General features: G+C 72.2%; 849 protein-coding genes, 19 tRNA genes, 3 rRNA genes, 1 other RNA gene, 5 pseudogenes and 3 riboswitches (1 of these 880 running past the window's edge). Of the genes and pseudogenes, 491 read left to right on the top strand and 386 right to left on the bottom strand.

Features of this window, described 5'->3' with window-relative positions; all coding sequences use genetic code 11:
* Positions 1-24: 24 nt before the first annotated feature.
* Positions 25-846, bottom strand: coding sequence for a glycerophosphodiester phosphodiesterase (locus ACRRSS_RS35040; protein ID WP_435974986.1), 822 nt, complete (start codon positions 844-846; stop codon positions 25-27).
* Positions 847-1,051: 205 nt separating this feature from the next.
* On the opposite strand from ACRRSS_RS35040, the gene ACRRSS_RS35035 reads away from it, so the two are divergent.
* Together ACRRSS_RS35035 and ACRRSS_RS35030 are read left to right on the top strand one after the other, a co-directional pair.
* Complete coding sequence (locus tag ACRRSS_RS35035; protein ID WP_435974985.1) at positions 1,052-2,533, top strand: S1C family serine protease; 1,482 nt, start codon at positions 1,052-1,054, stop codon at positions 2,531-2,533.
* A gap of 48 nt (positions 2,534-2,581) precedes the next feature.
* Positions 2,582-2,668 (top strand) — tRNA-Ser (locus ACRRSS_RS35030).
* Between the two features lie 815 nt (positions 2,669-3,483).
* Here ACRRSS_RS35030 and ACRRSS_RS35025 read toward each other — a convergent pair.
* Together ACRRSS_RS35025 and ACRRSS_RS35020 are read right to left on the bottom strand one after the other, a co-directional pair.
* Positions 3,484-3,996: a GNAT family N-acetyltransferase gene (locus ACRRSS_RS35025; protein WP_435974984.1), complete on the bottom strand. Its 513-nt coding sequence runs from the start codon at positions 3,994-3,996 to the stop codon at positions 3,484-3,486.
* An 11-nt stretch (positions 3,997-4,007) separates the two neighbouring features.
* A complete protein-coding gene (locus tag ACRRSS_RS35020; protein ID WP_435974983.1) occupies positions 4,008-4,781 on the bottom strand; it encodes a GntR family transcriptional regulator in 774 nt (257 codons plus the stop codon).
* A gap of 163 nt (positions 4,782-4,944) precedes the next feature.
* Between ACRRSS_RS35020 and ACRRSS_RS35015 the strand changes: the two genes are divergently transcribed.
* From ACRRSS_RS35015 to ACRRSS_RS34990, 6 genes are all read left to right on the top strand, one after another.
* Positions 4,945-5,364, top strand: coding sequence for a hypothetical protein (locus ACRRSS_RS35015; protein WP_435974982.1), 420 nt, complete (start codon positions 4,945-4,947; stop codon positions 5,362-5,364).
* A gap of 26 nt (positions 5,365-5,390) precedes the next feature.
* On the top strand, positions 5,391-6,782 hold the full coding sequence (gene repSA / locus ACRRSS_RS35010; protein ID WP_435975504.1) for a replication initiator protein RepSA: 1,392 nt from the start codon (positions 5,391-5,393) through the stop codon (positions 6,780-6,782).
* Positions 6,783-6,784: 2 nt separating this feature from the next.
* Entirely contained in the window at positions 6,785-6,997 is a 213-nt protein-coding gene (locus tag ACRRSS_RS35005) for an excisionase family DNA-binding protein (protein WP_435974981.1), read from the top strand.
* Positions 6,997-8,175, top strand: a complete 1,179-nt coding sequence (locus ACRRSS_RS35000) for a tyrosine-type recombinase/integrase (RefSeq protein ID WP_435974980.1) — start codon at positions 6,997-6,999, stop codon at positions 8,173-8,175. Before ACRRSS_RS35005 ends, ACRRSS_RS35000 begins: the two co-directional genes overlap by 1 nt.
* A 253-nt stretch (positions 8,176-8,428) precedes the next feature.
* Positions 8,429-8,650: an antitoxin gene (locus tag ACRRSS_RS34995; RefSeq protein WP_435974979.1), complete on the top strand. Its 222-nt coding sequence runs from the start codon at positions 8,429-8,431 to the stop codon at positions 8,648-8,650.
* A gap of 112 nt (positions 8,651-8,762) precedes the next feature.
* On the top strand, positions 8,763-9,287 hold the full coding sequence (locus ACRRSS_RS34990) for an O-acetyl-ADP-ribose deacetylase (RefSeq protein WP_435974978.1): 525 nt from the start codon (positions 8,763-8,765) through the stop codon (positions 9,285-9,287).
* Positions 9,288-9,324: 37 nt separating this feature from the next.
* Here ACRRSS_RS34990 and ACRRSS_RS34985 read toward each other — a convergent pair whose 3' ends face one another.
* A complete protein-coding gene (locus ACRRSS_RS34985) occupies positions 9,325-9,750 on the bottom strand; it encodes a DUF4267 domain-containing protein (protein ID WP_435974977.1) in 426 nt (141 codons plus the stop codon).
* Positions 9,751-9,810: 60 nt separating this feature from the next.
* Positions 9,811-10,257 carry an anthrone oxygenase family protein gene (locus tag ACRRSS_RS34980; protein ID WP_435974976.1) on the bottom strand — a complete coding sequence of 149 codons (447 nt, stop codon included), beginning with the start codon at positions 10,255-10,257 and terminating at the stop codon, positions 9,811-9,813.
* 91 nt (positions 10,258-10,348) lie between these two features.
* On the opposite strand from ACRRSS_RS34980, the gene ACRRSS_RS34975 reads away from it, so the two are divergent.
* The 9 genes from ACRRSS_RS34975 (at position 10,349) to ACRRSS_RS34935 (ending at position 19,748) form a co-directional block, all read left to right on the top strand.
* On the top strand, positions 10,349-10,927 hold the full coding sequence (locus ACRRSS_RS34975) for a TetR/AcrR family transcriptional regulator (RefSeq protein ID WP_435974975.1): 579 nt from the start codon (positions 10,349-10,351) through the stop codon (positions 10,925-10,927).
* Between the two features lie 534 nt (positions 10,928-11,461).
* Positions 11,462-11,767 (top strand): hypothetical protein, encoded by a 306-nt coding sequence (locus ACRRSS_RS34970; RefSeq protein ID WP_435974974.1) that lies wholly within the window; start codon positions 11,462-11,464, stop codon positions 11,765-11,767.
* A gap of 312 nt (positions 11,768-12,079) precedes the next feature.
* The gene (locus ACRRSS_RS34965) at positions 12,080-13,246 is read left to right on the top strand and encodes an acyl-CoA dehydrogenase family protein (RefSeq protein WP_435974973.1); all 1,167 of its coding nucleotides are present in this window, start codon (positions 12,080-12,082) and stop codon (positions 13,244-13,246) included.
* Positions 13,243-14,253, top strand: a complete 1,011-nt coding sequence (locus ACRRSS_RS34960) for a bifunctional MaoC family dehydratase N-terminal/OB-fold nucleic acid binding domain-containing protein (protein ID WP_435974972.1) — start codon at positions 13,243-13,245, stop codon at positions 14,251-14,253. The genes ACRRSS_RS34965 and ACRRSS_RS34960 overlap by 4 nt, the downstream gene beginning before the upstream one ends.
* Before the next feature lies 1 nt (position 14,254).
* Positions 14,255-15,460, top strand: a complete 1,206-nt coding sequence (locus ACRRSS_RS34955) for an acyl-CoA dehydrogenase family protein (protein ID WP_435974971.1) — start codon at positions 14,255-14,257, stop codon at positions 15,458-15,460.
* An 8-nt stretch (positions 15,461-15,468) separates the two neighbouring features.
* Positions 15,469-15,852: a MaoC family dehydratase gene (locus ACRRSS_RS34950; RefSeq protein ID WP_351895258.1), complete on the top strand. Its 384-nt coding sequence runs from the start codon at positions 15,469-15,471 to the stop codon at positions 15,850-15,852.
* Positions 15,849-17,015 (top strand): lipid-transfer protein, encoded by a 1,167-nt coding sequence (locus ACRRSS_RS34945; RefSeq protein ID WP_435974970.1) that lies wholly within the window; start codon positions 15,849-15,851, stop codon positions 17,013-17,015. The genes ACRRSS_RS34950 and ACRRSS_RS34945 overlap by 4 nt, the downstream gene beginning before the upstream one ends.
* A gap of 410 nt (positions 17,016-17,425) precedes the next feature.
* Positions 17,426-17,971, top strand: a complete 546-nt coding sequence (locus ACRRSS_RS34940) for a SigE family RNA polymerase sigma factor (protein ID WP_435974969.1) — start codon at positions 17,426-17,428, stop codon at positions 17,969-17,971.
* Between the two features lie 124 nt (positions 17,972-18,095).
* Positions 18,096-19,748 (top strand): long-chain fatty acid--CoA ligase, encoded by a 1,653-nt coding sequence (locus tag ACRRSS_RS34935; RefSeq protein ID WP_435974968.1) that lies wholly within the window; start codon positions 18,096-18,098, stop codon positions 19,746-19,748.
* A gap of 61 nt (positions 19,749-19,809) precedes the next feature.
* Here the strand turns inward: ACRRSS_RS34935 and ACRRSS_RS34930 are convergent, their stop codons facing one another.
* Both ACRRSS_RS34930 and ACRRSS_RS34925 read right to left on the bottom strand, forming a co-directional pair.
* Positions 19,810-23,913, bottom strand: a complete 4,104-nt coding sequence (locus ACRRSS_RS34930; RefSeq protein WP_435974967.1) for a PAS domain-containing protein — start codon at positions 23,911-23,913, stop codon at positions 19,810-19,812.
* 123 nt (positions 23,914-24,036) lie between these two features.
* The gene (locus ACRRSS_RS34925) at positions 24,037-24,459 is read right to left on the bottom strand and encodes an SSI family serine proteinase inhibitor (protein WP_435974966.1); all 423 of its coding nucleotides are present in this window, start codon (positions 24,457-24,459) and stop codon (positions 24,037-24,039) included.
* Between the two features lie 443 nt (positions 24,460-24,902).
* Between ACRRSS_RS34925 and ACRRSS_RS34920 the strand changes: the two genes are divergently transcribed.
* From ACRRSS_RS34920 to ACRRSS_RS34860, 13 genes are all read left to right on the top strand, one after another.
* Positions 24,903-24,993, top strand: a tRNA-Ser gene (locus tag ACRRSS_RS34920).
* Positions 24,994-25,204: 211 nt separating this feature from the next.
* Positions 25,205-25,277: transfer RNA gene (locus ACRRSS_RS34915), tRNA-Arg, on the top strand.
* Positions 25,278-25,449: 172 nt separating this feature from the next.
* Positions 25,450-25,815: a PH domain-containing protein gene (locus ACRRSS_RS34910; protein ID WP_327163245.1), complete on the top strand. Its 366-nt coding sequence runs from the start codon at positions 25,450-25,452 to the stop codon at positions 25,813-25,815.
* A gap of 128 nt (positions 25,816-25,943) precedes the next feature.
* The gene (locus tag ACRRSS_RS34905) at positions 25,944-26,768 is read left to right on the top strand and encodes a BRO-N domain-containing protein (protein WP_435974965.1); all 825 of its coding nucleotides are present in this window, start codon (positions 25,944-25,946) and stop codon (positions 26,766-26,768) included.
* A gap of 201 nt (positions 26,769-26,969) precedes the next feature.
* On the top strand, positions 26,970-27,845 hold the full coding sequence (locus ACRRSS_RS34900; RefSeq protein ID WP_435974964.1) for a DUF2797 domain-containing protein: 876 nt from the start codon (positions 26,970-26,972) through the stop codon (positions 27,843-27,845).
* A gap of 168 nt (positions 27,846-28,013) precedes the next feature.
* Positions 28,014-28,349, top strand: coding sequence for an antibiotic biosynthesis monooxygenase family protein (locus ACRRSS_RS34895; RefSeq protein ID WP_435974963.1), 336 nt, complete (start codon positions 28,014-28,016; stop codon positions 28,347-28,349).
* Complete coding sequence (locus tag ACRRSS_RS34890) at positions 28,342-29,253, top strand: amidohydrolase family protein (RefSeq protein ID WP_435974962.1); 912 nt, start codon at positions 28,342-28,344, stop codon at positions 29,251-29,253. Before ACRRSS_RS34895 ends, ACRRSS_RS34890 begins: the two co-directional genes overlap by 8 nt.
* A gap of 87 nt (positions 29,254-29,340) precedes the next feature.
* Entirely contained in the window at positions 29,341-30,084 is a 744-nt protein-coding gene (locus tag ACRRSS_RS34885; RefSeq protein WP_435974961.1) for a response regulator transcription factor, read from the top strand.
* A gap of 6 nt (positions 30,085-30,090) precedes the next feature.
* Positions 30,091-31,623, top strand: coding sequence for a sensor histidine kinase (locus tag ACRRSS_RS34880; protein ID WP_435974960.1), 1,533 nt, complete (start codon positions 30,091-30,093; stop codon positions 31,621-31,623).
* A gap of 26 nt (positions 31,624-31,649) precedes the next feature.
* Entirely contained in the window at positions 31,650-32,921 is a 1,272-nt protein-coding gene (locus tag ACRRSS_RS34875; protein WP_435974959.1) for a glycosyltransferase, read from the top strand.
* Entirely contained in the window at positions 32,918-35,158 is a 2,241-nt protein-coding gene (locus ACRRSS_RS34870) for an ArnT family glycosyltransferase (RefSeq protein ID WP_435974958.1), read from the top strand. Before ACRRSS_RS34875 ends, ACRRSS_RS34870 begins: the two co-directional genes overlap by 4 nt.
* A 176-nt stretch (positions 35,159-35,334) precedes the next feature.
* Positions 35,335-36,870 carry an MFS transporter gene (locus tag ACRRSS_RS34865; protein WP_435974957.1) on the top strand — a complete coding sequence of 512 codons (1,536 nt, stop codon included), beginning with the start codon at positions 35,335-35,337 and terminating at the stop codon, positions 36,868-36,870.
* A gap of 36 nt (positions 36,871-36,906) precedes the next feature.
* The gene (locus ACRRSS_RS34860) at positions 36,907-37,755 is read left to right on the top strand and encodes a TetR/AcrR family transcriptional regulator (protein ID WP_435974956.1); all 849 of its coding nucleotides are present in this window, start codon (positions 36,907-36,909) and stop codon (positions 37,753-37,755) included.
* Positions 37,756-37,839: 84 nt separating this feature from the next.
* On the opposite strand, the gene ACRRSS_RS34855 is transcribed toward ACRRSS_RS34860, so the two are convergent.
* Positions 37,840-39,477, bottom strand: coding sequence for an MDR family MFS transporter (locus ACRRSS_RS34855; protein WP_435974955.1), 1,638 nt, complete (start codon positions 39,475-39,477; stop codon positions 37,840-37,842).
* A gap of 15 nt (positions 39,478-39,492) precedes the next feature.
* Positions 39,493-39,936, bottom strand: a complete 444-nt coding sequence (locus tag ACRRSS_RS34850; protein ID WP_435974954.1) for a MarR family winged helix-turn-helix transcriptional regulator — start codon at positions 39,934-39,936, stop codon at positions 39,493-39,495.
* A 200-nt stretch (positions 39,937-40,136) separates the two neighbouring features.
* Here ACRRSS_RS34850 and ACRRSS_RS34845 point away from each other — a divergent pair, with 200 nt between their 5' ends.
* Entirely contained in the window at positions 40,137-40,376 is a 240-nt protein-coding gene (locus tag ACRRSS_RS34845; RefSeq protein WP_435974953.1) for a hypothetical protein, read from the top strand.
* A 231-nt stretch (positions 40,377-40,607) separates the two neighbouring features.
* Here ACRRSS_RS34845 and ACRRSS_RS34840 read toward each other — a convergent pair whose 3' ends face one another.
* The 9 genes from ACRRSS_RS34840 to ACRRSS_RS34800 all read right to left on the bottom strand — a co-directional run bounded on the left by ACRRSS_RS34840 (position 40,608) and on the right by ACRRSS_RS34800 (position 46,348).
* Positions 40,608-41,489, bottom strand: coding sequence for a hypothetical protein (locus tag ACRRSS_RS34840; protein WP_435974952.1), 882 nt, complete (start codon positions 41,487-41,489; stop codon positions 40,608-40,610).
* Between the two features lie 50 nt (positions 41,490-41,539).
* The gene (locus tag ACRRSS_RS34835; protein ID WP_435974951.1) at positions 41,540-42,445 is read right to left on the bottom strand and encodes an RNA polymerase sigma factor SigF; all 906 of its coding nucleotides are present in this window, start codon (positions 42,443-42,445) and stop codon (positions 41,540-41,542) included.
* A gap of 235 nt (positions 42,446-42,680) precedes the next feature.
* Positions 42,681-43,523, bottom strand: coding sequence for an RNA polymerase sigma factor SigF (locus ACRRSS_RS34830; protein WP_435974950.1), 843 nt, complete (start codon positions 43,521-43,523; stop codon positions 42,681-42,683).
* 246 nt (positions 43,524-43,769) lie between these two features.
* On the bottom strand, positions 43,770-44,063 hold the full coding sequence (locus ACRRSS_RS34825; RefSeq protein WP_435974949.1) for a Dabb family protein: 294 nt from the start codon (positions 44,061-44,063) through the stop codon (positions 43,770-43,772).
* Positions 44,064-44,072: 9 nt separating this feature from the next.
* On the bottom strand, positions 44,073-44,237 hold the full coding sequence (locus ACRRSS_RS34820) for a hypothetical protein (RefSeq protein WP_351910309.1): 165 nt from the start codon (positions 44,235-44,237) through the stop codon (positions 44,073-44,075).
* Between the two features lie 402 nt (positions 44,238-44,639).
* Positions 44,640-44,724, bottom strand: a tRNA-Ser gene (locus ACRRSS_RS34815).
* 67 nt (positions 44,725-44,791) lie between these two features.
* Entirely contained in the window at positions 44,792-45,220 is a 429-nt protein-coding gene (tadA, locus tag ACRRSS_RS34810; protein WP_435975503.1) for a tRNA adenosine(34) deaminase TadA, read from the bottom strand.
* Positions 45,221-45,384: 164 nt separating this feature from the next.
* The gene (locus tag ACRRSS_RS34805; RefSeq protein ID WP_435974948.1) at positions 45,385-45,921 is read right to left on the bottom strand and encodes a tRNA adenosine deaminase-associated protein; all 537 of its coding nucleotides are present in this window, start codon (positions 45,919-45,921) and stop codon (positions 45,385-45,387) included.
* A 217-nt stretch (positions 45,922-46,138) separates the two neighbouring features.
* Positions 46,139-46,348, bottom strand: coding sequence for a hypothetical protein (locus ACRRSS_RS34800; protein WP_351904382.1), 210 nt, complete (start codon positions 46,346-46,348; stop codon positions 46,139-46,141).
* 92 nt (positions 46,349-46,440) lie between these two features.
* On the opposite strand from ACRRSS_RS34800, the gene upp reads away from it, so the two are divergent.
* Positions 46,441-47,076 carry a uracil phosphoribosyltransferase gene (gene upp / locus ACRRSS_RS34795; RefSeq protein WP_056564851.1) on the top strand — a complete coding sequence of 212 codons (636 nt, stop codon included), beginning with the start codon at positions 46,441-46,443 and terminating at the stop codon, positions 47,074-47,076.
* Positions 47,077-47,181: 105 nt separating this feature from the next.
* Here the strand turns inward: upp and ACRRSS_RS34790 are convergent, their stop codons facing one another.
* A complete protein-coding gene (locus tag ACRRSS_RS34790; RefSeq protein ID WP_435974947.1) occupies positions 47,182-47,811 on the bottom strand; it encodes a LytR C-terminal domain-containing protein in 630 nt (209 codons plus the stop codon).
* Between the two features lie 116 nt (positions 47,812-47,927).
* Positions 47,928-48,224, bottom strand: a complete 297-nt coding sequence (locus ACRRSS_RS34785) for a type II toxin-antitoxin system VapB family antitoxin (RefSeq protein WP_015034993.1) — start codon at positions 48,222-48,224, stop codon at positions 47,928-47,930.
* Between the two features lie 97 nt (positions 48,225-48,321).
* Between ACRRSS_RS34785 and ACRRSS_RS34780 the strand changes: the two genes are divergently transcribed.
* Complete coding sequence (locus tag ACRRSS_RS34780; RefSeq protein WP_435974946.1) at positions 48,322-50,049, top strand: helicase HerA-like domain-containing protein; 1,728 nt, start codon at positions 48,322-48,324, stop codon at positions 50,047-50,049.
* A gap of 21 nt (positions 50,050-50,070) precedes the next feature.
* Here ACRRSS_RS34780 and ACRRSS_RS34775 read toward each other — a convergent pair whose 3' ends face one another.
* The 4 genes from ACRRSS_RS34775 to ACRRSS_RS34760 all read right to left on the bottom strand — a co-directional run bounded on the left by ACRRSS_RS34775 (position 50,071) and on the right by ACRRSS_RS34760 (position 55,400).
* Entirely contained in the window at positions 50,071-51,624 is a 1,554-nt protein-coding gene (locus ACRRSS_RS34775; RefSeq protein ID WP_435974945.1) for a M28 family metallopeptidase, read from the bottom strand.
* A gap of 115 nt (positions 51,625-51,739) precedes the next feature.
* The gene (locus ACRRSS_RS34770; RefSeq protein WP_435974944.1) at positions 51,740-52,381 is read right to left on the bottom strand and encodes an HhH-GPD-type base excision DNA repair protein; all 642 of its coding nucleotides are present in this window, start codon (positions 52,379-52,381) and stop codon (positions 51,740-51,742) included.
* A gap of 110 nt (positions 52,382-52,491) precedes the next feature.
* Positions 52,492-53,052, bottom strand: coding sequence for an RBBP9/YdeN family alpha/beta hydrolase (locus tag ACRRSS_RS34765; RefSeq protein WP_435974943.1), 561 nt, complete (start codon positions 53,050-53,052; stop codon positions 52,492-52,494).
* A gap of 77 nt (positions 53,053-53,129) precedes the next feature.
* Complete coding sequence (locus ACRRSS_RS34760) at positions 53,130-55,400, bottom strand: ATP-binding cassette domain-containing protein (RefSeq protein ID WP_435974942.1); 2,271 nt, start codon at positions 55,398-55,400, stop codon at positions 53,130-53,132.
* A gap of 135 nt (positions 55,401-55,535) precedes the next feature.
* Between ACRRSS_RS34760 and ACRRSS_RS34755 the strand changes: the two genes are divergently transcribed.
* Positions 55,536-56,315, top strand: a complete 780-nt coding sequence (locus ACRRSS_RS34755) for a TetR/AcrR family transcriptional regulator (RefSeq protein ID WP_435975502.1) — start codon at positions 55,536-55,538, stop codon at positions 56,313-56,315.
* 81 nt (positions 56,316-56,396) lie between these two features.
* Here the strand turns inward: ACRRSS_RS34755 and ACRRSS_RS34750 are convergent, their stop codons facing one another.
* Positions 56,397-57,035 carry a TetR/AcrR family transcriptional regulator gene (locus ACRRSS_RS34750; RefSeq protein WP_435974941.1) on the bottom strand — a complete coding sequence of 213 codons (639 nt, stop codon included), beginning with the start codon at positions 57,033-57,035 and terminating at the stop codon, positions 56,397-56,399.
* 186 nt (positions 57,036-57,221) lie between these two features.
* Between ACRRSS_RS34750 and ACRRSS_RS34745 the strand changes: the two genes are divergently transcribed.
* Positions 57,222-57,539: a hypothetical protein gene (locus ACRRSS_RS34745; RefSeq protein ID WP_435974940.1), complete on the top strand. Its 318-nt coding sequence runs from the start codon at positions 57,222-57,224 to the stop codon at positions 57,537-57,539.
* An 83-nt stretch (positions 57,540-57,622) separates the two neighbouring features.
* Here ACRRSS_RS34745 and ACRRSS_RS34740 read toward each other — a convergent pair whose 3' ends face one another.
* On the bottom strand, positions 57,623-57,910 hold the full coding sequence (locus tag ACRRSS_RS34740) for a metal-sensitive transcriptional regulator (RefSeq protein WP_351904413.1): 288 nt from the start codon (positions 57,908-57,910) through the stop codon (positions 57,623-57,625).
* Positions 57,880-58,179, bottom strand: coding sequence for a hypothetical protein (locus tag ACRRSS_RS34735; RefSeq protein ID WP_435975501.1), 300 nt, complete (start codon positions 58,177-58,179; stop codon positions 57,880-57,882). The genes ACRRSS_RS34740 and ACRRSS_RS34735 overlap by 31 nt, the downstream gene beginning before the upstream one ends.
* Positions 58,180-58,238: 59 nt before the next feature.
* Between ACRRSS_RS34735 and ACRRSS_RS34730 the strand changes: the two genes are divergently transcribed.
* A complete protein-coding gene (locus ACRRSS_RS34730) occupies positions 58,239-58,526 on the top strand; it encodes a hypothetical protein (protein WP_435974939.1) in 288 nt (95 codons plus the stop codon).
* A 79-nt stretch (positions 58,527-58,605) separates the two neighbouring features.
* On the opposite strand, the gene ACRRSS_RS34725 is transcribed toward ACRRSS_RS34730, so the two are convergent.
* Together ACRRSS_RS34725 and ACRRSS_RS34720 are read right to left on the bottom strand one after the other, a co-directional pair.
* Positions 58,606-60,786 (bottom strand): TerD family protein, encoded by a 2,181-nt coding sequence (locus ACRRSS_RS34725; RefSeq protein ID WP_435974938.1) that lies wholly within the window; start codon positions 60,784-60,786, stop codon positions 58,606-58,608.
* Between the two features lie 191 nt (positions 60,787-60,977).
* A complete protein-coding gene (locus ACRRSS_RS34720) occupies positions 60,978-61,394 on the bottom strand; it encodes a YciI family protein (RefSeq protein ID WP_351904422.1) in 417 nt (138 codons plus the stop codon).
* A gap of 145 nt (positions 61,395-61,539) precedes the next feature.
* Between ACRRSS_RS34720 and ACRRSS_RS34715 the strand changes: the two genes are divergently transcribed.
* Positions 61,540-62,169, top strand: coding sequence for a MarC family protein (locus ACRRSS_RS34715; protein ID WP_435974937.1), 630 nt, complete (start codon positions 61,540-61,542; stop codon positions 62,167-62,169).
* 72 nt (positions 62,170-62,241) lie between these two features.
* Here ACRRSS_RS34715 and ACRRSS_RS34710 read toward each other — a convergent pair whose 3' ends face one another.
* The 4 genes from ACRRSS_RS34710 to ACRRSS_RS34695 all read right to left on the bottom strand — a co-directional run bounded on the left by ACRRSS_RS34710 (position 62,242) and on the right by ACRRSS_RS34695 (position 67,007).
* Entirely contained in the window at positions 62,242-63,441 is a 1,200-nt protein-coding gene (locus ACRRSS_RS34710) for a winged helix DNA-binding domain-containing protein (protein ID WP_435974936.1), read from the bottom strand.
* A 319-nt stretch (positions 63,442-63,760) separates the two neighbouring features.
* Positions 63,761-64,819: an aldo/keto reductase gene (locus ACRRSS_RS34705; protein ID WP_435974935.1), complete on the bottom strand. Its 1,059-nt coding sequence runs from the start codon at positions 64,817-64,819 to the stop codon at positions 63,761-63,763.
* A 274-nt stretch (positions 64,820-65,093) separates the two neighbouring features.
* Entirely contained in the window at positions 65,094-65,999 is a 906-nt protein-coding gene (locus ACRRSS_RS34700) for an alpha/beta fold hydrolase (protein WP_435974934.1), read from the bottom strand.
* Between the two features lie 30 nt (positions 66,000-66,029).
* Positions 66,030-67,007 (bottom strand): DUF5937 family protein, encoded by a 978-nt coding sequence (locus tag ACRRSS_RS34695; RefSeq protein WP_435974933.1) that lies wholly within the window; start codon positions 67,005-67,007, stop codon positions 66,030-66,032.
* Between the two features lie 137 nt (positions 67,008-67,144).
* Between ACRRSS_RS34695 and ACRRSS_RS34690 the strand changes: the two genes are divergently transcribed.
* On the top strand, positions 67,145-68,356 hold the full coding sequence (locus ACRRSS_RS34690; RefSeq protein ID WP_435974932.1) for an MDR family MFS transporter: 1,212 nt from the start codon (positions 67,145-67,147) through the stop codon (positions 68,354-68,356).
* 9 nt (positions 68,357-68,365) lie between these two features.
* Here the strand turns inward: ACRRSS_RS34690 and ACRRSS_RS34685 are convergent, their stop codons facing one another.
* The 4 genes from ACRRSS_RS34685 to ACRRSS_RS34670 all read right to left on the bottom strand — a co-directional run bounded on the left by ACRRSS_RS34685 (position 68,366) and on the right by ACRRSS_RS34670 (position 72,100).
* The gene (locus ACRRSS_RS34685) at positions 68,366-68,584 is read right to left on the bottom strand and encodes a DUF4287 domain-containing protein (RefSeq protein ID WP_435975500.1); all 219 of its coding nucleotides are present in this window, start codon (positions 68,582-68,584) and stop codon (positions 68,366-68,368) included.
* A gap of 87 nt (positions 68,585-68,671) precedes the next feature.
* A complete protein-coding gene (locus ACRRSS_RS34680) occupies positions 68,672-70,924 on the bottom strand; it encodes an FtsX-like permease family protein (protein ID WP_435974931.1) in 2,253 nt (750 codons plus the stop codon).
* Entirely contained in the window at positions 70,921-71,595 is a 675-nt protein-coding gene (locus ACRRSS_RS34675) for an ABC transporter ATP-binding protein (RefSeq protein WP_435974930.1), read from the bottom strand. The genes ACRRSS_RS34680 and ACRRSS_RS34675 overlap by 4 nt, the downstream gene beginning before the upstream one ends.
* Before the next feature lie 58 nt (positions 71,596-71,653).
* On the bottom strand, positions 71,654-72,100 hold the full coding sequence (locus ACRRSS_RS34670; protein WP_435974929.1) for a hypothetical protein: 447 nt from the start codon (positions 72,098-72,100) through the stop codon (positions 71,654-71,656).
* Positions 72,101-72,789: 689 nt separating this feature from the next.
* Between ACRRSS_RS34670 and ACRRSS_RS34665 the strand changes: the two genes are divergently transcribed.
* The gene (locus ACRRSS_RS34665) at positions 72,790-73,404 is read left to right on the top strand and encodes a hypothetical protein (RefSeq protein ID WP_435974928.1); all 615 of its coding nucleotides are present in this window, start codon (positions 72,790-72,792) and stop codon (positions 73,402-73,404) included.
* A 75-nt stretch (positions 73,405-73,479) separates the two neighbouring features.
* On the opposite strand, the gene ACRRSS_RS34660 is transcribed toward ACRRSS_RS34665, so the two are convergent.
* A tRNA-Ser gene (locus ACRRSS_RS34660) sits at positions 73,480-73,567 on the bottom strand.
* 117 nt (positions 73,568-73,684) lie between these two features.
* Between ACRRSS_RS34660 and ffs the strand changes: the two genes are divergently transcribed.
* From ffs to ACRRSS_RS34630, 6 genes are all read left to right on the top strand, one after another.
* Positions 73,685-73,783: signal recognition particle sRNA small type (gene ffs / locus ACRRSS_RS34655), an RNA gene on the top strand.
* A 398-nt stretch (positions 73,784-74,181) separates the two neighbouring features.
* A complete protein-coding gene (locus ACRRSS_RS34650; protein WP_435974927.1) occupies positions 74,182-76,338 on the top strand; it encodes a DNA polymerase III subunit gamma and tau in 2,157 nt (718 codons plus the stop codon).
* Between the two features lie 61 nt (positions 76,339-76,399).
* The gene (gene purD, locus ACRRSS_RS34645; protein WP_435974926.1) at positions 76,400-77,650 is read left to right on the top strand and encodes a phosphoribosylamine--glycine ligase; all 1,251 of its coding nucleotides are present in this window, start codon (positions 76,400-76,402) and stop codon (positions 77,648-77,650) included.
* Between the two features lie 260 nt (positions 77,651-77,910).
* The gene (locus tag ACRRSS_RS34640; RefSeq protein WP_435974925.1) at positions 77,911-79,899 is read left to right on the top strand and encodes a hypothetical protein; all 1,989 of its coding nucleotides are present in this window, start codon (positions 77,911-77,913) and stop codon (positions 79,897-79,899) included.
* Between the two features lie 216 nt (positions 79,900-80,115).
* The gene (locus tag ACRRSS_RS34635) at positions 80,116-81,576 is read left to right on the top strand and encodes a N,N-dimethylformamidase beta subunit family domain-containing protein (RefSeq protein WP_435974924.1); all 1,461 of its coding nucleotides are present in this window, start codon (positions 80,116-80,118) and stop codon (positions 81,574-81,576) included.
* 310 nt (positions 81,577-81,886) lie between these two features.
* Entirely contained in the window at positions 81,887-82,795 is a 909-nt protein-coding gene (locus ACRRSS_RS34630) for a phosphoribosylaminoimidazolesuccinocarboxamide synthase (RefSeq protein ID WP_435974923.1), read from the top strand.
* A gap of 76 nt (positions 82,796-82,871) precedes the next feature.
* On the opposite strand, the gene ACRRSS_RS34625 is transcribed toward ACRRSS_RS34630, so the two are convergent.
* The 8 genes from ACRRSS_RS34625 to ACRRSS_RS34590 all read right to left on the bottom strand — a co-directional run bounded on the left by ACRRSS_RS34625 (position 82,872) and on the right by ACRRSS_RS34590 (position 87,653).
* Positions 82,872-82,947: transfer RNA gene (locus tag ACRRSS_RS34625), tRNA-Gly, on the bottom strand.
* 22 nt (positions 82,948-82,969) lie between these two features.
* Positions 82,970-83,641, bottom strand: a complete 672-nt coding sequence (locus ACRRSS_RS34620; protein WP_435975499.1) for a response regulator — start codon at positions 83,639-83,641, stop codon at positions 82,970-82,972.
* A 68-nt stretch (positions 83,642-83,709) separates the two neighbouring features.
* Positions 83,710-85,020, bottom strand: coding sequence for a sensor histidine kinase (locus ACRRSS_RS34615; protein WP_435974922.1), 1,311 nt, complete (start codon positions 85,018-85,020; stop codon positions 83,710-83,712).
* A 35-nt stretch (positions 85,021-85,055) separates the two neighbouring features.
* A complete protein-coding gene (locus ACRRSS_RS34610; protein ID WP_435974921.1) occupies positions 85,056-85,847 on the bottom strand; it encodes an ABC transporter permease in 792 nt (263 codons plus the stop codon).
* Positions 85,844-86,761: an ABC transporter ATP-binding protein gene (locus ACRRSS_RS34605; RefSeq protein ID WP_435974920.1), complete on the bottom strand. Its 918-nt coding sequence runs from the start codon at positions 86,759-86,761 to the stop codon at positions 85,844-85,846. Before ACRRSS_RS34605 ends, ACRRSS_RS34610 begins: the two co-directional genes overlap by 4 nt.
* Before the next feature lie 190 nt (positions 86,762-86,951).
* A tRNA-Gly gene (locus tag ACRRSS_RS34600) sits at positions 86,952-87,024 on the bottom strand.
* An 81-nt stretch (positions 87,025-87,105) separates the two neighbouring features.
* A tRNA-Gly gene (locus ACRRSS_RS34595) sits at positions 87,106-87,177 on the bottom strand.
* Positions 87,178-87,311: 134 nt separating this feature from the next.
* Positions 87,312-87,653, bottom strand: coding sequence for a histone-like nucleoid-structuring protein Lsr2 (locus tag ACRRSS_RS34590; protein ID WP_351904478.1), 342 nt, complete (start codon positions 87,651-87,653; stop codon positions 87,312-87,314).
* Between the two features lie 366 nt (positions 87,654-88,019).
* Between ACRRSS_RS34590 and purS the strand changes: the two genes are divergently transcribed.
* Genes purS through purL form a run of 3 tightly spaced genes read left to right on the top strand, consistent with a single transcriptional unit; the run spans position 88,020 to position 91,191 of the window.
* Complete coding sequence (purS, locus tag ACRRSS_RS34585; protein WP_017240564.1) at positions 88,020-88,265, top strand: phosphoribosylformylglycinamidine synthase subunit PurS; 246 nt, start codon at positions 88,020-88,022, stop codon at positions 88,263-88,265.
* A complete protein-coding gene (gene purQ / locus ACRRSS_RS34580; RefSeq protein ID WP_030318250.1) occupies positions 88,262-88,942 on the top strand; it encodes a phosphoribosylformylglycinamidine synthase subunit PurQ in 681 nt (226 codons plus the stop codon). Before purS ends, purQ begins: the two co-directional genes overlap by 4 nt.
* Positions 88,942-91,191, top strand: a complete 2,250-nt coding sequence (gene purL, locus ACRRSS_RS34575; protein ID WP_435974919.1) for a phosphoribosylformylglycinamidine synthase subunit PurL — start codon at positions 88,942-88,944, stop codon at positions 91,189-91,191. Before purQ ends, purL begins: the two co-directional genes overlap by 1 nt.
* Positions 91,192-91,269: 78 nt before the next feature.
* Here the strand turns inward: purL and ACRRSS_RS34570 are convergent, their stop codons facing one another.
* On the bottom strand, positions 91,270-91,674 hold the full coding sequence (locus ACRRSS_RS34570; RefSeq protein WP_435974918.1) for a nuclear transport factor 2 family protein: 405 nt from the start codon (positions 91,672-91,674) through the stop codon (positions 91,270-91,272).
* 77 nt (positions 91,675-91,751) lie between these two features.
* Here ACRRSS_RS34570 and ACRRSS_RS34565 point away from each other — a divergent pair, with 77 nt between their 5' ends.
* The 4 genes from ACRRSS_RS34565 (at position 91,752) to purM (ending at position 96,308) form a co-directional block, all read left to right on the top strand.
* The gene (locus tag ACRRSS_RS34565) at positions 91,752-92,540 is read left to right on the top strand and encodes a sterol carrier family protein (RefSeq protein WP_435974917.1); all 789 of its coding nucleotides are present in this window, start codon (positions 91,752-91,754) and stop codon (positions 92,538-92,540) included.
* Between the two features lie 51 nt (positions 92,541-92,591).
* Entirely contained in the window at positions 92,592-93,449 is an 858-nt protein-coding gene (locus tag ACRRSS_RS34560; RefSeq protein ID WP_435974916.1) for an META domain-containing protein, read from the top strand.
* Between the two features lie 207 nt (positions 93,450-93,656).
* Positions 93,657-95,183: an amidophosphoribosyltransferase gene (gene purF, locus ACRRSS_RS34555; RefSeq protein WP_435974915.1), complete on the top strand. Its 1,527-nt coding sequence runs from the start codon at positions 93,657-93,659 to the stop codon at positions 95,181-95,183.
* Between the two features lie 60 nt (positions 95,184-95,243).
* Positions 95,244-96,308, top strand: a complete 1,065-nt coding sequence (gene purM / locus ACRRSS_RS34550; RefSeq protein WP_435974914.1) for a phosphoribosylformylglycinamidine cyclo-ligase — start codon at positions 95,244-95,246, stop codon at positions 96,306-96,308.
* Positions 96,309-96,446: 138 nt separating this feature from the next.
* Here the strand turns inward: purM and ACRRSS_RS34545 are convergent, their stop codons facing one another.
* Both ACRRSS_RS34545 and ACRRSS_RS34540 read right to left on the bottom strand, forming a co-directional pair.
* Positions 96,447-96,701 (bottom strand): DUF3073 domain-containing protein, encoded by a 255-nt coding sequence (locus ACRRSS_RS34545; protein ID WP_435974913.1) that lies wholly within the window; start codon positions 96,699-96,701, stop codon positions 96,447-96,449.
* A 345-nt stretch (positions 96,702-97,046) separates the two neighbouring features.
* Positions 97,047-98,138, bottom strand: coding sequence for a Leu/Phe/Val dehydrogenase (locus ACRRSS_RS34540; RefSeq protein WP_435974912.1), 1,092 nt, complete (start codon positions 98,136-98,138; stop codon positions 97,047-97,049).
* A 155-nt stretch (positions 98,139-98,293) separates the two neighbouring features.
* On the opposite strand from ACRRSS_RS34540, the gene ACRRSS_RS34535 reads away from it, so the two are divergent.
* Both ACRRSS_RS34535 and bldC read left to right on the top strand, forming a co-directional pair.
* On the top strand, positions 98,294-99,160 hold the full coding sequence (locus ACRRSS_RS34535; protein ID WP_435974911.1) for a hypothetical protein: 867 nt from the start codon (positions 98,294-98,296) through the stop codon (positions 99,158-99,160).
* A gap of 581 nt (positions 99,161-99,741) precedes the next feature.
* Complete coding sequence (bldC, locus tag ACRRSS_RS34530; RefSeq protein ID WP_003949541.1) at positions 99,742-99,948, top strand: developmental transcriptional regulator BldC; 207 nt, start codon at positions 99,742-99,744, stop codon at positions 99,946-99,948.
* A gap of 329 nt (positions 99,949-100,277) precedes the next feature.
* Here bldC and ACRRSS_RS34525 read toward each other — a convergent pair whose 3' ends face one another.
* The 3 genes from ACRRSS_RS34525 to hrpA form a co-directional block, all read right to left on the bottom strand.
* On the bottom strand, positions 100,278-100,622 hold the full coding sequence (locus ACRRSS_RS34525; RefSeq protein WP_435974910.1) for a DUF6274 family protein: 345 nt from the start codon (positions 100,620-100,622) through the stop codon (positions 100,278-100,280).
* 127 nt (positions 100,623-100,749) lie between these two features.
* Positions 100,750-100,823: transfer RNA gene (locus tag ACRRSS_RS34520), tRNA-Asp, on the bottom strand.
* Between the two features lie 85 nt (positions 100,824-100,908).
* The gene (gene hrpA, locus ACRRSS_RS34515) at positions 100,909-104,847 is read right to left on the bottom strand and encodes an ATP-dependent RNA helicase HrpA (RefSeq protein WP_435974909.1); all 3,939 of its coding nucleotides are present in this window, start codon (positions 104,845-104,847) and stop codon (positions 100,909-100,911) included.
* A gap of 124 nt (positions 104,848-104,971) precedes the next feature.
* On the opposite strand from hrpA, the gene ACRRSS_RS34510 reads away from it, so the two are divergent.
* From ACRRSS_RS34510 to ACRRSS_RS34500, 3 genes are read left to right on the top strand one after another with little or no spacing between them, the layout of a single operon-like run.
* Positions 104,972-105,367: a hypothetical protein gene (locus ACRRSS_RS34510; protein WP_435974908.1), complete on the top strand. Its 396-nt coding sequence runs from the start codon at positions 104,972-104,974 to the stop codon at positions 105,365-105,367.
* 58 nt (positions 105,368-105,425) lie between these two features.
* Positions 105,426-106,202, top strand: coding sequence for a DsbA family protein (locus ACRRSS_RS34505; RefSeq protein WP_435974907.1), 777 nt, complete (start codon positions 105,426-105,428; stop codon positions 106,200-106,202).
* Complete coding sequence (locus ACRRSS_RS34500; RefSeq protein ID WP_435974906.1) at positions 106,199-107,041, top strand: cytochrome c biogenesis CcdA family protein; 843 nt, start codon at positions 106,199-106,201, stop codon at positions 107,039-107,041. The genes ACRRSS_RS34505 and ACRRSS_RS34500 overlap by 4 nt, the downstream gene beginning before the upstream one ends.
* A 168-nt stretch (positions 107,042-107,209) precedes the next feature.
* Here the strand turns inward: ACRRSS_RS34500 and ACRRSS_RS34495 are convergent.
* The 3 genes from ACRRSS_RS34495 to ACRRSS_RS34485 form a co-directional block, all read right to left on the bottom strand.
* Positions 107,210-107,283, bottom strand: a tRNA-Phe gene (locus ACRRSS_RS34495).
* Positions 107,284-107,305: 22 nt separating this feature from the next.
* Positions 107,306-107,379, bottom strand: a tRNA-Asp gene (locus tag ACRRSS_RS34490).
* A gap of 40 nt (positions 107,380-107,419) precedes the next feature.
* Positions 107,420-107,492, bottom strand: a tRNA-Glu gene (locus ACRRSS_RS34485).
* Between the two features lie 104 nt (positions 107,493-107,596).
* Between ACRRSS_RS34485 and ACRRSS_RS34480 the strand changes: the two genes are divergently transcribed.
* The 7 genes from ACRRSS_RS34480 to ACRRSS_RS34450 all read left to right on the top strand — a co-directional run bounded on the left by ACRRSS_RS34480 (position 107,597) and on the right by ACRRSS_RS34450 (position 117,272).
* Positions 107,597-107,947: a metallopeptidase family protein gene (locus tag ACRRSS_RS34480; protein ID WP_033208941.1), complete on the top strand. Its 351-nt coding sequence runs from the start codon at positions 107,597-107,599 to the stop codon at positions 107,945-107,947.
* Positions 107,948-108,054: 107 nt separating this feature from the next.
* Entirely contained in the window at positions 108,055-108,744 is a 690-nt protein-coding gene (locus tag ACRRSS_RS34475) for a hypothetical protein (RefSeq protein ID WP_435974905.1), read from the top strand.
* A 197-nt stretch (positions 108,745-108,941) separates the two neighbouring features.
* Positions 108,942-111,362: a DEAD/DEAH box helicase gene (locus ACRRSS_RS34470; RefSeq protein WP_435974904.1), complete on the top strand. Its 2,421-nt coding sequence runs from the start codon at positions 108,942-108,944 to the stop codon at positions 111,360-111,362.
* Between the two features lie 225 nt (positions 111,363-111,587).
* Positions 111,588-114,692: a FlgD immunoglobulin-like domain containing protein gene (locus tag ACRRSS_RS34465; protein WP_435974903.1), complete on the top strand. Its 3,105-nt coding sequence runs from the start codon at positions 111,588-111,590 to the stop codon at positions 114,690-114,692.
* Positions 114,693-114,860: 168 nt separating this feature from the next.
* Positions 114,861-114,933, top strand: a tRNA-Lys gene (locus ACRRSS_RS34460).
* A 186-nt stretch (positions 114,934-115,119) separates the two neighbouring features.
* The gene (locus ACRRSS_RS34455; RefSeq protein ID WP_435974902.1) at positions 115,120-116,691 is read left to right on the top strand and encodes a diacylglycerol/lipid kinase family protein; all 1,572 of its coding nucleotides are present in this window, start codon (positions 115,120-115,122) and stop codon (positions 116,689-116,691) included.
* The gene (locus tag ACRRSS_RS34450) at positions 116,688-117,272 is read left to right on the top strand and encodes a phosphatase PAP2 family protein (RefSeq protein WP_435974901.1); all 585 of its coding nucleotides are present in this window, start codon (positions 116,688-116,690) and stop codon (positions 117,270-117,272) included. The genes ACRRSS_RS34455 and ACRRSS_RS34450 overlap by 4 nt, the downstream gene beginning before the upstream one ends.
* A gap of 102 nt (positions 117,273-117,374) precedes the next feature.
* Here the strand turns inward: ACRRSS_RS34450 and sigJ are convergent, their stop codons facing one another.
* Positions 117,375-118,307 carry an RNA polymerase sigma factor SigJ gene (gene sigJ / locus ACRRSS_RS34445; RefSeq protein WP_435974900.1) on the bottom strand — a complete coding sequence of 311 codons (933 nt, stop codon included), beginning with the start codon at positions 118,305-118,307 and terminating at the stop codon, positions 117,375-117,377.
* Between the two features lie 194 nt (positions 118,308-118,501).
* On the opposite strand from sigJ, the gene ACRRSS_RS34440 reads away from it, so the two are divergent.
* From ACRRSS_RS34440 to ACRRSS_RS34400, 9 genes are all read left to right on the top strand, one after another.
* Positions 118,502-118,993, top strand: a complete 492-nt coding sequence (locus ACRRSS_RS34440) for a rhodanese-like domain-containing protein (protein ID WP_435974899.1) — start codon at positions 118,502-118,504, stop codon at positions 118,991-118,993.
* Positions 118,994-119,046: 53 nt separating this feature from the next.
* A tRNA-Met gene (locus tag ACRRSS_RS34435) sits at positions 119,047-119,120 on the top strand.
* 115 nt (positions 119,121-119,235) lie between these two features.
* On the top strand, positions 119,236-119,976 hold the full coding sequence (locus ACRRSS_RS34430; RefSeq protein ID WP_435974898.1) for a MerR family transcriptional regulator: 741 nt from the start codon (positions 119,236-119,238) through the stop codon (positions 119,974-119,976).
* A 159-nt stretch (positions 119,977-120,135) separates the two neighbouring features.
* A complete protein-coding gene (locus ACRRSS_RS34425) occupies positions 120,136-120,501 on the top strand; it encodes a hypothetical protein (protein WP_435974897.1) in 366 nt (121 codons plus the stop codon).
* Positions 120,502-120,564: 63 nt separating this feature from the next.
* On the top strand, positions 120,565-121,605 hold the full coding sequence (locus tag ACRRSS_RS34420) for a PLP-dependent cysteine synthase family protein (protein ID WP_435974896.1): 1,041 nt from the start codon (positions 120,565-120,567) through the stop codon (positions 121,603-121,605).
* Positions 121,602-122,843, top strand: coding sequence for an MFS transporter (locus tag ACRRSS_RS34415; protein WP_435974895.1), 1,242 nt, complete (start codon positions 121,602-121,604; stop codon positions 122,841-122,843). The genes ACRRSS_RS34420 and ACRRSS_RS34415 overlap by 4 nt, the downstream gene beginning before the upstream one ends.
* Positions 122,844-123,000: 157 nt before the next feature.
* Positions 123,001-124,209 (top strand): PP2C family protein-serine/threonine phosphatase, encoded by a 1,209-nt coding sequence (locus ACRRSS_RS34410; RefSeq protein ID WP_435974894.1) that lies wholly within the window; start codon positions 123,001-123,003, stop codon positions 124,207-124,209.
* Between the two features lie 201 nt (positions 124,210-124,410).
* A riboswitch (cyclic di-AMP (ydaO/yuaA leader) is annotated at positions 124,411-124,556 on the top strand.
* A gap of 11 nt (positions 124,557-124,567) precedes the next feature.
* Positions 124,568-125,716 (top strand): M23 family metallopeptidase, encoded by a 1,149-nt coding sequence (locus ACRRSS_RS34405; protein ID WP_435974893.1) that lies wholly within the window; start codon positions 124,568-124,570, stop codon positions 125,714-125,716.
* Between the two features lie 49 nt (positions 125,717-125,765).
* Positions 125,766-126,713, top strand: a complete 948-nt coding sequence (locus ACRRSS_RS34400; protein ID WP_435974892.1) for an aldo/keto reductase — start codon at positions 125,766-125,768, stop codon at positions 126,711-126,713.
* A gap of 133 nt (positions 126,714-126,846) precedes the next feature.
* Here the strand turns inward: ACRRSS_RS34400 and ACRRSS_RS34395 are convergent, their stop codons facing one another.
* The 4 genes from ACRRSS_RS34395 to ACRRSS_RS34380 form a co-directional block, all read right to left on the bottom strand.
* Positions 126,847-128,187, bottom strand: coding sequence for a PrsW family intramembrane metalloprotease (locus ACRRSS_RS34395; RefSeq protein ID WP_435974891.1), 1,341 nt, complete (start codon positions 128,185-128,187; stop codon positions 126,847-126,849).
* Positions 128,188-128,242: 55 nt separating this feature from the next.
* A complete protein-coding gene (trmB, locus tag ACRRSS_RS34390; RefSeq protein WP_435975498.1) occupies positions 128,243-128,962 on the bottom strand; it encodes a tRNA (guanosine(46)-N7)-methyltransferase TrmB in 720 nt (239 codons plus the stop codon).
* A gap of 154 nt (positions 128,963-129,116) precedes the next feature.
* Entirely contained in the window at positions 129,117-130,301 is a 1,185-nt protein-coding gene (gene lhgO, locus ACRRSS_RS34385) for an L-2-hydroxyglutarate oxidase (protein WP_435974890.1), read from the bottom strand.
* A 148-nt stretch (positions 130,302-130,449) separates the two neighbouring features.
* Positions 130,450-131,892 carry an MFS transporter gene (locus ACRRSS_RS34380; protein ID WP_435974889.1) on the bottom strand — a complete coding sequence of 481 codons (1,443 nt, stop codon included), beginning with the start codon at positions 131,890-131,892 and terminating at the stop codon, positions 130,450-130,452.
* A gap of 572 nt (positions 131,893-132,464) precedes the next feature.
* Between ACRRSS_RS34380 and ACRRSS_RS34375 the strand changes: the two genes are divergently transcribed.
* From ACRRSS_RS34375 to ACRRSS_RS34365, 3 genes are all read left to right on the top strand, one after another.
* Positions 132,465-134,708, top strand: coding sequence for an asparagine synthase-related protein (locus ACRRSS_RS34375; RefSeq protein ID WP_435975497.1), 2,244 nt, complete (start codon positions 132,465-132,467; stop codon positions 134,706-134,708).
* Positions 134,709-134,733: 25 nt separating this feature from the next.
* The gene (locus ACRRSS_RS34370) at positions 134,734-135,282 is read left to right on the top strand and encodes a Uma2 family endonuclease (protein ID WP_435974888.1); all 549 of its coding nucleotides are present in this window, start codon (positions 134,734-134,736) and stop codon (positions 135,280-135,282) included.
* A 72-nt stretch (positions 135,283-135,354) separates the two neighbouring features.
* Complete coding sequence (locus tag ACRRSS_RS34365; protein WP_435974887.1) at positions 135,355-138,960, top strand: AfsR/SARP family transcriptional regulator; 3,606 nt, start codon at positions 135,355-135,357, stop codon at positions 138,958-138,960.
* Here ACRRSS_RS34365 and ACRRSS_RS34360 read toward each other — a convergent pair.
* Both ACRRSS_RS34360 and ACRRSS_RS34355 read right to left on the bottom strand, forming a co-directional pair.
* A complete protein-coding gene (locus tag ACRRSS_RS34360) occupies positions 138,947-141,043 on the bottom strand; it encodes a sigma-70 family RNA polymerase sigma factor (RefSeq protein WP_435975496.1) in 2,097 nt (698 codons plus the stop codon). The genes ACRRSS_RS34365 and ACRRSS_RS34360 overlap by 14 nt on opposite strands.
* Before the next feature lie 228 nt (positions 141,044-141,271).
* Positions 141,272-142,060 carry a TetR/AcrR family transcriptional regulator gene (locus ACRRSS_RS34355; protein WP_435974886.1) on the bottom strand — a complete coding sequence of 263 codons (789 nt, stop codon included), beginning with the start codon at positions 142,058-142,060 and terminating at the stop codon, positions 141,272-141,274.
* Between the two features lie 353 nt (positions 142,061-142,413).
* On the opposite strand from ACRRSS_RS34355, the gene ACRRSS_RS34350 reads away from it, so the two are divergent.
* Both ACRRSS_RS34350 and ACRRSS_RS34345 read left to right on the top strand, forming a co-directional pair.
* Positions 142,414-143,778, top strand: coding sequence for an NAD(P)/FAD-dependent oxidoreductase (locus ACRRSS_RS34350; RefSeq protein WP_435974885.1), 1,365 nt, complete (start codon positions 142,414-142,416; stop codon positions 143,776-143,778).
* A 106-nt stretch (positions 143,779-143,884) separates the two neighbouring features.
* The gene (locus ACRRSS_RS34345; RefSeq protein WP_435974884.1) at positions 143,885-145,558 is read left to right on the top strand and encodes an ATP-binding SpoIIE family protein phosphatase; all 1,674 of its coding nucleotides are present in this window, start codon (positions 143,885-143,887) and stop codon (positions 145,556-145,558) included.
* Here the strand turns inward: ACRRSS_RS34345 and ACRRSS_RS34340 are convergent.
* Positions 145,555-146,823 carry an MFS transporter gene (locus ACRRSS_RS34340; protein ID WP_435974883.1) on the bottom strand — a complete coding sequence of 423 codons (1,269 nt, stop codon included), beginning with the start codon at positions 146,821-146,823 and terminating at the stop codon, positions 145,555-145,557. The two genes, ACRRSS_RS34345 and ACRRSS_RS34340, sit on opposite strands and share 4 nt — an antisense overlap.
* Before the next feature lie 155 nt (positions 146,824-146,978).
* On the opposite strand from ACRRSS_RS34340, the gene ACRRSS_RS34335 reads away from it, so the two are divergent.
* The 4 genes from ACRRSS_RS34335 to rrf all read left to right on the top strand — a co-directional run bounded on the left by ACRRSS_RS34335 (position 146,979) and on the right by rrf (position 153,319).
* Positions 146,979-147,545, top strand: a complete 567-nt coding sequence (locus ACRRSS_RS34335) for a MarR family winged helix-turn-helix transcriptional regulator (protein WP_030318311.1) — start codon at positions 146,979-146,981, stop codon at positions 147,543-147,545.
* Positions 147,546-148,188: 643 nt separating this feature from the next.
* Positions 148,189-149,714: ribosomal RNA gene (locus ACRRSS_RS34330) — 16S ribosomal RNA — on the top strand.
* A 290-nt stretch (positions 149,715-150,004) separates the two neighbouring features.
* A 23S ribosomal RNA gene (locus tag ACRRSS_RS34325) occupies positions 150,005-153,128 on the top strand.
* Positions 153,129-153,202: 74 nt separating this feature from the next.
* Positions 153,203-153,319, top strand: a 5S ribosomal RNA gene (rrf, locus tag ACRRSS_RS34320).
* Together the 16S, 23S and 5S rRNA genes form the textbook arrangement of a ribosomal RNA operon.
* 61 nt (positions 153,320-153,380) lie before the next feature.
* Here rrf and ACRRSS_RS34315 read toward each other — a convergent pair.
* The 4 genes from ACRRSS_RS34315 to ACRRSS_RS34300 are packed head-to-tail and all read right to left on the bottom strand — an operon-like array spanning position 153,381 to position 156,994.
* Positions 153,381-154,049: a response regulator gene (locus tag ACRRSS_RS34315; RefSeq protein ID WP_435974882.1), complete on the bottom strand. Its 669-nt coding sequence runs from the start codon at positions 154,047-154,049 to the stop codon at positions 153,381-153,383.
* Positions 154,046-155,281: a sensor histidine kinase gene (locus ACRRSS_RS34310; RefSeq protein WP_435974881.1), complete on the bottom strand. Its 1,236-nt coding sequence runs from the start codon at positions 155,279-155,281 to the stop codon at positions 154,046-154,048. The genes ACRRSS_RS34315 and ACRRSS_RS34310 overlap by 4 nt, the downstream gene beginning before the upstream one ends.
* A gap of 13 nt (positions 155,282-155,294) precedes the next feature.
* Positions 155,295-156,095, bottom strand: a complete 801-nt coding sequence (locus ACRRSS_RS34305) for an ABC transporter permease (RefSeq protein WP_435974880.1) — start codon at positions 156,093-156,095, stop codon at positions 155,295-155,297.
* Positions 156,092-156,994 carry an ABC transporter ATP-binding protein gene (locus tag ACRRSS_RS34300; RefSeq protein WP_435974879.1) on the bottom strand — a complete coding sequence of 301 codons (903 nt, stop codon included), beginning with the start codon at positions 156,992-156,994 and terminating at the stop codon, positions 156,092-156,094. Before ACRRSS_RS34300 ends, ACRRSS_RS34305 begins: the two co-directional genes overlap by 4 nt.
* Positions 156,995-157,139: 145 nt before the next feature.
* On the opposite strand from ACRRSS_RS34300, the gene ACRRSS_RS34295 reads away from it, so the two are divergent.
* On the top strand, positions 157,140-157,700 hold the full coding sequence (locus tag ACRRSS_RS34295) for a GNAT family N-acetyltransferase (RefSeq protein ID WP_435974878.1): 561 nt from the start codon (positions 157,140-157,142) through the stop codon (positions 157,698-157,700).
* A gap of 21 nt (positions 157,701-157,721) precedes the next feature.
* Here ACRRSS_RS34295 and ACRRSS_RS34290 read toward each other — a convergent pair whose 3' ends face one another.
* From ACRRSS_RS34290 to ACRRSS_RS34265, 6 genes are all read right to left on the bottom strand, one after another.
* Positions 157,722-159,227 carry a type IV secretory system conjugative DNA transfer family protein gene (locus ACRRSS_RS34290; protein ID WP_435974877.1) on the bottom strand — a complete coding sequence of 502 codons (1,506 nt, stop codon included), beginning with the start codon at positions 159,225-159,227 and terminating at the stop codon, positions 157,722-157,724.
* Positions 159,228-160,622, bottom strand: coding sequence for an ATP-binding protein (locus tag ACRRSS_RS34285; RefSeq protein WP_435974876.1), 1,395 nt, complete (start codon positions 160,620-160,622; stop codon positions 159,228-159,230).
* A 20-nt stretch (positions 160,623-160,642) separates the two neighbouring features.
* Positions 160,643-162,196, bottom strand: coding sequence for an SCO6880 family protein (locus ACRRSS_RS34280; protein WP_435974875.1), 1,554 nt, complete (start codon positions 162,194-162,196; stop codon positions 160,643-160,645).
* A complete protein-coding gene (locus ACRRSS_RS34275; protein ID WP_435974874.1) occupies positions 162,193-163,509 on the bottom strand; it encodes a hypothetical protein in 1,317 nt (438 codons plus the stop codon). Before ACRRSS_RS34275 ends, ACRRSS_RS34280 begins: the two co-directional genes overlap by 4 nt.
* Entirely contained in the window at positions 163,499-164,335 is an 837-nt protein-coding gene (locus tag ACRRSS_RS34270) for a hypothetical protein (RefSeq protein WP_435974873.1), read from the bottom strand. Before ACRRSS_RS34270 ends, ACRRSS_RS34275 begins: the two co-directional genes overlap by 11 nt.
* 99 nt (positions 164,336-164,434) lie before the next feature.
* Positions 164,435-164,743 (bottom strand): hypothetical protein, encoded by a 309-nt coding sequence (locus ACRRSS_RS34265; RefSeq protein ID WP_017242359.1) that lies wholly within the window; start codon positions 164,741-164,743, stop codon positions 164,435-164,437.
* A gap of 367 nt (positions 164,744-165,110) precedes the next feature.
* Between ACRRSS_RS34265 and ACRRSS_RS34260 the strand changes: the two genes are divergently transcribed.
* Together ACRRSS_RS34260 and ACRRSS_RS34255 are read left to right on the top strand one after the other, a co-directional pair.
* Positions 165,111-166,139, top strand: a complete 1,029-nt coding sequence (locus tag ACRRSS_RS34260; protein ID WP_435975495.1) for an NlpC/P60 family protein — start codon at positions 165,111-165,113, stop codon at positions 166,137-166,139.
* Positions 166,140-166,374: 235 nt separating this feature from the next.
* A complete protein-coding gene (locus tag ACRRSS_RS34255) occupies positions 166,375-167,097 on the top strand; it encodes a phosphatase PAP2 family protein (RefSeq protein WP_435974872.1) in 723 nt (240 codons plus the stop codon).
* Positions 167,098-167,162: 65 nt separating this feature from the next.
* Here ACRRSS_RS34255 and ACRRSS_RS34250 read toward each other — a convergent pair whose 3' ends face one another.
* Positions 167,163-167,327 (bottom strand): hypothetical protein, encoded by a 165-nt coding sequence (locus tag ACRRSS_RS34250; RefSeq protein WP_435975532.1) that lies wholly within the window; start codon positions 167,325-167,327, stop codon positions 167,163-167,165.
* 130 nt (positions 167,328-167,457) lie between these two features.
* Here ACRRSS_RS34250 and ACRRSS_RS34245 point away from each other — a divergent pair, with 130 nt between their 5' ends.
* On the top strand, positions 167,458-168,300 hold the full coding sequence (locus ACRRSS_RS34245; RefSeq protein WP_435974871.1) for a hypothetical protein: 843 nt from the start codon (positions 167,458-167,460) through the stop codon (positions 168,298-168,300).
* Between the two features lie 150 nt (positions 168,301-168,450).
* On the top strand, positions 168,451-168,639 hold the full coding sequence (locus ACRRSS_RS34240) for a hypothetical protein (protein WP_351903528.1): 189 nt from the start codon (positions 168,451-168,453) through the stop codon (positions 168,637-168,639).
* 39 nt (positions 168,640-168,678) lie between these two features.
* On the opposite strand, the gene ACRRSS_RS34235 is transcribed toward ACRRSS_RS34240, so the two are convergent.
* On the bottom strand, positions 168,679-169,035 hold the full coding sequence (locus ACRRSS_RS34235; RefSeq protein ID WP_351903525.1) for a metal-sensitive transcriptional regulator: 357 nt from the start codon (positions 169,033-169,035) through the stop codon (positions 168,679-168,681).
* Between the two features lie 193 nt (positions 169,036-169,228).
* On the opposite strand from ACRRSS_RS34235, the gene ACRRSS_RS34230 reads away from it, so the two are divergent.
* The gene (locus tag ACRRSS_RS34230) at positions 169,229-169,849 is read left to right on the top strand and encodes a DUF47 domain-containing protein (RefSeq protein ID WP_260230597.1); all 621 of its coding nucleotides are present in this window, start codon (positions 169,229-169,231) and stop codon (positions 169,847-169,849) included.
* Positions 169,850-169,855: 6 nt separating this feature from the next.
* Positions 169,856-170,854 carry an anion permease gene (locus ACRRSS_RS34225; RefSeq protein ID WP_435974870.1) on the top strand — a complete coding sequence of 333 codons (999 nt, stop codon included), beginning with the start codon at positions 169,856-169,858 and terminating at the stop codon, positions 170,852-170,854.
* Positions 170,855-171,140: 286 nt separating this feature from the next.
* On the opposite strand, the gene pstB is transcribed toward ACRRSS_RS34225, so the two are convergent.
* From pstB to mshD, 11 genes are all read right to left on the bottom strand, one after another.
* The gene (pstB, locus tag ACRRSS_RS34220; RefSeq protein ID WP_189834428.1) at positions 171,141-171,917 is read right to left on the bottom strand and encodes a phosphate ABC transporter ATP-binding protein PstB; all 777 of its coding nucleotides are present in this window, start codon (positions 171,915-171,917) and stop codon (positions 171,141-171,143) included.
* A gap of 25 nt (positions 171,918-171,942) precedes the next feature.
* A complete protein-coding gene (gene pstA, locus ACRRSS_RS34215) occupies positions 171,943-173,016 on the bottom strand; it encodes a phosphate ABC transporter permease PstA (protein WP_435974869.1) in 1,074 nt (357 codons plus the stop codon).
* The gene (gene pstC, locus ACRRSS_RS34210) at positions 173,013-173,987 is read right to left on the bottom strand and encodes a phosphate ABC transporter permease subunit PstC (RefSeq protein WP_435974868.1); all 975 of its coding nucleotides are present in this window, start codon (positions 173,985-173,987) and stop codon (positions 173,013-173,015) included. The genes pstA (ACRRSS_RS34215) and pstC (ACRRSS_RS34210) overlap by 4 nt, the downstream gene beginning before the upstream one ends.
* A 106-nt stretch (positions 173,988-174,093) precedes the next feature.
* Positions 174,094-175,236 (bottom strand): phosphate ABC transporter substrate-binding protein PstS, encoded by a 1,143-nt coding sequence (gene pstS / locus ACRRSS_RS34205; protein WP_435974867.1) that lies wholly within the window; start codon positions 175,234-175,236, stop codon positions 174,094-174,096.
* Positions 175,237-175,545: 309 nt separating this feature from the next.
* The gene (locus ACRRSS_RS34200; protein WP_435974866.1) at positions 175,546-175,965 is read right to left on the bottom strand and encodes an NUDIX hydrolase; all 420 of its coding nucleotides are present in this window, start codon (positions 175,963-175,965) and stop codon (positions 175,546-175,548) included.
* Complete coding sequence (locus ACRRSS_RS34195; protein ID WP_435974865.1) at positions 175,962-176,954, bottom strand: CHAD domain-containing protein; 993 nt, start codon at positions 176,952-176,954, stop codon at positions 175,962-175,964. The genes ACRRSS_RS34200 and ACRRSS_RS34195 overlap by 4 nt, the downstream gene beginning before the upstream one ends.
* Positions 176,941-179,208 carry an RNA degradosome polyphosphate kinase gene (locus tag ACRRSS_RS34190; protein ID WP_435974864.1) on the bottom strand — a complete coding sequence of 756 codons (2,268 nt, stop codon included), beginning with the start codon at positions 179,206-179,208 and terminating at the stop codon, positions 176,941-176,943. The genes ACRRSS_RS34195 and ACRRSS_RS34190 overlap by 14 nt, the downstream gene beginning before the upstream one ends.
* A 223-nt stretch (positions 179,209-179,431) precedes the next feature.
* Positions 179,432-180,415: an ABC transporter permease gene (locus tag ACRRSS_RS34185; protein ID WP_435974863.1), complete on the bottom strand. Its 984-nt coding sequence runs from the start codon at positions 180,413-180,415 to the stop codon at positions 179,432-179,434.
* Positions 180,412-181,254: an ABC transporter ATP-binding protein gene (locus ACRRSS_RS34180; protein ID WP_435974862.1), complete on the bottom strand. Its 843-nt coding sequence runs from the start codon at positions 181,252-181,254 to the stop codon at positions 180,412-180,414. The genes ACRRSS_RS34185 and ACRRSS_RS34180 overlap by 4 nt, the downstream gene beginning before the upstream one ends.
* Positions 181,251-181,637: a GntR family transcriptional regulator gene (locus tag ACRRSS_RS34175; RefSeq protein WP_250761656.1), complete on the bottom strand. Its 387-nt coding sequence runs from the start codon at positions 181,635-181,637 to the stop codon at positions 181,251-181,253. The genes ACRRSS_RS34180 and ACRRSS_RS34175 overlap by 4 nt, the downstream gene beginning before the upstream one ends.
* Positions 181,638-181,726: 89 nt before the next feature.
* Positions 181,727-182,653 carry a mycothiol synthase gene (gene mshD / locus ACRRSS_RS34170; protein ID WP_435974861.1) on the bottom strand — a complete coding sequence of 309 codons (927 nt, stop codon included), beginning with the start codon at positions 182,651-182,653 and terminating at the stop codon, positions 181,727-181,729.
* Between the two features lie 162 nt (positions 182,654-182,815).
* Here mshD and ACRRSS_RS34165 point away from each other — a divergent pair, with 162 nt between their 5' ends.
* Both ACRRSS_RS34165 and ACRRSS_RS34160 read left to right on the top strand, forming a co-directional pair.
* Entirely contained in the window at positions 182,816-184,621 is a 1,806-nt protein-coding gene (locus ACRRSS_RS34165) for a bifunctional metallophosphatase/5'-nucleotidase (RefSeq protein ID WP_435974860.1), read from the top strand.
* 126 nt (positions 184,622-184,747) lie between these two features.
* Positions 184,748-185,605 carry a phosphatidylinositol-specific phospholipase C gene (locus ACRRSS_RS34160; RefSeq protein WP_435974859.1) on the top strand — a complete coding sequence of 286 codons (858 nt, stop codon included), beginning with the start codon at positions 184,748-184,750 and terminating at the stop codon, positions 185,603-185,605.
* Here ACRRSS_RS34160 and ACRRSS_RS34155 read toward each other — a convergent pair.
* The 5 genes from ACRRSS_RS34155 to ACRRSS_RS34135 all read right to left on the bottom strand — a co-directional run bounded on the left by ACRRSS_RS34155 (position 185,570) and on the right by ACRRSS_RS34135 (position 190,920).
* Complete coding sequence (locus ACRRSS_RS34155; protein ID WP_435974858.1) at positions 185,570-187,018, bottom strand: sensor histidine kinase; 1,449 nt, start codon at positions 187,016-187,018, stop codon at positions 185,570-185,572. The genes ACRRSS_RS34160 and ACRRSS_RS34155 overlap by 36 nt on opposite strands.
* Entirely contained in the window at positions 187,015-187,743 is a 729-nt protein-coding gene (locus ACRRSS_RS34150) for a response regulator transcription factor (protein WP_351903470.1), read from the bottom strand. Before ACRRSS_RS34150 ends, ACRRSS_RS34155 begins: the two co-directional genes overlap by 4 nt.
* Before the next feature lie 32 nt (positions 187,744-187,775).
* Positions 187,776-188,915, bottom strand: coding sequence for a S1C family serine protease (locus ACRRSS_RS34145; protein ID WP_435974857.1), 1,140 nt, complete (start codon positions 188,913-188,915; stop codon positions 187,776-187,778).
* Between the two features lie 124 nt (positions 188,916-189,039).
* Positions 189,040-190,068 (bottom strand): LacI family DNA-binding transcriptional regulator, encoded by a 1,029-nt coding sequence (locus ACRRSS_RS34140; protein WP_351903464.1) that lies wholly within the window; start codon positions 190,066-190,068, stop codon positions 189,040-189,042.
* Positions 190,069-190,092: 24 nt separating this feature from the next.
* Positions 190,093-190,920 carry a response regulator transcription factor gene (locus ACRRSS_RS34135; RefSeq protein WP_435974856.1) on the bottom strand — a complete coding sequence of 276 codons (828 nt, stop codon included), beginning with the start codon at positions 190,918-190,920 and terminating at the stop codon, positions 190,093-190,095.
* 255 nt (positions 190,921-191,175) lie between these two features.
* Here ACRRSS_RS34135 and ACRRSS_RS34130 point away from each other — a divergent pair, with 255 nt between their 5' ends.
* From ACRRSS_RS34130 to ACRRSS_RS34085, 10 genes and pseudogenes are all read left to right on the top strand, one after another.
* Positions 191,176-191,985, top strand: coding sequence for an alpha/beta hydrolase (locus ACRRSS_RS34130; RefSeq protein WP_435974855.1), 810 nt, complete (start codon positions 191,176-191,178; stop codon positions 191,983-191,985).
* Positions 191,986-192,030: 45 nt separating this feature from the next.
* Entirely contained in the window at positions 192,031-192,285 is a 255-nt protein-coding gene (locus tag ACRRSS_RS34125; protein WP_351903455.1) for a MoaD/ThiS family protein, read from the top strand.
* 10 nt (positions 192,286-192,295) lie between these two features.
* Positions 192,296-193,645, top strand: coding sequence for a hypothetical protein (locus ACRRSS_RS34120; protein WP_435974854.1), 1,350 nt, complete (start codon positions 192,296-192,298; stop codon positions 193,643-193,645).
* Between the two features lie 161 nt (positions 193,646-193,806).
* Complete coding sequence (locus ACRRSS_RS34115; protein ID WP_435974853.1) at positions 193,807-194,493, top strand: LmeA family phospholipid-binding protein; 687 nt, start codon at positions 193,807-193,809, stop codon at positions 194,491-194,493.
* A 183-nt stretch (positions 194,494-194,676) separates the two neighbouring features.
* Positions 194,677-194,757 (top strand): Ms5788A family Cys-rich leader peptide, encoded by an 81-nt coding sequence (locus ACRRSS_RS34110; protein WP_351229977.1) that lies wholly within the window; start codon positions 194,677-194,679, stop codon positions 194,755-194,757.
* A gap of 173 nt (positions 194,758-194,930) precedes the next feature.
* Positions 194,931-195,776 carry a sulfurtransferase gene (locus ACRRSS_RS34105; protein WP_435974852.1) on the top strand — a complete coding sequence of 282 codons (846 nt, stop codon included), beginning with the start codon at positions 194,931-194,933 and terminating at the stop codon, positions 195,774-195,776.
* A 52-nt stretch (positions 195,777-195,828) separates the two neighbouring features.
* Entirely contained in the window at positions 195,829-196,116 is a 288-nt protein-coding gene (locus tag ACRRSS_RS34100) for a DUF1416 domain-containing protein (protein WP_319311238.1), read from the top strand.
* A 98-nt stretch (positions 196,117-196,214) separates the two neighbouring features.
* Positions 196,215-196,478 (top strand): DUF3099 domain-containing protein, encoded by a 264-nt coding sequence (locus tag ACRRSS_RS34095; RefSeq protein ID WP_435974851.1) that lies wholly within the window; start codon positions 196,215-196,217, stop codon positions 196,476-196,478.
* Positions 196,479-196,556: 78 nt separating this feature from the next.
* Complete coding sequence (locus ACRRSS_RS34090) at positions 196,557-196,940, top strand: hypothetical protein (protein WP_435974850.1); 384 nt, start codon at positions 196,557-196,559, stop codon at positions 196,938-196,940.
* A gap of 84 nt (positions 196,941-197,024) precedes the next feature.
* Positions 197,025-197,310: pseudogene (locus ACRRSS_RS34085) on the top strand (IS5/IS1182 family transposase); the annotation flags it as partial.
* Positions 197,311-197,357: 47 nt separating this feature from the next.
* On the opposite strand, the gene ACRRSS_RS34080 reads toward ACRRSS_RS34085, so the two are convergent.
* Entirely contained in the window at positions 197,358-197,723 is a 366-nt protein-coding gene (locus ACRRSS_RS34080; protein WP_351903437.1) for a DsrE family protein, read from the bottom strand.
* Between the two features lie 211 nt (positions 197,724-197,934).
* Between ACRRSS_RS34080 and ACRRSS_RS34075 the strand changes: the two genes are divergently transcribed.
* From ACRRSS_RS34075 to ygfZ, 6 genes are all read left to right on the top strand, one after another.
* Positions 197,935-198,678 carry a hypothetical protein gene (locus ACRRSS_RS34075; protein WP_435974849.1) on the top strand — a complete coding sequence of 248 codons (744 nt, stop codon included), beginning with the start codon at positions 197,935-197,937 and terminating at the stop codon, positions 198,676-198,678.
* Positions 198,675-199,700, top strand: a complete 1,026-nt coding sequence (locus ACRRSS_RS34070; RefSeq protein WP_435974848.1) for a hypothetical protein — start codon at positions 198,675-198,677, stop codon at positions 199,698-199,700. Before ACRRSS_RS34075 ends, ACRRSS_RS34070 begins: the two co-directional genes overlap by 4 nt.
* On the top strand, positions 199,697-200,614 hold the full coding sequence (locus tag ACRRSS_RS34065) for a hypothetical protein (protein ID WP_435974847.1): 918 nt from the start codon (positions 199,697-199,699) through the stop codon (positions 200,612-200,614). The genes ACRRSS_RS34070 and ACRRSS_RS34065 overlap by 4 nt, the downstream gene beginning before the upstream one ends.
* 228 nt (positions 200,615-200,842) lie before the next feature.
* Positions 200,843-201,415, top strand: coding sequence for an FABP family protein (locus ACRRSS_RS34060; RefSeq protein WP_435974846.1), 573 nt, complete (start codon positions 200,843-200,845; stop codon positions 201,413-201,415).
* A 40-nt stretch (positions 201,416-201,455) separates the two neighbouring features.
* The gene (locus tag ACRRSS_RS34055) at positions 201,456-201,893 is read left to right on the top strand and encodes a Fur family transcriptional regulator (protein ID WP_435974845.1); all 438 of its coding nucleotides are present in this window, start codon (positions 201,456-201,458) and stop codon (positions 201,891-201,893) included.
* A 9-nt stretch (positions 201,894-201,902) separates the two neighbouring features.
* Entirely contained in the window at positions 201,903-202,883 is a 981-nt protein-coding gene (ygfZ, locus tag ACRRSS_RS34050; RefSeq protein ID WP_435974844.1) for a CAF17-like 4Fe-4S cluster assembly/insertion protein YgfZ, read from the top strand.
* Positions 202,884-202,968: 85 nt separating this feature from the next.
* Here ygfZ and dtd read toward each other — a convergent pair whose 3' ends face one another.
* A complete protein-coding gene (gene dtd, locus ACRRSS_RS34045) occupies positions 202,969-203,394 on the bottom strand; it encodes a D-aminoacyl-tRNA deacylase (protein WP_435974843.1) in 426 nt (141 codons plus the stop codon).
* A 139-nt stretch (positions 203,395-203,533) separates the two neighbouring features.
* Between dtd and ACRRSS_RS34040 the strand changes: the two genes are divergently transcribed.
* Positions 203,534-204,154: an RsiG family protein gene (locus tag ACRRSS_RS34040; protein WP_435974842.1), complete on the top strand. Its 621-nt coding sequence runs from the start codon at positions 203,534-203,536 to the stop codon at positions 204,152-204,154.
* A gap of 58 nt (positions 204,155-204,212) precedes the next feature.
* On the top strand, positions 204,213-205,457 hold the full coding sequence (locus ACRRSS_RS34035) for a GNAT family N-acetyltransferase (RefSeq protein WP_435974841.1): 1,245 nt from the start codon (positions 204,213-204,215) through the stop codon (positions 205,455-205,457).
* 26 nt (positions 205,458-205,483) lie between these two features.
* Here ACRRSS_RS34035 and ACRRSS_RS34030 read toward each other — a convergent pair whose 3' ends face one another.
* Positions 205,484-206,359: an ABC transporter permease gene (locus ACRRSS_RS34030; RefSeq protein ID WP_435974840.1), complete on the bottom strand. Its 876-nt coding sequence runs from the start codon at positions 206,357-206,359 to the stop codon at positions 205,484-205,486.
* Positions 206,352-207,329 (bottom strand): ATP-binding cassette domain-containing protein, encoded by a 978-nt coding sequence (locus ACRRSS_RS34025; protein WP_435974839.1) that lies wholly within the window; start codon positions 207,327-207,329, stop codon positions 206,352-206,354. The genes ACRRSS_RS34030 and ACRRSS_RS34025 overlap by 8 nt, the downstream gene beginning before the upstream one ends.
* 137 nt (positions 207,330-207,466) lie before the next feature.
* On the opposite strand from ACRRSS_RS34025, the gene ACRRSS_RS34020 reads away from it, so the two are divergent.
* Both ACRRSS_RS34020 and ACRRSS_RS34015 read left to right on the top strand, forming a co-directional pair.
* Positions 207,467-208,261: a TetR/AcrR family transcriptional regulator gene (locus tag ACRRSS_RS34020; protein ID WP_435974838.1), complete on the top strand. Its 795-nt coding sequence runs from the start codon at positions 207,467-207,469 to the stop codon at positions 208,259-208,261.
* A pseudogene (locus ACRRSS_RS34015) lies at positions 208,258-208,473 on the top strand (TetR family transcriptional regulator); the annotation flags it as partial. The gene ACRRSS_RS34020 and the pseudogene ACRRSS_RS34015, both read left to right, overlap by 4 nt.
* Before the next feature lie 603 nt (positions 208,474-209,076).
* Here the strand turns inward: ACRRSS_RS34015 and ACRRSS_RS34010 are convergent.
* The 3 genes from ACRRSS_RS34010 to ACRRSS_RS34000 form a co-directional block, all read right to left on the bottom strand.
* The gene (locus tag ACRRSS_RS34010) at positions 209,077-210,030 is read right to left on the bottom strand and encodes a helix-turn-helix transcriptional regulator (RefSeq protein WP_435974837.1); all 954 of its coding nucleotides are present in this window, start codon (positions 210,028-210,030) and stop codon (positions 209,077-209,079) included.
* Positions 210,027-211,517 carry an MFS transporter gene (locus tag ACRRSS_RS34005; protein ID WP_435974836.1) on the bottom strand — a complete coding sequence of 497 codons (1,491 nt, stop codon included), beginning with the start codon at positions 211,515-211,517 and terminating at the stop codon, positions 210,027-210,029. Before ACRRSS_RS34005 ends, ACRRSS_RS34010 begins: the two co-directional genes overlap by 4 nt.
* A gap of 146 nt (positions 211,518-211,663) precedes the next feature.
* Positions 211,664-212,149 (bottom strand): MarR family winged helix-turn-helix transcriptional regulator, encoded by a 486-nt coding sequence (locus ACRRSS_RS34000; RefSeq protein ID WP_435974835.1) that lies wholly within the window; start codon positions 212,147-212,149, stop codon positions 211,664-211,666.
* Positions 212,150-212,232: 83 nt separating this feature from the next.
* Between ACRRSS_RS34000 and ACRRSS_RS33995 the strand changes: the two genes are divergently transcribed.
* Positions 212,233-212,823: a hypothetical protein gene (locus ACRRSS_RS33995; protein ID WP_435974834.1), complete on the top strand. Its 591-nt coding sequence runs from the start codon at positions 212,233-212,235 to the stop codon at positions 212,821-212,823.
* Positions 212,824-212,866: 43 nt separating this feature from the next.
* Here ACRRSS_RS33995 and ACRRSS_RS33990 read toward each other — a convergent pair whose 3' ends face one another.
* From ACRRSS_RS33990 to ACRRSS_RS33980, 3 genes are all read right to left on the bottom strand, one after another.
* Complete coding sequence (locus ACRRSS_RS33990) at positions 212,867-213,343, bottom strand: DinB family protein (protein WP_435975494.1); 477 nt, start codon at positions 213,341-213,343, stop codon at positions 212,867-212,869.
* A gap of 472 nt (positions 213,344-213,815) precedes the next feature.
* Positions 213,816-214,232, bottom strand: a complete 417-nt coding sequence (locus ACRRSS_RS33985; RefSeq protein ID WP_435974833.1) for a VOC family protein — start codon at positions 214,230-214,232, stop codon at positions 213,816-213,818.
* Between the two features lie 152 nt (positions 214,233-214,384).
* A complete protein-coding gene (locus ACRRSS_RS33980; protein WP_435974832.1) occupies positions 214,385-214,780 on the bottom strand; it encodes a helix-turn-helix transcriptional regulator in 396 nt (131 codons plus the stop codon).
* An 88-nt stretch (positions 214,781-214,868) separates the two neighbouring features.
* On the opposite strand from ACRRSS_RS33980, the gene ACRRSS_RS33975 reads away from it, so the two are divergent.
* The 3 genes from ACRRSS_RS33975 to ACRRSS_RS33965 all read left to right on the top strand — a co-directional run bounded on the left by ACRRSS_RS33975 (position 214,869) and on the right by ACRRSS_RS33965 (position 216,419).
* Positions 214,869-215,342 (top strand): helix-turn-helix domain-containing protein, encoded by a 474-nt coding sequence (locus ACRRSS_RS33975; protein WP_435974831.1) that lies wholly within the window; start codon positions 214,869-214,871, stop codon positions 215,340-215,342.
* A 54-nt stretch (positions 215,343-215,396) separates the two neighbouring features.
* Positions 215,397-215,987, top strand: coding sequence for a hypothetical protein (locus ACRRSS_RS33970; RefSeq protein WP_435974830.1), 591 nt, complete (start codon positions 215,397-215,399; stop codon positions 215,985-215,987).
* Between the two features lie 90 nt (positions 215,988-216,077).
* On the top strand, positions 216,078-216,419 hold the full coding sequence (locus tag ACRRSS_RS33965) for a DUF2516 family protein (protein ID WP_435974829.1): 342 nt from the start codon (positions 216,078-216,080) through the stop codon (positions 216,417-216,419).
* A gap of 221 nt (positions 216,420-216,640) precedes the next feature.
* Here the strand turns inward: ACRRSS_RS33965 and ACRRSS_RS33960 are convergent, their stop codons facing one another.
* The 3 genes from ACRRSS_RS33960 to ACRRSS_RS33950 all read right to left on the bottom strand — a co-directional run bounded on the left by ACRRSS_RS33960 (position 216,641) and on the right by ACRRSS_RS33950 (position 220,654).
* Positions 216,641-217,876 (bottom strand): PP2C family protein-serine/threonine phosphatase, encoded by a 1,236-nt coding sequence (locus ACRRSS_RS33960; protein ID WP_435974828.1) that lies wholly within the window; start codon positions 217,874-217,876, stop codon positions 216,641-216,643.
* A 527-nt stretch (positions 217,877-218,403) separates the two neighbouring features.
* Positions 218,404-219,453 (bottom strand): C40 family peptidase, encoded by a 1,050-nt coding sequence (locus ACRRSS_RS33955; RefSeq protein WP_435974827.1) that lies wholly within the window; start codon positions 219,451-219,453, stop codon positions 218,404-218,406.
* Positions 219,454-219,859: 406 nt separating this feature from the next.
* Positions 219,860-220,654, bottom strand: coding sequence for a class I SAM-dependent methyltransferase (locus tag ACRRSS_RS33950; protein ID WP_435974826.1), 795 nt, complete (start codon positions 220,652-220,654; stop codon positions 219,860-219,862).
* Positions 220,655-220,919: 265 nt separating this feature from the next.
* Here ACRRSS_RS33950 and mshA point away from each other — a divergent pair, with 265 nt between their 5' ends.
* The 3 genes from mshA to ACRRSS_RS33935 all read left to right on the top strand — a co-directional run bounded on the left by mshA (position 220,920) and on the right by ACRRSS_RS33935 (position 224,686).
* Complete coding sequence (gene mshA, locus ACRRSS_RS33945) at positions 220,920-222,287, top strand: D-inositol-3-phosphate glycosyltransferase (RefSeq protein ID WP_435974825.1); 1,368 nt, start codon at positions 220,920-220,922, stop codon at positions 222,285-222,287.
* Complete coding sequence (locus tag ACRRSS_RS33940; protein ID WP_435974824.1) at positions 222,280-222,795, top strand: YbjN domain-containing protein; 516 nt, start codon at positions 222,280-222,282, stop codon at positions 222,793-222,795. The genes mshA and ACRRSS_RS33940 overlap by 8 nt, the downstream gene beginning before the upstream one ends.
* 235 nt (positions 222,796-223,030) lie before the next feature.
* On the top strand, positions 223,031-224,686 hold the full coding sequence (locus ACRRSS_RS33935; RefSeq protein ID WP_435974823.1) for a glycosyl hydrolase family 28-related protein: 1,656 nt from the start codon (positions 223,031-223,033) through the stop codon (positions 224,684-224,686).
* Between the two features lie 59 nt (positions 224,687-224,745).
* Here the strand turns inward: ACRRSS_RS33935 and ACRRSS_RS33930 are convergent, their stop codons facing one another.
* Positions 224,746-225,702 carry an AraC family transcriptional regulator gene (locus tag ACRRSS_RS33930; protein ID WP_435974822.1) on the bottom strand — a complete coding sequence of 319 codons (957 nt, stop codon included), beginning with the start codon at positions 225,700-225,702 and terminating at the stop codon, positions 224,746-224,748.
* Between the two features lie 108 nt (positions 225,703-225,810).
* Here ACRRSS_RS33930 and ACRRSS_RS33925 point away from each other — a divergent pair, with 108 nt between their 5' ends.
* Positions 225,811-226,725: an MBL fold metallo-hydrolase gene (locus tag ACRRSS_RS33925; protein ID WP_435974821.1), complete on the top strand. Its 915-nt coding sequence runs from the start codon at positions 225,811-225,813 to the stop codon at positions 226,723-226,725.
* Between the two features lie 16 nt (positions 226,726-226,741).
* On the opposite strand, the gene ACRRSS_RS33920 is transcribed toward ACRRSS_RS33925, so the two are convergent.
* On the bottom strand, positions 226,742-228,049 hold the full coding sequence (locus ACRRSS_RS33920) for an MDR family MFS transporter (protein WP_435974820.1): 1,308 nt from the start codon (positions 228,047-228,049) through the stop codon (positions 226,742-226,744).
* 125 nt (positions 228,050-228,174) lie between these two features.
* Between ACRRSS_RS33920 and ACRRSS_RS33915 the strand changes: the two genes are divergently transcribed.
* Positions 228,175-228,933, top strand: coding sequence for a phosphoglyceromutase (locus tag ACRRSS_RS33915; RefSeq protein ID WP_435974819.1), 759 nt, complete (start codon positions 228,175-228,177; stop codon positions 228,931-228,933).
* An 83-nt stretch (positions 228,934-229,016) separates the two neighbouring features.
* On the opposite strand, the gene ACRRSS_RS33910 is transcribed toward ACRRSS_RS33915, so the two are convergent.
* Positions 229,017-229,313, bottom strand: coding sequence for a ribosomal protein L7/L12 (locus tag ACRRSS_RS33910; protein WP_435974818.1), 297 nt, complete (start codon positions 229,311-229,313; stop codon positions 229,017-229,019).
* Positions 229,314-229,328: 15 nt separating this feature from the next.
* A pseudogene (locus ACRRSS_RS33905) lies at positions 229,329-229,626 on the bottom strand (tyrosine-type recombinase/integrase); the annotation flags it as partial.
* 350 nt (positions 229,627-229,976) lie between these two features.
* Between ACRRSS_RS33905 and ACRRSS_RS33900 the strand changes: the two are divergent.
* Positions 229,977-230,447 (top strand): hypothetical protein, encoded by a 471-nt coding sequence (locus ACRRSS_RS33900; RefSeq protein ID WP_435974817.1) that lies wholly within the window; start codon positions 229,977-229,979, stop codon positions 230,445-230,447.
* Positions 230,448-230,625: 178 nt separating this feature from the next.
* On the opposite strand, the gene ACRRSS_RS33895 is transcribed toward ACRRSS_RS33900, so the two are convergent.
* The 3 genes from ACRRSS_RS33895 to ACRRSS_RS33885 all read right to left on the bottom strand — a co-directional run bounded on the left by ACRRSS_RS33895 (position 230,626) and on the right by ACRRSS_RS33885 (position 232,538).
* A complete protein-coding gene (locus ACRRSS_RS33895) occupies positions 230,626-230,907 on the bottom strand; it encodes a hypothetical protein (RefSeq protein ID WP_435975493.1) in 282 nt (93 codons plus the stop codon).
* 242 nt (positions 230,908-231,149) lie between these two features.
* On the bottom strand, positions 231,150-231,431 hold the full coding sequence (locus ACRRSS_RS33890) for a hypothetical protein (RefSeq protein ID WP_435974816.1): 282 nt from the start codon (positions 231,429-231,431) through the stop codon (positions 231,150-231,152).
* Between the two features lie 549 nt (positions 231,432-231,980).
* On the bottom strand, positions 231,981-232,538 hold the full coding sequence (locus ACRRSS_RS33885) for a hypothetical protein (protein WP_435974815.1): 558 nt from the start codon (positions 232,536-232,538) through the stop codon (positions 231,981-231,983).
* A 66-nt stretch (positions 232,539-232,604) separates the two neighbouring features.
* On the opposite strand from ACRRSS_RS33885, the gene ACRRSS_RS33880 reads away from it, so the two are divergent.
* A complete protein-coding gene (locus ACRRSS_RS33880) occupies positions 232,605-233,105 on the top strand; it encodes a GNAT family N-acetyltransferase (protein WP_435974814.1) in 501 nt (166 codons plus the stop codon).
* Between the two features lie 182 nt (positions 233,106-233,287).
* Here ACRRSS_RS33880 and ACRRSS_RS33875 read toward each other — a convergent pair whose 3' ends face one another.
* Positions 233,288-233,440, bottom strand: coding sequence for a hypothetical protein (locus tag ACRRSS_RS33875; RefSeq protein ID WP_351903336.1), 153 nt, complete (start codon positions 233,438-233,440; stop codon positions 233,288-233,290).
* Between the two features lie 111 nt (positions 233,441-233,551).
* Positions 233,552-234,232 (bottom strand): phosphate signaling complex protein PhoU, encoded by a 681-nt coding sequence (gene phoU / locus ACRRSS_RS33870; protein WP_351903333.1) that lies wholly within the window; start codon positions 234,230-234,232, stop codon positions 233,552-233,554.
* Positions 234,233-234,495: 263 nt separating this feature from the next.
* Between phoU and ACRRSS_RS33865 the strand changes: the two genes are divergently transcribed.
* Positions 234,496-235,725: a sensor histidine kinase gene (locus ACRRSS_RS33865; RefSeq protein ID WP_435974813.1), complete on the top strand. Its 1,230-nt coding sequence runs from the start codon at positions 234,496-234,498 to the stop codon at positions 235,723-235,725.
* A complete protein-coding gene (locus ACRRSS_RS33860) occupies positions 235,722-236,402 on the top strand; it encodes a response regulator transcription factor (protein ID WP_015035162.1) in 681 nt (226 codons plus the stop codon). Before ACRRSS_RS33865 ends, ACRRSS_RS33860 begins: the two co-directional genes overlap by 4 nt.
* Before the next feature lie 190 nt (positions 236,403-236,592).
* Here the strand turns inward: ACRRSS_RS33860 and ACRRSS_RS33855 are convergent, their stop codons facing one another.
* Positions 236,593-237,225, bottom strand: coding sequence for a DUF461 domain-containing protein (locus ACRRSS_RS33855; protein ID WP_435974812.1), 633 nt, complete (start codon positions 237,223-237,225; stop codon positions 236,593-236,595).
* A 629-nt stretch (positions 237,226-237,854) separates the two neighbouring features.
* On the opposite strand from ACRRSS_RS33855, the gene ACRRSS_RS33850 reads away from it, so the two are divergent.
* The 6 genes from ACRRSS_RS33850 (at position 237,855) to ACRRSS_RS33825 (ending at position 244,241) form a co-directional block, all read left to right on the top strand.
* A complete protein-coding gene (locus ACRRSS_RS33850; RefSeq protein WP_003953493.1) occupies positions 237,855-238,337 on the top strand; it encodes a CarD family transcriptional regulator in 483 nt (160 codons plus the stop codon).
* A gap of 345 nt (positions 238,338-238,682) precedes the next feature.
* A complete protein-coding gene (gene ispD / locus ACRRSS_RS33845) occupies positions 238,683-239,432 on the top strand; it encodes a 2-C-methyl-D-erythritol 4-phosphate cytidylyltransferase (protein ID WP_435974811.1) in 750 nt (249 codons plus the stop codon).
* A complete protein-coding gene (gene ispF, locus ACRRSS_RS33840) occupies positions 239,422-239,931 on the top strand; it encodes a 2-C-methyl-D-erythritol 2,4-cyclodiphosphate synthase (RefSeq protein WP_435974810.1) in 510 nt (169 codons plus the stop codon). The genes ispD and ispF overlap by 11 nt, the downstream gene beginning before the upstream one ends.
* Before the next feature lie 159 nt (positions 239,932-240,090).
* Positions 240,091-241,491: a cysteine--tRNA ligase gene (cysS, locus tag ACRRSS_RS33835; RefSeq protein WP_351903318.1), complete on the top strand. Its 1,401-nt coding sequence runs from the start codon at positions 240,091-240,093 to the stop codon at positions 241,489-241,491.
* A gap of 100 nt (positions 241,492-241,591) precedes the next feature.
* Positions 241,592-242,551 (top strand): 23S rRNA (guanosine(2251)-2'-O)-methyltransferase RlmB, encoded by a 960-nt coding sequence (gene rlmB, locus ACRRSS_RS33830; RefSeq protein WP_435974809.1) that lies wholly within the window; start codon positions 241,592-241,594, stop codon positions 242,549-242,551.
* Positions 242,552-242,657: 106 nt separating this feature from the next.
* Complete coding sequence (locus tag ACRRSS_RS33825; protein ID WP_435974808.1) at positions 242,658-244,241, top strand: DoxX family membrane protein; 1,584 nt, start codon at positions 242,658-242,660, stop codon at positions 244,239-244,241.
* A 120-nt stretch (positions 244,242-244,361) separates the two neighbouring features.
* Here the strand turns inward: ACRRSS_RS33825 and ACRRSS_RS33820 are convergent, their stop codons facing one another.
* From ACRRSS_RS33820 to ACRRSS_RS33810, 3 genes are all read right to left on the bottom strand, one after another.
* A complete protein-coding gene (locus tag ACRRSS_RS33820; RefSeq protein ID WP_435974807.1) occupies positions 244,362-245,078 on the bottom strand; it encodes a nucleotidyltransferase family protein in 717 nt (238 codons plus the stop codon).
* Positions 245,079-245,145: 67 nt separating this feature from the next.
* Entirely contained in the window at positions 245,146-245,556 is a 411-nt protein-coding gene (locus ACRRSS_RS33815) for a hypothetical protein (protein ID WP_435974806.1), read from the bottom strand.
* A 285-nt stretch (positions 245,557-245,841) separates the two neighbouring features.
* The gene (locus tag ACRRSS_RS33810; protein ID WP_435974805.1) at positions 245,842-246,939 is read right to left on the bottom strand and encodes an ABC transporter ATP-binding protein; all 1,098 of its coding nucleotides are present in this window, start codon (positions 246,937-246,939) and stop codon (positions 245,842-245,844) included.
* A 182-nt stretch (positions 246,940-247,121) separates the two neighbouring features.
* Here ACRRSS_RS33810 and ACRRSS_RS33805 point away from each other — a divergent pair.
* Positions 247,122-247,195, top strand: a tRNA-Thr gene (locus ACRRSS_RS33805).
* Positions 247,196-247,266: 71 nt separating this feature from the next.
* Here the strand turns inward: ACRRSS_RS33805 and ACRRSS_RS33800 are convergent.
* From ACRRSS_RS33800 to ACRRSS_RS33745, 12 genes are all read right to left on the bottom strand, one after another.
* Positions 247,267-248,403 (bottom strand): tyrosine-type recombinase/integrase, encoded by a 1,137-nt coding sequence (locus tag ACRRSS_RS33800; protein ID WP_435974804.1) that lies wholly within the window; start codon positions 248,401-248,403, stop codon positions 247,267-247,269.
* Entirely contained in the window at positions 248,403-248,606 is a 204-nt protein-coding gene (locus tag ACRRSS_RS33795; protein WP_435974803.1) for a helix-turn-helix domain-containing protein, read from the bottom strand. Before ACRRSS_RS33795 ends, ACRRSS_RS33800 begins: the two co-directional genes overlap by 1 nt.
* A gap of 2 nt (positions 248,607-248,608) precedes the next feature.
* Positions 248,609-250,012 (bottom strand): replication initiator protein RepSA, encoded by a 1,404-nt coding sequence (gene repSA, locus ACRRSS_RS33790; protein WP_435974802.1) that lies wholly within the window; start codon positions 250,010-250,012, stop codon positions 248,609-248,611.
* Complete coding sequence (locus tag ACRRSS_RS33785) at positions 250,009-250,254, bottom strand: hypothetical protein (RefSeq protein ID WP_435974801.1); 246 nt, start codon at positions 250,252-250,254, stop codon at positions 250,009-250,011. Before ACRRSS_RS33785 ends, repSA (ACRRSS_RS33790) begins: the two co-directional genes overlap by 4 nt.
* Before the next feature lie 5 nt (positions 250,255-250,259).
* Positions 250,260-250,433, bottom strand: coding sequence for a hypothetical protein (locus ACRRSS_RS33780; RefSeq protein ID WP_435974800.1), 174 nt, complete (start codon positions 250,431-250,433; stop codon positions 250,260-250,262).
* A gap of 94 nt (positions 250,434-250,527) precedes the next feature.
* Positions 250,528-251,076: a GGDEF domain-containing protein gene (locus ACRRSS_RS33775; RefSeq protein ID WP_435974799.1), complete on the bottom strand. Its 549-nt coding sequence runs from the start codon at positions 251,074-251,076 to the stop codon at positions 250,528-250,530.
* Positions 251,077-251,081: 5 nt separating this feature from the next.
* Positions 251,082-251,393 carry a hypothetical protein gene (locus tag ACRRSS_RS33770; RefSeq protein ID WP_055602986.1) on the bottom strand — a complete coding sequence of 104 codons (312 nt, stop codon included), beginning with the start codon at positions 251,391-251,393 and terminating at the stop codon, positions 251,082-251,084.
* Between the two features lie 12 nt (positions 251,394-251,405).
* Positions 251,406-251,564 carry a hypothetical protein gene (locus ACRRSS_RS33765; protein ID WP_435974798.1) on the bottom strand — a complete coding sequence of 53 codons (159 nt, stop codon included), beginning with the start codon at positions 251,562-251,564 and terminating at the stop codon, positions 251,406-251,408.
* Positions 251,565-251,584: 20 nt separating this feature from the next.
* On the bottom strand, positions 251,585-251,773 hold the full coding sequence (locus tag ACRRSS_RS33760) for a mobile element transfer protein (RefSeq protein ID WP_435974797.1): 189 nt from the start codon (positions 251,771-251,773) through the stop codon (positions 251,585-251,587).
* A gap of 20 nt (positions 251,774-251,793) precedes the next feature.
* Entirely contained in the window at positions 251,794-252,465 is a 672-nt protein-coding gene (locus tag ACRRSS_RS33755; protein ID WP_435974796.1) for a DUF2637 domain-containing protein, read from the bottom strand.
* A 78-nt stretch (positions 252,466-252,543) separates the two neighbouring features.
* Positions 252,544-253,893: an FtsK/SpoIIIE domain-containing protein gene (locus ACRRSS_RS33750; RefSeq protein WP_435974795.1), complete on the bottom strand. Its 1,350-nt coding sequence runs from the start codon at positions 253,891-253,893 to the stop codon at positions 252,544-252,546.
* A 2-nt stretch (positions 253,894-253,895) separates the two neighbouring features.
* Positions 253,896-254,228 carry an SCO3933 family regulatory protein gene (locus ACRRSS_RS33745; protein WP_356839141.1) on the bottom strand — a complete coding sequence of 111 codons (333 nt, stop codon included), beginning with the start codon at positions 254,226-254,228 and terminating at the stop codon, positions 253,896-253,898.
* Positions 254,229-254,381: 153 nt separating this feature from the next.
* Here ACRRSS_RS33745 and ACRRSS_RS33740 point away from each other — a divergent pair, with 153 nt between their 5' ends.
* Positions 254,382-255,176 (top strand): GntR family transcriptional regulator, encoded by a 795-nt coding sequence (locus ACRRSS_RS33740; protein WP_435974794.1) that lies wholly within the window; start codon positions 254,382-254,384, stop codon positions 255,174-255,176.
* Entirely contained in the window at positions 255,173-255,853 is a 681-nt protein-coding gene (locus tag ACRRSS_RS33735) for a YdcF family protein (RefSeq protein ID WP_435974793.1), read from the top strand. Before ACRRSS_RS33740 ends, ACRRSS_RS33735 begins: the two co-directional genes overlap by 4 nt.
* 1,121 nt (positions 255,854-256,974) lie before the next feature.
* Here the strand turns inward: ACRRSS_RS33735 and ACRRSS_RS33730 are convergent.
* Entirely contained in the window at positions 256,975-257,196 is a 222-nt protein-coding gene (locus ACRRSS_RS33730) for a hypothetical protein (protein WP_435974792.1), read from the bottom strand.
* Between the two features lie 215 nt (positions 257,197-257,411).
* Positions 257,412-257,921: a hypothetical protein gene (locus tag ACRRSS_RS33725; protein ID WP_341624579.1), complete on the bottom strand. Its 510-nt coding sequence runs from the start codon at positions 257,919-257,921 to the stop codon at positions 257,412-257,414.
* A 630-nt stretch (positions 257,922-258,551) separates the two neighbouring features.
* On the opposite strand from ACRRSS_RS33725, the gene ACRRSS_RS33720 reads away from it, so the two are divergent.
* Complete coding sequence (locus tag ACRRSS_RS33720; RefSeq protein WP_435974791.1) at positions 258,552-259,004, top strand: hypothetical protein; 453 nt, start codon at positions 258,552-258,554, stop codon at positions 259,002-259,004.
* 135 nt (positions 259,005-259,139) lie between these two features.
* Here the strand turns inward: ACRRSS_RS33720 and ACRRSS_RS33715 are convergent, their stop codons facing one another.
* Positions 259,140-259,688, bottom strand: a complete 549-nt coding sequence (locus ACRRSS_RS33715) for an SMI1/KNR4 family protein (RefSeq protein WP_435974790.1) — start codon at positions 259,686-259,688, stop codon at positions 259,140-259,142.
* 270 nt (positions 259,689-259,958) lie between these two features.
* Between ACRRSS_RS33715 and ACRRSS_RS33710 the strand changes: the two genes are divergently transcribed.
* Positions 259,959-262,058 (top strand): restriction endonuclease, encoded by a 2,100-nt coding sequence (locus ACRRSS_RS33710; protein WP_435974789.1) that lies wholly within the window; start codon positions 259,959-259,961, stop codon positions 262,056-262,058.
* 198 nt (positions 262,059-262,256) lie between these two features.
* Here the strand turns inward: ACRRSS_RS33710 and ACRRSS_RS33705 are convergent, their stop codons facing one another.
* Positions 262,257-263,645: an NAD(P)/FAD-dependent oxidoreductase gene (locus ACRRSS_RS33705; protein ID WP_435974788.1), complete on the bottom strand. Its 1,389-nt coding sequence runs from the start codon at positions 263,643-263,645 to the stop codon at positions 262,257-262,259.
* Positions 263,646-263,940: 295 nt separating this feature from the next.
* Between ACRRSS_RS33705 and ACRRSS_RS33700 the strand changes: the two genes are divergently transcribed.
* The 5 genes from ACRRSS_RS33700 to ACRRSS_RS33680 all read left to right on the top strand — a co-directional run bounded on the left by ACRRSS_RS33700 (position 263,941) and on the right by ACRRSS_RS33680 (position 267,582).
* A complete protein-coding gene (locus ACRRSS_RS33700; protein ID WP_435974787.1) occupies positions 263,941-264,561 on the top strand; it encodes a DsbA family protein in 621 nt (206 codons plus the stop codon).
* A gap of 9 nt (positions 264,562-264,570) precedes the next feature.
* On the top strand, positions 264,571-265,464 hold the full coding sequence (locus ACRRSS_RS33695; RefSeq protein WP_435974786.1) for an aminoglycoside phosphotransferase family protein: 894 nt from the start codon (positions 264,571-264,573) through the stop codon (positions 265,462-265,464).
* 63 nt (positions 265,465-265,527) lie between these two features.
* Positions 265,528-266,007, top strand: coding sequence for an N-acetyltransferase family protein (locus tag ACRRSS_RS33690; RefSeq protein ID WP_435974785.1), 480 nt, complete (start codon positions 265,528-265,530; stop codon positions 266,005-266,007).
* 10 nt (positions 266,008-266,017) lie between these two features.
* Entirely contained in the window at positions 266,018-266,353 is a 336-nt protein-coding gene (locus ACRRSS_RS33685) for a hypothetical protein (RefSeq protein ID WP_435974784.1), read from the top strand.
* Positions 266,354-266,610: 257 nt separating this feature from the next.
* On the top strand, positions 266,611-267,582 hold the full coding sequence (locus ACRRSS_RS33680) for a quinone oxidoreductase family protein (protein WP_435974783.1): 972 nt from the start codon (positions 266,611-266,613) through the stop codon (positions 267,580-267,582).
* A gap of 214 nt (positions 267,583-267,796) precedes the next feature.
* On the opposite strand, the gene ACRRSS_RS33675 is transcribed toward ACRRSS_RS33680, so the two are convergent.
* Entirely contained in the window at positions 267,797-268,795 is a 999-nt protein-coding gene (locus tag ACRRSS_RS33675) for a zinc-binding dehydrogenase (RefSeq protein WP_435974782.1), read from the bottom strand.
* Between the two features lie 163 nt (positions 268,796-268,958).
* Positions 268,959-270,122, bottom strand: a complete 1,164-nt coding sequence (locus ACRRSS_RS33670) for an NAD(P)-binding protein (protein WP_435974781.1) — start codon at positions 270,120-270,122, stop codon at positions 268,959-268,961.
* A gap of 110 nt (positions 270,123-270,232) precedes the next feature.
* On the opposite strand from ACRRSS_RS33670, the gene ACRRSS_RS33665 reads away from it, so the two are divergent.
* A complete protein-coding gene (locus ACRRSS_RS33665; protein ID WP_435974780.1) occupies positions 270,233-270,901 on the top strand; it encodes a pentapeptide repeat-containing protein in 669 nt (222 codons plus the stop codon).
* A 120-nt stretch (positions 270,902-271,021) separates the two neighbouring features.
* On the opposite strand, the gene ACRRSS_RS33660 is transcribed toward ACRRSS_RS33665, so the two are convergent.
* Genes ACRRSS_RS33660 through ACRRSS_RS33650 form a run of 3 tightly spaced genes read right to left on the bottom strand, consistent with a single transcriptional unit; the run spans position 271,022 to position 273,598 of the window.
* Complete coding sequence (locus tag ACRRSS_RS33660; protein ID WP_351902517.1) at positions 271,022-271,522, bottom strand: hypothetical protein; 501 nt, start codon at positions 271,520-271,522, stop codon at positions 271,022-271,024.
* A 13-nt stretch (positions 271,523-271,535) separates the two neighbouring features.
* Positions 271,536-272,198, bottom strand: a complete 663-nt coding sequence (locus ACRRSS_RS33655) for a response regulator (RefSeq protein ID WP_435974779.1) — start codon at positions 272,196-272,198, stop codon at positions 271,536-271,538.
* A complete protein-coding gene (locus ACRRSS_RS33650; RefSeq protein ID WP_435974778.1) occupies positions 272,195-273,598 on the bottom strand; it encodes a sensor histidine kinase in 1,404 nt (467 codons plus the stop codon). Before ACRRSS_RS33650 ends, ACRRSS_RS33655 begins: the two co-directional genes overlap by 4 nt.
* Before the next feature lie 132 nt (positions 273,599-273,730).
* Between ACRRSS_RS33650 and ACRRSS_RS33645 the strand changes: the two genes are divergently transcribed.
* Together ACRRSS_RS33645 and ACRRSS_RS33640 are read left to right on the top strand one after the other, a co-directional pair.
* Positions 273,731-274,735, top strand: a complete 1,005-nt coding sequence (locus ACRRSS_RS33645) for an ATP-binding cassette domain-containing protein (RefSeq protein ID WP_435974777.1) — start codon at positions 273,731-273,733, stop codon at positions 274,733-274,735.
* A complete protein-coding gene (locus tag ACRRSS_RS33640) occupies positions 274,732-275,535 on the top strand; it encodes an ABC transporter permease subunit (RefSeq protein ID WP_435974776.1) in 804 nt (267 codons plus the stop codon). The genes ACRRSS_RS33645 and ACRRSS_RS33640 overlap by 4 nt, the downstream gene beginning before the upstream one ends.
* Positions 275,536-275,631: 96 nt before the next feature.
* On the opposite strand, the gene ACRRSS_RS33635 is transcribed toward ACRRSS_RS33640, so the two are convergent.
* The 3 genes from ACRRSS_RS33635 to ACRRSS_RS33625 form a co-directional block, all read right to left on the bottom strand.
* The gene (locus ACRRSS_RS33635; protein WP_435975492.1) at positions 275,632-276,837 is read right to left on the bottom strand and encodes an FAD-dependent monooxygenase; all 1,206 of its coding nucleotides are present in this window, start codon (positions 276,835-276,837) and stop codon (positions 275,632-275,634) included.
* Between the two features lie 245 nt (positions 276,838-277,082).
* Positions 277,083-277,703: a response regulator gene (locus ACRRSS_RS33630; RefSeq protein WP_435974775.1), complete on the bottom strand. Its 621-nt coding sequence runs from the start codon at positions 277,701-277,703 to the stop codon at positions 277,083-277,085.
* A complete protein-coding gene (locus tag ACRRSS_RS33625; RefSeq protein ID WP_435975491.1) occupies positions 277,703-278,815 on the bottom strand; it encodes a sensor histidine kinase in 1,113 nt (370 codons plus the stop codon). The genes ACRRSS_RS33630 and ACRRSS_RS33625 overlap by 1 nt, the downstream gene beginning before the upstream one ends.
* 431 nt (positions 278,816-279,246) lie before the next feature.
* Between ACRRSS_RS33625 and ACRRSS_RS33620 the strand changes: the two genes are divergently transcribed.
* The 3 genes from ACRRSS_RS33620 to ACRRSS_RS33610 all read left to right on the top strand — a co-directional run bounded on the left by ACRRSS_RS33620 (position 279,247) and on the right by ACRRSS_RS33610 (position 281,823).
* Positions 279,247-279,786: a GlcG/HbpS family heme-binding protein gene (locus ACRRSS_RS33620; RefSeq protein WP_435974774.1), complete on the top strand. Its 540-nt coding sequence runs from the start codon at positions 279,247-279,249 to the stop codon at positions 279,784-279,786.
* Positions 279,787-279,896: 110 nt separating this feature from the next.
* Complete coding sequence (locus tag ACRRSS_RS33615) at positions 279,897-281,423, top strand: M1 family metallopeptidase (protein ID WP_435974773.1); 1,527 nt, start codon at positions 279,897-279,899, stop codon at positions 281,421-281,423.
* A 130-nt stretch (positions 281,424-281,553) separates the two neighbouring features.
* A complete protein-coding gene (locus ACRRSS_RS33610; protein WP_435974772.1) occupies positions 281,554-281,823 on the top strand; it encodes a hypothetical protein in 270 nt (89 codons plus the stop codon).
* Here ACRRSS_RS33610 and ACRRSS_RS33605 read toward each other — a convergent pair.
* Together ACRRSS_RS33605 and ACRRSS_RS33600 are read right to left on the bottom strand one after the other, a co-directional pair.
* Positions 281,801-282,325, bottom strand: coding sequence for a GNAT family N-acetyltransferase (locus ACRRSS_RS33605; RefSeq protein ID WP_435974771.1), 525 nt, complete (start codon positions 282,323-282,325; stop codon positions 281,801-281,803). The genes ACRRSS_RS33610 and ACRRSS_RS33605 overlap by 23 nt on opposite strands.
* 160 nt (positions 282,326-282,485) lie before the next feature.
* The gene (locus tag ACRRSS_RS33600; RefSeq protein ID WP_267044994.1) at positions 282,486-283,061 is read right to left on the bottom strand and encodes a TerD family protein; all 576 of its coding nucleotides are present in this window, start codon (positions 283,059-283,061) and stop codon (positions 282,486-282,488) included.
* A gap of 115 nt (positions 283,062-283,176) precedes the next feature.
* On the opposite strand from ACRRSS_RS33600, the gene arfB reads away from it, so the two are divergent.
* Positions 283,177-283,614, top strand: a complete 438-nt coding sequence (gene arfB, locus ACRRSS_RS33595; protein ID WP_435974770.1) for an alternative ribosome rescue aminoacyl-tRNA hydrolase ArfB — start codon at positions 283,177-283,179, stop codon at positions 283,612-283,614.
* 16 nt (positions 283,615-283,630) lie between these two features.
* On the opposite strand, the gene ACRRSS_RS33590 is transcribed toward arfB, so the two are convergent.
* Entirely contained in the window at positions 283,631-284,194 is a 564-nt protein-coding gene (locus ACRRSS_RS33590) for a flavin reductase family protein (RefSeq protein WP_435974769.1), read from the bottom strand.
* Between the two features lie 341 nt (positions 284,195-284,535).
* Here ACRRSS_RS33590 and cdgB point away from each other — a divergent pair, with 341 nt between their 5' ends.
* Entirely contained in the window at positions 284,536-286,275 is a 1,740-nt protein-coding gene (gene cdgB / locus ACRRSS_RS33585) for a diguanylate cyclase CdgB (RefSeq protein ID WP_435974768.1), read from the top strand.
* 95 nt (positions 286,276-286,370) lie between these two features.
* Positions 286,371-287,339 (top strand): carbohydrate-binding protein, encoded by a 969-nt coding sequence (locus ACRRSS_RS33580; protein WP_435974767.1) that lies wholly within the window; start codon positions 286,371-286,373, stop codon positions 287,337-287,339.
* A gap of 112 nt (positions 287,340-287,451) precedes the next feature.
* Here ACRRSS_RS33580 and ACRRSS_RS33575 read toward each other — a convergent pair whose 3' ends face one another.
* The 3 genes from ACRRSS_RS33575 to ACRRSS_RS33565 form a co-directional block, all read right to left on the bottom strand.
* Positions 287,452-288,378 carry a 1-phosphofructokinase family hexose kinase gene (locus tag ACRRSS_RS33575; RefSeq protein WP_435974766.1) on the bottom strand — a complete coding sequence of 309 codons (927 nt, stop codon included), beginning with the start codon at positions 288,376-288,378 and terminating at the stop codon, positions 287,452-287,454.
* Between the two features lie 124 nt (positions 288,379-288,502).
* Positions 288,503-289,657, bottom strand: a complete 1,155-nt coding sequence (gene nagA, locus ACRRSS_RS33570; protein ID WP_435974765.1) for an N-acetylglucosamine-6-phosphate deacetylase — start codon at positions 289,655-289,657, stop codon at positions 288,503-288,505.
* Complete coding sequence (locus ACRRSS_RS33565; RefSeq protein ID WP_351902578.1) at positions 289,657-290,607, bottom strand: ROK family protein; 951 nt, start codon at positions 290,605-290,607, stop codon at positions 289,657-289,659. The genes nagA and ACRRSS_RS33565 overlap by 1 nt, the downstream gene beginning before the upstream one ends.
* A gap of 194 nt (positions 290,608-290,801) precedes the next feature.
* Between ACRRSS_RS33565 and ACRRSS_RS33560 the strand changes: the two genes are divergently transcribed.
* The 3 genes from ACRRSS_RS33560 to otsB all read left to right on the top strand — a co-directional run bounded on the left by ACRRSS_RS33560 (position 290,802) and on the right by otsB (position 293,299).
* Positions 290,802-292,109, top strand: a complete 1,308-nt coding sequence (locus ACRRSS_RS33560) for an ABC transporter substrate-binding protein (RefSeq protein WP_435974764.1) — start codon at positions 290,802-290,804, stop codon at positions 292,107-292,109.
* A gap of 12 nt (positions 292,110-292,121) precedes the next feature.
* Positions 292,122-292,388, top strand: a complete 267-nt coding sequence (locus ACRRSS_RS33555; RefSeq protein ID WP_435974763.1) for a DUF3263 domain-containing protein — start codon at positions 292,122-292,124, stop codon at positions 292,386-292,388.
* A gap of 68 nt (positions 292,389-292,456) precedes the next feature.
* Entirely contained in the window at positions 292,457-293,299 is an 843-nt protein-coding gene (otsB, locus tag ACRRSS_RS33550) for a trehalose-phosphatase (RefSeq protein WP_435974762.1), read from the top strand.
* Between the two features lie 152 nt (positions 293,300-293,451).
* Here the strand turns inward: otsB and ACRRSS_RS33545 are convergent, their stop codons facing one another.
* Positions 293,452-294,339 carry an NAD(P)-dependent oxidoreductase gene (locus ACRRSS_RS33545; RefSeq protein ID WP_435974761.1) on the bottom strand — a complete coding sequence of 296 codons (888 nt, stop codon included), beginning with the start codon at positions 294,337-294,339 and terminating at the stop codon, positions 293,452-293,454.
* A 97-nt stretch (positions 294,340-294,436) separates the two neighbouring features.
* Between ACRRSS_RS33545 and ACRRSS_RS33540 the strand changes: the two genes are divergently transcribed.
* Complete coding sequence (locus ACRRSS_RS33540; protein ID WP_435974760.1) at positions 294,437-294,790, top strand: winged helix-turn-helix transcriptional regulator; 354 nt, start codon at positions 294,437-294,439, stop codon at positions 294,788-294,790.
* On the opposite strand, the gene ACRRSS_RS33535 is transcribed toward ACRRSS_RS33540, so the two are convergent.
* The 3 genes from ACRRSS_RS33535 to ACRRSS_RS33525 form a co-directional block, all read right to left on the bottom strand.
* Positions 294,787-296,145, bottom strand: a complete 1,359-nt coding sequence (locus ACRRSS_RS33535; RefSeq protein WP_435974759.1) for an alpha,alpha-trehalose-phosphate synthase (UDP-forming) — start codon at positions 296,143-296,145, stop codon at positions 294,787-294,789. The two genes, ACRRSS_RS33540 and ACRRSS_RS33535, sit on opposite strands and share 4 nt — an antisense overlap.
* Positions 296,146-296,235: 90 nt before the next feature.
* Complete coding sequence (locus ACRRSS_RS33530; protein ID WP_435974758.1) at positions 296,236-296,511, bottom strand: hypothetical protein; 276 nt, start codon at positions 296,509-296,511, stop codon at positions 296,236-296,238.
* 38 nt (positions 296,512-296,549) lie between these two features.
* A complete protein-coding gene (locus tag ACRRSS_RS33525) occupies positions 296,550-297,491 on the bottom strand; it encodes a glucosyl-3-phosphoglycerate synthase (RefSeq protein WP_435974757.1) in 942 nt (313 codons plus the stop codon).
* Between the two features lie 148 nt (positions 297,492-297,639).
* A riboswitch (SAM riboswitch) is annotated at positions 297,640-297,786 on the top strand.
* Here ACRRSS_RS33525 and thrC point away from each other — a divergent pair.
* The 4 genes from thrC to groL (ACRRSS_RS33505) all read left to right on the top strand — a co-directional run bounded on the left by thrC (position 297,780) and on the right by groL (ACRRSS_RS33505) (position 302,027).
* The gene (thrC, locus tag ACRRSS_RS33520) at positions 297,780-299,090 is read left to right on the top strand and encodes a threonine synthase (RefSeq protein ID WP_435974756.1); all 1,311 of its coding nucleotides are present in this window, start codon (positions 297,780-297,782) and stop codon (positions 299,088-299,090) included. (Overlaps the previous riboswitch by 7 nt.)
* Positions 299,091-299,131: 41 nt before the next feature.
* On the top strand, positions 299,132-299,407 hold the full coding sequence (locus tag ACRRSS_RS33515) for a MoaD/ThiS family protein (RefSeq protein ID WP_435974755.1): 276 nt from the start codon (positions 299,132-299,134) through the stop codon (positions 299,405-299,407).
* A 426-nt stretch (positions 299,408-299,833) separates the two neighbouring features.
* Positions 299,834-300,037: a cold-shock protein gene (locus ACRRSS_RS33510; protein ID WP_015035246.1), complete on the top strand. Its 204-nt coding sequence runs from the start codon at positions 299,834-299,836 to the stop codon at positions 300,035-300,037.
* A 361-nt stretch (positions 300,038-300,398) separates the two neighbouring features.
* Positions 300,399-302,027, top strand: coding sequence for a chaperonin GroEL (groL, locus tag ACRRSS_RS33505; protein ID WP_266967782.1), 1,629 nt, complete (start codon positions 300,399-300,401; stop codon positions 302,025-302,027).
* Positions 302,028-302,227: 200 nt separating this feature from the next.
* Here groL (ACRRSS_RS33505) and ACRRSS_RS33500 read toward each other — a convergent pair whose 3' ends face one another.
* Both ACRRSS_RS33500 and ACRRSS_RS33495 read right to left on the bottom strand, forming a co-directional pair.
* Positions 302,228-303,982, bottom strand: a complete 1,755-nt coding sequence (locus ACRRSS_RS33500) for a hypothetical protein (RefSeq protein ID WP_435974754.1) — start codon at positions 303,980-303,982, stop codon at positions 302,228-302,230.
* The gene (locus ACRRSS_RS33495) at positions 303,972-305,624 is read right to left on the bottom strand and encodes a hypothetical protein (RefSeq protein WP_435974753.1); all 1,653 of its coding nucleotides are present in this window, start codon (positions 305,622-305,624) and stop codon (positions 303,972-303,974) included. The genes ACRRSS_RS33500 and ACRRSS_RS33495 overlap by 11 nt, the downstream gene beginning before the upstream one ends.
* Before the next feature lie 221 nt (positions 305,625-305,845).
* Between ACRRSS_RS33495 and ACRRSS_RS33490 the strand changes: the two genes are divergently transcribed.
* Positions 305,846-306,316, top strand: coding sequence for an SRPBCC domain-containing protein (locus tag ACRRSS_RS33490; protein ID WP_435974752.1), 471 nt, complete (start codon positions 305,846-305,848; stop codon positions 306,314-306,316).
* A gap of 11 nt (positions 306,317-306,327) precedes the next feature.
* Here the strand turns inward: ACRRSS_RS33490 and ACRRSS_RS33485 are convergent, their stop codons facing one another.
* The 5 genes from ACRRSS_RS33485 to ACRRSS_RS33465 form a co-directional block, all read right to left on the bottom strand.
* On the bottom strand, positions 306,328-307,074 hold the full coding sequence (locus ACRRSS_RS33485; protein ID WP_435974751.1) for a class I SAM-dependent methyltransferase: 747 nt from the start codon (positions 307,072-307,074) through the stop codon (positions 306,328-306,330).
* 417 nt (positions 307,075-307,491) lie between these two features.
* Positions 307,492-308,439, bottom strand: a complete 948-nt coding sequence (locus ACRRSS_RS33480; protein WP_435974750.1) for an aldo/keto reductase — start codon at positions 308,437-308,439, stop codon at positions 307,492-307,494.
* Positions 308,440-308,549: 110 nt separating this feature from the next.
* Positions 308,550-310,073 carry a PTS transporter subunit EIIC gene (locus tag ACRRSS_RS33475; RefSeq protein WP_435974749.1) on the bottom strand — a complete coding sequence of 508 codons (1,524 nt, stop codon included), beginning with the start codon at positions 310,071-310,073 and terminating at the stop codon, positions 308,550-308,552.
* Between the two features lie 34 nt (positions 310,074-310,107).
* Positions 310,108-311,037, bottom strand: coding sequence for an N-acetylmuramic acid 6-phosphate etherase (murQ, locus tag ACRRSS_RS33470; RefSeq protein WP_435974748.1), 930 nt, complete (start codon positions 311,035-311,037; stop codon positions 310,108-310,110).
* An 84-nt stretch (positions 311,038-311,121) separates the two neighbouring features.
* Positions 311,122-312,048 carry a MurR/RpiR family transcriptional regulator gene (locus ACRRSS_RS33465; RefSeq protein ID WP_435974747.1) on the bottom strand — a complete coding sequence of 309 codons (927 nt, stop codon included), beginning with the start codon at positions 312,046-312,048 and terminating at the stop codon, positions 311,122-311,124.
* Between the two features lie 137 nt (positions 312,049-312,185).
* Here ACRRSS_RS33465 and ACRRSS_RS33460 point away from each other — a divergent pair, with 137 nt between their 5' ends.
* Together ACRRSS_RS33460 and ACRRSS_RS33455 are read left to right on the top strand one after the other, a co-directional pair.
* The gene (locus ACRRSS_RS33460; protein ID WP_435974746.1) at positions 312,186-312,542 is read left to right on the top strand and encodes a hypothetical protein; all 357 of its coding nucleotides are present in this window, start codon (positions 312,186-312,188) and stop codon (positions 312,540-312,542) included.
* 91 nt (positions 312,543-312,633) lie between these two features.
* Positions 312,634-312,903, top strand: a complete 270-nt coding sequence (locus ACRRSS_RS33455) for a DUF4031 domain-containing protein (protein WP_351902645.1) — start codon at positions 312,634-312,636, stop codon at positions 312,901-312,903.
* A gap of 89 nt (positions 312,904-312,992) precedes the next feature.
* On the opposite strand, the gene cpt is transcribed toward ACRRSS_RS33455, so the two are convergent.
* The 7 genes from cpt to ACRRSS_RS33420 form a co-directional block, all read right to left on the bottom strand.
* Positions 312,993-313,526 carry a chloramphenicol phosphotransferase CPT gene (cpt, locus tag ACRRSS_RS33450; protein ID WP_435974745.1) on the bottom strand — a complete coding sequence of 178 codons (534 nt, stop codon included), beginning with the start codon at positions 313,524-313,526 and terminating at the stop codon, positions 312,993-312,995.
* Between the two features lie 65 nt (positions 313,527-313,591).
* Positions 313,592-314,797, bottom strand: a complete 1,206-nt coding sequence (locus ACRRSS_RS33445; RefSeq protein WP_435975490.1) for a Cmx/CmrA family chloramphenicol efflux MFS transporter — start codon at positions 314,795-314,797, stop codon at positions 313,592-313,594.
* A 294-nt stretch (positions 314,798-315,091) separates the two neighbouring features.
* Positions 315,092-315,862, bottom strand: coding sequence for an HD domain-containing protein (locus ACRRSS_RS33440; RefSeq protein ID WP_435974744.1), 771 nt, complete (start codon positions 315,860-315,862; stop codon positions 315,092-315,094).
* 187 nt (positions 315,863-316,049) lie between these two features.
* On the bottom strand, positions 316,050-316,772 hold the full coding sequence (locus tag ACRRSS_RS33435) for a DUF4232 domain-containing protein (protein WP_435974743.1): 723 nt from the start codon (positions 316,770-316,772) through the stop codon (positions 316,050-316,052).
* The gene (locus tag ACRRSS_RS33430; RefSeq protein WP_435974742.1) at positions 316,769-317,875 is read right to left on the bottom strand and encodes a hypothetical protein; all 1,107 of its coding nucleotides are present in this window, start codon (positions 317,873-317,875) and stop codon (positions 316,769-316,771) included. Before ACRRSS_RS33430 ends, ACRRSS_RS33435 begins: the two co-directional genes overlap by 4 nt.
* 171 nt (positions 317,876-318,046) lie before the next feature.
* The gene (locus tag ACRRSS_RS33425) at positions 318,047-318,301 is read right to left on the bottom strand and encodes a hypothetical protein (RefSeq protein WP_435974741.1); all 255 of its coding nucleotides are present in this window, start codon (positions 318,299-318,301) and stop codon (positions 318,047-318,049) included.
* Positions 318,298-318,531: a hypothetical protein gene (locus tag ACRRSS_RS33420; RefSeq protein WP_435974740.1), complete on the bottom strand. Its 234-nt coding sequence runs from the start codon at positions 318,529-318,531 to the stop codon at positions 318,298-318,300. Before ACRRSS_RS33420 ends, ACRRSS_RS33425 begins: the two co-directional genes overlap by 4 nt.
* A gap of 109 nt (positions 318,532-318,640) precedes the next feature.
* On the opposite strand from ACRRSS_RS33420, the gene ACRRSS_RS33415 reads away from it, so the two are divergent.
* The 5 genes from ACRRSS_RS33415 (at position 318,641) to ACRRSS_RS33395 (ending at position 321,078) form a co-directional block, all read left to right on the top strand.
* Positions 318,641-319,450, top strand: coding sequence for a helix-turn-helix domain-containing protein (locus tag ACRRSS_RS33415; protein WP_435974739.1), 810 nt, complete (start codon positions 318,641-318,643; stop codon positions 319,448-319,450).
* Positions 319,443-319,628 (top strand): DUF397 domain-containing protein, encoded by a 186-nt coding sequence (locus ACRRSS_RS33410; protein ID WP_435974738.1) that lies wholly within the window; start codon positions 319,443-319,445, stop codon positions 319,626-319,628. Before ACRRSS_RS33415 ends, ACRRSS_RS33410 begins: the two co-directional genes overlap by 8 nt.
* A 183-nt stretch (positions 319,629-319,811) precedes the next feature.
* Positions 319,812-320,102 (top strand): antibiotic biosynthesis monooxygenase, encoded by a 291-nt coding sequence (locus ACRRSS_RS33405; protein ID WP_435974737.1) that lies wholly within the window; start codon positions 319,812-319,814, stop codon positions 320,100-320,102.
* Between the two features lie 44 nt (positions 320,103-320,146).
* On the top strand, positions 320,147-320,452 hold the full coding sequence (locus tag ACRRSS_RS33400; protein WP_435974736.1) for a DUF2087 domain-containing protein: 306 nt from the start codon (positions 320,147-320,149) through the stop codon (positions 320,450-320,452).
* Entirely contained in the window at positions 320,449-321,078 is a 630-nt protein-coding gene (locus tag ACRRSS_RS33395) for a LysE family transporter (RefSeq protein ID WP_435974735.1), read from the top strand. Before ACRRSS_RS33400 ends, ACRRSS_RS33395 begins: the two co-directional genes overlap by 4 nt.
* Before the next feature lie 83 nt (positions 321,079-321,161).
* On the opposite strand, the pseudogene ACRRSS_RS33390 reads toward ACRRSS_RS33395, so the two are convergent.
* Both ACRRSS_RS33390 and ACRRSS_RS33385 read right to left on the bottom strand, forming a co-directional pair.
* Positions 321,162-321,287, bottom strand: a pseudogene (locus ACRRSS_RS33390) (ABC transporter permease); the annotation flags it as partial.
* Positions 321,288-321,456: 169 nt separating this feature from the next.
* The gene (locus tag ACRRSS_RS33385) at positions 321,457-322,128 is read right to left on the bottom strand and encodes a DUF4097 family beta strand repeat-containing protein (protein ID WP_435974734.1); all 672 of its coding nucleotides are present in this window, start codon (positions 322,126-322,128) and stop codon (positions 321,457-321,459) included.
* A gap of 250 nt (positions 322,129-322,378) precedes the next feature.
* Between ACRRSS_RS33385 and ACRRSS_RS33380 the strand changes: the two genes are divergently transcribed.
* A complete protein-coding gene (locus tag ACRRSS_RS33380) occupies positions 322,379-323,143 on the top strand; it encodes a helix-turn-helix domain-containing protein (protein ID WP_435974733.1) in 765 nt (254 codons plus the stop codon).
* A gap of 141 nt (positions 323,144-323,284) precedes the next feature.
* Here ACRRSS_RS33380 and ACRRSS_RS33375 read toward each other — a convergent pair whose 3' ends face one another.
* The 4 genes from ACRRSS_RS33375 to ACRRSS_RS33360 all read right to left on the bottom strand — a co-directional run bounded on the left by ACRRSS_RS33375 (position 323,285) and on the right by ACRRSS_RS33360 (position 326,790).
* A complete protein-coding gene (locus ACRRSS_RS33375) occupies positions 323,285-323,614 on the bottom strand; it encodes a hypothetical protein (protein WP_435974732.1) in 330 nt (109 codons plus the stop codon).
* A 34-nt stretch (positions 323,615-323,648) separates the two neighbouring features.
* Positions 323,649-323,813 carry a hypothetical protein gene (locus ACRRSS_RS33370; protein WP_435974731.1) on the bottom strand — a complete coding sequence of 55 codons (165 nt, stop codon included), beginning with the start codon at positions 323,811-323,813 and terminating at the stop codon, positions 323,649-323,651.
* Between the two features lie 200 nt (positions 323,814-324,013).
* The gene (locus ACRRSS_RS33365; protein ID WP_435974730.1) at positions 324,014-326,281 is read right to left on the bottom strand and encodes a heavy metal translocating P-type ATPase; all 2,268 of its coding nucleotides are present in this window, start codon (positions 326,279-326,281) and stop codon (positions 324,014-324,016) included.
* A 224-nt stretch (positions 326,282-326,505) separates the two neighbouring features.
* Entirely contained in the window at positions 326,506-326,790 is a 285-nt protein-coding gene (locus tag ACRRSS_RS33360; RefSeq protein WP_435974729.1) for a heavy-metal-associated domain-containing protein, read from the bottom strand.
* 181 nt (positions 326,791-326,971) lie between these two features.
* On the opposite strand from ACRRSS_RS33360, the gene ACRRSS_RS33355 reads away from it, so the two are divergent.
* From ACRRSS_RS33355 to ACRRSS_RS33345, 3 genes are all read left to right on the top strand, one after another.
* Positions 326,972-327,940: a hypothetical protein gene (locus ACRRSS_RS33355; protein WP_435974728.1), complete on the top strand. Its 969-nt coding sequence runs from the start codon at positions 326,972-326,974 to the stop codon at positions 327,938-327,940.
* A 51-nt stretch (positions 327,941-327,991) separates the two neighbouring features.
* Positions 327,992-328,681 (top strand): copper homeostasis protein CutC, encoded by a 690-nt coding sequence (locus tag ACRRSS_RS33350; RefSeq protein ID WP_435974727.1) that lies wholly within the window; start codon positions 327,992-327,994, stop codon positions 328,679-328,681.
* Positions 328,682-328,776: 95 nt separating this feature from the next.
* On the top strand, positions 328,777-329,682 hold the full coding sequence (locus tag ACRRSS_RS33345) for an aminoglycoside phosphotransferase family protein (protein WP_435974726.1): 906 nt from the start codon (positions 328,777-328,779) through the stop codon (positions 329,680-329,682).
* Positions 329,683-329,785: 103 nt separating this feature from the next.
* Here ACRRSS_RS33345 and ACRRSS_RS33340 read toward each other — a convergent pair whose 3' ends face one another.
* Both ACRRSS_RS33340 and ACRRSS_RS33335 read right to left on the bottom strand, forming a co-directional pair.
* Positions 329,786-330,358 (bottom strand): dihydrofolate reductase family protein, encoded by a 573-nt coding sequence (locus ACRRSS_RS33340; RefSeq protein WP_435974725.1) that lies wholly within the window; start codon positions 330,356-330,358, stop codon positions 329,786-329,788.
* Between the two features lie 110 nt (positions 330,359-330,468).
* Complete coding sequence (locus tag ACRRSS_RS33335; protein WP_435974724.1) at positions 330,469-332,538, bottom strand: HelD family protein; 2,070 nt, start codon at positions 332,536-332,538, stop codon at positions 330,469-330,471.
* A 296-nt stretch (positions 332,539-332,834) separates the two neighbouring features.
* On the opposite strand from ACRRSS_RS33335, the gene ACRRSS_RS33330 reads away from it, so the two are divergent.
* Positions 332,835-333,023, top strand: coding sequence for a hypothetical protein (locus ACRRSS_RS33330; protein WP_435974723.1), 189 nt, complete (start codon positions 332,835-332,837; stop codon positions 333,021-333,023).
* Between the two features lie 140 nt (positions 333,024-333,163).
* On the opposite strand, the gene ACRRSS_RS33325 is transcribed toward ACRRSS_RS33330, so the two are convergent.
* A complete protein-coding gene (locus ACRRSS_RS33325) occupies positions 333,164-334,804 on the bottom strand; it encodes a DNA repair helicase XPB (protein WP_435974722.1) in 1,641 nt (546 codons plus the stop codon).
* A gap of 161 nt (positions 334,805-334,965) precedes the next feature.
* Here ACRRSS_RS33325 and ACRRSS_RS33320 point away from each other — a divergent pair, with 161 nt between their 5' ends.
* The gene (locus ACRRSS_RS33320) at positions 334,966-335,397 is read left to right on the top strand and encodes a hypothetical protein (RefSeq protein WP_435974721.1); all 432 of its coding nucleotides are present in this window, start codon (positions 334,966-334,968) and stop codon (positions 335,395-335,397) included.
* A gap of 94 nt (positions 335,398-335,491) precedes the next feature.
* Here the strand turns inward: ACRRSS_RS33320 and ACRRSS_RS33315 are convergent, their stop codons facing one another.
* Entirely contained in the window at positions 335,492-338,044 is a 2,553-nt protein-coding gene (locus ACRRSS_RS33315; protein ID WP_435974720.1) for a helicase-associated domain-containing protein, read from the bottom strand.
* 72 nt (positions 338,045-338,116) lie between these two features.
* Here ACRRSS_RS33315 and ACRRSS_RS33310 point away from each other — a divergent pair, with 72 nt between their 5' ends.
* Both ACRRSS_RS33310 and ACRRSS_RS33305 read left to right on the top strand, forming a co-directional pair.
* Complete coding sequence (locus tag ACRRSS_RS33310; RefSeq protein ID WP_435974719.1) at positions 338,117-339,409, top strand: hypothetical protein; 1,293 nt, start codon at positions 338,117-338,119, stop codon at positions 339,407-339,409.
* 180 nt (positions 339,410-339,589) lie between these two features.
* Complete coding sequence (locus tag ACRRSS_RS33305; RefSeq protein ID WP_435974718.1) at positions 339,590-340,237, top strand: HAD family hydrolase; 648 nt, start codon at positions 339,590-339,592, stop codon at positions 340,235-340,237.
* On the opposite strand, the gene ACRRSS_RS33300 is transcribed toward ACRRSS_RS33305, so the two are convergent.
* A complete protein-coding gene (locus ACRRSS_RS33300) occupies positions 340,225-340,503 on the bottom strand; it encodes a hypothetical protein (RefSeq protein ID WP_435974717.1) in 279 nt (92 codons plus the stop codon). The two genes, ACRRSS_RS33305 and ACRRSS_RS33300, sit on opposite strands and share 13 nt — an antisense overlap.
* A gap of 145 nt (positions 340,504-340,648) precedes the next feature.
* Between ACRRSS_RS33300 and ACRRSS_RS33295 the strand changes: the two genes are divergently transcribed.
* Complete coding sequence (locus ACRRSS_RS33295; RefSeq protein WP_351903669.1) at positions 340,649-341,032, top strand: cold-shock protein; 384 nt, start codon at positions 340,649-340,651, stop codon at positions 341,030-341,032.
* Positions 341,033-341,071: 39 nt separating this feature from the next.
* Here ACRRSS_RS33295 and ACRRSS_RS33290 read toward each other — a convergent pair whose 3' ends face one another.
* The 4 genes from ACRRSS_RS33290 to ACRRSS_RS33275 form a co-directional block, all read right to left on the bottom strand.
* A complete protein-coding gene (locus ACRRSS_RS33290) occupies positions 341,072-341,926 on the bottom strand; it encodes a 1,4-dihydroxy-6-naphthoate synthase (RefSeq protein ID WP_435974716.1) in 855 nt (284 codons plus the stop codon).
* Positions 341,923-342,684 carry a futalosine hydrolase gene (locus tag ACRRSS_RS33285; protein ID WP_435974715.1) on the bottom strand — a complete coding sequence of 254 codons (762 nt, stop codon included), beginning with the start codon at positions 342,682-342,684 and terminating at the stop codon, positions 341,923-341,925. The genes ACRRSS_RS33290 and ACRRSS_RS33285 overlap by 4 nt, the downstream gene beginning before the upstream one ends.
* A gap of 7 nt (positions 342,685-342,691) precedes the next feature.
* Complete coding sequence (locus ACRRSS_RS33280) at positions 342,692-343,174, bottom strand: DUF2771 domain-containing protein (protein ID WP_435974714.1); 483 nt, start codon at positions 343,172-343,174, stop codon at positions 342,692-342,694.
* A 153-nt stretch (positions 343,175-343,327) separates the two neighbouring features.
* Positions 343,328-344,707: an MFS transporter gene (locus ACRRSS_RS33275; protein WP_435974713.1), complete on the bottom strand. Its 1,380-nt coding sequence runs from the start codon at positions 344,705-344,707 to the stop codon at positions 343,328-343,330.
* Positions 344,708-345,121: 414 nt separating this feature from the next.
* On the opposite strand from ACRRSS_RS33275, the gene ACRRSS_RS33270 reads away from it, so the two are divergent.
* Both ACRRSS_RS33270 and ACRRSS_RS33265 read left to right on the top strand, forming a co-directional pair.
* The gene (locus ACRRSS_RS33270; protein ID WP_435974712.1) at positions 345,122-346,051 is read left to right on the top strand and encodes a DUF3027 domain-containing protein; all 930 of its coding nucleotides are present in this window, start codon (positions 345,122-345,124) and stop codon (positions 346,049-346,051) included.
* Between the two features lie 342 nt (positions 346,052-346,393).
* Positions 346,394-349,555, top strand: coding sequence for a sacsin N-terminal ATP-binding-like domain-containing protein (locus ACRRSS_RS33265; RefSeq protein ID WP_435974711.1), 3,162 nt, complete (start codon positions 346,394-346,396; stop codon positions 349,553-349,555).
* 92 nt (positions 349,556-349,647) lie between these two features.
* Here ACRRSS_RS33265 and ACRRSS_RS33260 read toward each other — a convergent pair whose 3' ends face one another.
* From ACRRSS_RS33260 to ACRRSS_RS33240, 5 genes are all read right to left on the bottom strand, one after another.
* The gene (locus tag ACRRSS_RS33260) at positions 349,648-349,920 is read right to left on the bottom strand and encodes a hypothetical protein (protein ID WP_435974710.1); all 273 of its coding nucleotides are present in this window, start codon (positions 349,918-349,920) and stop codon (positions 349,648-349,650) included.
* Positions 349,917-350,483 (bottom strand): RNA polymerase sigma factor, encoded by a 567-nt coding sequence (locus ACRRSS_RS33255; RefSeq protein WP_435974709.1) that lies wholly within the window; start codon positions 350,481-350,483, stop codon positions 349,917-349,919. Before ACRRSS_RS33255 ends, ACRRSS_RS33260 begins: the two co-directional genes overlap by 4 nt.
* A gap of 29 nt (positions 350,484-350,512) precedes the next feature.
* On the bottom strand, positions 350,513-350,602 hold the full coding sequence (locus tag ACRRSS_RS33250; protein WP_435974708.1) for an LPXTG cell wall anchor domain-containing protein: 90 nt from the start codon (positions 350,600-350,602) through the stop codon (positions 350,513-350,515).
* 96 nt (positions 350,603-350,698) lie between these two features.
* Positions 350,699-353,107: a cation-translocating P-type ATPase gene (locus tag ACRRSS_RS33245; protein WP_435974707.1), complete on the bottom strand. Its 2,409-nt coding sequence runs from the start codon at positions 353,105-353,107 to the stop codon at positions 350,699-350,701.
* 225 nt (positions 353,108-353,332) lie between these two features.
* Positions 353,333-353,626 carry a DUF2530 domain-containing protein gene (locus ACRRSS_RS33240; protein WP_435974706.1) on the bottom strand — a complete coding sequence of 98 codons (294 nt, stop codon included), beginning with the start codon at positions 353,624-353,626 and terminating at the stop codon, positions 353,333-353,335.
* A gap of 219 nt (positions 353,627-353,845) precedes the next feature.
* Between ACRRSS_RS33240 and ACRRSS_RS33235 the strand changes: the two genes are divergently transcribed.
* Positions 353,846-355,291 carry an NCS2 family permease gene (locus ACRRSS_RS33235; protein ID WP_435974705.1) on the top strand — a complete coding sequence of 482 codons (1,446 nt, stop codon included), beginning with the start codon at positions 353,846-353,848 and terminating at the stop codon, positions 355,289-355,291.
* On the opposite strand, the gene ACRRSS_RS33230 is transcribed toward ACRRSS_RS33235, so the two are convergent.
* Entirely contained in the window at positions 355,261-355,530 is a 270-nt protein-coding gene (locus ACRRSS_RS33230) for a hypothetical protein (protein ID WP_435974704.1), read from the bottom strand. The genes ACRRSS_RS33235 and ACRRSS_RS33230 overlap by 31 nt on opposite strands.
* 210 nt (positions 355,531-355,740) lie before the next feature.
* Between ACRRSS_RS33230 and ACRRSS_RS33225 the strand changes: the two genes are divergently transcribed.
* The 3 genes from ACRRSS_RS33225 (at position 355,741) to ACRRSS_RS33215 (ending at position 360,089) form a co-directional block, all read left to right on the top strand.
* Positions 355,741-356,184: a MarR family winged helix-turn-helix transcriptional regulator gene (locus ACRRSS_RS33225; protein WP_435974703.1), complete on the top strand. Its 444-nt coding sequence runs from the start codon at positions 355,741-355,743 to the stop codon at positions 356,182-356,184.
* 26 nt (positions 356,185-356,210) lie between these two features.
* Positions 356,211-357,548: an MFS transporter gene (locus tag ACRRSS_RS33220; protein ID WP_435974702.1), complete on the top strand. Its 1,338-nt coding sequence runs from the start codon at positions 356,211-356,213 to the stop codon at positions 357,546-357,548.
* Positions 357,549-357,818: 270 nt separating this feature from the next.
* Positions 357,819-360,089 carry an FG-GAP repeat domain-containing protein gene (locus tag ACRRSS_RS33215; RefSeq protein WP_435974701.1) on the top strand — a complete coding sequence of 757 codons (2,271 nt, stop codon included), beginning with the start codon at positions 357,819-357,821 and terminating at the stop codon, positions 360,087-360,089.
* A 127-nt stretch (positions 360,090-360,216) separates the two neighbouring features.
* Here ACRRSS_RS33215 and ACRRSS_RS33210 read toward each other — a convergent pair whose 3' ends face one another.
* The gene (locus ACRRSS_RS33210; RefSeq protein WP_435974700.1) at positions 360,217-360,723 is read right to left on the bottom strand and encodes a GNAT family N-acetyltransferase; all 507 of its coding nucleotides are present in this window, start codon (positions 360,721-360,723) and stop codon (positions 360,217-360,219) included.
* A gap of 93 nt (positions 360,724-360,816) precedes the next feature.
* Here ACRRSS_RS33210 and thpR point away from each other — a divergent pair, with 93 nt between their 5' ends.
* Both thpR and ACRRSS_RS33200 read left to right on the top strand, forming a co-directional pair.
* Positions 360,817-361,401 (top strand): RNA 2',3'-cyclic phosphodiesterase, encoded by a 585-nt coding sequence (gene thpR / locus ACRRSS_RS33205; protein ID WP_435974699.1) that lies wholly within the window; start codon positions 360,817-360,819, stop codon positions 361,399-361,401.
* Positions 361,402-361,597: 196 nt separating this feature from the next.
* Positions 361,598-362,587, top strand: coding sequence for an aldo/keto reductase (locus tag ACRRSS_RS33200; RefSeq protein WP_435974698.1), 990 nt, complete (start codon positions 361,598-361,600; stop codon positions 362,585-362,587).
* Positions 362,588-362,615: 28 nt separating this feature from the next.
* On the opposite strand, the gene ACRRSS_RS33195 is transcribed toward ACRRSS_RS33200, so the two are convergent.
* Entirely contained in the window at positions 362,616-363,296 is a 681-nt protein-coding gene (locus ACRRSS_RS33195; RefSeq protein ID WP_435974697.1) for a GDSL-type esterase/lipase family protein, read from the bottom strand.
* A gap of 62 nt (positions 363,297-363,358) precedes the next feature.
* Positions 363,359-364,285: an alpha/beta fold hydrolase gene (locus tag ACRRSS_RS33190; RefSeq protein WP_435974696.1), complete on the bottom strand. Its 927-nt coding sequence runs from the start codon at positions 364,283-364,285 to the stop codon at positions 363,359-363,361.
* Between the two features lie 95 nt (positions 364,286-364,380).
* Between ACRRSS_RS33190 and ACRRSS_RS33185 the strand changes: the two genes are divergently transcribed.
* Positions 364,381-365,373, top strand: a complete 993-nt coding sequence (locus tag ACRRSS_RS33185; protein ID WP_435974695.1) for a WD40 repeat domain-containing protein — start codon at positions 364,381-364,383, stop codon at positions 365,371-365,373.
* Positions 365,374-365,535: 162 nt separating this feature from the next.
* Here ACRRSS_RS33185 and ACRRSS_RS33180 read toward each other — a convergent pair whose 3' ends face one another.
* The gene (locus ACRRSS_RS33180) at positions 365,536-366,297 is read right to left on the bottom strand and encodes a TetR/AcrR family transcriptional regulator (RefSeq protein WP_435974694.1); all 762 of its coding nucleotides are present in this window, start codon (positions 366,295-366,297) and stop codon (positions 365,536-365,538) included.
* Positions 366,298-366,395: 98 nt separating this feature from the next.
* Here ACRRSS_RS33180 and ACRRSS_RS33175 point away from each other — a divergent pair, with 98 nt between their 5' ends.
* Entirely contained in the window at positions 366,396-367,460 is a 1,065-nt protein-coding gene (locus tag ACRRSS_RS33175) for an ATP-binding cassette domain-containing protein (protein ID WP_435974693.1), read from the top strand.
* Positions 367,457-368,263: an ABC transporter permease gene (locus ACRRSS_RS33170; RefSeq protein WP_435974692.1), complete on the top strand. Its 807-nt coding sequence runs from the start codon at positions 367,457-367,459 to the stop codon at positions 368,261-368,263. The genes ACRRSS_RS33175 and ACRRSS_RS33170 overlap by 4 nt, the downstream gene beginning before the upstream one ends.
* A 95-nt stretch (positions 368,264-368,358) precedes the next feature.
* On the opposite strand, the gene serC is transcribed toward ACRRSS_RS33170, so the two are convergent.
* Positions 368,359-369,477: a phosphoserine transaminase gene (serC, locus tag ACRRSS_RS33165; protein WP_435974691.1), complete on the bottom strand. Its 1,119-nt coding sequence runs from the start codon at positions 369,475-369,477 to the stop codon at positions 368,359-368,361.
* Positions 369,478-369,528: 51 nt separating this feature from the next.
* On the opposite strand from serC, the gene ACRRSS_RS33160 reads away from it, so the two are divergent.
* Positions 369,529-372,393: an FAD-binding and (Fe-S)-binding domain-containing protein gene (locus ACRRSS_RS33160; protein WP_435974690.1), complete on the top strand. Its 2,865-nt coding sequence runs from the start codon at positions 369,529-369,531 to the stop codon at positions 372,391-372,393.
* Positions 372,394-372,463: 70 nt separating this feature from the next.
* Here ACRRSS_RS33160 and ACRRSS_RS33155 read toward each other — a convergent pair whose 3' ends face one another.
* Entirely contained in the window at positions 372,464-373,321 is an 858-nt protein-coding gene (locus ACRRSS_RS33155; protein ID WP_435974689.1) for a LysR family transcriptional regulator, read from the bottom strand.
* A gap of 216 nt (positions 373,322-373,537) precedes the next feature.
* Here ACRRSS_RS33155 and ACRRSS_RS33150 point away from each other — a divergent pair, with 216 nt between their 5' ends.
* The 12 genes from ACRRSS_RS33150 to ACRRSS_RS33095 all read left to right on the top strand — a co-directional run bounded on the left by ACRRSS_RS33150 (position 373,538) and on the right by ACRRSS_RS33095 (position 387,595).
* Positions 373,538-374,434 carry an EamA family transporter gene (locus tag ACRRSS_RS33150; RefSeq protein ID WP_435975489.1) on the top strand — a complete coding sequence of 299 codons (897 nt, stop codon included), beginning with the start codon at positions 373,538-373,540 and terminating at the stop codon, positions 374,432-374,434.
* A gap of 118 nt (positions 374,435-374,552) precedes the next feature.
* Positions 374,553-374,930, top strand: coding sequence for a VOC family protein (locus ACRRSS_RS33145; RefSeq protein WP_435974688.1), 378 nt, complete (start codon positions 374,553-374,555; stop codon positions 374,928-374,930).
* A 336-nt stretch (positions 374,931-375,266) separates the two neighbouring features.
* Positions 375,267-375,449 carry a DUF1272 domain-containing protein gene (locus tag ACRRSS_RS33140; RefSeq protein ID WP_435974687.1) on the top strand — a complete coding sequence of 61 codons (183 nt, stop codon included), beginning with the start codon at positions 375,267-375,269 and terminating at the stop codon, positions 375,447-375,449.
* Between the two features lie 192 nt (positions 375,450-375,641).
* Positions 375,642-376,430 (top strand): TIGR03084 family metal-binding protein, encoded by a 789-nt coding sequence (locus ACRRSS_RS33135; protein WP_435974686.1) that lies wholly within the window; start codon positions 375,642-375,644, stop codon positions 376,428-376,430.
* On the top strand, positions 376,430-378,145 hold the full coding sequence (locus ACRRSS_RS33130) for an acyclic terpene utilization AtuA family protein (RefSeq protein ID WP_435974685.1): 1,716 nt from the start codon (positions 376,430-376,432) through the stop codon (positions 378,143-378,145). Before ACRRSS_RS33135 ends, ACRRSS_RS33130 begins: the two co-directional genes overlap by 1 nt.
* Positions 378,146-378,302: 157 nt before the next feature.
* Positions 378,303-379,904 (top strand): acyl-CoA carboxylase subunit beta, encoded by a 1,602-nt coding sequence (locus ACRRSS_RS33125; protein ID WP_435974684.1) that lies wholly within the window; start codon positions 378,303-378,305, stop codon positions 379,902-379,904.
* Between the two features lie 35 nt (positions 379,905-379,939).
* Positions 379,940-381,871: an acetyl/propionyl/methylcrotonyl-CoA carboxylase subunit alpha gene (locus ACRRSS_RS33120; protein WP_435975488.1), complete on the top strand. Its 1,932-nt coding sequence runs from the start codon at positions 379,940-379,942 to the stop codon at positions 381,869-381,871.
* The gene (locus ACRRSS_RS33115) at positions 381,868-383,001 is read left to right on the top strand and encodes an acyl-CoA dehydrogenase family protein (RefSeq protein ID WP_435974683.1); all 1,134 of its coding nucleotides are present in this window, start codon (positions 381,868-381,870) and stop codon (positions 382,999-383,001) included. The genes ACRRSS_RS33120 and ACRRSS_RS33115 overlap by 4 nt, the downstream gene beginning before the upstream one ends.
* A 209-nt stretch (positions 383,002-383,210) precedes the next feature.
* The gene (locus tag ACRRSS_RS33110; RefSeq protein WP_435974682.1) at positions 383,211-384,797 is read left to right on the top strand and encodes an AMP-binding protein; all 1,587 of its coding nucleotides are present in this window, start codon (positions 383,211-383,213) and stop codon (positions 384,795-384,797) included.
* Complete coding sequence (locus tag ACRRSS_RS33105) at positions 384,794-385,522, top strand: enoyl-CoA hydratase family protein (protein WP_435974681.1); 729 nt, start codon at positions 384,794-384,796, stop codon at positions 385,520-385,522. Before ACRRSS_RS33110 ends, ACRRSS_RS33105 begins: the two co-directional genes overlap by 4 nt.
* The gene (locus tag ACRRSS_RS33100; protein ID WP_435974680.1) at positions 385,510-386,088 is read left to right on the top strand and encodes a TetR/AcrR family transcriptional regulator; all 579 of its coding nucleotides are present in this window, start codon (positions 385,510-385,512) and stop codon (positions 386,086-386,088) included. The genes ACRRSS_RS33105 and ACRRSS_RS33100 overlap by 13 nt, the downstream gene beginning before the upstream one ends.
* A 421-nt stretch (positions 386,089-386,509) precedes the next feature.
* On the top strand, positions 386,510-387,595 hold the full coding sequence (locus ACRRSS_RS33095; RefSeq protein WP_435974679.1) for an isopenicillin N synthase family dioxygenase: 1,086 nt from the start codon (positions 386,510-386,512) through the stop codon (positions 387,593-387,595).
* Positions 387,596-387,655: 60 nt separating this feature from the next.
* On the opposite strand, the gene ACRRSS_RS33090 is transcribed toward ACRRSS_RS33095, so the two are convergent.
* A complete protein-coding gene (locus ACRRSS_RS33090) occupies positions 387,656-388,756 on the bottom strand; it encodes a citrate synthase 2 (protein WP_351903789.1) in 1,101 nt (366 codons plus the stop codon).
* 271 nt (positions 388,757-389,027) lie between these two features.
* On the opposite strand from ACRRSS_RS33090, the gene pdxH reads away from it, so the two are divergent.
* Together pdxH and ACRRSS_RS33080 are read left to right on the top strand one after the other, a co-directional pair.
* Positions 389,028-389,675 carry a pyridoxamine 5'-phosphate oxidase gene (gene pdxH, locus ACRRSS_RS33085; RefSeq protein ID WP_435975487.1) on the top strand — a complete coding sequence of 216 codons (648 nt, stop codon included), beginning with the start codon at positions 389,028-389,030 and terminating at the stop codon, positions 389,673-389,675.
* Positions 389,676-389,817: 142 nt separating this feature from the next.
* The gene (locus ACRRSS_RS33080; RefSeq protein ID WP_435974678.1) at positions 389,818-391,146 is read left to right on the top strand and encodes a PAS domain-containing protein; all 1,329 of its coding nucleotides are present in this window, start codon (positions 389,818-389,820) and stop codon (positions 391,144-391,146) included.
* Positions 391,147-391,179: 33 nt separating this feature from the next.
* On the opposite strand, the gene ACRRSS_RS33075 is transcribed toward ACRRSS_RS33080, so the two are convergent.
* A complete protein-coding gene (locus tag ACRRSS_RS33075) occupies positions 391,180-391,947 on the bottom strand; it encodes an SIS domain-containing protein (RefSeq protein ID WP_435974677.1) in 768 nt (255 codons plus the stop codon).
* A 173-nt stretch (positions 391,948-392,120) separates the two neighbouring features.
* On the opposite strand from ACRRSS_RS33075, the gene ACRRSS_RS33070 reads away from it, so the two are divergent.
* The 4 genes from ACRRSS_RS33070 (at position 392,121) to ACRRSS_RS33055 (ending at position 395,994) form a co-directional block, all read left to right on the top strand.
* On the top strand, positions 392,121-392,810 hold the full coding sequence (locus ACRRSS_RS33070; protein ID WP_435974676.1) for a metal-dependent transcriptional regulator: 690 nt from the start codon (positions 392,121-392,123) through the stop codon (positions 392,808-392,810).
* 130 nt (positions 392,811-392,940) lie between these two features.
* A complete protein-coding gene (locus tag ACRRSS_RS33065; RefSeq protein WP_435974675.1) occupies positions 392,941-393,087 on the top strand; it encodes a hypothetical protein in 147 nt (48 codons plus the stop codon).
* A 667-nt stretch (positions 393,088-393,754) separates the two neighbouring features.
* Positions 393,755-394,654 (top strand): alpha/beta fold hydrolase, encoded by a 900-nt coding sequence (locus tag ACRRSS_RS33060; protein ID WP_435974674.1) that lies wholly within the window; start codon positions 393,755-393,757, stop codon positions 394,652-394,654.
* A 116-nt stretch (positions 394,655-394,770) separates the two neighbouring features.
* Positions 394,771-395,994 (top strand): FG-GAP-like repeat-containing protein, encoded by a 1,224-nt coding sequence (locus tag ACRRSS_RS33055; protein WP_435974673.1) that lies wholly within the window; start codon positions 394,771-394,773, stop codon positions 395,992-395,994.
* A 62-nt stretch (positions 395,995-396,056) separates the two neighbouring features.
* On the opposite strand, the gene ACRRSS_RS33050 is transcribed toward ACRRSS_RS33055, so the two are convergent.
* Both ACRRSS_RS33050 and ACRRSS_RS33045 read right to left on the bottom strand, forming a co-directional pair.
* Positions 396,057-396,290 (bottom strand): DUF397 domain-containing protein, encoded by a 234-nt coding sequence (locus tag ACRRSS_RS33050; protein WP_435974672.1) that lies wholly within the window; start codon positions 396,288-396,290, stop codon positions 396,057-396,059.
* Positions 396,287-397,105 (bottom strand): helix-turn-helix domain-containing protein, encoded by an 819-nt coding sequence (locus tag ACRRSS_RS33045; RefSeq protein ID WP_435974671.1) that lies wholly within the window; start codon positions 397,103-397,105, stop codon positions 396,287-396,289. The genes ACRRSS_RS33050 and ACRRSS_RS33045 overlap by 4 nt, the downstream gene beginning before the upstream one ends.
* 82 nt (positions 397,106-397,187) lie before the next feature.
* Here ACRRSS_RS33045 and ACRRSS_RS33040 point away from each other — a divergent pair, with 82 nt between their 5' ends.
* The 9 genes from ACRRSS_RS33040 to ACRRSS_RS33000 all read left to right on the top strand — a co-directional run bounded on the left by ACRRSS_RS33040 (position 397,188) and on the right by ACRRSS_RS33000 (position 405,670).
* Positions 397,188-397,598, top strand: a complete 411-nt coding sequence (locus tag ACRRSS_RS33040; RefSeq protein WP_435974670.1) for a hypothetical protein — start codon at positions 397,188-397,190, stop codon at positions 397,596-397,598.
* 141 nt (positions 397,599-397,739) lie between these two features.
* A complete protein-coding gene (locus tag ACRRSS_RS33035) occupies positions 397,740-398,858 on the top strand; it encodes a hypothetical protein (protein ID WP_435974669.1) in 1,119 nt (372 codons plus the stop codon).
* A 309-nt stretch (positions 398,859-399,167) separates the two neighbouring features.
* Positions 399,168-399,995, top strand: coding sequence for a S1 family peptidase (locus ACRRSS_RS33030; RefSeq protein WP_435974668.1), 828 nt, complete (start codon positions 399,168-399,170; stop codon positions 399,993-399,995).
* Between the two features lie 100 nt (positions 399,996-400,095).
* Positions 400,096-401,976, top strand: a complete 1,881-nt coding sequence (locus tag ACRRSS_RS33025; protein ID WP_435974667.1) for a hypothetical protein — start codon at positions 400,096-400,098, stop codon at positions 401,974-401,976.
* A complete protein-coding gene (locus tag ACRRSS_RS33020; RefSeq protein WP_435975486.1) occupies positions 401,879-402,388 on the top strand; it encodes an FG-GAP repeat domain-containing protein in 510 nt (169 codons plus the stop codon). The genes ACRRSS_RS33025 and ACRRSS_RS33020 overlap by 98 nt, the downstream gene beginning before the upstream one ends.
* 98 nt (positions 402,389-402,486) lie before the next feature.
* Positions 402,487-402,993 carry a DinB family protein gene (locus ACRRSS_RS33015; protein WP_435974666.1) on the top strand — a complete coding sequence of 169 codons (507 nt, stop codon included), beginning with the start codon at positions 402,487-402,489 and terminating at the stop codon, positions 402,991-402,993.
* 133 nt (positions 402,994-403,126) lie between these two features.
* Positions 403,127-404,635 carry a right-handed parallel beta-helix repeat-containing protein gene (locus tag ACRRSS_RS33010; RefSeq protein WP_435974665.1) on the top strand — a complete coding sequence of 503 codons (1,509 nt, stop codon included), beginning with the start codon at positions 403,127-403,129 and terminating at the stop codon, positions 404,633-404,635.
* A 128-nt stretch (positions 404,636-404,763) separates the two neighbouring features.
* On the top strand, positions 404,764-405,234 hold the full coding sequence (locus ACRRSS_RS33005; RefSeq protein ID WP_435974664.1) for a carboxymuconolactone decarboxylase family protein: 471 nt from the start codon (positions 404,764-404,766) through the stop codon (positions 405,232-405,234).
* 49 nt (positions 405,235-405,283) lie between these two features.
* Positions 405,284-405,670, top strand: a complete 387-nt coding sequence (locus tag ACRRSS_RS33000; RefSeq protein WP_435974663.1) for a DoxX family protein — start codon at positions 405,284-405,286, stop codon at positions 405,668-405,670.
* A 76-nt stretch (positions 405,671-405,746) separates the two neighbouring features.
* Here ACRRSS_RS33000 and ACRRSS_RS32995 read toward each other — a convergent pair whose 3' ends face one another.
* The 3 genes from ACRRSS_RS32995 to ACRRSS_RS32985 all read right to left on the bottom strand — a co-directional run bounded on the left by ACRRSS_RS32995 (position 405,747) and on the right by ACRRSS_RS32985 (position 408,996).
* The gene (locus ACRRSS_RS32995) at positions 405,747-407,396 is read right to left on the bottom strand and encodes a transporter (RefSeq protein ID WP_435974662.1); all 1,650 of its coding nucleotides are present in this window, start codon (positions 407,394-407,396) and stop codon (positions 405,747-405,749) included.
* Positions 407,393-408,256 (bottom strand): ABC transporter ATP-binding protein, encoded by an 864-nt coding sequence (locus ACRRSS_RS32990; protein WP_435974661.1) that lies wholly within the window; start codon positions 408,254-408,256, stop codon positions 407,393-407,395. Before ACRRSS_RS32990 ends, ACRRSS_RS32995 begins: the two co-directional genes overlap by 4 nt.
* 74 nt (positions 408,257-408,330) lie before the next feature.
* Positions 408,331-408,996: a bifunctional DNA primase/polymerase gene (locus ACRRSS_RS32985; protein WP_435974660.1), complete on the bottom strand. Its 666-nt coding sequence runs from the start codon at positions 408,994-408,996 to the stop codon at positions 408,331-408,333.
* A gap of 279 nt (positions 408,997-409,275) precedes the next feature.
* On the opposite strand from ACRRSS_RS32985, the gene ACRRSS_RS32980 reads away from it, so the two are divergent.
* Both ACRRSS_RS32980 and ACRRSS_RS32975 read left to right on the top strand, forming a co-directional pair.
* On the top strand, positions 409,276-410,658 hold the full coding sequence (locus ACRRSS_RS32980; RefSeq protein WP_435974659.1) for a transcriptional regulator: 1,383 nt from the start codon (positions 409,276-409,278) through the stop codon (positions 410,656-410,658).
* A 123-nt stretch (positions 410,659-410,781) separates the two neighbouring features.
* Complete coding sequence (locus ACRRSS_RS32975) at positions 410,782-412,275, top strand: hypothetical protein (protein WP_435974658.1); 1,494 nt, start codon at positions 410,782-410,784, stop codon at positions 412,273-412,275.
* 32 nt (positions 412,276-412,307) lie between these two features.
* Here ACRRSS_RS32975 and ACRRSS_RS32970 read toward each other — a convergent pair whose 3' ends face one another.
* Positions 412,308-413,585: an ABC transporter substrate-binding protein gene (locus ACRRSS_RS32970; RefSeq protein ID WP_435974657.1), complete on the bottom strand. Its 1,278-nt coding sequence runs from the start codon at positions 413,583-413,585 to the stop codon at positions 412,308-412,310.
* 192 nt (positions 413,586-413,777) lie between these two features.
* On the opposite strand from ACRRSS_RS32970, the gene ACRRSS_RS32965 reads away from it, so the two are divergent.
* Positions 413,778-414,221, top strand: a complete 444-nt coding sequence (locus tag ACRRSS_RS32965) for an SCO4402 family protein (protein WP_435975485.1) — start codon at positions 413,778-413,780, stop codon at positions 414,219-414,221.
* A gap of 70 nt (positions 414,222-414,291) precedes the next feature.
* Positions 414,292-415,143 carry a formyltetrahydrofolate deformylase gene (gene purU / locus ACRRSS_RS32960; RefSeq protein WP_435974656.1) on the top strand — a complete coding sequence of 284 codons (852 nt, stop codon included), beginning with the start codon at positions 414,292-414,294 and terminating at the stop codon, positions 415,141-415,143.
* A 13-nt stretch (positions 415,144-415,156) separates the two neighbouring features.
* On the opposite strand, the gene ACRRSS_RS32955 is transcribed toward purU, so the two are convergent.
* Both ACRRSS_RS32955 and ACRRSS_RS32950 read right to left on the bottom strand, forming a co-directional pair.
* On the bottom strand, positions 415,157-416,479 hold the full coding sequence (locus ACRRSS_RS32955; protein WP_435974655.1) for a maleylpyruvate isomerase N-terminal domain-containing protein: 1,323 nt from the start codon (positions 416,477-416,479) through the stop codon (positions 415,157-415,159).
* On the bottom strand, positions 416,476-417,054 hold the full coding sequence (locus ACRRSS_RS32950; protein WP_435974654.1) for a sigma-70 family RNA polymerase sigma factor: 579 nt from the start codon (positions 417,052-417,054) through the stop codon (positions 416,476-416,478). Before ACRRSS_RS32950 ends, ACRRSS_RS32955 begins: the two co-directional genes overlap by 4 nt.
* Positions 417,055-417,224: 170 nt before the next feature.
* Between ACRRSS_RS32950 and ACRRSS_RS32945 the strand changes: the two genes are divergently transcribed.
* The gene (locus ACRRSS_RS32945) at positions 417,225-417,650 is read left to right on the top strand and encodes an STAS domain-containing protein (RefSeq protein ID WP_435974653.1); all 426 of its coding nucleotides are present in this window, start codon (positions 417,225-417,227) and stop codon (positions 417,648-417,650) included.
* On the opposite strand, the gene ACRRSS_RS32940 is transcribed toward ACRRSS_RS32945, so the two are convergent.
* Positions 417,622-419,136 (bottom strand): class I adenylate-forming enzyme family protein, encoded by a 1,515-nt coding sequence (locus ACRRSS_RS32940; protein WP_435974652.1) that lies wholly within the window; start codon positions 419,134-419,136, stop codon positions 417,622-417,624. The two genes, ACRRSS_RS32945 and ACRRSS_RS32940, sit on opposite strands and share 29 nt — an antisense overlap.
* A gap of 159 nt (positions 419,137-419,295) precedes the next feature.
* Between ACRRSS_RS32940 and ACRRSS_RS32935 the strand changes: the two genes are divergently transcribed.
* The 4 genes from ACRRSS_RS32935 to ACRRSS_RS32920 all read left to right on the top strand — a co-directional run bounded on the left by ACRRSS_RS32935 (position 419,296) and on the right by ACRRSS_RS32920 (position 423,415).
* Positions 419,296-420,507, top strand: a complete 1,212-nt coding sequence (locus ACRRSS_RS32935; RefSeq protein WP_435974651.1) for an amidohydrolase family protein — start codon at positions 419,296-419,298, stop codon at positions 420,505-420,507.
* Entirely contained in the window at positions 420,498-421,634 is a 1,137-nt protein-coding gene (locus ACRRSS_RS32930) for an acyl-CoA dehydrogenase family protein (protein ID WP_435974650.1), read from the top strand. The genes ACRRSS_RS32935 and ACRRSS_RS32930 overlap by 10 nt, the downstream gene beginning before the upstream one ends.
* 5 nt (positions 421,635-421,639) lie before the next feature.
* Complete coding sequence (locus ACRRSS_RS32925; protein ID WP_435974649.1) at positions 421,640-422,539, top strand: acyl-CoA dehydrogenase family protein; 900 nt, start codon at positions 421,640-421,642, stop codon at positions 422,537-422,539.
* Between the two features lie 411 nt (positions 422,540-422,950).
* A complete protein-coding gene (locus ACRRSS_RS32920; protein ID WP_435974648.1) occupies positions 422,951-423,415 on the top strand; it encodes an ATP-binding protein in 465 nt (154 codons plus the stop codon).
* Positions 423,416-423,612: 197 nt separating this feature from the next.
* On the opposite strand, the gene ACRRSS_RS32915 is transcribed toward ACRRSS_RS32920, so the two are convergent.
* A complete protein-coding gene (locus tag ACRRSS_RS32915; RefSeq protein ID WP_435974647.1) occupies positions 423,613-424,539 on the bottom strand; it encodes a cyclase family protein in 927 nt (308 codons plus the stop codon).
* 102 nt (positions 424,540-424,641) lie between these two features.
* Between ACRRSS_RS32915 and ACRRSS_RS32910 the strand changes: the two genes are divergently transcribed.
* From ACRRSS_RS32910 to ACRRSS_RS32900, 3 genes are all read left to right on the top strand, one after another.
* The gene (locus tag ACRRSS_RS32910; protein ID WP_435974646.1) at positions 424,642-425,574 is read left to right on the top strand and encodes an SDR family oxidoreductase; all 933 of its coding nucleotides are present in this window, start codon (positions 424,642-424,644) and stop codon (positions 425,572-425,574) included.
* Entirely contained in the window at positions 425,571-426,620 is a 1,050-nt protein-coding gene (locus ACRRSS_RS32905; RefSeq protein WP_435974645.1) for a Zn-dependent alcohol dehydrogenase, read from the top strand. Before ACRRSS_RS32910 ends, ACRRSS_RS32905 begins: the two co-directional genes overlap by 4 nt.
* A 195-nt stretch (positions 426,621-426,815) precedes the next feature.
* Positions 426,816-428,033 carry an MFS transporter gene (locus ACRRSS_RS32900; protein WP_435974644.1) on the top strand — a complete coding sequence of 406 codons (1,218 nt, stop codon included), beginning with the start codon at positions 426,816-426,818 and terminating at the stop codon, positions 428,031-428,033.
* Here ACRRSS_RS32900 and ACRRSS_RS32895 read toward each other — a convergent pair.
* Entirely contained in the window at positions 427,988-428,974 is a 987-nt protein-coding gene (locus tag ACRRSS_RS32895) for a GlxA family transcriptional regulator (RefSeq protein WP_435975484.1), read from the bottom strand. The genes ACRRSS_RS32900 and ACRRSS_RS32895 overlap by 46 nt on opposite strands.
* 133 nt (positions 428,975-429,107) lie before the next feature.
* On the opposite strand from ACRRSS_RS32895, the gene ACRRSS_RS32890 reads away from it, so the two are divergent.
* The 3 genes from ACRRSS_RS32890 to ACRRSS_RS32880 all read left to right on the top strand — a co-directional run bounded on the left by ACRRSS_RS32890 (position 429,108) and on the right by ACRRSS_RS32880 (position 432,350).
* The gene (locus tag ACRRSS_RS32890; protein WP_435975483.1) at positions 429,108-430,361 is read left to right on the top strand and encodes an MFS transporter; all 1,254 of its coding nucleotides are present in this window, start codon (positions 429,108-429,110) and stop codon (positions 430,359-430,361) included.
* A gap of 118 nt (positions 430,362-430,479) precedes the next feature.
* Positions 430,480-431,796, top strand: coding sequence for an MFS transporter (locus ACRRSS_RS32885; protein ID WP_435974643.1), 1,317 nt, complete (start codon positions 430,480-430,482; stop codon positions 431,794-431,796).
* 23 nt (positions 431,797-431,819) lie between these two features.
* Positions 431,820-432,350: a hypothetical protein gene (locus tag ACRRSS_RS32880; protein ID WP_435974642.1), complete on the top strand. Its 531-nt coding sequence runs from the start codon at positions 431,820-431,822 to the stop codon at positions 432,348-432,350.
* 9 nt (positions 432,351-432,359) lie between these two features.
* On the opposite strand, the gene ACRRSS_RS32875 is transcribed toward ACRRSS_RS32880, so the two are convergent.
* The 4 genes from ACRRSS_RS32875 to ACRRSS_RS32860 all read right to left on the bottom strand — a co-directional run bounded on the left by ACRRSS_RS32875 (position 432,360) and on the right by ACRRSS_RS32860 (position 438,398).
* On the bottom strand, positions 432,360-432,941 hold the full coding sequence (locus ACRRSS_RS32875; RefSeq protein WP_435975482.1) for a flavin reductase family protein: 582 nt from the start codon (positions 432,939-432,941) through the stop codon (positions 432,360-432,362).
* A gap of 106 nt (positions 432,942-433,047) precedes the next feature.
* A complete protein-coding gene (locus tag ACRRSS_RS32870; RefSeq protein WP_435974641.1) occupies positions 433,048-435,213 on the bottom strand; it encodes a hypothetical protein in 2,166 nt (721 codons plus the stop codon).
* A 165-nt stretch (positions 435,214-435,378) separates the two neighbouring features.
* Positions 435,379-436,164: an enoyl-CoA hydratase/isomerase family protein gene (locus ACRRSS_RS32865; RefSeq protein ID WP_435974640.1), complete on the bottom strand. Its 786-nt coding sequence runs from the start codon at positions 436,162-436,164 to the stop codon at positions 435,379-435,381.
* An 11-nt stretch (positions 436,165-436,175) separates the two neighbouring features.
* Complete coding sequence (locus tag ACRRSS_RS32860) at positions 436,176-438,398, bottom strand: acetate--CoA ligase family protein (RefSeq protein ID WP_435974639.1); 2,223 nt, start codon at positions 438,396-438,398, stop codon at positions 436,176-436,178.
* Between the two features lie 311 nt (positions 438,399-438,709).
* Between ACRRSS_RS32860 and ACRRSS_RS32855 the strand changes: the two genes are divergently transcribed.
* The gene (locus ACRRSS_RS32855) at positions 438,710-440,407 is read left to right on the top strand and encodes an FG-GAP-like repeat-containing protein (protein WP_435974638.1); all 1,698 of its coding nucleotides are present in this window, start codon (positions 438,710-438,712) and stop codon (positions 440,405-440,407) included.
* Between the two features lie 118 nt (positions 440,408-440,525).
* Here the strand turns inward: ACRRSS_RS32855 and ACRRSS_RS32850 are convergent, their stop codons facing one another.
* Positions 440,526-441,689, bottom strand: a complete 1,164-nt coding sequence (locus ACRRSS_RS32850) for a flavin-containing monooxygenase (protein WP_435974637.1) — start codon at positions 441,687-441,689, stop codon at positions 440,526-440,528.
* Positions 441,690-441,934: 245 nt separating this feature from the next.
* Here ACRRSS_RS32850 and ACRRSS_RS32845 point away from each other — a divergent pair, with 245 nt between their 5' ends.
* Together ACRRSS_RS32845 and ACRRSS_RS32840 are read left to right on the top strand one after the other, a co-directional pair.
* A complete protein-coding gene (locus ACRRSS_RS32845) occupies positions 441,935-442,387 on the top strand; it encodes a DoxX family protein (RefSeq protein WP_435974636.1) in 453 nt (150 codons plus the stop codon).
* Positions 442,384-442,848 carry a Zn-ribbon domain-containing OB-fold protein gene (locus ACRRSS_RS32840; RefSeq protein WP_435974635.1) on the top strand — a complete coding sequence of 155 codons (465 nt, stop codon included), beginning with the start codon at positions 442,384-442,386 and terminating at the stop codon, positions 442,846-442,848. Before ACRRSS_RS32845 ends, ACRRSS_RS32840 begins: the two co-directional genes overlap by 4 nt.
* Here ACRRSS_RS32840 and ACRRSS_RS32835 read toward each other — a convergent pair.
* Positions 442,837-444,813, bottom strand: coding sequence for a protein kinase domain-containing protein (locus tag ACRRSS_RS32835; RefSeq protein ID WP_435974634.1), 1,977 nt, complete (start codon positions 444,811-444,813; stop codon positions 442,837-442,839). The genes ACRRSS_RS32840 and ACRRSS_RS32835 overlap by 12 nt on opposite strands.
* A 208-nt stretch (positions 444,814-445,021) precedes the next feature.
* On the opposite strand from ACRRSS_RS32835, the gene ACRRSS_RS32830 reads away from it, so the two are divergent.
* Positions 445,022-446,332: a hypothetical protein gene (locus ACRRSS_RS32830; protein ID WP_435974633.1), complete on the top strand. Its 1,311-nt coding sequence runs from the start codon at positions 445,022-445,024 to the stop codon at positions 446,330-446,332.
* A gap of 132 nt (positions 446,333-446,464) precedes the next feature.
* Positions 446,465-447,766, top strand: coding sequence for a hypothetical protein (locus tag ACRRSS_RS32825; RefSeq protein WP_435974632.1), 1,302 nt, complete (start codon positions 446,465-446,467; stop codon positions 447,764-447,766).
* Here ACRRSS_RS32825 and ACRRSS_RS32820 read toward each other — a convergent pair.
* Together ACRRSS_RS32820 and ACRRSS_RS32815 are read right to left on the bottom strand one after the other, a co-directional pair.
* Positions 447,748-448,020, bottom strand: a complete 273-nt coding sequence (locus ACRRSS_RS32820; RefSeq protein WP_435974631.1) for a DUF397 domain-containing protein — start codon at positions 448,018-448,020, stop codon at positions 447,748-447,750. The genes ACRRSS_RS32825 and ACRRSS_RS32820 overlap by 19 nt on opposite strands.
* A complete protein-coding gene (locus ACRRSS_RS32815; protein WP_435974630.1) occupies positions 448,017-448,880 on the bottom strand; it encodes a helix-turn-helix domain-containing protein in 864 nt (287 codons plus the stop codon). Before ACRRSS_RS32815 ends, ACRRSS_RS32820 begins: the two co-directional genes overlap by 4 nt.
* 90 nt (positions 448,881-448,970) lie before the next feature.
* On the opposite strand from ACRRSS_RS32815, the gene ACRRSS_RS32810 reads away from it, so the two are divergent.
* Positions 448,971-449,399 carry an ATP-binding protein gene (locus ACRRSS_RS32810; RefSeq protein ID WP_435974629.1) on the top strand — a complete coding sequence of 143 codons (429 nt, stop codon included), beginning with the start codon at positions 448,971-448,973 and terminating at the stop codon, positions 449,397-449,399.
* A gap of 86 nt (positions 449,400-449,485) precedes the next feature.
* Here ACRRSS_RS32810 and ACRRSS_RS32805 read toward each other — a convergent pair whose 3' ends face one another.
* The 6 genes from ACRRSS_RS32805 to ACRRSS_RS32780 all read right to left on the bottom strand — a co-directional run bounded on the left by ACRRSS_RS32805 (position 449,486) and on the right by ACRRSS_RS32780 (position 457,778).
* The gene (locus ACRRSS_RS32805) at positions 449,486-451,732 is read right to left on the bottom strand and encodes an FG-GAP repeat domain-containing protein (RefSeq protein ID WP_435974628.1); all 2,247 of its coding nucleotides are present in this window, start codon (positions 451,730-451,732) and stop codon (positions 449,486-449,488) included.
* A gap of 83 nt (positions 451,733-451,815) precedes the next feature.
* Positions 451,816-454,044: an FG-GAP repeat domain-containing protein gene (locus ACRRSS_RS32800; protein WP_435974627.1), complete on the bottom strand. Its 2,229-nt coding sequence runs from the start codon at positions 454,042-454,044 to the stop codon at positions 451,816-451,818.
* 104 nt (positions 454,045-454,148) lie between these two features.
* The gene (locus ACRRSS_RS32795; RefSeq protein WP_435974626.1) at positions 454,149-456,386 is read right to left on the bottom strand and encodes an FG-GAP repeat domain-containing protein; all 2,238 of its coding nucleotides are present in this window, start codon (positions 456,384-456,386) and stop codon (positions 454,149-454,151) included.
* Between the two features lie 148 nt (positions 456,387-456,534).
* Entirely contained in the window at positions 456,535-457,041 is a 507-nt protein-coding gene (locus tag ACRRSS_RS32790; RefSeq protein ID WP_435974625.1) for a mycothiol transferase, read from the bottom strand.
* A gap of 29 nt (positions 457,042-457,070) precedes the next feature.
* Positions 457,071-457,469: a DUF1992 domain-containing protein gene (locus tag ACRRSS_RS32785; protein WP_435974624.1), complete on the bottom strand. Its 399-nt coding sequence runs from the start codon at positions 457,467-457,469 to the stop codon at positions 457,071-457,073.
* Positions 457,470-457,574: 105 nt separating this feature from the next.
* A complete protein-coding gene (locus tag ACRRSS_RS32780; RefSeq protein ID WP_015035453.1) occupies positions 457,575-457,778 on the bottom strand; it encodes a cold-shock protein in 204 nt (67 codons plus the stop codon).
* 261 nt (positions 457,779-458,039) lie between these two features.
* Here ACRRSS_RS32780 and ACRRSS_RS32775 point away from each other — a divergent pair, with 261 nt between their 5' ends.
* The 5 genes from ACRRSS_RS32775 (at position 458,040) to ACRRSS_RS32755 (ending at position 463,278) form a co-directional block, all read left to right on the top strand.
* On the top strand, positions 458,040-458,912 hold the full coding sequence (locus ACRRSS_RS32775) for a menaquinone biosynthetic enzyme MqnA/MqnD family protein (RefSeq protein WP_435974623.1): 873 nt from the start codon (positions 458,040-458,042) through the stop codon (positions 458,910-458,912).
* Between the two features lie 321 nt (positions 458,913-459,233).
* Positions 459,234-460,448: a cyclic dehypoxanthinyl futalosine synthase gene (gene mqnC, locus ACRRSS_RS32770; RefSeq protein WP_435974622.1), complete on the top strand. Its 1,215-nt coding sequence runs from the start codon at positions 459,234-459,236 to the stop codon at positions 460,446-460,448.
* 7 nt (positions 460,449-460,455) lie between these two features.
* On the top strand, positions 460,456-461,055 hold the full coding sequence (locus ACRRSS_RS32765) for a hypothetical protein (protein WP_435974621.1): 600 nt from the start codon (positions 460,456-460,458) through the stop codon (positions 461,053-461,055).
* An 84-nt stretch (positions 461,056-461,139) separates the two neighbouring features.
* Positions 461,140-461,835, top strand: a complete 696-nt coding sequence (locus tag ACRRSS_RS32760) for a demethylmenaquinone methyltransferase (protein ID WP_351902324.1) — start codon at positions 461,140-461,142, stop codon at positions 461,833-461,835.
* 156 nt (positions 461,836-461,991) lie between these two features.
* Positions 461,992-463,278 carry a geranylgeranyl reductase family protein gene (locus ACRRSS_RS32755; protein WP_435974620.1) on the top strand — a complete coding sequence of 429 codons (1,287 nt, stop codon included), beginning with the start codon at positions 461,992-461,994 and terminating at the stop codon, positions 463,276-463,278.
* Here the strand turns inward: ACRRSS_RS32755 and ACRRSS_RS32750 are convergent.
* Positions 463,244-464,248 carry a helix-turn-helix domain-containing protein gene (locus tag ACRRSS_RS32750; protein ID WP_435974619.1) on the bottom strand — a complete coding sequence of 335 codons (1,005 nt, stop codon included), beginning with the start codon at positions 464,246-464,248 and terminating at the stop codon, positions 463,244-463,246. The genes ACRRSS_RS32755 and ACRRSS_RS32750 overlap by 35 nt on opposite strands.
* A gap of 94 nt (positions 464,249-464,342) precedes the next feature.
* On the opposite strand from ACRRSS_RS32750, the gene ACRRSS_RS32745 reads away from it, so the two are divergent.
* Positions 464,343-465,233 carry an NAD(P)-dependent oxidoreductase gene (locus ACRRSS_RS32745; RefSeq protein ID WP_435974618.1) on the top strand — a complete coding sequence of 297 codons (891 nt, stop codon included), beginning with the start codon at positions 464,343-464,345 and terminating at the stop codon, positions 465,231-465,233.
* Positions 465,234-465,309: 76 nt separating this feature from the next.
* Here ACRRSS_RS32745 and ACRRSS_RS32740 read toward each other — a convergent pair whose 3' ends face one another.
* Positions 465,310-466,203, bottom strand: coding sequence for a C40 family peptidase (locus tag ACRRSS_RS32740; protein ID WP_435974617.1), 894 nt, complete (start codon positions 466,201-466,203; stop codon positions 465,310-465,312).
* A 670-nt stretch (positions 466,204-466,873) separates the two neighbouring features.
* On the opposite strand from ACRRSS_RS32740, the gene ACRRSS_RS32735 reads away from it, so the two are divergent.
* The 16 genes from ACRRSS_RS32735 (at position 466,874) to ACRRSS_RS32660 (ending at position 484,703) form a co-directional block, all read left to right on the top strand.
* Complete coding sequence (locus ACRRSS_RS32735; RefSeq protein ID WP_019888619.1) at positions 466,874-467,233, top strand: NADH-quinone oxidoreductase subunit A; 360 nt, start codon at positions 466,874-466,876, stop codon at positions 467,231-467,233.
* A 17-nt stretch (positions 467,234-467,250) separates the two neighbouring features.
* Positions 467,251-467,805 (top strand): NuoB/complex I 20 kDa subunit family protein, encoded by a 555-nt coding sequence (locus ACRRSS_RS32730; RefSeq protein WP_024756031.1) that lies wholly within the window; start codon positions 467,251-467,253, stop codon positions 467,803-467,805.
* Positions 467,802-468,548 (top strand): NADH-quinone oxidoreductase subunit C, encoded by a 747-nt coding sequence (locus ACRRSS_RS32725; RefSeq protein WP_435974616.1) that lies wholly within the window; start codon positions 467,802-467,804, stop codon positions 468,546-468,548. Before ACRRSS_RS32730 ends, ACRRSS_RS32725 begins: the two co-directional genes overlap by 4 nt.
* Positions 468,548-469,924 (top strand): NADH-quinone oxidoreductase subunit D, encoded by a 1,377-nt coding sequence (locus ACRRSS_RS32720; protein WP_435974615.1) that lies wholly within the window; start codon positions 468,548-468,550, stop codon positions 469,922-469,924. The genes ACRRSS_RS32725 and ACRRSS_RS32720 overlap by 1 nt, the downstream gene beginning before the upstream one ends.
* Positions 469,921-470,661: an NADH-quinone oxidoreductase subunit NuoE gene (nuoE, locus tag ACRRSS_RS32715; RefSeq protein WP_435974614.1), complete on the top strand. Its 741-nt coding sequence runs from the start codon at positions 469,921-469,923 to the stop codon at positions 470,659-470,661. Before ACRRSS_RS32720 ends, nuoE begins: the two co-directional genes overlap by 4 nt.
* Entirely contained in the window at positions 470,658-472,010 is a 1,353-nt protein-coding gene (nuoF, locus tag ACRRSS_RS32710; RefSeq protein ID WP_435974613.1) for an NADH-quinone oxidoreductase subunit NuoF, read from the top strand. The genes nuoE and nuoF overlap by 4 nt, the downstream gene beginning before the upstream one ends.
* Positions 472,007-474,505 carry an NADH-quinone oxidoreductase subunit G gene (locus ACRRSS_RS32705; RefSeq protein ID WP_435974612.1) on the top strand — a complete coding sequence of 833 codons (2,499 nt, stop codon included), beginning with the start codon at positions 472,007-472,009 and terminating at the stop codon, positions 474,503-474,505. The genes nuoF and ACRRSS_RS32705 overlap by 4 nt, the downstream gene beginning before the upstream one ends.
* The gene (gene nuoH / locus ACRRSS_RS32700) at positions 474,502-475,863 is read left to right on the top strand and encodes an NADH-quinone oxidoreductase subunit NuoH (protein WP_351902358.1); all 1,362 of its coding nucleotides are present in this window, start codon (positions 474,502-474,504) and stop codon (positions 475,861-475,863) included. Before ACRRSS_RS32705 ends, nuoH begins: the two co-directional genes overlap by 4 nt.
* A complete protein-coding gene (nuoI, locus tag ACRRSS_RS32695) occupies positions 475,838-476,434 on the top strand; it encodes an NADH-quinone oxidoreductase subunit NuoI (protein WP_435974611.1) in 597 nt (198 codons plus the stop codon). The genes nuoH and nuoI overlap by 26 nt, the downstream gene beginning before the upstream one ends.
* Positions 476,431-477,267 (top strand): NADH-quinone oxidoreductase subunit J, encoded by an 837-nt coding sequence (locus ACRRSS_RS32690; RefSeq protein ID WP_435974610.1) that lies wholly within the window; start codon positions 476,431-476,433, stop codon positions 477,265-477,267. The genes nuoI and ACRRSS_RS32690 overlap by 4 nt, the downstream gene beginning before the upstream one ends.
* Positions 477,264-477,563 carry an NADH-quinone oxidoreductase subunit NuoK gene (gene nuoK / locus ACRRSS_RS32685; protein WP_148005711.1) on the top strand — a complete coding sequence of 100 codons (300 nt, stop codon included), beginning with the start codon at positions 477,264-477,266 and terminating at the stop codon, positions 477,561-477,563. The genes ACRRSS_RS32690 and nuoK (ACRRSS_RS32685) overlap by 4 nt, the downstream gene beginning before the upstream one ends.
* 11 nt (positions 477,564-477,574) lie before the next feature.
* Positions 477,575-479,470, top strand: coding sequence for an NADH-quinone oxidoreductase subunit L (gene nuoL / locus ACRRSS_RS32680; protein ID WP_435974609.1), 1,896 nt, complete (start codon positions 477,575-477,577; stop codon positions 479,468-479,470).
* Between the two features lie 5 nt (positions 479,471-479,475).
* Positions 479,476-481,062, top strand: coding sequence for an NADH-quinone oxidoreductase subunit M (locus tag ACRRSS_RS32675; RefSeq protein ID WP_435974608.1), 1,587 nt, complete (start codon positions 479,476-479,478; stop codon positions 481,060-481,062).
* The gene (gene nuoN, locus ACRRSS_RS32670; RefSeq protein ID WP_435974607.1) at positions 481,059-482,720 is read left to right on the top strand and encodes an NADH-quinone oxidoreductase subunit NuoN; all 1,662 of its coding nucleotides are present in this window, start codon (positions 481,059-481,061) and stop codon (positions 482,718-482,720) included. Before ACRRSS_RS32675 ends, nuoN begins: the two co-directional genes overlap by 4 nt.
* 178 nt (positions 482,721-482,898) lie before the next feature.
* Entirely contained in the window at positions 482,899-483,828 is a 930-nt protein-coding gene (locus tag ACRRSS_RS32665) for an AraC family transcriptional regulator (RefSeq protein WP_435974606.1), read from the top strand.
* Positions 483,829-483,872: 44 nt separating this feature from the next.
* Positions 483,873-484,703 carry a carbohydrate-binding protein gene (locus ACRRSS_RS32660; protein WP_435974605.1) on the top strand — a complete coding sequence of 277 codons (831 nt, stop codon included), beginning with the start codon at positions 483,873-483,875 and terminating at the stop codon, positions 484,701-484,703.
* A 3-nt stretch (positions 484,704-484,706) separates the two neighbouring features.
* Here ACRRSS_RS32660 and fahA read toward each other — a convergent pair whose 3' ends face one another.
* Positions 484,707-485,933, bottom strand: a complete 1,227-nt coding sequence (gene fahA, locus ACRRSS_RS32655; protein ID WP_435974604.1) for a fumarylacetoacetase — start codon at positions 485,931-485,933, stop codon at positions 484,707-484,709.
* Between the two features lie 289 nt (positions 485,934-486,222).
* Between fahA and ACRRSS_RS32650 the strand changes: the two genes are divergently transcribed.
* Positions 486,223-487,536, top strand: a complete 1,314-nt coding sequence (locus ACRRSS_RS32650) for a peptidase (protein ID WP_435974603.1) — start codon at positions 486,223-486,225, stop codon at positions 487,534-487,536.
* Between the two features lie 51 nt (positions 487,537-487,587).
* Here ACRRSS_RS32650 and ACRRSS_RS32645 read toward each other — a convergent pair whose 3' ends face one another.
* Together ACRRSS_RS32645 and ACRRSS_RS32640 are read right to left on the bottom strand one after the other, a co-directional pair.
* Positions 487,588-489,585 carry a CocE/NonD family hydrolase gene (locus tag ACRRSS_RS32645; protein WP_435974602.1) on the bottom strand — a complete coding sequence of 666 codons (1,998 nt, stop codon included), beginning with the start codon at positions 489,583-489,585 and terminating at the stop codon, positions 487,588-487,590.
* A gap of 9 nt (positions 489,586-489,594) precedes the next feature.
* Positions 489,595-491,100 carry a peptide MFS transporter gene (locus tag ACRRSS_RS32640; RefSeq protein ID WP_435974601.1) on the bottom strand — a complete coding sequence of 502 codons (1,506 nt, stop codon included), beginning with the start codon at positions 491,098-491,100 and terminating at the stop codon, positions 489,595-489,597.
* A 199-nt stretch (positions 491,101-491,299) separates the two neighbouring features.
* Between ACRRSS_RS32640 and ACRRSS_RS32635 the strand changes: the two genes are divergently transcribed.
* Together ACRRSS_RS32635 and ACRRSS_RS32630 are read left to right on the top strand one after the other, a co-directional pair.
* A complete protein-coding gene (locus ACRRSS_RS32635) occupies positions 491,300-492,310 on the top strand; it encodes a polyprenyl synthetase family protein (RefSeq protein WP_435974600.1) in 1,011 nt (336 codons plus the stop codon).
* Between the two features lie 162 nt (positions 492,311-492,472).
* Positions 492,473-493,675, top strand: coding sequence for a LolA family protein (locus ACRRSS_RS32630; protein WP_435974599.1), 1,203 nt, complete (start codon positions 492,473-492,475; stop codon positions 493,673-493,675).
* Between the two features lie 82 nt (positions 493,676-493,757).
* Here ACRRSS_RS32630 and ACRRSS_RS32625 read toward each other — a convergent pair whose 3' ends face one another.
* Positions 493,758-495,065, bottom strand: a complete 1,308-nt coding sequence (locus ACRRSS_RS32625) for a M28 family metallopeptidase (protein ID WP_435974598.1) — start codon at positions 495,063-495,065, stop codon at positions 493,758-493,760.
* 352 nt (positions 495,066-495,417) lie between these two features.
* On the opposite strand from ACRRSS_RS32625, the gene ACRRSS_RS32620 reads away from it, so the two are divergent.
* Together ACRRSS_RS32620 and ACRRSS_RS32615 are read left to right on the top strand one after the other, a co-directional pair.
* Positions 495,418-496,005, top strand: coding sequence for a CGNR zinc finger domain-containing protein (locus ACRRSS_RS32620; protein ID WP_435975481.1), 588 nt, complete (start codon positions 495,418-495,420; stop codon positions 496,003-496,005).
* A complete protein-coding gene (locus tag ACRRSS_RS32615; RefSeq protein ID WP_435974597.1) occupies positions 496,005-496,364 on the top strand; it encodes an SRPBCC domain-containing protein in 360 nt (119 codons plus the stop codon). Before ACRRSS_RS32620 ends, ACRRSS_RS32615 begins: the two co-directional genes overlap by 1 nt.
* A gap of 34 nt (positions 496,365-496,398) precedes the next feature.
* Here the strand turns inward: ACRRSS_RS32615 and ACRRSS_RS32610 are convergent, their stop codons facing one another.
* From ACRRSS_RS32610 to ACRRSS_RS32595, 4 genes are all read right to left on the bottom strand, one after another.
* Positions 496,399-497,052 (bottom strand): DUF4291 domain-containing protein, encoded by a 654-nt coding sequence (locus ACRRSS_RS32610; protein ID WP_435974596.1) that lies wholly within the window; start codon positions 497,050-497,052, stop codon positions 496,399-496,401.
* Positions 497,053-497,141: 89 nt separating this feature from the next.
* Positions 497,142-497,594 carry a winged helix-turn-helix transcriptional regulator gene (locus tag ACRRSS_RS32605; RefSeq protein WP_435974595.1) on the bottom strand — a complete coding sequence of 151 codons (453 nt, stop codon included), beginning with the start codon at positions 497,592-497,594 and terminating at the stop codon, positions 497,142-497,144.
* Between the two features lie 174 nt (positions 497,595-497,768).
* Positions 497,769-498,770, bottom strand: coding sequence for an EamA family transporter RarD (gene rarD, locus ACRRSS_RS32600; RefSeq protein ID WP_435974594.1), 1,002 nt, complete (start codon positions 498,768-498,770; stop codon positions 497,769-497,771).
* A 92-nt stretch (positions 498,771-498,862) separates the two neighbouring features.
* Positions 498,863-499,729, bottom strand: a complete 867-nt coding sequence (locus ACRRSS_RS32595; protein ID WP_435974593.1) for an SDR family oxidoreductase — start codon at positions 499,727-499,729, stop codon at positions 498,863-498,865.
* Between the two features lie 97 nt (positions 499,730-499,826).
* Between ACRRSS_RS32595 and ACRRSS_RS32590 the strand changes: the two genes are divergently transcribed.
* The 4 genes from ACRRSS_RS32590 (at position 499,827) to ACRRSS_RS32575 (ending at position 505,737) form a co-directional block, all read left to right on the top strand.
* Positions 499,827-500,246 carry a winged helix-turn-helix transcriptional regulator gene (locus ACRRSS_RS32590; protein ID WP_435974592.1) on the top strand — a complete coding sequence of 140 codons (420 nt, stop codon included), beginning with the start codon at positions 499,827-499,829 and terminating at the stop codon, positions 500,244-500,246.
* 87 nt (positions 500,247-500,333) lie between these two features.
* Complete coding sequence (locus tag ACRRSS_RS32585; protein ID WP_435974591.1) at positions 500,334-501,179, top strand: hypothetical protein; 846 nt, start codon at positions 500,334-500,336, stop codon at positions 501,177-501,179.
* Complete coding sequence (locus tag ACRRSS_RS32580; protein WP_435974590.1) at positions 501,176-503,545, top strand: bifunctional serine/threonine-protein kinase/ABC transporter substrate-binding protein; 2,370 nt, start codon at positions 501,176-501,178, stop codon at positions 503,543-503,545. The genes ACRRSS_RS32585 and ACRRSS_RS32580 overlap by 4 nt, the downstream gene beginning before the upstream one ends.
* A 2-nt stretch (positions 503,546-503,547) precedes the next feature.
* Positions 503,548-505,737, top strand: coding sequence for a bifunctional serine/threonine-protein kinase/ABC transporter substrate-binding protein (locus tag ACRRSS_RS32575; RefSeq protein ID WP_435974589.1), 2,190 nt, complete (start codon positions 503,548-503,550; stop codon positions 505,735-505,737).
* Between the two features lie 45 nt (positions 505,738-505,782).
* Here ACRRSS_RS32575 and ACRRSS_RS32570 read toward each other — a convergent pair whose 3' ends face one another.
* From ACRRSS_RS32570 to ACRRSS_RS32550, 5 genes are all read right to left on the bottom strand, one after another.
* On the bottom strand, positions 505,783-506,847 hold the full coding sequence (locus ACRRSS_RS32570) for a 2-oxoacid:ferredoxin oxidoreductase subunit beta (RefSeq protein ID WP_435974588.1): 1,065 nt from the start codon (positions 506,845-506,847) through the stop codon (positions 505,783-505,785).
* The gene (locus tag ACRRSS_RS32565; protein ID WP_435974587.1) at positions 506,840-508,777 is read right to left on the bottom strand and encodes a 2-oxoacid:acceptor oxidoreductase subunit alpha; all 1,938 of its coding nucleotides are present in this window, start codon (positions 508,775-508,777) and stop codon (positions 506,840-506,842) included. The genes ACRRSS_RS32570 and ACRRSS_RS32565 overlap by 8 nt, the downstream gene beginning before the upstream one ends.
* Positions 508,778-509,076: 299 nt before the next feature.
* The gene (locus ACRRSS_RS32560) at positions 509,077-509,736 is read right to left on the bottom strand and encodes a LuxR C-terminal-related transcriptional regulator (RefSeq protein WP_435975480.1); all 660 of its coding nucleotides are present in this window, start codon (positions 509,734-509,736) and stop codon (positions 509,077-509,079) included.
* 274 nt (positions 509,737-510,010) lie between these two features.
* Positions 510,011-511,297, bottom strand: coding sequence for a sensor histidine kinase (locus ACRRSS_RS32555; RefSeq protein WP_435974586.1), 1,287 nt, complete (start codon positions 511,295-511,297; stop codon positions 510,011-510,013).
* 286 nt (positions 511,298-511,583) lie between these two features.
* Positions 511,584-512,810, bottom strand: coding sequence for a sensor histidine kinase (locus tag ACRRSS_RS32550; protein WP_435974585.1), 1,227 nt, complete (start codon positions 512,808-512,810; stop codon positions 511,584-511,586).
* 168 nt (positions 512,811-512,978) lie between these two features.
* Here ACRRSS_RS32550 and ACRRSS_RS32545 point away from each other — a divergent pair, with 168 nt between their 5' ends.
* The 14 genes from ACRRSS_RS32545 (at position 512,979) to ACRRSS_RS32480 (ending at position 526,124) form a co-directional block, all read left to right on the top strand.
* Positions 512,979-513,407: an NADH-quinone oxidoreductase subunit A gene (locus ACRRSS_RS32545; protein ID WP_351901814.1), complete on the top strand. Its 429-nt coding sequence runs from the start codon at positions 512,979-512,981 to the stop codon at positions 513,405-513,407.
* Complete coding sequence (locus ACRRSS_RS32540; protein ID WP_435974584.1) at positions 513,398-513,961, top strand: NADH-quinone oxidoreductase subunit B; 564 nt, start codon at positions 513,398-513,400, stop codon at positions 513,959-513,961. The genes ACRRSS_RS32545 and ACRRSS_RS32540 overlap by 10 nt, the downstream gene beginning before the upstream one ends.
* On the top strand, positions 513,958-515,403 hold the full coding sequence (locus ACRRSS_RS32535) for an NADH-quinone oxidoreductase subunit C (RefSeq protein WP_435974583.1): 1,446 nt from the start codon (positions 513,958-513,960) through the stop codon (positions 515,401-515,403). The genes ACRRSS_RS32540 and ACRRSS_RS32535 overlap by 4 nt, the downstream gene beginning before the upstream one ends.
* The gene (locus ACRRSS_RS32530; RefSeq protein WP_435974582.1) at positions 515,400-516,368 is read left to right on the top strand and encodes a complex I subunit 1/NuoH family protein; all 969 of its coding nucleotides are present in this window, start codon (positions 515,400-515,402) and stop codon (positions 516,366-516,368) included. The genes ACRRSS_RS32535 and ACRRSS_RS32530 overlap by 4 nt, the downstream gene beginning before the upstream one ends.
* Complete coding sequence (locus ACRRSS_RS32525) at positions 516,368-516,952, top strand: NuoI/complex I 23 kDa subunit family protein (RefSeq protein ID WP_435974581.1); 585 nt, start codon at positions 516,368-516,370, stop codon at positions 516,950-516,952. Before ACRRSS_RS32530 ends, ACRRSS_RS32525 begins: the two co-directional genes overlap by 1 nt.
* Positions 516,949-517,560, top strand: a complete 612-nt coding sequence (locus ACRRSS_RS32520) for an NADH-quinone oxidoreductase subunit J family protein (RefSeq protein WP_435974580.1) — start codon at positions 516,949-516,951, stop codon at positions 517,558-517,560. Before ACRRSS_RS32525 ends, ACRRSS_RS32520 begins: the two co-directional genes overlap by 4 nt.
* Positions 517,560-517,949, top strand: coding sequence for an NADH-quinone oxidoreductase subunit NuoK (gene nuoK, locus ACRRSS_RS32515; protein WP_435974579.1), 390 nt, complete (start codon positions 517,560-517,562; stop codon positions 517,947-517,949). The genes ACRRSS_RS32520 and nuoK (ACRRSS_RS32515) overlap by 1 nt, the downstream gene beginning before the upstream one ends.
* Entirely contained in the window at positions 517,946-519,925 is a 1,980-nt protein-coding gene (locus ACRRSS_RS32510) for an NADH-quinone oxidoreductase subunit 5 family protein (protein WP_435974578.1), read from the top strand. Before nuoK (ACRRSS_RS32515) ends, ACRRSS_RS32510 begins: the two co-directional genes overlap by 4 nt.
* Positions 519,926-519,952: 27 nt before the next feature.
* Complete coding sequence (locus tag ACRRSS_RS32505) at positions 519,953-521,506, top strand: complex I subunit 4 family protein (RefSeq protein WP_435975479.1); 1,554 nt, start codon at positions 519,953-519,955, stop codon at positions 521,504-521,506.
* Complete coding sequence (locus tag ACRRSS_RS32500; protein ID WP_435974577.1) at positions 521,503-523,212, top strand: NADH-quinone oxidoreductase subunit N; 1,710 nt, start codon at positions 521,503-521,505, stop codon at positions 523,210-523,212. Before ACRRSS_RS32505 ends, ACRRSS_RS32500 begins: the two co-directional genes overlap by 4 nt.
* Before the next feature lie 34 nt (positions 523,213-523,246).
* Positions 523,247-523,702, top strand: coding sequence for an MscL family protein (locus ACRRSS_RS32495; RefSeq protein ID WP_435974576.1), 456 nt, complete (start codon positions 523,247-523,249; stop codon positions 523,700-523,702).
* 147 nt (positions 523,703-523,849) lie between these two features.
* Positions 523,850-524,713: a zinc metalloprotease HtpX gene (gene htpX / locus ACRRSS_RS32490; protein ID WP_435974575.1), complete on the top strand. Its 864-nt coding sequence runs from the start codon at positions 523,850-523,852 to the stop codon at positions 524,711-524,713.
* Entirely contained in the window at positions 524,710-525,108 is a 399-nt protein-coding gene (locus ACRRSS_RS32485) for a YccF domain-containing protein (RefSeq protein WP_435974574.1), read from the top strand. The genes htpX and ACRRSS_RS32485 overlap by 4 nt, the downstream gene beginning before the upstream one ends.
* Positions 525,108-526,124: a hypothetical protein gene (locus tag ACRRSS_RS32480; protein WP_435974573.1), complete on the top strand. Its 1,017-nt coding sequence runs from the start codon at positions 525,108-525,110 to the stop codon at positions 526,122-526,124. Before ACRRSS_RS32485 ends, ACRRSS_RS32480 begins: the two co-directional genes overlap by 1 nt.
* Here the strand turns inward: ACRRSS_RS32480 and ACRRSS_RS32475 are convergent.
* The 4 genes from ACRRSS_RS32475 to ACRRSS_RS32460 form a co-directional block, all read right to left on the bottom strand.
* Complete coding sequence (locus tag ACRRSS_RS32475) at positions 526,090-527,328, bottom strand: APC family permease (protein WP_435974572.1); 1,239 nt, start codon at positions 527,326-527,328, stop codon at positions 526,090-526,092. The genes ACRRSS_RS32480 and ACRRSS_RS32475 overlap by 35 nt on opposite strands.
* Before the next feature lie 10 nt (positions 527,329-527,338).
* Positions 527,339-527,974: an alpha-ketoglutarate-dependent dioxygenase AlkB family protein gene (locus ACRRSS_RS32470; protein ID WP_435974571.1), complete on the bottom strand. Its 636-nt coding sequence runs from the start codon at positions 527,972-527,974 to the stop codon at positions 527,339-527,341.
* Positions 527,971-528,468: a methylated-DNA--[protein]-cysteine S-methyltransferase gene (locus tag ACRRSS_RS32465; RefSeq protein ID WP_435974570.1), complete on the bottom strand. Its 498-nt coding sequence runs from the start codon at positions 528,466-528,468 to the stop codon at positions 527,971-527,973. The genes ACRRSS_RS32470 and ACRRSS_RS32465 overlap by 4 nt, the downstream gene beginning before the upstream one ends.
* A 103-nt stretch (positions 528,469-528,571) precedes the next feature.
* A complete protein-coding gene (locus tag ACRRSS_RS32460) occupies positions 528,572-529,063 on the bottom strand; it encodes a YajQ family cyclic di-GMP-binding protein (RefSeq protein WP_351901847.1) in 492 nt (163 codons plus the stop codon).
* 171 nt (positions 529,064-529,234) lie between these two features.
* Here ACRRSS_RS32460 and ACRRSS_RS32455 point away from each other — a divergent pair.
* Positions 529,235-529,316 (top strand) — tRNA-Tyr (locus tag ACRRSS_RS32455).
* A gap of 55 nt (positions 529,317-529,371) precedes the next feature.
* Here the strand turns inward: ACRRSS_RS32455 and ACRRSS_RS32450 are convergent.
* Together ACRRSS_RS32450 and ACRRSS_RS32445 are read right to left on the bottom strand one after the other, a co-directional pair.
* A complete protein-coding gene (locus tag ACRRSS_RS32450; protein ID WP_435974569.1) occupies positions 529,372-530,028 on the bottom strand; it encodes an NAD(P)H-binding protein in 657 nt (218 codons plus the stop codon).
* A gap of 2 nt (positions 530,029-530,030) precedes the next feature.
* Complete coding sequence (locus ACRRSS_RS32445) at positions 530,031-531,311, bottom strand: amidohydrolase family protein (protein WP_435974568.1); 1,281 nt, start codon at positions 531,309-531,311, stop codon at positions 530,031-530,033.
* Between the two features lie 206 nt (positions 531,312-531,517).
* Between ACRRSS_RS32445 and ACRRSS_RS32440 the strand changes: the two genes are divergently transcribed.
* The 6 genes from ACRRSS_RS32440 (at position 531,518) to ACRRSS_RS32415 (ending at position 534,046) form a co-directional block, all read left to right on the top strand.
* Positions 531,518-531,590, top strand: a tRNA-Thr gene (locus ACRRSS_RS32440).
* Positions 531,591-531,633: 43 nt separating this feature from the next.
* A tRNA-Met gene (locus ACRRSS_RS32435) sits at positions 531,634-531,706 on the top strand.
* An 89-nt stretch (positions 531,707-531,795) separates the two neighbouring features.
* Positions 531,796-531,960, top strand: coding sequence for a 50S ribosomal protein L33 (gene rpmG / locus ACRRSS_RS32430; protein ID WP_003956487.1), 165 nt, complete (start codon positions 531,796-531,798; stop codon positions 531,958-531,960).
* An 82-nt stretch (positions 531,961-532,042) separates the two neighbouring features.
* Positions 532,043-532,495: a MaoC family dehydratase N-terminal domain-containing protein gene (locus ACRRSS_RS32425; protein ID WP_351901891.1), complete on the top strand. Its 453-nt coding sequence runs from the start codon at positions 532,043-532,045 to the stop codon at positions 532,493-532,495.
* Between the two features lie 2 nt (positions 532,496-532,497).
* On the top strand, positions 532,498-532,926 hold the full coding sequence (locus ACRRSS_RS32420; RefSeq protein ID WP_435974567.1) for a MaoC family dehydratase: 429 nt from the start codon (positions 532,498-532,500) through the stop codon (positions 532,924-532,926).
* Between the two features lie 19 nt (positions 532,927-532,945).
* Positions 532,946-534,046, top strand: a complete 1,101-nt coding sequence (locus ACRRSS_RS32415; RefSeq protein WP_435974566.1) for a UDP-N-acetylmuramate dehydrogenase — start codon at positions 532,946-532,948, stop codon at positions 534,044-534,046.
* A gap of 46 nt (positions 534,047-534,092) precedes the next feature.
* Here ACRRSS_RS32415 and ACRRSS_RS32410 read toward each other — a convergent pair whose 3' ends face one another.
* Positions 534,093-534,725 carry an NAD(P)-dependent oxidoreductase gene (locus ACRRSS_RS32410; protein WP_435974565.1) on the bottom strand — a complete coding sequence of 211 codons (633 nt, stop codon included), beginning with the start codon at positions 534,723-534,725 and terminating at the stop codon, positions 534,093-534,095.
* An 87-nt stretch (positions 534,726-534,812) separates the two neighbouring features.
* Between ACRRSS_RS32410 and ACRRSS_RS32405 the strand changes: the two genes are divergently transcribed.
* The gene (locus ACRRSS_RS32405; protein ID WP_435974564.1) at positions 534,813-535,409 is read left to right on the top strand and encodes a TetR/AcrR family transcriptional regulator; all 597 of its coding nucleotides are present in this window, start codon (positions 534,813-534,815) and stop codon (positions 535,407-535,409) included.
* Here ACRRSS_RS32405 and ACRRSS_RS32400 read toward each other — a convergent pair.
* Positions 535,402-536,457 (bottom strand): adenosine deaminase, encoded by a 1,056-nt coding sequence (locus ACRRSS_RS32400; protein WP_435974563.1) that lies wholly within the window; start codon positions 536,455-536,457, stop codon positions 535,402-535,404. The two genes, ACRRSS_RS32405 and ACRRSS_RS32400, sit on opposite strands and share 8 nt — an antisense overlap.
* A gap of 129 nt (positions 536,458-536,586) precedes the next feature.
* Positions 536,587-537,813 (bottom strand): pyridoxal phosphate-dependent aminotransferase, encoded by a 1,227-nt coding sequence (locus ACRRSS_RS32395; RefSeq protein ID WP_435974562.1) that lies wholly within the window; start codon positions 537,811-537,813, stop codon positions 536,587-536,589.
* A 207-nt stretch (positions 537,814-538,020) separates the two neighbouring features.
* Here ACRRSS_RS32395 and ACRRSS_RS32390 point away from each other — a divergent pair.
* The 10 genes from ACRRSS_RS32390 to ACRRSS_RS32345 all read left to right on the top strand — a co-directional run bounded on the left by ACRRSS_RS32390 (position 538,021) and on the right by ACRRSS_RS32345 (position 551,248).
* Positions 538,021-538,093: transfer RNA gene (locus ACRRSS_RS32390), tRNA-Trp, on the top strand.
* Positions 538,094-538,197: 104 nt separating this feature from the next.
* Positions 538,198-538,485, top strand: coding sequence for a preprotein translocase subunit SecE (gene secE / locus ACRRSS_RS32385; protein WP_351901903.1), 288 nt, complete (start codon positions 538,198-538,200; stop codon positions 538,483-538,485).
* Between the two features lie 44 nt (positions 538,486-538,529).
* Entirely contained in the window at positions 538,530-539,468 is a 939-nt protein-coding gene (gene nusG, locus ACRRSS_RS32380) for a transcription termination/antitermination protein NusG (RefSeq protein ID WP_435974561.1), read from the top strand.
* 159 nt (positions 539,469-539,627) lie between these two features.
* Complete coding sequence (gene rplK, locus ACRRSS_RS32375; RefSeq protein ID WP_015035536.1) at positions 539,628-540,062, top strand: 50S ribosomal protein L11; 435 nt, start codon at positions 539,628-539,630, stop codon at positions 540,060-540,062.
* A gap of 77 nt (positions 540,063-540,139) precedes the next feature.
* Entirely contained in the window at positions 540,140-540,868 is a 729-nt protein-coding gene (gene rplA / locus ACRRSS_RS32370) for a 50S ribosomal protein L1 (protein ID WP_351901908.1), read from the top strand.
* 119 nt (positions 540,869-540,987) lie between these two features.
* Positions 540,988-541,938: a hypothetical protein gene (locus tag ACRRSS_RS32365; RefSeq protein WP_435974560.1), complete on the top strand. Its 951-nt coding sequence runs from the start codon at positions 540,988-540,990 to the stop codon at positions 541,936-541,938.
* A gap of 250 nt (positions 541,939-542,188) precedes the next feature.
* Entirely contained in the window at positions 542,189-542,719 is a 531-nt protein-coding gene (rplJ, locus tag ACRRSS_RS32360) for a 50S ribosomal protein L10 (RefSeq protein WP_315891554.1), read from the top strand.
* A gap of 110 nt (positions 542,720-542,829) precedes the next feature.
* Entirely contained in the window at positions 542,830-543,210 is a 381-nt protein-coding gene (gene rplL, locus ACRRSS_RS32355) for a 50S ribosomal protein L7/L12 (protein WP_435974559.1), read from the top strand.
* A 548-nt stretch (positions 543,211-543,758) separates the two neighbouring features.
* Positions 543,759-547,241: a DNA-directed RNA polymerase subunit beta gene (gene rpoB, locus ACRRSS_RS32350; protein WP_351901914.1), complete on the top strand. Its 3,483-nt coding sequence runs from the start codon at positions 543,759-543,761 to the stop codon at positions 547,239-547,241.
* A 107-nt stretch (positions 547,242-547,348) separates the two neighbouring features.
* A complete protein-coding gene (locus ACRRSS_RS32345) occupies positions 547,349-551,248 on the top strand; it encodes a DNA-directed RNA polymerase subunit beta' (RefSeq protein WP_435974558.1) in 3,900 nt (1,299 codons plus the stop codon).
* A gap of 66 nt (positions 551,249-551,314) precedes the next feature.
* On the opposite strand, the gene ACRRSS_RS32340 is transcribed toward ACRRSS_RS32345, so the two are convergent.
* The 14 genes from ACRRSS_RS32340 to ACRRSS_RS32275 all read right to left on the bottom strand — a co-directional run bounded on the left by ACRRSS_RS32340 (position 551,315) and on the right by ACRRSS_RS32275 (position 563,685).
* Positions 551,315-551,578, bottom strand: a complete 264-nt coding sequence (locus ACRRSS_RS32340) for a hypothetical protein (RefSeq protein ID WP_435974557.1) — start codon at positions 551,576-551,578, stop codon at positions 551,315-551,317.
* Positions 551,565-551,804 carry a hypothetical protein gene (locus ACRRSS_RS32335; RefSeq protein ID WP_435974556.1) on the bottom strand — a complete coding sequence of 80 codons (240 nt, stop codon included), beginning with the start codon at positions 551,802-551,804 and terminating at the stop codon, positions 551,565-551,567. Before ACRRSS_RS32335 ends, ACRRSS_RS32340 begins: the two co-directional genes overlap by 14 nt.
* A gap of 38 nt (positions 551,805-551,842) precedes the next feature.
* Positions 551,843-552,760, bottom strand: coding sequence for a peptidoglycan-binding protein (locus tag ACRRSS_RS32330; protein ID WP_435974555.1), 918 nt, complete (start codon positions 552,758-552,760; stop codon positions 551,843-551,845).
* 91 nt (positions 552,761-552,851) lie between these two features.
* On the bottom strand, positions 552,852-553,328 hold the full coding sequence (locus ACRRSS_RS32325; protein WP_435974554.1) for an ATP-binding protein: 477 nt from the start codon (positions 553,326-553,328) through the stop codon (positions 552,852-552,854).
* A gap of 32 nt (positions 553,329-553,360) precedes the next feature.
* Positions 553,361-554,068 (bottom strand): hypothetical protein, encoded by a 708-nt coding sequence (locus tag ACRRSS_RS32320; protein ID WP_435974553.1) that lies wholly within the window; start codon positions 554,066-554,068, stop codon positions 553,361-553,363.
* Positions 554,068-555,171 carry a hypothetical protein gene (locus tag ACRRSS_RS32315; RefSeq protein WP_435974552.1) on the bottom strand — a complete coding sequence of 368 codons (1,104 nt, stop codon included), beginning with the start codon at positions 555,169-555,171 and terminating at the stop codon, positions 554,068-554,070. The genes ACRRSS_RS32320 and ACRRSS_RS32315 overlap by 1 nt, the downstream gene beginning before the upstream one ends.
* An 11-nt stretch (positions 555,172-555,182) precedes the next feature.
* Positions 555,183-556,322 carry a hypothetical protein gene (locus tag ACRRSS_RS32310; protein ID WP_435974551.1) on the bottom strand — a complete coding sequence of 380 codons (1,140 nt, stop codon included), beginning with the start codon at positions 556,320-556,322 and terminating at the stop codon, positions 555,183-555,185.
* Positions 556,323-556,356: 34 nt separating this feature from the next.
* Positions 556,357-557,541, bottom strand: coding sequence for a hypothetical protein (locus ACRRSS_RS32305; protein WP_435974550.1), 1,185 nt, complete (start codon positions 557,539-557,541; stop codon positions 556,357-556,359).
* A gap of 55 nt (positions 557,542-557,596) precedes the next feature.
* Positions 557,597-558,784, bottom strand: coding sequence for a hypothetical protein (locus ACRRSS_RS32300; protein WP_435974549.1), 1,188 nt, complete (start codon positions 558,782-558,784; stop codon positions 557,597-557,599).
* Between the two features lie 170 nt (positions 558,785-558,954).
* Complete coding sequence (locus ACRRSS_RS32295) at positions 558,955-559,878, bottom strand: phage distal tail protein (protein WP_435974548.1); 924 nt, start codon at positions 559,876-559,878, stop codon at positions 558,955-558,957.
* Between the two features lie 40 nt (positions 559,879-559,918).
* Positions 559,919-561,154 carry a phage tail protein gene (locus ACRRSS_RS32290; protein WP_435974547.1) on the bottom strand — a complete coding sequence of 412 codons (1,236 nt, stop codon included), beginning with the start codon at positions 561,152-561,154 and terminating at the stop codon, positions 559,919-559,921.
* Positions 561,155-561,168: 14 nt separating this feature from the next.
* Positions 561,169-562,368, bottom strand: a complete 1,200-nt coding sequence (locus tag ACRRSS_RS32285; RefSeq protein ID WP_435974546.1) for a phage tail protein — start codon at positions 562,366-562,368, stop codon at positions 561,169-561,171.
* Positions 562,369-562,397: 29 nt separating this feature from the next.
* Positions 562,398-563,381, bottom strand: coding sequence for a hypothetical protein (locus ACRRSS_RS32280; protein WP_435974545.1), 984 nt, complete (start codon positions 563,379-563,381; stop codon positions 562,398-562,400).
* Between the two features lie 91 nt (positions 563,382-563,472).
* Positions 563,473-563,685 carry a hypothetical protein gene (locus tag ACRRSS_RS32275; protein WP_351901941.1) on the bottom strand — a complete coding sequence of 71 codons (213 nt, stop codon included), beginning with the start codon at positions 563,683-563,685 and terminating at the stop codon, positions 563,473-563,475.
* A 302-nt stretch (positions 563,686-563,987) separates the two neighbouring features.
* Between ACRRSS_RS32275 and ACRRSS_RS32270 the strand changes: the two genes are divergently transcribed.
* Complete coding sequence (locus ACRRSS_RS32270; RefSeq protein WP_435974544.1) at positions 563,988-564,743, top strand: hypothetical protein; 756 nt, start codon at positions 563,988-563,990, stop codon at positions 564,741-564,743.
* A gap of 27 nt (positions 564,744-564,770) precedes the next feature.
* Here the strand turns inward: ACRRSS_RS32270 and ACRRSS_RS32265 are convergent, their stop codons facing one another.
* The 4 genes from ACRRSS_RS32265 to ACRRSS_RS32250 form a co-directional block, all read right to left on the bottom strand.
* On the bottom strand, positions 564,771-565,085 hold the full coding sequence (locus ACRRSS_RS32265; protein ID WP_435975478.1) for a hypothetical protein: 315 nt from the start codon (positions 565,083-565,085) through the stop codon (positions 564,771-564,773).
* A gap of 113 nt (positions 565,086-565,198) precedes the next feature.
* The gene (locus ACRRSS_RS32260; RefSeq protein ID WP_435974543.1) at positions 565,199-565,489 is read right to left on the bottom strand and encodes a hypothetical protein; all 291 of its coding nucleotides are present in this window, start codon (positions 565,487-565,489) and stop codon (positions 565,199-565,201) included.
* A gap of 88 nt (positions 565,490-565,577) precedes the next feature.
* The gene (locus ACRRSS_RS32255; RefSeq protein WP_435974542.1) at positions 565,578-566,189 is read right to left on the bottom strand and encodes a phage tail protein; all 612 of its coding nucleotides are present in this window, start codon (positions 566,187-566,189) and stop codon (positions 565,578-565,580) included.
* Between the two features lie 148 nt (positions 566,190-566,337).
* Positions 566,338-566,748, bottom strand: coding sequence for a hypothetical protein (locus ACRRSS_RS32250; protein ID WP_435974541.1), 411 nt, complete (start codon positions 566,746-566,748; stop codon positions 566,338-566,340).
* Positions 566,749-566,995: 247 nt separating this feature from the next.
* Here ACRRSS_RS32250 and ACRRSS_RS32245 point away from each other — a divergent pair, with 247 nt between their 5' ends.
* On the top strand, positions 566,996-567,826 hold the full coding sequence (locus tag ACRRSS_RS32245) for a hypothetical protein (RefSeq protein WP_435974540.1): 831 nt from the start codon (positions 566,996-566,998) through the stop codon (positions 567,824-567,826).
* A gap of 95 nt (positions 567,827-567,921) precedes the next feature.
* Here the strand turns inward: ACRRSS_RS32245 and ACRRSS_RS32240 are convergent, their stop codons facing one another.
* Genes ACRRSS_RS32240 through ACRRSS_RS32230 form a run of 3 tightly spaced genes read right to left on the bottom strand, consistent with a single transcriptional unit; the run spans position 567,922 to position 569,364 of the window.
* Positions 567,922-568,125, bottom strand: coding sequence for a hypothetical protein (locus ACRRSS_RS32240; protein ID WP_435974539.1), 204 nt, complete (start codon positions 568,123-568,125; stop codon positions 567,922-567,924).
* Complete coding sequence (locus ACRRSS_RS32235) at positions 568,119-569,084, bottom strand: hypothetical protein (RefSeq protein ID WP_435974538.1); 966 nt, start codon at positions 569,082-569,084, stop codon at positions 568,119-568,121. Before ACRRSS_RS32235 ends, ACRRSS_RS32240 begins: the two co-directional genes overlap by 7 nt.
* Entirely contained in the window at positions 569,077-569,364 is a 288-nt protein-coding gene (locus ACRRSS_RS32230) for a WhiB family transcriptional regulator (protein ID WP_435974537.1), read from the bottom strand. Before ACRRSS_RS32230 ends, ACRRSS_RS32235 begins: the two co-directional genes overlap by 8 nt.
* A 244-nt stretch (positions 569,365-569,608) precedes the next feature.
* Here ACRRSS_RS32230 and ACRRSS_RS32225 point away from each other — a divergent pair, with 244 nt between their 5' ends.
* From ACRRSS_RS32225 to tuf, 5 genes are all read left to right on the top strand, one after another.
* On the top strand, positions 569,609-570,058 hold the full coding sequence (locus tag ACRRSS_RS32225) for a helix-turn-helix domain-containing protein (protein WP_435974536.1): 450 nt from the start codon (positions 569,609-569,611) through the stop codon (positions 570,056-570,058).
* A 293-nt stretch (positions 570,059-570,351) separates the two neighbouring features.
* Positions 570,352-570,723 carry a 30S ribosomal protein S12 gene (gene rpsL / locus ACRRSS_RS32220; RefSeq protein WP_003948652.1) on the top strand — a complete coding sequence of 124 codons (372 nt, stop codon included), beginning with the start codon at positions 570,352-570,354 and terminating at the stop codon, positions 570,721-570,723.
* A gap of 2 nt (positions 570,724-570,725) precedes the next feature.
* Entirely contained in the window at positions 570,726-571,196 is a 471-nt protein-coding gene (gene rpsG, locus ACRRSS_RS32215) for a 30S ribosomal protein S7 (protein WP_018101248.1), read from the top strand.
* Between the two features lie 39 nt (positions 571,197-571,235).
* Positions 571,236-573,365: an elongation factor G gene (fusA, locus tag ACRRSS_RS32210; protein ID WP_351901961.1), complete on the top strand. Its 2,130-nt coding sequence runs from the start codon at positions 571,236-571,238 to the stop codon at positions 573,363-573,365.
* Positions 573,366-573,515: 150 nt separating this feature from the next.
* Positions 573,516-574,709, top strand: a complete 1,194-nt coding sequence (gene tuf, locus ACRRSS_RS32205; RefSeq protein ID WP_024755402.1) for an elongation factor Tu — start codon at positions 573,516-573,518, stop codon at positions 574,707-574,709.
* 156 nt (positions 574,710-574,865) lie between these two features.
* Here tuf and ACRRSS_RS32200 read toward each other — a convergent pair whose 3' ends face one another.
* Positions 574,866-576,845 (bottom strand): PIG-L family deacetylase, encoded by a 1,980-nt coding sequence (locus tag ACRRSS_RS32200; protein WP_435974535.1) that lies wholly within the window; start codon positions 576,843-576,845, stop codon positions 574,866-574,868.
* 204 nt (positions 576,846-577,049) lie between these two features.
* On the opposite strand from ACRRSS_RS32200, the gene ACRRSS_RS32195 reads away from it, so the two are divergent.
* The 32 genes from ACRRSS_RS32195 to truA all read left to right on the top strand — a co-directional run bounded on the left by ACRRSS_RS32195 (position 577,050) and on the right by truA (position 596,030).
* Entirely contained in the window at positions 577,050-578,288 is a 1,239-nt protein-coding gene (locus ACRRSS_RS32195; RefSeq protein ID WP_435974534.1) for an RNA polymerase sigma factor, read from the top strand.
* Between the two features lie 463 nt (positions 578,289-578,751).
* Positions 578,752-579,060, top strand: a complete 309-nt coding sequence (gene rpsJ, locus ACRRSS_RS32190) for a 30S ribosomal protein S10 (RefSeq protein ID WP_003948644.1) — start codon at positions 578,752-578,754, stop codon at positions 579,058-579,060.
* 11 nt (positions 579,061-579,071) lie between these two features.
* The gene (rplC, locus tag ACRRSS_RS32185) at positions 579,072-579,716 is read left to right on the top strand and encodes a 50S ribosomal protein L3 (RefSeq protein ID WP_024755405.1); all 645 of its coding nucleotides are present in this window, start codon (positions 579,072-579,074) and stop codon (positions 579,714-579,716) included.
* Between the two features lie 7 nt (positions 579,717-579,723).
* Entirely contained in the window at positions 579,724-580,374 is a 651-nt protein-coding gene (rplD, locus tag ACRRSS_RS32180) for a 50S ribosomal protein L4 (protein WP_187623357.1), read from the top strand.
* Complete coding sequence (gene rplW / locus ACRRSS_RS32175) at positions 580,374-580,697, top strand: 50S ribosomal protein L23 (RefSeq protein ID WP_015035575.1); 324 nt, start codon at positions 580,374-580,376, stop codon at positions 580,695-580,697. The genes rplD and rplW overlap by 1 nt, the downstream gene beginning before the upstream one ends.
* Positions 580,698-580,737: 40 nt before the next feature.
* Positions 580,738-581,574 carry a 50S ribosomal protein L2 gene (gene rplB / locus ACRRSS_RS32170; protein ID WP_030318653.1) on the top strand — a complete coding sequence of 279 codons (837 nt, stop codon included), beginning with the start codon at positions 580,738-580,740 and terminating at the stop codon, positions 581,572-581,574.
* A gap of 12 nt (positions 581,575-581,586) precedes the next feature.
* A complete protein-coding gene (rpsS, locus tag ACRRSS_RS32165; RefSeq protein WP_024755409.1) occupies positions 581,587-581,868 on the top strand; it encodes a 30S ribosomal protein S19 in 282 nt (93 codons plus the stop codon).
* 42 nt (positions 581,869-581,910) lie between these two features.
* Positions 581,911-582,258 carry a 50S ribosomal protein L22 gene (gene rplV, locus ACRRSS_RS32160; protein WP_056552397.1) on the top strand — a complete coding sequence of 116 codons (348 nt, stop codon included), beginning with the start codon at positions 581,911-581,913 and terminating at the stop codon, positions 582,256-582,258.
* Positions 582,258-583,109: a 30S ribosomal protein S3 gene (rpsC, locus tag ACRRSS_RS32155; protein WP_030214015.1), complete on the top strand. Its 852-nt coding sequence runs from the start codon at positions 582,258-582,260 to the stop codon at positions 583,107-583,109. The genes rplV and rpsC overlap by 1 nt, the downstream gene beginning before the upstream one ends.
* A 5-nt stretch (positions 583,110-583,114) precedes the next feature.
* Positions 583,115-583,534 carry a 50S ribosomal protein L16 gene (gene rplP / locus ACRRSS_RS32150; protein ID WP_015035580.1) on the top strand — a complete coding sequence of 140 codons (420 nt, stop codon included), beginning with the start codon at positions 583,115-583,117 and terminating at the stop codon, positions 583,532-583,534.
* Complete coding sequence (gene rpmC, locus ACRRSS_RS32145; protein ID WP_015035581.1) at positions 583,534-583,758, top strand: 50S ribosomal protein L29; 225 nt, start codon at positions 583,534-583,536, stop codon at positions 583,756-583,758. The genes rplP and rpmC overlap by 1 nt, the downstream gene beginning before the upstream one ends.
* Entirely contained in the window at positions 583,758-584,039 is a 282-nt protein-coding gene (gene rpsQ / locus ACRRSS_RS32140) for a 30S ribosomal protein S17 (protein ID WP_030318650.1), read from the top strand. The genes rpmC and rpsQ overlap by 1 nt, the downstream gene beginning before the upstream one ends.
* A 100-nt stretch (positions 584,040-584,139) precedes the next feature.
* Complete coding sequence (rplN, locus tag ACRRSS_RS32135) at positions 584,140-584,508, top strand: 50S ribosomal protein L14 (protein ID WP_003956455.1); 369 nt, start codon at positions 584,140-584,142, stop codon at positions 584,506-584,508.
* 2 nt (positions 584,509-584,510) lie between these two features.
* Positions 584,511-584,822 carry a 50S ribosomal protein L24 gene (gene rplX, locus ACRRSS_RS32130; RefSeq protein ID WP_024755412.1) on the top strand — a complete coding sequence of 104 codons (312 nt, stop codon included), beginning with the start codon at positions 584,511-584,513 and terminating at the stop codon, positions 584,820-584,822.
* Entirely contained in the window at positions 584,819-585,376 is a 558-nt protein-coding gene (rplE, locus tag ACRRSS_RS32125) for a 50S ribosomal protein L5 (RefSeq protein ID WP_147980756.1), read from the top strand. Before rplX ends, rplE begins: the two co-directional genes overlap by 4 nt.
* A 5-nt stretch (positions 585,377-585,381) precedes the next feature.
* Positions 585,382-585,567 (top strand): type Z 30S ribosomal protein S14, encoded by a 186-nt coding sequence (locus ACRRSS_RS32120; RefSeq protein ID WP_003948630.1) that lies wholly within the window; start codon positions 585,382-585,384, stop codon positions 585,565-585,567.
* A 208-nt stretch (positions 585,568-585,775) separates the two neighbouring features.
* On the top strand, positions 585,776-586,174 hold the full coding sequence (gene rpsH, locus ACRRSS_RS32115) for a 30S ribosomal protein S8 (protein ID WP_015035585.1): 399 nt from the start codon (positions 585,776-585,778) through the stop codon (positions 586,172-586,174).
* A 21-nt stretch (positions 586,175-586,195) separates the two neighbouring features.
* Positions 586,196-586,735 (top strand): 50S ribosomal protein L6, encoded by a 540-nt coding sequence (gene rplF, locus ACRRSS_RS32110; protein ID WP_024755414.1) that lies wholly within the window; start codon positions 586,196-586,198, stop codon positions 586,733-586,735.
* A 3-nt stretch (positions 586,736-586,738) separates the two neighbouring features.
* The gene (gene rplR, locus ACRRSS_RS32105; protein ID WP_015035587.1) at positions 586,739-587,122 is read left to right on the top strand and encodes a 50S ribosomal protein L18; all 384 of its coding nucleotides are present in this window, start codon (positions 586,739-586,741) and stop codon (positions 587,120-587,122) included.
* Between the two features lie 46 nt (positions 587,123-587,168).
* A complete protein-coding gene (gene rpsE, locus ACRRSS_RS32100; RefSeq protein ID WP_053682615.1) occupies positions 587,169-587,771 on the top strand; it encodes a 30S ribosomal protein S5 in 603 nt (200 codons plus the stop codon).
* Positions 587,771-587,953 carry a 50S ribosomal protein L30 gene (gene rpmD, locus ACRRSS_RS32095; RefSeq protein ID WP_015035589.1) on the top strand — a complete coding sequence of 61 codons (183 nt, stop codon included), beginning with the start codon at positions 587,771-587,773 and terminating at the stop codon, positions 587,951-587,953. The genes rpsE and rpmD overlap by 1 nt, the downstream gene beginning before the upstream one ends.
* 1 nt (position 587,954) lies before the next feature.
* Positions 587,955-588,410: a 50S ribosomal protein L15 gene (gene rplO / locus ACRRSS_RS32090; RefSeq protein WP_030318646.1), complete on the top strand. Its 456-nt coding sequence runs from the start codon at positions 587,955-587,957 to the stop codon at positions 588,408-588,410.
* A 214-nt stretch (positions 588,411-588,624) separates the two neighbouring features.
* Complete coding sequence (gene secY, locus ACRRSS_RS32085) at positions 588,625-589,944, top strand: preprotein translocase subunit SecY (RefSeq protein WP_383866471.1); 1,320 nt, start codon at positions 588,625-588,627, stop codon at positions 589,942-589,944.
* A complete protein-coding gene (locus ACRRSS_RS32080) occupies positions 589,944-590,591 on the top strand; it encodes an adenylate kinase (protein ID WP_351901974.1) in 648 nt (215 codons plus the stop codon). The genes secY and ACRRSS_RS32080 overlap by 1 nt, the downstream gene beginning before the upstream one ends.
* Positions 590,592-590,688: 97 nt before the next feature.
* Complete coding sequence (map, locus tag ACRRSS_RS32075; RefSeq protein WP_435974533.1) at positions 590,689-591,540, top strand: type I methionyl aminopeptidase; 852 nt, start codon at positions 590,689-590,691, stop codon at positions 591,538-591,540.
* Between the two features lie 315 nt (positions 591,541-591,855).
* A complete protein-coding gene (infA, locus tag ACRRSS_RS32070) occupies positions 591,856-592,077 on the top strand; it encodes a translation initiation factor IF-1 (protein WP_003956442.1) in 222 nt (73 codons plus the stop codon).
* Between the two features lie 64 nt (positions 592,078-592,141).
* Positions 592,142-592,255: a 50S ribosomal protein L36 gene (gene rpmJ / locus ACRRSS_RS32065; RefSeq protein ID WP_003956441.1), complete on the top strand. Its 114-nt coding sequence runs from the start codon at positions 592,142-592,144 to the stop codon at positions 592,253-592,255.
* A gap of 204 nt (positions 592,256-592,459) precedes the next feature.
* On the top strand, positions 592,460-592,840 hold the full coding sequence (gene rpsM / locus ACRRSS_RS32060) for a 30S ribosomal protein S13 (RefSeq protein WP_030214048.1): 381 nt from the start codon (positions 592,460-592,462) through the stop codon (positions 592,838-592,840).
* A gap of 66 nt (positions 592,841-592,906) precedes the next feature.
* The gene (rpsK, locus tag ACRRSS_RS32055; protein ID WP_003956432.1) at positions 592,907-593,311 is read left to right on the top strand and encodes a 30S ribosomal protein S11; all 405 of its coding nucleotides are present in this window, start codon (positions 592,907-592,909) and stop codon (positions 593,309-593,311) included.
* Between the two features lie 135 nt (positions 593,312-593,446).
* Positions 593,447-594,469 carry a DNA-directed RNA polymerase subunit alpha gene (locus tag ACRRSS_RS32050; protein ID WP_003966937.1) on the top strand — a complete coding sequence of 341 codons (1,023 nt, stop codon included), beginning with the start codon at positions 593,447-593,449 and terminating at the stop codon, positions 594,467-594,469.
* Between the two features lie 142 nt (positions 594,470-594,611).
* Positions 594,612-595,079, top strand: coding sequence for a 50S ribosomal protein L17 (rplQ, locus tag ACRRSS_RS32045; protein WP_435974532.1), 468 nt, complete (start codon positions 594,612-594,614; stop codon positions 595,077-595,079).
* Positions 595,080-595,172: 93 nt separating this feature from the next.
* Complete coding sequence (gene truA / locus ACRRSS_RS32040) at positions 595,173-596,030, top strand: tRNA pseudouridine(38-40) synthase TruA (protein ID WP_435974531.1); 858 nt, start codon at positions 595,173-595,175, stop codon at positions 596,028-596,030.
* Here the strand turns inward: truA and ACRRSS_RS32035 are convergent.
* Positions 596,001-596,960: a hypothetical protein gene (locus ACRRSS_RS32035; RefSeq protein ID WP_435974530.1), complete on the bottom strand. Its 960-nt coding sequence runs from the start codon at positions 596,958-596,960 to the stop codon at positions 596,001-596,003. The two genes, truA and ACRRSS_RS32035, sit on opposite strands and share 30 nt — an antisense overlap.
* Positions 596,961-597,016: 56 nt before the next feature.
* Between ACRRSS_RS32035 and ACRRSS_RS32030 the strand changes: the two genes are divergently transcribed.
* From ACRRSS_RS32030 to glmM, 4 genes are all read left to right on the top strand, one after another.
* Positions 597,017-598,639, top strand: coding sequence for an ABC-F family ATP-binding cassette domain-containing protein (locus tag ACRRSS_RS32030; RefSeq protein ID WP_435974529.1), 1,623 nt, complete (start codon positions 597,017-597,019; stop codon positions 598,637-598,639).
* Positions 598,640-598,956: 317 nt separating this feature from the next.
* The gene (gene rplM, locus ACRRSS_RS32025; protein ID WP_435974528.1) at positions 598,957-599,400 is read left to right on the top strand and encodes a 50S ribosomal protein L13; all 444 of its coding nucleotides are present in this window, start codon (positions 598,957-598,959) and stop codon (positions 599,398-599,400) included.
* Positions 599,401-599,444: 44 nt separating this feature from the next.
* Entirely contained in the window at positions 599,445-599,957 is a 513-nt protein-coding gene (rpsI, locus tag ACRRSS_RS32020) for a 30S ribosomal protein S9 (RefSeq protein ID WP_015035601.1), read from the top strand.
* Positions 599,958-600,071: 114 nt separating this feature from the next.
* Positions 600,072-601,430, top strand: coding sequence for a phosphoglucosamine mutase (glmM, locus tag ACRRSS_RS32015; RefSeq protein ID WP_435974527.1), 1,359 nt, complete (start codon positions 600,072-600,074; stop codon positions 601,428-601,430).
* Between the two features lie 67 nt (positions 601,431-601,497).
* Here the strand turns inward: glmM and ACRRSS_RS32010 are convergent, their stop codons facing one another.
* Positions 601,498-602,457 carry a DUF389 domain-containing protein gene (locus tag ACRRSS_RS32010; RefSeq protein WP_435974526.1) on the bottom strand — a complete coding sequence of 320 codons (960 nt, stop codon included), beginning with the start codon at positions 602,455-602,457 and terminating at the stop codon, positions 601,498-601,500.
* A gap of 2 nt (positions 602,458-602,459) precedes the next feature.
* Positions 602,460-603,425: a type I pantothenate kinase gene (gene coaA / locus ACRRSS_RS32005; protein WP_435975477.1), complete on the bottom strand. Its 966-nt coding sequence runs from the start codon at positions 603,423-603,425 to the stop codon at positions 602,460-602,462.
* Positions 603,426-603,703: 278 nt separating this feature from the next.
* Here coaA and ACRRSS_RS32000 point away from each other — a divergent pair, with 278 nt between their 5' ends.
* From ACRRSS_RS32000 to ACRRSS_RS31980, 5 genes are all read left to right on the top strand, one after another.
* A complete protein-coding gene (locus ACRRSS_RS32000) occupies positions 603,704-604,474 on the top strand; it encodes a hypothetical protein (RefSeq protein ID WP_435974525.1) in 771 nt (256 codons plus the stop codon).
* Between the two features lie 135 nt (positions 604,475-604,609).
* Positions 604,610-605,344, top strand: a complete 735-nt coding sequence (locus tag ACRRSS_RS31995) for a hypothetical protein (protein WP_435974524.1) — start codon at positions 604,610-604,612, stop codon at positions 605,342-605,344.
* Positions 605,345-605,383: 39 nt separating this feature from the next.
* Entirely contained in the window at positions 605,384-607,231 is a 1,848-nt protein-coding gene (gene glmS / locus ACRRSS_RS31990; RefSeq protein WP_435974523.1) for a glutamine--fructose-6-phosphate transaminase (isomerizing), read from the top strand.
* A gap of 7 nt (positions 607,232-607,238) precedes the next feature.
* Positions 607,239-607,607, top strand: coding sequence for a holo-ACP synthase (locus ACRRSS_RS31985; protein ID WP_435974522.1), 369 nt, complete (start codon positions 607,239-607,241; stop codon positions 607,605-607,607).
* Positions 607,608-607,722: 115 nt separating this feature from the next.
* Positions 607,723-609,162, top strand: a complete 1,440-nt coding sequence (locus ACRRSS_RS31980) for an NAD(P)H-hydrate dehydratase (protein WP_435974521.1) — start codon at positions 607,723-607,725, stop codon at positions 609,160-609,162.
* A gap of 247 nt (positions 609,163-609,409) precedes the next feature.
* On the opposite strand, the gene ACRRSS_RS31975 is transcribed toward ACRRSS_RS31980, so the two are convergent.
* From ACRRSS_RS31975 to ACRRSS_RS31965, 3 genes are read right to left on the bottom strand one after another with little or no spacing between them, the layout of a single operon-like run.
* Positions 609,410-610,582 (bottom strand): alpha/beta fold hydrolase, encoded by a 1,173-nt coding sequence (locus ACRRSS_RS31975; RefSeq protein WP_435974520.1) that lies wholly within the window; start codon positions 610,580-610,582, stop codon positions 609,410-609,412.
* Between the two features lie 10 nt (positions 610,583-610,592).
* Positions 610,593-611,741 carry an alanine racemase gene (alr, locus tag ACRRSS_RS31970; protein ID WP_435974519.1) on the bottom strand — a complete coding sequence of 383 codons (1,149 nt, stop codon included), beginning with the start codon at positions 611,739-611,741 and terminating at the stop codon, positions 610,593-610,595.
* Between the two features lie 13 nt (positions 611,742-611,754).
* On the bottom strand, positions 611,755-612,996 hold the full coding sequence (locus tag ACRRSS_RS31965) for a PP2C family protein-serine/threonine phosphatase (protein WP_435974518.1): 1,242 nt from the start codon (positions 612,994-612,996) through the stop codon (positions 611,755-611,757).
* Between the two features lie 290 nt (positions 612,997-613,286).
* Between ACRRSS_RS31965 and tsaE the strand changes: the two genes are divergently transcribed.
* A complete protein-coding gene (tsaE, locus tag ACRRSS_RS31960; protein WP_351902006.1) occupies positions 613,287-613,787 on the top strand; it encodes a tRNA (adenosine(37)-N6)-threonylcarbamoyltransferase complex ATPase subunit type 1 TsaE in 501 nt (166 codons plus the stop codon).
* A gap of 132 nt (positions 613,788-613,919) precedes the next feature.
* The gene (locus ACRRSS_RS31955; RefSeq protein WP_435974517.1) at positions 613,920-614,111 is read left to right on the top strand and encodes a hypothetical protein; all 192 of its coding nucleotides are present in this window, start codon (positions 613,920-613,922) and stop codon (positions 614,109-614,111) included.
* Between the two features lie 77 nt (positions 614,112-614,188).
* On the opposite strand, the gene ACRRSS_RS31950 is transcribed toward ACRRSS_RS31955, so the two are convergent.
* The gene (locus ACRRSS_RS31950; protein ID WP_435974516.1) at positions 614,189-614,755 is read right to left on the bottom strand and encodes a hypothetical protein; all 567 of its coding nucleotides are present in this window, start codon (positions 614,753-614,755) and stop codon (positions 614,189-614,191) included.
* A gap of 96 nt (positions 614,756-614,851) precedes the next feature.
* Here ACRRSS_RS31950 and tsaB point away from each other — a divergent pair, with 96 nt between their 5' ends.
* The 8 genes from tsaB (at position 614,852) to ACRRSS_RS31910 (ending at position 620,847) form a co-directional block, all read left to right on the top strand.
* Complete coding sequence (gene tsaB / locus ACRRSS_RS31945; protein ID WP_435974515.1) at positions 614,852-615,508, top strand: tRNA (adenosine(37)-N6)-threonylcarbamoyltransferase complex dimerization subunit type 1 TsaB; 657 nt, start codon at positions 614,852-614,854, stop codon at positions 615,506-615,508.
* A 23-nt stretch (positions 615,509-615,531) separates the two neighbouring features.
* On the top strand, positions 615,532-616,014 hold the full coding sequence (gene rimI / locus ACRRSS_RS31940) for a ribosomal protein S18-alanine N-acetyltransferase (RefSeq protein ID WP_435975476.1): 483 nt from the start codon (positions 615,532-615,534) through the stop codon (positions 616,012-616,014).
* Positions 616,004-617,107: a tRNA (adenosine(37)-N6)-threonylcarbamoyltransferase complex transferase subunit TsaD gene (gene tsaD / locus ACRRSS_RS31935; protein WP_435974514.1), complete on the top strand. Its 1,104-nt coding sequence runs from the start codon at positions 616,004-616,006 to the stop codon at positions 617,105-617,107. The genes rimI and tsaD overlap by 11 nt, the downstream gene beginning before the upstream one ends.
* Positions 617,104-617,358, top strand: a complete 255-nt coding sequence (locus tag ACRRSS_RS31930) for a hypothetical protein (protein WP_435974513.1) — start codon at positions 617,104-617,106, stop codon at positions 617,356-617,358. The genes tsaD and ACRRSS_RS31930 overlap by 4 nt, the downstream gene beginning before the upstream one ends.
* A gap of 70 nt (positions 617,359-617,428) precedes the next feature.
* The gene (locus ACRRSS_RS31925; RefSeq protein ID WP_435974512.1) at positions 617,429-618,286 is read left to right on the top strand and encodes a polysaccharide deacetylase family protein; all 858 of its coding nucleotides are present in this window, start codon (positions 617,429-617,431) and stop codon (positions 618,284-618,286) included.
* Positions 618,287-618,392: 106 nt separating this feature from the next.
* A complete protein-coding gene (locus tag ACRRSS_RS31920) occupies positions 618,393-618,758 on the top strand; it encodes a YciI family protein (protein WP_435974511.1) in 366 nt (121 codons plus the stop codon).
* Between the two features lie 152 nt (positions 618,759-618,910).
* Positions 618,911-620,164, top strand: a complete 1,254-nt coding sequence (locus ACRRSS_RS31915; protein WP_435975475.1) for an RNA polymerase sigma factor — start codon at positions 618,911-618,913, stop codon at positions 620,162-620,164.
* 17 nt (positions 620,165-620,181) lie between these two features.
* Positions 620,182-620,847, top strand: coding sequence for a PucC family protein (locus ACRRSS_RS31910; protein ID WP_435974510.1), 666 nt, complete (start codon positions 620,182-620,184; stop codon positions 620,845-620,847).
* Here ACRRSS_RS31910 and ACRRSS_RS31905 read toward each other — a convergent pair.
* Positions 620,786-621,976, bottom strand: coding sequence for a THUMP-like domain-containing protein (locus ACRRSS_RS31905; protein ID WP_435974509.1), 1,191 nt, complete (start codon positions 621,974-621,976; stop codon positions 620,786-620,788). The two genes, ACRRSS_RS31910 and ACRRSS_RS31905, sit on opposite strands and share 62 nt — an antisense overlap.
* Positions 621,977-622,105: 129 nt before the next feature.
* Between ACRRSS_RS31905 and ACRRSS_RS31900 the strand changes: the two genes are divergently transcribed.
* The 4 genes from ACRRSS_RS31900 to groL (ACRRSS_RS31885) all read left to right on the top strand — a co-directional run bounded on the left by ACRRSS_RS31900 (position 622,106) and on the right by groL (ACRRSS_RS31885) (position 625,519).
* Positions 622,106-623,020, top strand: a complete 915-nt coding sequence (locus ACRRSS_RS31900; RefSeq protein ID WP_435974508.1) for a polysaccharide deacetylase family protein — start codon at positions 622,106-622,108, stop codon at positions 623,018-623,020.
* The gene (locus tag ACRRSS_RS31895; RefSeq protein WP_435974507.1) at positions 623,017-623,277 is read left to right on the top strand and encodes a hypothetical protein; all 261 of its coding nucleotides are present in this window, start codon (positions 623,017-623,019) and stop codon (positions 623,275-623,277) included. Before ACRRSS_RS31900 ends, ACRRSS_RS31895 begins: the two co-directional genes overlap by 4 nt.
* Before the next feature lie 176 nt (positions 623,278-623,453).
* Positions 623,454-623,762, top strand: coding sequence for a co-chaperone GroES (gene groES, locus ACRRSS_RS31890; RefSeq protein WP_015035628.1), 309 nt, complete (start codon positions 623,454-623,456; stop codon positions 623,760-623,762).
* 131 nt (positions 623,763-623,893) lie between these two features.
* On the top strand, positions 623,894-625,519 hold the full coding sequence (gene groL / locus ACRRSS_RS31885) for a chaperonin GroEL (protein WP_435974506.1): 1,626 nt from the start codon (positions 623,894-623,896) through the stop codon (positions 625,517-625,519).
* Between the two features lie 117 nt (positions 625,520-625,636).
* Here the strand turns inward: groL (ACRRSS_RS31885) and ACRRSS_RS31880 are convergent, their stop codons facing one another.
* Positions 625,637-626,335, bottom strand: coding sequence for an ester cyclase (locus tag ACRRSS_RS31880; RefSeq protein WP_435974505.1), 699 nt, complete (start codon positions 626,333-626,335; stop codon positions 625,637-625,639).
* 77 nt (positions 626,336-626,412) lie between these two features.
* Between ACRRSS_RS31880 and ACRRSS_RS31875 the strand changes: the two genes are divergently transcribed.
* Entirely contained in the window at positions 626,413-629,967 is a 3,555-nt protein-coding gene (locus ACRRSS_RS31875) for a hypothetical protein (RefSeq protein ID WP_435974504.1), read from the top strand.
* A gap of 142 nt (positions 629,968-630,109) precedes the next feature.
* Here ACRRSS_RS31875 and ACRRSS_RS31870 read toward each other — a convergent pair whose 3' ends face one another.
* The 5 genes from ACRRSS_RS31870 to ACRRSS_RS31850 all read right to left on the bottom strand — a co-directional run bounded on the left by ACRRSS_RS31870 (position 630,110) and on the right by ACRRSS_RS31850 (position 635,586).
* On the bottom strand, positions 630,110-631,129 hold the full coding sequence (locus ACRRSS_RS31870; RefSeq protein WP_435974503.1) for a hydroxyacid dehydrogenase: 1,020 nt from the start codon (positions 631,127-631,129) through the stop codon (positions 630,110-630,112).
* Positions 631,130-631,146: 17 nt separating this feature from the next.
* Positions 631,147-632,001 (bottom strand): carbohydrate ABC transporter permease, encoded by an 855-nt coding sequence (locus tag ACRRSS_RS31865; RefSeq protein WP_435974502.1) that lies wholly within the window; start codon positions 631,999-632,001, stop codon positions 631,147-631,149.
* Positions 631,998-632,906: a carbohydrate ABC transporter permease gene (locus tag ACRRSS_RS31860; RefSeq protein ID WP_435974501.1), complete on the bottom strand. Its 909-nt coding sequence runs from the start codon at positions 632,904-632,906 to the stop codon at positions 631,998-632,000. The genes ACRRSS_RS31865 and ACRRSS_RS31860 overlap by 4 nt, the downstream gene beginning before the upstream one ends.
* 4 nt (positions 632,907-632,910) lie before the next feature.
* Positions 632,911-634,227 (bottom strand): ABC transporter substrate-binding protein, encoded by a 1,317-nt coding sequence (locus tag ACRRSS_RS31855; protein ID WP_435974500.1) that lies wholly within the window; start codon positions 634,225-634,227, stop codon positions 632,911-632,913.
* A 261-nt stretch (positions 634,228-634,488) separates the two neighbouring features.
* Positions 634,489-635,586, bottom strand: a complete 1,098-nt coding sequence (locus ACRRSS_RS31850; RefSeq protein ID WP_435974499.1) for a substrate-binding domain-containing protein — start codon at positions 635,584-635,586, stop codon at positions 634,489-634,491.
* Positions 635,587-635,761: 175 nt separating this feature from the next.
* Between ACRRSS_RS31850 and ACRRSS_RS31845 the strand changes: the two genes are divergently transcribed.
* Positions 635,762-637,600, top strand: a complete 1,839-nt coding sequence (locus ACRRSS_RS31845) for a DUF2264 domain-containing protein (RefSeq protein ID WP_435974498.1) — start codon at positions 635,762-635,764, stop codon at positions 637,598-637,600.
* 91 nt (positions 637,601-637,691) lie between these two features.
* Here ACRRSS_RS31845 and ACRRSS_RS31840 read toward each other — a convergent pair whose 3' ends face one another.
* Positions 637,692-638,465 (bottom strand): SDR family NAD(P)-dependent oxidoreductase, encoded by a 774-nt coding sequence (locus tag ACRRSS_RS31840; protein WP_435974497.1) that lies wholly within the window; start codon positions 638,463-638,465, stop codon positions 637,692-637,694.
* Between the two features lie 84 nt (positions 638,466-638,549).
* Complete coding sequence (locus ACRRSS_RS31835) at positions 638,550-639,224, bottom strand: MOSC domain-containing protein (protein WP_435974496.1); 675 nt, start codon at positions 639,222-639,224, stop codon at positions 638,550-638,552.
* A gap of 81 nt (positions 639,225-639,305) precedes the next feature.
* On the opposite strand from ACRRSS_RS31835, the gene ACRRSS_RS31830 reads away from it, so the two are divergent.
* Complete coding sequence (locus tag ACRRSS_RS31830; protein ID WP_435974495.1) at positions 639,306-640,199, top strand: LysR family transcriptional regulator; 894 nt, start codon at positions 639,306-639,308, stop codon at positions 640,197-640,199.
* A gap of 101 nt (positions 640,200-640,300) precedes the next feature.
* Here the strand turns inward: ACRRSS_RS31830 and ACRRSS_RS31825 are convergent, their stop codons facing one another.
* Positions 640,301-640,690 (bottom strand): WhiB family transcriptional regulator, encoded by a 390-nt coding sequence (locus ACRRSS_RS31825; RefSeq protein WP_435974494.1) that lies wholly within the window; start codon positions 640,688-640,690, stop codon positions 640,301-640,303.
* Between the two features lie 434 nt (positions 640,691-641,124).
* On the opposite strand from ACRRSS_RS31825, the gene ACRRSS_RS31820 reads away from it, so the two are divergent.
* The 4 genes from ACRRSS_RS31820 to ACRRSS_RS31805 all read left to right on the top strand — a co-directional run bounded on the left by ACRRSS_RS31820 (position 641,125) and on the right by ACRRSS_RS31805 (position 645,456).
* Entirely contained in the window at positions 641,125-641,736 is a 612-nt protein-coding gene (locus tag ACRRSS_RS31820) for a response regulator transcription factor (protein ID WP_003948568.1), read from the top strand.
* Between the two features lie 243 nt (positions 641,737-641,979).
* Complete coding sequence (locus ACRRSS_RS31815; RefSeq protein WP_435974493.1) at positions 641,980-642,582, top strand: sigma-70 family RNA polymerase sigma factor; 603 nt, start codon at positions 641,980-641,982, stop codon at positions 642,580-642,582.
* A 140-nt stretch (positions 642,583-642,722) separates the two neighbouring features.
* Positions 642,723-644,225 (top strand): IMP dehydrogenase, encoded by a 1,503-nt coding sequence (guaB, locus tag ACRRSS_RS31810; RefSeq protein ID WP_435974492.1) that lies wholly within the window; start codon positions 642,723-642,725, stop codon positions 644,223-644,225.
* 106 nt (positions 644,226-644,331) lie between these two features.
* Entirely contained in the window at positions 644,332-645,456 is a 1,125-nt protein-coding gene (locus tag ACRRSS_RS31805; RefSeq protein ID WP_435974491.1) for a GuaB3 family IMP dehydrogenase-related protein, read from the top strand.
* A 69-nt stretch (positions 645,457-645,525) separates the two neighbouring features.
* On the opposite strand, the gene ACRRSS_RS31800 is transcribed toward ACRRSS_RS31805, so the two are convergent.
* Positions 645,526-646,017, bottom strand: a complete 492-nt coding sequence (locus ACRRSS_RS31800) for a hypothetical protein (RefSeq protein WP_435974490.1) — start codon at positions 646,015-646,017, stop codon at positions 645,526-645,528.
* Positions 646,018-646,127: 110 nt separating this feature from the next.
* Positions 646,128-647,369: a nucleotide sugar dehydrogenase gene (locus tag ACRRSS_RS31795; protein WP_435974489.1), complete on the bottom strand. Its 1,242-nt coding sequence runs from the start codon at positions 647,367-647,369 to the stop codon at positions 646,128-646,130.
* 273 nt (positions 647,370-647,642) lie between these two features.
* On the opposite strand from ACRRSS_RS31795, the gene ACRRSS_RS31790 reads away from it, so the two are divergent.
* The 6 genes from ACRRSS_RS31790 (at position 647,643) to ACRRSS_RS31765 (ending at position 660,984) form a co-directional block, all read left to right on the top strand.
* Positions 647,643-649,349 carry a glycerol-3-phosphate dehydrogenase/oxidase gene (locus ACRRSS_RS31790; RefSeq protein WP_435974488.1) on the top strand — a complete coding sequence of 569 codons (1,707 nt, stop codon included), beginning with the start codon at positions 647,643-647,645 and terminating at the stop codon, positions 649,347-649,349.
* A 190-nt stretch (positions 649,350-649,539) separates the two neighbouring features.
* Positions 649,540-651,954 (top strand): serine/threonine-protein kinase, encoded by a 2,415-nt coding sequence (locus tag ACRRSS_RS31785; RefSeq protein WP_435974487.1) that lies wholly within the window; start codon positions 649,540-649,542, stop codon positions 651,952-651,954.
* Positions 651,955-652,112: 158 nt separating this feature from the next.
* Positions 652,113-655,292 carry a protein kinase gene (locus tag ACRRSS_RS31780; protein WP_435975474.1) on the top strand — a complete coding sequence of 1,060 codons (3,180 nt, stop codon included), beginning with the start codon at positions 652,113-652,115 and terminating at the stop codon, positions 655,290-655,292.
* Between the two features lie 136 nt (positions 655,293-655,428).
* Positions 655,429-657,237, top strand: coding sequence for a protein kinase domain-containing protein (locus tag ACRRSS_RS31775; RefSeq protein ID WP_435974486.1), 1,809 nt, complete (start codon positions 655,429-655,431; stop codon positions 657,235-657,237).
* Positions 657,238-657,487: 250 nt separating this feature from the next.
* Positions 657,488-659,125, top strand: coding sequence for a succinic semialdehyde dehydrogenase (locus ACRRSS_RS31770; RefSeq protein WP_435974485.1), 1,638 nt, complete (start codon positions 657,488-657,490; stop codon positions 659,123-659,125).
* Between the two features lie 47 nt (positions 659,126-659,172).
* A complete protein-coding gene (locus ACRRSS_RS31765; RefSeq protein ID WP_435974484.1) occupies positions 659,173-660,984 on the top strand; it encodes a GMC oxidoreductase in 1,812 nt (603 codons plus the stop codon).
* Between the two features lie 662 nt (positions 660,985-661,646).
* Here the strand turns inward: ACRRSS_RS31765 and ACRRSS_RS31760 are convergent.
* Complete coding sequence (locus ACRRSS_RS31760) at positions 661,647-661,940, bottom strand: chorismate mutase (RefSeq protein WP_351907890.1); 294 nt, start codon at positions 661,938-661,940, stop codon at positions 661,647-661,649.
* A gap of 323 nt (positions 661,941-662,263) precedes the next feature.
* Between ACRRSS_RS31760 and guaA the strand changes: the two genes are divergently transcribed.
* From guaA to ACRRSS_RS31740, 4 genes are all read left to right on the top strand, one after another.
* Positions 662,264-663,865 carry a glutamine-hydrolyzing GMP synthase gene (gene guaA, locus ACRRSS_RS31755; protein ID WP_435974483.1) on the top strand — a complete coding sequence of 534 codons (1,602 nt, stop codon included), beginning with the start codon at positions 662,264-662,266 and terminating at the stop codon, positions 663,863-663,865.
* Positions 663,866-664,078: 213 nt separating this feature from the next.
* Complete coding sequence (locus tag ACRRSS_RS31750) at positions 664,079-664,867, top strand: class II aldolase/adducin family protein (protein WP_435974482.1); 789 nt, start codon at positions 664,079-664,081, stop codon at positions 664,865-664,867.
* A gap of 173 nt (positions 664,868-665,040) precedes the next feature.
* Entirely contained in the window at positions 665,041-666,273 is a 1,233-nt protein-coding gene (locus tag ACRRSS_RS31745) for a hypothetical protein (RefSeq protein ID WP_435974481.1), read from the top strand.
* Between the two features lie 304 nt (positions 666,274-666,577).
* Positions 666,578-667,111 carry a DoxX family protein gene (locus ACRRSS_RS31740; protein WP_435975473.1) on the top strand — a complete coding sequence of 178 codons (534 nt, stop codon included), beginning with the start codon at positions 666,578-666,580 and terminating at the stop codon, positions 667,109-667,111.
* A gap of 156 nt (positions 667,112-667,267) precedes the next feature.
* Here ACRRSS_RS31740 and ACRRSS_RS31735 read toward each other — a convergent pair whose 3' ends face one another.
* A complete protein-coding gene (locus ACRRSS_RS31735) occupies positions 667,268-668,614 on the bottom strand; it encodes a PspC domain-containing protein (protein WP_435974480.1) in 1,347 nt (448 codons plus the stop codon).
* Positions 668,615-668,770: 156 nt separating this feature from the next.
* On the opposite strand from ACRRSS_RS31735, the gene ACRRSS_RS31730 reads away from it, so the two are divergent.
* Both ACRRSS_RS31730 and ACRRSS_RS31725 read left to right on the top strand, forming a co-directional pair.
* Positions 668,771-670,033 carry a PspC domain-containing protein gene (locus ACRRSS_RS31730; RefSeq protein ID WP_435974479.1) on the top strand — a complete coding sequence of 421 codons (1,263 nt, stop codon included), beginning with the start codon at positions 668,771-668,773 and terminating at the stop codon, positions 670,031-670,033.
* Complete coding sequence (locus tag ACRRSS_RS31725; protein WP_435974478.1) at positions 670,030-670,740, top strand: LuxR C-terminal-related transcriptional regulator; 711 nt, start codon at positions 670,030-670,032, stop codon at positions 670,738-670,740. The genes ACRRSS_RS31730 and ACRRSS_RS31725 overlap by 4 nt, the downstream gene beginning before the upstream one ends.
* A gap of 56 nt (positions 670,741-670,796) precedes the next feature.
* Here the strand turns inward: ACRRSS_RS31725 and ACRRSS_RS31720 are convergent, their stop codons facing one another.
* Positions 670,797-671,912: an NlpC/P60 family protein gene (locus ACRRSS_RS31720; RefSeq protein ID WP_435974477.1), complete on the bottom strand. Its 1,116-nt coding sequence runs from the start codon at positions 671,910-671,912 to the stop codon at positions 670,797-670,799.
* 407 nt (positions 671,913-672,319) lie between these two features.
* Between ACRRSS_RS31720 and ACRRSS_RS31715 the strand changes: the two genes are divergently transcribed.
* Complete coding sequence (locus ACRRSS_RS31715) at positions 672,320-672,673, top strand: hypothetical protein (protein ID WP_435974476.1); 354 nt, start codon at positions 672,320-672,322, stop codon at positions 672,671-672,673.
* 190 nt (positions 672,674-672,863) lie between these two features.
* Positions 672,864-675,317, top strand: coding sequence for a DNA helicase PcrA (gene pcrA / locus ACRRSS_RS31710; protein WP_435974475.1), 2,454 nt, complete (start codon positions 672,864-672,866; stop codon positions 675,315-675,317).
* 77 nt (positions 675,318-675,394) lie between these two features.
* Here the strand turns inward: pcrA and ACRRSS_RS31705 are convergent, their stop codons facing one another.
* Positions 675,395-677,026 carry a M23 family metallopeptidase gene (locus tag ACRRSS_RS31705; RefSeq protein ID WP_435974474.1) on the bottom strand — a complete coding sequence of 544 codons (1,632 nt, stop codon included), beginning with the start codon at positions 677,024-677,026 and terminating at the stop codon, positions 675,395-675,397.
* Between the two features lie 222 nt (positions 677,027-677,248).
* Positions 677,249-678,040, bottom strand: coding sequence for an esterase/lipase family protein (locus ACRRSS_RS31700; protein ID WP_435974473.1), 792 nt, complete (start codon positions 678,038-678,040; stop codon positions 677,249-677,251).
* A gap of 302 nt (positions 678,041-678,342) precedes the next feature.
* On the opposite strand from ACRRSS_RS31700, the gene ACRRSS_RS31695 reads away from it, so the two are divergent.
* Positions 678,343-678,750 carry a cobalamin B12-binding domain-containing protein gene (locus ACRRSS_RS31695; protein ID WP_435974472.1) on the top strand — a complete coding sequence of 136 codons (408 nt, stop codon included), beginning with the start codon at positions 678,343-678,345 and terminating at the stop codon, positions 678,748-678,750.
* A gap of 138 nt (positions 678,751-678,888) precedes the next feature.
* On the opposite strand, the gene ACRRSS_RS31690 is transcribed toward ACRRSS_RS31695, so the two are convergent.
* Together ACRRSS_RS31690 and ACRRSS_RS31685 are read right to left on the bottom strand one after the other, a co-directional pair.
* A complete protein-coding gene (locus tag ACRRSS_RS31690; RefSeq protein ID WP_435974471.1) occupies positions 678,889-680,715 on the bottom strand; it encodes a DUF5691 domain-containing protein in 1,827 nt (608 codons plus the stop codon).
* A 50-nt stretch (positions 680,716-680,765) separates the two neighbouring features.
* The gene (locus tag ACRRSS_RS31685; RefSeq protein ID WP_435974470.1) at positions 680,766-682,112 is read right to left on the bottom strand and encodes an SWIM zinc finger family protein; all 1,347 of its coding nucleotides are present in this window, start codon (positions 682,110-682,112) and stop codon (positions 680,766-680,768) included.
* 148 nt (positions 682,113-682,260) lie between these two features.
* On the opposite strand from ACRRSS_RS31685, the gene ACRRSS_RS31680 reads away from it, so the two are divergent.
* The 6 genes from ACRRSS_RS31680 to sucD all read left to right on the top strand — a co-directional run bounded on the left by ACRRSS_RS31680 (position 682,261) and on the right by sucD (position 690,480).
* The gene (locus tag ACRRSS_RS31680) at positions 682,261-682,674 is read left to right on the top strand and encodes a hypothetical protein (RefSeq protein ID WP_435974469.1); all 414 of its coding nucleotides are present in this window, start codon (positions 682,261-682,263) and stop codon (positions 682,672-682,674) included.
* Between the two features lie 161 nt (positions 682,675-682,835).
* Positions 682,836-683,993: an ATP-binding protein gene (locus tag ACRRSS_RS31675; RefSeq protein WP_435974468.1), complete on the top strand. Its 1,158-nt coding sequence runs from the start codon at positions 682,836-682,838 to the stop codon at positions 683,991-683,993.
* Positions 683,990-686,416, top strand: a complete 2,427-nt coding sequence (locus tag ACRRSS_RS31670) for a DUF5682 family protein (RefSeq protein WP_435974467.1) — start codon at positions 683,990-683,992, stop codon at positions 686,414-686,416. Before ACRRSS_RS31675 ends, ACRRSS_RS31670 begins: the two co-directional genes overlap by 4 nt.
* Before the next feature lie 269 nt (positions 686,417-686,685).
* Entirely contained in the window at positions 686,686-687,816 is a 1,131-nt protein-coding gene (locus ACRRSS_RS31665) for a VWA domain-containing protein (RefSeq protein WP_435975472.1), read from the top strand.
* Between the two features lie 581 nt (positions 687,817-688,397).
* On the top strand, positions 688,398-689,576 hold the full coding sequence (gene sucC / locus ACRRSS_RS31660) for an ADP-forming succinate--CoA ligase subunit beta (RefSeq protein ID WP_435974466.1): 1,179 nt from the start codon (positions 688,398-688,400) through the stop codon (positions 689,574-689,576).
* Between the two features lie 19 nt (positions 689,577-689,595).
* Positions 689,596-690,480 (top strand): succinate--CoA ligase subunit alpha, encoded by an 885-nt coding sequence (gene sucD, locus ACRRSS_RS31655; RefSeq protein ID WP_386471957.1) that lies wholly within the window; start codon positions 689,596-689,598, stop codon positions 690,478-690,480.
* A gap of 99 nt (positions 690,481-690,579) precedes the next feature.
* Here the strand turns inward: sucD and ACRRSS_RS31650 are convergent, their stop codons facing one another.
* Complete coding sequence (locus ACRRSS_RS31650; protein ID WP_435974465.1) at positions 690,580-691,974, bottom strand: helix-turn-helix domain-containing protein; 1,395 nt, start codon at positions 691,972-691,974, stop codon at positions 690,580-690,582.
* 119 nt (positions 691,975-692,093) lie between these two features.
* On the opposite strand from ACRRSS_RS31650, the gene ACRRSS_RS31645 reads away from it, so the two are divergent.
* Entirely contained in the window at positions 692,094-693,677 is a 1,584-nt protein-coding gene (locus ACRRSS_RS31645) for a cell division protein PerM (RefSeq protein WP_435974464.1), read from the top strand.
* Between the two features lie 19 nt (positions 693,678-693,696).
* Here ACRRSS_RS31645 and ACRRSS_RS31640 read toward each other — a convergent pair whose 3' ends face one another.
* A complete protein-coding gene (locus tag ACRRSS_RS31640) occupies positions 693,697-694,431 on the bottom strand; it encodes a hypothetical protein (protein WP_435974463.1) in 735 nt (244 codons plus the stop codon).
* Positions 694,432-694,693: 262 nt separating this feature from the next.
* Here ACRRSS_RS31640 and purN point away from each other — a divergent pair, with 262 nt between their 5' ends.
* From purN to ACRRSS_RS31625, 3 genes are all read left to right on the top strand, one after another.
* Positions 694,694-695,323 carry a phosphoribosylglycinamide formyltransferase gene (gene purN, locus ACRRSS_RS31635; protein WP_435974462.1) on the top strand — a complete coding sequence of 210 codons (630 nt, stop codon included), beginning with the start codon at positions 694,694-694,696 and terminating at the stop codon, positions 695,321-695,323.
* A complete protein-coding gene (gene purH, locus ACRRSS_RS31630) occupies positions 695,298-696,863 on the top strand; it encodes a bifunctional phosphoribosylaminoimidazolecarboxamide formyltransferase/IMP cyclohydrolase (RefSeq protein WP_435974461.1) in 1,566 nt (521 codons plus the stop codon). Before purN ends, purH begins: the two co-directional genes overlap by 26 nt.
* 189 nt (positions 696,864-697,052) lie before the next feature.
* Positions 697,053-698,507 (top strand): DUF2079 domain-containing protein, encoded by a 1,455-nt coding sequence (locus tag ACRRSS_RS31625; RefSeq protein ID WP_435975471.1) that lies wholly within the window; start codon positions 697,053-697,055, stop codon positions 698,505-698,507.
* Between the two features lie 61 nt (positions 698,508-698,568).
* Here ACRRSS_RS31625 and ACRRSS_RS31620 read toward each other — a convergent pair whose 3' ends face one another.
* The gene (locus ACRRSS_RS31620) at positions 698,569-699,177 is read right to left on the bottom strand and encodes a hypothetical protein (protein ID WP_435974460.1); all 609 of its coding nucleotides are present in this window, start codon (positions 699,175-699,177) and stop codon (positions 698,569-698,571) included.
* 252 nt (positions 699,178-699,429) lie between these two features.
* On the opposite strand from ACRRSS_RS31620, the gene ACRRSS_RS31615 reads away from it, so the two are divergent.
* The 7 genes from ACRRSS_RS31615 to ACRRSS_RS31585 all read left to right on the top strand — a co-directional run bounded on the left by ACRRSS_RS31615 (position 699,430) and on the right by ACRRSS_RS31585 (position 707,128).
* On the top strand, positions 699,430-700,290 hold the full coding sequence (locus tag ACRRSS_RS31615) for a bifunctional methylenetetrahydrofolate dehydrogenase/methenyltetrahydrofolate cyclohydrolase (RefSeq protein ID WP_435974459.1): 861 nt from the start codon (positions 699,430-699,432) through the stop codon (positions 700,288-700,290).
* 103 nt (positions 700,291-700,393) lie between these two features.
* The gene (locus tag ACRRSS_RS31610) at positions 700,394-700,957 is read left to right on the top strand and encodes a DUF3017 domain-containing protein (RefSeq protein ID WP_435974458.1); all 564 of its coding nucleotides are present in this window, start codon (positions 700,394-700,396) and stop codon (positions 700,955-700,957) included.
* 252 nt (positions 700,958-701,209) lie between these two features.
* Positions 701,210-702,274 carry a DUF2690 domain-containing protein gene (locus tag ACRRSS_RS31605; RefSeq protein ID WP_435974457.1) on the top strand — a complete coding sequence of 355 codons (1,065 nt, stop codon included), beginning with the start codon at positions 701,210-701,212 and terminating at the stop codon, positions 702,272-702,274.
* A gap of 325 nt (positions 702,275-702,599) precedes the next feature.
* Positions 702,600-703,589, top strand: a complete 990-nt coding sequence (locus tag ACRRSS_RS31600; protein WP_435974456.1) for a malate dehydrogenase — start codon at positions 702,600-702,602, stop codon at positions 703,587-703,589.
* Between the two features lie 309 nt (positions 703,590-703,898).
* Entirely contained in the window at positions 703,899-705,677 is a 1,779-nt protein-coding gene (locus tag ACRRSS_RS31595) for a hypothetical protein (protein WP_435974455.1), read from the top strand.
* A complete protein-coding gene (locus ACRRSS_RS31590) occupies positions 705,670-706,077 on the top strand; it encodes a hypothetical protein (protein WP_435974454.1) in 408 nt (135 codons plus the stop codon). The genes ACRRSS_RS31595 and ACRRSS_RS31590 overlap by 8 nt, the downstream gene beginning before the upstream one ends.
* Before the next feature lies 1 nt (position 706,078).
* Positions 706,079-707,128, top strand: coding sequence for a hypothetical protein (locus tag ACRRSS_RS31585; RefSeq protein WP_435974453.1), 1,050 nt, complete (start codon positions 706,079-706,081; stop codon positions 707,126-707,128).
* 133 nt (positions 707,129-707,261) lie between these two features.
* Here ACRRSS_RS31585 and ACRRSS_RS31580 read toward each other — a convergent pair whose 3' ends face one another.
* Positions 707,262-708,032: an isocitrate lyase/PEP mutase family protein gene (locus ACRRSS_RS31580; RefSeq protein ID WP_435974452.1), complete on the bottom strand. Its 771-nt coding sequence runs from the start codon at positions 708,030-708,032 to the stop codon at positions 707,262-707,264.
* Between the two features lie 20 nt (positions 708,033-708,052).
* Positions 708,053-708,586: a carboxymuconolactone decarboxylase family protein gene (locus tag ACRRSS_RS31575; protein ID WP_435974451.1), complete on the bottom strand. Its 534-nt coding sequence runs from the start codon at positions 708,584-708,586 to the stop codon at positions 708,053-708,055.
* Positions 708,587-708,633: 47 nt separating this feature from the next.
* Here ACRRSS_RS31575 and ACRRSS_RS31570 point away from each other — a divergent pair, with 47 nt between their 5' ends.
* Entirely contained in the window at positions 708,634-710,166 is a 1,533-nt protein-coding gene (locus ACRRSS_RS31570) for a PLP-dependent aminotransferase family protein (protein WP_435974450.1), read from the top strand.
* A gap of 105 nt (positions 710,167-710,271) precedes the next feature.
* Here ACRRSS_RS31570 and ACRRSS_RS31565 read toward each other — a convergent pair whose 3' ends face one another.
* A complete protein-coding gene (locus ACRRSS_RS31565) occupies positions 710,272-711,111 on the bottom strand; it encodes a hypothetical protein (protein WP_435974449.1) in 840 nt (279 codons plus the stop codon).
* A 160-nt stretch (positions 711,112-711,271) separates the two neighbouring features.
* On the opposite strand from ACRRSS_RS31565, the gene ACRRSS_RS31560 reads away from it, so the two are divergent.
* Together ACRRSS_RS31560 and ACRRSS_RS31555 are read left to right on the top strand one after the other, a co-directional pair.
* A complete protein-coding gene (locus tag ACRRSS_RS31560) occupies positions 711,272-711,571 on the top strand; it encodes a hypothetical protein (RefSeq protein ID WP_351901757.1) in 300 nt (99 codons plus the stop codon).
* Between the two features lie 14 nt (positions 711,572-711,585).
* Positions 711,586-712,770: a glutathionylspermidine synthase family protein gene (locus tag ACRRSS_RS31555; RefSeq protein ID WP_435974448.1), complete on the top strand. Its 1,185-nt coding sequence runs from the start codon at positions 711,586-711,588 to the stop codon at positions 712,768-712,770.
* Positions 712,771-712,782: 12 nt separating this feature from the next.
* Here ACRRSS_RS31555 and ACRRSS_RS31550 read toward each other — a convergent pair whose 3' ends face one another.
* Together ACRRSS_RS31550 and rocD are read right to left on the bottom strand one after the other, a co-directional pair.
* Positions 712,783-713,478, bottom strand: coding sequence for a polysaccharide deacetylase family protein (locus ACRRSS_RS31550; RefSeq protein ID WP_435974447.1), 696 nt, complete (start codon positions 713,476-713,478; stop codon positions 712,783-712,785).
* 238 nt (positions 713,479-713,716) lie between these two features.
* Entirely contained in the window at positions 713,717-714,925 is a 1,209-nt protein-coding gene (gene rocD, locus ACRRSS_RS31545) for an ornithine--oxo-acid transaminase (protein WP_435974446.1), read from the bottom strand.
* A gap of 183 nt (positions 714,926-715,108) precedes the next feature.
* Positions 715,109-715,199: riboswitch (ZMP/ZTP riboswitch) on the top strand.
* A gap of 73 nt (positions 715,200-715,272) precedes the next feature.
* On the opposite strand from rocD, the gene glyA reads away from it, so the two are divergent.
* Positions 715,273-716,538, top strand: a complete 1,266-nt coding sequence (glyA, locus tag ACRRSS_RS31540; protein WP_435974445.1) for a serine hydroxymethyltransferase — start codon at positions 715,273-715,275, stop codon at positions 716,536-716,538.
* A 177-nt stretch (positions 716,539-716,715) separates the two neighbouring features.
* Here glyA and ACRRSS_RS31535 read toward each other — a convergent pair whose 3' ends face one another.
* Positions 716,716-717,516 (bottom strand): hypothetical protein, encoded by an 801-nt coding sequence (locus ACRRSS_RS31535; protein WP_435974444.1) that lies wholly within the window; start codon positions 717,514-717,516, stop codon positions 716,716-716,718.
* On the bottom strand, positions 717,509-718,105 hold the full coding sequence (locus ACRRSS_RS31530; protein WP_435974443.1) for an RNA polymerase sigma factor: 597 nt from the start codon (positions 718,103-718,105) through the stop codon (positions 717,509-717,511). The genes ACRRSS_RS31535 and ACRRSS_RS31530 overlap by 8 nt, the downstream gene beginning before the upstream one ends.
* Positions 718,106-718,218: 113 nt before the next feature.
* Here ACRRSS_RS31530 and trpS point away from each other — a divergent pair, with 113 nt between their 5' ends.
* Complete coding sequence (trpS, locus tag ACRRSS_RS31525) at positions 718,219-719,229, top strand: tryptophan--tRNA ligase (protein ID WP_435975470.1); 1,011 nt, start codon at positions 718,219-718,221, stop codon at positions 719,227-719,229.
* A gap of 94 nt (positions 719,230-719,323) precedes the next feature.
* Positions 719,324-719,920, top strand: coding sequence for a 2'-5' RNA ligase family protein (locus ACRRSS_RS31520; protein WP_435974442.1), 597 nt, complete (start codon positions 719,324-719,326; stop codon positions 719,918-719,920).
* A 149-nt stretch (positions 719,921-720,069) separates the two neighbouring features.
* On the opposite strand, the gene ACRRSS_RS31515 is transcribed toward ACRRSS_RS31520, so the two are convergent.
* Together ACRRSS_RS31515 and ACRRSS_RS31510 are read right to left on the bottom strand one after the other, a co-directional pair.
* Positions 720,070-720,825 (bottom strand): decaprenylphospho-beta-D-erythro-pentofuranosid-2-ulose 2-reductase, encoded by a 756-nt coding sequence (locus tag ACRRSS_RS31515; RefSeq protein ID WP_435974441.1) that lies wholly within the window; start codon positions 720,823-720,825, stop codon positions 720,070-720,072.
* Positions 720,822-721,028 (bottom strand): hypothetical protein, encoded by a 207-nt coding sequence (locus ACRRSS_RS31510; RefSeq protein ID WP_435974440.1) that lies wholly within the window; start codon positions 721,026-721,028, stop codon positions 720,822-720,824. The genes ACRRSS_RS31515 and ACRRSS_RS31510 overlap by 4 nt, the downstream gene beginning before the upstream one ends.
* A gap of 142 nt (positions 721,029-721,170) precedes the next feature.
* Between ACRRSS_RS31510 and ACRRSS_RS31505 the strand changes: the two genes are divergently transcribed.
* On the top strand, positions 721,171-722,079 hold the full coding sequence (locus ACRRSS_RS31505; RefSeq protein ID WP_435974439.1) for a YihY/virulence factor BrkB family protein: 909 nt from the start codon (positions 721,171-721,173) through the stop codon (positions 722,077-722,079).
* On the opposite strand, the gene ACRRSS_RS31500 is transcribed toward ACRRSS_RS31505, so the two are convergent.
* Positions 722,003-723,268 (bottom strand): D-alanyl-D-alanine carboxypeptidase family protein, encoded by a 1,266-nt coding sequence (locus ACRRSS_RS31500; protein WP_435974438.1) that lies wholly within the window; start codon positions 723,266-723,268, stop codon positions 722,003-722,005. The two genes, ACRRSS_RS31505 and ACRRSS_RS31500, sit on opposite strands and share 77 nt — an antisense overlap.
* 109 nt (positions 723,269-723,377) lie before the next feature.
* Here ACRRSS_RS31500 and ACRRSS_RS31495 point away from each other — a divergent pair, with 109 nt between their 5' ends.
* From ACRRSS_RS31495 to ACRRSS_RS31485, 3 genes are all read left to right on the top strand, one after another.
* Positions 723,378-723,671 (top strand): SCO4848 family membrane protein, encoded by a 294-nt coding sequence (locus tag ACRRSS_RS31495; protein ID WP_435974437.1) that lies wholly within the window; start codon positions 723,378-723,380, stop codon positions 723,669-723,671.
* A gap of 46 nt (positions 723,672-723,717) precedes the next feature.
* The gene (locus ACRRSS_RS31490) at positions 723,718-725,097 is read left to right on the top strand and encodes a metallophosphoesterase (protein WP_435974436.1); all 1,380 of its coding nucleotides are present in this window, start codon (positions 723,718-723,720) and stop codon (positions 725,095-725,097) included.
* Positions 725,098-725,290: 193 nt separating this feature from the next.
* On the top strand, positions 725,291-726,844 hold the full coding sequence (locus tag ACRRSS_RS31485; RefSeq protein ID WP_435974435.1) for an ABC transporter substrate-binding protein: 1,554 nt from the start codon (positions 725,291-725,293) through the stop codon (positions 726,842-726,844).
* A 98-nt stretch (positions 726,845-726,942) separates the two neighbouring features.
* Here the strand turns inward: ACRRSS_RS31485 and ACRRSS_RS31480 are convergent, their stop codons facing one another.
* The 3 genes from ACRRSS_RS31480 to ACRRSS_RS31470 are packed head-to-tail and all read right to left on the bottom strand — an operon-like array spanning position 726,943 to position 728,566.
* Positions 726,943-727,695, bottom strand: coding sequence for a TetR/AcrR family transcriptional regulator (locus ACRRSS_RS31480; protein ID WP_435974434.1), 753 nt, complete (start codon positions 727,693-727,695; stop codon positions 726,943-726,945).
* Between the two features lie 10 nt (positions 727,696-727,705).
* The gene (locus ACRRSS_RS31475) at positions 727,706-728,125 is read right to left on the bottom strand and encodes a thiol-disulfide oxidoreductase DCC family protein (protein WP_435974433.1); all 420 of its coding nucleotides are present in this window, start codon (positions 728,123-728,125) and stop codon (positions 727,706-727,708) included.
* Between the two features lie 6 nt (positions 728,126-728,131).
* Positions 728,132-728,566, bottom strand: a complete 435-nt coding sequence (locus ACRRSS_RS31470; protein ID WP_435974432.1) for a hypothetical protein — start codon at positions 728,564-728,566, stop codon at positions 728,132-728,134.
* A 126-nt stretch (positions 728,567-728,692) separates the two neighbouring features.
* Between ACRRSS_RS31470 and ACRRSS_RS31465 the strand changes: the two genes are divergently transcribed.
* Positions 728,693-729,463 (top strand): alpha/beta fold hydrolase, encoded by a 771-nt coding sequence (locus tag ACRRSS_RS31465; RefSeq protein WP_435974431.1) that lies wholly within the window; start codon positions 728,693-728,695, stop codon positions 729,461-729,463.
* 79 nt (positions 729,464-729,542) lie between these two features.
* Here the strand turns inward: ACRRSS_RS31465 and ACRRSS_RS31460 are convergent, their stop codons facing one another.
* A complete protein-coding gene (locus tag ACRRSS_RS31460) occupies positions 729,543-730,781 on the bottom strand; it encodes an MFS transporter (RefSeq protein ID WP_435974430.1) in 1,239 nt (412 codons plus the stop codon).
* Between the two features lie 85 nt (positions 730,782-730,866).
* Between ACRRSS_RS31460 and ACRRSS_RS31455 the strand changes: the two genes are divergently transcribed.
* Positions 730,867-731,466, top strand: a complete 600-nt coding sequence (locus tag ACRRSS_RS31455) for a MarR family winged helix-turn-helix transcriptional regulator (protein WP_435974429.1) — start codon at positions 730,867-730,869, stop codon at positions 731,464-731,466.
* Between the two features lie 45 nt (positions 731,467-731,511).
* Here the strand turns inward: ACRRSS_RS31455 and ACRRSS_RS31450 are convergent, their stop codons facing one another.
* The 6 genes from ACRRSS_RS31450 to ACRRSS_RS31425 form a co-directional block, all read right to left on the bottom strand.
* Positions 731,512-732,036, bottom strand: coding sequence for a hypothetical protein (locus ACRRSS_RS31450; protein ID WP_435974428.1), 525 nt, complete (start codon positions 732,034-732,036; stop codon positions 731,512-731,514).
* An 81-nt stretch (positions 732,037-732,117) separates the two neighbouring features.
* Complete coding sequence (locus ACRRSS_RS31445; RefSeq protein ID WP_435974427.1) at positions 732,118-732,876, bottom strand: succinate dehydrogenase iron-sulfur subunit; 759 nt, start codon at positions 732,874-732,876, stop codon at positions 732,118-732,120.
* Positions 732,876-734,630, bottom strand: coding sequence for a succinate dehydrogenase flavoprotein subunit (sdhA, locus tag ACRRSS_RS31440; RefSeq protein ID WP_435974426.1), 1,755 nt, complete (start codon positions 734,628-734,630; stop codon positions 732,876-732,878). Before sdhA ends, ACRRSS_RS31445 begins: the two co-directional genes overlap by 1 nt.
* A 25-nt stretch (positions 734,631-734,655) precedes the next feature.
* Positions 734,656-735,135: a succinate dehydrogenase hydrophobic membrane anchor subunit gene (locus tag ACRRSS_RS31435; RefSeq protein ID WP_435974425.1), complete on the bottom strand. Its 480-nt coding sequence runs from the start codon at positions 735,133-735,135 to the stop codon at positions 734,656-734,658.
* An 8-nt stretch (positions 735,136-735,143) separates the two neighbouring features.
* Positions 735,144-735,524, bottom strand: coding sequence for a succinate dehydrogenase, cytochrome b556 subunit (gene sdhC, locus ACRRSS_RS31430; protein ID WP_073809812.1), 381 nt, complete (start codon positions 735,522-735,524; stop codon positions 735,144-735,146).
* Positions 735,525-735,716: 192 nt separating this feature from the next.
* Positions 735,717-736,286, bottom strand: coding sequence for a 2-oxo-4-hydroxy-4-carboxy-5-ureidoimidazoline decarboxylase (locus ACRRSS_RS31425; protein ID WP_435975469.1), 570 nt, complete (start codon positions 736,284-736,286; stop codon positions 735,717-735,719).
* A 281-nt stretch (positions 736,287-736,567) separates the two neighbouring features.
* Here ACRRSS_RS31425 and ACRRSS_RS31420 point away from each other — a divergent pair, with 281 nt between their 5' ends.
* Both ACRRSS_RS31420 and ACRRSS_RS31415 read left to right on the top strand, forming a co-directional pair.
* A complete protein-coding gene (locus ACRRSS_RS31420; RefSeq protein ID WP_435974424.1) occupies positions 736,568-738,187 on the top strand; it encodes a beta-N-acetylhexosaminidase in 1,620 nt (539 codons plus the stop codon).
* Positions 738,188-738,357: 170 nt separating this feature from the next.
* A complete protein-coding gene (locus ACRRSS_RS31415; protein WP_435974423.1) occupies positions 738,358-738,948 on the top strand; it encodes a hypothetical protein in 591 nt (196 codons plus the stop codon).
* A 4-nt stretch (positions 738,949-738,952) separates the two neighbouring features.
* Here the strand turns inward: ACRRSS_RS31415 and ACRRSS_RS31410 are convergent, their stop codons facing one another.
* Positions 738,953-739,702, bottom strand: a complete 750-nt coding sequence (locus ACRRSS_RS31410) for a Clp protease N-terminal domain-containing protein (RefSeq protein WP_435974422.1) — start codon at positions 739,700-739,702, stop codon at positions 738,953-738,955.
* A 442-nt stretch (positions 739,703-740,144) separates the two neighbouring features.
* Here ACRRSS_RS31410 and ACRRSS_RS31405 point away from each other — a divergent pair, with 442 nt between their 5' ends.
* Both ACRRSS_RS31405 and ACRRSS_RS31400 read left to right on the top strand, forming a co-directional pair.
* Positions 740,145-740,834 (top strand): RNA polymerase sigma factor, encoded by a 690-nt coding sequence (locus ACRRSS_RS31405; RefSeq protein ID WP_435975468.1) that lies wholly within the window; start codon positions 740,145-740,147, stop codon positions 740,832-740,834.
* A complete protein-coding gene (locus tag ACRRSS_RS31400) occupies positions 740,834-742,096 on the top strand; it encodes a hypothetical protein (protein ID WP_435974421.1) in 1,263 nt (420 codons plus the stop codon). The genes ACRRSS_RS31405 and ACRRSS_RS31400 overlap by 1 nt, the downstream gene beginning before the upstream one ends.
* Positions 742,097-742,251: 155 nt before the next feature.
* On the opposite strand, the gene ACRRSS_RS31395 is transcribed toward ACRRSS_RS31400, so the two are convergent.
* Positions 742,252-743,142: a L,D-transpeptidase family protein gene (locus tag ACRRSS_RS31395; protein ID WP_435974420.1), complete on the bottom strand. Its 891-nt coding sequence runs from the start codon at positions 743,140-743,142 to the stop codon at positions 742,252-742,254.
* A gap of 196 nt (positions 743,143-743,338) precedes the next feature.
* Between ACRRSS_RS31395 and ACRRSS_RS31390 the strand changes: the two genes are divergently transcribed.
* The 3 genes from ACRRSS_RS31390 (at position 743,339) to ACRRSS_RS31380 (ending at position 746,513) form a co-directional block, all read left to right on the top strand.
* Complete coding sequence (locus tag ACRRSS_RS31390) at positions 743,339-744,919, top strand: acyl-CoA mutase large subunit family protein (RefSeq protein WP_435974419.1); 1,581 nt, start codon at positions 743,339-743,341, stop codon at positions 744,917-744,919.
* A gap of 78 nt (positions 744,920-744,997) precedes the next feature.
* Positions 744,998-745,654, top strand: coding sequence for a leucine efflux protein LeuE (leuE, locus tag ACRRSS_RS31385; protein WP_435974418.1), 657 nt, complete (start codon positions 744,998-745,000; stop codon positions 745,652-745,654).
* A gap of 37 nt (positions 745,655-745,691) precedes the next feature.
* Positions 745,692-746,513, top strand: coding sequence for a MerR family transcriptional regulator (locus ACRRSS_RS31380; RefSeq protein ID WP_435974417.1), 822 nt, complete (start codon positions 745,692-745,694; stop codon positions 746,511-746,513).
* A gap of 182 nt (positions 746,514-746,695) precedes the next feature.
* Here ACRRSS_RS31380 and ACRRSS_RS31375 read toward each other — a convergent pair whose 3' ends face one another.
* On the bottom strand, positions 746,696-748,030 hold the full coding sequence (locus tag ACRRSS_RS31375) for a polysialyltransferase family glycosyltransferase (RefSeq protein ID WP_435974416.1): 1,335 nt from the start codon (positions 748,028-748,030) through the stop codon (positions 746,696-746,698).
* The gene (locus ACRRSS_RS31370; protein WP_435974415.1) at positions 748,027-749,130 is read right to left on the bottom strand and encodes a glycosyltransferase family 2 protein; all 1,104 of its coding nucleotides are present in this window, start codon (positions 749,128-749,130) and stop codon (positions 748,027-748,029) included. Before ACRRSS_RS31370 ends, ACRRSS_RS31375 begins: the two co-directional genes overlap by 4 nt.
* A gap of 219 nt (positions 749,131-749,349) precedes the next feature.
* Between ACRRSS_RS31370 and ACRRSS_RS31365 the strand changes: the two genes are divergently transcribed.
* From ACRRSS_RS31365 to ACRRSS_RS31310, 12 genes are all read left to right on the top strand, one after another.
* On the top strand, positions 749,350-750,639 hold the full coding sequence (locus tag ACRRSS_RS31365; RefSeq protein WP_435974414.1) for a DUF6716 putative glycosyltransferase: 1,290 nt from the start codon (positions 749,350-749,352) through the stop codon (positions 750,637-750,639).
* A complete protein-coding gene (locus ACRRSS_RS31360) occupies positions 750,639-751,841 on the top strand; it encodes a cytidylyltransferase domain-containing protein (RefSeq protein WP_435974413.1) in 1,203 nt (400 codons plus the stop codon). Before ACRRSS_RS31365 ends, ACRRSS_RS31360 begins: the two co-directional genes overlap by 1 nt.
* Positions 751,842-751,852: 11 nt before the next feature.
* Entirely contained in the window at positions 751,853-752,746 is an 894-nt protein-coding gene (locus tag ACRRSS_RS31355) for an N-acetylneuraminate synthase family protein (RefSeq protein WP_351901680.1), read from the top strand.
* Positions 752,743-753,996: a hypothetical protein gene (locus ACRRSS_RS31350; protein WP_435974412.1), complete on the top strand. Its 1,254-nt coding sequence runs from the start codon at positions 752,743-752,745 to the stop codon at positions 753,994-753,996. Before ACRRSS_RS31355 ends, ACRRSS_RS31350 begins: the two co-directional genes overlap by 4 nt.
* Positions 753,997-754,112: 116 nt before the next feature.
* A complete protein-coding gene (locus ACRRSS_RS31345) occupies positions 754,113-755,333 on the top strand; it encodes an amidohydrolase (RefSeq protein ID WP_435974411.1) in 1,221 nt (406 codons plus the stop codon).
* 370 nt (positions 755,334-755,703) lie between these two features.
* The gene (locus ACRRSS_RS31340; protein WP_435974410.1) at positions 755,704-756,762 is read left to right on the top strand and encodes a BMP family lipoprotein; all 1,059 of its coding nucleotides are present in this window, start codon (positions 755,704-755,706) and stop codon (positions 756,760-756,762) included.
* 183 nt (positions 756,763-756,945) lie between these two features.
* The gene (locus ACRRSS_RS31335; RefSeq protein WP_435975467.1) at positions 756,946-758,583 is read left to right on the top strand and encodes an ABC transporter ATP-binding protein; all 1,638 of its coding nucleotides are present in this window, start codon (positions 756,946-756,948) and stop codon (positions 758,581-758,583) included.
* Positions 758,580-759,698, top strand: coding sequence for an ABC transporter permease (locus tag ACRRSS_RS31330; protein WP_435974409.1), 1,119 nt, complete (start codon positions 758,580-758,582; stop codon positions 759,696-759,698). Before ACRRSS_RS31335 ends, ACRRSS_RS31330 begins: the two co-directional genes overlap by 4 nt.
* Positions 759,695-760,957 (top strand): ABC transporter permease, encoded by a 1,263-nt coding sequence (locus ACRRSS_RS31325; protein WP_435974408.1) that lies wholly within the window; start codon positions 759,695-759,697, stop codon positions 760,955-760,957. The genes ACRRSS_RS31330 and ACRRSS_RS31325 overlap by 4 nt, the downstream gene beginning before the upstream one ends.
* On the top strand, positions 760,954-761,373 hold the full coding sequence (locus ACRRSS_RS31320) for a cytidine deaminase (RefSeq protein ID WP_435974407.1): 420 nt from the start codon (positions 760,954-760,956) through the stop codon (positions 761,371-761,373). The genes ACRRSS_RS31325 and ACRRSS_RS31320 overlap by 4 nt, the downstream gene beginning before the upstream one ends.
* 80 nt (positions 761,374-761,453) lie before the next feature.
* Entirely contained in the window at positions 761,454-762,731 is a 1,278-nt protein-coding gene (locus ACRRSS_RS31315) for a thymidine phosphorylase (protein ID WP_435974406.1), read from the top strand.
* Positions 762,732-762,842: 111 nt separating this feature from the next.
* Entirely contained in the window at positions 762,843-763,433 is a 591-nt protein-coding gene (locus tag ACRRSS_RS31310; protein ID WP_435974405.1) for a Uma2 family endonuclease, read from the top strand.
* On the opposite strand, the gene ACRRSS_RS31305 is transcribed toward ACRRSS_RS31310, so the two are convergent.
* Positions 763,426-764,085, bottom strand: a complete 660-nt coding sequence (locus ACRRSS_RS31305) for an HAD family hydrolase (RefSeq protein WP_435974404.1) — start codon at positions 764,083-764,085, stop codon at positions 763,426-763,428. The two genes, ACRRSS_RS31310 and ACRRSS_RS31305, sit on opposite strands and share 8 nt — an antisense overlap.
* Positions 764,086-764,147: 62 nt before the next feature.
* Here ACRRSS_RS31305 and ACRRSS_RS31300 point away from each other — a divergent pair, with 62 nt between their 5' ends.
* Complete coding sequence (locus ACRRSS_RS31300; protein WP_435974403.1) at positions 764,148-764,423, top strand: STAS domain-containing protein; 276 nt, start codon at positions 764,148-764,150, stop codon at positions 764,421-764,423.
* Here the strand turns inward: ACRRSS_RS31300 and ACRRSS_RS31295 are convergent.
* From ACRRSS_RS31295 to ACRRSS_RS31285, 3 genes are all read right to left on the bottom strand, one after another.
* Positions 764,412-765,383, bottom strand: a complete 972-nt coding sequence (locus tag ACRRSS_RS31295; RefSeq protein ID WP_435974402.1) for a sigma-70 family RNA polymerase sigma factor — start codon at positions 765,381-765,383, stop codon at positions 764,412-764,414. The genes ACRRSS_RS31300 and ACRRSS_RS31295 overlap by 12 nt on opposite strands.
* An 82-nt stretch (positions 765,384-765,465) precedes the next feature.
* Positions 765,466-766,173 carry a L,D-transpeptidase gene (locus ACRRSS_RS31290; protein ID WP_435974401.1) on the bottom strand — a complete coding sequence of 236 codons (708 nt, stop codon included), beginning with the start codon at positions 766,171-766,173 and terminating at the stop codon, positions 765,466-765,468.
* Positions 766,174-766,250: 77 nt separating this feature from the next.
* The gene (locus tag ACRRSS_RS31285; protein WP_435974400.1) at positions 766,251-767,513 is read right to left on the bottom strand and encodes an MFS transporter; all 1,263 of its coding nucleotides are present in this window, start codon (positions 767,511-767,513) and stop codon (positions 766,251-766,253) included.
* 62 nt (positions 767,514-767,575) lie between these two features.
* Between ACRRSS_RS31285 and ACRRSS_RS31280 the strand changes: the two genes are divergently transcribed.
* On the top strand, positions 767,576-768,526 hold the full coding sequence (locus ACRRSS_RS31280) for a LysR family transcriptional regulator (RefSeq protein WP_435974399.1): 951 nt from the start codon (positions 767,576-767,578) through the stop codon (positions 768,524-768,526).
* A 22-nt stretch (positions 768,527-768,548) separates the two neighbouring features.
* Here the strand turns inward: ACRRSS_RS31280 and ACRRSS_RS31275 are convergent, their stop codons facing one another.
* Positions 768,549-769,325 (bottom strand): alpha/beta hydrolase, encoded by a 777-nt coding sequence (locus ACRRSS_RS31275; RefSeq protein ID WP_435974398.1) that lies wholly within the window; start codon positions 769,323-769,325, stop codon positions 768,549-768,551.
* Between the two features lie 282 nt (positions 769,326-769,607).
* On the opposite strand from ACRRSS_RS31275, the gene ACRRSS_RS31270 reads away from it, so the two are divergent.
* Entirely contained in the window at positions 769,608-770,762 is a 1,155-nt protein-coding gene (locus ACRRSS_RS31270; RefSeq protein ID WP_435974397.1) for an adenosine deaminase, read from the top strand.
* Positions 770,763-770,934: 172 nt separating this feature from the next.
* Positions 770,935-771,306, top strand: a complete 372-nt coding sequence (locus tag ACRRSS_RS31265; RefSeq protein ID WP_351901644.1) for a hypothetical protein — start codon at positions 770,935-770,937, stop codon at positions 771,304-771,306.
* A 111-nt stretch (positions 771,307-771,417) separates the two neighbouring features.
* Here the strand turns inward: ACRRSS_RS31265 and ACRRSS_RS31260 are convergent, their stop codons facing one another.
* The 5 genes from ACRRSS_RS31260 to afsQ1 all read right to left on the bottom strand — a co-directional run bounded on the left by ACRRSS_RS31260 (position 771,418) and on the right by afsQ1 (position 775,177).
* Positions 771,418-771,621, bottom strand: a complete 204-nt coding sequence (locus ACRRSS_RS31260; protein WP_351901642.1) for a PspC domain-containing protein — start codon at positions 771,619-771,621, stop codon at positions 771,418-771,420.
* A gap of 90 nt (positions 771,622-771,711) precedes the next feature.
* Positions 771,712-772,293: a VanZ family protein gene (locus ACRRSS_RS31255; protein WP_435974396.1), complete on the bottom strand. Its 582-nt coding sequence runs from the start codon at positions 772,291-772,293 to the stop codon at positions 771,712-771,714.
* A 48-nt stretch (positions 772,294-772,341) separates the two neighbouring features.
* Entirely contained in the window at positions 772,342-772,977 is a 636-nt protein-coding gene (locus ACRRSS_RS31250) for a hypothetical protein (protein ID WP_435974395.1), read from the bottom strand.
* A complete protein-coding gene (locus ACRRSS_RS31245; protein WP_435974394.1) occupies positions 772,974-774,503 on the bottom strand; it encodes an ATP-binding protein in 1,530 nt (509 codons plus the stop codon). Before ACRRSS_RS31245 ends, ACRRSS_RS31250 begins: the two co-directional genes overlap by 4 nt.
* The gene (gene afsQ1, locus ACRRSS_RS31240) at positions 774,500-775,177 is read right to left on the bottom strand and encodes a two-component system response regulator AfsQ1 (RefSeq protein ID WP_017239746.1); all 678 of its coding nucleotides are present in this window, start codon (positions 775,175-775,177) and stop codon (positions 774,500-774,502) included. The genes ACRRSS_RS31245 and afsQ1 overlap by 4 nt, the downstream gene beginning before the upstream one ends.
* Positions 775,178-775,346: 169 nt before the next feature.
* Here afsQ1 and ACRRSS_RS31235 point away from each other — a divergent pair, with 169 nt between their 5' ends.
* On the top strand, positions 775,347-776,066 hold the full coding sequence (locus ACRRSS_RS31235; protein WP_435974393.1) for a SigE family RNA polymerase sigma factor: 720 nt from the start codon (positions 775,347-775,349) through the stop codon (positions 776,064-776,066).
* A 134-nt stretch (positions 776,067-776,200) separates the two neighbouring features.
* Here ACRRSS_RS31235 and ACRRSS_RS31230 read toward each other — a convergent pair whose 3' ends face one another.
* The gene (locus ACRRSS_RS31230; RefSeq protein WP_435974392.1) at positions 776,201-776,896 is read right to left on the bottom strand and encodes a uridine kinase family protein; all 696 of its coding nucleotides are present in this window, start codon (positions 776,894-776,896) and stop codon (positions 776,201-776,203) included.
* Between the two features lie 52 nt (positions 776,897-776,948).
* On the opposite strand from ACRRSS_RS31230, the gene ACRRSS_RS31225 reads away from it, so the two are divergent.
* Positions 776,949-777,347, top strand: a complete 399-nt coding sequence (locus ACRRSS_RS31225; protein WP_435974391.1) for a hypothetical protein — start codon at positions 776,949-776,951, stop codon at positions 777,345-777,347.
* A gap of 70 nt (positions 777,348-777,417) precedes the next feature.
* On the opposite strand, the gene ACRRSS_RS31220 is transcribed toward ACRRSS_RS31225, so the two are convergent.
* The 3 genes from ACRRSS_RS31220 to deoC are packed head-to-tail and all read right to left on the bottom strand — an operon-like array spanning position 777,418 to position 780,732.
* On the bottom strand, positions 777,418-778,338 hold the full coding sequence (locus ACRRSS_RS31220) for an aldehyde dehydrogenase family protein (RefSeq protein ID WP_435974390.1): 921 nt from the start codon (positions 778,336-778,338) through the stop codon (positions 777,418-777,420).
* Positions 778,331-779,767, bottom strand: a complete 1,437-nt coding sequence (locus ACRRSS_RS31215; RefSeq protein WP_435974389.1) for an aldehyde dehydrogenase family protein — start codon at positions 779,765-779,767, stop codon at positions 778,331-778,333. The genes ACRRSS_RS31220 and ACRRSS_RS31215 overlap by 8 nt, the downstream gene beginning before the upstream one ends.
* Positions 779,768-779,772: 5 nt before the next feature.
* The gene (deoC, locus tag ACRRSS_RS31210; protein WP_435974388.1) at positions 779,773-780,732 is read right to left on the bottom strand and encodes a deoxyribose-phosphate aldolase; all 960 of its coding nucleotides are present in this window, start codon (positions 780,730-780,732) and stop codon (positions 779,773-779,775) included.
* A 282-nt stretch (positions 780,733-781,014) separates the two neighbouring features.
* Here deoC and ACRRSS_RS31205 point away from each other — a divergent pair, with 282 nt between their 5' ends.
* From ACRRSS_RS31205 to ACRRSS_RS31150, 12 genes are all read left to right on the top strand, one after another.
* Positions 781,015-782,310 carry a hypothetical protein gene (locus ACRRSS_RS31205; RefSeq protein WP_435974387.1) on the top strand — a complete coding sequence of 432 codons (1,296 nt, stop codon included), beginning with the start codon at positions 781,015-781,017 and terminating at the stop codon, positions 782,308-782,310.
* Positions 782,311-782,605: 295 nt separating this feature from the next.
* Positions 782,606-783,247 carry a class F sortase gene (locus tag ACRRSS_RS31200; RefSeq protein ID WP_435974386.1) on the top strand — a complete coding sequence of 214 codons (642 nt, stop codon included), beginning with the start codon at positions 782,606-782,608 and terminating at the stop codon, positions 783,245-783,247.
* Between the two features lie 34 nt (positions 783,248-783,281).
* Entirely contained in the window at positions 783,282-783,974 is a 693-nt protein-coding gene (locus ACRRSS_RS31195) for a PH domain-containing protein (protein WP_435974385.1), read from the top strand.
* 182 nt (positions 783,975-784,156) lie between these two features.
* Positions 784,157-784,528, top strand: coding sequence for a DUF1508 domain-containing protein (locus tag ACRRSS_RS31190; protein ID WP_435974384.1), 372 nt, complete (start codon positions 784,157-784,159; stop codon positions 784,526-784,528).
* A gap of 78 nt (positions 784,529-784,606) precedes the next feature.
* Positions 784,607-785,662 (top strand): phosphate ABC transporter permease subunit PstC, encoded by a 1,056-nt coding sequence (gene pstC / locus ACRRSS_RS31185; RefSeq protein WP_435974383.1) that lies wholly within the window; start codon positions 784,607-784,609, stop codon positions 785,660-785,662.
* 31 nt (positions 785,663-785,693) lie between these two features.
* Positions 785,694-786,929 (top strand): phosphate ABC transporter permease PstA, encoded by a 1,236-nt coding sequence (gene pstA / locus ACRRSS_RS31180; protein WP_435974382.1) that lies wholly within the window; start codon positions 785,694-785,696, stop codon positions 786,927-786,929.
* Positions 786,926-788,734, top strand: coding sequence for a phosphate ABC transporter substrate-binding protein PstS (gene pstS, locus ACRRSS_RS31175; protein ID WP_435974381.1), 1,809 nt, complete (start codon positions 786,926-786,928; stop codon positions 788,732-788,734). Before pstA (ACRRSS_RS31180) ends, pstS (ACRRSS_RS31175) begins: the two co-directional genes overlap by 4 nt.
* Positions 788,731-791,292 carry a hypothetical protein gene (locus tag ACRRSS_RS31170; protein WP_435974380.1) on the top strand — a complete coding sequence of 854 codons (2,562 nt, stop codon included), beginning with the start codon at positions 788,731-788,733 and terminating at the stop codon, positions 791,290-791,292. The genes pstS (ACRRSS_RS31175) and ACRRSS_RS31170 overlap by 4 nt, the downstream gene beginning before the upstream one ends.
* A 134-nt stretch (positions 791,293-791,426) precedes the next feature.
* Positions 791,427-792,401 (top strand): hypothetical protein, encoded by a 975-nt coding sequence (locus ACRRSS_RS31165; RefSeq protein ID WP_435974379.1) that lies wholly within the window; start codon positions 791,427-791,429, stop codon positions 792,399-792,401.
* Positions 792,402-792,767: 366 nt separating this feature from the next.
* Positions 792,768-794,030, top strand: a complete 1,263-nt coding sequence (locus ACRRSS_RS31160) for a hypothetical protein (RefSeq protein WP_435974378.1) — start codon at positions 792,768-792,770, stop codon at positions 794,028-794,030.
* On the top strand, positions 794,027-794,902 hold the full coding sequence (locus ACRRSS_RS31155) for a sortase (RefSeq protein ID WP_435974377.1): 876 nt from the start codon (positions 794,027-794,029) through the stop codon (positions 794,900-794,902). The genes ACRRSS_RS31160 and ACRRSS_RS31155 overlap by 4 nt, the downstream gene beginning before the upstream one ends.
* Before the next feature lie 55 nt (positions 794,903-794,957).
* Complete coding sequence (locus tag ACRRSS_RS31150; RefSeq protein ID WP_435975466.1) at positions 794,958-795,764, top strand: phosphate ABC transporter ATP-binding protein; 807 nt, start codon at positions 794,958-794,960, stop codon at positions 795,762-795,764.
* Positions 795,765-795,885: 121 nt separating this feature from the next.
* Here ACRRSS_RS31150 and ACRRSS_RS31145 read toward each other — a convergent pair whose 3' ends face one another.
* From ACRRSS_RS31145 to ACRRSS_RS31135, 3 genes are all read right to left on the bottom strand, one after another.
* Positions 795,886-797,553, bottom strand: a complete 1,668-nt coding sequence (locus tag ACRRSS_RS31145) for a phospho-sugar mutase (protein WP_435974376.1) — start codon at positions 797,551-797,553, stop codon at positions 795,886-795,888.
* Positions 797,554-797,729: 176 nt separating this feature from the next.
* Positions 797,730-798,533: a purine-nucleoside phosphorylase gene (locus ACRRSS_RS31140; RefSeq protein WP_435974375.1), complete on the bottom strand. Its 804-nt coding sequence runs from the start codon at positions 798,531-798,533 to the stop codon at positions 797,730-797,732.
* A gap of 202 nt (positions 798,534-798,735) precedes the next feature.
* The gene (locus ACRRSS_RS31135) at positions 798,736-799,173 is read right to left on the bottom strand and encodes a gamma-glutamylcyclotransferase (protein ID WP_435974374.1); all 438 of its coding nucleotides are present in this window, start codon (positions 799,171-799,173) and stop codon (positions 798,736-798,738) included.
* 262 nt (positions 799,174-799,435) lie between these two features.
* On the opposite strand from ACRRSS_RS31135, the gene ACRRSS_RS31130 reads away from it, so the two are divergent.
* The gene (locus tag ACRRSS_RS31130; protein WP_435974373.1) at positions 799,436-800,875 is read left to right on the top strand and encodes an NAD(P)H-quinone dehydrogenase; all 1,440 of its coding nucleotides are present in this window, start codon (positions 799,436-799,438) and stop codon (positions 800,873-800,875) included.
* 212 nt (positions 800,876-801,087) lie between these two features.
* Complete coding sequence (locus ACRRSS_RS31125; RefSeq protein ID WP_435975465.1) at positions 801,088-802,014, top strand: DeoR/GlpR family DNA-binding transcription regulator; 927 nt, start codon at positions 801,088-801,090, stop codon at positions 802,012-802,014.
* Between the two features lie 112 nt (positions 802,015-802,126).
* Here ACRRSS_RS31125 and ACRRSS_RS31120 read toward each other — a convergent pair whose 3' ends face one another.
* Positions 802,127-802,672, bottom strand: coding sequence for a TetR/AcrR family transcriptional regulator (locus ACRRSS_RS31120; protein ID WP_435974372.1), 546 nt, complete (start codon positions 802,670-802,672; stop codon positions 802,127-802,129).
* Positions 802,673-802,752: 80 nt separating this feature from the next.
* Positions 802,753-804,507 (bottom strand): acetyl/propionyl/methylcrotonyl-CoA carboxylase subunit alpha, encoded by a 1,755-nt coding sequence (locus tag ACRRSS_RS31115; RefSeq protein WP_435974371.1) that lies wholly within the window; start codon positions 804,505-804,507, stop codon positions 802,753-802,755.
* A gap of 355 nt (positions 804,508-804,862) precedes the next feature.
* Between ACRRSS_RS31115 and ACRRSS_RS31110 the strand changes: the two genes are divergently transcribed.
* The gene (locus ACRRSS_RS31110) at positions 804,863-805,306 is read left to right on the top strand and encodes a hypothetical protein (RefSeq protein ID WP_435974370.1); all 444 of its coding nucleotides are present in this window, start codon (positions 804,863-804,865) and stop codon (positions 805,304-805,306) included.
* Positions 805,307-805,326: 20 nt separating this feature from the next.
* On the opposite strand, the gene ACRRSS_RS31105 is transcribed toward ACRRSS_RS31110, so the two are convergent.
* The 3 genes from ACRRSS_RS31105 to ACRRSS_RS31095 form a co-directional block, all read right to left on the bottom strand.
* Positions 805,327-805,932 carry a Maf family protein gene (locus ACRRSS_RS31105; RefSeq protein ID WP_435974369.1) on the bottom strand — a complete coding sequence of 202 codons (606 nt, stop codon included), beginning with the start codon at positions 805,930-805,932 and terminating at the stop codon, positions 805,327-805,329.
* A gap of 39 nt (positions 805,933-805,971) precedes the next feature.
* The gene (mmpB, locus tag ACRRSS_RS31100; protein ID WP_435974368.1) at positions 805,972-806,100 is read right to left on the bottom strand and encodes a morphogenic membrane protein MmpB; all 129 of its coding nucleotides are present in this window, start codon (positions 806,098-806,100) and stop codon (positions 805,972-805,974) included.
* Between the two features lie 71 nt (positions 806,101-806,171).
* Complete coding sequence (locus ACRRSS_RS31095; protein ID WP_435974367.1) at positions 806,172-806,840, bottom strand: TetR/AcrR family transcriptional regulator; 669 nt, start codon at positions 806,838-806,840, stop codon at positions 806,172-806,174.
* A 37-nt stretch (positions 806,841-806,877) separates the two neighbouring features.
* Between ACRRSS_RS31095 and ACRRSS_RS31090 the strand changes: the two genes are divergently transcribed.
* On the top strand, positions 806,878-808,272 hold the full coding sequence (locus ACRRSS_RS31090; protein ID WP_435974366.1) for an MFS transporter: 1,395 nt from the start codon (positions 806,878-806,880) through the stop codon (positions 808,270-808,272).
* Between the two features lie 99 nt (positions 808,273-808,371).
* Here ACRRSS_RS31090 and ACRRSS_RS31085 read toward each other — a convergent pair whose 3' ends face one another.
* Together ACRRSS_RS31085 and ACRRSS_RS31080 are read right to left on the bottom strand one after the other, a co-directional pair.
* Positions 808,372-808,584 (bottom strand): acyl-CoA carboxylase epsilon subunit, encoded by a 213-nt coding sequence (locus ACRRSS_RS31085; protein WP_435974365.1) that lies wholly within the window; start codon positions 808,582-808,584, stop codon positions 808,372-808,374.
* Positions 808,585-808,616: 32 nt separating this feature from the next.
* A complete protein-coding gene (locus ACRRSS_RS31080; protein ID WP_435974364.1) occupies positions 808,617-810,209 on the bottom strand; it encodes an acyl-CoA carboxylase subunit beta in 1,593 nt (530 codons plus the stop codon).
* Between the two features lie 134 nt (positions 810,210-810,343).
* On the opposite strand from ACRRSS_RS31080, the gene ACRRSS_RS31075 reads away from it, so the two are divergent.
* The 4 genes from ACRRSS_RS31075 (at position 810,344) to ACRRSS_RS31060 (ending at position 814,672) form a co-directional block, all read left to right on the top strand.
* Positions 810,344-811,195, top strand: coding sequence for a biotin--[acetyl-CoA-carboxylase] ligase (locus ACRRSS_RS31075; protein ID WP_435974363.1), 852 nt, complete (start codon positions 810,344-810,346; stop codon positions 811,193-811,195).
* Positions 811,196-811,364: 169 nt separating this feature from the next.
* Positions 811,365-812,504, top strand: a complete 1,140-nt coding sequence (locus ACRRSS_RS31070; RefSeq protein ID WP_435974362.1) for an adenylate/guanylate cyclase domain-containing protein — start codon at positions 811,365-811,367, stop codon at positions 812,502-812,504.
* Between the two features lie 63 nt (positions 812,505-812,567).
* A complete protein-coding gene (locus tag ACRRSS_RS31065) occupies positions 812,568-813,362 on the top strand; it encodes an enoyl-CoA hydratase/isomerase family protein (protein ID WP_435974361.1) in 795 nt (264 codons plus the stop codon).
* Positions 813,363-813,442: 80 nt separating this feature from the next.
* A complete protein-coding gene (locus ACRRSS_RS31060; RefSeq protein ID WP_435974360.1) occupies positions 813,443-814,672 on the top strand; it encodes a diguanylate cyclase domain-containing protein in 1,230 nt (409 codons plus the stop codon).
* Between the two features lie 7 nt (positions 814,673-814,679).
* On the opposite strand, the gene ACRRSS_RS31055 is transcribed toward ACRRSS_RS31060, so the two are convergent.
* On the bottom strand, positions 814,680-815,573 hold the full coding sequence (locus tag ACRRSS_RS31055) for an endonuclease/exonuclease/phosphatase family protein (RefSeq protein WP_435975464.1): 894 nt from the start codon (positions 815,571-815,573) through the stop codon (positions 814,680-814,682).
* A gap of 575 nt (positions 815,574-816,148) precedes the next feature.
* On the opposite strand from ACRRSS_RS31055, the gene hutH reads away from it, so the two are divergent.
* Positions 816,149-817,690 carry a histidine ammonia-lyase gene (gene hutH, locus ACRRSS_RS31050; protein ID WP_435975463.1) on the top strand — a complete coding sequence of 514 codons (1,542 nt, stop codon included), beginning with the start codon at positions 816,149-816,151 and terminating at the stop codon, positions 817,688-817,690.
* A 67-nt stretch (positions 817,691-817,757) separates the two neighbouring features.
* Here hutH and ACRRSS_RS31045 read toward each other — a convergent pair whose 3' ends face one another.
* A complete protein-coding gene (locus tag ACRRSS_RS31045; protein ID WP_435974359.1) occupies positions 817,758-818,027 on the bottom strand; it encodes a hypothetical protein in 270 nt (89 codons plus the stop codon).
* Positions 818,028-818,138: 111 nt separating this feature from the next.
* Between ACRRSS_RS31045 and ACRRSS_RS31040 the strand changes: the two genes are divergently transcribed.
* Both ACRRSS_RS31040 and ACRRSS_RS31035 read left to right on the top strand, forming a co-directional pair.
* Positions 818,139-818,480 carry a hypothetical protein gene (locus ACRRSS_RS31040; RefSeq protein ID WP_435974358.1) on the top strand — a complete coding sequence of 114 codons (342 nt, stop codon included), beginning with the start codon at positions 818,139-818,141 and terminating at the stop codon, positions 818,478-818,480.
* 193 nt (positions 818,481-818,673) lie between these two features.
* On the top strand, positions 818,674-819,942 hold the full coding sequence (locus ACRRSS_RS31035) for a L,D-transpeptidase (protein WP_435974357.1): 1,269 nt from the start codon (positions 818,674-818,676) through the stop codon (positions 819,940-819,942).
* A 76-nt stretch (positions 819,943-820,018) separates the two neighbouring features.
* Here the strand turns inward: ACRRSS_RS31035 and ACRRSS_RS31030 are convergent, their stop codons facing one another.
* Positions 820,019-820,891 carry a helix-turn-helix transcriptional regulator gene (locus tag ACRRSS_RS31030; RefSeq protein ID WP_435974356.1) on the bottom strand — a complete coding sequence of 291 codons (873 nt, stop codon included), beginning with the start codon at positions 820,889-820,891 and terminating at the stop codon, positions 820,019-820,021.
* Positions 820,892-821,019: 128 nt separating this feature from the next.
* Here ACRRSS_RS31030 and ACRRSS_RS31025 point away from each other — a divergent pair, with 128 nt between their 5' ends.
* Together ACRRSS_RS31025 and ACRRSS_RS31020 are read left to right on the top strand one after the other, a co-directional pair.
* Positions 821,020-822,072: an NAD(P)-dependent alcohol dehydrogenase gene (locus ACRRSS_RS31025; RefSeq protein WP_435974355.1), complete on the top strand. Its 1,053-nt coding sequence runs from the start codon at positions 821,020-821,022 to the stop codon at positions 822,070-822,072.
* Positions 822,073-822,264: 192 nt separating this feature from the next.
* Positions 822,265-822,621, top strand: a complete 357-nt coding sequence (locus ACRRSS_RS31020) for a DUF1330 domain-containing protein (RefSeq protein ID WP_435974354.1) — start codon at positions 822,265-822,267, stop codon at positions 822,619-822,621.
* On the opposite strand, the gene abc-f is transcribed toward ACRRSS_RS31020, so the two are convergent.
* From abc-f to ACRRSS_RS31000, 4 genes are all read right to left on the bottom strand, one after another.
* Complete coding sequence (abc-f, locus tag ACRRSS_RS31015) at positions 822,604-824,241, bottom strand: ribosomal protection-like ABC-F family protein (RefSeq protein ID WP_435974353.1); 1,638 nt, start codon at positions 824,239-824,241, stop codon at positions 822,604-822,606. The two genes, ACRRSS_RS31020 and abc-f, sit on opposite strands and share 18 nt — an antisense overlap.
* Before the next feature lie 156 nt (positions 824,242-824,397).
* Entirely contained in the window at positions 824,398-825,060 is a 663-nt protein-coding gene (locus ACRRSS_RS31010; protein WP_435974352.1) for a hypothetical protein, read from the bottom strand.
* Positions 825,061-825,085: 25 nt separating this feature from the next.
* Complete coding sequence (gene msrA, locus ACRRSS_RS31005; RefSeq protein WP_435974351.1) at positions 825,086-825,748, bottom strand: peptide-methionine (S)-S-oxide reductase MsrA; 663 nt, start codon at positions 825,746-825,748, stop codon at positions 825,086-825,088.
* Positions 825,749-825,841: 93 nt separating this feature from the next.
* Complete coding sequence (locus ACRRSS_RS31000) at positions 825,842-826,948, bottom strand: hypothetical protein (RefSeq protein ID WP_435974350.1); 1,107 nt, start codon at positions 826,946-826,948, stop codon at positions 825,842-825,844.
* A 71-nt stretch (positions 826,949-827,019) separates the two neighbouring features.
* On the opposite strand from ACRRSS_RS31000, the gene ACRRSS_RS30995 reads away from it, so the two are divergent.
* Positions 827,020-828,177: a cystathionine gamma-synthase gene (locus ACRRSS_RS30995; RefSeq protein ID WP_435974349.1), complete on the top strand. Its 1,158-nt coding sequence runs from the start codon at positions 827,020-827,022 to the stop codon at positions 828,175-828,177.
* A gap of 108 nt (positions 828,178-828,285) precedes the next feature.
* Here ACRRSS_RS30995 and ACRRSS_RS30990 read toward each other — a convergent pair whose 3' ends face one another.
* The 4 genes from ACRRSS_RS30990 to ACRRSS_RS30975 are packed head-to-tail and all read right to left on the bottom strand — an operon-like array spanning position 828,286 to position 829,875.
* On the bottom strand, positions 828,286-828,477 hold the full coding sequence (locus tag ACRRSS_RS30990) for a DUF1059 domain-containing protein (RefSeq protein ID WP_435974348.1): 192 nt from the start codon (positions 828,475-828,477) through the stop codon (positions 828,286-828,288).
* 54 nt (positions 828,478-828,531) lie between these two features.
* Positions 828,532-828,783 carry a hypothetical protein gene (locus ACRRSS_RS30985; protein WP_435974347.1) on the bottom strand — a complete coding sequence of 84 codons (252 nt, stop codon included), beginning with the start codon at positions 828,781-828,783 and terminating at the stop codon, positions 828,532-828,534.
* A complete protein-coding gene (locus tag ACRRSS_RS30980; protein ID WP_435974346.1) occupies positions 828,780-829,259 on the bottom strand; it encodes a sigma factor-like helix-turn-helix DNA-binding protein in 480 nt (159 codons plus the stop codon). The genes ACRRSS_RS30985 and ACRRSS_RS30980 overlap by 4 nt, the downstream gene beginning before the upstream one ends.
* Before the next feature lie 31 nt (positions 829,260-829,290).
* Positions 829,291-829,875 (bottom strand): MarR family winged helix-turn-helix transcriptional regulator, encoded by a 585-nt coding sequence (locus ACRRSS_RS30975; RefSeq protein WP_435974345.1) that lies wholly within the window; start codon positions 829,873-829,875, stop codon positions 829,291-829,293.
* 148 nt (positions 829,876-830,023) lie between these two features.
* On the opposite strand from ACRRSS_RS30975, the gene ilvA reads away from it, so the two are divergent.
* The 3 genes from ilvA (at position 830,024) to ACRRSS_RS30960 (ending at position 833,255) form a co-directional block, all read left to right on the top strand.
* Positions 830,024-831,253, top strand: a complete 1,230-nt coding sequence (gene ilvA / locus ACRRSS_RS30970; RefSeq protein WP_435974344.1) for a threonine ammonia-lyase — start codon at positions 830,024-830,026, stop codon at positions 831,251-831,253.
* A 122-nt stretch (positions 831,254-831,375) separates the two neighbouring features.
* Positions 831,376-832,404: an ATP-binding cassette domain-containing protein gene (locus ACRRSS_RS30965; protein WP_435974343.1), complete on the top strand. Its 1,029-nt coding sequence runs from the start codon at positions 831,376-831,378 to the stop codon at positions 832,402-832,404.
* A 5-nt stretch (positions 832,405-832,409) separates the two neighbouring features.
* A complete protein-coding gene (locus tag ACRRSS_RS30960) occupies positions 832,410-833,255 on the top strand; it encodes an ABC transporter permease (protein WP_435975462.1) in 846 nt (281 codons plus the stop codon).
* Positions 833,256-833,285: 30 nt separating this feature from the next.
* Here the strand turns inward: ACRRSS_RS30960 and ACRRSS_RS30955 are convergent, their stop codons facing one another.
* The 4 genes from ACRRSS_RS30955 to ACRRSS_RS30940 all read right to left on the bottom strand — a co-directional run bounded on the left by ACRRSS_RS30955 (position 833,286) and on the right by ACRRSS_RS30940 (position 839,468).
* On the bottom strand, positions 833,286-835,625 hold the full coding sequence (locus ACRRSS_RS30955; RefSeq protein ID WP_435974342.1) for a protein kinase domain-containing protein: 2,340 nt from the start codon (positions 835,623-835,625) through the stop codon (positions 833,286-833,288).
* 4 nt (positions 835,626-835,629) lie between these two features.
* Positions 835,630-838,239, bottom strand: a complete 2,610-nt coding sequence (locus ACRRSS_RS30950) for a protein kinase domain-containing protein (protein ID WP_435974341.1) — start codon at positions 838,237-838,239, stop codon at positions 835,630-835,632.
* A gap of 140 nt (positions 838,240-838,379) precedes the next feature.
* Positions 838,380-838,877, bottom strand: a complete 498-nt coding sequence (greA, locus tag ACRRSS_RS30945; protein ID WP_351899724.1) for a transcription elongation factor GreA — start codon at positions 838,875-838,877, stop codon at positions 838,380-838,382.
* Positions 838,878-839,066: 189 nt separating this feature from the next.
* Positions 839,067-839,468: a DUF4307 domain-containing protein gene (locus tag ACRRSS_RS30940; RefSeq protein WP_435974340.1), complete on the bottom strand. Its 402-nt coding sequence runs from the start codon at positions 839,466-839,468 to the stop codon at positions 839,067-839,069.
* 98 nt (positions 839,469-839,566) lie between these two features.
* On the opposite strand from ACRRSS_RS30940, the gene mca reads away from it, so the two are divergent.
* The gene (gene mca / locus ACRRSS_RS30935; protein WP_435974339.1) at positions 839,567-840,448 is read left to right on the top strand and encodes a mycothiol conjugate amidase Mca; all 882 of its coding nucleotides are present in this window, start codon (positions 839,567-839,569) and stop codon (positions 840,446-840,448) included.
* A 1-nt stretch (position 840,449) separates the two neighbouring features.
* Complete coding sequence (locus tag ACRRSS_RS30930; RefSeq protein WP_435974338.1) at positions 840,450-840,683, top strand: hypothetical protein; 234 nt, start codon at positions 840,450-840,452, stop codon at positions 840,681-840,683.
* A gap of 57 nt (positions 840,684-840,740) precedes the next feature.
* On the opposite strand, the gene ACRRSS_RS30925 is transcribed toward ACRRSS_RS30930, so the two are convergent.
* Positions 840,741-844,073, bottom strand: a complete 3,333-nt coding sequence (locus tag ACRRSS_RS30925; protein ID WP_435974337.1) for an AAA family ATPase — start codon at positions 844,071-844,073, stop codon at positions 840,741-840,743.
* Positions 844,074-844,448: 375 nt separating this feature from the next.
* On the opposite strand from ACRRSS_RS30925, the gene ACRRSS_RS30920 reads away from it, so the two are divergent.
* The 3 genes from ACRRSS_RS30920 to ACRRSS_RS30910 all read left to right on the top strand — a co-directional run bounded on the left by ACRRSS_RS30920 (position 844,449) and on the right by ACRRSS_RS30910 (position 848,754).
* Positions 844,449-845,081 (top strand): ABC transporter ATP-binding protein, encoded by a 633-nt coding sequence (locus tag ACRRSS_RS30920; RefSeq protein WP_435974336.1) that lies wholly within the window; start codon positions 844,449-844,451, stop codon positions 845,079-845,081.
* A complete protein-coding gene (locus ACRRSS_RS30915; RefSeq protein ID WP_435974335.1) occupies positions 845,078-846,625 on the top strand; it encodes a hypothetical protein in 1,548 nt (515 codons plus the stop codon). The genes ACRRSS_RS30920 and ACRRSS_RS30915 overlap by 4 nt, the downstream gene beginning before the upstream one ends.
* A 107-nt stretch (positions 846,626-846,732) precedes the next feature.
* Positions 846,733-848,754 carry a thioredoxin domain-containing protein gene (locus ACRRSS_RS30910; RefSeq protein WP_435974334.1) on the top strand — a complete coding sequence of 674 codons (2,022 nt, stop codon included), beginning with the start codon at positions 846,733-846,735 and terminating at the stop codon, positions 848,752-848,754.
* A 79-nt stretch (positions 848,755-848,833) separates the two neighbouring features.
* Here the strand turns inward: ACRRSS_RS30910 and ACRRSS_RS30905 are convergent, their stop codons facing one another.
* The 3 genes from ACRRSS_RS30905 to ACRRSS_RS30895 form a co-directional block, all read right to left on the bottom strand.
* A complete protein-coding gene (locus tag ACRRSS_RS30905; protein WP_435974333.1) occupies positions 848,834-849,241 on the bottom strand; it encodes a rodlin in 408 nt (135 codons plus the stop codon).
* 94 nt (positions 849,242-849,335) lie between these two features.
* A complete protein-coding gene (locus ACRRSS_RS30900; protein ID WP_435974332.1) occupies positions 849,336-850,400 on the bottom strand; it encodes an LCP family protein in 1,065 nt (354 codons plus the stop codon).
* A 406-nt stretch (positions 850,401-850,806) separates the two neighbouring features.
* Positions 850,807-851,217: a rodlin gene (locus ACRRSS_RS30895; protein ID WP_351899704.1), complete on the bottom strand. Its 411-nt coding sequence runs from the start codon at positions 851,215-851,217 to the stop codon at positions 850,807-850,809.
* A 218-nt stretch (positions 851,218-851,435) separates the two neighbouring features.
* Here ACRRSS_RS30895 and ACRRSS_RS30890 point away from each other — a divergent pair, with 218 nt between their 5' ends.
* The gene (locus ACRRSS_RS30890) at positions 851,436-851,849 is read left to right on the top strand and encodes a rodlin (RefSeq protein WP_435974331.1); all 414 of its coding nucleotides are present in this window, start codon (positions 851,436-851,438) and stop codon (positions 851,847-851,849) included.
* Positions 851,850-852,018: 169 nt separating this feature from the next.
* Entirely contained in the window at positions 852,019-852,252 is a 234-nt protein-coding gene (locus tag ACRRSS_RS30885; protein ID WP_435974330.1) for a chaplin, read from the top strand.
* Between the two features lie 83 nt (positions 852,253-852,335).
* Here ACRRSS_RS30885 and ACRRSS_RS30880 read toward each other — a convergent pair whose 3' ends face one another.
* Both ACRRSS_RS30880 and ACRRSS_RS30875 read right to left on the bottom strand, forming a co-directional pair.
* Entirely contained in the window at positions 852,336-853,592 is a 1,257-nt protein-coding gene (locus ACRRSS_RS30880; RefSeq protein ID WP_435975461.1) for an FAD-dependent oxidoreductase, read from the bottom strand.
* Between the two features lie 26 nt (positions 853,593-853,618).
* The gene (locus ACRRSS_RS30875) at positions 853,619-854,956 is read right to left on the bottom strand and encodes an ATP-grasp domain-containing protein (protein WP_435974329.1); all 1,338 of its coding nucleotides are present in this window, start codon (positions 854,954-854,956) and stop codon (positions 853,619-853,621) included.
* 158 nt (positions 854,957-855,114) lie between these two features.
* On the opposite strand from ACRRSS_RS30875, the gene ACRRSS_RS30870 reads away from it, so the two are divergent.
* The gene (locus ACRRSS_RS30870; RefSeq protein ID WP_435974328.1) at positions 855,115-856,764 is read left to right on the top strand and encodes a glycoside hydrolase family 26 protein; all 1,650 of its coding nucleotides are present in this window, start codon (positions 855,115-855,117) and stop codon (positions 856,762-856,764) included.
* 54 nt (positions 856,765-856,818) lie between these two features.
* Here the strand turns inward: ACRRSS_RS30870 and ACRRSS_RS30865 are convergent, their stop codons facing one another.
* The 9 genes from ACRRSS_RS30865 to ACRRSS_RS30825 all read right to left on the bottom strand — a co-directional run bounded on the left by ACRRSS_RS30865 (position 856,819) and on the right by ACRRSS_RS30825 (position 867,526).
* On the bottom strand, positions 856,819-857,946 hold the full coding sequence (locus ACRRSS_RS30865) for a GNAT family N-acetyltransferase (protein WP_435975460.1): 1,128 nt from the start codon (positions 857,944-857,946) through the stop codon (positions 856,819-856,821).
* Between the two features lie 101 nt (positions 857,947-858,047).
* Positions 858,048-858,722 carry a lipopolysaccharide biosynthesis protein gene (locus ACRRSS_RS30860; protein WP_435974327.1) on the bottom strand — a complete coding sequence of 225 codons (675 nt, stop codon included), beginning with the start codon at positions 858,720-858,722 and terminating at the stop codon, positions 858,048-858,050.
* A 14-nt stretch (positions 858,723-858,736) separates the two neighbouring features.
* Positions 858,737-859,870: a glycosyltransferase gene (locus ACRRSS_RS30855; protein ID WP_435974326.1), complete on the bottom strand. Its 1,134-nt coding sequence runs from the start codon at positions 859,868-859,870 to the stop codon at positions 858,737-858,739.
* Positions 859,867-860,670 carry a polysaccharide deacetylase family protein gene (locus tag ACRRSS_RS30850; protein ID WP_435974325.1) on the bottom strand — a complete coding sequence of 268 codons (804 nt, stop codon included), beginning with the start codon at positions 860,668-860,670 and terminating at the stop codon, positions 859,867-859,869. Before ACRRSS_RS30850 ends, ACRRSS_RS30855 begins: the two co-directional genes overlap by 4 nt.
* Positions 860,567-862,252, bottom strand: coding sequence for a murein biosynthesis integral membrane protein MurJ (gene murJ, locus ACRRSS_RS30845; RefSeq protein ID WP_435974324.1), 1,686 nt, complete (start codon positions 862,250-862,252; stop codon positions 860,567-860,569). Before murJ ends, ACRRSS_RS30850 begins: the two co-directional genes overlap by 104 nt.
* Before the next feature lie 316 nt (positions 862,253-862,568).
* On the bottom strand, positions 862,569-863,882 hold the full coding sequence (locus ACRRSS_RS30840; RefSeq protein WP_435974323.1) for an O-antigen ligase family protein: 1,314 nt from the start codon (positions 863,880-863,882) through the stop codon (positions 862,569-862,571).
* A 2-nt stretch (positions 863,883-863,884) separates the two neighbouring features.
* On the bottom strand, positions 863,885-865,333 hold the full coding sequence (locus tag ACRRSS_RS30835) for an exopolysaccharide biosynthesis polyprenyl glycosylphosphotransferase (protein WP_435974322.1): 1,449 nt from the start codon (positions 865,331-865,333) through the stop codon (positions 863,885-863,887).
* Positions 865,330-866,466 carry a glycosyltransferase gene (locus tag ACRRSS_RS30830; protein ID WP_435974321.1) on the bottom strand — a complete coding sequence of 379 codons (1,137 nt, stop codon included), beginning with the start codon at positions 866,464-866,466 and terminating at the stop codon, positions 865,330-865,332. Before ACRRSS_RS30830 ends, ACRRSS_RS30835 begins: the two co-directional genes overlap by 4 nt.
* Position 866,467: 1 nt before the next feature.
* Positions 866,468-867,526 carry a DUF3344 domain-containing protein gene (locus ACRRSS_RS30825; RefSeq protein WP_435974320.1) on the bottom strand — a complete coding sequence of 353 codons (1,059 nt, stop codon included), beginning with the start codon at positions 867,524-867,526 and terminating at the stop codon, positions 866,468-866,470.
* Positions 867,527-867,905: 379 nt separating this feature from the next.
* Between ACRRSS_RS30825 and ACRRSS_RS30820 the strand changes: the two genes are divergently transcribed.
* The 3 genes from ACRRSS_RS30820 to ACRRSS_RS30810 all read left to right on the top strand — a co-directional run bounded on the left by ACRRSS_RS30820 (position 867,906) and on the right by ACRRSS_RS30810 (position 869,778).
* Positions 867,906-868,145 carry a chaplin gene (locus tag ACRRSS_RS30820; protein ID WP_351899678.1) on the top strand — a complete coding sequence of 80 codons (240 nt, stop codon included), beginning with the start codon at positions 867,906-867,908 and terminating at the stop codon, positions 868,143-868,145.
* 274 nt (positions 868,146-868,419) lie between these two features.
* The gene (locus tag ACRRSS_RS30815; RefSeq protein ID WP_435974319.1) at positions 868,420-869,274 is read left to right on the top strand and encodes a hypothetical protein; all 855 of its coding nucleotides are present in this window, start codon (positions 868,420-868,422) and stop codon (positions 869,272-869,274) included.
* Between the two features lie 222 nt (positions 869,275-869,496).
* Positions 869,497-869,778 (top strand): hypothetical protein, encoded by a 282-nt coding sequence (locus ACRRSS_RS30810; RefSeq protein ID WP_435974318.1) that lies wholly within the window; start codon positions 869,497-869,499, stop codon positions 869,776-869,778.
* Between the two features lie 477 nt (positions 869,779-870,255).
* Here the strand turns inward: ACRRSS_RS30810 and ACRRSS_RS30805 are convergent, their stop codons facing one another.
* On the bottom strand, positions 870,256-870,876 hold the full coding sequence (locus ACRRSS_RS30805; RefSeq protein WP_435974317.1) for a hypothetical protein: 621 nt from the start codon (positions 870,874-870,876) through the stop codon (positions 870,256-870,258).
* Positions 870,877-871,080: 204 nt separating this feature from the next.
* Here ACRRSS_RS30805 and ACRRSS_RS30800 point away from each other — a divergent pair, with 204 nt between their 5' ends.
* Both ACRRSS_RS30800 and ACRRSS_RS30795 read left to right on the top strand, forming a co-directional pair.
* Positions 871,081-871,557 (top strand): hypothetical protein, encoded by a 477-nt coding sequence (locus ACRRSS_RS30800; RefSeq protein ID WP_435974316.1) that lies wholly within the window; start codon positions 871,081-871,083, stop codon positions 871,555-871,557.
* Positions 871,558-871,853: 296 nt separating this feature from the next.
* Positions 871,854-872,132, top strand: a complete 279-nt coding sequence (locus ACRRSS_RS30795; protein WP_435974315.1) for a chaplin — start codon at positions 871,854-871,856, stop codon at positions 872,130-872,132.
* An 81-nt stretch (positions 872,133-872,213) separates the two neighbouring features.
* Here ACRRSS_RS30795 and ACRRSS_RS30790 read toward each other — a convergent pair whose 3' ends face one another.
* Positions 872,214-873,080 (bottom strand): tyrosinase family protein, encoded by an 867-nt coding sequence (locus tag ACRRSS_RS30790; protein WP_435974314.1) that lies wholly within the window; start codon positions 873,078-873,080, stop codon positions 872,214-872,216.
* A complete protein-coding gene (locus ACRRSS_RS30785; protein WP_435974313.1) occupies positions 873,064-873,477 on the bottom strand; it encodes a tyrosinase family oxidase copper chaperone in 414 nt (137 codons plus the stop codon). Before ACRRSS_RS30785 ends, ACRRSS_RS30790 begins: the two co-directional genes overlap by 17 nt.
* Positions 873,478-873,651: 174 nt before the next feature.
* Here ACRRSS_RS30785 and ACRRSS_RS30780 point away from each other — a divergent pair, with 174 nt between their 5' ends.
* The 3 genes from ACRRSS_RS30780 to ACRRSS_RS30770 are packed head-to-tail and all read left to right on the top strand — an operon-like array spanning position 873,652 to position 875,843.
* Positions 873,652-874,155, top strand: coding sequence for a DUF5949 family protein (locus tag ACRRSS_RS30780; protein WP_435974312.1), 504 nt, complete (start codon positions 873,652-873,654; stop codon positions 874,153-874,155).
* A 19-nt stretch (positions 874,156-874,174) separates the two neighbouring features.
* Positions 874,175-874,825, top strand: coding sequence for a vitamin K epoxide reductase family protein (locus ACRRSS_RS30775; protein WP_435974311.1), 651 nt, complete (start codon positions 874,175-874,177; stop codon positions 874,823-874,825).
* A 1-nt stretch (position 874,826) separates the two neighbouring features.
* Positions 874,827-875,843 carry a glycoside hydrolase family 26 protein gene (locus ACRRSS_RS30770; RefSeq protein WP_435974310.1) on the top strand — a complete coding sequence of 339 codons (1,017 nt, stop codon included), beginning with the start codon at positions 874,827-874,829 and terminating at the stop codon, positions 875,841-875,843.
* Positions 875,844-875,882: 39 nt separating this feature from the next.
* Here the strand turns inward: ACRRSS_RS30770 and ACRRSS_RS30765 are convergent.
* A pseudogene (locus tag ACRRSS_RS30765) lies at positions 875,883-876,035 on the bottom strand (PAQR family membrane homeostasis protein TrhA); the annotation flags it as partial.
* 250 nt (positions 876,036-876,285) lie between these two features.
* On the opposite strand from ACRRSS_RS30765, the gene ACRRSS_RS30760 reads away from it, so the two are divergent.
* The gene (locus ACRRSS_RS30760) at positions 876,286-878,109 is read left to right on the top strand and encodes a phosphoenolpyruvate carboxykinase (GTP) (RefSeq protein ID WP_435974309.1); all 1,824 of its coding nucleotides are present in this window, start codon (positions 876,286-876,288) and stop codon (positions 878,107-878,109) included.
* A 144-nt stretch (positions 878,110-878,253) separates the two neighbouring features.
* Here the strand turns inward: ACRRSS_RS30760 and ACRRSS_RS30755 are convergent, their stop codons facing one another.
* From ACRRSS_RS30755 to ACRRSS_RS30730, 6 genes are all read right to left on the bottom strand, one after another.
* The gene (locus tag ACRRSS_RS30755) at positions 878,254-878,844 is read right to left on the bottom strand and encodes a hypothetical protein (protein ID WP_435974308.1); all 591 of its coding nucleotides are present in this window, start codon (positions 878,842-878,844) and stop codon (positions 878,254-878,256) included.
* Complete coding sequence (locus ACRRSS_RS30750) at positions 878,831-880,450, bottom strand: substrate-binding and vWA domain-containing protein (protein ID WP_435974307.1); 1,620 nt, start codon at positions 880,448-880,450, stop codon at positions 878,831-878,833. The genes ACRRSS_RS30755 and ACRRSS_RS30750 overlap by 14 nt, the downstream gene beginning before the upstream one ends.
* Positions 880,447-881,667: a toxic anion resistance protein gene (locus tag ACRRSS_RS30745; protein ID WP_435974306.1), complete on the bottom strand. Its 1,221-nt coding sequence runs from the start codon at positions 881,665-881,667 to the stop codon at positions 880,447-880,449. Before ACRRSS_RS30745 ends, ACRRSS_RS30750 begins: the two co-directional genes overlap by 4 nt.
* Positions 881,664-882,803, bottom strand: coding sequence for a hypothetical protein (locus ACRRSS_RS30740; protein ID WP_435974305.1), 1,140 nt, complete (start codon positions 882,801-882,803; stop codon positions 881,664-881,666). The genes ACRRSS_RS30745 and ACRRSS_RS30740 overlap by 4 nt, the downstream gene beginning before the upstream one ends.
* Positions 882,804-883,157: 354 nt before the next feature.
* Positions 883,158-883,550 (bottom strand): hypothetical protein, encoded by a 393-nt coding sequence (locus ACRRSS_RS30735; protein ID WP_435974304.1) that lies wholly within the window; start codon positions 883,548-883,550, stop codon positions 883,158-883,160.
* A gap of 77 nt (positions 883,551-883,627) precedes the next feature.
* Positions 883,628-884,839 carry a pyridoxal phosphate-dependent aminotransferase gene (locus ACRRSS_RS30730; protein WP_435974303.1) on the bottom strand — a complete coding sequence of 404 codons (1,212 nt, stop codon included), beginning with the start codon at positions 884,837-884,839 and terminating at the stop codon, positions 883,628-883,630.
* A 177-nt stretch (positions 884,840-885,016) separates the two neighbouring features.
* Here ACRRSS_RS30730 and mptB point away from each other — a divergent pair, with 177 nt between their 5' ends.
* Positions 885,017-886,459, top strand: coding sequence for a polyprenol phosphomannose-dependent alpha 1,6 mannosyltransferase MptB (mptB, locus tag ACRRSS_RS30725; RefSeq protein WP_435974302.1), 1,443 nt, complete (start codon positions 885,017-885,019; stop codon positions 886,457-886,459).
* Here the strand turns inward: mptB and ACRRSS_RS30720 are convergent.
* Together ACRRSS_RS30720 and ACRRSS_RS30715 are read right to left on the bottom strand one after the other, a co-directional pair.
* The gene (locus ACRRSS_RS30720) at positions 886,427-888,019 is read right to left on the bottom strand and encodes an N-acyl-D-amino-acid deacylase family protein (protein ID WP_435974301.1); all 1,593 of its coding nucleotides are present in this window, start codon (positions 888,017-888,019) and stop codon (positions 886,427-886,429) included. The genes mptB and ACRRSS_RS30720 overlap by 33 nt on opposite strands.
* Positions 888,020-888,161: 142 nt before the next feature.
* On the bottom strand, positions 888,162-889,424 hold the full coding sequence (locus tag ACRRSS_RS30715) for an alanine racemase (protein WP_435974300.1): 1,263 nt from the start codon (positions 889,422-889,424) through the stop codon (positions 888,162-888,164).
* 169 nt (positions 889,425-889,593) lie between these two features.
* Between ACRRSS_RS30715 and ACRRSS_RS30710 the strand changes: the two genes are divergently transcribed.
* Genes ACRRSS_RS30710 through ACRRSS_RS30700 form a run of 3 tightly spaced genes read left to right on the top strand, consistent with a single transcriptional unit; the run spans position 889,594 to position 891,820 of the window.
* Positions 889,594-890,655 carry a sugar kinase gene (locus ACRRSS_RS30710; RefSeq protein ID WP_435975459.1) on the top strand — a complete coding sequence of 354 codons (1,062 nt, stop codon included), beginning with the start codon at positions 889,594-889,596 and terminating at the stop codon, positions 890,653-890,655.
* Complete coding sequence (locus ACRRSS_RS30705; RefSeq protein ID WP_351899620.1) at positions 890,652-891,413, top strand: IclR family transcriptional regulator; 762 nt, start codon at positions 890,652-890,654, stop codon at positions 891,411-891,413. Before ACRRSS_RS30710 ends, ACRRSS_RS30705 begins: the two co-directional genes overlap by 4 nt.
* Positions 891,410-891,820, top strand: coding sequence for a RidA family protein (locus ACRRSS_RS30700; protein ID WP_435974299.1), 411 nt, complete (start codon positions 891,410-891,412; stop codon positions 891,818-891,820). The genes ACRRSS_RS30705 and ACRRSS_RS30700 overlap by 4 nt, the downstream gene beginning before the upstream one ends.
* Positions 891,821-891,972: 152 nt before the next feature.
* Here ACRRSS_RS30700 and ACRRSS_RS30695 read toward each other — a convergent pair whose 3' ends face one another.
* Positions 891,973-893,337, bottom strand: a complete 1,365-nt coding sequence (locus ACRRSS_RS30695) for a M14 family metallopeptidase (protein WP_435974298.1) — start codon at positions 893,335-893,337, stop codon at positions 891,973-891,975.
* Positions 893,338-893,516: 179 nt separating this feature from the next.
* On the opposite strand from ACRRSS_RS30695, the gene ACRRSS_RS30690 reads away from it, so the two are divergent.
* Positions 893,517-894,755 (top strand): serine/threonine-protein kinase, encoded by a 1,239-nt coding sequence (locus ACRRSS_RS30690; RefSeq protein ID WP_435974297.1) that lies wholly within the window; start codon positions 893,517-893,519, stop codon positions 894,753-894,755.
* 212 nt (positions 894,756-894,967) lie between these two features.
* Here ACRRSS_RS30690 and ACRRSS_RS30685 read toward each other — a convergent pair whose 3' ends face one another.
* Positions 894,968-896,689, bottom strand: a complete 1,722-nt coding sequence (locus ACRRSS_RS30685; RefSeq protein ID WP_435974296.1) for a chitinase — start codon at positions 896,687-896,689, stop codon at positions 894,968-894,970.
* 428 nt (positions 896,690-897,117) lie between these two features.
* On the opposite strand from ACRRSS_RS30685, the gene ACRRSS_RS30680 reads away from it, so the two are divergent.
* The 5 genes in view from ACRRSS_RS30680 to ACRRSS_RS30660 are tightly spaced (at most 60 nt apart) and all read left to right on the top strand, a layout consistent with a single transcriptional unit that may run on beyond the window.
* Positions 897,118-898,140 (top strand): hypothetical protein, encoded by a 1,023-nt coding sequence (locus ACRRSS_RS30680; RefSeq protein WP_435974295.1) that lies wholly within the window; start codon positions 897,118-897,120, stop codon positions 898,138-898,140.
* A 60-nt stretch (positions 898,141-898,200) separates the two neighbouring features.
* Positions 898,201-898,908, top strand: coding sequence for a Flp pilus assembly protein CpaB (gene cpaB, locus ACRRSS_RS30675; protein WP_435974294.1), 708 nt, complete (start codon positions 898,201-898,203; stop codon positions 898,906-898,908).
* A gap of 7 nt (positions 898,909-898,915) precedes the next feature.
* Positions 898,916-900,172, top strand: a complete 1,257-nt coding sequence (locus ACRRSS_RS30670; protein WP_435974293.1) for an AAA family ATPase — start codon at positions 898,916-898,918, stop codon at positions 900,170-900,172.
* A 3-nt stretch (positions 900,173-900,175) separates the two neighbouring features.
* A complete protein-coding gene (locus ACRRSS_RS30665; RefSeq protein ID WP_435974292.1) occupies positions 900,176-900,541 on the top strand; it encodes a TadE/TadG family type IV pilus assembly protein in 366 nt (121 codons plus the stop codon).
* On the top strand, positions 900,538-900,857 hold the 5' portion of the coding sequence (locus tag ACRRSS_RS30660; RefSeq protein WP_435974291.1) for a TadE/TadG family type IV pilus assembly protein. Its footprint extends 70 nt past the window's final position; the window shows 320 of its 390 coding nt (coding positions 1-320); it begins with the start codon at positions 900,538-900,540; the stop codon falls past the right edge of the window. Before ACRRSS_RS30665 ends, ACRRSS_RS30660 begins: the two co-directional genes overlap by 4 nt.

The following is a 900,857-nucleotide window of genomic DNA, read 5'->3' as shown; positions in this document are numbered from 1 at the left end:
GGGCGGCTGAGGGAGGGAAGGGGTTCAGTCGCGGCCCAGCTGGGTGAGCACCTGCTTGGGGCGGTTGGTGATGATCGCGTCCACGCCGAGACGCTCGCAGAGCTCGACGTCCTCGGCCTCGTCGACCGTCCAGACGTGCACCTGGTGCCCGGCCTTCTGGAGCCGGAGGATCACGGCGGGGTGGTGGCGGACGATCCGGATCGAGGGACCGGCGATGCGCGCGCCCGCGGGAAGCCGTCCGTCGCGCAGCCGCGGCGAGACGAACTGGGCGAGCGAGACGGTGGGCAGCGTCGGCGAGGCCAGGGCGATCCGCTGCAGTGAGCGGGCCGAGAAGCTCATGACGCGTACGGGGGAGTCGGCGGGGGACGCGGGCGCGTCCAGGCCGAAACGCTTGAGGAGCTGGAGGAGCCGCTCCTCGACCTGGCCCGCCCAGCGCGTCGGGTGCTTGGTCTCGATCGCCAGCTCGACCCGGCGCCCGGAGTCGGAGACCAGCTCCAGGAGGCGCTCCAGGGTGAGGACCGAGGTGGACCCGGGGTCGCGCCGGTCCGGGCTCTCGCCGGACTCTTCGCGGCCCTTCCAGGTGCCGAAGTCGAGCGCGGCGAGATCGGCGAGTTCGAGGGCGGACACGGCGCCGCGGCCGTTCGAGGTGCGGTCGACGCGGCGGTCGTGGACGCAGACGAGATGGCCGTCGGCGGTGAGCCGGACGTCGCACTCCAGGGCGTCGGCGCCGTCCTCGATGGCCTTCACATAGGCGGCCAGGGTGTGTTCCGGTGCGTCCTCGGAGGCTCCACGGTGGGCGACGACCTGGAGGGGGACGCGGTTCGGGTGCTGCCGTGCGTGAGTCACGGCGTCATGGTGCCATTGGCGGCGTCGGCCGGGCACACCGGAAGCTGTCCGTTCTGTCCGTATATAAAGGTGTGGGTGCGAACGCACAGCTCCGCCTTACAGTGGCCTGACGCCCGGTGGGAAAAGCTGGTGCAGCACCCTTGGAGCCAGCAGGTGACCAAGTAGGACCTCCACCACCCCGCGCAGTCAACGAGGAGAGCGAGCTGTGAGCACCGAGAACGAGGGCACTGAGGTTCCGGCGGACCCGGCTGCCCCGTCCGCCCCTCCCACGCCCCCCTCCCCCACCCCTCCGTCCGCCGTGCCGGCGGCGGCTCCGCCGACGGCGCACACCCAGCCCCTGCCGCCGGCCCCCACCGACGCCCCCACGGCCGCCCAGGCACAGGCACAGGCACAGCCCCAGGCACCCACCCACGCCTCCGCTCACGCCCCGGCCCCGGCACCCGCCCATGGTCCGGAGCCGGTCGCGGCGGCCTCGGCGGCCTCGGCCGGTGGCTGGCCCCCGCCCCCTCCGGCGGTGCCGACCTGGGGTGCCCCCGTGCCGCCCGCCCCCGCGGCGCCGCGGAGGCGGACCGGCGGTCTCGTCGCGGCGGTCCTGGCGGCCGCGCTGGTCGCGGGCGGAATCGGCGGTGGCATCGGCTACTGGGCGGCGGAGCGCGGCGACGACGGCGTCGGCTCGACGACGGTCTCCTCCGGCGAGGCCCCGGCGGCCTTCAAGCGCGACCCCGGGACGGTCGCCGCGGTCGCGGCCCAGGCGCTGCCCAGCGTGGTCACCATCCAGGCGAAGTCGGGCGATGCGCAGGGCGAGGGCGAGGGCGGTACGGGCACGGGCTTCGTGTACGACCAGGAAGGCCACATCGTCACCAACAACCACGTGGTGGCGTCGGCGGCGGAGGGCGGCACGCTCTCGGTGACCTTCCCGGACGGCAAGTCGTACGACGCGGAGGTCGTCGGCCGGGCCGAGGGCTACGACGTGGCCGTACTGAAGCTCACGAACGCGCCGAAGGGGCTGAAGCCGCTGCCGCTCGGCAACTCCGACAAGGTGGCGGTCGGCGACTCGACGATCGCGATCGGCGCGCCCTTCGGCCTGTCGAACACGGTCACCACCGGCATCATCAGCGCCAAGAACCGTCCGGTCGCCTCGGGTGACGGCTCCGGCGGCAGCAACTCGTACATGAGCGCGCTGCAGACGGACGCGTCGATCAACCCGGGCAACTCCGGCGGCCCGCTGCTGGACGCGAGCGGCGCGGTGATCGGCGTCAACTCGGCGATCCAGTCCACGGGAAGCGGCTTCGGCCAGTCCCAGGCGGGCTCGATCGGCCTGGGCTTCGCGATCCCGGTGAACCAGGCGAAGAACGTCGCCCAGCAGCTGATCAAGACGGGCAAGCCGGTCTATCCGGTGATCGGCGCGACGGTGAACATGAACGAGAAGGGCGACGGCGCCACGATCGCCACCCAGGGCTCGGGCGGCACCCCCTCGGTGACCCCCAACGGCCCGGCGGCGAAGGCCGGCCTGAAGGCCGGCGACGTGATCACGGGCTTCGGCGACCGTCAGATCGACAGCGGCCCGACGCTGATCAGCGAGATCTGGACCCACAAGCCCGGCGACTCCGTCAAGATCACCTACGAGCGCGACGGCAAGACCTCCACGGCCACGGTCACCCTCGGCGAACGCACCGGCGACAGCTGACCGGCTAGGCTGTCCCCCGCGTCGCCCGTGGACACACCGGCGGCGCGGGGTGGGTTGCCCGAGCGGCCTAAGGGAACGGTCTTGAAAACCGTCGTGGCAGCGATGTCACCGTGGGTTCAAATCCCACACCCACCGCAGTTGAACGGCCCCTGACCAGGTAGATCGGTCGGGGGCCTTTCGCATGTCCGTGCACCGTGGCTGCCCGGTGCTCTCCGTGATTCCCCGTTCTATGGGGCACGAGAGGGGCACGGCTACCGACTGAGATGCTCAGCGAGGTCCAAGAACAGCGATATGCCGAAGATGGCGACAGCTACTAGCCCGGCCACCAACAGGGTCACGATCAACGCGATTGCCATCGTGATCCTCGTGCGTCTCACAGCCGACCTGTATTCGCTGTCGTCGTCCCAGCCCTGATCATGCATAGCGACCCCCTTGGCAGGCACCGTACAAGAGACCTGTGGAGCGGCTTTGGGCGGCCTGACGACACGCTCATCAGCCACGACGAGACCGGTACCGACGCGGAGCGACCACACCGGCCCGCACCACTTCGCGGCAGCAGCTGCTCCCCGCCCGCCCCTTCCCGGTGGTGCGGTCGCCTCACGCTCCCGTCATCCGTGACGGCGGGGGTACGGCGCCCCGCCCTACTCAGGCCCGGCAGACGGCCGGCCATGCGCAAGAGGCCACCCCTCCCTCGCCGCTAGCCGTCTTTTGGACGCCTCTCATGGCCGCAGTCGGCAATGCTCGTGGCTACGCATGCCATGTGACGGTTGCCGTGCTTGAAGGCCCGCTGTGGCTGCCCATCAACCCAAGCTGTCAGGCGTGCGGACGGCGGCCGGGCTGGAGCGGGGCGCAGACAGGAGCGCAGGCCCGGGCGACGGGCCGCGCGCGCCGCGCCGTGCGCGGCGGGTGCCTTGATGAGGTAGAGAAACCTGTAACAGCCCCCTATCGGCTTACGCGTCAGGAGCCGCGAAGCAAACAGCGTCTATGCGCTGGTCATCGCCGAACGAATGCGTGGCTTCGCCGATCTTGACCCATCCGAGCCGCTGGTAAAGGCGGATGGCGGAAGCGTCCTTGGTCATGACGTCCAGCACGAGCCGGATGCCGTGCTCTTGGGCCCATGCCGTTGCCGCTCGCATCAGACGTTCGCCCAAGGCATGCTTCCGAGCGTCTTGGACCACGAACAGCCGAGCAAGTACTGCCACGTGCTCCTCGTCGTCCCCGCTCTGCTCCATCCACATGGTTGCCGCGTCTACACCCTGCGGCCTCATTACCGAGACGTGGCCGACGATCTCGCCGCGCATTTCGCCAACCCATGCAGCTAGCACGCTCGCTGACTGGATCCATCCTTCCGGGTCGGCTACCCCCTCGACGGGATAGCCGTCCGACGCATGCACCGCAATCAATGCGGCTGCTGCGCCTGCCAAGTCAGATGCTTCAAAGGGACGAACGATGGCGCTCTCCACGTTGGGCTCCTCTACTCGACGGGCATTTCGTATAGCAGTCCGGTCTGGTCTCCCCGGTGGACGTACCGAGACACCTCGAACGGCGTGCCTTCTTGGTCCAGGCTGGTGTGCAGAACTTCAAGAACCGGAACTCCGGGCAGAAGGTCGAGCACCGCGGCTTCCTCGGGTGATGGCATCCGGGTGCTGATCTCATCGCGGGCGCGTGTCATGACGTGCCCCAGCTCTTCGAGTCGCCCGTAAATTCCGTCCTTGCCGGTCTTGGGCTGCATGAGCAAGGTGTCCTGAGCCTCGTCCCACCGCAGGAACGTTGAGACGATCTGAACGGGCTCGTCGTCGGCGAAGTAGTGGTTCTCGCGGTGAACGACACTCGCCTCATCCGCCGGCACGTTGAGCCGCTCGGCGATATCGGTGGGGGGAACCTCCCGCTCGATGCTGACGACGTCGATCCGGGCCACCTTGCCCTGTCTCTTCGCCTCCAGGCGGAATGGGGTCAGCCCTGTCTCGCGGTTCTTGCGGGCGTAGCGGTCACTGCCGAATCGGAAGAGTCGCTGAGGTTCACGCACGAAGACTCCGCGCCCGTGCCGGGCCGTCACAAGACCCTGCTCGGCAAGGAGCCGGATGGCCTCGCGCGCCGTGTTCCGTGCAGCGCCGTACTGCTCGGCCAGCGCGCGCTCAGAGGGGAGCTTGTCGCCGGGTGACAGCCGCCCGGATTCGATCGCCGTGCGTAGGTCTTCCGCGATGCGCCTGCTCGCAGGCGGCTGCGGGGCGGCTCCGGGCGTTGTCATGAAGCCAGCATAGCAACTGGCTTAAGCCAGTGCCTTGACGCCGGTTCGGGGTCATGCTCAACTGGCTTAAGCCAGTAACTGGCTCAAGCCAGTTAATCGCGCCGGGACGGTGCCTACCGCCAAGCAACCACCGCCCCGGCTCCCAAACGAGGGAGCTTCCATCATGCCCGCATTGCTCACGCTTCCGCAGTCTGGTGACCTCTCGATCACGGACCTGAACAATGGTGAGCGCGCCACCGCGCTCTACGCGTCGGACATGCCCTCCTCGTTCCGCTTCCGCAAGGGTGACGGAGAGAAGCTGTGTGCCTGGATCCTTCAGGGTGTGGCCCGGCTGGGGCTGGAGGAGCTGCACCGGGTGACCGCGTACACCGGCGGCTACCTGGAGCTGTGGGTGGAGGAGCAGAACACGCCGGGCCAGGACGCCGCCCACTTCGCCCGGTTCCCGGACCAGAAGCGGTTCCACGTGGCGCAACACGAGGCGGCCATGGTCACCTTCCTCTACGGAACCAGCGACGCCGCCATCGAGCGCTCCCGCCGCAGGATGGTCGAGACCTCCCCCGTGGGTGTGGCGGTGGCCGCGTGACGGTCTTCCCCGTCGCCCCGGAGGCCGTGGCCGGTGTCGCGGCCTCCCTGGGCACCGACCCCCTCGCCCTGGCCGACCTCCTGCGGGTGGCCAACACTCCCGGCTTCGACCGCTGGCGGGAACAGGTCCGGCGTACGGGTGGCTGCTCAGACCCGATCCACCTGTCCGGCACCACCGTCACTCGCGACCGCCGGACCGGCGATGTCCTGTACTCGTACTCGACGGCCGATGAGCCGGGGGGCCGGTTACGGGTTGCCTGCGGCAACCGCCGGGCTTCCCGCTGCCCGTCGTGCGCCTGGACGTACGCGGGGGACACCTACCACCTGATCCGGGCTGGGATCACGGGCGATGAGCGGAAGAACGTCCCCGCCGCCGTCCGGGACCACCCCCGGGTCTTCGCCACCCTGACCGCCCCGTCCTTCGGTCCGGTCCACAACCGCCCCACCTCCGGCCGCTGCCGTTGCGGCGCCGCCCATGCCGAACACGATCCCGCCGTCGGCACGGCCCTGGACCCGGCCCGGTACAACTACGCGGGCGCGGTGCTGTGGAACAACCACGCCGGGCATCTCTGGCAGCGCTTCACGATCTACCTGCGCCGCGAGATCGCTGCCCGCGTCGGGATCACGCAGGCCGCGCTGAAGGAGGCGTGCCGGGTCTCCTTCGGGAAGGTCGCCGAGTTCCAGAAACGCGGCGCGATCCACTTCCACGCCGTGGTCCGCCTCGACGGCCCCACCGGACCGGACACCGCCCCGCCTGCCTGGGCCTCGGTCTCCCTCCTGGACGACGCGATCCGCGCGGCTGCCGCCCGGGTCGCCGTCACCGTCCCGGCCGCCGGCACTCATCCCGAGCGGACGCTGACGTGGGGCACGCAGGTTGACGTCCAGCCGATCGGCGCCCTGGGCGAGGAGGAGCTGACCGAACAGGCCGTCGCCTCCTACGTCGCCAAGTACGCCACCAAGGCCGCCGAGACCACCGGCACGGTCGACCGGCGCATCGGCGAACCGGCGGAGCTGGCCAAGCTCGACGTCCCTGAGCACACCCGGCGCCTGATCGAAGCCTGCTGGACCCTCGACCCTGACTACCCCGGCCGGATGCTGGCCCGCTGGTCCCACATGCTCGGCTTCCGGGGCCACTTCTCGACCAAGTCCCGCGCCTACTCCACCACTCTCGGTGCCCTGCGCCAGACCCGCGCTGACTATCGCGCAACCCAGGAGCGACGGGAACGGGGACTGCCCGACCAGAACGACGACCCGGAGGGCTCCACCCTCGTGATCGCCCACTGGACCTACGCCGGACACGGCCACACCCCGGGAGAGTCCTGGCTCGCCGCAAGCATCGCCCGCGACATCCAGCGCGACCGCGAACTCAACCGCGAGATCCGTACCGAACTCGAAGCCACCGACACGGGGGAGTGGTGACCATGGATCGACTGCTGAGCGTTGACGAAGTGGCCGAGCTACTCGGCACCACCGCGCGGTTCCCGCGCCGCCTCATTGAGGAGCGTCGGATCACCTTCGTGAAGGTCGGCCGGCATGTCCGCATCCCCGAGAGTGCGGTCGCGTCCTTCGTCGCGGACAACACGATCGAGCCGATCATCATCCGGCCGGTGGCAAGGCTGAGGAGGGCTGCCTGATGGCTCGCAAGCGGAAGTCTCGCCGGAGCTTCGGGCGCGTGCGCAAGCTGCCCTCGGGCCGCTTTCAGGCTCGTTACCCGGGGCCTGACGGTGTCCTGCGTCCGGCTGACCGAACCTTCGCAACAACGACCGACGCGGACCTTTGGCTCGCAAAAAAGCGAGTGGAGATCGAGGAAGGGCGGTGGATCGATCCTGCAGACGGCGCGACCACCGTGCGCGACTGGTCGGCTCGCTGGCTGGCTGCTGTAGCTCCCCAGCTCAAGCACAAGACGCGGGCGTCGTACCGATCGCTGATCGAGTCGCGGATCAATCCGGTTCTGGGTGACCGCGAACTCTCCAGCCTTCGACCGATCACCGTGACCGAATGGATTGGAGACATGAAGGGAGCTGGACTCAGCGCCTCGCGCATCCGGCAGGCGTACCGAGTCCTGTCCCAGGTCATGGCCTCGGCCGTCGACAACGAACTCATTGGACAGACTCCGTGTCGTGGCGTGCGTCTTCCTCGGATGCCGCAGACCGAGCCGCACATCCTGACGCAGGTGGAGGTGTCGCGGATCGTCCGGAGCGCCAGCGCGCCGCACGATCTGTTGATCGCGCTGCTTGCCTTCGCGGGCCTCCGAGTCGGGGAGGCGTTCGCCCTCAGGCGCATGGATGTAGACGTGCCGGGCTGTCTCCTGGTGGTGGACGAGAACCTGGCTGAGGCGAATGGCGCCCTGGTCTTCGATACCCCGAAGTCGCATCAGAAGCGCGTCCTGACCCTGGCACCGTCGCTGGCGAAGAGGCTGGGCGCCTACCTGGACACGCTGCCCGGCGGTGACGACGCGTTGCTCTTCACGAACAGCTTCGGTCGACCCCTGCGCTACAACCAGTGGCGCAAGGCGCACTTCGACCCGGCGATCGCTGCGGCTGGTCTCTCGGATGTCACTCCGCACGACCTTCGTGCGTCGCACGGCACCTGGGTCGCCGATCGGTACGGCGTGATGACGGCCGCCCATCGGCTTGGGCACTCCAACGCGAGCGTCACCACCCGGCACTACGCTCGACCTGTGGCCGGCCGAGACGCTGAGGTTGCTGCCGCATCTGATGCTTGGCTCGAAGGGCATGCGGACGCCGATGGGGCACGTAGGGGGCACGACGACGATGACGACGGCTCCGCTGGCGTTCCTGCACGTGTCTGACCTGCGGCGCAACGTGTGGCGGCGCTGATCGCCGAAAGGTCTTGAAAACCGTCGTGGCAGCGATGTCACCGTGGGTTCAAATCCCACACCCACCGCAGGTGGATCGGCCGGCGTGCCGGTCGGAAGGGGTGCTCCGATACCGGAGCGCCCCTTTTTCGTGCGCGGCCGCAGTCTCGGAACGGGGTCCTCGGGATGCGGTCCTCGGGTGGTGCCGTGATGCTGGAGGGGCTGGAACAGCGGCTAGGAGGGCCAGATGTCTGTGTTCGACAAGCTCAAGGGGATGCTGAAGGGCCACGAGGACCAGGCCTCCAAGGGCGTCGACAAGGCCGGTGACTACGTCGACGGCAAGACGCAGGGCAAGTACGCCGGTCAGGTCGACACCGCCCAGGAGAAGCTCAGGCAGCAGATGGGAGGCACGCGCCAGGGACCCGACTCCCCGCCGCCGCCCCCGCCCCCGTCCCCGCCCCAGCAGTAGCGCGGAGGCGCGAACCGATCTGTCAGGGGCGCCCCGGATTCACCTCCGGGGCGCCCTTCGGTGTTCGATGGACCCCGTCGGGCGGGTGTGACCGGAGGAAGGGTGCGCTGACGTGGTGCGGATCGTGCTGGTGCAGGGGGACATCACCGCCGAGGCTGCGGACGCGATCGTCAATGCCGCGAACTCCTCGCTGCTGGGCGGCGGGGGAGTCGACGGGGCCATCCACCGGAAGGGCGGGCCCGAGATCCTCGCGGCCTGTCAGGAGCTGCGCCGCTCGCACTACGGCAAGGGGCTGGCGACCGGTCAGGCCGTGGCGACCACGGCGGGACGGTTGGCGGCCCGGCACGTGATCCATACGGTCGGGCCCGTCTGGTCGCGGGAGGAGGACCGTTCGGAGTCGCTGGCCTCCTGCTACCGCGCCTCCCTGCGGGTCGCCGACGAGCTGGGGGACCGTACGGTCGCGTTCCCCGCCATCTCCACCGGGATCTACGGCTGGCCGATGGAGGACGGCGCCCGGATCGCCGTGCGGACCGTGCGGTCCACCCCTACCGAGGTGGAGGAGGTCCGGTTCGTGCTCTTCGACGAGCGGGCACGGGCCGCCTTCGAGGCGGCCGTGGGGGAGTGGGACAGCCCCTAGGGCCGCTGCCGAGGCTCAGGGTGCGGGCCGTACCGCGCTAGGCGGGCTGCGGGGCGGGTGATTCCGGAGCGACCGCGACGTCGCGGGTCTCGCGCATGATCAGCAGCCCGTTGACCACCATCAGGGTCGCGGTCAGGCCGTGGACGCCCAGCGCGGTGGCCACGGAGCCGTGGTGGGCCAGCACGTTGGTCATGTCGCCGTACGCGGCGAGTGCTTCCACCAGCAGGACCCAGCCCAGCGCCCTGCGGTGACCCGTCACCAGCAGGATGCCCAGAACCAGGGCCAGGACGACGTCTCGGATTCCCTTGACGACCAGGAAGCCGTCGCCGTCGCCGGACGGCCAGCTCGGCAGGCCGTAGCCCGGCGCCGTCGTCTCCGGGCTCAGGATGTACTCCGTCCCGAACCAGAGGATGAAGAGGATGAAGGTGGCGGCCAGGAAGGTGTTGATCTTCTTAAGCGACATTGTTCTGCTCCCCGAGAGTCTTCAAGAGTCTTCGTCAGCTGTGAGCTTGGTGTGGTGGCGTCAGGCGAGGGCCGCGACCAGCAGGGTGAAGGCGGCGATGATGACGGCGACGCGGAGGTAGTGGTAGCGCTCCCAGCGGCGCAGCTGCTTCTTCCAGTCGGCGGGCCGGTTCTCGGGGGTCCAGGTCTTGTTCCGGTTGTTGATCGGGACGAGCAGCAGGACCGACATGAGCACGCTGAGGATCAGCAGTCCGGCGGCGGTGACGACGAGTCCGGCGCCGGGGTGGTGCCATCCGGCGACGGCCCAGATCGCGCTGAGGACGAGCGAGCCCATGTACCAGAACGGCATCAGGGCGCCGAGCATCCGGCCGCCGTGGGCGTGGCCGAGCTGGCGGCTGTCCTCGGGGAGCGCGTCCAGGATCCGGTTCATGACGAAGGCGACGGAGAACTCCACCCCCACCATCAGGCCGACGACGACGGTGGTGACGACCTCGAGCGCGTTGAGCATGATGACCCCTCCTGGGATCTAGCATTGCTAGCTGATGTCGCAAAGCTAGTACTACTGCCGCTCGGTTGTCTAGCGGTGCTAGGATTTCCCTATGTCGGTAAAGGAACGCAAAGAGCGCGAACGGGCGGAGCGCGAGCGCCTCATCGTGGCGACGGCCCGCGAACTCGCCGAGCAGCAGGGTTGGGACGCGGTCACCACCCGCCGGCTCGCCGAGCGCATCGAATACAGCCAGCCCGTCCTCTACAGCCACTTCCGCGGCAAGCGCGAGATCATCGGCGCCGTCGCCCTGGAGGGCGCCGCCGAACTGGCGGCGGCGGTGCGTGCCGCGACCTCCGCCGCGGACGGCCCGCGCGAGCGGGTCGCCGCCCTCGCCCGCGCCTACCTCGACTTCGCCGAGCGCAATCCGGCGGTCTACGACGCCTTGTTCCAGCTCGACGGGGGCCTGGCGTACGCGCGGGAGGACACTCCCGAGCCGCTGAAGGACGCTTTCGCAGCCCTGCTCGAGTGCCTCGCCGAGGTCGCCGGCGACGGCGTCCACCCGGGGATGTTCACCGAGATGTTCTGGGCGGCCCTGCACGGCCTGGCGACCCTGACCCGGGCGGGCCGCCTGCTGCCCGAGGACGCCGAGCCGCGGGTGCGGCTGCTGGTGGACCGGCTCGCCGTGGTCTGACACGCCGTTCTGACGAGCGCGCGGCCTGGGTGCGGGGCCTAGGTGCGCGGCGCGGGCGGGCGGCGGGGGTGCGCGGCCTGGGTACGCGGCGCCGGCGGGCGGCGGGGTGTGCGGCAGGAGTGTGCGGCAGGGGCGTGCCGTCTGTCGAATTCGTCTTCTCTTCGGAGGCGTTCGTTCTGGTTCCTTGTGGGGGACTCGCCGTGGCGTTCTTCCGGGAGGGCGATTGGCGGAAAATCTGCCGGAACGCTTCTTCCCTTGCGGCGCACCGACTGTGCCTGTCCTGAACCCTGCCTGCCGGTGTGAGCTGGGCCTTTCCTCGTACTGACCGGGTTTATCTGCTTGTCCTCACGCTTGCGGGGGAATCAGCCGCTCCAGGGTGGTTCGCCGGGGATTCGGTGGGCAACTCTGGATTCGCGACGTCGAGCACAAACGACCGGGGCGGTCGGCCAACTGCCCTGGACATGGCCGTACTTCAGAGAACCTTCTGAGCAGTTCCGTGCACAGCAACAGCTTTCAGTTCCCGGAGGAACACACATGGCAAGCATCCGTACCGCCCGCATCCTCGCCGCTGCCGCCGCCCTGCCCCTCGCCGCGGCGCTCTTCACCGGGGTGGCCCAGGCCGACAACGGTGGGTTCGCGGACGACGGATCGAACACGAGCGTCGCCTCGATCGTCGGCAGCGGCGTGGGCGGGGACAACTTCGGCAACTCGACCACGACGCAGCAGGTGGCGACCGGTTCCGGTGCCTCCAACCAGAACAACACGGCCAGCGTGAACGGCTCCGCGTTCACCCACATCGCGCAGAACAACGCGGCGGTCAACTTCCACCCGTGGTGGTGACCGAAAGCACGGCAGCCGGCCCGACGGGGGGCGTGACCGCGGTGTGAACGACGGCCCGCGCGCCGGTACTTCGGTACCGGCGCGCGGGCCGCAGCGCATTTAGGGGCGGGATGCGCGGGGCGCCCCGGGCGCGTGGGGGGTGTGGGGGCGTGGGGATGACGTGCACGGGGTCGCGCGTGGTTGCGGGGGCGAGGTGCGCTCAGGGCGCACGAGGGTGCGGGGCGAAGGCCGTGGTCGGTCGGCGCGCTTGACAGGGGTCCTGGATCTGACGGACAGTCAGAAACTTCAGTCGTCCCACGGGAGGCCGTCGCCGTGCACCTCGCCCCGACCGAGCGGCAGCTGCGGCTGCGCGCCGAGCTCCGCGCGTACTTCCGGGACCTGATGCCCGAAGGACCGCCCCCCGTCACCGACACCGCCGCCCAGCGCCGGTTGCTCCGCCGGATCGGCGCCGACGGGCTCCTCGGCCTCGGCTGGCCCGAGGAGTACGGGGGACAGGGCCGGGGCCCCGACGAGCAGTTCGTCTTCTTCGACGAGGCGTACCGCGCGGGCGCCCCCGTCTCGATGGTCACCCTCAACACCGTCGGGCCCACGCTCATGGCCTACGGGACCGAGGAGCAGAAGGCCTCCTTCCTGCCCCGGATCCTGCGCGGCGAGACCGTCTTCGCCATCGGGTACAGCGAGCCCGAGGCCGGCACCGACCTCGCCTCGCTCCGGACGCGCGCCGTCCGCGACGGGGACTCCTGGCGGATCGACGGCCAGAAGATCTTCACCTCCAACGCCCAGAACGCCGACTGGATCTGGCTCGCCTGCCGCACCGATCCCGCGGCGCCACCGCACCGGGGCATCTCGATCGTCCTCGTCCCGACCGACGCCCCCGGGTTCTCCTGGACGCCGATCGCGACCGTGGGCGGCCTGACCACGACGGCCACCCACTACGACGGGATACGGGTCCCCGCCGGGAACCTGGTCGGGCCCGAGCACGGCGGTTGGGGGCTCATCACCAACCAGCTCAACCACGAGCGGGTCGCGCTCGCCGCGATCGGCATGCAGGCGGAGGACTTCTTCGCGGCTGCGCTCGACCGGGCCAGGACCCCCGATCCGGTGACGGGCAGGCGTCGCGTTGACGAGCCGTGGATCCGGATCCGAGCCGCCGAGGCGCATGCCCGGCTGGCGGCGACACGCCTGCTCAACTGGCGTCTGGTGGGTGACGTGGGGGCGGGCCGGCTGGCCCCGGGGGACGCGAGCGGCGTGAAGTTCGTGGGAACCGAATCGGCGGTGGAGGTGTATCGAATATGTCAGGAGATCGCGGGCGGGGCGGGGACGGTGCGAGCGGGATCGCCGGGGGAGTTCGACGGCGGTGAGCTGGAGCGCATGAACCGGGCCGCGCAGATCAACACCTTCGGGGGAGGGGTGAGCGAGGTGCAGCGCGAGATCGTCGCGAGGATGCGGCTCGGCATGAAGGGGAGGGGACGACGATGACCCTCACGCAGCGGGACGGAGCGGCGGAGGCGCGGGACGCGTCGGACGCCCTGTGCGAGCGGCTCGCGGGGTTCGCGGGGCGGGCCGCCGCCACCTCGGGCCTCGGCAAGGACCCGGTCAACCTGCCCATGATCAGGCACTGGTGCGAGGCCATGGGGGACGCCCACCCGGCCTACCGGGGGCCGGACGCCGTCGCGCCGCCCACGATGCTCCAGGCCTGGACGATGGGCGGCCTCTCGGGGCACACGGGCCGCTCGTCCGCCTACGAGGAGCTGTTCGCCCTCCTCGACGGCGCGGGATACACCTCGGTGGTCGCGACCGACTGCGAGCAGGAGTACCTGCGGCCGCTGCGGCCCGGCGACGAGATCACCTTCGACACCGTCATCGAGTCGGTGTCGGAGCGCAAGCGGACCAAACTGGGGACGGGGCACTTCGTCACCACCCGGACCGACGTCCGCGTCGGCGGCGAACTCGCCGGGACCCACCGTTTCCGCATCCTCAAGTACGCGCCCGCGGGCAGGCCCACGAAGCCCGCCGCCGCCAGGCTCTCGAAGCCCGCGGCCCTGCCCACGAAGCCCGCCGTCCCGGATCCGGCGGCCCCCGCCGCCCGGCGGCCCCGGCCCGTGATCAACCGGGACAACGCCGGGTTCTGGGACGGGGTCGCCGCGCACCGGCTGCTCATCCAGCGCTGTGGGGACTGCGCGGCCCTGCGCCTGCCGTGGCTGCCCGGGTGCGCCGAGTGCGGGTCGGGGGAGTGGGACACGGTGGAGGCGAGCGGCGCCGGGACCGTCTTCTCGTACGTGGTGATGCACCACCCGCCCTTTCCGGCCTTCGACCCGCCGTACGCGGTGGGACTGATCGAACTCGCCGAGGGCGTACGGATGATCAGCAACGTGGTGGGGGTGCCGTACGACAAGGTGCGGATCGGGATGCCGGTGCGGCTGGAGTTCCTGCGGGTCGACGAGGAGCTCGAACTTCCCGTCTTCCGCGCGGGAGGGGAGGACTGACATGGACTTCACCCCCACGGAGGAGCAGGAGGCGGCCCGGGAGCTGGCCGCCCGGATCTTCGCCGACCTCGCCACCCACGAGCGGCTCAGGGCGGCCGGCACTGGCACCGACGCCGAGCTCTGGAAGGCGCTCTGCGCCGCCGGTCTCCCCGGCGCCGTCGAGGAGACCGGCCTCCTCGGCCTGGTCCTGCTCCTGGAGGAACAGGGGCGGGTGACGGCCCAGGTCCCGTTCGCCGCGACCTGCGCGTACGGGATCCTTGCCGTCGCCCGGCACGGTACGGAGGAGCAGCGTGCCCGGCTCCTGCCCGGCCTCCGCGACGGTACGACGGTGGTGACGGGGGCGTTCCCGGCGCCCGGCGGGGTCGCCTCGCACGACGGGCGACTCACCGGGACCGTCGACTGGGTGCCGTGGCTCAGGGACGCCACGCACGTCCTCGTACCGGACGAGGACCGCGTCCTGTGGCTGGTCCGCGTCGAGGACGCGGCCCGTGTCGATCTCGTCGAGCTCACCGCGCCCTGGTCCGCCGGCCGGCTCGTACTCGACGGAGCGACGGGGGAGCGGCTCGGGGCGGGTGCCGGTGCCGGTGCCGGTTCACGAGAGGGGGCGGCCGGGGAGGGGGACCGGGCAGATGCCGGAGAGTGGACCGGGGTGGGCGCCCCGGCGGATTCCGGGGAGGGTGCCCGGGCGGATGCCGGAGAGGGGGCCGGGGTGGGTGCCCCGGCGGATTCCAGGGAGGGCGGCGGGGAAGGAGGGGCCTACGCGGACGTGCTCGCCGCCGCCCGGGTCGCCTTCGCCGGGCTCCAGGCCGGGGTCTGCGCCGGGTCACTCGCCAGGGCCGTGGAGTACACCTCCGTCCGGGAGCAGTTCGGCCGCCCGCTCTCCACCCATCAGGCCGTACAGCTGCGCGCCGCCGACGCGCACATGGACACCGAGACCATCCGGGTCACCGCCTACGAGGCCGCCTGGCGCTTCGACGAGGGACTCGACGTCGACGGGGCGGCCCTGACCGCCGCCTGGTGGGCCTCCGAGGCGGGGAAACGGGTCGTGCACGCCGGGCAGCACCTGCACGGCGGGATGGGAGCCGACCTCGACCACCCCGTCCACCGGCACTTCCTGTGGGGCCGCCAGCTCGACGCCTACCTGGGCTGCGGGACCGAACTCCTCGCCGAACTCGGCGACCTGTTGGCCGAAGGAGACCTGTCATGAGCCCCGTCATGAGGCCCGGGGACGAGCTGCCGCCGCTCACCGTCCCGATCACCCGCACCCTGATCGTCGCCGGGGCCGTCGCCTCCCGCGACTACCAGGACGTCCACCACGACGCCGAGCTGGCCAGGGAGAAGGGCTCCCCGGACATCTTCATGAACATCCTCACGACCAACGGTCTCGTCGGCCGGTACATCACCGACCACTTCGGCCCCCGCGCGGTCCTCCGCAGGGTCGCCATCCGGCTCGGGGCGCCGAACCACCCCGGCGACACCATGGTCCTCACCGGCACGGTCACCGAGGTGGACGGGGACACGGCCCACGTCCGGGTCGTCGGCGCCAACGGGCTCGGACACCACGTCACCGGCACGGTCACCGTGGAGGTGGGGCGATGAGCCTCCGCGACCGCGACCGACTCGGCGGCCGGGCGGCCGTCGTCGGCATCGGGGCCACCGAGTTCTCCAAGGACTCGGGCCGCAGCGAGCTCTCCCTCGCCGTCGAAGCGGTGCGGGCGGCCCTCGTCGACGCCGGGCTCACCCCCGCCGACGTCGACGGGATGGTCACCTTCACCATGGACACCAACCCCGAGATCACCGTCGCCCAGGCGTCCGGAATCGGTGAGCTGTCCTTCTTCTCCCGTGTGCACTACGGAGGCGGGGCCGCCTGCGCCACCGTCCAGCAGGCCGCGCTCGCCGTCGCCGCCGGGGTCGCCGAGGTCGTCGTCTGCTACCGGGCGTTCAACGAGCGCTCCGGTCGCCGCTTCGGCTCCGGCGTCCAGCGGCGCGAGCCCTCCGCCGAGGGCGCGGCGCTCGGCTGGCAGCTGCCCTTCGGGCTGCTCACCCCGGCCTCCTGGGTCGCCATGGCCGCCCAGCGGTACCTCCACACCTACGGGTTGACCCCGGACGCCTTCGGCCATGTCGCCGTCACCGACCGGCGCCACGCGGCCCGCAACCCCGCCGCGTACTTCCACGGGAAGCCGATCACGCTCGCCGACCACGCCGCCTCGCGCTGGATCGTCGAACCGCTCCGGCTCCTCGACTGCTGCCAGGAGACCGACGGCGGCCAGGCGATCGTCGTCACCTCCGTCGAGCGCGCCCGCGACCTGCCGAGTCCGCCCGCCGTGATCCTGGCGGCGGCGCAGGGCGCGGGGCGGAGACAGGAGGCGATGACCAGCTTCTACCGGGACGGACTGACGGGCCTTCCGGAGATGGGCGTGGTGGCCCGGCAGCTCTGGCGGACGGCCGGGCTCGCGCCGACCGACATCGACGTGGGCATCCTCTACGACCACTTCACCCCGTTCGTGCTGATGCAGCTGGAGGAGTTCGGGTTCTGCGGCCCCGGGGAGGCGGCCGGCTTCGTCGCCGCCGACGCGCTCCCGCTGAACACGCACGGGGGCCAGCTCGGCGAGGCCTATCTGCACGGCATGAACGGCATAGCGGAGGCAGTGCGGCAGCTGCGGGGCACCTCGGTGAACCAGATACCCGGGGCGGAGCGCACCCTGGTCACGGCGGGCACGGGTGTCCCCACGTCCGGGCTGATCCTGGGGGCGGACGACTGAGGCGACGACCCCGGCGGCGACCGACCGGGGTCTTGGCCGCCCCGCCCGGTGACCGACCGGGCCTCAGCCGCCCCGCCCGGCGACCGACCGGGCCTCAGCCGCCCCGCCCGGTGGCCGACCGCGGCCCCAGCCGCCCCGCCCGGTGGCCCCCGATGTCCCAGCCGTCCCGCCCGGCGGGGCCGGCCTATGCCCCAGCCCCCACCCCCTGGCCGGCCCCCCCGACGCCCTCTTCCGTACGCGCGCGTCCCGGGTTCACGTACCGCCGGAACTCCGCCGCGACCCTGAGGCGGCCCCCAGGGGTCTCCACCCAGAGGAGGTCCAGCCGTCCCCACCCCTACAACCTGAGGCGGACTGCGGTTCGGGACCTGGGGCCGATCCGCCGGGTGCCCCTCCCCTCCTAGCGTGGAGTCATGACTCCGCCACCCTCTGGCCCCGTCTGCGCCGGTGCCTCGCAGTACGCGTCGTACTCGACCTTCTCCTCGTACGTACGGGCGCGTGGGCCCGTACTCCTGCGCACCGCGCGCTCCCTGACCGCCAACCCCTGCGACGCCGAGGACCTGCTCCAGACCGCGCTCGCCAAGACCTTCGTGGCCTGGGAGCGCATCGAGGACCACCGAGCCCTGGACGGCTACGTCCGCCGCGCCCTGCTGAACACCCGTACGTCGCAGTGGCGCAAGCGCAAGGTCGACGAGTTCGCGTGTGAGGAGCTCCCCGAGCCCGTCGGGCTCCCGGCGCCGGACCCGGCCGAGCGGCAGGTGCTGCACGACGCGATGTGGCGTGCGGTGACGAAACTGCCCGAGCGGCAGCGGCAGATGGTGGTCCTCAGGTACTACGAGGACCTCAGCGAGGCCCAGACCGCCGAGGTGCTCGGGGTGTCGGTCGGGACGGTCAAGAGCGCGGTGTCCAGAGCGCTCGGCAAGCTCCGGGAGGACCCGGAACTGATCCCCGTACGGTAGGCCTTCCACTCCTGCCAGTAATCACTGGCAATTTCCATACTCCCGGGTAGTGACATACCGCGTGGTATGTGCGCAGAATCTCCACACCCTTTCTGCCACGTAGCGCCCACCGGGAGGACGCCCCGTGTACAGCACCATGCAGGACGTACAGCTGACCGTGAGCCGCATCCTCAAGCACGGGATGACGATCCACGGGAAGTCCATCATCACCACCTGGACGGGCGAGCCCGAGCCGCACCGCCGCACGTTCGCGGAGGCCGGAGCACGCGCCCACCAGCTGGCCAACGCCCTGCGCGACGAACTCGGGGTGACCGGCGACCAGCGTGTCGCCACACTCATGTGGAACAACTCGGAGCACGTCGAGGCGTACTTCGCGATCCCCTCCATGGGCGCGGTCCTGCACACGCTCAACCTGCGCCTGCCCCCCGAGCAGCTGGTGTGGATCGTCAACCACGCCGCCGACCGGGTCGTACTCGTCAACGGCTCCCTGCTGCCCCTCCTCGCCCCGTTGCTGCCGCACCTGCCGACGATCGAGCACATCGTGGTCGCGGGTCCCGGGGACCGCTCCGTCCTGGACGGCGTGGCCCCTCGTGTGCACGACTACGAGGAGCTGATCGCCGGCCGTCCGACCACGTACGACTGGCCGGAGCTGGACGAGCGCTCGGCCGCCGCCATGTGTTACACCTCCGGCACCACGGGCGACCCCAAGGGAGTGGTCTACTCCCACCGTTCGATCTACCTGCACTCGATGCAGGTGAACATGGCCGAGTCGATGGGCCTCACCGACAAGGACACGACCCTGGTCGTCGTCCCGCAGTTCCACGTCAACGCCTGGGGCCTGCCGCACGCCACCTTCATGACCGGCATCAACATGCTCATGCCGGATCGTTTCCTCCAGCCGGCCCCGCTCGCCGACATGATCGAGCGCGAGAAGCCGACGCACGCGGCCGCGGTCCCCACCATCTGGCAGGGCCTGCTCGCCGAGGTCACCGCCAACCCGCGCGACCTCTCCTCGATGTCCCAGGTCACCATCGGCGGCGCGGCCTGTCCGCCCGCGCTCATGGAGGCGTACGACCGCCTCGGTGTCCGCCTCTGCCACGCCTGGGGCATGACCGAGACCTCCCCGCTGGGCACGATGGCCCACCCGCCGGCCGGGCTGACGGCCGAGGAGGAGTGGTCGTACCGCGTCACGCAGGGCCGGTTCCCGGCCGGTGTCGAGGGGCGTCTGGTCGGCCCCGCCGGCGAACACCTGCCCTGGGACGGCGAGTCGGCGGGCGAGCTGGAGGTGCGCGGCACCTGGATCGCGGGCGCGTACTTCGGCGGCGTCGACGGCGAGGCCGTCCGCCCGGCGGACAAGTTCAGCGAGGACGGCTGGCTGAAGACCGGTGACGTCGGCGTGATCAGCCCGGACGGCTTCCTCACCCTCACCGACCGCGCCAAGGACGTCATCAAGTCGGGCGGCGAGTGGATCTCCAGCGTCGAGCTGGAGAACGCGATCATGGCGCACCCGGAGGTGGCCGAGGCCGCCGTCGTCGCCGTACCGGACGAGAAGTGGGGCGAGCGCCCGCTGGCGACCGTCGTCCTCAAGGAAGGGGCCACGGCGGACTACGAGACGCTGAAGGCCTTCCTCGCCGACGAGGGCGGCATCGCGCGCTGGCAGCTGCCGGAGCGCTGGGCGATCGTGCCGGCGGTGCCGAAGACGAGCGTGGGCAAGTTCGACAAGAAGGTGATCCGCAGGCAGTACGCGGAGGGAGAGCTGGACGTGACGCGGCTGTAGTCACCGGAGGCGGGACCGGAACGGGGAGGGCGGATGCCCTCCCCGTTCCTTGTGGCGCCTGCTAGTTGGTGCCGATCTTCGCGAGCAGGTCGACGATCCGGGCCTGGACCTCGGTGCTGTTCGAGCGCTCGGCGAGGAAGAGGACCGTCTCGCCGGAGGACAGCTTCGGCAGCTCCTCCTCGGCGAGGTCGACCGAGGTGTAGACGACGAGCGGGGTGCGGTTGAGCTGCCCGTTCGCCCGCAGCCAGTCGATGATCCCGGCCCGGCGGCGGCGCACCTGCATCAGGTCCATCACGACCAGGTTCGGCCGCGTCCGGGTGGCGAGGGTGACCGCTTCGGTGTCCGTCGCCGCCCGCGCGACCTGCATCCCGCGCCGCTCCAGGGTGGCGGCGAGCGCCTCGGCGATGTCCTCGTTCTCCTCGATCAGCAGGACCCGGGACGGGTGCTGCTCGCTGTCGCGCGGCGCGAGCGCCTTGAGGAGTACGGCCGGATCGGCGCCGTACGCGGCCTCCCGGGTCGCCTGCCCGAGTCCGGCCGCGAGCAGCACGGGTACCTCGGCGGCGACGGCGGCCTGGCGCAGCGACTGGAGCGCGGTACGGGTGATGGGGCCGGTCAGCGGGTCGACGAAGAGCGCGGCGGGGAAGGCGGCGATCTGGGCGTCGACCTCCTCGCGGGAGTGCACGATGACCGGCCGGTAGCCGCGGTCGCTCAGCGCCTGCTGGGTGGAGACGTCGGGCGCGGGCCAGACGAGCAGCCGGCGCGGGTTGTCGAGAGGCTCGGGGGGCAGCTCGTCGTCGACGGGGCGCGGTGCGGGCCGGTTGGCGACCTCGACGGCGCCGCCGGGTCCGTCGAGCGGCTCGGGCCCCTCGGCGGAGCCCTCGGCGGGCGCTCCTATGGCGTACGCGCGGCCCTCGGGGGCGGCGGGGCCGAGCCCGAGCGCGGCCTCCGACGACGGGGGCTGGGACTGCGCCACGGGCTGGGCCCCCGGCTGCGACGGGGATCCGGCCTGCGGGTGCGGCCTGGCCTCGCCCGTGGGCGGTACGGCGAGCGCCGCCGGGACCGGCGGGTCGACCTCCGGCGGGGTGGCGAGCTTGCGCCGCCGTCCCGAGCCGTTGGAGGGGCCGCCGGAGGTCGTGGGGGCCGGAGTGGCGCCCGGTGCCACCGGGGCTGACGGAGTGGGAGAGGCCGCCGGGGCCGGGGAGGCGTGCGGGGTCACCGCCGCCGGGGGGACGAAGGGGACGCCCTGCCCGAGGGTGCGGACGCTGAACGCCCGCCCCTGGGTGGAGTCCTTCGGCATGGGCAGCTCGGGCGGCAGGGGTACGGAGCCGGTGCCGGTGACGGAACCGGTGCTGTTCCGGGGCTGGGGCTGGGGCTGGGGCTGGGGCTGGGGCTCGGGCTGCGGGTCGGGCCGCGGTGCCGGCCGCGGCTCGGGCAGCGCCTCCGGCTCGGGCGGCGGAGGTGTGACGGCGCGGCGACGCCCGGTCGGCTCCGCCGGGGGGAGACCCGAAGGGACGGCCGTCGCGGCCTGGCCCTGCGGCTGACCGTTCGCCTGACCGTGGGTCTGACCGTGGTCCTGACCGTTCACCTGTCCGAGGGCCTGCCCGGGGGCCTGACCGTGGGTCTGTCCGTGCGGATGGTGCTGCGGAGGCGTGTGCGCGGCGCCCGGGACACCCCGTACGACCTCGTGCCGCCCCTCGTCGGAGACCGGCAGCGGCCCGGCGAACGGAGGGGCGAACGGAGCGTCGCCCGGGGCGGTGGTGGACTCGGGAGCGCGGTCGGCGTCGGCGGGCGGGAGCGCGAACGGCGTCCGGGGCCCGGCCTCGGCCGCGGCCGCCCGCTCCTGCGCGGCGGCGAGCGCACGCCGACGGCGCCCGCTCGGCTGCGCCTCGGGCGCGTGGTCGGGGGAGGCGACGGCGGGCAGCGCCCGGGCCGGCGCGGGCGCCCCCGAGGGCTCGACGGCGACTCCCTGCGGCGGTACGGCCGCGCCGAGCGCGGCACGCCCCTGCGCACCCTCGGCGGCGGTCACCACGGATCCCTCGGCCGGCCGGCCGCGACGGCGCCCGGTCGGCTCGACGACGGACGCGCCCGAACCGCCGGTGGCGGCTCCGAGGGCGGCGTGCTGCGGGGCCTGTGCCTGGGCGGGGATCAGCTCGGCGGGTCCGGTGGCGGCCTCCACCGGCTCCCCCTGCTCGCCCGAGCGGCCACGGCGGCGGCCACGGGGCTCGGCGCCGCCCTCGGACGTGACGGGGCTGTCCAGGAAGGCGTCCGTGGAGCCGCGACGGGCCCGCCGCCGCCCCCCACCGGAGGTCTCCGCGCCACCGACGTCGACGCCGACGTCGACGCCGGCGTCGAGGCCGACGTCGAGGCCGGAGGCGGGAGCGGGGGTGGGAACGGCGGTGTGACCGGTGTCGAAACCGGTGTTGAGGCCGGCGTCGACGCCGGTGCCGAGGCCGGCGGAAGGAGCCGGGGAGGAGAGGGGGGCGGAGGCCTGGGCGGGCAGCGCGAGGGCCTCCCGGCCACCACCGGCGCCGGCTCCGCGCAGGGATCCGTCGTTCCTCGGCTCGGGCGCGGGGACCGTGCCCCGCCCGCCGCCGAGGGGGACTTCGAGGACGTACGCGCCGCCGCTCGTCCCCGGCACCTCATGGGTCTGCACGACACCGCCGTGCGCCGCCACGATCCCGCGCACGACCGGCCCGTGGACCGGGTCGCCACCCGCGTACGGGCCGCGGACCTCGATCCGTACGACGTCACCGCGCTGTGCGGCCGCGACGACGATCGTGGAGTCGGACGCCACGGCGCCCTGGGCGTTGGTCCGGTTCTTGCCGGTCGCGTCGACCCCGGCGACGTCCGCGACGAGATGGGCGAGCGCCGTCGCGAGCCGGGCCGCGTCGACCTCGGCCTCGATGGGCGGCGCGTGCACGGCGAACTGGGCGCGACCGGGCCCGATCAGCTCGACGGCTCCGTCGATGCCCGCCGTCACGACCCCGTCGAGGAGCGCGACGCGCCGGTCCAGCTCCTCCGTGCCCGCGTCCAGGCGCTGGTAGCCCAGGACGTTGTCGACGAGCGCCGTCATCCGGGCGTACCCGGCGGCGAGGTGGTGCAGGACCTGGTTGGCCTCGGGCCAGAGCTGTCCGGCGTCGTCGGCGGCGAGGGCGCCCAGCTGGGTGCGCAGCTCCTCCAGGGGGCCGCGCAGGGACTCGGCGAGGACGGCCGTGAGCTGCTCGTGCCGGGCGGCGAGGGAGGCGTACAGCTCCTGCTGGGCCTCCCGTTCCGCCGCGTTCCGCTCGGCGCGGTCGGCGAGTTCCGTGGCGTTCCGCTCCGTGAGCTCGGCGAGTTCGGCGGCGTGCTGCTCTTCGAGCTGCTCGTACGGCCTGCGGTCGGTGAAGGTCATGACCGCGCCGACGAGCTGGTCGCCGTCGCGGACCGGAGCGGTCGTCAGGTCGACCGGCACCCGGTGGCCCTTCTTCGCCCACAGGACCTGCCCGCGGACGCGGTGCTTGCGGCCGGACTTGAGGGTGTCGGCGAGCGCCGACTCCTCGTACGGGAAGGGTTCGCCGTCGGCCCGCTTGGCGAGGACCAGCGGGTGCAGCTCCTGGCCGCCGAGTTCGCCGGCGCGGTAGCCGAGGATCTGCGCGGCGGCGGGGTTGACCAGGACGACCCGGCCGTCGGTGTCCGTGCCGACGACGCCCTCGGAGGCGGCGCGCAGGATCATCTCGGTCTGCCGCTGCGAGCGGGCGAGTTCGGCCTCGGTGTCGAGGGTGCCGGTGAGGTCCCGTACGACCAGCATGAGCAGCTCGTCGCCGGTGTAGCCGCCGTACGAGTCGTAGGCCTCGCGGCCGTCCTCCAGGCTGGCGCTGGTCACCTCGACGGGGAACTCGCTGCCGTCCGTGCGGCGGGCCATCATCCGGGTCGGCTTGGTACGGCCCCGCTCGTCGGTGCCCTCGGGGCGGCGCATGGAGCCGGGGATGAGCCGGGAGTCGAAGTCCGGCAGCAGGTCGAGCAGACCGCGCCCGACGAGCGCGGTGCCCGGGGTCTCGAACATGCCGAGAGCGATCGTGTTGGCGTTGACGACCGTCCCGTTGCAGTTGACGAGCACGAGGCCGTCGGGGAGGGCATCGAGTATGGCTGCGAGGCGAGCAGCGCCTCGGGATGGCCTGCTGCTCACGACGACGCTTCCTCCCTGACGCACTGCACGTGCCTGCCCAACGGTCGGCGGCCCATCTTGCCCCTCGGGCCGCAGCCTGTCACTGAGGGGAGTCTAAGGGAGCCTCCGGGGGTGACCCCTGCTTCATCCCCTGACAAGGGGAAGGACGGGCTCCAGGTTCTCCCATCGGTCGATCTCACAGCCGTCGGCCCGGGAGAAGCGGGCGTCGACGGTACGGCCCCGCCAGGTGCCGGTGACGTGCGCGACGGCGGGCCCGCCGTAGACCTGCGTGCAGAGCTGGTCGGCGGGCACGGGCCCGAACGGGTCCGCGCCCGCCCGCGCGAGCTGTTCGAGGCGCTCGCAGGCGTCCTCGCGGGCCGGGTGGTTGCCGCCGGCCCGGCTGTCGCACGTCAGCTCGAAGGTGCCGTCGGCGTTCGGGTAGCCGCTCTCGGCGACGGTCACCGTCAGCGTGTCGGGCGACGAGAACAGGGGCAGCGGCAGAGGGCCGAATCCGGCGGTGCCGACGGCGGTGGTGGCCAGGGTGGCGAGGGCGAGGTGGCGCAGCATGCGGATCTCCAGGAAACGGGGGTGTACGACGGGGCGGATAGCGGGGGCGGGTGCACGGCGTGCCCCCGCCCCCGTCTAACGCTCCGGGCGTCCGGGCGTTGCGCAAGCGGGGTGCGCCGGGCGGGCGCGGACCCGGGCGGGCGCGGCCGGCCCCGGCCGTTCCCGAGCGTGCGGGGCGGCTCGGGGTGGGCGGCCCCGGCCGTTCCCGAGCGTGCGGGGCGGCTCGGGTGGGGCGGCTCAGGGTGGGCGGCTCGGGTGGGCAGGGATCGTTCTCGGCGGAGGGGTTCCCGCGGCCGGCCGGGATCGCTCCCGCGGACGGCACGACGGGGGTCCGGGGCTTTGCCCTCGACCCCGGAGGACTAGTACGGTGAGAATCGATTGGTGACACCCGGTTCGTCTGTGTCATCATCTGCACGCACCAACCGCGCATGCGCGAGGTGCATGGAGGCGTCGCCTAGTCCGGTCTATGGCGCCGCACTGCTAATGCGGTTTGGGTTTTAAAGCCCATCGAGGGTTCAAATCCCTCCGCCTCCGCCCCTACCGAAGCCCCGGCCTCCAAGGCCGGGGCTTCGGCCGTTCCGGGCCCCTCGCGCCGACCGGGCCCGCCGGCTCTCACACGGCGTTTTCGCAGGTCACAAGGGGTGGGGTAATCGGATTTCACATGACGGCGGCAGTCATGTAATGTTCTTCCTGTCGCCGCGAGCGGGTCGAAAGGCCGGGGAGCGAAGGCAAGAAAAAAGAACAAGCACTCGTAGCTTAACGGATAGAGCATCTGACTACGGATCAGAAGGTTGCAGGTTCGAATCCTGCCGAGTGCACACAGATCAAAGGCCCCCTGGACATCGTCCAGGGGGCCTCTGGCATCAGCGGGTGACATCAACGCGGGCGTACGGGCCCCGGCCTCCTCGGGAGGTCGGGGCCTTCGGCTTCCCGGGGTGGGGAGTTAGGGTCGGATGATCGTTCTTTCATCTCGAATGTGGGGGTTGGGGCATGGCGCTCTTCGGGAACGCGCACGCGATCGATCCGGCGCAGGCGCAGCAGGACTACGCGCGGCTGCTCGGGCCGGGGGAGCAGGTGCACGCCGCGTACCTGCTGATCCGCGACACGATCTTCTTCACCGACCGGCGTCTCGTGCTGGTCGACAAGCAGGGGATCACCGGCAAGAAGGTCGAGTACCACTCGATCCCGTACCGCAGCATCACGCACTTCGCCGTCGAGACCGCCGGCACCTTCGACCTCGACGCCGAGCTGAAGATCTGGATCTCGGGCAGCCAGCTGCCCGTGCAGAAGACCTTCACCAAGGGCGTCGACATCTACGAGGTGCAGGCGATCCTGACGCAGTTCGTCGCCAAGTAGGCAGTGCGCCGAGGGGAGGGGTTCCCGGTATTTTCCCGGGAACCCCTCCCCTTTTGGGTGAACCTGTCTGATTTGCATGTCAGTTGAATATGCCTTCGTCCTAGCTTGCGTGGCGGAGGTGATGATCGATGGACGCGATCGACATCGATGACTTGGTGTACGCCGCGACCGGCGCGCCCCTGCGGCGGCTGACCGCGCCCGACGGGACCCACTGGTTCCCCGTCGTGGACGTGGCGAAGCGGCTCGGATACGCGGGGACGCGGGAGGCGCTGCGGACGGTGGTGCTGCCCGACACGTGCCTGACGTCGGCCCGGGAGCTCACCGGGGACGGGGAGTTCCCCGGCCGGTGCGGGATCAGGGCGTCGACGCGGATGGTGAGTCTGCAGGGGCTCGTCCAGCTCGTCGGGGCGTGCCGGAAGCCGGAGGCCGGGCCCTTCCGGGCATGGACGGCCGAGGTCATAGCGGCGATCCAGCGGTACGGCGGGTACGGGCTCGAACCCTCCCCGGTGCACACCGGGTTCGTCCTGCCGCCGGAGCTCGTCGACGTCCTCGTACGGCTCGACGGGCAGTTCGACGAGGGCGCCGCCGGGTACGCCGAGCACACCGAGTACGCGGAGCTGCTCCGCGAGACGCGGCGGAGTCTCTCAAGGGTCGCCGAATCCCTTGAGCGGCTCGCCGTGCCCCGCCAGCGCACCGGTGCCGTCGTCGCGCTCACCCCGCAGGAGCTCGTGGAGTCCTGGGCCCTCACCGGGGACGTGTGGGTGGTCGCCACCTGCCTCGCCCCGGCCCTGGTCCGGGGTGGTGTCCGCTACCGGGCCCAGGACGTCACCCGGCGCACCGGTCTCTCCCGCGAGCGGGTCCGGGACTGCGTACGCCTCCTCGTCGAACGCGGCTGCATGCGGGAGGTCGGGGGGCCGGACGCGGACGGGGCACGGATCTACGTCCTGCCCTGAGGCGTCGGAGGGGAGTGCCTGGCGGGAGTGCCGCAGGGGTGCGTGAGGGGGAGTGCGCCTGGGGGAGTGGCTGAGGGGGGTGCCTGAGGGGGCCTGACGGGGCCGCCCCGGTGGTGGTTCCGGGGCGGGGGCGTGGCCGGGCGGAAGTGGCGGAGACTGGGGGGCGGGGAGTCGGGGAGTTCGCACGGAGGAGGAGCGGGCGTGGAGTGGCGGTGCCGGGGGATCACCTGGAGCGGCGGAGTGCCGGGGCTGCGCTGGCGCGGCGGGAGGGTCAGCGCCCTCGGGTACGGGCAGGCGCTCGCCTTCCGGGCCGCGGGGGAGCGGCGTTGCCCCGGCGCGCGGGACAATCCCTGCCCGGTGGAGGCCGTGGTGCCCGGCCGGGCCACCGGTGGCCGGTGCCCGGAGTGCGCGCGGCTCGACCGGGCCCACTCGGTCGCCGCCGACACCTTCCTCGACGATCCGCAGCCCTACCGCGTCTACCTGGCTTGGTTCGGGCCCGGCATGACCAAGGTGGGGATCACCGCCGAGGCCCGGGGTGAGGCCCGGCTCCTCGAACAGGGCGCCGTCACGTTCAGCTGGCTCGGGCGGGGGCCTCTGATGGCCGCCCGGCGGACCGAGGAGGTGCTCCGGCAGGCGCTGGGGGTGCCGGACCGGGTGGCGTACGAGCGGAAGCGGGCCGCCCGGCACGCCCTGCCGGCCGTCCGGGACCGGGCCGGGGAGATCGGGGAACTGCACCGGCGCGCACGGGAGGTCGGCGGCTGGACGGAGACGCTGGAGCCGTTGGAGTTCGTCCCGCGCGACCACGCCGAGGCCTTCGGGCTCGACGGGCTGCCGCCGCTCGACGGCACGGTCTCCGAACTGGTCGACGGGGGCGTCGTCACCGGACGCCTGCTCGCCGCCGCCGGGCCCGATCTGCACCTCCTCGACCCCACTGGCCGCTGTCTCGCCCTCGACACCCGGCTGATGGGCGGCTGGGTGCTCCAGGGCGCCGGGGAGGGGGAGGCCGCCTTCTCCGCGCCGGTGACACCGGCGGTGACGGCTGCCGCCGACCCGACCGCCCAGGGAGAGCTCTTCTGACCGGTCGTCGTCGACGTCGACGCGCGGGGAGAGGCCTTGTGACCGGTCGGCGTCGACTCCGGCGCGAACGAGTTTCCTTCCGGGTGGTCGCCGTCGCTTCGTAAAGTCTTGGATCCCTTTGCCCGGGCGCCGTGGACAGCCCCGCCCCGGCCCGGCGAGGGTGATCGCATGACCCCCAAGCTGGTGGCGGACCTCGAACCGCCCTACTACACCGCTGTGTTCACCTCCGTCCGCCCGGACGCGCCCGAGGGCTACGCCGAGACGGCCACCGACATGCAGGAGCGCGTCGCCGAGATCCCCGGCTTCCTCGGATACGAGGCCGCCCGCACCCCCGGTGGCATCGGCATCACCGTCGCCTACTTCCGCGATCTGGAGTCCCTCGACGCCTGGCGGCTCGACACCGCGCACCAGGCGGCCAAGGCACACGGGCGGAAGCACTGGTACGACAGCTACAGCGTCCACATCGGCAAGGTCGAGCGGAGTTACAGCTTTGAGCGTGCGTAGCGAGAGCGGCGCCGGCGGCGAGGGTGACGACATCCGGGCCCTCGTCACGCGGCTCGGGATTCCCGGTCTGGTCGACGTGCACACCCACTTCATGCCGCAGAACGTCCTCGACAAGGTCTGGGCCTACTTCGACGCCGTCGGTCCGCTGACCGGGGTGGAGTGGCCCATCACCTACCGCGAGGAGGAGGAGCGCCGGGTCGCCCTCCTGCGCGGTTTCGGGGTGGTCGCCTTCACCGCGATGCTCTACCCGCACAAGCCCGGCATGGCCGCCTGGCTGAACTCCTGGTCCGCCGATTTCGCCGCCCGTACCCCCGACTGTCTGCACACCGCGACCCTCTTCCCCGAGCCGGGCGTCGAGCGGTACGTCCGCGGGGCGCTCGACGCCGGCGCCCGCGTCTTCAAGGTGCACCTCCAGGTGGGTGGCTTCGACCCGACCGACGCCCGGCTGCACGCCGCCTGGGGGGCTCTCGCCGACCGTGGCACCCCCGTCGTCGTCCACTGCGGCTCCGGGCCCAGCCCGGGGAACTTCACCGGCCCCGGGCCCATGGGGCGGCTGCTCGCCCGCCACCCCCGGCTGCGGGTGATCGTCGCCCACATGGGGATGCCCGAGTACGCGGACTTCCTCGACCTGGCCCAGCGGTACGAGGGCGTCCACCTCGACACCACCATGGCCTTCACCGACTTCGGCGAGCGGCTCGCGCCCTTCCCCGAGGCGGAGCTCAAGCGGCTCGTGGAGCTCGGCGACCGGATCCTTCTCGGCACCGACTTCCCGAACATCCCGTATCCGTACGCGCACCAGCTCCACGCCCTCGAACGCCTCGGGCTCGGGGACGACTGGCTCAGGGGCGTCCTGTACGGGAACGCGACGGCGTTGTTTCACGTGAAACCGCCCCTGGACCGCTGAGCCCCTTCTCCGCCGCTGAGCCCTTTCTCAGGGAATTCACAGGAAAGGGAAAGAGGCCTCTCAGCGGTGGCCGACAGCGTGGGTTCCATGACCGTCACCACACGCCGTCCCGGCACCCACGCCGACATGCTCCGTGCCGACGGCACCGCCGTCCGTGTCCTCGTCGTCGACGACGAGGCCTCGCTCGCCGAGCTGCTCTCCATGGCCCTGCGCTACGAGGGCTGGCAGGTGCGCAGCGCCGGGGACGGGGCCGCCGCCCTGCGCTCCACGCGTGAGTTCCGGCCCGACGTCGTCATCCTCGACATCATGCTGCCCGACGTCGACGGGCTGAGCCTGCTCGGCCGGATCCGGCGTGAGCTGCCCGACGTACCGGTCCTCTTCCTGACGGCGAAGGACGCCGTCGAGGACCGGATCGCCGGGCTCACGGCGGGTGGCGACGACTACGTCACCAAGCCCTTCAGCCTGGAGGAGGTGGTGGCCCGGCTGCGCGGGCTCATCCGCAGGTCGGGGGCGGCGATGGCGCGCAGCGAGTCGCTGCTCGTCGTCGGGGACCTGACCCTCGACGAGGACAGTCACGAGGTCACCCGGGGCGGGGTGTCCATCCACCTCACGGCGACCGAGTTCGAGCTGCTTCGCTATCTGATGCGCAATCCGCGCCGGGTGCTCAGCAAGGCGCAGATCCTCGACCGGGTCTGGTCGTACGACTTCGGCGGACAGGCCAATGTCGTCGAGCTCTACATCTCGTACCTCCGCCGGAAGATCGACGCGGGGCGCGCCCCGATGATCCACACCCGGCGCGGGGCCGGTTACCTCATCAAGCCGGGGGAGTAGCGGCCCGTGCTCCGAGGCGCAGGGCGACGGCCGTGGTCGCTGCGGACCCGTCTCGTCGTCTCGGCGGTCACGCTGATCGCGGTCGTCGCGGCGGTCATCGGCACGGTCACGACGATCGCGTTCCGCTCGTACCTGTACGACCAGGCCGACGGCGAGGTCCGCGCGGTCTCCAACCGGGCCGCGGGCCCGCCGCCCGTCATGGGCGTCGTGCCCGAGCCGGACCGGGGCGGCAAGGACCCGCTCGGGTTCGTCGTGGGCCCCAGCGTCCCGAGGGGCACGCTCGGCGCGGTCCTCACGGACGGTGTGGTCACCACGGCCGGCTACTCGGCGGAGGCCGAGGACAGCGGGGGGTACGGGCAGAGGTTCCGGATCAAGACGCTCGACGGCGCCCAGCGGGCCGCGCTCGCCGCCGTCCCGCGTGACGGGCGGCCGCACACCGTCGACCTGCCCGGCGGCCTCGGCACCTACCGGGTCGCGTACGCGGAGGGCAGCCACGGCACCTTCCTCACCGGCATCCCGCTCACCGAGGTCGAGAACGCCCTCTCCACCCTCGTCCTGGTGGAGCTGAGCGTCACCGGCGCCGGGCTCTTCGCGGCCTCGCTCGCCGGAACCGTGCTCGTCCGGGTGGCCCTGCGACCGCTGCGACGGGTCGCCGTCACCGCGCGGCAGGTCGCCCGGCTGCCGCTGCACAGTGGGGAGGTGGCGCTCCATCAGCGGGTCCCGGAGACGGAGGCCGACCCGAGGACCGAGGTCGGCCAGGTCGGCGCCGCCATCAACCGGATGCTCGACCACGTCCACTCGGCCCTCGACGCGCGCCAGCAGAGCGAGACCCGGGTCCGGCAGTTCGTCGCCGACGCCAGCCACGAACTGCGCACCCCGCTCGCCTCGATCCGGGGGTACGCGGAGCTGACCCGGCGCGGCGGGGAGGAGTGCGGTCCCGACACCCGGCACGCGCTCGGCCGGATCGAGTCCGAGGCGACCCGGATGACGGGCCTGGTGGAGGACCTCCTGCTGCTCGCCCGGCTCGACGCCGGACGCCCCCTCTCGTACGAGAGCACCGACCTGGTCCCCCTCGTCGTGGACGCCGTGAGCGACGCCCGCGCCGCCGGACCCGGCCACCGCTGGAGCCTGGAGCTGCCCGAGGACGGCGGGACGCCCGTACGGGCCGACGGCGCGCGGATCCAGCAGGTACTGGTCAACCTCCTCGGCAACGCCCGTACGCACACCCCGCCCGGGACCGGGATCACCGCCCGGGTCCGGACGGAACCCGACGCGGTGATCGTCGAGATCGAGGACGACGGGCCCGGCATCCCGCCCGCCCTCCTGCCCTCCGTCTTCGAGCGGTTCGCGCGCGGCGACGCCTCCCGCTCCCGCAACGCCGGATCCACCGGCCTCGGGCTCGCCATCGTCCGGGCGGTCGTGCTCGCGCACGGGGGCGGGGTGACCGTCGAAAGCACCCCGGGCCGGACGGTGTTCGCCGTCCGGCTGCCGCACGCCGCCCACTCACAGGCAGGGCACAGGCTCATCACACAGCCGTGACAGCGGCCCCGGCGAGGGTCGTGGGCATGCGAACCCCAACGATCGCGGGGCCCACCTCCGGCGCCCTCCCCGCCCGGGAACACCTGCCGGTGAACATCGCGGGACGGCCCGTCCTGGACGTGGTGATCCCCGTCTACAACGAGGAGAAGGACCTGGAGCCGTGCGTCCGCCGGCTCCACGAGCACCTCGCCCGCACCTTCCCGTACGGCTTCCGGATCACCGTCGCCGACAACGCCTCCACCGACACCACCCCCGACGTCGCCGCGGGACTCGCCGCCGACGTGCCCGAGGTGCGCTCCGTACGGCTGGAGCAGAAGGGGCGCGGCCGGGCGCTGCGGACGGTGTGGTCGGGCTCGGACGCGCCCGTCCTCGCCTACATGGACGTCGACCTGTCCACCGACCTGAACGCCCTGCTCCCGTTGGTCGCGCCGCTCATCTCCGGCCACTCCGACCTGGCGATCGGCTCCCGGCTCGCCCGCTCCTCGCGGGTGGTGCGCGGGCCGAAGCGGGAGTTCATCTCCCGGGCCTACAACCTGATCCTGCGCGGCTCGCTCGCCGCGCGGTTCTCCGACGCGCAGTGCGGGTTCAAGGCGATCCGGCGGGACGTCGCCGAGCGGCTGCTCCCGATGGTGGAGGACACCGGCTGGTTCTTCGACACCGAGCTGCTCGTCCTGGCCGAGCGCGCCGGGCTCCGCATCCACGAGGTACCGGTCGACTGGGTCGACGACCCCGACTCGACCGTGCACATCGTCAGCACCGCCACCGACGACCTGAAGGGCGTCTGGCGGGTGGGGCGGGCCCTCGCGACGGGCTCGTTGCCCCTCGACCGGCTCGCCAGGCCCTTCGGTGACGACCCCCGGGACCGCGAACTCAGCGGCGTACCGGGCGGACTCGCCCGTCAGCTGGTCGGCTTCTGCGTGGTCGGGGTGCTGTCCACGCTCTTCTACCTCGCTCTGTACTCGCTCTTCCGGCTCGGCCTCGGCGCCCAGTTCGCCAACGCCGCCGCGCTCCTCGTCTCCGCCGTCGCCAACACGGCGGCCAACCGGCGCCTCACCTTCGGGGTACGGGGCCGGGACCGGGCCGTCCGCCACCAGGCGCAGGGACTCGTGGTCTTCGCCATCGGCCTGGCCCTGACCAGCGGCTCGCTCACCGCCCTCGGTGCCGCCACCGGCGCCCCGGCGCACTCCACCGAGCTCGCCGTCCTGGTCGTCGCCAACCTCGCCGCGACCGTCCTGCGCTTCCTCCTCTTCCGGCTCTGGGTCTTCCCCGAGCGACCCACCCCAAGGAACGACCGATGACTTCGACTCCGCTGGCGGCCCCCGCGGGCGGGCCCGGCTCCGGCGCGGCACACGCCGCCGTGCCCGGCGCCGGACGGCTCGCCCGCCTCTGGCGCGGACGCGCCGAGGACGCCCCCTGGGTCCGGCCCGCCTTCCTCGGACTGCTCGCCGTGACCGCCGTCCTGTACCTCTGGAACCTGAGCGCCTCCGGCTACGCCAACTCCTTCTACTCCGCCGCCGTCCAGGCGGGCGGCGAGAGCTGGAAGGCCTTCTTCTTCGGCTCGCTCGACGCGGCCAACGCCATCACCGTCGACAAGCCCCCGGCCGCCCTCTGGCCGATGGCCCTCTCCGTCCGCCTCTTCGGCCTCGGCTCCTGGCAGATCCTCGTGCCCGAGGTGCTCATGGGCGTGGCCACCGTCGCCGTGCTCTACGCGGCCGTACGGCGCCGGTTCGGCGCGGGCGCGGGCCTGATCGCGGGCGTGGTCCTGGCGCTCACGCCCGTCGCCGCGCTGATGTTCCGCTTCAACAACCCGGACGCGCTGCTCGCCCTGCTCATGACGGTCGCCGTGTACTGCGTGCTGCGTGCCCTGGAGTCGGACCGGGGCGCGACGAAGTGGCTGGTGTGGGCCGGGGTGGCCTTCGGGTTCGCGTTCCTCGCGAAGACCCTCCAGGCCTTCCTGATCCTGCCGCCGCTCGCCCTCGTCTACGGGGTGTGCGCACCGGGCGGCGTCGGCCGCCGGATCGGCCGACTGGCCCTCGCGGGGCTCGCGATGCTGGTGTCGGCGGGCTGGTGGGTGGCGCTGGTCGAGCTGTGGCCGGCGTCCTCCCGCCCGTACGTCGGAGGCTCGCAGAACAACAGTTTCCTGGAGCTGACCTTCGGCTACAACGGCCTCGGCCGCATCAACGGCGACGAGACCGGCAGCGTCGGCGGAGGAGGCGGTGGCGGTGGTGGCGGTGGTGGCCGGTGGGGCGAGACCGGCATCGGCCGGATGTTCAACGACTCCGTCGGCGGCCAGGTCTCCTGGCTGCTCCCGGCCGCGCTGATCCTGCTCGTCGCGGGGCTCGTCGTCACCTGGCGGGCACCGCGGACGGACACGGCACGCTCCGCGTTCCTGGTGTGGGGCGGTTCGCTGCTGATCACGCTCGCCGTGTTCAGCTTCATGGCCGGCATCTTCCACGAGTACTACACGGTGGCACTGGCCCCCTACCTCGCGGCGCTCGTCGGCATGGGAGCGGCGGTGCTCTGGGAGGAACGGACCCGGTGGATCGCCTCGGCGACCCTCGCGGTGGCGGTGGCTGTGACGGCGTACTGGGGCTGGACGCTCCTCGGACGCACGCCGGAGTGGCTGCCGTGGCTGCGCTGGACGGTCCTGGTCGCGGGTGCGGTCGCCGCGCTCGGGCTGCTGGGCGCGGGCCGGGTGGACCGGCGGCTCGGACTCGGGGTCGCGGGCCTCGGCCTGGCGGCGGGCCTCGCGGGGCCGTTCGCGTACACCCTGGCGACCGTGGACGCCGGACACCGGGGCTCGATCGTGACGGCGGGCCCGGAGGGCGGCGCGATGGGCGGCCGAGGGCCCGGCGGCGGCGGGATGATGAGGATGATCGAGGGCGGGGGAGCGTTCCCCAACGGCCAAGGCGGTCAAGGCGGCCAGATGCCCGGCGCACAGGGAGGCCAGCGCGGCGGCCCCGGCGGTACGGGCGGCCAGATGCCCGGTGGCGCCCAAGGCCAGGGCCAAGGCCAAGCCCAGGGCCAAGGCCAGGCCCAGGCCCAGGGCCAGACGCCTGGCGGCCCCGGCGGCACTCCTCCGCAGGGCATGCCCCGGGGCGAAGGCCCGGGTGGCGGTGGCGGCGGTGGCATGGGCGGGCTGCTCAACGGCGCCAGCGTCAGTACGGAGGCGAAGAGCGCGCTCCTCGCGGACGCCGACGCGTACACCTGGGTCGCGGCCACGGTCGGCGCCCAGAACGCGGCCAGCTACCAGCTCGCCACGGAGAAACCGGTCATGGCGATCGGCGGCTTCAACGGCAGCGACCCGTCCCCGACGCTCGCGCAGTTCAAGCAGTACGTCGCCGAGGGGAAGATCCACTACTTCATCGGCAGCGGCGCGAGCGGCGGTGGTGCGGGCGGTGAGGATGGCGGCGGCCGGATGGGCGGCGGCGGTGGTCCCGGTGGCGATTCGGAGATCTCCACCTGGGTCTCGGAGACCTTCGAGAAGGTCACGGTCGGCAGCGCCACCTTCTACGACCTGACCGAGGAGAAGTAGGCCCGCCCCCGGGCAGACCCGCTCCCGGGCAGGCCCGCTCCCGGGTAGGCCCGCCTCCGGTAGGCCCGCCCCCGGCAGCCCCGCCCCCCGGCACCCGGAAATCGCTATACAGCGTACGAGAGCCCTTGTACGGTGTACGAGACCTAGCCCCGTACACCGTACAAGGAGTCCTGCTCATGACGGCGACGACCGCCGCGACCGAACAGACCGCCCCAGGCGGTCACCCGCAGCGCTGGCTGATCCTCGGCGTCATCTGCCTCGCCCAGCTCACCGTGCTGCTCGACAACACCGTGCTCAGCGTCGCCATCCCCTCGCTGACCTCGGAACTCCACGCGACCACCACCGACATCCAGTGGATGATCAACGCGTACTCGCTCGTCCAGTCCGGCCTGCTGCTCACCGCCGGCAACGCCGCCGACCGCTACGGCCGCAAGAAGCTGCTCGCCGTCGGTCTCGCGCTCTTCGGCCTCGGCTCGCTCGCCGCCGGACTCGCCGACTCCACCACCCAGCTGATCGCCGCCCGCGCGGGCATGGGCGTCGGCGGCGCGCTCCTCATGACCACCACCCTCGCCGTCGTCATGCAGATCTTCGACGACTCGGAGCGGGTCAAGGCCATCGCGCTCTGGTCCACCGTCGCCTCCCTCGGCTTCGCCGGCGGCCCGCTGATCGGCGGCGTGATCCTGAACCACTTCTGGTGGGGAATGATCTTCCTGATCAACATCCCGGTCGCGCTCGTGGGCCTCGTCGCCGTCCTCAAGCTCGTACCGGAGTCCAAGAACCCGCAGGGCGACCGCCCCGACCTGCTCGGCGCGCTGCTCTCCACCATCGGCATGACCGCCGTCGTGTACGCGATCATCAGCGGCCCGGAGCACGGCTGGATCTCCGCCGAGGTGCTGGTCCCGGCCGCGATCGGTGTGCTGGGTCTCGGCGCGTTCGCGCTGTGGGAGCTGCACACCCCGTTCCCGATGCTCGACATGCACTTCTTCCGGAACCAGAAGTTCATCGGTGCCATCGGCGGCTCGATCCTGGTCGTGTTCGGCATGGGCGGCTCGCTCTTCCTGCTCACCCAGCACCTGCAGTTCGTGCTCGGCTACGAGCCGCTCGAGGCGGGTCTGCGGATGGCGCCGCTCGCGCTCACGATCGTCGGCCTCAACCTGACCGGCATCGGCCCGAGGATCGTCATGAAGCTGGGCACCCCGCCCACCGTCGTCCTCGGCATGACCCTGGTGGCCGGCGGCCTCACCTCGATCTCGCTGCTCGGCGGCGGCACCGACGGCAGCTACGCGGGCATGCTGCTCGGCCTGGTCCTGATGGGCGGCGGCATCGCCGTCTCCTCCCCGGCCATGGCCAACGCGATCATGAGCGCCATCCCGCCGGAGAAGGCCGGCGTGGGCGCCGGGATCAACGGCACGCTCGCCGAGTTCGGCAACGGCCTCGGTGTCGCCGTCCTCGGAGCCGTCCTCAACGCCCGCTTCGCCGCGCTCGTCGCCGTCACGGCGACCTCGCTCCCGGCCGCCCTGGCCGCCGCCGACGGCGAGGCCGAGCGGCAGCAGATCTCCGACGCGTTCGCCTCCGGTCTCCAGACCAGCCAGCTGGTCGGCGCGATCGCCGTCTTCGCCGGCGGCCTGGTCGCGGCTGCGCTGCTCAAGCGGGCCGAGCGGACGGAGCAGCGGGACCGGCAGCGGCAGGAGCGGACAGGGGTGGCTGCATAGCATTGGAGCCGTACCGCTGACAGACGGAGGAACGCGATGGTCAAGGCAGCAGACCGGGCCAGGAACCCGGCGCGTTCCAGCGTCTGGCTGGAAGTGAGGGCTCCCCGCAGCGGCGGGGGGCCCTCGGGGCTCGACCGGGACCGGATCGTGGCCGCCGCGATCCGGATGCTCGACGAGGAGGGCCTCGCCAAGCTGTCGATGCGCAAGCTCGCGGCCGAGCTGAACGTCACCGCGATGTCCCTGTACTGGTACGTGGACACCAAGGACGACATCATCGAGTACGGCGTGGACACCGTCTACGGGGAGATCGACCTCGACGCGGTCGACGCCGCCGGCGACTGGCGGGAGCGGATCCGGGTCCTCGCCCTGGACTACCGCCGGATGCTGGTCCGCCACCCGTGGATGTCACCGAGCGCCGGGCAGTACCTGAACATCGGCCCGCACGCGATCGCCGTGGGCCGCAAGATCCAGGAGGCGATCGCGGACACCGGCCTGCCGATGGACCGTCTGCCCAGCGCGATGTCGGCGATCTTCCAGTTCGTGTACGGCTACGGGACGATCGAGTCGCAGTTCGAGCGCCGTGCGGCGGAGGCCGGCATGTCGCAGGACGACTTCTACGGGGAGTCGATGAAGGCCTTCCGCAACGACCCGGCGTTCGTGGAGGCCCTCGAACCGATGGCGGAGATCCTCGACGAGCGGGCCTCGCACGGCAGCGTCAGCGAGATCTGGGACCGCGACTTCGCCTACGCCCTGGACGTCCTGGTCGCCGGCATCGACGCCATGGTGGCCCGGGAGTCCGGCCCCGGCCCCGGCCCGGTCGCCCCTCCCGGAGAAGGCTCCGGCGCCAGTCCCGATGAAAGCTCCGGAGCCGCTCCCGGAACATGACGGAGCGGCGGGCCGTCCCCTGCCCGCCGCTCCGTACCGCGCCCGGCCGCGCCTCCGCTCGAAGCGCGGCCGGGAGTCATGTGGTCAGCTCGCCTCGGAGTCCGAGGCCTTCGCCGATCCCTTCGTCGATCCCTTCGCCGGGCCGGAGTTGCTCTTCAGGGCTACTTCCTTGATGAACAGGGTCACCACGAAGGCCAGCAGTGCGAACGGCGCCGAGTAGAGGAAGACGTCCGCGACACCGTGGCCGTACGCGTCCTCCATGACCGTGCGGATCGGGGCCGGCAGCTTGTCCATGTCGGGGATGCCACCGCCCGAGCCGCCCTGGCCCAGGGCGCCCGCGGCCTTCGGACCGAGCTCGGTCAGCCCCTCCTTGACGTAGTCCGTGACCCGGTGGGCCATGACCGCGCCGAGCGCGGAGACACCGATCGCACCGCCCAGGGAGCGGAAGAAGGTGACGACGGAGGAGGCGGAGCCGAGGTCGGCCGGGGCCACCTGGTTCTGGGTGCAGAGCACCAGGTTCTGCATCATCATGCCGAGGCCCAGGCCGAGGACCGCCATGAAGATCGCGATGTGCCAGTACGTCGTGTCGTAGCGGATCGTGCCGAGTAGACCGAGCCCGCCCGCGGCGAAGGCGCCGCCGCTGACCAGCCACGCCTTCCACCTGCCGGTCTTGGTGATGACCAGGCCGGAGACGGTGGAGGAGACGAACAGACCCACGATCATCGGGATGGTGAGGACGCCGGACATCGTCGGCGACTCGTTCCGCGCCAGCTGGAAATACTGGCTGAAGAAGACCGTGCCGGCGAACATCGCGACACCCACGAAGAGCGAGGCGAGCGAGGCGAGGGTGATCGTGCGGTTGCGGAAGAGGCGGAGCGGGATGATCGGCTCGCTCGCCTTCGACTCGACGAGGACGAAGATCCCGCCGAGGGCGATCGCGCCCAGCACCATCACGGCCGTCTGCCAGGACACCCAGTCGTACTTGTCGCCCGCGAAGGTGACCCAGATGAGGAGCAGGGAGACGGCGGCGCTGATGAAGACGGCACCGGCCCAGTCGACCTTGACCTGACGCTTCACGACGGGGAGCTTGAGGGTCTTCTGCAGGACGACGAGCGCGATGAACGCGAACGGCACACCCACGTAGAAGCACCAGCGCCAGCCGAGCCAGTCGGTGTCGGTGATGACGCCGCCGAGCAGCGGACCGCCGACGGTGGCGACGGCGAAGGTCGCGCCCAGGTAGCCGCTGTACCGGCCGCGTTCACGCGGGGCGATCATCGCGGCCAGGATGATCTGGGAGAGGGCGGTCAGACCGCCGACGCCGATGCCCTGGACGACACGGCAGGCGATGAGCATGCCGGTGCTCTGCGAGAGACCGGCGACGACCGAGCCCGCCACGTAGATGAGCAGGGCTATCTGGACCAGCAGCTTCTTGGAGAAGAGGTCCGCGAGCTTGCCCCAGAGGGGGGTGGTCGCGGTCATCGAAAGGAGCGCGGCGGTGACCACCCAGGTGTAGGCGGACTGGCCGCCGCCCAGGTCGGTGATGATCTGGGGCAGGGCGTTGGAGACGATCGTCGAGGACAGGATGGCGACGAACATGCCGAGCAGCAGCCCGGACAGCGCCTCCATGATCTGCCGGTGCGTCATCGGGGCGCCGCCGGAGGCGAGGTCCCCCTCCTGGGCGCTCCCGCCGCGCACACCGGCCTCTGGTGTGGTGGTAGCCATCAACTTCCTTCGTTCTCAAGCGTGGTGGGCCCGGCAGTCCCCGAAGGAATCGCGGAGTCGGGCGAGCAGGGTGGTGAGCAGTTCGACGTCGTCGTCGGACCACTCCACGAGCGTGCGGGCGAGCATGTCGGTCAGCCGTCGGTCGAGGACGGCGAGCATGTCTCCGCCCGCCCCGGTCAGGTGCAGGATGCGTGAGCGCCTGTCGGCAGGGTCGGGCAGTCGCTCGACCCATCCGCGGTCCACGGTGTGGGCCACGTGACGGCTGCTGACCGACATGTCGACGGCCATCAGTTCGGACACCCGGCCCATCCGCATGTCGCCGTGGTGGTGGAGCAGGGCGAGGACGATGGCGGAGCCGCTGGGGCAGTCGGCGGGCAGGGTCCGCGCGAGTCCGCGCTTCACCGCTCCGATGGCACCCACCTGGCGGGCGAGGTTCTCGTATCGCTTGCCTCTGTCCATCGGGCACCCCACTGATGTTGTTGCTTAGGGCAACCATAGAGATGGATGGTTGCTCCAGGCAAACTAAATCGGTCAAACGGCGCTAAAGAATCGGCAAAGGCGGGTCGGGGGCGCCGAGCCCCGCCCCGGAGCCCGCCCCGGATCCGGACCGGGGAGCCGGGCTTGGGCCCCTCACCCCGACTTCGCTAGGGTCCTGGCCCATGGCACACAACCCCCAAGCACCGTACGGCCAGGGCCAGAACCCTCAGGGTCAGGGCCCCGAGGGTTACGACCCCGCCGGCAACACGCAGATGTTCCGCGCCTTCGTCGACGAGGGCACCCCGCAGCGGCAGCAGCCGCAGGCCGTGGCCGCCTCGGGCGGACCGAAGGTCGGCCTGATCGTGGGAGTGGTGGCGGTGATCGTCGTCCTGGCGGCCGTCGCCTGGCTGGCCCTCGGCTGACCGTCTCCACACCCTCCGCACGCCCCGGGTGGGCCGGATCCGCACCACGCGGACCCGGCCCACCCCTGTGCGTGGGGTCGGCCCCGACGGCCCGGCCGCACCGCGGTGGGAACCCGGCCCGCGTACGCCTCTCCACGGCGGCGGCCGACCCCGCCACGGGGCCCGCCTCCGGGAGCTCTCGGAAACGCCTCACCGAGGTGCGGTACCCGTAACCGCCGGACAGCCCGTCCCTCACTGCCAGCTGGCGGAGACCTTCCGGGTGTCGATCCGCATGCCCAGCGGCACCCGCCAGGAGTCCACGCACACGGTGTACGTCTCCGTACGCGCCGCCCCGGCGGCGATCGGCGCGGGCAGCGGCTGGGTGGAGGTGAGCGTCGCCCAGTCGACGCCCAGGGCGCCGATGACGTGCGTGGCGAAGGTGACGGTGCCCGTACGGGCCGCCGTGCCGCCGCTGTTCCGGAAGGTGATGGTCACCCGCTCGCACCAGCGCCGGTCCCCGTCCGCGAGGACGGGCGCGGAGACGCTGAGCACGGCGGGCCCGGGCGTCGGTGTGGGGGCGGGGGTGGTGGGCCCGGGCGCCGGTGTGCCGGTGCCGGGCCTCGGCGGGGGCGCGGAAGGGGGCCGGGGAGGAGCGGTGCTGCCACCGGGACGCGGAGGCGTACCACCGGAGCCGCCGCCCGAGCTGCCACCGGCGCCACCGCCGGAGCCGCCACCTGGCACGCCCCCCGAGCCGGAGCCGCCCGGCGCCGTCGTCGGAGCCGTACCCGAGCCCGTACCGGATTCGGTGCCCGTCCCCGAACTCGACCCCGTGCCCGTCCCCGAGCTCGACCCCGTGCCCGTATCCGTACGTGCGGGGTCGGCGGCGCCGGACGACGCGGCTGGGGGAAGGTCCGGGTCCGATGGGGGTGACGAGGTGCTGGAGGCGGTCTCGTCGGTGCTGGGGTCGTCCAGGGGGACCAGGGTGACCGCTCCCGAGGGGGTGCCCGCTCCCGAGGGAGCGGGGCCGGCGCCCACCGCCGCGTACCCCTCGCCGTCTCCTCCGCCGCCACAGGCGGTCAGCGCTCCACCGAGGCAGAGCGCCACCACCACGAGTCCGGGCTTCCTTCGCCTCATGGTCGCCAGTCTGTCTGACGAACCGTCACCTAGGGAGTCCTTCGGCGAAGTCAGTCCGCGATGAGGCCCTCACGGAGCTGGGCGAGGGTGCGGGTGAGCAGCCGCGAGACGTGCATCTGGGAGATGCCGACCTCCTCGCCGATCTGTGACTGGGTCATGTTGGCGAAGAAGCGCAGCATGATGATCTGGCGCTCCCGGGGCGGCAGTTTGGCCAGCAGCGGCTTGAGGGACTCGCGGTACTCGACGCCTTCGAGCGCCGTGTCCTCGTAGCCGAGGCGGTCGGCGAGCGAGCCCTCGCCGCCGTCGTCCTCGGGCGAGGGCGAGTCGAGCGACGAGGCCGTGTAGGCGTTTCCGACGGCGAGGCCGTCGACGACGTCCTCCTCCGAGACTCCGAGCACGGCGGCGAGTTCCGGGACGGTGGGGGAGCGGTCCAGCTTCTGGGCGAGCTCGTCGCTGGCCTTGGTGAGGGCGAGGCGCAGCTCCTGGAGCCGGCGCGGCACGCGCACCGACCACGACGTGTCGCGGAAGAAGCGCTTGATCTCGCCGACGACGGTCGGCATGGCGAACGTCGGGAACTCCACGCCCCGTTCGCAGTCGAAGCGGTCGATCGCCTTGATCAGACCGATGGTGCCGACCTGGACGATGTCCTCCATCGGTTCGTTGCGGGAGCGGAAGCGGGCCGCCGCGTAGCGCACGAGGGGGAGGTTGAGCTCGATGAGGGTGTCGCGGACGTAGGTCCGCTCCGGGCTGTCCGCGGCGACACCCTCGGTGTCGAGTGCGCGCAGCCGCAGGAAGAGGGAGCGCGAGAGGGTGCGGGTGTCGAGGGCTCCCGACGTGACGACCAGGGGCGGAGGCGTGGCCTCCGCGCTCTCGGTCGCGGTCGGCGCCGTCGTCTGCGTGGGCACGGGAACGGGCGTGAGCGTGAGCACCTTCGAGCTGCCCAGTTCTGTGGACATGCCACCCCCTTGAGGTCGCGGACGGTCGCGGTGGCCGCGACCATCTGAGGAACGCAGCCACCACCTGAATACCGGCGGCGGGGCTGCGGCAAACTCGGTTCCAGCAGAATGTCACATGTCGGCAACACGCTGTAGTGACTTGTCGACAAGACGAGGGTGCATATCCGCAGGAAACAAGGGGTGTACGGCATTTGGGGTGCCGCGGAACTGCTCCGAACCGGTCTACCCGTTCCGGTTACGCCTCGATCCTGTTTGCGGATCTCAGACGCGCGAAACTTCGGGCGAGGAGCCTTGACACGTGCATCTGGGAGACACCGAGTTCCTGACTGATCTGGGACTGGGTCAGATTGCTGTAGTAGCGCAGCATCAGGATCCGCTGCTCCCGCTCGGGCAGTTGTACGAGCAGATGCCGGACGAGGTCGCGGTGCTCGACGCCGGCCAGGGCCGGGTCCTCGTAGCCGAGCCTGTCGAGCAGCCCGGGCAGCCCGTCGCCCTCCTGCGCGGCCTCCAGGGAGGTGGCGTGGTACGAGCGTCCGGCCTCGATGCAGGCGAGCACCTCGTCCTCGCCGATGCGCAGCCGCTCGGCGATCTCCGCCGTCGTCGGGGTGCGGCCGTGAGCGGTCGTCAGGTCCTCGGTGGCCCCGTTCACCTGCACCCAGAGCTCGTGCAGCCGACGGGGCACGTGCACGGTGCGGACGTTGTCGCGGAAGTACCGCTTGATCTCGCCGACGACCGTCGGCATGGCGAAGGTCGGGAACTGCACGCCCCGGTCGGGGTCGAAGCGGTCGATGGCGTTGATCAGGCCGATGGTGCCGACCTGGACGACGTCCTCCATCGGTTCGTTGCGGGAGCGGAAGCGGGCCGCCGCGTACCGCACGAGGGGCAGGTTGGCCTCGATGAGGGCGCCGCGCACCCGGTGGTGCTCGGGAGTGCCCTGTTCCAGGTTCTTGAGCTGTCCGAAGAGCACCTGGGTGAGGGCGCGGGTGTCGGCGCCCCGGGTGCTCTGGGGGCGCGGGCGCGGGGTCTCCGCACCCGCCTCGTGCTGGGGCGGGACTTGAGGCGCTGTACTGGCCGGCACGTTCACGCCACCCCTTTGGCTGGTCCTGCTGGTCGACCGGGTCACCTACGGTCAACTCATCCGTCAAAAGCGGTCATAGCATCACAAGACATGTCCACTGTGTGCAAGCACCGCATACTGACGTGTTGAGGGCATGTTGGCGGAAAAAGGGGAGGTCACGCACGGAATCACGGACGGAAAAGGCCCCCCACCCCGACGGTGGAGGGCCTGCGGGGCGAACGTGTCGGAACCCCGGCGCGGAACGGACTAGAACGCGTAGTCCGCTATCACCCAGGTGGCGAACTCACGCCACTGGGCGACACCCGCCTGGTGCGCGGGGTGCTCCAGATAGCGCTGGAGGGCGTCCTCGTCCTCGACGGCCGAGTTGATGGCGAAGTCGTACGCGATCGGCCGGTCCGTGATGTTCCAGTCGCACTCCCAGAACCTCAGCTCCGGAATCTGGTCGCCGAGCGCGCGGAACGCCTCGACACCGGCGACGACACGCGGCTCGTCACGCGTGACCCCGTCGTTGAGCTTGAAGAGGACCAGATGGCGGATCACGAAGGGCTCCTAGTTGATGAGTTCGGTCATGAACTCGCCGACACCCTGGGCGGCGCTGGAAATGCCCTCGAACCCTACCTGCACGAGATCGGCGGCCCGGGCCGGGGACGTGACGATCGTGTACAGCACAAAGACCACCACCGCGTACAGCGCGATCTTCTTCGCTTGCACCATGAGCCAGCCCTCCCCAGTTCCCCCGCCGTACGACCGCGCCACTCTAACCGAGCCTTTATGGACCAAGGGCCCGGAGATCGAGGCCTTTTGCCGCCCCCGGAAGGGTGACGGGCGAGCAGTATGGATGTCGAGCCCGGAGGATCTGGCAGGAATCCGAAGGGCTCCTGGGACCGGCCCGCACTGCGGGGTCCGCGCCGCGAGCTTCCCCCCTGAACGCGGCGCAGGACTTGGAGGACCGGTTCTCATCGGGGGGAGTGGCTTGTCCCCCCGATGCCGCTCCCCCCGTCCTACGGAGAAGGCCCCGGCCGCGCCCCGAGCGCTGCCGGGGCCTTTCCCGTACTTCCGACGGTGCGGGGGTACGCCGAAGGGGCCCGACGCTGATGCGTCGGGCCCCTTCTGAAGCGGTAGCGGAGGGATTTGAACCCTCGGTGAGTTTCCCCACACTCGCTTTCGAGGCGAGCTCCTTCGGCCGCTCGGACACGCTACCGAGAGAGAGCTTAGCCGAAACTTCCGCCGCGATGAAATCCGTATCCCCGGCCAGGTCGGGAGGGAGCTCAGCGGGGGCGGAAGAAGGCCGTCAGCAGCTCCGCGCACTCCTCGCCGAGCACGCCCTCGATCACCTCGGGGCGGTGGTTGAGCCGTCGGTCCCGCACGAGGTCCCAGAGCGAACCGGTCGCGCCCGCCTTCTCGTCCGGCGCGCCGAACACCACCCGCTCGACCCGCGACTGGACGAGCGCGCCCGCGCACATCACGCACGGCTCCAGGGTCACCACGAGCGTGCAGCCCGTCAGACGCCACTCCCCGCTCACCGCGGCCGCGCGCCGCAGCGCCAGTACCTCGGCGTGCGCGGTGGGGTCACCGGTCGCCTCACGCTCGTTGTGCGCGCGGGCGATCACCGTGCCGTCGGGGGCGAGCACGACCGCGCCGACCGGTACGTCACCGGCCGGCACGGCCGCGTCGGCCTCGGCGAGAGCGATCCGCATGGCGTCCCGCCAGGGATCCCGGACGGGGTCCCGGACGGGTTCCTGGACGGGTTCCTGGACGGGTTCCTGTACGGGTTCCCGTACGGGGTCGGACTCCCGACCACCGCTCACGGGACCGCTCGTGGGTCCACTCGCCGGGTCGGGAACAGGTACAGCGGGTGCCACTAGCGGACGGCCTCCAGGACCTCGGCGGCCCCCAGCGTGTCCGCGATCTCCGAGAGCGCGTCGCTTTCGAGTGCCAGCAGGTCGGCCGGAGACATGCCGAGGTCCGCGAGGATCAGCCGGTCGCCGACCGGAGCGGCCGGTACGGCCTCCGCGGCGACGCTCGTCTCCTCGTCGTCCTCGTCCGGGGCGACGTCGAGCGTCTCCCCGTCCTCCGTGCCGTCCAGGTCCAGCGACTCGAGCTCGTCGACGAGCTCGTCCAGGTCGTCGCCGAGGATCTCCCGGGTGAGGATCTCCCCGTACGAGGAACGGGCGGCGGCGGCGCCGTCCGAGACGTAGATGCGAGGGTCTTCCTCACCCTCGATCCGTACGATCCCGAACCACGCGCCCTCCTGCTCGATGTAGACGATCACCGTGTCGTCGTCCGAGGCCTCGCGAGCGAGCTCGGTCAGATCCGACAGGGTCTCCACGTCGTCGAGCTCCGTGTCGCTCGCTTCCCACCCGTCTTCGGTGCGCGCGAGCAGTGCGGCGAAGTACACCTGACTCTCTCCCACTGATCAGAGGTGTGACGATCCGGCGGCGCCCTGCTGATGGCCCGCCCCATCGGCATCGTGACAGAAACGGCGCCCACAGGAGAGGTCTTCGGCTCTTGCGTCGTGCATCAGTCTGAACGACCCCGCCATAGGGCGGGCGTGCGACCCCGGCGCACTGAGGGGGCGCACCGGGGAGGGCCGCAGGTCGGGGCGGGCGGGCCCCTCACCAGCGGAAGGTCCGCATCCGCATTTGCTGGCGCATCCGGGCGGCCCGCGCGCGTCTCGGCTGCACGCGCTCGCGCAGCGCCTTGGCCTCGTTCAGCTCGCGGAGGAACTGGGCGCGTCGCCTGCGGCGCTCCGCGTCGGTCTCCTGCTCCGGCTTCCGAGCCGCCCTCTCGGCGGTTCCCTCGGCCGGTCGTTCCAGGTCGGGCATGGGTCACTCCACCCCATCGCTGGGTCCCTGTATCCCCCACCTTCCCCCAACGGCGTGGTCGATGCCTGTGCGCGGCGGGCTACTGTTGAGTCATGCGTCTCCACGTCGTCGACCACCCTCTGGTCGCCCACAAGCTCACCACTCTGCGCGACAAGCGCACGGATTCCGCGACCTTCCGTCGGCTCGCCGACGAGCTGGTCACCCTGCTCGCCTACGAGGCCACCAGGGACGTCCGGACCGAGCAGGTCGACATCGAGACCCCCGTCACGCCCACGACCGGCGTGAAGCTCTCGTACCCGCGTCCGCTGGTCGTCCCGATCCTGCGTGCCGGGCTCGGCATGCTCGACGGCATGGTCCGGCTGCTCCCGACCGCCGAGGTCGGCTTCCTCGGCATGATCCGCAACGAGGAGACGCTGGAGGCGTCGACCTACGCCACGCGGATGCCGGAGGACCTCTCGGGCCGCCAGGTGTACGTCCTGGACCCGATGCTGGCGACCGGCGGCACGCTGGTCGCGGCGATCCAGGAGCTCATCAGGCGCGGCGCGGACGACGTGACCGCGGTCGTGCTCCTCGCCGCCCCGGAGGGCGTCGAGGTCATGGAGCGGGAGCTCGCGGGCACCCCCGTCACCGTCGTGACGGCCTCGGTCGACGAGCGTCTCAACGAGAACGGCTACATCGTCCCGGGCCTGGGCGACGCGGGCGACCGCATGTACGGCTCCGCCGAGTAGGGAGAGCTGTCGGCTCCGCCGAGTAGGGAGAGCTGTCGGCTCCGCCGAGTAAGGAGAGCTGTCGGCTCCGCCGGGCAGCTCCTCAGGAGTGCGTCGGCCGGAGCGTCAGCACTTTCCGGTCGGTACGGGCGCGGGCCTGGTCAGGGCGACCAGGGCCGCGTCCGCCGTCGTTTTCGGGGACAGGTTCTTGAAGGCGGTCCCGATGATCAGGTCCACGTCCGCCGTGGCCCGGGTGTCCGTCTTGGTCGTGGCGCCCCTGAGTTGGGTGCCGAGGACCGGGAAGGCGCCCTTGGTGGCGGTCGTGGCTCCGAGCAGCAGACCCGCGCCGGGGACCTTCTTGTCGTAGGCGGTGGGTGCGTTCCCCACCTTGCCGATCTTGAAGCCGCGTTTCCTGAGCTCGTCCGCGGTCGTCTTGGCGAGACCGCTGCGCGGCGTCGCGTTGTAGACGTTGACCGTGATCTGGCCGGGCTTGGGGAGCGCGGTGGCGGGAGCGCCGGTCGCCTTCGGGGCGGGTTTGCAGTCGGTCTGCTTCCCGGCCGTCGTCCTCTTGCCCTCGTCGCCGGAGAAGACGTCGACGAGCTGGAGCGTGCCCCAGCCGGCCGCGCCGAGCACGACCACGGCGGCGGCGGCCGCGAGGACGATCCTGCGCCGGCGCCGCGGGCGGCGCATGCGGGGGTAGGTGTCCCCTGTGATGCGGTACTTTCCGCCCATTCCAGGGGGAGTGAGCATGCTCATGAACGCAGCGTAATGCCGCCCGTCGGCGATGCCTACTTGATGATCATGTGATCGCGTCCGGATGGGGGCGAACTGACCCCGAAAGGGTCAGCGGGGGACGAGGCCGGTCGGCGCCGTCAGTCCATTTCCAGAACGCGGGCGTGCAGCACCTGGCGCTGCTGGAGCGCCGCGCGGACGGCGCGGTGCAGTCCGTCCTCGAGGTAGAGATCGCCCTGCCACTTCACGACGTGCGCGAAGAGGTCGCCGTAGAAGGTGGAGTCCTCGGCGAGCAGCGTCTCCAGGTCCAGCTGGCCCTTGGTGGTGACCAGCTGATCGAGGCGGACCGGGCGCGGGGCGACGTCCGCCCACTGCCGGGTGCTTTCCCGGCCGTGGTCGGGATACGGCTTTCCGTTTCCGATGCGCTTGAAGATCACACGGAAAGCCTACCGGGCGAGCGGCTCCCGGCGCAGCCATGCGTGGGCGGTGGGATGCTGGTGCAAACCATGACAAAACCGGAATCGGGGTCCCGTGATGAGCGTGAGCGAGCAGCCACCGGCCGAGGCCGGAGGGGCCTCGGAGGCCCCTCCGGCCGAAGCGGCGCCCGCCTCCCCGGAGGCCCCGCGAGCCCCGGCAGCCGGGGCCGAAGCGCGGTCGGCGGCACCGGCGGCGCCCCCGGCCGGCCCCCTCGACGGGCCCGCCGCCGAGATCGCCGCCGGGTACGCCTTCGAGGGCGCGGCCCTCGATCTGGGGGCTCTCCTCTGGGACGGCGTCTGTCACCCGGACGCGCCGATCCGCATCCCGCTCGCCGTCCTCAACCGGCACGGCCTGGTGGCCGGCGCGACGGGCACGGGCAAGACGAAGACGCTCCAGCTGATCGCCGAGCAGCTCTCGGCGCACGGCGTGCCGGTCTTCCTCGCCGACATCAAGGGTGACGTCTCCGGGGTCTCGGCCCCCGGCCAGGACAGCGAGAAGGTCAGGGAGCGGGCCGCCCAGGTCGGCCAGGAGTGGCGGGCGACCGGTTTCCCCTGCGCGTTCTACGGCCTCGGCGGCACCGGCCCCGGCATCCCGGTGCGCACGACGGTGACCAGCTTCGGCCCCGTACTCCTGTCGAAGGTGCTCCAGCTCAACCAGACGCAGGAGCAGTCGCTCGGCCTGATCTTCCACTACGCCGACTCCAAGGGCCTGGAGCTGGTGGACCTGAAGGACCTGCGGGCGGTGGTGGCGTTCCTGGTCTCGGACACCGGCAAGGCCGAGCTCAAGGGGATCGGCGGTCTTTCGACGGTGACGGCCGGGGTGATCCTGCGGTCGATCACGGCCTTCGAGCAGCAGGGCGCGGGGGGCTTCTTCGGGGAGCCGGAGTTCGACACGGCCGAGTTCCTGCGGACGGCGGCGGACGGGCGGGGTGTCGTCTCGGTCCTGGAGCTGCCGGCCGTGCAGGACAAGCCGCAGCTCTTCTCGACCTTCCTGATGTGGATGCTGGCCGACCTCTTCCACGACCTTCCGGAGGCCGGCGACCTGGAGAAGCCGAAGCTGGTCTTCTTCTTCGACGAGGCGCACCTGCTCTTCGGCGGGGCGTCGAAGGCGTTCCTGGCCTCCCTCACCCAGACCGTGCGGCTGATCCGCTCGAAGGGGGTCGGCGTTTTTTTCGTGACGCAGACGCCGAAGGACGTGCCCTCGGACGTGCTCGCCCAGCTCGGCAACCGGGTGCAGCACGCGCTGCGCGCCTTCACGCCGGACGACGCGAAGGCCCTCAAGGCGACGGTGCGGACCTTCCCGAACTCGCCGTACGACCTGGAGGAGGTGCTCACGGGCCTCGGTACGGGCGAGGCGGTGATCACCGTACTGAGCGAGCGGGGCGCCCCGACGCCGGTGGCGGCGACCCGGCTGCGGGCGCCGGAGTCGCTGATGGGGCCGGTCGCCGCGGCGGCCCTGGACGCCGCGGTGCAGGGCTCGCCGCTGTACGGGCGGTACGCGGCGGCGGTGGACCGCGAGTCGGCGTACGAGAAGCTGACGGCCGAGCAGCGGGCGGCGGAGGCGGCGGCCCTGGAGGCCGCGGCGGCTAAGGAGGCCGAGAAGGCCGGGAGGGAAGCCGGGAAGCAGGCCGCGAACGGCGGAGCGAGGGCTCCGAAGCCGGAACCCTCGCTCGCCGAACAGGTGGTGGGCAGCGGGATCTTCACGTCCCTCGCCCGGTCGATCGGCACCCAGCTGGGCCGGGAGATCAGCCGGTCGATCTTCGGGACCGCCCGCCGCGGGCGGTGACGGTCCTCACGGGGCCGGGTCCTACTCGGTGACCTCGTGGTGGTCGCCGTGCAGGCCGCCGCCGCTGCCCGCGTCGCCCGTGGTCGGGACGGAGACGACCGGCTTGCGGAGCGAGGAGATGTCGTGGGCGTAGGTGCCCACGGCGTTGGCGATGACGTCGATGTTGATGTCGAACGCCTTGCGGTTGATGTTCTTCAGGTCGTCGCCCTTGGCGTGGTAGTTCACGTCGTACGCGATGCCCGCCTGGCCGCCGAACTTGGCGGCCTGGCCCGGGGTCTTGATGCCCTCGGCGCCGGTGAACGTGCCGCCGGAGGGGATGCCGACCTCGATGAACGGGCCGTAGTCGGAGCGGCCGGTGAAGTCGGTGCCCTCGTGCGGGATCCCGCCCTTGTCGAGGAAGTCGTTGATGTCGCGCTCCAGCTGGGCCGAGCCCGCCGGGCCCGCGCCGGCGCCGGTGGCGTCCGAGTCGTCGCCGTCGTAGACGAAGAGGCCGTAGTTCGGCGACGCGATCATGTCGAAGTTCAGGTAGAGCTTGATCTCGCTCTTGTCGAGCGCGGTCAGGTTCTTCACGTAGTGCTCGGAGCCGAGGAGACCGTTCTCCTCCGCCGACCACCAGGCGAAGCGGACCTTGTTGCGGACCTTCTCCTTCGACGCGGCGAGCTCCAGGGCGGTCTGCAGGAGACCGGCGGAGCCCGAGCCGTTGTCGTTGATGCCGGGGCCGGCGGTGACGGAGTCGAGGTGCGAGCCGAGCATCACGGTGTTGGCGGCGTTGCCGCCCTTGGTCTCCGCGATGACGTTGTTGGTGGAACGGATCTGCTGGAGCTGGCGGATCTCCAGGGAGAGCGAGACCGGGCCGTTCACGAGGTCGGCGGCGAGCTGGTTGCCCTCGGCCTGGGTGAGACCACCGGTCGGGATCTTGCCGGCGGCCGCGTCGCCGAGGGTGCCGGAGAGGGCGCCGTCGGTGTTGTTGTAGATGATCGCGGCGGCGGCACCGGCCGCGGCGGCGTTCTCCTGCTTGACCGCGAAGGTGCAGCCACCGCGCTTGATCAGCGCGATCTTGCCGGTGAAGGTGCCGCTCGCGAAGTCGCCCGGCTCGCAGCCGGTGGTGCCGTCCGCGTCCACGGGAACGGCCACGAGACCGGCCGTGATGCCGCCGACCGGGGTCGACTTGGTGTACGTCATCGCCTTGATGTCCAGCGCGCGCGGCGCGGGCGAGACGACGGAGGCCTTCTCGGCCTGCGTCTCCGTGTATTCGAAGTCGAACCTCTGGTACGAGACGTTGTAGCCGGCCTTCTTGAGCTGCGTGTACACGTACGCGGCCGAGGCGTCGTGGCCGAGGGAGCCGGCCGCGCGGTGACCGCCGGCCGAGTCGGCTATCGCCTGGAACTTCTGCAGGTGCTTGAAGGCGTCCTGACCGGTGGTTTCGCGGACCAGCTTCTTCGCCAGCTTGGCGGCGTCGCGAGCGGGGGCCGCGTTGGGGTCCTGCGTCGCGGTCGCGGTGCCACTGAGGACCAGAGGGGTGGCGAGGGCGGCGGCGGCCAGAATGGCCGCGGCTCGGCGCTGGGTAGCGTTCACAGAAGTCCTTCCCGTTACGGACGAGGTTGAGGGGAAGTTAGCGATCTGCGGGGCCTCCTGTGAACACCTTCTCCACAATTCCTGTCACATTGAGCAGGATTGACATCTGGAATTATCAATTCCCTGAGGTTTTCGCATCCTTGGCGGCTTTCGCGGCTTTCGCTGCCGCCTTCGTCTCCTGCTTGTGCGCCCGCACCTTCGCCAGCGACTCCGGACCCGTGATGTCGGCCGCCGAGCGGTACGCGCCCCGCTCGCCGTACGGCCCCGCCGCCTCCCGCCAGCCCGTCGGCCGCACCCCGTACTGCTTGCCGAGCAGGGCCAGGAAGATCTGCGCCTTCTGCTTGCCGAAACCGGGCAGCGCCTGGAGCCGTGCGAGCAGTTCCTTCCCGGTCGCCGCGTCCGCCCACACGGCCTCGGCGTCGCCCCCGTACTCCTCGACGAGGAAGGCGCACAGCTGCCGCACGCGCTGGGCCATCGACCCCGGGTAGCGGTGCACGGCCGGCTTCTCGGAGAGCAGCGCGGCGAACTCCTCCGGGTCCCGGGCGGCGATCTCGTGCGCGTCGAGATCGTCCGCGCCGAGCCGCGAGGCGATGGTGTAGGGCCCGGAGAAGGCCCACTCCATCGGAACCTGCTGGTCGAGGAGCATGCCGACGAGCGCGGCGAGCGGGGACCGGCCGAGCAGCGCGTCGGCGTCCGGCTGCTGTGCGAGGTGGATGTCGGGGGTCCGGGAACGGGAGCCCGTGGACTTGGTACTCATGCATCGATCATCCCGCCGGGGCCGGGCGTCCGCCCGGTGGGTTCACCCCTTCGCGAAGCCGTCCACGGCGCTGAGCAGGTGTTTCCCCTGGCCGGCCGCCCCGGCCGCCGCTACCGGGCCTCGATCCGTACCGCCGGGTCCTCGCACCACTTCAGGAGCGAGGGCCACTCCCCGTACCCCGAGTCCGGGCTGAGGTGCGCGCCGCCGGGCACCAGGTCCCTGTCGAGGCCGAGCGGGTCGCCGTAGTGCACGTCGGCGCCCTCGGGGGCGTACGGGTCCCCGTCGCCGTACACGAGACGCGCGTCGAGCCCCGTCTCGGTGAGGTCGAGGCCGTCGGCGAAGGCGGCGATCTCGGGGATCGACGCGGTCACCCGAGGTGACGGCGGGGCGACGAGCAGCACCCGGTCGGCCTCGGGTCTGCGGGCACCCGCCCGCAGCCAGAGCAGCACCGACAGGCTGTGCGCGAGCACCACGAACTCGCCCTCGGCCGGTCGCCCGCCGTGCTCCTCGAGGGCCGCGAGCCACGCGTCGAGGTCGGGCGCCTCGGGCTCGGGCAGCTGCGGGTAGCGGACCTCGTGGCCGCGCTCCCGCAGCTGCCCGGCGAGCCAGTGCTGCCAGTGCGCGGGCGGGCGGCGGTTCTGGTAGCCGTGCAGGATCAGATAGGTGGTCATGGCAGGATCCTGCGACCGGCGTCGGCTCCCGGTCCACCGCTGTCCACGGACCGGGCGCCGCGCCGTTCCGGACCGGCTCAGCCGCCCACGTACTCCTTCAGGTGACGCGCAGTCAGGGTGTCCGCCTTGTCGACGAGTTGGGCGGGCGTGCCCTCGAAGACGATGCGGCCGCCGTCGTGGCCCGCGCCCGGGCCGAGGTCGATCAGCCAGTCGGCGTGGGCCATCACGGCCTGGTGGTGCTCGATCACGACGACCGTGTTGCCGGCCTCGACGAGCCGGTCGAGGAGGGCGAGGAGCTTGTCGACGTCGGCGAGGTGGAGGCCGGTGGTCGGCTCGTCGAGGACGTAGACGGCGGCCTTCTCCGCCATGTGGATGGCGAGCTTGATCCGCTGCCGCTCGCCGCCGGAGAGCGTGTTGAGCGGCTGGCCGAGGCGGAGGTAGCCGAGGCCGACGTCCTTGAGGCGGCCGAGGATCGTGCGGGCCTGGCTCTTGGCCGTGAAGAAGTCGTACGCCTCCTCGATCGACAGGGACAGGACCTCGTGGATGTTCTTCCCGTCCAGCCGGTAGGTGAGGACCTCGGGCGTGAACCGCTTGCCCTCGCACTCCTCGCAGACCGAGGCCACGCCCGCCGCGATGGCCAGGTCGGTGTAGACGAGCCCGAGGCCGTTGCAGCGCGGGCAGGCGCCCTCCGAGTTGGCGCTGAAGAGGGCCGGCTTGACGCCGTTGGCCTTGGCGAAGGCGGTACGGATCGGGCCGAGGAGCCCCGTGTACGTCGCCGGGTTCGAGCGGCGCGAGCCCCGGATGGGGGACTGGTCGGCGACGACGACCCCCTCGCGGCCCGGCAGGTTGCCGTGGATCAGCGAGGACTTCCCGGAGCCCGCCACGCCCGTGACCACGGTCAGGACCCCGGTCGGGATCTCGACGCTCACGTCCTTGAGGTTGTGCTGCGTGGCGCCGGTGATGGCGAGGGCGCCGGTGGGGACCCGTACCTCCGTCCGGAGCTTCGCCCGGTGCGCCAGGTGGTTCCCGGTGAGGGTGCCGGAGGTGCGCAGCCCCGGCACGTTCCCGCTGTAGCAGATCTCGCCGCCCGCGGTCCCGGCCCGCGGCCCGAGGTCGACCACGTGGTCGGCGATCTCGATGACCTCGGGCTTGTGCTCGACGACGAGGACGGTGTTGCCCTTGTCGCGCAGCCGCAGGAGCAGGTCGTTCATGCGCCGGACGTCGTGCGGGTGCAGTCCGGTGGTGGGCTCGTCGAAGACGTACGTGACGTCGGTGAGCGGGGATCCGAGGTGGCGGACCATCTTCACGCGCTGGGCCTCGCCGCCGGAGAGCGTGCCGGAGGACCGGTCGAGGGAGAGGTAGCCGAGGCCGATCTCGACGAGCGAGTCGAGCAGTTCGCGCAGGCCGGCGAGGAGCGGGGCGACGGAGGGTTCCTCGATCCGGCGCACGAACGCGGCGAGGTCGCTGATCTGCATCGCCGAGCACTCGGCGATGTTCACGCCGTCGATACGGGAGGACAGCGCGGCCCGGGTGAGCCGGGCGCCCTCGCACTCGGGGCAGGTGCGGAAGCCGACGGCCCGGTCGACGAAGGCCCGGATGTGGGCCTGCATGGCCTCCCGGTCCTTGGAGAGGACGGTCCGCTGGAGCTTCACCACGAGGCCCTCGTAGGTGAAGTTGTTGGTGCCGACCTTCACCTTGCAGGACGGCTTGTGGAGGAAGTCCTCCCACTCCCGCTCGGTGAAGTCCGCCAGCTTCTTGTCGGGGTCGTAGAAGCCGGAGTGGGCCATGATCTGCCACATCCAGGAGTCGACGGCGTACCCCGGCACGGTGATGGCGCCCTCGTTGAGGGACTTCGTGCGGTCGACCAGCTCGTCGACGTCGATGTCCGAGACCTGGCCGGCGCCCTCGCAGCGCGGACACATGCCCTCGGGCAGGTTGAAGCTGAACGCCCCCGAGGTGCCGACGTGCGGGGTGCCGAGGCGGCTGAAGACGATCCGCAGCATCGTGTACGCGTCGGTGGCGGTGCCCACGGTGGAGCGGGAGTTGGCGCCCATCCGCTCCTGGTCGACGACGATCGCCGCGCTCAGGTTGTGCAGTCCGTCGACGTCGGGGCGGGCGAGGGAGGGCATGAAGGACTGCAGGAAGGCGCTGTAGGTCTCGTTGATCAGGCGCTGCGACTCGGCGGCGATGGTGCCGAAGACGAGGGAGGACTTGCCGGAGCCGGAGACGCCGGTGAAGACGGTGAGGCGGCGCTTGGGGAGGTCGACGTCGACGTTCCTGAGGTTGTTCTCCCGGGCCCCGCGGACCTGGATGACGTGGTGGCTGTCCGCTGCGACGGGGTGGTTCATGCGTGCGCCCTCCGATGGTCTGCCTGCTTGCCCGGGAAGGGTACTCTATACAGCGTACGAAATTAGTGTTCATGGCTCTGACCTGCAAGAATGGGCCAAGAGCTGGTGGCGCGCGACGGGCGGGAACGGAACGACATGGTGACGGCGAAGGGGCGGAACAGCAGTGGCGCGGGCGACCCGGCCCGCACCCTGGAACTCCTGTGGCGGGACGGTTCCACCGCCCCGGCCGGACGCCGGGGCCCCCGGCAGGGCCTCACCGTCGACGCCGTCGTCGACGCCGCCCTCGCCCTCGCCGACGGCGGCGGTCTCGACGCCCTGACCATGCGCGCGGTCGCCCAGCGCCTCGGCGTGACCCCGATGACGCTCTACACGTACGTCCCCGGCAAGGCCGAGCTCCTCGACCTCATGCTGGACACCGTCTTCCTGCGCGTGGACCGGCCGCCGTTCCGCCCCGACGAGCCCTGGCGGGCCCGCGTCACGGCGGTCGCCGACGCCAACCGCGCCCTGCACCTGCGCCACCCCTGGCTGGTCGAACTCCGCATCGTACGGGCTCCGTTGGGGCCGGGCGTGATGACCAAGTACGAGTACGAGCTGGCCGCCTTCGAAGGCCTCGGCCTCGACGACGTGGCCCGGGACTCGGCCCTGACGTACGTCCTCGGCTTCGTGCAGGCCGGCGCGCGGGCGGAGCTGGACGCGCGGGCCGTGGAGCGGGAGAGCGCGATGTCCGACGGGGAGTGGTGGGAGGCCCACGAACCGCTGCTCGCCAAGGCGCTGGACGAGTCGCGGTTCCCGCTGGCGACGCGGGTGGGGGAGGCGTCGGCGATCGCGTACGACGGCCTGTACGACGCGGACCACGCGTACCGCTTCGGCCTGGCGCGGGTCCTGGACGGGCTGGCGGCGCTGGGCGGGGGGTGAGGGGCGGGCTCGGCGGAGGGCGGGGTGTGAGGGGCGGGCTCGGCGGAGGGTCCTGAGCCCTCAGGCTCTGGGTCTCAGCCCTCAGGCCCGCAGGCGGAGCAGCTCCCGCACGCCCTCCTTGAGGCGGTCCGCCGACAGTTCCTGCTCGACCCTCAGGTGGTGGACGACGTCCGGCGAGAACGGCGCGAGCAGCAGGTGCGCGAGGAGCGCGCTGTCGGACCCGGGCCGCAGCTGCCCGATGAGCAGGGCCACGTGCGTGTGCATCACCCGGTAGGCGCCGCTGTGGTAGCGGGCACGGGGGGCGGCGGAGTGCGCGGCGAGCAGGATCGCGCGCTGCTCGCCGACCCGGTCGACGAGTGCGTCGAGGAAGGCGTCGAGCCGTTCGGCGGCCGCCGCGCCCGGCCCGAGCGGCGCCGGGCCGCTCATGTACGCCTCCTGGAACCGGCGCTCGCGTTCGTCGAGGAGTGCCCACAGGAGCTGGGAGACGTCGCCGAAGCGGCGGTAGACGGTGCCGACGCCGATGCCGCTGGCGTGGGCGACCTGGTTCATGGTGACGGCGTCGGGGCCGTCCTCGGCGACGATCCGGGCAGCCGCGTCGAGGATCTTGCGCCGGTTGCGGGCCGCGTCGGCGCGCTCGGGGGCGGGGGCGCCGACGGTGGGGAGCAGGCCGAGCGGCGAGGCCGCCGCCGTGTCTCCGGCCCGCGGGTTCTCCGTGCTCATCTGCCGACTCCTCTGCCCTGGGCGCGCTGTCCCTCGCGCGCCGCTTTCCGTGTGCCCGTCCGCGTCCCGTCTCCCCCTGCTCCGGTCGCTCCTCGATGTGAGCATACCCGCTGCCCCTGCGAAACGGATAGAAATCCGATTAGTCTCGGGGTGAAACGGAAAGTGATCCGGTCGAGGGGAATCGTCATGTCCGTCAAGGTCGCCGTCATCTACCACTCGGCCACGGGTGCCGTCCACCAGCTCGCGCGGGCCCTCGCGGAGGGGGCCGGGAAGACGGGCGCCGAGGTACGCCTGCGCCGGGTGCCCGAGCTCGCCCGGGGTTCGGTCATCGTCTCGCCCGGCTTTACCGACCCGGCGGTGTACGCGGCCGGCGGCAACCCGTACGGCACCGCGCACCCGGGCGCGTACGGCGCCCCGGGTGAGAACGTCCTCGCGGCCGCCCGTTACCAGGGCGAGCGCCTGACAGGGATCGCGAAGCGCCTGAAGGGTCGCGCGGTCGACTGACGGCCCGGGGCGACCGGCCGTGGAGACGTACGTGTATCCCCGGAGGCGCGGCCTCCGGGGGTACACGTACGTCGGTGGAGCCGCTACGCGAGGGAGAGGAAGAGCTTCTCCAGCCGGGCCCGCATCGCGTCGCGGTCCTCGCCGTTCCGGCGCCCGTCCTCGACGTCGGTCAGGCACTGCTGGAGTCCGGTCGCGATGATGGCGAACCCGGCCCGGTCGAGGGCCCGGGAGGCGGCGGCCAGCTGGGTCACGACCTCCTCGCAGTCCCGGCCTTCCTCGATCATCCGGATCACGCCGGCGATCTGGCCCTGTGCCCTGCGCAGCCGGTTCAGTACCGCCTTCAGCTCCGCGCCGGCGAGATCCAGTTCCACAGCCACTCCTCCACAGATACCCCAGGGGGTAATTTACTCCCCGCACGGGGTTCCGTCGAAGACCAAGGATGACACCTGGGCCCGTGGAACCACGTACACGTCAGGGCGGGGGCGTACCGGCGGAGGAACATCTCCACCCCGTCGACGACGAGCCGCTCGCCCAGTTCCTCGGTCAGCTCCGTCCCGTACTGCTCGAACACCATGTGCGGGAAGACGAGCAGCGGGTAGAGCTGGAGAACGGCGACCTCCAGGTCGGGGAGGTCGAGGATGCCCCGGTCCGCGAGGGTGCGCAGGGCGTCCGCGACGGCGGGGTGGTGGCCGGCCGGGCATGGGAGCGGTCTTCGTCACCGCGACGACGACGGCCCTGGGCCTGATCGCCCCGCACGAGGCGGGCCTCGCGTCCGGCATCGTGAACACCTTCCACGAGCTGGGCGGCTCCTTCGGCGTGGCGATCGTCTCGACCCTCGCCCTGACCCCCACGACCCCCACCCCGGACGGCCTCACGACGGCCTACACCCACTGCACCCTGACAGCGACGACCGCCGCCCTCACCTCCCTCTTCCTGATCCCCCGAGGCCGCCCCCACCTCACGGGCGGCCCTCATGGGGTGCACTGACGCCGGTACGCCTCTGCGGTCGCGGGTGCGTGCGTGGCGGGCTGGTGGACTCCGGACGTGTCGGTGACGGACGGCGGGGTCAGAGAACTCCGGACCCGTCGGCGACGGACGGCGCCCTCGGAGCGCGTCGCTGCTCGAACTGGCCCAGGTGCGTCACGACCGAGCCGTAGAAGCGGTCGACAGCCTCGTCGATGCTCCGGATGAAGCCCGACTCCGTGCTGCCCCTGCTGCTGCCCATGCCCTTGAAGAGGGACAGCCGGAACCCGGCGATGGCCGCGCCGTCCTTGGGCAGCAGGTCCCCCGGCTCGGGGCGGAGCCGCTCCAGCGTGCCGCGCGGCCCGCTCCGCCCCTCCAGCAGGGTCTCCACGTGCAGGTCGGCGGGTGCGTCGTCCAGCACGCGCAGGAGCCGCTTCGCGACCGACAGGGGGTAGGCGCCCTCAGGTGCGGGGACGTCGATGGACGTGCGGATCCTGCCGGTACGGAGATCCGCCGTGAGGGAGAGGATGTTCTGCGCCCCGTCGACACGCAGTTCGGCCGAGAGCTTCCCCTCCTCGCAGAGCCGGTCGGCCAGCTCCGTCCGCCGGGACTTCGGGTCGGAGCCGCGCTTGGCCCGCTGCACCGGCAGGGCCTTCTGACCGAGCTCGCCGCCCAGCCTGAGGCAGACCTGTCGGATCAGCCGCTCCCAGCTCTCCACGACCTCCACCGCGCGGGGATCGCCCTGGCACAGGGTCTCGCCGTCGATCCCGTTGCGGACGGGGACCCATGACGGCCCCATGTTCTGGAAGCCGTGACAGCCCGAGTTCTCGTGCTGGAGGTAGTGGAGCAGCTCCTGGAGGAGCCAGGCGTGTGCCGCATTGCCCACCCCCTCGTGCCGGATCAACATCTGTGCCTGGTGTGTCACCTCTGCCCACGAGAGGTGCCAGAGCGAGACCTTGTGCTTGCGCCTGCCGTCCGTCTTGACCTCGACGAGCGGACTGCCCTCCAGGGCAACGTCGTTGGACAAGGTGATGACGGCCTCGTATCCGCGCCTCGCGGCGATGTCCATGTAGTTCTGGACCTGCTCCGACTTCAGCGGGTTGCCGTTGGTCTTGGTCTCCACCAGCGCCGTCCAGAGCTTCCCGGCACGCTCGGTCCGGATGACCCCGTCCGGGCGCTTAGGGCTGTCGCCGTGAGGCAGCGACACCTCGGTGAACGTCTGCATCCGGCCGGCGGGAGCCCCGAATCCAGCGGTGAGGCGGCGACCGAACTCCGGCACCTCCGCCATGACGGAGAGCAGGACCGAGGTCGCGCGCACCTCCCGCTCCCGGTCGCTCTTGTAAGACGGGACGGGGAAGAGCCGGGCGGGCTTCCAGGAGTCGTTCTCCGCCAGGGACTTCTTCGCGGCCTTCGGGAGGGTGACCTTCTTCTTCGCCGTCCGCGTGACGCGGCGACGGGCGGGCTGGGGCGCTTCGCCGGGCGGAGCCGGGGCGCCGACCGCCGCGTGCGGAACCGATGCGGCAGCCGCGCGATTGGTGGAGGTGGCCTGCGCCGGGATCCGGACGCCGTCGTCGGCCCGAGCGTCGGCGTCGGCCGCGCCGGGAGAAGTCTCCCCGGCGCCTCCGGCGCTGCCGGTGCCGACGGAGACCTCGGACCGACCGGCCGTGACGGCGCCCTCCCCTGCTTCGCCCCGGCCCTCCGTACCTTCCGTGCCCTCGCCGTCCTCTTCCTCGTCCTCGGCTTCGTCGACCGTGATGCCGAAGTCGGTGGCCAGACCGGCGAGACCGGTCTCGTACCCCTGCCCGACGGCACGGAACTTCCACTCGTCGTTGCGCCGGTACAGCTCGCCGAAGATGAAGGCCGTCTCGATCGTGGCGTCCGCGATGGAGAAGCCGAGGAGCGCTTCGCCCGAGCGGTCGGTGACGGTCATGCGCAGGTCTTCCAGATCCCCGAAGCAGGCACCGCCGTACTGGCTGGCCGCCACGACGACGGTGGCGACGTCCGAGGGGATGGCCGTGAGGTCCAGGCTGATCCGGTCCTCGCTGCCGTTCTCCGTGGGGACCTTGCCCAGGAGCTGCACACTGCCGTCCTCGGCGGCGGGATGGTTGTAGAAGTAGAAGTCCGCGTCACTTCGGACCTTGCCGTCGCCGTCGACCAGCAGCACCGAGACGTCCGCGTCGCCGTCGCCGGTCGCGCTGCTCCAGCTCAGACCGACGACGACCGACCCGGCGTCGTCACTGAGGGCGGCCAGCCCGATGTTGGCTCCCTTGGACATCTCGTGCATGCGTCCCCCCGGACCCTCGCGATGTGATGTGCGTCTCAGGGGAACCGTAGCGTCCGTAACAGGAGGATGGGGAGGGAATGTGAATCCTGGACGAACGGTGTCGACCGACGGCCCGAAAAGGCCGCCTGGCAGGCGTGTGGACACGCCCGCCGAGCGACCTCTGCGGATTGCCCGGGGCAGGTCCGCGGCCGTCAGTCCTGGGTCGGGCCCGTCTCGTCGACCGGGCGGATGACCACCGGGTACGCCGGGGCGCCGGCCGGCTGCGGGCAGCGGGCCACCTGGGCGGCGATCTCCGTGACGCGTTCCAGCGAGGCGCAGTCGAGCAGCCAGTAGCCGGCGATGACCTCCTTCGTCTCCGCGTACGGGCCGTCGGTGACGACCGGCCTGCCGTCGCCGTCCACCGTCACGAACCGGGCGGTGGACGGGGCGGCGAGGCCCTGGGCGTCGACCATCTCGCCGTTGGCCGCCAGCTCCTCGTTGATGGCGTTCATGTGCGCGAACATCGCTTCGAGATCCGACTTGTTCCAGGCGGGACTGTCCTCGCTGGGGCGGCCCACCATGGCCTCGTAGTCGGCCTGCGCGCCCTCCACCATCACCAGGTACTTCATGACGTCCTCCTCGTTTCTCGTTTCCGACTCTCCTGCGGGTACTGCCTCTCGCAGGAGAGTCGGAGCCGCCGGGCCGTTCTCGACACCGCGACGGGCCCCGGCCGGAAAAACAGGAGAAATCACCCGCCCGCACCATGATCTCGGTGTGAACGCCTTCAGCTTCTCCGCCGCCTTCATCACCTTCTTCTCCGTCGTCGGCCCCCCGAAGGTCCTCCTCGCCTTCGCCGGCCTCGCGCAGGTCCACCCGGCCCGCCAGCTGCGGACCATCGCGCTCATCTCCTCCGGCGCGGCCGTCCTCGTCGGCCTCCTCACCGGCATCACCGCCCCGTGGCTGCTCGACGTCTTCCACATCAGCACCCCCGCGCTCCAGATCGCGGGCGGCGTCATCTTCTTCATCTACGCCGTCGGGCTCGTCCTCGGCCTCCACCTCGGCTCGCCCACCACCCGCCAGGACGCCCCCGACCTGGTCAGCGGGGTGCGGGAGCTGCTGATGCCGTACGTCGTGAGCCCGCTCGCGATGACCGCCGTGCTCATCGAGGCGGCGGCCCGGAACTCCTTCAGCTGGCGCTCCACGGTCGTCGGCGCGTACGTGGCCGTCATCGCCCTCGACCTGATCTGCGTCCTGCTCCTCGCCCGCGTCCTGCGCCGCACCCACCACGCCACGATCGAGCTCCTCGGCCGCCTGCTCGGCCTGCTGCTCGCCGCCGTCGGAGTCGACCTCATCCTCGACGGCCTCGCCGACCTGGGCGTCCCGGGACTGTACGAACGCCACTGACCCGGCCGGACCTCGCCGTACCGTGCGACCACGCCACTGACGGGCCGCGCGGTACGGCGAGGTCCGCCCGCGTCACTCGGACGGCGAGGCGGCGAGTTCGCGCTCCAGCGGTGTGCGGAACCGGGGCGTCACCCGTACGTCCCCCACCCACCCCGCCAGCCGCGCCGCCTCCGCCCCGATCGCCCGTTCCGCCGCCGCGCCCACGTCCGTCAGGAGCCGGTGGGCGATCCCGCCGTCGGGGCGCTGCGCCCAGCCGCCGACGATCCGGCCGTTCCACCACACCGTCGGCCCGATGTTCCCGCTTCGGTCGTACAGCGCCGGCCGGTGCTCCGGGTCCAGGTACCAGTCACGGCCCTGCCAGCCCATCGGCGTCGGATCGAGCGCGGGCAGCAGCGCCGCCCACGGCTCGGGTTCCGGTACGGGGTCGAGGTCGTCCGGCAGGACGAACCCGGTCCCCTCGTCGAGCGTCACCGGCACGGCCCCGACCGCGGCGAGCGCCCCGCGCACGTCCGTGACCTTCCACCCGGTCCACCACTTCAGATCCGCCTCGGTCGCCGGCCCGCAGGCCCGCAGCCAGCGACCGATCAGCTCCGCCCGCGCCTCCGCCGGATCGAGCACCGGGTGGGGGTCGGCGGGCGCCCAGCGGAACCGGCTCGACGTCCACCCGCCCTGCGGCCTCCCCCGTACGATCCGCCCTTCCATACCGAGCACCCGCAGCACCCGGCTCGCGACCGACTGCACGCCTTCCTGGCGCGTGCCCTTCCCGTACACGTACGTCGACCTCAACGCCGGTACGGCAGCGCCGAGTTGGCTGCCCGTCGCCTCGGCCCGTACCGCCAGCTCCGCGAGCACGAGCCGCTCGGTCTCCGCCAGCCACTCCGCGTCGAAGGAGCTGCCGGCCGCCAGGTGCTGGAGGAGCGTGGCGCGTTCGCGGACGGCGGCCGGCCGTGTCGTCGAAGCCTGGACGGCCGGGGCGAGGGCGGCGGGGAGCACGAAGACCGTGTGCCGCATGCCGTGCATCCGGACCATCGACCGGTCCTCGTACAGGGCCCGCTCGACGTCCGCGACGGGCCCGGCCTTCCCCGCCCCTCCGGACAGCCGCGCCCCCACCGCGAGGAACACGCTCGCCGGATCGGTGCCGTGCAGCGCCACGAGCGAGCCCGCGACCTCCTCCGCCGACCCCGCCCGGGCGCTCCCGGCCAGCCGGTGCCGTACGCCGACGCGGGCCCTGCGTTCGGCGGCGCCGATCGTCCTCGTACTCGTCTCACTCATGCGTCCAAGCATGGCCTCGGGAACGGTCCGGGCCGGGGAGAATCCGTCCCTGTCCTCACGAACCCGTCCCTGTCCTCACGAACCCGTCACTGTCCTCACGAACCCGTCCCCGTCCTCACGAACCCGTCCCCGTCCTCCCTTGTCGAAGAGGACGCCATGACCGGTGTCGATCTCCGTGTACGCGCCGCCCCGCCGCACCCACCGATCGCTGATCGCTGATCGCCGGTCGCCGCGTGACGCGGGGGGCCGAGGCGGGCGGCACGGTCGGGACGAGCGCCTCGGCCCCCTCACGGCCGGTCGATTTCCGGAGCGTCCCGCGTCAGGAAGCCGCCCGCTCGACCAGCGGGCGCCGACGCAGTGCCGGATCGGTCAGGACGGGCGGACGCCAGGCGCCGTCCGCCTGGTAGAGGTTCGTGCCGGGCGGCACGATCGCGTCGATCCGGTCCAGGACGTCGTCCGTGAGCAGGACGGGCGCGCCCTTCAGCAGGCCGTCGAGCTGCTCCATGGTCCGGGGGCCGATGATGACCGAGGTGACCGCCGGGTGAGCGGCGGCGAAGGCGATCGCGAGCTCGGGCAGGGAGCAGCCGATCTCGTCCGCGAGCGCGACGAACTCCTCGACGGCGTCGAGCTTGGCGGCGTTCCCGGGCAGGGCGGGGTCGAACCGGTGAGGGGTGAGCGCGGCCCGCCCGCTGGTGAGGTCGATCGCCCGCCCTTTGCGGTACCTGCCGGTCAGGAAGCCGGAGGCGAGCGGTGACCAGGTCAGTACGCCCATCCCGTACCGCTGGGCGACGGGCAGGACGGACGTCTCGACGCCGCGCGCGAGCAGGGAGTACGGCGGCTGCTCGGAGCGGAAGCGGCGGAGCCCGCGCCGCTCGGCGACGGCGTGGGCCTCGACGATCTCCTCGGCGGGGAAGGTGGAGCAGCCGAACGCCCGGATCTTCCCCTGCGTGACGAGGTCCCCGAGGACGTCGAGGGTCTCCTCGATGTCCGTGCGGTGGTCGGGCCGGTGGACCTGGTAGAGGTCGATCCAGTCGGTACCGAGCCGCTTGAGGCTGTTCTCGACGGCCCGGGTGATCCAACGGCGGGAGAGACCGCCCCGGTTGGGGCCCTCGCCGCCGAAGGGGAAGTACACCTTGGTGGCGAGGACGGTCTCCTCGCGGCGGCGGGAGTCGCGCAGCGCCTTGCCGACGATCTCCTCGGACTCGCCGGCCGAGTACATGTCGGCGGTGTCCACGAAGTTGATTCCGCGATCGAGAGCGGCGTGGATGATCCGTACGGAATCCTGGTGGTCCGGATTGCCGACGGCTCCGAACATCATCGTGCCGAGGCAGTACGTACTGACTTCGATCCCGGTCCCGCCGAGTACCCGATAGCGCATGCGCGCACTCTAGGAAGTGGAGTGCACTCCAAGGCAAGAGGAGGCGGAGGGGCGCCAGGCGTCGAGGCAAGAGGAGACGAAGGGGCACCCGGCGTCAGGGAGTGAGGGGCCACCCCGCGTCGGGGGGAGGCGACCTCCACGGCCCCCCGGCGTCAAGGCAGGAGGAGACGAAGGGGCACCCGGCGTCAGGGAGTGGGGCCACCCCGAGCCAGGGAGCGGCGACCTCCACGGCCTCCCGGCGTCAAGGCAGGAGGAGGCGGAGGGGCACCCGGCGTCAGGGAGCGGAGGCCACCCCGAGCCCGGGGGAAGCGGCCCCCACGACCTCCCGGAGGAAGTCCACGATCAGCCCGTGCAGGATCGCGGGCCGCTCAAGGTGCAGGTCGTGCCCGGCGCCGGGCACGCTGGCGCCGTTCAGCGCGGGCCGGAGCCGGACCATCTCCGCGTACTCCTCGCCACCGATGATGCCGCCCTGCTCGCCCTGTCCGAGCACGGTGAGGGTGGGGCAGGCGACGGCGGTCCACTCGTCCCAGAAGGCGCGGGTGGCGCTCTCGTCGAGGGACCGCACCATGACCTCGGGGTCGAAGCGGGGCCACAGCCCGTCGGCACGCTCTTCGAGGCCGGCCGCCCAGCCCTCCCCCACGGACTGCTTGCCGTCGCCCAGGTACGCGGCGGCCACCTCCCGCGAGGGGAACGGCAGTGGCCACGCCCGCAGCCAGCCCCCGATCTGTTCCTGGACGCCGGGGTTCGCCCCGCCGGGCCCGGCTTCGACGAGCACGAGGGCGCGCGGGAGTCCGGGGTGGGCGGAGGCGGTGAGAAGGGCGGTGCTGCCGCCGAGCGACTGCCCGACGAGTACAGGCCGTTGGAGGCCGAGGGCGTCGATGACGGCGACGGCGTCGGCGACGTAGGCGGCCCGCGACACGTCCCCGGGGTGCCGCTCGCTGCCGCCGTGTCCCCGCTGGTCGAGAGCGACGACCCGGTGGCCGGAGTCCCGCAGCAGCCGGGCGGTGGCGTCCCACTCGCCGGAGTGCCCGGCGAGCCCGTGGAGGAGGAGCACGTCGGTGCCGGTGCCGGTGCCGGTGCCGGTGCTGGTGCCGGAGCCGCCCCAGTCGCGACAGACCAGCCGCACGCCGTCGCGTATCACGATCCGCTCCGACCAGGGGGAACAGGAGGTGGAAGTCATCTCCCCATGATCACTCATGGGGTGCGCCGGCTACGGGGCGAGGAGCTGGTCGGCGACGGCGGTACGGGCGTAGAGGACGGAACGGCCGCTGCGGTGGGCGGTGACGAGTCCGGCGTTCCGCAGGGCGATGAGGTGCTGCGAGACGCCCGCGGCGGACAGGCCGCACTGGGCGGCGAGTTGGGTGGTGGAGGCGGGGGTGTCGAGCTCGGTGAGGAGGAGGGTGCGGGAGCGCCCGAGGACGGCGGCGACGGCCTCGGTGGCGTCGGTGGTACGGGGCTCCCAGACGGCTCCGAACCCTCGTGCGGGATAGGCGAGTTGGGGCGGATCGGGGTGGACGGACCGGGTGAGGACCCGGGGCCAGGCGAAGACGGACGGAACGAGCAGCAGCCCGGATCCGGCCTGGTCGCGACTGAGCGAGCAGTGGCGTCGTACGAGCCGCAGGGTGCCGTCGTCCCAGCGCACGGTCTCGTGGAGCTCGCTCAGGACCCGGGCCGAACCGTGCTCGGCGACCTGCCGGGCCCGATGGAAGACATCGGCTTCCAGGACCTGCTGGATCCGGGCCCAGTAGGGGGCGAGGGCCAGTTCCCAGTAGGTCTCGATCTCGTCGGCGACCTTGCGGAGGCCGGCCGGGGGATCGTCGTGGAGGAGCCGTGTCCAGCTGTCGGGCGGGCCCTCCGTGGCGAGCATGCCGAGGTCTTTCCGTACCTGCGCGTCGGGGGTGCGGCGGATGGCGTCGAGTTCGGTGTCGAGGGTGGGGAAGGGCCCGGTGGGGGTGGGGTTGAGGAAGTCGGCGAGGTAGCCGTGCGGGGGGACGAGCGACGCGAGCCGGCCGCGGTCGAGCCCGGCCCGGGCGATCCGGGGCCGGACCTGGGCGGCCCAGCGTCGGTGGGGTGCGGAGTCGGTCCGCCCGGCGAGGACCCGGTAGCTGGTGACGACCTCCCACATGGGGGAGACCGCGAAGCGGGTCTGGGCGAGGTCGGCGGCGGAGAAGCTGAGCCCGGATTCCACGGTTCCACGTCCTCGATGCGTGTGCGGGGCTGGATCAGATTCGTCCTGAGCTTGATTGGATCCTTCCTGATCCTGTTTGGATTCGTCCTGAGCTTAATCAATGGAGGGCGCGGGGACGGTTCCCGCAGTCTCCACGCATGCCCTCACTGACGCCCTCCTCCTACCGTGACCTCCCGCCCGTCGTATGGACGATCTTCGCCGGAACGATCGTCAACCGCCTCGGCTACCTCGTCACCCCGTTCCTGATCTTCTTCCTCGCCTCGCGAGGGGTGACCGGCGCCGAGACCACGTACGTCCTCGGCGCCCTGGGCGCGGGCAACCTCCTCGGACCGGCCGTGGGCGGCATCCTGGCCGACCGCATCGGGCGCCGTCCGACGATGATCATCGGCCTGGTCGGCACGGCTGCCGCGCAGGGCGCGCTCTTCCTCGCCCCCGGCGTCTGGACGATGGCCGCGGCGGCGCTGCTGATCAGCGCGGCGGGCAGCACGGTCTCCCCGGCCGCGTCGGCGCTCCTTGCCGACGCCGTGGACAGCGAACGGCGCCGGCGCGCGTACGCGCTCTTCGGCTGGGGAGTGAACATCGGCACGGCCGTCGCGGGCGTCCTCGGCGGCTACCTGGCGGCACACGGCTACTGGCTGCTCTTCGCCGTCGACGCGGGCTCGATGCTCGTGTACGCGCTGGTCGTCGCGGTCCGCCTGAAGGAACCGAAGCGCGACCGGACGCCGCAGCAGGCCGGGAACGGGAAGGAAGGCATCGGCTACGGAGTGGTCCTCCGCGACCGTCTGGCCATCGTCCTGCTCCCGCTCCTCGGCATCCAGCTCTTCGTGTACTCGCTCACCGAGGTCGCCCTGCCGCTCGCGATCCACGACAGCGGCCTCTCGCCTGCGGTGTACGGGGCGATGGCGGCGGTCAACGCGATCCTGGTGGTGGCGCTGCAGCCCTTCACGACGGCGTGGCTGTCCCGCTTCCCGCAGCTGGCGGTGCAGGGCGCCGGCAGCACGCTGATCGCCGTCGGCGTCGCGCTCACCGGCCTCGCCGACGGGATCGCGGGCTACGCGGTGTCCGTGGTCGTCTGGTCCCTGGGCGAGGTCGTGGTCGCGGGCATCGCGGCGGGGGTCGTCGCCAACCTGGCCCCGGCCCACGCCAGGGGCCGCTATCAGGGAGCCTTCAGCTGGATCTGGGGCGTGGCCCGCTTCGCGGCCCTCACCCTGGGCGTCACGGCCTACACGACGCTGGGCCCGACGGTCCTGTGGTGGACGGCCCTGGTGGCGGGTACGGCCACGGCGGCGGCGACGGTGGCGCTGACGAAGCGGGTCGACGCCCGCACGGCCCACGAACTGGCGGCGTGACGCGGCGGCCTACTTCCCGCCGGTGCGCTCGGCGAGAGTGTGGGCCACGAGCGCGTTGGCGTGCCCGTGGCCCAGCCCGTGCTCGGCCTTCAGCCAGGAGACCAGCTCCATGTGCTTGGTGAGCGGCGAGGAGCGGATGAGCTCCTGCCACTCGGAGACCGGCCGCCCGTACTTCTTCTCGATGGAGGGGAAGTAGCTGGCGGGACCCTTGACGACGTTCTCGGCCACGGTGATCTCCTGGGCGGTTGGGGCGGGCAACGGGGCAACTGAAGTGTGGACCCGTTGCCCACCGAAAACTCATCGCCCACCGCAGGATCAATCCCGCCGGATGTGCTCGGGATCGATGTGCCGCCGCACCATCGGCACGGAGGCGAGGGCGGCCGCGCACAGCACGCCGAGCGCACAGGCGAACAGCAACGGCAACCCGTCCCAGTCCCAGTGCACCGCCCCACCCCCGGTGATCAGATAGCTGGACTCGGCAAGCCACCCGGTGACGATCGCGGCCCCCAGCCCCACGACCAGCGGCACCAGCACCTGCACCACCTGCACCACCCGCAACGTCCCCGCCCGAGCCCCCAACAGCGCGAGCGCGGTCACCTGCCCCCGCCGCTCCATGGCCCGATCGGCCACGGACACGACAAACGCGGCCACCCCGATGACCAGCCCGAGCACCATCCCGACGACCAGCAGACTCCGGATCACGGTGAGCTGAGCGAGCGAGTCGATGACGATCCCGACGGGCTCGACGGACGAGGTGGGCGCCACGGCCCCGATCCCGTCGAGCACGGAACGAACGGTGGCGGGGTCGGCGTCGCTGACGAGGGTGAGGGTGCCGGCGGAGTCGGCGAGGTCAGGAGGAAGCAGAGTGGGCGGTACGAGGAGGTCGCCCGAACCGAAAACGGAGAGGCCCCAGGGGTGCAGGTCAATTCGCTCGGTAGGAACGATGAACGTGGCATTCTGGCCGCTCTTCAACATGAAGGAGTGGCGTGATCCCGCCTGTGGGTCGTACTCGTACGTAGTGCGGTCATCCCGCAGCTGCATAATTTTGCCATCAACGCAGCCTGTGGATCGTTCTGTGTATTCGGCGAGTTGCGTGCAAGTGGCCGCCACCAAGTTGGCGTGAGGAACCGTGCTTTCGTCCAGCGGATCCCAAGAGCTGTACGAAACAACCCGTGTCCGCACACCTGGTACGTCAGCGAGAGCTTGCCGTTGTGCAGGTGAAAGTTCCTTCAAGCTGATGCTGTACTCCTGAATGGGAATCGCTTGCCGACTGACCTGATCCAGTTCGACAAGCACACCCTGACTCAGCGAGGCGCCGAACAGAAGGAGAACTAGCCCTGTGACTACCCTCAAAGAGGGCCCGGGGTCGATCTCAGTACGGCGCATCGCCAGCGCCATCGGCAGCGACTTCGCCGCATCGGCCAGCCGTCGTGCGATCCACGCGGTGATCGGCGCCAACCCGAATACGAGCCCGGCACCAGTCAGGAGCACGGCGCCAGGCACCAGCAGGGAACTGGCCGACCCTCCGGACGGGTCCCTGCCCATGATGCTGAGGGCGCAGTAACCGACGATGATTCCGAGCCCGGGGACCAGCAGCAGGGTTCCGAACTTCTTCGGCGGATTGCGTTCCCCAGTTCGTCGCACACTGATCGGCGAGAGGGCGGCCTGGCGAGCACTGAATTGGCCTACGAGCCACGCGAGTGCCGGGCATCCCAGCAGACAAGTGGCAAGGACTGTCCCATCGGGACGTCCATCCGCCGGATACCAGTGCAGCCCTGGCAGCCCGACCCGCGCCATCACCTCGTTGACCCCGAGGTATCCCGCGATTCCGAGCACGGAGCCAGCAGAGGCAGCGGCAACGCTTTCCCCGGCATTGACCCGCAGGGTGTCCTTCACGCTGAGACCGACGAGGCGGAGGGCGGCTAGCCGCCGGGCGCGCGATTCTCCTGAGAGTCGTGCACAGACGGAGAGGAAGATGACGAGGGGGAGCAGCACAATGCAACCAAGTGCGAAGCGCAGAATGCTGAGCGTCGCCGGGTCGACGAGCTGCCGCCAGGATCGGCTGGCGCCGAAACTTCCTAGTTCCTTCGCGTCGGTGAGGTGTGCTGGAGTGGTGCCGATATAGGCGTACAAATCATCGGCATCGCCCAGCCCCTCCGGTGAGATGGTGCCGGTTACGCGGCCGGGGACCAGGCCAGCCGTTTTCGGATTCGCGGCCAAGATCTCGCCGAGTTTCGGTGAAACGATCGCCTCGCCGACGCTGGGGAGCTTCTCGATGCCTGGCGGCACGGGAGAGGAACCCGGGCTTCGCCGAGCGACGAAGACGCGATGGAGCGGTTGGGACCCGTACGGATCCTTGAATTCTTGGTAGAGATGGCTACTTTTGCCTGGATTCGGCTCACGGGCCGCCGTGCGAGCGTCATGAGCAGCGAGGATCGCTGGAATGGCAAGGACGGCAGCAAGGCACGCCACCCCGAGTGCCGATCCGAATGCCATCAACAGAAAGCGGACCTGTCCCCGGCGTCCGCTGCCCCAGAGTAAGCGCATGCCGAGGACGAACGTGTTCACACCGACACCCTCTGGGCAAGAACACCGTCGGACATCGTGTACTGAGTATCGGCTCTCGCGGCGACGTCGGCATCGTGGGTGACGATGACCACGGCCGTTTTCTGCCTCCGTGCCAGCTGGAGGAACTCCTCCAGCACGGCCGCCGCGTTGGCGCTGTCGAGCGCACCGGTCGGTTCGTCGGCGAACACCACGTCCGGCCGGTGGACCAGAGCCCGCGCAACCGCAACGCGCTGACTCTGGCCCCCCGACAGCTTCGAGGTTCTGCGCCGCAACAGATCGCCCATCCCGAGCCGTCCCAGCACCTGGCCGGCCATCGCGTGGGCGTGCGTCTTACTGATCCCGGCGAGGCGGAGGGGCAGTGCTGCGTTCTCCTCGACGGTCAGCTCCGGCAACAGCTCCCCGTACTGGAACACGAACCCGAGGCGGGTACGACGCAGGGCGCTCAGTTCCCCATCGGGGATGGCCGAGAGCCGCAGTCCGTCGAACGTCACGGTCCCGTTGCTCGGGGGCAGCACCCCCGCCAGGCAGTACAGCAGCGACGACTTTCCCGATCCGCTACTCCCCATGATGGCGGCCACTTCACCGCGCTTGAGCGTGAAATCCGCGTTACTGACGGCCTGCTCGGTGCCGTAGAAAAGATCCACGCCGTCGGCGCGGAGGATGACGTCCATGGTGGTGCGCTCCCTGGGTGTGGGGAGCCGCCGGTCGGCGGCTCCCCGGAACCGACAACTAGTCCCGCGAGAACAGCCGCTCGGGTGAGCAGTAGTCAGGCCGCAAGGATCCACGGTCGATGCACGCGTGCATCCGCACCTTCTTGGTCTTCAGAACCGCGCCGTCGTAGAAGACCTTGTCGACCTTGACGTTCTTCCTCTGGACGCCCTTGACGTGGCCCCACGCATAGCCCTCAATCTTGATGCGGAGGTAGACGTTGTGGCCGTCGTTCCGGCTTGCGTCTCGCAGCTTTCCCTTCACGTGAAGTCCGCTCGGTACCTTGCTCGTGGGCTGCCACGCATACGTGCCCACGAATGAAACGCCCGGCGTTTCCATGACCAACTTGTGCGCCGATTCCGCAACCGCCACCCCCATCCCCCCAAAGAACAGCCCCGCAGCCACCACTGCCGTAGCGAACTTCCTCACTGATAACCCCTGTTGGTTGAGCGACTGATCACCGGTCATCACAGAAAGTATCGGTATCACTACACACCGGTTACCGCAGTAACGTCCCTCCCCTTCAGCTCCCCCCGATCCAGTGAACGGGGCGCTCACGGCAGCAGCAGCACCTTCCCCCGTACGCCCCCGTATTCGCTCAGTTAGTGGACCTCCGCCATCTCCTCCAGTCGTCTCGTCGCGTTGACGTCCACCACCGCCGCGCCCTCGTCCACCAGTGCTACCAGCGCCGCCAGTTGGGTCACGTCGTTGCGCGTCACCATGTGCTGCGGCGTCACCGACCGCTGAGGGTCCGGCGGGACGGGAGTGGCGATCGAGACGATGTGGCCTCCCGGGCGGACGAGTGCGAGCAGCTAGGCGGTTGAGCCGGATGTCGACCGGCGACATGACCGTCTCCGCCGGCGACGTGGTCGTCTAGTCGACGACCCGCGCGCGCCCTGGTCGCGGACCTTCCCCGCGCTGCGAGGGCTTGCCGTCGCCGTCACGTCCGCGCCTTCTCCGCCGCCTCCACCCGCCCCTACGGATCCGCCCCGGGCGGCTACCGACGCGGCCTCGCCCCATCCGCGCCTGCTCCCGTGCCCGTGCCGCTGCCCGCGCCCGCCCCCGCCCCCGCCCCCTCGCCCCGCTCGGCGCCTCTTAGGAGTGATCACCGGTGCGCCTGCGTGAAGCGGAGTGACGGCGTCCCCAAGGATGCGCGCATGCGTCCTTCCCTCCGCTCCTCCCTCCCTTCCCCCATCCGCACCTCCCTTCCCCCATCCCTCTCCGCCGCGTCGCTGAGGCGGGCCCTGGTGCCGTTCGCGGCCACCGTCGCGCTGCTGGGTACCGTGGGAACCTCAGTGGCCGGCGCCGTGGAGGCTTGCGGTTCGGTCATCACGGCCCCGCTCGCCCGGCCCGTGTCCGCCGACGACCCCTGTCCCAGCACCGACCCGGTGGTGTGCCGGATCCGCGTCCTGCCGATGGACGAGAAGGTCGAGGCCCAGCGGACCCGGATGCGGTACCACGGCCTCCTGGAGGACATGCGCCGCACGGAGGCCGCCATGCGCGAGGCGGGGGCCACGGACGAGGAGATCGCCCGAGAGCTGGTCGACATGAGGAACCAGGCGAAGGAGATCACCCGGGCCGGCATGACCCGGGAGGAGGTCCGGATTCTGGAGCAGCGGAACATCGCCAAGTACGGCAACCCGCTCGGCCCCCCCGCAGACCAGCTCTACGTCAAGTACGGGTCCTGGCAGCAGGTGATCGACGCGTCGATGCGGACCAGTTACGCCGTCGACCGCGAACTCAGCCTCGAGTACCGGCCCTGCCCCGTCTAGGCAGGTCCTCCGGCAACGCCGAAGGGCCCCACCGCGAACGGTGGGGCCCTTCAACGAATTGCCCGGTGAGAGCAATGGCGGAGGATACGAGATTCGAACTCGTGAGGGGTTGCCCCCAACACGCTTTCCAAGCGTGCGCCCTAGGCCTCTAGGCGAATCCTCCGCGCCGAACATTACATGACCTCGGGGGGTGCTCGCGAACTCGATCCGGAAGGGGGTCCGCGGGATGTTCCAGGTGGGGGGAGGGGACCGTGGGGGAGCTGGGATCGGGTACTCTGGGCGGAGCCCCTCACGCGGTGCTATCTGACTGAACTCCCCCAGGGCCGGAAGGCAGCAAGGGTAGGTCGGCTCTGGCAGGTGCGTGGGGGGCGCTTGCGTTCCCGCCCGGATCAGGTTGATCGGGCGGATGAGACGGATGAGGCGGATCAGTACGCGCCCGCGATCACGCGGGTCAGTACGAGCCGGCCGGTGATCCGTGCGGATCAGTACGGCGGATCAGTACGGGCGGGCGTCCAGGCGGATCGGTACGGGCCGGTGATCACCGCGAACCGGCGGCCAGGGCGTACCGGGGCGGAGCGGGCCCCGGTCGGGGATTCGCCCCCACCCGTCCTCGCCGTCACTCCTGGCACCTGTACCCGCCGTCACTCCCGGCGCCCGCCCCCGCCGTCACTCCTGGCACCCGTCCCTGCCATCCCCCCGCGCCCGTCCCCGCCGCCCCACCCCCTCGCCCCGGCGGTTTTTCCCGGGTTGTCGGTGGGCGCCTATAACCTCGTACATGTGTCGTCTCTCGCGCTCTACCGCCGCTATCGTCCCGAGTCCTTCGCCGAGGTCATCGGGCAGGAGCATGTCACCGACCCGTTGCAGCAGGCCCTGCGGAACAACCGGGTCAATCACGCGTACCTGTTCAGCGGGCCCCGGGGCTGTGGCAAGACGACCAGTGCGCGGATCCTGGCGCGGTGTCTGAACTGCGAGCAGGGGCCGACGCCGACGCCGTGCGGGGAGTGCCAGTCCTGTCGGGACCTCGCGCGGAACGGGCCGGGGTCGATCGACGTCATCGAGATCGACGCCGCCTCGCACGGTGGTGTGGACGACGCCCGTGACCTGCGGGAGAAGGCCTTCTTCGGGCCCGCCTCCAGCCGCTACAAGATCTACATCATCGACGAGGCCCACATGGTCACCTCGGCGGGCTTCAACGCCCTCCTGAAGGTGGTCGAGGAGCCCCCGGAGCATCTGAAGTTCATCTTCGCCACGACCGAGCCCGAGAAGGTCATCGGGACGATCCGCTCCCGGACCCACCACTACCCCTTCCGGCTCGTGCCTCCCGGCACCCTGCGGGAGTACCTGGGCGAGGTCTGCGGGCACGAGGGCATCCCCGTCGAGGACGGGGTGCTGCCGCTGGTCGTGCGGGCCGGCGCCGGTTCCGTGCGTGACTCGATGTCCGTCATGGACCAGCTCCTCGCCGGAGCCGCCGCCGACGGCGTGACGTACACCATGGCCACGTCCCTGCTGGGCTACACGGACGGGTCGCTGCTCGACTCGGTCGTGGAGTCGTTCGCTGCCGGTGACGGCGCCGCGGCCTTCGAGGTCGTCGACCGGGTCATCGAGGGCGGCAACGACCCGCGCCGCTTCGTCGCCGACCTCCTGGAGCGGCTGCGCGACCTGGTGATCCTGGCCGCCGTGCCGGACGCCGCCGAGAAGGGGCTCATCGACGCCCCCGTCGACGTGATCGAGCGCATGCAGGCGCAGGCGTCCGTGTTCGGTGCCGCCGAGCTCAGCCGCGCCGCCGACCTCGTCAACACCGGATTGACCGAGATGCGGGGTGCCACCTCGCCCCGGCTCCAGCTGGAGCTGATCTGCGCGCGTGTGCTGCTGCCCGCCGCCTTCGACGACGAGCGTTCCGTCCAGGCCCGCCTGGACCGCCTGGAACGTGGGGCCGCCGCCGCGCCCGCCGCCTTTGGAACCGGAGCCCCCGCGCCCGCCGCCTTCGCCCCGGGAGCCCCCGGAGCCGCCGCGCCCGCGCCCGTCTTCACGCCCGGGCCTCCCGCGGCTCCTCTGGCGTACGTCCCCGGGCCCGACGCCCACACCCCGATGGCCCCGCCTCCGCCGCCGCCCGCGCCCACCCGCGTACAGGCACCGGCGGAGCCCGCCCCCGCTCAGCCGCGGGAATCCGCCCCCGCCGCCCCCCGGCCCGGTGCCTGGCCGGGTGCCGCCGCCCCCGGCGGTGGCGCGCCCGGCGCCTGGCCCGGCGCGTCCGCCCCGGCGGCCCAAGCCCCCGCCCCCGTTCAGCCTCAGGCGCAGCCCGCCGCCCCGGCACCGGCGGCCACCGGCGGCGGTGGTGACACCGCCCAGGTGCGGAACCTCTGGCCGCAGATCCTCGACGCCGTCAAGAACCGGCGCCGCTTCACCTGGATCCTGCTCAGCCAGAACGCGCAGGTCGCGGGCTTCGACGGCACGACCCTCCAGCTCGGTTTCCTCAACGCCGGGGCCCGCGACAACTTCGCCAGCAGCGGCAGCGAGGACGTCCTGAAGCAGGCCCTCGCCGAGCAGTTCAACGTGAACTGGAAGATCGAGGCGATCATCGACCCCTCCGGCGGCTCCGCGCCGCCGCCCGCCGCCACCGGCTTCGGCGGCTCGGGCGGAACCGGAGGCTTCGGCCGCCCCGCCGCCCCCGCCCCGTCCTTCCAGCAGGCCGCGCCGTCGGCCCCCGCACCGCCGCAGGCGCCGTCCTCCCCGGCGTTCCCGCAGGCGTCGGCCTCCGCTCCGGCGCAGGCCCCCGCGCCCGCGTACACGCCGCCCGCGCCGCAGCCCGTGGCGCCCGAGGACGACGTGCCGGAGGAGGACGACCCGGACCTCGTCGACTCGGCCCTGTCGGGGCACGACCTGATCGTGCGCGAGCTCGGAGCCACGGTTGTGGAGGAATACACGAACGAGTAGGGGCGTCTCGCTCGGTGGCCCACACAAGGGGCATCCCCACCGGCGGGCTACCCTGGCTGGCGTGAAGGTCCTCGTCATCGGCGGCGGCGCCCGCGAACACGCCCTGTGCCGCTCTCTCTCCCTCGATCCCGACGTCACCGCTCTGCACTGCGCGCCCGGCAACGCCGGAATCGCGGAGGTCGCCGAGCTGCACCCCGTCGACCAGCTGGACGGCGACGCCGTCGCGCGCCTCGCCACCGAGCTCGGCGCCGGCCTGGTCGTCGTCGGCCCGGAGGCTCCGCTCGTCGCCGGGGTCGCCGACGCCGTCCGCGCGGCCGGCATCCCCGTCTTCGGCCCGTCGGCGGAAGCGGCGCAGCTGGAAGGCTCCAAGGCGTTCGCCAAGGACGTCATGGCCGGCGCCGGGGTGCCCACCGCCCGTAGCTACGTCTGCACGACCCCGGAGGAGATCGACGAGGCGCTGGACGCCTTCGGTGCTCCGTACGTCGTGAAGGACGACGGCCTCGCCGCCGGCAAGGGCGTCGTCGTCACCGACGACCTCGCCCAGGCACGGGCGCACGCGCTCGCGTGCGACCGGGTGGTCATCGAGGAGTACCTCGACGGCCCCGAGGTCTCCCTCTTCGCGATCACCGACGGCGTCACCGTCCTCCCGCTCCAGCCCGCGCAGGACTTCAAGCGCGCGCTCGACGGCGACGAGGGCCCGAACACCGGTGGCATGGGTGCCTACTCGCCGCTGCCCTGGGCCGACCCGAAGCTGGTCGAGGAGGTCCTCGCGACCGTCCTGCAGCCTACGGTCGACGAACTGCGCCGCCGTGGCACCCCGTTCTCGGGGCTGCTGTACGCGGGCCTGGCGATCACCGGCCGCGGTGTCCGGGTCATCGAGTTCAACGCGCGCTTCGGCGACCCCGAGACCCAGGTCGTCCTGGCCCGGCTCCGCACCCCGCTGGCGCGCGTCCTGCTGAACGCCGCCAACGGCACCCTCGACAGCGAGCCGCCGCTCAACTGGCGTGACGACGCCGCCGTCACCGTGGTCGTCGCCTCCCACAACTACCCGGAGACCCCGCGCACCGGCGACCCGATCGAGGGTCTCGCCGACATCGCGGAGCAGGACGCCCCGCACGCGTACGTCCTGCACGCCGGGACCAGGCGGGACGGCGACGCGGTCGTGAGCGCGGGCGGCCGTGTCCTCTCGGTCACCGCGACCGGAACGGACCTGTCGCAGGCCCGCGAGCGCGCGTACGCGGCGGTCGGCCGCATCCGCCTTGACGGTTCCCAGCACCGTACGGACATTGCGCGGAAGGCCTCCGAGGCCTGATCCCACCGCAGTCCTGCCTGGTGAATCGCGCGGCCGTACGGGAAACCGTACGGCCGCGCGAGCGCCATCACCTTTACCCAAAGCCATTCCATCGAGTGACGGCTCGGCCATCCGGATGACGTCCGCCCAAGCCCCAACTAGGGTGCGGCGGAGGCGTTCCGGCACTTGGCCCACCGGCATTGCGGTGTCAGTGCCGGGTGCCACAGTGGGGGAGTGAGCAACACCGCCACAGGCAGTCCCGACGAGGGCAGGAGGGGGTGATGTACGGCGTGTCCGGTACCGGTTCCGTTGTCGGCGAGGAGTGGGGAGCGCGCGCCGCGCGCTCCCGGGCCCTCGCGGTCCTCAGGGTCCGCGGCAGGGCGCTGGGCCTCGCGGTCCTCCCCGCCGCCGTGGCCGTCGTCCTGTACGCGGGCGGGGTCACCGGCCACTTCACCGGCTCCGGCTGGGACGCGGCCCGCTGGGTGGTGACCGTGCTCGCGGTTCTCGTCCTCGTCGCGGCCACGGCCGTCTCCCTCGTCGTCGCCCGGGCCCGCCCGGCCGCCACACCGACGGTGGAGCTCTCCGAGGCCGCCGCCCCCGACCTCTACCGGCTCGTCCGGGACCTGGCCGACCGGCTCGACGTCCCGGCACCCGCCGCGATAGCGCTGACCCCGGACTGCGACAGCTGGCTGGAGGACCGCACCCACCGGGCCCACCGCGCGCTGCGCACCGGGGGCGACGGAGCCGGCGAGGGCGCTCCCGTCCTGGTCATAGGCTCGCCCTTTCTGTGGTGGATGCGCGTCGGCGAGCTGCGGGCGGTCCTCGCCCCCGTCGTCGCCGGTACGGGCCCCGCCGCGCAACCCGACATAGCCGCCGCCCGCCGCTTCGTCCGAGGCCTGGACGCCGCCGTCGCCGTGCCCACGACGGCCGGCCTCGACCCGCTCCGCAGGCTCGGCGCGCACGGCGTCGGGCAGGTCGCCCGTGTCCTGCTCCGCGCCTGTCGCGGGCACGCCGCCGAGATGGAGCGCGGGGTCGCCGCCGCAGGCTCGGAGCGCGCCCAGGCCGTGGACTACGGCGTGCGGATCGTCGCCCAGGAGCAGGTCGGCCTGGCCTACGCGGGCTGGGACCGCCTCCTCACCCGGGTCGCGCTGCCCGCCTGGCGGATGGGCCGCTGGCCCGCCAAACTCGACGCGGGCGTGGTCTCCGCCCTCACCGAACTCTCCCGCCGAGACCGGCTCGCGGACGGCTTCTCCTCCCGCCTCGGCGAGCGCCCGGCCTGCGACCTCCTGGAGGAGCCGGGCGCGGTCGACGAGGCCACCTCGCTCCTCGCCGCCCGCCTCTTCCACGGCGGCCCGGCCGAGGCGGGCCCCGACTGGTCCCCGGTGGAGTGGAGCCAGTACCCGGAGGAGGTCGTCGACCGGAAGTGGCGCACCGACGCCGCCCGCCTGCACCAGGTCCTCGACGGTCTCGACGAGGCCGAGGCGACGGCCGGTGGCGGGGCCGGCGACGGTGGAGTGGTCTCCGACGGCCCGACCCTGACCCGCGTGATCGCCCACCTGTCGACGGTTCCGGCCCTCGGAGCCGTACACCCGGAGCACGACGAGGCCACCCCCGAGGCACAAACCGCCCACGTCGACTCGGGTACGGCGGTCCGCTCCGGTCCGTCCACGGGGTCCGGTCCGTTCACGGGATCCGGTACGTCCACCGGATCGGCCACCCCAGAAGAGCCCCCGCGCCCCACCGAAGTCATCAGCGAGCTCACCGACGAACTGACCGACGAGTTCCCGGACGGCGACGACGTGGACGGCGAGCCCGTGAATCCCGCCGCCGAGGCGCTCGCGGGTGCCCTCACCGCGCTCCTCGCGCGGGAGGAGGCCGCGCGGGAGGCGCGGGTGGCCGCCGGCGCCAGGAGCGCCGAGGCGGCGGCCAGGAGCGCCGAGAAGGGCGACCGGGCGGCCACCCCACCGCCCGCGGTCGTCAGCGGCCCCGACGGGCCTCTGCCGCTGTTCCCGCTCCAGCCGCCCCGTTCCGGCCGGGATCTGCTCGCCGACCACGTCACCGCGATGGTCTGTTGCGCGGCCGTGGACACGGCCGCGGCCGTGCCCGGCCTCGACTGGCTCGACGGCCCGGCCCTGATCGTCGGCGGCGAGCGGGCGGCGGACCTCGGTCCCCGTGTCCTCGCCCTCGTCGAGGACGGTGACCCGGAGCCGCTGCGGGTCTGGCTGGTCCGCACCGGGGTGCGCCCGGAGAAGCCCGTACGCCTGGTCTGAGGCGCCTCGGGAGCCTTTCGACGGCACCCGCCCGGCCCGGCTTCCCGGAGGCCCGGCTTCCACTCTCGCCAATACACGACGAACGGTGACGGAGTGCGTGCGTTATGTGATGTGCTGGAGACCGCCACTGACAGAGGCACGGACCAGAGACACGAACCGGCGACACGAACGCGGCAGTGACCGGCCGACCCGGGGGAGTCGAGGGAGGGGCGCAGCATGGGGGCGGAGCAGATCAGACGGTGGGAGTCGGGCGCGCTCGCGCACGCCGTGACGGATCCCTTCGGCCAGGGCCCGCTGCCCTGGCTGCGCGGTTCCGAGAACTACTTCGACGACACCGGTCAGATGGTCCCCTGGTACGCGGACGAGATCCTGGCCCGGGGCGGCAGCGGCGGCCCGCGCACGGCCGACGACGTACGGCGCCAGATCAAGGGCTTCGCGTCCGACGGCGCCGTGGCGCCGGGTGAGTCGATCGACTTCCACGTCACGGTGGACCCGCCGCAGCAGTTCTCGGTCGACGTCTACCGGATCGGTCACTACAGCGGCGACGGCGCCGCGAAGATCACCACGAGCCCGCGGCTCTCCGGGATCGTCCAGCCGGCCCCGCTCACCGCCGACCGCACGGTCTCCTGCCACCACTGGTGGCAGTCCTGGCGGCTGCAGGTGCCCAGCTACTGGTCGATCGGGGCGTACGTCGCGGTCCTCACCACCGCCGACGGCTACCGCTCGCACATCCCCTTCACGGTCCGCGACAACCACCCGGCCGATCTGCTGCTCGTCCTCCCGGACGTGACGTGGCAGGCGTACAACCTCTATCCGGAGGACGGCCGCACCGGCGCCAGCCTCTACCACGCCTGGGACGAGGAGGGCCGGCTGCTCGGCGAGCGGGACGCGGCCGTCACCGTCTCCTTCGACCGGCCGTACGCGGGCGCGGGGCTGCCGCTGCACGTCGGGCACGCCTACGACTTCATCCGCTGGGCCGAGCGCTACGGCTACGACCTGGCGTACGCGGAGACGCGCGACCTGCACGCGGGCCGGGTCGACCCGGCCCGCTACCGGGGCCTGGTCTTCCCGGGCCACGACGAGTACTGGTCGGTGCCGATGCGCAAGACCGTCGAACTCGCCCGTGACCAGGGCACGTCGCTCGTCTTCCTCTCGGCCAACACCATGTACTGGCAGGTGGAGCTGGGTCCTTCGCCGTCCGGGGTGCCGGACCGGCTGCTCACCTGCCGCAAGCGGCGCGGCCCCGGCCGCCCCGCGCTCTGGCGCGAGGTCGACCGGCCCGAGCAGCAGCTCCTCGGCATCCAGTACGCGGGCCGGGTGCCCGAACCGCACCCGCTGGTCGTACGGAACGCCGAGCACTGGCTCTGGGAGGCCACCGGGGCCGGCGACGGCGACGAGCTCCCCGGGCTGGTCGCGGGCGAGGCCGACCGCTACTTCCCGCGGACGGCGCTCCCCGAGCACCAGGGCCGCATCCTGCTCGCGCACTCCCCCTACCGGGACGGCGACGGGGCGCTGCGCCACCAGGAGACCTCGCTCTACCGGGCGCCCTCGGGTGCCTGGGTCTTCGCCTCCGGAACCTTCGCGTGGTCGCCGGCGCTGGACCGGCCGGGCCATGTCGACGCACGGGTCCAACGCGCCACGGCGAACCTTCTCGACCGGATCTGCAAGAGGGACTGACCGGTTCGGACGGCTCCAGCCACGATTCCGACCGGGTCCAGGCGTGGGTACGACCACGTCTGACCGAGTCCGGCCGAGTCCGGCCACACGCCGGACCGGGCCCGCGCCCGACACCGGCCCCGCGCCCGCCACGTGCCCCGCGCCCGCCACCGGCCCCCCACCCGCCACCAACCCCGCCACCGGCCCCGGCCACAGCATCGGCCCGACCCGGCCAGGAGGTTTCACCAGGGCTGACCGGGCCCGCTCGCCGAGGACCCCGTCCGGTGCGAGAGAATCGGAGTGCTCCTGGATCAACCTACGCGGAGGAACCGTGTCCGGATTCGTAGAAAAGCCCGAGCCCGTCCAGGTCCCGGGCCTCACCCATCTCCACACGGGCAAGGTGCGCGACCTGTACCGGAACGAGGCCGGTGACCTCGTGATGGTGGCGAGCGACCGCATGTCCGCGTACGACTGGGTCCTGCCCACCGAGATCCCCGACAAGGGCCGGGTCCTCACCCAGCTCTCCCTCTGGTGGTTCGACCGGCTCTCCGACCTGGTCCCCCACCACGTGCTCTCGACCGAGCTGCCGCCCGGCGCCCCCGCCGACTGGGCCGGTCGCACCCTGATCTGCAAGTCGCTGAACATGGTCCCGGTCGAGTGCGTGGCCCGCGGCTACCTCACCGGTTCCGGCCTGGTCGAGTACGACGAGTCCCGTACGGTCTGCGGCCTCGCGCTCCCCGAGGGACTCACCGACGGATCGGAGCTGCCCGCCCCGATCTTCACCCCGGCCACCAAGGCCGCGGTCGGCGACCACGACGAGAACGTCTCGTACGAGGTGGTCGCGCGCCAGGTCGGCGCCGAGACGGCCGCGCTCCTGCGGCAGACCACCCTCGCCGTGTACTCCCGGGCCCGGGACATCGCCCGCGACCGCGGGATCATCCTCGCCGACACCAAGTTCGAGTTCGGCTTCGACGGGGAGACGCTCGTCCTCGCCGACGAGGTCCTCACCCCGGACTCCTCGCGCTTCTGGCCGGCCGCCCAGTGGGAGCCGGGCCGCGCCCAGCCCTCGTACGACAAGCAGTTCGTCCGTGACTGGCTGACCTCCCCGGCCTCCGGCTGGGACCGCAAGAGCGAGCAGCCGCCGCCGCCCCTCCCGCCGGAGATCGTGGACGCCACGCGCGCCAAGTACCTGGAGGCGTACGAGCTGCTGACCGGCGGCGCCTGGTCCGACAGCTTCTAGCCGCCGTCCCGTCCCCCGGCCCCTCGGGCCGGGGGAACGAGAAAGCCCCCGGTCGATTCGACCGGGGGCTTCTTCATGGAGCGGACGACGAGATTCGAACTCGCGACCCTCACCTTGGCAAGGTGATGCTCTACCAACTGAGCCACGTCCGCATGCGCCGTAGCGCGGAGCCAACTATACCCAACCTTTCGCCTGTGCGAGACGGACCGCCGTGTGCCGGTTCTCCGCACCGAGTTTGGCGGCGGCCGAGGAGAGGTAGTTCCGGACGGTTCCGGGGGAGAGCGAGGCCCGCCGGGCGATCTCCGTGACGGGCGCCCCGTCGGCGGAGAGTTCGAGTACCTCGGCCTCCCGCGCGGTCAGCGGGGAGTCCCCGGCGGCGATGGCGTCGGCCGCCAACTCCGGGTCCACGTAACGGTTTCCGGCATGAACGGTACGGATGATCTCGGCGAGCCGCCGGGCGCTGACCGTCTTCGGCACGAAGCCGCGGACCCCGGCCGAGAGGGCCCGCTTGAGGTGCCCGGGACGGCCGTGACCGGTCACGATCATGGTGCGGCAGTCGGGCAGTTCGTCCCGCAGCGTTGTGGCGACCCTCACACCGTCGGCACCCGGCATCTGCAGATCGAGCACGGCGACATCGGGGCGATGGGCACGGGCCATGGCGAGCGCCTCGGGTCCGGTCGCGGCCTCGGCGACGACGACGAGATCGTCCTCGAGACCGAGCAGCGCGGCGAGCGCGCCACGGATCAGATGCTCGTCGTCGGCGAGCAGCACGCGCACGCGTACGGACGAGGCAGCCGGGCCCCCGCCGGCGAGGGGTACGGGAGAGGTCGGTACGGGAGCGGCCATCGGCTCCCCGTCACCCGGCGGTACGGGAGGAGTCATCGGCTCCCCGTCACCCGGCGGTACGGGCGCGGTCATCGGATCACCCTCGTCCCGGAACGGGGAATCCGGACCACCGTCGTGCCGGCCCCGGGGACGCGGTCCACGGGGATCCGGGCCGTCACCCGGAAGGTACCGCCGTCCTCGGGCCCCGCCTCCAGCGTCCCGCCGACCGCCGCGAGCCGCTCCCGCAGCCCGACGAGCCCGGTCCCGGAACCCATACGGGCGCCGGCGCCGCCGTCACCCGCACCTCCCTCCGTACCCCCCTCCGCGTCCGCCCCCGTCCGGACGCCATCGTTCTCCACCGTCAGCAGCACCGAGTCCCCTTCCTCGCGCACGGCGATGGCGCAGCGCCGCGCGTCCCCGTGCCGCAGTACGTTCGTCGTGGTCTCCCGGACCACCCAGCCGAGCGCCGACCGGACCTCGTCGGGCAGGTCGAGCCACGGTCCGGCGGAGTCGACGGCGCAGTCGATGCCGGCCGCGTCGAGCACGCTCCGCGCGCCCTCCAGCTCCACCCGCAGGTCGGCCTCGCGGTAGCCGCGTACGACGTCCCGTACCTCTCGCTGGGACTCCTGGGCGATGCGCTGCACCTCGATCATCTGGTCGACGGCCTCCGGGCGTTCGCGCCGGGCGAGCTGCACGGCGAGCTCGCTCTTGAGCGCTATCACGGACAGGTTCCGGCCGAGGATGTCGTGCAGGTCGCGGCCGAAGCGGAGCCGCTCCTCGGCGACCGCGAGCCGGGCCTGGACGTCGCGTGCCTCGCGCAGCTCGAAGACGACGCCGAGCACCCAGAGCGAGAGGCGGACGGTGACGGCGAGCCAGCCGGTGATGAAGGCCACGGTCACCACGGTGCTGACGCTCTGCGCCGTGTCCCGGCCGGTGAGCGGGACGAGGAAGAGGAGGAGCCCGATCAGGAGCCCCTGGTGCAGGGCGACGGTCCGCGCGGGAAGGATCAGGCAGTGTCCGGCGAGGAAGGGGACGAGCGCCGCCCCGAGCATCCCCGGCAGCAGCCCGGTCACGTCGGCGGTGGCCGCTTCGAGGAGGACGGCGGCGGCGGTGGCCGTCCCGGCCGCCGCCGCGGGCAGCACCTCGCGCGGCCGGAGCACGGTCCCGGGCCGGAGGTACGCGTCCATGGCACGGCTCAGGAAGCGGTGGCAGAGGAGCCCGTTGGCGAGGTTGAGCACGGGGGCGACGACGACGAGGAGGAGCGGTGCCTCGTGCCGGATCGGCCTGACCAGGAGCAGGAGCCCGAGGACGAACACGGCGGACCACAGCAGCATGTACACGGTGGCGCGGGTGTAGAGGTCCACCTTGGCGAGGCCGCTGCGGCCTCTCCAGCTCTTCACGGGCGAAGCCCCTCCTCGGTCGTCGAGCACGCGTCTCAGCGTCGCGGTTCCCAGCGGAACCACCGCTGGACAGCAAACACCGAGAGCGCGGTCCAGGCCACCGCGGTCAGCAGGGCGCCCAGCAGATCGTCCGCCGCCACGCCGCCGGACCACCCGGCCCGTACCAGGGTCATGACGCCCGTCAGCGGCAGCAGTTCGCAGATCGAGGCCAGGCGGTCGGGGAGGAGGGAGAGTGGGACGAAGAGCCCGGAGCCGACGGAGGAGATCAGGAACAGCGGCATGGTGGTGAGCTGGGCGCTGTCCACGGTGCGGGTGACGGCCGAGGTGGCCGCGGCGACGGCGGTGAGCAGGACGGTGCCGAGGAGGACGCCGAGGAGGAGCAGGTCGGGCCGGGCGGGCGCGGGCAGGCGCAGGACGGTGACGCCGCCGAGGGTCAGGAGCGCGGCCTGGGCGAGGGTGAGGGCGGCGGCCGGCAGGGCGATGCCGGTCAGGATCTCCAGGTCGGTGGGTTCTCCCGTACGCAGCCGCTTGAGGACGAGTCCCTCGCGGCGGGCGACGTAGGCGGAGACGAGGTTGGAGTGGACGACCATCAGGAGGGCCATCCCGATGCCGCCGGTGACGGAGGCCTCGGCGATGGTCGTGCCCGCCTTGCCGAGGTCGATGTTCCGGACCGAGGTGCTGATCGCGCCGACCATGAGGAGGGGCACGAGGACGGCGACGAAGAGCGCCGTGCGGTTGCGGACGAGCAGGGTCAGTTCGGCCCTGCCGAGGGCGACGAGCCGGGTGCGGGCCGGCAGGCGACGGGGCGCGTCGACGAGGGAGCTCATCGGGCTTCCTCCTTTTCCGGGTGCTGTGCCGCGATGTCGAGGAAGGCCTCTTCGAGGGAGGCGGACCGGGCGTCGAGCCCGTCGAGCCGTACGCCGTTGTCCCGGGCCCAGTCGAGGAGTGCGGCGAGGTCCTCCTGGAGGGCCTCGGTACGGATCTCGACCCAGCCGTTGTCCTCGGCGGCCCGCAGGCGCAGGGGGAGGCGGCCGGCCGGGACGCCGTCGGCGAGGGTGAAGCGGATGCGGGCGGGCCGTGCGGCGGTGACCTCGGACGGGGTGCCGGAGCGGACGATCCGGCCGCGGTGCATGATCGCGAGCCGGTCGGCGAGGGCTTCGGCCTCCTCCAGGTAGTGGGTGGTGAGGAGGACGGTGGTGCCGCCGTCCCGCAGCGCCCGTACGAGGTCCCAGGTGTCGCGGCGGCCCTCGGCGTCGAGGCCGGTGGTGGGTTCGTCGAGGAAGAGGACCTCGGGGCGGCCGAGGAGCGCGAGGGCGAGGTCGAGCCGTCGGCGTTCGCCGCCGGAGAGCTGCTTGACCCGCACCCGTTCGCGGCCGGTGAGTCCGGTGATGGCGAGGACCTCGCCGGCGGGCCGGGCGCCGCTGGTGCAGCCCGCCCACATCCGCGCGGTCTCGGCCACGGTGAGATCCGTGGGGAAGCCGCCCTCCTGGAGCATCACGCCGATACGGGGGCGGACGGCGGCCCGTTCGCGGTACGGGTCGTGGCCGAGGACCCGGGCGGTCCCGCCGCTGGGGGCGGCGAGTCCTTCGAGGAGTTCGACGGTGGAGGTCTTGCCGGCGCCGTTGGTGCCGAGCAGGGCGAAGATCTCGCCGCGCCGGACGGTGAAGGAGATGCCGCGGACGGCCTCGAAGCCGCCCGAGTAGTCGCGGCGCAGGCCTTCCGCTTCGATCGCGTTGGTCATGTGTCCAGGTTTCCGGCGGCGGGGGCCGTCCGGCAGTGCGCGCTGTCACCACCCGCTTCTGACAAATGTCATGGGGGGCGACCACCGACCGGCCAACCGCTCGACCGTCGGGACAGGCCGCCGGCCCACCCGTCCCGAAAGAAAACACGACGAAGGCCCCGGTTCCAGAGAACCGGGGCCTTCTATCTTGAGCGGACGACGAGATTCGAACTCGCGACCCTCACCTTGGCAAGGTGATGCTCTACCAACTGAGCCACGTCCGCATTGCTGCCGCTCAGCTCTCACTGGGCGGTGCGAGCACCACTCTACCCGATGCACCGGAGTGCTTCGGTCATGCGATGCAGAGCGGGTGACAGGAATTGCACACTGCGCCTTCCCCCTGGAAGGGGGATGTTCTACTACTGAACTACACCCGCACGCTGCGTGAGGTGGGACCTTGTCGGCCTCGCCCCTCGGCGTGTTCCAGACTTTAGCGGATCATGGGGGGTGCAATGCAAATCGACGCGGCGCCGGCTCCGTCCGGGCCGGCCGGGACCCGCCCCGGCAGGCGTCAACTCGCGGCGCGGAAGGCCTCGTAGACCCGCTTCGGGATGCGGCCGCGGGCGGGCACCTCCATCTTGTTGGACTGCGCCCAGGCGCGGACCGCCGCCGGATCGGGGGCGAGGGAGGTGTGGGTGTACGTCTCCACCGAGGGGCTCCGGCCGGCCGCGGCTCTGCCGGACTGCTTGCGCCCGGCGGCGAGGTAGGGGGCGAGAGCCTTGCGGAGTTTCTTTGCATTGGCAGCATTCAGGTCGATCTCGTACATCTTCCCGTCGAGGCCGAACGCGACCGTTTCAGCCGCTTCTCCGCCGTCCATGTCGTCGGAGAGAGTGACCACCACACGCTGAGCCACGGATATCGGTCCTTTCCTGCGGTCGACGCCGCGGAGGGGGCGCTTGTGGCGCCTCTGACGTGCGGTGATGTCGACCGAACGGCTGTGCCGGGTCAATGCTGCTTTCTTCTGGATTCCTTTGTACAGCGGTAGGCGTCGCATTGTGAAGCCCTGGCAATTGTTTCAGCGTGTCCCGGGGCAATGAGGTCTGCGATATTTCACTGGAATTTTGCGTGGACGTGCTCGCGCGGGGGCGGGGTCGCTGTTCGTCGGCGGGGCGGGGCCGGGGCCTGACTTTTGGAGGATCCTTCAGATCTCTACCCGCGTAGAATTTGGAGACAGGTACGCTGAGGGAACCGCCCACGCAACACACCACCGGGAGTGCCAGTGGCACGCGTCGTAGTCGACGTCATGCTCAAGCCGGAGATCCTCGACCCTCAGGGGCAGGCGGTGCAGCGTGCACTGCCCCGCCTGGGATTCGCCGGAATCGCCGACGTCCGTCAGGGGAAGCGTTTCGAGCTGGAGGTGGAGGGGCCGGTCGATGACGCCGCCCTCGCCCGCATCCACGAGATGGCCGAGACCTTCCTTGCAAACACCGTGATCGAAGACTTCATCGTGAAGGTGGAGTCGTGACCGCACGCATCGGCGTCGTCACGTTCCCCGGAACGCTCGACGACCAGGACGCGTTGCGTGCCGCCCGCCTGGCGGGCGCCGAGCCCGTCTCGCTCTGGCACCGCGACAAGGACCTCAAGCAGGTCGACGCCGTGGTCCTGGCCGGCGGTTTCTCCTACGGCGACTACCTGCGGGCCGGCGCCATCTCCCGCTTCTCGCCGGTGATGGAGACGATCATCGAGCAGGCGAAGGCGGGCATGCCCGTCCTCGGTATCTGCAACGGCTTCCAGATCCTCACCGAGGCCCATCTGCTGCCGGGCGCGATGCTGCGCAACAACCACCTCCACTTCATCTGCCGCGACCAGAAGCTGCGGGTGGAGAACGCGGAGACCGCCTGGACCTCGGACTACACCGAGGGCCAGGAGATCGAGGTTCCGCTCAAGAACATGGACGGCCGGTACGTCGCCGACGAGCGGGTGCTCGACGAGCTGGAGGCCGAGGGGCGGGTCGCCTTCCGCTACCTCGACGTCAACCCCAACGGCTCGCTGCGTGACATCGCGGGCATCACCAACGCCGCGGGCAACGTGGTCGGCCTCATGCCGCACCCCGAGCACGCCGTCGAGCCGCTCGTCGGCACCGGGAAGACGGACGGCCTCGGTTTCTTCACCTCGATCCTCAAGAAGCTGGTCAACGCCTGATGAGCCTCGACACCGTCAAGCACGCCACCGGGACGCCCGACGTCGAGCAGCCCTGGCAGGAACTCGGCCTCAAGAAGGACGAGTACGAGCGCATCCGCGAGATCCTCGACCGCCGGCCCACCGGCGCCGAGCTCGCCATGTACTCCGTCATGTGGTCCGAGCACTGCTCCTACAAGAGCAGCAAGGTCCACCTGAAGCAGTTCGGCGAGAAGACCCCCGAGAACGACGCCATGCTCGTCGGCATCGGTGAGAACGCGGGCGTCGTCGACGTCGGCCAGGGGTACGCGGTCACCTTCAAGGTCGAGTCGCACAACCACCCCTCGTACATCGAGCCCTACCAGGGCGCGGCCACCGGAGTCGGCGGCATCGTCCGCGACATCCTCGCCATGGGTGCCCGTCCGGTCGCGGTCGTCGACCCGCTGCGCTTCGGCGCGGCCGACCACCCCGACACCAAGCGCGTGCTGCCCGGTGTCGTCGCCGGCATCGGCGGCTACGGCAACTGCCTCGGCCTGCCGAACATCGGCGGCGAGGTCGTCTTCGACGAGTGCTACCAGGGCAACCCGCTGGTCAACGCGGGCTGCATCGGCGTCATGAAGCACGAGGACATCCACCTCGCCAAGGCCTCGGGCCCGGGCAACAAGGTGATCCTGTACGGCGCCCGCACGGGCGGCGACGGCATCGGCGGCGTCTCGGTCCTCGCGTCCGAGACCTTCGACGACACCAAGCCCACCAAGCGCCCCGCCGTCCAGGTCGGCGACCCCTTCCAGGAGAAGCTCCTCATCGAGTGCACCCTGGAGATCTTCAAGGAGAAGCTGGTCGCGGGCATCCAGGACCTCGGCGGCGCCGGGCTCTCCTGCGCCACGTCCGAGCTGGCCTCCGCCGGTTCCGGCGGCATGCGCGTCGAGCTCGACCGGGTCCACCTGCGCGACGCGACCCTCTCGCCCGAGGAGATCCTCATGAGCGAGTCGCAGGAGCGCATGTGCGCGATCGTCGAGCCCGTGCACGTCGATCGTTTCCTGGAGATCTGCGAGAAGTGGGACGTCATCGCCACCGTCATCGGTGAGGTGACCGAGGGCGAGCGCCTGGAGATCTTCTGGCACGGCGAGCAGATCGTCGACGTGCCGCCGCGCTCCGTCGCCCACGAGGGCCCGACCTACCACCGGCCGTTCGCGCGCCCGGAGTGGCAGGACGCGCTCCAGGCCGACGACGCCGGCAAGCTGCCCCGGCCGCAGGACGGCGCCGAGCTGAAGGACCAGGTCCTGAAGCTGGTGTCCTCCCCGAACCAGGCCTCCAAGGCGTGGATCACGGACCAGTACGACCGGTTCGTGCAGGGCAACACGGTCCTGGCGCAGCCCGAGGACGCGGGCATGGTCCGGATCGACGAGGAGACCAACCTCGGCGTGGCCATGGCGACCGACGGCAACGGCCGGTACACGAAGCTCGACCCGTACACGGGTGCGCAGCTCGCCCTGGCGGAGGCGTACCGCAACGTCGCCGCCTCCGGTGCCAAGCCGCTGGCCATCTCGGACTGCCTGAACTTCGGTTCGCCCGAGGACCCGGCCGTGATGTGGCAGTTCGCGGAGGCCACCCGTGGTCTCGCGGACGGCTGCCTCCAGCTGGGCACCCCGGTGACCGGCGGCAACGTCTCCCTCTACAACCAGACCGGTGACGTGGCGATCCACCCGACGCCCGTCGTCGCGGTCCTCGGTGTGATCGACGACGTGAACCGCCGTACGCCGATCGCCTTCGCGGAAGAGGGCCAGCTCCTCTACCTGCTCGGCGACACGCGTGAGGAGTTCGGCGGCTCGGCCTGGTCCGAGGTCGTCCACCAGCACCTCGGTGGTCTGCCGCCGGCCGTGGACCTCGACCGGGAGAAGCTGCTCGGCGAGATCCTGATCTCGGCCTCCCGCGACGGCATGATCGACGCGGCGCACGACCTGTCCGACGGCGGTCTCGTCCAGGCGGTCGTCGAGTCCTGCCTGCGCGGCGGGCACGGCGCGCGTCTGGTCGTCCCGGAGGACCTGGACGCGTTCACGTTCCTCTTCAGCGAGTCGGCCGGCCGAGCGGTCGTGGCCGTCCCGCGCAGCGAGGAACTCCGCTTCACCGACATGTGCGGTGCGCGGGGTCTGCCGGCGACCCGGATCGGTGTGGTCGACGGTGACGCCGTGGACGTGCAGGGCGAGTTTGCGCTCTCCCTGACGGAGCTGCGTGCGGCGCACGAGGCGACGATCCCGGGCCTGCTGGCCTGACGCGGAGCCCTTGGCGGTAAGGGGGAGGCCCCCGTCCGGACCCTCGGGTCGGGGCGGGGGCCTTCTCGTCGGTCCCGGTTACTCGGCCGGGCCCCAGAAGGCGTCGGACTGCTCGATGTCCGCGACGCACTCGTCGATGTCGGTGATCTTGCCTCCGACGATGGTGAAGACGAGCGCGCCCTTCATCTCGATGCCCCGGTCGCCGCGTTCGGCGTAGAAGGTGTTGGCGGCCACGGCGTGGCCGCGGCCGTCGACGGAGACGGCGTCCATCTCGACCCGCATCCTGCCGCCGGTGAGCTCGAACATCTTCCTGTACATGGCGAGGACGTTGTCCTTGCCCTTGTAGTGCCCGGAGATCTGGCTCTCGCCGGGCGAGTGGTGCGTACAGTCCGCCGTCATCAGGGTGCCGACGGTGTCCATGTCCCCCCTGGTCCACGCTTCGAAGCCCCGGCGGACCAGTGCGATGTCAGGGTGTTCGGCCATGACGGTCCGACCCCTCTCGTACGGGTAGGTGTGTGCTGGCAGCCCTCCTCCTCCAGTCTCCGACTACCCTCGCCCCCATGCCACCGGCCAAGAAGCGCACCCGCAGCTACGACTCCGCCAAGACGAGGGCCGCCGTCCTGGCCCAGTTCCGGCACGTGCGGGAGGGGGTGGAGGCGCTCACGCCCGAGCAGTTGGCCGGGCCGACCCGGCTGGGGGAGTGGACGGTACGGGACCTGGCGGCGCACCTCGCGTGGATGGTCGACTCGGTGCCGCGGCTCCTCGCGGAGCCGGAGCGGGGGCAGGACCGGCTCGCCCTGCTCGACTGGCCGTCCGTGACGGCGGGAGCCGCCGAGCGGATCGACGCGTTCACCCGCGGCATCGACGCCTCCGACCTGCCGGGGCTGTACGCGCGCGTGGCGGACGAGGCCGACCGGGCGCTGGAGGCGGCTTCCGACGCGCGGCTCCTGCCGCTGACCTTCGGGACGATGACCCTCGCCGACTTCCTCGTCACCCGGACCGTCGAACTCGTCGTCCACACCGACGACCTGAACGCGGCGACCGGCGCCGCAATCCCGTACGACCGGCAGGCCGTCGCCGCCTGCACCCGGCTGCTGGCCGACGTGCTCGCGGTGCGGGCGCCGGGCGGGGCGGTCGAGGTGCGGATTCCGCCGTACGCGGTGGTGCAGTGCGTGGAGGGCCCCCGGCACACCCGGGGCACCCCGCCCAACGTGGTCGAGACGGACCCGCTGACCTGGATCAGGCTGGCGACCGGGCGGGCGGAGTGGTCGACGGAGCTGGACGGGGCGCGGGTCGGCGCGAGCGGCGAGCGCGCGGACCTGAAGGACCTTCTGCCCCTGATGGGGTGAGCCGCGCGGGCCGCCGCGGAACCGGCGCGCGGCGGCGTCCGTCCCATTCGCATGCAGACGCAGACGCAGCGCATCCTCGCATCCGCCGCCCTGGTCCTCCTCCTCGCCGCCTGCGGCACGGAGGGAGGGACGGGCTCCGCCTCCGGTCCGGGTTCCGGATCCGACACCGTCTCCCCGGAGCTGCCCGTCGCCGGGACCCAGTGGACGATCGGCGCCGTGACGGTCGACGGGCGCAGGTCCGCCGCCCCGGACGGCGCCCGTGTCGAGTTCGGGAAGGACGGCCGGGCCCGGGGCAACACCGGCTGCAACACCTTCGGCGCGACCGTCGCCGTGCGGGGGGAGACCCTCACGGTGTCCCCGCAGGAGATCACCCAGATCGGCTGTACGGGGGCCCGGGGGAGCTTCGAGGCCGAGTTGGTCAAGGCGTTCACCGGTCCGCTCACGGGGAGGCTGAAGGGCGAGTCCCTCACCCTGACCTCGGCGGACGGCCGGAGCGCCGTGGAACTGGCCGCCGAGAAGGACCTGCCGCTCCGGGGCACCACCTGGAAGATCGACGGACTGGTCTCCGGGGAGACGGCGTCCTCCCTGCAGCCCGGCACCGGAGGCAAGGCGCGGCTCGTCCTCGGCGCGGACGGCCGGGTCACCGGCAACCTCGGCTGCAACAACTTCTCCGCGACCGCCCGGGTCGAGGGGACGACCCTGAAGGTCGAGGGCCCGGCCGCCACCACCCGCATGATGTGCACGACCCCGCAGATGCAGTTGGAGACGCAGCTGTACGAGCTCCTCGACGGCCCGCTCACCTACCGGATCGACCACCGGACACTGACCCTCACGAACGCCTCGGGCGAGGGGTTCACGGCGCGGGCGGCGGAGGCCGAGAAGGCCGTGAAGCCGTCCGCGCGGCCGTGATCGGGGTGCACTCCGTCACATCGCGGGGAGTCACCCCGCCTGGTACGAGCGTCCGCTCGGGAGGGCCTCGGGGGCGGAATCCCTTACCGCGCCTGCTTTGTAGCCCCCTCCAAGCCGGAGATGATCATTTCGTGCGATCGCACGAGAGGGGCGACCCCGCATTTCCCCAATTCGGACCAGTGGTCGAGCCCGTCTACACTCGGAAACGTGCCACGTGGTGACGGTCGACTCAATCACGACCTGCTTCCCGGTGAGAAGGGCCCCCAGGACGCTTGTGGCGTCTTCGGTGTCTGGGCTCCGGGTGAAGAGGTCGCAAAGCTCACGTACTTCGGGCTCTACGCCCTCCAGCATCGGGGCCAGGAATCCGCGGGTATCGCGGTCAGCAACGGCTCCCAGATCCTCGTCTTCAAGGACATGGGGCTTGTCTCCCAGGTCTTCGACGAGACCTCTCTCGGTTCCCTCCAAGGTCATATCGCGGTCGGTCACGCCCGCTACTCGACCACCGGGGCCTCCGTGTGGGAGAACGCGCAGCCGACGTTCCGGGCGACCGCCCGCGGCTCGATCGCGCTCGGCCACAACGGCAACCTGGTGAACACGGCGCAGCTCGCCGAGATGGTCGCGGACCTGCCCAAGAAGGAAGGCCGCTCGACCCGGGTGGCCGCTACCAACGACACCGACCTGGTCACCGCGCTCCTCGCGGGCCAGGTGGGCGAGGACGGTGAGCCGCTCACCATCGAGCAGGCCGCCGCGAAGGTCCTCCCCGACGTCCGGGGCGCCTTCTCCCTCGTCTTCATGGACGAGCACACGCTCTACGCGGCCCGTGACCCGCAGGGCATCCGCCCGCTGGTCCTCGGCCGCCTGGAGCGTGGCTGGGTGGTCGCCTCCGAGTCCGCCGCTCTCGACATCTGCGGTGCCAGTTTCGTCCGCGAGGTCGAGCCGGGCGAGATGATCGCGATCGACGAGAACGGCATCCGCACCTCGCGATTCGCGGAAGCGAAGCCCAAGGGCTGCGTCTTCGAGTACGTGTACCTGGCCCGCCCGGACACCGACATCGCCGGCCGGAACGTGTACCTCTCCCGCGTGGAGATGGGCCGCCGCCTCGCGAAGGAGGCGCCCGTCGAGGCCGACCTGGTCATAGCGACGCCGGAGTCCGGCACCCCGGCCGCGATCGGCTACGCCGAGGCCTCGGGCATCCCCTTCGGCGCGGGTCTGGTGAAGAACGCCTACGTCGGGCGCACCTTCATCCAGCCCTCCCAGACCATCCGCCAGCTCGGCATCCGGCTGAAGCTGAACCCCCTCAAGGACGTCATCAAGGGCAAGCGCCTGGTGGTCGTCGACGACTCGATCGTCCGCGGAAACACCCAGCGCGCCCTGGTCAAGATGCTCCGCGAGGCCGGCGCGGCCGAGATCCACATCCGGATCTCCTCCCCGCCGGTGAAGTGGCCCTGCTTCTTCGGCATCGACTTCGCCACCCGCGCGGAGCTGATCGCCAACGGCATGTCGATCGAGGAGATCGGCAAGTCGCTGGGCGCGGACTCGCTCTCGTACATCTCCCTCGACGGGATGATCGAGGCGACCACGATCCAGAAGCCGAACCTCTGCCGTGCCTGCTTCGACGGCGAGTACCCGATGGAGCTGCCGGACCCCGAGCTGCTCGGCAAGCAGCTCCTGGAGAACGAGCTGGCCGCGGGTCCCGCGGCCACCGCCGCCTCCGACGCGCTCCGTCGTCCGTGAGTCCTGCCGCCCGTAAGACCCCGCTGCACACCCGCAGTACGACACGAAAGTTCTCAACCCATGTCTGAGACCACTGGTGCCAGCTACGCGTCCGCGGGCGTCGACATCGAGGCGGGTGACCGCGCCGTCGAGCTCATGAAGGAGTGGGTGAGGAAGACGCAGCGCCCTGAGGTCCTCGGTGGCCTCGGGGGCTTCGCCGGCCTCTTCGACGCCTCCGCCCTCAAGCGCTACGAGCGTCCGCTGCTCGCCTCCGCCACCGACGGTGTCGGGACGAAGGTCGACATCGCCCGCCAGATGGGCGTGTACGACACCATCGGCCACGACCTGGTCGCGATGGTCATGGACGACATCGTCGTCTGCGGCGCCGAGCCGCTCTTCATGACCGACTACATCTGCGTGGGCAAGGTCCACCCGGAGCGGGTCGCCGCCATCGTCAAGGGCATCGCCGAGGGCTGCGTCCTGGCCGGCTGCGCCCTGGTCGGCGGCGAGACGGCGGAGCACCCGGGTCTCCTCGGCCCGGACGACTTCGACGTGGCCGGCGCGGGCACGGGTGTCGTGGAGTACGACCGGCTCCTCGGCGCCGATCGCATCCGTACGGGGGACGCGGTCATCGCCATGGCCTCCTCGGGTCTTCACTCCAACGGGTACTCGCTCGTCCGGCACGTGGTCTTCGACCGCGCCGGCATGACCCTCGACCAGCGGGTCGAGGAGCTCGGCCGGACGCTCGGCGAGGAGCTCCTGGAGCCCACGAGGATCTACTCCCTCGACTGCCTGGCCCTCACCCGGACCACGGACGTCCACGCGTTCAGCCACATCACGGGCGGCGGCCTCGCGGCCAACCTGGCCCGGGTGATCCCGGACGGCCTGCACGCCACGGTCGACCGTTCGACCTGGGCGCCGGGCGCGATCTTCGACCTGGTCGGCAGGGCCGGTCAGGTGGAGCGCCTGGAGCTGGAGAAGACCCTGAACATGGGTGTCGGCATGATGGCCGTCGTGCCGGCCGACTCCGTGGACGCGGCCCTGGCGACGCTGGAGGACCGGGGCGTCGAGGCCTGGGTCGCGGGCGAGATCACCGAGCGCGGCGCCCACACCACGGGCGCGGAGCTGGTCGGGGAGTACGCGTAGTAGGACGGGCTGTAGGCGTACGGGGCGTCCCTGAGGGGGCGCCCCGTACGCGTTCAGCGGGCTCCGGGCCCGCCCGTACGCGGACAGCACAGAAACCCGGCCGGGTGGTCCCGGACCGGGTTTCGGTGATTCAGAAGGTCAAGCGCGACGCTGGGACGAACCAGGACCGGACTCGTCGTCCTCGTCCTCGTCGTCCTCGTTATAGAGATCCGCGTACTGGGCGTACGGGTCGTCTTCCTCGTCGTCGTCCTCGAACGGCTCGCCATTCGGCGGCTGGTTCGAAGTCGAAGCGCCCAGCTCATTGGCCAGACGCGTCAGGTCCGTCCCGCCGCTGCTGTACTTCAGCTGGCGGGCGACCTTGGTCTGCTTGGCCTTTGCCCGGCCGCGCCCCATGGCTCGACCCCCTCGGTGACGGGGCTCGATGGCCCCAGAGTCTTGACACGCGTTCATGATTCGGAACGGACTCTCGACAGAGAGACCGGTCCGTAGGGCTTCAACGGTACCTGTTTCCGCGGGTCTACGGTACGCCGCACGCATCACATACCCCGGTACAGAACCTTCGAGGTGCCCTTTCCTCGCTGGTCAATCGCGATTTTAACCTCTTCTCGGGGGCCGACCCGCCGAGGGGCGTGAGAGAAGTCTCCCCGGCGACGGTCCGGCCCCGTTCGAGGCCCGCGTATGGCCCGTGTGCGGCCCGTGTGTGGCCCGCCTGGGCGCCACACGGGCCACACCACGCACTCAGGCGCGTCGCGCGTCCGCCATGCGCTGCTCGGCGATCCGGTCGGAGGCCGCGGCCGGCGGGATCCCGTCCGCCTTCGCACGTGCGAAGATTTCGAGGGTGGTGTCGAAGATCTTCGTGGCCTTCGCCTTGCAGCGGTCGAAGTCGAAGCCGTGCAGCTCGTCCGCGACCTGGATCACGCCACCGGCGTTGACGACGTAGTCGGGCGCGTAGAGGATCCCGCGCTCCACGAGGTCCTTCTCGATGCCCGGGTGGGCGAGCTGGTTGTTGGCCGCGCCGCAGACGATGCTCGCGGTGATGAACGGCACGGTCTCCTCGTTCAGGGCGCCGCCCAGCGCGCAGGGCGCGTAGATGTCGAGGCCCTCGACACGGATCAGCGCCTCGGTGTCGGCGACGACGGTGACCTGCGGGTGCTTGTCCGTGATCCGGCGCAACGACTCCTCGCGCACATCGGTGATCACGACCTCGGCGCCGTCCTCCAGGAGGTGCTCGACGAGGTAGTGGCCGACCTTGCCGACGCCCGCGACGCCGACCTTGCGGCCGCGCAGGGTCGGGTCGCCCCAGAGGGTCTGCGCGGAGGCGCGCATGCCCTGGAAGACGCCGAAGGCGGTGAGGACGGAGGAGTCGCCGGCGCCGCCGTTCTCGGGGGAGCGGCCGGTGGTCCAGGTGTTCTCGCGGGCGACGACGTCCATGTCGGCGACGTAGGTGCCGACGTCGCAGGCCGTGACGTACCGGCCGCCGAGGGAGGCCACGAAGCGCCCGTAGGCGAGGAGGAGCTCCTCCGACTTGATCTTCTCCGGGTCGCCGATGATGACGGCCTTGCCGCCGCCGTGGTCGAGACCGGCCATGGCGTTCTTGTACGACATGCCGCGGGCCAGGTTGAGCGCGTCGGCGATCGCCTCGGCCTCACTGGCGTACGGGTAGAAGCGGGTGCCGCCGAGGGCGGGGCCCAGGGCGGTGGAGTGGAGGGCGATGACGGCCTTGAGGCCGGTGGCGCGGTCCTGGCAGAGCACGACTTGCTCGTGGCCACCCTGCTCCGAGTGGAACAGGGTGCGCAGTACGTCAGCAGGAACGCCGGTCACATCGGTCACGGTGGTGACTCCCAAGTACGAAGCGGCGGTTTCGGCCCTCCCTGTGGGTGGGGGAGGACCAGTTCGGCAAGAGGGTAAGTCCTACCTGGGCGTAGATCGGCCGCAGTGCTCAGGATCACCCCCTCCCGGAGTACCTCCGTGGAAGGATTCGCGACATGTCGGTCGCCTCCTCGGTCCTCATCCCCTACGCGTCCTATCTGCGGGTGTACGAGCCGCTGGCCGCGTTCCCCGAGCCGGAGCGGACCCACTGGGCCCGGTACGCGCGCCGGCCGCACACCCCGGGGGCGCAGGAGGAGCTGCGGCGCTCCCTCGCGGACCTGCTGCCGACGCCGCCGGTGCCGGTCCCGGTCCACGAGAGCGGGGAGGCCTTCGTCGCCCACCTGGACGGGGTGGTGGTGATCTGTCCGTGGCGGACGCGGCTGCGCGGGTGGCTGGCGCTCCAGGAGCTGGACGGCCAGTTCCCCGGTCCCGTGCTCGACGCGATGCTGCCGCCGGTCGTACGCCTCCAGGTGGCGGGCGACTACGAGCGGTGGCTGAGCAGGAACCCGGACGCACGGCCGTGGATCCGCACGGCGGTCTGGCAGGTGCCGCTGCGCTGGTTCGCGCTCTTCGGGGACGAGGACCGGCAGTACGAGCCGGGGGGGCCGGTCGGGGCGGGGGGCACGGAGCCGGGCCGGGCGCCGGTGCTGCGCTACCGGACGACGATGGCGCAGGCGCGCCGGCGTCTCGCGCGGGCGCTGCGGGCCCTGCGGAAGTCGATCGACGAAGGTCCGATGACGGAGGGCCTGATCGAGGTGGGGCGCTGGCTGGAGGAGTTCCATCCGCGGGCGCTGGTGGAGCTGGACTTCGGGGGCCTGGTGCACGCGGTCACGGAGGAGTGGCTGGCCGAGGACCGGTCGGCGGCGCAGTTGGCGGAGGGGATCGCGGCGCTGCGCGCGGGGGACGGCGAGGGGGCGAGCGAGGCGTACGGGCGGCTGGCGGAACGCTGGCGGATCGTCAGGGACCTGCGCTTCGCGAATTGACATCAGTCGGGCATCTTCGTCAGGTCGGTATCGACAAGACATGTCCGGCCGGTGTAAATGATCTTCAGGGCTGTCCGGATCCCGCTGCCCGGATTTCGGTCTTCGCGGGGTCCGGGTCTTTCGGCACCTGCCGGGCGGGGACGTTGGTCCCGATCCGGGCCTTTGGCTCAAGCGTGACGGACAGCACTTACCGCACCCTTGCGTCGATCACCCACCCTCGTGCCAAAATAGGACAAGGAGTCCGGGGAGGGTTCCTTCCGTCCATCTATGGGCGGAACGCTCAGCATTGCACTCTATGGGGGGTCTGAGGACTCCTGATCGCTCTGTGACTGATCGTCACAGGCGCGTGACTGTCCGTTATGGCATGGTCCATCGACTTCCGCCGCTGATGAACACCTGCGAGGGCAATTCCATCGGTTTGGCCGACGTGGCTGGACGGATGGTGTAGTTGTAGTGCCGAGGACAAGCCGTTCGTCCTATAACCGACTCGGCCCGCTTCTGCCATTTCGGGCAACGCGGGTCAAGGTGCAGAATTTAGAGGAAAGAACCGAGAAGGTTCGGTTCTCCCGAGGAGGCCGCTCATGACCGCTCGCACCCCTGATGCCGAGCCGCTGCTGACCCCTGCCGAGGTTGCCACGATGTTCCGCGTGGACCCGAAGACGGTGACCCGTTGGGCGAAGGCCGGGAAGCTCACGTCCATCCGCACCCTGGGTGGACACCGCCGCTACCGCGAGGCCGAGGTTCGCGCGCTGCTGGCGGGTATTCCGCAGCAGCGCAGCGAGGCCTGAGGTCGCGCACACCCCGCAGTACCCCGTAACACCGGGCCTGTCCGGATCCCCCAATCCGGTGGCCCACCCCTAGCTCTGCCGACGGAATCCTGCCCCAACAGGCCTACGTCAACGATCGCGCTGGACTCCGCCGGGTCTGGCGCGATCTTCTTTTGTGTCCGGCGCCACTCGGCGCAGGCCGGTGCAATTGCACATATTAAATCGGACCGGTGTAGGGAGGGTGTAAGTGAAGCGGTTTCTGAAACTGCTTCAGTGACTCCCGTCACACCCGTGAAGTCTTGCCAAAGAACAGCCTGCCACTGCGGGGAACGCTCCCAACCCGCCGTTGGTCATGGGTCGGTAGGACTTTCGTCCTCAGTGGCCCCCACGGGCCCGGCCGGCCCCTGGAGCCTCTCGGAAGCCCCGGAGGGAGTCCCCGGTGACGTCTCGGAGGGAGTCTCGGAGGGTGTCTCGGGGGGCGCCTCCCGCGTCTCCCCCGCCTCTAGGGGCTCTAGGGGCTCCGGAGGTTCGGGGAGCTCGGGGAGCTCGGGGAGCTCGGGAAGCTCCATGGCGAGCCGCAGGAGGCGGTGGCAGACCACGCAGTGGCGCGTGAGGTGTCCGTAGCGGGACGCGGCCGCCAGATGGGCGCGCAGCAGTGCTCGTGTGTCGTGTCGTGCTGCGGACGCCGCGGCCATGCGCGACCACCTCCGGTGTGGGCCCCCGATTCCCTGATGTCCGGGGTACCGGTGGGCGCGTGGCCCCGTCAAGACACGGGAACACAACGAAAGGCCCGCATCGTGTGATGCGGGCCTTTCGGTAAAGCGAACCTGACGGGACTTGAACCCGCGACCTCCACCTTGACAGGGTGGCGAGCTAACCAACTGCTCCACAGGTCCTTGTTCGCGGCCCCTCGTGAGTGGCTGCAGACAAGACTGTACAGCAGGTCAGCGGTCCGGTCGAACTCACCACCGGTCAGGCCGGTCAGGGTGCCGCCGCGTCGATCGCCTTCACGATCCGCTTGTCCGAGATCGGGTAGGCCGTGCCCAGCGCGTGCGCGAAGTAGCTCACCCGCAGCTCCTCGATCATCCAGCGGATGTCGGTGACCTCGGACGGCACCGGGCGGCCCTTCGGGAGCTGTTCGAGCAGCCACGCGTACTCGTCCAGCATCTCGTGGACCTTCTCCGTCCGGGTGGTGTCCCGCTGCACCCCGGTCGGCATCTGCTGGAGCCGCCGGTCCACCGCCACCAGATAGCGCATCAGGTCCGGGAGCCGCTTGAGCCCCGTCCGGGTGACGAAGCCCGCCGGCATCAGCCAGGCCAGCTGCTCGCGCACGTCGGTCAGGTTGTTGATCAGGGCCAGGCTGTGGGTGGACTTGAGCCGGCGCTGGCAGGCCTGCCAGGCCGCCAGGATCTGCTGGACCTGGCCCACCGTCCGTACCGTCGTGTCCACCAGGTCCGCGCGGACCTTGTCGAACAGCTTCCGGAAGGACTCCTCGTCCCAGGCCGGACCCCCGTGCTCGGCGATCAGCCGGTCGGCCGCGGCCGTCGCGCAGTCGTCGAAGAGGGCCTGGATCGAACCGTGCGGGTTCGAGGACAGGGCCAGCTTCTGCTGGTTGGTCAGCTTGTCCGAGGCGAACTTCGCCGGGTTCACCGGGATGTTCAGCATGATCAGCTTCCGGGTGCCCCGCCACATCGCCAGGGCCTGCTCGGCCTCCGTGTCGAAGAGCCGGACGGCGACGGTCGCGCCCTCGTCGACCAGCGCCGGGTACGCCTTGACCGGCTGGCCGCCCCGCTTGGTCTCGAAGACCTTCGTGAGCGTGCCGATCGTCCAGTCCGTGAGCCCCGTGCGCTCCAGGGAGGGCCCGGAGCCGTCCGGACCCCCGGTGGCCGCCGCGGCGGCCTGGGAGAGGGCCTTACGGGCCTTGGGGCGCAGCCGCAGCCGCAGCGTCTCCAGGTCCTTGTCCTCGGCGAGCTTCCTGCGCCGCTCGTCGACGATCCGGAAGGTCACCTTGAGGTGCTCGGGGACCTTCGCCCAGTCGAAGTCCTCGGCCGTGACCGGGACCCCGACCATCCGCTGGAGCTCGCGGGCCAGCGCCCCCGCCAGCGGCTCCTGCACCGGCACGACGACGTCCAGGAAGCGGGACGCGAAGTTCGGCGCGGGGACGTAGTGGCGGCGGATCGGCTTCGGCAGGGAGCGGATCAGCTCCGTGACGACCTCCGCGCGCAGACCCGGGATCTGCCACTCGAAGCCCTCGTCCGTCACCTGGTTCAGCACCTGGAGCGGGACGTGGACGGTCACGCCGTCGGCGTCCGCGCCCGGCTCGAACTGGTACGTCACCCGGAACTTCAGCGGGCCCTGCCGCCAGGAGTCCGGGTAGTCGTCCTTGGTGACCCCGGCGGCCTTCTCGTTGATGAGCATCTCGCGCTCGAAGTCGAGGAACTCCGGATCCTCGTGGCGCTTGTGCTTCCACCAGGAGTCGAAGTGGGCTCCGGACACGACGTGCTCGGGGACGCGCTTGTCGTAGAAGTCGAAGAGGGTCTCGTCGTCGACGAGGATGTCCCGGCGGCGCGCCCGGTGCTCCAGCTCCTCGACCTCGGTGAGGAGCTTGCGGTTGTCCGCGAAGAACTTGTGGTGGGTGCGCCAGTCGCCCTCGACGAGCGCGTTCCTGATGAACAGGTCGCGGGAGACCTCGGGGTCGATCCGGCCGTAGTTCACCTTGCGGTCGGCGATGATCGGGACGCCGTACAGCGTCACCTTCTCGAAGGCCATCACGGCCGCCTGGTCCTTCTCCCAGTGCGGTTCGCTGTACGTCTTCTTGATCAGGTGCTGGGCGAGCGGCTCGATCCACTCGGGCTCCACGCGCGCGTTGACCCGGGCCCAGAGGCGAGAGGTCTCCACCAGCTCCGCCGACATGACGAAACGCGGGGGCTTCTTGAAGAGCGCGGAGCCGGGGAAGAGCGCGAACTTGGCGCCGCGGGCACCCAGGTAGTCGTTCTTCGCGCCGTCCTTCACGTCCTTCATGCCGATGTGGCTGAGCAGACCGGCGAGGAGGGAGACGTGGACGGACTGCTCCGGCGCGTCCTCCTCGTTGAGGTGGATCCCCATCTGCTTCGCGACCGTCCGCAGCTGGGCGTAGATGTCCTGCCACTCGCGGATGCGCAGGAAGTTCAGGTACTCCTGCTTGCACATCCGGCGGAACGAGGACGAGCCGCGCTCCTTCTGCTGCTCGCGGACGTACCGCCAGAGGTTCAGGTAGGCGAGGAAGTCGCTCGTCTCGTCCTTGAACCGGGCGTGCTGCTGGTCGGCCTGGGTCTGCTTCTCCGCCGGCCGCTCGCGCGGGTCCTGGATGGAGAGAGCGGCCGCGATCACCATGACCTCGCGGACGCAGCCGTTCCTGTCGGCCTCCAGGACCATCCGGGCGAGCCGCGGGTCCACGGGCAGCTGGGCGAGCTTCCGGCCCTGCTGCGTCAGCCGCTTCTTCGGGTCCTTCTCGTTCGGGTCGATCGCGCCCAGCTCCTGGAGGAGCTGCACGCCGTCCCGGATGTTCCGGTGGTCCGGCGGGTCGATGAAGGGGAACTTCTCGATGTCGCCGAGGCCCGCGGCGGTCATCTGGAGGATGACGGAGGCGAGGTTGGTACGGAGGATCTCGGCGTCCGTGAACTCCGGACGCGACAGGAAGTCGTCCTCCGAGTAGAGCCGGATGCAGATGCCGTCGGACGTACGGCCGCAGCGGCCCTTGCGCTGGTTGGCGCTGGCCTGGCTGACCGCCTCGATCGGCAGCCGCTGCACCTTGGTGCGGTGCGAGTAGCGCGAGATGCGGGCGGTGCCCGGATCGATCACGTACTTGATGCCGGGGACGGTCAGGGACGTCTCGGCGACGTTCGTGGCGAGGACGATCCGGCGGCCGGAGTGGGCCTGGAACACGCGGTGCTGCTCGGCGTGGCTCAGGCGGGCGTAGAGGGGGAGGACCTCGGTGTTCCGGAGGTTCCGCTTGAGGAGCGCGTCCGCGGTGTCCCGGATCTCGCGCTCGCCGGAGAGGAAGACCAGGACGTCGCCCGGGCCCTCGGACTGCAGTTCGTCGACGGCGTCGCAGATCGCGGTGATCTGGTCCCGGTCGGCCTCTTCGGAGTCCTCTTCGAGGAGGGGCCGGTAGCGGACCTCGACCGGGTACGTGCGGCCGGAGACCTCGACGATCGGGGCCTCGCCGAAGTGGCGGGAGAAACGCTCCGGGTCGATCGTCGCGGAGGTGATGACGACCTTGAGGTCGGGGCGCTTGGGCAGCAGCTGGGCCAGATAGCCGAGCAGGAAGTCGATGTTGAGGGACCGCTCGTGGGCCTCGTCGATGATGATCGTGTCGTAGGCGCGCAGCTCGCGGTCCGTCTGGATCTCGGCGAGCAGGATGCCGTCCGTCATCAGCTTCACGAAGGTCGCGTCGGGGTTCACCTGGTCGGTGAACCGGACCTTCCAGCCGACGGCCTCGCCCAGCGGGGTCCGCAGCTCCTCGGCGACCCGCTCGGCGACCGTGCGGGCGGCGATCCGGCGGGGCTGGGTGTGCCCGATCATGCCCCGGACGCCCCGGCCGAGCTCCAGACAGATCTTCGGGATCTGGGTGGTCTTTCCGGAGCCCGTCTCACCGGCGACGATCACGACCTGGTGGTCGCGTATCGCCTCCAGGATCTCGTCCTTCTTCTGCGAGACGGGCAGCTGTTCGGGATAGGTGACCGCGGGCACGCGGGAGGCGCGCCCGTCGACGCGTTCCTTGGCCTTGGCCGCCTCGACGGCGATCTCGTCCAGGACGGCCTCGCGGGCCTCGGGCTTGCGGATGCGGCGGGCGCCTTCGAGGCGGCGGCCGAGCCGGTGGGAGTCCCGCAGCGAGACCTCGGCCAGGACGGACTGGAGGGCGGCGAAGGAAGTAGACATACGGAGTCCAGGATCGCACCTGCGGCCGAGAAGCGGCGAACCGATTTAAGAGCGGCCTCTCCGGGGGCGAGAGCCGGGGGTGCGTACTATTTCGGGCACGTCGACCGGACCGGAGAGGTTTCGCATGTTCTGCACCACCCGCGTGCCGGCGGCGTTCGTCGCGCTCGTGGCGCTGGTGCTCGGCCTCCTGGTGTGCGGTTCCGCGGGCGGCCCGGCCGCGGCGACGACCGTGGCCTCGGCGGCCGGCTCGGTCCCGGGTGCCCCTCCGGCGGCTCCGCCCGTCGCGGGCGCGGCCGTGCCGGGCTGCGATCCGGCCCATGCCGTCGGGGAGGGGGCCGCGGGCCCCGTCGTACCGCCCCGAGCGAGCGGCTTCGCTGAGCTGCTGCCCGCGCTCGCCGCCGACCGGACACCGTGCGGGGCCCGGGCGACGGATCCGGGCGGTCGGGGCGCGTCGCCGGGGCGGGAGCCGCCCGCGCGCGTACCGCCGTCTCCCGTGGAGCTGTCGGTCCTGAGGGTGTAGAGGGACGGCCGCCCTCCGTCCCTCTTTCCCCGTCCCGCCCTTTCAGGAGCACTTCCGCATGTCCAGGTCCAAGCCGATCGTGATCGTCTCCGGGGTGGCGGCCGCCGCCGTCCTGCTCGGCGTCGTCTCGTACACCGCCACCAAGCCCGCCGCTCCCGGCGCCTCGGGCTCCTCGGCCGTCGCCGAGGTCTCCGCCGACCCGTCCGCCGGCGTCTACGCCGAACTGGAGGCGTACGCCCGCCGGGACGCCTCCGACAAGCTCGCCCTCGGCCGGGCCGACGCGCCCGTCGTGCTCATCGAGTACGCCGACTTCAAGTGCGGCTACTGCGGGAAGTTCGCCCGGGACACCGAGCCGGTCCTGGTGAAGAAGTACGTGGACGACGGCACCCTGCGCATCGAGTGGCGGAACTTCCCGATCTTCGGAGAGGAGTCGGAGGCGGTCGCCCGCGCCTCCTGGGCGGCCGGGCAGCAGGGCCGCTTCTGGCAGTTCCACCGGGCCGCCTACGCCGAGGGCGCCAAGGAGAAGGGCTTCGGGAAGGAGCGGCTCGCCGCCCTCGCCGAGGAGGCGGGCGTCCCCGACGCGGCCCGGTTCGCGAAGGACACCGACGGGGCGGCGGCCCGTGAGGCGGTCCGTGCGGACCAGGAGCAGGGGTACTCCCTCGGCGCCACCTCCACCCCGTCCTTCCTGGTCAACGGCCGGCCGATCGCGGGCGCGCAGCCCCTGGAGACCTTCACGGAGACGATCGAGGCGGCGGCGAAGGCGGCGAAGGCCAAGGAGAGCGGGGGCGGGCCGGCGGCGACCGGGTCCGCGAAGCCCTCCCCGGGCACGCCGTGACCTCCGGAATCGGCTACTTCGCCGCCTTCCTCGGCGGTCTGCTCGCCCTGCTCAGCCCGTGCAGCGCCCTCCTCCTGCCCGCCTTCTTCGCGTACTCCGTCGACACGCGCGCGAAGCTGGTGGCCAGGACCGGCATCCTCTACGCGGGCCTGGCGACGACCCTCGTCCCGCTCGGCGCGGCCGGGTCCTTCGCGGGCCGCCTCTTCTACGGCCACCGGGACCTGCTCGTCACCGTCGGCGGCTGGCTGATCATCGGGCTCGGCGTCCTCCAGATCCTCGGCCTGGGCTTCGCCTCCCGGCGGATGGCCGAGGCGAGCGGCCGCATCCGGCCGACGTCGGCGCTCTCCGTCTACGCCCTCGGGCTGGTCTACGGCCTCGCGGGATTCTGCGCGGGCCCGATCCTCGGCAGCGTCCTGACGGTGGCGGCGCTGAGCGGCAGCCCGGCGTACGGAGGGCTGCTCCTCGCCGTGTACGCGCTCGGCATGGCCGTCCCGCTGTTCGTGCTCGCGCTGCTCTGGGAGCGGTACGACCTGGGCGGGCGGCGCTGGCTGCGCGGGCGCCCGCTCCGGGTCGGCCCGCTCACGCTCCACTCGACCTCGCTGCTCTCGGGCCTGTTCTTCGTGGCCCTCGGCACGCTCTTCCTGGTCTTCGACGGGACGACCGCGCTGCCGGGCCTGCTGTCGGTGGACGACTCGTTCGCGGTGGAGCAGCGGGTGGCGTCGCTCGGCCGCGCGGTCCCGGACTGGGCACTGCTCGTCGCGGTGGTGGCCGTGGTGGCGCTGCCGCTCGCCCTGCGGGGCGGGCGGGGGAGCCGGGCGCGGGAGCGCGAGGAGGTGTGACCGTACGGGGGAGGGGCGCGGGCCCCTTCCCCGTACGGAGCTGGGGGAGGCGCGCGCCCTTCGCCCGTACGGAGCCGCCGTGCGGACCGGGGGCGCCGAGGCCCTTCCCGTACCGGCCCGTCGGAACACGAAGAAGGCCCCGTTCTTTCGAACGGGGCCTTCTGACTGTGGCTGGGGCCGGGGTCGAACCGGCGACCTATCGCTTTTCAGGCGATCGCTCGTACCAACTGAGCTACCCAGCCACGAAGCCGTTTCCAGCTTCAGCGACTCTGACGGGACTTGAACCCGCGACCTCCACCTTGACAGGGTGGCGAGCTAACCAACTGCTCCACAGAGCCAAGCTTGTGCGCGATCACTAGTCTCGCACACGGTGATGCGTGCCCCCAACGGGATTCGAACCCGTGCTACCGCCTTGAAAGGGCGGCGTCCTGGGCCACTAGACGATGAGGGCTAGAGGCTCACCTGCGCACTTCTCAGTGCGTCGGGGACGTGAGAAGCATATGGGATGACGGCCGCTATCGCCAAAACGGTTTCCGGCGGGGGGACAATGGGCGCGTGCTGGAGATGACGCGCGAGGAGTTCGAAGAGCTTGTCGCCGAGGCCCTGGACCGGATTCCGCCGGAGCTGACGCGGCTGATGGACAACGTCGCGGTGTTCGTGGAGGACGAGCCGGCCCCCGACGATCCCGAGCTGCTCGGGCTCTACGAGGGGACGCCGCTGACCGAGCGCGGTGAGTGGTACGCCGGTGTGCTGCCCGACCGCATCACGATCTACCGGGGGCCGACCCTGCGGATGTGCGAGTCGCGGGAGGACGTGGTCGCGGAGACCGAGATCACCGTGGTGCACGAGATCGCCCACCACTTCGGCATCGACGACGAGCGGCTGCACGCGCTCGGCTACGGCTGAGCCGACGTCCGGGCGGGTTGGGCTCCGGGCGTGTCCCTTGTGGCGTCAGGGGAGTTGGGCAGTGCGACGCGTTCCGTTCCTGCCTGTTGTGTTCTGGAGGTGCCCCCGTGCGCCATTTGCCCACCCCGGTGAGATGGGCCGCCACCGCGCTGGCCGTCGCGGCCTGTGCCGGTCTGAGCGGCTGTATGAGTGTGAGTGACGAGGGGGCGAAGCCGACGCCCGGCGCGTCCGGCGGGAAGCGGGGCGTGGCGACCGGGTCCGACGGCGGCGGTGGGGGTCTGCCCGGCGGTGACGGCGGGTCCTGGAACGGCCGGCCGGACGCGGGCGGACCGGACGTGGCCGGCTCGGGCAGCGAGACCCCGGTGCCGAGCGGCTCGCCCTCGGGCGCGGCGAAGCCCTCCGCGGGCGCGGTGCTGCCGGTGGAGGGCCCGGGTGGCCCCGGCCCGTCGAAGCCGCAGCCGACCGGCGGCTCGGACGGCCCGGGCGGAGCCGCGGGCGGCTCCACGGGGAGCGGGAGCGGCGGGAACGGCAGCGCGGGCGGCGGCAGCGGCGGGAACAGCGGCGGCTCGGGCGATGTCGGCGGCGGTGCCACACCGACGCCGGAGCCGACCGTCCCGAGCCCCGAGCCGACGCCGGAGCCCACCGTCCCGACGCCGGAGCCGACGCCGGAACCGACCTCGAACCCCACCGATCCGCCCGCCCCCGGGACCGACACCCAGATGGGTGCGCTGCGGGCCGCGGACGGGCCGGGAGCACCCCCCGAGCCGATGGCGTCTCCCCAGGTCGGACCGGTGTGACGGAGTCCGATTTGCCATAGGTGGGGGAGGGTGCGTATGGTGGTAGATCGTTTGATCCCATTGCCCGGCGCCGACACAGAAGAGCGCCGTGTGGCGCGTACTCTCCCTAGCCGTGGCTGACCGCATTGAGGCGGTCGTTTGCGAAATCACGGAGTTGACGGGCGCGTGCCGAGACTCCGGAAGGTTTCGCATTTCGCATGTCCATTTTCAGTTCTGACCACGCCGTCCTGCCCGCGAACGACGAGATCGTCGAGGCCGTAGCGGCCACCGAGATCGTCACGACGGTCGTCATCGACGCCGACGAGCTCGTCGACACCCTCGACGACATCGACATCGACATCGACATCGACTCGGACGACTCCGTCGAGGAGCCCGCCGAGCCCACCATCACCTTCGGCGACCTCGGTCTGCCGGACGGCATCGTGCGCAAGCTCGAGCAGAACGGCGTCACGTCCCCGTTCCCGATCCAGGCGGCGACCATCCCGGACGCCCTGGCCGGCAAGGACATCCTCGGCCGTGGCCGCACCGGCTCCGGCAAGACCCTCTCCTTCGGTCTGCCGCTGCTCGCCACCCTGGCCGGCGGTCACACCGACAAGAAGAAGCCCCGCGGCATCATCCTCACGCCGACCCGCGAGCTCGCCATGCAGGTGGCGGACGCCCTCCAGCCCTACGGCGACGTGCTCGGCCTCAAGATGAAGGTCGTCTGCGGCGGTACCTCCATGAGCAACCAGATCTACGCCCTGGAGCGCGGTGTCGACGTCCTCGTCGCCACCCCGGGCCGCCTGCGCGACATCATCAACCGCGGCGCCTGCTCCCTCGAGAACGTCAAGATCGCCGTACTCGACGAGGCCGACCAGATGGCCGACCTGGGCTTCCTGCCCGAGGTCACCGAGCTGCTCGACCAGATCCCCGGTGGCGGTCAGCGCATGCTCTTCTCCGCCACCATGGAGAACGAGATCGGCACCCTGGTCAAGCGCTACCTCACCGACCCCGTCACGCACGAGGTCGACAGTGCGCAGGGCAACGTCACGACCATGACCCACCACGTCCTCGTCGTGAAGCCGAAGGACAAGGCACCGGTCACCGCCGCCATCGCCGCGCGCAAGGGCCGCACGATCATCTTCGTCCGCACCCAGCTGGGCGCGGACCGCATCGCCGAGCAGCTGCAGGACTCCGGCGTCAAGGCCGACGCGCTGCACGGCGGCATGACGCAGGGCGCTCGTACGCGTGTCCTCGAGGACTTCAAGAAGGGCTACGTCAACGCGCTCGTCGCGACCGACGTCGCCGCCCGAGGCATCCACGTCGACGGCATCGACCTGGTCCTCAACGTGGACCCGGCCGGCGACCACAAGGACTACCTGCACCGCTCGGGCCGTACCGCCCGTGCCGGCCGCTCCGGTGTCGTGGTCTCCCTGGCCCTGCCGCACCAGCGCCGCCAGATCTTCCGCCTGATGGAGGACGCGGGCGTCGACGCCTCGCGCCACATCGTCGGCGGTGCCGGAGCCTTCGACCCCGAGGTCGCCGAGATCACCGGCGCCCGTTCGCTGACCGAGGTCCAGGCCGACTCGGCGAACAACTCGGCCAAGCAGGCCGAGCGCGAGGTCGTCGACCTGACCAAGCAGCTGGAGCGCCTGCAGCGCCGCGCCGTCGAGCTCCGCGAGGAGGCCGACCGCCTGGTGGCCCGCGCCGCCCGTGAGCGTGGCGAGGACCCCGAGGCCGCTGTCGCCGAGGTGACCGAGGCCGCCGAGGCCGAGGTCGCCGCCGCCGCGGTGGAGGCCGAGCGCGCCGCCCGCGTCGAGGAGCAGCGCCGCGAGGAGCGTCCCGCCCGCGACGAGCGCGGCAACTACGAGCGTCGTGACCGTGGTGGCGACCGCGGTGGCTTCAACCGCGATGACCGCGGTGGCGACCGCGGTGGTTTCCGCGGCGGCGACCGTGGTGGTGACCGTGGTGGTTTCCGTCGCGACAACGACCGTCCGTCCGGTGGCTTCCGTCGTGACGACCGTCCGTCGGGTGGTTTCAACCGTGACGACCGTGGTGGCGACCGTGGTGGTTTCCGTCGCGACAACGACCGTCCGTCCGGTGGCTTCCGTCGTGACGACCGTCCGTCGGGTGGTTTCAACCGTGACGACCGTGGTGGCGACCGTGGTGGTTTCCGTCGCGACAACGACCGTCCGTCCGGTGGCTTCCGTCGTGACGACCGTCCGTCGGGTGGTTTCAACCGCGATGACCGTGGTGGCGACCGTGGTGGTTTCCGTCGCGACAACGACCGTCCGTCCGGTGGCTTCCGTCGTGACGACCGTCCGTCGGGTGGTTTCAACCGTGACGACCGCCCCTCGGGTGGCTTCAACCGTGACGACCGTGGCGGCCGCTCCTTCGAGCGTCGCGACGACCGTCCGGCCGGCGGCCACCGTGGCAGCGACCGTCCGTTCAACCGTGACCGTCGCGACGACCGCCCCGCCGGCGGCTTCCGCTCGGGTGGCGGCGACCGCCCGTTCGGCCGTCGTGACGACCACCGCGGCACCGGCTCGACCGGCCCGACCGGTTCGACCGGCTCGACCGGTTCGACCGGTGGCTTCGGCCGCCGCGACGACAAGCCGCGCTGGAAGCGCAACGGCTGACCTGCTGTGAACAGCTGAACGAAGCTCAGGGCCCGCCCCGCACCTCGGTGCCGGGGCGGGCCCTGAGTCGTACCCGCGTGCGAGCGGGATACGCTCTGCCGGTCGACGTGGGTGAGAAGAGCCGGCCAGGGGGCCCGGCGGAGACTTCTCCCCGAATCCGGCACACCAGCGTGAGCAGCTGTCCGGCAGCAACCGGACTTTCAGGTTTCCCGGGGAGGGGCCTCCTTGTCTCGTTTCGCACCCGCGCGGCGCCCGCGCGCGCGTATCGCCGTCCTCGCCACGGCGGTCCTCGCCTCGGGCGTCGCCCTTGCGCCCGTCGTGACCGCGCGGGCCTCGCCGATCGTGGGCGTCGACCAGCTGGACGTCACACCGAACTGGCGGGCCGTGCCCCGGCAGCAGACCGTCACCGCCGTCGGCCCCACGGGGTACGTGCACGAGACGGAGGACCCCGACCGGCCGTACGGCGGGGAGCTGGAGTGGACGGACCTCACCGACCCGGCGAAGAGCGTCCGACTGGGGTACGGCAAGGGGTTCCTGCCGTTCGCCGAGTCCGGCACCGGCGGGCGTCACCTGTACGTCCAGCGCGGCATCGGCGTCCACGCCGTCCGTGACCTGGAGACCGGCACCGAGCGGCCCTTCGACATACCGGGCGACGCGACCTACCGTGCGCTGGTCGGCGACACCCTGCTCTTCCAGCGGTACGCCTCCGCCGAGGACACCGGCACGACCACCGGGTACTACCTGGTGCGCGCCGACGACCCGAACGGGACCCGCACGCCGGTCACCGGCTGGCCCGCGGACGCCAACCTGCACATGGCCCGGTTCGTGGCCGGCGACGGCTCCACGGCCGTCGTCCGCTTCGGCCGCGCCGCCGAACCGTACGCCTCCGATCTCGGCCTCGTCGACCTGGGCACGGGCCGGATGACGGTCCTGCCGGCGCCCACTCCCGACGGCGGAGTCCTCGTCGCCCCGGTGGCCCTGAGCCCGGACCGGATCGCCTGGGTGGATCGCGCCCGTACGGTCCACGTCCGCGAGCGCACCGCCCCGACCGGTCCCGAGCTGACCATCGCCCTCCCCGAGGGACTGAGCACCGACCGCATCGCCCTGGTCGGCGACTGGGTCCTCGCCCTGGGCGAGGCCCCCGGCACCGGCTCGCCCCTGCTGCGGAAGCTCGTCGCGCTCCACCCCACCCTGCCGGCACAGACCCTGCTGACGGGGGCGGAGCCGGAGCTCACCCAGATCGCGGGCGGCGGCGCGGCCGTCGTCGGCGGCACCTCCGCCACCGACTGGTCCCTCCTCAAGGCCGTCCCGGGCAAGGGCGGTGGCGCGCCGGTCCTGGAGAAGCTGCGCCGCGTGGAGCCGCTCCCGGCGAAGGTCGCCGCGCTCGCCCTCGGCGCGGGCCGGCTCTCCACCCTGGAGCAGGGCACCTCCAAGGGCAGCGGCTTCTACGCGCGGACCCTGCCGGTCGGGCCCCTGCACACCGGTGATCCGCAGCCGGTGTGGGCGGGCGCCGAGACCAAGGCGCTGGAGAGGACCACGCCGCTGTTCGACAGCGGGGACGGCCGCACGGTCCATCTGGCCCGCGACGCCTTCAAGCCGCTCGAAGTCACCGCCCGTACCTCCACCGGCCAGGTGAAGCGGGTGTCCACGAGCGAGATGAACGGACGGATCCTCGACGCCTTCGGCCGGCGCGCGGTCTTCGAGGGCGGCGGCAGGACCCGCGTCGTGGACCTCGACGCGGGGGCCGTCGTCCGCGAGCAGCCGACCACGCCCGCGGCCCTCTGGGGCGACACCCTGTACACGGCCACGGCCGCGGCGGGTGAGGTGGCCCGTACCGACCTGGCCACCGGCAAGGACCTCGGCAAGGTCACGACCGGTGCGGCCTGCGTCCCGACGGAGATCCAGGCGGCCGCCGGACGCTGGCTGTACTGGGGGTGCGGGCCCGCCCAGCGGCGGGGCGTGATCGATCTCCGGACGAACACGAAGCTGCAGTTGTCCCCGGGCTCGGTCGACGACACCCTGCTGGGCGACGGCTACCTCGTCGACCGGGACCCGGACGCGTACCTCCGGCTCACCGACCTCACGGACGTCACCTCCGGCAAGCCCGCGGCGCGCAGGCTGGTCGACTCCGCGCCCGTACGCGGCGCCCGCCGGGAGGTGTGGACCGTCGACCGCTTCGGCGGCCCCGTCGCGTACACGGACGCCTACGACCGCGTCCACGTCGTGTGGCCGGGCGTCCCCACCTCCGACCTCACCACCGCCTCGGCGAGGCCGCCGGCCGCCATGCGGTCGCAGGACGGCTGGAAGGCGTCCTGGACGCTCTCCAAGCCCGCGTCGAGCTGGCAGCTGACGGTGCGCAACCTGTACAGCTGGTCCCTGGTCCGCTCCTACGGCGGCGGCGAGACCCGCAACGGCATCGCCGTCACGTGGGACGGGAAGACGGCGGCGGGCAAGCCCGTGCCCAACGGCCAGTACAACTACGACCTGACGGCGACCACGGCCGACGGCAAGGGCCAGGACCTGATCACCTCGGGCGTGATCACGGTCTCCGGCGGCAAGCCGTCCTGGCGGGACCTGGCCGGGAACGACATGCAGGGCGACCTCCTGGCGATGGACACGGCCGGTGCGGTGTCCATGTACCGGGGCGGCTACGGCGGCGTCTCGGCGCGGATCGCCGGGACGGGCGCGAAGTTCGCCACGAGCTCCGTCCTGGTGCCCTTCGGCGATGTGAACGGCGACGGCTGCGCGGACGTCCTCGCCCGGGTCGGCGACCAGTTGCGGGCGTACCGGCCGGGATGCGGCAAGGTGGTCTCGGCCTCCTCGCCGTACACGCCGATCGGTTCGGGCTGGGGACAGTACGACGTACTGACCTCCCCGGGCGACGCCGACGGCGACGGAGCCACGGACCTGATCGCCCGCCAGGCGTCGACCGGTGACATGTACTTCTACGCCGGTACGGCCGACCACCGGCTGAAGTCCCGCGTGCGGATCGGCACCGACTGGAAGCTGTACAAGAAGATCACCGGCGCCGGTGACCTGAACGGTGACGGCCGCGGCGACCTGGTCGGCCTGGACGCGTCCGGCGCGCTGTGGCGGTACTACGGAACGGCCTCCGGCGGCATCACCGCGCGCGTGCGGATCGGTCACGGCTGGGGCGTCTACAACTTCGTGGTCGGCGTCGGCGACCAGTCGGGAGACGGCTGCACGGACCTCGTCGCCCGCGACGGCTCGGGCAGGCTCTACGGCTACCCGGGCACGTGCGTCGGCGGGTACGGCGGCCGCGTCCTGATCGGCACGGGTGGCTGGAACACCTTCAAGGCCCTGTTCTGATGTGCGCGGCGCGTGGAACCTTCCGACCCGCGCGCCGCGTCCTTACGATCAGCGCGCCGCGCGGCGGGCCGTGACGGCCCGTGGTGCGGCGCGCGGCCCGGCCCGTGTCGGATACCCGATCTGTTCGGGGGATCTCTCGGGCTATGCTGCACGGGCGTGCTTGTCCACGGGCCGTTAGCTCAATTGGCAGAGCAGCGGACTTTTAATCCGTTGGTTGTGGGTTCGAGTCCCACACGGCCTACGTGGGGCGGGCGGGGGTTGCGACCTCCGGGCCGCCCAGAAGCGCCCCGACCGGTTCCGACCGGTCGGGGCGCTTCCGCGTTCCCGGGCCGGGTAGGGGCCCTCCCGCGAACGGATCCTCCCGTGCGCGGGACGCGGCACCGTGGGCGAATCTGGAACGTGGACGCCGAGCGTGGAGGTAGGGACGGTGACGGTGAACGGATCCGGTGATCCGGCGGGGGAGGCCCGGCGGCTCGCCCGGTGGTCGCTCGTGGCGGTCGCGGCGGCGGTCGTGCTGCTGCTGACCGGGATCGGCGCGGGCGGGGTGCTGATCCTGGTGAGCGGGCTCGCGGGCATCGCCTTTTCGGCGATGGGGATCTGGTGGTTCCTCGCCCACCGTGGTGCGCTGCGGATACTCGGCGCGCTGCTCGTGGTCGGTGCGCCCCTCGCGGTGCTGAGTCTCTACATCGTCGCGGGCGTGTGGCTGAACGCGCTCCTGGCCCTGGGGCTGTGGGGCACCGCCCTGTTCTGCGCGCGGGCCGCCCTGCGCCGCGTCCGGGACGTGAAGGGGAGCGGCCGGGAGAAGCGGACCGACCTGGCGCGCGGGCGGCGGCGGCCCCGGCCCCGACGCCCCGTGCTGATCATGAACCCCAAGTCCGGGGGCGGGAAAGTCACCCGCTTCGGGCTCGTCGAACGCGCCGAGAAGCTGGGCGCCCGCGTCATCCTGCTCGACCCGTCCGCCGAGACCGACGTCGCCGCGCTCGCCCAACAGGCCGTCGCCGACGGCGCGGACCTGCTCGGGGTGGCCGGCGGCGACGGTACGCAGGCGCTCGTCGCGGCCGTGGCCGCCGAGCACGACCTGCCGTTCCTGGTCATCTCGGCCGGTACCCGCAACCACTTCGCCCTCGACCTGGGCCTCGACCGCGACGACCCGTCGACCTGCCTGAACGCCCTCGTCGACGGTGAGGAACTCCGGGTCGACCTCGGTTCGGTCTCCGGTCGGGCCTTCGTCAACACCGTCTCCTTCGGCGTGTACGCGGACGTCGTCCAGCGCCCCGAGTACCGCGACGCGAAGGCGGGCACCGCGTTCGAGGCCCTGCCCGACCTGCTCCAGGGCGGCGAGGGCGACCGTATCGACGCCGTCGCCGACGGCCTCCGGCTGCCCGCGCAGCAGGCGCTCCTCGTCAGCAACAACGCGTACGCCGCGCCCGATCCGTTCGGTGCCGCCGCCGCCAGGAGACCGCGTCTGGACACGGGGGCGCTCGGGGTGATCGGCATCAGGGTCGACGGGGCCGCCCAGGCCGCCGAACTGGTGGTACGGGGCACCCAGTCGGCCGGTCTGAACGTCCTGACGGCCGCTCGGGTCGAGGTGACCGGGAAGGCGGCCGGGGTCGGGGCCTCGGCAGGTGCGGCCGGTTCACGCGGCTTCGGCGGGGCAGGTGGCGTTGATGAGGCCGGTGGCTCGTCTGGGGCAAGTGGGTCGGGTGAGGTCGGTGGCTCGTCTGTGGCGGGTGGGTCGGGTGAGGTCGGCGGTTCCGGGTCCTCCGGTTCCGACGGTTCCTGGCCCGGGCCCCCTCCCGGCTCCATCGCCGTGGCCGTCGACGGCGAGGCGCTGATCCTCCCCACCCCTGTCGTCTGCACCCTCCGGCCCCGCGCCCTGCGGGTCCTCGTGCCCCGTCAGCGGCCGGGCGCCATCGAGCCCCGACCCCGCCTGGACTGGCGGCGCGTCATCGACCTCGCCCTTCACGACCATCCCACTCCGAGGAGCAGCAGCACATGACCGGGACGACCACCACGGGCTCCCTCCGGGGCGTCCTCAGCGACCTCCGCGCGATCGACGGTGCCGTGTACGCCGCCGTGGCCGCCACGCCCTCCCCCACCCTCGACGCGGGGCTGCGCAGGCTCTCGCACGCGGCCGACCACTCCAAGATCTCGTTGACGGTGGCGGCCGCGCTCGCCCTGGTGCCGGGCCGGCCCCGTCGCGCCGCCCTCGCGGGTGTCGGGGCCATCGCCGTGGCCTCGGCCTCGGCCAACCTGCTGGGCAAGCGGCTGGTCCGCAGGGCGAGGCCGGACCGGGAGGCGGCCCGGGTGGTGGTGGGCCGGCACGTGAAGATGCCGGACTCCGCCTCGTTCCCGTCCGGGCACACCGCGTCGGCGGTGGCCTTCGCGACCGCCGTGGGCGTGGTGCTGCCCCCGGCCGCCGTACCGCTCCAGGTGCTGGCCATGGCCGTGGGCTACTCCCGCGTCCACACCGGGGTGCACTACCCGGGCGATGTCGCCGCGGGCGCCGTCCTCGGCATCGGGAGCGCGGTCGTCTCCCTGGTGGCCGTCGCGTCCCTGACGGGCTCCAGGGGGAAGTGACCGGAGGTCAGGGGCGGTGACCGCGCCCGTGGGTGACACCGGCGCGGTCACCGGCCCCGACCGTCTCAGTACGTCTCCCTGGCCAGGTCCTCCTCCGGCGTCTCAGTACGTCGCGCGGGCCAGGTCCTCCGCCGAGAGGTCGAGCGCGGCCAGCCGCTCCGGGTCCGCCAGGATGTGGAGTTCGACGACCCGGTCCCCGACGATCGTGAACGCCATGAGCGCGCCCGGGCGTCCGTCGGTGACCGACAGGACCGCGGGCGCGCCGTTGACCTCGACCCAGAGCGATCCCGTACGGAACCTGGCGTAGGTGAGGGCCTGCGCGACGACGGCCTCGGCGCCCCGGACGAGCTTGGAGACGGCCGCGAGGGTCCTGCCGCCGTCCGCGCGGAGCACCACGTCCGGGTCGAGGACCGCGAGCAGCCCTTCGAAGTCGCCGCCGTGCGCGGCGGCGAGGAAGGCGTCGGCGATCTCCCGCTGCCGTCGGGCGTCGGGCCCGGCGGCCGGGGCGGCGTCCCGCACCCGGCGCCGGGCGCGGCTGGCGAGCTGGCGGGTGGCGGCCGGGCTGCGGTCCACGATCCGCGCGATCTCGTCGAAGGAGACGGCGAACATGTCGTGCAGGACGAAGGCGAGCCGCTCGGCGGGGGCCAGGGTCTCCAGGACGACGAGGAGCGCGAGGCCGACGGACTCGGTGACCTCGGCCGCGTGCTCCGGGTCGGTGGTGCCGACGACCCGGACGACGGGGTCGGGGACGTAGTACTCCAGCGGGTCCTCACGGCGCGAGCCGCGGGAGCGCAGCATGTCGAGGCAGACGCGGCCGACGACGGTGGTCAGCCAGCCGCTGAGGTTCTCCACCCCGCTGACGTCGCTGCGGCTGAGCTTGAACCAGGCTTCCTGGACGGCGTCCTCGGCCTCGCTGAGCGAACCCAGCATCCGGTAGGCCACCGCCCTCAGGTGGTCCCGGTCGGCCTCGAAGCGCCGGGCCAGCAGTTCCTTGTCGTGGTTCACTCGTCGATCTCCCCGTTCGCGTCCCGTCATGCCTTCATGACGGATGAGGCCCCGCCGATGTGACGGCGGTGAGGGTCATCGAAGCGGGGGCGGCCGGTCGCGCGGTCCCGGTGCGTGAGATCCACGCCGCCTCGTGGGGAACGCCCAGGATTCCCCGGCCGATCCTTCCGACCGCCGTGGATCCTCGGTTCAGTCCGGTGATCCCCGTCCGTAGATTGATCACCATGACGACGACGCAGCATGTCAACCCCGTACTCCGCACTCCGCCGGCCTCTCCCGCCGCCGCTGCCGCGTACTTCTCCGCGAGCCTCGCCTTCCACGCCGACGTCTCCGACGTGGCGTCCACGCTCGCCGCCTCGGCGGCCGACGGCACCGAGCCGGGCTTCGTCGTGATCGACTCGCGGTCGGCCGCCTCCTGGGACCAGGGGCACGTCCCCGGCGCGGTCCACCTGCCGACCGCTCTCATCCCCGAGCAGGCCGAGCGGCTGCTCGACCGGTCCGTGCCGGTCGTCACGTACTGCTGGGGCCCCGGCTGCAACGGCGCCACCCGCGCCGCGCTGGCCCTCGCTGAGCTGGGCTTCCAGGTGAAGGAGATGCTCGGCGGTTTCGAGTACTGGGTGCGCGAGGGCTTCGCGTACGAGACCTGGGAGGGGCCCGCGGAGAAGGCCGCGGACCCGCTGACGGCGCCGGTCGATTCCGACGACTGCGGCTGCTGACGGAATCCGATTTCCGGATCACCCCGGTCATGCCGTAGAGTCAGGTTTACCGACGCGGGGTGGAGCAGCTCGGTAGCTCGCTGGGCTCATAACCCAGAGGTCGCAGGTTCAAATCCTGTCCCCGCTACTCAGTAGCAACGAAGGCCCGGATCCAGTCACTGGATCCGGGCCTTCGTCGTGTGTCCGCCCTTCGGCGGCGTCGGCTTGACCTTGACGCGGCGTCAAGATTTAGCGTCTTCCCCATGGAGTGGTCGATCCAAGAGATCGCCAAGAAGGCCGGCACCACCAGCCGCACCCTCCGGCACTACGGGGAGCGCGGACTGCTGGAGCCGAGCCGGATCGGCGCGAACGGTTACCGGTACTACGACCAGGCGGCGCTCGTGCGGCTGCAGCGCATCCTGCTGCTGCGCGAGCTGGGGCTCTCGCTGCCCGCCATCGCCGAGGTCCTCGCGGGCCAGCGGAACACCTCCGCCGCCCTGCGCACCCATCTCGCGCTCCTGGAACAGGAGCGGGAGCGCATCGGGCGCGTGATCGCGTCGGTGCGGACCACTCTCCTGAAGACCGAGAACGGAGAAGAGCTCATGGCCGAGGAAGTGTTCGACGGTTTCGACCACACGGTGTACGAGGAGGAGGTCGGCGAGCGCTGGGGGCGCGAGGCGTACGAGAAGGGCGACCGCTGGTGGCGCTCGCTCGACGCCGCGCAGAAGAAGGCGTTCATGGACGAACAGGCCGGCATCGCCCGCGACTTCGGGCAGGCGCTGAGGGACGGCCTCGCCGCCGGCAGCGACGAGGTGCAGGCGATCGCGCGGCGCCAGGTCGCCTGGCTGTCGACGACCGCGGCCCCGAGCAAGGAGTACGTGATCGGCCTCGGCCGCATGTACGTCGACGACCCGCGCTTCACCGCGAACTACGACAAGCACGGTGAGGGCACGGCCGTCCTCGTGCGGGACGCGATGGAGATCTACGCGGAGCGGAACCTCTGACGCACCCGCGGGCCGCCCCGACGCCCCCAGTGCCTCCGACCCGCCCAGGCCGGTGCCCCCGGCCGCGTCCGGAGGGAACGGTGGCCGAAACCGTGCCCGCCTCTTTGCGGGCGTCCGGTACCCCACCGTAGTGTCACGCGCACCATGAGTGACGAGCGCGTGAGTGATGTGAGCCGGCGGGCGCCCGCCGTGCTCGTCCTGCTCGCGCTCCTCGCCCTCCTGGTCAGCGTCTGCCACGGCTCGCACGGGCACATGCTGCCGCCCGCGGGCTCGGCGACCGTCGTCTCCGCCCCCGCCCTGCCGCACGGCTGCGAGCGGTCCGGGGACGCCTGGTCCTTCGACGCCCACCTCCCCGCGCAGGCCGCCGCCGCGCCCCTCACCGCGCCGGACGCGGGCGGGGCCGACGCCCTCCCGTACCCGCCCGACCTCCGCACCGACCCCCGCGCGCGCTGCGTCCGGGGCAGGGCGGGACCCGGCCCCGAGCCGGGCCGGCTGCTGATCGCCCTCGGGGTGGACCGGAACTGAACAGGGTCCCGCACTCGCGTGACCAGGTTCCCTTCCGCGTACCCACCCCAAGGACGTACCTCCATGAGCGCACCACTGATCGGCGCCCCGCGGCCCGTCGCCGAGCAGACCGTCGGCAACACCCCGGTCCTGTGGACCGACGACGGCTACTGGGCGAAGCTCGAAGGCTTCAACTTCGGCGGCATCAAGGACCGCGCCGCCCTCCACATGGTCGAGCAGGCCCGCCGCCGTGGTGAGCTGCGGCCCGGCGCCCCGATCGTCGAGTCCACCTCCGGGACCCTCGGGCTCGGCCTCGCCCTCGCCGGGGTGCTCCACGGGCATCCGGTGCATGTCGTCACCGACCCCGGTCTCGAACCGATCGTCGAGCGCATGCTCGTCGCCCACGGCGCCCGCGTCCATGTCGTACGGGAGCCGAGCGCGCACGGGGGCTGGCAGCAGGCCCGGATGGACCGGGTCGCCGAGCTGCTGGTGAGCCTCGACGGGGCCTGGTGGCCCGACCAGTACGGGAACCCCGACAACCCCGACGCCTACGCGGGGCTCGCCGCCGAGCTCTCCGGGCAGCTCGACCGGATCGACGTCCTCGTCTGCGCGGTCGGCACCGGCGGCCACTCGGCCGGGATCTCCCGGGCGCTGCGCGCCACCGGCAGTCCCGCGCTGGAACTGGTCGGCGTGGACTCCGTCGGCTCCGCCGTCTTCGGGCTGCCCGCCGGGGAGCGGCTGATGCGGGGGCTCGGCTCCTCCATCCACCCGGGCAACGTGGATCACGGGGCCTTCGACGAGATCCACTGGGTGGGCCCCGCGGAGGCGGTACGGGCGGCCCGCCGGCTGGCCTCGCGCCAGTTCGCGACGGGCGGCTGGAGCGTGGGCGCGGTCGCGCTGGTCGCCGGGTGGCTGGCCCGTACCCGGCCGCGCGGGACGCGGATCGCGGCCGTCTTCCCCGACGGACCGCAGCGGTACTTCGACACCGTCTTCAACGACGAGTTCTGCGCGGCGCACGGTCTCCTCGCCGGACCCGTACGGGAGGACCCGGCCGGATACGAGGCCGGGGTGCCCGTCGACGGCTGGACCCGCAAGGTCACGGAGCGGGCGGGGCGAGTGCGTTGAGCACCACGACGGCACCGGCCCGGGGCGGGGTCTGGAAGCAGAGCCGTACCTTCGAACCGGCCGTACGGCTCCTCTTCCTCAACCAGCTCACCATCAACCTCGGCTTCTACATGCTGATGCCCTTTCTGGCCGCGCACCTCGCGGACGGGCTCTCCATGGCGGCGTGGGCGGTCGGGCTCGTCCTCGGCGCCCGGAACCTCTCCCAGCAGGGCATGTTCCTCGTCGGCGGGGCGCTCGCCGACCGGCTCGGCTTCAAGCCGCTCATCGTGGCGGGCTGCGCGCTGCGGACGGTCGGCTTCGGCGCGCTGGCGTTCGCGCAGTCGCTGCCGATGCTGATCGCCGCCTCGCTCGCGACCGGACTCGCGGGGGCGCTGTTCAACCCGGCCGTCCGGGCCTGTCTCGCGGCGGAGGCGGGGGAGGAGCGCCGGGTGGAGGCCTTCGCGCTGTTCCAGGTGTACTACCAGGCGGGCATCCTGCTCGGGCCGCTCCTCGGGGTGGCCCTGACAGGGGTGTCGTTCCGGCTGACCTGCGGGGTGGCGGCGGTCCTCTTCGCCGGTCTGACCCTTGTACAGCTCAGGTACATGCCCGTAGGGGGCGGGAGTCCGGCGCCCGCGGGGGAGCAGCGGGGACAGTTCCGCACGGTCCTCGCCCACCGCACCTTCTGGCTCTTCTCGCTCGCGATGACCGGCTCGTACGTGCTGTCCTTCCAGGTCTACCTGGCGCTGCCGCTCGCGGCCGGCGGTACGGGTCCCACCACGGCGCTCTTCGTCGTCTCCGCCCTCGTCGCCCTCGCCGGGCAGCTGCGGATCACGGCCTGGTGCCGGCGGCGGCTCAGCCGCGAGCGGTGTCTGGTCCTCGGGCTCGCCCTGATGGGCGGGGCCTTCCTGATCCCGGCCGCCCTGGGGCGGGGCCTGGTGGGGCTGCTGCTGTGCGCGGCCGTCCTGGCCGTCGCGAACGCGGTGCTCTACCCGTACGAGATGGACACCGTGGTCGCCCTGTCCCGGGGGCGCTGGGTGGCTACCCACTACGGGCTCTACAACACGGTGTGCGGGGTCGGGATCACCCTCGGGAACCTGGGCACCGGCGCGCTGCTCGACGTGACCGGGTGGTCGGCGGTGCCGTGGCTCGCGCTGTGCGCGGTGGGCCTGGTGTGCGCGGCGGCGATGGCCCTGCTCGCTAGGGGCGGGCGGCTGGCGGAGGAGGGGACGCGCGGCCGGGCGGTGCCTCGGCGGGGGTGAGCCGCCCCCCCGGCTGCCCCGGGCCTCGGCGGGGTGAGCCGCCCCGGGCGGTACGCCAGTCGGCCCCGTGGAAGTCGCCGCCCCCGGCGGGGACGGCCACCCTGGGAGGGCGCGCGGTACGGGCCGCCGCAGGTACGGACGGGGCAGGAGAGTACAGGTGGGGCACCCCTTGGGAGGGATCGGCGGCGGGCGGCCGGGCGAGGGCCGCCGCCCGTACGGGGTTGCCCGCAGGTTCATCCGGGCACTGCCGCCGCTGATCATCGTGGGCGGCGTCGTCTTCGACGTCCTGACCCCGCCGCAGTACAGCGCGGCGCCCCTCTTCTCCGCCGCCCCGCTGATCGCGGCGCCGTTCTTCTCCACCCTCACGACGCTCCTCACGGGGATCGCCGCCGTCCTCGCCTCCGTCGGGCTGCACGTCTACAACGACACCGTCTACGAGGTCCCGGCCCTCACCGAGGCCCTGACCGTGCTCACCGTCTCCGCGCTCGCGCTCCTCATCAACCGGGTCGTGCGCCGCAGCGGCGAGCGGCTCGCCTCCGCGCGGGTCATCGCGGAGACCGCGCAGAAGGCGGTGCTGCCGACGCCCGCCGAGCGGATCGGCGGGCTGCAGTGCGCGGCCCGCTACGAGGCGGCGCAGGCGGACGCGTTCATCGGCGGCGACCTCTTCGCGGTCCAGGACACCCCGCACGGGGTGCGGCTCGTGCTCGGGGACGTCCGGGGCAAGGGCATGGACGCGGTCGAGGCCGTCGCCGTCGTCATCGGGGCGTTCCGCGAGGCGGCCGAGCAGGAGCGGACCCTGGAGGGCGTGGCGCAGCGGCTCGAACGGGCCCTGGCCCGGGAGGGCACCCGCAGGGACGGGCCCGACGCCTTCGAGGGGTTCACCACGGCCGTCCTGGCCGAGATCCCGCGCGGCGACGGCGGCGGCACCTTCGAGGGCTTCGTACGGGTCGTCAACCGGGGGCATCCGCCCCCGCTGATGCTGTACGCGGACGGGCGCCTGGACACACTGGAGCCGGGGGACTTCGCGCTGCCGCTCGGCATGGGCGATCTGGCGGCGTGGCCGGACCGGGCCGAGGCGCGACCGTACCCGCCGGGTGCGACGCTGCTCTTCTACACCGACGGTCTCTCCGAGGCGCGGAACCCGGAGGGCGTCTTCTACGACCCGGGGGCGCGCCTCGCCGGCCGGATCTTCCCGGGGCCCGAGGAGCTGCTCGACGCGCTCGTGGACGACGTACGGCTGCACACGGGCGGCCGGTCGACGGACGACATGGCGCTGCTCGCGGTGAGCCGGCCGGCGACGGGGCAGCCGGAGCGGCGCCGGACGATGCCGGTGGTGCCGCCGGGCGGGCCCGGTCACCGGTCGTAGTCGAGAGGTGTCGCTGCGATAACAATTGACGAAACGTCAGATCGCAAAGGTTTGGCCGCCCCTTACTGAAGGGGGGTCAACTCGGGCCATTCCCGCCCAATCCTGTGAATGATCAAGAGGAACGGCTTGGAATCGGGACCCCCTGTCTATTAACGTTCGATAACGCAGCGCGGTCGTCCCAGCCGCCGCAAGAGGCGGCACCGTGCGCACGCGCCGAATCCTGAAAAGGAACCGGGGAACCACTACTTGGGGTGAATCGGGCCCTTCGCACCTGTGCGACGCGCCCGTAGGAGACCTTCCTGCTCCGAACCCGTCAGCTAACCCGGTAGGCGAGAAGGAAGGAAAGGAGCGCGCCTTCGTGGCGTCCAACACTCCCCCACCCGAAGCCCCCTTCGATGCCTTCGGTGGTGGTGCGGGTCCCGCCGCTCCGGACACCGAGTGGAACCCCACCGAGGATTCCCTCCGCGCCCAGAACCGCTCCGGCGGCCGACACCGGGTCGTCAAGCAGCGCTCCAACTTCGCCCGTTCCTCCACCGTCCTCGGCGTCGGTGTCATCGCGGCCGTCGGCGCGGGCGGCCTCGCCACCGCGCAGGAGAGGCCGCCGGTGGCGATATCGCTGCCGGACCTCCCCGACCTCGGCCTGCCGGACGCCCACGACCTCCCCGGCGTCGGCGACCTCCTCCCCGAGGAGCCCCAGGAGACGGTCAGCGCGGCCCGCGCCAACCCCAACCCGCTCACCGTCGCCACGTACACCACGCTCGACGAGGAGCGGGAGGCGCAGGGCGGGCAGTACGTCCAGGCGTCCCTGACCGACCAGGCCGGTCCGGCCACGAACGCGCCGTCCGGCGCCGGCGACGCGGGCGAGGCCCTGCGCGCCCGCATCCTCCAGCAGGCCGAACAGCAGCAGGCCTCCGCCGACGCCGCCGACAAGGCGGCGGCCGAGAAGGCCGCGGCCGAGAAGGCCGCCGCGGAGGCCGCCGCCAAGGCCGACGCGGCGGAGAAGGCGGCCGCCGAGGCGAAGGCGAAGGCCGAGGCGGAAGCCAAGGCCAAGGCGGAAGCGGAAGCCAAGGCGAAGGCCGAGGCCGAGCGCCTCGCCAAGCTCGCCGCGAGCTACTCGATGCCCCTCTCCTCGTACACCCTCTCCGCCACCTACATGCAGTCCGGCTCGATGTGGTCCTCCGGCCACCACACCGGCCTCGACTTCGCCGCGCCCACCGGCACCCCCCTCAAGGCGGTCCACGGCGCCACCGTCAAGTCCGCCGGCTGGTCCGGCTCCTACGGCTACCGGATCGTCCTGGAGCTCTCCGACGGCACCGAGGTCTGGTACTGCCACCTCTCCTCCATGACGGTCGGCGTCGGCCAGACCGTGGGCACCGGCGAGACCATCGGCCGCGTCGGCGCCACCGGCAACGTCACCGGCGCCCACCTCCACATGGAGGTGCACACGGCCGGCGGTGACGGCATCGACCCGGCGCAGTGGCTCCGCTCCAAGGGCCTCAGCGTCTGACGCGGCCCCTCCCGGAATAGGCCCGGCGGTGCGGACGGTTGACCGACCCATGACCTCCCTCCGCCCGCTGGGCAGCTCCGACCTGCACGTCTTCCCCGTCGCCCTGGGCGGCAACGTCTTCGGCTGGACCGCCGACGAGGCGCAGTCCTTCGCCGTCCTCGACGCCTACACCGCCGCCGGCGGCAACTTCGTCGACTCCGCCGACGTCTACTCGGCCTGGGCCGAGGGCAACGAGGGCGGCGAGTCCGAGACCGTCATCGGCCGCTGGCTCGCCTCGCGCGGCAACCGCGACGACATCGTCGTCGCCACCAAGGTCGGCTCCCACCCCCGCTTCAAGGGGCTCTCCGCGGCCACGATCAAGGCCGCCGCCGAGGAGTCGCTGCGCCGTCTCGGCACCGACCACATCGACCTCTACTACACGCACTTCGACGACGAGTCCGTCCCCGTCGAGGAGATCGTCACCGCCCTCGACCAGCTGGTGAAGGACGGCAAGGTGCGGGCCGTCGCCGCCTCCAACATCTCCCCGGAGCGGCTGCGCGCCTCCCTCGACTTCGCCGAGTCCGAGGGCCTCGCCCGGTACGTCGCCCTCCAGCCGCACTACAACCTGGTCTCCCGCGAGACCTACGAGGGCCCACTCCTGGAGACCGTCGAGCGCGCCGGGCTCTCCTCCGTCCCGTACTACGGCCTGGCAGCGGGCTTCCTCACCGGCAAGTACCGTCCCGGCACCACCGTCGACAGCGTCCGCGCCGCCGGGGCCGGCGGCCACCTGGACACCGAGCGGGGCAGGGCCGTGCTCTCCGCGCTCGACACCGTCGCCGAGGGACACGGCGCGGAACTCGCCACCGTCGCCCTCGCCTGGCTCGCCTCCCGCCCGACCGTCGCCGCCCCCATCGCCTCGGCGCGCACGGTCGAACAGCTCCCGGCGCTCGTCGCGGCGGCCGGCCTCACGCTCACGGAGACGGAGCTGACCCTCCTGACCGACGCGTCGTCGGTCTGACGCCGGGGCTGACCTGGTCCGACTTCTGGTCCGGGGTCGGTCCGATGCCAGGGCTGACCTGGTCCGGCCTCTGCTCCGGGGCCGGTCCGGGGCCGGTCGGACTTCGGCAGCGGCCTCCGGCCCCGCCCCCGCGCTAGCTCCGGTACGGGTTGTAGCCGTCGTAGTCCAGGTACTGTGGCGGCGCCCAGACCCGGCCCGTCGCCCGCGCCGCGTACGTGAGGGCGGGGGAGGCGACCTCCCGCCGCTGCCACAGGTGGTGCAGGAGCTCCTGCTCACGGGCCGGGAAGTCGGGCCCGGCCGTGCCCCGCCGGGCCCGGTCCCGCAGGAACGCCAGGGTCGTCGCGAAGGACTCGTACTCGCCGACGGCCCGCGCCGCCGACTGCCCGTAGGCACGGGCGGCGAAGGAGCGGGCCAGCTGGCGGGCGCGCATCGAGGAGAGCGCGAGCGGCTCGGCGGGAGAGAGCCAGCCGGCCGCCGCGTACGCCGGGAGCTCCCCGGATATCGTGCGCAGCTCGCGCTGCCGGCTCCACACCGCGAGCCAGGTCAGCAGGCCGAAGGCCGGGACCATGAGCGCCCCGTACACCGCGTAGAAGGCCAGCGGGCCGCCGAAGGTGGCCGAGCCGTTCCACGCGGCGTGCAGCCCCATGGCGAGCAGCAGTCCGGCGAGTGGCAGCAGCACCTGCCGCAGCCGCTTCCCGCGCGGGGCGAGGGCGGCGAAGCCGAAGCCTATGCCGGTGAGCACGGTGAAGAGCGGATGCGCGAACGGGGACATCACGACCCGGACGAAGAAGGTCGCGGCGGTCACCGAGCCGAGACCGGAGGCGCCGAACTCCTGGTCCTCGCCGAAGGCGTTGCCCAGGTAGAGGATGTTCTCGGTGAACGCGAAGCCGGTCGCGGTGAAACCGGCGATCACGAGCCCGTCGACGAGACCGCCGAAGTGCTTCCGGCGGAAGAGGAACAGCAGCAGGATCGCGACGGCCTTCGCGCTCTCCTCCACCACCGGGGCGACCACCGTCGCGCCGAGGGTGTCCGCGGAGTCGGGGTCCGCGGTGGCCGTGGCGATCCAGCGGATCGCGAACGAGTTCGCGAGGATCGCGACGAGCGCGGCGGCGAAGGCACCCCAGGCGAAGGCGAACAGCAGGTTCTTCCATGGACACGGCTCGACCCGGTCGAGCCAGCGGAACGCGGCCATCAGCAGCGGTACGGGAAGCACGGCGAGGCCCAGGCCGACGAGGAAGCCCTCCGTGCCGGTCTGCTCGCGGACCAGCCCGAGGATGAACAGGGCGCAGATCGCGAGCACGGTGACGACGGCGACGGCCCGGACCAGCCGACTGCGCCAGAAGGCCCGGCGTGGCCGGTAGCGCCACTGGGACCGGTCGGCGGCGGCCGGGAAGGCCGGCTCCTCGGTGTCCCGGTGGGGCACGGGAGCGGCGCCGGCGGGGGCTTCGGCTTCGGCGGGGACGGGGTTCGACACGTGAGCGACCCTAACGACCCCCACCGACACCGGCGACGGAGTTACGTCCTCCGTGTCATTTCCTCGCGAAGAGGAGGTCGTGCACGACGTGCCCCTTGTCGAGGCCCTGGCCCTCGAAACGGGTGACGGGGCGGAAGTCGGGGCGGGGCGAGTAGCCGCCGTCGGCCCGGGTGTTCTCGAAGTCGGGGTGCGCGGAGAGCACCTCCAGCATCTGCTCGGCGTACGACTCCCAGTCCGTGGCGCAGTGGAGCACGCCGCCGGGCTTGAGCCGGGTCGCGAGGAGGCTGAGGAACTCGGGCTGGATGAGCCGCCGCTTGTGGTGGCGTGCCTTGGGCCACGGGTCCGGGAAGTACACCCGGCAGCCGTCGAGGGAGTCCTTGTCGAGCATCTCGCGGAGCAGGATGATCGCGTCGCCGTTGGCGACCCGGACGTTGGTCAGACCGTTACGGTCGGCGAGGCCGAGCAGGTTGCCCTGGCCGGGGGTGTGCACGTCCACCGCGAGGATGCCGGTGCCGGGGTCGGCCGCCGCCATCTGCGCGGTCGCCTCGCCCATGCCGAAGCCGATCTCCAGGACGACCGGCAGCCCGTCGAACATCTCGCCCAGGTCGAGGACCCGCTTGCCGTCGATGTCGAGGCCCCAGTCGGGCCACCGCTTCAGCATCGCCTCGGCCTGACCGTAGGTGACACGGCTGCGGCGCGGCTGGAAGCTGCGGATGCGCCGCTCGTGGTGGGCCCCGGCGGGATCGGGCAGGGGCCCCTCACCGGGCGCGAACATCCGACTGCCCCGCCGCGCGACGGGCTGGGCGGGGTCGGCGACGGGCTGCGGGCTGTTCTCACTCTGCTCAGACACAATGCCGCCGATTCTACGGCGCCCCGGGGAAAGGGCCCATTTCTGTGCGGGCTCCGGGGGACGGCGTCCGCCCCGCCTTCTACAGCCGGGCCAGGGCCCGCCCCGCCACCTCTCGGCCGATCGGGAGCGACGCGGTCGCCGCCGGCGAAGGGGCGTTCAGCACGTGGACGGTCCGCTGCGCCTCCCGGATCAGGAAGTCGTCGACCAGCGTCCCGTCCCGCAGGACCGCCTGGGCCCGAACCCCCGGCGCCGCCCGCTGCAGGTCCGACTCCTCCACGACCGGCAGCAGGCGCCGTACCGCCTCGGTGAAGGCCCTCTTCGACAGGGACCGGCGCAGCTCGCCCGCCCCGTACCGCCAGTGGTCGCGGGCGAGGGCCCAGGAGCCGGGCCAGGCCAGCGTGCCGGCCAGGTCGCGGGGGTGGACGACGGACCAGCCGTACCCCTCGCGGGCGAGGGCCGGGACCGCGTTCGGCCCGATGTGGACGCCGCCGTCGATCCCGCGGGTCAGGTGCACCCCCAGGAAGGGGAACGCCGGGTCCGGGACCGGATAGACCAGGCCCCGCACCAGCGACGGGTCCGCCAGTTCGTAGTACTCCCCCCGGAAGGGCACGATCCGCATGCCCGGGTCGTCGCCCGCCAGCCGCGCGATCCGGTCGCATTGCAGCCCCGCGCAGTTGACCAGGACCCGCGCCCGCACGACCCGGCCGTCCGCCGTCCGCACGGCGACCCCCCACGGCCGCCGGTCGATCTGGACGACCTCGGCGCCGTACAGGATCCGGGCCCCGGAGGACTCGGCCAGCCGGGCCGACACCGCCCCGTAGTCGCAGATTCCGGTGGTGCCGACGTGGATCGCGGCCAGGCCCCGCACCCGGGGCTCGTACTCGCTGATCTGCGCTGGGCCCAGCTCACGCACCGGGATCCCGTTCTCCCTGCCGCGCTGCACGAGCGCGTGGAGCCGGGGCAGCTCCTCGCGCGCGGTGGCGACGACGAGCTTGCCCGTCACCTCGTACGGAATGCCCCACTCCGCGCAGAACTTGACCATCTCGGCCGCGCCCTCGACCGCGAACCGGGCCTTGAGCGAACCGGGCCGGTAGTAGATCCCGCTGTGGATCACCCCGCTGTTCCGGCCGGTCTGGTGGCGCGCGAGGGCGTGCTCCTTCTCCAGGACCGTGACCCGGGTGCCGGGAGCGGCGCGCGTCAGGGCGTACGCCGTCGACAGACCGACGATCCCGCCGCCGATCACCAGCACGTCACAGTCAAACACCAGCGCCACCTCCCACCCCCGATAGTGCACTGGCCCACTGACAATCCCGTGAAACCTCGCGCGACGTCACGAGACGCAGGTCACGCCCACGGACCGCCGGGGCCGCGGCCCCGCCCCGCCGTCGCGCCCGCGCCCCGCCGCCCCGCCGTCACGCCGGGGTGACCAGCAGAGGCCTGGCCCGCTCCCGCAGTTCCATGACGCGCGGCTCGTCCCCGTACGGTTCGAGCCGGTGCAGCAGATCCCGTACGTACTCGGTCGTCCGTGCCGACGAGATCCGCCCGGCCACCTCCACCGCGCGCGTGCCCGCCGCGCAGGCCGCGTCCAGGTTCCCGGACTCCAGCTCGGCGACGGCGGAGACCACGAGCCGCAGCCCGTGCGAGCGGACGAACTCCTCGGTGGGCCGGGAGAGCGCCTGCTCGGTGAAGCGGCGCACCTCGCGCGGCGCCTTCAGGTCGCGGTAGCACTCGGCGGCGTCGGCGCAGAACCGGTCGTAGGAGTAGAAGCCCAGCCAGGTCGGGTCGCCGTCGCCCTCCCGGGAGCGCTCCAGCCAGCCCTCGGCGGACTTGAGCGCGGCCGCGGCGGCGACCCCGTCGCCCGCCTTCGCGTGCGCGCGTGCCTCGACGAGCCGGAAGAAGGACATGGTGCGGGCGGTGGCGAGCCCCCGGTTCCGTTCGAGCGCGGCCTGGGCGAGGTCGACGCCCTCGTCGGCGAAGCCGCGGTAGGTGGCCTGGAGGGACATGGAGGCGAGGACATAGCCGCCGAGGGGCACGTCGGCGGCGGCGCGGGCGAGCCGCAGGGCCTGGATGTAGTACCGCTGGGCGGCCTCCTGCTGCCCGGTGTCGAAGGCCATCCAGCCGGCGAGCCGGGTGAGCTCGGCGGTCGCGCCGAACAGGGCCCGGCCGACCTCGTCCGAGTACGAGGCGAGGAGCAGCGGAGCGGCGTCCACGCGTAAGCACTCGGGGACCATCGACGAGCGCCAGTCCCCGCCGCCGTACTTGGAGTCCCACCGGCGCGCGTCCTCGGCGGCCTCGCGGAGCTTGGCGACGTCGCTGTGCCCCACGCGCGCGTGCTCCGTGGCCGCGGCGGTCGCGACGGCGCCCGGCGGGCGCGGGGCCTCCCGCTCGACCGACGGGTCGGCGGGGGTTATCAGCCAGCGTGACGCGGGTGTCGCGTACGCGCTCACCGCGAAGGAACCGGCGAGCGACTGCCAGATCCCGCCCCCACCGGCCCGCCGTCCGGCGAGATCCAGCCGGTACAGGTCGGTCGCCGAGCGGACCGCCTCACCCACGTCGCGCGGGAAGGCGAGCCCCACCTCGGGCGCCGGGTCGGCGTCGGCGAGCCCGATCTCGTGCAGCGGCACGGGACGGCCGAGCTTCTGTCCGATCGCGGCGGCGATCAGATGCGGGGCGGCGCCCTGCGGCACCATGCCCTTCGACACCCATCGGGCGACCGAGGTCTTGTCGTAACGAAGCGTCAGGCCCCGTTGCGAACCTAGGTCGTTGACGCGCCGGGCGAGCCCGGCGTTACTGATTCCCGCGAGGGCGAGAACCGTGCCGAGCTTTTCGTTCGGCCCGCGTTGCTCCCTGGACATGACGCCACCCCTCGACCACCCAGACGGCCGCCACGACGCCGGGCATAGGCGTGCGGCATTCGTAAACACAGCGTAGTTCGCCGCATCCCTACCGTTAAGGGGCAGTGTTCCGTATGGCGAGATTGTTGTGTGAAAGGCCGACAGGAGGGGCCGGTGGCGCGGATCGTGCTCCCGCCGTGTGGCCGTGCGCCCGGCCGTGCGCTCTCTCCGGCCCGCCGGGGGAGCGCTTCCATGAGTAGCGCGTGGGTCGGCCCGCTCGGCCGGGAACGGAGTCCCGGACCAGCGGGCTGGGGGATACCGCCGCCCCATTCCCCGCGGGCGGCGAACGGCCCCGGGAGGCGTGAGCGCCTCCCGGGCTGCCGCCGACGGGTGAGGAGCGGGGTGCGCGGGCTGCTGCCCGGACGCCTTCCACCCCCCCCTCGGGAAGGGTTGATATTTGGCCGAATGACGCCGGTCGTCAACTGGCCCATGCCAGGGGCGCATTCGGCTTTCGCGCGCGTGCACCCGGACTCCGCCCCGTGCGCCGTTGTCGTGGCAGCATGTCTCCCACCGAAACGGACGTGGAGGCGCCGATGCGATGGCTGGTGGGCTGGAGCAGCGTCGCCGCGGGCTTCGCGACGACGGCCGGGGCCCGGGCGGGCTCGGTGAGCGGCGCGTACGGGACGTCTTCGTCGGCCGGCGACGGGTACGGCGCGTACGGGTCCACCGCGTCGTCGAGCGGTGGGTACGACGGGTACGGCGCGACCCGGCCGGCGGGCTCGGCCCGGGCCGCCGCCACCGATGGGCGCACGGTGCAGCCGGTGGGCGCGCAACTCCTCTGGGGCGACCCCGATCCGCTGTGGGCGGTCGGCGACTGGCGCCCGGACGAGGTGCGCGTGGTGGCCGTCGACGACCACACCCGCCTCGCCGTCCTCGGCTGTTGTGCCGCGAGCGACGAGGAACTGCGGATCGGCCTGCTCACCGCGCGCGGGGGCGCGTTGCGCCACCTCACCGCATGGCCCGGCAGCTACACGGCCGTCGTCAAGGCCGGCCGCCGCGTGACCGTCACCGGTGATCTCGCGGGCGCCCGGCCGGTGTTCCACACCTCCTGGCAGGGCGGCACGGCCTTCGCGACGGCCGCCCTTCCGCTCGCCGACCTCGTCGAGGCCCAGCTCGACATCGGCCACCTCGCCGCGCTGCTCGCCTGCCCGGAGACCCCGGAGGCGCTGCGCGACTCCACCCCGTACGAGGGGGTCCGGCGGGTCCCGCCCGGCCACGCGCTGATCCTGCGGGAGGGCTCGCGCGAGATCACCGGGTACGAACAGGTGGCCTCGCTCGCGGTCGCCGCGGCCCAGGCCGATCCCCGGCAGGCCGTCGAAGCGGTCAAGGACGCCCTGGTCGGGGCCGTCCGCGCCCGGCTCACCGCCCCCCGGCACGCGCCCGAGGCCCCGTTGCCCGACCCCGGCCCCGTGCCGGGCATGGGCCCGGCCGACCGGCGGGCCGCCCGGGGCGCGGGCCCGGCGCCCGGTATCGGCGCCGACCTGTCCGGCGGCAGCGCCTCCGGCACGCTCGCCCTCCTCGCGGCGGGGCTCCCCGGTGTACCGGGCACGATCATCGGCCACGGCGCGGGCGCGGGGGAGCGGCTGCTCGCCGTCACCTTCAACGACCTGGCGACGCGGCCCGGTTCGGGCCGCGAGGACGAGCTGAAGCGGGCCGGGGAGATCGCGTCGGACCCGCGCCTGCACCACGTGGTCGTCGCGGCGGGCGAGGAGGCGCTCCCGTACGCCGTGCTGGACGGGCCGCTCACCGACGAGCCGGGCCCCTCGCTCGTCACGGCGGAACGCCACCGGCGGCGCCTGGCGGGCGGCAGCGCCGACCACTTCACCGGCATGGGCGCCAAGCAGGTCCTGGACGCGCACCCGGCGCGCCTCGCGGACCTCCTGATGGACCGCAGGCGCCGTTCGCTGGTGCGTCCGGTGACGGCGCTCGCGAAGGCGTCGGGGCCCTCGGCGGGCTCGCTGCTCGTGCCGCTGACGGTGTACCGGGCGGCGCGGAAGCTGGCCCGCACCCCGTACCGGACGGGCCTGGAGGCGGCGGCCCAGCGGGTCCTGGAGGCGAACCGTACGGCCTCCGACGACTTCGGCCCCCTGGAGGCCTCCCTCTCGGCCCTCGCCTGGTCGAGACCGGGGCCCGCGGCCCGCTGGCTGACGGGGGAGGCGCTGGCTGAAGTATCGGTTCGTCTGAACCGGGCGGCGACCCTGCCGACCTCCGTCCAGCGCCCGGGCGAGGCACGCGCGCGTGCCGCCCTCGCGCGGGCCGCCGCCGATCACCGGGTCCTGGAACAGGCCGCCGAGATCCGCGGCCAGCGCCTGCACGCCCCCTTCCTCGACAACCAGGTGGTACGGGCCTGCCGCGAGCTCCCCGAAGCGCTCCGGGTCCAGCCGGACGCGCGCGCGGGCGTCCTGCGCACGGTCCTCTCCGGCGCGGGCATCCACGACCTTCCGCCGGGCTGGGGCGCCCCCCACCCGGCGGTCCCGGCCGCCGCCGCCCGCGCGGGACTGCGCGCCGCGCTCCCGCAGCTCATCGCCCTCTTCGACGCCCCGCTCCTCGCCGACGCGGGCCTGATCGAGGCCCGCGTGGTCCGCGAGGCCCTCCGCACGGCCGCGGACGGCGCACCCGTCCCCCTCGACGGCCTCGCCGACCTCGTCTCCACCGAACTCTGGCTCCGCCGCCTCCTCTCCCGCCGAGGCTCCTGCTGGACCAACACGACGGAGCCCCGCGCCCACCGCGCGGTCCAGGGCCCCCTGATCCCGGCGTCGAGGTCGCTGCCGGCGTGAAATCCTGACCGGGAGAGGAGTCGCCATGACCACGGTGGAGCAGGTCTTCGAGAGGTACAGCGCCCTGGAGCCCGAAGGGTGGCGGGTCGAACTGGTCGAGGGAGAGATCTGCGTGACCTCGCCGGGCGACGGACACCACGCGGAGACCGTCGCGGAGCTGCGTGACCGTCTCAGCGACCGGAGCTCCGACCCCGACCGGTCCATCAGCGGCTACACGGGCATCGGCCTTCGGGCTCCCGGAAGGGGCCCGGACGGACGCCTCGTACCGGACCTGACCCTCGTTCCCAAGGGAAGCTTCCGGAACGAACTCGTCTGGCAGGCCCCCGACCCCGTCCTCCTCGTCGCGGAGGTCGCGTCCCCTCTCACGGCCGGACGCGACCGCGTCCAGAAGGTCCGGGCCTACGCGCGCGCGGGCATCCCCCTCTACCTCCTTATCGACCGTGACGCGGACGAGGCCGTCGTCTGTTCCGGGCCCGCCGGTGACGACTACGCCCACAAGTCCGTCCACAAGCTGGGGACAGAGGTCCCGCTCCCGGCTCCGCTCGGGTTCACACTGGACACGGCGGAGTTCTGACCGCCCGGTTCTCAGGGCTCTCCCCGGGGAAACCCCGAGGCGGACCAGGAGACCACCGGACACAATGAGCCGGTGCGGTATCTCATCCTCGGCACCACCGAGGCCCTCGACCCCCGCGGCACCCCCCTCCCCCTCGGCGGCGCCCGGCTGCGCGCTCTCCTCGCCGCGCTCGCGCTGCGCGGTGGACGGGCCGCCTCCGTCACCGAGCTCGCCGACGACGTCTACGGGGACGACCCGCCGCAGGACGCCCCCGCCGCCCTCCAGGCCCTCGTCGGCCGCCTCCGCCGGACTCTCGGCAGGGAGGCCGTCGCCTCCGCGCCCGGCCCCCGCTACCGGCTCGTCGCCACCCCCGACGACATCGACCTGTACGTCTTCGAGCACCGCGTCCGGGACGCGGGCACCCGCCTCGACGCGGGCGACCCCGACACCGCCGCCGCCCTCCTCCGGGAGGCCCTCGGTCTCTTCCGGGGCCCCGCCCTCGCCGACCTGCCCGACCCGGCCGGCGTCCGGCCCGAGGCCCAGCGGCTCGCGGCCCTGCGGCAGCGCGTCGAGGCCGATCTGCGCCGGGGCGCCACCGACGGACTCGTACCGGAGCTGACCGAGCTCACCACCACGTACCCGTACGACGAGGCCTTCCGCGCCCACCTCATCCGCGCCCTGCGGGCCGAGGGCCGGCACGCCGACGCCCTCACCGCGTACGAGTCGGCCCGCCGTACCCTCGCGGACGCCCTCGGCGCCGACCCGGGCCCCGAACTCGCCGCCCTGCACCGGGAGATCCTCGCCGGCGTGGCCCCGGACCGCCCCCGTACGGGTGCCCCGACGGGCCCAGCCCTCGCGCCCGGATCTCCTCCCCGGGCACAGCGACCCCCCTCCGGTCCCGGCAGCCCGACCCCCACCGGACGCCCCGCCCGGCCCGCGCCCGGCGGTCCGGCCGGCCCCCTCTCCACCGCCGAGGCCACCCGGGACACCGCAGACACCGCAGGCACCGCAGGCACCGCAGGCACCCCAGACACCGCAGGCACACTGACCGCCCCAGGCGCCCCAGGCACCCCAGAAACACCGAGCACCCCCACCCCCACCCCCACCCCCACCCCCGCCCCCGGCAACATCCGCCCCCGTCTCACCTCCTTCGTCGGCCGGGAGCCCGAGCTCGCCGCGCTCCGCGCCGACCTCGCCCGCTCCCGGCTCGTCACGCTCACCGGCCCCGGCGGCTCCGGCAAGACCCGTCTCGCCGAGGAGGCCGCGCTGAGAGCCACCGCCCCGGCCACCGACCCCGCCACCGCACCGGCCACCAGCCCCGCCCCAGCGTCAGCCACCGCCCCGGCCACCAGCCCCGCCACCGGTTCACCCCCCGCCTGGATCGCCGAACTGGCCCCCCTCGACGACCCCGACGCCGTCCCCGGTGCCGTTCTCTCCGCCCTCCGGCTCCGCGAGGTCAACCTGATCACCCGCGACGGCGTGCCCCTCCCGGACGACCCCACCGCCCAGCTCGTCGAACACCTGGCCCGCCGCCCGCTCCTCCTCGTCCTCGACAACTGCGAGCACGTGATCGGCGCGGCCGCCGCCCTCGCCGAGACCCTCCTCACCCACTGCCCGCAGCTCCGCGTCCTCGCCACCAGCCGTGAACCCCTCGGCGTCCCCGGCGAGTCGGTCCGCCCCGTCGAGCCCCTGCCGCCCGACCCCGCGCACCGCCTCTTCACCGAGCGGGCCCGCACCGTCCGGCCCTCCTTCGACCTCGTCCGGGACGGCGGCGCGACCGTCGACGAGATCTGCCGCCGCCTCGACGGTCTGCCGCTCGCCATCGAACTGGCCGCCGCCCGGCTGCGGCTGCTCACCCCGCGCCAGATCGCCGACCGTCTCGACGACCGGTTCCGTCTCCTCACCTCCGGCTCCCGCACGGTCCTGCCCCGCCAGCAGACCCTCCGCGCGGTCGTCGACTGGTCCTGGGACCTGCTCGACCCCGAGGAACGCACTCTGCTCCGCCAGGTCTCGGTCTTCGCGGGCGGCTGGGACCTCGCCGCCGCGGAGGCCCTCTCCCCGCGCGCCGCCGACGCGCTGGGCGCCCTGGTGGACAAGTCCCTCGTCGTCGCCACCCCCACGGAAGGCGGGGAGATGCGCTACCGCCTCCTGGAGACCATCCACGAGTACGCGGCCGAGCGCGCCGCCGAGACCCCGCGGCTCCTCGCCGCCGCCGAGGCCACCCACACCGCCCACTTCACCGCCCTCGCCGAGGCAGCCGAGCCCAAGCTCCGCTCAGGCGAACAGCTCCCGTGGATCGAACGGATCGAGCGCGACCTCGACAACATCCGCGCCGCCCTGCACCGCACCCTCGGCCCCGCCCCCAAGCTCTCGGCCCCACCCGGGCAGGAGGGACCCGCACCCGACGAGGCCGCCGCCCTCCGCCTGGTCTTCGCGATGGGCTGGTTCTGGTGGCTGCGCAACTACCGCCCCGAGGGACTGAACTGGGTCGATCGCGCGATCGCGCTGGGCGAGGACCCGGACGACCCCGCCGACCCCCGCCACTGGCCCCGCATGCACCTGCGCATGCTGCACTTCTTCCTGGCGGTGGAGAGCCGCACCATGGCCGACTTCCAGGAGCCGGAGACGCTCGCGCTCGTCCGGCGCGTCCGGACCGCGTTCGGCGAACACCCGGGCCCCGAGGGCGCCCGCTTCCCGGGGCTGCTGTGGCCGTTCACCGCGTACCTCACCGAGGAACCGGCCGTGATCCGGCACCTCCTCGACGTCGCCGTCGCCAACTGCCGTCGGCACGGCGGCGACTGGGAGATCGGCGTGAGCCTCATGTTCCGTACGCACATGGTCGTCGACATGCCCGGCGGCATGCTCGGCGTCGACGACGACCTGGCCGAGCTCCGCGCCCTCGCCCGGGGTGTCGGCGACCGCTGGATGGGGGCCCAGATCGCGAGCGCGGCGGCCGAGGCCCACATGGTGCGGGGTCGACACGAGGAGGCGGGCGAGGCGTACGTGGAGGCCCTCCGGCTGGCCCGGGAGGTCGGCGCGCACGCCGAGTCCCCGTTCCTCCTGGCCCGCCTGGCCGAGCTCTCCTACCGCGAGGGCGACATGGAGGCCGCGGAGCGCGGACTGGACGAGGCCGCGCGGGAGGCCGAGCTCCACCACGTGCGGGACAGCAGCATGTTCGTCTGCTTCATGCGCGCCTCCCTCGCGCTCCACCGCGGCGATGTCGCGGAGGCCCGCGCGCAGTTGGAGGGGGCGGGCCGGACCGTCGCGACCGGTACGCCTCCGCCGCACTTCGAGGCGGTGCTGATCGGGCTCGCCGCGCGCGTCGAGGCCCAGGAGGGCCGGGGCGTCACCGCCGTCGGCACCGCAGCCGAGGCGCTGCGGACCGCGAGGGACTCGCAGTGCTCGGACCTCATCGTGAACGCTCTGACGGAAGGGCTCGCCCTCACCCTGTCCGATGCGGGCGAACCGGACCTCGCCGTACGGGTACTGGCCGCCGTCGACAGCCGTCTCGACGGGATGCCCCGCTCGGTGCCGGGGGTCCAGGAGGCGGAGGCCGTGACGGCACGGGCGCGCGCGGTGCTCGGCCCGTCCGGCGTCGCCGCGGCCCGCGCGGCGGGCGCGGGCCTCGGCGTCGACGAGGTCCTGGCCCTCGCGGAGACCGTGATCCACGCCGCCCGGGAGGGCGTCAGGAGCAGCTGATCCGGGACTGCGCCCAGTCGGCGACCGCGGCCCGTCCGTACGGCGTGTGCTCCTCCACCACGAGCCGGATCGTGCTGCGGCCGGAGATGTCGACGTGCACGGGGACCGGCGGGTCGCCCGCCCGGACCACGTCGGAGCGCCAGAGCCGCTCCTCGTCCCCGTACACGGAGAAGCGGACGCCGCCGATGCCGAGCAGGGCGCTCAGGTCGTCGACGCCGACGATCGCGTCGTAACTCGTGCACTGCTTGTTGAGGTCGATGAGCAGGGACGACGGCGCGTGGACGCTCACTCCGTGCGCGTACCGGGTGCCGCCGACGGAGAGCCCGTCGCGCTGCCACATCCAGCTGCTGTCGGAGAGCGCGACCTCGGGCTCGGTGCCGTCGCCGAAGATCCCGTACTCCAGCTCGTTGACCTGGTAGACGGCCGGCGGCTCGGGCGGCGGCGTCGGCTTCGGCGAGGTCTTCTCGGGACTCGGCGTGGGGGTCGGGGTCGGCGTGGGGGGCGGCGTGGGGCTGGGCTCCGGAGGCGGTGTCGGCTCCGGTGACGGCTCCTCCGGACTCGGTGTCGGCGAGGGCTCTTCGGGGCTCGGCGTGGGGGTCGGGGTGGGCGCCGGAGGCTCGGACGTCACGGGTACGGGTGCGGGTACGGCCTCGGGCGTCGGCCGCGGCGGGGGCACGGGCTCCGCCGGTACGACCGGGGTGACGACCGGCTGCGCGGGCCTGGGCGCGGCCACCGGCTGCGGGTCCCCGGCCATGGCCCAGACGAGACCGGCGGCGGCGGCGACGGCCACGGCGGCCGCGATCCCGGCCTTCGCGGGCGCGCCGAGCCCCTCGGCGGCGGCGCCGCCGGAGGCCGCGCCTCCGGAGGACCCGGAGGCGGCGGCCGCCGCGCCTGCCGCGCCCGCGCCGAGGGTGCCGCCGGCGACGACCCCGGCGGCCTTGAGCGAGTACCCGGCGGCGAACCAGCCGATGACGGCGACCGGCAGCAGCGCCGGGATGCCGGCGTTGACATGGGCCAGTTCGCCGGCGGCGAGCCGGCACTTGGCGCACTCCTCCAGATGCTTGCGCAGCCCGCGTTCGGCCCGCATCCGCAGCCCGCCGCGCGCGTAGGCGCCGAGCCGGTCCGCGTACCGGGCGCAGTCGCCGCCGGCGGTGAGGGACTGGCTGACGTGGGCCTGGAGGTAGGCCTGCTTGAGGCCTTCGCGGGCGCGGCTGGCGAGCACGGCGGTGGCGTTGGCGGTGAGGCCGAAGAGCGGCGCGACCTCGCTCGGGGACTCCTCCTCGACGGTGGTGTGCCACAGCACGGCCTGCCAGCGTTCGGGCAGCGAGCGGAAGGCCCGCATGGCGAGGGACTGCTCGGCCTCGTGCATGGCGAGGACGTCGGCGCCGAGGTCGAGCCCCGCTCCGAACGAGGCGTTCGGGTCGGCGGCCTCGGAGGCGCGGGCGGCCTCGGCCGCGAACACGGCGAAGTCCTCGACGAGGTGTTCCCGCTTCTGGGTCCTGGCCCAGTTCGCCGCGACCCGCCGGACGGTGGTCATCAGATAGGCACGTACGGCCTGTTCGGGACCGGCGCCGCCCCGGACCGCCTGGAGGGTGCGGGCGAAGACCTCGGCGGTGAGGTCGTCGGCGGTGTGGGCGTCCCGGCAGCAGGTCCTGGCGTACCGGCGTACCGCCTCGGAGTGGCGGCGGAACAGTTCCTCGTACGCGGAGCCGTCGCCCTCCCGCATGAGCTGGACGAGCTCGGAGTCGGAGGGCGGCAGTTCGACGGGGGGCGGAAGGACGGTGTCAGGCTCGTCGTCCTCGTCGTCCTCGTCGTCGTACGCGTCGTGGGCGGCACCGTTCTCGGAGGCCGCCCCCGTGGCGACCCCGGAACCGGTACCCGCGCCCCACCCGGACGCCGTGCCCTCGCGCTGCTGGGGCACGCTCGCGTCGAGCGGCTCGGGCCGCCCCGCTGCCGTGCCGGCCTCCGGCGCGCCGGAGAGGCCTCCCGGCCCGCCCTGGCTCGGCACCTGCCGGGAGGGCAGGCCCCCGGTTTCCGCGGCGCCGCCGTCGCCCAGCGGCCCGTCCCGACCGTCACCGCTCATCGCGGAAGCCCCCGTACGCATGCTCAGACCGAACACCGGTCAGCCTGCCACAGAGCGCGGGCACGCCGAAGCGCCGCGTCCACTTACCACTCGTCCGGGGCGACTTCGTGGATCCGGGCGTAACCGCTCACACGTTCGTGTCACGCTCGTTGGCCCGCCCGGACCACGCGCGAGTCCCCGGACCACGCGAGTCCCCGCTCACGGCCGGACCGCACCCGAGGCCGACTCCTACCGGGAGCGCAGACCCTCGAGAAGGATGTCGAGGAGCCGGTTCGAGGCCGCCGCCTGCTGCACCGCGTCCGGCAGGGCCGGAGCGGCGGTCGCGATGACGAGGAGGACGTCCGCCACGGTCACGTCCGCCCGCAGCTCACCCGCCTCCCGCGCGCGGTCGACCAGCCGGCCGACGACCTCCAGCAGCTCCGCCGCACCCGCGTCGTCCCGCTCCTCGGCCGGTACGGCCCGGGGCGCGACCACCCGCGCGTCGCCCTGCTCGGCGACACCCCGCTGGTACGGCACCCGGGCGGCGTCGTCCGCGGTGTCACCGAAGGGCAGCACCGTGGCGTCGTCCACACCCACGCGCAGCACCTGCGGCGGAAGGAGTCGCCCCGCGCCGGAGGCCACCGAGGTCCGCAGGAACCGGGAGAGCGCCGACCACGGCTCGTCCTCCTGGCCGAGCGCGGCCCTCGCCTGCTCGGTCAGCCGGGAGGTCTCCTCCTCGGCTATGCGCCGGACCAGCACGTCCTTGCTCGGGAAGCGCCGGTAGACGGTGCCGACACCGACGCGGGCGCGGCGTGCCACGTCCTCCATCGGAGCGCCGTAGCCGAGCTCGCCGAACACCTCGCGCGCGGCGCGCAGGACGTGCTCCAGATTGCGCTGGGCGTCCACCCGCAGCGGCGCGGACCTGCCGCCGGCTACCGGAGCGCCGTTGCGCTCGGAGCCGCCGGCGCCCGCGTGGAGGCCGTCGTCGACGGTCGCCGTCCCGGCGCCCGTCTGCCATCGTGAATCCTGAATATGCATAAGCGTTCCCCCGCTCATGATGTCTCCCCCCGGAGACTCCCCGCCCTGACACGGGGCTTCCGGTCGACGAGCGCTTCGGTCCACGCGCTCCCACCCGACACCCCGACGAGGTACGAACATAGTTGAGTCCGGGTCAATTCAGAAGGGGAAGTTCCGTACGGTGCGCCCCCCGATCGGAGCAAGGACCGGAACACTCCCTATTCCGACCCCGCGCCGGACCCGATTCACCCACCCTGACCTGCGCCGTTCCCCCCGTGCCCCCGTCGTGCGCCACCCCACGCCTCCCAACCCCTCCGGTCACACAATTTGTCAGGGCTGTGGACAAACCACGGACGGGGGTGCGTCATGGGACAGTGACCGAACCTGCGCGCATTCTCGTGGTCGGCGGTGGCTACGTCGGCATGTACACCGCGCTGCGCCTCCAGCGGCAGCTCAGGGCCGAGCTGAGAGCCGGCGCCGCCGAGATCGTCGTGGTCACCCCCGAGCCGTACATGACGTACCAGCCGTTCCTGCCCGAGGCGGCCGCCGGCTCGATCTCCCCGCGCCATGTCGTCGTACCGCTGCGCAGGGTCCTGAACCGCTGCCGGATCGTCATCGGCGAGGTCCGGTCCGTCGACCACGCCAAGCGGACCGCCACCCTCGCGACCCTCGCCACCGCCGAGGAGGGCACCGGCGCCGTCGACCTCCCCTACGACGAACTGGTCATCGCCCCCGGCTCGGTCTCCCGCACCCTGCCGGTCCCCGGACTCGTCGACCACGCCATCGGCTTCAAGACCGTCGAGGAGGCCATCGGACTGCGCAACCACGTCATCGAGCAGATGGACATCGCCTCCTCGACCCGCGACCCGGGGCTCCGCGACGCCGCCCTCACCTTCGTCTTCGTCGGCGGCGGGTACGCGGGCGTGGAGGCGCTCGCCGAGCTGGAGGACATGGCCCGCTACACGGCGCGGTACTACCACAACGTCAAGCCCGAGGACCTGCGATGGGTCCTCGTCGAGGCCTCGGACCGGATCCTCCCCGAGGTGGGTGAGGAGATGGGCCGGTACGCCATCCGCGAGCTGCGCGGCCGGAACGTCGACGTGCGTCTGGAGACCCGCCTCGACTCCTGCGAGGACCGGGTGGCCGTGCTCAGCGACGGGACCCGGCTGCCCACCCGTACCGTCGTCTGGACCGCCGGCGTCAGACCGGCTCCCGTCCTCGCCCGGACCGACCTGCCGCTGAACGAACGCGGCCGGCTCCGCTGCACCGCCCAGCTCGCCGTCGAGGGCGCCGCCCACGCCTGGGCGGCCGGCGACGCGGCCGCCGTCCCCGACCTCACCTCGGAGGAACCCGGCAGGGAGTGCGCGCCCAACGCCCAGCACGCCGTGCGCCAGGCCAAGGTCCTCGCCGAGAACGTCGTGGCCTCCCTGCGCGGACAGCCGCTCAAGGAGTACGCGCACGCGTACGCCGGCTCCGTGGCCTCCCTGGGGCTCCACAAAGGCGTAGCTCACGTATACGGACGGAAACTCAAGGGATATCCGGCCTGGTTCATGCACCGCGCCTACCACCTGAGCCGGGTGCCCACCTTCAACCGCAAGGCCCGGGTCCTTGCCGAATGGACCCTGTCAGGCCTGTTCAAACGGGAGATCGTCTCCCTGGGGTCGCTGGAACACCCCCGCGCCGAATTCGAACTCGCCGCCGCACCGCCGCCCGACCTCGGCGACAAGCCGTCGTCCTGACATCACTGTCAGTGCACTCGTCCACACTGGACGTGTGACCATAGGTGGACTCACACCTGCACAGCGTGACTCTGCACGGCACCGACACCACGAGGCATACAGATCCGTGAACTTCACCCGTTGGAGCGCCCGGCTCCCCGGCACACAGCGCCGCGCGGCGCGGGGGACCGAAGGCTCCGTGCCCGCCGCCCGCGGTGAGTACGCGCGGCAGCTGGGGCACCTCATCAACGAGGCCGCCGAGGCCGCCGACACCGAGGCCGCCGACGTCCCCGCCCTGGAGGACTTCCCCGTGCGGGAGCTCCTCGGCCGGCTCCCCGGCCTGGTCGCGCTCGTGTACGGCCCGGAGCACCGCATCGCGTACGTCAACGACGCCTACGCCGCCGCCTTCGGCCCGCGCCCCGCCGGCGCCACCGTCGCCGACACCTGCCCCGAGGCGGAGGAACTCGGCCTGCTGCCCCTCATGGACCAGGTGCTGCGCAGCGGCAAGCCCCGGACGGTCAAGTCCCGTCGCACCCAGGACGGCGGCTCGTACACGGTCACGTGCCTGCCCGTGGACAGTCCCCACCTCGACGGCGGCGGAGTCCTCGTCCACGCCGCCGACGTCACGGACCACGCGGAGGCCGCCGAGCGGCTGCGGTCCAGCGAGCGCCGCCACCGCGAGACCGCCGTCACCCTCCAGCGCTCCCTGCTCCCGCAGGACCTGGAGCAGCCCGACGACCTGCGGATCGCCGCCACCTACCAGCCCGGCGGCACCGACGCGGCCGTCGGCGGCGACTGGTACGACGTGATCACCCTCGGCGCGGGGCGCACCGCGCTCGTCATCGGCGACGTGATGGGCCGGGGCGTGCGCGCCGCCGCCGTCATGGGCCAGCTCCGCACCGCCGTCCGGGCCTACGCCCGCCTGGACCTGCCCCCGCACGAGGTGCTCCAGCTCCTCGACGGACTCGCCGCCGAGATCGACGCCAGCCAGATCGCCACCTGTGTGTACGCGATCCACGACCCCAGCGAGGGCAGGCTGGTCTACGCCTCCGCGGGCCACCTCCCGATCCTCGTACGGGACGAGGACGGCAGCGTCCGGCAGGCCGAGGACCCGACGGGACCGCCGCTCGGCACCGGCGGCTGGCTGCACGCCTCCGGGTCGATCGCCCTGCCGCCGGGCTCCACCGCCGTCCTCTACACCGACGGCCTGGTCGAGCGGCGCCGCGAGGACATCGACGAGGGCGTGGCCGCCCTCGCCCGCGCGCTCTCCGGCGCGAGCGGCACCCCGCAGGTGGTCTGCGACCGGCTGCTGCGCTCCCTGGGAGTCACCGCCGAGCACGACGACGACGTGGCCGTCCTCGTCGTGCAGCACCCCTCCCGCAAGGGAGCGGACGCGGAGCTCTTCCACAACGCGGCCCTGGAACTCCTCGGCGGCGTCGAGGCCGCTCCCCGCGCGCGTGCCTTCGCCTCCGGAGTCCTGTCCTCCTGGCGCTTCCCGGTCGAACTGCGCGACCTGGGCGTCCTCGCCACCAGCGAGCTGGTGGCGAACTCCCTCCAGCACGGCACCCCGCCGATGCGGCTGCGCCTGCGCCGCACCGACCGTCGTCTGATCATCGAGGTCACGGACGGGGACGACCACCTGCCGCGCCGCCGCAGGGCGGAGACGGAGGACGAGGCGGGTCGCGGAATCTCGATCATCGCGACGATCGCCTCGTCCTGGGGGAGCCGCCGCACACCGGGCGGCGGCAAGGCGGTCTGGTGCGAGTTCGCCCTGCCGGACCAGGCGGACCAGCCGGCCTAGGCGGCCGCGGTCTCGCGCACCGGCTCGTGCCGGGCGACCACCTTCGACGGCCGGTGGGCCAGGGAGGGCTGGTTCTGCTCCGGGGTCAGCTGCTTCCCGAGCCGCACCGCGAGGAAGGTGATGCCGAGCGAGAAGAGCACGAAGGTCACGATGTACGGACCGTGCAGCGCGGCCCCCATGGGCCCGCCCACGGCCGGACCGACAGCCAGCGCCAACTGCTTGACCAGCGCGAAGGCCGAGTTGTACTGCCCGACCATCGACTCCGGCGCCAGATCGGCGACCAGCGGCGCCACGGTCGGCGACAGCATCGCCTCACCCAGCCCGAAGAGGGCGTACGTGGAGACGAAGGCCGCCGTCGCCATGGCCTGGCTGCCGTGCCCGAGGCCCGCGTACCCGGCGATGAGCCAGGCCAGGGTCCAGATCAGACCGACGGCCGCGATCACCCGGGACCGCTTGCGGCGCTCGACGAACTTCAGCACCAGGAACTGGGCGGCCACGATCACCGCGGTGTTGGCGGCGAGGGCCATGCCGAGCGTCGACGGCTCGATGCCGGCGGCCTCCGTGCCGTACGCGGCGAGACCCGACTCGAACTGTCCGTAGCAGGCGAAGAAGAGGACGAAGCCGAGGACGCAGAGCTGCACCATCGCCTTGTGCCCGAGCAGCGCCCGGAGGCCGCCGCCCTTACCGCCCTCGGAGGGACGGGCGCCCTGGAACGCGGGAGAGCCGGGCATCCGCACGGTCCCGACGATCGCCGCCAGGACGAGGAACATCGCCGCCTCGATCGAGAACAGCAGGATGAAGCTGCCCGGACGGCTCGTGTCGACCAGCAGACCGCCGATCAGACCACCGACACCGAGGCCGAGGTTCTGCAGGAAGAACTGCATGGCGAAGGCCCGCGTGCGGCCCACCGGCGTCGAGCACCAGACGATCATCGTGGCGAGGGCCGGCTGGAGCACGGCCGTACCGGCACCGAGCAGCACCGCGGCCCCCACGGCCGTGGGCACGCTGGAGGCGAAGCCCATCGCCACCGCGCCCACGGCGGCGACGACCGAGGCCACGAGCAGCACCGGCACGGGCCCGCGCCGGTCGATGGCCCGACCGCTGAAGGGCAGCACCACGAGAGCGGCCATGGCGAAGACGGCGAGAACGATGCCCGCCGTCGCCGCGCCCAGATCCCGCACCTGCGCCACGTACACATAGAGGTACGGCACGGTGAAGCCGAGTCCGAACGCGCTCAGCGCGCTGCCTGCCTGAATCCGGCGCATCGCCGCGCCCCTCGCCTTGGTCACACTCACCCACTTCGATCGCAGATTCAGAGGTGTACCCCTGAGCCTTGAAGACTTAACTACTAAAGTTAACGTGTTAACAGTACACATCGAAGGACTTCAACGCCAACGAGACCCGTGGGATACTCGCCTGCATGTCCGACAACCCCGAGCGGTCCGGCCCGCAGGCTCCCCAGGAGCCGAGCCTCGACGAGCAGATCGCCGCCTACCAGCGCGAGTTCCGCGACCTCGACCCCCAGGTCGAGAAGGTCGTCTCCGCCCTCGGCCGGCTGAACCGCCGAATGAACGTGGCGTACGGACGCCAGCTCGCCGACCTCGGCATCAGCAACGCCGAGTGGGAGGTCCTCAAGACCCTCGTCCTCGCCGGCGAGCCCTACCGGCTGGGCCCCGGCGAGCTCGCCAAGCGCCTCGGCCTCACCCCGGCCGCGATGACCCATCGGATCGACCGCATGGCGGGCGAGGGCCTGGTCACCCGCGACCGCGACGAGAACAACCGGGTCCGTGTGATCGTCGAGCTCACCGACGAGGGCCGCTCGAAGTGGCTGGAGGCCATGCGCATGGCCACCGACTTCGAGGAGGAGCTCCTCCAGGACCTCACCTCGGACGAGAGGGGTGTCCTCGGCGAGATCCTCATCCGCCTCCTCCGTCGTGTGGAGCTCACCCAGCCGGACGCCGGCGGCCGCCTGACGGACCTCGACTGAGACCACCGGAGGGGGGTTGACACCCCCCTGCCGGATGCGTAGTGTTCTCCGAGTTGTCACAGAGCCGGAACGGTTCTTCGACAACCACTCCGCCGCTGATAGCGGCACCTCTACTCAGAACGATCTCCCCACCGGGAAGAATTTCGGCATGCCGAAATTCATTTCGAATGGCTCGATTATGAGCCGCCGGGGAAATCCGCTAGAGTTCGAGACGTCGGAACGGCCCAACAGCCGGAAAGACAAACCCCGCTGACTGGGAATCAGACGCCGAAAGGATCTGATAGAGTCGGAACCGCCGGAAGGGCCCGGAGCGAAAGCGAATGGGACCGGAAAGCACCGAGGAAATCGGATCGGAAAGATCTGATAAAGTCGGAAACGCAAGACCGAAGGGAAGCCCGGAGGAAAGCCCGAGAGGGTGAGTACAAAGGAAGCGTCCGTTCCTTGAGAACTCAACAGCGTGCCAAAAATCAACGCCAGATTAGTTGATACCCCGTCCATCTTCGGATGGCGAGGTTCCTTTGAAAGTCCTGCCGGCCCTTGTGGCGGGTAGGCAACATACACAGCGAGGACGCTGTGGACAGTCGGCCTTATTCCGGTCTGACTGTCCCGCTCAACGCGAGTGTCACCCGATTACGGGTAAACATTCACGGAGAGTTTGATCCTGGCTCAGGACGAACGCTGGCGGCGTGCTTAACACATGCAAGTCGAACGATGAAGCCCTTCGGGGTGGATTAGTGGCGAACGGGTGAGTAACACGTGGGCAATCTGCCCTTCACTCTGGGACAAGCCCTGGAAACGGGGTCTAATACCGGATAACACCGGCTTCCGCATGGGAGCTGGTTAAAAGCTCCGGCGGTGAAGGATGAGCCCGCGGCCTATCAGCTTGTTGGTGGGGTAATGGCCTACCAAGGCGACGACGGGTAGCCGGCCTGAGAGGGCGACCGGCCACACTGGGACTGAGACACGGCCCAGACTCCTACGGGAGGCAGCAGTGGGGAATATTGCACAATGGGCGAAAGCCTGATGCAGCGACGCCGCGTGAGGGATGACGGCCTTCGGGTTGTAAACCTCTTTCAGCAGGGAAGAAGCGAAAGTGACGGTACCTGCAGAAGAAGCGCCGGCTAACTACGTGCCAGCAGCCGCGGTAATACGTAGGGCGCAAGCGTTGTCCGGAATTATTGGGCGTAAAGAGCTCGTAGGCGGCTTGTCACGTCGGGTGTGAAAGCCCGGGGCTTAACCCCGGGTCTGCATCCGATACGGGCAGGCTAGAGTGTGGTAGGGGAGATCGGAATTCCTGGTGTAGCGGTGAAATGCGCAGATATCAGGAGGAACACCGGTGGCGAAGGCGGATCTCTGGGCCATTACTGACGCTGAGGAGCGAAAGCGTGGGGAGCGAACAGGATTAGATACCCTGGTAGTCCACGCCGTAAACGTTGGGAACTAGGTGTTGGCGACATTCCACGTCGTCGGTGCCGCAGCTAACGCATTAAGTTCCCCGCCTGGGGAGTACGGCCGCAAGGCTAAAACTCAAAGGAATTGACGGGGGCCCGCACAAGCAGCGGAGCATGTGGCTTAATTCGACGCAACGCGAAGAACCTTACCAAGGCTTGACATATACCGGAAAGCATTAGAGATAGTGCCCCCCTTGTGGTCGGTATACAGGTGGTGCATGGCTGTCGTCAGCTCGTGTCGTGAGATGTTGGGTTAAGTCCCGCAACGAGCGCAACCCTTGTCCTGTGTTGCCAGCATGCCCTTCGGGGTGATGGGGACTCACAGGAGACCGCCGGGGTCAACTCGGAGGAAGGTGGGGACGACGTCAAGTCATCATGCCCCTTATGTCTTGGGCTGCACACGTGCTACAATGGCCGGTACAAAGAGCTGCGATGCCGTGAGGCGGAGCGAATCTCAAAAAGCCGGTCTCAGTTCGGATTGGGGTCTGCAACTCGACCCCATGAAGTCGGAGTTGCTAGTAATCGCAGATCAGCATTGCTGCGGTGAATACGTTCCCGGGCCTTGTACACACCGCCCGTCACGTCACGAAAGTCGGTAACACCCGAAGCCGGTGGCCCAACCCCTTGTGGGAGGGAGCTGTCGAAGGTGGGACTGGCGATTGGGACGAAGTCGTAACAAGGTAGCCGTACCGGAAGGTGCGGCTGGATCACCTCCTTTCTAAGGAGCACAGTACCGATTGCAGGCAAATGTTCTGCACGGTCAGCTCATGGGTGGAACGTTGATTAGTTGGCACAGTCAGTCTCTTCGGAGGCCGTGAGTACTGCTTCGGCGTGGAAAACGGTTTTGAGGATACGGGCTGTGCTTGGCACGTTGTTGGGTGTCTGAGGGTACGGCCGTAAGGTTTGTATCTTCGCGATGCCGGCCCCAGTGAACTCACCTGTTATGCGGGTGGGGTGATGGGTGGCTGGTCGTTGCTTGAGAACTACACAGTGGACGCGAGCATCTGTGGCCAAGTTTTTAAGGGCGCACGGTGGATGCCTTGGCACCAGGAACCGATGAAGGACGTGGGAGGCCACGATAGTCCCCGGGGAGCCGTCAACCAGGCTTTGATCCGGGGGTTTCCGAATGGGGAAACCCGGCAGTCGTCATGGGCTGTCACCCATGCCTGAACACATAGGGCATGTGGAGGGAACGAGGGGAAGTGAAACATCTCAGTACCCTCAGGAAGAGAAAACAACCGTGATTCCGGGAGTAGTGGCGAGCGAAACCGGATGAGGCCAAACCGTATGCGTGTGATACCCGGCAGGGGTTGCGCATGCGGGGTTGTGGGATCTCTCTTTCACAGTCTGCCGGCTGTGAGACGAGTCAGAAACCGTTGATGTAGGCGAAGGACATGCGAAAGGTCCGGCGTAGAGGGTAAGACCCCCGTAGCTGAAACATTAACGGCTCGTTTGAGAGACACCCAAGTAGCACGGGGCCCGAGAAATCCCGTGTGAATCTGGCGGGACCACCCGCTAAGCCTAAATATTCCCTGGTGACCGATAGCGGATAGTACCGTGAGGGAATGGTGAAAAGTACCGCGGGAGCGGAGTGAAATAGTACCTGAAACCGTGTGCCTACAAGCCGTGGGAGCGTCGCTCATTGAGTTTACTCAGTGGGTCGTGACTGCGTGCCTTTTGAAGAATGAGCCTGCGAGTTTGCGGTGCGTTGCGAGGTTAACCCGTGTGGGGAAGCCGTAGCGAAAGCGAGTCCGAATAGGGCGATTCAGTAGCGCGCTCAAGACCCGAAGCGGAGTGATCTAGCCATGGGCAGGTTGAAGCGGAGGTAAGACTTCGTGGAGGACCGAACCCACCAGGGTTGAAAACCTGGGGGATGACCTGTGGTTAGGGGTGAAAGGCCAATCAAACTCCGTGATAGCTGGTTCTCCCCGAAATGCATTTAGGTGCAGCGTCGTGTGTTTCTTGCCGGAGGTAGAGCACTGGATAGGCGATGGGCCCTACCGGGTTACTGACCTTAGCCAAACTCCGAATGCCGGTAAGTGAGAGCACGGCAGTGAGACTGTGGGGGATAAGCTCCATGGTCGAGAGGGAAACAGCCCAGAGCATCGACTAAGGCCCCTAAGCGTACGCTAAGTGGGAAAGGATGTGGAGTCGCAGAGACAACCAGGAGGTTGGCTTAGAAGCAGCCACCCTTGAAAGAGTGCGTAATAGCTCACTGGTCAAGTGATTCCGCGCCGACAATGTAGCGGGGCTCAAGCGTACCGCCGAAGTCGTGTCATTGCAGTACATACCCCCAACGGGGACTGTGATGGGTAGGGGAGCGTCGTGTGCCGGGTGAAGCAGCCGCGGAAGCGAGTTGTGGACGGTTCACGAGTGAGAATGCAGGCATGAGTAGCGATACACACGTGAGAAACGTGTGCGCCGATTGACTAAGGGTTCCTGGGTCAAGCTGATCTGCCCAGGGTAAGTCGGGACCTAAGGCGAGGCCGACAGGCGTAGTCGATGGACAACCGGTTGATATTCCGGTACCCGCTTTGAAACGCCCAGTATCGAGCCCATTAATGCTAAGGCCGTGAAGCCGTTCCGGACCCTTCGGGGAAAGGAAAGTGGTGGAGCCGCTGACCCAAGGTGGTAGTAGGTAAGCGATGGGGTGACGCAGGAAGGTAGTCCAGCCCGGGCGGTGGTAGTCCCGGGGTAAGGGTGTAGGGCGTTGTCCAGGTAAATCCGGACAGCACATAGCCTGAGACCTGATGCCGAGCCGATTGTGGTGAAGTGGATGATCCTATGCTGTCGAGAAAAGCCTCTAGCGAGTTTCATGGCGGCCCGTACCCTAAACCGACTCAGGTGGTCAGGTAGAGAATACCGAGGCGTTCGGGTGAACTATGGTTAAGGAACTCGGCAAAATGCCCCCGTAACTTCGGGAGAAGGGGGGCCACGTCTGGTGATGAGTCTTGCACTCTGAGCTGGGGGTGGCCGCAGAGACCAGCGAGAAGCGACTGTTTACTAAAAACACAGGTCCGTGCGAAGCCGTAAGGCGATGTATACGGACTGACGCCTGCCCGGTGCTGGAACGTTAAGGGGACCGGTTAGTGACCTTTCGGGGTTGCGAAGCTGAGAACTTAAGCGCCAGTAAACGGCGGTGGTAACTATAACCATCCTAAGGTAGCGAAATTCCTTGTCGGGTAAGTTCCGACCTGCACGAATGGCGTAACGACTTCTCGACTGTCTCAACCATAGGCCCGGTGAAATTGCACTACGAGTAAAGATGCTCGTTTCGCGCAGCAGGACGGAAAGACCCCGGGACCTTTACTACAGTTTGATATTGGTGTTCGGTTCGGCTTGTGTAGGATAGGTGGGAGACTTTGAAGCCGTGACGCCAGTCATGGTGGAGTCGCCGTTGAAATACCACTCTGGTCGTGCTGGATGTCTAACCTCGGTCCGTGATCCGGATCAGGGACAGTGTCTGATGGGTAGTTTAACTGGGGCGGTTGCCTCCCAAAGGGTAACGGAGGCGCCCAAAGGTTCCCTCAGCCTGGTTGGCAATCAGGTGTTGAGTGTAAGTGCACAAGGGAGCTTGACTGTGAGACCGACGGGTCGAGCAGGGACGAAAGTCGGGACTAGTGATCCGGCGGTGGCTTGTGGAAGCGCCGTCGCTCAACGGATAAAAGGTACCCCGGGGATAACAGGCTGATCTTCCCCAAGAGTCCATATCGACGGGATGGTTTGGCACCTCGATGTCGGCTCGTCGCATCCTGGGGCTGGAGTCGGTCCCAAGGGTTGGGCTGTTCGCCCATTAAAGCGGTACGCGAGCTGGGTTTAGAACGTCGTGAGACAGTTCGGTCCCTATCCGCTGCGCGCGTAGGAATATTGAGAAGGGCTGTCCCTAGTACGAGAGGACCGGGACGGACGAACCTCTGGTGTGCCAGTTGTCCTGCCAAGGGCATGGCTGGTTGGCTACGTTCGGGAGGGATAACCGCTGAAAGCATCTAAGCGGGAAGCCTGCTTCGAGATGAGTATTCCCACCTCCTTGAGAGGGTAAGGCTCCCAGTAGACGACTGGGTTGATAGGCCGGATGTGGAAGCCCAGTAATGGGTGGAGCTGACCGGTACTAATAGGCCGAGGGCTTGTCCTCAGTTGCTCGCGTCCACTGTGTTAGTTCTGAAGTAACGAACTGTGCCGATTTCCGGTTGGTTAACTTCATAGAGTTTCGGTGGTCATAGCGTTAGGGAAACGCCCGGTTACATTCCGAACCCGGAAGCTAAGCCTTTCAGCGCCGATGGTACTGCAGGGGGGACCCTGTGGGAGAGTAGGACGCCGCCGAACAATCATTGTGGGAAAGCCCCGCACCTTATGGTGCGGGGCTTTTCTGCGTTTACGGGCCCTTTCAGGCCGGCGTGACGAGCTGGGTGTCGTACGCCAGGATCACCGCCTGGACGCGGTCACGGGCGCCCGTCTTCGCGAGGATGCGGCCGACGTGGGTCTTCACCGTCGATTCCGCGAGATGGAGGCGCTCGGCGATCTCGGTGTTCGTCCAGCCCTGGCCGATGACCGTGAGGATCTCGCGTTCCCGTTCCGTGAGGGAGGCGAGGCGCGGGTTCTCCGGGGTGGGACCGGTCGTGGGGGCGGCGGGAAGATGGTGGATGTAGGCGTCCAGGAGCCGGCGGGTGAGGCTCGGGGCGACGACCGCGTCGCCGCTCGCGACCGCGCGGATGCCGGCGAGGAGTTCCTCCGGCTGGGCGTCCTTCACCAGGAAGCCGCTGGCGCCGGCACGGAGACCGTCGTACGCGTACTCGTCGAGGTCGAAGGTCGTGACGATCAGGATCCGGGTGCGGTCGCCGGTGGCGACGATGCGGCGGGTGGCCTCGATGCCGTCGAGGCCTGGCATCCGGATGTCCATCAGGACGACGTCGGGGTGGTGCCGGTCGACCAGCCGGATCGCCTCGGTGCCGTTCGAGGCCTCGCCGACGACGGTCATGTCGTCCTGGCTCTCCAACAGCATGCGGAAGCCGAAGCGCTGCATGGCCTGGTCGTCCGCGATGAGAACGGTCGTCACGAGGGGGAGCCCTCCTGGGGGAGTCGGAGTCTGACGCGCCAGCCGCCGGTCGGCAGCGGGCCGGTCACGAGTGTGCCGTCGTAGAGGGCCGCGCGCTCGCGCATTCCGGTAAGTCCCTGGCCCTGGCCGGACGGTGGGGGCGGTGCGGTGGCGGGGCCCGTGTCCGTGATCTCCACCCTGACCTCCTGGGGGGTGTGGGTGAGGAGCACGGTCGCCCTCGCTCCCCCGCCGGCGTGCTTCAGGGTGTTCGTCAGGGCTTCCTGGATCACCCGGTACACCGTCAGCTGGGCGCCCGGGGTGAGGGCTGGAGCGGGGGAGGCGCTGTCCTGGTCGAACCGCACGGGCAGACCTGCCTTGCGTACCCCGGTGATGAGGGTGTCGAGGTCGGCCAGGGTGGGCTGGGGGTCGCGGGCCGCCTCCTGCTCGTCGTCGCGGAGGACGCCGAGGAGGCGGCGGAGCTCGGCGAGGGCCTCGCGGCTCGTCGTACCGATGGCGTCGAGGGCCTGGGTGGCTCGCTCGGGGTTCTTCGCCGCCGCGTAGCGTCCGCCGTCCGCCAGGCCCGTGATGACCGAGAGGTTGTGGCCGATGATGTCGTGCATCTCGCGGGCGATCCGGGTGCGTTCGGCCGCCGCCGCGAGGCGGACCTCCTGGTCGCGCTCGACCTCCAGGCGGCGGGCCCGGTCGACGAGCGCCGCCGTGTGGTCCTTGCGGGAGCGGACCGCGATGCCGAGGAGGGCGACGAGCGCGTACGCCCACAGGGTGGGGACGACGTGCTGGTCCCAGCTTCCCCGGGGGAAGCGGACCGCCCCCGTCAGGAGCGGCGGCAGGAGCAGGGCGAAGGCCCACAGGAGGGTGCGGGGCGGGCGGACGAGCGCGATCTGGAAGAGCGGGATCAGCTGGAGGTACCCGGCCTGGAGGAAGGCGCCCGAGGCGGCGCTGACGAGTGCCGCGCAGGCCATCACGGTGAGGACGGCCACAGGCTGCCGACGGCGCCGGTACAGCGGCAGGGTGAGGGCGAGACTGAGGGTGACCACGAGCCAGGCCGGGACGGACGGGTCGGGGGCGGTGTTCCGCCAGCCGCCGGACGCGTCCACGAGGGCCGCCGCCGTCCAGAGGAGTGTCACCGTGGCGTCCCACAGCCAGGGGCGGCGGGCGTCGAACGCCCGCGCCCGTGCCAGGAGTCGCTGGATGGTGCGGCTGAGGCCCGTCGTCGCGGTCGCTTCCGTGGTCACCTGGTCATCATCCTCATACGTCCCGGCGCCTGAGCAGCAGGGCGGGGACGGCGAGGGCCGCGGCCGCCCACAGGACCAGGGCGAGCAGGGCGGCGCCGGGGGAGGCGGCGCCCGGCAGGGGAGCCGCGGAGCCGAGGACGCCGGCCGCCTGGGTGGGGAAGTACCGGACGACCGTGTCCATCGCCTCGTACGGCAGCATCCCGAGGATCTCGGGAACGATCAGCACGCCGCCGACGAAGGCGCCGATCGCGCCCGGTACGGATCGGAGCGCGGCTCCGAGGCCGAGGGCGATCAGGCCGAGGAGGGTGATGCCGGCGGCGTTGCCCGCGAGGGCGGCGAGGACGCCGTCGTCGGTGAGGGAGGCGGCCTGGTCGGTGTCGGAGAGGAAGGCCTGGGCGGTGAGGAAGGTCAGCAGGTTGGTGAGGAAGGTGAGTGCGAGGACCGCGGTGGTGAAGACGGTCGCCTTGGCCCACAGGACGGGCAGGCGGCGGGGGACCGTGGTGAGGGAGGCGCGGATCATGCCGGTCGCGTACTCGCCCGCCGTGACCAGGATGCCGAGGACGGCGAGGGCGATGCCGCCGAGCTGGCTGCCGTAGAGGCTGAGGACGACGGTGTCGACGTCGGAGTCGCCCCCGTCGGAGGTGTAGGTGGCGCCCATGAGGATGCCGACGCCGAGGACGACCGCGGTGGAGGTGAGGACCGTGATCCAGGTGGAGCGGACGGTCCACAGCTTGTGCCACTCCGAGCGGAGTACGCCTGCGTGGGTCAGGGCCGGGGCGGTGGGGGCGGGAGGGGTGAGGGCCGAGGTGGTCATGCGGAGGCTCCCTGGTATTCGACGGAGTCGTGGGTGAGGGCCATGAACGCCTGCTCCAAGGAGGCTGCCCGCGGCGTCAGTTCGTGGAGGGGGAGGCCGTGGGCGGCGGCCGTGCGGCCGATCTCCGGTGCGTCCGGGCCGGTGACGAGGAGGGTGTCGGGGGCCTCCACCGTGATCCCGGCGCCGGGGAGGAGGTTCCGCAGCCGGTCCGCCTCCGGGGTGACGACCTTGACGGTGGCGCCGCCCGAGGTGCGGACGAGTTCGTCGACGGTGGTGTCGGCGAGGAGCCGGCCCTTGCCGATGACGATCAGGTGGTCGGCGGTGAGGGCCATCTCGCCCATGAGGTGGGAGGAGACGAGGACGGTACGGCCCTCGGCGGCCAGGGACCTGAGGAGGGTGCGGATCCACAGCACGCCCTCGGGGTCGAGGCCGTTGACGGGCTCGTCGAGGACGACGGTGGCCGGGTCGCCGAGGAGGGCGGCGGCGATCCCGAGGCGCTGGCCCATGCCGAGGGAGAAGCCCTTCACGCGCTTGCGGGCGACGTGAGTGAGGCCGGTGAGGGCGAGGACCCGCTCCACCCGGGCGCGGGGGATGCCGTGGGTGTGGGCGAGGGCCATCAGGTGGTGGTGGGCGGAGCGGCCGGGGTGCACGGAGCGGGCTTCGAGGAGGGCGCCGACGCGGGTGAGCGGGGCGGTGTGCCGGGCGAAGGGGAGGCCGTCGACGGTGGCGTGGCCGCGGGTGGGGGCGTCGAGGCCGAGGATCATGCGGAGGGTGGTGGATTTCCCGGCGCCGTTGGGGCCGAGGAAGCCGGTGACGGCGCCGGGGCGGACGGTGAAGCTGAGGTCGTGGACGACGGTGGTGTCCCCGTACCGCTTGGTGAGGTTCTCTGCTCGGATCATGCTGTCGACGTTAGGGAGTCGGGGGAGGCCGGACGTCGGGCCGGGGGTGGGAGGTGGGGCGCCGGTGTAGTACCGGGGTACGACGTGGGGCGCCGAGCGGGATTATTCGTTGTCGGTGGAACGGGCACCGGCAAGGATGGGCGGCATGGACCTATCGATTCGTGCCATCCGTTCCGACGAGTGGGAGAAGGCCCGGGAGCTGCGGCTCACGGCCCTGCTGGACCCGGTCGCGCACCTTGCCTTCCTGGATACCCACGAGGCCGCTGCCGCGCGGCCGGACTCCTTCTGGCAGGAGCGGACGGTGGGGGCGTCGGAGGACGGGCCCGGCGCCGCGCGCCAGTTCGTCGCGGAGGCGCCGGACGGGCGGTGGCTCGGCACGGTGACGGTACTCGTGGAGCGGGCCGGGACCGAGTCGCTCTTCGGGGACGTCCCGGAGGTGGAACAGACGCATGTCGTCGGGGTGTTCGTCCGGGGCGAGGCGCGGGGCTCGGGGGCCGTCGACGCGTTGTTCGAGGCGGCGGCGGAGTGGTCCTGGTCGCTGGAGGAGCCGCGGATCGAGCGGGCGCGGCTGTACGTCCACGCGGAGAACACCCGGGCCCAGGCGGCGTACCGGCGGCTCGGGTTCGTGGCGACCGGTGCGCGGGTCGCGCTGCACGGCAGCGAGGAAGCGAACGAGCTGGAGCACGCACTGCCTCGGCCGGCGTGAGGAGCGCCCCCGTCAGGGGGGTCAGCGGCTGAGGGAGTTCTCCGGCCAGCGGGACCTGGCCTGTTCGCGGGAGCGCATCAGGGCCAGGGTCGGGAGGCCCTGGGAGTGGCCGGTGGCGAGGAGCTCCGGGAGCTGGGGGAGCGGGGCCACGGCGGCGACGTCGTCGAGGACGAGTGTCATTGGTGGGTCGAGCCGACCGTCGGATGACCGTGCGGCCATGCGGCGGCCGTGCTCGACCACGTCTGCGGCGAGCGCCGTCAGGAGCGGCATCGCGCCGGGGTGGGTGCGGGGATCCTCGATCGGCTCCCCCACCACGTAGAGGGTGCCCCCTTCGGGCAGGAATGATGCCAGCGCGAGCGAATCAGTTCGATTCGGTGTGCAGGCCTCGCGGATGTGGACCGAGGAGAGCGAGGCGAGCGCACGGGCCGTCAGTTCCTGGGCCAGGCGGCGGCTTTCGGGGTGGGCGGTGAGGGCCGATTCGAGGAGTCCCGCGTGGCCGGAGGCGGCCTTGGGGTGGCTGCGGAGGATCCGTACGGGTTCGTGGGCGCCGGCGCCCTGGGCCCAGCGGTGGACCTGGCGGAAGGGGCGGCCGTCGACGGCGGCGGCGTGCAGCCAGCAGCGCAGGAGTGTGTCGGCGGTGTCCGCGGTGGCCGCGTCGAGGCGGGAGTGCGGGCGTACGGGGGCGAGGAGGGCGACGGCTCGCTCCGTGGCCACGGCCGGGTCCTCGCAGCCTTCGGACGGCGACCAGTGGAGGCGTCCGGGGGTGTCGCACAGGTGGCCGGGGTCGTAGACGAGGACCGGGCCGAGCTTGCCGCGCGCGTCCTTGGTGGTGGACCAGACGGTGGGGTCGGAGGTGACGACCAGGACCGGGCCCTCGGCGTCCCGGATCGCCTGGACCGCGGCGGGGTGGCGGGCTTCCGGGGGGCCGTAGCGGGTGCGGGTCGCCGGGGCCGGCACGGCCGGGGTGGGGGCGGGCGTGGTGGGTGTCTGTGCGGGTGCGTGGGGGGCGGGGACGACCGGTGCCGCCGGGGGCGCCGGTACCGCGGGGACGACCGTCGTGGGGGCCGGGGGCGTCTCCGTACGGGGCGGGGTCACCGGGGCCGCCTCGGCCGGGGCAGGCGGGGGCGGGTCCTTCCGTACCGGGGCGGCGGGGGCGTGGTCGTACGTGCCGGTCCTCCTGCCCGCCCTGACCGCTCGCCAGCGGGCGATCGTGCCCAGTGCGAAGACCGCGAGGACGAGCAGGATCATCGCCTCACCGATCAGCAGGCCCCAGAAGAGCCCGTACCCCGACAGCTGGGCCGGCGGGGTGGCGGGCCAGGCCGCCGCGAGGTCCGTCGGGGCCGTCACCAGGGAACGCAGGGCCGACGGCGTGCCCGTGTAGGCGACGCCCTGCGGCCAGGCGCCGTGGGCGAGGAGACCGGCCAGACCGGTCGCCGTCCACACCAGGACCGTGAGACAGAGGAGGAGGCCGAACAGGCTGAGCAGCAGCCCGTCGGAGACTCCTCCCCCCTTCCGTGCCGAGTCCATCTACGCCACCGTCGACTGCGACGTGCCGTTCATCTGCTGCTCGACGAGGATCGCCCGCTGTTCCCTCTCCCACTCCAGCTCCGGGTCGATGACCGAGGCCTCGGTCATGGCGCGGTCGGTGTAGACGAGGGGGCGTTCCCGTTCGGTGATGAGGTGTTTGACCACCTGCACGTTGCCGTTGACGTCCCAGACCGCGATGCCGGGGGTGAGGGTCGGGATGATCTCCACCGCCCAGCGTGGCAGGCCGAGGACCCGGCCCGTGGCGCGTGCCTCGTCGGCCTTCTGGGCGTAGATGGTCCGGGTGGAGGCCATCTTGAGGATCGCCGCGGCCTCCTTGGCCGCCGCTCCGTCGACGACGTCCGAGAGGTGGTGGACGACGGCGACGAAGGACAGGCCGAGGCGGCGTCCGAACTTGAGCAGCCGCTGGAACAGCTGGGCCACGAACGGGCTGTTGATGATGTGCCAGGCCTCCTCGACGAGGAAGATGCGCTTCTTCCGGTCGGGGCGGATCCAGGTGTGCTCCAGCCAGACGCCGACGATCGCCATGAGGATCGGCATGGCGATGGAGTTGCGGTCGATGTGGGAGAGGTCGAAGACGATCAGGGGCGCGTCGAGGTCGATGCCGACGGTCGTCGGGCCGTCGAACATGCCCCGCAGGTCACCGTCGACCAGGCGGTCCAGGACGAGGGCGACGTCCAGGCCCCAGGCCCGTACGTCGTCTATGTCGACGTTCATCGCCTCCGCCGATTCGGGCTCGGGGTGGCGGAGCTGCTCGACGATGTCGGTGAGGATCGGCTGGCGCTCGGTGGTGTGGTCGGTCACGTAGGCGTGGGCGACCTTGAGGGCGAAGCCGGAGCGCTCGTCGAGGCTGTGGCCCATGGCCACCTCGATGATCGTGCGGAGCAGCGCGAGCTGGCCGGTGGTGGTGATCGAGGGGTCGAGGGGGTTGAGGCGGATGCCGGAGTCGTTGGCGACCATCGGGTCGAGCCGGATGGGAGTTATTCCCAGCTCCTGCGCGATGAGGTTCCATTCGCCGACGCCGTCCTCGCCCTGGGCGTCGAGGACGACGACCTGCCGGTCGCGGAAGCGGAGCTGGCGGAGCACGTACGTCTTCTCCAGGGCCGACTTGCCGTTTCCGGACTCGCCGAGGACCAGCCAGTGCGGGGCCGGGAGCTGCTGCCCGTACAGCTGGAAGGGGTCGTAGATGTAGCCCTTGCCGCTGTAGACCTCGCGGCCGATGATGACGCCGGAGTCGCCGAGACCGGGAGCGGCGGTCGGCAGGTAGACGGCCTGGGCCTGTCCGGTGGAGGTGCGGACGGGCAGACGGGTCGTCTCCACCTTCCCGAAGACGAAGGAGGTGAAGGCGTCGGTGAGGACGGACAGCGGATCTCGCATGGGTCTGTGCCCCTTCGGCCCTAGCGGCGGATGCCGGTCGCGAACGGCAAGGTGTTCACAAAGGCCCGGTGGTGCTCGCGGTCGCACCACTCCAGCTTCAGGTACGACTTGCCGGCGGAGGCCCTGATCGTGCGCTTGTCCCGGGCCAGGGCCTCGGGCGAACGCGACGACACCGTGATGTACCCGACGAGGTTCACCCCGGCCGCGCCGCTGGCGAGATCTTCACCCCGCTGGTCGAGCCGGCCGTGGGCGGCGATGTCCCGCGGGTCGACCGTGCGGTTCATCTTGGCGGCGCGGCTGGCGTCGGCCTCGTCGTTGGTCTTCTCGGTGAGCATCCGCTCGATGGCGACCTCGGTGGGCTCCAGGTCCATGGTCACGGCGACCGTACGGATCACGTCCGGGGTGTGGACGAGCAGCGGGGCGAGGAAGTTGACGCCGACCGGGGTCATCGGCCACTCCTTCACCCAGGCCGTGGCGTGGCACCAGGGGGCGCGGGTGGAGGACTCGCGGGTCTTCGCCTGGAGGTACGTCGGCTCCATCGCGTCCAGCTCGGCCGGCCAGGCGTTTCGCTTGGTCATGGCCTGGATGTGGTCGATGGGGTGGTCCGGGTCGTACATGGAGTGCACGAGGGAGGCGAGGCGGGACTGGCCGAGGGGCTGGCGGACGCGGATGTCGGCCTCGGCGAGACGGGCGCAGATGTCGGTGAGCTCGCGGGCCATGACGACGGCGAGGCCGGCGTCGCGGTCGAGCTTGCGGGCGCCGGAGGCGTGCCTGGCGGCGCGGGCCATGGCGTTGGCCTCGGCGGCGAGTTCGCGCGTGTAGTGCATGCAGGCCACGAGGTAGGCGCGGTGCTGCTCGCTGGAGGTGGAGACCATCGACTGGAGCTGTTCGTACGACTCCATGAGCCACGCGGGCGCGTGCGGGTCGCCGCGCTGGCCGACGTCCTTGGCGTGCGCGTCCGGGTCGGCGGGGAGGGTGCGGGCCAGCATCTGGAGTCGGGTCACGAAGCCGTCGCCGTTGGCGACGTGCTTCAGGAGGGTGCCGAACCGGTCGACCAGGGCCTCCTGGTCCTCGCTGTCGCGCAGGCCGACACCGGGGCCCTCGATCTCGATGGCGGCGGTGACCGTACGGCGGTCGGCGTGCAGGAGGACGGCGATCTCGTCCGGGCCGAAGGGGGCGGCGAGCCAGCCGACGCGGCCGATGCCGGGCGGCGGGCCGACCTCGACCTCGCGGCCGTCGAGGCGGGTGCCGGCCTCGGTGACGACGGAACGGTACGCCGTGCCGCGCTTGAGCATCCGCTTGTAGCTGCGGTTGATCTCGAACCACTTGTAGAAGGTGCGGTGCTTGTACGGGAGGTACACGGCGGCGATCGCGAGCATGGGCAGGCCCGCGAGGAGCGCGATCCGCAGGGGGAGGACGGGGACGAGGAGTCCGCTCATCATGCCGAGGAAGGCGCCGACGATGATCAGGGCGATCTCGCCGGTCTCGCGGTTCTTGCCGACGATCGCGTTCGGCCGGGCCCGGCCCACGAGATACGTACGGCGGGGCGCGACCGGCTGGGACTGGGTCGTCAACGCCCTGCACCTCCAGAGTTCTTGCGGTTGCTGTGCGGGGTGCCCGCGGTGGGGCTGCCGCTACGGGGAGCGGGCGGGGGAGTCGCGCCGCCGCTCCCGCCGCGGCTGCTGTGCGCGGCCATGCCGCCGGAGATCGGATTGGCGGGGCGGGCGGGCTGGGAGGACTGGCCGCCGCCGTCGCCGCGGGAGCTGTGCGTCTTGATGCCCTGGGAGACGAGGGAGGCGGGGGAGGAGATGACGGCCGCGGCCGTGTTCTCGCCCGCGCGGTGCAGGCGGTTGTTGCGGGAGGCGGCGATCTCGTCGCCGAAGCCGGGGACGAAGCGGTAGATCATCGCCGAGGCGAAGATCGCGAGCAGGATGATCGCGAGGCCGGAGACGACGGCGGAGAACGAGTCCGGGCCGGTGCCGGAGGAGAGCGCGCCGGCCAGGCCGAGGACGATGACGATGACCGGCTTGACCAGGATGACCGCGATCATGATGCCGGCCCAGCGGCGGACGTGGCCCCACATGTTCTTGTCGACGAGGCCGGAGTAGACGACGACGCCGAGGAGGGCGCCGACGTACAGCATGACGGCGCGGAGGAACAGCTCCAGATACAGCACGCCGGCGGCGAGGACGGTCACCAGCGACACGATGATCAGCATGATGGGGCCGCCACCGATGCTGTCGCCCTTCTGGAGGGCCTGCTTGAAGCTGCCGAAGAAGATGTCGGTCTGCTGGCCGGTGCCGGAGGCGATGACCTCGGTGACGGCGTCGGTGGCGTTGACGACGGTGTAGAGGATCAGCGGCGTGAAGGCGGAGGCGAGGACCGTCAGCCAGAGGAAACCGATGGCCTCGGAGAGGGCGGTGGCCAGCGGGACGCCGCGGATGGCCCGCTTCGCGACGGCGAGGAGCCAGAGGAGGAGCGTGAGGACGGTCGCGGCGGCGAAGACGATCGCGTACCGGCCGAGGAACTCCAGGTTGGTGAAGTCGACGTCGGCGGTCTCTTTGACGGCCTTGGAGAGGTAGTCGATGGTGGCCACGGCGGCGTCGGCGCAGCCGCGGGCGAGGGAGGAGAGGGGGTCGACCGCGGAGGTGGGGTCGGTGACGGGGGCTCCGCCGCCTCCGCCGGTCTGGCCCTTCTCGCAGAGTTCCCTGGCCTGCCCCACGATGAGTCCGCACGGGCTGTCGGTGGTGCTCGGGGACGGGGTGGGGGCCGTCGGCGTCGGGGTGGGCGCCGCCTGGGCGGTCGAGAGGGACAGGAAGGGCGCCGCGAGGAACGCGGTGAGGAGCGTGGCCGACGCGCGGCCCGCCAGGCTGCGGCTAGCGGGCATAGGTGAATCCTCCGTATCCCTCGACCGCCGCCGCGATCTCGTCGGCGACGGAGGCGCGGTTGTCGCCGTTGACCGGAGTGGGGCCCTCGGCCTGGGTGGACGACGTGATCCGCCAGTCGCCCCCGACCCAGGTGAGCTTCTGGGTGAGGGTGAACCAGGTGGACGTGACGGGCTTGGTCGAGCCGGCTCCGGCCAGACCGACGAGACCGGTGCACCAGACTTCGACCGTCGCGGAGGTGTCCGTGTAGTCGCGGACCTTGGCGCCGACCGGGACGGTGCGGGACACGAAGGTCAGACCGGAGGGCGCGGCGCCGTTCGCGTCGAGCCCGATGCTGGTCATGAAGCCGGCCGAGTAGGAGGTGTCCAGGCGCTTCAGGAGGTCGTCGGCGACGGCGGGGTCGTGGGTGGCGCGCACGATGCCCTCACGGGGGCCGTCCTGGAACATCTCGACCGACCCCAGCGCCACCGCGTAGTTCGTCGCCGCGCTCTGGGCGCCCTGGGCGTCGTGGGCGTAGCCGGTGGGGATCGCGCCGTTCTTGCCGGTGACCGGGGGGACGCCCGTCGCCGCCGTGGGGGCCGTCTTGCCGGGGGGGTCGGCGGTGGGGCCCGCCGTGTCCGTCGGGTCCGTGCCGCCGCGGTTGGCGAGGGCGATGGCCGCGACGAGGAGGACCACCACGCCCACGACCGTGATGAGGGAGCGGGAGCTGCGGGCGGGGCGGCGGGGGCCGCCGTGGACGTCGCCGCTGTTGCCTTCGGGCAGGCGGGTCCGGGTCTGGCCCGAGCCGCCCACGCCGCCGAAGCTGTCGTGCTCGTCACCGGGACTCATGCCGGGTACGCCCCCTCACTGGTTCGCGGTACGGGCAGTGCTGCAACGTGACTGGACATCAGGGAACGCAATCTCAGGAGGGCCGGGTCCGACGGGGTGTCAGACGGCCATCCCGTACACGATGGTGAACAGCGTCCCCAGGGAGCCGATGATGAAGACTCCGGTGAGGCCGGCCACGATCAGGCCCTTGCCCTGTTCCGCGCTGAACGTGTCGCGGAGGGCGGTCGCGCCGATGCGCTGTTTGGCCGCTCCCCAGATGGCGATGCCGAGGCAGAGCAGGATGGCCACGGCCATCACGACCTCGATCATGATCTTGGCCTCGGCGCCCAGGCTGCCGAAGGGGCCCCAGTTCGGGGCGATTCCACCGATGATGGTGGTGATGTCGCCCTTCTCTGCCGCCAGGTACATGTAACTCACCGCCCCTGTTGGGTAGTTAGTTGCCCCTGCCGGACGGCATGGGTCATCGCCCTATCTTCCCTGATGAAACCGCCCGCGTGTGACGGCTTGGCGGCTCTCTTTACCCGATCCCCGCACACTTGACCGGTCCGACCGTCTTGACCTGCGGTGGTGTGGCCGGTTTCCATGCGAAGAAGCGTATGGTCACTCTGTGTATCACGGAGAGTGACTCCGGGCAATGATCGTCGTTGTTGCACTCTTGGGGCGGCGTCGGCGGCGGGGTGCCGGGTGGGGTGTCGCGCAATCGGCCCCGCCGGGAGCTCCGGCGCCTAGACTTGGCCTCCGGGGCGTACTGCCATGAGCCGAGGGGTGGTTGACGGTGCGTAGGGCCGGCAAGGCGTGGCTGGTGGCCGGTGGGGCCTTCGGGGTCTGTCTGGGTTTCGTCGCACTGCTCGTGGTCGGTACGTACTCGGCGGCGGCGGGCCTGGCCGGCGGGGCGGGCAGCGGGAAGAACGGCACCGTGGCGCTGGCGAAGGGATCCGTTCCCGCGCTCTACCAGGGGCTGGTGCAGCGGTGGGGGAACCTCTGCCCCGCCATCAACCCGGCGTTGCTCGCCGCGCAGCTCTACCAGGAGAGCGGCTGGAACCCGCGGGCCGTCTCCCCCGCCGACGCCCGGGGCATCGCCCAGTTCATCCCCGGCACCTGGGCCAGTCACGGCGTGGACGGGGACGGGGACGGGGATCGGGACATCTGGGATCCGAAGGACGCGATCCCGTCGGCCGCCTCGTACGACTGCGAGATCGCCGGCTACGTGAAGGACGTGCCCGGGGACCCGACGAGCAACATGCTGGCGGCGTACAACGCGGGCGCGTACCGGGTGATCAAGCACGGCGGGGTGCCGCCGATCAGCGAGACGCAGAACTACGTGCGGATCATCCGGTCCCTGGAGAAGAGCTTCGCCCGGCCGGTGGGGCGTGTCGACCCCTCACGGCAGGCGGCGGGCGCGATCCACTTCGCGCAGGGGAAGCTGGGCACCCCTTACCTGTGGGGCGGTACGGGCACGGCCGCGCAGAACGGCCGGTTCGACTGCTCCGGGCTCACCCAGGCCGCGTACGAGACCGTCGGCGTCACGCTGCCGCGTGTCGCCAACGACCAGTACAACGCCGGGCCGCACCCGAGCAGGGACGAGCTGCTGCCGGGTGATCTCGTCTTCTTCTCGGACGACCTGACCAACTCCCGGGCCATCCGGCACGTCGGCATCTACGTGGGCGGCGGGTACATGATCGACGCGCCGCGTACCGGGGCGGTCATCCGTTTCAGCCGGATCGACAGCGCGGACTACTTCGGTGCGACCCGGGTCACGCAGGAGGGCGCGGCGGCGCTGCCGACCCATCTGCCGCAGGCGTGAGGTGAGGAGACGGACCGTCGGGTCGTCGGCGGGTACCTTCGGGGCGTACGGGACATGGCTGGAACTCTCCGTCATGCACAGGCCCTGAGCTGCGGTGAACCGTCACTCTTCGATAACGTCATCATGATCCACCGGAGAGATCGGAACGTGCGCCTCAGGCGGTTCGTTCCCTGATCCGACCGCTCTGACCACGGGGGTTGGAAGACACAGACACGAGAGCAAGGGGCCGCAGCAGATGGCTGGACTCGCATCGGACGGTTCGAACCCCGATGTCAGCCTGCTCTACGACATCAACGGGCTGGCCAAGGCCGCGCCGCCGTGGTTCGACCGCGTCATGGGGTTCGTCGGCGAGTACGGGATCATGCTCGCGATGGCGCTCGTCTGCCTGTGGTGCTGGTGGAGCGTCCGCCGTCGTGGCGCCCTCGTCGACTCCGTGTCGGCCGTCGCCGGGCTCGTCTGGGCCCCGCTGGCCGCCGGGATCGCGCTCCTCGTCAACATCCCCATCCGTGGCTTCGTCGAGCGCCCCAGACCCTTCAGGGACCACCAGGGGCTCGACGTCCTCGTCGACGGGAAGACCGACTTCTCCTTCGTGAGCGACCACGCCACCCTGGCGATGGCCCTGGGGGTCGGCGTCTTCGTCGCCCACCGCAGGTTCGGCCTCGCCGCCATCGGTCTCGCCCTCGCCGAGGGCTTCGCGCGCGTCTACATGGGCGTCCACTACCCGACCGACGTGATCGGCGGCTTCGCCCTCGGTACGGCGGTGGCGCTGCTCCTCGCCCCGCTGGCCCTCGCGTTGCTCACCCCGGTGGTCTCCGCCGTCGCCCGCTCGGGCCGCGGAGCCCGGCTCGTCCGCTCCCACCGTGCCGACGGGCCGCGGCGTCCGGAGGCGGTCGGCGTCCCCGAGCCCCACATCGGCGGCCCCGCCACCGGCACCGAGCGCAACGACCTCGCGGCCTAGCGGCCTTCCTCGGGGCCGGGCTCCGGCTCGCCCCGGCGACGGTTCCGGGTCCGGCGGCCGCGGGTCTAGGCCTCCGGGTCGGCGGCCGTGCGGAGGTGGTCCGTCGCGTCGGTGCGGGCCTTGTCGCGTGATCTGCGGGCCGGGCCCGTCCAGCCGCAGCTGCACCGTGCCAGCGCGAACGATCCGCGCTCCGTCATCGTCGTGGTGTGGGGAGAGTCCTGCGCGTACACCCCACCACCGTACTGCGCGTGACGGCACGCCCCGACCGTCGTTATGCGCATCGGGTGTCCCCGGGTCCGCGCATCCCGGCCGAGGGCGGGTTCCGGGCAGACAGCGGTGAGGCGTTGGGGGTTGCAGGCGATGGTGGTGCAGCGGTTCGGGCGGCCGCCCGGTCGAGGGAGCGGGGTGTTCGCCGTCACCGCCGTCCTGATCGGATCCCTGGTCGGGACCGCGACGGTCTCCGGGTGCGCGGCCGCCGAGGACCCCAAGCCACTGGGGGATCCGGCCCTGGCCGTACGGAACGCCGCCGACGTGCTGACGAAGGCCGGCACGTCGAAGGCGAGCACTGCGATGGAGATGGCCGCGGGCGGGACCCGGGTCACCATCCGGGGCGAGGGCGGCTACGACTTCCGGCGCCGCACCGGCCGGCTCCAGGTGGTGCTGCCGAAGGACGCGGCCGGGGCCAGTGAGCACCGGCCGATCACCGAGCTCCTCACTCCCGGCGCGCTCTACATGAAGAACCGGGGCGCCGGGGTGCCCGCCGACAAGTGGGTGCGGGTCGACACCACCACCCTCGACGACGGGAACCTCGTCACGGGCGGTGCCACCGACCCGGCCGCGGCGGCCGAGCTGCTGCGGGGCGCCCGGCAGGTCACGTACCTCGGCCAGGTCGATCTCGCAGGGGTGAAAGTCGGCCACTACCGGGGGGTCGCGGACATCGCGCGGGCCGCGCGGGTCGCCTCGCCGCAGCTGCGGGGGGCGCTCGCCGCGGCGGCGAAAGGGTTCACCGACGACAGCGTGCCCTTCGACGCGTATCTGGACGGGGAGGGGCGGCTGCGGAAGGTGCGCCACCAGTTCAGCTTCAGCAATCAGGGCCGTACGGTCGCGGTCGCGTCGACGACCCTGCTGTACGGCTTCGGGGTCCGCGTCGAGGTGACGCTGCCGGACCGCCGGGACATCTACGCGGGCAGGATCGAGGCCTGAGGGCGGCGGGCCCGCGGCGGGGCGGGGCCTGACCTGGGCCGGTGTCGGCGTGGACCATCGGCAAATGGTCCGGACGTGTCATGCGCGGTGCGTGGCGCCGTCCCTACGCTGGGAGACCGCAGGGAGACCGACGCCGGCAGGAAGAGGTGGATGCGCGTGGCCCCGCCCGGTACAGCGACCGTGCCCGCAGACCCGGACTGCGTCGCCCTCGCGGAGATAGAACTGTGCGGCGAGCTGATCATCGCCGCCTCGTCCGCCGACGGGGAGCGGCTGAGCGCCGACCGGATCGACGAGGTGCTGAGGGTGGCGGCGGAGCGGGCCGCCGTCGAGGGTCGCTGACGGTACGGCCCTTCTCCCCTTCCGTACCGCGGGAGGACCTCAGGTGCGCAGCATGCGGGCGATGGCCTTCGTGGCCTCCTCGACCTTGGCGTCGATGCCCTCGCCGCCCTTGGCCGCCGCGTCCGCGACGCAGTGCCGCAGGTGCTCCTCCAGGAGCTGGAGCGCGAAGGACTGGAGCGCCTTGGTCGAGGCGGAGACCTGGGTGAGTATGTCGATGCAGTAGACGTCCTCGTCGACCATCCGCTGGAGGCCGCGGATCTGGCCCTCGATCCGGCGGAGCCGCTTGAGGTGTTCGTCCTTCTGCTTGTGGTAACCGTGCACACCGTGCTCGTGGTCGGCGGGCCCGACGGCCTCGACGGCCTCGGGGGTGACCTGGTCCGCCTCGGTGGTCGTCATCGCGTCCTCCCGTTGTCCAATAAGGGGGTGTATACCCCTCGTGGGTATATGGTACCGATCCCCGCGGATCCGGGCGGGGGCCCGTGCAGTTCACTGTGCCTGATGGGCGACACTGAGAGGACGCCGGTTAGCCGTGGCCGGATGATGCGCCTAGCATCAGCCTGACCGAAACCCAGCACCCCGAGGACCTCACGTGCGATTTCGTCTGACCCCCAGGGAGACGAGCTTCTACGACATGTTCGCCGCGTCCGCGGACAACATCGTCACGGGCTCGAAGCTCCTGATGGAACTGCTCGGCGCGGAGCCTTCCGCCCGGGCCGAGATCGCGGAGCGGATGCGGGCAGCGGAGCACGCCGGCGACGACGCGACCCACGCGATCTTCCACCAGCTGAACTCCTCCTTCATCACGCCGTTCGACCGCGAGGACATCTACAACCTCGCGTCGTCCCTCGACGACATCATGGACTTCATGGAGGAGGCCGTCGACCTGGTCGTCCTCTACAACGTCGAGGAGCTCCCCAAGGGTGTCGAGCAGCAGATCGAGGTCCTGGCCCGGGCGGCCGAGCTGACCGCCGAGGCCATGCCGAACCTGCGGACGATGTCCCACCTCACCGAGTACTGGATCGAGGTCAACCGGCTGGAGAACCAGGCCGACCAGATCCACCGCAAGCTGCTGGCGACGCTCTTCAACGGCAAGTACGACGCCATCGAGGTGCTGAAGCTGAAGCAGATCGTCGACGTGCTGGAAGAGGCGGCCGACGCGTTCGAGCACGTGGCCAACACGGTGGAGACCATCGCGGTCAAGGAGTCCTGAGGCTTCGTGGACACCTTTGCTCTGATCGTGACCATCGGTGTCGCGCTCGGTTTCACGTATACGAACGGCTTTCACGACTCCGCCAACGCCATCGCCACCTCGGTGTCGACCCGGGCGCTGACTCCCCGGGCGGCCCTGGCGATGGCGGCCGTCATGAACCTCGCCGGTGCCTTCATGGGCAGCGGGGTCGCCAAGACGGTCAGTGAGGGTCTGATCGAGACGCCGCACGGCGACAAGGGGATGGGCATCCTCTTCGCCGCGCTGGTCGGCGCGATCATCTGGAACCTGGTCACCTGGTACTTCGGTCTGCCGTCCTCCTCCTCGCACGCCCTGTTCGGCGGCATGGTGGGCGCGGCGCTCGCGGGTGGCACGGAGGTCATCTGGGGCGGGGTGCTCGACAAGGTCGTCATCCCGATGTTCATCTCGCCGGTCGTCGGTCTCGTGGCCGGTTATCTGGTGATGTGCGCGATCATGTGGATGTTCCGCAAGTCCAACCCGCACAAGGCCAAGCGCGGCTTCCGTATCGCGCAGACGGTGTCGGCGGCCGGCATGGCGCTCGGTCACGGTCTGCAGGACGCGCAGAAGACGATGGGCATCGTGGTGATGGCCCTGGTCATCGCCGACGTGCAGTCGGCCGGGGACGACATCCCGGTCTGGGTCAAGATCGCGTGTGCCGTGATGCTGTCGCTCGGTACGTACGCGGGTGGCTGGCGCATCATGCGGACGCTCGGCCGGAAGATCATCGAGCTGGACCCGCCGCAGGGTTTCGCGGCGGAGACCACGGGCGCGTCGATCATGTTCGGCTCCGCGTTCCTCTTCCACGCGCCGATCTCGACGACGCACGTCATCACCTCCGCGATCATGGGTGTGGGTGCGACGAAGCGGGTCAACGCGGTGCGCTGGGGTGTCGCCAAGAACATCATCCTGGGCTGGTTCATCACCATGCCGGCGGCGGCGCTGGTCGCCGCGACGAGCTTCTACGTGGTGCAGCTCTTCTTCGGCTGACGGGCGGCAACCCGCGGCTCTGCTGGGGGTCCGGGGGTTATCCCCCGGGAGATGCGGTATCACCATGCCGGCGGCGGCGTTGGTCGCCGCGACGAGCTTCTACGTGGTGCAGCTCTTCTTCGGCTGACGGGCGGCAACCCGCGGCTCTGTCTTCTTCGGCTGACGGTTCCGCCGAGGCAGGCAGTGGCTTGAAATGGTCGGGCCCGGCTCCCCTGTGGGGGAGCCGGGCCCTTCGTCTTACGGTGGCACCGCCATGCAGCACCGCAGACGAGTCTGGGTCCGAGGCCTAGCCGAAGCGGCCGGAGATGTAGTCCTCGGTCGCCTGGACGCTCGGGTTGGAGAAGATCCGCTCGGTGTCGTCCAGCTCGATCAGCTTGCCGGGCTGGCCGACGGCCGCCAGGTTGAAGAAGGCCGTACGGTCCGAGACGCGGGCGGCCTGCTGCATGTTGTGCGTCACGATGACGATCGTGAAGCGCTCCTTCAGCTCGCCGATGAGGTCCTCGATCGCCAGGGTCGAGATCGGGTCCAGGGCCGAGCAGGGCTCGTCCATGAGGAGGACGTCCGGCTCGACGGCGATGGCCCGCGCGATGCACAGGCGCTGCTGCTGACCGCCGGAGAGGCCGGAGCCCGGCTTGTTGAGGCGGTCCTTGACCTCGTTCCAGAGGTTGGCGCCCTTGAGGGACTTCTCGACGATCTCGTTGAGCTGGGACTTCTTGTACTTGCCGTTGAGGCGCAGGCCCGCCGCCACGTTGTCGAAGATCGACATGGTGGGGAAGGGGTTGGGGCGCTGGAAGACCATGCCGACCGTGCGGCGCACGGCGACGGGGTCGACGTTCGTCCCGTACAGGTTCTCGTCGTCGAGCATCACCTTGCCCTCGACGCGGCCGCCGGGGGTGACCTCGTGCATCCGGTTCAGGGTGCGCAGGAAGGTGGACTTGCCGCAGCCGGAGGGGCCGATGAAGGCCGTCACGGAGCGGGGCTCGACGGTCATGGAGATGTCGTCGATCGCCTTGTGGGCGCCGTAGTACGCGGAGAGGCCGCTGACGTCGATTCGCTTGGCCATGTGAATCACTTCCAATTTCCGCTGGTCAGCGGGCGGTCTTCGGGGCCTTCCAGCGGGCGATGCCGCGGGCCACCAGGTTGAGGATCATGACGAAGGCGATCAGGACGAGCGCCGCGGCCCACGCGCGGGACACGGCCGCGTCGGTGCCGACCGCGTACTGCTCGTACACGTAGAGCGGCAGGGAGGACTGGGCGCCTTCGAAGGGGTTCGGGTTGATGAGCTTCGTACCGAACACGAGGAGCAGGACCGGGGCCGTCTCACCGGTGATACGGGCGACCGCGAGCATGACGCCCGTGGTGATGCCGCCGATCGCGGTGGGCAGGACCACCTTCAGGATGGTGCGCCACTTGGGGATGCCGAGGGCGAGGGAGGCCTCGCGGAGCTCGTTCGGGACGAGCTTGAGCATCTCCTCGGTGGAGCGGACCACGACCGGCATCATCAGGATGGCGAGGGCCATCGCGCCGGCGAAACCGGAGGGGCCGAAGCCCAGCATCAGGTTCCAGGTGGCGAGGATGAAGAGGCCGGCGACGATCGACGGGATGCCCGTCATGACGTCGACGAAGAAGGTGACGGCCTGGGCGAGCCTGCCGCCGCCGTACTCGACGAGGTAGACGGCGGTGAGGAGGCCGATCGGCGCGGCGATCACGGTCGCGATGCCGACCTGTTCGATGGTGCCGAGCAGCGCGTGGTAGACACCGCCGCCGGCCTCGGCGTCGAGGACGCCGTTCATCGAGTGGGTGAGGAAGTAGACGTCGAGGACTTCCATGCCCTTGCTGATCGTCACCCAGGCCAGCGAGACCAGCGGGATGACGGCGAGGACGAAGCAGACCCAGACGAGGCTGGTGGCGACGCGGTCCTTGGCCTGGCGGCTGCCCTCGACCTTGGTGGTCAGCGCGTACGTGGTGATCACGAAGAGCAGCGCGGCGATCATGCCCCACTGGACCTTGCTGTGCCAGCCGGCGCCGAGGCCGATGCCGATGCCCGCCGCGATGGAGCCGGCGGCGATGGCGATCGGGCTCCAGCGGGGGAGGCGGGCGCTGGAGAGCGAACTGGCGCGCTTGACCGTCGAGACCGGACGATCCTGTATGGCGTGGCTCATGCCGCTGCCCCCGAGTACTCCTTGCGGCGGCCGATGATCCAGCGGGCGGCGCCGTTGACCAGCAGGGTGATGGCGAAGAGGACGAGACCGGAGGCGATCAGCGCGTCCCGGCCGAACTCGTTGGCCTCGTTGAACTTGGCGGCGATGTTCTGCGCGAACGTGCCGCCACCCGGGTCGAGAAGGTGGCCCGAGATGAGGAAGCTCGGGGAGAGGACCACGGCGACGGCCATGGTCTCGCCGAGCGCGCGGCCGAGGCCGAGCATGGAGGCGGAGATGATGCCGGAGCGGCCGAAGGGCAGCACCGACATGCGGATGACCTCCCAGCGCGTGGCGCCGAGGGCGAGCGCGGCTTCCTCGATCATCTTCGGTGCCTGGAGGAAGACCTCACGGGTGACGTTGGTGATGATCGGAAGGATCATGATCGCCAGCAGGATGCCCACGGTGAAGAGGTTGCGGGCCGGGCCGTCGTTGGCCTTGTCGAAGATGTACGTCCAGCCGAAGTACTCGTTCAGCCACTTGTTGAGGCCGTCCAGGTACGGGACGAGGAAGATCGCGCCCCAGAGGCCGTAGATGATGCTGGGCACGGCGGCGAGCAGGTCGACGACGTACGCGAGCGGCTTGGCCAGCTTGCGCGGGGCGTAGTGCGAGATGAAGAGGGCGATGCCGATCGCGATGGGCACGGCGATGGCCATGGCGATGATCGACGAGACCACCGTGCCGAAGGCGAGGACGGCGATGCCGAAGACCGGCGGGGAGCCGGCCGGGTTCCACTCGAAGGTGGTGAAGAAGTTGGTGCTGTCCTTCGAGATCGCGAGGACGGCGCGGTAGCTGAGGAAGACCGCGATCGCGGCCATGATCACGAGGAGGGTGATGCCGGAGCCTCGGGAGAGGCCGCTGAAGATGCGGTCCCCGGGGCGGGACGCGCTCTTGGCGCTCCGGCTCCTCTTTATGTCTGGTGTGGTGGTAGCCATCTGCTTCTCCGGTCTGCGGGGCCCCTACGGACGTACGGGCTCCTGGCGGCGGTGCACCGGATGCCGGGTCCGGCCCCCCGCGCGGGGGGCCGGACCCGGCCGGGGGTCAGGACAGGGTGGGGACGATCGCGCGGACCTTCGCGGCGATCTCGGCCGGGAGCGGGGCGTAGCCGGCCTCGGCGAGGACCTTCTGGCCCTCCTCGCTGACGGTGTAGTTGAGGAACGCCTTCAGGGTCGGCAGGGTCTCCGCCTTGTTGCCCTTGTCGCAGGCGATCTCGTAGGTGACGAGGACGATCGGGTAGGCACCCTCGGCCTTCGTGGCGTAGTCGAGGGAGAGGGCGACGTCGCTGCCCGTGCCCTTGACCTTGGCGGCGGCGATGGCCTTGGAGGCGTTCTCCGAGGAGGCGGCGACCGGGGCGGCGGCACCGGTGTTGATGCTGACGGTGGAGATCTTGTTCGCGGTGGCGTACGAGAGCTCGAAGTAGCCGATGGAGCCCTCGGCGTCCTTGACCGCGGTGGCGACACCGGAGGAGCCGTTGGCGGCCTGGCCGCCCTGGGCGGGCCACGACTTCGACTTCGGGTCGTGCTTCCAGTCGGCCGCGGCGGCGGTCGAGAGGTACTTGCCCAGGTTCTGGGTGGTGCCCGACTCGTCCGAGCGGTGGAAGGCCTGGATCGCGCTGTCGGGGAGCTTGGCGCCCGGGTTCAGCTTGGCGATCGCCGGGTCGTTCCACTTGGTGATCTTGTTGTCGAAGATCTTGGCGATGGTGGAGGCGTCCAGGATCAGGTTGTCCACGCCGTCCAGCTTGTAGCCGATGGCGATGGGGCCGCCGACCATGGGCAGGTTGACGCCCTTGCCGCCCTTGCAGATCTTCTGCGACTCGGCGACCTCTTCGTCCTTCAGGGCGGAGTCGGAGCCCGCGAAGGCGACCTGGCCCTGGTTGAACTTGGTGATGCCACCGCCGGAGCCGATGGCCTGGTAGTTGATCTCGACACCGGAGCACGCGGCCTGGAAGTTCTTGACCCACAGGTCCATCGCGTTCTTCTGCGCGCTGGAACCGGCGGCGAGGAGCTGGCCCTTGGCGCCCTCGCAGGCGATGTTCGAGGCGGCGGCGGAGGTCTTGGTGCCGCCTTCCTTGGCCGGCGTCTCCGTGTTGTTGTCCGAGCCACACGCCGAGAGGACGAGCGCACCGGAGACGACGAGGGCACCGATCGCGGAGGCGCGAAGCCCGTTCTTGCGCGAAAGCTTCACTTTCGGGTGTTCCTTCCAGAAGCCGCCTTGTCGCGGACCGAGTGTCCTGAACGTTCTACGGCGGCGTGTGTCGGTGGGTGGTGCATCGCTGTGCTCTGTGCACCGTGTAAGGCCGAAATTAGGCAGATCAGGTGAAGGCGCCGACGGGAGAGAGTGAACGGGAAGTGAACCGTGCCGGAAGCCCGGGTGCGGTGCCTCCGGACGGGTGACCGCGGTGAGTGACGAACGGCCTCGGTGCGGTGCTCTGCGGGTACCCCCGTACCCGTACCCGTACCGGTGTGGGTGTTCGTCGCCCGGTCGCCCGGTGTCTCAGCGCGGGGAGGTGGCGACCGCCGCGTCCAGGAGGTCGCGGTCGCGGGGCTGGGTGAGGCGGCGGCGGGCGGCCGAGGGCGGCAGCCAGAGGAGCCGGTCGACCTCACGGCTCGGTACGAAGGCGCCGCCGAGGGCGCGCCCCACCCAGTACTCGACCTCCTTGGGGCGCCCGTCCACCGTGTAGCGGACCGTCGGCAGACGGGGACCGAGCTCACAGCTCTGCCCCGTCTCCTCCATGACCTCGCGCAGCGCGCACGCCTCCGCGGACTCGGAGCGCTTCCGCTTGCCCTTCGGATGCGACCAGTCGTCGTATTTCGGCCGGTGGACGAGCGCGATGTCGATGCCATGGCCGGAAAGCGCCGGGCGCCAGAGGACGCAGCCGGCGGCCCGGACGGGATCCCGGCGCGCCCCGGTCATGGGACCGGTGCCGTCGTTCTCCGCCAGGCGCGCTGGAAGGCGAAGCGGGACGCCTCGACCTCGTGGCGCTGGTCGGCGTGGAGGACACCCAGGGCGTACGCGGTCGCCGGGGCGATGCGTGGGGTGCGGGCGGCGGTGGCGGCGGCCGTCGCGGCCTCGGCGGCGTCCCGGTGCCGGTCCAGGGCGCGGGCGGCCTCGTACAGGACGGAGTCGGGTTCGCCGCCGGTGTGCAGGGCCTCGGTGGCGTACCGGTGGAGGCGGAGCAGGAGCCGGGTCTGGTGCCAGGGCGCGTCCTGGTTCTCGCCGGTGGCGAGGGCGAGCGCCTCGGCGTTGTACGGGTGGGCCGCCCGGGTGAGGGGGAGGCCGGCCACCGCGTCGAGGAGGCGCCGTTCGGCGACCTCGGCGGGGCCGTCCAGGACCTCCACGGCCGGGGCGGCGCCGGCCGGGCCGAGGGGCACCTCGGAGGCGAGGAGGGCGACGGCGTCGGCGACCGCGTGGAACCGGGCCGAGCCCAGCGCCTGGAGGGCCGCCGAGTGGGCGCGGGTCCGGGCCAGGGTCAGCTGGCGTTCGAGGAGGGCGCCGGCCCGGGCCGCGCCGACGGTGAGCCCGGCCGTGTCGCCGCCCCGTGCGGCGGGGACGGGCCCGCCGCCGTGCGGGCTGTTCGACAGGCGGGACAGCGCGTCCACCAGTCGGACCAGCCGGGAGGTGCAGGCGTGCTCCAGGGCCAGGGTGCCCGAGAGCCAGGCGAGTTCGGTGCGCAGCTGGTCCGCCCAGGCCGTGTCGAGCAGCGGCCGGAACGTGTGGAGCGTCCCGCTGATGCGGCGGGCGGCGCCGCGCAGGGTGCGGGCCGCCTCCTCCGCCCCGGCCGTGTCCGAGCCGCTCTCGCCGTGCAGCCGGAGGCCGCGGAGGAAGTCCGCGGCACGGGCGTGCAGGTAGGGGGCCAGGACCTCGCCCGCCGAGACGTCCTGCGAGTGGTCAGGGTTGAGCACGCCGGCGCCTCCGCGCGTCGATGAGCATCTCCTGGACGTGCCGTAGGGGGCGGCCGTCGGGGTCGGTCGCGTGCCGCGTCCAGTTCCCGTCGGGGCCGAGGTGCCAGGAGGAGGTGGTGTCGGACATCCCGGTCTCCAGGAGCCGGGAGAGCGCGGCCCGGTGCGCCGGGTCGGAGACCCGTACCAGGGCCTCGATCCGGCGGTCCAGGTTGCGGTGCATCATGTCGGCGCTGCCGAACCAGACCTCGGGTTCGCCGCCGTTGCCGAAGGCGAAGACCCGGGAGTGCTCCAGGAAGCGGCCGAGGATCGAACGGACCCGGATGTTCTCCGAGAGGCCGGCGACCCCGGGGCGCACGGCGCAGATGCCGCGGACCCAGATGTCGACCGGGACGCCGGCCCGTGAGGCCTGGTAGCAGGCGTCGATGATGGCCTCGTCGACCATCGAGTTGACCTTGATCCGTACGTACGCGGGCCGTCCGGCGTGGTGGTGGGCGATCTCCTTGGTGATCCGGGAGACCAGTCCGTCGCGCAGCGACTTCGGGGCCGTGAGCAGGCGCCGGTAGGTCTCGCGGCGGGAGTAGCCGGAGAGCCGGTTGAACAGGTCGGAGAGGTCCGCGCCGACCTGCGGGTCGGCCGTCAGCAGGCCCAGGTCCTCGTAGAGGCGGGCCGTCTTCGGGTGGTAGTTGCCGGTGCCGACGTGGGAGTAGCGGCGCAGCAGCTCGCCCTCCTGCCGTACGACGAGCGACAGCTTGCAGTGGGTCTTCAGGCCGACGAGGCCGTACACGACGTGGCAGCCGGCCTCCTCCAGCTTCCGCGCCCACTTGATGTTGGCCTGCTCGTCGAAGCGGGCCTTGATCTCGACGAGGACCAGGACCTGCTTGCCGGACTCGGCGGCGTCGATGAGGGCGTCGACTATCGGGGAGTCGCCGGAGGTCCGGTACAGCGTCTGCTTGATCGCCAGGACGTCCGGGTCGGCGGCCGCCTGCTCCAGGAAGGCCTGTACGGACGTCGAGAACGAGTCGTACGGGTGGTGGAGCAGCACGTCCCGCTCGCGCAGCGCGGCGAATATGTCCGGCGCGGACGCGGACTCGACCTCGGCGAGGTCGCGGTGGGTGCCGGCCACGTACTTGGGGTACTTCAGCTCGGGCCGGTCCTGCCCGGAGATCCCGAAGAGCCCCGTCAGGTCCAGCGGCCCCGGCAGCGGATAGACCTCGGCGTCGGAGACCTTCAGCTCGCGGACCAGCAGGTCCAGGACGTACGGGTCGATGGACTCCTCGACCTCCAGGCGCACCGGCGGTCCGAAGCGGCGCCGCATGAGCTCCTTCTCCAGGGCCTGGAGCAGGTTCTCGGTGTCGTCCTCCTCGACCTCCAGGTCCTCGTTCCTGGTCACCCGGAACATGTGGTGCGCCAGCACCTCCATGCCGGGGAAGAGCTCCTCCAGATGCGCCGCGATCACGTCCTCCAGCGGTACGTACCGCTGCGGGGAGGCCTCAAGGAAGCGGGAGAGCAGCGGCGGCACCTTCACGCGCGCGAAGTGGCGGTGGCCGCTGACCGGATTGCGTACGACCACGGCGAGGTTGAGCGAGAGCCCCGAGATGTACGGGAACGGGTGCGCCGGGTCCACGGCCAGCGGGATGAGGACCGGGAAGATCTGCTGCCGGAACAGGGTGAAGAGGCGCGCCTGCTCCTTCTCCGTGAGCTCGGGCCAGCGGATCAGGTGGACGCCCTCGTCGGCGAGGGCCGGGGCCACGTCCTGCTGGAAGCAGGCGGCGTGCCGGGCCATGAGCTCGCGCGACCGCGTCCAGATCAGATCCAGGACCTCGCGGGGCTGGAGGCCGGAGGCGGAACGGGTGGCGACGCCGGTGGCGATGCGGCGCTTGAGGCCGGCGACCCGGACCATGAAGAACTCGTCGAGGTTCGAGGCGAAGATCGCGAGGAAGTTCGCCCGTTCGAGGAGGGGTGTGGTCGGGTCCTCGGCGAGTTCGAGCACGCGCTCGTTGAACGCGAGCCAGCTGCGCTCCCGGTCGAGGAAACGCCCCTGCGGCAGCTCGTCGCCGAGTGCGCCGTCGTCCTCGTACGTGTCCGGATCCGCGTCCAGATCGGGGTCGAGATCGGTGACGACGGCCCCGCTCACCACCTGCGCGCGGCTGGTGGGCATGGCGCCGAGGGACGGCGTGGCGGACGACGAAGCGGACGCCGTGGTGGACGGCGTGGCGGAGGGCTGGACCGGGACCTCGGCGGGCTGCTGGCTCATGGCCCCATTCTTCCGCGCGAAGGGGTGGTCGGGCGCGTCGGAGCGGGCCGCGGGGGAGGGAAGTCTCCCCTTGGGGAGAGCGGACACGGAGCGCTTCATTGCGTGAGCGTCGCAAGCGCGTCTGAATGGCCGGTAACGACGACATGTCGTCCGGGAATCGGGGGCGGGGCCGTGTGCGGGCCCGCCCCCTTCCTTCTTACGGAGGGTTACGTCCTGCGGAGGGTTACGGGTGCCGGGCGCGCAGGACGCGGAAGGCGGCGTAGACCGCGAGGGCGGCGAGGGCGAGGACGATGCCGGTCTCGATGAGCTGGGTGGGCCAGAAGTGGGCCTGGGGGTGGTAGTCGAGGTACTGGGCGGTGACCCCGTTCCGGGCCTGGCACGCTGCCTCCACCTTGCCCCACAGGCCCTCGGTGGAGTGCGCGCCCGGTGTCCTCGCCGCCTCCTCCCAGCAGACGAGCTCGTCGAAGCGGGCGCCGGAGGAGGTGAGCAGGCCCGATTCCATCCGCAGGCTGTCGCCAGGGGCCCAGAGGGTGGGGCCGAGCGGGCCGGTGATCGTCTTCACCGGCAGGAAGGACCAGCGGTACGCGCCCAGGACGATCAGGGCCACGCCCGTGATCAGGCCCGTGGCCGCCATGGCGAGGAGGGTGCGGCGGATCAGCAGGCCGAGGAGGGCGCCGACGGCGACGGCGAGCAGGACGTACGAGACGAGGACGGTGCCGGTGGTCTCGTACGGCCCGCGGTCCGCCCAGCTGAACTGCGAGGTCCCCGAAACCCGGCGCTCGCCGACCAGGTAGACGGCGGTGAGGGCCAGTACCGTCCCGACGGCGGCGACCGTCGTGGTGAGGAGCTTGGCACGGAGCCAGGCCGTCGGGCTCACCGACTGGGTGAGCGAGAGCTTGTACGTCCCCGACTCGAACTCGCGGGCGATCAGCGGGCCCGCGACGAAGGCGCCGACCAGGAGGGGCAGGGCGACCATGCCGATGGAGGCGTACTCCATGGCCCAGACGAGTGTGCTGTAGCCGCGGTTGTCCTCGGCCACCACCAGGTACCTGTTCTCCACGTACACGTCCGGCGTCTGGGCGTCCCAGATCCGCAGGCCCCCCATCACCGCCAGGGCCACGATCACCCCCGCGCCCACGAGCCACAGGGTCCGCCGGTACTGGCGGAGCGTCACCCAGGAGATGCCCTTCGGGGCGAGCGTGCTCATGCCGGGGTTCCTTCGGGGGTGCGGAGGTGGGCGAGGAGGAGGTCTTCCAGGGAGGGTTCGCTGGTCTCCCAGGGGCCTTCGACCCTGCCCTGGTGGCGGATCAGGGCGGTGAGCTGACGGCCCGTCGTGCGGGACTCGACGACCGTGTGCGGGGCGAGGTCGGCGACGGGGCCGGTGAGCAGGGTGTGCGCGGCGAGGAGTTCGTCGACGGGGCCGGCGAGGCGGACCCGGCCGCCGTGGAGCAGCAGGAGGTGGTCGCAGGCGCCCTCCAGCTCGGTGAGGATGTGGGAGGAGATGACGACGGTGGTGCCGTGTTCGGCGGCGTCGGCCATGAGCAGGCCCATGAGCTGGTGCCGGGCGAGCGGGTCGAGGTCGGCCATCGGCTCGTCGAGGAGGAGCAGTTCGGCCCGCTTGCCGAGGGCGAGCGCGAGGGCGACGCGGGTGCGCTGTCCGCCGGAGAGGTCGCGGACGAGGGAGTGCGGGTCGAGTTCGTCGGCGATCACCCGCCGGGCGGCGGCCTCGTCCCAGCGGCCCGGGTTGAGTTCGCGGCCCAGGCGCAGGGTGTCGGCGACGGTGAGCCGGGGGTGGAGCGGCTTGTCCTGGGCGACGTACGCGAGGTGTTCGCGGGCGGGGGCCCGGATCGTGCCCTCGGTGGGGCGCAGCAGTCCGGCGGCGAGGGCGAGGAGGGTGGACTTGCCGGCGCCGTTGGGGCCGACGAGGGCGCAGACGCGGCCCGCCGGGAGGGCGAAGTCGCACTCCCGCAGGGCCCAGCCGCGGCGCCTTCCTCCGTATTTCTTGCCCAGGAGGTCGGCTTCCAGTGCGATGCCGTCCCGTGTCATGCGTCGTCCCCCTCGAAGTGTTCCTTCAGTACGGATGTGAAGAGCGCGGCCACGTCCTCGCGGTCCAGTCCGGCGGCGCGGGCCCGGCGGGCCCAGTCGGCGAGTTCGCCGCGCAGGGGCGAGTCGGCGGGGCCGGTGCCGAGCGTGGCGCGGACGAAGGTGCCGAGGCCCCGGCGGGCCTCGACGAGGCCTTCGCGTTCGAGTTCGCGGTAGGCCTTGAGGACCGTGTTGGGGTTGATGGCCGTCGCTTCGACGACCTCGCGTGCGGTGGGCAGTCGGTCGCCGGGTTCCAGGAGGCCCATCCGGAGGGCCTGTTTCGTCTGCTGGACGATCTGGAGGTAGGTGGCGACGCCACTGCGCCGGTCGATGCGGTACTCGACCACGATCCCTTCCACCACCCTTTCACTAATCAAGTAGTGAAAGGGTGGTGCAAAGAAGGGGGCGGTGTCAACCGCCCCCCTGTTCGCGGGACTTACGACTCGGTGCGGTACATCAGGTCCACCTCGTGCGTGACGAAGCCGAGGCGCTCGTACACCGTCACCGCGGCCGTGTTGTCGGCGTCCACGTACAGCATCGCCGTCGGCAGGCCCTGCGCCGCCAGGTGCCGCAGGCCGGTCGCGGTGAGCGCCTTGCCGAGGCCGCCGCCCTGGGCGTCGGGCAGGATGCCGACCACGTACACCTCGCCGAGCTGGTCCTCGGCGTGCGTCTTCGTCCAGTGGAAGCCGATCAGCTTCCCGTCCTTCTCCGCGAGGAAGAAGCCCTTCGGGTCGAACCACGTCTCGGCGAGCCGGTCGTCCAGGTCCCGCTGGGTGAGCGAGCCCTGCTCCGGGTGGTGGGCGAAGGCGGCGGCGTTGACCGCGAGCCAGGCCGTGTCGTCCTGACCCGGGACGAAGGTGCGGACGGTGACGCCCTCGGGGAACACCGGCTCCGGGATGTCCAGGGGCGTCAGGGGCCTGCGGAGCTGGCGCAGTTCGCGGAAGAGCGTCAGTCCGAGGACCTGGGCGAGATGCCGGGCGGCGGACCTGCCGCCGTGCGCCCAGACGCGCAGCCGCTTGCCGGAGGTGGTGAGCAGGGTGGTGCCGAGCGCCCGCCCGTGGCCGCGGCCGCGGTGGCCGGGGTGCACGACCAGCTCGGCGGCCGGGGCCTCGATGGGGTCGGTCTCCTCCAGCTGCGCGTAGCCGTAGAGGTGGGGGCCGACGGTGAGGAGGAAGTGCCGCACGCCCTCGCGGCGGCCGTTCCGGAGGTACAGCCGTCCCTGCTCGGAGACCGCGTGCACGCCGTCGGAGCGGTCCGCGGCATCGAGGAGATCCAGTACGTCCTGGATCTGCTCGGGCGTGAGCTCGTCATACGTGTGGATCTGCCGTCCGGGTTCGAGGGCCGGCGCCGCGTCGGAAGTCATGGACCCGAGCCTACGGTGACGCACGGCCGCCCCGGGGAAAGGCGACGGCAACTGTCTCGTAACCCGCTACCCCCTGTTGCGCTACGCGCGTTGACTCTAGGCTTCGCTGGCACGTCAGCAGTCGAGAGGCGCACCGGAACGGGCGCGGGGACAAGGGGAGCGATGGCAGCGACACCGAAGAAGAAGAGGACAGCCGTGCGGATTCTCGCCGTCGGCGCGGGGCTCGCCACCGTCGGCGCACTCGTCGCCGCGCTGCCCGCGGGCGCCTCGCAGGACGCGCAGGCCCGGCACGGCTCGAACGGTCAGGGCTGGGGTCGCATGGTCGACGTGCAGCTCCTGTCCTTCAACGACCTCCACGGCAACCTGGAGCCGCCGACCGGATCCTCGGGCCGGCTCACGCGCCTCAAGGAGGACGGCACGACCGAGCTCGTCCAGAACGTCGGCGGCGCCGAGTACCTCACCACGCATCTGCGGCAGGCCCGTGAGGGCCACCGGTACTCCATCACGGCCGCCGCGGGCGACATGATCGGCGCCTCGCCGCTGCTCTCCGGGCTGTTCCACGACGAGCCGACGATCGAGACGCTGAACAGGCTGAAGCTCGACGTGAGCTCGGTCGGCAACCACGAGTTCGACGAGGGCGCCCGCGAGCTGAGCCGCATCCAGAACGGCGGCTGTCACCCGACCGAGGGCTGCTTCGAGGAGGGCAAGCGCTTCAAGGGAGCGAAGTTCCCTTACCTCACGGCCAACGTGACGGACGAGAAGAGCGGCAAGCCGCTGCTCGACCCGTACTTCATCTGGGAGCGTGACGGGGTCAGGATCGGCTTCATCGGCGTGACCCTGGAGGGCACGGCGAACATCGTCTCCGCCGAGGGCATCAAGGGCCTGAAGTTCGGCGACGAGGTCGAGACGATCAACAAGTACGCCAAGGTGCTGGAGCGCAAGGGCGTCAAGTCGATCGTCGCGCTGCTCCACGAGGGCGGCCTGCCCGCCTCGGGCGCGTACAACTACGACTGCGACACCCCGGGCGCCGGCGCCGGCATCTCCGGCCCGATCGTGGACATCGCCAAGAACGTCACCCCGCAGGTCGACGCCCTGGTCACCGGCCACACGCACCAGGCGTACGCGTGCTCGATCCCGGACCCGTCGGGCAAGCCGCGCACGGTCACGTCGGCGGCCTCCTTCGGCCGGCTCTACACCGACACGACGCTCACCTACGACCGTCGTACGAAGGACATCGTCCGCACCGCCGTCTCCTCCGCCAACCACGTCGTCACCCGTGACGTGAAGCCGGCCGGGGACATCAGCAAGCTGATCAAGCGCTGGAACGCGCTGGCCGCCCCGATCGCGAACCGTCCCGTCGGCCACATCGCCGAGAGCATCGAGAACCCCCTCGACGCGGTCGAGAAGCCGCTCGGCAATCTGATCGCCGACGCGCAGCTGGCGGGCCTGGCCCCGGCCGACAAGGGCGGCGCCCAGCTCGCCCTGATGAACCCGGGCGGCATTCGCGCGCCGCTGACCAAGGGCGCGGACAGCGTGGTGACCTACGGTCAGGCGTACACCGTCCAGCCGTTCACCAACATGATGACGGTGGTCGACCTGACCGGTGCCCAGCTCCTCACCGCGCTCCAGCAGCAGGTCAGTGGCGCCAACCTGGCGGCCCCGAAGATCCTCCAGGTGTCGAGGAACCTCACCTACACCCTGGACATGACGAAGGCGGGCGCCGACCGGATCGTGGTCGACTCGGTGCGGCTGAACGGCGAGCCCATCGACCCGTCGAAGAGCTACCGGGTCGCGATGAACGAGTTCCTCACGGGTGGCGGCGACGGGTTCCCGGTCCTGGCCACCGGTACGAACAAGCTCGTCGGCGCCTCGGACCTCGACATCTTCATCGCCTACCTGACGGCCAACTCGTCGGCCGCCGAGCCGCTCCGGGCCCCGGCGACCGACCGCATCAAGGTCGTCCGGTAGTCCTCTGAGGTCTCCGAGCCCCGAAGACGGGGGCCGTCCTCCGCCGGTCCGGCGGAGGACGGCCCCCGTTCGTCATGGCTTCCGCACCCTGGCGAAGATTGACGCGCACCTGTCATCATCCGGTCCATGGAGCGACGACGCTTTCTCGCCGGGGCCCTCGGGGCCGGGGCCGTACTGCTCGCCGGGGCGCCCGGGGCGCGGGCCACGGCCGTGGACACACGCGCGTGGATGGGGGCGCACCCGGACGGGACCCCGCTCGCGCGGCTCACCATCCCGGGCACCCACGACTCCGGCGCCCGCTTCGGCGGCCCCTGGTCCGAGTGCCAGAACACCACGATCGCGCAGCAGCTGACCGCCGGAATCAGATTCCTCGACGTACGGTGCCGGGTCACCGGCGGCTCCTTCGCCATCCACCACGGCGCCTCCTACCAGAACATGATGTTCGGCGACGTCCTCGTCGCCTGCCGCGACTTCCTGGCCGCCCACCCCTCCGAGACCGTCCTGATGAGGGTCAAGCAGGAGTACTCCTCGGACTCCGACGCCACCTTCGGCGCCGTCTTCACCGACTACCTCGACAACCGGGGCTGGCGCCCGCTGTTCCGCATCGGCGACACCGTCCCCTCCCTGGGCGAGGCCCGCGGCAAGGTCGTCCTCGTCGCCGACAACGGCGGCCTCCCCGGCCTCAAGTGGTGGGACGGCGCGGCCATCGCGCTCCAGGACGACTGGAACGCCCTGCCGAACGCCAAGTACCCCAAGATCGAGGCCCACTACCGCAAGGCCGTCGAGCAGCCCGGCAAGCTGTACATCAACTTCGTCAGCACGTCCGCGTCCCTGCCGCCACGGTGGAACTCCGACAACCTCAACCCCCGCGTCCACGGCTTCCTGGACGGCACGGCGAACACCTGGAAGGGCCTCGGCATCACCGTCCTGGACTACCCGAACACCCGCTCAGGCCTCGTCGAGTCCCTCATCCGCCACAACTGACGGCGGCGGGGTCGGCGCCCCCGGCAGACGGAGCGTCGCCACCGTGCCGCCCCCCTCCGCCGGGGTCAGGGCGATCGTGCCGCCCGCGTGATGGACCGTACGGGCCACGATCGACAGGCCGAGACCCGAGCCCGGGAGGCTGCGGGCCGACGGGGAGCGCCAGAACCGGTCGAAGACGTGCGGGAGCTCGTCCGGGGCGATGCCCGGCCCCTGGTCGCGGACGGTCAGCTCGCCCCGCATCAGCGTCACCTCGACCGTGCCCCGGGGCGGCGAGAACTTCACCGCGTTGTCCAGGACGTTCATCAGCGCCCGCTCCAGGGCGGCCGGTTCCGCCCGCACGTACCAGGGCGCCAGATCGGTCACGAAGGTCAGCTCGGGGCCGCGCAGCCGCGCCCGGTCCAGAGCGGCCCGCAGGATCGTGTGGAGCGGGACCACTTCCAGGGGCCCCTGCTGCACCGCGTCCGGCCGCGCCAGCTCCTGGAGGTCGCCGATCAGCGCCGCCAGCTCCGTCATCTGCGCCTTCACCGAGGCCATCAGGGCCCGCCGGTCCTCTGGCGGGATCGCCCGGCCGGTCTCCTCGCTCCGCGCGAGCAGCTCGACGTTCGTACGGAGCGAGGTCAGCGGCGTACGGAGTTCGTGACCGGCGTCCGCGATCAGCTGCGACTGCCGGTCCCGGGAGGTGGCGAGCGCCGCCGTCATCGCGTTGAACGAACGCGAGAGGCGGGCGATCTCGTCCTCGCCCTCCACCGGGATCCGCACCGTCAGGTCCTCGGTCGCGGCCACGTGCTCGACCGCCCCGGTCAGCCGGTTCACCGGCTCCAGACCGGTCCGCGCCACCCACAGGCCGGCCGCGCCCGCGCCGACGACACCGATCCCGGAGACCAGGAGCAGCACCCAGCGCAGCGTGGACATCGAGTTGTCGATCTCGGCGAGCGGCCGGGCGACGGAGACCGCGAGCGCGATCGGGCCCTCCTGCGGGTAGGTGTAGACCCGCATCTCCCGCCCGGCGTCGTCCTTCACCGTGTGCAGGGTGTGCTCCAGCTGCCCCCGCGCCACCGCGAGGTCACCGGGCCCGGCCGGGATCGCGGCCTTCCCCGAGGTGCACACGCTGCCGTTGCCGAGGATCACCTGCACCGTGTACGAGCCCGCCACCGGCGGCGGTGTGGTGCCCTGCCGGCACAGCGCGAGCAGGCTCTGCACCCCGTTCGCGTCGAGCCGGGTGCCGCGCAGCGAGGCGTCCATCTCGGCCTCCAGCTGGGCCCGGGTGACGAACCAGCAGGCGAGCGACACCGCCGCCACGGCCAGCGCCACCGCGACCGCCGTGAGCAGCGCGAGTCGTGAGCGCAGCGGCCGGGACCGGAACCAGGCCAGGGGATTTCTCGGACCCCGGCGGCCCTTGAGGGGAACCGTCACTCCCCGCCTCCTCCGCGCAGCGCGTATCCCACGCCCCGCACCGTGTGCACGAGGCGCGGCTCGCCGCCCGCCTCCGTCTTGCGCCGCAGGTACATCACGTACACGTCCAGCGAGTTCGAGCTCGGTTCGAAGTCGAAGCCCCACACGGCCTTGAGGATCTGCTCCCGGGTCAGCACCTGCCGGGGGTGCGCCAGGAACATCTCCAGGAGCGTGAACTCGGTCCGCGTCAGCTCCACCGTCCGCCCGCCCCGGGTCACCTCGCGGGTGGCCAGGTCCATTCGCAGGTCCTCGAAGGCGAGCACGTCGGTCTCGGCGGGGGCGGCGGCCGTGGCCCGGGCGTACGAGCTGCGCCGGAGCAGCGCCCTGATCCGGGCGAAGAGCTCGTCCAGTTCGAAGGGCTTCACGAGGTAGTCGTCCGCGCCGGCGTCCAGCCCGGTGACCCGGTCGCCGACCGTGTCGCGGGCGGTGAGCATGAGGATCGGCACGGTGGACCCCGAGGCCCTGATGCGGCGGGCCGCCGTCAGCCCGTCCATGCGGGGCATCTGGACGTCGAGGACGACGAGATCGGGGGCGTACGGCTCCATCCGGGCGAGCGCGTCCAGGCCGTCGACGGCGTCCTGCGTCCCGTACCCCTCGAAGGCGAGGCTGCGGCGCAGGGCCTCCCGCACGGCGGGTTCGTCGTCGACGATGAGGATGCGCTCGGCTTCGTTCTGCTGTCCCGTCATGGGCTCAGCGTCGCACGCGGCCCGGTCGCCGGTCAGTTGTCGCCGCCCGCGCGCAGGCTGTCCAGGTCGGCCTTCAGGGTGTCGACGGGGATGGCGAATCCGAGACCGACGCTCCCGGCGGTGGAACCGTTCGAGGCGCTCGGCGCGTACATGGCCGAATTGATTCCGATGATCTCGCCGTTCATATCGATCAACGCGCCGCCGGAATTCCCCGGATTGAGCGAGGCGTCCGTCTGGATCGCCTTGTACGTGGTCTTGGACGAGCCGGTGTCGCCGTTGAACCGCTGTCCGCCGAACTCGAACGGCCAGCCCTGGCGCGGGTCGTACTGCCGGTCCTGCTGCCCGTTGCCGTTGCCGTTGCCGCTGTCCTCGTCCTTGGCGACGGTCACGTCCCGGTCGAGGGCGGAGACGATGCCGCTGGTCACGGTCCCGGTCAGGCCCTCGGGGGAGCCGATCGCCACGACCTGGTCGCCGACCCGCACCTTCGAGGAGTCGCCGAGCGTGGCCGCCTTGAGGCCGGAGGCGCCCTTCAGCTTGATGAGGGCCAGGTCCTTGTCGGGGTCCGTGCCGACGACCTCGGCCGGGTACGTCCTGCCGTCGCTGAGGCGCACGGTGATCTCGGACGCGCCGGAGATCACGTGGTTGTTGGTGACGATCTCACCGCCGGAGGTGATGATCACGCCGGAGCCGGTGGACTTGCCGGCGTTCGAGCTCGCGGAGATCTCGACGATGGAGGGGGAGACGGCCTCGGCGACGCCGGCGACCGTGCCCTTGCTGCTCGCGGCCACGTTGACCCCGCTCACCTGCGAGGAGGCGGCGACGGGGGTGTCGGAGCCGAGCTGCTGGACCAGGGTCGCGGTGCCGCCGCCGATCGCCGCGGCGGCGATGGCCACGGCCGCCATGAGGCCGACGCCGCGCCTGGCACGGCGACGGGGGCCCGGGCCGTGGCCCTCGGCGGGAGCGGTGGTGACGGGCGGGACGGGCGGAGCCGGCGGCGGTACGTGCCCGCCGGAGGGCCAGATCGTGGTGCCGGGCTCGGTGACGATCGGCTGGGTGGCCGTCCGGCCCTCGCCCGCCGGGGCGTCCGGCCGCGGAGCCGGGGCGTAGGGCGGCCTCGGCGGCTGCGGCGGATAAGGGGGCTGCTGCGGCTGCTGATCCTGGAAGTCCGTCATGGCTATGACTCTCGGAGCCGTACATGAGAGCCGTCTGAGGACCGGCTGAGAAGCCCGACAGAACCCTGTATGCCCGAAATAAAGAACCCTCCCGAAGGGAGGGCTCCCGGATGCGGCGCCGCGCTCAGCCGCCGTCGCAACCGCAGGAGCGGCGGACGACCAGGGCCGACGGGAAGAGCTTCACCCGCTCGCGGCGCGAGCCCGCCACCCGGAGCGAGTCGTCCAGGACCAGATCCACCGCCGCCCGCGCCATCGCCGGCCGGTCCGAGGAGATCGTGGTCAGCGGCGGATCGGTGAGCGCCGCCTCCTTCACGTCGTCGAAGCCCGCGACCGCCAACTCCGTGGGCACCTCGATGCGCAGCTCGCGCGCCGCCCGCAGGACACCGAAGGCCTGGTCGTCGGTGGAGCAGAAGATGGCCGGCGGCCTGTCCGGGCCGGCCAGCAGCTTGAGGGCCACCTGGTAGGCGTCGTAGCGGTTGTACGGGGCCTGGAAGAGCCGGCCCTCGATCGAGCGACCCGCCTCCAGCATGGCCCGGCGCCAGCCCTCCTCGTGGTCGGCGACCGGGTCGCCGACGGCCGGGGTGTTCGGGATGCCGCCCATGCACGCCACGTACGCGTGGCCGTGCTCCAGGAGGTGCCGGGTGGCGAGCTGGGCGCCGCCGACGTCGTCGGTCACGACGGCGACGTCGTCGAGCGCCTCGGGCCGCTCGTGCAGCAGGACCACGCGCGCGTCCCAGGCCTCGATCTCGCTCGCGGCCCGCTCGCTCATGCCCTGGCTGACCAGGATCAGTCCGGAGACCCGCATGCCGAGGAAGGCCCGCAGGTAGTGCACCTCGCGCTCGTCGCGGTAGTCGGAGTTGCCGACGAGGACCATCTTCCCGCGCTCGGCGGCGGCCTGCTCGACCGCGTGCGCCATCTCCGCGAAGAACGGCTGCCGCGCGTCCGGGACGATCATGCCTATGAGGTCCGTGCGCCGGGACGCCATGGCCTGGGCGACCCGGTCGGGGCGGTAGCCCAGCTCCTTGATCGCGGCGAGGACACGCTCGCGCGTGGCCGGGGCGACCGGCCGGGGTCCGTTGTTGATGACGTAGCTCACGACCGCGGTCGAGGTACCTGCCAGTCGAGCTACGTCATCCCGCGTCACCTTGGCCACGCGCGGCAGTCTACGCGGGGTGACCTACCTACCGGCAGGCCGCACTGTGGCATCCGACACGTTCCTGTCCTCCAGCGGGGTGACATCGCCCGTGGCGTCCTTGACGCCGGCGCCGGAGGGGGCCCCCGCCTTGGCCCGCGCCTCCTCCTTGGCCCGCGCCTCCTCGGCCGCCCGCTCGACCTTCTCCGGGGTGACGAAGCGGTAGCCGACGTTGCGGACGGTCCCGATGAGCGACTCGTGCTCGGGGCCCAGCTTGGCCCGCAGCCGCCGCACGTGGACGTCGACCGTCCGGGTGCCGCCGAAGTAGTCGTACCCCCAGACCTCCTGGAGGAGCTGCGCGCGCGTGAAGACCCGGCCCGGGTGCTGGGCCAGGTACTTGAGGAGCTCGAACTCCTTGAAGGTCAGGTCGAGGACCCGGCCCTTGAGCTTCGCGCTGTACGTCGCCTCGTCGACCGACAGGTCGCCGTTGCGGATCTCCATGGGGGAGTCGTCCGCGACGATCTGCTGGCGGCCCATCGCGAGCCGCAGCCGCGCCTCGACCTCGGCGGGTCCCGCCGTGTCGAGGAGGACGTCGTCGATGCCCCAGTCGGCGGTGACGGCCGCGAGACCGCCCTCGGTGACGACGAGGATCAGCGGACAGCCGGGCCCCGTGGAGCGGAGCAGCTGGCAGAGCGAACGCACCTGAGGAAGGTCGCGCCGCCCGTCGACGAGGATCACGTCCGCGCCGGGGGTGTCCACGAGGGCGGGGCCCTCGGCCGGGGCGACCCGGACGTTGTGCAGCAGCAGACCGAGTGCCGGAAGCACCTCGGTGGAAGGCTGGAGGGCGTTGGTCAGGAGCAACAGTGAACTCATCGCGCCCCACCCCCGAGCCCTCGGCTGCGGTCGGGCAGGGGTGTCACCCGTGCCGTCGGCCGGTCGTGCTTCGTTCGCTCGCTCATCACGCGGTTCCTCCTCGGTCCCTGCGAGGACGTGCACTGCTTCGTACAGATCACTGCCGGCTCTCGCGCCCTGAGAGCTTTTGTTCATCCGTCCGTAACAACGGTCGGAAAACGCAAAAGGACCCGGGGGCTGCGTCGCCCGGATCCTCTTCCCAGCACAATAGCCCACATGAGTTCAGAGGGAGAGGGTCGATTTCATATGGCGGATGTCTCCCTGATCACTTCCGGATCCCGCCGTGCAATGTTGCGTACGGATGACGATGTCCGGATCGAGGCGGTCTACGCACCCTCCCGGGCAAGTGTCACCGATACGGCGGTGGTCGTCGCCCACGGGTTCACCGGGTCGGCCGACCGGCCCGCCGTCCGGCGCGCCGCCCGGGTCTTCGCGGAGCGCGGCGCCGCCGCCGTCGTCACCTTCTCCTTCCGCGGCCACGGGGGATCCGGCGGCCGCTCCACCGTCGGCGACCGGGAGGTCCTCGACCTGTCCACCGCCGTCCGCTGGGCCCGTGAGCTCGGCCACGCGCGCGTGGCGACGGTCGGCTTCTCCATGGGCGGGTCCGTCGTCCTGCGCCACGCTGCCCTGGACCGGGGCCCGGAGGGCCGCGCCGACGCGGTCGCCGCCGTCTCCGCGCCCGCCCGCTGGTACTACCGGGGTACGGCTCCGATGCGCCGCCTCCACTGGGTGGTCACCCGCCCGACGGGCCGCCTGGTCGGGCGGTACGGGTTCCGCACCCGGATCGACCGGCGCGCCTGGGACCCCGTGCCCCTCTCTCCCGTGGCGGCGGTGCCGCTGATCGCGCCGACCCCCCTGCTGATCGTGCACGGCGACCGCGACGCGTACTTCCCGCTCGACCACCCGCGCATGCTGGCCGGGGCGGGCGACGCGGAACTCTGGCTGGAGCGGGGGATGGGCCACGCCGAGAACGCGGCGGACGAGGGGCTGCTCGCCCGGCTCGGGGACTGGCTGACGCGGGCGTAGCCCATCATGGAGGGCGGCGCGCACACGAACGAAGGGAGCGTCGCTATGGCAGCGGGAACCATCCGCTACTGGGCCGCGGCCAAGGCCGCGGCCGGTGTCGCGGAGGAGCCGTACACCGCCGAGCACCTCGCGGAGGCGCTCGACGCGGTCCGCGCGGAGCACCCGGGCGAGCTCGTCCGGGTCCTCCAGCGGTGCTCCTTCCTGGTCGACGGGAACCCCGTCGGGACCCGGAGCCATGAGACGGTACGGCTTGCCGAGGGCGGCACGGTCGAGGTGCTCCCCCCGTTCGCAGGAGGGTGAACCCCAGAGCATGAGCAACGACCAGCACCACGGCGGTCAGCAGTACGACCCGTACGCGAACGGCCAGGGACAGGGCCGGGGACAGGGGCAGGGACAGCCGGGCCCCGACGTCACGCAGACGTGGGAGGGCCAGACCTGGGACACCACGTACCAGCCGGCCGTCTCGTACGAGCAGCTCCAGGCCGACCGGGACCGGGCCGCACAGGCCGCGTCGGCGCCGCTCCAGGAGCAGCACCAGCCCCAGCACCAGGCCCCGTACCAGCCCCCGGCGGTGTCCTACGGGGCGCCGGAGGCGTACCAGCAGCAGCCGTACGCACAGCAGCCGTACCCGGAGCAGTCGTACGGTCGGCAGTCGTACGAGCAGCAGCCTTACGGCCAGCAGTCGTACGAGCAGCAGCCGTACGCGCCGGCGCGGACCCCGTACCCGGCGCACGAGCCGTACGGGACCCCCGCCGCGTACGGCGACGAGCCGGCCCCGGTCGCCGAGCCGGCCCCGGTCGCCGACCCGGGCCAGGTTCCGGCGGCGGCCGTGCCCCGGGGCACCGTCCCGCCGGTACCGGCAGGCCCCTCCTACTCCTCGCCCACCACCTCGGGGAACACGCGTATCACCGACGCCCAGCGCGCCCGCGCCGAAGGCCGCTCGCCCGTCATCGAGCCCGGGATGCAGCCCGCCGCCCTGACCGCCGTCCTCGGACTGCTGCTCGCCGGGGGCGCCGCCCTCGGCACGTACGGGCTCCTCGTCCCGCTCGTCCTGCTCCAGGGCCTCACCGCCGCCGGCTGGTTCCGGCTCAACGGCATGTGGCCCGCCCGGCAGGGCATCGCCCTCGCCTTCGCGGGCGGCCTCGCCGCCGACGCCGCCCTGCTCGCCACCGGCCGCGAGCACGCGGCCGCCGCGATCCTGGGCACGCTCGGCGCCTGGGTGCTGCTCTGCCTCGTCCTCCAGCTCCGCAGCCACGCCGACCCGGACGAGCGCATGTACGGCCTGACGGCCACCGTCACCTCGGCGGCCCTCACCGTCATCGCCACCGGACACCTCGGCGCCGCCTCCGACGCGGTGGTCGTCGGCGGCATCGCGGTCGCCGCCACCGTCCTCGCCCGCGCGCTCCCGCTGCCCGGCCCCGTCTCGCTCGTCGCCGCGCTGCTCGCCGCGGCGGGCGCGGGGATCGCGGCCGGCGGACTCACCGACCTGGGGGCCTCCGGGGCGCTGCTCGGCCTCGGCGCCGGGGTCTGCGCGCTCGTCGGGCTGCGGGTCGCCAGCTACGACTACCCGTCCCGCTTCGTGCACATGACGGCCGGCGTCGCACTGCCGCTGACGGCCGCCGCGCCCGCCGTCTACCTGCTGGGCAGGGCCCTGGCCTGAGCCCTCGCACGGCCCCGGTCCCACCCCTGGTCCGGCCCTGGTGCGTCCCTGACGGGACCCTGATCCGGGCAGGGCACGGGAACCAAGCGGCCCCCCGACACGTCGATCTTCGTGTCGGGGGGCCGAAACATATTCATGTCGATTCGGGGGACGTGCAGCCCATGCGAGCACTGCGGATTCTGTTGATCGTGGCCGTCGTGCTGGGCGGGGTCCTCGTGGGGATCGACCGGCTGGCCGTGTCGTGGGCCGAGTCGGAGGCGGCGGGCCGGGTGAAGCTCTCCTCCGCCGGCACCGATTCCCTGGACGTGGAGATCAAGGGCTTCCCCTTCCTCACCCAGGTCGCGGACCGGCGGTTCGACGAGGTCGACGTGAAGGCGACCGGGATCACGGCGACGGCGGGCGACCGGCGCATACGGGTCGGCGAGCTGACCGTGGCGCTGCGGGACGTGACCGTGACCGGGGACTGGTCGGGCGCGAAGGCCGGCTCCGCGAGCGGGACCGCCCTCATCTCGTACGCGGACCTCACGGCCGCCTCCGACCGGGAGGCCACCGTCGCCTACGGCGGCGACGGCAAGGTGAAGGTGACCGGCAGCGTGCGGATCATGGGCCGCAGCCTGACCCGTACGGTCCTCTCGACGGTCACCCTGGTGAACGGCGACACCATCCGGGTCCGCGCCGACAAGGTGCCCGGCGAGGGCATCCCCGGCGTCGAGGACCTGGTCCGCGCGCGTACCGACTTCGAGCGGCCGATCGGCGCCATAGCGGGGATGAAGGTGGAGAGGATCGAGCCGCGACCGGACGGCCTGGCCGTCTCCGTGAGCGGCAAGGACGTCGTCCTGGCGGGCTGACGTACTCGTTGGTCACATGTTGAGACGCGTCTGTCCGATCCGCAGAAACAGAGCCCGAGGCCTCGGTGCGGAGGCGTCCCGGGCCGACCTCCGCCGTGATCTCGTCTCGCATCTCGGACGATCGCGTCTCAAAATGCGACACGCCGGTGACACGGCCGCCTGTCCGTCCCTACGATCGTGGGCATGAAGCGACAGGCGGATCTCACGAAGCGGCGGGCAGTAGACCTGTGCCGCGTCGCCGCCATGCTCTGTCGCCCCGTCTGAGCGGGACTCACCACTCCCGTATTCCTCAGGCCCTCCGACCGAGGTCGGGGCCGCCCGTGTAGCCGTACGCACGTCACTGACGCACGCTCCGCTTGCCCGCGACTCGCACGCGACGAGGCGTACCGCACCACACCCGCACCACACCGCCGCACACTGCCCCGGAGGAGAACAACATGGCTCGCAGCGACGTCCTGGTCGACGCGGACTGGGTCGAGGCCAACCTCGACAACCCGCAGGTCGCCCTCGTCGAGGTCGACGAGGACACCTCGGCCTACGAGAAGAACCACATCCGCAACGCCATCCGGATCGACTGGACCCAGGACCTCCAGGACCCGGTCCGCCGCGACTTCATCGACCAGGAGGGCTTCGAGAAGCTCCTCTCGGCCAAGGGCATCGCGAACGACACCACGGTCGTCCTCTACGGCGGCAACAACAACTGGTTCGCCTCCTACGCCTACTGGTACTTCAAGCTCTACGGCCACCAGGACGTGAAGCTCCTCGACGGCGGCCGCAAGAAGTGGGAGCTCGACTCCCGCGACCTGGTCGACGGCTCCCAGGTCCCGAACCGCCCGGCCACCGAGTACAAGGCCAAGGCCCAGGACGCCTCGATCCGCGCCTTCCGTGACGACGTCGTCTCCGCGATCGGCGCCCAGAACCTGGTCGACGTCCGCTCGCCCGACGAGTTCTCCGGCAAGCTGCTCGCCCCGGCGCACCTCCCGCAGGAGCAGTCGCAGCGCCCCGGCCACGTGCCGAGCGCCCGCAACATCCCGTGGTCGAAGAACGCCAACGACGACGGCACCTTCAAGTCGGACGACGAGCTCAAGGCCCTCTACGAGGACGAGCAGGTCGACCTGGCGAAGGACACCATCGCCTACTGCCGCATCGGTGAGCGCTCCGCGCTCACGTGGTTCGTCCTGCACGAGCTGCTCAACGTCCCGAACGTCAAGAACTACGACGGCTCGTGGACCGAGTACGGCTCCCTCGTCGGCGTGCCGATCGAGCTCGGCGCCAACAAGTAACTCCCCGGATCCTCCCCTCCTCCGGACCCCTCGACCGTAAGGACAGAACACCATGTGTGGAGCGCAGCCCGGCGGCCCCGACGCCTCGACGATCAAGCCCGGTGAGACCACCATCCAGGGCTTCGTGACCAAGGACGGCGAGCCCGTCACCGGTTACGTCCGCCTCCTGGACTCGACCGGCGAGTTCACGGCCGAGGTCCCGACCTCCGCCACCGGACAGTTCCGTTTCTACGCGGCCGAGGGCACGTGGACCGTTCGCGCCCTGGTTCCGGGCGGCACCGCCGACCGTCAGGTCGTGGCGCAGCACGGTGGCCTCGCCGAGGTCGCCATCGCGGTCTGACCCGCGACACAGAACCGGCCGAAGGGCCGTGCCTCCTGGGGGGTTGGACGCCATTTCCAGGACTAGAGGCACGGCCCTTCGGTCGTATCCTTGAAGGCGTGTACGCACGACGTCGCCACGTCTACTTCTGGATGATGGGCGCCTGCCTGCTGCTGTTCGTGGGCGCCTGGGCCGTCGTGCGGCTCTTCTCGATGCCGGTGGCCATCGGCATGTGCGTGGTCGCCATGGTCATCCCCCCGGTCGCCGCGATGGTCGCGAACCGCCGGGGCCCCGAGGACCGCTGGTGGGACGACCCGTCGGGGGACCCGAAGTCGGACGAGTGGTGGGACGAACTCGACGGCAGGAAGCGCCGGGGCCCTTAGCGCGCCGGCCTCGGACCGTGACCCCGGTTCTCGGTGAGCGGTGCGGAACCGCCGACCCGGCCCGGACGTCGAACGGCCATGGCTGAGAGAGCTGGACAGATCTTCTGCGCCCTCGCGCTCGTCGCCGGGGTGCTCACGGGCTGTGCGAAGGCCGACGAGGGCGCGGTGGCCGTCCGTACGACACCGCCCGTCGGTACGACACCGTCGGTCCGGACCATCCCCTTCGACCTCTACACGCACTGCGGTATCGACGAGGCCCGTATCGGCTCGACGTACTTCGAGGCGGAGACCCCGCTCTCCAACGGCTCGGGAAGCCCTCCCGAGGGGTGGGACAACCCGACCCAGCGCGGCACGATGACCTTGACGTCCGAGACGGAGGCCGTCTTCACCGACGATGCCGGGCACGAGGTGACGTTCCGAGCCCGGCCCGGTGCGAGTGCCTTCAAGCGCATCTGCGCCTAGGGCTTTTCTGAAGTCGTGATCAAGGTGTGAGATGCCCCTTCCCGTGATCGTTCAGCGACGGGTGGAAGCTTGGTATGGCGCGTGGGCTCCTCCCGCGCCAACCGCGCCTACCTGCGCAAACGGAACATCAAAGCCGTGATCCCGGAGAAGGCCGACCAGGCCGCCAACCGCAAGAAGGAGGGCCGCCGGGGCGGACGGCCCGTCGCCCACGACGCCGACCTCTACAAAGGCCGCAACGCAGTGGATCGCCTGATCAACAAGCTGAAGGCGTGGCGCGGCATCGCGACCCGCTTTCGACAGGACACCCGCGAGCTACCTCGCTGGCCTCCACCTACGCGGAGCCGTGATCTGGATACGCAGCCTCCAGTGATCACGATTTCGGACAGGCCCTAGGTCCGTCGCTTGGCGAGGGGGCGGTCAGTAGACGAGGGCCTGGGTCTCGTCGGCCATCGCCTCCTGGACGAAGAGCTGGGCTCCGGCGATGCGGAAGCCCTCCAGGAGGTCCTTCTCCTCGATCTCGCGGCGGGCCGCGCACTGGGTGCAGACCGTGATGCGGCCGCCGGCCGCCAGGATCGAGTCGATCAGGTCCGGCAGCGGCGCCGCGTGCGGGAGCTCGAACTCCGCGGCGCGGCCCGGGAGGGCGAACCACGAGGACTCGCCGGTCAGCCAGAGCGAGACCTCGACGCCGCTGGCGGCGGCGACGGCGGCCACCGTGAAGGCCTGGGAGCAGCGTTCGGGGGCGTCGGCCCCCGCGGTCACCTTGAGCACGAGCTTCTTCGCCATATGCCGAACTGTAATGCGCGGCACTGCAACCTCATGCGCCCCTCGCGTGTCAGCTGGGTGCGCGGGTAACGGAATCCGCGCTTCAGGTCTCGTGGGGGGACTTTTGAGCGTCGAAGAAACTATCCAAAATGCGGATTCGGTATCACCACCGGAGCCGGAGACCGGGACGGAGACCGTCCCTGCGGGAGCCGTACACGTCGCGACACCCGGTGTGTCCCCGGACACACCGCCCGCCGTCCGGCCGCGCCGCCGTGTCCTCCGTACCGTCGGACTGATCGCCCTCGCCGCCGTCATCGGCCTCGTCGGCGGTACCGCCACCGGATACGGCATCCAGGCCGAACGCGAACCGACCCCGCTGCCCGCGTTGAACCAGCCGGGTCTCGCGTACCCGAAGCCGCTCCCGAAGGGGGCGGAGCCCGCGCCGCTCCCGGCGGCGGAGGACCGCCGGGTGAAGGCGGAGGGCGACCTGCGGAAGCTGCTCCTGCCGCGCCCGAAGGGCGCGCGAGCCGAGGGCGTGGACGGATGGCAGTCGCTGCCGGACTACGTCAGCGACTTCACCGGGCCCGGCGGAGCGTTGGAGGAACAGCTCGGATCGGGCATCCGGCGCATCGCGACGCGTACATGGCGAACGGGCGAGCTCAAGGCCGTCACGATCAACCTCCTTCAGTACCGTCCCGGCTCGCTGATCGGCGCCCAGGAGTACGTGGAGGGCCAGCAGGTCATCGCGACGCGCAAGCTCGGGGACGGCTCCGAGGGAGTGGAGGTGAAGGGCTCGGGCAACGGCCGGTACTTCGTCTACCCGGTGAAGCGCAGGGCGGGGTTCCTGGACTACTACCAGGCCCGGGCGTTCATCCAGCGCGGGGACATCGCGATCGAGATCCTCGTGTCAGACCAACGGAAGATCGCCGAGAAGGAGATCCGTTCTCTGGCCGAGCGACAGCTGGAGCGCCTGTGACCGAGCAGACCGAGCAGACCGAGCAGACCGAGCAGACCGAGCAGATCGAGCCGGCCGAGCAGATCGAGCAGATCGAGCCGGCCGAGAGCCCCGAGAAGGCCGTGACCACCGGGAACACCGGGAACACCGTGACCACCATGACCACCATGACCGCCGAGACCGCCGAGACCGCCGAGACCGCCGAGACCGCCGAGACCGCCGAGACCGCCGATACCACCGGGACCGCCGTGACCACCGAGAAGACCGTGGGCCGCGGGCGCCGGCTCCTCGCGAACGCCCTCACCGGCGTGCTGGTGCTCGGAGCCGTCGGCGGCGGTGTCGCGTACACCGCCGTCGTGGTCGACGGTGCCGACCGCACGGCTCCCACCGTGGCCTGGGCGGAGCCCACCGCGGCCGCGACCCCGGCGGACCCGGCCGCCGGGGTCGTCAAGGGCCGCGCCTCCACACCTCTGAGCAAGCTCCTCCTGCCCGTCCCGGACGGATACGTCCTCGGTGCGGACGTCGAGGGGGAGGGCAACGACCACGAGGTGTCGGCCGAGGAGGCCATCGCCGTCCTCAAGCGGACGAACAAGGACCTCTACGGCAAGAAGCGCCGCGCGTACGAGAAGGACATCGACAAGCTCGGGATCAAGGGCATGGCGATGCGCTCGTACGCCTCGGAGGACAACCTCCTCCAGGTCGAGGTCCTCGTCCTGCGCATGAAGGACAAGAAGTCGGTCCGGAAGCTCTTCGAGATGCAGAAGGACATGGCCGGGTTCTTCGAACTGCCCGAGGGGCCGAAGATCAAGCACCACGCGAGGAACGCCGCCTGCTTCGTGCTGCCCGACCCCGAGAAGCCGCAGGACCCCCAGGACATGGCGCAGTGGGAGGACCGGCTGAGGGGCATGACCTGCTCGGCGTACGACGGCGAGGTCCTGGTCTCCGTCAACTCGGCCGGAGCCGGCGAACTCCACAAGAAGGCCGTGGCGGACCTCGTGGAGAAGCAGCTCCGCCACATCGAGTCCCCTGGGGAGTACGTATGACCGAGCAGCTGACCGAGACGGCGACGCCCGCGTCCGTCCAGGAGAATCCCACCGGGGAGCCGTCCGCGCCCGTCCGGGGGAATCCCGTCGGGGAGTCTCCCGCGTCCGTCCGAGCGCACGAGGCTCCCGCACGGGCGCACGAGGCTCCCGCCCCCGGCCGGACCCGCCGCGTCCTGTGGGCCGTCGCCCGCTGGACGGCCGCCGTCGCCGTGTGCGGCGGCGTGGGCGCCGGTACGGCGATGGGCATCACCGCACTCGACCGCACCGACGTGCCCGGTCTCGCGACCGAGAGCGACGGCCGCTGGGAGTACCCGAAGCTCCGGCTGCCCGCCCTCCCGGCGGACCGGCCGCGGCCCTTCACCTCGGGCAACGAGGCCGAGATCCACCACGCCGACGTGCGGCGGCTGCTGCTGCCCGCCCCGGCGGGCGCCACCGTCGACCCGAAGGCGAACGGTGCCTGGGTCACGGACGAGGCCTACCTCGCGAGGTACGGGAAGGAGCATCGCGCGCGGCTGGAGCAGGCCCTCGCCGACACGGCTCTCCACCACATCACGGGCCGCGCCTGGACGATGCCGGACGGCACGACGTCCCGCGTCACCCTGCTGAAGTTCTCCTCCGTCGCCTACGCCGACCAGTTCATGAGGGACGTCCTCAAGCCCGGCGAGGCGGACGAGGCGCTGCCCGCGGGAGTCGCCGAGGGCGAGATCCTCGAAGGTGTCTCGGGTGACATCCAGGTGCCGGACGTGACGGCGTACGCGTACGGGGAGAAGAAGCCGTACGGCCCGGAGGAGACCCGGTGGGCCTACATCACGGCAGGCGACACGCTCGCGCTCGTCGCCCAGACCCGCAAGGGTGAGGCTCTGGCCGTGCCCTTCCAGCAGACCGTCGCCCTCCAGGCGCAGCTGCTCGGCTGACCGCAGCGCGCGAGACCCACCTCACCGAGTGGGCCGGACCCCCGCCCACTAAGCTGGGGTCCGGCCCGTTACGCCTTCACCGCTCAGTCGAGGAGCACCCTGTGATCATTTTCTTCGAAACGCTGCTGGTCCTGGTCGCCGTGGGCGTGCTCGCCTTCACCGGACTGGTCGTGAAGAAGCTGTACCAGGGCCAGCGCTAACCACTTCTAGAGAACGCCAGAGCTGCTCATGATCGAGATCCCGTCCGACCTCAATCCGGACCTCGTCCCCCTCGCGTTCCTGCTCGGTACGTGGGAGGGCGCGGGTGTCTCCGACTTCCCCGGTGCCGAGAAGTGCAACTTCGGCCAGTCCGTGACGTTCAGCCACGACGGCCGGGACTTCCTCGAGTACACGTCCCACTCGTGGGTCCTCGACGCCGAGGGCAACAAGGTCCGTCCGCTGGAGAGCGAGAGCGGCTACTGGCGCATCGACAAGGACCGCAAGGTCGAGGTCGTCATGGTCCGTGACCAGGGCATCGTCGAGATCTGGTACGGCGAGCTCGCCGACCAGAAGCCGCAGATCGACCTGGCGACGGACGCCGTCGCCCGCACCGCGGCCTCGGGCCCGTACTCCGGTGGCAAGCGCCTGTACGGCTACGTCAAGAGCGACCTCATGTGGGTGGGCGAGAAGGCGACCCCCGAGGTCCCGCTGCGGCCGTACATGTCGGCGCACCTGAAGAAGGTCGTGACGCCGGAGGAGGTCGCGGAGATGGCCCGCAACCTGCCCGACATGCCGGACGACGGCATCGCCTTCTTCCGCTAGGACCTGGGGCCGCGCGCCGCGCCCTCCTACACTGGAGGGCGTGGTGAGCACCGACTGGAAAAGCGACCTGCGGCAGCGCGGTTACCGGCTGACGCCGCAGCGTCAGCTCGTCCTGGAGGCCGTCGACGCGCTGGAGCACGCGACGCCCGACGACATCCTCGTCGAGGTCCGCAGGACCGCGTCCGGGGTGAACATCTCCACCGTCTACCGGACCCTGGAGCTCCTGGAGGAGCTCGGCCTGGTGAGCCACGCCCATCTGGGGCACGGGGCTCCGACGTACCACCTCGCCGACCGGCACCACCATCTGCACCTGGTCTGCCGGGACTGCTCCGAGGTGATCGAGGCGGACGTCGAGGTGGCCGCCGAGTTCACCGGGAAGCTCCGTGAGGCCTTCGGCTTCGAGACGGACATGAAGCACTTCGCCATCTTCGGCCGGTGCGGGGACTGCACCCGGAAGGCCCTGGACTCCGAGTCGTAGGCTTTCCCCATGCAGCGACATTCCACGACCAGCCCTCTGCTGTCCCTTCCCGGCGCCGTCGCCGCGGAAGGCCGCGACGAAGGTGTCGCCGCGCACTACGGCGACCTGTTCCGCGAGCAGCGTTCCCTCGCCGACGGACTCGGTTTCGTCGACCTCTCACACCGCGGTGTCGTCGCCGTCACCGGCGACGACCGGCTGAGCTGGCTCCACCTGCTCGTCACCCAGCACATGACCGATCTGGCGCCCGGACAGGCCACCGAGGCGCTGGTGCTCTCCGCGAACGGGCACATCGAGCACGCCCTGTACCTCGTCGACGACGGCGAGACGGTGTGGGCGCACGTCGAGCCGGGGACGCGGGAGGAGCTCGTCGCGTACCTGGAGTCGATGAAGTTCTTCTACCGGGTCGAGGTCGCCGACCGTACGGACGACATCGCGGTCGTCCACCTCCCGGCCGGCTCCATCGCCGAGATCCCCGAGGGTGCCGTCGTACGGGAGACCCCGTACGGCCGCGACCTGTTCCTGCCCCGTGCCGACCTGGAGTCCTTCGCCGGCTCGCACGGGCCGGCCGCCGGGATGCTGGCGTACGAGGCGCTGCGCGTCGAGGGGCACCGGCCGCGGCTCGGCTTCGAGACCGACCACCGGACCATCCCGCACGAGGTCGGCCTCATCGGCAGCGCCGTCCACCTCCAGAAGGGCTGCTACCGGGGCCAGGAGACCGTCGCCCGGGTGCAGAACCTGGGGAAGCCGCCGCGCCGCCTGGTCTTCCTGCACCTGGACGGCAGCGAGGTCCTGCTGCCCCCGCACGGCACCCCGCTGCGGCTCGCGGCCGACGGGGAGGAGGGCCGCCAGCTCGGTTTCGTGACGAGCGCCGTCCGCCACCACGAGCTGGGTCCGATCGCCCTGGCCCTGGTGAAGCGGAACGTCCCGGTGGACGCCCCGCTGATCGCCGGTACGACGGCCGCGGCGCAGGAGACCGTCGTCGAGCCGTAGGACTCCGCTGGATGGCCCGGCCGCCCGGCCGCCCGGCGGCCGGACCACGGGCAGCTGCGCCGGGCGTTCGGCGGCGGCCGTGGCGTCAGACCTCCAGCAGCACCGTGAACGGGCCGTGGTTCGTGAGGGAGACGCGCATGTCCGCTCCGAAGCGGCCCGTCTCCACGTGGGCGCCCAGTTCGCGCAGCCGGGCCACCACCTCGTCGACCAGGGGTTCGGCGACCGGGCCCGGCGCGGCCGCGTTCCAGGTGGGGCGGCGGCCCTTGCGGGCGTCGCCGTAGAGCGTGAACTGAGAGATCACGAGCAGCGGCGCGTTCACGTCGGAGCACGACTTCTCGTCGTCCAGTACCCGGACGGACCAGAGTTTTCTGGCCAATCGGGCAGCCTTCTCCGGGGTGTCGTCATGGGTCACCCCGACCAGCACGCACAACCCCTCGCCGGTGATCTCACCGACGGTCTCCCCTGCGACGACGACGCTCGCGCCGTCGACCCTCTGCACCACAGCTCGCATGCGCCCCAACCTACCGAGAGACCCCCAGTCCGACGGATGAGGGGCCGAACGGGTGCAGAGCGCCTGCACGTGCCCGTGCAGGAGTGGCACCATGCGTGTCAGGCGGTGCGGCTCCGCACCGGTCGAGGGGACGATTCTCATGAGTGCACCTGGCACCGGGCCGACGCCGTCCGGTCCCGTACCGCTGATCCGCGCCGGAACCCGGGGCGGTGGACCGGGCGGAGGCCCGGGCACCCGCCCACCCGTGCAGCGCACCGCCGAACCGGCGCTGCCGGACCGGCCCCGGCCGGAGCTCGGCGCGCTGCGCCTGCCCGAGCTGCGCGGGCTGCGCCGGGACGCCCAGAGCGACGAGGCGGACCTGAGTTACGTACGGCGGATGCTCCAGGGCCGGATCGACATCCTCCGGGCCGAGCTGGCGCGGCGGACCGACCCGGAGGCCCCGGTCCTCGACCGGCTCTCCGAGATCCTCGCCGACGTGCCCTCGCGGCACCGCACCTCTGCCCGGCACGTGACGCTGTCGACGCCGCGCAGCGAGGAGTACCGGCGGCTCGCGGCCGAGATGCTGTCGGAGGTCGAGCTGTCGGACCTGACGGCCCGCACGGACGACGAGCTGCACACGGCGATGGGACGGCTCGCCGGGTACGAGCAGCAGGTCTCCCGGCGCCGCCAGCACCTCCAGCGGACCGCCGACGACTGCAGCGCGGAGATCGCCCGCCGCTACCGGGAGGGCGAGGCGCAGGTCGACGACCTGCTGGCCTGAGGCGCGGCACCCGGAAACTCGCGTGCGGGTGCGTGCGGGCCGTGCGTAGGGTCGAGGGATGACTGTCGACGTACGCGCGGTGACGCAGTCCGAGTTCCCCGACTGGAACCGGGCCCTGCGTACCGGGTTCCTGCGCCCGCCCGTCGTGTCCGAGGAGGAGATCGCCGACCGGCTGCCCCACGTCGACCTCGGGCGGACGCTCGGGGCCTTCGACCGGGGCCGGATCGTCGCCACCTTCCGCTCGTTCCGGCAGGAGGTCAGCACGGTCGGCGGCGGCGGTGTCACCGCCGACGCGATCACCCAGGTCACCGTCTCCCCGACGCACCGCAGGCGCGGGCTGCTCAGCCGGATGATGTCCGAGGACCTGGCCGCCGCGAGGGAACGGGGCGACGCGATCGCGACCCTGATCGCCGCCGAGTACCCGATCTACGGACGGTTCGGTTTCGGCGCGGCGAGCTGGAGCACCGAGTGGAGCGTGGACGTGCGCCGCGCCGGGCTCGACCCGCGCCGCTCGGGACGGCCGGAGGGCGGCGGCCGGATCGACCTGACCGACGCCGAGGAGATCCGCGAGGTCGGGCCCGAGGTGCACCGCCGGCTCGCGGGCGTCCGCGCCGGGGTGACCGACCGCACCACCCGAGGCTGGGACGTGGGCACCGGACTCGGCGCGCAGGGCGAGCCGTGGCGGGAGCCGTACTACGCGCTGTACCGCGGGGAGTCCGGCGAGGTCGAGGGGTACGTGTCCTACACGGCCGACGACAAGTGGGACGACGCCAAGCAGCCCGTGAACACGGCGACCGTGCGGGACCTGATCGCCTTCACCCCGGCCGCCGAGCGCGCCCTGTGGCTCTACCTCTGCTCCGTCGACTGGATCGCCACCGTCCGCTCCGGCTACCGGGCGCCCGACGACCCGCTGCCGATGCTGCTGCCGGACCCGCGCGCCGCGCGGACGCTGACCCATGTGGACATGCTGTGGGTCCGGGTCCTGGACGTCGTCCGGGTCCTGGAGAGCCGGACGTACCCGGTGGCGGACGGGCTCGTGCTCGATCTGCGGGACGGCGACGGGTTCGCCGGTGGGCGCTACCGCCTGGACGCCTCCCCGGACGGCGTCTCCTGTGTCCGTACCACCGAGTCCGCCGATCTCGCCTTCGACATCGCCGAGTTGGGCGTCCTCGCCTTCGGGGACGAGTCGGCGGTACGGCTCGGTCGGCTCGGGCGCGTCGACGAGCTGACGGCGGGTGCGGCGGCCCGCGCCGACCTGCTGTTCCGCACCCCGCTGCGGCCCTTCTCGCCCGACATCTTCTGACCTTCGCGCCGGCTTCCGTACGGAGGTCAGCGGGTCCGGAGGCGGAAGAGGAGGTGGGAGGCGGCGAGCGCCAGGGTCAGCAGGGCCGCGCACCAGCCCAGGGCGGTCCACGGGGAGTCGCCGACCGGCCGGTCCAGCAGCAGGCCGCGCATCGACTCGATGAGCGGGGTCACCGGCTGGTGCTCGGCGAAGCCGTGCAGCCAGCTCGGCATGGTGTCGATCGGCACGAACGCGCTGCTCGGGTACGGCAGGAACATCATGAAGAAGGTGATCGCTCCGGCGGCCTCCGCCGTCCTGGTGACGAGTCCGAGGGCCGCCGACAGCCAGGAGACGGCGGTGATCCAGGCGAGCAGCAGCCCGATCGCGGCGAGCCAGCCGCCGGGTGTGGCGGTCGGGCGGAAGCCGATGGCGAAGGCCGCGCCGAGGACGAGGGTCGTGGAGAGCGCGTTGCGGGTGACGGTGGCGGCGACGTGTCCGGCGAGGAACGGCGTTCCGCCGACGTCGAGCGTGCGGAAGCGGTCGACGACCCCGCGCCGCATGTCCTCGCTGACGGTGACGGCGGTGCTCGCCGCGCCGAATCCGGCGCAGAGGACCAGGACGCCGGGGACGACGTAGGTGACGTACCGGGTGCCGGTGTCGATGGCCCCGCCGAAGAAGTAGACGAAGACCAGCATCAGCATGATCGGCATCATCATCGAGGTGATGACGGCGTCGAGGTTGCGGCGGCTGATCCGGATGCCGCGCCCGGCGAGGGTGCTCGCGGCGGTGAACCCGGTGGTGAGGCCGCCGGTGAGGCCGCTCGCGGAGCCGCCGGTGGGACTGCCGGCGGGCCTGTCCGTGGCGCTGCCCGTGGCGCTGCCCGTGGCGCTGCCGGAGACGCCGGCCGTGAGGCTGTCAGACATGGCGGGGCTCCTGGTCGGCGGTGAGGGTCAGGAAGACGTCGTCGAGCGTGGCCGTGTGCAGGGTGAAGCGGGCGATGTCCCGGCGCCGGGGGTCGAGCGCGTCGAGCAGCGCGCGTACGTGGGCGGCGCTGCCGTCGGTGGGGACGCCGAGCGTGCGGGTCCCGGGTTCGTGGGTCACGGCGGGGTCCGTGGCGGCTGTCCGGGCCATGGCTCCGGCCTCGGCGGTGAGGCGCAGGTAGCTCTCCGGGTCGTGTGCGACGAGGTCGAGCCGGTGGGTGGCGTACCGGGCCTTGAGTCCGGTGGGGGTGCCCTCGGCGAGGGCGCGGCCCCTGCCGAGGACCGCGACGCGGTCGGCGAGCCGGTCGGCCTCCTCCAGGTACTGGGTGGTCAGGAAGACCGTCGTGCCTTCGGCGGAGAGTTCGCGGACCACCTCCCACAGCTCCTGGCGGCTGCGCGGGTCGAGCCCGGTGGTCGGTTCGTCGAGGAACATCACCCGGGTCGCGCCGGGATCGCGGACGAGGCCGGCGGCGAGGTCGAGGCGGCGGCGCATGCCGCCCGAGTACGTCCTCGCCAGACGGCCGCCGGCCTCGGTGAGGCCGAACCGTTCGAGGAGTTCGGCGGCGTGCCGGGCGGCCGCCGGGCGGGAGAGGCCGGAGAGCCGGGCCGCCGTCCACAGGTTCTCGGCACCGGTCTGGGTCTCGTCGACGGCGGCGAACTGTCCGGTGAGGCTGATCGCGCGGCGGACCCGGGAGCGCGCGGTCACGACGTCGTGCCCGGCCACGCGCGCGTGCCCGGCGTCGGGCCTGGTGAGGGTGGCGAGGATGCGGACGGTGGTGGTCTTCCCGGCGCCGTTGGGGCCGAGGAGGGCGAAGACGGTACCGGGTGCGACGTGGAGGTCGAGCGCGTCGAGGACGCGGACGCCCCCGTAGGTCTTGGTGAGGCCGGTGGCTTCGACTGCCGGAGGTGACATGGGCGGACTCCCTGGGCCGGTGGAGGTCGTGGCGGGATCAGCACTGCGTATGGCATACGCGTTACTGTGTAAGGGTTACGCATTACTAGGATGGGCGTCAAGCGTGGACAGCGGGTGAGGTGCGGAGGCGGCGGGTCATGGCGGGCGACGACGGCGGGAACGGCGCGGACGGCGGCGGGAGCGGGGGCGGCGGCGGGACCTTCCTGCCGCCCAGCATCGAGGCGGCGTGGGGGCTGCGGGAGCGCCCCTCGAAGGGGCCGAAACCGGGCCTGACGCTGGACCGGATCGTCGGGGCGGCCGTCTCCCTCGCCTCCGCCGAGGGGCTCGACGCCGTCTCCATGGGCCGGGTCGCCAAGGAGCTGGGCTCCTCGCCGATGTCGCTCTACCGGTACGTCTCCGCCAAGAGCGAGCTGTACGTCCTCATGCAGGAGGCCGCCACGGGCGCCCCGCCCGAGCTCTTCCCGCCCGGCACCGGCTGGCGCGAGGCGATGGAGGCCTGGGCCTGGGCGCTGCGCGAGGTCTACCACCGCAACCTCTGGATGCTGCGGATCCCGGTCTCCGGGCCGCCCGCGACCCCGCACATGGTCGCCTGGTGGGAGAAGGCCCTCGTCGCCCTGGAGGGCGCCGGTCTCGACGAGGGCGCCAAGATCTCGGTGACCCTGCTGGTCGGCGGCTTCGTGAAGAACGAGGCCTTGATCACGGCCGATCTCGCCGCCACGATCGCGGCCGGCGGTACGGACGCGGGCGAGGTGCTGGCCCGCTACGGCCACACCCTGCGGCGGCTCGCGGACCCGGAGAGGTATCCGGCGGTGGCGCGGCTGCTGGAGTCGGGGGTGCTGGACGTCGCGGACGACCCCGAGACCGAGTTCCGTTTCGGTCTCGACCGCATCCTGGACGGGGTCGCGGTGCTGGTGGAAGGACGTTCCTCGTGACCCGACCCAGCGGCCCCGCCGCTCCCGACTCAGCGGCTCCCGCTTCCGGCGCCCGCGAATCCGCCGCCCGCGCCCCCGCTCTCGCCGCCCCCGTTCCCGGGCTGCGCGAGCGGAAGAAGGCGCGCACCCGGCAGGCCCTGTCGGACGCGGCCGTCGCGCTCTTCCTGGAGCGGGGCTTCGACGGTGTCTCGGTCGCGGAGGTGGCCGCCGCCGCCGGGGTCTCGAAGCCGACCCTCTTCCGGTACTTCCCCGCCAAGGAGGACCTCGTTCTCCACCGGTTCGCCGATCACGAGGACGAGTCGGCCCGGGTGGTGACCGAAGGGCGCAGGGCGGGCACGGCGCCCCTCGACGCGCTGTACGCGCACCTGCTCGACGGGCTCGCCCGGCGCGACCCGGTCACCGGTCTCAGCGACCACCCGTCGGTCCTGGCGTACCTGCGGCTCCTGTACGGCACACCGGCACTGGTCGGCCGGCTCCACGCCTACCGGGTGCGGGCCGAGGCGGCCCTCGCGGCCGCCCTCGCGGGTGACGCGGAGGGGCCGGCGGCCGTCGCCGGGCCGGAAGCGCGGCTCGCCGCCGGGCAGATCGTGACCGTGCTCCGGGTCCTCGCGGAGGAGAACGCGGCCCGGATCGCGGGCGGGGAGACCGCGGACGCGGTGGAGGCGGACGCGGTCGCCGAGGCGGGCTGGCCTTCCGTCTGCTGCGGGACGGGCTCCCGTACTGATCCCTCCGCACCGGCTTCCCCGCGCTGTGAGCCAGTACGGGGAGCTGCCGGAGTGGCTGGGGCCGGGGCCCGGGTGACGCGCGAGCGGGGGTCACGGTCCGGCGGTCTCCCCGTACAGCGCGGTGAGTTCGGCGCCGACGCGGGCGAGGGCGGCCCGGGCCTCGGGCGGGTCGAGGAGCTCCACGCGGGCGCCGAGGCCGGCCAGTCGGGCGGCGATCACCTCGGGGGAGGGGCCGTCGGCCTCGATGGCCGTCCAGCCGTCCGGGGCGCGCTCCCCGTACCGTATCCGCCCTCCGAGCAGGCCCTCCAGGACCGCCTCCGTGCCGGGTGCGGCCCGGCCGCGTACCGTCGCCGCGACCATCCGGTCCTCCATCCGGGCGGCGAGCGCCCGCCACGCGGTGGGCAGGTGGAAGCCCTCGGGCCGTACGGCGGGGGCGCCGGTCTCGGTCACGGAGGTGACCCGGCCGATCCGGAAGGTCCGCAGGCCGTGCTCCGTGTCCGCCACGAGGTAGCGGACCCCCGACTTCGCGGCGATCCCCAGCGGGCTGACGGTCCGCTCGCGGGGCTCCCGGCCGGGCCGCGCGTACCCGATCCTGACCTCCCTGGCCTCGACCACCGCCCGTTGGACCGGTGCGAGCAGGGCCTCCTCCGTCTCCGTCCCCGTCCAGTCCGCGCCGTCGGAGACCCCGGCGCGGGCGGCGGCCTCGGCGCCTTCCCGGAGGGGCGGGGGCAGGGCCCGTACGAGCTTCCGCAGGGCGGTCCTGGTCTGCGGGCTCGCGTCGGAGTCGGGGCCGGCCAGGAGGAAGAGGCCGCGGATCTCCGGGGCGGTCAGACCGGTCAGGTCGGTACGCGCACCGCCGACGAGGGACCAGCCGCCGCCCTGGCCCGCCTGGGAGAACACCGGGATCCCGGCGCTCGCGAGCGCTTCGAGATCCCGGCGTGCGGTGCGCTCGGACACGCCCAGTTCGGCGGCGAGTTCGGCGGCGGTGACCCGTTGCCTGGTCTGGAGGTAGAGCAGGGCGGCGACGAGTCGGTCGGCTCTCATGGGGTCATTGTCGCCGGGGCCTTCGCGGGCTCCGGCAGCTCCTGTGCCTCCGGCCGGTGGGCGGTGGAGCGCCGCAGGACGGTGACGGCGATGGCCAGGGCGACGAGGAGGAGACCGGCGCCGACGGCGAAGGCCAGGTGGTAGCCGCCGGTCAGGGCCTCGGGGGCGGGCCGGCCGGCGGCGGCGAGGGTCCCGGTGCGGGCGGCGGCGAGCGTGGAGAGGACCGCGACGCCGAGCGCCATGCCGATCTGCTGGGTGGTGTTGAAGAGGCCGGAGGCCAGGCCCGCGTCCTTCTCCTCGGCCCCGGACATGGCGAGCGAGGTGAGGGCGGGCAGCGCCAGGCCGAATCCGGCGGCCAGCAGCATCACGGGGAGCAGGTCGGTGACGTACGAGGCGTGGACGGGGACGCGGGTCAGCAGGCCGAGGACGCCGACGAGCAGCAGGAGCCCGGTGATCAGGACGTTCCGCTCACCGAAGCGGGCGATGAGCCGGGCCGAGACGCCGAGCGAGACGGCGCCGATGACGGCGGCGGCGGGCAGCATCGCGAGGCCGGTCCCGGCGGCTCCGTAGCCGAGGACCTTCTGCAGGTAGAGGGCGACGAGGATCTGGAAGGAGAAGAGCGCGGCGACCATCAGCATCTGGACGGTGTTGGCGCCGGCGACGCTGCGCGAGCGGAGGATCCGCAGGGGCATGAGCGGGTTCGCGGTCCTCGCCTGGCGGACGAGGAAACCGGCGAGGAGGGCGAGCGCGAGGGCCCCGAGGCCGAGGGTGTGCGCCGAACCGGCCCCGTACTCATCGATCTTGACGACCGCGTAGATCCCGGTCATGAGACCGGCGGTGACCAGGAACGCGCCGATGACGTCGGCGCCGGCCCGGAGGCCGAGACCGCGGTCGGAGGGGAGGGCGCGGAGGGCCACGAGGAGGGTGGCGGCGCCGATCGGCAGGTTGATGAAGAAGATCCAGTTCCAGGTGAGGGCGTCGGTGAGGACACCGCCGAGGACCTGGCCGAGCGAGGCGCCGGCGGCGCCCGTGAAGCTGAACACGGCGATGGCGCGGGAGCGTTCGCGAGGCACGGTGAAGAGCGTGACGAGGATGCCGAGGCCGACGGCGGAGGACATCGCGCTGCCGACGCCCTGGAGGAAGCGGGCGGCGATGAGGACGCCGGGCGAGGCGGCGACCCCGGCGAGGAGCGAGGCGGCGGTGAAGAGGCCGGTTCCCGCGAGGAACATCCGCTTGCGGCCGATCAGGTCGCCGAGGCGGCCGGAGAGGAGGAGGAGCGAGCCGAAGGCGATGAGGTAGGCGTTCACGACCCAGCTGAGGCCGACGGGGGTGAACCCGAGGTCGCTCTGGATGGCGGGCATCGCGACGGTGACGATGCTGCCGTCGAGGATCGTCATGAGCATGCCGGTGGCGAGGACGCCGAGGGCGAGCCGCGGGGAGGGGGCGGTGGCGCGGGCGGGGCGGGTGGGGCGAATGGATCTGGGCATGCGGGGTCACTCCTGTTCCGGGGAGGCCGACAGGAGTGACATTAGCAGAAGGTTTTGTTGCAGACTATTTTTTACGGGACGGCTTGGGCGTCATCCGGGGGCAGCCGCGCCGCCGGGCTCGGGTCGGCCGCGTTGCCGGGCCCTGGTCAGCCGCGCTGCCGGGCCCGGCGGGCCGGTCGCGGGCCCTCGACCGGGGTCTCCAGATGGCCGGTGACCAGGCGGTTCAGGGCGCGCAGGAGGACGGTGCGCTCGTCCTCGGGGAGGGAGGCGAGGGCGCTCTCGTGCACACCGTCGACGATCTTCTGACTCTCCCCGGCGACCTTCGCCCCCTCCTCGGTCACGGCGATGATCCGCGCCCGCCGGTCGGTGCTCGACGGGCGGCGCTCGGCGAGCCCGGCCTTCTCCAGGGCGTCGACGGTGACCACCATGGTGGTCTTGTCCATGTCGCCGATCTCCGCGAGCTGCGCCTGTGTGCGCTCCTCCTCCAGGGCGTGGACGAGGACGCAGTGCATCCGCGCGGTGAGCCCGATCGCGCCGAGCTCGGCGGCCATCCGGGTCCGCAGGACATGACTGGTGTGGTCGAGGAGGTAGGAGAGGTCGGGCTCGGTGCGGGTGGGCGCCATGGCTGTCATGGTTCCCAGGGTAACGAGGATCGATCCGTCGCGGATTATCGCGAAGTGGACGAGTGGGGGACGGGTGCGGCCACGATGAGGCCATGACCATCCCGCTCCTCTTCCTGGACGTCGACGGGCCGTTGATCCCCTTCGGGGCGAGCGGCGGCGCGTACCCGACGTACCCGCCCGCGCCGCCCGCGTCCGTGAGCCCGCTCCTCGCACGGCTGGACCCCGCACAGGGGCCGCGGCTCGCGGCCCTGACGTACGAACTGGTGTGGGCGACGACCTGGGAGGACGACGCGAACGCCTGGATCGCCCCGCGCCTCGGCCTGCCCCCACTGCCGTGGGTGAGGTGGCCGGACGAGGAGCCCGGGCCGGCGGGCGACGGGGCCGGGGCGGTGGGTACGGGGTCCGGGTCGGCGCACGGCGGGTTCGGTGCGCTGGGTGCCGGGCCCGGGGCCGTGGGTACCGGATCCGTGGCGGGGCCGCACTGGAAGACGCCGGCGCTCCTGGCGTGGGCCGGCGGGCGGCCGTTCGCCTGGGTGGACGACGAGATCGGCGCGGCCGACCGTGACTGGGTCGCCGCCCACCACCCCGGCCGGGCGCTGCTGCACCGGGTCGACCCCCGCCGCGGACTCACCGGAGCGGACTACGAGCGGCTCGCCCTCTGGGCGGAGGAGCGGGGGAACTGAGGGCGCCGGAGGGCGAAGGGGCAGGGTGCCCGGACGTGGTGGGTCAGATGCCTCTGGTGCCGTCGATGCGTTCCCGCAGGAGGTCAGCGTGGCCGTTGTGGCGGGCGTACTCCTCGATCATGTGGACCAGGACCCAGCGCAGCGAGACCGTGCCGCGCCAGTCGTCGTGACCCGACACGTCCAGGTCCGGCGCCCCGGCCGCGAAGCGCTCGGCGAAGTCGACCGCCTCCCGCCACGCCTCCCAGGCCGTGGCGACGGAGGCCGCGTCGGGCGCCGCGCCGTCGAAGTCCCCGTCCGGGTCCTCCGCCGAGGACCAGAGCGGACCGGCGTCGTCCTGCCCGGCCAGCACCTTCCGGAACCAGCGGCGTTCGACGTCGGTGAGGTGCCGGACCAGGCCGAGCAGCGACAGCGTGGACGGCTCGACGGACCGCCGGGCCAACTCGCCCTCCCGTGCCCCTTCCAGGCCCGCGCACTTCAGCACGAGCGTCGCGCGCTGGTCGGCCAGGAACCCGGCGAGCATGCTCCGCTCGTCCCCGGTCGCGGGGCCGGAGAACCGCCGGGGCCCCGGGCTGCCCGTCTCGTCGAGGACCTCCGCGCGGCGCCGGGCGCTCACCACGCCCGCCCGCCGGTCGCGGGGGCGGAGGGGCGGGGCCCGGTCGCGCGGGCGGGCGGATCCCACGGCGCCCGGCCGTGCTCGGCCGTGTCCCTCTCGGCGTACGGTACGTCCCAGCGGACGCGCTCAACCGGCATGCCTGCCCTCCCCGTTGACGTCGGACCCATGCTGGCACGCGGTCGGTCGACAGGGAGGGGCGAGGGGGAGGTTCGGCCCGCGCGGGGGTGGTCGGACGGGTCCGGTCGGTGCCCTGGCGACGGCGCGGTCGACGGTCCGGTCGGTCAGGTCGGGCAGGTCGGCCGGGTCGGTTCGACCGCTTCGGTCGGGACGGTCGTCGGGCAGGTCGGCCGGGTCGGTTCGACCGCTTCGGTCGGGACGGTCACGTCGCGCGGGGCTGGGTGAACCGGAGCATGTTGCCGGCCGGGTCGCGGAAGGCGCAGTCGCGCACGCCGTACGGCTGGTCGACCGGCTCCTGGAGGACCTCGCCGCCGGCCGTCCGGACCTGCTCGAAGGTGGCGTCGACGTCCTCGGTGGAGAAGATCACGCCCCGCAGCATGCCCTTGGCGAGGAGTTCGGCCACGGCCTGGCGGTCGGCGGGGGAGGCGTTCGGGTCGGCGAGCGGCGGTTCGAGGACGATCTCCACGTCCGGCTGCGCGGGCGACCCGACGGTCACCCAGCGCATCCCCTCGAAACCGACGTCGTTGCGCACTTCGAGACCGAGGGCGTCGCGGTAGAAGGCGAGGGCCTTGTCGTGGTCGTCGACTGCGATGAAGCACTGCGAGAGCTTGACGTTCATGCGGTCGACGCTACGGCCGGGCGCGGGAATCCGCTTCTCCGATCCTGACCGATGGGTGGCGGCGCCCGGCCGCCGCTTCCACGGCCCGGGGCTCGTGGCCCGGCGCTCCGGTCCAGGGACTCCGGTCCAGGGACTCCGGCGCGGGGCTCCGGTCAGGGCTTTCGGACCGGCCGGGTACGGATCTTGGCGACGCACGCGGGGATGGCGGCGCCGTCCTCGTGGCGGCGGGCCCGGTAGGCGGACGGGGTCTCGCCGACGAGCTCGGTGAAGCGGGTGCTGAACGACCCGAGCGAGGTGCACCCGACGGCGAAGCAGACGTCCGTCACACTCAGGTCGCCCCGCCGGAGCAGGGCCTTGGCCCGCTCGACGCGGCGGGTCATGAGATAGCTGTACGGGGTCTCGCCGAAAGCGGCACGGAAGCTGCGGGCGAAGTGCCCGGTCGACATGAGGGCGACGCCGGCCAGCGCGGGAACGTCCAGCGGCAGCGCGTAGTCGCGGTCCATCACGTCCCGCGCCCGGCGCAGCCGGACCAGGTCCTCCAGGGTCACGCCCACCAGCATGGCACGCGGGGACGCGCAGGGCGACTATTGCAAGCAGGTGCTTGCAATAGTTAGCAATGGCTGGCATGGTCGGAGCATGGCATCGCTCAACGTCGGCAATCTCGGTGACTACCTCCGCGAGCAGCGGCGGACCGCCCAGCTGTCCCTGCGGCAGCTCGCCGACGCCGCCGGGGTCTCGAACCCGTACCTGAGCCAGATCGAGCGGGGGCTGCGGAAGCCCAGCGCGGAGGTGTTGCAGCAGGTCGCGAAGGCGCTGCGGATCTCCGCCGAGACGCTCTACGTACGGGCCGGGATCCTCGACGAGAAGGAGCGGGACGAGCTGGAGACGCGCGCCGTCATCCTGGCCGATCCCTCGATCAACGAGCGGCAGAAGCAGGTGCTGCTCCAGATCTACGACTCCTTCCGCAAGGAGAACGCCGCCGAGGCCGCGGCCGCGACCGAGGTCGTCGAGGCCGCCGCGGCAGCGGCCACGGCAGCGGCCGACGAGGCCGCCGCCCGGCCCGCCGGGGCGCGCGCCGACGCGCCCGATGCCGAACCACCGCTGACCTAGCCGCTCGCCGCACCAGCCACTCGCTCGTACGCCACATCCGGGAGGACCACCAGCATGGCCATCATCGACGAACTGCGTACCCCTCTCTACTTCGCCGCCGGCACCGCCGACCTCGTCGCGCAGCAGGCCAGGAAGGTGCCGGGCCTCATCGAGCAGCTCGCCGCCGAGGCGCCCGCCCGCATCGAGGCCGTACGGAACACCGATCCGAAGGTCGTGCAGGAGAAGGTGACCGCGCAGGCCAAGGAGGCCCAGGCCACCGTGCAGTCGAAGTTCGCCGATGTCGTCGGCGGTCTCGACACGGACCTCAAGAAGCTCGGTGAGACGGCCCAGGACCTCGCCCTGCGCGGAGTCGGCGTCGCCGCCGAGTACGCCGTGAAGGCGCGTGAGAAGTACGAGGAGGTCGCCGCCCACGGCGAGGAGGCCGTCAAGGCCTGGCGTGGCGAGGTCGCCGAGGACATCGTCGAGATCGCCGTCGTCGTCGAGCCGGACGAGACCAGGGCCGAGGACACGGCGGAGTCCGCCGACGCGCCCGCCGCCTCGGACGGGTCCGCCGACGCCGCCGAGGGCAAGAAGGCGCCCGCCCGGAAGACCACCGCCCGCAAGGCGCCCGTCAAGAAGGCGACCGTCGCCGCCGAGAAGGAGTAGGGCGGGCACCATAGGGGGTACCCGGGGCGTTGGAACGGGTACCTTGACCGCGAGGCGCTCTTCCCCTCTCTTCTCTAGGCGGTGCTCAGCATGTTGCGCGAGGGATTCGACTCCCTTCTTTCCCTGGTGATGTTCCTGATCTTCACCGGCTTCGCCGTCGCCGCGCTCGTCTTCGCCGCTCTGGCGCGCGAGGACGCGTACCGCGCCGCCGAGAAGCAGACGAAGAAGTTCTGGCTGATCGTCCTGGGCGTCAACCTCGCCCTGAACCTGCTGTTCCCGATGCTGTTCCTGCAGATCGCGGGGGTGATCGCCGCCATCGTCTTCATGGTGGACGTCCGTCCGGCGCTCCAGCAGGTCTCGGGCGGCGGGGGTCGCCGGGGCGGCGGTTCCAGCAGCGACGGACCGTACGGCCCCTACAACGGCGGCAGGTAGCCGACCGGTCGTACGACGGGACGAGGGCGGCAGGTGGCCGACCCGTCGACGACGGCCGGGGCCGGTGGCCGGTGCCACGATGACGACGGCCGGGGCCGGTGGCCGGGGCCACGATGACGACGGCCGGGGCCGGTGGCCGGGGCCACGACGAGGACTCGTGGCCGGGCCACGACAAAAGCCGGTGGCCGATCGAATAAGTGACCGACAGCGGGACCCGGGGCTCAGCCCCGGGTCCTGTCCCTTTCCAGGGCCAGGACCGCCACGTCGTCCGTCAGCTCGCCGCCGTTCAGCGACCGGACCTCCGTCACCGCCGCCTCCAGGAGCTCCTCGCCCCGCAGGCCCGCGGCCAGCTGCCGGTTGATCATCGCGACCATCCCGTCCTGGCCGAGCCGCGGCGAGCCGGGTCCGGCCGAGCGCCCCTCGATCAGTCCGTCCGTGTACATGAGCAGGCTCCAGGACCCGCCGAGCTCCACCTGGCGGCGCGGCCAGCGGGCGCGCGGCAGCAGGCCGAGGGCCGGGCCGCCGTCCTCGTACGGCAGCAGCCGGGCCGTCCGCCCCTGCCGGGCGATCAGCGGCGAGGGGTGGCCGGCCAGGCACAGGCCCGCCCGGCGTCCGTCGGGCGCGATGTCGACGGTGCAGAGGGTCGCGAAGATCTCCTCGCTCTCCCGCTCGTGCTCCAGGACCTGCTGCATCGTCGACAGCAGCTCGTCCCCGCACAGCCCCGCGAAGGTCAGGGCCCGCCACGCGATCCGCAGCTCGACGCCGAGGGCGGCCTCGTCGGGGCCGTGCCCGCAGACGTCGCCGATCATGGCGTGGACGGTGCCGTCGGGCGTACGCACCGTGTCGTAGAAGTCGCCGCCGAGCAGGGCGCGCGAGCGGCCGGGGCGGTAGCGGGCGGCGAACCGCAGGTCGGAGCCCTCCAGGAGGGGTGTGGGGAGCAGGCCGCGTTCGAGGCGGGCGTTCTCCTGGGCCCTGAGCCGGGATTCGGCCAGCTTGACCTGGACGGCGTCGGCCCGCTTGCGCTCGACCGCGTACCGGATGGCCCGGCTGAGCAGGCGCCCGTCGAGTTCCTCGCGGAAGAGGTGGTCCTGGGCCCCGACGCGTACCGCCTCGGCCGCCAGCTCCGCGTCGGCGGAGGCCGCGAGGGCGAGGACGGCGTGGCGCGGGGCGAGGCGCAGGATGTGCCGCAGCGGGGCGAGCGGGTCGTCGCCGGCGGCGGCCCGGGGGCCGGGCAGGGAGAGGTCGACGAGGACACAGTGGACGTCGTCGGTGAGGAGCCGCTCGGCCTCGGTGAGGTTGCGGGCGGTACGGATGCGGACCCGGGTGCCGGCGGCGTCCGCCGCGTCGAGGAGTTCGGGCACGGCGAGGGAACCCGCCGGGTCGTCCTCGACGACCAGGAGAGTGAGATCGGTGCGGTCGGTGCCGGTGACTGTGCCTGTCATAGCGGTGGCGTCCATGGCGGTGGCGTCCGTAGCGGTGGCTTCGCCGGGTCCCGCATCGGCAGAGACGTTTCTCTGCCGCGGTGGGGATACGGGCATCGGTCCGGGTTTCCTTCCCTCCCCCCGAGGGTGCGCAGGGCGCCGGGTGGCGCCCCGCCCGTCCCGGACCATAGCGGTAGGGCGGTGCGCAGCGGAATGGTGGTCAGGGGGCGGGCGGTCGCGTCGGTGTTGGCATATGCCGCGGAAGGGGAGGTACTTGCCCCCGGAGGGCCGACCGGGCGGCCCCGGGGCAATGAGAAAGGTCACGCCGGGTGAGGTTTCCCGGTTCCGCTTCGGCGCGTGGACTCCGTCACGTCGCCGCCGTCCCCGCCCCTTGAAGCCGGGGCATCCCACGTTCGGTGCGGTCCGGTCAGGTGCCTGCGCGGTCCGTCCTGGTGCGGCGCCGTCCGGTCCGGTTTGGTACGGCGCCGTCCGGTCCGGTGCATCGCCGGCGGCGGCGTCGTCGTTCCGTCCTCGCGCCGGGCGGGGCGGCCCACGTGACTCCGTCACATCGGGCGGACGACTCCCAGGATCTCCATCGAGCCCGCCCCCGCGAGCGTGATGTTCCGGCCCGGACGCGGCGCGTGCACGATCGTGCCCTTGCCGACGTACATCCCGATGTGGCTCGCGTCCTTGAAGTAGACGATCAGGTCGCCCGGCTTCATGTCCTTGATGTCCACGCGGGGCAGCAGGCGCCACTGCTCCTGCGAGGTGCGCGGGATCGGCCGCCCCGCCGAGGCCCACGCGCTCTGGGTCAGGCCCGAGCAGTCGTACGCGCGCGGACCCTCGTCCCCCCACCCGTACGGCTTGCCGATCTGGGCCGTGGCGTACGCGATCGCCTTCTCGGCCTCCGGCGTCGCGTCCGCCGTCAGGCCGGTGAGGGCACCGGTGCCGAGCCAGGTCGTCTGGGCCTTCTGCTGCGCCTGCTCCTCAAGGCGCCGCAGCCGCTCCCGCTCCTCGGCGGCGAGTTCGGACTCCAGCTTCTTGGCCGCGGCGATCTTGTCGTTGATCTCCTTCTTTGCCGCGGCCTGCCGCACGCGGTTGGCCTCCAGCCGCGTCCAGTTGACGCCCGCCTCCTTGGCGTAGACGTCCAACTGGGCCTGGGTGCGGGTCATCTCACCGAGGAGGTCCGTGGTGGCCTTCGCCCCGTCCTTGAGGCGTCCGGCGGCGTCGAGGAAGAGCTGCGGGTCGTTCGTGAGGACGAGCCGCGCGCCGTCGGGCAGTCCGCCGTTGCGGTACTGGGCACGGGCGGCGGCGCCGGCCTTGGCCTTGAGGTCCTCGATCTTCTCGCGGCCCTCCACGATCATCCGGGCGACCCGGACGATCTCCGCGGACTGCTCCTTGGTCCTCTCCTCCGCGAGGTTGTACGCGTCGGTGGCGACCGCGGCCTGCCGGTACAGGGTGTCCATCTCCTTGCGCACCTCCTCCAGGCTCTTCTTCGGAGGGGAGGGCGGCAGGGGCGCGGCGGCGGCCTGGAGGGTCAGTGCGGGAGAGGCCAGCACGGTCAGGGCGCAGATCACGGTGATCGCGGCGGTGGCGTGGCGGCGTCTGTTCACGAGCTCCCCCTCGAGTGACCACATCTGATTTACCGTCAGTAACTTGGCGGTGACCTTGGCGATAGTGCCATGCGAAACCGCAAAGCGACAGGGGAAACCGGGGCCTGTCGGGCCTGTTCCCCCCAGGGGGGACGAGCGATGTGCGCGTGGCGTTCCCGGCGTACGGGAAATTCAGCGGGAGTTGGGGAAAGCGAGGCCCGCGGGGCCACAACGGGGAAGCGGCCTCGCACTGAGACGCCGACGCCGCGGCCCTCCGTCCGAGGTGTCGGCGCCACGGGGGTACGGCTCCGCCCGAGGTGTCGGCGCCACGGGGGTACGGCTCCTCCAGAGGAGCCACCGCCGGAGGTACGGCTCCGCCGGAGGTACGGCTCCGCCCGAGGAGCCGGCGCACCGGGGGGCTGCCCCCTCACCCCCGAGGTGCCAGCGCCTCCCACCGCACCGTCAGCTCGCCCTGGCGCCACCGTCGGGGGCCGTCCGTCAGCGGCCAGTCCGCCGCCAGGTCGCGGGCGGCGCGGATCCACCGCTGCCGCGCGCCGAGCGAGGCGTACGGGGCGGCCGCCGCCCACGCCCGGTCGAAGTCCCGCAGGAACGCGTGCACCGGCTCGCCCGGCACGTTGCGGTGGATCAGCGCCTTCGGCAGCCGCTCCGCGAGGTCCGAGGGGCGCTCCAGGGAGCCGAGCCGGGTCGCGAAGGTCACGGTGCGCGGCCCGCTCCGGTCGAGCGCCACCCACACGTGCCGGCGCCCGATCTCGTCGCAGGTGCCCTCCACGAGCAGCCCGCCGGGGGCGAGCCGCCCGCACAGCCGGTTCCAGACGGCCGCGACCTGCTCCTCGTCGTACTGGCGGAGCACGTTCGCCGCGCGGATGAGGTGGACCTCGCCGGGGACCGGCACCTCGAAGCCGCCGTGCAGGAAGGAGAGGCCCTCGTGTTCGTACGGCTTGGCGGCCTCGACGCGGGCGGGTTCGATCTCGATGCCGTAGAGGCGGGTGCGGGGTTCGGCGGTCCGCAGCCGGGCGAGGAGTTCGACGGCGGTCCAGGGGGCGGCCCCGTATCCGAGGTCCACGGCGAGCGGCGGCTCGGGGGAGCGGCGCAGGGCGGGTCCGTGGACGGCGGCGATCCAGCGGTCCATACGGCGCAGACGGTTGGGGTTGGTGGTCCCGCGGGTCGGGGTGCCGACGGGGCGGGTGGTGCGCGGGGCCATGCGAAGAGCGTAAGGGGTGCGGGTCGGGCCCCGGCCGGGGAGCGCGGCGGCCCGGGGGCCTCGCCGTCACCCGCGGGCCCTTCACCCGCGCGCCCTGCCCACCAAGGGCCCGCCCGCCGACCGGGCACCCGGTAATTAATTGGCAAAGGGGCCCCCACGGTGGAAATGAAAGAGGGCATTCCGCTGTTGTCGGAGCCGGAGGGCGCACCACGTCCTCCCGCCGTCATGCCTGACGACACTGCCCTCGAGCGGAAGGACCGCCGACGTGAGCCAGTACGTGTCCCGGTTCGCCGGTACCCGGCACCGGCACCCGGCGCCGAGCAGGCTCCGGCTCCCCGGCCGGAACCGCACCCCGCGCCGCGTGGCCATGCTCAGTGTCCACACCTCCCCGCTGCACCAGCCGGGCACAGGCGACGCGGGCGGTATGAACGTCTACATCGTCGAGCTGGCGAAACGTCTCGCCGCCATCGACATCGAGGTGGAGATCTTCACCCGGGCCACGACCGGCGGTCTGCCCCCGGTCGTCGAGCTGACCCCCGGTGTCCTCGTCAGGCACGTCGACGCCGGTCCGTACGAGGGTCTGGCCAAGGAGGAGCTGCCGGCCCAGCTCTGCGCCTTCACGCACGGCGTGATGCAGGCGTGGGCGGGCCACCGTCCCGGCCACTACGACCTCGTCCACTCCCACTACTGGCTCTCCGGTCATGTCGGCTGGCTCGCCGCCGAGCGCTGGGGCGTCCCGCTCGTCCACGCCATGCACACCATGGCGAAGGTCAAGAACGCGGCGCTGGCCGAGGGGGACACGCCCGAGCCCGCGGCCCGCGTGATCGGCGAGACGCAGATCGTCTCGGCCGCCGACCGGCTGATCGCCAACACGGCCGAGGAGGCCGACGAGCTCGCCCGTTTCTACGAGGCGGACCCCGGCAAGATCGCGGTCGTCCACCCGGGCGTCAACCTCGACCACTTCCGCCCCGCCGACGGCCGCGCCGCCGCCCGCGCCCGGCTCGGGCTGCCGCAGGACGCCTTCATCCCGGTCTTCGCCGGCCGTATACAGCCGCTGAAGGCCCCGGACATCCTTCTGCGGTCCGCGGCGGTGCTCCTCGACCAGGATCCCTCGCTGCGCTCGCGCATGATCGTTCCGGTGGTCGGCGGCCCGAGCGGCAGCGGCCTCGCGAAGCCGGAGGGGCTGCAGAAGCTGGCGGCCCGGCTCGGGATCGCGGACATCGTGCGCTTCCACCCGCCGGTGGGCCAGGACCGGCTCGCCGACTGGTTCCGCGCGGCGAGCGTCCTGGTCATGCCTTCGTACAGCGAGTCCTTCGGCCTGGTCGCCATAGAGGCGCAGGCGGCCGGCACCCCGGTCGTCGCGGCGGCGGTGGGCGGTCTGCCCGTGGCCGTACGGGACGACGAGACCGGCTTCCTCGTCCAGGGCCACGATCCGGTGGACTACGCCCGCGCCCTCGGCCGCTTCGTGGCCGATCCGTCGCTGTCGGCCACGATGGGCGCGGCGGCGGCCCGGCACGCCGGCTCGTTCGGCTGGGACACGGCGGCCTCGGGTACGGCGGACGTGTACACGGCCGCCGTGCACGACCATCGGCTGCGGGAGAACCGCCGTCGCGTACGCTCCCACCATGGCTGAGGCTGAGGACGTCCGACGGATCGTCGAGGACACTTTCAAGGACGCGGAACTGGAGTGGGAGTCCCCCGAACCGGGCTCCTACGTGGTCAAACTCCCCGGCACGCGCAAGCTCTTCACGACGCTCTCGCTGCGCACCGGCCGCCACTCGCTCTCCCTCAACGCCTTCGTCATCCGCCACCCGGACGAGAACGAGGCGGGCGTCCACCGCTGGCTGCTCGAACGCAACCTCAAGCTCTACGGGGTGAGTTACGCGGTCGACGCCCTCGGTGACGTCTATCTCGCCGGCAAGCTGCCGCTCTCCGCGGTCACGCCCGAGGAGCTGGACCGGCTGCTCGGCTCGGTCCTGGAGGCGGCGGACGGCGATTTCAACACCCTCCTGGAGCTGGGGTTCGCCTCGGCGATCCGGCGCGAGTACGAGTGGCGGGTCTCGCGGGGCGAGTCGACCCGGAACCTCGACGCGTTCAAGAACCTGACCCGGACGCCGCCGCCCGAGAAGCCGGCCGACTGACCTCTCCCCGCAGCCCCGCCCCCCGGCGGAATCCTCCCGCGGAGCCCCGCGGAGCCCCGCGGAGCCCCTGCGGAACCCCTCACCACCGGTCCCTTCCCACCGGCCCCTCGCCACACCGCCGGTCCCTCATCACCGGCCCCGCGCCACCGGCCCCTTCCCGTCGGCGCCGTTGCCTGCCATGCTCACGCCCAACGCAGATCTGAACACCGTTCATGTACATGAAGGGCTCAGGTTCATGGCACTCAACAGAAGGCAGTTCGTCGGCGGTGCGGTGGCCGTGGCGGGAGCGGCCGGCACGACGGGCTTCTCCCGGCCCGCCCTCCCCGCCCAGCCCGCAGCGCTCTGGCGGGAGTTCGAAGCCGCCCCCTACACCCACCCCCAGATCCCCTACGTGGGCCGGGCCGGAGCCCACGCCGGAGCCCGCCGCGCGCCCCGCCCACCCGTCGTGGCGGACGCGCTCACCTACGGGGCCACCCCCGACGGCTCGGCCGACTCCGCGCCCGCCCTCAACCGGGCCCTCGCGGCGGCGGGGGAGCGCGGCGGTGGCACGGTCCTGCTGCCGCCGGGCTCGTACCGGATCGACGACTACCTCCGGATCGGCCACAGCGGAGTCGTCCTGCGCGGCGCGGGCTCCGGCCGCACGACCCTGCTCGCCACCCGGAACCTCACCGAGCTGATCGGCCCGTACGGCTCCCGCTACGGCGGCGACAAGTCCTCCTGGTCCTGGGCCGGCGGCCTGATCTGGCTCTCCCCCCGCGCCCGGCACGCCTCCCTCGTCGCGGCGATACGGGACCGGGCCTGGCCCTTCGAGGGCTGGACCGGCAACCGTCGCGACGAGTGGACCACGCTGACGGCCCTCCGCCCGGCCCGTCGGGGCGACCACTCGGTCACCGTCGAGGACCCCTCCGCCCTGCGGCGCGGCCGGCTCGTCGTCCTCCGCCTCGCCGACGACCCCGACCACACGCTCCTGGAGCACATGGCGGGTGGCGGCCCGGGCCCGGAGGCGTACACCTGGGACGAGAGGACGAAGCTGACCAGCTACGTCCCCTACGAGTGGCCCGTACGGATCACCTCCGTACGGGGCCGGACCGTGACCCTCGAACGGCCCCTTCCGCTCGACGTCCGCCCGGAGTGGGACCCCCGGCTGATCTCCGGGGCGGAGCCGCTCACCGGCTCGGGTGTGGTGGGCCTGACCCTGGAGGCGGCGGAGACCCCGCAGTCACCGCACCTGCTCGACCAGGGATACAACGGCGTCACCTTCCAGTGCGCGTACGACTGCTGGGCGGAGGACGTGGTGGTCCGCCACGTCGACAACGGCTTCGGGCTCGTCGCCGCCTCCGCCTGCACCCTGCGCCGTACGCGGGTGGAGGGACGCGGCTCCCACCACCCGTACTTCTGCCGCGAGGGCGCGCACGACAACCTGGTCGAGGACTTCCGCGTCGCCGCCCGCACCGTCCCCGCCCCGGCCGGGACCCAGCTCCACGGCATCAACGTCGAGGGCCTGTCCAGCCACAACGTCTGGTCGCGCGGGGTGATGGAGATGGGCACCTTCGACACCCACCGGGGCATGCCCTTCGCCAACGTACGGACCGAGATCACGGTCGAGAACAACGGCCGGCACGGTGGCGACGCCTCCGCGGGCCCGCTCTACGGGGCCCGGTTCGCCCACTGGAACGTCACGGTGACCAACGGCCGGGCGGGCCTGGTGAAGATCGACACCATCGCCCCGTACAGCGCGACGGTCGGCATCAGTGAGGTCCGCGAGTTCGACCAGACCGACGTCCCGGACTTCACGGGCGACCTCCACGCGCGCGTGGAGGCGTACGGAACCCCGGGGTCGGTCCGCCCGCGGAACCTGTACGAGGCCCAGCGGGCACTGGGCCGGGGGTAGCGGACACGCGGCCGGGGATGGCGGCCACGCGGCCGTGGTCAGCGGGCACCCGGCCGGGGTCAGCGGGTGATCGGGCCGGGGACGGCGGGGTCCCGGCTGCTCCGGTACCGGCCCGGCGTCGTGCCGAACTCCCGGCGGAAGGCGTGCGAGAGGGCGTACGGCGTGCTGTAGCCGACCCGCCGGGCGACGGCCGCCAGTGGATCATCGGTCTCCCGGAGCAGGGCGGCGGCGCGGGTCAGCCGCCACCACGTCAGATACGCCATCGGGGGCCTGCCGACGAGCGCGGTGAAACGGCGGGCCAGCGTGGGCCGGGAGACCCCCGCCTCGGCCGCGAGCCGGTCGGTGGTCCACGGGGCGGCCGGGTCGGAGTGCAGCGCGCGCAGCGCGGCTGCGGTCACCGGGTCGCCGAGGACCGCCGGCCAGACTCCGGCCGTACCCTCGGCCAGCCAGGAACGGATCATGTAGACCAGCAGCAGGTCGAGCAGGCTGGGCAGCGCGACGCACGAGCCTGGCCGCCGCTCGTCGAGTTCGCCGCCCAGCAGGTCGATGGCGGCGCGGAGTTCGGGATGCGCGCCGGGCCGGCTCGGCAGGTGGACGACCGGGGGGAGCTCCGCCAGGAGCGGATGGGCGTGGCTGCGGTCGAGCCGGTACTTGCCGCAGAGCATCTCCACCTCGCGTCCGCCGGACCCGGGCGGGAACGGGGGGAGGGGCGGGCGTGGCGGACCGCCGTCCCGCCACGGGCCGAAGGGCACCGCCCGTGCCAGCGTCGCCGCGTCGGCGGGCGCGTCGGCGATGACGTGCCCCGTCCCGTGCGGCAGCAGCACCGCGTCTCCCGTGCCGAGCGCGACCGGCGCGCCGCCGTCGGGCAGCAGCCAGCAACCGCCCTTCAGGACGATGTGGAAGCCGGCACCGTCGTACGGTTCGAGCCGCGCGCACCAGCGCCCGCCCACCCGTACGCGGTCGGAGGAGGGCCGCCCGGTGCGGACGGCCGAGATCGCGTCGCTGACCACGTCCATGGGCGGCAGGGTAGCCGCCCCGGTCGCATGGCCGGTGAGCGTCTCCCGTATCCAGAAGAGCCCTGTGCGCATTGAGAGGCTCAACCGGCCTTCCCTAGGGTCGGTTTCATGACCAACGAGAGCGCACAGAGCATCGTCCTGGGGGACGTCGAGATCCTCCGGATCGTCGAGTGGCAGGGGCCGTTCGCGCCCGCCCGCGGCCTCGTCCCCGACTCCGGGGCCGACGTGTGGCGGGCCAACGAGGAGTGGCTCGCGCCGGACCACTGGGCACCGGACACCGACAGCGCGGTCATGGCGCTGCAGACCTGGGTACTGCGCAGCGGCGGCCGGACCGTCCTGGTCGACACGGGCGTCGGCGACGGGCGCGAGCGGCCGCACTCGCCGCACTTCCACCAGCGGCGGGGGGACTTCCCCGGCCTTCTGGAGCGGGCGGGGGTCCGCCCCGAGGAGGTGGACGTCGTCGTCAACACCCACCTGCACGCCGACCACGTCGGCTGGAACACCCGGGACGACCGGGGCACGTGGGTGCCGACCTTCCCGAACGCCCGGTACCTCGTCCCGGCCGCCGACGACTTCCACTTCGGTCCGGGGAACGCGTACGGCGACGGCCTCCACGAGGAGGACCGGCTCGTCTACGAGGACAGCGTCGCGCCCGTGCACCGCGCGGGGCTGATCGATCTGTGGGACGGGTCCCACCGCGTCGACGAGAACCTCGTCCTGGAGTCCGCGCCCGGCCACACGCCCGGCTCCGCCGTACTGCGGCTCGCGTCCGGCGGGGACCGGGCGGTCTTCGTCGGGGACCTCCTCCACAGCCCCGTGCAGATCCTCGACCCCTCCCACGCCAGCTGCTTCTGCCTGGACGCGGACCGGGCGGCGACCAGCCGCCGCCGGATCCTCGAACGCGCCGCCGACGAGCGGGAGCTGGTCGTGCCCGCGCACTTCGGCGGCGCCGGTGCCGCCGAGGTGCGCAGGGAGGGAAGGGGCTTCGGCCTGGTGCGGTGGGCGGCCTACGGCACGGGGTGAGGGCGGGGAGCGGGGGTCAGGAGCCGACGGGGGCCTGGGCGTCCTTGGCCGCGGCGGGCTCGGTCCCGGTCGCGCGGGGGTCGGGCAGCGGCATCCTGACGCCGTCCTCGTCGTCGGCCAGGGCCTTGCGCAGGCGGGTGAGGTAGCCGACGGCGGCGAGGGCGCCGATCGCGGCGGTCACCGCCCACAGGATGTCGGGGCCCGGGCCGTCGACGAGCGCGCCGGCGCCGATCGGGGCGACGAAGCCGGCGACGGCCCAGGACATGCCCATGACGCCCTGGTAGCGGCCCCGGGCGTGCTCGGGGGCGAGACGGGCGGTGGCGGCGGCGTTCGTCGGGACGTGGATCATCTCGCCGACCGTCCAGACGATCACGGTCGCCGCGAAGGCCACGGGGGAGCCCGCGAGGGCGGTGGCGCCGGTGCCGACGGCGAAGAGGAGGGAGGAGAGGGTGAGCAGGACGACGGGGGAGCGCTTGTCGGTCAGCTTGTTGACGAGCAGCTGGAAGCCGACGATCACGATGCCGTTGACGGCGATGACCACGCCGTAGGAGGAGGGCGAGAGGCCCTGGTCCGCCATGGTGAGGGGGAGGCCGATCCAGGGGGCGGTGAAGACGAGGCAGACGAGGAGGTTGAGGAGGACGAGGGTGCGGAAGGGGGCGTCGCGCAGCACGGTGACCATGCTGACCTTGGCCTCGACGACCGGCTCGCCGGCCTTGTCGGTACGCGCCTGGGGGCGGGTCTCGGGGAGCCGCAGGAAGACGATGACGGCGCACAGGGTGGTGGCGACGGCGTCGACGACGAAGAGCGTGCGGTAGCCGAGGAAGATCGCGGCGCCGCCGCCGATGGAGGCGATGGCGAAGCCGAGGTTGAGGGCCCAGTAGTTGAGGGCGTAGGCCCGGCGCACGTCGTGGGAGGGGACCATGTCGGCGATGGTGGCGTTGATGGAGGGGCGGACGGCCTGCATGGCGACGCCCATGAGGAGGACGACCGTCGCGATGGCCCAGGCGCTGGTGACGACGGCGAGGGCGGCGGCGCAGGCGGCGGCCGCGAGGTGCATGGTGACCATGGTGGGGCGCCGGCCCCAGCGGTCGGTGAGCGTGCCGCCGAGCGGGGAGCCGGCGACGCCGCCGAGACCGTGGAGGGCGACGACGAGTCCGGCGAACCAGGCGGAGTGGCCGAGCTCCACGGTCAGGTAGAGGGAGAGGAACGTCAGGACGAAGGCCCCGGTCCGGTTGACCAGGGTCGAGAGCCAGAGCCACCAGAAGCCCCGCGGGAAGCCGGAGACCGTCGCCCGGGCTGATCGTCTGAGCGAGTCGATGGACATGTGTGGCGGCCCCTTGGTGTGTGTAAGCCCTGCTTCCGGCGCTCGTAACTTACGCATCTCATGTGTCGGACGCCAGCCAATTGACGACGCGCGTCAATCGTCAGAGGTCCATTAGGCTCGTACGCATGGCCGACGCACCGTACAAGCTGATCCTCCTCCGCCATGGCGAGAGCGAGTGGAACGAGAAGAATCTGTTCACCGGTTGGGTGGACGTGAACCTCACCGCGAAGGGCGAGAAGGAGGCGACGCGCGGCGGCGAGCTGCTCAAGGACGCCGGCCTGCTCCCCGACGTGCTGCACACCTCCCTCCAGAAGCGCGCCATCCGCACCGCCCAGCTCGCGCTGGAGTCCGCGGACCGCCACTGGATCCCGGTCCACCGCTCGTGGCGCCTCAACGAGCGCCACTACGGCGCCCTCCAGGGCAAGGACAAGGCCCAGACGCTCGCCGAGTTCGGCGAGGAGCAGTTCATGCTGTGGCGCCGCTCGTACGACACCCCGCCGCCGCCGCTGTCCGACGACAGCGAGTACTCCCAGGCGCACGACGCGCGTTACGCGACGATCCCGCCGGAGCTGCGCCCGCGCACCGAGTGCCTGAAGGACGTCGTGGAGCGGATGCTCCCGTACTGGTACGACGCGATCGTCCCCGACCTCCTCACCGGCCGCACGGTCCTGGTCGCCGCCCACGGCAACAGCCTCCGCGCCCTGGTCAAGCACCTCGACGGCATCTCGGACGAGGCCATCGCGGGCCTCAACATCCCGACGGGCATCCCCCTCGCCTACGAGCTCGACGAGAACTTCAAGCCCCTCAACCCGGGCGGCACCTACCTCGACCCGGAAGCCGCGGCGGCGGCGATCGAGGCGGTCAAGAACCAGGGCAAGAAGTAGCTCTTACCCACGCAAGAGCCCCCTACCTGCGGTTTCTCCGCTGGGAGGGGGCTTCTTCGTGGGCTGGGGCCGTCTGTGGGCCGTCAGGAGGATGGGGTCGTGCGCACCCCGGCCTCCGGCTCCTGCCGCCACTCCGCTTCGGCGCCCGCGTTCCGGAGCACCGAGGCCGCGGACTGGGCCTCGTAGTCGCCTAGCCCTTCGAGGACGATGACGGGGGCGCGCCGAGCCAGGACCCGGCTGTGCCACAAGCTCAGTCCGGTCAGCTTGCGCAGCGCCAGGATCACGTCCGTCTCGCGCGGCCCGCAGTCGACGAGCACCACTTCGTGGGACGGGTCGTCGCAGAGCAGCGTGTAGTCCTCGACGGACTCGCCGTCGGTCATCTCCGTCTCCCTTCCTCAGCGACTAGGAGCGTAGGCACCCTCGAAGACGGCAGCCATGGCTTTTCGCGTGCGCTCACGGCTGCTCGGCATGAGATGGGCATACACCCGCAGTGTCAGGCCCGGGGTCGGAGTGGCCCAGGTACTCCGCCAGGGCTCTGATGTTCTCTCCGGCGTCCAGGAGCACCGACGCGTAGAAGTGCCTCAGCGCGTGCATCCCGTGCTCACGCGCGGAGGGCACACCTTCAAGCACGGCAACCGTCACATGGCATGCGTAGCCACGAGCGCTGCCGACTGCGGCCAAGAGGGGCGACCAAAGACGGCTAGCGGCGAGGCAGGGGTGGCATCTTGCGCATGGCTGGCCGACTGCTGGGCCTGAGTAAGGCGGGGCGCCGTACCCCCGCCGTCACGGATGACGGGAGCGTGAGGCGACCGCACCACCGGGAAGGGGTGGGCGGGGAGCAGCTGCTGCCGCGAAGTGGCAGAGGCCGGTGTGGTCGCTCCGCGTCGGTACCGGCCTCGCCGTGGCTGATGAGCGTGTCGTCCAGACCTGAGACCGCTCCACGGCGTGTGGGTCGACGGCAGACGGGATGGAAGCCAGGGAGAGCCGGGGCTGAGGCAGTCGGTACGGTGCAGCTCTCGGAGCGAGTAACGGCAGGGGCAGCCATGGACAAGGACACACCGCATCACGACTTCCAGGTCGGCGACGTTCTGCGAGTCAGCTGCCCGCCGGCCGAAGGCCGAGTGGCCGAGGTGTCTCGTTTCCACGCCTCGGTTGAATGGCCGTGGGCCGAGATCGATCGGCAGTCTCAGATCAGGTGGAACGGCCGGAGGGCCTTCGCGATGTCGCCTGACTCCCCGGAATGGAGCATCAGCCTGTTCAAGACTGATCCTGAGCCATGGAACTTGCACGTCGGTGACAGCTGCCTCGTAGGCATACCTGAGACGCTGGTGCGGATCATCGACATCGGCCGCTACGACCCTCCGCAGGATGTGGGCTGGCTTCCCCGCCCTCACACGATGCTGGTCGTCGTGCCTGCCGACTACCTCGACGAGGCTCTTTCCGAGGACGACGGAGACACCATCGACCTTGAATCAGCGGCACCGGTGACGATCCAGCTGGTGTCTCGAGCCTGACCCAGACGTGCCCCTCGCGTGCCCGATCAGACGGGGTCTCACGGGGAACCACGGTACGGAATCACCGGGAGACGCGTAGGCCCCTGACCGGAATCGCTGGTCAGGGGCCACTCATCTGCGGTGGGTGTGGGATTTGAACCCACGGTGACATCGCTGCCACGACGGTTTTCAAGACCGTTCAGTCACCGATGAACCAAAGGAACCGGTGTGTTCCACTTTGAACGACCTGGCACAACTCACGAGCCTGGTCCACCCACTCACCGCCGTAGGCTTCAGGCAGTCGATCAAGCTCTGCCAGCAGCAACGGCACCTGCCGCTCATTGAAGATGGCATCCCCGTAAGGGTCCAGAGCCCACAGCATCGGGAAGTTCGCCGAGTCCAGCGCAGGAAAGAGGTCCGTCCACTCCAGTCCGACCTGAGCACGAGCTATGGGTTTTCCCAGGCCTATACGCACGTTCATGTTGATCACAAGTCGACCGTACTGGCAGTTTGGCACGTCCGCATCAAGGCTTCCCGCGCAAGAAGACCAACCACAGTGAGTGTCTATCTGCGTGACAACGCACACGAACACCGGCGGACGAGTGCGGACGCCGGCGGACCATCAGCACAGGTGAGAGGTACAGCAGCCCAAGGGAGCACCCTCACCTGAGTTGCTTCGGGACGAAGAGGTCGTCCGTACAGCAGCGCGGTACCGCAAACGGTTCAGGTGGTGTCGCCGGTTCGCAGCTCAGCCTTTCGCCGGCGGGCGTAGCCATCAAGGTCTCGCTTGATGGCTACGACCTCCTCCACACCGATGCGGATAGGCCCGCAGTGCAGGGCATCGCACGAGCGGGGGAAGCTGCCGTCGATGAGCGAGATCCCACTGAGCACCACGCCCGCCACGTCATCAACCGCCGTGCACAGGACTGGATGGAACGAGCAGTCCTCGTAGATGGCGCCCACTTGGATGTTGTTCGGGTTACCGGGGTGTGATGGCTCGCTCATAGGGCCAACCTGCCACGAGCGACGACTTCGGCGCTTCTGCGTTCTGGGACCACCCCATCAGGCTCATCGGCCCCTGGGTATGGTGCGCGGCATGTCTAGTGGTCCTCTCCTCTGCCCCGAGTGCGCTCAGCCGATGAAGTCCTCATGTACCGGGAAGACGATTGCAAGCGGACCTGCCGCGCCCTGTGGCTGTGCCCAGACCGACAGCTCTGGTGGCGTTGGGCCGATCAGCCGGAAGCACCCATGGAGCTCTGCCCGGTCCCGCACCTGTTCGGCAAGTGAGGGAGCAGCCGACCGCCGGGCCGTCTGCGGGCCGTGCAAGGGCAACCAACGGCGGCCACGCGTGACAACAGGCGATCGCTCGACCGCAGGTCAGAGGCCATCAGCCGGACAGCGCCCCAGGCCGGATCAAGACCCAGGGCAAGAAGTAGCCCTGACGCACGATCTCCCCGTACGAGCCCCCTTCCCGCCGCGCCCGGCGGGGAGGGGGTTTCGGCGTTCCCCGCCCGTGGCCTCCCGCCGGGCAGGGGGCCGGAGGCGTACGGGCCGTCAGAAGCCGTCGCAGGCGTGAGCCCGGAAATCCGCGAGGGTCGTCGTGCGGACCGTGTCGCCGTGTGTGTAGCTGACCTGGTCCGGGGTGAGGCGCTCCAGGTCGGCCAGGGTGAACGAGTGGCGGTCCGTGGACCACGAGTTGTCCCGGGTCGCGCCGTACAGCGTGTAGAGCCGACCCGGCTTCAGGGGCCGCGGAGGTTCCTCCGGTGTCCAGAAGAGGGTGGCGGTGTCCGAGCCGGGCGGGAGGGTCAGGGGCCAGGTCGAGAAGTCCTCGACGGGCGTGGCCGCCGACCAGGAGTCCGTGTATTCCGGTTCCACGGCCTCCGCCGTGACCTCCGCGTCCGGGTCGGTGACCGGCTCGTCCGGGTACAGCACCGCCGCGTCGATCCGGTCGTGGCACACCAGGACCACGCCCACCGGCTCTCCCGCCGCCGTCACGGTGACGCCCGTGACGCCCGCGGACTCGACGCCGCAGCCGGCGAGCGCGGGCAGGGCCGACAGTACGGCGACGGCGAGGAGTGCGCGGCGGCGGAGCCGGGCGGTCGTGGGAACCATGGGGGCCATCCTGCCCGCACGGAAATTCGACGGTGGTGATCAAGCGGAATCGTTACGGTCCTGATCATGAGCACGCCTCCCGCCACCCCGGCCCCCGACCGACCCTCACTCCTCCGTCTGGAGAAGGTCACCCCCGCCACCGTCGACGCCGCCCTCGCCCTGCGGGTCCACCCCCATCAGGAGAAGAACGTCTCCCCGGTCTCGCGCTCCCTCGCCGAGGCGTACGCGCACGGGGACACCGCCTGGCCCCGGCTGATCTTCGACGGCGACCGGCTCGTCGGCTTCCTCATGGCCTTCCTCGACATCCCCTGGAACGAGGAGAAGGACCCCGCCGACCGCCGCAGCGGTCTCTGGCGGCTCAACATCGCCTCCGACGTCCAGGGCAAGGGGTACGGACGCTTCGCCGTCGAAGCCGTACGCGACGAGCTGCGGCGGCGCGGCGAGCGGCACCTCTACGTCACCTGGGAACCCGGCGACGACGGCCCCGGCGCCTTCTACCAGCGGCTCGGATTCCGTACGACCGGGGAGCTCAGCGGCGGCCAGACCGTCGGCGTACTCGACATCTGACCCGCCGGCGTCCGCGCGACCGATGACCGTCGGCGTACGTGCCGGAGAAGAGGAGCGCCCCACGACGGGGCGCGCGGCCGGGCGCGGGGTGGGGCGCGGACGCCCGCGCCCCACGACCGGGGGCGCGCGGCCGTGGGCGGAGGGGGGTGGGGTGCGGACACCCGCGCCCCACCCCTTCGCTGTCAGCCCGAGCAGCCGCCGCACTGGCACGGCGAGCCCGACTGGCAGCCGCAGCCGCAGCCCGAGCCGCACCCGCAGGCACCCAGTACGGGCAGGAACACCGCCTCGCGCGGCGCCTCCGCTCCGGATTCGGTCGGCATGGGGGATTCGGCCATGGGGGTCCCTCCCTTTCGAGGCGCACATCGCCTCCCCCCATTGCATGCCCACTCGGACGGGCGCATCAACGGCGCATCGGCGCCCGCGCCGCCCGACGGGCCCCGACGCGCCTACGCGCCCTCGACCGGCGAGTCCGCTGCCTGCAGCTCGTCCGCGTGCTCACCCGTCACCAGGTAGACGACCCGCTTCGCGACCGAGACCGCGTGGTCGGCGAACCGCTCGTAGTAGCGGCCGAGAAGCGTCACGTCGACCGCCGTCTCGATGCCGTGCTTCCAGCGGTCGTCGATCAGGTGCTGGAACAGCGTCCGGTGCAGCAGGTCCATCTCGTCGTCGTCCTGCTCCAGCTGGAGCGCCAGGTCGACGTCCTTCGTGATGATGACCTCCGCCGCCTTCGCCATCAGGCGCTGCGCCAGCTGGCCCATCTCCAGGATGGTCGCGTGCAGGTCACGCGGCACGGCCGAGTCCGGGAACCGCAGCCGCGCCAGCTTCGCGACGTGCTGCGCCAGGTCGCCCGAGCGCTCCAGGTCGGCGCTCATGCGCAGCGAGGTCACCACGATCCGCAGATCGGTCGCCACCGGCTGCTGCCGCGCGAGCAGTGCTATCGCCCGGGCCTCCAGGTCGTGCTGGAGGTCGTCGACCTTCTGGTCCGCCGCGATCACGCTCTCCGCGAGCTTGAGATCCGCGTCGAGCATCGCCGTCGTGGCCCGTCCGACCGCCGACCCGACGAGTCGGGCCATCTCGACCAGGCTCTCACCGATCGAATCCAGTTCCTCGTGGTACGCGTCCCGCATGGTGTCCCTCTCTACGCAAAGCTCCGGGGTCCGGGTGGGGCGTCGGACCCCCACGCTCCCACGTTCGGCCCCCTACGCGTCCGGTTCCACCCGCACACGTGAACCGGCACTTTCCTCAAGGTGAACTCTGGGCTACGCACGCCACTGCCCCGGTCGCGACAAATGAACCGGCCAGGTCCTGGGAGTGAACTCTGGGCGACGACTGTTCGAGGAGCCACTCGGACGGCTGGGAGAGTGTCCGCCACCCCGCATAACCTTGAGGCATGGACGTGAACGCGGCGGTTGCCGCATTGGCCGCGATCGCCGGAGTGTGCACCGGCGTGATCGCCATGCTGGCGTTCCGCTGGAGCGAGCGCGACCAGGCGAGACCCACCCGAACCTCACTGCACACCGACGCCGTGCTCCCGCCCGGCGTCGACACCGTGCTGTCCGTGCTGCGCTCCTCCGCGGTCGTCCTCGACGAGAGCGACTCCGTGGTGAAGGCCAGCTCGGCGGCGTACGCACTCGGCCTGGTCCGGGGCGGGAAGCTGGCCGTGGAGCCCATGCTCAACATGGCCCGCGACACCCGCCGCGACGGGGAGATACGGCAGGTCGAGCTGGACCTGCCGCGGCGCGGCACCGGACGCGGCGAGGCCCTCGCCGTCTCCGCCCGGGTGGCCCCGCTGGGTTCGCGCCTCGTGCTGCTCCTGGTCGAGGACCTCACCGAGGCCCGTCGTATCGAAGCGGTACGGCGCGACTTCGTCGCCAACGTGAGCCATGAGCTCAAGACCCCCACGGGGGCGCTCTCCCTGCTCTCCGAGGCGGTCATGGACGCCTCGGACGACCCCGAGGCGGTCACCCGCTTCGCCGGCCGCATGCAGATAGAGGCGACCCGTCTCACCAACCTCGTACAGGAGCTCATCGACCTCTCCCGCGTGCAGAACGACGACCCGCTGGAGGACTCCGAGCCCGTGTCCGTGGACGAACTCGTCGCCGAGGCGATCGACCGCTCCCGGCAGCCCGCCTCCACCAAGCAGATCACCATGGTCTCCGGAGGCGACGCCGACCTGCGGGTCTGGGGCAGCCGCGGCCAGCTCGCCGCCGCTCTCGGCAACCTCGTCGAGAACGCGGTCAACTACTCACCGGCCCGTACCCGGGTGGGCATCGCCGCCCGCCGTGTCGCCGCCCCCTCCGGCGATCTCATCGAGATAGCCGTCACCGACCAGGGCATCGGCATCCCCGACAAGGACAAGGAGCGCGTCTTCGAGCGCTTCTACCGCGTCGACCCGGCCCGTTCCCGCGCCACCGGCGGTACGGGGCTCGGCCTGGCCATCGTCAAGCACGTCGCCGCCTCGCACGGCGGCGAGGTCACCGTCTGGAGCACCGAGGGCCAGGGCTCCACCTTCACCTTGCGGCTGCCCGAGGCGGGCGCCGTACGGGACCGCCGACCCGCCTCGTCGCTCACCCCTGATCTCATGACCGAACCGCTTCCTGCCCCGGAGGTCCTTCCGTGACCCGAGTGCTCGTCGTCGAGGATGAGGAATCCTTCAGCGACGCCCTGTCGTACATGCTTCGCAAGGAGGGCTTCGAAGTCGCCGTAGCGGCGACCGGGCCCGACGGTCTCGACGAGTTCGAGCGCAACGGGGCCGACCTCGTCCTCCTCGACCTGATGCTTCCGGGGCTGCCCGGCACCGAGGTGTGCCGTCAGCTGCGCGGCCGCTCGAACGTCCCGGTCATCATGGTGACCGCCAAGGACAGCGAGATCGACAAGGTCGTCGGGCTGGAGATAGGAGCCGACGACTACGTGACGAAGCCCTTCTCCTCGCGGGAGCTGGTCGCCCGCATCCGCGCGGTCCTGCGCCGCCGCGGTGAGCCGGAGGAGGTCACCCCGGCGGCCCTGGAGGCCGGCCCGGTCCGTATGGACGTCGACCGCCACGTGGTGACGGTCGCGGGCGGCAAGGTCGACCTGCCGCTGAAGGAGTTCGACCTCCTGGAGATGCTGCTGCGCAACGCGGGCCGCGTGCTGACCCGTATGCAGCTCATCGACCGGGTGTGGGGCGCGGACTACGTCGGCGACACGAAGACCCTCGACGTCCACGTCAAGCGCCTCCGCGCCAAGATCGAGCCGGACCCGGGCGCCCCGCGCTACCTGGTGACGGTCCGGGGCCTGGGCTACAAGTTCGAGCCGTAGACCGCGTCGGGCCGGCCCGGGCCCGGGTGAGGCGGGACGCGCACGACGCGTTCGGCCGCGGCCGGTGCGGCGCGTCCGGCCGTAGACAGCAGGGCGCGTCCGGCCCTCGGCCGTACGACGCGTCCGAACGAGTGAAAGGGCGCCTTCCCCGGCCGGGGAAGGCGCCCTTTCACGCATGCGCGCGGTGCGGTCAGTGACCGGCCTCGTGGCTCGCCTCGCCCGACGGCTCGCCCTCGCTGCCGTGGCCGCCCTCGGTCTCGCCGGAGGGCGAGGCGGTGGCGGTGGGCTCGGTGCCCGGGGGCGCGGGGACCACGGCCGGGCCGTACTCCTTGAAGTAGCTCGTCGCCGGGACGACGAAGGCGGCCAGGCTCACGTCGCCGGTCTTGCTCAGCTTGAAGACGACCTTCTGCGCGTTGCCGTCGCGGGTGGCCTGGTTGCCGTTCTCGATCACGGCGGAGGCGTTGCCCGCACCGCCGATGACGACGGAGCCGCCGGCCGGGACGGTGATCGGGCCGGTGCCCTCGGCCGCCTTCAGCTGCACGGTGGCGCTGCTGCCGGGCAGGGTGATGGAGTCGAGCGTCTGGGCCGCGTCACCGTTGTTGAAGACGGTGGCCGAGACCACGGCCGGGCCCTTGGACGCGGCCTCGGGCTGGGTGATCACGAGGGCGTTCTGGATCTTGACGTCGTCCACGGTGACGGCGGCGTTGTCCGGCCGGACGCCGAGCGTCTGCGCGTCGTTGCCCGCCCCACAGGCGGACAGCGCGGCGATGGAGAACACGATGGCGGTAGCGGCGAGGGCGCCGCGTCGAAGGCTGCGGCTCACGGCGGCGGCATCTCCTAGGACGAACGGATCAGGCTACGGACAGGCTGCGGAACTGAGGATCGGCTAAAGGTGCGTCAGCGCGCTTAGGTTACCGAGCCGCACTCTCCGTCCCGCACCCGACCCGCCCCTAACCGGACGCGGGCGTCTCCGGGTGGCCCCGCGACCCGTGGTGCCCCTTCGTCGGGCGTCGGCCGGTGTGGCTGGATCACGACCCATTGACCTGTTGTTCACATAACCGCCTTGATCAATTCGAGGGCCGCCCCGCATTCTCCGGAGCCGTACCTCCGGATATCCCCCGACCCGCGTCGGCTGATCAATTACGGAATCCCTCCGCGATGCATCCGTACGGGTGGACGATCCTCGAACGGAGTAGGTGAAGAAGGCCCCTCCGAACCCGACAATCCGGGGCATCACCCCTCCTTGGAGGGGGTCCGGGTAGGTGTAACGTGCGCGTTTCTCTCCGTCCGCGTAGCCGCTCCGACCTGCGAATACCGTCTTCCGGAAGCCCTCCGCAGCACGTTCGTGTCGCTGTTGTCAAGCCCCGAGATATGCCCTGACCTGCGAAAACGCCATTCAGAAGAAGCCGTATCCGTGTTACCCTGGATAGCCACGGAAGGGGTACCTGTCACATGACGTTCAAGGTTGGCGACACCGTGGTCTATCCCCATCACGGGGCCGCGCTGATCGAGGCCATCGAAACTCGCCAGATCAAAGGCGTGGACAAGACCTACTTGGTGCTCAAGGTCGCGCAGGGCGACCTGACGGTTCGTGTGCCGGCGGACAATGCGGAGTTCGTCGGTGTTCGCGACGTGGTCGGTCAGGACGGGCTGGACCGGGTCTTCGAGGTGCTGCGCGCACCGTACGCCGAAGAGCCGACGAACTGGTCCCGTCGCTACAAGGCAAATCTCGAGAAGCTCGCCTCCGGCGATGTCATCAAGGTCGCCGAAGTAGTCCGCGACCTGTGGCGGCGCGAGCGCGAGCGGGGTCTCTCCGCCGGTGAGAAGCGCATGCTCGCCAAGGCGCGGCAGATCCTGGTCAGCGAGCTGGCCCTCGCGGAGAACACGAACGAGGACAAGGCCGAGGCTCTCCTCGACGAGGTCCTCGCGTCCTGAGCGTGCTCGGAAGTCACTGAGCGCGCTACCAAGTGAAGCGATGCCGCGGTGCCCGCTGGCGTGCTGTGATCCACACAGTACTGCCGTCGGGCGCTGCGGCATGTCCACGTACACCCTTGCTCGCGTACGCATGCGGAGCGTGCGCACGGCCGTACGCACACGGCGTCAGTCACGTGTGCGCACCGCTGAGAGAGAACCCGCACCCCCTGTTACGTCCGAACCCCTGTGCTCGGGCGGCAACGCCTCGACCGTCGTCACGGAAAGGGCCCGGTCAAGGCGGAGCGTCCGGCACGGTGAGGCCATACCCATGTCGGCCGCGGAAACAAACCTGCCGGAGTGCAACCGATGACAGACGAAGTGCGTCCTCCTCGTACCGCCGTGGTGATCCCGGCGGCCGGACGGGGCGTACGCCTCGGGCCGGGCGCCCCCAAGGCGCTGCGCGCGCTGAACGGCACCCCCATGCTCATCCACGCCGTCCGCGCGATGGCCGCCTCCCGCGCGGTCTCGCTCGTGGTCGTGGTCGCACCCCCCGAAGGCGCCCCCGAGGTCAAGAACCTCCTCGACGCCCACGCCCTCCCCGAACGGACCGACTACCTCGTCGTCCCCGGCGGTGACACCCGCCAGGAGTCCGTGCGCCTCGGCCTCGAAGCGCTCCCCGAGGGCATCACCACCGTCCTCGTCCACGACGCCGCACGGCCGCTCGTCCCCGTCGACACCGTGGACGCCGTCATCGAGGCCGTACGGGACGGGGCCGTCGCCGTCGTCCCCGCGCTGCCCGTCGCGGACACGGTGAAGGAGGTCGAGCCGGCCGAGAGGCCCGGCGACCCCGAGCAGGTCGTCGCCACCCCGGTCCGCGCCCGCCTCCGCGCCGTCCAGACCCCGCAGGGCTTCGACCACGACACCCTGGTCAACGCCCACGCCACCATCGCCCTCACCGGCGAGGGCGCCACCGACGACGCCGGCATGGTCGAGCGGCTCGGCGCCCCCGTCGTCGTCGTGCCCGGCCACGAGGAGGCCTTCAAGGTGACCCGCCCCCTCGACCTCGTCCTCGCCGAGGCCGTACTCGCCCGCAGGAGGGCCAACGATGGCTTCTGAGATCCCCGTGCTGCCCCGTACCGGCATCGGCACCGACGTCCACGCCTTCGAGAAGGGCCGCGAACTGTGGTGCGCGGGCCTCCTCTGGGACGCCGACGAGAACGACGGGTACGGTCTCGCCGGGCACTCCGACGGCGACGTCGCCGCCCACGCCGCCTGCGACGCCCTCTTCTCCGCCGCCGGAGTCGGCGACCTCGGCGCCCACTTCGGCACCTCGCGCCCCGAGTGGTCCGGCGCCTCCGGCGTCACCCTGCTCGCCGAGGCCGCCCGGATCGTCCGCGCGGAGGGGTACGAGATCGGCAACATCGCCGTGCAGGTCGTCGGCGTCCGGCCCAAGGTCGGCAAGCGGCGCGCCGAGGCCCAGAAGGCGCTGAGCGAGGCGGCCGGCGCACCGGTCTCCGTCTCCGGCACCACGACGGACGGCCTCGGCCTCACCGGTCGCGCCGAGGGCCTCGCCGCGCTCGCGACGGCCCTCGTGTACCCGGCCGGACGGGCGTGACCGCGTCCAGGGGCACCCGGCCGGGTGGGCGTGTCCGCGTCCACCGGGCGGGTCCCGGGGCATTCACCGGCACCGCCTGCCACCGGTGCCGGTGAAAAACGTCATCGGAGACCGGGAACGGGTATCGGGGCACTACCACACGCCCACTACCCTGGAGTGGTGACTATTCGCCTGTACGACACCAGCGCCCGGCAGATCCGTGACTTCACCCCGCTCACACCGGGCCAGGTCTCGATCTACCTCTGTGGTGCCACCGTCCAGGCGGCCCCGCACATCGGGCACATCCGGTCGGGGCTGAACTTCGACATCATGCGCCGCTGGTTCGCGTACCGCGGCTACGACGTCACGTTCATCCGCAACGTCACCGACATCGACGACAAGATCATCGCCAAGGCGACGGACCAGGGCCGCCCCTGGTGGTCCATCGGCTTCGAGAACGAGCGGGCGTTCAACTCGGGCTACGAGGCGCTCGGTTGCCTCCCGCCCACGTACGAGCCCCGCGCCACCGGCCACGTCCCCGAGATGATCGAGATGATGCGCGGCCTCATCGAGCGCGGTCACGCGTACGAGGCCGACGGCAGCGTCTACTTCGACGTGCGCTCCTTCCCGGGCTACCTGGAGCTGTCCAACCAGGACATCGACGACCTGCGCCAGCCCGCCGAGGACGGCATCACCGGCAAGCGCGACCCGCGCGACTTCGCGATGTGGAAGGCGACCAAGCCGGGCGAGCCCGACTGGGAGACCCCGTGGGGCCGCGGCCGACCCGGCTGGCACCTGGAGTGCTCGGCCATGGCCCACAAGTACCTGGGCTCCGCCTTCGACATCCACGGCGGCGGCCTCGACCTGATCTTCCCGCACCACGAGAACGAGATCGCCCAGGCCAAGGCCTACGGCGACGCGTTCGCGCAGTACTGGGTGCACAACGCCTGGGTCACCATGAGCGGCGAGAAGATGTCGAAGTCGCTCGGCAACAGCGTGCTGGTGTCCGAGATGGTGAAGAACTGGCGCCCCATCGTCCTCCGCTACTACCTGGGCACCCCGCACTACCGCTCGATGATCGAGTACAGCGAGGAAGCCCTGCGCGAGGCCGAGTCGGCGTTCGCCCGTATCGAGGGCTTCGTCCAGCGCGCCACCGAGAAGGCCGGGACGACCGTCGCCCCCGCCGCCGAGGTGCCGCCGGCCTTCGCCGAGGCCATGGACGACGACCTGGGCGTGCCGCACGCGCTCGCGATCATCCACACCACCGTCCGCCAGGGCAACAGCGCCCTCGCCGCGGACGACAAGGACGAGGCCATCGCCCGCCTCGCCGAGGTCCGTGCCATGCTCGGCGTCCTCGGTCTGGACCCCCTCGACCCGCACTGGGCCGAGGAGACCGGCGGCGGCGAGGAGCTCCACGGCGTCGTCGACACCCTCGTGCGGCTCGTGCTCCAGCAGCGCGAGTCGGCGCGCGAGCGCAAGGACTGGGCGTCGGCGGACGCGATCCGCGACCAGCTCAACCAGTCCGGCCTCGCCATCGAGGACAGCCCCGACGGCCCCCGCTGGACGCTGGGCAACCGTTAGAAGATGTGCCGCTCGGTCCCCCGGGCGGCACACTTCAGTTACAGACCTTGTACGAGGGCCGAGTACGCCTCCGTACGCAACACCGAGGATGAGAGTAGTCATGGCCGGGAACAGCCAGCGCAGGAACCGTCGCACGTCCAACAAGAAGGGTGCGACGATCGGCAGCGGTGGCCAGCGGCGCAAGGGCCTCGAAGGCAAGGGCCCCACGCCCAAGGCCGAGGCCCGCAAGGGCCACAAGGCCTACCGCGTCACCAACGCGATGGCCCGGAACGCGGCCAAGCGCAAGCCCGTCGCCCGCCGCGGCGGCAAGGGCCTGTCCGAGATGGTCGTCGGCCGCAACCCGGTCTTCGAGGCGCTGCGCGACGGCGTGCCCGCCTCGACGCTGTACGTCCAGCAGTTCATCGACAACGACGAGCGCGTGCGCGAGGCCCTGAACCTCGCCACCGGCCGCGGCAACATCCACATCATGGAGGCGCCGCGCCCCGAGCTCGACCGGATGACGAACGGCCTCAACCACCAGGGCCTCGTCCTCCAGGTCCCGCCGTACGAGTACGCGCACCCCGAGGACCTCGTCACGGCGGCCTTCGACGACCACGAGGACCCGCTGATCGTCGCCCTCGACGGCGTCACCGACCCGCGTAACCTCGGCGCCGTCGTCCGCTCCGTCTCCGCCTTCGGCGGCCACGGCGTCGTCGTCCCCGAGCGCCGCGCCGCCGGAATGACCGCCGGTGCCTGGAAGACCTCGGCCGGCACCGCCGCCCGTACCCCGGTCGCCCGCGCCACCAACCTGACGCGCTGCCTTGAGCAGTACCAGAAGGCCGGTGTCACGGTCGTCGGCCTCGCCGCCGACGGTGACCGCGAGGTCCACGAGCTGGAGGAGCTGGGCGGCCCGGTCGTCATCGTCGTCGGCTCCGAGGGCAAGGGTCTCTCCCGCCTCGTCGGCGAGACCTGCGACTTCCTCGTCCGCATCCCGATGCCGGGCGGGGCCGAGTCGCTCAACGCCGGTGTCGCCGCCGGTGTCGTGCTCTACGAGGCGGCCCGCCGCCGGATGGCCCGCTGACACCGGGCCGGTAGTACTTCCGGCCTCGGCCGTGGCGTGATCTTGACGGGTCTCGGACATTTGCGAGCCGTCAAGGCAGTGTCCTAAACCCAGATCACTCGGTTAGATGAGTGTGGACACCAGAACGCCCCGGCCGGGGTTCGACGATCAGCCCGCGTTGAGCATGGTCAAGGTGGATTCCGATCCCGCCCAGGTGATCGTGAACCACGCCAGCTTCCGTGTGCGGCTCGCGCCCGCCCCGCAGCCGAAGGTCGGCGCCGGAGCCCGCGCCGCCGCCCTGTCCGGGGCCGCGGCCGGAGCGGGCGGCCCGCGCCGTCGTCCCGTCGTGTGGAGCGGCAAGTCCTCGCCGGGCGCGACCGGTCTCCTCCAGGCCGTACGCGAGTCCTCCGTCTCGACGCTCGACCCGGTCGGCGGCCGCGGTCACGCGGGTCTGGACGGGGGCTCCACCCAGGCCATCCCGCGCATCGACGACACCATGCCCACCCCCGTGGTGACCGCCGACTCCGGCCCGCTGCTGCCGCCCATGCGCCGCGCCGAGGGCGCGTACGACGACCTGTACGACCTCCGGCCCGAGACCACCGGACCGTACGAGGACGAGACGGCCGACGGCAGGACCCCGCAGCGCCACGGCCAGGACGCCGTCCGGCACGCCTACTACCCCGGCCGCCGGATGAACCTCGGGGTCGTCCTCCTCCCGCTCCGCGTCTTCCTCGGCTTCATCTCCATCTACGCGGGCATGGGCAAGCTCTGCGACCCCGTCTACTTCGACGGCGGCGAGCGCGGCTCCATGGTGAAGTGGCTCAACTCCCTCCACCCCTGGGCCCTCGCCGAACCCCTCCGCGACTTCGCCCTCCAGCACCCCGTCGGCGCCGGTCTCACCGTCGCCTTCCTCCAGGTCGTCGTCGGCGTCCTCACCGTGCTCGGCCTCTGGCAGCGGGTCGCCGCAGTCGTCGGCGCCATGCTCTCCGCCGCGCTCATCCTGACCGTCAGCTGGAAGACCGTCCCGGTCTACGACTCCGCCGACATCATCTACCTGGCCGCCTGGTCGCCGCTGATCATCGCCGGCGCCCCCGTCTACTCCCTCGACGGTCGCCTCGCCGGAGAGGCCTGGCGCACCCTCGGCCCCCGCGCCGACCTGTGGGACCTCCGCCGCCGCGTCACGCGGCGCAGCACCCTCCTGGCCGCCGTCGTCGTCGGCCTCACGCTCCTCGTCGGCTCCGTCCTCGGCGGCGCGGTCCGCTCCACCGAGATGGTCACCGTCCCGGGCCCCAACGACGACCCGATCAACCACCTCCCCGGCCGCCCGCTCCCCACGGAGCCGACGCGCCGCGCCCCCTCCGAGGCGGCGTCCACCGCGCCCCGGCCCGCCGCGACCACCGAGGCCCCGGCGGAGCGCGAGGAGACGAGGGAGGCGACCCGTCCCCCCGAGACGACCCGCGAGGCCCCCCGGACGCAGGAGCAGCGCCCGACGGCGACGCAGGGCGCCGGCACCGGTGACGGCGGCGGCAGCCGTACGCCCACGCGCTCCGACCCGGAGCCCCCGCCGTCCACCAGCGACACCCCGACCACCACGGGCGGCACGTCGAGCGGCGGCTCCACCGGCGGCTCGACCGGCTCGACGGGCACGCCGTCGGAGGGCGGCTCGACGTCGGGCGGCGCGAGGAACCCGATCGGCGGCCTGCTGGGCTGAGGCTCCGGAGGGAATCCCGCTCAGGGCCAGGCCAGTCAGGACAGGAAAGCCAGTCAGGACAGGAAAGGAAGGGGCGGCACCGCGGTTCGTACGCGGTGCCGCCCCTTCACGTCCGGGGTCTCAGCCCCTCTGGGCGGCGAGCTCCTTGGCGGCCTCGGTGAGGTCCTTGGCGGTGTCGATGGCCCGCCAGTACGCCCCCTGGGGCAGCGGGAAGCCCGCGAGGCGCCGCTCGCGGGCGAGCCTGGGGAACGTGGTGCGCTCGTGGTCACCCAGGTCCGGGAGGAGCTCGGTGAACGCGGCGGAGAAGACGTACACGCCCGCGTTGATGAGGAACGGCGAGGGCGGCGACTCGATGAAGTCGGTGATGTGCCCGAAGGTGTCGGTCTCGACGGCGCCCCACGGGATGCGGGGACGGGCCAGGGCGAGGGTGGCGAGGGCGTCGCGCTCCGCGTGGAAGGCGGCCATCTCGCGGAGCGAGAAGCGGGTCCAGATGTCGCCGTTGGTGGCGTACCAGGGCTGCTCCGGCGCGGGCAGGTGCGCGGCGGCGTACTTGAGGCCGCCACCGCGGCCCAGGGGCTCGGTCTCGACGACCGTCGTCACCTTGAGGGGAAGGTCGGCGCTCTCCAGCCACTCCTGGAGTACTTCGGCGAGGTGGCCGCAGGAGACGACGGCGTCGGTCACGCCCTCGGCGGCGAGCCAGGAAAGCTGATGGCCGATGATCGGGGTCCCGGTGCCCGGGATCTCGACCATCGGCTTGGGGCGGTCGTCGGTGTAGGGGCGCAGCCGTGAGCCCTGGCCGCCCGCCAGGACCACGGCCTGCGTCGGAGAGGTGTGCATACGGGGAACGATAGGCGCCCCGTACGTGAGAGGTCCGGACGCGCGACGTCGCTCAGTGTCGGGCTGTTCAGCTCGCGCGCATCACGCCGGTCGCGTACGACGTGTCGCAGACGGGGCGGGAGAAGGCCTGGGCGCGGGAGGGGCCGTACTGCTCGACGGCGGCGCGGCCGAGGGAGCGGGCGATGGACATGCAGTGCTTGGCGAGGGAGGGCCGGTTCTCCACTTCACGCTGGAGGTGGGTGAGGGCGATGCCGGGGTCCTTCTCCTGGAGCTCGGCGAGGAGCTGGTCGCGCAGGACGTCCTGCGGGGCACGGGACTTGGCCCGGACGGAGACCTCGGAGGAGGCTGCCGTGAGCTGGGTCCCGGAGTCCTTGCCGGCCCACGGAACGGCGGACACCGCGAGCGTTCCCGAGAGCACCAGGACGACGGGCAGGACGAGGGCGAGAGAGCGGCCGATTCGGCGGGCAGTGTGCGTCACGCAGGCGAGCGTAGCGGCCGGTAGTGATATGGCGACATTTAGTCACTCTCGCGGGGGATGGTTCGAAGTGGCTTTTCGAATCCCGTGTTGACGCGGAGGGTGGGGGCGGGCCCTGAATGCCGGGGTTTTACAGGGTAAACCACCACATGCGCGGCAGATGGCCGAACGGCCCCGCATCCACGGAGGATGCGGGACCGTTCAGCCAGCTTGCTCTGCTCTGCTCTGCTCTGCTCTGCTCCGGTCCGACTCGGCCCGGGTCGGGGCTCGTCCGGCTCGGGCCTCGGGTCAGTCGCTGAGACGGGCGCCCGTGGAGGTCGAGAAGACGTGGAGCTCGGCGGCGCGCGGCACGACGTGCAGCGTGGTGCCCTTGGACGGGACGTCACGTCCGCCGACGCGGACGACCAGGTCCTTGTCCTCGCCGTCGACGCGGGTGGAGCCGTACACGAAGCCGTCGGAGCCGAGCTCCTCGACGACGTTGACGGTGACGGCGAGGCCGTCCTTGCCGGTGGGGCCCTGCACGTCGAAGTGCTCGGGGCGGACGCCGACGGTGACGGTGGTGTCGCCGTTGGCGGAGGCCGCGGCGATGGCGTCACGGGAGACCGGGACGACGCTGTTGCCGAACTTCACGCCGCCGTCGGTGATCGGGACCTCGATCAGGTTCATGGCGGGGGAGCCGATGAAGCCGGCGACGAAGAGGTTGGCGGGACGGTCGTACATGTTGCGCGGGGAGTCGACCTGCTGGAGCAGACCGTCCTTGAGGACGGCGACGCGGTCGCCCATGGTGAGGGCCTCGGTCTGGTCGTGGGTGACGTAGACCGTGGTGATGCCCAGACGGCGCTGGAGGCCCGCGATCTGCGTACGCGTCGAGACGCGCAGCTTGGCGTCGAGGTTCGACAGCGGCTCGTCCATGAGGAAGACCTGCGGCTCACGCACGATGGCGCGACCCATGGCGACACGCTGACGCTGACCGCCGGAGAGGGCCTTCGGCTTGCGGTCGAGGTACTCGGTGAGGTCGAGGATCTTCGCGGCCTCTTCGACCTTGGCGCGGATCTCGGCCTTGTTGACGCCGGCGATCTTGAGCGCGAAGCCCATGTTGTCGGCGACGGTCATGTGCGGGTACAGCGCGTAGTTCTGGAACACCATCGCGATGTCCCGGTCCTTGGGCGGCAGGTGGGTGACGTCGCGGTCACCGATGCGGATGGAGCCGGCGTTGACGTCCTCGAGACCCGCGAGCATGCGCAGGGAGGTCGACTTGCCACAGCCGGAGGGCCCGACGAGGACGAGGAACTCGCCGTCGGCGATCTCGATGTCGAGCTGGTCGACGGAGGGCTTGGTGGCACCGGGGTAGACCCGGGTCGCCTTGTCGAAAGTGACGGAAGCCATGGTGGTGTGTCCCTTCACCGGCAGGAACGTGCCGGACGATCCGAGTAAAGGAAGGATTGAGGTCTAGTCCACCTGGGTGAACTGCACGTGACGCTACCTGCCGCCGCCCGATCTGTCAGCACTCCGCAGCCGGTGAGATTTCCGACCGCCACCAGGACGTCGTTGGTTACACTGCACTCGCTGCCTCCTTAGCTCAGCTGGCCAGAGCACCGCTCTTGTAAAGCGGGGGTCGTCGGTTCGAACCCGACAGGGGGCTCACGGCAAAGGGCCAGCGCAGGGACATGTTTCCCCGGCGCTGGCCCTTTCGCATGATCACGGCCGTGCCACCTACGTGCCAGATGGCTTGTCTTTACGGGCTTGGCGGATCATCTCTCCGAGCTTCCCCGCGATGTGCTGATCACGGTCGCTCGTCATGTGCTGATAGATCAGGGCGGCCCGGGTCGTGCTGTGCCCCATCCGCGTCATCAGCTCGCGTGTGCTGGCCCCGGCGCTGGAGGCGAGGGTGTTCCCGGTGTGGCGGAGGTCGTGGAAGTGCACGTCACCGGAGATGCCGGCGGTGGCGCGGGCGGCGGTCCAGTCGTCCCGGAAGTTGCTGCGTCGGAGGAGGCCGCCGCGGGGACCCCGGAAGAGATGACCGTCCTGCCCGGGACCGGCGAAGTGCTGCAGGTGGTGAGCGAGCTCGGGGACGAGTTCGGCCGGGAAGGCGACCGGCCGGACGCCGGCGGCGGACTTCGGGGCCTTGTCGGCCAGCGTGCCGTTCTGCAGTTCGGACTGGGCACGGCGGACCAGGACCACGGAGCGGGTCAGGTCGAGGTCCCGGCGGCGGAGCGAGGCCAGCTCGCCGAAGCGGAGCGTGGTGAAGGCGGCGAGGAGGACGAGCGCGCGGTGGTGCGGCTGGATGGCGTCGGCCACGGCGTACACCTCGGCCACGGTGAGGACGGGACGCTCCGGGACGTCGTAGCGGTCGGCGCCCTTGATGCGACACGGGTTGCGGCGGATCAACTCGTCGTCCACGGCCGTGTTCAGGATCGCGCGGAGCAGTTGGTACGCCTTGACGACGGTCGGCTCTCCCACGCCGTCTTCCAGGAGGGCGGTGCGCCAGGCTCGGACGCGGGGTGTGGTGATGGCGGCGAGCGTCCCGGCGCCGAAGGTCGGCTTGATGTGCAGCCGGATCACGCCCTCATTCCGCTCCCGGGAGCGGTCCTCCAGCTTGCGGTGCTTCAACCAGTCGTCCGCGTAGGGCCCGAAGGCGACCTTGCCCGCGTCGGGGGCCTGGTAGGTACCCCGGATGATCTCCGCCTCGATGGTGGTCAGCCAGACGAGGGCGTCCGTCTTGGTGTCGAAGGTGTGCGGCGCCGACTTCGTTTCCCCGGACAGCGGGTCGCGGTAGCGAGCCTGCCAGCGGCCGGACGCGAGCTGCCGCACCGTGCCGAACCGGCGACGCTGGCCCTTGCGGTTCGCCATCAGGCCGCCTTCCCGAAGCGCCGCACGATGGGCTGCACGGTGTGGGTCTCGATGTACGCCTGGACGGCGGGCTCAGGGATGCGGACGTGGCGGCCGACCTTGACGAAGGTGATGCGCCGTTCCTCGATCAGCCGCCGGGGGAACCGGACGGTGGTGCCGAGGAGTTCGGCGACCTGGTCGACGGTGAGCAGACGGGCGGACATGGTCACCACTCCTCTTCGGCTGACGCTTCGAGCTGGGCGCGGAGTTCGCGGGCGTGTTCGCGGTTGTGCTGGATGTCGCGGCGGATGTTGGCGGCGAGCCAGGATTCGCCGGGGGTGGAGCCGTGGCCGGCGTAGGCCCAGTGGGCGACGACGAGGAGGGTGGATTCAGGGTGCTCGTCGGGGTCGGGGAGGCCGAGGACGGTGCGTTGCTGGTGGGCGCGGTAGTCGGCGCGGACCTGGCGTAAGGCTCCGAGGGTGGTGGAGTAGCGGCGGGATTTGGTGGAGAAGTGGCCGCGGAAGCCGAGCATGTGGGCCCAGGCGTGGAGTCGTCGGTCCGGGTAGGCGGCGTCGAGGTCCATGCAGGCTTCCATCAGGCGCCGGGGGTGGTCGGGGACGCCGAGGAGGACGAGCGCTTCCTTGTTGCCGACGCGGTGGTCGACGGAGCCGGTCGTTTCGGCGGCTTTGGTGGCGTACTTGGCGACGTAGGCGGCGACGGCCTGTTCGGTGAGTTCTTCGCCCTGGCCGAAGGCACCGATGGGCTGGACGTCGAGCTGGGTGCCCCAGTTGAGCGTGAGGTCCTGGTCGACGCCGTAGTCCGGTGCGGCGGGGACAGTGACCTGGGCGCGGGCGGCGGCGGCGTGGATGGCGTCGGTGAGGAGGTCGAGGGTGGCCCAGGCCGGGGGCGGGGTGTGGGGGCCTTGGGGGCCGTCGAAGCGGATGACGGCGTGGAAGTGGACAGCGCCGCGTTTCTGGTACTCGGCGACTTTGCCGAAGGAGACGCGGGACTGTTCGCGGGCGGCTTTCTGAGTGAGGCCGGCACGGGCGGCGATCTCACGGCGGAGGTAGATCGTGAAGTACCGCCACAGCTCGGAGGCGTGGTTGTTCCACAGCACCGCCCCCGCGTAGTCGTACGACTCGGAGTCGAGCGGGGTGCCGAGTTCGGGCGCATCCTCCTGGTGCCGGGTCCCGCAGCGGCAGGGGCGGGTGCCGGGCCGGTTGTGGACGGCTCCGAAGGACGGGGCCGTGAGCGTGGCGAAGACGCGGGGGTGATCGCGGATCGTCTCCGGGGTGCCCTTGTCCGGGTTGCCGACGAGTCCGGCGCGGATGAGGTGGTAGGTGTCGCCCGCGTAGGTCCAGGCGCAGGAGGGGCAGCGGGAGGCCCGCCGGTTGCCGCAGGCGACGCGCAGGACACCGTCGGGTTCGGCGTCGGTGGTGTAGGCGTGGAGCACGGTGCGGGTGGCGGGGTCGAGGGTCTTGGTGCCGCCGGTGAGGCGGATGGGTGCGGTGCAGCCCTGGGTGCGGCGGATCTGGTCGGTGAGGCGGTCGAAGCCGGGGGACCCGGCCACCCGGAGCAGGTCGCTCAGGGTGGCCGGGTCCAGGCCCGCCGCGGTGGTGGAGTCGATCACGCGGCGTCTCCCCTCACACCCGCAGCGTTGATGGAGAGGCTGTCGAGGGCGGCAGCGGCCTCCATGGCAGCGGAGGCGAGCGTTCGCAGCGCGTCGGCCGAGCCGGGAGAGACGAGAAGTGCGATTTCGATGCTGTCGCCCTCGATGCGAAGGCTGACGAAGGGGCGGGTGCTGTCAGGGAACGGGGTGACGCGGAAGCGGGTGTCCGGCTTGAGGTGACCGGAGACGGAGAGACCGTTCATGTAGGTCACCGCCCGGTCGAGGCGAGGGTGGCGGGGACGGTGTGGCCGAGGCCGCGGCAGGTGGGGCAGTGGACGGGGATGGTGTCCCGGGTGCCGTCGGAGGTGGGGAGGCCGGTGGTGATGGTGGCGGTGGCGAAGCCGTCGCAGTCTCGGCAGACGCGCGGGGTGGTCTGGGACATGATGAGTACTCCCTTTCGGGTCCGTTGGATCTGGAGGGTGTTCAGGCGCCCGGGGCGGCGGAAGTTTGGCGACCAAGGCCGTCCCGGGAGCCGCTCAGCGTGTGTTGCGCCTGCCGTGGCCCTTGGCCGCGTACATCGAGGCGTCGGCGGCCGAGAGGGCGTCGGTGAGGGTCGGGAACGGCAGTTGGTCTCGGTGGCAGTGCCCGACCGAGGCCGAGACCGGCACGGAGAGGTCGGCGTGCCTGATCGCCTTATTTAGTGTGCTTTCGAGGGCATTGAGGCTGGGCGTTTGGCCGAGGTCGGTGACGATCGCGGCGAACTCGTCTCCGCCGAGGCGGGCGGCGATGCCGTGGCGTCCGCACCAGACGCTCAGCCGCTGGGCGGTGGCGGTGAGGACGGCGTCTCCGGCGGCGTGGCCGTGGGTGTCGTTGATGGCCTTGAAGTCGTCCAGGTCGACCAGGAGGACGAGGGCGCTGGGGTGCTTGGCCAGGAGGTGTTCGGCGCGGGTGGTCCATCCGGCGCGGGTGTGCAGGCCGGTGAGGGGGTCGCGGCGGGCGGTGGCCAGGCGGCGCCAGAGCAGTCCGCCGTGCAGGGCCCAGCCGAGTGCCGGTAAGCCAGCCGCGGCGATCGTCTGCGTGTCCATGAGGGTCACCGGCCCCTCTGCATGTCGCGGACGAGCAGCCGCAGGACGACGGCGATGACCGCGATGGAGACGCCGGTGATGGCGACCGCGAGGAGCATCGAGACGAGGACGGTGCCGACGACCAGGACGACGGCGCCACCGCCGGCGGCGAGGGCGAGCGCGCTGCCAGGGGTGAGCTGGACCGTGGTCCGGGCGGGGACGACCGGTACCGGGGCGGCGACCTGGGTCGGCTCGATGTCGGTCACGGGGGTGGGCTTGTGGACCGGGATGGTGTGGCCGGTCGGGAGCGGGTTGACCGGGATGCGGGGCTGGAGCATGACGGGGTCTCCCTACTGGTTGATCGTGGAGTCGATGAGCGGGGCGAGGAGGCTGTCGGCGAGGAGGTAGCCGCCGAGGAGGATCACGGCGACGAGCCACCAGGGCGGGCGGATGAGCTTGATGCCGAGGCCGCCGACGACGATCAGGGCGAGCCAGAGCGGGACGTCCATGACGCAGGTCTCCTCAGGGGTCAGCGGGGGTTGCAGCGGTGGGTGCTGGCGGCGAGTTCGGCGGCGGCGCGGGTGTTGTAGTCGGCGGAGAAGTCGCAACGCGGAGCGGTGCACACAGCGGTGTGCTTGGTCCGGCCCCGGCCGTCGCGGTGGGTGCCGACCTGCACCGGGCCGATGCGGATCACGTGGTGGAAGCGGTTCGGGCGCACGGGTCTTACCTCCCTTCTGGTCAGGCGAGTTGGAGGGCGATCGAGTCGGCCAGCGGCGCCGGAATACCGAGGCGGGCGCGGAGAGTGGCCGCGTCGATCGGGGCACCGGTCTGGACGTGATGGGCGTCCGCGATCTTCCGGGCGTGGTCGAGCAGCGCGGGCGGCACCGAAGCCCCAGGGGCCAACGGAGCAGGCTCCGCCGGTGCTTCCTTCGGTGCGGGGTCGGCCGGCGGCAGCTCGGGAGCCGGTTCCGGGACCCGTTCCACGGTGAGTTCCGGCGCGGGTTCGGGGGCAGGCTCGTCCAGGGACTCAGGTGTCGTGGCGGGGTCGGGTGGGGGTGCGTGGGCGAGGAGGGTGCCGCCGAGGAATGCGAGGGCGGGCCATCCGGCGACGAGGATGCGCAGCCAGTCGGGGACGTCGTTCATGTCGAGGAGTCCGGCGGTGGCGACGTTGGCGCCGAGGGATGCGATGAGGGCTATGGCGAACCAGAGCCAGGCGTCGCGGTTGCCGCCGTCTTTGCGCATCCGGCGCCAGGCAGCGACGAGCAACAGGTCGACGCTGACCGGGTAGGCCCAGGCCTTCCAGCCATCCTGTCCGGCCGCCGCTGCCAGGTCATGCAGGTGGGCGAAGGACAGGGCACCGGCGATGACGGCCTGGATGAGCACGGCGTCGAGGCGGAGGGTACGGAACACGAGGTCACCTCCTTTCGGGCATGGGTCGGGTAGGGACCTGGCGTGAGACGGTCACGCCGACCGAGGGAGAGGTGGCAGCTAGCTGGTCGCCGGAACCGGCTTCACCAGCGGGGCGGGCGCGACAGGCCCGAAGACGGTGGGAACCACCGGCCGATACGGGGCGAGGCGCGGGACGTCCGGGGTGAGGTGCGCGTGCTCGGCGCAGATGGCGGCGGCTTCCGCGGCGGTGAGTTCGGGGGTGCGGATGCGGGACCAGCCGCCGGAGGTGTCACCAGCCACCGCGAGGCCGGGCAGGTCGGGCGGGATCGACGTCACGGCCACGACCGCGTCGGGGGCGATGTCGCCGAGCCCCATCTCGGCGGTCTGCTTGTCGTTGACCCGGTGCACCACGCGCCCGGTGAGCTGGGCACGCAGCGCGGTGGCGCCCTTGCCGAGGTCGGAGCCGAACCGCTGCCCGCACACCTCCAGGAACATGCCGGCCGCGCGAGCCATCTGCCCCAGACGGATCAACTGCGTGACCATCCGGTCCCGGCGCTCCTCGTCCTTCTTGGTGGCCACGAGGAAGAGTTCCGCGACCTCGTCCACCAGGAGCACGACCGGTACCGGACGTACGGCGTCGGGCAGTTCCCACACGTCGGCGGCGCCGTGCTCGCTCAGCAGGTCGAACCGGTCTTCCATCTCCTCGACCAACGCGTTCAGGAGGCCCGACGCCTCTTCGGGCGTGATCGCGAGCGCGGAAAGGCGGGGCGCGTACCTCTGCTGTTCGACACCTCGCTTGCAGTCGATCCCGACCAGGGCGACGCGGAGGCGGGCGAGTCCAGCGATCAGGTTGCGCTGATACATCGACTTGCCCGACTGATTCGCGCCGAGCGTCAGCGCATGCGGGACCTTCATGTAGTCCCGGACGAACGCAGTGCCGTCCTCCCGCAGCGCGACCGGAACCGTCATGGGACCGGAGGCGACGGGGCGGGGCATCCTCACACGGCGCAAGACGTCGTAACCGGTCATCCGCAGCTCCACGAACCCCGGCTTCACCTCAGCCACGTTGACGGAGTGGACACCCCAGGCGTGCCGCAGCCGCTCGGAGGCCGCCATCACATCGGAGGGCTCCAGACCGGCCGGGAGACGGAGGGTGACCCGCATGCCGGTCGAGGAACCCCTCACCCGGCGGACCTTCGGCGGCACCGGCTGGACATCCGCGCGGCGGGCGACGTTGCGGACCATGAACGCCCGCAGACGCGACGGCTGGACCGTCAGCCCGCACACGTCCATCGTCGAGCGGTACGTGACCGCGAACCGCGTGGTCGCCACCGGCAGACCGACCAGCGACCAGAACACACGCGGGGCGCGGACCTTCGCGTATCCGAGACCGCCGGCGGTTCCGGCAAGCGGGAGGCCGACCTCCCATAACGTCGACAGATCCGTCATGGTCAGACCCCGACCGGGGTGACCGCGACCGCGCGGAACGAGATGCCGTGACGGGTCTGCCCGTTGAACGTGTTCTCCCAGTCCCGCGCCTTGAGCCCGATCACCGACACCGGCATACCCGGCGCGAGCCCGTCGGGGAGACCGGTCTCCGGGACGGTCACCTGGTAGAGGTTGCCCTCCCCCTCGTCCGAGATCAGCAGCCCCACCGTGGACAGCCCCGCACCGGTCTCCCGGTCCACCGCCCTCTCACCGGTCTGCTTGCTCACGAGCTTCGGCGCGGGAGCCGTGGCCACGAACACCACAGCGGTCGACGTGTCGATCTTGAAGGACGGCATCAGCACTCCCTACGTTGTTGGGCAGCCCGAACTGGAACTGCCAACTCGCTGTCCTAGGACTGCGAGCGACTGAGTAGATAGTGGCCCGTAGTCCTAGGACTGTCAACAGTCCTAGGACTGTGTTTGACTTGTTCCTGTCGAGAGGGGTACGTGATGGCGCCCAAGTGGCGGGAGCTGGCGGACAAGCTGGCCGAGCAGATCAGGAGGGGTGAGTACAAGGCGGGCCAAGCCTTGCCGCAGATCAGAGCGCAGGTTGAGGCAGGCGAAGGCTCCAAGGCCACCGTCCATGCCGCATACAAAGCACTGGAGGCGGAGGGCCTTGTCACCTCCACGCGGGGCCACGGGACTGTGGTGCGCCAGCAGGTACCACTCAAGCGACTCGGCATCGCCCGATACGACAAGGCGAAGTGGCGCGACGGCGACGAGGTGGCGTTCATCGCGGATCGCGTGGCGTCCGGACGGACGTACCGCCGGAACGAACAGACCCAGACGGTCAGCCTCGTTGACGCCCCCCCAGCGGTAGCAACTGCCCATGGGCTGGAAAGCGGAGCTCCGGTCTACGCCCGAGCCCGACTGGTGAAGGAAGGTGACCAGCCGACGCACACCCTGACCAGCTACTACCGCCCCGAGCACGTCGAGGGCACCCGCCTGGTCGATCCCACCCCCGGTCCGGCCGGCCGAGGCGGTGGATACCGAGTCCTGTACGACGCGGGTTACGAGATCGACCACATGAAGGAGTCGCTCTTCGCCCGCACCCCGACAGCGGACGAGACGAAACTCCTCCAGCTCCCGCCGGGCGAACCTGTGGTCGAGCTGCACAGGACGACGTACACGGCTGACGGCACAGTGGTTGAGTTCGCCATCGGAGTACATGCGGCTTCCCGCTTCGCGTGGGAGTACGACTTCAAGGTCCCGGACACCGCGAAGGACAGGAACGGCCAGCAGTGATCTCCACTCAGGACTGGGCTGACACGCAACGTCTCTGGGACTACCACCAGATGGGCCACACGCCCCGGCCCTGCTCAGTGGCGATCGGGCTTGGCAGCCACGACCTGGGCGTGGCCGACGCCGCAGTCGACCTGTACAAGCAAGGCATGGCCCCACTCCTCGTGTTCACCGGGGCGACCAGTCCGACCACCCGCGAACGCATGCCCCGCGGTGAAGCCGTGCACTACCGCGAGCGGGCGATCGAACTTGGCGTTCCCGACTCGGCGGTGATGGTGGAGCCGCGGGCCCGCAACACCGGCGAGAACATCCGCTTTTCGCGGGACCTCCTGGCCGATGCCGGCATCGAGGTGTTCTCAGTCCTGCTGATCAGCAAGCCCTACGAGGAGCGGCGGGCCTACGCCACGGGGCGGAAGCTGTGGCCCGAAGTCGAGATCGTCAGTGCTTCAAGCCCGATGGCGCTCCAGGACTACGTCGACTCGATCGGCGACGCGCGCATGGTCATCGACATGCTTGTAGGCGCCCTCCAGCGACTACTGGTCTACCCGGAACAGGGCTTCATGATCAGCCAGCAGGTTCCCGCCGATGTGATCCGCGCGTACGACCGACTTGCCCAGGGCGGATACATGAGCCGCCTGCTCCGCGATGGCAAGGGCGAGGTCCTCAAGCCCACCACGTAGAGCCGTAGTCGGGGCAGCTGTTACAGGTTTCTCTACCTCATCAAGGCACCCGCCGCGCGAGGCGCGGCGCGCGCGGCCCGTCGCCCGGGCCTGCGCTCCTGTCTGCGCCCCGCTCCAGCCCGGGCGCCGTCCGCGCGCCTGACGGCTCGGGTTGATGGGTGGAGAACCCACGAGGTGGCCGAGGCGGTACACGAGTGCGGCTCAAGGCGATGCCTCCGGCGGGGGCGCTCAGGCTCCGGGATAGGAGAGGGTCGTACGCGGGTGCCGGCCGGTGGGGTGTGTCGGTGGGGACTCCCATCCCGTCTGCCGTCGACCCAGGCAGAGCCGAGCAGACACGGCACCGGGCGTCCAGGTCGTTCGTCCAGTTGGGCGCTCCACCTGGACGCCCGGCACCGCGCCTGCTCCACGGTGTGTGGGTCGACGGCAGACGGGATGGGAGCTGGGGCGACTGGTGGGTAACAGGCTTGCTCACAGGGTCGGTTGTCAGTGGCTGGTGCCAGACTCGACATATGGAAAAAAACACTTGGATTCGCGACCGGTACACAGGTCCGGGCGGAGGGCTCTACACAGGCCCAGGCGGAGGCATGTACACCGGACCAGGGGGCGGCGCATACACAGGTCCCGGCGGAGGTGCCTACACCGGACCGGGCGGCGGGGCCTACACCGGACCAGGCGGAGGCCTCTACTCAGGGCCTGGTGGGGGTGTCTACACGGGGCCAGGAGGAGGCCTGTACACCGGCCCCGGGGGAGGGCTCTACAGCGGACCAGGCGGTGGTCTCTACTCGGGGGCGGGAGGTGGCCTGTACACCGGTTCGTGCACTACGCCGTACCGCAGCAACCAGCCGCCCCGCAAGATTCTGCGCCAATACCTGGCGGAACGCCGTATGGACCACTTGATCGAGCTGATGAACCAGCACGGCTTCTGGGACTAAGCTCGACCTCTCCGTGCGCTTGGCACAGCCGGGGCGTCGGATCCCGTGCCACTCACGTGCCAGACAGGGCGGGTAACGGCGGTCAACGACGGGTGCCACAGGTAGCGCCAGGGTTCGCCCTGGCACCCGTATCCGCTGGTCAGAGGCCCAAGTACGGCTGGAAGATCGGTGATTCCCAAGCTCAGGTCCTCAGGCGAAGGGCGAAATCCCCACGCTTTCCAAGTGCGCGATGGTTGCCTCAAGACATGCGTCGGCGGACGCCTCATCCGACCTGAAGAACGACTCCGTGCCCAAAGGGCCGCCGGAGACGATCACCATCCAGCGATGTCCCGGTGATCGCTCACCGTCAGCCTTGAAGACCACCGAACACCCTCGCTCGGCCAGCCACGCCATCAGTTCCACAACGTCCACAGCAGCCCCCTTCGGGGAGAAAATCATGCCAGCCACGGGAGCGCGGGATCGACAGGCGGTCTCAGGGCGTACGGAGGCGACCGGGCGGAGCGACTGCATTGATCACGCGGTACAGCAGCGCCGTACCGCAACTACAACAACCACCACCGTCCCATAGCGTCCCTGCGGGGCCTGGAGGCTGCCTGTATGACCGTCGCTGACCGATCCGGCTAGAGCTACGGATCAGAAGGTTCCCGAACTGGTCGCCAGCTGGGTGGCCAGGGCACTTCCTGCAGGTCCGTCAGCTCAGCGACCTGCAGGCTCCTTCTTGCGTGCTGATAGAAATCGGCCCGCGCAGCCCTGTAGTCGCTGAAGGCGTTGGCCCAAGTGGCGGCGTCTCCCGGCATTCTCCCGCGGGCCAACCACTCAAGATGCCAGAGACTGCGGTTGAGTGCTCGTACCGCTTCAGCCGTACGAGCATCGGCCAGCAGGCTCATGGGTTCCACCATGGCCGATCGTCGGCGCTCAGCGGTTGCTGCTTGCTCCAATACGTCATTGGTCGATTCGAGGGGCGCCGGATGGTCTGTCAGGTTGCGGCCAGCGGCCAGTCGCATGTAGTAGCTGGAGCATTCCTTCACCGCGTGGCCGTAGTCGCTGTATGCCTGAAGCAGGCGCTCGTCCCAGCGTGTGGCCTGCTGCCGGCGCCACCGACTTCTCTCAGTCAGCGCTCCAGCGGCGTATGACATGACGCCACCCACAACCACTCCGACAAGTGCGGGTAGTTGGTCCGCGAGTCCACTCACTTGCCCCCCCAAGCCGCTCAGCCCCTCAGCCCCTCATACCCATTCCCAACCTGCCAACCTTCATGGAGACGGATCCGATCTTCGTCGGGCCGACTACGGGCTGGTACCTCGTGGCGAGCGACAGCTTTGCGTGTCTAAGTGCGTGACAGGCCGACAGACAGCGGCGGACAAGCTCGGACGCCTGTGGACCGTCGCACCAGGTGATCCCCCCGGTCGAGCACCCGCCCAGGTTCCTTCGGGACGAAGAGATCGCCGTGCCACATCCGTGCCAGATCGTGCGGGGACTCACGGGGAACGAGGGGCGCCTAGAGGGCCTGTGCAGTGGACCAGCCAGCACCGCAACCGTGCAGGTCAGGTGCGGGTGCGCCATCCCTCTCTTGTAAAGCGGGGGTCGTCGGTTCGAACCCGACAGGGGGCTCCAGGTAGGAATGTCGAAGACCCCCGACCGATCTTGGTTGGGGGTCTTTGACATCTACGGGGGACATCAACGGCGGCGATCGGCCGAGGACGGCCGCGAGCGCGCGGAGCGAAATGTGGGCGCTCGCTCCCTGGCCCGGCAGGCAGGATCACGCCATGTCGACCGACGTCAGTGGAATGATCGAGTGCCGTCCGGGGGCCCGGCTGTGGGGACCGGACGATGAGGACACAGTCTGGGAAGCGGGCATCGACCTCTTCCTGCTGAACAGGGGCAACGCCTACGACGGTCTGGCCTGTCTCTTCGGAATCCGCAACTCCTTCGGCTTCCGCCCGCTTGCTGAGGACCGTGGCTTCCCGGACGACGCGTCGGAAGGGCTGCGCCGTGAGTTCGCCGGCTACGGCGGTCCCGACTCCGTGTACGGGACGACATGGGTGACCTGGGCCGAGCTGTCCGCCACCGACTGGCAGGAGACGGACGTCTCCGGCACACGAAGTCGTGCATCGGCCGCAGGGGCCGACACCGACTGGGGCCGCGTCTGGAGCGTCATGCGCATCCTCAGCGAAGTCCACGGTGCGGAGAACGTGCGTCTCGTCGTCTGGTTCTACTGACTCGACCCCATGCTGAACATGGGGTCGGAGCAGACAGGCATCCAGCGCACTCAGCCGCGGTCGGGGCGGCCCCAGGCCGCTTTCGCTTGAGGAGCCGCTCCACCGAGTGAGCTCAGCGTTCATCCCGCGGTTCGTTCACTCCGCGATCCGGGAGGCGGCCATCTCCCACGGGGTCGGCTCTGCGACGTCCTCGTGTCCGTCGGCGTCTTCGTGGTACCACCCTGTTCCGGCGAGCCAGGTTTCCAGCCATTCGGCCAGACTCCCGGCGTCCACGAACCAGGCGGCGGCTCCGTCGTCCGTCATGGCGTTCGGCTCGAAGAGGAGGACCGTGGCGGTCTCGCTGAGGCAGTCCACCGCGGCGTACATGGCGCAGCCCCAGTCGAGGATCGGCAGCACGCCCGCCGGCCAGTAGGGCGTCTCCCCCTCGGTCGAGGCGGATCGTTCGGACCGGTACTCGCTCAGCGCCGTACGCCCTGGCCCGATCAGTGGAAGAAGGTGGTAGTCGGGGCCGTACCCACCGTTGGCCACCTCCCGGTACAGGCTCGCCAGCAGGGGCGGGAGGGCGAAGCCGAGAACCTCCTCCGCCTCGGCGATCCGCTCGGCGCCGGCGGCGGGCGGCAGCGTCCTCGACGTGGCCCTGGCCCTCGCCGCCACGCGGTGAACGAGATCCTCGATGGCTGTCACGGGCGCGATCCTGCCGGGCGCCTATGACAGAGGGTGCGGAGGAGCGATCAAGGGTGCCCTGGCCCTGGGCTCTGTCGCTGTGCGGGGATCGGGTGCTCGGTGGCCGGCATGCGTGTGGGCCTTCCCGGGGCGGATGGCGGTCGCTCCGTCGCCGTCACCGGGGCAGACCGTTGGATTGTTTCTGTGTTCTGACTCGCGTCGGTCCGGGACACTTGTGCGTTACGGGGGCGTACAGGTGGCGTGGGGTGTTCGTGGGGAGGGGTGCGGCGGATGAGTCGGCGTTCCGGTGGGCTGATCGGGGTCTGGGCCGAACAGCAGCGGGTCGCGCAGCGGCAGCGTGAGGGGCAGCACCAGGCGGTGCTGCGGCAGCAGCGGGATGCCGAGCGGGTGCAGCGGGCTTACGAGCGGGATGTCGCCCGGATGCGGCGCGAGCAGCGGGCCGCGTATCGGCAGCAGCGGGAGGCCGACGCGTTGCGGCGGACCCAGGCGCTCGATCAGCGGGTCGCGGTGCTCGAAGGGTTGCTGGGGGCGGGGTGCCGTGCGCCCGCGTTCGGTGTGGAGTCGTTGCGGCGGGACGAGGCCGTCGAGCCGTTCTCGCCCGGGCCGCTCGCCGAGCCCGTTCCCCTGCCCGACCAGCGGCTCTACCAGCCCCAGGGCGGTGCCTGGACCGCTTCCGGGCGGGCCCAGGCCGAGCGCGACGCGCGGGCGCGGTTCGAGCGGGACTGGTACGCGGCGCAGGCCGCCGAGGCCCGTCGGGTCGAGCAACTCGCCGCGTACCGGAGGCAGTACGACGTCTGGGCCGCCGCCCGGCTCGCCGAGGTGCGGGCCCACAACAGGGGGGTCGCCGGGACCGAGACGGCCCTGCGCGCCGGTGACTCCGAGACCGTCGTCGACTTCTTCTCCGCCGTGCTCTTCTCCTCCGGCGGGTGGCCCGAGGGGTTCCCCCGGGAGGTGTCCGCCGCCTACGACCGGAGCGGGCGCGCCCTCGTGCTCGACTGGGATCTGCCCGGGTACGACATCGTCCCCGAGGCCAAGGGCGTCAAGTACCTGTCCAGCACCGACCAGGAGAAGGAGGTCCCGCGGCCCGTCACGCAGCGGCGGGCCCTCTACCGGGACGTGCTGGCCCAGAGCGTGCTGCTCGTCGTGCGGGAGCTCTTCGCGGCCGACCGGTTCGGCGCCCTGGAGAAGGTCGCGCTCAACGGGTACGTGGGAGGCGTCGACCCGGCCACCGGGCTCGCCGGGAGGGTCTGTGTCGCCTCCGCCGTCGTCGAGCGGGGCGTCTTCGAGCGGCTGAACCTCCAGCTCGTCGGGGCCGTGGAGTGCCTGACCGGCGCCCTCGCCGGGCGGCTCTCCTCGAAGCCCGACGAGCGGGTGGCCGTGGCGCCGATGCTCAGCCCCGATCAGGTCGGGTCCGACGTCGTCGTCCAGGGCGACGGCGAGGAGCCCGACCTGCTCGCCATGGATCCGATCGCCTTCGAAGGGCTCGTCGCCGAGCTCTTCCGCGCCCGCGGGCTCCAGGCCGTCACCACCCGGCGCTCCAACGACGGCGGTGTGGACGTCGAGGCGCTCGATCCCGATCCCATCAGCGGCGGGTCGATCATCGTCCAGGTGAAGCGGTACCGGAACACCGTGCCCCCGTCCGCCGTACGGGATCTCTTCGGCACCGTGCAGGGCGCCGGCGCCAACAAGGGCGTCCTCGTCACCACCTCCAAGTTCGGGCCCGGCTCGTACACCTTCGCCAACGGCAAGCCGCTCACCCTGATATCCGGCACCGAACTCGTCGACCTGCTGCACCAGCACGGTCTTCGGGGGCGGTTGGGGCCGGGGACCTCGGCCGCGCCTGCCGTGGCGGCCTCCGCCGCGGCGACTCCCGCCGAAGCCGACGCCGACTTCAACCTGCTCGGCATGGTGTGGTCCGGGTCCGCCGCCCTCGACGTGTGCGCGCTCGTCTGTTCGGGCAACCGGGTCCTCGGCGACGAGTGGTTCGTCTTCTTCAACAACCCCGCAACCCCGGACGGTTCGGTCGCCATGGTCGCCGCCGCGCCCGGCGACCGGGCCGCCGTCCGGGTGGGCTTCGACGCCCTGCCCGCGCGGGCCGACCGCATCGTGCTCGTCGCGGCCGTCGACCCGGAGGTGAACCCCGACGCGGATCTCGGGGGGTTCACCGACGCGGGCGTCCGGCTGCGCGACGACTCCGGGACGGAACTGGACCGGCTCGTCGTCTCCGACGGGCGGCCCGGCGAGACCGCCCTCGTCCTCGGTTCGTTCCGTCGGCGCGCCGGCGGCGACTGGGACTTCGTCCTCGGCGGGAAGGGGTACCGGGGCGGGCTGGAGGAGTTGGTCGGGGACTTCGGCATCCAGGTGGAGTGAGGCCCCGGGCCCCGGTCCTCGCCTCCGTGGGGTGGGGTGGGTTGGGGTGAGGCCCCGGCCCCGGGCCTCGGGGTGACGCCCCGGCCCCGGGCCTCGCCTCCGTCGGGCGGGCCCGGCCCCGGGAAGGGCCCCGGCTCATCCCGGACCTGTCCGGCCCCCTCACCCTCCCCTCACCCTCCCCTCACCCTCACCCTCCCTTCACCGGCCGCTCAGCCTGTTCGCCAGGACCGCCACCCTGTCCGTCGTCGCCGCGTGGCCCGTCGCCTCGCGGCGGTCCGCGCCTCGGAAGGCCGCGTACATGGTCTGCACTCCGAGCCAGCGCAGCGGCTCCGGTTCCCACTTGCGGACCTTGTGGTTGACCCAGGGGAGGGTGGTGAGGTCCGTCGGGCCCGACTGGCCCGAGTCCTGCTGGATGAGGTCGCGCAGGGTGCGGGCCGCGAGGTTGGCCGTGGCGACGCCCGAGCCGACGTAGCCGCCCGCCCAGCCGAGGCCGGTGGAGCGGTCGAGGGTGACCGTGGCGCACCAGTCGCGGGGGACGCCGAGGACACCGGACCAGGCGTGGTCCACCCGTACCCCCGCCAGCTGGGGGAAGAAGCGGACCAGGATGTCGCGGAGGGCCTCGATCGTCTGCGGCTGGGTGCGGCCGTCGTTGTCGGTCTTCGAGCCGAAGCGGTACGGGACTCCCCGGCCGCCGAGCGCGATGCGGCCGTCGGCGGTGCGCTGGGCGTACATGTAGGCGTGGGCCATGTCGCCGAGGGTCTCGCGGCCGTCCCAGCCGATGGACTCCCACTGCGCGTCGGTGAGCGGCTCGGTGGCGATCATCGAGGAGTTCATGGGGAGCCAGGTGCGGCGCTGGCCGGTGAGGGAGGCGGTGAAGCCCTCCGTGCAGCGCAGGACGTACGGGGCGCGGACCGTGCCGTACGGGGTGACGGCGTGCTTGGGCCTGATCTCCGTGACCGGAGTCGACTCGTGGATCGTGACGCCGAGCGCCTCGACGGCGTCCGCGAGCCCCTTGACCAGTTTCACCGGGTGCAGGCGGGCCCCGTGCGGGGTCCAGGAGGAGCCGACGGCTCCGGTGACGCGGATGCGGTCGGCGGTCTCGCGGGCCCCGTACATCTCCCGGTCCGTCTCGCCGAACGCGATCTCGACCGCGTGGAAGTCCTTGAGGCGGGCGAGCTGGGCGGGGGAGAGCGCGACTTCGAGGACGCCGCCCCGGTGGATGTCGGCGTCGATCTTCTCCTGCTCGCAGACGTCGACGACCTTGCCGACGGTGGCGTTCATGGCCTGCTGGAGCCGGACGGCGGCCTCGTGGCCGTGGACCCGGGCGTAGCGGTCGCGGCCCGCGATGCCGTTGTAGAGCCAGCCGCCGTTGCGTCCGGAGGCCCCGTACCCGCAGAACTTCGCCTCCAGGACGGTGATGTTGAGGAAGGGGACGGCCTTCTTGAGGTAGTAGGCGGTCCACAGGCCGGTGTAGCCGCCGCCGACGATGCAGACGTCGGCGCTGGTGTCGCCGGGGAGCGGTTCGCGGGGATCGGGGGTGCCGTCCTGCGCGTACCAGAACGAGATGCCGCCGTTGACCGTACTCATGTGTATCCCTCTTCCGGGTGCGTGGGCGGGAGGTTACCCGGGGCGTCGGTCCTGTGGATACGGGTCATTCGGCGGCGGTTCCCGAGTGGGGCCCGGCCTAGGTTCGAGAGTGCGTGGCCGCTGCGGATTCCGTTGTTCCGGAAGCCGTGGCGTCTGCGTGGCCGCTGCGGATTCCGTTGCTCCGGAAGGACTCTCCCATGCCCGTACGCAGGACCCGGCGGGTCGCCGTCGCCGCTCTCTCGGCAGGCCTCATCGCCCTTGCGGCGGTGGGCTGTTCGGAGTCGGGGGCGCCCGCGTGCTCGGCGGTGACCGTGGTCCCCGCGAGCACGCGGAGGTGCTCGCGGGGCTTCCCGCCGCCGTCGACGGTACGAAGATCGTCGTCGGGGACGCGGAGGCCCCGCACACGGTCACGGTGTACGCGGACCCGCGGTGTGGCTACTGCGCGAAGTTCGAGGCGAACGCCGGTACGGTCCTGGCGGAGGAGGCCGCGGCGGGCACGGTGAAGGTCGAGTACGTCGTCGCCTCCTTCCTGGACGCCCGGACCGGCGGAACGGCCTCGGCGCGGGCGGCGAACGCGCTGCGGGCGTCCGCGGACGCCGGGCCGGGGAAGTTCGCCGCGTTCCAGGCGGCCCTCTTCGCCGCACAGCCGGGCGAGGAGCCGAAGGACGACGGGTACTCGGCCGACCACCTGCTGCGGATCGCGGACCAGGTGGAGGGGGTGCGGAGCGCGGCCTTCGACCGGGCCGTACGGGAGGACGCCCACCGGCGGTGGGTGGCGGACGCCGAGAAGGCCTTCGAGGCCTCCGGGGTGGGCGGCACGCCGACCGTCCTCGTCGACGGGACCGCGCTGCCGGGCGGCGACGCCCTGTACGACGCGACGGAATTCTCGGAGGCGCTGCGCGACGCCGGTGTCTAGGGTCGTGGGGTGATTCACGTACCCGAGGAACTCGCCGCGTCCCAGGCCAAGTACAACGGTGAGGCGGGGCGGGCGTTCATCGCCGCGCTGCCGGAGACGGCCGAGGAGTTCCTCGGCCGGTGGGGACTGAGGGTCACCGGGCCCTCCATGTACGGGGTGGCCTCCCTGGTCCTGCCCGTCGAGCGGGCCGCGGACGGCACGCGGGCCGCGCTCAAGCTGCAGAACCTGGACGAGGAGACCGAGGGCGAGCCGGTCGGCCTGCGCGTCTGGGACGGGGCCGGCGCGGTACGGCTCCTCGACCATGACGCCGCTACGGGCACGATGCTCCTGGAGCGGCTCGACGAGGCCCGGCCGCTGACGTCCGTCACCGACACCCGGGAGGCGCTGGGCGTCGTCGCAGGACTGCTCGCCCGGCTCGTCGCGGTCCCCGCGCCGCCGGGGCTGCGGGGGCTCGGCGACATCGCAGCCGGGATGCTCGCGGACGTCCCCGGGGCGGCGGAACGCCTCGGCCCCGACGACGCGGCGGTCCTGCGGGACTGCGCGGCGGCGGTGCGGGAGGTCGCGGGCGAACCGGGCGACCGGCTGCTCCACTGGGACCTGCACCTGGGCAACGTCCTCGCGGGGGAGCGTGAACCCTGGCTGGCCATCGACCCCAAGCCGCTCGCCGGCGACCCGGGCTTCGACCTCCTCCCGGCGCTGATCGACCGCTTCGACCCGGACCCGGCCGACATCCTGTGGCGGTTCGACCTGTTGTCCGAGATCGTCGGCGACCGGGGGCGCGCGGTGGCGTGGACGCTGGGGCGGGTACTGCAGAACGGCCTGTGGGACGTGGAGGACGGGGAGCCGGGCCTCGACGCGGAACAGGTGGCGGTCGCGCGGATCCTGCGGGCCGAGAGGGGGTGAGGACGGGGCCGGGCGCTCGAATCCCGGTGGCCGGCGCTGCCCCGTCCTTGGCAGGCTGGGCCCATGATCCGTACTGCCACGTCTGCCGACGTTCCCGTCATCCATACCCTGATCCGTGACCTCGCGGAGTACGAGAAGGCCCTCGACGAGGTCCGTACGACCCCCGAGCAGCTCCACGAGGCCCTCTTCGGCGCGCACCCGGCCGCCTTCGCCCACGTCGCCGAGACCGAGGCCGGCGAGGTGGTTGGCTTCGCGCTCTGGTTCCTCAACTTCTCGACCTGGCGCGGGGTCCACGGCATCTACCTGGAGGACCTGTACGTCCGTCCGGAGGCCCGGGGCGGCGGCCACGGCAAGGCGCTGCTGCGTGAACTGGCCCGGATCTGCGTCGAGCGCGGCTACGAGCGCCTGGAGTGGTCCGTCCTGAACTGGAACACGCCCTCGATCGAGTTCTACGAGTCCCTCGGGGCCCGGCCGCAGGACGAGTGGACGGTGTACCGGCTGACGGACGGGGCGCTGGCGGAGCTCGGTGGGGCGGGGGTGTAGGAAAGGGGGCATGGATACGGACATTGAGCAGCGGTTCCAGCGGATCACGGCCTTCATCGAGGCGCGGCTGACACCGCTCTTCGACCCCGCGAACGGCAGCGACCACGGCTTCGGCATGGACGACACCTCGCGGGCGCTGCGGGCCGCGCGCTACACCGTGCAGGCCGCGTCGGCCGTCGGCGGACTCGTGGAGAAGCGGGAGTCGGCGCCGGAGCTGCGGCCCGTGGTGGACCAGGCCCTTGAGCACAACTGGGACGTGCTGCGTTCCGTCGCCCGGATGTGGGAGGACCACCCCGACTTCCTGAAGGAGTACAAGGCGCACTCGTGGGACGTGGTGGGGGTCTGAGTCCGGACACGGACCAGGGCGCGGGGTGTACTGCCTCGTCAGGTCGGATACGCGGCTTGCGGTTTCGAGCGGCTGGTCAGTGTGCATGAGCCGCGTCTTTTCCTCGCGCCGACGCGGGAGGAGGCGGCGGGGCGGCGGGGGCGGCGGGCCGGCCTGCTTGCCGGGAATCGGATCGCCAGCAACGGGGTTGGTGGGGGAACAGCCGATATTGGAGGGCCATGCGAGCGATTCAGGTGTACGAAGTGGGCGGTCCCGAGGTGCTGCGGGAGGCCGAGGTGGACCAGCCGCGGCCGGGTCCGGGCGAGGCGATCGTGGAGGTCGCCGCATCCGGGGTCAACTTCCTCGACGTCTACCACCGCGAAGGCCGGTACAGCCTCCCGCTGCCCTTCACCCCGGGCGCTGAGGGCGCCGGCACGGTCGTCGAAGTCGGACCCGGCGTCGCTGACGTCGCGGTCGGGGACCGGGTCGGTTGGGTGGAGATTCCCGGCACGTATGCCGAGCGGGCCGTCGTGGACTCCTCCCGGCTGGTGCCGCTGCCCGACGACATCGGCTTCGAGACAGCCGCCGCCGTGCTCCTCCAAGGCATGACCGCGCACTATCTCGTCAAGGACGCCTACCCGGTTCAGGGGGGCGACACGGTGCTCGTGCATGCGGCTGCCGGGGGCATGGGGCTGCTTCTGACCCAGCTCATCACCCATCTCGGCGGCAGGGTGATCGGTACGACGTCGACCACGGCGAAGGCCGAGCTGGCGAAGCGTGCCGGGGCCGCTGAGGTGATCCTGTCCTCCGCGGTCGACGACCTCGCAGCCGAGGTGAGGCGGCTCAACGGCGGTCAGGGCCTGCCGGTCGTCTTCGACGGCGTCGGCGCGCACACCTTCGACGCGAGCCTCGCCAGCCTGCGAACCCGCGGCCATCTCGTGCTCTTCGGCGCGGCAAGCGGTGCCGTGCCGCCGTTCGATCCGATTCGGCTCGCCCACGGCGGTTCGCTGACCCTGATCCGGCCCAGCCTCGGGGACTTCATCGCCGATCGGTCCGAACTGCTCCGACGGGCCGCCGACGTGTTCGAGTGGGTGCGCTCCAAGGCCCTTGAGGTCACCGTGACGGGCCGCTACGCATTGTCCGAGGCCGCCCAGGCCCACAGCGATCTGGAGGCTCGGCGTACCACCGGCAAGCTGCTCGTCGTACCCGATGAGGCCGCTCTTGGGCGCCGCGAGGGGACGCAGAGCTGATCGCGGGTGTCGAGGTCGGGGATCTTGGAGACTGAGATGTCGAGGGCATGGCCGCCGTCATCGCCAAGATCCCCGACACCGTCAGGCACTCAGCAGGCCACGATCAAGTTATGGCGGGTTTCTGGCGGCTTTCCGGCGTATCCGGGTCACACCCCTTCACGTTCCCTCAGCCGGGACCTGGCTCACCCGTCCACAACCTCCCGGGACGGAACAGCTAGGGCACCAGGACCACCTTGCCCGTCGTGCCCCGGGTCTCCAGGGCGCGGTGGGCGCCCGCCGCGTCCGCGAGCGGGAAGCGGTGGATCGCCGGGCGCAGCGTGCCCGCGGACGCCGCGGCGAGGGCGGCGAGTTCGAGGGCGCGGACGTCGCCGCCCGCCTTGCGGATCATGGCTTGGCCGAGGACGGACTCCGAGGTGATGCCGCGCGCGGCGAGTTCCTCCGGTGTGTAGGTGAGCGGCTCGCCGTCGTGGAGTCCAGCGCCGGACCAGCCGAAGACGACGTGCTGTCCGCCGGGGCCGAGGAGGTCGACGGCGGCGCGGCCCGCGTCGCCGCCCACCGAGTCGAAGACGACGGTGGCGGCGCGCCCGTCCAGGTGCGCGCGGACCTTCTCCGGCCAGTCGGGCTCCGTGTAGTCGACGGCCAGGTCGGCGCCGTTCTCCTGGACGCGGGCGACCTTCGCCGGGCCGCCGGCGAGGCCGATGACGGTGGCGCCGGCGTTCTTGGCGTACTGGACGAGCAGGGTGCCGATCCCGCCGGCGGCCGCGGGGACGATCGCCACCGATTCGGGGCCGAGGTCGGTGAACCGCAGGATGCCGAGGGTGGTGCGGCCGGTCCCGATCATGGCGACGGCCTCCGCCTCGCCGAGGTGGTCGGGCAGGGCGTGGAGCCGGGCGGCGTCGGTGACGGCGAGCTCGGCGTACCCGCCGGGGGCCATGCCGAGGTGGGCGACGACCCGGCGGCCGAGCCAGGCCGGGTCGGTGCCCTCGCCGAGGGCGTCGACGGTGCCGGCGACCTCGCGGCCGGGGACGGTGGGGAGTGCGGCGGGGGCCGGGAACGGGCCCGTCATCCCCGCGCGGAGCGCGGTGTCGAGGAGGTGCACGCCGGCCGCCGCGACCTTGACGCGGACCTGGCCGGGGCCGGGTGCCGGGTCCGGAGTCTTCTCGTACGTGAGGTTCTCGGCCGGGCCGAAGGCGTGGAGGCGGATGGCGTGCATGGCGGTTCCCCTGTCGTCCGGCGTTGTCGTGTCACCGGCGTGGTCGGCCGCGGGCCGTCGTCGCGCGACGAGGGGCGGTCGACCGCGGGCCGCCCTCGAACGGCGGGGTGGTCGGCCGTGGGTCGTCGTCGTACGGCGGGGTGACAGGGACGAGCCTTCTACCTCAAGCGTGCTTGAGGTCAAGGCGTTCCGCGCGCAGTGCCAGCGACACCGCCTCGACCGCGCTCGTGAACGACACCTCCGACAGCACCCCGGGCGCCGCCACCTGATCCCCCACCAGGTACACGCCGTCGCCCCGGTCGATCGCGGGCCGGTCGCGCCAGGTCGTGCCGGGACGGTCGAGTGCCCCCGTACGCCCCTGGGACACCGACTCCCGCCGCCACACCGTCCGTTCGCGCCAGTCGGGGAAGCCGAGGTCGAGGAGCCGCTCCGCGTGGGCGACGCCGTCCGCCTTGGTCGCGCCGGGGCCGATGGGCAGCTGGGCCTGGACCAGCTGCTGTCCGGCCGGGGCGAGCGAGGGGTCCTGGGCCGTGAACCGCTCCAGCCAGCCCGGCGCGTCCAGGTCCGAGACGACGAACGGGTCCCCCCTCCGGGTCCGCAGGGCCAGGTCGACCAGGACCGTACGGCCGCTCTCCCAGGTCAGCGACGGATCGCCGAGGAGCCGGGCGGCGGCGGGCAGGGCGGTCGCGACGACCACCGGCCCCTCGCCCACCGGCAGGGTGTCGACGCGCGACGACGTCTCGATCCGCACCCCCGTCTCCCACGCGCGCGCCACCATCCGCTCGATCAGCTCGCCCCAGCCGCCCCGCACGTAGTGGGCCTCGGGCGGCAGGGAGGCGGCCCGGTGGAGCCGCTCCTGCACGAAACGGGCGGAGAGCGCGCCCGGGTCGTGGTGGAAGAGCGCCACCCCGGAGTACGCGGCGGCCTCGCGCGCCGCCCGCTCGCCCACGGTCCCGGCGGCCCAGGTGTGGAAGTCGACGTCCACGGGAGCCTTCTCGGAGGTACGGAGGGACTGGCGCAGCAGCCCCAGCGGCGGGGTGCGGCGCAGGACGCCGGCGCGGTGGAAGCGGAGCCGGAGGGTCTCGGCGACCGGTAGCGGGGCCAGTGGGCCGAGCAGACCGCGCTGCTTCAGCCAGGTCCAGTGGGGGCCGCCGGCGTAGAGCGCGTGCGGTCCCTCGTTGGTGCGGTACGGGCCCTCGGCGGTACGGGCCCGGCCACCGGGGGTCCGGTGCGCCTCGTGCACGGTCACCCGGGTGCCCGCCTCGGCGGCGGTGATGGCCGCGGTCAGTCCGGCGACGCCGCCGCCGATGATCGTGAGCTTGCGCATGTCCGACTCCCTCGTGTCCGCCTTCGACCCGGTCCCGCACGGGGGACGGACGGTGGGGGCGCGTTCGTGACATCGGGGGCGTTGTCAGTGGCGTACATCACCATGGGGTCATGGCGACGACGCGGAAGAAGAAGGTGGCGGGGGCGAAGAGGCCGGAGGTGCGGCTGCCTCCCCTGGAGGCGTACGAGGGCGGTCTCGAACCGGACGGGGACTACGACGGCCTCGAACTGGCCGGGCTCGACCTCACGGGCCAGTCGGGGGAGGGCGCGCGGTTCCTGGACTGCGCCCTGCGCGACTGCGGGCTCGACGAGGCGCGCCTGACGGGTGCCCGCTTCCTCGACTCGGTGCTCACCGGCGTACGGGGGGTGGGGACGGTCCTCGCCGGGGCGCAGCTGCGGGACGTCGAGGTCGTGGACGCGCGGCTGGGCGGTGCGCAGCTGCACGGGGCGGTGCTGGAGAGAGTCGTCGTACGGGGCGGGAAGAGCGACTACCTGAACCTGCGGGCGTCGAAGCTGAAGGACGTCGTCTTCGAGGGGTGCGTGCTGAGCGAGCCCGACTTCGGGGGCGCGGTCCTCGAACGGGTCGAGTTCGTGGACTGCGTCCTCACGGGGGTGGACTTCAGCGGGGCGCGGCTCAAGGACGTGGACCTGAGAGGGGTCCAGCGGCTGGAGATCGCGCGCGGCGTGGAGTCGCTCGCGGGTGCCGTGATCTCCGCGTCGCAGCTCTTCGACCTGGCGCCGGTGCTCGCGGCGCAGCTGGGGTTGCGGGTGGAGGGGTAGGCGGGGGCGCGGGCGGGGACCGGGGCCGGACCGGCCCGGCCCGGACTGGCCCGGACCGGCTCGGCTCGGCTCGGTGAGGGGAGGGGAGCCGTGTGGGGGCCGGCGCCGGGGACCGTGCGGTCAGGGCAGGCGGGGGAAGCGGGCCTGGAGGGACCAGATGGCCGGGTTGTCCGCGAGGCCCTCGTGCATGTCCGTGAGGTCGGCGATCAGGTCGTGCAGGAAGTCGCGGGCCTCGCGGCGCAGCACGGAGTGGCTGAACGTGACCGGAGGCTCGTCGCCCGGCATCCAGTCGGCCTCGACGTCCACCCAGCCGAAGCGGCGCTCGAAGAGCATGCGGTCCGAGGACTCGGTGAAGTCGAGCTCCGCGTACTGCTGCTTGGCCGAGCGGTTGCCGCGCGGGTCCTGGTCGAGCTGCTCGACGATGTCGCAGAGGGCCCAGGCGAAGTCGAGGACCGGCACCCATCCCCAGGCTGTGGACACCTCGCGGTCCGTCTTGGTGTCCGCGAGGTACACGTCCCCGCAGAAGAGGTCGTGGCGCAGGGCGTGGACGTCCGCGTGGCGGTAGTCGGTCTGCGGCGGGTCGGGGAAGCGACGCGAGAGGGAGTAGCCGATGTCGAGCACAGGGCCGATGGTGTCACGGCACCAGGCCCGCCTCGTACGCCCGGATCACCAGCCGCACCCGGTCGCGGGCGTCCAGCTTGGTGAAGAGGCGCGCCACGTGCGCCTTGGCGGTGGCCGCGCTGATGTGGAGGCGTTCCGCGATCTCTCCGTTGGACAGACCGCGGCCGACGAGGGTGAGCACCTCCCGCTCCCGCGCGGTGACGGCCGTGAGGCCGGTGGGCGCGGCGGGCACGGGGCTCGGCTCGGGGCGGGCCGCGAACTCCGCGATCAGGCGGCGGGTGACGCCCGGCGCGATCAGGGCGTCACCGGAGGCGACCACCCGGATCGCCGCGAGGATGTCGTCCAGCGCCATGTCCTTGACCAGGAAGCCGCTCGCTCCGGAGCGGAGCGCGCCGTAGACGTACTCGTCGTCGTCGAAGGTGGTGAGGACGAGGACCCGGGGAGCGTCGGGGCCCGCCGTGACGATCCCGGTGGCCTCGATGCCGTCCATGCCGGGCATCCGGACGTCCATCACGACCACGTCGGGCCGCAGCTCCCGGGCGAGGCGGACCGCCTCGCCGCCGGTGCCGGCCTCGCCGACGACCGCGAGGTCGTGGCTGTCGGCCATGAGGACCCGCAGGCCCGCCCTGACCAGCGGCTGGTCGTCGACGAGGAGGACGCGGATCTGCGGGGTCATGCGGAGGGGGCCCCTTCTCGGGATGTCGGCAGGGATGGGAGGGGCAGCGTCGCGGTCACCCGGTAGCCGCCGCCGGGTCGTGGTCCCGCGGAGAAGCGGCCGCCGAGGAGCGTGGCCCGCTCCCGCATGCCGACGATGCCGTACCCGTGGCCGGTCCCGGCGGCCGGGTCCGGACCCGTAACGGGTCCCGGGCCCCGTCCCGGTCCGGTGGGCTTCGCCGGGCCGTCGTCGGCGATCTCCAGGAGCAGCGTGTCCGCGTTCCGCTCCACGGTCACCCGGCAGACAGGCGTGCCCGCGTGGCGCACGACGTTGGTCAGCGACTCCTGGACGATCCGGTACGCGGCCAGGTCGACCTCCGGCGGCAGCGGCCGGACGGGACCGCCGAGCCGCCGCACCTCGACCCGTACGCCCGCGTCCGCCGTCGACGCGGTGAGCCGGTCGAGGTCGGCGAGGCCCGGCGCCGGGTCGCGCGGGGCGGGGGCGTGCCCGGCGGCGTCCTGCGCGGAGGCCCGCAGCGCGCCCAGGGTGCGGCGCAGACCGGCGAGCGTCTCCCGGCTGGTGGTCTCGATGGTGGCGAGGGCGTTGCGGGCCTCGGCGGGCTGGGTCTCGATGACCCGGCGGCCCACCCCCGCCTGGATGGCGATGACGCCGATGCTGTGCGCGATCACGTCGTGCAGCTCGCGGGCGATCCGCAGCCGTTCGGCGGTCACGGCCTCGGCCGCCGTCCGGGCGCGCAGCTCCGCCGCGTGCGCGCGCCGCTCACGCGAGGAGTGGCCGAGCAGCCCGGCCGTGAGCAGAGCGAGGGCCAGCGCGACGACCGTGGTGACGAAGACGTCCTGACCCGAGGTCGTGTACAGCGCCGAACCGATCTGCACGGTGAGCGTCACCACGGCGGCGGGCAGCGTGACCCGGAGCGGACGACGGGCCGCCAAGAGCCCGACGCAGGCGTCGGCGGCGAGGGCCGGAAGGTACACGAGCTCGGCGTTCGGCCGGGTCGTCGACGCGGCGAACAGGCCGATGAGGAGCAGCCCGAGCGCCGCCTCGGGCCTGCGCCGCGCGAGGGGCAGCAGGAGGCCCACGCCGACGGCGGTGAGGAAGAGCCGCAGCTCCGTGGAACGGAACGGCCCCGCCTGTACGCCGGCGAGGAGGACGAAGGGATGCACGACGGCCGCGCACCAGGCCAGGATCCCGGAGACACGCCCGCCGAAGCCGAAGCCGAAGCCGAAGCCGAAGCCGGGGCCGGGGGTGGAGGCGGGGGCGGACCCGGACCTGGACCTGGAACCGGACCCGGCCTTGGATTCGGACCCGGACTCAAACTCGGACCCGGACCCGGACCCGGACCCGGCCCCGGACCCGGGCTCGGGCGCAGGGGTCGGCGTGGGCAGGGCGTCGGCGGACATGGGGCGATCGTAGGTGCGGGTGGACGGCCGGACATCGGCCTGCGGGCGTACGCCCGCAGGCCACTGCCTCCGGGCCGTTCCTCGCCGACGGGCCGATGTGCGCGGGGGTGTCGTCCCGGCAGCGTGGGCCGGGTGATCGAAGCCAACGAACTGACCAAACGTTACGGCCGCCGGCCGCTCCGCCCCGTCCGCCGGGAGCGGCGCGCGAAGGGCGACCCGAACCCTGTCGGCCGCCTCGCCGTCGACCGGCTCAGCTTCACCGTCCGGCCCGGCCGGGTGACCGGGTTCCTCGGGCCGAACGGGGCCGGGAAGTCCACCACCCTGCGGCTGGTCCTCGGCCTGAACGAGCCGACCTCAGGGACCGCGACCGTCGGCGGTCAACGGTTCCGCGAATTGCCCCGGGGGCTCCGGCACGTCGGGGCGCTGCTCGACGCGCACGACGTGCACGGCGGGCGGACCGCCGAGGGACACCTCGCCGCACTCGCCCGTACCAACGGCATCCCGCGCCGCCGAGTCGGCGAGGTCCTCGGCGAGGTGGGGATCGCCGAGGCGGCCCGGCGCCGGATCGGCGGCTACTCCCTCGGCATGAAGCAGCGCCTCGGGATCGCCGCCGCCCTGCTCGGCGACCCGCCGGTGCTGCTCTTCGACGAGCCGGTCAACGGCCTGGACCCGGAGGGGGTGCTGTGGGCGCGGGGCCTGTTCCGGCGTCTCGCCGCCGAGGGGCGGACGGTGTTCGTCTCCAGCCACCTGATGAGCGAGATGGAGCACACCGCCGACGACCTCGTCGTCATCGGGCGCGGGCGGCTGATCGCCGCCGAGAGCCTCGCGGACTTCGCCGCGCGCTCCCCCCGCGGGGGCGTGACCGTGCGGCCCGCCGACCCGGCGGCGGGACCGGACCTCGCCGCCACGCTGACCCGCGCCGGGGCGACCGTACGGCCCCAGGAGGACGGGGGCGGGCCGCTCGCCGTGACCGGGATGGCGGCGGACCGGATCGGGGTGCTCGCCTTCCGGCACGGCATCCCGCTCGCCGAACTGGCCTCGCGCGGCTCGTCCTTGGAGGACGCGTTCATGGAACTGACCGCCGACAGCGTCGAGTACCGGAAGGCCGAGCACCAGCTGAAGGGGGAGAGCCGGTGAACGCCCGCTTCCGTGATCTCCTCGCCGGGGAGTGGACGAAGCTGTGGTCCCTGCGCTCCACGCCCTGGGCGTTCGGCGTCGGCGCGCTCGCCGTCCTCGGCGTCAACCTCAACGCCGCACTCGCCGACTACCGGAACTACCCCCACTACGCCGAGGGCATCCGCGAACTCTTCGTACCGATCTGGGCGATGCGGGACGCCTTCACGCTCGGCGGGGCCATGGTGTTCATGCTCACGACCGGTGCCATCGGCGCGCTCGTGATCGTCGGCGAGTACGGCACCGGGCAGATCCGCACGACCTTCGCCGCCGTCCCCGACCGGCGGGCCGTGACGGCGGCGAAGACGCTGGTCCTCGCGGGCGTCATGCTCGTGTACGGGGCTCTCGTCGCCGGGGTGTCGTTCGCCGCCACGCAGGCGGTGCTCTCCGGCCGGGACGTCGGCATGTCGATCGGCTACCCGGGTGCGGCGGCGGCCGTCACCGCGTCCGCGCTGCTCGCCCCCGTCTGCGCGCTCGTCGGCTTCGGGCTCGGGGCGCTCCTGCGGCACACGGCGACCACGATCGTCACCCTCACCGGCGTCCTGCTCCTGCTGCCCGCGCTCGTCGACGAGCGCGGCCGCTGGTCGGCGACGTTCCTGCACGCCCTGCCGCAGGGCGCGTGGAAGCGGCTCACGCAGGTGGGGGACTCGCCGGTGCCGGTGGAGTTCCCGTGGACGGCGGGCGGGGCGTGGACGGTGTACGCGGTCTGGTCGCTCGCCGCGGTGGCGGTGGCCCTGGTCGCGGTCCACCGCCGGGACGTGTGAGTCCCGCTGTGCGAGGCGACGTGGGAGCCGATCCGTGCGTCGCCGTGTGAGGCGCCGTGCGAGTCGATCCGTGCGCCACGGGGAGCCGCGCACCGGTCAGCGGCGGCCGTGGACCGCCCGTGCCACCCGCGGGCCCAACCAGCGCTTGAGGCGGCGCAGTGGTTCCAGCTGTTCGGCGGCCCGGTCGATCCGGTAGTACAGCTGCGGCGGGATGTGCGGGAGCAGCGGCGAGTGGCGCTGGCCCAGGAGCGCGAACATCCGGGCCGGTTCGAGGCACATGTAGCGGGGGAGGTTCTCGTACCACTGGGCGCTGTAGCGGGCGGCGCTCTGCGCGGAGACGAGCTCGGCGCGGCGCCGCTTCCCGTACGTGGTGAGGGCCGTGTCGAGGTCCCCGGGTGAGCGCAGGGCGTCCGCGAGGGCGAGCGCGTCCTCCAGGGCGAGGGTCGTGCCCGCGCCGATCGAGTAGTGGGTGGTGTGGGCGGCGTCGCCGAGGAGGACCAGGTTGCCGTGGTGCCAGACCCGGTTGGTGAGGGTGCGGAAGGTGAGCCACTGGGCGGCGTCGTCGGCCCGGTCGCGGCCGATCAGCTCGTGCCCGTCGAGGAGGTCGTGGAAGAGCTTCTCCAGGAAGTGCAGGCTGTCGGCCTCGCCGCGCGTGTCGAGGCCCAGCCCGGTCCAGGTCTCCGGGGAGCACTCGACGACGCAGGTGGAGCGCTCGCCGCTGAACCCGTAGGCGTAGCACCAGATCCAGCCGTGCACGGTCTCCTTGAAGGCGAAGCTGAAGGAGTCGAAGACCTTGGTGGTGCCCAGCCAGATGTACTGGTTGCGGCCGCCCGTGACGGTGCTGCCGAAGTGGTCGGCGTGGGCCTCGCGGAGCACGCTGTTGACGCCGTCGGCGGCGACGACCAGGTCCGCGCCGGCCAGTTCGGGCGCGTCGGGGCCGGGGATGTCGTGCTCGAACTCGACTCGTACGCCCAGCTCCTCGGCCCGGTCGGCGAGGAGCGCGAGCATCCGCCGCCGTCCGATGCCGAAGCCGGCGTCGCCCCGGTGGACGGTCCGCTCGTCGCGGACGATCGCGACCCCGTCGGTCCAGGTCACGGAGGCCTCGGCGACGGCCGCCGCGGACTCGGGGTCGCCCGCGCGCAGCTTGTCCAGGAGCCCGGCCCAGTAGGTCACGCCCCAGCCGTACGTGGAGCCCTCGGGGTTCCGCTCGTACACGGCGATCTCGTGGGCGGGATCCTGGCGCTTGAGCAGGATCGAGAGGTAGAGGCCGGCGGGACCGCCGCCGACGATCGCGAGCTTCACGTGCGCTCCCACGGGAACCGAGTCTTGACACTGTGTTGCTGGACGGCAACGCACAGTAGCAGGGAGGAGTCTCGCGTACGGCCGGGGCGCGAGTGGGGACGAGCTCCGGCGCCGGGTGCTCGTACAGGGTGGGGACGAGCGCGTCGGCTCAGGGTGCTCGTATGGCGTGTGGACGGGCACCCGGCGCCTGGGCGTACCCGTACGGCGGGTGTACGGGTGGGCGCGGGCGCGTACCCGTGCGGCGGCTACGGCAGCAGGCGGCGTTCCTTCGCCACCGCGACCGCGCCCGCGCGGGTGTCGACGCCGAGCTTCGCGTAGATGCGGCCGAGGTGGGTCTTCACCGTCGCCTCGCTGATGAACAGGGCCCGCGCGATCTCCCGGTTGCCGAGGCCCCGCCCCAGCTGGCCGAGGATGTCCCGCTCCCGGTCCGTGAGGCTCGGGCCCGCCGCGCCCCGCATCCGGTCCATGACCCGGCTCGCCACCGGCGGGGAGAGGGCGGTGCGGCCCTGGGCGGCCGCGTGGATGGCGGCGAACAGCTCCTCGGGCCGCTCGGCCTTCAGGAGGTAGCCGGTGGCGCCCGCCTCGATGGCACGGGTGATGTCGGCGTCCGTGTCGTACGTGGTGAGGACGAGGACGTGGACACCCGTCGGCGCGATCCGGCGGGTCGCCTCCACACCGTCGATGCCCGCGCCCAGCTGGAGGTCCATCAGGACGACGTCCGGCTCCAGCTTCGCCGCCATGGCGACGGCCTCCTCGCCGCTTCCGGCCTCGCCGACCACCTCGATGTCGGGGGTGCTGCCGAGGAGGGCCAGCAGGCCGGCGCGGACGACGACGTGGTCGTCGCAGAGGAGGATCCGTACGGACATCACGACTCCAGGGAGAGCGGGATCGCGGCCGAGAGCACCGTGCCCTCGCCCGGGGTGGACTCGACTGTCAGGGTGCCGCCGAGCTGCCGCGCCCGCACGCCCATCGCGGGCAGTCCGTGGCCCCGTACCCCGCCCGGCTTCTCGACCGGGTCGAAGCCCCGGCCGTCGTCGGCGATGTCGAGGACCACCTGGTCGTCGAGGTAGGTGAGGGTCAGGGCGGCGGAGTCGGCGCCGGCGTGTTCGCGGATGTTGGCGAGGGCGCCCTGCGCGATCCGCAGCAGCGCCGACTGCACCCGTTCGGGCAGCGGCACCGCGATGCCGTCGACCCGGAACGCCGCGGACTCGCGGGCGGCCAGGCCGCGCAGGGCCTCTTCGAGGCCGCCGCCCTCGGCGAGGTCGGCGGGCGCCAGGTCGTGCACGAAACGGCGGGCCTCGGCCAGGTTGCGTTCGGCGATGGACTCGGCGGTACGGACATGGCGGCGGGCGGTGGCCGGGTCGCTGTCCCAGGTGCGGTCGGCGGCCTGCAGCAGCATCTGCTGGCTGGACAGGCCCTGCGCCAGGGTGTCGTGGATCTCCATGGAGAGCCGCTGGCGCTCGGCCAGGGTGCCCTCGCGGCGCTCGATCGCGGCCAGCTCGCGCCGGGTGCGGATCAGGTCGTCGATCAGCGCGCGCTGCCGTGCCGCCTGCCGGTCGGAGTACACGAAGACCCCGGTGGCGATGGCGGCGACGGCGGGCGGGGCGACGATCAGGTTCGGGTCCCAGCCGCCGTGCGCGAGCTGCACCTGCGCGAAGACCACGAACGCGGTCAGCAGCGTGACCAGGCCGAGCGCGGCCCGGGCCGGGAGGGTCCGCAGCCCCGTGTAGAAGAGCGGCACCGCGCACCACGCGAAGCTGGGCGCGAGGACGACGAGCAGGATCCAGACGGCGACGACCGTGCTCAGCCAGGCGATCCGGCGGGGCGCGGCGCGGGTGCCGACGACGGGCCCGAGGAGGTAGAGGGAGGCGAGCGCGCCGGATAGGGCGACGATCCAGGGGCTGCGGTCCTCCCAGGGGTGGCGCAGCAGGAAGCGGGCGAGCGAGGCGCCGAGGAGAAGGAAGAAGGCGATGTGCATGACCCGCGCCAGCCAGGGGGCGTCGGGGTCCTCGGGGGTTCCGGCGGGGCTCCGGGGGGTCCCTACGGGTTCTCGGGGGGTTCCGGTGGGGTCCTCGGGGCTTCCAATGGGGCTTCCGGCCGGCTGGGCGGTGTGCCTGCCCGCGGGCTTCTTCGGCCGTGCCACGTTCCCCGCCTCCCTACCTTCTTGACCTGGTGCTATCTGTCCATCCTGGCCCGGAGGGACCACGAGGGCATCAGCCGATCGGCTGACCCGGCCGTCGTCCGGTGTGCGCGAGGAGGGCAGCCGGACCGTGGACCGGTCGGCCCGGGGCCCGGCCACAGGATGGATTGCAGAGCGAGGGAGCGACACACCGCCCCGCGGCTCGGCCGACTTCCCCACCGCGGTTCACCTCACCGCGCCTCGTCCCACCTCACCTCACGGAGTTCCTCATGAAGAAGATCATCTTCGGCGCCACCGCTGCCGCCGTCCTCGCCGCCGGTACCTTCGGCGTGGTCTCCGCGAACGCCTCCGCCCCGGCCGCGGCGCCCGCCGCCGCGGTCCGTGCCGACGCCGGGAACGGCAACCTCCAGCAGTCGACGCACCTGACGATCGAGGCCGCGACCAAGGCCGCGCAGGCCACCCTCGACGCCGCCGAGAAGGAGAACCAGCGCGTCTCCGTCGCCGTCGTCGACCGCAACGGCAACACCCTCGTCACCCTCCGCGGCGACGGCGCCGGCCCCCAGTCCTACGAGTCCGCCCAGAAGAAGGCCTTCACCGCCGTCTCCTGGAACGCCCCCACCTCCGAACTCGCCAAGCGCCTCACCAACGCCCCCACCCTCAAGGACATCCCCGGCACCCTCTTCCTCGCCGGCGGCGCCCCCGTCACCGCCAAGGGCGCCCCCATCGCCGGCATCGGCGTCGCCGGCGCTCCCTCCGGCGACCTCGACGAGAAGTTCGCCCAGGCCGGCGTCGCCACCCTCACCAAGTAGCCCCTGCCACCCACAGCCGGTGACGGCGCCCGGATCCCCCGCCGGGCGCCGTCGCCTTGTCCGTATCCGCCCTGCTCAGGTTCCGTGTCGACGGTGCTTAGGATCGATACGTGACACCGCGCCACCGGACCGGAGCAGCAGCGGGCGGCCTCGCCGCCGCCCTCGTCTCCCTCGCGCTGCTCGCGGGCGGCTGCACCGAGGCCACCGGCGGAGTCCGGGGGACTCCCGGCACCGCCGGGCTGCGCGACCCGTACTTCCCGAAGCTCGGCAACGGCGGCTACGACGTACGGCACTACGCCCTCACCCTCGCCTACGACCCGGGAAACGGACGGCTCGACGGCACCGCCGAGATCACCGCCCGCGCCACTCAGGACCTCAGCGCCTTCAACCTCGACCTCGCCGGTCTCACGGTCGACCGGGCGTCCGTCGACGGCGCCCCCGCCGCGGTCAACCGGGCGGGGAACGAGCTGACGCTCCGGCCGCGCGAGGAGATCCGTGAGGGCGCGGAGTTCCGGACGACCGTCACGTACGCGGGTGTGCCCGAGGCGATCACCGACGCGGACGGCTCCGAGGAGGGCTGGCTGCGCACCGCCGACGGGGCGGTCGCGGTCGGCGAACCGGCGGGTTCCATGACCTGGTTCCCCGGCAACCACCACCCCTCGGACAAGGCCGCGTACGAGCTCACGTTCACCGTCCCGGCCGGTCTCGAAGCGATCTCCAACGGTGTCAGGACCAGCCGCCGGACGACGGCGGACGGCCGCGTCACGAGCGTGTGGCAGGCGACGGAGCCGATGGCGAGCTATCTGGCGACGGTCGCGATCGGCCGGTACGAGACGGAGGAGACGGGCGGGGCGAAGAAGTCGAGCGGGACGGAGAAGCCGAACGGGACGGAGAAGCCGAACGGGGCCGGTACGGCCACCGCTCAGGGCTCCACCGCTCCCGGCTCCACTGCCCCCGAGGCCACCGCCCCCGGCTCCGTGCCCGTGCTCACCGCCGCCGAGCGCTCCGTCGCGGACGCCAGTGCCGCGTTGCGGGGGGAGATCCCCGAGATCCTCGCCCGGCAGACCCGGCGCTTCGGCCCGTACCCGTTCTCCACCGCCGGGGCGATCGTCACCGCCGACGGGACCCTCGGGTACGCCCTGGAGACCCAGACCCGGCCCGTCTTCCCCGCCGCCTCCTTCGACCGGACGACGCTCGTCCACGAGCTGGCCCACCAGTGGTTCGGGAACTCGGTGTCGCCCGCGACCTGGCGGGACCTGTGGTTGAACGAGGGCTTCGCGACCTACGCCGAGTGGCTGTACACGGAGGAGTTCGAGCACGTCCCCGCGCGGACGCACTTCGAGCGGGCCTTCGCGCAGGACGCCAACTGGACCTTCTCGCCCGCCGATCCGCCCAGCGCCGAGAACCTCTTCGACCCGCCCGTGTACCAGCGCGGCGCGATGGTCCTGCACAAGCTGCGCGAGACCGTCGGCGACGCGGTCTTCGACGAGATCCTGCGCGGCTGGCCGGCGAAGTACCGTCACGCCAACGCCTCCACGGCCGACTTCACGGCCTACGCCGAGAGCGTGGCCGGACGCGGTCTCGACGCGCTGTGGGACGTCTGGCTGTACGGCGACGGGCGACCGGATACCCCCTAGGGGGCCGGCACGTCCTTGGCGGCCAGCCGCGTACCGGACCAGCACAGCGGCCGCCCGGCACGGAGTGCGGGTTCTACCGTTCGAACGGCAACCTCCTGGCGGAGGTCGACCTCTACTGGTCGAGGGCACCGTGAAGGCGCACGTCAGCGCCGTCCTCGCCAAACTCGGGGGCGCGCAACCGGGTGGAGGCCGCCATCACCGCGACGGCGTGACCTGGCACCTGGTGGCGCTCTTCTACGCGGTGGAACTCCGGCCCGGTGACCCCCTGGCCGTCACCGAGACGGGCGGCAGCACGGAGGCCGTGGCGTGGCGGCCGTTGGCCGGGCCGGTGAAGGAGCTCTCCCCGGCGGCGGCCGACGCGCTCTCGCTCGCCGGGGTCAGCGGAGGGGCTTGCGCATGACCACGCAGGGGCGGCCGTGGGCGCGGTCCGGGCGGCGGTCGGTCTCCTCGTAACCGAGGGAGGTCCAGAAGGCCAGGGCCTCCGGGTTGTCCTCCAGGACGGCGAGCCGCAGTCCGTCGCGGCCCTCGGTGCGGAAGCGGTCCTCGACGTACGTGGCGAGACGGCGTCCGTGGCCCGCGCGCCGTTCGTCGCCGTGGACGAGGAGCAGCCCGAGCCAAGGGTCGGGGTCGGCCGGGTCGGGGTGGCGGCCGAGGGTCACGGCGACGGCGACGAGCCGGCCCTCGGAGCGGGCCAGGAGGATCTCGGCGGTGGACTGGGCGAGTTCGTCGGCGAGGGCGGCCGCGACCTGCTCGGGACGGACGGCGGACGGGTCCGGGAAGTCGCCGCCGAGCTGGTGGAACTCCTCGTCGGACGCGTACAGCGCGGTGAGTTCGGTGAGCAGTGCGCCGGGGAGGGCCGCACCGTCCTCCAGGGCCTTGGGTACGAGGGCTTCGACGATCACGCGGCAAGGGTAGAGCCCCGGCGGGAAATCCCGGCCGGGGCTCTGCGAGGTCCCGCGAGATCCTGCGGGGTCCGTGTGTAGTCCTGCGAGGTCCTACGAGGTCCTACGAGGTCCTGCGTCCCGAGGCCCGTAGGTCTTGGGGCAGGCCCTCCAGGGGGTCCTACAGGTTCACGCCGAAGTCGCGGGCGATGCCCTCCAGGCCCGAGGCGTAGCCCTGGCCGACCGCGCGGAACTTCCACTCGGCGCCGTTGCGGTACAGCTCACCGAAGACCATGGCGGTCTCGACGGCGGCGTCCTCGGAGAGGTCGTAGCGCGCGAGCTCGGCGCCGCCGGCCTGGTTGACGATGCGGATGTACGCGTTGCGGACCTGGCCGAAGTTCTGCGAGCGGGCGACCGCGTCGTAGATGGAGACCGGGAAGACGATCTTGTCGACGTTGGCCGGGAGGCCCGCGAGGTTGACGTTGATCTGCTCGTCGTCGCCGCCGCCCTCGCCGGTGCGGTTGTCACCGGTGTGGACGATGGTCTGGTCCGGCGTCGACTTGTTGTTGAAGAAGACGAAGTGCGCGTCGGAGGCGACCTTCCCGGCGGCGTCCACACCGATCGCCGAGGCGTCGAGGTCGAAGTCGGTGCCGGTGGTCGTACGGACGTCCCAGCCGAGGCCCACGGTGACAGCGGTGAGGCCCGGGGCCTCCTTGGTCAGAGAGACGTTGCCGCCCTTGGACAGGCTCACAGCCATGGAAAGTCCCTTTCATCGTGGTGTCGTCGCCTGGAGGAACGCGTACGCGCCCCCGTCGGTTCCCGGCGGGTTCCGGACGAAAAGAGGATGACTCCGATGGCCCACAGCGGGGAACATGGAGGGCATGTCCGGTCCGTACCCCATCCGCGGCTCCGTCTCGCTCCCCGAGGCCGAGCTCCAGTGGCGTTTCTCGCGTTCGTCGGGCCCGGGCGGACAGCACGTGAACACCAGCGACTCCCAGGTCGAGCTCCGGTTCGACCTCGCGGCCACCGAGTCGCTGCCCGAGGTGTGGAAGGCCCGCGCCCTGGAGCGGCTCGCCTCCCGCCTGGTCAACGGCGTCGTGACGGTCCGCGCCTCGGAGCACCGCTCCCAGTGGCGCAACCGCGAGACGGCGGCGGTGCGGCTCGCCGCGCTCCTCGCCGAGGCGACGGGCCCGCCGCCGAAGCCCCGCAGGCCGACGAAGATCCCGCGCGGGATCAACGAGCGCCGGCTGCGGGAGAAGAAACAGCGCTCGGAGACCAAGCGCACCCGCCAGTCCCGCGACTGGGGCTGAGGACCCCGCCGCCCCGTCAGGACAGGTGGCGGTACTTCCCCTGGTAGTAGGTCAGCGGGTCGCCCTGCGGTGTCGGGTCGCCGACGGTCAGGACCCGGGCCACGACGAGCGTGTGGTCGCCGGCCACGACACGGTTCTCCGTACGGCACTCCAGGGTCGCGAGCGCGCCGCCCATGAGCGGGGCGCCGCTCTCCTCGCCGCGGGTGAACGGAAGGTCGGCGAAGAGGAGCCGGTCGCTGACGCGGTTCTTCATGGCGAAGCGCCCGGCGATGTGCCGCTGGTCCCCGGCGAGGATCGACACCGCCCACACGGGGACGTCGGTGAGCAGGTCGTCCATGCGGGAGCCGTTGCGGAGGCTGACCATGACCAGGGGCGGGTCGAGGGAGACGGACACGAACGCGGTGGCGGTCATGCCGACGTCCTCGCCGCGCGGGCCGTCGTCGGGGTCGTGCGCGGTCACCAGGACCACGCCGGCCGCGAGGCGGGACATGGCCGCCCGGAAGTCGTCGTTGCTCACCCCCTCAGCATGAGGGATCGCCAGATCGGACACGGGGGGCGAGGTGGGGGTCTTCTGCAGCACACCCGCACGCTAGTCCGGGCCTTCCGGGGGCGCATCGGGCCCGGGGACCAGTCCGGCACCCCCGCCGGTCCTAGGACCGGCGGCCGTGCCCCGCCCGTTCGCGCCGCCGGATTCCCGGGCTCGGCGGCCGTGCCTCGCCCGGGCCGGTCGCGACCCGCCATGACCTGCTGTGACTTGAGTCACAGAGGCGAGTATTTGCTGACCCTGTGTACCGGGTGCGCAGCTCGCTGTGATTCAGTGGCACGAGACTGTATGTGAAACACGAGGTTGCAACACGCCGGTGCCACACGAAGCCGATGAGAACCCTGGAGTTGCTGTCGAGGTCTCGGGGAGAGCGAGCGATGGAGACCGAGTCGGAGCCGTACGTCCGTCTCTCGACCCTGCGGCAGCTGCATCAGGTCGTGGCGGACCTCAACACTGCGCGCAGCCTGGCGGACACCCTGCAGACCGTCGCCGACGGTGTGGTCGCCGGTCTCAACTACGAGCTGGCCTGCGTCAACCTCGTACGCCCCGACGGTGACCTCGTCGTCGCCGCCTTCGCCGGAAGCTCCGCCGCCGAGGCCCTGATCACCGGCCGGGTCGGCTCCCGCGCCTCCTGGGAGCGGCGTCTCACCATGGCGACCGCCTGGGGCGACCTGCGGTTCATCCCGCACACCGAGGGCTGGGTGCTGATGGAGGACGACGTCCCCCAGTGGCACACCGACGGACCCGCGCCCCGCTTCGAGGACGAGTGGCACCCGCACGACCGTCTCTACGCCCCGATGTACGCGTCCGGCTCAGGGCGTGAGCTCCTCGGCGTCATATCCGTCGACCGCCCGCGCAACGGCCGGCACCCCGGCCCCTGGGGACAGGAGGCGCTCCAGATGTACGCCTCCCAGTCGGCGATAGCCATCAGCAACGCCCGGCTCCGTTCCAACATGCAGCGCGCCCTGGTCCGCCTGGAGCGGGAGCAGCAGGCCCTGCGCGCCAGCGAGGAGTCGTTCCGGCAGGCCTTCGAGTACGCCCCCTCCGGCATGGCCATCGCCGAGATGGGCGGCGACCAGCACGGCCGGCTGCTCCGTACCAACGACGCGCTGTGCCGGCTCCTGGGCCGGCCCGCCTCCGTCATGCGGCGCTACTCCTTCGCCGACCTCGTCCACCCCGAGGACATAGGCACCCTGCTGCGGACCTCCGCCGAGGGGGGCCGGGCGGAGCTGCGGCTCGGGCGGCGCGACGGCACGTACGTGTGGGTCTCCCTCCGTAACTCGGTCGTCGCCGACACCGCCGACGGCCCTCGTTTCCTCCTCACCCACGTCGAGGACATCGAGGAGCGCAAGCGCCACGAGCTCCAGCTCGCGCACCGCGCCTCGCACGACGCCCTCACCGGCCTTCCCAACAGCGCCGAGCTGCGTTCCCGGCTCTCCGCCCGGCTCTGCGAGCGTCCGGCGGCGCACGCGGCGGCCGAGCAGGCCGCTGGGTACGGCGGGGGGTACGAGTCAGGGCGGGACGGCGGCTACGAGACGGGACACGGTCCCGGTCACGACCCCGGCCGGCCCGGTTACGACTCCGGGCACTCCGGCTACGAGTCGCCGTACGAGCACGAACACGAGCACGGCTTCGGTTTCGAGCCGGCGGGCGGTGTCGGGCCGTACGACCACCACGTCCACATCGTCGCCCCCACGGGCGGCGACATCGACGACGGCACCAAGGGTCTCGCGGTCCTCTTCTGCGACCTCGACGGCTTCAAGTCGATCAACGACCGCTTCGGGCACCACACCGGAGACGCGGTTCTCATCGAGGTCGCCCGCCGGCTCACCACCGGGGTCCGCGACGGGGACACGGTCGCCCGGCTCGGCGGCGACGAGTTCGTCGTCCTCGCCGACGGGCTCGGCGCGGCCGACGCCGCCGACCTGGCCGTGCGTCTGCGCAACGCGATCATTCCGCCGATCCGGGTGGACGGCCGGGCGGTCCGCGTCGGGGCCAGTTTCGGCATCGGATGGGCCGAGTGCGGGATGTCCGTGGAAGAGGTCCTGAACTCCGCCGACCAGCGGATGTACGTGGAGAAGCGCTCCCGCGCCAAGGTGCACCGGCGCGCCGGCTGAGGCCCTTGACACGCCCGGGACCGCTTCGGGGGCTGGTCCGTTCGGGGTAGGCTCGGCCGGTCGGCGACGGCTGGCGAGCATGGAGAGGAACCCGGATGGCTGCCGGTAACGACGGCGCGAACAAGCCCGAGAACGACGACCCGTTCGGCTACCTGTACGAGGACGGTCAGGCCGCGGGCGCCCAGCCCCCGGGTGGGGGCGGCTACGGCTACCCCGGCCCCGCGCAGGCTCAGCCCGGCGTGCCCCGGACCTCGTACAACCAGGTCAGAACGGTCGGCGAGCGCCAGTACGGCGGCCACCAGCAGAGCCAGGCCTACGTGCCGCAGCAGCAGCAGGCGCCGTACGGCCGGCCGACGGCGCAGTACGCCGCGCCCGAGACCTACGGCGGCCAGCAGCCGCCCCGCCAGCACCCGCCGCAGCAGCACCAGGGCGGCTCGGGCCGCGGCCCCAACACCCGGGGCATCCTCATCGGCGCGGTCGCGGTCGTCGCGGTCGTGGTGATCGGCATCGCCGCCGCGGTGATCACGAACTCCGGCAACGACGACAAGGACAAGCAGGCGGGCGGCGCCACCACCCCGACCGCCCCGTCCACGGTCTCCGAGCAGCCCAGCGCCGAGCCGAGCGCGGACAAGACCCCGGCGGAACTCCCGAAGCAGGACGCGGCGACGCTGAAGCTGGGCGGCCCGGCCGCCATCGCCAAGGACGTCAAGGGTGCGAAGGGGCCGGACGGCTCCTACGTGGCCTTCAACGGCGTGGGCGGCTCCGCGAGCTGGTCCGTGAACGTGCCGGACGACGGGGACTACACGCTGCGCATCATCTACGGGGTGCCGGGCAAGGACGCCGAGACCTCGCTGACGGTCAACGACGCCACTCCCCGCAAGGTGAACATGTCCAACTTCGCGAAGGCCGCCGAGGGCGACTGGGAGAAGGGCTGGACGTACACGTACGCCTACGTGAACCTCAAGAAGGGCGACAACGCGCTGAAGATCTCCTGCGAAGCGGGGAACTCCTGCGACGCGATCCTGGACCAGGTCTACCTGGAAGCGGGGAAGACCGGCCGGTGACGGCCGCCCCCGCCGGGCACCCGTAGCCGCTCCACGGAGTGCGCAGGGCCCGTGAGCACCGGATCGACCGGTGCTCACGGGCCCTTTCGTCCGCCTGGGGTCCCCGCCGTGCTCACGCCTCGTCGTTCAGCCTGGTCGTCCTCACCCGCGGCAGCAGTTCCTCGTAGGCCGACGGGTCGAACTCGCCCGCCACCGGCGAGAGCACCGTCGCCGCCGAGAGGGCGACCGCCCGGGCCAGGCGGTCCGGCCAGGGGGCGTCGTCGGCCAGGCCCGACAGGAGTCCCGCGACGGCCGAGTCGCCGGCGCCCGTGGGGTTGCCCTTCACGGCCGCGGGCGGGGCCGCGCGCCAGAGGCCCTCGGGGGTCGCGGCGAGCAGGCCCTCGGGGCCGAGTGAGGAGACCACCGTGCGGGCGCCCCGGCCCCGGGCGTCGCGGGTCGCGCGCAGCGGCTCGCGGGAGCCGGTGAGCTGGGCGAGTTCGTCGGCGTTGGGTTTGACCAGGTCCGGGCGGGCGGCGATGCCGCGCCGCAGGGGTTCGCCACTGGTGTCGAGGAGGACGGGCACGGCGGCGGCGCGGGCGAGCCGGACGAGTTCCGCGTACGCCCCCACGTGGATGCCCGGCGGGAGGCTGCCGCAGAGGGCGACCGCCGTGGCACCGTCCAGGAGCGCGGTGAAGCGGGTGCGGAAGGCGGTCCACTCGGCGGCGGTGACGGTCGGGCCCGGCTCGTTGAGCTGCGTGGTGTCGCCGGTGGTGGCGTCGACGATCGCGACGGTGCGGCGGGTGGGTCCCGCGGTGCCGACGAGTTCGTCCCGCACGGGGGTCGCGGCGAGCTGCTCCCGGAGTACGGCTCCGGTCGCGCCGCCCGCGAATCCGGTGGCGACGGTCTCGTGGCCGAGGGCGGCGAGGACGCGGGCGACGTTGAGGCCCTTGCCGCCGGGGCGTTCGATGACCTGGGTGACCCGGTGGGAGGCGTGCGGGATGAGCGCGGGGACGCGGTAGGTGAGGTCCAGCGCGGTGTTGAGGGTGACCGTGAGAATCACCTGTCCACCCTCCGTACTCCGTGTGAAGTCCTGCGGAACGCACGCTCCGACGGGCACTGATCATGCCAAACGAAAGGCGGTAGGCCCAGACCCCTGGCCCACCGCCCGTCGGTATGACCCCTGATCAGACGGCTTCGTACGCCGTCGGGTCGACGATCCAGACGCCCTTGCGCATGACGCCCCTGAGGTTGAACCCGGCGTCGAGGACGACGAGGTCGGCGTCCTTGCCGGGCTCCAGGGAGCCGACGCGGTCGTACACGCCGAGGAGGCGGGCCGGGTTGGCGGAGATGGCCTGGACGACCGACTCGACGGGGAGCTTGTCGATCGTGGCGGCGCGCTTGAACGCGCGGTCCAGGGTGAGCGTGGAGCCGGCGATCGAGCCGCCCTCGACGAGGCGGGCGACGCTGTCCTTCACCTCGACCTCCAGGGGGCCGAGCATGTAGCGGCCGTCGCCGAAGCCGGCGGCGTCCATGGCGTCGGTGATGAGGGCGACGCGCTCGGGGCCCGCGTGGTGGAAGGCGAGTTCCAGGGCGGCGGGGTGGAGGTGGGTGCCGTCGTTGATGAGCTCGACGGTGATCCGCTCGTCCTCCAGGAGGGCGGCGATCGGGCCGGGGGCGCGGTGGCCGAGGGCGGGCATCGCGTTGTAGAGGTGGGTGGCGACGGTGGCGCCCGCGTCGATGGCCTCGACGGTCTGCTCGTAGCTGGCGTCGGTGTGGCCGATGGCGGCGATCACGCCGTGCTCGGCGAGCAGGCGTACGGAGTCGAGGCCGCCGGGCAGTTCGGTGGCGAGGGTGACCATCTTGGCCCGGCCGCGGGCCGCGTCGATCAGCTTGCGGACGTCGGCCGGGTCGGGGTCGCGCAGGAGGGTCTCGTCGTGGGCGCCCTTGCGGCACGGGGAGATGAACGGGCCCTCGAAGTGGATGCCCGCGATCTCGCCCTGTTCGGCGAGTTCGGAGAGCAGCCCGGCCCGCTGGACGAGGAAGTCCATCTCGCCGGTGACGAAGGAGGCGACGACAGTGGTGGTGCCGTGCAGCCGGTGAGTGTGGACGCCCTTGAGGACCTCGTCGACGGTGCCGGAGGTGAAGGAGGCGCCGCCGCCGCCGTGGTTGTGCATGTCGACGAAGCCGGGGACGAGCCAGTGCCCGGTCAGGTCGAGGGCGGGGGCGCCTTCCGGCGCGCTCCCCACGATGCGGTCGCCTTCGACGATCACACGTCCGTTCTCGACGATTCCGGTGGGCAGCACGACGTGTGCGCCGGCGAGAACCTTGTGATCGGCCATCAGGCGGAAACCTCCGAGTCGGTGGGGCGCTGTTCGGCGAGCAGGTCCCAGGCGAGGAGGCCCGCGCCCAGGCATCCGGCGGTGTCCCCGAGGGCCGCCGGGACGATGGCGGGCAGCTTCTGGAACGTGACTCGCTCCTCCACCGCGGCCCGGAGTGGTGTGAACAAGGTTTCCCCGGCCTCGGCGAGTCCGCCACCGATGATGAGCGTGCGGGGGTCCAGCAGGGTGAGGGCGGTGACCAGGCCGTCCGCGAGGGCGTCGACGGCCTCCTGCCAGATCCGGACGGCCGTGGCGTCGCCGGACTCGACGGCCTTGGCGCAGTCGGCCGCGTCGGCCTCGGGGTCGCCGCTCGCGGCGGCCCAGGCCTGGGAGACGGCGGAGGCGGAGGCGTACCGCTCCAGGCAGCCGTGCTGGCCGCAGCCGCAGGCGGTGCCGCCGGGGCGGACGACGATGTGGCCGATCTCGCCGGCGTAGCCGTGGGCGCCCGCCTCGATGCGGTCGCCGATGCCGATGGCGCCGGCGATGCCGGTGCCGAGGGGGACGAAGAGGAAGCGGTCGGCGCCGTTGCCCGCGCCGATGCGGCCCTCGGCGAGGCCGCCGGTGCGTACGTCGTGGCCGAGGGCGACGGGGACGCCGTCGAGTCTCTCGCTGAGGAGTTCGCGCATGGGAACGTCGCGCCAGCCGAGGTTGGCGGCGTAGACGGCGATGCCGTTCTCGGCGTCGACGATTCCGGGGACGGCGACTCCGGCCGCGGCGGCGGGCTCGCCGTACCGCTCCTGGCCGAGGGTGCGGAGGTCCGCGGCGAAGCCGAGGATCGTCTCCACGACGGCCTCGGGGCCGCGGTCGCGGCCGGTGGCGCGGCGGGCCTCGTGGAGCAGGGTGCCGTCCGCCCCGACGAGGGCGGCCTTCATACCGGTGCCGCCCACATCCAGGGCGATGACGTGTCTCACGGGTGACAGTTTGGCGCCCCGGGACCCAAAAGGTCTAGTCCACTGTCGAGGATTGTTGCGCTCGGATACAAATTCGGGACCCGTCATGGGGCCATCGTCCCCTTGACGTTGCGGAAGTGATACCCGAGTGGTGTAGACCTCATACCCCCCACGGGGGAGAATTACGGCCCTGCGCAGAGCAAACGAACGGCTCGATGCAGCTCAACGACGAGCAAAAGGTGGATGAAGCCGTGGAGCGGCGACGATTCCTTGGACTGACCGCGGCCGTCGCCGCACTCGGGCTGACCGTCACGGTCGCCGGCTGTGGCTCCCTCGGGGGCGACTCCGGCGACGTGACCCTCAGACTGGTCGCCGCCGACTACGACCTCACGGGTGGCGACACCACCAAGAAGTACTGGACCGACCTCGTCTCCGCATTCGAGGCGGAGCACCCCGGCGTCAAGGTCGAGGTGCAGATCGAGTCCTGGGACGACGTCGACCGCAAGGTCGCCGAGATGGTCAAGGCCGACAAGGCCCCCGACATCGCCCAGATCGGCGCCTACGCCGACTACGCGGCCGCCGGCGAGCTCTACGCCGCCGACGAGCTCCTCTCCATACCCGTCCAGGCCAACTTCCTCGCCCCGCTCGTCGCGGCGGGCGAGCACAAGCGCACCCAGTACGGGCTGCCCTTCGTCGCCTCCACCCGGCCGCTCTTCTACAACCGGGCCCTCTTCGACGAGGCCGGCGTCAAGCCCCCCACCACCTGGGACGAGCTCGCCGCCGCCGCCGAGAAGCTGAAGGACAACGGTGTCCGCACCCCGTTCGCCCTGCCGCTCGGCCCCGAGGAGGCCCAGGCCGAGGCCCTGATGTGGATGCTCAGCGGCGGTGGCGGCTGGACAGACGGCACCGACCACTACGCCGTCGACTCCGACTCCAACATCAAGACCTTCGACTGGCTCAAGAAGAACCTCGTCGGCAAGGGCCTCACCGGGCCGGTCGCCCCCGGCAAGCTCAACCGCAAGGCCGCCTTCGCCGCCTTCGCGGACGGCGAGGTCGGCATGCTCAACGGCCACCCCTCGCTCCTGAAGGAAGCCGCCAAGAAGGGCGTCAAGGTCGGGCAGGTCCCGCTCCCCGGCGTCGACGGCCCGCCGAAGGCCGCCATGGGCGTCGCCGACTGGATCATGGGCTTCAAGCAGAACGGTCACCGCAAGGAGATCGGCGCCTTCCTCAACTTCGCCTTCAACGACCAGAACGTCCTGAAGTTCGCCGGCGACAACGACCTCCTCCCGGTCACCGTCAGCGCCTCCACCCGCATGGAGACCGAGCCCGAACACGCCAACCTGCGCGTCTTCCTCAAGACCCTCCCGGACAGCCAGCTCCCGCCGGTCGGCAAGACGTCCTGGGCCCAGGTCAGCGAGAACGTCAAGCAGAACATCGGCAAGGCCGTCACCCCCGACGGTCGCCCGTCCGAGGTCCTCGGCACGATCGGTCGGGCGGCGACGGCGGCCGAGAACGCCGAGTAATAGGTTGGTCGTATGACCGAGGACCGGGAAGCGGCGGACAGCGACGAGGGCGACGGCGGGCTCGGCACGCGTGAGCGGGCCCTTCTCGCCGTCGAGCGCCGCTCGTGGCCCGGGCCCGGTGCCAAGGAGCGGGCGGTACGCGAGCGCCTCGGGCTCTCGCCGACCCGCTACTACCAGCTGCTCAACGCCCTCCTCGACGACCCGCGCGCCCTCGCCCACGACCCGGTGACGGTCAACCGGTTGCGGCGGGTGCGAGACGACCGGCAGCGGCGGAGATAGGGCGGCGCCCGGCGCCGTCCCCTTCGGCCCCGCTGACGCGGGCGCCTCACATCGGTAGGGTCGGGGACATGGTCAACAGCCTCCCGCACCCGACCACACCCGCCGGCCGCGACGGCCTGGCCGCGCTCCTCGCGCGGCCCGAGAAGGCCGTCGTCGCCCTCGACTTCGACGGCACCCTCGCCGAGATCGTCCCCGACCCCGAACGCGCCCGCGCCCACCCCGGTGCCGTCGAGGCGCTCGCCGCCCTCGCCCCCCAGGTCGCCTCCATCGCCGTCGTGACCGGCCGCCCCGCCGGGGTCGCCGTCCGCTACGGCGGCTTCGCCGGGGTCCCCGGCCTGGAACACCTCGTCGTCCTCGGCCACTACGGCGCCGAGCGCTGGGACGCCGTCACCGGCACTGTCCGGGCCGCCGCCCCCCACCCGGGCGTCGCCTCCGTCCGCGCCGAACTCCCCGGCTTCCTCGACCGGGCCGGCGCCTGGCAGGGCGTCTGGATCGAGGAGAAGGGCCGCGCGGTCGCCGTCCACACCCGCCGTGCCGTCGACCCCGAGGGCGCCTTCGAGGCCCTCAAGGGGCCCCTCGGCGAGCTCGCCACCCACCACGGGCTCGTCCTGGAACCCGGCCGCATGGTCCTGGAGCTGCGGCCCCCGGGCATGGACAAGGGCGTGGCCCTCACGGAGTACGTACGTGAGGTGGGCGCCGGGTCCGTGCTCTACGCCGGGGACGACCTGGGCGACCTGCCCGCCTTCGCCGCCGTGGAGAAGCTCCGCTCCGACGGCACCCCGGGCCTGCTGGTCTGCAGCGGCTCCGCCGAGGTCCCGGAACTCGCCGAGCGAGCGGACCTCGCGGTGGCGGGCCCGGCGGCGGTGGTGGACCTCCTGGCGGCGCTGGCGACGGCGGTGGGCGAGGCCTGAGGCGGCCCCCGCCCCGTCGGCCGGGCCGGCCGAGGGCCCGAGGCCGCGGGCGGGGCTTCCGCACGCGGCGGCCAGGGCTCTCGTACGGTCGGGGCTCCTGGTGCGCGCGCGGGGCTTCCGTACCGTGAGCCGCGCGCGGGGCTTCCGTACCGTCAGGGCTTCCTCACCAGCAGGTCCACCAGGCCCGTCAGGTCCTCCTCGCCGCTGCCGACGGCGAGCCGTCGGCGCATCAGCTCGAAGTACGGCCGGATCAGCTCCGGGCTGACGCCCTGTTCCTCCGCGGTGGCCAGGAAGGTGGGGGTGCCGGCCACCTGCATCGCCAGGTTCGAGACCACGTCCGTCGTGTAGTCGCCGCTGGTGAGCTGCCGGGCGGTGGTGTGGGCCGCCGGGGCCATCGCCGTGAGCCAGCCGGTGAGCAGCGGGGCGAACGCTGCCGGGTCGACGTCCTCGCGGCGGATCAGGGCGAAGGCGTGGGTCACCCCGGCGAACAGCCCGTACATGGCGCTGAGCAGGGCCACGTCGTGCAGGGCCGCGAAGCCCGCGTCCTCGCCGACGTACGTGGTGCCCGCCGGGACGGCCAGGGTCTCCCGGTGCTCCTCGAACAGCTCCCGCGAGCCGCTGTAGAAGACGTAGCCGCCGGCCTCCGGGACCCCGATCATCGGCGGGACGGCCATGATGCCGCCGTCCAGGTAGCGGGCGCCGCGCCGCTCGGCCCACGCGGCGCGGGCACGGGCCTGGGCGGGGGTGCCGGTGACCACGTTCACCAGGTCCCTGCCGGTCAGGTCGACGCCGCCCAGCGTCTCCTCGACGGAGGCGTCGTCGAGCAGGCAGACCACGACGAGCGGGCTCGCCGCGACGGCCTCGGCGGCGCTGCCGGCGACCTTCGCGCCGTCGGCGGCGAGCGGTGCCGCGCGGCCCGGGGTGCGGTTCCAGACGGTGAGCGGATGGCCGGCGGCGAGCCAGGTGCGGGCGAGCGCGGTGCCCATGGCGCCGAGGCCGAGAAGGGTGACGGGGCTCTTGTCCCCGTGGGTCTCTGTCATGCCCACTAGGCTGGTTCGAGGCCCGGAGGTGATCAAGTACGCACTTCGGAGTGGGTGGTTACCCCGGGGGAAGCCAGCAGGTCGGAAGGGTGGGGGCATGGCGACGCTGAACCGGCCCGGCGAGCCGGACGGGCACGTCTGCGGGATCGACACCGCGCTCGAGGTCATCGGCGGCAAGTGGAAGGTGCTCATCCTGTGGGCGCTCCACGAGCAGCCGCACCGCCGCTTCGGGGAGCTGCGGAGGCTCGTCCCGGGGGTCACCGAGAAGGTGCTCGCCTCGCACCTGCGGGAGCTGGAGGCGGACGGCATCGTGCGCCGTGTCTCGTACGACGAGACGCCGCCCCGCGTCGAGTACTCCCTGACCGAGGACGGCGTCCGTCTCAACGACGCGCTCGATCCCCTGGCGGCGTGGGGGCGCGAACGGGCGGCGTCCGCGCCGCCGGCCGCCTAGCCGTTCCGCAGCGACTCCAGCTGGTCGAGGAACCAGCGCTGCGGGGGCAGGGCCGTCGCGGCGGCGGCCAGACGCTTGGAGCGGTCGGCGCGTTCCGACGGGGGCATGGAGAGGGCGGTGTGGAGCGCCTCGGCGGTCTCCGACACGTCGAAGGGGTTGACCGTGAGCGCGTCGTCCTTCAGCTCCTCGTAGGCGCCCGCGCCCGTCGAGAGGACGAGCGCGCAGCCCGCCTCCGAGACCACCGGTATCTCCTTGGCGACCAGGTTCATGCCGTCGCGCACCGGGTTGACCAGGGCGACGTCCGCGAGGCGGTACGCGGCCAGGGAGCGGGTGAAGTCGTCCTTCACGGAGACCTGGACCGGTGTCCAGGCGGCCGTTCCGAACTCGGCGTTGATCTCCTCCGCGAGCGCGGCCACCGAGGCCGTGTAGGCGCGGTAGACCTCCAGGTCCTGCCGCGAGGGGTAGGCGGAGGCCAGGTGGACGACCCGGTCGCGCCACTCGGGGTGGACGGTGAGCAGCTCGCGGAAGGCGAGGAGGCCGCGCAGGATGTTCTTCGACAGTTCGGTGCGGTCGACCCGGACGATGGTCCTGCGGTCCCCGACCTCCTCCCGGAGCAGGGCGAGCCTCCGGTCCACCTCGGGCCGGTGCGCGAGGGCCCGCAGGTCCTCGCCGTCGACGCCCAGGGGGTGGACGGTGACGCGGGTGCCGTCGCGCCCGTCGCCCGCGCAGCCCAGGAAGGCGTCGGCCCAGGCCCGGGTGTGGAACCCCAGCTCGTCCGCGCCGAGCATGCCCCACAGCAGCTCCTCGCGGATGTCGTCGGGCAGCATCCGCAGGTACTCGGGGGACGCCCACGGAGTGTGCGTGAAGTGGGCGATCCGCAGGTCCGGGCGGAGTTCGCGCAGCTGACCGGGGACGAGGGCCAGGTGGTAGTCCTGCACCAGGACCGCCGCGCCCTGGTCCGCCTCGGCGGCCAGGGTGGCGGCGAACTCGTGGTTGTACGCCCGGTACGAGGTCCAGAGGCGGCGGAACTCCGCGTCGAAGACGGGCTCGCGCGGGATGTCGTACAGGTGGTGGTGGAGGAACCACAGCGCCGAGTTCGCGATGCCGTTGTACGCGTCGGCGTACACCTGCGGGTCGATGGGCAGCATGCGGACGCCCGGCTCCGCGATCCCGCGCCGGACGGCCTCCCGGTCGCCCTCGCCGAGGGCCGCGCACACCCACAGGCTGTCCTGCGAGGAGACGGCGCTCAGCCCGGAGACCAGGCCGCCGCCGCCCCTGCGGGCGTCGAGCGCACCGTCCTCGCCGAGCACGTACGAGACGGGGCCTCGATTGGATGCCACAAGAACAGAAGCCATGGGGCGAACCTAGCCCGTCCCGTAAACGCTCAAACGTACGTATACGAGACGGGTGGATCCGGCCACGGAGGGTGAGCCGGGACGCGGAGGTCAGTTCTCGCGCCGGCCGCGCATCGCCGCCCTCGCCACCAGGCCCGTCGCCGCGAGCGCGAGGCCGAGTGCGCCGAGCAGCCACAGCCGCTCGCCGTGTCCGCCCGCCCCCGCGAGCGAGCCTCCGCCTCCCGGGGAGCCGGCGTGGTGACTGGAGACTCCGGCGGGTGCCGGGGGCGCGTCCGCCGCCCGGCCCGCCGTGGTGACCGCGAGCGCGCCCACCGTCAGTGCGACGACCGCGAGCACCCTGCCCAAGTGATGGAGTCCGAAGCGCATGACATGTGAATGTACGTAGATCGGTCTATTTTCTGGCGTTACGCCACGCGGCGGCGCGCGTACTCCACGATTTCGGCCATCGGCGGCCGCTCCTCCGTGTCCACCGCGTACGTCCGCGGCTCGAAGCCCTTCTCGCCCCGCTCGAACTGGGTCAGCCGAGGCCGCACCAGATGGCCGCGCGAGAGCCGCAGCTGCGCCGTCCGGTAGATCGCCGCCGCCATCCGGCCGAGCGCCTGGCCGTCCTGGTGCCGGTGCTTGCGCACCCCCACGTCCACCTGCGCGAGCCCGTCGAGGCCCACCGTGTGCAGGGCGTCCACGAGCAGCCCCAGCTCCACTCCGTAACCGACCGGGAACGGCAGCCGTTCGAGCAGCGAGCGCCGCGCCGCGTACTCGCCGCCGAGCGGCTGCACGAAACCGGCCAGCTGCGGCCAGTGCAGATTCAGCAGCGGCCGTGCCACCAGCTCGGTCACCCGACCACCCTGACCAGGGGTGTCGCCGAAGGGGCGGTCGTACATCGCCTTCACGAGGTCGACCTCCGGGTCGGTGAGCAGCGGGCCCACGACCCCCGTCACGAAGTCCGCGGAGAAGTCCCGCAGATCCGCGTCCACGAAGCAGACGACGTCCCCGCTCGTCACCATCAGCGACCGCCACAGGACCTCGCCCTTGCCCGGCACGGCCGGTATCCGGGGGAGTATCGCGTCCCGCGCGACCACCCGCGCCCCGGCCGCCGCCGCCACCTCCGCCGTACGGTCGGTGGAGCCCGAGTCGATCACCACCAGTTCGTCGACGAGCGGCACCGCCTCCGACATCAGCTCGCGCCGGATCACGGTCACGATGTCCCCGACCGTCGCCTCCTCGTTCAGCGCGGGCAGGACGACGCTGACCCTCGTGTTCCGCTTGGCGGCGAGGATCCGCTCCAGCGGCCGGTCCGCCACGGACCAGGACCGCCGGTCCAGCCAGCGCTCCACCTCTTCCAGCACGTGATCTCCATCTCGCGGTTCGGACGGCCGGTCCAAGCGTCCGGGCCTTCGGTTACAGTCTTGAACAACGCGGATGCCCGATGCACGTCGGGGTGCCGCCCGCGTCGGAGCGCAGGAACGAAGTCCACCGCGCTTCACAATCGAATACCGCTCATCCAGAGGGGCAGAGGGAAACGGCCCGTTGAAGCCCCGGCAACCCTCCAGTCGGTTTGTCTCGTACTCCATCGAGGCCCCCGGCTAGGGAAGGTGCCAAATCCGTCTCATGGCGAAAAATTCGTCATGGGAAAGATGAGGAGAAAGGGCCTCGCCTCCATGGCTGTACAGACTGCCGCCTCTGCCACCACCGTCGACCTCGGTCCCGCTTCGGGGCTTTCCTGTCGCGAATGCGGTGAAGTGTTCGCCCTCGGCCCGATCTTCGCCTGCGAACTCTGTTTCGGACCTCTCGAAGTCGCGTACGACCTCCCCACCGGTGACCCCGAGGCGCTGCGCAAGCAGATCGAGGCCGGCCCCGCCAACATCTGGCGCTACGCCCCCCTGCTGCCCGTCCCGGCCGACGTCGCCGACAAGCCGAACCTGAACCCGGGCTGGACCAAGCTCGTCCAGGCCGACAACCTCGCCCGCGAGATCGGCGTCGCCCCCGGCAAGCTCTTCGTCAAGGACGACTCCGGCAACCCGACCCACTCCTTCAAGGACCGGGTCGTCGCCCAGGCCATCGAGGCCGCCCGCGCCTTCGGCTTCACCACGCTCTCCTGCTCCTCCACCGGCAACCTGGCCGGCGCCGTCGGCGCCGCCGCCGCCCGCGCCGGCTTCCGCTCCTGCGTGTTCATCCCGCACGACCTGGAGCAGGGCAAGGTCGTCATGGCCGGCGTCTACGGCGGTGACCTCGTCGCCATCGAGGGCAACTACGACGACGTCAACCGCTTCTGCTCCGAGCTCATCGGCGACCCGCTCGGCGAGGGCTGGGGCTTCGTCAACGTCAACCTCCGCCCGTACTACGGCGAGGGCTCCAAGACGCTGGCGTACGAGATCTGCGAGCAGCTCGGCTGGGTCATCCCCGACCAGCTCGTCATCCCGATCGCCTCCGGCTCCCAGCTCACCAAGATCGACAAGGGGCTCCAGGAGCTCATCAAGCTGGGCCTCGTCGAGGACAGGCCGTACAAGATCTTCGGCGCCCAGGCGGAGGGCTGCTCCCCGGTGTCGGTGGCCTTCAAGGCCGGGCACGACGTCGTACGGCCCCAGAAGCCGAACACGATCGCCAAGTCGCTCGCGATCGGCAACCCGGCCGACGGCCCGTACGTCCTCGACATCGCCCGCCGCACCGGCGGCGCCGTGGAGGACGTGAACGACGAGCAGGTCGTGGACGCGATCAAGCTCCTCGCGCAGACCGAGGGCATCTTCGCCGAGACCGCGGGCGGCGTGACCGTCGGCGTCACGAGGAAGCTGGTCGAGGCCGGGCTGATCGACCCGAACCTCACCACCGTCGTGCTCAACACCGGCGACGGGCTCAAGACCCTGGACGCGGTGGCCGACACCTCTCAGGCGACCGTCACCATCCGCCCGAGCCTGGACGCGTTCCGCGACGCCGGCCTGGCCGTCTGAGCCCGCCCGCACTTCCTGGCCCACTGAAAGGTTTCGAAGACATGGCCGTGAACGTCCGCATCCCCACCATCCTCCGCACCTACACGGGGGGACGGTCCGAGGTCGAGGCCGAGGGCGCGACCCTCGCCGAGGTCATCGCGGACCTGGAGAAGAACCACACGGGCATCGCCGCCCGCGTCCTGGACGACCAGGGCAAGCTGCGCCGTTTCGTCAACGTCTACGTGAACGACGACGACGTGCGCTTCGAGCAGGGTCTGGAGACGGCCACCCCGGCCGGCGCCGGCGTCTCGATCATCCCGGCCGTCGCCGGAGGCTGATCCCCGGGCGCGGTACCGGCCCGGTGCCGCGCCGCGTCCGCTGTCCCGTCTTTCTTGAATTGCCCCTTCCGCGCCAATAAGCGGAAGGGGCAATTCTGTATGGTTGAGCGCGGTAGAGTTGGGAAGTCCCCTCCGCTGCTCATGCCGGACGCATATGAGAATGCGTCCCTGCGCGACTAGAAGCAGCCAAAGTGTGTGCGCGTTGTGTACCTTCTGCACGCTTTGCCGGGCCCGACTTGCCCAGGAATTCAGGGGATTCTCCCCAATTCGCCTTTCCGTGGCGCCCAGAATTCTCGCGCGAATGACCTGTTGCAGAGGGCAGTTGGGCAGATACATTCAGCCGCGGTCGACGCGTTCCGGCGAGGGTCTGACCCGGGTCCGCGAAGTGCGGGTCCCGCGCAAGGGCCAGTAATAGGGGAGTTAGGCATGGCTCAGGGCACCGTCAAGTGGTTCAACGCGGAGAAGGGCTACGGCTTCATCGCGGTCGACGGTGGTGCGGATGTTTTCGTCCACTACAGCGCGATCCAGATGGATGGTTACCGCAGCCTCGAAGAGGGACAGCGAGTCGAGTTCGAGATCTCGCAGGGCCAGAAGGGTCCGCAGGCGGACATGGTCAAGCTCGCCGTCTGAGCGCGGCACGATCGGCCACCGACGCAACGCCGTCGAGGGGTCCACATCCCTGAGGGGATGTGGACCCCTCACGCGTTCCCCGCGCCCGAACCGGCTCTGACCGGCCACGACAGCCCCCGAGCCGCTCCCGGGCGCCCCCGCCGCCACCTCCCGAAACGTGAGAGTCGCTTGCACTCTCCTAGGGCGAGTGCTAATCATTGGCGTTAGCACTCGGAAGGTGAGAGTGCTACGAGGATCGGGCAGACGAGGCCGCCGGCCGGGTGGGGCAAGGAACCACACGGAACACGCGGAGGCCGTCCGTCGCGGGCGTCGGCGCGGTCCTGGAGCGTTATCCACCCCATGTCCGGGAGGACCACTTCACATGGCCAAGATCATCGCGTTCGACGAGGAGGCCCGGCGCGGTCTCGAGCGCGGCATGAACCAGCTCGCTGACGCCGTCAAGGTCACCCTCGGCCCCAAGGGTCGCAACGTCGTCCTCGAGAAGAAGTGGGGTGCCCCCACGATCACCAACGATGGTGTTTCCATCGCCAAGGAGATCGAGCTCGAGGACCCGTACGAGAAGATCGGCGCCGAGCTGGTCAAGGAAGTCGCCAAGAAGACGGACGACGTCGCCGGCGACGGTACGACCACCGCCACCGTTCTCGCCCAGGCGCTCGTCCGCGAGGGCCTGCGCAACGTGGCCGCCGGTGCCAACCCGATGGCCCTCAAGCGTGGTATCGAGAAGGCCGTCGAGGCCGTCTCGGGCGCCCTGCTCGAGCAGGCGAAGGATGTCGAGACCAAGGAGCAGATCGCTTCCACGGCCTCCATCTCCGCCGCCGACACCCAGATCGGCGAGCTCATCGCCGAGGCGATGGACAAGGTCGGCAAGGAAGGCGTCATCACCGTCGAGGAGTCCCAGACCTTCGGTCTGGAGCTTGAGCTCACCGAGGGCATGCGCTTCGACAAGGGCTACATCTCGGCGTACTTCGCCACCGACATGGAGCGTATGGAGGCGTCGCTCGACGACCCGTACCTCCTGATCGTCAACTCCAAGATCTCCTCCGTGAAGGACCTGCTCCCGCTCCTGGAGAAGGTCATGCAGTCGGGCAAGCCCCTGCTGATCATCGCCGAGGACGTCGAGGGCGAGGCCCTGTCGACCCTGGTCGTCAACAAGATCCGCGGCACCTTCAAGTCCGTCGCGGTCAAGGCCCCGGGCTTCGGCGACCGCCGCAAGGCGATGCTGAACGACATCGCCATCCTCACCGGCGGCACGGTCATCTCCGAGGAGGTCGGCCTGAAGCTGGAGAACGCGGGCCTCGACCTGCTGGGCCGCGCCCGCAAGGTCGTCATCACCAAGGACGAGACCACCATCGTCGACGGTGCCGGTGACAGCGAGCAGGTCGCCGGTCGCGTGAACCAGATCCGCGCCGAGATCGAGAACTCGGACAGCGACTACGACCGCGAGAAGCTGCAGGAGCGCCTGGCGAAGCTCGCCGGCGGTGTCGCGGTCATCAAGGCCGGTGCCGCGACCGAGGTCGAGCTCAAGGAGCGCAAGCACCGCATCGAGGACGCCGTTCGCAACGCGAAGGCGGCCGTCGAGGAGGGCATCGTCGCCGGCGGCGGCGTGGCCCTGCTCCAGGCTTCCTCGGTCTTCGAGAAGCTCGAGGCCGACCTCTCGGGCGACGAGGCCACGGGCGCGAACATCGTGAAGCTGGCCCTTGAGGCCCCGCTGAAGCAGATCGCGGTCAACGCCGGCCTCGAGGGCGGCGTCGTGGCGGAGAAGGTCCGCAACCTGCCCGTCGGCCACGGCCTCAACGCCGCGACCAACGAGTACGTCGACCTCATCGCCGAGGGCATCATCGACCCGGCGAAGGTCACGCGCTCCGCGCTGCAGAACGCCGCGTCGATCGCCGCGCTGTTCCTCACCACCGAGGCCGTCATCGCCGACAAGCCGGAGAAGGCGTCCGCGCCGGCCGGCGGCGGCATGCCGGGCGGTGACATGGACTTCTGATCCCCCGGGATCGGCGGTTCATCGCTGAAGGCGAAGAACGGAACGAGGGCGGCACCCCCTGTCAGGGGGGTGCCGCCCTCGGGCGTTTCCCGGCTTCCCGGCCTCCGGACTTCCCGGCCTCCGGACTTCCCGGCGTCCGGCTCTACGGGCGGACGGCCGGCTGTACGGAGCGGACGGCGGGCCCTACAGCCGGCGCGCGGTCAGCGCACGTCGACGTAGTCGGCCCACGGGACCGGCGCGTGGAAGTGCGTGGCGTCGCCGTAGTACCGCAGCCGCCAGGTGCCGTCGACGGTCGCCTTCGCCCTGAGCGAGACCTTTCCGCCGGCGGTCGAGCGGCCGGTGGCGACCTGACGCCAGGTCGTCGAGCCCTTCGCCTGGAACTGCAGGGCCACGGCCCCGTTCCCGTACGCCCGCCACGCCCCGCTCGTGTGGTGCTGGAGCGTGCCCGTCGCGGTGACGTACGCGCCCTTGCGGACCGGCTCGGGTCCGGCGTTCATGCCGGTGATCCGGGCCTCGGTGCGGACGAGACGGAAGACGCCGCTCACCGCCTCGGTGAGGATGTCGGACTGCGGGTGCCGCAGCCGGTAGTAGCCGCCGCGGCTGGTGGCGGTGACGGTCGTGGTGGGGTAGTAGTCGTTCGCCTTCGTGGAGCCGATCTTCCGCCAGCCGGTCCGGCCGTCGGCCGAGACCTCCAGGTAGAGCGCCTGGGCGTCGAAGGAGGCCTTGATGTCGTACGTGGCGCGGAGGGTGCTGGTCACGCTCACCCTGCCCTCGTTCGACAGGAGGCGTGAGCCGAGGATGATCCTCGCCTCCTGCGGGTTCGCGAGCGGGCCGCCCACGTCATCGCTGAAGCGCTGGTACGGGTCGACCGGGACGGCCGACCAGCCGCCGGACGGACCCGGGAGGGCGGGGATCCTCGCCGTGAAGCGTCCGTCGGCGTCCGTCGTGACGACCTTGGCGTAGGCGGAGTCGTAGAACTGGAGCGCGCCCGGGCCGACCTTGACCTGCTGGCCCGCGAGGGGCGCGCCGCCGTTCTGCGGGTCGGTCATCCGGCCGGTGACGACGGCGTGCTGGCCGGGGAGGACACGGGCCCGGTCGACGCTCGCCTTCACGGTCACGACGTGCGGGCGGTAGGTGTAGAGGCTGTGGTCGTAGGAGACGCTGCCGTGCACCTCGTCGCTGTCCTCGGCGAAGGCGACCTTGAACGTGTCGCCCGGCCTGACGTCCCCGTACGCCTCGCCGGTGTAGGCGCCCGTCTCCGTGGTGACGGGGGACTGCACCGGGCTTTCCCGCGGGGTGGTCCGCCGGATGTCGACGCCGCGGCCGGCGATCGGCACGATGTCGCCGGAGCCGGGCTGGACTCCGGTCAGGGTGCCGCTGGGGACGGCGTTGCGGTCGTCCCAGCCGGGGGCGGAGAGGCCGAACTCCAGCTGCGGCATGAGCGTGAAGTCGAGGACGCCGGCGTCGGTGCGGGTGTGGCGGTTCCCGCGCGAGTCGGTGGCCGTGACGTCGACGGCGTACCGGCCCAGTGCGGGCACCGTGCCGCCGTCCTCGGTCAGCTTCAGCGGGTCGTGGTTCGTTCCGAAGCGCCCCCTGTTCCAGGTGAACTCGGGGACGGAGGGGATCTCCGCGACGACGGTGTCGCCCTTCCGGAGCGTCGCGGAGACCTGGGTGACCGTGACGCCGGGGGCGTCGGTCCAGGCGCTCACCTGGAAGGCGCCGCGCTGGTAGGCGTCGGTGGAGACGGGGCCGATGCCGATCGGGGACGGGGTGTCCGCCGCCGCGGGGGCCGCGGTGGCGCCGAGGAGGAGGCCCGCCGTGAGGGCCGTGGTGAGGGCGGTGGTGACGGTCGCCGCGAGGCCCGTCGTGAGGCCCGTGGTGACGGTCGCCGTGAGGCCCGTCGTGAGCGGGGCGGAGGGCCGTCGGAGGCCGGCCCGTCGGAGGTCAGCGCGCATCGATGTACTTCACCTTCGTCTCGCTGTAGAAGTAGCCGTTCGCGGACTGCTTCACCAGCGCCCAGGAGCCGTCGCCGTAGTTGGTGGCCTTGAAGCTGAACGTGCCGTTGCCCCCGGTGGTGACGTTCTTGGTCACCCAGTACCACTGGGAGTCGCCCTTGGGCTTGAACACGAGGGTGACCTTGGCGCCCTTGAGGGGCTTCCAGACGCCGCCGGTCTGCTGCTGGAGCGTGCCGGAGACGGTCATCTTGGAGTTCTTGTACGGCCGGGCCGGGGTGAGGGAGAACGCCGAGAACCGGGTCGGGACGCGGCCGAGGCGGACGCCGCCGGTGGACCTGTTGACGATGTGGTCCGACTCGTAGTGGTGCAGCCGGTAGAGGGCGTTGACGTGGGCCCGGGCGGAGACGTCGAAGGGGCAGTAGCCGGAGGTGCCGCCGCTCGCCCTGGAGTTGGCCAGGTTCCGCCAGGTCCGGCCGTTGTCGAGGGAGGACTGGAGGTAGACGGGCTGGTCCGAGCAGTAGCCCCGGGTCGTCATCCGGCCGCTGCCCCGGACCGTGCCGTACTCGTCGAGGGAGATGCGCCAGTCGGTGTACGAGAACGGCTGGGGGACGGCGATGGCGCCCTGGTCGTAGGCGTGGGACTGGTAGTACACCGACGGTGCCAGGGAGGTGTACACCTGCGTGCCGTACGTGGCGCGCGCCGGGTACGAGAAGCTGCCGTCGGCCGCCGAGGTGCCCTTGCCCATGAGTACCTGGGACGCCGGGGACACCACGGGAGGCTGGGAGGACGTGGTGATGAGCGGCGCGGCCGCGTACGGCTTCCAGCCGTCCGGGGTCAGGCGCTCGACGCGGCCGGAGACGGTGACGTTCGTGCCCACCTGGACGCGCCACTTGCCGAGGGTCGCCGAGATCCGGTACGCGGTCTTCTCGACGCCGACCTCGGGGAGGGGCGTGGCGTGGTTGGCCACGGTGTCGGCGGCGGACGCGGCGACGGTGGCGGTGCCGCCCCTGATCTCGGCGTTCGGTGTGAACGGCAGGGAGAAGGTGCCGTCCGCGCCGGTGGTGGCCGTGCCCGTCAGCTCCTGCCAGTTCTCCGCCACCGTGTTGATCTTGACCTTGACGGTGGTTCCCGCGCGGGCCGGCGTCACGGCGCCGGTGGCCGGGTCCCAGGTGGTGGCCGTACCGGAGAGGACGACCTTCCGGTCGGTGAGGCTGGTGGTCTTCCGGTCGAAGGAGACCCGGGAGACGCCGGTGTGCAGCTTGTGGACGTAGGAGCCGCCGGTCCAGCGCTTGACGGTGGAGCCGGACTGCCGGTACTCGACGAGGACCGGGTAGGCGCCGAACGGGGTGTCCTCGGGAAGCCGGAGCGCCTCGTCGGTGACGTGACCTGAGGGCAGGCCGGTGCCCGAGTCGCCGGACTGCCAGGTCAGGGAGTCGGTCGAGGCGAGCACGGCGGCGCCGGGGGCGGTGGAGGCCAGCACGCTGACCTTGACCCACAGCGGGTCGCCGGCGACCTGGACGCCGAGCCTGGCGTCGTCGGTGGTGAACGTGGCGGAGACGTCGGCCGCGTGGACGGCCGGGGCGTGGATGACGGCGGGCACGGTGACGGCCGCCGAGAGGACGAATACGGCTGCGGCACGCACGAGGGCGTGCGGAAGCCTGCGCGAAGAGCGCGGCAAAGGGGACCCCCCACAGGTCTGAAGTCGGCGGCTGCGCCATGGTCGAGGCGGCCGCGTGGGCAGCACTGTAGCGGTCAGGTGTTGAACACGTTCACTCGGTTTACGAAAGTGCCGGAAGTGCCGGAAGTGCCCCGGGGGAATGGTGGGGCGATGCTGGAAGGGGCCCTTCGTGAAGGGAACGGACCATGGTGACCCTCCTGACGACACCGGCCGACCGCGAACTGGTCGTCACCCGCACCTTCGACGCCCCGCCGGCCCGCGTCTGGCGGGCGTGGACGGAGCCCGAGCACGTACGGGAGTGGTACGGGGTCTCCGCGCTGACCACGACGGTCGTCGAGATCGACCTGCGGGTCGGCGGCGCCTGGCGCTGGGGCCAGACCGCCCCCGACGGCCAGGAGATCGTCTTCTCCGGCACGTACGAGGAGGTCGTGCCGGTCGAGCGGCTCGACTACACGGAGGTCTTCGAGCAGATGGCGGACTCCGGCGCCGTCCGCGTCACCCTCACCTTCGACGCGACCCCGGACGGCGGCACGGCCCTGACCAGCACGTCCTACTGGCTCTCGAACGAGGCCCGCGACCAGGCGCTCGCGGCGGGCATGGAAGCGGGGGTCCGGGAACAGTACGACCGTCTCGCGGAGCACCTGACGTCGATGTGAGGGGCCCTCTGCTATTCCCGGCGGAAGAGGGCCGTCCAGAGGAAGGGTTCGCCGAAGGCGGGGGAGTCGGTGGCCTCGTCGCGCATGCGGCGGAGTTCGACCTCCGTCAGGCCGGCGAAGATCGCCCTGAGGGAGGTGTCGGTGTACGCGAGTCCGCCGTCCAGCCGACCCTGCCGGTAGAAGTCCGCGTCCGGGCGCTCGGAGCCCATGCCGCCCTCCCCGGCGGCGAACGCGGTGAGGGAGAGGTGCCCGCCGGGGGCGAGGACGCGGTCCAGGAGCGCGAGGTAGCTGACGCGGCGGTGCGGCGGCAGGTGGTGGAAGCAGCCGGAGTCGTGGACGAGGTCGTACGGCCCGTCGAGGGCGGTGTCGGCCGCGAACGCGTCACCGCGGACGAACCGGATTCCGGCCGCCCCGGCTTCCCGGGCCCGCTCCTCGGCCCAGCGGATCGCGGTGGGGGAGAGGTCGACGGCGTCCACCCGGTAGCCGAGCGACGCGAGGTGGAGGGCGTTCCGGCCGGGCCCGCACCCGAGGTCGAGGACCCGCCCGCCCGCCGGGAGCAGTCCCCGCTCGACGTACGACACCAGGTTCTCGTCGGGCTTGGCGACGAAGAACGGCACGGGCTTGTCCCGGTCGGCGTAGAAGCCGTCCCACCAGTCCGCCCCGCCGTCCGTCCAGCGGTCGGCGTCGGGCGCGAAGAGCCCGTCGAGCAGGGTCAGTACGTCGTCGACGGTGCGGATGCTCCGGTCGGTCCCACCCATGTGCGTCTCCCTTTCGAGGCCTTCGAGGCCTTCGAGTCCACCCGAGACCCTCTGGGTCCCTCCGAGTCCCTTCAGGTTAGGGGGAGTTGAGGTAAAAGACCAGGTCAGGGGTGGTGTGGGGAGGGGGTGTGGGGTGCGGGGAGGGCCTCCTGCGGTCGCCCCGGAGCCGGGGGTGCCGGGTGGGGCGGGGGTCGCCCGGAGGGGGCCCGCAGGGGCGGGAAGAGGGCTTCGCGGCCACCGCCGAGGGCACTTCCTCGGCGGGTTTCCGGCGGTCGGCCCCGACCCGCTGACGAGGGGGAGGAAAGGCGCCGATCTGGCAGTTGACCCGCGGGTGCGGACCGGCCGAAAGGCCCCGCGTTTCAACCGGTCGCGCCTCTCCGGACCGGCCCCGGCGGCGCGGGCCCGTGTCCCGTTCCACTATGCGGCCGCCGCGCGGTGCGCTCCGTCCAGGAGGGCGAGTTCCTCGGGGGTCAGCCGGAGGGCGCCGGCGGCGACGTTGGCGACGAGGTGGGCCGGGTCCCCGGTGCCGGGGATGGCGAGGAGGTGGGGGCCCTGGTGGAGGGTCCAGGCGGTCCGGATCTCGGCGGGGCTCACACCGTGGGCCTCGGCGACGGCCAGCACCTCGGGGTTCTCGGGGACGGTCGCTCCGCCCTGCCGGCCGGCGGCGGCGATCGCGTAGAACGGCACGAAGGCGATGCCCTGCTCGCCGCAGTGCCGCACGAAGTCCTCGTACTCGGGGCGGACCCCGATGCCGTACATGTTCTGCACGCAGACGACGGGGGCGATGGTCCGCGCCTCGGCGAGCTGCTCGGGAGTGATGTTGGAGACGCCGAGATGCCGGATGAGCCCGGCCTCGCGGAGCTCGGCGAGGGCGCCGAAGCGTTCGGCGATCGAATCGGTGCCGAGGACGCGGAGGTTGACGACGTCGAGGTGGTCGCGGCCGAGCTGGCGCAGGTTCTCCTCGACCTGACCGCGCAGGGCCTGCGGGGTGCGGGCGTGCTCGCTCCACGCGCCGGTCACGTCACGCGCCGGGCCGACCTTGGTGGCGATGACGAGGTCGTCGGGGTAGGGCCCGCCGAGCGCGCTGCGGATCAGCTCGTTGGCGGAGCGGAGCGGGGAGAAGTAGAAGGCGGCGGTGTCGATGTGGTTCACGCCCAGCTCGACGGCCTTGCGCAGCACGGCGATCGCCTCGCCACGATCACGCGACACGGCCCCTTCGACAAGTGCCTCCCCCCGCTGAGGCAGCCGCATGGCCCCGAATCCGACCCGGTTGACGGGCAGATCGCCGAGCAACCAGGTGCCGGATGCGGAGGCGTCGGGGGTGGGGGTGGTGGATGCGGCGACAGGGGTGGGGGTGGTGGTCATGCGGGGGATGATCCCTCAGGGGCGGGAGTACTGCCAGTGGATGGCCCGCCCCATGGCGGCGCCGTCTCTCGTGAACACGATTCACCGGGTCCGGCCCCCGCACGGCTCGCTCAGACCTTCACCGGGTCCGGCTCCGGCTGCGTCGTCCCCGGCGGCGTCGGCGGCGTCGGTCCGCCGGTCGCGGCCGTCACCTCCGCCGGTTCCGTCTCGGTGTCGACGTCGAACTCCTCCAGGAGTTCCTTGCTGAAGCCCCAGAAGTACGTCGCCGTGAACCCGGCCAGGTAGCCGACGATCAGGCCGCCCGCGTAGATCGCGATGGTCACGCCGAGGCCCTTGCCGCCGTCGAGGAGCGGGAAGAGCGCCCAGCCCGACGGGCCGATCGCGGTCGAGCCCACGGTGTCGCCCAGCATGCTGAACAGACCGACGAAGCCGCCGCCGAACGCGCCGCCGACGCAGGCCGTGACGAACGGGCGGCCCAGCGGGAGCGAGACGCCGTAGATCAGGGGCTCGCCGACGCCCAGGAAGCCGGCCGGGAGGGCGGACCTGATGGTGCGGCGGATGGAGCCGTTGCGGGGGAGCTTCAGGTAGACGGCCATGGCCGCGCCGACCTGGCCCGCGCCCGCCATCGCGAGGATGGGCAGGAGGACCGTGTAGCCCTGCTGCTCGATGAGCGTGGTGTGGATCGGGATGAGTGCCTGGTGCAGGCCCAGCATCACCAGCGGCAGGAAGAGGCCGCCGAGGAGGAAGCCGGCTCCGGCGCCCGCGTGCGCGAGGAGCCAGTCGGCGAACTCGCCGATCGCGGTGGAGATCTCACCGGCCACGAACATCAGGCCGAAGATGGTGACGAGGCCCGAGATCAGGACGGTCAGGGTCGGGGTGACCAGGACGTCCAGGGCCTCAGGCACCCAGCGGCGGCACCACTTCTCCACGTACACCGCGAGGACGGCCGCGCCGAGCGCGCCGAGCACGCCGCCCTGGCCGGGGGAGAGCGTCTGGCCGAAGGCGTCGATCTTGGCGACGCCGGGGAAGACGATGATCGCCGCGACCGCGCCGCCGAGGATCGCCGTACCGCCGAACTCCTTCGCCGTGTTGTAGCCGACGAAGACCGCGATGAGCGCCATGAAGCCGCTCGCCATCGCCGCGAGGGCGGGGGTGACGGAGGGCAGCCACCCGAGGTTGATCAGCAGGCCGTTGAGGCCGGCGATGATGCCGCAGCCGATGAGGGCGGGGATCAGCGGGACGAAGATGTTCGCGATCCGGCGGAGGAAGAGCTTGAACGGGGTGGCGTTCCTCGCCTTCCTCGCCGCCTTGAGCGCCTCGCCCTGGGCGGCGAGTTCGTCGGCGCCGTGGGCCGTGGAGGGGGCGGGCTTCGGGGCCGCCGCCACCAGGGCCTCCAGCTCCGGGGTCACCCGGGCGACCGTGCCCGGGCCGAGGACGATCTGGTACGTGTCGTCCTCCACCACGCCCATCACGGAGGGCAGGGCCTTGAGGGCCTGGTCCTGGACGAGCGAGCGGTCCCGCAGGCCCAGCCGGAGCCGGGTCATGCAGTGGGCCACGGAGCTGATGTTCTCGGCGCCGCCGACGAGGGGGAGGATCGCGGCGGCGATGGCGCGGTTCTTGTCGTCTGTGCTCATGGTGCGGTGGTGCCTTGCTGTGAGGGGAGGGGGCTCAGCCGGTCTTCGCGTGCAGCGCCGCACGCAGGTGACCCTGGGAGTCGGTCAGCCGCTCGGCGGCCGTCGGGGCGTCGATGTCGGCGAGGATCATGAGGATCGCGTTCTTCACCTCACCGTCGGCGGCGGCGAGGGCGGTCTCGATCTGCTCGTCCGGGGCGCCGGTGGCGAGGGCGACGATCCGTCGCGAGCGCGCCTGGAGCTTCTCGTTGGAGGCGCGGACGTCGACCATCAGGTTTCCGTAGGTCTTGCCCAGCCGGATCATGGTGATCGTCGAGATCATGTTGAGGACGAGCTTCTGCGCGGTGCCCGCCTTGAGCCGGGTCGAGCCGGTGAGCAGCTCCGGGCCGGGGACGACCTCGATGCCGTGGTCGGCGGCGGCGGCGAGCGCGCTGTCCTCGTTGCAGGACAGTCCGATGGTGAGCGCGCCGAGGGTACGGGCGTGCTCGACGGCGCCGATGGCGTACGGGGTGCGGCCGGAGGCGGAGACGCCGACGACGGTGTCGTCCGCGGTGAGGCCGAGCGCGGTGAGGTCCTCGGCCGCGAGCTCCTTGGAGTCCTCGGCGCCTTCGACGGCCTTGACCATGGCGGACGGGCCGCCCGCGATGAGGCCGACGACCTGGTTCGGGTCGGTGTTGAAGGTGGGCGGGCACTCGCTGGCGTCGAGGACGCCGAGGCGGCCGGCGGTGCCGGCGCCCATGTAGACGAGGCGACCGCCGCGGGCCATGCGCGCGGCGGTCGCGTCGATCGCGGCGGCGATGGCGGGGAGCTGCCGGGCGACGGCGGCGGGGACGGTGGCGTCCTCGCCGTTCATGAGCGCGGCGATCTCGGCGGTGGGGAGCTGGTCGATCTCGGCCAGTTCCGGACGGAACGCCTCGGTGGTGAGGGTGGCCAGCTGGGCGCGGAGTTCGGAGTACGTAGCAGACACGTGCGGCTCTTTCGGTGCTGTGGTCTTCAGCGGGTGCGGGTGGTGCGGGTGGTGCGGGTGGTTCCGCGGGTGACGCTGTGGGCGTCAGCGGGTGCGGGGTGAGTGGCGGTGGGCGAGGGCCTCGTACGAGGCGGCGAGGGCAGGGGCCGCCGTGTCGTACGTGCGCTGCGTGACGCAGGTGAACAGGCAGTCCACGACCAGGAGTTGGCTGGTCCGGGACGACATGGCAGCGGGGCGCAGTTCGCTCTCGCGGGCGGTGGAGGTGGTGAGGATGTGGTCCGCGTACTGCGTGACGGGCCCGTCCGGGCGGCCGGTGATCGCGACCGTCGTCGCGCCGTGGTCGAAGGCGACCCGGAGCGGTTCTATGACGTCGCCGGTCGATCCGGAGTGGGTGATGGCGATGGCGACGTCGCCGGAGCGGAGCTGCACGGCGTTGGTGACGGCGAGGTGCGGGTCGCTGTGGGCGTGCGCGATCAGGCCGATGCGGAGGAGTTTCTGGCCGAGGTCCTGGGCGACGAGGCCGGAGGCGCCGACGCCGTAGATGTCGACTCGGCGGGCGGTGGCGAGGGCGGCGACGGCGGCGCCGAGCTGGACGGTGTCGAGCCCGGCGGCGGTGTCGGCGAGGGTCTGCTGCTCGTCGTAGGCCAGCTTGGCGACGACGTCGGCGATCGGGTCGTCGACGGCGATGTCGGCGGTGACGGCGGGCGCCCGGCCCGACTGCTGCTGGGCGGCGAGCCCGGCGAGGGCGAGCCGCAGGTCGCGGTAGCCGGGGTAGCCGAGGAGGCGGGCGGTCCGGACGACGGTCGCCTCGCTGGTGCCGGTGAGTTCGGCCAGGCCGGTGACCGTGAGCGCGGCGCAGCCGGCCGGGTCCCCGGCGACGGCCTCGGCGACCCGCTGCATGGAGCGGGTCATGGACGGCGCGAGGGTCCGCACCTTGGCGGCGAGGGCGGCGGGGGCGGGGGGCGCGGGCGGCGCGCCGCTGGTGAAACTTTCCTTCACGTCATTGGTCACACCTGAAAGATACTTTCGGCCTGGTGGCGCGACAAGACCCCCTCGGTCCCGGATCCGGAGGGGACCTTCGCCCTTTTCCGTGCGGCCGACGCGTGACGGTTTCGTCCGGCGGACGGGTGACGGGTGACAATGAGTCCATGGACGACATAGACCCCGTGGAGCAGGCGCTGCACGCCGCTCGCGCACTGGTGCTGGCCGACCTCGCGGCCCGGCGGGTCGCGGCCGCCGAGGTCGTGTCGATGGTGGAGGACGCGGTGACCCACCGGCGCTGGTGGGTCGAGCAGTGGCCCGAGGGCCGGGCGTACGTCGCCGGCCTCGTCGCCCAGGACGTCCAGGACGCCCTGCTCGAACGGCACGGCCGCTGGCCGATCTGCCCGGTCTGCTCCTCGGGCGATCCGCACGCCCTCGACGTGGAACCCGAGCTGGGGCCTGACCCGCACTGGGTCTGCGGCAAGCAGGGAGTGGTGGTCGCGCCGGTGGGCGGGCTGACGTGAGCGGGTGGGCCGGTGTGAGCGGGCGGGCTGATGCGAGCGGGTGGCGGGCCGTGGTGAGTGGGCGGCGGCGCGAGGCGGAGGCGGTCAGGCTGTGACGCTCTACATCGACCCGCCCACCTGGCCGGGGCACGGCCGCATGTGGTCGCACCTGGTCAGCGACGTCTCCTTCGAGGAGCTGCACGCATTCGCCGCCTCGATCGGCGCCCCGCCGCGCGCCTTCGAGCGCGACCACTACGACATCCCCCAGGAGCGGTACGCGGACGCGGTGGTGGGCGGCGCGGTCGAGGTCGGCTCCAAGGAGCTCCTGCGGCGCCTCACGGAGGCGGGGCTGAGGCGCCCGAAGGGCCGCCCGACGGCCTGAGGCGCCCCCGACGGCCCGAGGAAGGGCTGCCCGACGGCCTGAGGCGCCCCGACGGCCTGAGGCGCTCGGCCGACGTCCTGAGGCCGCTCCTACTCGACCCGTGCGGCGATGGCCCGGGCGCAGTCGAGGGACTCGGTGTGCGTGGTGTCGACCTCCACGTCGTACAACACGCCCTCGTGCACGACGTGCGCCTGCTTCGCGGCCATTCCCGTGACCCGGTCGCCCCGGGCGGTCTCCCGGCCCTCGGCGACGGCGCTGTCGCAGCGGACGCCGACCCAGAGCACGTCGAGGTCGCCGACGAAGCTCCGCCAGCGGTCCTGGGCGGCGGCTCCGCTCAGGAAGACGTCGTCGACGATGATCCGGGCTCCCGCGCGGGCCATCGCGACGACGCCTTCGGCCCAGGCTCCCTCCAGGGCGCGGAACTCCGCCCCGATGGTCACGCCGCCGTCCGCGTCGAACCCGATGCCGTCCTCGGCGCTCTGCATCCTCAGGGGCATGGCGTCGATGAGCGAGTCGACGCCGAACGCCAGCCACGGATCGGGCAGGACGGCCTGGAGGCACCGTACGATCCCGGACTTCCCGGCGCTGGAACCGCCGTTGAGGATGATCATCTGTGTCGTCACGGTGTCACGGTACGGCGAGGGCCGCGCCGCCCGACAAGGGTTTTCGCCCGCGCGGGGGCCGGGCGTCAGCGGGTCGGCACGGTCTCCTCCGCCGGCCGTGGCGCGCCGGACGTCACCACCCGCGACGGGGACCGGTGGAGCTTCAGGGCCACCGCCGCCGTGCCGAGGCCGACCGCCGTCATCGCCGCGCCCGCCCAGGCGGTGGAGGCGAAGCCGAGGCCGGCGTCGATGACCGTGCCGCCGAGCCAGGGGCCGCCGGTGTTGCCGAGGTTGAAGGCGGCGGTGGTGGTGGCGCCCGCGAGGGTGGGGGCGGCGCCCGCGACGTTGAACATGCGGGCGTTGAGGGCGGGGGCGGTGTAGAAGGCGGAGACGCCGAGGAGGAAGGTCAGCACGATCGTGGCGACCGGGCTGGACGCGAGGAGGGCCAGGGCGACCAGGAAGACGGTGGAGGCGGTGATGCCGGTGAGCAGCACGCCGAAGAGGTGGGCGTCGGCGACACGGCCGCCGATCGTCGTACCGATGACGGCGCCGATGCCGAAGAGCCCGAGGACGCCCGAGACCCAGCCCTTGTCGAGGCCGGAGACGTCGGTGAGCAGCGGCGCGAGGTAGGAGAAGGCGCAGAAGACGCCGCCCGCCGCGAGGGCGGTGACGACGACGGAGAGCAGGACCTGGCGGTCGCGGTAGATGGTGAGCTCCCGCTTGAGGCGGGGCTTCGTCTCCGGGAGCGGGATGCGCGGGATGCGGGTCGCGACGCCGACGAGCGCGATCGCGGAGGCGGCGGCGACCGCCCAGAACGCGGAGCGCCAGCCGAGGTGCTCGCCGAGGAAGGCGCCGGCGGGGACGCCGAGGACGTTGGCGATGGAGAGGCCGCCGATCATGACCGCCATGGCGCGGGCGCGCGAGTTGACCGGGACCATCGCGATGGCGACCGCCGCGCCGACCGCCCAGAAGCCCGCGCAGGCGAGGGCGCTGATGACGCGGGAGGCGAAGAGGATCGCGTAGTTGGGGGCGAGGGCGCCGGCTATCTGGCCGAGGCCGAAGAGGGTGATCAGCGCGATCAGGGTGGTCTTGCGGGGGAGCCGGAGGGTGGCGACGGCGAGGAGGGGGGCGCCGACGACCATGCCGATCGCGAAGGCCGAGATGAGCAGGCCCGCGCGGGGGATGGAGACGTTCATGTCCTCCGCGATGGGCGGCAGGAGTCCGGAGAGCATGAACTCGCTCGTGCCGAGTGCGAAGACGGAGAGGCCGAGGATATAGACGGCCAGCGGCATCCGCGTACGGGGGGCGGGTGCGCGGGACCCGGTCGCTTCGGCGGGCTCGGGCGACGCGGGTGGCGGGGACGAGTGGGGCGACTCGGAGGACTCGGCGGGCTCGGCGGGCTCGGCGGAGGGAGACGGCATGACATGGGTCAACCGTTGATTTGTTGCTGTCATTCCGGGGGTCCGGTTTTTCTCGCGATGCGAGACGTGGGCGGAGTCGGCGTCGGTTCTTTACGCCTGGCGACAAGATGATCGACTCGCGGTCGCTTTGTTCCTCGGTGGGTTGCGCGCGCCTTTGGGTGAGCTTTATTCGATCTTCATTTGTGGGTTCGTACGTGACACGTCCGTCAGTTCGGCGAGTTCACGTTCCAGGTTCTCCCGCGCCCTCCCCTCCCAGACCGCCGCCCCGTAAGGCGTGTGGAACAGTCGGGGGAGGTCGAGGAGGTGGCGGAGGATCGCCGCGCGGCCTTCGCGGAAGGCGGTGTCGGGGACGAATCCGTACTCCTCGCGGACCGCTGCCGCGTATCCCCGGTACGTAGCGGGGTCGGTGGCGAGGATCGCGAGGTCGGCGTCGCAGAGGGTCTCGCCGTTGAGGTCCCCGTCGGCCGGGTCGTGAGTGATCGTCAGGCGGACCAGGCGGGCCACCTCCGCCACCTCGTGCGGGGTGAGGCCGGCCTCGGTGAGGGCCTTCTCGGCGAGCAGGGCCGAGCGTTCCTCGTTCTCGGACCGTTCGGGCCGGTAGACCGCGTCGTGGAACCAGGCGGCGAGCCGGACGAGCTCCAACTCCCCGCCCTCGCCGCCCTGGTCGGTGAGTTCGTCGACGCGGTCGAGGACCGCGCGGAGGTGGTCGACCGTGTGGTAGCGGCGCTGCGGTTCGGCCCAACGGGCCAGCAGGTTAAGGCCGTAGGGGGTGGGGTCCGGGCCCCCGCGGCCGGAGCGGGCGGCGAGCAGGGTGGCGTTCCACCGGCGGAGGAGCGCGGGGTCCTGGCCCGCGGGGCTCCGGTGCGCGGTGTCCCGGTCCGTGGCGCCGGTTCGGTCCGTGGTGTCCTGCGTCGCGGGGTCCTGGTCTGCGGTCATGGGGGCATTCTGCCCGGCGGCAAGGGCGGAACGGGTGCTTCCCACGCAGGGCCGCCCCCGTCCTCACCTCACGTCACGGGCGACGCCTCCACCCGGATCCGCGCCTACGCGGGCCGCCCGCCGGTGCGAACCCGCTACGAGCTGACGGGCGCGACGGAACACGAACTCCTCATCTACCGCTGAGCGGTCACCTCGACATGATGAAGTCCAGCGCGAAGCCCGAGGCGGTCGTCCAGTAGGTGACGAGCTGGCCGTCGTCCGCGTACAGCGTGCTGACGGGCATGGGGACGTCGATCGGCCCGCCGGCGCGGCTGCCGGGCTTCCTGCCCTGGAGGGTGAGGGTGATGTGCTTCGCCTCGTACTCGTCCCTGGCGCCCCCGCTGACGAGGAGCGCGGCGTAGGCCTCCTTGCCCGGTTCGAGGGTGACGGGCACGCCCGGGTCCGAGTCGCTCTCCTTGATCACGGGGGTCGGCGCGGCGGCGTCGCCCAGCATGACGTGCGGGTAGTTGTAGAGGTCGCAGGTGTCGTCGCCGGCGTTCTGGACGGTGAGCACGAAGTGCCTGTTCTCGTCCTTGTCCGTGGGCTCCTCGACCGCCGAGACCGAGAGGTCCTCGGCGGTGCAGGCGGCGACGGCGCCGCTGCCGCCGTCGGGCTTGGACGTGGTGGTCCTGCTGGGCGCGGGCGCGGGCGTGTCGCTCGGCTTCGTCGGCTTCGTCGGGCTCGTCGGGCTCGTCGGACTCGTCGGGCTCGTCGCGCTCGGCGGGGCCGAGGACGTGCCCGGCGCCGTGGCGTCGGCCTCGTTCGGCCCGCACGCCGTGGAGGTGAGCAGCGCGGCGACGACGGCGGCCCCTGCGGCGCAGGGCTTCCAGCCCCTGCGGGGCGTGCGGGCGCGAAGGATAGAAGCGTTCATGGTGTGTTCCCCCGTGAAGAAAGGCCGTGCGAGGCCTCTCCCGGCGCTCGCTGGCGACCAGATTCTGCTCGGTGCTCGCCCTCGACACCCTTGCTGTCGGCATCTGTTACCGAGGAGGTACAGGGAATCGGCCGTTCCGTACACTCCGCGCACAGCGTCTCGTCCGCGACGGGCCGGAACAGCATCGGCTGGGTGTGCCCGCCGCCCGCGCACTCCCGCGCCCCCGCGAGCCGCGCCGACAGCGGAGGCCCGGACGGAGCGCCGGGGGCGGCCGGGGCCACGGGTAGGGGCGGCAGGGCGCGCGGCGGTACGTCGCGGAGCAGGTACCGCACCAGACCCCCTGGGCGGTGTACGGGGGTGTCGGCGCCGGGAAGTCCGCGCAGGACGTGCGCGTGGATGTCGGCGGAGGTGTGTCCGGCGTCGAGCCAGCGGGCGGCGAGCCGGGTGAGTTCGTCGCGCATGCCGGGCGGGATACGGCGGAGGGCGGGGGAGAGGAGCGGGAGAACACCGACGAGGGCCCGGGCTTCTTCCAACTGCTCGGGAGCGGGGGTGGTCTCGGGTGTGGGCGCGGGTACGGTCCCGGCCGAGGGCGCGGGTGCCGTCTCGGGTCGGGGCGGAAGGTTGGAGGTCTTCTCCCCAAGGTGTTTTTCTGGATGACCGTCGGTCGACGGGGCCACCGGCGCATCGACGGCCGCCGCACCGACGGCCCGATTCCGGGCACTCGGTGCGACCTGCGGGGATACGCGGTCCGGGCCGCCACCGGGCGGTACGGGGCTCCCGCCGAGGACCTTGGCGGCCCGGTCCGGACTCAACGGGGTGTTCGAGACGAGCTGTTCAGTGGTCCAGAGCCCGCCGGCCGCCTGTACCCGCCGCTCGTGCACGAAACCCTCGGCGATGAGCTGACGCTTGGCGCGGGTGAAGGCCGTCGCCCCGATGCCCGCGCGCTCGGCGGTACGGGAAAGGTTCTCCCTGGCGCCCCGGGGGAGCGAGAGCTGCCAGGTCAGCAGGCGCACGGCGTCGGAGGTGAGCCGAGGGTGCCGGATGATCTCGTGGGAGAACGGGGTGTAGGCGCGCGAGGGCGCGATAAAGTGCCGACAGATCACAGGTGGACTCTTCCCACTGGTGGTTGAGGCCCCTGGCGATGATTCGCAGTCATCGGCGGGGGCCGTTTGGCGCTCACCATACTGAACGGAAAGTGTCCAGACGGACACACCGGGTAAAGTCGCCCCGTACGAGTGAAGCCCCCTGGTCGGAGGCGGCCGGTCGGAGCCGGATCAGGCGTCCCGGGCCGGAAGGTCGGGGTCGGGTGACGAGGACCGTGCGGGCGACGTGCTGATGACACGTACGGCTCCGCGCGGGGTCAGGGCCTCGCGCTCCTCGGGACTCGCCGTCCAGCACTGCTCGACCGCCGCCTCCCACAGGTACCCGCTCGGCCGGACCAGGCTGAGCAGATTGCCGCGCACGTCCCGAACCCGCCCGGTGAGAGCCCGCTGCCCGTCCGTCACGACGTCCCCGACGCGGTACTTCACGGGGTGCGGGCCGAGTTCAGGACCACGGTGAGCCGCTTGGCCCCGGCGATGCTGACGACACCGAGCCCGTAACGGTGGATGTCGCCACCGGGGGAGTGCGTGACGTCCCGGTAGAGCCCGCTGGTGGGGAGCCCGGCGGTGTCCATGGCGACCTTGAGCTCTTGGAACACCCGGGCGGCCTCCTGCTCGGAGACGGGGCGGGTGGGGGGTGTGGGGGTGGACGTATGCATGGAGCTCTCTCTTTCTGGCGGATCTCCTCCGGAACGTCTTCACGATGACGGAGGCGGCCCTACGCTCACCAGGTGTCGGGTTTCCCCAGGGGATCAGGAAACGAGGCATATGCCAGCCCAGAACGAGATCGACCCGAGCGAGAGCCTGGAGAGCTTCATCGCCGACATGATCCGGGACGCTCGCAAACGCCACGGGTGGCGGCAACAGGACCTCGCCGCCAAGGTGTTCAGCAGTACGACGCGGATCTCCGAGATCGAGAACGGAGACCCTCCGGAACTCAAGCTCGGCCGACAACTCGCCCAGGTGCTGGAGCTCGGTGAGGCGTTGGTGAACCTGCTGGTCATCCGCGACCGTTCGGCTTTCCGCGACTACGCGCAGGGCTTTCTGCGAGACCAGGCGCGGGCGCGGACCATACATGAGTTTTCGCTCGTCGTTCCCGGTCTGCTTCAGACACCGGAGTACGCACGGGCGATCATGCAGCAGGCGGATCCCGGTGGGAACAACGACATCGATGGTGCCGTGCGGCGACGGGCCGAACGCCAGGCCGTGTTCGACGGGCCGCATCCACCGTGGTTCTGGGTGGTTCTCGACGAGAACGCACTGTCGAAGGTGATCGGGTCGAAGCAGGTGATGCGCGGGCAGATCGAGCGGTTGCTCGAAGCCGTTGCCCGCCCGTTCATCAACGTCCAGATCCTCAAGGCGGACCGTGCCGGTATCTCGGGATCGGTGAGTCTCCTCACCCTGCCGTCCGGTGAGCGCACCGCGTATACGGAGGGCTTCAGCACCGGTCGCTACATGGTCGAACCGGCCGACGTCGACCGATTCCAGCGGATCTATGATCGGCTCCACGCCGACGCCCTCGGGACCGTTGAGTCAGAAGAGATCATCCGCGAAGCACTGGGGAAGCACGATGACTGAGCCCAACTGGCACAAGAGTACGTACAGCGGAGACAACGACAACTGCGTCGAGATAACCGACAACGCCCTCAGCATCGTCCGCGTCCGGGACACCAAGGACCACACCAGGGGCGAGCTCACCGCCACCCCGACCGCCTGGGCCGCGTTCACGGACTTCGTGTCGGGCCGGGCGCTCTGAGCGTGGTCTCGTGAGGCCCCGTCCGGGCGCCACGGAGAACGGCCGGTCCCCGACGACGTGGTGAACAGCCGGGGCGCGGGCCGTCGCTCGTTCGGAGGCCGTCGCCGTGCGGGCCGTCCCGTCCGCTGATGAGCTGGTCCGGATTCCCGCACCCTCACGCGCACCCCGTACAGGAGCAGTGCCATGGCCGTCATCGTGACCATCGAGATTCCCGGCACGACCCAGCAGCAGTACGAGGAGGCCACCCGGCGCCTCCAGGAGACCGGGTGGTTCCCGCCGGAGGGGTTCATCGCGCACGCCGCCGGGCCCGACGGGAGCGGAGGGTGGCGGGTCGTGGACTTCTGGGAATCCGAGGAGACCTTCCTCGCCTTCGTGGAGCGGGCACGGTCGATCTTCGAGGAGAGCGGTCTGCGGACGTTCCTGCCCTCCGTGCAGCAGGCCGTGAGCGTCATGGTGCGGCCCGAGCCGAAGTAAAACCCTTTGCGGGACGGGGGCTTCCGCCGTCAGGCTTCACCGCCATGACCAGTCATCCTTCCCGTCCCGTCGCGGACCTGTTCTCCGCCGACGGGCGCCTCAAGGCGATCCCGCGCAAGCCGGCCCGCCGTGAGGCCCTTCTCGCGCACCTCACCGAGACCCTCTTCGAGGCCGTCCGGGAGTACCGCGAGCCCGAGATCAACGAGGCCCTGCTCACCGTGCACGAGGACTTCTCCGCCCTGCGGCGGTACCTCGTGATCGGGGGCTTCCTCGGCCGGACCAAGGACGGCTCCGCGTACCGTCGGCAGCAGCCCGGCTCCCCCGGAGGCGCGATCCCCGCCGTCGCGTGACCGCCGTGCTGGTGGCCGGCCTGCTGGCCGGCTACGGCATCGCGATCCCGGTCGGCGCCGTCGGCGCCTACCTCGTGGCCGTCACGGCCCGCGCCGGCTGGCGTACGGGCGTCGGCGCGGCCCTCGGTGTCGCCACGGCCGACGGGGCCTACGCCCTCCTCGCGGTGGCGGGCGGCTCCGCCCTCGTACCGCTGCTCACCCCCGTGACGACTCCGCTGCGGTGGGCCTCGGCCGTGGTGCTCGCGGCGCTCGCCGTACGGGCGGCGTACCTGGCCCTGGCCGCGTACCGTACGGGCGGGCTCTCCTCCCGCGACGACGGGACCGCCCTCTCTCCCGCCCGCGCGTACCTCACCTTCCTGGGCATCACGATCCTCAACCCCATGACGGTGGTCTACTTCGCCGCGCTCGTCCTCGCGACGGGCCCCTCCGGGCCGGTGACCCTGTCCGACCGCACCGTCTTCGTCGTCGCGGCCCTCGTCGCCTCCGCCAGCTGGCAGCTCCTGCTCGCGCTGGGCGGGACGCTGCTCGGCCGGACCCTGACCGGGCTCCGGGGGCGGCTGGTCACGGCGCTCGCGTCGAGCGCGCTGATCGTCGTCCTCGCGGTACGGCTCGTGGCCCAGGAGTGATGCCGCACGCCGGAAGGGGCGGCGTACTCCGACGTGATGTCGGGAGTACGCCGCCCCTTCCGGCGTTCCGGGGGCCGGTGCCACTACTTCGGGTCGCGGTTGAAGACGGCCTTGGACCAGAAGTAGCCGAGGGCGGTGAGGGCGAGGCGCCAGGCGAGGGCGAGCCAGCCGTTGTGGCCGATCTCGGTGCCGAGGAGGAGGCCGCGGAGGGCGAACACCGTTCCTTCGGGGACGTTCAGGTCGATGCCGTCCAGGACGGTCTTGTCGCCGTAGGACTTGCGCACCGTTCGCCGCGATGGCCAAGCCGGTCATGGTGGTTGCTCCTCGGGTGCGGGTCGGGTGCTGCGGGGTGGGCTGGGGCGGGGTGGGGGGTGTGGGTCAGAGGCTGTGGGCGGTGATGTCGCCGTGGGCGGTGGTGGCGTGGATGGTGAGGGGGGCGTCGGCGCCTTCGGTGTTGTTGAGGGAGTTGTGGATTCGGCCGTGGGTGGTGCCGGCGTCGAGGGAGGCGGAGACTCCGCGGGCGGCGCCGATGGTGATGCTTCCGGCGAGGGTGTGGAGGGTGACGGTGCCGGTGCGGGCCTCGGTGATGTTGAGGTCGCCCTTGTGGGTGGTGAGGGTGGCGGGGCCGCCGAGGCGGCCGATGTGGATGTCGCCGGCCTGGAGGGTGAGGCGGGCGGCGGCGGCCTCGTCGAGCTTGACGGTGCTCTGGGCGGCTTCGTAGGTGACGTCGCCGAGGCGTCCGACGCCGCGGAGTTCGCCGCTGGCGGTCTTGGCCTGGACGTGGGAGCCGGCGGGGAGCTGGATGGTGATCTCGACGGTTCCGGAGGAGCCGAGGATCCGGTGGGTGGTGGGGGCGGCCTCGATGCGCAGGACGCCGTCGGTGTGGGTGACGGTGGTCTGTTCGGCGGCCTTGGTGTCGCGGGTGTCGGAGGCGTTGGCGGGGAGGACCTCGACGGTGGTGTCGGTGCGGTCGGAGGCGATGAGGCGGATGGTGCCGGCGGGGATGTCGAGGACGGTGGTGAGGGCGGTGGGGGTGGCGAACTTCTGCATGGTGTGTTCCTTCGTCGGGTGTGGCGCGGTGTTTCCGATGAAGGAAAAGCTACGTTGCGTTCGCGAGTCTGGCAACGTACTCGTTGCGCAGGAATGCCATAACCGCTGGTAGATGCGGGAAAGTTGTTGCAATGAGGCTGACGGATAACGCAACGTCAGAGATGCGCTCGTTGCAATGGAATGAGCGTGAACGCTATGCTGGAGGCGTTGCGCAGTGCAGGGAACGTGAAGCACCACGAAGGAGACCGCGATGCCGGGAGGCAGGCTCACCCAGCAGGAACGCCAGCAGATCGCACTGGGGTTGGCCGACGGCCTCGCCTACGCGGAGATCGCCAGACGTCTCGACCGCCCGACCTCGACCGTCACGCGCGAGGTGATGCGCAACGGCGGACCCACCTCCTACCGCGCCGAGTCGGCCCACCGCGCCACCGAACGCCGCACCCACCGGCGCCGGCAGGCCGCCCCCCGTGACCCGGCGGCGCCCGAGCAGCTCCACGGGCGCGACGCCGAGGCGGTGCGCGAGTACGAGGAGACGTTCACCGCGGTCCTCATGGGCTCGGGCATGCCCACGATGATGTCCCGGGTGATGGCCTGCCTCACCCTCACCGACACCGGCAGCCTCACCGCGTCCGAACTCGTCCAGCGCCTCCAGGTCAGCCCGGCGTCCATCTCCAAGGCGGTCGCGTTCCTGGAGGAGCAGGGCTTCGTCCGCCGGGAGCGCGACGACCGCCGCCGCGAGCGGTACATCGTCGACGACGACATCTGGTACCGGTCGATGGTCGCCAGCGCCCGGTCGACCGCCCAGATCGTCGAGATCGCCCGGAAGGGCGTCGGTGTCCTCGGCCCCGACACCCCGGCCGCCACCCGCCTGGAGAACGTGGCCCGCTTCCTCGACTTCGTGTCCGAGAGCATCGCCCGCGCGGCCGAGCAGGCCCGCGACATCCTCCACGCGAAGCCGGCGACGCCCCAGGACGACACCGCCGGGACCGGCGCCGCCCAGGGCCAGGACGGGTAGCGGCGCCCCCCTCGGCGCGGTGGCGCGCGGCCGCGGCTCAGCGGGTCGGCGGGCAGGCAGCTCGGCGGCTCGGCGGGGCGGCCCTTCCGTCCCGCCCGGGCGGTCGGCGCCACGGATCCGGCGGCTCACCGGCTCAGTTGCTCACCGGTTCCGTCGCGCCCCCGCGGTCAGCGCCACGGACCCGGCGACGGCGAGCACGGCTCCCGCCGCGAGTACGCCCCGGCGGGAGCGCCAGGAGAGCACCGACCAGCACGACTGGGCCGAGAACACCGAACCGACGCTCAGCCAGGAGCCGGCCGAGGCGGCCGAGAGCGCGGAGCCGACCGACCCGACGGACAGGTACGAGCCGACGGAGCCGATCGACAGGAACGAGCCGACCGAGCCGACCGAGAGCATCGACCCGACCGAGCCGACGGACAGGAACGAGTCCCGGGACCACAGGGACAGGGACGAACCATGGCGAAGGGTCATGCCCCGATCGTAGGCACCGGGCGGCACGGGCGCCTCACCCACCGCAGGCCGGCAGGAACTCCAGACCCTCGGGTGTCCCGAAGCGCAGCACGGCGAGGTACGCCTCCGGGTAGTCGCAGCCCACGTCCGTCCACTGGAGCGCGAGGACGGTCCAGACGGCGAACACGGCAAGGAGGAACCAGCGCCAACCCTTTGACATGTACGCCCGGTACCCGTCGGTTCCCCGGAGGAACCGCTTCCCGTCGTGACCGCCTCCGGGGCCACCACCAGGAGCGGGGGCGCCGAGGGCTGCGGAGAACGGGGGCGCCGTACGAACGCGGCGGTGAGGGCGACGAGTCCGAGCGGGACGAGCGCGTGGTGGTTCACGCGCCGCCCCCGCGGCCGCGGTGCGGGTCCTGGTCAGCGGTCGGCGGCCTGGAAGCCCCGCAGCCGCAGGCTGTTGCCGACCACGAAGACCGAGGAGAAGGCCATGGCCGCGCCCGCGATCATCGGGTTGAGCAGTCCGGCCGCGGCGAGCGGCAGGGCTCCCACGTTGTAGGCGAAGGCCCAGAACAGGTTCGAGCGGATGGTGCCGAGCGTCTTGCGGGAGAGCCGGATCGCGTCCGCCGCGGCCCGCAGGTCGCCCCGTACGAGCGTCAGGTCGCCGGCCTCGATGGCGGCGTCCGTGCCCGTGCCCATCGCCAGCCCCAGATCGGCCTGGGCGAGCGCGGCGGCGTCGTTGACACCGTCGCCGACCATGGCCACCGAACGCCCCTCCGCCTGGAGCCTCTTGACGACGTCGACCTTGTCCTGCGGCATGACCTCCGCGATCACCTCGTCGATGCCGACCTCGGCGGCGACCGCCTCCGCGACCGCCTTGTTGTCACCGGTCAGCAGGATCGGGGTCAGACCGAGCGCGCGCAGCCGCCTGATGGCCTCGGGGCTGGTCTCCTTGACGGCGTCCGCGACCTCCAGGACCGCGCGGGCCTCCCCGTCCCAGGCGACCGCGATGGCGGTCCTGCCCGCCTTCTCGGCGGTGTCCTTCGCGGACCTGAGCTCCGCGGGGAGGGCCATGGCCCACTCGTCGAGCAGCTTCTCGCGGCCGACGAGGACGGCGTGGCCGTCGACGACGCCCTGCACGCCGAGTCCGGGGATGTTGGCGAAGTCCTCGGGGGTCGGAAGGGCCCCCACCCTGGCGGCGGCGCCGGTGGCGACGGCCTGGGCGATCGGGTGCTCCGAGGAGTGCTCCAGGGCGCCCGCGAGCCGCAGGACGTCCTTCTCGTCCACGCCCTCGGCGGTGTGGACCTTGACGAGGGTCATCCGGCCGGTGGTGACGGTGCCGGTCTTGTCGAGGACGATCGTGTCGACCTTGCGGGTGGTCTCCAGGACCTCGGGGCCCTTGATGAGGATGCCGAGCTGGGCGCCGCGGCCGGTGCCGACCATGAGGGCGGTCGGGGTGGCAAGGCCGAGGGCGCAGGGGCAGGCGATGATCAGGACGGCGACGGCGGCGGTGAACGCGGCGGTGAGGCCCTGTCCGGTGCCGAGCCAGAAGCCGAGGGTGCCGAGGGCGAGCGCGATGACGATCGGCACGAAGACGGCCGAGATCCTGTCGGCGAGGCGCTGGGCGGCGGCCTTGCCGTTCTGCGCGTCCTCGACGAGCTTCGCCATCCGGGCGAGCTGGGTGTCGGAGCCGACGCGGGTGGCCTCGACGACCAGGCGGCCGCCGGCGTTCAGGGTGGCGCCGGTGACGGAGTCGCCGACCGACACCTCGACCGGGACGGACTCGCCGGTGAGCATGGAGGCGTCGACGGCGGAGGAGCCCTCGACGACGGTGCCGTCGGTGGCGATCTTCTCGCCCGGGCGGACCAGGAAACGGTCTCCGGCCTGGAGTTCGGCGGTGGGTACGGTGACCTCGCGGCCGTCCTTGAGGACGGTCACCTCCTTGGCGCCGAGCTGCATCAGCGCCTTGAGCGCCGCGCCCGCCTTCCGCTTCGAGCGGGCCTCGAAGTACCGGCCCGCCAGGATGAAGGCGGTGACGCCGGCCGCGGCCTCCAGGTAGATGTTCCCGGCGCCGTCGGTGCGGGCGATCGTGAACTCGAACGGGTGGGTCATCCCCGGCGTGCCGGCCGTACCGAAGAACAGCGCCCACAGCGACCACAGGAACGCGGCGGTCGTACCGACCGAGATCAGGGTGTCCATGGTGGCGGCGCCGTGCTTCGCGTTCGTCCAGGCGGCCTTGTGGAAGGGCCAGGCCGCGTACACGACGACGGGCGCGGTGAGGGTGAGGCTCAGCCACTGCCAGTACTCGATCTGGAGCGCCGGGACCATCGCCATCGCGATGACCGGCACGGCGAGCGAGACGGCGGTGATCAGCCGCTGCCTGAGGGGGCGCAGGGCCGCGTCGGCCTTCTCCTCGTCGGAGGGGCCCTCGGGCGCGCCGGGGGTCTCGGCCTTCGGGGGCGCGGGCTCGGCGGCGGTGTAGCCGGTGGCCTCGACGGTGGCGATGAGCGCGGCGACGTCGATGTCGGCGTCGAAGGTGACCTTCGCCTTCTCGGTCGCGTAGTTGACGGTGGCCTCGACCCCGTCCATGCGGTTGAGCTTCTTCTCGATGCGGGCCGCGCACGAGGCGCAGGTCATGCCGCCGATGGCGAGCTCGACCTGGGCGCTGCCCGGTGTGGTCGTGGTCATTTCCTGCTCCTCTTCTCTGGGGGCTCATTCGCCTCCGGGGCGCTCCAGCCGGGCTCACAGCCCCGACCGTGCTCGCCTCCCTCGTCCCTCGGGAGGCTCCGCGCGCTCGGGGCTGTTCCCCCGGCCGCGCCCCTTCGGCTCACTCGCCGGGTCCTCCGGGTGGAGGCGGGCTCGGCGACGCGGGAGTCGGGCTCGCGGCCCCGGCGGCCGGGTGGGGCGGCGGGTCAGGCGCGCCCGGTGAGTTCGTAGCCCGCGTCGTCGACCGCCGCCGTGATCGCCGCGTCGTCGGGCTCGCCGCCGGTGGTCACGGTCACCAGGCCGCCGGCGACGTCGACGTCCACGGAGACGACGCCGGCGAGGGCGCTGACGGCCGCGGTGATCGCGGTCCCGCAGTGGCCGCAGGTCATGCCGGAGACGGCGTAGACGGTGACGGTGCGCTCGGCGACCGCGACGGTCGTGGTCTCCGCGGTGGTCGAGCAGCTGTTGTCGGGGGTGCAGCAGGAGCCCATGGGGTCCTCCTCGGTCGATTCTTGGCCAATACCCTAGGGGGGTATTTGGTTTCGTGAGTCCATGTATACCCCCCGGTGGTATCTCACGCAAGCGTTCTCCCGGCTTGACTTGATACCCCCCAGGGGTATGGTGAAGTGCATCGGACGGGTACCCACGCCACCCACGCACGGGAGAGCAGCCATGAACACCGGAGTGAAGATCACCGCCTTCGCCGCCGCGCTCGCCGCGACCTTCGGGACCGCCTACGGGGTCGGGAAGGGCGTCGGCCCCGTAGGAGAAGAGCCCGGCAAGGCCGGCCACGGCGACCACGCGGAGGCCCAGCCCTCGCGGACGCCCGAGAAGGGGCACGCCGGACACGAGGAGGGCGCGGCCGCGGACACCGCCGCGCTCCCCGGCGGCCTCCAGGTCTCCCAGGACGGCTACACCCTCGCCCTGGAGACCCCGAGGCCCGCCGCCGGCAAGAGCGTCCTGAAGTTCTCGATCAAGGACGCGGCCGGAAGGAAGGTCACCGCCTTCACCACCGAACACGGCAAGGAGCTGCACTTCATCGTCGCCTCGCGCGACCTCGGCACCTTCCGCCACCTCCACCCCGTGAAGGCGGCCGACGGCACCTGGACCACCCCCGTCGACCTCCCCGCCGCCGGCGGCTACAAGGCCTTCGCCGACTTCAAGCCCGCCGCGCCCGGCGCGAAGGGCGTCACGCTCGGCGCCGACCTCTCCGTCCCGGGGGCGTACGCGCCGAAGCCGCTCCCCGCCGTCGCCCCGACCGCCACCGTCGACGGCTACCAGGTCCGCCTCGGCGGCACCCTGGACCCCGGCAAGGCCGGCGAACTCCGGCTCACCGTCACCCGGGGCGGCACGCCCGTCGACGACCTGGAGCCGTACCTCGGGGCGTACGGACATCTCGTCGCCCTGCGCGACGGCGACCTCGCCTACCTCCACGTCCACCCGAACGAGGGCGGCCCCGGCCCGGACGTCTCCTTCACGGCGACGGCGCCCAGCGCCGGTACGTACCGTCTGTTCCTCGACTTCCAGCACGAGGGCAAGGTCCGCACGGCGTCCTTCACGGTCACCACGGGCGGCGCGAAGACAGCCGTCCCCGCCACCGGTGAGGCCAGGCACGATGCGGGAGACCACGCGCACGGCTAGGCTGGTCATTGGACTAGACCTATAGCCGTCATTCATGGAGGAATGGGCTCGATGAGCAACCGTGCAGTCCTTGAGGTGATCGCCCTCGACGAGGAAGACGCGGTCGCCGCCCAGACGGGTGGTGCCGATCGGCTCGAACTCGTCACCGACATGGCGGCGGACGGACTCACCCCGTCCAGGACCGGCTTCGCCGCCATCCGCGCCGCCGTCGACATCCCGCTGCGCGTGATGCTCCGCCTCACCGACGGATTCGCGGCCGGCGACACCGACGCCCTCGTGGAGCGGGCCCTGGAGCTCCGCGAGGCGGGCGCCGACGAGTTCGTGCTCGGCTTCCTCACCCCGGACGGCGAGCCCGACCTGGTCGCCGTCGAGCGCCTCGTCACCGTCGTCGACGGCTGCCGCTGGACCTTCCACCGGGCGATCGACCGCGCCGCCGACCGCGACGGCCTGCGCAAGCGCCTCGCGGACCTGCCCGGCCTCGACACCTACCTGACGGCCGGCGCCGCCACCGGCGTCGACGACGGCCTGGCCACCCTCAAGGCCGAGGCCGCCCGCGCGGGCGAGCCCGGCTACGAGGCCCAGATCCTCGTCGGCGGCGGCCTGCGCCTCGACCACCTCCCCGAACTGCGCGCGGCGGGCCTGGACGCCTTCCACATCGGCGGCGCGGCCCGCCCGCAGGGCTGGGCGTCCCCCGTCTCGGCGGACGCGGTCCGCGTCTGGCGAGAGGCCCTCGACTCCTAGGTCGGCTCCGGGTCCGGCGAGTGGCCCTCGGCTTCCCGGGCCGGGTCCGGAAAACGCGTGGCCCGGGGAGGCCCGGGCTCGCTAGCCTCCCCGCCATGGCAGCCACCACGACGCACCCCGACCCGCCGGCCCCCGACACCGCGCTCGTCGAACGGCTCGTCGCCGGGAGGTTCCCCGAGTGGGCCGGCCTCCCGGTCCGGGCCGTCCCCTCGGCGGGGACGGACAACGTGATGTTCCGGCTCGGGGACGACCTGGTCGTCCGGCTGCCCCGGGCCCCGTACGCCGCCCGGCACGTCGAGAAGGAACAGCGCTGGCTGCCCCTGCTCGCCCCGCACCTGCCGCTGGACGTCCCCGTCCCGGTGGGGCGGTCCGGGGCGGGCCCGGACTTCCCGCTGCCCTGGTCGGTCTACCGCTGGCTCGACGGGGACGACGCGTACGACGCCCCGCTCACCGATCTCGCCCACGCCGCCGTCGAGTTGGGCCGCTTCGGCGCCGCCCTGCGCGCCGTCGACGCGAGCGGAGGACCGGCCTCCTTCCGGGGCGGACCGGTCACCGCATGGGTGGAGGACCGGCTGCCGGCCGCGATCCGCGACCTCGCGGCCGACGGGCTGGTCGACGCGGAGCTCGCGACCGCCTCCTGGGAGGCGGTCCTGCGGCTCCCGCAGTGGGACGGCGCACCCGTCTGGGTCCACGGCGACCTGCTGCCGGGCAACCTGCTGGGCCGTGCCGGCCGGCTCAGCGCCGTCATCGACTTCGGCGGTCTCGGTACGGGCGACCCGGCCGTCGACACGATGCCCGCCTGGACCCTGCTCACCGCCGACACCCGCCCGCTCTTCCGTGAGGCGGCCGGCGTCGACGCGGCGACCTGGGCGCGCGGCCGGGGCTGGGCCCTGGCCTGGGGCCTCTCGACCGAGCACGAGTACCGGGAGACCAACCGGGTCCTCGCGGCGGTGGCCCGCCGCACCCGCACCGAGGCCCTCGCGGAGTACGCGACGCCCTGATCCGGGCCGAGCCGGCGGGCCCGGCCGACGACCGGGCCCGGGGTCAGGTCCGGGGTCGGGGTCAGGGCCGGGGCCAGGTCCGGGGTCAGGGTCGGAGTCGGGGTCAGCGGACGACGTCGAACACGTTCTTCTGGATGCCGTTGGCGTACACCTCGTGCTCGACGAGCTTCAGCGTCCGCGTGTCCTTGTCCGACGCGCTGAACAGCCGCTTGCCCGCGCCGAGGAGCAGCGGGAAGACGAGCAGGTGGTAACGGTCGATCAGGCCGGCGTCCGAGAGCGCCCGGTTGAGGCTCGCGCTGCCGTGCACGATGATCGGGCCGCCCTCGGTCCGCTTCAACTCGGCGACCTCGTCGAGCGAGCGCAGGACCGAGATCGGGCCCCAGTCGTCCACCAGCTCGTCCTCGGCGAGGGTCGTCGACACCACGTACTTCGGCATCGCCTTGTAGCCCGCGAAGTCCTCCATGCCCGGCCAGACCGTGCTGAACGCCTCGTAGCTGACCCGGCCGAGCAGCATCGCCGTGGCCTCCTCCTGCTCCGCGCCCTTGATCGCGTACGCCTCCGGGAGGAACTCCAGGTGCTTGAACGTCCAGCCCGCGTTCCGGTAACCGGACTCGCCGCCGGGGGCCTCCACGACACCGTCGAGCGAGACGAAGGCGGAACTGATCAGGGTGCGCATCTGGGTTCTCCCGTGGGTGACGACCGGTGTCGCCGCCGGTCACTGGCCCGGCGGCAACTGCAACGTACACACCTGGAGACCCCGGGCGGCGCGGAAACTCATCGGAGGAATCACCGCTGATCCAACTGGGCGGGCAGAGGGGCGGAGTGGACGATCGTCAGGCCGGACACGGCACGGGTCAGCGCCACGTACAGCCGGCGCAGGCCTGTCCGCTCGTCGGGCTCGCCGTCGACGACCGCCGCCGGTTCGTCCAGGACGACGTAGTCGTACTCCAGGCCCTTCGCGAGCGTGGCGGGGACCAGGGTCAGCCGGGACGCGGCCGTGGTCTCCTCGCCGGGGGAGAGGTACGGGTGCCCGGCGGCCGTCAGGGCCTCCGCGAGCGGGGCGATCCGCGCGTCCGCCGCGATCAGACCGATCGAGCCCTCGTGGCCGAGCGCGTCGACGCAGGCCGCGACGGCGGCCGCGTCGAGGTCCTCGGGGGCCGCCGCGTGCCGCAGCTCCAGCGAACCGGGGTTCTCCCGCACCGACTCGACGGGCGCGAGCCCCGGCGACATGTGCGGAAGGAGCCGCGAGGCGTACGCGATGACCTCGCGCGGCACGCGGAAGCCGGCGGTCAGCTCCTCCACCAGCGCCTCGGGCTTCCCCAGGTGCCCGAGCGCCTCCGCCCAGCTCTCCGTCGCCCACGGGGTCGTGCCCTGCGCCAGGTCGCCGAGGATCGTCGCCGAACCGGTGGTGCAGCGCCGGCCCACCGCCCGGTACTGCATCGGGGACAGGTCCTGCGCCTCGTCGAGGACGACGTGCCCGAGCGAGTGCGTCCGCTCCACCAGGTCCCGCGCCTCGTCGATGAGGACCGCGTCCGCCGCCGACCACTTCGCCGTCCGCACGCTCCGGGCGGGCTTCGCCCACAGCAGCAGCTTCTGCTCGTCCTCGGTGAACAGCCCCTCGGCGTGCTCGGCCAGGAACTCCGGGTCGCTCAGCAGCCGCAGCACCAGCTTCGCGGGCTCCACGAGCGGCCAGCACTCCTTCACGACGGCCTTCACCGCCGCGTTCCGCGCGACCGCGTTCTGCACCCGGTCGTCGGGCGCCTCGCCCGCCTGCTCCATCCGGACCAGGACGGCGTGCGCGATCCGCTGCGGAAGCGCCTCGCGGGCGGCCCCGTACCGGATGTCACGCTCCGTCAACTCGCGCACGATCTCCTCCAGTTCGTGCGCGGGCACCCGCCAGCGGCGCGAACCGCGCACCACCATGAGGGACTCCTTCGGCAGCGCCACGTGCGAGCGGACCGCCCGCCGCAGCACCTCCGCCATCCGGGCGTCGCCCTTGGCGACCGCCGTCGCCGCCTCGTCCGTGCCCCGCACCTCGACGTGCGCGACGAGATCGTCGACCGTGGCCTGCTTGACCTCCAACTCGCCCAGGGCGGGGAGGACCTGCTCGATGTAGTGGAGGAAGGAGCGGTTCGGCCCGATGACCAGGGTGCCGGTGCGGGCCAGCCGCTCCCGGTGCGCGTAGAGGAGGTACGCGACACGGTGCAGACCCACGGCCGTCTTTCCGGTACCGGGGCCTCCCTGCACGCACACCGTCCCCGACAGGCCGGAGCGGACGATCCCGTCCTGCTCCGGCTGGATCGTGGCGACGATGTCCCGCATGGGCCCGACACGGGGCCGCTCGATCTCGGCCTGGAGCAGCCGGCTGGTCCGCTCCAGCTCCTCCGGGTCGGAGAGGTGCTCGTCCTCGTAGGCGGTGAGCTCGCCGCCCGTGTAGCCGAAGCGGCGGCGCAGGCCGACGTCCTGCGGGTCCTTCTTCGACGCCTGGTAGTACGGCTGTGAGACCGGCGCGCGCCAGTCGATCACCATGGGGTCGCCGTCCGCGTCGTGGACGTGCCGGCGCCCGATGTAGACAGTGCCGATCGGGTCGCCACCGGCGCCCGGCTGCCCCTCCCGCGTGGTGTGCAGGTAGTCGAGCCGCCCGAAGAACAGCGGGAGGCCGGACAGGTCGGCGAGGGCCTTGATGCGGTCCTCGATCTGCCGCTCCAGGACGACGGCGTTGACCCAGTTCGCGGTGACGTCCTTGATGTCGAGCGCCTCCACGTCCTCGCGCATCGCGCGCAGGGCGGCGCGGGACGAGGCCAGGTGGCCGCGCTCGCGCGCGAGGGGATCGTCGTCGGTTTCGGGCAGGGACACGGACACGGGGAGCCTCCGGCTCGGGTACACGGATCCACGCGGGCGTGGACGCACAGATGCGAGGTCACGGCGAGGTGGCCGCCGGTTACCGACCGGGCGGCGGCTCTCCACGGAGGGAGGCGGGGAAGCTGGCGAGTGTAACTCCTGGGCCAGGGCCGGGGCGAACGGATTTCCCCCCGTCGGCCGCCGGGTCCACCCCGTAGGGGACGGGGTCCGTCTCACGTCGGACCCCGGCGCGCCCCCGGTTCACCCCCGAGAGCGATGTGTTCGTAATGTCCGGATTCCATCATGGAGACATGACCGCGACGACCTTCACCCTCGTGACCACCGTGACCCGCCCCCGCGTCCGCCCCCTCCGCACGGCCTTGCGCGCCGTACGCGCCTTCGGCGGCGCGGCGGCCGGAGTCGTCCTCCTCGGCGACCCCGGCCCGCCCGGGGCCGGGGTCAGGAACCCGCGCCCCGAGTACGCCCCGGGCCCCGACTGAGTACGACAGCGCCTTACCGCGCCGCCACCGGCGCTGCTGTGATCGGCACATGACGACGACGCCCGCCCCGGCCACCACCCCGGACACCCGCGCCCTGCGCGGACCGCCGTGGCACGCGCGGACCGCCGTGGGACGCGCGGCTACGGAGCGAGCAGCTCGTCCGCGTCGACGATCCGGTACGCGTACCCCTGCTCGGCCAGGAACCGCTGGCGGTGCGCCGCGAAGTCCTGGTCGATGGTGTCCCGGGCGACCACCGAGTAGAAGTGGGCCTGGTGACCGTCCGCCTTCGGCCGCAGTACCCGGCCGAGGCGCTGTGCCTCCTCCTGACGCGACCCGAAGGTGCCCGACACCTGGATGGCGACGGTGGCCTCCGGCAGGTCGATGGAGAAGTTCGCGACCTTCGACACGACGAGGACGCTGATCTCGCCGGTACGGAAGGAGTCGAAGAGCTTCTCCCGCTGGGAGTTCGGCGTCTCGCCCTTGATGACGGGGGCGTCCAGGTGCTCGCCGAGCTCGTCGAGCTGGTCGATGTACTGCCCGATGACGAGGATCTGCTGGCCCTCGAACTTCTTCACCAGGGCCTCGGTGACCTTCCGCTTCGTCGCGGTCGTCGCGCAGAAGCGGTACTTCTCCTCGGCCTCGGCGGTCGCGTAGGCGAGCCGCTCGGAGTCGGTCAGGTTGACCCGGACCTCGACGCAGTCGGCGGGCGCGATGTAGCCCTGCGCCTCGATCTCCTTCCACGGCGCGTCGAAGCGCTTGGGCCCGATGAGCGAGAACACGTCGGACTCGCGTCCGTCCTCCCGCACGAGGGTCGCGGTGAGCCCGAGCCGCCGCCGCGCCTGGAGGTCGGCGGTGAACTTGAAGACGGGGGCGGGCAGCAGGTGCACCTCGTCGTAGACGATGAGCCCCCAGTCCCGGGAGTCGAACAGTTCGAGGTGGGGGTAGATCCCCTTCCGCTTGGTCGTCAGCACCTGGTAGGTGGCGATGGTGACCGGCCGGATCTCCTTCTTCGTCCCGCTGTACTCGCCGATCTCGTCCTCGGTCAGCGAGGTCCGCTTCACCAGCTCGTGCTTCCACTGCCGGGCGGAGACGGTGTTGGTGACGAGGATGAGCGTGGTCGCCTTGGCCTGCGCCATCGCACCGGCTCCGACCAGCGTCTTTCCCGCACCACAGGGCAGTACGACGACACCGGAGCCGCCGTGCCAGAAGCCCTCCACGGCCTGCTTCTGGTACGGCCGCAGGCTCCAGCCGTCCTCGGCGAGGTCGATCCGGTGGGCCTCGCCGTCCACGTACCCGGCGAGGTCCTCGGCCGGCCAGCCCAGCTTGAGCAGCGTCTGCTTGATCTGGCCGCGCTCGGAGGGGTGCACGACGACGGTGTCGGCGTCGATCCGCTCCCCGACGAGCGGCTGCACCTTCCGCGACCGCAGGATCTCCTCCAGGACGGGCCGGTCGGTGCTGGTCAGGACGAGCCCGTGGGTGGGGTGCTTGGACAGGGTGAGCCGCCCGTACCGGTCCATGGTCTCGGCGATGTCGACGAGCAGCGCGTGCGGCACGGGATAGCGCGAGTACTCGACGAGGGCGTCGACGACCTGCTCGGCGTCGTGCCCGGCGGCCCGCGCGTTCCACAGCCCGAGCGGCGTCAGCCGGTACGTGTGGATGTGCTCGGGCGCCCGCTCCAGCTCCGCGAACGGGGCGATGGCCCGCCGGCAGGCGTCGGCGAGCTCGTGGTCAACCTCCAGGAGGAGCGTCTTGTCACTCTGGACGATGAGAGGTCCACTCACGTGATCAGGTCCTTCCGCCACCCTGCCGTTCCCGTAACGGCCAATCCTCCAGTGTGCCTGACGAGGGCGGCGGCCGCCGGTGCCCCACGTGAGTACGGGGCCCACCACGGTTGAGTACCCGCACACTGGGGCGGCCGGGGCGTCGGAGGTGGGATGGGGGCATGACCCACCGCACCCCGCCGCCCACCGCCACCGCGCCCGCGAGGCCCACCGCGCTCGCGAGGCCCGTCGAGCCCGCGAGGCCCACCGCGACCGCCCCCGGTGACGCGCCCGCCCCCGGCGACGAGGCCGACCCGCGCTGGTGGGTGCCGCCGCTCGTGGCGACCGTGCTGGCGCCCCCGCTGTCGTGGGCGGCGGCGGGCGCGGGCGGCATGTTCGCCGCCGTGCCCGTCTTCCTGATCAGCGGTTTCGTGCTGCCCTTCGCGTTCGTCGTACCGAGTTGGTTCCTCGCCCGCACCAGGCGCCGGCGCCGGACGCGGATCAGCCTCGCCACCGTGGCCTGCGCCGTGGCGGCGGGGTTCCCGACAGCGGTCAGCGGCGTCCTCTGGACGGTCTTCATCGTCATGCTGCTGACGGGAAACGTCCGCTCCTGACCGACCGGGACGACCCCGGGACGACCCCGGGACGACCCCGGGACTACCCCGGGACGACCCCGACCCCGGGACGACCCCGACACCCGGACGACCCCTACACCTGGTCGTCCGCCAGTTCCGCCACGCCCGTGATGCGGTGCAGGGGGTACGTGCGGACCTCGTCCGCCGTGTGGTCGTAGCCGGTCACGAAGCCGCCCTCCACGCGGACCGGGGCGATCACCCGCTGGCTCGCCGCGCCCTCCGCGTTCACGTAGCCGATCCAGACCGCCGAGCCCGTCATCGCCGCCGCCTGGACGGTCGCCAGGGTCTCCGCCGCCGACGTGCGGGGGAGCGTGCCCGCCGCCGTCGGGGCGGCCGGTTCCCGCCGTACCGCCGTCGCCGCCCGGTCGCCCGCCCGGATCGCCTTGACCGCGGCGCCCAGCAGGGTGGCGTCGGGCGCGGGCGGGCCGTCCGGGACCGGCACCGGGGCCGTACGGGCCGAGGTGCGGTACGCGTCCGCGCGGGTGACCAGGACGTCGCCCGCCGCCGACTCGGCGGCCGGCGCGTACCCCATCGACCGCAGCCCTTCGAGGAGCGACGCCGGGTCCGCCTGCGCCGCGAGCACCGTCGGCGCCAGCTTCCGCAGCCCGAGCGAGGCCGAACGCCGGTCGGCCAGGATCTCGCCGAGGACCGTGTCGTCGTCGCAGCGGACGTACGCGGACGCCGCCCCGACCCGCAGGTGCCCGTGCCGTCGCGCCACGTCGTCGACGAGGTACGCGAGCGGCTGCGGCACCGGCGTACGCGAGTGCGCCTTGAGGAACTCGTGCAGGTCGGTGGCGGTCCGCCCGGAGTCGAGGGCCCGCCGCACGGACCCGGGCGTGAACCGGTAGACCGTCGCGCCACCCTTCGATTCCACGTCCGCGAGGACGGCGAGCGCGTCGGCCAGCGGCCGCCGCAGCGGCCCGGGCGCGACGGCCGTCAGGTCCGCCTGGAGGAGTACGTGGTCGACCGCCTCGGGCAGCAGCGGCGCGAGCAGCGTCGCCGCCCGCCCGGCCGCCACCGACAGTTCGACGCCGCCGCCGGGCTCGCCCGCGTCGGCGGCCTCCGCGAGCGGGAGGTTCAGCAGGGCCCGCGCGGGCCCCGACAGGGCGCCCCGGCCGGTCAGCCCGAGGAGTTCCGCCTCGGCCAGCGTCCACCGGGCCAGCCGCGACCGCAGGTCGGTGGGCGCCGCGGCGGGCCGCGCCGCCGGGTCCTCCGCGCGGGACTGCGCCGCGCCCCTCAGTGGCCGCTCCCAGCGGAGCCGGGCGAACAGCGTCTCGGGGTCGGCGGCCGAACCCGGCGGCAGCGTCGCCAGGAGCGTCAGGACCCGGTGCCGGACCTCGGGGGCCGGCGCGCGGTCCAGGTCCGGGCCGAGCGCCGAGAGCGCGCGGCCCTTCGCGTCCTGGCCGCCGACCAGGCCCGCCGTGCGGGTCGCCGTCAGCCAGGGCGTGACGAGCAGTGCCCAGCGTTCGGCGGGCGGCAGGTCCAGCCAGTCGTCGTAGGCGGGCGTCGGCGCGTACCGCTCGTCCGCCTGGCCGTCCGACGCGAGCAGCCCCGCCGCGTAACAGAGCTCCAGCCAGAACGAGGCCGTCTCCTCCGTGACGTCGAGGGCCGCCGCGGTCCGCTTGAGGTCCCGTACCGACAGACCGCCCGCGCGCAGCACCTGCGGCCCGCCCCGGTCCCAGGACTTCAGCAGCTCCTCGACGGTCGCGAGCGCCAGCTGCGCCTGTCCGGCCGCCGCGCTGTCCACCACCTGTGGGCGGTACTCGCGCCGCACCGAGAGCACCGGCGCCGTCGGCTCCGGCGTCCGGTGCGCCCGCCCGCCCCGCAGATGCAGCGCCACCTCGCGCGGCAGCACCATCGTCCGCGCCGACACCGGGAGGAGCAGGCCCCGGTCGCGCAGCCAGCGCACCGGAGGCGCCGGGTTCGCCGTCACCTCGCCGTACGGCGGCCCCCACACCAGCCGGTCCAGGACGGCCAGCGCCTCCGGAGCCGCCGTGTCCAGCAGCGCGCCCATCCGGGCCCCGTCCGTGAAGAGACCCGTGAGGGCCGCGACCGCCGACACCGGGTCGTGCGTCGCGGGCAGCCCCGCCGCCGCGATGATCTCCTGCACCCGGCCCGGCGACATCCCCGACGTCGCCTCCGCGACCGTCGGCCCGAGCCCCGTCGGCGAGGGGTGCTGCGCCGACGGCGCGAGCAGCTCCCGCGCCGTCCGCACCAGCCGCAGCCGGTCGTCCTCGCCCCACAGCATGGCCTGCTCGCGCAGCAGCGTCACCGCGCCCGGCAGCGCCGCCTCGATCTCCGGATCGCCCTCGTCACCGGCGAGCAGCCCCAGGAGTACGGAGTACGGGGCGGGGTCGGGGGCGACGGCGAGCGCTTCGGCCGTCTGGAGGGCGAACCGGTCGAGCCGCTCCAGGGCCCGCACCACCGAACCCCGCGTGCCGGCGCGCGTCGCCAGCTGCGTCAGGTCGTTCGGCACCGGGTTCAGCAGGTCGGGCCGGGCGCGCAGCAGTGCGGCGAGCCCCTCGTCGCCCCGCGCGCGCAGCGCCTCCGCGAGCGTGCGGGGCGCCGCGGCGGCGCCAGTTACCTCGGGCACGTGCGCCTCCCGGTCGAGCTCACCGATCCCCATCCGGACCACGTTAGCCGCTGCGCAGGCGCTAACGTCGGGCCGTACCGGGCGAACCGGCCGTGGAGGGGCACCGTGGGGATCGAGAGCGACCAGTTGGTCTACGACTATCTGAGCCGGGTCGGCGATCTGGCACAGCAGCGGCAGCTGCCGGCGAGCGACCGGATGCGGTTGGTGTCGACGCTCCGGAACGAGATCGACCGGCGGCGCGCCACGCACGGCGAGGAGAGCCCGGCGGCGGTACGGGGCATCCTCGGCGCGCTGGGCACACCGGACGAGGTGGTGGAACGGGCGGGCGGGCCCGGCAAGGCGTCCCCGGCTCCGGCTCCGGTGCCGGAACCCCGTAAGGGGGAGCGGCCGGGGAAGGGCTCCGGCGCCCGGATCCCGGGCCGCCGCCGCCCCGGGGACGGCCCGGCGCCCGAGGGCCCCGCGCCCGCGCCCCGAGGGTCCGCACCGGAGCCGCGTACGTCCGCCCCCGGCGGGGCCGCGCGTGACGGGGCCGCGCCTGACGGGTCCGTGGCCGGCGGGTCCACGTCCGGCGGGTCCGTGTCCGGCGGGTCCACGCTCGGCAGGACTCTGTTCGGCAGGCTCAAGCCCACGAAGCTCACGAAACCCACGAAGCTCACCAAGTCCGCCAAGCCCACCAAGCCCACCAAGCCCACCAAGTCCGCCTCCGTCCGTCCCGCCTCACCGGACGCGGCCCCCACCGACCCGGCCGGCCCCACCGACCCGGCCGGTGGCACCGACTTCCTCGGCACCGGCGTCCTCGGCGCCGACGACGGCGTTTCGGACTGGTGGCGGGTCGACGCCGCCGCGGGGCTGCCGGGTTTCGTCGGCGGAGTCGAGCGCCCGGACCTCTTCACGCCGCCCGTCCCCGACGACGAGGAGGCGGAGGACGAGGGCGCGGAGGACACCGCCCCGGGGAAGCGCCGCCGCCTCGCCCGTGTCCTGCGCCGCCGCGCGCCCGAGACCCCCGCGGCGGTACCGGAGGCGGAGCCGGAGCCCGAGGCGGCGCCCGCCTCCCGCCTCCGGCTCGCGAACCCCTTCGTCCTGCTCGCCGCACTGCTCCTGATCGGCGGCGCCGTCTTCGGTTCCCTGGTCGCGCTCGCGGCGGGCTGGCTCATCGCGTACGCCTCCCGCCGGCTGACCCCCGGCGAGGCGAAGGCCGCCGTCCTGGTGATCCCGGGTCTCGCCGTCGCCTCGGGCGTCGTGTGGCTGTGGGGCCGGGTGGAGGGCCGCTGGGGCGCTCCGGTGGTGGCGGGCGGTGAGGCGATGGGCGCGGCGGTCTCGGAGACCTGGCCCTGGGTGCTGCGGGGCGCGGCGATCGCCTCGGCGCTGTTCCTGCTCTGGCGCGCCCGCAGACGCTAGAGGGTGTCCGGAAGGTCCCGCCCGGCCCGCGACGCCCGGCACCTGGGGGGCCCGTCGACCGGGTGGGGCCGGCCTGGCCTCGGCCGGGCCGGGGGTCGGGCCGAGGCGTCGGGCCGGGGGTCGGTGTAAGCGGCACCCAATATTCGAACGCCCGGTCCCGGGTCCCCCAGAATGGCTGTCATGAGCTCCCTGACGACTTCAGAGACCACCCCGCCGCCCGCCGCCCCGCCCACCGTCGGCTTCGACCTCGACCTGACGCTGATCGACACCCGCCCCGGCATCAAGGCCGCCTGGGAGGCCTTCTCGGCCGAGACCGGTGTCCCGGTCGACGCGGACCTCGTCGTCAGCCGTCTCGGGCCGCCCCTGGAGCACGAGATGGCGTACTGGGTCCCCGAGGCGCTGGTCCCCGAGATGGTGGCCCGCTACCGGGCGCTCTACCCCACGTACGCCATCGAGCCCTCGGCGCCGATGCCGGGCGCCCGGGACGCGATCCGCGCCGTCCGCGAGGCGGGCGGCCGGACGATCGTCGTCACCGCGAAGAACGGCCCCCACGCCGAACTGCACCTCGCGCACCTCGGCATCGAGCCGGACGCGGTCGTCGGCGGGCTGTGGGCCGAGGGCAAGGCGGAGGCCCTGCGCGCCCACGGCGCCCAGGTGTACGTCGGGGACCACGTCGGCGACGTCCGGGGCGCGGCGGCCGCGCACGCCCTCTCGGTGGCCGTGGCCACCGGCCCCTGCGCCCCCGAGGAGCTGAAGGAGGCCGGCGCGGACGTGGTCCTGACCGACCTGACGGACTTCCGTCCCTGGTGGGAGGGCTACCTGGCCTGAACCGTCGGGGCCGACCCGCTGCGGGCCTGCCGCCGCTGGGCCGCGATCGAGCGCAGCACGCCGGCGGCGGCGACGGCGAATCCGACCCCCATCAGCATGGAGACGGTGTAGGCGACGGTGGGGAACGGGTCGGTCCCGAGGAACAGCGGAGCCACGGTGACCAGTGTGGCCACGGCGCCGATCGCGAAGAGGACGACACCGGCCTTGACGAGGCCGTCTCCCGGAGCGCTGTCGTTCGCCGGTGCGGCGGGGGTTTCACTACGCATCCGGCCAGGGTAGTTCCCAGGCCACGGGAACACATCGGCGACGTCGTGTCACCGGCCTCCGGACCACTAGCCTTGGTGGCGGCGGGTCGGTCGGCCCGCTGTTCACCACCCCCCCCCATCGACGAGGACGAGGACGAGGACAGACGTGCCTACCGGCAAGGTCAAATGGTTCAACAACGAGAAGGGCTTCGGCTTTCTCTCCCGCGACGACGGCGGCGACGTCTTCGTCCACTCGTCGGTGCTCCCTGCCGGAGTCGACGCGCTGAAGCCGGGGCAACGGGTCGAGTTCGGGGTCGTCGCGGGCCAGCGCGGCGACCAGGCCCTGTCCGTCACGATTCTCGACCCGACCCCGTCCGTCGCCGCGGCGCAGCGCCGCAAGCCCGACGAACTGGCGTCCATCGTGCAGGACCTGACGACGCTCCTGGAGAACATCACCCCGATGCTGGAGCGCGGCCGCTACCCGGAGAAGACCCAGGGGAAGAAGATCGCGGGCCTGCTGCGGGCGGTCGCCGACCAGCTGGACGTCTGACCGTCCCGGTCACGGGTCGCCCTCGCGGGGGCGGCCCGGCTACGGGAAGGCGAGCGCGTCCGGGCCGAGGGGCGGTACGAGTCCCTCGGCCGCGGCGCGGGTGAGCAGCCCGCGGACCGCCGCGTATCCGTGCTCGCCGAGGTCGGCCGTGAACTCGTTGACGTACAGGCCGATGTGCTGGTCGGCCACGCTCGGGTCCATCTCCTGCGCGTGCTCCAGGACGTACGGGCGGGAGGCCGTAGGGTCGTCCCAGGCCATTCGCACGGACGCGCGGGCCGCGTCGGCGAGCCGCCGCAGGGTCTCGGCGCCGAGGGAGCGGCGGGCGACGATCGCGCCGAGCGGGATCGGCAGTCCGGTGGTGGACTCCCAGTGCTCGCCCATGTCGGCGAGGCGGTGCAGCCCGTAGTTCTGGTAGGTGAAGCGGGCCTCGTGGATGACGAGTCCCGCGTCGACCTCGCCGTCGCGGACGGCGGGCATGATCTCGTGGAACGGCATCACGACCACGTTCCCGACCCCGCCGGGCACCTTCTCGGCCGCCCAGAGCCGGAACAGCAGGTACGCGGTGGAGCGCTCGCTCGGCACCGCGACCGTCCTCCCCGCGAGGTCGGCCCCGGTCGCGGAGTCCCGGGTGAGGACGAGCGGCCCGCAGCCCCGGCCGAGGGCGCCGCCGCAGGGCAGCAGCGCGTACTCGTCGAGGATCCACGGCAGCACGGCGTACGACACCTTCAGGACGTCGTGGTCGTCGGTGCCGCCCTCGGCCCAGCCGTTGGTGACGTCGATGTCGGCGAAGGTCACGTCGAGCCGGGGGGCGTCCGGGACGCGGCCGTGGGCCCAGGCGTCGAAGACGAAGGTGTCGTTCGGGCAGGGCGAGTAGGCGATCTTCAGCTTGGTCACGGCGAGGGCTCCACGAGGACGGTCGGGCTGAGCAGCGCGAAGGTGTGCCGGAGCGCGTCGAGGGCCTCGCCGACGCGCCAGGCACCGCGGTCGCGGGGGCCGACGGCGTTCGACACGGCCCGGATCTCGACGACGGGCACGCCGTACGCGGCGGCGGCCTCGGCGACGCCGAAACCCTCCATCGCCTCGGCGGCGGCCCCGGGGTGGCGGTCCGCCAGCTCGGCGGCGCGTCCGGCGGTGCCGGTGACGGTGGAGACGGTGAGCACGGGCGCGACGGCGTGCGGCCGGCCCCCTGCGTCAAGGGCGGCGGAGATACGGCCGGTCAGGGCCTCCGGCACGGGGTGCGCGGACCGCCCGAAGCCGAGCTCCTCGACGGTCAGGTACCCGTCGGGGGTCTGTGCCCCGAGGTCGGCGGCGACGACGGCCGTCGAGACGACGACGGAACCGAGGGGCGCGAGGGGCTGGAACCCGCCGGCGATGCCGGCGGAGACGACCAGGTCGTAGGGGGCGCCGTCCGGGCCGGTCAGCGCGGCGTACGCGAGGGCGGTCCCGGTCGAGGCGGCGACGGCGGCCGGTCCGACCCCGCCCACCAGGACATCGGCCCGGACAGAGGCGTCGGCGGTGTCCGTGTGGCGGCGCAGGACGAGACCCCCCGGCAGCGGGAGGAGCACGGGGCCGCCGAGGCAGAGGCCGAGGCCGGCGGAGACGGAGTCCGCCTCCGCCGCCACGGCCGTCACGATCAGGATCCGGTGGACCACCGGAGGATCAGGATTCCTTCTTCAGCTGGAAGTGCCAGATACCGGTCAGCTTCTTGCCGGTGTTCTCGACGATGGTCACCTGGGTGTTGTCCGGGGCCTCGCCACCACCCTGGGCGGAGAAGAAGGCGCTCGCCGGAATGGTCCGGTACGTCTTCTTGTACGGCTCGGGCTCGGCCTGCTGGCCGCCGAGGAAGATCGTCCAGCCGTTGTCCGCGATCTCGGGGTCGACCCCGAAGCGGATCTTGTCGTCCATCGCCACGGTGATGGACTTCTCGGCCTTCTTGTTGAGGCACTGCTGGATCTGCGACTCCTTGATGGCGTCGCCGTTGTTGTAGCAGGAGGCCTCGGAGTGAATCGAGTCGGACCCGACCGTGACGGTCGCGATCGGAGTCGGCTTGTCGCAGGCGGAGAGTACGAGGAGCCCGGCGGAGACGGCCCCGAGGGCGACGGCGGCCCGGCGGCGCGAGCCGGAGAAGAACGCAACGGTCATGAGCCGAAGGCTATCGGGCCGCCGCGCCCACGCCACGCGGGGGTACGGCGTGCCGCTGTCCGGTCCCGGAAGGGTTCGCCGCCCGGGCCGGATCGTGTCCGGAAAGTCCCGCCCGGCCCGCGGCGTCCGGCGGCGCTCCCCTCCGGGCACGACCTACGCCACGTGGGCCTTGGAACGCCCCTTCGCCCCCGGCCGGCGGCGGGCCGCCGCCAGCAGGCCGCGGACCGAGAGGAGCGCGCCCAGGGCGAGGAACCCGGCCGCCACCGCCATGCCCAGCGTCCCGTTCAACGGCAGCGCGATGCCGATCGCGCCGCCCACCACCCAGGCCATCTGCAGCGCCGTCTCCGAGCGCGCGAACGCCGAGGTCCGTACGACCTCCGGCACGTCCCGCTGGATCAGCGCGTCCAGGGACAGCTTCGACAGGGCCTGCGTGAGGCCCGCGACCGCGCCCAGGATCGCCACCATCACCCCGCCGAAGAAGATCGCCGCGCAGATCGCCGTACCGCAGACCACGCTGATCATGGTGGCGATGATCACCTCGGGCCCGTGCCCCCGGTCCCGGAGCAGCGAGCCCACCGCCGTCCCGCACGCGTTCCCCACGCCCGCCGCCACGCCCACGATGCCCAGCGAGACGGCGGCGCTCTGCCCCGACAGCGGGTGTTCGCGCAGCAGGAAAGCCAGGAAGAAGATCAGGAAACCCGACAGCATCCGCTGCGCCGCGTTCGCCTCCAGACCGTGCAGGACCGACGGCCCCACCGTCCGCAGGCTCGGCTTCCGCTCGCCGTGCGTCAGCAGGTGCGCCCGCCGCTCGCCCTTCGCCGAGTCCACCTTCGGCGGCATCCGCAACGCCCAGAACGCCCCGAGCAGGAACAGCGCGCACGCCCCGTACAGCGGATACCGGGGCCCCAGCAGCTGGAGCCCCGCCCCGATCGGCGCGGCGATCCCGGTGGCGAGCAGCCCGGCCAGGGTCACCCGCGAGTTCGCCTTCACGAGCGAGAAGTCCGGTGGCAGGAGCCGTGGCACGACCGCGCTGCGCACCACGCCGTACGCCTTCGAGGCCACCAGCACCCCGAGCGCCGCCGGATACAGCTCGATCCCGCCGGTGGCGACCGCCGCCGACATCATGATCGCGAGCACCGCGCGGGTCAGCATCGCGCCCGCCATCGCCGCCCGCCGCCCGTGCGGGATCCGGTCCAGGAGCGGACCGATCACCGGGGCGAGGAGCGTGAAGGGGGCCATCGTGACGGCCAGGTAGAGAGCGACGCGCCCCCGGGCCTCGTCGGTCGGCACCGAGAAGAACACGGTGGAGGCGAGGGCGACGGTGATCATGACGTCCCCGGCGCCGTTCACGGCGTGCAGCTCGATCAGTTTCCCGAGCCCCGACTCGCCCGCTCCGTGCGCGTGCGTCGCCTTCCGGATGCCCTTCGCGGTCCCCGTGAACGGCAGGTGCAGGGCGCGGCCGACCCTCCGGCCCGCTCGGCGGAGCGGTCCGGCATGATCTTCGGATCGTGCGGGGGACCGTGCGTCTGCCACTCCGTCATAGTGCCCCACCGGCACGCCGGACGAACCGTGGCGCGACGGTGAAGCAGCTCACGACCACCTCACGACCACCTCGCGTCACCGTCGCCCGCCCCCTCCGGACCCCTTCCGGACCGCCTCCGGACCCCCTCCGGACGTCCGCGATCCGGGCCACTTGGGGCGGGCAGGTGGGCTGAGGCCCGCGAACGGGGTAGCGTGCGTAGCGCGTCACCGGCGGAAGCTCTCGGCCGCGCGCCTCTTCGGCATCCCGCAGAATGGATGGCGATAGGTGTGCCCGAGACACGCGAGACAGGTCGGGTGCGCGGACGTCGATGCGGCCCACAGGTCCGCTCCGCCCGCCGCCCGTGGCTTCGCTCCCGCCCCTCGGCCGGCGCACCCGTGAGACGGCGTAGGAGAGAAGCGAGACCTGTGAGTGCTGCGACGACGCGAAGCGGTACCCCGCGTACCCCGCGAGCCACGCGTATCCCCGACCGCCTGTGCGCGGAGGCCGTAGACCTCGCGCGGGAGGCCGCCGAGGAGGCGGCCTTCCCCGGAATCGTCGGCGCCCACGTCGAAGCGGTCGCCGAGGGTGACCGGGTCGTCACCCATTACTTCGAGTCCAAGGAACCCGGCTACCGCGGCTGGCGCTGGGCGGTGACGGTCACCCGCGCCTCCCGCGCCAAGAACGTCACGCTTGACGAAACCGTCCTGCTGCCCGGCTCCGACGCCCTCCTCGCCCCCGAGTGGGTGCCGTGGAGCGAGCGGCTCCGCCCCGGCGACATGGGCCCCGGCGACCTGCTGCCGACCGAACAGGACGACCTGCGCCTGGAACCCGGCTACTCGGGCGAGGACGTGCCGCCGCCGAACTCCGCGGTGTCGGAGGAGCTCGCCGACCACCTCGACGTCGAGGACGCCGAGATCGTCACCCGCACCCCGTCGCGCGGCACGATCGCCGCGATCGCCGACGAGCTCGGCATGCGCCGGGCCCGGGTCCTCTCCCGGTACGGCCTGCACCTGGCCGCCGACCGCTGGGACGAGGCCTTCGGCGCCCGCACCCCGATGGCCCAGGCCGCCCCGGCCACCTGCGAGTCCTGCGCCTTCCTGGTCCCGCTCGACGGCTCCCTGAAGCAGGCCTTCGGCATCTGCGCCAACGAGTTCTCCCCGGCCGACGGCCGGGTCGTCTCCCTCTCGTACGGCTGCGGCGGCCACTCGGAGGCCGCGATCATGCCGAAGCCGCCGCGGCCTGCGCCGCCGGTGCTCGACTCGATGGCGACGGACGCGTTCCCCCTCCGCCCGGCCGAGGACTCCGGCTCCACCATGGAACCGGACGCGACGTCGGAAGACCTGGGCCACTCGTAACACCGAGGCCCGACGGCCGAGGCGCGCCGCGCCCCGGGCCCGCCGGGTGCGCGTGCCGCGCCGCCCGCACCCGGGCCGCGCCGCGCCCGTCGGGCGCCGCCGGCGCGCAGGCGGCCGTGGGCGCGGCGCGACCCGTTGGGCCCCGGCCCGGCAGGAGTGGTGGCCCGCCGCGTGGCCGCCGGGGCCGTCGCCGACGACCCCGCCCGGCAGGGCGTCCGGCCCCGGTCGGCGCCCCCGCACGCCCCCACCCCCACCCGCGCCCCCGCCCTCACCGGATCCTGGCGCGCGATACCTTCGGGCCCCCGGGTCCTGAGGTCCGGGGACCGATCATCGCCCCGCAGAGTGGAGTCAGACGTGAGCGTCAGCGTCCGGACGACGACCGACGGAACCGATCCCTTCGGCACCGCCCGGCTGCGGCGGGGGGTGCTCGACGCCTGGGGCGCGTCGCCCGCCCGGTTCCGGGAGGACGCCAACGCCGAGGAGGACCTCGCCCTCGGCGGCTACCGCGACCGCCTCGTCGTGGAACTCGCCCAGAACGCCGCCGACGCCGCCCACCGCGCCGGCGTCACCGGCCGTCTCCGTCTCACCCTCCATCCGGCGGACCACGAGGGCCCGGCGGTCCTCGCCGCCGCCAACACCGGCGCCCCGCTGGACGCGGCCGGCGCCGAGTCGCTGTCCACGCTCCGGGCGTCGGCGAAGCGCGAGCAGACGGACGGCGCCGTCGGCCGTTTCGGCGTCGGCTTCGCCGCCGTCCTCGCGGTCACCGACGAGCCCGCCGTCCTCGGCCGTCACGGCGGTGTCCGCTGGTCCCTCGCGGAGGCCCGCGAACTGGCCGCCGGCACCGCCGAGTCCAGCCCGGGCCTCGGCGACGAACTGCGCCGCCGCGACGGCCACGTACCCCTGCTGCGGCTTCCGCTGCCCGCCGAGGGCACCGCTCCCGACGGCTACGACACCGTCGTCGTCCTCCCGTTGCGCGACACGGCCGCCCGCGACCTGGCGGAGCGCCTCCTCGCCTCGGTCGACGACGCTCTCCTCCTCACCCTCCCGGGTCTCGCCGAGATCGTCGTGGAGACACCGGAGGGGGTACGGACCCTCCGCCGCTCCGAGGACGACGGCTACGTCCGGATCGAGGACACCGGCACCGACACCGACACCACCACCCATCGCTGGCGCACCGTCTCCCACGGCGGCCCCCTCGACGCCGAACTCCTGAAGGACCGCCCGGTCGAGGAGCGCCTCCGCCCCCACTGGTCGGTCACCTGGGCCGTACCCGTGGACGTGGAGGGAGCCCCGCGCTACCCGCGGACGACTCCGGTGGTGCACGCCCCCACGCCCACCGACGAACCCCTCGGCATCCCCGCCCTCCTCATCGCCTCCCTGCCGCTGGACACCGCCCGGCGGCACCCGGCGCCCGGCCCGCTCACCGACTTCCTGGTGCAGCGCGCGGCCGACGCGTACGCCGAACTCCTCGCCGAATGGCAGCCGGTGACGACCGCCACGCTCGACCTCGTCCCCGGTCCGCTCGGCAAGGGGCCCCTCGACGGGGCGCTGCGCGAGGCGATCCTGGACCGGCTGCCGAGGGTCGCGTTCCTGGCGCCGGCCGCGCCCTCCGAGGAGCTTCCGGCGCTCCGCCCGATCGAGGCGGAGGTCGCGGAGGGAGCGGGCGCGGACACGGTGGACGTCCTCGCCGAGGTGTTCCCGACCCTCCTCCCGGCCGGTCTCGAACGGCGTCCGGAGCTCCGGACCCTGGGCGTCGGCCGCGTCCCCCTCACCGAGGCGATCGACCGCCTGGCCGGGGTGGACCGGGCCCCGACGTGGTGGTGGCGGCTCTACGACTCCCTCGCCGGCGTCGACCCGGACCGCCTGTCGGGCCTCCCGGTGCCGCTGGCGGAGGCGGACGCGGCGGAGGGCGCCCGGATCCGTACGGCGATCGGCCCCCGCCAGGTCCTCCTGCCCCAGGACAGGACCCCGGCCGAGCTGACCCGCCTCGGCCTGAAGGTCGCCCACCCGGAGGCCGCCCACCCGCTCCTGGAGAAGCTGGGCGCCCTGCCCGCCACGCCCCGCGCGGTCCTGACGACCCCGCAGGTACGGGCGGCGGTCGCGGCCTCCCTCGACGCGGGCGAGATCTGGGACGAGGACGGGGACGCCCTCGACGCGGACGAACTCGTCGAGACCGTCCTCGCGCTCGTACGGGACGCGGAGCTCGACCCTGGCGAGGAGCCCTGGCTGGGCGCCCTGGCCCTCCCCGACGAGGACGGCGAACTCTCCCCGGCGGGCGAGCTGGTGATGCCCGGCTCGGCGTTCGCCGCCGTCATGCGCACGGACGAACTCGCCCACGTCGACGCGGACCTGGCCGCCCGCTGGGGCGAACAGCCCCTCGCCGCCTGCGGAGTCCTCGCCACCTTCGCCCTGGTCCGCGCCACCGACCTGCTCCTCGACCCGGACGAGGTCGAACCCCGCGAGGGCGACTACCCGGAGCCCGACGACGCCGGACTCCTCGACGCGGTCGACGTGTGGTGCGAGGACGTCCTCGACCGGCTGCCGGAGTCGCCGGTGCCGCCGGTGGCGACGGAGATCGTGGCCGTACGGGACCTGGACCTGGTCGCCGACGACGCCTGGCCACAGGCGCTCGCCCTCCTCGCCCGCCCGCCGCTGCGGGACGCCCTGACCCAGCCCGTACGGGTGCTGCTGCCCGACGGCACGACGGAGACGGTCCGCTCGTACACGGCGTGGTGGCTCCGCGACCACCCCGTCCTCGACGGCCGGCGCCCGGCCGGACTGCGCGCGGAGGGCTCGGACCCGCTCCTGACCGGCCTGTACGACTCCGCCGACGCGACCGGCTTCGAGGACGAGCAGGTCCTGCGCGCCCTGGGCGTCCGCACCTCGGTCGCGGCCCTCCTCGACGAGCCGGGGGGCGCGGCGGAACTCCTGACCCGCCTGGCGGACCCGGAGCGCGAGGTCACGGACGCCCAACTCCACGCCCTGTACACGGCCCTGGCCGACCTGGACCCGGAGCAGGTGACGCTCCCGGACGAGGTGCGCGCGGTCGTGGACGGCGCCGTGGTCGTCGTCGACGCGTCGGAGGCCATGGTGGCCGACGCCCCGGACCTCCTGCCGCTGGCGGGCGGCGTGCCGCTGCTCCCGGTGTCGCCGTCGCGGGCGGCGGACCTGGCGGACCTGTTCCAGGTGCGGCGCCTCAGCGAGGCGGTGGCGGCGGAGGTGGCGACGGTGGGCGAGGAGCACGAGGTGCCGGAACCGGTCCGGACCCTCCTGGGCCCGTCGACCCCCACCACGTACGTCGAGCACGAGGAACTCCTGGCGGCGGGCACCGAACTCGACTGGCGCCGCACGCCGGACGGCACGGTCCACGCCTCCACCCTGGAGGGCGTGGCGGCCGGCCTGGCCTGGGCGGCGGGCCAGTGGCCGCGCCGCTTCGAGGTGGCGGCGCTCCTGGAGGACCCGTCGAGGACGGCGGAACTGGCGAGGGACCGCTGGTTCGACTGAGCGGGACCACCGGGCGGTGACACGCGGGGACGCGGGTCTCGGAGGCCCCGGAGGGCTCCAGAGCCCTCCGAGGCCTCAGGAGCCCTCCGGGGTCACTTCCCGCGGGGTGCGAGGGAGCAGGCGCCGTCCGCGCACCGCCGCTCCAGACGGCCCCGGGAGACGGTCTGCACCAGGCCCACCATCCAGCAGGTGGGGCAGCCCCGGAAGGCGATCAGGGCCAGCGGGGCCGCCAGCAGGGTGACCGGGCCGGCCAGCGGCACCAGGGCGACCGAGGCGATGACCAGCCCGAAGCCGAGGGCGCCGCGTGCCAGGTGGCGGGGGACGGAGGCGCTGGCGAAGTCCCTCCGGGGCGGGGTGGTGGTCACGGTCGGGCGTCTCCTTCGGTCGCTGCCAGGGAGTGGCGCAGTGCCGCGCGGGCGCGGTGCAGCCGCGACTTCATCGCGGCCGTGCTGAGGCCGAGCGCGTCGGCGACGGTCCTGCCGGGCAGGCCCTGGACGTCCCGCAGGACGAGGACCTGCCGCTGGTCGAGGGGGAGGGCGCGGAGCGCGGCCGCGATCCGCTCCGCCTCCAGTCGGCGCAGTACGGCGTCCTCGGCGGACGCCTCGGGCTCGGCCGAGGGTTCCTCCTCGCTCCGCGCGACGAGGAACCGCACCTGCCGGAGGCATTCGTTGCGCACGATCCGGAACATCCACGAGGCGAGCGCTCCGGTGGCCCGCAGGGTGCCGATCTTCCGGTAGAGGATGATCAGCGCCTCCTGCGCCGCGTCCTCCGCGTCCTGCGGCGAGGAGCACAGCGAGAGGGCGAACCTGCGGACGTGGGGCTGGGACTCCATGACGACGGTGGTGAGCGACGTGAGGTCGCCGCCCTGGGCGGCCCTGATCAGCCGCTCGTCCGGCCAGGTGAAGCGCCGGTTCGCCCGTGTACGCATGCCGTGAGCCCCCCGCGCCCGGACGCCGCTCAGCGCCGGCCCTTGGAGCGCCGCGTCAGATGCCAGCCGCAGGCGCCGACGAGCAGCGCTCCGATCACGACGAGTCCGGCGATCATCATGGGTGTTTCCTCCCGCTCCCACCGGCCCGTGCGGCCGGTACGGGGACAGGAGACGGCAGACCCCGAAAAGGATTCACCGCCGACCCCGCGTCCGCCCTACGCCGGGAACCGCCGGTCCACCCAGCGCCAGGTGACCTCCAGGAGGAGGCCGCCCGCCGCCGCGATGAGGACGGCCGCCCACGGCATCGTCGTGCCCACCAGTTTCAGGGCGAAGAAGTCCTGGAGCCAGGGCACGACGAGGACCAGGAGGAACGCGCCGCCCATCGTGGCGACCAGGGTGAGGCGCCACCAGGTGTACGGGCGGGCGATGATCGCCAGGACCCACATCGAGACCAGGAAGAGAGTGAGGGTGGCGGCGCTGGTCTCGGCCTCCAGGGCCCCTTCGCCGCTGTAGTGGTGGCGGGCCAGGAGGTACGTGGTGAAGGTGGCCGCCGCCGCGATGACGCCGCCGGGGATCGCGTACCGCATGACCCGCCGTACGAAGTTCGGCTTCGCCCGTTCCTTGTTGGGGGCGAGCGCGAGGAAGAACGCCGGGACGCCGATCGTCAGGGTGGACAGCAGGGTGAGGTGGCGGGGGAGGAACGGGTACTCGACCTGCGAGCACACCACCAGGACCGCCAGGAGGACCGAGTACACCGTCTTCGTGAGGAAGAGCGTGGCGACCCGGGTGATGTTGCCGATGACCCGTCGGCCCTCCGCCACCACCGACGGGAGGGTCGCGAAGGAGTTGTTCAGGAGGACGATCTGGGCGACCGCCCTCGTCGCCTCCGAGCCGGAGCCCATCGAGACGCCGATGTCGGCGTCCTTGAGGGCGAGCACGTCGTTCACGCCGTCGCCCGTCATGGCGACCGTGTGGCCGCGGGACTGGAGCGCCGCCACCATGTCCCGCTTCTGCTGCGGCGTGACCCGGCCGAAGACCGCGTTCTCGTCGAGGACCTTCGCCATCTCCTCACGGTCGGTGGGGAGGGTGCGGGCGTCCACGGTGTTCGCCGCGCCCGGCATGTCGAGCTTGCCGGCCACCGCGCCGACCGACACCGCGTTGTCGCCCGAGATGACCTTGGTGGCGACGTTCTGGTCGGCGAAGTAGGCGAGGGTGTCGCCGGCGTCGGGCCGGAGCCGCTGCTCCAGCACGACGAGGGCGGTCGGGCGGGCGTCGGCGGCGACCCCGGGGGCGTCGAGCTCGTGCGCCGTACGGGCGAGGAGGAGGACCCGCAGGCCCTGTTCGTTGAGGTGGTCGATCTCGGTGAGGGTGGGGTCGCCGACGGGCAGGAGCACGTCGGGCGCGCCGAGCAGCCACGTGGAGTTCTCGCCGGCGCCCTCGCTGAACGCGGCGCCGCTGTACTTCCGCGCCGAGGAGAACGGCAGCGCCTCCGTGCACCGCCACTCCACCGTGTCCGGGTAGGCGTCGATGATGGCCTGGAGGGAGGCGTTGGGGCGGGGGTCGGACTCGCCGAGCGCGCCGAGCACCTTGCGCACGTACGTCTCGTCCGCGCCGTTCAGCGGCCGGAGCTCGGTGACGTCCATGCCGCCCTCGGTGAGCGTGCCCGTCTTGTCGAGGCAGACGACGTCGACGCGGGCGAGGCCTTCGATGGCGGGCAGCTCCTGCACGAGGCACTGTTTCCGGCCAAGGCGTACGACTCCGATCGCGAAGGCGACCGAGGTGAGCAGGACGAGCCCCTCGGGGATCATCGGGACGATGCCGCCGACCGTACGGGCGACCGCGTCCTTGAAGTTGTTGTCCTTGACGACGAGCTGGCTGATGACGAGCCCGATCGCGGTCGGGACCATCATCCACGTCACGTACTTGAGGATCGTGGAGATGCCGCTGCGCAGCTCGGAGTGGACGAGCGTGAAGCGGGACGCCTCCTCGGCGAGCTGCGCCGCGTAGGCCTCGCGGCCGACCTTGGTGGCGGTGAAGGCGCCGCCGCCGGCGACCACGAACGAGCCGGACATCATCCGGTCGCCCGGCTTCTTCACGACGGGGTCGGCCTCGCCGGTCAGCAGGGACTCGTCGATCTCCAGGCTGTCGGCCTCGGCGACCTCGCCGTCGACGACGACCTTGTCGCCGGGTCCGAGTTCGATGAGGTCGCCGAGGACGATCTCGGCGGTGGAGATCTCGGCGGCCGTGCCGTCGCGCCGGACGGTCGGTTTCGCCTCGCCGATGACGGCGAGTCCGTCGAGCGTCTTCTTGGCGCGGAGTTCCTGGATGATGCCGATACCGGTGTTGGCGATGATCACGAAGCCGAAGAGGCTGTCCTGGATCGGCGCGACGAAGAGCATGATCACCCAGAGGACGCCGATGATCGCGTTGAAGCGGGTGAAGACGTTGGCGCGGACGATCTCGGTGGTCGAGCGGGAGCTCCGTACCGGTACGTCGTTGACCTCGCCGCGCGCGACGCGTTCGGCGACCTCGGCCGAGGTGAGGCCGGCGGGCCGGTGGACCACGGGTGGGTCCACCGCCTCGGTCTCGCTTCCGGCCGTGTCGATCTTCGCCCGCTGAGTCATGTTCTCGACGGTACGACCGGAACCATTCGTTCACCTGCCGAGAAGGGCGAAGATCAGACCGGGGGAGGAGGGGAATGGTCCCCTGGTGCTACGCGGGGCGCTACGAGCCGGGGCGGCCCCCCGAGCCGGGGCGGCCCCCCGAGCCGGGGCGGCCCCCCGAGCCGGGGCGGCCCCCCGAGCCGGGGGCGCGTCACGGTCGGGGGTGTGTCACGCGCGGGGGGTGTGTCACGCGCCGGGGTGCGTCTCGGGGGTCCCGGCCGGTTTCGCCGCCTGTGCCGCCGCGTGGCGCTTGAGCGCCGCGTCCCGCTTCCGTACGTACCAGATGCCGATCAGTCCCAGTCCGGCGCCGGCCAGGCAGGTCCAGACCCACCAGGTGAGGTCCCGGTCGTCGAACCAGCCGTAGAACGGGACCTGGACGAGGAAGAGGACGAACCAGAGGATCGTTCCGCCGATGATGGTGGCGACGACGGGCCCTTCGAGGGGCTCGGGTGCCTCGTGCTTCGGTGTCCACTTCGCCATGGGGTCAGTCTAGGTGGCGGGAATCCGGACGCGTCTGCCCATGGACCACGCGGGTCCGCCCGGGCCGGGCCCCGCCGTCCACCCGTGTCCCGTGGGGGGTCTACGCGCGGAGATGGACGCTCCCTCATTCATGTGTTCATACTGAAACGGTTTGCCTCTGGCGGGTTTCCTTCGTATGAACCGCCAAAACGGACGTCTCCCGAAGAGGAACCCACCCCCATGAGCACCACGGCCACCGCCAAGGCCACTTCCCCCGAGAGCCCCGATCCCTCGACCTCGGGCCTCGACCGCTACTTCAAGATCTCGCAGCGCGGCTCGACCGTCGCCCGCGAGGTACGCGGCGGCTTCGCCACGTTCTTCGCGATGGCCTACATCATCGTGCTGAACCCGATCATCCTCGGCAGCGCCAAGGACATGTACGGGCACCAGCTCGACAGCGGCCAGCTCGTCACCGCCACCGTCCTCACGGCGGCGTTCTCGACGCTCCTCATGGGCGTCATCGGCAACGTGCCGATCGCCCTCGCCGCCGGCCTCGGCGTCAACACGGTCGTCGCGCTCCAGCTCGCGCCGAAGATGTCCTGGCCCGACGCCATGGGCATGGTCGTCCTCGCCGGTGTCGTCGTGATGCTGCTCGTCGCGACCGGTCTGCGCGAGCGCGTGATGAACGCGGTCCCGGTCGGCCTGCGCAAGGGCATCGCGATCGGTATCGGCCTCTTCATCATGCTGATCGGCCTCGTCGACTCGGGCTTCGTCTCCCGCATCCCCGACGCCGCGCACACCACCGTCCCGCTCCAGCTCGGCGGCGACGGTCACCTCACCGGCTGGCCGGTCCTGGTCTTCGTCCTGGGCACGCTCCTCACCCTCGCGCTGATCATCCGCAAGGTGCCGGGCGCCATCCTCATCTCCATCGTCGTCATGACGATCGTGGCGATGGTGATCAACGCGGTCGCGACCGTCCCGTCCTGGGGTCTGACCACCCCGGAGTGGCCCGGCAACCCGGTCGCCTCGCCCGACTTCGGCCTGGTCGGCGAGGTCAGCCTCTTCGGCGGCTTCGAGAAGGTCGGCTACCTGACCGGCGTCCTCTTCGTCTTCACCGTGCTGCTGTCCTGCTTCTTCGACGCGATGGGCACGATCCTCGGCGTCGGCGACGAGGCCAAGCTGATCGACAGGGACGGCAACTTCCCCGGCATCAACAAGGTCCTGCTCGTCGACGGCCTGGCCGTCGCCTCCGGCGGCGCGACCTCCTCCTCGGCCACCACCTGCTTCGTGGAGTCCACCGCGGGCGTCGGCGAGGGTGCGCGTACGGGGCTTGCCTCGGTCGTGACCGGTGGTCTGTTCTCGGTGGCGCTGTTCCTCACGCCGCTGGCCACGATGGTTCCGTCCCAGGCGGCCACCCCCGCGCTCCTCGCGGTCGGTTTCCTGATCCTGGCCGGTTCGATCAAGGACATCGACTGGAGCGACTTCACCATCGCGGTGCCGGCGTTCCTGGCCATGGTGATGATGCCGTTCACCTACTCGATCACGAACGGCATCGGCATCGGCTTCATCGCGTTCAGCGTGCTGCGTCTCGCGGCCGGTCGGGGCCGTGAGGTCCCGGCGGCCATGTACGTCGTGTCGGCGGTCTTCGTCTTCTACTACGCGATGCCGGCGCTCGGCCTGACGTGATCCCGGGGTGAGGCGGCCGCCGCGCCGTCCGTCCCGTCACCGGCGGGGGCGTCGCCGTCGGCCGCCCCGTAGAACTTCTCCGTCTCGTCGACGGCGGTCTTGAACCGCTCGTCGAAATCCTCGCGAATGAGCGTCCGGACGACATAGTCCTGGACGCTCATTCCTCTTTTCGCGGCGTGACTCCTGAGCCGGTCGAGCAGCTCACCGTCGATGCGCAGGCTGAGCACTGTCGATCCCATGCCGTTCAGGGTCGGGGCAGCCGGGGCCTCTTCGCGTCACTTTCCGGATCCGACTCACTCGTTTGGGTGATACATGGATGCGGAAGCGTGATCCGCGCGCGCTCGGTTCACTCGGGGGCGCGTGCGTACGGGCGCATTCGGGTGTGACGCGCGCTACGTCGGCGCGTTCCCGTTGGTATTTAGACAGAGTAATGAGTTAGGCTAACAAACATGCCTGACCTGTCCCACGGCACCGCCGGCGACGCCGCGGCCGTGAACGCGCTCCGCTCCTCCGTCATGCGACTGGGCCGACGCCTCAAGCACCAGCGCGTCGACGAGTCGCTGAGCCCCACCGAGATGTCGGTGCTCGGCACCCTCGCGCTCTGCGGCTCCGCCACCCCCGGCGAGCTCGCCCGCAAGGAGCACGTCCAGCCGCCGTCGATGACCCGCATCGTCGCGCTGCTCGAAGCCAAGGGACTGGTCCGGCTGGAGCCGCACCCCGACGACCGCCGGCAGAAGGTGGTCAGCCCGACCGAGCAGGCCGAGGCCATGCTCGAAGAGTCCCGCCGCAAGCGGAACGCCTGGCTGGCCACCCTCGCCGAAGGCCTGGACGAGGACGAATGGGCCAAGCTGCGCGCCGCCGCCCCCGTCCTGGAGAAGCTCGCCCACCTGTAATCCACGCGCCAAGGAGGCGACGCACTTTGAGTACGGGACCCGGAGCAGACTCCGCACCCGTCCACAAACCCACCCTCAAGACCCGTGGGCGGGGGGAAACCTTCTCCTCGCTCCGTATCCGCAACTACCGGCTGTTCTTCACCGGAGCGATCGTCTCCAACACCGGTACGTGGATGGCCCGTATCACCCAGGACTGGCTGGTCCTGAGCCTCACCGGCTCGGCCGCCGCCGTCGGCATCACCACAGCCCTGCAGTTCCTGCCGATGCTGCTCTTCGGCCTGTACGGCGGCGTCATCGCCGACCGCTACCCGAAACGGCTCCTGCTGCTCTTCAGCCAGGCCGCCCTCGGCCTCTGCGGCCTCGCGCTCGCCGTCCTCACCCTCTCCGGCAACATCCAGGTCTGGCACGTCTACCTGATCGCCTTCCTCCTCGGCATGGTGACGGTCGTCGACAACCCGGCCCGGCAGTCCTTCGTCTCCGAGATGGTCGGCCCCGACCAGCTCCGCAACGCCGTCTCCCTGAACTCGGCCAACTTCCAGTCCGCGCGGCTCGTCGGCCCCGCCGTCGCCGGTGTCCTCATCGCCGGAGTCGGCAGCGGCTGGGCCTTCCTCCTCAACGGCCTGTCCTTCCTCGCGCCCCTCGTGAGCCTCCTGCTCATGCGGACGAGCGAACTCCACAAGGTGGAGCGCGCCCCGCGCGGCAAGGGCCAGCTCCGCGAGGGCCTGCGGTACGTGGCCGGGCGGCCCGACCTGATCTGGCCGATCGTCCTCGTCGGCTTCATCGGCACCTTCGGGTTCAACTTCCCGATCTGGCTCACCGCCTTCTCCGGCGACGTCTTCCACGTCGGCGCCGGTACGTACGGCTTCCTCAACACCCTCATGGCGGCCGGCTCCCTGGTGGGCGCCCTCGCGGCGGCCCGGCGCGGCTCGACCCGGCTGCGGATGCTGGTGATCGCGGCGGCCGTCTTCGGTGTCCTGGAGATCGTGGCGGCCCTGTCGCCCGCCTTCTGGATGTTCGCGCTGCTGCTCGTACCGATCGGCATGATCGGCCTCACGGTCAACATCACCGCGAACTCCGCCGTCCAGATGGCGACCGACCCGGCCATGCGGGGCCGCGTCATGAGTCTCTACATGATGGTCTTCGCCGGCGGTACGCCGATCGGCGCGCCGCTCCTCGGCTGGGTCACCGACACGTACGGCGCCCGTGTCGGCTTCGCCACCGGCGGCGTGATCTCGCTGACGGCGGCGGTCGTCGTGGGTCTCGTCCTGGCCAGGGTGGGCGGCCTCAAGGTCGCCTGGGGCTGGAGCCACGGCCACCCGCAGGTCAGGTTCGTGGCGCGGGAGCGGCTGGCGACGGCCGCGTGAGGGGTACGGGGGCGGGGCGCGCGGCAGGTGGGCGAGCCCGAGTCCCTCGGTGTTCCCGGATCACGTACAACCCTTGCCGTCCCTCGAAGGTCTGACCGGTCGTCGCGTGCGCAACGGCGCACGTGACGACCGGTCCACTGGGGGGACGGCGCGGGTGCACTCCGCGCGCCCCCGCCGACGCCGTCGGCGGGAGCGCCGTCGGGTGGCACGCGAGGCTCTCCGGGCCGTGCCCGGAGCCTTGGCCCCCTCCCGACTGCAGAACGGATAGCAGTGTTCCCTTCCCGCATCACCGGCCGCCGGCTGGCCGCCGCGACCCTCGTCCTGTCCACCGTCACCGGTGCTCTGGCCGCCGCCCCGGCGTTCGCGGCGCCGGCGACGGGCGCGCTTGCCGGCGGCGCCGCCAACGCCGGGGCGGAGCAGCAGGACGTCTTCGACCTGCCCCACGGTTCGACCCTTCGAGGCAACGGCCCTTCGGGCTTCCTCACGTCACACGAGGACTCCTCCGACGGAAAGACCGTGTACCGCTGGACGCGGTACGAGGACGGCTCCGTGACCACGCTGCCCACGGGCAGCGGCCCGATGCCCCGGGAGTACGAGGGCGGCGTCCGGTCGGACGTCGTCGTCGGGTCCAGTGCCACCGCCACGGGGTTCGTCCACACCCTGTACGACATGGGCTCAGGGGACACCGGCCCCGTCGTGATCGACGCGAGCCACCTGGGCTTCACCAGCACCTTCCGGTTCCTGGCCGGCTCCACCGTCGTCGTGACCGCCCGGCAGCCCGACGGCGGCACCGCCGTCCACCTCCTCAGCAGCAAGGACGGCCGGACCGTCGACAAGACGGTGCGGGGCCTCCCCGACGTGGCGACCCCTCTCTGGTACGACCTGGTCGCGCCCGGCACCCTGCTGATCAGCTACCGGCATCCGGACGAGATCGACAGGCGCGCGGCCCTGGTGGACATCGCCTCCGGCGCGGTCGTGGAGGACCGGTCCCTGACCAGGACCTCGCACCAGGGCGATGCCGCGGCGTCCGCCACGCACCTCGCCTGGGCCGAGACTCCCGCCTTCGGCGACGAGACGGCCCTGCGGGTGGCGCGGCGAGGGGAGGAGGCCTCGGAGCGCATCCCGCTCGGGAAGGGCGTCTCGCTCGCCGTCGAGTTCCTGGGCGACTGGGTCGCGTACGGCCTCACCGACTACAGCACCACCACCTCCCCCAACCCGCTGCACGCCCTCACGGCCCGCTCGATGAAGGACGGCCGGACGGTCGAGCTGCTCGACCTGGTGAGCGACATCCGCAGCGACGGCGACGACGCGATCCTGGTGCAGGGCGCCACCGTCGAGGACGGCGAGGGCATCTACCGGATCACCGTCGGCCCCGAGGGCGACCCGGTCGTCACGCGCCTGGCGCGCACCGGCCGCCCGGTCGTCCTGCAGCTGACCGGCCAGAGCGTCCCCACCACCGTCGACTTCAGCAAGGCCGCTCACCCCGTGCTGAGCTGGAAGTTCGCCGCGTCGGTCAACGCCGTCGTGCGGGTCGAGCTGACGCACAAGGCATCGGGAAAGCGGTGGACCACGAGCACGACCATGGGCGACAACGGACACGCCGGAGTGCTCTGGAACGGCCTGTTGGACGGCGGCACCGCCGCCCAACTCGGTACCTACACGTGGCGGATGACAGCCCGGACCGCGTACGACCTCGGCCCCGTCCACGAGCGGAGCGGCACCCTCACCGTGGTCGGTCCGCACGCGCCGCACGGCTTCACCAACAGCAGCTCGCCCGACCTGCTCGTCAAGGACGGCGGCAGCCTGACCGCCTATGACGCCAAGCAGGTCCTGGCATGGGGGTCCGCGCCGGCGAAATGGGCCATGGACAGCGGATGGGACGCGTACGACCAGCTCGTCACGCCCGGCGACATCGGTGGCGCGGCGAACGCGGACGTGCTGACCCGCGACCGGTCCGGCGTCCTGTGGCAGCACCTGGGCACCGGCGACCCCAAGAACCCCTTCGCCCCCCGCACCCGTGTCGGCACCGGCTGGCAGGCGTACCGGCTGATCACCGGAGGCTCCGACCTCACTGGTGACGGCCGGCCCGACCTGACCGCCGTCGACAAGACCGGTAACCGCTGGCTCCACAAGGGCACCGGCGACTGGAGCAAGCCCTTCGCCCCCCGCGTGAAGACGGGTTGGGGCTGGGGCGGCTACAACCTCGTCACCGCCACCGGCGACATCGGCGGCGGCCGCGCCGGTGACCTCGTCGCCCGCGACAAGGACGGCGTCCTCTGGCTCCACCTCGGCAAGGGCGACGGCACCTTCGCGCCGCGCACCCGCATCGGCGGCGGCTGGAACCGGTTCGCCGTGATCACCGCCGTGGGTGATGTCGACCGTGACGGGCGGCCGGACCTCGTCGCGAAGGGGCGTCCGGGCGTGGACGGCGATGTGCTCGCGTTCTACCGGGGCACGGGCCAGTGGGCGACGCCGTTCAAGTACCCCGTGAAATTCTCCATGCGGGAAGTCCCCTGGAACCGGGGCCCGATCCTGTACTGACCCGCCCCGGAGACCTGCCCTACCAGGAGCCCGCACGCGGACGCCGGACAGGGCGCCGGTGGCTCCGGGCAGGGTTCCGGGCGGTGGCGCCCGGCCGGTGGCTTCCCGCAGGGCTCCCGGGGGCCTCTCAGACCCGCCGCTCCAGCACCTGTCCCTCCCAGCCGTCGACCGCGAAGGTCTCCGTGCGGGTGAAGCCCCGGCCCTCGTAGTACGCCACCAGCCGGCCCTCGCTGCCCGCGAAGCAGTCCACCCGCAGCAGCGACACCCCCTGCCGCCGGGTCTCCTCCTCCGCGTGGGCCAGCAGCGCCGCCCCCACCCCGTGGCCGTGGAACCGCGCGTCGGTCGCGAGGAGCCGTACGTACACCTCGGGCTCGGCGGCCGGCGGCACGTGCCGGCCCGGGTGCGGCGTCAGCGTCATCGTGCCCGCCGGTACGCCGTCGACCTCGGCGATCCACGGATCGCCCTCGGACATGGTCCGCCGGACCTGCTCCACCGCCCCGGGCCGCCCGGAGAACGACTCGGTGCCCCACTGGGCGGTGATCCCCATGCCGTTCAGCCACACCACGGCACTGTCGAGGACGCCGAGCACCGTGGGGAGGTCCTCCGCCGCGCCCTTCCTGATGCTGATCTTCATTCGGACGAGGCTAGTCGTACAGCCATGCGACGAGCCCTCGTGGCCCCGGCCCGGGTTCTCCCCGACCGGGCCGGGCCCTGCCAGACTCCCCCCATGAGGCTTTTCGCCGCCGTCCTGCCGCACCCCGAGCAGCTGGCCGAGCTCGGACACGTCGTGGACCGTCTGCGCGCGCTGCCCGGCGCCGACGGGCTCCGCTGGACCTCGCGGCCCGGATGGCACCTCACCCTCGCCTTCATGGGCGAGGTCGACGAGGAGCTGCTGCCCGAGCTGCGGGTCCGGCTCGCCCGGGCCGCGCACCGCACGCCGCCGTTCCCGCTGCGGCTGCACGGCGGCGGTCACTTCGGCCGCCGCGCGCTGTGGGCGGGCGTGGCCGGGGACCTGGACGAACTGCGGCTGCTCGCCGAGCGGGCCGACGCCGCCGCGCGCCGGGCCGGGATCGCCATGGAAGAGCACCGCCGGTACCAGGCGCACCTGACGCTGGCCCGGGCCCGCGCGGAGGAGCTGGACCTGCGCCCCTTCCTCGACGGGCTCTCCACGTTCGAGGGCGCCCGCGTACAGGTCGGTGAGCTGGCGCTGGTCCGCTCGAACCTGCCGGTGAGCGGGGTGCCGGGCGAGCAGCCCCGGTACGAGAGGGTCGACGGCTGGCCCCTTGAGGGGCGCGAGAGGCGGCCGGGTTAACCTCGACGGGTGGATCCCAAAACCCGTAACCGCATCATGGCCGGTGTGCTCGTACTGATGTTCGCGATCATCGCGGTGGCTTCCGTGACCGGTCAGTAGCCGTCCGCCACCGCCGTCCCCGGTTGTCTCCCGGCGTCTGCCACCCCGTGGGAAGCCCCTTGCTTCGAGCGCACTCGAAGCAGTTGGCTTGACGTCCATGGAGTACACGCAGCTCGGACGCACCGGACTCAAGGTCAGCCGACTCGTCCTCGGGACGATGAACTTCGGACCCCAGACGGACGAAGCCACCAGCCACGCCATCATGGACACGGCGCTGGACGCGGGGCTCAACTTCTTCGACACCGCCAACGTGTACGGCTGGGGTGAGAACAAGGGCCGGACCGAGGAGATCCTCGGCTCCTGGTTCGCCCAGGGGGACGGCCGTCGTGACCGGACCGTCCTCGCCACCAAGGTGTACGGGAACATGGGCGTCGACGGTGAGGCCTGGCCCAACCACGACAAGCTCTCGGCGCTGAACATCCGCCGCGCCGTCGACGCCAGCCTCAAGCGCCTCGGCACCGACTACATCGACGTCTACCAGTTCCACCACGTCGACCGTTCGACCCCCTTCGAGGAGATCTGGCAGGCCGTCGACGTCCTGATCCAGCAGGGCAAGGTCCTCTACGCCGGCTCCTCCAACTTCCCCGGCTACAAGATCGCCCAGGCCAACGAGATCGCCGCCCGGCGCGGCTCGGTCGGCCTCGTCAGCGAGCAGTGCCTCTACAACCTCTTCGAGCGGCGCGCCGAGATGGAGGTCGTCCCGGCCGCGCAGGAGTACGGCCTCGGGGTCATCCCCTGGTCGCCGCTGCACGGCGGCCTGCTCGGCGGCGTCCTCAGGAAGGAGGCCGAGGGCAAGCGGCGTACGGAGGGACGCGCGGCGGCCACGCTCGCCGACCCGGCCTCCCGGGCGCAGCTCCAGGCGTACGAGGACCTGCTCGACAAGCACGGTCTGGAGCCGGGCGAGACGGCCCTCGCGTGGCTGCTCACCCGCCCCGGAGTGACGGGCCCGATCGTCGGCCCGCGCACGCCCGAGCAGTTGGCGAGTGCGCTGCGCGCGCTGGAGGTGGAGCTGGGCGAGGAGGTCCTGTCCGCCCTGGACGAGATCTTCCCGGGCCCGGGTCCGTCCCCGGAGGCCTTCGCCTGGTGACCCCGTAGGGAGTGTGGGGGCAGGTGGCTCAGGGCTGGTACGGGCCGCCGAGCCCCCACGCCTGGTGCATCGCGTCGGCGAAGGCGGCGGCCAGTTTGTGCTCGCCCGAGGGGCCCGGGTGGGTGCCGTCGTAGGTGTCCGTGCCGAGGTCGTACGACTCCGGGACCGTCGCCAGGAGGAGCGGGGAGGCCGCCGTGTCCAGGTCGGCGACGGCTTTCCCGAGGAGTTCGTTGAAGCGGGCGCACTGGGCGGCGAAGGGGGCGTCGTACCCGGCGCGCACGTTGGGGATGACGGGCAGGAGGACGGCCCGGACGCGCGGGTTCGCGGCGCGGGCCGCGGCGACGAACGCCCGGACGTTCTCCTCGGTCTGCTCGCTGTCGGTGTAGAAGCCCAGGTCGATCAGGCCCAGCGAGATCAGCAGCACGTCGGCTCCGGTCTCCGTGACCGTCCCGCCGATCACGGGCGCCATGTGCAGCCAGCCCTCGCCCCAGCCGGCCAGGTGGCGGCGGGCGGGGGTGGGGAAGGCGGCGTCGGCGTAGTCCTCCGAGGCCGGGGCGTCGGAGGCGGGGTCGTACAGAGCGGTGCGGGGGCCGACGATCTCGTACCCGCCGGGGAGGGTGGACTCCAGGTGCCGCCACATGCGGTACCGCCAGGTCCAGTCGCCGGCGCGTCCGATGGTCATGCTGTCGCCGACGAACAGAAAACGCATGGTCATATCATCGCGGACGGCGTCCCGGCCCTGCGACGTGATCCGGGACACGGCCTCCGCCGTCAGGCGCCCAGGAAGGCCCCGACCGTCGCCGCGCACCACGCGGCGTCGTCGTGCCACGGGAAGTGCCCGGCCCCCGCGAGGACCGCGACCTCGGCCTTCGGGAACAGCCCCGCGTACGCGATGGCCGTCGGCACCGGCGTGTTCACGTCCCCCTCCCCGGCGACGACCAGCACCGGCCGCCCGAACTCCGCGAACACCGCGCGCGTGGCGGCCGGTTCGAAGGCGCCCTCGCTCCCGTGGCGCTCGGCGGCCTCCTCGTTCCGCTGCCGCGCCCCCGCCTCGTGCCGCTCCCGCGCGGCCTCGTCCCACGTCCCGTGGAAGAACGGCGTCACCGCGTCGAAGGCCTCCGCCGTCCCGCGCCCCGCCGTGACCTCCTCCAGCGCGGCGTAAGCGGGCCCGAACCACGGCTCGTCCCGCCGCAGCCGCGCCGCCGCGAGCCGTTCCTCGGGTGCCGTGCCGAGGCCGACGGCCGCCGTGCCCGGGGTGACGAGGACCAGCCGGGCCACCCGCTCCGGGTACCGGGCCGTGTACAGCGCGGCCAGGTTCGCGCCCGCCGAGTGCCCGAGGAGGTCGATCGCGTCGAGCCCGAGGTGGGCCCGCAGCGCCTCCACGTCCTCGACGAGCCGGTCGCAGCGGTACGAGGCCGGGTCGTCCGGCACCGCCGACGCGCCCGTCCCCCGCAGGTCGAGCCGGACCATCCGGCGGCGGGCGGTCAGTCCGCCGAGGTCGCCGAGGTAGCCGGAGTCCTGGAAGGGCCCACCGGGCAGGCAGACCAGCGGGGCGGCGGTCCCGGCCCCGGACTCGGTTCCGGCTCCTGCCCCGGTTCCGGCTCCGGAGCCCGAGTCGTGGTACGCGAGGAGGGTGCCGTCGGGGGCGGCGAAGGTGTGCGGGGAGAAGCCGGGAGCGGGCACGGCGGAGGTGGGCATGAGCGCGACCCTGACAGGGGCTCCGGGGCCGGTCAAGCAGGTTTCGGGGGCAGCGGACACGGCCCTCGTCCCCGTGTCGTGGCAGGCTGGGGGGCATGCGATCTGCTCTGTGCGCCCTCGGGGCGGCGGCGGCCCTGGTGCTGCTCCCGGCCGGTCATGCCCGTGCCGAAGGGCAGGGACCCGACCAGGACTTCACCATCGAGGACTCCCGCGTCAAGGAGTCCAGCGGCATCGCCGCGAGCCGGGCACACCCCGGGATCTACTGGACGCACAACGACCAGGACGCACCCCTGATCTACGGCATCGACTCCCGTACGGGGAAGACGGTCGCGACCCTGACCATGCAGGGGGTCGGCACCCCCCGGGACATGGAGGCGATCGCGGTCGGCCCGGACGGGGACATCTACGTCGGCGACATCGGCGACAACCTCGACGGCTCCTGGGACCACGTCTGGATCTACCGCTTCCCCGAGCCGAAGGCCCTCAAGGACCAGAAGGTGGCGGCGAGGCAGTACGTCGTGAAGTACGCCGACGGGGCGCGCAACGCCGAGGCGATGATGGTCCATCCGAAGACCGGCCGGGTGTACATCGCGAGCAAGAACGAGGACGGCGGCGGTCTGTACGCGGGCCCCGAGAGGCTCTCCTCGTCCGGGACGAACGTCTTCCGGCGCGTCGGCGAGGTCCCGTGGGTGACCGACGGGGCGTTCTCGCCGGACGGCGACCGGCTCCTCCTGCGCGGCTACCTGATGGCGCGCGAGTACACGTGGAAGGACGGTCGTCCCACCGACGAGGGCCGGAGCGTCGGGGCCCCGTTCCAGGGGCAGGCGGAGTCGGCGACGTACACGAAGGACGGCTCGGCGTTCATGTTCGGCTCGGAGGGCCTGAACAGCAAGGTCATCCGGGTGGAGCGAACGGACGCGGGAAGCCCCTCGGGGCAGCCGGCGGACACGCCGGGCGCACCGAAGACCCCCGGGTCGCCGACCGGGCAGGAGAGCGGTGAGAAGGGGAGCGTCACGGTCGGCTTCCTGGTCCTCGCCGGCGCGACCGTGCTCGTCGTCGGCGCGAAGCGACTCCTCAGGCGCCGCTGACGCCTCGGGTGCCGATGAGGCCTGAGGTGCGCTGACGCCTGGGGCGCGCTGACGCCTGGGGTGCCGGCGCCCCCGCCTCCGGCGCCCCCGCCCGGGCGCCCGTCGCCGCCTCAGGCCTCGCCGGTACCGGCGCCGCTGACGCCTGGGGCGTCTGACGCCGCTTCAGGCCTCGTCCGTACGGGTGTCCCCGCTCGCGCCGCCCGCTCGCGCCACCAGGAGTTCGAAGCCGTCCAGGAGCCGTTCGAGGCCGAAGGCGAAGTGGTCGACCTCGCGGGAGAAGGTGTCCTCGGCCATCGCCGCCATCTGCGGGTACGCCCCGGAGGTCATCGCCCGCTCCAGATAGGGCTGTTGGGCGCGCCAGAACTCCTCGTCGTCGACGCCGGTCTCCTTCGCGGCCTCGACGGTCTGGAGTTCCATGCGGGCGATCCCCGCCGTGTAGCTCTGCACGGTGATGATGACCGAGATGGTCTCGTGGTCGCCGAGCCCCATGCCGTGCGGCCCCTTGAGCCCCGACAGGCAGAGCTCCAGGCCGCGCAGCGCGCTCGGGCCGAGGACGGAGCGGGCCTCGTTGACCTTGAGCAGCCAGGGGTGGGCCCGGTAGAGGTCGAGGGTCGTGCGGGCCAGCGCCGTGACGGTGTCGCGCCAGTGCGTGGGCGGCGGCGGTTCGTCGTCGAAGGACTCGCCCTGGACGCGGTCGAGCATCAGGTCGAGCAGTTCGGTCTTGCCGGGGACGTACCGGTAGAGCGACATCGTGCCGACGCCGAGCTCGCTCGCCACCCGTCGCATCGAGACGGCGTCGAGCCCTTCGGCGTCGGCGAGGCCGACCGCCGTGGCGACGATCCGGTCGAGGGTGAGGCCCGGCTTGGGGCCCCGGCTGGGTCGGTCGCCCGTGCCCCAGAGGAGGTCGAGGCTGCTCGTCGTCATGCCGCCACTCTAAAACTGAGTACACCGTACCCTGAATTGGGTACGGTGTACTCAGATGCTCGTGGAGACGCGAGCCCACGACCCACCGGAGGCTTCCCATGCCCGAACACGCCGTCCTCGCCGAGGGCTTGAGCAAGCGGTACGGCAAGGAGCGGCGCGACGACGTCACCCACGCCCTCGACGGCTTCGACCTCGCCGTCCGGCCCGGCACCGTCCACGGACTCCTCGGCCCCAACGGCGCCGGCAAGACCACCGCCGTCCGCATCCTCGCCACCCTCCTCAGGGCCGACGGCGGCCGCGCGGAGGTCGCCGGCGTCGACGTGGCCCGCGACCCGCGCGCCGTCCGCACCCGCATCGGCCTCGTCGGCCAGAACGCCGCCGTCGACGAGGGCCTCACCGGGCGCCAGAACCTCGAACTCTTCGGCCGCCTCTTCCACCTCGGCGGCGCGGCGGCCCGCACCCGGGCCGCCGAACTCCTCGACCGCTTCGCCCTGACCGAGGCCGCCGACAAGGGCGCCGGCCAGTACAGCGGAGGCATGCGCCGCCGCCTCGACCTCGCCGCCTCGATGATCCTCGCTCCCGCCGTCCTCTTCCTCGACGAACCGACCACCGGCCTCGACCCGCGCGCCCGGGGCGAGGTCTGGGAGGCGGTCCGCACCCTCGTCGCGGGCGGGACGACCGTCCTGCTCACCACCCAGTACCTCGACGAGGCCGACCGGCTCGCCTCCCGGATCACCGTCGTGGACCGGGGCCGGGCCATCGCCGACGACACCCCCGACGGCCTCAAGGACCGGGTGGGCGGCGACCGCGTGGAGGTCGTCGTCGCCGAGCGCGCCGACCTCCCGGCCGCCCACGCGATCCTCGCCCGGACCGCCGGCACCGATCCCCGTACCGACGAGGCCGGGCGACGCGTCCACGCCGCCGTCACCGACCGGGTCGCCGCTCTGACGGAGGTGGCCCGCGCCCTCCAGGAGGAGCGGATCGCCGTGGAGGACCTGGCGCTCCGGCGCCCCACCCTCGACGACGTCTTCCTCCGCCTGACCGGCCAGGGAGCGGACCCGGACCGGGAGGGGACCGCCATGGACCGGGAGGGGACCACCGCCGACCGGAAGGCGGACCAGAGAGCGGGCCAGGCAGCCGACCGGAACGAGGCCGCCGCATGAGCACCGTCGCCGCCGGGCGTGCCTACTGGGCGTGCGCCGACTCCCTGACCCTCGTCCGCCGCACCCTGCTCAACTACCGCCGCCGGCCCGCCGCCATCCTCTGGCAGCTCGGCTTCCCCATCGTCTCCGTCCTGCTCTACGGCTTCGTCTTCGGCAGCGCCATGCTGGTGCCCGGCGGTGGCGACTACCGCGAGTTCCTGATGCCGGGGATGTTCACCATGACCATGGCCTTCGGGCTGATGAACACCGCGTCGGCCGTCGTCTCCGACAGCGGCAAGGGGGTCGTGGACCGGTTCCGGTCCATGCCGATGGCCCCGTCCGCCGTGACCACCGGCAGGGGCCTCTCCGACCTCTTGATCGCCGCCGCCGAACTCACCATCCTCGCCGCGACCGCCCTCGCCATCGGCTGGACCTCGGACGGCGGCCCCGGCGCGACCGCCCTCGGCTTCGCTCTGCTGCTGTTCCTGCGCTTCAGCCTGATCTGGGTGGGCGTGTGGTGCGGTCTCGTGCTGCCGAACACGGAGGCCGCGGGCGCCCTCTACGCGGTGATCTTCCCGATCACGATGATCTCCAGCGTGTACGTGGCGCCGACGCTGATGCCCTCCTGGCTCGCGCCCGTCGCCGCCTGGAACCCGGTCTCGTCCACGGTGACGGCCGCCCGCGAACTCTTCGGCAACCCGGGCGCGGGCGGCGGCTCCTGGGTCGAACAGCACGCGGTCCTGATGGCCTTCGCCTGGCCACTGGCGATCACGGCGGTCTTCCTGCCCCTGGCGGTCCGCCGGTACCAGTCACTGAGCCGGTGACTGGCACGAGGGCCCGGTGACTGGCACGAGGGTCCGGTGACGCACGAGGGCCCGGTACGGACGGTGTCCGTGCCGGGCCCCGGGTACAGAAGGTGTCAGAGCTTCTCGATCACGTAGTCGACGCAGGCCGTGAGCGCCCGTACGTCCGCCGGGTCGACCGCCGGGAACATCGCGATCCGCAGCTGGTTGCGGCCCAGCTTGCGGTACGGCTCGGTGTCCACGATCCCGTTGGCACGCAGCACCTTGGCGACCGCCGTCGCGTCGATCTCGTCCGCGAAGTCGATCGTGCCGATGACCTGCGAGCGCTTCGCCGCGTCCGTCACGAACGGCGTCGCGTACTTGGACTCCTCGGCCCAGCCGTACAGCGCGTCCGAGGACTCCTTCGTCCGGGCCACGGCCCAGTCGAGACCGCCCTGGCCGTTGATCCACTTCAGCTGCTCGTTGAGCAGGAAGAGGGTCGAGAGCGCCGGGGTGTTGTACGTCTGGTTCTTCAGCGAGTTGTCGATCGCGGTCGGCAGCGAGAAGAACTCGGGGATGTGCCGGCCGGAGTCGTGGATCTTCCGCGCCCGCTCCAGGGCGGCCGGGGAGAAGGCCGCCAGCCACAGGCCGCCCTCGGCGGCGAAGGACTTCTGCGGGGCGAAGTAGTAGACGTCCGTCTCGGCGATGTCGACGGGGAGACCGCCCGCGCCGGAGGTCGCGTCGACCAGGACGAGCGCGCCCTCGTCGGCACCGGCGACCCGCTTGATCGGGGCGGCGACACCGGTGGAGGTCTCGTTGTGGGTGTACGCGTAGACGTCGACGCCCGCCTCGGCCACCGGCTCCGGGTGGGTGCCCGGGTCGGAGGAGATCACGGTCGGCTCGGCCAGCCACGGGGCCAGCTTCGCTGCCTTCGCGAACTTGGAGGAGAACTCGCCGAAGGTGAGGTGCTGCGACTTGTTCTCGATGAGACCGTGGGTCGCGACGTCCCAGAAGGCGGTGGAGCCGCCATTGCCCAGGATCACCTCGTAGCCCTCGGGGAGCGAGAAGAGGTCACGGATGCCGGTACGTACCTCGCCGACCAGGTTCTTGACCGGAGCCTGGCGGTGGGAGGTGCCGAGGAGAGAGGTGCCGGTGGCGGCCAGGGCGTCCAGCGCCTCCGTACGCACCTTGGAGGGGCCCGCGCCGAAACGGCCGTCGGCGGGCTTGATGTCAGCGGGAATCTGGATATCAGCCACGAGGCGGAGAGTATCGGGTCGGGAAGGGGCCGGTCGCCGGATGTCCGCCCGATGAGACGAGGACTGGGACATCCTGGCCTTGTGGGAACACACCAGGAACGCGCCGGTGAGTCCGGGCGGCTCGCCGCCGAGCTGCGCGCCGCCGTCGCAGGCGAGGTCGACTTCTCGGCCACGGCCCGGGCCCTGACGACCATGGACGCCTCCAACTACCGCCGCGTGCCCGTCGGTACGGTCGCGCCGCGCGACGCCGACGACGTCGCGGCGGCCCTGGAGGTGTGCCGGGCGCACGGCACGCCGGTCGTCGCCCGGGGCGGCGGCACGTCCATCGGGGGCCAGGCCACCGGGACCGGTGTCGTGCTCGACCTCACACGGCACATGGCCGGGCTGGTCTCGCTGGACCCGGAGGAGCGGACGGCGGTCGTCCGGCCGGGGCTCGTCCTGGACCGGCTGCGGGAGGCGGCGCGCCCGTACGGGCTGACCTTCGGTCCCGATCCGTCCACGCACAGCCGCTGCACCCTCGGCGGAATGATCGGCAACAACGCGTGCGGGGCGCACTCGGTCGCCTGGGGGACCACGGCGGACAACGTGCGCTCGCTGGATGTGGTGACCTACCGGGGCGCGAGGTTGACGCTGGGGCGTGCGGGGCGGCCGGGGGCGCCCGACGGCCGGGGCGCGCGGGCCGGGTCCCCGGAGGCGCGTGACACGCCGCCCGGACTCCTCGACCTCGTCGAACGGAACCTGGCGCTGCTGCGCACCGGCTACCCGCCGGGCCTGCCGCGCCGGATCTCCGGCTACGCGCTGGACGCGCTGCTGCCCGAGCGGGGCGTGGACGTGGTCCGCTCGTTCTGCGGCAGCGAGGGCACGCTCGGGGTGGTGACGGAGGCGACGGTACGGCTCGTCCCGCTGCCCGCGGAGCCGGTGCTCGTCGTCCTCGGGTACGCCGACGAGAGCGCGGCGGCCGAGGCGGCGGCCGGACTCCTGCCGTACGGCCCGCTCACGGTGGAGGGGATGGCCGCCGACCTGGTGCGGGGCGCGCGGGGGCTGCCGAAGGGCGGGGCCTGGCTGTTCTGCGAGGTCGACGGGGAGGGCCCGGCGCGGCGGCTCGTGCGGGCGGCGGACGCGCTCGACGCGGCCGTCGTCAAGGACCCGCTCGGGCAGCGGGCGCTCTGGCGGATCAGGGAGGACGCGGCGGGGACGGCGACCCGGACGCCCGGGGGCGGGGAGGCCTGGCCGGGGTGGGAGGACTGCGCGGTGCCGCCGGCGCGGCTGGGCGCGTATCTGCGCGAGTTCCGGCTGCTGCTCCGGGAGTTCGGGCTCCGGGGAGTCCCGTACGGGCACTTCGGAGACGGCTGCGTGCACGTCCGCATCGACTTCGACCTGTGGACGGAGAAAGGGGTACGGGACTTCCGGCGCTTCTCGGAGGCGGTGGCCGACCTCGTGGTCGCCCACGGCGGCTCGCTCTCCGGGGAGCACGGCGACGGGCAGGCGCGGGCCGAGCTGCTGCCGAGGATGTACGGCGAGGAGCTCGTCGGTCTCTTCGGCGCCGTCAAGGACGTGTGGGACCCGGACGGCGGGCTCAACCCGGGGATGCTGGTCCGCCCGCGCCCCCTGGACGAGGGCCTGCGGTTCACCGGACTGCCCCTGGTGGGGGTGGGGAGGGCCGCGGCCCGGTGCGTGGGCGTGGCCAAATGCCGTGTGGAGGGCCCGAGTGCGGGGCCCGGTGTGATGTGCCCGTCGTACCGGGCGACGGGGGAGGAGAAGCACTCCACCCGGGGACGGGCGCGGCTGCTCCACGAGATGGCGCTCGGCGAGGTCATCACGGACGGCTGGCGTTCGGAGGAGGTGCGGGAGGCGCTCGACCTGTGCCTGTCGTGCAAGGGCTGTCGCAGCGACTGCCCGGTGGGCGTCGACATGGCCGCGTACAAGGCGGAGTTCCTGGACCGCCACTACGCGGGCCCGCTCGGCCTGCTGCGCCGGCCGCGGTCGCACTGGACGATGGGCCGCCTGCCGCGCTGGCTCGACCTCTTCGGGCGGGCGCTGAACCCGGCGATGGGGCTGCCGTTCGCGGCGCGGCTCGCGGGGGTGACGCCGGAGCGGACGATGCCGAGGGTGGCGGAGAGGTCGTTCGCGTCGTGGTTCGCCGAGCGGAGCTCGACCCGCCCGGCGGCGCTCACGCTGTGGCCGGACACGTTCACGAACCACCTGGCGCCTGAGGTGGGACTGGCCGCGGTCCGGGTCCTGGAGGACGCGGGCCTGGGGGTGGAACTGCCGCCGGGCCGGGTCTGCTGCGGCCTCACGTACGTGTCGACGGGGCAGTTGGGAGCGGCGCGGAGGGTGATGCGGAGGACCCTTGACGTGATGGAGGGGCGGGGGGAAGCGGCCACCGGGGCGGCCGGCTCCACGGGACCCACCGAGACCACGCGGCCCGTCGTGGTCCTGGAACCCTCCTGCGCGGCGACCCTCCGCACCGACCTGCCGGAACTCCTGCCGGACGACCCGAGGGCGGCCCGCCTCGCCGCCTCCGTCCGCACCTTCGCGGAGGCGCTGGAGACCCTGGCGCCGGAGTGGGAGCCGCCGCGCCTGGACCGCCCGGTGACGGGCCAGACGCACTGCCACCAGCACGCGGTGCTGGGCGACGCGGCCGACCGCCGCCTCCGCGAACGCGCCGGTCTGACGGGGGCGCTGGCGGGCGGCTGCTGCGGCCTCGCGGGCAACTTCGGCTTCGAGCCGGGCCACTACGAGGTGTCGATGGCGTGCGCGGAGGACCAACTGCTCCCGGCGCTGAGATCGGCGGCGCCGGAGGCGACCGTCCTGGCGGACGGCTTCTCGTGCAGGACCCAGATCACCGACCTGACGGCCCACCGGGGGCGACATCTGGCGGAGGTGCTGGCGGAGGCGCTGGACGAGGGCCTCTGAGACGACCGCGACGGGGGGCTCGGGTGCGTGGGCGCACGGGGGCGCGGGCTTTTCGGGTCCGGCCGCCCGCTCACCCCCCGCTCACGATCTCGCGGGCCAGCGCCACCAGCGCCCCGGTCGCCGGGTGCGGGAACGCGTCCCGCCAGGCCAGGACCACCGGAAGTGCCGGGGCGTCCGGAAGGGGGCGGTAGGTGACGCCCGGGTGGGGGTGCAGGGCCGCCGTCGAGGCGGACGAGACGCCGACGCCCCGGCCGGCCGCGATCGCCGCGAGCCAGTCGTCGGTGTTGGCGACCGTGACGGTGGCCGCCGGGCGGGCGGCGGGCGGCCAGAGGGCGAGGGTGGTCGTACCGGAGACGGTGTTGAGGACGACGGTTCCGTCGGCGAGGTCGTCGAGGGTGAGCCGGGCCCGGTCGGCGAGCGGGCTGTCGGCGGGCACGGCGGCGACCCGGTCCTCCGTGGTGAGCTCCTCGGTGGCCAGGCCCGGCGCGTCGACCGGGCCCCGGAGCAGGGCGGCGTCGACCTCGCCCCGGGTGAGGCCTGCGGTGCGGTCGTCGACGCGGAGGAGTTCGAGCGGGGTCTCGGGGTGTTCGCGCTGCCAGCGCCGGAGGAGCGGCGTGGTGTACGGGCCGAAGGCCGACCAGGCGTGTCCGAGGCGCAGGGGCCGGTGGCGGAGTCTGGCCGGGTCGACGGCGGCGTCGAAGGCGGCGAGTGCGGCGGCGGCCCGGTCCTGGAAGGCGCGGCCCTCGGCGGTGAGGGCGAGGTGGTGGGTGGAGCGGTCGACGAGCCGGGCGCCGAGGTGGTGTTCGAGGGCGGCGAGCGTGCGGGAGACGGCGGGTTGGGTGAGGTGGAGCCGGGCGGCCGCTCTGGTGAGGCTGGATTCCTCGGCGATGGCGAGGAAGCAGCGGAGGTGGCGCAGCTCGATGCTCATGCGTCCGGAGCATAACCGCAGCGCAATCGGCATTTCCGGTGCCGCGCGGAGGCTCGTAGCGTGAGAGGGGAAGCCTGGCTTCCGGAAACCGGTAGTGCATTATTCTGAACTATCGGTACAGTGAACTAAACCCCATGTCGTGGGGTCCTGTCGTACATGGGTCTGATGGGTCTGGAGGAGCGGTCGGTGGACAGTCCGGTCAAGGATGTGACCCCGGTGGTGGCCACGGCCGGCGCGGAGCCGGTCGGCGTCTCCGCCCGGGGGGCGGCCGGTCACCGGTGGGGGCCGGTGGGGCTCGTCGTGGCGGGCGGGCTCTCCGTGCAGTTCGGGTCGGCGCTCGCCGTCCTCCTGATGCCCCGCGCCGGCGCGTTCGGCGTCGTCACCCTGCGGCTGGTCCTGGCCGCCCTCGTGCTCCTCCTCGTCTGCCGCCCCAAGGTCCGGGGCTACGCCCGCGCGGACTGGGGCACCATCGTCGCCTTCGGCGCCGCCATGGCGGGCATGAACATCTGCATCTACCAGGCCGTGGACCGGATCCCGCTCGGCGTCGCCGTGACCCTGGAGGTGCTCGGCCCGCTCGCCCTCTCGGTGATCGCCTCGCGCCGCCTGATGAACCTCCTGTGGGCCGGGCTCGCCCTCGGCGGTGTCCTGCTGCTCAGCGGTGGCGGCTTCGACCGCCTCGATCCGGTGGGTGTCGCCTTCGCGCTCGCCGCGGGCGTCATGTGGGCCCTGTACATCGTGTTCAGCGCGCGGACGGGCCGCCGTTTCCCGCAGGCGGACGGGCTCGCGCTCGCGATGGCGTTCGGCGCCGTCCTCAGCCTGCCGCTGGGTCTCGTGGAGGCGGGCGGCAAGCTCCTCGTCCCGTCGACGATCGGCCTGGGCCTCCTGGTCGCGCTGATGTCCTCGGTCCTGCCGTACACCCTCGAACTCCTCGCGCTGCGCCGGCTGCCCGCCCCCACGTTCGCGATCCTGATGAGCCTGGAACCGGCCATCGCGGCGACGGCGGGCTTCCTCGTCCTGAGCCAGGCGCTGTCGCTGACCGACGCCCTCGCCATCGCCCTGGTCATCGCGGCGAGCATGGGCGCGGTCCGCACGCAGGCGCGCCGCACCGGTTGAGCGGGGTCCGGCCCGGTGAGGGTCGGGACGACCCGTGAAGCCCGGGGCGGGTCCGGAAAGTCCCGCCCGGCTCGCGGGTGGACGGCGCTGCACTCCGGACGCGACCTAGAATCCGGCCATGATCGCCGATCTCCAGTGCGTCGTGCTCGACTGCTCCGCCCCGCGCGAACTCGCCGAGTTCTACCGCGCGGTCCTCGGCGGGGAGGTCGACCGGCCGGACCGTCGCTGGGCCCTCGACGGGGCCTGGTCCACCCTCCACACCCCCGGCGGGCTCGTCCTCTGCTTCCAGGGCGTGCCCGACCACCGCCCGCCGACGTGGCCGGATCCCGAGCGCCCGCAACAGTTCCACCTCGACTTCGGCGTCCCCGACCTCGACGCGGCCCAGGAGCAGGTCCTCGCCCGGGGCGCGACCCTCCTGGAGGAGGGGGACCCCGCCCGGGGCTGGCGCGTCTACGCGGACCCCGCCGGCCACCCGTTCTGCCTGATCGGCCACTGACGGCCCGATCGGACACGGCCACCGGGCGGAGGCTTCCGGCCCTGGCCCTACCGGCACTTCCGCCCCCCACTGGCCCCTACGGCCCCCACTGGCCCCTACGGCCCCCACTGGCCCCTACGGTCCCTGCGGCCCCCACTGGCCCCCACTGGCCCTACGGCCCCTACGGCCCCTACGGCCCCTACGGCCCCACCGGCCCTCAGGCCCCACCAGCCTCGCCGGCCCCACCAGCCCCCACGGCCCGATCCTGTCGAGTCTTGGCCCTCCGGCTGTTTCGGGGATGGTGGGGTCCCTCCGACGATGGGGTTGTCGTCGTCGGAGCGAGAAGAGGAGCAGGTCGTGGCCCTGGAGATGCGTGAACGGTGCGAGCGGTGCGACACGGCCGTGCTGGGGCCGGACGGGCCCGCGCTGATCTGCTCGTACGAGTGCAGTTTCTGTGTGCCGTGCGGCGATGCCATGGAGGGCGTCTGCCCCAACTGCGGGGGTGAACTGGTCCGGCGGCCGCGTCGCGTCGCGGGTTAGTGGCCCCCCTCGTGGCGCACACCCTCCTCCGAAAAAACTAAAGCAAGCACGCTTGATTGTTTCTGGTGCCGCTGCCATGCTCCTCGCGAAGGACCGTGGCGGCGGCATCGGCGTCGGTGCCGAGCCCGACCGTGACGCCCGTGACCGTGAACGCCCGTGACCGCGAACGCCCGTCCCCGAGGGGAGCGCACCGTGTCCGACCCCGTCGTCGTGCTCGACGACCTGCGTGACGAGAGTGATGAACTCGATCGTCTCGTCGCCGAGTTGAGCGAGGAACGGTGGGGTGCGCCCACCCCGGCCCCCGGCTGGACGATCGCCCACCAGATCGCGCACCTCGCCTGGACCGACCGCGCCGCGCTCCTCGCCGCCACCGACGCCGAGGCCTTCGCCGCCGAGACCGAGAAGGCGCTCGCCGCCCCCGACCGCTTCGTCGACGAGGGCGCGGAGGAGGGCGCGAAGCTGCCGCCCGCCGAGCTCCTCGCCCGCTGGCGGGAGGGCCGCGACCGGCTCCAGGAGGCCCTGCGCGCGGTCCCGTCCGGGGCCCGTTTCCCCTGGTACGGGCCGCCGATGAGCGCCCCCGCCATGGCCACCGCCCGGCTCATGGAGACCTGGGCGCACGGCCAGGACGTCGCCGACGCCCTCGGTGTCGTCCGTGCGCCGACCGCCCGCCTCCGGCACGTCGCCTGGATCGGCCACCGCGCCCGTGACTACGCCTTCCTGGTGCGGGGCCTCCCCGTGCCCGCCGAGCCGATCCGGGTCGAAGTCACCGCCCCCGACGGCGCGTTGTGGACGTACGGCCCCGAGGGTGCCGCCCAGAAGGTCACCGGGACGGCCCTCGACTTCTGTCTGCTGGTCACCCAGCGCGTCCACCGCGACGATACCGCCCTGGTCGCCGACGGGCCCGACGCCGAGCGGTGGCTCGCCGTCGCCCAGGCCTTCGCGGGCCCGGCGGGCCCGGGCCGCGCCCCCGAGGGGGCGTAGTGGCCCTCCGCGTCGGCAACGCCTCCGGGTTCTACGGCGACCGGTTCGACGCCGTCCGCGAGATGCTCACCGGCGCCGGGCCCGGCGGTGGTCCCGACAGCGGTCCCGACGGTCCGATCGACGTCCTCACCGGCGACTACCTCGCCGAGCTGACGATGCTGATCCTCGGCCGCGACCAGCTCAAGGACCCGTCGTCCGGGTACGCGAAGACGTTCCTGCGCCAGATGGAGGAGGGTCTCGGGCTCGCTCACGAGCGCGGGATCCGGATCGTCACCAACGCGGGCGGGCTGAACCCCGCCGGGCTCGCCGACGCCCTGCGCGCCCTCGCCGCGAAGCTCGGCCTGCCGACCCGGATCGCGTACGTGGAGGGCGACCGGCTGCCCGCCACGGGCGGCGCGCTGACCGCCAACGCCTATCTCGGCGGGGCGGGCATCGCCGCCTGCCTCTCCGCCGGGGCCGACGTCGTCGTCACCGGCCGGGTCACCGACGCCGCCCTCGTCACCGGGCCCGCTCAGTGGCACTTCGGCTGGGGCCCCGAGGAGTACGACCGGCTTGCGGGCGCGGTCGTCGCCGGGCATGTCCTGGAATGCGGCACCCAGGCCACCGGCGGCAACTACGCCTTCTTCCGCGAGCACGACCCGGAGCTCTTCCGCCGGCCGGGCTTCCCCGTCGCCGAGCTCCACGAGGACGGCAGCGCCGTCATCACCAAGCACTCCGGCACCGGCGGCCTCGTCGACGTCGGTACGGTCACCGCCCAGCTCCTCTACGAGACGGCCGGCGCGCGCTACGCGGGGCCGGACGTGACGGCCCGGCTCGACACCGTACGGCTCGACCCGGAGGGCCCCGACCGGGTCCGGATCTCCGGCGTACGGGGGGAGGCGCCGCCCCCGACGCTCAAGGTCGGGCTCAGCAGGCTCGGCGGCTACCGCAACGAGGTCGTGTTCGTCCTGACCGGCCTCGACATCGAGGAGAAGGCGGACCTCCTGCGGGCGCAGGTGACCGACGCCCTGGAGAAGTCGCCTCCCGCCGAGGTCCGTTGGGAGCTGGTCCGCACCGACCGGCCCGACGCCGCCACCGAGGAGACCGCGAGCGCCCTGCTCCGGCTCGTCGTCCGGGACCCCGCCCCCGAGGCCGTCGGCCGCTCCCTGACAGGGGCGGCGATCGAACTGGCCCTGGCGAGCTACCCCGGCTTCCATGTCACCGCCCCACCAGGGAAGGGCGCCCCCTACGGGGTGTTCGAGAGCGTGTACGTGCCCGCCGCCGACGTTCCGCACACGGCCGTGCTCCCGGACGGGACCCGCGTCCCCGTCCCCGTACCGGCGCACACCCGTGCGCTGGAGGCAGTACCCGGACCGGACCTTCCCGAGCCCCTCCCGCCGGGGCCCACGCGGCGGGCCGCGCTCGGCCGGATCGCCGGGGCCCGCAGCGGTGACAAGGGCGGCGACGCCAACATCGGCGTCTGGGTCCGCACGGAGGAGGAGTGGCGCTGGCTCGTCCACACCCTCACGGTGGACAGGCTGCGCGCACTCCTGCCCGAGACCGCCGGCCTCACCGTCACCCGGCACGTCCTGCCGCACCTGCGCGCGCTCAACTTCACCGTCGCCGGAATCCTCGGCGAGGGCGTCGCCTCCCAGGCCCGCTTCGACCCGCAGGCCAAGGCCCTCGGCGAGTGGCTCCGCTCGCGCCACCTCGACATCCCGGAGGCCCTCCTGTGAACCCCGTACCCCAGGTGCCCCAGTCGCCCCGGACACCCCAGGCACCCCGAGTACCTCAGGCACAGACACCCCAGTCACCCCAGCCACCCCAGCCACCCCAGCCACCTCAGCCACCCCAGGCCCCCCAGCCACCCCAGGCCGTCCGGGAAGGACTCCAGTGACCGTCCTCGCCTCCGCCCTCGACACCGGCGGACCCGACTACGCCGCCGCCCGCGCGGCCATGCTGGACAAGCTGGCCGCCCTCGACACCGAGCACGCCAAGGCCCTCGCGGGCGGCGGCGAGAAGTACACCGCCCGGCACCGGAAGCGCGGCAAGATGCTGGCCCGCGAGCGCGTCGAGCTGCTCGTGGACCCCGACTCGCCGTTCCTCGAACTGTCGCCGCTCGCCGCCTGGGGCAGCGACTACACCGTAGGGGCCTCCCTGATCACCGGGATCGGGGTCGTCGAGGGCGTCGAGTGCCTGATCACGGCCAACGACCCGACCGTGCGCGGCGGCGCCTCCAACCCCTGGACGCTGAAGAAGGCCCTGCGCGCCAACGAGATCGCGTACGCCAACCGGCTGCCCGTCATCTCGCTCGTCGAGTCCGGCGGCGCCGATCTCCCCTCCCAGAAGGAGATCTTCATCCCCGGCGGGGCGCTCTTCCGCGACCTCACCCGGCTCTCCGCCGCCGGCATCCCCACCATCGCGGTCGTCTTCGGGAACTCGACGGCCGGTGGCGCGTACGTCCCCGGCATGTCCGACCACGCCGTGATGATCAAGGAGCGCTCGAAGGTGTTCCTCGGCGGTCCGCCGCTGGTGAAGATGGCGACGGGGGAGGAGAGCGACGACGAGTCGCTCGGCGGCGCCGAGATGCACGCCCGGACCTCCGGGCTCGCCGACCACTACGCCGTCGACGAGACCGACGCCCTCCGTCAGGCCCGGCGGATCGTCGCCCGGCTCAACCACCGCAAGGCGCACCCCGATCCGGCCGCGCTCGCCGAGCCGCCGAAGTACGACGAGGACGAACTGCTCGGGATCGTGCCGGGGGACCTCAAGACCCCGTTCGATCCGCGCGAGGTGATCGCCCGGATCGTCGACGGATCGGACTTCGACGAGTTCAAGCCGCTGTACGGGCCGAGCCTCGTCACCGGCTGGGCGAGCCTGCACGGCTACCCGGTCGGCGTCCTCGCCAACGCGCAGGGCGTGCTCTTCGGCCCGGAGTCGCAGAAGGCGGCGCAGTTCATCCAGCTCGCCAACCAGCGGGACATCCCGCTCGTCTTCCTCCACAACACCACCGGCTACATGGTGGGCAGGGAGTACGAGCAGGGCGGCATCATCAAGCACGGCGCGATGATGATCAACGCGGTGTCGAACTCCAGGGTCCCGCACCTCTCCGTCCTCATGGGGGCGAGCTACGGCGCCGGGCACTACGGCATGTGCGGCCGGGCCTACGACCCCCGCTTCCTCTTCGCCTGGCCGAGCGCCAAGTCCGCCGTCATGGGCCCGCAGCAGCTCGCCGGCGTCCTCTCCATCGTGGCGAGGGCCTCCGCGGCGGCGAAGGGACAGCCGTACGACGAGGACGCCGACGCCGGGCTGCGCGCCCTCGTCGAGGCGCAGATCGAGTCCGAGTCCCTGCCGATGTTCCTCTCGGGCCGGCTCTACGACGACGGGGTCATCGACCCCCGCGACACCCGCACGGTCCTCGGACTGTGCCTGTCCGCGATCCACACGGCACCGGTCGAGGGCGCGCGCGGCGGCTTCGGCGTCTTCCGAATGTGAGGCCCCAGATGACCTCTTCGACCCTCCGAACGTCGATGATCACCTCCGTCCTGGTCGCGAACCGGGGCGAGATCGCCTGCCGGGTCTTCCGCACCTGCCGCGACCTGGGCATCTCCACCGTCGCCGTGTACTCCGACGCGGACGCCGACGCCCTGCACGTCCGGGAGGCCGACGCGGCGGTACGGCTGCCGGGGGCGGCGCCCTCGGAGACGTACCTGCGCGGTGACCTCGTCGTGAGGGCGGCGCTCGCGGCGGGCGCGGACGCCGTCCACCCCGGCTACGGCTTCCTCTCCGAGAACGCCGACTTCGCGCGGGCCGTGACCGACGCGGGCCTGGTCTGGATCGGCCCGCCGCCGGAGGCGATCGAGGCGATGGCCTCGAAGACGCGGGCGAAGGAGCTCCTGGGGATCGCGCCCCTGGCCGAGGTCACGGAGGCGGACCTGCCCGTCCTGGTGAAGGCGGCGGCGGGCGGTGGCGGCCGGGGCATGCGGATCGTCCGCGAACTGGCCGCCCTGGAAGGCGAGTTGACGGCAGCCTCGGCGGAGGCGGCGAGCGCGTTCGGTGACGGCGAGGTCTTCGTCGAGCCGTACGTGGAGAACGGCCGCCACGTCGAGGTGCAGCTCCTCTGCGACACCCACGGCACCGTCTGGGCGCTCGGCACCCGCGACTGCTCCCTCCAGCGCCGCCACCAGAAGGTCGTCGAGGAGGCCCCGGCGCCCGGCCTGCCCGCCGCGCTCGAAGCGTCCCTCCTGGACACGGCCGTCCGCGCGGCGAAGGCCGTCGGCTACACCGGCGCGGGCACCGTCGAGTTCCTGGTCGCGGACGGCCGGGCGCACTTCCTGGAGATGAACACCCGCCTCCAGGTCGAGCACCCGGTGACGGAGGAGGTGTACGGGGTCGACCTCGTCGCCCTCCAGCTCGCGGTCGCCGAGGGCCGCGAACTGCCGCCGGAGCCCCCGTCCCCGAGCGGCCACGCGATCGAGGCGCGCCTCTACGCGGAGGACCCGGCACGGGAGTGGGCGCCGCAGACGGGAGTCCTGCACCGCTTCGACGTCCCCGGGGAGGGCCGCGTCCGGGTCGACACCGGATACGTCTCCGGGGACACGGTCGGGGTCCACTACGACCCGATGCTCGCCAAGGTGATCGTCCACGCCCCCACCCGCGCCGAGGCGGCCCGCAAGCTCGCCCACGCGCTGGAACGGTCCCGGATCCACGGCCCGGTCACCAACCGGGAGCTGCTCGTCGCCTCGCTGCGGCACCCGGAGTACGGGGCGCCGGAGGCGCTCGACACGGGCTTCTACGACCGGAACCTGACCGCCCTGACCACGGCGCCGGAGGGCGAGGGGTACGCGGCGGTGGCGGCGGCCCTGTCCGGGGCGGCCGCCCGCCGGGGCCGCTTCGGCGGCGGCTGGCGCAACCTGCGCTCCCAGGACGGGACGAGGGCGTACGGGGAGCACGAGGTCCGCTACCGGCCGGGCCGGGACGGCGGATACGAGGTCACGGCCCCCGAGGGCGTCCGGGTCGTGTCGGCGTCCCCCGACCGCGTGCGCCTCGACGTCTCCGGAGTCGTACGGGACTTCGAGGTCGCCCGGTACGGCGACGGCACCGTCCACGTCGGCCCCTACCGCCTCGCCGCCCGCCCCCGCTTCCCCGACCCCGCCGACCAGCGGGAACCCGGCTCCCTGCTCGCCCCCATGCCCGGCACCGTCGTCCGGGTCGCGGACGGGCTCGCCGTCGGCGACCGGGTCGCCGCCGGGCAGCCGCTCCTCTGGCTGGAGGCGATGAAGATGGAGCACCGCGTCATCGCCCCCGCCTCCGGCACGCTCACCGCGCTCCACGCCGCCCCCGGCCGCCAGGTCGAGGTGGGCGCCCTGCTCGCCGTCGTACAGACCGAAGCACAGGCGTCCGTACAGACCGAAGCACCGGCATCCGTGCAGACCGAAGCACAGGAGGACAAGACCGTATGAGCACCATGATCGAGAGTGAAGAGCTCACCGCGCTCCGGGCCGCCGTCTCCGCGCTCGGCCACCGGCACGGCCCCGGCTTCGACCGGGCCGCCCTGTGGGCGGAGGCGGGCAAGCTCGGCTACCTGGGCGTGAACCTGCCCGAGGAGTACGGCGGCGGGGGCGGCGGCATGGCCGAACTGTCGATCGTCCTGGAGGAGGCGGGCGCCGCCGGAGCGCCGCTCCTGATGATGGTCGTCTCGCCCGCGATCTGCGGCACGGTCATCGCCCGCTTCGGCACGGAGGAGCAGAAGCGGGAGTGGCTGCCGGGGCTCGCGGACGGCTCGCGGACGATGGCGTTCGGCATCACGGAGCCCGACGCCGGATCGAACTCGCACCGCATCACGACCACCGCGACCCGCACCGAGGAGGGCTGGGTCCTCAACGGCCGGAAGGTGTTCGTGTCGGGCGTCGACATCGCCGACGCGACCCTGATCGTGGGCCGCACCTCGGACGCGCGGACGGGCAGCCTCAAGCCCTGTCTCTTCATCGTCCCGCGCGACGCCCCGGGCTTCCGGCGGCGGCACATCGAGATGGAACTGGACGCGAACGAGAAGCAGTTCGAGCTGACGATCGACGACGTCCACCTGCCGGCGGACGCGCTCGTCGGGGACGAGGACGCGGGCCTGCTCCAGCTCTTCGCGGGCCTGAACCCGGAGCGGATCATGACGGCGGCCTTCGCGATCGGCATGGGCCGCTACGCCCTCGCGCGGGCCGTGAGGTACGCGAAGGAGCGCCAGGTCTGGAAGGCCCCGATCGGCGCCCACCAGGCCGTCGCGCACCCCTTGGCGCAGGCGCACATCGAGCTGGAACTGGCCCGCCTGATGATGGCGAAGGCGGCTCAGCTGTACGACGCGGGGGACGACGCCGGTGCGGGCGAGGCGGCCAACATGGCGAAGTACGCGGCGGCGGAGGCCTGTGTGAAGGCCGTGGACCAGGCGGTCCACACCCTCGGCGGCAACGGCCTCACCAAGGAGTTCGGCCTGGCCCGACTGATCACGGCGGCCCGGGTGGCCCGCATCGCCCCGGTCAGCCGGGAGATGATCCTCAACTACGTCTCGCACCAGACGCTTGGGCTGCCCAAGTCGTACTGACACCCTCGGGGCGGCCCTCGGACCGCCGCGGCTCGCCGGCCGGCGGTGGCGGCGCCCGCCACGCACAGGGCGACGCGGGCGCCGAGCGGGAGGACGAGCGCGAGCCGCGCGCCGCCGTTGTCTCCCCGATCTGCTGTCAAGGTCTCCCCAAGTCGCACCGGCACCCGCGATCCTGGCGCTCACCTTCCACCTCTTCAAGGGGTCAACGCATGGTGTTCCACAGCGAGTACGAGCCCGTCCCCACCGTCTCCCTCCCCATCCACGACGCGGTGCTCGGCCGCGCCGCCGAGCGGGGTGACACGCCCGCGCTGGTCGACGGGGCCGGGGAGTTCACCCTCACGTACGGGCAGGTCGACGCCTTCCACCGGCGGGTGGCCGCCGGGCTCGCCGAGGCCGGGGTGCGGAAGGGGGACGTGCTCGCGCTGCACAGTCCCAACACCGTGCTCTTCCCCATCGCCTTCTACGCCGCCACCCGTGCCGGGGCGGCCGTCACCACCGTGCACCCGCTCGCCACGCCCGAGGAGTTCGCGAAGCAGCTGGGGGACTCCGCCGCGCGCTGGATCGTCACCGTCTCGCCGCTGCTCCCGGCCGCCCGCGCCGCCGCCGAACTCGCGGGCGGCGTCCGGGAGATCTTCGTCTGCGACCAGGCGCCCGAAGGGCCCGAGGGCGAGGGGGTGCGGTCGTTGCAGTCCTTCCTCGGCTCGACCGGGCCCGTGCCCGAGATCGACGTCGACCCCGACGAGGACGTCGCCGCGCTCCCGTACTCCTCCGGCACCACCGGCGTCCCCAAGGGCGTGATGCTCACGCACACGTCGATCGCCACGAACCTCGCCCAGCTCGAACCGGTCATCCCGATGGGGCCGGGCGACCGCGTCCTCGCCGTCCTCCCCTTCTTCCACATCTACGGCCTGACCGCCCTGATGAACGCGCCCCTCCGCCAGGGCGCCACCGTCGTCGTCCTCCCCCGCTTCGAGCTCGACACCTTCCTCGGCGCCATCCAGAAGCACCGCATCAACGGCCTGTACGTCGCCCCGCCGATCGTCCTCGCCCTCGCCAAGCACCCGGCCGTCGCCGCGTACGACCTGTCCTCCCTGGAGTACGTCGTCAGCGCCGCCGCCCCCCTCGACGCGGCCCTCGCCGAGGCCTGTTCCGCCCGGCTCGGGCTGCCGCCGGTCCTCCAGGCGTACGGCATGACGGAACTCTCCCCGGGCACCCACGTCGTCCCCCTCGACGCCGAGAACCCGCCGCCCGGCACCGTCGGCAAGCTGCTGCCCTCCACCGAGATGCGGATCCTCTCCCTCGACGACCCGTCGAAGGACGCCGCCCCGGGCGAGGAGGGCGAGGTCGCCATCCGGGGGCCGCAGGTCATGAAGGGGTACCTCGGCCGGCCCGACGCCACCGCCGCCATGATCGACGCCGACGGCTGGGTCCACACCGGCGACATCGGGCGCGTCGACGCCGACGGCTGGCTGTACGTCGTCGACCGCGTCAAGGAACTCATCAAGTACAAGGGCTTCCAGGTCGCCCCCGCCGAACTCGAAGCGCTCCTCCTCACGCACGACGGCGTCGCCGACGCCGCCGTCATCGGCGTCACCGACGCGGAGGGTACGGAGATACCCAAGGCCTTCGTCGTACGCCAGCCCTCGGCGCCCGGCCTCACCGCCGAGGACGTCATGGCTCACGTCGCCGCACGGGTCGCCCCGTACAAGAAGGTCCGCAGCGTCGAGTTCGTCGACACCGTGCCCCGGGCGGCCTCCGGGAAGATCCTCCGAAGGGAACTGAGGGACCGCGCATGACCACCACACTCGTGACATCGGCCGAGGACCGGGGCATCACCACCCTCACCCTGAACTCCCCCGCCACCCGCAACGCCCTCTCCGCCTCCCTCGTCACCGAACTCGCCGACGCGCTCACCGCCTGCGGCAAGGACCCGGCGGTCCGGGCGGTGGTCCTCGCCCACACCGGTACGACGTTCAGCGCGGGCGCCGACCTGAAGGCGCCGCCCAGCCCGTACGCCTTCGTCGACCTGCTCCGGCAGATCGTCGAGCTGCCGAAGCCGGTCGTCGCCCACGTCACCGGGCACGTCCGGGCGGGCGGCCTCGGCCTGCTCGGCGCCTGCGACATCGTGGTGGCCGGGGAGGCCTCGGACTTCGCACTCACCGAGGTACGGATCGGGGTCGCGCCCGCCGTCATCTCCCTCACCCTCCTCCCCAGGCTGGAACCGCGCGCGGCCGCCCGCCACTACCTGACGGGGGAGGGGTTCGGGGTCCCGGAGGCGATCGCCATGGGCCTCGTCACCGACGGGGACGCGGCCCTCCCCGGCATCCTCGACGCCCTGCGCGCCGGCTCCCCGCAGGGCCTGCGGGAGGCGAAGCGGCTGGTCACCGCTAGAGTCCTGGAGACCTTCGAACGCGACGCGGAGGACCTCGTGCGGAGGTCGGCCACGCTCTTCGCCTCCGCCGAGGCGCGCGAGGGGATGACGGCCTTCCTCGAACGACGGGACCCTCAATGGCGGCTGTGACCGCGCCCAAGCAGGACAGGAGCCGCGCCACCCGGCAGCGGCTCCTGGAGGCGGCCGTGTCCTGCCTGGCCGAGCACGGCTGGGCGGGCTCCACGGTCGCCGTCGTCGCGGAACGGGCCGGCGTCTCCCGGGGCGCCGCCCAGCACCACTTCCCGACCCGCGAGGACCTGTTCACGGCCGCCGTCGAGTACGTGGCGGAGGAGCGCTCCCAGGCGCTGCGGTCCCTGCCGTCCCGCGACCGGCACGAGGCCGTCGCCGCGCTCGTCGACCTCTACACCGGGCCCCTCTTCCGGGCCGCCCTCCACCTCTGGGTCGCCGCCTCGGACGAGGACCAGCTCCGCGCCCGCGTCACGGAGCTGGAGGCCCGCGTGGGCCGCGAGTCGCACCGGATCGCCGTCGAGGTCCTGGGCGCGGACGAGTCCCGCCCCGGCGTCCGCGAGACCGTCCAGGGCCTCCTGGACATGGCCCGCGGCCTGGGCCTCGCCACCCTCCTGACGGACGACCGCGCCCGCCGGGAGCGGGTGGTGTCCCAGTGGGCCCACCTGCTGGACGAGGCCCTGGCGTAACCGTCGCCTCGGTGGCGGTCGGGCGTACGCCGTGACCACCGGGCCCGCGGGGTCCAGGGCGTCCAGGCGCCCCCGCCGGGGCCCAGGTCCGTGCCATCGGACGCCCGTGCGCCCGCCCGAAACCCCCTCGCGCCCCTTCCGGAATTTCCTGCGCCCCCTCGGGCTTCCCCCTACGTGACCCGGACCACAGTCGTTCGACCCCTGCCGCAGTACTGTGGTCGCATGCCCCTGCTCGTACGCCGTCGCCACGTGGACTTCGTCCGCGTCACGAGCATGAGCTGTCGCCGCTCCGCCTGACCCTCAAGGGCACCACCACCGCCCCCCGGGTCCCTCGTTCCGAGCCCAAGCCGACCGGCACCCGTGGCCCCCGCCCCACCCCTGGCGGCCGCTCCGGGCACCCGTAGACCCCGCGGACGCATCCATGACTCTCAGCTCGTCCTCCCAGCAGCCGACCAGCAGCCCGAAGACCCGGAGCTCGTACGCCGCGCAGCTCCCGATCGTCGACCTCTCCGCCGCCGACCGCGGCCCCCAGGCCCGGCGTCTGCTCCACGCGCAGCTCCACTCGGCCGCCCACGACGTCGGCTTCTTCCAGCTCGTCGGGCACGGTGTGACCGAGGCCGAGACGCGGGCCCTGACCTCCGCGATGCACGCCTTCTTCGCGCTGCCCGAGGCCGACCGGCTCGCCCTCGACAACATCAACTCGCCGCACTTCCGCGGCTACACCCGCATCGGCGACGAGCGCACCGGCGGCGCCCGCGACTGGCGCGACCAGCTCGACATCGGCGCCGAGCGCCCCGCGCGCACCCCCGCGCCCTGGGAAGCCCCGTACTGGTGGCTCGAAGGCCCCAACCAGTGGCCCGCCGCCCTCCCCGAGCTGCGGACCGCGGCCCTGCACTGGGTGGACCGGCTCAGCGGGGTCGCCGAGCGTCTGCTGCACGAGCTGCTGGCGTCGATCGGGGCGCCGCGGGACTTCTACGACGACATCTTCGGCCCGCGCGCCCACCCGCACCTCAAGCTGGTGCGCTACCCGGGCAGCAGCGGCGAGGGCGACGACCAGGGCGTCGGCGCGCACAAGGACTACGGCTTCCTCACCCTGCTCCTCCAGGACCAGGTGGGCGGGTTGCAGGTCCAGCGCGAGGACGGGAACTTCCACGATGTGCCGCCGCTGCCGGGCGCGTTCGTCGTGAACCTCGGCGAGCTGCTCGAAGTGGCGACCAACGGCTATCTGCTCGCCACCAACCACCGGGTCGTCTCGCCGCCCGGGGCGACGGAGCGGTACTCGGTGCCGTTCTTCTACAACCCGCGGCTCGACGCCCGGATCTCGCCGCTCGTCTTCCCGCACGCCGGGACGGCGCCCGGTGTCACGGCCGACCCGGCGAACCCGCTGTTCGCGGAGTACGGCCGCAACGAGCTGAAGGGCAAGCTGCGGGCCCATCCGCTGGTGGCGGCCCGCCACCACGCGGACCTGCTGCTGCACCCGGAGTCCCAGCCGGCGCTGTCGGCGTAGCCGGGACGGCACGCGGCCGGTGGGCGACCCGCCCACCGGCCCGGGCTTGCGCGCGCGGGATCAGCCCGCGATGTCGCCGTATCCCTCGATCTCGCGCGGGTTGCGCTGACCGGGGCCCGTGTACAGGGCGGACGGGCGGACCAGGCGCCCGGTGCGCTTCTGCTCCAGGATGTGCGCCGACCAGCCGGCCGTGCGCGCGCACGTGAACATCGAGGTGAACATGTGCGCCGGGACCTCGGCGAAGTCCAGGACGATCGCCGCCCAGAACTCGACGTTGGTCGCGAGGACGCGGTCGGGGCGCCGGTTGTGCAGCTCTTCGAGCGCGGCCTTCTCCAGCGCCTCGGCGACCTCGAAGCGCGGCGCCGCCAGCTCGCGGGCGGTGCGCCGGAGCACGCGCGCGCGGGGGTCCTCGGCGCGGTAGACGCGGTGGCCGAAGCCCATGAGGCGCTCGCCCTTGTCGAGGGCCTGCTTCACGTAGGCGGTGGCGTCGCCGGTCCGCTCGATCTCCTCGATCATGCCGAGCACGCGGGAGGGCGCGCCGCCGTGCAGCGGGCCGGACATGGCGCCGACGGCGCCGGAGAGGGAGGCGGCCACGTCGGCACCGGTGGAGGCGATCACGCGCGCGGTGAACGTGGAGGCGTTCATGCCGTGTTCGGCGGCCGAGGTCCAGTAGGCGTCGACGGCCTTGACGTGCTTCGGGTCGGGCTCGCCGCGCCAGCGGATCATGAAGCGCTCGACGACGGACTCGGCCTTGTCGATCTCGCTCTGCGGGACCATCGGGAGGCCCTGGCCGCGCGCGGACTGGGCGACGTAGGAGAGGGCCATGACGGCGGCGCGGGCGAGGTCGTCGCGGGCCTGCTCGGCGGAGATGTCGAGGAGCGGCTTGAGGCCCCACACGGGGGCGAGCATCGCGAGCGCGGACTGCACGTCGACGCGGATGTCGCCGGAGTGCACCGGGATCGGGAAGGGCTCGGCGGCCGGCAGGCCCGGGTTGAAGGCGCCGTCGACGAGGAGTCCCCAGACGTTGCCGAAGGACACGTGGCCGACCAGGTCCTCGATGTCGACGCCGCGGTAGCGGAGCGCGCCGCCTTCCTTGTCGGGTTCGGCGATCTCCGTCTCGAACGCGACGACTCCTTCGAGCCCGGGTACGAAGTCGGACATCAGGCGGCTCCTCTATCGATGATCGATCAACCGAGTGCTGGTCGATGGTGGGAATACAACAGTCGTCCAGCCCTGAGTCTGTACGGTTCCGATGATGCGGGGAAGCGTGACATCCGGCACAGTGCGCCGATTCGGCGAGTGTGGATTGGCGGCACGTGGTGCCGGGCAAACTGCGGCGCTGCGGCAGGATGGCCCCGTGACCGATCCCGTGACCGATCCCGCGAACGATCCCCTGAGAGGCGCCGTGAACGACGCCCTGGATCCCGCCGACATGCGCGAGCAGTACCGCACCACGGAGCTGTCGCCGGCCGACCTCGCGCCCGAGCCGATCGCGCAGTTCACCCGCTGGTTCAAGGAGACCGTCGCGAACCCGGCGATCCACGAGCCGAACGCGATGATCGTCTCCACGGCCACCCTCGACGGCCGGCCGTCGGCCCGCACGGTGCTCCTGAAGCACTACGACCGGGCCGGGTTCGTCTTCTTCACCAACTACGACTCCCGCAAGGGCGTGGAGATCGCGGCCAATCCGTACGTCTCGCTGCTCTTCCCCTGGCACCCGTTGGCCCGCCAGGTCGTCGTCACCGGCCGCGCCGAGCGCGTCGGCCGCGACGAGACGGTCGCCTACTTCCGCACCCGCCCGCACGGCTCCCAGCTCGGCGCCTGGGCGAGCCGTCAGTCCTCGGTGATCGCCTCCCGCGAGGAACTCCTCGCCCGGTACGAGGAGCTGGCCGCCCGCTACCCCGGGGACGCCCAGGTGCCGGTCCCCCCGGAGTGGGGCGGCGTCCGGGTCGTGCCGGACGCGATCGAGTTCTGGCAGGGCCACGAGAACCGTCTCCACGACCGCCTCCGCTACGTCCGCGAGAACGGCCCGGACGCGCGGGACGGCGAGACGTGGCGGGTGGAGCGGCTGGCGCCCTGAGCGGCCCGCGCCCTCAGGCGGCCCGCGCCCCGACGGCCCGTGCCCGTGACCGAATTCGTTTCCGCGGTGCAACGATTTCGGTGAAGGTGATGTGCTCTGCGTCACGTTCCAGTTGAATGGCCGCAGTATGGGGGGTGCCGGGATGAGTGCTTTCACGGGGTCCGCGAGCGAGACCGCTTCCGTTCCCGGGGCGGGGGCCGATCTGCTGGCCGCGCTGCTCGACGGGATGGACGCGGCGCTCTGCGCGTTCGACGCCGACGGGACGGTCACGCACTGGAACCGCGAGGCCGAGCGCATCCTCGGCTGGTCCGCCGAGGACGCCGTCGGCCGGCGCGGGTTCGAGGGGTGGGCCGCGCGCAGCGCCGACGCCGAGGAGATCCTGGGCCGGCTGATGGGGGTCATGAAGGGCCCCGGGCGGCAGGTCCACGAGCTGGCGCTGCTGCGCAAGGACGGCGGCCGGGTGCTCGTGAGGAGCCAGGCGGCCGGCGTGCGCGGGGCGGACGGCGGTCCGGCCGGGGTGTACTGCGCGTTCAGCGAGGTGCACGTCCAGCTCGACCTGGAGCGGTCGGTGGCGCTCAGCGAGGCCCTGTTCGAGGACGCCTCCTGGGGTGTCGTCCTCGTCGACGCCGATCTCCGCCCCGCCATGGTCAACGGCCACGCGGCCCGCGCCTTCGGGACCGGGCGTACGGCCCTGCTGGGTCGCCCGCTGGGCGATGTCGTCGTGCACGGCGCGGAGGAGCTGGAGGCCGCGCTCCAGCACGTCCTGGCGGAGGGCACGCCGCCCGCGCCCGCCGAGGTGTGGGTGACGCTCCGGACCTCGGCGGGGGAGCGCCGCCGGTGCTGGCGCAGTGGCTTCCTGCGGCTGTCCTCGCCGATGGCGGAGGAGCCGGTGCCGCTGGGGGTGGCCTGGCTGTTCCAGGACGTCACGGAGGAGCGGCTCGCGGCGCGGGACGCGGACCGGCTGCGGTTCCGGTGGAGCCAGCTGCACCGGGCGGGCGCGGCGGCGGCCGAGTGCGAGGACCCGGTGGAGGCGGCGACGGTGCTGCTCGACTTCGCCCTGGCCGGTTTCGCGGACCACGCGCTGGTCGACCGGATCGCGGGCGAGCGGCGGCTGACCCGGACCCTGGCGACCCCCGCGGGCGGTGCTCCCGGCCCGTCGTCGCCGGTCGTCGGCGGCGGTATCCCGCTGCGGTACGGGCCGAGGCACCCGGCGCTCCAGGCCTGGGACCGGGTGGGCACGGTACGGGCGAGCGCGGGCCGGACGGCCGAGGTGTGGGCGGAGGCCCACCAGTGGCCGGCGGACGCGGCGCACGCGGTGTGCGTGGTGCTGCGCTCCCGGGGCCGGACGCTGGGCGTCCTGACGTTCCTGCGGGCCGCCTGCCGCAAGCCCTTCGAGCGTGAGGACGTGGTCTTCGCGGAGGCGGTGGCGTCCCGGGTGGCGGCGGCCCTGGACCTGGCCGACCCGGCGTAGCCGCCGCGACGCGGCGGCCACCCGGCGGCGGGCTCAGTGCCGGTAGAAGATCCGGTCGCCGTACTCCGTCATCACGCGGCCGTTCCACTCGTGCCCGCCGTCGACGTTCCCGGAGCGGAGCAGCGGCGGCTCGATGCCGCGCCGGACGAGCTCCTCGGCGGCGGCGGCGAGCGTGGCCTGCATGAGGGCGCTGGTGACGACGGTGGAGGCGGGCGCGAAGGGGGCCTCGATGCCCTCGTGGGTGAGTTCGGCGTCGCCGACGGCGATGCGGGAGTCGAGGACGATGTCGCAGTGGTCCTTGAGGTACGTCCCCGAGACGTGCCGGGACCTGGTCTCGGTCGCGTACGCGACGGAGGTGACGCCGATGACGGTGAGGCCGAGGGCGCGGGCGTTCATCGCCATCTCGACGGGCAGGGCGTTGCGTCCGGAGAGGGAGATGATGATCAGGACGTCCCCGGCCTTGGCGGGGGAGGAGTCCAGGACCGCTCCGGCGAGGCCGTCGACGCGTTCGAGGGCGGAGCCGAGCGTCGCGGGCATGACGTCGACGCCGACGACGCCGGGGACGACGAGCAGGTTCATGAGGGCGAGGCCGCCGGCGCGGTAGACGACGTCCTGGGCGGCGAGGGAGGAGTGGCCCGCGCCGAAGGCGAAGAGCCGGTTGCCGTGGGCGACGGCCTCGGCGATCGCGGCGCCCGCCGCGGCGATCTCGGCGGAGTCGCCGTCGCGGACCTGCTGGAGCAGGCCGATCGCGGCGTCGAAGAACTGTCCGGCCAGCTTGCTCTCGCCCGCGCTGTCGCCCATTCCGGAAGCTCCTTGTTCGTCGCCGTCGTGTCGTGGTCGTGCCCTGGTCGCCGATCACGGTGCGGTCTGGACCATTGCTCTGTCAATACCACCTGTGGACGGTGAGACCCGGTTGTCGGCCCGATGCGTCAGAATTGGTGCAGGGCCAGCGCACGACTCATCGAGGGGCACGTATGTCCGGACTGATCGACACAACGGAGATGTATCTCCGCACCATCCTCGAGCTTGAGGAGGAAGGTGTGGTCCCCATGCGTGCCCGGATCGCCGAGCGGCTCGACCAGAGCGGGCCGACGGTGAGCCAGACGGTGGCCCGGATGGAGCGCGACGGTCTGGTGGCCGTGGCCAGCGACCGGCACCTGGAGCTCACGGACGAGGGCCGCCGCCTCGCCACCCGCGTCATGCGCAAGCACCGCCTCGCGGAGTGTCTGCTCGTCGACGTGATCGGCCTGGAGTGGGAGCAGGTGCACGCCGAGGCCTGCCGCTGGGAGCACGTGATGAGCGAGGCCGTGGAGCGGAGGGTCCTGGAGCTGCTGCGTCACCCGACGGAGTCGCCGTACGGGAACCCGATCCCGGGACTTGAGGAGCTGGGCGAGAAGGCGGGGGCGGAGGCCTTCCTCGACGACTCGATGGTCTCGCTCGCCGATCTGGACGCGAGCGAGGGCAAGACGGTGGTCGTCCGCCGGATCGGCGAGCCGATCCAGACGGACGCGCAGCTGATGTACACGCTGCGGCGCGCGGGCGTGCAGCCCGGCTCCGTGGTGTCGGTGACGGAGTCTCCGGGCGGCGTCCTGGTGGGTTCGAGCGGCGAGGCCGCCGAGCTGGACGCGGAGGTCGCTTCGCACGTGTTCGTCGCGAAGCGCTGAACCGGGCGCGGGACCGCGCCGCCTCCTTCCCCGGGATTCCCCGGGAAGGAGGCGGCGATCCCGTCAGTGGTGGGGAGCGGCGACTCCCAGCGCCCCGAGCCGGCGGAATCCGAGGCGGATCCCCAGGCCGATGACGTGCTTGGCCGTCATCCAGGCGGAGCTCCGGCGTACCCGGGTGGAGCCCGGCCTGCCGGGGTCGTGGACGAGGTGCGCGCTGACCGGCGAGCGGCTGGAGAAGCGGGTGAACTCGTTCCCGCTGGAGTCGGCGAAGGTGTAGCAGGTGTGCCGCTTCCCGTTCGGGTGGACGCCCCGGGTGGCGACGACGGTGATGCCGCGCCGGGCGAGGGTCCTGCCCTGCCACCTGGGATGAGATCACCTCCGGTGGGCGGATGACGGGCCGTCATGGTTGCCCGTGGCCGGTCACGGCGGGATGACGAATCGGCGGGGTGGGAGCTCAACGTCCTTCGTGCGCCCCGGTTTACGCCGGAATGGCCACGCCCGCGCCCTCGCCGTGCCACGCTGGGGCGAGAGGTGCGATACCGGGGAGGGGTGGGACGGTGCAGCCAGCGGATGCCGGACGCCCGAAGCGGTCCGCCGCGCCCCGGACGGTTGTCGGGCGGCCGGCGCGGACGGCCGTGCCCCGGACTGATGCCGGTCGGTCGACGCGGGTCGCCGCGCCCCGGACGGCAGAGGGCCCCGGCGCCTTCGGGCGCCGGGGCCTGCCCTCCCCTGAGCTGACCTGGAGCCCCGAGCTCTCAAGGTCACTCCCCTCGGACCGTTTTCCCCGAGCGGTCCGCCTCCCGTTCAAGATCTCCCCTCGGCGCCGCGGGTCAATCCTTGAGCCCTGTCACTCGAACGAGGGGTGTTGTGCGGCAGGAGCGCATTTTCGAATGCGAGTTCGATAGTCTGGCGAGGTTCGACGGCAGGAAGAGGGGGTGCCAGGGATGGCGCGACGACTCGACGTCACCGGGGCCGACGGCGTACGGCTGGCGGCCTGGGACTTCACGCCCAAGGCCGCCCCGCGGACCGGACCCGGGGTCTTACTCCTCCACGGTCTGATGGGCCACGCGGCCCACTGGGCCCCGGCGGTCGCCCGCCTCGCGCGGGCCGCCGAGGAGCGGGGAGCGGGAGGACCGGGAGCCGCGGGCCCCGGGGTCCCCCGTACCGTCGCCCTCGACCAGCGCGGCCACGGGCACAGCGACAAGCCCGCCGCCGGCCTCTTCACCCGCGAGGCGTACGTGGCGGACGCGGCCGCAGCCGTCGAGCAGCTGGGCCTCGGCCCGGTGACCCTCATCGGCCACTCCATGGGTGCCCTCACCGCCTGGCAACTCGCCGCCGAGCGCCCGGACCTCGTCCGCGCCCTCGTCATCTGCGACATGCGCGCCTCGGCGCTCGGAGCCGCCTCGCAGCGCGAGTGGCGGGACTGGTTCCGCCGCTGGCCGACCCCGTTCCCCTCACTCGACGCGGCCCGCCGCTGGTTCGGCGAGGACGACCCGTGGGTCGAGCGGCCGAACCCGGCCCGGGGCGCCTTCTTCGCCGAGGTCATGGCCGAACGCCCGGACGGCTGGGGCCCGGTGTTCGACCCCGAGCAGATGCTGACCTCCCGCGAGACCTGGGTCCACGACGCCCACTGGGAGTCGCTCGCCCAGGTCCGCTGCCCGACGCTGGTCCTCCGCGGCCTGGACGGCGAGCTCGGGCGGGCCGAGGCGCAGGAGATGGTCCGTGTGCTGCCCCACGGGACGTACGCGGAGATCCCCGACGCCGGCCACCTCCTCCACTACGAGCACCCGGACGCCTGGCGCGAGGCGGTCGGCCCCTTCCTGAACGGGGTGCTGACGCCGTAGAGCGGCCCCCGAGGGCGAGGGGGGCGCCCGGGTGTTGGCGCGGATCGTGCGGCGGGATACCGTCCCTCTCGCGGCGCGTCCGAGGTCTTCTCCGCGCCGCCTCAGGGAGGGAACGCATGCGCACTTCTATGCTGCGGCGCCTGGCCACGGTGGCCACGGCGCTGGGGCTCAGCTCCGCCGGGCTCCTCGGCGCGGGCGCCGCGCCGGCCCAGGCCGTGGTCCAGGACTGTCCGAAGGGCTACTTCTGCGCCTGGAAGACGGACAACGCCACCGGCACGATGTACAAGACGAAGACGAACGCCCCGACGCTGGGCTCCTGGGACAACGCGTTCCGTACGATCGCCAACCGTACGGACAAGTTCGTCTGCACCTACGACAGCCCGAACTACGCGGACACCCTCGGCGGCTCCGTCCGGGACCCGGACCCGAACCTCAGGGACTGGGGCGGCCCCGGCAGCAACTCCGTCAGCTCGGTGAGGTTCGTGCCCACCGCGCGCGAGTGCAGCGAGGCGCCGTACCCGTCGTGGCACGCCTACACGTCGCCCAAGGCCGTCGGCTTCGGCGACCTGAACGCCGACCGCAAGGCGGACGTCGTCGTCCGCGACAAGGCGGGCCGCCTCTGGTTCCTGCCCGGTGACGGCACGGGCCGGATGATCGGCAGCGGTGGCTGGAACGCCATGAACGCCCTCACCCGGCACGGCGACTTCAGCCGCGACGGCCGGGAGGACGTGATCGCCCGCGAGACGGCCACCGGCAAGCTGTGGCTCTACCCCGGCACCGGTACGGGCGCCCTCGGCACGCGGAAGCTGATCGGCAGCGGCGGCTGGAACAGCATGGACCGGATCACCGCGTTCGGTGACCTGTCCGGCGACGGCCGCGCGGACCTGATCGCCGTCGAGAAGGCCACGGGCAAGCTGTGGCTCTACCCCGGCACCTCGACGGGCACCCTCGGCGCCCGCAAGCTGATCGGCAGCGGCGGCTGGAACACGATGAACACGCTGGTCGGCGCGGGCGACATGAACGGCGACGCCCGCCCCGACCTGATCGCCCGCGAGGCGGCCACCGGCAAGCTCTGGCTCTACCCGGGCAGGACCGGCGCGGTCGGCTCCCGCGAGCTGATCGGCTCCGGCGGCTGGAACGTCATGGCCTCGTTCCTCGCGGTGGGCGACTTCGGCGCCGACGGGCTCAACGACCTGGCGACGATCACCACCAGCGGATACGACGGCGAGGGCTGCCGAGGCGTCGGCTGCCTGGTCCTCTACAGCGGCACGGGCACGGGCAAGCTCCGCGCGGGCATGCCGGAGCAGAGCGCCTGGTGGGGCCTGAACGGCGCGTTCTGACGCGGCGGACGGGCAACTGAAGGTCTCCGCTCCGGGGTACGGGGCGGAGACCTTCGCCGTTGTCAGACGAGGGTGAGGAAGTCGCCCCAGGCGGCGGGGGAGACGGAGAGGGAGGGAAGGGCGGTGTCCTTGGAGTCGCGGATGTGAACGACGCCGGGGCAGGTGGCGACCTCGACGCAGTCGCCGCCCTGGTCGCTGCTGTAGGAGGACTTGACCCAGGTGATGGCGACCTCGACGCAGTTGCCGCCCTGGTCGCCGCTATAGCTGCTCTTGAACCAGTTGAGGTCGGTGCTCATAGCTCTCGTGCCACCTGTTCGATGAGTCGTGCGGATTCCTCCGGAGTGAGAGCCTGAGCCCGCAGGGTGCTGTAGCGGGCGAAGACGTCTCCCACGTCCGGCTGCTCGCTGAGAAAGTACCTCCCGCCTTGTCCCTCGACATAGACGAGTTGACCTCGGCGGCCTTCGGTTTCCAGGAGGGTGAAGGGTCCGTTGAGCCCGGCATGGGTTGTCCGACCCTCCGGCATGAGTTGGATGGTGACGTTGCGTAGATCAGCGCGCTCACGAACATGCAGCAGATTCTTTCGCAGTACTTCCGTCCCGCCGAGGGGCTTGGTGAGTGCGGCCCTCTCCAGAACAAAGGTGACCATGGGGGCGGGTTTCCGGAAGAACAGCTCCTGCCGCTTCAGCCGGGCGGCGACGCCTGCCTCTATGTCTTCGTCCTCCAGAGCTGGGACGGCACAGCCAAAGACGGCCCGGGCGTACTCCTCTGTCTGCAGCGGCCCAGGAATCAGATGGTTCTCGTACATGTGGATGCCCGCAGCCCTGGCTTCCTCCTCCAGGTAGTCCTCGAACCACGCCGCGATGCCGCTCGCCGTCACCTCCTCGGCCACCGTCTTAAGTGCACCTTGTGCACCCAGCATCTCGTCCGCGATCTCGACGAAGTTCCCCTTCGCCCGCCGCTCCCCACGCTCGATCATGGCCACCTGGGACTTGGAATATCCGGTCTCCCGGCCCAGGGCCTCCTGCGATACGCTCGCCCGCTCGCGATAGAACCGCAACAGCGCGCCGAATGCCTTCGCGGCCCCGGGGCTTCTCTTCTTCTCGTTGTTCACACCCGACCTCCCCGAGTGCACAGTCCCGCACAACCGGACTGTGTCGCTGGTCACAGGAGACCACGGCCCCCAAGCTGGCCGCATGAATCTGCGCAAGTCGCTTGACACCGCACCCTCTTGGGTGCCCGCCACCGGTCACGCCCTCCGTCACGCGGGTGTGCACTTCGACGCCGTGCGGATCGGCGGGTTCCTCGGTGAGGACGTGGCGTATCGCCTGATGGCGTTCACGGATTTCCAGGCGGGCCCGATCGTGCGGGAGGCGACGGGCGAGCGGAACCTGTACTTCCTGCTGCCGCCCCGCACCGCCGCGGGCCACGCGTGGCCGGCGCCGGTGAGGGCGCTGAGCGGCGGCGGGAGGAGTGAGTCGTACGTGGGGATCCCGGCGCTGACCGGGGCGACGTGGCCACTGGACTGGCGGTCGCGGCCGACGCTCGAAGATCCGTTCGTAGAGCCGGAGTTGTTGCATCAGCTGGTGAAGTGTGCGGTACGGTGACCGCGACATCACGCTCCGTGAGAATGGGAGCGGCCCCCGGTGGTGCGCCAACACCAGTAGCCCGGGGACCTTCACCACTAGTGGATCAGGAGTCCACCAGAAATGCTTCGGCATGTTATCGCGCCGGTTCGTTCCTTCACGATGGTCTCGAAGAACCTCGTGTCGCATCCGGTTCTGAACAGCGACGCCAAGATCCTCCTCATGCACGTCCAGGGCCTTCCCGAGGACGCGCCGGAGAAGCCCCTCCACCAGCACGCCATCGACCTGGGGATGAAGCTCCGGGCGTACCAGCGGGCGAAGGGGTTCCTGATCTCCTGTGGGCTCCTCCACGAGTGGAAGGCGCAGTGCGAGCGCGGGTACTGGACCACCACGCAGCTGCTGTCCAACGTCACCCTCACGCGTGAAGAGGCGGTCGCGATCCGGGACCGGGTGCCGGCGGCCGGGGAACCGACGAGCGGTTTTCCGACGGCCCGGACCATCGGTCACCTTCCCCCCACTGACGAAGACGATGGGGGCAAGACTTCCTCCCACCCACCCACCAAAGCGCGCGCGCCGAAATCGCGACGATCACCGCAACCGCCTCCGGCGCCGGAGGCGGACCCCGCCCAGGAGCCGCGACCGACCCAGCCACCGGCACCCGCCCAGGAGCCGCAACTGAGCCAGGAGCCGCAACCCGCCCCGGACTCTCAACCCCTCCCGGAGCCGCAACCGGCTCCCGAGCCGGAGGCCGTCGACGCCGAGGGGCGGGCCCCCGAAGTCGCCCTGGCGGAGCGCCTGCTGCTCTCGCTCCGGCACCGGAACCGGGACCTGCTGCTCGGGGTGCGGGAGGCCAGGGGGCTGGCCGAGGCGGCGGCGGAGTGGCTGCGGAGAGGCGTGTCGGCTGCTGATCTGCTGCACGCGCTGTCGGCTCATCTGCCCCGTGACGGCGTCCGTTCGGCGGCGGGGTTCCTCAGGCACCGCCTGGTCGCGAAGCTCCCGCCCGCCGTGAGCGAGCCCCTCCCCGTGACGCTTTCCGCAACCGAAGCGCCAGGCCCGGCCGCCGGGGCCCCGGCGGCTCCCGGCCCCAAGCCGCTGATCACCTGCGACGGGCCGGGGAACACCCACGTGTTCCGGCCCACCGGCGAGGAGACCTTCTGCGGCCCCTGCCGCACGGAGGAGGCCTGGAAGGCCCATGAGCGCCGGTTCCAGCCCCGCCCGGCGGCGCCGTTCACACCCTGGCGGGACCGCGTGGACAAGGTCGTTCAGGAGCGGCTGGGCTGAGGCCACCCGGCTGTGGGTCCGGGCGGCCACGCCGGCGGCGGGTCTCACGGTGGAGCACCTGTACGGCGGCCGGCAGGGCGAACCGGTCGGCGAGGGCGACCGCGAACTGCTGGTGGTCGCCCGTGTCCAGGGTTGCCCTGTCGATCAGGCCGGGCTCGCGGTGGTCGGTCGCGAGTCCGCCGTGGGGATACCCCCACCGTCCCCGGGCCCGCTGCCCGCAGAGGGGTTCCGCCCGCTACCTCCGTGGCCCGTCGGAGGGTGGGCGGACAGGCTGGACACGTACGGACTTCCGAGCAGAAGGAACTCTCTGTGTTCAACATCAAGCCGCTGCGCCGCCGTGCGGCGCGCACCGCCGCCGTCGGTGTTCTCGCCGCCGCGACCTGCGCCACCCTCATGACCGGCAGCGCCACGGCGATCGTCAACGGGAACGATTCGACCGAGAGCTACCCGTTCATGGTGACGATCCCCGAGTCGGCCCCGAAGCACGGGCTGTACGACGGGACCTGCGGAGGGTCCTTGATCGACCGGCAGTGGGTGCTGACGGCGGCCCACTGCGTGCAGGGCGACGGCCTGGAGCTGGACGGCACCGTCCGGGTCGGCAGCGACCACCGGAAGTCCGGGGGGACCGTCCGGGCCATCGACCGGACGTACATCCACCCCGGCTACGCGAGCGGCGACGGGAAGGCCGCCAACCGGCACGACATCGCACTGATCCGCCTCGACCGACCGGTCGCCGAGCCGCCTGTGCGGATCGCCCGGCAGGTGGGGCGGCCGGGCACCCCGACCCGGATCCTGGGCTTCGGCACCACCGTGGACACGGAGTTCAGGTTCGCGGAGCGGCTGCAGGAGCTGAACACCCGCAGGGGTGCCGTGTCCGAGTGCGCGCTCGGCTTCGCGGACCGGACCCGGCTGTGCACGATCAGCACCGTGCCCCGGGCGATGGCGTGCTTCGGGGACTCCGGCGGACCGCAGCTGCGCAAGGGCCGGAACGGGCGGTGGGAGCTGATCGGAGTCACCTCGGGCCCCGGCGCCCCGAACGTGCCGTGCTCGGAGGGTCCGGGTCTCTACACCAGCGCGCCCGCCCACGCGGACTGGATCCGGAAGACCGTCAGGAGCGGCAGCGCCCCCCGCGGGTGATCACGGAACGAGGCACGTACAACCCCTCCGACCTTCCGTGAGTCTGACCGGGCGGCGCGCGTGGGAGCGTGCGCCGCTTCGATCTCCCTGGGGGGAAGCCTTGAACTCCGCACGTGCGCACCGCCGCCGTGTCTCCGCCGCGGTCACCACCGTCCTCGCCGTCACGCTCGGCGCCGGAGCCCTGGCCGTCCCGGCGACCGCCGCCCCCGCCCCCGCACCGGCCCCCGCGACGGGGGTCGCGGCGAACGCGCCCCTGCCGTTCCCGAAGGACGCGAGCCTGGCCGCGGCGGGGAAGACCGGCTTCCTGTCGTACACGTGGCAGACGGGGTACGAGTGGACCCGGTACGCGGACGGCGCGACGACGAAGCTCGACGCCGGCGTGGTCGACTCCACGGCCTCGGACGTGGTCGTGTCCGGGGACGGGCAGGACATGAGAAGTTCCAAGGTCGTGAAGCTCCACGACATGGCCGCCGGTGGTGCCCCCGTCGCGATCGACCTCGGCGCGCTGAAGCTCACCTACGAGAAGGGCGTGTCGCGGGACACGGTCCTGGCGACGGCGATGGGTGCGGACCGCTCCCAGCCCCGGCTCGTCACGCGCACCGGCGCCGCCGTCACCCAGAGGACGATCACCGGCATCCCCGCCGCCGCCCGGGGGGTGCACTCCACCGCCGCGCGCGACGGCGCCGTCCTCGTCTCGTACAACGTGTGGAACGAGGAAGGCAGTTCGCCCGGGTACCACCTCGCCCTGGTGGACCTCGCCACCGCCTCGGTGGTCTCCACCCACGACACCGACTCGGTGGTCTTCCCCGACGAGAGGTGGGGGTTCAGCGCGTTCTCCGACACCCGCCTGGCCTGGTCGGAGTGGAAGGAGGACAGCCCGCAGCACGTCGTGGTCGCGGACCGTGCCACCGGGGAGGAGACACGGATGCGCCTGGGCGAGGGGGAGTTCCTCACGGGCGGCCTGCTGGGCTCGTGGGTGATGTACGCCGAGCCGTCGACCCTCGAAGGGAACGGTCGGGGCGGCGGCGGGGGGACGCTGGTCCCGCTCAGGGCGAAGTCCCCGATCCTGGACGCACCGATCACGCTCCTCGACTACACCCAGCGGATCGAGCCCGGCCCGGACGGCACCTTCCTCGCGCGCGGCGGCACCCTCGACAGGGGCGAGGGCGTCTACCGGATCGCCCTCGGCGCGGACGGCATGCCGGCCGCCGAGCTGATCGCCTCCACCGGCGAGCCGACGGAGCTCGTCCACCTCGGAGAGCGGTTCCCGCGGACGCTCGACCTGGACACCAACCCGGCGCTGAAGTGGCAGCTGTCCCGGAACAACGCCGACATCGACCTCACGATCACCCACCGTCGGACCGGCAAGACCTTCACCAAGTCGTTCGGGCTCTACACCGAGTCCGCGGGCAGCCCGTACCTGTGCTCGGACAACGTCGTCTGCGTCTCCTGGTCGACGATCGCGGCCGAGTCCGCGATGGGCGACGACGCCCACATCGGCACGTACGACTGGTCCTTCAAGGCCACCCCGCAGAACGGTGTCGGCCCGGCCGTGGAGGCCAACGGCTCCTTCGACGGCGTCAAGACCTCCGCCCCCCCACGACATCAAGGACAACGGCACCCCCGACCTGCTGGCCCGCGACGCCCAGGGCGTGCTGTGGCGGACCGACACCAGGTACGACACCGGGAGGAAGAGCCTCGTCGCGGACGGCGAGCGCATCCGGGTCGGTGGCGGCTGGCAGGGCTACGACCGGATCGAGGCCGTCGGCGACATCGTCGTCCGCGGCGCCGCCGACTTCGTCGCCCGGGACCGGGACGGCGTGCTCTGGATGTACGACGGGGCCGGCGTCGGCTACAACGTGACGTTCCCGCCCCGGACGCGCATCGGCGGCGGGTGGAACACGTACACCCGGTTCACCGGCGGCAGCGACCTGACCGGCGACGGCCGCGCGGACCTCGTCGCCACCGACAAGGCGGGTGACCTGTGGCTCTACAGGAGCACGGGCGGGAGCCCCGCCGCCCCCTTCGAGAAGCGCAGGAAGATCGGCCACGGCTGGGGGATCTACAACCAGATCACCGCCACGGGGAACATCGGCGGCGGCCCGGCCGGTGACCTCGTCGCCCGCGACACGGCCGGTGTCCTCTGGCTGTACCTGGGCAGGGGCGACGGGACGTTCGCGCCCCGCACCAGGATCGGCGGCGGCTGGAACGCGTACACCGACACCGTCGGCATCGGTGACGGCAACGACGACGGCCGCCCCGACCTCCTCGCGTACGGCCCCGGCGGCACCGCGTACCTCTACGCCGGTACGGGCGATTTCAAGGCCCCGTTCGCGGGCCGCTCGGCCACCGGGGTGCTCGGCGGGGGCACCGCGTACAACCTCGTCTTCTGACGCGCCACGGCCGCACACCGGCCGGTCCTCCACGGGGAGGACCGGCCGGGCGGTAAATCCCTCGACACCGGTCGCGGTGATCGGGGACGCTGCGCGCGATGACAAGAATCGACGACACGCCGCCCGCGTGGGACGAGCGCAGCCAGCTCACCACGTTCCTCGACTACGCCCGTGACACCGCCCGCGCCAAGTGCGAGGGCGCCTCCGCGGAGGACGCGCGCAGGTCCGTCCTGCCGGGCTCCCCGCTGATGACCCTCAGCGGACTGGTCAACCACCTCCGCTGGGTCGAGTACTACTGGTTCCAGGTGGTCTTCCTCGGCGAGGAGGACGAGGGTCCGTGGACCGACGAGGACCCCGACCGCGAGATGCGGATCGCCGTCGACTTCCCGCTCGCCCAGCTTCTCGACGAGTACGCCGAACAGAGCGCCCGCTACCGCGAACTGGTCGCGGCGAGCGACCTGGACGACAAGGCGAAGCGGGCCGGTCGCGAGGGGCGCCACGTCGACCTGCGCTGGATCCTCCTCCACCTCGTCGAGGAGACGTCCCGCCACAACGGCCACCTCGACATCGTGCGCGAACTGCTCGACGGCACGACCGGCGACTAGCGCCGCGGAACAGGCGAAGGAGCAACTGCCCTCTCCCTGAACGAAATTCGATCATTCGACAGCGACGCATTGACTCGATCATCGAGCGCTCATACCTTCTGGCCGCAGCAGACCTCCAGAAAGGCGTCGCGCCATGAGTCTCAGGTCAGTCGAGGGGCGCCGGACGGTGAGCCGCGGGCTCGTCTCCCTCGCCCTCGCGTTCACCGGAAGCGTCGCGGTCTCCGACGTCACCGCCTCGGCCGCGGGCAGCACCACGTACGTGGACTGCTCGCGGCCGACGGCCGGCGACGGCAGCCAGGCCTCGCCGTTCCACAGCGTCGCCCAGGCCAACGCGAAGACCTACGCACCCGGCGACACGCTCGCCTTCGCGTCCGGCACCACCTGCACCGGCGCCCTCGCCCCCCGGGGCAGCGGCACCGCCTCCGCGCCCATCACCCTCACCTCCCACGGCACCGGCGCCCTGCCCGTCATCGACGGCGGCGGCGCTCCCGACGCCGTCTCCCTGACCAACCAGGACCACTGGCGGATCAGCAACCTCAGACTGACCAACCCCGCCGCCACCCTCGCCCGCCGCACCGGACTGCGGATCTCCGCCACCGACGGCACCGCCCACCGGGGGTTCGACATCGGCAACCTCGTCATCGACCGCGTCGCCGGACAGACGAACAAGAACAGCCCCACCACCGAGGACTTCGTCCAGTCCGCCGGCATCGTCACCGGCGCGAGCGGCACGAACTCGACGCTCAACGACGTGCACGTCCACCACAACCGGATCGCCGACACGGGCGGCGGCGGCCTCAAGATCCGCGTCGGCGCCATGGCGGTCAAGGGCACCGGCGTCCTGGTCGAGCACAACACCGTCAAGGACGTCGGCGGCGACGGCATCATCGTCAGCTACGCCGACACCCCGATGATCCAGTACAACAACGCCTCCGGCGTCGGGAACGGCGTGTACCCCTTCTCCGGCGGCAACTTCGCCGGGATCTGGGTGCTCGGCGACCACAACCCCACCATCCAGAAGAACGCCGTGTACGGCATCACCAGGATGTCCGTCGCCGACAGCCAGGCCTTCGACTGCGACTGGGGCAACACCGGGACCTGCCTCGTCCAGTACAACTTCAGCCGCGACAACATCGGCGGCTTCTTCCTCGACTGCGACGGCTGCGGCACCATCGGCGGCGCCCGGCAGGTCATCCGCCACAACATCTCCGAGAACGACTGCCGCATGAGCAGCGTCAGCGCCGGACGCTCCGCGCTGCACCTGTACAACAACGTCTTCTACTGCACGGACAGGAAGTTCTCCGTCACGCTCCCGGACGAGAGCGTCGTCGAGAACAACATCTGGGTGGGCACCGCCGACTCCCGGCTGCCCACCGCGAGTGGGATCTCCTACCTGTGGAACGTCTTCCAGGGCGTGCCCCGGCCGACCGCCAACGGAATCGCCGGCGACCCGCGCTTCGTGAACCCCGGCACCGGCGGCGACACGATCCACTCCGTGGACGGCTACAAGCTGCGCTCCACCTCCCCCGCCCTGAACAACGGCTCCGTGATCAGCGGCAACGGCGGCCGCGACTACTGGGGGAACCCGGTCTCCGCGACGACGAAGCCGCACCGGGGCGCGTACAACGGCCCCGGGCTGTAGGGGCGGGAAAGGGGGCGTGCCGGACCGGCCCGCCCCCTGAGACGCAGGTCACATCCGCCCGTGTCACATCCCGGCGCGCTCGTTCCGTCCTGTGTGTGTACGCAACGATCACGACGGAGGAACTCGCCATGAGCGCTCGCATGAACATGTTCACCAGCCCGATCGCCGGCAAGGTCTGGAAGCACATCATCGCCGCGGGCAAGGCCCTGGAGAGCTCGACCCTGCCCGCCGCCACGCAGGAGCTCGTGAAGATCCGCGCCAGCCAGATCAACGGGTGCGGCTTCTGCCTCGACATGCACACCAAGGACGCCCTCGCCGCCGGCGAGGACTCGGTCCGCCTCCACCTGGTCGCCGCCTGGCGCGAGGCCACCGTCTTCACCGACGCCGAGCGCGCGGCCCTCGAACTGGCCGAGCAGGGCACCCGCCTCGCCGACGGCGGCGGCGTCTCGGACGAGGCCTGGGCGAACGCCGCCAAGCACTACGACGAGGAGCAGCTCGCCGCCCTGGTGGCCGCGATCGCCATCATCAACGCCTTCAACCGGGGCAACGCCATCATCCAGCAGCCCGCCGGCGACTACCAGCCCGGACAGTTCGCGTAACGACGACCACCGCACCCCGTAGCCCCACGACTCCGAGAGGGAACGTGCCATGAACGTCGCGCTGTGGATCGTCACCGGACTGCTCGCCCTCGTCTACCTGGCCGGCGGCGGCTACAAGGTGGTCACCCCCAAGGCGAAGATCGCGGCGGCCGGGCCGAGCGGTCAGTGGGTCGAGGACTTCAGCGCCGGAGGCGTGAAGGCCATCGGCGCCCTTGAGGTCCTGGCCGCCCTGGGCCTGGTCCTGCCCGCCCTGCTCGGCACCGCGCCGGTGCTCGTCCCCCTCGCCGCCGTCGGGCTGCTGATCATCATGGTGGGGGCGGCGATCACCCGGCTCCGGCGGCACGAGACGAAGCTCGTGGGGGTGGATCTCGTCTACATCGTCCTGATCGCCTTCGTGGTGTGGGGCCGCTTCGGCCCGGAGGCCTTCACCGGCTGACCGGTCGGGACGCGCGCGAACGGCCGTGGGCCCCGGCGATCGCCGGGGCCCACGGCCGTGTGCGAGGTGGGCGGGGCTAGCCCTTGCTGACCGCCGCCAGGATCTCCGGCAGGCGCTTCGCCGTGCGGGGCGCCGCCACCTTCAGACTCGCCCAGACGAGGAGCGCGCCGTAGAGCGTGCCCGCCGGGAGGAGGATCCACAGCAGGGACTGCCGGTCGGAGAGGTGGAACCAGATCGTCGCGCCGATCAGCGGCGCGCACAGCAGCGGGGCCGTGAGCATGCCGCCGAGGATCGAGATCCAGGCCAGACCGGCCTGCCCCGGGACCACGTTCTTGTAGCCGCTGTCCTGCGGGATCGAGTACGGGAAGACCGCGGAGGCCACCGCACCCGTCGCCAGCATCGCGCCGAGCAGGGCCAGCGCCAGGCCGACGGCCTCGGCGAGCCGCGACCAGTCGCCGAGGACGGCGGTCGTCAGGACGGTGACGAGGACCGCGTACGGCAGGGTGACGGCCAGCAGGGCCAGGGCCCGCGCCCGGAGTTCGGCGTACGCGTCGGCCGTCGTCGACAGGGTCTGCGCGACCATCCAGAACGCCGACGTGTCCTGCCCGAACTGGTTGTACATCAGCATGCCGAGCATGCCGGAGGCGAAGCACGCCCAGTAGATCGACCCCGTGCCCTGGAACGCGTTGAACAGCGGCACGATCAGACCGAGGGCGAGCGAGGTCACCCACGACGCCTTCGTCTTCGGATCGCGCCACAGGTACCGCAGGCTGCGTTCCATCACCGCGCCCGTGCGCCCGTCCGGCAGGATCCGGCCGAGCAGCCCCGTGGCGCCGGACCTGTCACGGACGCCCGCGTCGGAGGCCGCGCCGATCGTGGAGCCGTCCGGCTCGACCATCAGCCGCACCAGGCTCCGCCGCCACCAGTACACGAGCCCCGCGAGCGCGCCCGTCGTGAGCAGCAGCCGGGCCGCCGCCACCGCGTGTTCGCCGTCGCTCGCCGCGTCGACCGCGCCGATCGCGGCGGCCGGCGGCAGCCAGCCGACGACGGACGCCGCCGGTTCGAGCGTGTCCATCCCGCCGGGCTGCCCGAGGCGCTGGGCGGCGAAGTTCACGAGCTGCATGCCGACGGCGATGAGAAGGCCGCTCAGCAGCGCCAGGTCCCGGCCCTTGCGGGAGGTGAGCAGCCGGATGTTGGCGGCGGCCACGGCCCGGGACAGCGCCACGCAGGTGACGGTCAGGAGGGGCGCGGCGAGGACGGCGACGACCGTGCCGGCCGCGCCGTGCGCGACGGACAGGGCCGCGCCGGACGCCAGGAGGAGGGTGAGGACGGGCCCGATGCCGACGAGCGAGGCCACGAGCAGGGCCCGGACCAGCGGCCGGGGCAGCAGCGGCAGCATCACGAGCCGCGAGGGGTCGAGGGTCTCGTCCCCGCTGGGGACGAACAGCGGCATCACCGTCCACGCGAGCGCGACCGACCCGGCGAGGAGGACCGCGACGGTGTCGGCGTCGGCCTTGCCCCGGATGAGGACGAAGCCGAGCATCATGCCGGCGACGAAGACGACGCCGAAGACGATGGTGAGGATGTACGCGGCGGTCCGCCCGCCCGACTGCCTCAGCCCGTTGCGCAGCAGGCTCAGTTTGAGCCGCACGAAGACGGAGGTGAGGGAGGGCGCGGACCCGGCGGGTGCGGTCGTGGGGGTGGTGTTCGTCGTCACGGCACTCATCGCTGGGCCCCACCGGAGGCGCCGGCCCCGCCACCCAGCCAGTCCAGCGAGCCCCCGGCCGCCTCGCGCCCGTTCGCGCCGACCAGTTCGAGGAACGCGGCCTGGAGCGAGGGCGCGTCGCCCCGCACCTCGGCGAGCGGCCCCTGCGCCCGGATCTGGCCCGCCGCCATCACGGCGACCCAGTCGCAGAGCGACTCGACCAGCTCCATGACGTGGCTGGAGAAGACGACGGTGGCGCCGGAGGCGGTGTACCGCTCCAGGACTCCGCGGATGGTCTGCGCGGAGACCGGGTCGACGCCCTCGAAGGGCTCGTCGAGGAAGAGGACCTCGGGGTTGTGGAGCAGCGCCGCCGCGAGCCCGATCTTCTTCCGCATGCCGGTCGAGTAGTCCACGACGAGCTTGTTCCGCGAGTTCGTCAGGTCGAGGACGTCGAGGAGCTGCGCGGCCCGCTTGTCGACCTCGGCGCCCGGCAGCCCCCGCAGCCGTCCGCTGTACGCCAGGAGTTCACGGCCCGAGAGCCGCTCGAAGAGCCGCAGGCCCTCCGGCAGGATGCCGATCCTGGCCTTCACCCGGGCGACCGACTCCGGGTCGGCCCACACGTCGTGCCCGGCGACCAGGATCCGCCCGTGGTCGGGGCGCAGCAGGCCCGTGATCATCGACAGGGTGGTGGTCTTGCCCGCGCCGTTGGGCCCGACGAGCCCGATGAACCTGCCCGCGGGCAGGACCAGATCGATCCCGCTCACCGCGATCTGCTGGCCGAATCTCTTCCACAGACCCTCGACACGCACGGCGGGCACCGCACCGTCCGCCGGTGCGGCGCCCGCCTTGTCGAACGCTCCCTCGAATGCCTGGTCAGGCATGGTCCGTCATCCCCCTAGGTCGTCCCCGTCTGTACGGGGACACCCTAAGGGCGAGACCTGCCGCCGCCTCAGGGTCAGGACGTGCGGCTCCTCGCCTCCGCCGCTTCCCGGCCACACGCGTACGCCAGGGCGCTGATCAGCTCCTCCGCGTCGGGGAGCCAGCGGTTCGCCGGGGTGGGACGCCGGGCCCACTGCACGGCGCCGCAGCCGCCGATCCGGGTGGGCGGGGCCGCCACGTAGTGGCCCTCGCCGCGCGTCACGAGGTCGATGGCGGCCGGGACCCAGCCCAGCTTGCGGACGAGATCCGGCACCTTGGTGGCGGCGCCCGGCAGGACGAAGAAGAACATCCGGCGGTCCGGGGTGCAGGTCACCGGGCCGAGCGTCAGCTCCATCCGCTCCATGCGGGCGAGCGCCAGGAATCCGGCCGACTCGGGCACCTCGATCGCGTCGAAGGTGCGGCCCGTCGGCAGCAGGATCGACGCCTTCGGCTGCTTCGACCACATGCGCCGGGCCCCGACCCCGCTGCCCGTCGCCTGGGTCGACCAGTCGGGCCTGACCGCGTGGGCGCCGGGCACGGCACACGCCTCCGCGCCGCAGGAGCACCGCTCCCTGCCCTCGACGGCCTCCAGCCAGGTCCCGGGAAACACGTCCCAGTGCCGCTCTTCCGCGTACCGCACGGCGCTGTCCAGCAGCTGCTCGCCTCGCTGCTGGGGGATCTGTGCGGCGTCCGTGACTCCCATGGTCTCTTCCACGGTGAACACAACTCCCCCCGTCACCTGGGGTTACGGCCAGGGCGTCGAGCGGTGTGACGCATCGATCCTGCATGCGGGGCGCATCGGTGCACGGGCGGGGGCGCGCACGGGGCCGGGGAGCGGGTGATGGGTACGCACAGGTGGGGGCGCCGGCGGCGAGGACGCGGCTGACGTGTCCGGTTTCGCGTGTTCACATCGGCATTGACCGGATATTCACCGGGCAGTGATCTCTTCTCGTGATCACCGCTCGGCCTCAGGGGGTTACTCATGGCAGCCAGGCCACTCGTTCCGCGCCAGCTCAACGAACGGCTCCAGGCGCTCATCCAGCAGTCCGGCTGCTCCAACGCCGGTCTCGCCCGCAGGGTCAACATGGTCGGCGCGGAGCGCGGACTCGACCTGCGGTACGACAAGACGTCGGTGGCGCGCTGGCTGCGCGGGCAGCAGCCGCGCGGCCGCGCGCCGGGAATCATCGCCGAGGCGCTCGGCCGCAAACTGGGCCGGACGGTCACGATCGACGAGGTCGGCATGGCCAACGGCCGCAACCTCGCCGCCGGGGTCGGGCTCCAGTTCGCGCCGACCGTGCCCGGGGCGATCGAGCAGGTCTGCGAGCTGTGGCGCAGCGACGTCGGCCGCCGGGACTTCCTCTCCGGCTCCACGGTGGCGGCCTCCGCGCTCGTCGAGCCCAGCAGGGACTGGCTGATCACGGGGCCGGACGCGCACGTGGCGCGGATGGCGGGGGCCCGGGTCGGGGTCGCGGACGTGGCGGCCGTACGGGAGATGACGGCGGCGCTCGTCGACCTCGACCGGCGGTTCGGCAGCGGACACGTGCGCCCGGTGGTCGTCCACTACCTCAACAGCGTCGTGTCGGGGATGCTGTCCGGCTCCTACCGGGAGGCGGTCGGCCGGCAGCTCTTCGGAGCGGTCGCCCGACTCACCGAACTCGCCGGGTACATGGCGGTGGACACGGGTGAACCGGCGCTCGCCCAGCGGTACTACATCCAGGCGCTGCGGCTCACCCAGGCCGCGGGCGACCGGGGCTACGGCGGTTATGTGCTCGCCGCCTCGATGAGTCACCTCGCCGCGCAGCTCGGAAACCCGCGGGAGATCGCCCAGTTGGCGCGGGCGGCGCAGGAGGGGGCGCGCGGGAAGGTGCCGCCGCGCGCGGAGGCGATGTTCTTCGCGGCGGAGGCGCGCGGACACGCGCTCCTCGGGGACGTCCGCGCCTTCGAGGAGGCGGCCGGGCGGGCCGCGGGGGCCCTGGAGCGGGCCGATCCGGAGGCGGGCGACGACCCGGCGTGGATCGCCCACTTCGACGAGGCCTACCTCGCGGACGAACTGGCCCACTGCCACCGGGACCTGGGGCAGGCGGAGGCGGCGGCGCGGGCGGCCGAGCAGTCGATCGCCGGGCACCCGGCGACGCGGGTGCGGCGCCGGGCGATCGGTTTCGCCCTGCTCGCCTCGGCGCAGGTCCAGCAGCGGGAGGTCGAGCAGGCGTGCCGGACGGGGGCGCGGGCGCTCGAACTCCTGGGCACGCTGCGGTCGTCGCGGGGAGCGGAGTACCTGGAGGACCTGAGGGAGCGTTTGGAGCCGTACGCGGGGGAGGCGGTGGTGCGGGAGTTCGGGGCGCGGATGGAGCTGTACGCGGCGTAGTCCCTGGTGGGACCGCGCCCGTTCACGGAGGTTGTGTAACCGGGCTCACACGTGTGTGCGGAGCCCCGCGCGCACCCGGTAGCGTGGGCCGACGATTCCGTAGGTCCATCAGTAGGAGTCCCGGTGACGCAGAACGGACAGGGTCCGGAGCCGCAGTACCCGGCGGCGCCCCCCGCGCAGGACGCCCCAGGGGGAGCACAGCCGTGGGGTGGCGCCTGGGGTCCCGCCGGCGCCGCGCCGGGCGGGCAGCCGCTGCCGCCCGCGCAGCCCCTGCCTCCGGAGGCGGCGCCGGGCGGCTCCGCCGACATGCAGTCCACCCAGTACCTGCCGCCGGTCGCGCCGCAGCCGGGCTACGGCTACCCGGGGCCGGGCGCCCCGGGCGCCGCCGACCTGCAGGCGACCCAGCACATGGCCCCGGTGCCGGGCGCGACACCCCCGGCCCAGGGCGGGATGCCGCCGTCGGGCCCGCAGCCGGGGTACGGGTACCCGCCGCCGGCCGCCGGTCCGCAGCCGGGGTACGGGTACCCGCCGCCGGCCGCCGGTCCGCAGCCCGGGTACGGGTATCCGCCGCCCGCCGGGGACATGCAGGCCACGCAGCACATCGCCCCGGTGCCGCCGCGGCAGGGCGCGGGCGGGCACACCCAGTTCCTCGGCACGGGACCGCTCCAGCAGCCGGGACCCGGTGCCGCGGGCGCCTCGGACGCGACCCAGTACATCGCTCCCGTGCCGGCGCAGGAGCCCGGTGAGCGGCAGCCGCCCGCCGAGTTCGACAACCTCTTCCGTACGGAGGCCCCGCGGGCGCCGCAGCAGCCGCAGGCGCCGCGGCAGCAGGGCTACCAGCAGCCCGCGCCGGCCCCGTACCAGCAGCACCAGCAGCAGCACCAGCCCCCGCAGCAGCGCCACCAGCCGCCCCCGCCCCCGCAGCAGTACGCCTACCAGGACGCCTACTACGACGACGGGGCCGAACCCGAGCCGCCCCGCCGCAGGTCGCCGGTGGCGCTGATCGCGGCCGTCGTCGTCGGCTGCGCGGTCGTCGGGCTCGGCGCCGGTGCGCTCCTCAGCGGCGGCGACGAGAAGAAGACCCCGGAGAAGAGCGGCGAGAGCGTGGTGGCCGGCTCCACCGCGCCCTCCAGTCAGGCGCCCGCCGAGGAGCCCGCAGACCCGGCGGAGCCGCAGGCGAAGGAGCTGAGCAAGCTCCTCGCGACCAGCAGCGACAGCCGTGACACGGTGATCAGCTCGGTCGAGGCCATCAAGCAGTGCAAGAACCTCGACCAGGCGGCGAGCGACCTGCGGGGCGCCGCCGACCAGCGCCGGGGTCTCGTCACCAAGCTCCAGTCGCTGTCGGTCGACAAGCTCCCGAAGAACGCGGAGCTGACGGCCGCCCTCACCCGGGCCTGGAAGGCCTCGGCCTCCGCGGACGACCACTACGCGGCCTGGGCGGTCCAGATGAAGGACAAGAAGGCGTGCAAGGGCGGCAAGGCCCGCTCGACCAACCAGCTCTCCGCGGCGAACGCCCAGAGCGGCGAGGCCACCAAGGCCAAGCGTGAGGCGGCCGGGCTGTGGAACCCGACCGCCGAGAAGTACGGCCTGGAGAAGCGCAGCCCCACGCAGCTGTAGGGAGCGCCCCGGGGCTCATGGGGGTCAGGGGCTCAGGGGGCGCTGAGGACGGTCTCGCCGACGTCGACGAAGCCGGGCTTCTGCGCCACGAGCCGCCCCTTGCGGACCACCTGGAACGTCACCTCGTGGTTGACGATCCGGGGGAAGCCGGGGGCGCCGAGCAGGTCCTCGTACTTCCAGCGCAGCGCCGGGGTGAGGCCGCCGGTGTCGATCCGCTCGCCCCGGTCGAGGGCGTGGGCGATCTGACCGGCCGTGACGGTGTCCGTGTCGAGCGCCTCGACGACGTCCTTGAGGACCGTGTAGGCGATCCATGTGGTCTGGACGCCCGCGTCGGCCGGGTCGACGCGGTTGTCGGCGAACGCGTGCTCCTGGATGACCTCGCGCATCGGCGCCCAGCTCTTGTCGGACGCCTCCGGGTACCAGCCGGTGACGAACGCGCCCTCGAAGGGGCTGTGGGCGCCGCCGGTGCGGTCGATCACGGGCTGGCCGACGCTGCCGAGGACGGAGGAGATCCGGACGCCGTCCTTCTTCCCGCCGGAGCCGCCGTCGTCCTCCCGCTCGGGGAGGCGGCGGAAGGAGTCGAAGAAGGTCTGGGTGCGCTCGCCGAGCACGGCGGTGACACAGCCGTTCCTGTCGCCGGCCTTCTCGCGGGCCCGGTCGGCCTGCGCGGTGTACTCGGCGGCGTCCTCGACGGCCGGGATGTCGACCGCGCCGCGGTGACTCGCCTTGCGCAGGCCCGAGTTGAGGAGCTCGGGCAGCTTGTCCCCGGCGAGGGTGTCGGGGCGGACGAGGGAGACGGTGCGGCAGGAGCCGGCGAGCTGCATGCCGTGGCCGGCGATGAGGGAGGCCTGGCCGCCGTTGACGGGGTAGGAGAGCGGGCTGGTGAACTCGTCCTCCGAGATGCCGTAGCCGCCGATGTACGGGATGCCGGCGGCCTCCAGGGGGGCCATGAAGGCGCGGCCGTTCTGGCTGTACGAGCCGACGACCGCGACCGCCTTCTCGCGGACGGCCCGGCGGGCGCAGGCGGCGGCGCCGGTGCTGGTGTTGTGCTCGTTGCAGGTGAGGACACGCAGTTCGTGTCCGTCGATGCCGCCCCGGGCGTTCACCCACCGCGCGAAGGTCTGGGCCATGGCGGGCATTCCGGGCATGTTGGTGGCCCGGGTCTGGTCGGGAGCCCACGTCATCACCGTGACGGGCTCCCTGGAGCCCCCCGTGGCCCCAGGGAGCACACCACAACCGGTGAGCAACGAGGCTCCGGTCGCCGCGGTCGTGACGTACGCGAGGAGTGAGGTCAGTCGCCTACCGGTCATGGGCATGCACATTTCCGCCTCATGGGTAACGCGGCAGTGAGGACGGTTCAACGGTGGGTGACGTGAAAGTGAATTACGGGGGCCGCGAGGGGGCGACTCCGGTTACCGGACAAGGGAACGTACGATCGGAACGTGTCCAGTCCAGTCTCCGGTTCGGTGAACTCTTCCCGTCGCGGCCGTCGCTCCTCCACCATGGGCGGCATGCCGCTCAACGACATGCCGTGGTGGCGCTGGCGCAGCAACGTGCGCTCGGCGCTGCACATGCTCTCCGATCCCGACTTCCACCAGACGACCTGGCTCGCCGGCCTGGACGGGTACGGCGACGTCACCGACGCCGTCTACCGCCTGGTCGAGGACACCTGGCTCGACAACTGGTCCGCCGAGAAATACGTCGGCTCGATCTTCCGCGACACCGGCGAGGCCGCCCTCGTCGACGTCGCCGTCCTCCGGGTGCTCCGCATCATGCACCAGGTCGGACCCGACGCCCCCGTCTCCGCCTACCTCCAGCACCCCGGCTGGCCCGAGGCCGTACGCGCCGCCCGCGAGGCACACGTCCGCCTCGCCCACGCCGACGGCGAGGACCCGGACACACCGCCGCGCTCCCTCGGCGTGCTGCACCTCATGACCGGGTCGTGAACCGCCCCCGACCGTTCCGCCTGACGGACGGCCGGTCACCCCGGCTGCCCGGATGTGGCAGGCTGACGGGATGACCGACCAGTACGTCCTCACCCTCTCGTGCCCGGACAAGCAGGGCATCGTGCACGCCGTGTCGAGCTACCTCTTCATCACCGGCTGCAACATCGAGGACAGTCAGCAGTTCGGAGACCGGGACACCGGGCTCTTCTTCATGCGGGTCCACTTCTCGGCCGAGGCCCCCGTGAACGTCGACAAGCTGCGGGCCAGCTTCGCCGCGGTCGGCGACTCCTTCGTCATGGACTGGCAGATCAACCGCGCCGACGAGCGCATGCGGGTCGTCCTCATGGTGTCGAAGTTCGGCCACTGCCTGAACGACCTGCTGTTCCGCTCGCGGATCGGCGCGCTGCCGGTCGAGATCGTCGCGGTCGTCTCCAACCACACCGACTTCGAGGAACTCGTCGGCTCCTACGGGCTGCCGTTCCGCCACATCCCGGTCACCAAGGACACCAAGGCCGACGCCGAGGCGGAGCTCCTGGAGCTCGTCCGCGAACAGGACGTCGAGCTGGTCGTCCTCGCCCGCTACATGCAGGTCCTCTCCGACGACCTCTGCAAGCAGCTCTCCGGCCGGATCATCAACATCCACCACTCCTTCCTGCCGAGCTTCAAGGGCGCCAAGCCCTACCACCAGGCGCACACGCGCGGCGTGAAGCTCATCGGCGCCACCGCCCACTACGTGACGGCCGACCTCGACGAGGGCCCGATCATCGAGCAGGAGGTCGAGCGGGTCGGCCACGAGGTCACCCCCGACCAGCTGGTCGCGATCGGCCGCGACGTGGAGTGCCAGGCGCTGGCCCGCGCGGTGAAGTGGCACGCGGAACACCGCATCCTCCTCAACGGCCGCCGCACGGTCGTCTTCGCCTGACCCCGCCCGAGGTCTACAGGCGGCTCAGGGACGCCGCCGCCGACAGGACGTCCCTGATGGCCTCGCGGTCGCCGTCCTGACCCGCCGCCGCTTCCTCCGGGGAGATGTGGCCCGCCACCAGCCGGCAGAACTCGACCCCGTCCATCGCCACCTGCGCCACCGCCAGATCCGGCGAGCCGACCGCCGCCGGCGAGTCGAGCGCGATGTACCAGTTGCCGCCGCCCGCGCCCTCCACCTCCAGGTGCAGTGAGCGGCCCGGCGCGCCCGCCGTGACCAGCCGGCGGGCCGGGGACGCGAGGCCCGTGCGCCGGCGGTTCGCGAGGGCCGCGGGAAGCAGCCTCGCCGCCAGGTCGATCATGTCGTGGAGGTGCGCGCCGCTCGGCGGCGCGTACGGGTACGCCACCGCGTTCGCGATGTCGTCCGCGTGCAGCCAGCACTCGAAGGCCCGCTCCAGCAGGGAGTCCCGGAGCGGCAGTGCGAAGTCCTTGTACGTGACGGTCAGGTCCGCGATCCCTCGGCCCGCGAACGAGACCGTACGGATCAGGGTGTGGCTGTGCTCCCGCCACGGACCCCGCAGCGTCCGGTTCGGCGGCCGGTCCTGGCTCGACCAGAACGCCTCCGTCCGCTCCGAGGGCGACAGTTCCGGCGTGCCCCGGCCCAGCGGGTCGTCGAGTCCGAGCGCCGACGACACGAGGCCGTCCACGGCGAGCAGATGACCGATGACCGCGGCGACCGTCGCCTTCCGGCGGACGATCCGGTCCTCCTCGTACCACTTGAGCCGCACGGGCGCGTGCCACTCGGACTCGCCGATGTCCCGGAGCAGCGCGTCGAGCCGCGCGGTCTCCGCGTCGTACGGCGTGACCCAGGCGGGCACGGGGATGCGGGCCGGGCGGCGGCCCAGACAGTTCTCCAGGACCCGGGACCGCAGCAGCGGGTCGAGGTCCAGGTCGCGGTCCTCGTGGAGCAGTGCCACGGCGTCCCGGAGCCGCAGGGCCTCGTCCGCGCACGGCGCGCAGTTCGTCAGGTGGTCCTCGACGGCCTGGGTCTCCCCGGCCGAACACGCCGAGAGTGCCCACGCCCCGAGGAGGGACTTGAGCACCCTGTGGGTGAGGACCGGCACCGGGTCCGCCGCCTCCGGCCCGGGTTCCACCCCCGACGTCTCCTCCGTCTCCCCCTCGTACGGCTCGTCCCCGTACGCCTCCGCCGTCGGGTCCGCCGTCGGGTCCGAGGTCGGGTCCGCCGTCAGGTCCGCGTGGTCGTCGGCCGCCCGCCGCGGCCCCGGTATCCACGGGGCGCGTGCGACGCCGTTCCCGTCGTCGTCGTTCGCCCCGGTCACAACGTCCGCCCGTAGCCCGGCGGGGCGCCGCCCTCGGCCGCCCGGTTCGCGGAGGAGAGCAGCTGGAGTCCGAGGCGGAGGCGCCGCCGCGCCTCGTCCTCGGTGACGCCGAGGTCGGCGGCGGTCTGGCGGTAGTCCCGGCGCTGGAAGTACGCCAGTTCGAGCGCGGCCCGCAGCGGGGTCGGCATCGAGGTCACGATGTAGTCGGCGCGGGCCGCGATCGACGCCCGGCGCACCTTCTGCTCCAGCTCCTCCACGGAACCCCGGCCGGTCTCCGCGTACGCCGTCGCCTCGGCCTGCCGCAGCCGGTGGACGGCCTGCCGCTGGGTCAGCTTGGCGACCCAGGAGCGCAGGTTCCCCTGCTTGGGGTCGTACGCGTCGGGGTTCTCCCAGATGTAGCCGAAGACCTCACGGGTGATCTGGTCGGCCGCGTCGTCGTCGTCGAGGACCCGGTGGGCGAGGCTGTGCACGAGGGCGGCGAACCGGTCGTACAGCTCGCCGAGCGCGGCGGCCTCGCCGCGCGCCAGCCGCTGCTGCATCCTGCGGTCCCAGCGCGGTGGTGTGTCCATCGCCATCCGAACTCCGCCCTCCCGGCCACCCGGTCTCCCCTCCAACGTAGTGGCCCCTGCCGACAACGCACCCCCGTTTGCCTCAAGTGCGCCCTTGACGCGGACCCGGATGGTAAGGAACGCGTCATCCCCGCCCTCGGGGGTTTCGACCGGTTCGTGCGGGGCAGGCGGCGAGGGTGACGACGATCGAGGTCGACGAGAACGAGTACGGCTCCTGGACGGTCTTCCGTGTCCGGGGGGAACTGGACCTGGTCACCTCCCCCCGCATACGCCGGCGCGTCCACGACGCCGTGGCGTGCGGCCGTCACGACCTGGTGGTCGACCTGTCCGGCGTCCGCTTCTGCGACTCCAGCGGGGTCGGCATGCTGATCGCCACCCGCCGGCTGCTCCGCTCCTGCGGCGGCCGTCTCCGGCTGATCCTTCCCGAGGACCGGGACGGCCACGTCGGCCGGGTGCTCGACGCGCTCGGCGTCCGGCGGCTCTTCGAGGTGTACGAGGACGTGACGGCGGCGCTGACCGAGACGGGTGTCGTGGAGGTCGACGCCGACGCGGTGGGGGTGACCAGGGCGGACCTCATCGGGACGGAGCGAATCGCTCCCTGAGCCGGTACTTGAGCACCTTCCGCAGGGTCTCGTTGCGGGGGAGGGCGTCGACCACCTCCAGCTGCTCCGGCAGTTTGTGGACCGAGAGGCCCGCCTCCCGCAGGAAGGCCGTGACGGCCGGAAGGGTCAGCGGGGCGGCGCCGGGGGGCTGTTCGACGACGGCGCAGACGCGTTCGCCGCGTTCGGCGTCCGGGAGGCCTATGACGGCGGTGTCGCCCACGTCCGGGTGCCGGTGGAGGAGGTCCTCGATCTCCTTGGCGGAGATGTTCTCGCCCTTGCGGATGATGATGTCCTTGACGCGGCCGGTGAGGACGAGGTGGCCGCTCGGGGTGAGGTGTCCGACGTCCCCGGTGATGAGGAAGCCGTCCTCGTCGAAGGCGGCGGCGGTCTGGGCCGGGTCCAGGTAGCCCCGGCAGACGGCCTCGCCACGCAGGCGCACCTCTCCGGAGCCGGTGACGCGGATCTCCATGCCGGCGGGCGGGCGGCCCTCGGTGGTGGCGAGGTTCTCGGGGGTGTCGTCGGGGTCGCCCATGGTGATCATGGGGACCTCGGTCATGCCGTATCCGTGGGTGAGCTGGCAGCCCAGCTCCCGGCGTACGGCGTGGTAGATCTCCGGCGGTTTCGGCGCCCCGCCGCCGGCGAGCAGCCGCAGGGTGGGGATGACCGGCTCGCCGGGCCGCTTGCGCTGTTCGGCGAGGAACATCGCGTAGAAGGCGGTGGAGCCGCCGGCCACCGTCACGCCGTGCCGCCGGTACTCGTCGAGGGCCTCCGGCAGCGCGAACTGTTCGAACATCACCGCCGGGAACCCGTAGAGCAGCAGCATCACCGTGTAGTCGGGCCCGGCGACGTGCGCGTACGGGAAGGCCATCGAGCCGACGTCCGCGTCGGTGAGCCGCAGCGCGTGGGCGAGGCAGGCGCCACCCGCGAGGAGCGAGCGGTCGGTGTGCAGGACGCCCTTGGGGTCGGAGGTCGTGCCGGAGGTCCAGTAGATCCAGCGGACGTCGGTGCCGGAGGAGGGCGGCGGGGGGAGGGCGGCCGGGTCGCCGTCGGGGAGGGAACCGGGGCCGTACGCCTCGAAGACCCCGCGCGCGCCGAGCCGCCCCGCCATCTCCGTATGGTCGAATCCGCGCCATTCTCCGGGGACGGCGAAGAACTCGGCCTTGGACTCGCGGAGCGCGAATCCGACCTCCTTGTCCCGGTAGAAGGGGATCAGGGGCGTCTGTACGGCTCCGAGGCGGGCGAGCGCGAAGGAGAGCACCGCGGTCTCGATGCGGGTGGGCAGCTGCCAGGCGACGACCGTGCCGGGGCGCACCCCCATGGCGTACAGGCCGGCGGCGCAGCGTTCGGCGCGGTCACGGAGGCCGCCGAAGGTGAGGGCGCGGTCTCCCTGGAGGAGGACGGGCCGGTCGGGGGTGAGGGCGGCGCGGCGTTCGACGAGCTCCCAGAGCGTGCGGGACCCGCCCAGGGCGTGTGCGGTCTCGGTCATCCGTGTACCCCTCCTGGCTGACGTTCCGTCAGATAGTGCGGTGAGCGTAAGGGTCTCCCGCTTGTCGGTCCAGGGGTGCGGGGCTAGCCTGATGCGCAACCCGTATCTGACGGTCCATCAGAAACTCCGTCGGAAACGCCATCGGACCAAGGAGGGGTCATGACGGAACTGCCCCGCATCATCAGTGTCGACGACCACGTGATCGAGCCCGCCCACCTCTTCGAGACCTGGCTCCCGAAGAAGTACCGCGACCGCGGGCCCCGGCCCCTCACCGCCGGCATCGGTGAGCTCGCCTACGTCGCCGGCAAGTACCGGATCACGATGGACCCCGACGGCCCCCCCACCGACTGGTGGATCTACGAGGACCTCACGTTCCCGTACAAGCGCAACATCGCCGCCGTCGGCTTCGACCGCGACGACATGACCCTCGAAGGCATCACGCGGCAGGAGATGCGGCGCGGCTGCTGGGACCCGGCCGCCCGCCTCGAGGACATGGACCTCAACCACGTCGAGGCCTCCCTCTGCTTCCCCACCTTCCCCCGCTTCTGCGGCCAGACCTTCGCCGAGGCCCACGACAAGGAGGTCGCCCTCGCCTGCGTCCGCGCCTACAACGACTGGATGGTCGAGGAGTGGTGCGGGGACAGCGGAGGGCGGCTCATCCCGCTCTGCCTCATCCCGCTCTGGGACATCGACCTCGCCGTCGCCGAGATCCGGCGCAACGCCGCCCGCGGGGTCAGAGCCGTCACCTTCTCCGAGATCCCCACCCACCTCGGACTGCCGTCCATCCACTCCGGCTACTGGGACCCCTTCTTCGCCGTCTGCCAGGAGACCGGCACGGTGGTCAACATGCACATCGGCTCCAGCAGCCAGATGCCCGCCGCCTCCCCCGACGCCCCGCCCGCCGTCCAGGCCTCCCTCAGCTTCAACAACGCCATGGCCTCGATGATGGACTTCCTGTTCAGCGGGGTCCTGGTGAAGTTCCCGACGCTCAAGCTCGCCTACAGCGAAGGCCAGATGGGGTGGATCCCGTACGCCCTGGAGCGCGCCGACGACGTCTGGGCGGAGCACCGCGCCTGGGGCGGCGTCCGCGACCTGATCCCCGAGCCCCCCTCCACGTACTACTACCGGCAGATCTTCTGCTGCTTCTTCCGCGACAAGCACGGCATCGCCTCGCTCGACGTCGTCGGCCGCGACAACGCCACCTTCGAGACCGACTACCCGCACGTCGACTCCACCTTCCCGCACACCAAGGAGGTCGCCCTCGACCACGTCCGGGGCCTCGACGACGAGACGGTCTACAAACTCATGCGCGGCAACGCCATCCGCATGCTCGGCCTCGACCTCGACCGGGACCGCGCCCGATGGACCTGACGTACACCGGCGAGGAGGAGGGGTTCCGGGCCCGGCTGCGGGAGTGGCTCACCGCCACCCTCCCCACCCTCCCCGCGCGGCCCGACCCGCTGGACTGGCCGGCCCGCCGCGCCTACGACTGCGGCTGGCAGCGCAGGCTCCACGACGCCGGATACGCCGACGTGCACTGGGACGCCTCCCCGACCCAGCGGCTCGTCTTCCTGGAGGAGACCGAACGCGCCGGGGCCCCCTACGTCGGCGCCAACTTCGTCGGCCTCCTCCACGCCGGGCCGACCATCGCCGCCGAGGGCACACCGGAGCAGCGCGAGCGCTGGCTGCCGCCGGTGCTGCGCGGCGACGAGGTCTGGTGCCAGGGCTTCAGCGAACCCGGCGCCGGCTCCGACCTCGCCTCCCTGCGCACCCGGGCGGTCCGGGACGGGGACGCGTACGTCGTCAGCGGCCAGAAGATCTGGACCTCGCACGCCGAGGTCGCCGACTGGTGCGAGCTGCTCGTCCGGACCGACCCGGGGGCGGCCTCCAGACACCGGGGCATCACCTGGCTCGCCATGCCCATGGACGCGCCCGGCATCACCGTGCGGCCGCTGCGCACCCTCGCGGGCTCCACGGAGTTCGCGGAGGTCTTCCTCGACGAGGTACGGGTGCCGGTGGCCAACCGGGTGGGCGAGGAGAACGACGGCTGGCGGGTCACCCTGGTGACCCTCTCCTTCGAACGCGGCACCGCCTTCGTCGGCGAGGTCGTCGCCTGCCGCCGCCTCCTCGGCGAACTCGCCCGCGCGGCCCGGAAGAACGGCACCTGGGACGATCCCGTCCTGCGGCGCCGTCTCGGCAGGCTCTCCGCCGAGTTCGGGGCCCTGTGGCGGATCGTCCAGGCCAACGTCAGCGAGGCCCAGGCGACCGGCGGCGTCCCCGGCGCGGGTGGCTCCGTCTTCAAGCTCCACTACTCGCACGCCCGCCAGGAGCTGTACGAGGCCGCCGCCGCCGTCCTCGGCCCCGACGCGCTCGACCTCGGCCGCGACTGGACCCTGGACCGGCTCTCCTCCCTCTCGTACACGATCGCGGCCGGCACCTCCCAGATCCAGCGCAACATCGTCGCCGAGCGCGTCCTCGGCCTGCCGAAGGGCCGGTGACCCCCGTGGACTTCCGACTCACCGAGGACCAGCGGGCCCTGCGCCGGGGCGTACGGGACCTCCTCGAAGGCCGCTTCGACCGGACGGCGCTCCGGGCGGCCGTCGACGCGCCGTCCCTGGACCGGGAGCTGTGGCGTGAGCTCGGCGCCGCCGGGTTCTTCGCCCTGCGGCTCCCCGAGGCGGAGGGCGGCGTGGGGCTCGGCCTCCCGGAGGCCGTCCTCGTGTTCGAGGAGGCCGGGCGGGTGCTCCTGCCGGGGCCGCTGGTGGCGACACACCTGGCGGCAGGCTCCGTCCCCGGGGCGGCGGAGGGGGCCGTCGTGGTCACCGAGGTCGCGGAGGGGCTCGTCCCCTGGCTGGAGGAGGCCGACGTGGTGCGGGGGGACGCGGAGGGCGCCGTACCGATGAGGTCGGTGGACCCGCTGACCCCGCTGCACCGGGTGCCCGGCCGGAGCGGCCCCGCGTCGGACGCGGGGACGGACCTTCCGCCGGACCCGGCGGAGGACCTGACGGCCGCTCTGCTCACCGCCGCCGAGCAGGTCGGGAGCGCGGAGGCGACCACCGGGGCTGCCGTCTCGTACGCCCGGGAGCGGGAGCAGTTCGGACAGGCCATCGGGGGGTTCCAGGCCGTCAAGCACCTCTGCGCCGGGATGCTCGTGCGGACCGAACTCGCCCGCGCCGCCGTCCGCGCCGCCTCCCTCACCGTCGACCCGGTCGAGATCGCCGGTGCCAAGCTCCTCGCCGACACGGCCGCGATCGGCAACGCCCGCGACTGCCTCCAGGTGCACGGAGGCATGGGCTTCACCTGGGAGGCGGACGTCCACCTGCACCTCAAGCGGGCCTGGGTGCGGGCCGAGCTGCGGCTGCCCGCCGCGCGGGCGGAGGAGGCGGTCGCGGCCGGCCTGTGAGGGGGTGGTGGCTCTTCGCGCTCGCGAGGTCACGGAACGTCGATACCGGGTTGTGTCCTGCGGCGCGGCCGTCACGGCCCGGAGTCGGCCTCCGGCTCCGGTACGCTCCGTGGGATGCGAGTGCTCGTTGACCCGGATCGTCCCGGTGTCGCCCCTGAGGTGACTCCGGGCCCGGGAATGTGCGCCGTTCGCGCCCCCGGGAGGCGCCGTGCGCGCTCCTGTTCGACTCCTCGCGGCGCGCGTCGCACAGTATGGACCACGCGTACTCCTTCGCGCTGGAATATGCCCGAAGCGCTTGTTGTGGTGACTGTACGTCAACCATGCTGTCTCGCAAGGAAATCACGTTCCGTTAGGGCGTCGATGGCTGTGAGGCGCGAGGCGATGTGTCCGCCGGTTCGGATGGTGTGAACGGTGCAGGTGCTTCAGGTTCAGTTGGAGGTCGGGCCGGACCCGGCGGAGGTGGGGCGAGCCCGGAGATGGGCCCGGTCGCGGCTCGCCGGATCGGGCATAGGGGACGACGAGTCGCTGGCCGAGACGCTGGTGCTGATCATCTCCGAGCTCGTGACCAACGCCGTGGTGCACACCGGCTGTCCGGCCGTGCTGCGGATGCTGTTCGCGGCCGAGGGCGGGGTGCGGGTCGAGGTCGCCGACACGAGCGACCGACCGCCGCGGCCCCGGCACGCGAAGGGCGGGGACACCAACGGGCGCGGCCTGGAACTGGTCGACGGACTCGCCGACCGGTGGGGCTGGCAGCCCGAGGGCGCGGGCAAGAGCATCTGGTGCGAGGTGGACCGGGCTCCGGTCGCGCCCTCACCTGTTCCGGGGGCGTCGGTGACCACCGGGGCGTCGGTGTCGCCCGGACGGGTGCACTGTTGACGATCCGTGGGGTTCTGTCCACCCTGGGATGAGCGATTCGCGGCGAGGGGAGCCGAGGGCCGGGGGCCCTCGGCGTGTGCGGGTCGTGGCCGGATGGCGGCTCCCCCGCGGTGGTTCGCCCGCGGGGGACCCCCATGCGCCGCGCTCGGGGCGCGTGGGCGTGGGCGCGCCGCCGTCCCTTCGCGTCCGGGGCCGGGTCAGAGGACGGCGACGGGTGCCACCGGTGTGCCCGTGCCGCCGACGAAGGGTTCGGGCATCGCCGAGAGCAGGAACGCGTAGCGCCGCTCTTGTGCACAGGCTGTGGACAGAGATTCCAGATTCCAGTTCTGCCCCTGGAGCATCCCCATCTCGACCAGGTCGAGGGCGTGCACGGGCAGCCACAGGTCCTCGATCTCGGGCGGGAAGATCTCGAAGGTGAGGGTGTCGTTGGCGACGGCCGCGACGTCCCGGGCGTGGAACCACTCCGGCGTACGGACCGACAGGCCGGGTGACGGGAAGGCGTACCCGTGCCGGTCCCCGGCCAGGTACAGCCGGATCTGACCCGTCCGTACGAGCACGACGTCACCGGACCGGACGGTCACCCCGCCGAACTCGGCCGCCTCGTCCAGGTCCTCCGGGGTGACGGCGTGGCCGCCCGGCAGCCGCTCCACCCCCTTCGCGGCGGCCACGTCGAGCAGGACGCCGCGCGAGACGAGATGGCGGGCCGTGTGGATGCCGCTGAACGCGGAGCGGCCGTGCGGGGTGATGGAGTCGGCGGGCCGGCCGTTGTAGATGCGGCCCGAATGGGAGACGTGCGTCAGGGCGTCCCAGTGGGTGCCGGCCTGGAGGCCGAAGGTCACGGCGTCGTCGCTGGTGGCGACCGTGCCGGGGCCGAACAGCTCCTGGTTGACCTGGATCATGACGTGGAGCGGGTTGACCCGGCCGGGGATCATGCCGGTCTGCACGCCGTCCTGCTTCAGGTCGACGGCGAGCGGGACGCGGAGGCCGGACCGGACGGTGGCGACGGCGTCCCGCACGACCTCGTCCGTGACGAGGTTGAGCGTGCCGATCTCGTCGTCCTGGCCCCAGCGGCCCCAGTTGTTGACCTGCTTGGCGATCTCGTGGAATGCGGCGGGCAGAGACATCGGGGGCCTCCGGGGTCTTGTGGACCGGTAACTGACGGACCGTAGAATCCTGACGACGCAAGAATCTAACGGACCGTCAGAAACTGCGGGAAGGGGCCGGGCGTGGGGAACTTCTTGGCTGGCAAGGTCGTCGCCGTGACGGGCGCGGGACGGGGCATCGGCCGCGCCGTCGCCCTCGCCTGCGCGGCGGAGGGCGCGAAGGTCGTCGTCAACGACTACGGGGTCTCGATCGAAGGCGGCGAACCGACCTCGGAGATCGCGCTCTCCGTCGTGAAGGAGATCGAGGCCGCGGGCGGCACGGCGGTCGCGGTCGCCGACGACATCTCGACGATGGCGGGCGGACAGCGGGTCGTCGACCTCGCCCTCGCGGAGTACGGGCGACTCGACGGGGTCGTCTGCGTGGCGGGCATCCTGCGCGAACGGATGCTCTTCAACATGTCCGAGGAGGAGTGGGACCCGGTCGTCGCCACCCACCTCAAGGGCACCTTCACCGTCTTCCGGGCGGCCTCGGCGGTCATGCGCCGCCAGGGCACCGGAACCCTCATCGGCTTCACGAGCGGCAACCACCAGGGCTCGGTGGCCCAGGCCAACTACTCCGCGGCCAAGGGCGGGATCATCTCCCTCGTACGGTCGGCGGCGCTCGGCCTCCACAAGTACGGGGTCACCGCCAACGCCGTGGCGCCGGTGGCGCGGACCCGGATGTCGGCGAACGTCCCCATGGAGCTCAAGGAGATCGGGGAACCGGAGGACGTGGCGGCGCTCGTCGTCTACCTGCTCTCCGAACGGGCCCGGGAGGAGAGGATCACCGGCCAGGTCTACACGATCGCGGGCCCCAAGATCGCGGTCTGGGCCCAGCCCAGGGAGCTCCGCGCGGGCTACGCGGAAGGCGGCGCGTGGACCCCGGAACGCATCGCGGACTTCCTGCCGGGGACGGTGGGCGTGGACCCGATGCCGATGCTGACCCGCCTGGAGGAGATGGCGCGGGCCGCCGCGGCGGGCGCCCGCCCCAACGCCGGCACGGGGGAGGCGTCATGAGGGGCGTGGTGTTCGACGGGAAGCGGGTCCAGGTCGTCGACGACCTGGAGGTGCGGGCGCCCGGGGCGGGGGAGGTGTCCGTGCGGATCGCCGCCGCCGGCCTCTGCCACAGCGATCTCTCCGTCGTCGACGGGACGATCCCCTTCCCCGTGCCCGTCGTCCTCGGGCACGAGGGCGCCGGCGTCGTCGAGGCCGTCGGCCCCGGCGTCACCCACGTCGGGCCCGGCGACCACGTCGCCCTCTCCACCCTCGCCAACTGCGGCGCGTGCGCCGACTGCGACCGGGGGCGGCCCACCATGTGCCGAAAGGCCATCGGGATGCCCACGCGGCCGTTCTCCCAGGACGGCCGCCCCCTCTACCAGTTCGCCTCGAACTCGTCGTTCGCCGAGCGGACCGTCGTCAGGGCCGTGCAGGCCGTGAAGATCCCCGAGCAGATCCCGCTGACCTCCGCCGCCCTCATGGGCTGCGGCGTCCTCACCGGCGTCGGCGCCGTCCTCAACCGCGCCGGGGTCGGCCGGGGCGAGACCGTCGTCGTCATCGGCACCGGCGGCATCGGGCTCAACGTCCTCCAGGGCGCCCGGATCGCGGGCGCCCCGACGATCGTGGCCGTCGACACCAACCCGGCGAAGGAGGAGATGGCCCGCCGCTTCGGGGCGACCCACTTCCTCACCTCCACCGACGGCGTGCGGGAGATCCTGCCCACCGGCGCCGACCACGTCTTCGAGTGCGTCGGCCACACGGAGCTCGTCCGGACGGCCATCGACCTCCTCGACCGGCACGGGCAGGCGATCCTCCTCGGCATGACCGCGCCGAAGGCGGAGGCCACCTTCCTGCCCGCCGCGATGTTCCTCGACAAGTCGGTCCTCGGCTGCCGCTACGGCTCCTCCCGACCGCAGCGGGACATCCCGCTGTACGCCGAGCTGTACCTGTCGGGTGGGCTGCTCCTCGACGAACTCGTCACCGTCACCTACCCGGTGGAGGAGTTCGCCCGGGCCGTCGAGGACGCCGAACGGGGCAAGGTCGCCCGGGGGGTCCTGACCTTCTGACCGGGGCCCCGGCGAGACCGGCCGGGAACGGGGGCGGCCGGGCCCCCGGTCCTCCGGCGAGACCGGCCCGGCCCCCCGGTCCTCCGGCGAGACCGGCCGGGCACCACGGCGGCCGGGCACCACGGCGGCCCGGCACCCCGGTCCTCCGGCGAAACAGGGTGGGCACCGGGGGCGTACGTCGTTACGGTCCTCGGCATGTCCTACCGCGAACTCGCCACCCGCCCCGTCCTCGTCTGGTCGGCCGTCACCGTCGCCGGACGGCTCCCCGTGGCCATGGCGCCGCTCGCGCTCGTGTTCCTGGTGCGCGAGCGGCCCGGCGGGTACTCGCTCGGGGCGGTGCTCGCCGCCGCGTACGTCATCGGCGAGATCATCGCCGCACCCCTCCTCGGCCTGCGGATGAACGCCGAACGGGCCCGGCCCCAGCTCGTCGCCGGACTCGCGGTGGGGGCGGCCGGGTTCGCGGGCCTGGGCCTCGCCCCGCACGCGCATCCCGTCGTGCTCGCCGCCCTCGCCCTCCTCGCCGGCGCCGGGCCCGCCGCCGTGCCCGGCGGGCTCCGGGCCCTCCTCACCAGCCTGGTCCCCGAGCGGGCCGTCACCCAGGCGATGAGCATGGAGTCGGTGCTGACCTTCGGCATCTGGGCGGCCGCGCCCGCCCTCACCGCCGGTCTCGCGCTCGGCGTCGACCCCGCCGTGCCCCTGCTGCTCATGGCGGTGCTGATGGCCGTGTCCGTCCCCGGTCTCTGGGCGCTGCCGCAGGGCTGGCGGCAGGCCGCGAAGGAGGACGGCACCTCGCTGCGGCGGTCGCTGCTGCGGGCCTGGCCGGTGTACGTCCTGGGGGCGGCCGGCCTGACGCTGCTCGCGCTCGCCGAACTGATCCTGCCCGCCCTCCTCGAACAGCGCGGGATCGGCATCGGCTGGGCGGGCCCCCTGCTCGCCGGGTTCTCGATCGGATCGGCGGTCGGCGCGTTCCTCTACGGCCTGCGGGGGCACTGGCCGGGCCCGCTGGCCGTCCAGTCGCTCGTCCTGGTCCTCGCGGTCGCCTCGGGCGTCGCCCTGGTCGCCGTCCTGCCGTGGACGGCGGCGATCGCGGTGGCCCTGGTCGCCGCCGGGCTCCTCCAGGCCCCCGCCATGCTCACCCGGAACCTGGCCCTGCGACAGCTCCTGCCGCCGTCCGCGCTCGCCGCCGGGTACTCGGTGATGTACGCGGCCGTCGGCGCCGGGTACGCGGCGAGCGGCACCCTGGCGGGCGGCCTGCTCAAGGTCGTGGCGCCGTCGACGGCGATCCTCTGCGGGGTCGCTCTGACCGTGCTGCTCACGGTGGTCGGCGCGGTGGGGGAGCGGCGGCTCGTGCGGCAGGAACCGGAACCTCAGGGGGAGGTCTCCGAGGCGGCCGTCCGGAAGGTGCGCCGGTAGGACGTCGGCGTCACCCCGATCGCGCTCATCAGATGCACCCGCAGCGACTGGGCCGTGCCGAAGCCCGCGTCCCGCGCGACCCGGTCGACGGGCAGCCCGGTGGACTCCAGGAGGTGCCGGGCGCGTTCGACGCGCTGCTGGGTGAGCCACTGGCCGGGGCTGACGCCGACCTCGTCGCGGAAGCGGCGGGTGAACGTCCGTATGCTCATCGCCTCCTTCTCGGCCAGGTCCCGCAGTTGGATCGGCTCGTGGAGGTGGGCGAGGGCCCAGGCCCGCGCGGTGGTCGTGGTGTGGGTGCCGGCCTCGGGCAGGGGCCGTTCGATGTACTGCGCCTGGCCGCCGTCCCGGTGCGGCGGTACGACGGTCCTGCGGGCGACGTCGTTGGCGACGGCCGTGCCGTGGTCGCGGCGCACGATGTGCAGGCACAGGTCGATCCCGGCGGCCACGCCCGCCGAGGTGAGGACGTCGCCGTCGTCGACGAACAGGACGTCCGCGTCGACGCGTACGCGCGGGAAGAGCCGCTGGAAGTGCGCGGCGGAGGACCAGTGGGTGGTGGCCGGACGGCCGTCGAGGAAGCCGGCGGCGGCGAGCACGTACCCGCCGGTGCAGATGGAGACGAGCCGCGTGCCGGGCCGGATGTGGGACAGGGCTGCGGCCAACTCCCCGGTGAGCCTGCCCTCGTCGTAGACCGGGCCGAGCTCGTACGAGGCCGGCACGACGACGGTGTCGGCGGTGGCGAGCACCTCCGGGCCGTGCTCCACGTGCACGGAGAAGTCGGCGTCGGTGGGGACGGGCCCGGCGACCGGGGCGCAGGTGACGATCTCGTAGAGCAGGCGGCCCTCGGCGTCCCGGGCGCGGCCGAAGATGCGGTGCGGGATGCCCAGCTCGAAGGGGAGGAGGCCGGGCAGCGCGAGAACGGCGACGCGGTGCGGCGCCGGCACGGTCGGCGCGGGCGGCGCCGACGGGGACGGCACGGGCGGGTGGGGTCGCGACGGCACGGGCGGTGCTCCCTCCGGAACTGCGCGGGTGGTCGGAAAATCACTGGTGGTCCAGACCACCTGGGTGATAGGTCAGCTGTCCGTGAAGGACAACACGTACAAGTCTGAGGCCGCGGAGCGGATTCCCGCCCCGGCCGGGCCGCCCGCACTGTGGAACCGTACCTTCCGGCTCTTCTTCGTCGCCCGGGCCGTCGCCGTCTTCGGCGAGGGCATGGTCCCGGTCGCCTTCGCCGCCGGGCTCCTCGGCGCCGGACACTCCGGCGCCACCGTCGGCTACGCGCTCGGCGGCTGGACGGCCGCCTTCGCGCTCTTCGTCCTCTTCGGCGGCGTCCTCGCCGACCGGTTCACCGCCCGTCGCATGATGATCCTCGCCGACCTGCTGCGACTGCCCGGCACGGCCGTCCTCGCCGTCTCCTTCGCGCTCGGCAGCCCACCCCTGTGGGCGGTCTACACGCTCTCCGTCCTCAGCGGTGTCGGCGCCGCCCTCTTCCAGCCGGGCGTCGCCTCCACCATCCCCCGCATCGCCCCCGACGTGCAGCGCGCCAACGCCGTCCTCCGGGTCGTCGAAGCCCTCATGATCATGGCGGGTCCGGCCGCCGCCGGTCTGCTCGTCGCCGCGTGGAACGCCGGCGCGGCCTTCGCCGTCAACGGCGTCACCTTCGCGGTCAGCGCCCTCTGCCTCGCCCTCATGCGGCTGGCCCCGCTGCCCTCCGACTCGCGGAAGCGCGACTCCCTCGGGGTGGAACTCGCGGGCGGCTGGCGCGAGTTCAGGGCCAGAAACTGGCTCTGGGGGGTGATCGCCATCTGGACGGTGTACGGGCTGACCGTCGCCGGACCCATGGTGCCGCTCACCGCGAGCCTGGTCACCGAGGACCACGGCTCGGCCACGTACGGCGTGCTCATGGCCGTCAACGGGGCGGGCAGCGCCGTCGGCGGTCTGCTCGCCCTCCGGCTCCGCCCCCGCCGCCCCCTCGCCTCGGGAGCGGTCGCCCTCCTCGGCCTCCCCGTGAACCTCGCCCTCCTCGGCCTCGGCGCACCGGTCGCGCTGCTCGGCGCCGGCCAGTTCATCGGCGGGGCGGCCTTCGCCTTCTGGCTGGTGATGTGGTCGACGGCCGTCCAGACGCACGTACCGCAGGAGGCGTTGAACCGGATGCACGCGTACGACGTGGCCGGCTCGCTCCTGATGATGGGCGTCGGCCGCACGCTGTCCGGGCCGGTCGCGGCGGCGGTCGGCACGGAGGAGGTACTGCTCACGGGGGCGGGGATCGCGGTCCTCGTGGTGGGCGCGCTGCTGGTGGTGCGGCCGATCAGGACGCTGCCGAGGGTGTAGGGGGCGGGGGCGGGGGTGGGGGTTGTGGGCTTCTTAGGGGCTGCCATGTCCCGATCCGTTCGAAAGCTGTCGTCCGGGCCAATGGCCGGGGGGCGGGCGGGCCGGGATGCTCGGTGGCATGGCCCAGACAACCGAGACGCCCGCCCGTACGCCCGACGGCCCGGCCCCCCGTACCCCCCGCACGTCCCGTGTCCACCGCGCCTGGTTCGTCGCGGCGGTCACCTTCGTCACGATCATCGGCGCGGCCGCCTTCGCGTCGCTCCCGGGCCTCCTGATCGAGCCGCTCCACGAGGAGTTCGACTGGTCGCGCGGCACGATCGGCTTCGCCGTCTCGGTGAACCTCGCCCTCTACGGCCTCACCGCCCCCTTCGCCGCCGCCCTCATGGACCGCTTCGGCATCCGCCGGGTCGTCGCCGTCGCCCTGACGGTCATCTCCGTCGGCTCGCTCCTCACCGTGTGGATGACGGCCGCCTGGCAACTCGTCCTCTACTGGGGCGTCCTCGTCGGCCTCGGCAGCGGTTCCATGGCCCTCGCCTTCGCCGCGACCGTCACCAACCGGTGGTTCGTCGCCCGCCGGGGCCTGGTGACCGGCATCCTCACCGCGGCCGGGGCCTCCGGGCAGCTCGTCTTCCTCCCCCTCCTCTCCTGGCTGGTCGAGCACCACGGCTGGCGCCCCGCCGCCGTGACGGTGGCGCTCGCCGCCCTCGCGGTCGTCCCCTTCGTGTGGCTGCTGCTGCGCGACCACCCGGCGGACGTGCGGCTCGCGCCGTACGGCGGGGAGTACGCCGACAAGCCCGCCCCGGTCCCGGGCGCGGCCCGCCGCGCGGTCACCGTCCTGTTCAAGGCGGCCCGCACCGGCCCCTTCTGGCTCCTCGCGGGCACCTTCGCGATCTGTGGCGCGTCCACGAACGGCCTGGTCAAGACGCACTTCGTGCCCGCCGCCCACGACCACGGGATGCCGGTCACGGCGGCGGCCGGACTGCTCGCCGTCATCGGCGTCTTCGACGTCGTCGGCACGATCGCCTCGGGCTGGTTCACCGACCGCTTCGAGACGCGCCGCCTGCTGGCCGTCTACTACGCGCTGCGCGGCATCTCGCTCCTCTTCCTGCCGCTGCTGCTCGCGCCCACCGTGCACCCGCCGATGCTGTTCTTCATCGTCTTCTACGGCCTGGACTGGGTGGCCACGGTGCCGCCGACGATCGCGCTGTGCCGCGAGCACTACGGCGAGGACTCGGCGATCGTCTTCGGCTGGGTCCTCGCCTCCCACCAGGTGGGCGCGGCGGTGGTCGCCTTCGCGGGCGGCGTGGCCCGCGACGTCTTCGGCACGTACGACCTCGTCTGGTACGCGTCGGGCGCGCTGTGCGCGGCGGCTGCCCTGATGGCGCTGGTGATCAGGCGACCCCGGACGGAGGCGCCGTCACCGGCGGGAGCATGATGACCGCCGGGGGGTGATCGTCGATGAGCGGTCCCGCGGAAGGTGCCGGGAAGGTGCGCGGCGAGGGGCGTACGACCCTCCGGATGCTGTGGGTCTCGGTGCTGGCGCTGGCCCTGGAAGCGGCGCTGGCACTGCTACTGCTCGCGCTGTTCGGGGACCCGGGGCAGGCGGAGCCGGGGGAGGAGCGTGTCAGCGCGCTGACGCTCCTCGCGCTCCCGTTCCTGATGGTGCTGGCACTGGTTCCGGCCGTCGCGGTCTCCGCGTTCCTCGTCCTGCCGGCCGTGCTCCTCGGCGAGCGGCTGACGCGCCGGCTGGGCGGGCGCGCGACGGGCTGGCAGTTGCTGCTCTCGACCGCGGCCGGGGCCCTGGCGTGGCCGCTGTTCGGCGCGCCCGGCTGGCTGGTGGGCGCGGTGTGCCTGGCGGTGGCGGTCCTCGTCACGCGCCACGCCCGGCGGGGCTCGTTCGTCGTGCTGCTGGTGTGGGGGACGGTCGCGGTGCTGACCGTGTACCTGCTCGGCGCGGCGGGCCTGTACGCGGGCGTCATCGAGGCCTGAAGCACAGGCCTACCCGCTCAGCCGCCCGAACCTCCCCCGGTGGAACAGCAGCGGATCCCCGTCCTCGGCCGCGCCGAGGGCCTCCACGCGGCCCACCACGATCAGGTGGTCGCCCCCGGTGTGGACGGCGGTGATCGCGCAGTCCAGCCAGGCGGGGGCGGCGGGCAGCCGCGGGGAGCCCGTGGCCGGGGCCGGAACCCAGTCCACGCCCGCGAACTTGTCCGCGCCGCTCACGGCGAAGGACCGGCACAGCGGGCCCTGGTCGGCGCCGAGGATGTTGACGCAGAAGGTGCCCGCCGCCGCGATCCGGGGCCAGGTCGTCGACGTGCGGGCGACCATGAAGGCGACCAGGGGCGGGTCGAGGGAGAGGGAGGCGAAGGACTGGCAGGCGAACCCGGCCGGTCCTTCGCCGTCGAGGGCGGTCACGAGCGTGACGCCGCTCGCGAAGTGGCCGAGGACGCGGCGGAACTCGGCGGGTTCGACGGGCGGTCGCTCGTCCTCCCGTACCGCGCGCAGTGCCGGCCGGGGCAGTGGTTCCACGGCCGTCGGTGAACCGGCCGCTCTCAGGTGTCGTACGGCGGTGGCCGCCATCCCCGCGTGTCCCATCATCCGTTCATTGAAGCTGACGGGTCGTCAGATAGGAAGCCCCCGGGGGTGACGGTCCGGCCGCCGCCCCCGGGGGCTTCCAGGTCGTGACTCAGCCGGCGACGGCCCCCGTCGACCGGGTCCAGGCGACACCCGCCGTGTGCCCGGTCCGGTAGGCGGTCACCCTGACGGTGATCTTCGCCCCGCGCTGGGCCGTGGCCAGCGTGAGCGTCGTCCGCGTCGCCCCGCTGATCGCCCGCCCGTTCGCGTACCACTGGTACGTGTACGAGCTCGGCGCCGGCGTCCACGTCCCCCGGTTCAGGGTGAGCGTCCGCCCGACCTTGACGGTGCCGGTGAGGTAGGGGGCCGTGGTGGCCTTCGGCGCGAGGCCCGCGGCGACGGTGTAGCCGACCGTCGTGTGGGCGCCGCTCAGGTGCCCGGTGCGGTGCGCCGTCACGGTCACGGTGAGCTTCCTGCCGACGACGGACGCGGGGACGACATACGTCGAACCGGTCGCGCCCGCGATCGCCACGCCGTTCGCCCGCCACTGGTAGGCGTACGAGGTCGGCGCGGGCGACCAGGTGCCGGCCACAGCCGTCAGCCTGTCCCCCACCCGGGTGGCACCGGACATGTACGGCACCTTGGTCGGCTTGGGCGCGAGGCCCTTCACCACCACGGACCCGCTGACCGCCGTGACGACCGGGTGCCCGGCCTTGCGGGCGGTCACCGCCACGGACAGCTGCTTGCCGAAGAGCGTCGACGGCAGCGTGTACGTGGCGGCCGTGGCCCCCGCGATGGCGACGCCGCCGGACCGCCACTGGTACGTGTACGCGTCGGCGGCGGGCGTCCAGGTCCCGGCCTTCGCCGTCACCTTGCCGCCGACGACGGCGGTGCCGGTGACGGTGGGGACGGCGGTGGCCCGGATCGGGGCGACGACGGTGACCCGGCCGCGCTGGTACGTGTCCCCGTCGTGCGTGACCACGCTCAGGTTCAGCGCGGTGCGCGGCGCGCTCGTCAGGTCCAGCGAGACGTCCATGCTCCGACGGTCGGGGGCGACGGAGACCGTCGTCGACCGGGCGCGGTAGCCGCTGCCGGAGACCTCGACGACGTCCTTCTCGTGCAGGGCCGCACCGGTGACCCTCATCGTGACCTTCCCGGCGCCCACGGTGCCGGGGGTGACGGCGGTGACGGTGGGGGACACGGTGCCGCAGCGGCTCGGGCAGTGGGCCGTGGCCCGCACCTCGACGGGTGCCTGCGAGGGAACCGACGGCAGCCCGATCACGAGGGTGGTGGGCCGGGCGATGTACTCGTAGTCCTCCTCGGCCGGCACTCGGCAGTCGTGGTAGCCGCCGCCGCGCAGGGGAGTGCAGGCGTTCTGCCGGGTCGACCCGTCGTACAGCCAGGGAGTCGGCGACTCGTGGAGCTCCCGCTCCGGCGCGAACGACAGCTTCAGCCAGTCGTTCGAGGCCGTGGGGAGCACCGCGCAGAGGGTCGGACGCTGTTCGGACAGCGTGCCGGAGACCTGGAAGCCGTAGGTGACGTCCGGGACCTTCGCGCACTCCGGCGCGGGGCCGGCGGCGGTGCCGACTCGGACGGCGTCCAGGCGGTAGACGGGGGCGGTGGTGTCGCCGTTCCCGACGTGGACGATCGCCCGGTAGGTGGTGGAGCCGGTGACGGCGCAGCCGGAGATCGCGTCCTCGCAGGCGACCTCGCCGTCGGCGTCGTACACCGCGAACCCGGTCGCGAGACCGGCCGAGGTGTCGCGGGCGTTCAGGTGCAGGGTGTCCCGGGCGTCGGACGTGGTCACCCGGTGGCAGACGTAGTCGTCGGACGAGGCCGGGACGCCCTCGGCGGACGGGGCGCCGACCTTGCCGGCCGGGGTGTCGACACAGCCACCCGCGGCGGCGGTGATGTCCCGGCGTACGAGGGTCTGGTCCCAGGGGAAGCCCCCGGGGACGAGGACGGTGTACGCCTCACCGGGCGTCAGGGTGCAGCCCTCCGGGGAGCTTCCCCATTCGATGAACCCGCAGACCGTCGTGCCGCTCTCGTCGAGGACGCTGAAGCCGTAGGAGTAGTCGTCCACGGTGGTGGTGAGCAGCTCGCGGGTGGAGTGTTCGTCCGCCGGGATCGTCAGGCAGGTGTCGGGGCTGCCGGCCGGCACGGTGACCCCGGCCGGGTCCGCGCCGAAGTCGCCGGCGGGGAAGGGCAGGCAGTCGCCCGCGCCGTCCGCGTCCTGGGCGGCGGGCGCGGCCGCCAGTGCCGTCCCCGCAGGGAGCATCGGGCTCAGCAGTGCGGTGAGCAGGGCGGAAACCAGAAGAAGGGATCTTCCGGATCTTCGGGATCTTGTGCGCGAAAGCGCGGAGTTGAGCATTCCGTTCCCCCCGGAGCGGCAGTGTGTGGCATATGCGGCTCACACCATAGGGCTCCGGTAGGACATGCTCCGCTACCGCCCCTCGTACCGCGCCTCCCGGCGCTCCACGAAGCTCGCCACCCCCTCGCGCGCGTCCCGCGTCGTCATGTTGATCTCCTGCGCCGTCGCCTCCGCCGCGAACGCCGTCGCGCGGTCCGTGTCCAGGGACGCGTTCACCAGCTGCTTCGTCAGGGCGAGGGCGCGAGTCGGGCCCTGGGCGAGGCGTTCCGCCCAGGTGCGGGCCGTCTTCTCCAGCTCCTCCGCCGGGACCACCCGGTTCACCAGGCCCAGCTCCCGCGCCTCCGCCGCCGTCACCGCGTCCCCGAAGAACATCAGCTCCTTCGCCCGCTGCGGACCGATCAGCCGGGGCAGGAGGTACGCGCCGCCGCCGTCCGGGACGAGCCCACGGCGGACGAACACCTCGATGAACCGGGCCGATTCCGACGCGAGCACCAGGTCGCACGCGAGGGCGAGATGCGCCCCGATGCCCGCCGCCGTCCCGTTCACCGCCGCGATCACCGGCTTCTCGCAGTCCAGTACGGCTCCGACGAAGCGCTGGGCCCCGCGCCGTAGCGTGCGCGCCACGTCCCCGGCGACCCGGTCGCCGAGCGGCGGCGCGCCCCGCAGGTCGGCCCCCGCGCAGAAGCCCCGGCCGGTGGCGGTGACGACGACCGCGCGGACGTCCGGGTCGGCGGAGGCCTCGTCGAGCAGGGCGATGATCCGTTCCCGCTGGTCCCAGGTGACCGCGTTCATCGCCTCGGGGCGGTTGAGCGTGATCCACGAGACGCCGTTCTCGACGGTGTGCAGTACATCGGCCATGGCGAGTCTCCTCAGCGACAGACGGCCAGCGCGTCCAGGGCCACCGCGCCCTGCCCGCGCGGCAGCACCATCAGCGGGTTGATGTCGAGTTCGGCGAGGTCGCCGTCGAGTTCGAGGGCCATCCGCTGCACCCGCAGGACGACTTCGACGAGCGCGTCCACGTCGGCCGGCGGCGCACCCCGTACACCGTCGAGGAGGGCCCTGCCCCGCAGTTCGGCGAGCATCGACCGGGCCTCGCGCTCCTCGAACGGCGGGACGCGGACGGCCGTGTCGTCGAGGACCTCCACCAGCACCCCGCCGAGGCCGACGGTGACCGTCGGGCCGAACAGGTCGTCGCGGGTCACCCCCACCACCATCTCGACCCCGCGCCCGACCATCTGACAGACGAGGATGCCGTCGAGGTCGATCGACTCGAAGCGGGCTATGTCGGTGAGTTCGCGGTACGCGTCCCGGACCTGGCTCGCGGAGGTGAGCCCGACCTTGACCAGGCCCAGCTCGGTCTTGTGGGCGAGCTGCGCGCCGGAGGCCTTCATCACCACCGGGTAGCCGACGAGTCCGGCGGCGCGGACGGCCGCCGCGGCGCTGGTGACGAGCTGCTCGCGCGGTACCCGTATCCCGTACGCCCGCAGGAGCTGCTTCGCCGCGTGCTCGCTGAGCCGCCGGCCGGGCCGCATGAGGGCCTGGGCCTTGCGGAAGGAGGGGGAGGGGGTGCGGGGCGCCTCGTCGAAGGGGGAGCGGTATCCGGCGCTGAAGCGGTGGTGGTCGAGGTAGGCCTTCACCGCCCCGATGCAGTTGGAGAAGGTGCGGAAGGTGGCGACGCGGGAGGAGCCGAGGAGGGTCGTGCGGTACGCCTCCTCCGTACCGACCGGCGAGCCCCAGACCACGCACACCAGTTTGTCCGTCGCCTCGGCGGCGTCGACCAGGTCCTGGGCGAGCTTGTCGCTCATGGGCGGGAACGGACCGGTGATGGGACAGACGAGGACGCCGACGGAGGGGTCGGCGAGGATCGCGTCGATGATCTTCCGGCCCCGCCAGTCGCCCACCGGGTGGCCGCCGTTGTCGACGGGGTTGGCGACGTTCAGGTACGGCGGTATCCACTGGTGGAGTTCGTCCTGCTTGGCCTGCGGCAGGGTGGGCAGGTCGAGTCCGGCCGCCGTGGCGAGGTCGGCGAAGTGGGCGCCGGTGCCGCCGGAGATCGAGTAGACGACGACGCCGTCGGCGCGCGGCCGGCGGGCGCGGGCGAGCAGGGCCGCGGTGTCCTGGAGCTGGTCGAGCCCGTCGACCCGGATCACGCCGTACTGGCGCATGGCCGCGTCGACGACCTGGTCGGCGCCGGTGAGCTTGCCGGTGTGGGAGGCGGCGGTACGGGCCCCGGTCTCGGTGCGGCCGACCTTCACGGCGACGACCGGGACGCCGTGGCGGGCGGCCCGGTCGGCGGCGAGGAGGAAGGAACGGCCGTCCTTCAGCCCCTCGACGTAACAGGCGATGGCGCCGACCTCGGGCCGTCCGGCGAAGTACGAGAGGAAGTCGGCGGTCTCCAGGTCGGCCTCGTTGCCGGTGGGCGCCCAGTGCGAGAGGCGGACGCCGAGCTCCTGGAGGGTGAAGACGGGCCGCCCCTGGTGGCCGGACTGGGTGATGAGGGCGACGGCGGGACCGTCGAGGTCGTCGCGGAAGCGCTCGAAGGCGTTGAGGTTGGTGTTGGGGCCGAGGAGGCGGAGCCCCGAGCGGCGTACGGCGGCGGCGAGACGTTCCTGCGCGGCGGCGCCCGCCGCACCGGTCTCGGCGAAGCCGGAGGCGAAGGCGACCGCGAACTTCACCTTGGTCTCGGCGAGTTCCTCGATGACGGGGAGCGGGTCGGCGACGAGGAGGACGGCGAGGTCGACGGGCTCGGCGAGCGCGGAGACGGAGGGCACGCAGTCGATCCCGAACACGCTGGTACGGGTGGGGTGGACGGGCACGAGCCGGGCGCCGACCCGCTCGGCCCAGGCGAGCAGCTGCCGGGTGATCCCGGTGTTGGGCCGCCCCTCGGTGTCGGAGGCGCCGACGACGGCGACGGACTCGGGCCGGAAGAACCGGTCGAGGTCGGGTACGGGGGCGTGCAGCGGGCGTCCGCTGACGTCCTGGTCGCCGGGGGCGGCGGTGACACCGTGCACGGTGGCCCGGGGTGCGTCGCCGCAGGCGACCACGCGGGCGCGGAGATCGGTGGTGAAGGTGCCGTGAGTCGATCCAAGCATGTGTTCCGCCCGCCCTTCACCCATCCGTATACACCTGACGCTCAGTCAGATTACAGAACTGACGGCCAGTCAGGAATGGTCGTGCGTGGGGAAGCGGGATCAGGCCACCTGGGAGAAATCCGATCCGGCCACCCGGGGGAAGCTGGATCCGGCCGCCAGGGTGAAGTCGGATCCGGCCGTCCCGGGGACGGGACCGGCCAGGGTGTCCGGATCAAGTCGGTCGACTCCGTACAACCATTCGGGTCACCGTGCTGTCCCACCCTCTGGACGACACGAACGATCACGTCCGCCGATCAGCCCAGGGGGGCCTCTTGAACCGCACCACCCGCGCCACCGGCTCGCGTGGCCGTCGTCGCGCCCTCGGCACGGCCCTGGCCGTGCTCGCGTCCTCCGCCGCGCTCACCGCCGTCACGGCGGCACCGGCCCAGGCCGCCGACGGCGCGCCGAAGCCCCGCGTGGTCTTCACCGAGTACAAGGACGTCGACGGCGTCCGCCACAGCAGCGTCGTCACGGTCAACACCGACGGCAGCGACCGTCGTGTCCTCGTGCCCACCGGCCCGAATCTCCCCAAGGCGGAGATCACCGACGTCACGTACTCGCCCGACGGCCGGCGCATGGCCTTCATCAGCAACGACGGCTACGCCGACATCTGGGTCGCCGACGCCGACGGCACGAACGCGCGCCCGCTCCGCCTGGACGTCGACGAGCCCGCCGGCTGGCTCGACGGCCTCGACTGGACCCCCGACGGCAAGCAGCTCTACCTGAGCTTCCGGGCCAGGCCGGGCCACAGCAACCTGCGCATCATGCGCGTCAACGCCGACGGCACCGGCCTCGGCTTCGTCTTCCCCACCCCCGAGCAGACCTGGGACACCCAGGTCGACGTGGCCTGGGACGGACGCGTCACCTTCCTGCGCGGCAGCACCGTCCACATCTGGGACCCGCGCACGGGCGGCGCCCCGAAGCCCGTCACCCAGGGGCTGCACCCGACGTTCTCGCCCGACGGCGGGCGGATCGTCTTCGCGTCCTCCGTCGGCGGCTCGTACGACGTGCGCGCCCGCGTCCTGGACGGCGGGAACGAGTACGCGCTCACCCGCGACCAGAACGTCCTGCTCCCGGAGTGGTCCCCCGACGGCTCCCAGGTCGCGTACCTCTCCGGCGGTACGGAGCAGAAGGCGACCGTCAGCAGTGCCACCGCGCCCGGCAGCACGCCCAAGGTCCTCTCGGCACCCGGCGCCACCGCCTCCGACGTCTCCTGGGCCCCGCCGCGCGGCTGGAACACCCACGGCACCTTCCGCCACGACTTCACCGACGACGGCCTCTCCGACGTCCTCGCCGTGAACGGCGCGGGCGAGCAGTTCCGTTACGAGGGCACCGGCGCGGGCACCCTCGAAGCCCGCGTGAAGGTCGGCTGGGGCTGGAAGGGCTACCGCTTCACCGCCGCGGGCGACCTCAGCGGCGACGGCCGGCCCGACCTGATCGGACAGGACGCCGTCGGCGGCCTCTGGCGGCTCGACGGGGACCCGTACGGCTTCGCCAACAAGGTGCGGATCGGCGCCGGCGGCTGGAAGGACCTCAAGCTGACCGGCGTCGGCGACCTGACCGGCGACGGCTTCCCCGACGTCCTCGCCATCGACCCCTCGGGCAACCTCTGGACGTACGCGGGCGACGGCCACGGCGGCCTCCAGGCCCGCCAGAAGGCCGGGTACGGCTACCAGGGCTACCGCCTGACGGGCGTCGGCGCGCTCACGGCGAGCGGCTACCAGAACTACCTCGCCCAGACCCCGAACGGCGACCTCTACCGCTACGAGCGGGGCGGCCGCCACAAGATCGGCCACGGCTGGAAGAACCTGACCCTGGCCGGCGTCGGCGACCTCACCGGCGACCGGATCCCCGACGTGGTCGCCCGTGACACCGCCGGTGTCCTGTGGCGCTACGACGGCGACGGCAAGGGCGGACTGAAGGGCCGGGTGAAGATCGGCTGGGGCTGGAACGGCCTCACCGCGCTCTGACCCGGCCGCGACCCCGGAGCCGAGCCGGCACGCCGGCCCGGCCCGCACGCCGATCCCGTACCCCCGGGATCACCAGGTGCCCCGCCCCGCATCCCCTGGGGGGCGGGGCGCCGCCACGTCAGCTCCGGGACGCGCCGCGCGCGCGGGCGATCCGCCGTGCGATCCTCTCCGCGTCGATCGCCAGCTCGCGGAACATCCCGCTGATCGGGTTCGTGAAGCCCGTGAAGTACAGGCCGGGCGCCTCGCGCGGGCAGCGCGCCCCGTGCACGACCGGCCGTCCGCGCCCGTCGAGGACGTCCAGGTGGCCGACGAGCGGCTCCAGGGCGCGCCGGTAGCCGGTCGCCGCGATCACCGCGTCCGGGGAGATCCGGGTCCCGTCGGCGAGGACCACCTCGCCGCCCTCGAAGGCCTCGACGGCGGGCACGATCTCGACCTTCCCCGTCCGTACGGCGTCTATCAGGCCCACGTCCTGCACCGGCACCGCGCCCTCGCGCATGCGCGTCGCGAGGCCCGTGTCCGGCCGGGGCAGCCCGTACGCCGAGAGGTCCGGTGTCCCGACGCGGGCCATCACGGCGCCCATCCGGTCGACGAGGGCCCTCGGCAGCCGGCGCACGAGGATGCCGGTGCGCTGCGCGGGCCAGCCGGCCGTCGTGCGCCTCACGATGTGCGGGACCGTCCGCACCGCGAGCCGCACCCGCTTCGCGCCGCCCTCGGCGAGGTCGGCCGCGATCTCGGCCCCGGTGTTGCCGACGCCGACGACGAGGACGTCCTTCCCGGCGTACGGCTCCGGGTTGCGGTAGGTCCGGGCGTGGCTCAGCTCGCCCCCGTACGTGTCGCGGCCGGGCCACTCGGGCAGGCGCGGGGTGTGGTTGAACCCGGTGGCCACGACGACCGCGCGGCCGACGAGCCGCCGCCCGCCGGTGGCGTGCAGGACCCACTCTCCCTCGGACCGCTCGACGCGGAAGACCTCGACGCCGGTGACGACCTCCAGCTCGTGCTTCTCGGCGTACTTCTCCAGGTAGCGCACGACGTCCGCGCGGGCGACCCAGCGTCCGAAGGAGCGCGGTATCCGGAGGCCGGGGAGGGCGGAGAGGCGTCGGGTGGTGTGCAGGCGCAGCCGGTCGTAGTGGGCGCGCCAGGAGGCGCCGACGGCGTCGGACTTCTCCAGGACGACGGCCCGCACGCCCCGCTCGCGCAGGGCGGCGGCGACCGCGAGTCCGCCGGGGCCGCCGCCGATGACGTAGACGGGGTGGGCGGGGGAGTGCTGGGGGGTGGTGGCCATGAATGCTGAGCGTAATGACGTGTACACGTAGTGGGTCTCGACGGAGAGGGATTTCGGTTGCGAATCGGTCACGCCCGCCGATGTCCCGCCGCCGCGCCCGCGCCCGTCCCCCGCTTCAGGGGCCGCGTCCGTTCTTCGCTCAAGGGGCCGGGCCCGCCCTTCCCTTCCGTGCCCGCCTCTTGCGCGCGGGGCCGGCCTGCGCTGAACTGACGTACCGTCAGATCCGGCTCGTCGAGGGGACGCGCATGCAGACCGTCTGGCTCACCGGCGCCGAATGGCTCGCCGTCCTCCGCATCGGCCTCGGCCTGTGGTGGCTGGAGAGCTGGCGCCACAAGGACAGGAAGGGCTGGTTCGAGCGCGGCACCGGCATCGCCTGGGCCGCCGACATCGCCGGCGGGCACAGGTGGTCCCCGGTCAGGAAGGGCTTCGACGCCGTCGTCGCCCCGCGCCCCAAGCTCATGGCGTACGTCGTCGTCTACGCCGAACTCGCCCTCGGGCTGGGTCTGGTCGTCGGCTTCCTGACCCCCGTCGCCCTGGTCGGCGGCCTGCTCCTCAACCTCCTCTACCTCGTCCTCATGATCCACGACTGGGCCGAGCAGGGGCAGAACGCGATGATGGCGCTCATCTCCCTCGTCGCCCTCTTCGCGATGTCCTGGCAGACCTGGTCCCTCGACCACGCGATCGGACTCTTCCGATGACGGCGACCCCGGACGTCGACGCCTTCACCCGCCCCTACTGGGACGCCGCCGCCGACGGGCACCTGCTGCTGCGCCGCTGCGCGGCCTGCGACCGGGTCCACCACTACCCGCGCGAGTTCTGCCCGCACTGCTGGAGCGAGGACGTCGGCTGGGAGCGGGCGAGCGGCCGGGCCACCCTCTACACCTGGTCGGTCGTCCACCGGAACGACCTCCCGCCCTTCGGTGAGCGCGTCCCGTACGTCGCGGCCGTCGTCGATCTCGCCGAGGGCCCGCGCATGATGACGGAGGTCGTGGGCGTGGACCTGGGAGGGGGCGGGGCCGGGAGGGGGGACGCGGACGGGAGCGGGGGCGCGGGCGGGGGCGACCTCCGGGTCGGGATGGCGCTGGAGGTCGCCTTCCGGCGGGACGGGGACGTGACCGTCCCCGTGTTCAGGCCCGCGGTGGAGGGCTCAGAGGGCTGAGATGTTCCGCCACACCTGACTGCTCTCGGCGCCGCCACAGGTGTACGTCATGACGAACGACCCGGCTGTCAGACACTTCCCGTCGCTCATGTTCCTGAAGGTCCGCCCGGCGGAAGTCGAGGAGAGGACCTTCCAGGACTGCAGTGACGAGCCGCTGCACGCGACGGTGGTGACCGTGGTGTTGCCGGCCGGCTGGAGGCAGCGTCCGCTCGTCCTGTTGATCAGGCGGAAGGTGCCGTTCGCTCCGGGGGAGTAGGTCCAGGAGTACCAGTACGTGCCGTTCCCCTGGGAGCCGCACGCGGCGGAGGTGACGAGGGGGCCGAACCCCCCGTTGAACTCCGCCATGCAGTTGCCGGTGGACCCGTTCTCCAGGGAGTACGTCCCCGAGGGCGCCGAACCGCCGCCGCCGCTCGTCGGCGGGGGCGCGGGCTTCTTGGTGGTCTGCGTCGGACGGGGCTGTGTGGGCGGACGGGTCGTCGTGCCGCCGCCGGAGGCGTCGGAGCCACCGCCGCCGGACGGGTCGGAGGGGGTGGTGCCCCCGCCGGAGCCGTCTCCGCCACCGCCGCCGACACCACCGGGCTGGATGCCGGTTCCGCCCACGTCGCCGCCGCCCACGTCGCCGCCGCCACCGCCGTTCGCGGGCGGCGGCGGGACCGGTGCGCCGGGGGAGGAGCCGGGCGGCTTGGACGAGGGCGGCTTGGAGCCCGGCGGGGTCTTGGCGGACGGGGACCCGGGTGTCGCCGACGGCGGCGGTACGTTCGCCGGCTGCGAGGCCACGGCGGACGGCGACGAGGAGGTGCCGGGGGCGGCGCCGAGGCGGCCGATCTCGTACGGGCCGAGGGCGACGGTCAGGGTGGTGCCGGTCGCCACGACGACGGGCACGGCCAGCATGACGAAACGGTTCCGCCGCCTCTCGCGCGGGCCCCGGGCGCCGGGACCGGTGACGGCGAGCGGATCGGGCGAGGCGGTCGCGGGCTCCGCCACCTTCGCCTGCGGGGTGAGGGGCGCCGTGGCGACGTCCTCGGCGGGCTCGGCCTTCGCCAGCTCCGCCAGATGCTCGGCGGAGGGCGTCTCGGCGGCGAAGGCGGCCCGCTCGGCTATGCGTGCGCCGACGGCGGCGGGCCAGAGGACGCCCTCGGCGTGCTCGGAGGCCCGCTCCACCAGCTCGGCGGCGGTCGGTCGGTCGTCCGGGTCCTTGGCGAGACAGCTCCGGAGGAGCTCGGCGAGCTCCGGCTCGGACTCCGTGAGCCGGCCGAAGTCCGGCTCGCCGTGGACGACCCGGTAGAGAAGGTCGGGGCCGGAGCCGTCGCCGAAGGGCGGCCGCCCGTTCGCCGCGTACAGGAGGAGGCTGCCGAGGGCGAAGACGTCGGCGGCGCCGGTCAGCCGCCGGTCGGCGACGGCCTGCTCGGGCGCCATGTAGGCGGGCGTGCCGATGACCATGCCGGTCTTGGTGAGCCGGCTCTGGTCGGCGGCGCGGGCCACGCCGAAGTCGATGAGCGAGAGCCCGGAGGAGGTGAGCATGACGTTGGACGGCTTGAGGTCGCGGTGCACCATGTCGGCGCCGTGGACGACGCCGAGCCCGGCCGCCGCCTCGCGCAGCAGCCGCCAGAGGGCCTCGCCGGGGAGCGGGCCGCCGTGCAGGCGGATGGCCTCGTTGAGGGTGATCCCCGGGATGAACTCGGTCGCGAACCACGGCGGCTTCGCCGTCCGGTCGCTGGCGAGGAGCTTGGTGTTCGCGCCGGCGGGCAACCGGGCGAGGTTGTCGAGCTCGTGCCCGAAGTGACGGAGGAAGTCCACGTCCTCGGCGAGCATGGGCAGCACCCGCTTCACCGCCGCGAACTTCCCCGGCACGGCGCCGAGATAGACCCTCCCCATGCCGCCCGACCCGAGCACACCGAGAAGCCTGAACGCCCCGATCTGCCGGGGGTCGCCCGACTCCAGCGGCATTGCCCCGCTGCCGCTCAAACTGTCCAGACTGGAGTTGTGATCCGGTTCCCCCTGCATGGGCGACACAGTAGCCGAGCGCCATTTCGAACTGAACGGTGGTCAAGTGCGCGCACTCGAACCGTGGTTGGGATCCGGGGCCGCTCCGGTGCAACCCTCCGGCCCCAACGGAGGTCAGACGCGTGAACCGCTGCCCGAACGAACCGAGAACGAACCGAAGGGGAGACAAGTGGCACGTACGCGACGCGTGGCCGTGGCGATCGTGGCGGCCCTGGCCGCCGGAATCACCCCCGCCGCACTGGGAGGGGCGGCGGCGGTCGCCGTCACTCCGTCCCCGACGGCCGGGGGGACGACGGGGACCGGCACGGTCGTCCAGGAGGGCGGCCCGCTGGTGGTGCCCTCGGGCGAGGAGGTGGTGACCACCCGCGTCACCGTCACCCTGCCGGAGGGCGCGAGCGGCCCCGTGAAGGCGCGACTTCTCCTTCCGATCACCTGGGACTTCGTGAACGGCGACAGGTATCCCCTCTCGTGGGACATCAGGCCGTCCTGCTCGGTCGACGGAGGCCCGTTCCAGCCCTGCCCCCTGAAGGAACCGGCGGGCGGGCTCAACAAGGGTCCGCACGTGGCCACGATGCCGGTCACCGAGGCCGCACCCACGATCACCTACGACATCCGCATCGAGTCCGGCCACGACGCCCGCCGCTGGAAGGACGTCACCGGCACCCTCGAAGTGGGCGCCGGAGGCGCCCCCGACCTCGCGAGCGGACCCGTGGGCTTCCGGTTCGCCCACAACACCCCGGCGCCCGGCCTGCGCACCACGGTGCTCGCCCGCGACAAGGCGGGGGTGCTCTGGCAGTACGAGGGCACGGGCCTCCCCGACAAGCCGCTCAAGGCTCGCGAGCGCATCGGCGGCGGCTGGAACACCTACACCTCGATCACCCCGCTCGGAAATCGGACCGCGTCGGGCGAGGGCGACCTCGTGGCCCGGGACAAGGCCGGTGTCCTCTGGTTCTACGAGGGCTCCAGGAACCCGGACGCCCCCTTCAAGCCGCGCGTCCGCGTCGGCGGCGGCTGGAACACGTACACCGCGATCGGCAACCTCGGTTCGAGGCTCATCGCCCGGGACAAGGCCGGAGTCCTCTGGGACTACTCGCAGAAGAGGCTCGGCCCTCCCGCCCCCTTCGAGGAGCGTCGGCGCATAGGCGGCGGCTGGAACGTGTACAACGCCATCGTGGGGCAGGGCTACGGTTACAGCGCCGTGGCGCGCGACACGTCCGGAGTGCTCTGGTCCTACGTCCCGGACTGGCAGAACCATCCCGACTTCGCACCGAGAACGCGGGTGGGCGGTGGCTGGAACGCCTATGACCGCATCGTCTACGCGGACAACCTCGCCGGCTCCCGCGTCGGCGACTTCCTCGGCCGCGACAAGAACGGTGACCTCTGGCTGTACGAGAGCGTCAGCCGCGACGGGAACGACGTGCCGCCCCCGAGCCGCCGGCGGATCGGCTGGGGCTGGGACATCTACGACACGATCCTCTGACCCGGCGACGGCGACGGCCGGATCCCCGCCCGAGTACAACCCTCCGGACCGTTCGAGTGTCCAAGAGCCGACCCGGATGTCCAGGGGAGCGCGACGGCTCCCCCTCGCGTCCCAAGACTCCTGGGGAGATCCGTGACAGGCAAGCGTGTGACTCTGGCGATCGCGACGGCTCTGGCCGTCGGCGTCGCACCCGCGGTACTGGGAGGGGCGGCGGCCGTCGCCGCGCCCCTGACGGCCGTGGCGGCGACGGGAACCACGACGGTGGTACAGGAGGGCGGCCCGCTGGTGGTGCCCTCCGGTGAGGAAGGAGCGGTGACCACCCGGATCACGGTCACGCTCCCGGCGGGCCTCACCGGCCCCGTCAGGGCACGACTGCTCCTGCCGCGTCCGACGTGGGACCTGCCCGACTTCGACACGCCGGCCTACGAGCCCGTCACCCCGGCCTGCTCCGTCAACGGCGGCGCTTTCTGGGCCTGCCCGTGGGACAGTCCGGGCCACGAGGTCGTGTTCCCGGCCGTCGAGGCCGCGGCGACCCTCACCTACGACGTGCGGGTCGACGCCGACAGCCGCGCCGCCGTGATGGGAAACCTGACGGCCACCCTCGAAGTGACCGACGGGGCCGGGGCCGTCATCGGCAGCGGCCCCGTCGCCTTCCGCTTCGCCAAGGGCACCCCCGAGAACTACCGGCGGACCACGGTCCTCGCCCGGGACAAGTCGGGCGTGCTCTGGCAGTACGAGAGCACGGGCCGCCCCGACAAGCCGCTCAAGGCCCGCGAGCGCATCGGTGGCGGCTGGAACGCCTACACCTCGATCACGACCCTCACGCACCGGACGGCAGCGGGCGAGGGCGACCTCGTGGCCCGGGACAAGGCCGGGGTCCTCTGGTTGTACAAGGGCTCGGGCAACCCGGACGCCCCCTTCCAGCCGCGCGTCCGCGTCGGCGGCGGCTGGAACGCGTACACCGCGATCACCAGCCGCGCGGGCGGTCTCGTGGCCCGGGACAAGGCGGGCGTCCTCTGGCACTACACCGCCACCGGCCACGACGCCCCCCGGGCGCCCTTCGAACCGCGCCATGACATCGGCGGCGGCTGGAACGACTACACCGCCCTCGTGGGGAACTGGAGCGATCTCACCGCCGTGGCGCGCGACCGGGCCGGCGTGCTGTGGTCGTACGGCTTCGACTACCCGGGAGGCGACTTCCCGGGACTCGAGTACGCACCGCGCGTGCGGGTGGGCGGCGGCTGGAACGTCTACGACCGCATCGCGCTCGCGGGGCAGCTCAGCGGCTCCTCATCGAAGGACTTCCTCGCCCGCGACACGCGGGGCCGCCTCTGGCTCTACGAAGGCGTCGAGCGCGACGCCGACGACCTCGTCCCGGCGTCCACCCGCCGACAGATCGGCTGGGGCTGGGGCATCTACGACGCGATCCTCTGACCCGTCCCCAGCGCCGAGGATGCCACGTCCACGAACGCGGCCCAGGCGGCGGGGGCGACGGCGAGCTGGGGGCCGTGGGGGTCCTTGGAGTCGCGGACGTGGACGGCGGTGGGGTGGGTGGCCACTTCTACGCAGTTGCCGCCTTCGCCGCCGCTGTAGCTGGACTTGCGCCAGTCGTAGGCGACTTCGATGCAGTTGCCGCCCTCGCCGCTGCTGTAGCTGCTCTTGAACCAGGCCAGATCCGCGGTGCTCATAGCTCTCCCAGCATCTTTTCGATCCGCTCCAGGGACTCATGAGGTGTGAGTGCCTGCGCCCGGATGATCCCATAGCGCTCGGTGTACATGCGGACCTCTTCCGGGTCGGTGATCAGCCGGGCATGTCTGTAGCTCTCGATATACGCGACCTCTCGCCGTCCCTTGGGAGTGAGGAGGGTGAAAGCACCTTCCAACGCTGGGTGTTCCTCGCGGTCGGTCGGCATGATCTGGAAGTGCACGGTTCGCATCTCGGCGGCTGTGGCGATGTGCCGCAGCTGCTCCCGGAACGCGTCTCGACCGCCCAGTGGGCGGCGCAGCACCGACTCTTCTACGACGAAGCTCATCGTTGGTGCTGGCCATTTGTCGAAGATCGCTTGCCGGGCCAGCCGGTCCGCCAAACGCTTCTCGATCGTTGGCTCGTCGTACAGGGGGCGCCGGTGGCGAAAGACGGACTCGGCGTAGGCGGGCGTCTGCAGAATTCCAGGCACCGCCTGCACCTCGTAGTAGTGCAGCGCCACCGCCTTGGCCTCAGCATTTGCGAAATCCTGGAACCAGTCCGGATGCCGTACCCGCGCTCGCGCCAGCGCGTCCCGTACCTCGTCCGCCGCAGCCGCCAGCACCCCGCCCGCGTTCACCAGCGGGTCCACCCGTACCAGGAAGTCCGGCTGTGGAGTCCGTACCCCCCGTTCGACCGACGAAATCAGATCCTCGCTGCAATGCGCCAGGTCCGACAGGTCAGTCTGACTCAGGCCCGCATTGCGCCGCAGTACCTTCAGCATCTTCCCGAGCGCACGGAAAAGGTGCGCCGTACCGTCCACCTCGGAGGGCCGTTCCGGCCGCTCCTCCTCGTTTCCCGACATCCGTACCGCCCTCTTGGCGTACCCGTACAGTTACCCAGCGTCGTCGCCCCGCTGCTGGTCAGCGTACGGCCGGGGCTTCAGGCTCATGGCATGAAGTCCGAAACCTCCACCCCAACCGGTGAGTTCACGCTCCGGCTCTCGGCCACGCGCCGGGGCGCACGTCTCGCGCGGTTACTGGCCGTGCAGCAGCTCCACGACTGGGGCGTGACCGGCCCCGCGGCCGAGGCCGCCGAACTGGTCGTCGCCGAACTCGCCGCCAACGCGGTCCGTCACGGTCGGGTCCCGGGGAGGGACTTCGAGGTGCGGATGGAGCTGGACGACGACCACGTACGGATCGAACTGTCCGACGCGCGCGGCGAACGGCGGCCCGCACCGGTCCGGAACCCCGACGAGGGCGGCTACGGGCTGCTGCTCGTGGCCGCCCTCGCGAGCGCGTGGGGCGTGAAGGACCGGTGCGTCGGCAAGACGGTCTGGGCGACCGTCCCGCTGACGCCTCGCCGGCCCGTCAGAAGAGGGTGAGGGTCCCCGTCCCCACCCCGTCCGGTCTCGGAAGGACCGGCACACGGGGATCGAAGCGGCGATCGAAGCGGCGATCAGGGCGGGGATCAGAACAGGGTCTTGTACGAGCCGGTCAGCGGCGCCGGGGGGTAGAGCGAGGACCGGGGGCCGAAGGGCGTCCTCCAGTTGCCGGTGCCCGCGTACAGGGCGAGGTCGTCGTTCAGGCCGTCCGGGCCGTTCGCCAGCAGGTCGGGGCGGCCGTCGCGGTCGGCGTCGCCGATGGCGATGATCTCGTCGTAGCGGTTCCAGCCGCCGCCGATCTTCGTGCGCGCGGCGAAGGTGCCGTCGCCGTTGCCGAGGTAGAGCCAGAGGTCGCCGGCGGTGTCGCGGGCGACGAGGTCTCCGGCGGGGCCGCCGCCGATGTTCCCGGTGGCGACGATCTTGTTGTAGATGCCCCAGCCGTGGCCGGTCTTGACGCGCGGCGCGAACGGCGCGGTGGCGGAGCCGGTGCCCTTGTAGAACCAGAGGTCGCCGGCCGTGTCGGTGGCGACGAGGTCGGGGTGGCCGTCGCCGTCGAGGTCGCTGCCCCCGGTGAGCTTGTCGTAGATCTGCCAGCCGCCGCCGATCTTCGTACGCGGGGAGAAGACCGGCGTGCCGGTGCCGCCGCCGGTACCCGTGTGCAGCCAGAGCGCACCGGTCTTGTCGCGGGCCACGAGGTCGGCGAACCGGGCGCCCGCGACGTTCCCGGGCGTGACGATCTGGTCGTACGCGTCCCAGCCCGCCCCGATGTTCGTCTCCTTCAGCGTGTTCTGGGCGCCGTGGTACAGGGCCTGGCGGCCGTCGTAGTGGAACAGGAAGCCGCCGTCGCGGACGAGCAGGTCCGGCGAGCCGGTGTCCGAGAAGCCGTGCGGGGCCTGCCCGTTGTCGACGGTGAGCGTGCCGGTGCCCTCCACCGGGGCGCCGATGCCGTTGGTGGGCGTCGCCGTCATCTTCCAGGTGTACGCCCCGTTGGGCGCGGCGACGTCGCCGTTGAGCAGACCTGTCCAGTAGGCGAGGCCGCGGCCGGCGACATCCACGGTCGAGGTGCTGGTGTGCCGCTGTCCGGTCGCGGTGTGGGTCAGTTCGACGTCCACCTTCGCGCCGGTGTACGCGGCGAACTGCCACGTCAGGTAGCCGTCGCCGCCGCTCGTACGGAAGTCGAAGGTGCCGGGGACCGTCTGGCCCGTCAGCTGGAGCACGATGGGGCGGCCGGTGCTCGCGACGAGGGTGGCGGCCGGGGCGCCGTCGGCGCCGGGGGCGATCCGGTAGAGGCCTTCGCCGTGCTCGGTCGTGCCGCCCTGGACGAGGAGACCGCCGTCCGCCTCGGGACGGATGACGGTCACGGTGTCGAGGAGCTCGACCGTCCGCCCGGTCGTCAGCGAGCGCGCCGTCAGCGCGTGCAGGGGGTTGGGCGCCGAGGCCGTCGTCCCGCCGGGCACGGCGTACGTGACCCAGTCGCCCGTCAGTTCGGTGAGGAGCGCGCCCCTTCCGAGGGGGACGCGCTCGACCTCGGTCTGCCCCCGCCGGGCCACCGCGAGCGTCGTCGCGTCGCCGGACGGGGACTTCTCGGCCCAGGCCAGGTGGGACGCGGAGACACTGACGTCACCGCTCAGTCCGGCGCCGGGGGTGGCACGGTCCTCGACGATCGCGGCGGTGGCGACGTCCACCAGCGCCACGCGGCTCCCCGTCACCCCGTCCACCGTGCCGGTGTACAGGAGGGCGAGGGTGTCGGGCGCGCTCATGTCCCACCGTCGGATCGACCCGTCGGCGGGGAGCCCGGTCACGACGCGGTCCACGACCGTGTCCCCGGGCTTGCTGACGAGATGGGCCTCGCCGCGGCCGTCGGGCCGGGTGACGCGCATGACGAGGGTGGAACCGGCCAGCCTGACCAGCTGGCCGGAGGTGCCGAGGAACGCGGTGTCGATGATCACGGGGTCGGCGCCGGAGGCCATGTCGAGGATGGTGTGGACGTTGCCCTCGGACCTCACGACGAGGTCACTGCCGTGGCTTCCCGCGTACCCGGCCCCGGGCAGCGTGGTCGTGACGCCGTCCGCGTACCGCGTCCAGCGGTAGATGTTCGTGCCGGACTCCGTCCGGCGGGTGAGGAAGCCGGACGGGCCGTTGCCGATGACGGTGGAGCCGGGCAGCATCTCGGCGGGGTCCTGGGAGGACCGCGCCGGGGCCGCCACGGCACCGGCCGCCGCGCCGCCGGTCGTCGCGACGGCGGGACCCGCCGCGAGCGAACCGGTCGTCACGGCGAGCGCGACGGTGACGGCGAGAGCGAGTCGGCGACGGGAGGTGCGTACTCGGGACAAAGCGGTGTTCTCCCTCATGAAGCGCGGGCGTGGCGCGACACGCCACGCCCGCATGACTCACGAGATCATCGAATGGTTGTACGTCACGACACCGAGGTGAACTTGGTGCCCTCGCCCGCGTACAGGTTCGTCACGATGCGCGTGAAAGGTGCCGTCGTGCTCCCCGTACCGAGGTACGCCGACGTGCCGTTCGGGCCGTATCCGATCAGGTCGGTCCGGCCGTCGTTGTCGAGGTCGCCCGCGCCGACGAGCTGGGAGAAGGTGTTCCAGCCGCCGCCGACCCTGATGCGGGGCGCGAAGGTCCCGTCGCCCTTGCCGAGGTGCAGCCAGAGGACGCCGGAGGTGTCGCGGGCGAGGAGGTCGCCCGCCGCGCCGCCCGCGGTGTTGCCGACGGCCGTGAGCTGGTTGTAGATGTTCCAGCCCGTGGCGAGCTTGGTGCGGGCCGCGTAGGGGGCCTTCCAGTTGCCGGTGGCCTTGTACAGGTAGAGGACGCCGGCCTTGTCGGTGGCGACGAGGTCCGGGCGGCCGTCGCCGGTCAGGTCGGAGCCCGCGGCGATCTTGTCGTACGCGTTCCAGCCGCCGCCGATCTGGGTCCGGGCGGCGAGGGTGCCGTCGCCCGTGCCGAGGTAGCTCCACAGGACGCCGGAGGCGTCCCGGGCGACGAGGTCACCGGCCGGTCCCCCGGCCAGGTTCCCGGCGGCCTCGATCTGGTGGTAGATGTTCCAGCCGGTACCGATCCTGGTGCGGCCGGAGGTGGTGATCTGGCCCGAGTGGGGCCAGTCGAAGGTGTCGTCCCGCCACAGCGCGCCCGAGGCGTCCCGGGCGACGATGTCCGCCGAGCCGTTGTCGTTGAGGTCGTGGGCGTTGGCCTGGCGGACCACCTTGAAGGTGCCGGAGGCGTACGCGGGGTTGCCGATGCCGTTGGTCGGGGTGCCGACCACCGACCACGACCAGTCGCCGTTGGGGGCGCTGGCGGAGCCGTTCTGCAGGTAACCGCCCCAGACGAGGCGGGCGTTGGCGGAGCCGGCGGGCACCGTCTCCGAGAAGGTCCTGCCGGTCCTCTGGTGCGTGAGGGTCACGTCGAGCCTGATGTTGCTGCTCGACAGGGTCCACGCCAGCGTGGCCTTGCCGCCGTTCTTGTCGAGGTCGACGACCGCCGGGACGTTCGAGCCGGTGATCCGGGGGCCGGTCGACTGACCGGAGCTCGCGACGAGGGTCACGCTCGGCGTGCCGCCGAAGTCGGTGATCCGGTACAGGCCTTCGCCCTCGGTGGTGGAGCCGCCGCGGACGAGCACGCTGCCGTCGGGCGCGGTCACGGCGGAGGTGAAGTGGTCGAGGAGCTTGACCTTGTCGGTGCCGGTGAGGGAGCGGGCGGTCAGCGCGTACGACGGGTTCGGCGAGGACGCCGAGGCGCCGCCGGGCAGCCCGGAGAGCAGCCAGTCGCCGACGATCCCCGCGACGACGTGGTTCTCGTCGAGACTCAGGGGGTAGCGGGTCGGCGTGAAGGTGGCGCGGGTGTGGACGACGGCCTCGGTCGTGGTGCTCGCGCGCTCGGTCCACGCCAGGTACGCCGAGGAGAGGCCGCCGGTCGCGTTCGGCGCCCACGGGCCCACGGGCTTGGTGTAGTCGTAGAGGCCGAACTGGTTGCCGCCGTTCAGCTTGTACGTCGTGGAGAAGTAGGTCGTGCTCCCGTTCTGCTTCCTGCCGAGGATGAACACCTCACCGCCGGCGTTGCCCACGACCTTGTAGGCGGTGACCTGGGTCTCGTACGAGATCTTGTTCTTCTGGAGGACCCCGTTCACCCGCAGGACGGCGTACAGGTCGAGCTTGCCGTAGTGGTCCGGCTTGGTCGCGAACAGGGTGCTGCCGGCGGTGCCGACGAGGACGGCGTCCGTGCCGAGCGCCTGCGCCAGGTCGATGACCGGGGAGGCGCTGCCGGCACTGTTCATGTCGCGGACGTAGTACGTGCGTCCGTCGCTGGTGATGGCGGTGTCCGAGCCGGTGTCGTGGCCGGTCGAGCCCTCCAGCGAGGTGACGGAACCGTCGGAGTACTTCGCCCAGAACAGGGTCTTGCCGTCGGGCCCGTCGGGCCGGGAGTACATGAAGCCGTTGGTGCCGGAGCTGACGATCCTGGCGTCGGCGGGGATCGTCACCGCGTCGGCGGTCCCGTTGACGGCCGCGGGCGCGACGGCGGGCGCCGCGAGGGCCGCCGGGGCGGTGACGAGGGTGCCGGTGACGGCCGTGACGGTGCCGAGGGCGAGGACGGCCGCGGCGATCCGGCGTCCGGACATGCGGGTGCTGGTGTGGTTCACGCGTTCTCTTCCTGAGGAGGGAGGGGAGACCCGGCGGGCGGCGGCGGGCGGCGTCGGACGTGGTCGGACGTGGTCGGACGTCGCCCGGGCGTCGTCCGACGGGGTCAGAAGACGGTGTCGAACCGGGCGGCGTCGGAGTTCACCGACGTGAACGCGGCGGGCTTGAACGGGCCCGTCGCGCTGCCCGTGCCCGCGTAGAGACGGGAACCGGAGGCGCCGACCGCGTAGAGGTCGTTCAGGCCGTCGCGGTCCGCGTCCCCGACGCCGACGAGGTGGGTGAAGGAGCCCCAGCCGCCGCCGACCTTCACGCGGGCGGAGAAGCCGCCGTTGCCGGAGCCCTGGTGGAGCCAGAGGACGCCGGAGGCGTCCCGGGCGACCAGATCGCCGTGGGGCGTACCGGCGATGTTCCCGACGGCGGTGATCTGGCCGTAGGCGCCCCAGCCGCCGCCGACGCGGACGCGGCCCGCGAACGGGACCTTCCAGTCGCCGGTGGCCCGGTAGTACCAGAGGACGCCGGAGGGGTCGGCGGCGAGGAGGTCGGCCCGTCCGTCGCCGTCGAGGTCGCTGCCTCCGGTGATCTTGTCGTACGCCTTCCAGCCGGAGCCGATCCTCGTGCGGGGCGCGAAGGTGCCGTCCCCCCTGCCCAGGTACTGCCAGAGGACGCCCGCGGCGTCACGGGCCACGAGGTCGCCGGCCGTGCCGCCCGCGAGGTCGCCGACGGCCTCCAGCCGGTCGTAGATCTGCCAGCCGGTGCCGATCTGCGCGCGTCCGGGGGAGTAGACCTCGGAGGAGCTGTTCACCCTCACGGTGTCGTCGCGGAACAGGCGCCCCGAGGAGTCGCGGGCGAGGAGGTCCGGGCTGCCGTTGTCGGTGTAGTCGTGCGGGCCGGCCTTGCGGGCGACCTTGAAGGTGCCGGTCTTCAGGAGGGCGGGGCCGATGCCGTTGAGCGGCTTGGCCCTCAGCTCCCAGACGTAGGCGCCGCCGGGTGCGAAGGAGCCCATGTCGCCGGGGTTCCTGGTGGCCATGCCGTCCCAGCCGAAGGTGAGCGTGCTCGCCTCGCGGAGGTCCCAGCCGGAGAAGGACCGTTCCACCTTCGCCCCGGTGGCGACGTGGCGCAGGGTCACGGTGCCCTCGGCGTTGGGCCGGGACAGGGCCCAGGCGAGGGTGGCCCTGCCGCCGTTCCGGTCGAGGTCGACCACCGCCGGGACGGACGAGGACATGAGGCCGAGCTGCGTCGCCCTGCCGGTGGTGGCGACGAGGGTGGCGGCCGGGGTGCCGGTCCCGTCGGGGGCGATCCGGTAGAGGCCCTCGCCGCCCTTGGACGTGGAACCGCCGCGTACCAGGACCGAGCCGTCGGGCGCCGTGGCCATCGAGTCGACGTGGTCCAGGAGCCTGACGGTGCCGGAGCCGCCCAGGTCCCGGGCGACCAGCGGGAACTGCGCCGACGCGAACTCGGCGAGGCCGCCGCCCTTCTGCGCGGTGAGCGCCCAGCCGCCCACGAAGGCCGCGTCGAGCGAGGTCCCCGCCAGCGTGGCGCCCAGCGACAGGGACGTCCGCTCGCCGCCGCCGCCACGGGCGACGGTGACGAGCCGGGCGGAGAGCCCGGTCGGGTTCTCGACCCAGGCGAAGTGGGAGGCCGAGAGGAGGACGCCCGACCTCGGCGCGACGGTGCCGGTCCGGACGGTCTCGACGACCTGGCCGGTGGCCAGGTCGACGGCGGCGAGGTGGAACGTGCTCGCGTCGCCGGTGCCCCGCGCGTACTGGATCAGCGCCGTGTCGAGGGTGCCGGCCTGGGCGCGGAGGACCCGGGCGTCGGTGGGGAGGGGCACGTCGCGGGTGGTGACCTGCGAACTCCCCGGCTGGGCGCTCTTCAGGGTGATCTCGAACGCGCCGGAGCTGTCGCGGCGCGTGAAGACCAGCGTCCGGTCGACGACGCCGGCGACGGTGCCCGCGGAGTCGATGCCCACCCAGAAGGGGTTCGGGGGAGCGGCCATGTCGTGCAGGAAGTAGCTGGACTCGGTCGGCTTGCGGGCGAAGACGATGTCCGAGCCGCCGCCGTACCAGACGTAGGCGGGGTCGAGGGCCCTCGTGGTGCCGTCCGCGTACGTCGTCCAGAGGTACTGGTCGTCACCGTTGACGACCTTGCGGCCCAGGAACCCGGTCGTGCCGGCGCTGACGACCCGGATGCCGGTCTCGACGGTGATCGGAGCGTCGGCCGTCCGCGCGGGGGCCTGGACGGCGGCGGTGGCGGGGGTGACCGCCACCGCGGCGCTCGCGGTGAGGGCGAGGACGACGGTGACGGCGGCGGTCAGACGGTGCATGGTGGTGCGTGCTGAACTCAAGAGATCCCCCCGCGAGATGCGAAACGGCGTGCGAACACGCGCACGCCGTTCGATCAGACTCCCGGGTGGCTGCGGTGGTTGTACGGAACGGTGAACTTCCTTACGGAACAGGCGAAGTGGCCGCACGTGACGGCGCCACCGCCCGACGTCACCGCCGCTCCACCGCACCCCGCACGTACGCCGCCTGCCCCGCGTGCTGGAGGTCGTCCGCGAGCACCGACACCAGGCGGACGCCGAGGGTGACCGGTGGGTCCCAGGCGGTGTCGACGACCCGGTCCAGGTCCGCGTTCGTGACCGCGCCGATCAGCTCCTGGGTACGGGCGTGCACGGCGTCGTGGTAGCCGAGCAGCAGCTCCGCGGGGGCGTGGACCTCGGCGACCTGGGCGCGGGTCTGGCCGTAGCCGGTCGCCGCCGCCGGGAACGGCAGCCCGAACCGGTCCCGCCAGCCGTCCGTGTCCCACAGCTGCTCCGTGCCGAAGGCACCCGCGAGGTGGTCGTCCTGGATCCGGGTGAGGTGCCAGACGAGCCAGGCGATCGAGTTGGCGTCCGGATCGAGGCGTACGGAGAGCTCGTCCTCTGACAGTCCCTCCACGGCCTCGTGGACGGCCTCCCGGACCCTGCCGAAGGTGTCGGCCAGCAGACCGGCGCTGTTCATGGGGGCTCCTTCCGGCGACGTGCCAGGGGTCAGGAACGCTCCGCCCGCCACCGCTCCACCACGGCGTCGACGTCGAAGGGCTTCCGGTTCAGCGGAGGCCCGGCCGGCGGGCGCAGGAGCGCTGCGGCGATCTTGGTGTTGATCTCGCCGAGGACGCGGCGGACCTGGCTCTCCGAGACGGCGGCGGCGACCGCCGCCTCCGCGTCCTCGGCCTCCTTGCGGAGGGCCAGCGAGGGCGGCAGCACGGACGCGCCCTCGCTGTGCATCTTGCCCTTGATCCACCACAGCTCGTCGTACGGGGCCGAATCGTCGGGGAGCGGCTTGCCGAAGCCCGCCAGACGGCTGAACTCACCCCGCTCCGACGCCTCGCGGATCTGCTTGTCCACGAACGACTCGAAGCTGACTCCGGGCGGCTTGCGTTCGGTCATGTGTCCAGAGTACGGAAAAGGCAGGAGCCCCACTCGTGTCCGAGGACACGGAGCGGGGCTCCTTGGGTACTGCTCTAGTCGTGCGTGCTCGCCGGCCCAGGCACCTTAGGCCGGGGAGACGTTCTCCGCCTGCGGGCCCTTCGGGCCCTGCGTGACGTCGAAGGTCACGAGCTGGTTCTCCTCGAGCGAACGGAAGCCGTTCGCGTTGATCGCGGAGTAGTGGACGAAGACATCCGGGCCGCCGCCGTCCTGGGCGATGAAGCCGAAGCCCTTTTCAGCGTTGAACCACTTCACGGTTCCGGTAGCCATGAGCCCTCCTATGGGCCAAAGGGTCGCCCTGCTCCAGATCCTGCAAACAAGTCTGAAAACTACAAAAGCCCGCGGGTCACATGCTCCGCAGGCTCTGTACTGCAAGGGAAACCAAACTGCAACTTGCGTTGAGCGTAGCACGCAGGGCGCGTGGGGCGGTAGAGGGAAAGATCACGTCACTCGCACGTTCGGTCTCGCTCCAGGCGCTGACGCGTGTGCCCCGGCGATGCCCACGGTACGAGACGGGTCTAGCCTCACGATGTGGACAATGCAACCGACGAGCAGCAGCGCAGCCGGCCCCGCGTCGGGCACATCCAGTTCCTGAACTGCCTCCCCCTGTACTGGGGCCTGGCCAGGACCGGAACGCTCCTTGACCTGGAACTGAGCAAGGACACCCCGGAGAAGCTCAGCGAGCGGCTCGTGCGGGGTGATCTGGACATCGGCCCCATCACCCTCGTCGAGTACCTCCGCAACGCGCGGGACCTCGTCGCGCTCCCGGACATCGCCGTCGGCTGCGACGGTCCCGTGATGTCGTGCGTGATCGTCTCCCAGCGGCCCCTGGCGGAGCTGGACGGAGCGCGCGTCGCCCTCGGCTCCACCTCCCGCACCTCCGTACGCCTCGCCCAGCTGCTGCTCTCCGAGCGGTACGGGGTGGCGCCGGACTACTACACCTGCCCCCCTGACCTCGGCCTGATGATGCGGGAGGCCGAGGCGGCCGTCCTCATCGGCGACGCCGCGCTCCGGGCCTCGCTGCACGACGCGCCGCGGCTCGGCCTCCAGGTCCACGACCTCGGACTCATGTGGAAGGAGTGGACGGGCCTCCCGTTCGTCTTCGCCGTGTGGGCGGCCCGCAAGGACTACCTGGCGCGCGAGCCGGAGACCGTCCACGAGGTGCACCGGGCGTTCCTGGCGTCCCGGGACCTCTCCCTGGAGGAGGTCGCCAAGGTCGCCGAGCAGGCCGCCCGCTGGGAGACCTTCGACGCCGAACTCCTGGAGCGGTACTTCCGTACCCTCGACTTCCGCTTCGGCCCCGAGCAGTTCGCCGGGGTCCGCGAGTTCGCCCGCCGGACCGGCCCCACGACCGGCTTCCCCGGCGACGTCACGGTCGAACTGCTGCCGCCGGAACGGCGATAGCGCCCGGCCGGTCGGTCACGGTCCGGACGGAATGCGGCGCGTTCCCCTTTCGGCTTCCCGGAATACGCCACCGCGCCCCCGACCGGCAATTCATTCATATATCCCCACTATCCCCACTCGGTCCGCACGGCCTATCCCCGTCCGGCCCGCACGGCCTATCCCGTGCCCGCCCCGCCTATCCCGTGCCCGGCCCGTCCGCCTATCCCCGCCCGCCCCGCCCCGCATTACCGGCGCGCCCCCCGCGCGGCACCCGGCGGAAGCGGCGGGGAGCGCTGGCGTACGCTGGTTCGGTCTGTCAGAACCCCTCCGAAAGGGACACCGGTGACCGAGAAGGCCGAACTCACGTCTTTTGATGTCGCAGCCGTTCTCGACCGCGCCGCCGCGGGTGGCCGGATCACCCCGGAGGAGGCGCTCGACCTCTACCGCTCGGCGCCCCTGCACGCCCTCGGCTCCGCCGCCGACGCCGTGCGCCGCCGCCGCTACGCGGGGACCGAGCACATCGCGACGTACATCATCGAGCGGAACATCAACTACACGAACGTCTGCGTGACGGCGTGCAAGTTCTGTGCCTTCTACGCCGCCCCCAAGGACACCAAGAAGGGGTGGAGCCGCGACCTCGACGACATCCTGCGCCGCTGCGCGGAGACCGTGGAGCTCGGCGGCACCCAGATCATGTTCCAGGGCGGCCACCACCCGGACTACGGCGTCGAGTACTACGAGGAGCACTTCGCCGCCATCAAGAAGGACTTCCCGCAGCTGGTCATCCACTCCCTCGGCGCCTCCGAGGTCGAGCACATGGCCCGCATCTCCAAGGTCTCCGTTGAGGAGGCGATCACCCGCATCCACGCGGCGGGCCTCGACTCCTTCGCGGGCGCCGGCGCCGAGCTGCTGCCGGAGCGGCCGCGCAAGGCCATCGCCCCGCTCAAGGAGAGCGGCGAGCGCTGGCTGGAGATCATGGAGATCGCCCACGGGCTGGGCGTCGAGTCCACCTCCACCATGCTGATGGGCACCGGCGAGACCAACGCCGAGCGGATCGAGCACCTGCGCATGATCCGTGACGTGCAGGACCGGACGGGCGGCTTCCGGGCCTTCATCCCGTACACGTACCAGCCCGAGAACAACCACCTCAAGGGCCGTACGCAGGCCACGCTCTTCGAGTACCTGCGGATGATCTCGATCGCCCGTCTCTTCCTCGACAACGTCGCCCACATCCAGGGCTCGTGGCTCACCACGGGCAAGGAGATCGGCCAGCTGACCCTGCACTACGGCGCCGACGACCTCGGCTCGATCATGCTGGAGGAGAACGTCGTCTCCTCGGCGGGCGCCAAGCACCGCTCCAACCTGCGCGAGATGATCGACATGATCCGCACCGCGGACCGCGTCCCGGCGCAGCGCACCACCACGTACGAGCACATCGTGGTCCACGACGACCCGGCGAACGACCCGGTCGACGACCGCGTGGCCTCGCACATCTCGTCCACGGCGATCGAGGGCGGCACGGCCCACCCGGAGCTGAAGCTCCTGAACGCGAACTGACCCGCCGGTGCTGACCCTCCACGTCGCCGAGGCCTCGCCCGAGACCGCCGTCCTGCTCGACGGCGCGGGCATCGCCGCCGTCGGCCCCTTCGACGACCTGGTCGCCGTCCGCCCCGAGGCGCGGGTGCGGCGGTGGCCCGGCATCCTCACCCCCGGACTCCTCAACCCGTACGGCCCCGAGCTGCTCGAAGGCATGTACCACCCGGACCCTCGGGAGGCCGAGGGCTTCGGCACCGAGCCGATCACCGGCGAGCGGGCGCAGCGGATCTTCCGGATGGACGCCTCCCGGCGCGCCGCCTCCGCGCGCCGCTGCGTGCAGCGGCTCCTCGCCCACGGGACGGTCGCCGTCGCCGGCGAACTGCGGAGCCGGGCCGCCCTGGACGCCGTGCGCCGGGTCGGTCTGGCCGTCGGCCGCCGCCCCGAGAAGCTCCCCGACCGGCCGTCGTTCTCGCCGGTGCCGCTGGTGCTCCTGCCCGGCCTGGCGCCGGGCGGCCCCGCCCGCTTCGCCGTCTTCGACGTCCCCGACCGGGCCGCGCTGGTCCGCCTCGGCCCGTCGACCTGCGTGGCGACCGTCATCGAGGGCCGTCTGGTCCACCGGGCCCGCTGAGCGCGCCCTGCCGGTCGGGGCGGGAGCGGCCCTGAGATGATGGACGCGCCCGCCCGTACCCCGATTCTGCGAGGCCGAACGCCAGTGACCCGCGCCACCCTGGACAAGCAGCCGCACGAAGTCGCCTCGATGTTCGACGACGTGGCGGCGAACTACGACCTCACCAACGACGTGCTCTCCCTGGGCCAGGACCGGCGCTGGCGCAAGGAGGTCGCCAAGGCGGTCGACGCCCGTCCCGCGCAGAGGATCCTGGACCTGGCCGCCGGTACGGCGACCTCCTCGCAGCCCTTCGCCCGCGCGGGCGCGTTCGTCGTGCCGTGCGACTTCTCGCTGGGGATGCTGCGGGTCGGCAAGAAGAACCACCCGTGGATGCCGTTCACGGCGGGCGACGGCACGAAGCTGCCCTTCCGTGACGACGTGTTCGACGCCGTCACGATCTCCTTCGGGCTGCGGAACATCCAGGACACCGAGCAGGCGCTGCGCGAGCTGTACCGGGTGACGAAGCCCGGCGGCCGGGTCGTCATCAGCGAGTTCTCGCACGCCACGTGGGCGCCGTTCCGCACGGTGTACGAGGAGTACCTGATGCGCGCGCTGCCGCCGGTGGCCCGCGCGGTCTCCTCGAACCCGGACGCGTACGTGTACCTGGCGGAGTCCATCCGCTCGTGGCCGGACCAGCCGACCCTGGCGGGCATGCTGCAGAAGGCCGGCTGGTCGCGGGTGGCCTGGCGGAACCTGACCGGTGGCATCGTGGCGCTCCACCGGGGCTTCAAGCCCGCCTGACCCGGGGCCGTACGACGCTACGGCCTCGCTGGGGTGGAAGTGGCCGACCGCGCCTCCGCTCCCGGGCGGGCCGACGGGCAGCCCTCCGACTCCGCCGCCACCGACCCCCCTAGACTTCGACACGTCCTCATCGCCCAACCACCGGGAGACCTCGCCGTGACCGAGCAGCCCCTCTCCGAGCACAGCGCGGACGTCATCGTCGTCGGGGCCGGCCCGGCCGGATCCACCACCGCCTACTACCTCGCCAAGGCCGGACTCGACGTCCTCCTCCTGGAGAAGACCGCGTTCCCCCGCGAGAAGGTCTGCGGCGACGGCCTCACCCCCCGCGCCACCAAGCAGCTCGTCTCCATGGGCATCGACATCTCCGAAGAGGCCGGCTGGCTGCGGAACAAGGGCCTGCGGATCATCGGCGGCGGCGTCCGCCTGGAGCTCGACTGGCCGGAGCTGGCCTCGTACCCGGACTACGGACTCGTCCGCAAGCGCGACGACTTCGACGAGCAGCTGGCCCGACAGGCCCAGAAGGCCGGCGCGCGCCTGTACGAGCGCTGCAACGTCGGCTCCCCGATCATCGACGACCGCACGGGCCGGATCACCGGCGTCCACGCCAAGCTCGGCGAGGAGAAGCGCGAGGTCACCTTCCACGCCCCGCTCGTCGTCGCCGCCGACGGCAACTCCACCCGGATCTCCCTCGCCATGGGCCTGCACCGGCGCGAGGACCGGCCGATGGGCGTCGCCGTCCGCACGTACTTCACCTCGCCCCGGCACGACGACGACTACCTGGAGTCCTGGCTGGAGCTGTGGGACCGCCGCGGCGCCGAGGACCGCCTCCTGCCCGGTTACGGCTGGGTCTTCGGCATGGGCGACGGCACCTCCAACGTCGGCCTCGGCATCCTCAACTCCTCGAAGGCCTTCCGCGAACTGGACTGGCGCGAGGTCCTCAAGGCCTGGTGCGCCTCGATGCCCGAGGACTGGGGCTTCACCCCGGACAACATGACGACCCCGATCCGCGGCGCCGCCCTCCCGATGGCCTTCAACCGCCAGCCGCACTACACCAGGGGCCTGCTGCTCGTCGGCGACGCGGGCGGCCTGGTCAACCCGTTCAACGGCGAAGGCATCGCGTACGCCATGGAGTCCGGCCAGATCGCGGCCGACGTCATCGTCCAGGCGCACGCCCGCGCGACCCCCGCCCAGCGCGAACTGGCCCTGCGGAACTACCCGCAGGTCCTGAAGGACACCTACGGCGGCTACTACACGCTCGGCCGCGCCTTCGTGAAGCTCATCGGCAACCCGAAGGTCATGAAGATCGCGACCCAGCGCGGCCTCACCCACCCGCTGCTCATGAAGTTCACCCTGAAGATGCTGGCGAACCTCACCGACCCGACGGGCGGCGACGCCATGGACCGCATCATCAACGGGCTGTCGAAGGTCGCGCCGAAGGCCTGAACGACCTGCGGTAGTCGGTCGGCGAGACCCCGACCGTCCGCGTGAAGTGACGGCGCATGTTCGCCGCCGTACCCAGACCGCTGAGACCGCCGATCTGCTCCACGGGCAGATCGGTGGCCTCCAGCAGGCTCTGCGCACGGGCCAGGCGCTGCTGGAGCAGCCACTGCAGAGGCGTGGTCCCGCAGGCCTCCTGGAGCCTGCGGTGGAAGGTCCGCGTGCTCAGCCGGGCCCGCCGGGCGAGGTCGTCGACGGTCAGCGGCTCGGCCAGGTTCTCGGTCGCCCACTGCAGGACGGGACCGAGACCGTCGGCGTCACGCGGCGGCAGCGGCGCCTCGATGAACTGGGCCTGGCCACCGCTGCGGTGGGCCGGGACGACCAGCCGCCGTGCCAGCTGCCCGGCGACGGTCGCGCCGAGGTCCCGTCGGACCAGGTGCAGACACAGGTCGAGCGCCGCGGTGGTCCCGGCGCTCGTGAGCACGGACCCCTCGTCCGTGTAGAGCACGGAGTCGTCCACGAGGACGCCCGGGTGGCGGGCGGCGAGCTGCGCGGTGTGCTGCCAGTGGGCGGTGGCCCGGCGGCCGTCGAGGAGTCCGGCGGCGGCGAGCGCGAAGGCCCCGGTGCACAGGGACACCATCCGAGCACCGGACGCGGCCGCCTCGCGCAGGGCGTCCACCAGATCGGGCGGGACCTCCTCGCCGTCCTCGACGACCGCGTCGGGCACGGACGGCACGATGACCGTGTCCGCGCCGACGAGCCCGTCCAGACCGTGATCGACGCGCAGCGAGAAGATCCCGGTCCCCGGCCCCGGACCCGTGTCCCCGCACAGCCGCAGCTCGTACCAGGGATCCGCCAGATCAGGCTGGGGATTGCCGAAGACCGCGCAGGCGATGGCGATCTCGTACAGCTCCCAGACCGACGTCCCGATCCGCCGGTCCGGTACGACGGCGATGGCGACCACTCCCGCACTCATGGCGCCGACCCTACGACACCCCCGGCAGGAATTTTGCGCATGTCGTCAGTCCTGCCACTTTCGGCCGGATTCCGTCGCTGCGAGCGTGGATCCCATGAACGAACAGAACGTCAGCACCCCCGCCACCGCCGCCCCCGTGACCGTCATCGGGCTCGGGCTGATGGGCGCCGCCCTCGCCGACGCCTTCCTCACCGCCGGGCACCCCACCACCGTCTGGAACCGGACCCCGGGCAAGGCCGACCCCCTCGTCGACAGGGGCGCCGTGCGCGCGGCCGACGTCGCCGGGGCGGTCACCGCGAGCGAGCTGGTCGTCGTCTGCGTCCTCGACTACGCGGCCGTACGCGAACTCCTCGACCCGCTGGCGGAGTCGCTGCGCGGCCGGGTGCTCGTCAACCTCACCACCGGCTCGCCCGAGCAGGCCCGCGAGACCGCCGACTGGGCCGCCGGACACGGCATCGGCTATCTGGACGGCGGCATCATGACGACCCCGCCGGGGGTCGGCGACAGCGCCAACATGATCCTGTACGCGGGCGGCCCCGAGCTGCTCGCCCGCCACCGCGCGACCCTGGCCGTCCTGGGCGACCCGGTCGACCTCGGCGCGGACGCGGGACTCGCCTCGCTGTACGACGCCGGACTGCTCGGGCTCATGTGGTCGGTCTTCGGCGGCTGGCTGCACGCCACCGCCCTCGCCGGCGCCGACGGCGTGGCGGCCAAGGACTTCACGGCGGTCGCGAACCGCTGGCTGTCCACGGTCTCCTGGTTCATGTCCGGGTACGCCGAGCAGATCGACGCGGGGGAGTACCCGGGCGAGGACGCCACCATCGACGTCCAGGTGGCGGCGATCGAGCACCTGCTGCACGCGGGGGAGGCGCGGGGCGTCGACGGGCGGCTGCCCCGGCTGCACCTGGAGCTGATGCGCGCCGCGGTCGAGGCGGGGCACGGCGGGGACAGCTACGCCCGGATCATCGAGACGTTCCGGAAGTAGCGGTCACCGCCCGGCCATGACGAAGGGCCGTCGCTCCCCCGAGGAGTGACGGCCCTTCGGCGTGAAGAGGGACGGATCAGAGGATGCGGACGGCGCCCGAGGGCGTGTCCCAGTCCAGGGAGCGCTCGACCACACCGGTCGACGAGTTCTGCGCGCCGACGTACTTGCCGCCGCCCACGTAGATGGCGACGTGGTACGAGCCGCTGCGGCTGCCCCAGTACAGGATGTCGCCCGGCTGCAGGTTGCTCAGGGAGACGGACGAGCCCATGCTCGACTGCTGGTACGAGATGCGGGGCAGGTCGATGCCGGCCTGACGGTAGGCGGCCTGGACGAGCCCGGAGCAGTCCCACGAGTTGGGGCCGGTGCCACCGGTGACGTACGAGTCGCCGACCTGGGCGCGGGCGAAGGCCACGATCGCGGCGGCGGAGCCGGAGGGGGCCTGCGTGGTGCTCTCGTCGGAGCCGGTCGAGGAGCCGCCGTCCGAGGACGAGGACGAGCCGCCGTCGCTCGACGAGCCCGAGGACGTCGTGGAGAGCTGGGTGCGCGCACGGTCGCGGGAGGCGCGCTCCTGCGCCTCCTGCTCCTCGCGCTCCTGCTCGGCCTTGAGGCGGGCCTTCTCGGCGCGCTCGGCGGCGGCCTTGCGGTCCGCCTCGGCCCTGGCCGTCCTGGCTTCCTTGGCGGCCTTCTGCAGCGCCGCGTTCTCCTGCGTCTGGAGGCTCTGGTCGAGCGCCTCCTGATGGGAGGCCTCGGCGGAGGCGGCGACGGCGCTGGCGAGACCGGCGCCGTTCTCCAGGGAGCCCAGGGTGGGCATTTCGATGGTCTCGGTCACCGGCTCGGCATTCGCCGGCCCGGCGGCACCGGCCACCGCGATGGTGCCGAGGACGCCACCGGCGACTCCGGCTCGCAGCGCGAGCTTCGAGGCGCTGCGGCGGGGCTTCCGGTGGCTGGGTATGTGAGCGGTGTGGGACATGGGTACAACCGCTATCAGGGCTTCAGGGTTCCCTTCAAGAAACGTGGGTTGCGCCACAGTTACGTTCGGAACCTCGTAATCCGCTTCTGTGGCGCCCTTATTGACGCCGTAACGGGCAAATCGGGCAGAGGGTATCTGGCCCGTGATCACGGGTTTTCATTGAAAAGCCCGAATTGCCCCACGCTTACCACCTCTTGACGCCGGTGGCCAAGCCCCGTTTTTTCCGAACCTTCACAACGTGACGCAGGTCACACGTCCGTCTCACGGGCGCTCGTGAAAGCGCGCACGCGTCCACCCTCGTCCGCCGGACCCCCCGACCGGGCGACGGCCGGTTCCTTTATCACCCGGACGCGTCCACCGCCAATTTGCCTGTAGTGACCATCACTTGATAGTGCGACACCCCCTCCGATCAGCGATTTCCGGTCCGGATGTCACATCTGGTGATCACCTGGGCGCTTCGCGCGACAAGATCACCCATCATCCGACTTCATGATCGTTCGTCAGGTGGTAGAGATCACAAACTACTTGGCGCACCCCGTGTCGCAGATCACAGAGGGGCGGGCATAAGATGCGGGGCAGCCGGGCTTGTGAACTGCCTCACATGGGGGCGATCTTTCACGGTCCGGTGGTGCGGTCCAACGGTCAAGGACGACTGGAAGGAGCGAGGAGCGTGAATGCGTACGCGCCCGTCCTCGTGCTCGGTGCCCTGGGTGCGGGGTTTGCGATCTTCTCCGTGGTCATGGCCACGCTTATCGGGCCAAAGCGGTACAACAGGGCAAAGCTTGAGGCGTACGAGTGCGGCATCGAGCCGACACCCACGCCCGCCGGAGGCGGTCGCTTCCCGATCAAGTACTACCTGACGGCGATGCTCTTCATCGTCTTCGACATCGAGATCGTCTTCCTCTACCCCTGGGCGGTCACCTTCGACGCCCTGGGGCTTTTCGGGCTCGTGGAGATGCTGCTCTTCGTGCTCACCGTCTTCGTCGCCTACGCCTACGTGTGGCGTCGCGGCGGCCTGGAATGGGACTGAGGGGCTGAGGGGCACCTATGGGACTCGAAGAGAAACTCCCGAGCGGCTTTCTGCTGACGACGGTCGAACAGGCCGCGGGCTGGGTGCGCAAGGCGTCCGTGTTCCCCGCGACCTTCGGCCTCGCCTGCTGCGCCATCGAGATGATGACCACCGGAGCCGGCCGGTACGACCTGGCCCGCTTCGGCATGGAGGTCTTCCGCGGCTCACCGCGCCAGGCCGACCTGATGATCGTCGCCGGCCGGGTCAGCCAGAAGATGGCGCCGGTCCTGAGGCAGGTCTACGACCAGATGCCCAACCCCAAGTGGGTCATCTCCATGGGCGTCTGCGCCTCCTCGGGCGGCATGTTCAACAACTACGCGATCGTCCAGGGCGTCGACCACATCGTGCCGGTCGACATCTACCTGCCCGGCTGTCCGCCGCGCCCGGAGATGCTGCTCGACGCGATCCTCAAGCTCCACCAGAAGATCCAGACCTCCAAGCTCGGCGTGAACGCCGAGGAGGCGGCCCGGGAGGCGGAGGAAGCGGCGCTCAAGGCGCTGCCGACCATTGAGTTGAAGGGTCTGCTCCGGTGAGCGACGAGACACCCAATCCCGAGAAGGACCTCAGCGCGCAGAACCTGCCGGGGCAGCGCGGGGATCACGGCGAGGAGGTCCGCCTCCAGCGCGGCATGTTCGGCGCGAACAACGGCGGCGACACCTCCGGCTACGGCGGACTCGTCCGCTCGATCCGGATGCCCGGACCGTCCGGCCGCCCGTACGGAGGGTGGTTCGACGAGGTCGCGGACGAACTCGAAGGCGCGCTGGAGGAGCAGGGGCTGCTCCCGGAGAACGCCATCGAGAAGACCGTCGTCGACCGCGGCGAGCTCACCTTCCACATCGCGCGCGAGCACCTCGTCCGGGTCGCCCGCACCCTCCGCGACGACCCGGCGCTCCGCTTCGAGCTCTGCACCGGCGTCTCCGGCGTCCACTACCCGGGCACGGTGACATCCCAGGAGGTGGGCCGCGAGCTGCACGCCGTCTACCACCTGCGCTCGCTCACCCACGGCCGGCTGATCCGCCTGGAGGTGTCCGCCCCGGACGCCGACCCGCGCATCCCGTCCCTCGTCGCCGTCTACCCGACGAACGACTGGCACGAGCGCGAGGCGTACGACTTCTTCGGCATCGTCTTCGACGGCCACCCCGCCCTCACCCGGATCATGATGCCGGACGACTGGCAGGGCCACCCGCAGCGCAAGGACTACTCCCTCGGCGGCATCGCGGTCGAGTACAAGGGCGCCCAGATCCCGGCTCCGGACCAGCGGAGGTCGTACAGCTGATGTCCACGTCCCACTCCCACACGTCTCCCGACCACCACCCCTCACCGAGTCCCTCCGGGACGCCCCTTTCGCATTCCCGAGAGACCACAGAAGGCACCGTCTACACGGTGACCGGCGGCGACTGGGAAGAGGTCGTCCAGTCGGCGGCCAAGGCCGACGACGAGCGCATCATCGTCAACATGGGCCCCCAGCACCCGTCCACCCACGGCGTGCTCCGGCTCATCCTGGAGATCGACGGCGAGACCGTCACCGAGGCCCGATGCGGCATCGGCTACCTCCACACCGGCATCGAGAAGAACCTCGAGTACCGGACCTGGACGCAGGGCACCACCTTCGTCACGCGCATGGACTACCTCACCTCGTTCTACAACGAGACGGCGTACTGCCTCGGCGTGGAGAAGCTGCTCGGCATCACCGACCAGATCCCGGACCGGGCCAGCGTCATCCGGGTCCTCCTGATGGAGCTCAACCGGCTCTCCTCCCACCTGGTGTGCATCGCCACCGGCGGCATGGAGCTCGGCGCCACCACGATCATGATCTACGGCTTCCGGGACCGCGAGATGATCCTGGACCTGTACGAGCTGATCACCGGCCTGCGCATGAACCACGCGTTCATCCGCCCCGGCGGCCTCGCCCAGGACCTCCCGCCCGGCGCCGTCGACGCCGTGCGCGAGTTCGTGAAGACCATGAAGAAGAACCTGCCGGAGTACGACAAGCTCGCCACCGGCAACCCCATCTTCAAGGCCCGCATGCAGGACGTCGGCTACCTCGACCTCACCGGCTGCATGGCGCTCGGCGCCACCGGACCGATCCTGCGCTCGGCGGGCCTCCCGCACGACCTGCGCAAGGCCGACCCGTACTGCGGCTACGAGGACTACGACTTCGAGGTCCCGACCGCCGACACCTGCGACTCCTACGGACGCTTCCTCGTCCGCCTGGAGGAGATGCGGCAGTCCCTCCGGATCGTCGAGCAGTGCCTCGACCGCCTGGAGCCGGGCCCCGTCATGGTCGGCGACAAGAAGATCGCCTGGCCCGCGCAGCTCGCGCTCGGCGCCGACGGCCTCGGCAACTCCACCGACCACATCGCGAAGATCATGGGCACCTCCATGGAGGCCCTGATCCACCACTTCAAGCTGGTCACCGAGGGCTTCCGGGTCCCGCCTGGGCAGGCCTACACGGCCGTCGAGTCCCCCAAGGGCGAACTCGGCGTCCACGTCGTCTCCGACGGCGGCACCCGCCCCTTCCGGGTCCACTTCCGCGACCCGTCCTTCACCAACCTCCAGGCCATGGCCGCGATGTGCGAGGGCGGCCAGGTCGCCGACGTCATCGTCGCCGTCGCCTCCATCGACCCCGTGATGGGAGGCGTCGACCGATGACCGACCAGATCAGTCTGGGGATGCCCCAGCTCCCCGCGCCCGCGTACCCGGCCGAGGTCCGCGCCCGTCTGGAGGAGGACGCCCGGGCGATCGTCGACCGCTACCCGGACTCCCGCTCCGCCCTCCTGCCGATGCTGCACCTCGTGCAGTCGGAGGAGGGCCATGTGACCCGTACCGGCATGGCGTTCTGCGCCGAGTTCCTCGGCCTGACCACCGCCGAGGTCACCGCCGTCGCCACGTTCTACACGATGTACCGGCGCAAGCCCTCGGGCGATTACCAGGTCGGCGTCTGTACGAACACGCTCTGCGCGGTCATGGGCGGCGACGCCATCTTCGAGGAGCTCAAGCGGCACCTCGCCGTCGGCAACAACGAGACGACCGACGACGGCAAGATCACCCTCGAACACATCGAGTGCAACGCGGCCTGCGACTTCGCCCCCGTGGTGATGGTCAACTGGGAGTTCTTCGACAACCAGACCCCCGAGTCCGCCAAGGCGATGGTGGACGACCTGCGGGCCGGCCGGACCGTCGAACCCACCCGCGGTGCCCCGCTCTGCACCTTCAAGGAGACCGCCCGCATCCTCGCCGGCTTCCCCGACGAGCGCCCCGGCGCCGTCGAGGCCTCCGGCGGAGCGGGCCCCGCCTCCCTCGTCGGCCTGCGCCTGGCCAAGGGCGAGCAGCCGAACCACCGAATCGTCCACCCGCGCGGTGAGACCTCCGGTCAGGAGGGGGAGTGATGACCTTGGCCGCCGAGATCAACAACAGCAGCCCCGAGAAGCTTCTTGCCCCGGTCCTCTCGGCCTTCTGGGACCAGCCCGACTCCTGGACCCTGGAGACCTACGAGAGGCACGAGGGGTACCGGGGACTCAGGCGGGCCCTCGCGATGAGCCCCGACGACCTCATCGCGTACGTCAAGGAATCCGGCCTCCGCGGACGCGGCGGCGCCGGCTTCCCCACCGGCATGAAGTGGCAGTTCATCCCGCAGGGCGACGGCAAGCCGCACTACCTCGTCGTCAACGCCGACGAGTCCGAGCCCGGCACCTGCAAGGACATCCCGCTCCTCTTCGCCAACCCGCACTCCCTCATCGAGGGAATGGTCATCGCCTGCTACGCGATCCGCTCCGAGCACGCGTTCATCTACCTGCGCGGCGAAGTCGTGCCCGTCCTGCGCCGCCTCCACGAGGCCGTGCGCGAGGCCTACGCCGCCGGCTACCTCGGCCGGAACGTCCTCGGCAGCGGACTGAACCTCGACATCACCGTGCACGCCGGCGCCGGCGCGTACATCTGCGGCGAGGAGACCGCCCTCCTCGACTCCCTCGAAGGGCGCCGCGGCCAGCCCCGGCTGCGCCCGCCCTTCCCCGCCGTCGCCGGTCTGTACGCCTGCCCCACCGTGGTGAACAACGTCGAGTCCATCGCCTCCGTTCCCGCGATCCTCAACAAGGGCAAGGAGTGGTTCACCTCGATGGGCAGCGAGAAGTCCCCGGGCTTCACGCTGTACTCGCTCTCCGGGCACGTCGTCTCGCCCGGCCAGTACGAGGCCCCCCTCGGCATCACCCTGCGCCAGCTCCTCGACATGAGCGGCGGCATGCGCCCCGGCCACCGGCTCAAGTTCTGGACCCCCGGCGGCTCCTCCACCCCCATGTTCACCGACGAGCACCTCGACGTGCCCCTCGACTACGAGGGCGTCGGCGCCGCCGGATCGATGCTCGGCACCAAGGCACTCCAGTGCTTCGACGAGACCACCTGCGTCGTCCGTGCCGTCACCCGCTGGACCGAGTTCTACGCCCACGAGTCCTGCGGCAAGTGCACCCCCTGCCGCGAGGGCACCTACTGGCTCGTCCAGTTGCTCCGCGACATCGAGGCTGGCAAGGGCAAGCTCTCCGACCTCGACAAGCTCAACGACATCGCCGACAACATCAACGGCAAGTCGTTCTGCGCCCTCGGTGACGGCGCCGCCTCGCCGATCTTCTCCTCGCTGAAGTACTTCCGCGAGGAGTACGAGCAGCACATCACCGGCCGGGGCTGCCCCTTCGACCCCGCCAAGTCGACCGCCTGGGCGGACAACCACAAGGAGGTGTCGGCATGACGGTCACCACGGCCGGCCCGGCCGGCGGCGGCTCCCCGGCCGTACCGCCCGAGGATCTCGTCACGCTGACCATCGACGGCATCGAGATCTCCGTCCCCAAGGGGACCCTGGTCATCCGCGCCGCCGAACAGCTCGGCATCGAGATCCCGCGCTTCTGCGACCACCCGCTCCTCGACCCCGCCGGCGCCTGCCGCCAGTGCATCGTCGAGGTCGAGGGCCAGCGCAAGCCCATGGCCTCCTGCACCATCACCTGCACCGACGGCATGGTGGTGAAGTCACAGCTCACCAGCCCCGTCGCCGAGAAGGCCCAGCACGGCGTGATGGAGCTGCTGCTCGTCAACCACCCGCTGGACTGCCCGGTCTGCGACAAGGGCGGCGAGTGCCCCCTGCAGAACCAGGCCATGTCCCACGGGCAGTCCGAGTCCCGCTTCGAAGGCGTCAAGCGCACCTACGAGAAGCCCGTACCGATCTCCACCCAGGTGCTCCTCGACCGCGAGCGCTGCGTGCTCTGCGCCCGCTGCACCCGCTTCTCCAACCAGGTCGCGGGCGACCCCATGATCGAGCTGATCGAGCGCGGCGCGCTCCAGCAGGTCGGCACCGGCGTGGGCGACCCCTTCGAGTCGTACTTCTCCGGCAACACCATCCAGATCTGCCCGGTCGGCGCCCTCACCTCGGCCGCCTACCGCTTCCGCTCCCGCCCCTTCGACCTGGTCTCCTCGCCGTCGGTGTGCGAGCAGTGCGCGGGCGGCTGCGCCACCCGCACCGACCACCGGCGCGGCAAGGTCATGCGGCGGCTCGCCGCCGACGACCCGGAGGTCAACGAGGAGTGGATCTGCGACAAGGGCCGCTTCGGCTTCCGCTACGCCCAGCAGCGCGACCGGCTCACCACCCCGCTCGTCCGGAACCCCGGCACCGGTGAGCTGGAGCCCGCCTCTTGGCCCGAGGCCCTGGAGGCGGCCGCCCGCGGTCTCGTCCGCGGCCGCACCGGCGTCCTCACCGGAGGCAGGCTGACCGTCGAGGACTCCTACGCGTACGCCAAGTTCGCCCGGGTCGCCCTCGACACCAACGACATCGACTTCCGGGCCCGGATCCACTCCGGCGAGGAGGCCGACTTCCTCGCCTCCGCCGTCGCCGGACGCGGCCGCGACCTGGACGGCACGGGTGTCACGTACACCTCGCTCGAAGCCGCCCCGGCCGTCCTCCTCGTCGGCATCGAGGCCGAGGAGGAGGCCCCCGGCGTCTTCCTGCGGCTCCGCAAGGCCTGGCGCAAGCACGGCCAGAAGACCTACGCGGTCGCCGCCTTCGCCACCCGCGGCCTGGCGAAGGCGGGCGGCACCCTGCTGCCCGCCGCCCCCGGCACCGAGACCGAGTGGCTCGACGCGCTCACCTCCCGGGTCGGTCTCGAAGGCGACGGACTCGCCGCCGCCGAGGCCCTCCGCCAGGAAGGCGCGGTCCTCGTCGTCGGCGAGCGCCTCGCCGGCGTCCCCGGCGCCCTCACCTCCGCCCTGCGCGTCTCCGCCGCCACCGGCGCCCGGCTCGTGTGGATCCCGCGCCGCTCCGGCGAACGCGGAGCCGTCGAGGCCGGAGCGCTCCCGGCGCTGCTGCCCGGCGGCCGGCCCGCGACCCACCCCCGCGCGCGGGAGGAGGTCGCCGGCGTCTGGGGCGTCCGCGAACTCCCGCACCGCTACGGGCGCGACACCGGCCAGATCGTGGAGGCCGCCGCCACCGGCGAACTCGCCGCGCTGCTCGTCGGCGGCGTCGGCGTCTCCGACCTGCCGGACCCGGCACGCGCCCGCGAGGCCCTCGACGCGGCCTTCGTGGTCTCCCTGGAGCTGCGGCCCAGCGAGGTCACCGCGCGCGCCGACGTCGTCCTTCCGGTCGCCGCCGTCGCCGAGAAGCCCGGCACCTTCCTCAACTGGGAGGGCAGGGCCCGGATGTTCGAGGCCGCGCTCAAGCCGGAACAGATGACCCGGTCCCTGTCGCCGTCGGACGGGCGCGTGCTCCACATGCTCGCCGACGCCCTCGACGTCCACCTGGGCCTGCCCGACCTCAGGGCCGTACGCCGGGAACTCGACCGGCTCGCCGGCTGGACCGGGGAGCGGGCCTCCGAGCCCGTCGAGCCCGGCCAGGCCGCGCCCCGGCCCGGCGACGGAGAGGCCGTCCTCGCCGGACACCGACTCCTGCTCGACCTCGGCCGCCTCCAGGAGGGCGACACCGCCCTCGCCGGCACCCGGCACGCGGCGGTCGCCCGGCTCTCCGCCGCCACCGCCACCGACACCGGCGTCAAGGACGGCGACACCCTCGAAGTCACCGGGCCCACGGGCTCCGTCGCCTTCCCGCTCCAGGTCACCGAGATGCCCGACCGCGTCGTCTGGCTCCCGCTGAACTCGGCCGGCCGCGGCGTCCTCTCCGACACCGGCGCCCACCCCGGCGACCTGGTCCGCATCGGCCCGGCGAGCCCGAGCCCCGTCGATGTCACGGAGGTGCAGGCATGACCACGCCACTCGCCGCCGAAGACCTGTCCATGTTCGGTACGGACCCCTGGTGGCTCGTCCTGATCAAGGCCGTCTTCTGCTTCGCCTTCCTCATGATCACCGTGCTCTTCTCCATCGTGTGGGAGCGCAAGGTCGTCGCCTGGATGCAGCTGCGCGTCGGCCCCAACCGGCACGGCCCCTGGGGCCTCCTCCAGTCCCTCGCGGACGGCATCAAGCTGATGCTCAAGGAGGACGTGATCGTCAAGAAGGCCGACAAGGTCGTCTACGTCCTCGCCCCGGTCATCGCGGCCATCCCGGCGTTCATGGCGATCGCCGTGATCCCGTTCGGCCCGGCCGGCAACGAGGTCTCGATCTTCGGCCACCGCACCGCGATGCAGCTCACCGACCTGCCGATCGCGATGCTGTACGTCCTCGCGGTCGCCTCCGTCGGCATCTACGGCATCGTCCTCGCCGGCTGGTCCTCCGGCTCCACGTACCCGCTGCTCGGCGGCCTCCGCTCCTGCGCGCAGATGATCTCGTACGAGATCGCCATGGGCGCGGCCTTCGCCTCCGTCTTCCTCTACTCCGGGTCGATGTCGACCTCGGCGATCGTCGAGGCGCAGGCGGACCGCTGGTTCGTGATCCTGCTGCCGGTCTCGTTCATCATCTACATCGTCACGATGGTCGGCGAGACCAACCGCGCCCCGTTCGACATGCCGGAGTCCGAGGGCGACCTCGTCGGCGGCTTCAACACCGAGTACTCCTCCATCAAGTTCGCGATGTTCATGCTCGCCGAGTACGTGAACATGGTGACGGTCTCGGCCGTGTCGGTCACCCTCTTCCTGGGCGGCTGGCGGGCCCCGTACCCGGTCTCCACCTTCTGGGAGGGCGCGAACCACGGCTGGTGGCCGATGCTCTGGTTCGTCCTCAAGGTGCAGCTGCTTCTCTTCTTCTTCATCTGGCTCCGCGGCACCCTGCCCCGCGTCCGCTACGACCAGCTGATGAAGCTCGGCTGGAAGGTCCTCATCCCGGTCTCCGTGGTCTGGCTCATGCTCGTCGCCACCGTCCGGGCGCTGCGGAACGAGAACATCGCCTTCACCAACATCGTCCTGTACGTCGCCGGAGCCGTCCTCGGACTGCTGCTGCTCTCCTTCGTGGTCGACGTGTTCCGCGACCGGAAGGCGAAGGCGGGTGCGGCCGGGCCGGCCGACACGCGCTCCTTCGACCCGATGGCCGGAGGCTTCCCCGTACCGCCCAAGCCCGGACAGTCGCTGCCGGCCGTCCCCCGGCGCAGGCCCCGGCACGAGCGGGACCTCGTCGCCAGCGGCGCCCCCGATTCTGCCTCTGCGAGTGATGGAAAGGAGACGGACGGTGTCTGACTTCCAGAATCCGGTGGCCGGCTTCGGCGTGACCTTCAAGGCCATGTTCAAGAAGCGGCTGACCGAGCAGTACCCGGAGCAGCAGAAGACGACGGCGCCCCGCTTCCACGGCCGGCACCAGCTCAACCGTCACCCCGACGGTCTGGAGAAGTGCGTCGGCTGCGAGCTGTGCGCCTGGGCCTGTCCCGCCGACGCCATCTACGTCGAGGGCGCGGACAACACCGAGGAGGAGCGCTACTCGCCCGGCGAGCGCTACGGCCGCGTCTACCAGATCAACTACGCCCGCTGCATCCTCTGCGGGCTGTGCATCGAGGCCTGCCCCACGCGCGCGCTGACGATGACCAACGAGTTCGAACTGGCCGACTCCTCCCGCGAGAACCTGATCTACACCAAGGAGCAGCTCCTCGCGGGCCTTGAGGACACCATGGTCGACAGCCCGCACGCGATCTACCCGGGCATGACCGAGCAGGACTACTACCTGGGCCTCGTCACCGACGCCGCGCCCGGTACGGTCCGCCAGGTCGCCGTGTCCAAGGGGGAGAAGGGCGAACCGGAGGGGTCGGACGCATGAGCGCGAACCTCCAGGCCCTCGCCGCCTCCACCACGTCCTCGGGCGAGGCCGTCCAGTTCTGGGTCCTCGGCACCGTCGCCGTCGTCGGGGCCCTCGCCACGATCCTGATGAAGAAGGCCATGCACAGCGCCCTGTCGCTGGCCGGCACGATGATCGTCCTGGCGGTCTTCTACCTCGCCAACGGCGCGTACTTCCTCGGCATCGTCCAGATCGTCGTCTACACCGGCGCGATCATGATGCTCTTCCTCTTCATCGTCATGCTGGTCGGTGTCACGGCCGCGGACTCGCTGAAGGAGACCATCAAGGGCCAGCGCTGGTGGGCCGCCGCCTGCGGCCTCGGTTTCGGCATCCTGCTCATCGCCGGAATCGGCCAGGCCTCGCTGACCGAGTTCACCGGTCTCGGCGCGGCCAACTCGGCGTACGGCGGGAACGTCGAGGGCCTCGCCGCCCTCATCTTCACCAAGTACGTCTTCGCCTTCGAGATCACGGGCGCGCTCCTCATCACCGCCGCCGTCGGCGCGATGGTGCTCACCCACCGCGAGCGCACCGAGCGCGCCGCCACCCAGCGCGAGCTCTCCGAGCAGCGCGTCCGGGACGGCAAGCACCTGCCGCCGCTGCCCGCCCCCGGCGTCTACGCCCGGCACAACGCCGTGGACATCGCCGGTCTGCTGCCCGACGGCACCCCGTCGGAGCTCACCGTCATGCAGACCCTGCGCAAGCGGGGCCAGATCCGGGACGTGTCCACCGAGGCACTGGCCGACCTCAAGGCCCTGGAGCAGCGCTCCGAGGAGCGGCTCGGCCGGGACCGGGACGAAGAGGAGGCCACCCGGTGAACCCCGTCAACTACCTGTACCTCGCCGCCCTGCTGTTCACCATCGGTGCGGTCGGGGTGCTCATCCGGCGCAACGCGATCGTGGTCTTCATGTGCGTCGAGCTGATGCTCAACGCCTGCAACCTCGCGTTCGTCGCCTTCTCCCGCATGCACGGAAACCTCGACGGCCAGATCATCGCCTTCTTCACGATGGTCGTCGCCGCCGCGGAGGTCGTCGTCGGGCTCGCGATCATCGTGTCCGTCTTCCGTGCCCGCCACTCGGCCTCGGTCGACGACGCCAGCCTGATGAAGCTGTAAGGGGCGGAATTGTGGACAACCTGATTGCGCTGCTCATCGCGGCGCCCCTGCTGGGAGCGGTGGTCCTGCTCTGCGGCGGCCGACGGCTCGACAAGGTCGGGCACTGGATCGGCACGCTGCTCGCGGCCGCCTCCTTCGCCGTCGGCCTGGCGCTCTTCGCCGACATGCTCGGCCGGAGCGCCGACGACCGGGCCCTGCACCAGCGGCTCTTCACCTGGATCCCCGTCGAGGGCTTCCAGGCGGACATCGCCTTCCAGCTCGACCAGCTGTCGATGACCTTCGTCCTGCTGATCAGCGGGGTCGGCACGCTCATCCACGTCTACTCCATCGGATACATGGAGCACGACGAGCGCCGCCGCCGCTTCTTCGGCTACCTCAACCTGTTCGTCGCGGCGATGCTCCTGCTCGTCCTCGCCGACAACTACCTGCTCCTGTACTTCGGCTGGGAGGGCGTCGGCCTCGCCTCGTACCTCCTGATCGGGTTCTGGCAGCACAAGCCCAGCGCGGCCACCGCCGCCAAGAAGGCGTTCCTGGTCAACCGGGTCGGCGACATCGGCCTCTCGATCGCCATCATGATCATGTTCACCACCTTCGGCACCTTCGCCTTCGGGCCGGTGTTCGGGGCGACCGGCGAGACGAGCCAGGGCACGCTGACCGCGATCGGTCTGATGCTGCTCCTCGCCGCCTGCGGCAAGTCCGCCCAGGTGCCGCTGCAGTCCTGGCTCGGGGACGCGATGGAGGGCCCGACCCCGGTCTCGGCCCTCATCCACGCGGCCACCATGGTGACCGCCGGTGTCTATCTGATCGTCCGCTCCGCCGACATCTTCAACGCCGCCCCGGACGCCCAGACCGTGGTCGTCGTGGTCGGCGCGGTCACGCTCCTCTTCGGTGCGATCGTCGGTTGCGCCAAGGACGACATCAAGAAGGCCCTCGCCGGGTCGACGATGTCGCAGATCGGCTACATGATCCTGGCCGCCGGCCTCGGTCCCATCGGCTACGTCTTCGCGATCATGCACCTGGTGACCCACGGCTTCTTCAAGGCCGGGCTGTTCCTCGGCGCCGGTTCGGTCATGCACGGCATGAACGACGAGGTCGACATGCGGAGGTACGGCGGCCTGCGGAAGTACATGCCGGTCACCTTCGTCACCTTCGGCCTCGGCTACCTCGCGATCATCGGCTTCCCCGGCCTCTCCGGCTTCTTCTCCAAGGACAAGATCATCGAGGCGGCCTTCGCCAAGGGCGGCACCGAGGGCTGGATCCTCGGCGCGGTCACCCTCCTCGGCGCCGCCATCACCGCGTACTACATGACCCGCGTGATGCTCATGACCTTCTTCGGTGAGAAGCGCTGGCAGCCCGACGCGGAAGGCCACGAGCCGCACCCGCACGAGTCCCCGAAGTCCATGACGATCCCGATGATCGTGCTGGCCTTCGGGTCGGTCTTCGCGGGCGGCCTGTTCAGCGTCGGCGACCGGTTCGTGAAGTGGCTGGAGCCCGTCACGAACTTCGAGCACGGCCACCCGCCGATCAGCGCCGGAGCCATCACCACCGCCACCGTCGCCGTCATGGTGATCGGCGTCGGCCTCGCCTACCTCCAGTACGGGCGCGGGCCCGTCCCGGTCGTCGCACCGCGCGGCTCGCTCCTCACCCGGGCCGCCCGCCGCGACCTCCTCCAGGACGACTTCAACCACGCCGTCTTCGTCCGCGGCGGCACCCACCTGACCCGCTCCCTCGTCTACGTCGACCACACCCTGGTCGACGGCGTGGTCAACGGGACCGCGGCCTCCGTCGGAGGACTCTCCGGCCGGCTGCGCAAGCTCCAGAACGGCTACGCCCGCTCGTACGCGGTCTCCATGTTCGGAGGTACGGCGGTGCTCATCGCCGCGACCCTGCTGATGAGGGCGGTGTAACCACCATGTCTTTCCCCCTCCTTACGGTGACGGCAGCGGTTCCGGCGATCGGTGCGATCCTCACCGCCGCCGTCCCCGCCGCCCGCCGCACCGCCGCCAAGTGGCTGGCGCTGCTGGTCTCGCTCGCCACGCTCGTGCTCGCCGCCGTCGTCTTCGTACGGTTCGAGCCCGGCGGCGAGCGGTACCAGCTGACCGAGTCGCACGCCTGGATCAAGGACTTCGGGGTCCGCTACGAGCTCGGGGTCGACGGCATCGGGGTGGCGCTCATCGCGCTCACCGCGCTGCTCATCCCCTTCGTGATCCTGGCCGGCTGGCACGACGCCGACCCCCTGGAGACGAAGAGCAGCCGCTGGCGGCCGACCCAGGGCTTCTTCGCCCTGATCCTCATGGTCGAGGCGATGGTGATCCTCTCCTTCGAGGCCACCGACGTCTTCCTCTTCTACATCCTCTTCGAAGCCATGCTCATCCCGATGTACTTCCTCATCGGCGGCTTCGGCGACCGCGCCCACGCGGGCTCCGACGAGAACGCGGCGGCCCAGCGCTCCTACGCGGCGGTCAAGTTCCTCCTCTACAACCTGGCCGGCGGCCTCATCATGCTGGCCGCCGTCATCGGGCTCTACGTGGTCGCGGGGAACTTCTCGCTCACCGAGATCGCCGCGGCCCGCGCCGACGGCTCGCTGGAGATGGCGACCAGCACGGAGCGCTGGCTCTTCCTCGGCTTCTTCCTCGCCTTCGCGGTGAAGGCGCCGCTCTGGCCGCTGCACACCTGGCTGCCGAACGCGATGGGGGAGGCGACCGCCCCGGTCGCCGTCCTCATCACCGCCGTCGTCGACAAGGTCGGCACCTTCGCGATGCTCCGCTTCTGCCTCGGACTCTTCCCCGAGGCCTCGAAGTGGGCCACCCCGGCGATCATCGTCCTCGCGCTCATCAGCATCGTGTACGGGGCGCTGCTCGCCGTCGGCCAGCGGGACATCAAGCGCCTGGTCGCCTACGCGTCGATCTCGCACTTCGGCTTCATCATCCTGGGCATCTTCGCGATGACCAGCCAGGGCCAGTCCGGTGCCACGCTCTACATGGTCAACCACGGCATCTCGACGGCCGCGCTGATGCTCGTCGCCGGATTCCTGATCTCCCGGCGCGGCTCGCGGCTCATCGCCGACTACGGCGGGGTGCAGAAGGTCGCCCCGGTGCTCGCCGGCACCTTCCTCATCGGTGGTCTCGCGACCTTGTCGCTGCCCGGGCTCGCCCCGTTCGTCAGCGAGTTCCTGGTCCTGGTCGGCACCTACGCCCGCTACCCGGTGGCCGGTGTCATCGCCACCACCGGCATCGTCCTCGCCGCGCTCTACACCCTCGTCCTGTACCAGCGGACGATGACCGGGCCGGTGAAGGAGGAGGTGCGGGAGCTGCCGGACCTCCGGGCGCGTGAACTGGCGGTGGTCGTCCCGCTGATCGCGATCCTGATCTTCCTCGGGGTCTTCCCGAAGCCGCTGACGGACGTCGTCAACCCGGCCGTGCAGCACACCATGTCCGACGTACGGCAGACGGACCCCCAGCCCGCCGTGCCTGTCCAGAACGCGGAGGCAGCCAAGTGAGCACATCCGCTGTCGCAACCTCTGTCCACAGCCTGTGGACGACCGCTGCCGAGCCGCTGGACAAGATCCCGGCACCCCACATCGAGTACACGCAGCTCTCGCCCGTGCTCATCGTGGTCGGCGCCGCGATCGTCAGCGTCCTCGTCGAGGCCTTCGTGCCCCGCAAGGCCCGCTACCACAGCCAACTGTTCCTCAGCGTGGTGGCGCTCGCCGCCTCCTTCGCCGCCATCGTCGGCCTGGCGGCCGGCGGCTACGGCTCCACCAAGGCCCAGATCGCGGCGATGGGCGCCATCGCCGTCGACGGACCCGCCCTCTTCCTCCAGGGCACCATTCTCCTCGCCTCGATCGTGGCGATCTTCACCTTCGCCGAGCGCAGGCTCGACCCGGCCGACCACGGCCACAAGGTCGACTCCTTCGCCGCCGAGGCCGCCGCCGTCCCCGGCAGCGACCACGAGAAGGCCGCCGTCAAGGCCGGGTTCACCACCACCGAGGTCTTCCCGCTGGCGCTCTTCGCCATCGCCGGCATGCTGGTCTTCCCGGCCGCCAACGACCTCCTGACGCTCTTCGTCGCCCTGGAGGTCTTCTCCCTCCCGCTGTACCTGCTCTGCGCCGTCGCCCGCCGCAAGCGGCTGATGTCGCAGGAGGCGGCCGTCAAGTACTTCCTCCTGGGCGCCTTCTCCTCGGCCTTCCTGCTCTTCGGCATCGCCCTGCTCTACGGCTACGCGGGCTCCGTCTCGTACGCCACGATCGCCCAGGTCGTCGACGGCTCGATCGCCTCCGTGAACCCGGCGCTCGCCGACACCATGGGCAACGACGCACTGCTGCTCATCGGCTTCGCCATGATCCTCACGGGGCTGCTCTTCAAGGTCGGCGCCGTGCCGTTCCACATGTGGACCCCGGACGTCTACCAGGGCGCCCCGACCCCGGTCACCGGCTTCATGGCCGCCGCGACCAAGGTCGCCGCGTTCGGCGCGATGCTCCGCCTGCTGTACGTGGTGCTGCCGGGCCTCACCTGGGACTGGCGGCCGGTCATGTGGGGCGTCGCCATCGTCACCATGCTGGGCGGTGCGATCGTCGCCATCACCCAGACCGACATCAAGCGGCTCCTGGCGTACTCGTCGATCGCGCACGCGGGCTTCCTGCTCGCCGGTGTCATCGCGGCCACGCCGAGCGGAATCTCGTCCGTCCTCTTCTACCTGGGCGCCTACTCCTTCGTGACGATCGGCGCCTTCGCCGTCGTCACGCTGGTCAGGGACGCGGGCGGCGAGGCCACCCACCTCTCCAAGTGGGCCGGACTCGGGCGCCGTTCCCCGCTCGTCGCGGCGGTCTTCGCGGTCTTCCTGCTCGCCTTCGCCGGCATCCCGCTCACCTCCGGCTTCTCCGGCAAGTTCGCGGTCTTCAAGGCGGCGGCGGAGGGCGGCGCGGGCGCGCTCGTCGTGGTCGGCGTGATCTCCTCGGCGATCGCCGCCTTCTTCTACATCCGGGTGATCGTGCTCATGTTCTTCAGCGAGCCGAAGGCGGACGGCCCCACGGTCGCCGTGCCCTCGGCCCTGACGACGCTCACCATCACGGCCGGTGTGGTGGTCACGGTGGTGCTCGGCTTCGCGCCGCAGTACTTCCTGGACCTGGCGAACCAGGCGAGCGTCTTCGTCCGGTAGACCGGACCACACGCGCGAGGGGCCCGGCTCGGGGGCGAGCCGGGCCCTTCGGCGTACCCGGCGCCCGCCCTCGGGGCCCGTACCCGGGGGCCCGGGCGCGGGGGTGACCCGTGGGGGGTTCCGTGCCATCGTGTGAGCCGCCCAATGGTCTGTACCACCAGGAGGGGGAAGCGGCACGATGAGCGACACCACCGCGTTACCGGGAACTCCCTGCGCCACCCCGCGAGCCGGCGACCCGCCCATGCACCGCCTGGAGGTCCGGCTCCCCGACCAGGTGCCCTTCGCCGCCGGCACCTTCGACACCATCGGCCCCATGTCCCGGGCCGCCTTCCCGCACCGGCACACCTTCTACGAGATCGTCCACGTCACCGCCGGCACCGGCACCCATGTCGTCGACCTCGCCCGCTGGCCGCTCCACCCGCCCCACCTGGGCCTCATCCTCCCCGGACAGCTGCACCACTGGGAGGACGCCCGCGGCCTCGACGGCAGCGTCGTCCTCTTCACCGAGGACTTCCTCCTCGACCACCCCGGCGACCGCGCCCTCCTGCGCCGCCTCGGCGAACGGCCCTGGCTCACCCTCGACCCGGCCACGCACGCGCGTACCGGCCGGCTGATGGCCGAACTCGTCGAGGAGTACGGGCACGGCGCCGACGGCTTCGCGACCGTCCTGCGCTCCCTCCTGCACGTCCTCCTGGTCCGCACGGCACGGCTGCGCGGACCCGGCACCCACACGCCGCCGCCCGGCAGACCCGCCGCTGTCGCCGAGGAGTTCGCCCGGCGGCTCGCCCGTACCGGAGCGGAGGGCAGGACCGTGCGCGAGTGCGCCGAGCTGATCGGCGTCACCCCCGGGTATCTCGCCGAGGCCGTCCGCGCCGCCACCGGCCGCACCCCCGGCGCCCTGCTGCGCGAGGCCCGCGCCCGGGAGGCCCAACGCCTCCTCGTCGGAACCGGGCTGTCGATACGTCAGATCGCGTCCCGGGTCGGCTTCGACGACCCCGCGTACTTCTGCCGCTTCTTCCGCCGCGAGACGGGACGCAGCCCGGGGGACTTCCGAAAACACCACGACCGCCGTGATCCGTCCATCGAAGACCGCGACCCGCCCGCCTAGGTTCGTTGCGATCCCCCAGCCCCCCACGCGAGGAGCAGGCAGGCATGGACAACGAGACCAGCACCGGGCACGTCACCCGCAAGGCGGTGCTGCGGGCCGCCCTCGCGGCCGGCATCGCGGCCCCCGCGGTCCTCATGGGCGTACCGGCACTCGCCCGGACCCTCACCGCCGGAGACGTGGCACCCGCCCTCACCCCGGAGTGCGACGACGGCGACGACCCCACCCCGCCCCAGACCGAAGGCCCCTACTTCAAGCCCAACTCACCGCTGCGGACCAGCCTCGTGGACGCCGGCACGGCCGGCGTGCGGCTCACCGTCAGCGGCTACGTCTTCGGCCTCGCCTGCCGGCCGATATCCGGCGTCCTGCTCGACTTCTGGCAGGCCGACACCAACGGCGCCTACGACAACACCGGATTCCGCTTCCGCGGCCACCAGTTCACCGACGCCCAGGGCGCGTTCAGGGTCACCACGATCGTGCCCGGCCTCTACCCGGGCCGCACCCGGCACCTCCACGTCAAGCTCCAGGCCCCCGGCCGCCCGGTGCTCACCACCCAGCTGTACTTCCCGAACGAGCCCCGCAACAACACCGACACCATCTTCGACCCGCGGCTGCTGATGACCGTGCGGGACGCGGGCGGCGCCCGTGAGGCGGCCTTCGACTTCGTCCTGAACGTGCCGCAGACCCCTGGCCCGAGCCCCACGCCCACGGCCACCGCCACGACCCGGCCGCCGGGGGGCGGCTGGGCCGTGGGGACCGCCTACCGGGCCGGGGACGCCGTCACCCACGGCGGGCTCGGCTATGTGTGCCTCCAGGCGCACACGGCCCAGCCCGGCTGGCAGCCGCCGAACGTCCCCGCCCTCTGGCGGACCGCCTGAGTCTCAGGCGGAGGGCGCGATCCGGCCCCGGACCTCGCCGAGCGCCACCCGCGTGCCGTCCGGGCCCGGAGCCCACGCCGTCAGGACGACCTCGTCGCCGTCCTCCAGGAACGTCCGCTTGCCACCGGAGAGTTCGAGGGCGTCCCGGCCGTTCCAGGTGAGCTCCAGGAGCGAACCGCGCTGGTTCACCTCGGGGCCCGAGACCGTGCCGGAGCCGTACAGGTCACCCGTGCGCAGCGAGGCGCCGTTCACCGTCATGTGGGCGAGCTGCTGGGCGGCCGTCCAGTACATGGTGGAGAACGGCGGCTCGGCCACCACCTCGCCGTTGATCTCCACCGTGATCCGCACGTCGAAGCCGCCCGGCTCCTCCTCGTCCGCGTCGTCCAGGTACGGAAGCAGCGGGAGGTCCCGCGCGGGCGGAGCGGTCCGGGCGGCGTCCAGTGCCTCCAGGGGCGTCACCCACGCCGACACCGAGGTCTGGAACGACTTGCCGAGGAACGGGCCGAGCGGCACGTACTCCCAGGCCTGCACGTCCCGCGCCGACCAGTCGTTGAGCAGCGTCAGACCGAAGACGTGCTCCCGGAAGTCGCCGAGCGCGACCGGCCGGCCCAGCTCCGACGGCGTGCCGACCAGGAAGCCGACCTCCGCCTCGATGTCCAGCTTGACCGAGGGGCCGAAGACCGGGGCCGCGTCCGTGGGCGCCTTGCGCTGCCCGGAGGGGCGGACGACATCGGTGCCGGAGACCACGACCGTGCCCGCGCGGCCGTGGTAACCGATCGGCAGATGCTTCCAGTTGGGGGTGAGCGCGTCGCCGTCGGGGCGGAAGATCCGGCCCACGTTCGTCGCGTGGTGCTCGCTCGCGTAGAAGTCGACGTAGTCCGCCACCTCGTACGGCAGGTGCAGGGTCACCGCGTCGAGGGGGTGGAGCAGCGGCTCGACGTCCGCCCGGTGCGCGGGCACCGTCACCCAGGCCGTGAGGGCCCGGCGGACATCGCGCCAGGCGGTCCGCCCGGCCGCGAGCAGCGGGTTGAGGTTCGGCCGGTCGAGGAGCGTCGCGTACGGCGAGCCGAGCGCGTGCGCCGCGGCACCCGCGTCCAGCACATGCCCGCCGATCCGGACGCCGAGCCTGCGCCGGCCGGGCTCGTCGGCGGTGGAGAAGACGCCGTACGGGAGGTTGTGCGGGCCGAAGGGATCGCCCTCGGCCAGGTCGAGCGGGCTGTGCTCGGACATGGGTACGTGCCTCGCTTTCCACGGGTGTGGGGGACACGTTACGGGTCGGGCCGCCGGGCGCGGATGACATGGATCACACAGAAAGTGCGGCCTCCGTGAGCAACTGTCCGCCTTCACGCGCTTTGTGTGCCGGGCGGGCTCCGAAACCGGCTCCGAGCTGCGAAAACGGGACTCCCGCAAGGCCGTTCCCGGCCATACGATCACGGTGGTACCGCGCCGCGTGATGTTGCCGCAGGCACGTGCCCCGCATTTCTTCCACCTTCCCTGACCAGGAAAAAGGTCCCGCACTGTGAAGATTCGTCGCATTCTCGCGACCGCCGTGGCCGCCGCCGTGACCACTCCGGTCCTGCTCCTCTCGGCCGCTCCCGCGTTCGCCGACACGAAGCCGTCCCCTGCGTCGACGCAGAAGCCCGCGTCGGACGAGGAGGACGAGGGGCCGACGCTGGAGGAGCTGAAGGCCGCCGTCGCGCTGGCGCAGAAGGAGTACGACGAGGCCGTCGTCGCGCACGACAAGGCCGCGAAGGCCTTCAAGGCCGTGGACAGCGCCGACCACCGGCTCCAGGTCGCCGTCGCCGACGCCAAGAAGGCCGCGGACGCCGCGGCCGCGGCCAAGACCGCCGCCGACGCGGAGCTTGCCAAGGCGGAGAAGGCCCTGGCCGAGCTGCCCGTCGACGCCACCGAGGAGCAGAAGACGGCCGCCACCGCGGCCGTCACCGCCGCGAGGAAGACGGCCGACGAGGCCACCGCGGCCAAGACCGCCGCCGACACGGAGTACACCGAGGCCGACACGGCCCGCGACGAGGCCCTGATCGCCGCCGCGCAGCTGGAGGAGCTCACCAGGAAGGTCAAGGAGACCGCCGCCGAGAAGCTCGCCGAGGCCAAGGAAGAGCTGGAGTTCTTCGAGGAGATCGGCGAGGACTGCAAGGAGGACAACGCGGTCAAGGTCGCGCTGAGCGGCCCGAAGTCGATCACCGTCGGCACGAGCGCCGTCTTCTCGCTCCGCGTCACCAACACCACCGACCGGACCCTCGACGCGGTCGAGGCCTACGTCGGTGCCGCCGCCCTCGCCACCGAGGAGGACGAGGACGGCTACTTCAAGCAGTTCATCACCATCGAGTGGACCGGTGCCGGCAACCCGCACTGGACCGACACCGCCGACTCGTTCGACGCCGTCGACGTCGGCGAGCTCGCCAAGGGCGCGACCGCCGACATGAAGCTCCGCCTCACGCTCGACAGCAAGACCCCGGTCGGCCCCGGTGCCACCTTCGCCGTCGGCGCGTACGAGAACGACGACGAGACCTGCGGCATCGGCAAGACGTACGCCAACGCCCACTTCGACATCCTCGCGGCCAAGACCGACAAGCCGGAGCCGAAGCCGACCCCGTCGGAGACCACCGCGACGCCCACCCCTGCGCCCACCACCGGTGGCAACAACACCACCCAGCAGGGCGGTTCGTCGAACACCCCGATCAGGGGCACCCTCGCCGCCACCGGCGCGAACGACCACCTGAACCAGATCGGCCTCGCGGCCGGTGCCGCCGTCGCCCTCGGCGCCGGCGCGATGTTCGTCGTCCGCCGCCGCAAGGCCGGCGCGAACGTCTGATCCGACGCGAAGGCGCCCGTACCGGCCTCGGTACGGGCGCCTTCCGCGTCCTCACCCCGCCGTGCGCGGGATCCGCTTCTCCCAGGTGCGGTGGAAGACGACCTCGCCGCCCTCCTTGCACACCACCTCGTTCGTGGTGAGGAAGTCGTCCGCGTCGCAGGCGATCTCCGAGCGGGTGTCCACGGTGACGTCCCAGGCCGTCTCCGGCCGGTGCAGCCGGATCGTCCACTCCGAGCGGGTGCGGGCGGACAGGGGGCCGCTCTCGTCGATCGTGTACGTCTCCAGGGCGTCCTCCGTGAACTCCAGGCCGTCCGGGTACACGCGTGTCCCGCCGTACCTCGGGTCGACCTCCAGGGTCCACTCGCCCTTCGCCACGTCCCTGACCACCACCCGCTCCGGGCGGGGCTCCTCCAGGGTGCGGGGGAAGACCACGCCGAGCGGTTCGGCCTGCTCCGGCTCCTCCCAGGTGACGGCGTCCTCGGTGGGGCGGCGCACCGGCAGGGTGAGGGAGGAGCCCGCCGGGTCGAGGGTGAAGCCCGCCGCGTCGGGCTGCGGCCAGATCCACGGCCAGTACGTGGAGGAGACCGCGAGCCGCACCCGGTGGCCGGGCGCGAAGGAGTGGCCGATGCCGTTCAGCTCGAAGACGAAGCCCTCCGTCTCGCCGATCTGGGCCTCCACGGCCCGGTCGCGGCCGTAGCGGGCGGAGAAGTTGAGCGCGCCCCGGGTGACGAGGGTGGAGGAGCCGTCGGGGGCGATGTCGCAGAGCCGGGCGATGACCTGCCCGGTCGGGGCGGCCGTGCGCAGGGCGAGGTTCACGGACGGCCGGCCGAGGATCTCGACGGGGCCGCCGTCCTCGGGGACGGGGAAGTCGAAGCAGGCCGAGTGGGCGTCCTCCTCGCGCTGGTCGGGCGGCAGGTCGGCGTCGTTGCCGAAGGGGAAGAAGCGGCCCGCGTCGAGCCCGGTCTGCTGCGGCGAGTCGACCACGACCGGGGCGCCCTGGAAGGCGTACGTGACGGGGGTGACGTTCGGGGAGGGCCAGGCGGGTTCCGTGACCCAGCGGCCGGGCAGCTCCTCGTACACGGTGGCCGGGAGGTGCGAGTCGCTGATCCAGGAGCGGAGCAGCGGTTCGGCCATCACGTCGTTCTCGGCGCCCTTGAGGTGGTGGTCCCACCAGCGCAGGGTCTCCTGGAGGAAGCCGATCGCGGGGCCGGGCGGCAGGCCGCGGTCCGGGTACTGGTGGGACCAGGGCCCGATGATGCCGCGCACCCGGTCCTGGGGGAGGTGCTGGGCGAGCCGCAGGACGGTGTCCCGGTACGGGTCGTGCCAGCCGCCGACGGCGAGGACGGCGGCCTTGATCGCCGGGTAGTCCTCGCAGACGCTGCCGTGCCGCCAGTAGTCGTCCCTGGTCTGGTGGGCGAGCCAGGTGTGGACGAAGGGCTCCACGGTCTCCAGGCGCTTCAGCCACATCTCGCGCCACTCCTCACCCACGTACCGCGGGTCGGGCGGGCGGCAGACGAAGGCGAGCATGGTGGCGGCCCAGGCGTGCATGTCGACGCCGAGGACGGAGCCGCCCATGTAGTGGACGTCGTTGTCGTAGCGGTCGTCGGTGGAGCAGACGGTGACGACCGCCTTGAGCGGTTCGGGGGCGAGGGCGGCGATCTGGAGCGAGTTGAATCCGCCCCAGGAGATGCCGAACATGCCGACCTTGCCGGTGCACCAGGGCTGCTCGGCGAGCCAGTTCACGACGGCGACGCCGTCGGCGAGCTCGACCGGGTCGTACTCGTCGCCGGGCAGGCCGTCGCTGTTGCCGTGGCCGCGGACGTCGACGCGTACGGAGGCGTAGCCGTGGCCCGCGTACCAGGGGTGGCGCTGCGCGTCGCGGGGCGCGGTCCAGTCGGTGAGGCGGTAGGGCAGGTACTCCAGCAGGGCCGGTACGGGCTCGTCGGTGACGGGGCGCCACACGCGCGCGTACAGCCTCGTTCCGTCCGGCAGCGGGATCCGGACGTCCTCGCGCCGGATCTCGTACGGGAACTCGGTACGGATCTTCATCTCGGCTCCCTAGTGGACGGGGTGCATGGTGCGGCGCAGCCAGGGCGCCAGGGCGATCACGACGAGGCCGACGGCGACGGCCACGGCGCCGTTCACGCCGAAGTAGACGGGCTTGGAGACATCGTCGTAGAGCTTCACGGTCTGCGCCTGGATGCCGTTGGCGAGAGCGAGGGAGAGGAACCAGAGCGACATGGTCTGGCTGGAGAAGGCCTTCGGCGCGAGCTTGCTGGTGGCGGACATCCCGGAGGTCTCCAGGAGCACGTCACCGAGGCCGAGCAGCAGGTAGGAGCCGACGATCCACCACGCGGCCATCCGGTACGTGTCGTCGGCGTGCCCGGAGGTCGGCAGGACCATCAGGAGGAACGACAGACCGCCGAGGATCACCCCGTACGCGATCTTGTTGGAGGCGTGCGGCTGCCGGTGCCCCATCCGGGCCCAGAGGGCGGCCACCACCGGGGCCAGGAGAACCTCGAAGGCGCCGAGGGCGGAGGCGTACCAGCTGGCGGGGAAGTCGAAGCCGAGGATGGTCGTGCGGGCGTTGGTGGACGCGAGCAGGATCATCGTCGAGTAGGCCTGGAAGAGGATGAAGTTGAAGACCACCGAGGCCAGGAAGAGCACGATGTACGGCTTGAGGCGGCCCCGCTCCTCGGCCGTGACCCGGGGGCTGGTGAACATCACCCAGAAGTAGACGACCGGGGCGATCACCGAGACGAGGGTCAGCAGGTCCACGAACCGGTCCATGGTCAGCCAGCCCGCGAGCGCCAGGCCCGTGCCGACGGCGGCCGCCACGACCGCGCCGACGACCATCAGCCGGACCGCCCCGCGCATGGCGTCGGGGGCGAGCGCGAACTCGGCGGAGTGCTTGCGCCCGGCCAGGTGACGCCGGCCCGCCACGTACTGGATCAGGCCGAAGGTCATGCCGATCGCCGCCGCCGAGAAACCCCAGTGGTAGCCCTTGTGGTCGGCGAGCCAGCCGGTGATCAGCGGACCGGCGAAGGCCCCGATGTTGATGGCCATGTAGTAGAGGGCGAAACCGGCGTCCCGGCGGTCGTCGTCCGTCCGGTACAGCTTGCCGACCATGGTCGCCACGTTCGGCTTGAGCAGCCCCGTGCCCGCGCTGATCAGACCGAGGCCCACCCAGGTCATGGCGGCGGTCGGCACCGCCATGGCGTAGTGGCCGCAGGCGATCAGGACGCCGCCCCAGAGGACCGCGCGGTACGAGCCGAGGACGCGGTCCGCGAGCCAGCCGCCGGCCACCGAGACCAGGTACACGAGGGTGCCGTAGGCGGCGGAGACCGAGGCGGCGGTGCCCGACGCCATGCCGAGGCCGCCGTCGGAGACCGACGCCGCGAAGTAGAGGACGAGGATCGCCTGCATGCCGAGGAACGAGAACCGCTCCCAGACCTCCAGGCCCGACAGGGTCAGCAGACCCCGTGGGTGTCCGAAGAAGCCGTGGTCGTCCTCGGGAGGCGGCTGCTCGCCGCCCGTGTCGGTGTCGATCGCTGTTCGGGACAAAAGGACTACTCCTGGTCGTATGAGCTGATCCCGAACATACCGGGGGTGACGGGAAGGCGCCCACGGTGATCGAAAGGTGACCGGATACGCTGGCTTGAGTGAATCGAGCGACACATCGACAATCCATGTGATCCTCGGCAAGCCGTGTGAACGCACCCGCGTGAACGTCAGCAGGCGTCAGCAGACAGGAGACCCCCTCGTGACCGTCGTCGGGCCGTTCGGTCTTAGCGTGCGGGACCAGGCTCTTGAGGCCGATGTCCAGACCGGGTTGGCGGCAGTGGAGGCGGGCCTCCTGGACGCCACCAAGAGCGATGTCCCCTTCATCACGGAGGCCGCGCAGCACCTCGTCCTGGCCGGTGGCAAGCGCTTCCGCCCCCTGCTCGTGATGCTCGCCGCCCAGTTCGGCGACCCCTACGCGCCGGGCGTCGTGCCCTCCGCCGTCGTCGTCGAGCTCACCCACCTGGCCACGCTGTACCACGACGACGTCATGGACGAGGCCGACGTCCGGCGCGGAGTCCCCAGCGCCAACACCCGCTGGGGCAACTCGATCGCCGTCCTCACGGGTGACTTCCTCTTCGCCCGCGCCTCGCACACGCTCGCGGACCTCGGTCCCGAGGCCGTACGCATCCAGTCCGAGGCGTTCGAACGGCTCGTGACCGGCCAGATCCTGGAGACCGCCGGTCCCAGCGACGGCCGCGACCCCGTCGACCACTACCTCGACGTCCTCAGCGGCAAGACCGGCTCCCTCGTCGCCGTCGCCTGCCGCTTCGGCGCCATGATGTCCGGCGCCGACGAGAACGTCGTCGACACCCTCACCCAGTACGGCGAACGGCTCGGCGTCGCCTTCCAGCTCGCCGACGACGTCCTCGACATCGCCTCCGACTCCCACGAGTCCGGCAAGACCCCCGGCACCGACCTGCGCGAGGGCATCCCGACCCTGCCCGTCCTGCACCTGCGCGCCGCCGCCGCGGCCCACGGACGGCCCGAGGACCTCGCCCTCGTCGAGCTCGTCGACGGCGACCTCACCGACGACACCCGGCACGCCGAGGCCCTGCGCCGGCTGCGCGCCCACCCGGCCCTGGAACAGGCCCGCCGGGACACCGTGCGGTACGCCGAGGAGGCCCGCGCCATGCTGGCCCCGCTGCCCGACGGGTACGCGAAGGCCGGGCTCGCGGAGATGTGCGACGCGGTGGTCCACCGGGCGGGCTGAGCCCCCGGCCCTCCCCCCGGGGACGGGCCGGCCTCAGGGTCGGGTCATCCCGAAGCAGTACGCCAGGTTGATCCCCCGGGCTGACGCTTCCGCGCCTCCGCTTTGGTGAGATGGAGTCATCGACCACGAGGGCCCGCGAAGGGCACGGAGGTAGGGGAGACCATGGCACAGACCCGTAAGGCGAGCCGGTTCATCGTCCCGGTCGCGGTGGCAGGAGTGGCCGCGGCGACCATCGGACTGGTCCCGGCGCTGGCGGCGTCCGGCGACCCCGATCTGCCGGAGATCACCGCCCAGCAGCTCATCGAGAAGATCGCCGCCTCGGACACGCAGACCCTGTCCGGCACGTTCAAGGTCTCCACCGACCTGGGCCTGCCCCTCGACGGCCTCGCGTCCGGCCTGGCCTCCGGCCTCGGCGGCGGTGGCGGCGGCCCGGCCTCGGCGGACCCGACGGAGAAGCTCACCCAGCTCCTCTCCGGCAGCCACACCCTGCGGGTGGCGGCGGACGGCCCCGAGCGCCAGAAGCTGACCCTGCTCGACGGCTCCGACGAGTACAGCCTGATCCACAACGGCGACGACGTCTGGGCGTACGACAGCAAGTCCAACGAGGTCTTCCACGAGAAGGCCCCGGCCGGCGACGGTCCGTCGCAGGCCCCCCAGGGGGACGCGGAGCTGCCGGGCACGCCCAGGCAGCTCGCGGACGAGGTCCTGAAGGCGGCCGGCGACACCACGTCGATCACCGTCGACGGTACGGCCAAGGTGGCCGGCCGGGACGCGTACCAGCTGGTGATCAAGCCGAAGCAGAGCGGTTCGACGGTCGCGTCGGTGAAGATCGCGGTGGACGCGGCGAACGGCACCCCGCTGAAGTTCACCCTCGCCTCGGTCGAGGGCGGCAAGCCCGTCGTCGACGCGGGCTTCACGAAGGTCGACTTCTCGAAGCCGGCCGCCTCCGACTTCACCTTCGAGGCGCCCGAGGGCGCGAAGGTCACCGAGGGCGCGGCGGAGAAGGCGGCCGAGGAGGCCGAGGGTGCGAAGGAGACCCCGTTCGGCGACGAGCTGCCCGGGGGTCTCGGGGAGGCCTTCGGCCTCGGAGCGGGCTCCGGCGACGGCGGCGTGAACGTCATCGGCGAGGGCTGGACGACGATCGCGAGGCTCGACACCGGCGCCCCCGCGCCCAGGACCGACGAGGCGCCGAAGGAGGTCCAGGGCCTCCTGGACTCCCTCGGCGACAAGGTCACCGGGAAGTTCGGCTCCGGCACCGTCTTCAAGACGAAGCTGGTGAACGCGCTCCTCACCGACGACGGCCGGGTCTACGTCGGCGCGGTCACGAAGGACGCGCTGGTGAACGCGGCGAACGCCGACAAGTAGCGTTCGGCGGAACACGGTTGGGGCCCCGGGCGGGTCGGGGGCGATGGTCACCGACCCGCCCGGGCGTTTCTCGCGGGACGGCTTACGGGAAGGTGAGCTTGAACCCGTTGACGTAGCCGGTGTCGGCCGAGGCCTTGTCCTGGACGCGGAGCTTCCAGGCGCCGTTCGCGACCTCCGAGGAGGCGTTCACGGTGAAGGTCTGGACGATGTTGTCGGCGCTGCCGCCGGTCCGGTTGTGCAGGTTGTAGACCGAGCCGTCGGGGGCGACGAGGTCCACGACGAGGTCACCCTTGTAGGTGTGGACGATGTCCACGCCGACGGAGAGGTTGCTCGGGGCGTTGCCGGTGATGCCGGTGACGTTGACCGTGGAGGTCACCGCGGCGCCGTTGTCCGGGACGGACACGTCGGCCGTGTTCTCGAAGACCTTGCCGGTGGGCGGGTTGGTCGTCCCCGCGGAGAGCGTCCAGATCGCGTGCGCGATCGCGTCGCTGTTGCGGTCCAGGGCGGTGTCGTTGATGTTCGACGTCGTGTCGCAGGAGGAGTGGTAGCAGCGGTCGAAGGCCGTGGCCGTACCGCCCCACTTCTGCACCTGGGCACTGGACTTGACCCGGCTCGCGCCCGTGAAGAGACCGCCGACCGGGACGCCGACGTTCTTGAAGGAGGCGTGGTCGGAGCGGCCGTCGCCCTCCGTCTCGATCTCGGTCGGGACGCCGATCCCGGCGAAGTAGTTCTTGAAGGTCGTCTCGATCGCCGGGTCGTCGTCGTAGACGAAGTACCCCGGGTTCGGCGAGCCGATCATGTCGAAGTTGAGGTAGCCGGAGAGCTTGGCGCGCTCGGTGGCGGGCAGCTGGGCCACGTAGTACTTCGAGCCGACGAGACCGAGCTCCTCAGCGCCCCACCAGCCGAAACGCAGGTGCTTGGTGGGCTGGTAGCCGGATCGGGCGACCGCGAGCGCGGTCTCCAGGACCGCCGCGGAACCGGAGCCGTTGTCGTTGATGCCGGGGCCCGAGGTCACCGAGTCGAGGTGCGAGCCGGCCATCAGGACCTGGTTCGGGTCACCGCCGGGCCAGTCGGCTATCAGGTTGTAGCCGGTGGATCCGCCGGAGGTGAACTGCTGGATGGTGGTGGTGTATCCGGCGGCGTCCAGCTTCGCCTTCACGAAGTCGATCGACGCCTTGTAGCCGGTACGGCCGTGGGCGCGGTTGCCGCCGTTGGCGGTGGCGATCGACTGCAGGTCCGTCAAGTGCTGCTTGACGCTGGCGAGCGGGATGTCGGGCGCGGCGGCGGCCGCGGCCGGGTTGGCCGAGGCGGTGGTACCGGTGAGTCCGCCGAGGGCGAGCGCCGCGAGGGCGGCGACCGCGGTGACGCGTCTGGGCACGGAGATGTTCATCTGTGGGGGCTCCGGATTCCGAACGGGGATGGGACGGAACGTGCGAGACGCCTCGGGCTTGTGGGCCACGAGGCGCTGGAGCTGTACGAGTGCGTGTGCGGTGTTCAGTTGTTCAGGTGCTCAGTTGTTCTGTTGTGCGTGCTGAATGTTCAGTGAGAGTTTGACTTCGCGTCAAGAGCGGAAACCGGTCAGGCGCGTTCGCTCAGCGGACGAGTGGGGTGAGCCGCGCCATGGGGCCGCGCCGCCGTGGGTGCGATCCCCTTCCCCGTTCGGGTGGGGCCGCCGGGCGCGGTTTCGGGTGGAGCGGAGCGAGGTAACTCCTTATAGTGGTTACGTGACCCAGGACACCGCCATGACCCTCCACCACCCCGACGGGCAGCGCTTCCGGTTCGACGCCGGGGCGCTCTGCCTCGAACTGCTCCTCACCGGGGGCCCGGGTCCGGTCGCCGCCCGGTACGAGGTGCTCGACCGTGTCGCCGGGCTGCTCGACTGGGTGCGGCGGTGCCGGCTCGCGCCCGGGCTCGACGTGACCGTCACCGACGCGGAACTCGCGGCGGTGCGGGAGGTCCGGGACGCGCTCTGGGGACTCGCCCTGGCCCGGTCCCGGGGCGCGGCGCTCGGCCCCGGGGAGCTGGCGGTGGTCAACACCGCCGCCGCCGGAACCCCGCTCGCGGCCCTGGTCCGCGCCGACGGCACGCGCGCGTGGGCCCCCGGAGCCACCGGGTCCGGGCTCCTCGCGACGCTCGCCCGGGACGCCGTCGACCTCCTGACCGGGCCGTACGCCGACCGGGTCCGGGTCTGCGGAGCCGACGACTGCTCCCTCCTCTTCGCCGACACCTCCCGCCCCGGGCGCCGCCGCTGGTGCTCGATGGACCGGTGCGGCAATCGCCACAAGGTGCGGGCACACCGGGCCCGTACCCCGCACGAAGGAGACGCGTGATGCCCGTAGGACTGACCCGCGACGCCGGCTGGGAGATCGGCGTCTCGAAGACCCTGCCCCTGCCCGTCGCCACCGTCTGGGACTTCCTGATGAGCGCCGAGGGCCTGAGCCTGTGGCTCGGCCCCGGCGCCGTCCTCCCCGCCGAGGGCGATCCCGCGCTCCGCGGCTTCCGGCCCCGCGACCGGGTCCGCCTCTCGTACGGCGAGAGCGTCCTTCAGGCCACCGTCTCCCCGGCGAGCGACGGCCGCGCCGTCCTCCGCTTCCACCAGGAACACCTGGCGAGCGCCGAGGAGCGCGAGCGCCGGCGGGCCCACTGGAAGAGCGTGATGGCCGAAATCGGTCGCGTCCTCGTTCCGTGACGCGTCCCGTGGCCCGTCCGGCGGCGCCCGGTCCCTACGGCGTTCCCGGTACCGGCGACGTCGCCTTCCCGGCCGTCGCGGCGCCGTGACCGTCCCGCACCCGCAGGTGGCCGAGGAGCCCCTCGGGCTCCGGGTACGGCTCCTCCCGGGGGAGCAGCGGGCGGGCGCCGTCCGGGTCGCCGGCCCGGACCAGGTCGCGGACGCGGTGGGCGAGCGGGGTCACGTCGGTGACGGAGAGCGTCCACTCGTCCGCGTACCGGCGGGCGGCCTCGCCCCCGAGGCCGAGCTGGAGCGAGCGGTACGGGAGCGGCTGGAGGTTCAGGTCGCGCTCCGGGTCCCACTGGACGCGGGCGGGGGCCTCCCGCAACCGGTTCCTCCACTCGTCCCGGTCGGCGTGGAAGCCGTGCTCGTAGTGGGAGAGGCAGGCGTTCCGGAGGGCCCATTCGAAGCCCTCGCGGTCGATCTCCACGGCGAGTACGGTCTCCTGGCCCTCCTTCGTCCCCCATCCGGAGCGGTACATCATCCACAGGAACGACGGCTTGATCCAGGTCATGCGGTCCCGTTTCCAGGCGGCCGGGAACCGGCCCTCGCGGGCGGCGGGAAGGCCGATCGAGGGCGCGTACGCCTGGTAGACGGTGACCGTGCGGGCGGTGTGGAGCGCACGGATCCGGTACTTCGGTTCTGCCATGACCCCAGGGTCGGCGAAGCGGCCGGGGGAGGGCCACCGGATATCGCGGCCGTCGGCGGTCGGCCGGCGGCCGTGCCGTCCTCCCGGCGTCAGACCAGTGCGGCCGCTGCCGCCGCCCGCTCCTTCGCGTCGTACTCCTCCCGCGCCGCCGCGATCTCGTTCTGGTGCTGCTCGGTCCAGGTGACCAGGGAACGGATCGTGACGTGCAGGGTGCGGCCCAGCGGGGTGAGCTCGTAGTCCACGCGGGGCGGGACCACCGGGTGGACCGTCCGCTTGACCAGGCCGTCGCGTTCCAGCTGGCGCAGGGTCACGGTCAGCATGCGCTGGCTGACGCCGTCGATCTCGCGCTTGAGCTCCGTGAAGCGCAGCCGGCGGCGGTCGAGGAGGGCGATGACGAGCAGGGACCACTTGTCGGCGACCCGGTCGAGGATCTGGCGGACCTCGCAGTCCTCCCGGGTGTCCCACTGGAAGGGGTCGGGGTCCCCGTCGCTTCCGTAGGTTCTCGCGCAGTGACTCGGTGACTTCGACATTACTTCGTCCATGACACCCGATGGTCCCGCACAAGGCGGTCGGTTACAAGTCGGAACCGACCCTCGGACGGGTAACCGGCCGGAGGGCCCGACCCGCCAACTTACCCCGCCCCGGGGGAAGTTGTGCGCGGACACCGGTGCCGCTCACGGCGGGCCCCCCGCTGACCAGCGAGTACGCCCCGCCGGTCAGGGAGTGCGTTCCGCCGGACGGGTGAGCGGCTCCGTCGCCGCCACCGCCTCCGGCACACCCGCCGAGGCCACCGCCTCCGACGCCGTGGCCTTCGCGGCCTCGACCGCCGCCCGGCTGCGCCGCGCCGTGCGCAGGGCGTCCCAGGTGAGGATCGTCAGGGCCAGCCAGACGAGGGCGAAGCCCGCCCAGCGCTCCGGCGGCATCGCCTCGTGGAAGTAGAGGACCCCGAGCAGGAACTGGAAGGTCGGCGCCAGGTACTGGAGGAGTCCGAGCGTCGACAGCGGTACGCGGATCGCCGCCGCCCCGAAGCAGACGAGCGGGACCGCCGTGACGATGCCGGTGGCGGCGAGCAGGGCCGTGTGGCCCCCGCCGTGGGCGCCGAAGGCGAGGTCGCCCTGGGTGCCGAGCCAGATCAGGTAGCCCAGGGCGGGCAGGAACTGGACGGCGGTCTCGGCGGCGAGCGACTCCACGCCGCCGATGTTGACCTTCTTCTTCGCGAGTCCGTAGACCGCGAAGGAGAAGGCGAGGGTGAGCGAGATCCAGGGCGGCTGCCCGTACCCGATCGCGAGGACGAGGACGGCGGCGAAGCCGACGCCGACCGCCGCCCACTGCGCGGGGCGGAGGCGTTCCTGGAGGACGAGAACGCCGAGGGCGATCGTGACGAGCGGGTTGATGAAGTAGCCGAGGGAGGCCTCGACGACGTGGCCCGTGTTGACGGACCAGATGTAGAGGCCCCAGTTCACCGTGATGACGGTGGCCGCGACGGTGATCAGGCCGAGCTTGCGCGGGCTGCGGACCAGGTCGCGCAGCCAGCCCCAGCGGCGCAGCGCGAGCAGGGCGAGGCCGACGAAGGCCAGGGACCACACCATCCGGTGGGCGAGGATCTCGAGCGCCCCGGCGGGCTTGAGGAGCGGCCAGAAGAGGGGGACCAGCCCCCACATCCCGTAGGCGCCGATCCCGTAGAGCAACCCCGCTCGTTCCTCGTTGTCCGTCTTCACCGGACCTCCCGCCCTCTGCCGCGCTGTTCTCTCGAAGGTAGCGCCGCGCGGGAGGGGTTGTCATGCCCGTATCGCCATACGGTCATGACGGTTCAGGAAACGGCGAGCGCCGCCCTGATCGTCTCGGCGATCGGGGTGGTCGGGCGGCCGATCAGACGGGAGAGGTCGTCGGTGCGGCGGGCGAGCGCGCCGCGCCCGACGGCCCGGTCGACATCGACCAGGATCTCGGCGAAGGGGGCGGGAACCCCGGCGCCGGTGAGGATCGCGAGGTGCGTCTCGGCGGGCACGTCGCTGTACGCGATCTCCTGGCCGGACTGGGCGGCGACCTCGGCCGCGTACTCGGCGAAGGACCAGGAGACGTCGCCGCTCAGCTCGTACGCCCTGTTCAGGTGTTCCTCGGCCGGGCCGGTCAGGACGGCGGCCGCGGCGGCGGCGTAGTCGGCGCGGGTGGCGGAGGCGACGCGGCCCTCGCCGGCGTTGGCGACGACGACGCCGTGGGCCAGGACCGGCGCGAGGTTCGCGGTGTAGTTCTCGGTGTACCAGCCGTTGCGCAGGAAGGTGTACGGCAGGCCGGAGTCGAGGATCAGCCGCTCGGTCACCTTGTGCTCGGCGGCCAGGTCGAAGTCGGCCTCGTCGCCGCCGAGGACTCCGGTGTAGGCGAGCTGGGCGACGCCCGCGGCCTTGGCGGCGTCGATGACGGCGGTGTGCTGCGGGACGCGCCGGCCGACCTCGTTGCCCGAGACGAGGAGCACCCGGTCGCCGGCCCCGAAGGCCTCCGCCAGGGTCTCGGGGCGGTCGTAGTCGGCGATCCGCAGCTCGACACCGCGCTCCGCCAGATCGGCCGCCTTCTCCTTGTCGCGCACGACGGCCGCGACGGACTGGGCGGGGACGGTGGCGAGGAGGGCGTCGATGACGAGGCGGCCGAGCTGGCCGGTGGCTCCGGTGACGACGATGCTCATGGTGGTTCCTCTTCCCGTGGGGTGCGGTGGGCGATGCACTCACCGTACGACAAGCGCTAACCTTTCGAAAGTACCCACTTTGAAGTAAGGTACTAGCATGGAAGTAAGTGGCAAGGTGGTGTCCGGGCCGGGCGGGAAGCCCGACGTGAACCAGCCGATGTGCCCCTCGCGGCTCGTCCTGGAACACGTCACCAGCCGCTGGGGCGTCCTCGTCCTCGCGGCCCTCATGGAGCGCTCGTACCGCTTCAGCGAGCTGCGCCGCCGGATCGGCGGCGTCAGCGAGAAGATGCTCGCCCAGACGCTCCAGACCCTGGAGCGCGACGGCTTCGTCCACCGCGACGCCAAGCCGGTCATCCCGCCCCGCGTCGACTACAGCCTCAGCGACCTCGGCGCCGAGGCCGCCCGCCAGGTCTGGGAGCTGGCCCGGTGGTCCGAGCGCCAGGTCGCCGCCGTCGACGACGCCCGCGCACGGTACGACGCGGCACGTCGCGAGAGCGCTACCGGTTCGTCCCAATGATGTTGTAGCCACGGCGAGTTGGCCTCACGAGTCGTACGATCTGCTCACTGTTCGGGGGAAACCGTGAGGGACCGTGGGGGAACTGTGGTGAACAGGGACAGAAGGCTGCGGCGGGCCTGTTGCGCCGTCCTGGTGGGCGGGCTGGTCGCGACAGGGTGCGGCAGCGGAGACGACGGGAAGAGACCCCACGGCAGGAACGACGGGGCGAGTACGGGCACGTCGGCCGCTCCGGCCACGGCGGCACCGACCCCCGCACCCACGCCGACCGCCCTCGACTTCGTCCCCGACCCGAAGCGCGCGCCGAGGACCGAGGCCGACGCCAGACGGATCGCCCTCGCCGTCGTCGCCGGCCCCGACGCCTGGGGACCGGACTACGTCAAGCGCACCCCGTACCTCAGCGACCCGGAGTACTGGCCCGTCCTCGGCGCCAACTGCTCGTGGGAGACGGGCTCCCGGCCCTCGACCGTCCTCTACAGCGTCACCGCCTACAGCGAGATCCCCGCCGACGGCGCCCTCGGCGTCCTCCGGGTCGCCTCCACCGTCACCGTCCACCGCACCGAGGCCGACGCCGACTGGGAGATGGCCGGGACCCTGGAGGAGGCACTCCGCTGCCCCGAGCAGAGGCTGCGGGACGGGGAACGCATCGCCGGCTTGATCTCCCTCGGCAATCCCTTCGGCATCGGGGGCAACTACACCGCCACCGACGCGCTGGGCGAGCGCGGGGTCTACCTCAACGACGCCGTGAAGGGGGAGCAGTTCTACGGCTGGTACCAGTCCCGGATCGGCCAGGTCACCGTCGCCACCGTCGTCAAGGGCGCACCCGGCTACAGCGAGGAGCAGACCAGCACCACGGTCGGTACCGTCCCCGGCCAGGTCCAGGCCCTCGTCACGATGATCAATCGCGCCAAGGACGAGCTGGAGGTCCAGTCATGAGCCCCACGACCCCCGAGCCCGAGCCACAGCCCGAGCCCGAGCCCGAGCCCCAGCCCGAGCCTCAGCCCCGGCCCGAGCCCCAGCCCGAACAGCGGCCGGAGCCCGCCGGGCCCCCGTACCCGGCCCGGCCCCCCGTCCCGCCCCGGCCCCCCGTCCCGCCCCGGCCCGAGCCCGGGGCGCCGCAACCGCTGCTGCCGTCCGATCCCTCCGCCCTCGCCGGCTACCGGCTGCTCGGCCGGCTCGGTGCCGGCGGTATGGGCGTCGTCTACCTGGGCCGTACGGAGAACGGCGAGCTCGCCGCCGTCAAGGTCACCCACGCCGACCAGGCCGACCAGCCCGACTTCCGGGCCCGGTTCCGCCGCGAGGTCGAGGCGGCCCGCCGGGTCGTCAGCCCCTGGGCCGTCCCGGTGACCGGAGCCGATCCGGACGCCCCCGAGCCGTGGATGGCCACCGCGTTCGTCCCCGGCCCCTCCCTCGGCGAGGCCGTCGCCGCCCACGGCCCGCTGCCCGAGCGGAGCGTCCGCGTCCTCGGCGGGGCCGTCGCCCGGGCCCTCGCCGCCGTGCACGCGGCCGGTCTCGTCCACCGCGACGTCAAGCCGGGCAACGTCCTGCTCGCCGTCGACGGCCCCCGGCTCATCGACTTCGGCATCGCCCGCTCGACCGGCGAGACCGCCCTCACCGCCACCGACATGGTCGTCGGCACCCCCGGCTTCCTCGCCCCCGAGCAGGCCGAGGCCCGCACCGACGCCATCGGCCCGCCCGCCGACGTCTTCGCCCTCGGCTGCCTCCTCGCGTACGCGGCGACCGGCCGCCCGCCCTTCGGCACCGGCGCCGTGGACGCCCTGATGTACCGCACCGTCCACGACGAACCCGACCTCACCGGCGTACCGGACGGCCTCCTCGACCTGCTGCGGGCCTGCCTCGCCAAGGACCCCGCCGCCCGGCCCGTCGCCCACGAGGTCGCCGCCCGGCTCGTCGAGGACACCCCGGGCCACGCCGCCGACTGGCTGCCCGCCCCCGTCGTCCGGACCATCGCCGAACGCTCGGCAGGGATGCTCGCGCTCCCCGAGATCGACGCCACCGAGGCGGGCGCCGGACCGGCGGGACCTCCACGGCGCGGCAGGCGCGGATTCCTGCTCCTCGCCTCCGGCGCCGCCCTCGCCGTGGGCGGCGGCGCCGTCGCCGCCTGGGCGGGGCTCAGGGACGACGGCACCGACGGCGACAGGGACGGAGCGAAGCCCGGGCCGCCCCGCACCACCTGGAAGATCGGGGTCCTCGCCGACCTCTCCGGGCCCGCCAAGGAGATCGGGCTCGCCCAGGAGCGCGGCGCCCGCCTCGCCGTCGAGCGGTTCAACGCCCGCGAGGACAAGCCGTTCACGCTCGAACTCAAGGTCTCCGACGACCGGGGGGACCGCACCACCGCCCTCGCCTCCGCCCGCGAACTCACCACCGACCCGGGTGTCCTCGCCGTCCTCGGCCCCACCTCCGACGACACGGGCCAGACGGCGCTCCCCGCCTTCGAGGAGTCGGGCCTCCCGCTCGTCACCGTCTCCGCCGGATACAACCTGTTCACCGTCCGGGACAAGCAGAGCCCGCCGAACGCCACGGTGCTGCGGGCGATCCCCCAGCACCCCTACGCCGGCATGCACCTCGCCTACGCCGTCACGCTCCTGAAGGCCGTCCGCAGGCCCGGAGTCCTCCAGGACCGCACCGAGGACCAGTACAGCTGGCTGCTCGTCCGGGGCGTCCAGTTCGCCTTCGGCCAGGCCGGTCTCACACCCCACTTCCGCGTGGTCCCGGCCCGTGTACGGGAGTACCGCGGGATCCTCCGCGAGATGATCGACGCCGGAATGGACGCGTACGTCCACTGTGGAGTCCGCGAGACCGCCGTCCTCGCCGCCCGCGCCCTCAACGAACTCGGCTTCACCGGACCCCGGTTCGGCGGCCAGCACGCCTTCGGGCCGGCGTTCCTCAAGGAGGCCGGCTCCGACGCCGAGGGCTGGTTCTTCGGCACCCCCGTGCTCGACGCCGTCACCCGCAAGGAGGCCGCCGGCTTCGTCGCGGCCCACCGGAAGCGGTTCGGCGCGGCCCCCGCGTACTACACCGGAGAGTCGTACGACGTGGTCACCATGGTCGCCGAGGAACTCGCGCGGAGCGTGAAGGCCGGCCGCGCCCCCGCGCGCAAGGGGCTCTGGACGGCGCTCCGGAAGCAGAAGTACACGGGCGTCATGGGGGGTTACACCTTCGACGAGAACGGCGACCTCACCAACGGCGGCACGTTCGTGCACGCGGTGCAGAACGGGGCCTACAAGGTGATCGGTCCCGCGCCCGTCCTGCCCGCGAACAAGGCGAAGCGGAAGGCCTGATCGTGCGCCCACTGCGCAGGGCGGACCCGTCGACGATCGCCGGCTACCGGCTGCTCGGCCGCCTCGGTGCCGGGGGCATGGGCGTGGTCTTCCTCGCCCGCTCCGGCGGCGGGACGCTCGCCGCCGTCAAGCTCATCCGGGCCGAGCACGCCGCCGACCCCGGATTCCGGGAGCGGTTCCGGCGCGAGGCCCGCGCCGCCGAGCGGATCACCGGCCGCTGGGTGGTCCGCGTCCTCGGCTCGGACCCGGAGGCCAGGGAGCCGTGGCTGGCGACCGAGTACGTGCCCGGACCCTCCCTCGCCGAGGCGATCGCCCTGCACGGCGCCCTGCCCGAGCCGACCGTACGGGCCCTGGGCGCCCGGCTCGCCTCCGCGCTCGACGACATGCACCGGGCCGGGCTCGTCCACCGGGACGTCAAGCCGGGCAACGTCCTGCTCGCCCTCGACGGCCCCCGGCTCATCGACTTCGGCATCGCCCGCTCCGCCGGGGCGACCGCCCTGACCGCCACCGACGCGATGATCGGCACCCCCGGATTCCTCGCCCCCGAGCAGGCCCGCGCCGCCGGGGCCGGCGAGGTCGGCCCCGCAAGCGACGTCTTCTCCCTCGGCTGCGTCCTCGCGTACGCGCTGACGGGAGAGCGCCCCTTCGGTACGGGCGGGGTGGCGGCCGTCGTCTACCGCACCGTCCACGAGGAGCCCGACCTCACCGGCGTACCGGACGCGTTGCTTCCGCTGGTCACGGCCTGTCTGGCGAAGAACCCGGCGGACCGGCCCCCGGCGGCCGAGGCGGGCGCCGCCCTGGGGAGGGCCGACGGCCCGGCGGGGGACTGGCTGCCGCCCGGACTGCCCGCGCTCATCGCCGAGCGTTCCTCACGGGCCCTGGACCTGCCGGTCGCCGAGCCGACGCTGCTCGGACCCTCCGAGCCCTCGCGGGGGATGTCGCGCCGCAAGCTCCTGGTGGGGGGCTCCGCCGCCGCCGTCGTGGGAGCGGGCGGCCTGACCGCGTGGCTGCTGAACCGCGGGCCGGCGGGGACGGGAACCGGAACGGAGAAGGGCACCGGAACCGCGCTGCCCCGCTACACGATCGGCGTGCTCACTGATCTGAGCGGCCCCACGAAGCTGCTCGGGCGCGCCCAGGAGCGCGGCGCCCGGGTGGCCGTGGAGTCCTTCAACGCCCGCCCCGACCGCGCCTTCGACCTGGTCCTGCGCACCGTCGACGACGGAGGGGACGGGGTGCGGGCGACGGCCGCCGCCCGCACCCTGCTCAAGGACGAGAACCTGATCGGTGTCCTCGGTCCGACGACGGTCCCCAGCGCCCTCGCCGCGGTGGCCGAACTCGTCGACCACTTCGTCCCCCTGGTCAGCGTCCTCGCCTCGGTCCCGACCGGCACGACGGTGGAGGGACAGACCATCAAGCGGACCTACTTCGAGCCCCGCGCCTCTCCGGACTCGATGATCGTCCCCTTCGCGCGCTACCTCTCCGAGCGCGAGATCGTCCGGACCGCCCTCGTGGAGGACCGGGCCGGCGGCCGGTACACCTGGTTCGCGGCCAAGAGCATGAGGGACACCCCGCCGTCGCAGGCCCGGGGAGGTGTCGCGACCTCGCACCCCGTCGAGAAGGACGACGAGGACTTCGCCTCCGCCGTCCGGGCCGCCCTCGCGACCGGCCCGCAGGGCGTGATGTACGTGGGGAACTCGCCGCGCCGGGCCGCGCTCTGCGCCAAGGCCCTGCGCGACCAGGGGTACCAGGGGCTCCGGGGCAGCGTCGAGTACGTGCTCCAGCCGGAGTTCCTCGCGCTGGCGGGACCGGCGGCCGAGGGCTGGTTCTTCGGCACCGGCTACGCCGACCCCGACGGCATCCCGGCGGCGAAGCCGTTCACCGCCCTCTACCGGAAGCGATGGGGGCTGGCCCCCACGACGCCCGTCGAGCCGTACGCCACGGAGGCGTACGACGCGGTCAACTGGACGCTCCAGGCACTGCACACGACTCTCGGCAACCACGCCGAGTCGGAGGCGACGGGGGTGGCGAACAGTCTGCGGCAGAACCCCTACCAGGGACTCGTCAAGACGTACTCGTCCGCCGGCCGGGAGAGCAGCGCCGCGAGTCTCGTCGGACTCTTCCTGTGGCAGGTGAAGGACGGAGTGCCGAGGTTCCTGGGGGAGTTCGCGAAGGCGGCGCTCGCGGGTGCGTGACGAGGGCCCGGTCCGCACGGACCGGGCCCTCGGGCGGGGCGGGTGCTACCCCGCCACCGTCCACGTGTCGTTGCCCGTGAGGAGCTGCCCCAGGTCGCCCTTGCCGTGCTGTTCCACGGCCGCGTCGAGCTGCTCCGCCATCAGCGTGTCGTAGACCGCGCGCTCCACCGACCGGAACACCCCGATGGGGGTCTGGTGGAGGGTGTCCGGGTCCGCGAGCCGGGAGAGCGCGAAGGCGGTGGTGGGGGTGGCCGCGTGGGCGTCGTGGACGAGGATCCGCTCCTCGTTCCCGGGGGTGACCGTGACGACCTGCAGGTCGCCGGTCGCCGGGTCGCGGACGACGCCCTTCTCGTTCTCCGCGCCGAAGCGGATCGGCTGCCCGTGCTCCAGACGGATGACCGCCTCCTTGGCCTGGTCCTTGTCCTTGAGGACCTCGAAGGCGCCGTCGTTGAAGATGTTGCAGTTCTGGTAGATCTCGACGAGCGCCGTGCCGTTGTGGTCGGCGGCCTGCCGCAGCACCTCGGTGAGGTGCTTGCGGTCGGAGTCGACCGTCCGGGCCACGAAGGACGCCTCCGCGCCGAGCGCGAGCGACACCGGGTTGAAGGGCGCGTCGAGCGAGCCCATCGGCGTCGACTTGGTGATCTTGCCGACCTCGGAGGTGGGCGAGTACTGGCCCTTGGTCAGCCCGTAGATCCGGTTGTTGAAGAGCAGGATCTTCAGGTTGACGTTGCGCCGGAGCGCGTGGATGAGGTGGTTGCCGCCGATGGAGAGCGCGTCGCCGTCCCCCGTGACGACCCAGACCGACAGGTCGCGGCGGGATGTGGCGAGGCCGGTGGCGATGGCCGGCGCGCGGCCGTGGATGGAGTGCATCCCGTAGGTGTTCATGTAGTACGGGAAGCGGGAGGAACAGCCGATGCCGGAGACGAAGACGATGTTCTCCTTCGCCAGACCGAGTTCGGGCATGAAGCCCTGCACGGCGGCGAGGACCGCGTAGTCACCGCAGCCGGGGCACCACCGCACCTCCTGGTCGGACTTGAAGTCCTTCATCGACTGGACGGCCTCGGCCTTGGGGACCAGGTTGAGCAGGGGCTCGGCGTGAGTCTCACTCATCGATGGCCTCCTTGAGAGCGGCGGCGAGCTGCTCGGCCTTGAACGGCATGCCGTTGACCTGGGTGTGGCTGCGGGCGTCGACGAGGTACTTCGCCCGGACGAGGGTGGCGAGCTGGCCGAGGTTCATCTCCGGGACGACGACCCTGTCGTACCGCTTCAGGACCTCGCCGAGGTTCTTCGGGAACGGGTTGAGGTGCCGCAGGTGCGCCTGGGCGATGGGCAGTCCCGCGACCCTGAGGCGGCGGACGGCCGCCGTGATGGGCCCGTAGGTGGAGCCCCAGCCGAGGACCAGGGTGCGCGCGCCGTCCGGGTCGTCGACCTCGACGTCGGGGACGTCGATGCCGTCGATCTTCGCCTGCCGGGTGCGGACCATGAACTCGTGGTTGGCGGGGTCGTACGAGATGTTGCCGGTGCCGTCCTGCTTCTCGATGCCGCCGATGCGGTGTTCGAGGCCGGGCGTGCCGGGCACGGCCCACGGGCGGGCGAGGGTCTCGGGGTCGCGCTTGTACGGCCAGAAGACCTCGGTGCCGTCCGCCAGCTCGTGGTTGGGCCCGGTGGCGAAGAGCGTCCGCAGGTCGGGGAGTTCCGCCACGTCCGGGATGCGCCAGGGCTCCGAGCCGTTGGCGAGGTAGCCGTCGGAGAGGAGGAAGACCGGCGTCCGGTACGTCAGGGCGATCCGGGCCGCCTCGATCGCCGCGTCGAAGCAGTCGGCGGGCGTCCTCGGGGCGACGACCGGCACCGGCGCCTCGCCGTTGCGGCCGTACATGGCCTGGAGGAGGTCGGCCTGCTCGGTCTTGGTGGGCAGACCGGTGGACGGGCCGCCGCGCTGGATGTCGACGACCAGCAGCGGCAGCTCCAGGGAGACCGCGAGGCCGATCGTCTCCGACTTGAGCGCCACGCCGGGGCCGGAGGTCGTCGTCACGGCGAGCGAGCCGCCGAAGGCGGCGCCGAGCGCGGCGCCGATGCCGGCGATCTCGTCCTCGGCCTGGAAGGTGCGCACACCGAAGTTCTTGTGCCGGGACAGCTCGTGGAGGATGTCCGAGGCCGGGGTGATCGGGTACGAGCCGAGGTAGAGCGGCAGGTCCGCCTGGCGTCCGGCGGCGATCAGACCGTACGAGAGGGCCAGGTTCCCCGAGATGTTCCGGTACGTGCCGGTGGGGAAGGCCCGGGTCGCCGGGGCGATCTCGTAGGAGACGGCGAAGTCCTCGGTGGTCTCGCCGAAGTTCCAGCCGGCCCGGAAGGCGACGATGTTCGCCTCGGCGATCTGCGGCTTCTTCGCGAACTTCTGGCGCAGGAAGGTCTCGGTGCCCTCGGTCGGCCGGTGGTACATCCAGGAGAGCAGTCCGAGGGCGAACATGTTCTTGGAGCGCTCGGCCTCCTTCCGGGAGAGCCCGAACTCCTTGAGCGCCTCGACGGTCAGCGTGGTCAGCGGCACGGGATGGACCCGGTAGCCGTCCAGCGAGCCGTCCTCCAGGGGGGAGGTCAGGTAGCCGACCTTGGCCATGGCGCGCTTGGCGAACTCGTCGGTGTTGACGATGATCTCGCCACCGCGCGGTACGTCCCCGATGTTGGCCTTCAGGGCGGCGGGGTTCATCGCGACCAGCACGTTCGGCGCGTCGCCCGGGGTCAGGATGTCGTGGTCGGCGAAGTGCAGCTGGAAGGACGAGACACCCGGCAGCGTGCCGGCGGGTGCCCGGATCTCGGCCGGGAAGTTCGGCAGTGTGGAGAGGTCGTTCCCGAAGGACGCCGTCTCCGAGGTGAAGCGGTCACCCGTCAGCTGCATTCCGTCACCGGAGTCACCCGCGAAGCGGATGATCACCCGATCGAGGCGGCGCACTTCCTTCTCGGTGCCGTGGTGGGGCTTCGCCGGGGCGCTGCGCTGCTCCCCGAGCAGGGCCTCACCGGCCTCGCTACTGACCTGGCTGGTCACTGAACTGGACCTCCCTCGCGGCAAGGGGACTCTCCGCCGGAGGCGGGAGAAGGCTCGGGATGCGGTCGGCCGATCACCGTCCGTCCCGAGGCCCACCCTACGACGGCAGGGAGGGCCTTCCCGGGACTTCTCGTATCATGGACCTCTTTTTGAGATGCCCTCTTGCCCTGAATCGTCACGTTCTGTCGCCACCCGGAGCATCCGGAAAGTCGGATTCCGCCTCATCCTTTGGGCCTAGGCCCTCGGAGGCGGGTGCCGTCCGCCGGCTTCTCCGTGTTAGCTGACAGAGTGTCAGGTCGTCAGGATCTCAGATACGTCAACACCGCCAGTACCCGGCGGTGATCGCCGTCACTCGGCGAGAGCCCCAGCTTCAGGAAGATGTTGCTGATGTGCTTCTCCACCGCGCCGTCGCTCACCACCAGCGCCTTCGCGATCGCCGAGTTCGTCCGGCCCTCCGCCATCAGACCGAGGACCTCCCGCTCGCGCGGCGTCAGGTTCGCCAGCACGTCCTGCTGACGGCTCCGGCCCAGCAGCTGCTGCACGACCTCCGGATCCAGCGCCGTACCGCCCCGCGCGACCCGCACGACCGCGTCCACGAACTCACGGACCTCCGCGACCCGGTCCTTCAGCAGATACCCCACCCCCCGGCTCGAGCCGGCCAGCAGTTCGGTGGCGTACTGCTCCTCCACGTACTGCGACAGCACCAGCACGCCCAGTCCCGGGTACTCCTTGCGCAGCCGCACCGCGGCCCGCACGCCCTCGTCGGTGTGCGTCGGCGGCATCCGCACGTCCGCGACCACCACGTCCGGCAGGGCCCCCTCCGCCGCCAGCTTCCCCACGGTCTCGACGAGCGCCTCACCGTCCCCGACACCGGCGACCACCTCGTGCCCCAGATCGGTCAGAAGCCTGGTCAGCCCCTCCCGCAACAGCACGGAATCCTCGGCGATGACCACACGCACCCGCCCGTCCCCCTGATCCACACCCACGCCGTACAGCCCCCATGCCCAGTTGTCCGAGTTCTTTCCTACGACCCGGCCAGCATCGCAGGAAGCCCGGCCCGACGCGCCATCCCCGGCGCGGTCCCACGCGGGGGACGGGCGCGGGCCCGCCGGAGACCTCGCACGGTCTCGGGGGCGTGGGGGCGCCTCCGGGCGTCCCGGCCCGCCTCCGGGCGTCCCGGCCCGCCTCCGGGCGTCCCGGCCCGCCCTCGGGCGTCCCGGCCCGCTGCCGGGCCTACGCACGCCAGGGCAGTTCCACCGTCACCGTCGTCGGACCACCCGCCGGCGAATCCACCGCCAGCACCCCGTCCACCGCACCCACCCGCTCGGCGAGCCCCGACAGACTCCGCCCCGCCACGGGCCGCGCCCCGCCCACCCCGTCGTCCCGCACCTGGAGCATCAGACGGTCACCGGCCCGCCACACGTCCACCCACGCCCGCCGCGCCCGCGCGTGCTGGGTGACGTTTCCGAGCAGCTCCGACACCGTGAAGTACGCGATGCCCTCGATCGCCGCGACCGGCCTGGCCGGCAGGTCCACGTCCACCGACACGGGGACCGCGCACCGCGAGGCCACCGCCGAGAGCGCCGCGTCGAGCCCACGGTCGGTGAGGACCGCCGGGTGGATGCCCCGGGCCAGGTCCCGCAGCTCCTGGAGCGCGAGCTTCACCTCGCCGTGCGCCTCGTCGACCAGGACGGCCGCCGCCCGCGGGTCCTCCGCCAGCTTCTCCTTCGCGAGCCCCAGGTCCATGGCGAGCGCGGCGAGGCGCGCCTGCGCCCCGTCGTGCAGGTCCCGCTCGATGCGCCGCAGGTCCGCGGCGGCGGTGTCGACGACGACGCCCCGGTCGGACTCCAGCTCGGTCACGCGGGACGCGAGCCGGGACGGGCCCAGCAGCCCGGAGACGAGGAGCCGGTCGACGGCGACGAACCCGCGCAGCAGCCACGGCCCGGCCATCACGAACAGCAGCCCGACGGCGCTGGTGAAGGCGATCTCGAAGGGGGAGTCGAGGTAGAGGTCGTGGGTCCCGTCGCCGTACAGCTGGAGCCCGGCCTGACCCGCGTACATGGGGAAGACCCACTGCCACAGCGGATACGTGAAGAGGCTCCAGCCCCAGGCGAAGAACGCCACCGTCACGGAGAACGAGAACACCGCCCACGGCATGTGCACGACCGCGTACAGCAGGTGCCGCCACGACGCCCCGCTCTTCAGCATGGCCCCCATCCAGGAGAACGCACCGCCGGTCCGGCCGCGGACCGGCTCCGGGGCCGGCACGTCGAGCCCGAGCAGCCCGCGCGCCCGCGCCCGCTCGACCGCGCCGAAGCCCCGGCACATCGCGAGCGCCCCGGCGAGGATCGGGATCCCGAGGAAGGTGATGAGCAGCCCCGCCCCGGCGGACACGAAGGAGACGGAGAGCGCGAACCAGACGACGCTCAGCGGCAGTCCGACCAGTACGTGGAGGAGCGCCCGCCAGGTGCGGGCCTCGAACGGCGCGCGGATCGCGGCGGGGAGTCGGTGGGAGGCCATCGCGGGAGTCCTTCTCTGCTCAAAGGGGGAGGGCGGTACGTGATCCAGGGTTCCGTCTCACGGCCCGCCGGACCATGAGGCGGGTGGGCGTCTGGGGCGGGGGGTTTTCCCTACCTGAGGGGTACGGGACGACGGCCCCGTCCGGGGGCTGGGCCCGTCCGGGGTCACGGCCCGTCCGAGGTCGCGGCCGTCCGGGGTTACGGCCCGTCCGAGGTCGCGGCCCCGGGCGAGGCCCAGGCCCGGCCGGGGTCATGGCCCCACGCGAGGTCACGGCCCCGTCAGGCGGTCACGACCCCGGGCGCGACCGCCACGGCAGTTCCGCCGTGACGACCGTCGGGCCGCCCACCGGGGAGTCCAGGACGAGGAGCCCGTCCACCGCGCCGAGCCGCTCCGCGAGCCCCGCGAGCCCCGTACCGCCGTCGAAGCGCGCACCGCCCGCGCCGTCGTCCCGCACCTGGAGCAGCAGCCGGTCCTTCGCCCGCCACACCTCCACGGACGCGGACCGGGCCCGTGCGTGCTTGGACACGTTCTGGAGCAACTCCGACACCGTGAAGTACGCGATGCCCTCGATCGCCTCCGCGGGCCGTTCGGACAGGTCCACGTTCACCTTCACCGGCACCGTGCAGCGCGCCGAGACGGAGGAGAGCGCGGCGCTCAGCCCACGGTCGGTGAGGACCGCCGGGTGGATGCCCCGGGCGAGGTCCCGCAGCTCCTGGAGGGCGAGCTTCACCTCGCCGTGCGCCTCGTCGACCATCGCCGCGGCCGTCTCCGGGTCGTCGAGGAGCTTCTCCTTCGCGAGGCCGAGGCCCATCGCGAGGGCGACGAGCCGGGCCTGCGCGCCGTCGTGCAGGTCGCGTTCGATGCGCCGCAGGTCGGCCGCGGCGGTGTCGACGACGACGCCCCGGTCGGACTCCAGTTCGGCGATCCGCCGCTCCAGTTCGTCGGAGGGTGAGAGGAGGCCCCGGACCATGCCCCGGTCGGCGTTGCCAAGACCGCGCGCGATGAAGGGCAGGACGGGCCAGAGGACGATGAGCGAGACCAGCGCGACCACGAAGGTCACGATCCCCCAGGGCAGCCGGATCAGCCCGTACAGCTGGGTCCGCCAGGCCACCGGGTCCTTCAGCGTCGTCCACAGCCAGCCGAAGAAGCCGCCGCGCGACGGCAACGGTGACGGCTCCGCGACCTCGACCCCGAGCAGCGCCCTGGCCCGGGCCCGTTCCGACCGGCCGATCAGGCGTGCGCCGCCGAGGCCCAGGGCGAGCAGGGGCAGGCCGATCACGGTGACCGAGAGGCCGACGCCGAGGAGCACGCTCGTGACCGCGTAGACGAAGCCGACCAGCGCGGTGAGGAGGTTGGAGAGGAGGAAGGCGATCTCCTTCCAGGTCTCCTTCCCGTAGGCGGTGCGCTTGGGCGGACGCGGGACGGGGGCGGGGCCGGGGGATCCGGCCGACCCGGAGGGCACGGCGGACCCGACCGGTCCGGCGGACTCGGCGAGGTCGTGATCAGCGGTCATGCTCCCCAGACTGCCGGTCGAAGCCCGTGCGACGCCATGGGGGAGGTGGGTGAGGGAGAGGGGGGATAGCCCCACCAGGAACGTCGCCGAGGCCGTACGGCGACCCGTACGCGACTGCTTACGGTCCCTTTAGCAGGGCCTAGACTCGCGTCCGTACAGAAGTGACCCATGAGACACCGAGACCGAGGGGCGGACGTGCGGGAACCGACCGTTGTCGCGGCCGACGCGGCGGACTACTTCCAGACGTACTCCGTCGTCGGCCTGCTCGCCGTCGTCGGCGTGCTCTTCGTCGCCGTGGCGTTCGGCGCGGGCCGGCTGCTGAGGCCTGTCGTGCCGACACCCGAGAAACTCATGACGTACGAGTGCGGCGTCGACCCCGTGGGAGAGGGCTGGGCCCACACCCAGGTCCGCTACTACGTGTACGCCTTCCTCTACGTCGTCTTCGCCGTCGACTCGATCTTCCTCTTCCCCTGGGCGACGATCTTCGCGGCGCCCGGCTACGGCGCCACGACCCTGGTCGAGATGTTCGTCTTCCTCGGCTTCCTGGCCGTGGGGCTGCTCTACGCGTACAAGAAGGGCGTCCTGTCATGGACGTAACACCCCTGCCCGCTCCCACGCTGGGGCCGCTCGCCCGCCTGGCCCCCGAGCCGATGAAGGTGGTCCTGAACTGGGGGCGCCGCTACAGCCTGTGGGTCTTCAACTTCGGGCTCGCGTGCTGCGCGATCGAGTTCATCGCCGCGTCGATGGCCCGGCACGACTTCATCCGGCTCGGTGTGATCCCGTTCGCGCCCGGCCCGCGCCAGGCCGACCTGATGATCGTCTCGGGCACGGTCACGGACAAGATGGCGCCGGCGGTGAAGCGGCTCTACGAGCAGATGCCGGAGCCGAAGTACGTCATCTCCTTCGGCGCCTGCTCGAACTGCGGCGGCCCGTACTGGGACTCGTACTCCGTCACCAAGGGCGTCGACCAGATCATCCCCGTCGACGTGTACGTCCCCGGCTGCCCGCCGCGCCCCGAAGCGCTGCTCCAGGGCATCCTCAAGCTCCAGGAGAAGATCGCGCGGGAGAACCTGGCGGAGCGGTACGCCACCGCCGCGTCGGTCTCCCAGCTGACGAGCCCCCTGGTCCAGGGCCCGGGAGGCCAGGAATGACCGCCCCCGGCTCCCTCCCCACCCCCTCCCACGACCCGGTTCCCGAGACCGCCTACGACTCCCTCCCCGGGGCCGTGACGGAGATCTTCGGCGAGGAGGCGACGGCGGAACAGGCGTACGACCTGCTGACGGTCGACGTCCCGCCGGAGTCCTGGATCACGGCCCTGGAGACCGCCCGGTCCACGCTCGGGTGCACCTACTTCGACTGGCTGAGCGCGGTGGACGAGCCGGGCACGGGCTTCCGGGTCTGCGCGCACGTCGTGTCGCTGGCGGGGGGCCGCCCCCGCCGCCTCCTCGTCCGTACGACGGTCCCGCACGCGGCACCCGCCCTCCCCACGGCGGTGGGGGTGTACGCGGGCGCGGGCTGGCACGAGCGCGAGACCCACGAGATGTTCGGCGTCGACTTCACGGGCCACCCGCACCTGGTGCCGCTGCTCCTACCCGAGAACTTCGAGGGCCACCCGCTGCGCAAGGACTTCGTCCTCGCGGCCCGGGTCGCCAAGGCGTGGCCGGGCGCGAAGGAGCCGGGCGAGTCCCACGACGGCGGCGGCCCGAAGCGACGCCAGATGCTCCCCCCGGGCGTCCCGGACCCCAACGAATGGGGCCCCCTGAAGGGCCAGCTCCCCCCGGCCCCGACCCGCCCGGCCCGCGCGGCAGCGGGCGACCGCCCGGTCCGCCGGGCCCGCTCGGTGACGGAGGGCTCGGCGAGCCAACCGGAGGCACCGAGCACCGGTTCCCCGGCGACGCCCCCGGCCATGCCCCCGGCCACGACGCCGGACGCTCCGGCGGCCCCGCCGCGCCGCTCGCGCTCGGTGTCGGAGGGCTCGGCGAGCCAGACGGCACCGGCCTCGGACGGGACGCCCGCCGCCGCCACCCCGGAGCCGCCGACCCGCCCGCCCCGCCGCTCGCGTTCGGCGGCCGACGGGTCCGCGAGCCAGGCGGCCCCGGCCGAAGGTTCGCCGAGCCGACCGGCCCCCGAGCGGGGTGCTTCCGCTCCCGAGCCGGGTGCTTCCGCTCAGCCGGGTGCTTCCGCCCCCGAGCCGGGAGCCTCCATCCCGGGTCCGGCGGCGGAGGCCGACACCCCGCCCGCCCCGGCCAGCCCGCCCCGCCGCTCGCGTTCGGCGGCCGACGGGTCCGCCAGTCAGGCGCCCCCGGACGGCCCCGAGCCGCGCGAGCCGCGCGAGCCGGCCGCCGGTCCGGCGGCTCCGCGTACCCGTAGCGCGGACGCCCCCTGGCACCACGCCCGCCCGGCCTTCGACGAGGAGCCCACGGCGCCGCCCGAGGCGGCGCCGGAGCCGACGGCCCCGGCCGAGCCCGGCGCGCCCGCCGACACGGGCACGGACGCCGATGCGGATTCCGACTCCGGGCCCCGGCGCCGGCCCGACAAGCCCGACCCCGACACCCCCGACCCCACCACCCCCGCCGGAGGCGATCCCGCGTGAACGACGTACTCGACGTCGCCCTCCGGCTCCTCGTCGTCTTCGCCGTCTTCCTCGTCCTGCCGCTCGTCGTCGGGCAGACCGAGCACAAGGTCATGGCCCACATGCAGGGCCGGCTCGGCCCCATGTACGCCGGTGGTTTCCACGGGTGGGCCCAGCTCGTCGCCGACGGCGTGAAGTTCGCGCAGAAGGAGGACGTGGTCCCCAAGGACGCCGACCGGCGGGTCTTCCAGCTCGCGCCGGCCGTCGCCCTCCTCCCGTACCTCCTGGTCCTCGTGGCGATCCCGATCGGCCCGAGCGAGGGGGCCGTCGGGCAGGTCGTCGACGCGGGCGTCTTCTTCGTGCTGGCCGTGATGGGCGTGGGCGTCCTCGGCAGCCTGATGGCCGGCTGGGCCTCCGCGAACAAGTTCTCGCTGCTCGGCGGGCTCCGTACCGCCGCCCAGCTCCTCGCGTACGAGCTTCCGATGCTCCTCGCCGCCGCCTCCGTCGCCATGGCCGCCGGCACGGTCTCCCTCCCCGGCATCCTGAACGCCTTCGAGTGGTGGTGGGTGCCCTGGCAGATCGCCGGCGCGCTCGTCTTCTTCGTGGCCGGTCTCGCGGAGCTCCAGCGGCCCCCGTTCGACATGCCGGTCGCCGACTCGGAGATCATCTTCGGTGCGTACACCGAGTACACCGGCCTCCGCTTCGCGCTCTTCCTCCTCGCCGAGTACGCCGGCATCGTCGTCCTGTGCGGTCTCACCACCGTCCTGTTCCTCGGCGGCTGGCACGGCCCGTTCGGCGGCGACGGTCTCGGCTGGGTCTGGACCCTCCTCAAGACCGCGGTGCTCGCGTTCGTCGTCATCTGGCTCCGGGTGAGCTACCCCCGGCTCCGTGAGGACCAGCTCCAGAGGCTCGCCTGGACGACCCTCGTCCCGCTCGCGCTCGCGCAGATCGCGCTCACCGGCATCGTGAAGGTGGCGATCCAGTAATGGCTCCTCCTCCCCCTCCCTCCCGACCCGGCATCCCCGGCTCCGGCCTCGCCAAGGGCCTGGCCGTCACGCTCCGGACGATGACGAGGAAGACCGTCACCGCGCAGTACCCGGACGTCCAGCCCGAGCTGCCGCCCCGCACGCGCGGGGTCATCGGGCTGTTCGAGGAGAACTGCACGGTCTGCATGCTCTGCGCCCGTGAGTGCCCCGACTGGTGCATCTACATCGACTCCCACAAGGAGACGGTGCCGGCGGCCACCCCCGGTGGCCGCGACCGCAGCCGGAACGTCCTGGACCGGTTCGCCATCGACTTCTCGCTCTGCATGTACTGCGGTATCTGCATCGAGGTGTGCCCCTTCGACGCGCTGTTCTGGTCGCCGGAGTTCGAGTACGCGGAGACCGACATCCACGAGCTCACCCACGAGCGCGACAAGCTCCGCGAGTGGATGTGGACGGTTCCGGAACCGCCCGCGCTCGACCCGCACGCGGAGGAGCCGAAGGAGATCGCGGCGGCCCGCAAGGCGGCGGAGAAGGCGGCCGAGAAGGCCGCCGCCGCGGCGGCCGCCGAGGGGGAGCAGCAGTGATCCTGGCAGCACACACGACCCAAGCGGCGCAGGCGGCGCAGGGGCACGGCTTCCTCTCGCCCACCGGCGTCGAGATCGCCTTCCTCCTCGTCGGCCTGGTGACCCTCGGCGCCGCCCTCGTCACGGTCACCACCCGTCAGCTCGTCCACGCCGCGCTCTGGCTGGTCGTCGCGCTCGGCGGCCTCGCCGTCGAGTACCTGCTCCTGACGGCCGAGTTCATCGCCTGGGTCCAGGTCCTCATCTACGTGGGCTCCGTCGTCGTCCTCCTCCTCTTCGGGCTCATGCTCACCAAGGCCCCCATCGGCCGCTCCCCGGACGCCGACTCCCGCAACAGGCCGGTCGCCGCCGCGGTGGCCCTGGTCGCCGCTGTCGCGCTCGTCTGGGTGGTCGTGGACGCGTTCCGTACGACCTGGATCGACCTGGACGGGGCCGTGCAGGGCTCCACCGAGGTGACCGGCCAGATCCTGTTCCGGCACTGGGTGCTGCCGTTCGAGGCGCTGTCCGTCCTCCTTCTGGCGGCCCTGGTCGGCGCGATCGTGCTCTCCCGCAAGAAGCCCTCGGACAGGCCCTCGGACAGGCCCTCGGACAAGAAGCAGGAGCGGCGCTGATGCACCTCGCCTACCCGGCCGTCCTCGCCGCACTGCTCTTCTCCGTCGGCGTGTACGGCGTCCTCGCCCGCCGCAACGCGATCCTGGTCCTGATGTCCGTCGAGCTGATGCTCAACGCCGTCAACCTCAACCTGGTCGCCTTCGACGTCTGGCTCCGCGACACCCTCCACGCCGGCCAGGCCCTCACCCTCTTCACCATCGCCATCGCCGCCGCCGAGATCGGCATCGGTCTGGCGATCGTCCTGATGGTCCACCGCAACAAGGGCACCGCGGACATCGACCGCCTCCGCGACACGGCGGAGCACCCGGACTCCCCGGACGGCACGTCCGACGAGGACACGCCCGCGAACGAGACGCCCACCGGCGAGAAGGCCGAGGCCACCGCGTGACCACCACGACCCTCGCCGTCCTCGTCCCCCTCCTGCCCTTCCTCGGCTCCGTCGCCGGACTCCTGCTGGGCCGCACCGCGCCCGGTTTCGTCCGGCCGCTCGCCGTGCTGCCGACGCTCGCCGCCGCCGTCCTCGCCGTCCTCGTCGCCGTCCGCCAGGGCGGCGGGAAGACGATCGAGGCCGCCACCCAGCTCACCCCCACCGGCTCGGTCCCGATCGACCTGGCCCTGTACGTCGACGGCTTCGCCGCGCTCGTCGCCGTGCTGGTCGGCGTCGTCGCCACCTGTGTGCAGGTCTACTCGACCGGCTACCTCCGCGACGACCCGCGCTACCCCTCGTACGCCGCGCTCGTCTCCCTCTTCACCTCCGCGATGCTGCTCGTCGTCTACTCCGGCGACCTGATGGTGCTCCTGGTCGGCTGGGAGATCATGGGCATCTGCTCGTACTTCCTCGTCGGCCACTACTGGGAGACGCCCGAGGCGCGGGCCGCTTCCCTGAAGGCCTTCCTCGTCACCAAGCTGGGTGACGTCCCCTTCCTCATCGGTCTCTTCGCGCTCGCCGTGGACGCCGGCACCTTCCGGATCACGGGCGTCCTCGGCGCCGTCGCGAGCGGCGGCCTCGACCACCCCACCCTGATCGCGCTGCTGCTGCTCGCCGGTGTGGCGGGCAAGTCGGCGCAGTTCCCGCTGCACACCTGGCTCCCGGACGCCATGGCAGGCCCCACCCCCGTCTCCGCGCTCATCCACGCGGCGACGATGGTCGCCGCCGGCATCTACTTCACGGCCCGGCTGCTGCCCGTCTTCGCCGCCTCCGCCGCCGCGATGACGGTGCTCGCCGTGATGGCCGCGATCACGATGGTCGGCTCGGCGCTCGCCGCGCTCGCCCAGGACGACATCAAGCGGGTCCTCGCCTACTCGACGATCGGCCAGCTCGGCTACATGGCCGGCGCGCTCGCCGTCGGCGACCGCGGGGCCGCCCTGTTCCACCTCCTCTCGCACGCCGCGTTCAAGGCGCTGCTCTTCCTCGCGGCGGGTGCGGTCATCCACGCCGCCGGCACGAACTCGCTCACCGCCATGTCCCGCATGAGCGGCCTCGCGAAGCGGATCCCGGACGCGTACTGGACGATGACCGTCGCCCTCCTCGCGCTCGCAGCGATCCCGCCCTTCGCCGGCTTCTTCTCCAAGGAAGCCGTCCTCGTGGCCGCCGAGCACACCGCCTTCGGGGACCGGGACGTCGCGCCCGCCGGGGCCGGCTGGACCGTCCTCGTGGCCGGGCTCCTCACCGCCCTGCTCACCGCCGCGTACGCGCTCCGCCTCTGGCTGCGGACCTTCCGCGGCCGGGGCGCCGAGGCTCCGGACCACGGTCGCCAGCCCCTCGCCATGACGACCGTCCTGTGGGTGCTCGCGATCCCCTCCCTCGGTTTCGGTCTGACCGTCACGTACCTCGACGACTGGTTCGACGGGAACGCCCTCACCCCCACCCTGACCACCGCCGTCCTCGGGACCGGCCTCGCCGCCGCCGGAGCCGTCATCACGTACGCGGTCTGGCGCACCCTCGCCGTCAGGACCCCGGTGCGAGCGCCCGCCCCGCACGTCGCCCACCCCGACGCCGAGGCGGGCGCCGTCGAGGCGGAGGCGCTGCACCTGCCGCCCCCCGCGAAGGACCCGGCCGACCCCGGCCGCGCCCTGCTCGGCCCGCTGTACGGCCCCGCCGTCGACGGCTTCCACCTGGACGCCGTCTACCGGGCGGCGTTCGTCCGCCCCGTCCTCGCCGCCGCCTCCCTGGTCCGCTTCCTGGACCGCGAGGTCGTCGACACCTACGTCCGTGCCGCGGGGGACTCCGCCAAGGGGCTCGGCTGGCTCGTCCGCCGCGCCCAGACCGGCAACGTGCAGACCTATCTGAGCGCCCTGCTCGCCGGCTCCGTCGTCCTGGCGATCGTCGCCGTCGCCCTCGCCAACGCCGCCGCCGGAGCGTGAGCCGTGATCGATATCAGCGAATCCGTGATGCAGTTCCTTCTGGCGGCGATCGTCGCCGGGCCGCTCCTCGGCGCGGCCGCCGCCCTCCTCCCGGCCCCACCGGGGCTGAAGGGGAAGTCCCCGGACCAGGCCGTGCTCCGCCACGGCGTGACCGTCACGGGCGTGATCCTGCTGGCCGCGATCGTCCTCGCCCTCGGCTTCGACCACGACCGGCCGTCGAGGATGCAGGCCACCACGGACATCAGCTGGATCAGGGCACTGGACGTGCGGATCCACCTCGGTGTCGACGGCATCTCCCTCCCCCTCCTGGTCCTGACCGCGCTGCTCGGCTTCCTCTGCGCGCTGTACAGCTACTTCAAGATGCCCGCGGGCCCTTCCCCCAAGGGCTTCGTCGCGCTGCTGCTCGTCCTGGAGTCCGGCACCCTCGCCACCTTCGCCGTCCTCGACCTCGTCCTGTTCTTCCTGGCCTTCGAGATGGTCCTCGTCCCGATGTACTTCCTGATCGCCCGCTGGGGCGGCGAGGGCAGGCAGGCCGCCGCCTGGAAGTTCATCCTCTACACGCTGCTCGGCTCCGTCGTGATGCTGCTCGGCCTGCTCCTCATCGGCGTGAAGGCGGGCACGTTCGACATGGTGGCACTGGCCTCTGACAACGGCCGTGGGCTGACCACGTCCGTGCAGGTCATCGCCGTTCTCGCGATCGGTCTCGGGCTCGCCGTGAAGACCCCGATGTGGCCGCTGCACAGCTGGCTGCCGGACGCCCACACCGCCGCCCCCACGGTCGGCTCGGTGCTCCTCGCCGGTGTGCTGCTCAAGATGGGCACGTACGGCTTCGTCCGCATCCTCCTGCCGATCACCCCCGACGGCATGCGGACCTTCGCCCCCTACCTCGCCGCCTTCGCCGTCGTCGGGATCATCTACGGATCGCTCGCCTGCCTCGCCCTCGCCCGGCCCGGCAACAAGGGCGACCTCAAGCGCCTCATCGCGTACTCCTCCGTGGGCCACATGGGCTTCGTGCTCCTCGGCATCGCCACCATGACCCCCACCGGGGTCAACGGCGCCCTCTTCGCCAACGTCGCCCACGGCCTCGTCACCGGCCTGCTGTTCTTCCTGGTCGGCGCGGTCAAGGACCGGTACGGCACGGCGGACCTCGACACCCTCGCGGGCGCCACCGGCGCCGCCCTCTACGGCCGCGCCCCGCGTCTCGGCGCCCTCCTCGCCTTCGCGGCCGTCGCCTCCCTCGGCCTGCCCGGCCTGGCCGGTTTCTGGGGCGAGATGCTGGCCCTGTTCGGGGCCTTCGATCCCGCCGAGGGCCTCAGCCGACCCGCCTTCCTCACGTTCACGGCGATCGGCGCCTTCGGCACCCTCCTCACCGCCGCGTACCTCCTCCTCGTCGTGCGCCGCGTCTGCATGGGCGGCCCCCGCCCCGCCGGGGAGACGCCGATCGCCGACGTCCAGGGGTACGAGTTCGCCGCCTGGACCCCGCTCGTCGCCCTCACCGTCCTCGCCGGACTCTGGCCCGCGGTCCTCCTCGGCCTCACCGACCCGGCCGTCCAGAAGCTCCTCGCCGGAGGCACCCAGTGACGTCGTCGCTCGTCCAGTCCGTCGACTGGCTCACGATCGCGCCCCCGACCCTGACGGCCGTGGTCGCGCTCGTGGTGCTCGTCGCCGACCTGTTCGTCCCCGAGGAGCGCAAGCGGCTCCTCGGCTGGACCGCGATCGGCGGCCTCGTCGCCGCGCTCGCCCTCCTCGTCCCGCTGCGGGCCGGTGACCGCTCCACCTTCTGCCTCACCGCCGACACCCAGGTCAGGGCCTGCAGCTACACGGCCGACGACTTCACCCTCGTCATCCAGCTGCTCGTCCTCGGCGGGGCGCTCCTGACGGCGCTGCTCTCGCTCACGGAGACGAGCGACCCCCTCGGGGCACGGGGGCGCACCCGGTCCGGGGGGCGTACCCGGTCCGGCGGAACCACCGGGGCGGGCGAGCCCACCGGGCCGAGCCGGATCAGCGGGTCCGGCGGGACCGCGGAGCACGGCGAGGCCACCGGGAGCCGCGAGAAGCTCCCGGCCGGCGAGTTCTGGTTCCTGCTGCTCGCCTCGGCCGCCGGAGCCGCCCTGCTGCCGGCCTCCCGCGACCTCGCGACCCTCGTCGTCGCCCTGGAGGTGGCCTCGCTGCCCGCCTTCGCGCTCGTCGGCCTCAAGCGCGGCGACCGCAGGTCCGGCGAGGCGGCGCTCAAGTTCTTCCTGTCCTCCGTGACCGCGACCGCCGTCACCCTGCTCGGCGTCAGCTTCGTGTACGCGGCGACCGGCACCCTGCACCTCACGGAGCTCGCCCAGCGCCTCGACGACGTACCCGGCCAGCTCCAGACGCTCGCCGAGGCGGGCGTCGCCCTCACCCTCGTCGGCTTCGCCTTCAAGACGGCCGCCGTCCCCTTCCACTTCTGGGTCCCCGACACCTACGTCGGCGCGCCCCTGCCCGTCGCCGCCTACCTCTCGGTGGTCGGCAAGGCCGTCGGCTTCACCGGGCTCATCCTGGTGACGGTCGTCGCCTTCCCCTCGTACGCGGACGTGTGGGGCCCGGCCCTCGCCGTCCTCGCCGCGCTCACCATGACCGCGGGCAACGTCGCCGCCCTCCGCCAGCGCTCCACGCGCGCGTGGAGCGCGGTCCGGCTGCTGGCCTGGTCCTCCGTCGCCCAGGCGGGCTACCTGCTCGTGCCGATCGCGGCCGCCGCGTACTCCAGTGACGACCAGATCGGCGCCACCGTCGCGTACGCCCTGATGTACGCCGTCGTGAACCTCGGCGCGTTCGCGGTCGTCGCGCTCGTCGCCCGCAGACACCCCCGGAACCGGATCGCGGACTACCGCGGGCTGTACGCGACGAGCCCCGCCGCCGCCCTCGCGCTCGCGTTCTTCCTCCTGAATCTGGCCGGTCTGCCCCCGGGTATCATCGGCCTCTTCGCGAAGGTGACCGTCTTCTCGGCGGCCGTCGACGCGGGCCTCGGCTGGCTGGCCGTGATCATGGGCGTCAACGTCGTGATCGCGCTGTACTACTACCTCCGCTGGACGGCGCTGCTGTTCCGCACACCGGAAGGCACCCCGGAAGGCGCGCCCGAAGGTGCCCCGGAAGGCGGGTCGGCAGACGCGCCGGAGGAGACGCCGACGACGGCCCCCGTCCCCCACACGGCCCCCGTCCCGATCACCCTGGCGATCGCGCTGACCGCCGCCGCCGGAGTCGTGCTGTCGGGATACCCGCAGTTCGCCCTCCGCTTCGCAGCGGACAGCCTCTTCTGACCCCCCACCAGAGCAGAACCCAGGAGCAAACCCCGTGCTGAACGGATTCAAGGACTTCATCGTTCGCGGGAACGTCATCTCGATGGCCGTCGGCCTGGCCGTCGGAACCGCGTTCACGGCCGTCGTCACCGGCTTCAGCAAGGCGTTCATCACCCCGCTCATCGGTCTCGCCACCGGCACCGTCGGCAACTTCAACGACGCGCGGTTCCACGTCGGCGGGACCGTCTTCCCCTACGGCCTGGCGATCTCCGCCGCCATAGCGTTCGTCATCACCGCCGCGGTCCTCTACTTCCTGATCGTCGCGCCGCTGGCGAAGGTCCAGGCGAGGTTCGCGAAGGAGCAGGCGGCCGATCCCAAGGCCGAGAAGCGCGACTGCCCCCGCTGCTTCACCGAGATCCCGGCCATCGCCACCCGCTGCGCCCACTGCACCAGCGAGGTCGAGCCCGTCGCCACCAGCCTGGACAAGCTCGCCGTCCCGGCCTCCCGCTGATCACCCGAACGGCCCACACCGCCCCCCGGCGCGGCCGGGGGAACCCGAACCTCCCGCCTGGCGTTGACCAGTACGGAAGGGTCCACTGGACAGGTGGACGACCACGAAGCGAAGGGTTCCCCTGCCGCACCACTTGGAGGGCGTACCGTGCACCGCCGGCACAACGGGCTGAGGACCGCCGTACTCCTCGGAGGGCTCTCCGCCCTCATCATCGTCATCGGCAGCTTCTTCGGACGGACGGGACTGATCGTCGCGCTGTTCGTGGCGCTCGGAACCAACGCGTACGCGTACTGGAACAGCGACAAGCTGGCGCTGCGGGCCATGCGCGCCCGTCCGGTCAGCGAGTTCGAGGCGCCCGCGCTGTACCGGATGGTGCGGGAGCTCTCCACCCAGGCGCGCCAGCCCATGCCCCGGCTCTACATCTCGCCCACCCAGGCACCCAACGCCTTCGCGACCGGACGCAACCCGCGCAACGCCGCCGTCTGCTGCACCGAGGGCATCCTCGCCATCCTCGACGAACGCGAACTGCGCGGAGTCATCGGCCACGAGCTGAGCCACGTCTACAACCGGGACATCCTCATCTCCTCGGTCGCCGGAGCGCTCGCCTCCGTGATCATGTTCCTGGTGAACTTCGCCTGGCTGATCCCCGTGGGCCGCTCCAACGACGACGACGGCCCGGGCATCCTCGGCTACCTCCTGGTCCTCATCCTCGGCCCGATCGCCGCCTCGGTCATCCAACTGGCCATCTCCCGCTCCCGCGAGTACGAGGCCGACGCCTCCGGCGCCCAGCTCACCGGCGACCCGCTCGCGCTCGCCGGCGCCCTGCGGAAGCTGGAGGCGGGCACCAAGCAGCTGCCGCTGCCCCCCGAGCCGCGGATCGAGACCGCGAGCCACATGATGATCGCCAACCCGTTCGGGCCCGGAAAGGGCCTGTCCAAGATGTTCTCCACCCACCCGCCGATGGCCGAGCGGATCGCCCGGCTCGAACAGATGGCAGGCCGACGCCCGTGAAAACGCTCCTGAACGTCATTTGGCTGGTGCTCTGCGGATTCTGGATGTTCCTGGGCTACATGCTCGCGGGCGTCCTGCTCTGCATCACGATCATCGGCATCCCCTTCGGACTCGCCGCGTTCCGCATCGGCGTCTACGCCCTGTGGCCCTTCGGGTACACGGTCGTCGACCGCCGCGACGCGGGCGCCCCCTCCTGCGTCGGCAACGTGCTGTGGCTGATCCTCGCCGGCTGGTGGCTCGCCCTCGGGCACATCACCACCGGCATCGTGCTCTGCGTCACGATCATCGGCATCCCGCTCGGCATCGCGAACTTCAAGCTGATCCCGGTCTCGCTGCTGCCGCTCGGCAAGGAGATCGTCCCCAAGGACCAGCCCTACGCGTACCCGACCCACTGATGCGGAACCCCAGGTACGCCCTCGTCTCGGGGCTGTACGCGGTCGCCCTGTGCACGGACGTCGACGGTCTCTACGGGGAGCCCTCGCCGCCGCCCCGCGCCCGCTACCAGCTCCGCGGCTGCGAGCCGCGCGGCGAACTGGCCCGGGCGGTCACCGAGGCGCTCGTGGAGGGCTCGGCGCCGCTCGGCACCCTGGACGTGGAGACCCCCGACGGGCTCTGGCGCCTCTCCGGGGTCCGCGTCCTCGGCGCGCGCGGCGACGCCGTGACGGTCGAGACGACGGGCGGCCCGCGGCGGCTGCGCCACGGACAGGACCCGGCCCGGTGCGCCAACCTGATACGGGTCACGCCCGAGCCGCCCGCCGAGGTCACCCACACCGAGGTCACCTTCCTCGGCTGCTCCCCGCGCGGGGGGCTGCGGGACGCCCTGGCCGCCGGCGATACCTCCTTCGAGGCCGTCCGCTACCAGGTCCTCACCCGGATGGGGAGCGTCCACCACGAGGCCGAGGCGGGCCGCGTCACCGGCTGGGACACCTCCGCCCGCCACCACGGCCTGGTCGACCTCACCGTGGCCTTCCCCCGGCAGGGCCTGATACCGCACCCCTCCCGCGAGGTCTGGGACCTGTGGCACCGGGGCCGGCCGGCCGAGCCCGGCACCTGGCGGCGCTTCACCGGCGCGGCGCGCGGCGCGTGGCGGACACAGGCCGCCCACCACGCGCACGGCGCCCCGGAGATCACCCCGGGCGCCACGTACGACCTCGACGGCACCGACGTCGTCGACGAGGACTCGTTCCTGTGCGCCCTGGGGGAGGCCGTGCTGGGCCCCGGCCGGGGCTTCGGCGTCGGGGCGCCCCGGGCGCTCGGCGAACTCCTCGAAGGCACCACCCTCGTCTGGCACCACGCCGACGTGGCCCGCGCCTGCCTGGGCGTCCTGCCCTACCGCGACCGCCGCCCCGCCACCTTCGAGGAGTTCGTCGACGGCCTCAGGGACGCGGGGGTACGGCTCGTCCTCGACTGACCGCCCACGCCACCACGCCCGCCGCGACGACCCCCGAACCGGCGAGGACGGAGCCGAGCGGCAGCGCGAACGCCAGCGCCGCGCACCCGGCGAGACCGAGCGCGGCCAGCGGCCGCCGGGCGGGCCCCAGGGTCCAGGCGGAGGCGTTCGCGATCCCGTAGTAGACGAGCACCCCGAAGGACGAGAAGCCGATCGCGCCCCGCACGTCCACCGTCGCCGCCACCACGGCCACCACCGCGCCCACCGCGAGCTCCGCCCGGTGCGGCACGCCGAACCGGGGGTGCACGGCCGAGAGCGCGGTCGGCAGGTACCCGTCCCGGGCCATCGCCAGGGTCGTACGGGACACCCCGAGGATCAGGGAGAGCAGCGAGCCGAGCGCGGCCACCGCAGCCCCCACCGCGACCACCGGCACCAGCCAGGCGGCGCCCGCCGCCCGGGCCGCGTCCGTGAGCGGCGCGGGGGAGTCGGCCAGGGCCCCGGGGCCGAGGACGGACAGCACGGCCACCGCGACGAGCAGGTAGACGACGAGCGCGATCCCGAGCGCGACCGGGACGGCCCGGGGGATCGTCCGGGCCGGGTCGCGGACCTCCTCGCCCAGCGTGGCGATCCGCGCGTACCCCGCGAATGCGAAGAAGAGCAAACCCGCGGCCTGGAGGACCCCGCCGGGGGTGAGCTCCCCGCCGCGCGCGAGCGGCTCCGCCGAGCCGCCTCCGAGACAGACCACGACGACGGCGGCGAGGACCGCGAGAACGAGCGCCACGATCACCCGCGTGAGCTGCGCCGACTTCTGAACTCCCCCGTAGTCGACCGCCGTCAGGGCCACGACCGCGGCCACCGCGACCGCGTGCGCGTGCTCCGGCCACACGTACGCGCCGACGGTCAGCGCCATCGCCGCGCACGAGGCCGTCTTGCCCACCACGAACGCCCAGCCGGCCAGGTACCCCCAGAACGAGCCGAGGCGTTCGCGACCGTACACATAGGTGCCGCCCGAGCTGGGGTGGCGGGCCGCGAGCCGGGCCGACGCCATCGCGTTGCAGTAGGCGACGACGGCAGCGATCCCGAGCGCCAGGAGCAGCCCGCCCCCGGACCCCGCGGCCCCGGCGGCGGGCCCGAGCGCGACGAAGATCCCGGCCCCGACCATGGCGGCGAGCCCTACCACGACAGCGTCCCGGACACCGAGGGACCGGCGCAGCTCAGCACTCATGCGCCGCAGCCTAGGGGGTGACCCCGAGCCCGGTCTCCCGGAGTGTGATGTTGAGCCGCCCGGTGAGACCGAGCGCGGGGTCGGCCGTCCCCGGCAGCACCTTCGGCACCCCGTGGTGCGCCCACCGCGAGACCCCGCCGAACACGAAGAGGTCCCCGGAGGCCAGGTCGACGTCCTGGTACGGCCGCCCCCGGCCCTCCTCGTTCCCGAAGCGGAACACGCACCGGTCCCCGAGGCTCAGCGACACCACCGGCGCACCGGAACGCTCCTCCCGGTCCTGGTGCATGCCCATCCGCGCCCCCGGCGCGTAGAAGTTCACGAGCGCGGTGTCGGGAGCGAACCCGTCGTCGTCCCCGTACGCCTCGGCCACCGCCTCCCGGCCGAGCGCGACGAGCCAGTCCGGCAGTTCGACGCCGACCGTGTCGAGATAGCGGTACGGCACCCACCGCCGGCCCAGACACAGCGACCGCACCGACATGACGCCCCCACCGGGCAGCACGGTCTGCCGGTAGGGCACCGGTCCGCGCCCCCACTCCCGGCAGGCGTCCACCAACTCCCGCTGGCGCGCGAGGGGAAGCCACCCGGGCACGTGCACGGCACCGGGCGCGACGGTGGCCCGGTCACGGGGGAAGAGCCCCTCGGTCACACCAGGGCCCCCTCCAGGCCCAGCAGCCGCTCCTTGCGCTCAAGCCCCGCGGCGTATCCACGCAGGGCCCCGTCGGCTCCGATCACCCGGTGACAGGGCCGCACCACGAGCAGCGGATTGCGCCCGATCGCGGTCCCCACGGCCCGCACCCCGGCACCGGAGGAACCGACGCGCCGGGCGATCTCCCCGTACGAGACGGTCGTGCCGTACGGGATCTCCTCCAGGGCCCGCCAGACGCGCCGCTGGAACTCCGTCCCGGCGCCGGCGTCGAGCGGCAGGTCGAACCGGTCGCGCCGCCCCTCGAAGTACTCACGGAGTTGCCCGACGGCCTCCCCGAACGCCTCGGGCGCGAGCGTCCACCCGCCCTCGACCTCGACGGCCCCCTTCTGCCCCGGCAGGGACAGCGAGCGCAGCACGGCACGGCCCCCTCCGGCGAGCTGCCCGACCAGCAGCATCTCGCCCAGGGGGCCGTCGGCGTACGCGTACACGGTCATGGCTGGTTCCTCTCCCGCACGGGTCTCTCACGATCCAGTGTGCGGGGCCCGCCGAGCCTCGGGCTGGCGGAATTCGGACACGAGCGTCGACCGGGCAGCCGGGTCAGCGGTAGTTCACGTACTGGAGCGCGAAGTCGAAGTCCTTGCCCTTGAGCAGCGCCTGCACGGCCTGCAGGTCGTCCCGGCTCTTCGAGCTGACGCGCAGCTCGTCACCCTGGACCTGGGCCTTGACGCCCTTGGGACCCTCGTCCCGGATGGCCTTCGCGACCTTCTTGGCGTTCTCCTGGGAGATGCCCTCGACGACCGACGCGAAGAGCTTGTACTCCTTGCCGGAGAGCTGCGGCTCACCCTCGACGTCCAGCGACTTCAGCGAGATGCCGCGCTTGATCAGCTTGGACTGGAAGATGTCGAGGATCGCCAGGACGCGCTCCTCGCCGCTCGCCTGCATGAGGATCTTCTCGCCCGACCAGGAGATCGAGGCGTTGGTCCCCTTGAAGTCGTAGCGCTGGGAGATCTCCTTGACGGCCTGGTTGAGGGCGTTGTCGACCTCCTGCCGCTCGACCTTGGAGACGATGTCGAAACTGGAGTCGGCCATGACTCGTGGCTCCTTGCTCGGATGCTGTGGGGTACAGCCCAAAGCCTAGGGGGTGCGCCACGGCCCGAACGGCTGATCAATCCGGTGGCGGACCACCCCCCGGGATCAGGTATTGTTTACGTCGTTGCCACGGAACACCGCCGAAAAGCGGCTCCACGGCAGCGATCTCATGGCGATGTGCCCGAGTGGCCAATGGGAGCGGACTGTAAATCCGTCGGCTTAGCCTACCCAGGTTCGAATCCTGGCGTCGCCACGCGATACGAAAAGTCCCCGGTGCTTGCACCGGGGACCTTCTCGCGTTGTCCGGGTCAGTTTCCGGCCACGTCCTTCACCGCCACCGAGAGCGGCGTCGAGCCCGCGACCAGTTCCAGCGTCAGGCCGGCCGTCGCAGGGGTGTCCAGGAGCTCCGCGAGGGTCGCGGCCACGTCGTCGCGCGGGACCGGCCCGCGGCCCGTGCGAGCCTCCAGACGGACCAGGCCGGTACCCGCGTCGTCCGTCAGGCTGCCGGGGCGCAGGATCGTCCAGTCCAGGGCCGTACGCGAGCGGACCTCGTCGTCGGCCGCGCCCTTGGCGCGCAGATAGACGTCGAAGACCTCGTCGCCCGGGTGTGTCGCGTCCGCGCCCATCGAGGAGACGACGAGGTAGCGCCGCACACCCGCCCGTACCGCCGCGTCGGCGAACAGCACCGCCGCCGCGCGGTCCACCGTGTCCTTGCGGTCCACGCCGCTCCCGGGGCCCGCGCCCGCCGCGAAGACCGCCGCGTCGGCGCCCTGCAGCACCGCGGCGACCATCTCCACCGACGCCGACTCCAGGTCCAGGACGACGGGTTCCGCCCCCGCGTCCCGCAGGTCTCCCGCCTGCTCCGGTCTGCGGATGATCCCCGCGACCTCGTGCCCGCCCGCCGAGAGCAGCCTCTCCAGGCGCAGGGCGATCTGTCCGTGTCCTCCAGCGATGACGATGCGCATACTCACGACCGTACGACGGGACCGGCCGGAGGGCTTCCCGGCTCGGGCGGCCGCTCCGGGCGCGCCTGCCGCGGCAGGTCGAGCGCCGCCGCCGAGTCGCAGTACTCCCGCACCGCGCTCGTCCGGGCCACCACCCGGCCCCGGTGCACCACGATCCGGCTGTACGCCAGGGACAGCACCCCCGACAGGCGCTCACCCCGCACCGCGAGCAGCTCCGCCGGGAAACCGGCCTCCACCCGCACCTCCGGCAGCCCCATCGCGCCCCGCGCCTCCGCGCTCACCGCCGCGTACGCCTCCTCGGGCGGCAGCCCGCCCAGCGAGGCCAGCAGGTACGCCGCCTCCAGCGGATCCCCGCGCCCCACCGGGTTGGCCACGTCCCGCAGCGCCCCGCTGCCGGCCGCGACCCGCACCCCGGCCGCCCGCAGCAGGCGCACCGGCGCGGCCCCGCGCCGCTCGGTACCCCCGCAGCCGCCCTGCGGCAGACACACCACCGTCACCCCGGCCGCCGCCAGACCGTCCGCCGTCCGCCGCGCCGCGTCGGCGGGGAGCCGCCCGAGCCCCGCGCACGGTCCGATCGTCACCCCCGGCCGCAGCCCGCCGGCCATGGCCGCGAGCCGGGCCAGCCGGGCCGGGTCCTCCCCGTCCGTGTGCAGGTCGACCGGGACACCGTGCTCGGCCGCGACCTCCAGGACCGCCTCCACGTATCCGGCCGGGTCCGGGTCGAGGTCCGGACAGCCGCCGACCACTCCGGCGCCCATCTTCACCGCGTCCCGCAGCATCGCCAGCCCGTCGGCGCCGGCCACCCCGGTGAGCAGCCGGGGCACCGCGACCGCGGTCAGGTCCACCAGGCCGCGCAGCGAGCGCCGGGCCTGGAGGACGGCTTCGAGCGGGCCGAGCGCGTGCACGTCGCCGATCCGCACGTGCGCGCGTTGCGCGGTCGAGCCGTGGCCGAGCTGGAGCAGCGCCGCCTCGGTGGCCCGGCGCTGCACGTCCTCGGGGGCGTACGAGACGGGCCCGGGGGAGTCGGCGGAGAGCGCGGTGTCGGCGTGGGCGTGGGGTTCGGCGGCGGCGGGCAGCAGCAGATAGCCGGTGAGGTCCACGCGCGCGCCCACGGCGGTGAGGCTGCCGGCCGTGCCGACCGCCTCGATGCGGCCGCCGACGAGCCGGACGTCCACGGTCCGTCCGTCGGTGAGCCGCGCGTGGGAGAGCAGGAGCGAGGCCGAGTCGGCGGTGGTGGCGGCCCCGTCGTCGGGCGGCTGGGGCTGCTTGCTTTCGGCTGACATCGGGGCTCCTCAAGGCTCCTCAAGATCAAGATCACGCAGCGTGGGCCGAGCCTAGGGGTGCTCGCCCCGAGCTTCGAGGAGGAGCGCAATAGTCGTACCGATGAGGCCACGAGTGGCGTACGTGACGCCTGGTGAGGACCGTCGGGCGGGGCCCGGGAAACGGATTTGGGCGATGGGCCGGGGACCGTGTAATGTCTTCCTCGCTCGCCCCAATAGCTCAGTCGGTAGAGCGTCTCCATGGTAAGGAGAAGGTCTACGGTTCGATTCCGTATTGGGGCTCTGGTGAGAAGGACCCACCCTCGGGTGGGCTCCGGATCATCAAAGCGGTGTAGCTCAGTCGGTAGAGCAAGCGGCTCATAATCGCTGTGTCACCGGTTCAAGTCCGGTCACCGCTACACACGGTAGCCGATTGCGGGGTCGGTCCTTCGATCGGCTACCCTTTTATGCGTTCATCCGTCCCACCGTCCGTCCAAGGAGCACTCACGTGGCTGCCACCGACGTCCGCCCGAAGATCACGCTGGCCTGCGTGGAGTGCAAGGAGCGGAACTACATCACCAAGAAGAACCGGCGTAACAACCCGGACCGTCTTGAGATGAAGAAGCACTGCCCTCGCTGCAACTCTCACACGGCGCACCGCGAGACGCGCTAATCAGGCTCGTACACGAGGCCGTCCCCACCCGGGGGCGGCCTCGTGTCGTTTGTCGGCACCAAATCCAGGAGGTATCGAGTCCATGGCGCTCGACCAGTCCTTCGTGGGTCGGACCTATCCGCCCACCCCGCCCTACGAGGTCGGCCGCGAGAAGATCCGCGAGTTCGCCGAGGCGATCGGTGACGCCAATCCCGCGTACACCGACATCGAGGCGGCCAAGGCGCTCGGGCATTCCGATGTGATCGCCCCGCCCACCTTCGTGTTCGCCATCACCTTCAAAGCGGCCGGCGCCGTGATCGAGGACCCGCAGCTGGGCCTCGACTACAGCCGGGTCGTCCACGGCGACCAGAAGTTCGCCTACACCCGGCCGGTACGCGCCGGGGACCGGCTCTCGGTCACCTCCACCATCGAGGCCATCAAGTCCATGGCGGGCAACGACATCCTGGACATCCGCGGCGAGGTCCACGACGCCTCCGGCGAGCACGTCGTGACCGCCTGGACCAAGCTCGTCTCCCGCGCACCCGAGGGGGCCTGACCATGACCGCGAAGATCAGCTACGACGAGGTCGAGGTCGGCACCGAGCTGCCCGCGCAGACCTTTCCCGTGACGCGCGCCACGCTCGTCCGGTACGCCGGCGCCTCCGGGGACTTCAACCCCATCCACTGGAACGAGAAGTTCGCGGTGGAGGTCGGCCTCCCCGACGTCATCGCCCACGGCATGTTCACCATGGCCGAGGCGATCCGCGTCGTCACCGACTGGGCCGGCGACCCCGCCGCCGTCGTCGAGTACGGCGTCCGCTTCACCAAGCCCGTCGTCGTCCCCAACGACGACCGGGGCGCCACCATCGAGGTCAGCGCCAAGGTCGCCGCCAAGCTGGACGACCAGCGGGTGCGGGTCGACCTCACCGCCATGTGCGCCGGGCAGAAGGTGCTCGGGATGAGCCGGGCCGTGGTCGCGCTCGCCTGACGGTCACGTTGTTCCACGCGTGAGACAAGTCGTTTCGCGCGTGGAACGTACTCTTGAGCCCGTGCAGCCTCTCCACGACGCCCCCCTCGCGCCCCTGACCACCTTCCGGCTCGGCGGTCCCGCCACCCGGCTGGTCACCGCCACCACCGACGACGAGGTGGTCGCGGCCGTCCGCGAGGCCGACGCCGCGGGGACGCCGCTGCTGATCATCGGCGGCGGCTCCAACCTCGTCATCGGGGACAAGGGCTTCGACGGCACCGCGCTGCGGATCGCCACCACCGGCTTCTCCCTCGACGGGACCCGGCTGGAGCTCGCCGCCGGCGAGGTCTGGACGGACGCCGTCGCCCGGACCGTCGAGGCCGGGCTCGCCGGGATCGAGTGCCTGGCCGGCATCCCCGGTTCGGCAGGCGCGACACCGATCCAGAACGTCGGCGCGTACGGCCAGGACGTCTCCGCCACCGTGACCGAGGTCGTCGCCTACGACCGGCGCACCGAGGAGACCGTCACCCTCACCAACGCCGAGTGCGCCTTCTCGTACCGGCACAGCCTCTTCAAGGACCACCCCGAGCGGTACGTGGTGCTGCGGGTCCGCTTCGAACTGGAGGACGCGGACGGGCTGTCCGCCCCGATCAAGTACGCGGAGACCGCCCGGACCCTCGGCGTCGAGGCCGGTGAGCGGGTGCCGCTCGCGAAGGCCCGTGAGACCGTCCTCGCGCTGCGGGCCGGCAAGGGCATGGTCCTGGACCCGGAGGACCACGACACCTGGTCCGCGGGCTCCTTCTTCACCAACCCGATCCTCACGGCGGGGGAGTACGACGACTTCCTCGCGCGCGTGGCCGGGCGGCTCGGCGCGGACGTCACCCCGCCGGCCTTCCCCGCGGGCGCCGACGGCGCGGTGAAGACCTCCGCCGCCTGGTTGATCGACAGGGCCGGGTTCACCAAGGGGTACGGCTCCGGGCCCGCGCGGATCTCCACCAAGCACACGCTCGCCCTGACCAACCGGGGCGAGGCGACCACCGAGGACCTGCTCGCGCTCGCCCGTGAGGTCGTCGCCGGGGTCCACGAGGCCTTCGGGATCACCCTCGTCAACGAGCCCGTCACGGTGGGCGTCGAGCTCTAGGCCGTGTCCGGAAGGTCCCGCCTGGCCCGCGACGCCCGGCCACGGCCTAGTACGCGACGCCCACGCCCTGCTTGACCGTCGCCGGGTCGTCGATCATCGCCAGCATCGCGTGGGCCACGTCCGCGCGCGCGAGCGACCGGCCCCGGGGCGGGGTGCCGCCGACGACCGTGCGGTAGCGCCCGGTGACCTGCTTGTCCGTCAGCTTGGGCGGGCGTACGGAGGTCCAGTCCGTGGTGCTCGCGGCGAGGTCCGACTCCATGACCCGCAGGTCGTCGTAGATGTCCTTCAGGACGGAGTTGATGATCGCGAGGACGGCTCTGTCGACCAGGGCCTGACCGTCCGGGACCGGGCCGAGCGGGGCCGCGCTGACCACCAGCAGGCGCCGCACCTTCTCCGCCTCCATGGCCGTGAGCACCGAGCGGGTCAGCCGGGCGGCGACGCCCGCGTCCGCGCGGCCGCGGGCCCCGAGGCCGGAGAGGACCGCGTCCCGGCCCCTGACCGCCCCGCGCAGTTCCTCGGGGTCGGACAGATCGGCGCGGAGGACCGTGAGCCGCGCTCCGGACGCAGTGAGCCCCGCCGGGTTCCGTACCACCGCCGTCACCTCGTGGCCCGAGGCCAGCGCCTGGCCGACGATCTCCCGACCGATGCCACCGGTCGCGCCGAAGACAGTGAGCTTCATGTCGCACCCTCCCGGGGTGGGTAAGTGTTCACTCACCCTCAGGGTGGGTGGATACTCACTCACGCGTCAAGCGTGGCTGGAGGATCCATGGAACAGAAGCCGACCCGGGTACGGATCGTCGACGCCGCCCGCGACCTCATGGGGTCCGTGGGGCTCGCCCGCACCACGACCAAGGAGATCGCCAAGGCCGCCGGCTGCTCGGAGGCCGCGCTCTACAAGTACTTCACCAGCAAGGAAGAGCTCTTCCTCGCCGTCCTCGGCGAACGCCTTCCCCAGCTGGGCGGACTCCTCGGCACGCTCGTCGCCGACCCCGGCGGCCGCACGGTCGAGGAGAACCTCACCGAGATCGCCCGCCGGGCCGCCCTCTTCTACGAGCAGACCTTCCCGGTCCTCGCCTCCCTCTACGCGGAGCCGCAGCTCAAGCAGCGGCACGAGGAGGCCATGCGCACCTACGGCAGCGGCCCCCACAAGCCCGTCGAAGGCCTCGCCGCCTATCTGCGCGCCGAGCAGCGGCACGGCCGCATCGCCGCCGACGCCGACCCGTTGGCCGCCGCGTCCCTGCTCCTCGGCGCCTGCGTCCAGCGCGCCTTCGTCTGGGAGGCGAGCCCGGACCGCAGACCGCCGGACTCCCTCGACGACTTCGCCCGTTCGATCGCCCGCACGCTGATCCGGGGGATCAGCTAGCGATCCAGTCGTCGATCCCCGCGAGCAGCTTCGCCCGGACGCCCTCCGGCGCCGCCGAGCCCCGCACCGACTGCCGGGCCAGCTCCGCCAGCTCCGCGTCCGTGAACCCGTGGTGCCGTCGGGCGATCTCGTACTGCGCCGCGAGCCGTGACCCGAAGAGCAGCGGGTCGTCCGCGCCGAGCGCCATCGGCACCCCCGCCTCGAAGAGCGTTCGCAGGGGTACGTCCTCGTGCTTCTCGTACACCCCCAGGGCCACGTTCGACGCCGGGCAGACCTCGCAGGTCACCCCGCGCTCCGCGAGCTTGCGAAGAAGCCGCGGGTCCTCCGCCGACCGCACCCCGTGACCGACCCGCGACGCCCGCAGATCGTCCAGGCAGTCCCGTACCGAGGCGGGACCCGTCAGCTCGCCGCCGTGCGGGGCCGCGAGCAGTCCGCCCTCGCGGGCGATGGCGAAGGCCCGGTCGAAGTCCCGCGCCAAGCCCCGGCGCTCGTCGTTGGAGAGCCCGAAACCCACCACGCCCCGGTCCGCGAACCGGACCGCGAGCCGGGCGAGCGTACGGGCCTCCAGGGGGTGCTTCATCCGGTTCGCCGCGACGAGCACCCGCATCCCGAGCCCGGTCTCCCGGGAGGCCGCCTCGACCGCGTCCAGGATGATCTCCAGGGCCGGGATGAGCCCGCCCAGGTGCGGGGCGTACGAGGTGGGGTCGACCTGGATCTCCAGCCACCCCGAACCGTCCCTGACGTCCTCCTGGGCCGCCTCGCGGACGAGCCGCTGGATGTCCTCGGGGGAGCGCAGGCAGGAGCGGGCGATGTCGTACAGCCGCTGGAAGCGGAACCAGCCGCGCTCGTCGGTCGCCCGCAGTCTGGGAGGCGTACCGCCGCTCAGCGCCTCGGGAAGGTGCACGCCGTACTTGTCGGCCAGCTCGATGAGCGTCGTGGGCCGCATCGAACCGGTGAAGTGCAGGTGCAGATGGGCCTTGGGCAACAGGGTGAGATCGCGGTGGACGTTAGGGGGGTTCGGGGGGTGTCCCTCGGAAAAGGCCTGCATCGATCGATCCTGCCGCACCCGAACGGACCAGGGCACCCCCTTTCCCCGATCGGGACCTTGCTAGAACGCAAAAACGGGCCCCCGGTTCCGAAGAACCGGGGGCCCGCCGTCACCGGATGCGGGGACCGCTCAGTCGGTCGCCTCGGCGAGGAGCTTCTGTACGCGGGACACGCCCTCCACCAGGTCCTCGTCGCCCAGCGCGTACGACAGGCGCAGGTAGCCCGGCGTGCCGAAGGCCTCGCCCGGGACGACCGCGACCTCGGCCTCGTCCAGGATCAGGGCGGCCAGCTCGACCGAGGTCCGCGGACGCTTGCCGCGGATCTCCTTGCCGAGCAGCCCCTTCACCGACGGGTACGCGTAGAACGCGCCCTCCGGGGTCGGGCAGTACACACCCTCGATCTCGTTCAGCATCCGCACGATGGTCTGGCGGCGCCGGTCGAAGGCGGTGCGCATCTCCGCGACGGCGTCCAGGTCGCCCGAGACGGCGGCGAGGGCGGCGATCTGCGCCACGTTGCTCACGTTGGACGTGGCGTGCGACTGCAGGTTCGTCGCGGCCTTCACGACGTCCTTCGGGCCCACGATCCACCCGACGCGCCAGCCCGTCATCGCGTACGTCTTCGCCACACCGTTGACCACGATGCACTTGTCGCGCAGCTCGGGGACGATCGCCGGCAGCGAGGTGAACTTCGCGTCGCCGTAGACCAGGTGCTCGTAGATCTCGTCGGTCAGGACCCACAGGCCGTGCTCGACGGCCCAGCGGCCGATCGCCTCGGCGTCGGCCTCGGGGTACACCGCGCCGGTCGGGTTGGACGGCGAGACGAAGAGGACGACCTTGGTCCGCTCGGTGCGGGCCGCCTCCAACTGCTCCACGGAGACCCGGTAGCCGGTGGTCTCGTCGGCGACGACCTCCACCGGGACGCCGCCCGCGAGGCGGATCGACTCGGGGTACGTCGTCCAGTACGGCGCCGGGACGATGACCTCGTCGCCCGGGTCGAGGATCGCGGCGAACGCCTCGTAGATCGCCTGCTTGCCGCCGTTGGTCACCAGGACCTGGGAGGCGTCGACCTCGTAGCCGGAGTCGCGGAGCGTCTTGGCGGCGATGGCGGACTTCAGCTCCGGCAGACCGCCGGCCGGCGTGTAGCGGTGGTACTTCGGGTTCTTGCAGGCCTCGACGGCCGCGTCGACGATGTAGTCCGGGGTCGGGAAGTCGGGCTCACCGGCGCCGAAACCGATCACCGGGCGCCCGGCGGCCTTGAGAGCCTTGGCCTTGGCGTCGACGGCGAGGGTGGCGGACTCGGAGATCGCACCGATCCGGGCGGAGACCCGACGCTCGGTGGGAGGGGTAGCAGCGCTCATGCGGCCCATCGTCCCAGACCGCTCCAAGGCCCGGCACACAGGTTTCACGGACCGGACAGGAACGGCCATTCCCGGTCGTACGCGCGTCCGACAGCAGGTCGGTCGCGGTTCCTGTTCGACGCGGGGCCCTCCGACCACGTATGCTCACTGCTCGTTGGCCCGCACCGACCACATCTCACGATGCGGTAGGTTGAGGGACACCAACAAAGGGTCGTAGCTCAATTGGTAGAGCACCGGTCTCCAAAACCGGCGGTTGGGGGTTCAAGTCCCTCCGGCCCTGCTACACACACCGCCAGGTGTTGTGCGCATGTACGTACTTCATTGCACCGCCGTGCGGCTCCATCCCGGGCGCGGCACGGCCGACCCGGAATCAGGTGAGAGATCGTGACGGACGCCGTAGGCTCCATCGACATGCCTGATGCCGATGACGAGGCCTCCGAGTCGAAGAAGAAGTCCCGTAAGGGCGGCAAGCGCGGAAAGAAGGGCCCCCTGGGCCGTCTCGCGCTCTTCTACCGACAGATCGTCGCGGAGCTCCGCAAGGTCGTCTGGCCGACGCGCAGCCAGCTGTCGACGTACACCACCGTGGTGATCATCTTCGTCGTCATCATGATCGGCCTCGTTACCGTGATTGACTATGGCTTCCAGGAAGCAGTCAAGTACGTCTTCGGCTGACTTTTTGTTCCACCCCATCTGTATCGCAGGAAGAAGCAGCCACCGTGTCTGACGCGAACCTGAACGACGCCTTCGAGTCCGAGTCCGTCGAGGACGAGCTGGACATCGTCGAGGCCGCCGACGAGGACCAGGCCGACGCTGCTGACGACGCTGCCGGCGAGGCCGCCGAGGAAGCCGCCCTCGAGATCGAGGACGAGGACCAGGACGAGCCGGAGACCGACGAGGCCGCCGACGTCGCCGAGGGCGACGAGGACGAGACCGTCGAGGCCGTCGAGGACGAAGACGCCGAGGACGCCGACACCGAGGGCACCGAGGACGAGGACGCCGAGGACGAGACCGACGAGGAGGCCGAGCCGGCCGCCCCGGTCGACCCGGTCGCCGCGCTCCGCGAGGAGCTGCGCACCCTCCCCGGCGAGTGGTACGTCATCCACACCTACGCGGGCTACGAGAAGCGCGTGAAGGCCAACCTCGAGCAGCGCGCCGTCTCGCTCAACGTCGAGGACTTCATCTACCAGGCCGAGGTCCCCGAGGAAGAGATCGTCCAGATCAAGGGCGGCGAGCGGAAGAACGTCAAGCAGAACAAGCTTCCCGGCTACGTTCTCGTCCGCATGGACCTGACGAACGAGTCCTGGGGCGTCGTCCGCAACACCCCCGGCGTCACCGGCTTCGTGGGCAACGCCTACGACCCGTACCCGCTGACCCTGGACGAGATCGTCAAGATGCTCGCCCCGGAGGCCGAGGAGAAGGCCGCCCGCGAGGCCGCCGAGGCCGAGGGCAAGCCGGCTCCGGCCCGCAAGCTGGAGGTCCAGGTCCTGGACTTCGAGGTCGGCGACTCGGTCACCGTCACCGACGGCCCCTTCGCCACCCTCCAGGCGACGATCAACGAGATCAACCCCGACTCGAAGAAGGTCAAGGGCCTCGTCGAGATCTTCGGTCGCGAGACCCCGGTCGAGCTCAGCTTCGACCAGATCCAGAAGAACTGAATCCCATAGGTTTCCGACCAGGTCAGAGTGGCTCTCGCAGCTGCTCTGACCTGCTCGGTTTTTAGCCGCGCGTCTATACCCGTTATCGTTGTGCGGTATGCCTCCATCCGGATGACCGGATGGCGGGCTGAACACTCTCACTAGGACCCGGAGAGAGCAATGCCTCCCAAGAAGAAGAAGGTCACGGGGCTTATCAAGCTCCAGATCAACGCTGGTGCGGCCAACCCGGCCCCGCCGGTCGGTCCCGCGCTGGGCCAGCACGGCGTCAACATCATGGAGTTCTGCAAGGCCTACAACGCCGCGACCGAGTCGCAGCGTGGCATGGTCGTGCCGGTGGAGATCACGGTCTACGAAGACCGCACCTTCACCTTCATCACCAAGACTCCGCCGGCCGCCAAGCTGATCCTCAAGGCCGCGGGTGTGGACAAGGGCTCCGGCGAGCCGCACAAGACCAAGGTCGCGAAGCTCACGGCCGCCCAGGTCCGCGAGATCGCCACGGTCAAGCTCCCCGACCTGAACGCCAACGACCTTGACGCCGCGTCGAAGATCATCGCCGGCACCGCCCGTTCCATGGGCATCACGGTCGAGGGCTGATCACCCCCCTCGTGACCTAGTGGTAGGGCCGGCGCGGCCCGCACCACGACTCCGTACCTGAACCAACAGGAGCAGAAGTGAAGCGCAGCAAGGCTCTCCGCGGCGCGGACGCCAAGATCGACCGGGAGCGGAACTACGCCCCCCTCGAGGCCGTCCGCATCGCCAAGGACACCGCCACCACGAAGTTCGACGGCACCGTCGAGGTCGCCTTCCGCCTGGGTGTCGACCCGCGCAAGGCCGACCAGATGGTCCGTGGCACCGTGAACCTTCCGCACGGCACCGGCAAGACCGCCCGGGTCCTGGTCTTCGCGACCGGTGACCGTGCCGAGGCCGCGATCGCCGCGGGCGCCGACATCGTCGGCTCCGACGAGCTCATCGACGAGATCTCCAAGGGCAACCGCCTGAACGAGTTCGACGCCGTGGTGGCCACCCCGGACCTCATGGGCAAGGTCGGCCGCCTCGGCCGCGTCCTCGGCCCGCGTGGTCTGATGCCGAACCCCAAGGTCGGCACCGTGACCCCCGACGTCGCGAAGGCCGTCAACGAGATCAAGGGCGGCAAGATCGAGTTCCGCGTCGACAAGCACTCGAACCTGCACTTCATCATCGGCAAGGTCTCCTTCGACGAGACGAAGCTGGTCGAGAACTACGCCGCGGCTCTGGAGGAGATCCTCCGTCTGAAGCCGTCCGCCGCCAAGGGCCGCTACATCAAGAAGGCGACCCTGACGACGACGATGGGCCCCGGCATCCCGCTGGACTCCAACCGCACCCGGAACCTCCTCGTCGAGGAGGACCCGGCCGCGGTCTGAACCCCATCGGTTCACTGAGTGGTCGACAGGCCCCCGTCTCTCCTCGGAGAGACGGGGGCCTGTTCCTTGTTACGGTTCGAGGGACGGCGAAGACGTCGACCAAGGGGTGGGGAACGCTCATGAACAAGTCCACGTGGAAGCGCACGGGCGTCGCCCTGACGGCCGTGGCCGTGGCGACGGGGGTCGCGGGCTGTCAGGACGGCGACGGGAAGGCGGCCGAATCGCCCGCCAAGCCGCGGACACAGAGCCTGGAGGCCGTCACGAAGGCCATCCGGGCCGCGTACGCGAAGACCTCCGAGGCCAAGGCCGCGAAGATCCGGATGACGATCGAGACGAAGGGCGCCGGCCTCGGCTCCGGCACCACGACGTTGACCGGGGTACAGGGCTGGGACCCGGCCGCGATGGACGTGACCATGTCCGGCGGGATGTTCGCCGACGCGGGCGCGGCCGGAATGCCCGAGAAGATCCGCATGATCATGCGTGACAACGTCATGTACATGGACATGGGCGCCGAGCAGGCCGCCGAGATGGACGGCAAGCGCTGGATGAAGATGGACTTCGCCGGGATGGCGAAGGAGTCCGGCGACGCCGCCCTGCAGAAGCAGATGACCCAGGGTCTGGGCGGTATGAACCAGGACCCGGCCCAGCAGCTCGCGCTCCTCCTGGAGGCTCCGGGCATCAAGCACGTCGGCCCGGAGAAGGTCGAGGGCGTCGAGGCCCAGCACTACAAGGGCTCGATCGCCTTCGAGGACATGCTGGACGCCAACAAGAGCCTGGACGGCCTGCCCGAGGCGGACCGCGACAAGCTCGTCGCGACCATGAAGGACTCGGGGATCAAGGGCTACGACACCGAGCTCTGGGTCGACGGGGACGGCTACCCGGTCAAGATGGTCGTCGGCATGAAGATGCCCGAGGGCTCGATGAACATGACCGCGTTCTACTCGGACTACGGCACCGAGGCCGCGGTCGAGGCACCGCCGGCCAAGGACACCTTCGACTTCATGGAGATGCTGAAGGGCATCGGTGAGGGTCTCGGAGACGGCGCCGACGCAGGCCTCGGTCAGGGCTGATTTGCCCCGGGGCGACCCGGTCACGTACTCTTCCGAAGAAGCCAAAGACCGCTGGTCGTCACCGTGCCGTCAAGGTGCGGTGGCCGAAGGATTCGCTGAGACGCGAACGACCCGCGTAGGTGATCGTGGAAAAGTTCCCTGGTCCTTGTGACACGGTTGAGCTGAGCCCCGAGCGCCTGCGCTTGGGGCGTTTTTGTTTTGTCAGCTCCTTCTGAGCGGTCCTCATCACCCGGAAGGAGGCCGACGCTCTATGGCAAGGCCCGACAAGGCTGCCGCGGTAGCCGAGCTTGAGGACCAGTTCCGCAGCTCGAACGCCGCCGTGCTGACCGAGTACCGGGGTCTCACCGTCGCGCAGCTCAAGACGCTGCGTCGTTCGCTCGGTGAGAACGCCCAGTACGCCGTGGTGAAGAACACGCTGACCAAGATTGCGGCCAACCAGGCCGGGATCACCGCGCTGGACGAGCACTTCGCTGGTCCGACCGCGGTCGCCTTCATCACCGGTGACCCGGTGGAGTCGGCGAAGAGCCTGCGTGACTTCGCCAAGGACAACCCGAACCTCATCATCAAGGGCGGTGTCCTTGATGGTAAGGCGCTCTCCGCCGATGAGATCAAGAAGCTCGCGGACCTCGAGTCCCGCGAGGTTCTGCTCAGCAAGCTGGCCGGCGCGTTCAAGGGCAAGCAGTCTCAGGCTGCCTCGCTCTTCCAGGCGCTGCCGTCGAAGTTCGTCCGCACCGCGGAGGCGCTTCGCGTCAAGCTCGCCGAGCAGGGCGGTGCCGAGTAATTCGGCTCGCGCATTGATCCGCGCCGCCTAGTGCGCGGGTCGTAGCGGGCCGTTACGCCCGCCTCTACATACATCCGGCACCTGCCGAATTAGTGGAAGGATCGCCCATCATGGCGAAGCTCTCTCAGGACGACCTCCTCGCCCAGTTCGAGGAGATGACCCTCATCGAGCTCTCCGAGTTCGTGAAGGCCTTCGAGGAGAAGTTCGACGTCACCGCCGCCGCGGCCGTCGCCGTTGCCGGCCCGGGCGCCCCGGCCGCCGCCGAGGCCGTCGAGGAGCAGGACGAGTTCGACGTCATCCTCGAGGGTGCCGGCGACAAGAAGATCCAGGTCATCAAGGTCGTGCGCGAGCTCACCTCCCTGGGCCTCAAGGAGGCCAAGGACCTCGTCGACGGCACCCCGAAGCCGGTCCTCGAGAAGGTCGCGAAGGAGGCCGCCGAGAAGGCTGCCGAGTCCCTCAAGGCCGCCGGCGCCTCCGTCACGGTCAAGTAAGGCCGTTTCGGCTCGCTGAGCTGACTCCTGCCCCCGTGTAACGCGGGAGCACCGAAAGGCGATCACCCTTGTGGGTGGTCGCCTTTCGGCGTTCCCCGGGAAGGGCGTGGCGGGGGGCCCGAGGGTCGTCGGCGGCGGAGTATGGTGATCTTCGCCGTGCGCCCCGCGGACCGGGGGGCCTTGACGAACCGCACGCAGCGCGCAATTCTCAGGACGCGTCGTCACAACGATCCGTTTCCGAGGCATGGATCGACGACTGAACGGGCAGTATCGAGGTGCGCCACACGGCGCGAGGCACCGCGGAGTTGAGAGCAACGAGGGTCGCGAATTATTCGCCCTGGACATCAGTGAGCCAAGTGGCTACACTGACCCTTTGCGCTGCCTGTTAGCTGCCCCCTGCCCGTCACCAGGGGCATACCTTCGCATCCGCTTCTCGGACCGACCCCGTCTGACCTGGCCCTTCGGTCATCTCAGGAAAAGTCTGCCGTGAAGCATTGCTGGGGACCGGTACGCGCGTAGTGAGTCCGAGCCCTCGGAAGGACCCCCTCTTGGCCGCCTCGCGCAACGCCTCGACCAATACGAACAACGGCGCAAGCACCGCCCCGCTGCGCATCTCTTTTGCAAAGATCAGGGAGCCCCTCGAGGTTCCGAACCTCCTCGCGCTGCAGACCGAGAGCTTTGACTGGCTGCTCGGCAACGCCGCCTGGAAGGCTCGCGTCGAGGCTGCCCTTGAGTCGGGACAGGACGTCCCCAGGAAGTCCGGCCTGGAAGAGATCTTCGAGGAGATCTCACCGATCGAGGACTTCTCCGGGTCGATGTCGCTGACCTTCCGCGACCACCGCTTCGAGCCGCCGAAGAACTCGATCGACGAGTGCAAGGACCGTGACTTCACGTACGGTGCCCCGCTCTTCGTCACCGCCGAGTTCACCAACAACGAGACCGGCGAGATCAAGTCTCAGACCGTCTTCATGGGCGACTTCCCGCTCATGACGAACAAGGGCACCTTCGTCATCAACGGCACCGAGCGTGTCGTGGTGTCGCAGCTGGTCCGTTCGCCGGGTGTCTACTTCGACTCCTCCATCGACAAGACGTCCGACAAGGACATCTTCTCGGCCAAGATCATCCCGTCCCGGGGTGCCTGGCTGGAGATGGAGATCGACAAGCGCGACCTGGTCGGTGTCCGCATCGACCGCAAGCGCAAGCAGTCCGTCACCGTCCTCCTCAAGGCTCTCGGCTGGACCACCGAGCAGATCCTGCAGGAGTTCGGCGAGTACGAGTCCATGCGCGCCACCCTGGAGAAGGACCACACCCAGGGCCAGGACGACGCGCTGCTCGACATCTACCGCAAGCTGCGTCCGGGAGAGCCGCCGACCCGCGAGGCCGCTCAGACGCTGCTCGAGAACCTCTACTTCAACCCCAAGCGCTACGACCTCGCCAAGGTCGGCCGCTACAAGGTGAACAAGAAGCTCGGCGCCGACGAGCCGCTGGACGCCGGCGTGCTCACCACGGACGACGTCATCGCCACGATCAAGTACCTGGTCAAGCTCCACGCGGGCGAGACCGAGACGATCGGCGAGAACGGCAACGAGATCGTCGTCGAGACCGACGACATCGACCACTTCGGCAACCGTCGTCTGCGCAACGTCGGCGAGCTCATCCAGAACCAGGTCCGCACGGGTCTGGCTCGTATGGAGCGCGTCGTGCGTGAGCGCATGACCACCCAGGACGTCGAGGCGATCACGCCCCAGACCCTGATCAACATCCGGCCGGTCGTCGCCTCCATCAAGGAGTTCTTCGGCACCAGCCAGCTGTCGCAGTTCATGGACCAGAACAACCCGCTGTCGGGTCTGACGCACAAGCGTCGTCTCTCGGCGCTGGGCCCTGGTGGTCTCTCCCGTGAGCGGGCCGGCTTCGAGGTCCGAGACGTGCACCCGTCCCACTACGGACGCATGTGCCCGATCGAGACCCCCGAAGGCCCGAACATCGGTCTGATCGGTTCGCTCGCCTCGTACGGCCGCGTCAACGCGTTCGGCTTCATCGAGACGCCGTACCGCAAGGTCATCGACGGTACGGTCACCGACGAGGTCGACTACGTCACCGCCGACGAGGAGGACCGCTTCGTCATCGCGCAGGCCAACGCCGCGCTCGACGACGAACTGCGCCTCACCGAGAACCGCGTCCTGGTCCGCAAGCGTGGTGGCGAGGTCGACTACGTCGAGCCGTCGGACGTGGACTACATGGACGTCTCGCCGCGCCAGATGGTGTCGGTCGCGACCGCCATGATCCCGTTCCTGGAGCACGACGACGCCAACCGTGCCCTCATGGGCGCGAACATGATGCGTCAGGCCGTTCCGCTCATCAAGTCCGAGGCCCCGCTCGTCGGCACCGGCATGGAGTACCGCTGCGCCACCGACGCCGGCGACGTGCTCAAGGCCGAGAAGGACGGTGTCGTCCAGGAGCTCTCCGCGGACTACGTCACCGTCGCCAACGACGACGGCACGTACATCACGTACCGCCTGCACAAGTTCTCGCGCTCGAACCAGGGCACCTCGGTCAACCAGAAGGTCGTCGTCGACGAGGGCGACCGTGTGATCGAGGGCCAGGTCCTCGCCGACGGTCCCGCCACCGAAGACGGCGAGATGGCGCTCGGCAAGAACCTGCTCGTGGCGTTCATGCCGTGGGAGGGTCACAACTACGAGGACGCGATCATCCTGTCGCAGCGCCTCGTGCAGGACGACGTCCTCTCCTCGATCCACATCGAGGAGCACGAGGTCGACGCCCGTGACACCAAGCTCGGCCCGGAGGAGATCACCCGGGACATCCCGAACGTCTCCGAGGAGGTCCTCGCGGACCTCGACGAGCGCGGCATCATCCGTATCGGTGCCGAGGTCGTCGCCGGCGACATCCTCGTCGGCAAGGTCACGCCCAAGGGCGAGACCGAGCTGACGCCGGAGGAGCGCCTGCTCCGCGCGATCTTCGGTGAGAAGGCCCGTGAGGTCCGTGACACCTCGCTGAAGGTGCCGCACGGCGAGATCGGCAAGATCATCGGCGTCCGCGTCTTCGACCGCGAGGAGGGCGACGAGCTTCCTCCGGGCGTGAACCAGCTGGTCCGCGTCTACGTCGCCCAGAAGCGCAAGATCACCGATGGTGACAAGCTCGCCGGCCGTCACGGCAACAAGGGCGTCATCTCGAAGATCCTGCCGATCGAGGACATGCCGTTCCTGGAGGACGGCACCCCGGTCGACATCATCCTCAACCCGCTGGGTGTCCCGTCCCGAATGAACCCGGGACAGGTCCTGGAGATCCACCTCGGCTGGCTCGCCAGCCGCGGCTGGGACGTCTCCGGTCTCGCGGACGAGTGGGCGCAGCGCCTCCAGGTGATCGGCGCCGACAAGGTCGCCCCCGGCACCAACGTCGCCACCCCGGTCTTCGACGGTGCGCGTGAGGACGAGCTCGCGGGTCTGCTGAACCACACCATCCCGAACCGCGACGGCGAGCGCATGGTGCTCCCGACCGGTAAGGCGAGGCTGTTCGACGGCCGCTCCGGCGAGCCGTTCCCCGACCCGGTCTCGGTCGGTTACATGTACATCCTCAAGCTCCACCACCTGGTCGACGACAAGCTCCACGCCCGTTCGACCGGACCGTACTCGATGATCACCCAGCAGCCGCTGGGTGGTAAGGCCCAGTTCGGTGGCCAGCGCTTCGGTGAGATGGAGGTGTGGGCGCTGGAGGCGTACGGCGCCGCTTACGCCCTCCAGGAGCTGCTGACGATCAAGTCCGACGACGTGACCGGCCGCGTGAAGGTCTACGAGGCCATCGTCAAGGGCGAGAACATCCCTGAGCCCGGCATCCCCGAGTCCTTCAAGGTGCTCATCAAGGAGATGCAGTCCCTGTGCCTCAACGTGGAGGTGCTGTCCTCGGACGGCATGTCCATCGAGATGCGCGACACCGACGAGGACGTCTTCCGCGCAGCGGAGGAGCTCGGCATCGACCTGTCCCGGCGCGAGCCGAGCAGCGTCGAAGAGGTCTGACGGGAGTTCGGTCGGGGACCCGGCGTTTCACCGCTGAGTCCCCGGCCGGCCCCAGGACCCCCGTATCAGACCCCAAGCCTTACAACCCTGAGAGGGATTGACGCATAGTGCTCGACGTCAACTTCTTCGACGAGCTCCGGATCGGTCTGGCCACCGCTGACGACATCCGTCAGTGGAGCCACGGCGAGGTCAAGAAGCCGGAGACCATCAACTACCGCACGCTCAAGCCCGAGAAGGACGGACTCTTCTGCGAGAAGATCTTCGGTCCGACCCGGGACTGGGAGTGCTACTGCGGCAAGTACAAGCGTGTCCGCTTCAAGGGCATCATCTGTGAGCGGTGTGGCGTCGAGGTCACCCGCGCGAAGGTGCGCCGTGAGCGGATGGGCCACATCGAGCTCGCCGCTCCCGTCACCCACATCTGGTACTTCAAGGGCGTTCCGTCGCGTCTTGGCTACCTGCTCGACCTCGCCCCGAAGGACCTCGAGAAGGTCATCTACTTCGCGGCGTACATGATCACGTACGTCGACGACGAGCGTCGTACGCGTGACCTGCCCTCGCTGGAGGCGCACGTCTCCGTCGAGCGTCAGCAGATCGAGAACCGTCGCGACTCCGACCTGGAGGCCCGCGCCAAGAAGCTCGAGAACGACCTCGGCGAGCTCGAGGCCGAGGGCGCCAAGGCCGACGTGCGCCGCAAGGTGCGCGAGGGTGCCGAGCGCGAGATGAAGCAGCTGCGCGACCGTGCGCAGCGCGAGATCGACCGTCTGGACGAGGTCTGGTCGCGCTTCAAGAACCTCAAGGTCCAGGACCTGGAGGGCGACGAGCTCCTCTACCGCGAGCTGCGTGACCGCTTCGGCACGTACTTCGACGGCTCGATGGGTGCCGCGGCGCTGCAGAAGCGCCTGGAGTCCTTCGACCTGGAGGAGGAGGCCGAGCGCCTCCGCGAGATCATCCGTACCGGCAAGGGCCAGAAGAAGACCCGTGCGCTCAAGCGCCTCAAGGTCGTCTCCGCGTTCCTGCAGACCGCGAACAGCCCCAAGGGCATGGTTCTCGACTGCGTGCCGGTCATCCCGCCGGACCTGCGTCCGATGGTGCAGCTGGACGGTGGCCGCTTCGCGACCTCCGACCTGAACGACCTGTACCGCCGCGTGATCAACCGCAACAACCGTCTGAAGCGTCTGCTCGACCTCGGTGCCCCCGAGATCATCGTGAACAACGAGAAGCGGATGCTCCAGGAGGCGGTCGACGCCCTCTTCGACAACGGCCGTCGTGGTCGCCCGGTCACGGGCCCCGGCAACCGTCCGCTGAAGTCCCTCAGCGACATGCTGAAGGGCAAGCAGGGTCGTTTCCGTCAGAACCTGCTCGGCAAGCGTGTGGACTACTCCGCGCGTTCCGTCATCGTCGTCGGTCCGCAGCTGAAGCTGCACCAGTGCGGTCTGCCGAAGGCCATGGCGCTGGAGCTCTTCAAGCCGTTCGTGATGAAGCGCCTGGTCGACCTGAACCACGCGCAGAACATCAAGAGCGCCAAGCGGATGGTCGAGCGCGGCCGCACGGTCGTGTACGACGTCCTCGAAGAGGTCATCGCCGAGCACCCGGTTCTGCTGAACCGCGCGCCCACGCTGCACCGCCTCGGCATCCAGGCCTTCGAGCCCCAGCTGGTCGAGGGCAAGGCCATCCAGATCCACCCGCTCGTCTGCACCGCGTTCAACGCGGACTTCGACGGTGACCAGATGGCCGTGCACCTGCCGCTCTCCGCGGAGGCGCAGGCCGAGGCCCGCATCCTGATGCTGTCCTCGAACAACATCCTGAAGCCCGCCGACGGCCGTCCGGTCACGATGCCGACCCAGGACATGGTCCTCGGTCTGTTCTTCCTGACCACCGACGGTGAGCTCCGTGACACCAAGGGCGAGGGCCGCGCGTTCGGCTCCACGGCCGAGGCGATCATGGCGTTCGACGCCGGCGAGCTCGCGCTGCAGTCGCAGATCGACATCCGCTTCCCCGTCGGCACCGTCGCTCCGCGTGGCTGGGTCCCCCCGGTCACGGAGGAGGGCGAGCCGGAGTGGCAGCAGGGTGACTCGTTCCGCCTGCGCACCTCGCTGGGCCGCGCGCTCTTCAACGAGCTGCTGCCCGAGGACTACCCGTTCGTCGACTACTCCGTCGGCAAGAAGCAGCTCTCCGAGATCGTCAACGACCTCGCCGAGCGCTACCCCAAGGTCATCGTGGCGGCGACGCTCGACAACCTGAAGGCGGCGGGCTTCTACTGGGCGACCCGGTCCGGTGTCACCGTGGCCATCTCCGACGTCGTCGTGCCCGAGGCCAAGAAGGCCATCGTCAAGGGCTACGAGGAGCAGGACGAGAAGGTCCAGAAGCAGTACGAGCGCGGTCTGATCACCAAGGAAGAGCGCACTCAGGAGCTCATCGCGATCTGGACCAAGGCGACCAACGAGGTTGCCGAGGCGATGAACGCGAACTTCCCGAAGACGAACCCCATCTTCATGATGGTCGACTCGGGTGCCCGAGGAAACATGATGCAGATGCGTCAGATCGCGGGTATGCGTGGTCTGGTGTCGAACGCCAAGAACGAGACGATCCCGCGTCCCATCAAGGCGTCCTTCCGTGAGGGCCTCACCGTTCTGGAGTACTTCATCTCCACGCACGGTGCCCGTAAGGGTCTGGCGGACACCGCCCTGCGTACCGCCGACTCGGGTTACCTGACCCGTCGTCTGGTGGACGTCTCGCAGGACGTGATCATCCGCGAGGAGGACTGTGGCACCGAGCGCGGTCTGAAGCTGCGGATCGCCGAGCGCGGCGCCGACAACGTGCTGCGCAAGACGGACGACGTCGAGACCTCCGTGTACGCGCGGATGCTCGCCGAGGACGTCGTCGTCGACGGCAAGGTCATCGCGCCGGCCAACGTCGACCTGGGTGACGTGCTCATCGACGCCCTGGTCAACGCGGGCGTCGAGGAGGTCAAGACCCGTTCGGTCCTGACCTGTGAGTCCGCCGTCGGTACCTGTGCGTTCTGCTACGGCCGTTCGCTCGCCACCGGCAAGCTGGTCGACATCGGTGAGGCGGTCGGCATCATCGCCGCCCAGTCCATCGGTGAGCCCGGTACCCAGCTGACGATGCGTACCTTCCACACCGGTGGTGTGGCCGGTGACGACATCACCCAGGGTCTGCCCCGTGTCGTCGAGCTCTTCGAGGCTCGTCAGCCCAAGGGTGTCGCCCCGATCTCGGAGGCGGCCGGCCGCGTCCGTATCGAGGAGACCGAGAAGACCAAGAAGCTCGTCGTCACCCCGGACGACGGCACCGACGAGACGGCGTTCCCGATCTCGAAGCGTGCCCGTCTGCTCGTGGGCGAGGGCGACCACGTCGAGGTGGGCCAGAAGCTCACCGTGGGTGCCACCAACCCGCACGACGTGCTGCGGATCCTCGGTCAGCGCGCGGTCCAGATCCACCTGGTCGCCGAGGTCCAGAAGGTCTACAACTCGCAGGGCGTGTCGATCCACGACAAGCACATCGAGATCATCATCCGGCAGATGCTGCGCCGCGTGACGATCATCGAGTCCGGCGACGCGGAGTTGCTGCCGGGCGAGCTCGTCGAGCGCTCGAAGTTCGAGACCGAGAACCGTCGTGTGGTCACCGAGGGCGGTCACCCCGCCTCCGGCCGTCCGCAGCTGATGGGTATCACCAAGGCCTCGCTCGCCACCGAGTCGTGGCTGTCGGCGGCGTCCTTCCAGGAGACGACCCGAGTACTGACGGACGCGGCGATCAACGCCAAGTCCGACAGCCTCATCGGCCTCAAGGAGAACGTCATCATCGGTAAGCTCATCCCGGCCGGTACGGGTCTGTCCCGCTACCGCAACATCCGGGTCGAGCCGACCGAGGAGGCCAAGGCCGCGATGTACTCGGCCGTCGGCTACGACGACATCGACTACTCGCCGTTCGGCTCGGGCTCCGGCCAGGCCGTTCCGCTGGAGGACTACGACTACGGTCCGTACAACCAGTAAGTAGTGCGAAACCGAAGGGCGGTCACCCCGTGGGGTGGCCGCCCTTCGGCGTGTCCGGCCGATGGCTCAGCGGGCGGCCAGCTCCCAGACCGCGACGAGCGCCCCGGCGCTGGCGGCGAGCGCGAGGATGCTGGTCAGCGGCCAGCGGGCGCGTTCCAGAGCGTCGAGGCGGGCCTCGTGGTCGGCGAGCTGCCGGTCGGTCTGGTCGTTGCGCTGGACGAGCAGCGCGAGCGCGCCGTCGACGCGGGCGAAGCCGGCCTCCAGGGTGCCGCGGAGCCGTTCCAGTTCGACGGCGACGGCCACGGGGTCGTTCGGGTCAGGCTCGGTCATCGGCACCTGCCTCGGCCGGGGTGCTGCGCAGCCAGGACGGCAGCAGGTTCTGCACCGCGTCGAGGGCCATCACCCGGGTGAGTCCGCCGGCGACGGCCAGGGCCCCGGCGACCCAGGGGAGGGTCTCGGGGAGGCCGGAGGCGTCGACGATCGCGGGGAGCACGACGGCGATGCCGACGGCGGACTGGAGGACGGTGCGGGCCGTGCGCTTGGCGGCATCGGTCATCGGAACCTCTCCCTTCCTGCGGGGTTGCGGGGCCCGGCTCAGGGGGCCTTCGTGTACGGGACCTTCAGGGCGCTCCAGGACGCCGCGCCGGGGACGCCGTCGGCGTCGGAGCCGCGGAAGCCGAGCTTGCGCTGCCACTTCGCGTAGCTGAGCCGGTCGGCCTCGCCCCAGCGGGGGCCGGGGCCGACGGTGTACGCGGAGCAGCCCTCGGCGACGAGCCGGCGGCCCATGGCCGTGATGACCGGGGAGCTCGTCTCCTTGCGGAAGAACGAGGTGCCCGGGAACGGCTGGAGGCGGTGTGCGGCGGGCTTGCCGCTGCCGGGGGTGTTCGTGGCGGGTGCCTTCCCCAGCCGGGCCTGGACCCGGTCGCGGAGGGTCGGCATGCCGAAGCCCTTGGGGTCGCTCTTCCAGTCGGACCACTCCAGGTGGCCGATGACGGACCTGGCGCCCCAGCCGTGGGCCCGGCACAGGGCGGCGGAGACCCGTTCGACGGCGTCGAGCTGGGCGGCCGGCCAGGGGTCGGTGCCGTTGCCGAGGTTGACGCACTCGAAGCCGTAGAAGCGGGAGTTCCCGTCGACGGCGCCGGGGCTGCCCTGGTGGACGCGGGGGGCCGGGGGCCGGCTGCCGTACGTCTCGGTGATCACGGCCTGGAGGACGGACGGGTCACCGGCTCCGGCGTGGTTGGCGCGTCCGTTGGCGACGAGGTGGACGGAGCCGTCCTTGGCGATGACGCCGTGGCAGAGCGGTCCGGGCAGGCCCTGGTAGCCGTTGAAGCAGAGCTCGACGGAGGAGGCGGTGCCGGTGGAGACGGTGTGGTGGATCATCACGCCGGTGACCGGGCCCCAGGCGCCGGTGTGGTTGCGGTTGTGGGAGCGCCAGCCGGGGTGTTCGACGACGGTGACGCCTTCGGCGCGGAGTGCGGCGACGAGCCGGTCCGCGGGGAGGGGAGTGGCCATCTGGTGTCCTCCGGACATGAAAAAGGCCCGCACGAGGGGTGCCGGGCGGGCGTACGGGTGGAGCGGCGGGCGGGGTGGCCGGCCGGGTCGGTCAGGGGGCCGGGGCCGTGTCCGGGTCCTTCGGGGTCGGCTCCGTCTCCGGGGCGGGCGTGGGCTCGGGGGTCGGCTCCGGGGTGGGCTCCGGCTCCGGGGTCGGCTCCGGCGACGGGGGCGGGGCCCACGTGGCGCAGAGCACGGCGTAGGCCGCCCGGCGGGTCTCGAAGTCGGCGAGCGCGGACGCCACGGCGTCGCGTACGGACTCCGGGTCGGGGCCGACCGGGACGCCGCCCCGTGCGTTGAGGATGACGAGCCCGCTGCCGCGCAGCGTGGAGCCGGCCTGGCCGGCCTCGCCGAGCTGGGCGGTGACGTAGACCTGGGGGTACTCGCCGGTCATCGGGTCCACCTCCAGCGCGCCGCCCATCGTGGTGTCGTAGATGCGGACGTCGACGGTGTGGCCGCCGTCGGTGACGGTGGCGCGGCCGGCGTAGTCGATGGCCACGCCCCAGGGCTGGGCCGGGTCGATGATCATGCGTGGTTCCTCTCCGTGGTGGGCGGGGTGGCTCAACTCTGGGTGCCGTACATGAGCATCGGCTGGGCGAACACGGTGCCGGTGCCGATGACCCGGGCCTGGATCTCGATCTTGGCGGTGGTGCCGAAGCGCGTCGTCATGTCGCTGACGAGGGTGTCGGTCACGTCGAAGACGCTGCCCGCGGCGACGGTGGCGCCGAACTGGGTCGCGCTGTCGACGACGACCTTGACCTCGCCGGTCGCGCCCGTCCCCGTCACCCGGGTCTCCATCTGCAGCCGCATCCGCGGCTGCCAGACCGGGTTGTACGAGCGGGCGATCGTCGTCCAGGCCGTGGAGGTGGTCTGCGGCCACCGCACGGGGGTGACGTCCTGCGGCGGCAGCATCGCGAGCCAGGGCCGCGCGAGGCCGCCGGCGGTGATGTCGTCGGAGAAGATCTCGTGGAGGTACGAGTCGTAGAGCCGCAGCACCTGCCGGGTGGTGGCGCTGCCGCTGCCGTTGAAGAGGGCGAGGGCCAGCTCGCCGGTCTGGCGGCGGAGCGCCACCCCGTACTCGTGCTTCTCCTCGTCCTCGTCCCACTTGCCGACCTGGAGGACCGAGGTGCCGTTCGGCAGCTTGACGTTGAGCGCGCCGTCGGTGACCTCGTTCATGGCGGGCCGGGTGTTGACCGCCGTGGACAGCGCCTGGATGCGGCGCTCCATCTGGGTGAGCCGGTCGATGATGTCCTCGGGCAGCTGGGGCATCAGGCCTCCTCAAGGTAGAGCTCGGCGGTGTCGGGGCGGCCGCGCTCCGGGGGCCGTACCTTGACACCGACGATGCGGTAGCGGGCGTCGAGCCCGGAGGGGTGCCACTCGTCGGTGATCCGGATCCGCGCGGAGCGGCCGAGCAGCGCCGGCGGCACCACCCCGCCGAGCCGGATGGTGATCTCGGGGATCACGACGGCGCCGGCGGCCTGGAGGAGTTCGCCGGCGGCCGTCTTCTCCAGGGTGGCCTTGTCGCTGATCTCGTTGTGGTCCGAGGACAGGTCGATCCGCGGCCAGCCGGCCTGGAGGAGCGGGGACTCCTTCTCGCCGGAGAACAGCGGCCGGGACTCGGCGGCGGCGTTGTTGTTGATGGACGCGCCGCGCGCCATGGCGGTGGTGCCGCCGCGGGTCGCGTCGCGCGGGAAGGAGTACGACAGGATCGTGCCGGGCCGGTCGAAGACCAGGTCGGTGGCGCCGGTACGGATCTTGGGGGCGCCGAGCCGGAGCTGGCGGATCCGCTTCCCGCTGACCGGGTCCCGGTAGACCATGATCTGGTGCTCGAAGCCGGTGTCGAGGGCGGCGAGCTGATCGAGGGCCTCCGAGTAGAGGGTCTCGTCCCCCGTGCGCCAGGACGCGGTGCGGTTGACCAGGGAGGGGGGCTCCTCGCCGTACTTGACCAGGATGTTGCCGTCGGCGTTCTTCTGGAGCGTCTTCCAGAGGGTGCGGGCGATCTCCAGCTGGTCGGTCGGCGTGGTGATGCTGATGTTCTCGCGGATACGCCGACGGCCGGCGTACGAGTCGAAGGTGGCGGCCTGGATGGACAGGGTCATCACCCCCTGCTCGTTGCTCTGCAGGGTGCTGGTCCAGATGATGCCGCCCCACCACAGGTCTCCGCCGCGCTCCAGGTAGACCGCGGTGCGGCCCTCCTGGACCTGGTGGACGCGGGCGGCGATCGCCCGGTCGGGGATGGGGATGGTGCCGGAGAGCGAGCCGGCCTTGCCGATGTAGTCGTCGAACTGGACGTCCCGCAGGGGCAGGATGTCGATGGTCTGGTCGGTCAGCAGGTCGCAGAAGATCGCGCGGTAGGGCGTGTCGAGTGCCATGGCGGGCCCCCTTACAGGACGTAGGTGGCGGAGACGTTCAGAACCCTGCCGTTGGGGATGACGGCGTTGCCGGTCCAGTCGCGCAGCATGATCTGCGCGGAGCTGTAGATGGACGCGGTGCCGGAGCCCCAGCTGTCGGAGGCCACGGCCTCGAACGTGGCGCTCGGGGCCCAGCCCGCCGGCAGGGTGCACAGGCTGGTGTCGGAGATGCCGCCGACGGCGGTGGCGGTGATGTCCCCGCCGGTGCGGGTGATGCTCGCGCGTATCGTGACGACGCCGGAGCGGGCACGGCGGCCCGTGAACGACGACAGGGTCCAGCCGGTCGCCGCGGTGGCCCCGGTGGTGATCGTCTCGATGTCGTACGGCGCGTGGTAGTTCAGCCAGCTGCTGCCGTTCCAGCGCTGGAGGACGCCGTTCGCCTCGCGGAACTGTCCGGTGTAACCACCCGTGGAGAGCGCGCCGTTGGGCGCGACGCCGCCGACCTCCCTCGGGTAGGCGACCCAGCCGGTGCCGTTCCAGCGCTGGAGGATGTGCGAGTCGTCGTTGTCCTGGTACTGGCCCGGGTACGCGCCGGCCACGGCCGAGTTGTTGTAGACGGGCAGGATCCCGCCGACACCGGTCGTGGTGACGCGCAGGTCCGTGACGGCGCCGGCCGTCCAGAGGATGCCGCCGGAGCCGGCGGAGGTGCCCGGCGGCACCTTGACGCTGAACAGGGGCAGCGAGAGCGGGGGCGCGGCCGGGGCCACCGCGGTGGCCGCCGGGGTGCCCTTGATGACCTCGACGGCGGCCTCGCTCCGCTGCGAGCTGTCGTACTGGCCGTCGTACACGCGCAGGACCACCAGGTCGACGCGGGGGTTCAGGGGGTCGCCGTCGGCGAAGTTGACGACGGTGTCCTGGTCGAGCACGACGGGGTAGGCGCCCTGGACGGCGGGGCCCTGGACGACGGCCCGGCCGTGGTAGACGGTCGCGGTCATCGGGCCGTTGCCGCTCATCCACAGGCCGCCGACACGGTACTTGCCGTCGTAGGTGCCGGGCAGGATCCCGGACCGGACGTTGAGCGGACCGGCGGGGGTCGTGGCGCCGATCGCGATGTGGCGGGTGCCTTGGCGGGTCTGCCCCTGGGGGGCGAGCCAACCGGTGTGCAGGGTCATGGATTCTCCCGGGGAGGTGGGGTGTCGGCGGCGGTCACGGAAGCGGGTCGACCTTGATGAAGGTGTTGTCGAAACCGGCCTTGAGCCCGAGGGTGTTGGCGAGGATCCGGAAGTGGGCGGTGAGCGTGTACGTCGCGCCCGGCGTCAGGTTGGACAGCCGGCGCGAGGCGGAGGCCGAGAGCAGGGTGGTGCTCGCGGCGGTGACCGCGTACTCGTCGTCCAGGTCGTTGACGACCGTGGCGCCCTGGGTGAGCCGCAGCGCCATGTAGGCGTAGTGGTCGTCGCGCGACTTCATCTTGCAGCCGTAGTGGACGACGATCGCCCGCGACGGCGGGGCGGTGAAGCTGAGCGCCAGGGGGTTGGTGATCCGGCCCGCGAGCGTCGGGGTGTAGGTGGTCGACGTGGTGTCGCCGTAGTCGCCGTTGTCGACGAAGTACGGCCCCGGCACCGCCGGCGTCCACGCCGTACCGCTCCAGCGCTGGAGCTGGCCGCCCGCGGTGTCCCGGTACTGGCCCGTGTAGCTGGCGGTGGTGACCGCGCCGGCCGGGGCGATGCCGCCGAGCGCGGACGGGTACGACACCCAGGCGCCGCCGTCCCAGCGCTGGAGCGCGCCGCCGGAGTCCTGGTACTGGCCCGGGAAGGCGCCCGGGTACACCGGGCCCTCGACCGGGAGGATGCCGCCCAGGGAGACCACCGGGGTGCGCAGGTCCTTGAGCGAGGTGGCCCACGGGATGCCGCCGTTGCCCGCGCTGACGGTGGCCGGGACGGTCACCTCGTACAGCGCGAGGCAGCGGGCCGGGACGGCCGGGGCCTGCGGGGCCTGGGCCGGGACGCCCTTGATGATCTCGACCTTCGCCTCGTTGCGGTTCGAGGAGTCGTAGAGATTGTCGTAGACCCGGATGACGATCAGGTCGATGCGGCCGTACTGGGCGTCGCCCGCGTCGAAGGTGACGTCCTGGGAGGTGGGCAGGGCCACCGGGTAGGCGCCCTGGGAGATCTCGCCCTGGACGACGGCGCGGCCCTCGGCGACGGTCGCCGTCATGGCGGAGGCGCCCTTGGTCCAGAAGCCGGACAGCCGGTGCTGGCCGGTGTACGAGCCCGGCAGGATGCCGGAGCGGACCTGGACGGGGTTGGTCAGCGTCGTCACGCCGGTCTGGGTGAGGCGGGTGTCCTCGCGGGTCTGGCCGGTCTCGGCGACCCAGCTGCTGCGCAGGTTCATGGGGATTTTCTCCGTTCGGATGGGGTGGGGCGAAGGTGCGGAAGGGGCGGAACGGTCAGGCCTTGATCCACTCGGCGGAGAGGTTGCCCGCGTAGCCGGAGCCGCCGAGCGTCCTCAGTGAGGCGCCCGAGGTCTGGTAGCCCATGACCTGGACGGTGTTGCCCTTGGCGAGCTTGATCAGGCCCTGGCCGCCGACCGTCACGGCGCCGTCGGCGGCCGGGGTGAGCCAGGTGCAGCGCGGTACGCCGACGCCGTTGACCGTCAGCCGCGCGCCGCGCATGCCGGCCGCGGAGTCGGGGGCCCAGGCGACATGGGCGGAGATCCGGTACCAGCCGGCGCGCCACGCGGTGTAGGTGGTGGAGCCGTTCCAGCCCGTCGAGTCCTGGACGTCCACGGTCTGGAAGATGACCGTGGTCCAGGTGGCCGTGGGAATGCTCTGCTGCACCGTCTGCGAGGCGCTGAACAGGATCGCCCCCATGCCCTCGGCCTCCTGCCAGACGTACCCGTCCCAGCGCTGGAGCCCGTAGACGCTGTCGCGGTACTGGCCGTAGTACCCGCCGGTGGTCGTCGTCGAGGGGGCGATGCCGCCGATCGGCTTGGGGTACGAGACCCAGGTCGTGCCGTCCCAGCGCTGGAGGAGGCCGGCGGTGTCGCGGTACTGGCCGACGTACGCGCCCTTGAAGCCGCTGGCGGGCAGGATCCCGCCGAGGGCCACGACCGGCCAGTGCAGGGTGGTGACGGCGGCGGTGTTCCACTGGATGCCGCCGGTGCCGGCCGAGGTGCCCTTCGGCACCAGGATCGAGTACAGCGGGATCGTGCTGCCCGGGCCGCTCGCCGGGGCGGTGGGGGAGGCGGCGGGCGTGCCCTTGACCAGGCGTACCACCGCCTCCGTGGCACCGGTGCGGTCGTAGGTGTCGTCCACGACCGCCAGTTCGACGAGGTCGATCCGGTCGAACTGCGGGTCGCCGTCCGCGAGCGTGAGGGTCTCCGGTGAGGTGACGGCGACGAGGTAGGCGCCCTGGGCGGTGTCCTTGCCCTGGACGATCGCCCGGCCGGTGCCGACGATGCCCTGCATGGGGGAGCCGGCGGTCAGGACGAAGCCGCCCGGCACGATGCCCGGCCGCGAGCGCAGCGGGGTCTCCTCGGCGCTCTGGCCACTGGGGGTGAGCAGGGCGGCGAGGGTCAGCCGGGTGTCCTCGCGGGTCTGGCCGGTGGTCTTGAGCCAAGCGGCGCGTACGGTCATGGGTCACCTCTCCGTGAGGGTCGGGGCGGTGGGATCAGGGGTGGAGATCAAGCCCGGCGACGGGGGCGGCGGGGGCGACGCGGGCGGCGTGAGCGGCGTGAGCGGCGTGAGCGACGCGGCCCCCCGGCGGCCGGGGCGGGTGGCTTCCGGCGGGGGTCAGGAGGGACCCGTCACCATTCGGCGCTGCGCCAGTGGATCGTCATCTGGGCTTCCGGGGCGGCCCAGTCGGGCCGGAAGGACAGCTCCGTACGGCCCGGTTCGAGCGCGAACAGCTCCTCCGGGTTGGAGTCGGCCATCGCGGTGTGCCGACGGGACGCGGAGTTGTTGAGCATGACCGTGCCCGCGCCGGTGTCGACGACGAGCTCGTCGCCGGCGGCCAGGTCGATCGCGTACCGCAGACGGCGGCGACTCGTCCGCTCGGTGACGGTGGGGGTGGAGCACGGACCGCGGAAGACGATCACCGGGTGGCAGGGCGCGGAACCCGTGTTGACGGCGACGGCGTCACCGGTGCTCTTCGCCTCGCCCCAGCTGAGCGGGAACGTGAGCGGCCAGACGAGCCCGGACTCGGGCTGCGGGGCCGTGGTGCTCACCGTCTGCTCGTTGACGGCGTACCGGCGCGGGTCCGAGGCCAGCCACTGGACGGACATGCGGGAGCTGCCCTGGGTGGCGAACCCCTGGTCGGCGGGGACGACGCGCTGCGCGATCCGGGCCCGTACGGCGAGCAGCTCGCCGTGCAGCCGGACGGTGAGCCAGCGCTCCTCGTCGAGCAGGGCGAGGGCCTGGCGCAGCGCGCGGATGGCCGCGGGGGCGCCGTCCCACTCCGGCATCAGCACGATCGTGCCGCCGACCTTGCGCGGCTTGGCGAACCGGGAACCCGGCCAGGCTCCGTGCGAGGTCGGCCGGTCGGCGTCGGAGGAGTCGTACTCGGGGAGGTCCTCCCAGCCCGACAGACCGGTCCGGTCGACGGCGAACGGCGTGCCGGGCCCTATGAGGAGCCCGGCCCACTGGATCTGCCCGTCCTGGGTGATCAGTGAGCCGGGCGCGAGGTCGGCGATGTAGGTGTTTCCGGCGTATGCGGTTGTGGTCTCGGCCATGGGGGCCGTCACCTCACTTCTGATGGGAGGTCGGCGGGGGTCAGGGGTGGGCGGCGGCGAGGAAGAGGAGGTCCTCGGCGGTCGACCGGGGTCCGGCACCGGGGACCTCGCGGAACTCCCGTACGCGGTACGGCTGTCGGGGCGGCTCGCTGAGGGCCGGGACGCGGCGGTTCTCCAACTGGGAGAGCGGGTCGATGCGGTACTCGTCCGCGTCGCCGCCGGGGAAGACGATGCCGCCGTCCGCGAGCATCGGGATCTTGTCGAGGTCGACGCCGAACTTCTTGCCCGTGAGCGGGATCTCGAAGCTGAGCTTGTTGAGACCGTCGATGATCCAGTTGATGAAGGCGATGAGGCCGTTGACCGGGCCCTTGACGACCCCGATCACGGTGCTCAGCGCGCCCTCGATGAGGTCGCCGATGCCGCGCAGGGCCCCGGAGACCGCGTCCTTCGCGGTCCGGAAGAAGCCGGGGACGGAGTCGGTGATCCAGGAGACGATCGGCCGCACCCGGTCCTTGATCCCGTTCATGGCGCCCGAGGCGATCGGGCGCAGCGCGATCCAGGACGAGGAGACGGCGGTGCCGAGCTTCGAGATCCCGCCGATGACGGTGCCGATTCCCTTGATCACTTCGGTGATCAGGGTCAGGTACCCCCGGAAGTAGGTCCCGACGGCCGTCCCGATCAGTTCCACGAAGGGGGCGAGGAACGTCCAGATCTCCTGGACGATCCTGAGGGCCTGTTCGAAGACCTGCTTCATGATCCGCTGGCCGGTCTCGGAGTTGAGGGCCAGCTCGATGAGGTACGCCGCGACGGGCACGAGGATGCCGACGACGAAACCGAGCGGGTTGGCCCGCATGGCGACGTTGACGGCGGTCATCGCGACGGAGGCGACGGTCATCACGGTGCCGAAGGTGCCCATCAGGCCGGCGATGACGTCGGTGACGGGGAGCATCGGCAGGAGGAGGCCGAGGATCGCGCCGACGCCGGTGCCGATCCTGGCCGCCGCGGTGCGGGCCTTGCCCGCCGCGGCGCCGATCCGCTTGACGCGGGCGGGCGCGGTGGACCGGCGGATCCTGTCGACGGAGGTGGCGGCGCCGGAGGCGTTGCCGCCGAGGGTACGGAGAGCGGGGCCGACCGTTCGCAGACCGGTGGCGAGGGCGCCGACGCCTTGGGACGCGCGCTGGACGTCCTGCTTGAGTCGTCGCAGCGAGGCGCCCCCCTGGACGGCGCCCTGCCGCAGGGAGACCACCGGCGAGCGGACACCCCTGAAGTTCGGCATGGCTGCGACGGCACTCATCCGCGGGCCTTCGCCAGGTACATGAGGGCGTCGGCCGTGGACTGCGGGTCACTTCCGCGGGCGGCGTGGTAGTGCTCGATGTGCAGTCCGGCGCCGCCCCGTCCGATCTGGGGGCCGGCGGCCGCGCGGGCGCGCTGCGCGGTGAGGGCGAGCAGGCGGTCCAGCTTGGAGAGCGGGAGGACGGCCTCGGCCTCGCCGGCCTCGGCGAGGATCGCCGGGACACCGCCGTGGCGGGGCATGACGACACCACCGGTGGCGAGCATGGGGATGGTCGGCAGGTTGACGCCGAAGGTCTTGCCGCCGACGAGCGGGACCCAGCCGGGGACGCTGACCTTGACGCGGTTGAGGCTGCTGATCATCCCGTTGATCAGGCCGATGACGGAGTTGATCGGGCCCTTCACGCCGCTCTTGATGCCGTCGAACGCCCGGGACGCGATGTCCTTGAGGCCGTTCCAGACGGAGGACATCTTGTCCTTGACGGCGGTGAACGCCTTCGGGATCGCGGTCTTGATCCAGTCGACGACCGGCGTGATGACGGCCTTGATGCCCTTCCAGACCCCGCTGATGACGCTCTTGATCGCGTTCATCACCGTGGTGATGACCGACTTCCAGATGTTCACGTAGGTCTTGATGACCGTCGCTACGGCCTTGACGACGGTGGAGACGGCCTTCTTGATGCCGTTCCAGACCGTCTTGATCAGGTCGCCGGCCTTCTTCATGATCGGCCCGATGGCCTTCATGACGGAGCTGATGACGCTCTTGACGGCGTCGAAGGCCTTCTTCATGACCGTCTGCATCGTCTTCGAGCGCGACGCCATCTCGACGATCTTCTCGATGAGCGGCATGAAGAGTTCGAGCAACCGGGCGAGGATGTTGCCCTTCATGGACTTGTTGAGCTTGTCCTGGCCCTTGGCGGCCTTGCCCGCACCGGACTCGTACTTGCCGAGCTTGGTCCCGGCGGACTGGGCGGTGTCGCCGGCCTTCTTCATGGCGCGTTCGGCCTGCTCCGAGGCGGTCTTGAGCTTCTTGAGCTCGCCTCCGGAGCCCTGGGCGTTGGTACGGAGCGTCTTGAGCTGACCGGACGCCGACTTGCCGGCGTCGCCGACCTTCTTGATCGAGGTGCCGGCGGTGGACGCCTGGGTCCTGATGCCGCCGAGAGCGGTGGACGCGTTCCTCAGGCTTCTTACGAGGGACATGGTTTACCTCCTTTCGGGGTGGGTGGGGATCAGGCTCCGCCGAGCTGCTGGTCGAGGGACTGGACCGTGAGTCTGAGCTCCTGGAGCTTCGAGCGGAGGGTTCCGGTCTCGCCGGCGAGGTTGTTCATCGCCGTGGCCGAGTCCTGCAGGGGGCGCGCCTTGGGGATCATTTCCGGCTTCAGTTCCTTCGCCGCCGAGACGAGCTTTCCGATCGCGTCGGCGACCTTGGTGACGTGCAGGGGGTTGGCCTTGGCCGTCTGGTCGACGATCCGGCCGATGCCGTTGGCGACGGTGGTCAGCGCGGTCAGGTTGATCCGGCCGATGGCGTCGGAGATCTTCTGGAGGACCTCCACCGCCTTCTTGGCCTTGCCCGCGTCGGGCAGCCCGCCGAAGTGGCGGAGGAACTCGGGGGCCCGGTTGTTGAACTTGAGGAGTTCGCCGTTCAGGGGCCCCAGCTCCTTGGTCAGCGCCCTGGCCCTGTCGGCGTTCGTCCCGTCCTGCACGATGTCGGCGACGCTGGTGCCGCCGTTCCAGGTCCGCGCCTCACGCGCTTCGATCGACTTGCGCGACTCCTTGTGGAACCCGCCGTTGCCGTTGCTGGTCCAGATCGGCTTGTCCATGTCGCCGCCGGACTGGACCCGCCGGGACAATTCGATGATCTGGCCCTTGAAGAGGAGGGCGAGGGCGGGGATGAGGACGAGCGGGATGATGCTGAGCAGGCCCGCGGTGAGCCAGTCCCACCACGCGACCTTGTCGTCGAGCTTGGCCTCCTGGTACTTCTCGTGGACGGCGGCGAGCTTGTCGAGGCCGAGCATCTCGAGCATCTCGGTCTTCTTGTGCTTGACGACCTCGATGTGGATCTCTTCGATCTTCTCCTTGAGGTGCGCGAGGCTGTCCTTGATGGTCGACAGGTCGCCCGTGACGGCGCTGTGTTCCAGGATCTGCCGTATGTGCCCCTGGACCACGGTGATCTTGAGGTCGGCGATCAGCGTGGGGATGTCTGGTTCTGCCATGGTTTGCTCCGCTTCCGGCCCGTGAGGGCCAAGCGCCGAAAAGCCCCCGCCGGTTCCGGCGGGGGCTCGTTCGTCTGGGGCGGCGGGGCGGCTAGGCGTCCTCGCCCCGGCGGGCGGCGCGGCGCGTCGTCGCGAGGGCGTCGTTCCAGCCGGCCGCGTACGCGAGGGTCTCGCAGCGGGAGACCTCGGCGTACAGCGTGCCGAGCAGCGCTCTCTTGTCGAGGGCGACGGGTCCGTCGAGGAGCTGGCGGAGGCGGTCCTGAAGTGGGATGTGCGGTCGCGATGCCTCGGCCTGCTGGGTCATGGACGCCTGCCTTCCGGTTGCTTGCCCTTTGCGTGTGTGGCGGCGCCGCGGAGTGAGGAGCGGGGGCACCACGTGTTCGAACAACTGTGCGAACAGAGTGTGGAACATCTGTTCTAGGTTTGTCGAGCGGGAAACGTCTGACGGCGTGTCTTCTGGCGTGTCGTCCGTACGGGTTGGCGTCTGATCGGAGCATCTGTTCGACCGGGTAACCTGGAAGACGCTCTCCGGACCGGACCACCTCGGGGCGCGGGGGCGCGAGGGGCGCGCGGGGACCCCAGGGGGCTGGAAGGCAGTACTGACGCATGGAAACGGAGCCGGGAGCCAACCGGCGCGAGCGAGTCGTCGACTGGCTCGCGTCCCACCCCGATCTGCCCCACCTCTTCGCACGCCTCTCCGAGCTCGTCCTCGTCCACGGGTACGCCACCGAGGACCTCGTCGTGATCCCCCGGACCGAGGTCGACCGACGGGAGACCGCCGCGTTCACCGCGGGCTGGGCCGAAGCGGTTTCGGACGAACTCCCCCGGATACGCAGGGAGTACGAGAAGCGCGTCGCCGACGCCTACACCCAGGGACAGGGTGACGCACGGGGGATCCGACGTCCCGAGCGGCGTGTCGAGGTCGGACAGGACGGCGCCCGGGTCATCCCGCTGCCCTTCGCCCGGCTCCTCGAACCGCCGGCCGCCGTGGTCGAGGCCGAGGAGCGGGTCCGCAGGGAGCGCGAGCTGTTCGAACAGCGCCCCGAGCCCGAACCCGAGCACACCTCGGGCCCCGAACCCGGCACGGAACCGGACGTCCTCCTGACCGCCCAGGAGAGCCGCGCCCGCAGGAGCGCCCAGCCGGTACGGAAGGTGATGCGCGGCAAGGGAGGGCGGCCGATCGTGCCACCGCTCGCCGGGGTACCCGTACAGAACCCGGCCGCCGACCGCCGCGACCAGGAGTCCGACGGTCCGGAGGCGCGATCGGGCAGGGGGCGACGGCTGTCCGACCGGGCCAAGGCCCTGGAGAAGGAGCTGTCCTCCGAGCGAGCACGGGAAGCGCCCCCGGAGCCCGGTCCCTGAGGGGAACGGGCTCCGGGGGCCGCGGGTTCACCCGAAGAAACGGGCGAGGGCCTGGGGAGACACCGTGGCGCTCTCCTCGCCACCCGCGCTCCCGCCGTTCTCGTGGGCGTCCGTGCCTTCCTCCTCGTCTCCGTCCCGCAGGCCCGGGCGAGGGACGGGCTTCGGCGGATCCGGCTGGTCGCCGTCCTCGCCGCTGTTGACGCACATGAACATCCAGTTGGAGACGGCCAGATGGTCCACCGTCGCCGCCAGCAGATGATCGGTGACCGACCACCCGGCGGCCTCGCCGTGGAGCTCCCGCTGGAGGGCGCTGTCCTGCGGCAGGTGCTTGATCAGGGCCAGCACCCGTCGGCTGGAGAGCTCTCCCCGGTGCCAGTCGAGGAGATCGACGGAGTAGTAGCGGAGGAGATCCGCCTCAAGGGCCTCGGCGTGTTCTTCGACGAACTCGACGAGGCTCAGTCTTCCCCCAGGCCGAGCCCGGTCTCCTTGCCGTAGGCCTCCAGGATGGCGGCGATGTCCTGCATGGTGATGTCGTGCTGCTCGAAGCGGCTGAACTGCTCCTCACCCATCAGGAGCGCGAGCAGGCCGTCCACGTCGTTGTCGTCGAGCTTGCGCAGCGCCTTGGCCGTCGCGCGGCTCAGTTCGGTCGGAAGGGTGTAGTTCTCGCCGTCCAGCTCGAAGGACCAGGCGCGGCCGTGGGCCTCCTGGCGCTGGGCGCGGGCTGCGTTGACGTCGAAACCGGCCATGGTGATGCGTACTCCTTGTTCGGGTGAGGTGAAGAGGAGAGGGCGGGGCGGGACGGCGGTCGGCCGTCCCGCCCCGGGTGGAGAGGGATCAGGCGGTGGCGCCGTACTGGCTGTCCTTCATGAGGAAGGTCGCCAGCGGCTTGCCGTCGCCCTTCGACATCGCGCTGAAGGTGATGCCGAGCTGCGACGCCGCCTTGCGGGCCAGCTTGATGTCGTCGGTGGCGGTGACCTGGCCGCGCGGGATGATGAAGCGGTACCGCACCGCGGTCGTGCCGCCGGCCTTGACGTCGGTGAACTCCAGGCCGAGGGCGCGGACGTCCGCGAACGGACGCTCGGCGATCTCGTACCGGTAGGTGTCGACCGCCGGGGTCGGCTCGGCCTTGACGGCGTCACCACCCATGAAGAACGGCAGCGTGTCCTCGTTGAACTGGAGCAGCGAGAACTTCAGCGAGAGGTCACGGGCCGAGTAGATGTAGTGGACCGGGGAGACCGACTGCCACGAGTCGATGGCCTCCAGCTTGTCCTTCTTCGAGAACGTGACGCCGTCGCCGGAGGTGAAGCCGAGGTCCTTCCAGCCCGCGCCGGTCCAGTCGGCCGCGGCGTCGGTGCCGAAGGTGGCCGGGGCCGTGGTGCCGGCCTCGGCGACGTAGAGCTTGCCGGTACCGGCGACGCGGATCTCGGCCGAGTTGTTTCCTGCCATGGTGGATTTCTCCTTGTGATGGGGTGAGGGCGCCGCCCCGGGCGTGAGTCCCGGGTACGGCAAAGGCCCCGCCGGACGGCGAGGCCTGGTCTGTGGGGTGGGCGTCCGGCGGGAGCCGGAGCGGCCCGGTGGACGCCCGGGCGAGCGGCTAGAACACGCTCAGGGAGAGGCGGATGACGCACAGGTAGCGGTTGGCGCCCCGGTAGAGGTAGTCGGGCAGCCAGCGCGGTCCGTCCTGCTCCTCGACGTCGTGGACGACGTTGCCGGCGCCGATCTGCTTGCCGATGGTGGCGAGCAGGGCCCGGCGGGCGCCGTTGGCGAGGACGTGGGCGGCGTTCTTGGTCGGCCCGTACACCTCGAACTCGATCAGCGGCATGTCGACGTGCAGGTCGCCGATCCAGGCGCCGCCGCGGCGGTTCACCAGGACCGCGCTCTGCGTGCCGTCGAAGCCGGCCGGGGCGTTGACCGCGATGGTCGCGCCGGCCAGGGCGGGGTCGGCCTTGAGGACGTCGACGACCAGCTTCTCGACGTCCGGGAACGCACTCGGGGGAGTGGTCATGACGGGTTCTCCTCGGAGAGGGGTACGGGACGGGGCGCCGCCCGGGGGCTCCGGCGGGAGGGCGGGGCGCGGAGCCACGCCCGGACGGCGAACGGCGAAGCCGCCGCCCGTCGTTCGGGCGCAGCTCCGCCGCTGCACCAACTGTGACAGAGAGCGTGCGCGCACGCAACTAGTTCGGAGGGCTTCCGTTCGGGCCCCGTACCCACGGCCGATAAGTTGGCGCCCACCCCGACCCAGGAGCCGCCCCGTGCCCGCCCGCCCCCGCCTTCTGTACGTCACCGACCTCGCCTACCCGGCCCGCGGCCGGCGCTACTGCGACGAGGACATCCACCTCACCACCCGGCTGCGCGAGAGCTTCGACCTGGCGCTCTGTCATCCGCTCGACGCCGCCGCCCTCATGGACGGCTTCGACGCCGTCGTCGTCCGCAACAGCGGCCCGGTCCTCGGCTACCAGAAGGAGTACGAGGCCTTCCGGGAGCGCGCCCTGGCCGAGGGGACCCGCGTCTACAACCCGCTCCACGGCCGCGGCGACATGGCCGGCAAGCAGTACCTCCTCGACCTGACGGCCGACGGGTACCCCGTGATCCCCACCGTCGACCGGCCCGAGGACCTCCACCGGCTGCCCGACGCACCCGAGTACGCGGTCAAGCCCAAGGCGGGCGCCGACTCCATCGGCCTGGTCTTCCTGCCCCGCGAGCAGCTCACCGGACTCGGCCTCGAACACGGCGGACTCCTCGTCCAGCCCCGCGTCGACTTCCGGTACGAGGTCTCCTTCTACTACGTCGACGACCTCTTCCAGTACGCCCTGTACGCCCCCGACCCCGAACGCCGCTGGGTCCTGGAGCCGTACGAGCCCACCGAGGACGACCTCGCCTTCGCCCGCCGCTTCGTCGACTGGAACACCCTCGACCACGGCATCCAGCGGGTGGACGCCTGCCGCGCCCCCGACGGCGGGCTGCTCCTCGTCGAACTGGAGGACCTCAACCCCTACCTCTCCCTGGACCGCGTCCCCGAAAAGACCCAGGGCCGCTTCGTCGCCGCCTTCACGGACTCGCTCCACCGCTTCCTGGCGGCATGAGCGTTCCCGGCGGCGCGAGCGGCGACACGCGAAAGCGCCCCCCGTCCGGAATGGACGCGGGGCGCTGCTCGTACGGCGGAAGGGGCGGGGGCGGGTCAGGCGGTACGGGGACGGCCGCGGGCGGTGCGCTCGGCGGCGAAGACGTCCTCCAGGCGGAAGAGCTGCGCCCGGCCCGCCTTGCCGGCCGCCCGCAGATGGCCCAGCTGGACCCACTTGCGGATGGTCGCGGGGGCGACCCCCGCCTCCTCGGCGGCGAGCGGTCCCGGAATCAGGGCCGGCAGGGCGGGTGAGCTCAGCACGTGGTCTCCTCCGTGTCGTTCGTCGTCGTGTCCGGGGCGGCCGTCCTCGCGCCCGGCGCCCGGTCCGCCACCGCGACCGTGTCAGGCGTCGTCGTGTGCGGGGCCCGGTCCGCCACCGCGACCGTGTCCGGCGGGGTGTCCGGCGCCAGGTCCGCCGCCGTGTTCGTGTCCATCGCGGCCTCGATCTCCTCGGTACGGGATCCGGAGGCCGCCGCGAGCTCCTCCCACTCCCGCTCCGGCCACAGGTGCCGGTAGGCGGGATCGTCCTGGCAGCCGCACACCTCGTCCGCGCACACACACGCCGGGTTCACACAGAGCACCGCGCGCCGGTCCGGGAACGCCCGCAGCGACACCGAGTCGCACCAGGGGCAACGGCCCGACACCCGGACGACCGTCTCCGAGTCGCCGAGCGTCCGGGCGCACCGCCGGGCCATCCGCCGGATCTCGTCCCGTACGTGCCGGGCCAGGTCGGGGTGGGCGGCGATCGCGTCGAGGAGTCCCACCACCCGGCGGAGCCGGTCGATCACCCCGGCGCGGGGCGGCCGGGGCAGCGAGAGCCGGGCGCACACCGCCTCCTCCAGCTCCACCACCCCGTCGGTGATGTCGCGGATGGCGTCGGAGACGTGCAGCCGGATCGGGGCGGCGCCGTGGCCGGGGACGGCGAGCCCGTGGCGCTGCTGGAGGAGCAGCGCCTCGCGGCGCTCCTCGCGGATCTGCTCGTCCCGGCCTGCGGGGGAGGGGGCCGGGGCGCTCCCCGCGGGGCCGCGGCGTCCGGGCGCGAGCTCCTCGGCGAGCTCGGGGAAGTGCCGTACGAGGGACGCGGTCCAGAGGGCGATGTCGCGGAGCACGAGCGCGACGGTGGCGTCGGAGCCCGCGCCCGGGCTGGTGGTGGTGCGCTCGTCCCGGGGGTCCGGGGCGGTGCGCGCGGCCCCGGCGGTGGTCGCGGTGCGGTCAGCCACGGCGGCCGCTCCGGGGGAACGTCGGGGTGAGGGCGACCGCCTTCGCCACGCGCGCCGCGTCCGCCGGGCGCCCGTTGCGCCACAGGCGGCCGGCGCAGACGCCGTCGAAGTAGCTCTCCGCGGGGGCCACCGCCGTCTCGCACTCGCGGCGGACGGGGCAGGCGGCACAGGCGCGCAGCGCCGGGGCCGCCTCCTTGGCGCGGCGGGCGAAGACGACGGACGGGGAGAGGTCGGCGCACGCGGCGACGGCCTGCCAGGGGGTGGGGTCGGTCTGGAGCAAGAGGTTCTCCACGGTCCGGGGCCTCCGGGGCTCCGTGGGGCCGGTGGGGCCGTGGGGGCTCAGGGGGCCGACGAGTGCGGCGGCACGCCAGAGTTACATGTTGCGTGCGAGCGCGCAACAACTTTCAGGGTGCCACCGGGGTCACCTTCACCGATTCGACACGTTGCGTACCCGAAACCAGGTAATTCTGTGCGCGCAAGCACGCTAGAGTTGAGGTCCGGAGGGGTGGAGTGAGGAGCTGTACATGACCACTCGTGGGCTGGACGAGTTCGCAGGCTGGGTCGAAGGCCTGATGAGACAGCGCGGCTACGACATCGACAGCCCGCGCGGCGGCGGCAAGTCCCGGATCGCGGACGAGGCGGGGGTGCACCGCGCCGCCGTGACGCGCCTGCTGCAGCGGCAGAGCATGCCCGACCTGGAGACCATGCGCAGGATCGCCCCGCTGCTGGGCGTCTCGGTCCGCGACATGCTGATCCGCTCCGGGCGCGTGACGCCCGAGGAGCTCCCGATGGCGGCGGATCTGCTGCCGCCGAGCGACTGGCAGCCCTCGATGGAGGACTTCGCCCGCTGGCTCGGGGTGCCCGACGAGCGCATGGGCGTCTTCGTCAAGGTCGTGAACCAGTTCCTGGAGCCCGACGTGGTGGCGGAGGCGCCCGCCGGGGTCGTCGAACCCCGTCGCAGCGCCCGGGACTGACCGCCGACGCCTCCCGATCCCGCCCGGTCCCGGCCCGCACGGGCCGGGACCGGGCGTGCGTGGCCATTTGTTTTGACCGGAGTCCATGCGATAGGTACGCTCAAGCCTTGTGCCTGGGGTGTGCCTGGGCTCGCGTGCGTGTCCTCAACCGCAAGGCGAGTCATATATCGGCCACCGTGATCCGCGCCTTTCCGCCCTGGTGGATGGGTCAGCGCGATTCGACACACCCGACCGCGTGGGTCGGTGACTGTTCCAGGTTAGTTTTACGACGGCACACAGAAACCGGAGAAGTAGTGCCTACGATCCAGCAGCTGGTCCGGAAGGGCCGGCAGGACAAGGTCGAGAAGAACAAGACGCCCGCACTCGAGGGTTCCCCTCAGCGTCGCGGCGTCTGCACGCGTGTGTTCACGACCACCCCGAAGAAGCCGAACTCGGCGCTCCGTAAGGTCGCGCGTGTGCGTCTGACCTCCGGCATCGAGGTCACGGCCTACATCCCGGGTGAGGGTCACAACCTGCAGGAGCACTCGATCGTGCTCGTGCGCGGTGGCCGCGTGAAGGACCTGCCGGGTGTTCGCTACAAGATCATCCGCGGTTCCCTCGACACGCAGGGCGTCAAGAACCGTAAGCAGGCTCGCAGCCGCTACGGCGCCAAGAAGGAGAAGTAAGAATGCCTCGTAAGGGCCCCGCCCCGAAGCGCCCGGTCATCATCGACCCGGTCTACAGCTCTCCTCTTGTCACCTCGCTGATCAACAAGATCCTGCTGGACGGCAAGCGCTCCACCGCCGAGCGCATCGTCTACGGCGCCATGGAAGGCCTCCGCGAGAAGACCGGCGCTGACCCGGTCATCACGCTGAAGCGCGCGCTCGAGAACGTCAAGCCGTCGCTCGAGGTCAAGTCCCGCCGTGTCGGTGGCGCCACCTACCAGGTGCCGATCGAGGTCAAGCCGGGCCGCGCCGCGACCCTGGCCCTCCGCTGGGTCGTGGGTTACTCCCGCGCCCGTCGTGAGAAGACCATGACCGAGCGCCTCATGAACGAGCTCCTCGACGCCTCGAACGGCCTCGGTGCGGCCGTCAAGAAGCGTGAGGACACGCACAAGATGGCCGAGTCCAACAAGGCCTTCGCGCACTACCGCTGGTAGTCGCAACCCACATCGAGACCGAGAGAAGACTGAGCCGATATGGCTACCACTTCGCTTGACCTTGCCAAGGTGCGCAACATCGGCATCATGGCGCACATCGACGCGGGCAAGACGACCACCACCGAGCGGATCCTGTTCTACACCGGCGTCTCGTACAAGATCGGTGAAGTCCACGACGGCGCTGCCACGATGGACTGGATGGAGCAGGAGCAGGAGCGCGGCATCACGATCACGTCTGCCGCGACGACCTGTCACTGGCCGCTCGAGAATGTCGATCACACGATCAACATCATCGACACGCCGGGGCACGTCGACTTCACCGTCGAGGTGGAGCGTTCGCTGCGCGTGCTCGACGGTGCGGTCACCGTGTTCGACGGTGTGGCCGGCGTCGAGCCCCAGTCCGAGACCGTCTGGCGTCAGGCGGACCGCTACGGCGTTCCGCGTATCTGCTTCGTCAACAAGCTCGACCGCACGGGCGCGGACTTCCTCCGCTGCGTCGACATGATCGTGAACCGCCTCGGCGCGGTCCCGATCGTCATGCAGCTGCCCATCGGTGCCGAGATGGACTTCCAGGGTGTCGTGGACCTCGTCCGCATGAAGGCCCTGGTCTGGTCCGCCGAGGCGTCCAAGGGCGAGATGTACGACGTCGTCGACATCCCGGCCGACCTCGTCGAGCTGGCCGAGGAGTACCGGGCCAAGCTGGTCGAGGCCGTCTCCGAGAACGACGAGGAGCTCATGGAGCTCTTCCTCGAGGGCGTCGAGCCCACCGAGGAGCAGCTCTACGCCGCCGTCCGTCGCATCACCATCGCCTCCGGCAAGGGTGGCGGCGAGAAGACGGTCACCCCCGTCTTCTGTGGCACCGCGTTCAAGAACAAGGGCGTCCAGCCCCTGCTCGACGCGGTCGTGCGCTACCTCCCCTCCCCCCTGGACGTCGAGGCCATCGAGGGCCACGACGTCAAGGACGCGGAGCTGGTCGTCAAGCGCAAGCCGTCCGACGACGAGCCGCTGTCGGCCCTCGCGTTCAAGATCGCGAGCGACCCGCACCTCGGCAAGCTCACCTTCGTCCGGATCTACTCCGGTCGCCTGGAGGCCGGCACCGCGGTGCTGAACTCCGTCAAGGGCAAGAAGGAGCGCATCGGCAAGATCTACCGCATGCACGCGAACAAGCGTGAGGAGATCGACTCGGTGGGCGCCGGCGACATCGTCGCCGTCATGGGCCTCAAGCAGACCACCACCGGTGAGACGCTGTGCGACGAGAAGAACCCGGTCATCCTGGAGTCCATGGACTTCCCGGCGCCGGTCATTCAGGTCGCCATCGAGCCCAAGTCCAAGGGTGACCAGGAGAAGCTGGGTGTCGCCATCCAGCGTCTCGCGGAGGAGGACCCCTCCTTCCAGGTGCACTCGGACGAGGAGACCGGCCAGACCATCATCGGTGGTATGGGCGAGCTTCACCTCGACATCCTCGTCGACCGCATGCGTCGCGAGTTCAAGGTCGAGGCGAACGTCGGCAAGCCGCAGGTCGCGTACCGCGAGACGATCCGCAAGGCCGTCGAGCGACTTGACTACACCCACAAGAAGCAGACCGGTGGTACCGGTCAGTTCGCCAAGGTGCAGATCGCGATCGAGCCCATCGAGGGCGGCGACGCCTCGTACGAGTTCGTGAACAAGGTCACCGGTGGCCGCATCCCGAAGGAGTACATCCCTTCGGTCGACGCGGGTGCGCAGGAGGCCATGCAGTTCGGCATCCTGGCCGGCTACGAGATGACCGGCGTCCGCGTCATTCTTCTCGACGGTGGCTACCACGAGGTCGACTCCTCCGAGCTCGCGTTCAAGATCGCCGGTTCGCAGGCCTTCAAGGAGGCCGCGCGCAAGGCTTCGCCGGTCATCCTCGAGCCCATGATGTCCGTCGAGGTCACCACGCCCGAGGACTACATGGGTGAGGTCATCGGCGACATCAACTCCCGCCGTGGTCAGATTCAGGCCATGGAGGAGCGCAGCGGCGCTCGCGTCGTGAAGGGCCTCGTGCCCCTTTCGGAGATGTTCGGCTACGTCGGCGACCTCCGCAGCAAGACCTCGGGTCGCGCAAGCTACTCGATGCAGTTCGACTCCTACGCCGAGGTTCCGCGGAACGTCGCCGAGGAGATCATCGCGAAGGCCAAGGGCGAGTAACTCTCCCAAGTTCACGCTTTAGGCTTGACACCAGTCGCCGGGGTTCCGCCCCGGAACCCCGAGAACGGGCCCCGGCGACCTGGCATCCCAGCAAAGATCACCTGGCGCCGATGAAGCAAGGCGTACAGAACCACTCCGCAGGAGGATCAAGTGGCGAAGGCAAAGTTCGAGCGGACTAAGCCGCACGTCAACATCGGCACCATCGGTCACATTGACCACGGTAAGACGACCCTCACGGCCGCCATTACCAAGGTGCTGCACGACGCGTACCCGGACCTGAACGAGGCCTCGGCCTTCGATCAGATCGACAAGGCTCCCGAGGAGCGCCAGCGCGGTATCACGATCTCGATCGCGCACGTCGAGTACCAGACGGAGTCGCGTCACTACGCGCACGTCGACTGCCCGGGTCACGCCGACTACATCAAGAACATGATCACGGGTGCCGCGCAGATGGACGGCGCCATCCTCGTGGTCGCCGCCACCGACGGCCCGATGCCGCAGACCAAGGAGCACGTGCTCCTGGCCCGCCAGGTCGGCGTTCCGTACATCGTCGTCGCCCTGAACAAGGCCGACATGGTGGACGACGAGGAGATCCTGGAGCTCGTCGAGCTCGAGGTTCGTGAGCTCCTCTCCGAGTACGAGTTCCCGGGCGACGACCTTCCGGTCGTCCGCGTCTCGGCGCTCAAGGCGCTCGAGGGCGACAAGGAGTGGGGCGAGGCTCTCCTCGGTCTCATGAAGGCCGTCGACGAGTCGATCCCGCAGCCCGAGCGTGACGTCGACAAGCCGTTCCTGATGCCGATCGAGGACGTCTTCACGATCACCGGTCGTGGCACCGTCGTCACCGGTCGTATCGAGCGCGGTATCCTCAAGGTCAACGAGACCGTCGACATCATCGGTATCAAGACCGAGAAGACCACCACCACGGTCACCGGTATCGAGATGTTCCGCAAGCTGCTCGACGAGGGCCAGGCCGGTGAGAACGTCGGTCTGCTCCTCCGTGGCATCAAGCGTGAGGACGTCGAGCGCGGCCAGGTCATCATCAAGCCGGGTTCGGTCACGCCGCACACGAACTTCGAGGCCCAGGCCTACATCCTGTCGAAGGACGAGGGTGGCCGTCACACCCCGTTCTTCAACAACTACCGCCCGCAGTTCTACTTCCGTACCACGGACGTGACCGGCGTCGTGACCCTCCCCGAGGGCACCGAGATGGTCATGCCGGGCGACAACACCGCCATGAGCGTTGAGCTGATCCAGCCCATCGCCATGGAGGAGGGCCTCAAGTTCGCCATCCGTGAGGGTGGCCGGACCGTCGGCGCCGGCCAGGTCGTCAAGATCACCGCCTGATCTTCGATCTGACCTGGTAGCTCCAGCGAGCTGCTGAGCAGTGAGGGAAGGCCCCGCACCGAAAGGTGCGGGGCCTTCTCGCGTTCCCGGCCGGTTCTCGCCGGCCACCGTCCGCCAGGGGGCGGCCTGTCGATCGGACCGGATCGACAAGCCCCCCTAGGGCCGCCAGCTCCACGGGTGCCCGTCCGCGCCGAGGCCCACCACGGTCGCCCGGCGCGCCCCCAGGTGCAGCGCCGCCGACACCGCCGCCGTCCCCTCCGTCCGGACACGCGGCCGGCCACCGGCCCGCACCAGCACCCGGCCGTCCGGGTCCGTGCCGAGCAGCACCGTCCCGAGCGCCGCCGAGTGCGCGGCGACCACGCCCCCGTAGCCGTCCAGACCCGCGTCGCCCGCCGGGCCCAGGAGTTCGCCGGCCGCCGGCGGCCGGTAATACAGCTCACCCCCGGCCGCCGCCACCGTGGATCCGGAGAGCGGCAGCCGCTCCGACCGCTCCACCCCGTCCACCCAGTGCCGTACGGACTCCCGTCCCGCCGCGTGGACGTGCACCCGGCCCGCCGCGTCCAGCGAGACGGCGAGACCGTCCTGGACCTCCGCGTCCCCCGGGAGCGTCCGCCACGGGCCCCAGGCCCCGTCCGCCGTCCGCACCCGCGTCGCTACGCCCCGGTCCGCGTTCCGTACGAGGAGATGGACCCGGCCGTCCGGGGCCGCGACCGCCACCGGGGCGCCGACCCGGCGCCCCCGGTCGTCCTCGCGCTCCGGACTCCCCAGCCCGCGCCAGGCGAGGAACGGGCCGCCGGGGGAGCGCTGCTCCAGGAGGACCAGCTCGCGCCAGTTCGGCCCGCCGTGGCCGTCGAGCGCGGCGAACCGGACGCCGAAGAGCAGCACCCGGCCGTCGGCGAGCACGGCCGAACCGAGCGCGGGCGCCAGCGGGCCGCCGCCCAGATCGGCCGGTTCGCTCCACACCCCGGGGGCCGTCTCCCGCCAGCGGACCGCGCGCAGACCGAGCACCCCGTACGCGGTGAGGCGTCCGTCCGGCTCCTCGGCGAGCGCCGGGCCCGCGGACGGCCAGCGGTGGTGGGTGGAGCGCACCCAGCCCTTGCGGTTGGTGAGCGGCCGGTCGCCGCCGACGCCGTAGTCGCCGCAGCCCGAGGGGTTCCCGCACTGCCAGGACGGGTCCCCGCCGTACGGGACGAGCCGCGCGGCCTTCTCCCGCAGCACCCGCGGCGGGAGGTTCTTGGGCCAGTGGCGGTTGTAGTAGCCGCGGAAGGCCGTCGTCGTGAACGCCGGTATCGGGTCGCCGTCCCGGACCGCGTCCGAGACCCAGCGGCTCAGCGCGGCCCAGGTGAAGCAGCCGACCGCCGTGTGGTCCCCGTGGTCCGAGTAGCCGGGCTGCTCGGAGTCCCGCTTCCGGGTGGCCTCGTCGCTGGTCTGGATGTCCGGATCGGGGTCCAGGGTGTGCACCACCGTGGGCCGGTAGCGGCGGAGCAGCCCGACGAGGACGTCTATCAGCCGGTCGTAGTCGTAGGTGTCCGAGCGGGTGAGGGGCGAACCGGCCGGCAGGTGCGTCCGCAGCTCCAGGGCACGGTCGTGCCAGAGCGCGGGCACCGCCATGTAGCGCCGGTTCGTGTGCATCGGCAGGTTGAGGAAGACCAGCTCGATCCGGCGGCCGCCGTGCGTGAGCGTGTCGACCCCCGCCCGACGCCCGCCCGGCAGCGTGAGGACCTCGCGCCGCCAGGGCGTGAACCTCGGCAGGCCGAGCGCCTCGGCGTACGACTGGCGCAGGCCCTGGTGACGGGCGGAGGAGTAGGCGGCCCGGTCCGGGGGAGTGTCGGGCATCCCCGCGATCCGGTTCCGGCCGGTGTGCTCGCCCGCCGTCACGTACACCGAGACCAGCGGGACCCCGGAGTCCAGCAGCCGCTGGGAGTCGGGGTTCATGAAGTACAGGTCGTCGTCCGGGTGCGCGGCCACCTGCAGGAGCAGCGCGCGTCGCGCCCGCGTGGAGGCGATCGGCTTCCCGGGCGCGGGGTCGACGGTCGGCGCGGTCCTGCGCGGCTCCGGGACGGAACACCCGGCGACGGCCGAGGTGACGGCGAGGGCGGCGGCGAGAACCGTCCGGCGACGGGGTGGTGTGGTCACGTACGGGGTCCGTCCCTCGGGGTTCCGCTCTCCGCTGCTGTCCCCGTGCAAGACGGATATCCGGCACTCGGGGTTGTGTTCGAATCGCTCATCGCTGCGAGGATGGGAAGGGAGGAGACCCCGGATGACGTACGTCGTGACGACCCGCGCACCCGCGGCCGCCGCCCGGCCCGACCGGCGCGGTGCGGCCGGGGCGGCGGAAGGGTGAGCCCGCACGAGGTCGAGGACCTGCTGCGGGAGTACGCGCCCCAGGTCCTCGTCGCCCTCGTCCGGCGGCACGGCGACTTCGACGCCTGCGAGGACGCCGTCCAGGAGGCGCTGATCGCCGCCGCGCGGCAGTGGCCCGGGCGGGAGACCGTCCCCGACGACCCGCGCGCGTGGCTGCTGACCGTCGCCCGGCGCAGGTACGTCGACCATGTGCGCGGCGAGGCCGCGCGTCGGCGCCGCGAGGACGCCGTCGCCTTCGCCACCCCCGCCTCCGAACGGGTCGCCCGCGCCGCCGACGCCCCCGCCACCGGCTGGGACGACTCCCTGCCCCTGCTCTTCCTCTGCTGCCACCCGGACCTGTCACCGCCCAGCCGGATCGCGCTCACGCTGCGGGCGGTCGGCGGACTCACCACCGCGCAGATCGCCGCCGCCTTCCTCGTCCCCGAGGCGACGATGGCGCAGCGCGTCAGCCGGGCCAAGCAGACGATCAAGGCGGCGGGCGGATCGCTCGCGCTGCCCGAGGGGGAGGAGCGCACGGCCCGGCTCGCCGAGGTGCGGCACGTGCTCTACCTGATCTTCAACGAGGGCTACACGGCCAGCGCCGGTGACCAGCTCACCGTGCCCGAGCTGTCCATGGAGGCGATCCGGCTCGCGCGGCTGCTGCACCGGCTGCTGCCCGAGGACACCGAGACGGCGGGTCTGCTCGCCCTGATGCTGCTCACCGACGCCCGCCGTCCGGCCCGCACGGGCCCGGACGGAGAGCTGGTGCCGCTCGCGGAGCAGGACCGGGGGAGGTGGGACGGCGGGCTCGTCGCGGAGGGCGTCGAGCTGATCGGCCGCACCCTGCGGCGGGGCCGGGTGGGCCCGTACCAGCTCCAGGCGGCGATCGCGGCCGTCCACGACGAGGCGAAGACGGCCGACGCCACCGACTGGCCGCAGATCCTCGCGCTGTACGAACTCCTGGAGCGGACCGGGCCGAATCCGGTGGTCACCCTCAACCGCGCGGTGGCCGTCGCCATGGTCCACGGGCCCGCGGCCGGGCTCGCGCTCCTGGACGAGTCGGCGAAGGACCGGCGCACGGCCCGGCACCACCGGCTCCTCGCCGCCCGGGCCCACCTGCTCGAACTCCTCGGCGACGACGAGGCGGCCGCCGAGGCCTACCGGGAGGCGGCGCGCCGGACGACCAGCGGGCCGGAACGCCGCCATCTCACAGAACGGGCCAGCCGCCTGGGGTGAAAGGGAGGGGCGCGGCCGGGCCCGCCGCGTGCGCCCGGCGCATGACCGTACGTGACGTGGGGTACAGTCTTCGCTCCCGATTGGCGGCCGGAAGGTCCCGTATGGCAGACTGTCGGGGTTGCTCGGTTGAGTGCCGATGCTGCGCGCCTCCCGTCGGGAGGACCGGAAGCGAGTCCCACAGTACTCGTCGCCCCACGCCTCTCTGGCGAGAGGAGCGGGGCGGACGTACGGGAATCTTCTGGGAAGCGTCAGCGGGGTGCAGACCAGGCACCCGGTGGGTGTTCTGCCCCCGGCCTGCGGTCATGGCGACCGTGCCCCCTTGGTTGGGAAATCCTTAGGGATTTCTGCGTAGAGGGAGTGCGACACGCCCGACCGCGTGGGTCGGAGACACGGACAACGCTCCTCAGGGGGGCGAAGCCGATCGGGTTCCAGAGCGTTACGAGACAAAGGACTACTAGTAGCCATGGCGGGACAGAAGATCCGCATCCGGCTCAAGGCCTACGACCACGAGGTCATCGACTCCTCGGCGAAGAAGATCGTCGAGACGGTGACGCGCACTGGTGCGTCGGTCGCGGGCCCGGTGCCGCTGCCCACTGAGAAGAACGTGTACTGCGTCATCAAGTCGCCGCACAAGTACAAGGACTCGCGCGAGCACTTCGAGATGCGCACGCACAAGCGCCTCATCGACATCCTCGACCCCACGCCGAAGACGGTTGACTCGCTCATGCGTCTCGACCTCCCGGCGGGCGTTGACATCGAGATCAAGCTCTGAGGGCGCGCGAGATGGCTAAGAACATCAAGGGCATCCTGGGCGAGAAGCTCGGCATGACGCAGGTCTGGGACGAGAACAACCGGGTCGTCCCGGTGACCGTCGTCAAGGCCGGCCCCAATGTCGTGACCCAGGTCCGTACGAACGACGTCGACGGCTACGAGTCGGTCCAGATCGCCTTCGGCGAGATCGACCCTCGCAAGGTGAACAAGCCCCTCAAGGGTCACTTCGCCAAGGCTGACGTCACCCCGCGCCGCCACCTGGTGGAGCTCCGCACCGCTGACGCCTCCGAGTACACGCTCGGCCAGGAGATCACCGCCGAGCTCTTCGAGGCCGGCGTGAAGGTCGACGTCACCGGTAAGAGCAAGGGCAAGGGCTTCGCCGGTGTCATGAAGCGCCACAACTTCCGTGGTGGCAAGGCGTCGCACGGTGCCCACCGCGTGCACCGCAAGCCCGGCTCCATCGGTGGCTGCGCCACCCCGGGTCGTGTCTTCAAGGGCATGAAGATGGCCGGTCGCATGGGCAACGAGCGTGTGACCACCCAGAACCTGACCGTTCACGCCGTTGACGCCGAGAAGGGTCTGCTGCTCATCAAGGGCGCCGTCCCCGGCCCCAACGGTGGCCTCGTCCTGGTCCGCACCGCGGCCAAGGGGGTTTGAGGAACCGATGAGCACCATTGACATCCTTTCGCCGGCAGGCGACAAGACCGGGACCGTCGAGCTCCCCGAGGAGATCTTCGGCGCCAAGGTCAGCGTTCCGCTGATCCACCAGGTCGTCGTCGCTCAGCTGGCCGCGGCCCGTCAGGGCACGCACAAGACCAAGCGTCGTGGCGAGGTCCGTGGTGGTGGCAAGAAGCCTTACCGCCAGAAGGGCACCGGCCGCGCGCGCCAGGGTTCGACCCGCGCCCCGCAGTTCGTCGGCGGTGGCGTCGTCCACGGCCCGCAGCCGCGTGACTACTCGCAGCGGACCCCGAAGAAGATGAAGGTCGCCGCCCTCCGCGGTGCCCTCTCGGACCGGGCCACCCACTCCCGCATCCACGTCGTGACCGGCGTGGTCGAGGGTGACGTCTCCACCAAGGCCGCGAAGACGCTGTTCGGCAAGATCTCGGAGCGCAAGAACCTGCTCCTGGTCGTCGAGCGCTCCGACGAGGCCGCGTGGCTGTCCGCTCGTAACCTGCCCCAGGTGCACATCCTGGAGCCGGGCCAGCTCAACACGTACGACGTGATCGTCTCCGACGACGTGGTCTTCACCAAGGCCGCCCTCGAGTCCTTCGTGTCTGGCCCCCAGACCGCTGAGACCGAAGGGAGCGACGCCTGATGACTGAGGCCGTCGTCACCAGCAAGACCTTCTCGGACCCGCGCGACATCCTGATCAAGCCGGTCGTCTCGGAGAAGAGCTACGCCCTGCTGGACGAGAACAAGTACACGTTCATCGTCGCGCCTGGCTCCAACAAGACCCAGATCAAGCAGGCCGTCGAGGCGGTCTTCTCGGTCAAGGTCACCGGGGTCAACACGATCAACCGCCAGGGCAAGCGCAAGCGCACCAAGGCCGGTTTCGGTAAGCGCAAGGACACCAAGCGCGCCATCGTGACCCTTGCCGAGGGCAACCGTATCGACATCTTCGGCGGTCCGACCGCCTAACGGCGGTCTGGATCGTCCGGAATCGGACGAGGACTGAGAAATGGGAATCCGCAAGTACAAGCCGACAACGCCGGGCCGCCGTGGCTCCTCCGTTGCCGACTTCGTCGAGATCACGCGGTCCACGCCGGAGAAGTCGCTGGTTCGCCCCCTGCACAGCAAGGGCGGCCGTAACAACACCGGTCGGATCACCGTTCGCCACCAGGGTGGCGGACACAAGCGTGCCTACCGTGTGATCGACTTCCGTCGTCACGACAAGGACGGCGTGCCGGCCAAGGTCGCTCACATCGAGTACGACCCCAACCGCACCGCGCGCATCGCGCTGCTCCACTACGTGGACGGCGAGAAGCGCTACATCATCGCCCCCAAGGGTCTGACGCAGGGTGACCGCGTCGAGAACGGCCCCGGCGCTGACATCAAGCCCGGCAACAACCTGGCGCTCCGCAACATCCCGGTCGGTACCACGATCCACGCGATCGAGCTCCGTCCCGGTGGCGGCGCCAAGTTCGCGCGCTCCGCTGGCGCCTCCGTGCAGCTGCTGGCGAAGGAGGGCACGATGGCCCACCTTCGTATGCCGTCCGGTGAGATCCGTCTCGTCGACGCCCGCTGCCGCGCCACGATCGGCGAGGTCGGTAACGCCGAGCAGTCGAACATCAACTGGGGCAAGGCCGGCCGTAAGCGCTGGCTGGGCGTTCGCCCGACCGTTCGCGGTGTGGCGATGAACCCGGTCGACCACCCGCACGGTGGTGGTGAGGGTAAGACCTCCGGTGGTCGCCACCCGGTCTCCCCGTGGGGTCAGAAGGAGGGTCGTACTCGCTCGCCGAAGAAGGCTTCGAGCAAGTACATCGTCCGCCGCCGCAAGACGAACAAGAAGCGCTAGGAGCGGGTTTAGATGCCGCGCAGTCTCAAGAAGGGACCCTTCGTCGACGGACACCTCGTAAAGAAGGTGGACGTACAGAACGAAGCCGGTACCAAGAACGTCATCAAGACCTGGTCCCGTCGCTCGATGATCATCCCGGCCATGCTCGGCCACACGATCGCGGTGCACAACGGCAAGACCCACATTCCGGTGTTTGTCACCGAGTCGATGGTCGGCCACAAGCTCGGCGAGTTCTCGCCGACGCGCACCTTCCGGGGTCACGTGAAGGACGACCGGAAGTCGAAGCGCCGCTAGTAGCGGGGTGGAATGACCATGACAGACACTGGAAGGACAACCATGGAAGCCAGGGCCCAGGCGCGGTACATCCGCGTCACGCCCATGAAGGCCCGCCGCGTGGTGGACCTTATCCGTGGCATGGACGCCACGGAGGCTCAGGCGGTCCTGCGTTTCGCCCCGCAGGCCGCGAGCGTGCCGGTTGGCAAGGTGCTGGACAGCGCCATTGCCAACGCTGCACACAACTACGACCACACGGACGCCTCTTCGCTGGTCATCAGCGAGGCGTTTGTGGATGAGGGCCCGACCCTGAAGCGGTTCCGTCCGCGTGCTCAGGGCCGTGCCTACCGGATCCGTAAGCGGACCAGCCACATCACCGTGGTCGTCAGCAGCAAGGAAGGAACCCGGTAATGGGCCAGAAGGTTAACCCGCATGGGTTCCGGCTCGGCATCACCACGGACTTCAAGTCCCGTTGGTACGCCGACAAGCTGTACAAGGACTACGTCAAGGAAGACGTCGCCATCCGTCGGATGATGACGTCCGGCATGGAGCGCGCCGGCATCTCGAAGGTTGAGATCGAGCGCACCCGTGACCGCGTGCGGGTGGACATCCACACCGCGCGTCCCGGCATCGTCATCGGCCGCCGTGGCGCCGAGGCCGACCGCATCCGCGGCGACCTCGAGAAGCTCACGGGCAAGCAGGTCCAGCTGAACATCCTCGAGGTCAAGAACCCCGAGATGGACGCTCAGCTGGTTGCTCAGGCCGTTGCCGAGCAGCTCTCCTCCCGCGTCTCCTTCCGTCGCGCCATGCGTAAGAGCATGCAGGGCACGATGAAGGCCGGCGCCAAGGGCATCAAGATCCAGTGCGGCGGTCGCCTCGGCGGCGCCGAGATGTCCCGCTCGGAGTTCTACCGCGAGGGCCGTGTGCCCCTGCACACGCTCCGCGCGAACGTCGACTACGGCTTCTTCGAGGCCAAGACGACCTTCGGCCGCATCGGCGTGAAGGTCTGGATCTACAAGGGCGACGTCAAGAACATCGCCGAGGTCCGCGCCGAGAACGCCGCGGCCCGTGCGGGTAACCGCCCGGCCCGTGGTGCGGGTGGCGCTGGCGACCGTCCCGCCGGCCGTGGTGGCCGCGGTGGCGAGCGTGGCGGCCGCGGCCGCAAGCCGCAGCAGCAGTCCGCGCCGGCTGCCGAGGCCCCCAAGGCCGACGCTCCCGCCGCCGCTGCCGCTCCGGCTGAGAGCACCGGAACGGAGGCCTGACCGAAATGCTGATCCCCCGTAGGGTCAAGCACCGCAAGCAGCACCACCCCAAGCGCTCGGGTATGAGCAAGGGTGGTACGCAGGTTGCGTTCGGCGAGTACGGCATTCAGGCCCTCACGCCGGCGTACGTGACCAACCGCCAGATCGAGGCGGCTCGTATCGCGATGACCCGCCACATCAAGCGTGGCGGCAAGGTCTGGATCAACATCTACCCGGACCGCCCCCTCACCAAGAAGCCCGCCGAGACCCGCATGGGTTCCGGTAAGGGTTCTCCCGAGTGGTGGATCGCGAACGTCAAGCCGGGTCGGGTGATGTTCGAACTGTCCTACCCGAACGAGAAGATCGCGCGCGAGGCCCTGACCCGTGCGGCCCACAAGCTGCCGATGAAGTGCAAGATCGTTAAGCGCGAAGCAGGTGAGCTGTGATGTCGGCCGGTACCAAGGCGTCCGAGCTGCGCGAGCTGGGCAACGAGGAGCTTCTCAACAAGCTCCGCGAGGCCAAGGAAGAGCTGTTCAACCTCCGCTTCCAGGCGGCGACCGGCCAGCTCGAGAACCACGGGCGGCTCAAGTCCGTCCGTAAGGACATCGCGCGGATCTACACCCTGATGCGTGAGCGCGAGCTGGGCATCGAGACGGTGGAGAGCGCCTGATGAGCGAGAGCAACGTGACTGAGAAGACCGAGCGCAACGCCCGCAAGGTCCGCGAGGGCCTGGTCGTCAGCGACAAGATGGACAAGACCGTCGTCGTCGCTGTCGAGGACCGCGTCAAGCACGCGCTGTACGGCAAGGTCATCCGCCGTACGAACAAGCTCAAGGCTCACGACGAGCAGAACGCTGCCGGCATCGGCGACCGCGTCCTCCTGATGGAGACCCGGAAGCTGTCGTCGACGAAGCACTGGCGCGTCATCGAGATCCTCGAGAAGGCCAAGTAATTCTTGAAGGGGTAACCCTTCGAGTTCGTTCCGCCAGGCTCGGCCGGGGCTTCCTCGTGAAGCCCCGGCCGGGAACCGGCAGACAAATCAGGAGATAGACGTGATCCAGCAGGAGTCGCGACTGCGTGTCGCCGACAACACTGGTGCCAAGGAGATCCTTTGCATCCGTGTTCTCGGTGGCTCGGGTCGCCGCTACGCGGGCATCGGTGACGTCATCGTCGCCACCGTCAAGGACGCGATCCCCGGTGGCAACGTGAAGAAGGGTGACGTCGTCAAGGCGGTCATCGTTCGCACCGTCAAGGAGCGCCGCCGCCAGGACGGCTCGTACATCCGCTTCGACGAGAACGCCGCTGTCATTCTCAAGAACGACGGCGACCCTCGTGGCACCCGTATCTTCGGCCCGGTCGGCCGTGAGCTGCGCGAGAAGAAGTTCATGAAGATCATCTCGCTCGCGCCGGAGGTGCTGTAAGCATGAAGATCAAGAAGGGCGACCTGGTCCAGGTCATCACCGGTAAGGACAAGGGCAAGCAGGGCAAGGTCATCACGGCCTTCCCCCGCGAGAACCGCGTCCTCGTCGAGGGTGTCAACCGGGTCAAGAAGCACACGAAGGCCGGCCCCTCGCAGGCCGGCGGCATCGTGACGACCGAGGCCCCTGTCCACGTGAGCAACGTTCAGCTCGTCGTGGAGAAGGACGGCAAGAAGGTCGTCACGCGTGTCGGTTTCCGCTTCGACGACGAGGGCAACAAGATCCGCGTTGCCAAGCGGACGGGTGAGGACATCTGATGGCTACCACCACTCCGCGTCTCAAGACGAAGTACCGCGAGGAGATCGCGGGCAAGCTGCGTGAGGAGTTCTCCTACGAGAACGTCATGCAGGTTCCCGGCCTCGTGAAGATCGTGGTCAACATGGGTGTCGGCGACGCCGCCCGTGACTCGAAGCTCATGGACGGTGCCGTCCGTGACCTGACCACGATCACCGGCCAGAAGCCGGCGATCACCAAGGCTCGCAAGTCCATCGCGCAGTTCAAGCTGCGTGAGGGTCAGCCGATCGGCGCGCACGTCACCCTCCGTGGCGACCGCATGTGGGAGTTCCTGGACCGCACCCTGTCGCTCGCGCTTCCGCGCATCCGCGACTTCCGTGGTCTGTCCCCCAAGCAGTTCGACGGGCGTGGCAACTACACCTTCGGTCTCACGGAGCAGGTCATGTTCCACGAGATCGACCAGGACAAGATCGACCGTGTCCGGGGTATGGACATCACCGTGGTGACCACGGCGACCAACGACGACGAGGGCCGTGCCCTTCTGCGTCACCTCGGCTTCCCGTTCAAGGAGGCGTAAGCGAGATGGCGAAGAAGGCTCTCATCGCGAAGGCTGCCCGCAAGCCCAAGTTCGGCGTGCGCGGCTACACGCGCTGCCAGCGCTGTGGTCGTCCCCACTCCGTGTACCGCAAGTTCGGCCTGTGCCGCGTGTGCCTTCGTGAGATGGCTCACCGTGGCGAGCTGCCGGGCGTGACCAAGAGCTCCTGGTAGTCCCTTAGTTGGGATGACCGGAGTCTCTCGGTAAGCACTGGGTTGTCGGATGCCCAGCCCTCCATGGCTTAGGCTAGGAGGGTTGGGCGTCCGCCGCCCGTACGACTTACTACGCCGTAGGTCCCCGCGCCGCACCCGTCCCGCCCCTGTGTGGGGAGAGGGATGGCGCATACAGGAAACCCCGGCGAGAGAGGCCGAAGGCCAATTCATGACCATGACTGATCCGATCGCGGACATGCTGACTCGTCTGCGTAACGCGAACTCGGCATACCACGACTCCGTGACGATGCCGCACAGCAAGATCAAGTCTCACATCGCGGAAATCCTCCAGCAGGAGGGCTTCATCACGGGCTGGAAGGTCGAGGACGCCGAGGTCGGCAAGAACCTCGTCCTCGAGCTCAAGTTCGGTCCGAACCGTGAGCGCTCCATCGCGGGCATCAAGCGGATCTCGAAGCCCGGTCTCCGGGTTTACGCGAAGTCCACCAACCTGCCGAAGGTCCTCGGCGGCCTGGGCGTGGCGATCATCTCCACGTCGCACGGTCTCCTGACCGGCCAGCAGGCAGGCAAGAAGGGCGTAGGTGGGGAAGTCCTCGCCTACGTCTGGTAGTCGGGAAAGGAAGGAAAGCTCATGTCGCGTATTGGCAAGCTGCCTATCCAGGTTCCCGCCGGCGTGGACGTCACCATCGATGGCCGCACGGTCACGGTCAAGGGTTCCAAGGGAACCCTGAGCCACACCGTCGCCGCTCCGATCGAGATCGTTAAGGGCGAGGATGGCGTGCTCAACGTCAACCGTCCGAACGACGAGCGTCAGAACAAGGCCCTTCACGGCCTGTCCCGCACGCTGGTGGCCAACATGATCACCGGTGTGACCCAGGGTTACGTGAAGGCGCTCGAGATCAGCGGTGTCGGTTACCGCGTCGCCGCGAAGGGCTCCAACCTGGAGTTCCAGCTCGGCTACAGCCACCCGATCCTGGTCGAGGCGCCCGAGGGCATCTCGTTCAAGGTCGAGTCGCCGACGAAGTTCTCGGTCGAGGGCATCGACAAGCAGAAGGTCGGCGAGGTCGCGGCGAACATCCGCAAGCTGCGGAAGCCCGACCCGTACAAGGCCAAGGGCGTCAAGTACGCCGGCGAGGTCATCCGCCGCAAGGTCGGAAAGGCTGGTAAGTAAGCCATGGCATACGGTGTGAAGATCGCCAAGGGCGACGCTTACAAGCGTGCGGCCAAGGCTCGCCGCCACATCCGCATCCGCAAGAACGTGTCGGGTACTGCGGAGCGTCCGCGCCTCGTCGTGACGCGTTCGAACCGCGGCATCACCGCTCAGGTCATCGACGACCTCAAGGGTCACACCCTTGCGTCGGCGTCGAACCTGGACGCGTCGATCCGCGGTGGCGAGGGTGACAAGTCCGCGCAGGCCAAGCAGGTCGGAGCGCTCGTCGCCGAGCGCGCCAAGGCCGCCGGCGTCGAGGCTGTCGTGTTCGACCGTGGTGGCAACAGGTACGCCGGGCGCATTGCCGCTCTGGCTGACGCCGCCCGCGAAGCCGGGCTGAAGTTCTAAGCCCCGGTTCCGGGACTAACGGACGTAACAGAGAGAGGTAAATCCAATGGCTGGACCCCAGCGCCGCGGAAGCGGTGCCGGTGGCGGCGAGCGGCGGGACCGGAAGGGCCGCGACGGTGGCCCTGCCGCCGAGAAGACCGCGTACGTTGAGCGCGTTGTCGCGATCAACCGCGTCGCCAAGGTTGTCAAGGGTGGTCGCCGCTTCAGCTTCACCGCGCTGGTCGTGGTGGGCGACGGTGACGGCACCGTAGGTGTCGGTTACGGCAAGGCCAAGGAAGTTCCCGCGGCCATCGCCAAGGGTGTCGAGGAAGCCAAGAAGAACTTCTTCAAGGTTCCGCGCATCCAGGGCACCATCCCTCACCCGATCACGGGCGAGCGTGCCGCGGGCGTCGTGCTGCTCAAGCCGGCTTCCCCCGGTACCGGTGTTATCGCCGGTGGCCCGGTGCGCGCCGTGCTCGAGTGCGCCGGCGTTCACGACATCCTGTCGAAGTCGCTCGGCTCGTCCAACGCGATCAACATCGTGCACGCGACCGTGGCGGCCCTCAAGGGCCTGCAGCGTCCCGAGGAGATCGCGGCTCGCCGTGGTCTGCCCCTCGAGGACGTCGCCCCCGCGGCTCTGCTCCGTGCGCGTGCTGGGGCGGGTGCGTAATGGCTCGCCTCAAGGTCACGCAGACGAAGTCGTACATCGGCAGCAAGCAGAACCACCGCGACACCCTGCGTTCGCTCGGCCTCAAGAAGGTCAACGACGTGGTTGTCAAGGAGGACCGCCCCGAGTTCCGCGGAATGGTTCACACCGTCCGCCACCTCGTGACGGTCGAGGAGGTTGACTGACATGGCGGAGACCAACCCGCTGAAGGCCCACAACCTCCGTCCCGCCCCCGGTGCCAAGACCGCGAAGACCCGTGTCGGTCGTGGTGAGGCGTCGAAGGGTAAGACGGCCGGTCGTGGTACCAAGGGCACCAAGGCCCGTTACCAGGTTCCGCAGCGCTTCGAGGGTGGGCAGATGCCCCTCCACATGCGTCTGCCGAAGCTCAAGGGCTTCAAGAACCCGTTCCGCACCGAGTACCAGGTCGTGAACCTGGACAAGCTCACCGCGCTCTACCCGCAGGGTGGCGAGGTCACGGTGGCCGATCTGGTCGCCAAGGGTGCGGTTCGCAAGAACCAGCTCGTCAAGGTGCTCGGCACCGGCGAGATCACCGTGGCGCTGCAGGTGACGGTTGACGCCGTCTCCGGCTCCGCCAAGGAGAAGATCGCCGCCGCTGGCGGCACTGTCACCGAGCTCGTCTGAGACGACTCGATGGCTTGAACATCCGACCGGGGATGCCTCCCAAAAGGGGCATCCCCGGTTGGTCGTTCCTAGGGGGGCATGGTCGCCGGTAAGGTGGCGTGCACTGTCTAGACTTCGTGCTGCCATGCCTGCACGGAATCGATGACCGATACCTATTCGTCGAACCTCAAGACCGTCACCCTTGACGCATAGCGCGGGGGTCGCAGGAGGCACCGTGCTCACCGCGTTCGCCCGGGCGTTCAAGACGCCCGACCTGCGCAAGAAGCTGCTCTTCACGCTCGCCATCATCGTGCTGTACCGCCTCGGGGCCCACATCCCGGTCCCCGGCGTCAAGTACGAGGCCGTCCAGCAGTGTGTGAAGCAGGCCAGCGAAGGCAACAACAGCCTGTTCGGCCTGGTCAACATGTTCAGTGGCGGGGCGCTGCTCCAGATCACCATCTTCGCGCTCGGCATCATGCCGTACATCACGGCGAGCATCATCCTGCAGCTGCTGACCGTCGTGATCCCGCGACTCGAAGCCCTCAAGAAGGAGGGCCAGTCCGGTACTGCGAAGATCACGCAGTACACCCGGTACCTGACGGTCGCCCTCGCCGTGCTGCAGGGCACCGGTCTCGTCGCCACCGCCAAGAGCGGCGCGCTCTTCAGTGGTTGCCGCGTCGCCGACCAGGTCGTGCCCGATCCGTCGATCTTCACCATCGCCACGATGGTCATCACGATGACCGCCGGTACCTGCATCGTCATGTGGCTCGGTGAGCTCATCACCGACCGTGGCATCGGCAACGGCATGTCGATCCTGATGTTCATCTCGATCGCCGCCGGCTTCCCGGGTGCCCTGTGGGCCATCAAGGAGAGCGGCAAGCTCGCCAAGGGCTGGATCGAGTTCGGCACCGTCATCCTCATCGGTTTCGTGATGGTGGCCCTCGTGGTCTTCGTCGAGCAGGCCCAGCGCCGCATCCCGGTGCAGTACGCGAAGCGCATGATCGGTCGGCGCTCCTACGGCGGTACGTCCACGTACATCCCGCTGAAGGTGAACCAGGCGGGTGTGATTCCCGTCATCTTCGCTTCGTCGCTGCTCTACATCCCGGCCTTGATCGCCCAGTTCTCGAACTCCACCGCGGGGTGGAAGACCTGGATCGAAGCCCACTTCGTCAAGGGTGACCACCCTTACTACATCGCCACGTACTTCCTCCTGATCGTGTTCTTCGCCTTCTTCTACGTGGCGATCTCGTTCAACCCCGAGGAAGTCGCCGACAACATGAAGAAGTATGGTGGCTTCATCCCGGGTATCCGGGCTGGTCGACCTACTGCCGAGTATCTGAGCTACGTGCTCAACCGGATCACTTGGCCGGGCTCGCTGTACTTGGGTCTGATCGCTCTTGTGCCGACGATGGCGTTGGCAGGCTTCGGTGGCGCCAATGCCAACTTCCCCTTCGGCGGGACGAGCATCCTGATCATCGTGGGTGTGGGGCTGGAGACCGTGAAGCAGATCGAGAGCCAGCTCCAGCAGCGCAATTACGAAGGGTTCCTCCGCTGATGCGAATCGTCCTCGTCGGACCGCCCGGTGCGGGCAAGGGCACGCAGGCCGCGTACCTTGCCAAGAACCTGGACATCCCGCACATCTCCACGGGTGACCTGTTCCGTGCCAACATCTCGCAGGGCACGGCGCTGGGGCTCGAGGCACAGTCGTACATGAAGGCCGGTCAGCTCGTACCGGACTCCGTGACGATCGGGATGGCCAAGGACCGTATGGAGCAGCCGGACGCCGTCAACGGCTTCCTGCTCGACGGTTTCCCCCGCAACGTGGCCCAGGCCGAGGCGCTGGACGAGATCCTCAAGGCGGGTCACGTACAGCTCGACGCGGTCCTGGACCTGGAGGTCCCCGAGGACGAGGTCGTGAAGCGGATCGCGGGTCGCCGCATCTGCCGTAACGACAGTGCGCACGTCTTCCACGTGACGTACAACGCTCCGAAGACCGAGGGCGTCTGCGACGCCTGCGGTGGCGAGCTCTACCAGCGCGACGACGACTCCGAGGAGACCGTCCGCCGGCGCCTGGAGGTCTACCACACGGAGACCGAGCCGATCATCGACTACTACCGGGCGCAGAGCCTGGTGTCGACGATCTCGGCGCTCGGCAAGGTGGACGAGGTCACCGCCAAGGCGATGAGCGCGCTCAAGAAGTAACCCCTGGTTCGTCCGATACGGCCGCGGTGCCCCTCAGGGGCGTCGCGGCCGTATCGTTGTTCTGTTCCCCGTACTCGATGGAAAGGCCGCGGCCACGATGGTGCAGATCAAGACCCCCGAGCAGATCGCGAAGATGCGCGAGGCGGGGCTGGTCGTCGCCGCCATTCACGCGGCGACCCGTGAGGCGGCCGTGCCGGGTGCCACCACGAAGGACCTGGACGAGGTCGCGCGGAAGGTCATCGCCGACCACGGGGCCAAGTCGAACTTCCTCGGGTACGGCGGTTTCCCCGCGACGATCTGCACCTCGGTGAACGAGGTCGTCGTCCACGGCATCCCCGACGACAGGACCGTCCTCAAGGACGGCGACATCATCTCCATCGACGCGGGCGCGATCGTGGACGGCTGGCACGGTGACGCCGCCTACACGGCCTTCGTGGGCACCGGGCACGCGCCCGAGCTCGTCGAGCTCTCCCGCGTCACGGAGGAGTCGATGTGGGCCGGCATCGCGGCCATGAGGCTCGGCAACCGCCTGGTCGACATCTCCAAGGCGATCGAGACCTACATCAAGCGGCAGCCGCGCCCGGCGGTCGGCGACCACAGCCTCGGCCGGTACGGGATCATCGAGGACTACGGCGGCCACGGCATCGGCACCGAGATGCACATGGACCCGCACCTCCTGAACTACGTCTCCCGCAAGCGCGGCAAGGGCCCGAAGCTGGTCCCCGGCCTCTGCCTGGCGATCGAGCCGATGGTCTCCCTCGGCACCCCGCACACGGAGGTCCTGAAGGACGACTGGACGGTCATCACGACCGACGGCACCTGGTCCTCCCACTGGGAGCACAGCATCGCCCTGACCGAGGAGGGCCCGCTGGTCCTCACCGCGGTCGACGGAGGCAAGGCGAAGCTGGCGGAGCTGGGCGTCACGGCGGCGCCGGACCCGCTGGCGTAGGCGGTGGCCGGCTCGGGGAGTCGGCGGACGGAGTTCGCCGCAGCAGGCCGAAGCCTGTGAGGCGCCCCTGGGCGCCGAGCCCGCGAGGGCTGCGTCGGGGAATGGTTCACGGCGGCGCCGGACCCGCTGGCGTAGGGCCTGGTACGGGATTTTCTACGGCGTGGCACCTCGCGTAAGGATCAGTTCGGGTGGGCAGACTTCCCGATTCGTCTTTTCCTGGGGCCTGACGTAGACTGATGCGTCGGCTCTCGTGTACCCGTGTGTCCGCATGCGGCGGCGAGAGTCGATCAAGGTAGCCGATTCGAAAGGCGAAGCGTGGCCAAGAAGCAAGGTGCCATCGAAATCGAGGGCACCGTGATCGAGTCCCTCCCGAACGCCATGTTCAAGGTGGAACTTCAGAACGGTCACAAAGTCCTCGCGCACATCTCCGGCAAGATGCGGATGCACTACATCCGAATCCTTCCGGACGACCGGGTCGTCGTGGAGCTCTCTCCGTACGACCTGACGCGTGGCCGGATCGTCTACCGGTACAAGTAGATCTTGCCCGCACCCCCGCTTCACGGCGCGGGTGGTGGCACTGACCCGGAGAACCTCACATCCCATGAAGGTCAAGCCGAGCGTCAAGAAGATCTGCGACAAGTGCAAGGTGATCCGCCGTCACGGCCGGGTCATGGTCATCTGCGACAACCTGCGCCACAAGCAGCGCCAGGGCTGACGCACGCCGACCGACCTGCATTTCGCAGTTCTTCGCGCGACGCATAGCGAACATACATACGCAGAGCCCGTCGGGCCGTGTTCCACGGTTGACGGCACCTCCGGCGGGGGCCGGGGACCCGGACGTACCACCCTTCGAAGCGTCGAAGGGTCGGCGGTCGGGAGCGGTTCTGCAGCAGACCCCCGAGAACACAGGAGCCATTGAATGGCACGCGTTTCCGGTGTTGACATCCCGCGCGAAAAGCGTGTGGTGGTCGCACTCACCTACGTCTTCGGCATCGGGCGTACCCGGTCCGAGGAGATCCTCGCCGCGACCGGCGTGAACCCGTCCACCCGTGTCCGCGAGCTTGCCGAGGAAGACCTCGTCAAGATCCGCGAGTACGTGGACGCCAACCTCCAGACCGAGGGTGACCTCCGCCGCGAGATCGCCGCCGACATCCGCCGCAAGGTCGAGATCGGCTGCTACCAGGGTCTGCGCCACCGTCGTGGCCTGCCCGTCCGCGGTCAGCGCACCAGCACGAACGCTCGTACCCGCAAGGGCCCGCGTCGCGCCATCGCCGGCAAGAAGAAGCCGGGCAAGAAGTAGTCCTCAGCGGACGCTTTACCAAGCGGTCTTCGCTGTAGGACCGACCACCTCCCGTAGGAGTAATAGATGCCCCCCAAGGGTCGTCAGGGCGCTGCCAAGAAGGTGCGCCGCAAGGAAAAGAAGAACGTCGCTCACGGCCACGCGCACATCAAGAGCACGTTCAACAACACGATCGTCTCGATCACGGACCCCTCGGGCAACGTGATCTCCTGGGCCTCCGCCGGCCACGTCGGCTTCAAGGGCTCGCGCAAGTCGACTCCGTTCGCCGCGCAGATGGCCGCCGAGTCGGCCGCCCGTCGCGCGCAGGAGCACGGCATGCGCAAGGTCGACGTCTTCGTCAAGGGTCCGGGCTCCGGCCGCGAGACCGCGATCCGCTCCCTCCAGGCCACGGGCCTCGAGGTCGGTTCGATCCAGGACGTCACCCCCACGCCGCACAACGGCTGCCGTCCCCCCAAGCGCCGCCGCGTCTGATCCTCCGACGCACGGCTGCTTGACCAGGACTTCGGGCGGTACGGCTCTTCGGGCTGTGCCGCCCGTACCCTTGCAGTACGCACCAACTCCGTCGGACGTCAAATAGTGGGCGTCCACGACTGAAGGAATACAGACATGCTGATCGCTCAGCGTCCTTCGCTGACCGAAGAGGTCGTCGACGAGTTCCGCTCCCGGTTCGTGATCGAGCCGCTGGAGCCGGGCTTCGGCTACACCCTCGGCAACTCCCTCCGCCGTACCCTCCTCTCCTCGATCCCGGGTGCCGCTGTCACCAGCATCCGCATCGACGGTGTCCTGCACGAGTTCACCACCGTGCCGGGCGTCAAGGAGGACGTGACCGACCTCATCCTCAACATCAAGCAGCTGGTCGTCTCCTCGGAGCACGACGAGCCCGTCGTGATGTACCTGCGCAAGCAGGGCCCGGGTCTGGTCACCGCCGCCGACATCGCGCCCCCGGCCGGTGTCGAGGTGCACAACCCCGACCTCGTCCTCGCCACGCTCAACGGCAAGGGCAAGCTGGAGATGGAGCTGACCGTCGAGCGCGGTCGCGGCTACGTCTCCGCCGTGCAGAACAAGCAGGTGGGCCAGGAGATCGGTCGTATCCCGGTCGACTCCATCTACTCCCCGGTGCTCAAGGTCACGTACAAGGTCGAGGCGACCCGTGTCGAGCAGCGCACCGACTTCGACAAGCTGATCGTCGACGTCGAGACCAAGCAGGCCATGCGCCCGCGTGACGCCATGGCGTCCGCCGGTAAGACCCTGGTCGAGCTGTTCGGTCTGGCGCGCGAGCTCAACATCGACGCCGAGGGCATCGACATGGGCCCGTCCCCGACGGACGCCGCGCTCGCCGCCGACCTGGCGCTGCCGATCGAGGAGCTCGAGCTCACCGTTCGTTCGTACAACTGCCTCAAGCGCGAGGGCATCCACTCCGTGGGTGAGCTCGTGGCGCGTTCCGAGGCGGACCTGCTCGACATCCGCAACTTCGGTGCGAAGTCGATCGACGAGGTCAAGGCGAAGCTGGCCGGTATGGGCCTCGCGCTGAAGGACTCGCCGCCCGGATTCGACCCGACGGCCGCCGCCGACGCCTTCGGCGCCGACGACGACGCGGACGCCGGTTTCGTCGAGACCGAGCAGTACTAGCAGATCGTCTGCGCACCGGTTCCGGCCGGTCGCGCAGTTCCCCGCGCCCCTTGGGGGCGCGGGGTCTTCGACGGGCACCTGCCCGCTCGGACACTGACATCGGTACCTCACACGGCCGGTGCAGACATCAAGGAGAAACACCATGCCGCGTCCCGCGAAGGGTGCCCGCCTCGGCGGTTCCGCCGCGCACGAGAAGCTGCTCCTCGCCAACCTGGCGAAGTCGCTCTTCGAGCACGGCCGCATCACCACGACCGAGGCCAAGGCCCGCCGCCTGCGTCCGGTCGCCGAGCGCCTGATCACCAAGGCGAAGAAGGGCGACATCCACAACCGTCGCCTGGTGCTGCAGACGATCACCGACAAGGGCATCGTCCACACCCTCTTTACCGAGATCGCGCCGCGTTACACGGAGCGCCCCGGTGGCTACACCCGCATCACCAAGATCGGCAACCGTCGTGGCGACAACGCCCCGATGGCCGTGATCGAGCTGGTCGAGGGCGAGATCGCCAAGAAGGCGACCGTCGACGAGGCCGAGGCCGCCACCAAGCGTGCCGTCAAGGAGGCCGACGAGGCCACCACGACCGAGGCCGCCGAGGAGTCGAAGGACGCGTAAGCGTTCCGACGTTTCTCGTGTGCGGGCCCGTACCCCCTCCGTGGGGTGCGGGCCCGCACCGCGTTATCCATGGTTTCGAGAGGATTGTTCCGCGTGAGCGATGACGTGCAGGACGGGTTCGTACGGGTTCGCCTCGACCTGTCGTACGACGGCAAGGACTTCTCCGGCTGGGCCAAGCAGGCCGGCGGGCGGCGGACCGTGCAGGGGGACATCGAGGACGCCCTGCGGACCGTGACCCGGTCCACGGAGACGTACGAGCTGACCGTGGCCGGCCGGACCGACTCCGGGGTGCACGCGCGCGGCCAGGTCGCGCACGTCGACCTGCCCGTCGAGCTGTGGGCCGAGCACCGTGACAAGCTGCTCCGGCGGCTCGCGGGGCGCCTCTCCCACGACGTACGGGTGTGGTCCCTCACCGAGGCCCCCAGTGGCTTCAACGCCCGTTTCTCGGCGATCTGGCGGCGCTACGCCTACCGCGTCACCGACAACCCCGGCGGGGTCGACCCGCTGCTGCGCGGCCATGTGCTCTGGCACGACTGGGCCCTCGACATGGACGCCATGAACGAGGCCGCCGCCGCGCTCGTCGGCGAGCACGACTTCGCCGCGTACTGCAAGCGGCGCGAGGGCGCCACCACCATCCGCACCCTCCAGGAGCTGCGCTGGGAGCGGCGGCCCGACGGCGTGATGGAAGCGACCGTGAAGGCCGACGCCTTCTGCCACAACATGGTCCGCTCGCTGGTCGGCGCCCTGCTCTTCGTCGGCGACGGGCACCGGCCGGTGGAGTGGCCCGGCAAGGTGCTGGCCGCCGGGGTCCGGGACTCGGCCGTGCACGTCGTACGGCCGCACGGCCTCACCCTCGAAGAGGTCGGCTACCCGGCCGACGAGCTCCTGGCCGCCCGCAACCGGGAGGCCAGGAACAAGCGGTCACTCCCCGGGAGCGCCGGCTGCTGCTGAGGCCTGGGCGCGGCCGCGGGCGTAGATCTGGTTGAAGGTGAAGGTGCCGAGGTCGTCGCTGGCCAGGAAGACCGGCTTGTCGGCCTTGGTGACCTTCTTGCCGTCGGTGAAGCCGGCCTGGGTGAAGTACGCGTACCGGCCGACCGCGTTCGAGCGGCGCAGGCAGACCGTGGCGCGGCAGAACTCGCGCACGCCCGCGCCGGCCAGCGGGGCGACGCCGCCGGTGGCCTGGCTCTTCGCCTTCAGGGCCGCGGCCTCCGAGGGGAAGACGGCGACGCCGACGGTGATCGCCACGCCGTCCCGCACATAGGTGGCGCGGAGCACCCGCTGGCAGCCGTTCTTCTTCAGGACGGTGCCGAGACCGCCCTGGGTGACGGCAGCGCAGTTCGTCGTCGCCGAGGTCGCGCCCTTCTTGTACGGGCGCTTGTCCATCGTCAGCTTCCGGCCCGGGAAGAGGCCCTCCGCGGAGAGCGGGGCCTTGTCCTTCCTCGGGTCCGAGATGTAGTCCTTCGGGTTCGGCGGGGGCGGCGGCGCCACCGAGGAGAAGGTCGGCTCGGGGGTCGGCTCCGCGGTGGGGGAGACCGTGCCGGTGGGCACCCCGCCGTTCTTGGCCTCGTCGTTCTTCTTGCCGGTGGCCACCACGGCGGTGGCGACGATCGCGCCGACGACCAGGGCCGCCACCGCCCCGCCGCCGATCATCAGCCAGCGCCTGCGCCGGCCGCGGGAGGCCGAGGCGTCGGCCAGGGCGCCCCAGTCGGGGGTCGCCCCGCCGCCCTGCGCGCCGGGGAAGGGGTTCGGCGACTCCTGTCCGTACCCGGGCTGCTGCCCGTACCCCTGCGGAGCGCCGTACCCCTGCTGCGGCTGCTGTCCGTACCCCTGCTGCCCCTGCTGCTGCGGCTCTTGCGGCCACTGCGGTCCCCCAAAGCTCATGCCGCGCATCCTAAACCGGTTGGGCCCAGGCGACGCGGGCGGTGACAATGCACCTCATGGGACATGTCGAGGCCGCGCATCTTGAGTACTACCTTCCCGACGGGAGGGTCCTGCTCGGGGACGCCTCCTTCCGGGTGGGGGAGGGCGCCGTCGTCGCCCTCGTCGGGGCCAACGGCGCCGGCAAGACCACACTGCTCCGGTTGATCTCCGGGGAGCTCCAGCCGCACGGCGGCTCCGTCACCGTCACCGGCGGCCTCGGCGTGATGCCGCAGTTCGTCGGCTCCGTCCGGGACGGGTCCACCGTGCGTGACCTGCTGGTATCGGTCGCCCAGCCCCGGATCCGGGAGGCCGCGAAGGCCGTCGACGAGGCCGAGCACCTGATCATGACCGTCGACGACGAGGCCGCGCAGATGAAGTACGCGCAGGCCCTCAGCGACTGGGCCGAGGTGCAGGGGTACGAGGCGGAGACCCTCTGGGACATCTGCACCATGGCCGCGCTCGGCATGCCGTACGAGAAGGCGCAGTTCCGGGAGGTGCGGACGCTCTCCGGCGGTGAGCAGAAGCGGCTCGTCCTGGAATCCCTGCTGCGCGGCACCGACGAGGTCCTCCTCCTCGACGAGCCGGACAACTATCTCGACGTCCCCGGCAAGCGCTGGCTGGAGGAGCGGCTGCGGGAGACCCGTAAGACCGTGCTGTTCATCTCGCACGACCGGGAGCTGCTCTCCCGGGGGGCGCAGAAGATCGTCGCGGTCGAGCCCGGCCCGGCCGGCTCGGACGTCTGGGTGCACGGTGGCGGCTTCGACACCTTCCACGAGGCGCGGCGGGACCGTTTCGCGCGCTTCGAGGAGCTGAAGCGGCGCTGGGACGAGAAGCACGCCCAGCTGAAGAAGCTCGTCGTCAACCTGCGGCAGGCGGCGTCGGTCAGCCACGACATGGCCTCGCGGTACGCGGCGGCCCAGACCCGGCTGCGGAAGTTCGAGGAGGCGGGGCCGCCGCCGGAGCCGCCGCGCGAGCAGGACATCAAGATGCGGCTGCGCGGTGGCCGGACCGGTGTGCGTGCCGTGACCTGCGAGAACCTTGAGCTGACCGGGCTGATGAAGCCCTTCTCGCTGGAGATCTTCTATGGCGAGCGGGTCGGCGTCCTCGGCTCCAACGGATCGGGCAAGTCACACTTCCTGCGGCTGCTCGCGGGGGACCCGTCCGTCGCCCACACGGGTACGTGGAAGCTGGGCGCCCGTGTGGTGCCGGGGCACTTCGCGCAGACCCACGCGCACCCGGAGCTGACCGGCCGGCCGCTCGTCGACATTCTGTGGACGGAGCACGCCAAGGACCGGGGCGGGGCGATGTCGATGCTGCGCCGGTACGAGCTGGAGCGGCAGGGCGACCAGTCCTTCGACAAGCTCTCGGGCGGTCAGCAGGCGCGGTTCCAGATCCTGCTCATGGAACTGGCGGGCACCACGGCGCTGCTGCTCGACGAGCCGACGGACAACCTGGACCTGGAGTCGGCGGAGGCCCTTCAGGACGGCCTTGAGGCGTACGACGGGACCGTGCTGGCGGTGACCCACGACCGGTGGTTCGCGAAGAGCTTCGACCGGTTCCTGGTCTTCGGTTCGGACGGGGTCGTACGGGAGTCGACGGAGCCGGTGTGGGACGAGCGGCGGGTGGATCGGGCGCGGTGACCTCGGGCTCGGTGACCTCGGGCGGTCGGCGCCGGGGGTCCGGGCTTCGGCCCGCGGTCGGCGGGGGTCTCGGGCGGCGGGTCGAGCGGGCGCGCTGGGGTCGGCGCGTTTTGACCCGTGCGGGGCGGCACGGGTACTGTTGCGGTTTGTTATGCGTATCGGCTCCGTCGTTCTCACACGACGAGCCCCTGCGCAGGTTCCCTGGAGCAGTTACCAGTGGCTCGCATACGGGCGTTGTCCCGGCAGTGCAGGCCCCAGCTGCATGATCGCTTCAGGTGTGTCTGGACTCCATCCACTGAAGAAGCGAAGGCTACGAAGTGCGTACGTACAGCCCCAAGCCCGGCGATGTCTCTCGCCAGTGGCACATCATCGACGCGCAGGACATCGTCCTGGGCCGTCTCGCGACCACGGCTGCGAACCTCCTGCGAGGCAAGCACAAGCCCGTGTACGCGCCCCACATGGACATGGGCGACTTCGTCATCATCATCAACGCTGACAAGGTCCACCTGTCCGGCAACAAGAAGACCCAGAAGCTGGCTTACCGCCACTCCGGCTTCCCGGGTGGTCTGCGCTCCGTCCGTTACGACGAGCTGCTGGCCAAGAACCCCGAGAAGGCCGTCGAGAAGGCCATCAAGGGCATGATCCCCAAGAACACCCTGGGCCGTCAGATGCTCTCGAAGCTGAAGGTCTACGCGGGCGAGAACCACCCGCACGCTGCCCAGCAGCCGGTCCCGTTCGAGATCACCCAGGTCGCGCAGTAGTTCCGGCCACACCCCCTAAGAACGAAAGAAATCTGAGGAGCATCGTGGCCGAGACCACCCCCGAGACCCCCGTCGACGAGTTCGAGGGCGTCGAGGAGTACACCACCGAGACCGAGCTCGTCGAGGGTGAGTACACCTCCGAGTCGCTCGCGTCCCGCTTCGGCGACCCGCAGCCGGCCGCCGGCCTGGGCCGTCGCAAGAACGCCATCGCCCGCGTCCGGATCGTTCCGGGCACCGGCAAGTGGAAGATCAACGGTCGCACCCTTGAGGACTACTTCCCCAACAAGGTGCACCAGCAGGAAGTCAACGAGCCCTTCAAGGTGCTCGAGCTCGACAACCGCTACGACGTCATCGCCCGCATCGCGGGTGGCGGTGTCTCCGGTCAGGCCGGCGCCCTGCGCCTCGGCGTGGCCCGTGCGCTGAACGAGGCGGACGTCGAGAACAACCGCCCGGCGCTGAAGAAGGCCGGCTTCCTCTCCCGCGACGACCGTGCGGTCGAGCGCAAGAAGGCCGGTCTCAAGAAGGCCCGTAAGGCCCCGCAGTACAGCAAGCGTTAATCGCCTGCTCGGTCTGCTTTCGTACGCCCCGGCGGCACTGCCCGTGCCGTCGGGGCGTACGTTTTTTCATCACCTCTTTCATCAGCTTGGGCACGTATTTCTCGGAGGACAGCTGTGGGACGACTCTTCGGCACGGACGGCGTACGCGGCGTCGCCAACGCGGACCTGACGGCGGAGCTGGCGCTCGGCCTCTCGGTCGCCGCGGCGCACGTTCTCGCCGAGGCGGGCACCTTCGAGGGCCATCGGCCCACCGCCGTGGTCGGCCGTGACCCCCGCGCCTCCGGAGAGTTCCTCGAAGCCGCCGTCGTGGCAGGCCTCGCCAGCGCCGGCGTCGACGTCCTGCGCGTCGGCGTCCTGCCCACCCCGGCCGTGGCCCACCTCACCGGCGTCCTCGGCGCCGACCTCGGCGTGATGCTCTCCGCCAGCCACAACGCCATGCCCGACAACGGCATCAAGTTCTTCGCGCGCGGCGGCCACAAGCTCGCCGACGAGCTCGAGGACAGGATCGAGTCCGTCTACGAGGAGCACCGCACCGGCGCCCCCTGGGAGCGCCCGACCGGTGCCGGCGTCGGCCGTGTCCGCGACTACGACGAGGGCTTCGACACGTACGTCGCCCACCTCATCGCCGTCCTCCCCAACCGTCTCGACGGACTGAAGGTCGTCCTCGACGAGGCACACGGCGCCGCCGCCCGCGTCTCGCCCGAGGCCTTCTCCCGGGCCGGTGCCGAGGTCGTCACCATCGGCGCCGAGCCGGACGGCCTCAACATCAACGACGGCTGCGGCTCCACCCACCTCGGCCTGCTCAAGGCCGCCGTCGTCGAGCACGGCGCCGACCTGGGCATCGCCCACGACGGCGACGCCGACCGCTGCCTCGCGGTGGACGCCGCGGGCAACGAGGTCGACGGCGACCAGATCCTCGCCGTGCTCGCCCTCGCCATGCGCGAGGCCGGGGCGCTGCGCGGCGACACCGTCGTCGCCACCGTCATGTCCAACCTGGGCTTCAAGCTGGCCATGGAGCGCGAGGGCCTGAACCTGGTCCAGACGGCGGTCGGCGACCGCTACGTCCTGGAGTCCATGAAGGAGCACGGCTACGCCCTCGGCGGCGAGCAGTCGGGGCACGTCATCGTCCTCGACCACGCCACCACCGGCGACGGCACCCTCACCGGTCTCATGCTGGGCGCCCGGGTCGCCGCCACCGGCAAGTCCCTCGCGGAGCTGGCCGGCGTGATGGAGCGGCTGCCGCAGATCCTCATCAACGTCCCGGACGTCGACAGGTCCCGGGTGAAGACCTCCGGCGACCTCGCCGCCGCCGTCACCGCCGCCGAGGCCGAGCTCGGTTCCACCGGCCGCGTCCTGCTGCGCCCCTCCGGCACCGAGCCGCTGGTCCGCGTCATGGTCGAGGCCGCGGACATCGAGCAGGCGCGCGCGGTGGCGCAGCGGCTCGCGGACGTCGTGAAGTCGGCGCTGGGCTAACCTCTCTGAGGCACCGTCATGCTTGAAGGGCCCCGCCGCACCCGTACCGGGTGCGGCGGGGCCCTTCTCAGACGTCGTTCCGGGCGCCCGCCCTGCGGCGCCAGCGGCCGCGCTGGGTGCGCCAGAGCAGCTTCTGGCCGTACAGCGTCAGCACTCCGGCCAGCATGATCCCGAACAGGTTCAGGGCGAGCTGCTCGATCGAGCCCCACATCTGGCCCAGGTCGCCGTAGCTGAGCGCCACGGCCGCGTTCGCGCCCGCCGGGACCGTCGTCACCGAGATCGCCACGCCCACCAGGGCCCCGGACTTGGCCGAGGTCAGGGAGAGTATGCCCGCCACGCCCGCGAGCAGGGCGACGACGAACGAGAACGGGTCGGGCTGCCAGATGAAGCTGGTGTTGGGGCGGTCCCCGTCGAGGCGGCTCTCGCTGAACAGGTCGAGCGCGTCCATCCCCAGGCTGAACACCGTCGTCGCCGCGATCGCCGTCGCGAAGCCGACGACCAGGGCGATCAGCGAACGTGCCGCCAGCCTCGGCTCGCGCCGCACCATCGCCGTACAGACGCCGGCGAGCGGGCCGAACTCCGGGCCGACCGCCATCGCGCCCACGATCAGGATCGCGTTGTCCAGGACGACGCCGCAGGCCGCGATCATCGTCGCCAGGATCATGAACGCGCAGTACGTGACCGAGAGCGTCGACTCCTCGTGCGTCGCCCCCTCCAACTGCTCCCAGAGCACCGCGTCCGCCGGTTCGCCCGGGGCCTCCTTGTCGGCTGTGTCCGCGCGCGTGGAGAGGGAGAAGTCGATGTTCTCGACGGCGATCGAGCCGTCCTGATCGATCCTCAGGCCGCACAGCTCCTTGAGGAGTTCGTCGCCCGCCTCGCGGGCCACGTCGCACATGACCACGTCACCGGCCGGGTCCCGGGCCGCGCCGGGCAGCACCACGAGGTGGGCGGTGCCGACCGTCGACTCGATCACCCCGACCGCTGCCGTGGTGCGGTCGGGCGGGACGATCATCCGGAGATGCAGCATCCTCAGAGCTTACGGAGACTCAGCCGCTGAACCTTGTGATCGGAGCCCTTGCGGACCACGAGCGTCGCCCGGCCGCGCGTCGGGGCCACGTTCTCCAGGAGGTTCACCTTGTTGATGGTTCGCCACATGGTGCGGGCGTAGTCGAGGGCCTCCTCCTCGGAGACCTGCGTGTACCGCTGGAAGTACGAGGAGGGGTTCTGGAATGCGGTGTCGCGGAGCTTGCGGAAGCGGTTGAGGTACCAGCGCTCGATGTCCTCCGCGCGCGCGTCCACGTACACCGAGAAGTCGAAGTAGTCGGCGAGGCCGACGCGGGTGCGGCCGTCCTTGCCGGGCAGCGCGGGCTGGAGGACGTTCAGCCCCTCCACGATGAGGATGTCCGGGCGGCGGACGACGAGCCGCTCGCCGGGCACGCGGTCGTAGATGAGGTGTGAGTAGACCGGGGCCGTGACCTCGTCCTTACCCGCCTTGATGTCCGCGACGAACCGGGTCAGGGCCCGGCGGTCGTACGACTCGGGGAAACCCTTGCGGGACATGAGCCCGCGCGCCCTCAGCTCCTCCATCGGATAGAGGAAGGCGTCCGTGGTCACCAGCTCCACGCGCGGGTGCTCCGGCCAGCGGGCCAGGAGCGCCTGGAGGAGGCGGGAGACGGTCGACTTGCCGACGGCGACCGAACCGGCGACCCCTATGACGAAGGGGGTGCCGCGCTGCTCGGCGCTCTCGCCGAGGAAGGTGTTGAGGGCGCCGCGCAGACCGCTGGTGGCCTGCACGTACAGGTTGAGCAGCCGGGAGAGCGGGAGGTAGATGTCCCGTACCTCGTCGAGGTCGATGACGTCACCGAAGCCGCGCAGCCGCTCGACCTCGTCGGCCGTCAGGGGCAGCGGCGTCTTGTCGCGCAGGTCGCTCCACTCGGCGCGGGTGAGGTCGACGTACGGGGTCGCCTCGCCGGTCCGGCGGTGGCCGGTGCCGATTCTGGGGCCGTGCCCGGCGGCGGGGCCGTCCCCGGGGGGGCGGTCTCCGTTGGCGGGGCCGTCCCCGTTGGCGCTTCGTGGCGGCGAAGTGATCACCCCGCCATTGTCGGGGGTCCGGGGCCTTCGTGGGTCGTGGGGTCGGTCACGCTGCAAAAGGCGTTGTGATACCCAGCTCCCGGGGTGATCATGCTGATGCCGCGTGGGCTTTCGGACTTCACGCGGGGGGAGCCGCCGTCGGGCGGCACGAAGTCACCACGTGGAGAACTGTGAGTCACCTGATGCGTACCTCCGTGCGAAGCGCCGCCGTCGCCGCCACCGCCGTCTCCCTCGCCCTGCTCGTCACCGGGTGCGGCGGCGGCGACTCGGGCAAGGACGCCGGCAAGGACGCGGGCAAGGAGTCCGCGCCCGCCGCCTCCGCCACGGGCGCCGCTCCCGCCGCCGAGGCGCTGTCCGCCGCCGAGCTGGAGAAGCTGATCGTCGAGCAGGCCGACCTGCCCGGCCACCAGGTGCAGAAGGCCACGGCCGCGGACATCGTCCCGGCCGACGCCGTCTCCACCGACAAGGCGTCCTGCAAGCCGCTCGCCGACGCCATGTCGTTCATCGCCACGGGCAAGCCCGCGGTGAGCGCGCAGCGCAAGGCCATCGAGGTGCCGAAGACCGACGGGGCGACGGCCTCGCCGGAGGAGGCCCTCGGGGCGCTGTCCGCCCCGGTGACGAGCGTGACGCTCGGCTCGTACCAGGGCCAGGGGGCCCAGGAGGCCTTCGCCTCGCTGAAGACGGCCGGCACCGACTGCGCGGCCGGCTTCACCCTGATCGGCGGCGGCGAGAAGACGAAGATCACCAAGGTCGCCCCGGAGACCGTCTCCGCCGGTGAGGAGGCGCTCGCCTACACGGTCACGACCGACATGGACGGCGAGCCGTTCGTCAGCAAGCTGGTCGCCTTCCGCCAGGGCAACACGCTCGCCACGTTCTCCAGCATCAGCCTCGGCGGCACGGTCAAGACGCTGCCGAAGGCCATCGTCGACGCGCAGGCGAAGAAGCTGGGCTGACCGCCCCGGGCCCGTCGCGGCGGTGGGGGAGCGGGAGTGTTGCGATCGGGTACCGGTCGCGGTCCCGGTGATCACATGGGGGTGGGCGGTGCCTAACGTGCGGGTGGAAACATCTGTTCGATCAGGAGTCGTGTCATGAGATCCGCCCGTCTGCGCCGCCCCGTCCTCGCCGCCTTCCTGGCCCTGCTCGCCACCGGGTGCGGGGGGAGCGACGCGGGAAAGGGGGAGGCGGCGGCCGGCGGGGAGAAGGCCACCGCCACCGCGGCGGCGGCCGGCCGGGAGACGGCCTCCGCCACTCCGGCGGCCGGCGAGACCATGAGCTCGGACCGGCACCTTGAGTCGCTGCTCACGGAAGAGGACCTCCCGGGGTACCGGGGGTTCCGCGACGTGGACTCCGAGGGCCTGCCCGCCTCCGCGCTCGCCGCCGACAAGCCCGTGTGCAAGCCGCTCGCCGACGCCCTGGACTCCGTCCCGAGCGGCGCGACGTACGTCGTACGGCAGCTGCTGACGCCCCCGTCGGGCAAGGTCAGGACCGTGGTGGCCGTCAGCACGTACCAGGGGACGGCGGCCGAACGGTGGCTCACCGACCTGAAGGCGGCCGTCGCCCCGTGCGCGGCTGGGTTCAAGGCCACCGAGGGCACGGACCGGACCACGTACACCGACGTCGTGGCGGAGCCGCTCGACGCCGGGGACGAGGCCCTCGCCTGGAGTGCCACCGTCACGAAGGGGGGCGTCTCCGTGCCCGTCAGGCTCGCGGTCGTCCGCAAGAAGAACAACGTCGCTCTCTTCTTCACGTACGACGCCGAGGGCCGAGCGGTCGGCCGGCAGCCGAAGGACCTCGTCGACGCGCAGGTGGTCAAGCTCCCGTGAGTCCGGGATCCCGGACGGCTTCCGCCGTACGCTGCCGTCATGTGCGGAATCGTGGGATACGTCGGCGGGCAGTCGGCGCTTGATGTGGTGGTCGCGGGCCTCAAGAGGCTCGAATACCGGGGCTACGACTCGGCCGGTGTCGCGGTGCTCTCCGACGGGGGGCTGGCCGCGGCCAAGAAGGCGGGCAAGCTCGTCAACCTGGAGAAGGAGCTCAAGGACCGGCCGCTGGCCGACGGGGCCGTGGGCATCGGGCACACCCGGTGGGCCACCCACGGCGGCCCGACCGACGTCAACGCGCACCCCCATCTGGACAACGCCGGGCGCGTCGCCGTCGTCCACAACGGCATCATCGAGAACTTCGCCGCCCTGCGCGGGGAGCTCGCCGAGCGCGGCCACGACCTGGCCTCCGAGACGGACACCGAGGTCGTGGCCCACCTCCTGGCCGAGGAGTTCTCCTCCGCCGGGGACCTGGCGGAGGCCATGCGGCTCGTGTGCCGGCGGCTCGACGGGGCCTTCACCCTTGTCGCCGTGCACGCCGACCAGCCCGACGTGGTCGTCGGCGCCCGCCGCAACTCGCCCCTCGTCGTCGGCGTCGGCGAGGGCGAGAACTTCCTCGCCTCCGACGTCTCCGCGTTCATCGCCCACACCCGCTCGGCGATCGAACTCGGCCAGGACCAGGTCGTCGAGCTGACCAGGGACGGCGTCACCGTCACCGACTTCGACGGGGTACCCGCCGACGTCCGCGCCTTCCACGTCGACTGGGACGCCTCCGCCGCCGAGAAGGGCGGCTACGCCTCCTTCATGCTCAAGGAGATCGCCGAGCAGCCCAAGGCCGTCGCCGACACCCTCCTCGGCCGGATCGACGGCTCGGGCCGTCTCGCCCTCGACGAGGTGCGCATCCCCGACGCCGTGCTCCGCGAGGCCGACAAGGTCGTCATCATCGCCTGCGGCACCGCCTTCCACGCCGGCCTCATCGCCAAGTACGCCATCGAGCACTGGACCCGGATCCCCTGCGAGGTCGAGCTCGCCAGCGAGTTCCGCTACCGCGATCCGATCCTCGGCCCGAAGACCCTGGTCATCGCGATCTCGCAGTCCGGCGAGACCATGGACACCCTGATGGCGCTCCGGCACGCCCGTGAACAGGGCGCGAAGGTGCTCGCCGTCTGCAACACCAACGGCTCCACCATCCCCAGGGAGTCGGACGCCGTCCTCTACACCCACGCCGGGCCCGAGGTCGCCGTCGCCTCCACCAAGGCCTTCCTGACGCAGCTCGTCGCCTGCTACCTCCTCGCGCTCTACCTCGGCCAGGTGCGCGGCACCAAGTGGGGCGACGAGATCCACGCCGTCGTCCGCGAGCTGGCGAGGATCGGCGACGAGGTCGAGCGGGTCCTGGAGACCATGGAGCCGGTCCGGGCCCTCGCCCGCTCCCTCGCCCACAGGAACACCGTCCTCTTCCTCGGCCGGCACGTCGGCTACCCCGTCGCCCTCGAAGGCGCCCTGAAGCTCAAGGAACTGGCGTACATGCACGCCGAGGGCTTCGCCGCCGGAGAGCTCAAGCACGGCCCGATCGCGCTCATCGAGGAGGGCCTGCCGGTCGTCGTCGTGGTGCCCTCGCCGAAGGGCCGCTCCGTCCTCCACGACAAGATCGTCTCCAACATCCAGGAGATCCGGGCGCGCGGAGCCCTCACGATCGTGATCGCGGAGGAGGGCGACGAGGCCGTCGTCCCGTACGCCGACCACCTCGTCCGGATCCCGGCCACGCCTACGCTGCTCCAGCCGCTGGTCTCCACGGTGCCGCTCCAGGTCTTCGCCTGCGAGCTCGCCACCGCGCGGGGCAACGAGGTCGACCAGCCGCGCAACCTGGCCAAATCCGTGACCGTGGAGTGAGTGGGAAATGATCATTGGGGTGGGGATCGACGTGGCGGAGATCGACCGCTTCGCCGCGTCGATCGAACGGACGCCGGGGCTGCTCCGGCGCCTCTTCGTCGAGAGCGAGCTGCTGCTGCCCAGCGGCGACCGGCGGGGACCCGCCTCGCTCGCGGTGCGGTTCGCCGCGAAGGAGGCCCTGGCGAAGGCGCTCGGCGCGCCGGGAGGACTGCACTGGACGGACGCCGAGGTGTACGTCGAGGGCACCGGCCGGCCACGGCTGCGGGTGCGCGGGACGGTGGCGGCTCGGGCGACGGAGCTGGGCGTGAAGCACTGGCACGTGTCGTTGAGCCATGACGCCGGGGTGGCTTCGGCGGTGGTGATCGCGGAGGGGTGAGCCCCGGCCAGGTGGTCCCGGCACCACGGCGCGCGGGCCGCAGGACTGCGGGGATGCGCCCCGGGGGTCCCGGCACCACGGCGCGCGGGCCGCAGGACTGCGGCAGACTGCGGGCATGCGTACCGCTCACCGCGTCGAGACCGTCCGGGCCGCCGAAGCCGCCCTCATGGCCCGCCTGCCCGACGGCGCCCTCATGGCGCGGGCCGCCGCCGGACTCGCCGCCGCCTGCTGCTCGCTCCTCGGCAAGGGGCGGGTGTACGGCTCCCGGGTCGTCCTCCTCGTCGGCAGCGGCGACAACGGCGGCGACGCCCTCCTCGCCGGCGCCCGGCTCGCCCGGCGCGGCGCCGGAGTCACCGCCGTCCTGCTCGGCACCCACGCCCACGAGGGCGGCCTCGCGGCCCTCCGGGCGGCGGGAGGCCGGATCGCAGACGACCCGTTCGCCCCCCTCGCCACCGCCGACCTCGTCCTCGACGGCATCACCGGCATCGGCGGCCGGGGCGGACTCCGGCCCGACGCCGTGCCCGTCGCCCGGGCCGCGCGCGGCTCCGACGCCGTCGTCGTCGCCGTCGACCTGCCGAGCGGCGTCGACGCGGACACCGGCGAGGTGACGGGGGAGGCGCTGCGGGCCGACGTGACCGTGACCTTCGGGACGTACAAGCCCGGGCTGCTCGTCGACCCCGCGCGCGCGTACGCGGGCGCGCTGCGGCTCGTCGACATCGGGCTCGCCGACGAACTGCCGGGCGTCCCCGACCTGGAGGCGCTCCAGCACCAGGACGTGGCGCGGCTGCTGCCCGTCCCCGGCGCCGAGAGCGACAAGTACCGCCGCGGGGTCCTCGGCGTGGTCGCCGGCTCCGGCCGCTACCCCGGAGCGGCGGTCCTCACCGTCGCCGGGGCGCTGCACGGCGGCGCGGGGGCGGTGCGGTACGTCGGGCCCGCGGCCGACGCGGTGATCGCCCGGCACCCCGAGACCCTCGTCCACGCGGGACCGCCGGACCGGGCGGGGCGCGTCCAGGCCTGGGTGGTCGGACCCGGGCTAGGCGACGAACCCGGCGTCGCCGAGGTCCTCGCCTCGGAGGTCCCGGTCCTCGTGGACGCCGACGGACTCCGGGGCCTGGACCCGGCGCTGGTACGGGCCCGCAGCGCGCCGACCCTGCTCACCCCGCACGCCGGGGAGGCGGCGGCGCTGCTCGGCGTGGCCCGGGAGGACGTGGAGGCCGGGCGGCTCGCGGCGGTCCGGGAACTGGCCGGGCGGTTCGGGGCGACCGTGCTGCTCAAGGGCTCGACGACGCTGGTGTACGGGGCGGAGGGCGGCCCCGTACGGGTGAACCCGACCGGGACCGGCTGGCTGGCCACGGCCGGCAGCGGCGACGTCCTCTCCGGCCTGGCGGGCTCGCTGCTCGCGGCGGGCCTGCGGGCGGTGGACGCGGCGTCGTGCGCGGCGTACCTCCACGGCCTGGCGGCCCGCCGGGTGTCGGAGGGCCGGGGACCGGTGACGGCGGGAGAGGTGGCGGGGGCGCTGGGGGGCGCGTGGCGGGATGTGACGGCGGGGGCGTGACGCGGAGCCAGGACGGCCGGGGGCCTGACGCGGACGCAGGACGGCGGGGAGCGTGGGGCGGAGCCAGGACGGCGGGGGCGGGACGCGGAGCCGGCCCGGCCGGGGCGCTCTCCCCCACCGTCCGTCCCACACCGTTCCACCCCTCCCCGTCGCCCGGCCGCCCCCGCGCTCCTCCCGGTGAGTTCGAGCCAGCGCTTCCCGACCCGGTGAGCCCGCCGCTACCGCTTCCCGACCCGGTGGGCCCGCCCTACGGCTTCCCGACGTCGGCCCCGGTCGTCTCCGGCACGGCCCCCGCCCGTACGAGCAGGTCGGCGAGGCGGTCGGTGACGGCCTCGGGGTGCTCCAGCATCACCAGATGGCCGCCGTCGGGAACGATGACGAGTTCCGCGTCCGGGAGCAGGTCGGCGATGGCCTCGGTGTGGGAACTGGGGGTCACCAGGTCGTTGTCCCCGGCCAGCGCCAGCACCGGCAGCTCGTGGAGGACGGGCAGGGCGGCGGCCTTGTCGTGCTCGGCGAAGGCCGGGTAGAAGGCGGCGACCACGTCGATCGGGGTCGACTCGATCATCCGCTCCGCGAACCGGGCGACCGCCGGGTCCACGTCCTTCGACGCGAACGAGTACTTCTTGATCAGCCCGGCGAACAGGTCCGCGGTCGCCCGGCGGCCCCGCTCGACCAGCTCCGCCTGCGAGCCGAGGGCCCGCAGCACCCCCGGCAGCACCCGCCGGACCGCGTTGACACCGGCGATCGGCAGCCCGTACGACACCTCGGCCAGCTTCCCGGCGGACGTACCGACGAAGGCGACGCCGACGACCCGCTCGCGGACGAACTCCGGGAACCGTTCGGCGAGCGCCATGATCGTCATGCCGCCCATCGAGTGCCCGACGAGGACGAGCGGGCCCTCGGGGGCGGCGACGTCGAGGACGGCCCTGAGGTCACGGCCCAGCTGGTCCATGGAGACGGGCACGCCGTCGGGGCCCGTCTGGTCGACTCCCTGGCCCGAGCGGCCGTGGCCGCGCTGGTCCCAGTGGACGGTACGGACGAGACCGCGCAGCGCGGCCCGCTGGAAGTGCCAGGAGTCCTGGTTGAGGCAGTAGCCGTGACTGAAGACGACGGTGACGGGGGCGGGCTCCTTGCGGCCGAAGAGCCGGCGGCGACGGGCCGGCGGGGTGTCCGCCTCGACCTCGTCCACCTCGTAGTACAGGACGGTCGAGTCGTCGGCGAGCGCCCGGCCGGGGGTCCCGCGCAGCCCGCCGTACGGGCCGGTGGCGTCGAGGGCGAGCCGCGCCTTCTGTCGTACGGAACGGCCGACGGTGAGCCGCTCGACGGCGACGCCCGCGGCCGCTCCGGCCGCGAGCACACCTATCGCGGCGCCGGCGAATCCGGCGCGCCGCCAGGTACCGGTGCTGCTGGACTCGCCCACGGGGCCCCCTCTACTCGCCCAGGTACACGCGCGGGACGCGCGCGCCGATCCGGGTGACGATCTCGTACGCGATGGTGTCGGCGGCCACCGCCCAGTCCTCGGCGGTGGGTTCGCCCCGGTCGCCGGGGCCGAAGAGCACGGCCTCGGTGCCCGGCTCGGGCTCGTCGCCGCCGAGGTCGACGACGAACTGGTCCATGGCGACCCGGCCGGCGACCGTACGGACGGTGCCGTCGACGAGGACGGGGCCACGGCCCGAGGCGTGCCGGGGAACGCCGTCGGCGTAGCCGAGCGGGACGAGACCGAGGGTCGTCTCCGCGTCGGTGACGTAGTGGTGGCCGTAGCTGACGCCGTGGCCGGCCGGCACCCGCTTGACGAGCGCGATGCTCCCCTTGAGCGACATGACGGGCCGCAGGCCCAGCTCGGCGGAGGTGCCGAGCTCGGGGCTGGGCGACACGCCGTAGACGGCGATGCCCGGCCGGACCAGGTCGAAGTGGGCCTCGGGGAGGGTGAGGGTGGCGGGCGAGTTGGCGATGTGCCGGACCTCGGGCCGGATCCCGGCCTCCTCCGCGTGGGCGAGCATCGACCGGAAGACGTCGAGCTGCGCGGCGGTGGAGGGGTGGTGGGGTTCGTCGGCGCACGCGAGGTGCGACCAGAGCCCGGTGACCTTGACGAGCCCGTCGGCCTCGGCCTTGAGCGCCTCGCCGACCAACTCGGGCCAGTCGGCGGGCTGACAGCCGTTCCGGCCGAGGCCGGTGTCGGCCTTGAGCTGCACCCGCGCGGTCTTCCCGGTGGCCCGCGCGGCCTCGCGGACCTCTTCCAGGGCCCACATCCCGCTCACCGACATGTCCAGACCGGCCTCGATGCCCTGGTCCCACGGGTCGCCCGGGGTCCAGAGCCAGCACATGACCGGAACGTCGGTGATCCCGGCGGCTCGCAGCGCGAGCGCCTCGTGCGGGGTGGCCGTTCCGAGCCAGTCCGCGCCCGCGTCCAGGGCGGCGCGGGCGCAGCGCAGGGCGCCGTGTCCGTACGCGTCGGCCTTGACCACGGCCATGATCCGGACGTGGGGGGCGACGCGGGCGCGCAGCGTGCGGACGTTCGCACGCAGCGCGCCGAGGTCGATCTCGGCGCGGGCTCTGCGGGGCGGCGGTGTCTCAGTCATCGCGCCCAGTCTCTCAGGTGCCGGCTCCCGGACCGCCGCCCCCGGCTGTAGACCCGGTCACCCCACCCCGAACGCCCCCCGGGTTCCGGCATCCTGGGCACCCGAGCCCGCTCCGCCCGTCGCCCCACGCGGGCGTCGCGGTCGGCGTGTCGGCCAGCAGGGCCATGTCGTCGCCCCTGACGCCGTTCGCGTGCCGGTGGACGTCGGCGAGGAGCGAGGCGACGAGCCTGTCGGGCGTGGTGAACGACCTGCCCTCCAGCCTCCGGGCGGGTTCGTAGAAGGCCCCCGCCACGTCGCGGCTCTCGGAGAGGCCGTCGGTGTACAGCAGCAGGGTCGACGCGGGCGGGAACGGCCACTCGTCCGGCCGCGCGACGTGCGGGCCGAGGTCGCCGAGGCCCAGGGGCAGGGAGAACTCCCCGGGGCGGAGCGCGGTGACCGTCCCGGCGGGGCCCAGGAGCAGCGGCTCCGGATGCCCCCGGTTGAGGACGCGCAGGCTGCCGTGGCCGGGCGGGATCTCCACGAGCACGCAGGTGGTGAAGCCCTCGGAGGTGTCCATTCCCTCGCGCCGGGCCCCCTCGCGGACCAGCGCGTTCTCCAGGCGGTTCGCGAGGTCCGGCAGTGACGGCTCGCTGTCCGCGGCCTCCCAGAAGGCGCCGAGGATGACGGAGACGGCCTCGATCGCCCCGAGCCCCTTCCCCCGGACGTCGCCCACGATCAGCCGGACGCCGTACGGGGTCGGCAGGGCCGCGTAGAGGTCCCCGCCGATCAGGGTGTCCGACTGCGCGGCGTCGTAGCGCGCCGCAAGGCGCAGGCCGTCGATCCGTCCCGACGGGGTGGGAAGGACGGCTCTCTGCGCCGCCTCGGCGACCCCTCGGGCCGTGGCGAGCCGGCCGCGGGCACGCTCCACGACGCCGTTGATCAGCACGGCGAGCGCGGTGGCGAACGTGATGGTCGCGGCCTCCATCGCCAGGTTGTGGACGACGGCGGTCCCCCCGGCCACGAAGTGGAGCAGCGCCGCCGCCAGGATCCCCAGCGCGCCGAAGACCGCCGCCACCCCCCAGGCGAACAGGGGGGCCGCGACGAGGGGCGCGGCCACGAAGAAGGGGGTGCCGGTGAGCTCCGGCGGGGTGAGGAACTGGAAGCCGCAGCCGACGGCCACGAGGAGTGGGGGGAGCGTGCGGGCCAGGGTCCGGGTGAGGTCGGCGCGCGCGCCACCCGCGTATTCGTCGGAGATGCGGTGCAACCGGTCGCGCACGTCACCCTCCCGCAGGGACGCCTTCCAGCATCAGGATGACGGCCCCGGGCCCCGGCGGCGACCGGGAGGCGGTCCGGCGCGGTCCGGACCGGGGAGGGTCCGGCCGGGTGCGGTCCGGTGCCGGTGGGGGCGATCTCCGCGCGGGCCGGTTCGGCGAGCCCGCGCGGGCGGGGGCGCGGCAGGGCGCCGGTCTCGGTGCGGGCCGGTTCAGGGTGGCCGCGCGGGCGGGGGCGCGGCGGAGCGCCGGTCTCCGCGCGGGCCGGGTCCCCGTACGAGCTAAGTTGGCGGGTATGGAAGCAGCGCACCCGCCCGTCTCCGGCGCCACCCTCTCCGTCGACTCCCCGCAGCGGATGCAGGAGCTCGGCCGCAGTCTCGCGAAGATCCTCCGCCCCGGCGACCTCGTCATGCTCACCGGTGAGCTCGGCGCCGGGAAGACCACCCTGACCCGGGGCCTCGGTGAGGGCCTCGGGGTGCGCGGGGCCGTCACCTCGCCGACCTTCGTCATCGCCCGTGTCCACCCGTCCCTGGTCGGCGGCCCGGCCCTGGTGCACGTCGACGCGTACCGCCTCGGCGGCGGTCTGGACGAGATGGAAGACCTCGATCTGGACGTCTCGCTGCCCGAGTCGGTGGTGGTCGTCGAGTGGGGTGACGGCAAGGTCGAGGAGCTGACCGACGACCGGCTGCACCTCCTGATCCACCGGGTGACCGGCGACACCGAGGACGACCGGCGCACGGTCGTGCTGCGCGGGATCGGATCGCGCTGGGCCGACGAGGACCTGGCGGTGCTCTGACCGGCGTACGCCGCCCCGCACGGGGTACGTACTTTCCGACAACGTGTCGGGAAGGTGTTGCGTCGTTCGTACGTGACGTGGTGACATGGACGCACGAGCTGGTTAGGTGAACCTAACCTACGGGAGGCACACATGGCCACGCCGAAGCGCGCGGAGCCCGTCCGGCACCACGTCCCGATGAATGAGCTGCTGGCGTCCTGCGCGGCCGCCCGCGCCGTGTCGACCCCGCCCGGCGTCCGCCAGGACCGGGCGGACGAGGAGCACGGGGCGAGGGCCGGACAGGTCGAGCGGATCGTGCGGGTCGTCCGCGGCAGAGCCGCGTAGCCGTCGTCGCGCGGGCCGCGCGCGGCGACGCCGGACCCGGCCCGGGTCGGGTCCCGAAGGTCCCGCCCGGCCCGCGACTAGGCGACGACGACGACCTTCGCGCCGATCACCGCGAACGTCCACATCGCGTTCCCGTCGGCCCGCTTCATGCGGATGCCGCCGGTCTTCTTCGTCGGGTCCGGGCTCGGCGTCGAGCCGTCGACCGCCGCGCTGAAGCCGATCGCCACGTCCTGCGCCGTCGCGAACCGCACCACGTGCTCGATCTGCACGCCGTCCGAGCCGCGGACCGAGCCGGAGCGGGAGGTCACCGCGTACGCCCCGGGCGCCGGGTCGACCGTGCTCGGCATCACCGTGAACGTCCGCGTGGCCTTGCCCTTGCCGTCCACCAGCCACACCCGGCGGTCGCCGATCGCGTACACGACCCGCTCTCCGCTGCCGGAGTCCGCCGGGACGGCGAGAGGGTCCGCGGCCGGCTTCCTCGGGCCGCCGCTCGGCGAGGTCGAGGGGGCGGTCGTGCCCGGCGTGCGGGGCTTGACCGAGAGATCGGCGGGCGCGTTCGCCGAGGCCTGGTACGCGAGGAAGCAGACCGCCGCGACGGCCGCCGCCGTGAGCCCGGCCACGAATCCCGAGCTGCTCCGTGCCACCGTGCCCACCTCTCGTACGAACGTATCGAAGGGTGACGGTAGCAGCAGGGGGAGCGAGGGGCGGGGCACCGTGCCCGGGAGCCGTAGGCTGTTCGCGTGCTGTTGCTCGCCATGGATACCGCCACCCCCGCCGTCACCGTCGCCCTCCACGACGGCGAGGCCGTCGTCGCCTCGTCGAGCCAGGTCGACGCCCGCCGCCACGGGGAGCTGCTGCTGCCCGCCGTCGACCGGGTCCTCAAGGAGGCCGGTCTCGCGCTCGACGCGGTCACCGGCATCGTCGTCGGCGTCGGCCCCGGGCCGTACACCGGCCTCCGGGTCGGCCTCGTCACCGCAGCGGCCTTCTCCTCCGCGCTCGGCGTCCCGGTGCACGGCCTGTGCACCCTCGACGGCCTGGCGTACGCCTCCGGGATCGACGAGCCCTTCGTCGTCGCCACGGACGCGCGCCGCAAGGAGGTCTACTGGGCGCGGTACGAGGACTCCCGTACGCGCGTGACGGACGCCGCCGTCGACCGGCCCGCCGAGATCGCCGAGCGGCTCGCGGGCCTCCCGGTCGTCGGCGCGGGCGCCCGCCTCTACCCGGAGGCCTTCCCCGACGCCCGCGACCCCGAGCACCAGTCGGCGGCGGCGCTCGCCGCGCTCGCCGCGGAGAGGCTGGCGGCCGGCGGGGAGGGATTCCTCGACCCGCTGCCGATGTACCTGCGCCGCCCCGACGCCCAGGTGCCCAAGAACTACAAGGTGGTCACACCCCAGTGACCGGCGCCGTGGAGCTGCGCGAGATGCGCTGGTGGGACATCGCACCGGTGCTGGCCCTGGAGGACGAGCTGTTCCCCGAGGACGCCTGGTCGGCGGGGATGTTCTGGTCCGAGCTCGCGCACGCCCGCGGGCCGCGCGCGACCCGCCGCTATCTCGTCGCGGAGACCTTTTCGGAGAACGGCGAAGGCAGGCTCGTCGGGTACGCCGGGCTCGCCGCGGCCGGCGGACTCGGCGACGTCCAGACCATCGCCGTCGCCCGCGACCAGTGGGGCACGGGCCTCGGCGCCCGCCTCCTCACCGACCTGCTCCACCACGCCACCGCCTTCGAGTGCGACGAGGTCCTCCTCGAAGTGCGCGTGGACAACACCCGGGCCCAGAAGCTCTACGAGCGCTTCGGCTTCGAGCCCATCGGTTTCCGGCGCGGCTACTACCAGCCCGGAAACGTGGACGCGCTCGTGATGCGACTGACCGTTCAAGGAACTGAGACTGATTCTGATGGCTGCTGACGAACCGCTCGTACTCGGCATCGAGACCTCCTGCGACGAGACCGGTGTCGGCATCGTCCACGGGACCACGCTCCTCGCGGACGCCGTCGCCTCCAGCGTCGACACCCACGCCCGCTTCGGCGGCGTCGTGCCCGAGATCGCCTCCCGCGCCCACCTGGAGGCGATGGTCCCGACGATCGAGCGCGCCCTGGAGACGGCCGGGATCTCCGCCAAGGACCTCGACGGCATCGCCGTCACCGCCGGACCCGGCCTCGCGGGCGCGCTGCTCGTCGGCGTCTCGGCGGCCAAGGCCTACGCGTACGCCCTCGGCAAGCCGCTCTACGGCGTGAACCACCTCGCCTCGCACATCTGCGTCGACCAGCTGGAGCACGGCAAGCTGCCCGAGCCGACGATGGCCCTGCTGGTCTCCGGCGGCCACTCCTCGCTGCTGCTCTCCGCCGACATCACCTCCGACGTGCGCCCCCTGGGCGCCACCATCGACGACGCCGCCGGCGAGGCCTTCGACAAGATCGCCCGCGTCCTCGACCTCGGCTTCCCCGGCGGCCCGGTCATCGACCGGCTCGCCAGGGAGGGCGACCCGGCCGCCATCGCCTTCCCGCGCGGCCTGAGCGGCTCGCGGGACCCCGCGTACGACTTCTCCTTCTCCGGCCTCAAGACCGCCGTGGCCCGCTGGATCGAGGCGAAGCGCGCGGCCGGCGAGGACGTGCCGGTGCGGGACGTCGCCGCGTCCTTCCAGGAGGCGGTCGTCGACGTCCTCACCCGCAAGGCCGTCCGGGCCTGCAAGGACGAGGGTGTCGACCACCTGATGATCGGCGGCGGCGTCGCCGCCAACTCGCGGCTGCGGGCCCTCGCGCAGGAGCGCTGCGAGCGGGCCGGCATCCGGCTGCGGGTGCCCCGGCCCGGCCTGTGCACGGACAACGGCGCGATGGTCGCGGCCCTCGGCTCCGAGATGGTCGCCCGCAACCGGCCGGCCTCGGACCTGGAGCTGTCGGCGGACTCGTCGCTGCCGGTGACGGACCCGCACGTGCCGGGCGCGCACGCGCACGACCACGACCACGTGCACGAGGTCAGCAAGGAGAACCTCTACTCATGAGGATCGCCCTGATGTGGGAGGCGAGGGCCGCGCGGGGCCGGGGCGCCGAGCTCCTGGAGTGGGCGAGGGCCCAGGTCCTCGCCCGCGAGCCCGAGCGCCGGGAGATCCTCCGCGCCCCCCAGGAGAGGGTCCTCGTCCTCACCTGGTGGGAGACGGACGCGCTCGACGCCGAGCTGCCCGAGCTGCCCGAGCCGGACGCCGGACTCATCACCCGCCCGGTCCACCGCTGGCGCTTCGAATCGGTCGAATAGGCACCGCCGCCCCCGGGCTGACATTCGACGATCGAGCAACCATTCGACCGGCGCGCGCATCCCACAACGCGTGAAGAAGACGATCGCGCTGTGGGCGGCGCTGACCGCCGCCGCCCTGCTGGTGACGGGCTGCGCGGCGGAGGACCCCGCCGCTCCCGCCCCGGGAAAGCAGACCGCCGACGACGGGGCACCCGCCGGCGACCAGGCGTCCCGGGCCCCGACGCACCCCGACGGGGCCGCCGCGACCGCCGCCGCGTACCGCCGCTACGGGCTCAAGCCCCTCGCGGCCCCGCCCGCCCCGCCCGCGGTCAAGCCGGTGACCCGCGCGCCGGGCGAACCGGTCCCCGTCATCAGCGACGTACCCACCACCGAGAAGATCGTCTTCATCACGATCGACGACGGGGCCGAGAAGGACCCCGAGTTCGTGACCATGATGAGGGACCTCAAGGTCCCGGTCACGATGTTCCTCACCGACTCGGCCATCCGCGCCGACTACGGGTACTTCGCGCCGCTCGTCGCCCAGGGCCACGGGCTCGCCAACCACACCCTCACCCACCCCGACCTGCGCACCCTCTCCCAGGACGCCCAGCGCCGGGAGATATGCGGCCAGCAGGCCAGGCTGAAGGACCGGTACGGCAAGGCCCCGCGCCTCTTCCGGCCGCCCTACGGCAACTGGAACGAGGCCACGCGCGCGGCGGCCGGGGAGTGCGGGGTGGACGCGATCGTGCTGTGGCGCGAGTCCATGCAGATCAAGAACATGCAGTACCAGCGCGGCGACCGGAAGCTGCACCCCGGCGACATCGTCCTCGCCCACTTCCGCGGCCCGTCCGAGCTCAAGGGGCGGACGATGACCGAGATGACGGCGACGATGCTGCGCCGCATACAGGAGCAGGGCTTCACGGTGGCGCGCCTGGAGGACTACGTATAGAAGCCCTCCCAGAAGTTCTCCGCGGCGGCTGTCGATGCGGACGGGTCCCGTTCGACGTATGAAGTGAGAGGCGGGGAGAAGCCCCGCCACCGCAAGAGGAGTCACCATGCCCCGCTACCTGACCCTGGTCCGCATCGAGGAGAACACCATCGACATGGGGGACGCCGACCCCGGCTTCGAGGAGCGCATGGGCGCGCTCTTCGAGGAGATCACCAAGGCCGGCGTCATGCTGGACACGGCGGGGCTCAAGCCGACCGCCGAGGCCACCCGCATCACCTGGTCGGACGGGAAGCTCTCCTACACGGACGGGCCGTTCACCGAGACCAAGGAGGTCGTCGGCGGCTACGCCATGATGCAGTGCAAGGACATGGCCGAGGCGATGGAGTGGTCCAAGCGCTTCCTGGCCGTCCACCCGCCGCACTGGAAGGTGGGCCTGGAGGTCCGCGAGGTCGAGGAGGCGCCGGGGGCCTGAGTCCCGGCCCGTTGCCGGACCCGTTGTCGGTGCCGTGTGCTGTCATGTGAGACGTGAGGGCACACGGCACCGACGGCACCGGCCACGTGGAGAGCGCCGGTGACCCCGGCGGCCCCGGCACGGTGGAGACCACCCTCGACACCGTCTTCCGGATGGAGTCGCCGCGGATCGTCGCCACCGCGGCGCGGATCGTCCGCGACGTCGGCATCGCCGAGGAGATCGCCCAGGACGCGCTCGTCGCCGCCCTCGAGCAGTGGCCCCGCACGGGGGTCCCGGAGCGGCCGGGGGCCTGGCTGACGGCCGCCGCCAAGCACCGCGCGGTCGACCTCGTGCGGCGGCGCGAGACGTACGCCCGGAAGCTCGCCGAGGTGGGCCGCACGCTCAGCGAGGAGTCGTACGACCCGGAGCCCCGGGGCCCCGGGGACATCGACGACGACGTGCTGCGGCTGATCTTCACCGCCTGCCATCCGGTGCTCTCCGCCGAGGCCCGCGCCGCCCTCACGCTGCGGCTCGTCGGCGGGCTCCGCACCGACGAGATCGCCCGCGCCTTCCTCGTACCGGAGGCGACCGTCGCGGCGCGGATCACGCGCGCCAAGCGGACGCTCGCGAGGGCGGGCGTGGAGTTCGAGGTGCCGTACGGGGAGGAGCGGGCGGCCCGGCTCGGGTCCGTCCTGGAGGTCGTCTACCTGATCTTCAACGAGGGGTACGCGGCGACCGCGGGCGACGACCTGCTGCGGCCGGGTCTGTGCGAGGACGCGCTGCGGCTCGCCCGGGTCCTCGCCGCGCTCGTCCCGCGGGAGGGCGAGGCGCAGGGCCTGGTCGCCCTGTTGGAGCTGCAGTCCTCCCGTACGGCGGCCAGGACCGGGCCCGGCGGGGAGCCGGTGCTGCTCGCCGCGCAGGACCGGCGGCGCTGGAGCCGGCTGCTGATCCGGCGCGGGTTCGCCGCCCTCGAACGGGCCGGGGACGGGGGCTCGTTCGGGCCGTACGCCCTCCAGGCCGCCATCGCCGCCTGCCACGCGCGGGCCACGTCGTACGAGGAGACCGACTGGGCGACCATCGCCGCGCTGTACGGGAGGCTGGGCGTCCTCGCGCCCTCCCCGGTCGTCGAGCTGAACCGCGCGGTCGCCGTGTCGATGGCCGCGGGCCCCGCCGCGGCCCTTCCGATCGTCGACGCCCTCGTCGCCGAACCGGCCCTGGCGCGCTACCACTTGCTGCCGAGCGTACGGGGCGACCTGCTGGCCCGGCTCGGCCGGGCGGAGGAGGCGCGCGCGGAGTTCGAGCGGGCGGCGGCCCTCACCCGGAACGAGAGCGAGCGGGCGCTGCTGCGGGGGAAGGCCGAGGACCTGACGGAGGGCGACCGGGGGCGGGCGCCGGAGGCGGAGCCGGGCGCGGTGGAACGGCCGTAGGGCCTTAGGGTCTTGGCATGTCCCCGCGCAACCCGCTTCCGCCGCCGCCCCCGCCCGCCGACGTCCAGAGCTGGCCCGACCGGGACGCGCGGCTCGCCGACCGGGCGCTGGCGCTCGACGAACTCGGCAGGCGGCTGTTCGGCGGCGGCCGGCTGGTGACGTTCCTGCTCTCGTTCCTCCTGCTCCAGCTGGGCTGGGGGCTGGTCGGCGTGCTGCTCGTCTCGCTCGGCGGGCCGGTACTCGACCCGATCATGATGCTGACGGGGCTCGTCACGGCGTTCTTCGGCGTCGGGGTCCTCGTCCCGGCCGTGTGGCTGACCGTCCGGGGTCTGCGGCGCGACCGGACCGCCCGCGAGCGCCTCGTCCGGTGGGCGGCCCTGGACCGGCACGGCCCGACGGACGCCCGGCTGCGCGCCCCGGTCCTCAGCGTCTGCTGGCTGCTGCTGTCCTTCGCGCTGTGCGGCCTCGGCCTCTGGACGGGCTTCGCGGTCCCGGCGGGCGCCACCCGTGACGACGGCTACGGCCTGGTCGCCTACGGCATGGGCGTGGCCCTGATCCTCTGGATCACGGGCCTGACGGGCCTGACGAAGGCCGTCGGGCACTACCGCCTCGCGGTACGGCTCACCGGCCCCCGGCCGCCGGCCGGCCGATCAGCATCGTCGGGGCTCCCGCGACCCGAGTGAGCAGGACGGTCGCCGCGTGGGGGCCCTTCGGCTTCACCTTGCGGCGGATCTCCTCCGGTTCCACCGCCGAGCCGCGCTTCTTCACGGTGAGGGTGCCGACCTCCCGCTCGCGCAGCAGGGCCTTCAACTTCTTGAGGTTGAAGGGGAGTACGTCGGTGATCTCGTACGCGGCGGCGTACGGGGTGGGGACGAGCGCGTCCGCCGTGACGTACGCGATCGTCTCGTCGATCAGGCCGCCGGCCACGTCCTCGGCCACCTCGGCGACCAGGTGCGCGCGGATGACGGCGCCGTCCGGCTCGTAGAGGTAGCGGCCGACCGGGCGGACCGCCGGGTCGGGGAGCCCCCGGCCGGTGAGGGCCGCGCCCGAGGGCAGCAGGGTGGCCCGGCGGGCGCCCGGTTCCGTGCCGAACCAGAGGACGGCCTCCTTCACGTCCCCGCCGTCCGAGATCCACTCGGCCTCGGCCTCCGCGGGAACCGCCTCGTGCGGGATGCCCGAGGCCACCTTCAGGGCCGCGTGCGAGGCCTTGCGGGCCGCCTCGACCGCCCAGGACAGCGGCGGTGAGTACGCCTCCGGGTCGAAGATCCGGCCCCGGCCCCCGCGCCGCGCCGGGTCGACGAAGACCGCGTCGTACGGGGCCGTGTCGATGTCGGTCACGTCCGCGCACCGCACCTGGATCAGCTCCGCGAGACCGAGCGCCTCGGCGTTGGCGCGGGCCACCTCCGCCGTCAGCGGGTCGCGGTCGACGGCGAGGACGGAGATCCCGGCGCGGGCGAGCGCGATCGCGTCGCCGCCGACGCCGGAGCAGAGGTCGGCGACGGAGCGGACGCCGAGCGCCTTCAGCCGGGCCGCCCGGTGGGTGCCGACCGAGGCGCGCGTCGACTGCTCGACCCCGTTCGGCGTGAAGTACATCCGGTACGCGTCCTCCGCGCCGAACTTCGCCACCGCCCGCTGCCGCAGCCGCGCCTGGCCGACGGCCGCGGTGACCAGCTCGGCGGGGTGGTCGCGGCGCAGCCGGGAGACGACCGCCAGCTCCTGGGCGGGGTCGTGGTCGCGCAGGGCGGCGAGCAGCGTCTGGCCCTCGGGGCCGTGCAGGGAGGCGAAGGAGGCGAGGTCGGTCACCCGTCCCATTGTGGGCCCTGCGGTGCTGTGGGCCGGCCGGGGGACGGCGGGCCCGTACGGCGGTGTCGTACCCGGGAAGCGGCCGCCGCGCTGACAGGATGCGGCGCCATACGGTTCGTACGACAAAAGGAATAAATGATGGCAACAGGTGTGCACCGTTCCTCCCGGGTGCTCGGGGCCGCCCTCGTCGTCGCCGCCCTCGCCTCCACCGCCACCGCCTGCTCCGGCGGCTCCGGGGCCGACGGCGGCGCACCCGCCCCCGCCGCCGGCCAGCAGGCCCAGGGCGCGGCCGGCGCCCTCGCCGCGTACGCCGAGAAGGTGCGCGCGCAGCGCGCCGCCCGCGTGGCCGCCGCCAGGAAGTGGGGCCTCGCCCGGCCCCCGCTCGAAGCCCCCGCCCCGCCCGCCGTCAAGCCGAGGATCACCACCCGCAAGGGCTTCGAGACGGACGGCGAAGGGCTGCCGCCCGTCTTCACCACGGTGCCGACCAAGCAGAAGGTCGTCTTCCTCACCATCGACGACGGCTCCGAGAAGGACCCCGAGCTGCTGCGGATGATGAAGGAGCTGCGGATCCCCTACAGCGCCTTCCTCAGCGACTACGTCGTCAAGGACGACTACGGGTACTTCGCCCGCATGCAGAAGTCGCAGGAGGGCGGGGTCTCGCTCCACAACCACACCCTCAACCACCGCTACCTGCCGGGACTCTCGTACAGCCGGCAGAAGAGCGAGATCTGCGGCATGCAGGACGTCATCGAGAAACGATTCGGCAAGCGGCCCGAGCTCTTCCGCCCGCCGTACGGCAACTACAACGAGGACACCCTGCGCGCCGCCAGGAGCTGCGGCGTGAAGGCGGTCCCGCTGTGGGCGTCCGAGGCGTTCCCGGACCGCATGGAGTGGCGCGAGTGGGACCGGGACCTGCACCCCGGCGACATCGTCCTCACCCACTTCCGCGGCAAGGGTGACTGGAAGGGCACGATGCCCGACATGATCCGCCGGGTCATGAACGTGATCACGGCGAAGGGGTACGCGGTCGCGAAGCTGGAGGACTACGTGTGAGCGGGTCGCGCGCGAGCGGACGGGCCCCGGGCGGGCCGGCGGTGACGGGCCGGGCGCGCCGGGCGCTCGCGGGAGCCGTGCTCGCCGGCGCCCTGCTGGCCCTCACCGGCTGCGCCTCGACCGTGGACTCCATCGAACGGCTCGGCCGGAAGGCCGCCGAACGCGTCGGCACGGCGGAGGCGAAGACCCCGCGGGCGGCCGCCCTCACTACCCCGCCCCCGCCGGGCCGGACCCCGCCGAGCATCGCCACGGAGTGAGGAATTGGCACTCCGCTTGACCGAGTGCTAATCGCGGTCATAGTCTCAGGTCTGGCACTCCCCACTGGAGAGTGCCAACACAGCGACGGGCAGGTCCGGCACCCGCGACGACGGATCCACCTGGTTCGCCACCTCAGACAGTTAACCCCGAGATCTCCGAAGGGGGAGGTCGGATCGTGACGACCACCAGCTCCAAGGTTGCCATCAAGCCGCTCGAGGACCGCATTGTGGTCCAGCCGCTCGACGCCGAGCAGACCACCGCCTCTGGCCTGGTCATTCCGGACACCGCCAAGGAGAAGCCCCAGGAGGGCGTCGTCCTGGCCGTGGGCCCGGGCCGGTTCGAGAACGGCGAGCGCCTGCCGCTCGACGTCAAGACCGGCGATGTCGTGCTGTACAGCAAGTACGGCGGCACCGAGGTGAAGTACAACGGCGAGGAGTACCTCGTCCTCTCGGCCCGCGACGTGCTCGCGATCGTCGAGAAGTAGTTCACCGAAGTTCTGAAGTACCGAAGTACCGAGCACTGAAGCAGATGCTCGGAGCTGCGCCCCGAGGCCCCTTCCAGGCGCCCCGGGGCGCGGTTCGTTCCACCCGATTCCGAGAGGGCTGAACCGCTCCCATGGCGAAGATCCTGAAGTTCGACGAGGACGCCCGTCGCGCCCTTGAGCGCGGCGTCAACAAGCTTGCCGACACGGTGAAGGTGACGATCGGCCCCAAGGGCCGCAACGTCGTCATCGACAAGAAGTTCGGCGCCCCCACCATCACCAACGACGGTGTCACGATCGCCCGCGAGGTCGAGCTCGACGACCCGTACGAGAACCTCGGCGCCCAGCTGGTGAAGGAGGTGGCGACCAAGACCAACGACATCGCGGGTGACGGCACCACCACCGCCACCGTGCTCGCCCAGGCCCTGGTCCGCGAGGGTCTGCGCAACGTCGCCGCCGGTGCCTCCCCGGCCGCCCTGAAGAAGGGCATCGACGCCGCCGTCAAGGCCGTCTCCGAGGAGCTGCTCGCCACCGCGCGCCCGATCGAGGACAAGTCCGACATCGCCGCCGTCGCCGCGCTCTCCGCGCAGGACCAGCAGGTCGGCGAGCTCATCGCCGAGGCGATGGACAAGGTCGGCAAGGACGGTGTCATCACCGTCGAGGAGTCCAACACCTTCGGCCTGGAGCTCGACTTCACCGAGGGCATGGCCTTCGACAAGGGCTACCTGTCCCCGTACATGGTGACCGACCAGGAGCGTATGGAGGCCGTCCTCGACGACCCGTACATCCTGATCAACCAGGGCAAGATCTCCTCGATCCAGGACCTGCTGCCCATCCTGGAGAAGGTCATCCAGGCCGGCGCCGGCAAGCCGCTGCTGATCATCGCCGAGGACGTCGAGGGCGAGGCCCTGTCGACCCTGGTGGTCAACAAGATCCGTGGCACCTTCAACGCCGTGGCCGTCAAGGCCCCCGGCTTCGGTGACCGCCGCAAGGCCATGCTCGGCGACATCGCCACCCTCACCGGTGCCACCGTCATCGCCGAGGAGGTCGGCCTCAAGCTCGACCAGGCCGGTCTCGACGTGCTCGGCACCGCCCGCCGCGTCACCATCACCAAGGACGACACCACCATCGTCGACGGTGGCGGCGACTCGTCCGAGGTGCACGGCCGCGTCAACCAGATCAAGGCCGAGATCGAGTCCACGGACTCGGACTGGGACCGCGAGAAGCTGCAGGAGCGCCTGGCGAAGCTCGCCGGCGGCGTCTGCGTCATCAAGGTCGGCGCCGCCACCGAGGTGGAGCTCAAGGAGAAGAAGCACCGCCTCGAGGACGCCATCTCGGCGACCCGCGCCGCGGTCGAGGAGGGCATCGTCTCCGGCGGTGGCTCCGCGCTCGTCCACGCCGTCAAGGTCCTCGACGACAACCTCGGCAAGACCGGCGACGAGGCCACCGGTGTCGCGGTCGTCCGTCGCGCCGCCGTCGAGCCGCTGCGCTGGATCGCCGAGAACGCCGGCCTCGAGGGCTACGTCATCACCTCGAAGGTGGCGGAGCTCGACAAGGGCCAGGGCTTCAACGCCGCGACCGGCGAGTACGGCGACCTGGTCAAGGCCGGCGTCATCGACCCGGTGAAGGTGACGCGCTCCGCCCTGGAGAACGCCGCCTCGATCGCCTCCCTCCTCCTCACCACCGAGACCCTCGTGGTGGAGAAGAAGGAAGAGGAGCCGGCCGACCACGGTCACGGCGGTCACGGCCACTCCCACTGAGGCGTGCCGTAACTGATGATCACTGATCACTGATCACGGCTGATCACCGAGGCCCGGTGCCCCCGTCGCGGGGGCACCGGGCCTCGACGCGTCGCGGGGGAAGCCGGGTCACACCCCCTAGCCCTCGACCGCGCCGAGCTGCCCCATCAGCCCCAGCAGGTCGTACTGCCACCACCCCTCCGCGATCTTCCCGTCGTCCCGGAAGCGGTGGACGACCGTCCCGGTCATCGTCACCTCCATGCCGGAGGGCTGGAGCCCCATGAAGTCCCCGGTGTGGCTGCCCTGCCAGGTCCAGCGGGTGCACACCCGGTCGCCCTCGGCGATCTGGTCGTCGACGGTGAAGGCGAAGTCGAAGCCGCGCCGCCACATCTCCACCTCGCGCCGGACCGCGTCCATCCCGATGACGTCCTGCTCGTTGGTCGGATCGTGGTCGTGGTACCCCTCGGCGAGCACCTCGTCCATCAGCGCGAGCTCCGGCTCGGACGCCATCATCTCCAGGAGCCGACGGGCGTTGGTCTTGTAGAGCGACTCGTCCCGCACCACGTCCAGGTCGGTGAAGGTCGGCATCTCGTCACAGAGCGCGACCATCTCCCGGAAGATCCGGTCGGTCTCGGGGAGCTGCGAGTTCCGCATGGCCACGTCGTACGACGGGAACTCGATGATCTCGACCAGGTGCGTGGAATCGGCCCGGTCCTTGCCGAGGACGCTGTGCGTGGCCGTCCGCTTCCCCTTGGTCTGCTCGATCCACCGGTCCATCAGCCGGTTCATGTCGTCGACCCGGCTGGTCTTGAAGTCGATGATCTGCGTGAACGTCATGACGCCTCCCGACCCAGGTGGGATCTTCCCAGTCTAGGACCGGTGGCGGGCGCGGGGCCGCCTGGCAGCATGGCCCCATGGCGCAGGCGCGGGGGGAGCGACCGGTCACGGTCGACAACGAGGCGGGCGTCGTCGTGATCGGCGACGGCAACCAGGTCGGATTCGGTACGGGGACGGTGGTCCGATCGGCCTACCGGGAGCAGGTCCGGCGCATCGCCCCGCCTGAACTCATCGGCAGGGAAGTCGAGTTGGCCGAGCTCGCCGCCTTCTGCCGTACGGGGGACGGGTACCGCTGGTGGCGGGCGGACGCCTGGGCGGGGAAGACGGCGCTCATGGCCTGGTTCGCGCTCCACCCGCCCGCCGGGGTGCGCGTCGTCCCCTTCTTCGTCACGGCCCGCCTCGGCGCCCAGAACGATGTCGTCGCGTACGTGGACGTGGTCCTGGAACAGCTGACGGAGCTGGCCGGCGAAGGGCTCCCCGCCCTCCTGACGGCCGCCACGCGCGAGGCGCACCTGCTGCGCCTGTACACCTCGGCGGCCGAGGCCTGCGCGCGACGCGGCGAACGGCTCGTCCTCCTCGTCGACGGACTCGACGAGGACCGCGGCGTGACCACGGGACCCGACGCCCGCTCCATCGTGAGCCTGCTCCCGCTCGATCTGCCCGTCATCGTCTCCGGCCGTCTCAACCCGCCGCTCCCGGCCGACGTCCCGGAGGACCACCCGCTCCGGAACCCCGCGACCGTCCGCCTCCTGCCCACGTCCCCGCAGGCGCACGCGATCCGGGCCGAGGCCGAACGCGAACTGAAGCACTTCATGGCGGCGGGCGGCCTTCCGTACGAAGTCCTCGCCCTGCTCACCGCGGCGGGCGGCGGTCTGACGGCGGACGACCTCGCGGAGCTGACCGGCGAAGTGCCCTACCGGGTCAGGGACGTGCTGCGGACGGGGCCGGGCCGGACCTTCGCGGTACGCGGCGAGGCCTACCTGCTCGCCCACGAGGAACTGGTCGTGGGCGCACGCGAGATGCTGGGACCGCGCGAACTGGACCGGCACCGGGACCGGTTGCACACCTGGGCGGACGAGTGGCGGCTGCGCCGCTGGCCCGACGCGTCCCCCGACTACCTCCTGCACGGCTACGCCCCGATGCTGCGCTCGGCGGGGACCCTCGACCGCGCGGTGGAGTGGGCGCTGGACGGCGCCCGGCACGACCGGCTGCTGGAACGGACCGGAGGGGACCTGGCGGCCCTGGGCGAGATCGAGGCGGCGGAGGCCGCGCTCGTCGACGCGGGCGCGCCGGATCTCCTGCGGACCGTGCGTCTGGTGATCGCCCGCGAGGAGGTCGTCGACAGGAGCGACCGCATCCCGCCGACGCTCCCGTGGGCCTGGGCGGTCCTGGGCAGGTACGGCCGGGCCGAGGGGCTCGCCCGCAGCATCCCGAGCCCGGACTGGCGGGCACGGGCCCTGGTGGACGTCGCCCTCATACTCCACGACGCCGGGGAGACGGCCGAGGCCGTGACCCTGCTGGACGCGGCGCACGACGCCGCCGCGCGGTGCGGGAACGTCTTCGACGACGAGGGGGACAGGGCACTGGCCGCGGTGAGCCGCGCCTGGGCGCGGGTGGGCCTGCTCGACCGGGCGGCGGACACCGCCGTCCTGGCGACGGACCCGTGGGCCAGGGCGGGGCTGCTCTGCGAGGTGTCCCGGGCGTGGTGGACGGCGGGTGCGCCCGAGCGGGCCCTCGCCCTCGGCCGCGCCGAGCCGGACGGACCGGCCCGGGCCCGCGTGCTGGCCGTCTCGGCCGCCGCCCACGCCGCCCGCGGGGACGTCGCGGAGGCCGTCCGGCTCGCAGCCGAGGCGGGCCCGGACGGCGAGGTCCTGCCACTCGTCCGCGTCGCGGAGGTCCTCCTGCGGGCCGGCGACGACCGGGCCGCGGCCGTCCTGGACCGGGTCGACTCCCTGGTCGGCGTGGCGCACGTGCTCGGCGGCGTGGCCGAAGCGCTGGCGGAGGCGGGGGAGTACGGGCGGGCCGTCGCGGCGGCCCTGCTCCCCACCACCGCGCAGGCGCGGGGCCGGGCCCTGGCCGACGTGGTCGGCGCCCTCGTGGCGGCGGGGCGGATCGACGCCGCCGACGCGCTGGCCGAGACGATCGAGGACCCGGAGGCGCGCGGGGTCGCCCTGGTGGGGATCGTCGCCGCTCTGGCGGCGACGCACGGCCCCGGGGCGGTCGAGTCGACGGCCGCGCTCATCGAGGACGAGTGGGCGCGGGAGCGTGCCCTGCGCGTGGTCGTGGAGGCGCTGGCGGAGGCGGGGGAGTTCGACCGGGCCGAGGCTCTCGCGCGGGACGGCGCCCCCTGGCGGACGCTGTCGCGCGATCCGCTGGGCTCCGTCGTCGAGGCGCTGGCCCGTTCCGGCCGGGTTGAGCGGGCCCGCGCGCTCGCGCCCGAGGTTCCGGACGGGGACGGCGGGTTCGCACTCGTCCGCGGGGTGGTGACCGCCTGCGCGCGGGACGGTGCCGGGCCCGGGTCCCCGGCGGCCGCGGCCGAGATCGTGGCGGAGGTGGAGGAGCGGGTCAGGGCGGAGTCCAGGGGCGGCACGCTCGACGTGGTCCACACGGCGCGGGCGCTGGCCGAGGCGGGCTTCACCGACCTGGCCCGCGCTCTGCTGCGGGACGTCGAGGACCGGGTGGGCCCGCTGGCGGACCCGCACGGAACCGCGTTGATCGGCCGTCAGGTCCAGGCCGGCACCGCGGTCGAGGCCCTGGCCCGGGCGGGGGAGTACGACCGGGCCGAGGCCCTCCTGCGCGGCATCACCGCGATGACCACCCGGTACATGGCCGTGACCGCGCTGGTGCGGCAGCTGATCGAGGAGGGCCTGTCCGGCCGGGCGGAGGCCCTCGTGGAGGGGGTGGCCGGGCTGGGCCGGGAGGGCCTGTGGGTCGTCCTGGCGGAGGAGGCGGCGACCCGGGGCAGCGGAGCCGTCGCGGAGGGGTACGCCCGACGTGTCTCACGGGCGCGTGACCGGGCACGGGTGTGGGCCGCCGCGGCCGCGGCGCACGCGCGGGCCGGGGACGCGGAGCGGGCCGAGCGCTGCCTGGAGCGGGTCGGGGAGGGGGGCGGCGATTCCCTCCTGGTGGTCCCGGCGACCGTGGGCCTCCTTCTCGCCCGCGGTGACGGCGGGGCGGTCGACGCGCTCCTCGCGGACGCCCTGGACCGCGCCGGGACCGGCACCGTGGAGGATTCCGGCCGCCTTGAGGAGATCGTGCGCACCCTCGTGGCGGCGGGCGACCCCGACCGGGCCACCGCCTTCGTCCGCGCTCTCGCCGCGCGGGACGGGGGAGCGGACCGCGATCCGTGGTTCGCGCTCGTCACGGCTCTCGCGGACGCCGGGGAGCATGCCAGGGCGGCCGCCGAGGTGCGGCGCGTGGGACTCCCCGGCGAGTCGGTGGACGCGGGCACGGCCGTCCGCTGGGGGCGGGTGGCCCGGGTCGTCGAGCCGGCGCGCGGTCGGGTCCTGCTCGCGCGGCTGCTGCGTGTGTACCGGCTGGTGGACCTGCTCCCGGTGCTGCTCCGGCTCGAACCGGCCACCGCCCCGCTCGTCTTCGAGGCGTGCGCCTCCAGGTCCGCGCCCCTGGGGTGAGCCGGGCGCGTGCCTCCGGGTCCGCGCCCCGGGGTGAGTCCGGGGCGCGCCTCCGGGGTGCTCCCGCACCCCTGGGGTGAGCCGGGCGCGTGCCTCCAGGGTGCTCCCGCGCCCGATCGCCGCCCCGGCCCCCGGGACCCGGCTACGCCGAGCGCTGGAGGTCCGAGGCCCGCACCTCCTCCGTGAACGGCTCCCCCTTTCCGTACCGCTCCACCTCGTCCAGCGCCTGATCCGTCATCCGGTGCAGTTCGTTGCCGAGGGAGCCCGCCACATGTGGGGTGAGCAGGACGTTCGGGAGGGTGTAGAGGGGGGAGTCGGGGGGCGGGAGTTCCGGGTCGGTCACGTCCAGGGTCGCGTGGAGGCGGTACGCCAGGAGGTGTGGCAGGAGGGCCTGTTCGTCGATCAGGGAGCCTCGGGACGTGTTGATCAGGGTCGCCCCGTCCGGCATCGCCGCCAGCTGGGGCGCGCCGATCATGCGGTAGGTGGACGGGAGCTGGGGGGCGTGGACCGAGACCACCGTGCTGCGGGCGCACAGGTCGTCGAGGCCGACGAGTTCCACGCCGGGGGGCGGGACGTCCACGTACGGGTCGTACAGCAGGACCTCGAAGTCGAAGGGGCGCAGCAGGTCGATCACCCTGCGGCCGATGCGGGACGCGCCGACGATGCCGACCGTGCGGCGGTAGTTGCCCCAGGTGGCGGACTCGGTGAGCCAGGCGTGGTCGGTGCGGAGTTCCGCGTACCGCTGGGCCGAGCCGAGGACCCGCTTTCCGGCGAAGAGGATCGAGGCGAGCGTGTACTCGGCGACCGGCAGCGCGTTGGCCGCGGCGGCCGAGGTGACGCGCAGGCCCCGGTCCCAGCAGGCCTCGGTGATGTGGTGCTTGACCGAGCCGGCCGCGTGGACGACCGCCCTCAGGCGCGGTGCGCGGTCCAGGATCTCGGCGGTCAGCGGGGTCGCTCCCCAGCAGGTGAGGAGGATCTCGGCCTCCGCGAGGGCCGCGGTGACGCGCGGGCCGGGGGCGGTCAGGTCGTGGGCCACCAGGTGGGGGTCCGTGCGGGTGAGGTGCGCGAGGCGGGTGCGGTGGGCGGCCGTGAGGAGGCGGTCGGCCACGCCCTCGCCCATGGCCAGCAGCAGCGCGGGCCGGTTGTCGGTGGTCGGGTGCATCGTTGTACCTGTGCTCCTCACTTGACGCTGCCGGCGGTCAGACCGGCCTTCCAGTGGCGCTGGAGGGAGACGAAGGCGACGACGAGGGGGACGACGGCGAGCAGGGAGCCGGTGACGACGAGGGGGTAGAAGTCGGGTTCGGCGTGGGCGTTGCTGTTCCACGCGTACAGGCCGAGGCTCAGGGGGTAGAGCTTCTGGTCCGACAGCATCACCAGGGGGAGGAAGAAGTTGTTCCAGACGGCGGTGAACTGGAAGAGGAAGACGGTCACGAAGCCGGGCATGACCATGCGCAGACCGATGGACCAGAAGACGCGCAGTTCGCCGGCTCCGTCGATGCGGGCCGCCTCCAGGGCCTCGTCGGGGATGTAGCCGGCGCAGAAGACCCGGGACAGGTAGACGCCGAAGGGATTGACGAGGACGGGGATCAGGACGGCCCAGTAGGTGTTGACGACGCCGACCTCGCTGGCCAGGAGGTACATCGGCAGGGCCAGCGCGGTGGTGGGGACGAGCACGCCCAGCAGGACGAGGCCGAAGAGCTTCTCCTTGGCCCGGAAGTCGTAGACGTGGAAGGCGTATCCGGCGGCGACGCTGACGAACGAGCAGGCGAGGGCGCCGATTCCGGCGTACAGGAGGCTGTTCAGGTACCAGTGGAAGTAGATGCCGTCGTTGTACTCGGCGAGTCGGGAGAGGTTGCCGCCGAGGTCGAAGCCCTCGAAGGAGAAGGCGTTTCCGGCGAGGAGGCCGCCGGCGTCCTTGGTGGCGGCGGTGAGCAGCCAGACCAGCGGGAAGAGCATGTAGACGACGGCGAGGACGAGGGCGCCGTTGACGGCGGCCTGCGAGAGCCAGCGGTGGGCGGTACGGGGCTTGCTCATGCCGTCCGCTCCCCGCGTGCCGTTCCGGCCTTGCGGCGGCCGGTCAGCCGGGTCACCGCGAAGGAGAGCAGGGCCGCCGTCAGCGCGAGGAGCACGGAGGCCGCCGCGGCGAGTCCGTAGTCGTTGCGGTCGAAGGCCGCGGTGTAGGCGTACATGTTCGGCGTCCAGGTGGAGGTGACGGCGGAGCCGGTGCCCTTGTTGAGGATCAGCGGCTCGGTGAAGAGCTGGAGGGAGCCGATGATCGTGAAGAGGCCGACCATCGCGAGCGAGGCCTTGACGAGCGGGATCTTGACGGAGAAGGCGATGCGCCAGGCGCCGGCTCCGTCGACGGTGGCCGCTTCGAGGACGGAGCGGTCGATGGCCTGGAGGGCCGCGTAGAAGATGACCATGTTGTAGCCGAGCCACTCCCACAGCGCGATGTTGACGACGGAGGGCAGGGCGCCTTCGGGGGAGAAGAAGTCGAAGCCGATGCCTCCGGCCTCCATGGCCTGGACGACCGGGCTGAGCTGGGGCGTGTAGAGGTAGACCCAGATCAGGGCGGCGATGATGCCGGGGACGGCGTGCGGCAGGAAGAGCGCGAGCTGGAAGAAGCGGCGGGCGCGGGCGAGCGCCGAGTCGAGCAGGAGGGCGAGGCCGAGGGCTCCGGCGAGCAGCAGCGGGATGTACAGCAGGCAGTATCCGAGCAGGACGCCGAAGCCCTCGCGGAAGGCCCGGTCACCCAGCGCCGCCGTGTAGTTGTCGAGGCCGGTGAAGACGGTCTCGGTGCCGCCGAAGCCCAGTCCGGACTGCTTCTCGGTGAAGAGGCTGAGCCAGACCGCGTATCCGATCGGCACCACCATCACCAGGGTGAACAGCAGGAAGAAGGGGGTCAGCAGGACCGTGGCGGCGCGGGTGCGGGCCTTCATCCGGTCAGCCCTCGACCTTCAGGCCGCGCTTGGTGAGTTCGGCGACGGTGGCGTCGTGACCGGCCTTGACGGCGTCGGCGATGCCGGGGCCGCCCCGGGTGATCTTGCCGAAGTGGTCCTTGATGGTGGTGTTGGTGGTGCCGGTGGTGGGGCCCCAGGCCCAGTTCGGGCTGATGGAGGCGCCGGAGGCCTCGAAGAGGGCGTAGATGTCCTGCCCTCCGTAGTAGCTCGCGTCGAAGGCCTTCTTGGCGACGGGGCGCAGCGCGGTGGCGGCTGGGAAGGCGGAGGAGGTGCCGGAGGCGATCCGGGCCTTCACGCCGTCCTCGGTGGTGGACATCCACTCGGCGAAGGTGACGGCCGCCGCCTTCTGTCCGCTGTCCTTGGTCACGGCGAAGGAGGTGCCGCCGAGCATGCCGCTGGCGGGCTTGCCGTCCCAGCTGGGCATGGGGGCGACGGCCCATTTGCCGTCCTGCTCGGGCAGGGTGCCCTTGAGGACGCCGGCGCCCCAGGAGGCGCCGAGGTAGCCGATGGTGGTGCCGTTCTTGAGGGAGCCGGTCCACTCGGGGCTGAAGGAGGCGTTCTTGTGGACGAGTCCGGCGTCGAGGAGGCCCTGCCAGTATCCGGCGACCTTGGTGGTGGCGGCGTCGGTGGTGTCGATCTTCCAGGTGTCGTTCTCGGCCTTGAACCACTGGGCGCCGGCCTGCCAGGCCATGGCCTCGAAGGTGGTGGGGTCGTCGGGGAAGAAGGTGGCGATACGGGCCTTGGCGTCGGCCTTCCTGACCTGCTCGGCGGCCTTCCTGAACGCGTCCCAGGTGGTGGGGACCTCGACCTTGTACTTCTCGAAGAGGTCCTTGCGGTAGAAGAAGGCCTGCGGTGCGGCGTCGAAGGGGACGGCCCAGGACTTGCCGCCGAGGGTGGTGAGTTCGACGGTCTGGGGGAGCAGCTTGGCGCGGTCGGCCTCGGTGAACTCGCCGCCGATGTCCTGGAGGGCTCCGGAGCTCACGAACTCGGGGAGCGAGGAGTACTCGATGGAGACGAGGTCGGGGGCGTTGCCGGCCTTCACGGCGTTGGAGATCTTGGCGTAGCCGCCGGCGGTGCCGGAGGGGATCTCCTCGAACTTCACCTGGATGTCGGTGTGGGAGGCGTTGAAGGCGTCCACGACGTCCTTGGAGCCCTTGGCCCATCCCCAGAAGGTGATGGTCACGGGCCCGTCGGGCTTGTTCGCGGTGTCGTCACCGCCGCCGCCGCAGGCCGTGAGGACGGCGAGGGCGGTGGCGGTGCCGGCTATGACACGGGACGTTCTGCTCCAACTACGGGTCACGGCACGACTCCTGAAGGCGGGCGGCGGGGGAGGTTGTGGCCGTGATCCTGTGACCGTTCATGACCGAAGTCAAGAGCGAAAGATTGATTGATCGAAAAAAGATCAACCGGAGGTCGTTCGCCCCGCCCCCGCGAAACGCCGGGCCGTGGCCGCGCGGCGCACCCCGCGAAGGGTCGAGCGGTGGCCGCACGCCCCGTCCCGCCGACCACCGTCGGAAGGCGCGTCCCGCGCGGCGTCAGTCGGGGCCCGTCCCTCGCGACGTCAGTCGGAAGGCGCGGCGTGCGCCCCGCACGAGTCCCGTACGCGCAGCCGCGGTAGGAGTCCCAGATGGCGCCGGGCCGCGTCCTCGTCGGGACCCTCGGTGAGCCGCTCCACCAGGAGTTCGGTGGCGTGCCGCCCCACCTGCCGCTTGGGCGGCGCGACCGCCGTCAGCGGGGTGTCGGCGAGTGCGGCGACCTCGTCGTCGTACGCGATCAGGGCCAGGTCCTGCGGCACCCGTACGCCCAGCCCGGCGAGGCGCTGCACGATCTCGATCGCGTCCACGTCGTTGTGGACCAGGGCCGCGCTCGCCAGGCCCGAGCCGACCGCCTCGTGCAGCGCCTTCACCGCCCGCTCGAACCCCTCCGGGTCCGCCTCCGCCGGTACGGAGTCGATGACGGGCCGCGGCTCCGTCAGGCCCAGCGTCCCCAGCGCCTCGGCGTAGCCGGTGCGTACCGCGAGCGCGGTGGGGGAGTCCCGGCGGGCGACGAGCAGCGGGGTCGCGTGGCCGAGGGCGAGCAGGTGGCGCAGGGCGAGCAGGACGCCGTGGCCGTGGTCGGAGGCGACCCGGTCGAGGCCGTCGAGCGGGCTGCCGGGCTCGGCGCGGCGCTCCAGGAGCACCGCGGGCACGGGGAGTTCGGCCAGCCAGTCGCCGTACGCGAGCCGGTCCTCGGGCCCCCGCCAGCCGGGCGCGACGAGCACGCCCTCGGCGCCGGCCGCGAGCAGTCCCTCGGTGCGGGCCCGGTCCTCCTCCGGCCGGTAGTCCGAGACGCGCAGGACGAGGCGGGCGCCTGCGCGGGCGGCCGCCTCGTGCGCGCCCCGGATGACCTCGGCGAAGTAGTACGTGGCGGAGGGTGCGAGCAGGCCGATGACCAGGCCCTCGCCGGGGCGTCCGCCGGCCTGGCCGCCCTGTCGCCGGGGCCAGGACACCTGTCCGTGGACCCGGTCGAGCAGGCCCCGGCCGGCCAGGAGCTCGACGTCGCGGCGGGCGGTGACGGGGGAGACCCCGAGCCGTTCGGCCAGTTCGGCGACGCGGGCGGTGCCGCGCTCGCGCACCAGGGCCAGCAGTCGGTCGTGTCGTTCGGCAGCACTCTCGCGCACGGCGCAGTTCCCCCTCGCGGTGGTGGTGGTTCCCCGACCTTAGTTCAATCCCGGCCCCGAATGATCGAACGCTAAGGATTTCGATCATTCGCTCCGATTCTCTTGACGTTCGATCGGAGCCTGTTCAGGATTCCCGGCGACGCAGTCGTCACCGCAGGGAGCCTCAGGGAGCATCATGCCCACGCCGCCCGAGAACCGTGAGCTCAGCCCGTACACCGGCTGGACCCGTGCCCACTGGGAGGCCACGGCCGACCGACTCCTGCTCGCGGTACGGCCGTTCGCCTCGTCCCGCCACGGGCTGATCGACCTGCCCGGACCCCGGCCCAGCTGGTCAGGGGCCCGTTCCGACGGCTTGGAGGGCTGGGCCCGCACCTTTTTCCTCGCCGCACTCCGCGTCGCGGGCGCCCGGGGGGCGGACCCGCACGGCCACCTCGACCGGTACGCCGAGGGGCTCGCAGCGGGAACGGCGAAGCCCGGCACCGGCGACCCCGGCACCGGCGACCCCGACTCCTGGCCCCGCACGACCGACACCCGGCAGGCGATCGTCGAGGCCGCCTCCGTAGCCCTCGGCCTCCGCCTCACCCGGCCCTGGCTCTGGGACCGGCTCGACGACCGCACCCGCGCCCAGGTCGTCGACTGGCTCCGCCCCGCCCTCGGACCGTCCCCCGTCGACAACAACTGGTGGCTCTTCGGCCTCACCGTCGCCGGCTTCCTCCAGGACGCCGGCGCCGAGACCGACCGGGCCGCCGCCACGATCGACCGTTCCCTCGCCCGCGTGGAGGAGTGGTACCTCGGCGACGGCTGGTACAGCGACGGCGACAACCGCGCCTTCGACCACTACAACGCCTGGGCCCTGCACCTCTACCCCGTCCTCCACGCCCACCTCGCCGGCGACCGGGAGCTCCTCGACCGGTACGGGCCCCGCCTCCGCGCCCACCTCGACGACTACGTCCACCTCTTCGACGCGTCCGGAGCGCCCCTCCCGTACGGGCGCTCCCTGATCTACCGCTTCGCCGCCGCCGCCGCGCCCTGGCTCGGCACCCTCACCGGGCACACCCCGCTCACCCCCGGCGCCACCCGCCGCCTCGCCTCGGGGACGGTGCGGTACTTCCTCGACCGCGGCGCCACCGACCCGGACGGGCTCCTCACCCTCGGCTGGCACGGCCCGTACCCGCCCTTCGTCCAGGAGTACTCCGGCCCCGGCTCCCCCTACTGGGCGTCCAAGGGTTTCCTCGGCCTCCTCCTGCCCGCGGACCACCCCGTCTGGACCGACCCCGAGGAACCCCTGCCCGCCGAACGCGCCGACACCGTCCGCCTCTTCGGCCCGACCGGGCTGCTCGTCCAGACCACCGCCGCCGACGGGCTCGTACGCCTCCACAACCACGGCAGCAACCACGTCCACAGCGCCGATCAGGGCGAGGACGATCCCGGCTACGCCCGCCACGCCTACGCGACCCGGACGGGACCCACCACCGGACCGGCTCCCGCCGACAACCACTTCGCGCTGCTCACGCGGGACGGGAGGCCCACCACCCGGGGCGCCGCCACCCCCGCCGGCACCGGCCCCGGCTGGGCCGCCTCCCGGCACACCCCGTACCCCGGCGTCCGGGTCCTCTCCGCCACCCTCGTCCACGGCCGCGCCGAGGTCCGCGCCCACCTCGTCCTCGGCGCCCCGGAAGGGACCCCCGTACGGCAGACCGGCTGGGCCACCACTCCCCAGGGGCCGCACGCCCAGCTCCACCCGGTCCACGGCTATCCGGCGGACCGCGAGGCGGACGAACTCCCCACCGGGGAGACCCTTCAGGGGCCGGGCAGCCGCACCCTCACCCTGCACGGCGTCACGAGCGGGCCGGCCGCGCTCTTCGTCGCCCTCGCCTCGCTCACCGCCGAACCCGCCCCGGTCCCCGTCGCCGCGCTCGGGGACGTCCGGGTCGTCGGCCACGCCCTGCACGTGACCTGGCGGAACGGCACCACTGCCGGACTCGACCTCGCCGCCCTGGTCGAGCGCGTGTGAAGGCCGTCGTGACGGACGTCGTGAAGGCCGTCGTGAAGGTCGTCGTGAAGAGGGGTGCGCGGGGCGGTGCGACGGACCGTGCGAAGGGCCGTCACTTCGGCCCGTACTTGCGCCCCGCCCTGGAGGACACCCCGCCGAGCAGACCGCGCGGCGCCAGCTTCACCACACCCATGAGGGCCTTGTAGCGGGGGTCGGGGATCGACAGCGTCCTGCCCCGCTCCAGGTCCGCGAGGGCCGCCGTCACCAGTTTGTCCGCGTCGAGCCACATCCAGCCGGGGATGTTGTCCGTCCCCATCCCGGCCCGCTCGTGGAACTCGGTCCGCACGAAGCCGGGGCAGAGCGCCATCAGCCGGACCCCGCTGCCCGCCAGATCCCGCGCCGCGCCCTGGGTGAACTGCACGACCCAGGCCTTGGACGCCCCGTACGTGCCCCGGGGCAGGAAGGCCGCGACCGAGGCGACGTTCACCACGGCGCCCCGGCGGCGCTCCCTCATCGACGCGGAGGCGGCCGAGGTCAGCCGCAGCACCGCCTCGCAGTGCACCGTGAGCATCTTCAGCTCGTCGGCCATGGGGACGTCGAGGAAGCGGCCCTTGTTGCCGAAGCCGGCGTTGTTCACGAGCATGTCCACCGGCTGCTTGCGGTCCGAGAGCCGGGCCTCGACGGCGGCGATGCCCTTCTCCTCGGCGAGGTCCGCCGCGAGCACCTCGGCCTCGATGCCGTGCCGGTCGTGCAGCTCGGTCGCCTGCTCCCGGAGCCGTTTCACGTCCCGGGCCACGAGCACGACATCGTGACCGTCGGCGGCCAGCCTCCGTGCGAAGGCGGCCCCGATGCCCGCGGTGGCGCCCGTAATCAGTGCAGTCGTCATACGGGCACGGTAGTGCCCCGACCGGCGCCTTCCGCCCGGGCGTCCTCCTCCGCCACCGGTCCGCCACCGTCCGTCCACGGGCGACTACGCGCGGGCGTACTTCTCCGCGTACTGGCGTGCGAGCGCGAGGAGTCCCGACTCCATCCACTCGGCGGCGGCCAAGGTGCGGGGCAGCAGGGCCCGTTCGACGGTCGCGGCGCGGTGGAGCAGCGCGACGGTGATGTCGTGGTCGGGCCGGTGGACGACGGTGATCGGGTCGCCCGCGCGGATCTCGCCCGGCACGATCACCCGCAGCAGCGCGCCGGGTCCGGCCTCGGACCCGGTGAACCGGCGGACCCAGCCCTTCTCCTCCAGGAAGCCCGCGAACGTACGGCAGGGGATGCGGCCGCCGGTGACCTCCAGGACGACCTCCTCGCCGATCCGCCACCGCTCGCCGATCAGGGCCCCGTTCACGTCGAGGCCGCGGGTGGTGAGGTTCTCGCCGAAGGAGCCGTTGGCGAGCTCACGGTCGAGCTCCCGCTCCCACAGGTCCAGGTCCTCGCGGGCGAAGGCGTACGCGGCGCGGTCGTCGCCGCCGTGGAAGCGCAGGTCGCAGACCGTGTCCCCGGCCAGCCCGCTCTTCCCGACCCCGGGCGCGCCGGGGGCCTCGATCCGTACCGGCCCGTCGACCGGCCGCTTGTCGATGGCGGTCAGTCCGGAGGCGGCTTCGGTGTAGTCCGCGGCCTGGGCGCGGCCCACATTCACACTCAGCAAGGTCATGAGGGCACTTTACGGGCACCGATCTCAAAGCCAAGGGTGAGATTGTGCGACTTCACCCAAGATTCGCTTATGCTGAGACGCATGATCGAGGCACGCCATCTCCGCGTCCTGCGCGCCGTCGCCGCCACCGGCTCCTTCTCGGCCGCCGCGCGCGAACTCGGCTGCACCCAGCCCGCCGTCAGCCAGCAGATGAAGGCCCTCGAAGCCTCCGCCGGCACGCCGCTGCTGATCCGCACGGGCCGCGAGATGCGCCTCACCCAGGCCGGTGAGGTCCTGGTCCGCCACGCCTCCGGCATCCTCGCCGGGCTCACCGCCGCCGAGGAGGAAGTCGCCGCCATCGCCGGGCTCCGGGCGGGCCGGGTCCGTCTGGTGTCCTTCCCGAGCGGCAGCTCCACGCTCGTCCCCACCGCGCTCGCCGCGCTGCGGGCCGCGCACCCCGGCACCCGCGTCTCGCTCGTCGAGGCCGAACCGCCGCGCTCGATCGAGATGCTCCGCGAGGGCGACTGCGACGTGGCCCTCGCCTTCCGGTACGGGGCGGGGCGGGCCGAGTGGGACGACCTGGTGGTCCGGCCGATCCTCGCCGACCGGCTGGTGGGTCTGGTCCCCGAGGGGCACCGGCTCGCCGGGGCCGGATCGGTGGGCATCGCCGAACTCGCGGAGGAGTCCTGGATCGCGGGCTGCCCGCGCTGCCGCCGGCAGCTCGTGGACGTCTGCGAGGAGGCGGGCTTCACCCCCCGTATCGACTTCGCCACCGACGACTACCCGGCCGTGGTGGGCCTGGTGGGCGCGGGGCTCGGCGTGGCCGTCCTGCCGGAGCTGGCCATCGAGTCCGTACGGCCGAAGGGGGCGCGGACCGTGACCGTGGAGCCGGCGGTGGAGCGGGAGATCGTGGCGCTGACACTGCCCGACCTGGCGCTGGTCCCGGCGGTCGCCGCCACCCTCGACGAGCTGACCCGCGCCGCCACGCGCGCGTAGACGCGGTCGCGCGACGCGCGCGTGGGCGCGGTTCCGGCTCGGTACTGGTTCCTGGTGCTGCGCGGTGCTGGTCGGGCGGTACTAGTTGAGGAAACGTTCCTTCACATGCGCTCCACAATCGGTCGGCCCGCTGCCGACGCCGATGTCGTCATCGATGTCACGGATGCCCCGGACGCGCCCGACGCGGCCGTCGGCGCCGCGGTGATCAGGCGATTGCGCGCGCGTCCCATGAGCTCTTCGCGTTCGTCCTCGGTGAGGCCGCCCCATACGCCGTAGGGCTCCCGCACGGCGAGTGCGTGTGCCGCGCACTCCGCGCGCACGGGGCACCGCATGCAGACCTCTTTCGCCGAGTTCTCACGCGCACTCCGTGCCGCGCCGCGCTCTCCCTCGGGGTGGAAGAACAGGGAGCTGTCGACGCCGCGGCAGGCCGCGAGCAGTTGCCAGTCCCACAGATCGGCGTTGGGTCCGGGAAGGCGGGAGAAATCTGCCATTGCGCTTGTCCCCTTGAAACCGTGTCGAACGGATAGGTGGGCGGGTGGATGGCTGATGGCCGGGGCTCCTCGGGCTCCGACAGATCTGGGGTCGGTACACCTACTGTCTAAGTAGATGTAAATATGACTCATTGCGAATCTAGCCACAGACACTGCGAAAAGGGAAGAAAAGCCGCTAAATGGGGCATAGCTTTCGCCGATGGGCAGAAGGCGCGCGTCGCTCTCCTCCGCGCACGACCCCTCACGTAGAGTGCCGAAGCCTGCCGTCCGACCCGTAACTCTTTCGAGTGACCATCGTTGAGAGTGCGGTGGCGGTTGAAGGAACAAGCGATCGGGCAGGTGTCCGAGAGCGTCAATCGCACAGGTGACGATTACGTACAGCCCTGGAGGCTCAAGGTGACGCGCTACAGCTGCGAGAGCCGCGGAGGTCAGGCATGACATCCGTCCTCGTCTGCGACGACTCCCCGCTTGCCCGAGAGGCGCTCCGCCGCGCGGTCGCGACCGTGCCCGGTGTCGAGCGCGTGACCACCGCGGCCAACGGCGAGGAAGTCCTCCGCCGCTGGGGCGCGGACCGCTCGGACCTGATTCTGATGGACGTGCGCATGCCCGGTCTGGGCGGCGTGGAGACCGTCCGCCGGCTGCTCTCCGCGGACCCCGGCGCCCGCATCATCATGCTCACGGTCGCCGAGGACCTCGACGGCGTCGCCCTCGCGGTCGCCGCCGGCGCCCGCGGCTATCTGCACAAGGACGCCTCGCGCGCCGAGCTGCGGGCCACCGTCACCCAGGCGCTGGCCGACCCGACCTGGCGGCTCGCCCCGCGCCGGCTCCGTTCGGCCGAGATGGGCGCCGCGCCCACCCTCACCGCGCGCGAGATCCAGGTCCTCGAAGGCATGAGCCACGGCCGGTCCAACGCGGAGATCGGGCGCGAGCTCTTCCTCTCCGAGGACACGGTCAAGACCCACGCCCGGCGGCTCTTCAAGAAGCTGGGCGCCTCCGACCGGGCGCACGCCGTCGCCCTCGGGTTCCGCTGGGGCCTGGTCCGCTGAATCGCAGGTCACCCGCCATATCCCCGTCCTCACCCACGTCCGTCGTGGGGTGGACGGGGTGGGCTTGTGTCACTTCCCCGCCGGATGACGCATCCTTGAGGTGTGGAGTTCCTCGGGGACGAGTCGATCGAGCGGGAGGGGAGGGCGCGGGAGATGAGTTCCGGCGCACCTGCTCATAACGCTTCGGTGCACAACTACGGACGCGGTGCCACGAACGCGGAAGCGTCGGGGCACCATGGAGCGATGCGCGACGACGAGACCGCGGGGTCCCCCATGCCTGCCGGGCAGGGGGAGATCGGCGCGCTCGTCCACCGCGCGGTCGAGGGCGACGCCCAGGCCACCCACGACCTGCTCGCGCGGGTCCACCCGCTCGCCCTGCGGTACTGCCGCACCCGCCTCAACCGGCTCCCGGGCGACGCCCGGCACTTCGTCGAGGACCTGGCCCAGGAGGTCTGCGTCGCCGTCCTGATGGCGCTGCCGCGCTACAAGGACACCGGCAGGCCCTTCGAGGCCTTCGTCTTCGCCATCGCCGGACACAAGGTCGCCGACCTCCAGCGGGCCGCCATGCGGCACCCGGGATCCACGGCCGTGCCCTCCGACGAGATGCCCGAGCGGCCCGACGACTCCCTCGGCCCCGAGGAGCGCGCGCTCCTCAGCGACGACGCCGAGTGGGCCAAGAAGCTGCTTGCCAACCTCCCGGAGAACCAGCGCGAACTGCTCGTGCTCCGCGTCGCGGTCGGACTGACCGCCGAGGAGACCGGACAGATGCTCGGCATGTCCCCCGGCGCCGTCCGGGTCGCGCAGCACCGCGCGCTCAGTCGGCTCAGGGCACTGGCCGAGCAGTAAGTCTCACCGGGGCTTGTCGTCCCTTTCGTACACGTGGGAACGTCCAAAGCTTTCCGCTGATCTTGATCGTGGAATGAGACACCGCTCCAGCCCGTTAGCATGGACATCCCGCACCGATCAAGGCCATTTGGGAAGGTGTCATGACTGCCAACGTCGACGGAGTGCCCGAGAAATTCGCGACACTCGGGCTGACCTACGACGACGTGCTGCTCCTGCCGGGCGCGTCCGAGGTCCTCCCGAACGCGGTCGACACCTCGTCCCGCATCTCCCGCAACGTCCGCGTGAACATCCCGCTGCTCTCGGCGGCGATGGACAAGGTCACCGAGTCCCGCATGGCCATCGCCATGGCGCGGCAGGGTGGCGTGGGCGTGCTGCACCGCAACCTGTCGATCGAGGACCAGGTCAACCAGGTCGACCTCGTGAAGCGCTCCGAGTCCGGCATGGTGACCGACCCGATCACCGTCCACCCGGACGCGACGCTCGCGGAGGCCGACGCGCTCTGCGCCAAGTTCCGCATCAGCGGCGTCCCGGTCACCGACCAGGGCGGCCGGCTCCTCGGCATCGTCACCAACCGCGACATGGCCTTCGAGTCGGACCGCAGCCGCCAGGTGCGCGAGGTCATGACCCCGATGCCGCTGGTCACCGGCAAGGTCGGCATCTCCGGCGTGGACGCGATGGAGCTGCTCCGCCGCCACAAGATCGAGAAGCTGCCGCTGGTCGACGAGGCGGGCATCCTCAAGGGCCTCATCACGGTCAAGGACTTCGTCAAGGCCGAGAAGTACCCGCACGCCGCCAAGGACAAGGAAGGCCGGCTGCTCGTCGGCGCGGCCGTCGGCGCCAGCCCGGAGGCGCTGGAGCGCGCCCAGGGCCTGGCCGAGGCGGGCGTGGACTTCCTCATCGTCGACACGTCCCACGGGCACAACAGCAACGCCCTGAACTGGATGGCGAAGATCAAGTCCAGTGTCGGCGTCGACGTCATCGGCGGCAACGTCGCGACGCGTGACGGCGCGCAGGCCCTGATCGACGCCGGTGTCGACGGCGTCAAGGTCGGCGTCGGCCCCGGCTCCATCTGCACCACCCGTGTGGTCGCCGGCATCGGCGTCCCGCAGGTCACCGCCATCTACGAGGCGGCGCTCGCCGCCCGCGCGGCCGGCGTCCCGGTCATCGGCGACGGCGGTCTGCAGTACTCCGGCGACATCGGCAAGGCGCTCGCCGCCGGCGCCGACACCGTGATGCTGGGCAGCCTGCTCGCCGGGTGCGAGGAGTCCCCGGGCGAGCTGCAGTTCATCAACGGCAAGCAGTTCAAGTCGTACCGCGGCATGGGCTCGCTCGGCGCGATGCAGTCCCGCGGCCAGGGCCGGTCCTACTCCAAGGACCGCTACTTCCAGGCCGAGGTGGCATCGGACGACAAGCTCGTGCCCGAGGGCATCGAGGGCCAGGTGCCCTACCGCGGCCCCCTGGCCAACGTGCTGCACCAGCTCGTCGGCGGCCTGCGCCAGACGATGGGCTACGTGGGCGCGGCCACCATCGACGAGATGGAGTCGAAGGGCCGGTTCGTCCGGATCACCTCCGCGGGCCTCAAGGAGAGCCACCCGCACGACATCCAGATGACGGTCGAGGCGCCGAACTACAGCAGGAAGTAACACAGCGCGACGCGTGGGGGCGGTTCCGGCATGTGGCCGGAGCCGCCCCCCACGCTTGTGTCGGGGATACTGGTAGGCGCAGACGTAGAGGGAAAGGCCACACATCGTGACTGAGATCGAGATCGGGCGCGGCAAGCGCGGCCGCAGGGCGTACGCGTTCGACGACATCGCCGTCGTCCCGAGCCGGCGCACCCGGGACCCGAAGGAGGTCTCGATCGCCTGGCAGATCGACGCCTACCGTTTTGAGCTGCCGTTCCTGGCCGCTCCCATGGACTCGGTCGTCTCACCGCAGACCGCCATCCGCATCGGCGAGCTGGGCGGCCTGGGCGTCCTGAACCTCGAAGGTCTCTGGACCCGGTACGAGGACCCGCAGCCGCTGCTGGACGAGATCGCCGAGCTGGACGAGGCGACCGCGACCCGGCGTCTGCAGGAGATCTACGCCGCCCCGATCAAGGAAGAGCTGATCGGGCAGCGCATCAAGGAGGTGCGCGACTCCGGTGTCGTCACCGCCGCCGCGCTCTCACCGCAGCGCACCGCGCAGTTCTCCAAGGCCGTCGTCGACGCCGGTGTGGACATCTTCGTCATCCGCGGCACGACGGTCTCCGCCGAGCACGTCTCCGGCGCGTTCGAGCCGCTGAACCTGAAGCAGTTCATCTACGAGCTGGACGTCCCGGTCATCGTCGGCGGCTGCGCCACGTACACCGCGGCGCTCCACCTGATGCGCACCGGCGCGGCGGGCGTCCTCGTCGGCTTCGGCGGCGGCGCGGCGCACACCACGCGCAACGTGCTGGGTATCCAGGTCCCGATGGCGACCGCCGTCGCCGACGTGGCCGCGGCCCGCCGCGACTACATGGACGAGTCCGGCGGCCGGTACGTGCACGTCATCGCCGATGGCGGTGTCGGCTGGTCCGGCGACCTGCCGAAGGCGATCGCCTGCGGCGCCGACTCGGTCATGATCGGCTCCCCGCTGGCCCGTGCCACGGACGCGCCCGGCAAGGGCCACCACTGGGGCATGGAGGCCGTTCACGAGGACGTGCCGCGCGGCAAGCTGGTCGACCTGGGCATCGTCGGCACCATCGAGGAGATCCTCGCGGGTCCGTCGCACATCCCGGACGGCTCGATGAACTTCTTCGGCGCCCTGCGCCGCGCGATGGCCACCACGGGCTACAGCGAGCTCAAGGAGTTCCAGCGCGTCGAGGTCACGGTCGCGGACTCCCAGCACAAGCGCTGATCCTCCGTACGTACGCCGAGGGGCCCCGCACCGGGTGGTGCGGGGCCCCTCGGCGTACGTACGGTCCGGCTACGCGGAGGCCTTCCTGGCGCCGGAGAAGGCGGCGAAGGCGCCGAGACCGAAGAAGAGGAAGGTCAGGGCGTCCTTGTTCTCGCTCCAGGCGTCGGTGATCAGGCCGAACTCCTCCAGGAAGAGGTCCAGGGCGGAGGCGTCCAGCTGCTTCGCGACGAGGATCGCGATGCCCACGAGCTGGCCGAGGTAGATGGCCCCCAGGGTCAGCACCGCACTGGCGACCGGCAGGACGGGGTTGCGGCCGCCGACCTTGCCTGCGGCGAGGCCCACGAGGAAGCCGACGCCGACGGCGGCCCAGCCGATCTCGCGCTCGATGCCGCCGATCAGGGCGCCGTACACACCGGCGGTGACGAGCGCCGCGACCAGGGCGGCGACCAGACCGAGCGCCACGTTGTCACGGGCGGGGGCGGGCGGCGGCGCGACCGGGTAGGGCTGGGGCGCGGCGCCGTCGGCGAACGGGTTGCCGGGCGGCGGAACGGGCTGGCTCATGCTGTGGATCCCCCAGGGACGTAGTCGCACGGATGTGCGTGCGAGAAGCCCGGAGGCTAGCAGTCGGGTGTGACAGCGGAACAGGGGGTTTCGGCCGGTGGCCGTGCGGCTCAGAGCCGGTGGGCGGTGCCGGTCGGGGTGGCGCCCCGGGTGTCGAGGAGGAGCTGTGCCTTCACCGCGAGGCCCTGGAGGTCGTACGTGCGGTGGTGCTGGAGCAGGACGGTGAGGTCGGCGTGGGCGGCGGCCTCGTAGAGGGAGTCCGCGCGGGGGACGGGGAGCTCGCGGACGCGCCAGTCCGGGACGTGCGGGTCGTGGTAGCTGACGGCCGCGCCGAGGTCCATGAGGCGGCGGGCGATCTCGTCGGCGGGGGACCCCTGGCGGTCGGGGAGGTCGGGCTTGTACGTGATCCCGAGCAGCAGGATCCGGGCGCCGCGGGCCGACTTGCCGTGCTCGTTGAGGAGGGTGGCGGCGCGCTGGACGACGTACCCCGGCATGCGTTCGTTGACCTGGCCGGCGAGTTCCACGAGGCGCAGCGGGCGGTGGGCGCCGACGGTGTCGACGGGGGCGCCGTGACCGCCGACCCCCGGGCCGGGGCGGAAGGCCTGGAAGCCGAAGGGCTTGGTCTCGGCGCAGCGGATGACGTCCCACAGGTCGACGCCGAGTTCGTGGCAGAGGACCGCCATCTCGTTGACGAGGGCGATGTTGACGTGGCGGAAGTTGGTCTCCAGGAGCTTGACCGTCTCCGCCTCGCGGGGGCCACGCGCGCGTACCACCTTGTCGGTGAGCCGGCCGTAGAAGGCGGCCGCCGATTCGGTGCAGGCCGGGGTGAGGCCGCCGATGACCTTGGGGGTGCCGGCGAAGCCGTGGGTACGGCTGCCGGGGTCGAGCCGGCCGGGGGAGTACGCGAGATGGAAGTCGCGTCCGGCGCGGAGGCCGGAGCCCGTTTCGAGGACCTCGCGGAGCAGGCCCTCGGTGGTGCCCGGCGGGACCGGGGACTCCAGGAGGACGGTGGTGTGCGGGCGCAGCCGGGCGGCGAGCACGCGGGCCGCGTCGGTGACGGCGGTGAGGTCGAGGGCGCGGTCCGGGCCGAGGGGGGTCGGGGCGCACAGGACGGCGGTGCGGACCCGGCCGAGCTCGGCGGGGTCGGCGGTGGGCCGGAAGCCCCCCGAGAGCATCCGGCGGATCTCCGGGACGGTGAGGGAGCCGTCGACCGGGGACCGGCCGGCGGTGAGTTCGGCGGCGGGGCGTGGGTCGGTGTCGTAGCCGATGGTGTCGATGCCCGCGGCGGTGGCGGCCTGGGCCAGGGGGAGTCCGTGGTGGCCGAGGCCGATGACGGCGAGATCAGCGGGCATGGGGTGGGCCGTCCTTCCCAGTAGCCGGAGGGGACTCGACGCACAAGCCCGGTGGACAGAACGGGTCGAGCGCAATGTCAGACTAGGCGTAAATATGACCGATATGTGGCATTGCGTAGCCGCAGGTCGCCGAGTGTTATCCACAGGTCGGTGGCGAGGCGGTGGCTGAAGTCGCCCGGGAGGGACAGAATCGAGCTGTGAGCCGGACCGCGTGGCCCGGTTCGCGTGCTGGAACGACCGGAGTACGACGGGGGACGACGGGAGGCGACAGCCGTGAGGACAGCGACACTGGGACCCGCCGAGCGCGTCGAAGCGCTCGCGGCCATGGCCGAGCGAGAACTCGACGTGCTGGTCGTCGGCGCCGGAGTGGTCGGCGCCGGGACGGCCCTCGACGCCGTCACGAGAGGGCTCTCCACCGGCCTCGTCGAGGCCCGCGACTGGGCGTCCGGCACCTCCAGCCGGTCCAGCAAGCTCATCCACGGCGGCCTGCGCTACCTGGAGATGCTGGACTTCGCCCTGGTCAGGGAGGCGCTCAAGGAGCGCGGACTCCTCCTGGAGCGGCTCGCACCCCACCTGGTGAAGCCGGTCCCCTTCCTCTACCCGCTGCGGCACAAGGGCTGGGAGCGGTTCTACGCGGGCTCCGGCGTCGCGCTGTACGACGCGATGTCGTTCTCCTCGGGCCACGGCCGAGGCCTCCCCGTCCACCGGCACCTCTCCCGGCGGGGCGCCCTGCGCGTCGCCCCCTGCCTCAAGAAGGACGCCCTCGTCGGCGCCATGCAGTACTACGACGCCCAGATGGACGACGCCCGCTTCGTCACGACCCTCGTGCGCACGGCCGCGTCCTACGGCGCCCTGGCCGCGAGCCGGGCCCGCGTCATCGGCTTCCTGCGCGAGGGCGAGCGGGTCGTCGGGGCCCGCGTCCAGGACGTCGAGGCCGGGGTGGCGTACGAGATCCGGGCCAGGCAGATCGTCAACGCCACCGGGGTGTGGACCGACGACACCCAGGCCCTCATCGGCGAGCGCGGCCAGTTCCACGTCCGCGCCTCCAAGGGCATCCACCTCGTCGTCCCCAAGGACCGCATCCACTCCTCCACCGGGCTCATCCTGCGCACCGAGAAGTCCGTGCTCTTCGTGATCCCCTGGGGCCGGCACTGGATCGTCGGCACCACCGACACCGAGTGGGACCTCGACAAGGCCCACCCGGCCGCGTCCAGCGCCGACATCGACTACCTCCTGGAGCACGTGAACACCGTGCTCGCCACCCCGCTCACCCGCGACGACGTCGAGGGGGTCTACGCGGGCCTGCGCCCCCTGCTCGCCGGCGAGTCGGACGCCACGAGCAAGCTCTCGCGCGAACACACCGTCGCCCACCCGGTCCCGGGCCTGGTCGTGGTGGCCGGCGGCAAGTACACGACGTACCGCGTCATGGCCAAGGACGCCGTCGACGAGGCGGTGCACGGCCTCGACCAGCGCGTCGCCCCCTGCGTCACCGAGGACACCCCGCTCCTCGGCGCCGAAGGCTACCGGGCCCTGTGGAACGCGCGGGCGAGGATCGCCGCGCGGACCGGCCTCCACGTCGTCCGCGTCGAGCATCTCCTCAACCGGTACGGCTCCCTGACGGAGCAGATCCTCGACCTCATCGCCGAGGACCCCGCACTCGGCCGGCCGCTCGCGGCCGCCGACGACTACCTGCGCGCCGAAATCGTCTACGCCGCCTCCCACGAGGGCGCCCGCCACCTCGACGACGTCCTCACCCGGCGGACCAGGATCTCCATCGAGACCTTCGACCGGGGAACGCTCAGCGCCCGCGAGTGCGCGGAGCTGATGGCGCCGGTCCTCGGCTGGGACGAGCTCCAGATCGAGAAGGAGGTCGAGCACTACGACAAGCGGGTCGAGGCGGAACGGGAGTCGCAGCGGCAGCCCGACGACCTGACGGCGGACGCCGCCCGGCTCGGGGCGCCGGACATCGTGCCGATCTGACAGGACGGCGGCGCCGCACGCGTCGGGTGGGAACCTGGGGGGTGTGCGGGGGCGTCGTCATCCCGGAGTACGGACCCGGGGGCGCCACCCGTCCCGAGGTGAGGGACAATGGCCTCTCTTCCAGGGCGGGTTACCGCATCGCGCGGGAAGCGTCAGACGCGGCGAAGATCAGGGATCGCAGAGGGGACGCATGTCGGAGGCGGAGCAGTCGCGGGACACGGCGAAGGACCCCAGGCGGGACGCCGCCGCGGGGGCCTCGGCCGACGGCGACGGAGGGGCGATCCCGGCCGCGCGCAAGCCGGCGCGGGACGCGGAGAACACGCAGGTCAAGCAGGGTTCGGGCGCTGCGGGTGACGGCAGGGACACGGGGGACGCGAGTGATGTGCAGGGGGCACAGGGCTCGGCGGAACCGGTGGATCGGGTGGCGCCCGTGAGCCCCGGCGACGCCGCGGGTGCGGCGGACCCCCGGGACACCGGGGGTGACCGGAACGTGAAGGACGCTCAGGACGCGCGGGATCCCCGGGCGGTGAAGGACGTTCAGGACGCCTCCGCCGCCGGGCGGCTGCGCGGGACCGAGCCGTCGACCGGGCGGGCCGGATTCGGCGCGGGCGACGGCGACGGCGAGAGCGACCGCCGGCCGACGGCGAGCGGCGCGCGCGGCACCGGCGGCGACCGGGGGCGCAAGGCCCCGGTCAACGAAGGCCGCCTCCTCGCGGGGCGCTACCGGCTCGGCGCGATCCTCGGCCGCGGCGGCATGGGCACCGTATGGCGCGCGGTCGACGAGACCCTCGGCCGTACCGTCGCCGTCAAGGAACTCCGCTTCCCCACCAGCATCGACGAGGACGAGAAGCGGCGCCTCATCACCCGGACCCTGCGCGAGGCGAAGGCCATCGCCCGGATCCGCAACAACGGCGCCGTGACCGTGTACGACGTCGTCGACGAGGACGACCGTCCCTGGATCGTCATGGAGCTCATCGAGGGCAAGTCCCTCGCCGACGCCGTGCGCGAGGACGGGACGCTGACGCCCCGGCGCGCCGCCGAGGTCGGCCTCGCCATCCTCGACGTGCTGCGTTCGGCGCACCGCGAGGGCATCCTGCACCGCGACGTGAAGCCGTCCAACGTGCTGATCGCCGAGGACGGCCGGGTCGTCCTCACCGACTTCGGCATCGCCCAGGTGGAGGGCGACCCCTCCATCACCTCCACCGGCATGCTCGTCGGCGCCCCCTCGTACATCTCCCCGGAGCGCGCCCGCGGACACAAGCCCGGCCCCGCAGCCGACATGTGGTCGCTCGGCGGACTGCTGTACGCGGCGGTCGAGGGCAGCCCGCCGTACGACAAGGGTTCCGCCATCGCCACCCTCACGGCGGTGATGACCGAGCCGGTCGACCCGCCGAAGAACTCCGGACCCGAGCTGGAGAAGGTCATCTACGGCCTCCTCGCCAAGGACCCGGCCCAGCGGCTCGACGACGCCCGCGCCCGCGTCCTGCTCCTCGCCGTGCTCGACGCGCCCGAGGCGGCGCCCCCGGTCTCCCCCGAGGTCACCAGGGTCGTACCGCTGCCGCCGCGTCCCGAGCGGGTGCCCGAGGCCCCGCCGGCCGACAAGGCGCCCGACGCGACGGCCGACCGCATGCGGGGCGCCCTGAAGTCCGTACGCAACGCGGCGGCCTCCGTGAAGGCCGACCCGAAGCCGACGCGCTCCCGGACGGCCGCGACGGCGGGCGCGAGCACCGCGCCGGCGCACGGCGGCGGCAGGCCGACTCCGGCCCGCGCGTCGCTGACCGATGTCGTACCGCGCCGCACGCTCGTGATCATCGCGGCGGTCGCCGTCCTCGCCCTGCTCGGGACGATCCTCGCGGTCTCCCTCGGCGGTGGCGACGAGGGCAACCAGGGCAAGGACAACGGGGGCACCACGGCCTCGGCAGGCGCCACGGCCGGCGGCGACGGCTCCAGCGGTTCCGGCGGCTCCGACGGGGGCAAGGGGCAGACGCCCGGCGGCCCCGGCCAGCAGGGCGGCGCACAGCCCGGTGACACCGGCACCAACGGGACCACGGGCGCCGGAGGCACGGGCACCACCGGCACCACCGAAGGGTCGAACGGCAGCGGCGTCACGCCGTCCGGCAAGCCCGGCGGCGGCACGGGCGCCCAGCTGCCCGCCGGATACACCCTCGTCACCAACGACCGCTTCCACTTCTCCATGGCGATGCCCTCGACCTTCAAGGTGCGCTCGATCCCGGGCTACAGCGGAGGCGGGATATTCAGCGAGAGCGGCGGCTTCCCGCGCGTCCAGGTCGACTTCAACGCCAGCCCGAAGGACGACGCGGCGGCCGCCTGGGAGCTGGGCAGGATAGGCGTCGCCGCCACCAGCAAGGGCTACCGGCACTTCGGCATCAGGACGGTCTCGTACAAGGGCTACCCGACCGTCGCCGACTGGGAGTTCGAGCGCGTCCAGCAGGGCAAGCGCGTCCACGTGCTCAACCGCGGCTTCAAGGTGGACGCCAAGCGCGGCTACTCCATCATGATCAGCTGCGAGGCGGACGAGTGGAACGGCGCGGAGTGCAGGACGCTGCGCGAGACGGCGTTCGCCACGTTCAGCCCCAAGGACTGACCGGCGCCCCGTATCGTGAGGGTTCGAGGACCGTACACAGTCGAACAGAGCCGATAACTGCACGGTGCCGGACCGGAATTGTCGGACTCGTGTGACCCCGCCCGATCACGGGGGTCCGCGGGTCCACGGGGGACAGCGTGCGCGCGTGGGGAGGCGTCGTGGACGACTACGCGGGAAGGGTGCTGGCGGACCGCTACCGCCTGCCACTGCCGCCGGCGGACGCCGACGCGTACGACCTGGCGGAGACGCGCGCCTTCGACACGTACAGCGGGCAGGAGGTCCTGGTCCGCCAGGTGCCCCTGCCGGAGTTCGTCGACGCCGAGGTGCTCGACGGGGAGGACGGCCACGCAGGTCCGTACGGCAGCGCCGGGCGGGCGACCCGGCGCCCGGCCGAGCCCGTCGTGCGCCGGGCCATCGAGGCTGCCCAGGCCGCCGCGCAGATCCCCGACCATCCCCTCCTCGACCAGGTCTTCGACGTCTTCGCCGAGGCCGGTTCGCTGTGGATAGTGAGCGAACGCGTCGCCGCCCGGCCGCTGGCCGCCCTCCTCGCCGAAGGGCCGCTCAACCCGTACCGGGCGGCCGAGATCGGCGCCGACGTCCTCACCGCCCTGCGCGCGCTCCACGCCCACGGCTGGGTGCACCGGAACATCACCGCCCGGACCGTACTCGTCTGCGACGACGGCCGGGTGGTCCTCACCGGCCTCGCGGTGGGCGCCGCGGAGGAGGCCCTCTGCGGGTACGCGCCGGTACCGGAGCCGGAGTCGCCCGCACCGGCGTGGTCGGCGCCGGTGGAGGAGTACGGGGCGGAGGAGTACGACGCGGAGGAGTACGACGCGGAGGAGTACGACCCCGAGGGGTACGGCTCGGAGCGGGACGGGTCCGGGGAGTACGGGTCCGGGGAGTACGGCTCCGACCTGTACGAGGTGGAGGTCTACGAGGAGGCCCACGAGGCCGTCCACGAGGGCGCCTACGCCGACGCGCTGGTCCCGTACGGGACGGACCCGGCCCCGGACCCGGATCCGGACTCGGAAGAGGAGCCGGTCGCGGGGACGGCGCCGGAGTACGGCTACGGCTACGGTGCCGAGCCCTCCACCGAGGGACCCGGCCCGTACGAGACCGACTACGGACCCGACTACGGACCCGACTACGGAACCGGTTACGAGACCGGCTACGGAACCGGTTACGACACTGACGCCGCCCCGGATTCCGGCGTCGCCCCGAACACCGACACCGACGACGAATCCGGATTCGGTCCCGACGCCGACGCCGGCGCCGGCGCCGACCCCGACCCCGACGCCGACCGCGATGCCGACACCACCGACGGCACCGGCTCCCCCTACGGAACCGCCCCCGGCGCGTACGGGGTCGACCCCTACGGCCGGTCGACGGAGCGGCCCGCCGCCGAGACACGGCCCGTGGCCGCGCCGCCCACCGCGGACGTGCGGGCCGCGCGGGCCGGGGCCATCGCCGCCTACCGCGCCGGTGCCCGCGCCGCCGCCCGGCTCAGCGAGACCGGGGCGCTCCCCGCCCAGCGCCCCGCGCCGGCGGATCCGCCCGAGCCGCCCCCGGCGCCGACGGCGCAGGCGGCCGGTGCGCCCGAGCCGCAGTGGTGGGCGCGCGTGGCGGACGACGAGGACGACGAGGACGAGGGCGACGAGCCGTACGGCGACTCCGGACCGCGCTCCGGCCCACCGCCGCGCGTGATGCTCAAGGGCAGTTGGAGCGACGGTCCGCACGCCTCGCGGGACAGTTCCGCGCCGATCCCGGCCGGTGGCGGTCCGGGCCCCGGCCGCGGCCCCGTGCTGCCCGGTTCGGGACGCCCGGCCCTGCCCGCCGGCTACACGGCCGCGACCCCGGACCCCGCCCTGCTCCCGGCCCCCGCCGGCAGCCGGGCGGAGGTGCCGGTCGCCGTCCCCGCGCAGGCGGACCGCGGCCCCACCACCCGGCTGGCGGCCGAGCGGGCCCGGCAGACCCGGATCGCGGTCGTCGGCGCCGTCACCGAGCGCTGGGCGCCCGAACAGGCCGGCCCCGTGCACGAGAACTGGCGCCTGGCCCCGCCCATCGGCCCCGCCACGGACCTGTGGGCGCTCGGCGCGCTCCTCTACCGGGCCGTGCAGGGGCACGCCCCCTACCCGGAGGACAGCGCCGCCGAGCTCGTCCAGCTGGTCTGCGCCGAGCCGCCCGCCTTCGCCGAGGAGTGCGGGCCGCTGCGCCCGGTCGTGGAGTCCCTGCTGCGTCAGGACCCCACCGAGCGGCCCGACTTCGAGGAGCTGCGCGGCTGGCTGCGTTCCCTCGTGCGCTCGGCTCCCGAGCCGGACGCCGGCGTCGGGGTCGTGCCGCTGCCGTCCTTCGACGAGGCGCGGCTGCCGATCGTGCGCCGGCGCGGCGAGCTGGTGCGCCGGCGGCGCGGGGGAGCGGGCGCCGGGCGCCACCGCCACAAGCGCGGCAAGGACCCGCGGCCGCCCGCCCGCCGGGAGGACCCGCACCCGCGGGAACGCGAGCCCGACCCCGTACGGGCCGACGTGCGGGGGGACTTCCGTGAGGAGTTCCACGACGCGTACCACGACGAGATCCCGCAGCGGGCTGCCAGGGCGCCGCGCGCCGCGCGCCCCTCGACCTCCCGCCCGCCCGGCTCCCCGCGCGCCCTCGGCCGTACGCTCCTGATCCTGGTCTTCCTCCTGCTCGGCGGGGTCGTCGCGTACGCCGTCCTGTTCATGCCCGGGGAGGGGGAGACGCCCGCCGGGCCGGCCACTCCCACCGCCGGTCAGACCCCGCGTACCACCCCGCCCGCGAGCCGTCCCCCCACGACGGCGCCGCCGTCCACGGGGCGGCCCACCGCCCCGCGCACCACCGCGCCCGCCGGAGATCCCCCGGCTCCGCCGCTCGCCGCCGGGTACACGCTGCGCCAGGACGCCGAGGGGTTCAGGATCGGAGTGCCGAACGGGTGGCGGCGCAGTCCGATCAACGACGCCGGGCAAGTGCGCTACACCGGAGGCGACTTCACGATGATCGTCGTCCCCGGCCGGGACAGCGTCCGGGACAACGGTTCCGATCCGCTGGAGTACCAGAACTCCAGGGAGCGCGAACTGGATCCGTGGCGGACGTCGAGCTGGGCGGACGTGGACGAGGTGCGCCGGGTCGACATCGGCCGGACGGCGACGGCCACGGGGAGTTACTGGTGGCTGGACAGTACGGGCCGCGAGGTGTTCGTCCGCAATCTCGCCCTGATCGACGGCGGTCGCTACCACGTCGTGCAGGTCATCGGCCCGAAGGACCGGCGCGACAAGGTCTCGGAGATCTTCGACGAGGCCACGAAGGCGTTCCGGCCGGGCCGCTGAACCGGGGGAGGGACGGCGGGAGCGCCCGGATCGGCCACCGGCCCCCGGTCACAGTGCTGTTCCTTTGACCGCCCCGAGGTTCCGTCACCCCGTCCCCCCTCCGTAACCTGGCATCCGAAGGAACAGGCGGGGGCACGTGGAACATTCTCAGAGCACAGGGTCGGGGCTGTTGCTCGCCGGTCGCTACCGGCTGGGCGAGTCCATCGGGCGCGGCGGCATGGGCAAGGTCTGGCGCGCGCATGACGAGGTACTGCACCGCGTGGTGGCGGTGAAGGAGTTGACGGCGGGCCGGTTCGTGGCCGAGGCCGACCGGCTCGTGCTGCACGCCCGGACGCAGAAGGAGGCGCGGGCCGCCGCGCGGATCACGCACCCGGGTGTGGTGACCGTCCACGACGTCCTGGAACACGACGACCGGCCGTGGATCGTGATGCAGTACGTCGACGGTCCGTCGCTCGCCGACGCCGCCAAGGAGAAGGGCGCGATCGATCCCCACGAGGCGGCCAGGATCGGGCTGCACGTGCTGGGCGCGCTGCGTGCCGCGCACGCCGCCGGCGTGCTGCACCGCGACGTCAAGCCGGGCAACGTCCTGCTGGCGCGCGACGGGCGCGTCCTGATCACCGACTTCGGGATCGCGGCGATCGAGGGGGACGCGACGATCACCCGGACCGGTGAACTCGTCGGTTCCATCGACTATCTGGCGCCCGAGCGGGTACGGGGCGGCGACCCCGGCCCCGCCTCCGACCTCTGGTCCCTCGGCGCCACGCTGTACACGGCGGTGGAGGGCAGCTCGCCGTTCCGCCGCACCTCCCCGATCAGCACCATGCAGGCCGTGGTGGCCGAGGAGCCGCCGTACCCGGAGAAGGCGGGCCCGCTGGCCCCCGTCATCGTGGCCCTGCTGCGCAAGGACCCGGAGCAGCGGCCGCGGGCGGACGAGGCCGGGCGGATGCTGCTCGACGCGATGGAGGGGCGGACCCCGGCGGCGGCGCAGGCGTACGTGCCGACCCAGCGGGTGGCCAGGGAGGACCTGGAGCCCTCGGGGGACGGTTCCGCCTTCGGTCTCGACCTGGTGGAGCTGAGCGAGGAGGACGACGGAGCGGGCGCGCGGGACGCCACGGGTCCGACGGGTGCCTCCCGCACCTCCGGACCCGCCCGTACCGCCCAGTGGCCCCACCCGGCCCAGGGACTCCAGGGTGCTCAAGCACCCCACCCGGCCCAGCGGCCGCACGGTGCCCAGGGGCCCGAGTCCCGCCCGCACCACCCCGCCGCCGCTTCCCCGCCCACGGGGGTGCCGCCGTCCGCCGTCCCGGCGGCGGCCTCCGGACGCGGCCGCTGGCGCACCGTCGTCCTGGCGGCCGTGCTCGCCGGGCTCGTCGCCGGCGGCGCCGTCTTCGCCGCCATGAACTACGCGGGCGGCGACCGGAACGGCAACGCCGGACGCCCCACGGCCACCGGCTCCGCGCCCTCCACCGCCGCCCAGGGAGCCGGGAACGACATCCCGGACGGCTGGCAGCGCGTCGACGACCCCAAGGGCTTCAGCCTGCTCGTACCGAAGGGCTGGAAGCGGCAGACTGAGGGCGACCAGGTCGACTACACCCCGGACAACGGCAACCACCGGATCCGGATCAGCATCGACGAGAGCCCCGACTTCGAGAACCCGTACATGCACTCCCTGGACCTCGAACGGGTCCTGGAGAAGCGGATGGACTACAAGCGGATCAAGCTCAACCAGACCACCTACCGCGACCAGGTCCGCTCGTGTCTGTGGGAGTTCAGCTGGACCGAGCGGAAGGACTTCCCCGGGCCGCGGCGGGCGATCGACCTGATGTACTACGAGGACGACGGCACGGAGTACGCCATCTACATGTCCGCCCCCGAGTCGAGCTGGGAGACCACCCGGCAGCAGTTCGACGTCGTCCTCCAGCACTGGCGGGCGCCGGGCGACTAGGGGGGTGTCGGTGCCGGACGCCGCGAGCCAGGCCTGATCGACAGGACACCCCCCTGGGACCGGCGGGGCCGAACCATCCCTCGGCGACGTCCTGGACCCCTCGGGGAAATCTCCGCCGACGGCCTCTCCTCAGCCGTAAGGCCCTGATCAGGGCTTATGTGCCAGTGATCGCTGGCGTGATGTGCGTACCCGGTGAAAACGCGTTACCGACGGGTACCCAAAGGCCGGAACGCCGCCTACGCTCGCCCTCATGACGGACTCGCAGGCCCCCGCCGCCCCTTCGGTTCCCGCCGCGCCCGCCGCGGCGACCAATCCGGTCGCGCCCGCGCCCGCCGGCGCCCGCACGGCCGCCGACGTCGTGACGCCCGACGTGGTCGCCCGGCTCACCCGCGGCGTCGTCGGCTCCGGCCGCACCGCCAACCACACCCCCTTCACCGGGGCGAAGCTGGCGGACCTGCCCGAGTCCACCCCCGAGGACGTCGCCGAGGCCTTCACGCGCGCGCGTACCGCCCAGGAAGCCTGGGCCGCCACCCCGGTCAAGGCCCGCGCCGCCGTCCTGCTCCGCTTCCACGACCTCGTCCTCCAGCGTCAGTCCGAGGTCCTCGACCTCATCCAGCTGGAGACGGGCAAGGCGCGCCTGCACGCCCACGAGGAGGTGCAGGCGGTGGCCGTCGCCGCCCGCCACTACGGCCGCAAGGCCTCCTCCTACCTGCGTCCCCGCCACCACACCGGCGTCGTACCGACCCTCACCAAGGTCACCGAGCTGCGCCAGCCGCGCGGGGTCGTCGGTCAGATCGCGCCCTGGAACTACCCGCTCGAACTCTCCGTCGGCGACGCGCTCCCCGCCTTCGTCTCGGGCAACGCCGTCGTCATGAAGCCCGACACGGAGACCGCGCTCACCGCGCTGTGGGCCCGCGACCTGCTCATCGAGGCCGGACTGCCCGCCGAGGTCTTCCAGGTCGTCCTCGGCGACGGCCCCGTCGTCGGCCCCGAGGTCGTCAAGCACGCCGACTACGTCTCCTTCACCGGCTCCACCCGCACCGGCCGCGAGGTCGCCCAGGGCGCCGCCGCCCGGCTCGTCGGCGTCTCCCTCGAACTCGGCGGCAAGAACGCGATGCTCGTCCTGAAGGACGCCGACGTCGAGAAGGCCGCCGCCGGCGCCGTCCGCGCCTGCTTCTCCTCCGCCGGACAGCTCTGCATCTCCATCGAGCGCCTGTACGTGCACGAGTCGGTCGCCGACGTCTTCCTCGACCGCTTCGCCGCCCGCACCAAGGCCATGCGGCTCGGCAACTCCCTCGCGTACGGGGCCGACATGGGCTCCCTCGTCGGCGAGCGGCAGCTGGAGACGGTCACGAAGCACGTGGAGGAGGCCGTCGCCAAGGGTGCCACGCTCGTCGCCGGCGGCGTCGCGCGCCCCGACATCGGCCCGCTCTTCTACGAGCCGACCATCCTCGACGGCGTCGAGGCCCCGATGGCCGTCTGCGGCGAGGAGACCTTCGGACCGGTCGTCTCGATCTACCGCTTCAGCGACGAGGACGAGGTGATCGCCCTCGCCAACGCCACCCCGTACGGCCTGAACTCCTCCGTCTGGACGAAGGACTCCCGCCGCGGCCACGCCGTCGCGGCCCGGCTCCGCACCGGCACCGTCAACATCAACGAGGGGTACGCCCCCGCCTACGGCAGCGTGCAGTCCCCGATGGGCGGCATGAAGGACTCCGGCCTCGGCCGCCGCCACGGCTCCGAGGGCATCCTCAAGTACACCGAGGCCCAGACCGTCGCCCAGCAGCGGCTGATCCCGCTCGCGCCCTCCTTCGGGATGGACGACGAGAAGTACGCCGCGTTCATGAGCGCGTCCCTGAAGGCGATGAAGGCCCTGCGCCTGCGCTGACGCCGGATCCCCCGACCGTTTCCGCCCCTTTCCGTACGAGGAGAGCCATGACCGCGGTACCCCCTACCCAAAATCAGGAGCAGGTGGAGGACGGCGTGTACGACTACGACGTCCTTGTCGTCGGCTCCGGCTTCGGCGGTTCGGTCACCGCCCTGCGGCTCACCGAGAAGGGCTACCGGGTCGGCGTCCTGGAGGCCGGACGCCGCTTCACCCGCGCGACCCTGCCGAAGAACTCCTGGGACCTGAAGAACTTCCTGTGGGCCCCCGCCCTAGGCCTCTACGGCATCCAGCGCATCCACCTGCTCGGCAACGTCATGGTGCTCGCGGGCGCCGGCGTGGGCGGCGGCTCCCTCAACTACGCCAACACCCTCTACGTACCGCTCAAGGCGTTCTTCGACGACCCGCAGTGGAAGGACATCACGGACTGGGAGGACGAGCTGAGGCCGTACTACGACCAGGCCCGACGGATGCTCGGTGTCCGGCTCAACCCCACGACGACCCCCTCGGACGTACACCTCAAGGCGGCCGCCCAGGCGATGGGCATCGGCGACACCTTCCACATGGCACCCGTCGGAGTCTTCTTCGGGGACGGCGACGACGGCGACGGTACGGCGAAGGCGAAGCCCGGCGGGGAGGTCGCCGACCCGTACTTCGGCGGCGCGGGCCCGTCCCGGCGCGCCTGCACCGAGTGCGGCGAGTGCATGACCGGCTGCCGTCACGGCGCCAAGAACACCCTCAACGAGAACTACCTCCACCTCGCCGAGAAGGCGGGCGCCACCGTCCACCCCATGACCACGGTCGTCACCGTCACCGAGGACTCGCGGGGCGGCTTCGCGGTGAAGACCCTCCCCACCGATCAGCGGAGGAAGGGGAAGGGGCGCACGTTCACCGCCCGCCGGGTGGTGATCGCGGCCGGCACGTACGGCACCCAGACCCTGCTGCACCGGATGAGGGACACCGGACTGCTGCCCGGGATCTCCCAGCGGCTCGGCGAGCTGACCCGCACCAATTCCGAGGGCCTTGTCGGCGCGCAGACCACCGACCGCCGCTACCGCAGGAAGCACGGCAAGGAGAAGGCCGACTTCACCAGGGGCGTCGCCATCACCTCCTCCGTCCACCCCGACGCCCACACCCACATCGAGCCGGTGCGGTACGGCAAGGGCTCCAACTCGATGGGCAGCCTGACCGTCCTCCAGGTGCCCTACGGAGCCCACCGGGTACGCAACTGGTTCCTCAACCTCCTCAAGCACCCCACACAGGCAGCCCGCTCGCTCTCCAACTGGCACTGGTCGGAGCGGACCATCATCGGCCTGGTCATGCAGTCCCTCGACAACTCCCTGACGACCTACCGCAAGCCCGGCGGTCTCGGAAAGGGCCTGCTCACGGCCCGCCAGGGGCACGGAGCCCCGAACCCGGTCCAGATCCCGGCGGCCACCCGGGCCGCCACCCTCCTCGCCGAGGAGATCAACGGCTTCGCCGGCTCCAACGTCGGCGAGCTGATGGGCACCCCGCTCACCGCCCACTTCCTCGGCGGCTGCCCGATCGGCGCCGACGCCGAGTCCGGCGTCATCGACCCGTACCACCGGCTCTTCGGCCACCCGGGGATCTCCGTCGTCGACGGGGCGGCGGTCTCCGCCAACCTCGGGGTGAACCCGTCCCTGACGATCACCGCTCAGGCGGAGCGGGCCATGTCCTTCTGGCCGAACAAGGGCGAGGAGGACACGCGACCGCGACAGGGCGAGGCGTACGTACGGCTCACGGCGGTCGAGCCGAAGTCCCCCGCGGTCCCGGCCGAGGCCTTCGGCGCCCTGCGGCTGCCGTTCCTGGGCATGCCCGCGGTCCCGCCGAAGAAGGCATGACGCCGGTCGGGCCCGGCACGGCCTGACGCCGTTCCGGGCTCAGAACACAGGAAAGGGCGCTGCACCCCCCTCCGAGTGCAGCGCCCCCACCAGCTTTGGTGTTGCTGCATAGATGACCCGCCATCGGCGGAGAAGGTTGTAGCGGTTGCACGAGATCTTCATGTGACGCGTGTCACATATGAGGCGGGCGCGGGCAAGGGCCCCGTGGCGCGATTCCGGTCGCGGCACGGGGCCCTTGAGGTCGGCACCGGTGTCAGGGCAGCGGCGGTGCCGAGCGGGGGCGGCGCCGGGGGGTTGCGCCGCGAGGAGGGGTGGGAGCGGTGCCGGGGGACTGCGCCGCGGGAGGAGATGGGAGCGGGAGGGTGGGGGACGTCTTCGGAGAAGTGCACTGTCTGAGCCGGTTGCGGCCGGCCCCGGGCGTCCCCGGGACCGACCGCTCCTTCTGGGCGACCGGGCTGCTGTCCCCTGCTGCCCGGTCACAAGCGCTGGTGCGAGGTCCCACGACGTACCGGAGGTACGCCACACGCCCCAGCGAAGCCACGCGTGGTTTCTTAACGGCCCGCCCCTGGCTGGCACGGACACCTGGACCAACGAAGACAGGTCGGAGCCGGTCACGCGCCGTACGGGTGAGAGCGAGCCCGAACTCAGATCCGGGCACCCACTCAGATGCGCCCCCGGCACAACTCCAGCATCGTCATCGCGAGCGCCGTACCCGGCTTGCCCAGCGCGTCCCGGTAGTGGCCGAGGACCTCCATTTCGCGGTTGAGGTTCACCCGGCGGCCGCCGGAGGAGATCCGCGCCTCCTGGATGACGGCCGAGACGGCCATCCGTTCCTGGATGAGACCGATGATCCGATCGTCGAGCGCGTCGATCCGCTCACGGGAGTCACCGATCAGCGCCGCCGCCTCGTCGGTGCGGGCGCCGGTCTTCTCGGGGGTGGCGGTGTTCGTCGTCATGGTGGGGCTCCTGAGGTGTCGGATGCCCTGGAGCGAACCGGCCCGGGAACGACAGAACGCCCCGGGCCTGTCGGCCCGGGGCGCCTGGGAAGTCGCTTGTCAGTTGCTCAAGCAGCACGACCATGGCAGCCGGTGGGCCGGTTGCCATAGGTAAAGACGAAGGTCGTGAGCTCGCGCATGGCGACAGTATGGACCCCGCCGCCGGGCAGGGGCCAACCCGGGTTCGGATGGTGAGACGAAAAACGTCACCGGCGCGCCGGTAGAATCGACAAATAGCACCCCCCTTCGGGGGACCCTCCTCCTACCGCCGGAAGGCCGCCGTAGTGTCATCAGCGACCCCCGCTGCCGCGCCCGACGTCACCAACCCGGACGTAGTCCTCGTTGTCGACTTCGGCGCCCAGTACGCCCAGCTCATCGCCCGCCGCGTCCGTGAGGCCCGGGTCTACAGCGAGATCGTCCCGTCCACCATGCCGGTGGCCGAGATGCTGGCCAAGAACCCGAAGGCGATCATCCTCTCCGGCGGCCCGTCCTCCGTGTACGCGGAAGGCGCCCCCCGCCTCGACCGCGCGATCTTCGAGGCGGGCGTCCCCGTCTTCGGCATGTGCTACGGCTTCCAGCTGATGGCGACGACCCTCGGTGGCACCGTCGACAACACCGGTGCCCGCGAGTACGGCCGCACCGAGCTGCACGTCTCCAGGGCCGGCTCCACCCTCTTCGAGGGCACCCCGGTCGAGCAGTCCGTGTGGATGTCGCACGGCGACGCCTGCTCCGCCGCCCCCGAGGGCTTCTCCGTCACCGCGTCCACGGACGTCGTGCCGGTCGCCGCCTTCGAGAACGACGAGAAGAAGCTCTACGGCGTCCAGTACCACCCCGAGGTGCTGCACTCCACGCACGGCCAGCAGATCCTGGAGCACTTCCTCTACCGCGGCGCCGGCATCGAGCCCAGCTGGACCACGGGCAACGTGATCGAGGAGCAGGTCGCGGCCATCCGCGCCCAGGTCGGCACCAAGCGCGCCGTCTGCGGTCTCTCCGGCGGTGTCGACTCCGCCGTGGCGGCCGCCCTCGTGCAGAAGGCCATCGGCTCGCAGCTCACCTGCGTGTACGTCGACCACGGCCTCATGCGCAAGGGCGAGACCGAGCAGGTCGAGAAGGACTTCGTCGCCTCCACCGGCGTCAACCTGAAGGTCGTCGACGCGCAGGACCGCTTCCTCACCGCTCTCGCCGGCGTCTCCGACCCGGAGACCAAGCGCAAGATCATCGGCCGTGAGTTCATCCGCGTCTTCGAGCAGGCGCAGGCCGACATCGTCGCCGAGGGCGCCGCCGACGGCGAGGAAGTGGCCTTCCTCGTCCAGGGCACGCTCTACCCGGACATCGTCGAGTCCGGCGGCGGCACCGGCACCGCCAACATCAAGTCCCACCACAACGTGGGCGGCCTCCCCGAGGACCTGGAGTTCGAGCTCGTCGAGCCGCTGCGCCAGCTCTTCAAGGACGAGGTCCGCATGGTCGGCCAGGAACTCGGCCTGCCCGAGGAGATCGTCCAGCGCCAGCCCTTCCCCGGCCCCGGCCTCGGCATCCGCATCGTCGGCGAGGTCACCAAGGAGCGCCTGGACCTGCTGCGCGAGGCCGACGCCATCGCCCGCGAGGAGCTCACCGCGGCCGGCCTCGACCGCGAGATCTGGCAGTGCCCGGTCGTCCTGCTCGCCGACGTCCGCTCCGTGGGCGTCCAGGGCGACGGCCGCACCTACGGTCACCCGATCGTGCTGCGCCCCGTCTCCTCCGAGGACGCCATGACGGCCGACTGGTCGCGTCTGCCGTACGACGTGCTCGCCAAGATCTCGACCCGCATCACCAACGAGGTCGCGGACGTCAACCGGGTCGTCCTCGACGTCACCAGCAAGCCGCCGGGCACCATCGAGTGGGAGTAGCCGCTCCCGCAGCCCTCTGAAGCCGCCGCCCCGGGCCACCGGGACGGCGGCTTCGTCGCGCCGGGGCCGGGGCCGGGGCGCGGCCGGGACGGGGCCGGGGCGGGCACGATCGGGCTCGTGGGGTCGGGGTTCGGCGCGTCCGGTCCCGGCGCGTTCGGGCTCGTCGTGTCCGGGCTCTGGTGACTTGCCCGGCCGGGCGTTACCTTCCGGCGCATGAGCGTGATACCCGACCCCGTACCCGTCGAGCGGCTCCACTTCGCCATGCCGCCCGTCCACGCGACGGCCGACGAGGAACGCGTCCACCGCAAACAGCGACTCGCGGGAGCGCTCCGGGTCTTCGGACGGTTCGGGTACGAGGAGGGCGTCTCGGGCCACATCACCGCACGCGACCCCGAGTACCCCGACTGTTTCTGGGTGAACCCCTTCGGAGCGCCCTTCGAGGAGGTGACCGCGAGCGACCTCATCCTGGTCGACGGCGACGGCCAGGTCCTCCGGGGCGGCCAGCACGTCAACCAGGCGGCGTTCACCGTCCACGCCCAGGTCCATCGGGCCCGGCCCGACGCCGTCGCCGTCGCCCACACCCACTCCCTCCACGGCCGGGCGCTCGCCGCGCTCGGCGAACTCCTCGACCCGATCACCCAGGAGGCCTGCGCCTTCTACCAGGACCACGCCCTCTACGACGCCTACACCGGCGTCACCGTGGACACCGAGGAGGGGCGCCGGATCGCCGTCGCCCTCGGCACGTTCAAGGCGATCGTGCTCCGCAACCACGGACTGCTCACCGTCGGCACCTCCGTCGACGCGGCCGCCTGGTGGTTCATCGCCCTGGAGCGCTGCGCCCAGGTCCAGCTGACCGCGCGGGCGGCCGGGAAACCGGTCCTGATCGACCACCGCGAGGCCGTCGCCACCCGCGAACAGCTCGGCAGCGACCTCGTCGCCTGGATCAACTACCAGCCGCTCTGGCGCAGGATCAGCCGAGCGGAGCCCGAACTCCTGTCGTAACACCATCGCTTCACCCTTCTGTACGTCAATGAGATGGCGCGCCAATCACTCTCCGGCGGGGCGCACGCGGCAGGCGCGGAAGCCGCCGGTGCGACACAATTCCGTGGAATAAAAGGCTGGTTGACCCTTCGGGACGCACCGGTGTCGTGAAGCGAGCTCGGGAAGTGAGCACCGTGGCGGTTCAAGAGGCGAGACAGTACGGCGAGCACGCGACGGCCTGTGCCGGTTGCGCCCACTGCGGGCAGGCCGGCCACCGGCGCGCGGTCGCCGCCTTCCTCGCCCGGCGAGACGAACTCGCCGCCGGACACGGCGTCCCCGCAGCCGTCGCCCACTCCCCGGTCGCCGCCCGGCAGTGGGTCTCCGACGAACTCGCCCAGTCCGCCCGCGCCGTGGCCGTCCACGGCCGGGAGGCCGGGGTGGCCTGGCTCGACCGGGTCCGGCGAGGCGGCCTCGTGGCCGTCTGGGGCGCCACGCTCGCCCTCCTCCTCGGCCAGGCACTCACCGCGATCGGCGGCGCCTGGACCGGCGCCCGTACGGCCGGCCTCTGCACCGCCCTGGTCCTCGCCGCCCTCCTCAGCGCGGCCGCCCACACCCACCGCTCCCGGGGCGGTCTCCTCGCCCCGCTGATCGGCGAGGACCACCGGCTCTCCACCACCCGTGCCGTCGCCGCCGGCTGGCTCCTGTTCCTCGGCTACACCCTCCTCTTCCTGGCATTCCTGTCGCCGGGCGCGACGGCCTTCGGCCTGGCCCGCGGCGCGAGGCTGCTGACCGTCCTCGCCCTGGTGTCCACCGTCACCGTCACCGCCCGTCTCGTCGTCACCGCGGGGATCGCGGCCGGCCGCCTCCAGAAGGTCCGCGCCGACCGTCCCCGCGCCGCCGACCTGCTCTGCGACGACAGCGGCCGAGCGAGCCTCGCCGACGTCCAGTACCTCCTCGTCTCCGGCTGCGTCCTCGCCCTGGCGGCCGCCGGCCTCGCCCGCACCCCCGCCGGGCTTCCCGAGGTGCCCTGGTCCCTGGTGCTCCTCCTCGCCGTCTCGGCGGCCTGGCACCTCGCTGCCAAGTGCGCCGAGGGGGTCCGCCCCACGATCCACTCCGTGGTCCGCTCCCGGGAGGCCGGCGACCTCGACGCCCCGATCCGCACGGGCGACGACATCGAGATCCGCGGCTGCGGTCTCGTCCCGCCCGGTGCCGGCGCCCCCGACCCGCTGACCCGTCTGGTCGTCCGCATCGGAGCCGTCCACGCCCACGTCCCCCTGGTCCCCGTCCCCGGCGGCTTCGCCAACCCCACGGACGCCGCCCTGACCGTTCCCCTCCCGGCGGACGTGGAACCCGGACGGGTGGAGGTCTCGGTCGTCACGGCGGCCGGCGTCGAGACCAATCGGGTCACGATCGACGTCGTGGACTGATCGTCCGGCCCCCTTCCCGTATCCCCCGGGCGCAGGTGCGAGGAGAATCGTTCCGCGAACAGTCGTACGGGGCGAGGAGAGGTGGCCGGCGATGACGGGACACGCGAGCCGGGCGGACGGCACGGCCGACGGGGCCGATGACCCGGACCGCGTGACCGGCGGCGGCGCGGACGCCGAGGACGGTACCGGCGGCGTGGCCGGCACGCCTCGCGACGGTACGGGCGGCGTGGCCGGTGCTGGCGGCACGGGCGCCGTGGCCGGTACGCATGGCGACGGTACGGGCACCGCGGCGGGTACGGGCGGCGTGGCCGGTGCGGGCCGTGCGGGTGGATCCGGAGAGGCGGGCCGCCGTGCCGGGGGGCGGGCCACCCTCGACCGGTGGAAGGCGACCGGCTCCCGCTACGCGCTCCTTCCGCTCCGGATCTTCCTCGGCGTCACGTTCGTCTACGCCGGGCTCGACAAGCTCACCGACTCGGCCTTCTTCTCCGACACCGGCAGCGGCTCCATCGGCGAGACGATGCGCGGTGTCCGGGACACCTCGGCCGTCCCCGCCCTGGTCGACCTCGCCCTCAACAACCCGACCGGCTTCGGGTACGCCATCGCCTTCGGTGAGCTCGCCGTCGGGATCGGGACCCTGCTCGGTCTCTTCGCCCGCCTGGCGGCCCTCGGAGGCGCGCTGCTGTCTCTGAGTCTCTGGCTGACGGTGAGCTGGCAGGTGGACCCGTACTACCTCGGCAACGACCTCGCCTACTTGATGGCCTGGCTCCCGCTGGTACTGGCCGGGGCGGCCGTGCTGTCGCTGGACAGGCTCCTCGCCGACCGGCGCCGTATTCGATAGGCGACCCAGCTCGCGAGGCCGGCCAGCCCCAGACCGCCGCAGAGCAGCGGGATCACCGCGTACCACGGGGTCGTCCAGGCGCCTGCGGCGTCGCCCGCGTAGACCGCGGCCAGCGCCAGGGCCGTGAGGCCCGCGAGCAGCCGGCCGGGACGGAACTCATGAAGCAGCACGGGTGACCTCCACCTGTCCGATACCGACCTCGAGAGAGAGGTCCAGGGTGCCCGCCGGGGTGGTCCCGGTCGGCGGGTCGAGCGTCCGGGTCACGTCGCGATCCGGTGAGACGTCGATGTCGTTGGGCGGCTCGCCGGGCAGCTGCATATCGCCGAGTCCCACCTGGGCGCGGAGCTTCACGACCGCGTCTCTGGGGACGATCACCTTGAGCTGTCCCGCGCCCACCTCCGCCGTCGTCGAGACGGTCGTACCGGCCGGGACCGGGAGCTTCGACAGGTCGAGGGTGCCGACCCCGGTGCCCACCTCGTAGTGCGGCTGCACGGCGGCGACGGACGCCGGCTTCCACGTCTCCCGCATCCACTCCGTGCTGATCTGATGGGGCAGCGCCGTCGCCAGCGCGAGCAGGCCCGCCGTGATCACGGTGTGGAAGACCGTGCCGAACCCGGTCCGGCCGAGGAAGCTGCTGACGACCAGGCCGAGGCCGAACACCGCGAGGGCGGCGACCAGTCCTGTCTGCAGGCTCGTGCCCAGCGGCTCGGTCTCCCAGGTGAGAGCGGTACCGAGCACGGCCGCGACCGTGGCGAGCAGATGGACGAGACCGGCGATGGACCGCGGGCTTCGCCGGACCGAGGGCTTGGGGCGTCCGGGGGGCGTGGGGTCGGGACCCCACTGGTCGCCGGGCTTCGGCACCTTGCCGCCCACCCGTCCCTTCTCGTCCAGGACGCCGTGCGGCCCCCACAGGTAGCCCACGGCCACCTTGCCCGTCGAGCCGTCCTTGACTATCGGGTCCTTCCACCAGGAGGTGAACTCGACCAGCGGCGGGGCCTTGGTCTCCGGCGGGGCCTCGGCGCCCGTCTTGCCGATGGGCGCCGATTCCGGCCGGCCCTCGGGCTCCGCGACACCGGTCCGCCGACGCCGCGACCAGGCGGCCGCCGTGGAGACCACGAGCGCCACCAGGAGGGCGGAGCCCAGCATCGTGCCGCTGTGCAGCATCGACAGGAAGATTCCGCAGCCCACCAGGGCCATCAATATGGCGGCCAGCGTGGCACCGGAGACCCGGCCGGTCAGCAGCCTGCGCCCCTCGTTCTCCTCCTCGCCCACGAGCGGGATCAGCAGCCAGGCGAAGCCGTAGAGGATCAGACCGAGGCCCCCCGGCACCGCCAGCACACCGACCGCGACGCGGAAGATCACCGGGTCGATGTCGAAGTACCGGCCGAGACCGCCGCAGACCCCGCCCACGACCTTGCTGCCGCGCGAACGCCGCAGGGGCGGGGCGGGAACGGCCTCCGCCGTCGGCGGGGCCTCGTGCTGCGAAGGCATCGAACTCGTCATGTGTCCATGGTGACGGCCCGTGACGCCGAGCGGCACCGGGGCCGACCCTGGCCCGACCCTGATATTCGGCGCCCCGTCCTCCCCGAGGCGGTACCAGGGAAGATCTCAGGGCCGACCCTGATGTCCCGGGCGGGCCGAACGTGTGACGATCGGTGCATGTCCGCAACCGCTCGCGTCACCGACACCGACGAACTGCCCGTGCGCCGGCTCTACCGCAGCGCCGACGGGCGGTGGCTCGGTGGTGTCGCCCGCGGTCTCGCGGGACACCTCGGCCTCCCGGTCGTCTGGGTGCGAGTGATCTTCGTGGTCCTCTTCTTCATGGACGGCCTCGGTCTCCTGCTCTACGCGGCCTTCTGGATCGTCGTCCCTCTCGGCGTCGGCGGGAAGAACGTCCCGCGCCCCGTGTTCGAGACCACCCCGGACGGTCGGCGCAGACTGCGCACGCCCGACCGGGGACAGATACTCGCCCTGATAACCCTCGCGGTGGGCGTCGCACTCCTGGTGCAGAGCATCAGCCTGGACAGCCAGTCCTGGCGGTACATCTGGCCCTTGCTCCTCATCTCCGTCGGCGCCGCCGTGGTCTGGCGCCAGGCGGACAACGCGCGCCGGGCCACCTGGACCGACGCGGGCCGGCACAGCCGCGCCTTCCGCATCACCCGCGGTCTCGTCGGCGTCGCCCTGGTCGGTACCGGCCTCGCCGTCTTCGTGGTGGTCCGCGGCTCGGTCGCCCAGCTGGGCACGGCCCTCACCGCGGCCCTGGCGGTCCTCACCGGCATAGCCCTGCTCGCCGGCCCCTGGCTGGTCCGGATGTCGCAGGACCTCACGGAGGAGCGGACCATGCGCATCCGCGCCCAGGAGCGTGCCGAGGTCGCGGCCCACGTCCACGACTCCGTGCTGCACACCCTGACCCTGATCCAGCGCAACGCCGAGGACGCCGGCGAGGTCCGCCGCCTCGCCCGCGCCCAGGAGAGGGAGCTGCGGAACTGGCTCTACAAGCCCGAGGGCACTGGCAAGGACGAGGAGCCCGAGACCCTCGCCGAGGCGGTGAAGAAGGCCGCGGCCGAGGTCGAGGACAACCACGGGGTCCCGCTGGAGGTGGTCGTCGTCGGCGACTGCCCGCTCGACGACGGACTGGTCGCGCAGATGCAGGCCGCGCGCGAGGCGATGGTCAACGCCGCCAAGTACGGTGGCGAGGGTGGGGCCGTGCAGGTGTACGCCGAGGTGGAGGGACGCACGGTCTTCGTCTCGGTGCGCGACCGGGGGCCGGGATTCGACCTGGACGCGGTGCCCGAGGACAGGATGGGCGTACGAGAATCGATCATCGGTCGGATGCAGCGCAACGGCGGCACGGCCCGGCTGCGGTCCGTGCCGGGCGGGGGCACCGAAGTGGAGCTTGAGATGGAGAGGGCGGACGGATGAGCGACGAGACCGGGGCAGTGACCGAAGCGGGGGCGGCGGGTACGGAGCGCCGGGTGCGGGTGGTGCTCGTCGACGACCACCGGATGTTCCGTACGGGAGTCCAGGCCGAGATCGGCCGGACCGAGGTCACCGGCGTCGAGGTGGTCGGTGAGGCCGCCGACGTCGACCAGGCGGTCACCGTCATCACGGCGACCCGCCCCGAGGTCGTCCTCCTCGACGTGCATCTCCCGGGCGGCGGCGGGGTGGAGGTGCTGCGTCGCTGCACCAGCCTGATGGGCGCGACGGAGGATCCGGTCCGCTTCCTCGCCCTGTCGGTCTCGGACGCGGCCGAGGACGTGATCGGAGTGATCCGTGGCGGTGCCCGTGGCTATGTCACGAAGACGATCACCGGCACGGATCTGGTCGACTCGATCTTCCGGGTCCAGGAGGGCGACGCCGTGTTCTCCCCGAGGCTCGCCGGGTTCGTCCTGGACGCCTTCGCCTCGACGGACGCGCCTCCGGTGGACGAGGACATGGACCGGCTGACCCAGCGGGAGCGCGAGGTGCTGCGCCTGATCGCCCGTGGGTACGCGTACAAGGAGATCGCCAAGCAGCTCTACATCTCGGTGAAGACGGTCGAGTCGCACGTCTCGGCGGTGCTGCGGAAGCTCCAGCTCTCCAACCGCCACGAGCTGACCCGCTGGGCCACCGCCCGCCGCCTGGTCTGAGGCCCGCCGACCGCCCGTACGCGCGGGCGGTGGCCGGACCGAGCGGAGGGGAGCCCTCAGCCGACGCGGGTCGCTCCCGCGAAGGGCATCTCGTCGATCGGGGCGACCCGTACCGGGGCGCCCGGTCGGGGGGCGTGGATCATCTGGCCGCCGCCGATGTAGAGCCCGACGTGGCTGATGCCGGAGTAGAAGAAGATCAGGTCACCTGGGGCGAGCTGGGCTCGGGAGACGCGCCGGCCGGCGTTGATCTGGGTGTACGTGGTGCGGGGCAGGGTGACGCCGGCGGCGCGCCAGGCCGCCTGTGTGAGGCCCGAGCAGTCGTACCCGGAGGGGCCCGTCGCCCCCCACACATAGGGCTTGCCGAGCTGGGCGCGGGCGAAGGAGATGGCCTGGGCGGCCCGCGTGCCGGGGGCGGTCACCGGTCCGCGCTCGCCACCCGAGGAACGGTCGGCCCGCTCCGTCGTGGAGCCGCCGGACGTGGCCGCGGGAGTCGTATCGCTGTTGCCGACAGAGGTGGCGGTGCCACCGCGGCTCGCGGCGGCCGCCTCGTACCGGGCCCGTTCCTCCGCGGTCAGCCGGGCGAGCTGGGTCCGGGCCGCCCGGAGCTTGTCGAGCACGGCCGCCTTCTGCCGCCGTAGCTCCGTCTCGTGCTCGCGCAGCGTGTCCAGGTGCCCCGTGGACTCGCCCCGCAGCTGCCGGATCGCGGCGAGCTCACGTCGTACGGCGCTCACCACGGCCGCCTGCCGGTCCCCGGCCTTCTCGGCGAGCGCGGCCCGCTCCAGGTAGTCGTCGGGGTGGGAGGTGAGGGCGAGCTGTACGGCGGGGTCGAGGCCGCCGGAGCGGTACTGGGCGGCGGCCATGGCCCCGAGCCGCTCCCGCGCGGTGTTGAGGCGCTGGGTCCTGCGGGCGGCCTCGTCACGAAGTCGCTCGAAGCCGGCGCGGGCCTCGTCCGCCTTCTCCTTGGCCCCGTTGTACCGCTCGGTCGCGACCCCGGCCTCCTCGTAGAGCCGGTCGACCTTCGCCTTGACCTGGGCGGTGGTGGGCCGGGGCTCCGCGTGGCCCGATCCGTCGAAGAGGGTGGCGGTGGCGGCGGAGGCGAGGGCGAGGGTGGCGGCGGTGCGGACCGCCTGGCCACCGAGGGGCGACTGCTTGGGTTTTCGGTGTGCTGCCACGAGGGCGGGTCACATCCTCTGCCTGGGGGACGGGCCCGCCGGGCCGGCGGCGGCCCGCACAGGGGAGCGGGCCGCCGCCGGGTTTTCTCGGCGGGGGTGACCGACAGCCGCCGGATCGCCGGCGGTGGTGGGGAGCCGGCCACCTGGTGGAGGACGCTAAACCTGGGGTCACGCCCGGGCGGCGAGTTGACCGCTATTGGCGACAGTTGACGATCGGGGACCGGTCTCTTTCGCCCGAGGTGCGGGCCGGAGGGCATTCCTGCGGCCGACCGACCGAAGTGCCGGAGCCGGTGGCCCCGGCCGGGGGACGGTGCTACGGCCCTGATGGTCCCGGCCGGGGGACGGTGCTACGGCCCCGGTGGACCCGGCCGGGGGACGCTGCCGGGGCCCCGGTTAGGCTCCGCCCCATGGACGTACTCATCAATGTCTTCGTCGCCCTGCACATCATCGGTATCGCTTCCCTGCTCGGAGGCTTCCTCACCCAGATGAAGGCGATGGGGGCCGGTACGGCACGCTTCACCCCCGCGATGCTGCACGGCGCGCTGACCATGCTGGTGACGGGCGTCGCGCTCGTCGGACTCAACCAGGCCGACGACCAGACCGTGAACAACCTCAAGGTCGGCATCAAGCTCGCGATCCTCGTCGTCGTCCTCGGCCTCGTCTACGTCAAGCGGGACGAGGAGAGGGTCGGCAAGGGTCTCTTCGCCGCCGTCGGCGCCCTGACCACGGCGAACATCTTCATCGCCACCCTCTGGACCTGAGCCGCGCCACCCTCTGGACCTGGGCCGCCACCCCCTGGACCTGAGCCGCGCCACCCTCCGGAGCTGAGCCGCGGCCCCGTCGGGGCCGCCGCACGACCTCGTGGAGGTGACCGGTTCCGCAGGCGGGTGACGAAGGCGGCTGCCGAAGGCGGGCCCGGATGTCGGTGGGGCGTCCTAGACTCGTGAGGCGATGAGCAGCCTCTTTGACGACAGCTTCCTGGCCGGTCTCCAGATGAACCACTCCTCGGAGGAGCCCCCGCCCCACCCCGAGGACGACCACCATGGCTCCCCGGCCGTGGAGGAGGTCCCTCACGACCTCTTCGGGGAGCACTTCGACGTGCCCCCGCCCGCCCGGGACTCCCACTACCGTGACGGCCACCCCCGCCCCGTCGTGGACCCCGCCGCGCTCCTGGAGGGGCTGAACGAGGAGCAGCGCGCCGCCGTCGTCCACACCGACACCCCGCTGCTCATCGTCGCCGGCGCCGGTTCCGGCAAGACCCGGGTGCTGACCCACCGCATCGCCCACCTGCTGGGCACGCGGCACGTCCACCCCGGCCAGATACTGGCGATCACCTTCACCAACAAGGCCGCCGGCGAGATGAAGGAGCGCGTCGAGCAGCTCGTCGGCCCGCGGGCCAACGCGATGTGGGTGATGACCTTCCACAGCGCCTGTGTCCGCATCCTGCGCCGTGAGTCGAAGCGCCTCGGCTTCACCTCCTCCTTCTCGATCTACGACGCCGCCGACTCCAAGCGGCTGATGTCCCTGGTCTGCCGCGACCTGGACCTCGACCCGAAGAAGTTCCCGCCGAAGTCCTTCAGCGCCAAGATCTCGAACCTCAAGAACGAGCTGATCGACGAGGAGACCTTCGCCGACCAGGCCGTCGACGGCTTCGAGAAGACGCTCGCCGAGGCGTACCGGATGTACCAGGCGCGGCTGCGCGAGGCCAACGCCCTGGACTTCGACGACATCATCATGACGACGGTCCACCTGCTCCAGGCGTTCCCCGACGTCGCCGAGCACTACCGCCGCCGCTTCCGCCACGTGCTCGTCGACGAGTACCAGGACACCAACCACGCCCAGTACACCCTCGTACGGGAGCTCGTCGGCACGGGCTACGAGGATCTCGGCCCGGCCGAACTCTGCGTCGTCGGTGACGCCGACCAGTCGATCTACGCCTTCCGCGGCGCGACCATCCGCAACATCCTCCAGTTCGAGGAGGACTACCCGGACGCGACGACGATCCTCCTGGAGCAGAACTACCGCTCCACGCAGACGATCCTCTCCGCGGCCAACGCCGTCATCGAGCGCAACGAGTCCCGTCGCCCCAAGAACCTCTGGACCAACGCGGGCGCGGGATCGCAGATCACCGGCTACGTCGCCGACACCGAGCACGACGAGGCCCAGTTCGTCGCCGACGAGATCGACCGGCTCACGGACGCGGGCGAGGCCAAGGCCGGGGACGTCGCCGTCTTCTACCGGACCAACGCCCAGTCCCGTGTCTTCGAAGAGATCTTCATCCGGGTCGGACTGCCTTACAAGGTCGTCGGCGGGGTGCGCTTCTACGAGCGCAAGGAGGTCCGTGACGTCCTCGCCTACCTGCGCGTCCTCGCCAACCCCGAGGACAACGTTCCGCTGCGCCGTATTCTCAACGTCCCCAAGCGGGGCATCGGCGAGCGCGCCGAGGCGATGATCGACGCCCTCTCCCTGCGCGAGAGGATCACCTTCCCGCAGGCGCTCAAGCGGGTCGACGAGGCGTACGGCATGGCCGCGCGCTCGGCGAACGCGGTCAAGCGGTTCAACGCGCTCATGGACGAGCTGCGCACCGTCGTCGAGTCCGGCGCCGGCCCCGCCGTCGTCCTGGAGGCGGTCCTGGAGCGCACGGGCTATCTGGCCGAGCTCCAGGCCTCGACCGATCCGCAGGACGAGACCCGGATCGAGAACCTCCAGGAACTCGCCGCCGTGGCGCTGGAGTTCGAGCAGGAGCGCGGCGAGGAGCCCGCCACCCTCGCCGAGTTCCTGGAGAAGGTCGCGCTCGTCGCGGACTCCGACCAGATCCCGGACGAGGACGAGGAGGGCCGGGGCGTCATCACGCTGATGACGCTGCACACCGCCAAGGGCCTCGAGTTCCCGGTGGTGTTCCTCACCGGCATGGAGGACGGCGTCTTCCCGCACATGCGCGCCCTCGGCCAGGCCAAGGAGCTGGAGGAGGAGCGGCGCCTCGCGTATGTCGGCATCACGCGCGCGCGTGAGCGGCTCTACCTCACCCGCTCGTCGATGCGCAGCGCGTGGGGCCAGCCCTCGTACAACCCGGCGTCGCGTTTCCTGGAGGAGATCCCGCCCGCGTACCTGGAGTGGAAGCGGACCGGTCCGATGGCGAAGCCCGCCGGGCCGACCTCGGGGATCACCTCCTCGCTCTCCTCCTCGCGTTCGCGCTCGGGTCCCTCGGGCTTCGCGACCCGGCGCGCCGGGGAGAAGCCGGTGATCTCCCTGCAGATCGGTGACCGGGTCACGCACGACCAGTTCGGGCTCGGCACGGTCATGACGGTGACCGGTGCGGGCGCGGACGCCCAGGCCACGATCGACTTCGGCGACGAGAAGCCGAAGCGGCTGCTCCTGCGGTACGCGCCGGTCGAGAAGTTGTAGGACAGGCGACGACGAGAGCGGGCCCCGGCTTCGGCCGGGGCCCGCTCTCGTACGCGCGAAAGGGGTGGGGCGGGAGGTCAGCTGGTCGGGTCGAGGCCGTGGCTGCGCAGCCAGGCCAGCGGGTCGATCGCGTAGCCGCCGCCCGGCCGGACCTCGAAGTGGAGGTGCGGGCCGGTGGAGTTGCCGGAGTCGCCGGAGTACGCGATGACCTCGCCGGCCTTCACATGGCCGGAGCGGACCTTGGCGCTGCTGAGGTGGCAGTACCAGGTCTCGGTGCCGTCGGGGGCGGTCACGATCACCATGTTGCCGTAGGCGCTGTTGAGCTGGGTGCGGACGGTGCCGTCGGTCGCGGCCATCACGGGCGTGCCGGTCATCACGGGGAAGTCGATGCCGGTGTGTACGGACATCCAGTTGACGCCCGACTGCCCGAAGCGCGCGCTGAGCTGGTGGAGCTTGACCGGCAGGCTGAACTTGGGGCGCGCGGCCTCCTTGCGGGCCGCCTCCTCCTCGCGCTTCTTCTTCTCGGCCGCCTGGCGGGCCTTGAGGTCGATGCGTTCCTGGGTGCGGCTGGCGCGGTCGCCGAAGTCGCGGGCGTCGGCGCTGAGCGCGGCGAGCTGGGTGTCGAGCGCGTTATTGGCGGCGACCTGCTTGACGGAGGCCGAGTCGGCCGCGGCGAGCGAGGTGGTGTCGTCCTTCTGCCCGCCGTCGGCGGTCCCGGTGAGTCCGCCGACGGAGGCGGCGGCGATGCCGGCGACCCCCATGACGCAGGCGGAGGGGACGGCGACGGTCAGCAGCGCGGAGCGCTTGGTGGGGGTGCGGCGACGGCCGCGGCTGCCGCCGGAGGAGCGGCGCACGGGGCGCCCGGCGACGGAGGGGTCCGTGCGGACCTCGACGGCGGGCTGATCGTCAGCGTCGGCGTCGCCGTCACGGTCGTCGATGTCGCCGAACGACGGGTCGCGGTCGTCGCCGAGGTCGTGGGCGGCCTGGACGTCGTCGAGGTCCGCGGCGGCCTCGGCGGAGTCCGCCTCGGTCTCGGGGACGTACTCGAACGCGAACTCCGCGGTGTGCTCGGCCTGCGGGGTGTACTCCTGCTCGGCCTGCGGCGTGTACTGGTGGGGGACGACCGGCCCGTCCTCGGCGGCCGCCTGGTTCCACGCGGTCGCGTCGTAGGCTCCGGTGTCGGTCGCGAAGGCGGGGGCGGCCCACTGGCCGGTGGCGTCGTAGGCCTCGTAGCCGTACGCGCCCTGGGCGGCGTAGGCCCCGGAGTGGAGGGTCTCGTACTGGCCGGTGTGCTGGGCCTCGGTCCAGGCTGAGGCGTCCCACTGGCCGGTGGTGTCGTACGAGGGGGCGGCGTCGTACGCGGCGGCCGTCTCGTACCGCGCGGTGGCGTCGTACGAGGGGGGCGTGTCCTGCTGCGCGGTCGCCGTGGCGTACGCGCCGGTGGTGTTCCACTGCCCGGTCGTGTCCCACTGGCCGGTCGTGTCGTACTGGCCCGTGGCGGCGTACTGCCCTGTGGTGTCGTACTGCGTGGTGTCGTACTGCCCCCTGGTTCCGTACGCGCCGGTGGCGTCGTACCCGCCGAGATTCCACTGGCCGCTCTGGTCCGCCTGACCGTCGGCGTAGGCGCCGAAGAGCGGGTCGATGGCGAAACTGCCGGTGGTGTGGGCGCCGTCTCCGGCGTACCCGGCGTGGGGGTGCTGGTCGTTCACCAACGTCTCTCTCGCCTCGGCAACAGGACCAGTCCGGGGCGGGCCCGTCGAGGGTGTCCCGGGGGTAAGCAGTGGCGCGACTGTACCCGGCGGTATGCGCAGCCGACAATCTTCGAAGGGGTCGGGGCCCACAGGAAACGGGCAATCGGCTGTGTTTCGCCAGCTCACGGAGAGAGCTTTGGCCTTGTGTTCGATGAGCGTTCGAAGGGCGGTCCCGGAGTGTCACGCGACGGACGTGGCGCCCGGCTCCTCCTCCCGCCGGCCCGAGGCCTCCGGCCCGCCCGCGTCCAGGGCCTCCCGGACCCCGGTGGCCACCGTCGGGTGCACGGGCAGCGCGAGATGGCCGATCCCGCTGACGCGGACGTTGTGCACGAGCAGGTCGGGGTGGTCGAGGCGCGCGGTCTCCGCCGGCACCATCACCTGGTCGAGATCGCTCCAGAAGCTCACGAACCGGGTCCGGCAGCCGGGCGACGGTCCCGCCAGCTCCCGCAGCACCGCCGAGCCGGGGCGCATCTGCCGCACCAGCGGATGGGCGTCGGCGAGCGGGGCCACAGTGGTGCCGGAGTGCGGGGTGCCGAGCATGACCAGGGTCCGTACCCGGCTGTCACCGCCGAGCCGCTGTACGTAATAGCGGGCGATGAGCCCGCCCAGACTGTGCCCGACGATGTCGACCTCGGCGTGTCCGGTGCGGGCGCGGATCTCGTCCACCCGGCGGCCGAGCAGCTCGGCGGCGGTCCGCAGGTCGCAGGTGAGCGGTGAGTAGTTGAGTGACTCGACGGAGTGACGTCCGTTCCGGGTGAGGGAGCGGCGCAGCAGGACGAAGACCGAACGGTTGTCCACGAAGCCGTGCAGCAGGAGGACCGGGCGCCGGCCCGGGGTGAGCGCCGCCGGGGGAGTGGCGGGCGAGAGGCGCTCGGCCACGATTCCGGACGGGTACAGGACGAGGTGTCCGGTGAGGATCGCGAGCTCCAGGGCGGTGGCCTTCATCAGGGCAGTGACCTTGGTGAGCTCCATGGCCTGACCTCCCGAACGGCACGCGGGGCCGAACGGTACGCCGGTACGCCGTGTCTCCGCGCCGCGGAACGGCGGCGCGGAGACACGGCGACCTCGTCTCGGCTCCCTGTGCGCCGGGCCCCGCTTGCGGCTGGTGGGCCCAGGAGGAGGGCCCGAAAGCGGGGAACGGCGCAGAGCGAACATGTCCCACGTGTGATTTCCCCCATGGTCGCCACCGCGAAACGGGCGCTTGCGGGATGCTGGCGATAACGTTCGTTCACCTCCCCGGCCGCCAGGCGCGGGGGTCGCATGTGGAGGCAGTGATGGGTGTGACCGGTCCGATCCGCGTGGTGGTTGCCAAGCCGGGTCTCGACGGCCACGATCGCGGGGCCAAGGTGATCGCGCGGGCACTCCGCGACGCCGGTATGGAGGTCATCTACACCGGTCTCCACCAGACGCCCGAGCAGATCGTCGACACGGCGATCCAGGAGGACGCCGACGCCATCGGCCTCTCGATCCTCTCGGGCGCGCACAACACACTGTTCGTGAAGGTCCTGGAGCTGCTCAAGGACCGCGACGCGGAGGACATCAAGGTCTTCGGCGGCGGCATCATCCCGGAGGCGGACATCGCGCCGCTGAAGGAGAAGGGCGTGGCGGAGATCTTCACGCCGGGCGCGACGACGACGTCCATCGTCGACTGGGTGAACGCGAACGTCCGCGCGGCGGCGTAACCCCTCCCGACGGTTCCGCGCCTCACGCTTCCGCGTTCCTTCTCGGGCCCTCCCCTACGGGAGGGCCCTTCTGCCGTGAGGGCGCTGTCTGCCTCGGCGGTGACAGGGGTGCCCCTGGTGTGAGAGGGACGGTGTGGGTCAGGGTGTCGGCGGCGGCGCCGACGGCGATGGCAGTGGCAGGGGCGCCGGGTCCGTGAGTTCGGCCCGTAGTGCCGCCCGCAGGCGGAGTGTGGAGACCAGGCGCTGGAACGCCTCGGACCAGTAGCCGCCCGCGCCGGGGGAGGAGTCCTCCGCCTCGTCCGGTCGGGCCGTCAGCGATTCCAGCTGCGCCGCCGCCTCGGGGGCGAGACAGCGCTCCGCGAGCCCCATCACCCCGCTGAAGCTCCAGGGGTAACTGCCCGCCTCCCGCGCGATGTCGAGGGCGTCGATCACCGCCCCGCCGAGCGGCTCCGCCCACGGCACCTCGCAGACGCCGAGCAGCTGGAAGGCCTCCGACAGACCGTGGGCGGCGATGAACGAGGCGACCCAGCGGGCCCGTTCCTCCGGGGAGAGCGTCGACAGGAGCTGGGCCCGCTCGGCCAGCGAGGACGTGCCGGGGCCCGTCGCCGGCGGTGTCGCGGGGGAGCCGAGCAGCGCGCGCGACCAGTCCGCGTCCCGCTGCCGCACGGCCGCGCGGCACCACGCCGCGTGCAGTTCGGCCTGCCAGTCGTCGGCGACCGGCAGCGCCACTATCTCCTCCGGGCCGCGCCCCCCGAACCTGCGCGGCCAGCAGGAGAGCGGTGCGGCCTCGACGAGCTGGCCCAGCCACCAGGACCGCTCGCCCCGCCCCGCGGGCGGCGTCGCCGAGAGGCCGTCCCGCTGCATCGCCGTGTCGCACTCGTGCGGGGCCTCCACGGCGATCGTCGGCGACTCCGCCGTCCGGTCGAGGCCGACGCAGGTGACGGCCCGGCCTGCCATCCGTCCCGCGAGCGCCGAGGCGGGCAGGGCGGAGAGCAGCTCGGCGGCGGTGGCGCGGACGTTGCGGCTGCGGTCGCCGAGGGCCGCCTCCAGGAACTCCTCGTCCGCGCCGGAGAGTCCGCCGCGCAGCGAGTCCAGGAACATCAGCCGGTCCTCCGCCCGCTCGACGGACCAGGTCGACGCGAGGAGGGCGAGTCCGGCCGCCGGGTCCTCCGCGCGTACGGCGGCGAGCAGGGCGACCCGCTCGGCGAACAGGCCCTCGTCCCACAGGGCCCGCACACCCTCCCGGTCCCCGGGGGCCGGGAGGGAGGCGCCCGCGCCCGCACCCCGGAGGGCGAACCTCCACTCGGGGTTGAGCCGGGCCAGCCACAGGCCGCGCGGGCCGGCCAGCCGAAGCGCCAGGGGCCGCAGATCGGTGCGGGCCCGGGCGGCGTCGAGGAGGGCGGGCAGGGTGGCGGGCGGAGCCTTGTACCCGTGCTGGTTGGCCAGGGCCAGCCACTGCGGGAGCAGTTCGGCGAGGTCGGGAGCGGCGCCGCGCCGCCCGGCGGGCGAGGGCGCTGCGCGGCCGGCGAGGAGTTGGTCGAGCCGCCGCCGCGCCGCCTCGGGCAGCGGTGTGCGCGGGTCCTCGGGCGCGGGCTCCGGCGGCGGCGCGGCGGGGCCGGGCCGCAGCCCCGCCCTGCGTCGTACGGTGTGCAGCGCGGCGGCGTCGAGCAGGGCGCCCGGCACGTCCGCGCCGGGCGTCCCGGCGAGAGCGGCGGGCGTCCGCCGGTCCGTACCGAGCAGCGCCGAGGTGACGAGCTCCTCCCAGAGGCGTGTCTCCCGGCTGTCGTTGTCCCGGGCGGCGTCCTCCCGGGTGTGGCCATCCCGGGTGTCGTGCTCCCGGAGGTCGTCCGCGCCGTCCTCGGCGGCCGTCCCGGAGACGGCCTTCAGCGTGGTGCCGGCCTTCAGCGTGGTGCCGGCCTTCAGCGTGGTGCCGGTCGCCGGCGCGGTGCCGGTCGGCGTCGTCATGTCCGTCTCCATCGAGGTCCTCCGGGCGGGCGGTGGGCGGTCGGCGGGTGTCATACGAGTGGGACGGTCTCTCCCGGTGTCTCCGGGGACCAGGCGGCGAGCGGGGTGAAGCCCCGGTGCCCGCACTCCCCGAAGACCGTCACCGGCGTCCCGCCGGACAGGGCGACGAGGCGCCAGAGTCCGGGCCGCGACTGGGCGGCGGGCGTCAGCGGCAGGGCCTCCCGGCCGTCCGCGTCGGCGAGCTGCCAGCCGTACTCCGCGCGCGTGGGGACGACGCCGCTCAGCGTCACGGGCCAGGAGTCCAGCCACGGATCCTCGCCGAGCGCCCGGCCGTACGCGTCGAGGGCCGCGCCCACCGGTCCGCCCGGTGGCGGGGCGGCGGGACCGGCGACCGGGACGAACCGCTCGCCCGGCTCGGCCCGCAGCCGGCCGGAGCCCGCGTGCGGGGTCAGCTCGCCGTCGAGCACCGCGCCGACGGGGAGCGCCAGTTGGGGAGCGCGCCCCGCCGCGCCGTAGGACAGCACGAGCGCCGTGCGCCCGCTCGTCGTGCCGTGCAGCCAGATGCGCCGGGTGGTCAGCCGGGCGTCGGCCGCGTCGTACTGGGCGAGGACGAGCCAGTGGTCGCGCACCGGGACGCCGTCGACCGGGACGGTGAGGCCGACCCGGCTCCGTACGGTCGTGGCGAAGGGCAGGGGCAGCCGGTCGGCGGTGAGCCAGGCACGGTCGAGGAGGTGGGTGAGCGCGCACTCCTCCAGGAGCCGCACCGGCCAGCCGGGCCCCGAGCCCGGTATCGCCCCCAACTCCCGCACCCGGCCCGCGAGTCCCGGCGCCTGGGCGTCGACCATGCGGGCCGCCGTCTCCTCCCACAGCCCGTATCCCGACCGCTCGGCCGACGCCAGGCCGCCGCGCAGCAGGTCGGCGAGCCGCTGCTCCAGCTCCTCCGCGCCCGAGGTGATCCGGGCGGCTCTCCGCTCGGCCCTGCGGCGCGCCGCCTCGGGGTCCGCCGGGCTCCCGGCGGAGGCGCTCTCGGCCGTCGGGGCCGTACTCCCGGCGCGAGCGCGTCGCGCGGTGAGCCACGATCCGGCCCAGTCGGGCACGGCGGACTCCTCGATCGCCGCTCCGTCGGAAGCCTGGAGCAGCAGCAGGCCGAGCGCGTGCTTGCAGGGGAACTTCCGGCTGGGGCAGTCGCACGAGTACGCCGGACCGGTGGTGTCGACGACCGTCCGGTACGGCCGGGTGCCGCTGCCCTTGCACAGCCCCCAGACGGCTCCGTCGCCGCGGCCCGTGCCCGACCACGGCCCGGCGGCGCCGAGCCTGCTCCCCGCTCTGCGTGAGGCCTCGTCAGGAGCCAGTGCCAGCACCTGCTCAGCCGTCCCGAGGACCCCCATGGCATTCATGTCACCGACGGTAGACGCCGCCACTGACAACGCCCCTGGCCTGGGGAGTTGGGGGGTGCGGGTGGTCGGAGGAGATTTGACTTTACCATCTCTTTACGATTGCCTGCCGGGACCAATCGATCCGCATCACGCGTCCAGGGGGAACCCCATGAAGCGCACCGTCCGCACCGCCGTCTCGGCCCTCGCCGTCGCCGGCCTCGCGCTCGGCCTCGGCGCCTGCTCGGAGGCCGCCGAGAAGGCCGTCGACCAGGTCGACAAGTCCGTGACCGAGTCCTACGAGGTCACCTACGAAGTCACCGGCACGGGAGTCGAGTCCATCGGCTACCACGCCGGTGACGGCACCGCGATGGCGCCGAAGGTCGAGTCGGAGGAGAAGCCGGCCACGCCGTGGAAGAAGACGGTGAAGCTGAAGGGCATCATGCCGCCGGCCGTCATGCCCGTCTCCCTCACCCCCGCCGACCTCACGTGCAAGGTCATCTACCAGGGCAAGGTCATCAAGGAGGCCAAGGCCGAGCAGGCGATGGCGGGCGGCTGCGTCGCCGTCTCCCCGGTCGTCGGCTGACCTCCGATCCCCCGGGGCGAGGACCGACCGCCCTCGCCCCATCCGGTGGGCTGACCCCTCCTCAGGTCTCCAACCGGCCCTGACCAGCGGTGACATCCGGTTGTCAGTGGCATGGTGCACCGTGGATCGCACAGCAGGTCGAACGATCTGGAGGGGGATCCATGCCCGTGCCCGAAACCATCGCGCAGCCCGGCTCCGGTGTCGAGACGGACACCGGACCGGGGCGGCCGCAGGCCGCCACCGAGGTCCTGCGGCCGCACGCGGAGCACGCCTTCGCCGACGAACTCGCCGCGCTCGCCGCCGCCGACGACCGGCCCCGACCCGCCCGCTGGCGCCTCTCGCCGTGGGCCGTCGCCACCTACCTCCTCGGCGGCACCCTCCCCGACGGGACGGTGATCACCCCCAAGTACGTGGGACCGCGCCGCATCGTGGAGGTCGCCGTCACCACCCTCGCCACCGACCGGGCGCTGCTGCTCCTCGGCGTGCCCGGCACCGCCAAGACCTGGGTCTCCGAGCACCTCGCCGCCGCCGTCAGCGGAGACTCCACCCTCCTCGTCCAGGGCACCGCGGGAACCCCCGAGGAGGCCGTCCGGTACGGCTGGAACTACGCCCGGCTCCTCGCACACGGCCCCAGCAGGGACGCCCTCGTGCCCAGCCCCGTGATGCGGGCGATGTCGCAGGGCCTGACGGCCCGGGTGGAGGAGCTCACCCGCATCCCCGCCGACGTCCAGGACACGCTCATCACGATCCTGTCCGAGAAGACCCTCCCCGTCCCCGAGCTGGGCCAGGAGGTGCAGGCCGTCCCCGGCTTCAACCTGATCGCCACGGCCAACGACCGCGACCGCGGTGTCAACGAACTCTCCAGCGCGCTGCGCCGCCGCTTCAACACGGTGGTCCTGCCCCTGCCCGCGAGCCCCGAGGCCGAGGTGGACATCGTCACCCGCCGCGTCGAGCAGCTCGGACGCTCCCTCGAACTGCCGGCCGTCCCGGACGGGGCCGACGAGATCCGGCGGGTCGTCACCGTCTTCCGCGAGCTGCGGGACGGGGTCACCACCGACGGACGGACGAGGGTCAAGTCCCCCTCGGGGACGCTCTCCACGGCCGAGGCGATCTCCGTCGTCACGGGCGGGCTCGCCCTCGCCGCCCACTTCGGCGACGGCGTCCTGCGCCCCGGGGACATCGCGGCGGGCATCCTCGGCGCGGTCGTCCGCGACCCGGCGGCCGACCGGGTCGTCTGGCAGGAGTACCTGGAGACGGTGGTCAGGGAGAGAGACGGCTGGAAGGACTTCTACCGCGCCTGCCGCGAGGTGAGTGCATGACGCCCACGCCCGTGGCCATGTCCCCCTGCCCGTCCCCTTCCACCCCTTCCACCGCCGCGTCCACGAGCCCCGCCGCGCGGACCGGCTCACCCGCCGACGCCCGCCCCGAAGCGCGCACCGCCGGGCACACCGCCGCGCACACGGGGGCGGGGCGTGCGCCGCGTACCGGTGGCGGGCCGCTCCTGCTCGGGGTGCGGCACCACGGGCCCGGGTCGGCGCGCGGGGTGCGGGCCGCGCTGGAAGCGGCGCGGCCCGCCGCCGTCCTCGTCGAAGGACCCGCCGAGGCCGACGCCCTCGTGGCGCTCGCCGGGGACCCCGACATGCGGCCGCCGGTCGCGCTGCTCGCCCATGCCGTGGACGACCCCGGGCGGGCCGCGTTCTGGCCGATGGCGGAGTTCTCGCCCGAGTGGGTCGCGATCCGCTGGGCCCTCGACCGGGGCGCCGCCGTCCGGTTCGTCGACCTGCCCGCCGCCCACACCCTCGCCGCCTCCGACCCCACCTGGGACGACGGAGAGGAAGCGGCCCCCGGGGACGGGCTCCGGATCGACCCGGTCGCCGAACTCGCCAGGGCCGCCGGTTACGACGACGCCGAGCGCTGGTGGGAGGACGCCGTCGAACTGCGCGGTGACGGCGACCCCACCGCCCCCTTCGAGGCCCTCGCCGAGGCCATGGGCGCCCTCCGCGAGGCGTACGGGCACGGCGGCCACCCCCGCGACCTCGTCCGCGAGGCGTACATGCGGCTCCGGCTGCGCGCCGCCCGCAAGGAGTTCGGCGACGCCGTCGCCGTCGTCTGCGGCGCCTGGCACGTCCCCGCCCTCACCCGGAAGACGACCGTCGCCGCCGACCGGGCCCTCCTCAAGGGCCTGCCCAAGGTGAAGACCGAGATGACCTGGGTCCCGTGGACCCACCGCAGGCTCGCCCGCCGCTCGGGATACGGGGCCGGAATCGACGCGCCCGGCTGGTACGGACACCTCTTCGCCGCCCCCGACCGGCCCGTCGAGCGCTGGATGACCAAGGTCGCCGGACTCCTCAGGGCGGAGGACCACCTCGTCTCCCCCGCCCACGTCATCGAGGCCGTGCGGCTCGCCGAGACCCTGGCCGCCCTGCGCGGCAGGCCGCTCCCCGGCCTCGACGAGACGACCGACGCCGTCCGCGCCGTCCTCTGCGAGGGCTCCGACGTGCCGCTCGACCTCGTCCGCGACCGGCTCGTCGTCGGCGACGTGCTCGGCGAGGTGCCGGCCGACGCCCCCGCCGTACCCCTCCAACGCGATCTGAGCCGCCGCCGGCGCACCCTCCGCCTCAAACCCGAGGCCACGGAGCGCGTTCTCGAACTCGACCTCCGCAAGGAGACGGACGGTGAGCGCAGCCGGCTCCTGCACCGGCTGCGGCTCCTCGGCGTCCACTGGGGCGAACCGGCCGCCGGCCGCGCCGGCACCGGCACCTTCCGCGAGACCTGGCGGCTGCGCTGGGAGCCCGAGCTGCACGTCCAGGTGGCCGAGGCCGGTGTCTGGGGCACCACCGTCGAGGCCGCCGCCACCGCCAAGGCCCGCTCCCGGGCGCTGGGGGCCACGGCCCTCGCCGACATCACCACGCTCGCCGAGCAGTGCCTCCTCGCCGGGCTCGGCGAGGCGCTCCCCGTCGTGATGCGGGCGCTCGCCGACCGCGCCGCGCTCGACACCGACGTCGGCCACCTCGCCCAGGCCCTTCCGGCCCTCGCCCGCTCCCTGCGTTACGGCGACGTCCGCGGCACCGACACGGCGGCGCTCGCCGAGGTCGCCGCGGGCCTCGCCGAACGGATCTGCGTCGGCCTGCCGCCCGCCTGCGCCGGCCTCGCCACCGAGGCGGCCGCCGCCATGCGCGAGCGGATCGACGAGGTGCACCGGGCGATCGGCCTGCTGCCCGGAGCCGCCGGGCCGACCGAGCGCTGGGCGGGCGTCCTGCGCCGGCTCGCCGACCGCGACCGGATACCGGGCGTCCTCAGGGGCCGGGCCGCCCGGCTCCTCCTGGACGAGGGCCGGATCCCCGACGACGAGGCCGCCCTCCTCATGAGCCGCGCGCTCTCGCCGGGCACCCCGCCGCCCGACGCCGCCGCCTGGATCGACGGCTTCGTCGGCGGGGCCTCCGGTGGCGGACTGCTCCTGGTCCACGACGAGCGGCTCCTCGGCCTGGTCGACGGCTGGCTCACCAGCGTTCCGGCCGAGGCGTTCAGCGATGTCCTGCCGCTGCTGCGCCGCACCTTCTCCGGTTACGAGCCGGGCGTACGCCGCACCCTGGGCGAGCTGCTCGCCCGAGGGCCCGGGGCGGGCGGCCCCCCGGACTCCTCCGCGGGCGTCCCCGGCTTCGCCGCCACGCTCGACCGGGAGCGGGCGGACGCCGTGCTTCCGCTCCTCCACATCGTCCTCGGCACGGAGGCCACGGCATGACCACGGACACGAGCGCCGCCGCACGGAGCACCCGCGTGACCACCGACGCGAGCACCCGCGCGAGTGCTGACCCGAGCCCCCGAGCGACCGCCGGAGCGAGCGCCCGAGCCACCGCCGACCCGAGCACGGACAGGAGCGCTGGTACGAGCACCGACACCCTCACCGACCGGAGCCCCCGCGCGACCGCCCGAGCGAGCCCCCGCGCGACCGCCCGAGCGAGCGTCCGCGCCACCGCCGACACCGGCTCCCGTGCGCGTGGTGACGAGCGGATGCGGCGGTGGCGGCTCGTCCTGGGCGGCGGGGAGGCCGACGGCACCGGCCGTGTGCTCACCGGCACCGACGCCGGCATGGACGGGGCCCTCACCGCGCTCTACGGCGGCTCGGGCCGGGACGGCGACCGCACCGGCCGGGACCGCTCGGCCGGGCTCGGCGCCTCGGCGCCCTCCGTCGCCCGTTGGCTCGGCGACATCCGCACGTACTTCCCCAGCTCCGTCGTCCAGGTCATGCAGCGCGACGCGATCGACCGCCTCGGTCTCGCCACGCTCCTCCTGGAGCCGGAGATGCTGGAGGCCGTCGAGGCCGACGTGCATCTCGTCGGCACCCTGCTCTCCCTCCACAAGGCGATGCCCGAGACGACCAGGGAGACCGCGCGGGCCGTGGTGCGCAAGGTCGTCGACGACCTGGAGAAGCGCCTCGCCACCCGCACCCGCGCCACCCTCACCGGCGCGCTCGACCGCTCCGCCCGGATCAGCAGGCCCCGCCACCGGGACATCGACTGGGACCGCACGATCCGCGCCAACCTCAAGAACTACCTGCCCGAGCACCGCACGGTCGTCCCCGAGCGGCTGATCGGCCACGGGCGAGCCTCGCGGGCGGTACGGAAGGAGGTGGTGCTCTGCGTCGACCAGTCCGGCTCCATGGCCGCGTCCGTCGTATACGCCTCCGTGTTCGGCGCGGTGCTCGCCTCCATGCGGTCGATCGCCACCCGGCTCGTCGTCTTCGACACCGCCGTCGTGGATCTGACCGACCGGATCGACGACCCCGTCGACGTCCTCTTCGGCACCCAGCTCGGCGGCGGCACCGACATCAACCGCGCCCTCGCGTACTGCCAGGCGAGGATCACCCGGCCCGCGGACACCGTCGTCGTGCTCGTCAGCGACCTGTACGAGGGGGGCATCCGCGACGAGATGCTGAAGCGGGTCGCGGCGATGAAGGCCTCCGGCGTCCAGTTCGTGGCGCTCCTGGCCCTCTCCGACGAGGGCACGCCGGCCTACGACCGTGACCACGCGGCAGCGCTCGCCGCGCTCGGCGCGCCGGCCTTCGCCTGCACGCCCGACCTGTTTCCGGAGGTCATGGCGGCCGCCCTGGAGAAGCGCCCCCTGCCGATACCCGCGGAGTGACCGCGACCGGCCGCCCCTCCCGACGGCCCGACCCCGCCCGACGGCCCGACCCGCCCCACGGCCCGACCCCGCCCGACGGCCCGACCCGCCCCACGGCCCGACCCCGCCCCACCTGACGCCCCACACCGCCCCCACCGCCCCATCTGGCCGCCCGCCCGACGGCCCGGCCCCGACCGACGGCCCGCCCGCAGGTACGGAATCCGTCGTCGCGGGGCCACTCTCACGGGTGTCCGGGGCCGACTGAGTTCCATGTCACACACGTGTCCGAGCGCCCCTCACCTGCGCGTCCAGCGCGCCGTGAGGAGGCGGGAGGCCAAGCCCCGCCTGTCGTGAACGCCGCACGCCCCCACCCCCACACCCCTACGGACGGCCTCCTCGCCCCTACGATCTGTGACCTGTATCACCGCTCCGTTGTGATCTGCGATTTAGGGACCCACGTCCCTCGGCGATAACCTGCGAGACGGACATGCCGCGTCACGGTCTCCGTGTACGCCTCCCTTGTGACAGAGCAGTCACGTTGCCCTTCGCGGCACGCCCACGCAGACAACGAACCGCGATCATCAGAAAAGGGACGGACGCGCGTGGACCTGTTCGAGTACCAGGCGAGGGATCTCTTCGCCAAGCACGGAGTACCGGTGCTGGCCGGTGAAGTCATCGACACGCCTGAGGCCGCGCGCGCCGCGACCGAGCGCCTCGGCGGCAAGTCCGTCGTCAAGGCCCAGGTGAAGGTCGGTGGCCGTGGCAAGGCCGGCGGCGTCAAGCTGGCCGGCGACGCGGACGAGGCCGTCGCCCGCGCGACGGACATCCTCGGGATGGACATCAAGGGCCACACGGTCCACAAGGTGATGATCGCCGAGCTGTCCCCGGAGATCGAGGCGGAGTACTACGTCTCGTACCTCCTCGACCGCACCAACCGCACCTTCCTGGCCATGGCCTCGGTGCAGGGCGGCATGGACATCGAGGAGGTCGCGGAGAAGACCCCCGAGGCCCTCGCGAAGGTCCCGGTCAACGCCGTCGACGGCGTGGGCATCGAGAAGGCCCGCGAGATCGTGGCCCTGGCGAAGTTCCCGGCCGACGTGGCCGAGGGTGTCGCCGAGGCCCTGGTGACCCTGTGGAAGACCTTCGTCGCCGAGGACGCGCTCCTCGTCGAGGTCAACCCGCTGGTGAAGACCAAGGACGGCCGCATCCTGGCCCTCGACGGCAAGGTGTCTCTCGACGAGAACGCCGACTTCCGTCAGCCCGACCACGAGGCTCTCGAGGACAAGGCCGCAGCCAACCCGCTCGAGGCTGCCGCCAAGGCCAAGAACCTCAACTACGTCAAGCTCGAGGGCGAGGTCGGCATCATCGGTAACGGTGCCGGTCTGGTCATGTCGACCCTGGACGTCGTCGCGTACGCCGGTGAGAACCACGGCGGCGTGAAGCCGGCCAACTTCCTCGACATCGGTGGCGGCGCCTCCGCCGAGGTCATGGCGAACGGCCTGGAGATCATCCTGGGCGACCCGGACGTCAAGTCCGTGTTCGTCAACGTCTTCGGTGGCATCACCGCCTGTGACGAGGTCGCCAACGGCATCGTCCAGGCCCTGGAGCTCCTCGCCTCGAAGGGCGAAGAGGTCACCAAGCCGCTGGTCGTGCGCCTCGACGGCAACAACGCGGAGCTGGGTCGCAAGATCCTGTCGGACGCGAACCACCCGCTCGTGCAGCGCGTGGACACCATGGACGGCGCGGCCGACAAGGCCGCCGAGCTCGCGGCTGCGAAGTAAGGGACGAGGTCAGAACACCATGGCTATCTTCCTGACCAAGGACAGCAAGGTCATCGTCCAGGGCATGACCGGTGCCACGGGCATGAAGCACACCAAGCTCATGCTGGGTGACGGCACCAACATCGTCGGTGGCGTGAACCCGCGCAAGGCCGGCACGACCGTCGACTTCGACGGCACCGAGGTCCCGGTCTTCGGCTCCGTCGCCGAGGCGATGAAGGAGACCGGCGCCGACGTCTCGGTCCTCTTCGTGCCGCCGGCCTTCGCGAAGGCCGCCGTGGTCGAGGCGATCGACGCCGAGATCCCGCTGGCCGTCGTCATCACCGAGGGCATCGCCGTCCACGACTCCGCCGCCTTCTGGGCGTACGCGCAGGCGAAGGGCAACAAGACCCGGATCATCGGCCCGAACTGCCCCGGTCTCATCACGCCGGGCCAGTCCAACGCCGGCATCATCCCGGGCGACATCACGAAGCCGGGCCGCATCGGCCTGGTCTCGAAGTCCGGCACGCTGACGTACCAGATGATGTACGAGCTCCGTGACATCGGCTTCTCGTCCGCCGTCGGCATCGGTGGCGACCCGGTCATCGGCACCACGCACATCGACGCCCTCGCGGCGTTCGAGGCGGACCCCGACACCGACCTGATCGTCATGATCGGTGAGATCGGTGGCGACGCCGAGGAGCGTGCGGCCGACTTCATCAAGGCCAACGTCACCAAGCCGGTCGTCGGCTACGTCGCGGGCTTCACCGCGCCCGAGGGCAAGACCATGGGCCACGCCGGCGCCATCGTCTCCGGTTCCTCCGGCACCGCCCAGGCGAAGAAGGAGGCCCTTGAGGCCGCGGGCGTCAAGGTCGGCAAGACGCCGACCGAGACGGCCAAGCTGGCGCGCGCCATCCTGGCCGGCTGACACCCCACCTCGTGGGCTCACCGCCCAGGTCGTGACACGAGTGGGCCCCGCCCCCTCCCGGGAAACCGGGCGGGGGCGGGGCCCACTCGCGTGCGCGGGTCACTCGGCGGCCGGGACCAGCCGTTCCGGGCCCGGGTTCGGCTCGGAGCGCAGTCTGTCGCGGAGCTCCAGGTCCTCCGGGCGGAGCTTCTGCGGGCCGCCGCGCACCGGGACGCCGTTGACGGTCTCGCCGGGGGCGTTCACCGGGATGTACCGGGTCGGGGCGGTCGCCGCCGTGAAGCCCGTGACGACGAGGAGGCCCGCCGTGACGCCGAGGACCGCGCGGGTCCACTTGCGGGTCCGGCGTTCGCTCCCGGCCCGGACCGTACGGGCCGCCGGGAGGGTCGCCGTCGGCGCCTCCGCGACCAGCTCGCCCAGGCGCTGGTGCAGTACCTCCGGTTCGGCGAGTTCGGGCACCCGCTGCCCGAGGAAGGTGCGGGCGTGCAGCAGCCGGTTGGCGGCGGCGGGGGTGCTCGCCTCCGTCTCCGCCGCCGTCTCCGGCAGGTCGAGGCCGAGCCCGTCGTAGAGCAGGACGGTGCGGCGGTACGGCGCGGGCAGGTCGAGGAGCGCGGCGAGCAGGGCCCGCCGGTGCGCCTCCGTGGGAGGGGCGTCGGGGTGCTTGTGGGCGCGGCGCAGCCGGTGCCAGGGCGAGAGCGCGTACTCGTACGCGGCCGCCCGCACCCAGCCCACCGGGTCCGCGTCGACGGCCACCTCGGGCCAGTGCTCCCAGGCGTGGTGGAAGGCGTGCTCGACGGCCTCGCGGGAGAGCCGCCGGCGACCCGTCAGCAGATACGTCTGGTGGACGAGGCCGGGCGCGGCGTGCGCGTACAGCGCGTCGAAGGCCTCCTCCGGGGTGAGGCCGGGGACCGCCACCGGTTCCGGGGTCTCGGCCGTCACCGGTTTCAGCCGCTCCTGGGGCCTCGGGGAGCCCCTGCGGGCGGGGCCGGACGCGATGGCCGGCGCCGGGGTGGGCGCCTTGGGCGGCTTGGCGGCCCGCTTGACGGCCGCCCGGGGCCGGACGCTCGCCGCCTGCGGCTGCGCCTGCGTCCGAACGGGTGATGGCGCCGACGGCTGCGCCGGTGCCGGTGACGGTGACGGTGACGGTGACGGTGAGAGCGCCACGGGCTGGGACCGCTCCCGCTCCTCCTCCCGCGCCCCGACCGGTGGCTGCGCCTGTCCCTGCGCCTGTGGCCGGGCCTGTGCCTCCGGCCGTACGGGCGGAGGCGCGTCGCCGGCGGCCCGCTCGTACAGGCCGAGCAGCCTCGCGTACGCCTCGCGTTTGCGGCCCCGGGGCGCCGAGCGCCCGGTCTCCCACGACTTGACCGTGGCCTTCGTGACGCCCATGGCCTCGGCGACCTGCTCCTCGCTCAGGGCGAGGGCCTCACGCAACCTGCGCCGCTCCTTCGGGGTCGGCAGGGTGACGGAGGATGCGGAATCCGCGGTGCTCCGGCTCATCGGTGTCGACCTCCCGCAGAGCTGCTCTGGGCGGAAAAGTACATAAACGTATCTTGAGCGACACAACGGAGGTTTGCCTGTTACGCGGCGAAAGCGCGTGTCGTTGGGAGCATGGCCCCGTGACCCATGTGACCGAGCACTTCCTGGTCCAGGGCGGCCGGACCGCCGCGCTCGCCACCGCCTGCGTCCGCGGCGGGGTCGCCGCCGGACTCGGTCTCGGCGCCCTCGCGGTCCTGGTGATCGTGGTCTGGATCAGCTCCCCGTACCCCGACAGCGGACCGGCCGGCGCCTTCCACCTGGCCGCCGGGCTCTGGCTCCTCGCCCACGGCGTGGACCTCGTCCGTACCGACACCCTGTCCGGCCTGCCCGCCCCCCTCGGCATCGTCCCGCTGCTCCTCGTCGCCCTGCCCGCCTGGCTCGTCCACCGGGCCGCCCGCGACACCCTCGACCCGGGCGACGACAACGACCGGCCGCGCCCCTCCGCGGGCGGTGCCGTCGCCGCGGTGGCCGGGGGGTATCTGCTGGTCGCGGCGGCGGTCGTGGTCTACAGCAGGAGCGGCCCGCTGCCCGCCGACCTCCTCGCCGCCGGACTCTGGCTGCCCGCCGTCGTCGCGGGCGCGGCCGGGGCCGGGGTCTGGACGGCGCTCGGCCGCCCGCTGCCCGGACAGCGCCAGGCGGCCGCCGCCCTGCGCGCGGCGGGGCTCGGCCTCGGCACGCTGCTCGGCGGCGGCGCGGTCGCCGCGGCGGTCTCGCTGGCCTGGCACGCGACCGAGGCGCAGGCCGCGTACACGGGTCTCGCGGGGGAGTGGTCCGGACGGGTGACGGTGCTGCTCCTCGTCCTGGCCCTGCTGCCGAACGCGGCCGTCTGGGGAGCGGCGTACGGGCTGGGGCCGGGTCTCACCCTCGGTACGGGTGCGCTCGCGACGCCCCTCGGTCTCGCCGGCGACCCGGCCGTGCCGCCCTTCCCGCTGCTCGCCGCGCTGCCCGCCGAAGGGCGCGGCACCTGGGTCCAGTGGGCGGTCGTGGCGGTCCCGCTGGCCGCCGCCGTGCTCCAGGGAGGGCGGGTGGGCCGTTCGGCGCGGACCTGGACGGCCCGGGACACGGCGCTCACGGCGCTCGGCGCGGCCTGGGGGTGCGGGGCGGCGGTCGCGGTCCTCGCGGGCGCGGCGGGCGGCCCGCTCGGCACCGGCCGACTCTCCGCGTTCGGCCCGGTGTGGTGGCAGACGGGCGCGGCGACGGTCCTGTGGGGCGCGTGTGTGGGGGTGCCGGTGTCCCTGGGTGTACGGGCCTGGGGCCGGCGTGTCCCTCGCTCGAAGCGGGTGTCGGCGCCGGCGGCCGGGGCCGCCTCCCGCAAGGGCTCGGCGTGCGCGCCCGGGGCCGGGCCGACGCCCAGGACGGGGCCGGGGGCCGGGCCGGGGACGGGGCGCGGGACCGGAGCCGCCTCAGGACGCGCACCCGCCTCGGGGCCCGCGCCCGGGGCCGGTGCCGCGCCCGCGACCGGGCTCGTCGCCCCGCCCGGCCGCAATGCCCCGAACCCGTCCGGCCGCGTGACCCCGAACCCGTCCGGGCTCGTCGCCCCGTCCTCTCCGGACGCCTCGACGCCCGGGGAGCCGGTGCACGACGACCCGTACGACGACTCAGCCTTCGAGCCGTACGACTACCTCCCGGCCGCCTGGGAGCCGCAACCGCCGCCCCGCGACTAGACCGGTTCCGCGGGTGCGGCTACTCCCGGACCCCGAATCCCGCGCGGAGCGGCTTCGGCAGCAGGTCGTTGCAGGCCAGCTGGCCCGCGTGGGTGAGGGCGTCGTCGCGGCACTCGTAGAAGTCGCTGTAGACAAGCCGCATGGTGAAGCCCACCGCGACGATCAGCAGGGCGACGCTCGCCGCGACCAGACCGCTGATCGCGGCCGTCCGCATCGAGCGGAGCGGGGCCGCCGTGGCGCCCTGGCCCGAGGGCCGGCCGGTGGGCTGTCCGGCGGGCTGTCCCGAGGGCTGAGACGCCGCGGGGGCCGCCGGCTGTGATGTCGACGACAGCTCCGCCGCGGGCTTCGGCTTGGCGCGCAGCGAGCTGATCGCCCAGTAGAGGCCCAGGGCGCCGAGCAGCAGCGCCAGCTCCGGGAGCTCGAAGATGGCGAAGAAGAAGGCCCACATGCCGGCGAGGATCGCGTAGCGCGCCCGCCGCTGCGCCGGGTCCGTCGGGTCCCAGCGGAGCCCTTGGCGGCCGGGGCCGCCCTGGCCGCCGCCCTCCGGCTTGCCCTGGCGCTCGGGCCCCCGGCCGAAGCCGTCGTTCGAGGGGCCCGGCTGGCGTGGGCTCCAGCGGCCGTCGGACGAGTCCGGGGTCCCGGACGGTTCGTCGTCCGAGCCCTCCGGTCGCCGCGGCTGCCACGGCTGGTCCGGCCTGCCCTCGGGCGGCGGCGCGAACGGGTTGTTGTCGTCCGTGGACTGGCGTTCCGGCATCTGCTGAACGTCTTCCCTCTGTCGTCACGACCACGGCCGCACCCGTGGTCTCCGCTGCTGTCTCGTCCGCCGCTGTCGCTGATCGTCTGCTGATCGTCAGGCGTCGGACCCTGACGCTACCGCCCTGCTCCGCCCCCGTCCCGTGGGGGCCGTCCGGTGTGCCGGTATCGTTGCTGACGGTCGAGCCATTCGTAGGGTTCCCCGTATCGAGCGGCACGATTCGTTCGTACGACCGTACAAACACCACGGAAAGAGTGACCCAGTGGCTGCCGCCCGCCTCGTCGTCCTGGTCTCCGGTTCCGGTACCAACCTGCAGGCCCTCCTCGACGGCATCGCCGCGGACCCCGAGGGGTACGGCGCGGAGATCGTCGCCGTCGGCGCCGACCGCGACGGGATCGCCGGTCTGGAGCGCGCCGAGCGCGCCGGGCTGCCGACCTTCGTGTGCAGGGTGAAGGACCACGCGAGCCGCGAGGAGTGGGACCGCGCGCTGGCCGAAGCCACCGCCGCGTACGAGCCGGACCTCGTCGTCTCGGCCGGTTTCATGAAGATCGTCGGCAAGGAGTTCCTCGCCCGCTTCGGCGGCCGGGTCGTGAACACCCACCCGGCGCTGCTGCCCAGTTTTCCCGGTGCCCACGGGGTGCGTGACGCCCTCGCCTACGGCGCGAAGGTCACCGGGTGCACCGTCCACTTCGTCGACGACGGTGTCGACACCGGCCCGATCATCGCCCAGGGCGTGGTCGAGGTGCGGGACGAGGACGATGAAGCCGCTCTCCACGAGCGCATCAAGGAAGTCGAGCGCTCGCTGCTCGTCGACGTCGTGGGGCGCCTCGCCCGGCACGGCTATCGCATTGAGGGACGAAAGGTTCATGTCGGTGAACACGGACACCGTTAAGCCCATCCGCCGCGCGCTGGTCAGCGTCTACGACAAGACGGGTCTGGAGGAGCTGGCCCGCGGTCTGCACGAGGCCGGTGTCGAGCTCGTCTCCACCGGCTCCACGGCCGGGAGGATCGCCGCCGCCGGGGTGCCGGTCAGCAAGGTCGAGGAGCTGACCGGCTTCCCCGAGTGCCTGGACGGCCGCGTCAAGACCCTCCACCCGCGCGTGCACGCCGGCATCCTCGCCGACCTGCGCCTGGAGTCGCACCGCGAGCAGCTCGCCGAGCTGGGCGTGGAGCCCTTCGACCTGGTCGTCGTGAACCTCTACCCGTTCCGCGAGACGGTCGCCTCCGGCGCCACCCCCGACGAGTGCGTCGAGCAGATCGACATCGGTGGCCCGTCGATGGTCCGTGCCGCCGCCAAGAACCACCCGTCCGTGGCGATCGTCACCAGCCCCGAGCGGTACGCCGACGTGCTCGCCGCCGTCCAGGCCGGCGGCTTCGACCTGACCGCCCGCAAGCGGCTCGCCGCCGAGGCCTTCCAGCACACCGCCGCGTACGACGTGGCCGTGGCCTCCTGGTTCGCCGACGAGTACGCGGCGGGCGACGACAGCGGCTTCCCGGACTTCCTGGGCGCCACGTACGAGCGGAACAACGTCCTGCGCTACGGCGAGAACCCCCACCAGGGTGCCGCGCTGTACGTCGACGGCACGGGCGGCCTCGCCGAGGCCGAGCAGCTGCACGGCAAGGAGATGTCCTACAACAACTACACGGACACCGACGCCGCGCGCCGGGCCGCGTACGACCACACCGAGCCCTGCGTCGCGATCATCAAGCACGCCAACCCGTGCGGCATCGCGATCGGCGCCGACGTCGCCGAGGCCCACCGCAAGGCCCACGCCTGCGACCCGCTGTCCGCGTTCGGCGGCGTCATCGCCGTCAACCGCCCGGTCTCGGTCGAGCTGGCCGAGCAGGTCGCGGAGATCTTCACCGAGGTCATCGTCGCCCCGGCGTACGAGGACGGTGCCGTCGAGGTCCTCGCCAAGAAGAAGAACATCCGTGTGCTGCGCGCCGAGGGCGCCCCGGCCAACCCGGTCGAGGTCAAGCCGATCGACGGCGGAGCGCTCCTCCAGGTCACCGACCGCCTCCAGGCCGAGGGCGACGACCCGGCGAACTGGACCCTGGCGACCGGAGACGCCCTGTCCGCGGAGGAGCTCGCCGAGCTCGCCTTCGCCTGGAAGGCCTGCCGCGCGGTCAAGTCCAACGCGATCCTGCTCTCCAAGGACGGCGCCTCGGTCGGCGTCGGCATGGGCCAGGTCAACCGCGTCGACTCCGCGAAGCTCGCCGTCGAGCGGGCGGGCGAGGAGCGGGCGCGCGGCGCCTACGCGGCCTCGGACGCCTTCTTCCCCTTCCCGGACGGCCTGGAGATCCTCACCGCGGCCGGTGTGAAGGCGGTCGTGCAGCCGGGCGGCTCGATGCGCGACGAGCTGGTGGTCGAGGCCGCGAAGAAGGCGGGCGTGACGATGTACTTCACGGGGACGCGCCACTTCTTCCACTGAGCGGTGTGAACAGAGGGCGGTCCGCCGGAAGCGGCGGGCCGCCCCTTTTTTCCTGTCCCGTCCCGCTGAGGTTCCCTGTCCCGTCCCACTCAGGGGCCCGCGAGGCGCCGGTCCGTGACCGATCCGCCGATCGGGTGGTCTCTGGTCTAATGGGTTGCTCTTTTGTCGACCACTGGTAGTGGGGGCGTGGTGTTGGACGTACAGAACCGGTCCGCCGAGGAGGCCGCGACCGGCGCTCCGGGCGCGGCCGGCACCGAGTCGCCGGACGGTCTCCCGCCGGCCCCGCTCCGCCCGTACCTGATCCTCGCCGCCGTCCTGTGCGGCCTGTACTTCCTCTACTCCTGGGTGCAGTACACCCAGTTCCGCACCCCGTCCTGGGACCTCGGGATCTTCGGGCAGTCGGTCAGGGCGTACGCGGAGTTCCGGGCCCCCGTCGTCGACATCAAGGGTCCCGGCTTCCACATACTCGGCGACCACTTCAGTCCGGTGACCGCGCTCCTCGCGCCGCTGTACTGGATCTGGTCCTCGCCGGTCTCCCTGCTCTTCGCCCAGGCCGCGCTCTTCGCCTCCGGCGCCGTCGTCGTCGGCCGCACCACCCAGCAGATCCTCGGCAGCCGGGCCGCCGGCCTCGGCCTCGCCGTCGCGTACGGGCTCTCCTGGGGGCTCCAGGAGGCGGTCAAGTCCGACTTCCACGAGATCGCCTTCGCCGTCCCGCTGCTCGCCCTGACCTGCCGGGCCCTCCTCCTCGGGCGCTGGACCGCGGCCGTCGCCTGGTCCGCCCCGCTGGTCCTGGTCAAGGAGGACATGGGCCTGACCGTCTCCATGGTCGGCGTGGTCCTCTTCCTGAAGGGGCAGAAGCAGCTCGGCGCCGCCCTGGCCGCGTTCGGCGCGGCGGCCTTCGCCCTGACGGTCCTCGTCCTGATCCCGGCGGCGAGCCGGGTCGGCCAGTACGACTACTGGTCCAAGATAGAGAAGACCGGCCAGGGCGCCGAGACCTCCTTCGGGCAGGTCATCGGCGACGCCCTCGCCTCGGGCGAGCGGTGGGAGATGGTGTTCTACCTGCTCGCCATCACCGGCTTCCTCGCCCTGCGCTCCCCGCTGATCCTGCTCGTCCTGCCCACCCTCGGCTGGCGCTTCCTCTCCCAGGACCCCAACCACTGGGGCATGCACTGGCACTACAGCGCGATCCTGATGCCGGTGGTCTTCCTCGCGCTCGTGGACGGCGTCCGCGCCGTGCGCACCTCGCCGCACGCCTGGCTCGCCTCGTACGGGAAGGTCGTCGTGCCGGTCGCGACGGCGGTCGCGCTGGTCCTCGCCGCGAACCTGCCGCTGCGGGAGCTGACGAAGCCGGAGACGTACCGGACGGACGCCCGGACCGCGCAGGCGCGGGCGGCGGTGGACGCGGTGCCGGAGGGCGTCAGCGTGGAGGCCGACGTCTCGCTCCTCGCCCACCTCACGGCGGACCACCGGGTCTACTGGGTGGGCACCTCGAAGGGTGCCACCCCGGACTACCTCGCCTTCGACCTGCGCGGCTGGTCGCAGCAGGTCACGGACCCGGCGCAGCTGGCTTCGCAACTGCATCCGGAGGCGCGGTACGAGATCACCCACCGCTCGGAGGGGTTCGCCGTCCTCAGGCGGGTGTGACGCGGCGCGTACGGCGAAGGGCCCGGTTCCCCCTGGAACCGGGCCCTTCGCCGTACGTGGATCAGTACTGCTGCTTGTTGCGGTTGAACCAGGCCGAGCCGTCCGACTTCGCCACGAAGACCGCGATCAGGATGGCCAGTACCGTGTGGGCAAGGCCGATGATCAGGAACGGGTAGAGACCCAGGATCGCGGTGATGATGCCGAACACGAGCGCCGTGACGCGGACGCCGTTGCCGCCGCTGCGGAACTTGGCGCCGAGGACGATCGCGAGGACACCCCAGGCCAGGATGAGTGCGGTGATGCCCCAGACGGCGCCGACTGACATGTCGGCGATCTGCTGGAATTGGACGTCTTCCTTCAGCTGCGGGTCGTCTTTCGCGGCGGCGAGGCCCATCGCACCGAGTACACCGAAGACCACGCCGATCATCTGCAGACCGCCGATGACGAAGAGCATGACGCGCGCGGCCTTCACACTGCCGGGCATCTCCGTGACCCCGCCCGGGTAGCCGCCGCCACCGTACGGCGAGACCGGCGGGGCTGCGGGGTAGCCGTAGCCCTGCTGCGGCGGCACGCCCTGGGGGGCCTGCTGCGGGTAGCCGTAACCGGGCTGCTGGCCCTGGCCCTGGCCCTGCGGCTGGCCGTAGGGGTTGTTCGGGTCACCGAAGCTCATCGCGGGTTTCCTCCGTGAATTTCTCTGTGCGGGGACGACGCGGCCCGCGCGGAGGACTCTCTTCACGGTGAATGAGCGGACTCCCCCCGGCACTTTCCGCGGTACTTCGCCGATCATCGTGGTCGCAACGTCGACTTTTTGTCCAGTCGATACGCGTCGGAGTTGTGCAAGTGCAACCTGTTGTCCGGCGCGATCGGCCGCCCGGCACGAGCGAATTGGAACAAGGCGGGGGTCATCCGGGAGGATGTCTCCATGAGCGCCCAGATTCTCGATGGCAAGGCCACCGCAGCCGCGATCAAGTCCGATCTGACCGTCCGTGTGGCGGCCCTCAAGGAGCGGGGCGTCACGCCCGGACTCGGCACCCTCCTGGTCGGCGAGGACCCGGCCAGCCAGAAGTACGTGGCCGGCAAGCACCGCGACTGCGCGGAGGTCGGCCTCGCCTCGATCCAGCGCACGCTGCCCGCCACCGCCACCCAGGAGGAGATCGAGGCGGTCGTACGGGAGCTCAACGAGGACGCCGCCTGCACCGGGTACATCGTCCAGCTCCCGCTGCCCAAGGGCATCGACGAGAACCGCATCCTGGAGCTGATGGACCCGGCCAAGGACGCGGACGGTCTGCACCCGACCAACCTCGGCCGGCTCGTCCTGAACGAGCCCGCCCCGCTGCCCTGCACGCCGAACGGCGTCATCACGCTGCTCCGCCGCCACGGCGTCGAGATCAACGGCGCCGAGGTCGTGGTCGTCGGACGCGGTGTCACCATCGGGCGCACGATGCCGCTGCTGCTCACCCGCCGCTCCGAGAACGCGACCGTGACCCAGTGCCACACCGGCACCCGCGACCTCTCCGCGCACCTGCGCAACGCCGACATCATCGTCGCGGCGGCCGGTGTGCCGCACCTGATCAAGCCCGAGGACGTGAAGCCGGGCGCGGCCGTTCTCGACGTCGGCGTCTCGCGCAACGGCGAGGGCAAGATCGTCGGCGACGTGCACCCCGGTGTCGCCGAGGTGGCCGGCTGGATCTCCCCGAACCCCGGCGGCGTCGGCCCGATGACCCGCGCCCAGCTCCTCGTCAACGTCGTCGAGGCCGCCGAGCGCGCGGCCGCGGCGCTCTGACGTGACCTCCGGGACCCCTGGGACTTCCGGGACCTCCGAGACCCCTGGGACCTCCGGGACCCTTGGGACGTCCGGAGAGTCGGACGGGGTGGAGAGGGCCGACGTGACGGACGCGACGGACGTGAAGGATGGGGCGGACGTGACGGAGGCGAAGAACGCGGAGGCCGGCGAGCGCGCCGAGGACGCGGTGGCCGCCGAGCACGGGGACGCTGCGGCGGCCACCTCGGCCGGCGCCACCGACGGCTCCACCGGTACCTCGGTCGGCGGTCCCCGGCGGCGCCGGCCGCCCACCGTCACGACCGGCACCGCGCGCCCCGAGGGCGGTGGTCGGGCGGCCCCCGGCGACGCCCCCGCGCCCGCCCGCCAGTGGCCGCTGCTCACCGTGCTCGGACTCGCCGGGCTCGGCCTGCTCGTGGTGGGGACGGATCCGTTCCCGCAGGCCTTCCGGATCGGGGTCGTCCTGGTCGGGGTCGCGCTCCTCGTGGGGGCCGTCATGCGCCGGGTGCTGCCCTCCGTGGGCATGCTGGCCGTCCGCTCCCGCTTCACGGACATGATCACGTACGGGGTCATGGGTGGCCTGATCGTGCTGCTCGCGCTCATGGTGCAGCCGGGACCCTGGCTGAAGATCCCGTTCCTGGAGGACGTACTCCACCTCACGGTGACCTAGACCGCCTCGCACGAGGCACGGCGCCCGCCCTCTCCCCCGTGGGAGGGCGGGCGCCGCTGCGATCAAGGGTCATGTACGTGCCAACGCGGGGACAAGGTCCGTCGGTGCGCTGTGGCACGGAAGTGACCATTCCGGTACCTCGGCTCCGCATCCGGGGCGCGCATCGCCCCCGGACCTGCCATCCTTCGGGGAAGCAGGGGATCCGCGGGAGACACGGGCGCCGCGGGAGGCACGGGACAAGGGGGGCCGCACATGCCTGGCTGGAAGGCGCTGCCGGACGAACTCGACCCGGACGTCCGCGCGTTCACGGAGCGCCTCCGTCGTCTCGTCGACCGCAGCGGCCTCGGCGTCACGGCCGTCGCCGAACGCACCGGACACGAACGGGCCGCGTGGGACCGGTATCTGAACGCGCGCCTCCCCGCCCCCCGTGGCGCCGTCGTGGCCCTCGCGGAGGTGACCGGAAGCGACCCCGCGGCCCTCGCGACCGACTGGGAGCGCGCGGAGCGCGCCTGGGCCCGCTCCACCGCGCCGGTGGAGGGGGCGGGGGGCGACGCTGCGCCGGGGAACGGTGGCCCTGTTCCCGGGAACGATGCCACCGCCTCGGGGGAGGGCGGCACTGCTGCTCCCGCCCTCGGTCCCGGCCTGGGTGACGACCGCACCATGGAGATCCGGCGCCTCGACCGGCCCCGGCCGGAGGTGCCTCCGGCCTCCGACTCCGCCGTGCCCGCGCCCCGTACCCCTGCCCCCGCCCCGTCCCGTACCTCCGCCGGGTCCCCGTCCCGTACCCCCGACTCGCGGCGCAAGTCGGTCCTGCTCTACGCCGCCGGCGTCCTCGGTGCCCTGCTCGTCGTCACCGCTGCCCTGCTCCTGGTCGATCTGGGCGGCTCGGACGGTGAGGGCGACCCCGTGGCCGCCCCGCCCACCACCGCCGCCCCGCCCTCCACGCCGCGCACCAGCCTTCCCGCGGGGGTGAAATGCGCGGGAGCCGACTGCGCCGGCCAGGACCCGGAGGCGATGGGGTGCGGTGGCGCCCTCGCGACCACCGTCGCCCTCGCCCGCGTGGGCACCGCCCAGGTCGAGGTCCGCTACAGCGACACCTGCGCGGCCGCCTGGGCCCGGATCACCGGGGCGGCCCCCGGGGACACCGTGACCGTGGAGGCCGGGGAGACGGTGCGGCGCGCCACCGTCGCCCCGGACGCCGACACGACGGCGGAGACCGACGCGTACACCCCGATGGTCGCCGTCGGCTCCGGCGCGGCCGCGAAGGCCTGCGGCCTGCTCGCGAACGGTGACGACGGCTGCACCGCGAACCCTTAGCGCCGGTCCGTGGTCGGGCCATCGGCCCTTTGGTCGCCGGACCGATAGGTCGATGGGTGGGTGGCGGTCGGTGGGCCACGGTCGGTCGGTGGGCCCGGGCGGCCGGCCCGAGGGGCATGACGAGGAACATGACGCGGACGGGCGGTCGACCGGACACGGACGGGCGGCAGTGAGCCGGACCACAAGGGGTTGGGGATTCACCGGGGCCCGGGTCGGATAGCCTGACCGCTGGATATCTCTTCATGTCGAGACACCGATCGATCAAGAGAGCTATCCCGCACCAGGGGCAGGGACCCCCACCGCCAGCTGTCTTACGGAGATCGCCATGACCCGCACTCCCGTGAATGTCACCGTGACCGGCGCGGCCGGCCAGATCGGCTACGCGCTGCTCTTCCGCATCGCCTCCGGCCACCTGCTCGGCGCGGACGTGCCGGTCAAGCTGCGCCTCCTCGAGATCCCGCAGGGCGTGAAGGCCGCCGAGGGCACCGCCATGGAGCTCGACGACTGCGCGTTCCCGCTGCTCAAGGGCATCGACATCTTCGACGACCCGAACCAGGGCTTCGAGGGTGCGAACGTCGCGCTGCTCGTCGGCGCCCGCCCGCGTACCAAGGGCATGGAGCGCGGTGACCTGCTCGCCGCCAACGGCGGCATCTTCAAGCCGCAGGGCAAGGCCATCAACGACCACGCCGCGGACGACATCAAGGTCCTCGTCGTCGGCAACCCGGCCAACACCAACGCCCTGATCGCCCAGGCCGCCGCCCCGGACGTGCCGGCCGAGCGCTTCACCGCGATGACCCGCCTGGACCACAACCGCGCGCTGTCGCAGCTCGCCGCCAAGACCGGCGCCTCGGTCGAGGACATCAAGCGCCTCACCATCTGGGGCAACCACTCGGCGACCCAGTACCCGGACATCTTCCACGCGGAGATCGCCGGCAAGAACGCCGCCGAGCTCGTCGACGACCAGGTGTGGCTGGCCGACACCTTCATCCCGACCGTCGCCAAGCGCGGCGCCGCGATCATCGAGGCCCGTGGCGCGTCCTCCGCCGCCTCGGCCGCGAACGCCGCCATCGACCACGTCCACACCTGGGTCAACGGCACCGCCGAGGGCGACTGGACCTCCATGGGCATCCCGTCGGACGGCTCCTACGGCGTCCCCGAGGGCCTCATCTCCTCCTTCCCCGTCACCACCAAGGACGGCACGTACGAGATCGTCCAGGGCCTGGAGATCAACGACTTCTCGCGCGGCCGTATCGACGCCTCCGTGGCGGAGCTCGCCGAGGAGCGCGACGCGGTGCGCGAGCTCGGCCTCATCTGAGTCCCGGCTCCACCGGGTCCGGGCGCTCCTGAGTCCCGGCTCCACCCCGCCAGGGCTCTCCGGAGCCCCGGCACAGGGCTCTCCCGAGCCCCGGCACAGAGGGCTCTCCCGAGCCAAGGCACACCGAGTCAGGCGCCCTCAGGGCCCCGGCTCCACATTCCCGGCGCCCCCGGGCCGTACGACCGACCGTACGGCCCGGGGGCGCCGTTCTACTGCCGACGCGGAACCCCCCACCTCCCCTATGCTGACCCACCGGTTCGCGGTCAAGTGAGCCGTGAACGAGGGAAGTTACACACCATCGGGGGAGTTTTGTCGCAGTCGTCCATTCCGCAGCAGCCCGACGGGCCACCCCACACGCCACCGAGCACGCCACCGGACGTCCCGGCGCACGTGCCACCGGCCGTCGACCCGCGGCGGTTACCGGCCTCCAGCGAGGCGACCCGGCTGCTCTGCGCCGGCACGTACCTCGACGACGGCTTCCGTGACGCGGTCATCGACCAGCTGTACGTCCACGAGGAGCGCTTCGCCGCCCCCTCCCTCGGCCACGACGCCAGCCGCGTCCTCGCCCACGCGCTGCGCGCCCGCCGCGTCGAGCTCGGCTGGGCCGCCGGCATCCTCACGCTCTGGATCATCGCGATCCCGCTCACCAAGGGCCTGGTCGCCCTTCTGATCGTGCCCTTCCTCGTCCTCGGCCTCGCCCGCTGGATCCGCGGCCGGTCGGCCGCCGCCCCGGTCTACCGCGTCGTCGCCGCCTTCGTGGTGCGCTGGTACGGGCGGCTCATGCTGCTCCAGTCCGCCCTGCTGCTCTTCTTCCTCGCCGTCGGTGACGACGAGTCCGGCGGCGAGTTCCTCGGCGACTCCGACACGGGCGAGTTCCTCGACCTCGCGGTGAGCCTCGCGGCCCAGGAGATGTGGGGCATCGGCAGCCTTGAGGTGTGGATCACCATCGCCGTGCCGCTCCTGGTGGCCTGGGCGGTGGCCACCCAGCGCGGCCAGTTCGCCCGCGCGCTCACCCAGGAGCTGTCCCGCGAGCGCTTCGCCGACCAGCGCTCCGACCCGGCCGAGCTGGCCGAGGGAGCCCGCTCCCGCCGCCTGCGCGACCGGATCCGGGTCGAACAGCACGCCCGGCTGATCATGTACGGGGCCGACGACCCGTTCTGCGGCGCGGGCGAGCCGTACGAGCCCTGGTCGCTCTCCGTCGAACTGCGCCCCCGCAAGAACCTCGACGGCAAGGCGCCCGAACCGCTCGACAACAGCGCCGTCATGCGGCACGTCGTCCCGCTCGTGGAGGCGCTCCGCGTGCCCTCCCCGCACGGTTCGCCGCAGCTCCAGGCCGCCGTACGGGACCGGCTGCGCGAGCTGGAGATCGACGAGGTCGTCTTCCTGCCGGTCGACGGGCTGCCGGCCCGCACCGCCGCGCCGTACAGCCCCGAGGGCTTCGAGGCGCACCGGTCCGGCTCCATCGAGGAGGGCGGCGAGACCCGGCGCCACTTCCTGCGCATCAGGGTCGGCGGCTGGGGCGAGGAGATCGTCACCACCGTCTTCGTCCGCGTCCACACGCAGGGCGGCATGCTGATGCTGGAGGTCGCCCCGCACGTCCTGCGTCCGGTGAAGCCGCTCTACCGGTACGCCGACCGGATCGCCCACCGCTACCGCCACAACCACCACTTCGGCAAGGCCGTCTGGGCGCTGGGCCAGACCCCGCGCTCCGCCGGACAGGCCCTCGTCACACTCGGGCGCTCGCTCGGCCACGGCTGGCGGCTGCTCACCGCGGGCCACGCCCACGCGCTGCCCGAGGGGCCCGCGGTCTCGGTCCGTGAGCTCGGCTCCGACGACGAGGCCTCGCTCTTCCAGGAGATGGACATCAGCCGCTACCTGAAGAGCGTGCAGGACCGGGTCGCCAACGGCGTGACGGCCGCGCTCCGCGAAGCGGGGTACGAGACCGCCGAGTTCGAGCAGAAGATCGTCCATGTCGCCGAGGGCGGCACGTTCATCGAGAACACCAGGGGCAACGTCACCCTCGGCAACAACAACACCGTCACCAGCAGGAACTTCACCACCGCGACCACCGGAGGCAACCGTGGCTGAGACCGGCAACACCACCGCGAACGGCGCCGCCGACGACCGGACCGCCCGGAGCGGCATCAACGTCACCAACACCTCGGGCAACGTCACCATCGGAGACCACAACACCGTCACCAGCACGGTGAACGGCACCGGACCGAGCCGCGACCCGCGGCAGGAGGCGCTGCTCCAGGCCATCCGCCGGCTCCGGGCCGACCTCGGCGGCGTCGTGCCCTCCGAGCAGACGACCGCCCTGGACGCCGAACTCTCCGACGCCGAGGAGGAGATCGAGGGCACGGGCCGGGCGGGCGCCGGCCGACTGGCCCGGCTGCGCCAGGCCCTCACGGACGCGGGCGCGGTGTCCGGCATCCTCGCCTCGGGCGTGGCCGTCGGCCAGGCCGTCGGCACCCTGCTCGGAGGGTGAGATGAGCGGTCACGGGGGCGGCGGGGCCCGCTGGAACGACGAGACGCAGAGCTGGGAGTCCGACGGGGCCGCGCCCGGTCCCGTCGGAGGGGCCGGGGACGGCCCCGCCGGGGGAGTCGGAGGCGTGCCCGGTGGCGTAGCGGGAGGTCACGTCGGGGGAGCCGGGGACGGCCCCGTCGTACTTCCGCCGCCTCCGCCGCAGTACACGCCCGAGCCGGCACCCGGGTACGCCCCCGAGTACGCCGTGCCGGGGCACGCGCCCGCGTACGTACCGGAGACCGGCGGCTGGCGGTACCCGGTGCCCGGCAGCGCCCCCGCGACGGACGCCCGGCCGCGCTCGCGGGCGGCCGTCGCGGCGGGGGTCGCCGTGGCCGTCCTCGCCGCGGGCTCCGTGGGCGGCTGGCTGCTCTGGGGCAGGGACGGCGGGACCCCGGCGGCGGGCGGTGGTCCCGCGGTCTCCGTCTCGGACGCGCCGGAGACCACCGACACGAGCGGCACGGGCGATCCGACCGACAGCGGCGAGCCCACCGGCACCACCGGCCCGACCTCCGGCTCGCCGACGCCCTCCGGTCCGTCAGCCACCCCCACGGCCGGCGCGCCCCCGGCCGGCTACCGGGTCCAGAAGGACCTCAGGGGCTTCACGATCGCCGCACCCGAGGGCTGGAACCGCACCGAGTCCGACGAGGGCGGCGTCTTCTTCAACGCGCCGGACGGCCGGAGCCTCCTCCAGGTCTTCATCGTCACCGAGGCCGGTATGACGCCGTACGAGGCCCTGCGCGCGGTCTCCGAGGACGGGCGGGCCAACAAACCCGGCTACGAGGAGCTCAGCCTCGAAAGGGTCACCGGGGACCCGGGCGCCCCGGCCGACGCCGCCGAACTGGTCTACCAATACGCGCGCGAGGAGGGCCGCCGCAAGGTCGTCGACCGGGCCTTCACGGCCCCGGACGGCAACCACTACGCGATCCTGGCCGCCGGCCCGGTGACGGACTGGCCGAAGCAGCGCGAGGTGCTCCGGGTGGCCCTGCAGTTCTTCCAGCCGGGCGCGTACTGACCGGACGACGGAGAGCCGGACCCGCCTACCCGGCGGACCCGGAGCCTCGGCGGACCCGCCTACCCGCCGGACCTGGAGCCCCAGCGGGCCCGGAGCCCCGGCCCGCTGGGGAGGCGGGCACGGGTCCGAGGCCTCAGAGCGTGCCCGTCTTGCGGAGGTTCTTCGCGAGGGCCGAGACGTCGGCCCCCACCCGCAGGAGCAGCCCGTCGCCGAAGGTGATCCGGGTCGCGCCCAGCTCGCCGAGCTCGGCGAAGGTCGGACCGCCCTGGGCGGCCAAGGTGTTGACGGGGAGGTCGCCGAGGGCGGCGCGGAGCGCCGGGAGGTCGGCGGGCGGGGCCGCGATCGGGTAGACGCAGTCCGCGCCCGCCTCCGCGTAGAGCAGGGCGCGGGCGACGACGGCCTCCACCGGCTCGGGGGCCCGGCGGAGGTACACGTCCACGCGCGCGTTGACGAACAGTCCGGGTCCCGCGGCGGCGCGTACCTCCGCGAGCCACTCCGCGTGCGCCCGCGGGTCCTTGAGGCCGCCGGCCGGGCCGGTGTCCTCCAGGTTCACGCCGACGGCGCCCGACTCCCTTACGCGCTCCACCAGTTCCGCCGCGGCGAGGCCGTAACCGCCCTCCAGGTCCGCCGTCACGGGCACCGAGACGGCGCGGACGATCCGTGCCACGGCGGCGAACATCTCCGCCGCCGGTGTCGCCCCGTCCTCGTACCCGAGGGAGGCGGCGATCCCGGCGCTCGGCGTGGCGAGGGCCGGGAATCCGGCCGCCTCGAAGGCCCGGGCGCTCACCGCGTCCCACGGGCCGGGCAGGACGAGCGGATCGCCCGCCGCCCGGCCGCGGTGGAGGCCGCGCAGGGTCTCGGCGGCCGCGCCCCAGCTCCGGCCCACCTCCACGTCCCCGCTCATGTTCACGCTCCCGCTCATGTTCACGCGGAGCGCGGGGTGTAGTGGCCGGGCGTCATCCGGGTGGTGACGGCGATCCGGTTCCAGGCGTTGATGACGACGATCGCGGAGATGACCCGGGCGAGCTCGGTCTCGTCGAAGTGCGCTGCGGCGCGGGCGTACACCTCGTCGGGGACGAAGCCGTCGGTGAGGACGGTGACGGACTCGGTGAGTTCGAGGGCGGCCAGCTCCCGCTCGGTGTAGAAGTGCCGGGACTCCCGCCAGGCGGAGAGCTGCACGATCCGCTCGACGGTCTCGCCCTCCGCGAGCGCGTCCTTGGTGTGCATGTCGATGCAGAACGCGCAGTGGTTGACCTGGGAGGCCCGGATCTTGATCAGGTGGTAGAGGGTCGGGTCGACGTCCTTCGCCGCCGCCGTCTCCAGGCGGAGCATCGCCCGGTAGAACTCGGGGACGCGCTCGGCGAGGGGGAGCCGGGGGGCGTGCTCGTGGGCGTACTCGGTCCTCGCGGCGGCAGCGGGACCGGCGGTCCCCGCGCTCTCGACGGTGTGCGTGGTCATGTCCTTCACCGTACGAGCGAGGTGGCTCAGGAGTATGGTCCATTGACATGGCAGACGAGTGGGCCACTTTTGGAGCCGACCTCCACCTGGAACTCCGCGGTCCGCGCCTGCGGGCCGGCCTCATGGACGCCCTGCGGGAGGCGGTGCGCAGCGGCCGCCTGGAGGCGGGCACCCGGCTCCCGTCCTCCCGGTCGCTCGCCGCCGACCTCGGCATGGCCCGCAACACCGTCGCCGACGCCTACGCCGAACTCGTCGCCGAAGGCTGGCTCACGGCCCGGCAGGGCTCCGGCACCCGGGTCGCCCGCCGCGCCGACCCCCGCCCGGCGGTCCGGCCGACCCCCGCGTCCGCCCCCGCGCCCTTCCTGTCCCGGCCCGCCAGGCCCGCGCACGACCTCAAGGCCGGCACCCCCGACCTGGCGTCCTTCCCGCGCGCCGAGTGGCTCAAGGCGTACCGGCGGGCGCTCACCGCCGCCCCGAACGAGGCCTTCGGGTACGGCGACCCGCGCGGCCGGATCGAACTCCGCACGGTCCTGGCCGAGTACCTCGCCCGCGCGCGGGGCGTGCACGCCCGGCCCGAGCGCATCGTCGTCTGCGCGGGCTTCGTGCACGGCCTGATGCTGATCGGCGAGGTGTTGCGGAGCCGGGGCGTCCGGGACGTGGCGGTCGAGTCGTACGGCCTCGGCCTCCACGCGGGACTGCTCACCGGGGCGGGCCTCGGCACCCCGGCTCTGCCCTTCGACGAACGGGGTACGAGGGTCGAGGAACTGTCGGCGCCTACGGGCCCGGGGGAGCCGAGAGGGCTCGGGGAGTCGGGAGCGCCGGGTGGGTCGGGGGAGCCGGGTGGGTCGGGGGAGCCGGGTGGGTCGGGGAAGCCGGGTGGGTTCGGGAGGCTCGGCTCGGCCGGGGCCGTCCTGATGACGCCCGCCCACCAGTTCCCGCTGGGCGGCGCCCTGCCCCCGGACCGGCGGGCGGCGGTCGTCGACTGGGCGCGCGCCTCGGGCGGTTTCGTCCTGGAGGACGACTACGACGGGGAGTTCCGCTACGACCGGCAGCCGGTCGGCGCGCTCCAGGGACTCGACCCCGAGCGGGTCGTCTACCTCGGCACCGCGAGCAAGTCCCTGGCCCCGGCGCTCCGGCTGGGGTGGATGGTGCTGCCGGAGAACCTCGTCGGCGAGGTGGTGGCGGCGAAGGGGGCCGTGGACTGGGTCTCCGGGGCGCCGGATCAGCTGGCGTTCGCGGAGTTCCTGGGCTCGGGGGCGTACGACCGGCACGTACGGGCGATGCGGCTGCGCTACCGGCGGCGCCGCGACCAGCTGGTCGCGGCGGTGGCCGCGCACTCGCCGGAGACCCGGGTCAGCGGGATCGCGGCCGGCCTCCACGCCGTCCTGGCCCTCCCGCCCGGGACGGAACAGGCCGTCCTGCGGGCCGCCGCCTGGAACGGCCTGGCCGTCCAGGGCGTCAACCAGTTCCGCCGCCCCACGGTCCCGGCGACCCTGGACGGGCTGGTCGTCGGCTACGCGACACCACCGGACAGCGCCTGGCAGGGCGCCCTCCAGAGCCTGTGCCGGGTGCTGCCCTAGGCGGGCCCGCCTTTCGGATCGGGCAGGGCTCCCCGGTCGGGCAGAGCTCCCCGGCCAGGCCCGGCTCCCCGGTCAGTCCGGGCTCCCTGTGCCTGGGCCCGCCGGTCAGGCCGGGCTCGCCGCGGCCCCGGCGGGCGCCGGCTCCGGCGGTTCGCCGAAGCGGGCCAGGGCCAGGGAGCCCGCCACCGCCACCGCGAAGCCGAGGACGGCGAGCCATCCGTACCCCTCCCTCGTACGGTCCCCGAGCCAGACCACCCCGACGATCGCCGGCCCGATCGTCTCGCCGAGCACCGAACCCGCCGTCGCCGTGGTCACCGAGCCGCGCTGGAGCGCCGAGGTCAGGAGGAGGAACGCGGCCCCGCCGCCGACCAGCAGCGCGTACCAGGACGGGTCGGTGAAGTCGATGCCGTCGATCAGCCGGACCGCCACCTCCACCACCCCGAAGCCGAAGCCCGCGCCGAGGCCGAGGACGAGGGCGCGGGGCTTCTCCGGCAGCCGACCGCCCACCACGCCGAGCAGCAGGACGCCGAACGCGGCGGCGAGCAGAGCCCAGGGCAGCCACTCCGGACCGCTCCGGTGGCCCTCCTTCCCGGAGCTCAGGGCGAGAAGGGCGAGCCCCGCGCAGACCACGGCCACGGCCGTCCACTCCACCCGGCGCAGCCTCACCCGCAGCACCCGGGAGGCGATGACCGCGGTGACCGCCAGGCTCGCGGCGAGGGCCGCGCCCACCACGTAGACGGGCAGCGTCCGCAGGGCGACGATCTGCAGGACGAAGCCCAGTCCGTCCATCCCGAGCCCGGCGACGTACCGCCACTGCCGCAGCGCCCGCCACATCAGCGCGACGTCGACGCCACCGCCGGTCCCGGGTGTCGTGGAGCGGGCCGCCATCGCCTGGAAGACCGAGGCCGCGCCGAAGCAGACGGACGAGGCGAGCGCACAAATCATCCCGAGGAGCACGAAACGACTCTAGGGGGTGACGGCGGAATCGACCGGCCTACACTGTGCGGTCGCGACAGACGTGAACGCGACAAGCGTGCACGTGACCGAGCGGACGCGATCAGTCGTGATCGCGACGGTCGCGACCGCGAAGGGGAGGGCGACGGACATGCGGAGGCTGAGGTCGAGCACGGTGGTGCTCGGCGGGATGGGTGTGCTCGCGGCGACGATCACCGCGTGCGGCTCCGAGCCGGACAGGCGGTGTGTGGACCCGCTGACCCGCGAGGAGCTGCCGAGCTACCGGTGCGAGAGCGGCGGTGGCGATGACGACGACGACAACGGCTCCACCACCCGGGGCTCGTACTACTACGGCGGTTCCCTCCGGGACAGCAAGGTGAGCGGCGGCAGCTTCGACAAGAAGGCCGTCGACACCGGGGGCTTCGGCTGCTCCGGTTCCGGCGGCGGCTGAGAGGGGCCAGGCACATGCGACGCCACACGATCGAGCCCCGGCCCGGCTGGCAGGAGACGGTGGAGGAGCAGGGGCTCGTCTACCCCCTGACCCGCCACCCGGACGGTTCGCTCCGTCCGTACTGGGACGAGAGCGCGTACTACTCCTTCACCCTGCCCGAGGTCGAGGCCCTGGAGGAGGTCGTCGAGGAGCTGCACACGATGTGCCTGGCGGCGGCCGCCCACATCGTCGAGCACGACCGGTTCGCCGAGCTCGGGATCACCGATCCGAAGCTCGTCTCCCTGGTCGCCGAGTCCTGGCGGCGCCGCGCCGAACTACCCTCCCTCTACGGGCGGTTCGACCTCTGCTACGACGGCACGGGTCCGGCCAAGATGCTGGAGTACAACGCCGACACCCCCACCTCCCTGGTGGAGGCCGCGAGTCCGCAGTGGTTCTGGATGGAGGAGCGGTTCCCCGGCGCCGACCAGTGGAACTCCCTCCACGAACGGCTCGTCGACGCCTGGAAGCGGCAGGCCCACCTGCTGCCCCCGGGGCCTCTCCACTTCGCGCACTCGGACGGCGACGAACTCGGCGAGGACCTGATGACGGTCGCGTACCTGCGCGAGACCGCCCAGCAGGCCGGACTCGACACCGAGGCGCTCTCCGTCGAACGGATCGGCTGGGACCGGCTCTCGCGCCGCTTCGTCGACGACCGGCTCCGCTTCATCCGCAGCTGCTTCAAGCTCTACCCGTGGGAGTGGCTCACCACCGACCGCTTCGGCCGGCACGTCCTGGAGACCCTCGACAACGGCGGCGGCACCGGCACCACCTGCTGGATCGAGCCCGCCTGGAAGATGCTGCTCTCCAACAAGGCGCTCCTCGCGATCCTGTGGGAGCTCTACCCCGGTCACCCCAACCTGCTCGCCGCCCACCTCGACGGGCCGCGCGAACTCGCCACGACCACCGGCTGGGTCGCCAAGCCGCTGCTCGGCCGGGAGGGCGCGGGGGTCACCCTGCACGAGGCCGGCACGGAGCCGTTCGTACGGGACGGGGAGCCCTGCTGCTACCAGGAGCTGTCCCCGCTGCCCGACTTCGACGGCAACCGGGTGGTGCTCGGCGCGTGGGTCGTCGAGGACGAGGCGGCGGGGCTCGGGATACGGGAGTCGGCGGGTCCCGTCACCGACGAGTACGCCCGCTTCCTCCCGCACGTCATCCTGTAGCGCCCCCGGGAGCTACTCCGCGACGTACTCCCGCAGCGGCGCGGGCCTCAGGCCGGCCGCCTCGGCCGCGTCGAGGGCTCGCCGCAGGTCCTGCTCCAGGGTCTCGTTGAAGTGCAGCAGGATGATGTCGCCGGCCTTGAGGGCCGGCGTCGGCGGGGTCCACTGGCCCCAGGTGGTGAGGTCGTACGTCCACGTCACCAGCGCCTTCGCCCCGCAGGCGCGGGCCGCGGTCCGGGTGGTCGCGTCGAACACCCCGTACGGCGGGCGCAGCAGCCGCGGGCCGTCCCCGAACCGGGCGAGGTGCCGGTCGCGCGCCCCGCACACCTCCGCCTTCTGGCCGGCGGCGTCGAGGGTGGTCAGGTCCGGGTGGCCGACGGTGTGGTTCTCGACGCGGGAACGCCCCTGGTTCAGCAGGGTGTGGAAGTAGCCGGAGTCGTACGAGTAGGCGCCGGGCAGCAGGAAGAGCGAGGCGGGCACCCGGCGGTCGAGCAGCAGTTTCGCCGCGGCGGGGTCGTGGAACCAGCCGTCGTCGATGGTGATGAAGACGACCGGGTCGGTGGTCTCGACGTGCGAGACCACCGGGACGGGCTCGGGCCAGGCCGCCTTCGGGGCGGCGTGCGCGGGCCCCGTGACCGCGCCGAGGAGCGCGAGCGGGACGAGGGCGGCGAGCGCGGCACGCGCGGCGTGACGCAGACGGAGTCTCGGCATGGCCGCATCATTGGCCTAGACCAACTACCGTGTCAATGGTCCGAGTTGCCCCGACCGGACCCCCGACCTGCCCCGGCCCGACCGGACCCGGCCCGCCCCCGCCAGACCCGGCCCGACCGGACCCGGCCCGCCCCCGCCAGACCCGGCCCGACCGGACCGGACCGGACCAGACCCGGCCCGACCGGACCCGACCCGGCCCGGCGCGGCCCGCGTCCGTCGCCCCCGGGAACGGAGTTCGTCACTCCGCCGACAGCACCCCCCGCAGCTGCTCCAGACCCCAGTCCAGGTCCTCCTTCGAGATGACCAGCGGCGGCGCGATCCGGATCGTCGAGCCGTGCGTGTCCTTCACCAGGACACCCCGCTCCATCAGCTTCTCCGAGATCTCCCGGCCCGTGCCGCGCGAGGGCGCGATGTCCACGCCGGCCCACAGGCCGCGCCCGCGCACCGCCTCCACCGCCCCACCGCCGACGAGGAGCCCCAGCTCCGCGTGGAGGTGCTCGCCCAGCTCCGCCGCCCGCTCCTGGTACTCGCCCGTCCGCAGCATCGCGACCACTTCGAGGGCCACCGCGCAGGCCAGCGGGTTCCCGCCGAACGTCGACCCGTGCTCACCCGGCCGGAACACCCCGAGCACCGAACGGTCGGCCACCACCGCCGACACCGGCACCACCCCGCCGCCCAGCGCCTTCCCCAGGATGTACACGTCCGGCACCACACCCTCGTGCTCGCACGCGAACGTCCGGCCCGTCCGGCCCAGACCCGACTGGATCTCGTCCGCCATGAACAGCACGTTCCGCCGGTGCGTCAGCTCCCGCACCCCCGCCAGATAACCGGCCGGCGGCACCAGGACCCCCGCCTCGCCCTGGATCGGTTCCAGCAGCACCGCCACCGTGTTCTCGGTGACCGCCGCCTCCATCGCCGTCAGGTCCCCGTACGGCACGATCTCGAACCCCGGCGTGTACGGACCGAAGTGGTCCCGCGCCTCGTGGTCCGTGGAGAAGCTGACGATCGTCGTCGTCCTGCCGTGGAAGTTGTTCGCCGCGACCACGATCTTCGCGTGCCCGTCCGGCACGCCCTTCACCTCGTACCCCCACTTCCGGGCGGTCTTCACGGCCGTCTCGACCGCCTCCGCGCCGGTGTTCATCGGCAGCACCGCCTCCTTGCCGCACAGCTCCGCGAGCCGTGCGCAGAACTCGGCGAACCGGTCGTGGTGGAAGGCGCGCGAGGTCAGCGTCACCCGCTCCAGCTGGGCCTTCGCCGCGTCGATCAGACGCCGGTTGCCGTGCCCGAAGTTGAGCGCCGAGTACCCGGCGAGCATGTCGAGGTAGCGGCGCCCCTCGACATCGGTCATCCAGGCGCCGTCCGCCGAGGCGACGACGACCGGCAGGGGGTGGTAGTTGTGAGCGCTGTGCGCCTCCGCCGAAGCGATCGCGTCTTGTGTGCTCGACACGGGATCTCCGTTCGTCCTGCGGCTCGGGGGGTGACCCCGACGAGGGGGTGTGGCCCCTGTTTCTATCGTCGCTCGGATGCCGGGCGGGGAAACCTCGCGTACGGCGCGCCCTTCGCCGGTGTCCCGCCGGTCGGCCCCCGCTCCCCGGTCGGCCCCGACCGACCGGCCACCCGCTACGCTGAGAACACGCACGGCGACTGGCGAACGGGGAAGCGACCCCGGGGGAGCCGTGCGCGGCAGACCACACGAGACGCCGCCCGCCTGGGCGTCACGGGACCAGAGTCCCGCGTGGCGCCGCGCCTCTCACGCAGTGTCCCGGGACCCGCCGACGCCCGGAGGACACCACCATGACCGCACCGCAGCACCCCGCACTCGCCGCCGCCGATCCCGAGCTCGCCGCCCTCGTCGGCGCCGAGGAGAGCCTCCAGGCGGAGACCCTGCGCCTCATCCCCAGCGAGAACTACGTCTCCGCCGCCGTCCTCGAGGCCTCCGGCACCGTCCTCCAGAACAAGTACAGCGAGGGCTACCCCGGCCGCCGCTACTACGAGGGCCAGCAGAACATCGACCAGGTCGAGACCCTCGCCGTCGAGCGCGCCAAGGCCGTCTTCGGCGTCGACCACGCCAACGTCCAGCCCTACTCCGGCTCCCCGGCCAACCTCGCCGTCTACCTCGCCTTCGCGGAGCCCGGCGACACCGTGATGGGCATGGCCCTGCCCATGGGCGGCCACCTCACCCACGGCTGGGGCGTCTCCGCCACCGGCAGGTGGTTCCGCGGCGTCCAGTACGGCGTCCGCCACGACACCGGCCTCGTCGACTTCGACGAGGTCCGGGAGCTCGCCCTCAAGGAGCGCCCGAAGGTGATCTTCTGCGGCGGCACCGCGCTGCCCCGCACGATCGACTTCGCCGCCTTCGGCGAGATCGCCCGCGAGGCCGGTGCCGTGCTCGTCGCCGACGTCGCCCACATCGCCGGCCTCATCGCGGGCGGCGCCCACCCGTCCCCGGTCCCGCACGTGGACGTGATCTCCACGACCACCCACAAGACCCTGCGGGGCCCGCGCGGCGCCATGCTCATGTCCCGCCAGGAGCACGCCAAGGCCCTCGACAAGGCCGTCTTCCCCGGCCTCCAGGGCGGCCCGCACAACCAGACCACCGCCGCCATCGCCGTCGCCCTCCGCGAGGCCTCCCTGCCCTCCTTCCATGACTACGCGCACGCCGTCGTCGCCAACGCCAAGGCCCTCGCCGAGGCGCTCCTCGCCCGAGGCTTCGACCTGGTCTCCGGCGGCACCGACAACCACCTGATCCTGATGGACCTCACCCCCAAGCAGGTCCCCGGCAAGATCGCCGCCAAGGCCCTCGACCGGGCGGGCATCGTCGTCAACTACAACACCGTCCCCTACGACCCCCGGAAGCCCTTCGACCCCTCCGGCATCCGCATCGGCACCCCCTCCCTCACCTCCCGTGGCCTCACCACCGCGCACATGGCGCAGGTCGCCGAGTGGATCGACCGCGGTGTCGCGGCCGCCGGCACGGGCGACGAGGAGGCCCTCCGCGCGATCCGCGCCGAGGTCGCCGACCTGATGTCCGCCCACCCGGCCCCGGGCCTCCCGGTCTGACCCTCTGACCCGGCGGCCCAGCCCGGACCCGGCGGCCCAGCCCGGACGGCGGCCCAGCCCAGCCCGAACCGGGCGGCCCCGCCCGGACCGGGCCGCCCAGCCCCGCCCCGCCTAGCCCTGTCCAGTCCCCCGGAAATGGGCGGGGCAGCTGAGCGCGGCCCCGCCCCGCCCCGGGCGTCAGCCCGTGGACTCCGCCGCTCTCCGGGCCTCCTCGCGGTCCGGTATGCCCTCCAGCCGGAAGGTGAGCGCGCCCCCGTTCCTCGTCCAGAGGAGCGTGGGGCCCGCCGTGCGGACCTCATGGGTCCAGGGCGCGCCCGTCCCGTCCGTCATCGGGAAGGTCAGCAGGTGCGGGGCCGCGAACCAGTAGCCCTGGGCGCCGTCCGGCAGGTCGACCCACTGCGGCCGCGTCCTGACCTGCTTGGCGAAGCCGATGTCGAGGCGGGCCGGGAACTCGTCGAGCCGGACCGTCCGCTCTCCCTCCCGCCAGCACAGGCTGATCACCGCCCGTCCCCGCTCCGCCGACCCCGTCACCGCGACCGCGTCCGGCGCGCCCAGCGCCCGGGGTATCAGCGGCTCGAAGCCCGCCAGACGCCCGGCCTCCGCCGGCGGCACCGGCTCCGGGCAGCCCGGGACCGCGCCACCCTCCGGAACAGGGCGCCCGCCGGGCACGTACCGCACGGACACCCCGCCGAAGCCGAACCACTCCGCCACCGCCGCCCGCACCGGCGGAGTGAGCGCGAGCACGATCAGCACCCCGGTGAGCCCCGCCACCAGAGCCCGCCACCGCGCACGCGCCCAGCCTCGTGCCGATGCCCACCACCGGCGCCCCGCCGGCGGCGGCTCGGGCACCGGGGTCGGCACCTGCTCGGCGAGGAGCTGCGCCAGGACCCGCTCGGCCATCGACCCGCCGTCCACGTCCGGCACCCGCAGGCGCCGTCCCAGCTCCCTCAGCTCGTCCGGCAGACCCTCGTCAGCCACGCTCCCCACCTCCCTCCAGGCCTTCTCCCAGCACGCGTCCCAGCTTCTTCAGAGCCCGGCTCAGCCGGGACTTCACCGTCCCCTTCGGCCAGCCCAGCGCCTGTGCGGTCTCCGTCTCGTCCAGCTCCAGCAGATAACGGTGGATCACCACCTGCCGGTGGTCCTCGGTGAGACCGTCGAGCGCGTCGAACAGCCGCCGGCTCCGCTCCCGCGCCTCGGCCGCGACCGCCGGGTCCGCCGACTCGGGTATCCGCGGCTCGCCCCCGAGCAGGTCCGCCTCCCGGTCGGCGACGGCCCGCTGCCGACCCGCCGAGCGCACTGTGTTCCTGGTCTCATTGACGACGATCCGCACCAGCCACGGCCGGAACGCCGCGCCCTCCTGGAAGCGCCCGAGCGAGCGGTACGCCTTGAAGAAGGCCTGCTGCACCACGTCCTCGGCCTCCGCGCCCGCGCCGCACGCCACCGCCGCTCTCAGCGCGACCGCCGTGTGCGCGCGCACCAGCTCCGCGTACGCCTCCGGCTCCCCGGCGCGTACGCGTGCGATCACCGCGGCCTCGTCGTCGACCAGGCCCCCCTCCCGCGTCCTCACACTCTTGATACACCGGCAGTCCGGGATCGGTTCCCACACCTGAGAGAATGATGTGCATGGCCTCTGACAGCCCGCCCGTCGCCCACCACCACCCTCAGGGGAATGGCTTCGCCATGCAGCATCGCCCGCGAGTGCTCTCCGGAATCCAGCCCACGGCAGGCTCGTTCCACCTCGGCAACTACCTCGGCGCCGTCCGCCAGTGGGTCGCCCTCCAGGAGACCCACGACGCCTTCTACATGGTCGTCGACCTGCACGCGATCACGGTCCCGCAGGACCCCGCCGAGCTGCGCGCCAACACCCGGCTCGCCGCGGCCCAGCTGCTCGCCGCCGGTCTCGACCCGGAGCGCTGCACCCTGTTCGTCCAGAGCCACGTCCCCGAGCACGCCCAGCTCGGCTGGGTCATGAACTGCCTCACCGGCTTCGGCGAGGCCTCCCGCATGACCCAGTTCAAGGACAAGTCCGCCAAGCAGGGCGCCGACCGCGCCACCGTCGGCCTCTTCACGTACCCCATCCTCCAGGTCGCGGACATCCTGCTCTACCAGGCGGACCAGGTCCCGGTCGGCGAGGACCAGCGCCAGCACATCGAGCTGACCCGCGACCTCGCGGAGCGTTTCAACGGGCGCTTCGGCGAGACGTTCACGATCCCGGCGCCGTACATCCTCAAGGAGACGGGCAAGATCTACGACCTCCAGGACCCGGCGATCAAGATGAGCAAGTCGGCGTCGACGCCGAAGGGCCTCATCAACCTCCTGGACGACCCGAAGACCAGCGCGAAGAAGGTCAAGAGCGCGGTCACCGACACCGACACGGTAATCCGTTTCGACCCGGCGAACAAGGCCGGCGTCTCCAACCTGCTCACGATCATGTCCACGCTCACCTCCACGTCCGTCGCCGACCTGGAGAAGAGCTACGAGGGCAAGATGTACGGCGCGCTGAAGACGGATCTCGCGGAGGTCATGGTGGACTTCGTCACGCCGTTCCGGACCCGCACCCAGGAATACCTGGACGACCCGGAGACGCTGGACTCGATTCTGGCCAAGGGAGCGGAGAAGGCCCGCGCCGTCGCCGCCGAGACGCTGGCGCAGACGTACGAGCGCATCGGCTTCCTGCCCGCCAAGCACTGAGTCCAAGGACCCTGGCCCAAAGGGTGGTGCAGGCCGCACACTGGCGGCTGCACCACCACCACACACAAGTCGACCGACGACGGAGGAGAACGACGTGGGGACCGTAACGCTCGGCGTTTCGATCGCGGTCCCGGAGCCCTACGGCAGCCTGCTCCAGGAGCGGCGCGCCGGCTTCGGGGACCCGGCCGCTCACGGCATCCCCACGCACATCACGCTCGTCCCGCCGACGGAGGTCCCGGAGGAGCGGCTGCCGGAGATCGAGGCGCACCTCGCCGGTGTCGCCGCCGACTACGAGCCCTTCCCCGTCCGACTGAAGGGCACCGGGACCTTCCGTCCGCTCTCGCCGGTGGTCTTCGTGAAGCTGCGGGAGGGCGTGCCCCTCTGCAACCGGCTCCAGCACCAGATCCGCGACGAGACGGGCCCGCTCGCGCGCGAGCTGCAGTTCCCGTACCACCCGCACGTCACCGTGGCGCACGCCATCTCCGAGGAGGGGATGGACCGGGCGTTCGAGGAGCTCGCCGGGTACGAGGCGGCCTGGACCTGCCGTTCCTTCGCCCTGTACGAGCAGGGCCCGGACGGGGTGTGGCGGAAGCTGTACGACTACGAGTTCGGCAGCGGCCGCCCGATCTCGGCCGTCCCGGCGCAGGGCGGCAGCCCGGTCGACACGCCGACGGGCACGCCGACCGCCTGACGGCACACCGACGGGTGCGCCGACCGGCTGCACGGCCCCCGTCCGGCCCGACCGGCCGACGGAGCCCCGCCCCGGGCAACCGGCCGGCCGACGGAGCCCCGCCCCGCGCAACCGGCCGACCGACGGAGCCGCGCCCCCGCGCCCCCGTGTCACACCGGCAGCCGCCGGAACAGCGGCCGCGGGACGTGCCGTACCGCCGCCATCACCATCCGCAGCGCCCCCGGCACCCACACCGTCTCCGAGCGGCGCCGCAGCCCGAGTTCGATCGCGCTCGCGACCGCCTCCGGCGTGGTCGCGAGCGGTGCCTCCGCGCGCCCGGCCGTCATCTTCGAGCGGACGAACCCGGGCCGTACGACCATCACGTGCACCCCGGTTCCGTGCAGCGCGTCCCCGAGCCCCTGGGCGAAGGCGTCGAGCCCCGCCTTCGAGGAGCCGTAGATGAAGTCGGCGCGCCGGGCCCGCTCGCCCGCCACCGAGGAGAGCACCACGAGCGAGCCGTGGCCCTGCGCCTGGAGCGCGGCCGCGCACACCAGGCCGGCCGAGACGGCGCCGGTGTAGTTGGTCTGCGCGACGCGGACGGCGGCGACCGGGTCGGACTCGTCGCGCGCCTGGTCGCCGAGGACCCCGAAGGCGAGGAGGACCATGTCGATGTCGCCCTCGGTGAAGATCTTGCCGAGCCGTTCCTCGTGGGACTCGGTGTCGAGCGCGTCGAACGGGACGGTCCGCACGTCCGCGCCGAGCGCGCGCAGCGAGTCGGCGGCGGCCGTGAGCGCGGGGGAGGGGCGTCCGGCCAGCCAGACGGTACGGGTGCGGCGGGCGATCAGTCGGCGGGCGGTGGCGAGCCCGATCTCGGAGGTGCCGCCGAGGACGAGCAGGGACCGGGGGGCACCGAAGGCGTCCTTCAATGTGAACTCCTGGAGATCGAGACGGGCCCGAGGCGGAGACGGGCCCGAGGCGGATGCGGGCCGGCGGCCGAGGAGACCGCCCGGCGGGCGCGGCGGCGGTGCGGTGCGCCGTACGGGGCGTGGTCGCCGCGCGTGGGGACGGCGCGGCCGGTGGCGGCGCCCCCGGCGTGCGGGTCGTCCGGGGCGCGGGTCTCGACAGCCATGGAGGGACCGTATAGCCGCCTCCGCGGCTTATGCCGGTATTGGCGGCGCGCGGGATGTCGCTCGCGGCTCCCGGGGCTCCGCCGGGGGATTCTCGTACTGCGCGCGGCGCGCACCGCACGGATCGAGGGGTAGGCGTACGACATGGACTGGCTGACCAAACTCCCCGTCATCGGCCCATGGGTCGTCCGGCTCATGCGGACGCATGCCTGGCGCTCGTACGAGACCCTCGACGAGGCCCATTGGACCCGGCTCGCCGCCGCGATCACCTTCGTCTCGTTCCTGGCGCTGTTCCCGCTGATCACCGTCGCCGCGGCGGTGGGGGCGGCGCTCCTCAGCAAGGACCAGCTGGACCGGATCGAGGAGAAGATCAGCGACCAGGTGCCCGGCATCTCCGACCAGCTCAACATCAGCGGGCTCGTCGACAACGCCGGCACCGTCGGGCTCGTCGCCGGCGCGCTGCTGCTCGTCACCGGCGTCAGCTGGGTCGGCTCGATGCGGGACTGTCTGCGCGCGGTGTGGGGGCTCGACGACATCGAGGGCAACCCGGTCCTGCTCAAGGGCAAGGACGGGCTCATCCTCATCGGTCTCGGCGGCGTCGCCCTCGCCTCGCTCGCCGCGTCCTGGCTCGGCTCCACCGCCGTCGGTTGGTCCGCCGACCGGCTCGGCATCTCGGGCGAGGGGGCGGGGGGCTACCTCCTCCAGACCGCCGCCGTCCTGGTCGCGGTCGTCGCCGACTTCCTGATCCTGCTGTACGTCCTGACGCTGCTGCCGGGCGTGGAGCCGCCACGCCGCCGGCTCGTCGTGGCGGCGCTCATGGGCGCGGTCGGCTTCGAGCTGCTCAAACTGCTGCTCGGCGGCTACATGCGGGGCGTCGCGGCGAAGTCGATGTACGGGGCGTTCGGCGTGCCGGTCGCCCTGCTGCTGTGGATCAACTTCACCGCGAAGCTGCTGCTGTTCTGTGCCGCGTGGACGGCTACGGGTTCACGTCGGGATCCTGCCGCGAGCGACGACGGCGTGCCGCCGCCGAGGCCAGTGGCCAGCGGCGGTTGACCAGGAAGACGGCGCCGGCGAGGAGCACGAGCGCGCCGCCCGTCACGCCGAGCGCGATGCCGACGCCGCCGGACCTCTCCTCGGTGGCCGTCCGGACGGTGCCGCCCGGGGCGTCCTTGCCGGGGCCGGGCAGCGAGCCGTCGGCGGGGGCGGTCGTCTCGGTACGGGCCGACCTCGGCGGCACCAGTTCGCCGACCGGGGTCACCTTCCCGGCCGCGGCGAAGCCCCAGTCGAGCAGCCGGGCGGCCTCGCGGTAGACCGCGTGCTGTTCCTTCGAGGAGGGGTTCATCACGGTCACGAGGAGGACCTTGCCGTTGCGCTCCGCGACCCCGGTGAAGGTGGCACCCGCGTGCGTGGTGTTGCCGTTCTTGACCCCCGCGATGCCCTGGTACGGGGCGACGCCCAGGTCGCCCGTGAGCAGCCGGTTGGTGTTCTGGATCTCGAAGGTCTCGCGCTTCTTGCCCGGCTTGGTCTCGCCGGGGAAGGCGGCGCGGGGCGTGGCGGCGTACGCGCGGAAGTCGGGATTCTGCATGCCGCTGCGGGCGATGAGTGTCAGGTCGTACGCGGAGGAGACCTGGCCCGGGGCGTCGTAGCCGTCCGGGGAGACCACGTAGGTGTCGAGCGCCTGGAGTTCGGCCGCGCGGTCGTTCATGTCCTTCACGGTCTGGGGGAGGCCGTTGTTCATCTGGGTGAGGACGTGCACGGCGTCGTTGCCGGAGCGGAGGAAGACGCCGAGCCACAGGTCGTGGACGCTGTAGGTCTGCTTCTCCTTGATGCCGACCAGGCTGGAGCCCGCTCCTATCCCGGCCAGGTCCGCCGTGGTGACCAGGTGGTTCATCTTCTTGTCGAACTTCGGCAGGAGGGCGTCCGCGAAGAGCATCTTGAGGGTGGACGCGGGGGCGAGCGGCCAGTGCGCGTTGTGCGAGGCGAGGATCTCGCCGCTCTCCGCGTCCGCGACGATCCAGGAACGGCCGGACAGCTCCTTCGGCAGCACCGGGGCGCCGGGTCCCAGCTTCACCTGCGTGCCGGGGTTGCCGAGCAGCGGTCCGCCGAGCGAGGACATCGCGTTGGGGGGCTTGGGCTGCTTGTCCTTGTCGTCCTTCGGCTCCGCGTGGGCGGGCACGGCGGTGAGGAGCGGCAGGAGCACAGCAGCGGTGACCGCCCAAGCGGTCTTCTTCGAAGCAGACACGGTCGTGAACGTACAGGTACGGAAGAAGGATCCGAACCCCGGCTGGCGCTTCGGTCGGGCCCGTCCACCCGGACGCGGGGCCCCGGGGACGGGCGGTGATACTGGGGACATGAAGCTCAGCCGCCGCGTCTCCTGGTTCCTGCTCGCGTTCGGGGTGTGGAGCTGGGTCATCTGGATCACTTTCGTCAAGAACCTGTGGAACGACGGGAGCGGCCTCGCCTTCGACGACGCGGGCGACCCGACGGCCTACTTCTGGGTTCATCTGCTGCTTGCCGTCACGTCCTTTGTCCTGGGGACGGTGATCGGGGTGCTCGGGTTGCGTGGGGTGCGCGCCGCGCGCCACGAAAAGGGCGGCATCCGTGAGGACGATCGGATCCGCGAGAACGGCGAGATCCGCGGCTAGCGGTCGGTAGCAGCGCGAGCGGTACGTAGAAGAGGGGTTCCGGGGCGTGGTCGTCTTCCTGCTGGTTCTGGTCGTGGTCCTGGCGCTGCTCGGCGCGGTCCACTGGTACGTGTGGCGGCGCCTCGTGCGCGACGTCACGACGCGCGGGAGCCTGCCGCGCCGCCTGGGCACGGCCGCCGTCGTGGCGCTGCCGCTGCTCTCGTTCGCCGCCCTGGGCTCCTCCCGCGCCGGAGCCCCCTTCGTGCTCCAGCAGGTGGTCGCCTGGCCGGGCTTCCTGTGGCTCGCGCTGCTCCTGTACGTGGTCCTCGCCCTGGTCGTCGGCGAGGCCGTCCGGCCGGTCCTGTACGCGTGGCTCGGCCGCCGTGCGAAGGCGGCGGCCCCGGAGCCCGTCGCCCTCCCGGTCCCGGCCCCCCAGCCCGTACCGGCGAACGCGGAGAACCCGGCGGCGGAGACGACGGGCCCGGCCGCGCCGTCGGCACCGGCCACCCTGGCCACCCCGACGGAACCGGCCGCCCCGGCCTCGCCGGCCGAGACCGTGGAGCCGAAGGAGGCCGCCCCGACGGCCGACCGGCCGTCGGACCACGCGTCCCCCGCCGAGGTCTCCCGCCGGCTGTTCGTCTCCCGGGTCGTCGGCGGCGCCGCGGCCGCCGCCGCGGTCGGGACCGTCGGATACGGCGCCTACGGCGTGCTGCGCGGCCCCCGGATCAAGCGGGTCACCGTCCCGCTCGCCAGGCTTCCGCGCGCCGCGCACGGCTACCGGATCGCCGTCGTCTCCGACATCCACATCGGACCGATCCTGGGCCGCGCCCACACCCAGCGGATCGTGGACACGATCAACTCCGCCCAGCCCGACCTGGTCGCGGTCGTCGGCGACCTCGTCGACGGCACCGTCGAGAACCTGGGCCCCGCCGCCGAGCCGCTCGCCCGGCTCCGCGCCCGGCACGGCTCCTTCTTCGTGACCGGCAACCACGAGTACTTCTCGGGCGCCGACGCCTGGGTCGACCACGTCCGCGAACTCGGCCTGCGCCCGCTGCGCAACGACCGCGTGGAGATCGCGGCCGGCTTCGACCTCGCGGGCGTCGACGACATCGCGGGCGAGAGCGAGGGCCAGGGCCCCGACTTCGCCCGGGCCCTCGGCGACCGCGACCGGGCCCGGGCCGCGGTCCTCATGGCGCACCAGCCGGTCGTCATCCACGACGCCGTACGCCACGGCGTGGACCTCCAGCTCTCCGGCCACACCCACGGCGGCCAGCTCTGGCCCGGCAACCACCTCGCCGAACTGGCCAACCCGACCGTCGCCGGGCTGGAGAGGTACGGGGACACCCAGCTGTACGTCTCGCGGGGCGCGGGCGCCTGGGGGCCGCCGGTCCGGGTCGGGGCGCCGTCCGACATCACGATCGTCGAACTCGCCTCGAAACAGGCGTAACCGGGGTGGGGTGACTCCCTGCTCCGAGAGCGATACGTGCTGCTCATCGACTTAAATTCGCATTTCACGGACATATACCTGTGGTGTGCAAGTTTCCCCTTCCACTTGTGAATTCCGTGTGATGGGATGACGCCATCGCGACGTTTCCGGGGGGTCGTCGCAGCTGGGGTGGACGAAAAAAGGAAGCACGGCAATGCGGTCGACGGTCCGTCTGCGGATCCTCATCACTTGTGGAGTACTGGTGGCCGCCGGAGTAGGGGGCTGGCAACTCCTGCCCTCCGACGGTGGCCGAACCGATCCCATCAGCGTCGGCACAACCGACGCGATCACTTCACTGGACCCGGCCGGCGCGTACGACGCCGGATCCTGGGCCCTCTACAGCAACGTCTTCCAGTCGTTGCTGACGTTCAAGCCGGGGTTCACGACCCCCGTCCCGGACGCGGCGGAGAGCTGCAAGTTCTCGGACACCAAGCTCACGACGTACCAGTGCACGCTCCGCGACGACCTCTCCTTCGCCAACGGGCGGAAGATCACGGCCGAGGACGTCACCTACTCCTTCGAGCGGATGCTGCGGATCAAGACGGACGTAGGCCCCCAGGCCCTCTTCCCGACCCTGAAGAGCGTCACGTCCGAGGGCCGTACCGTCACCTTCCACCTGAGCGGCCGGGACGCCACGTTCCCGCTGAAGGTGGCCACGGGTGCCGGCTCGATCGTCGACAAGGACCAGTACCCGGCGAACAAGCTGCGGACGGGCTCCGGGGTCGACGGGTCGGGGCCGTACGTCCTCAAGGAGTACAAGGAGGGCGAGTCCGCGCTCCTGGAGCCCAACCCGAACTACCGGGGCGCCATCACCAAGAGCGGCGGCCCGGTCCTCGTGCGGTACTTCGGCCAGTCCGAGGAGCTCGCCACCGCCTGGAAGACGAAGGACGTCCAGGTGACGCACCGGCAGCTCCCGCCGGACTTCATCTCGACCCTGGACACCAAGGACGGGACGCGGGTCACCGAGGCGGAGAGCGCCGAGATCCGCAACCTCAACTTCAACGTCCGGCCGGGCTCGCCCATGGCCGACAAGGCCGTACGGCAGGCGGTCGCCGCCGTCCTCGACCGTCCGGCGATCACCACCGGCGCCTACAAGGGCACGGTCGAGCCGCTGTACTCCCTCATCCCGCAGGGCTTCGTCGGGCACAGCACCGCCTTCTACGACATCACGCCGGAACCGAGCGCCAGGAAGGCCAGGGAGCTCCTGAAGGACGCCGACGTGAAGACCCCGGTGAAGTTCACCTTCGGCTACCGCAAGGACGCCACCTACGGCGCCGAGACCGCCGAGATCAAGCGGCAGCTGGAGGAGACCGGTCTCTTCGAGGTCGAGGCCGTCGAGGTCAAGTGGACGGAGTTCCAGAAGGCGTACGCGAAGGGCACCTACGACGCGTACACCGTCGGCTGGCTCCCCGACTTCCCCGACTCCGACAGCTTCACGGCGCCGCTCGTCGGCACCGGGAACACCCTGCACAACGGGTTCTCCAGCAAGCGGATCGACACCCTGATCTCCTCGACGCAGCAGTTCAGCGACCGCTCCCGGGCGACCTCCGACTTCAGGGAGATCCAGGACGAGGTCGCGACCGACGTCCCGCTCGTCCCGCTGTGGCAGAAGAAGGACTACGTCCTCTCCACGGAGGGGGTCGCCGGCTCCCAGTACCTGACGGACGGTACGGGCATCTGGCGTCTGTGGGAACTCGGCTGGATCTAGGGGGCGTCCTGTCGATCAGGCCGGGCTCGCGGCGTGACCGGCGGGCCACCCCGTGGTGGACCGGGGGCCGGTCCTCGCCACGAGGCGGGCCCCGTCCCTCACGAGGTCTCCGGCGGCTTCGCGGCGGCCCGCTTCTTGGGCTTGCCCGAGGCCGCCATTCCCGCCGCCGTCGGCATGAAGTCGGAGAGCAGCTCGTGCGTCTCCTTGACCAGTGGACGCAGGATCCGGAACCGGGAGAGCGAGATCGCGCGGGCCGTGACCGGCGCGAGCCGCTCCACCAGTCGGCGGCTGTTGGCGGCGCCCTCCGAACGGTCGTACACCCAGAAGAGCACCAGGCCCATCTGCTGGAGCCACAGCAACTGCGGCAGGGCCTCGGCCAGTTCGGGGTCGACCTTCACCGAGGCGCCGGAGATGACCCGTCGGTGGACCTCGATGGCCGCCTCGCGCGGGCCCTCCGACTCGGGGGAGAAGGGGCTGAGCGGGCTGTCGGGGTCGGCGGCGTTCTTGAAGAACTGGGCCGCGAACTCGTGGTACGGCTCCGCGATGTCCAGCCAGCCGAGGTAGACCCCCCGGATCCGGGCCGTCAGGTCCCTCTCGCCGCCGGTCAGGATGGGCTCGACGGCCGCCTGGTGCTCCTCGGCGATCCGGTCGTAGAACCCCTGGACGAGGTGTTCCTTGGAGGAGAAGTAGTAGTACGCGTTCCCGACGGAGACCCCGGCCTCCTGGGCGATGGCCCGCATCGTCGTCTTGTCGTAACCGCGCTCCCGGAACAGCCGGAGCGCGGTTTCGAGGATGAGCGTGCGGGTCTGCTCGCTCTTCGGGGCCTTCTTCTCTTCCTTCACGTCGTTCACAGGGCCGAGCCTAGCCGGGCGGACCTGGCACCTCGCAGTGCCCGTCCTCGCAGGCTCCGCCCCCGCCGCCGGGCCCCTTGAGGGCCGCCCGCCACTTCGCCGCCGCGAGCACGGTCATCCGGGCGAAGGGCTGCCCGGCGGGGGTGGCGAGCCAGTGGGCCTTGGGCCGGTACTCGGCCAGGGCCCAGAGGCAGACGATCCAGGCGGAGGTCTCCCGGTAGACCTGGCCCCGGTCCCCGACGACGGTGATCTCCCGCAGGGTGGCGGCGTGGTCGAGCTCCGGGAACCGGCGCCTGGCCTCCCGCGACCCGGCCGGCACGAGGTCGAGCGGGACGAGCTGCCGCTGGCGCAGCAGCCAGTGCCTGAGGTGCACGCAGAGCGGGCACTCGGCGTCGTACAGCACGGTCAGGCGTCCCACGGGGGTCGGCACGGCGGTTCAGCCCTGGGGTGCCGGCGGGGCCCACGGACCGGCCTTGGGCGCGTTGGTCCATCCCTGCGGGCCGACCGGCGGCACCTGCTCGCGCTCCATGACCCCGCGGCGCCGGATCTTGTTGAGGACGTACACGTTCCCGAGGTGCATCACGCCGAGGACGAGCAGGACGACCCCGAGCTTCACGGAGAGCGCCTCGAAGAGCGCGCGGGCGTCGAGGACGGCGTCGTCCTGGCTCAGGTAGAGGGCGACGAAGCCGAAGTTGACGAGGTAGAAGCCGACCACGAGGAGGTGGTTGACCGCCTCGGCGAGCTTCTCGTTGCCGTGCAGGACGTCCGCGAGGAAGATCCTTCCGTTGCGGCTGAGCGTGCGCGCGACCCAGATGGTGAGGGCCACGCTGATCAGCAGGTAGACGATGTACGCGACGACAGTGAGGTCCATGCCCCACGCTCCCTTGAACGCGTTCAAAAGCTGGCGTACATGACTGTAGACCTCTCTTTGAACGTGTTCAAGTGGGGAGGGTAAACCTGCTGGACCGCACCGGTGCCACCCCCTAGGGTCACCCGGGTGACGCTCTCTCATGACCTGGCCGGACAAGGCCCCTCGACCGTTCTCCTACTGCACTCCGGGGTCTGTGACCGCCGGATGTGGGAGGGGCAGTTCCACGCGCTCGCCGAGGCGGGCCACCGCGTCGTCCGCTGCGACCTCCGCGGCTTCGGGGAGACCCCCGTCGAAGCCGCCCACACCCACGCCGACGACGTGCGCGACCTCCTCGACCACCTCGGGATCGACCGTGCCGCCGTCGTCGGCTCCTCCTTCGGCGGCAAGGTCGCCCTGGAGTTCGCCGTCCGCCACCCCGGCCACGTCTCCGCCCTCGCCCTGCTCAACTCCGGCATCCCCGGCTTCGCGCCCAGCGAGGAGCTGGCCGCCTGGGGCGCCCGCGAGGACGAGCTGATCGAGGCGGGCGACCTCGACGCCGCCGTCGAGCTCAACGTCGAGACCTGGCTCGGCCCCGAGGCCGGGCCCGAGGTCCGCGCCCTCGTCCGGGAGATGCAGCGGCACGCCTTCGAGGTCCAGCTCGCCGTCCCCGACGAGTTCTCCCCCGTCCGGCTCGACATCACCCCCGACGACCTCGCCGGCATCAAGGTCCCCGCCCTCGTGGTCGCCGGGGCCCACGACGTGCCCGACTTCCGGGCGGTCGCCGACGAGCTCACCCGCCTCCTGCCCGGCGCCCGCCGCGTCGACCTCGACTGGGCCGGCCACCTGCCCGCCCTGGAGCGCCCGGCCGAGACGGCCCGCCTGCTCACCGACTTCCTCGCGGAGACCGCGGCGCTCTAGGGGGCGTCACACCGACGAGCCGGGCCCGCACCTCACGGTGCGGGCCCGTTTCCGTGTGCGCCCACCGGCGCCCCGGGCCTCAGTTTCCGGTTCCGAACCTCCGTACCCCGGGGACGAGCGCCGTGCCCAGGCAGCAGCCGCCGACCACCACCGCGGCGGCGAGCAGCGGCACCTCGGGTCCCCAGGCGGCGGCCGCGAGCGGGGCGAGGGCGTACCCGAGGGGCATCGCGGCCAGGGAGAGGAGCCAGTCGTACGAGGTGACGCGGGCCAGCGCGTGGGCGGGCACCGCCCGCTGGACGGCGGTCTCCCAGACGGGGGAGAGGAAGCCGAGCCCGGCCTGCGCGAGCCCGTAGGCGGCGATCGTCAGCGGCGCGGGCGCGGCGACCGCGAGCAGGACCAGCGGCAGGGCGTACGTGGCGAGCCCGAGGTTGGCCGCCAGGACCGGGCGCCGGGGGCGGGCCCGGCCGGCGAGCAGCGCGCCGAGGAGGAATCCGACGGCGCCGACCTGGAGCAGAAGGACCCAGGTGGCGCCGCCGCCGAGCCGCTGCACGGCGACGGCGGGGCCGAGGGTCATCAGGACGGCCGCGGCGCCGTTCCAGGCGCTGTGGCCGATCAGGCTGGTCCAGTACCAGTCGCGGGTGCGGACCTCCTGCCAGCCCTCCGCGAGGTCGGCGCGGAGCGAGCGGCGGGGGATCGGTACCCGCTTCACCCGTACCGCCGCCAGGAGCAGGGCGCTGAGAGCGAAGGTGGCCGCGTCCAGGACGAAGGCCCAGCCCGGCCCCACGGTCAGGACCAGCGTGCCCGCGAGTGCCGGGCCGCCGAGGCGGGTGGCGCTCTTGGCGATGCCCAGGGCGGCGTTGGCGCGGTGCAGGGCCTCGGGCGCGACCGTTCCCTTCACCAGGGGGGAGCCGGTCGGCATGGCGAAGGCGCCGGCCGCGCCGCCGAGCGCCTCGGCGACGGCGAGGACGGCGAGGCTGGGGGCGCCGCCGAGGAGTTGGACGGCGACGACGAGCTGGGTGACGCAGCGTACGAGATCCGTGGTGAGCGCGACCGTGCGGGCGTCGAAGCGGTCGCCGACGACGCCGCCGAGGGGCAGCAGGAGCAGCTTGGGGACCATCGCGCAGCCGAGGACCAGGGCGAGCGCCGACGTGGAGCCGGTGGCCTCCAGGACGGCCAGGGCGAGGGCGGCGGGGATCGCGGCGTCGCCCAGGAGGGAGAGGGTGCGGCCGGCGAGGAGCAGCCGGAAGGGGCGGGTGCGCAGCGGGTGCGGGACGGGCGGCGGGGCAGGCGGGAGCGTCGTACCGGTGGCAGCGGTCATGACCCCAAGAGTATTTCGGTTCCGAATAATTCGTCAACGAAATACTTCTCGTGAGCTTCCTCGCCCGCCGACGTACGATCACCTCATGGCGCACTCCGAGGAACCGCGTACCCCGAGCGAGCGGCATACGCCCGGCGGACAGGGTGTGCCCGGCGAACCGCGCATCCCGAGCGGTCCCCTCGACTGGACCGACGAGCACGTCGCCCGCTGGCAGCCCGTCCTGCCCGGCCTCGACCCGGTCGTCGAGGGCGCCGTCACCCGGATGAAGAAACTCTCCGTCCACTTCCGCCGGGTCAGGGAACAGTCGCTCGTCGACTTCGACCTGGAGCGGCACGAGTTCGACACCCTGCACAAGATCGCCGGCCGTGGCGGCAGCGCCGCCCCCTCCGAGCTCGCCCAGGACCTCGACCTGGCCCCGGCCTCCGTCTCCGGCCGCCTCGACGCCCTGGAGAAGCGCGGCTTCGTCCGCCGTACCCAGTCCACCGTCGACCGGCGCCGGGTCGTCGTCGAGCTCACCGCCGCCGGGCACGAGACCTGGCTCGGCGCGATGGACGTCCTCGGCCACGAGGAGTACCGCCTCCTCGGCGTCCTCACCCCCGAGGAACGCGCCCTCCTCAACGACATGCTCCGCCGCGTCATGGTCGAGGCGGAGGCGACGGAGACGACCCGCTCCTGGCACGGCTGAAGGACCCGGAGGCGATGCCTCGGGGTCCCTCGGGGTGGCGGCCGGTCACATGCTCAGGGACCGCGCGTAGTTGAGCTGGCCCATCACCCAGTGGATGGTGTCCGGGCCGCGCGCCGGGATCATCGTCGAGTGGTGCCTGCCGCCGCTGGTCACCGTGACCTGGATGAAGCCGGTCGTCTGCTTCTCCTTCATCAGCAGGAACAACAGGCCCAGCAGGCAGAAGACGAAGAAGATGACCGCGAGGACGATCGCGACCGTGGGCATCTTCTCCTCGGTCCGCGACATGTCCATCGCGTTCCACACGGCGCCCTTCAGGGGCATCGGCCCGGCGGGCGTGATGATCTGGTCGCCCACCACGGTGATGTCACCCAGGCTCAGCACCGGGGTTCCCGCCCCCGCGACGCCCTGCGGCACCGGGGCGTGCCGCGGCTGAACGGGCACGCCTTCCGGCAGGGTCGGCTGGTACGACGGGGACTGCGGGTACGGGTACCCGTAGGCCGGCGTCCCCGGCTGCTGCTGCCCGGGACCCCACTCGTACTCCTCCGGCCGGTAAGGGTTCGGCTCGCTCATCAGTCCCCGTCCTCAGTAGGAAAAAGCCCGCTCCTGCACGCCGCAGCGTACAGAAGCGGGCCGAAGCACCGAACCGTCCGGTCAGAAGCGACGCGTGATCAGCGCGCGCTTGACCTCCTGGATCGCCTTCGTGACCTCGATGCCACGCGGGCAGGCGTCCGTGCAGTTGAACGTCGTGCGGCAACGCCACACGCCGTCCTTGTCGTTCAGGATCTCCAGGCGCTGCTCGCCCGCCTCGTCACGCGAGTCGAAGATGAAGCGGTGCGCGTTGACGATCGCGGCCGGACCGAAGTACTGGCCGTCGTTCCAGAAGACCGGGCAGGACGACGTGCACGCGGCGCACAGGATGCACTTGGTGGTGTCGTCGAAGCGCTCGCGGTCCTCGGCGGACTGCAGACGCTCGCGCGTCGGCTCGTTGCCCTTGGTGACCAGGAACGGCATGACGTCCCGGTACGCCTGGAAGAAGGGCTCCATGTCGACGACGAGGTCCTTCAGCACCGTGAGGCCCTTGATGGCCTCGACGGTGATCGGCTTCTCGGGGTTGAGGTCCTTGATCAGCGTCTTGCAGGCGAGCCTGTTCTTGCCGTTGATCCGCATCGCGTCCGAGCCGCAGATGCCGTGCGCGCACGAGCGACGGAAGGTCAGCGTGCCGTCGACGTCCCACTTGATCTTGTGGAGGGCGTCGAGCACACGCTCCTTCGGGTCGATCTCGATCTGGAAGTCCTCCCAGACCGACGCGTCCGACACCTCGGGGTTGAAGCGGCGGATCCGCATCGTGACCGTGATGTACGGCGAGGCGGCGGAGTCCTTCTCCACCTTGTCCAGTACGGGGGTAGCCATCAGTACTTACGCTCCATCGGCTGGTAGCGGGTCTGGACGACCGGCTTGTAGTCGAGACGGACGGTCTCGGAGCCGTCCTCGCCGACCTCGCGGTACGCCATGGTGTGACGCATGAAGTTGACGTCGTCGCGGTTGGGGTAGTCCTCGCGGTAGTGACCGCCGCGGGACTCCTTGCGCGCCAGGGCCGAGACGGCCATGACCTCGGCCAGTTCGAGCAGGTTGCCCAGCTCGATGGCCTCCAGGAGGTCCGTGTTGAAGCGCTTGCCCTTGTCCTGGATGGACACGTTCTCGTAGCGCTCGCGCAGCTCGGCGATCTTCTCGACGGCCGTCTTGATCGTCTGCTCGGTGCGGAACACCATGACGTTGGCGTCCATGGTCTCCTGCAGTTCGCGACGGATGTCCGCGACCCGCTCGTGACCGGTGGAGTTGCGCAGCCTCTCGATCGTCGAGACGACGAGGGACTCCGGGTTCTCCGGCAGCTCGACGTAGTCGTGCTTGGCGGAGTACTCGGCCGCGGCGATGCCGGAGCGCTTGCCGAAGACGTTGATGTCGAGCAGCGAGTTGGTGCCCAGGCGGTTGGCGCCGTGCACCGACACGCAGGCGACCTCGCCGGCCGCGTACAGGCCCGGGACGACGGTGGTGTTGTCCGACAGGACCTCACCCTCGACGTTGGTCGGGATGCCGCCCATGGCGTAGTGCGCGGTGGGCTGGATCGGGATCGGGTCCGTGTACGGCTCGATGCCGAGGTACGTACGGGCGAACTCGGTGATGTCCGGGAGCTTGGCGTCCAGCTGCTCCGGCGGGAGGTGCGTCAGGTCCAGGTAGACGTGGTCGCCCTCGGGACCGCAGCCGCGGCCCTCGCGGATCTCCGTGTAGATGGAGCGGGAGACGACGTCACGGGACGCGAGGTCCTTCATGACCGGCGCGTACTTCTCCATGAAGCGCTCGCCGTCCTTGTTGCGGAGGATGCCGCCCTCACCGCGGGCGCCCTCCGTCAGCAGGATGCCCATGCGCCAGATGCCCGTCGGGTGGAACTGGAAGAACTCCATGTCCTCCAGGGGCAGACCGCGGCGGTAGCAGGCGGCCTGGCCGTCACCGGTCAGGGTGTGCGCGTTGGAGGTCACCTTGAAGAACTTGCCGGTGCCGCCGGAGGCGTAGATCACGGCCTTGGCCTGGAAGACGTGGATCTCGCCGGTGGCCAGCTCGTAGGCGACCACACCGGCGGACTTCTTGACGCCGTCCTCCTCGACCAGCAGCTGGTCCAGGACGTAGAACTCGTTGAAGAACTCCACGCCCTCCTTGACGCAGTTCTGGTACAGCGTCTGGAGGATCATGTGGCCGGTGCGGTCCGCGGCGTAGCAGGACCGGCGGACCGGGGCCTCGCCGTGGTTGCGGGAGTGACCGCCGAAGCGGCGCTGGTCGATGGTGCCGTTCGGGGTGCGGTTGAACGGCAGGCCCATCTTCTCCAGGTCGAGGACGGCGTCGATGGCCTCCTTCGCCAGGATCTCGGCGGCGTCCTGGTCGACCAGGTAGTCACCGCCCTTGACCGTGTCGAAGGTGTGCCACTCCCAGTTGTCCTCCTCCACGTTGGCGAGCGCGGCGGCCATGCCGCCCTGCGCCGCGCCCGTGTGGGAGCGGGTGGGGTAGAGCTTCGTCAGGACGGCGGTGCGGCTGCGCTTCGTCGACTCGATGGCGGCGCGCATGCCCGCGCCACCGGCGCCGACGATGACGGTGTCGTACTTGTGGATCTTCATGACGTGGATTACCTCAGCCCCGTGCCTAGCGGATGTTCGGGTCGAAGGTGAAGATCACCAGCGTGCCCAGAAGGATGGTGAACACCGTGGCGGTGTACAGCAGGCCCTTGAGCCACAGGCGCGTGTTGGCCCGCTCCGCGTAGTCGTTGATGACGGTACGGAGGCCGTTGGCGCCGTGCAGCATGGCCAGCCAGAGCATCAGCAGGTCCCAGACCTGCCAGAACGGGGACGCCCAGCGGCCGGCCACGAAGGCGAAGCCGATCTTGGAGACGCCGCCGTCCAGGAAGAGCTGGATCAGCAGGTGACCGAGGACCAGGACGACGAGGACCACGCCCGAGAGGCGCATGAAGAGCCATGCGGCCATCTCGAAGTTGCCGCGGGTCGCGCGCGGGGTCTTGCCCGTGCGCTTGCGGGGGGCCTCGATGTACGGCGCGGGGTTCTCCACGTCGTAGGGGGCGCCACCCTCGACGGGGCCGATGGTGGCGGAGGTGGTGTCAGCAGACATGTCTGGCGTCAGCTCCCGAACAGTTCACGTGCGGCGTGACCAAGGATGGGGTACAGCGAGCCCGCCATCAGCACGACCCAGATGCCCACGACGGTCCAGAGCATCTGCTTCTGGTAGCGCGGGCCCTTGGACCAGAAGTCCACGGCGATGACCCTGAGGCCGTTCAGCGCGTGGAAGAGGATGGCGGCGACGAGGCCGTACTCAAGGAGAGCGACGATCGGCGTCTTGTAGGTCGCGACGACCTCGTCGTACGCCTCGGGGGAGACGCGGACGAGAGCGGTGTCCAGCACGTGTACGAACAGGAAGAAGAAGATGAGGACGCCGGTGACTCGATGAGCCACCCAGCTCCACATTCCTTCCCGGCCGCGGTACAGCGTTCCAGCCGGCACGGAAAAACCCTCCGGGAGCGGGGATCAGGGTCGGCCGGCTTCAGTGTCGGTCTGACCCGGCCGGGTACGGTCCACCGGCCCCGGTCATCGTAGCGACGACTTGTCGGTTCGTTTGCGCGGGGTCCATAGGTGTGATCAAACAGGCACGGACGGCCTATGACACAGCCCGGAATCGCCGCATTCCGGACGGAATCACGGTGCGGAGTGTCGGGGGGTGAGGGGCTCGGCGAGCCGGAACGCGAGCCGGGCGCGCGCGAGCCGCCTCAGCTCGTCGGCGGCGACCACCCGCTCCTCCTCCGCTTCGTTGCCGAGACGTGACCGGATGCCTGCCAGGACCCGGTCGAGCCGCTCCCCGGGGCGCACGCCGTCGAGGCTGATCACGAACGCGTGTCCGAAGCCGCTCTCGTACGCGGCGTGGGCGGCCCGCAGCGCGGTGCGTGCCGCGGGCGGCGCGTCGGGGTGCGGCAGGGCCGAGGACTCGGCGGCCAGGGCCTCGTCGAGATCCGCGCGGGACAGGTCGTACCCGGCCTCGTCGGCGGCGGCGAGCAGGGCGTCCACGGTGGGGTAGGGGCGGTGCGCCGCCACCCGTTCGGCCCAGCGGCGGCTGTGGCAGCAGGAGAGGAGCACGGCCTCGGCCTCGGCGGGCGTGGCGGCGTTGAAGCCCGCGAGCCCGCGCGGGGACGGGCCCAGGTTCTGGGCGGGCAGGGCAGGCGTGTCCGTGGAGCCCGGCGTACGGCAGGGGACATGGATGTCGCTGGTCAGCGTGGGCTCCGGTACTCCGGGACGGGTGGGGCGGGTCGCGCGGGGACGGGCGCGAGGTGATGGGGCGCGAGGTGTGGAGCGCGATGAGGTGAGGCGCGATGGGGTGGGTGTGACGCAACGTTATCGACGGGACGAGGGAAGTGTCCGACGGATGCGCGAATTTCACCCGGAAGGGAGAGTTTCGGAACAGAAGATGGACGAAAGGGTTCCGGTCCGTCCCTTCCCCGGGGCGCAACGTCCCCCCGATTGGCCTGACCGTCCGCCGTAAGGGAGGATTCCGAATGATGCGGTACTCCATACGGGGGCCCCGCCGGGGCTCCGCACTTCTGGCGACCGCGGTGGCACTGGCCACCGTGGCGGCCTGTTCCGGCGGTTCTCCGTCCGGGTCCGGCCCGTCCGCCTCCTCCTCTTCCGGTACGTCCGCGGGCGCCGCGCCCACCAGCGCGCCGCCGCCCAGCCCGACACCGACCAGGACCTACCCGCTCTCCACCGCGCCCCTCACGGTCCCCGCCGTCTCCGCCCACGAGGCCGCGCGCGGACCGGGCTGGAAGCCCGTGCCCACCGCCGGGATCGTCATCGCCGCGGGCAGCGAGGGGCTCGCCGACGAAGCGCGACTGCTCGCGGGCGAGCTCAAGATCGCCTACCGGGGCGCCGTCGCCGCCCGCGCGGGCGACGTCGAGCTGGCCCTCGGCGGCAAGGGCGCCCCGGAGTCGTACACGCTGACCACCCGCGACGACCGGGTCAGGATCACCGGCCCCGACCAGGCGGGCGTCTTCTACGGGACCCGCACCCTCAAGCAGTCGGTGAAGGGCTCGGGCGCGATGCCCGAGGGCACCGTCACCGACGCCCCGGCCAAGCCCCAGCGCGGACTGAACCTCGACATCGCCCGCAAGTTCTTCACCGCGGAGTGGATCGAGGCCCGGCTCCGGGAGATGGCCGACCTCAAGCTCAACCAGTTCGGACTGCACTTCTCCGACGACCAGGGCTTCCGGATCGCCTCGGACACCCACCCCGAGATCGTCTCGGCCCAGCACCTCACCAAGGCCGAGGTGCGCCGGATCCTCGCCCTCGCGCAGACCCTGCACATCACCGTCGTGCCCGAGATCGACTCGCCCGGACACCTCGGCGCCGTCCTGCGCGCCCACCCCGACCTGCAGCTGCGCAACGTCCAGGGGGTCCCGCGCCAGGGGGCCATCGACATCTCGAAGCCCGCCTCCGCGCGGCTCGTCGACGAGCTGCTGCGCGAGTACGCCGCGCTCTTCCCCGGCGGCTGGTTCCACGTCGGCGCGGACGAGTACCAGGCGCTGACCGTCCGCTCGCCCGAGGCCTCCTATCCGCAGCTCGCCACGGCGGCCCGCCAGAAGTACGGAGCGCAGGCGCGCGTCCAGGACCTGGCGGAGGGGTGGCTGAACGACCGCGCCGCGGTGGTCCGTGACACCGGCAAGGTGCCGAAGGCCTGGAACGACGGCTTCTTCCGGGGCGGTGTCGTCCACGCCGACCAGGGCATCGAGGTCGAGTACTGGACCGGGAAGGAGATCGGCGCCCGGCCGCCGGCCGAGTACCTGGCCGAGGGCCGCAAGGTCGTGAACCTCAACGACGAGTTCCTCTACTACGTGCTCGGCGAGCCCAACGACTTCACCTACCCCACCGGCCGCCGCATCTACGAGCAGTGGACCCCGCTGGTGCTCCGGGGCACGACCCCGGTCCCGGCGCGGTACGACTCCCAGATCCTGGGCGGCCGGTTCGCCGTCTGGTGCGACCTGTCCCGGTCGCAGACCCCGGCGCAGGTGGCCGACGGGATCCGGATGCCGCTGACGGCGACGGCCCAGAAGCTGTGGGACGAACGCGCGCCGACGGCGACCTGGGACCAGTTCCGGGCGCTGGCGCAGCGGGTGCGGTGAGCACGTCCGCCGGCGGAGCGCGTACGGCCGACCTCCTCCGCCGGTCCGAGCGCGGACCCTATGCAGGACGTGAGGCCACTGGCATGATTCCGGCCGCGCAGTGACGAAAACGCGCCCCTCGGCGCAGTAGTGGAAGTACTGCGTCCGTATCGGGTGGCGAGGAGGCGTCCATGACGTCGGTGACGGGCCGGAGCCTGCTGGAACTGATCGACGGGGCCGACGAACGAGGTCTGGCCGCGGCCGGTCTCGCCTGCCTCGACCGCTGCCTCCCGCTGCTCGCCGGTGACCGGGGCGACGCCCTGCGACCTGTCTGGGCGGCCGTCGCGCGCGGTGACGGACAGGCCTGGGGCGAGGCCGTCGCCAAGGCTCGGGTCGAACTGGACGCGGACGCCGGAGGCGACCCGGGCGGTGGCTCCGGCGCTTCGCCGGACGCCGGGGCCGTGCGCGGCATGCTGGCCGGAGCCCCGGCCGACTGGACGGCCGAGGCCCTGCGCGTCTGGTCGGGCGCGTGCTCCGTCACCGCCCTCGCCCTGCACGGACGGTACGACGCGGCCGAGGTGCCCGACGGTCTCGTCGAACGCTGCCGGGCCGGGGACGGCGAGGGCGCGGGCCCGCTGCTCGCCGGGGAGCTCCGCCGTCAGCAGGCCGTCCTCGAATCGGCCGCCCACGGCCCGACCGGTCTGCGCCGGGCCCGTGAACTCTCCGTCGAGGGCGGCCGGGTGCTCCGCGCGGTCGTCTCGCGCCGGGCCCGCACCGCCTGAGGGCTCAGGCCTGCTCCTCCGGGGCGGGGGCCGAGATCGCCACCGAGGCGATCGTCTCGGAGATCTCCCGCTCCGCCGTGGCCTTGTCGAGGCCGAGTCCGGTCAGCACACCCGTACCGTCCTCGTGCTCCAGGAGGGCGAGCAGGATGTGCTCGGTGCCGACGTAGTTGTGGCCGAGACGCAGGGCCTCGCGGAACGTCAGCTCCAGGACCTTCTTCGCCGCCGCGTCGTACGGGACGAGCGCCGGCACCTCGGCGGCGGCCGGCGGCAGGGTCGCCGTGACGGCCTCGCGGATCTGCTCCGGGGTCACGCCCTGGGTACCCGTCCAGAACACCGCGAGCCCCTCGGGCTCGGCGAGCAGCCCGAGCGCCAGGTGGGCGGGGAGGATCTCGTCGTGCCCGGCGGCCTTGGCCTCGTTCTGGGAGGCGACCACCACGTTCCGCGCCCGGGGGGTGAAGCGGTTGAACCCCGCGCTCGGGTCCATCTTCTCCGCGTCCGGGTCCTTGGGCACGAACCGCTTCTGGGCCGCCTGGCGGGTGACGCCCATGCTGCGGCCGATGTCGGTCCAGGAGGCGCCGGAGCGCCGGGCCTGGTCCACGAAGTGGCCGATGAGGTGGTCGGCGACATCGCCGAGGTGGTCCGCCGCGATGACGGCACCGGAGAGCTGCTCCAGGGCGTCGGGGTGGACCTTCTTGATCGCTTCGATGAGCTCGTCGAGACGGACGGGGATGTTCGGACCGGCTGGATTCGTCATGAGGCAACCCTAGGTTGACACCCTCGCACTGTCAACCGTCAGTTGACAGCGGGAGGGTGCGCCCCACCCCCGGCCGGTGCGGAACACGGAAGAAGAGGGCGCGCGGAGCGAAGAGGGAAGCGCGGAAGAGGAGGGGAAAGGGAGACGACCGGGGCCGCCACCCCCCACAGGAGAGGCCCCGGTCGCCGTCCACGGAGCCGCAGCACGGCTCCGTACTCCTATCAGCGTCGAGGGTGCGCTTTCTGTCACACCGCGCCCGGGCCGGAGGGCCCCGGGCCGGGCGCCGCATGCCGCCGCCCGAAGGTTGCAAGTTGTACAAAGACCCCGGACCGCGTGGACGCGCGGCCGCGACACGACGTAGCGTGCAGGTGCGCGAGGCAGTGTGGCGGTGGTGACCAGCCGCGACGGAGCGACGACGCGACCGATGAACAGGGTTTGGGGAGTGCTGGGGGACGACGCGGAGCTGACGGCCGCGGTGCTCGCTGCGCGGGACGGGGACGAGAACGCCTTCCGTACTGTGTATCGCGCCGTGCATCCACGGTTGCTCGGCTACATACGCACGCTGGTGGGGGACATCGAGGCCGAGGACGTCGCCTCGGAGGCCTGGCTCCAGATCGCCCGCGACCTCGACCGCTTCGACGGCGACGCGGACCGCTTCCGCGGCTGGGCCGCCCGCATCGCCCGCAACCGCGCCCTCGACCACATACGGATGCGCGGCAGGCGACCCGCCGTCGGCGCCGACGAGACCGAACTCACCGACAAGCCCGCCGCCTCCGACACGGCGGGCGAAGCCCTGGAGGCGCTGGCCACCGGCCACACCATGCAGCTCATCGCCCAGCTTCCGCAGGACCAGGCCGAGGCCGTCGTCCTGCGCGTCGTCGTCGGCCTGGACGCCAAGAGCGCCGCCGACACCCTGGGCAAACGCCCCGGAGCCGTCCGCACCGCCGCCCACCGAGGCCTCAAGAGGCTGGCCGAACTCCTCGGCGTCGACGGCGAGACCATCGGGCCGGACGGAGCGGGAGAGGCCGTCGTCCCGCTGGACGGTGTGCCTCCGCAACGCGGACGCGGGCCGGGGCCCGTGGCCCCCGGCGGTGTGACGCAATCACGTCCGCGTACGCAGAAGGACATGTGATGGCCGACGAGCGGTACCAGTGGCTCGACCAGGAGGCCGCGGAGCGGCTGCTCCGCGGCGAGCCCGTCGACGCCGTCGACGACCGCGTGCGCTCCGGGGCCGAGCGACTCGCCGAAGCCCTCGACGCCGCCCGCACCCCGGCCGCGCGCACCGAACTGCCGGGAGAGGCCGCCGCGCTCGTCGCCTTCCGGCAGGCCACCGCCGCGCGCGCCGGCGTGACGCCCGCGACGGCCCCCGGACCCACCGCGCACGCCGACCTCGGCCGGGTGCGGCTCGCCCCCGTCGCGGCCCCCCGCCGCTGGGGGCGCTCCGTCCGGTACGGCCTCGCCGCCGCGGTCGCCGCCGTCACCGTCGGAGGGGTCGCCGTCGCCGCCGGAACAGGTGTGCTGCCGATGGTGGGCCCCGCCCCCGCCAGCTCCGTCACGGCGGGCGGGACCGCCGACCCGCTCGTCTCGGTGGACCCCGGGATACGCGAGGACCCCGAGGCGCCGCCGGCGGAACCGGGCGGCAGCGGTGCCCCCACGCCCGGCGTGTCCCCGTCGGCCGGTACCGGCACCACGGCGCCGGCCACCGGAGGCACCGACGGGCCCGGCGAGGCCACTCCGGGACAGGGCACCCCCGAGCCGGGCGGGAGTGCGGCGGGCCCGCACACGGGCCCGGGTCCCAGCGGTACGGGTGGGGCGGGCGGTTCGGGGGAGGACTCCGGCGCCACGGGGAAGCCGGGCGCCACGACGCTCCGGGAGAAGGCCGTCCAGGCCTGCCGGGAGTACCGGTCGGGGAAGCTCGACGCCACCGGCCGCAAGCGGCTCACGGGCACCCTGCGCGACGGCGAGACGCTGCGCCGCTACTGCGACCGGCTCCTCGACGGCGGTACGGGCCCGTCCGAGGGCGACGGCAAGGGCGACGGCAAGGACGACGGCACGGGCGGCGCGAAGGACGACTCCGACGGGGACGGCGCGAGCGACGGCCGGTACGGGAACGGGCCCGGCGACAGCCGGGACGACCGGCGCGACGGCTCCGGGAACAGCCCGGTCGGGGCCGGGCGTCCCGGCGACGGGCGGGATGGCGCCGGAGGCGGGGACCGCCGCGGGAGCGACCGTCGCGAGAGCCTCCGCCACGCCGACGACCGCCGTACCGAGGACCGCCGTGCCGACGACCGCCGTGGCACCGCCCGGTCCGCCGCCGAGCCGGGAGAATCCGTTCTCCTCGCCGCCGCACCGCCTGTGATCGCCGTCACCGCACGCGTCCCGCTGCCGGTGTAACACTTCTCGACCCGTCGGCGCAGTACTGAATGAGCCGACTGGTCATCGGCCGCGCGTGAGCCGGGGTTCCCCCCGTACCTACGGCTCCGCGCACCCGGCGCGGGTGGGACACGTTCCCCCGGTCCCACCCGCGCCCTCTCTCCCCGCCCATCGGGTCACCAGTGGACGACGACCTTGTCGCCGACCTTCACCTGGTCGAAGAGGGTCGTGAGCTTGGCCCGGTCCCGGACGTTGACGCAGCCGTGCGAGCCACCGCTGTAGCCGCGGGCCGCGAAGTCCGACGAGTAGTGCACCGCCTGGCCCCGGCTGAAGTACATCGAGAGCGGCATCGGCGTGTGGTAGAGCCGCGACCAGTCCTGACGGACCTTGCGCTCGACCGTGAACGTGCCCTCACGGGTCGGGGTGTTCTCCGAGCCGAAGCGGACGTCCATCGACGAGACGACCTTGCCGTCGATCATCCAGGCGAGGGTTCGGCTCTCCTTGCTGATGCACAGCACCCGGCCGGTCAGGCAGCGCGCGTCGGGCGTGTCCAGCTCGTTGGTGGTCGACGGCTTCAGCTCGTCGGCGGTCGGCTTCCGGCTCGCACCGAGCAGCTGCTCCCAGGTCGCCGTGTCGACCGAACCCGTCCGCGGCAGCCCCCGCTTCTTCTGGAAGGCCTTGACCGAACCGGCCGTCATCGTCCCGTAGAACCCGGTGGGCGCCCGGTCGAAGTGACCCAGCTGCCGCAGCCGCGCCTGGAGTTCGCGGACCTGCTCGCTCTCGTCCCCGTCGCCCATCAGGGCCCCGGGCCCCGCGCTCTCGGTGGCGTCGTCGGAGGGCGTCTCCGTCGGAGCGCTGGGGGAGGAGGACTCGGGGTCCTCGGTCGGCGTCTCGGTCGGAGCGTCGGTCGCGGACCCGCTCGGCTCGGGAGCGGACGTCGTCGGCGCCGCCGTCGGACCGGCAGAACCGTTTCCGCCGTCGGCCGCCTGGGCCGTACAACCGGCGGCGAGCGCCACCGCCGCCGCTGCCAGTACCGCTCTGCGTATGACGGAAGAAGTCCGCTTCATCGTTGCCCCCCGAGGCGTGTCGTGTGTACGTAGGGATGCGTCTCGCGCGTGTGCGGTTGCGCGGGTGGGCCGCGAACCGCGCATGCTGTGAGGAAAGGTCCCAGCGCGCCGCCCTCCACCGTCCGGACACCCGCCGACACCGTCCGCCGCGAGGAGCCGTACCGCTGGGCGACGAGCTATCCGGGAGGCGCAACGCATGGCGCGCGAGTCTGAGTCGGGACTGCCCATCGAGCCGGTCTACGGACCGGACGCCCTGGACGGGTGGGACCCCGGGGAGAAGCTGGGAGAGCCCGGCGCCTACCCCTTCACGCGCGGTGTGTACCCGTCGATGTACACCGGCCGGCCCTGGACCATGCGCCAGTACGCGGGCTTCGGCACCGCCGTCGAGTCCAACGCCCGCTACAAGCAGCTCATCGCCAACGGCACGACCGGGCTCTCCGTCGCCTTCGACCTGCCGACGCAGATGGGCCACGACTCGGACGCGCCGATCGCCTCCGGCGAGGTCGGCAAGGTCGGCGTCGCCGTCGACTCGATCGACGACATGCGGATCCTGTTCGACGGCATCCCGCTGGACGAGGTCTCCACCTCGATGACGATCAACGCTCCCGGCGCGCTCCTGCTGCTGCTCTACCAGCTCGTCGGTGAGGAGCAGGGCGTCCCTGCCGACCGGCTGACCGGCACGATCCAGAACGACGTGCTGAAGGAGTACATCGCCCGCGGCACGTACATCTTCCCGCCGAAGCCCTCGCTGCGGCTGATCGCGGACACCTTCAAGTACTGCGGGGCCGAGATCCCGAAGTGGAACACCATCTCGATCTCCGGCTACCACATGGCCGAGGCCGGGGCCTCGCCCGCGCAGGAGATCGCGTTCACCCTCGCCGACGGCATCGAGTACGTCCGGACCGCCGTCGCCGCCGGCATGGACGTGGACGACTTCGCGCCCCGCCTCTCCTTCTTCTTCGTGGCCCGTACGACGATCCTGGAGGAGGTCGCCAAGTTCCGGGCGGCCCGCCGGATCTGGGCCCGGGTCATGAGGGAGGAGTTCGGCGCGGAGAACCCCAGGTCGCTGATGCTCCGCTTCCACACCCAGACCGCGGGCGTCCAGCTCACCGCCCAGCAGCCCGAGGTCAACCTGGTACGCGTCGCCGTCCAGGGCCTCGCCGCCGTCCTCGGCGGCACCCAGTCGCTGCACACCAACTCCTTCGACGAGGCGATCGCCCTGCCGACGGCCACGTCCGCCCGCCTCGCCCTGCGCACCCAGCAGGTCCTCGCGTACGAGACGGACGTCACCGCCACCGTCGACCCCTTCGCCGGCTCGTACGTCGTCGAGAGCATGACCGACGACGTCGAGGCCGCCGCCCTGGACCTGATGACCCGGGTCGAGGACATGGGCGGGGCGGTCGGGGCCATCGAGCGCGGCTTCCAGAAGGCCGAGATCGAGCGTTCCGCCTACCGGATCGCGCAGGAGACCGACAGCGGAGAGCGGGTCGTCGTCGGCGTCAACCGCTACACGATCGACGTCGAGGAACCGTACGAGCCGCTCCGCGTCGACCCGGCGATCGAGGCCCAGCAGGCGGCCCGCCTCGCGAGGCTCCGGGCCGAACGCGATCAGCCGGCGGTCGACGCGGCGCTCGCCGAGCTGAGGACCGCGGCGGCGGGCACGGCGAACGTCCTGTACCCGATGAAGGCCGCCCTCAAGGCCCGGGCCACGGTCGGCGAGGTCTGCGGCGCGCTGCGGGAGGTCTGGGGCACCTACGTCCCGACCGACGCGTTCTGACCCGCCCCGAGCCTCCCGGTCTTCCGCGATACGAAACACCCGGGCGGAGTGTCGTACCCACGTGCGACACTCCGCTCCATGCTGGGTGTCACCGATCTTCCGACCTATCTCGTGGGTCTCGTCCTCATCATCCTCCTGCCGGGGCCGAACTCGCTGTACGTGCTGTCCGTCGCCGCCCGCAAGGGCACCCGGACCGGTTACAAGGCCGCCGCCGGCGTCTTCACCGGCGACGCCGTCCTGATGACGCTGGCCGCGCTCGGCGCCGCCTCGCTCCTCCAGACCACCCCCCTGCTCTTCACCGTCGTGAAGTACGCGGGCGCGGGCTACCTGGCCTGGATGGCGTACGGGATGCTGCGGGCGGCCCGGTCGATGTGGCGCGACCGGGGCGAGGAACGCGCCGAGGAGACCGCGCAGACCCCGACGGCACCGGGAGAGCACCCCTACCGCCGGGCGCTGATCATCAGCCTCTTCAACCCGAAGGCGATCCTCTTCCTGATCTCCTTCTTCGTGCAGTTCGTGGACCCGGGATACGCCTACCCGGCGCTGTCCTTCCTCGTCCTCGGCACACTGCTCCAGATCAGCAGCTTCCTCTACCTGACCATGCTCATCTTCGGCGGCACCCGCCTCGCCTCCGCCTTCCGCCGCCGCAGGCGCCTCTCGGCCGGCGCGACCTCCGCCGCCGGCGCCCTCTTCCTCGGCTTCGCCGCGAAGCTCTCCCTCAGCAGCGCCGCTTGACCCTCACACCGTGTGAGGCCGTGTCGTAGGGGTCGTCATGTTCACCATCGGAGACTTCGCCCGGCACGGGCGGGTGTCGGTCCGGATGCTGCGCCACTACGACGCCATCGGACTGCTGCGCCCGGCCCGGGTCGACCCGCACACGGGCTACCGCTTCTACACGGCGGACCAGCTCGCGCTGCTCAACCGTGTCATCGCGCTCAAGGACCTCGGCTTCACCCTCGAACAGGTGGGGGCCATCCTCGACGAGAAGTTCGACGCGGACGAGCTGCGGGGCATGCTGCGTCTGCGCCAGGCCGAGCTGGAAGCGGCCCTCGCGGAGGCACGGGCCCGGCTCGCCCAGGTCGGCGCGCGGCTCCGAGCCATCGAGAGTGAGGGACGCATGTCCACCCAGGACGTCGTCGTCAAGAAGATCCCCGCCGTCCGTGTCGCCGAGCTGAGCGCGACCGCCGCGAGCTTCGGCCCGCACGACATCGGCCCGGTCATCGGCCCCCTGTACGACGAGCTGTGCGGCCGCCTCGAAGCCGCCGGGGTCACCGGCTTCGGCCCGGGGATCGCGTACTACGAGGACGCGGGGAAGGGCGACGGCTCGGTCGTCGTGCACGCCGCCATGACGGTGCCCGAGGGGACGGTCGTGGAGGGCGTCGAGGTGCTCGTGCTGCCCGGCATCGAGGAGGCGGCGACCGTCGTCCACCGGGGCTCGATGGACACCATCCTGCCGACCGCGCAGACCCTGGCCCTCTGGATCGAGGCCAACGGCTACCGGTCGCGGCGCTTCGCCCGCGAGCTGTACCTGGAGTGCCCCGAGGACCGCTCGCGGTGGGTGACGGAGATCCAGGAGGCGATCGACCGCGCCTGAGGGCTGAGGGCTGACGGTTCAGGCCTGACGGCTGAGGTCTGAGATCTGAGGGCTGGGAGCCGAGGGCCGGCGGCCGAGGCTGCCCGGGCTGTCCGCGGGCCCGGATCCCCCGCACGGGGTCCGGGCCCGCCGTTCTCGACGGCCGCCACCTCTTCGGCCACCTCCTCAGCCACCCCTTCCGGCTACCTCTTCAGCGCCTTCCGCAGCCGCAGCGCGCGCCGCGCCAGGCGGCGGACCCTCGGGTGGCGGGGGAGCGGGATGCCACCGGGCAGGTTCAGGACGGTGAGGCGGCGGCGGGTGAAGTGGTGCCGGGTGTGCTCGGCGAGCGGCCCCGACAGGTGCCGTACCGCCGGCTCGCGGAGTTCCGGCCGGATCTTCGGCTGCATCGCGAAGCCGACGGCCGCGACGAGGTCGTTCAGCTCCGCCGTACCGACCGCGCCACTGTTCCGCCCGCCGTCCTCCCCGCTGTCCTCCAGAGGCGGGACGACCGCGTCCACGACCGTGAGCGGGATGCGGTTGCTGTTCTGGAACGGGGTGAGCCGTTCCAGCAGGGTGCGCGTCCCGACCCGGGCGACCGGCAGCCCGTAGAAGGTCCGCGCGGTGAGCAGCGCCGTCGAGAAGCAGCCGACGACCAGGGCGGGCCGCAGCTCGCGGTAGAGCACCTCGGCGAGTACGGGCCGGTCCTCGACGGTCAGTTCGGCACCGAGGGCCTCCGCCTCGCGCGCCAGCGCCTTCGACCAGGAGTCGGGGGCCGTCGGGTGCGGTTTGAAGACGAGCCGCCGGTGGCCGTGGGCGACCGCGCCCCGGACCATCCGCAGGTGCAGCTCCTCCTCCTCGGCCGCGGTCAGCAGGTCGAGCGCGGCCAGGTACTGGCCGAGGAGCAGCGCGGGCCCGTCCTCCGTGCCCGCCGCGGCGGCGGGCCCGGCCAGTTCGTCGACGCACCGGGTGAACGCCTCGGTCGGTACGGCCTCGGGCACCGCCCCGAACTCGGCGAGCAGCAGCGGCGCGAGACCGGGGACGAGGTCCAGGTGGAGCAGCCGGCCGACGCGTCCGCCGATCAGGGGGTCGATCTTGTTCCGGGTCGGCCCGTAGCTCATGAGCCCGTCGGCGTACGCGGTGATCGGCGCGTCGGGCAGCAGCTGGGCGATGGCGAGCGCGGGCGTCACCTGGAGCGATTCCAGGGCGAGTTCGACGCGGTCGTCGCCGAGGTTCCAGAGCTTGCGGAGATGGCGCTGGAGCATCGGCAGGTCGCTCGGCCGGGGGGTCCAGCCGCCCGGGTGGAGCGGGGAGATCGTCTCGTTCCAGGACAGCACGGAGTCGAAGCGGCCGCGCAGCCGGTCGAAGCCCTCGGCCTCGTCCAGGGCGGGGGTCGTCTCCGGGACGGCGGCGTTGTTGGTGACGAGCAGGATCCGGCGGTCGGCGGGACCGAAGGCGCCGCTGTCCAGGGCGGCGGCGAGCGTCACGGCCCCGTAGAGGGTGGAGGCGCAGAAGATCTGGGTGGTGCGGCGGGGGCTCACGCGGCCACCTCCGAGGAGGCGGAGGCGGGGGCAGAGGTGGCGCTGGTACCCGCGCGGGAGCCCGCACCCGGGCCAGGCCCCGCCCCCGAGCCGCCGGAGCCCGGACCCGGATCCGACCCCGTACCCGGTCCCGGCGGTGGTGCCGGGCGGCGTCGCCGCAGCCTGCGCAGCATCGTCGCGCGGTCCCCGCCCATCGCCCCCAGGGCCTCGTCGAGGACTCCCTGGGGCATCCGCCGCAGGGCGCCCGCGCTCATCGCCTTCAGCCGGCGCGCCACCTCGGGTTCGAATCGTTCGATCGAACCGACGTGATGGGAAATCACCGCGCAATAGGTACGGACGGCCTTGGGAAGAAGAAGATCGGCTTCAGGGTCCTTCGCCGTTTCCTCGATCACCTGGTCGAATGCGCGGATGAAATCCAATTGCCGTACATCGCCGATCTGGGTGAGCGACGTGGCCACTCCGCGCCGGTAGAAGACACCGAGTTCACCGATCGCGGCGAACGATTCCGCCTCGCGGTGCAGTTTCCAGATCCACGGCCGGTCCTCGGCCGTCCGCAACCCGTGCGTGAAGTGCAGCAGACCCCGGTCCAGGAGCCGCCGGTGGTAGATCCCGGCCCAGGCGTACGGGTAGTCGACCGAGGTCGTCCGGTGCGCCGGCAGGATCGCGTCCCGCGGGTTCAGCACCTCGCCCCGCCGGGGGACGGGCGCGCGGCGGATCCCGCGGTTCCTGCCGGTGACGGAGACGTGGTCGGTGCGCAGGAAGTCGCAGCCGAGGTCCTCGGCGGCGGCGACCAGGCGGGAGTAGTAGCCGGGGGCGAGCCAGTCGTCCCCGTCGAGGAAGGTGAGGTACTCGCCGCGGGCCGCGTCGAGACCGGTGTTGCGGGCCGTGGCGAGACCCTCGTTGTGCTCGTGCCTGATCAGGACGGCACCCGGGATCTCGCGCGCGGCCCGTTCGAGGAGCTCCGGGGTCCCGTCCGACGAGCAGTCGTCGACAAGCAGGAACTCGAAGTCCTCGCGGGCGTTGGCCCGCAGGCTCGTGAGGGTGTCGGGGGCGTATGTCTGCACGTTGAAGAACGGCACGACGACGGAGAGCTTGACCACCCGGCCGACGCTAGGCGTCGCCCCGGCATTCCCACCGACCGGCGGGCAGCCTTTCGGTGAACACCAAGCGGCGGGCCGATTAACCACCTTTCCGCGCAGGGGAAATCGGCCTCGGTACGTCCTGATCGCGACCCACTTCAGCGGGCGGAGAGGCTCTGTTCACCGTTTGTTGTGGCCCAGTTGGGCCGGAAAGCGGAATGCCCTTCTAGCGTCCTCGACGTGCCAGCAAGTACCAGAGAAGCGGTACGGGTCGCCGTACTCGCCGACTCCGACACCCGGTGGAAATGGGGCGCCCTCACGGCGCGCCGCATCACCACGGCGACCGCCGAACCCACCGGATTCGTCCTACGGGGACGGGCCACGCCCACCGAACGCCAGCTCGCCGAGACCGGGGTGTCCACGACCACCCCGCGTGAGGTGACGGGCGCGGAGTTCCTGCGCGCGGTCCGGGACGCGGAGGCGCGCGGCGAGGGATTCGACGTCGTCGTGCTCGCCCTCGTCGGCGGCACCGTCCGCGCCGTCCTCCAGGGCCTGGCCGACCTGGGCCTCGAACGGCGCCCCGTGATCGTCACCGGCTACGTCGGCGTCGTCTACGAGAAGCTCACCGACGGACTCCTCCTGCGGCACGGCGCCGACGTCGTCCTCGCCAACTCCCGCCACGACGCGGAGCGTTTCCGCGCCGTGTACGAAGGAGTGGGCGCCGGAGCCGACTCGGTCGTGGAGGCGGCGCTGCCCTTCCTCGGTGGCGCCCTGCACAGCCCCGAGGCCGGCCGCGACACCCTGGTCTTCGCCGCCCAGCCGTCCGTGCCCGCCACCCGGACCGAACGCGCCTACGTCCTGCGGCGCCTGATCGGGCACGCCCGCCTCCACCCGGGCCGCGAGGTGCTCCTCAAGCTCCGCTCCAAGCCGGGCGAGCACACCACGCACCTGGAGGAGTTCCCCTTCCAGAAGCTGGTCCGCGAGTTGGACCCGCCGCCCAACTTCCGTCTCGTGTACGGGCACATGGGCGAGGTCCTGGACCGGACCGACCTGCTGGTCACCGTCTCCTCCACGGCCGCCCTCGAAGCCCTCCACCGGCGGATCCCCACCGCGATCCTCACCGATCTCGGGGTCCGTGAGGCGCTCGGCAACCACCACTTCGTGGGCTCGGGCCTCCTCGCCTCGTTCGACCGGCTCGACAAGGGGCTCGCCCCGACGCCCGACGAGACCTGGCTCGCCCGGCAGGGCGTCGCCTCCGACAGCCCCTACGAGGCCGCCTTCGACACGGCCCGCGACCGGGTCGCCGGGCTCCTGGCGCTCCCCGCGCTGCCCCCGATCACCCCCTACTACACCGCGGAGACGGCCCCCGGCTACCTGCCCGGCATCCTCGCCCGCCACCGCCTGGACGTCACCGCCCCGGAGCCCCGCGAGAGCGGCCTCCGCCGGGTCGTCCGGGAGGCCGCGCGGGGTGCGTACCGCCACGGCGTGCAACGCGTCGCCCCCGTCATCCGCCGCCTGGGAGAACTCTGATGACCGCCACCCCGCAGACCCCGGCGACCGTCCTCGCCGTCATCCCCGCGAGGGGCGGTTCCAAGGGCGTCCCCGCCAAGAACCTCGCCCCGGTGGCGGGGGTCCCCCTGGTGGTCCGCGCCGTCCGCGCCTGCCTGGGCGCCCGCGCCGTCACCCACGTGGTGGTCTCCACCGACGACGCCGGCATCGCGGCGGCGGCCCGTACCGCCGGGGCCGAGGCCGTGCGCCGCCCCGCCGCGATCGCGGGCGACACCGCCACCAGCGAGGCGGCCGTCCTGCACGCGATGGACGCCTTCGAGGCCACCCACGGCCGCCCGGCCGACGTGGTCCTCCTCGTCCAGTGCACGAGCCCCTTCCTGACCTCCGCCGAGATCGCCGAGACCGCCGAGCGCGTCACCTCGGGCGCGGCCGACACGGCCTTCACCGCCGCCCCGTCGCACGGCTTCCTCTGGCGCGACACGGCCGAGGACGGTGCCACCGGCGTCAACCACGACAAGGCGCACCGCCCCCGCCGCCAGGACCGGGAGGCCGAGTACCTGGAGACCGGCGCCGTCTACGCGATGGACGCGGCCGGCTTCCGTACCCACGAGCACCGCTTCTTCGGCCGTACCGCGCTCGTCGTCGCCGACCCCGCCCGGGTCCTGGAGATCGACGACCCGCACGACCTGGCCCGGGCCCGCGCCCTCGCGCCGCTCCTCGACACCCCGGTCACCCCCGGCTTCGCCGACGTCGACGCCGTCGTCCTCGACTTCGACGGCACGCAGACCGACGACCGGGTCCACCTGGACGCCGAGGGACGCGAGTTCGTCTCCGCGCACCGCGGCGACGGCCTCGGCATCGCCGCCCTGCGCCGCGCGGGACTGCCCGTCCTCATCCTCTCCACCGAACAGAACGCCGTCGTCGCCGCCCGCGCCCGCAAGCTCAAGATCCCCGTCCTGCACGGCATCGACCGCAAGGACCGGGCGCTCAAGGAGTGGTGCGACGCCGAGGGCATCGATCCCCAGCGCGTCCTCTACGCCGGAAACGACGTCAACGACCTGCCCTGCTTCCACCTCGTCGGCTGGCCCGTCGCGGTGAGCAGCGCCCACGACTCCGTACGGGCCGCGGCCCGCGCGGTCACCGTCACCCCGGGTGGCTCGGGAGCGATCCGCGAGATCGCCGCCTGGCTCCTCGGACCCGAGCTCAACACCCCCGACTCCTAAGGAACAGCACCATGAGCACTCGTCTGCGCACCTTCGGCGAGAAGACCGCCGGCCCGGGCCGTCCCGTCTACATCACCGGCGAGATCGGCATCAACCACAACGGCGAGCTCGAGAACGCTCTCGCGCTCGTCGACGTCGCCGCCGAGGCCGGCTGTGACGCCGTCAAGTTCCAGAAGCGCACCCCGGAGATCTGCACCCCGCGCGACCAGTGGGACATCGAGCGCGACACCCCCTGGGGCCGGATGACGTACATCGACTACCGCCACCGCGTGGAGTTCGGCGAGGACGAGTACCGCGCCATCGACGAGCACTGCCGCAAGCGCGGCATCGACTGGTTCGCCTCCCCGTGGGACACCGAGGCCGTCGCCTTCCTGGAGAAGTTCGACGTCCCCGCCCACAAGGTCGCCTCCGCCTCCCTCACCGACGACGAGCTGCTCCGCGCCCTGCGCGCCACCGGCCGCACGGTCATCCTCTCCACGGGCATGTCCACCCCGAAGCAGATCCGCCACGCGGTCGAGGTCCTCGGCTCCGACAACATCCTGCTCTGCCACGCCACCTCGACGTACCCGGCCAAGGCCGAGGAGCTCAACCTCCGCGTGATCAACACGCTGAAGGAGGAGTACCCGAACGTCCCGATCGGCTACTCCGGCCACGAGACCGGCCTCCAGACCACGCTGGCCGCCGTCGCCCTCGGCGCCACCTTCGTCGAGCGCCACATCACCCTCGACCGCGCCATGTGGGGCTCCGACCAGGCCGCCTCCGTCGAGCCGCAGGGCCTCCAGCGCCTGGTCCGCGACATCCGCACCATCGAGACCGCCCTCGGTGACGGCGTCAAGAAGGTCTACGAGTCGGAGCTCGGCCCGATGAAGAAGCTCCGCCGGGTCCAGGGGCTCGTCGCCGCATGACCGGGCAGCTGGCGTTCGTCGAGAGCCCGGTCCAGCTCCTCAACGTCCTGGAATGGGCGCACGCCCAGGCTCCCGCCACGGGAGCGCCCGCCGACGCCGGGGGCGACACGGCCCCCGGCGGCCGGGGGGCCGCCCTTCCGGGCGCCACCCTCGCCGAGCCCGGGCTCCCGGTCCCCGGTCCACCCGCGGGTACGGCGCCGCCGGAGGGCCGCGCCCACCCGTCCCGCCCCGGGGGGCACGGGCCCACGACGGGTCCGGGGCGGTCCGCACCCGACCTGACGGTCGTCGTCCTCTCGCCGACCGACCCCATGTCGCGCGGCCAGCTGCGCCGGATGGCCCAGCTGGCCCGCGACGAGGGCGTCACCGTCCGCTGGCAGGAGGCCCGCGGCGGCCGGGGCGCGCTCGCCCGCACCCTGCGGGAGCTCGCCCGGCCGCTGCGGTCGGCGGAGCGGGTGATCATCGGTGACCCGTTCTCCCGGTACGTCCAGCTGCTCCTGACCCTCTTCGGCCCCCGGCACCTGACGGTGGTCGACGACGGCACCGCCACGATGGAGTTCGCCGCCCAGATCGGCCGGGGCGAGCGGCTGGTGCGCTGGCACCGCAAGGGCAGCCTGGGCCCGCGCGAGCTGCTCCTCGCCCCGGTGAGCTCGCTCGCCAGGCGGCGTCTCGCCCCGACCGGGAACCGTACGGTCGAGATCTTCACCTCGCTGCCCGTCGAGGCCCCCGAGGGCATCACGGTCACCGAGAACGCGTTCGCCTGGACCCGGACCCGCTTCGGCCCGCCGCTGCTCACCGGCGGTGCGGACCTGGTCGGTACCTCGCTGGTCGAGACGGGGGTGGTCGACGCGGCCCACTACGACCGGGTGGTGGGCGAGCTGGCCCGTACCCACGGCGCCACCCGCTACTTCGCGCACCGCAGGGAGAGCGCCGAGAAGCTGCACCGGATCGCGGTCGAGACGGGCCTGCAGGTGGTCCGGCCCGAACTGCCCCTGGAGCTGATCGCCCGGCGCGGGCCCATCGGCCGTACGGTCGTCAGCTTCCCCTCCACGGTCGTGCACACCCTGCCGCTGGCCCTGGCCGGCACCGGGGTGAAGGTCGCGGTCTGCGAGATCGCGCCCGAGTGGCTGCGGGAGAGCGCCTCACCGCGCGCGCAGGGTTTCCTGTCGGGGGTGGCGGGCACGGCGGCCCACGAGGTGGACCGGCTCACCGCGCGGGCGGCGGCCCCGGCCGACCGGCTCGAATTCGGCTGAGCGTACCCATATGGAGTGGCCTTCATGCCTGACAAACCGAGATTCTTTCCCCTAACGGGCTGAACTTTTTGTGATCAACGGGCAGTTGACCACTCCGGAGGCCTACCCTTCAAAGGGTGAACCAGTTGAAGTCCCGTGAGCCAGGCTCCGTCACCCTGCCCGGAACGCTGTCCGAACCCCTGCGCGTCGAACTGATCGCCTTCCGCAGGGACTTGCACATGCACCCGGAGCTGGGGAACCAGGAGTTCCGTACGACCGCCGCGCTCAAGGCCCGCCTGGAGGCGGCCGGCCTCGTGCCGAAGGTCCTGCCGGGCGGCACCGGACTCATCTGTGACATCGGCACCCCGGACCGCGACCGGCCCATGCTCGCCCTCCGCGCCGACCTCGACGCGCTGCCCATCCCCGACGTCAAGACCGTCGCCTACCGCTCCACCGTGGCCAACCGCGCCCACGCCTGCGGACACGACGTCCACACCACCGCGGTCCTCGGCGCCGGACTCGTCCTCGCCGATCTCGACCGGCGGGGCCTCCTTCCGAACGCCGTACGGCTCCTCTTCCAGCCCGCCGAGGAAGTCCTCCCCGGCGGAGCCGCCGACGCCATCGAGGCCGGAGTCCTGGACGGGGTCGGGCGGATCATCGCCGTCCACTGCGACCCCAGGGTGGACGCGGGGAGGATCGGGCTCCGCGCCGGGCCCATCACCTCCGCCTGCGACCGCCTCGAGATCACCCTGGACGGCCCCGGCGGTCACACCGCCCGCCCGCACCTCACGACGGACCTCGTCACCGCCGCCGCCCGGGTCGCCACCGACGTCCCCGCCGTCCTGGCCCGGCGCGTCGACGCCCGCTCGGGACTCTCGGTCACCTGGGGCCGTATCGAGGCGGGCCACGCCTGCAACGTCATCCCGCAGCACGCCGAGCTCTCCGGCACCGTCCGCTGCCTCGACCTGCCGACCTGGCGGGAGGCGCCCGACCTGGTGCACGCGGCCGTCGACGAGATCGCGGCCCTGCACCGGGCCAAGTCGACCGTCACCTACGTCCGCGGCGTCCCCCCGGTCGTCAACGACCCCGGCGTCACCGAACTGCTCGCGGCCGCGATGACCGCCCGCCGCGGACCGTATGCGATCGAGGACACGGAGCAGAGCCTCGGCGGCGAGGACTTCTCCTGGTACCTGGAGCACGTCCCCGGCGCCATGGCCCGCCTCGGCGTCCGCACCCCCGGCGACACCCGGATCCGTGACCTGCACGCCGGGGACTTCGACGTGGACGAGCGGAGCATCGAGGCGGCCGTCGAGCTCTTCACGGCGGCGGCGCTGATCGACGGCACACCGGGGCGCTGACCCCCCCGGGCCCCGGGCCCCGCCCCCCCGCCCCCCGGGCCCCGGGCCCCCCCGGACCACCGTCCCGTCCCCGGCCCGCCACGGCACCGGCCTCCGGCCGGACGGATCCCTCATCCGTCCGGCCGATCGCCTTCCCTCCTTCGGCCCACAGGCCCGGCGCGGCGCGCCCCGCCCCCTGTCCCGGCCACTCCGCCCGGCGATATAACCGGCGGTACCGGGCGGAACGCCCCGGTCGCCTCGGCTGGCCGGTTCGCGACGATCCGATAACGACTCATGAACGGGTCTTTAACTGACATCTACGCGCGTTACGATCGCCGCGAAACCAGCGCCGGAAGAGGCGCTTTCGGTCAGTGTTGAAGGGACCCTCCTCTTGCGCCGGATCACCAGGATCACGACCGTGGGCATCGCCTCCGCGGCGCTCGCCCTCTCCGCCACCGCGTGTGGCAAGTCTTCGACGGACTCCGGCTCCAGCCCGAGCTCGGACACGAAGGCGATGAAGGCCGCCATCGCGTACGACATCGGCGGCCGTGGCGACCAGTCCTTCAACGACGCCGCCTACGCGGGCCTGAAGAAGGCCGAGGACGAGCTCGGCGTCAAGGGCTCCGAGGCCGAGCCCTCCGAGGGCGAGGGCGACGCCGACAAGGTGCAGCGCCTCACCGCGCTCGCCCGCGCCGGTAACAACCCGGTCATCGGTGTCGGCTTCGCCTACGCGCCGGCCATCGAGAAGGTCGCCAAGGCCTACCCGAAGACCACCTTCGGCCTCATCGACGACACGTCGAAGACCGGCCCGAACATCGCCAACCTCGTCTTCAACGAGGAGCAGGGCTCCTACCTGGCCGGCGTCGCCGCCGCCAAGGCGTCCAAGACCGGCACGGTCGGCTTCATCGGCGGTGTCGAGGTTCCGCTGATCAAGAAGTTCGAGGCGGGCTTCGCGCAGGGCGTCAAGGACACCAACCCCAAGGCGAAGGTGCTCGTCCAGTACCTGACCCAGCCGCCGAACTTCGACGGCTTCTCCAAGCCCGACCTCGGCAAGGCCGCCGCGGAGGGCCAGCTCGACAAGGGCGCCGACGTGATCTACGCGGCCGCCGGTCTGGCCGGTTCCGGCTCGATCGAGGCCGCCTCGGCCGCCGGCAAGTGGGCGATCGGTGTCGACTCCGACCAGTACAACCAGCCGGGTCTGGCCGCGTACAAGGACAGCATCCTGACCTCGGTCACCAAGGACGTCTCGGACTCCGTCTTCAACCTGATCAAGTCGGTCAAGGACGGCAAGCCGCAGACCGGTGAGGTCCGCTACGGCCTCGCCACCGACGGTGTCGCCCTGGCGGACTCCAACCCGAAGTTCAAGGAGATGACGGACCTCATCGCCGCGGTGGACAAGGCGAAGAAGGACATCATCGACGGCAAGATCACGGTCAAGACCGCTCCGTAAGGAGCAGAGGTCGACGACCCAAGGCCCGGCAACGGTGGGACCTCCCACCGGGGCCGGGCCCCATTCCCGTACGGGTTTTCATTTTTCGGCAGCGCTACGCGTGTAGATGTCTCCCTGGCACGATAACTTCGCCCCGCCCTGCCCTCCCCCGCTCCCACTCCTTCCGGCCAAGGAGAGTGCGTCATCAACGCGTCCAGCCCCCCCGCCGTAGAACTGCGCGGCATCACCAAGCGATTCCCTGGCGTCGTCGCCAACAAGGACATCGCCATCACGGTCCGCAAGGGCACCGTGCACGCCCTCATCGGCGAGAACGGCGCCGGTAAGTCGACCCTCATGAAGATCCTCTACGGCATGCAGAAGCCGGACGAGGGCACCATCGCGATCGACGGTGAGCAGGTCACCTTCTCCAGCCCCGGTGACGCCATCGCGCGCGGCATCGGCATGGTGCACCAGCACTTCATGCTCGCCGACAACCTCACCGTCCTGGAGAACGTCGTCCTCGGCGGCGAGAAGCTCCACGGCATCGGCGCCAAGGCGCGGCGGAGGATCCAGGAGATCTCCGACGCCTACGGCCTCGGGGTCCGCCCGGACGCCCTCGTCGAGGACCTCGGCGTCGCCGACCGTCAGCGCGTGGAGATCCTCAAGGTCCTCTACCGCGGTGCCAGGATCCTCATCCTCGACGAGCCGACCGCCGTGCTCGTCCCGCAGGAGGTCGACGCGCTCTTCGACAACCTGCGCGAGCTCAAGTCCGAGGGCCTGACCGTCATCTTCATCTCGCACAAGCTGGGCGAGGTCCTGAAGGTCGCCGACGACATCACCGTCATCCGCCGGGGCACCACCGTCGGCACCGCCGACCCCAGGACCGCCACCACCAAGCAGCTCGCCGAGCTGATGGTCGGCAGCGAGCTGCCCTCGCCGGAGACCCGCGAGTCGACGGTCACCGACGTCCCGATGCTCTCCGTGCGGAACCTGACCCTGGTCGACAGCGGCGCCTCCGGCGCTCCGCTGACCAGCGCCGCCCCGCCGGACCCGGCCAGGACGGTCGTCGTCCTGGAGGAGACGGCCGTCGGCCGCAAGCTCCTCGACGACATCTCCCTCACGATCCACAAGGGCGAGATCCTCGGGATCGCGGGCGTCGAGGGCAACGGACAGACCGAGCTGATCGAGGCCCTGATGGGCATGGCCACCCCGGACTCCGGCGTGATCACCCTCGACGGCCAGGACATCTCCAAGGTCTCGGTGCGCAAGCGCCGCGAGGGCGGCATCGGCTACATCCCCGAGGACCGCCACCGCCACGGCCTGCTCCTGGAGGCCCCCCTCTGGGAGAACCGGATCCTCGGCCACGTCTCCGAGGCGCCCAACTCCAAGCGCGGCATCCTCGACCCGAAGGCGGCCCGCAAGGACACCGAGCGGATCGTGCGCGAGTACGACGTGCGTACGCCCGGCATCGACGTCACCGCGGCCTCCCTCTCCGGCGGCAACCAGCAGAAGCTGATCGTCGGCCGCGAGATGAGCCACGCCCCCAAGTTCCTGATCGCCGCCCACCCCACCCGTGGTGTGGACGTCGGCGCGCAGGCGCAGATCTGGGACGCGATCCGGGACGCGCGCCGCGAGGGCCTGGCGGTGCTGCTGATCTCCGCCGACCTCGACGAGCTGATCGGTCTCTCCGACACCCTCCGGGTCATGTACCGCGGCAGGCTCGTCGCGGACGCCGACCCCGCCACCATCACGCCCGAGGAGCTGGGCTCCGCCATGACCGGCGCGGCCAGCGGTCGCCTCGAGGGCAACGAAGAGCAGTCCGAAGACGGTGACGCCCGATGATGAAGATCGACAAGGACAAGCTGATCCTGGGCGCGGCGGGACCGGTGCTCGCCCTGGTCTCCTCGTTCGTGCTCACCGTGCTGGTGCTGCTCGCGACGGGCCTGGACCCGATCGAGCCGATCCGGCTGATGATCGAGAACGCCGGGTTCGCCGACATCCAGGTCCTGATCGTCAACCAGACCGGGATCTACTACCTGGCAGCCCTGGCCGTGGCCATCGGCTTCCGGATGAACCTGTTCAACATCGGCGTCGACGGCCAGTACCGGCTCGCCGCGATGGTCTCGGCGCTCGTCGGCGCCTCGATCGAGCTGCCCGGCCCGCTGCACATCTTCGTGATCGTCGTCGTCGCGATGCTGACCGGCGCCTTCTGGTCCGGCATCGCCGGCATCCTGAAGACCACCCGCGGTGTCTCCGAGGTCGTCTCGACGATCATGCTGAACGCCATCGCGACCTCGCTGGTGGCCTGGCTGATCCTGCCGAAGAACTTCGGCGTCCAGCCGGAGGGCTCGAACAACCTCACCACCGGTGAGATCTCCGAGTCCGGCTGGTTCCCGGGCATCGACATGGGCGAGGGCAACGGAGTCATCTACGGCTTCACGTTCGTCGCGCTCGCCCTCGGCGTCGTCTACTGGTTCACCCTCAACCGCACCCGGTTCGGCTTCGACCTGCGCGCCACCGGCGCCAGCGAGTCCGCGGCCCAGGCCAGCGGCGTCGACGCCAAGAAGATGATCCTCACCTCGATGCTGCTCTCGGGCGCGCTGGCCGGCCTCGCCGGCATGCCGACGCTGCTCGGCGAGTCCCACACGTACAGCCTCGACTTCCCCGTCGGCGTGGGGTTCACCGCCATCACCATCGCGCTGCTCGGCCGCAACCACCCGGTCGGCATCCTCTTCGCGGCGCTGCTCTTCGCGTTCCTCGACAAGGCGTCCAGCTCCCTCGACACCTACGGGTATCCGAAGGAGATCACCAAGATCATGCAGGGCATCATCGTGATCGCCGTGGTCGTCTCCTACGAGCTCGTCCGCCGTTACGGCCTCCGCCGCCAGCAGCAGAAGGTCGGCGAGGAACTCGCCGCCGGCGGCGCCATCAAGACCGACAAGGAGGTCTCGGCATGAGCACCGGCACTGTCACCAAGCCGAGCGCCGCGCCCAAGGGCGGCGGACGCCGCAAGCTCACCTGGCCGTGGATCATGCTGATCGTCGCGGCCGGTCTCCTGCTCTTCTCGTTCGTCCGGGCCGTCTCCGGGGCCAACGACCTCACCTCGGTGGGTCAGGTCTCCGGCGCGCTCCAGCTCGCCGTGCCGATCGGCCTCGCCGGTCTCGGCGGTCTGTGGGCCGAGCGCGCGGGCGTCGTCAACATCGGCCTCGAAGGCATGATGGTGCTCGGCACCTGGTTCGGTGCCTGGGCCGGATACCAGTGGGGCCCCTGGGTGGGTGTCCTCTTCGGTCTCCTCGGTGGCGCGATCGGCGGTCTGCTGCACGCGATCATCACCGTCACGTTCAACGTGAACCACATCGTCTCCGGTGTGGCGATCAACATCCTCGCGGTCGGCTTCACCCAGTACCTGTCGAACTTCACGTTCGCCGAGGCGGAGGGCGGCTCCTCCAAGCAGTCGCCGCGCATCGATCAGATCACCAAGATCACCATCCCAGGGTTGTCCGACTGGCTGGCCGACCTCCAGGGCAAGCACTGGTTCTTCATCTCGGACCTGGCGGGCATCCTCGGCGGCCTGGTCACCAACCTGTCGCTGCTGACCGTCGTCGCCCTGCTGCTGATCCCGGCCACCTGGTGGCTGCTGTGGCGCACCGCCTTCGGCCTGCGGCTGCGCTCCTGCGGTGAGAACCCGGTCGCCGCCGAGTCGCTCGGCGTCAACGTCTACAAGTACAAGTACATCGCCGTCACCGTCTCCGGCGCCCTCGCGGGCCTCGGCGGCGCGTTCCTCGCGATCGTCGCCACCGGCATCTACCAGGAGGGCCAGACCGGCGGCCGAGGCTACATCGGTCTCGCCGCGATGATCTTCGGCAACTGGATGCCCGGCGGCATGGCGCTCGGCGCGGGCCTCTTCGGCTTCACCGACAGCCTCAAGCTGCGCGGCGGCGCCGAGAACGTCCACGCGCTGCTGCTGCTCGTCGCGGTGCTCCTGCTGATCGCCGCCGTGTGGCAGCTGTACAAGAAGAAGTACGTGGTCGGCGTGGTCTCCGCGGCCTTCGCCGGCGGCTTCTTCCTCTGGTACGCGCTGACCGACGAGGTCCCGAGCCAGTTCGTCGACGCTGCCCCGTACGTCACCACCCTGCTGGTGCTCGCCCTGTCGGCGCAGCGCCTGCGGATGCCGAAGGCGGACGGTCTGCCGTACCGGAAGGGCCAGGGCAAGTGACGGCCGCCCTTCCGGGGACCACCCTCTCCGAGGCGGACTGGGAGCGGCTCCGGGTCACGGCCCGCGAGGCGATGGCCCGCGCGTACGCCCCGTACTCGGGTTTCCCGGTCGGTGCCGCGGCCCTCGTGGACGACGGGCGGGTGGTCTCCGGCTGCAACGTCGAGAACGCCTCCTTCGGGCTCGGCCTCTGTGCCGAGTGCGGTCTCGTCTCGCAGCTCCAGGCGACCGGCGGCGGCCGTCTGACCCACTTCGTCTGCGTGGACGGCCGGGGCGAGTCCCTGGTGCCGTGCGGCCGGTGCCGGCAGCTCCTGCACGAGTTCGGCGGTCCCGAACTCGTCCTGGAGACGCCCGCCGGGTTCCTCACGCTGGCCGAGATGCTGCCGCAGGCATTCGGCCCGGACCACCTCGCGAAGTAGTACTTCGGAGCGGCCCTTCCGGCACGATGGGAGGGCCGCTCCTCCTTTCCCCCTCTATGCGCGTAGAAAGAGGCACCACCATGGACGTCATCTCCGTCATCCGCACGAAGCGGGACAAGGGTGAGCTGAGCCCGGAGCAGATCGACTGGGTCATCGACGCCTACACCCGCGGCGCGGTCGCCGACGAGCAGATGTCCGCCCTGGCCATGGCCATCCTGCTGAACGGCATGAACCGCGCCGAGATCGCCCGCTGGACGGCGGCCATGATCGCCTCCGGCGAGCGCATGAACTTCGACGCGCTCTCCCGCCCGACCGCCGACAAGCACTCCACCGGCGGCGTCGGCGACAAGATCACCCTCCCGCTCGCCCCGCTCGTCGCCGCCTGCGGCGCGGCCGTGCCGCAGCTCTCCGGCCGCGGCCTCGGCCACACCGGCGGCACGCTCGACAAGCTGGAGTCCATCCCCGGCTGGCGGGCGCTGCTCTCCAACGAGGAGATGCTGCACGTCCTCGACACCACCGGCGCGGTCATCTGCGCGGCCGGCGACGGTCTGGCCCCGGCCGACAAGAAGCTGTACGCGCTCCGCGACGTCACCGGCACCGTCGAGGCCATCCCGCTGATCGCCTCCTCGATCATGTCGAAGAAGATCGCCGAGGGCACCGGCTCCCTGGTCCTCGACGTCAAGGTCGGCACCGGCGCCTTCATGAAGAACATCGAGGACGCCCGCGAACTCGCCTCCACCATGGTCGGCCTCGGCACCGACAGCGGCGTGAAGACGGTCGCGCTGCTCACCGACATGTCGACCCCGCTCGGCCTCACCGCGGGCAACGCCCTGGAGGTCCGTGAGTCGGTCGAGGTCCTCGCGGGCGGCGGCCCGGCGGACGTCGTCGAGCTGACGATCGCGCTGGCCCGCGAGATGCTGGCAGCGGCCGGCATCAAGGACGCGGACCCGGCGAAGGCGCTGGCCGACGGCTCGGCGATGGACCACTGGCGCCGGATGATCGCGGCCCAGGGCGGCGACCCGGACGCCGCCCTCCCGGTCGCCCGCGAGCAGCACGTCGTCACGGCCCCGTCCTCCGGTGTCCTCACCCGTCTCGACGCGTACGACATCGGCATCGCCGCCTGGCGTCTGGGCGCGGGCCGCGCCCGCAAGGAGGACCCGGTGCAGGCCGGCGCGGGCGTCGAGCTCCACGCCAAGCCGGGCGACACGGTGACGGCGGGCCAGCCCCTCGTCACCCTCCACACGGACACCCCGGAGAAGTTCGACTACGCGCTGAAGTCCCTGGGCTCGGCCTGGGACATCGCGGCGCCGGGCACGGAGTTCACCCCGAACCCGATCGTGCTGGACCGCATCGCCTGAGCTCAGTCGTGGGCATATGCCTCTGACACCTTCGGGTGAACGGGACCGGTGGACCCCCGCCGGTCCCGTTCGGCATGCTGGGATCGGTGACGACCGAATGAGGAGCACACCATGAGCGCACTCGCTGCCGAGTCCCGGAACGGCCAGGGAAACGGCTGGGAAGACCTGGTCCGTCGCTGGGAGTCGATGGACTGGCCCGAGGGCTGCAAGGTGGAGATCATCGAGGGGATCATCACCGTGGCACCGTCACCCACTGTCCGGCACAATGCCACGGCGTCGAAGGTGCAACGACGTCTGTACTCCGTGATCCCGGACGACTGGGCGATCTTCCAGACCCAGTCCCTCGCCGTCCCTTCCCGCTCGGGCATGTTCATCCCGGACCTCGTGGTCGTCCCGGAGGATGCCCTCACCGAAGCCGGTGTCTACATCCCGGCCGAGGCATCCCTACTGGTCGCCGAGGTCACCTCGCCCTCGAACGCGAACCACGACCGCATCACGAAGGCGGCGGCCTACGCGCGAGCGGGAGTGCCGCTCTACCTGCTGATCGACGCGTACGCCCCCGGCGGCCCCACCGTCACCCTCTACGGTGAGCCGAAGGACGACGTTTACCGCGTCCTGGGCGCGGCCCCGTTCGGCGGGGGGATCCACCTCCCCGCCCCCTTCGGCCTCACCCTCGACACCGCCGAGTTCCCCGTCAGCTGAGCGTCGCCCCCAGCAGTCCCGGCAGCGTCCGCATGTCCTCGAAGACCACCGTTCCCGGGCCCGCCAGCCGTTCCGCCCGGGTCAGCCCGCCGCTGTAGCCGAAGGCGCGCATGCCCGCGGCGCGGGCGGCCTGGACGCCGTACGGGCTGTCCTCGACCACCGCGCAGCGCCGGGGCGGGACGCCCATGGTGGCCGCCGCGTGCAGGAAGAGGTCCGGGGCCGGCTTGCCCCGGCTGACGTCGCGCGCGCTGAACATCCGGCCCTCGAAGCGGTCGAGCAGGCCCGCGCGCGTGAGGTTCCTGCGGATGGTGGGGTGGCTGCCGTTGGAGGCCAGGCAGTACGGGACGGACAGCGCGTCCAGCACCTCGGTGACCCCCTCCACCGCGGTCAGTTCGGCGTCCAGGGCGTCCTCGTACCGCTGCCGGTAGGGCGCGTTCCAGCCGGGCTCCAGGGGGCGGCCGATGCGCTCCTCCAGGATCGAGGTGAGGAGTTCGTGGGAGGAGCCGACGAAGTGCTCCACCACCTCCTCCTCGGTGAACTCCGCCCCGAGGGTGGCGAAGACCTCCCGGTCCACGCGGCAGTAGATCCGCTCGCTGTCCACCAGAACGCCGTCACAGTCGAAGATCACCAGTTCGACAGGCTCGTGAGTCATGATCGAGAGCCTAGCGACCGGGCCCGCGATGAGTTCTCGTCCGTCCCCGGGTCTCAAGGGATGTGGACACCAGCAGACCCCTCGTCGTGACCCTGCCCGCCCGCCCCACGAGGGACGAGGTGGCACGGCTCTGCGCCGAGCTCGGGACCGGGCCGCCCGGGGTGGTGGTCTGCGACGTGGCCGCCCTCGCGCCCGCCGACCTCACCGCCGTCGACGCCCTCGCCCGGCTGAAGCTCGCCGCCGGGCGGGGCGGTCACCGGATCCGGTTCGACGGAGCGGGGCCCGAACTGCGGGCCCTGCTCCTGCTGACCGGACTCGACGGGACCCTAGGCCTCTAGCCGGGCCGGCAGGTCGAAGAGCGGGAACCAGCGCTCGGTGTCCAGGAAGAAGTCCATCCCGGCGACCTTGCCGTCGCGCAGCTCCAGGACGATCAGCGCCCACGGGCTGTATCCGCCCGCCGGGTCCGGGTGGTACTGGGCGAAGGCCGGCGAGCCGTTCGCCACGGTCGGCACCAGCTTCGAGCCCGCGCAGACCTCGCCGACGCCCAGCATCCAGCCGACGATGTCGTCGTGCCCCCGGAGCCAGAGGTCGTACGGCGGCATGGACATGGTCGCGTCCTCGTGGAGGAGCGCGGTCAGCGCCTTCATGTCGTAGCCCTCGAATGCGGCGACGTACCGCTCCAGGAGCGCCTTCTGCTCCTCGTCCAGCGGGTTCGCCGGGTCCGAGGTGGCCGGTGCCTGCTCGGCCAGGGTCGCGCGGGCCCGCTGGAGGGCGCTGTTGACCGAGGCGACGGTGGTGTCGAGGAGCTCCGCGACCTCGCTCGCCTTCCAGGCGAGCACCTCGCGCAGGATGAGTACCGCCCGCTGTTTGGGCGGCAGGTGCTGGAGCGCGGCCACGAAGGCGAGCCGCACGGTCTCGCGGGAGACGGCCGTCTCCGCCGGGTCGCCGGCCGACGGCAGGACCCGCCCGTCGGGGACCGGCTCCAGCCAGGTGATCTCGGGCTGCTTCACGAGCTGGGCCTGGGCGACCGGCGTGGGTGAGGTCAGGTCCATCGGGCGCGCCCTCCGGTTGCCGGCGTTCAGCGCGTCGAGGCAGACGTTGGTGGCGATCCGGTACAGCCAGGACCGCAGCGAGGAGCGGCCCTCGAAGGAGTCGATGGCCTTCCAGGCCCGCACCATCGTGTCCTGCACCGCGTCCTCCGCCTCGAAGGACGATCCGAGCATCCGGTAGCAGTAACCGGTCAGCTCCCTGCGGTACTTGTCGAGTTCGTCGGTCGTCGCGGTCGCGGCGTCACTCATCGGGTCCACACCCCACTCACCCTCACCGGCACCCGTTCGGTACCGGTGAGGGGAAGCTACCGCAGCGGACTGACAGTCGGGGTCAGGTTCCCGGCTTGCGCCCGTAGACGAACACGTCGTCGCCGTTCTTGAGCAGGCCCCAGTACGCCTTGGCGTCCTTCGACGTCATGTTGACGCAGCCGCCCGAACCCGGCGGGTTCCACATGGACTTGGTGGTCGAGTGGAAGGCCTGGCCGCCGTCGAAGAACTGCGAGTACGGCATGGAGACGTGGTAGAGCGTCGACCAGTGGTTGATGTTCCGCATGTAGATCTTCTTGGCGCCGGTACGGGTCTCCGTGCCGTCCTTGCCGGTACGGACCGGCACGGGGCCGTACTTGAGGCGGGCGCCGTCCTGGATCCAGGTCAGCTGGCGGGTGAGGTCGACGCAGGCGATCCGGCCCTTGTTGGTCGGACACCTGCGGTCCTTGTTGGGGTTGGACCCCGCCGCCTTCTGCTGGTTCATCGTGTTCATGGTGCGCCAGGTGATCGCTCCGGCGTACCCCGCGGACGGGGTGATGCCGTGCTTCTTCTGGAAGGCCTGGATGGCCTTGCAGTCGGCGAGCGACTGACGTCCGTCGGCCGTCCGGCCGAGGAACTTCTCCACCTGCTTCTGGTACGGGCCCGTCGTCACGTTGCAGGACGCCGCCTGCGCCGGAGCCGCACCGAGCGCGATCGTCATCGGCACCACCAGTGAGGTGAGGCCGGCCGCGATTCCCGCTCTTCTGCCTATCCGACCCGCGATTCTCTTCATGATCGTCAACTCCCCCTTGAGTCCTATCGTTCAGGACGTCCGGGGGAGCGACTCAGTTGCAGTGGAACCGGGCGGAATCAGCAGGGCGCCGCGAGCTGGAGCCGCCGCGCCTCGACGCGGGCGCTGTGGCTCCCGTACAGGGTGACGGAGACGACGCCGAGGACGGCGACGAGACCGATCAGGACGGTGCCGGCCCACCCGCCCGCGTGGAAGGCGATCGCGCCGAGCGTGCCGCCCGCGCTGCTGCCGAGGTAGTACGCGGACTGGTAGAGGGCCGAGGCCTGCGCGCGGCCCGTCCTCGCCGTACGGCTCACCGAGGAGGAGGCGACCGCGTGGCCCGCGAAGAAGCCGGCCGTGATGAGGACGAGGCCCGCCAGGACCGCCGCCAGCGCGTCCGAGAGCGAGAGCAGCAGACCCGCGGCGGTGGTGGAGACCGCCAGGTAGAGCGCGCCGCGCCGGCCGAGCCGGCCGACGAGGCGGCCCGCGGCGGCGGAGGAGACCGTACCGACCAGGTAGATCAGGAAGATCGAGCCGATCACGCCCTGCGGCAGCGAGAACGGGGCCTCCACCAGGCGGTAGCCGATCACGGTGTACACCGCGCCGAACACCGTCATGAACAGGGCGCCGATCACGTAGAGCCGCATGAGGAGCGGGTCCGTCAGATGCGTCCGCACCGTCCGGGCGAGCGCCTTCGGGTTGAGCGTGCCGGGCGTGAAGTGCCGTGCCTTCGGCAGCAGCGCCCGGAAGGCCAGCGCGCACAGCAGGGAGGTCAGGCCGACGGCGGCCAGCCCCGCCCGCCAGCCCCACATCTGGGCCACCCAGCCGGTCACCAGGCGGCCGCTCATGCCACCGATCGAGTTGCCCGCCACGAACAGGCCGATCGCGGCGATCAGCGCCTTGGGGCGGACCTCCTCGGCGAGGAAGGCCATCGCGGAGGCGGGGAGCCCGGCGAGCGCGGCGCCTTGGAGCGCGCGCAGCGCGATCAGGGACTCCAGGTTCGGGGCGAGCGGCACGAGGAGGGCGAGGCCGACCGCGGCCGTCAGGGAGGCGGTCATCATCGCGCGCCGTCCGAAGCGCTCCGAGAGGGCGCTGAGCGGCAGGACACACAGGGCGAGGGCGCCGGTCGCGGCCGAGACCGTCCAGGAGGCGGCGGAGGCCGTGGCGCCGAACTCGGCCGAGACGGCCGGGAGGAGTGCCTGGGTGGAGTAGAGGAGGGCGAAGGTGGCGAGGCCCGCGGCGAAGAGCGCGAGGCTCAGTCGGCGGTAGCCGGGGGAGCCGGGGGCGAGGCGGGTGTCGGCGGACGCGGTGGTGGCGGCCGCCTTGGTACTGGCGGAAGGCATGTCACGAACGTAGGACGCCCGGTTTCATGCGTCCAATGCACGGAACTGCTGTAATCGTTCCCATGGTGCATGAGTACAGGTCACAGCCTCGGCTGTCACCGAACAGTAACGAAGAAGACATGGGACTGCTGCTCGCGCCGCGGCTCGCGTACTTCGCCGCCGTCGCCCGGCACGAGCACGTGACCCGGGCCGCGGCCGAGATGGGCGTCCCCCAGTCCACGCTCTCCCGGGCCATGGTCCGGCTCGAACAGGACCTCGGCGTCACCCTCTTCGCCCGCCGCGGCCGCACGGTCTCGCTGACCCCGGCCGGGCGCCGCTTCCTCACCGCCGCCGAGCGGGCGCTCGCCGAGGTGGAACGGGCCGCCGACACCGTACGCGCCGACGCCGATCCCACCGCGGGACGCGTCGCCTTCGGCTTCCTCCACACCATGGGCTCCGAGACCGTCCCCGGCCTCATCCGCGCCTTCCGCGTCGACCATCCGCGGATCCGCTTCACCCTGGTCCAGAACTACGGCGAGGCCATGATCGAACGGCTCCGCGCCGGCGACCTCGACCTCTGCCTGACCTCCCCGGTGCCCGACGCCCCCGACCTGGTCGCCCGGCGCCTCGACGAACAGCGGCTCCGGCTCGTCGTCCCCGACGACCACCGGCTCGCGAGCCGCAAGCGCGTCCGCCTCGCCGAGGCCGCGGACGAGACCTTCGTGACCCTGGAACCGGGGTACGGGCTCCGCCGCATCACCGACGACCTGTGCGCCGAGGCCGGGTTCAGGCCCCGCGTCGCCTTCGAGGGCGAGGAGGCCGAGACGCTGCGCGGCCTGGTCGCCGCGGGACTCGGCGTCGCCCTGCTGCCCCCGCCGGCCGTCCCGCGCCCCGGCGTCGTCGAACTCACCGTCACCGCGCCGCGCGCGGTCCGCGAGATCGGCGTCGCCTGGCTCGACGGCCACCCGGACACGGCCCCGGTGGCCGCCTTCAAGAAGTTCCTGCTGAGCCGCCGGGGACACCTGCTCCCCTAGGGGGTGTCCCGCCGGGGAGCCCTCACCGCCGGAATGGCCCCCCGAAGCCCGCCGCGAGCGGCATCCGCAGGCCCAGCGGCGGGGGAGCGGCCATCGCGTCCGTCACCGGACGGGTGACGGGGTGGTCGAAGAGCGCGCCGAGGACGAAGTCGGCGGCCAGGGCCCGCACCTCGTCCGCGTACTGCCGCAGCGCGTGCCCGTCGGAGTGCACCTCGAAGCGGCAGGTGTCCCGGTTGGCCTTCTTCGCCCGCTCGGCGAACCGGTACGACAGCTCCGGGTCCGTCCGGGCGTCGTTCGTGCCGTGCACGAGCAGCACCCGGCACCCCACCAGCTGCCGTACGGCCTCCGGCTCCGCCGCCACGTCGTCCTCCGGCAGCCACGGGGCGAGCGCAAGGACCGCGCCGACCGCGCCGTGCCCGGCCGCCCGCAGCGCCGCCCGGCCTCCCAGCCCGTGCCCGACGAGGCAGACCGGGACGTCCCCGTAGCGCCGTACGGCCTCCGCGACCGCCCAGGAGGCGTCCGCCGCGAGGTTGGCGTCGGCCCCGTTCCAGCCGCGCCCCCGGTAGCGCACCACATGGGCGACGAGGCCTTCGGCCCGGCCCGCGCGGACGAGACCGCGCCCGAGCGGCAGCATCGCCGCGTGGGCCCGCGCGGAGGCGCGCCGTCCCGACTCCGGCCGGCCGTCCGGCAGCAGCAGCACCACGCCGCCGACCGCCGCCGACGTGCGTGAACCTCCAACAGGCCGACCGAGCCGGGGTCTCCGGCCGTCGGGCGGCCCCACGAGTGCGAAGTGCGCCATGACAGAACAGTCTCAGAAGCGGAGGTGTACGCCAGTCGTACGCGCGGTCTCTGTTACGTATCGCCCGCCGGGTGAACGCCCGCCGTCCCCAAGCCCGTTCGAACCGGGCAGGTGGCCGGGTTCGGTGAACCCCCTCCGGCCGTACCGGCGGTGGTGCCGGTGCGCCGGGTTGGCGGTCAGGCGCGGGCCGGGCGTTCGCCCTCCGGGGCGCACCGGAAACCGCCCGGGACGGGCGGGGCGCCACGGGGCGCGCTCTACGCGCGTAGGGGCTAGAGTGCGAAAATGACGAGCCAGACCCCCAGTGTCCCCACCGCGGACCAGATCCGCCGTGCCCCGAAGGTGCTGCTCCACGACCACCTCGACGGCGGACTGCGCCCCGGCACGATCATCGAACTCGCCCGGGAGCAGGACTACCGGCAGCTCCCCGAGACGGAGCCCGACAAGCTCGGCGTCTGGTTCCGCGAAGCCGCCGACTCCGGGTCCCTGGAGCGGTACCTGGAGACCTTCGCGCACACCTGCGCCGTCATGCAGACCCGTGAGGCGCTCTTCCGCGTCGCCGCCGAGTGCGCCGTCGACCTCGCCGAGGACGGCGTCGTGTACGCGGAGGTGCGGTACGCCCCCGAGCAGCACCTGGAGTCCGGCCTCACCCTCGAAGAGGTCGTGGAGGCCGTCAACGAGGGCTTCCGGGAGGGTGAGCGGCAGGCCAGGGCGGACGGGCACCGCATCCGGGTCGGGGCGCTGCTCACCGCCATGCGGCACGCGGCGCGCGCCCTGGAGATCGCCGAACTCGCCAACCGCTACCGCGACTCCGGCGTCGTCGGCTTCGACATCGCGGGCGCCGAGGCCGGCTACCCGCCCACCCGCCACCTCGACGCCTTCGAGTACCTCAAGCGGGAGAACAACCACTTCACGATCCACGCGGGCGAGGCCTTCGGACTGCCCTCCATCTGGCAGGCGCTGCAGTGGTGCGGTGCCGACCGGCTCGGGCACGGCGTCCGGATCATCGACGACATCGTGGTCGCCGACGACGGCTCGGTGAGCCTCGGCCGGCTCGCCGCCTACGTCCGCGACAAGCGGATCCCGCTGGAGATGTGCCCCTCCTCCAACCTCCAGACCGGTGCCGCCGCCTCGTTCGCCGAGCACCCGATCGGTCTGCTCCGCAGGCTGCACTTCCGGGCCACGGTCAACACCGACAACCGGCTCATGAGCGGGACGAGCATGAGCCGGGAATTCGAGCTGCTGACCGAGGCATTCGATTACACGCTCGACGACATGCAGTGGTTCACTGTCAATGCGATGAAATCAGCGTTCATTCCTTTCGATGAACGCCTCGCCATGATCAACGAGGTCATCAAGCCCGGATACGCCGAGCTGAAGTCCGAATGGCTGTTCCAGCAGACCGCCACGACCAGCGAGTCTTCCCGCACGGCGGGCTGAACAGCACCCCGTCAAGGGGAACGGAGCGGCCGGGAGAGCGCGACACCCGGCCGCTTTCCGGTGTTTGCGGAGGAGTCGATCACTGGTTAGGTTGCAGAGCCGCTCTGCATTCCCAGGATTTCCCCGTCCGGCTTTCCCGGAAGCCCCCGGATTCCCCAAGGAAGATTTTCAGATGAAGCAGTCTGCCGCCAAGAAGCTCGGTGTCGCCGCTCTCGGTGCCGCTTTCGCCGCTGCCGCCGCCGGCACGGCCTCCGCCGCGCCGTCCCTGCCGCTCGGAGCCGACGCTCTGGGCACGGTGACCCAGGCCGTCCCGCTGGGTGACGGCCTCACCGAGCTCCCCGACGGCGCCGCCGAGTCCCTCGGTGCCGGCCAGGGCGCCCTCGGCCAGGGCCTCGACCAGGGTGTGAAGACCCTCCCGGCCGCCGCCGGCCAGGCCACCCAGAGCCTCCCGCTCGACGCCGCCGCCGGCGGCCTCGGCGCCACCCCGCTCGGCGGCCTCCTCGGCGGCCTGCCGCTGGGCGCCGGCGGCCTGCCGATCGGCTGACCCGAGCCGTACGACGCTCCGACCACGCCGCAGGGGCGCGCACCCGGTCTCCCGGGTGCGCGCCCCTGCGGCGTGCGCCGTCGGCGTGCCCTGTCGGCCGCCGGGCCGTGACTACCAGGCCGTCGTGCTCGTGCTCTTCTCCGCCGGCACGAAGATCCACAGGCCCAGGTAGATCAGGAACTGCGGTCCGGGCAGCAGGCACGAGACCAGGAAGATCAGGCGCATCGTCCACGCGGAGAGGCCGAAGCGCCGGGCCAGCGCCGCGCACACTCCGCCGATCACGCGTCCGTCACGGGGGCGGGTCAGTGCGGCCATGGTGGGCTCCTTCGGAGTCGGTCCGGGAGCCGCTCCGTCGGGCTCCCGATGACTCCATACTGCTCCCGGACGGGAGCCCGGGGCGTCGGTCTACCGGGCGATCGGGACCCTGGTAATCGTCGGGGTCACACCCTGAGACCCCTCGTCCCCGAGGAGGGCCGCACCCCGGCCGCGCGCGGTCCCCGCGGAGGAGCCCGGCCGCCCCACGTCCGACCTGCGGCGCAGCCAGCTCCGCCCGGCCGGCACGAGGAGCAGATGGGCGAGCGCCACCCCGGCGGTGTTCAGGAGGACGGAGTCCACGTCCACGACCTGACCCGGCACGGCGGTCTGCAGCAGCTCCACGGCGAGCGACACCAGCGCCCCCGCGGCGGTCGTACGGGCCAGGGAGGCCCACCGGGAGACGTCGAGCCGCCCGTCGGCCATCGGCAGCAGCACCCCGAGCGGGGCGAGGAGGAGCAGGCCCTCGCCGATCAGCCGGGCCGCCTCGGCGGCGCCGAGCGCCAGATCGGCCCGCAGGCCGTTCAGCGGGACGGTGTTCGGCGCGGTCACCCAGGCCACGTCCCGTGGCCGCAGGCTGACCCAGGCGACGAGCAGCAGATGCGCGACGACGAGGACCCACCCCGCCACGCGGACGACCACGGCGGCACTGCCGCCCGAACCTTGACGCTGCACGCCCCCCAAGACGCCCCCCACGGCGGAATCGGTTCCGCCGGACCCGGCTCAGCCCGTGGCGGTGGCCGCCGGAGCGGCCACGGCCGCCGTCGGCGGGGCCGACTCCGGGCGCTCGCGCAGCTCCGTCGTGCAGCGGTAGCGCTTCGGGGCGTACGCGCCCGGGCCGCCGAGCAGCACCGTGTGGTCACCCGCGCCCGCCGAACTCGCGGCGAACGTGCAGACCAGCTGCGAGAGGGCGGTCGGCGCCAGGTCCTCCGGCTGACGGCTCAGCCGCAGCGTCCCCGCCGGATCACCCCGGTGGCCGCCCTCCACCACCAGCGGGCCGCGCACCGCCGTCGTGAAGCCGGCCCGCGTCTCGCTCTCCGACGGCTCGGCGAGCAGCTGCGCCAGCAGCCGCGTCGCGGTGCGCACCGGGCCGCCGTCGGTCTTCTCCTCCGGCAGCGGAGACCGCCGGTCCACCGCCTCCAGCTGCGAACCGCAGACCAGGTACACCCGGACCGGCACGTCCTGCACCGGTGCCGCCGTGCCCTCCTCCGCCACGCTGCACGGGACCCGGGACGGGGCGGCGCCCGCGTCCACCGGGACCGAGGTGGTCCTGATCCCGCAGCCGGTGACCAGCGCGGTGACCGCGGCCGCCACCAGGGCTCCCGTACCGGCCGTACGCCCGAAGGTGCGGCGCCTCACGCTTCCTCCACCTCGCCCTGGCTGCTGCGGGTCTGCACCTCGCGGGTGATCCCCGAGGCGTCCAGGGGCAGTCGCAGCACGAACACCGCGCCGTCCACCGTCCCGTCCTCGCCGACCGAGTTGGAGGCGGTGATCGAACCGCCGTGGATCAGCGCGTTCTCCATGGCGATCGACAGGCCGAGCCCGCTGCCCTCGGACCGCGGCCGGGACGCGCTCGCCTTGTAGAAGCGGTCGAAGACGTGCGGCAGCACCTCCTCGGGGATGCCGGGGCCGTGGTCGCGGACCGCGATGACCAGTTCCTCGTCCTCGGTGCGCACCGAGACCCGCACCGGCGAACCGCCGTGCTTCAGCGCGTTCCCGATCAGGTTCGCCAGGATCACGTCGAGGCGGCGCGGGTCGAGCGGCGCCACGATCCCGCGCTCGGCGTCCAGGTCGACCGCGTCCAGCCACGCGCGCGCGTCGACGCACGCCGTGATCTGGTCGGCGATGTCCACCTCGTCGAGGACGAGCCGGGCGGTGCCCGCGTCGAAGCGGGTCACCTCCATCAGGTTCTCCACCAGGTCGTTGAGGCGCCGGGTCTCGCTCACCACCAGCGCCACGGCCGGGGCGATCATCGGGTCCAGGGTGTCCTGCTCGTCCTCCAGGACCTCCGTGACGGCCGTCAGCGCGGTCAACGGGGTGCGCAGCTCGTGCGACATGTCGGCCACGAAGCGCCGCGAGGACTCCTCCCGGGCGCTCATGTCCGCGACCTTCTTCTGCAGGGACTCGGCCGCCCCGTTGAACGTGCGCGTCAGATCGGCCAGTTCGTCGGCGCCGGTGACCCGCAGCCGGGTGTCGAGCTTGCCCTCGCCGAGCTGCCGGGCCGCCTCGCCGAGCCGGTGCACGGGCCGCAGCACGGTCGTCGCGGCGACCTGCGCGAGCAGCACCGAACCGGCCACCGCGAGCGCGGTGGCGATCCCCAGGGACCAGGCCAGCGAGTTCAGGTCGGCCTTCTCCGCGGCCAGCGACTTGAACATGTAACCGGCGGGCCCGCCGCCGTCGATCCGCGTCCCGCCGACCAGGTACGGCGTCCCGTTCCGCTCCGTACGCTGCCAGAACAGGTGGTACGGATACGGGTTGCCCTCCGTCACCGGCCGCCTGGTGTCCACCGCGTCCCGCAGCGAACGCGGCACGTCGGCCAGGGTGAAGTCGTCCGGGTCCGAGGCGCCGACGATCGGCTTGCCCGCGTCCCGCTCACCGAGCAGCAGCACCTGGTAGTTGGCGCTGCCCGTCGCCATCTGCTCGGCGGTCCGCCGCAGATCGTCCTGGGTGGGCCGCAGCGGCAGCGTCGCCGCCCGGTTCTGCATCTCCTGCCGGAAGTCGTTGAGCGCCCCGTCCTGGGTACGGGTCAGCACCGCCTCCCGGTTCAGCCAGTACGCGATGCCGGAGGCCGCCACGGCGGCGGTCAGCGCGACCAGGGCGAAGACGACGACAAGACGCAGCCGCAGGCTCGAAAGACGCAGCCGCGTGAGGATCCCCTTGCTCACGCAGGGACGTCCAGCCGGTAACCGACCCCGCGCACGGTACGGATGAGCGTCGGCGAGGACGGCACGTCCTCCACCTTGGCGCGCAGCCGCTGCACACAGGCGTCGACCAGCCGCGAGTCGCCCAGGTAGTCGTGCTCCCACACGAGCCGCAGCAACTGCTGCCGGGAGAGCGCCTGTCCGGGCCGCCGGCTCAGCTCCAGGAGCAGCCGCAGCTCGGTCGGGGTGAGCTGGAGGTCCTCGCCGTTCTTGGTGACCGTCATCGCCGACCGGTCGATCACCAGCGAGCCGTACGTCGCCGAATCCGTCGACTCCCGCTCGCCGCGCCGCAGTACGGCCCGGATACGGGCGTCAAGCACACGGCCCTGCACCGGCTTGACGACATAGTCGTCGGCACCGGACTCCAGGCCCACGACCACGTCGATGTCGTCGCTGCGCGCGGTCAGCAGGATGATCGGCAACTGATCCGTGCGGCGGATGCGCCGGCAGACCTCGAAGCCGTCGATGCCGGGCAGCATGACGTCGAGCACGACCAGGTCCGGCCGCTGCTCACGCAGCAGCTGGAGGCCGTCCTCACCGGTCGCGGCGGTGGCCACCCGGTGACCCTGCCGGGACAGGGACAGCTCAAGGGCCGTACGGATGGCGTCGTCGTCCTCGATCAGCAACAGAAAAGGCACGGGCGCCATTCTGTCCCATGGGGCCGTCCGAGTTCGACCGCTGGGAGGCGCGCTTCTCCCGGGACCCCTGTGACACGCCTGTGACAGTCGGCGGACAACGCCATGAAGTCCGGTGGGCAAGCTTCTCGGCAACGGACCGAAAGACACTCCAACCGACGGGGGGCGCGAGATGAACGCACTGCACAGCACCACCTCAAGCGCAGTAGTCACGCGTCTCCACGACGTCGTACGGAGCACGGAGAAGTCCGGCGCGGTGAACGGGCGGGGGTGCGTTCGCGGCGTCGGGCGTCAGCGCAAGGCGCCGTACATGGTGGCCGTTGCTGACGGGGGAGCGGCGTACGGGGAGGTCACGGGGGAGCGCAACTGCTCGGAAGCCGAGTTCACGGCTTACGTCCAGGAGCGTCGTGCCTCCCTGTACGCCACCGCCTACCACCTCACCGGTGACCGTTTCGAGGCCGAGGACCTGCTCCAGAGCGCGCTGTTCTCCACGTACCGCGCCTGGGAGCGGATCAGTGACAAGGCCGCGGTCGGCGGATACCTCCGCCGCACCATGACCAACCTGCACATCAGCGCCTGGCGCCGGCGCAAGCTCAACGAGTACCCGACCGAGGAGCTCCCGGAGACGGTGGGCGAGACGGACGCGATGCGCGGCACGGAGCTGCGCGCGGTGCTGTGGCAGGCCCTCGCCCGGCTGCCCGAGCTCCAGCGGACCATGCTGGTGCTGCGCTACTACGAGGGCCGTACCGATCCGGAGATCGCGGAGATCCTGGACATCAGTGTCGGCACGGTGAAGTCGAGCATCTGGCGGTCGCTGCGGCGACTGCGCGAGGACGAGGTGCTCAGCTTCGGCCGTGACGAGGAGGAGTCCTTCGGCGAGCTGGTGGCCTGAAGGTCGGGGGGAACGGGGGAAAGACCCACGGGGGCCACGGGGGAACGCGGCTCACGGGGGAGTACGGGGGTACGGGGGAAAACGGCGCGGGTCGCACAAGCCGGGGGGCTTGTACGACCCGCGTCGTCTGTATGTCAGCGCGCCGCCGGGGTGCGGTGGCGGCCCGCCGCCGCGGCGGCCAGGCGGCCCAGGGCCTCCGGCCTGGCGCAGGGGTGGGCGCCCAGCTCCGCCTGACGGGCGACGATCGCCCGCTCGGCCCGCATCAGACGCCAGCCGCGGCGCAGCAGCAACGGCACCGACTTGCGGCCCTCGCGGAGGTCGCGGGCGAGCCGGCGGCGGAAGGTCGTCGACGGGCGACCGCGCAGACAGAGCGCGTCGGCGAGGACGTCCAGCTCACGGCAGCGGGTCACGATCTCGGCCGCGAAGATCCCCTCCGCCACGAAGAGCGGCGTCCGCTCGATGTCGAGGCGTTCACGGTCCACCCGCGAGCTGGTGGCGATGTCGTAGACAGGGACCTCGGTGCGTCCCGTACGGCACAGCTCGACGATGGCGGAGACGGCGGCGTCCGCGTCCCAGGACAGCGGGGAGTCCCAGTCGACGTCCGCGCTGCCCTCCACGAGCGGGAGGGACGGATCGCCCGCCTCCTTGTAGAAGTCGTCGAGGCGCAGGACCGGGAGGCCGGTGACGGCGGCGAGGGACGACTTGCCGGAGCCGGAGGGGCCCGCGAGCAGGACGACACGGGTCGGGATCGGTAGGGAACTCACGGGACACCAGTGTGAACCATTCCCCCGTGCAGGGGACCCCCGAGGAAGGCCGTTGGTATCGAGCATCACACCTCAACTACTGTCGGTGTCCGCTCGATCACCCCTCGGAAGGAACGTCATGGCGCGTCACGCAGAACCCCGGACCCCCCGTCGCAGTGCCCTGCTCAAGGCCGGGCTCACCGTCACGGCGGCGGGCGCGGCGATGCTCGGCGCGGGGGCCGGGGCCCAGGCCGCCGCCCCGGTGCCGCTCCCCGTCGACTCACTGACCAGGACCGACGCGGGCGCGGCCGGGGCGGGGGCGCTGTCGGGCGTCACCCACGGCCTGGGCCCGCTGACCCGGCTCCAGCTCGACCCGCTGGCCAACACCGGCGTCGACCCCCTCGACAACGGACTCGGCACCCAGATCTCCGACTTCAAGCCGGTGGGCACGAACCTGGTGACCGACCACCTCACCAAGGGCGGCGCGGTGGCCGATCTCCCGGTGGCGGGGCCGCTGACCCGGGGACTGCTTCCGTAGCTCCGGGACGTGAGGGGACCGGAGGCGCCCCCCGGGTGCGCACACCTGAGGGGCGTCCGATGATTCCGGACTAGTACGCGGAGCCGCTCGCGCCCAGCGAACCCGTCGGGTGCCAGACCGTCTTCGTCTCCAGGAACGCCGTCATGCGGTCCGTGCCCGGGGAGTCCGCGAAGTCCTCCGCCCGCGGGCGCAGGACGCGCTTCAGGTTGTCCGCGGCCGCGATCTCCAGGTCGCGTGCGAGGTCGCCCTCGGTCGCGCCCGTCAGGTCGATCCCGTTGACGTCCTGGTGGGCCGCCAGGTGCGGGCCCATCTCGGAGGCCTTGCCGGAGAGGATGTTGACGACACCGCCCGGCAGGTCCGAGGTGGCGAGCACCTCGCCCAGGGAGAGGGCCGGGAGCGGGTACTTCTCGCTCGCGACCACGACGGCCGTGTTGCCCGTCGCGATCACCGGGGCGATCACCGAGACCAGGCCCAGGAAGGACGACTCCTGGGGGGCGACGACGGTGACGACGCCCGTGGGCTCGGGGGAGGAGAGGTTGAAGTACGGGCCGGCGACCGGGTTGGCGCCGCCCACGACCTGGGCGATCTTGTCCGTCCAGCCCGCGTACCAGACCCAGCGGTCGATCGCCGCGTCGACGACGGCGGCCGCCTTCGACTTCGACAGGCCCTCCGCCTCCGCGACCTCGCGGACGAACTGCTCCCGGCGCCCCTCCAGCATCTCGGCGACGCGGTAGAGGATCTGGCCGCGGTTGTACGCGGTCGCGCCCGCCCAGCCGCCGAAGGCCTTGCGGGCGGCGACGACCGCGTCACGGGCGTCCTTGCGGGAGGAGAGCGGCGCGTTCGCCAGCCACTTGCCCTTGGAGTCCGTCACCTCGTACACCCGGCCGCTCTCGGAGCGGGGGAACTTGCCCCCGACGTACAGCTTGTAGGTCTTGAAGACGTTCAGACGCCCGGCGGCGGAGCCGCCTTTTTCGACACTGCGCTCAGACATCGAGGTAGGCCTCCAGACCGTGACGGCCGCCCTCGCGGCCGAAGCCCGACTCCTTGTATCCGCCGAACGGCGACGTCGGGTCGAACTTGTTGAACGTGTTGGCCCAGACGACACCCGCGCGGAGCTTGCTCGCGACCGCGAGGATGCGGGAGCCCTTCTCCGACCAGATGCCGGCGGACAGGCCGTACTGGCTGTTGTTGGCCTTCGCGACCGCCTCGTCGGGCGTGCGGAAGGTCAGCACCGACAGGACCGGGCCGAAGATCTCGTCGCGGGCGACCGTGTGCGCCTGCGTGACGTTGGTGAAGAGCGTCGGGGCGAACCAGTAACCGGCCGACGGGATGTCGCAGGCGGCGGTCCAGCGCTCGGCGCCCTCCGCCTCGCCCTGGTCCACCAGCGAGGTGATCCGGGCCAGCTGCTCCGAGGAGTTGATGGCACCGATGTCGGTGTTCTTGTCCAGCGGGTCGCCGAGGCGCAGGGTGCTCAGGCGGCGCTTCAGCGAGTCGAGCAGCTCGTCGTGGATCGACTCCTGGACGAGGAGGCGCGAGCCCGCGCAGCAGACCTGGCCCTGGTTGAAGAAGATGCCGTTGACGATGCCCTCGACGGCCTGGTCGATCGGCGCGTCGTCGAAGACGATGTTCGCGCCCTTGCCGCCCAGCTCCAGGGTGACCTTCTTGTCCGTACCGGCGACGGAACGCGCGATGGCCTTGCCGACGGCGGTCGAGCCGGTGAAGGCGACCTTGTTCACGTCCGGGTGCGCGACGATCGCCGCGCCCGTCTCCCCGTACCCGGGAAGGATGTTGACGACGCCCTTCGGCAGCCCGGCCTGACGGCAGATGTCCGCGAAGAACAGGGCGGTGAGCGGGGTCGTCTCGGCCGGCTTCAGGACGACCGTGTTGCCGGTCGCGAGCGCCGGGGCGATCTTCCACGCCAGCATCAGCAGCGGGAAGTTCCACGGGATGACCTGACCGGCCACGCCCAGCGGCCTCGGGTTCGCCCCGTAGCCCGCGTGGTCGAGCTTGTCGGCCCAGCCCGCGTAGTAGAAGAAGTGCGCGGCGACCAGCGGGAGGTCCGCGTCGCGGGTCTCCTTGATCGGCTTGCCGTTGTCCAGGGTCTCCAGGACGGCCAGCTCACGGCTGCGCTCCTGGATGATCCGGGCGATCCGGAAGAGGTACTTGGCGCGCTCGGAGCCGGGCAGCGCCGACCACTTCTCGAAGGCCTTCCGCGCCGCCTTCACCGCACGGTCGACGTCCTCGGTACCCGCCTGGGCGATCTCGGACAGCACCTCCTCGGTGGAGGGGGAGACGGTCTTGAAGACCTTGCCGTCGGCCGCCTCGACGAACTCGCCGTCGATGAAGAGGCCGTAGTTGGGGGCGATGTCGACGACGGACCGGGACTCGGGCGCCGGTGCGTACTCGAATGCAGATGCCATGTTGATCAGTCCACCGTCACGTAGTCGGGGCCGGAGTAACGGCCGGTCGCCAGCTTCTGGCGCTGCATCAGCAGGTCGTTGAGCAGGCTGGAGGCGCCGAAGCGGAACCAGTGGTTGTCCAGCCAGTCCTCACCCACGGTCTCGTTGACGAGAACCAGGAACTTGATGGCTTCCTTGGTGTTGCGGATGCCGCCGGCCGGCTTCACGCCGATCTGCACGCCGGTCTGGGCGCGGAAGTCGCGCACCGCCTCCAGCATGAGCAGGGTGTTGGCCGGGGTGGCGTTGACCGCGACCTTGCCGGTCGAGGTCTTGATGAAGTCCGCGCCGGCCATCATGCCGAGCCAGGAGGCGCGGCGGATGTTGTCGTACGTGGACAGCTCGCCGGTCTCGAAGATCACCTTCAGGCGGGCGCGGTCGCCGCACTCCGCCTTGATCGCGGCGATCTGCTCGAAGACCTGGAGGTAGTGGCCGGCGAGGAAGGCGCCGCGGTCGATGACCATGTCGATCTCGTCGGCGCCCGCGGCGATGGCGTCCGCCGTGTCGGCGAGCTTCACGGGGAGCGCGGCGCGTCCGGCCGGGAAGGCGGTGGCGACCGAGGCGACCTTGACGTCGGAGCCCGCGAGGACGGCCTTGGCGGTGGCCACCATGTCGGGGTAGACGCAGACGGCGGCGGTCGTCGGGGTCGTGCGGTCGGTCGGATCGGGACGGACGGCCTTGGCGGCGAGCGCCCGGACCTTGCCCGGGGTGTCCGCGCCTTCGAGCGTCGTCAGGTCGATCATGGAAATGGCCAGGTCGATGGCGTACGCCTTGGACGTGGTCTTGATCGAGCGGGTACCGAGGGCCGCGGCGCGCGCCTCCAGGCCGACGGCGTCGACGCCGGGCAGCCCGTGGAGGAAGCGGCGCAGCGCACCGTCGGACGCGGTCACGTCGGCGAATGCGGATGCTGCGGATGCAGTGGTGGGCATGGTCACCAGTCGAGCATATCTACGCGCGTAGCGACCTGTACAGGGGACGTGCTTCGCAGAGCCCGAGGTCACAGGCGGGCGGTCGGCGTGGTGCCCGGCTCCGGGCCGTGGTGACGGTGTCGGTGACCCCTGTCACGGCCCCGTGACATGGAGTGGACCACTCCCGAATACAAGATCAATAAATTTCTTCCTGCAGCCAGCCAGACCTCACCGGAACCAGTCGGACCGAGTAAAAGCGGCATGCGACTCTCCCATCCGCCTGCCTGAATTCCAGGAGTCGTTATGCGCACCGCCCTTCGCACCGCCATCGCCACCGTCCTCGTCGCGGGTGCCGCGATCACCACCCCGGCCCTCGCCGCCGGAGCCGCCTTCGCGGCCGACGGCCCGGTCGCCGCGCCGGTCGCCGCGCCGGTCGCCGCGCCGGGCGCCGTCACGCCGACGGAAGCGAAGCCGGGTGCCGAGAAGCCGGGCGAGGCCAAGCCGGGCGAGGCCAAGCCCCTCGGCGAGAAGGCCGCGGGCGCGAAGAACGAGAGCGGTACGGCCGACGCCGCGAAGGGCACCCTCGTCCGGACCGAGACCCTCCTGAACGGCACCGTCGCCAAGATCTACGAGGTCGACGCGCTGCACCACCGCGCCGAGCTCTTCTACGGCACCAACCCGGTCGGCGTCCTCGACGCCGACACCCGCCCGGAGGCCGGCAACGACAACGGCGAGTTCTTCGTCCTCTTCCCGGACGGCCGCTCCCTCAACTGGGACCGCAACTACGTCCCCGGCGCCACGCCCGGCCTCTACGAGCTCGCCGACGGCACCCGCCTGGAGCTCGGCAGGAAGGGGGACCGCTACGGCCTCCAGCTCGTCGAGAACGGCAAGGGCCGCGGCTTCACCTACCTCGACGGCTTCCGACAGGTCTGGGTCCACGGCAAGGCCGTCGTCGTCCTGGAGAGCGACGGCGGGTTCGCCGCGTACATCCAGGGCGGTACGAAGCAGGCCGCCCCGCGCCTCGTCGACAACGCGGCGCCGGCCCCGGCGCCCACCACCGGGCCCGTCGTCACCATCGGCGAGTGCGCCGTCCGGCAGGACATCCCGTCCGTCTTCGCGCTGCTGACCGTGACGCTCACCCACGACCTGGAGAAGGGCCCGAAGGCCGTCCTCAAGGACGAGGCCGGAAAGCCGATCGTCACCCTCGACCGCGCCCACGCCGCCGACCTGGGCATGGGCCTCACGATCAAGGGCGCGAACACCACCACCCCGCAGCTCGGCCAGCGCACCCAGGGCGGCGACACCCCGTACCGCTGGACCGCCTTCCCCAAGCTCCCCAAGGGCTGCGAGAAGGCCACCTCCGCGCCCACCCCGGCGCCGTCGGCCACCACCCAGGCCCCGGCGGGCAACACCGGCACCACCACCAACAACGCCGGGCAGACCTCCGTCGTCCCGAAGGGCGGTGTCGCGGCCGGCGCCGAGACCGGTGCCGGGAGCGACTCCACCGCGCTCGTCGCGGCCGGTGCCGGTGCCGCCTCGCTCGCCGCCGCGGGCCTCGGCTTCGTCGTCCTGCGCCGCCGGGCCGCCGCCCGCGTCTGACCCCCGTCGCGGCCCGGCCGGGAACCCTGACGTCCGCCCGGGCCGCGACGGGCCCTCCGCGCCCCGCGCGCAGGGGGCCTTCACCTCACTGGCGCCACCCACACCGCCAGCGCCACCCACACCGCCGGGCACCACCCACACCGTCGGCACCACCCGCACCACCCGCGCTATACGCACCCACCCGCACCACTCGCCCCACCCGCTCCTCGACCCTGACCCGAGCAGGAGCACACCCACCCCAGGCCGGCCGTCGCACCCACGCGGCGGCCGGTCACACCCCGTCCGGAGCCGTCCCGTGAACCGCCGCCCCGCCCGTACCCGTACCGTCTCCGTCGCCCTCGTGGTGGCCCTCGCCGCGCTCACCGGGTGCTCCGCCGGGGCCGGGCCCGCCGCCACCCCGCCCGCCCGCGTCGGCGAGACCGCCGTTCCCGCGCCGACCGCGAGCGGCGCGCCCGTGAAGCCGCTCGCGCGGTCCCTGCCCGTACGGGTCCGGCTGCCCGCCGCCGGAGTCGACACCGCGCCCACCGGACCCGTCCTGGAACTCGGGCTCGCCGCCGACGGCACCGTCGAGGTCCCCTCGGTCGCGGACGCCGACCGCATCGGCTGGTACGACAAGGGCGTCACGCCCGGGCAGACCGGCCCCGCCGTCCTCATCGGGCACTTCGACACCGCCCGCGGCCCCGCCGTCCTGAAGAACGTCTCCCGCGTCCGGGCCGGCGACGAGATCACCGTGACCCGGGCCGACGGCACCACCGCGGTCTTCCGGGTCCGGGAGCTGGAGCAGGTCGACAAGGACACCTTCCCGACGGCCAAGGTGTACGGCGACACCGAGCGCCCCGAGCTGCGCCTCGTCACCTGTGGCGGCGAGCTGGTCGACGGCCACCGTCCCGACAACATCATTTTGTACGCGGATCTCGTGGCCACGCGGGCCGCCTGAGCCCCCACGGGCCCCCTGAGGCACAATCGGCGGCATGACGACCCCCGAGCCGACCCCCGAGCCCAGCCACGAGCCGAGCCCCGGGTCGACCCCCGAGCAGCCGTCCGCGGAGCAGCCGTCCCCCGACCGTGTCTTCCGGTCGGTCCTCGGGATCGCGAGCGGGGTGTTCCTGCTGGCCCTCGCGGCGCTGTTCGCCGGTGACGTGATGCTCCGCGGCGAGGGCCGGTCGCCCTGGCTCGCGCTCGCGGGCCTGGTCCTGGCGGTCCCGCTGATCGTCGCCTTCACGATCCGGCCCGCGGTGTACGCCAACGACGACCGGCTCAAGATCCGCAACCCGTTCCGGTCGATCACGCTGCCCTGGGCGACCGTCGCCGACTTCCGGGCCGGCTACTCCAGCGAGGTCTTCACCCAGGACGGCGAGAAGTACCAGCTGTGGGCCGTCCCCGTCTCGCTGCGCCAGCGCAAGAAGGCCGCTCGCGCCGCCGCCCGCGCCGCCCAGGGCGACGCGCGCGGCCGTACCCCGGCGACCTCCGGCGCCCGGGGCTCCTCGTCCTCCTCCGGCGCGGCGTTCGCCGACCAGACCCTCGCCGATCTGCGGGAACTCCTCGCGAGCCGGGCGGCGGCACCGGGGTCGCGGGGCGTGGCGAGGGTGCGCTGGGCGTACGAGATCGTCGGCCCCGCGGTGGCCGGGCTGCTGCTCCTGGTCGTCCTGGCGGCGACGGGCTGACCGGACCCGCCTCCCCGGCTCCCGAACGGGCCACCCCGGCTCGTTCCTACGGGGTCGCTCCGGGTGCCGGTGTCCAAGGGGCAACCTCCTGGTGAAGCGTGCAACCTCGGAGATGGTTTAGCGCCCAACTGTCACGTCCGTCTCAATAGATTGCCCCTGCCGAGACTGTGGGGGTGGGGGCGATGACCAAGGACACCGGTGTGTCCGGGACGCGTTGTCTGATCGACATGGGGGCCGACGGACGGTACGGATGGCGACTGGTCGCCCAGAACGGAAGGGTCGTCGCGCGGTCGGGGGGCTGCTACGACGACCACGCCGGGTGCAGGGACGCCTTCACGGCCCTGTGCGCCGGGTACGCCGACATGGCCGGAGGGGTGCAGCACACCGCCGGCGGCAACGGCTGGGTATGGCTGCTGCGGGACCGCGAGGGCCGCACCGCCGCGCTCTCCGGCCGCTCCTACGAGCGGCACTCCACCTGTCGTACCGCCTATGCGCGCTTCCGCGCCCTGCTCGCCGAGGAAGGGCCCAGATGGGCCTCAACAGCCTTACATTGAACGGAAGTTGCCCCGCGCACGCCCCTCGTTCACATCGAGTGGAACACCTGTCCACCGGGCCGGACTTACGTCCTTCCCGTGACGACCGAGACCCTTGACCCGCCGCCCGGTCCGCCGCCCGGCGGACCACCACCCGGCTCACCGGCGGACACCACGCCCGACACGCCGAGACGGCTCCACGCCGACCCCGGCCTTCCCGACCGGGTCTTCCGCGCCGTCGCCCGCACCGGCGGCGGCCTCGTCCTCGCGGTCATGCTCCTCGTCGGCGGCTTCCTGCTCCACCGCGCCTGGCAGGCCCTCGACCGCGCCGGGCCCTCCTTCCTCACCACCGAGGCCTGGGAGCCGGACGCCGGACGCTTCGGGATCGCCGCCGTCCTCCTCGGCACCGTCCTCATCGCCCTCGTCGCGATCGTCGTGGCCGTCCCGCTCGCCACCGGGGCCGCCCTCTACATCTCCGAGTACGCCCCGCCCCAGCTGCGCCGCACCCTGATCTCCACCGTCGACCTGATGGCCGCCGTGCCGTCCGTCGTCTACGGCCTGTGGGGCGTCTTCTGGCTGGAGGAGTCGATCCTCCCGATCGCCCGCTGGATCGCCACCTACCTGGGCTGGATCCCGTTCCTCCGCGTCGACGGCGCCGACCCCGACGATCCGCTGGCCCCGCCGACCGTCTACACCTCGTCCACCTTCGTCGCCGGTCTCGTCGTCGCGATGATGGTCGCGCCGATCATCTGCTCGATCATGCGCGAGGTCTTCTCCCAGGCCCCCGCCGGCGAACGCGAGGGCGCGTACGCGCTCGGCGCCACCCGCTGGGGCATGATCCGCAGCGTCGTCCTGCCCTTCGGCAAGGGCGGCATGATCGGCGGCACCATGCTCGGCCTCGGCCGCGCCCTCGGCGAGACCATCGCCGTCTACATGGTCATCTCGCAGGTCTTCACCATCCAGTGGCACGTCCTGCAGACCGGCACCAGCTCGGTGTCCTCCCTCATCGCCCTGCGCTACGGCGAAGCCACGCCCTTCGGCATGTCCGCCCTCATGGCGGCGGGCTTCGCCCTCTTCGTCATGACCCTGATCGTCAACTTCGCCGCCTCGTCCATCGTCGCCCGCAGCCGCTCCGGCGCCACCAGCGACGCCTGAGACCACGCTCCTCAAGGGGGACCCGAACCCGATGACCATCGCACCGGAGCGGCCGAGGACGCGGCCGCCCGCCGAGCAGGCCCCGCCGCCCGGACCGGAACGCCGCCGCACCACCGGCACCCTGCGCGCCTCCGACGTGTACGCCGTGCTCGGCGCCGCCGTCGCCTCGCTCGCCCTCACCTGGCTGCTCTTCGCCCGCCTGCTGCCCTTCAGCGGCGCCGTCGGCTTCGTGATCGTCGCCTACCTCCTCTTCCTCGGGCTCTACGCGCTGCTCGTCTCCTTCGACGAGGACGGGCCCGCCGTGCGGGACCGGATCGCCGGGGTCGTCGTGCGCACCCTCGGGCTGCTGCTCCTCGCCGTCCTCGTCTTCGTCGTCGCCTTCACGCTCTGGGAGGGCCGAGAGGCCCTGGTCCACCTCAACTTCTTCACCGAGGACATGAGCCTCGCGGGCCCCCTCGAACCGCTCGACGTCGGCGGCATCCTGCACGCCGTCGTCGGCACCCTCGAACAGGTCGGCATCGCGCTCGCGCTCACCGTGCCCACCGGCATCGTCTGCGCCGTCTTCCTCAACGAGGTGCCGGGACCCTTCGCCCGCCTCGTCCGGACCGTCGTCGAGGCGATGACCGCGCTGCCCTCGATCGTCGCGGGACTCTTCATCTACGCGACCGTCATCCTGGCCCTGGGCACCGAGCGTTCCGGGCTCGCCGCCTCGCTCGCCCTCTCCGTGATGATGCTGCCGATCATCATCCGCGCCGCCGACGTCGTCATCCGGCTCGTCCCCGGGACGCTGCGGGAGGCCTCGTACGCCATGGGGTCCTCGCGCTGGCGCACGGTCTGGCACGTCGTCCTGCCGACCGCCCGCTCGGGGCTGACCACGGCCGTGATCCTCGGCACCGCGCGCGGGGTGGGGGAGACCTCGCCCGTCCTGCTGACCGCCGGGTTCACCGCCGAACTGAACGCCCTGCCGACCTCCGGCGCCCAGGTCTCCCTGCCGCTCGCCACCTTCGAGCTCGTCAAGTCGCCCGAACCGAACATGATCGCCCGCGGCTTCGGCACCGCCGCCGTCCTCATGCTGCTCGTCCTGCTCCTCTTCGTCCTCGCCCGGATCGCGGGCGGGCGCGGCCCCGGACAGCTGACGAAGCGCCAGGAGCGCCGCCGCGTCCTGGCGTCCCAGCGTGACGCCGCCCGCCAGAGCGCCGTCCGGCGGGACCCCGCCCGGTCGGCGGCGGCTCCGGACCGATCCGTACCTCCTAGGAGCACGTCGTGAGACCCGTGTCCGTCACCCGCACCCTGCTGGGCCTCGCCGCCGCCCTGTGCGCGCTGCTCGCCCTCCTCGTCACGCCGCCCGCCGCGCAGGCCGCCGGCTACACCAAGATCACCGGCTCCGGCTCGACCTGGAGCTCCAACGCCGTCGAGCAGTGGCGGCGCAACATCGGCGCCAACGTCGGCCTCACCGTCAACTTCAACGCCAACGGCTCCTCCCAGGGCCGCGAGCAGTTCAAGAACGGCACCGTCGACTTCGCCGTCTCCGAGATCCCGTACGGCCTCAAGGACGGCAACGCCACCGACGTACCCCCGCGCCGCGGCTACGCGTACATGCCGATCGTCGCGGGCGGCACCGCCTTCATGTACAACCTGCGGATCAGCGGCCGCCAGGTCACCAACCTGCGCCTCTCCGGACCCGTCCTCGCGAAGATCTTCACCGGGCAGCTGACCATGTGGAACGCGCCCGAGATCAAGGCCGACAACCCGGGCCTGACCCTCCCCGCGCGCCGCATCGTCCCCGTCGTGCGCTCCGACGGCTCCGGAACGACCGCCCAGTTCACCACCTGGCTCGCCAAGGAGCACGGCTCCGTCTGGAACGACTACTGCCGGCGCGCCGGCCGCCAGACGCCCTGCGGCATGACCTCGTACTTCCCGATCGTGCCCGGCACCACCAGCGTCGCCAAGTCCGGCTCGCTCGGCGTCTCCGCGCACGTCCGCCAGCCGCAGGGCGAGGGCGCCATCACCTACGTCGAGTACTCGTACGCGGTCAACGCCCACTTCCCGGTCGCCAAGATCCTCAACTCCGCCGGGTACTACGTCGAACCGACCGCCGCCGGCGTCGCCGTCGCCCTGCTCCGGGCCCGCATCAACGACGACAGGAACTCGACCGACTACCTCACCCAGATCCTCGACGGGGTCTACCGCTCCACCGACCGGCGCGGCTACCCGCTCTCCAGCTACAGCTACATGGTCGTCCCCACCACCGCGACCGCCCCGCACACCACCGAGAAGGGCCGCTCGCTCGGCACCTTCGCCCGCTACTTCCTCTGCGAGGGCCAGCAGCAGGCCGAGGAGCTCGGCTACTCGCCGCTGCCGAAGAACCTCGTCCAGGCGGGCTTCGAGCAGGTCAGGCGGATCCCCGGCGCGCCCACCGGCGCCGTCGACCTGTCCGACTGCCGCAACCCCACCTTCTCGGCGGACGGCACCAACACCCTCGCCAAGAACGCCCCGATGCCGAAGGACTGCGACAAGCGGGGCGCGACCCAGTGCGCCGACGGCACCGGTGGCGCGCGCGGCACGACCACCCCGGTGAACAACGGGGGCCCCTCCTCGGGCGGCTCCACCGGCAGCGACGGCGGCGCGAACGGATCCGGTTCCACCTCCGGCGGCGCCAACGGTGCCGGGAACACCGGCGGTTCCGGTGGCGGCGGTACGGGCGGCGCCACCGGCTCCGGCACCGACGGCGGCTCCACCGGCGGAGGCGCCACGAACGGGACCACCGGCGGCACGGCCTCCGGCGGCGCGGCCGCCACCGGAGCCGCCACCGGCGGCGGGGCCGTCGACCCCGACACCGGCGAGGTGCTCACCGGGGACGCGGGCGGCGGCAACGGCTCGGGCCAGGGCGGCCAGGACGGCGGCGCCGGCATCGTCGGCACCCCCGTCACCCTCGCCGCCGACACCGGCGGAAGCCTCCGCGGCCTCCTCATGGCGCTCTCCGCCGTCCTGCTCCTCGCCACCGTCGTCGGCCCACCGCTCGTCGGGCGCGCCCTCGCGGCCCGCGCCGAACGCCAGGGAGGCGGACGATGAGGCCGCTGTCCACCCGACGGGCCGGCCTCGGGGCCCTCCTCGCCGCCGTCCTGCTCGCCCTCGTTCCGCTGCCGCGGGACACCCCCGCGGTGGCCGCGACGGACCCCGCCGAGAACTCGGCGGTGACCAAGCGCGGCACCAAGGGACCCCACGACGACTTCTCGGCTCTCGAGGTCACCGTCCACCAGACCAAAAACCTGCGGGCCCAGGGCCTCAGGGTGACCTGGAAGGGCGGCAGGCCGACCCAGGGCCGGAACACCGACTACCTCCAGATCATGCAGTGCTGGGGCGACGACCCGGCCGGACCGAAGCGGGAGCAGTGCCAGTTCGGCGCCGGGCTCAGCGGCTCCGAGTTCGGATCGTTCATCGGGAGCCGGCTGATCCCCGTCGGCTCCGACCCGCTGGAGAAGCGGTACGGCGAGCAGATCCCCGACCCCGAGTACCCGGGGCAGAAGACCGATCCGTTCGTCCCCTTCACCCCGGTCTCGGGACCGGCCACGACCAAGCTGACCGACTGGACCTACTTCGCGCCCGGCGACACCAACGAGGAGTTCTTCGCCACCACCCAGCCCGACGGCACGGGCGAGGCCGCGTTCAACCTCCAGACCACCCGGGAGGCCCCCCACCTCGGCTGCGGCGACCCGGCCGGCGCCGGGACCGACGCGCGCGGCCGGAGCTGCTGGCTCGTCGTGGTGCCGCGCGGCTCCCACGACCCCGACGGGGGCACCGGCAGCACCCAGCGCCCGGTCACCTCCGCCCTCACCACCACCAACTGGGACCGGCGGATCGTCTTCCCGCTCGACTTCCTGCCGGTCCGCGAACCCTGCCCCACCGACAAGGAGGAGCGCCGCATGACCGGCTCGGAGCTGGTCACCGACGCCCTCACCTCCTGGCAGTCCGCGCTCTGCGCCGACGGCACCACCCGCTTCACCTTCACCCAGCGCGGTGAGGACCTGGCCCGCGGCAACCTGCTCAACCCGACCTCCACCTCGCCCGGCCTCGCCTTCACCGTCGCACCGGTGGAGGGCGGCGAGAAGGCCGGGTTCGTGCACGCGCCCGTCGCCGTCAACGCGCTGACCGTCGGCCTCTTCTGGGAGGGCGACGCGATGGGACTCGTCCGGGACCTCCGGCTGAACCCGCGGATCCTGGCGAAGCTGCTCACCGCCTCGTACCCCTACGACGTCCGCACGCTCAGCAACACCGCGCCCGTCCCGGACCATCTGAAGGGCAACGCGGAATCCGTCGTCCGCGACCCCGAATTCCTGGACCTGAATCCGGAATTCAAGCGCTTCCCGCAGGCGGTGATGAACTACCCCGGTGGAATCCTGCTCGCCGCCGACCGTTCCGACAGCACCCGGATCATATGGGAGTACCTGCGCTCCGACCGGGACGCCCGCGCTTTCCTGGAAGGAAAGCCGGACCCCTGGGGAATGAAGATCAACCCCCATTTCAAGGATCTCGGACTCGCCTCCTCCGGCGCCGACGAATTCATGAAGGCCGACCCCACGGAGACGGAACTCACCCTCGACGGGAAGACCATCAGGTACGGCCTCGCCGACCGCTCGCCCTACGCCAACGACATGCACGACGCCGCCCGCTGGGTCCGGCGGGGCACCAACAACGCCAAGGACCAGGTCGCGCTCGACTCGATGACCAACGGCCTCAAGCTCGTCGGCACCGACGTCGCCCCCGGCCGCCGCCGCGCCTACGGCATCACCGACGCCGCCTCCGCGGCCCGCTACCAGCTCCAGATCGCCGCCCTGCCGAACGCCGACGGCGTCTACGTCAGGCCCACCACCCCGGCCCTGCTCAAGGCCGTCGGACAGTTCCGGGACTCCGCCGTCCCCGGCGTCCTGGCCCCCGACCCGTCGCGGGCCAGGAACGGCGCCTACCCCCTGACGGTGGTCACCTACGCCGCCGCCTCCACCGCCCTCCCGGCGGACGCCCGCAAGGACTACGCGCGCGTTCTGCGGTACGCGGCCGGACCGGGCCAGAAACAGGGCACCGCGCCCGGCGAACTGCCCCTCGGCTACGCCCCGCTGCCCGCGAGGCTCAAGGCCCTGGCGGAGGCGGCCGCCGGACGCCTGGAGCGCGGCGCGCCCGGCGGGCCGGGCACGACCACCGGCGGCACCACCGGCGCGAACGGCGGCCCGGACTCCGGCGGCGGTCAGGCGGCGGGCGGCGCGACCGGCTCCACGGGCGCCGGATCCGACGCCTCCGGAGGCACCGGCCAGGGGTCGGGCTCCGGCTCCGGCGGCGGCTCCGCGGGCGGCGGCACGGACGCGGGCGCGGCCTCCGGGTCGCCGTCGTCCGCCGCGCCCCCGCCGGCCTCCGGTGGCGGCGGGAACGGCTCCGGCGGCGCCCCGGGGGAGAAGCTGGCCGACACCGGCAGCACCCCCTCCCAGGTCCTCGGGGTGGTCCGCTGGGTCCTCCTCGCGGTCCTCGTCGCCGGCGGTCTCGCCGGTCTCGCCGGACCCGCCGTCCTGGCGGCGGCCGGCCGCCGCCGGATTCCCTCGGATTCACCTAGGACAGGAATTCGTAACCTGAAGAGCGGCTGAACGTGGTGGCCGCAAAGGTCGCCTGTACGGAATTGTTGTCCCCGGCCGGTCGACGGACCGGACGATCGAAGAAGAATCCGGATTCTGCTTGTGCGTCCATTCCATGACATCCGTTTCCACGGAGGAGATCAGAAGTGAACGTCAAGTCCCGCGCTCGTATCGGTGCCGCCCTCGGTGTGGCCGCCCTCGGCCTCGGTGTCGCCCTCGCCCCCGCCGCGCAGGCCGACCCCAACCCGGTCACCCAGTACCGCACGCTGGCCGGTGTCGGCTCCGACACGACCCAGGACGTTCTCAACGGCCTCGGCAACGTCGTCACCAACTCCATCGGCCAGAAGATCATCGCGTCCTGGGACGCCACCGGCACCGCCACCGTCAAGACCAAGGCGACCGGCTGTGTGATCAACCGGCCCAACGGCTCCTCCGCCGGTATCGACGCCCTGCGCAACGCCGTGGACAACAACACCGGCTGCCTCGACTTCGCACGCTCCTCGCGGACCCCGGCCGACACCACCACCACGGACCTGACCTGGATCCCCTTCGCCAAGGACGCGGTGTCCTGGGTGAAGCGCTCCGACAGCGCCCTGCCGACCAACCTGACGGCCGCCCAGCTGAAGGGCGTCTACGAGTGCACGACCACGTCCCTCAACGGCGTGGCCCTCACCCCGATCCTGCCGCAGGCCAGCTCCGGCACGCGTCAGTTCTTCCTCGCCTCCATCGGCGTCACCACCCCGGGCGCCTGCGTCCAGCAGGGCGTCCAGGAGAACGACGGCACCGTCCTCGACAGCGCCGGCGACATCGCGCCCTACTCCGTCGCCCAGTACACGGCCCAGGAGAAGCTCGTCGTCACGGACCGCCGTGGCGCGGCCGTCCTCGGCTCCATCGGCGGCGTCGCCCCGCGCAACGCCGACAAGACGCTCAACCTCTCCTTCCCCTTCGTCCGTGACGTCTACAACGTCGTCCCGACCGCGAAGCTGACCAACGCCACCATCGCCTCGACGTTCGTCGGCTCGACGTCCAAGGTCTGCGCCGCCGGCGCGACGATCTCCAACTACGGCTTCGGCACCCTCGGCGCCGGCTGCGGCACCACCACCCTCAAGGGCGAGCGCTGATCACCACCGCCTCCTGAGCGGCTGATCACCACCTCTTCCCGACCGCGCGCAGGCCGGGCACCCCCCAGGTGCCCGGCCCCACGGCGTACCCACGCCCGGCCACCCGTACCGCCGCCGACCGGAACGGGCGCCCGGGCACTCGTACCCACGCCCGGCCACCCGTACCGCCGCCGACCGGAACGGGCGCCCGGGCACTCGCACCGCCGCCCGGCCACCGGAACCGCCGCCGACCGGAACCGGCGCCCGCCCACGCGCACCGACCCCCGGCCACCTGAACCGGCCTCGACCCGAGCCGCCACCCACCCGCCCGCCCACACCGACGCCCACCCACCCGACGACCTCCGTCCGACTCCTGGGGGACCCCGCATGAACCGCCCCGCACCACTCCGCTCGCCCGTGGCGCTGCTGACCGCGCTCGCCCTGCTCTGCGGCGCCCTCGCCGCCGTCCTCGCGCTGGCCGCTCCCGCCAAGGCCGCCACCGTGCAGGGCGGTCTGACCCTGCGGGGCGGAACCGGCGGCCTCGAAGCCGCCCCGCTCGCCACCGGCGTCACCACCACCGGCGGCTGCCCCGCCCCGGCCGCCGCCGACAAGCCGTACGTCGGCGGACGGCTCGTCGTCGTCAACCCCGAGAGCCGTGACGCCTTCGCCCCGCTCGCCGACCTCGTCGCCGAAGGCCCGCTGAGCGGCGGCGCGTTCACCCGGGCCCTCACCACCCAGGGCCACACCACCCTCAAGGACGCCCTGCTGACCTTCCGTACCGCCGACGCGCTCGACGGCCGCTACGAGCTCCGCCTCTTCTGCCGTACCGACCGCGGGGCCGAGACCGACGCCTACTTCTCCGCGATGATCGAGGTCACCGCCGGCGCCTGGGCCCCCGTCGCCCAGCAGGCCACCGTCGTCGAGGTCGTCTCCGACCCCGAGCTGCCCACCGTCGGCGGCCAGGCCAGGCTCACCGCCACCGTGCAGCCGCGGAACGCCACCGGCACCGTGACCTTCCAGAAGTTCGTCGACGAGGAGCTCGTCGACATCGCCACCGTCGACGTCGCCGACGGCAAGGCCGAGACCACCCTCACCGCGCTCACCGCCGCCCCCGACGGGCTCCCGGTCCTCGCCGCCTACGCCCCGGCCGACCCCGAGGCCTTCACCGTCTCCTTCACGGTCTTCACGCTGTACGTCAACGAGGCCACGACCGGCCCCAGCCCGACGCCCACGGACACCACGCCCACCCCGACCGGCACCCCGACCGGCACCGCCACGCCGACGGACGACCCCACCGGCACCGGGACCCCCGAGCCGACGGACACCCCCAGCGAGACGCCGAGCGACACCACCGGCCCCGGCGACTCCCCGTCGCCGACCGGCACCGGCGACGCCGGCACCGCGGGCGGCTCCGGCGGCACCGGCGTCTCGGGCGGCGACTCCGGCGGCGGCGTCTCCGGCGGCGGCACGAGCGGCGGCGGCTCCACCGGCGGCTCCACCGGCGGCACCACCCCCCAGAGTGGCGGCGGCAGCCTCGCCGCCACCGGCTCCACCGCGGCCTCCGCCGCCCTCGGCTCGCTCGCCCTCTGCCTCCTCGGCGCGGCGGCCGTGATCCAGACCCGCCGCCGCAAGGGCGGCGCCCGCCCGTGACCACCGCACCGCCACCCACCGCCCCCCGCGCCGGGCTCGCCCTGGCCGGGGCGGCGCTGTGCGTCCTCGCCGCGCTCCTCATCGGCTTCGCCGCCAACCTCACCGTCGTCGGGCACCTCCAGCACGCCCGCGAACAGTCCACCGCCTACGACGAGCTGCGCGAGCAACTCGCCCTCGGCACCGCGCCGGTGGGCCAGCTCACCTACGACGGCAAGCCCCTCGAACCCGGCGCTCCCCTCGCCCTGCTCCGCATCCCCGCGCTCGGACTGAGCGAGGTCGTCGCCGAGGGCACCACCTCCGAGGTCCTCATGTCCGGCCCCGGCCACCGGCGCGACACCGCCCTGCCCGGCCAGGCGGGGGCCAGCGTGATCATGGGCCGCAAGTGGGGCTACGGCAGCCCGTTCAACGACGTGGACCGTCTGCCGAACGGCGCGCGCGTCGAGGTGACGACCGGCCAGGGCGAGGCCGTGTACGAGGTGACGGGCGTCCGCCACCCCGGCGACCCCAACCCCGCCCCCCTCGGCCGGGGCGAGGGACGGCTCACCCTGATGACCGCGAGCGGCGGCGCGTACACCCCCGAGGACGTCGTCCGCGTCGACGCCGAACTCGTCGGCGCCGCGCGGCCCAGCCCGCCGCGGCCGCTGCGCCCCGGCTGGATCACGGCCGCGGAGAAGCCCCTCGCGGGCGACCCGGACGCCTGGCCCGCGATCTTCCTCGGCGCCCAGGCGCTGCTGCTCGCGGCCCTCCTGACCGTTCTCGCCCGCCGCCGCTGGGGCAACCGCCAGACCTGGGTCACCGCCGTCCCCGTCCTTGTCGCCCTCGGTGTCCTCGTCTCCGGCGAGCTGGCCCGACTTCTCCCCAACCTCCTCTGAAAGCTGCGGAGTTCACACCGTGACCGATCTCGCCGACACCGTCACCCTGCCGCCCGTGCCGGGCGGCGACCCGAAGGGCCCCTCCCGGGCCGCCGCCCTGGAGGCCGAGGCCGTCTCCGCCTGGTTCGGCGACCGCAAGGTCCTCGACCGGGTCTCGCTCGCCATGCCCGCCCGCGAGGTCACCGCGCTCATCGGCCCGTCCGGCTGCGGCAAGTCGACGTTCCTGCGCATCCTCAACCGGATGCACGAACTCACCGGCACCGCCTCGCTCGCCGGCCGGGTCCTCCTCGACGGGGCCGACATCTACGACCGGGGCCGCCGCATCACCCACGCCCGCCGCGAGATCGGCATGGTCTTCCAGAAGCCCAACCCCTTCCCCGCGATGTCCCTGTACGAGAACGTCCTCGCCGGTCTGAGGCTCGGCGGCATCCGGGCCGCCAAGGACGCCAAGGACGACCTGGTCGAGGAGTGCCTGACCAAGGCCGGGCTATGGAACGAGGTCAGGGACCGGCTGCGGCAGCCCGGCGGGGCGCTCTCCGGCGGCCAGCAGCAGCGCCTCTGCATCGCCCGCTCGCTCGCGGTCCGCCCCCGCGTCCTGCTCATGGACGAGCCCTGCTCGGCGCTCGACCCGACCTCCACCCGGCGCGTCGAGGAGACCATCGCCGAGCTGAAGTCGGAGGTCACCGTCGTCATCGTCACCCACAACATGCAGCAGGCGGCCCGGGTCTCCGACTCCTGCGCCTTCTTCCTCGCCGAGCAGGGCACCCCCGGCGTGATCGTCGAGCACGGGCCCACGGAGCGGGTGTTCGGCTCCCCGAGCGACCCGCGCACCGCCGACTACGTCAACGGCCGCTTCGGCTGACCGGCGCGCGCCTCCGGCGTGCGGACGGCCACCCCGCGCCGGCTGCCGTACCGGGTTCACCCGGACGGCCGAAGGGCCGGTACGGAGCGACTCCGTACCGGCCCTTCACGCGTTCCCGGGGTCAGAGCCCCGCGGCCGCGGACAGGTCCCGCTTGATCGCGACCAGCACCTCGGCGGCGGTCGCGCGGGCCGGGGCGAGGTCCACCGCCGCGGCGACCGGCACCACGACCTCCAGGTAGCACTTGAGCTTGGGCTCCGTGCCGCTCGGGCGGACGATCACCCGGGCCTTGTAGGCGCCCTCCAGGTGGTAGCGCAGCCCGTCCGTCGGGGGCAGTGACTCCGTCCCCTTCGTGAGGTCCTCCGCCGAGACGACCGTCAGACCGGCGAGCGAGACCGGCGGCCGCTCGCGCAGCGCGGCCATCGCGGCCGCGATGATCCCCAGGTCCTCGACGCGCACCGACAGCTGGTCCGTGGCGTGCAGCCCGTGGGCCACCGCCAGGTCGTCGAGCAGGTCCGTCAGCGTCCGGCCCCGCTCCTTGAGCACCGAGGCCAGCTCGGTGACGAGCAGCGCCGCCGTGATGCCGTCCTTGTCGCGGACGCCCTCGGGGTCGACGCAGTAGCCGAGCGCCTCCTCGTAGCCGTACCGCAGGCCGTCGACGCGGGCGATCCACTTGAAGCCGGTCAGCGTCTCCTCGTAGCCGACACCCGCGGCCTCGGCGATCCGGCCGAGCAGCGAGGACGACACGATCGACTCGGCGAAGACGCCCGTGGCGCCCTTGTGCACCAGGTGCGCGGCGAGCAGCGCGCCCACCTCGTCGCCGCGGAGCATCCGCCAGCCGCCCTCGACCGTCGCGTCGGGCACGGCCACGGCGCAGCGGTCGGCGTCCGGGTCGTTGGCGATGACCAGGTCGGGGTCCACGGCCCGGGCCGCCTCGAAGGCGAGGTCCATGGCACCCGGCTCCTCCGGGTTGGGGAAGGCGACCGTCGGGAAGGCCGGGTCCGGCTCGGCCTGCGCGGCGACGAGCGCCGGCGGCGGGAAGCCGGCGCGGGCGAACGCGGCCGTCAGGACGTCCTTGCCGACGCCGTGCATGGCCGTGTAGACGGTCCGGGCGGTACGGGGGGAGCCGGGGCTCAGGACGGCGTCCGTGCGCTCCAGGTAGGCGTTCAGGACCTCGTCGCCGAGGGTCTCCCAGCCCGCGTCCGGGCGGGGCACGTCGTGCAGCGAGCGGATCGCGTCGATCTCGGCGGCGATCTCCGCGTCGGCGGGCGGCACGATCTGGGAGCCGTCGCCCAGGTAGACCTTGTAGCCGTTGTCGCGCGGCGGGTTGTGGCTCGCGGTCACCTCGACACCGGCGACGGCGCCCAGGTGCCTTATGGCGTACGCGAGGACCGGCGTCGGCAGCGGGCGGGGGAGGAGCGCGGCGCGGAGCCCGGCACCGGTCATCACGGCGGCGGTGTCGCGGGCGAAGTCGGCGGACTTGTAGCGGGCGTCGTAGCCGATGACGACGAGCCCGGCCCCTCCTTCCCCCAGGGAGGGCTCCTTGGCCTTGAGGTACGCGGCGAGACCGGCGGCGGCCCGGATGACGACCGAGCGGTTCATCCGCATGGGCCCGGCGCCCAGCTCACCGCGGAGCCCGGCGGTGCCGAACTGCAGCGTGCCGGCGAATCGGGCGGCGAGCTCGTCGCCCGCGCCGCCCTCGATGAGCTTCGCGAGTTCCTCGCGGGTCTCGCTGTCGGGGTCCTCGGCGAGCCATGCCTGGGCCCGGGTGAGGAGGTCGTCCTGCGTCACGGTGTGCCTTTCGAGGAGTCGGCGGGGGTGGGGGCGGGGTGGGGTGGGGAAGAAGCCCCGCGCGGCGGCCCCGGCCGACGGGCGGTCGGGACCACCCCGGCGGTCGGAGGCCGCCACAGCGCCCCGAAGCCCGCTCGGCCCCGGGGGCCGAACGGCGCGAGGGGCGCGGAAAGGACTCAGATCCGGTCGAGGACCCGCGTCAGCAGCTCGCCCATCCGCGCCGCCGAGTCGCGGCCCGACTGGAGGACCTCCTCGTGGTTCAGCGGCTCGCCCGAGAGCCCCGCCGCCAGGTTGGTGACCAGGGAGATGCCCAGGACCTCGGCGCCCGCCTCGCGGGCGGCGATGGCCTCCAGGACGGTGGACATGCCGACGAGGTCGCCGCCCAGCACGCGGACCATGTTGATCTCGGCCGGGGTCTCGTAGTGCGGCCCGGGGAACTGCACGTAGACGCCCTCTTCGAGGGTCTCGTCGACCTCCTTGCACAGCGCGCGCAGCCGCGGCGAGTACAGGTCGGTGAGGTCCACGAAGTTCGCGCCGACGATCGGGGAGGCCGCCGTCAGGTTGAGGTGGTCGCTGATGAGGACCGGCTGGCCGGGGCGCATGCCCTCGCGCAGGCCGCCGCAGCCGTTGGTCAGGATGATCGTCTCGCAGCCGGCGGCGACGGCGGTGCGGACGCCGTGGGCGACGGAGGCGACGCCGCGGCCCTCGTAGAAGTGGGTGCGGCCGAGGAAGACCAGGGCGCGCTTCTCGCCGATCTTGTACGAGCGGATCTTGCCGCCGTGGCCCTCGACGGCGGGCGGCGGGAAGCCGGGGAGGTCGGTGACCGGGAACTCGGCCTCAGGGGCGCCGAGCGCGTCGACGGCGGGCGCCCAGCCCGAGCCCATGACCAGGGCGACGTCGTGGTTCTCGACTCCGGTCAGCTCGCGAAGACGTGCGGCAGCGGCCTCGGCGGCCTCGTACGGGGTGGCAGTTGCGTTCACTGACTCTCTCGCCTCGGGGAGGGGGGTCCGAGGCTGGCCCCGGACGGATTTGATACGCGCAGAAGCGTAGCCGGAGTTTGCCTACGCGCGTAGATGACGATGCCGACGGACATGCGATCGTTGTCTTGTCGTTTCCGACGAAAGCCGCATCCGCACCCCCGTCCCGCCCGTCGGCTGTTCGTACACCCCCCGGCGCGGACCGTCAGCAGGGGCGCTTGCGCAACTCCATCACGTAGTCGTGCGGCGCGCCCGCCGACTCGGCCGCGTCGGCGACCTCGCCCAGGTACCGCGCCGAGGGGAGCCCGCCCTCGTAGGCGTTGAGGACGTACACCCAGGCCGGCTCCTCGCCGTCCAGGGTGTGCACCCGCACCCGCATGCGGCGGTAGATGTCCAGGCCGACGCCCTCCCAGCGGTCCAGGGAGTCCTCGTCCATCGGCGCCACGTCGTACAGCGCCACGAAGACCTGGGAACGGGGGGCCTCCACGATGGTGGCCAGCGCCCCCTCCCACCCCATCTGCTCGCCGCCGAAGGTGAGCCGCCAGCCGTTCAGCCAGCCGGTGCCGCGCAGCGGGGAGTGCGGTGCGCGGCGGCTCATCAGCCGCGCGTCGAGGTTGCCGGCGAAAGCGGCGTAGAGCGACATGGGACCGAGGGTACGGGAGGGGGTGGGGTGTCCGGTGAACTCCGGGGTGGCGGAACCGGGGTGCCCCCGCGGGGGCCGGGAGGGCGGCGGCGGGCGGCCCGGCTGGGCCCGCCGCCGCCTTCGGCGGGCCCCGGCGTGAGGCCGCGCCGGGCGTGCGGGAGAATGGGGTACGCACTTGAAGCGTGCGGGACAATGGCGTACGCACTGCATCCCAGCGGGGGACCCCCCGGCAGCAGAACGAGAGCGCGAGGCGTAGATCCCAGTGACCCGGATCGTGATCATCGGCGGCGGACCCGGCGGATACGAGGCGGCCCTGGTGGGCGCCCAACTCGGCGCGGAGGTGACCGTCGTCGACTGCGACGGCCTCGGCGGCGCGTCCGTCCTGACCGACTGCGTCCCCTCCAAGACCCTGATCGCCACCGCCGAGGTGATGACCACCTTCGACTCCTCCTACGAGGAGCTGGGCATCATCGTCGCGGACGACACCCCGCACGTGGAGCAGGCCGCCCGCGTCGTGGGCGTGGACCTCGGCAAGGTCAACCGACGGGTGAAGCGCCTCGCGCTCGCCCAGTCGCACGACATCACCGCCTCCGTCACCCGGGCCGGCGCCCGGGTGCTGCGCGGCCGCGGCCGGCTCTCCGGCCGGCAGGCGATGGACGGCTCCCGCCAGGTGATCGTCACCGCCGCCGACGGCACGGAGGAGACGCTGACCGCGGACGCCGTGCTCGTGGCGACCGGCGGCCACCCGCGCGAGGTGCCGGACGCCAAGCCCGACGGCGAGCGCATCCTGAACTGGACGCAGGTCTACGACCTCAAGGAGCTCCCGGAGGAGCTCATCGTGGTCGGTTCCGGTGTCACCGGCGCCGAGTTCGCCGGCGCCTACCAGGCCCTCGGCTCGCGGGTCACCCTGGTCTCCTCCCGCGACCGGGTGCTGCCGGGCGAGGACCCCGACGCGGCGGCCGTCCTGGAGGACGTCTTCCGCCGCCGCGGCATGAACGTGATGGCCCGCTCCCGCGCCGAGTCCGCCAAGCGGGTCGGCGACCGCGTCGAGGTGACCCTCGCGGACGGCCGGGTCATCTCCGGCACCCACTGCCTGATGGCGGTCGGCGCGATCCCGAACTCGGCCGGCATGGGTCTGGAGGAGGCGGGCGTCCGGCTGAAGGACTCCGGTCACATCTGGACCGACAAGGTCTCCCGTACGACGGCCCCCGGCGTGTATGCGGCCGGTGACGTCACCGGTGTCTTCGCGCTCGCCTCGGTCGCCGCCATGCAGGGCCGTATCGCGATGTACCACTTCCTCGGCGACGCGGTGGCCCCGCTCAACCTGAAGACGGTCTCGTCGAACGTCTTCACCGACCCCGAGATCGCCACCGTCGGCTACACGCAGGCGGACGTGGACGCGGGCAAGATCGACGCCAGGGTCGTCAAGCTGCCGCTGCTGCGCAACCCGCGCGCGAAGATGCAGGGCATCCGGGACGGCTTCGTCAAGATCTTCGCCCGTCCGGGCACCGGCATCGTGGTCGGCGGCTGTGTCGTCGCCCCGAAGGCGAGCGAACTGATCCATCCGATCTCGATCGCGGTCGACAACAACCTGACGGTCGAACAGATCGCAAACGCTTTCACCGTGTACCCCTCCCTGTCGGGTTCGATCGCGGAAGTGGCACGGCAGTTGCACACCCGGAAGTCCGCGGGCGAGGCGTAACGCCCCGCCCGGGCCAGGCTCCCGCCTGCGGGAACGGTTCGCCGACTCGGACAACCCCCGGCAAACAGAGCAACGACGGGGTCTCCCTTACCACTTGGAGACCCCGTCTGTGTGCATCTTCTGCAATTCGGTGCATACTGCTGAAAACCATCCGCCGGTCAGTTACTGTCAGTTTCGTGTTCGCTGCAGAACGTCGCCAGTTGATCCTCGAAATGGTGCGAGCCAATGGGGCCGTGTCGCTCCGCGAGCTCGCCCGCGTCGTCCAGACCTCGGAAGTGACCGTACGGAGAGACGTACGGGCCCTTGAGGCAGAAGGACTCCTCGACCGCCGGCACGGCGGTGCGGTGTTGCCGGGCGGATTCACGCGAGAATCCGGCTTCCCGCAGAAATCCCATCTCGCGACCGCGGAGAAGACGGCCATCGCCGACGTCGCCGCGAGCCTCGTCGAAGAAGGCGAGGCCATCGTCGTCGGCGCCGGGACGACCACGCAGGAGCTGGCCCGCCGGCTCGCCCGCGTGCCCGGTCTGACCGTGGTCACCAACTCGCTCCTGGTCGCCCAGGCCCTCGCCCACGCCAACCGGGTCGAGGTCGTCATGACCGGGGGAACCCTGCGCGGCTCCAACTACGCCCTGGTGGGCAGCGGGGCCGAGCAGTCCCTCCAGGGGCTCCGGGTCTCCCGCGCCTTCCTCTCCGGGAGCGGACTGACCGCCGAACGCGGCCTGTCCACGTCCAACATGCTCTCCGCGAGCGTGGACCGGGCGCTCGTCCAGGCGGCGGCCGAGGTCGTGGTCCTCGCCGACCACACCAAGCTGGGCTCCGACACCATGTTCCAGACGGTGCCCACGGACGTCATCACCCGCCTGGTGACCGACGAGCCGCCCGCCCACGACGAGCGGGCCGCCACCGAGCTCCAGGCCCTCGCCGACCAGGGCGTACAGATCGCCGTCGCCGGCACGGGCGCCGCCGGCGGCCCCACGGGCGGTGACCAGGTCCCCCCGGGCGCCCGGCCCCGCCGTGACCTGCCGCTCCCGGTCCAGCGCGGCCGGTTGGCGGCCGGTCAGTTCCGGGGACCGGGCGGAGGGATGGCCGCCGAGACGATGGAGCGCACGGCGCGGGTCGCGGACATGCGGCGCCGCTGAGGTCCGCGGTCGCGAAGCCGTCGCGCCGCACGACCTCGCAACTCCGAGGGACCCTCCCCCAGGGGTCCCCCGCGCGCCGAACCCGCCGGGCGGGCAGACTCCGGCGCGTGGCTCAGTCCTTGATTCCCCGGAGCGTCAGGGCGAGCAGCCGGTCCGCCAACTCCACGTCCTCCGGGCTCTGCTCCGCCGCCAGCGCGATCGCGTTGGTCAGCTGCATCAGATCGCCGATCGACACGTCGGCGCGGACCTGACCCGCCTCCCGGGCACGCCCGAGCAGCCGCTCACCCGCCGCGCGCAGCGGTTCGCTGCATCCGGCGAGCGCCGAACTCCGGTCGTGCGAGGCGGACATCAGCGCGTGCGCGAGTCCCCGGTACTCGCCCGCGTGGGCGATCAGGGCCCGCAGCCACGCCACGAGCGCCCTGCACGGCTCCTCGGCCTCGGCCAGCTCGCCCGAGCGGTGCAGTAGCTCCGCCAGGGCCTCCTGGAACACGGCGTTCAGCAGCTCGCCCCGGGTGGGGAAATGGCGGTAGAGGGTGCCGATCCCCACGCCCGCGCGGCGCGCGATCTCCTCCAGGGGCGCGTCGGATCCTTGTGCCGCGAAGGTGGCACGGGCTTCGGTGAGCAGCCGTTCGTGGTTGCGGCGTGCGTCGGCTCGCATGGCGTGGAATCGCCCTCCCCTCGGCGAAGGGCCCGCAGGCTGGTGCCTGCGGGCCCTTCGTACCGTACTCGGTGTGCGGGTCAGTCCTTGATGTCGCAGATGGTGGCGCCGGAGGTGATGGACGCGCCGACCTCGGCGTTGAGGCTCTTGACGGTGCCGGAGCGGTGGGCGTTGAGGGGCTGTTCCATCTTCATGGCCTCCAGGACGACGATCAGGTCGCCCTCCTTGACCTCCTGGCCCTCCTCGACCGCGACCTTCACGATCGTGCCCTGCATCGGGGAGGCGAGGGTGTCGCCGGAGGCGGCGGGGCCGGACTTCTTGGCCGCGCGGCGCTTCGGCTTCGCACCGGCCGCGAGACCGGTCCGGGCCAGCGTCATGCCGAGGGAGGACGGGAGCGACACTTCCAGGCGCTTGCCGCCGACCTCGACGACGATGGTCTCGCGGCCCGACTCGTCCTCGTCGGCGTCCGTGCCGGCCGGGGCGAAGGGCTTGATCTCGTTGACGAACTCCGTCTCGATCCACCGGGTGTGGACCCGGAACGGGTCGGCGGTGAAGTCGGGGTCGACGACGACGGCCTGGTGGAAGGGGATGGCGGTGGCCATGCCCTCGACCTTGAACTCGCCCAGGGCACGCGCGGCGCGCTGGAGGGCCTGTTCGCGGGTGGCGCCGGTGACGACCAGCTTGGCCAGGAGGGAGTCCCAGGCCGGGCCGATGACGGAGCCGGACTCGACGCCCGCGTCGAGACGGACCCCCGGACCGGTCGGCGGGGCGAAGAGGGTGACGGTGCCGGGGGCGGGCAGGAAGCCGCGGCCGGGGTCCTCGCCGTTGATACGGAACTCGAAGGAGTGACCGCGGATCTCCGGGTCGCCGTAGCCGAGCTCCTCGCCGTCGGCGATCCGGAACATCTCCCGCACCAGGTCCAGGCCGGTGACCTCCTCGGTGACGGGGTGTTCGACCTGGAGGCGGGTGTTGACCTCGAGGAAGGAGATCGTGCCGTCGGCGGCGACCAGGAACTCCACCGTCCCGGCGCCGACGTAGCCGGCCTCCTTCAGGATCGCCTTCGACGCCGCGTACAGCTCCGCGTTCTGCGCCTCGGTCAGGAAGGGGGCGGGGGCCTCCTCCACCAGCTTCTGGTGCCGGCGCTGCAGCGAGCAGTCACGGGTGGAGACGACGACGACGTTGCCGTGGGTGTCGGCCAGGCACTGCGTCTCCACATGCCGGGGCCGGTCGAGGTAGCGCTCCACGAAGCACTCGCCCCGGCCGAAGGCCGCGACGGCCTCACGCACGGCGGAGTCGTACAGCTCGGGGACCTCCTCCAGGGTGCGGGCGACCTTCAGGCCACGTCCGCCACCACCGAAGGCGGCCTTGATCGCGATCGGCAGCCCGTGCTCCTTCGCGAACGCCACGACCTCCTCCGCACCGGAGACCGGGTCGGGGGTGCCCGCGACCAGGGGGGCGCCGGCGCGCTGGGCGATGTGACGGGCGGCGACCTTGTCACCCAGATCCCGGATGGCCTGCGGCGGCGGCCCGATCCACGTCAGCCCCGCGTCCAGCACCGCCTGGGCGAACTCCGCGTTCTCCGACAGGAACCCGTACCCCGGGTGAACGGCGTCCGCACCCGAGTCCTTCGCCGCCTGGAGCACCTTGCCCATGTCCAGATAACTGGTCGCCGGAGTGTCACCGCCCAGAGCGAACGCCTCGTCGGCCGCCCGGACATGCAGCGCATCCCGGTCCGGCTCGGCGTACACGGCCACGCTGCCGATACCCGCGTCCCGGCACGCCCGGGCCACACGGACAGCGATTTCGCCACGGTTGGCGATGAGCACCTTGCGCACGATGGCTCCCTCCTTGAAACAAGCTGAGTTTAGGGACTGCCGACACGGCCTTTCGACCCGTCCCCAGTGGTGAGCTTGCCCACACGGAGCGTGACCCCGGGCCTGCTCGGGTCGTGAATTCCCTTGTCGCACCACGGTACGCAGGGTTCCTTTACGGCACAGTAGCTCCGAGGTGTGGCGCAGGTCTCTGTTGTCGCGGCCAGTCGCCATTCGGGTTTCTTTGTGGGGTCCCTACGAATGGCCCCATGATTCTTTGCCGAGCCGTCCGCCGTCACCGGTCGTGTCCATGCCCTTGTCCAGGGGTTTACCGGCCAGTAGCCTTCGCGCTGTCGATCGTACTGTCGGTAACAGGCGAATGCAGGGGGTGGCCGAGGTGGCCCGCAGACCGATAGCTCTCGTGACGGCGGCGGTGCTGTTCCTCGAAGCACCCGGGATCGTCGTGATCAACGCCGTGATGGCACGGTTCGTGAAGGCCCAGTCGATGTCGCTCGACGGCATGGACCCCGACGCGATGTACACCGGCACCTGGGCGCTCGGCATCGGCTCCGGCGTCGCCCTCGTCCTCTGCGGCCTCGTCGCGCTCGTCGCGGGCGTCCGTGACCGCCGCCCCGGCCGGGCCGGCCGGGGCCTGCTCATCGGCTGCGCGGTCGTGCACGGCATCCTCGGCGCGGTCACCGTCGGCCTGATCGGCTGGGGCGCGTTCGCCTTCATGGTGCTCGTGCTCGGCCTGCTCGTGCTCACGCTGGTGGCGTACGGCAAGGGCGCCGAACTCCGCGAGGAGGCACCGGCGCCCGCGTAGCCGCGACCGGCCCCCGGGTCTCAGACCCAGAGGTCGGTGATCCGCACGTCCAGCTTCGCGAGCAGCGTCCGCAGCAGCGGCAGGGACAGGCCGATCACATTGCCCGGGTCGCCGTCGATGCCGTCGATGAACGGCGCCGAGCGGCCGTCCAGGGTGAACGCGCCCGCCACGTGGAGCGGTTCGCCGCTCGCCACGTACGCCGCGATCTCCTCGTCCGTCGGCTCGCCGAAGCGGACGACGGTGGAGGCCGTCGCCGACTCGAAGCGCTTGGCGGCGGTGTCGTAGACGCAGTGCCCCGTCTGGAGGATGCCGACCCGGCCGCGCATCGCCTTCCAGCGGGCGGTGGCCTCCTCGGCGTCGGCCGGCTTGCCGAGGGCCTGCTTGTCGAGCTCCAGGACGGAGTCGCAGCCGATGACCAGGGCGCCGAACACCTCGGGCCGGGCGGCCACATGGGCGGCCTTCGCCTCCGCGAGGGTCAGCGCCAGTTCGGCCGGGGTCGGGGCGTGCACCCTGTCCTCGTCGACCCCGCTCACGATCACCTCGGGGGCGAGCCCGGCCTGGCGGAGCAGTCCGAGGCGGGCGGGGGAGGCGGAGGCGAGCACGACACGGCGCGGATCAGCAGTCATGGGATCAGCGTAGTCAGTGCCGGGCCCCCGGAGGGGCGTCTAGCGTGCGCTGACCACGAACATCGCCACCACCATCGCGAGGGCGAGCAGCACGCCCGCACGGCGGAGCATCGCCTGCGTCTCGCGCATGAACTTCGGCGGCTGATTCTTCGGGTCGGACCACAGCATGCCTCCGATCCTGCGGGTGGGGCGGGCGGGGCGCCTGAGTACGGATACTCAGCCGCCCCGGTGCCGAAGGACTATCCGCGGAGGAACGCGCCGTCCCGTGCCGCCGCGAGGGCCGCCGTGACGGCCCGTTCCGCCACGGCCCCGGTGAGCTCCTCGCGGGTGATCGTGAAGCGGTAGTAGAGCGGTGCGGAGACGGCCCGGAGCAGCTCGACGGGGTCGGTCTCCGCCGGGATCTCGCCGCGGGCCGCGCCCTTGGCGACGACGGGGGCCCACTCGCCGAGCCGGGTCCGGTAGAAGTCGGCGAGGGCGCGGGCGCACTCCTCGTCGCAGGCGGCCGCGGCGATGACCGCGCGGAAGACGGCGCCCATGCGGGGGTCGGTGAGGGTGGCCCGTACGAGTTCGGCGTTGGCCCGCAGGTCGCCCGCGAGGCTGCCGGTGTCGGAGGCGGGCAGGGACTGCTCGGCCATGTCGTGCAGGAGGTCGGTGACCAGGCCGACGGGGGAGCCCCAGCGGCGGTAGACGGTGGTCTTGCCGACGCCGGCCTCGGCGGCGATCCGGTCCATGTTCAGGGCGTGGAAGCCGGAGTCGGCGAGGGCCTCCTGGGTGGCGTCGAGGACGGCCCTGCGGACCTTCGCGGTGCGGCCACCGGGGCGCACGGTGCCGGGCGAGGTCGGCTGGCTCTCAGTCAAATGGGTCTCCTGTTCCATTAAAGCCGTCAACTCTGCTACGGTACGGGACATCTTAACGGAACCATTTTCCCATTAAGGGGTCGTACGCATGGTTGCCCTGGATCACCCCACACCCGTGGAGCGGACAAACCCCCGCATGACCGGCCGGATGCGGCTCGTCCTCGTCGTCCTCCTCCTCGCCCAGTTCATGCTGGCCGTCGACTTCTCGATCCTGAACGTCGCCCTCCCCGTCATCGGCCAGGGACTCGGCTTCACCCTCGGCGGCCTCCAGTGGATCGCCACCGCCTTCGCCCTCGCCGCCGCCGGCTTCACCCTCCTCTTCGGGCGCGTCGCCGACCTCGTGGGCCGCCGCCGCCTCTTCCTCGGCGGCATGGCGCTCCTCGGGGTCTCCTCCCTCGCCGGCGGCCTCGCCACCGGCCCCGAGACGCTGATGGCCGCCCGCGTCGCCCAGGGCCTCGCCACCGCCGCCGTCACCCCCGCCGGGCTCTCCCTGCTCACCGCCTCCTTCCCCGAGGGCCCGCTGCGCGCCCGCGCACTCGGCCTCAACGGCGCCCTGATGTCCGCGGGCTTCACCACCGGCGCGATCCTCGGCGGCGTCCTCACCGACCTGCTCTCCTGGCGCTGGGCGTTCCTCGTCAACGTGCCGGTGGCGCTCGCCGTCCTCCTCGTCGCCCCCGCCGTCCTCACCGAGAGCCGTCCGGCCGTCCGGCCCCGCCTCGACGTCCCCGGCGCGATCACCGTCACCGGCGGACTCCTCGCCCTCGTCTACGGCCTGACCGTCAGCGGCGAGCACGGCTGGGCGGACCCGACCGCGCTCACCGCCCTCGCCGTCGGCGCCGCGCTCCTCGCCGCCTTCGTCCTCGTCGAGCGGCGGGCCGCGGCCCCCCTCGTCCCGCTCCACGTCCTGAGGCGCCGCACCGTCGTCTGGGGGAACGTCGCCGGGCTCGTCGCCTTCGTCACCGAGACCTCCCTGGTCTTCCTGATGACGCTCTACCTCCAGGACGTCCTCGACTTCACCCCGCTCGCCGCCGGCCTCTCCTTCGGCGTCCTCGGCGCCGGCACGGTCCTCGGCGGGGTGTTCGCCTCCCGCTTCATCGGCCGCTTCGGCGCCCGCGCGGCCCTCGTCTCCGGAGGCCTCCTCCAGGCCGTGGCGACGCTCTCCCTGTACGGACTCGGCGACGGACCCGGCAGCCTCTGGCTGCTCCTCGCGGCGACCTTCGCGGGCGGCGTCGGCAACATGCTCGCGATCGTCGGCTTCATGGTCACCGCGACCTCCGGCATCCCCGACCGCGACCAGGGCGCGGCCACCGGGCTCGCCACCATGACCCAGCAGATCGGCATCACGATGGGCACGCCGATCATGAGCGCCGTCGTCGTCACCGCGCCCGTGCTCCTCGACGGCATCGGCCTCGCCGTCCTCGTCAACGCCGCGATCGTCGCCGCCGGAGCCGTCCTGGCCGGCCTCTTCCTGCGCCGTACGTGACGGGTGCCGCGCCCGGCCGCGTACGGGACGGGCCGTACCCGGACACGCCGAGAGGCCGGACCCCCCGCACACGGGGTCCGGCCTCCCGGCGCGCGACGCCTACACGGGCCAGTACGACCTGGCCCAGGCCCGGGGGCCGGGACTCTGCCGTACCGTCCGCGCGATGCGGGACGGGTCCGACCAGCCCTCAGGTACCGCCGGGCCGACGGACCGGGCGGACGCCGCCGCCGTCGCCGCGGCCCGCGCCTGAACCACCGCCAGTGCGGCGGCCAACTCCTCCGGGGTCGGGTTTCCTCGTACGACCTTGATCATGACGGCTCCTTGAAGGTCCGGTCCGGGGAGATCTACAGCGGGATGTTGCCGTGCTTCTTCGGAGGCAGGGATTCCCGCTTCGTACGGAGCTGACGCAGCCCCTTCACGATCTGCGGGCGCGTGTCCGACGGCATGACCACACCGTCGATGTAGCCGCGCTCGGCCGCCGTGTACGGGTTGAGCAGGGTGTCCTCGTACTCCCGCATCAGCCGCGCCCGCTCGGCCTCCTGGTCCTCGGCGGCGGCGATCGTCCGCCGGTGCAGGATGTTGACCGCGCCCTGCGCGCCCATCACCGCGATCTGCGCCGTCGGCCACGCCAGGTTCAGGTCCGCGCCCAGGTGCTTGGAGCCCATGACGTCGTACGCGCCGCCGAACGCCTTGCGCGTGATGACCGTGATCAGCGGGACCGTGGCCTCCGCGTACGCGTAGATCAGCTTCGCGCCGCGCCGGATGATCCCGCCGTACTCCTGGTCCACGCCCGGCAGGAAGCCCGGCACGTCCACGAAGGTGAGGACCGGGATGTTGAAGGCGTCGCAGGTACGGACGAACCGCGCGGCCTTCTCCGAGGCGTCGATGTCGAGGCAGCCGGCGAACTGCATCGGCTGGTTGGCGACGACACCGACCGGGAAGCCCTCGACGCGGCCGAAACCGGTCAGGATGTTCGGCGCGAACAGTGCCTGCGTCTCCAGGAACTCGCCGTCGTCCAGGACGTGCTCGATGACCCTGTGCATGTCGTACGGCTGGTTCGCCGAGTCCGGGATCAGCGTGTCCAGCTCGCGGTCCTCGTCGCTCACCTCGGTGTCCGCGACCTCCGGGAAGGCCGGCGGCTCGGAGAGGTTGTTCGACGGAAGGTAGGACAGCAGGGACTTCACGTACTCGATGGCGTCCTTCTCGTCCCCCGCCATGTGGTGCGCCACGCCCGAGGTCGCGTTGTGCGTCCGGGCGCCGCCCAGCTCCTCGAAGCCCACGTCCTCGCCGGTCACCGTCTTGATGACGTCGGGACCCGTGATGAACATGTGCGAGGTCTGGTCCACCATCACCGTGAAGTCGGTGATCGCGGGGGAGTAGACCGCGCCGCCCGCGCACGGGCCGACGACCAGGGAGATCTGCGGGATCACCCCGGAGGCGTGGGTGTTGCGGCGGAAGATCTCGCCGTACATGCCGAGCGCGCTCACACCCTCCTGGATGCGGGCGCCGCCGGAGTCGTTGATGCCGATGACCGGGCAGCCGGTCTTCAGCGCGAAGTCCATCACCTTGATGATCTTCTGGCCGTACGTCTCGCCGAGCGCGCCGCCGAAGACCGTGAAGTCCTGCGAGAACACGGCGACCGGGCGCCCGTCGACCGTGCCGTAGCCGGTGACGACACCGTCTCCGTAGGGCCGGTTGTTCTCCAGGCCGAAGTTGGTCGACCGGTGCCGGGCCAGCTCGTCCAGCTCGACGAACGACCCCTCGTCGAGGAGCAGGTCGATCCGTTCGCGCGCGGTCAGCTTGCCCTTCGCGTGCTGCTTCTCCACCGCACGCTCCGAGCCGGCGTGGGTGGCCTCGTCGATACGGCGCCTGAGGTCCGCGATCTTGCCCGCGGTCGTGTGAATGTCGATCTCGTACTGCTCTGCCGGCTCGGACATCGGGATGCGGCTCCCTGCCTGGTCACGGGGGGTTCGTTGACTACGAATGGGCTACTGCTCAGCTACTGAGCCGTAGCGTATCGACGCCGATCCGGTTCGGCACTGCGGTCTTTGCCACACCTAGTCTGGCTTGCATGACGTCCTCTCAAGGCTCCGGCGGACCCTGGTCCGACCTCGACCGGCCCCCGCTGAACGCCCCCGCACTGCGCCGCGCCCTCGTCCTCCCCGACGGCCTGTGGACCTCGCTCGACGTGGTCACCAGCACCGGATCCACCAACAGCGACCTCGCCGCCCGCGCCGACGAGCTGCCCGAGGGCGCCGTACTCGTCGCCGAGGAGCAGACCACGGGCCGCGGCCGCCTCGACCGCAGCTGGACGGCGCCCGCCCGCTCCGGACTCTTCCTCTCCGTCCTCCTCAAGCCCGAGGTGCCCGTCCACCGCTGGGGATGGCTGCCACTGCTCACCGGCGTCGCCGCGGCGACCGGCCTCGCGAAGGCCGCCGGCGTCGACATGTCCCTCAAGTGGCCCAACGACCTGCTGGTTTCCGTCGGCGGCGAGGAACGCAAGACCGGCGGCATCCTCGCCGAGCGGGCCGGAGCGGACGGCGTCGTCGTCGGCCTCGGCATCAACGTCACCCTCCGCGAGGACGAACTCCCCGTCCCCGCGGCCGGCTCCCTCCTCCTCGCCGGGGCGGTCTCCACCGACCGTGACACCCTCCTGCGGGCCGTCCTGCGCTCCCTCGCCGAGTGGTACGGCGACTGGGTACGGGCCGACGGCGACCCCGCCGCCTCCGGGCTCCAGGCGGCGTACGCGGCCGGCTGCGCGACCCTCGGCCGCCGCGTCCGGGCCGAGCTGCCCGGCGAGCGCGTCCTGGAGGGCGAGGCCGTCGCCCTGGACGGCGACGGACGCCTCGTGGTGGCCACCGAGGGCGGCGGCCAGGAAGCGGTGGGCGCGGGCGACATCGTCCACCTGCGGGCACCCGCCTGACGGCCTCCGAGGGCCGGGGACGAGGTCCCGGGAGGGCCGGGACCCCGGCCGGGGTGTGGAACGGCCCGCCGTCGAGGCGTGAGCCATTCCACACCTGTCGTATCGTGGAGCGCGATCCAGGCGACAGATCGGCAGGGCAAGTGGGCAGGGAACGGGCAGGAGGCGGCCGGTGACCGTCGACGACGAGAGCGAGGGCGGCGCGCCCGAGCCTCCCACGTACCCCACCCCCCATCACGAGGTCGACCACACGGCCGAGCCGAGCGACGACCCCCTCGCCATCCGCCTCGAACAGCTCATCCTCGGCGCCGACCGCCGCTACACCCCGTTCCAGGCCGCCCGTACCGCCGGCGTCTCCATGGAACTGGCCTCCCGCTTCTGGCGCGCCATGGGTTTCGCCGACATCGGCCAGGCCAAGGCGCTCACCGAGGCCGACGTCCTCGCGCTGCGCCGGCTCGCCGGTCTCGTCGAGGCCGGGCTGCTCAGCGAGCCGATGGCCGTCCAGGTCGCCCGGTCCACCGGGCAGACCACCGCCCGGCTGGCCGAATGGCAGATCGACTCCTTCCTGGAGGGCCTCACCGAGCCGCCCGAGCCCGGCATGACCCGCACCGAGGTCACGTACCCGCTGGTCGAGCTGCTCCTGCCCGAGCTGGAGGAGTTCCTCATCTACGTCTGGCGTCGGCAGCTCGCCGCCGCCACCGGCCGGGTCGTGCAGGCCGCCGACGACGAGGAGATGGTCGACCGGCGGCTCGCGGTCGGCTTCGCGGACCTCGTCGGCTTCACCCGGCTCACCCGCCGCCTGGAGGAGGAGGAGCTCGGCGAGCTGGTCGAGGCCTTCGAGACGACCTGCGCCGACCTGGTCGCCGCGCACGGCGGCCGGCTCATCAAGACCCTCGGAGACGAGGTGCTGTACGCGGCCGACGACGCCGGTACGGCCGCCGAGATCGCCCTGCGCCTGATCGAGACCCTCCGCCACGACGAGACGATGCCCGCACTGCGCGTCGGCATCGCCTTCGGCACCGTGACCACCCGCATGGGCGATGTCTTCGGCACCACCGTGAACCTCGCCAGCCGCCTCACGTCGATAGCGCCGAAGGACGCCGTCCTCGTCGACGGCGCGCTCGCGGAGGAGCTGTCCAGGACGGGCGAGGCGCCCGTCTCGGAGACGGAGGCGGCCGAGGAGGCGGCGCGGGCCGAGAAGGAGGGCCGCAAGGCCGCCACGTACCGCTTCGCGCTGCAGCCGATGTGGCAGCGCCCGGTCCGTGGCCTCGGCGTCGTCGAACCCTGGCTCCTGACCCGCCGCCCCACCTAGGATCTCCCGTGCACCCCTGTTAACAGCCGTTAACGGGGGTCCGAGTCGGGAGGGTGGCAGGCGATGTCCGAGCAGCGTTTCGGTGAGTTCGTGGTGGTCCGGAAGGACGGGAGCGGGCACGTCGCCGAGCTCGTCCTCGACCGGCCCAAGGCGATGAACGCCGTCTCCTCCGAGATGGCCCGCTCCCTCGGCGCCGCCTGCGAGGCCCTCGCCGCCGACCCCTCCGTCCGGGTCACCGTGCTCACCTCCTCGAACGACCGGGCCTTCTGCGTCGGCGCCGACCTCAAGGAGCGCAACTCCTTCACCGACGCCGAGCTGGTCCGCCAGCGGCCCACCGCCCGCGCCGCCTACACCGGCGTCCTGGAGCTGCCGATGCCGACCGTCGCCGCCGTGCACGGCTACGCCCTCGGCGGCGGCTTCGAGCTGGCGCTCGCCTGTGACGTCATCGTCGCCGACGCGACCGCCGTGGTCGGTCTCCCCGAGGTCTCCGTGGGCGTCATCCCCGGTGGCGGCGGTACGCAGCTGCTCCCGCGCCGGGTGGGCGCGGCGCGCGCCGCCGAGCTGGTCTTCACCGCGCGCCGGGTGGAGGCGGCCGAGGCGCGCGAGCTGGGCCTCGTCGACCTCCTTGAGGAGGACGCGCGGACGGCCGCCCTGGAGCTCGCCGGGCGGATCGCGGCCCACTCGCCGGTCGGGCTGCGCGCGGCGAAGAGGGCCATGCGGCTGGGCCAGGGCCTGGACCTGCGGGCGGGCCTGGAGGTCGAGGACGCGGCCTGGCGCTCGGTGGCCTTCTCGGGCGACCGGGCGGAGGGCGTGGCGGCGTTCAACGAGAAGCGGAAGCCGAACTGGCCGGGTGAGTGATTCTCACTGTTCCACACCCCATGTCACTTACGGTGACGTCCCGAAGGGGAAAACAGCTCAAACCTCCCTAAGCTGGAGGAATGGGTGAGGACGTGCGGCTGCGGGCCGTAGTGGCACTGGCGCAGGGGATGGCGGCGGCGCACACTCCACGCGAGTTCTGGCGGGCGGCGGCGCTCGGGTCCTGCGAGGGGCTCGACGGCACCTTCGCCGCCCTCTCCGTCTGGCAGCGGGACCACGGCCGTCTGAAGGTGCTGGTGAACGCCGGGGACCGGGCGGTGGGCGAGGAGGAGTTCCCGGACTCGGAGACGTATCCGGTGCACCAGTTCCCCGAGATCACCGAGTTCCTGCACGAGCAGTGGGCGGGCGGTGGTGAGCCGGACGCCTGGGTGGAGACCGCCGACGACCGCGTGCCGACGGGTCGGGTGACCGGCCTGCGGCGGCGCGGCCGGGGCTGCTGCGTGGTGGCCCCGATCGTGCTGCACGGGCGCGCGTGGGGCGAGCTGTACGTGGCCCGCCCGCCGCAGGTGAAACCTTTCACCCGTGCGGACGCCGACTTCGCCACGGTCCTCGCGGCGGTCGTCGCGGCGGGCGTCGCCCAGGCCGAACGCCTGGAGGAGGTCCGCAAGCTCGCCTTCACCGACCCGCTGACCGGCCTCGCCAACCGGCGGGCCGTCGACGCCCGCCTCGACGAGGCCATCGAGCGCTACCGGGCCGACGGCTCCGTCGTCAGCCTCATGGTCTGCGACCTCAACGGCCTCAAGCGCGTCAACGACACCCACGGCCACGCCGTCGGCGACCGGCTCCTCGAACGCTTCGGCTCCGTCCTCTCCCGCTGCGGAGCCATGCTCCCCGGCGCCCTCGCCGCCCGCCTCGGCGGTGACGAGTTCTGCCTCCTGACGGTCGGCCCGGCGGCGGACGCGGTGGTCGCCGTCGCCGAGGAGCTCTGCGTACGGGCGGCGGAACTCGAACTCGGCGAGGGCGTGGCCTGCGGGGTGGCCTCCACCGGCGACCCCATCGGCCCCCTCCGGTCGGCCCGCCGTCTCTTCCGCCTCGCCGACGCGGCCCAGTACCAGGCCAAGGCGGCCCGCTCCTCGAAGCCGGTGGTGGCGGGCCGCGACGGCACGGTCGTCCGCCTCGCCGACGCGCCTCCGGGCGCCCGTGACCGCCGCCGCTTCCGGGACGCGCCCCCGCTGGAGCCGACCCCGGCCGACCGGCCCACGGCGGAGCCGACCCCGCTGGAGCCGCCGTCGGCGACTCCGCCGCCGGTGGACCCGCCTCCGTCGTCCGTGGGTCGGCCGCAAGGCCCCTGAGGTGCCGTCAGGCCGGGGGTGGGGGAGAGATGCCCCGCGCCCCGGCCGCTCGGTCCAGCGTGACCCGGGCGGTGACCGGGAGGTGGTCGCTCCCGGTGGCGGGCAGGGTCCGGGTGCGGCCGACGGTGGCCGAGCGGGCCATGACCTGGTCGATACGGGCCAGGGGGAAGGACGTGGGGAAGCTGAGGGCGAAGCCCCGCGCCGAGACGTTCAGCCGTGAGGTCAGCGGGGCCAGGCCCCGGTCGTCGACCGTGCCGTTCAGGTCGCCCAGCAGGATCACCCGCTCGACCTCCTCGGCGGCGACGGCCCCGGCGAGCAGACCGGCGCTCTCGTCGCGCCGGGCCGAGGCGAGTCCCCTCGCGCCGACGCGGACCGACGGCAGATGGGCGACGTACGCCGCCACGTCGCCGTGCGGGGAGTGGACCACGGACCGCAGCCCGCGACTCCACCCCTCCGTGATCCCCCGCGGCCTGATGTCCACCGTGCGGGTGCCGGACAGCGGGTACTTCGACCAGAGCCCGACCGTGCCCCGGACCTCGTGGAACGGGAACTCCCGGGCGAGGGCCCGCTCGTACGTGGGCAGCGCGGCCGGGACGAGTTCCTCCAGCGCGACGAGGTCGGGCCCCGCGGCGGCCAGGACGCGGGCCGTCCCCGCCGGGTCGGGGTTGACGTCGCTGACGTTGTGCTGCACGACGACCAGGTCGCGCGCGCCGGGCTCCGGCGCGGGGAGCAGCAGCCCGCCGAACGCGTACGCCCACGCCGCCACCGGCAGGAGCAGGGCCGCCGACGTGGTGGCGGAGCGGCGCAGCACGGCCACGGCGAGCAGGGGCACGACGGGCAGGCCCAGCCAGGGCAGGAACGACTCCAGCAGGCTTCCCAGCCGGCCGGGCCGGTTCGGCACGAGGCCGGGGGCGACGAGGAGGAGGGCCGCGGCGAGGGAGGCGCCGACGGAGACGGCGGTGGCCGGTGCGAGCCCGGCGAGCCCCCGCCTCCGGTCCCCGCCCGGCGGGACGCCCTCGACCTCGGCGTCCGCGCCGGTCCCGTCCGGTGGGTCGGTCGGCGTGCGCGTCGGCCCGGTATCGCCGATCCCGTCACGCCCGGTCTCTTGCGGGCCCGCGCCCTCCTCCGTACGAACGGCCTCCTCCGGGACCCCGTCCCCCTCCCTCGTACGCGCGGACCCCTCCGGACCCCTGGCCACTCCCACCCCGACACCCCCGTCCCGGACCCCGCGATCCGACCCCCCAGGGATATCCGCTCCGGCGCCGGATGCCAACCGGCGGCCCTCTCCGGCGTCGCCTCCCGCGTCTTCGGCCTCCCCGGGCGGCAGACTGGCGCCACCGGCGATCTCCGGCCACCCCGCCGATGACCGCCGGCTCGGCGCACCTACACCCGGTAAGGGTCCGTCCCCTGCCGGGCCGGTGACGAAATCACCTAGTGACAGGTCGGTCTTCAATCCGTAGGGTGCTGAATATGGATATGCAGACAGTCGTCCTCGGCACGTCCGGCACGACCCCGCAGGACGTCATCGACGTCGCCCGCCACGGCGCCCGCGTCGAGCTGTCGCCCGAGGCCGTGCGGGCACTGGCCGCCGCCCGGGGCATCGTCGACGCGCTCGCCGCCAAGCCCGAGCCCGTCTACGGGGTCTCGACCGGCTTCGGGGCGCTCGCCACCCGGCACATCGGCCACGAGCTCCGTGCCCAGCTCCAGCGCAACATCGTCCGCTCGCACGCCGCCGGCATGGGCCCCCGCGTCGAGCGCGAGGTCGTACGCGCGCTGATGTTCCTGCGGCTGAAGACCGTCGCCTCCGGCCACACCGGCGTCCGCCCCGAGGTCGCGCAGACCATGGCCGACGTCCTCAACGCCGGCATCACCCCGGTCGTGCACGAGTACGGCTCCCTCGGCTGCTCCGGCGACCTCGCACCGCTCTCCCACTGCGCCCTCGCGCTCATGGGCGAGGGCGACGCCGAGGGCCCCGACGGCCAGCTCAGGCCCGCCGGCGAGCTGCTCGCCGCGCACGGCATCGCGCCCGTCGAACTCAGGGAGAAGGAGGGCCTCGCCCTCCTCAACGGCACCGACGGCATGCTCGGCATGCTGATCATGGCCCTCGCCGACCTCGACACCCTCTACAAGTCGGCCGACATCACCGCCGCGCTCTCCCTCGAAGCCCTCCTCGGCACCGAGAAGGTCCTCGAACCCGAGCTGCACGCCATCCGCCCGCACCCCGGCCAGGCCGCCTCCGCCGCCAACATGCTCGCCGTGCTCAAGGGCTCCGGCCTCACCGGCCACGCCCAGGCGGGCGAGGCCCCCCGCGTCCAGGACGCCTACTCGGTGCGCTGCGCCCCGCAGGTCGCGGGCGCCGGCCGCGACACCATGGCCCACGCCCGGCTCGTCGCCGAACGCGAGCTCGCCGCCGCCGTCGACAACCCGGTGGTCCTCGCGGACGGCCAGGTCCGTTCCAACGGCAACTTCCACGGCGCCCCCGTCGCGTACGTCCTCGACTTCCTCGCGATCGCCGCCGCCGACCTCGGCTCCATCGCCGAGCGCCGCACCGACCGGCTCCTCGACAAGAACCGCTCGCACGGCCTGCCGCCGTTCCTCGCCGACGACGCCGGCGTCGACTCGGGCCTGATGATCGCCCAGTACACGCAGGCCGCCCTGGTCAGCGAGATGAAGCGACTCGCCGTCCCGGCCTCCGCCGACTCCATCCCGTCCTCCGCGATGCAGGAGGACCACGTCTCCATGGGCTGGTCCGCCGCCCGCAAGCTGCGCACCGCGATCGGCAACCTCAACCGGATCATCGCGGTCGAGCTGTACGCCGCCACCCGCGGTGTCGAGCTCCGCGAGGGCCTCACCCCGGCGCCCGCCTCGCAGGCCGCGATCGACGCCCTGCGCGCGGCCGGTGTCGAGGGCCCCGGCCCGGACCGGTTCCTCGCCCCCGACCTGGCGGCCGCCGACACCTTCGTGCGGGAAGGGAAGCTGCTCGCCGCGGTGGAGCCGGTCACCGGCCCGCTGGCCTAGGCGGGAGCCGGAAAGGAGGGCTCGCCCCGGGACGTCCCAGGGCGGGCCCTCTCCCGTCGTACGGGGCTCAGGAGGCCCGGCCGCGCCGTCGCATCGCCAGCGCCACGAAACCCGCCCCGACGCCCAGGAACCCCGTCCCCCCGAGCAGGTACGGCGTGGTGCCCAGGCCCCCGGTCTCGGCGAGCCGCCCGTCGTCCGAGGCGGGGCCGTCCTGGATCACCCCGATCCGCACCCCGCCCCCCTCGTCGGTGGCGTTCGCGGACGGTACGAACCACAGGGCGCACAGCAGCGTCCCCGCGGCGGTCGCGGTCAGCAGTGGGCGTCGGGCGGCGGACACGGAAATTTCGATCCCCCTTGCGGAAACCGCGAATTGGTCTGTGCGCCGATGCTAATGAACACAGCGGGTCGTGGGAAAGCCGAGGCCCCGCCGCCCCCTACGCTCCGACACATGAGTACTTCTGACACCACACGCTATGTACGTCTTCGGGTCGATGTGGTCCTGGAGATCGACGGACCGGCCGAGTTGGCCGAGGCCGCCGAGGCCCGGATCGGCGCCGACGAGTTCATGCCCGAGGAGGAGCGGGTGCCCGCCCGCGCCGCCGTGCGCGAGGACAGCGCCGAGGCCCTCGCGTACCTCGTCGAGCCCTTCGACCTGATCCGCGAGGTCCCCGGCATCGAGATGGTCCAGGCCTCCTGGAGCAGTGAGGAGATCGAGTACGACCCCGACGCGCTGGAGTGGGACCTCGGCGAGGAGGATGGGGCGGAGGAAGACGACGACGACCGGTCGTAGGACCGGTATCCGCCCTGTTCACAGGCCCCGGGACGGCGTCCCGGGGCCTGTGGTGCGACCGGCGCCCCGATCTGGGAACCGGACGGACCGCCGGTGCGTGTCGAACAGTGGCGTTCCCCACAAACGCTCCGCTCCCGGAACCGGACGGGGTGTCATGGGGTTCATAGAAGACGTTGGCAGGGAATCGGCGACGATGGAGAAGCGTGTGATGACGGACGGCAAGCACCGCAGGAGCCTGGCCGCCGCGGCCGCCGTGCTCGGCGGTGTGCTGGTGCTCTCGGCGTGCAGCGACGGCGACAAGGGCGCGGGCGCCTCCGGTTCCGCGACGCCGCAGTCACAGGCCCAGGTCGACGAGGCGGCAGCGCAGAAGACCTCCAAGGCGCAGATCACCATCTCGCCGAAGAACGGCGCGCAGAACGCCTCCATCAACAACGACGCCAAGGTCACCGTCGCCGAGGGCAAGCTCACCGAGGTCTCCATGACCTCCGCCGAGGGCGAGGAGGTCAAGGGCGAGATAGCGGCCGACGGCCTCAGCTGGAAGCCCAGCGGCCAGCTCGAGCGGGCCACGGTCTACAAGATCGCCGCCACCGCCACGGACGCCGAAGGCCTGGAGGCGCACGAGAACTCCTCGTTCACCACGGTCTCCAAGGCCAACAGCTTCATCGGCAACTTCACGCCGGAGGACGGCTCGACCGTCGGCGTCGGCATGCCGGTCTCGATCAACTTCAACAAGGCGATCACCGACAAGAAGGCCGTCCAGGGCGGTATCACCGTCACCTCCAGCAGCGGTCAGGAGGTCGTCGGGCACTGGTTCAACTCCCAGCGCGTCGACTTCCGCCCGGACGACTACTGGACCGAGGGCTCGACGGTCACCCTGAAGCTGGACCTCGACGGCGTCGAGGGCGCCGACGGTGTCTTCGGCGTCCAGCAGAAGACCGTCACCTTCAAGATCGGCCGCAACCAGGTCTCCACCGTCGACGTCGCCACCAAGACCATGACGGTCACCCAGGACGGCAAGACGATCAAGACCATCCCGATCTCCGCCGGCTCCCCGGAGAACCCGACCTACAACGGTCAGATGGTGATCTCCGAGAAGTTCAAGGAGACCCGGATGAACGGCGCCACCGTCGGCTTCACCGATGACGACGGCAAGGGCGAGTACGACATCAAGGACGTGCCGCACGCGATGCGCCTGTCCACGTCGGGCACCTTCATCCACGGCAACTACTGGGGCCCGGACTCGATCTTCGGCTCGGCCAACACCAGCCACGGCTGCGTCGGCCTGAACGACGCCAAGGGCGCGGGCGACCCCAACCAGCAGGCCGCCTGGCTCTTCGACCACTCGATCGTCGGTGACGTCGTGATCGTCAAGAACTCCAAGGACAAGACGATCGCCCCCGACAACGGCCTCAACGGCTGGAACATGAGCTGGTCGGAGTGGAAGGCCGGCTCCGCGGTCTGATCCACCCCCGGAACACACGGAAGCGGCCCCCTCCTCGCCCGGAGGGGGCCGCTTCCGTCAGCGGGCCGGTGCGTGGCTACTTCCGTACGTCCAGGTCCACGTTCTCGTCCACGCCCCACCGCGCGAGCAGCCGCAGCGCGTCCGCCGAGGCCGTCCCCGGCTCCGCCTGGTACGTCACGAGCACCAGGTCCGGATCGTCGCCGGCCACCTTCATCGACTCGTACGACAGGGTCATCTCACCCACCAGCGGATGCCGCAGCCGCTTCGTGCCGTGCCCCTTGTCGGTCACCGTGTGCGCCGCCCACAGCGAGCGGAACTCCTCGCTCTTCACCGACAGTTCGCCGACGAGCGCCAGCAGCTGCGGATCGTCCGGATAGCAGCCCGCGTACAGCCGCAGCACACTCACGACCTCGACCGCCTTGCACTCCCAGTCGACGTACAGGTCGCGCGCGTTCGGATCCCGGAAGACCATCCGGGCCATGTTCCGCTCCTCCGGCTCCCACGCGGCGAAGTCGCCCATCAGCGCCCGCGCCATCCGGTTCCAGGCCAGCACGTCGAGGCGGCGGCCCAGCAGGAAGGCGGGCACCCCGTCCATCGAGTCCAGCAGATGCGTGAGGCCCGGACGGACCCGCTGCGGACGGGCTATCGCCGCCCGCTGCCGCTTCTTCACCGTCGGCTTCGCGAGGTGCGTCAGATGGGCCCGCTCGGTGTCGCTCAGACGGAGCGCCCGGGCGATGGAGTCGAGCACCTCGGTGGAGACGTTCCGTCCGTTGCCCTGTTCGAGCCGCGTGTAGTACGCCACCGAGACCCCGGCCAGCTGCGCGAGCTCCTCCCGGCGCAACCCCGGCACCCGGCGATGGCGCCCGAAGTCGGGCAGACCCACGTCCTCGGGCTTCAGCCGGGCCCGGCGCGAGCGCAGGAATTCACTGAGTTCGGCACTGGGATCCATGCGTCCCGATTATCCCAGGCCGTACGCCTCGACGGACGGGTGTTCCTGTCCCTGCCAGTGGTAGGCACGCTGGACGTAGGCAGAACAGGTGGCTGGGTGAATGCGGCGCGCTCCCGCAGGCTGGAGCCATGACCACGAACGTGACCACCGTCCCCGCCTACGCCGCACCCGCCGCCAACGCCCCGCTGGAGCGCACCACCGTGCCGCGCCGCCCCGTCGGCGAGCACGACGTCCTCATCGACATCAAGTACGCCGGCATCTGCCACTCCGACATCCACCAGGCGCGCGACGGATGGGGCGAGGGCATCTTCCCGATGGTCCCCGGCCACGAGATCGCCGGAATCGTCGCGGAGGTCGGCCCCGGGGTCACCGGGTTCCAGGTCGGCGACCGGGTCGGCGTCGGCTGCTTCGTCGACTCGTGCCGCGAGTGCGCGTACTGCCTCCAGGGCCTGGAGCAGTACTGCGAGCGGGGCATGACCGGCACGTACAACGCCGTCGACAAGAACGGCGAACCCACCTACGGCGGCTACTCCAGCCACATCGTCGTCGACGAGAACTACACCCTGCGCATCCCCGAGGGCATCGGCCTCGACGAGGCGGCCCCGCTGCTCTGCGCCGGCATCACCCTCTACTCGCCGCTCGCCCACTGGAAGGCCGGCCCGGGCAAGAAGGTCGCGATCGTCGGTCTCGGCGGCCTCGGCCACATGGGCGTCAAGATCGCCCACGCCCTCGGCGCCGAGGTGACCGTCCTCAGCCAGTCGCTGAAGAAGCAGGAGGACGGCCTGAAGCTGGGCGCCGACCACTACTACGCCACCAGCGACCCGGCGACCTTCACCGAGCTCGCCGGCACCTTCGACCTGGTGATCTCCACGGTCTCCGCGCCGCTGGACTTCGACGCCTACCTGGGCCTCGTCAAGACGGACGGCGCCCTGGTGAACGTCGGCGCCCCCGAGGAGCCCGTCTCGGTCAGCCTCTTCTCCCTGATCGGCGGCCGCAGGACCCTCGCCGGCTCGATGATCGGCGGCATCGCCGAGACCCAGGAGATGCTCGACTTCTGCGCGTCGCACGGACTGGGCGCCGAGATCGAGGTGATCGACGCGGACCGGATCAACGAGGCGTACGAGCGGGTCATCGCGAGCGACGTCCGCTACCGCTTCGTGATCGACGCGTCGACGATCTGAGCCCAGGGGCGGCGCGCCACGGGCGGCGCGCCACGGGCCCCGCGCCACGGGCCGCCGGTCCCGACCCCGACCTCGGTCCCGGCTGACGTCGACGGTCGACGGACGCCCGGCACCCGGCTCGACGGCATGCGCGCCGGGGCATGACCTCCGGGGTAATCGACCCCGGACGGCATGCCCCGGCACTCTTGCGTCATGACCGCATACGCCATCGGAAACCTGCACCCGAAGCCCGTCCTCGACGAGGAGGTCTTCGTGTACATCGAGCGCGTCCAGTCCACCCTCGACCCCTTCGGCGGCCGCTTCCTCGTCCACGGCGCACCCGACCGCGAGGTCCTGGAGGGCGACTGGCCCGGCGCCGTCGTGCTCATCGCCTTCCCGACGTACGAGAAGGCCCGCGCCTGGTACGACTCCGCCGCCTACCAGGAGCTGATCCCCCTCCGCACCCGCCACATGGCGGGCGACGTCCTCCTGGTCGACGGGGTCGCCGCCGGGTACGACCCGGCTGCGACGGCCGCGGCCATGCGGGCCGCGTCAGGCGACCCGGCCTGAGCGGAGCTCCAAGCGCCGGCCGCCGAAGCCCGCGCGGAAGCGTTCGTCGTGGGAGACCGCGACCACCGCGCCCGGGAAGGCGGCCAGGGCCGCCTCCAGGTGCTCCACCAGGGAAAGCGCCACATGGTTGGTCGGCTCGTCCAGGACGAGCAGATCGGCCGGCCGGGTCACCAGCCGGGCCAGCTCCAGGCGGCGCTGCTGGCCCACCGAGAGCCGGGCCACCGGCACCGACAGATCCTCCTCCCGGAAGAGCCCGAGGGCGAGCAGCTCCGCCGCGTACTCCTCGGGCGGACCGGGACGCCCGGCCGCGTACTCCGTGAGCAGCGGCTTCGGGGACGCTACGGTGGGCAGCTCCTGGCGCAGCCGGCCGACCCGGCCCGCGCGGCCGACCGTCCCGCTGTCGGGGCGCAGGTCCCCGGCGAGGACCCGGAGCAGGGTCGTCTTGCCGGCGCCGTTGGGCCCGGAGACGAGCAGCCGGTCCCCGGCCGAGACCCGCAGCTTGTCGATCCGCAACCGCTCGCCCACGACGACGTCGACGAGCTCGGCGAGCGTCCCGTCGACGGAGCCTCCTTCGGCGTCCGCGGCCGGCGCCGCGATCCGGGCCGTGAAGCGCAGGGGTTCCGGCGGTGCCGGGACCGGGAACCTCCGCAGCTGCTCCAGCCTGACCCGGGCCGCCCTGACCTGGCCCGACAGCTTGTTCTCGTGCGAGCGGCGGTGCTTGCCGAAGCCCTGCCGGGGGTCCTTCCCCGCCCCGGCGAGCCGCTGCCCGGCCGCCGCCACCAGCTCCTCCGTACGGGCCAGTTCCTCCCGCCACTCCTCGTGCTCCTGCGCTCGGCGGCGGCGGGCCGCGGCCTTCGCCGCGCGGTAGCCGGACCAGCCGTCGCCGTACCGGGTCACCTCGCGGGTGTCACGGTCGACCTCCAGGATCGTGGTCGCCATGCCCTCGAGGAACGCCCGGTCGTGGGTGACCGCGACCACGGTGCCGCGGTGGGTGCGCAGCCGTTCCTCCAGCCAGTCGGTGGCGGCACGGTCGAGGTGGTTCGTCGGTTCGTCGAGGAGCAGCAGCTCGGCGCCCGAGGCGAGGATGCAGGCCAGGGAGAGCCGCGACTGCTCGCCGCCGGAGAGCGTGCCGACGCGGCGCTCGTACGGGACATGGCCGAGGCCGAGCCCGTGCAGGGCGGCGTCCACCCGGGCGTCGGTCTGGTAGCCGCCCCGTTCCTCGTAGCGGGCGGCGAGTTCCCCGTATGCGAGGAGTTCCTCGGGGGTGGCGGAGCCGAGGGTCTCCTCGGCGTCCCGCATCTCCCGTTCCATGGCGCGGAGTTCTGCGAGCGCCGCGTCGACGGCGTCCCGCACGGTGTGCTCGGGCCCGAGGCCGAGGGTCTCGGCGAGCGTCTGGGCGAGCCGAGCGACGCCGCCGGGGAAGCGGACGGTCATCTCTCCGGTGTCGGGCGCCTCGGCCCCGGCCAGGAGCCGGAGCAGGGTGGATTTGCCGGAGCCGTTCTCGCCGATGACAGCGGCCTTCTCGCCGGGGCGGACGGTGAGCGTGAGCTGGTCGAGGACGGAGCGGTCCCCGTAGGACTTGGAGACGTCCTTGAGGGTCAACTGGGCGCGGTCGCGCATGGGATCTTTCCCTGGGTGCTGGGGGGCGTTCGGGCCGGGGAGGGGACACCGGGACCACCACTGCCGCGCCCCGAGGGCGCCGGATCAGCGGGTCGGACCGTGTCCTCGGCCGGAATCAGAGAAAGAAGTAGAACGCACCCATGCCGGCGAGTGTAGCTACCGGGGGTGCGGTGCCGCCGCTGCTTTTACGGCGTAGTCCAGGAGTTCGGCGAAGCGCAGCCAGGGGAGGAGGGCCACGTTCAGCGGAGCGAAGCCGGGGGTGAGGTGCTGACGGATGCCGGCGATGACGTCGCCCGGCCCGTCCCGACCGTCGACCTGCCCGAGCGCGCCGAGATAGGCCGCCGCGCAGGCGTCGAGACGACCGTGGAGGTCCGCCAGCCGGCCCTGGAGGTCGTCTGACGGGTCGGGGGCAGGGCCGCCGAGGAACGCGGCGCGGCGGTTCGCCACGGCGGCGACGAGCCCCAGACGCGAGGGCCCGGCCCCGCCGGGCCAGCGAGGCCGCCAGGGCCGCGCCAGAGGATCGTCGCTCCGGGGCACCCGCACACCCGCGGCCTTCTCCACGCGGCGGCGGGCCGCGAAGACCGCGATCTCCTCGATCCTCGCCGCCCTGCTCGTCTCCAGGATATCGAGCGCGCGCAGCAGCGCGGCCGTGTCCCGCCGGATATCCGGCGAGGGCACGGCCGTCGCGGCCAGATAGGCCCAGGTCGCGTGGAAGCCGAGCGGCCCGTACTCCCCGACGGCACACCGCAGCGCCCGGTACCGCCGCGCGGCCGTCACCCGCTCGTCCCGCACCCGCCGCGCGGAGGTTCCGAAACTCATCCGGCGAAGCCCGGTCCCCGGACCGTCAGCCGTCGGCCTTCGCCACACCGATCGGGCACGAGACGCCCGTGCCGCCGATGCCGCAGTAGCCGCCCGGGTTCTTGTCCAGGTACTGCTGGTGATATCCCTCCGCCGGATAGAAGGTCCGGCCCTCCGCCGGGAGGATCTCCGTGCTGATCGTGCCGTAGCCGGAGCCCGTCAGGACCTTCTGGTAGGCCTCGCGGGAGGACTCCGCCGTCGCCGCCTGGGCGGGGGTGTGGGTGTAGACCGCCGAGCGGTACTGGGTGCCCACGTCGTTGCCCTGGCGGAAGCCCTGGGTCGGGTCGTGGGACTCCCAGAAGAGCTTCAGGAGGGACTCGTACGAGACCTTCGACGGGTCGAAGACGACCCGGACGGCCTCGGTGTGGCCGGTCAGGCCCGAGCAGACCTCCTCGTACGCCGGGTTCGGCGTGTAGCCGCCCTGGTAGCCGACGAGGGTCGTCCAGACGCCGTCGGCCTGCCAGAACTTGCGCTCGGCGCCCCAGAAACAGCCCAGGGCGAAGTCGGCGACCTCCAGGCCCTCCGGGTACGGGCCGAGGAGGGCGTTGCCGAGGACGGTGTGGCGCTCGGGGACCGAGAACTCCGGCTCGGGACGGCCGCGCAGGGCCTGCTCGGGGGTGGGGAGGACGGGGGTGCGGGACAGGAACATGCTGCATCTCTCCTCGACGGTCGGCAGTGGTCACAACGCCGGCGGGCGGTGGGGGATTCCCCACCGCCCGCCGGAGTACCGCCCGCCGGTCCGTCAGCGCGGCAGCGACGCCGGGTTCCCGCCGTTCGCCTCGTACCCCGCCACCGCCAGGTTCCGGAAGACCGTGAACTCCGCCGCCGGGTCCCCGCTCAGCGTCCACGGCACCGCGCCCACGTGCCCGTCGACCCGCACCAGCTGGTGCATGGCCTCCGTCCAGCGCGCGCCCCGCACCAGGAACCAGACCAGCAGGTGCCGCACGTGCGCGAGCATCGGGTCGTCGGGCCGGGCCGAGTGGACCGCGTACAGCGCGCCGTCCATCGCTTTGGACACCACCGCCGTACGGAAGAAGTCCTGTACGAGCACCACGTCCGGCACGTGCTCGTACACCGCGAACAGCGGCAGCGCCGCGAGCAGGGAGCCCCGCGGGGCGCGCGCCGCGGCCGTCGTCGCGAAGTGGTCGGCCTCCTCGCGCGAGCCGTGCCACTTCTCGCACCAGTAGTGCAGGGCCGCCAGGTGCGCGCCCATGTGCTGCGGCGCCCGGTCGATCACCTTCGCCCACACCTGGTCGAACTGCTCGTGCCCGTAGCCGAGTCCGCGCGCCACGGCCAGCCGCGTGATGTACGGGACCGGATCGCCCGGAGCGAGCAGCGCCGCCTCCTCGGTGACCTTCAGCCCCTCCTCCAGGATGATCCGGAAGTCGTCGGTCCCGGCCGCCGAGGAGCGCCAGGCCTGCTGCACAAGGAACTCGGCGTGCACGGCCGCGCCACCCGCGTCCTTCGGGGCCTCCGCCCGCCAGCTCCGCAGCCACGCGCCGCCGACGCCCGGCCGCTCCTGGAGCTCCAGGGACGCGGCGCCCGCGAAGGCCTGGACGCGCTGCCAGCGCACCTCGCCGTCCTTGTCGGTGGCGGCGAGCAGCCGCGAGGCGGCCCGCCAGTCCTGGGTGGCCTGGACGACGTCGAGGACGTGCAGGAGTTCGTCGTCGGCGCCCGGGAGCCGTACGTCCTGGTCCTCCTGTCGGACGAAGCCGTACGCCTCCGGATCCGCCGCGTCCGGTGCGCCGGGCGCGACCTGGCGGATCCCGCCGCCGCGTCGGCGCAGCACGTAGGGGCCGAGGACGGCGAACAGCAGCCCCAGCGCGATCAGGAACCAGAGAATCTCCATGTGTCCATTGTCCAGGACACCCGATGAGACGAACGAGGCGACGGGGGCCGTGCGGCACTACGCTCCTGACCATGAGCGACCAGCACACCCACCAGAGCTTCGAGACCCGTGCGATCCACGCGGGCAACACCGCCGACCCGCTGACCGGCGCGGTCGTCCCGCCCATCTACCAGGTGTCCACCTACAAGCAGGACGGCGTGGGCGGGCTGCGCGGCGGCTACGAGTACAGCCGCAGCGCCAACCCGACCCGTACCGCCCTGGAGGAGAACCTGGCGGCCCTGGAGGGCGGCCGGCGCGGTCTCGCCTTCGCCTCGGGCCTGGCCGCCGAGGACTGCCTGCTGCGCGCGCTCCTCGCGCCGGGCGACCACGTGGTCATCCCGAACGACGCCTACGGCGGCACGTTCCGGCTCTTCGCCAAGGTCGTGCAGCGCTGGGGCGTGGACTTCTCGGTGGCGAACACCTCGGACATCGCCTCGGTGCGGGCGGCCGTCAACGACCGTACGAAGCTGATCTGGGTCGAGACCCCGTCGAACCCGCTCCTCGGCATCACCGACATCGAGGCCGTCGCGGGCGTGGCCCGGGCGGCCGGCGTGAGGCTCGTCGTCGACAACACCTTCGCCTCGCCGTACCTCCAGCAGCCGCTGGCGCTCGGCGCGGACGTCGTCGTGCACTCGCTGACCAAGTACATGGGCGGTCACTCCGACGTCGTCGGCGGCGCGCTGGTGACGGCCGACGAGGCGCTCGGCGAGGAGCTGGCCTACCACCAGAACGCGATGGGCGCGGTCGCCGGTCCCTTCGACTCGTGGATCGTGCTGCGCGGCATCAAGACCCTGGCGGTCCGGATGGACCGGCACAGCGAGAACGCGACGAGGATCGCCGACATGCTGACCCAGCACCCTAAGGTCACCCAGGTCCTCTACCCGGGTCTCCCGGAGCACCCGGGGCACGAGATCGCGGCCAAGCAGATGCGTTCCTTCGGCGGCATGATCTCCTTCCGCGTGAAGGGCGGCGAGGACGCGGCGGTCGAGGTCTGCAACCGCGCGCGGCTCTTCACGCTCGGTGAGTCGCTGGGCGGCGTCGAGTCGCTGATCGAGCACCCGGGCCGGATGACGCACGCGAGCGTCGCGGGCTCGGCCCTGGAGGTCCCCGCCGACCTGGTCCGCCTCTCGGTGGGCATCGAGAACGTCGACGACCTGCTGGCGGACCTGCGCCAGGCGCTGGGCCAGTAGGGCGGTCGGTACGGGGCCGGGCGGACGTTCCCGGCGTACGGGGCGTCCGCCCGGCCCCCGCCGTGTGTGCCGGGCGGACGTGTCGGGCGCGTGTGCCGGGCGCGGGCGTCAGGCGGGGACCTTCTCGTCCACCAGCCCGGCGCGGACCTCGGACCGCAGTTCCAGGGTGTCCGCGTGGCCGTGGACGGAGACGGCGTGATCCACCGCGGCCCGCACCACTTCCTCCTCCTCACCGCTGATGGTGAGGGTGCAGTTCATGACGCTCGGTGTACTGCGGCAGTCGGCGACTTTCCTGGTCATGTCAGCCTCCTCGGCACCTGGAGGTGCCATCGTCCCTCCAGCCTAGGTCCGTTCTCACCAGCCTTCGAGCGGCGGCGTCGTCCCGGCCGGAGGAGCCTCCCAGGGGCGGACCGTCGACGCCCACACCAGGAACGCGAGTGCGGCGATCACGCCCAGGGCCCACAGCGCCCCGCGTACCCTCCGGGCGCGGCGGAGCCGCCGGGCCCCGCGCGCCGCGGCCCGCGACGCGAGGTCGCGGGGGACGGGCGGGTGCGGGGTGTCGAGGAGCCGCCGGACCGCGGCCTCCCTGTCCTCGTGCCGGGTCACGCGGCGGACCCCCGCCCGCCCGAAGGACGCCGGGCGGCCGCCCTGAGCGTGGCGACCGCGCGGGCGTGGACGGCACGGACCCGGACCTCGGAGAGTCCGAGCAGCGCCGCGACCTGCTCCTCGGCGACCCCTTCGTACAGGCGGAGGACGACGACGAGCCGCTCCCGCGGCGTGAGCGCGGAGAGCACGCCGCCGTGGCCGCGGTGATGCCGCCAGGCGGTGCGCGCGAAGCGGGCGGCGAGCTCGCGCCGGGTGAGTTCGTACGGGTCCTCGTGGCGCGTCCGGTCCCAGACCGCGTAGGTGTGCGCGAGGGCGGCGGTCAGGAGGGCCTGGGCGTGCGGGGCGCGGGTGCGGGTCTCGGCGGTCAGGAGGGTCGCGGCGTGCAGCAGCCGGCCCGCCGCCCCGGCCACGAAAGTCTCGAACTCCCGGGTGCGGTAGGCGTGTTGGGTGCCGCGTCCGCTCCGCCGACCTGTCACGTCCTCATCTGAGGGCAGCGCGGGGCCGGGGTCAAGAGGCGGGTACGGACTCGCCCGGTCCCTCGTGCGCGGACGGAGCCGCCGCCGTGTCGTCGGACGCCGCCGGGGACTCCGCCGCCGCGTGACCCGCCTGGCCCGCGTGCGCCGACTGCCGTGCGGACAGCGCGGTGTTGAAGCGGGTCAGCAGGGTGCAGAAGGAGGCGCGCTCGTCCGGCGTCCAGCCCTCGGTGACCTCGACCATCAGCTGACGGCGCGAGGAACGCACCTCCTCCAGCCGGGCCAGGCCGCGCGCCGAGAGCTGCAGCACGACCGCGCGCCCGTCCTCCGGGTGTGAAGTCCGCTTCACCAGGCCGGAGTCGACGAGCGGGGCGACCTGGCGGGTGACGGTCGACGAGTCGATGCCCATGCCCGCCGCCAGCGCCTTGACTCCCATCGGGCCTTCCTGGTCGAGCCGGTTGAGGAGGAGGTAGGCGGCGCGGTCCATCGAGTTGCGGAGCTGGCCGGTGCCGCCGAGGCGGGTCTGCTCCGCACGGCGGGCGAAGACGGCCACCTGGTGCTGGAGGGCATCGAGGAGACCGGGGTCGAGCTCAGTCGTCATGTCCTGAGATGTGGGCATGGCTGGGGTCTCTCTCGTGCGGGGGTGGTCGGTTGGTGGGGGACAGAGTACGCGGCCCCGGGGAGGTCCGTACCGGGGCTGCGCAAACCCGCTGGAGCACCTGTCCGCCGGGCGGCCACCAGGGCCGTGAGCTGCGAGACTTGCTGTCATGAGCTTCCGTACGCCAGACCCCTTGCACCGGCTGATGCTCGACGACGTGCGGGGGGCGCAGAAGATGCTGTCCGGGGTGGCCCGGACGACGGCGATGGAGGGGAGCCGCCATCTGTCGTCGCTGGTGGGGGCGCCCGTGCACCTCAAGTGCGAGAACCTCCAGCGGACCGGCTCCTTCAAACTGCGCGGGGCGTACGTACGGATCGCCGGGCTGCGGCCCGAGGAGCGGGCGGCCGGGGTCGTCGCCGCCTCGGCGGGCAACCACGCGCAGGGTGTGGCGCTCGCCTCGCGACTGCTCGGCGTGCACGCCACCGTCTTCATGCCGGTCGGCGCCCCGCTCCCGAAGGTCGCGGCGACCCGGGAGTACGGCGCCGACGTCCGGATGCACGGCCATGTCGTGGACGAGACGCTCGCGGCGGCGGAGCGGTACGCGCGGGAGACCGGGGCCGTCTTCATCCACCCCTTCGACCACCCCGACATCATCGTCGGGCAGGGCACGGTCGGCCTGGAGATCCTGGAGCAGTGCCCGGAGGTCCGGACGATCCTCGTGGGCGTCGGCGGCGGTGGTCTCGCGGCCGGCGTCGGGCTCGCGGTGAAGTCGGTGCGTCCGGACGTGAAGGTCGTCGGCGTGCAGGCGGAGGGCGCGGCCGCCTACCCGCCCTCCCTGGCGGCCGGACACCCGGTCGCCGTCGAGGCACCGGTGACGATGGCCGACGGCATCAAGGTGGGACGGCCCGGCGACGTGCCGTTCGCGCTGGTCCGGGAGTACGTCGACGAGATCGTCACGGTCTCCGAGGACGCCCTCTCCTCCGCGCTGCTGCTCTGCCTGGAACGGGCCAAGCTACTCGTCGAACCGGCGGGCGCCAGCCCGGTCGCGGCCCTGCTCAGCGACCCGAAGGCCTTCCGGGGGCCGGTGGTCGCGGTGCTGTCCGGCGGGAACGTCGACCCGCTGCTGCTCCAGCGCATCCTCCGGCACGGCATGGCGGCGGGCGGCCGCTACCTGAGCCTGCGGCTGCGGGTCACGGACCGGCCGGGCGCCCTAGCGACCCTGCTCGCGGTCCTCACGGTGTCCGACGCGAACGTCCTGGACGTCAGCCACGTACGGACCGACCCGCGGCTCGGCCTGACCGAGGCGGAGGTCGAACTGCACCTGGAGACGAAGGGCCCGGAGCACTGCCGGGAGGTGGCGGACGCGCTGCGGGACGCCGGGTACACGGTGCTGGACTGATCGACCCGTACCACCCGCCCCCGAGCAAGATCATGTGGCGCGGGTCACAAATTCACTGGGCGAGGTGCGCCCCGCAAACCTAGGATCGGTGGGAAACGCCCCCGTTTCCTGGGAGAACCCACATGCCAGGCGCGATCTACGCCGAGGGTCTGGTGAAGACCTTCGGTGACGTACGAGCTCTGGACGGAGTGGACCTCGACGTGCCCGAAGGCACGGTCCTCGGTCTGCTCGGCCCGAACGGCGCGGGGAAGACGACCGCCGTGCGCGTGCTGACCACCCTCCTCCAGCCCGACAGCGGCCGGGCCGTCGTCGCCGGGATCGACGTCCTCAAGCACCCCAACGAGGTGCGCCGCTCGATCGGGCTCTCCGGCCAGTTCGCGGCCGTCGACGAGTACCTCACCGGCCGCGAGAACCTCCAGATGGTCGGCCAGCTCTACCAGATGAAGGCGAAGGCGGCGAAGCAGCGGGCGGGTGAACTCCTCGACCGCTTCAACCTCGCCGACGCCGCCGACCGCCCCGCCAAGACGTACTCCGGCGGCATGCGCCGCCGCCTCGACCTCGCGGCCGCCCTCGTCGTCTCCCCGCCGGTCATGTTCATGGACGAGCCGACCACCGGCCTCGACCCCCGCAACCGGCAGGGCCTGTGGGAGGTCATCAAGGAACTCGTCGCGGGCGGTACGACCCTGCTGCTCACCACCCAGTACCTGGAGGAGGCCGACCACCTCGCCCACGACATCTGCGTCGTCGACCACGGCAAGGTCATCGCGCGCGGCACCGCCGACCAGCTCAAGGCCCAGACGGGCGGCGAGCGCGTCGAGGTCGTCGTCCACGAACCGGGCATGATCACCGGCGCCCGGGACGTGCTCGCCCGCTACGGCATCGCGGGCACCGGCCGCGGCGAGGTCTCCGTCGAGGACCACACCCGCAGGCTGACCGTCCCCGTCGCCGGCGGCGCCAAGCTGCTCGCCGAGGTCATCAGGGACCTGGACGCCGTCGGCGTCGAGATCGACGACATCGGACTGCGCCGCCCCACCCTCGACGACGTCTTCATCTCCCTCACCGGCCACGCGGCCGAGCGGGCGGAGGAGGAGAACGGCGGGCCCCAGGAGAAGGTCGGCCACGGCCGCAAGCGCGCGAAGGAGACGGCGTGACCACCCTGACCGAGGACCGAAAGGCCCCGCCGGCCCCGAAGCCGCGGGGCGGAATCGCCCAGTCGATCGGCGACTCCCTGGTCGTCGCCAAGCGCAACCTCATCCGGATGACCCGCATCCCCGAGATGGTCATCTTCGGGCTCATCCAGCCCGTCATGTTCGTGGTGCTGTTCAGCTACGTCTTCGGCGGCTCGATGGTCGTCGACGGCAGCACCAGCCCCCAGGAGTACCGCGAGTTCCTCATGGCGGGCATCTTCGCCCAGACGGTCACCTTCGCCACGGCCGGCGCGGGCGCGGGCATCGCCGACGACATGCACAAGGGCCTCATCGACCGGTTCCGCTCCCTGCCGATGGCCCGGGGCGCGGTGCTCACCGGCCGCACCCTCGCCGACCTCGTGCAGACCGCCCTCACCCTGGTGGTCCTCGCGATCGTCGCGCTCCTCGTCGGCTGGCGGATCCACGAGGGCGTCCCCAAGGCGCTGGGCGCCTTCGGCCTGCTGCTCCTCCTCGGCTACGCCTTCTCCTGGATCGGCGCGCTGATCGGCCTCTCCGTCCGCACTCCGGAGGCGGCCACCTCCGGCGGCCTGATCTGGCTCTTCCCGGTCACGTTCATCTCGAACGCGTTCGTGCCCACGGAGGGCATGACCCCGTGGATCCGCCACATCGCCGAGTGGAACCCGTTCAGCGCCACCGTCCAGGCCTGCCGCGTGCTCTTCGGCAACCCGGGCGTGGTCACCTCGGACGCCTGGCCGATGCGGAACTCGATCTGGGCGTCGATCATCTTCTCGCTGACCATCCTGGTGGTCTTCCGGACCCTGGCGGTCCGCAAGTACCGCTCGGCGACGGTGTGAACCGGCGGGGGTGACCCTGCCCGGCGCCGGTCAGGGCAGGTACCCGGAGACGACGAGGCCGTCGGGGAGGGCGAGGAAGACCGCCCCTCCGGCGGCCAGCGCGTCTCCGGTGGCCTGCGGGTCGAAGCCTTCCGGCAGCCTGGCCCGGAAGGTCTCGTAGTCCCCGTCGCCGACGGGGCCCGCCGCGGGGACGGAGGTCACCTCGCCCTTGCCCACCGTGATCACCCGGTCGCCCGCGAAGTAGACGCGCTGCGGATCGCCCGAGGTCACGGGCGCGAGCCAGGTCCAGCGGCGCTGCCCGCTCCGCAGGTCGTAGACGCTCACGGTCTGCCCGTTCGCGACCGCCACCAGGCCGTCCGCGTTCACGGCGGGGCCGGCCGTCACTCCGAGGCCGAGGGAGCGCTGCCGCTTCAGCGACCCGGCGTCGAGCACGCCCACCGAGCCGTCCTGCGTGCCGGAGCAGAGCACGCTGCCGCCGCCCTCGTGCACCGTGATCCTCGGGCAGCCCTCCGTGCCGCGCGCCGTCTCCTTCCCGGTCCGCGCGTCGAGTGCCACGGGTACGGTCCCGAGGGGCACGTACACCCGTCCGTTCGCCGCCACCGGCTGCTCGGGCACCTGGTCGAGCTCGCTCCGCCACAGCTGACGGCCCACCTCGGTCCCGCTCCCACCGAGCTTCACGGCCGTCACGAGACCGTTCAGCCGCGCGTCCGCCATGTTGACGTGGGTGACGTAGAGGACGCCGTCGGCCAGGTCGGAACCCTTCGGCGCCCAGCCGGTGCCCGGTCCGGGCAGCGTGCCCTTCACCTTGCCGTCCCGGAGGCCGTAGGCGACGGTCCCCGCCGCGGTCGTGACGAACACCCGGTCGCCGACGACCGCCGGGTACTGCGCCGTGGCGTACAGCCCTTCGGCGTTGGTGGTCGCCGGGACCGACCACAGCGCGCGGCCGTCCGCCGCGTCGAGCCCGGTGAGCGCGCCGCCGGTGCCCGCGCAGACCAGCACCTTCGGGGAGAGGGAGCAGGCGCCGTCGGTCGCCTCGGTCCTCGTGCTCCAGGGCGCCCACCCCGCCGGGCGGTGGCCCTGGTCCGTGCCCGCCGCGCCGAAGTCGTTGGTGCGGCCCTCCCCGCCGTACGGCGGGACGACCCGGCTCAGCGTGGTGGCACCCGGAGTCCCGGTGGCGCCGGGCGAAGCACCGGTCGAGGCTCCCGCCGAGACGGAGGGTCCCGCGACCCCGCCCGTGGACGCGCCCCCGTCCCCGTCGTTCCGGTTCAGCAGCACCACACCCACGGTCGCCAGGACGGCCACCGCCACCGCGCCCGCCAGGACGGCGCCCCACGGGCGACGGCGCGGCTCCACGGGGGCGCCGGCCGGGGACGCCGGCCGGCCCGTCATCGCGGTGGGGGAGTACGGCACCACCGGGCCGAGCGTCGGCAGGTCCGCCACGCCCGCGCCCGAGGCCGCGGCCTCGCCGACCGTCCGGGCCGCCTCACCGTACTCGGCGAGCAGCGACAGCACTCCGCCCGGCCACGGGAAGACCTCGGGCCCGGCCCCGCCCCCGAGCAGCCCCACCAGCTCCGTCGGCGTCGGCCGCTCCGCCGGGTCGAGCCGCAGACACCGCTCCACGGTCGGCCGCAGCTCCTCCGGCACCCCGTCGAGGTCGGCGTCGGCGCGGATGATCCGGTAGACCACGGCGGCCATCTCGTCGTCCTGGAACGGCCCCCGGCCGCTCGCCGCGAACGCGAGGACCGCGCCCAGACAGAACACGTCCGACGCGGGCACTACCGCCCGGCTGCCGGCCAGGTGCTCCGGCGACATGAAGCCGGGGGAGCCCACCACCAGACCGGTCGAGGTCAGCGCGGTCGCCTCGAAGGCGTGCGCGATGCCGAAGTCGATCAGCTTGGGTCCGGCCGTGCCGAGCAGCACGTTCGCCGGCTTGAGGTCCCGGTGGAGCACCTTCACCCGGTGCACGTCGGCGAGGGCCGTGGCCAGGGCGACGCCCAGCGCCCGCACCGCCGGGGCGGGCAGCGCGCCCGACCGTACGACCGCCTCCGCGAGCGAGGGACCCGGCACGTACTCGGTCGCCAGCCACGGCGAGGGCGCGTCGGCGTCGGCGTCCACGAGCCGCGCCACGCCCGGTCCGTCCACCGTCCGCGCCGCAGCGATCTCCCGCCGGAACCGGGTCCGGAAGTCCCCGTCGACCTCCAGGTCGCTCCGGACGGTCTTCACCGCGACCATCCGGTACGGGTCGGCCGTCGGTGCGTCCGCCCGGCAGGCGAGGTGCACCTCGCCCATGCCGCCCGCGCCGATTCCGGCGAGCAGCCGGTAGGGGCCGACGAGACGCGGGGGCTGTCCGGCGGGAAACGGCTTCAGCACCGGGCTACTCCTTATCGCCGGGGAGCGCGACCGAGACGACGGTCCCCGTGTCGAACACGACGTGGGCCACGCCGCCGATCGGCAGCACCGACGGCGGGCGGATCTCCTGGTCCAGATAGGTCCCGCCCGAGCGGTCGTACGTCGCCTCGGCCCGTGGTCCCGGCGCCCCAGGCAGCGGCAGGACACGCTCCTTGCCGGGCTTGCCGTCCTTGCCCAGCGGCACCACGTGCAGGGCCGAGAAGTCCGCGTACACCAGGGCGTCGCCCGCGATCAGCGGGTCGGAGACGAGCTGCCGCCTGCCGTCCGCGGTGGAGCGCGGGGATGCCGGGTACCGGCCCAGGAGCTCGCCGGTGGCCGGGGCGAGGACGAACACACCACCGGGCTCTCCCGTGCCGCCCCCGTCGGCCCAGCGCATGGGGCCCCGGTCGAGGAGGACGGCCGAGCGCGCGGACGCGGCGGTCGGCCACGCGCTTGTCGCCGCGACGGCGGCGGGCACCGCGAGCGGCCCGCCGCCCACCAGGGCGAGGGTCGTGGCGTCCAGGCGGTGGAGCACCAGCAGGTCCGTGTTGTTCGGGTCGATCGTCGCGCAGTACGCGTACCGCCCCCGGACGAGCAGCCGGTCGCAGGCCTCGGCCGTCGGCGGCACCTGGCCGCGCTGCTGGCTCGTCTTCGCGTCGTACGCCACGAAACCGGCGTCGCTCATCGCGTACACCAGACCGTTCGCGTACGAGACCGGCTCGAAGTCGCGGTACTCCGCTCTCGACAGATCGGCGTTGGTGAGCGCCTTGGCCCACACCTCCTCGCCGTCCGCCAGCGCGTAGGCCGCCATCCTGCCGCTGGTCTCGTCGCCGGTGGGAGCGAAGACCAGGCCGTCGGCCACGATGGGCTGGGTGAGCATCTTGGATCCGGCGTCGATCTTCTTCTCCCAGCGCACGGCGCCGCCGCGGGCGTCCCGGACCTGGAGGCGTCCTCCGGAGAACAGCGCGACGGACGTGTCGTGGACGCTGGGGAGACTGGTGCCGCCCGCCACGAAGATCGCGCCGCTGGGGCCGATGAAGCTCATGTTGTCGCGCGGGTCCTCCACGAGGTCCGCGTCCCACAGCTTCTCCCCGCTCGCCGGGTCCAGCGCCTCGTACCGCCCGTCCGTCATCCGGCACACCAGCACCTTCTCCCCGGCCGAGCAGCCGAACGCCGGGGCGCTCAGCTTCCCCCGCCAGGGCTTCCAGCCGGCCGGCCGCTGGGCCGCGTTCTGCGGGACGACTCCGGAGGCGTCGGCGAGACCCCGGTCGTCGACGCCGGGGATCCGGGGCGCGGCGGGCGGCGCGGCCTTCGCCGGGGCCTGCGGCTTCCTCGTCTCCTCCTCGGGCCACAGGACGTACGCGCCGACCCCGCCCGCCACGACGGCCAGGGCCACGATTCCCGCGACCAGCCGCCCCCGGCGCCGGCCCCGCGCGGGAGCGGCGGGCCCGTCGGCCGACGGGCCCGGCACCTGCGTCGGTACGGAGTGCAGCCCGGGTACGGCGGGTGTGACGACCGGCCCCGGTGCCGCCGGGGCGGCCTCCAGGAGCGGCCCGCCGGAGGCGACGAGCTGCGCCAGCTCCGTCCCGTACTCGCCGATGTGGTCCCGTACGCCCTCCGGCCACGGGAAGAACTTCGGCGTGCCGCCGCCGAGCAGTTCCACGAGCGCCTCAGGGGTGGGCCGCTCCGCCGGGTCCAGGGCCAGACAGGCGGCGACGGTCCCGCGCAGCTCCTCGGGGACCCGGGTGAGGTCGGCCTCGGCCTGGGAGACCCGGTAGAGGACGGCGGCGAGCGGCCCGTCGCCGAAGGGGTCCTCGCCGGTCGCCGCGTAGCAGAGCAGCGAGCCGAGGCAGAAGACGTCGGAGGCGGTGGTCACCCGCCGGGCGCCGGCCACGTGCTCGGGGGACATGAAGGAGGGGGTGCCGACCATGAGGCCGGTGGCGGTCATGGTGGTGGCGGTGTTGCTGCGGGCGATGCCGAAGTCGATGAGGCGGGGGCCGTCGACGGAGAGCATGACGTTGCCGGGCTTGAGGTCCCGGTGCAGGACCCCGGCCCGGTGCAGGTCGGCGAGGGCGCGGGCGACGTCGGCGCCGAGTGCGCGGACGGTCGCGACGGGGAGTGCGCCGCCGCGCCGTACGGCCTGGGAGAGGCTGGGGCCGGGGACGTACGCGGTGGCCAGCCAGGGGGTCGCGGCGTCGGCGTCGCCGCCGAGCGGGGCGGCGGCGTACGGGCTGTCGACGAGCGCGGCGACCCGGATCTCGCGGCGGAACCGGTCGCGGAAGGCGGGGTCTCCGGCGACGTCCCGCCGCACGGTCTTCACGGCGACGAAGGTCCCGCGCGCGGGCCCGCCCTCGGCCCGGCCGCCGGAGGCGCCGTGCCCCGAACCGTCCCCGGCGCCCGCCGACCCGGCCCCCGAACCGTCCCTCGAACCGTGCCCCGAACCGTCCCCCGGCCCCGTCGGCCCGTCCGCGACGACGCCCGGCTCCCCGTCGTCCCGTCCCAGGAACACCTCGCCCATGCCGCCCGCGCCGAGCCGGGCGAGCACCTCGTACGGTCCGATCCTGCGTGGCGCCCCCGCGCCCAGCGGTCCCAGCACTTCGCCCTCCCCCGTGTGACGCGATGTCAGGCCGCATCATTACATGTGCATGCAGTGCGCCCCGTGGGCAGTCGGTGACGGACGGGCAGCGCGAAGGGCCGGTCCCCCGGGGGACCGGCCCTTCGTCGAACGCGGGTGGCTCAGCCGGTGTACGGCTTCGCGCTGAGGATCTTCACCGCGGCCTTCTTGCCGTTCGGCAGCTCGTACTGGGCGTCGTCACCGGCCTTCTTGCCGTTGACCCCGACGCCGAGCGGCGACTGCGGCGAGTAGGTCTCGATGTCACCGCTCGCGTACTCGCGGGAGGCGAGCAGGAAGGTCATGGTGTCGTTCTCGTCGCCGTCGAAGGCGATCGTGACGACCATGCCGGGCTCGACGACGCCGTCGTCCGCCGGGGCCTCGCCGACCTTGGCGTGCTGGAGCAGCTGGGTGAGCTGGCGGATCCGGAGCTCCTGCTTGCCCTGCTCCTCCTTCGCCGCGTGGTACCCGCCGTTCTCGCGCAGATCGCCCTCTTCGCGTGCCGCGGCGATCTTGACGGTGATCTCGGTACGCGCGGGACCAGACAGGTACTCAAGCTCGTCCTTGAGCTTGTTGTACGCCTCCTGGGTGAGCCAGGTGACGTTGTCGCTGGTCTGGGTCACGGGTGCTCCTCGTAGGTACTGGGAATACAAAGCATCGCCCTACACGGGAGAGCGGTGCTGTCCCGGGTGGGCGAAACCACGAGCCTAACAATGAGTGGCGAAAAGCGGGAGGACATAACCATCGGGATGGCGTCACACCAGGTCACCGCGGTGACTCGCCCGGGCTCGACACCCGGTCCCTACCCACCGCTACCGTGCCGTACACCCCACGAGCTCGGCACTCGTCGCGTGGGCGGTCGTACGGAGCGTGAACACGCTGTCGACCCTCGTCGCGGGGTCGTCGATCCGGACGTCCTTGCGAGCCACCTCGACGCCGTCCTCGGCGCGCGAGCGGAGGGTGCAGACACCCTTGACGCCCTCGTCCTTGCGGACCTCCAGGTGCACCTGCACCTCGGTGGGGCTCACCACGTCGAACTTGATCATCTCGGCGCTGATCCTGCTGTCGACGACGTAGTACCAGCCGAACCAGCCGAGGACGCCGAGGAAGAGGACACCGAGCACGGCGCCGATGAACCTGAGCTTGCGGTCGGCGGCCTCGTCCGCGGAGCGCCCGTAGCGCCCTTCGGGCAGCTGCTCTCGCACCGCGCTCATGCTGGATCCTCTCGAAGCCGGGGGTGGCGGAATTTTCACTCCCCCGATTCCGTCACTATAGAGACCACCCTCCGCGTCGAATCACTGAGGATCGAGTCTTGACTGACCAGCTGCGACTGATGGCCGTTCACGCCCACCCCGACGACGAGTCGAGCAAGGGTGCGGCCACGATGGCCAAGTACGTGTCCGAGGGGGTGGACGTCATGGTGGTGACGTGCACGGGCGGCGAGCGCGGCTCGGTCCTCAACCCCCAGCTCCAGGGCGACCCCTACATCGAGGCGAACATCCACGAGGTGCGCCGCAAGGAGATGGACGAGGCCCGCGAGATCCTCGGCGTCTCCCAGGAATGGCTGGGATTCGTCGACTCGGGCCTGCCCGAGGGCGACCCGCTGCCCCCGCTCCCCGAGGGCTGCTTCGCCCTGGAGGACGTCGACAAGGCGGCCGGTGAGCTGGTCCGCAAGATCCGCTCCTTCCGTCCGCAGGTCGTCACGACCTACGACGAGAACGGCGGGTACCCGCACCCCGACCACATCATGACCCACAAGATCACGATGGTGGCCTTCGACGGGGCGAGCGACGCCGCGAAGTTCCCGGAGAGCGAGTTCGGCCCGGTCTGGCAGCCGCTGAAGCTCTACTACAACCAGGGCTTCAACCGTCCCCGCACCACCGCCCTGCACGAGGCGCTGCTCGCCCGCGGCCTGGAGTCGCCGTACGGGGAGTGGCTGGAGCGCTGGAAGGAGTTCGAGCGCAAGGAGCGGACGCTGACCACGTACGTGCCGTGCGCCGAGTTCTTCGAGATCCGCGACAAGGCCCTGATCGCCCACCGCACCCAGATCGACCCCGACGGCGGCTGGTTCCGGGTCCCGATGGAGCTCCAGAAGGAGGTCTGGCCGACGGAGGAGTACGAGCTCAGCAAGGCGCTGGTCCCGACCTCCCTCCCCGAGGAAGATCTCTTCGCGGGCATCCGCGACAATGCCTGACATGAGCGCACACCTGGCACTGACCCAGCTTGTCCCCTTCGCCGCCGAAGAGCTGGACAAGAACAAGGTGACACCCGGCGTCCTCGGCTTCGTCGTCTTCGCGGTGATGGCCCTGGCCGTCTGGCAGCTGATGAAGTCGATGAACCGCCACATGGGCAAGGTCGACTTCGAGGAGGCCCCGGACCCGGAGGCCGCCGCGAAGACCCCGGCTGCCGCGGCCGCCCCCCGCACGTAGCGACGACGCCCCCTGTCCCGTACCCCCGGCGGTACGGGACAGGGGGCGTCCGTACGCCTACCCCGCCGGCACCCCCAGCACCTCCCGGGCGTGCCGGTCCGGCACCATGCCCAGGTCCCAGGCCTGCCACGGCGTCGACGGGCGGACGCCCCGCTCCACGAGCACGCCGTATGCCTCGGCGCAGTCGTCGAGGCGCGGGTCGCGGGCCGGATGCCGGTCCGCGACAAGGGCCGCGAGCTCCTCGCGGGCCGTCACCGTCCCCGGCTCCGGGCTGTCCGGGACCGCGTGCGGCAGCAGGGTGCAGCGCAGGAAGCGGGCCCAGTCGGCGCCGCGCAGGTCGCCGTACCCGCCGAACAGGCTCCGGGCCTCGTCGCACAGCCCCAGCGCCTGCGGCACCCGCCCGTTGCCCGCGTCGATGATCGCCAACTCCAGACAGGTCCAGGCCTCGCCGTGGGCGACCCCGATCCGGTGGAAGTCCGCCCGCGCGTCCACGAGCAGCTGCCGGGCGAAGCCCGAGTTCCGCAGCCCGCCCGTGCGGGCCGCCAGCTGGTCGCGGGTGACCCGCCCCGAGTGGTGCCGGGCGGCCGCCAGGCCGTACACGTCCCGCATCCGCGAGAACATCGTCCGGGCCCGGCCCAGCTCCCGCACCGCCTCGTCCCGGTCGCCCCGCTCCTCCAGGGCGTGCGCCAGGTGGAACAGCGTCCACGCCTCCCCGCGCGCGTCCTCCTGCTCGCGGTGCCGGGCGAGCGCGCCCCGCAGCCCCTCGACGGCGGGCTCCTCGTCCCCGGCGACCAGCCGCGCCCGCGCCAGCTGGGTCAGCGCCCAGGCCTCGCCGCGCCCGTCGTGGACGCTCCCGTACCCGTCGAGCGCGGTACGGAGCTCCGCCTCCGCGCCCGGCACGTCACCGCGGAGCAGCAGCACCTGCCCCCGGTGGAAGTGGGCCCACGCCTCGCCGTGCGGGGACTCGTGCTCCCGGTGCAGGGCGAGCGACCGGTCGAGCAGCGCCGCGGCCTCCGCCAGGTTCGCCCGGTCCCGCTCCACGGCCGCGAGGGCGTGCAGCGTCCAGCCCCGGTCGGCGGCGAGCGCCTCCGGCTCCTGGAGCGCGAGCGCCTCCCGCAGCCGGTCCGCCGCCTCCCCGAGCCGCCCCTGGTGGTGCAGGGTGATGCCGAGCGAGCAGAGCGCGAGCGCCGCCCCCGCGTCCTGATGGGCCTCCTGGTAGAGGGAGACGACCGAGGTCAGCGTCGTCCGCGCCCTGTCGAGCTCGCCGATCTGCCGGGCCGCGATACCGGTCCGCCACTGCACCGACCGCGCCAGCTGCCCCTGCCCGACCGAGACGACCAGTTCGTTGATCTCGCCGAGCCGGTACAGGTCGCCCCGCAGCAGGCAGTAGTCGCAGAGCGCGCCGAGCAGGTCGAGCACGGTCTGCTGGTCGACGCCGGCCGTGTGGCGCAGCGCCGCGGTGATGAAGCTTGACTCCTCGTCGAGCCAGCTCAGGGCCGCCTCCAGGGAGCCGAAGCCGTGCCCGTCGAAGCGGTTCGCGCGCGTCGACATCTTCCCGTCGACCATCCGGATCACCGCGTCCGCGAGCTCCGCGTAGTTCCGGATCAGCCGCTCCTGCGCCGCCGCGACCTCCGCGGCGTCCTCCTCGTCCAGGAGCCGTGCCGCCGCGAAGCCCCGTACCGCGTCGTGCAGCCGGTACCGCTCCCCGCGCACATGGTCGAGGAGTCCGGCACCGGCCAGCTCCCGCAGCAGCCGCGCCCCCTCGGGGCCGTCCCGGCCGAGCAGCGCGCCGGCGGCGGCCGCGCCGAGCGAGGCCCGCCCGGCCAGCGCGAGCCGCCGGAGGAGGCGCCGGGCGTCCCCGTCGAGATCGACCGAGTACCGCAGGTTCAGGGCCCGTTCGAGGGGATCGGGGCCCCAGCCGGGACGGGCGAGCTTCGCCGCCAGCTCGTCCGCCGGCCGCCGCCCGAGCAGAGAACCCGCCGTCCGCAGCGCCAGCGGAAGCCCGCCGCACCCCTCCCGGATCCGCGCGTACGCCTCCGCGTCGTACGGGCCCGGGCCGGCCCCCCGCGCCGCCGCCCGGAGCAGCTCCTCCGCCCCGACCGGGTCCAGCGCCCCCACCGGCAGCGCGTGCACCTCGGCCGGTGCGTCGGCCCCGAGGTCCAGCGGCTCCCGGCAGGTCACCAGGACCAGGCTGTCGGAGCGCTCCGGCAACAGGGCCCGCACCTGCGCCGCGTCCACGGCGTCGTCCAGGATCACCGCCACCGGCACACCGGTCAGGTGCCGCTGGTACAACTCCGTGAGCCGTCGCACCTGCTGGTCCGCCGTGGAGCCCTCCCGGAACAGCAGCCGCTCGCGCGGGGCGCCCAGCCGGTTCAGCAGGTGCAGCAGCGCCTCCCGGATCGAGAGGGGCCGTTCCCCGCCGGCGCCGGGCAGGGCCGTGACGTCTCCCCGCAGGTCCACCACGCACGCCCCGCGGAACTGGTCGCGCAGCGTGTGCGCCGCCCGGATGGCGAGCGCCGTGCGCCCCGACCCCGGCTCGCCGTGCAGCAGGACCACCGTCGGCCGGGTCGCCGCGGACGCCCGCCCGGCCCGCACCCACCGGGTGATCCGGGCCAACTCCTCCCGCCGCCCCGCGAAGTCCCCACCGGGGTCCGGCAGATGTCCGAAGGACCGCTCCAGTACGGCCCGCCGCCGGGCCGCCGCACTCCGGTCGGCCCCGCGCAGCCGCTCGGGCGCCAGGGGCGACCCGCCCGCCGGGGCACCCCGGGGGCGCCCGGCCGGCCGCGACCGCTCGCCACCGCCACCGGCGCGGACGGCCTCCCCGCCGCCACCGGCGGGAGCCGCCGCTCCAGGCTCCCGCTCCCGTTCCCGCGCACGCTCCCGTTCCCGCTCCCGTTCCCGTTCCAGGAAGGGGCGTACCCCCCGGGCCTCCAGGGCGGCCAGCCACCGCGACCGCGCCTCCTCCACGGCGGCCGGCCGGCCCCCGGCCCCCGCCTCCGCTCCCCGCCCGGACGTCACCTTGAGCACGGTCGCCGCCGCACCCGCCACCGCCACCACGGCGCCCGCGCCGAGCGCCGTCCCCGCCGTCGTACCGAGCGCCAGGTCCGCGCCGACCGCGGCGACGGCCGCGACCCCGGCGACCAGCGCGGGTCCGCCGACCAGGGCTCCGCCGCGACGGCCCGCGGCGGGGCGCGGCCCGGTCTCCGCCTCCTCCAGGGCCCGCAGATAGGCCGCGTACTCCCCGGCCGCGCCTGCCGCCACGGAGTCCAGCGAGGCCCGGCCCCGTGCGAGCAGCGTCTCCGCCCCCGCCCGGCCCCCGGAACCCGGCGGTTCCTCCTCCACGACCCGCTCCAACAGCCGCTCAGCCTCGGCCCGGTGGCTGTCCCGCATGTGCGTCCCCCTCCGCGCGTGCCCGACGGTCCCGGTCCCCGGAACCGTGTCGGCCCAGTGTGCTGCGCGGCGCGCGTCGGCGCGAGAGAGCGGAGGAAGGCACGGAGACATGCGCGGAGGAAGGAGGACCCGGCTGTGACACGACGGACACGCGGACGCCGAAGTGGCCCCGCCCCCATGGAGGTTGCCGTCCCGCCCCGCTCCGAGGGGTTCCCGAATCCGCCGCGTCCGGCGGAGATCCGCCTGGACTACGCTGGCGGAGATCCGGCCGGTGGCGCGGATCGCGGGTCGGGAGGGCACGGGCGTGGACGGGTCGTACGGGAAGGGGCGCCGCTCCGCGCGCTCACGCGCGAAGACGGCCGTTCCGGCGCGGCCGTGAGCGGCGTGCCCGCGATCGCCGCGGAGGGCGCCACGGTCGTCCTGGACGGAACCACGCTCCTCGCGCCGACGACGTTCACGGTGATGCCGGGCGAACTCCGGTGCCTCACCGGGAGCAACGGTTCCGGGAAGACGACCCTCCTCCGGGCCTTCCTGGGGAGCCGGAGGCTCACGGGCGGCGCCGTCCTCGTGCGGGGCGAGACCGCCGACATGGCCCGGCCACGGCACCGGCGGCTCGTGGCCTCGCTCGTCGAACCCGTCCCCGTCGCACGGGACATGACCCTCCGCGAGCAGGTGACCCTGGTCGCCGCCTCCTGGTACGGCAACACGACGGCGACCGCCGAGCGCGCCGACGGGATGATCGGACGACTGGGCCTCACCGCCCTGGGCGAGCGGTTTCCCTCACAGCTCTCCTCCGGCCAGCTCCAGCTCCTCGACCTCGCGCTGACCCTGGTCCGCCCTGCCGACGTCGTCCTGCTCGACGAGCCCGAACGGCACCTCGACACCGATCGCGTCGGCCTCGTCGCCGCCCTGCTCGCCGAGCGCGCCGGAGAGGGCACGTCGTTCCTGGTCGCCACCCATGAGGCCGCCGTGATGGAGGCCTGCGACGACGTCACGGAGCTGGGATGACGACGGACACCCTCATCGCGGCGGAGGCCGGTCCCAGGGACCGCGTCCACGCCGTACGCCACCGGTACGCCCACCGCGGCGACCGCGCCACGACGCGGGACCTGGCGTACACCGTCTACCTCACCGTCATCCTCGGCGCCGTCTACGTGGCGCCCGTCGTCCACCTGGCGCGCACCTCGGAGGCGCTCCTCTCGCTGGGGTCGCCCGGGACGGCGGCGCCGGTGGCGTGCCTGGTCGCGGCGGCCGCCGTCTGGGGCGCCCAGCTCACCGGCCGGTTCTGGGGACCGCTCGTGCTCAAGCCGTTCCTGCTGCACGTGTTCATGAGCACCGACCTCTCCCCGACGGAGTACCTCGGCACGATCGCCCGCCGCCGGCTGGCGTACGCGGGGTTCGGCACGCTCCTCGCGGTGTGCACGGCGGCGTTCCTCGCGACCGACCTGTTCGACCACGCGGGGAGCGGGCTCGTCCCCCAGGGCGTGGCCGTCGCGGTGGGCATCGGCGCCGTCGCCTCCGTGGCATGGCTGTGGGGCCAGGTCCGGACGGTCCGCGAGAACGTCCTGCTCGCCTCCGCCGTGGCCGCCGTGGCGGTCGCCGTGGCGCTGCTCGGCCGGTCCGCCCTCCCGGGCGGCGGCCTGTGGCTCGTCACCGGTGTGCTGGCGGTCGCCACGCCCGTGCTCGGCCGCTCCGCCTTCCGGTCCGTCCGTACGGTCGATCTCACCCGGCTCGCACGCGAGTCGGCGCGCGCCGCCGAGGCCCAGACCTTCGCCTGGACCGGCACGCTCCACCACGCGCTCGACCTGTACCGGCCGGAGCCGCGCGGACTCACCACGGCCCTGACGCGTCCGGACGGCCGCCTGCGCGGCCACCTCGCCCAGGGAGCGGTCCGCGCGCTCCGCACCCGGGGTCGCGCGGCCGCGGCCGCGGTGTTCCTGCCGGCCGGCGGCGCCCTGCTGACGCTCGGCGTCGTGGAGCCGGGCGCCGGCCCGGCGACGACGGCCCGCGTGGTCGGCGCCGCCGGTGTGTACTGGGGGTCCGGCTGGGTCGGCGAGACCTGGCGCGGCCTGCGCGACGAGCTGACCCTGGCCCCGCTGCTCGGCGAGGGGTGGGGCGGCACGCTCGCCCGCACCCTGGCCTGGCCGGTCGTCGCGGTGGCGGTCGGCGTGGGGCTGTCGAGCGGTGTCACGGTCCTCGCCCGGTGGCCGCTCCGGGACGCCGGTCCGGCCGACGCGGCGCTGCTCGCGGCGGGGTCGGTGGCGCTCGTGCTCGGCGCCAGGTTCCTGCGCGAGATGAAGACGAACCTGCCCGTCGAACTGCTCCTCCCCGTCATCACGCCGCTGGGCGACCTCTCCGCCCTCCGTGTCTTCGTGTGGCAGTTCGACGGACTCGTCGTCGTCCTGCTCGGCGCTCTCGTGATGAACGAGATCCCGTCCGCCCCGGGCGCGGCCCTGACCGCGCTGTGCCTCGCGATCTGCTGCGTCTGGGCGGGCCTGCGCCGCACGGGCCAAACCCCGCACGCCCTCCTCGGCCGCCTCGGCCGGGTCTAGGTGTGTTGCCCTGTGAGGCCCAGTCCTGTCGGTCTGTCGGCCGCGGCCCCGGCCCGACGGGGGAGGCATCCCGCGTGAGTCCGGGACGGCAGGGCAGGATGGGCACCATGCCGAACCGACTGGCCCATGAGACCTCCCCCTACCTCCTTCAGCACGCCGACAACCCGGTCGACTGGTGGCCGTGGTCGGCCGAGGCCTTCGAGGAGGCCCGACGCAGAAACGTCCCCGTGCTGCTCAGCGTCGGATACAGCTCCTGCCACTGGTGCCACGTCATGGCACACGAGTCCTTCGAGGACGACGCCACCGCGGCCCTGGTCAACGAGCACTTCGTCGCCGTCAAGGTCGACCGCGAGGAGCGCCCCGACGTCGACGCCGTCTACATGGAGGCCGTCCAGGCCGCCACCGGCCAGGGCGGCTGGCCGATGACCGTCTTCCTCACCCCCGACGCCGCCCCTTTCTACTTCGGTACGTACTTCCCGCCCGAGCCCCGCCACGGCATGCCTTCCTTCCCCGAGGTCCTGGAGGGCGTCAAGGACGCCTGGTCCGACCGGCGCGAGGAGGTCGGCGAGGTCGCCGACCGGATCGTCCAGGACCTCGCGGGCCGCTCCCTCGCCTACGGCGGCGACGGCGTCCCCGGCGAGGAGGAGCTCGCGCAGGCCCTCCTCGGTCTCACCCGCGAGTACGACGCGACCCGCGGCGGCTTCGGCGGCGCCCCCAAGTTCCCGCCGTCGATGGTCCTGGAGTTCCTGCTCCGCCACCATGCCCGTACGGGCTCCGAGGGTGCCCTCCAGATGGCCGCCGACACCTGCGAGGCGATGGCCCGCGGCGGCATCTACGACCAGCTCGCCGGCGGCTTCGCCCGCTACGCCGTCGACCGTGACTGGGTCGTGCCCCACTTCGAGAAGATGCTGTACGACAACGCCCTGCTCTGCCGGGTGTACGCCCACCTGTGGAAGGCCACGGGCAGCGACCTGGCCCGCCGGGTCGCCCTGGAGACCGCCGACTTCCTCGTCCGCGAACTGCGCACCCCCGAGGGCGGCTTCGCCTCCGCGCTCGACGCGGACAGCGACGACGGCGACGGCAGGCACGTCGAGGGCGCCTTCTACGTGTGGACCCTGGAGCAGCTCACCGAGGTCCTCGGCCCGGAGGACGCCGCCCTCGCCGCCGCCCACTACGGCGTCACCGAGGACGGCACCTTCGAGCACGGCAGCTCCGTGCTCCAGCTCCCGCAGGACGCGGGAGTGGCGGACGCCGACCGGATCGCCCCGATCGCGGCCCGGCTCCTCGCCGCCCGCGCCGGACGCGAGCGTCCGGGCCGCGACGACAAGGTCGTCGCGGCCTGGAACGGACTCGCGATCGCCGCCCTCGCCGAGACCGGCGCCCTCTTCGACCGCCCCGACCTCGTCGAGCGCGCCACCGAGGCCGCCGACCTGCTCGTCCGGGTCCACATGGACGAGTCCGCCCGCCTCACCCGCACGTCCAAGGACGGCCGGGCCGGTACCAACGCGGGTGTCCTGGAGGACTACGCCGACGTCGCCGAGGGCTTCCTCGCCCTCGCAGCCGTCACCGGCGAGGGCGCCTGGCTGGACTTCGCCGGCTTCCTCCTGGACATCGTCCTCGACCGCTTCACCGCCGAGGGCGGGGCGCTGTACGACACGGCCCACGACGCCGAGGCCCTCATCCGGCGCCCGCAGGACCCCACGGACAACGCCACCCCGTCCGGCTGGACCGCCGCCGCCGGCGCGCTGCTCTCCTACGCCGCGCACACCGGCTCGGACGCCCACCGCGCCGCCGCCGAGGGAGCCCTCGGCGTCGTCAAGGCGCTGGGCCCCCGCGCACCCCGCTTCATCGGCTGGGGCCTGGCCGTCTCCGAGGCCCTCCTCGACGGGCCCAGGGAGATCGCGGTGGTGGGCGCTCCCGGCGACGAGACCTTCCGGGAGCTGCGCCGTACCGCCCTGGCGGCGACCGCCCCCGGGGCGGTGGTCGCGTGCGGCGCCCCCGACAGCGAGGAGTTCCCGCTGCTGAGGGACCGCCCGCTGGTGGCCGGTGGTTCCGCCGCGTACGTGTGCCGTCACTTCACCTGTGACGCGCCGGTCACCGACGCGGCCGAGCTCCGTCGGAGGCTCTGAGGCCTCCGCCGGAACGGGGACGGCCCCGCGACCCCTCCGAGGAGGGGCGGCGGGGCCGCGCCGTGCCGAGCGTCGTCGCTCAGCTGTTGCCGGCGCCGTTGCCGGACAGCACGGGGATGTCGCTGAGGATGTGCGAGAGCGGCTCGTCACCCTTGGCCTGGGTGGAGTTCTCGGTGCACTGCTGGTTCTGCGGGGAGGACAGGACGTTGATGTCCTGGACCGCGATCGGGATGAGCCCGACGAGCGAACCGGCGTTGACCTTGGCCGGCAGACCGACGCACGGCTTGTTCAGGGAGCCCTGGACGAGCGCGAACTGCGGGCTCATGTCGCCGTGAGTGGCCGAGTTGCCGAACTCCTGGTGGGCACCGTTGCCGCTGAGCGAGGTGGTGCCACCGTCGTCGGCGATCGCGAGAGCCTGTCCGGCACCCGCCGCCGTCGCGCCGAGGACCGACGCGGCCACAGCAGCCGTAGCCAACAGCTTCTTCATTGTTCAGGCCTTTCGGATACTGGCCCGCTGAGTGCCGAGCCGTGCTGATCAACTGGTCGGGGAGGCGGAGGTTCCGCGAAGTCCACCGGACGGACTACGGGCAGATGAGCGAAGCCCCCGGTGCGGGCCGGTAGGCGGCGGCGGGGATCTCGCTGGGCGCGACCTCCTCGGCGGCCGGCAGCGGCCGGTCCTCGCGCAGCCGCTCGAAGACCTTCGCCGCCCCTTCCTCGTCCCAGCCGACCGTGGACCCGACGCCCGTGACGGCGGCGTTGAATCCCCGTACGGGCACGGTCGCGAACGTCATGCGGTCCGGGGGAAGGCCCCGCAGCCGCGCGGCGAGCACGAGCAGCTCCCCGGTGGAGATCCCCCGCTCGGTCGCGGCCGTCCCGCGCAGCGTCTCCGCGAGGTCCCGCAGCCGCGTGTGGTCGCCCAGGATCCCCTCGCGGAGCCGTTCCAGGGTGTTCACCACGAACTTCTGCTGCTTCCGGATCCGGCCGAAGTCCATCTGGCCGTCCGCCCGCCGCGACCGTACGTACTGGAGCGCCTCGCCGCCGCCGACCGGCTTGGTCCCGGGCCGCAGGTCGATGCCGGTGACGGTGTCCTTGAGGGGCTTCTCCGTACAGACGGGCACCCCGCCGTCGACGCGGTCCACGGTGTCCATGAAGCGCCGGAAGTCGATCTCCAGGTAGCGGTGGACGGGCAGTCCGGTCATCGACTCGACCGTCTCCACCGTGAAGGAGGAGCCGCCCTCCGCCCAGGCCCCGTTGATCTTCGCCTGGTGGGCGGTGTGCACCTTCCCGGTGCGCCGGTCGCGGTGCTGGTCGGGGAAGGAGGCGAGCGAGTCGCGCGGCAGGCTCACGACGTCGACCCGGTCGTTCTCCGCCGAGACGTGCACGAGCATCATCACGTCGGTGCAGTCGCACTCCTTGCCCCCGAGCCGGAAGCGCGCCTTCTCCTCCGCGGTGACGCCCTTGCGGGTGTCGATGCCGACCACGAGGAGGTTCAGGCCCCCCTCGGGGGTGGGGAAATCGCTGGAGGCGGCGGCGAGGGCGCCGGGAGGAGCGGCGGCGAGGGCACCGGGAGCCAGGGCGGCGAACGCGGCGAGCGCCGCCGGGACGAGCAGCGGACGCCGTGGCCGCCGTGCACGCGGGTATTTCATGCCCGCACGGTAATTCGATCACGCTCGCACACAGGTACGCGACGCGACATGAACAGGACGAATCACTCTCCTGCGGCGCCTGTGGAATGATGCGGGAATCGCAGCGGAAGGAGCGAAGATGGCGCCGGATCCCGGTAAATGGGAACGGATGGCCTTCATTCCGAAGAGCCGATATGTGAGCGACCCGCCCCTGTCGGACCGGACACCATTCCCGGTCTATTCCGCACTGGTCGCTCAGTGGGCGCAGGCGGGCCGGACCGTACCGGGGATGCCGGACCGGGAGTGGGAACGCCTGATGGCGACCCCGGTCTGGCCGACCTGGTAGCGACACGGAGGACCGACACGAAAGGGGCCGCCCCGGAGGGCGGCCCCTGACGTGTGATCGTCGCTACGCGAAGGCGGAACGTCAGTTGTTGCCGACGCCGTTGCCCGACAGGACCGGGATGTCGCTGAGGATGTGCGAGAGCGGCTCGTCACCCTTGGCCTGGGTGGAGTTCTCGGTGCACTGCTGGTTCTGCGGGGAGGACAGGACGTTGACGTCCTGGACGGCGATCGGGATCGCGCCGACGAGCGAACCGGCGTTGAGCTTGGCCGGCAGGCCGATGCAGGGCTTGTTCAGGGAGCCCTGGACGAGCGCGAACTGCGGGCTCATGTTGCCGTACGTGGCGGAGTTGCCGTACTCCTGGTGCGCGCCGTTGCCGCTGAGCGACGTGGTGCCGCCGTCGTTGCTGATGGCGAGCGCGGGGGAGGCCACGGCGGCGGTGGCGCCGACGATGGAGACGGCCGCGGCCGCGGTGGCCATAACCTTCTTGATCACGGGAGTTCCCTTCTAGAACCTGCTCCGTGCAGGGAGCGTCCTGATCAACTGGCTTCGGACGCCGGGGTTCCGCCCAGTCACCCTGTTGGCGGAGCGCACGCGGCAGCGCGAAACGGGGGGCCAGTCGAACGGGTGAAGCGCCGGAACCAAAGCCCCCGCGCGCAGTTGATCCGGTCGCATCAATCAGGTCGATTGGTGGGAACAGGAACGGAATCACCGTGATCAAGAAGATTATGGCGGCTGCGGCTGTTACGGCCTCTGTTGTCGGCGCTTCTGCTGCGGCGGCCTCCCCGGCGCTCGCCATCGCCGACGACGGCGGTACGACCTCGCTCAGCGGCAACGGCGCGCACCAGTCGTTCGGCAACTCGAAGACCAAGGGCGACATGAGCCCGCAGTTCTCGGCCGTCCAGGGCTCGCTGAACAAGCTCTGCCTGGGTGTCCCGGTCAAGGGCAACGTCGGCTCGGTCGTCGGTGTCCTCGTCCCGGTCGCCGTCCAGGACATCAACGTCCTGTCCTCCCCGCAGAACCAGCAGTGCACCGAGAACTCCACCCAGGCCAAGGGTGACGAGCCGCTGTCGCACATCCTGGAGGACATCCCGGTCCTCTCCGGGAACGGCGCCTACAACGGCTGATCCGTATCGCGCGCGGCAGGGCCGGAGGGAACGCCGAGTTTCCTCCGGCCCTGTTCCGTGCGCGCAATGGAGTGAAAGAACGGAACTCGTCGATATCGCGGTTTCCTTCCTGCGGGATGTTCGTTGTGTCTCATGAAATGTCATCCGTCACAGAAAGGATCCAGACGAAATGAACTGTAAGAAGGCTGCGGCCGTCGTCGCCGGAATCGTCATGGCCATGGGTGCGGCGTCGCCCGCCTTCGCGGACGCGGACGCCCACGGTGCGGCGATCGGTTCGCCGGGTGTCCTCTCGGGCAACGTCGTCCAGATCCCGATCCACGTGCCGATCAACGTCTGCGGCAACAGCGTGAACGTCATCGGCCTGCTGAACCCGGCCGTCGGCAACACCTGCGTCAACGCCTGAGTCCACAGCGGCGCGTAGGTACGGGGCCGGCCCCGGAGAGCACCGCTCTCCGGGGCGGGCCCTCCGTCATGCCGAGACCGGCGTCATGCCGAGACCGGCGCCCGCCCGCCCGTACGGGGCCGCCCCACCGCCCCGCCCCGGGCCCCCGACCGCAGCCGCCGCCGCACCCCTCGCACCAGACGGCCCGCCGTGTACCCGGCGCCGAAGACGAACCGCATCGAGGGACCGTACGAGGGAGCCGTGAGCAGCCCGGCGAGGAAGAGGCCCGGCCACGAGGACTCGAAGAGGCCGCCCACCTCCGGGGCGCCCCCGGAGCCGACCGTCCGCAGCGTGCCGCGCAGCTCCGGCGACAGCACCCCGGCCCGGTCCAGGCTCGGCGTGAAACCCGTGGCCGCGACGACGTGGTCGGTCTCCAGGACCGTCGTCCCGTCCGGCCCGGCCACGTCGAGCCGGAGCCGCCCCTCCCCGGTCACCGTCGCCGAGGTGATCCGCTGCCCCAGGCGGACGTCACCGACCGCCGCGAAGCGTTCGCGGAGCCACCAGGCCCCCGCCGGGCCGAGCGCCGAGTCGAAGATCCGCTCGCGGGTGGCGGCCGGAAGACGCCGGAAGACCCCGGGCGTGTCCGCGTAGAGCCTGTTCCGCCAGCCGCAGCCGAGCCCCGTGTGCGGGGCGCGCAGCGCGGGCCACACCCCGCGGTCGAGGGCCGGGGGCAGGGTGTTCCAGCGCAGTCGCTCCGCGCGGGCGAGGATCCGTACCGCCGCCGCGCCCCGCTCGACCAGGAGCGCGGCCGTCTCCAGGGCGGCCTGCCCGGCCCCGACGACGGTGACGTCCCGGCCGGCGAAGCGGTCGAGCTCGCCGTGGTGGCTGGAGTGGGTGACGTACCTCCGGGGCAGTCCGCGCAGCGGCCCGGGGACCTCCATGAAGGGCAGGACTCCCACCGCGAGCGCCACCGTCCGGGTACGGAGGGACTCGCCGTCCTCGGTGAGCACCTCGAATCCCTCGGCGGCGGGCGCGACCGAACCGATCAGGCGCTCGTCGAGCGCGGGCACGGCCTGCCGGGCGAACCAGTCGCCGTACGCGGCGAAGAAGTCGACCGGCAGCGGCACCCCGTGCGTGGCGCGCACGCCGCGCGTGACGGCGTAGGCGTCGAGCCCGTACGCCCCCTCCGGATCGGAGAGATGGGAGGCCCAGGGCTCCGACTTCAGGAACATGCCCGAGGGCATGGCGTGCCAGGACTCCATCGAACGGCCGAAGGTCCGCAGGCGCAGCCCGTGGGCGGCCGCGTGCGCGGCCACGGACAGACCGTAGGGTCCGGCCCCGACGACCACCAGGTCGTACATCGACTTCGACATCGTGCCGTCCGCTTTCATCGTGGGGTGAGCTGGTGGGAGGAGCTGCGGGCCGGGGGCACCCGGGGCGACTGCCGGCGCGACCCGAACAGCCCGCGGAACGCCGTCAGGGCCTTGCGCAGCAGGTGGACGAGCCAGGCGCGGCCCATCGCGAGCGCGGGCCGCGGGTCGTCGGCCGCCCACCACGCCCACTCGGTCCGCCGCTCCCCGGCCCCCTCGGCGGACCGGCGGCGCGGGGAGGCGAGGAACGAGAGGGCCGCGTAGTTCTCGACGACGAACCGGCGGCCGTACGCGGGGGAGTGCGGCGGCACGGCCCGCCCGGTGAGGTCCAGATGGAGCGCCCGCACCACGTCCAGGCCGTCCGGGTCGGTGAAGAGCCGGAACTGCGCGCCGGGCCGGGGGTTGAAGTCGAGCAGGTGGTACGCGCCGGTCGTCGGGTCCAGCCGGAAGTCCAGGTCGCACACGCCCCGGTAGCCGAGTGCCTCGAACAGCTCGCGGGCCGTGCGGTCCACGGCCGGGTTCACCGCCCACCGGCCCACGGCCGTCAGCCCCGCCCCGTCCGGCCAGGACCGCTCCTTGCGGCCGGTCGCCCCCGTCGGACAGCGCCCCTCCGTGTCCACGTACCCGTGGAAGAACCAGTCCAGGTCCCGGCCCGCCGGGAGTAGTTCCTGGAGCAGCAGCCGGCTGCCGGCCTCAGGGGTGCGGGCGTACAGCTCCCGCACCTCGGCGAGCGACCGCACGATCGAGGTGCTGCGCAGTCCGCCGCCGGCCGGGAGGAGCCAGGGGCGGCTCCACTTCGCGACCACCGGAAGGCCGAGCGACCAGGCCATGGCGGCGGCCTCGTCGGTGCCGGCCGGGAGTTCCGTACGGGGGTGGGGCAGGCCCAGGGCCGCGCAGGTCTCGGCGAGTGCCGCCTTGTCCGCGACCCGGAGCAGCTGCTTCTCGGTCTGCGCGGGCAGCAGGAAGCGCGGGGAGAGCTCGGAGCGGCGGCGGGCCAGGGCGAGGGCGCTGACGTCGTCCAGGGGGAGGACGAGAAAGGGAGTTGACGTGCCGTCGGACGCGTCGCCGGTCGCACCGGCCGTCCCGTCCCGGTCCGCGGCCGCGATCTCGTCCGCGACGCGGTTCAGGAGCGCGGCCAGCTCCGCGGCGGAGGCCGTCGGGGGGCTCGCGTGGGTCGAGCGGAGATATCGGGACCGGGCGGCCGGACCGGCCCCGGATTCGACGACGGCGTGGACCGGAATTCCCGCCCTACCGAGCGAGCGCGCGGCGCCGAGCGTGCCGTGATGGAAGGGATTCCGGTCGAGTCGGACGAGGACGGTGGGAACGCTGGCGTCGAAACTCTGACGGCGCGGCACGGCATGCCCCTTCATCTCTGGTGCCCCAACTGGGCGATGAAATCCTCTAATGGACTACCGCTCAGAGGCGAGTCGAGTCCACGGTCGGCTCATTAGGAATACTTTCGGAGTATCGGATTGACGGCCCATCAAAAGGCGTACGACGCGAAGGAGCGGCCATGGCGGCTACACACCGGAGAACTTCGAGCGTGTGGCTGGGGGTGTTCACCGCCGGTCTCCTCGCCTCGGGCTCAGTCGTGCTGTCGTCCCCCGCCCACGCCGCCGAATCCGTGACGACGAGCGAGCCGGGACCGTCCCTCTCCAGCGCCATGGGAGCCTTCCTCGACTCGGGTCACCTCGGGGTCTCCCGCATCGCGCAGCTGGAGCGGTGGCTCGGCGGACGCGAACTCCGCGTCGGCCACACCTACCTCCCCGGCGACCTCTGGAAGAACATCGAGGGCCCGCCCGGCTTCCTCGACGCCTGGGCGAACTGGCGCAACGCCAAGGCCGACCGGCTCTTCGTCCTCAACGTGCCCATGCTGGAACGCAACGAGGCCGGAGTCTCCGACGCCGAGGTCCGCCGCCAGCTCCAGCTCGGCGCCGCCGGGTACTACGACCACCACTTCAAGGCCCTCGCCGAGCGCCTCGTACGGCTCCGCGCGACCGACACCGTCGTCGTCCTCGGCTGGGAGATGAACGGGACCACCTACACCCACCGCTGCGCGCCCGACCCCACCGCGTGGAAGAAATACTGGAACCGGATCGTCACCGCGATGCGCTCCGTTCCCGGCCAGGAGTTCCGCTTCGACTTCAATCCCAGCCGGGGCCGCGACGCCGTTCCGTGGACCGAGTGCTACCCGGGCGACGACGTCGTCGACATCATCGGAATGGACTCGTACGACCAGCCGCCGGGTTCGCGGTTCGATCAGCACGTCAGTGAGCCGTACGGGCTCCAGAAGCAGGTCGATTTCGCGGCCGAACACGGAAAGCTGATCTCCTATCCCGAATGGGGTCTCTTCCGGAACGGCGACAACCCCGAATACATGCGGCGCATGCTGGAGTGGATGAAGCAGCACAAGCCGCTGTATCACACGATCACCGATTACTGCCCGCACGGCGTCTGGCAGTGCGACGACAATCCGAGGTCGTCGCAGATGTTCCGTCAGATGCTGTTCGGCACGGAGCCGGAACTCCCGACGGAGCCGACGGACCCGACGGAGCCGACGGACCCGACCGAGCCGACGGAGCCCACCGAGCCCACCGACCCGACCTCGCCGACGGATCCGGTTGATCCCGTGGACCCGGTGGACCCGGTGGATCCCGTGGATCCCGTGGACCCGGCTGATCCGGTCGACCCTGTGGATCCGACGGATCCGACGGATCCGACGGGGCCCACGGACCCGACCGAGCCCACGGACCCGACCGCACCTCAGCCGAAGCCGGAGCCGAAGCCGGAACCCAAGCCCGAGCCGAAGCCCGAGCCGAAGCCGGAGCCGAAGCCGGAACCCAAGCCCGAGCCGAAGCCCGAGCCCAAGCCCGAGCCCAAGCCGGAACCCAAGCCGGAACCCAAGCCCGAGCCCAAGCCGGAACCCAAGCCGGAACCCAAGCCCGAGCCGAAGCCCGAGCCCAAGCCGGAACCCAAGCCGGAACCCAAGCCCGAGCCGGAACCCGTGCCGCAGCCGGTGCCCCAGCCCGCCTGTTGGACCGTGAACCTCGGCTCATGGGTCGAGAGTTGGATCGGTGGGCCCGTCTGCGTCCCGAAGGACTCCTGGAAGGACGAGGTCGACCTCGACTGGAAGGACGCGCTGAAGGGCGTCTGGCCCTTCTGACCCGTTCGGGCCGGTCGGGCCGGTCGGACCCGTCGGACACGGCGGCGGCGGAGATCATCCGCCGTCGCCGTGCGGCGTCCGCCCCGTGAGCCGGCCGATCGCCCGCCCCACCCAGTCCCGCTCCCGCGCCTGCCGAGCCGCCCAGCGGCGCGCGTCGGCGGCGCCCGCGCGGAGCCAGAGCAGCGGGGCCGTACCCCGGCCGGTCAGCATGAGCCGCTGGTTGCCTACGGTCTCGGGGCGCCAGTGCCGCTTGTACGCCTCGGTGCCCCGCAGCATGCTCAGCGTGGCCCGGCCGCCGGTGCCGGCCTCCCCGGCCCCGTGCCGGAGCAGCATGGTGGCGACGTCGACCTTGCGGGCCCGCAGGGCCGGGTCGGCACCGTACAGATATCCGCCGGCGAGCCGCGGGGACATCAACGTCAGGTCGGCGGCGACCACCTCCCCGGCGAGCCGGAACTCGGTGACCATCGCCTCCCCCCGCTCCACCATGGGCCGTACGGCCCGGGTGAGGTGCTGGGCGAACCGTTCGCTGGTGTGCTCGGCGGTGACCCCGCGCCCCTGCCACTGGAGCCGGTGGAGCCTCAGGAGGCGGTCGAGGGCGGCGGGGACCTCGTCCCCGCCGACGACCCGCGCGTCGATGCCCAGGGCGTCCAGCTTGCGCAGCTTGGCGCGGACCCGCTGGGCCTTCCCGGAGGGGATCCGTTCGAGGAGTCCTTCCATGGGGACGGCGGGCAGCTCCAGGCAGAGCGAGTCGGGAAGCCGGCGGCGCGGACCCCGCCAGAAGGCGAAGACCCGTTCGCCGGCGGCCCCGGGCCGTACCTCCCGCAGGTCGATCACCGCGCCCCGGGCGGCCCGGGCGAGCGCCCCGGCCAGGGCGGGGGCGGCCTCCGGGCAGCCGTCGTCGAGCAGGACGTCCGTGAAGTCGGTGATCGAGCCGCCGAGCGGGGTGAGGACGGGCAGCGGCCCGCCGGCCCGCATCAGGGGCGCGGCGGCGACGAGTTCGCCGTCCGCGCGCCGTACGAGCACCACCCGCAGCGCACCGGGCCTGCCGTACGAGAGCCACCAGGAGTGCAGCCAGGCGTGGGACTGGAAGGGGGTGACGGTGGAGCAGCGTCCGTACAGCGCCGTCCACTCGGCCGCCAGCCGCCCGAACCCCTCCTCGTCACGGCAGATCTCGGTCCGCAGGGCTCGCAGGGCTCGCAGGGCTCGCTGGGGTCCCCTGGGTCGCTGGGTACGCCGGACACGAGGGGTTCTCGGGGCTGTCGAGGCGTGCGCGGTTCTCGTGGTCACACCGCCTCCGGCTGGTGCGCGGCGACCGCCGGCGCGGGCACGGCGGCGGCCGCGGTCGGGGAGGCCTGCCGGGAGTGCCGGGCCTCGCCGCGCGAGGCGGCGCGCTTCGGGCGGACCAGGAGCGCCAGGCCGCCGAGGAGACCGCCCGCGCAGCCGCCGACGAGCGCGGAGAGCGGCGCGGAGGGGGAGACGGGGGCGACCGGCTTGGTGGCGCGGGAGAACTGGACGACCTTCACGCCGGTGCTGCCCGCGACGTGCGCGCTGTTGAGGACGAGCGCGCGGGCCACGCCGTCGGCCATGGACACGGCCTTCGCGGGCTGGTCGGCCTGGGCGGTGATGGAGATCATCGGGGCGTCCGGGGAGGTCGCGGCCTGCACGCTCCCGCGCAGCGTGGCCGCGGAGACGCCGGCCCACACCTGCGCGTCGCCGGTCACCGCGATGTCGGTGGCGACCCGCCCGTACGCCTGCGCGAAGCCGAGCGCGGCCGCCGGGTCGGACTTCTCGGCGGGCACGACGATGACGTAGCTGGTGGCCGCGTACCGCGGGGTCTTCAGGGCCCCGTAACCGCCGCCGAGTACGGCTCCGGCGAGGACGGCGGCGGGCAGGACCGCCCACCGGCCGGGCCTTCGCAGGCCGGCGGGGAGGGAGGCGCGGGGTGGGATGGACTTCATGGGGGCGGGTTCTCTCACTTCGCGGGGGAGGGGGTGCCGTGGACGGCCTGGTCGTAGAGGGACATCAACTGCCCGGCGCTGTGGGCGATGTCGTAGCGGCGGGCGGCCGCGGGCAGGGGCAGCCGGGTGAACCGGGTGTCCCGGGCGCCGCGCAGCGCGGAGATCAGCTCGGGCACGGACTCGCCGATCCGGCGGGCGCCCGGTGCCGCGTCCGGCGCCAGGTCGTCGATCGCCGGACAGGCCACGTACAGCACGGGCAGCCCGGCGGCGAGGGCCTCGACGACGGCGAGCCCGAAGGTCTCGTCGGGCGAGGTGGACACGAAGACGTCCATGGCGGCGAGGAGTCCGGGCAGCGACGGCCCGGGCGAGCCGGCGGCCGGCGGGTCCTGGCAGGCCCCGGCGAGCAGCACCCGGTCGGCGGCCCCGCACGCGCGGGCCAGCCGCAGCAGCTCCGCCCGCTCCTCGCCCTCGCCGACGAGGAGCAGGTGGGCCTCCGGGACCGAGGCCACCGCCCGTACCAGCCGGTCGAACCGCTTCCCGGGCGTCAGCCGCCCCACCCCGCCGACGACATGGGCGTCCTCGGGCAGTCCGAGGACGGCCCGGGCGCGGCGACGGGCGCCGGCGTCGAAGGCGAAGCGGTCGGTCTCGATGCCGTTCGGGACGATCCGGATGCGCTCCTGGGGCACCCCCCAGTCGGCGAGCCGGCGGGCCACGCTGGGCGAGACGGCGACGGTGGAGGTGCCGAGCCGCTCCGACGCCAGATAGAGGGCGCGGGTCCCCGCGGAGAGCGGCCTGCCCTCCATCTGGGTCTCGCCGAGGGAGTGCTCGGTGGCGATGACCCGCCGCACCCCCGCCAGCCGGGCCGCCGCCCGGCCGTACACGCACGCCCGGTAGAGATGGGTGTGGACGAGGTCGTAGCGGCCCTGGCGGACGATCCGGGCGAGGCGGGGGAGCGCGCCGAGATCACGGTTGCCCGCCATGCCCAGATGCGTGACGGGTGTGCCGTCCGCCTCGATGCCCGCGGCGACGGCGCCCGGGTTGGTGAGCGTGACGACCTCGCTCCGCACGGGCAGGTGCCGCAGCAGGAGCCGCAGCTGCTGCTCGGCGCCGCCGATGCCGAGCCCGGTGATGACGTGCAGGACCCTCACGAGGCACCTACCGTGGCCGGGCCGTAACGCGCGGGCACCAGGTCGGCGGGGTGACGGCGGCGCAGCGGGTGCAGGACGCGCTTGGCGGTGAGCCGCCACGAGGTGTCGGCCTCGCCGATGTGGACCCGGGGCAGGGCGTACGTGCCGGTGTGCGGGCCCGGGTCGATCGCGCAGGCGTAGCGGTAGCCCGCCTTGCGGACGGCGCGGATCGCGCGCGCGTCGACCTGCCCGTACGGGTAGCAGAACCCCTCGACGGGACGGCCGGTCATCTCCTCCAGGAGCTCTCGGCTCCGGCGGGTCTCGGCGGCGAGCGTCGCGTCGTCGGCCCCGGTGAGCGAGACGTGCGTCAGCCCGTGCGAACCGATCTCCATGCCGGCCTCGGCGATCCGCAGGATGCCGTCCTCGGTCAGCAGTGACCTGCGCGGCCCCGCCGTGTCCCAGACGTTCTCGGCGCCGAGCCGCCCCGGCAGGACGTACACCGTCGCCGTGAAGCCGTGCCGGCGCAGCAGCGGCAACGCCGAGTCGGCGAAGTCCGCGTACCCGTCGTCGAAGGTGAGCCCCACGAGCCCCTTGGCGCGCCCCTCGGCCGCGGCCGTGAGCAGCTCCCCCACCGAGACCCCGCGCAGCCCCCGGTCGCCCAGCCAGTGCAGTTGCCGGGCGAACCGCACGGGGGAGACCGTCACCCGGTACGGATCGTCAGCGGTGTCGGTGATCGAGTGGTACATCGCCACCCACAGAGGGGGCTTCACCCACAGGGGAGGCTTCGGCAGCAGTCGACGCAGCGCGGTGGCGGCGGGCATGGGGGGTCCTCCGGTAGGCGGAGCGGGGAAGGGGCGGAATCTCGGGCGCCTTGGCGGCGCAGGCGATGAAGAGCAGGAAGACGCCGACGACGACCAGGCCCGACACGGCGACGGCGAGGGCGGCGGGGCCGATCGCGACTGAGGACAGCCAGCCGGCCCCGGTGGCCCACGCGCCCGCGGTGGCGAGCCGGAGCAGCCCCTCGCCCAGCCGGTCGACGCGGACCGGGACGGCCTGGCGGTGCGCGCCGCGCAGCAGCAGCACGGCGGTCAGGGTGATGCCGAGGGCGTTGGCCCCGGCGATGCCGACGGCGCCCCAGTAGTGGGCGCCGGGGACTCCGGCGGCGGCGGTCGTGACCAGCCCGGCACCCATGGCGGCGGCCGGGTACCAGAGGGGGCGGGCGGCGGAGAAGTAGCAGCGGACCAGGGTCCCCACCATCGTCTGGCCGAGCAGGCCGAGGGCGTAGACGCGCATGACGGCGGCGGTCGCGGTGGTGTCGGCGGAGCTGAACTCGCCGCGCTCGAAGAGGAGTTCGACGATCCGGGGCGCGGCGGCGATCACGGTCGACGCGCCGACGAGGACGACGACGGCGGCGAGCAGCAGGTCCCGCTCGACCCGGCGGCGGGCCGCCTCGGTGTCGCCGGCCGCGAGGGCGCGGGCGACCACGGGGAAGCTGACCGTGCAGAGCATCAGGGAGAGGATCATCGGCATCTGCGCGACCTTCTGCGCGTAGTTCAGGTGCGAGATGGCGCCGGCGGGCAGCGGTGAGGCGAGGAAGCGCTCGATCAGGGTCTGGGACTGGCGGCAGAGGGAGAACGCGACGACGGGCGCGATCAGACCGAGGACCAGGATGCGGCCGTCCCCCGTGGACGCGGGCGCGAGCGCCTCGGGCTCCCGCGTCGGTACGGGGCGGGTGCGCAGCTCCCGTACGAGCGAGGGGGCCTGGACGAGGACCATCAGGACCCCGCCGACCGCGACGCCCGCGGCGGCGGAGCGCACGCCCCACGGCTCGCGCAGGACCACCATGGTCCCGATGATGCCCGCGTTGTACGCCACGTAGATCGCGGCCGGGGGCAGGAAGCAGCCGTGGGCGCGCAGCGCCGCCGAGCAGTAGCCGACCAGGGCGAACGACAGCACACAGGTGGCGGTCAGCCGGGTGCAGTCGATCGCGAGCGCGCGATCGGGCAGCCCCGGCGCGAGGGCGGAGACGATCAGCGGCGCGGCGACGACGAGGAGGGCGGCGACCACGCCGACGCCGAGGGTGAGCCGGGGGAGCGTGCCGCGCACGAGCTCCCGCACCGGGTCGCCGAAGAGGGCGCCGGAACGGCGGGTCAGGGCGCGGGAGAAGGCGGGCACCAGGATCAGCGCCATGGCGTCCTCGATGAGCAGCGTCGAGGCGAACTCGGGGACCGTCCACGCCACCAGGAACGCGTCGGTCTCGGCCCCGGCCCCGAAGTACCCGGCGAGGATCTGGTCGCGTACGAGCCCGAGCACCGCGCCGATCGCGGTGAGCCCGGCGGTCACGGCGGCGGCCTTCGCCAGGAAGCCCCCGCCCTGGGGCGCGCCGGTGCGGGGGGCCCGCACGCGGGCGTGGGCGCGGCGGCCGGAGGGACGGGGGACGCGCGGCGGGCCGCCTTCGGCCCCGGGCCCGTCCTTCGTGTCCTCCTTCGCCTTCGCCTCCGACTCCGGAACAGGCCCCTGCGATGGCGATGGCGATGGCGAAGGCACCGGCCCCGCCCCCGTCAGCACGACGGCCTCCGGGGGCCACGGGGAGTCCGTGGGGCCCGGAGGCGCGGTCGGCCAGGGGTCGGTCAGCGGGATGCCGCGGGGCGGGCCGCCCGTGGGGCGCGGTTCACCGGCCCCCGGGGTGTCCGTGGGCTCGGGTTCCCCGGCCCACGGGTCACGCACGCCTCACCTCCGCCAGCGCCCACCAGGCCGCGAGGCCCAGCACGACCGACATCAGGACCGTCGAGGGGCCGCCGATGTCCGCGTAGAAGAAGTCGATGAGCTGCCAGGCCAGCAGGCCCGACGCGACGAGCGCGCAGTCCGCGCCGAGGCGCCGCCGCCGCAGCGCGCCGACGAGCAGCGCCAGCCAGCTGCCCACCAGGGCGAGCAGTCCGAACAGACCCTGCTCACTGAGGACCAGGAGGTACATGTTGTGCGGCGAGAGCAGCGGCTGCCGCTGGAAGGCGGCGCCCGCGCCCGCCGTGTCGCTTCCGGAGGAGAGCGCGAGCGAGGCGTTCGAGTCGCGGTACAGCGGGAAGCCCTTGAGGCCGACGCCCGTGACCGGCTCCGCGCTCCACATCCGCCCGGCCGCCGCCCACATCGTGTACCGGTCCGTCACCGACTGGTCCGGCGCGGCGGCCACCCGCGTGATGCTGGCGACCCGCTCCTCCACCATCGCGGAACCGATGCCGAGGCCGCCGACGAGGACCACCCCGAGCGCGCCCGCCGCGAGTGCCACCAGGGCCGCCCTGCGGGGCCCCGAGAGGAGCAGCTGGATCCCGCAGGCGAGCACGGTCGCGATCCACGCGCCGCGGCTGAACGACAGCACGAGCGGCAGGAAGAGCAGCCCGGCGCAGACGAGCGCCGCCGTCCGCGTCCGGCCGGGGCCGCTGCCGAGCGCGATGCCCGTGACGACGACGAGCCCGTACGACACGACGGTCGCCATGCCCATCACGTCGGTCGGCCCGAAGGTGCCGACGGCCCGGATGTCCTCCCCCATGTACGAGGCGCCCGTACCGGTCAGGTACTGGGCGACGCCGACCGCGCCCTGGAGCAGCGCGAGCACGACCAGGCCCCAGGCGACGACGGCGAAGTCCCGCCGGTCGCGGACCATCAGGAGCACGGCCGCCGGGACGAGGACGAAGATCTGCAGGTAGCGGGCGACGCCCGGCAGGCTCGCCGCCGGGTCGTTCGAGGCGATCGCGGCCAGGCAGATCCCGAGGACCGGCAGACCGAGGACGACGGCCGCCGTCCGGGTCAGCGGCCGGGCGCCGCCGCGCAGCACCCGGACGAGACAGATCAGGACGAGGAGGCCGGAGGCCGCGTCGGCGGCCGTGCCCGTACCGCCGGTGCCCCCCTGCGCGCCGCCGCCGCCCGGGACGAGCAGCAGCGCGATCACGGCGAGGACCGGGGAGAGGGCCCCGGACCTGCGGGCGAGGTCCCGTACGTCGTCCGGGGCGATCACCGGCACCGTCACGGCCGTGGCCATCCTCAGCTCCCCGAGGGCCGGACGAGCCCGGCGGCCGTGCGCAGCAGGATGCAGACGTCCTGCCAGAGCGACCAGTGGTCGATGTAGTGGTTGTCGAAGCGGCAGCGGTCCTCGATCGAGGTGTCGCCGCGCAGCCCGTGCACCTGCGCCAGACCGGTCAGCCCCACCGGCATCCGGTGCCGGGCCGCGTACCCGGTGTGGATCTTGCTGAACTGGGCGACGAAGTAGGGGCGTTCGGGCCTCGGGCCGACCAGGCTCATGTCGCCGCGCAGCACGTTCCACAGCTGCGGCAGCTCGTCGAGCGAGCTCTTCCGCAGGAAGCTCCCGGCCGCGCTCATCCGCCGGTCGCCCGCCACGTTCCAGCGGGTCGCCGACTCGGTGTCGTCGGAGGGTCGGAGCGTACGGAACTTGAGCAGGGTGAAGTGGCGTCCGTGCTGGCCCACCCGCTCCTGCCGGAACAGCACCCCGGGACCGTCCGAGAGCCGTACGGCGAGCGCGCAGAGCAGCAGGAGCGGCAGCGCGACCGCCATGGCGGGGGCGGCCAGGGCGATGTCGAGGGCGCGCTTGGCGGTCAGCCCGCGCCGCTCGTCCAGCGGGACGACGCGGTGCCAGGCGTACCCCCACATGTGCTCGCCCATGGGGCCGGCCTGCTGTCGGCCGCCGACCCGCCAGGTGACGCAGCCGTACTGCTGGAAGAGCGTCACGAGCGCCGGGTCGTCGTCGAGGAACACCGCGTCGCGCACCGCGTTCTGGATGACGGCCCGCTGGATCTCCTCGGTCGTGGTGAGCACCGGAAGCCCGGCCTCCCCGGCCGTCCGGGGAGCGCCGCCCTGCTCGGGTACGCCGACGATGCCGACCGGCCGTACCCCGTACTCGGGGTGCTGGACGGCCGCCGCGGCGAACCGGCGCGCGGCCCCCGCCCCGCCGATGACGAGCGCCGACCTCGGGTGGGCCCGCGCGATCCGGCGCCGCCGGGCGAGCAGCAGGGCGCGGACCAGGCTCACGACGCCGACGTGGGTGGCGTAGGCGGCGCAGATCCGCAGGGGCCCGATCGCGAGCGTCGGGGAGTACGCGGCGACGCCCGCCGCCGCCAGACACCAGGCGACACCGGCGCGGGAGGCCAGCGCGGGCAGCTCGTCGAGGGCCCGGGTGTGCGCGGCCGGCCGGTAGAGGCCGCCGTGCCCGTCGAGGAGCAGGACGAGCGCCACGATCGGCAGCAGGAGCCGGGCGTCGTGGTGCGCCGCGCTCAGCGGCACGGCGGCGGCGAGGACGGCCAGGCAGTCGACGGCCACGAGCGGCAGCACGCCGAAGCGTGGCCGTGCGGGGCGGCGCGGCGGCGCGAGCCGGTCGGTCGTGCCGCGACGCGGCGCGAGGGAGGCGAGGCCGAAGGCCTGGCCGGCCGTGGGCCAGGGGCCCGGCGAGGAGGGGATGCTGGTGCTTTCGGTGGTCACTGCGCAATCGGCTCTCTGTGCTCGGTGCCTCGCACGGCGGCCAGTTCGCGGTAGACGTCCGCGACGGCCGCGCCGGTGCGCCGGACATCGAAACTGCTGAGGACGTGCTCGTGGGCCTCGCGGCCCAGGCGGTGCCGGAGCTCTTGCCTGCCGAGGAGGCGGCCGAGAGCGGTGGCGAGCGCGGCCGGGTCCTCGGGCGGGACCAGGCACAGGGGTTCATGGGCGGGCGGCAGGCTCTCGCGGGCCCCGTCGACGTCGCTGACGACGACGGGCCGGCCGCTGGCCATGGCCTCCAGAGGAGCGAGCGCCATGCCCTCCCAGCGGGACGGCAGGACGACCACGTCGGCGGCCCGGTACCAGGGGACGGTGTCGTCGACGGCCCCGGTGAACCGCACCGAGGGCCCGGCGGCGGCCCGCAGGCGCTCGCCGTCGGGGCCGTCGCCGACCAGGACGAGACGGGCCGTCGGCACCTCGGCGAGGACCGCGGGCCAGGCGGCGAGCAGCACGTCCTGTCCCTTCTGCCGGCAGAGCCGACCCACGCAGACGACGGTGGGCGCGGGGTTGCCGGGCGGACCGTCGGTGGCGAACCGGGCCACGTCCACACCGTTGTGGACGACGGACCAGTCCGCCGTGACCCCGGCGGCCTCGCCGGTACGCCGCTCGGCCTCGCTCACGCACAGGATCCGGTCCGTCCAGCGGGCGCCGAACCGCTCCCAGCGGCGGGCGAGCGCGGCGGTCGTTCCCTCGACGGCCTCGAAGGACCAGGCGTGCGGCTGATACACCGTCGGAACCCGGCCGCGCAGGGCGAGCCGGGCGCAGAGCCCGGCCTTGGCGCTGTGCGCGTGGACGAGTCCGGGCCGGACGGTACGGATGACCCGGGCCAGCTCCCTCGTCTCGCGGACGAGTCCGGGCCCGGGGTTCCGGGCGGCCCGCCAGTCGTGGGTCTCGGCCCCCTCGGCGCGGACGGCGGCGGAGAGGACGGTGCCCGGCGGGCACGCGACGGCGACCCGCAGGCCGGCGGCGAGCTGGGCGCGGACGAGGTCGACGACGACGCGGGCGACCCCGCCGTCGCCGGGCTGGACCGCGTGCAGGACGGTGAGAGACGCGAGGTCCGCGTCGATTGATGACAGCACGTCAGCGCCGGACGTCCGCCTGGAAGAAGAGCGCGCCGAGCCAGACGGTGTCCTTCCGGCTCCCGGACCGGACGTGGACACGGTCGGCCCCATCGCGCAGTGCCCCCCGCAGATCGAAGACGTCGGAGTCGTACCCCAGGGTGTTCGTACCATCGGGAGATCGGACCGTACGGTCGGTGCCGAATTCGGTGATGCTGGAGTTCATCACGTCGTTCGCGGAATTGGCGGAATCGGAGAGCCGGGTGCTCTTCCCGCGGCGCGTTTCCACCGCCAGGTAATCACCGGAAGTACCGCGGTCGCCGTCATAGGCGATCACCCCCAGGCGCCCGTCCGTGGCCTTGCCGTAACGGTTCGCGTCGAGCGGGACGCGAAGCTCGCCGGTACCCGGACCGACCGTTTCGAATCCGTCCCAGACACCGATCCTGCGGAGCGGCTCCGAGGCTTTCTCGTACGCGGCGACGAGCGTCCAGCCGCCCCAGCCGCCGACCGCCGAACGGCCCATGGCGACGTTGACCTGAGCGACCGTCCACTGCCCCGAACGGGACGAGCGGACCAGCTCGGTGACGTCGGCCGAGGCCTGGAAGGCGTCGGCGCCCTCGGCCGTGCGGTGCCCGATCAGGGTGTCCGCGAGCAGCGCCTTGTACTGACCGCCGGGCTCGGCGATCAGCACCCGGCCGTTGTCCTCGGGCGGCTTCTGCTCGCCCACCCGCAGGTTGCCGCCCCAGTAGAGACGGGCCCAGCTGACCCGGGCGCCCGCGGGAACGGCGAGCTCGGCGCGGCTGGAGTTGTACGTGTTGGGGTCGCTGTCCACGTCGACGTAGGCGATCGCCGCGCCGTCGTTGACCGACTCGGTGCCCTCCACGCCCCTCGCCGAGGAGTTGGCGGCGCGCACGATCCCACCGTGCTGCACCGCCTGGTGGCGCGCGGCGAAGGGGACACGGCTCGCCTCGCGCGGCTGGGGTGCGGCGGCGGAGGCGACCGGCAGCGCGGCGGACAGAGCCGCACACGACAGGGCGCACAACACGCTGCGACGCACAGCAAGAACCGCTGAATTCCGCATACAGGTTCTCCGCTTTGATGGGAGGAGGAAGGGAAGACCCGTGAAGGCCGGGAGGGGGGAAGATGTCGTCCGCACGAAATGGGTGAACGCGCGGCGGGCCCGGAAGCAACGTTCGGGAACGTTATAACCCCGGCGCGGGGCGATAGTACGCATTAGATGCCCGGAAACGCTAACTCCCGTATCCACGGGCCGGGTTCGTCGTTGTGCGTGTTGCGCCATTCCACGCCCAGTCCCTCCAATGGCCCTCCTATGGCCCAAAGATCGGTTGAACGTCACCCGTTCGGGAGAGCAACCGATGAAAAGCCGGGACGTTGTTGAGAGAGCCGGGCCGAACAGTCCGCGCAGTCCACGTTGAATTTCGATCGAGGAGCACCTCTCCATGTCCCGTATCGCCAAGGCCGTTGTCCTGACCGTGGGTGCCGCCGCCGCCGTCGCCGGTGCCGCCGGTGCCGCCGCCGCCGACTCGATCGCCGAGGGTGCGGCCGTGAAGTCCCCCGGCGTCGGTTCCGGCAACGTCGTCCAGGTCCCGGTCCACATCCCGGTCAACCTCTGCGGCAACACCGTCAGCGTCATCGGTGCGCTCAACCCGACCTTCGGCAACGCCTGCGTCAACGCCTGATCCGGCACGCCTGGTCCGTCCTTCCGAAGCCGGTGCGCCCACTCCCCGGAGTGGGCGCACCGGCTTTTTCCTTGCCGTCATGGGGTCGGTACTCGTTCGGCCGCACCCTCGTGCGCCGTTCGGTGCAACGGCGTACGCCCCTCGGAGGGCGGGCCCGACGGGAGGATTCACTCGAACGGGGGCGTGGCGCTCCGTAGTTCTACGGTTGCGGAGGGCTATACCCGCAGGCACGGTGAGAGAGCAGTTGTCCGACGCATAAGGAAAAGGAACACATATGCGTCCCCTGGCTACACGCCGCATCACCGCCCTGGCGATATCCGCCGTCATCACCCTCGGTACGGCGGGACCCGCCGTCGCCGGCGAACACCATCCGTCCACCGCGGCCGACCGGGCCGCCCGCGCGCCCCTTCCCGACGCCGCCGCCCTGCTGACCCAGGCCGAGGCGCTCGGTGGGCTCGGCTCGGTGACCACCCCCGTGACCGACCTCGTCAAGGCCGCGCTCAAGGCCGACGAGGGTCAGATCCCGGCGACCGACGCCGAGGCCCTCAAGGCCGAGATCGCGGCAGCCGTCGAGCAGGCCAAGGCCACCGCCCCGGCCCCGCTGCCGGACGCACCCGCCACACCGCCCGCCACGGACCTCCCGGTGGCACCGCCCGCCGGCCTCCCGGTGACCCCGCCCGCGGCGGACCTCCCCGTCGAGGCGCCGACCCTGCCCGTGAAGCCGCCCGTGGGTCTGCCCGTCACGGCGGGCGCGAAGGCCGCGTGGGCCGGAGAGGCGGCCGCCCCGGCGGATGTCGTGGACGACGCCCTCGCCACCGTCGAGAAGGCCGTCGCCGCCCTGCTCGCCGCCGTCACCTCCGGCGACGCCGGCGGAGTCGTACCGCAGGTCACGGCGACCCTGACCTCGCTGGTCAACCTGGCCGTCGCCACCGTCCTCGGCAGCGGCCTGCCCGCGCCGGACCTGGCCGGACTGCCCGCGCTGCCGACGCTGCCGGTCACCCCGCCCGAGCTGCCGGTGGAACCGCCCGAGCTGCCCGTCGACCCGCCCCAGCTCCCCGTCGCCCCGCCGGTGGACGCTCCGGTCGACGTGCCCGACCTGCCGGTCGGACTCCCGCTGCCGGTCCGGTAGTCACCCGCAGGCCCTGTACCGGCCCGGCGTTTGCCGGGCCGGTACAGGCGTGCGATCGGCAAATAACACCGGCCCGCATCGATCGGGTGCAGTGTCGAGAAATCCTTCCTCCCGGAGTTTCCGGGGAGCGCACCTCTCGTTACAGAAGCAGAACAAAGTACGGGATTCGCCCAAGGGCCCTGTGCTGTAAGTGACTTGAAGTACAGAGGAAGGATTCACCCCATGAAGCCCACCAAGGTCGCCGCGGTCGTCGCCGGTTCGCTGATGGCGCTGGGTGCCGCCGCGCCCGCCATGGCCACGGAGGCGCTGACCCCCACCAGCCTCAACGGTGGTCTCGAAGCGATCGCCGCCAATGGGCTGAAGTCGGATGTGCTGAGCAGCACCACGGACGGCTCCCCGGTCAAGACCGTCACGGACACCGCGACCAAGCTGAACGACACCACCAAGGGCGCCCCGCTGCTCGGTGGCCTGCCGGTCCCCGGCGGCCTGCCGCTGGGTGGCTGACGCCACCTCAGTACGTCGGCCCTCCGGGGCACTTGCGGCGCGTTCCGTACCGCCGTTTCCCACGGTCGGCTGATCGAATGATTTTCTGATCAGCTGCCGTGTGGCCCCCCTTGCAGGGGGTGTGCCGACCCATACCCTCTGGCCATTCCCACGCGAACGTTGCGTGGACCAGGCCGGTCGGAGCGAGGGGGGATCCTCGCCGGCCTCTCCCTTTATCCAGAGGAAGAGCGGTATGCGGTCCATCATCAGCAGGAAAGTACTCACCGCGGCGGCAGCGACCGGCATCCTGTCGCTGAGCGGCGGATTCGCCCTGGCCGCGAACTCCTACGCCGGTACGGGCGACGGTCCCGGCCCCGTCGGCGGGGGGCACGTCCAGGCCCCCCTGCCGGCGGACGTCTGCGGCCGGACCATGGAACTCGGCGGTTTCGTGGCCGCGGCCGTCGGCGACCTCTGCGCCCAGGCGGAGGAGCCCGGCGGCTACGGCGACGAGCCGGGTGAACCCACGCACCCTCCGACGAAGCCTCCGACGACTCCGCCTACGAAGCCGCCGACGACTCCGCCCACGAAGCCGCCGACCACGCCACCGACGAAGCCGCCGACCACGCCGCCCACGAAGCCGCCCACGACGCCTCCGACGAAGCCGCCGACGACTCCGCCCACGAAGCCGCCGACCACGCCTCCGACGAAGCCGCCGACCACGCCGCCCACGAAGCCGCCCACGACGCCTCCGACGAAGCCGCCGACGACGCCGCCCACGAAGCCGCCGACCACGCCTCCGACGAAGCCGCCGACGACGCCGCCCACGAAGCCGCCGACCACGCCGCCCACGAAGCCGCCGACCACGCCGCCCACGACGCCGCCCACGACGCCTCCGACGAAGCCGCCGACCACGCCGCCCACGACGCCGCCGACCACGCCTCCGACGAAGCCGCCCACGACGCCTCCGACGAAGCCGCCGACGACGCCGCCCACGAAGCCGCCGACCACGCCTCCCACGACGTCTCCGACCGCCTCGCCCAGTACCCCGCCCCAGCTTCCCGAGACGGGTGGTGACCCCGCGCTCATGGGGGCGGCCGCGATCAGTGCCGCGCTGATCATCGGCGGTGTCGTCGTCCACCTCCGGGGTGGCCGGATCGCCCGCCGTCACTGACGCCGTCCTTGCACGGAGCGTCAACCGAGGCCCCCGCCTTCACCGGTGGGGGCCTCTCGCGTTGCTGCACACGGGGGAGTTCCGCGACGTTCCCCCGAAGGTCTCGTTGTCAGAACATGACTCTGCGCTCTCACGCCGGCATGGGACTTCTCATGACCGCGTTCGCCTCCGCCGCCCTGGCCGCCCCGGCCTCGGCCGTCGAGGCGCCGGTGATCATCCCCCTCCAGGGACTCGAGCCGGTACTCCCGATGGACGCCCCCGAGGTGGCCACCGGCGTTCCCGTCCCGATGCCCGGCGCGCCCACCGGATTCCAGAAGGGCCTCGGCTCGCTGCCCGATGTCGCCCTGCCCAGCGTGCCGTTCACCGGCACCCTCCCGAGGACGGTGGTGGACGCTCCGCTGCCCGAGGTCCTGAGGGGCAGCGAGCCCGGCCGGGCCCTCTTCGCGACGCCGCACTCGGAGATGGCGGCGGCGACCCCGGGCGCCGTCCTCGGCAACCCGGTGGTCGCGCCGGAGGGGAACGGTCTCGCGGGCCTTCCGGACCTCGCGGCGCCCCGCGTCGGGCTGCTCCCCCCGATGGTGAGCGGCGCCCTCGACTCCCAGCTCGGCGTCGCCCCCGAGGCGCGCTGACCCGCCTCGCATTCGTTCTTCTGTGCGGGTGGCGACCGGTCGGGTGAAGACACGATTCTTCCCCGCCACCCGAAGGGTTTTCGCTCGTTGCAGAAGAAGGCTTGTCGCATGGCCGCGGCCCGCGGACGAGGCCGTCCCGTCGTATCCGGCGGCGGACGTCCCTCGGCCCGCGGGCCATTTTCCGCTTTTCCTCTTCCCTTTCGGCCCAATGACCGTGACCCGCTCCGGTGACCGGCGTTGAACCGCAAAGACGGCCGTGATTCCTGCGGTCGCTTTCCACGTCCAAGGAGTTCTTGATGTCTCGCATCGCGAAGGCTGCCGCTGTTCTCGCCGGCACGGGTGCCGTTGCCCTCAGCGGAGCCGGCCTGGCCGTCGCCGACTCGGGCGCCGAGGCCGTCGCCGCCCACTCGCCCGGTGTCGCCTCCGGCAACGTCGTCCAGGTCCCGGTCCACATCCCGGTCAACGTCTGCGGCAACACCGTCAGCGTGATCGGCCTGCTGAACCCGGCCTTCGGCAACACCTGCGCCAACGTCGACGGTGGCCACGACAAGGGTGACGGCGGCTACGGCGGCTGATCCCCCCCCGTATCGACACGTGTCCCCCCGACCCGCCGGGCCGGGGGGACACGTGTGTGCGGCCACGGGGACGCGGGGAGTTCAGGCGTACCGGTAGATCCGGCTGTGGTCGAACACCGACGCCGGGGTCACTCCCCAGGGCGCCATCGGCTCGTTCCGGGCGACGACCTTCCGGTACTGCCCGTCCCCGAGCGGCGGCGGCTCCGCCGGCAGGTAGGCGGCCCCCGGGTTGCGCGCCTGCCAGCGCGACCAGACCAGGTCGACGAAGGAGTGGTGCAGCCAGAACACCGGGTCGTTCACGGAACCGCCGCCGAGCATCAGACCGCCGACCCAGCGGTGCACCCGGTTGTGGACGCGGAACCGTTCGTTGCCCCGGCCCGGCGCCCAGCCCTCCAGGCCGTTGCGGAAGCCGGCGGTGCTCGTCGAGTTCCAGGGCGCCACGTCGTACGTCCGCTCCCGCATGACGGCGTCGAGCTGGGCCGGCGTCGGGAGGGCGATCGGGTCGTGCGGGCGGCCCAAGTCCCTGGTCAGGAAGCGTCCCTCGGTCATCGACTGGGTGATCGTCCACCGTCCGGAGGAGTAGGCGAAGGGGCCGGTCATCACCTGGAGGTCGGTCCGGCGCCCGTTGCCGCCCATGAAGTCCTCGCCCCAGAGCGAGGAGGCCGGGGAGTTGTCGCGGGTCCAGTCCCAGTACGGCACGGACACCGTCGGGTCGATCCGGCGCAGGGCCGTCTCGAACTCCAGCAGGAACCTGCGGTGCCAGGGCAGGAAGCTCGGCGTCATGTGGGCGACCCGGAGCCTGCCCTCCCCGTCGGCCGTGTAGTGGTCGATGTGCGTGCGGACGAAGCGGTCGTACGTACCGGTCCGCTTGAGCTCCAGGACGGCGGCGACGAACTTCCGGCGCTCGGCGCCGGTCAGGTCGCGCTGGTTCTTACGCGTGTACACCACGCGGGCTCCCTCCCGTCGGGTCGGTGTGGACGCCGTGGGCGCCGGCGAGCGGGGAGAGCCGGGCGGCGCCCAGCTCGTCCACGGCCGCGCGGGTGGCCGCCAGCGGCGTCGGCCAGGACTCGTAGTGGTCGATCGGGGTGACGTAGCCGCCGTCGGCGCAGCGCATCAGATGCAGCGGCCGGCCGTCGACCAGGGCCGTCGGTCCGCCCTCGGCGCCCGAGAAGCCGAGGATGCGGCGGCCCCTGTACATCTCGTCGAAGGCGTGCGGGTCGACCGGTAGTTCCGAGGGCGACCCGGTGGTCGGGCGGGCCGCGACGCGGCCGAGAGCGCCCCCGGTGAAAGCGGTGACGGCCAGAGCGAAGAGGGACCGCAGGGCGACGCGGCGCGGGACGATCATGCGTGATCTCCTCGGGGTCGGCTGGGGGTCCCCCGCCGCAGGCTGGGGGAGCCCTCAGGGCACAACGATGAAACCCCGGGTTCGTTGCGCCGGAAATGCCAGCGGCGTGAATGTCGGCCGTTCGGGTGAAAGCGGCGCGGGGAAAAGGTGGTTGGAGCATTAGCATCCGGATTCATGACCACTTCCAACGTCGTTTCCTCGGCGCGCAGCGCCTCTCCGCTGGGAACTCTCACGGTTATTCCGTGGTCCAGCGAGCCCACCGCCGATTCGGCGGGCACGCCTTTCCTCCTGGCGTACTCGCTCGGCGACGGCCGGGACGGGCCGGAGGCCGGTCAGCAGGCCATGCGGTCGGCCCTGGAGGCCATGGGCCTCTCCGTCGGCGACCGTCTCTTCGACCTGGACAAGGACGCCGGGATCAACGCCTCCCTGCTCGTCGAGGGCGGCTCCGCCGTCCTCAGCCTGCCCTTCCTGAAGGTGCAGTGCCCGGTGCCCGACGAGTGGCAGGCCGCCGCCCGCGAGTCCGGGAAGGTCTACCTCATCTGCTCCCTGCGCCCGTGGCCCGAGGCGGTCCCCGGGCAGCCGGTGGACGAGGCGCGGCTGCGCTCCTTCGTCTCCGACGAGGAGATGCTCAAGGAGAGCGCCCACGTCCTGATGCCCGTCCGGCGTCTGCAGGGCTGAGCGGGAACGGGGTCGCGTCATGGCGACGGTGAACGTGCGGGGCGGGGTGCCGGGCCAGCGGCAGGAGGAGGAGTCCGCGCGGGAGTCCGCGGGGGCGATCGGCGCGGGCCGGGCCTTCGCCTGGATGCTGATGGTCACCGGGGCGGCGGGCGTGCTGGCCGGCTGGGTGATCACGATCGACAAGTTCCACCTCCTGGAGGACCCCGGCTTCCAGCCCGGGTGCAGCCTGAACCCGGTCGTCTCCTGCGGCAGCATCATGAAGAGCGAGCAGGCGGCGGTCTTCGGCTTCCCCAACCCGATGCTCGGGCTCGTCACGTACGCCGTCGTCGTCGCGCTCGGCGCCGGGCTCCTCGCCGGGGCCCGCTACCGGGGGTGGCTGTGGCTCGGCCTCAACGCCGGGATGCTCTTCGGCGTCGGCTTCTGCACCTGGCTGATGTACCAGTCGCTGTACGAGATCAACGCGCTCTGCCTGTGGTGCTGCCTGGCCTGGACGGCCACGATCGTCATGTTCTGGTACGTCACCGCGCACAACGTCCGGCACGGGGTGATCCCCGCCCCGGCGGGGCTGCGGACCTTCTTCGGCGAGTTCGCCTTCGCCCCGCCCGTCCTGCACATCGGGATCATCGGGATGCTGATCCTGACCCGCTGGTGGGACTTCTGGACGAGCTGACGTGACCTCCCCCCGCCGCCGGCCGCGGGCCGCACTCACCGTGCTGCTCGCGGCCGTTCTCGTGCTCCTGCTGCCGTACGACCGGATCGCGCCCGGCGACCGGCACACCGGCACCCTGGCGCTGCCGGAACCGGAGCCGCTGCCCGGGGTCCCCTCGGGGTTCTTCACCGGCTCCGACGAGGCCGGAGTACGCCGGATCGCCCAGGCGCAGGCCTGGCTCGGCGGGGAGACGCTGACCGTCGGGCACACCTATCTGCCGGGCGACCGCTGGTCCAACATCGAGGGTCATCCGGCGCTCTTCGGCCCCTGGGCGCGCTGGAAGGAGGGGCGGCCGGGGCGGCTCTTCGTGCTGAACGTGCCGATGATGGACCGCAGCGAGGCGGGTCTCCCGGACGCCGAGGTGCGGACGGGGCTGCGGAGCGGCGCGGCGGGCGCCTTCGACCGGCACTTCCGGGTCCTGGGGGAGCGGCTCGTGGAGCACGGGCTCGGGGACGCGGTCCTGGTCCTGGGCTGGGAGATGAACGGCACCACGTACAGCCACCGGTGCGGACCGGACCCGGCGGCCTGGAAGGCGTACTGGCGCCGTGTGGTGGACGTGCTGCGGGGGGTGCCGGGGCAGCGGTTCCGCTTCGACTTCACTCCGAGCCGGGGACGGGACGCCGTGGAGTGGCCGCGCTGCTACCCCGGGGACGACGTCGTCGACATCATCGGCCTCGACGCCTACGACCAGCCCGCGGGTGTCTCCTTCGAGGAGCAGGTGGGCGAGGAGTACGGGCTCGACCACCATGTGCGGTTCGCGGCGGCGCACGGCAAGCCGGTCTCGTACCCGGAGTGGGGGCTCTTCCGGAACGGCGACAACCCGGCGTACGTCCGGGGGATGCTCGACTGGTTCGCGACGCACCGGCCGGTCTACCAGACGGTCACCGACTACTGCCCCCACGGAGTGTGGGGGTGTGCCGACAATCCGGAGTCGGCACGGGTGGTGAGGAAGGCGCTGGGGGCGCCGGCCGGACCCTGAGGGCCGGCTCCGGGCGGTCGGTCGGGGAGCGGCCGGCCAGGAGTGCGGGTACACCACCAGCGAGATGCCGACGTAGTGGACGGTGAAGGCGGCCGGCGTCACGGCCGCCCAGCCCATCGCGGTGTAGCAGGGCGTGTACAGCCAGCGAGGGGCGCCGACCCCGAAGGCCCGGAAGGCGATGCCCGCGGCGGCGTCGGGAGCGACGGGGGACGCTCGATCGGGGGCGGTTCCGGCCCTGCCGCGGTCATGGCGGAAGCGTGCCTACGGGCCCGTACGTCCCGGATATGAGTGGCGATGCTCACGTGGGCGGACCCCTGGACATATGGGCGGAAGCGTCGGATGATCAAATGAGTGCGGTCGGCACCGGATGAGCAGCTACGAAGCATCCGGGTCGCGGCCCCCACGGGGCACACACCTAAAAACCCCTCTACAAGGAGCAATCGTGGCGCGCGACAACGCGGCTCCCCAGACCCTTCCGACCCAGCACCAGGAGCTCGTCTCCTGGGTGAACGAGATCGCCGAGATCACCCAGCCGGACGCCATCGTCTGGTGCGACGGCTCCGAGGCCGAGTACGAGCGCCTGTGCGAGGAGCTCGTCGCCAAGGGGACCTTCACCAAGCTCGACCCGGTGAAGCGTCCGAACTCGTACTACGCCGCCTCCGACCCGACCGACGTCGCGCGCGTCGAGGACCGGACCTTCATCTGCTCCGAGAACGAGGAGGACGCGGGCCCGACCAACCACTGGAAGGCCCCGGCCGAGATGAAGGAGCTCTTCGCGGGCTCCGAGGGCATCTTCCGCGGCTCGATGCGTGGCCGCACCATGTACGTCGTGCCCTTCTGCATGGGCCCCGTCGGCTCCCCGCTCTCCGCCATCGGCGTCGAGATCACCGACTCCGCGTACGTCGCGGTCTCCATGCGCACCATGACCCGGATGGGACAGCCCGTCCTCGACGAGCTCGGCACCGACGGCTTCTTCGTCAAGGCCGTCCACACCCTCGGCGCCCCCCTGGAGGAGGGCCAGGAGGACGTGCCGTGGCCCTGCAACTCCACCAAGTACATCTCGCACTTCCCCGAGAGCCGCGAGATCTGGTCGTACGGCTCGGGCTACGGCGGCAACGCCCTGCTCGGCAAGAAGTGCTACGCGCTCCGCATCGCCTCCGTCATGGCGCGTGACGAGGGCTGGCTCGCCGAGCACATGCTGATCCTCAAGCTCACCCCGCCGCAGGGCGAGCCGAAGTACGTCGCCGCCGCGTTCCCCTCGGCCTGCGGCAAGACGAACCTGGCCATGCTGGAGCCCACGATCTCCGGCTGGACCGTCGAGACCATCGGCGACGACATCGCCTGGATGCGCTTCGGCGAGGACGGTCGCCTGTACGCGATCAACCCCGAGGCCGGCTTCTTCGGTGTCGCGCCCGGCACCGGCGAGCACACCAACGCCAACGCCATGAAGACCCTCTGGGGCAACTCCGTCTTCACCAACGTCGCCCTCACCGACGACGGCGACGTGTGGTGGGAGGGGATGACCGAGACGGCCCCCGCGCACCTCACGGACTGGAAGGGCAACGACTGGACGCCGGAGTCCGAGACGCCGGCCGCCCACCCGAACGCCCGCTTCACCGTCCCGGCCGGGCAGTGCCCGACGATCGCCCCCGAGTGGGAGGACACCAAGGGCGTCCCGATCTCGGCGATCCTCTTCGGTGGCCGCCGCGCCTCCGCCGTCCCGCTGGTCACCGAGTCCTTCGACTGGAACCACGGCGTCTTCCTCGGTGCCAACGTCGCCTCCGAGAAGACCGCCGCCGCCGAGGGCAAGGTCGGCGAGCTGCGCCGCGACCCCTTCGCCATGCTGCCGTTCTGCGGCTACAACATGGGCGACTACATGGCCCACTGGGTCAAGGTCGGTGCGACCGCCGACGCGGCGAAGCTGCCGAAGATCTACTACGTGAACTGGTTCCGCAAGAACGAGGCCGGGAAGTTCGTCTGGCCCGGCTTCGGCGAGAACAGCCGCGTCCTGAAGTGGATCGTCGAGCGCCTGGAGGGCAAGGCCGAGGGCGTCGAGACCCCGATCGGCGTCCTGCCGACCCCGGAGTCCTTCGACACCGAGGGCCTGGACCTGCCGGCCGAGGACCTGGAGTTCCTCCTCAAGGTCGACCGTGACGTGTGGCGCGAGGAGGCCGCCCTCGTCCCCGACCACCTGAACACCTTCGGCGACCACACGCCGAAGGAGCTGTGGGACCAGTACCACGCGCTGGTCGAGCGCCTGGGCTGATCCCGCACCCGAGACTCGTGGTGGGTTGCCCCGAACTACCGCCCTGACCAGTGGGGTCACGACGGCCCATCACGACGCGACCGGCCCCCGGAGCCCCCTCAGGCTCCGGGGGCCGGCGCACGTCCGGAACCGGGCGCCCCCTGATCAGTCGCCCCGCTCCTCCACGTACCGCGTGTGGATCCGCTGGCGGATCGCCTCCTCCTCCCGGAGGGCGGTGGCGATCGCCGCCGCCTCCTCGTGGAGCGCGGCCAGCTGGCGTTCGAGATGGCCCTCCGGCTCCTCGGCGCCCGAGGCGAACCGCGACCACCACCGCGTCCGTACGAACGTGTCGACGGCCTCCGGAACGTCCTGCCGCACCGCGCGGGCCAGCACGCGCAGGTGCTCCGGGTCGCTCACCCAGCCCGGTTCGAGCAGGGCCTCGACGAGGGTGCCGAGCCGGTCGAGGCCCTCGCGCGCGGCGGGCGGCAGCTCCACCTCGGCGAGGTACGCCCGCAGCGTCGCGAAGTCGGTCCGCAACGCGTCCAGCTGCTCGCCCGCGCCCGGGAACTCCGGGGTGTCCGGGCGCTCGGGCGGGGCGATCAGCGCCCCCGCCGCGTACAGGCCCGCGACCACCAGCGGCCAGAGGCCGCCCGCCGCCCCGGTGAGCGCGACGCCGACGCCGGCCAGACCGCACGCGCAGCCCGTCAGGTTCTTGCGGGAGCCGGCGTACCCGAGGAGCCGGTCACTGGTAGCCACGGATCTCCTCGAAGGCGCCGTCGAGCGAACCCCGGGTGGCGTCGAAGAGCCTCCCGCCGGTCAGGTCGGCGATGTGGCCGAGTTCGCCCCGGTCGGAGTCCCCGAAGAGGATCGGGAAGACCGGGGTGCGCCGCTGCCCGGCGGGCAGGGAGCGGTAGAAGGCGTCGAAGGCGGAGGCCGGGTCGCCGTCGGTGTTCTCCCCGTCCGTCATGAGGACGACAGAGGTGAACGTGTCGCCGGGCGCCTTCCCGAGGAAGCGGTACGCCTCCTGGACGCTGGAGTAGATCGCGGTGCCGCCGGAGGCGGAGAGCCTCCCCGCGTCGGCCCTGATCGCGTCGAGCGCCGCCCCCGGCGAGGCCGGGTCGACGGTGTGCGTACGGACCTCGCCGCGCTTCACCGAGGAGCCGAACGGCATCAGCGTGACCTCCTCCCGGTCCCGGAAGTCACCGGTCAGCTCGGCCAGTGCCGCCTTGAGGCGCTCCAGCCGCTCGCCGCTCATGGAACCCGAGGTGTCGAGCACGTAGACCGTGCGGGACGGCCTGCGCAGGGTGTTGTCGTACGCGTCGAGCAGACCGTCCGCCACCGCCCGGCTGCCGGGGAACGGCAGCTCGCGCCGCTGGTCCCGGGCGAGCGCCGACGCCGGACGGACCCCGGCGACCACCGGCCTGCGCAGCGTCGACTCCGTGATGCGGCGCTGGACGTCCGGGGTGCGCAGATACGTCGTCAGCCGGCCGGCCGCCTCCTTCGCCTCCGGGCGGGCGGAGGTCAGCAGCGTCAGCGGATAGTCGGCGGTGACGACGCCGTCGGTCGGCCGGATCACGGTCAGCTCGCCCGACGGGAACGAGGACAGCAGCACCGACTCGTAGTTGACGAGCGCGTCGACGTCGCCACGACGGCCGTAGGCGGTGGCCAGCCAGCCGGAGGAGCCCGACGTCAGCTTCTGGCCGGTGAAGAAGTCCTTGAGCTTCGGGGTGGCCCGGCGTACGTCCGCCTCGGTGAGCGCGGCCTGGGCGCCGGAGAGCCCCGAGGCCACCGAGACGAGGGCGGAGAAACCGGAGTTGGAGCGCACCGGGTCCGTCATGCCGTACGTCAGCTTCCCGTCGGCCACCGCCCGGTGCAGCTGCGACCAGGTGACCTTCGCCGGGTCCCAGCCGAGCCGGGCGACGGCTGCCGGCCGCACACCGAGGGCCACCGGCGAGACCATCACCGGCGTCTCGCCGGTGATCCTCTTCGCGGTGTCGGGGCGGAGCCGCAGGTAGTCGTTGGAGGAGAGCCAGACCGCGTCGTACGCCTTATCCGCCGCGCCGGACGCGATCCGCTCGACGGCGTCGAGGGTGCCCGTGTAGGTGAGGCGGACGTCGACGCCGGTCGCCGTCCTGGCCGACCGCAGGACGGGCTCCATGTCGGAGAGTTCGGAGGACGCGAGGACGCGCAGGGTGCCGGGCGGGACCGGCAGGCGCGGCCCGTCGTCCGGCCCGGTCCGGTCCCCGGCCCCGCAGGACCCGCCGGTGGCGGTGACGAGCAGGGCGAGCGCGAGACCGGCCAGCGTCCGGGTGTGGGTGCGGTGCTTCCGGGCGGCGCCGGCCGCCCCGGGGGCGGTCCTCATGCCGGGCCACCGCCTTCCAGGGCCCCGGTGCGGCGGCCGCGGGCCAGGTGGGCGCTCGCCTCCTGGAGTTCGGCGGTCAGCGACTCGACGGTCGCGGCCATCGACTCCGTCGCCCGCGCCTTGTACGTGTCGATGGCGTCGAGCGTCCGGTAGATCTGCTGGAAGGCCGTGCGGAGCGTCTCCGCGCCCACCGCCGGGTCGGCAGCGATCCGCTGGATCTCGCCCGCCTGGGTGGCGAGCATCTCGGCGTTGCCGCGGATCAGCTCCTCGGTCGTCGAGCGCAACACGTCGACCTGCTCGGCGACCTTCCGCTGGTTCTCCAGCGCCGACGCGAGCATCACCGCGATCCGCAGCGCCGACAGGGTCGTCGTCGCGGCCCGCTCCACACCCTTGATCAGCTCGTCGTTGTTCCGCCGGACCACGTCCATCGCCAGATACCCCTGCGCGCAGACGGCGAGCTGGGTCAGCAGGTCCTGGTGCTTCTGCCGGACCGGGAAGAGGAGGTCGGCGCGGAGCGCGTCCGCCTGCGCCGGGTCGGGCGCGGTGGCGACGCGCCGCTCCACGGCCGCGTCGAGGGCGGCGGTGAGCACCGCGTACTCCTGGAGTTTGCCCATGGTCTCCCAGAGCCGGGCCCGCTCCGTCAGCAACGCGGCGTTGTCGCGGCGCAGTTCGTCCTGGCCGCCGCGCAGGGAGCCGACGATCCGGTTCAGGGTGGTCTGCGAGGAGGCGTACCTGGCCACGTGGTCGCGGAGCCTGTTGCCGCCGGGGAGCTTCGCGAGCAGCCCCTTGAGACCCTTGCCGGGGGTGTCCCGGGGGTCCAGGTCCTCGACGGCGCGCCGGAGTTCGACGAGGGAGGAGCCGACCCGGGACCGGGCGTCGCCGCCGGGCGCGCCGGAGCCGAGCGAGCGCACCGTACGGTCGAGCATGCGGTTCGACTGCTGGGCCGCGGAGCGCATCTCGCCCGCGCCGAGCCCCGCGATCTCGCCGACGCGGCCGGCGAACTCGGGGGAGCGCGGGTCGAGTCCCTCGATCGAGTCCACGTACGCGGCGGCCCGGCGGGACATCTCCGTCCGGGTCGCCTGGTCCAGCGGCACCAGGCCGGAGGCCTGCTCGGCACGGACCGCCGGAACGGGCTCGGGCGGGGTGAGGACGAGCGGTGTGTCGTGCTCGGGCGGTGTCAGGGCCATCGTCCTTCTCGGATCGGCGGGCGGTGTCATGCGGTGTCCCCCTGGTCGCGGGCCCGCAGGGCCATCTCGTGCAGCACCTCGCTGGTGGGCACGGGCGCCTGGCGGACTCCGGTCAGCGTCTGGTTGAGGTACTCGGCGTGCTGATCGGTCGCGGCGTCGAACTCGCTCGCCGCGCCCTGCGGCCGGAACCCGTGACGGACCGCGAGCTCGCGCAACTCGGGATCGGTGGCGAGGAGTTCGCCCAGGGTCCGGCCGTTCTCGGTGAGCGGCACGAGGGTGTGGTCGCTGTTGACCGTGGTGTCCGGGTAGAGGACGACGAGGTCGCCCATCGGGCGCCCGGCGAGCAGCTGGGCGGCGACCTGGGACTCGTACACGAGGACGAGCGGGTTGCCGACGCCGCTGACGAAATCCCGGAAGGGGGCGTCCGAGCCGGACTGCTGGGCGCCCTGGACCTGGACCAGCTTGCGCAGGAGCGGGGCCGTGCGGGTGATGGCCGCCCTGTCGCCCGCGACCCGGCCGCCGTCGGCGACGTAGCTCGCGGCGGCGAGGTAGAGGGCGCCGGAGTTGGAGGCGACCGGGTCGGTGGAGGTGATGAAGAGGGTGCCGCTCAGCTCGGGGTGCCCGGCGGCCCCCTTGAGCTGCTGCCAGGTCCGGTCGGCGCGGGCCGCCGCGAGATAGGCGTCCATCTTCAGGGTGCCGCTGGTCCCGCGCGCGCCCAGGGTCACGAGGCCGTTCCCGGCGAGGACCCGGGCGGCGGTGCTGTGCGCGACGACGACGAGCGGCGAGTAGAAGGGGCGCAGCGGGGCGCTCGCCGCCGCCTGGGCGCCGGTCTTCCTCCCGGCCTTCGCGCGGAGTTCGTCGGCCGGTCCCTTGGAGGACGGGAAGGCGAAGTCGTAGCCGTCGAGGGGCAGTTCGTCCATGTCCCAGGACCCGGAGGTCTCGGTGCGGACGGTGAGGCCCTTCGCGCCCAGGGCCTTCACCACCCGGGGGTCGGCGAAGAACTCCGCCTTCTCCGACCCGATGACTCCTCGCACGGTCTTCGTCGCCGTGCCCGTGTCCTTGTCGCCGCCCGTCACGAGGACGGCGGCCACGCCGCCGAGGAGCAGGACGGCCAGGACGATTCCCAGGATGCGTCTCACGCGGGCAGCGTGCTCGCGGAAACCCACATTCCAGGGGGAGTTGGGTGGACGGGGCGTGAAGGGGCGATCCCGGTACCGAACCGGAGGGCGGGGTGCCGTATGTCCGGAGCCCAGGGCGCGGGGCGCGGTGCCGCGGGCCCGGTGCTCCCGGCGGGGGCCTTCCGGCCGGGTGCTTCCGGCCGGGTGCTTCCGGCGGGGGTCTTCCGGCGGGGGTCTTCCGCCGGGGACGGCGTCGGCCGGGGGTGGGCGGAGGGGGTGCCGGGGTGGGTGGCGCCTGGTCGGCGGCGCCGGGTGGGTGGCGCCGAGCCGGTGGCGTCCGGCGGGCGGCGCCGGGTGGGTGGCGCCCGGTCCGCGCGGTTCGTGCCGCGCGGACCGGGGCCGTCAGGGGGCGGCGACCAGGGTCTCCCCGGCCAGCGCCGCGGTGTGCGCGTCCATCCGCTCGGCGGCGAGGATCGCGGCGGCCGTGTCGGCCCGGGAGGCGGCGACGACCAGGGCGCGGCCCGCGAGGGCGTGGGCCCTGTGGTGCAGGTCCCGCGTGGGCGAGCCGCTCAGACCGGCGTGCCGCGCGGGCGGCGCGCCGCGCAGCCGCGCCACCTGCCGGGCGATCCGCTCGCCGGCCTCGGTGTCGCCGAGCTCGTCGGTGACGGCGAGCAGGGCGGAGAGGTGTCCGGCGAGCTGGATGTCCAGCTCTTCCTCGCGGGAGCGGTGCGGGTACGTGTCGGGGGCGTCGTCGGCCGTCCGGTGGACCGACTTGGTGCGGATCGGTTCGTACATGGGACAGCCTCCTGAGTGCTCTGGAGCCATCCTAGCTTAGATTCAGTCTAAAGTTGAGTCCGGTCCGGAGAGATCGGTCAGGGCTGGCTGTAGCCGTCCAGGAAGCGGCCGATCCGGGTCACCGCGTCCGCCAGGTCCGCCGCCGCCGGCAGCGTGACGATCCGGAAGTGATCGGGCTCGTGCCAGTTGAACCCCGTCCCGTGCACCACCATGATCTTCTCGGCCCGCAGCAGGTCGAGGACCATCTGCCGGTCGTCCTTGATCTTGTAGACGTTCGGGTCGAGGCGCGGGAACAGGTACAGCGCGCCCTTCGGCTTCACACACGTCACGCCCGGGATCCGGGTCAGCAGCTCGTACGCCGTGTCCCGCTGCTCCAGGAGCCGCCCGCCCGGCAGCACCAGGTCCTCGATCGACTGCCGGCCCTGGAGCGCGGCGGCCACCGCGTGCTGCGCCGGCATGTTCGCGCAGAGACGCATGTTCGCGAGGATCGTCAGGCCCTCGATGTACGAGGTCGCGTGGTGCTTCGGGCCGCAGACCGCGAGCCAGCCGGAGCGGAAGCCGGCCACCCGGTAGTTCTTGCTCATCCCGTTGAAGGTGAGACAGAGGAGGTCGGGGGCGATCGCGGCGGTCGGGGTGTGCGTCGCGCCGTCGTAGAGGATCTTGTCGTAGATCTCGTCCGAGCAGACGACCAGACCGTGACGCCGGGCGATCTCCGTCAGGGAGCGCAGCATCTCGTCGTCGTAGACCGCACCCGTCGGATTGTTCGGGTTGATGATCACGATCGCCTTGGTGCGGTCGGTGATCTTCCGCTCGATGTCCGCGAGGTCCGGCATCCAGTCCGCCTGCTCGTCACAGCGGTAGTGCACGGCCGTACCGCCCGCGAGCGAGACCGACGCCGTCCACAGCGGATAGTCCGGAGCCGGTACGAGGACCTCGTCGCCGTCGTCGAGCAGCGCCTGCATCGACATCTGGATCAGCTCCGAGACGCCGTTGCCGAGGTAGATGTCCTCGACGGAGAGCGGAATGCCCTTGGTCTCGTAGTGGCTCATCACCGCGCGGCGGGCCGAGAGCAGCCCCTTCGCGTCGCCGTAGCCGTGCGCCTCGGAGAGGTTGCGCAGCACGTCCTCGAGGATGGCGGGCGGACACTCGAAGCCGAAGGCGGCGGGGTTGCCCGTGTTGAGCTTGAGGATGCGATGACCCGCGGCCTCAAGCCGCATCGCCTCTTCGAGCACCGGACCCCGGATTTCGTAACAGACGTTGGCGAGCTTCGTGGACTGGATCACCTGCATGACGAGAGCTTACGGCCGGGTCGGCCGGGACGCCTCGTGTTTTGGGACACGTCGGACAAGGGGGCGGGCCCCCGGCGGACCCGGCGGCGGAACGCGCCCGCGCTCCCGACCGTGGAATAGCCGCCGTCCCGACCGCGGAATAGGGGTCCTCGGCCCGGCGGGATAGGTTGGCCCGTCATGTGGGATCTCCGTGCTTCCGGATGCCGCCGGCTGGGTGCGGCCGGCTCGCTCGCCGTCGCCGTGGGCGGGTGGGCCGCCGGGACGCTGCCGGTACGCGGCGGCTGGGGACTGTGGGAGCCGCGCGGCTCCGCGCTCACCGTGGCCGGCGCCCTCCTCGCGTACCTCGGCCTGACCCTGCTCGTCGCCGCCTGGTGGCGGTACGGAGTCCTCCTCGCCCGGGGCGTGCGCGACGGGGTGCTCACCACCCTCGCCTGGTGGACCGCGCCGCTGCTCCTCGCCCCTCCCCTGTACAGCGCGGACGTCTACAGCTACATCGCGCAGGGCGCCATGGTCCTCGAAGGGCACGACGTCTACGGCGGCGGGCCCGCCGTCCTGGGCCCCGACGAGCTCGGGTGGGACGCGGCCGCCAGCGTCGGCGGCCACTGGACCGACACCCCCGCGCCGTACGGACCGGTCTTCCTCGTCCTCGCCCAGCTGGTCGTCAAGGTGACCGGCGGCGAGATCGTCCCCGCCGTGCTCGGCATGCGGGTCCTCGCGGTCGGTGCGCTCGCGCTGATCGTCTGGGCCGTACGGGGGCTCGGCGGCGGGCCCGGCGGCCGTGACGGGGCGGTCTGGCTGGCCGCCCTCAACCCCCTGCTGCTCATCCACGTCGTCGGCGGCATGCACAACGACGGCCTCATGATCGGCCTCATGCTCGGCGGGGTGCTGCTCGCCGTGCGCGGGCGGTGGGTGCTCGGCAGCGTCCTCGTCGGCCTCGCCATGATGGTCAAGTCGCCGGCGGTGGTCGCGCTGCTCTTCGTCGGCGTGATCATCGCCCGGCGTGACGGGGGCGTACGGGGGGTGGTCAGGGGCCTCGTGCTGCCCGGCGTCGTCGCGGGCGCGGTGGCCGCGGGGGCGACGGTCCTCGCCGGAACCGGGTTCGGGTGGGTGCGGACGCAGAGTGTCGCCGGGACGATCCACACGGCGCTCTCCGTGAGCAGTGATCTCGGACTCGGGCTCGGGCTGCTGTTCGGGGACGACCCCGACCCCGTGCGGGGGGTCGTGCGGCAGCTGGGGCTGCTCGTCGCCGTCGTGATCATCCTGGCCCTCGCGTGGCGGGCCTGGCGGGGGCGGCTCGATCCGGTCCTCGGCCTCGGGCTCTCCCTGGTCGCCCTCGTCGCGCTCTCGCCGATGGTGCAGCCCTGGTACCTGCTGTGGGGGACGGCCGTCGTCGCGGCGGCCGCCTGGCGCAGCCGGGCCGGGCAGGTCCTGGTGGTGCTGTCGGCGGCGCTGGTGTACGAGACGGCGCCCTCGGGCCGGACGCCCTGGTACGGGTTCGTGGTCGCGGGGGTCGTGGCCGCGCTGGGCCTCTGGTGGACGAGACGGGAGTCCTGGGGCGGGGCGGAGACCGCGCCCGTCGCCCCCGGGCTAGGCGGTGCGGCGGATCGAGCGGCCCGCTAGGGCGTCGGTGCGCCTGCCGTCCTCCATGACGAACTCGCCGTTGACCAGGACGTGCGGGATCCCCGTCGGGAGGGCGCGGGGGTTGGCGTACGTCGAGCCCGCCGCCACCGTCTCCGGGTCGAAGAGGACCAGGTCCGCCACATGTCCCTCGCGGACCTCGCCCCGGTCCCTGAGGCGCAGGCGGGCCGCCGGGCGGGAGGTCAGGTGGGCCACGCACTCCTCCAGGGAGAGGACGCCGAGCTCGCGCACGTACCGGCCCAGGTACCGCGGGAACGTGCCGTACGCGCGGGGGTGCGGCTTCGTGCCCTGGAGGATGCCGTCCGAGCCGCCCGTGTGCACCCGGTGCCGCATGATCGTCCGGACGTTCTCCTCGTGGCCCACGTGCTGGAGGATCGTCGTGCCGAGCCGGTCCTCCAGGAGGAGCCGGCGGGCCGTGGTCCAGCCGTCCACGCGGCGGCCCACGAACTCCGCGAGCTTCGGTTCCGACACCCCCGAGATCTCGATCGTGTCCCACTCGACCGGCACCCCGTGGCAGCCGTCCGAGCCGATCACCTCCAGGTGGTGGCGGATGCGCTCGGCCGTCTCGTCGTCCCTGAGCCGCGCGAGCACCGCCTCCGGGCCGCCCTCGCCCGCCCAGCTCGGCAGCACGGCGACCAGCGTCGTACAGCCGGGCGTGTACGGGTACGTGTCGAGGCTGATGTCCGCGCCCGCGTCGAGGGCCCCGTCGAGGAGGGCGAGGAGTTCGGGGGCCCTGCCCTCGTTCACGCCGAAGTTCATGGTGGCGTGGGCGAGGTGGAGGGCGCAGCCCGCGTCGCGGGTGAGCCGCACCATCTCCTCGTACGCCTCCAGGGCTCCCGCACCGTACGAGCGGTGGTGCGGGCAGTAGTAGCCGCCGTACTCCGCCACGACCCGGCAGAGTTCCGTGAGCTCGGCGTCCGGCGCGTACATCCCCGGGGTGTAGGTCAGCCCGGAGGACATGCCGACCGCGCCCTGCCGCAGGCCGTCCGCGACGAGGTTTCGCATCCGGTTCAGCTCGGCCTCGGTGGCGGGGCGGTCCTCCCACCCCACGGCGTGCATGCGGACCGTGCCCTGCGGGACGAGATAGGCGGCGTTGACGGCGACGCCCCGGCCGTCGTGCCCCCGGTCCAGGCGGTCCAGGTACTCGCCGACCGTGCGCCAGTCGAAGTCGATGTCGTCGCCGTACCCGTTCCAGCCGGTGATCGCCCGCCGGACCTCCGCGAGCGTGCGGTCGTCGACCGGGGCGTACGACAGTCCGTCCTGCCCGAGCACTTCGAGCGTCACGCCCTGCGCGGCCTTCGCGCTGTGGTCCGGGTCGCGGAGCAGCGCGAGGTCGCTGTGGGCGTGCATGTCGACGAAACCGGGGGAGAGGACGAGCCCCTCGGCGTCCACGACGCGGCGGGCGCTCGGGCGTTGGCAGCCGGCCGCCGCGCCCTCCTTGACGATCGCGGTGATCCGGCCGCCGTCCACCGCCACGTCGGCGCGGTAGGAGGGGGCGCCGGTGCCGTCGACGACCTCCGCGTCGCGGAAGACGAGGTCCATGGGGGCTCCTTCGGAGGATCGGGGGATCGGGGACCGGGGCGACGGTGGTGACCGGGACGACGGGGGTGACCGGGACGACGGGGGCGACCGGAGCGACTGGAGCGACGGGGGTGACCGGGGTGACCGGGGTGACCGTGTCGATCTAGAAGAAGGTGCGGATGTAGTCGACCACCGTGCCGTCCGCCTCGACCAGCGGGATCAGCTGCCACTTGTCGAAGGACGTGCACGGGTGGGACAGGCCCGTGCCCAGCCAGTCGCCGACCTCCAGATCGGCGCCCGCCTCCGTCCGTACCCAGGCGTGCTGGTCGGAGAGACCGGTGACGGTGATGCCCTCGGCGGGGCGGATCTCGCCGGTGCGGCCGTCGCGGACCACCTGCGCCTCGGGCAGGTGCAGGTCGTGGGCGGCGTCGCGCTTGCCCGCGTTGGTGAAGGCCTGCTCAGGGGTGGGGCGGGAGACGACCTGCGACCAGAGGCGGAACGCGGGCTCCAGGGCGCCCTCCTCGGGCACCCGGTTGAAGGGGGTGAGCTTCCGGTAGTGGCCGTCGTCGTGCGACACGTACGCCCCGGAGCGCAGCAGCTTCAGCACGGGCCGGGAGAACGCCGGGAGTTCGGCGAAGACCTCGGCGACCGTGTCGAACCAGGCGCTGCCGCCCGCGCTGACGACGATCTCGTCCGTCTCCGCGAACCGGCCGGCCTTGTCCCACTCGGCGGCGAGCCCCGTCAGGCGGCGCAGCCAGGCCCGGACCCGCTCGCTGTCGGCCCCCGGCACCTCGCCCTCGTACCCGGCGACGCCGACGAGCCGGAGCGTGGTGGTGGCGGCGACCGCGTCGGCGACGGCCGCGCACCCGTCCTCCGTACGGACTCCGGTACGGGCCCCCTCGCCGGCGCCCAGTTCCACGACGACGTCCACGGCTCGGGCCGCTCCGGCGGCGCGCAGGGCCTCGTCCATCAGCTCCACGCCCCGGACCGAGTCGACGTAGCAGACGAAGCGGAAGCCGGGGTCGGCGTCGAGTTCGGCGGCGAGCCAGCGCAGGGCGGCGGTGTCGACGAGTTCGTTGGCGAGGAAGATCCGGGCGATGCCGTGGGCCCGGTAGACGCGGGCCTGGTGGGGCACGGCCGCGGTGATGCCCCAGGCGCCGTGCGCCAGCTGCCGGTCGAACAGCTGGGGGGCCATGGAGGTCTTGCCGTGCGGGGCGAACGCGAGGCCGTGGCGCTCCGCGTACGCCTCCAGGAGACGGAGGTTGTGCTCGACGGACTCGGCGGAGAGGGCGAGGACGGGGGTGGTGAAGCCGCCGGTGAAGAGGTTGCGCCGCTGGGCCGCGAGCTCACCGACGGTCAGGCCCTCGGCGTCCGGGGGCAGGGCCTTGAAGCGGTGGTCGACGCGCTCGTTCGCCAGGTCGGGCATGAGGCCTCCTCATCGAAGCGTTGCGTATTGTGCAACAGTCATTGCGTATGTCGCTCAATGCTGTCTAGCATCCGGGCCAAGGCCGGGTCAATGGACCCCGCGAGAGTCGCAAGGGAGCGCGAGAGTGGCCGGAGAACCGCCTGTGGACGTCGTGTGCCTCGGCGAGTCCATGGTCACCTTCCTTCCCTCCCGACCGGGCCGCCTCGCCGACGTACCGGCCTTCGAGCGCGCGATCGGCGGCGCCGAGTCCAACGTCGCCTGCGCCCTGGCCGCCGCGGGACACCGGACCCGCTGGGTCGGCCGGGTCGGCGAGGACGGATTCGGCGACCACCTCGTCGAGACCATCGGCGGCTACGGCGTCGACGTCACCGCCGTCGACCGCGACCCGCGCCGGCCGACCGGCGTCTACTTCCGCACCGCCGCCGACCGGGCCACCGACGCCCACGAGGTCGTCTACTACCGCGCCGGGTCCGCGGCCTCCGCGATGTCACCCGCGACCGTGCCGTACGAGACCCTCGCCGACGCCCGCGTCCTCCACCTCACCGGCATCACCGCGGCCCTCTCCGACGACTGCCTCGCCCTGATGCGCGCCCTCACCGCACCCAGGGACGGCCGCCCCCTCGTCTCCTTCGACGTCAACTGCCGCCCCGGCCTGTGGCGCGACGGCCCCGCCACCGCGGGCCGCGTCCTCCTGGAACTCGCACGCGGCGCCGACCTCGTCTTCGTCGGCGCCGACGAGGCGGAGCAGGCCTGGGGCCTCACCGGCCCGGCCGCGATCCGCGCGGCGCTCCCCGAGCCGGCGGTCCTCGTGGTGAAGGGGGGAGCGGACGGCGCGACGGTCTACGAACGCACCGGGGCCGGGGCCGGGGCCGGGGGCGGGATCGGTGGCGGTGACGGTGACGGTGACGGTGCGAGCGCGGGTACGGGCGTCGGTGCCGACTCCGTCGTGTACGTGCCCGCCCCCCGTGTCGACGTCGTCGCCGCGGTCGGGGCCGGAGACGCCTTCGCCGCCGGATTCCTCTCCGCCACCCTCCGCGGGCTCGACGCCACCGCCCGCCTCCGGCACGGCCACCTCCTGGCCGCCGCCGCCCTCACCGTCCCCGGCGACCTGGCCACGCCGCCCCGCCGCGCCCACGCCGACCGGCTCGCCGCCCTCGACCCGACCGCCTGGGGCACACTTCAGCTCGGCCCCGGCTGGACGGGGGACGACCAGGAGGGACGTACACCATGAGCCAGACCGTCGACCGGGCGCTCAGCATCCTGCCCCTGCTCGCGCAGGGTCCCGCCGACCTCGGGCAGGTCGCCGACCGACTCGGCGTCCACAAGTCCACCGCCCTCCGGCTGTTGCGCACCCTGCACGAGCACGGCCTCGTCTACCGCCAGCAGGACCAGCGCTACCGCCTCGGCGCCCGGCTCTTCGCCCTCGCCCAGGAAGCGGTCGAGAACCTCGACATCCGCGAGATCGCGCACCCCCACCTCGCCGCGCTCAACGAACGCATCGGGCACACGATCCACCTCGCCGTGCACGAGGAGGGCGAGGTCCTCTACATCGACAAGGTCGAGAGCCGCTACCCGGTCCGCATGTACTCGCGCATCGGCAAGCCCGTCGCGATCACCGTCGCCGCCGTCGCCAAGCTCCTCCTCGCCGACCTGCCCGAGCCCGAGCGCCGCGCCATCGCCGCCAAGCTCGACTACCCCCCGTACACGCCCCGTTCGACCCCGAACGCCGCCGCCTTCCTCAAGGAGCTGGCGACCGTACGCGAACAGGGGTGGGCCACCGACCTCGGCGGCCACGAGGAGTCCATCAACTGCGTCGGCGCCCCGATCCGCGGCGCCGACGGGCGCGTCGTCGCCGCGATGTCGGTCTCGGCGCCCAACGTCGTCGTCACGGCCGAGGAACTCCTCACCCTCCTCCCGCAGGTGCGCCGCACCGCGGACGCCATCAGCCGGGAGTACTCCGGCACCTCCCCGAACAAGGACAGCGCATGACCGAGAAGATCGCCCTCACCCCCGCCACCCACACCGCCCCGCCCGCGAAGTTCTCGCACGGCGTGAAGAAGGGCAACATCCTCCAGGTCGCGGGCCAGGTCGGTTTCCTGCCCGCCGTCGAGGGCGAGGCCCCGAAGGTCGCGGGCCCGACCCTGCGCGAGCAGACCCTCCAGACCTTCGCCAACGTCAAGGCGATCCTGGAGGAGGGCGGCGCGAGCTGGGACGACGTGATGATGACGCGCGTCTACCTCACGGACGTGGACCACTTCGCCGAGATGAACGCGATCTACGACCAGTACTTCCAGGAGCAGGGCCTCCAGGCGCCGGCCTCCGCCCGTACCACGGTCTACGTCGGTCTGCCCAAGGGCCTCCTCATCGAGATCGACGCCCTCGCCGTCCTGGGCTGACCCACCCACGGCCGCCCCGGCCGACCGCTGTCGGCCGACCCGAGCGCGTACGGCTTCGTCCGAGCGGCCGGCCCGTGACGCGCGGGCGCCCCGGCGGTGGTCCGCCGGGGCGCCCTGTCACGGACGGCGTGCCCGGGTGTGCGTACGGGACGTCAGGCCGCGCAGTACTGCGCCTGCTTGCCGATCGAGCGGTACATGCAGTCCGCGTTCTCCAGGAGCTGCAGGACGGCGTCGCGGTTGCGGCTCGTCTCACGCTCGATCACCTCGTCGGGCGGGTAGAAGCCGCCGCCCGAGGACGAGGCCGGGTACATCTCGAAGGTGTACCCGAAGATCTTGTGCACGCCCCACAGGTAGTCGTCGATCGAGCCGTCCGTGATGTACAGGTCGCTGGACTGCTCCGGCGTGTAACCGTTGCTCGCGGCCATCTTCCCGCCGACGGTCGCGAAGGCGTCCCGGTCGTCCTGCGTCATGCCGGGCGCGGTGTTGGCCGTGGTCCAGCCGAAGGGCCAGAGCACCAGCTGGCTGTAGGTGTGGAAGTCGATGGCCGCGGTGATCTGCTGCTTGCCGCCGACCACCCGGGAGCGGACGAAGTCGGCGACGACCTTCACCTCGGGGGCGGACTCGGGGGCCGTGCCGCGGTAGGTCTCGGAGCTCTTGGAGCTGGAGGAGCCGCCGCAGCAGCCCCACTTGTAGTCCCAGTTCCGGTTCATGTCCGTGCCGATGTACGAGGAGCCGGAGTTGGGCTGCCGGTTCTTGCGCCAGCTGCGGTAGGAGCCGCTGGCGATGTCGTACTCGCCGCCGTCCGGGTTGAGGTCCGGGACGATCCAGATCTCGCGGCCGTTCACGGCGTTGGTGACGCGGGAGTCGCTGCCGTACCCCGCGCCGAGTTCGCGCAGCAGGTAGAGCGCCATCTCGACGGTGAGGTGCTCACGGGCGTGCTGGTGGTGGGTGAAGAGGACCTCGGGTTCGTTCTCGTCGGTGGCGACGTTGTCGCTGATCTTGATGGCGACGATGTCCCGGCCCTGGTACGTCTTCCCGATGACCCGCTTGCTCATGATGGACGGGTACTGGGCGAGCCGCTGGTCGATCTCCGCGGTCATCTCGGCGAAGTTGTGGTACCTCGCGTCGGCGGACGGGAAGTCGAGCGCGCCGACGCCGTGGCTGTGCCCGTCCCCCTCGGCCGAGCGGTTCGGCGGGCCGGGGAGGGCGACCGGCTTGTAGCCCAGCGCCTTGAGGTTCCGGAGCTGTTCGGTGTTGGCGCTGACGACGACCGAGCGGGCGTCGACCTCGTCGATCGAGACGCCGGTGGCGGCGAGCGCGGTGCGGGCGGCCGGGGTGGAGGGCCCGGCGACCTCGTACTGCCGGATCACCTCCTCGGCGCCCGAGGCGATGCGGGCGGCGGTCGGCGCCGGGTCGGCCCCGGCGGGTGTGGTGAGGGCGGAGAGGGGCGCCGCGAGGGCGAGCGCCACGAGGGCCGCGAGGGTGGCGGACCTTCTGCCGCGGGTGGGACGTCGCATGTCGTCTCCTGGGTGGGGAGTGTGGGGGTGTGCGACAACTCGTGCGGGTGTCCGGACGGGTGTGGGTGTCAGGACGTGTGCGGGTGTCCGGACGGGTGTGGGTGTCAGGACGTGTGCGGGAGTCCGGACGTGTGTGGGTGTCCGGCCACATGGTGGAGCCATGTCATGGACCGGTCAAGATGGCGAGTTCGGCCATACTGTCCCGCGTGGGGACCCTCATCGGCAGATACGTCATCGAGCACAAGCTAGGCGAAGGCGGCATGGGCACCGTCTACCTGGCCCGATCCCGCGGCGGGCGTGCCGTCGCCGTCAAAGTGGCCCGGCCGGAACTCGCCGCCGACCCCTCCTTCCGCGCCCGCTTCCGCGCCGAGGTCGAGGCGGCCCGTCAGGTCGGCGGCTTCCACACCGCGCAGGTCGTCGACGCCGACCCCGACGCCGAGGCGCCCTGGCTCGCCACCGCCTACATCCCCGGCCCCACCCTCTCCGCACTCGTCACCGCCGAGGGCCCGATGGACGAAGGGCGGCTGCGCTCGCTCGGGGCCGCGCTCGCCGAGGCCCTGGAGGCCATCCACGCCTGCGGACTCGTCCACCGCGACCTCAAGCCCGGCAACATCGTGATGGCCCCCGACGGGCCCCGCGTCCTCGACTTCGGGATCGCCCGCGCGGTCGAGTCGACCCGGCTCACCGCCACCGGCGCCGCCTTCGGCACCCCCGGCTACCTCGCCCCCGAACAGGCCCTCGGGGAGGAGGTGACGGGCGCCGCCGACGTCTTCGCCCTCGGCGCGGTGCTCGTCGCCGCGGCGGGCGGACGGCCCTTCGGGGACGGGACGCCGATGGGCCTCATGTACCGGGCGGTGCACGAGGCCCCGGACCTCGCCTCCGTGCCGGAGGCGCTGCGCGGGCTCGTGGGCCGCTGCCTCGCCAAGAACCCGTACGAACGGCCCACGCCGGAGGAGATCCTGGACGCGCTGGGGGAGGTGCGGGACGCGGTGGTACGGACGCCGACGGTGGTCGTACCGGCACGGACCCCCGTACCGCCGCCGACCCCGGTGGACGCGCCTCCCCCGCACCCCGCACCCGTCGCTCCGACTCCCGCTCCCACGCTGTTCGTGCCGCCGCCGCCCGCCGCGCCCCCGCAGCCCGTACCGGAGTTCGTGGCCGCCGACCAGGTCTACGGGATCGTCGTGGACGGCGCCGGGGTCTGCCTCCAGCTCCTCGATGAGGAGGCGGAGTTCACCTGGCCCGAGATCGGAGCCGTACGGTACGAGCGGACCCGGCGCGGCCGGTGGCTGCGCGTCACCGTCCTCCTGTACGACGGGACCACCTACGACTGCGAGATCGACGGGCGGCGGTCGGCGAGGGTCGACGCCTGGGTCCAGGGCCTCGAACGGGTCCTGGCCCGGTTCCTGCCCGTCTGAGACGACAGCCTGGGACGACAGCCTGGGACGACCGCCTGGGACGACCGCCTGGGACGACCGGCTGAGGCGCACCGGCCGAGACGCCGACTGGGACGACCGGCTGACGGAACGGCGCAGCGCCGCCGGGGGAGCGGCGGCGCTGCGGTGGAGCTTCCGTGCTTTCGGAGTGGTTACGGGCTACGGACTACGCGCTACGGATTACGGACTACGGGCTACGGCAGGTTGTGGACGTGCGGGCCCACCGCGTTCGACCAGGCGTTGCCGGCCGTCGCGTCCCAGTTGGTCGACCAGGTCATCGCGCCGCGCAGCGTCGGCCATGCCTGGGCCGGCTTGAAGGTGCCGCAGCCGGTGAGCCTGGTCAGGCAGTCGAGCGCGTTCTTCACGATCTGCGGGTCGACGTAACCGCTGCCCGCGCCCCGCGTGGAGGCGGGGACGCCCAGGCCGACCTGGGACGGCGCGAGGCCGCCCTGGATCTGGATGCAGGCGAGCGCGGTGAGGAAGTCCACCGAGCCCTGGCTGTACACCTTGCCGTCGCAGCCGAGCATCGAACCGCTGTTGTAGTACTGCATGTTGACGACCGTGAGGATGTCCTTCACGGCGAGGGCGGTCTTGAAGTACTCGGTGCCCGTGTTCTGCATGTCGATGGTCTGCGGGGCCATCGTCAGGACCATGGTGGAGCCGGCCTTGGCGGAGAGCTGGCGCAGCGCCTTGGTCAGGTACGTGGAGTTGATGCCGTGTTCGAGGTCGATGTCGATCCCGTTGAAGCCGTACTCCTGCATCAGGGTGTAGGCGCTGTTCGCGAAGGCGGTCGCGGAGGCGTCACTGTTGATCGTGACGTTCCCCTTCTCGCCGCCGACCGAGATGATGACGGACTTGCCGGCCGCCTTCTTGGCCGCGATGTCGGCCTTGAAGTCGGCGACCGAGGCGTAGCCGACGGCCGGGTCGAGGTTGAAGACGATCTGGCCGGGCGTGGCCGTCGAGTCGGCGAACGAGACGGCGATGATGTCGTACTGCGACTGCACGTCCCGCAGCTTCTGGACCGTGGCGCCGTTGTTGAAGTTCTGCCAGTAGCCGGTGAGGGCGTGCTTGGGCACGGCCGGGCCGGGGCCCGGGTCGGTGACCTTGGCGGTCCGCGCCGTCACGGCGGCGGACTTCGCGGACTCGCCCGCGGAGTTCGTCGCGGCGACCTGGAACTGGTACGCGGTGTCGGCGGTGAGTCCGGAGACGGTCGCCGAGGTGCCGCTGACGACCTGCGGGTTCGAGCCGTCCCGGTACACCTTGTAGCCGGTGGCGCCGGAGACGGCGTTCCAGCTCAGGGCGACGGAGGAGGAGGTGACGGTGCCCGCCGCGAGACCGGCCGGGGTGGACGGGACGACCGGGTCGGGGTCCTGGCCGCCGCCCCCGTCGGGGCCGAAGACGGAGACGTCGTCGACGGAGTACGGGGTGGTGCCGTACCAGCCGTGGGTGTAGATCTCGACCGAGGTGGTGCTCGCCCCGGTGGTGAAGGTGGTGGTGAGCTGCTTCCAGGAGGCGCTGTCGGGCGTCCAGGTGGAGACGGTGCCGGTGCCGGTCCCGGTGCCGCTCGCGCCGAGGTAGGCGTAGCCGCCCTGGACCCAGGCGCTCAGCGTGTACGTCGAGTTGGGCTTCACGGTCACGGTCTGCACGCACTTGGCGTTGTCGAGACCGGCCGGCGTGGCTCTGAGGGCGCCCGCGCCGGTACGGACCGGGGAGGAGACGGCGGCACCGCTCCCGGCGGAACAGGCCCAGTTGGCGAGGCCGTTCTCGAATCCGGCGTTCTTGGCGACGTTGACGTCGGCGGCCTGGGCGGTGCCGGCTCCGCCGACGAGGACGAGCCCGGAGCCGACGGCGAGCGCGAGGGCCCCGCCGAGCCAGCGGCGTCCGTGCGGGCGGGTGGTGGTGCGGTCCACGTGCATCCTCCGGTGGGGGAGTTGGGGATGTGGAGGTGCCGTACGTCGTCGTACGGAGGGGCTCGTACGGGGGGTACGAGTGTGTACGGGGGGTACGGGAGTGCGAGGTGTACGGGGAGTGCGGACGGTGGCCACCGTTGTCGGAACAAGCTGGTCCAGACCAATCGCGTTGTCAAGACCTCTGGCAGCGGGGCCTGTTCGCCGGGACGGGTGCCGAGACGGCGGACCGACGGCAAAGGACGGGGTGGGAAGGGTCGAGGGGCCCAAGCTCCGGGCCCAAAGAAATGCGGAGAGCTTGGCGGATTGTGTGTTCACCACCCCGGGGGACGTGGATAAGGTGCAGAGGCGGCAGCACCCTGGGGTGACGCCGTGAACGCGGTAAGTGATCCGCGGCCCCCGGGATGCCGGCGGCCGGAGGGGACGGGGGGTCCGACGTGCCGACAGCGATCGCGGTCACCAGCGCCGACCTGGTGCTGCCGTCGACCGACCCCGGAACCCCGCACGCCGCCGTCCTGCCGGCCCCCGGGACCCAGTCGCTCGACGCCTCGATCGCCGACATGCAGCAACTCATCGCCCGGTTCGGACATGTGGTCGTCGTCTGCCCGACCTCCGCCCCGGCCGCCGTCGAGCAACGGCTCCGCGCCGTCCGCTCCCTGCTCGAAAGCGACCGGATCGCCCTGGTCAGGACCGACCTGCCACCGCTCGGCGCGGCCGTGCTCGCCCGCCAGCTGCGCCAGCTGGCGGGCTGCGACTTCAGCCCCGGCGTCCTCGCCTCGGCCGCCCGCCTCCTGGCCCACTACATCTACGCGGGCGCGGTCCTCGGCTCCGTCTCACGGCTCGACCGCGTCCCCGTCAGCCTCGGCTCCCACCTCAAGGGCTGGCTGCCCGGCGCCCACTTCGCCGTCCTCGCCGGACCCACCCCGCAGATCGTGCGCCTCGGCAAGGGCGAGGAACACCTCGCGGGACCGGAGTTCACCACCGAACTCCTCCTCGCCCGCGGCCAGCTCCAGACCGACTGGCCCACCACCACCCTCGTACCCCGGTGGCGGATCCAGGGCGCCGTCCAGGAGACCGCGCTCCCCGAGGCCTCGCCCGGCTGGTGGGGGACCGGGAAGGTCGTCGAGTTCGCCTCGTACCTGCCGGACCTGCCCGTTCTCTACCAGCTGGTCGCCTCCGTACGGCGCGAGACCTGCCACTGGTGCGCGATGGAACTCATCGGCGACCGCTGCGGCTTCTGCGGCGCCCCGCTGCGCGCGAGCGCACCCCCGGACCCGGTGGCCCGCGCCCTGGCCTCCAGCGAACGCGCCCACGCGGCGAACACCGGCGCCCACGCGGCGGACACCGGCGCCCACGGGACGGACCCCCGTGCGCTCGGCCCGGGTGCCCCGCCCCCCACGGCCCGCGCGCTCGACTTCGGCGCGCATCCGGGCGCCCCCACCGTCCGCGCCCTGCCGTGATCCGCCGCCCGCACCACCCCCGTCCGCCCAGACCACGTCTCCGATCGAGGTAGTACGGTCATGAACTCCCGCCAGCGCCGAGGCGTCATCCTGCTGCTGCTGTCCGTCCTGTGCGCCCTCGGCGCGTTCGCCGGTGTGCTCGCCGTCATCAGCGACGTGAACTCCAAGGTCGGCCCGGAGACCACCGCGTACCGGCTCACGAAGAACGTGGCTCCCTACACCGTCCTGAGTGAGAGCCAGTTCGAGAAGATCTCGATGCCCGAGCGGTGGCTCTCCTCGACGGCCGTCACCGACCTCCGGCAGATCAAGGGCAAGATCGCCGTCACCGAACTCCGCGCCGGCTCCCTCCTGCAGTCCGACATGATCGTCGAACAGCCCGAGCTCCAGCCGGGACAGCAGGAGATCGCCATCATGGTCGACGCGGCCACCGGCGTCGCTGGCAAGATCAACGCCGGTGCCACCGTCAACATCTACGCCACCTTCGCCGGTGAGAAGAAGGGCGAGGCGGCCCAGTCCCGGATGATCGTCGCCGGTGCCCGCGTCCTCGACGTCGGCAAGCTCACCGCGATCCGCGACAGCTCCGACCGCGCCGGACGCACCAACGAGGCCGTGCCCATCTCCTTCGCCCTCTCCACCCTCGACGCCCAGCGCGTCGCGTACGCCGAGTCCTTCGCCGAGCACGTACGCCTCGCCCTCGTCGCCCCCACCACGGGCGGCGCCCCCGCCGACCAGCGCGACCGCACCTACACCCTCGAAGCGGACAAGTGAGGCCGGTATGACCACCAGGATCCTGCCGGCCGTGGGCGACCCCGACGCGGCCCGGGCCGTCACCACCCTGATCGGCCAGCTCCCCGACGCCGAACCCGCACCGCCGGTCACCGACTCCACCCAGCTCGTCGACACCCTCGCGCGCCTCGCCGCCGCCTCCCTCGACGAACTCCCCGAGGTCGTCCTCGTCCACGAGCGGATCGGCCCCGTCCCCGCGCTCGAACTCGTCCGCGAGGTCGCCCTCCGCTTCCCCGCCGTCGGCGTCGTCCTCATCACCGCCGACGCCAGCCCCGTCCTCTTCTCCGCCGCCATGGACTCCGGCGCCCGCGGCCTCGTCACCCTGCCCCTCGGCTACGAGGATCTGGCCAGCCGCGTCCAGGCCGCCGCCCAGTGGTCCGTCGGCGTCCGACGCCACCTCGGCGCGGGAGCCGAACAGATCACCGGCCCCGGCGGCACCGTCGTCACCGTCAGCGGCGCCAAGGGCGGCGTCGGCACCACCGTCACCGCCGTCCACCTCGCCCTCGCCGCCCGCGCCTCCGGCCGGACCGTCGCCCTCGTCGACATGGACCTCCAGAGCGGCGACATCGCCTCCTACCTCGACGTCCAGTTCCGGCGCTCCGTCGCCGACCTCGCCTCCATCGCGGACATCTCGCCCCGCGTCCTCCAGGACGCGGTGTACATCCACGAGACCGGCCTCTCGCTCCTCCTCGCCCCGGCCGAGGGCGAACGCGGCGAGGAGGTCACCGACCGGGCCGCCCGCCAGATCGTCAGCGCCCTGCGCGGCCGCCACGAGGTCGTCGTCGTCGACTGCGGCTCCCAGCTCAACAGCGCCAACGCCGCCGCCATCGAGATGGCCGACACCGCCCTCCTCGTCGCCACCCCCGACGTCGTCGCCGTCCGGGCGGCCAAGCGGACGGTCCGCATGTGGGAACGGCTCCAGGTCCGCAAGGCCGAGGAGACCGTGACCCTGGTCAACCGCCACCACCGCTCCACCGAGATCCAGCCACCCCTCGTCCAGAAGATCACCGGCACCCGCGTCGCGGGCGTCTCCGTCCCCGCCCACTTCAAGGAGCTCCAGGCCGTCGTCGACGCCGGCCGGCTGCACGAACTAGACGCCAAGTCCACGGTCAAGCAGGCCCTGTGGGCCCTCGCGGGCGAACTGGGCCTGGTCGGCGCCCCGGCCGCCGAAGCCCCCGGAAAGCAGCTCGCCCGCGCGGGCGACCGGGGCTCGCTCGGGCTGCGCCGCCGTGCCGGAGGGCGCTGAACCATGCGCGTCCACCGGGACGACGACAGGGGGCAGGTGGCGGTCGAGTTCCTCGGCATGGTGCCGGTCATCCTGCTCACCCTCGCCCTGCTCTGGCAGGTCGTCCTGGTCGGCTACACGTACACCCTGGCGGGGAACGCGGCGGACGAGGCGGCGCGGGCGTGCGCCGTCGGCGAGGACGGGGGAGCGGCCGCGCTGCGGCACCTGGACGGCGCGTGGAAGGACGGGGCGAGGCCGTCCTGCGAGCAGGGCGGCGGCATGGTGACCGCGGTGGTCGAGATCGACGTCCCCGTCCTCGTCCCGGGCGTGGGCGGGCTGTTCACCGTACGGGGGAAGGCGGGCGCGGTGTGGGAGGAGAGGCAGCCATGACCGACCGTACGGAAAAGGCGTCCCGCGACCGCGGCCAGGCCGCCATCGAGTACCTCGGCTTCCTGCCGATCCTGCTCCTCGTCGGACTCGCGGGGTTCCAGCTCGGCGTCGCCGCGTACGCCGCCCAGCAGGCGGGCACGGCGGCGCGCGCTGCCGCCCGGGCGGCGAGCGACGACGATGAGGCCACCACCCCCGGGGCCGCCGCCGACGCCGCCGTGAGCGGCTGGATCGCGAAGCGCTCCACCGTGACCGGGGGCGGCGGAGGCGGCGAGGCCGTCTACACCGTCCGCGTCACGATCCCCTCCGTCGTGCCCTT

Source organism: Streptomyces sp. Qhu_M48 (genome assembly GCF_051305195.1).
Classification (GTDB): Bacteria; Actinomycetota; Actinomycetes; order Streptomycetales; family Streptomycetaceae; genus Streptomyces.
This window is presented reverse-complemented; position numbering and strand designations above follow the sequence as displayed.

Bases quoted from the DNA above. Each gene is read 5' to 3' on its own strand.
- ACRRSS_RS35020 (WP_435974983.1), bottom strand. From the start codon at position 4,781: ATGACAACGCCCGGAGCCGCCCCGCAGCCGCCTGCGAGCAGGCGCATC.
- ACRRSS_RS35015 (WP_435974982.1), top strand. From the start codon at position 4,945: ATGCCCGCATTGCTCACGCTTCCGCAGTCTGGTGACCTCTCGATCACG.
- ACRRSS_RS35005 (WP_435974981.1), top strand. From the start codon at position 6,785: ATGGATCGACTGCTGAGCGTTGACGAAGTGGCCGAGCTACTCGGCACC.
- ACRRSS_RS35000 (WP_435974980.1), top strand. From the start codon at position 6,997: ATGGCTCGCAAGCGGAAGTCTCGCCGGAGCTTCGGGCGCGTGCGCAAG.
- ACRRSS_RS34995 (WP_435974979.1), top strand. From the start codon at position 8,429: ATGTCTGTGTTCGACAAGCTCAAGGGGATGCTGAAGGGCCACGAGGAC.
- ACRRSS_RS34985 (WP_435974977.1), bottom strand. From the start codon at position 9,750: ATGTCGCTTAAGAAGATCAACACCTTCCTGGCCGCCACCTTCATCCTC.
- ACRRSS_RS34980 (WP_435974976.1), bottom strand. From the start codon at position 10,257: ATGCTCAACGCGCTCGAGGTCGTCACCACCGTCGTCGTCGGCCTGATG.
- ACRRSS_RS34975 (WP_435974975.1), top strand. From the start codon at position 10,349: ATGTCGGTAAAGGAACGCAAAGAGCGCGAACGGGCGGAGCGCGAGCGC.
- ACRRSS_RS34970 (WP_435974974.1), top strand. From the start codon at position 11,462: ATGGCAAGCATCCGTACCGCCCGCATCCTCGCCGCTGCCGCCGCCCTG.
- ACRRSS_RS34960 (WP_435974972.1), top strand. From the start codon at position 13,243: ATGACCCTCACGCAGCGGGACGGAGCGGCGGAGGCGCGGGACGCGTCG.
- ACRRSS_RS34955 (WP_435974971.1), top strand. From the start codon at position 14,255: ATGGACTTCACCCCCACGGAGGAGCAGGAGGCGGCCCGGGAGCTGGCC.
- ACRRSS_RS34950 (WP_351895258.1), top strand. From the start codon at position 15,469: ATGAGGCCCGGGGACGAGCTGCCGCCGCTCACCGTCCCGATCACCCGC.
- ACRRSS_RS34945 (WP_435974970.1), top strand. From the start codon at position 15,849: ATGAGCCTCCGCGACCGCGACCGACTCGGCGGCCGGGCGGCCGTCGTC.
- ACRRSS_RS34940 (WP_435974969.1), top strand. From the start codon at position 17,426: ATGACTCCGCCACCCTCTGGCCCCGTCTGCGCCGGTGCCTCGCAGTAC.
- ACRRSS_RS34925 (WP_435974966.1), bottom strand. From the start codon at position 24,459: ATGCTGCGCCACCTCGCCCTCGCCACCCTGGCCACCACCGCCGTCGGC.
- ACRRSS_RS34910 (WP_327163245.1), top strand. From the start codon at position 25,450: ATGGCGCTCTTCGGGAACGCGCACGCGATCGATCCGGCGCAGGCGCAG.
- ACRRSS_RS34905 (WP_435974965.1), top strand. From the start codon at position 25,944: ATGGACGCGATCGACATCGATGACTTGGTGTACGCCGCGACCGGCGCG.
- ACRRSS_RS34895 (WP_435974963.1), top strand. From the start codon at position 28,014: ATGACCCCCAAGCTGGTGGCGGACCTCGAACCGCCCTACTACACCGCT.
- ACRRSS_RS34885 (WP_435974961.1), top strand. From the start codon at position 29,341: ATGACCGTCACCACACGCCGTCCCGGCACCCACGCCGACATGCTCCGT.
- ACRRSS_RS34875 (WP_435974959.1), top strand. From the start codon at position 31,650: ATGCGAACCCCAACGATCGCGGGGCCCACCTCCGGCGCCCTCCCCGCC.
- ACRRSS_RS34870 (WP_435974958.1), top strand. From the start codon at position 32,918: ATGACTTCGACTCCGCTGGCGGCCCCCGCGGGCGGGCCCGGCTCCGGC.
- ACRRSS_RS34865 (WP_435974957.1), top strand. From the start codon at position 35,335: ATGACGGCGACGACCGCCGCGACCGAACAGACCGCCCCAGGCGGTCAC.
- ACRRSS_RS34860 (WP_435974956.1), top strand. From the start codon at position 36,907: ATGGTCAAGGCAGCAGACCGGGCCAGGAACCCGGCGCGTTCCAGCGTC.
- ACRRSS_RS34855 (WP_435974955.1), bottom strand. From the start codon at position 39,477: ATGGCTACCACCACACCAGAGGCCGGTGTGCGCGGCGGGAGCGCCCAG.
- ACRRSS_RS34850 (WP_435974954.1), bottom strand. From the start codon at position 39,936: ATGGACAGAGGCAAGCGATACGAGAACCTCGCCCGCCAGGTGGGTGCC.
- ACRRSS_RS34845 (WP_435974953.1), top strand. From the start codon at position 40,137: ATGGCACACAACCCCCAAGCACCGTACGGCCAGGGCCAGAACCCTCAG.
- ACRRSS_RS34840 (WP_435974952.1), bottom strand. From the start codon at position 41,489: ATGAGGCGAAGGAAGCCCGGACTCGTGGTGGTGGCGCTCTGCCTCGGT.
- ACRRSS_RS34835 (WP_435974951.1), bottom strand. From the start codon at position 42,445: ATGTCCACAGAACTGGGCAGCTCGAAGGTGCTCACGCTCACGCCCGTT.
- ACRRSS_RS34820 (WP_351910309.1), bottom strand. From the start codon at position 44,237: ATGGTGCAAGCGAAGAAGATCGCGCTGTACGCGGTGGTGGTCTTTGTG.
- tadA (WP_435975503.1), bottom strand. From the start codon at position 45,220: ATGCGGATCGCTCTCGCCGAGGCCGACGCGGCCGTGCCGGCCGGTGAC.
- ACRRSS_RS34800 (WP_351904382.1), bottom strand. From the start codon at position 46,348: ATGCCCGACCTGGAACGACCGGCCGAGGGAACCGCCGAGAGGGCGGCT.
- upp (WP_056564851.1), top strand. From the start codon at position 46,441: ATGCGTCTCCACGTCGTCGACCACCCTCTGGTCGCCCACAAGCTCACC.
- ACRRSS_RS34790 (WP_435974947.1), bottom strand. From the start codon at position 47,811: ATGAGCATGCTCACTCCCCCTGGAATGGGCGGAAAGTACCGCATCACA.
- ACRRSS_RS34780 (WP_435974946.1), top strand. From the start codon at position 48,322: ATGAGCGTGAGCGAGCAGCCACCGGCCGAGGCCGGAGGGGCCTCGGAG.
- ACRRSS_RS34770 (WP_435974944.1), bottom strand. From the start codon at position 52,381: ATGAGTACCAAGTCCACGGGCTCCCGTTCCCGGACCCCCGACATCCAC.
- ACRRSS_RS34765 (WP_435974943.1), bottom strand. From the start codon at position 53,052: ATGACCACCTATCTGATCCTGCACGGCTACCAGAACCGCCGCCCGCCC.
- ACRRSS_RS34760 (WP_435974942.1), bottom strand. From the start codon at position 55,400: ATGAACCACCCCGTCGCAGCGGACAGCCACCACGTCATCCAGGTCCGC.
- ACRRSS_RS34755 (WP_435975502.1), top strand. From the start codon at position 55,536: ATGGTGACGGCGAAGGGGCGGAACAGCAGTGGCGCGGGCGACCCGGCC.
- ACRRSS_RS34750 (WP_435974941.1), bottom strand. From the start codon at position 57,035: ATGAGCACGGAGAACCCGCGGGCCGGAGACACGGCGGCGGCCTCGCCG.
- ACRRSS_RS34745 (WP_435974940.1), top strand. From the start codon at position 57,222: ATGTCCGTCAAGGTCGCCGTCATCTACCACTCGGCCACGGGTGCCGTC.
- ACRRSS_RS34730 (WP_435974939.1), top strand. From the start codon at position 58,239: ATGGGAGCGGTCTTCGTCACCGCGACGACGACGGCCCTGGGCCTGATC.
- ACRRSS_RS34725 (WP_435974938.1), bottom strand. From the start codon at position 60,786: ATGCACGAGATGTCCAAGGGAGCCAACATCGGGCTGGCCGCCCTCAGT.
- ACRRSS_RS34720 (WP_351904422.1), bottom strand. From the start codon at position 61,394: ATGAAGTACCTGGTGATGGTGGAGGGCGCGCAGGCCGACTACGAGGCC.
- ACRRSS_RS34710 (WP_435974936.1), bottom strand. From the start codon at position 63,441: ATGAGTGAGACGAGTACGAGGACGATCGGCGCCGCCGAACGCAGGGCC.
- ACRRSS_RS34705 (WP_435974935.1), bottom strand. From the start codon at position 64,819: ATGCGCTATCGGGTACTCGGCGGGACCGGGATCGAAGTCAGTACGTAC.
- ACRRSS_RS34700 (WP_435974934.1), bottom strand. From the start codon at position 65,999: ATGACTTCCACCTCCTGTTCCCCCTGGTCGGAGCGGATCGTGATACGC.
- ACRRSS_RS34690 (WP_435974932.1), top strand. From the start codon at position 67,145: ATGCCCTCACTGACGCCCTCCTCCTACCGTGACCTCCCGCCCGTCGTA.
- ACRRSS_RS34675 (WP_435974930.1), bottom strand. From the start codon at position 71,595: ATGGACGTCATCCTCCGCGCCGACGGCGTGGATCTTTTCTACGGCACC.
- ACRRSS_RS34670 (WP_435974929.1), bottom strand. From the start codon at position 72,100: ATGACCGGTGATCAGTCGCTCAACCAACAGGGGTTATCAGTGAGGAAG.
- ACRRSS_RS34665 (WP_435974928.1), top strand. From the start codon at position 72,790: ATGCGTCCTTCCCTCCGCTCCTCCCTCCCTTCCCCCATCCGCACCTCC.
- ACRRSS_RS34640 (WP_435974925.1), top strand. From the start codon at position 77,911: ATGTACGGCGTGTCCGGTACCGGTTCCGTTGTCGGCGAGGAGTGGGGA.
- ACRRSS_RS34635 (WP_435974924.1), top strand. From the start codon at position 80,116: ATGGGGGCGGAGCAGATCAGACGGTGGGAGTCGGGCGCGCTCGCGCAC.
- ACRRSS_RS34620 (WP_435975499.1), bottom strand. From the start codon at position 83,641: ATGGCCGCTCCCGTACCGACCTCTCCCGTACCCCTCGCCGGCGGGGGC.
- ACRRSS_RS34610 (WP_435974921.1), bottom strand. From the start codon at position 85,847: ATGAGCTCCCTCGTCGACGCGCCCCGTCGCCTGCCGGCCCGCACCCGG.
- ACRRSS_RS34605 (WP_435974920.1), bottom strand. From the start codon at position 86,761: ATGACCAACGCGATCGAAGCGGAAGGCCTGCGCCGCGACTACTCGGGC.
- purL (WP_435974919.1), top strand. From the start codon at position 88,942: ATGAGCCTCGACACCGTCAAGCACGCCACCGGGACGCCCGACGTCGAG.
- ACRRSS_RS34570 (WP_435974918.1), bottom strand. From the start codon at position 91,674: ATGGCCGAACACCCTGACATCGCACTGGTCCGCCGGGGCTTCGAAGCG.
- ACRRSS_RS34565 (WP_435974917.1), top strand. From the start codon at position 91,752: ATGCCACCGGCCAAGAAGCGCACCCGCAGCTACGACTCCGCCAAGACG.
- ACRRSS_RS34560 (WP_435974916.1), top strand. From the start codon at position 92,592: ATGCAGACGCAGACGCAGCGCATCCTCGCATCCGCCGCCCTGGTCCTC.
- purM (WP_435974914.1), top strand. From the start codon at position 95,244: ATGTCTGAGACCACTGGTGCCAGCTACGCGTCCGCGGGCGTCGACATC.
- ACRRSS_RS34545 (WP_435974913.1), bottom strand. From the start codon at position 96,701: ATGGGGCGCGGCCGGGCAAAGGCCAAGCAGACCAAGGTCGCCCGCCAG.
- ACRRSS_RS34535 (WP_435974911.1), top strand. From the start codon at position 98,294: ATGTCGGTCGCCTCCTCGGTCCTCATCCCCTACGCGTCCTATCTGCGG.
- bldC (WP_003949541.1), top strand. From the start codon at position 99,742: ATGACCGCTCGCACCCCTGATGCCGAGCCGCTGCTGACCCCTGCCGAG.
- ACRRSS_RS34525 (WP_435974910.1), bottom strand. From the start codon at position 100,622: ATGGCCGCGGCGTCCGCAGCACGACACGACACACGAGCACTGCTGCGC.
- hrpA (WP_435974909.1), bottom strand. From the start codon at position 104,847: ATGTCTACTTCCTTCGCCGCCCTCCAGTCCGTCCTGGCCGAGGTCTCG.
- ACRRSS_RS34510 (WP_435974908.1), top strand. From the start codon at position 104,972: ATGTTCTGCACCACCCGCGTGCCGGCGGCGTTCGTCGCGCTCGTGGCG.
- ACRRSS_RS34505 (WP_435974907.1), top strand. From the start codon at position 105,426: ATGTCCAGGTCCAAGCCGATCGTGATCGTCTCCGGGGTGGCGGCCGCC.
- ACRRSS_RS34470 (WP_435974904.1), top strand. From the start codon at position 108,942: ATGTCCATTTTCAGTTCTGACCACGCCGTCCTGCCCGCGAACGACGAG.
- ACRRSS_RS34450 (WP_435974901.1), top strand. From the start codon at position 116,688: ATGACCGGGACGACCACCACGGGCTCCCTCCGGGGCGTCCTCAGCGAC.
- sigJ (WP_435974900.1), bottom strand. From the start codon at position 118,307: ATGACGGGACGCGAACGGGGAGATCGACGAGTGAACCACGACAAGGAA.
- ACRRSS_RS34440 (WP_435974899.1), top strand. From the start codon at position 118,502: ATGACGACGACGCAGCATGTCAACCCCGTACTCCGCACTCCGCCGGCC.
- ACRRSS_RS34430 (WP_435974898.1), top strand. From the start codon at position 119,236: ATGGAGTGGTCGATCCAAGAGATCGCCAAGAAGGCCGGCACCACCAGC.
- ACRRSS_RS34420 (WP_435974896.1), top strand. From the start codon at position 120,565: ATGAGCGCACCACTGATCGGCGCCCCGCGGCCCGTCGCCGAGCAGACC.
- ACRRSS_RS34400 (WP_435974892.1), top strand. From the start codon at position 125,766: ATGACCTCCCTCCGCCCGCTGGGCAGCTCCGACCTGCACGTCTTCCCC.
- trmB (WP_435975498.1), bottom strand. From the start codon at position 128,962: ATGTTCGCGCCCGGTGAGGGGCCCCTGCCCGATCCCGCCGGGGCCCAC.
- ACRRSS_RS34380 (WP_435974889.1), bottom strand. From the start codon at position 131,892: ATGTCCAGGGAGCAACGCGGGCCGAACGAAAAGCTCGGCACGGTTCTC.
- ACRRSS_RS34375 (WP_435975497.1), top strand. From the start codon at position 132,465: ATGCGATGGCTGGTGGGCTGGAGCAGCGTCGCCGCGGGCTTCGCGACG.
- ACRRSS_RS34370 (WP_435974888.1), top strand. From the start codon at position 134,734: ATGACCACGGTGGAGCAGGTCTTCGAGAGGTACAGCGCCCTGGAGCCC.
- ACRRSS_RS34360 (WP_435975496.1), bottom strand. From the start codon at position 141,043: ATGAGCGGTGACGGTCGGGACGGGCCGCTGGGCGACGGCGGCGCCGCG.
- ACRRSS_RS34355 (WP_435974886.1), bottom strand. From the start codon at position 142,060: ATGCATATTCAGGATTCACGATGGCAGACGGGCGCCGGGACGGCGACC.
- ACRRSS_RS34340 (WP_435974883.1), bottom strand. From the start codon at position 146,823: ATGCGCCGGATTCAGGCAGGCAGCGCGCTGAGCGCGTTCGGACTCGGC.
- ACRRSS_RS34335 (WP_030318311.1), top strand. From the start codon at position 146,979: ATGTCCGACAACCCCGAGCGGTCCGGCCCGCAGGCTCCCCAGGAGCCG.
- ACRRSS_RS34305 (WP_435974880.1), bottom strand. From the start codon at position 156,095: ATGACCACCTCGGCCCTCACCCCTCCCGCCCCCACCGCCCCGGCCCTG.
- ACRRSS_RS34300 (WP_435974879.1), bottom strand. From the start codon at position 156,994: ATGATCCGAGCAGAGAACCTCACCAAGCGGTACGGGGACACCACCGTC.
- ACRRSS_RS34295 (WP_435974878.1), top strand. From the start codon at position 157,140: ATGGACCTATCGATTCGTGCCATCCGTTCCGACGAGTGGGAGAAGGCC.
- ACRRSS_RS34290 (WP_435974877.1), bottom strand. From the start codon at position 159,227: ATGGACTCGGCACGGAAGGGGGGAGGAGTCTCCGACGGGCTGCTGCTC.
- ACRRSS_RS34285 (WP_435974876.1), bottom strand. From the start codon at position 160,622: ATGCGAGATCCGCTGTCCGTCCTCACCGACGCCTTCACCTCCTTCGTC.
- ACRRSS_RS34275 (WP_435974874.1), bottom strand. From the start codon at position 163,509: ATGCCCGCTAGCCGCAGCCTGGCGGGCCGCGCGTCGGCCACGCTCCTC.
- ACRRSS_RS34270 (WP_435974873.1), bottom strand. From the start codon at position 164,335: ATGAGTCCCGGTGACGAGCACGACAGCTTCGGCGGCGTGGGCGGCTCG.
- ACRRSS_RS34265 (WP_017242359.1), bottom strand. From the start codon at position 164,743: ATGTACCTGGCGGCAGAGAAGGGCGACATCACCACCATCATCGGTGGA.
- ACRRSS_RS34255 (WP_435974872.1), top strand. From the start codon at position 166,375: ATGGCTGGACTCGCATCGGACGGTTCGAACCCCGATGTCAGCCTGCTC.
- ACRRSS_RS34245 (WP_435974871.1), top strand. From the start codon at position 167,458: ATGGTGGTGCAGCGGTTCGGGCGGCCGCCCGGTCGAGGGAGCGGGGTG.
- ACRRSS_RS34240 (WP_351903528.1), top strand. From the start codon at position 168,451: ATGCGCGTGGCCCCGCCCGGTACAGCGACCGTGCCCGCAGACCCGGAC.
- ACRRSS_RS34235 (WP_351903525.1), bottom strand. From the start codon at position 169,035: ATGACGACCACCGAGGCGGACCAGGTCACCCCCGAGGCCGTCGAGGCC.
- pstB (WP_189834428.1), bottom strand. From the start codon at position 171,917: ATGGCCAAGCGAATCGACGTCAGCGGCCTCTCCGCGTACTACGGCGCC.
- pstA (WP_435974869.1), bottom strand. From the start codon at position 173,016: ATGAGCCACGCCATACAGGATCGTCCGGTCTCGACGGTCAAGCGCGCC.
- pstC (WP_435974868.1), bottom strand. From the start codon at position 173,987: ATGGCTACCACCACACCAGACATAAAGAGGAGCCGGAGCGCCAAGAGC.
- ACRRSS_RS34200 (WP_435974866.1), bottom strand. From the start codon at position 175,965: ATGACCGGGGCGCGCCGGGATCCCGTCCGGGCCGCCGGCTGCGTCCTC.
- ACRRSS_RS34190 (WP_435974864.1), bottom strand. From the start codon at position 179,208: ATGAGCCAGCAGCCCGCCGAGGTCCCGGTCCAGCCCTCCGCCACGCCG.
- ACRRSS_RS34185 (WP_435974863.1), bottom strand. From the start codon at position 180,415: ATGAGCACGCTCGCCCCGAAGGGCATCTCCTGGGTGACGCTCCGCCAG.
- ACRRSS_RS34180 (WP_435974862.1), bottom strand. From the start codon at position 181,254: ATGACACGGGACGGCATCGCACTGGAAGCCGACCTCCTGGGCAAGAAA.
- mshD (WP_435974861.1), bottom strand. From the start codon at position 182,653: ATGACTTCCGACGCGGCGCCGGCCCTCGAACCCGGACGGCAGATCCAC.
- ACRRSS_RS34165 (WP_435974860.1), top strand. From the start codon at position 182,816: ATGGCAGCGACACCGAAGAAGAAGAGGACAGCCGTGCGGATTCTCGCC.
- ACRRSS_RS34160 (WP_435974859.1), top strand. From the start codon at position 184,748: ATGGAGCGACGACGCTTTCTCGCCGGGGCCCTCGGGGCCGGGGCCGTA.
- ACRRSS_RS34150 (WP_351903470.1), bottom strand. From the start codon at position 187,743: ATGACGGGACAGCAGAACGAAGCCGAGCGCATCCTCATCGTCGACGAC.
- ACRRSS_RS34145 (WP_435974857.1), bottom strand. From the start codon at position 188,915: ATGACGGACTTCCAGGATCAGCAGCCGCAGCAGCCCCCTTATCCGCCG.
- ACRRSS_RS34135 (WP_435974856.1), bottom strand. From the start codon at position 190,920: ATGAGTTCACTGTTGCTCCTGACCAACGCCCTCCAGCCTTCCACCGAG.
- ACRRSS_RS34130 (WP_435974855.1), top strand. From the start codon at position 191,176: ATGAGTTCAGAGGGAGAGGGTCGATTTCATATGGCGGATGTCTCCCTG.
- ACRRSS_RS34125 (WP_351903455.1), top strand. From the start codon at position 192,031: ATGGCAGCGGGAACCATCCGCTACTGGGCCGCGGCCAAGGCCGCGGCC.
- ACRRSS_RS34120 (WP_435974854.1), top strand. From the start codon at position 192,296: ATGAGCAACGACCAGCACCACGGCGGTCAGCAGTACGACCCGTACGCG.
- ACRRSS_RS34115 (WP_435974853.1), top strand. From the start codon at position 193,807: ATGCGAGCACTGCGGATTCTGTTGATCGTGGCCGTCGTGCTGGGCGGG.
- ACRRSS_RS34110 (WP_351229977.1), top strand. From the start codon at position 194,677: ATGAAGCGACAGGCGGATCTCACGAAGCGGCGGGCAGTAGACCTGTGC.
- ACRRSS_RS34105 (WP_435974852.1), top strand. From the start codon at position 194,931: ATGGCTCGCAGCGACGTCCTGGTCGACGCGGACTGGGTCGAGGCCAAC.
- ACRRSS_RS34100 (WP_319311238.1), top strand. From the start codon at position 195,829: ATGTGTGGAGCGCAGCCCGGCGGCCCCGACGCCTCGACGATCAAGCCC.
- ACRRSS_RS34090 (WP_435974850.1), top strand. From the start codon at position 196,557: ATGGCTGAGAGAGCTGGACAGATCTTCTGCGCCCTCGCGCTCGTCGCC.
- ACRRSS_RS34080 (WP_351903437.1), bottom strand. From the start codon at position 197,723: ATGGCGAAGAAGCTCGTGCTCAAGGTGACCGCGGGGGCCGACGCCCCC.
- ACRRSS_RS34065 (WP_435974847.1), top strand. From the start codon at position 199,697: ATGACCGAGCAGCTGACCGAGACGGCGACGCCCGCGTCCGTCCAGGAG.
- ACRRSS_RS34060 (WP_435974846.1), top strand. From the start codon at position 200,843: ATGATCGAGATCCCGTCCGACCTCAATCCGGACCTCGTCCCCCTCGCG.
- ygfZ (WP_435974844.1), top strand. From the start codon at position 201,903: ATGCAGCGACATTCCACGACCAGCCCTCTGCTGTCCCTTCCCGGCGCC.
- dtd (WP_435974843.1), bottom strand. From the start codon at position 203,394: ATGCGAGCTGTGGTGCAGAGGGTCGACGGCGCGAGCGTCGTCGTCGCA.
- ACRRSS_RS34040 (WP_435974842.1), top strand. From the start codon at position 203,534: ATGAGTGCACCTGGCACCGGGCCGACGCCGTCCGGTCCCGTACCGCTG.
- ACRRSS_RS34035 (WP_435974841.1), top strand. From the start codon at position 204,213: ATGACTGTCGACGTACGCGCGGTGACGCAGTCCGAGTTCCCCGACTGG.
- ACRRSS_RS34030 (WP_435974840.1), bottom strand. From the start codon at position 206,359: ATGTCTGACAGCCTCACGGCCGGCGTCTCCGGCAGCGCCACGGGCAGC.
- ACRRSS_RS34025 (WP_435974839.1), bottom strand. From the start codon at position 207,329: ATGTCACCTCCGGCAGTCGAAGCCACCGGCCTCACCAAGACCTACGGG.
- ACRRSS_RS34020 (WP_435974838.1), top strand. From the start codon at position 207,467: ATGGCGGGCGACGACGGCGGGAACGGCGCGGACGGCGGCGGGAGCGGG.
- ACRRSS_RS34010 (WP_435974837.1), bottom strand. From the start codon at position 210,030: ATGAGAGCCGACCGACTCGTCGCCGCCCTGCTCTACCTCCAGACCAGG.
- ACRRSS_RS34005 (WP_435974836.1), bottom strand. From the start codon at position 211,517: ATGCCCAGATCCATTCGCCCCACCCGCCCCGCCCGCGCCACCGCCCCC.
- ACRRSS_RS34000 (WP_435974835.1), bottom strand. From the start codon at position 212,149: ATGACAGCCATGGCGCCCACCCGCACCGAGCCCGACCTCTCCTACCTC.
- ACRRSS_RS33995 (WP_435974834.1), top strand. From the start codon at position 212,233: ATGACCATCCCGCTCCTCTTCCTGGACGTCGACGGGCCGTTGATCCCC.
- ACRRSS_RS33990 (WP_435975494.1), bottom strand. From the start codon at position 213,343: ATGCTCGCCGGGTTCCTGGCCGACCAGCGCGCGACGCTCGTGCTGAAG.
- ACRRSS_RS33985 (WP_435974833.1), bottom strand. From the start codon at position 214,232: ATGAACGTCAAGCTCTCGCAGTGCTTCATCGCAGTCGACGACCACGAC.
- ACRRSS_RS33975 (WP_435974831.1), top strand. From the start codon at position 214,869: ATGGCATCGCTCAACGTCGGCAATCTCGGTGACTACCTCCGCGAGCAG.
- ACRRSS_RS33970 (WP_435974830.1), top strand. From the start codon at position 215,397: ATGGCCATCATCGACGAACTGCGTACCCCTCTCTACTTCGCCGCCGGC.
- ACRRSS_RS33965 (WP_435974829.1), top strand. From the start codon at position 216,078: ATGTTGCGCGAGGGATTCGACTCCCTTCTTTCCCTGGTGATGTTCCTG.
- ACRRSS_RS33960 (WP_435974828.1), bottom strand. From the start codon at position 217,876: ATGGACGCCACCGCTATGACAGGCACAGTCACCGGCACCGACCGCACC.
- ACRRSS_RS33950 (WP_435974826.1), bottom strand. From the start codon at position 220,654: ATGGCCCCGCGCACCACCCGCCCCGTCGGCACCCCGACCCGCGGGACC.
- ACRRSS_RS33940 (WP_435974824.1), top strand. From the start codon at position 222,280: ATGGCTGAGGCTGAGGACGTCCGACGGATCGTCGAGGACACTTTCAAG.
- ACRRSS_RS33935 (WP_435974823.1), top strand. From the start codon at position 223,031: ATGGCACTCAACAGAAGGCAGTTCGTCGGCGGTGCGGTGGCCGTGGCG.
- ACRRSS_RS33930 (WP_435974822.1), bottom strand. From the start codon at position 225,702: ATGGACGTGGTCAGCGACGCGATCTCGGCCGTCCGCACCGGGCGGCCC.
- ACRRSS_RS33925 (WP_435974821.1), top strand. From the start codon at position 225,811: ATGACCAACGAGAGCGCACAGAGCATCGTCCTGGGGGACGTCGAGATC.
- ACRRSS_RS33920 (WP_435974820.1), bottom strand. From the start codon at position 228,049: ATGTCCATCGACTCGCTCAGACGATCAGCCCGGGCGACGGTCTCCGGC.
- ACRRSS_RS33915 (WP_435974819.1), top strand. From the start codon at position 228,175: ATGGCCGACGCACCGTACAAGCTGATCCTCCTCCGCCATGGCGAGAGC.
- ACRRSS_RS33910 (WP_435974818.1), bottom strand. From the start codon at position 229,313: ATGACCGACGGCGAGTCCGTCGAGGACTACACGCTGCTCTGCGACGAC.
- ACRRSS_RS33900 (WP_435974817.1), top strand. From the start codon at position 229,977: ATGGACAAGGACACACCGCATCACGACTTCCAGGTCGGCGACGTTCTG.
- ACRRSS_RS33895 (WP_435975493.1), bottom strand. From the start codon at position 230,907: ATGAACGTGCGTATAGGCCTGGGAAAACCCATAGCTCGTGCTCAGGTC.
- ACRRSS_RS33890 (WP_435974816.1), bottom strand. From the start codon at position 231,431: ATGAGCGAGCCATCACACCCCGGTAACCCGAACAACATCCAAGTGGGC.
- ACRRSS_RS33885 (WP_435974815.1), bottom strand. From the start codon at position 232,538: ATGGTTCCCACGACCGCCCGGCTCCGCCGCCGCGCACTCCTCGCCGTC.
- ACRRSS_RS33880 (WP_435974814.1), top strand. From the start codon at position 232,605: ATGAGCACGCCTCCCGCCACCCCGGCCCCCGACCGACCCTCACTCCTC.
- ACRRSS_RS33875 (WP_351903336.1), bottom strand. From the start codon at position 233,440: ATGGCCGAATCCCCCATGCCGACCGAATCCGGAGCGGAGGCGCCGCGC.
- phoU (WP_351903333.1), bottom strand. From the start codon at position 234,232: ATGCGGGACGCGTACCACGAGGAACTGGATTCGATCGGTGAGAGCCTG.
- ACRRSS_RS33865 (WP_435974813.1), top strand. From the start codon at position 234,496: ATGGACGTGAACGCGGCGGTTGCCGCATTGGCCGCGATCGCCGGAGTG.
- ACRRSS_RS33850 (WP_003953493.1), top strand. From the start codon at position 237,855: ATGACGTTCAAGGTTGGCGACACCGTGGTCTATCCCCATCACGGGGCC.
- ispD (WP_435974811.1), top strand. From the start codon at position 238,683: ATGACAGACGAAGTGCGTCCTCCTCGTACCGCCGTGGTGATCCCGGCG.
- ispF (WP_435974810.1), top strand. From the start codon at position 239,422: ATGGCTTCTGAGATCCCCGTGCTGCCCCGTACCGGCATCGGCACCGAC.
- rlmB (WP_435974809.1), top strand. From the start codon at position 241,592: ATGGCCGGGAACAGCCAGCGCAGGAACCGTCGCACGTCCAACAAGAAG.
- ACRRSS_RS33825 (WP_435974808.1), top strand. From the start codon at position 242,658: ATGAGTGTGGACACCAGAACGCCCCGGCCGGGGTTCGACGATCAGCCC.
- ACRRSS_RS33820 (WP_435974807.1), bottom strand. From the start codon at position 245,078: ATGCACACCTCTCCGACGCAGGCCGTGGTCCTGGCGGGCGGCCAGGGC.
- ACRRSS_RS33810 (WP_435974805.1), bottom strand. From the start codon at position 246,939: ATGGCTTCCGTCACTTTCGACAAGGCGACCCGGGTCTACCCCGGTGCC.
- ACRRSS_RS33800 (WP_435974804.1), bottom strand. From the start codon at position 248,403: ATGGCGAACCGCAAGGGCCAGCGTCGCCGGTTCGGCACGGTGCGGCAG.
- ACRRSS_RS33795 (WP_435974803.1), bottom strand. From the start codon at position 248,606: ATGTCCGCCCGTCTGCTCACCGTCGACCAGGTCGCCGAACTCCTCGGC.
- ACRRSS_RS33785 (WP_435974801.1), bottom strand. From the start codon at position 250,254: ATGAACGGTCTCTCCGTCTCCGGTCACCTCAAGCCGGACACCCGCTTC.
- ACRRSS_RS33780 (WP_435974800.1), bottom strand. From the start codon at position 250,433: ATGTCCCAGACCACCCCGCGCGTCTGCCGAGACTGCGACGGCTTCGCC.
- ACRRSS_RS33775 (WP_435974799.1), bottom strand. From the start codon at position 251,076: ATGGACACGCAGACGATCGCCGCGGCTGGCTTACCGGCACTCGGCTGG.
- ACRRSS_RS33770 (WP_055602986.1), bottom strand. From the start codon at position 251,393: ATGCTCCAGCCCCGCATCCCGGTCAACCCGCTCCCGACCGGCCACACC.
- ACRRSS_RS33765 (WP_435974798.1), bottom strand. From the start codon at position 251,564: ATGGACGTCCCGCTCTGGCTCGCCCTGATCGTCGTCGGCGGCCTCGGC.
- ACRRSS_RS33750 (WP_435974795.1), bottom strand. From the start codon at position 253,893: ATGACGGATCTGTCGACGTTATGGGAGGTCGGCCTCCCGCTTGCCGGA.
- ACRRSS_RS33745 (WP_356839141.1), bottom strand. From the start codon at position 254,228: ATGCCGTCCTTCAAGATCGACACGTCGACCGCTGTGGTGTTCGTGGCC.
- ACRRSS_RS33740 (WP_435974794.1), top strand. From the start codon at position 254,382: ATGGCGCCCAAGTGGCGGGAGCTGGCGGACAAGCTGGCCGAGCAGATC.
- ACRRSS_RS33725 (WP_341624579.1), bottom strand. From the start codon at position 257,921: ATGTCATACGCCGCTGGAGCGCTGACTGAGAGAAGTCGGTGGCGCCGG.
- ACRRSS_RS33720 (WP_435974791.1), top strand. From the start codon at position 258,552: ATGTCGACCGACGTCAGTGGAATGATCGAGTGCCGTCCGGGGGCCCGG.
- ACRRSS_RS33710 (WP_435974789.1), top strand. From the start codon at position 259,959: ATGAGTCGGCGTTCCGGTGGGCTGATCGGGGTCTGGGCCGAACAGCAG.
- ACRRSS_RS33705 (WP_435974788.1), bottom strand. From the start codon at position 263,645: ATGAGTACGGTCAACGGCGGCATCTCGTTCTGGTACGCGCAGGACGGC.
- ACRRSS_RS33690 (WP_435974785.1), top strand. From the start codon at position 265,528: ATGATCCGTACTGCCACGTCTGCCGACGTTCCCGTCATCCATACCCTG.
- ACRRSS_RS33685 (WP_435974784.1), top strand. From the start codon at position 266,018: ATGGATACGGACATTGAGCAGCGGTTCCAGCGGATCACGGCCTTCATC.
- ACRRSS_RS33675 (WP_435974782.1), bottom strand. From the start codon at position 268,795: ATGCACGCCATCCGCCTCCACGCCTTCGGCCCGGCCGAGAACCTCACG.
- ACRRSS_RS33670 (WP_435974781.1), bottom strand. From the start codon at position 270,122: ATGCGCAAGCTCACGATCATCGGCGGCGGCGTCGCCGGACTGACCGCG.
- ACRRSS_RS33665 (WP_435974780.1), top strand. From the start codon at position 270,233: ATGGCGACGACGCGGAAGAAGAAGGTGGCGGGGGCGAAGAGGCCGGAG.
- ACRRSS_RS33655 (WP_435974779.1), bottom strand. From the start codon at position 272,198: ATGACCCCGCAGATCCGCGTCCTCCTCGTCGACGACCAGCCGCTGGTC.
- ACRRSS_RS33650 (WP_435974778.1), bottom strand. From the start codon at position 273,598: ATGTCCGCCGACGCCCTGCCCACGCCGACCCCTGCGCCCGAGCCCGGG.
- ACRRSS_RS33630 (WP_435974775.1), bottom strand. From the start codon at position 277,703: ATGTCCGTACGGATCCTCCTCTGCGACGACCACGTCGTCGTCCGCGCC.
- ACRRSS_RS33625 (WP_435975491.1), bottom strand. From the start codon at position 278,815: ATGCACATCGCCTTCTTCCTTCTCCTCGGCGCCTCGCTCGCCCGCTTC.
- ACRRSS_RS33620 (WP_435974774.1), top strand. From the start codon at position 279,247: ATGAAGAAGATCATCTTCGGCGCCACCGCTGCCGCCGTCCTCGCCGCC.
- ACRRSS_RS33600 (WP_267044994.1), bottom strand. From the start codon at position 283,061: ATGGCTGTGAGCCTGTCCAAGGGCGGCAACGTCTCTCTGACCAAGGAG.
- arfB (WP_435974770.1), top strand. From the start codon at position 283,177: ATGGAGGGCATGTCCGGTCCGTACCCCATCCGCGGCTCCGTCTCGCTC.
- cdgB (WP_435974768.1), top strand. From the start codon at position 284,536: ATGGAGACCGAGTCGGAGCCGTACGTCCGTCTCTCGACCCTGCGGCAG.
- ACRRSS_RS33580 (WP_435974767.1), top strand. From the start codon at position 286,371: ATGGCTGCCGGTAACGACGGCGCGAACAAGCCCGAGAACGACGACCCG.
- nagA (WP_435974765.1), bottom strand. From the start codon at position 289,657: ATGGCCGATCACAAGGTTCTCGCCGGCGCACACGTCGTGCTGCCCACC.
- ACRRSS_RS33560 (WP_435974764.1), top strand. From the start codon at position 290,802: ATGCAGCTCAACGACGAGCAAAAGGTGGATGAAGCCGTGGAGCGGCGA.
- ACRRSS_RS33555 (WP_435974763.1), top strand. From the start codon at position 292,122: ATGACCGAGGACCGGGAAGCGGCGGACAGCGACGAGGGCGACGGCGGG.
- otsB (WP_435974762.1), top strand. From the start codon at position 292,457: ATGGTCAACAGCCTCCCGCACCCGACCACACCCGCCGGCCGCGACGGC.
- ACRRSS_RS33545 (WP_435974761.1), bottom strand. From the start codon at position 294,339: ATGACAGAGACCCACGGGGACAAGAGCCCCGTCACCCTTCTCGGCCTC.
- ACRRSS_RS33540 (WP_435974760.1), top strand. From the start codon at position 294,437: ATGGCGACGCTGAACCGGCCCGGCGAGCCGGACGGGCACGTCTGCGGG.
- ACRRSS_RS33535 (WP_435974759.1), bottom strand. From the start codon at position 296,145: ATGGCTTCTGTTCTTGTGGCATCCAATCGAGGCCCCGTCTCGTACGTG.
- ACRRSS_RS33530 (WP_435974758.1), bottom strand. From the start codon at position 296,511: ATGCGCTTCGGACTCCATCACTTGGGCAGGGTGCTCGCGGTCGTCGCA.
- thrC (WP_435974756.1), top strand. From the start codon at position 297,780: ATGAGGAGAAAGGGCCTCGCCTCCATGGCTGTACAGACTGCCGCCTCT.
- ACRRSS_RS33515 (WP_435974755.1), top strand. From the start codon at position 299,132: ATGGCCGTGAACGTCCGCATCCCCACCATCCTCCGCACCTACACGGGG.
- ACRRSS_RS33510 (WP_015035246.1), top strand. From the start codon at position 299,834: ATGGCTCAGGGCACCGTCAAGTGGTTCAACGCGGAGAAGGGCTACGGC.
- groL (WP_266967782.1), top strand. From the start codon at position 300,399: ATGGCCAAGATCATCGCGTTCGACGAGGAGGCCCGGCGCGGTCTCGAG.
- ACRRSS_RS33500 (WP_435974754.1), bottom strand. From the start codon at position 303,982: ATGCGCGCTGACCTCCGACGGGCCGGCCTCCGACGGCCCTCCGCCCCG.
- ACRRSS_RS33490 (WP_435974752.1), top strand. From the start codon at position 305,846: ATGGTGACCCTCCTGACGACACCGGCCGACCGCGAACTGGTCGTCACC.
- ACRRSS_RS33485 (WP_435974751.1), bottom strand. From the start codon at position 307,074: ATGGGTGGGACCGACCGGAGCATCCGCACCGTCGACGACGTACTGACC.
- ACRRSS_RS33480 (WP_435974750.1), bottom strand. From the start codon at position 308,439: ATGACCACCACCCCCACCCCTGTCGCCGCATCCACCACCCCCACCCCC.
- ACRRSS_RS33475 (WP_435974749.1), bottom strand. From the start codon at position 310,073: ATGAGCACAGACGACAAGAACCGCGCCATCGCCGCCGCGATCCTCCCC.
- ACRRSS_RS33460 (WP_435974746.1), top strand. From the start codon at position 312,186: ATGGACGACATAGACCCCGTGGAGCAGGCGCTGCACGCCGCTCGCGCA.
- ACRRSS_RS33445 (WP_435975490.1), bottom strand. From the start codon at position 314,797: ATGCCGCTGGCCGTCTATATCCTCGGCCTCTCCGTCTTCGCACTCGGC.
- ACRRSS_RS33440 (WP_435974744.1), bottom strand. From the start codon at position 315,862: ATGACCGCAGACCAGGACCCCGCGACGCAGGACACCACGGACCGAACC.
- ACRRSS_RS33435 (WP_435974743.1), bottom strand. From the start codon at position 316,772: ATGAACGCTTCTATCCTTCGCGCCCGCACGCCCCGCAGGGGCTGGAAG.
- ACRRSS_RS33420 (WP_435974740.1), bottom strand. From the start codon at position 318,531: ATGCATACGTCCACCCCCACACCCCCCACCCGCCCCGTCTCCGAGCAG.
- ACRRSS_RS33415 (WP_435974739.1), top strand. From the start codon at position 318,641: ATGCCAGCCCAGAACGAGATCGACCCGAGCGAGAGCCTGGAGAGCTTC.
- ACRRSS_RS33410 (WP_435974738.1), top strand. From the start codon at position 319,443: ATGACTGAGCCCAACTGGCACAAGAGTACGTACAGCGGAGACAACGAC.
- ACRRSS_RS33405 (WP_435974737.1), top strand. From the start codon at position 319,812: ATGGCCGTCATCGTGACCATCGAGATTCCCGGCACGACCCAGCAGCAG.
- ACRRSS_RS33400 (WP_435974736.1), top strand. From the start codon at position 320,147: ATGACCAGTCATCCTTCCCGTCCCGTCGCGGACCTGTTCTCCGCCGAC.
- ACRRSS_RS33385 (WP_435974734.1), bottom strand. From the start codon at position 322,128: ATGCAGAAGTTCGCCACCCCCACCGCCCTCACCACCGTCCTCGACATC.
- ACRRSS_RS33380 (WP_435974733.1), top strand. From the start codon at position 322,379: ATGCCGGGAGGCAGGCTCACCCAGCAGGAACGCCAGCAGATCGCACTG.
- ACRRSS_RS33375 (WP_435974732.1), bottom strand. From the start codon at position 323,614: ATGACCCTTCGCCATGGTTCGTCCCTGTCCCTGTGGTCCCGGGACTCG.
- ACRRSS_RS33370 (WP_435974731.1), bottom strand. From the start codon at position 323,813: ATGTCAAAGGGTTGGCGCTGGTTCCTCCTTGCCGTGTTCGCCGTCTGG.
- ACRRSS_RS33365 (WP_435974730.1), bottom strand. From the start codon at position 326,281: ATGACCACGACCACACCGGGCAGCGCCCAGGTCGAGCTCGCCATCGGC.
- ACRRSS_RS33360 (WP_435974729.1), bottom strand. From the start codon at position 326,790: ATGGGCTCCTGCTGCACCCCCGACAACAGCTGCTCGACCACCGCGGAG.
- ACRRSS_RS33355 (WP_435974728.1), top strand. From the start codon at position 326,972: ATGAACACCGGAGTGAAGATCACCGCCTTCGCCGCCGCGCTCGCCGCG.
- ACRRSS_RS33350 (WP_435974727.1), top strand. From the start codon at position 327,992: ATGAGCAACCGTGCAGTCCTTGAGGTGATCGCCCTCGACGAGGAAGAC.
- ACRRSS_RS33345 (WP_435974726.1), top strand. From the start codon at position 328,777: ATGGCAGCCACCACGACGCACCCCGACCCGCCGGCCCCCGACACCGCG.
- ACRRSS_RS33340 (WP_435974725.1), bottom strand. From the start codon at position 330,358: ATGCGCACCCTGATCAGTTCCGCCTTCGTCTCGCTCGACGGTGTCGTG.
- ACRRSS_RS33330 (WP_435974723.1), top strand. From the start codon at position 332,835: ATGACCGCGACGACCTTCACCCTCGTGACCACCGTGACCCGCCCCCGC.
- ACRRSS_RS33320 (WP_435974721.1), top strand. From the start codon at position 334,966: ATGACCCACCGCACCCCGCCGCCCACCGCCACCGCGCCCGCGAGGCCC.
- ACRRSS_RS33315 (WP_435974720.1), bottom strand. From the start codon at position 338,044: ATGGGGATCGGTGAGCTCGACCGGGAGGCGCACGTGCCCGAGGTAACT.
- ACRRSS_RS33305 (WP_435974718.1), top strand. From the start codon at position 339,590: ATGAGCTCCCTGACGACTTCAGAGACCACCCCGCCGCCCGCCGCCCCG.
- ACRRSS_RS33300 (WP_435974717.1), bottom strand. From the start codon at position 340,503: ATGCGTAGTGAAACCCCCGCCGCACCGGCGAACGACAGCGCTCCGGGA.
- ACRRSS_RS33280 (WP_435974714.1), bottom strand. From the start codon at position 343,174: ATGACCGTTGCGTTCTTCTCCGGCTCGCGCCGCCGGGCCGCCGTCGCC.
- ACRRSS_RS33255 (WP_435974709.1), bottom strand. From the start codon at position 350,483: ATGCGTACACGGGCGAACCGGCGCTTCACCTGGCCGGACGAGCGGCTG.
- ACRRSS_RS33250 (WP_435974708.1), bottom strand. From the start codon at position 350,602: ATGATGATCGCCGGACTCGTCGTGATCGGAGCGCTGCTCGTCGGCGCC.
- ACRRSS_RS33245 (WP_435974707.1), bottom strand. From the start codon at position 353,107: ATGACTCAGCGGGCGAAGATCGACACGGCCGGAAGCGAGACCGAGGCG.
- ACRRSS_RS33240 (WP_435974706.1), bottom strand. From the start codon at position 353,626: ATGGCGAAGTGGACACCGAAGCACGAGGCACCCGAGCCCCTCGAAGGG.
- ACRRSS_RS33235 (WP_435974705.1), top strand. From the start codon at position 353,846: ATGAGCACCACGGCCACCGCCAAGGCCACTTCCCCCGAGAGCCCCGAT.
- ACRRSS_RS33230 (WP_435974704.1), bottom strand. From the start codon at position 355,530: ATGGGATCGACAGTGCTCAGCCTGCGCATCGACGGTGAGCTGCTCGAC.
- ACRRSS_RS33225 (WP_435974703.1), top strand. From the start codon at position 355,741: ATGCCTGACCTGTCCCACGGCACCGCCGGCGACGCCGCGGCCGTGAAC.
- ACRRSS_RS33210 (WP_435974700.1), bottom strand. From the start codon at position 360,723: ATGAAGATCAGCATCAGGAAGGGCGCGGCGGAGGACCTCCCCACGGTG.
- thpR (WP_435974699.1), top strand. From the start codon at position 360,817: ATGAGGCTTTTCGCCGCCGTCCTGCCGCACCCCGAGCAGCTGGCCGAG.
- ACRRSS_RS33200 (WP_435974698.1), top strand. From the start codon at position 361,598: ATGGAGTACACGCAGCTCGGACGCACCGGACTCAAGGTCAGCCGACTC.
- ACRRSS_RS33195 (WP_435974697.1), bottom strand. From the start codon at position 363,296: ATGCGTTTTCTGTTCGTCGGCGACAGCATGACCATCGGACGCGCCGGC.
- ACRRSS_RS33190 (WP_435974696.1), bottom strand. From the start codon at position 364,285: ATGCCCACCTCCGCCGTGCCCGCTCCCGGCTTCTCCCCGCACACCTTC.
- ACRRSS_RS33185 (WP_435974695.1), top strand. From the start codon at position 364,381: ATGCGATCTGCTCTGTGCGCCCTCGGGGCGGCGGCGGCCCTGGTGCTG.
- ACRRSS_RS33180 (WP_435974694.1), bottom strand. From the start codon at position 366,297: ATGACGACGAGCAGCCTCGACCTCCTCTGGGGCACGGGCGACCGACCC.
- ACRRSS_RS33175 (WP_435974693.1), top strand. From the start codon at position 366,396: ATGCCCGAACACGCCGTCCTCGCCGAGGGCTTGAGCAAGCGGTACGGC.
- ACRRSS_RS33170 (WP_435974692.1), top strand. From the start codon at position 367,457: ATGAGCACCGTCGCCGCCGGGCGTGCCTACTGGGCGTGCGCCGACTCC.
- ACRRSS_RS33160 (WP_435974690.1), top strand. From the start codon at position 369,529: ATGAGACGAGGACTGGGACATCCTGGCCTTGTGGGAACACACCAGGAA.
- ACRRSS_RS33155 (WP_435974689.1), bottom strand. From the start codon at position 373,321: ATGAGCATCGAGCTGCGCCACCTCCGCTGCTTCCTCGCCATCGCCGAG.
- ACRRSS_RS33145 (WP_435974688.1), top strand. From the start codon at position 374,553: ATGATCGCCGATCTCCAGTGCGTCGTGCTCGACTGCTCCGCCCCGCGC.
- ACRRSS_RS33120 (WP_435975488.1), top strand. From the start codon at position 379,940: ATGATCACCTCCGTCCTGGTCGCGAACCGGGGCGAGATCGCCTGCCGG.
- ACRRSS_RS33115 (WP_435974683.1), top strand. From the start codon at position 381,868: ATGAGCACCATGATCGAGAGTGAAGAGCTCACCGCGCTCCGGGCCGCC.
- ACRRSS_RS33110 (WP_435974682.1), top strand. From the start codon at position 383,211: ATGGTGTTCCACAGCGAGTACGAGCCCGTCCCCACCGTCTCCCTCCCC.
- ACRRSS_RS33105 (WP_435974681.1), top strand. From the start codon at position 384,794: ATGACCACCACACTCGTGACATCGGCCGAGGACCGGGGCATCACCACC.
- ACRRSS_RS33100 (WP_435974680.1), top strand. From the start codon at position 385,510: ATGGCGGCTGTGACCGCGCCCAAGCAGGACAGGAGCCGCGCCACCCGG.
- ACRRSS_RS33095 (WP_435974679.1), top strand. From the start codon at position 386,510: ATGACTCTCAGCTCGTCCTCCCAGCAGCCGACCAGCAGCCCGAAGACC.
- ACRRSS_RS33090 (WP_351903789.1), bottom strand. From the start codon at position 388,756: ATGTCCGACTTCGTACCCGGGCTCGAAGGAGTCGTCGCGTTCGAGACG.
- pdxH (WP_435975487.1), top strand. From the start codon at position 389,028: ATGCGCGAGCAGTACCGCACCACGGAGCTGTCGCCGGCCGACCTCGCG.
- ACRRSS_RS33080 (WP_435974678.1), top strand. From the start codon at position 389,818: ATGAGTGCTTTCACGGGGTCCGCGAGCGAGACCGCTTCCGTTCCCGGG.
- ACRRSS_RS33075 (WP_435974677.1), bottom strand. From the start codon at position 391,947: ATGGGCGACAGCGCGGGCGAGAGCAAGCTGGCCGGACAGTTCTTCGAC.
- ACRRSS_RS33070 (WP_435974676.1), top strand. From the start codon at position 392,121: ATGTCCGGACTGATCGACACAACGGAGATGTATCTCCGCACCATCCTC.
- ACRRSS_RS33065 (WP_435974675.1), top strand. From the start codon at position 392,941: ATGACGTGCTTGGCCGTCATCCAGGCGGAGCTCCGGCGTACCCGGGTG.
- ACRRSS_RS33060 (WP_435974674.1), top strand. From the start codon at position 393,755: ATGGCGCGACGACTCGACGTCACCGGGGCCGACGGCGTACGGCTGGCG.
- ACRRSS_RS33055 (WP_435974673.1), top strand. From the start codon at position 394,771: ATGCGCACTTCTATGCTGCGGCGCCTGGCCACGGTGGCCACGGCGCTG.
- ACRRSS_RS33050 (WP_435974672.1), bottom strand. From the start codon at position 396,290: ATGAGCACCGACCTCAACTGGTTCAAGAGCAGCTATAGCGGCGACCAG.
- ACRRSS_RS33040 (WP_435974670.1), top strand. From the start codon at position 397,188: ATGAATCTGCGCAAGTCGCTTGACACCGCACCCTCTTGGGTGCCCGCC.
- ACRRSS_RS33035 (WP_435974669.1), top strand. From the start codon at position 397,740: ATGGTCTCGAAGAACCTCGTGTCGCATCCGGTTCTGAACAGCGACGCC.
- ACRRSS_RS33015 (WP_435974666.1), top strand. From the start codon at position 402,487: ATGACAAGAATCGACGACACGCCGCCCGCGTGGGACGAGCGCAGCCAG.
- ACRRSS_RS33010 (WP_435974665.1), top strand. From the start codon at position 403,127: ATGAGTCTCAGGTCAGTCGAGGGGCGCCGGACGGTGAGCCGCGGGCTC.
- ACRRSS_RS33005 (WP_435974664.1), top strand. From the start codon at position 404,764: ATGAGCGCTCGCATGAACATGTTCACCAGCCCGATCGCCGGCAAGGTC.
- ACRRSS_RS33000 (WP_435974663.1), top strand. From the start codon at position 405,284: ATGAACGTCGCGCTGTGGATCGTCACCGGACTGCTCGCCCTCGTCTAC.
- ACRRSS_RS32995 (WP_435974662.1), bottom strand. From the start codon at position 407,396: ATGAGTGCCGTGACGACGAACACCACCCCCACGACCGCACCCGCCGGG.
- ACRRSS_RS32990 (WP_435974661.1), bottom strand. From the start codon at position 408,256: ATGCCTGACCAGGCATTCGAGGGAGCGTTCGACAAGGCGGGCGCCGCA.
- ACRRSS_RS32985 (WP_435974660.1), bottom strand. From the start codon at position 408,996: ATGGGAGTCACGGACGCCGCACAGATCCCCCAGCAGCGAGGCGAGCAG.
- ACRRSS_RS32980 (WP_435974659.1), top strand. From the start codon at position 409,276: ATGGCAGCCAGGCCACTCGTTCCGCGCCAGCTCAACGAACGGCTCCAG.
- ACRRSS_RS32970 (WP_435974657.1), bottom strand. From the start codon at position 413,585: ATGACCGGTAGGCGACTGACCTCACTCCTCGCGTACGTCACGACCGCG.
- ACRRSS_RS32965 (WP_435975485.1), top strand. From the start codon at position 413,778: ATGGGCGGCATGCCGCTCAACGACATGCCGTGGTGGCGCTGGCGCAGC.
- purU (WP_435974656.1), top strand. From the start codon at position 414,292: ATGACCGACCAGTACGTCCTCACCCTCTCGTGCCCGGACAAGCAGGGC.
- ACRRSS_RS32950 (WP_435974654.1), bottom strand. From the start codon at position 417,054: ATGGCGATGGACACACCACCGCGCTGGGACCGCAGGATGCAGCAGCGG.
- ACRRSS_RS32940 (WP_435974652.1), bottom strand. From the start codon at position 419,136: ATGACCGAGACCGCACACGCCCTGGGCGGGTCCCGCACGCTCTGGGAG.
- ACRRSS_RS32935 (WP_435974651.1), top strand. From the start codon at position 419,296: ATGACGGAACTGCCCCGCATCATCAGTGTCGACGACCACGTGATCGAG.
- ACRRSS_RS32930 (WP_435974650.1), top strand. From the start codon at position 420,498: ATGGACCTGACGTACACCGGCGAGGAGGAGGGGTTCCGGGCCCGGCTG.
- ACRRSS_RS32915 (WP_435974647.1), bottom strand. From the start codon at position 424,539: ATGTCTCTGCCCGCCGCATTCCACGAGATCGCCAAGCAGGTCAACAAC.
- ACRRSS_RS32905 (WP_435974645.1), top strand. From the start codon at position 425,571: ATGAGGGGCGTGGTGTTCGACGGGAAGCGGGTCCAGGTCGTCGACGAC.
- ACRRSS_RS32900 (WP_435974644.1), top strand. From the start codon at position 426,816: ATGTCCTACCGCGAACTCGCCACCCGCCCCGTCCTCGTCTGGTCGGCC.
- ACRRSS_RS32885 (WP_435974643.1), top strand. From the start codon at position 430,480: ATGGCCCAGACAACCGAGACGCCCGCCCGTACGCCCGACGGCCCGGCC.
- ACRRSS_RS32880 (WP_435974642.1), top strand. From the start codon at position 431,820: ATGAGCGGTCCCGCGGAAGGTGCCGGGAAGGTGCGCGGCGAGGGGCGT.
- ACRRSS_RS32875 (WP_435975482.1), bottom strand. From the start codon at position 432,941: ATGGCGGCCACCGCCGTACGACACCTGAGAGCGGCCGGTTCACCGACG.
- ACRRSS_RS32870 (WP_435974641.1), bottom strand. From the start codon at position 435,213: ATGCTCCCTGCGGGGACGGCACTGGCGGCCGCGCCCGCCGCCCAGGAC.
- ACRRSS_RS32865 (WP_435974640.1), bottom strand. From the start codon at position 436,164: ATGGCCGATGTACTGCACACCGTCGAGAACGGCGTCTCGTGGATCACG.
- ACRRSS_RS32860 (WP_435974639.1), bottom strand. From the start codon at position 438,398: ATGCTTGGATCGACTCACGGCACCTTCACCACCGATCTCCGCGCCCGC.
- ACRRSS_RS32850 (WP_435974637.1), bottom strand. From the start codon at position 441,689: ATGGCCACCACCCCCCAGCACTCCCCCGCCCACCCCGTCTACGTCATC.
- ACRRSS_RS32845 (WP_435974636.1), top strand. From the start codon at position 441,935: ATGCAGACCGTCTGGCTCACCGGCGCCGAATGGCTCGCCGTCCTCCGC.
- ACRRSS_RS32840 (WP_435974635.1), top strand. From the start codon at position 442,384: ATGACGGCGACCCCGGACGTCGACGCCTTCACCCGCCCCTACTGGGAC.
- ACRRSS_RS32820 (WP_435974631.1), bottom strand. From the start codon at position 448,020: ATGAGCACCGCGGATCTGGCCTGGTTCAAGAGCAGCTACAGCAGCGGC.
- ACRRSS_RS32815 (WP_435974630.1), bottom strand. From the start codon at position 448,880: ATGTCGGGAAACGAGGAGGAGCGGCCGGAACGGCCCTCCGAGGTGGAC.
- ACRRSS_RS32810 (WP_435974629.1), top strand. From the start codon at position 448,971: ATGAAGTCCGAAACCTCCACCCCAACCGGTGAGTTCACGCTCCGGCTC.
- ACRRSS_RS32790 (WP_435974625.1), bottom strand. From the start codon at position 457,041: ATGAACAGCGCCGGTCTGCTGGCCGACACCTTCGGCAGGGTCCGGGAG.
- ACRRSS_RS32785 (WP_435974624.1), bottom strand. From the start codon at position 457,469: ATGACCGAACGCAAGCCGCCCGGAGTCAGCTTCGAGTCGTTCGTGGAC.
- ACRRSS_RS32780 (WP_015035453.1), bottom strand. From the start codon at position 457,778: ATGGCTACCGGAACCGTGAAGTGGTTCAACGCTGAAAAGGGCTTCGGC.
- ACRRSS_RS32750 (WP_435974619.1), bottom strand. From the start codon at position 464,248: ATGAGTGCGGGAGTGGTCGCCATCGCCGTCGTACCGGACCGGCGGATC.
- ACRRSS_RS32745 (WP_435974618.1), top strand. From the start codon at position 464,343: ATGAACGAACAGAACGTCAGCACCCCCGCCACCGCCGCCCCCGTGACC.
- ACRRSS_RS32740 (WP_435974617.1), bottom strand. From the start codon at position 466,203: ATGTCCCACACCGCTCACATACCCAGCCACCGGAAGCCCCGCCGCAGC.
- ACRRSS_RS32730 (WP_024756031.1), top strand. From the start codon at position 467,251: ATGGGACTCGAAGAGAAACTCCCGAGCGGCTTTCTGCTGACGACGGTC.
- ACRRSS_RS32720 (WP_435974615.1), top strand. From the start codon at position 468,548: ATGTCCACGTCCCACTCCCACACGTCTCCCGACCACCACCCCTCACCG.
- nuoE (WP_435974614.1), top strand. From the start codon at position 469,921: ATGACCGACCAGATCAGTCTGGGGATGCCCCAGCTCCCCGCGCCCGCG.
- ACRRSS_RS32705 (WP_435974612.1), top strand. From the start codon at position 472,007: ATGACGGTCACCACGGCCGGCCCGGCCGGCGGCGGCTCCCCGGCCGTA.
- nuoH (WP_351902358.1), top strand. From the start codon at position 474,502: ATGACCACGCCACTCGCCGCCGAAGACCTGTCCATGTTCGGTACGGAC.
- nuoI (WP_435974611.1), top strand. From the start codon at position 475,838: ATGGAAAGGAGACGGACGGTGTCTGACTTCCAGAATCCGGTGGCCGGC.
- ACRRSS_RS32690 (WP_435974610.1), top strand. From the start codon at position 476,431: ATGAGCGCGAACCTCCAGGCCCTCGCCGCCTCCACCACGTCCTCGGGC.
- ACRRSS_RS32675 (WP_435974608.1), top strand. From the start codon at position 479,476: ATGTCTTTCCCCCTCCTTACGGTGACGGCAGCGGTTCCGGCGATCGGT.
- ACRRSS_RS32665 (WP_435974606.1), top strand. From the start codon at position 482,899: ATGAGCGACACCACCGCGTTACCGGGAACTCCCTGCGCCACCCCGCGA.
- ACRRSS_RS32660 (WP_435974605.1), top strand. From the start codon at position 483,873: ATGGACAACGAGACCAGCACCGGGCACGTCACCCGCAAGGCGGTGCTG.
- fahA (WP_435974604.1), bottom strand. From the start codon at position 485,933: ATGTCCGAGCACAGCCCGCTCGACCTGGCCGAGGGCGATCCCTTCGGC.
- ACRRSS_RS32645 (WP_435974602.1), bottom strand. From the start codon at position 489,585: ATGAAGATCCGTACCGAGTTCCCGTACGAGATCCGGCGCGAGGACGTC.
- ACRRSS_RS32630 (WP_435974599.1), top strand. From the start codon at position 492,473: ATGGCACAGACCCGTAAGGCGAGCCGGTTCATCGTCCCGGTCGCGGTG.
- ACRRSS_RS32625 (WP_435974598.1), bottom strand. From the start codon at position 495,065: ATGAACATCTCCGTGCCCAGACGCGTCACCGCGGTCGCCGCCCTCGCG.
- ACRRSS_RS32620 (WP_435975481.1), top strand. From the start codon at position 495,418: ATGACCCTCCACCACCCCGACGGGCAGCGCTTCCGGTTCGACGCCGGG.
- ACRRSS_RS32615 (WP_435974597.1), top strand. From the start codon at position 496,005: ATGCCCGTAGGACTGACCCGCGACGCCGGCTGGGAGATCGGCGTCTCG.
- ACRRSS_RS32610 (WP_435974596.1), bottom strand. From the start codon at position 497,052: ATGGCAGAACCGAAGTACCGGATCCGTGCGCTCCACACCGCCCGCACG.
- ACRRSS_RS32605 (WP_435974595.1), bottom strand. From the start codon at position 497,594: ATGGACGAAGTAATGTCGAAGTCACCGAGTCACTGCGCGAGAACCTAC.
- ACRRSS_RS32595 (WP_435974593.1), bottom strand. From the start codon at position 499,729: ATGAGCATCGTCGTCACCGGAGCCACCGGCCAGCTCGGCCGCCTCGTC.
- ACRRSS_RS32590 (WP_435974592.1), top strand. From the start codon at position 499,827: ATGGAAGTAAGTGGCAAGGTGGTGTCCGGGCCGGGCGGGAAGCCCGAC.
- ACRRSS_RS32580 (WP_435974590.1), top strand. From the start codon at position 501,176: ATGAGCCCCACGACCCCCGAGCCCGAGCCACAGCCCGAGCCCGAGCCC.
- ACRRSS_RS32570 (WP_435974588.1), bottom strand. From the start codon at position 506,847: ATGAGTGAGACTCACGCCGAGCCCCTGCTCAACCTGGTCCCCAAGGCC.
- ACRRSS_RS32555 (WP_435974586.1), bottom strand. From the start codon at position 511,297: ATGGCCTCCCACCGACTCCCCGCCGCGATCCGCGCGCCGTTCGAGGCC.
- ACRRSS_RS32550 (WP_435974585.1), bottom strand. From the start codon at position 512,810: ATGACCGCTGATCACGACCTCGCCGAGTCCGCCGGACCGGTCGGGTCC.
- ACRRSS_RS32545 (WP_351901814.1), top strand. From the start codon at position 512,979: ATGAGACACCGAGACCGAGGGGCGGACGTGCGGGAACCGACCGTTGTC.
- ACRRSS_RS32540 (WP_435974584.1), top strand. From the start codon at position 513,398: ATGGACGTAACACCCCTGCCCGCTCCCACGCTGGGGCCGCTCGCCCGC.
- ACRRSS_RS32535 (WP_435974583.1), top strand. From the start codon at position 513,958: ATGACCGCCCCCGGCTCCCTCCCCACCCCCTCCCACGACCCGGTTCCC.
- ACRRSS_RS32525 (WP_435974581.1), top strand. From the start codon at position 516,368: ATGGCTCCTCCTCCCCCTCCCTCCCGACCCGGCATCCCCGGCTCCGGC.
- nuoK (WP_435974579.1), top strand. From the start codon at position 517,560: ATGCACCTCGCCTACCCGGCCGTCCTCGCCGCACTGCTCTTCTCCGTC.
- ACRRSS_RS32505 (WP_435975479.1), top strand. From the start codon at position 519,953: ATGCAGTTCCTTCTGGCGGCGATCGTCGCCGGGCCGCTCCTCGGCGCG.
- ACRRSS_RS32480 (WP_435974573.1), top strand. From the start codon at position 525,108: ATGCGGAACCCCAGGTACGCCCTCGTCTCGGGGCTGTACGCGGTCGCC.
- ACRRSS_RS32475 (WP_435974572.1), bottom strand. From the start codon at position 527,328: ATGAGTGCTGAGCTGCGCCGGTCCCTCGGTGTCCGGGACGCTGTCGTG.
- ACRRSS_RS32465 (WP_435974570.1), bottom strand. From the start codon at position 528,468: ATGACCGTGTACGCGTACGCCGACGGCCCCCTGGGCGAGATGCTGCTG.
- ACRRSS_RS32460 (WP_351901847.1), bottom strand. From the start codon at position 529,063: ATGGCCGACTCCAGTTTCGACATCGTCTCCAAGGTCGAGCGGCAGGAG.
- ACRRSS_RS32450 (WP_435974569.1), bottom strand. From the start codon at position 530,028: ATGCGCATCGTCATCGCTGGAGGACACGGACAGATCGCCCTGCGCCTG.
- ACRRSS_RS32445 (WP_435974568.1), bottom strand. From the start codon at position 531,311: ATGTCAGCCGAAAGCAAGCAGCCCCAGCCGCCCGACGACGGGGCCGCC.
- ACRRSS_RS32425 (WP_351901891.1), top strand. From the start codon at position 532,043: ATGGCGCTCGACCAGTCCTTCGTGGGTCGGACCTATCCGCCCACCCCG.
- ACRRSS_RS32420 (WP_435974567.1), top strand. From the start codon at position 532,498: ATGACCGCGAAGATCAGCTACGACGAGGTCGAGGTCGGCACCGAGCTG.
- ACRRSS_RS32410 (WP_435974565.1), bottom strand. From the start codon at position 534,725: ATGAAGCTCACTGTCTTCGGCGCGACCGGTGGCATCGGTCGGGAGATC.
- ACRRSS_RS32405 (WP_435974564.1), top strand. From the start codon at position 534,813: ATGGAACAGAAGCCGACCCGGGTACGGATCGTCGACGCCGCCCGCGAC.
- ACRRSS_RS32400 (WP_435974563.1), bottom strand. From the start codon at position 536,457: ATGCAGGCCTTTTCCGAGGGACACCCCCCGAACCCCCCTAACGTCCAC.
- ACRRSS_RS32395 (WP_435974562.1), bottom strand. From the start codon at position 537,813: ATGAGCGCTGCTACCCCTCCCACCGAGCGTCGGGTCTCCGCCCGGATC.
- rplK (WP_015035536.1), top strand. From the start codon at position 539,628: ATGCCTCCCAAGAAGAAGAAGGTCACGGGGCTTATCAAGCTCCAGATC.
- ACRRSS_RS32365 (WP_435974560.1), top strand. From the start codon at position 540,988: ATGAACAAGTCCACGTGGAAGCGCACGGGCGTCGCCCTGACGGCCGTG.
- rplJ (WP_315891554.1), top strand. From the start codon at position 542,189: ATGGCAAGGCCCGACAAGGCTGCCGCGGTAGCCGAGCTTGAGGACCAG.
- rplL (WP_435974559.1), top strand. From the start codon at position 542,830: ATGGCGAAGCTCTCTCAGGACGACCTCCTCGCCCAGTTCGAGGAGATG.
- ACRRSS_RS32340 (WP_435974557.1), bottom strand. From the start codon at position 551,578: ATGACCGAGCCTGACCCGAACGACCCCGTGGCCGTCGCCGTCGAACTG.
- ACRRSS_RS32335 (WP_435974556.1), bottom strand. From the start codon at position 551,804: ATGACCGATGCCGCCAAGCGCACGGCCCGCACCGTCCTCCAGTCCGCC.
- ACRRSS_RS32330 (WP_435974555.1), bottom strand. From the start codon at position 552,760: ATGGCCACTCCCCTCCCCGCGGACCGGCTCGTCGCCGCACTCCGCGCC.
- ACRRSS_RS32325 (WP_435974554.1), bottom strand. From the start codon at position 553,328: ATGATCATCGACCCGGCCCAGCCCTGGGGCGTGGCCATCGACTACGCC.
- ACRRSS_RS32320 (WP_435974553.1), bottom strand. From the start codon at position 554,068: ATGCCCCAGCTGCCCGAGGACATCATCGACCGGCTCACCCAGATGGAG.
- ACRRSS_RS32315 (WP_435974552.1), bottom strand. From the start codon at position 555,171: ATGGCACTCGACACGCCCTACCGCGCGATCTTCTGCGACCTGCTGACC.
- ACRRSS_RS32310 (WP_435974551.1), bottom strand. From the start codon at position 556,322: ATGACCCTGCACACCGGTTGGCTCGCCCCCCAGGGGCAGACCCGCCAA.
- ACRRSS_RS32305 (WP_435974550.1), bottom strand. From the start codon at position 557,541: ATGAACCTGCGCAGCAGCTGGGTCGCCGAGACCGGCCAGACCCGCGAG.
- ACRRSS_RS32300 (WP_435974549.1), bottom strand. From the start codon at position 558,784: ATGACCGTACGCGCCGCTTGGCTCAAGACCACCGGCCAGACCCGCGAG.
- ACRRSS_RS32295 (WP_435974548.1), bottom strand. From the start codon at position 559,878: ATGGCCGAGACCACAACCGCATACGCCGGAAACACCTACATCGCCGAC.
- ACRRSS_RS32290 (WP_435974547.1), bottom strand. From the start codon at position 561,154: ATGCCGAACTTCAGGGGTGTCCGCTCGCCGGTGGTCTCCCTGCGGCAG.
- ACRRSS_RS32285 (WP_435974546.1), bottom strand. From the start codon at position 562,368: ATGTCCCTCGTAAGAAGCCTGAGGAACGCGTCCACCGCTCTCGGCGGC.
- ACRRSS_RS32280 (WP_435974545.1), bottom strand. From the start codon at position 563,381: ATGGCAGAACCAGACATCCCCACGCTGATCGCCGACCTCAAGATCACC.
- ACRRSS_RS32275 (WP_351901941.1), bottom strand. From the start codon at position 563,685: ATGACCCAGCAGGCCGAGGCATCGCGACCGCACATCCCACTTCAGGAC.
- ACRRSS_RS32270 (WP_435974544.1), top strand. From the start codon at position 563,988: ATGGAAACGGAGCCGGGAGCCAACCGGCGCGAGCGAGTCGTCGACTGG.
- ACRRSS_RS32260 (WP_435974543.1), bottom strand. From the start codon at position 565,489: ATGGCCGGTTTCGACGTCAACGCAGCCCGCGCCCAGCGCCAGGAGGCC.
- ACRRSS_RS32255 (WP_435974542.1), bottom strand. From the start codon at position 566,189: ATGGCAGGAAACAACTCGGCCGAGATCCGCGTCGCCGGTACCGGCAAG.
- ACRRSS_RS32250 (WP_435974541.1), bottom strand. From the start codon at position 566,748: ATGACCACTCCCCCGAGTGCGTTCCCGGACGTCGAGAAGCTGGTCGTC.
- ACRRSS_RS32225 (WP_435974536.1), top strand. From the start codon at position 569,609: ATGACCACTCGTGGGCTGGACGAGTTCGCAGGCTGGGTCGAAGGCCTG.
- rpsG (WP_018101248.1), top strand. From the start codon at position 570,726: ATGCCTCGTAAGGGCCCCGCCCCGAAGCGCCCGGTCATCATCGACCCG.
- fusA (WP_351901961.1), top strand. From the start codon at position 571,236: ATGGCTACCACTTCGCTTGACCTTGCCAAGGTGCGCAACATCGGCATC.
- rpsJ (WP_003948644.1), top strand. From the start codon at position 578,752: ATGGCGGGACAGAAGATCCGCATCCGGCTCAAGGCCTACGACCACGAG.
- rplC (WP_024755405.1), top strand. From the start codon at position 579,072: ATGGCTAAGAACATCAAGGGCATCCTGGGCGAGAAGCTCGGCATGACG.
- rplD (WP_187623357.1), top strand. From the start codon at position 579,724: ATGAGCACCATTGACATCCTTTCGCCGGCAGGCGACAAGACCGGGACC.
- rplW (WP_015035575.1), top strand. From the start codon at position 580,374: ATGACTGAGGCCGTCGTCACCAGCAAGACCTTCTCGGACCCGCGCGAC.
- rplB (WP_030318653.1), top strand. From the start codon at position 580,738: ATGGGAATCCGCAAGTACAAGCCGACAACGCCGGGCCGCCGTGGCTCC.
- rpsS (WP_024755409.1), top strand. From the start codon at position 581,587: ATGCCGCGCAGTCTCAAGAAGGGACCCTTCGTCGACGGACACCTCGTA.
- rplV (WP_056552397.1), top strand. From the start codon at position 581,911: ATGGAAGCCAGGGCCCAGGCGCGGTACATCCGCGTCACGCCCATGAAG.
- rpsC (WP_030214015.1), top strand. From the start codon at position 582,258: ATGGGCCAGAAGGTTAACCCGCATGGGTTCCGGCTCGGCATCACCACG.
- rplP (WP_015035580.1), top strand. From the start codon at position 583,115: ATGCTGATCCCCCGTAGGGTCAAGCACCGCAAGCAGCACCACCCCAAG.
- rpmC (WP_015035581.1), top strand. From the start codon at position 583,534: ATGTCGGCCGGTACCAAGGCGTCCGAGCTGCGCGAGCTGGGCAACGAG.
- rpsQ (WP_030318650.1), top strand. From the start codon at position 583,758: ATGAGCGAGAGCAACGTGACTGAGAAGACCGAGCGCAACGCCCGCAAG.
- rplX (WP_024755412.1), top strand. From the start codon at position 584,511: ATGAAGATCAAGAAGGGCGACCTGGTCCAGGTCATCACCGGTAAGGAC.
- ACRRSS_RS32120 (WP_003948630.1), top strand. From the start codon at position 585,382: ATGGCGAAGAAGGCTCTCATCGCGAAGGCTGCCCGCAAGCCCAAGTTC.
- rpsH (WP_015035585.1), top strand. From the start codon at position 585,776: ATGACCATGACTGATCCGATCGCGGACATGCTGACTCGTCTGCGTAAC.
- rplF (WP_024755414.1), top strand. From the start codon at position 586,196: ATGTCGCGTATTGGCAAGCTGCCTATCCAGGTTCCCGCCGGCGTGGAC.
- rplR (WP_015035587.1), top strand. From the start codon at position 586,739: ATGGCATACGGTGTGAAGATCGCCAAGGGCGACGCTTACAAGCGTGCG.
- rpsE (WP_053682615.1), top strand. From the start codon at position 587,169: ATGGCTGGACCCCAGCGCCGCGGAAGCGGTGCCGGTGGCGGCGAGCGG.
- rpmD (WP_015035589.1), top strand. From the start codon at position 587,771: ATGGCTCGCCTCAAGGTCACGCAGACGAAGTCGTACATCGGCAGCAAG.
- rplO (WP_030318646.1), top strand. From the start codon at position 587,955: ATGGCGGAGACCAACCCGCTGAAGGCCCACAACCTCCGTCCCGCCCCC.
- ACRRSS_RS32080 (WP_351901974.1), top strand. From the start codon at position 589,944: ATGCGAATCGTCCTCGTCGGACCGCCCGGTGCGGGCAAGGGCACGCAG.
- map (WP_435974533.1), top strand. From the start codon at position 590,689: ATGGTGCAGATCAAGACCCCCGAGCAGATCGCGAAGATGCGCGAGGCG.
- rpmJ (WP_003956441.1), top strand. From the start codon at position 592,142: ATGAAGGTCAAGCCGAGCGTCAAGAAGATCTGCGACAAGTGCAAGGTG.
- rpsM (WP_030214048.1), top strand. From the start codon at position 592,460: ATGGCACGCGTTTCCGGTGTTGACATCCCGCGCGAAAAGCGTGTGGTG.
- rpsK (WP_003956432.1), top strand. From the start codon at position 592,907: ATGCCCCCCAAGGGTCGTCAGGGCGCTGCCAAGAAGGTGCGCCGCAAG.
- ACRRSS_RS32050 (WP_003966937.1), top strand. From the start codon at position 593,447: ATGCTGATCGCTCAGCGTCCTTCGCTGACCGAAGAGGTCGTCGACGAG.
- rplQ (WP_435974532.1), top strand. From the start codon at position 594,612: ATGCCGCGTCCCGCGAAGGGTGCCCGCCTCGGCGGTTCCGCCGCGCAC.
- ACRRSS_RS32035 (WP_435974530.1), bottom strand. From the start codon at position 596,960: ATGAGCTTTGGGGGACCGCAGTGGCCGCAAGAGCCGCAGCAGCAGGGG.
- ACRRSS_RS32030 (WP_435974529.1), top strand. From the start codon at position 597,017: ATGGGACATGTCGAGGCCGCGCATCTTGAGTACTACCTTCCCGACGGG.
- ACRRSS_RS32010 (WP_435974526.1), bottom strand. From the start codon at position 602,457: ATGCTGCATCTCCGGATGATCGTCCCGCCCGACCGCACCACGGCAGCG.
- ACRRSS_RS32000 (WP_435974525.1), top strand. From the start codon at position 603,704: ATGCGTACCTCCGTGCGAAGCGCCGCCGTCGCCGCCACCGCCGTCTCC.
- ACRRSS_RS31995 (WP_435974524.1), top strand. From the start codon at position 604,610: ATGAGATCCGCCCGTCTGCGCCGCCCCGTCCTCGCCGCCTTCCTGGCC.
- glmS (WP_435974523.1), top strand. From the start codon at position 605,384: ATGTGCGGAATCGTGGGATACGTCGGCGGGCAGTCGGCGCTTGATGTG.
- ACRRSS_RS31985 (WP_435974522.1), top strand. From the start codon at position 607,239: ATGATCATTGGGGTGGGGATCGACGTGGCGGAGATCGACCGCTTCGCC.
- ACRRSS_RS31980 (WP_435974521.1), top strand. From the start codon at position 607,723: ATGCGTACCGCTCACCGCGTCGAGACCGTCCGGGCCGCCGAAGCCGCC.
- alr (WP_435974519.1), bottom strand. From the start codon at position 611,741: ATGACTGAGACACCGCCGCCCCGCAGAGCCCGCGCCGAGATCGACCTC.
- tsaE (WP_351902006.1), top strand. From the start codon at position 613,287: ATGGAAGCAGCGCACCCGCCCGTCTCCGGCGCCACCCTCTCCGTCGAC.
- ACRRSS_RS31955 (WP_435974517.1), top strand. From the start codon at position 613,920: ATGGCCACGCCGAAGCGCGCGGAGCCCGTCCGGCACCACGTCCCGATG.
- rimI (WP_435975476.1), top strand. From the start codon at position 615,532: ATGCGCTGGTGGGACATCGCACCGGTGCTGGCCCTGGAGGACGAGCTG.
- tsaD (WP_435974514.1), top strand. From the start codon at position 616,004: ATGGCTGCTGACGAACCGCTCGTACTCGGCATCGAGACCTCCTGCGAC.
- ACRRSS_RS31930 (WP_435974513.1), top strand. From the start codon at position 617,104: ATGAGGATCGCCCTGATGTGGGAGGCGAGGGCCGCGCGGGGCCGGGGC.
- ACRRSS_RS31920 (WP_435974511.1), top strand. From the start codon at position 618,393: ATGCCCCGCTACCTGACCCTGGTCCGCATCGAGGAGAACACCATCGAC.
- ACRRSS_RS31915 (WP_435975475.1), top strand. From the start codon at position 618,911: ATGGAGTCGCCGCGGATCGTCGCCACCGCGGCGCGGATCGTCCGCGAC.
- ACRRSS_RS31910 (WP_435974510.1), top strand. From the start codon at position 620,182: ATGTCCCCGCGCAACCCGCTTCCGCCGCCGCCCCCGCCCGCCGACGTC.
- ACRRSS_RS31905 (WP_435974509.1), bottom strand. From the start codon at position 621,976: ATGGGACGGGTGACCGACCTCGCCTCCTTCGCCTCCCTGCACGGCCCC.
- ACRRSS_RS31900 (WP_435974508.1), top strand. From the start codon at position 622,106: ATGGCAACAGGTGTGCACCGTTCCTCCCGGGTGCTCGGGGCCGCCCTC.
- groL (WP_435974506.1), top strand. From the start codon at position 623,894: ATGGCGAAGATCCTGAAGTTCGACGAGGACGCCCGTCGCGCCCTTGAG.
- ACRRSS_RS31880 (WP_435974505.1), bottom strand. From the start codon at position 626,335: ATGACGTTCACGCAGATCATCGACTTCAAGACCAGCCGGGTCGACGAC.
- ACRRSS_RS31875 (WP_435974504.1), top strand. From the start codon at position 626,413: ATGGCGCAGGCGCGGGGGGAGCGACCGGTCACGGTCGACAACGAGGCG.
- ACRRSS_RS31870 (WP_435974503.1), bottom strand. From the start codon at position 631,129: ATGCACCCGACCACCGACAACCGGCCCGCGCTGCTGCTGGCCATGGGC.
- ACRRSS_RS31865 (WP_435974502.1), bottom strand. From the start codon at position 632,001: ATGAGCAAGCCCCGTACCGCCCACCGCTGGCTCTCGCAGGCCGCCGTC.
- ACRRSS_RS31860 (WP_435974501.1), bottom strand. From the start codon at position 632,906: ATGAAGGCCCGCACCCGCGCCGCCACGGTCCTGCTGACCCCCTTCTTC.
- ACRRSS_RS31845 (WP_435974498.1), top strand. From the start codon at position 635,762: ATGCCCACGCCGCCCGAGAACCGTGAGCTCAGCCCGTACACCGGCTGG.
- ACRRSS_RS31840 (WP_435974497.1), bottom strand. From the start codon at position 638,465: ATGACGACTGCACTGATTACGGGCGCCACCGCGGGCATCGGGGCCGCC.
- ACRRSS_RS31835 (WP_435974496.1), bottom strand. From the start codon at position 639,224: ATGACCTTGCTGAGTGTGAATGTGGGCCGCGCCCAGGCCGCGGACTAC.
- ACRRSS_RS31830 (WP_435974495.1), top strand. From the start codon at position 639,306: ATGATCGAGGCACGCCATCTCCGCGTCCTGCGCGCCGTCGCCGCCACC.
- ACRRSS_RS31825 (WP_435974494.1), bottom strand. From the start codon at position 640,690: ATGGCAGATTTCTCCCGCCTTCCCGGACCCAACGCCGATCTGTGGGAC.
- ACRRSS_RS31820 (WP_003948568.1), top strand. From the start codon at position 641,125: ATGACATCCGTCCTCGTCTGCGACGACTCCCCGCTTGCCCGAGAGGCG.
- ACRRSS_RS31815 (WP_435974493.1), top strand. From the start codon at position 641,980: ATGCGCGACGACGAGACCGCGGGGTCCCCCATGCCTGCCGGGCAGGGG.
- guaB (WP_435974492.1), top strand. From the start codon at position 642,723: ATGACTGCCAACGTCGACGGAGTGCCCGAGAAATTCGCGACACTCGGG.
- ACRRSS_RS31800 (WP_435974490.1), bottom strand. From the start codon at position 646,017: ATGAGCCAGCCCGTTCCGCCGCCCGGCAACCCGTTCGCCGACGGCGCC.
- ACRRSS_RS31795 (WP_435974489.1), bottom strand. From the start codon at position 647,369: ATGCCCGCTGATCTCGCCGTCATCGGCCTCGGCCACCACGGACTCCCC.
- ACRRSS_RS31785 (WP_435974487.1), top strand. From the start codon at position 649,540: ATGTCGGAGGCGGAGCAGTCGCGGGACACGGCGAAGGACCCCAGGCGG.
- ACRRSS_RS31770 (WP_435974485.1), top strand. From the start codon at position 657,488: ATGACGGACTCGCAGGCCCCCGCCGCCCCTTCGGTTCCCGCCGCGCCC.
- ACRRSS_RS31765 (WP_435974484.1), top strand. From the start codon at position 659,173: ATGACCGCGGTACCCCCTACCCAAAATCAGGAGCAGGTGGAGGACGGC.
- ACRRSS_RS31760 (WP_351907890.1), bottom strand. From the start codon at position 661,940: ATGACGACGAACACCGCCACCCCCGAGAAGACCGGCGCCCGCACCGAC.
- ACRRSS_RS31750 (WP_435974482.1), top strand. From the start codon at position 664,079: ATGAGCGTGATACCCGACCCCGTACCCGTCGAGCGGCTCCACTTCGCC.
- ACRRSS_RS31735 (WP_435974480.1), bottom strand. From the start codon at position 668,614: ATGACGAGTTCGATGCCTTCGCAGCACGAGGCCCCGCCGACGGCGGAG.
- ACRRSS_RS31730 (WP_435974479.1), top strand. From the start codon at position 668,771: ATGTCCGCAACCGCTCGCGTCACCGACACCGACGAACTGCCCGTGCGC.
- ACRRSS_RS31725 (WP_435974478.1), top strand. From the start codon at position 670,030: ATGAGCGACGAGACCGGGGCAGTGACCGAAGCGGGGGCGGCGGGTACG.
- ACRRSS_RS31715 (WP_435974476.1), top strand. From the start codon at position 672,320: ATGGACGTACTCATCAATGTCTTCGTCGCCCTGCACATCATCGGTATC.
- pcrA (WP_435974475.1), top strand. From the start codon at position 672,864: ATGAGCAGCCTCTTTGACGACAGCTTCCTGGCCGGTCTCCAGATGAAC.
- ACRRSS_RS31700 (WP_435974473.1), bottom strand. From the start codon at position 678,040: ATGGAGCTCACCAAGGTCACTGCCCTGATGAAGGCCACCGCCCTGGAG.
- ACRRSS_RS31695 (WP_435974472.1), top strand. From the start codon at position 678,343: ATGGGTGTGACCGGTCCGATCCGCGTGGTGGTTGCCAAGCCGGGTCTC.
- ACRRSS_RS31690 (WP_435974471.1), bottom strand. From the start codon at position 680,715: ATGACGACGCCGACCGGCACCGCGCCGGCGACCGGCACCACGCTGAAG.
- ACRRSS_RS31685 (WP_435974470.1), bottom strand. From the start codon at position 682,112: ATGAATGCCATGGGGGTCCTCGGGACGGCTGAGCAGGTGCTGGCACTG.
- ACRRSS_RS31680 (WP_435974469.1), top strand. From the start codon at position 682,261: ATGAAGCGCACCGTCCGCACCGCCGTCTCGGCCCTCGCCGTCGCCGGC.
- ACRRSS_RS31675 (WP_435974468.1), top strand. From the start codon at position 682,836: ATGCCCGTGCCCGAAACCATCGCGCAGCCCGGCTCCGGTGTCGAGACG.
- ACRRSS_RS31670 (WP_435974467.1), top strand. From the start codon at position 683,990: ATGACGCCCACGCCCGTGGCCATGTCCCCCTGCCCGTCCCCTTCCACC.
- ACRRSS_RS31665 (WP_435975472.1), top strand. From the start codon at position 686,686: ATGCGGCGGTGGCGGCTCGTCCTGGGCGGCGGGGAGGCCGACGGCACC.
- sucD (WP_386471957.1), top strand. From the start codon at position 689,596: ATGGCTATCTTCCTGACCAAGGACAGCAAGGTCATCGTCCAGGGCATG.
- ACRRSS_RS31650 (WP_435974465.1), bottom strand. From the start codon at position 691,974: ATGAGCCGGAGCACCGCGGATTCCGCATCCTCCGTCACCCTGCCGACC.
- ACRRSS_RS31640 (WP_435974463.1), bottom strand. From the start codon at position 694,431: ATGCCGGAACGCCAGTCCACGGACGACAACAACCCGTTCGCGCCGCCG.
- purH (WP_435974461.1), top strand. From the start codon at position 695,298: ATGTCGGTGAACACGGACACCGTTAAGCCCATCCGCCGCGCGCTGGTC.
- ACRRSS_RS31620 (WP_435974460.1), bottom strand. From the start codon at position 699,177: ATGAGCTTCGGTGACCCGAACAACCCCTACGGCCAGCCGCAGGGCCAG.
- ACRRSS_RS31615 (WP_435974459.1), top strand. From the start codon at position 699,430: ATGAGCGCCCAGATTCTCGATGGCAAGGCCACCGCAGCCGCGATCAAG.
- ACRRSS_RS31605 (WP_435974457.1), top strand. From the start codon at position 701,210: ATGCCTGGCTGGAAGGCGCTGCCGGACGAACTCGACCCGGACGTCCGC.
- ACRRSS_RS31600 (WP_435974456.1), top strand. From the start codon at position 702,600: ATGACCCGCACTCCCGTGAATGTCACCGTGACCGGCGCGGCCGGCCAG.
- ACRRSS_RS31585 (WP_435974453.1), top strand. From the start codon at position 706,079: ATGAGCGGTCACGGGGGCGGCGGGGCCCGCTGGAACGACGAGACGCAG.
- ACRRSS_RS31580 (WP_435974452.1), bottom strand. From the start codon at position 708,032: ATGAGCGGGGACGTGGAGGTGGGCCGGAGCTGGGGCGCGGCCGCCGAG.
- ACRRSS_RS31575 (WP_435974451.1), bottom strand. From the start codon at position 708,586: ATGACCACGCACACCGTCGAGAGCGCGGGGACCGCCGGTCCCGCTGCC.
- ACRRSS_RS31570 (WP_435974450.1), top strand. From the start codon at position 708,634: ATGGCAGACGAGTGGGCCACTTTTGGAGCCGACCTCCACCTGGAACTC.
- ACRRSS_RS31565 (WP_435974449.1), bottom strand. From the start codon at position 711,111: ATGATTTGTGCGCTCGCCTCGTCCGTCTGCTTCGGCGCGGCCTCGGTC.
- ACRRSS_RS31560 (WP_351901757.1), top strand. From the start codon at position 711,272: ATGCGGAGGCTGAGGTCGAGCACGGTGGTGCTCGGCGGGATGGGTGTG.
- ACRRSS_RS31555 (WP_435974448.1), top strand. From the start codon at position 711,586: ATGCGACGCCACACGATCGAGCCCCGGCCCGGCTGGCAGGAGACGGTG.
- ACRRSS_RS31550 (WP_435974447.1), bottom strand. From the start codon at position 713,478: ATGCCGAGACTCCGTCTGCGTCACGCCGCGCGTGCCGCGCTCGCCGCC.
- glyA (WP_435974445.1), top strand. From the start codon at position 715,273: ATGACCGCACCGCAGCACCCCGCACTCGCCGCCGCCGATCCCGAGCTC.
- trpS (WP_435975470.1), top strand. From the start codon at position 718,219: ATGCAGCATCGCCCGCGAGTGCTCTCCGGAATCCAGCCCACGGCAGGC.
- ACRRSS_RS31510 (WP_435974440.1), bottom strand. From the start codon at position 721,028: ATGGCTGTCGAGACCCGCGCCCCGGACGACCCGCACGCCGGGGGCGCC.
- ACRRSS_RS31505 (WP_435974439.1), top strand. From the start codon at position 721,171: ATGGACTGGCTGACCAAACTCCCCGTCATCGGCCCATGGGTCGTCCGG.
- ACRRSS_RS31495 (WP_435974437.1), top strand. From the start codon at position 723,378: ATGAAGCTCAGCCGCCGCGTCTCCTGGTTCCTGCTCGCGTTCGGGGTG.
- ACRRSS_RS31485 (WP_435974435.1), top strand. From the start codon at position 725,291: ATGCGGTCGACGGTCCGTCTGCGGATCCTCATCACTTGTGGAGTACTG.
- ACRRSS_RS31470 (WP_435974432.1), bottom strand. From the start codon at position 728,566: ATGGACCTCACTGTCGTCGCGTACATCGTCTACCTGCTGATCAGCGTG.
- ACRRSS_RS31460 (WP_435974430.1), bottom strand. From the start codon at position 730,781: ATGACCGCTGCCACCGGTACGACGCTCCCGCCTGCCCCGCCGCCCGTC.
- ACRRSS_RS31455 (WP_435974429.1), top strand. From the start codon at position 730,867: ATGGCGCACTCCGAGGAACCGCGTACCCCGAGCGAGCGGCATACGCCC.
- ACRRSS_RS31450 (WP_435974428.1), bottom strand. From the start codon at position 732,036: ATGAGCGAGCCGAACCCTTACCGGCCGGAGGAGTACGAGTGGGGTCCC.
- ACRRSS_RS31445 (WP_435974427.1), bottom strand. From the start codon at position 732,876: ATGGCTACCCCCGTACTGGACAAGGTGGAGAAGGACTCCGCCGCCTCG.
- sdhA (WP_435974426.1), bottom strand. From the start codon at position 734,630: ATGAAGATCCACAAGTACGACACCGTCATCGTCGGCGCCGGTGGCGCG.
- ACRRSS_RS31435 (WP_435974425.1), bottom strand. From the start codon at position 735,135: ATGTCTGCTGACACCACCTCCGCCACCATCGGCCCCGTCGAGGGTGGC.
- ACRRSS_RS31420 (WP_435974424.1), top strand. From the start codon at position 736,568: ATGATGCGGTACTCCATACGGGGGCCCCGCCGGGGCTCCGCACTTCTG.
- ACRRSS_RS31415 (WP_435974423.1), top strand. From the start codon at position 738,358: ATGACGTCGGTGACGGGCCGGAGCCTGCTGGAACTGATCGACGGGGCC.
- ACRRSS_RS31410 (WP_435974422.1), bottom strand. From the start codon at position 739,702: ATGACGAATCCAGCCGGTCCGAACATCCCCGTCCGTCTCGACGAGCTC.
- ACRRSS_RS31400 (WP_435974421.1), top strand. From the start codon at position 740,834: ATGGCCGACGAGCGGTACCAGTGGCTCGACCAGGAGGCCGCGGAGCGG.
- ACRRSS_RS31395 (WP_435974420.1), bottom strand. From the start codon at position 743,142: ATGAAGCGGACTTCTTCCGTCATACGCAGAGCGGTACTGGCAGCGGCG.
- ACRRSS_RS31390 (WP_435974419.1), top strand. From the start codon at position 743,339: ATGGCGCGCGAGTCTGAGTCGGGACTGCCCATCGAGCCGGTCTACGGA.
- leuE (WP_435974418.1), top strand. From the start codon at position 744,998: ATGCTGGGTGTCACCGATCTTCCGACCTATCTCGTGGGTCTCGTCCTC.
- ACRRSS_RS31380 (WP_435974417.1), top strand. From the start codon at position 745,692: ATGTTCACCATCGGAGACTTCGCCCGGCACGGGCGGGTGTCGGTCCGG.
- ACRRSS_RS31360 (WP_435974413.1), top strand. From the start codon at position 750,639: ATGACCGCCACCCCGCAGACCCCGGCGACCGTCCTCGCCGTCATCCCC.
- ACRRSS_RS31355 (WP_351901680.1), top strand. From the start codon at position 751,853: ATGAGCACTCGTCTGCGCACCTTCGGCGAGAAGACCGCCGGCCCGGGC.
- ACRRSS_RS31350 (WP_435974412.1), top strand. From the start codon at position 752,743: ATGACCGGGCAGCTGGCGTTCGTCGAGAGCCCGGTCCAGCTCCTCAAC.
- ACRRSS_RS31330 (WP_435974409.1), top strand. From the start codon at position 758,580: ATGATGAAGATCGACAAGGACAAGCTGATCCTGGGCGCGGCGGGACCG.
- ACRRSS_RS31325 (WP_435974408.1), top strand. From the start codon at position 759,695: ATGAGCACCGGCACTGTCACCAAGCCGAGCGCCGCGCCCAAGGGCGGC.
- ACRRSS_RS31315 (WP_435974406.1), top strand. From the start codon at position 761,454: ATGGACGTCATCTCCGTCATCCGCACGAAGCGGGACAAGGGTGAGCTG.
- ACRRSS_RS31310 (WP_435974405.1), top strand. From the start codon at position 762,843: ATGAGCGCACTCGCTGCCGAGTCCCGGAACGGCCAGGGAAACGGCTGG.
- ACRRSS_RS31305 (WP_435974404.1), bottom strand. From the start codon at position 764,085: ATGACTCACGAGCCTGTCGAACTGGTGATCTTCGACTGTGACGGCGTT.
- ACRRSS_RS31295 (WP_435974402.1), bottom strand. From the start codon at position 765,383: ATGAGTGACGCCGCGACCGCGACGACCGACGAACTCGACAAGTACCGC.
- ACRRSS_RS31290 (WP_435974401.1), bottom strand. From the start codon at position 766,173: ATGAAGAGAATCGCGGGTCGGATAGGCAGAAGAGCGGGAATCGCGGCC.
- ACRRSS_RS31285 (WP_435974400.1), bottom strand. From the start codon at position 767,513: ATGCCTTCCGCCAGTACCAAGGCGGCCGCCACCACCGCGTCCGCCGAC.
- ACRRSS_RS31280 (WP_435974399.1), top strand. From the start codon at position 767,576: ATGGTGCATGAGTACAGGTCACAGCCTCGGCTGTCACCGAACAGTAAC.
- ACRRSS_RS31275 (WP_435974398.1), bottom strand. From the start codon at position 769,325: ATGGCGCACTTCGCACTCGTGGGGCCGCCCGACGGCCGGAGACCCCGG.
- ACRRSS_RS31270 (WP_435974397.1), top strand. From the start codon at position 769,608: ATGACGAGCCAGACCCCCAGTGTCCCCACCGCGGACCAGATCCGCCGT.
- ACRRSS_RS31265 (WP_351901644.1), top strand. From the start codon at position 770,935: ATGAAGCAGTCTGCCGCCAAGAAGCTCGGTGTCGCCGCTCTCGGTGCC.
- ACRRSS_RS31260 (WP_351901642.1), bottom strand. From the start codon at position 771,621: ATGGCCGCACTGACCCGCCCCCGTGACGGACGCGTGATCGGCGGAGTG.
- ACRRSS_RS31235 (WP_435974393.1), top strand. From the start codon at position 775,347: ATGAACGCACTGCACAGCACCACCTCAAGCGCAGTAGTCACGCGTCTC.
- ACRRSS_RS31230 (WP_435974392.1), bottom strand. From the start codon at position 776,896: ATGCTCGATACCAACGGCCTTCCTCGGGGGTCCCCTGCACGGGGGAAT.
- ACRRSS_RS31225 (WP_435974391.1), top strand. From the start codon at position 776,949: ATGGCGCGTCACGCAGAACCCCGGACCCCCCGTCGCAGTGCCCTGCTC.
- ACRRSS_RS31220 (WP_435974390.1), bottom strand. From the start codon at position 778,338: ATGTCTGAGCGCAGTGTCGAAAAAGGCGGCTCCGCCGCCGGGCGTCTG.
- ACRRSS_RS31215 (WP_435974389.1), bottom strand. From the start codon at position 779,767: ATGGCATCTGCATTCGAGTACGCACCGGCGCCCGAGTCCCGGTCCGTC.
- deoC (WP_435974388.1), bottom strand. From the start codon at position 780,732: ATGCCCACCACTGCATCCGCAGCATCCGCATTCGCCGACGTGACCGCG.
- ACRRSS_RS31205 (WP_435974387.1), top strand. From the start codon at position 781,015: ATGCGCACCGCCCTTCGCACCGCCATCGCCACCGTCCTCGTCGCGGGT.
- ACRRSS_RS31195 (WP_435974385.1), top strand. From the start codon at position 783,282: ATGACGACCCCCGAGCCGACCCCCGAGCCCAGCCACGAGCCGAGCCCC.
- ACRRSS_RS31190 (WP_435974384.1), top strand. From the start codon at position 784,157: ATGACCAAGGACACCGGTGTGTCCGGGACGCGTTGTCTGATCGACATG.
- pstA (WP_435974382.1), top strand. From the start codon at position 785,694: ATGACCATCGCACCGGAGCGGCCGAGGACGCGGCCGCCCGCCGAGCAG.
- ACRRSS_RS31170 (WP_435974380.1), top strand. From the start codon at position 788,731: ATGAGGCCGCTGTCCACCCGACGGGCCGGCCTCGGGGCCCTCCTCGCC.
- ACRRSS_RS31160 (WP_435974378.1), top strand. From the start codon at position 792,768: ATGAACCGCCCCGCACCACTCCGCTCGCCCGTGGCGCTGCTGACCGCG.
- ACRRSS_RS31135 (WP_435974374.1), bottom strand. From the start codon at position 799,173: ATGTCGCTCTACGCCGCTTTCGCCGGCAACCTCGACGCGCGGCTGATG.
- ACRRSS_RS31125 (WP_435975465.1), top strand. From the start codon at position 801,088: ATGGTGCGAGCCAATGGGGCCGTGTCGCTCCGCGAGCTCGCCCGCGTC.
- ACRRSS_RS31120 (WP_435974372.1), bottom strand. From the start codon at position 802,672: ATGCGAGCCGACGCACGCCGCAACCACGAACGGCTGCTCACCGAAGCC.
- ACRRSS_RS31110 (WP_435974370.1), top strand. From the start codon at position 804,863: ATGCAGGGGGTGGCCGAGGTGGCCCGCAGACCGATAGCTCTCGTGACG.
- ACRRSS_RS31105 (WP_435974369.1), bottom strand. From the start codon at position 805,932: ATGACTGCTGATCCGCGCCGTGTCGTGCTCGCCTCCGCCTCCCCCGCC.
- mmpB (WP_435974368.1), bottom strand. From the start codon at position 806,100: ATGCTGTGGTCCGACCCGAAGAATCAGCCGCCGAAGTTCATGCGCGAG.
- ACRRSS_RS31095 (WP_435974367.1), bottom strand. From the start codon at position 806,840: ATGTCCCGTACCGTAGCAGAGTTGACGGCTTTAATGGAACAGGAGACC.
- ACRRSS_RS31090 (WP_435974366.1), top strand. From the start codon at position 806,878: ATGGTTGCCCTGGATCACCCCACACCCGTGGAGCGGACAAACCCCCGC.
- ACRRSS_RS31085 (WP_435974365.1), bottom strand. From the start codon at position 808,584: ATGATCAAGGTCGTACGAGGAAACCCGACCCCGGAGGAGTTGGCCGCC.
- ACRRSS_RS31080 (WP_435974364.1), bottom strand. From the start codon at position 810,209: ATGTCCGAGCCGGCAGAGCAGTACGAGATCGACATTCACACGACCGCG.
- ACRRSS_RS31075 (WP_435974363.1), top strand. From the start codon at position 810,344: ATGACGTCCTCTCAAGGCTCCGGCGGACCCTGGTCCGACCTCGACCGG.
- ACRRSS_RS31065 (WP_435974361.1), top strand. From the start codon at position 812,568: ATGTCCGAGCAGCGTTTCGGTGAGTTCGTGGTGGTCCGGAAGGACGGG.
- ACRRSS_RS31060 (WP_435974360.1), top strand. From the start codon at position 813,443: ATGGGTGAGGACGTGCGGCTGCGGGCCGTAGTGGCACTGGCGCAGGGG.
- hutH (WP_435975463.1), top strand. From the start codon at position 816,149: ATGCAGACAGTCGTCCTCGGCACGTCCGGCACGACCCCGCAGGACGTC.
- ACRRSS_RS31040 (WP_435974358.1), top strand. From the start codon at position 818,139: ATGAGTACTTCTGACACCACACGCTATGTACGTCTTCGGGTCGATGTG.
- ACRRSS_RS31035 (WP_435974357.1), top strand. From the start codon at position 818,674: ATGGAGAAGCGTGTGATGACGGACGGCAAGCACCGCAGGAGCCTGGCC.
- ACRRSS_RS31030 (WP_435974356.1), bottom strand. From the start codon at position 820,891: ATGGATCCCAGTGCCGAACTCAGTGAATTCCTGCGCTCGCGCCGGGCC.
- ACRRSS_RS31025 (WP_435974355.1), top strand. From the start codon at position 821,020: ATGACCACGAACGTGACCACCGTCCCCGCCTACGCCGCACCCGCCGCC.
- ACRRSS_RS31020 (WP_435974354.1), top strand. From the start codon at position 822,265: ATGACCGCATACGCCATCGGAAACCTGCACCCGAAGCCCGTCCTCGAC.
- abc-f (WP_435974353.1), bottom strand. From the start codon at position 824,241: ATGCGCGACCGCGCCCAGTTGACCCTCAAGGACGTCTCCAAGTCCTAC.
- ACRRSS_RS31010 (WP_435974352.1), bottom strand. From the start codon at position 825,060: ATGAGTTTCGGAACCTCCGCGCGGCGGGTGCGGGACGAGCGGGTGACG.
- msrA (WP_435974351.1), bottom strand. From the start codon at position 825,748: ATGTTCCTGTCCCGCACCCCCGTCCTCCCCACCCCCGAGCAGGCCCTG.
- ACRRSS_RS31000 (WP_435974350.1), bottom strand. From the start codon at position 826,948: ATGGAGATTCTCTGGTTCCTGATCGCGCTGGGGCTGCTGTTCGCCGTC.
- ACRRSS_RS30995 (WP_435974349.1), top strand. From the start codon at position 827,020: ATGAGCGACCAGCACACCCACCAGAGCTTCGAGACCCGTGCGATCCAC.
- ACRRSS_RS30990 (WP_435974348.1), bottom strand. From the start codon at position 828,477: ATGACCAGGAAAGTCGCCGACTGCCGCAGTACACCGAGCGTCATGAAC.
- ACRRSS_RS30975 (WP_435974345.1), bottom strand. From the start codon at position 829,875: ATGCCCACATCTCAGGACATGACGACTGAGCTCGACCCCGGTCTCCTC.
- ilvA (WP_435974344.1), top strand. From the start codon at position 830,024: ATGAGCTTCCGTACGCCAGACCCCTTGCACCGGCTGATGCTCGACGAC.
- ACRRSS_RS30965 (WP_435974343.1), top strand. From the start codon at position 831,376: ATGCCAGGCGCGATCTACGCCGAGGGTCTGGTGAAGACCTTCGGTGAC.
- ACRRSS_RS30940 (WP_435974340.1), bottom strand. From the start codon at position 839,468: ATGAGCGCGGTGCGAGAGCAGCTGCCCGAAGGGCGCTACGGGCGCTCC.
- ACRRSS_RS30930 (WP_435974338.1), top strand. From the start codon at position 840,450: ATGAGCGCACACCTGGCACTGACCCAGCTTGTCCCCTTCGCCGCCGAA.
- ACRRSS_RS30925 (WP_435974337.1), bottom strand. From the start codon at position 844,073: ATGCGGGACAGCCACCGGGCCGAGGCTGAGCGGCTGTTGGAGCGGGTC.
- ACRRSS_RS30915 (WP_435974335.1), top strand. From the start codon at position 845,078: ATGACGACGGACACCCTCATCGCGGCGGAGGCCGGTCCCAGGGACCGC.
- ACRRSS_RS30910 (WP_435974334.1), top strand. From the start codon at position 846,733: ATGCCGAACCGACTGGCCCATGAGACCTCCCCCTACCTCCTTCAGCAC.
- ACRRSS_RS30905 (WP_435974333.1), bottom strand. From the start codon at position 849,241: ATGAAGAAGCTGTTGGCTACGGCTGCTGTGGCCGCGTCGGTCCTCGGC.
- ACRRSS_RS30900 (WP_435974332.1), bottom strand. From the start codon at position 850,400: ATGAAATACCCGCGTGCACGGCGGCCACGGCGTCCGCTGCTCGTCCCG.
- ACRRSS_RS30885 (WP_435974330.1), top strand. From the start codon at position 852,019: ATGAACTGTAAGAAGGCTGCGGCCGTCGTCGCCGGAATCGTCATGGCC.
- ACRRSS_RS30880 (WP_435975461.1), bottom strand. From the start codon at position 853,592: ATGTACGACCTGGTGGTCGTCGGGGCCGGACCCTACGGTCTGTCCGTG.
- ACRRSS_RS30870 (WP_435974328.1), top strand. From the start codon at position 855,115: ATGGCGGCTACACACCGGAGAACTTCGAGCGTGTGGCTGGGGGTGTTC.
- ACRRSS_RS30860 (WP_435974327.1), bottom strand. From the start codon at position 858,722: ATGAAGTCCATCCCACCCCGCGCCTCCCTCCCCGCCGGCCTGCGAAGG.
- ACRRSS_RS30850 (WP_435974325.1), bottom strand. From the start codon at position 860,670: ATGCCCGCCGCCACCGCGCTGCGTCGACTGCTGCCGAAGCCTCCCCTG.
- ACRRSS_RS30840 (WP_435974323.1), bottom strand. From the start codon at position 863,882: ATGGCCACGGCCGTGACGGTGCCGGTGATCGCCCCGGACGACGTACGG.
- ACRRSS_RS30825 (WP_435974320.1), bottom strand. From the start codon at position 867,526: ATGCGGAATTCAGCGGTTCTTGCTGTGCGTCGCAGCGTGTTGTGCGCC.
- ACRRSS_RS30820 (WP_351899678.1), top strand. From the start codon at position 867,906: ATGTCCCGTATCGCCAAGGCCGTTGTCCTGACCGTGGGTGCCGCCGCC.
- ACRRSS_RS30815 (WP_435974319.1), top strand. From the start codon at position 868,420: ATGCGTCCCCTGGCTACACGCCGCATCACCGCCCTGGCGATATCCGCC.
- ACRRSS_RS30810 (WP_435974318.1), top strand. From the start codon at position 869,497: ATGAAGCCCACCAAGGTCGCCGCGGTCGTCGCCGGTTCGCTGATGGCG.
- ACRRSS_RS30805 (WP_435974317.1), bottom strand. From the start codon at position 870,876: ATGATCAGCGCGGCACTGATCGCGGCCGCCCCCATGAGCGCGGGGTCA.
- ACRRSS_RS30800 (WP_435974316.1), top strand. From the start codon at position 871,081: ATGACCGCGTTCGCCTCCGCCGCCCTGGCCGCCCCGGCCTCGGCCGTC.
- ACRRSS_RS30795 (WP_435974315.1), top strand. From the start codon at position 871,854: ATGTCTCGCATCGCGAAGGCTGCCGCTGTTCTCGCCGGCACGGGTGCC.
- ACRRSS_RS30785 (WP_435974313.1), bottom strand. From the start codon at position 873,477: ATGATCGTCCCGCGCCGCGTCGCCCTGCGGTCCCTCTTCGCTCTGGCC.
- ACRRSS_RS30780 (WP_435974312.1), top strand. From the start codon at position 873,652: ATGACCACTTCCAACGTCGTTTCCTCGGCGCGCAGCGCCTCTCCGCTG.
- ACRRSS_RS30775 (WP_435974311.1), top strand. From the start codon at position 874,175: ATGGCGACGGTGAACGTGCGGGGCGGGGTGCCGGGCCAGCGGCAGGAG.
- ACRRSS_RS30750 (WP_435974307.1), bottom strand. From the start codon at position 880,450: ATGAGGACCGCCCCCGGGGCGGCCGGCGCCGCCCGGAAGCACCGCACC.
- ACRRSS_RS30745 (WP_435974306.1), bottom strand. From the start codon at position 881,667: ATGACACCGCCCGCCGATCCGAGAAGGACGATGGCCCTGACACCGCCC.
- ACRRSS_RS30735 (WP_435974304.1), bottom strand. From the start codon at position 883,550: ATGTACGAACCGATCCGCACCAAGTCGGTCCACCGGACGGCCGACGAC.
- ACRRSS_RS30730 (WP_435974303.1), bottom strand. From the start codon at position 884,839: ATGCAGGTGATCCAGTCCACGAAGCTCGCCAACGTCTGTTACGAAATC.
- mptB (WP_435974302.1), top strand. From the start codon at position 885,017: ATGTGGGATCTCCGTGCTTCCGGATGCCGCCGGCTGGGTGCGGCCGGC.
- ACRRSS_RS30720 (WP_435974301.1), bottom strand. From the start codon at position 888,019: ATGGACCTCGTCTTCCGCGACGCGGAGGTCGTCGACGGCACCGGCGCC.
- ACRRSS_RS30715 (WP_435974300.1), bottom strand. From the start codon at position 889,424: ATGCCCGACCTGGCGAACGAGCGCGTCGACCACCGCTTCAAGGCCCTG.
- ACRRSS_RS30710 (WP_435975459.1), top strand. From the start codon at position 889,594: ATGGTCACCTTCCTTCCCTCCCGACCGGGCCGCCTCGCCGACGTACCG.
- ACRRSS_RS30705 (WP_351899620.1), top strand. From the start codon at position 890,652: ATGAGCCAGACCGTCGACCGGGCGCTCAGCATCCTGCCCCTGCTCGCG.
- ACRRSS_RS30700 (WP_435974299.1), top strand. From the start codon at position 891,410: ATGACCGAGAAGATCGCCCTCACCCCCGCCACCCACACCGCCCCGCCC.
- ACRRSS_RS30695 (WP_435974298.1), bottom strand. From the start codon at position 893,337: ATGCGACGTCCCACCCGCGGCAGAAGGTCCGCCACCCTCGCGGCCCTC.
- ACRRSS_RS30690 (WP_435974297.1), top strand. From the start codon at position 893,517: ATGGCGAGTTCGGCCATACTGTCCCGCGTGGGGACCCTCATCGGCAGA.
- ACRRSS_RS30685 (WP_435974296.1), bottom strand. From the start codon at position 896,689: ATGCACGTGGACCGCACCACCACCCGCCCGCACGGACGCCGCTGGCTC.
- cpaB (WP_435974294.1), top strand. From the start codon at position 898,201: ATGAACTCCCGCCAGCGCCGAGGCGTCATCCTGCTGCTGCTGTCCGTC.
- ACRRSS_RS30670 (WP_435974293.1), top strand. From the start codon at position 898,916: ATGACCACCAGGATCCTGCCGGCCGTGGGCGACCCCGACGCGGCCCGG.
- ACRRSS_RS30665 (WP_435974292.1), top strand. From the start codon at position 900,176: ATGCGCGTCCACCGGGACGACGACAGGGGGCAGGTGGCGGTCGAGTTC.